Here is a 922,746-nt window from a genome sequence, read left to right on the forward strand (position 1 = left end):
CCAGCTTCTGGTCCGGGGCGATCGACATGGACGGCGTGCCGGGCCAGGCGACCTTCGTGCCGACCCCCGTGGGCACGTCGCAGTACGACGCCTACCCGACGGCGCAGGAGTACCCGGACGAGCGCGGCAGCGACCTCGCCGGGCCGCGGCTCCCCGTGTGGGTCGAGGGCAACCTCTACGCGCAGGGCGCCGAGCCGTTCCGCGCGGAGCCCTCCGCCCGCGTGGTGGGCACGTCGCCGGTGCGCGTCACGGTGGTCGACGCCGACGCGGGGACCGTCCGCGTCGACGTCGACGACGCGGACGACATCGACGTCGTCGTCCCGGTGACGACCGCGCGCCTCGGGACGAGCTACCAGGCCGAGATGCCGTGGACCGACCCCGACGGGTCCGACCTGGACCTGAGCGTGGACGTCTTCGGGATCCCACGGGACCGGGTCGTGCCCGGGCCGTTCGCCGCCGCGGCACCCGGCACGCGGTTCCTCGCCGCACCGGGCCCGGCGCGCCGGCGGTAGACAGGTCTCGGGGACCGCCGCTCGCAGGTCAGGAGTGGCCGCCCCCTGGACAGGACGCTTTGCGGCGGTATGGTCGGGTCCATGGGACTGGGGGCGGTCCGTCGTGCAGCAGCCGCGAGCATCATCCCCGTCGTCGTGATGGCGACGGCGAGCTCCTGTGCCTCCTCCGGGGGCGGGGAGCCAGAGGACGAGCCGACGAGCAGGTCCCCTTCCCCGAGCGCCACCGCGTCCGCGTCACCGCAGGCGATCCAGGACGCCGTCCTCGAGGCGGGCGTCACCGGGTCGGGCCTGCCGGAGGGCGTCACCCCTCCCGACGACTCCGGGTCACCGGGTGCGGCCTGGGCGCCCGACGAGGGCCTCCTCTACGTGATCACGTTCGGCTCGAGCACGTGCCCGATCGTCGCTGAGCCCGAGGCGACGGCCGCGGGCGGCGTGCTGACCGTGAAGGTCGGGGCGACGTCGGACGGCCCGTGCACGATGGACTTCGTCCCGACGACGTCGGTGGTCGGCGTGCCGGACGACGTCGACGAGAACGCACCGGTCACGGTCGACCTGGGCGACCAGATCATGCTCGACGTCCAGCCGCGCAGCGCCGCGGGCTCCGCCGGGCCGGTCACCTGGGCACCGACTCCCGGCTGACCGGCCCTCGACGCGCCACAGCGACGCGCCCCGGCGCCACCGCAGAGCGCGGCACCACGAGCACCACCGCACGTCCTCCATCCGATCGTCGCCGCACGCCGAGGAGTCGCGACGTGGACCTGAGCCAGACGTCCGCCGTGCTGACGGCGCTCGCCGCGGTGGACCCGGTGCCGTGGGCGCGGTCGCAGATGGCGTTCACGCTGGGGTTCCACATCATCCTGGTGCCGCTGGGCGTGTCGTGGGCGGCGATGGCGCTGATCGCGAACTACCGGGCGGTGAAGCACGACGACCGCGACGCGCTCGAGCTCGCGCAGCGGTGGTCGAAGTACATGGCGGTGACGTTCGCCGTCGGCGCCGTGACGGGGACGGTGCTGAGCTTCGAGTTCGGGCTGCTGTGGCCGCGGTTCATGGGGCAGTGGGGCGAGGCGTTCGGCGTGCCGTTCGCGTTCGAGGGGCTGTTCTTCTTCGTCGAGGCGATCTTCGTCGCGATCTACATCTTCGGGTGGAAGCGGCTGCGGCCGTGGCCGCACTTCTGGACGGGCGTTCCCGTGGTGCTCGCGGGGGCGCTCGGGACGATCTCCGTGGTCGCGGCGAACGCCTGGATGAACGCGCCGACGGGGTACACGCTCGACGCGCAGGGGGACGTCGTGGACGTCGACCCGGTGCGCGTGATCTTCAACGACTCGATGCCCTGGCAGGCGGCGCACATGCTGGTCGCGGCGTACCTGGTCGGCGGGTTCCTCGTCGCGTCGGTGTACGCCGTCGCGATGCTGCGCGGTCGGCGCGACCGGTACCACCGGCTCGGGTTCACGATCGCGTTCACGGTCGCCGCGATCGCGGCGCCGGTCCAGATGGGCGTGGGCGACGGGCTCGCGCGGTGGGTCTACGACAACCAGCCCGTGAAGTTCGCGGCGATCGAGCTGGTCCCGACGACGAGCTCGGACGTGCCGGAGACGCTGCTGGGGCATCTCGACCAGGACGGTCAGGTGCAGGGCGGCATCGCCATCCCGGGGCTCGCGTCGTGGCTGTCCGACCCGAGCACCGGGCGGTCGACGGTCGTGCAGGGGCTCGACTCGGTGCCGCCCGACGAGCGGCCGTCGATCCGCGAGACGAACATCGTGCACCTCGCGTGGGACGTCATGGTCGGGATCGGCACGCTGCTGCTCCTGCTGGCGGTCTGGTACGGCGTGCACTGGCTGGTGCGACGGCGCGCGCCCACGGGGCGGCTGTTCCTCGGCGTCGCGGCGTGCTCGGGGGTGCTGGCGATCCTCGCGATGGAGGCCGGCTGGATCGTCACCGAGGTCGGGCGCCAACCGTGGATCGTCTACGAGGTCATGCGTGTCGAGGACGCGGCCACGGGCAACGAAGGCGTGTGGGTCACGTTCCTCGCGGTCGCGGGCCTGTACCTGGCGCTCGGCGTCACGACCGTGCTCGTGCTGCGCGCCATGAGCCGGCGGTTCCGGCGCACCGCGGGGTTCGTCGACGACGACACCCCGTACGGTCCGACGAGCGACGCGGTGCGGCGCACGACGCCGGCGGAGGACGAGCGGCCAGGGGACGAGCGCCACGCCGACAAGGAGCCCGTGCCGTGAGCACGACCGTCGCGCTCGTGCTGCTGCTCGCGATCGCCGCGTACGCGGTGTTCGCGGGCGCGGACTTCGGCGCGGGGTTCTGGGACCTCACCGCCGGGGGAGCGGAGCGGGGGGCCGCGCCGCGTGACGTCGTCGAGCACTCGATCGGGCCGGTGTGGGAGGCGAACCACGTCTGGCTGATCTTCGTGCTGGTCGTCACGTGGGCGGGGTTCCCCGAGGCCTACCAGTCGATCTGGCTGACGATGTTCGTGCCCCTGACGATCGCGGCGCTCGGGATCGTGCTGCGCGGCGCGTCGTTCGCGTTCCGCAAGGCCGTCGTGACGACGCGCGTGCGGCGCGTGTTCGGGGGCGGGTTCGCGCTGTCCTCGGTGCTGGTCCCGTTCTGCTTCGGCGCGGTCGCCGGCGGCATCGCGTCCGGCCGGGTCCCCGCGGGCGGTCGTGCGGGCGACCCGGTCGACAGCTGGCTCAACCTCACGTCGGTCAGCGTCGGGATCCTCGCCGTCGCGCTGGCCGCCTACGTCGCCGCGGTCTACCTGGTGCGCGACGCGCGGCACGCGGGCGACACGGCGATGACGGCGTACTTCCGGAAGCGGGCCGTCGTCGCGGCGGTCGTCGCCGGGGTGGTCGCCGCCGTCGGCCTCGTGGACCTGCGGGCGGAGGCGCCCGACGTGTTCGAGGGCCTCACGACGCGCGCGCTGCCGCTCGTCGTCGTGAGCGCCGCGTGCGGCGTCGGTGCGCTCGTGCTGCTCGTGCGCGACGTGCCGCGCGGCGCCCGGCTGCTCGCCGCGCTCGCGGTCGTGACGCTGGTCGTCGCCTGGGGCGTCGCGCAGTGGCCGTACCTGCTGCCGGGGCAGCTCACGGTCGCCGACGCCGCCGCGCCCGCCGGCACGCTCACCGCGCTCGTCGTCGCGGTCGTCGCCGGCGTGCTGCTCGTCGGACCGGCGTTCGTGCTGCTCTACGTGCTCGCGCAGCGCGGGCTCCTGCCCGAGGAAGGAGTCGAGACCGCCGACGCGGACGCGGTCGAGAGCCCGCGCCGGTGACGCACCACCCGAATCTCGCCGCGGGTCGCACCGGGCGGCCCGCGCGTGCCGAGCGTGAGGAGCCCACCCGTGTCACCGTCCCTCTCCCCGTTCCCGCCGATCGCCGACTACGCGTTCCTCTCCGACTGCCACACGGGCGCGCTGGTGGCTCCGGACGGCTCCGTCGACTGGCTGTGCCTGCCGGCGTTCGACTCGGCGAGCGTGTTCGGCAACCTGCTCGACCGTGGCGCGGGCTCGTTCCGGTTCGGCCCGTACGACATCAACGTCCCCACGGCGCGCGCGTACGAGCCGGGCACCAACGTCATGACGACCACGTGGCACACGCCGAGCGGCTGGCTCGTGGTGCGGGACGCGCTCGTCATGGGTCCCCGGACCGGGCCCGACGTCGTGACGCCGCACACGCGCCCGCCCGCCGACGACGACACGCAGCACATGCTCGTGCGCACCGTCGAGTGCCTGCGCGGGTCGGTCGAGGTCGAGCTCGTGTGCGAGCCGGCGTTCGACTACGGCCGCACGCCTGCCACCTGGACGCTGGTGGGCGACGACGACCACACCGCCGACGCGACCGGCGCCGGGCAGACCTTCCGGCTCTCGACCGACATGCTCATCGGCATCGAGGGCGGGTCGGCGCGCGCCCGGCACGTGCTCGAGACGGGGCAGACCGCGTTCTGCGCGCTGTCGTGGTCCGCGACGCTCGCCGCGCCGACCGACGCGCAGGACGCCGTGGCCCGCGTCGAGGCCACGATCCACTTCTGGCGCCAGTGGCTGTCGCGGGCGCGGGTGCCCGACCACCATCTCCGCCCGGCGATCGAGCGCTCGGCGCTGACGATCAAGGGGCTGACGTACATGCCGACGGGCGCGACGGTCGCGGCGCTCACGACGTCGCTGCCGGAGACGCCGGGCGGCGAGCGGAACTGGGACTACCGCTACACGTGGATCCGCGACACGACGTTCACGCTGCAGGCGCTGCACTACCTCAACCTCGACTGGGAGGCCGACGAGTTCATGCAGTTCGTCGCGGACCTCGAACCGACCGAGGACGGCAGCCTGCAGATCATGTACGGGATCGACGGCCGCCGGGACCTCACCGAGACCACGCGCGACGAGCTGAGCGGCTACGAGGGCGCGCACCCGGTGCGCATCGGGAACGGCGCGTTCGACCAGCGGCAGAACGACGTCTACGGCGCGGTGCTCGACTCGATCCTGCTGCACACGGCCCGCAGCTCCCACCTGCCGCGACGGCTGTGGCCGCTCGTCGAGTCGCAGGCGACGGCGGCGATGAAGGCCTGGCGCGAGCCCGACCAGGGCATCTGGGAGGCTCGCGGGAAGCCGCAGCACTACGTGTCGTCGAAGCTCATGGGCTGGGTGGCCCTGGACCGGGCCGCGAAGCTCGCGGGGATCCGTGACGACGCCGAGCGCGAGGCGACGTGGCGTGCGGAGGCCGACGTCATCAAGGCGGACATCCTCGAGCACGGCGTGAGCGACGCGGGCGTGCTGCGGCAGCACTACGACACCGAGGCGCTCGACGCCTCCACGCTGCTCGCGCCGCTGTTCGGCTTCCTGCCCGGCACGGACCCGCGCATCCGCGCGACCGTCGAGGCCGTCGAACGGGACCTCACGGAGAACGGGTTCGTGCTGCGCTACCGCACGGACGAGACCGACGACGGCTTGTCGGGCAAGGAGGGCACGTTCCTCATCTGCTCGTTCTGGCTGGTGTCCGCGCTCGCGGCGATCGGGGAGATGGACCGGGCCAACGCCGTCATGGAGCGGCTGCTGCGGATCGCGTCGCCGCTCGGCCTGTACGCGGAGGAGTTCGAGGTCGAGCGTGCGCGGCACCTCGGCAACGTGCCGCAGGCGTTCTCGCACCTCGCCCTCATCGAGGCGGCCGGCCGGATCGTCCTCGACGACTACCGGCGGGAGCTGTCGCTGTGAGTGCCGGGGAGGTCGCGGACCTGCCCGTCGTGGTGCTGGGCGGCGGGCTCGCGGGCGTCGCGTGCGCGCACCGGCTCGCCGATGCCGACGTGCCCGTCGTGCTCGTCGACCGCAACGACTACCACCAGTTCCAGCCGCTGCTGTACCAGGTCGCGACGTCGCAGCTGCCCGCCGAGGACGTCGCCCGCCCGCACCGGACGGTGTTCCGGCGGCACCCGGCGGTCCAGGTGCGCACGATCGAGGCCGTCGCGGTCGACGCCGGCGCCCGCGCCGTCACGCTCGCCGACGGGCAGGTGCTGCGGGGCTCGGCGCTCGTGCTCGCCGCGGGCGCGCAACCGGAGTTCTTCGGGGTGCCCGGCGCCGCCGAGCACGCGTTCCCGCTGTACTCGGTCGCCGACGCCGAGCGGCTGCGGCGGCACCTGCACGACGTCGTGCGCACGGGGGCGGACGCGCCCGACGGCGCCCGGCACGTCGTCGTCGTGGGCGGTGGCCCGACGGGGGTCGAGACCGCGGGCGCGGTCGCGGAGCTGTTCGCCGCGCTCGCGCACACCGGGCGGCTGGCCGGCCCGGCGAAGGTCACGCTCGTCGACCGCGGGTCCGCGCTGCTGGCACCGTTCGCCGAGGCGTCGCACGCGTACGCGCACGAGCACCTGGTGCGGCACGGCGTCGACGTGCGGCTCGGCACGGGCGTCGCGGCGGTGCACGCCGACCGGGTCGAGCTCACCGACGGCACGGTGCTGCCCGCGCGGACGGTCGTCTGGGGCGGCGGGGAGTCCGCAGCGCCGATCCTTGCCGGTGCGGGCGTGCCCACGGGCCGGGGCGGGCGGGTCACCGTGCGACCGGACCTGCGCGTCGAGGGCCTGCACCACGTGTACGCGGTCGGCGACGCCGCCAACGTCCCGGACGGCGACAGCGACCGCACCTTGCCTCAGCTCGGGTCGGTCGCGCAGCAGTCCGGCCGCACGGCCGCGGACAACCTGCTGCGCGAGCGCGCGGGGGAGGACCCGCACCCGTTCCGGTACCGCGACAAGGGCATCATGGCGATGATCGGCCGCAACGCCGCCGTCGCCGAGGTCGGCCGCAAGCACCACCAGGTCGACGGGCCCGTCGCGTTCGCCGCCTGGCTCGGCGTGCACGCGATGCTCCTGAGCGGCGCGCACAGCAAGGCCGACGCGTTCCTGTCGTGGGGGTGGGACTACTTCGACCGCGACCACGCCGCGCTCGTCGAGATGTCGTCGACGCCGCACCGCATCGCGTGGGGGGACGACGAGGCGGACGTGCCGCACATCGTCGTCGACGGCACGCCCGCCCGGACGCCCGGCGTCTGACGTCGGGTCCGCACCGCGCCGGTGACGGGGCGCGGTGCGGACCCGACGGGCTCGTCGCCGGGCTCAGCCGACCCAGGGCTCGTGCCAGCCGCCGAACCCGTCGGGGAGCGCGTCGGCTGCCGCGGGCCCCCACGAGCCGGGCGCGTACGCGTGGACCGGGGGAGGGGCGTCGAGCAGCGGCTGCATGACGCGCCACGTCTCCTCGATCGCGTCCTGCCGCGAGAACCGCGTGCTCTCGCCCGCGAGCGCCGCCTGCAGCAGCACCTCGTACGGCGTCGGTCCTTCTCCGCCCTCGTCGGCGAACTGCATGTCGAGCATGATCGGCGCGACGCGCGCGACGTCGGCGCGGCGTGCGTCGACGCGGATGCGGATGCCGGTCGACGGGTCGAGCCGCACCACGAGCTGGTTCGGCTCGGGCTCGTGGCTCCACGGGCCGAACCCGAGGCGCGGCGGACGCTTGAACACGAGACGCAGCTCGGTCTGCGTCGTCGGCAGCCGCTTGCCGGTGCGCAGGAAGAACGGCACGCCCGCCCACCGCCAGTTCTCGATCTCGAGGCGCAGCGCCGCGAACGTCTCGGTCGTCGAGCCCGGCGCGACGCCCGGGATCTGCGTGTAGCCGTCGTACTGGCCACGGACGTAGTGCCGCGGGTCCGCCTCGACGACGGCCCGGAACAGCGCCGTCTGCGCGTCCTTGAGGGTGGCCGGGTCCCCGCGTGACGGCGGCTCCATCGCCGACGCCGCGACGACCTGCATGAGGTGGTTGACGACGACGTCGCGCAGCGCGCCGACCGGGTCGTAGAAGTGGCCGCGCGTCTCGACGCCGAAGTCCTCGGCCATCGTGATCTGCACGCACTCGAGGTAGTTCCGGCTCCACAGGGGCTCGAGGATCGCGTTCGCGAAGCGCAGGTGCAGGATCTCCTCGAGGCCCATCTTCCCGAGGTAGTGGTCGATCCGGAACAGCTGCGACTCGTCGAGGTGCTCGTGCAGCTCGTCGGCGAGCGCGGTCGCCGACTGCTGGTCGTGACCGAAGGGCTTCTCGACCACGACGCGCGCGTGCTCGGTGAGCTCCGCCTCCGCGAGGCCCTGGACGACCCGACCGAACAGGAACGGCGGGATCTCCAGGTAGAACACGGGCGTCACGGCGCCGTCGACGGCCTTCGCGACGCGCTCGTACGTCTCGGGGTCCGTGAAGTCGCCGCTCACGTAGGACAGCCGGCCGAGGAACCGCTTCAGCACGTCCTCGTCGATCGTCTCGCCCGTCTCGGCGATCGACGTGCGCGCGCGGTCGGCGAGCTGCTCGAGCGTCCAGTCGTCCGCCGCGACCCCCACGACGGGCACGTCGAGCAGCCCGCGCCGCTCGAGCCGGTACAACGAGCGGAACGTCATGACGTGGGCGAGGTCGCCCGTGATGCCGAAGATCACGAGGACGTCGGCGGGGCGCGTCGCGCCCCCACCACCTGCTGCTCCCATGGCCGCCTCCCGCAGCGTCGGGTCCGTTGACACCCCCGAGCCAAACGGCCCGGCGCACCCGTGTCGTCATCCGTTGCGGACGACGGCGGACCGGGCGCGCGCGGCCACGGTGGTGCGCATGGCCGAGGAGCAGCAGCACTACGACGTCATCGTGATCGGGACCGGCGCGGGCGGCGGCACGATCGGGCACCGCCTCGCGACGCAGGGCGTGCGCGTCCTGTGGCTCGAGCGCGGGTCGTTCCTGCCGCGCGAGCTCGACAACTGGGACACCACGGCGGTGTTCGTGCGCGGCACGTACCTCGCGCACGAGCAGTGGTACGACCGGCACGGGCACGAGTTCCAGCCCGAGGTGAACTACTACGTCGGCGGCAACACCAAGTTCTACGGCGCCGCGCTGTTCCGGCTGCGGCCCGAGGACTTCGGCGAGATCGTCCACCACGGCGGGATCTCGCCCGCATGGCCGATCGGCTACGACGACCTCGAGCCCTACTACACGCAGGCCGAGCACCTGTACAAGGTGCACGGACGGCACGGCGAGGACCCGACCGAGGGTCCCGCGTCCGCGCAGTACGCCTACGAGCCCGTCGCGCACGAGCCGCGCATCCAGCAGCTCAGCGACGACCTCGAGGCGGCCGGCCTGCACCCGTTCCACCTGCCGATCGGCGTCGACCTCCACGAGGACGCCCCCGGCGTCGCGAGCCGGTCGTCCGCCTGCATCCGGTGCACGCGCGTCGACGGGTTCCCGTGCCTCGTGCAGGCCAAGTCGGACGCGCAGGTGATCTGCGTGGACCCGGTCCTCGAGCAGGGCAACGTCACGCTCGTGACCGGCGCGGCCGTCGACCGGCTGGTCACCGACGCGTCCGGACGGTCGGTGACGGGTGTCGTGGCGACGCTCGAGGACGGCACGACGACGACCTTCACGAGCGACCTCGTCGTCGTCGCGTGCGGCGCCGTGAACTCCGCGGCCCTGCTCCTGCGCTCCGCGACCGACGCGCACCCGGAGGGCCTCGCGAACAGCTCGGGCGTCGTCGGACGGCACTACATGCGGCACAACAACGTCGCCGTCATGGCCGTGTCCGTCGAGCCCAACCCGACACGGTTCCAGAAGACGCTCGCGGTCAACGACTGGTACCTCGGCGCCGACGACTGGGACTACCCGCTCGGCGGCATCCAGATGCTCGGCAAGTCCGACGACGCGATGATCCACGCCGAGGCGCCGCGCTGGGCGGGGAAGCTGTCGCCGGACCTGCCGTTCGAGGTCATCGCGCACCACGCCGTCGACTTCTGGCTGTGCGGCGAGGACCTCCCGCGGCCCGACAACCGCGTCACGGTCGACAAGGACGGCCGCGTGCACCTCGCGCTCGACGAGGACAACAACGTCGAGGGCGTGCGCCGGCTGCGGCACCGGCTCGACGGGCTGCTGTCGCACCTCGGCATGCAGCACCACCGGCTGCTCGACCACAGCCTCTACCTGCACAAGTCCATGCCCATCGGCGCGACCGCGCACCAGGCCGGGACCGTCCGGTTCGGCACCGACCCCACGACGAGCGCGCTCGACCCGTTCTGCAAGGCCCACGACCTCGACAACCTCTACGTCGTCGACACGAGCTTCTTCCCCTCGATCGGCGCCGTGAACCCGTCGCTCACCGCGATCGCGAACGCGCTGCGCGTGGGGGACCACCTGGTGGAGCGGCTGCGCTGACGCACGGCGTCCAGGGGCGTGCCTGCCGGGTCGCGGGCGGCCCGTGCGGCGTCAGGCGGACAGCAGGTTGAGGTCGCGCGCACGACGGATCGCCTCGTTCCGCCCCGACGCCGAGAGCTTCGCGAGGATGTGCCGCACGTGCGTGCGCACGGTGTTCACGGAGACCCCCATCGACAGCGCCGTCTCCTCGGTCGACAGCAGCGCCGCGAGGTGGTCGAGCGTCTCGCGCTCGCGGGCCGTGAGGGGCTCGACGGGGTAGAGCCGTCGGGTGCCGGGAGCCGTGGCGGTGCCCGTCGGCACGTCGTCCGCGCCGTCGAGCAGCCCGCCGGTGCCGTCGAGCCAGCGGCCCGCGTCGGCGAGCCGTGGCTCGGACCGCAGCAGGTGGAGCACGCGCGGGTGCGCCTCGACGAAGGGCCGTCGGAGCCGCTCGCGGCCCGCGAGGTGCAGCGCGTGGCGCAGCGCCGCCGTCGCGGGACGGGTCTGGCCGAGCGCGAGCAGCCGCTCGGCCTCGAGGAGCCAGCCGGTCACGCGGCTGTCGAGCGGGGCTCCTGCGTGGCCGAGCGCGTCGACGAACGCCGGGTCCCGGGCGGTGTCCCCGTGGGCCAGCCGCGCGCGGGCCCGGGCGAGCGCCGCGTCGAGCCCGTCCGGCGGCGGCGAGCCTGTGCCGTCGGTCACGACGTCGTCCAGGTCGTCGCACGCGGCACGCTCGGCCGTCAGCCGACCCGCGAGCCAGGCCGGCGGGGCCTCGTGGGCCTCGACCGCGCGCCGCAGCACGCGACGCGCCTCGGCGACGTGACCGGTCAGGCGCAGCACCCGGGCACGCACCACCGCGAGCACCGCGGCCGTCGGTGCCGTCACCGCGTCGCCGGCGCGGCCGACGTGGCGGCGGGCGGCGCGCAGGTCCACGTGCTCGGTCGCGACCCACGCGAGCGCGACGTGCGCGGCGGGTGAGCGCGGGGTCGCGGGGTCGGCGTCGCGCGGCAGCGCCGCGAGCCTGCTCGCGCGCCGCAGGTCGCCCGACGTCGCCTCGAGCAGCGCGAGACCCGCACGGCACGGCTCGCCGAGGGCGGGGTCGCCGGCCTCGTCGGCGACGGCCGCGCCGCGCACCCACGCGCGGCGCGCGCGCACCAGGTCGCCCGACCACGCGTGCAGCTCGGCCTCGTCGGCGAGGACCCGCACGAGCACCCGGGCGGTGTCCGCGTCGCGTGCGCCGTCCGCCGCGCAGGCCTCCTGCACGCGCGCGACCGCGGCCAGCCCGGCGGCGACGTCACCGCGCGCGCGGGCCACTGCGAGCTCGAGGAGCGCGCGGTGCCGGGCGACGAGCGGACCGGGCGCGTCGGGGCGCGCGCCGGCCCGCGCCGCGAGCACGTGCTGCGCCGCGTCCACGTCGCCGCGCAGCAGCGACCCGGCGGCCCGGGCCAGCACCGTGGGCTCGTGCGCGGCGTCCGGCGGCACCGCGGCCAGCGCGGACCCGAGCGTCGGTGAGGCGTCGGCCGGGCCCGCGACGAGCACCCCGAACGAGGTCTGCCCGACGACCGCCGCGGTCACCTCACGCCAGCGACCCGCCGCGCGCGCGTGGTCGAGCGCCTCGGCCGTCGACCCGTGCTCGGCGCACCACCGCGCGGCCGTGACGTGCAGGTCCGGGACGGCGTCGGCGGCACGCGTGGCGAGCCCGGCGCGCAGCAGCGGCCCGACGAGCGGACCGTGGTGGAACTCGTCGACGCCCCCGAGAGGTCGCGCGAACGCACCCGAGCGGACGAGCTGCGTGAAGAGCGTGCCCGACGGCCCGCCGACGAGCGCGTCGAACAACCCCGGACGCAGGCGCTCGGCGACCGCGCCGCGCAGCAGGGCGTCCCGGACGTCGGCCGGCGACGCGTCGAGCACGTGGCTCGAGAACCATGCCGCGAAGTCCCCGTCGACGCCCGCCCAGGCCGCCGCGCCGGGTGTCGCGCGCCCGTCCGCGCGCACCGCGGACCGCACCCCGAACCGCACGGCCGCGGCCCAGCCCTCGGTGCGGTCCGCCAGGGCGGCCGCGTCGACGGTCGGGACGCCGGCGCCGTGGCACGCGTCGGCGACCTCCGCCTCGGTCAGCGCGAGGTCGGGACGGCCCAGCTCCACGACCTCGCCCGCGAGCCGTCGCGCGAGCACCTGCGGGAGCGGCGTGAGGCGCGTGGCGAGCACGAGACGCAGCCGACCGTCGGCGAGCCGGACCAGTCGGTCGAGGTCGTCGACCGTCCCCGGCGCGAGGAGGTGACCCCCGTCGACGACGAGCACGACCGCGCTCGGTGCGCCCGTCAGCGCGACGGCCAGCCGGACGACCGGGTCGGGCGCCGCTGCCCGCCGCGACGCGGCGTCGACGCCCGCCCGGGCGAGCGCCGCCGCCACGTACGGCCAGAACCGGCCACCGTCGTCGTCACCGGGCTCGACCGACAGCCACGCGGTGCCGGAGGTCGCACGCGCCGACCCCCACCACGACGCGAGCAGCGCCGTCTTGCCCGTCCCCGCGGGTGCGCTGACGAGCGTCAGCGGAGAGCTCGCCGCCGCCTCGTCGAGCGTCCGGACGAGGGTGGGTCGCCGCACGAGCGGCACGCGGAAGGCGGGCGCCGCGAGCTGGCGCTCGAGCAGAGCGGCCACGGACGGCCTCCTCATCCGCGAACGGCGGCGTCGGCGTGGGCCGTGCCGCACGGGCCTTGCCAGCCTGGCCCGGTCGGGGCGCGGGGCGCAAGGCCAGGCCCGCCGTCCAGCCGCCGGCTTCCGCCGCCGGCCGTCCGCCGCGCGCCGCCCGAGGTGCGCCGTCCGCCGTGCGTCGCCACTCGTCTGCCGTGCGCATCACGGGCCGGGGAGCGGAGGGACGCGCTCGGCTCCGGTCGGAGCAGACCACGCGCCCCTGGACCCGCGACCTGGACACGTGTCCGGATGTGCTGGCGCGCGGTGCGGGGCGCGTGGAACGCTGGGCGCGCCCGTGACTCGAGGAGGAGGTCGGCGGATGGCGGCAGGTCCGGTCCTGGTGGTCGGCGCGGGGCCCGGTGGGCTCGCCGCGGCCGCCGCGCTGCGGTCGCGCGGGGTCGACGCGCTCGTCGTCGAGCGGTCGTCGGCGGTCGGGGCGTCGTGGCGGGGGCACTACGACCGGCTGCACCTGCACACGACACGCCGCTGGTCGTCGCTGCCGGGACTGCCGATCCCGCGCGCGTACGGGCGCTGGGTCGCCCGGGACGACGTCGTCCGCTACCTCGAGCAGTACGCGGCCCACCACCGGCTCGACGTGCGGACCGGGGTCGAGGTGGCCCGCGTCGAGCGCGCGGACGACCGCTGGCGCCTCCGGTCGGTCGACGGGGACACGATGGAGGGCAGCGCGGTCGTCGTCGCGACCGGCTACAACCACACGCCCGTGCCGCCCGCGTGGCCCGGCGTCGAGGACTTCCCGGGCGAGGTCGTGCACGCGTCGTCGTACCGGAACCCGGAGCCGTACGTCGGCCGCGACGTGCTCGTCGTGGGCGTCGGGAACACGGGCGCGGAGATCGCGGTCGACCTGGTCGAGGGCGGGGCCGGCCGCGTGCGCCTCGCGGTCCGCACGCCGCCGCACATCGTCCGCCGTTCGAACCACGGCTGGCCCGCCCAGGGCACCGGCATCGTCGTGCGGCACCTGCCCGTCCCGCTCGTCGACGCGACCGCCCGCCTGATCGCGCGTGTCGAGGTGCCCGACCTGTCGGCGCACGGCCTCCCGCGCCCCACGACGGGGCTGTACTCGCGTGTGCTCGAGGGCTCGGTGCCGCTGCAGGACGTCGGGCTGGTCGCGGGCGTGCAGTCGGGTGCGATCGAGCCCGTCGCCGCGGTCGAGTCGTTCGAGGGCGCGAAGGTCGTGCTCGCCGACGGCGCGCGCGTCGAGCCGGACGTCGTCATCGCGGCGACCGGGTACCGGCGCGGGCTCGAACCGCTGGTGGGCCACCTCGGCGTCCTCGACGCGCGAGGTCTGCCGCGTGCGCACGGCCCCCGGCCGGCGCGGCCCGGCCTGTACTTCACCGGCTACACCAACCCGATCAGCGGCATGTTCCGCGAGCTGCGGATCGACGCCGAGCGCATCGCGCGGGCGGTGGCGCGCTCGCGCGGCTGAGCGTCGTCGCGACGGCGACGCGGGACCCGCGCGCCCGACGACGCCCCGTCAGGACACCGCGTCGCGGACGCGCTCGATCATGTCCGTCTCACGCGCGCTCACGCGTTCGGCGTGGAATCCCATGAAGCCGCCCTCCTTGGCGGCGTCCGCGGCGTCCTGCGCCGTCCGGACGAGCCACGCCCCGAACGCCGACGCCTCCTCCGCGGTCGCCTTCGCGGCCACGAGGGCGTACACCTCGCGCAGCTCGGCGACGACCTGCTCACCCGGCGACGAGCCGGCGGCGGTCGGCCGATATCCCTGGGCGGGGTTGTGACGCTCCTGCAGCTGGGCCTGGATGTCGAGCGCGACCTCGGCGAGCAGCTGCTCGCGCGTCGGCGGGTTGGTGGCCGACCGGACGGAGGCCATCGACTCCTTCGCGGCCTCGATGGGGCCGCCCGGGTCTGCCAGCGAGATCGCCATCCCGGCGACGAAGGGTGCGCGGACGACGCGTGCCCACTCGTCGTCGGTGAAGTCGGACTTCCCGGTCATCGTGCGTCCTCCCCGTGGTCGGCGCGCCCCACGATGCCACGGGTCGTCAGCGGTCGCCCGTGCTCGCCGCCGCCGTGCCGCCGAGACGCTCGGCGCGCGCGACGATCGCCGGGGTGCCGACCAGGGGGATGACCACGACCGCGAGGGACAGCGCTCCGACGACGCGCAGGTCGACCGCCGGCACCACGGGTCCGAGGAGACCCAGCGTCGTGCCGGTCAGCGCGGGGACGACGAGGCCCGCGAACCCGAGCAGCAGCAGCACGAGCACCGTGGAGAGCGGGGGACCACCGGTGGACGCCTCCGCGACGGACCGGACGTACGAGCCCGCGTCCTGCGCCACCAGGCCGGCGGCCGACGATGCGGCCCGCACGGACGACGTGGCGCCGTCGACGAGCAGCGTGTCCGGTCCCACCGTGACGCCGGCGCCGCGCAGGCCCTCGTCCGACACGAGCAACGTCCCGGCGCGAGCCCGCGGTCGAACACGGCGACGACGCGTGCGGTCGACGGCCGGCCGTCGAGCCGCCAGGTGACCGTGTCGCCGAGCCCGGCTCCGAGCTCGACGCGACCGTCGGTGCCGAGCGCGACGGTGCCGGGCTGCTCGAGCGCCCGCAGGCGTGGCCGGTGCTGGTCGAGCGGCTGCTCCGGCACGCGTCCGCCGGTCCGACGGAGGGCTGACCCCGGGTCAGGAGGACCCGGGCAGCGGGCCCCACGGCAGCGGCTCGACGGGCCACGGCGTCTGTCGCGAGGCCGCCCGGCGTACCAGGACCACACCCCCGGTCGTCGCGCCCACCGCGATCAGTGCGGACACCCACGGCGAGCCGACGACGAGCACGGCGATCGTCACGACGAGCCCGACGAGCACGCCGACCCCGAGGGCCGGGCCGCGGCGCAGCGCACCCGCGGCACCCCCGAGCAGCCCGAGCGCCACGGCGAGCACGGTCACGAGCGCGACCACCTGGCCCACGACCACCAGCTCGTCGGCCCCGGGCAGGCTCCGCCACGACAGGTCGAGCGCGAGCGCACCGGCCAGCACGGCGCCGGCGGCGACCAGCAGCGCCACCCCGGTCGCCCGGCGTGCCGCGCCCAGCTCGGCCCCGGCTCGCCGTCCCGCGGCGGCGACCACCGTGATCGCCGCGGCGGCACCGACGAGCAGCCCCAGCGGCAGCGGCGCGCGCGGCGTGTCCGGGCGGGTGGGGACCGGCACGACGGGTGCGGGCGCCCCGGTCGTCGGGTGGCCGAGGCGCTCCCACGACCCGTCCTCGTGCCGCAGGGCCAGCCCGTCCGTGCCGTTCGCGGCGAGCACCCGGAAGCCGTCCGGGGTCGGGAGCACCGCGACCTGGCGGGTGGTCACGGTGCCCGCCGGGGCGTCGTAGCGCGCGGCGAGAGCGGGAAGGACCTCGTCGGGCACCGACCAGTCGACGTCCCAGGTGCGGCCCCCGTCCGTGCTGCGCTCGACGCCGAGCCGCCCTCCCGTCGCGTCGCCCGGCAGCGGCCGGTAGCACTCGTCCGGTCGGGCCGGGACGCACGCGGCGTCCTCGGGCGTGCCCCGGAGCGCCGCGTCCGCGAGCGCGCGCACCTCGTCGTCGGTCGCACGGCTCCACGCCGTGCCGTCGGTCGACCGGAGCCCGCTGCCGTCCTCGAGACGGACGACGACCGTGTCGTCCACGACGTCGACCGACCGCACCTCGTCCGGCGGCGGGGGCGCGGACGTCGCGACCGTCGCGAGCACGGCGACGGGGAGGACGACCAGCCATCGGGCAGGTGCGCGGTCGCGCGGCGCGGCGCCAGGCGTCGGGCCGCGGGCGCCGACCCACCACGCGGCCACGAGGACCGGCAGCGCGAGCAGGTCGCCCGGGTCGCGCAGCACGACGCCGGGCGCGTCGACGAGCGACCACGCGGCGGACGCGACCGCGGCGCCGGTCGTCGTGACCTTCACGACGGTGAACAGGACAGCGACGACGGCGACGGCCACGGCGGCCACGGCGCCCGGCGGTCGGCGTCGCCCCGCGACGGACAGCACGACCGCGACGAGCGGCGGCGCGACGAGGAGCCCGGCGGCGTCGGACAGCTTGCCGGTCCACCACCCGCCCACCGCGCTCTTGAGCACGTGGTCGTTGACGAGCAGCACCACGACGGCGAGGCACGTCGACGGGTGGGACAGCCAGCACAGCGCGTCGTCGGCACGTCGACGGTCGCCCGCGTCGGTCATGCGTCCTCCAGGTCGTCGTGCCGGCAGCCGCAGCGTGCCGCACGCGCGCGCCTGCGCGGGCGTCCGAGACCGAACCGTGACGACACCGTCACCCGTCTGCCGCGCGCCGGCCGGGCGGTCGACCGGCCGGGCGCCGACCGCTCAGGGGGTGCAGCCGACCGGTCCGGCGGGCGGCGGGGTGCCCGTGCCGAGGAACCCGTAGACCGTCGAGCGGCCGGCCGCGAGGGTGCCGTTCCACTCCGCGTTGCGGACGACGAGCACGCCGTCCGTCGTCGTGGCGACACCGGACCACAGCTGGGTCACCGCACCGCCGGCCGGGAGCGCGCGGCTCGTCGTCCAGCGCGTCAGCGGCGTGATCGCGGTGACCTCGACCGACGCCTGGTAGCCGCCGGGCCAGGTGCCGCCGACGGTGAGGGTCGCGCGGCACCCCGCGGGGGGCATGGTGTGGGTGACGGTCGGTGACGGGGACGGCGTGGGGGTCACGGTGGGCGTCGTCGTCGGCGTGGGCGTGACGGTCGGCGTCGGGCTGGGCGTGGGCCCGTTGCCCAGCCCCAGCCCGCGCAGGAAGGTGGTGAGCTGCGCCGCGATGACCTCGTGGTCGTGCACCGACGGGTGCCAGTGGCAGCCGCCGTAGTCGAGGCCGGCGCCGCTGTAGTACCAGTAGCGCACCCGGTCGTCGCCGTCGGCGCGGCGCTCGTCGACCACGCGCTGCGCCAGGTCGGGCAGGTCGGTGCCCGTGTGGACGTCCGTGGCGCTCACGACGAGGTACGTGTCCGGCCCGTATCGCTCGCGGAGCGTGTCGAGGTAGCCGTGGTAGGCCGCGACCCACGCCTCGCGCAGCGCGGTCGTCGTCGGCCACGCCTCGTTCGCGTTCAGGGGCGTCGAGAAGTCGTTGATCCCCAGCCCGACGACGACGGCGTCGGGGTGCCAGGACGCCGGACGGACCCAGGGCGCGTCGACGAACGGCAGGGCCCGGTCCTCGTAGGTGCGGTAGCTCGTGCCGGGCTCGCCGCCCGCGTAGTTGCGCACCATGCCGCGACCCGAGAACGCGTTCACCTGGTAGTCGGCGCCGAGCGCTCGGGCGGTGAGCGCGCCGAAGGACAGGTCGGCGTTCGTCGTCCGCGTGACCTCGTCGCCCGTGCACTCGCGGCTCGCCGACGTGCTGCCGTACCCGGCGGTGTACGAGTCGCCGACGAGCTCGAGCTGCAGGTCGCGCGCGGGCGGCGCGGACAGGACCTGCGAGCCGTCGACGGGCACGAACCCGCCGAACGTGCTGGTGGCCCACGGGACCTCGCTGCGCTTGACGACGCGCACCGTGTGGTCGCCCGCGCTCAGGCCGGTCACCCGGTACGTCGTCGAGCCCGGGGTGACGAGCGTCGCGACGGTGCGACCGTCGACGGCGACGTCGTAGTCGCCGTACGCGTCGTCGAGCACGACGCCCACGCCCGTGCCGCGGAACCGTCCCTCGAAGTAGACGCCCGGCCACGCGTGCTGCCAGGTGCTGCCGGCGGCGACGACGCGCCCCGCGGTGTGCACGGTGGCGCCGAGGCCGTCGTCGGCGGGCGCGGCGGCGGCGCCGGGTGCCAGCGCGACGACGGTCGCGATCGCGGTGAGCGTCAGGGCGGTGCGCAACGGTCGCACGCGGGTTCCCTTCGTCGACGGGTACCGGCCCGGGTGGGCGGCGGCGCCCCCTGCCTACCGAGCGCGGGACGCCGCGCGACACCCGGTGAAGCGATTCGACGATCCGCGCGCCGGCCGCGGCACGCGGGGGACCGTGGTCCGGGCGGGGCGCCTGCGCCACCTACGCTGTGCGGCGATGATCTCTCGTGTCGAAGGCGCGTACCTGGGTGCGGTCCGGGCGTTCCAGAACCCGATGCTGGACCTGCTGCACAAGCGGCACGCCCCGCTCGTCGTCGCGCTGCTCTCCGTGACGTTCACCGCCGAGCGCCCGACGGTCGCCGTCGCCGACGCGCACACCGAGATCGGCGACGCCCTCGACCAGCTGCGGGCAGCGGGCCACGGCGACACCCTGCCGAGCGGCGGTGCGCGCGAGCTGTGCCGGCAGTGGGCCGAGGCGGGCTGGCTGGTCCGCCAGGTGCTCGACGACGACGTCGAGGTCTACCGGTTGTCGGCGCACGCCGTCGGTGCGCTCGAGGTCGCGGGACGTGCGGGCGGCACCCGGGCACGCGTGTCGCAGTCCCGGGTGCGGACGCTGCTCGACGCGGTCGAGCGGCTCGCGCAGGACGCGGACCCCGACGTGCTCGTGCGGATGGCCCGGCTGGACGCCGAGATCGGCCGCCTGCAGGCCGAGCTCGACCGTGTCCAGCGCACGGGCACGGTCGAGACGGTCGACGACGAGGAGCTGCTCGAGGAGGCCGAGAACGTCCTGCACCTCGTGCGCGAGCTCCCCGCGGACTTCGCGCGCGTCGCGGAGTCGATCAAGGCGATGCAGCGCGACGTCGTCGCCGCGCTCCGGCAGGACGAGCGCCCCACGGGCGACGTGCTGCGCGAGTACCTCGCACGCGGCGAGCAGGTCATGGAGTCGACCGCGGAGGGCCGCGCGTTCGCCGGGGCGCTGCGGCTCATCGGCGACCCGCAGCGGCTCGACGAGCTCGCCGCGCAGCTCGACGTCGTGCTGCGGCACCGGTTCTCCCGCCGCCTCGGACCGCAGCAGCGCACCGAGCTGCGCGAGGTCGTGCGGCGCATCGAGCAGGGGCTCGACCAGGTGTTCGCCGCCCAGCGCGAGGCGTCGTCCGTCATCACGTCGCAGGTCCGCCACCACGACCCGCTGCGCGACCGGCAGGTCGACGCGCTCCTGCGCGACGTCATGACGGGCCTGCAGGCGTGGATGCCCGACGCGCGGCGCTTCCAGCCGGTCGACCCGCTGCGCCGACTCCCGGTCGCCGACGTCGAGCACCTGCGGCAGACGACCGGCGCGCTCCAGCCCCCGGAGCCGCCCGCGCCGCTGACGGACTGGGACGACGACGGCGACGTCGCGAGCGGCGACGCCCTCGCGTGGGGCGGGCCGCACTACGCCGAGCTCGACGCGCACCTCGCGGCCTTCGCGACCGACGCCCGCACGGCGGACGCGGACCGTGCGACCGGCGGTGTGGACGTCGCCGCGGTGTTCGACGCCGCCCCGGACGCCCTGCGCCGGCCCGTGGACCTCCTCGGTCTGCTCGAGCTCGCGCACGCCCACGGCATGACCGAGACCGACCGCGTCGCGCTCGTCGACGCGGTCCGGCCCGACGGCGCCCGCCGACGCCTCGCGTTCGGCGGCGTCACGATCCGCACGAAGGACGACACCGATGACTGACGCCCCGACCGTCGCGACCGACGCCGACGCGCAGGACGGCGCCGTCGACCAGCCGGACGCGGCCGACGCGCCCGACGCCACGGACCTGCCGGACGCGCTCGACGACGTCGACGCCGACGACGACGGGACGCCCGACGAGCGCGGCGGTTTCATCGCGCCCGTGCCGATGGAGGAGGACCCCGCGGAGCTGTTCGCGGGCGACTCCGGCACGCTCGGCGCCGACGTCCGCCGCGTGCTGGTGCGCCTGCTGCAGCGCCGGTTCCTCGTGGCCGACCGCAACCGCGCGCAGTGGCGCACGCTGCTCGAGAACCAGCAGGTCATCGAGTCGCGGCTGCACGACCTGTTCGTGCACCTCGTCGTCGACCACGACCGCGGCATCGCGTACAAGCGGCAGGTCCGGTCGGCCGAGCTCGACGTCCCGGTGCTGCTCCGCGACGACGCGTACTCGCGCGCCGAGACCCTCGTCCTCGTGCACCTGCGCACGGTGTTCCAGCGCGAGCGCGGCGCGGGGGAGACGTCGGTGCGCGTCGACGTCGAGGAGATCGAGCAGACCGCGCTCACGTACTTCGACCCCGACGACACGAACGTCGCGAGCCACCAGCGCGAGATCCGCGCGGCGGTCGCGCGGCTCGCGAAGGAGGGGCTGATCGAGGAGGAGTCGGAGGGGCGGTTCCGCGTGACGCCGCTCGTCGAGGTCGTGCTGAGCAACGAGCGGCTCACCGAGCTGCGCGCGTGGCTCGCTGCCCAGGTCCGCGGCGGCGCGAGCGAGGAGGACGTCCGATGACGATGGTCGACACGCTGTTCGGACTGATCCCCGAGGCGTCGACGGGGCAGCAGTGGGTCGCGCGCGACCTGCAGCTCGTGAACTGGGGCGGCTACGACGGCCACCACCGCGTGCGGCTCGCGTCCACCGCGACGCTGCTGTCGGGCGGCTCGGGGTCGGGCAAGTCGACGCTCATGGACGCGTACATCGCGCTGCTCATGCCGCACACGACGCCGTTCAACGGCGCGTCGAACGGCGGCGTCGTGGGGCGGCCGCGCGGCAAGGACCAGCGGAACATCCTGTCCTACGCGCGCGGCAAGCTCGACGAGTCGCGCACCGACGAGGGCAGCACGCGGCAGCGGGTGCTGCGCGGCGACGGGCGCGACACGTGGTCGGCGATCGCGATGACGTGGACCGACCAGGGCGGTACCGAGCTCACGGCCGTGCGTGCCTGGTACGTGCCGTCGGCGGCCCGGACGCTCGAGGAGGTCGTCGCGGTCCGCGCGACGCGCGACGGGTCGTTCGACCTGCGCGCGCTCGAGGCCGCCGCGGCGCACCGGTTCGCCCGTCCCGCGCTCACCGAGGCCGGCCTCACGGTCTTCGACACCGACCGCGACCTCACCGCACGCCTGCACGCGACGCTCGGCATCGGCGCGTCCGGCGACGGGGCCAAGGCCGTCGCGCTGCTCGGACGCATCCAGGCCGGGCAGCAGATCACGACCGTCGACGCGCTCTACAAGGCGATGGTGCTCGAGGAGCCCGACACGTACGCGACGGCCGACGCCGTCGTCGAGCAGTTCGACAAGCTGTCCGGCACGCGCGACCAGATGGTCACCGCGCGCCAGCAGGTCAAGGCGCTCGAGCCGATCCGGACGCTGCGCGCCGAGATCGACGAGGCCGCCGACCGGCTGCGCGTCATCGACGAGATCGGCACGTTCGACGAGCCCGCGTCGCCCGCCGCGCTCTGGAAGCACGAGCGCCGCCTCGACCTGCTGCGCGACGCCGAGGCGGACCTGCAGCGTCGTCAGCACCGCGCGCGCGACCACGTCGCCGAGACGCAGGCCCGCATCGCCGCGGCCCGCTCGGAGCTCGACGGTGTCAAGGAGACGCTGTGGTCGTCGGGCGGCGACCGCCTCGCGCACGCGCAGCGTGAGCTCGCCGCGACCGAGGCCCGTGCGCAGGAGGTCGCCCGCGCCCGCACGCGGCTCGACGACCTGCTGCGCGCCGCCCTGCCGGGCGAGACCGTCACGAGCGAGGCCCAGCTCGCCGACCTCGTCGCCCGGGCGCACACCGCGCTCGCGGACGGGGGCGCACGACGCCGGTCGTTCGACGAGCTCGCCGACGCGCGCTCGGAGCGCAAGGAGGCCGCCGCCGACCTGGCCGACCTCCAGGCCGAGCGGCGCGACGTCGAGCGGCGCCGGGACAACGTGCCGCGCGACCTGCACGCCGCGCGCGCCGCGCTGGCCCAGGCGGCCGGCCTGACGCCGGACGACCTGCCGTTCGTCGCGGAGCTCGTCGAGGTGCGCACCGAGCACGAGCCGTGGCGCGACGCGTTCAACCTCGCCCTCGGCGGCTTCGCGACCGTCCTGCTGATCGACGCGGCGCACCTGCGGGCGTTCCGCGCGGCGATCGACACCGTGCCGACGGCCCGTCGCATCCAGTTCCAGGGCGTCCCGACCGGCGGCCCCGACGACGTCGCGCTCGACTCGCGCACGCTGCCCGGGCGGCTCGACTTCCGTGCGGGCCCGTTCACCGCGTGGCTGCGCAGCGAGCTCGCGCAGCGCTTCGACTACGTGTGCGTCGACACCCCCGGCGAGCTCGCGCAGCACGCCAAGGCACTGACGCGGACCGGACAGGTGTCGCAGGGCACGCGTGGCGCGCACGGCGGGCAGGGGCACGCGAACGTGCTCGGCTTCACCAACACGCGGCGCCTCGCGTTCCTCGACCAGCAGATCGCGCGCGCGCAGCAGCGGCTCGACCTGGCCGCCGCGCGCGTCGTGGAGGCGGAGGCGCACCTCGACGACGGCGACGCGCGACGGCGCGCGTACGAGCAGGTCGTCGCCGTGACGTGGGAGCAGGTCGACGTCGCCGCGGTCGAGTCGACGCGCGCCCGGTGGGCGCAGGTCGTCGACGAGGTCACCGCGGGGAACCCCCAGATCGCCGACCTGCAGCGCCGCGCCGACGAGCTCGACACGACCATCACGGCGCTCACCGAGCTGCTCGGCCGCACCAAGGCGGACGCGCAGGCGCTCGGCGAGCAGTGGTCGACGACGACCGACGAGGTCGACGCCGCGCAGCGGGCTCTCGACGAGGCGACCGCGTCCGGCACGACGGTCGGCGCTGCGCAGCGCGCGTACGTCGAAGGGCTGCTCGACGGCGGGCCCGAGGCGCCCGCGCCCGCGCCCGACGCGGTCGACGCGCTGCGGGCGCTCGACGACGTGCTCGCCCGTGCCAACGCCCTGCTGCTCGCCGACCGGCAGGCCGCGCAGCAGCGCATCGGTGCCGCCCGCGACGCGCTGCGCCGCACGTTCGAGACGTTCGTCGAGCGCTGGCCCGACCCGAACCTCGGCACCGACCCCGACGCGTCGTACGCGGACTTCGTGCGCGTGCTCGTCGACCTCGAGACCAGCGGGCTGCACGAGCTCGAGGCCGAGTGGCGCCGCAGCCTCCTGCGGCTGTCCGGCAACGACCTCGCCGACCTGCACAGCGCGCTCGCGCGGTCGGTCCGGGAGATCAAGGAGCGCATCCGGCCGGTCAACGACATCCTCGCCGACCTGCCGTTCGCCGACGACGACCACCGGCTGCGGATCGACGCGCGCGACACGCAGTCGACCGTCGTCGCCCGGTTCCGCAAGGAGCTGCGCGACCTGCGCGAGGTCCTCGCGACCGACGCGACCGACGCGGAGCGCGAGCGCCGGTACGTGCGGATGGCGAAGGTCGTCGACCGGATCCGCCGCACCGCGCCCGACTTCGCCGACCTCGTCGACGTGCGACGGCACGTGCGGCTGTCGGCCGAGAAGGTCGACCTCGAGGGCCGGCACGTCGCGCTGTACGACCACATCGGCGAGAAGTCCGGCGGTGAGTCGCAGGAGCTCGTCGCGTTCATCGTCGGCGCGGCGCTGCGCTACCAGCTCGGCGACGCGGGCGCCGAACGCCCCCGCTACGCGCCCGTGTTCCTCGACGAGGCGCTCATCAAGGCCGACGCCCGGTTCACCGGGCGCGCGATCGGTGCGTGGCGCGGGCTCGGCTTCCAGCTCGTCATCGGCGCGCCCAACGACAAGTTCAGCGCGCTCGAGCCGCACGTCGACCTCGCCTACGTCGTCCTCAAGGACGCGTCGGGGCGGTCGCGCACCAAGCCGGTCGTCGGCGTCCCGGACGGCACGACGACCCCCTGACGCGCGCGACGCCGGGCACCGTCACGACGTGCCCGGCGTCACACGCGCTTCGCCCGGCGGCCGGGACGGAGGTCCCACGCGGGGGCGACGGCGGACGGCGGCGGCCGGACGCGTCACCCGTTCGCCGCACGCGGGCGCTTCACCGCGGCCCGCGCAGCCGGGAGCGTCGGTCCGTCGCGTGCGGACGCGGCGCAGGCGACAGCCCCGGGAGCGACGTGCGACAAGCGACAGGCGTGGTCCCGACGTCCGAGGAACGGACGTTCGGCCGCGAGGAGATCATCGTCTCGAAGACCGACCCGCAGGGGCGGATCACGTACGCGAACGACGTGTTCGTGCGCGTGTCCGGCTACCGGCGCGACGAGCTGCTCGGGCGGCCGCACTCGCTCATCCGGCACCCGGACATGCCGCGCGCGATCTTCCGCACGCTCTGGGACACCGTGAAGCAGGGGCAGGAGATCTTCGCGTACGTGAAGAACCTCGCCGCGGACGGCGCGTACTACTGGGTGCTCGCGCACGTCACGCCGTCGACCGACGAGACCGGCGCGACCGTCGGCTACCACTCGAACCGGCGGCTGCCCGACCCCTCCGCGGTGCGCGCCGCCGAGGAGCTGTACGCCGTCCTGCTGGCGGAGGAGAGCCGGCACGCCACGGGCAACGCCGCGGTCGACGCGTCGTCGGCCGTGCTCGCCGACCTCCTCGCGGGCGACGGGACCACGTACGACGCCTGGGTGTGGGACATCATCAACAGCCACGGCGGCACGCGATGAGGCGGCCCGTGAGGGCCTCCGCCGCGCCGCCCGCACCGACCGCGCCGGCCGTCGACCCGGCCGTGCTCGCCCCGCTCGTCGAGACGCTGCGGCGCGCGTCGTCAGGCGACCTCGAGGCCCGCGTGCCGGAGCAGACCGACCCGACGCTCGCCGAGCTGGGCGACCGGCTCAACGGGCTGCTCGACGTGGTCGACGCGTTCGTCCGCGAGTCCGGCGCAGCGCTCACCGCGTCGGCCGAGGGCCGTTTCCACCGCACGCTCATCGAGCGCGGCATGCCGGGCGCGTACCGCGACGGCGCCCGGCGGATCAACTCCGCGCGCGACGTCATGCGCGACGCCGACGAGGCCGCGCACCGCGAGGAGGAGGTGCGCCAGGACATGGGCGCGCAGGCCGTCGAGGTGTCGCAGCACGTCGCCGCCGCGTCCACCGAGCTCGGTGCGTCCGCGCACGCGCTGCGGCACGCCGTCCGGCAGGGCGTCGACGAGCTCGAGTCGACCGTCGCGCTCGTGGCCCGGCTGCGCGAGGCGTCGTCGACGATCGGCGCCGCCGTCACGCTGATCCAGGACGTGTCCGCCAAGACCCGCCTGCTCGCGCTCAACGCGACGATCGAGGCCGCACGGGCCGGCGACCGGGGACGCGCGTTCGGGGTCGTCGCCGACGAGGTCAAGTCGCTGTCCGACCGCGTCGCCGCGTCGTCGGCCGAGATCGCGGAGCAGGTCGAGGAGGCGCAGCAGGCGTCGCGGGACGTCGACGCGTCGATCGGGCGGGTCGCCGGGCTGATCGCGGAGATCGACGACGCCGCAGCGGGCGTCGCCGAGGCCGCGGGGCACGACGCGGGCGGACTGGCCCGGATGGCGGAGACCCTGCGCGCCGACGTCGGCCGCTTCGCGGGCTGACGCACGGCCGGTGCACGTCCGCCCCCTGGCCCGTCCCGTGGTCGCGCCCCTACCGTGGGCGCATGGCCCGTGGTGACGCACCCGCGTCGAGCGTCGAGGAGTACCTGGACGCGCTGCCGCCCGACGACGCCCGCGCGCTGCGGCAGGTGCGCGACGTGCTCCTGGAGCTCGTGCCCGACGCGGGCCAGGTGATCTCCTACCAGGTGCCGTGCGTCACCTACCGCGGGAAGGCGCTCGTCAGCCTCTCGCAGTCCCGGAACCACCTGAGCCTGCACGTGCAGGACCCGCCGCTGGCACGCGCGCTCGCCGACGAGGTCACCGAGGGCCGCTGGTCGGGCGCGACGCTGCACTTCACCGCCGCCGCCCCGCTGTCCCGCGCGACCCTCGAGCGCGTCGTCCAGGGACGCGTGGCGGCGGTCGACGCCCGGCTCGCGGCCCGCGGACGCTGACGGAGCGGCCCGGTGGCGACGTGGGAGGAGATCGAGGCCGCGGTCACCGCGCTGCCCGACACCGCCGAGCCCACCCCGCGCCGCTGGACCGCGCACGGGCGCGGGCTCGTGTGGGAGCGACCGCTGCGACGCTCGGACCACGAGGCGCTCGGCCCCGACGCGTGGCCGGGTGAGATCGTGTGCGTCCGCACGCCCGACCTGGACGCGAAGGACGCGCTGCTGGCGTCGGCGCCCGAGGTCTGGTTCACGACACCGCACTTCCACGGGTATCCCGCGGTGCTCGCGCGCCTCGAGCGGCTCGACGCGGACGAGGCCGCAGAGGTCGTGACCGACGGGTGGCTGTCGCTCGTGCCCAAGCGGACCGCGCGGGCCTGGCTCGACGCCCACCCGGAGGTGGCCCCCGGCTGACACCGGCGGGTGCTGCTGGGCGCTCGTCCAGCGCGTGAGAGGATCGCGCGACCGACCCCCGGAGGACCCCGCGTGAGAACCAGCCGCCTGCTGCTGCGCCGTGCGCGCGCGCAGGTCGGGCTCCTCGCTCTCGTCGCCCTCCTCGTCGCGGTCGTCGCCGCCACGGTCGCCGGGACGCTCGCCGCGACGCTCGGCGGGGCACGCGACGGCGCGCGTGACGCGCTCGACGCGGCCGGCCCCGACGGTGCGCTCCAGGTGTCGACCCGGCGCGACGCCGACGACCCGGACGGCCAGCGTGCCGCCGCCGACGACGCGCTGCGCGACGCGCTCGGCGACCGGCCGGTGCACGTGTCCCGGACGCTGCGCTCGCTGTCGCTCGCCGTCACCGCACCCGACGGCTCCGACCGCACGCTCGTGCTCGCGACCGAGCCGGACCTCGCGGACGTCGCCCACGTCGTCGACGGTGCGTGGCCCGCGGGTGCCGGCGGCACGGCGGGCACGGTCGACGACCCCGACCCGACGGCGCTGCACGCGGGGGCCGCCGACGCGCTCGGCGCGCACGTCGGCGACGCGCTCGTCGTGACGGCGGACGGGGGAGCGACGCGCGTGCTGCGCGTCGTCGCCACCTGGCGCCCCGACGACCCGTCGGACCCGCGCTGGGTGGGTGACGCGCTGGGCCCGGCGGTCGTCGACGAGCGGGTCCTCGCCGCGGTCCCCGGCATCGACCTCGTCCGCTGGACCGTCGTCCCCGCGCTCGACCGTGTCGGCCCCGGCGACCTCACGCCCGTCGCCGACGGGCTCGACCGGTTCGTCGCGGACGCGCAGACGTCGGTCCAGTCCGGGGGCCTGTCGACGACCGGCGCTCTCGTGGACACGTTGCGCCGCACCGACGCGGCCCTGACCGCGGCCTCCGCCGTCACCGGGGCGGCCCTCGCGCTCGTCGCCGTGGTCGCCGTCGTCGCGCTCGCCCAGGTCGCGCGTCTGCTCGGGGCGGTGCGCGCGACCGAGACGACCGTGCTGCGCTCGCGCGGCACGACCGTCGGCCAGCTCACGGCCGCCGCGGCCGTCGAGGCGGTCGTCGTGTGCGTCCCGCCCGCGCTCGGCGGCGCCCTGGTCGCCGCCGCCCTGGTCGGCCGCGGCACCGAGCCTGCCGTGGTGGTCGCCGCCGCGCTCGGGGTCGTCGTCGCGGGCCTCGTGACCCTCACGCTCGGCGCCCGCGGCGCCGCCGCGCGCGCCGGTGACCGCAGCGACCCCGCCGGCCGTCGGTCCCGGACGGTCGCGACCGGCGGCGTCGTCCTGGTCGTGCTCGCGGCAGGGCTCGCGACGTGGCGCCTGGTCCGCTCGTCGGGCGCAGCGGCACGCGTGGCCGACGGCGCCGCGGGCGCGCCGACGGCCACTGCCGAACCCGCGGCCGTCGGCGCCGTCCCGCTGGGCGTCCTCGCCGTGGCGCTGCTCGCGGCGGCGCTGCTGCCGTGGGTGACCGGGGCCGTCGCGCGCCTGGTCGGCCCACGGTCGGGCCTCGTGGTCCCGCTCGCGGCGCGCCAGGTCGCACGGCGTGCCGCCGTCTACTCGGTGCCCGTCGTCCTCCTGACGCTCGCGACGGCGACCGGTGCGCTGGCCGCGGTGCACGTCGGGACGACCGACGCGCAACGGCGCACGGCGGCGGCCGCGGCCACCGGTGCCGACGTGCGCCTCGTCCTGACCGACGTGCCGCCGCCCGCGGTGGACGCGACGCCGCCGACCGCCGGCCTCGCCGCGCTGCCCGGCGCCGACGGCGTCCCCGTGCTGCGCGCGACCGCCGGATCGGCGTCGCGGGTGGGCACGCTGCTCGCGCTGCCGACCGACGACGCCGCGGCCGTCCGCACCGACGGCGTCCCCGGCCTGCGCGGCGCGCTCGCCGACCTCGCACCTGCCGCCGGGTGGCCCGTCCCCGCGGGTTCGACGGCCGTACGCGTCACCGCGGACGTCGACGGTGCCGCGACGGCCGCGCGCCTGTGGTGGGCCGGCCCGGACGGCGTCCTGCGGGCCGCCACCGCGAGCGGTGCGGCCGGCCGCTGGTCCGCCGTGCCGCCCGGCCCGGGAGCCTGGACGGTGCAGGGCGTCGAGCTCGCCACCGGCGGGTCGGCCCGGCAGGTCGTGGTCACGGAGGTCGTGGCCGACGGCCCGGACGGACCCGTCGACCTGCTCGGTGCGGGACCGTGGGCCGTCGCCGTGCCCGGCCAGGATCCGCTCGTCGTGACCGCGGACGGCCCCACCGTGACGCTCCCCAGCACGGGCGCCGCCGTGGCGGTCGTGCGCGTGCTGCCCGGCGCCGCCGCGCCCCTGCCGCTCGTCGTCTCCGCGGACTGGGCGGCGGCCGACGGCCTCGCGCCCGGCTCCCCGCTCACCGTCCGCGTGGACGACCACCCGGTCGACGCGGTGGTGGCCTCCGTGCAGCCGGTCGTCCCCGGTGCCCCGGGACGCGCCGCGCTCGCCGACCTGCGCGCCGCGGGGAACGCCCTGCTCGCCACCGCACCCGTGCCGCCCACGCCGACCGAGGTCTGGTACCCGGCCGGCGACCCGAGCGCGACCGCCGACGCCGTCCGTTCCGCCGTCGCCGACCGCGCGCTGCGCGCCACCGTCACCACCGCCGCCGCGCCCGCCGACGACCCCCTCACACGCAGCGCCGGTGCCGCGCTCGTCGTCGCGGCCGCGTGCGCGCTCGCGGTCGCGCTCCCGGGTGTCGCCGCGGCGGTGCTCGCGCTCGGTCGCGCGCGCCGCGCCGAGGTCGGGGTCCTGCACGCGCTCGGTGTCGCACCCCGCACGCAGGGGCGCGGCCGGCGCGCGGAGACCGGGACCGTCCTGGGGCTCGCCGTCGTCGTGGGCGCGCTCGGCGGCCTGCTGCTCGGCGTCGCGCTCGGGCCCGCACTCGTGCGGGTCGTCGCGACCGGGCCCGCTGCGCTCGTCGTCGCGCCGGCCGTGCAGCCCGGCGTCCTCGCCGCCCTCGTCGGCGCCGCCGCGCTCGGCTGCGCGCTCGTCGCGCTCGGTGACGGCGCGCGCGTCCGCCGGCACGCCGTCACCGCGACCGTGCGGGAGGACGCCCGATGACCACCGCCACGTCCGCACGCGCGGACCGCCGCGGCGGGCGGCCCGCACTGTCGAGCGCACGGCTCGCGGCCCGCCAGCTGCGCACCGACCCCACGACCGCGGTGCTCGTCGTCCTCGCGACGTTCGTCGCCGCGTGCGTCCTCGCGGCCTGGCCGCGCACCGTCGACCGCGTCGTGGGGACCGACCAGGCCGACGGCGTCGGCCGGCTCGTCGCGACGCGGGTCGACCCGACGCGCGCGTCGTCGTGGCTCGTCGACACCGGCGGCGGCTCGGCCGACGCGCTCGACGACCTCGCCGCGCAGCGGGACGCGCTGGCCGCGACGGTCGCGTCCGCGGGCCCCGCGCTGCGCCCGCTGCTCGGCGAGGCCCGCGTCGTGCTGTCCACGGACCGCTGGGTGGCCGACCGCGGGCCGCGCGACGTCGGCATCGCCGAGCTCACGGTCGGCGTCCGCGTCGACGAGCGGCTGCCCGACCTCGTGACCGTGGCCGACGGCCGCCTGCCCGCACCCGCCGACGTCGACCCGCTCGCCCCGGGAGCGCCGCCGCGCACCGGCACCGGTCCGGACGCCCCGCTCGAGGTCGCGCTCTCGGTCGCGTCCGCCGAGCGCATCAGCTGGCAGGTCGGCGAGCTGCGCACGCTGCAGGGCGGCACCGGTGTCACGGCGGTGCTCGTCGGGACGTTCGAGGCCGCGGACGCCGCCGACCCGACCTGGGCGCACCTCGACTCGACGTTCGCGCCGCAGGTCGTCGAGGACCCGGATGCCGGCACGCTCGTCACGGTGTTCCCCTACGCCGACCCCGGCGCGCTGCCCGTCCTCGCGGTATCCGGGCCGCTCTCCTCGACGACCTGGTTCCCGCTCGAGACCGGTTCCGTCGCGACGACCGACCGTGCCGCGCTCCTGACCGACCTGCGCGCGTTCCGCACCGCGACCGCGACCGACACCGAGCTCGACGCCGCGCTGCAGGCGCTCGAGCCCCGGCAGCGGCTCGTCGTCACGGTGCTCGGCGTGCTCGCCGCCGGACCCGCGGGCGTCGCCCTCGGTGTGCTGTGGCTCGCGGTGGCGCTGGGCGTCGAGCGACGACGGGCCGCACTCGTCCTGCTGCGCGCCCGGGGCGCGTCGACCGTCCTGGTCGGCGGTCTGGGCGCGGGGCAGGGCCTCGTGCTCGGCGTGCCCGCGGCCGTCGCCGGCGTGCTCGTCGCCGTCGCCCTCACCCCGGGCCCGACCACGCCGACCGACCTCGCCGTCCCGCTCGCCACGGGTCTCGCGCCCGCCGCGCTGCTCGGTGTGGCCGGTGCGCGCGTGCGGGCGACGCGGGCGGCGCTGTCGGGCGCCCGGCCCGTCGCCGCGGGCGCGGCGCGCACCGCCCGGTGGGTCGCCGAGGCCGTCGTCGTCGGTCTCGCGGTCCTCGCGGTCGTCGCCGTCCGGCAGCGCGGTCTCGCGGGGGACACCCAGGGTGTCGACCCCGTGCTGCTCGCGCTGCCGGTGCTGCTCGCGCTGGCCGTCTGCGTGGTCGTGCTGCGCGTCCTGCCCGGGCCGCTCGCGGCGCTCGCACGCGTGCTCGCGCGGCGGCGTGGGCTCGCCGGGTTCGTCGGTGCGGCGGGCGCCTCGCGGTCCCCTGCCGCGGGGCTCGCACCGGTCGCCGCGGTCGCGCTCGGCGTCGCCGTCACGACGGCGTCGCTCGTCGTGCTCGGGACCATGGACGGCGGCGCGCGCCGGGCCGCGGCCGCCGCGGTCGGGGCCGACGTCGCGGTGCAGGCGGACGGTGCCACGGCGGGCACCGTCGACGCGGTGCGTCGCACGCCCGGGGTCGCGGCGGTCGCCGCCGTCGCCGACGGGGGCGAGGTCGTCCTGCGCGCAGGCCGCGCCGGCGACGCGCTCGCGGTGCACGTCGTGGACCTCGCGGCGCTGCGCGACGTGCAGGACGGCCTGCCCGGCGTGGACCCGTTGCCCGTCGACCCGGGTGCCCCGGGCAGCGCGGACGACGCCGTCGCCGTCGTGCTCGTCGGCGACGTCGAGGTCGACCTGGACGACGAGCCCGCGCTCGACGCGGGCGGGTCGTCGGCGGGCGTCCCGGTCACGGTCCTCACGACGCGGCCGACCGTGCCCGGCGTCACGGGCCCGTCGGCGGTCCTGGTCGACGAGGCGGGCGCGCAGCGGCTGGGCCTGCGGCCCGTCGTCGAGCGGCTGCTCGTGCGGACCGCCCCCGGTGCCGACCCCGCGGTGGTCGCGGCGGACGTCGCCGACGTCGTCGCGGACGCCACCGGGGGGCGGCCGGCCACGGCGACCCGCGCTGCCGCGCTCGAGCGCGTCACGGGTGGTGCGCTCGTCGGCGGTGTCCGCACCGCGACCGCCGTGGCCACCGCCGCGTCGCTCGCGCTGAGCGCGCTCGCGCTCGGGCTCGGCGTCACGCTCGGCTCCCGGTCGCGCGGCCGCCTGCTCGCGCTGCTCACGACGCTCGGCGTGCCGACCCGCGACGCGCGTGCGCTCGTGCGGTGGGAGGTCCTGCCGTGGGCGCTCGTCGCGGTCGTCGCGGGGCTCGCGTCGGGCGCGCTGCTCGCGCCCGTGATGCTCGGGACGACCGACGTCTCGGTCCTCACGGGCGGTGCGACACCGCCGCCACCCACGCCCGGCCCGACCGGGCTCCTCGCGCTCGCCGCGACCTACGCGCTGCTCGTCGGGGGCGCGGTGCTCGCCGCCGTCGTCGGCGCGCGCCGCACGTCCGCCGTCACCGTCCTGCGGGAAGGGGAAGCATGACGACCACCACCCCCGAGATCCTCTGCGAGGACCTCGTGCGGATCTTCGTCACCGAGGGCGTCGAGGTGCAGGCGCTGCAGGGGCTCAACCTGCGCGTCGACGCAGGCGAGCTCGTCGCCGTCGTGGGGGCGTCCGGCTCCGGCAAGTCGACGCTGCTCACGATCCTGTCGGGCCTCGACCGGCCGACCGCCGGCACGGCCGTCGTCGCGGGCACGAACCTCGTGTCGATGGACGCCCGGCAGCGCCGGCGCTACCAGCGGGACGTCGTCGGGTTCGTGTGGCAGCAGACGTCGCGCAACCTCCTGCCGTACCTCACGGCGGCGGAGAACGTCGCGGTCCCGCTCGTCGTCGCGGGCACCGGCGGGCGGGCGGCGCGCGCCGCCGAGCTGCTGGACGTCATGGGCGTCGCGGACTGCCGCGACCGGCTGCCCGCCCAGATGTCGGGCGGCCAGCAGCAGCGCGTCGCGATCGCGACCGCGGTCGCCGCGTCGCCGCGCGTGCTGCTGGCCGACGAGCCGACGGGCGAGCTCGACGAGGCCACGTCGGCCGACGTGCTCGACGCGATGCGCCACGTCAACGCCGAGCTCGGCGTGACGACGCTCATCGTCACGCACGACCCGACGGTGTCCGAGCACGTGCACCGCACGGTGCAGATCCGCGACGGCCGCACGTCGACGGAGGTGCTGCGCCGCACCGAGCGCGGCGAGGACGGCGTCGAGCGGCTGCACGCCGAGGAGTTCGCGGTGCTCGACAAGGTCGGACGCCTGCAGCTGCCGCGCGAGGTCGTCGAGCGGCTCGACCTGCGCGACCGCGTGCGCCTCGGCCTCGAGGCGGACCACGTGCGGGTCTCGCGCCACGACCACGTGCCGGGGACGCCCGACGACGCCGTACCCGACGATGCCGCCGGCGACAGGACAGGCGACCACACGCGCGACGAGGAGGGACCGCGATGATCCGCGGCATCGGCCTGACCCGCACGTACGGCACGGGCGACGCGGTCGTGCACGCGCTGCGCGACGTCGACGTGCACGCCGCGCCGGGCGAGCTGGTCGTGGTCCGCGGGCGCTCCGGGTCGGGCAAGACGTCCCTGCTGCACGTCCTGGGCGGCCTCGAGAAGCCCAGCGCCGGCCGGGTCGTCGTCGACGGCGCCGACCTCACCGCGCTCGACCCCGAGCAGGTGCTCGAGCTGCGCCGCACGCGCATCGCGTACGTCTTCCAGGCGTTCGGGCTGATCCCGGTCCTGTCCGCTGCCGAGAACGTCGAGGTCCCGCTGCGGATCCTGCGCACGGACCCCGCCGAGCGCGACCGTCGCGTGGCCGAGGCGCTCGCCGCGGTCGGGCTCGAACGGCACGCCGCCCAGCGGCCCGCCGAGCTGTCCGGCGGCCAGCAGCAGCGCGTCGCGATCGCCCGCGCGCTCGTGCACCGTCCCGCGGTGCTCCTGGCCGACGAGCCGACCGGGCAGCTCGACAGCGGCACGGCCGCGGTCGTCATGGACCTGCTCGTCGACCTCGTGCACGGGCACGGGGTCGCGGCGGTCGTCACGACGCACGACCCGCTCATGGCCGAGCGCGCGGACCGGCTGGTCGAGCTGCACTCGGGCACGCTCCGCGACGCGACGGCCTGACGACGGCCGGCGCCCCATCCGCGCCCCTGCCCGCCGCCCGGCGAGGTCGGCACCCGTTGCCGCACGGGTCCGTGCTCCGTAGCGTGGCAGCCCTCGGACCGGGGGAGATGCGCATGACGACGACCCAGCAGCACGCGCTGCGGGCCCAGCTGTGGCGGCGCAGGCCGGTCACCCGCGCCACGCGCGAGTCGTCCGAGGGCCTGCGACGGTCCATCGGCACGTTCGGGCTCATGATGTTCGGCGTCGGTGCCACGGTCGGCACCGGCGTCTTCTTCGTCATGCACGAGGCCGTGCCCGACGCCGGTCCCGCCGTGGTGGTGTCGTTCGTCCTCGCGGGGATCGCGGCGGGGCTGTCGGCGCTGTCGTACGCGGAGATGGCGTCCGCGGTGCCGGTCTCGGGGTCCACCTACTCCTACGCGTACGCGACGCTCGGCGAGGTCGTCGCGGTCGGCGTCGCGGCGTGCCTGCTGCTCGAGTACGGGGTGTCCACCGCGGCCGTGTCGGTCGGCTGGAGCGGCTACCTCAACCAGCTGCTCGACAACCTGTTCGGGGTCACCGTGCCCGCGGTGCTGTCCGCCGGACCGTTCGACACCGACCCCGGCGTGGTCAACCTGCCCGCGATCGTGCTCGTCGCGCTGTGCGCGCTCCTGCTGGTCCGCGGCGCGAGCGAGTCCGCGCGCGTCAACGCGATCATGGTCGTCGTCAAGCTCGCCGTCCTCGGCCTGTTCGTCGTCGTCGCGTTCACCGCGTTCGACGCCGACCACTTCGCCGACTTCGCACCGCACGGCGTCACGGGCATCACGATGGCGGCGGGCACGATCTTCTTCACGTTCATCGGCCTCGACGCGGTGTCCACCGCGGGCGACGAGGTGCGCGACCCGCAGCGCTCGATGCCGCGCGCGATCCTCGGCGCCCTCGCGATCGTCACCACGATCTACCTGCTCGTCGCGATCTCCGCCCTCGGCGCGCAGCCGTGGCAGGCGTTCTCGGACCCCGAGCAGGCGGAGGCGGGCCTCGCCCGGCTGCTCCAGGACGTCACCGGCTCGACGTGGCCGGGCACGGTGCTGTCGGCCGGCGCGGTCGTGTCGATCTTCTCCGTCACGCTCGTCACGCTCTACGGGCAGACGCGCATCCTCTTCGCGATCGGCCGCGACGGCCTGCTCCCGCGCGCGTTCGCCCGCGTCAACCCGCGCACGCACACCCCGGTGACCAACACCGTCATCGTCGCGTGCGTCGTCGCGCTGCTCGCCGGGTTCGTGCCGCTGTCGAACCTGTGGGACCTCGTGTCGATCGGCACGCTCGTCGCGTTCATCGTCGTGTCCGTCGGCGTGATCGTCCTGCGGCGCTCGCGCCCCGACCTGCCGCGCGGCTTCCGCGTCCCCGGCTATCCCGTGACCCCGGTCCTCGCGATCCTCGCGTGCCTCTACATCCTGTCCGGCCTGCAGTGGTTCACGTATGCGTGGTTCCTGCTGTGGCTGGCCGTCGCGCTCACGTTCTACCTGCTGTGGGGCCGGCACCACTCGCTGCTCAACCGTGCCGTCGAGGCCGGCCTGCCCCTCGAGGACGGGAAGGTCCGATGACCATCGTCGTCGGCGCCCAGCCGTTCGGGGACGCGCGCGGCGCGCTCGAGCTCGGTGCGAACCTCGCGCGCACCCTGCCCGAGCGCTCGGGCGTGTTCGTCCTCGTCGTCGCGACCGTCGTCCCGCCGCGCGACGACGCCCGTGCGGACGAGGACCGCCTCGCGCGCGCCCAGGACGCGGCACGCGCCTGGGCGGCCGAGCGCGCCGCCGGGATGCAGGTCGAGTTCGTCACCGTGCTCGCCCGGTCCGTCGCCCGCGCCCTCGTGCAGGTCGCCGTCGAGGCCGACGCGACCGCGCTCGTCCTCGGCTCGTCGCCCGACGGCGGGCTCGGTCACGTCGTCGTCGGGTCCACCGCGGACTACCTGCTGCACTCGTCGCGCGTGCCCGTCGCGCTCGCCCCGCGCGGCTACCGGGCCGCCGCCGTGCCGGGTGCGGGACCGCTCGACGTGCCCGTGCACCGGTTGACGGCCGCGTTCGGTCCGGGGGCCGCGGGGGAGGAGTCCGTGCGCTGGGCGGCCGCCCTCACGCGCTCGATCGACGTGGGCCTGCGGGTCGCGTCGTTCGGCGTCCGGACGCCGACGATGTTCCCGCCCGAGGTCGGGTTCGACGTCGAGGCCGAGGTGTCCGCGCAGTGGCGCGACCAGATGCTCGACGCGCAGCGCGCACTCGCGCTGGGGCCCGACGTCGAGACCGTCGCGCCCGTCGGGACGAGCTGGGCCGACGCGATGGACCGCCTCGACTGGCAGCCGAACGAGCTGCTCATCGTCGGGTCGTCGAGCGCGGGCGCCCTGCGCGCGGTGTTCCTGGGCACGCGCGCGACCAAGCTCGTCCGGCACTCGCCCGTGCCCGTCCTGGTCGTCCCGCGCGGCACGACGCAGCCCGCCTGAGCCGGCCCGGCGTGGTCTCGTCGCGCCGCCGCGCACCGGCCGCAGCGGGGTACTAGTCCCATCGTCCGATGGTGCGCGCCCACGCCGACGCGGGAGAAAGGTGGCTGTCCGACCACCGACCCCAGGAGCACACCATGAAGCGCGCGGTCCTCTTCTCCGCAGCCGCCGTCGTCGCCGCCGTCCCCGCCGTCGCGGGCCTGGTCGGCAACGCGAGCCTCACCCCCTCCGTCGCCGTCGAGCCGCCCGCGCACGCCGTCCTCCTCGACGACGGTCGCACCGACCGCGACGCCCGCACCGAGCCGGGCGACAACCGCGACGCCACGCCCACCGCGTCGCCGTCGAGCACGCCCGAGGCGTCGCCCCGTGCGTCGTCCTCACCGAGCAGCACCCCCGACGACCACGGCGGCGCGCTCGACCGCGACCTGCGCACCGAGCCCGGCGACGACCGCGCCGTCAACGGCGGCGCGCCGTCGAGCGGCACAGCCGGCACCGCCGGGACCGACGACTCGGGCCACCGGTCCGGGCGCGACGACTCCGGCCAGCGGTCCGGCTCGGGCGGCGACGGCTCCGGTCGCGGCGGGCACGACGACGGTCCCGGCCACGACGCGGGCGACGACCACGGCGGCGACGACTGACCGTGACCACCGAGCACGACGACCACGCCCCGGCGCACCGGTCGCCCGAGCCGCCCGCACGGACCTCCACGGGTCCGTCGGGCGGCGCGGCGCGCGGACGGGCGACCCCGGGCCCGGCACGGGCCGACGCCGCCACGCCGACACCTAGGGTGAGTGCCGTGCGCCCCACCGACGACCCGACGACCGTCGCGTGGACCACGCTGGCGGCGGGCGGCGGCGCGGGCGCCGCGGGCGAGCCCCGACCCGTCCGGACGTGGCGCGTGTTCGGCCAGGTCGTCGCCGCGGCCGGGCTCGTGCTCGTGCTCGTCGCGGTGCTCGGCCTCACGGCGAGCCGCCAGATCGCCGAGCGCGAGTCCGTCAACGACGCCGCGCGCCGCACCGACCTGCTCGCCGAGGCCGTCGTCCAGCCCGTCCTGCGCGACGGCGTGGCCACGGGCGACCCCGACGCGGTCGCGACGCTCGACCGGGCCGTGCGGGACGGCGTCCTCGACGACCAGGTCGTCCGCGTGAAGGTCTGGGACGCCGACGGCCGCATCGTCTACTCCGACGAGGACCGCCTGATCGGGCAGCAGTTCCCCCTCGGCGACGACGAGCGCGCGGTCCTCGCCGACCCCGCGACCGAGGCCGAGGTCAGCGACCTCGACAAGCCCGAGAACGCGTTCGAGCGCGGCCAGGGCAAGCTCCTCGAGGTCTACCGGCCGGTCTGGACGCCCGACGGCACGCCGCTGCTCTTCGAGACGTACTCCCGGTACGACGCCGTCACGGAGCGCTCGACCGCCCTGTGGCGCGGGTTCGCCGGAATCACGCTCACCAGCCTCCTCGTGCTCGTCGCCCTCATGCTCCCCGTGCTCTGGACGCTCCTCGACCGGCTCCGCCGCTCCCAGCAGCACCGCGAGGTCCTCCTCCAGCACGCGGTCGAGGCGTCCGACGAGGAACGCCGCCGCATCGCCGGAACGCTGCACGACGGCGTCGTCCAGGAGCTCGCCGCCGCGTCCTTCGCGCTCGCCGGCGCCGCGGACCGCGCCGACCGCGCGGGCGCCCCGGACGTCGCCGCACCCGTGCGCGACGCCGCCACGACCGTCCGCGCGAGCATCCAGGGCCTGCGCTCGCTCCTCGTCGACATCTACCCCGCGAGCCTGCGCACCGCGGGGCTGCGCGCGGCGCTCGCAGACCTCGTCGGCGGGCTCGCCGTGCGCGGGGTCGACGTGCGGCTCGACGCGCCCGACGGCGTCGCCGAAGGGCTGCCCGCACCCGTCGAGCGGCTCGTCCACCGTGTGGCGCAGGAGACGCTGCGCAACGCCGTCGCGCACTCCGGCGCCCGGCACGTCGACGTCGTCCTGCGCCGCGGCGACGACGCCGTCGTGCTCGAGGTCGCCGACGACGGCGTCGGGTTCGACGTCGCCGTGCCCCTCGCGCGCCCGCCCGAGGGGCACCTCGGCCTGCGCCTGCTCGCCGACCTCGCGTCGTCCGCCGGTGCGCGCCTCGAGGTCGCGTCGGCGCCCGGCGCGGGCTGCCGCTGGCGCCTCACGGCCCGCACGGACGGGCGGGGTACGGACGGGCCGGGTACGGACGGGCTTCGGACGGACGGGCGGGGTACCGGCGGCTGGGACGCGGACGGCGCCGCCGCAGGGTCGACCGGTACGGCCACCGACGGGGGGCGGGACGCATGACCGACGACGACGTGACCGTCCTCCTCGTCGACGACCACCACCTCGTGCGGTCCGGGCTCGCGACGCTCGTCGACGCCGCCGACGGCCTCCGCGTCGTCGGCCAGGCCGCCGACGGCGAGGAGGCCGTCGCCCTCGCACGCGACCTCGTCCCGCGCGTCGTGCTCATGGACCTCTCGATGCCGGTGCTCGACGGCGTCGAGGCCACGCGCCGCATCGCGGCCGCACAGCCCGACGTGCACGTCGTCGTCCTCACCTCGTTCTCCGACGCGGCCCGGGTCGGCGACGCGCTCGCCGCCGGCGCGGTGGGCTACCTGCTCAAGGACTGCGAGCCGCGCGACCTCGTCGCGGCCGTCCGCTCCGCCGCCCAGGGCTACGCGCCGCTCGACCCCCGTGTGGCCCGCACGTTGCTGCCGGGCGGCAGCGCTGCGGCCGCGTCGCCGGCCGACCGGCTGAGCGCGCGCGAGCGTCAGGTGCTGCGGCTCGTCGCGCAGGGCATGGCGAACAAGCAGGTCGCCCGCGCGCTCGGCATCTCGGAGCGCACGGTCAAGGTCCACGTCGGCAACGTCTTCCGTCAGATCGGCGTCGGCGACCGCACGAGCGCCGCCCTCTGGGCCCGCGAGCACCTCCCCGACTGACCCGACGTGCTCGCCGTCATGAGCCCGCGGCCAGCGCGCGGACGGCGTCGATGGTGTCGGCCTCGGCGGCGGGCTTGTCGTCGCGGTACCGGAGCACGCGTGCGAACCGGAGCGCGACGCCGCCGGGGTAGCGGGTCGAGCGCTGGACGCCGTCGAACGCGATCTCGACGACCTGCTCGGGGCGGACGGTCACGGTCCAGCCGTCGTCGGACACCTCGAGCTCGCGGAAGCGCTGGGTCTGCCACGCGAGCGTCTCGTCGGTCATGCCCTTGAACGTCTTGCCGAGCATGACGAACCCGCCGTGCCCGTCGCGTGCGCCGAGGTGGATGTTCGACAGCAGGCCCTGCCGCCGTCCGGACCCGCGCTCGACGGCGAGCACGACGAGGTCGAGGGTGTGCCGCGGCTTGACCTTGACCCACGCGGCCCCGCGCCGCCCGGCCTCGTAGGGCGCCTGCGCGGCCTTGACGACGACGCCCTCCTGCCCGGCGGCGACGACCGACGTGAACCAGTCCTGCGCGGCGGCCGCGTCCGCGGTGACGAGCCGGGGGACGCCGGTGGCACCGAGCGCGTCGAGCGCGGCGAGCCGGTCGACGAGCGGTGCGTCGAGCAGGTCGCGCCCGTCGACGTGCAGGACGTCGAAGAAGAACGGGGTGAGCCGCGTGACGGCGGCGACGTCGGCGTCGCGCGTGGCGGTGCGCGCGGCGGTGTCCTGGAACGGCACGGGCCGGCCGGCGTCGTCGACGACGAGCGCCTCGCCGTCGAGCACGAGCGTGGACGCGGGCAGGGCGCGCACGGCCTCGACGATCTCGGGGACGCGGGACGTGAGGTCGTCCAGCGACCGCGTGTACACGCGCACGTCGTCGTCGCGCCGGTGCACCTGGATGCGGATGCCGTCGAGCTTGGTGTCGACGACGACCTCGCCGGGCCCGAGCGACGCCATCGCCTCGGCGACGTCGGACGCGGACTGCGCGAGCATGGGCCGCACGGGGGTGCCGACGGCGAGCGTGAACGCGTCGAGCGCGGCCCGCGCCGCCTCCGGGTCGGGGGCACCCAGCGCGGCCGACGCCACGGTCTCGGTCGACCCGGTGAGCATCGCGGCCCGCCGGACGGTCTCGGGCGGGACGGACGCGGCCTCGGCGACCGCGTCGAGCAGCAGCGCGTCGAGCGCGCCCTGCCGCAGCTCGCCCGACACGAGCCCGCGGAGGAACGTCTGCTCGTCGGGCGTCGCGGCGGCGAACAGCGCGGAGGCGAGACGGGTCCGCTCGGTCGACGACCCCGTGCCCTGGAGCCCGGCCATGGTCTCGAAGGCGGTGTCGACCTCGGCGACCGTCAGCGTCGGGGCGTCGGCGGGTGCGGGCAGCGACGCGAGCGAGCGCCACCCGAGGCCCGTGCGGCGCTGACGCAGCTCACCGGCGAGGTAGCGGGCGACGACGGGCACGTCGGGCGGCTCGGCGCGGCGCAGCACGTCGGCGAGCAGCGCACGCTTGGCGAGGCGGGACCGGGTGGCGGCGACGGCGAGGGACGTCGCGGCGACGTCGGCGAGCAGCATGTCCGCATCCTGCCGCCGGTCACCGACACCGGCACCCGCGCAGGGCCGCCCGAGCGGGCGTCAGAGCACGACGGCGGGGACCAGCACCGGTCGGTCGAGGACGCGCAGCTCGTGCAGCGCGTCGAGCAGCAGACGGTTGAACGCGACGGGCGCATGGGAGTTCACGTCGTGACCCGCGCGCGGGACGACCCGCAGGCGCGTGCCGGGCCGTGCGGTGAGGTAGCGGCGCTCGTCGAGCCGCAGCGGGTCGCGCGCACCGTTGACGACCCAGACGGGCAGCCGCACGCGGCGCAGGTCGGCGAGCGGGGAGTACCCCGACATCGCGGAGAGCATGTCCTGCACGACGTGCCACGTCCCGCCGCCGATCCGCAGCGCGCGCGTCACCGCGCCGGACGCCGACCGGTACGCGAGCAGCGGCTTGCCCTTGATCTCCGTCGAGCAGCCCGCCAGGACGACGCCCGCGAGCTTGTGCTCGTTCCGGCGCGCGTAGGCGAGGCTCGCGTAGCCGCCGAGCGAGAGGCCGACGAGCAGCGGCGCGACCGCGAATGACGCGACGGCGTCGTCGATCGCGCGGATCGCGCCCTCGAGCGTGAACCGTTCGTGCGCACGCGCGCCGTGACCGGGCAGGTCCAGGGCGAGCGTCGGGTGGCCCGACCGTGTCAGCGCGTCGAGCTGGTGCTGCCAGATCGCGGACGACGTGCGCGTGCCGTGGACGAAGACGATGGGGCGGATGACGGGCTCCTCGGGGCGTGTGCTCCGCGGGAGAGTACCTGTCGTTCCTGGGATTCTCCGGGGAGCGTCACACGTCTGGCGCGCAGGCCCCACGTCCGAGCGCTGCGAGACCCGCGCGGTCGCCCGCGGCGAACGAGGTGACGGTCAGGTTCGTGCTCGGGTACATGAGCTGCGTCGGGTCGTCGACGTGCCCGAGCCCGACGACGTGCGCGAGCTCGTGCGTGACGACGCCGATCGCGACGGCCGTCCCGTCGGGGGTCGCGACGAGCGGCGCGAGCTCCTCGGTGTCGAGCGTGACCTCGCCCGTGACGTACACGGACAGGCCGTCGACGGTCACGGCGGCCGACCCGCCGGTCCCCGCGACGTCGCCCAGCAGGCCCGGCGTCTCCACCGAGGTCGACCACGTGAAGAGGACCGGCGCCCAGCGGCGGCCGTACCGGTCCGGCTGGTAGGCGGGCCGGTCGGCCGTCGGCCCCTCGGCCGTCGCGCCGTCGTCGACGAAACGCAGGCCGGTCGCCTCGGCCACGCGCTCGACCGCGGTGCGGATCAGCACGTCGCCGCCGGGCGGGGCGTTGTCGGGACGCACGACGTAGTGGATCGGGCGGCACGGGCTGTACGCGACGGGACCCGAGCCGTCGGGCTGCATCGCGGTGAACGTGTGCGGCCCGGCGTCGAGCGCGGACGCCAGCGGGGGAGTGCCGAGCGGGACCGCCGCCTCCTCGTGGCCGGCGGGCGGGGACAGGCGCGCGACCTGGTCGTTGACCCACCACGTCGCACCGCTCACGAGCGTCGCGACGACGACGACCGCCGCGACGAGGGCCGACGAGCGACCGCGGTGCGGCACGCCGACCGGCGCGGGACCGAGCGTGGGCGGCAGCGGGGGACCGCCGCCCGCCCAGGTGCCCGGCGGCGGGCCGGTCCACGCGGTGCGGGGGTCGGGCGGAGGAGCCGCGAGCGGGTGCAGCCCGAACGCGGGGGGCGGAGTCGCCGGGACTGCTGCCGTCGAGGGCCACGCCCCGGCGTCAGGGTCGTACGGCGGCAGGCCGTACGGGCGCGGCGGAGCCGGCGCCGGCACCCACGTCGGGGGCGCGGCGGCGTCGCGTGCGCTCACGTGCCGTCCTCCCCGTCCGCGGCCGACCGGTCCCGCGTCGGCGCGTCCGGTCCGCCGAGGATCGCACACGCGGCGCGCGCCGACGGTGACCGCGTCGTTCTCGTCACCCGGTCCGCGCAACGCCCCGGACGGCTCGCGGTCACCGGCCCCACCGCCGGGCGAGGGCCGCGAGCTGCCCGACGTAGCCGCCGCCGAACAGCAGCGCGTGCACGGCGACGGGGTAGACCTGGTGCAGCCCGGCGCGGCCCGCGGCGCCCGGCCGCAGCGCGTGCACCTCGGCGTACCCGTCGAGCACGTCGTCGAGGTGGCGCAGCCCGAACAGCCGCAGCATCGCGAGGTCGGTCTCGCGGTGCCCGCCGTGGGCCGCGGGGTCGACGAGCGTCGCGCCCGCCGCGGTCCACACGACGTTGCCGCTCCACAGGTCGCCGTGCAGCCGGACGGGCCGGTCGTCGTCGTCGAGGTGCCCCGCGTCGAGCCGTGCGGCGAGGCGGTCGAGGTCGCGTGCGACGGCGTCGTCGACGACCCGCGCGTCCACCAGCGCGCGGGTCACGGGCACGACGCGGCACGCGGCGAGGAACGCGCCCCACCGGTCGAACCGTCCCGACGGCATCGGCGACGGCGCGTCGAGCGGTCCGAAGAACCCGTCGCGGTCCCAGCCCGGCGGGGCGACGCCGAACGCGTCGGCGCCCGCGTCGTGCACGGTCGCGAGCCCGCGGCCGAAGGTGCGGGCGGCGTCACGCGTCGGCGGCACGGGCACGAGCCGCTCGAGCGTGAGCCCGTGCTCGTCGACGTCGAGCACCTTCACCACCGGCGCACCGCCGGCGGCCCGCAACCACGCCAGACCCGCCGCTTCGCGCCGGAAGAACCCCGCGGGCGCGTCGTCCCGCCGCTTGCGGAACGTCGCCGCCGTCAGACCGTCACGCACGTGCGCACCTCCCCGCGCACCCACCCTGGTGCAACGCCAGGCCCTCGGCACCCCGGCGCGCCGTGCCGCGCACGGTTCGCCGCGACGACGCGCACGCCCCCGGCGAGACTGGCAGCAGACGCGCGGCACCGGTCGCGCGGTCGGCGAGGGGACGGGTCATGCGGGTCGGGGTGCCGCGCGAGGTGAAGAACCGCGAGTACCGGGTGGCGATGACCCCGGCCGGGGTGCACCAGCTGGTGCGCGACGGGCACACCGTGCTCGTCGAGGTCGGTGCGGGCCTGGGGTCGCAGATCCCTGACGACGAGTACCGGGCCGCGGGCGCGATGCTGCTGCCGGACGCCGACGACGTCTGGGGCGGCGCGGACCTGGTGTGCAAGGTCAAGGAGCCCGTCGAGGAGGAGTACCACCGCCTGCGCGACGGGCTCGTCCTGTTCACGTACCTGCACCTCGCCGCCGACAGGCCCGGGACCGACGCGCTGCTCGCCGCGGGCACGACCTCGATCGCGTACGAGACCGTCCAGCTCGCCGACGGCACGCTCCCGCTGCTCGCACCCATGTCGGAGGTCGCGGGCCGGCTCGCGACGCAGGTCGGCGCCTACCACCTCATGCGGAACGCGGGCGGCCGCGGGCTGCTGCTCGGCGGGGTTCCGGGCGTCGACGCGGCGAAGGTCGTGATCCTCGGCGCGGGCGTCGTCGGGTCGCACGCGGCGGAGATCGCCGTGGGCATGCGCGCCGACGTCACGGTGCTGGACCTGTCGATGCCGCGGCTGCGTGAGGTCGACGCCGCGTTCGGCGGACGCGTCCGTACGCTCGCGTCGTCGCCGTGGACGCTCGAGCGCGAGCTCGTCGACGCGGACCTCGTCGTCGGTGCGGTGCTGGTCCCGGGCGCTCGCGCGCCGCGCCTGGTGACGAACGAGCTCGTCGCACGCATGCACGCGGGCGCGGTGCTCGTCGACGTGGCGGTCGACCAGGGCGGATGCTTCGAGGACACGCGCCCCACGACGCACGACGACCCGACGTTCCGCGTGCACGACACGCTCTTCTACTGCGTCGCCAACATGCCGGGCGCGGTCCCGGTCACGTCGACGCGCGCGCTGACGAACGTCACGCTCCCGTACGTCACCGCGCTCGCCGGGCTCGGCTGGCAGCAGGCCGTCGCGGCCGACCCCGCGCTCGCGCTCGGGCTCACGACGCACGCGGGCGCGCTGCTCAACGCCGCGGTCGCGCAGGCGCACGGCTACCCCGCGCAGGACGCGTCGGCGGTCGTCCGTCTGCCCTGAGCGGACCGCCGGGCGCACCCCTGGCACTCCTCGCCGCGCACGGCCTAGCGTCGGCGCATGCGCACCGCACTCGTCGTCGGCGGCACGGGGCAGGTCGGACGGGCGGTCGTGCCCGCGCTCGTCGCGGACGGCTGGCAGGTCCGCGTGCTGTCCCGCGGCAGCCGGCAGGACGGCGCGACGGTCGAGGCGTGGGGCGCGACGAGCGTCGTCGGGGACCGTCACGACCCCGCCGTGCGGGACCGTGCCCTCGCCGGCGGGGTCGACGTCGTGATCGACGTCGTCGGCTACGACGACCGGGACGCCACGGCATGGCTCGAGTCGCGCGACCGCATCGGGTCCGCGGTCGTCGTGTCCAGCGCCGCCGTGTACGTCGACGACGCGGGCGACGGCTTCGAGACGGACACGTTCGGCACGTTCCCGGTGCCCCTGGACGAGTCGCAGCCGACGGTCGAGGCCGGCCGCGACACGTACGCCACGGGCAAGGTCGCGCTGGAGCGGACGTGGCTCGACTCCGACGTCCCGGCGACCGTGCTGCGCGCCGCCGCGATCCACGGGCCGGGGTGCGTGCAGCCGCGCGAGTGGACGTTCGTGCGTCGCGTGCTCGACGGGCGCGACGTGCGGGTCCTCGCGTTCGACGGGCTCAGCCGGTTCCAGACGGTCGCGACGTCGGTGCTCGCCGACCTCGTCCGGCTCGCTGCCGCGCAGCCGGGCGACCGGGTCCTCAACGCCGCCGACCCCGACGCCCCGACGGTCGCCGAGATCGCCCGGGTCGTCGACGCGACGCTCGGCGCCGAGTCGGGCACCGTGACGTTCACCGGCCCGCCGCAGGGGAACCTCGGCCTCACCCCGTGGGCAGTCCCGCACCCGCTCGTCCTCGACACGAGCCGGGCGGCCCGCGAGCTCGGGCACGTCGCGCGCGGCGGCTACGCCGACACCGCGCCCGACGGCATCCACTGGCTCGTCGACGAGGCCGCCCGCCGCGACTGGCGCGACGCGTTCCCCGGCTTCGTCCGCATGGAGGCGATGGGCGACTTCTTCGACTACGCCGCCGAGGACGCGTACCTGGCCGACCGTCGGCCATGATGACCGGCATGACCGACGACTCCCTCGACGCGACCAACCCCTTCGCGTCGCCCTCGACGCTGCCCTACGGCCTGCCCGACTACACCGCGATCCGTGAGGAGCACTACCGGCCCGCGCTGCTCGCCGGGATGGCGGAGCACCGGGCCGAGGTCGAGGCGATCGCGACCGACCCGGCCGAGCCGACCGTCGAGAACACGCTCGTCGCCCTCGAGCGCGCGGGCCGGCTGCTGCACCGCGCGGCCGTCGCGTTCTACAACCAGGCGAGCAGCGACTCGACGCCGGGCCTCGACGCGATCGAGGAGGAGGTGGCTCCGCTGCTCGCGGCCCACCGCGACGCGATCTACCTGGACCGGCGCCTGTTCGCGCGCGTCGAGGCGCTCGCCGAGCAGGCCGCGGCCGGCACGCTCGACCTGCCCGAGGACGCGGCATGGCTCCTGCACCGCACGCAGACCGCGTTCGTCCGCGCGGGCGTGCGCCTCGACGACGCGGCACAGGCCCGGCTGCGCGACCTCAACGCCGAGATCAGCGCGCTCGACGCCTCGTTCGGCCGCGAGCTGCTCGCCGCGACCAACCAGGCGGCCGTGCTGGTGACCGACGAGTCGGAGCTCGACGGCCTGTCCGACGACGCGCGCGCCGCTGCCGCACAGGCCGCGGCCGAGCGCGGCCACGAGGGCGCCTGGCTCATCGAGCTGCAGCTCCCGACCCAGCAGACACCGCTCGCGGTCCTGCGCGACCGGGGCCTGCGCGAGCGCGTCATGCGCGCGTCGCTGACCCGCGGTGCCGGCGGCGACCACGACACGCGGCCGGCCCTGCTCGGCCTCGCGCGGCTGCGCGCCGAGAAGGCCCGCCTGCTCGGGTACGAGCACCACGCCGACTACGTCGCGCAGGACGCGACCGCCGGCTCGGCCGACGCCGTCGCCGACCTGCTCGCGCGCCTCGCACCCGTGGCCGTCGCGAACGCGCGCGACGAGGCCGCCGCACTGCAGGAGGTGCTCGAGCGCGACCACCCCGGCGCGACGCTCGAGCCGTGGGACTGGGCCTACTGCGCCGAGCAGGTCCGGCAGGAGCGGCGCGCGCTCGACGACGCGCGCCTGCGCCCCTACCTCGAGCTCGAGCGCGTGCTCGCCGACGGCGTCTTCCGCGCCGCGACCGCGCTCTACGGGCTCACGTTCGCCGAGCGGCACGACCTCACCGGCTACCACCCCGACGTCCGGGTGTTCGAGGTGTTCGACGCCGACGGCTCCGGCCTGGGCCTGTTCCTCGGCGACTTCTGGACGCGCGGCTCCAAGCGCGGCGGTGCCTGGATGAACAACCTCGTCGACCAGTCGACGCTGCTCGACCACCCGCCCGTCGTCGTGAACAACCTCAACATCCCGAAGCCCCCGCCGGGCGAGCCGACGCTCCTCGCGTGGGACGAGGTCATCACGCTCTTCCACGAGTTCGGCCACGCGCTGCACGGCCTGCTCTCCGCGGTCCGGTTCCCGTCGCAGTCGGGCACCGAGGTGCCGCGCGACTTCGTCGAGTACCCCTCGCAGGTCAACGAGATGTGGGCGTGGGAGCCGCGGATCCTCGCGTCCTACGCCGTCCACCACGAGACCGGTGAGCCGATGCCCGCCGAGTGGGTGCAGACGCTCCTGGACGCCCGCCAGGACGGCGAGGGCTTCGCGACCACCGAGTACCTCGCCGCGGCGCTCCTCGACCAGGCCTGGTACCGGCTCGCCCCCGAGGACGTCCCGACGGACCCCCCCGACGTCGAGCCGTTCGAGGCGGCGGCGCTCGCCGCGGCGGGCGTCGACTTCGCGCCCGTGCCCCCGCGCTACCGGACGACGTACTTCAACCACGTCTTCGCGAGCGGGTACTCGGCCGGGTACTACTCCTACATCTGGTCGGAGGTGCTCGACGCGGACACCGTCGAGTGGTTCCGGGAGAACGGCGGCCTGCGCCGCGAGAACGGCGACGTGTTCCGCGAGCGGCTGCTGTCGCGCGGCGGCTCGCGCGACCCGCTCGCGTCGTTCCGCGACCTGCGCGGCCGCGACGCGGACATCGCACCGCTGCTCGCCCGCCGCGGCCTGCTCGCGGCCGGCACCGTGTGACGACGCCGACCACCCGGCGGCGGCGCGTCACGCGCGTCGCCGCCGGGGCCGGTCGTGGCGTGCGGCCGGGCGACCGGCGGTCCGGCGACGACGTGCCGTCGCCGGCGGTGTCACCAGGTACGGCCGGGCGCGTACGTCCCGAAGGACCACTCCCGACCCCCGACGTCGAGCACGCGCGCCCGGCGCGAGCCCCACGTGGTGTCCTCGGGCGCGATCACCGAGGTCCCGCCCGCGGCGACGGCCCGCCGGTGCAGGTCGTCGACGTCGGGTGCGCACAGGTAGACGCCCACACCGACGGAGACTCCGACGAGCGGCGGGACGGTGCACGCGGCGTCGTCGCTCGCGACCATGACCACGGCGTCGCCGAGGCGCAGCTCGGAGTGCAGCACGCCGCCACGCTCGTCGTCCTGCCGCGCTGTGACGGCGAAGCCGAGCGCCACCAGCCACGCGATCGCGGCGGGCGCGTCGGGGTAGCTGAGGTACGCGTGCAGCGTCGTCGGGGGGTCCACGGGCACGCGACCACGGTGCCACCACGCGCGCGCGACGCCAAGGCCCGGTGCGGGTGTCCGCACCGTGAGCAGGGGCGCGGGTGCCGGTCGCCGGTGCGGCGGGCCGGGTACGGTGGCCGCATGCCCGAGACGACCTCCGACCACGCCCGCACGCCCGCGTCCGTCCCGGACGCCCAGGACGAGGTCGTCGGGATCTGCCGCGACCTCATCCGGTTCGACACGTCGAACTACGGCGACGGGAGCGGACCGGGGGAGCGGGCCGCGGCCGAGCACGTCGTCGACCTGCTGGCCGAGGTCGGGCTGGAGCCCGAGCTGTTCGAGAGCGCGCCGGGCCGCGCGAACGTCGTCGTCCGGCTCGAGGGCGAGGACCCGTCCCGTCCGGCCCTGGTCCTGCACGGTCATCTCGACGTCGTCCCCGCGCGGGCCGCGGACTGGACGGTGGACCCGTTCGAGGCCGTCGAGGCCGACGGTCTCGTCTGGGGGCGCGGCGCCGTCGACATGAAGGACATGGACGCGATGATCCTCGCGGTCGTCCGGCAGATGGTCCGCGAGGGCCGCCGCCCGGCGCGCGACGTCGTGGTCGCGATGTTCGCGGACGAGGAGGCGGGCGGCACGTACGGCGCGCGCTGGGCCGTCGACCACCGTCCGGACCTCTTCGAGGGCGCCACCGAGGCGATCAGCGAGGTCGGCGGGTTCTCCGTCGACGTCGACGGCCGCCGCGCGTACCTGCTGCAGACGGCCGAGAAGGGCCTGTCGTGGCTCCGGCTCGTCGCCGACGGGCGGGCGGGGCACGGCAGCCAGGTCAACGCCGACAACGCGGTGACGCACCTCGCCGAGGCGGTCGCCCGCATCGGCCGGCACCCGTGGCCGCTGCAGCCGACGCCGACCGTCCGTGCGCTGCTCGAGGGCGTCGCCGATCTCACCGGCCTGCCGTTCGACCCGGAGGACCCCGAGGGCGTCGACCGTCTCGTCGCCGCCCTGGGCCCCGCGTCGCGGTTCGTCGGCGCGACGCTGCGCCACACGACGAACCCGACGCAGCTCGAGGCGGGCTACAAGGCGAACGTCATCCCGGGGCGCGCGGAGGCGACGATCGACGGCCGCTTCCTGCCGGGGCTCGAGGACGAGTTCGTCGCGACCGTCGCCGAGCTCGCGGGCGAGCACGTGCGGGTCGAGCGGATCCACCACGACACCGCGCTCGAGGTGCCGTTCTCGGGCGACCTCGTCGACGCGATGGTCGACTCGCTGCTCGCGGAGGACCCGGGCGCGACGGTCCTGCCCTACACGCTGTCGGGCGGCACCGACAACAAGTCGCTGTCCCGGCTGGGCATCACGGGGTACGGGTTCGCCCCGCTGCGGCTGCCCGCCGACCTCGACTTCTCGGGCATGTTCCACGGCGTCGACGAGCGGGTCCCGGTGGACGCGCTGCGGTTCGGCACGCGCGTGCTGGACCGCTTGCTGCGCACCTGCTGACCGGCCCTGCCGTCGCCGCGCCGCGGCGTCCGCCCGGGTGCGCCGCGGGTCGGCTCAGTCCTCGAAGCCCGCGAGGGTGCTGCGGACGCGGATGATCTTGCGGCGCAGCCACACGCGACGCTCGCCGCCCGCGTAGAGGACCGTGCGGGCGAGCTCCCAGCGGCCGTGCTCGGCCTGCTCGGTGAGCAGGCGACGTGCGTCGTTGCGGCTGGTCGTGCGCGGAAGGGTGAGGACCCGGTACTCGTACTGGCCGCCCTGGGCGACCCATGCGTCACGCTTCGTCCCGGTGCGCCCGACTGCCATCCGCCACCCCGTCTCGCCTGCTGGTGGGTCGCACCCCGCGACCTCGTGCCGAAAGACCCTACGCGGTGCCATTGTGCCCCGCGCGGCGCTACGGTCGTCGCATGACCGTCGACCCGCGTGCCGCGCTGGACCGCCTGATCGCAGCCCTCGAGGCCCACTACAACGCCGTCGTCGCCCGCAAGGGCGAGGACGACCCGGCGGTCGACGACGCGTACGACGTCCTGGCGGACGCGTTCGAGGTCTACGACGACGCGCTCGGCACCGTCCACGGCGAGGCCACCCCGTTCTACCTCGCCGAGGAGGAGGACGAGGACGAGGACGACGAGGACGAGGACGACGAGTGGTCGGGCGACGAGGACGACGACTACGACGCGGACGACCTCGCGGACGAGCCGACGGGGCTCGGGACCCGCTGACCCCGCGGTCCAGGACGACCCGCGGCGCGGGAGGTCGGGAGGAGCACGGCGCCGCGGTCAGAAGCGCTCGGGGTAGCCGACCTCGGGCGCGCTCACCTCGTCGAGCGCCCGGCGCAGCTCGTCGGGCAGCTCGAGGTCGAGGGCACCGAGCGACGCGCGCAGCTGCGCGGCCGTGCGCGCCCCCACGACGGCCGAGCTCACGCCCGGACGACCCGTGAGCCACGCGAGCGCGACCTCGAGCGGCAGCCGCTCCAGACCTGACGCCGCGGTCGCGACGGCCTCGACCACCGCGGCGGACTCGCGCGACAGGTACGGCTCGACGAACCCCGCGAGGTGCGGTGACGCGGCGCGCGAGTCCGCGGGGATGGTGCGCCGGTACTTGCCGGTGAGCACCCCGCGACCGAGCGGCGACCACGCGAGCACGCCGAGCCCGAGCGCGGCGGCGGCGGGCACGACCTCGCGCTCGACGCCGCGCTGCAGCAGCGAGTACTCGACCTCGACCGCGGCCAGGCCGGGATCGCGCTCGAGCAGCGACGCCAGGCGCGCGACCTGCCACCCCGCGTGGTTCGCGAGCCCGACGTAGCGGGCCCGTCCGCTGCTCACCGCGAGGCGCAGCGCCGTCGCGGTCTCGTCGAGGGGCGTGCGCGGGTCCGGGGTCTGCACCAGCCACAGGTCGACGTGGTCGGTGCGCAGGCGACGCAGCGACGCGTCGAGCGAGTCGAGCAGCCCGCCGCGGGACGCGTCGACGACGCCGCCGGCCGACGTGCGGCGCACGCCCGCCTTGGTGCACAGGACCACGTCCTCGCGCGGGACGACGTCACCCAGCAGGGTCCCGATGAGCTCCTCGGCACCGCCGTCCGCGTACGACGCGGACGTGTCCACGAGCGTCCCGCCCGCGTCGACGAAGTCGCGCAGCTGCTCCGACGCCTCGTGCTCGTCCGTGTCACGGCTCCACGTCATCGTGCCGAGACCGAGCCGGGAGACCCGCAGACCGGTGCGGCCGAGGTGGAGCTGTTCCATGGAGCGTCACCCTAACGTCGGGCACGTGCCCGGCGGGGGAGGCTCCGCGGCTATCGTTGCGCCTCGTGGCTGACGCGATGGGTGCAGGTGAGGCGATCTTCCTCGGGCTGGTGCAGGGGCTCACGGAGTTCCTTCCGGTGTCGTCCAGCGCGCACCTGCGGATCGTCGGCGACCTGCTCGGCAGCGGTGACCCGGGCGCCACGTTCACGGCCATCACGCAGCTCGGCACCGAGTCGGCGGTGCTCCTGTACTTCCGCCGCGACATCGCCCGGATCTGCTCCGCGTGGTGGCGGCACGTGCGCGGCGACCGCGGCACCGACCTGCGCGCACGACTCGGGATGCCCGTGGGGGAGAAGGCGGACCACGACGCGCTCATGGCGTGGTTCATCGCGCTCGGGTCCGTCCCGATCGTCATCCTCGGCCTGCTCTTCCAGGACCCCGTCGAGCACGCCTTCCGCAACCTCTGGCTCATCGTCCTCACGCTCGCCGGGTTCGCCCTCGTGCTGGGCTGGGCGGACCGGCGCGGTGCGCACCGGCGCACGCTCGACGAGCTCACGCCGCGCGACGCGGTGAAGTTCGGGCTCTGGCAGGCGCTCGCGCTCGTCCCCGGTGTCTCCCGCTCGGGCGGCACGATCACGGGTGGCCTGCTCATGGGCTACACGCGCGAGGCCGCCGCCCGTTACTCGTTCCTGCTGGCCATCCCCGCGGTCTTCGGCTCCGGGCTGTACCAGCTCGCCAAGGCGGTCGCAGGCGACGCGTCGCCGGGCACCGCCGGCGCCGGCGCGACGCTGCTCGCGACGCTCGTCGCGTTCGTCGTGGGGTACCTCGTCATCATCGTGTTCCTCAAGATCGTCTCGACCTTCAGCTACACGCCGTTCGTGGTCTACCGGCTCGGTCTCGCCGCCCTCGTCGCGCTGCTGCTGCTCACCGGCGTGCTCGACCCGATGCCCGCCGTGACACCCTGACCGGCCCGCACCGTCCGCGCCCGGCCCCGCCGGCCGCGTCGACCCACCCGGCTCAGAGCCACCCGGAACGCCGGAACAACCGGTGCAGCCACCAGCAGACCGCACCCATGCCGAGCAGCGCGACCGGGTAGCCGTACGTCCACGACAGCTCCGGCATGTGGTGGAAGTTCATGCCGTAGATGCCCGCCACGAGCGTCGGCACCGCGGCGATCGCCGCCCACGCCGAGATCTTGCGCATGTCCTCGTTCTGCTGCACCGACACGCGTGACAGGTGCGCCGAGAGCATGTCGCCGAGCAGCCGGTCGTGACCGTCGAGGTGGTCGTCCACGCGGTCGGCGGTCGACTGCACGCGCCGCAACCAGTGCTGCGTCCGGCCCCCGTCCGGGCTGTCCGCGGCGTCCGCGACGAGCTCCGGGAGCACCGACGCGATGGGACCGAGCGCGCGTCGCGCCTCCGCGATCTCCCGCTTGAGGTCGTAGATCCGCTGCACCGGGTCCCCGGAGGGCACGGCCGCGAACACCGCGGACTCCGTCGCGACGACCGCGTCGCCGAGCTCGACCTCGACGTCCCCGGCGGTCGCGACGAGCGCGAGCAGCGCGGCGGCGAGCACCTGCAGCACGCCCTCGTCGGGGACGCGCGGCCCGTTGACCAGCCGCGCCGCGGTGCGGCCCACGACGTCCGCCCTCCCGCTCTCCGCCGTGAGGACCACCGACGCACCCACCACGAGGACGAGCGCACCCGTGCTGACCTGCCGGGTGGCCTCGTCGTAGGACAGCGTCGGGGCCGTCACGACGAGCGTGCCGTCCATGGTCCGGTCGACGTGCGCCCGCACCGGGTGGTCCGTCGACACCGCGCGGCGGTCCGGCACCTTGAGCCGCAGGACGGCGCACGCGTCGGCGCCCAGGCCGTGCCGCTCCGCCTCCCTCGGCAGGTCCGCGAGGTCGTGCACGACCACCCACGTCGAGCCGTCGTCGAGCGTGCGCACGTCGGGCACCGGGTCCGTGCCGGGGGTCACGCCGGCGAGGTCGTCCACGGCTGCATTGTGGTCCTCCGCCCGGTGCGGTGCGCCCCGACGGTTAGGCTGCCGCCCGTGCTCACCTGGCCGGCCCCGCAGATCCCTCGGCTCCCCGGACGGGGCGGGCCCGTCGTCGTGCGCGACTCGTCGACCGGCGAGCGCGTCGTCGCCGCACCCGGCCCGACCGCCACGCTCTACGTGTGCGGCATCACCCCGTACGACGCGACCCACCTCGGCCACGCCGCGACCTACGTCGCGTTCGACGTGCTCGGCCGTGCGTGGCGCGACGCCGGGCAGGACGTGCGCTACGCGTCGAACGTCACCGACGTCGACGACCCGCTGCTCGAGCGCGCGACCGCCACGGACGTCCACTGGCGTGAGCTCGCGGACGAGCAGATCGCGCTCTACGCCGAGGACATGACCGCGCTCGGCGTCGTGCCGCCCGACGCCTGGACGGGCGTCGTCGAGTCCATCCCCGCGGTCGTCGACGCGGTGGCCGCGCTCGTCGCGCGCGGCGCCGCCTACACGGTCCCGACGCCCGACGCGGTCGACGGCGGCCCGGGCGACGTCTACGCCGACCTCTCCGTCGACGGCGCGTTCGGCACCGTCGCCGCGCTGGGTCCCGACGAGATGCTCGCGCTGTCCGCCGAGCGCGGGGGCGACCCGGAGCGGCCGGGCAAGCGCGACCCGCTCGACCCGCTGCTCTGGCGTCGCGAGCGGGCCGGTGAGCCCGCGTGGGACGGCGGCACGCTCGGCCGCGGGCGTCCCGGCTGGCACATCGAGTGCGCCGTCATCGCGCGCGACTCGCTCGGCCTGCCGTTCGACGTCGAGGGCGGCGGCTCCGACCTGCGCTTCCCGCACCACGAGATGAGCACTTCGCACGCCCGGCTCCTCGACGCCGGCCACGGCGCCCGCGTGCACGTGCACACGGGGATGGTCGGGCTCGACGGCGAGAAGATGAGCAAGTCCCGCGGCAACCTCGTGCTCGTCTCCGCGCTGCGCGCCGCGGGCGTCGACCCGATGGCCGTGCGTCTCGCGATCCTCGCGCACCGGTACTCCGACGACTGGGACTGGACCGACGCGGGCCTCGTCGAGGCGCAGGAGCGTCTCGCGCGCTGGCGGCGTGCCCTGTCCGGCAACGGCGGCCCCGACGCGGCGTCCACGCTCGCGGGCCTGCGCGCCGCGGTCGCCGACGACCTCGACACGCCGCAGGCGCTCGCGGTCGTCGACGCGTGGGTCAAGACCGCCCTGCACGGCGACCACGAGCCCGTCGAGGGTGCGCCCGGGCTCGTCGCCCGCGCGGTCGACGCGCTGCTGGGCGTCCGGCTCTGACTCTCACGGCCCGGCGGCCCGGCGTCGTGGCGTCGTGGCGTCTTCTCGCGAGGACGGTCCTGCGGCTCGGCCTGGGCTGACGGAGACGCGGCCCGGTCCGGTCCGGCCCGTCAGCCGCCCGTGCCCTTGTCGCGCCGGCGCAGGTAGCGCTCGAACTCCCGCGCGATCGCCTCGCCGCTCGCCTCGGGCAGGTCGGCCGTGTCCTTGGCCTCCTCGAGCTGCCGGACGTACTCGCCGATCTCGTTGTCCTCGCCCGCGAGCTCGTCGACCCCGTCCTGCCAGGCCGCCGCGTCGTCGGGCAGCTCGCCCAGCGGCACGGGCTCGCCGACGAGCTGCTCGATGCGGTGCAGGATCGCGAGCGTCGCCTTGGGCGACGGCGGGTGCGCGACGTAGTGGGGGACCGCCGCCCACAGCGACAGCGCCTGCATGCCGCGCGCCGCGGCCTCGTGCTGGAGCACGCCGACGATGCCCGTCGGGCCCTCGTAGGTGTTCGGCTCGAGGCCCACGGCGTCCCGCAGGTCCGCGTCCTCGCTCGTCGCGTTCACGGGGATGGGACGCGTGTGCGGCACGTCCGCGAGCAGCGCCCCGACGGTCACGACCGTCCTCACGCCGAGCCCGGCCGCGATGTCCAGGAGCTCCGCGCAGTAGCGTCGCCAGCGCATCGACGGCTCGATGCCGTGCACCAGCACGACGCGACGGCCGGTGCGGGGCGTCTCGACGACCGCGACCGACGTCGTCGGCCACGTGATCTCGCGCCGCCCGTGCGGGCCGACGCCCACCACCGGCCGGTTGACCTGGAAGTCGTGGTACTCCTCGGGGTCGAGCTCATCGACCTGCTCCGCGCCCCACGCCTCGTGCAGGTGCTGCAGCGCGTGGGTGGCCGCCGAGCCCGCGTCGTTCCAGCCCTCGAACGCGGCGAGCATGACGGGCTCGTCGTCCGGGAGGTCCGCGGGTGCGTGCTCACTCATCTGCCCAGCCTAGGACGCGCGTCGGCGCCTGCCCGGTACGACCTGCCGGCACCTGTCGCGCGCCGCGTTCCGTCGTCGCGCGACAGGTGCCGCGCGTCGTGCGCGGGAGCCACCGTGTCCGCGGCCGACGTCACACCTGCGGCGGCGCCGCGGGGCTGAGCAGCGGGGGAGCGCCGGTTAGCCTCGAGGGATGCACGCGCACCACGACGCCCCCGCCCGGACCGCCCTGTGACGACGACCCGCACCGACGACCCCCGCACCGACGACCTGTCCCGCACCCTGCCCGCCGCGGTGCTCTGGGACATGGACGGCACGCTCATCGACACCGAGCCCTACTGGATCGGTGCCGAGACCGAGCTCGTCGAGGCGCACGGCGGTGTGTGGACCCACGAGGACGGCGCCGCGATGGTCGGCAACCCGATGTCGGCCGCCGTCGTCGCGCTGCAGGCGCGCGGTGTCGACCTGACCGCGGACGAGATCGCGGACTTCCTCAACGGCCGTGTCCGCGCGGGTGTCGCGGCCGAGGTGCCCTGGCAGCCGGGCGCGCTCGCGATCCTCCAGGCCCTGCACGGCGCGGGCGTCCCGATGGCGCTCGTCACGTCGTCGTTCCGGGTGCTCGCGCAGCCGTTCGCCGAGACCGTGGGCCTGTTCGACGTGGTCGTCTCGGCGGACGACGTCGAGCGGTTCAAGCCGGACCCCGAGCCCTACCTGCTCGCCGCGAGCCTCCTGGGCGTCCCCGTCGAGCGGTGCGTCGCGGTGGAGGACTCGCACTCGGGCGTCGCGTCGGCCGTGGCGTCGGGCGCGCGCGTCATCGGCGTCGAGGTCATGCAGGAGCTCGCCGACCGGCCGGGCCTGAGCCGGGTCGCGTCGCTCGCGGACCTCACGCTCGACGACCTCGCACGCATCGCGGACGGCGACGTGCTCGACCTGCGCCCCGCCCGCTGACGGGCTGCCGGAGGCCCGGCAGGGCCGACGTGGCCGTCACCCCACGGGCGCGGCCGGCGCCGCCGTCAGGCCACGGTTGCGGGCGCGGGCGGCGTGACGCCGATCGACCGCTCGACCGCGCCCTCCGGGACGGGCGGGACCGTGCCGCCGAACGCCGGGCACTGCGCCTTGAACGAGCACCAGTCGCACAGCCGTGACGTCCGCGGACGCCAGTCGCCGCTGCGGGCCGCGTCCTCGATGCCGCCCCAGATCGACCGGACACGCGCCTCGAGCGTGTGCATCTCAGGCTCGGTCGGCTCGTGCTTGAGGACCGTGCCGTCACCCAGGTACTCGAGCTGCAGCAGCTTCGGCAGCACGCCGCGCGAGCGCCAGATGACGTACGCGTAGAACCGCATCTGGAACAGGGCCCCGCCCTCGAAGCCCGGCCGCGGCGACTTCCCCGTCTTGTAGTCGACGACGCGCACCCAGCCGTTCGGCGCGACGTCGACGCGGTCGACGATCCCGCGCAGCTGCGGGCCGTCCTCGAGCTCGACGCTCACCATGAGCTCGCGCTCGCGGGGCTGCAGGCGCGTGGGGTCCTCGAGCGAGAAGTAGGTCGCGAGCAGGCCGTCGACCGAGGCGAGCCACGCGTCGAGCGCCGTGTCGTCCGCGAACAGCGTCGCGACGTCGGGCGCGTCCTCGCGCAGCTGCGCCCACCGACCGGGGACGAGGCCGCGCGCCGCGTCGATCGTGCGCTCGGCCGCGGGCAGGTCGAAGAGGTGCTCGAGGACCGCGTGCACGAGCGTCCCGCGCGCCGCGGCCGCGCTCGGCGGCTCGGGCAGCCGGTCGACGACCCGGAACCGGAACAGCAGGGGGCACTGCAGGAAGTCGTTCGCGCGCGACGGCGACAGCCCCGGCCGCGACGGCGGACGCACCCGCACCGCCTGCTCGACCGACTGCTCGACCAGTTCCTCGACGACCTCGTCCCGGTCGACCGCCACCACGTCCTGCGCACTCACGCCACCGAGCCTAGGACGCGCCACCGACGCTCCCGTCCCACCGCGCCGCGCGCCGCCCCCACGGGACCGACGGCACGCGCGACGTGCCGGGGGCGCCCCGGGGCGCCGCATAGGCTGACCCGGTGAGCGACCCCCGACCTGCCGCGCCGCGCACCTCCGGCTGGGTGATCGGCCGTGTCGCCGGCGCACCGATCGTCCTCGCGCCGAGCTGGCTGATCGCCGCGGTCGTCCTCACGTTCCTGTTCGCCCCGACGGTCCGCTCGTGGTCGCCCGACCTCGGCGGGCGGGTGTACGTCGTCGCGGGCGTCTTCGTCGTGCTGCTCTTCGCGTCGGTGCTCGTGCACGAGCTCGCGCACGGCCTCGTCGCGCGCGCCCGCGGCCAGCAGCCGCGCGAGTTCGTCCTCACGCTGTGGGGCGGGCACACGACGTTCGGCGTCGCCGCCCCGACGCCCGGCACCAACGCGCTCGTCGCGCTCGCGGGCCCGGTCGCGAACCTCGTCCTGGCGGGTGCGTTCCTCGGCGCCGCGAACGCCGTCGGCACGCGGCAGCTGCTCGGGCTGCTGCTGTTCGCCGGGGCGTTCTCCAACGGGTTCGTCGGGCTGTTCAACCTGCTGCCGGGCCTGCCGCTCGACGGGGGCGCGATCCTGCAGTCCGCGGTGTGGGCGGCGACGCGCAGCCGGCACACCGGCACGCTCGTCGCGGCGTGGTGCGGGCGGGTCGTCGCGGTCGGCGTGTTCGCGTGGGCGTTCGTCTTCCCGTTCGTCCAGGGCGGACAGCCCGACCTCACCGACGCCGTGTGGGGCGCGCTCATCGGGGCGTTCCTCTGGACGGGGGCGTCGGGCGCGATGCGCGGTGCGCGCACGCAGCACGCGGTCGAGCAGCTGTCCGTCGCCTCGGTCGGCCGTCCCGCGGCGGTGGTCGGGCACACGGACTCCGTCGCGCGCGCGGCCCAGGTCGCCGCGGCCGCCGGTGCGAGCGAGGTGGTCGTGGTGTCGCCCGACGGGCGCCCGGCCGCGTACGTCGACCGCGAGGCGGCCCGTGCCGTGCCGGCGGACGCCGCCGGCACCACGCCGGTGACGTCGGTCGCGGTCGCGCTGCCCGTGGGGTCCGTCGTCGACGGCACCCTCGTGGGGCAGGACCTGCTCGACGCGCTCGGGCGCGCCGCCCGGCACACCGCGGTCGTCGTCGCGGTCGCCGACGGGCGCGTCGTGGGCCTGGTGCGCGTGCCGGACGTCGTCGCCGCGCTGCGCACCTGAGCGCCGCGCCGGGCCACGGCCGCGTCCTCGTAGACTCGTCGCCCGTGACCGACCAGACGCCCACCGGGGCCGCGCAGCGCCGCGGCCCGTTCCGCGCGGGCGACCGCGTCCAGCTGACCGACCCGCGCGGCCGGCTGCACACCATCACGCTCGCGCCCGGTGGCACGTTCCACACGCACCGCGGCTACCTCACGCACGACGAGCTCATCGGCGCGCCCGAGGGCACCGTGGTGCGGAACACGTCGGGCATCGAGTACCTCGCGCTGCGGCCGCTGCTCGCGGACCACGTGCTGTCGATGCCGCGCGGCGCGGCCGTCGTGTACCCGAAGGACGCCGGCCAGATCGTCACGATGGGCGACATCTACCCGGGCGCGCGCGTCATCGAGGCGGGCGTCGGCTCCGGCGCCCTCACGATGTCGCTGCTGCGCGCCGTGGGCGACGGCGGCGAGCTCCACTCGATCGAGCGGCGCGAGGACTTCGCCGACATCGCCCGCGCGAACGTCGAGGGCTTCTTCGGCGGCCCGCACCCGGCGTGGCGTCTGTCGATCGGCGACCTCGCGGACGTCCTGCCGCGCGTCGCCGAGCCGGGTTCGGTCGACCGTGTCGTGCTCGACATGCTCGCGCCGTGGGAGAACCTCGACGTGACCGCGGTCGCGCTGGCGCCCGGCGGGCTGCTCATCGCGTACGTCGCGACGACGACGCAGCTGTCCCGCCTTGCGGAGGACGTGCGCGAGGACGGCCGGTACACCGAGCCGCAGGCGTGGGAGTCGATGGTGCGCGGCTGGCACCTCGAGGGGCTCGCGGTGCGCCCGCAGCACCGCATGATCGGCCACACCGGCTTCCTGCTGACGACGCGGCGGCTCGCGGACGGCGTCGAGGCGCCGCAGCGCAAGCGCCGCCCCGCCAAGGGGTCCTACCCGGTCGCCGAGGACGGTGCGCCGCTGGAGGACCCGACCCTGTGGTCGCCCGAGGCGATGGGGGAGCGCGCGGTCTCCGACAAGAAGCTGCGCCGGGCGCGCCGCGACGCGCAGGGCCTGGCCGACGCGGCCCGCGAGGCCGACACCGCGGCCGACGACGACCTCGCCTGACCGTCCGGCGGTCCGTCGTCCCGCACCGCGAGACACCGGGAACAGGCGCGGTGCGGCGAGCGTCTCTGGTTGACAGCGATGGTTAGTGTCGTCGGACCAGCAGGCACAGCGACGTGCACGGTGGTGAGCGTGACGACCATGCACGACGCGGAACGGAGGCCGAGACGATGACCGACCCGAACGCCCCTGGCAGGGACCTGTCCCGTGAGCTCGCGATCCTGGCGGCCAAGAACGAGCGGCTCAGCGAGGCGCTCGTCGCCGCGCGCGAGCAGATCGTCGAGCTCAAGCGGCAGGTGGACGACCTCGCGAAGCCCCCGGGCACGTACGCCACGTTCCTCGCGGCGCGCGACGACGGCACGGTCGACATCGTGTCGTCGGGCCGCAAGATGCACGTCGGCGCGAGCCCGTCGATCGACGTGCACCGCCTGCGCCCGGGCCAGGAGGTCATGCTCAACGAGGCGCTCACGGTCGTCGAGGCCGGCGGGTACGAGAAGGTCGGCGAGATCGTCACGGTCAAGGAGATGCTCGGCGAGGGCCGGGCGCTCGTGGTCGGGCGCGGCGACGAGGAGCGGGTCGTCCGGTTCGCCGGGCAGGTCATCGACCAGGCGAAGGTCCGGGTCGGGGACGCGCTGACGATCGACTCGCGCAGCGGGTTCGTGTTCGAGGTCATCCCGCGCGCCGAGGTCGAGGAGCTCGTCCTCGAAGAGGTGCCGGACATCCAGTACGAGGACATCGGCGGCCTGGGCCCGCAGATCGAGGCGATCCGCGACGCCGTCGAGCTGCCGTTCCTGCACCCCGAGCTGTTCCGCGAGCACGGCCTGAAGCCGCCGAAGGGCGTGCTGCTGTACGGCCCGCCCGGGTGCGGCAAGACGCTCATCGCGAAGGCCGTCGCGCACTCGCTCGCGGCGACCGCGGCGGCGGCGCGGGGTGAGGAGGGCGCGGAGACGCGATCGTTCTTCCTCAACGTCAAGGGCCCCGAGCTGCTCAACAAGTACGTCGGCGAGACCGAGCGGCACATCCGCCTGATCTTCGCCCGCGCGCGGGAGAAGGCGTCGCAGGGGCACCCGGTCGTCGTGTTCTTCGACGAGATGGAGTCGCTGTTCCGCACGCGCGGCACGGGCGTGTCGAGCGACGTCGAGACGACGATCGTGCCGCAGCTGCTCTCGGAGATCGACGGCGTCGAGCGGCTCGAGAACGTCATCGTCATCGGCGCCTCGAACCGCGAGGACATGATCGACCCCGCGATCCTGCGTCCCGGGCGCCTCGACGTGAAGATCAAGATCGAGCGGCCCGACGCCGAGGGCGCGCGCGAGATCTTCGGCAAGTACCTCACGGCCGACCTGCCGATCCACGAGGACGACCTGCGCGAGCACGGCGACTCCTCGTCGGCGGCGGTCGAGGCGATGATCACGCGCGTCGTCGAGCGCATGTACACCGAGAGCGAGGAGAACCGCTTCCTCGAGGTCACCTACGCGAGCGGCGACAAGGAGGTCCTCTACTTCAAGGACTTCAACTCGGGCGCGATGATCCAGAACGTCGTCGACCGCGCGAAGAAGTCCGCGATCAAGGACCTCCTCGCGACCGGCCAGCGCGGCATCCGCGTCGACCACCTGCTCACGGCGTGCGTCGACGAGTTCCGCGAGAACGAGGACCTGCCGAACACCACCAACCCGGACGACTGGGCGCGCATCTCCGGCAAGAAGGGCGAGCGCATCGTGTTCATCCGCACGATCGTCCAGGGCAAGAAGGGCACGGACACGTCCCGCACGATCGAGACGGTCACGAGCACCGGCCAGTACCTCTGACGACGCACCGCACCTCCGACGCCGACGCGCGCCGGGCCTGCCGTCCCGGTGGTGCCCGGCGCGCGGACGTCCGCGGTGACGTGCCGCGACGGACGCCTAGGGTGGAGCCGTGACCGTGCGCCGCGTGATGGGGATCGAGACCGAGTACGGCATCCTCCAGCCGGGTCGCCCTCTCGCGAACCCCATGCTCCTGTCGAGCCATGTCGTCGCGGTGCACGCGGCGGCGCGCGAGGGCGGCCGGGCCCGCGCCCGCTGGGACTACGACGACGAGGACCCGCTGCACGACGCCCGCGGGTTCCACCTGCAGCGCGCGTCGGCGCACCCCTCGCTGCTCACCGACGACCCGGACCGCGCCGCGCCCGCCGGCCCGGCCGACACGGGTGACGGACCGCAGGAGCTCCCGCGCGGCACGACCGAGGAGTACGAGGACCCGGGCGCCGCCAACGTCATCCTCACGAACGGCGCGCGGCTCTACGTCGACCACGCGCACCCGGAGTACTCCTCGCCCGAGGTCACCTCGCCGCTCGACGCCGTGCGCTGGGACCGGGCGGGCGAGCTCGTCATGCTCGCGTCGGTGCGCGCGCTCGCGTCGACGCCCGCGCTGCCCGACGTCGCGCTGTACAAGAACAACGTCGACGGCAAGGGCGCGACCTACGGCACGCACGAGAACTACCTCGTCGACCGCGCCGTGCCCTTCACGGACCTCGCGAGCCGGCTCATCCCCTTCCTCGTGACGCGCCAGGTGTACACGGGTGCGGGCCGCGTCGGGATCGGTCAGCGCGGGGAGACCCCGGGCTTCCAGATCGCGCAGCGGGCGGACTACATCGAGGCCGAGATCGGCCTCGAGACGACGCTGCGCCGGCCGATCGTCAACACGCGCGACGAGCCGCACGCCGACCCCGACCGCTGGCGGCGCCTGCACGTCATCATCGGCGACGCCACGATGCTCGAGGTCGCGACGTACCTGCGGCTCGGCACGACGTCGCTCGTCCTGTGGCTGATCGAGCGGGCCGTCGCCGAGGGCGGTGCGGGCGGTGCGCTCGCCGCGGTCGACCGGCTGGCCCTGCGCGACCCGGTGCACGCCGTCCACCTCGTCAGCCACGACGTCACGCTCACCACCCGGGTCGAGCTCGCGGACGGCCGCCGGCTCACCGCGATCGAGGTGCAGCGCGAGTACCTCGACGCGGTCCGCACCGCGCTCGCGCACGTCGGCGACCCGCTCGACGCGCAGACGACCGACGTCCTCGACCGCTGGCAGGCCGTGCTCGACGGCCTCGCGACCGACCCCGCGAGCTGTGCGCGCACGGTCGAGTGGCTCGCCAAGCTCCGGCTGCTCGAGGGCATGCGCCGCCGCGACCACCTCGCGTGGGACCACCCGCGCCTCGCCGCGGTCGACCTCCAGTGGTCCGACCTGCGACCCGAGCGCGGGCTCTACCACCGGCTCGTCGCGGCCGGCGCCGTCGACCTCCTCGTCACGCCCGGGCAGGTCGAGGACGCCGTGTGGCACCCCCCGCACGACACGCGCGCCTACTTCCGCGGCGAGGCCGTCGCCCGGTACGGCGCCGAGATCTCCGCTGCGAGCTGGGACTCGGTCGTGTTCGACGTGCCCGGCGCGGCGACCCTGCAGCGCGTGCCCATGCGCGACCCGCTGCGCGGCACGCGCGCCCACGTGGGCGACCTCCTGGACCGCTGCGACGACGCCCGCGCGCTCCTGGCCGAGCTCGGCGCCTGACCCCGCCGCTCGCGCCCCGGGCGAAAGGCGTGTCCGCCTCGCGGGCGCTCGCCCCGGATGCGTCGGAGGATGGGCCTAGGGTGGGATCGAGCAGGTCAGCGCGACGCCTACGGAGGTCACCATGGCTGGTCAGGAACAGGTGCGGCCCCGCCGCGACGACGAGGACCCGGTCGACGGCGCCGACGCGCCGGTGCCGGCCGCGCCGTCCGCGCAGTCGCGAGACGCCGAGGTGGACGCGCTGCTCGACGAGATCGACGACGTCCTGGAGTCCAACGCGGAGCAGTTCGTCCGCGGGTTCGTCCAGAAGGGCGGTCAGTGAGCGTCGATGGCCCCACTGACACCGCAGCCCGACCGCGCCGCCTCGGGGCGGCTCCCGCACACCTTCACCACACCCGGCTCGTCGTCGTTCGTCGACTTCCTCGCCGGGCACGCACCCGACCTGCTGCCCGGTAACCGGCCGCTGCCCACGACCGAGGTCCAGGCGCCGCACGGCACGACGATCGTCGCGCTCGCGGTCGACGGCGGCGTGGTGATGGCGGGTGACCGTCGCGCCACGATGGGCTCGATGATCGCGAGCCGCGAGATCGAGAAGGTCTTCCCGGCGGACGAGTACTCGGCCGTCGGCATCGCCGGCACGGCGGGTCTCGCCACCGAGCTCGTGCGGCTGTTCCAGCTCGAGCTCGAGCACTACGAGAAGATCGAGGGCAGCCTGCTGTCGCTCGACGGCAAGGCGAACCGGCTGTCGACGATGATCCGCGGCAACCTCGGGCTCGCGATGCAGGGCCTCGCGGTCGTCCCGCTGTTCGCGGGCTTCGACCTCGACCGGCGCGTCGGGCGGATCTTCTCCTACGACGTGACGGGCGGCCGCTACGAGGAGCACGACCACCACGCGGTCGGCTCGGGCTCGGTGTTCGCGCGCGGCTCCCTCAAGAAGCTGTGGCGGCCGGGGCTGGACCCGGCGGGCGGCGTGCGCGTCGCGGTCGAGGCGCTCGTCGACGCGGCGGACGACGACTCCGCGACGGGCGGCCCCGACTCGACGCGGCGGATCTGGCCCGTCGTGGCGACCGTGACGGAGGCGGGCTACCTGCGCGTGCCGGACGCGGAGCTCGGCGAGCTCGTGGCACTGGTCGAGGACGAGCGGCGTGCGTCGCACGCGGACCGCGGAGGTGCGCGATGAGCATGCCGTTCTACGTCTCGCCCGAGCAGCTCATGAAGGACCGGGCGGACTACGCGCGCAAGGGCATCGCCCGCGGCCGGTCCGTCGTGGTGCTCCAGTACGACGACGGGATCGCGTTCGCGACCGAGAACGCGTCGCGCGCGCTGCACAAGATCTCGGAGATCTACGACCGCATCGCGTTCGCGGCCGTCGGCAAGTACAACGAGTTCGAGAACCTGCGCGTCGCGGGCGTGCGCTACGCCGACCTCCGGGGCTACTCCTACGACCGCGAGGACGTCACGGCGCGCGGCCTGGCGAACGCGTACGCGCAGACGCTCGGCACGGTGTTCACGACCGAGTCGAAGCCGCTCGAGGTCGAGCTGGTCGTCGCCGAGGTCGGCCGCGAGCCGGCGGGCGACCAGGTGTACCGGCTGTCGTACGACGGCTCGGTCGCCGACGAGCACGGGTACGTCGTCATGGGTGGCCAGGCGGACCGCCTGGGCGGCCTGCTCGCGACGGGCTGGCGGCCCGGCATGTCGCTGCGGGAGGTGCTGCGCCTCGCCGTGGACGTGCTGGGCACGGCCTCCGACGACGGGGGCGAGACGCGCACGATCCCGGCGCAGCAGCTCGAGGTCGCGGTGCTCGACCGCACCCGGCCGCGACGCACGTTCCGCCGGCTCACGGGTGCGCTGCTCGAGGACCTGCTGACCCCCGTGGACGCCGGCGACCCGCCGGCGGCCGCACCGCACGACGACTGACGGCCACGAGGCCCGGAGGAGGGGAGCAGCGATGGACCGACGGATCTTCGGGCTCGAGACCGAGTACGGCGTCACGTGCGCCGCGCAGGACGGCCGCGGGCTGTCCGCGGACGAGGTGGCGCGCTACCTGTTCCGCAAGGTCGTCGCGTGGGGACGCTCGTCGAACGTCTTCCTCCGCAACGGCTCCCGGCTCTACCTCGACGTCGGCTCGCACCCCGAGTACGCGACCGCCGAGTGCGACGACGTGCGCCAGCTCGTCGCGCACGACCGCGCGGGTGAGCGGATCCTCGAGGGGCTCGTCGCCGACGCGCAGCAGCGCCTCGAGCACGAGGGGCTGCCGGGTCGCATCCACCTGTTCAAGAACAACACGGACTCGGCGGGCAACTCCTACGGCTGCCACGAGAACTACCTCGTGCGGCGGCAGGGGGACTTCGCGCGCCTGTCCGACGTGCTCGTGCCGTTCCTCATCACGCGCCAGGTGCTCACGGGCGCGGGCAAGGTGCTGAGCACGCCGCGCGGGGCCCTGTTCTGCCTGTCGCAGCGCGCCGACCACATCTGGGAGGCCGTGTCGAGCGCGACCACGCGGTCGCGGCCCATCATCAACACGCGTGACGAGCCGCATGCCGACGCGGAGCACTTCCGCCGGCTGCACGTCATCGTGGGCGACTCCTCGATGTCGGAGACGACGACCATGCTCAAGGTCGGGGCGACCGACCTCATCCTGCGCATGGTCGAGGCCGGCATCCCGATGCGTGACATGTCGCTCGAGAACCCGATCCGCGCGATCCGGGAGATCAGCCACGACCTCACCGGTAAGCACCCGGTCGTCCTCGCGAACGGCCGGACGGTCACGGCGCTCGACCTGCAGGAGGAGTACCTCGCGCGCGTCGTGGACTTCGTGTCGACCGAGGGCGGGCCGACACCCGAGACGAAGCAGGTCCTCGACCTGTGGGAGCGCGGGCTGCGCGCGCTGCGCACGGGCGACCTGTCGCTCGTCGAGCGCGAGCTCGACTGGGTGATCAAGTACCAGCTCATCGAGCGGTACCGCGCGAAGCACGACCTCGAGCTGTCCGACGTGCGCGTGCAGCGGCTCGACCTCGCCTACCACGACATCTCCCGCACCGAGGGGCTGTACAACCTGCTGGCCGCGAAGGGCCTGGTCGAGCGCGTGACGTCCGACCTGGAGATCTTCGAGGCCACCGCGGTGCCGCCGCAGACGACGCGCGCCAAGCTGCGCGGCGACTTCGTGCGTGCCGCGCAGGAGGCCCGTCGGGACTACACGGTCGACTGGGTGCACCTCAAGCTCAACGACCAGGCGCAGCGGACCGTGCTCTGCAAGGACCCGTTCCGCAGCGTCGACGAGCGCGTGGACCGCCTCATCGAGTCGATGTAGCGCCCAGGCGGGCGCCGTACAGTGTGCGTGCCCGCGGACCCGCCGACCGGCCGTGGCCCGCCGCGGCGGCCGCCCCTGGTCGCCCGCAGCCCCGCCCCGGACCGACCCGGTACGGTGGCGCCTCGCGGGCGTGACAGGACGCCGAGGCGGGGGGCGCCCACCACGAGGAAGGACCGACGTGCGACGACTGCGGGAGACGGCGGCCGCCGCGCTCGTGGCGCTGGCGCTGCTCGCGGGGTGCACGACGCCGCAGGCCGCGGACCCCGAGATCACCGTCACCGGGGAGCCGGGCGAGGAGCCCACGCTCACGTACCTCACGCCGCTCGAGGTGACCTCGACCTACCGCGAGGAGATCTGGCCGGGCACCGGCGCGGAGCTCGTCGAGGGCGGGCCGGTGCTCATCGACTTCTGGCTCGAGAACGGCACCGACGCGTCCCTCGTCGACGAGAGCTACTCCACGACGCCGACGCCGCGGCTCCTCACGGAGGAGGACCTCGGCACCGACCTGTACGAGACGCTGCGCGGCCAGAAGGTCGGCGCGCGCCTGCTCCAGGTGAGCCCGCCGCGCGGCTCGGGTGCGGTCGACTACCCGACGGTGACGGTCCTCGACGTGCTGCCGACGCGGGCCGACGGTGCGCCCGTCCCCCCGCGTCCCGACCTCCCCGCGGTCACGCTCGACGCGTCCGGCGCGCCGTCCATCACCCCGACCGGCACGGAGCCGCCCGACCAGCTCGTCGTCCAGCCGCTGCTGCGCGGTGCGGGCGCGCAGGTCGCCGCGAGCGACGTCATCACCGTGCAGTACACGGGCTTCGCGTGGACGACGGGGGAGTCGTTCGACTCGACGTGGACGCACGGCCTGCCCGTGTCGTTCGGCCTGCAGGACGTGCAGGCCTGGGCGGAAGGGCTGGTCGACCAGCCCGTCGGCAGCCAGGTCATGCTCGTCGTCCCCCCGACGTACGCGCTCGGCGTCACGGAGAGCCAGGAGCTCGCCGGGCAGACCGTCGTGTTCGTCGTCGACATCCTCGCGACCGGCTCACCCGACGGAGGTTCCTGATGACCGTGGCGCTGCGCGTCATCCCGTGCCTCGACGTCGACGCGGGCCGCGTCGTCAAGGGCGTGAACTTCGAGAACCTCCGTGACGCCGGCGACCCGGTCGAGCTCGCGCGCCGCTACGACGCCGAGGGCGCCGACGAGGTGACGTTCCTCGACGTGTCCGCGTCGTCGGGCGGCCGCGACACGACGATCGAGGTGGTCCGTCGCACCGCCGAGGAGATCTTCGTCCCGCTCACCGTGGGCGGGGGCGTGCGGTCGACCGACGACGTCGACCGGCTGCTGCGCGCGGGCGCCGACAAGGTCGGCGTGAACACCGCCGCGATCGCGCGGCCCGAGCTCATCTCCGAGATCGCGCACCGGTTCGGCAGCCAGGTCCTCACGATCTCGATCGACGCCCGACGCGTGACGGGCGACGTGCGGACCGACTCCGGCTACGAGGTCACGACCCACGGCGGCAAGCGGGGCACGGGCCTCGACGCCGTCGCGTGGGCCGCACGGGCCGCCGAGCTCGGGGCGGGCGAGGTCCTGCTCAACTCGATGGACGCCGACGGCACCGAGGCCGGCTTCGACCTCGAGATGATCGGTGACGTGCGCCGCGAGGTGCGGATCCCGCTCGTCGCGAGCGGCGGCGCGGGGACCGTGCAGCACTTCGTCGAGGCGGCCAAGGCCGGTGCCGACGCGGTGCTCGCGGCGAGCGTCTTCCACTTCGGCCAGCTCACGGTGCGCGACGTCAAGGACGCGCTGCGCGCGGCGGGCGTCGTCGTCCGCTGACGCCCGGCCCGCGGCGGGTGCGGTGACCGGGTCGTTCAGACCGGCAGGCGGCCGGTGAGGATCTCGACGTCCTGCGGGTCGCCTTGTACCGCGACGTCGGCGGCCGCGCCGCGCCCGCACGCGAACAGCACGAGCTCGCCGACCGCGCCGCGCACGACGACCGTCCCGTAGCCGCCCTTCGGGCGTCGCACCTGGCGGCGCCGGCCGTCGTCGCGCACCAGCACGACGCCGACGGGGAGCCGGTGCAGCCGAGCACCACCCGCCCGGCCCAGCTGCTTCCACAGCACCTCGACGAGCGCCGGGTCGAGCGTGCGCGGCGGCGTCGGACCGGCACCGCGCCGGACGTCCTCGGTGTGCACGAAGAACTCGACGACGTTCGCGAGCTCGCCCGCCCAGGACATCGGGTGCCAGCGCGGCGGCTCCGCCGCGACGCGGGCGACGAGGTCCCGGTACACGCCCTCGGTCGACGCGTCGTCCGCGAGCCGCGCGATCGCGGCCTCCGCCCGGGCGCCCAGCGCGGGCATCGCGATCCCGGCACCGACGACGGGGGAGTGCTCACGCAGGACGACGTGCGCCGCGAGGTGACGAGCCTGCCAGCCCTCGCACAGCGTGGGCGCGTCGGGCGGGACGGCTCGCAGAGCCTCGGCCAGCTGCGCGCGCTCCACCTCGTGCCACGTCATTGCCGCATCGTCGCACGTGGGAGCGCCGGTCCGCGCCGCGAGACGGGCCTGGACGACGGTGGGGAGCAGCCCGCGCCGCGGGGGTGCGCGGGCCACCCGACCGGGCGCGTCCGCCGGGCGACGCGTCACGACCGCGTGAGAGGATGACGGTTTCCCGCCCCCTGGACGAAAGGCCTGCGCGTGCGCTCGCGAGCTCCTTCGTCGCGACCGATGGCGCTGACCGGCTCGGTGCCCCGCCGCGCCGCGACGATCGTGGCCCGTGGCATCGCGGCGCACCCGTGGACGTACACCGTCGCGATCGGCACGTCGGCGCTGCACGGTCTGGCCACGGTCGCGGTGAGCCGCGTGCTCGCGTCCGTCACCGACGACGTCGTGGTCCCGGCGCTCGGCGGCTCGGCCGAGGCCCGCGACCGCGTGTGGCTCGCCGGGCTCGCGCTGCTGCTCGTCGCGCTCACGCTCGCGGTGTCCGTCGCCGGCCGCCGCATCTTCGCCGGCATGGGCTTCGCCCAGCTCCAGGCCGACCACCGGACGCGCGTGACCCGGCAGTACCTGCGGCTGCCGATGTCCTGGCACAAGCAGCACCCGACGGGTCAGCTGCTGTCGAACGCGAGCGCCGACGTCGAGGCGTCGACGGGGGTGTTCAACCCGCTGCCGTTCGCGCTCGGCGTCGTCGTCATGCTCGTCGTCGCCGCGGTCGGGCTGCTGCGCACGGACGTGTGGCTCGCGCTCGCGGCGCTCGTCGTCATCCCGCTCGCGCTGCTCGCGAACCTCGTCTTCCAGCGCCGCATGGCGCCGGCCGTGGGGCACGCGCAGGAGCTGCGGGCCGCGGTCGCGGACGTCGCGCACGAGAGCTTCGAGGGCGCGCTGCTCGTCAAGGCGCTCGGCACCGAGGAGCGCGAGGCCGCGCGGTTCGCGGCCCGGGCGCGCGAGCTTCGGGACGCGAACGTCCGCGTCGGCGTCGTCCGCGCGATGTTCGACCCCGTGATCGACGTGCTGCCGAGCCTGGGCACGCTGCTCGTGCTCGTCGTCGGCGCGGTCCAGGTGCGGGCCGGGCACATCGGCACGGGCGACGTGGTGGGTGCGGCGTACCTGCTGACCCTGCTGACCATCCCGGTGCGCGCGTTCGGCTGGGTGCTCGGCGAGCTGCCCCGCGCGCTCGTCGGGTACGACCGCATCGCACGCGTCGTCGACGCCCGCGGCGCGCTGCCCGCGGGCACCACGCGGTGGACGCCGCCGCCCGGTGGCGCGCGCGTCGAGCTGCGTGACGTCGCCGTCGCGGTGCCCGGGCCGCGCGGTCCCGTCGAGCTCCTGCACGACGTGGACCTCGACGTCGCACCGGGTCGCGTCGTCGCCGTCGTCGGACCGACGGGCTCGGGCAAGTCCACCCTCGTGTCCCTCGTCGCCCGGCTCAGCGACCCGACGTCGGGCTCCGTGCTCGTCGACGGCACGGACCTGCGCGACGTCGTGCCCGTCGACCTGTCGCGGCACGTCGCGTTCGTGTCGCAGTCGACGTTCGTCTTCGAGGACACCGTCCGCGGCAACGTCACGCTCGCCGACGACGACGACCCCGCGGCCCCGTCGGACGACGCGGTGTGGGACGCGCTGCACGCCGCGCGCGTCGACGATGTCGTGCGCGCGCTGCCCGGCGGGCTGGACGCGCCGCTCGGCGAGCGCGGTGCCAACCTCTCGGGCGGGCAGCGTCAGCGCCTCGCGCTCGCCCGGGCGCTCGTCCGGGAACCGCGCGTGCTCGTGCTCGACGACGCCACGTCCGCGGTGGACCCGCGCGTCGAGCAGGCGATCCTGCGCGGCCTGCGCGACGACCGCGCGGGCTCGCCGACGGTGCTGCTCGTCGCGTACCGGATGTCGTCGGTGCTGCTCGCGGACGAGGTCGTGCACGTCGAGCAGGGTCGCGTCGTCGACCGCGGCACGCACGCCGAGCTGCTCGCGCGCGACGACGGCTACCGCGCGCTCGCGACGGCGTACGAGGAGGAGTCCGCACGCCGCGCGGCCGAGGGCGAGCAGGAGCGCGTCGAGGACCCGGAGCCGGTGACGGCGGGGGAGGAGGCCCGATGAGCGCCGCAGCGGGGACGCCCGACCACCGGATGGCGTCCGCGAGCACGATGGGCATCCTCGCGACGCTCCGCCGCGGACTCGAGGTGTCGCCGCAGCTCCTGCGCGGATGGCGCGTGACGCTCCTGCTCGCGGTGCTGGCCGCGCTCGGCAAGGTGCTCGTCCCGCTCACGGTCCAGCAGACGGTCGACACCGGCATCCTCGCGCCCGGCGGACCCGACGTGCCGCGGGTGCTCGCGCTCACGGGCAGCGCGGCGGTCGGGCTGCTCGCCGCCGCCGTGTGCTCGGCCTACGTCAACGTCCGCCTGTTCCGGTCGAGCGAGGACGGGCTGCTCGCGCTGCGCACCCGCGCGTTCCGGCACGTGCACGACCTGTCCGTCCTCACCCAGCACACCGAGCGGCGCGGGTCGCTCGTCAGCCGCGTCACCTCCGACGTCGACACCATCTCGCTGTTCGTGCAGTGGGGCGGGATCATGCTGCTCGTCTCGGTGCTGCAGATCGTCGCCGCCTCGGTCCTCATGGCGCTGTACTCGTGGCAGCTCACGCTCGTCGTGTGGCTCGGGTTCATCCCCCTGCTGCTCGTCCTGCCGCCGCTGCAGCGTCGGGTCAACGCGCGGTACTCCGCCGTCCGCGAGCGGTACGGCGCGATGCTCGGCACGGTGTCGGAGTCGGTCGTGGGTGCCGAGACGATCCGCGCGTACGGCGCCGCGCACCGCACGCAGCGACGTCTCGACGCCGCGATCACCACGACGCGCAGCGCGATGGTGCGCGCCCAGAACCTCGTGTCGGTCGTCTTCTCGAGCGGCGTGCTGGTCTCGAACGTGGTCCTCGCGCTCGTCGTCGTCATCGGCACGTTCCTCGGTGTCCGCGGCGACGTCTCCGCGGGCCGCCTGCTCGCGTTCCTGTTCCTCGTGCAGCTGTTCACCGGTCCCGTGCAGATGGCCACCGAGATCCTCAACGAGCTGCAGAACGCCGTCGCCGGGTGGCGGCGCGTGCTCGGCGTGCTCGAGACCCCGGTCGCGGTGCAGGACCCGGGCGCCGACGGCGTGCCCAGCCCGCGCGGTCCCGCGACGGTCGAGCTGCGCGACGTCGCGTTCGCGTACCCCGAGGGCCGCCGCGTCCTGCACGACGTCGACCTCGAGGTGCCCGCGGGCGCGTCCGTGGCCGTCGTCGGCGCGACCGGCTCCGGCAAGACGACCATCGCACGGCTCGTCGCGCGCCTCGTCGACCCCGAGCACGGCCGCGTGCTGCTCGACGGCACCGACCTGCGCGACATCCCCGCGACGGACCTGCGCGCACGCGTCGTGCTCGTCCCGCAGGAGGGCTTCCTGTTCGAGGGCACGGTCGCCGAGAACGTCGCCTACGGGCTGCGGACCCCCGACGGCGCCGCACCCGACCCCGCGGACGCACGCGTGCGCGACGCCGTCGAGGCCCTCGGCCTCGGGCCGTGGGTCGACGAGCTCGCCGCGGGCCTCGACACCGACGTGGGCCAGCGCGGCGAGTCCCTGTCCGCGGGTGAGCGCCAGCTCGTCGCGCTCGCACGCGCCTACCTCGCCGACCCCGACGTGCTGCTGCTCGACGAGGCGACGAGCGCCGTCGACCCGGCCACCGAGGTCCGCCTGGTGCGCGCGCTCGAGGAGCTGAGCACCGGCCGCACGACGCTGACCATCGCGCACCGGCTGTCCACCGCCGAGGCGGCCGACCTCGTCGTCGTCGTCGACGCCGGGCGCGTCGTCGAGACCGGGCACCACGCCGAGCTCGTCGCGACCGGCGGCACCTACGCGTCCATGCACGCGGCCTGGGTCGCGCAGACCCGCTGACCTCCGCGGCCCGGTCGCGCCGACCCGCTGCCGCCGCGGGGTCGGTCGCGCCCACCGTCGACGCGCCCGCCGCGCGCACGGCCTCGTCGACGTCGGTCCCGGACACCGGCCCGGGCGGCACGCGCCACCGTGGCAGGATCGGTCCGTGCCTCGCGAGAACCCGTCCGCCACCCTCCTCGACCCGCAGGTCGCGCAGCGGCTGCGCCACGACGAGCACGGCCTCGTCGCCGCCGTCGTGCAGCAGCACGACACGCGCGAGGTCCTCATGGTCGGCTGGATGGACGACGAGGCGCTGCACCGCACGCTGACGACCGGCCGCGTGACGTTCTGGAGCCGCTCGCGCCAGGAGTACTGGCGCAAGGGCGACACGTCCGGGCACGCGCAGTACGTCAAGGCCGTCTCGCTCGACTGCGACGGCGACGCGCTCCTCGTCGAGGTCGACCAGGTCGGCGCCGCCTGCCACACCGGCACCCGCACGTGCTTCGAGGCCGGGGGACCGCTCGCGGTGGTCGCCGGCCACCGACCCGCCCCGGCACCCGCCGCCGCACCCGCACCCGCCGCCGCACCCGCACCGGCCGACGCCCCCGCACCCGCCGCCGCACCCGCACCGGCCGACGCACCCGCGGCCGCCGACGCACCCGCACCTGAAGGAGACGCATGACCGCGCCCGCCGCCCACGTCCCCGCCGACGTCCTGACCGCGGACGTCCCCTGGGGCGGCACGTGGCCGTCGGTCGACACGTTCCGCGCCCTCGCGGCGGACCGGCGCGTCATCCCCGTCGTGCGCCGGCTCCTCGCGGACGACGTCACGCCCGTCGGCCTGTACCGCACGCTCGCGGCGGGCCGCCCGGGCACCTTCGTGCTCGAGTCCGCGGAGTCCGACGGCACGTGGAGCCGCTGGTCGTTCGTCGGCGTCCGCTCGCGTGCCACGCTCACGGTCCGCGACGGCGCCCCGGTGTGGGTCGGCGACGTGCCTGTGGGCGTCCCGACGGAGGGCGACGCGCTCGACGTGCTCGGCCGCACCCTCGACGTGCTGCGCACGCCCGCGATCCACGGCCTGCCGCCGCTCACCGGTGGGCTGGTCGGAGCGCTCGGGTGGGACGTCGTGCGGCACTGGGAGCCGACGCTGCCCGCGAAGGCGCCCGAGGAGCTCGGCGTCCCCGAGCTCACGCTGCTGCTCGCGACCGACCTGGCGGTCGTCGACCACCACGACGGCTCGGTGTGGCTGGTCGCCAACGCGATCAACTTCGACGACACCGACGACCGCGTCGACGAGGCGCACGCCGACGCCGTCGCGCGGCTCGACGCCATGCAGCGCGCGCTGCTCCACCCGGCGGACCCGGGCGTCGCCGCGCTCGCGGACGTCCCGGAGCCGGAGCTGGAGTTCCGTTCGACGAAGGCCGAGTTCGAGCAGGCCGTCGGCATCGGCAAGGAGGCGATCCGGGACGGCGAGGTCTTCCAGGTCGTGCTCTCGCAGCGCCTCGACCTCGACTGCCCGGCCGACCCGATCGACGTCTACCGCGTGCTGCGGACGATCAACCCGAGCCCGTACATGTACTACCTGCAGCTCCAGGACGCGGACGGCCACGACTTCGCGGTCGTCGGGTCGAGCCCGGAGACGCTCGTCAAGGTGACCGACGGGCACGTCGTGACGTTCCCGATCGCCGGCTCCCGCCCGCGCGGCGCGACGCCCGAGGAGGACCGCGCGCTGCAGGACGAGGTGCTCGCCGACCCCAAGGAGCGGGCCGAGCACATCATGCTCGTCGACCTGTCCCGCAACGACCTGGTCAAGGTGTGCGAGCCGTCGAGCGTCGAGGTCGTCGAGTTCATGGCGGTCAAGCGGTACTCGCACATCATGCACATCTGCTCGACGGTCGTCGGGCGGCTGCGCGCGGGCGCGACGGCGCTGCAGACGCTGACGGCGACGTTCCCGGCGGGCACGCTCTCGGGCGCGCCCAAGCCGCGCGCGATCGCGCTCATCGACGAGATCGAGCCCGCCCGCCGCGGCATCTACGGCGGCACCGTCGGCTACTTCGACTTCGCGGGCGACATGGACATGGCGATCGCGATCCGCACGGCGCTCATCCGGGACGGTCGCGCGAGCGTGCAGGCAGGGGGCGGCATCGTCGCCGACTCGGTCCCCGCGCTCGAGTACGCCGAGTCGCGCAACAAGGCGGCCGCCGCGGTCCGCGCGGTCCAGGTCGCGTCCCGGCTGCGCCGGGTCGCCGAGTGACGAGCGCGCCCGCCCCCGCGGCCGCGCGTTCGCGGGGTCGTGGGCGGGCGGCGGGCGTGCTCGTGCTGCTCGCCGCCGCGTCCGCCGGCGCCGCGGTCCCGACCTGGCTCACCGCGACCGGCGTGACGGCGCTGCGCGGCACGGTCGACGTCCCGGCGACCGGCACGCAGGTCGCGCCCGCCGTGCTCGGCGCCTCGGTCGTGCTGCTCGCGACCGCCGCGGCCGTCGCGCTCGTCGGGCGGGTCGGACGGTGGCTCGTCGCGGCCGTCACGGTGCTCAGCGGTGCGGTCGTCGTCGGCGCGACGGCCGCCGTCCTCGCGGACCCGCACGCCGCCGCCGTACCCGTCGTGACGCAGGAGACCGGCGTCGGCCGGGTCGTCGGCGACGTCGCCGTCACCGCGTGGCCGTGGGTGAGCGTCGCCGTCGGGGTCGTCGTCGTGGTGGCGGCGGGTTGGCTCGTGCGCGCCTCGCGCACCTGGCAGGGACCGTCCCGTCGGCACGAGACGCCCGGGGCGGGCGGCGGGCCCGTCGACGAGCGTGGCGCGTGGGACGCGCTGAGCCGCGGGGACGACCCGACCTGACCGTCACCTGGGCAGGCCACGCGGACGTCCTGCGCAGGTCAGGAAGCCGCGCGGTCCGATAGGGTAAGCCGCGAACCGAGCACGAAGGGCACCACCTGATGTCTGACCAGTCCCTCGCGCACCGCGCGCAGAACGTCACCCGGACCGAGACGGTCCACCTCCCGCCCGCGACCCCGCCGGTCAACCACGGCAAGACGGTCGCCGGCTGGACGACCACGTACGGCGTCCTCGTCGGCGGTGTGGTCATGTCCGTCGCGGTGGTCTTCGCGCTCGTGTGGCTGTTCTGGGTCGGCCTCGGTGTCGCCCTCGTCGCCCTCGTGCTCGGCAAGGTCCTGCAGGGCATGGGCTACGGCCAGGGCGGCGTGCACACGCAGTCCCGGGACGGACGACCCGGGGCGCACTGACGCCCGGCCCGTCTGCGGGCTGCTCGATCCCGCGCGCGGCCGCACGCGGGCCCCGTCTGCGACCGGCCGTGACCCGGTCGCCACTCCGCCTGGAGGATGGATGTCGACCCCCAACGAGCCGCAGAACCCGTTCGAGAAGGGCTCCGAGCCGGAGGGTGGCGCGCCCGGCTACCCCGCGGCACCGCCGCCGCCCGCCGGCGGCTACCCGGCGGCCCCGCCGCCGCAGCCGTCCCAGCCGCAGGGCTACCCGTCGGCCCCGCAGTACCCGTCGGCCCCGCAGTACGGCGGCGCCCCGCAGTACGGCGGCCAGCAGGCCTACGGCACCCCGTACCCGAAGAACAGCCTCGGCGTGTGGGCGCTGGTCCTCGGCATCGCGTCGTTCGTGCTCTCGTGCGGCCTCGTGACGGGCATCCCGGCGATCATCGTCGGCAACAACGCCAAGAAGGCCGTCCAGCGCGGCGAGGCGAACAACGGCGGCCTCGCGACCGCGGGCGTCGTGCTCGGCTGGATCGCCACGGTGCTGTCGGTCCTCGGCATCATCCTGTTCGCCGTCCTGTTCTCGAACGCCGAGTTCCGTGACGCGTTCGTCGACGGCTACAACTCCTCGAGCTACTGACGTCGCGGCGGCGTCCGGCCTGGTCCGGACGCCGCTGCTCGTCGGTGCGGGGACGCTGCTCGCCACGGTCGCGGTCGCCGTCCGCGACCCGCACGTCGCGGGCAGCTGGGGCGCGTGCCCCCTGCACCTGCTGACGGGGCTGTGGTGCCCTGGCTGCGGCGGCATGCGGGCGGTGCACGACCTCACGCACGGCGACCTCGCGGGGGCGTGGGGCATGAACCCGCTGCTCGTCGTGCTGCTGCCGCTCGCGGTCGCCGGGTGGGTCGTGTGGACGTGGCGTGCGGTGCACGGACGCCGCACGCAGGCGCCGCGGCACCCGGCCTGGGCGTGGTCCTTCCTCGCCGTGATCGTGTCCTTCGCCGTCCTGCGCAACCTCCCGCAGCTCGCGCCGTACCTCGCCCCCTGACCGCGCCGCCCCCGTGACCGTGCCCGCCGTGGGCCCTGCCACGGCCAGCCCTCCGGAGCCCGACGATGAGCAGCACCGACCCGCAGGACCCCGCGACGCCGGCGCCCGACCCGTGGCGCAAGCCCGAGACGGGCAGCACGAGCGGCGCCGCACCCGCGCCCGCTCCCGTGCCCGACGCGGTGCAGCCGTACGCGTCCGGCCCGGCGTACCCGTCGGGCGAGGCCTACCCGTCGAGCCCGGCGTACCCGTCCGGTGAGGCCTACCCGTCGAGCCCGGCGTACCCGTCCGGTGAGGCGTACCCGCCGGCACCGACCTACGGCGCGCCCGTGCAGCACCCCGTGCCCGGCGGCTACCCGCCCGCGCAGGCGTACGGCTACCCGGCCTACCGCGGCTACCTTCCCAAGAACAGCTATGCGGTCTGGTCGCTCGTGCTCGGCATCCTCGGTCTCGTCTCGTGCGGCTTCTTCACGGGGATCCCCGCGATCGTCGTCGGCAACAACGCCAAGAAGGCGGCCGCCAACGGCGAGGCGGACAACCCGGGCATGGCGACCGCCGGCGTCGTGCTCGGCTGGATCGGCACGGGATGGTCGGGGCTGGTCGTCGTCGGCTACCTGGTCTTCGTCGTCGTCATGCTGCTCACGACCGCGTCCGCCTGACCGGTCCGCCGGGTCAGGCGCCCGTTCCACGGAGCGGCCTGTGGTCGGGGTCACCCGACGGTCCCCGTACCATGGCCAGGTCAGACCCGCCCGCCACGTCGGCGCGAGCGGACTGGGCCGACCGGGGGAAGGGGTGAGGCTTCGATGACCGTGCTCGACGACATCGTCGCAGGCGTCAGGGAGGACCTTGCTGTCCGCGAGGCGGCGACGCCGCTCGCCGCCGTCAAGGAGCTCGCCGCGAAGCGGCCGTCCGCGATCGAGTGCGTCGGCCGGCTCCGCGTCGAGGACGCGGTCACGGTCATCGCCGAGGTCAAGCGGTCCAGCCCCAGCAAGGGTGCGCTCGCCACGATCACCGACCCCGCCGCGCTCGCCGCCGAGTACGAGAAGGGCGGCGCGACCGCGATCTCGGTGCTGACCGAGGAGCGCCGGTTCAAGGGCTCGCTCGCGGACCTCGACGCCGTCCGCGCCCGCGTCGACATCCCGGTCCTGCGCAAGGACTTCGTCGTCAGCCCCTACCAGGTGTGGGAGGCGCGCGCGCACGGCGCGGACCTCGTCCTGCTCATCGTCGCGGCACTCGAGCAGACCGTGCTCGAGTCCCTCGTCGAGCGCGTGCACTCGCTCGGCATGACAGCCCTCGTCGAGGTGCACGACACCGAGGAGGTCGCGCGTGCGGTCGACGCCGGCGCCCGCGTGATCGGCGTGAACGCCCGCAACCTCAAGACGCTCGACGTGGACCGCGCGACGTTCTCCCGCGTCGCGCCGTCGATCCCGTCGGACGTGGTCAAGATCGCCGAGTCCGGCGTGCGCGGCCCGCACGACGTCATGGACTACGCACGCGCGGGCGCGGACACGGTCCTCGTCGGCGAGGCGCTCGTCACGGACGACGCCCCGCGCCAGTCGGTCGCCGACCTGGTGGCCGCCGGTGCGCACCCCTCGCTGCGGGCGGTGCGCCAGTGACCGCACGTCGCGGCGCCGGCCCGTCGGACACCCCGCTGCACCCGGAGACCGCGGGCGGTCCGCTCGCGACGCACGCCGGCCCGTACTTCGGCGACTTCGGCGGCCGGTACGTGCCCGAGGCGCTGATCGCGGCGCTCGACGAGCTCGACACCGAGTACCACAAGGCGCTCACCGACCCGGCGTTCGGACGTGAGCTCGCGCGTCTGCACCGCACGTACACCGGCCGGCCGAGCCCGCTCACGGAGGTCCCGCGGTTCGCGCGGCACGTCGGCGAGGGCGTGCGGGTGTTCCTCAAGCGCGAGGACCTCAACCACACCGGTTCGCACAAGATCAACAACGTGCTCGGCCAGGCGCTCCTCGTGAAGCGCATGGGCAAGACGCGCGTCATCGCGGAGACGGGCGCGGGCCAGCACGGCGTCGCGACCGCGACCGCGGCCGCGCTCCTCGACCTCGAGTGCGTCGTCTACATGGGCGAGGAGGACACGCAGCGCCAGGCCCTCAACGTCGCGCGCATGGAGCTCCTCGGTGCGACGGTCGTGCCCGTGACGATCGGGTCGCGCACGCTCAAGGACGCGATCAACGAGGCGCTGCGCGACTGGGTCGCGAACGTCGAGACGACGCACTACCTGCTCGGCACGGTGACGGGTCCGCACCCGTTCCCCGAGATGGTCCGCGACTTCCACAAGATCATCGGCGAGGAGGCGCGCGCGCAGCTCCTCGAGGAGATCGGTCGCCTGCCCGACGCGGTCGCGGCGTGCGTCGGCGGCGGCTCGAACGCGATGGGCATCTTCAACGCGTTCCTCGACGACGCCGACGTCCGGCTGTTCGGCTTCGAGGCCGGCGGCGCGGGCATCTCGTCCGGCCGCCACGCGGCGCGCTTCTCGGGCGGGCTGCCGGGCGTCCTGCACGGCGCGAAGTCGTACCTCCTGCAGGACGAGGACGGCCAGACGCTCCCGAGCCACTCGGTCTCGGCGGGCCTCGACTACCCGAGCGTGGGGCCCGAGCACGCGTGGCTGCACGACATCGGCCGCGCGCAGTACCGGCCCGTGACCGACGACGAGGCCATGGAGGCGTTCCGCCTGCTGTGCCGGACCGAGGGGATCATCCCCGCGATCGAGTCCGCGCACGCGCTCGCCGGCGCGATCCAGCTCGGCCGCGAGGCCGCGACGTGGCGGGGCGACGACGGCCACGACCCGGTGCTGCTCGTGAACCTGTCGGGTCGCGGGGACAAGGACGTCGCGACGGCGGCGGCGTGGTTCGGCCTCCTCGAGGACGAGCCGGTCGTGCTGGCCGACGAGAACGAGCAGCTGTGACGTCGCCGCGGGGCGACGCGACGACGAGGACGACACGGCGGCGACGCACGCGGTCGGGCGACGAGGAGGGCCAGTGAGCACGGTGGACGTCCGGTCGGCGACCGGGGAGCGGCTCGACGCCCTGCGGGCGGCCGACGGCGAGACGCCGGGTCGCGCGGCGCTGGTCGGCTACCTGCCCGTCGGCTTCCCGACGCTGCCCGGGTCGGTCGACGCGGTGCGGGCGATGGTCGACGCGGGCGTCGACGTCGTCGAGCTCGGTGTCCCGTACACCGACCCCGTGATGGACGGACCCGTCATCCAGCGCGCGGTGGACGTCGCGCTCGGCGGCGGCACGCGCGTGCGCGACACCCTCGCCGCGGTCGAGCAGGTCGCGGGCCGCGGTGCGCCGGTGCTGGTGATGAGCTACTGGAACCTCGTCCTGCGCTACGGGGTCGAGGCGTACGCGCGCGACCTCGCCGCGGCCGGCGGTGCCGGTCTCATCACGCCGGACCTCATCCCCGACGAGGCGCAGGACTGGGTCGCCGCGTCGGACGCGCACGGCCTGGACCGCGTGTTCCTCGTCGCGCCGAGCTCGACGCCCGAGCGGCTCGCGTCGACGAGCGCGGCGTCGCGCGGCTTCGTGTACGCGGCGTCGACGATGGGCGTGACGGGGGAGCGCGCGACCGTCGGGTCGCGGGCCGAGCAGCTCGTCGCGGACACGCGTGCCGCGGGCGCCCGGCGGGTCTGCGTGGGGCTGGGGGTGTCGCGCCGCGAGCAGGCGGCCGAGGTCGCGCGGTACGCCGACGGCGTCATCGTCGGGTCGGCGCTGGTCCGGCCGCTCCTCGACGCGCACGAGTCCGGCGACCCGACCGGCGGCATCGACGCGCTCGTGCGGGTCACCGCCGACCTCGCCGACGGCGTCCGCTCGGCGGTGCGGGGCGAGCGGTGAGCGCCGCGGTCCTCGCGTCGATCCCGAGCCCGTCGCAGGGCGTCTGGCACCTCGGGCCGTTCCCGGTCCGCGCGTACGCGATCGCGATCCTGCTGGGCATCGTCGCCGCGCTGTGGCTCACGCGGCGCCGCTGGGCCGAGCGCGGGGGCGACCCGGACACCGTCCTGGAGATCTCGTTCTGGGCGGTGCCGTTCGGGATCGTCGGCGGGCGGATCTACCACGTCATCACGTCGCCGCAGGCGTACTTCGGCGAGGGCGGCGACCCGGTGCGCGCGCTGTTCATCTGGGAGGGCGGCCTCGGGATCTGGGGCGCGGTCGCGTTCGGCGCGGTCGGCGCGTGGATCGGCTGCCGCCGCCAGGGTGTGCGGCTCGCGCCGTTCGCCGACGCGCTCGCGCCCGGGCTGCTCGTCGCGCAGGCGATCGGCCGGCTCGGCAACTGGTTCAACCAGGAGCTGTTCGGCGGTCCGACGACGCTGCCGTGGGGTCTGCAGATCGACGACGCGCACCTGCCGGCCGGGTTCGAGTCCGGCACGCTGTTCCACCCGACGTTCCTGTACGAGATGCTCTGGAACCTCGCGGGCGCCGCGGTGCTCGTCTGGGCCGACCGCCGGTTCCGGCTCGGGCACGGCCGCGTGTTCTGGCTCTACGTCGTCATCTACACGACGGGACGCCTCTGGATCGAGCTGGTCAGGATCGACCCGGCGAACACGATCCTCGGGCTCCGGGTCAACGTCTGGACGTCCATCATCGTGGGCCTCGGCGCGCTGGTAGCGTTCGTGGTGGTCGGGCGCCGTCATCCAGGGCGCGACACGACCCTCCTGCTGGCACCCCCGACCGTGCAGGACGACGAGGAGAGCACGTCCGAGGCCGCTCGCTGACCGCGAGCGGGGTGTGACCCACCTCACAAAGTGGCGATGCGGCTCGCAATGTTTCCGGGTTGTATCGTCACCCCACGTCTGGGCCGACGACGTCCCGCGTTCCCCCCATGTTCGTCAAACCCCGGCCCCCGGGGATCGTGAGGACGGTGCAGATGTCGACGTCGCACGTGAGCCCTGACGCGCTCGTCGCGCGGTCGGGCGCGGCGCAGCAGGGTCTCTACGACCCGGCCGCCGAGCACGACGCCTGCGGCTTCGCCTTCGTCGCCACCCTGCGTGGCACCCCCGGTCGCGACATCGTCGACGCCGGCCTGACGGCGCTGCTCAACCTCGACCACCGCGGCGCCGTGGGCGCCGAGGAGGACAGCGGCGACGGTGCGGGCATCCTCACCCAGATCCCCGACGCGTTCCTGCGCGACGTCGTCGACGCCGAGCTCCCGCCCGCCGGCTTCTACGCGATCGGCATGGCGTTCCTCCCGGTCGACGAGGCCGAGCAGCGCACGGTCGTCGCCGCGGTCGAGGCGATCGCCGCCGAGGAGAAGCTCGACGTGCTCGCGTGGCGCGACGTCGTCGTCACGGCCGACCTCGTCGGCCCGACGGCGCGCGCGTCGATGCCCGTGTTCCGCCAGCTCGTCGTCGCCGACCCGTCGCGCGAGCTCGCAGGGCTCGACCTCGACCGGCGCGCGTACCGCCTGCGCAAGCGTGCGGAGCGCGAGCTCGGCCTCTACTTCGCGTCGCTGTCGTCGCGCACGCTCGCGTACAAGGGCATGCTCACGACGGGGCAGCTCGAGCCGTTCTTCGCCGACCTGTCCGACCCGCGCTACGCGTCCGAGATCGCGCTCGTGCACTCGCGCTTCTCGACGAACACGTTCCCGTCCTGGCCGCTCGCGCAGCCGTTCCGCCTCGTCGCGCACAACGGCGAGATCAACACGGTGCGCGGCAACCGCAACTGGATGGCCGCGCGCGAGGGCACCCTCGCGAGCGAGGCGCTCGGCGACCTCGCGCCGCTGCTGCCCGTCTGCACCCCCGGCGGGTCGGACTCCGGCAGCTTCGACGAGGTGCTCGAGCTGCTGCACCTGTCCGGCCGGTCGCTGCCGCACGCGGTCATGATGATGATCCCGGAGGCGTGGGAGAACCACGCCCAGATGGACCCCGCGCGGCGCGCGTTCTACGAGTACCACTCGACGCTCATGGAGCCGTGGGACGGCCCCGCGGCGATGACGTTCACCGACGGCACGCTCATCGGCTCGGTGCAGGACCGCAACGGCCTGCGCCCCGGCCGGTACTGGGTCACCGAGGACGGCCTGGTCGTGTGCGCGTCGGAGGCCGGAGTGCTCGACATCGACCCCGCGACCGTCGTCGCGAAGGGCCGCCTCGAGCCGGGCCGGATGTTCCTCGTCGACACCGGCAAGGGCCGGATCGTCGAGGACGACGAGATCAAGGCGCAGCTCGCGGCGCAGCGGCCGTACGCCGAGTGGGTCCGCGACCACTCCGTCTACCTCCAGCAGCTGCCCGAGCGCGAGCACGTCGCGCACTCGGCCGCGTCGGTCCGGCGTCGGCAGCGCACGTTCGGCTACACCGAGGAGGAGCTCAAGGTCCTCCTGTCGCCCATGGCGGCGACGGGTGCGGAGCCGCTGGGCGCCATGGGGTCCGACACGCCCGTCGCGGTGCTGTCGAACCGGCCGCGCATGCTGTTCGACTACTTCACGCAGATGTTCGCGCAGGTGACGAACCCGCCGCTCGACGCGATCCGCGAGGAGCTCGTCACGGCGATCGGCGGCGCGATCGGTCCCGAGCCGAACCTGCTCGAGGACGGCCCCGGGCACGCCCGCAAGCTCGTGCTGCCGTTCCCCGTGCTCGACAACGACCAGCTCGCGAAGATCGTGCACGTCCAGAAGGAGCCGTCGCTCGGCTTCCGCGCCACGACGATCCGCGGCCTGTACCGGGCGGCTGGCGGGGGAGCGGCCCTCGAGGCGCGCCTCGAGGAGATCTTCGCCGAGGTCGACCGCGCGGTCGCCGACGGCGTGAGCTTCCTCGTGCTGTCCGACCGGAACTCCGACGCCGAGCTCGCGCCGATCCCGTCGCTGCTGCTGCTGTCCGCGGTGCACCACCACACGCTGCGCCGGCACACCCGCACGCAGATCTCGCTCGTGGTCGAGGCCGGCGACGTCCGCGAGGTGCACCACGTCGCGCTGCTCATCGGCTACGGCGCGGCCGCGGTCAACCCGTACCTCGCGATGGAGTCCGTCGAGGACCTCGCGCGCAACGGGTATCTGCCGGGCGTCTCGCCCGAGAAGGCCGTCAAGAACCTCATCAAGGCGCTCGGCAAGGGCGTCCTCAAGGTCATGTCGAAGATGGGCATCTCGACGATCGCGTCGTACCGCGGCGCCCAGGTCTTCGAGGCGATCGGCCTGTCGCAGCCGCTCGTCGACCGGTACTTCACCGGCACGACGAGCCGTCTGGGCGGCATCGGCCTCGACGTCATCGCGGCCGAGGTCGCGGCGCGGCACGAGGACGCGTACCCCGCGTCCGGCAACCGCCAGCCGCACCAGCGGCTCGCGGTGGGCGGCGAGTACCAGTGGCGTCGCGACGGCGAGGACCACCTGTTCGACCCCGAGACCGTGTTCCGCCTGCAGCACTCGACGCGCACGCGCCAGATGGACGTGTTCCGCGAGTACACGCACCGCGTCGACGAGCAGTCGTCGCGGCTCATGACGCTGCGCGGCCTGCTCGCGTTCAAGGACGGCGTGCGCCAGCCGGTGCCGATCGACGAGGTCGAGCCCGTCAGCGAGATCGTCAAGCGGTTCAACACCGGTGCGATGTCGTACGGCTCGATCTCCGCGGAGGCGCACGAGACGCTCGCGATCGCGATGAACCGCCTCGGCGGCAAGTCGAACACGGGCGAGGGCGGCGAGGACCCGGAGCGCCTGTACGACCCCGAGCGGCGCTCGGCGATCAAGCAGATCGCGTCGGGCAGGTTCGGCGTGACGAGCGAGTACCTCACGCACGCCGACGACATCCAGATCAAGCTCGCGCAGGGCGCCAAGCCCGGCGAGGGCGGTCAGCTGCCCGGGCACAAGGTGTACCCGTGGGTCGCCAGGACGCGGCACTCGACGCCCGGCGTGGGCCTCATCTCGCCGCCGCCGCACCACGACATCTACTCGATCGAGGACCTCGCGCAGCTCATCCACGACGCGAAGAACGCGAACCCGTCGGCGCGGATCCACACCAAGCTCGTCTCCGAGTTCGGCGTGGGCACGATCGCCGCGGGTGTGGCGAAGGCGCACTCCGACGTCGTGCTCATCTCGGGCCACGACGGCGGGACGGGCGCGAGCCCGCTCACGTCGCTCAAGCACGCGGGCACGCCGTGGGAGATCGGCCTGGCCGAGACGCAGCAGACGCTCGTGCTCAACAACCTGCGCGACCGTGTCGTCGTGCAGGTGGACGGCCAGCTCAAGACGGGTCGCGACGTCGTCGTCGGCGCGCTGCTCGGCGCCGAGGAGTTCGGCTTCGCCACCGCGCCGCTCGTCGTGTCGGGCTGCATCATGATGCGCGTCTGCCACCTCGACACCTGCCCGGTCGGCGTCGCGACGCAGAACCCGGAGCTGCGGTCGCGGTTCACCGGCAAGCCCGAGTTCGTCGTGACGTTCTTCGAGTTCATCGCGCAGGAGGTGCGCGAGCTGCTCGCGCAGCTCGGGTTCCGCTCGATCGAGGAGGCCGTGGGCCACGTCGAGCTCCTCGACACGCGTGCCGCGATCGACCACTGGAAGGCCGAGGGCCTCGACCTGACGCCGGTGCTCGCGGTCCCCGACCCGCTGCCGGGCTCGACGCTGCACAACTCCGCGACGCAGGACCACGGCCTGGACCGCGCGCTCGACAACCAGCTGATCTCGCTGGCCGCCGACGCGCTCGAGCGCCAGGAGCCCGTGCGCATCGCCCTGCCGATCCGCAACGTCAACCGCACGGTCGGCACGATGCTCGGCCACGAGGTGACGAAGCGGTACGGCGGCGCTGGCCTGCCGGACGACACGATCGACGTCACCGTCACCGGCTCGGCGGGCCAGTCGTTCGGCGCGTTCCTGCCTCGCGGCATCACGCTGCGGCTGTTCGGCGACGCGAACGACTACGTCGCCAAGGGCCTGTCCGGCGGGCGGATCGTCGTGCGCCCCGACCGCAGCGCGGTGCTCTCGCAGCACGACGTGGTCGCGGGCAACGTCATCGGCTACGGCGCGACGTCCGGGCAGGTCTTCCTGCGCGGTCGCGTCGGCGAGCGGTTCGGCGTCCGCAACTCGGGCGCGACGCTGGTCGTCGAGGGCGTGGGCGACCACGGCCTCGAGTACATGACCGGCGGCACCGTCGTGATCCTCGGCCGCACCGGCCGCAACCTCGGCGCCGGCATGTCGGGCGGCACGGCGTACGTGCTCGACCTCGACGTGCCGCTCGTCAACCTCGAGGCGGTCCGCTCCGGCGAGCTCTCGCTCGACCCGCTCGACGACGACGACGCCGCTCTCGTCGAGAGCCTGCTGCGCACCCACCACGAGGAGACCGGCTCGCCGGTCGCCGCGCAGCTGCTCGAGGACCCGACGGCGACCCGGGCGCGGTTCACGCGCCTCCTGCCCACCGAGTACGCCCGCGTCCGCCGAGCGCTCGCGCAGGCCGAGGCCGACGGCCTCGACCCCGCCGCGCCCGGCGTGTGGGACCAGATCCTGGAGGTGGCCCGTGGCTGACCCCCGCGGCTTCCTGAAGGTGCGGGAGCGCGAGCTCCCGCCCAACCGCCCGGTCGAGGTGCGTCTGCGCGACTGGAAGGACGTCCACGCCCACCGGCAGGACGGCCAGCCGTACCTCAAGGAGCAGGCGGGCCGCTGCATGGACTGCGGCATCCCGTTCTGCCACAACGGCTGCCCGCTCGGGAACCTCATCCCCGAGTGGAACGACCTGGTGTGGCGCGGGCAGTGGTCGGACGCGATCGACCGCCTGCACGCGACGAACAACTTCCCCGAGTTCACGGGGCGGATCTGCCCGGCGCCGTGCGAGTCGAGCTGCGTGCTCGGCATCAACCAGCCGCCGGTGACGATCAAGAACGTCGAGGTCTCGATCATCGACGAGGCGTTCGACCGCGGGTACGTGACGCCGCAGGTCCCGCAGCGCCTCACCGGGCACACCGTCGCGGTCGTCGGCTCCGGGCCCGCGGGCCTCGCCGCCGCGCAGCAGCTCACGCGCGCCGGCCACACGGTCGCGGTGTACGAGCGCGACGACGCGGTCGGTGGCCTGCTGCGCTACGGCGTGCCGGACTTCAAGCTCGAGAAGGTCCACATCGACCGCCGCCTCGCGCAGATGGAGGCCGAGGGCACCCGGTTCCGTCCGGGCGTCGAGATCGGCCGCGACATCACGTGGGAGCAGCTGCAGGCCCGCTACGACGCGATCGTCATCGCGACCGGCGCGACCGTCCCGCGTGAGCTGCAGGTGCCGGGCAAGGAGCTCGGCGGCGTGCACGTCGCGATGGACTTCCTGCACCAGGCCAACGCCGTCGCCGCCGGCCGCGAGGTGCCCGACCAGATCACCGCGACCGGCAAGCACGTCGTCATCATCGGCGGCGGCGACACCGGCTCCGACTGCCTCGGCACCGCGCTGCGCCAGGGCGCGGCGTCCGTCACGACGCTCGCGATCGGCAAGCGCCCGCCCGAGGAGCGCCCCGCGCACCAGCCGTGGCCGACCGACCCGATCCTCTTCGAGGTGTCGTCGTCGCACGAGGAGGGCGGCGAGCGCGACTACCTCGCGTCGACCGTCGAGTTCCTCCCGGGCGAGGACGGCACCGTCGCACGCCTGCGGCTCGCGACCACCGAGTACCTCCCCGACGGTCGTCGCGTCCCGACGCCCGGCACCGAGCGGGAGATCCCGGCCGACCTCGTGCTCGTCGCGATGGGCTTCACCGGCCCGGAGACCGCGCCGCTCACCGAGCAGCTGGGCGTCGAGCTCACCGCACGCGGCCTGGTCACCCGGTCGGACGACTTCTCCACGACCGTCCCCGGCGTGTTCGTCGCGGGCGACGCCGGTCGCGGGCAGTCTCTCGTCGTGTGGGCGATCGCGGAGGGCCGTGCTGCCGCGGCCGCCGTCGACACCTACCTCTCGGGCGGCACCGAGCTGCCCTCCCCGGTCACGGCCAGCACCGTGGCGCTGCGCCCCTGACCCCACCAGGACCGCCACGTTGTACCGGTCGGCGCCAGTGCCTCCACCGGGACGTTGGTCCGACCACGCCCACCAGGAAGGCATAGGCTCGAGCCATGCGTAGAGCAAAGATCGTCTGCACCATCGGACCCGCGACGGAGTCCGCCGAGCAGATCCAGGCCCTCGTCGACGCCGGGATGGACGTCGCACGGATCAACCGCAGCCACGGCGACACCGAGGCGCACAAGAAGGTCTACGACAACGTGCGCGCGGCGTCGAAGGCGTCGGGCCGCTCGGTCGCGGTCCTCGTCGACCTCCAGGGTCCGAAGATCCGCCTCGGCCGTTTCATCGAGGGTCGCCACGACCTCGCCGTGGGCGACGTGTTCACGATCACGACGGACGACATCGAGGGCACCAAGGAGCGCGTCTCGACGACGTTCAAGGGCCTCGTCGGCGACGTCTCGCCCGGCGACCCGATCCTCATCGACGACGGCAAGGTGCTCGTCCGCGTCACGGCGGTCGAGGGCAACGACGTCATCACGCGCGTCGAGGTCCCGGGCCCCGTCTCGAACAACAAGGGCCTGAACCTGCCGGGCGTCGCGGTGTCCGTCCCCGCGATGAGCGACAAGGACGAGGCCGACCTGCGCTGGGCGATCCAGATCGGCGCCGACATCATCGCGCTGTCCTTCGTGCGCAACGCCGCGGACTACGACGACGTCCGCCGGATCATGGAGGAGGAGGGCCGGGTCGTCCCGGTCGTCGCCAAGATCGAGAAGCCGCAGGCCGTCGACAACCTGGCCGAGATCGTCGCCGCGTTCGACGGCATCATGGTCGCCCGCGGCGACCTGGGCGTCGAGCTGCCGCTCGAGCAGGTGCCGCTCGTGCAGAAGCGCGCGGTCGAGCTGGCCCGCCGGAACGCGAAGCCGGTCATCGTCGCGACGCAGGTGCTCGAGTCGATGACGACGAACCCCCGCCCGACGCGCGCCGAGACCTCGGACTGCGCGAACGCGGTGCTCGACGGTGCGGACGCGGTCATGCTCTCGGGCGAGACGAGCGTCGGCGACTACCCGATCGAGACGGTCCGCACGATGGCCCGGATCATCGAGGCGACCGAGGAGCTCGGTCGTGAGCGGATCGCCCCTCTCGGCTCGACCCCGCACACGCGCGGTGGCGCGATCACCCGCGCGGCTGCCGAGATCGGCGAGACGCTGGGCGTGAAGTACCTCGTGACGTTCACGCAGTCCGGTGACTCGGCGCGACGCATGTCGCGCCTGCGGTCGTCGATCCCGCTGCTGGCCTTCACGCCGGTCGAGTCGGTGCGCAACGTGCTGTCCCTGAGCTGGGGCACGCAGACGTACCAGGTGCCGACGGTCGAGAGCACGGACCACATGGTCGCGCAGGTCGACCAGACGCTGCGGGCGAACGGCCTCGCCGAGGTCGGCGACTACGTCGTCGTGGTCTCGGGTGCGCCGGTCGGCGTCGTCGGCTCGACGAACTCGATCGTCGTGCACAAGATCGGCGACGAGGAGAACCCGGGCGGTCGCGTCGCCTGACGCACGCGACGTCACGCCCGACGGCACGCAGGTGCCGAGGAGCGGCACGAACGGGCCCCGGTCTTCCGGGGCCCGTTCGTCGTCCCGGCGACGCGGCCCGACGAGAGGGAGGGTGCGGTGCGCGATCTCGTCGTGCTGGGGACCGCGTCGCAGGCACCGACCCGCACGCGGAACCACAACGGCTACCTGCTGCGGTGGGACGACCAGGGGATCCTGTTCGACCCGGGCGAGGGGACGCAGCGGCAGCTGCTCCTGGCGGGTGTCGCGTCGTCGTCGGTCACGCGGATCTGCCTGACGCACGCGCACGGGGACCACACGTTCGGGCTGCCGGGCATCCTGTCGCGCATGTCCCTCGACGGTGTCGCGCACCCGGTGCCGGTGCACTACCCGGCGTCCGCGGAGCCCGTCGTGCGCGCGCTCGTGGCCCTCGCGCGTCCGGGTGTGGACGTCCGGCTGCACCCGCACGGTGCCGCCGGGGAGGTCGCGCCGGGTCTGCGGGTCGAGCGGCTGCGCCACCGCGTGGAGACGTTCGGGTACCGGCTGACGGAGCCGGACGGCCGCACGCTCCGGCCGGCGCTGCTCGAGGCCGCGGGAGTGCGCGGACCCGACGTCGGGGTGCTCGTCGCGCAGGGGCGGTGGCGGGACGTGCGCCTCGAGGACGTGAGCGTCCCGCGGCGTGGTCAGTCGTTCGCGTTCGTCATGGACACCGCACCGTGCGACGGTGCGGCCGTGCTCGCCCAGGACGTGGACCTGCTGGTCGCGGAGTCGACCTACGCGGACGAGGACGAGGCGCTCGCGCGCGAGCACCTGCACCTCACCGCCGGGCAGGCCGGGGCCCTCGCGGGTGCGGCCGGGGTCGGCACGCTGGTCCTCACGCACTTCTCGTCGCGGTACACCGACGTGCGGCCGCTCGCCGCGCAGGCCCGCGCCGCGGCCGCGTCGTCGCGGCGGCCCGGAGGCACGGCGGTGCGGGCCGTCGACGACCTCGACCGGGTCCCGCTGCCGTCCCGCCGGGCGGGCTGACGGCGGCCGGCAACCGGGCTGCTGACTGCCGCGTCCTGCTGCCGCCCCGCCGGGCGGGCTGACGGCGGCCCGCGACCGGGCTGCTGACTGCCGCGACCGGGGCGCCGACCGCCGCGACCGGGCCGCCGACCTCCGCGGCGGGACTGTCGGCTCCCCTGACCGGGTCAGCCACGCCAGCTGACGGCGTGCAGCCCGGCCTCGTCGACGACGCAGCCCACGGCGAGGCCGAGGTCGTTCACCGCGGAGAGCACGATCGCGTCGGCGCCTTCCGGCGGGGCGACGAGGCGTGCGGGTGCTCCGGGGTGCTGCACGAACGCGTGCTGCGCGAGTCCGGCCGGCACGGTGCTGCCGACGGCGACGCCGCGGTCGTTGAGGTCGGCCACGATGCCGAACGAGGTGCCGGCGGGCGTCACGTCGGTGACGGTGGTGCCCGCGGTCCAGCGGGTCGCGTGCATGACGCCGTCCGTGTAGGCGTACCCGGCGGAGCGTCCGTGGGAGTCGAGGGCCGCGGCGAGGCCGTCTCCGGTGCCGTCGCCGAGCGTCGGCAGCGTCGTGAGCGTGCCGTCGGGCTCCCAGCGCGCGGGCACCTGCCGCGTCCCGACCCACGCGTCGCCGACGACCTGCCCGGCGTCGTTGACGTCGTTCGCGCCGGTCGACCCGCCGAGGGACGCGAGCGGGGTGAGCACGCCGTCACGCCACCGCCAGGCGTGGCGTTCACCGCCGAACGTGCCGGACGTGCCGACGACCTCCCCGCGGCCGCTCACCGCGGACACGGTCTCGAACGTGTCGGTGGGGTCGGCGACGCCGATGCGGTGCAGCCGCCTGCCGTCCCAGAACGCGGCGTGGCCGTCGACGAGGCCGGCGATCTGGCCACGGTCGTTGATCGCGGCGGCCGAGGTCAGGCCGCCCGGCAGCGGCAGGACGCGGCCGCGGTCGACGAGGTGGGTGTCGGTGACGACGACACCGTGGTCGTTGACGTCGACCGCGCACTCGTCGACGCCGAGCGGGCGCACCGCGGGAGGGGTCGCGCCGGCGGCGGTGGGCAGCGTCACGGCCAGCGCGACCGCGGCCGTGACGACGGCGAGCGCGGTGCGTGCGCGCTGTCGCCGTGCGGGTGTCCTGGGCAGCGCGGTGGGCTCCGGACGAGGCATGGTTCCCCCTGACGTGGCGCCGTGGAGGTCCCCGGTGTCCCCCGGGTCCCCGGCGCACCCCGAATGCTGCGCGTGTCACCGTGTCGTGCACAACCGTCACGAAGAAAGTTCACCTTGTCGTGGTTTCGCCCGGGCGAGAAGTGGGCGAAATCGGGACAAAGCGTCTGGACCCGCTCCGGGGACGGTGGGACGCTGGCCGGTGCAGGAACTCGACGAGGGGGACGACGACCATGACCGGCTACTCGCTGCACATCGGCCTCAACCGGGTCGATCCCGACGCCTACGGCGGCTGGGACGGCAAGCTCAACGGCTGCGTGAACGACGCGAACGCGATGCTGCGGCTCGCGACGGCGACCGGGTTCCAGCCGGTGCAGCTCCTCGACGCCGCGGCCACGTCGCAGGCGGTCATCACGCAGATCGGCGCCTACGCGCGGACCGCGGTCGCGGGCGACCTCGTGCTGCTGACGTACTCGGGGCACGGCGGTCAGGTGGCCGACATCGACGGCGACGAGCCGGACCAGCAGGACGAGACGTGGGTGCTGTTCGACCGCCAGGTCCTCGACGACGAGCTGCGGCGCATGTACGCGCAGTTCGCGGCCGGGGTCCGGGTCCTCGTGATCAGCGACAGCTGTCACAGTGGCACGGTGATCCGCGACGTCGAGCGTGACGCGGTGCTGCAGCAGGAGCGTGAGCACGACCTGGGGCTGGAGACCGGGGCGCGCGGCGGCCCGCCCGCGGTGCTCCCGCCCGCGGCGGTGGCGCGGGTCATGCCGCGCGGGGTCGCGGAGAAGGACGACAAGGCGCGTCGCGCGACCTACGAGTTCGTGCAGTCGCTCGCCGGGGCGACGACCGACGAGGACGTCGCGGCGTCGGTGCTGCTCATCTCGGGCTGCCAGGACGACCAGTACTCGTACGACGGTCCGGTCAACGGCGAGTTCACCGGCACGCTGCTGCGCGTGTGGGACGAGGGCGCGTTCGCGGGCAGCTACGTGGACCTGCACCGCAAGGTGCTCGACCAGATGCCGTCGCGCCAGCAGCCGAACTTCTACCCGATGGGCACGCCTGACGACGCGTTCCTCGCGCAGCAGCCGTTCGCGATCACCCCGCCCGCGGGCGCCACGACGGCCTCCTGACGGCAGGAGGCGCGTCACGGTCGCCGGACGGCGGCCGCGCGACGCCGCCCCGGGAGGACCGCGCGTCCCCCGGGGCGGACCCGTGCACGACCCGGGCGGTCAGCCCGCGGGGCGGTGGTCGGCGACCCACCGCAGCGCGTCCTCGGCAGCCGTGAGCACCGAGATGTGCCCGGTGCCGGGCACGATCCGCAGCTCGGCGTCGGGGAGGTGCGCGGCGAGCCAGCGCGCGTGCGCGACCGGCACCACGCGGTCGTCGGCGCCGTGCAGGAGCAGGACCGGGACGTGCACGTCGGCGGGGGAGAACCCCCACGGGGCGACGTACGCGAGGTCGTCGTCGACCAGCGGAGCAGGACCCTGGGCGGCCGCCGGACCGACGACCTCCTCGAACCACGCCCACGGACCCTGCAGCGCGGTCAGGTCCGCCTCCGTGAACTCCGGGTCGTACGGGTGCGCGCTGCGCTCGTGCGCCTCCTTCGCCGCGCGACCCGCCGCCGCCGCGCGCAGCGACGCGGCACCTGACGCGGCCATGCCGTCGAACCAGTCGAGCCCGTCCGCGTCGACCGGGGCGAGGCCCGCACCGCTGACCGCCGCGACGACCCGGCCGGGCAGCAGCGCGGCGCACGCGAGCGCGTGCGGGCCGCCGCCGGAGTGGCCGATCACCGCGCACCGCGCGAGCCCGAGCGCGTCGAGCACCGCGGCCACGTCGGCGGCGGCCGACCCGACGCTGCGGTCGGGACGGGCCGTGGACCCGCCGTAGCCCGGGCGGTCGTACGACACGAACCGCAGGCCGAGGCGCCGGGCGGGCTCGAGCAGCGGGCGCGGGGGAGCGCCGAGGTTCGGCGTGCCGTGGCACCAGACGAGGGGGAGCGCGGGACGCCCGTCGGGCGCGGTCGCGGGTCCGGTGTCGTAGGCGTGCACGACACCGCCGGGCGCGGGCACGTCGAGCTCGTGGACGTGTGTCTCGCTCATGCGTCCATGCTGGCCCAGGTACGGGCGGCCCACCCGGTCGGGCCGGGCGGGCGGACGTGACGCGCCGACGGGCCCGCCGCGCCCTAGCCTTGCGCGAGGCGACCGAACGCGGCGCCACCACGGACGGCTTGCGGGCCGGTGAAGGAGATGGTGATGGCAGGCGGTCTCGCGGCCCTCCTGGACGACATCGCGGCGCTCGCGAAGCTCGCGGCGGCGTCGGTCGACGACGTGGGCGCGGCCGCGGGCCGGGCGAGCGCGAAGGCCGCGGGCGTCGTGATCGACGACACCGCCGTCACGCCGCGCTACGTGCACGGGTTCACGCCCGACCGTGAGCTGCCGATCATCCGCCGCATCGCGGTCGGCTCGCTGCGCAACAAGCTGCTGTTCATCCTCCCGGCGGCGCTGCTGCTGAGCCAGTTCCTGCCGTGGCTGCTGACGCCGATCCTCATGGTCGGCGGCGCCTACCTGTCGTACGAGGGCGCGGAGAAGATCTGGGAGCTCGTCAGCGGGCACGCGAAGGAGCACACGAGCGCGCCCGCCGCGGCGCAGGGCGCCGACACCGAGAAGACGATGGTCGGCGGCGCGATCCGCACGGACTTCATCCTGTCCGCCGAGATCATGGTCATCGCCCTCAACGAGGTCGCCGACGAGCCGCTGCTGTCGCGCGCGCTCATCCTCGCGGTCGTCGCTCTCGCCATCACGGCCCTCGTGTACGGCGTCGTCGCGCTCATCGTGAAGATGGACGACATCGGGCTGCACCTCGCGGGCCGCGAGAACCGGGCGGCGGCGGCCACGGGCCGTGTCCTGGTCCGGGCGATGCCGAAGGTGCTGTCGGTGCTGTCGACGGTCGGCATCGTGGCGATGCTGTGGGTCGGCGGGCACATCCTGCTGTCGGGCGTCGACACCCTCGGGTGGCACGGGCCGATCGACGTGCTGCACCACCTCGAGGAGGCCGTGCACCACGTGCCGGGCGTCGGCGGTGTGCTCGCGTGGCTCGTCGACACCCTCGGGTCGGCGCTCGTGGGCCTGGTCGTCGGCGCGGTGATCGTCGCCGTCCTGCACCTCGTCCCGCGCCGGCGGTCGGCCGCCGCGCACTGACCGGCGTGCGCCGCGGCGCGCGCCGCGGGCCGGGCACCGGACCGGGTCAGCCCGCGCCGGCCCCCGGGGTGCGCAGCGCGCCGAACGCGGTGCGACGCCGCAGCTGGAAGCCGAGGCGCTCGTAGATCCGGATCGCACCGGTGTTGGTCGCCGCGGCGTGCAGCAGGGCCCGCTCACCGCGCGCCCGCACGTGGTGCGCGACGTCGAGCACGAGCCGCGTCGCGAGACCCTGACCGCGATACGCGGGGTCGGTGCACACCGCGCTGATCTCGGTCCACCCGGCCGGCTGCAGCCGTTCGCCGGCCAGGGCGACCAGCCGGCCCTCGCGGCGGATCCCGACGTAGCGGCCGAGCTCGTGCGTGCGGGGTGCGAACGGGCCCGGCTGCGTGCGCGCGACGAGGTCGAGCATCTCCGGGACGTCGCGCGCGTCGAGCACGACGGCCTCGTCGTCGGGCCGCGTCTCGAGCCGGTCGCTCTCGACGAGCTGCACGCCCTCGCCACGGCTCGCGACCTCCCAGCCCGCGGGCAGCGTGGCCTCGGGCCCGGAGAACGGGAACAGCGCGCCGGGCCCGACCAGGTCGAGCACCGCGTCCCACACGTCCGGGTGCGCCCACGACCGCACGCCCGCGAAGATCGACACGTCCGGCAGGAAGCGGCGCGCGAGCTCGTTGCCCTCCGACAGGTCGGCGTGCCGACCGACCAGCGAGTGCCAGGCGGCGTTGTCGAGCACGTGCTCGTCGGCGAGCGGGGGAGTCGTCGACTCGACCGTCACGGATGTGTCCCTTCGTCGTGGCCCGGGCGCGCGCTCGGACGGGGCGCGCAGGACCGTACGCCCGAACACCGGCATCGTCCTCGACAATCCAGCCCGTCCCGCGCAGTGAGACCGCCCGCGACCCCTACCCTCGGTCGTGCCCCGCTGGTGCGGCAGCGCACCGTCGTCGACGACCGAGAGGACCCCATGTCCGTCACCCCGCTGTCCGCCGGCCAGAACGCGCCGCTGCCCGACACGACCGTCCGGGTCGAGGTCACCGGCGCCGTCGACCTCACCGCCCTCGTGCTCGGCGCGTCCGGCACGGTCAGCGGCGACGCCGACATGGTCTTCTTCAACCAAACCACCGCACCCGGTGCCCGCCTGACGGGCAGCACGCTCGACCTGACGCTCGGGTCCCTGCGGCCCGGTGCCGAGCGCGTCGTGCTCGTGGCGTCGCCCGCGACCGACGGGCAGACGTTCGCCACGGTCGGCGGCGTGGCCGTCACGCTCACGTCCGGCCCGTTCGCCGCGCGGTACGCCCCCGAGGGGCTCTCGACCGAGACCGCGCTCGTGCTGTGCGAGGTGTACCTGCGCGGCGGTGCGTGGAAGGTGCGAGCCGTCGGGCAGGGCTACGCCGACGGGCTCGCGGGGCTCGCCCGGGACTTCGGCGTCGACGTCGCCGACGAGCCCGCGACGCCGACGGCCCCCACGGCCCCCACGGCCCCGCCTCCGCCCGTCGCCACCCCCGCACCCGCGCCCGAGCCGGCCGTGTCGCTCACCAAGGGCGCGGAGAAGCTCCCGGCGCCGATGCGCGAGACGCTCGACCTGCGCAAGAAGCTCGTCACCGTCTCCCTCGAGAAGAAGGGCGCGGCCGGCCTGCGCGCGCGCGTCATCGGCGTGCTCGACGTCTCCGGCTCGACCGCCGGGCTCTACCGGCGCGGCGTCTTCACGCGGGCCGTCGAGCGGATCATGCCCGTCGCCGCCGCGCTCGACGACGACGCCGAGATGCAGATGTTCCTCATGGGCGCACGCGGCGTGCGCGTCGACGACCTGCAGGTCGGCGACCTCCCGCAGTGGCTCGAGCGCTGGACCAGCCGGCGGCCCGCCGAGGCCGGCGGCGTCAACAACGAGCGTGCCGTCATCGACGAGGTCCTGCGCTACGTCGCCACGCAGCCCGCCGACGTGCCGACGCTCGTGCTGTTCTTCCACGACGGCGGCGTGACCGACAACCGCGGCACCGAGGCCGCGATCCGCGCCGCCGTCCCGTCACCGGTGTTCTGGCAGTTCATCGGCCTCGGCCGCTCGAACTACGGCATCCTCGCCCGGCTCGACGACCTGCAGGGCCGCACCGTCGACAACACCGGATTCTTCGCCCTCGACGACATCGACGCCGTACCCGACTCCGCGCTCTACGACCGGCTCGTGCACGAGTTCCCCGACTGGGTCCGCGCCTACTACCCGGCCGGCCACCCCGCACGCGTGACGGCGGGCCGCTGACCCGGGACCTCCGGACCACCGGCCGCGCCCGCGGTCGAGGGACGATGGAACCGTCGCCAGGCAGCACCCGGCGGCGCCCCGCCGACGGAGAGGAGCGGACCATGTCGCACCCCTGGGACGTGACGGTCTACCTGGTCGAGACCACCGACGCCGCGCGCGGCCCCCTCACGCAGGCCCACGCCGTGCTCGCGACTCCCGACGGCACGACGCTCGACGGCTACGGCCGCGCGCGCGTTCCGGGGGAGACGGACGACACCACCGCGCGGCACGCGCTCGCGGTCGCCGGTGCGCTGCGCGACCTCGCGCGCCGGCTCGCCCTCGAGGCCGGCGAGCGGTCCGGGCTCGAGCGCGAGGATCTGCCGGCGGCCTGCTGACCCGCGTGCACGGGGACCCGGGGCTCGTGACCCCGGGTCCTCGTGTGCCGGCGCCCGCCGGTCCGTGGCGATCGTCCACGGACCGACCGACGCCGCGGGGAGCGGCCGGCCACCTGCGGCTCACCGGCGCCGGCCACCCCGTGATCGTCCGTCAGCGAGATGGTCCGTCAGCCGTCGTCGTGCACGACGACCACCGGCACCGTCGCGTCGCGCAGCACCGCGCTGCTGACGGAGCCGAGCAGCATCCCGCGGAAGCTCCCGAGCCCGCGCGACCCGACGACGAGCAGCGCCGCGCCCGTGCCGAGGTGCACGAGCGCGTCGGCCGGGTCGTCGTCGACGAGCGCGAGCTCCACCGCCAGCCCGTCGTTCTCCGCGCGCAGCGCGTCCGTCACGGACGTCGCGGCGCGGTGCGTCGGGTGCTCCTCGTCGTCGGTCGCGACGGGCGGGAGGCTGCCGCGCCCGAACGGGTCGGGGATCGTCGGCCGGGCGTGCACGACCCGCAGCGGCCGCCCGAGCAGCGTGGCCTCGCGCGCGGCGAGCCGGGCCGCGACGAGCGACGCGGACGACCCGTCGACCCCGACGACGACCGCCGCGTCGACCGCCGTCGGGCGGCGGGGGTCGGAGCGGACGACCGCGACCGGGCACCGGGCGTGCGCCGCGACGTGCACACCGGTCGACCCGGTGCGCGCGCTGCCGGTCCGCACGCGTGCGCCGACGACGAGCAGCGCGGCGTCGGCGCTGACGTCGCGCAGGCACGGCACGACGCGTCCGTGCAGCGCGCGCACCTCGACCGTCAGGTCGGGGTGGCGCTCCTCCACCTGGCGCGCCTGCGCGTCGAGGTACTCCTTGACCTCGGTGCCGAGGTCGGCGGTGTCGACGACCGGGTACCAGCTCCACGCCATCGTCTGCCAGGAGTCGTCGAGCACGCGCACCAGCAGGAGCGCGGCGTGCCGCCGCTCGGCCTCGTGGACCGCCCAGTCGAGGGTCAGTGCGCTGTGCGGTGAGCCGTCCAGGGCGACGACCACCGGTCCGTCGGCACGCATCGCTGCCTCCTCCGCTCCGGCGGCGGCGGGGGCCGGCTGTGCGTCGGCCTCGGCGCCGCGTCCCTTCCAGCCTCCGCCGTACGGACCCCCGCGACCCGGGACCTCGGTCCCGGATGTGGTGGACCGCGGGGTCCCGAGGGCTTCAGCGGGCGGGGTGCGCCGTGAGACGGCCCGTGGTGCGGACCTCCACCGGCACACCCTCGACCACCGCGGGCACCCGGACGCCGGGGTGCACGACGTTGACGCGCAGCGCGTACCCGTCGCCCCGACGCGCCAGGCCGACACCGCACACGCCGGGCCGCCCGCGGAGCGCGGCGCACAGCCGCTCCTGCGCGTGCCGCGCGGCGACGAGCGCGTCGTGCGGCGCGACGATCGACCGAGCGTCGTGCGTGCCCGCCACCTCGTGCGCGTCGTGCCGGTCGACGCTCCCGTGCGTCGTCATGGTCGCCACCGCCCTCCTGCTTCCAGCGCACCGCGCCGACCCGCGGGTGACGAGGGGCGACGGTCCCCGTCGACCCGCCCCGCGGCCGTCACCACGCGTCGGGCAGGGCGAGCAGGTCGTCGCACGTGCCCGCCGCACCGTCGGAGCCCGTCCACGTCACGTGCGCCGCGCCCGTGGCGAGGTCCACGTCGAGCGACGCCACCGCGGCGCCCGCGCGCCGGGTCAGCGACAACCACGACCCGTCCAGGGCGACCTCGACCCCGCCGCGGAACGCCGGGTGGGCGTTGCGGAACCGGCACAGCGCGAGCAGCGCCCGCACCACCGGGCGGGCGAGCGCGGCCGCGACGTCGTCGGGCGTGTAGCGGTGCCGGTTCACGTCGCGCCCGACGCCCGTGCGCTCCAGCAGGTCCACGTCGTTGCCGCCCGCCAGGGCACCCACGTAGTACACCTGCGGGATCCCCGGCGTGAACAGCTGCACCGCACGCGCCGCCAGGTACCGCCGGTCGTCACGCCCCAGCGCGTCGTAGAACGTCGAGTTCACCTGGTACAGGTCGAGGTTCGACGCCGCCGCGCCCGTGGCCCGCGCCGACGCGCCACCCGTGCGCGCATGGATCCCCTCCACGAGCTCGTCGACCTGCGCCGGCGTCAGCAGACCCGGCCGCTCGGGCTCGCCCGGCTCGACCGTCTGGTCCCGCCCGACGTCGATCACCCCGATCCCGTCGTGCGTGTCCAGCACGGTCACCGCGTTCGCCGGCCGCATCCCCAGCCACCGCACCAGCGCCGACCCGTCGCCGGTGAACAGCGCGTGCAGCACCAGCGGCGGCAGCGCGAAGTCGTACACCAGGTCCACCGACCGCCCGATCTGCACCTGCCGCTCGTAGTACGCGTGCACCTCGACCAGCACGTCCACGCCGCGCTCGCGCGCCTGCGCCGTGAACTCCTCGATGAACGCGAACGTCTCGGGCGTCATGAAGCACGTCGTCCCCGGCGTCTTGACCGCGTACCCCACGGCGTCCAGCCGCACCAGGCGCACACCCGCCCCGGCGACCGCGTCGAGGATCGACGACAGGTACGCGCGGCCCGCGTCCGCGTGCACGTCGATGTCGACCTGCTGCGGCGTGAACGTCGTCCACACGTACCGCAGCCGGTCCCCGAGCCGCACGGGCGTGAACGGCAGTCCCGGCCGCGGGCGGTAGACCCGCGTCAGGTCGGCCTCCGTCGCACCGCCCGGGAACACCGACGACATCGTGAGGAACATCGGCGCGTGCGGGGACGCGTCACCGCGCTCGCGGACGTCGCGGAACGCGGGGGAGTCGGCCGACACGTGGTTGACGATGAGGTCGACGACGACGTCGTGGGTGCGTGCGAGGTCGCGCACGTCGTCCCACGTGCCGAGCCGCGGGTCGACCTGGGTGTGGTCGACGGGGTCGAAGCCCGCGTCGGCGCCGTCGAAGGGTGTGAAGAACGGCAGGACGTGCACGCCGCCGAACACGTCGGCGAGCTCGGGGGAGCGCAGGAGCCGGGCGAGGCCCGGCAGGTCGCCCGCGAGGCGGTCGGCGTAGGCGATGAGCTGGACCTGGTCGCGCAGCGGCATGGCGTCCTCCTGTGGCCGGGCCTTCGGCCGCGCGGCGACGGTGCGGCGTGACCGGCCTCGCGTCGAGCGTCCCGCGGGTGCGCCCGGCGTGCACGCCCGGCGCGTCGAGGCCGTGCGTGCCGCAGGCCCGGCGTGTCGCAGGCCTGGCGTGTCGGTCGCTGGGCGACGGACACTGCCCGGCATGAGCGACGTGGTCCAGGACGAGGCCGTGACCTGCCCCCGATGCGGGGCCGCGCCCGGGGAGCCGTGCCGGACGGCGGACCGCGTGCAGCGGCCGCCGCACCGCCGTCGGACGGTCGCCGCGCAGGAGGCGTCGCGCGCGTCGGACGCCTGAGGCCGGACCGGCGCGCCGGCCGCGGCCGCGGTCGCGCGGGTGAGCGTGCGGGTCAGCGTGTGGTCGCGGTGAATCCGGCGGGCGTGCCGGGGTGGATGTCCCAGGTGCGGATGTCCTTGCCCACGCCGTCGTCGCCCTTCTCGTAGAGCCGGACGGTGCCGTCGGCGTGAGCGCTGGTGCCGTGGATGACGTGCGCGCCGGTGACGCCCTCGATGGCGACCGCTACCACGCCGTCGAAGTCGCTCATGCTCGACGGGGACCGGTCGTTCACCGTGCGGACCGTGTAGGGGACGCCGGAGGCGACCAGCTCGGGGGTCGGGTACGTCATGGTGGGACCTGCACCTGTTCTCGGCGGGCCGCCGCTGGTCCGGCGCTAGGTCGATGGTGGGGCACCCGGCGCGGTAAGGCGAGCGCTTGCGACGGGTCGTCCGCCTGTCGGTCGGTCAGGCGTCCGGCGGTCGGTCGGGCGCGAACCGCGCGGCCAGGTGCTCGGTGCCGCGGGCGAGCAGGACGACGTCGGCGCCGACGGCCACGAACGACGCCCCGGCCTGCACGTACGCGTCGGCGAGGGTCGGGTCGAACGCGTTGACGCCGACGGGTGTGCCGGCCGCGCGGACCGCGTCGAACGTGCGGTGGACGGCCGCGACGACGTCGGGGTGGTCCTGCTGCCCGAGCAGCCCCAGGGAGGCGGCGAGGTCGGACGGGCCGACGAACACCCCGTCGACGCCGTCGACCGCCGCGATCTCGGCCGCGGCGTCCACGCCCTGCGCGGTCTCGACCTGGACGACGACCGACACGTGCCGGTCGGCGTCCCGGAGGTAGCCGTCGACGCGGCTCCACCGGGTGGAGCGCGCGAGCGCGGCGCCGACGCCGCGTCGCCCGTGCGGCGGGTAGCGGACGGCCTCGACGACGGCGCGTGCCTCGTCCGCGGAGGACACCATGGGCACGAGCAGGTTCTGCGCGCCCAGGTCGAGGACCTGCTTGATCACCACGGGGTCCGACGCCGGGACGCGCACGACGGGCGTCACCGGGTACGCGGCGAGCACCTGGAGCTGCGCGAGGACCGACTCGAGCCCGTTGGGTGCGTGCTCCATGTCGACGAGCACCCAGTCGACGCCGGACCCGGCGCAGATCTCGGCGACGAGCGGGCTGCCGGTGCAGACCCACAGGCCGACGAGCGGCCGGTCGGCGCGTCGCGCGAGGGCGTCGCGGAACGTCGGGTTCAGTCGAAGCGGCACGAGAGCGTCCCCAGGTCGTGGAAGTCGGCCAGGACGGTGTCGCCCCGGTGCACCCACGTCGGGCGCGTGAACGAGCCGGCGAGGACGAGCTCGCCCGCGTCGAGGCGCTCGCCGTGCTGCGCGAGCTTGTTCGCGAGCCACGCGACGCCGCGGGCGGGGTGCCCGAGCACGGCGCCGGCCACGCCGGACTCCTCGACGGTCCCGTTGCGGTGCAGCAGCGCCGCGACCCAGCGCAGGTCCACGTCGTCAGGATGCACGGGCGTGCCGCCGTGGACCATGGCGCCCATCGCGGCGTTGTCGCTGATGGTGTCGACGATCGTGCGGCCCTCGAGCGCGATGCGCGACGACAGGATCTCGAGCGCGGGGACGACGTACTCGGTCGCGCGCAGCACGTCGAAGATCGTCGCGTCGGGCCCGTCGACGGGCTCGGCGAGGAGGAACGCGAGCTCGACCTCGACGCGCACGTTCGAGAACCGCCCGTGCTCGAGGACGACACCGTCCTCGTGCACCATGTCGGCGAGGATCGCGCCGTAGTCGGGCTCGTCGATGCCGGTCGCGGCCTGCATGACCTTCGACGTGAGCCCGATCTTGCGGCCCACGTGCCGCCGACCGGCGGCGAGGGCGCGCCGCCGCCACTCGGCCTGGACCGCGTAGGCGTCGTCGACGGTCATGCCGGGGTGGCGGGCCGTGAGGAGGGGCACGGTCGTGCGGTCGCGTTCGGCGGCGGCGAGCTCGTCGGCGATGTCGGCGATCGCGTCGGGCGTCAGCACGGGACGCTCCGGCGCGGCCGGATCGGGTGGCCCGTCAGGTTCGGGTGGCCCGGCCGGCCGGGCGCCCGGCGTGCGGGGGTCACAGCTGGTGCCCCAGCTTGTACTCGCCCTGCTTCCACTCGGGCAGCGCGTCGGCGTCGTCGTCGGGGCGGGTGTACGAGAACCCGTCGGCGCCGATCGTGACGGCCATCTCGCTCGAGTCGGTGCGTGCGACGACGGGCTGCGGCTCGCCGTCGAGGTCGAGCACGAGGGACGCCTCGGTGTACCAGGACGGCACGACGGGGTTGCCCCACCAGTCGCGCCGCTGGTTGTCGTGCACGTCCCACGTGACGACGGGGTTGTCGGGGTCGCCCGTCCAGTAGTCCTGCGTGTAGATCTCGACACGGTGCCCGTCGGGGTCGCGCAGGTACAGGTAGAACGCGTTGGAGACACCGTGCCGGCCGGGGCCGCGCTCGATCCGGTCGGACAGCCGCAGCGCGCCGAGCCGGTCGCAGAGCGCGAGGACGTCGTGCTTCTCGTGCGTCGCGAACGCGACGTGGTGCAGGCGCGGCCCGTCGCCGCCGGTCATCGCGGTGTCGTGGACGGTGGGCTTGCGGCGCATCCACGCGGCGTACGTCGTCCCGTCGGCGTCCTGGATGTCCTCGGTGACGCGGAACCCGAGGTCCTCCATGTAGCGCACGGCGCGCGGCACGTCGGGGGTGACCTGGTTGAAGTGGTCGATCCGGACGAGCGGACCGGGTGGTTGCAGGTCGTACCGCCAGGACAACCGCTCGACGTGCGCGACGTCGTGCACGAACTCGTACGGGAAGCCGAGCGGGTCCTGCACCCGCACCGAGTCGCCGACACCCGTCGTCCACCCGTCGCGTCGCCGCTCGACCCGGCACCCGAGCTCGTCGTAGAACGCGACGGCCCGGTCCAGGTCCTGCGGTGCACGCACCCGGTAGGTGAACGCGGCGGCCGCCGCGACGGGCCCCTGGCGCAGCACGAGGTTGTGGTGCAGGAACTCGTCGAACGTGCGCAGGTGCAGCGTCGTGGCGTCCTCCGCGGTCACGACGAGCCCGAGGACGTCGACGTAGAAGTGCCGCGACGCCGCGAGGTCCGTGACGACCAGCTCCAGGGACGCGCACCGCAGCACGTCCGGAGGCGGCGACGTGGGGGTCGGGATGAAGCGTGCACCCGCCGGGGGAGCGTCCGGTGGCGTGGGGGTGGCGGTCACGGCATGCGCCTCTCGTCGTGGGCTCAGCGCGGGTCGGGCTCAGCGCGGGTCGGGGTCGTCGAGGTCGGTCGGCGGGTGCGCCGCGACCTTGCCGAACGTCGGGTTGTGCACCGGACCGAGCGTCACGTGCACGGCCTGCTGGTGCGTGTAGAAGTCGATCGAGCGGTACCCGCCCTCGTGCCCCAGACCGGACGCCTTGACGCCGCCGAACGGGGTGCGCAGGTCCCGCACGTTGTTGCTGTTGAGCCAGACCATCCCCGCGTCTACGCCGTGCGCGAACGTGTGCGCGCGCCGCAGGTCGTTCGTCCACACGTACGCCGCGAGCCCGTACCGCACGCCGTTCGCGAGCGCGAGCGCCTCGGCGTCGGTGTCGAACGGTGTGATCGCGACGACGGGCCCGAAGATCTCCTCCTGGAAGATCCTCGCGTCGGGCGGGACGTCGGCGAACACGGTCGGCGCGACGTAGCTGCCGGTGGGGAACCCGGCGGGCCGCCCACCACCCGCGACCAGCCGCCCCTCGCCCGTGCCGATCTCGATGTACGACATGACCTTGGCAAAGTGCTCCGGGTGCACGAGCGCGCCCACCTCGGTCGCGGGGTCGTGCGGCGGCCCGACGACGACGCGGTCCGCCTGCGCCGCGAACCGCTCGACGAACTCGTCGTACACCGACCGCTCGACGAGGATCCGGCTGCCCGCCGTGCACCGCTCCCCGTTGAGCGAGAACACCCCGAAGATCGTCGCGTCGACCGCCGCCTCCAGGTCCGCGTCGGCGAACACGACGGCCGGGGACTTGCCCCCGAGCTCCATCGACAGGCCCTTGAGGTGCGGCGCCGCGTTCGCGAAGATCACCTGCCCCGTGCGGCTCTCGCCCGTGAACGAGATGAGCGGCACGTCCGGGTGCCGCACGAGCGCGTCGCCCGCCTCCTCACCGATGCCGTGCACCAGGTTGAACACACCCGTCGGCAGGCCGGCCTCGGCGAAGATCCCCGCCCACAACGACGCCGACAACGGCGTGAACTCCGCCGGCTTCAGCACGACCGTGTTCCCCGTCGCGAGCGCCGGCCCCAGCTTCCACGACTCCAGCATGAACGGCGTGTTCCACGGCGTGATGAGCCCCGCGACACCGATGGGCTTGCGGTTCACGTAGTTCAGCTGCCGCCCCGGCACCTTGAACGCGTCGTCCGCCTGCGCGACCACCAGGTCCGCGAAGAACCGGAAGTTCTCCGCCGCGCGGCGCGCCTGCCCGAGCGCCTGCGTGATCGGCAGTCCCGAGTCGAAGCTCTCGAGCTCCGCCAGCCGCGCGTCCCGCGACTCGACGACGTCCGCGACCCGGTGCAGGACGCGCGAGCGCTCGCGGGGGAGCATCCGCGGCCACGGCCCCTCCTCGAACGCCCGCCGGGCGGCCGTGACGGCGCGGTCGACGTCGGCCGCCGTGCCGCGCGCGGCCCGCAGGTACGTCCGGTGCGAGACCGGGTCGAGCACGTCGAACGTCCCGCCGTCGACCGAGTCGACGTCCGCGCCGCCGATGTGGTGCCGGACCCGGTCCGGCAGGTCCGCGGGGACGTGCGGCTCCGCGGGTGCGCCTGGTCGCTCGTCCGTGGTGGCCATCGCTCACCTCTCCGGGGATGTCGCACCGGTCGGCACCGGCGCCTCGTCGGGGTGCTCGCGGGCCAGGTAGGCCGCGAGCGTCGCGGACCGGTGCGCGCGCGCCGCGCGCTCGACGTCCGCCGGCGACGCCCCCGACACGATCAGGTCGAGCAGCGCCTCGTGCTCCCGCACGGACTCCCGCGCCCGGTCCGGCACGAACGTGAACGTCGAGTCCCGCAGGTGCCCGAGCCGCGCCCACTCGGCGTCGACCAGCGCGAGCAGCCGCGGGTTCGGGCACACCGCGAACAGCACCGCGTGGAACCGGTGGTTGAGCGACGTGAACAGCCGCGGGTCGAAGTCGTCGAGCTGCTCCACGAGCCGCCGGTTGACGCGCCGCGCCTGCGCCACGTGCTCCGCCGTCAGGTGCGGCGCCGCCAGCGCCGTCGCGGCGCCCTCGAGCATCGCGAGCGTCTCCATGCTGTGCCGGTACTGCGTGTCGTCGATCAGGGACACCCGCGCACCGACGTGCCGCTCGAACGTCACGAGCCCCTCCGCCTCGAGCCGCCGGATCGCCTCACGCACCGGCACGACGCTCATGTCGAGCTCGTCCGCGATCGTGCCCAGCACGAGCCGGTGCCCCGGCGCGTACCGCTCGCCCGCGAGGCGCTCCCGGAGCCAGCGGTACGCCTGCTCCGACTTGCCCGCACCCGCCGGCGGGTCCGTCGGCGGGCCGGACCGCGGCGCGGGCGTCCGGGCCGGTGCGTCGGGGGAGGCGTTCACCGGGTGCGGCGCCACGCGTCGTACCTCGCTCTCCACGTCGCGTCCATCGGGAACAGCCCGTCGACGGGGTGCCCGGCCGCGACCTGCTCCGCGACCCAGGCGTCCTCCTCCTCCTGCGCGAGCGCCGCGTCCACGACCTCCGCCACGAGCGCCGGGGGGATGACGACGACACCGTCCGCGTCGCCCACGAGCACGTCGCCCGGCTCGACGGTCGTCCCGCCGCACGCGACCGCGACGTCGACGTCCCACGGCACGTGCAGGCGCCCCAGCACCGCCGGGTGCGCCCCCGCCGCGTAGACCGGGATGCCGACGGCCGCGACCGCGTCACGGTCCCGCACCGCACCGTCCGTGACGATCCCCGCGGCCCCGCGCACGTGCGCGCGCAGCGCCAGGACGTCGCCGAGCGTGCCCGCGTCCGCCTCGCCGCGCGCCTCGATGACCAGCACCTCACCGGGACCGACCGCGTCGAACGCGCGCTTCTGCGCGTTCTGCCCGCCACCGTGGCGGGCGAACAGGTCCTCACGGCCCGGCAGCAGCCGCAGCGTGCGCGCGGTGCCCACGAGCCGCGTCCCCGGGTGCAGCGGGTGCACCCCGTCGACGGTGACCCGGTCCAGCCCGCGCTTGCGCAGCTGCGCGCTGAGCGCGGCGACCGGCACGCGCGCGAGCCTCTCGCGCAGCTCGGGCGTCAGCGCACCCGTCCCCGGCTCCGGCTCCAGCCCGGCGGCGTCGCGCGACCCCCACGCCTCGGCGCGCTGGCGGTCGTCGACGGCGGGCAGCGCACCGACGTCGCCGTCGAACGCGTGCGTCCCCTCGACGACGGTCGTCACGAGTCGACCCGTCGTGGGGGAGCCCGGTGCGTCGGGCGCGTCCACCTCGACCTCGACCACGTCACCGGGCCGCAGCACCGACGACCCCGCGGGCGTGCCGGTGAGGACCACGTCGCCCGGCTCGAGCGTGAGGTGCTGCGACAGGTCCGCGACCAGCCGAGCGAGCGGGAACAGCAGCCCCGCGGTCGTGTCGTCCTGCCGGAGCTCGCCGTTCACCCACGTCCGCACCCGCAGCCCCGCCGGGTCCAGCGGCGCGGCGTCGAGCAGCCGCGGACCCAGCGGCGTGAAACCGTCACCGCCCTTCGACCGCAGGTTCGACCCGCGGTCCGCCGCGCGCAGGTCGTACAGGCCGAGGTCGTTCGCCGCGGTCACCCACCCGACGTGCGCCCACGCGTCCTGCGTCGACACCCACCGGGCGGCCCGCCCGATCACGAGCGCGACCTCACCCTCGAACGCCAGCAGCTCCGTCCCCCCCGGCCGCTCGACCGTGCCGCCCGACGCGGCCACCGAGCTCGACGGCTTGAGGAAGTACGACGGCTGCGCCGGCCGACGCCCCCGCTGGTCCGCACGCGACCCGTAGCTCAGGTGCACCGCGACCACCTTCCCCGGACGCCCCGGGAGCGCGGCGAACCTCGGGTCCACCGCGTCCCCGCCCGTCGCCTGCTCGGCGGCCTGCTCGGACATCCGCACCTCGCGTCCTCCGTCTGACGGAACCGGTCCGTCCGCGGGCACCCGGCGCTCGCGGACGCGTGCTGCTCAGCTGTTCGCCCGCACGATCTCCTCCTGGTACGGCGCGACGACGCCGGGCGACACGACGAGGTCGAGCAGCAGGAACGGGCGCTCCGCGGCGGGCCGCGCGGCCCAGTCGGCGAGGGCGTCGAGGTCGTCGAGCGTCCGCACGGTCACGCCGTGCGCCCCGACCGCGGTCGCGAGCCCCGCGAAGTCGACCGCGGGGATGAGCATGGGCTCGCGCACCAGGCCCTTGCGCCCGTAGACGTGCACCTCGGCGCCGTACGCGGCGTCGTTCCACACGACGGCCATCCCGCGCCCGCCCGCGACGCGCACGGCGGACTCCAGGTCGGCCAGCGCCATGAGCCCGCCCCCGTCGCCCGACGTGAGGACGACCGTGGCGTCGGGCCGGGCGAGCGCCGCGCCGACCACGCTCGGGAAGCCGAGCCCGATCGACTGGAACGCGGTGCCGACCATGATCATGCGGTCGGGCGACGCGACCGGCCAGTACATGTTGGCCCACGCGATGAAGTGGCCCCCGTCGGAGACGACCACGCGGTCGGCGGGCAGGAGCGCCGCGATGCGCGCGGCCGCGGAGCGCGGGTCGAGACGCCCGTCGGGCGCGACACCGGTGCCCGCCTCGTGCACGCGCGCGGCGGCGACGTCGACCGACTCGCGCCACCCGCTCGCCGGCACGCCCAGCGCGCCCAGCGCGTCCAGGACGGCGGCTGCGACGGTCGCCGCGTCGCCCCGGACGAACCCCCCGACGTGCGGGTGCGTCGCCGCGGGCGCGACGTCCACCTGGAGCACGCGGGTGCCGGGCGCGAACAGCTCGCCGAACCGCATCGTGAACTGGTTGAGCGACGCGCCGACGACGACCACGACGTCCGCCTCCCGCACGAGCGCCATCGCACCGCGCGCGCCGAACCCACCCGCCACGCCCAGGTCGAACTCGGGCCGGGGGAAGACGCCTTGGCCCAGCGCGGTCGTGACCGTGAGCGCACCCGTCGCGTCCGCGATCTTCCCGAGCACGTCGCCCGCACCCGAGAGCCACGCGCCCCGCCCCGCCATCAGCAGCGGACGTCGCGCCGACGCCAGCGCGGCCGCGACGTCCCGCACCGTCGCCTCCGCGAACGGGCCGCGCGGCGCGAGCGGACCCGGCAGCCGCGGTCCCGGCACGTCGGGGACCGGACCCGCGTCGAGCGTCGCGACGTCGTAGGGGATCGCCAGCACCGTCGGGACGCGGTACGTCAGGGCGTGCTCGACCGCGATCGCCGTCGTCGCCGCCGCGTCGGCGCGTCCCACGGTGTACGTGCGGGCACCGACGGCCGACGCCATCGCGATCTGGTCGACGTCCCACGGGCGCGGCCCCGACGTCGGCTCGTCGCCCACCACCAGCACGAGCGGCACGTGCGCCTGCACCGCCTCGGCCAGGGCCGTCAGCGTGTTCGTGAACCCCGCGCCGTACGTCGTCGTCGCGGCCGCGAGGCGCCCCGACGCGCGGTGGTGCGCGTCTGCCGCGACGACCGCCCCCGACTCGTGCCGCACCGGCGTGAACGTCGCCGACGTCTGCCGCGCGAGCGCGTCGAGGAAGTGCGCGTTGCCGTTGCCCATGACGCCGAACACGTGGTCCACGTGCGCGGCGAGGGTGACCGCGGCGTGCGCGGAGACCGACGGCATCGCTGACCTCCTCGTCGAGCACCGGACCCACACCGTCGTGGGGCCGTCCGCTCGGCACTCTATCCGCCGCCGTATACGATCCGCACGAGGGAGGTCCGCGCGACCGACCGGCGCACGACGCCTCCCACCGCCTCGACAACGACGTCCGGGGGAGTCGCACCATGCAGTTCCACCACCACGGCTACGTCTCGGGCGACCCCCGGGTCCAGCCCGCGGCCGGCGTCGGCCTCGACCGCCCCGACGACCTGCCCGACGAGGTCGACGTCCTCGTCGTCGGCACCGGACCCGCCGGCATGATCGCCGCCGCCCAGCTCTCCCAGTTCCCCGACGTCACCACCCGCATCGTCGACCGCCGCCCCGGACGCCTCGCCATCGGCCAGGCCGACGGCATCCAGGCCCGCAGCGTCGAGACCTTCCAGGCGTTCGGCTTCGCCGGCCGCATCGCCGAGGAGGCCTACCGCATCACCGAGATGTGCTTCTGGCACCCCGACCCCGCCGACCCCACCCGCATCGTCCGCGGCGAACGACCGCCCGACGACCCCTCGGGCATCAGCGAGTTCCCGCACCTCATCGTCAACCAGGCCCGCGTCCTCGACCACTTCGCCGAGTTCATGACGAACGCCCCCACCCGCATGCGCCCCGACTACGGCTACGCCTTCCGCGACCTGCACGTTGCCGACCACGGCGACCACCCCGTCACCGTGCACCTCACCCGCACCACCGGCGACGACGCCGGCACCGACAAGACCGTCCGCGCGCGCTACGTCCTCGGCGCCGACGGCGCCCACAGCGACGTCCGCCGCGCCATCGGCTGCGTCCCCCGCGGCGACAGCGCCTTCCACGCCTGGGGCGTCATGGACGTCCTCGCCGTCACCGACTTCCCCGACATCCGCCTCAAGTGCGCCATCCAGTCCGGCACCGGCGGCAGCATCCTGCTCATCCCGCGCGAGGGCGGGCACCTGTTCCGCATGTACGTCGACCTCGGCGAGGTCCACCCCGACACCCGCGACGCCGTCCGCGCCACCACGATCGACCAGATCGTCGACCACGCCAACACCATCCTGCGGCCCTACACCCTCGACGTCCGCTCCGTCGCCTGGCACAGCGTCTACGAGGTCGGCCACCGCGTCACCGACCGCTTCGACGACGTCCCCCTCGACCAGCGCGGCACCCGCACCCCGCGCGTCTTCATCGCCGGCGACGCCTGCCACACCCACAGCGCCAAGGCCGGCCAGGGCATGAACGTCTCCATGCAGGACGGCTTCAACCTCGCCTGGAAGCTCGGCCACGTCCTGTCCGGCCGCAGCCCCGAGACCCTCCTCGCCACCTACTCCGCCGAACGCCAGGTCATCGCCCAGAACCTCATCGACTTCGACCGCGAGTGGTCCTCCCTCATGGCCCGCAGACCCGAGGAGCTCGACCCCGGCGAGCTCGCCGCCTTCTACGTCCGCACCACCGAGTTCCTCTTCGGCTTCATGACCGAGTACCCGCCGTCGATGCTCGTCGCGGACCCCACGCACCAGCACCTCGCCACCGGCTTCCCCCTCGGCAAGCGCTTCAAGTCCGCGCCCGTCGTCCGCGTCGCCGACGCCAACCCGCTGCACCTCGGCCACCAGCACCGCGCCGACGGCCGCTGGCGCGTCTACGCCTTCGCCGACCGGCCCGCCGCGGGGGAGCGGTCCGCGCTCGCGGACTGGGCCGAGTGGATGACGACGTCGCCCGGCTCACCCGTCCTCGCGCACGCACGCGAGGGCGACGCGCTCGACGCGCTGCTCGACGTCAAGGTCGTCTACCAGCAGCGCCACGTCGACGTCGACGTCACGCGCGTGCCCGCGCTGTTCCTGCCCCGCACCGGCCCGTTCGACCTCGTCGACTACGAGAAGGTGTTCGCCGCGGACCCCGGCGAGGACGTCTTCGAGCGGCGCGGCGTCGACCGGGACGGCTGCGTCGTCGTCGTCCGCCCCGACCAGTACGTCGCGGCCGTCCTCCCGCTCGACGCGACCGCGGACCTCGCGGCGTTCTTCCGGCAGCACCTGCTCGTGCCGGCGCGCGAGCCCGTCGACTGACCACTCCGGGTGGTCCGCGGCGGGCCGACGCGGGCGGACGGCACGCCGACCCGCCGCGCGGGGCACGTCACACGCGCGCGGCCTCGCGGGCGAGGCGAGCGGGCGTCTCGTCGTCGAACTCCGCGAAGAAACCCCCGACCCGGTCCGTCAGCTCGCCCATGCCGTCGCACGCGAACAGGACCGGCTGGTAGTGGCTGATGTCGTACGCGAGCGTCGCCATCTGGTGGAAGTCCACCGGCCGGATGTCCGCGCCGCGGAACTCCTCGATCTCCCCGTACGACGACAGCAGGCCGGCCCCGTAGGCGCGCAGCTCGCCGCCCTCGTCCATCACGCCGAACTCGATCGTGAACCAGAAGACGTCCGCCACGTACTGCAGACCCTCGGGCGTCTCGCACCGTCGCGCGGCCTCGCCCGCACGCCGCTTGACCTCGGCGATCGCCGGGTTCGCGAGGAGATTGCAGTGCCCGACGACCTCGTGGAGGATGTCCGGCTCCGGCGTGTAGAGCGGCTGCGACGCGTGCCGCAGGTACTGCGTCGAGTGGAAGACCCCGTCCGCGAGCGACCCGTAGAACACGTCGAGCGGCACGAGCCCGGCGGCCGGGTGCAGCCGGAACCCGCTGAGCGGCATCAGCCCGGCGCTCACCTCGTCGAGCTGCGGCACGTGGTCCGTCGGCAGCCCGAGCGCCTCCTTGCCCTCGAGGTAACCGCGGATCGCGAGCCGCTCGTGCTTCGGCGCGAGCTCCCGGCACACCGTCTCCCAGATCCGGTTCTCGGTGTCCGTGTACTCCACGCGCGGCACGGGATCGCCGGGCCGCCACGCGAGCGCCGGCGCCGCGATCTCGTCGCGTCGTCGCCGGTACTCCTCGTCCTTCGCGCCGGGGTGGTCGTCCGCGAGGTGAACCCTGGCCTTGCCGTCCTCGTCCGCGGTGACGGGGGCGTACAGCTGGCCCTCTTCGAACATGCGACCCGTTCTACGCCGAACCCCGCGCCGACGCATCCCCCGGTCGTGCGCTCCGGCCGCGCCGGTCCCCGTGCGAGGTGCGTCGCCGGCGTCGCTAGCGTGGCGTGATGCCCCCGACGATCCGTCCCTACGCGCCCGACGACGCGCAGGCCACCCTCGACGTGTTCCTCGCCGCGATCCGCGTCACCGCGGCCGCGGACTACACGCCGGAGCAGCTCGCCGCCTGGGCGCCCGACGACGTCGACCTCACGGCCTGGGCGCACCGCCGGGCCGCGCGGCGCACGGTCGTCGCGGAGGTCGACGGGCGCGTCGTCGGCTTCACCGACGTCGACCCGGACGGATACGTCGACATGATGTTCGTCGACCCCGCGGTCGGCCGCACGGGCGTCGCCTCGGCGCTCCTCGCATGGGCGTACGACGCGGCCGTCCGCGACGGTGCGTCCACGCTGACGACCCACGCGAGCCTCACCGCGCGCCCCTTCTTCGAGGCGCACGGCTTCGTCGTCACGGCGGAGCAGCAGCCGGTCCGGCGCGGGGTGACGTTGACGAACTTCGCCATGTCCCGCCGCCTGCCCTGACACCTCGTCGGTGGTCGAGCGGTGCCCCGAGTGGGATTCGAACCCACACTGGATCGGGTTTGAGCCGAACGCCTCTGCCGGTTGGGCTATCGGGGCCAGGCCGTCAGGATAGACGCGAACCGGACCCGCCCGACCGTGGGTCACCAGCACGCGGACACCGCCGCGGCGCACGGGTCGACCGCGTCGCCGCCCACGACGCACCGCCCCCGTGAGCACCGCCGCCGACGCGCCCACCTGCTGCGGCGTACGTCACAGCACCGGTTGCCCGCAACCCGCCCACCCACGGCGACTACGCTGTGCACCGTGACCACGGACGAGACCCCCGAGCCCACCGAGGCGACCCCCCTCGACCTGCCGAGCGCGGCCCCGGCGGCGGAGCCGGCCCCCGAGCCCGCGAGCAGCACCACGGGACGCCCGGCGCGCCGCGCGGTCGTCGCCGAGGACGAGGCCCTCATCCGCATGGACGTCGTCGAGACGCTCCGCGACGCGGGCTTCGACGTCGTCGGCGAGGCCGGTGACGGCGAGCAGGCGGTCGCCCTCGCGACCGAGCTCAAGCCCGACGTCGTCGTCATGGACGTGAAGATGCCCGTCCTCGACGGCATCTCCGCGGCCGAGCGCATCGGCAAGGCGCACCTCGCGCCCGTCGTGCTCCTCACCGCGTTCTCGCAGACCGAGCTCGTCGAGCGCGCGCGCGACGCCGGTGCGATGGCGTACGTCGTCAAGCCGTTCAGCCCGGCCGACCTGCTGCCCGCGGTCGAGATCGCCATCTCGCGGTACGCGCAGATCAGCGCCCTCGAGTCCGAGGTCGCCGACCTGGCCGAGCGGTTCGAGACCCGCAAGCGCGTGGACCGCGCGAAGGGCCTGCTCATGACCAAGATGGGCCTCACCGAGCCCGAGTCGTTCCGCTGGATCCAGAAGACGTCGATGGACCGCCGCCTCACCATGCGCGAGGTCGCCGACGCCGTCATCGAGCAGGTCGGCGGCGGGGCGTCCTGACGCCCGCCCCACGGTCACGAGGCCGGTCGAGCATCACGCTCGACCGGCCTCACTTTTGTCACAACTCTGCAACAAACATGCCCTGAGACAGAGACATTCACATCCCGGATACAAAGACTGGTTACCTTCGCGCCACACTGCACCGGTCCCCACCAGGGATCGGCGGGACGCAGTACTCGACAAGAGGGGTACCACGCATGATTCGTTCGACACACGCAGTCAGGGCCGCAGCCCTGGCGGGCGCTGCCGCGCTGATCCTCGCCGCGTGCAGCGGCGGGGACGGCGACAGCGGCGACGACGCGACCGACGGCGGCTCCGACTCGGCCGCCGCGCTCAAGATCGGCACGCTGCTGCCGCAGACCGGCTCGCTCGCGCAGCTCGGCCCGCCCGAGATCGCCGGCGTCGACCTCGCGGTCAAGGACATCAACGAAGCAGGCGGGGTCCTCGGCTCGGACGTCGAGGCCGTGCACACCGACTCCTCGGACGCCGAGCACGCCGAGGTCGCCACCCAGTCGGTGCAGGACCTCATCAGCCAGGACGTCTCGGTCATCGTCGGTGCCGCGTCCTCCTCGGTGACGCGCAACGTCATCGACGACATCACCGGCGCCAAGATCGTGCAGATCTCGCCCGCCAACACGGCGACGGACCTGTCCGGGACGAACGACTTCTACTTCCGCACCGCCCCGCCGGACACCGTCCAGGGCTCCGCGCTCGCCAACCTGATCCTCGGTGACGGCGCCGTGAACCCCGGCATCCTCGTCTTCAACGACGACTACGGCACGTCGCTGCGCGACGTCGTCGAGAAGGTCGTCACGGACTCGGGCGCGACCCTCGCGTACGGCTCCGCCGGCCAGGAGTTCGACCCGAACGAGACGAACTACACCTCGATCGTCAGCAACGCGCTGGCGGCCGGGCCGGACGCGATCGCGATCATCGCGTTCACCACGCAGACGCCGCTCATCATCAGCGAGCTGGCCGCGCAGGGCTACGACATGTCGAAGGTCTACTTCGTCGACGGCAACCTCACGCAGTTCGGCGAGGAGTTCCAGGCCGGCCTGCTCGAGGGCGCCCAGGGCACCCTGCCCGGTGCGTTCCCGAGCGAGGAGTTCCAGGCCCGGCTCGCCGAGGTCAACGACTCGCTGAGCGACTACTCGTACGCCGCCGAGTCGTACGACGCCACGATCCTCGCCGCGCTCGCCGCGGTGAAGGGCGGCGACACCGACGGTGAGACCATCCAGGCCAACCTGGCCGCGGTCTCGGGTGCCGACGGTGGCGAGAAGTGCGACACGTTCGCCGACTGCGTCAAGCTGCTCGACGACGGCAAGGACATCGACTACGAGGCCGTCTCGGGCGTCGGTCCGTTCAACGCGGACAACGACCCGTCCTCCGCGTACATCGGTGTGTACACGTTCGGTGCGGACAACAAGTACACGTTCACGAAGTCGGAGTTCGGCGAGGTCGGCTGAACGCAGACGTGACGGGCGCGCGCCCGTCGGACGTGACCGAGGGGTCGGTGCGGCACCAGCCGCGCCGGCCCCTCGGGCGTTCCCGGCGGGCCCGTACCTCCGGAGCGCCGCCCGCGGGTGCGGAGGGCCGTGGCGTGCCCCGAGCACGTCCGGCAGGGCGTCTCTGCGGCGCCGACGTCCCGCGGGGGCGTCCCGTCGTCCCCTCCGGCCACGTCCGTGAGCTGTCAGGTGCCTCAAGGGCGCGCAGCGGGGACCGGCTCACGCGGGCAGCGCGACGTCCAGGACGAGGGCGCGGTGGTCGGACAGGCCGGTGTCGACCGAGACGGCCGGCCGGGACACGTGCAGCGGCCCGTCGGCGAGCACGTGGTCGAGTTGGCGCTCGGGGACGCCCACGGGGTAGGTCGGGACGGTCGCGAGCGGCCGCATGCCCGTCGCGCGCTGCGGGCGGTCCGGCTCGAGGTTGAGGTCGCCCATGAGGACGAGCGGGCGGGGGAGCGGCTGCACCTGCCCCACCAGGTGCCGCAGCTGTCGGACGTTCCAGCCGGGGATGAACGTGAGGTGCGTCGCGACCACGGTCAGTGTGAACGCGGGCCCGTCGACGACCGCGGCGAGCGCCGCGCGCGGCTCGTCCCGCACGAGCGTCGGCCACCGTTCCCCGGGCCACCGCACGGGTGCGCGGCGACGCAGCGTCGGGAGCGTCAGGACGCGCCACTCGCGGACCGGGTGCCGGCTCAGCAGCGCGATGCCGTACCGCGCGGCTGACGGCTCGCGGTCGCCGGTCGCCGCCGTCCAGAGGCCGGGCTCGCCGTGCAGCGTCGCGACGAACCGGTGGTGCGGCGCGCCCATCGCGTCAGCCGCCACGACGGTGAGGTCGGCGCCGTGCGACCGGGGCTGGTCACGGTCGACCTCCTGGAGGGCGAGCACGTCCGCGTCGAGGCCGCGCACCGCGGCGGCGAACCGGTCGAGGTCCACCTCGCCGTCGACGGTGGAGCGGCCGTGCAGGATGTTGAAGGTCGCGAGTCGCACCCTCGCGATTCTCGTCGTCGACCTGCGGGTCTGCGCGGCGGGATGAAGGATGGCCCGATGACGGTGCAGGGAGCCCTCGAGAACCCGCCGGACGACCGCACGGCGCTGCAGGACGGCCTGCGGCTCGTCGCGGTCGCGCTCACGGACGCGCAGATCCCGTTCGCACTCGTCGGCGGGTACGCCGCGTGGGCGCGCGGCGCGCCCGAGCCGAGCCACGACGCGGACTTCGCGGTGCCGGAGGAGGACGTGGAGCGCGCGAAGGCGGCGATCGCCGCGGCGGGCCTGGTCGTCGAGCAGCCCGCCGAGAACTGGCTGTTCAAGGCGTTCCACCACGGGCAGCTCGTGGACGTGCTGTTCCGCATGGTGGGCGAGCCCGTCACGCGCGAGCTGCTCGAGCACAGCGACGAGCTCGAGGTTCTCGCGGTGCGCATGCCGGTGCTGGGCGCGACGCAGATCGTGTCGACGAAGATGCGGGTGCTGGGAGAGCACGCGTGCGACTTCGGCCGCCTGCTCGCGATCGTGCGGGCGCTGCGCGAGCAGATCGACTGGGACGTCGTGCGCGACGACGTGCGCGACCACCCGTACGGGAAGGCGTTCCTGTTCCTCGCGGACGAGCTCGGCATCACGGGGCGCCCGCACAGGGAGGTCCGGGTCGAGCCGGGTCGGACCGGCACCGCGTCGGCCGACGCCCCCTGACGGGGCGAACCGGCAGGCGGGGCCGGCAGCGACGGGCACGGACGCCTGACGGCCCGCGGGAGGCGTCCCGCGGGCCGTCAGGGCCGTCCACGTCCGTCAGGCGCCCGCCGGCGGCGTGCCCGTCTCGTCGGGCCGGCGTGCGGCACTCTCGACGTCGGTCGCGAGCGTGCCGAGGTACAGCTGGATGACCTTCGGGTCGTGCATGAGGTCCCGGCCGGGCCCGGAGTAGGCGTTGCGGCCCTGGTCGAGCACGTAGCCGCGGTCGCAGATCTGCAGCGCACGGCGCGCGTTCTGCTCGACGATGACCACGGACACACCCGCCTTGTTGATGCGCCGCGTCCGCAGGAACGTCTCGTCCTGCTTGACGGGGGACAGGCCCGCCGACGGCTCGTCGAGCAGCAGGACGGTCGGCTCCATCATGAGCGCGCGCGCCATCGCGACCATCTGCCGCTCGCCGCCCGACAGGGACCCCGCCCGCTGCTTGCGGCGTTCGCCCAGGGTCGGGAACAGGTCGGCCACGAAGGCGAACCGCTCGTTGAACTTGCGGGGCGCCTGGTAGGCCCCCATCTGCAGGTTCTCCTCGATCGTGAGCGAGGGGAACACGTTGTTCGTCTGCGGCACGAACCCGACGCCGCGTCGCACCAGGTGGTCCGCGCGCAGGTTCGTGATCGCCTCGCCGCCGAGCGTGACCGAACCCGAGCGGACGGGCACGAGCCCGAACAAGGACTTGAGCAGCGTCGACTTGCCCGCGCCGTTCGGCCCGATGATGCCGACGAGCTCCCCGGGGTGCAGCACGAGGTTGCACCCGTTGAGGATGTCGACGCCCGGCAGGTACCCGGCGACGAGGTCCGTCGCTGCGAGCAGCGGCTCGCCGGGAGGCGCACCGCGGTGCAGCGCGGCCCGGTCGCCGACGGCGACCGCCGTGTCGGCGGGGGCGGCGTCGTGGTCGTCCCGGGTGACGGCGTCCATCGCGTCGCTCATCGCGACCCCTCCTCGTCCTCGGCCCGGAGCTGCTCGAGCACGGCGTCGTCGAGGAGCGCGTCGTCCCCGAGGTCGGTGTCGTGGTGCGCGCCGAGGTAGGCGTCGATCACGGCGGGGTTCTGCATGACGGACTCCGGCGGCCCCTCGGCGACGATGCGGCCCTCCGTCATCACGATCACCCAGTCGGAGATGTGCCGCACCATGTGCATGTCGTGCTCGACGAACAGCACGGTCGTGCCGTCGTCGCGCAGCGCCTGGATGTGCCCCAGCAGCGACTGCGTGAGCGCCGGGTTCACGCCGGCCATCGGCTCGTCGAGCATGATCATCCGCGGCTTCGCCATGAGCGCGCGCGCCATCTCGAGCAGCTTGCGCTGGCCGCCCGACAGGCTGCCGGCGAAGTCGTCGCGCTTGGTGTCGAGCTTGAACCGCGCGAGGAGCTCCTCGGCCTGCGCCGTGATCTCCTGCTCGCGACCGCGCCACAGCGGCGCGACGAGCGCGGCGAACAGGTTCTCGCCGGGTTGCTGCGTGGCGCCGAGCCGCATGTTCTCGATGACGGTCATGCGGTTGAGCGCCTTGGTCAGCTGGAACGTGCGGACCATGCCGGCCCGCGCGACGCGGGCGGCCGGGACGCCGCCGAGCGACTTCCCGTCGAACGTCCAGCGCCCGCTGTTGGGCTTGTCGAAGCCCGTGAGCAGGTTGAACAGGGTCGTCTTGCCGGCGCCGTTCGGTCCGATGAGGGCCGTGATGGCACCGCGCTGGACCTCGACGTGGTCGACGTCGACGGCGTTGACGCCGCCGAAGTGCCGGCGGACGTCGTCCGCGACGAGGATCGGGTCGGGCTTGCGTGCGCCGGGCTCGTGCGGCACGTCGCGCAGCGCGGCGACCGCGGCGTCGCGGGCAGCGGTCGAGGGCGCGGCGGTGGAGGGCACGGCGGCAGGAGGCTCAGTGGGCATTGATCGCGAGCTCCTTCTTGTCGCCGAGGATGCCTTGTGGCCGGAAGATGATCAGCAGCATCAGCGTGACGCCGACGATGATCCAGCCGAACTGCTCGATCTGCTCGTTGCGCAGGACCGTCGTCGGGACGACCTCGCGCATCGTGATCTTGATGAACGCGAGCACGGCCCAGAAGATGAGGGAGCCGAGCACGGGACCGAACACGGTCGCGGCGCCGCCGAGCAGCAGGATCGTCCAGACGAAGAACGTCATGGAGCGCCCCATCGAGTCGGGTTGGACGGCGCGTGGCAGGACGTACAGGATGCCTGCGATCGCACCGATCACGCCGCCGAGCACGAGCGACTGCATCTTGTAGCTGTAGACGTTCTTGCCGAGCGAGCGCACCGCGTCCTCGTCCTCGCGGATGCCCTTGAGCACGCGACCCCACGGCGAGCGGATGAGCAGCCACACGAGGAGGCAGGCGAGCAGCACCACGGCCCAGCCGACGAGGCGCAGCCACCAGCTGTTCGACGCGTTGACCGCGTACTCGAACGGCCCGATCGCCCAGTTCCCGTCGGGGAACGGTGAGGCGTCCTGGAACGTGTGCTTGTACTGGTTGCCGCGCAGGCCGCTCGACGCGCCCGTCAGGTCCGTGAGGGCCGTCGAGCGTCCGACGAGGCGCACGATCTCGGCGGCGGCGATCGTGACGATCGCGAGGTAGTCGCCGCGGAGCTTCAGCGTGGGGATGCCGAGGATGAGCGCGAACACGGTCGCGGCGGCGATGGCGACGAGCACCGCGGCCCACAGCGGCCAGCCGGCGATCGTGGCGATCGCGAAGCCGTACGCGCCGAGGAGCATGAAGCCCGCCTGGCCCATGTTGAGCAGGCCGGTGAGGCCGAAGTGGATGTTGAGGCCGATCGCGGCGAGCGCGTACGCGGCGGTCGTCGGCGCGAAGAACTCGCCGACGACGATCGGGAGGATGCGTGACCAGTCCATGGTGTGTCTCCGTTATCCGACGCGCGTCGCGCGGCCGAGGATGCCCTGCGGCCGTACCAGCAGGACGAGGATGAGGATCACGAGCGCCGACGCGTAGCGCATGTCGGTCGGGATCCAGAGGCTCGACAGCTCGACGACGAGGCCGATGACGATCGATCCGGCGAGCGCCCCGAACGCGGCACCGAGGCCGCCGAGGGTGACGGCCGCGAACATGAGCAGCAGCATCGCGCCGCCCGAGTACCACGACGTCGCGCCGAAGTAGAGGCCGACGAGCACGCCGCCGAGCGCCGCGAGCCCCGCACCGATGACCCACACGAGGCGGATCGTCCGGTTGACGGAGATGCCGGACGCGGCGGACAGGGCCGGGTTGTCGGAGACGGCGCGCGTGGCGCGCCCGGCCCGGGTCCGCAGCAGGAAGTACGCGACCCCCGCCAGCGCGACGACCGCGATGAGCATCGACCACAGCGTCGTCACGGTGAGGCGTACGGGCCCGAGCGTCACGGACGTCGGGGTCTCGGTGACGATGCGCAGCGGACCGGCCCCGAAGAAGAACTGGTACACGTACGAGATCGCCATCGACAGGCCGATCGTCACGATCATCTGCTGGATCATGCCGACGCCGCGCCGGCGCAGCGGGCGCCACAGGACCGCGTCCTGCAGCCACCCGGACGCCGCACCGAGGACCACCGCGATGATCGCCGAGGGGATCAGCGGGAGCCCGACGAGCTGCGTGCCGACGTACGCGAGGATGCCGCCGAGCGACACCTGCTCGCCGTGCGCGAAGTTGCTCAGGCCCGTCGTGCCGTAGATGAGCGAGAGGCCCACGCTCGCGAGCGCGAGCAGCGTGCCGAACACCAGCCCGTTGACGGTGAGCTGCGCGACGCGGGACGCGGTGATGCCGCCGCCGCCGGTCGAGGACGACTGCGTGCCGCCGTCGTCGGTGCCCGGGGTGGGCGTCGGGCCGTCGCTGGGCTCGTCACCGCCTCCGGACCCGCCCGCGGCGGGCTCGCCGAGCGGGAACAGGGCCGCTGCGGACGCGCCGAGGCCGACCTGCACCGTGCGCGGGTTGTTCCCGGGCTGGCGCAGCACCTCGCCCGCGGGGATCGTGGCGACGTCGAGCGTGACGACGTACTCGCCGGGCTCCGTGACGGGGATGGACCAGCGGCCCGTGGCGTCGGACGTCGCGGTGAGCTCGCCGGCGGGGCCGACGGCCTGCACGACGGCGCCCGTGACGGGGTCGCCCGTCGACGTGCGCAGCGTGCCGACGATGCAGCCGGTGGTCGCGTCGGCCACGCAGGCCTGCGCCGCGGCCACGACGGGCGCGGCGGCCCGCGCGGGCGGCGCGACCAGGAGCATCGCCGCGGCGACGAGGAGCAGGAGCAGGGGGGCGGCGGTTCGCCGGGCTTGCAGCAAGAGGGCGCTGCGGTCCAGTGCGCGTGATCGCACCTGGGACCTCCGTCCAGTTCGGGTCGTGCGCGAGCAGTGGCTCGGCGGCGCTGTCGAGCGTGCGTCGTCCAGCCGGGTGGCAGGACGATAGGGAGGGATTGTGTCTTGTTCATTACGTGAACGCGAGAGCCGGTGCCGATCGAGTGATCCGTGTCGCGGCGGACCTGGGCGTCCGTCCAGGTCCGACTTCACCCGGGACCTCCGGGGACTAGGCAGGTGGCGACCCCCTGCGCCATGATCGGTTCCGGTGCCGCCTGGGCAGGACGGTACCGCCCGACCGGATCCCCTCGTCCCGTCTGGAGGCTCGCCGCCGTGCGCCCAGGAACCGACGTCCGTGCCGCCTGCCCGGACGACCTCGAGGATCTCGTCGCCGTCTGCCTGGCGGCGCGACGCGAGGCCGCCGTGGGCGCGCAGCTGTGCACCGACGACGCCGACCGCCTCCGCGACCAGCTGGGTGCGCTCCGAGGCGCACCCGGCGGGCTCGTCCTCCTCGGCTCCGTCGACGGCGTCCCGAGCGGGCTGCTCCTGGCGCGCGTCGTCGGCCCCGGACCGTTCACCGACGTCGTCAGCATGAACCTCGAGGCCGTCTACGTCCTGCCCGACGCGCGCCGCCGCGGCCTCGGCCACGCGCTGCTCGCCGAGGCGGTCGCGCACGCCGAGCAGGTCGGGGCGACCGAGCTCTACGCGCTCCCGCTGCCCGGCGCGCGCGGCATGCAGCGGTTCCTGGCCCGACTCGGCTTCGCACCCGCCGCCGCGCACCGCGTCGTCACGACCTCCGCCCTGCAGCGGCGCCTCGCGCACGACCTCGCGCCCGCCACGCACACGGGGGTGCCGCGCCGCGCGGGATCCCGCGGGATCGAGGACCTCATCGCGCGCCGCCGCCAGGGTCGTATCCGCGCGACCGGGTTCGTCGAGCCCGTGCCGTCCGTCCCGACGCCCCGGGTCGACGCGGCGGCTCAGCGCCGCGCGTCGATCAGCATGCAGGTCACCCTCGCCGTGCAGAGCCGCCGGCCGTCCTCGTCCTCGACGACGACCTCGTAGCTCGCGAGGCTCGACCCGAGGTGCAGCGCGGTCGCCGCACCGGTCACCACGCCCGAACGGGCCGACCGGTGGTGCGTCGCGTTGATCTCGATGCCCACCGCCGCCCGCCCTGCACCCGCGTGCACCTGGGCCGCGTAGGACGCGAGCGTCTCCGCCAGGACGGCCGACGCGCCGCCGTGCAGCAGCCCGTACGGCTGCGTGTTCCCCTCCACGGGCATCGAGCCGACCGTGCGGTCCGCGGACAGCTCGAGCACCTCGATCCCCATCCGCTCGAGCAGGGTCCCGGTGACGGGCGGCATCGCGGCGAGCGCGTCGGTGGTGTCGGACATGGCAGATAGGTTGGCACCCGTGAGCGACGCACAGCCAGCCGCCCTGTCCACGACCGCCCCGGCCGCACCCGCCGGGCCCGCGCGGCTCCTGCTCATCGACGGGCACTCGATGGCCTACCGCGCGTTCTTCGCGCTCCCCGTCGACAAGTTCGCGACCTCCACCGGCGACCCGACCAACGCCGTCTTCGGGTTCACCTCGATGCTCGCCAACCTCCTGCGCGACGAGGAGCCCACGCACGTCGCCGTCGCGTTCGACCTCGGCCGCACGACCTTCCGCACCCAGCAGTACGAGGCGTACAAGGGCAACCGCGACGCCACGCCCGAGCCGTTCCGCGGTCAGGTCGACGTCATCCGCCGCGTGCTCGACACCATGCACATCCCCGTCATCACCAAGCCCGACTACGAGGCCGACGACGTCCTCGCGACGCTCTCGCGGCAGGCCCGCGCGCAGGGCATGCAGGTCCTCGTCATCACCGGCGACCGCGACGCGTTCCAGCTCGTCAACGACGACGTCACCGTGCTCTACCCCGTCAAGGGCGTCTCCGAGCTCGCGCGCATGACCCCCGCCGCGGTCGAGGCGAAGTACGGCGTCCCGCCCGAGCGCTACCCGGACCTCGCTGCCCTCGTCGGCGAGTCGAGCGACAACCTGCCGGGCATCCCCGGCGTCGGTCCCAAGACCGCCGCCAAGTGGATCGGCCAGTTCGACGGCCTCGAGGGCATCCTCGACAACGCCGACAAGGTCACCGGCAAGGCCGGCGAGGCACTGCGCGACAACCTCGACCAGGTCCGCCTCAACCGCCAGCTCAACCGCCTCGTCGACGACCTCGAGCTCCCGCTCGGCCCCGAGGACCTCGCCGCCCGCCCCTGGGACCGCCACGCCCTCCACACCATCCTCGACGAGCTCGAGTTCCGCACCCTGCGCGACCGCCTCTTCGCGATGCTCCCCGACGAGAGCGAGAAGCCCGCCGCCGTCGCCGCCGCAGCCCTGGACCTCGCCGTCCTGGGCGCCGGCGACCTCGCGGAGTGGCTCGCCGGACGCGCCGACCGGATGCTCGGCCTCGACGTCCGCGGCTCGGGCGCACCCGCCGGCGGCGACGCGTGGGGCGTCGCGCTGGCCGACGACGCCGGCCAGGCCGCCGCGTTCGACCTCGCCGAGATCGACCCCGCCGACGAGACCGCGCTCGCCGCGTGGCTCGCCGACGCCGACCGTCCCAAGGTCGTGCACGCCGCGAAGGAGGCGTGGCACGCGCTGCGCGGCCGTGGCCTCACGCTCGCGGGCGTCACGTTCGACACCGAGCTCGCCGCGTACCTGTGCCAGCCGGACCGGCGCGCGTACGACCTCGCGGACCTCGCGATCGGGTACCTGCGGCGTGAGCTCGGTGCGCAGGAGGCGGAGGTCGGCGGCCAGGGCGCCCTCGACCTCGAGCTCGACGGCACCGACGAGGGCCGCCGCGCCGCGGTGCGTGCTTCCGCGGTGCGCGACCTCGCCGACGTCCTCGCGGGCGACCTCGCCGACCGGGGGGCGGAGCGACTGCTCCACGAGCTCGAGCTGCCGCTCGTCGACGTGCTGGCGCGCATGGAGCGGACGGGCATCGCGACCGACCAGCCGTACCTGTCGTCGCTCGAGAAGTCGTTCGACGGCCAGGTGCAGGGCGCCGCGGCCGACGCGTACGCGGTGATCGGCCGCGAGGTGAACCTCGGCTCGCCGAAGCAGCTCCAGGAGGTGCTGTTCGACCAGCTCGGCATGCCGAAGACCAAGCGGATCAAGACGGGGTACACGACCGACGCCGCGTCGCTCACCGACCTGTTCGCGCGCACGCAGCACCCGTTCCTCGAGCACCTGCTCGCGCACCGCGACGCGATCCGGCTGCGCCAGACGGTCGAGGGCCTGCTGCGGTCGGTCGCGCCGGACGGTCGCATCCACACGACGTTCCAGCAGACGATCGCCGCGACGGGACGCCTGTCGTCGGCGGACCCGAACCTGCAGAACATCCCGATCCGCACCGAGGCGGGCCGGCAGATCCGTCGGGCGTTCGTGGTCGGCGAGGGCTACGAGACGCTGCTGACGGCGGACTACTCGCAGATCGAGATGCGGATCATGGCGCACCTCTCGGGCGACGAGGGCCTCATCGAGGCGTTCCGGTCGGGCGAGGACCTGCACTCGTACGTCGGGTCGCGCGTGTTCGGCGTGCCGACCGACGAGGTCACGTCGGCGATGCGGTCGAAGATCAAGGCGATGAGCTACGGCCTCGCGTACGGGCTGTCGTCCTACGGGCTGTCGCAGCAGCTGTCGATCGAGGTGTCCGAGGCCGCGGGGCTCATGCAGGACTACTTCGCGCGGTTCGGCGGCGTGCGCGACTACCTCACGGGCGTCGTCGACGTCGCGCGCACGACGGGCTACACCGAGACGATCCTGGGCCGCCGCCGGTACCTGCCGGACCTCACGAGCGACAACCGGCAGCGCCGCGAGGCGGCCGAGCGCATGGCGCTGAACGCGCCGATCCAGGGGAGCGCCGCGGACCTCATCAAGGTGTCGATGCTCGGCGTCGACCGCGAGCTGACCCGGCGCGGGCTCGCGTCGCGCATGCTCCTGCAGGTGCACGACGAGCTCGTGCTCGAGGTCGCGGCGGGGGAGCGCGACGAGGTCGAGGCACTCGTGCGCGAGCAGATGGCCGCGGCGGGTGACGCCGCGAAGGACGAACCGCTGGACGTCCCGCTCGACGTCAGCGTCGGCGTGGGCGGCAGCTGGCACGACGCGGGCCACTGACCCGCCGCCGCCAGCCACGCGCCCCGGGCCGCCCGACGACACCCGTCGCGGGCGGCCCTCGCGTTCCCCGGACGAGGGTTTCGGTCGACTTTCGACGATCCAGACGAAAACACCGCTAGTGGACGGGCGTGATCTGGGCCACAGTAAGCGCCTGTGGCAACGCCGCCACGTCCGACGTCCCCCGGGAGGCGCGCATGACCGACACGTTCAGCGACACCCCAGAGACCGACTACCAACGCGTCCAGCGCAGCGCCGAGTTCCAGGCGCTGCGCCGTCGCTTCCGCAACTTCGTGTTCCCGATGACGGCCCTGTTCCTCGTCTGGTACTTCCTCTACGTCCTGCTCTCCACGTACGCGCACGACTTCATGGGCACGCGCGTGTGGGGCAACATCACGGTCGGCCTGCTGTTCGGGCTCGGCCAGTTCGTCTCGACGTTCGCGATCACGATGATCTATGCGCGCTGGGCGAACAACCGTCAGGACGCCGTGGCCGAGCGCCTGCGCCGGCACATCGAGGAAGGCACGCTCGACAGCGGTGAGGTCGCATGAGCGCCGTCGTCCGCACGGCGACCGAGCAGGTCGGCGAGCCGATCGTCAACATCGCGATCTTCGGTGCCTTCGTCCTGGTGACGCTGGTCATCGTGTTCCGCGCGTCGCGCAACAACCGCACGGCCGCCGACTACTACGCGGCCGGTCGCTCGTTCACCGGTCCGCAGAACGGCACGGCGATCGCCGGCGACTACCTGTCCGCGGCGTCGTTCCTCGGCATCTGCGGGGCGATCGCGATCAACGGCTACGACGGGTTCCTCTACTCGATCGGGTTCCTCGTCGCGTGGCTCGTCGCGCTCCTGCTGGTCGCGGAGCTGCTGCGCAACACGGGCCGGTTCACGATGGCCGACGTCCTGTCGTTCCGGCTGCGTCAGCGTCCGGTCCGGATGGCGGCGGCCCTGTCGACCCTCGCGGTGGTGTTCTTCTACCTGCTCGCGCAGATGGCCGGCGCGGGCGGCCTCGTCGCGCTCCTGCTGGGCATCGACGACCGCGCCGCGCAGGGGGTCGTCATCGCCGTCGTGGGTGCGCTGATGATCCTCTACGTGCTCGTCGGCGGCATGAAGGGCACCACGTGGGTGCAGATCATCAAGGCGGTGCTGCTCATCGCGGGCGCCGGCGTGATGACGCTGTGGGTGCTGTCGAAGTACGGGTTCAACCTGTCCGACCTGCTGCAGGGCGCGATCGACCAGGCGGGCGAGGGCGGTGAGGCGCTCATCGAGCCGGGCAAGCAGTACGGCGCGAGCGCGATGAGCCAGCTCAACTTCGTGTCGCTGGCCCTCGCGCTGGTGCTCGGCACGGCGGGTCTGCCGCACGTCCTCATGCGCTTCTACACGGTGCCGTCGGCCAAGGAGGCCCGACGGTCCGTCGTGTGGGCGATCTGGCTCATCGGCATCTTCTACCTGTTCACGCTCGTCCTCGGGTACGGCGCGGGAGCGCTCGTGGGCCCGGAGACGATCACGTCCGCACCGGGCGGCGTGAACTCGGCGGCGCCGCTGCTCGCGTACGAGCTCGGCGGCACGATCCTGCTCGGCATCATCTCGGCGGTCGCGTTCGCGACGATCCTCGCCGTGGTCGCCGGGCTCACGATCACCGCCGCGGCGTCGTTCGCGCACGACATCTACGCCAACTGGCTCAAGCGCGGCGAGGTCAAGCCCGACGGCGAGGTCCGCGTCGCGCGGATCACGGTCGTGGTCATCGGCATCCTCGCGATCATCGGCGGCATCTTCGCCAACGGCCAGAACGTCGCGTTCCTCGTCGCGCTCGCGTTCGCGGTCGCGGCCAGCGCGAACCTCCCGACGATCCTCTACTCGCTGTTCTGGAAGAGGTTCAACACGGCGGGCGCGCTGTGGAGCATGTACGGCGGCCTGATCTCGTGCATCCTGCTCATCGTCATCTCGCCGGTCGTGTCGGGCAAGGTCGACCCGAAGACGGGGGCGAGCCTGTCGATGATCCGCGACACGAGCATCGACTTCCACCTCATCCCGCTCGAGAACCCGGGGATCATCTCGATCCCGCTCGCGTTCCTCCTCGGGATCCTCGGGACGCTGCTCAGCAAGGAGAAGCCGCACCCCGAGAAGTTCGCCGAGATGGAGGTCCGCTCCCTCACGGGTGCGGGTGCCGAGAAGGCGACGGTGCACTGACCGACGTCGGCCCGGGGTCGCGGCGCGTCCGCACCCCGGGCCGTCGTGCGCCGTCCGGCGCGAGGGCCGGTCCGCCGGGACGCGCGGGCACCGGCCGGGCGCGGAGGGTCAGCGCAGGCGCGTGACGAAGATCGCCGTGCCGGGCAGGCGGGCGCCGCGCACGGGTCCCCAACCGCCCCAGACGCGCTCGTGCCCCGCGGGCCACTCGGGTTCGACGAGCCGCTCGAGCACGAACCCCGCGCCGGTCAGATCGGCGACGTGGTCGCCGACCGTGCGGTGGTACTCGGCGTACAGGACGCGGCCCGACTCGCCGGTCTCGACGTACGGCCGGCGGTCGAAGTACGAGCGCGTCGCCGTGAGCCCGTGCGCGGACGGGTCGTCCGGGAACGCCCACCGCAGCGGGTGCGTCACGGCGAACACCCACCGCCCGGCGGGCCGCAGGACGCGCGCGACCTCGGCGTGGACCCGCTGCGCGTCCGGGACGAACGGGATCGCGCCGAAGGCCGTGAACGCGACGTCGAAGGAGTCCGCCGCGAAGGGCAGCGCGCGGGCGTCCGCCTGCACGAGCGGCGTGCGCGTGCCCTGCGCCGCGTCGTACCGCAACCCGCCCGCGAGCATCCCGTGCGACACGTCGGTCGCGACGACGTGCGCACCGCGCGTGCCCAGCCACCGCGCGCACTGGGCCGCACCGGCGCCGACCTCGAGGACGCGCCGACCGGTCACGTCGCCGAGCAGCCCGGCGTCCTCCTCGCGCAGGCCCTCCGGGCACCACACGAAGTCGGCAGGCCCCAGGAACGCGCCGTGCTCGTCCAGGTACTCCTCGGCGTTGGCGTCCCACCACCCGCGTCCCGCGGCCCCACCCTCGGCGTCGGGGACCTCGCGGTAGCCGGCGTCGGCGAGCGGGTCGGGCTCGGCCGGGTTGTAATTTCCAGACATGTCGCTAGTGTCGCCCGCGACCAGTGAACGTACTGGCACGTAACGAGCAGGTACTCCCGCGTAACAACGTGGTCACGTGGGCCGCCTAGCCTCTGGGCCGTTCCGGCGCCCGGCGTGCCGGTACCCCGTCGACGAAGGGTGGTCGTGGTGAAGTCCTGGAAGCTGGTGGCCGTCTCGACGGTCGGAGCACTCGCGCTCACGGCGTGCGCCGCGAGCGATCGTGACTCCGACGGAGGCTCGACCGACGGCGCGAGCGGCGGTGGACGCGACACGTTCATCTTCGCCGCGTCCTCCGACCCGGCGGGGCTCGACCCCGCCTTCGCGAACGACGGCGAGTCGTTCCGTGTCGCCCGGCAGATCTTCGAAGGTCTCGTGGGCACCGAGCCGGGCACCGCCGACCCGGCCCCGCTGCTCGCCGAGTCGTGGGAGGTGAGCGACGACGGCCTGGAGTACACCTTCCAGCTCAAGGAGGGCGTGAAGTTCCAGGACGGCACCGACTTCGACGGCGACGCGGTGTGCTTCAACTTCGACCGGTGGAACAACTTCACCGGCGTGCTGCAGTCCGAGTCGCTGTCGTACTACTGGCAGAAGGTCAACGGCGGCTTCGCGACGAGCGACGTCGAGGCCCTCAACGGCACCGGCAAGTACGAGAGCTGCGAGGCGCCCGACGCGTCGACCGCGGTCGTCCACCTCAAGAGCCCGCTGCCCGAGCTCATCTCGGCGCTGTCGCTCCCGTCGTTCTCGATGCAGTCGCCCACGGCGCTCGAGGAGTACGACGCCGACAACGTCACCGGTGAGGGCGACGCACCCGTCCTGCCCGAGTACGCGAACGCGCACCCCACGGGCACGGGCCCCTACGAGTTCGACTCCTGGAGCCCGGGCGAGGAGGTCGTGCTCGTCGCGAACGAGGACTACTGGGGCGAGCAGGGCCAGATCAAGCGGATCGTCTTCCCGATCATCTCCGACGCCACCGCGCGGCGGCAGGCCCTCCAGGCCGGCGACATCGACGGGTACGACCTCGTCGGTCCCGCGGACGTCGAGGCCCTCAAGAGCGACGGCTTCCAGATCGTCAACCGCGAGCCGTTCAACATCCTGTACCTCGCGATGAACCAGGCGAAGCCCGAGCTCGCGGACCTGCGCGTCCGGCAGGCCATCGCGTACGCGATCAACAAGGAGGCGCTCGTCGCCCAGACGCTCCCCGAGGGCACCGAGGTCGCGACGAACTTCGTCCCGCCGTCGGTCTCCGGCTGGAACGCCGACGTCGAGACGTACGACTACGACCCGGACAAGGCCAAGGCGCTGCTCGCCGAGGCCGGCCAGTCGAACCTCACGCTCGACTTCAACTACCCGACCAACGTCTCGCGGCCGTACATGCCGACGCCCGAGCAGGTCTTCACGGCGATCAAGGCGGACCTCGAGGCCGTCGGCATCACCGTCAACGCCGTGCCGGACCCGTGGAACCCGGAGTACCTGGACAAGATCCAGGGCACCCCGGACCACGGCCTGCACCTGCTCGGATGGACCGGCGACTACAACGACACCTACAACTTCATCGGGGTCTTCTTCGGCGGACCCTCGAACGAGTGGGGCTTCGACAACCCCGCGATCTTCCAGGCGATCAACGACGCCCGGTACGTCGCGGACATCGACGAGCAGAAGGCCGCGTACGAGGCCGCGAACGCCGAGCTCCTGGAGTTCCTGCCCGGCATCCCGCTCGCGCACCCGGTCCCGTCCCTCGCGTTCAAGGACGACGTCAAGGGCTACCCGGCCTCGCCGGTCCAGGACGAGGTCTACAACGTGATCACGCTCGGCGACTGAGAGAGACCGCACCACTCGATGACCCGACTGATCCTGCGGCGCCTCGCGCTGCTCGTCCCCACCCTGCTCGGGTTGTCGGTCCTGCTGTTCCTGTGGGTGCGCGCTCTCCCGGGAGGTCCTGCCACGGCCCTCCTGGGGGAGCGCGCCACCCCGGAGGCGGTCGCCCGCGTCAACGAGCTCTACGGCTTCGACAAGCCGCTGATCCAGCAGTACGTCACCTGGCTCGGGCAGCTCCTCCAGGGCAACTTCGGCGTCTCCACCCGGACCGGCCGGCCGGTCCTCGAGGAGTTCACCAACCGGTTCCCCGCGACGATCGAGCTCACCGTGGTCGCGCTGATCGTCGCGGTGGGGGTCGCGATCCCGCTCGGCTACGTCGCGGCCCGCCGCCAGGGCCGGCCGCTCGACCACCTCACGGTCGTCGCGTCGCTCGTCGGCGTCACGATCCCGGTCTTCTTCCTCGCGTTCCTGCTCAAGTGGGCGTTCGCGGTCAACCTCGGCTGGTTCCCGTCCACCGGACGCCAGGACCCGACGATGATCGCGACGCACCCCACGGGGTTCTACGTCCTCGACGGGATCCTCACGCGGGAGTGGGACGCGAGCTGGGACGCCCTCATGCACCTCGTGCTCCCCGCGATCGCGCTCGGGTCGATCCCGCTCGCGATCATCGCCCGCATCACGCGGTCGTCCGTCATCGAGGTGCAGGACGCGGACTACGTCCGGACCGCCCGCGCCAAGGGCCTCGGACCCGACCGCCTGCGACGACGCGTCATCCTGCGCAACGCGATGCTGCCCGTCGCCACGACCATCGGCCTGCAGGTCGGCCTCCTGCTGTCCGGCGCGGTCCTGACCGAGACCGTGTTCGCGTTCCCCGGCATCGGGAGCTTCCTCGCGAACGCGATCTTCAACCTCGACTACGCCGTGCTCCAGGGCTTCATCCTCATCATCGCGGTGGTGTACGCACTCGTGAACCTCGTCGTCGACGTCTCGTACGGCTTCATCGACCCGCGCACCCGGGCGACGCGATGAGCGCGCCCGAGGTCTACGAGGTCCCCAACGCGCCGCTGGGTCAGGGGCGCGCGACCGACGAGGCGCGCCTCGCGGGTGCGTCGCACTGGCGGCTCGCCGCGCGGCGTCTGCGCCGGAACCCGGGCGCGATCGTCGGTGCGGCGATCGTCGTGCTGTTCATCCTGGTCGCGGTCTTCGCTCCGCTCATCGCGCCGTACGACGCGGGCGAGCTGCCGGGCCGCGCCGAGGTGCGGCCCACCTACATCCCCGGGCCGTCGGACGAGTACCTGCTCGGCCTCGACCGGTACGGGGCCGACCTGTTCTCGCAGCTCGTCTGGGGTGCCCGCGCGTCGCTGCTCATCGGCGTGCTGTCGACGCTGTTCGGCCTGCTCGGCGGGCTCGTCCTCGGCGCGCTGTCCGGCGGGCTCGGCGGCGCGACCGACAACGTCATCATGCGGTTCGTCGACCTGCTGCTCGCGGTCCCGAGCCTGCTGCTCGCGGTCTCGATCGCGGCGATCGCGGGCCAGACGCCTGCGGCGGTCGTCGTCGCGATCGGTGTCGTGCAGATCCCGATCTTCGCGCGCCTGCTGCGCGGCTCGATGTTCGCGCAACGCGGGCAGGACTACGTCCTGGCCGCTCGGTCCCTGGGCCTGAGCAAGCGGACCGTGACGATGAGCCACGTCCTGCCGAACAGCGTGTCGCCCGTGATCGTGCAGGCGACGCTGCTGCTCGCCACCGCCGTCATCGAGGCCGCGGCGCTGTCCTACCTGGGCCTGGGCGGCGGCTCGCCGACCACCGCCGAGTGGGGGCGCATGCTCACCTCGGCCCAGAACGAGCTCGAGATCGCCCCGCGGCTGGCCCTGTGGCCGGGCGCGTGCATCGCGGTCACGGCGCTCGGGTTCACGTTGTTCGGCGAGGCGCTGCGCGAGGCGCTGGACCCCCGGTCGAGGAAGCGGTGAGCGGCGTGGCAGGTGTGTTCGGCGGCGAGCCGCTGCTCTCCGTGCGCGACCTCGAGGTGCAGTTCCGCACCGACGCGGGGACGACGACCGCGCTGCGCGGGGTCAGCCTCGACGTCCACCCCGGCGAGACGGTCGCGGTCGTGGGGGAGTCCGGTTCGGGGAAGTCGACGACGGCCGCCGCCGTGCTCGGGCTGCTCGCGGCCAACGGTGCGGTCACGGGCGGCGAGATCCTCTTCGACGGCCAGGACGTCGTGCGCCTGAGCCCGGCGGACATGGCGCGCCTGCGCGGTGCGCAGATCGGGCTCGTCCCGCAGGACCCGATGTCGAACCTCAACCCGGTGCGCCGGGTCGGCTCGCAGATCGTCGAGGCGCTCGAGGACAACGACGTCGCCCGCGGGGCCGCCGCGCAGGCCCGCACCGTCGAGCTGCTCGAGGAGGCCGGCCTGCCCGACGCCGCCCGTCGCGCGCAGCAGTACCCGCACGAGTTCTCGGGCGGCATGCGGCAGCGCGCGCTCATCGCGATGGGCCTGTCGGCGCGTCCGCGGCTGCTGGTCGCCGACGAGCCGACGTCCGCGCTCGACGTCACCGTGCAGCGCACCATCCTCGACGGCCTCACCGCGCTCACCGCACGCCTCGGCGTGGCCGTCCTCCTCATCACGCACGACCTGGGGCTCGCCGCCGAGCGCGCCGACACGGTCGTCGTCATGTACCGCGGTGAGGTGGTCGAGAAGGGCCCCGCCCGGCAGATCCTCCAGAACCCGCAGCACGAGTACACGCGCCGCCTCATCGCGGCCGCGCCGTCGCTCGCGTCGCGGCGCATCGCGATCGCCAAGGAGACGGGGGACGCCGAGGTCGCGGCCGAGGACCTGCTCGCGCCGTCGCTGGGCGAGGGCGTCACGACCGCGTCGGCCGACGCGCCGACCGCGGCCGACGCGACCTCGCGACCCGACGCCATCGTCGAGGTCGAGCACGTGACGAAGGTGTTCAAGCTGCGCGGTCGCGGGCTGTTCAGCCGGTCCACGGACTTCACGGCCGTCGACGACGTGAGCTTCACCGTCCCGCGCGGCCGGACCGTCGCGCTGGTGGGGGAGTCCGGGTCGGGCAAGTCGACCGTCGCGCGCATGATGCTCGGCCTCACCGAGCCGACGTCGGGCACGATCCGCTTCGACGGCGTCGACGTGGGCTCGGGCCGCGACCGTGCCGCCGAGGTGACGTTCCGCCGCCGCGTGCAGCCGATCTTCCAGGACCCGTACGCGTCGCTCGACCCGCTGTTCACCATCTACCGGACCATCGAGGAGCCGCTGCGCGCCCACCGCATCGGCACCCCCGCCGAGCGTCGCGACCGCGTGCACGCCCTGATGGAGGACGTCGCGCTCCCGACCGAGCTGTTGCGCCGCTACCCGGGCGAGCTCTCGGGCGGCCAGCGGCAGCGCGTCGCGATCGCGCGGGCCCTCGCGCTCGAGCCCGAGCTCGTGGTCTGCGACGAGGCGGTGTCGGCGCTCGACGTCGTCGTGCAGGCCCAGATCCTGCACCTGCTCGCCGACCTGCAGTCGCGGCTCGGCCTGTCCTACCTCTTCATCAGCCACGACCTCGCGGTGGTGCGGCAGATCGCCGACGTCGTGTGCGTCATGGAGCAGGGGCGGATCGTCGAGCAGGGCACGGCCGACGACGTCTTCGACGACCCGCAGACCGCGTACACGCGCACGCTGCTCGACGCGATCCCCGGCCGGACGCTCGAGCTCGGCGTCTGACGCGCGTAGCGGCGGGCCGGCGGTGCCGACCGGGACCGAAGGCACGGGTGACCTGCCAGGTCACGGCTAGGCTGAGGTCCGCGGCAGCCCGACGGTGCGCTGGCGTCGTCCCCCACCCGTCGTCTGTCAGGAGTTCCCCGTGCGTGTCGGTCTGCTCACCGGAGGCGGCGACGTCCCCGGGCTCAACGCCGCGATCCGCGCCGTCGTCAAGCACGGCGAGGGGCAGTACGGCCACTCGATCATCGGCTTCCGCAACGGGTGGAAGGGCGTCGTCGACGGCCTGTCCATCCCGCTGACCCGCAGCCACATCCGCAACGTCCTGCCGGTCGGCGGCACGCTGCTCGGCACCGCCCGTTTCCACCCGCACAAGGGCGACGGCGGCATCGACGCCGTGCTCGCGACGCTCGAGGCAGAGCGCATCGAGGCGCTCATCTGCATCGGAGGCGACGGCACGCTGCACGCGGCGAGCAAAATCGCCGAGGCGGGCGTCCGCATCGTCGCGATCCCCAAGACCATCGACAACGACGTGTGGGGTACCGACCAGTCGATCGGCTTCGACACGGCCGTCTCCATCGCGACCGAGGCGATCGACCGCATCCACACGACTGCGGAGTCGCACAACCGCGTCATGATCGTCGAGGTCATGGGCCGGCACGCCGGGTGGATCGCCGCGACCGCGGGGATCGCCGGGGGAGCGGAGCTCGTGCTCGCGCCCGAGGCGCCGTTCGACATCGACAAGATCGAGCGGTTCCTCAAGCACCGTCACCGCGCGCACGCGAGCTTCTCGATCGTCGTCGTCGCCGAGGGTGCGGTCCCGGCCGAGGGCACGTCGATGCACTACGAGACGCAGGTCGGCAAGTTCGGGGAGATCGTCGCGGGCGCGATCGGCGAGCGGCTGAAGGCGGAGATCGAGCAGCGCACGGGGTTCGACACGCGCGTGACGGTGCTCGGCCACGTGCAGCGCGGCGGCACGCCGTCGCCGACCGACCGCATCCTCGGGTCGCGCTTCGGCGTCGCGGCGATCGACGCGATCACCGAGGGGCGGTCCGATGTCATGACGGCGCTGCGCGGAGAGAAGGTCGAGCTGGTGCCGCTGAGCGAGATCGCCGGCAAGGTCAAGCACGTGCCGGACGAGCTGTTGTCGGTGGCGCGGGCGCTCGCCTGACGGTGGGCGCGGGTCGGGTCGTCCCGCCGCGGCGGAGCGGCCAGGGCGCTTTGACCTGCCCGCAAGCACCCCGATAGGGTGGACGGCGGTGCCGCGCGCCTTCCTCCAGGTCCGACCTCGCCACCCGGGATCTCGTCCCGGCGGTGGAGATCGCCCCTCGCAGGGGCGGTGACCAGCACCGACATCCTGTCCGCACAACATCCTGTCCGCAACGGAGCCCATCCCTACATGAGCATCTCCACCCCCGCGAAGCCCGCCACCCCGCAGGTCGCGGTCAACGACATCGGCTCGGCCGAGGACTTCCTCGCCGCGATCGACGCCACCATCAAGTACTTCAACGATGGCGACATCGTCGAGGGCACCATCGTCAAGGTCGACCGCGACGAGGTCCTGCTCGACATCGGTTACAAGACCGAGGGCGTCATCCCCTCCCGCGAGCTGTCCATCAAGCACGACGTGGACCCCGGTGAGGTCGTCAAGGTCGGCGACGAGGTCGAGGCCCTGGTCCTCCAGAAGGAGGACAAGGAAGGCCGGCTGATCCTGTCCAAGAAGCGGGCGCAGTACGAGCGCGCGTGGGGCACGATCGAGAAGATCAAGGAGGAGGACGGCGTCGTCACCGGCACCGTCATCGAGGTCGTCAAGGGTGGCCTCATCCTCGACATCGGCCTGCGCGGCTTCCTCCCCGCCTCGCTCGTCGAGATGCGTCGCGTCCGCGACCTCCAGCCGTACGTCGGCAAGGAGATCGAGGCCAAGATCATCGAGCTCGACAAGAACCGCAACAACGTCGTCCTGTCGCGCCGTGCCTGGCTCGAGCAGACGCAGTCCGAGGTCCGCTCCACCTTCCTGCAGACCCTGCAGAAGGGCCAGGTGCGCCCCGGTGTCGTCTCCTCGATCGTCAACTTCGGCGCGTTCGTGGACCTCGGCGGCGTCGACGGGCTCGTGCACGTCTCCGAGCTGTCCTGGAAGCACATCGACCACCCGTCCGAGGTCGTCGAGGTCGGCCAGGAGGTCACGGTCGAGGTCCTGGACGTCGACTTCGACCGCGAGCGGGTCTCGCTGTCGCTCAAGGCGACGCAGGAGGACCCGTGGCAGGCGTTCGCCCGGACGCACGCCATCGGCCAGGTCGTCCCCGGCAAGGTCACGAAGCTCGTGCCGTTCGGTGCGTTCGTGCGCGTCGAGGACGGCATCGAGGGTCTGGTCCACATCTCGGAGCTGGCCGTGCGTCACGTCGAGATCCCGGAGCAGGTCGTCCAGGTCGGCGACGACGTCTTCGTCAAGGTCATCGACATCGACCTCGAGCGTCGCCGCATCTCGCTGTCGCTCAAGCAGGCCAACGAGGGCTTCGACCCGGCCTCGGAGGACTTCGACCCCGCGCTGTACGGCATGGCGGCCGAGTACGACGAGCAGGGCAACTACAAGTACCCCGAGGGCTTCGACCCGACCACCAACGAGTGGCTCGAGGGCTTCGAGTCGCAGCGCGAGACGTGGGAGGCCCAGTACGCGGCCGCGCACGAGCGCTGGGAGGCGCACCGCAAGCAGGTCGCCGAGGCCGCGAAGGCCGACGCGGAGGCCGCGACGTCGGGCGACGGCGGCAGCACCGGCGGCGGCGCCGTGCCGTCGACGTACTCGTCGTCCACCGAGGAGGCCACCGGCACCCTCGCGTCCGACGAGGCGCTCGCCGCTCTGCGCGAGAAGCTCACGGGCAACTGATCTCGTCCGGGGCGCGTCCCCGGTGAGTCCTGCGACGGGCCGGTCACCTGCGGGTGGCCGGCCCGTCGGCGTACCCGGCACCGGTCCGGCAGGATGGGTCGCATGCAACGCATCGGGTTGACCGGGGGCATCGCGGCCGGCAAGTCCGTGGCCGCACGACGGCTGCGCGAGCTGGGTGCGGTGGTGATCGACTCCGACGAGCTCGCGCGCGAGGCGGTCGCCCCCGGCAGCGCCGGGCTCGACGCGGTGGTCACGGAGTTCGGCGACGGGGTGCTCGCGGCGGACGGGACGCTCGACCGGCCCGCGCTGGCGTCGATCGTGTTCGCCGACGCGGACGCGCGGCGCCGGCTCGACGGGATCGTGCACCCGGTCGTCCGGCGGCTCGCCGCGGAGCGCGAGGCCGCGGCCGCGGTCGTCGACCACGGGGCGGTCGTCGTCCACGACATCCCGCTCCTCGTCGAGACCGGCCAGGCGGACTCCTTCCACGTCCTCGTCGTCGTGCACGCGCCCGCCGTGCTGCGCGTCGAGCGGCTCGTGCGGCTGCGCGGGATGTCGCGCGAGGACGCCGAGAGGCGCGTCGCCGCGCAGGCCGCCGACGACGAGCGGCTGGCCGTCGCGGACGTCGTGCTCGACGGCACCGGGAGCGACGACGACCTGCGGACCCAGGTCGACGACCTGTGGGACCGGCTCGCGGTCGAGCGCGCCGACGAGCTCGCAGCCGAGACGCCGTGACGCGGGTCCTGCTGACGGGGTTCGAGCCGTTCGACGGCCACCCCGTCAACGCGTCGTGGGACGCGATCGCGCTCGTGCGGGACGCGTGGGACGAGCCGGACGTCGACCTGGTCGTGCGTCGGCTGCCCGTGTCGTTCCGTCGGGCACGCCAGGACCTGCGTTCCGCGATCGCCGAGCTGTCGCCCGACGTCGTCGTGTGCGTAGGCGAGGCGGGCGGGCGCGGCGCCGTCGGCCTCGAGCGGGTCGCTGTCAACGTCGTCGACGCGCGCATCCCCGACGCCGACGGGTCGGCGCCGGTCGACGTCCCCGTGATCGCGGGTGCCCCGGCGGCGTTCTTCTCGTCGCTGCCGGTCAAGGCGTGCGCCGCCGCGGTCGCGGAGGAGGGTGTCCCCGTCGAGGTGTCGAACACCGCGGGCACGTACGTGTGCAACGCGACGTTCTACGCGCTCGCGCACCTGCTCGACGGCCGTGACGGCGTGCGCGGCGGGTTCGTGCACGTGCCACGCGACCCCCACGAGGCCGGTGACGGCCCCGGGCTGCCGGTCGAGGCGTCGGCGCGCGCGGTCGCGGCGGTCGTCCGGACGGCTGCGCGCGTGCGCCACGACGTGCGCGTCACGGCGGGCGCGGAGGCCTGACGGGCGGACGGTACGTCCGTGGCTCGTCGTCCCTCCGGGGCGGCGTCCGCCCGCCGGGTGTCGTCGCCCCGGCCGCTCCTGTGCGGCGCGGGACCGCGTGTTCGCCCGTGGAGGAGGGGCCCGGCGCGTGTCGGTGGTGGCCCGTACCGTGGAGGCATGCGTCCCGTCACCGAGCTCCAGCGGACCGTCGCGCCCTTCCGCGTGGTGTCCGAGTTCCAGCCGTCGGGCGACCAGCCGACGGCGATCGCCGACCTCGCCCGGCGCATCAACGCAGGGGAGAAGGACGTCGTCCTGCTCGGCGCGACCGGCACCGGCAAGTCCGCGACGACCGCGTGGCTCATCGAGCAGGTGCAACGCCCCACGCTCGTGATGGCCCCGAACAAGACGCTCGCCGCGCAGCTCGCCACCGAGTTCCGCGAGCTGCTGCCGAACAACGCGGTCGAGTACTTCGTGTCGTACTACGACTACTACCAGCCCGAGGCGTACATCGCGCAGACGGACACCTACATCGAGAAGGACTCGTCGATCAACGACGAGGTCGAGCGCCTCCGGCACTCCGCGACGAGCTCGCTGCTGACCCGCCGCGACGTCGTCGTGGTCGCGTCGGTGTCCTGCATCTACGGCCTGGGTACGCCGCAGGAGTACGTCGACCGCATGGTGACGCTCGAGGTCGGGCAGCAGATCGACCGCGACCAGCTGCTGCGCCAGTTCGTGCAGATGCAGTACACGCGCAACGACCTCGCGTTCACGCGCGGCACGTTCCGGGTGCGCGGCGACACCGTCGAGATCATCCCGATGTACGAGGAGCTCGCCGTCCGGATCGAGTTCTTCGGCGACGAGATCGAGGCGATCGCGACCCTGCATCCGCTCACGGGCGACGTCGTCCGCGGCGAGCAGCAGATGATGATCTTCCCCGCGACGCACTACGTCGCCGGCCCAGAGCGCATGGAGCGCGCGATCCACGGGATCGAGCTCGAGCTCGAGGCGCGCCTCGCCGAGCTGGAGAGCCAGAACAAGCTGCTCGAGGCGCAGCGGCTGCGCATGCGCACGACGTACGACATCGAGATGATGCGCCAGATCGGCTCGTGCTCGGGTATCGAGAACTACTCGCGGCACATCGACGGCCGGACGGCCGGCTCGGCACCGAACACGCTGCTCGACTTCTTCCCCGAGGACTTCCTGCTGGTCATCGACGAGTCGCACGTGACCGTCCCGCAGATCGGCGCGATGTTCGAGGGCGACATGTCGCGCAAGCGCGCGCTCGTCGAGCACGGGTTCCGGCTGCCCAGCGCGACCGACAACCGACCGCTGCGGTGGGAGGAGTTCGTCGAGCGGATCGGGCAGACCGTCTACCTGTCCGCGACGCCCGGCGACTACGAGCTGTCGATGTCCGACGGCGTCGTCGAGCAGATCATCCGGCCGACCGGTCTGGTCGACCCCGAGGTCATCATCAAGCCGACGAAGGGTCAGATCGACGACCTCCTGGGCGAGATCCACGACCGCGTCGAGAAGGACGAGCGCGTCCTCGTCACGACCCTGACCAAGAAGATGGCCGAGGACCTCACGGACTACTTCCTGGAGAAGGGCGTCCGGGTGCGGTACCTGCACTCGGAGGTCGACACGCTGCGCCGCGTCGAGCTGCTGCGCGAGCTGCGGCTCGGGGAGTACGACGTCCTGGTCGGCATCAACCTGCTGCGTGAGGGCCTGGACCTGCCCGAGGTGTCGCTCGTCGCGATCCTGGACGCGGACAAGGAGGGCTTCCTGCGGTCCGGGAAGTCGCTCATCCAGACCATCGGGCGCGCCGCGCGCAACGTGTCGGGCCAGGTGCACATGTACGCCGACAAGATGACGCCCGCGATGACGCTCGCGATCGACGAGACGAACCGCCGCCGTGAGAAGCAGATCGCCTACAACACCGAGCGCGGGATCGACCCGCAGCCGCTGCGCAAGAAGATCGGCGACATCACGGACCTGCTCGCGCGCGAGGACGCCGACACGGCCGAGCTGCTCGGTGGCGCCGGGCGTCAGGCGAGCCGCGGCAAGGCGCCCGTCCCGGGCTTCGGGTCGAAGGGGGCGCCGCGCGACGAGCGGACGCGGCTCACGGGCGCGGCCGCGGGCGAGCTCGCAGGGCTGATCCAGGAGCTCACGGACCAGATGCACGCCGCGGCGGGGGAGCTGCAGTTCGAGCTCGCGGCGCGGCTGCGGGACGAGATCTCCGGCCTGAAGAAGGAGCTGCGGCAGATGCAGGCGGCCACGGCCTGACCGGACACCCCGCCGGCCGTCGTCGTGCCGCGGTCCATGCGTACGCATGTGACGCTCGGCACATCCGGCGCCCGCGGGTGACCCCGGGACTTTCGTCACCTACGCTGACAGCCTGAAGGGGAGTACCCCACGAGCGAGCGTGTCGTCAGCACGGGACCCAGCGGTCCCCGGGGCGCTCGGCCCGGAGCAGCGGGTGGGGGAGACCTTCGGTACCCGACGTCGTTCCCGTACCGGAGGTTGTTCCTGTGGACGTTGCTGTGTGGGTCTGGGTCGTCACCGCTGTCGCGGTGGTCGGTCTCATCTTCTTCGACTTCTTCGCGCACGTGCGGACCCCGCACGCTCCCACCTTCCAGGAGTCCGTGCGCTGGTCGATCTTCTACATCGTGCTCGCGATCCTCTTCGGGATCGGTCTGGGCATCGTGACCGGCTGGGACTTCGGGTCCCAGTACTTCGCGGGCTACATCACCGAGAAGTCGTTGTCGGTCGACAACCTCTTCGTCTTCCTCATCATCATGACGAAGTTCGCGGTGCCGCGTGAGTACCAGCAGAAGGTCCTGCTGGTCGGCGTCGCGATCGCGCTGGTGCTGCGCACGCTGTTCATCCTCGCGGGCGCCGCGGCGATCGAGCAGTTCTCCTGGGTCTTCTACATCTTCGGCGCGTTCCTCGTGTACACCGCCGTGAAGCTCGCCCGCGAGCACCACGGCCCCGACCACCCCGAGGACGAGAAGGTCGGCGACGGCGTCGCCGTGCGCTGGTTCAAGCGCGTGGTGCCGACGACGGACGAGTACCACGGCGACAGGCTGACCGTCCGGATCGACGGCAAGCGGTTCTTCACGCCGATGCTCGTCGTGATGATCGCCATCGGCTCGACGGACATCCTCTTCGCGCTCGACTCGATCCCCGCGATCTACGGGCTCACGCAGGAGCCGTACATCGTGTTCACGGCCAACGCGTTCGCGCTGCTCGGCCTGCGCCAGCTGTACTTCCTCATCGGCGGCCTGCTCGAGCGCCTCGTGTACCTGTCGCAGGGCCTCGCGGTCATCCTCGGGTTCATCGGCGTCAAGCTCGTGCTGCACGCGCTGCACGTCAACGAGCTCCCGTTCATCAACGGCGGCGAGCCCGTCACGTGGGCGCCGGAGATCCCGATCTGGCTGTCGCTCACGTTCATCCTCGGCACCCTGGCCGTCGCGACCGTCGCGAGCCTGGTCAAGACGCGCAACGACGCCCGCGCGGTGACGTCGACCGACGCCTGACCCGGACGACGACGCCCCGGACCTCCGCGCGGAGGGGCCGGGGCGTCGTCGTCGTCGGCGGGCCGACGACGTCGCCCGGCTGCGGGACCTGCGTCAGGACGCGCTCCACGGACCGATGACGACGTCCCACGCGCGCACCGCGGTCGCGGCGACGATCCCCTCGCGCGCGAACGGGTCGGCTGCGAGCAGCGCGTCGAGCGCGTCCCGGTCCTCCGTGCGGAACACCAGGAGCGCACCGGGGCCGCCGTCCGTGTACGGGCCCGAGCCGAGCAGCAGCCCGTCGTCGGCGAGGGAGCGCAGGTAGTCACGGTGCTCGGGGCGGACGCGGTCGCGCACGTCGACGCGCTCGTCGTAGGTGTAGGTCACGGCGTAGGTCGGCATGCGCCCATCCTGCACCGGCGCCCCGACCGCCGGTCGGTCGGTCCGCCGGACGGTGGCAGAGTGGCCGCATGGCCCGCACGCTCCGCACGCTCCTGACCGACGACCTGCTCGACCGCGTCCGGGAGCGCGCGCCGGGGCACGACCGCGACAACACGTTCCCGCACGACGACCTCGAGGACCTGCGTGCGGCCGGCTACCTCGCGGCGTTCGTGCCCGAGCGGCTCGGCGGGGCAGGCCTGTCGCTCGAGGAGGTCGCGCGCGAGCAGGTCCGTCTCGCGGCGGCGGCGCCCGCGACGGCTCTCGCCGTCAACATGCACCTCGTGGTCACAGGGCTGGCCGCGTTGCTCGTCGAACGCGGTGACGACGCGTTCGCGTTCGTCCTGGCCGACGCCGCCGCGGGGGAGGTGTTCGCGTTCGGCAACTCCGAGGCGGGCAACGACCTCGTGATGTTCGGGTCCCGGACGCGCGCCGAGCGGCAGCCCGACGGTGGCTACCGCTACTACGGCACGAAGATCTTCACGTCGCTGTCGCCGGTGTGGACGCGGCTGGCGACCTTCGGGCTCGACGACAGCGACCCCGACGACCCGCGTCTCGTGCACGGCGTGGTGGCGCGGGAGGACGGTGGCGCGACCGCGAAGGACGACTGGGACACCCTCGGGATGCGCGCGACGCAGTCGGCGACGACCGTCCTCGACGGTGCTCTCGCACCCGCGGACCGCGTCTACCGACGTCTGCCGCCGGGTCCGAGCGGCGATCCGTTCATGTTCGCGCTCTTCGCGGTGTTCGAGATCCTGCTCGCCGCCGTCTACACCGGGATCGGGCGCCGCGCGCTCGAGCTCGGCGTGGCGGCCACGCGCCGACGCACGTCGATGAAGCACGACGGGCGGGCCTACTCGCAGGACCCGGACATCCGCTGGAAGGTCGCCGACGCGGCGCTCGCCCAGGACGGTGCCGAGCTGCAGGTGTTCGCCCTCGCGCGTGACGTCGACGAGCAGGCGGAGCACGGCGCCCGGTGGTTCGCGCAGCTCGTCGGGCTCAAGGTGCGGGCGACCGAGACGGCGCGCACGGTCGTCGACCTCGCGATCCGGGTGTCGGGCGGCGGCTCGTACTTCACCGGGAGCGAGCTCGCACGGCTCTACCGCGACGTGCTCGCCGGGATGTTCCACCCGTCCGACGACGAGTCCGCGCACGCGACGGTCGCGTCGTCCGTCCTGGGACCGCTCGAGGACTGAGCGGGGACGTCGCCCGGGCCGGCACGTCGTGCGGTCACCAGCCGCGGTCGCGCCACGCGGCGAGGAACGGACGTTCGGCGCCGAGCGTCGTGTCGCGGCCGTGGCCCGGGTAGACCCACGTGTCGTCGTCGAGCCGGTCGAAGAGGCGTGTCGTGACGTCCGTCAGCAGGCGGTCGAAGCGCAGGGGGTCGCCGCCGGTGTTGCCGATGCCCCCGGGGAACAGGGAGTCCCCGGTGAAGACGTGCGCGCGACCGGGGACGGCGTCGGCCTCGGACACCCGCTCGGGCTCGCGGTAGAGGAGCGCGACGGAGCCGTCGGTGTGGCCGCGCAGCGCGACGACCTCGAGCGTGACGTGACCGACGAGGACGACGTCGCCGTCGCGGAGGGCGCGGTCGACGGGGACACCCGTGGCGGCTGTGATCTCCGCCGCATCCGCGGCACCCGCCGCGACCGTCGCGCCCGTCACGGCCACGACCGACGCGAGCGCCCGATGGTGGTCGGGGTGCCGGTGCGTCGTCACGACCGTGTCGAGGCGTGCCGCGCCCGAGCCCTCCCGCACGAGCGCCAGCAGGCGGTCGGGCTCGTCCGCGGCGTCGACCAGCAGCTGGGCGTGCTGGCGGCGGCACGTGAGGAGGTACGCGTCGTTGTCCGCCGGGCCGACGCTGACCTTGCGGATCTCGACCTCGTCGAGCACCCGCACGTCCGTCGGGCCGCCGGGCCGCACGCCTCCGGTGTACGTCATGGGCCCATCGTGCCCGGCGCCACCCGGTCCGCGCGTGTTCGCTCGGGTCGAACACGTGTGCGACGTGTCGGTGGGGCGACGTAGACTTCCCGCCGTGAACGATCGTCTGGTGGTGCAGGGCGCCCGCGAGCACAACCTCCGTAACGTCGACCTCGACCTCCCGCGCGACAAGCTCATCGTGTTCACGGGTCTGTCGGGCTCGGGGAAGTCCTCGCTCGCGTTCGACACCATCTTCGCGGAGGGGCAGCGGCGGTACGTCGAGTCGCTGTCCGCGTACGCGCGCCAGTTCCTCGGGCAGATGGACAAGCCCGACGTCGACTTCATCGAGGGCCTGTCGCCCGCGGTGTCGATCGACCAGAAGTCGACCAACCGCAACCCGCGGTCGACGGTCGGCACCATCACCGAGGTGTACGACTACCTGCGTCTGCTCTTCGCGCGCGCGGGCACGCAGTACTGCCCCGAGTGCGGCGAGCGCGTGACCGCGCAGACGCCCCAGCAGATCGTCGACCGGCTGCTCGAGCTGCCCGAGGGCACGCGGTACCAGGTGCTCGCACCCGTCGTGCGCGGTCGCAAGGGGGAGTACGCCGACCTCTTCAAGGAGCTGCAGGGCAAGGGCTTCTCCCGGGCCCGCGTCGACGGCGAGGTCGTCCAGCTCACCGAGCCGCCGACGCTCGAGAAGAAGCTCAAGCACGACATCGAGGTCGTCGTCGACCGTCTGGTGTCGCGCGAGGGGGTCCAGCGCCGCCTCACGGACTCGGTGGAGACCGCGCTCGGCCTGGCCGGCGGTCTGCTGGTCGTCGAGCTCGTCGACGCCGACGCGGACGACCCGCACCGGGAGCGTCGGTTCTCCGAGAACCGCGCGTGCCCCAACGACCACGTGCTCGCGCTCGACGAGATCGAGCCGCGCACCTTCTCGTTCAACGCGCCGTACGGCGCGTGCCCGGAGTGCACCGGTATCGGGTCGCGGCTCGAGGTCGACCCCGACCTCATCGTCCCGGACGAGGACCTCTCGCTCGACGAGGGCGCCGTCGCGCCCTGGGCGCAGATCTCGAGCGAGTACTTCGCGCGGGTGCTCGGTGCGCTCGCGCAGGACATGGGCTTCTCGACGAGCGTGCCGTGGCGTGCGCTGCCGAAGCGCGCGAAGGACGCGGTGCTGTACGGCCAGAACCACGAGGTGAAGGTCCGCTACAAGAACCGCTGGGGCCGCGAGCGGTCGTACTCCACCGGGTTCGAGGGTGTCGTGACGTTCCTCGAGCGCCGCCACTCCGAGACGGAGTCGGACTGGAGCAAGGAGAAGTACGAGGCCTTCATGCGCGAGGTCCCGTGCCCGGTCTGCAAGGGCGCGCGCCTCAAGCCCGAGGTGCTCGCGGTCCGCGTCGGTGGCAAGTCGATCGCCGACGTCTGCACGCTCCCGATCCGCGAGGCCCGGACGTTCCTCGACGGCCTCGAGCTCGGCGAGCGTGAGCGGGCGATCGCGGCGCAGGTCCTCAAGGAGATCCAGGCGCGCCTCGGCTTCCTGCTCGACGTCGGCCTCGACTACCTCTCGCTCACCCGGCCGGCGGCGACGCTGTCCGGCGGTGAGGCCCAGCGCATCCGGCTCGCGACCCAGATCGGGTCCGGCCTCGTGGGCGTGCTGTACGTGCTCGACGAGCCGAGCATCGGGCTCCACCAGCGCGACAACCGCCGGCTCATCGACACGCTGACGCGCCTGCGCGATCTGGGCAACACGCTCATCGTCGTCGAGCACGACGAGGACACGATCCGCACCGCGGACTGGATCGTCGACATCGGCCCGGGCGCGGGCGAGCACGGTGGCCGCGTCGTGCACTCGGGCGACTTCGCCGGCCTGCTCAAGGCCAAGGAGTCGGTCACCGGCGCGTACCTGTCGGGCCGTCGGTCGATCCCGATGCCCGTCGAGCGCCGCAAGGTCGACCGGGACCGGCAGCTCACGGTCGTCGGCGCGCGCGAGCACAACCTGCAGGGCATCGACGTGTCGTTCCCGCTGGGCACGCTGACCGCCGTCACCGGCGTCTCGGGCTCGGGCAAGTCGACGCTCGTCAACTCGATCCTCTACACGGTCCTCGCCAACGAGCTGAACGGCGCGCGGCAGGTCGCCGGACGGCACAAGCGCGTGACGGGCCTCGAGCACCTCGACAAGGTCGTGCACGTCGACCAGGGCCCGATCGGGCGGACCCCGCGGTCGAACCCTGCGACGTACACGGGTGTCTGGGACCACGTCCGCCGGCTGTTCGCCGAGACGACCGAGGCCAAGGTCCGCGGCTACACGCCCGGCCGGTTCTCGTTCAACGTCAAGGGCGGCCGCTGCGAGGCCTGCTCGGGCGACGGAACGCTGAAGATCGAGATGAACTTCCTCCCGGACGTCTACGTCCCGTGCGAGGTGTGCCACGGCGCGCGCTACAACCGAGAGACGCTCGAGGTGCACTTCAAGGGCAAGACGGTCGCCGACGTGCTCGCGATGCCGATCGAGGAGGCCGCCGAGTTCTTCGCCGCCGTCCCGGCGATCTCGCGGCACCTGCGGACGCTCGTCGACGTGGGTCTGGGCTACGTGCGGCTCGGTCAGCCCGCGCCCACGCTGTCGGGCGGCGAGGCGCAGCGCGTCAAGCTCGCCGCGGAGCTCCAGCGGCGGTCCACGGGTCGGACGATCTACGTGCTCGACGAGCCGACCACGGGCCTGCACTTCGAGGACATCCGCAAGCTGCTCGGCGTGCTGCAGTCGCTCGTCGACAAGGGCAACAGCGTCATCGTGATCGAGCACAACCTCGACGTCATCAAGAACGCCGACTGGATCGTCGACATGGGTCCCGAGGGCGGCAGCGGTGGCGGCACGGTCGTCGCCGAGGGCACGCCGGAGCACGTCGCGGGCGTCGCGGCGAGCCACACGGGCCGGTTCCTGGCCGAGGTGCTCGAGGCCGAGGTCGACCAGGAGCGGGAGCGCGCGACCGCCTGACGTCGTCGTCGCGCGGCCGGAGGGCGCCGCGGAGGCGTCTGCCGTCGCGGTCGGTCGCGCGTCTCCGGTGCGGTCGACGGCATGCATCTCCCGTGCGGTCGCCGGGAGGGGCAGCCCGTGCGGCAGCCGGTGCGGTCGGTGGCCAACGGCAGCCGGTGCGGTCGGTGGCCAACGGCAGCCGGTGCGATCGGTGTCGCGCGGCACCGGTGCGGTCGGTGGCGCGCGGCAGCTCGTGGTGTCGACGGCGCGTGTCAGGTCCCTGGCGTCGCGGCGGGGGCCGCAGCGTCGGTCGGCGCTGCCGCCGTCCGGGCCGGTGCGAACCGGACGGTCGTCGGCTCGTGGCGGACCGGGAAGTTGACCGAGCGGGCGATGAAGCAGTGCTCGTGCGTCGCGTGGTGGAGTCGTCCGAGCACCTCGTCGGTGACGGGCGAACCGTCGGGGAGGTGGCGTCCGTGCGCGACGGTCACGCGGGGGCGCAGCACGACCTCGGTGAACTGGCCGTGGCCCGCGGCCTCGACCCGCATCGTGCCGACGGCCTCGTCGCGGTACGCGACCACCACGACGCCCTCGACGGCCGCGAGGTGCAGGAACCACAGCATGTGGCACTGCGCGATCGACGCGACGAAGAGCTCCTCGGGCGAGTAGCGGCCCGGGTCACCGCGGAACGCCGGGTCGGACGATCCCGGGAGCGGCGGCTTGGACCCGATCTGCACGTCATGGTCCCGGGAGTAGGACGTGTAGCTCGCGGTGCCGAGCGTCCCGGCGCCGGTCCAGGTCACGTCGATCGCGTACGTGTGCAGGGGGCCCATCCGGTCACCGTAGCCGCACGCACGATGATGCACCCCGACGCCGCCGCACGGAGCGTCGGCTGTCCGGCACAGGGCGGGCACGGAGCCTCACCGCGACTGTGCGGACGGGGTCGCGGTCGGTGCGGCGGGGGCGTGCTCCGGTCCGTGGCCGGCCGCGAGCAGCGACCGTCGCAGCAGCTCGAGCGACGGCGGCAGGTCGAGCGGCGGGACGGTGCCGGGCGGCGTGTGCTCGGGGAGCAGCGAGTGCGGGACGCGCTCGGGGTGCGCGGCGAGGTGGCGGCGCAGGGCGCGCACCCCGCGGGCGTACGCCCGCTCGATCCCGCGGGTCCGCAGCGGCAGCCCGGGCGGTCGCGCGGTGCCGTCGGCGTCACGCAAGCCGTGCGCCGACACCCACATGGCGCGCACGGCCCCGCCCTCGAGCGACGCGACGAGCTCGTCGCGGACGCCGAGCCAGGTGCCGAGGGCGGCGGCTGCGGCGGGGGAGAGCGTCAGCGGCCGGCCGTCGCTCGGCGCGCGCAGGGTGCGGGTGTCGACGGCGAGGTCCCGGACGTCCATCGCGGCGAGGGCCGTGGGTCCGACGGGGTCGGCGGCCATGACGGCGAGCATCGCCAGGAGGCGCGCGCGGGTCGCGGTGGGTCGCGGTCGGTGGCCCTCGAAGGCGCGCAGGAGGTCCTCGACGGGCCGGCGCTCGATGACGGTGCGCAGCTGCGGGGTGCCGTGGGTGTGGTCCGGCGGGGGCAGGCCGACGTCGGCTGCGAGGGCGCGCAGCGCGGCGACGCGGGCACGAGCAGCCGCGGGGGACCGCCCGGCGGTCGGCCGCGCGGGGTCGGTGAGCCCGCCGTCCGCGGCCCACGGCAGGTACCAGTCGAGGAACGCGGGGGAGAGCAGCTCCGCGACGTCGACGCGCCGCTCGGCGGCGTCGAGGGCGTCGGGCGCGGTGGCCGCGACGTCGTCGGGGAGCGGAGGAGGGCCGTGCACGGCGGCCAGGGCGGCGGCGGTGAGCGCATGCCGCAGCGCCCAGCGGCGCTGGCGGTGGAGGGATCGCGACGCCCCCGCGTCCACGAGCCGGGCGAGGTGCCGGTCGACGGCGTCGGTCGCGCGCATGAGACATGATAACAGGCCATTGCGCCCGCAGCAGCCCCACCACCCGCGTCGGAACCTCGTGACCGACGTCCCACCTCCGGCGTCGTGAAGCCCGGACCACCCGGACCCCGGCGAACCGAGGGGCGAGGGTGTCGGAACGAACGCCTAGGCTCGACGACATGGCTGATCCCGCCACGTACCGCCCCGCACCGGGGGAGCTGCCGGACTCCCCGGGCGTCTACCGCTTCCGCGACGAGCACGGCCGCGTCATCTACGTCGGCAAGGCCAAGAGCCTGCGTTCGCGCCTGTCGAGCTACTTCCAGGACGTGCACAACCTGCACCCGCGGACGCAGCAGATGGTCACCACCGCGTCGTCGGTCGAGTGGACCGTCGTGCCCACTGAGGTCGCGGCGCTCGCGCTCGAGTACACGTGGATCAAGGAGTTCGACCCGCGGTTCAACGTGAAGTACCGGGACGACAAGTCGTACCCGTACCTCGCGGTCACGATGGCCGACCAGTTCCCCCGGGTGCAGGTCATGCGCGGCGCCAAGCGCAAGGGCACGCGCTACTTCGGGCCGTACGCGCACGCGTGGGCGATCCGCGAGACGGTCGACCTCCTGCTGCGCGTCTTCCCGGTGCGCACGTGCTCGGCGGGCGTCTTCAAGCGTGCCGCCCAGCAGGGACGGCCATGCCTGCTCGGGTACATCGACAAGTGCTCCGCACCGTGCGTGGGGCGGATCTCGCCCGACGACCACCACGCGCTCGCGCAGGACTTCTGCGACTTCATGGCGGGGGACACCGCGAAGTTCACCAAGCGGCTGACGGCGCGCATGAAGGAGGCCGCCGCGGAGCTCGACTACGAGCAGGCGGCGCGGCTGCGCGACGACATCGCGACGCTGGAGAAGGCGACCGAGCGCAACGCCGTCGTCCTCAAGGACGGCACCGACGCGGACATCTTCGCGCTGGCCGGCGACGAGCTCGAGGCCGCCGTCCAGGTGTTCCACGTCCGCGACGGTCGCATCCGCGGCCAGCGCGGCTGGGTGGTCGAGAAGGTCGAGGACGTGACGGACGCCGAGCTCGTCGAGCACCTGCTCCAGCAGGTGTACGGCACCGAGGAGGACACGGGCACCGCGTCGGTGCCGCGCGAGGTCCTGGTCCCGGTGCTGCCGCCCGACGTCGAGCAGGTGCAGGACTGGCTCTCCGGCATGCGCGGGTCCCGCGTGCAGGTCCGGGTCGCGCAGCGGGGCGACAAGCGCGAGCTCGCGGCCACCGTGCTGCGGAACGCCGAGCACGCGCTCGTGCTGCACCGGACCCGCCGGGCCGGCGACCTCACGACGCGCAGCCAGGCGCTCCGCGAGATCCAGGAGGCGCTCGACCTGTCGTCGGCGCCCCTGCGGATCGAGTGCTTCGACGTGTCGCACAACCAGGGCACCTTCCAGTCGGCGTCGATGGTCGTGTTCGAGGACGGGCTCGCGCGCAAGAGCGAGTACCGCCTGTTCAACCTCCGCGGTCCGGACGGTGACGGCGCCCGCGACGACACCGCCGCGATGCACGAGGTCATCACGCGCCGGTTCCGCCGCTACCTCGCGGAACGCTCCAACGCGGGCGACGTCGAGCTGGGGCTGGGGGAGGACGACGACGAGCCGCGCCGCTCGGGTCCGGTCGACGAGACGACGGGCCGCCCGCAGCGGTTCGCCTACCCCCCGAACCTCGTCGTGGTCGACGGCGGTCAGCCGCAGGTCGCCGCCGCGGCGGCCGCGATGGCCGAGCTCGGCATCGACGACGTCGCGCTCTGCGGGCTCGCGAAGCGCCTCGAGGAGGTGTGGCTGCCCGGGGAGGACTACCCCGTGATCCTCCAGCGGTCGTCGGAGGGCCTGTACCTGCTGCAGCGGCTCCGCGACGAGGCGCACCGGTTCGCGATCACCGCGCACCGCCGGCGGCGGTCCAAGGGCATGACGGTCTCCGTCCTCGACGACGTGCCAGGGCTCGGCCCCGCGCGACGGGCGGCGCTGCTGCGGCACTTCGGCAGCGTCAAGCGCCTGCGGGCGGCGTCGGTGGAGGAGATCGCGAGCATCCAGGGCATGGGCGAGCGGACCGCCGCGGCGGTCGTGGCGGCGCTGGCCGGCGACGCCGCGCAGGCGGGAGCGCCGGGCGGGACGGTCGTCGTCCCGGCCGCTGCGGGTCCCGACCACGACACCCTCGCGGCCGACGCGCCGGCCGACGCGAGCCCCGCGTCGGCCGACGAGGCGTCGGGGTTTGGCATGCTGAGGTCATGACCGACGAGCCGTCGCCGATCACCGTCCCTGCCGGCATCCCGGCGCTCGAGGCAGCGGCGGAGGGGCCGCGCCTCGAGGCACCGCAGCTCCTCATCATCACGGGCATGTCCGGCGCCGGCCGGACACGTGCCGCCGCGGTCCTCGAGGACCTCGACTGGTACGTCGTCGACAACCTCCCGGCGCAGATGCTCACGCACCTCGTCGGCATGCTGACGAGCGGCCCGACGGGCCAGCGCGCCCAGCGGCTCGCCGCGGTGGTCGACGTGCGCGGGCGCGAGTTCTTCGCCGACGTCCGGGAGGTCCTCGACGGCCTGCGGGCCGCCGGTGTCGACCACCGGATCCTGTTCCTCGACGCGTCCGACGAGGTGCTCGTCCGCCGGTACGAGCAGGTGCGGCGCCCGCACCCGCTCCAGGGCGAGGGTCGGATCCTCGACGGCATCGCCGCCGAGCGCGTGGTCCTGGGGGACCTCCGCGAGCGTGCGGACACCGTGATCGACACCTCCGAGCTCAACGTGCACGACCTCGCGCGCGTGGTCCGGTCGGTCGTCGCGGGCTCGACGGCCGACGTCCTGCGCGTCTCGGTGCTGTCGTTCGGCTTCAAGTACGGCATCCCGCTCGACGCGGACCACGTCGTCGACGTGCGCTTCCTCGCGAACCCCTACTGGGTCACGGAGCTGCGCCACCTGACCGGCCGGGACGCCCCCGTGCGCGACTACGTGCTCGGGCTCCCCGGTGCGGTGCAGTTCGTCGACCGGTACGTCGACGCGCTCGAGCCCGTCCTCGCGGGGTACCTCAACGAGGAGAAGCGCTACGTGACGATCGCGGTCGGCTGCACGGGCGGCAAGCACCGCTCGGTGGCGATCAGCGAGGCCGTCGCGGCACGCCTGCGCGAGCGGGGCCACCAGGTCGCCGTGTCGGCGCGGGACCTCGGCAAGGAATGAGCGTCCCGCCGTCCCAGCGCGCCGCCCGCGGGTCCGGTCCGGCCGTGGTCGCGCTCGGCGGTGGGCACGGGCTCTCCGCGACGCTGTCCGCGCTGCGGCTCATGACCGACCGCATCACCGCCGTCGTCACCGTCGCCGACGACGGCGGCTCCTCGGGCCGCCTGCGCGACGAGCTGGGCGTCCTGCCGCCGGGCGACCTGCGCATGGCGCTGGCCGCGCTGTGCGACGACTCGGAGTGGGGCCGGACGTGGCGCGACGTGCTCCAGCACCGGTTCGCGTCCGAGGGCCCGCTCGACCGGCACGCGGTCGGGAACCTGCTGATCGTCGCGCTCTGGGAGCTGCTCGACGACACCGTCGAGGGGCTCGACTGGGTCGGACGACTCCTCGGGGCGCGCGGCCGGGTGCTGCCCATGGCGGCGGTCCCGCTGCAGATCGAGGCCGACGTCGTCCACGCGGACGGCACCGCGGACCGCGTGCGCGGCCAGGTGTCCGTCGCGACGACGGGTGGCCGTATCGAGCACCTGCGGCTCGAGCCGACCGACCCGCCGGCGTGCCCGGAGGCGGTCGCGGCGATCGAGGAGGCCGACTGGGTGATCCTGGGACCGGGCTCCTGGTACACGTCCGTGATGCCGCACCTGCTCGTCCCCGGGCTGCGGGACGCCCTCCAGCGAACGCGGGCGCGCACGATCGTCACGCTCAACCTGTCGCCCGAGTCGGGCGAGACGGAGGGCATGCGCGCCGAGGAGCACCTCGAGGCGCTGCACGCCCACGCGCCCGGGCTCCGGGTCGACGCCGTGGTCGCCGACCCCGGGGCGGTCGACGACGTCGACGTGCTCAGCGACACGACCGACCGGCTCGGTGCGCAGCTGCTGCTGCGCCAGGTGGGACGCGGCGACGGCACGCCGATGCACGACCCGCTGCGCCTCGCGGCGGCCTTCCGGGACGTCGTCGAGGGCTTCCTCGGGGACGTGGGCACCCGTGCGGGCGGCGCGGGCTGACCTGCCGGACCGGACCCGGACGCTCGTCCCAGATGGCAGGATGACGCCATGGCGTTGACGGCACAGGTCAAGGACGAGCTCGCGCGTCTGAAGGTGGACCGGACGTCCGTCCGCAAGGCCGAGGTCTCGGCGACGCTCCGGTTCGCGGGCGGGCTGCACATCATCTCGGGGCGGATCGTGATCGAGGCGGAGCTCGACACCGGCATCGCCGCACGGCGGCTGCGGCAGGCGATCTCCGAGGTCTACGGGCACGAGAGCGACATCATCGTCGTCTCGGGGGGCGGTCTTCGCCGGGGGAGCCGGTACGTGGTGCGCGTCGTCAAGGACGGCGAGTCGCTGGCCCGGCAGACGGGTCTGCTCGACAACCGCGGCCGCCCGGTGCGAGGTCTGCCGCCGCAGGTCGTGTCGGCGGGCGTCGCGGAGGCGGAGGCCGCGTGGCGCGGCGCGTTCCTCGCTCACGGCTCGCTCACCGAGCCCGGCCGCTCGTCCGCCCTCGAGGTGACGTGCCCGGGCCCGGAGGCCGCGCTCGCGCTCGTCGGGGCGGCGCGTCGGCTCAGCGTCGCGGCGAAGGCGCGTGAGGTCCGCGGCGTCGACCGTGTGGTGATCCGCGACGGCGACGCGATCTCGGCGATGCTTGCGCGCCTGGGCGCGCACGAGACGATGCTGGTGTGGGAGGAGCGGCGCGTGCGCCGCGAGGTGCGCGGCACGGCCAACCGGCTCGCGAACTTCGACGACGCGAACCTGCGCCGTTCCGCACGCGCGGCGGTCGCCGCGGGCGCCCGCGTGGAGCGCGCGTTCGAGATCCTCGGCGACGACCTGCCGGAGCACCTCCGCGAGGCGGGGGAGCTGCGCCTCGCGCACAAGGAGGCGTCGCTCGAGGAGCTCGGCAAGCTCGCCGAGCCGGCGCTCACGAAGGACGCCGTCGCGGGCCGGATCCGGCGCCTGCTGGCGACGGCCGACAAGCGCGCCCAGGAGCTCGGGATCCCGGACACCGAGGCGGGCCTGAGCCCCGACCTGCTCGACCTGTGACGCGCCCCGCGGGCTGACCTGCGCGGACCCGCGCGCAGGCACCCGGACGGGTGTCCACCCTGGGACCTCCGACCCCCGTGGCCTCCGTCACGGGTATAGGGTTGCGTCATCCGATCGTCACACGACCGTCACGTGCTGCGCATGAGTCGGTCGAGGGCGAGCGGAACGCACATCGGCGTGCGTTGACCCCAACACCCATTGTGTGCGCCGACCTCGTCGGCGCTGCCGAGGAGGGCAAGTGACCATCAAGGTCGGCATCAACGGCTTCGGTCGTATCGGTCGCAACTTCTACCGGGCCATCGTCGCGTCGGGCGCGGACATCGAGATCGTCGGTGTCAACGACCTGACGGACAACAAGACGCTCGCCCACCTGCTCAAGTACGACACGGTCCTCGGCCGCTTCCCGCTGAGCGTGGAGTTCGACGACGAGAACATCATCGTCGACGGCAAGAAGATCCGCGCCCTCGAGGAGCGCGACCCGGCGAACCTCCCCTGGGCGGAGCTCGGCGCGGACATCGTCATCGAGTCGACCGGCTTCTTCACGGACGCCACCAAGGCGAAGGCGCACATCGACGCCGGTGCCAAGAAGGTCATCATCTCCGCCCCGGCGAAGAACGAGGACGGCACCTTCGTCGTCGGCGTGAACCACGAGCAGTACGACCCCGCGACGCAGCACATCATCTCGAACGCGTCGTGCACCACGAACTGCCTCGCCCCCGTCGCGAAGGCCCTCAACGACGCCATCGGCATCGAGCGCGGCCTCATGACGACGATCCACGCCTACACGGGCGACCAGAACCTGCAGGACGGCCCGCACCGCGACCTGCGTCGCGCCCGCGCCGCCGCGCAGAACATCGTCCCCACCTCGACCGGTGCGGCCAAGGCCGTCGCCCTCGTGCTCCCCGAGCTCAAGGGCAAGCTCGACGGCTTCGCGCTCCGCGTGCCGACGATCACCGGCTCGGCCACGGACCTCACCTTCACCGCCTCGCGCGAGGTCACGGTCGACGAGGTCAACGCCGCCGTCAAGGCTGCCGCCGAGGGCCCGCTCAAGGGTGTCCTGGAGTACGTCGAGGACGAGATCGTCTCGAGCGACATCGTCACGAACCCGCACCAGAGCATCTTCGACTCGAAGCTCACGAAGGTGATCGGCGACCAGGTCAAGATCATCGCCTGGTACGACAACGAGTGGGGCTACTCCAACTCGCTCGTCACCCTCACGCAGTACGTGGGCGACCGTCTCTGACGAACCCCGCTCAGCACACGTCATGCGTCCGCGTGCGCCCCGGCCACGGCCTCGGCGCACGCGGACGCTGTCGTGTGAGCACCCCTCGGACCCCCGACCGACGTGAGCCGGCCGGTTCTGCAAGGTAGGAGACCATGAAGACCATCGAGGACCTCGGCGACCTGCGCGGCAAGCGCGTGCTCGTCCGCTCCGACTTCAACGTGCCGCTCGACGGCACGACGATCACCGACGACGGCCGCGTCCGCGCGGCCCTCCCGACGCTGCAGGCGTTGCTCGGCGCCGGCGCGCGCGTGATCGTGACCGCGCACCTCGGCCGCCCGAAGGGCGCCCCGGAGGACAAGTACTCGCTCGCGCCCGTCGCCGCGCGCCTCGGCGAGCTGCTCGGCCAGCCCGTCGCGCTCGCGAAGGACACGGTCGGCGAGTCCGCGAAGGAGACCGTCGCCGCGCTCGAGGACGGCCAGATCGCGCTGCTCGAGAACATCCGCTTCGACGCGCGCGAGACGTCCAAGGTCGAGGAGGAGCGCGCGTCGCTCGCCGACGACCTGGCTGCCCTCGCCGACGTGTACGTCTCCGACGGCTTCGGCGTCGTGCACCGCAAGCAGGCGTCGGTCTACGACGTCGCGCTCAAGCTCCCGCACGCCGTCGGCAAGCTCGTGCTCAACGAGGTCGAGTCGCTCAAGAAGGCGACCGAGAACCCCGAGCGCCCCTACGTCGTCGTGCTCGGCGGCTCCAAGGTCTCCGACAAGCTCGGCGTCATCTCGAACCTGCTGACGAAGGCGGACCGCCTCGTCATCGGCGGCGGCATGCTGTTCACGTTCCTCGCCGCCAAGGGCTACTCGGTCGGCAACTCGCTGCTCGAGGCCGACCAGATCGACACCGTCAAGGGCTACCTCGCGCAGGCCGAGGACGCCGGTGTCGAGATCGTGCTCCCGGTCGACATCCGTGTCGCCGACGAGTTCAAGGCCGACTCCCCGTCGTCCGTCGTCGCGGCCGACGCCATCCCGGACGGCAAGATCGGCCTCGACATCGGCCCCGAGTCGGAGCAGCTGTTCGCGTCGAAGATCGTCGACGCCAAGACGGTCGTCTGGAACGGCCCGGCCGGCGTGTTCGAGTTCGAGGCGTTCGCGGGCGGCACGCGCGCCGTCGCGCAGGCGCTCGTCGACGCGGGCGCGAACGGTGCCTTCACGATCGTCGGCGGCGGCGACTCCGCCGCGGCCGTGCGCACGCTCGGCTTCGACGAGGCGGGCTTCGGCCACATCTCGACGGGCGGCGGCGCCAGCCTGGAGTTCCTCGAGGGCAAGACCCTCCCCGGTATCGCTGTCCTGGAGGACTGAGCATGACGCAGCGCACCCCGCTCATGGCGGGCAACTGGAAGATGAACCTGGACCACCACCAGGCGACGCACACGCTGCAGAAGCTCGCGTGGACGCTCAAGGACGCCAAGCACGACTACGCCACGGTCGAGGTCGCGGTCGTCCCGCCGTTCACGGACCTGCGCAGCGTGCAGACGCTCGTCGACGCCGACAAGCTGCAGATCGCCTACGGCGCGCAGGACCTGTCGGCGCACGAGTCCGGTGCGTACACCGGCGAGATCTCGCCGCTGTTCCTCACCAAGCTCGGCGTGACCTACGCGCTCGTCGGCCACTCGGAGCGGCGCGAGTACCACGCCGAGTCGGACCAGCTGATCAACGCGAAGGTCAAGTCCGCGCTCAAGGCCGGCCTCGTGCCGATCCTCTGCGTCGGCGAGGACCTCGAGACGCGTCGTGCCGCCGCGCACGTGCAGCACACGCTGCTGCAGCTCGAGGCCGCGCTGGCCGACGTCACGGCCGAGCAGGTCCGCACGCTCGTCATCGCGTACGAGCCCGTCTGGGCCATCGGCACGGGCGAGACGGCGACCCCCGAGGACGCCCAGGAGATGTCCGAGGCGATCCGCGGCCGGGTCGCGGAGCTGTACGACGCCGAGACGGCCCAGGCCGTGCGCGTCCTCTACGGGGGCTCCGTGAAGTCGTCCAACGTCGCGTCGATCATGGCGAAGCCCGACGTCGACGGCGCCCTCGTGGGCGGCGCGAGCCTCGACCCCGAGGAGTTCGCCAAGATCGTGCGCTTCCAGTCGCACGAGGTCGGGCTCTGACCTGACAGGCACCGGGGCCCCGTGCACGCGCTCGACGCGGCACGGGGCCCCACGTCTGTGGGCGGTGGTGGCTTTTCCCGCCACGAGTCGCCTACCCTGTACCGCGGTCCACCGCAGCGTCGCCGCCATCCGGCCGGTCGACGCGCCCGTCCAGTGAGGAACCGACTCCGCCGTGAACGCCCTGCGCATCACCCTCCAGGTGCTGCTGGTCCTGTCCAGCATCCTGCTCATCCCGCTGGTGCTCCTGCACAAGGGCAAGGGCGGCGGCCTGTCCGACATGTTCGGCGGCGGCATCTCGAGCAGCGCCGGCAGCTCGGGCGTCGCGGAGCGCAACCTCAACCGGATCACCATCGGTGTGGCCCTGTTCTGGACCGTCGTGATCGTGCTGCTCGGCCTCATCGAGCGCACGGCGAGCTGAGAGGGGCTGGCGATGGCGAGCGGGAGCGCGATCAGGGGGTCGCGAGTCGGAGCCGGCCCGATGGGCGAGGCCGAGCGGGGCGACGCCGCACCGCGGATCTGGATCTCCTACTGGTGCGCGAACGGCCACGAGACGCGGCCGAGCTTCGCGGAGGAGGCCGCCGAGGAGGCGCCCGCCACGTGGGACTGCCCGCGCTGCGGGTTCCCGGCCGGCCAGGACCAGGAGAACCCTCCGTCCCCCAGCAAGAACGAGCCGTACAAGACGCACCTCGCGTACGTGAAGGAGCGGCGGTCCGACGAGGACGGCGCCGCGATCCTCGACGAGGCGCTCGCCGCGCTCCGCGCCCGTCGCGGCGGCCGGATGACCGGCGCCTGACCGGACCGTTCCGCGCACGACGAAAGGGCCCTGCCGCTGAGCGGCGGGGCCCTTTCGTCGTTCCCAGGATGCGCGTGGACGGACGTCGCGCTCGTGAGGTGCTAACGCTCCGTGCGGCGCAGGAGGGCGAAGCCGTCGTACCCCTTGGAGCCGACCGTCTGGAGCACCGTGGCCTCCCAGCGGGCGTCCTGCGCGACGCTCGCGACGAACCGCTGCACGCCCTGCACGCGCTCGTCGGGGTGGTGCGGGTCGACGACCGCGCCGCCGCGCACGACGTTGTCCACGACGACGAGCGCACCCGGCCGGACCAGGCCGGCGACGCCGTCGACGTACGCGGCGAGCGTCTGCTTGTCCGCGTCGACGAACACGAGGTCGAACGGCTCCACGCCGTCGGCCGCGAGGCGCTCGAGCGTCTCCGTGGCGGGCCCCACGAGCACGTCGATCCGGTCGTCGAGGCCGGCGCGCGCGAACGTCTCCGACGCCACCCGAGCGTGCTCGGGGGAGATCTCCAGCGTGACGACCCGGCCGCCCTCGGGGAGGGCTCGCGCGAGCCAGAGAGTGCTGTAGCCGCCGAGGGTGCCGAGCTCGAGGACGCGACGCGCGCTGACGGCCTGCGCCAACAGGTGCAGGAGCTTGCCCTGCAGCGCCGACACCGCGATGTCGGGCAGGCCGGCCTCGCGGGCGCTGCGCTGGGCGTCGACGAGCGCGACGTCCTGCGGCGCGAGCTGCTCGAACCAGGTGTCGACGGCCGTCCACCGGGCCACGGGGTCGACGCCCTCGTCGCTCGTCGCGACCTCGGCGGGCGCTCCGGGGGCGGCGTCCTGCGTCGCGGCGGCGTCCACGAGCCACAGCGTGCGTTCCGTGCCGAGCGCACCCGACGCAGGCGTCTCGCTCACGGGCGCACCCGCGAGGGCGGAGGCGACCGCAGGCGCCTTCTCGGCACCCGCGGCGACGACCCAGACCTCGCGCGACGCGCGGATGGCGTCGAACGTCAGTGACACGCGCAGCGGCGGCGGCTTGGGGGAGTCGTGCACCGCGACCGCCGCGACCCCCGTCACGGTGACGGTGTCGTGCCCGGGGAACAGCGACGCGACGTGGCCGTCGGGGCCCATCCCGAACAGCGTGACGTCGAACCGGGGCGCGACCAGCCCGGGCGGCGCGTGCTCGGCGAGCGTGCGCGCGTAGGAGGCGGCGGACGCCTCGGGCGTCGGGACGTCGTCGGACTGCGCCGGCATGGCGTGGACGTTCTCCGCCGGCAGGGCGTCGAGAGCGTCGAGCAGCGCCTCGCGTGCCTGCGTCTCGTTGCGGTCGGCGTCCCCGTCGGGGAGGAAGCGCTCGTCGCCCCACCACAGGTGCACGCCCGACCAGTCGACCGCGTCGCGCAGCGGGCTGTGCGCGACCGCCGCGAGCGACCTGATCCCGACCGTGCCGCCCGTGAGGACGACGTGGACGGGGGAGCGGTGCGACTGCAGGTCGAGCAGCCGGGTCAGCAGCCGTGCGGCGACGGCCTCCGCGAGGACCGTGGCGTCCGGGTGGACGACGACGTCGCGGCGGCTCACGCGTCGATCCTCGCGAGGCCCTTCTGCAGGACGTCGCCGTAGACCTCGTCCGGGTCGAGCCGGCGCAGCTCCTCCGCGAGGCACTCGCGCAGCTGGCGGATCGGCAGCGCGATCCGGTGCTCCGGCTGCTCGGGCTGGCGCAGCGCCGCCGTCTTGCCGTCGGGACGGTCGAGCACGATGTCACCCGACGCGCGCTCGAGCCGCACCTGCGTGATCGCGGGTGCGTCGGCGAGGCGCTCGACCTCGACCGGGCAGCGCAGCGACTCCGCGAGCCACGCGGCCATCAGGTCGACCGACGGGTGCGTGCTCTCGCCGGTGACGACGGCCTTGCGGACGGCCTCGAACGGCGGCTGGTCGAGCGTCGCGGCGATGAGCCCGCGCCACAGCGTCGCACGCGTCCACGCGAGGTCGGTGTCGCCCTCGGCGTAGACCTTCGAGAGCTTGCGCAGCTCCTTGCCCGGCCGCGCGCACTGCGACGAGTCGGTGATGCGGCGCTGCGCCATGCGGCCGAGCGGGTGCTCGGAGGGCACGTCGGGGATCTCGTACGGCCACCACGTGACGATCGGCGCGTCGGGCAGCAGCAGCGGCATGACGAGCGTGTCGAGGTGCCGGTCGATGGCTCCGGACGGGCGCAGGACGATGACCTCGCTCGCACCCGCGTCACCGCCGAGGCGGATCTGCGCGTCCAGGCTCGACGTGCGGTCGTGCGTGTCCTTGGCGAGCACGATGACACGGCACGGGTGCTCGCGGCTCGCGTCGTTGGCCGCGTCGATCGCGTCCTCGGGGTCGTGCGTGCCCGCGTCGATGAGGAGCGTGAGCACGCGACCGAGCGCCACGGCGCCGCCCTCGTCGCGTTCCTTGAGCAGGCGCTTGTTGATGTCGCGCGTGGTGGTGTCCGGCAGGTTGATGATCACGGTCGCCTCCACGCGCGTCCGTCACGCGCCATCATCTCGTCGGCCGACGCCGGTCCCCACGTGCCCGCCCGGTACTCGTCGGGCTTGCCGCCCTTCGAGGCCCAGTGGTCGATGATCGGGTCGAGGATCTTCCAGGACAGCTCGACCTCCTCGTGCTGCGGGAACAGCGGCGGGTCGCCGAGCAGGACGTCGAGGATGAGCCGCTCGTACGCCTCGGGGGAGGACTCGGTGAAGGCGTGCCCGTAGCCGAAGTCCATCGTGACGTCGCGGACCTCCATCGCGGTGCCCGGCACCTTGGCGCCGAACCGCAGCGTGACGCCCTCGTCGGGCTGCACGCGGATGACGAGCGCGTTGTTGCCCAGCTCGGACGTCGCGGTCGACTCGAACGGCAGGTGCGGCGCGCGCTTGAACACGACCGCGATCTCCGTGACGCGGCGGCCCAGGCGCTTGCCGGTCCGCAGGTAGAACGGCACGCCCGCCCAGCGACGCGTGTCGATGTCGACGCGGATCGCGGCGTACGTCTCCGTCGTGGAGTTCGGGTTGAACCCCTCCTCCTCGGCGTAGCCGACGACCTTCTCGCCGCCCTGGTAGCCCGCGGTGTACTGGCCGCGCGCCGTGTGCTTGCCGATGTCCCGCGGGTTGCGGACGGCCGAGAGCACCTTGATCTTCTCGTTGCGCAGTCCCTCGGCGTCGAACGACACGGGCTCCTCCATCGCGGTGAGCGCGAGGAGCTGCAGCAGGTGGTTCTGGATGACGTCGCGCGCCGCGCCGATGCCGTCGTAGTAGCCGGCGCGGCCGCCGATGCCGATGTCCTCGGCCATCGTGATCTGGACGTGGTCGACGTAGTTGGCGTTCCAGATGGGCTCGAACAGCTGGTTCGCGAACCGCAGCGCGAGCAGGTTCTGGACCGTCTCCTTGCCGAGGTAGTGGTCGATCCGGAAGATGTCGTCCGGCCGGAACACGCTCGAGACGATGTCCTGCAGCTCGCGCGCGCTCGCCAGGTCGTGGCCGAACGGCTTCTCGATGACGACGCGTCTCCACGTGCCGTCCTTGGGCTGCGAGAGGCCCGAGCGCGCGAGCTGCTTGCAGACGACCGGGAACGAGCTCGGCGGGATCGACAGGTAGAACGCGTGGTTGCCGCCCGTGCCGCGGGACACGTCGAGCTCCTCGACGGTGTCGCTCAGCCGGTCGAACGCGTCGTCGTCGTCGAACGTGCCCTGCACGAAGCGGATGCCCTCGGACAGCTGACGCCACGTCGCCTCACGGAACGGCGTGCGCGCGTGCTCCTTGACGGAGTCGTGCACGATCTCCGCGAAGTCCTGCGTCGCCCAGTCCCGCCGGGCGAACCCGGTGAGGGCGAAGCCCGGGGGCAGCAGCCCCCGGTTCGTCAGGTCGTACACGGCGGGCATGAGCTTCTTGCGGGCGAGGTCGCCCGTCACGCCGAAGATGACGAGACCGGACGGACCGGCGATGCGGGGGAGCCGCCGGTCGCGTGGGTCGCGCAGCGGGTTGTGGCCTGCGGCGATCTTCGCGCTCACCGGGCCTCACCGGCCGCGACCTGCGCCTCGGACAGGCCGGTACGCACGGTCGACAGCAGCTGCTCCCAGCTCGCCTCGAACTTCGACACGCCCTCCTCCTCGAGCTGGACGGTCACCTCGTCGAGGTCGACGCCCAGCTCGGCGAGCCGGTCGATGACCTCGGCCGACGCCGCACCCGTGCCCGTGACGGTGTCGTGCGCGTCGCCGCCGTGGTCCGCGACCGCGCGCAGCGTGGCCTCGGGCATGGTGTTGACGACGCCCGCGACGACGAGCTCGTCGACGTACAGCGTGTCGGGGTACGCCTTGTCCTTGACCCCGGTCGACGCCCACAGCGGCCGCTGCGGGTGCGCGCCGGCGGCCGCGAGGGACTGCCAGCGCTCACCGCCGACGACCTCCTCGTAGACGCCGTACGCGAGCCGCGCGTTGGCGAGGGCGGCCTTGCCGCGCAGCTCCGCCGCCTCGGGCGTGCCGAGCTCGTCCAGCGTCGGGTCGATCGCCGCGTCGACGCGCGACACGAAGAACGACGCGACCGAGGCGATCGGCGCGAGGTCGTGCCCGTTCTCGCGCGCCTGCTCGAGGCCCGCGAGGAACGCGTCGAGCACGGCGCGGTAGCGGTCGAGGGAGAAGATCAGCGTGACGTTGACGCTGATCCCCTCCGCGAGGACGGCCGTGATGGCCGGCAGCCCCTCGACCGTCGCGGGGATCTTGATGAACACGTTGGGCCGGTCCACGGTCGACCAGAGCGCCTTCGCGGACGCGATCGTGCCGTCGGTGTCCCGCGCGAGCCGCGGGTCCACCTCGATCGACACGCGACCGTCGACGCCCGCGGTCCGGTCGTAGACCGGTCGCAGGACGTCGGCGGCCGCGCGCACGTCGTCCGTCGTGATGCGGAAGACCGCCTCGTCGAGGTCGACGCCCTCGGCGGCGAGCTCACGGAGCTGCTCGTCGTAGGCGTCGCCCTTCGACAGGGCCGACGCGAAGATCGTCGGGTTGGTCGTCACGCCCACCACGCCGAGGTTCTCGACGAGGTCGGCGAGGTCTCCGGTGCGGAGGCGCTCACGGGACAGGTCGTCCAGCCAGATCGCCACCCCCGCCTCCGTGAGTCGTGCGACCGGGGTGCTGCTCGGTGCCATCGTGCTTCCCCTTCTTCCCACTGACGGCCCCGGGTGCGCGGGACCGGTCGTCCGGTCGGACCCGCGAGCTCAGGCCGGGAGGTCGCCCGTCCCGCTCTGCGTCGGCGCCGCCGCCGTGGCGGACGGGGCCGCGTCCCCGCGGGCCGCGGCGAGCGACTCGTGGGCGGCCGCGACGACCGCGTCGGCGGTGATCCCGAACTCCTCGTAGAGCTTCTCGAAGGCTGCGGAGGCGCCGTAGTGCTCGAGCGACACCGACCGGCCGGCGTCGCCGACGATCTTGTGCCACGACAGCGCGATCCCGGCCTCGACCGAGACGCGGGCGCGCACCGAGGACGGCAGGACCGACTCGCGGTACGCCTCGTCCTGCTCGGCGAACCACTCGAGCGACGGCGCCGAGACGACGCGCGTCGGGACGCCCGCCGCCTCGAGGGTCTCCCGCGCCGCGACGGCGAGCTGCACCTCGGAACCGGTGCCGATGAGGATGACCTCGGGGGAGCCGTTGCTCGCGTCGACGAGCACGTACGCGCCGCGTGCGACGCCCTCGGCGCCGGCGAACCCGTCCTCGCCGCGCGGGAACGTCGGGACGTTCTGGCGGGTGAGGATGAGGCCGACCGGGCCGTCCGTGTACTCGAGGATCGCCTTCCAGGCCTGCGCGGTCTCGTTGGCGTCGGCCGGGCGCAGGACGGTCAGGCCGGGGATCGCGCGCAGCGCGGTCAGGTGCTCGACGGGCTGGTGCGTCGGGCCGTCCTCGCCGAGGCCGATGGAGTCGTGCGTCCACACGTAGACGGACGGCACGCCCATGAGCGAGGCGAGGCGGACGGAGCCGCGCATGTAGTCGGCGAACTGCAGGAACGTGCCGCCGTAGGGGCGCGTGAGGCCGTGCAGCGTGATGCCGGACAGGATCGCGCCCATGCCGTGCTCACGGATGCCGAAGTGCAGCGTGCGACCGAACTCGTCGCCGCCGAACTCGTGCGTCGAGCGCTTGGCGGGGATGAAGGACGTCGCGCCCTTCATGGTCGTGTTGTTCGAGCCCGCGAGGTCGGCCGAGCCGCCCCACAGCTCGGGGAGCTCCGGGCCGATCGCCGAGAGGACCTCGCCGGACGCGGCGCGCGTCGCGACGGCCTTGCCCGCGGGGAACGTCGGCAGCGCCGACTCCCAGCCCTCGGGCAGGCGGCGCTCGACGAGCCGGTCGAGCAGCGCGGCGTTCTCGGGGTTCGCCGCACGCCACGCGTCGAACGACTTCTGCCACTCGGCGCGGGTCGCGGCGGCGCGGTCGGCGAGCGACCGCGTGTGGGCGAGCACCTCGGGCTCGACGGGGAAGCTCACGTCCGCGTCGAAGCCGAGCAGCTCCTTGAGGCCGCGGACGGACTCGGTGCCGAGCTTGGAGCCGTGCGACGAGTGGTCGTTCGTCTTGTTCGGCGTCGGCCACGCGATGAGCGTGCGGATGCCGATGAACGACGGCTTGTCGGTCACGGCCTTGGCGGCCTCGATCGCGGCGTGGAGCGCGTCGACGTCCTCGCGGTACTCGCCGCCGGCGGTCCAGTCGACGAACTGCACGTGCCAGCCGTACGCCTCGTAGCGCTTGAGGACGTCCTCGGTGAACGCGATCTCGGTGTCGCCCTCGATCGAGATGTGGTTGTCGTCCCACAGCACGACGAGGTTGCCGAGCTCCTGCGTGCCGGCGATCGACGAGGCCTCGCTCGTCACGCCCTCCTGCAGGTCGCCGTCCGAGGCGATGACGTACGTGTAGTGGTCGAACGGGCTCGTGCCGGGTGCGGCGTCGGGGTCGAGCAGGTTGCGCTCGCGCCGCTGCGCCATGGCGAAGCCGACAGCGGAGGCGAGGCCCTGGCCGAGCGGGCCGGTCGTGATCTCGACGCCCGCGGTGTGGCGGTACTCGGGGTGGCCGGGGGTCTTGGAGCCCCACGTGCGCAGCGCCTGGAGGTCCTCGATCTCGAGGCCGAAGCCGCCGAGGTAGAGCTGGATGTACTGCGTGAGGGCCGAGTGGCCCGCGGAGAGCACGAACCGGTCGCGACCCAGCCAGTGCGGGTCGGTCGGGTCGTGCCGGAGCACGTTCTGGTACAGCAGGTAGGCCGCGGGCGCGAGGCTGATCGCGGTCCCGGGGTGGCCGTTGCCGACCTTCTCGACGGCGTCCGCGGCCAGGACGCGCACCGTGTCCACGGCACGCAGGTCCAGGTCGGTCCAGCCGACAGTCTCCGCCAGGGGGGCCTTCGCGTTCACCGCACCTCATTCCCACCCGCACCGGCGGCCGGGTGTCGTCTCCGACGTACTGGTCGGGCACCCACGACCGGGGTGCCGCTGGACCACGACGCGACCCCGGGGGAGGCGGTCGTCGATCCTTGCCCGTCGAGCCTATATCTCACCCGGCCTCCGGACGTCACCGTGCCCACGGCGCGGGAAAGCGCCATCCAGGGTTGCCGCAGCGACCGATCTCACACCCCGACCCTGCCTGATCCGGGCGCCGCCGCCACCCGGGACCGTGGTCCAGGCCGTAGCATGGCAGCGCGACAAGCCCCCCGCCGGACCAGGAACGGAACCGCAGCGCGTGCGCCTCAGCAGTCCACTGTCAGTCGACGACGCCGGAGCGTCGGCCGGGGCGACCCCGCGTGCGCACCTGACGGCGGCGCCCGCACCGGCCGTGTCGACGACGCCCACGACCCGCACCGCACGCGTCCGCCGGGTCCTGAGCGCCTACCTCGCGCTCACCAAGCCGCGCGTCATCGAGCTCCTGCTCGTCACCACGCTGCCGACCATGATCCTGGCGCAGGGCGGGTTCCCGAGCCTCGCCCTCGTGCTCGCCACGCTCGTCGGCGGCGCAGCCGCGGCCGGCTCGGCCAACGTCCTCAACTGCTACCTGGACCGCGACATCGACCAGGTGATGAACCGGACCAAGCGGCGCCCGACCGCCACGGGCGAGATCAGCCCGCGCGCCGCGCTGACGTTCGGCCTCGCGCTCGGCGCGGGGTCGCTCGCGTGGCTCTGGCTCGTCGTCAACCCCGCGTCCGCCTGGCTCACGGCCGGCGCCATCCTCATCTACGTCGTCGGCTACACGATGATCCTCAAGCGGCGCACGCCGCAGAACATCGTGTGGGGCGGCGCCGCCGGGTGCATGCCCGTCCTCATCGGCTGGTCCGCCGTCACCGGCGGGGTGTCGTGGACACCGCTCGTGCTGTTCGGCGTCATCTTCTTCTGGACGCCGCCGCACTACTGGCCGCTGTCGATGAAGTTCCGGAACGACTACGCGGCCGCCGGCGTGCCGATGCTGCCGGTCGTCGCGAAGGACTCCAAGGTCGCGCGCGAGATGATCGCCTACACGCTCGCGATGATCGCGTGCACGCTGATCCTCGTGCCCGTCGCCGGGATGACGTGGGTCTACGCGGTCGTCGCCACCGCGCTCGGCGCGTGGTTCCTGTGGTCGTGCATCACGCTGCTGCGTCGCGCGAACGACCCGGCGCGCGGCAAGCTGCGCGCGATGACCGTGTTCCACGGCTCCATCACCTACCTGACGCTGCTGTCCGTCGCGATCGCGGTGGACGTCTTCCTGCCGCTCTGAGCCCACGGTGACGGACGACGCCCCGCCCGTACCGGCGAACGACCTGCGCACGTCGCTCGAGCGCTACCTGAGCCACCTGTCCGACCGCGGCCTGTCGGACAACACGCTCGAGGCCTACCGCCGCGACCTCGAGCGCTACGTGAGCTACCTCACGTCCGTCGGGCGGACCTCCCCGGCCGAGATCGTGGGTCCCGACGTCGAGGCCTTCGTCGACGCGGCGCGTGCCGGTGCCGACGGACGGCGGCCCCTGTCCGAGTCCTCCGCGGCCCGCCTGGTCGCCGCGGTCCGCGGCTGGCACCGGTTCCTCGCCCGGCACGGCGTCTCGGTCGACGACACGACGTGGTCGGTCCGCGCGCCCGCGCAGCCGCGGCGGCTCCCCAAGGCCATCTCCATCGAGGAGGTCGACCGGCTCCTCGACGCCGCCGGGCAGGGCGACGGGCCGCTGCCCGCGCGCGACCGCGCGCTGCTCGAGCTGCTCTACTCGACGGGGGCGCGGATCTCGGAGGTCGTCGGCCTCGACCTGCGCGACGTCGACCGCGCCGAGCGCCGCGCCGCGGTGCGCCTGGCCCCCGGGAGCGCCAAGCAGCGCGTGGCGCCGCTGGGACGCCGGGCCGTGCGCGCGCTCGACGACTACCTCACGGACTCCCGGCCGCTGCTGACGGTCGGCGGCCCGGGCACCGACCGCCTCGCGCTGTTCCTCAACACGCGCGGCGCGCGACTCAGCCGGCAGAGCGCGTGGGCGGTGCTGCGCAGCGCGGCGCACCGCGCAGGACTCATCGACGCCGACGGCATCTCGCCGCACACGCTGCGGCACTCGTTCGCCACCCACATGCTCGCCCGCGGGGCCGACGTGCGGGTCGTCCAGGAGCTCCTCGGGCACGCCTCCGTGACGACCACGCAGCTCTACGCGACGCCGCAGGACGACGAGCTGCGCGAGGCGTACGCGGCCGCGCACCCGCACGCCCGGTGAGCGACCGCCCGAATCGTGTCGGCACGGCCGTCCTCCGGTGATCGCACGCTCCGCTCGGGTAGGTTGTCCCGCGTGGTGAGCCAGGAGACGACCGAACCGCAGCTCGACGCCGTCGGACGACCGCTGCCGCTCTTCCCCGAGCCGGCCCCGCTCGCGTCGCACGGTCCGGCCCGCGTCATCGCCATGTGCAACCAGAAGGGCGGCGTCGGCAAGACGACGACCACCATCAACCTCGCGGCCGCGCTGGCCGAGTACGGGCGTCGCGTCCTGGTCGTCGACTTCGACCCGCAGGGCGCCGCCTCGGTGGGGCTCGGGGTCAACCCGCACGAGCTCGACCGCACGGTCTACAACCTGCTCATGGAGCGCGACGCGCGCATCGCCGACGCGGTGCGTCCGACGGCGACGCCGGGGCTCGACCTGCTGCCCGCGAACATCGACCTGTCGGCGGCCGAGGTGCAGCTGGTCGGCGAGGTCGCCCGCGAGTCCGTGCTCGCGCGCGTGCTCCGGCCCGTCCTCGACGACTACGACCTCGTGCTCGTCGACTGCCAGCCGTCGCTCGGGCTGCTGACCGTCAACGCGCTCACCGCGGCGCACGGCGTCGTCATCCCGCTCGAGTGCGAGTTCTTCGCGCTGCGCGGTGTCGCGCTGCTCATCGAGACGATCGAGAAGGTCCGCGACCGGCTGAACCCGCGCCTCGAGGTCGACGGCATCCTCGCGACGATGTACGACTCCCGCACGCTGCACGCGCGCGAGGTCGTCGCCCGCGTGCACGAGGCGTTCGGCGACACGCTGCTGCACACCGTGATCGGCCGCACCGTGAAGTTCCCGGACGCGACCGTCGCCGCCGAGCCCATCACCACGTACGCCCCGTCGCACGCGGGTGCGGCGGCCTACCGGCAGCTCGCACGTGAGCTCGTCGCCCGTGGCGACGCCGCCTGACGAGCGCGCGCTCCCGCCCGAGCAGTCGACCGCCGGCCCGGCGCCGGCGGGCGCGCACGGCTTCGAGGTCCACCTCGACAACTTCAGCGGGCCGTTCGACGTCCTGCTGGGGCTCATCGCCAAGCACAAGCTCGACATCACCGAGGTCGCGCTCGGGCGCGTGACCGACGAGTTCGTCGGGTACATCCGGAACCACGAGCGCGACTGGGACCTCAGCCAGGCGAGCGAGTTCCTGGTCGTCGCGGCGACGTTGCTGGACCTCAAGGCCGCGCGGCTGCTGCCGAGCGCCGAGGTCGAGGACGCCGAGGACCTCGAGCTGCTCGAGGCGCGCGACCTGCTCTTCGCCCGCCTGCTGCAGTACCGCGCGTACAAGCAGGTCGCCGGCTACCTCGCGGAGCGGTTCGCGACCGAGGGCCGCCGCTTCCCCCGGACCGTCGTGCTCGAACCGCACCTGGCCGCGCTGCTGCCCGAGCTCGTGTGGCAGGTCGGGCCCGAGGAGCTCGCGCGGCTCGCGGCGCGTGCGCTCGCCCCCAGGCCGGGGCCGCCCGCGGTCGACATCAGCCACCTGCACGCGCCCGCGGTGAGCGTGCGAGAGCAGGCCGCCGTGCTCGTCGACCGGCTGCGGCACGCGGGCGCCGCGTCGTTCCGCTCGCTGACCGCCGACGCCGACGCGACCGTCGTGGTCGTCGCCCGGTTCCTCGCGCTGCTCGAGCTGTTCCGCGAAGGTGCCGTCGCGTTCGACCAGGTCGAGGCGCTCGGCGAGCTGACCGTGCGGTGGACGGGTGCGGCCGAGGGGGACGTGCAGGTGTCCGACGACTTCGACCAGCTCGACACGACCGGGGGAGCGGTGACGTCGGACGGGACCGTGCGCGACGACGCCGCGCCCGACGACGCCGTGTCCGACGGGGCCGTGCCCGACGACGACGTGCCCGGTCCCGAGGCTCGCACCCCCGCTGACGATGGAGGTCCCGCATGACCGACGACCAGGTCGACCACGACGTCCAGGTCGACGACGTCCGGGACGTCGCGACGTCGGACGCGTCCGTGCCCGACGAGCTCGCGTTCGACGTCGAGGACCTGCCGGGCGGCGCGCTCGCGACGCTCGAGGCCGTCCTCATGGTCGCGGACGAGCCGATCCCGGCGGTGCGGCTCGCGTCCGTGCTGGCACTGCCCGTCGCCGACGTCGAGGCGCTGCTCGCCGAGCTCGTGGCCGAGTACCGCGGTGAGCGCGGTGGCCGCCCGCGCGGCTTCGAGCTGCGAGCCGTCGCCGACGGTTGGCGGATCTACTCGGCGCCCGCGTACGCGGACGTCGTCGGACGCTTCGTCGTCGACGGGCAGACCGCGCGGCTCACGCAGGCGGCGCTCGAGACCCTGGCCGTGGTCGCGTACCGCCAGCCCGTGACGCGCGGCCAGGTGTCGGCGGTGCGCGGGGTCAACGTGGACGGCGTCGTGCGGACGCTCACGGCGCGCGGGCTCGTGGCCGAGGTCGGCACCGAGCCCACGACCGGCGCGGTCCTGTACGGGACCACGGGATACTTCCTGGAGCGCATGGGGGTGTCCAGCCTGGACGAGCTGCCCCCGCTCGCCCCCTACCTGCCGGACATCGACGCGCTCGAAGGCGTCGACCAGGCGATCGGAGAGACCAGATGAGCCCGCAGGAGCGGCGTGGCGGCACGCCCGGCAAGGCGTCCGGCGGACGCGGCGGTACCGGCGGCGGCCGGCCGTCGCGCGGCGGTGGCGCCGGTGGTGCCGGTGGTGCCGGGAAGCCGGCGCGGTCCGGTGGTACGGGACGTGGTGGCGCCGGTGGTCGGGCGGCGCAGCGACCGCAGCGACCGTCCCGCCCGCGGCCGGCGCGCGAGCCCGAGGTGACGGTCGACGTGCACGACCCCGACGGCGTGCGCCTGCAGAAGGTGCTCGCGTCGGCCGGCCTGGGGTCGCGTCGCGCGTGCGAGGAGCTCATCGCGACCGGGCGTGTGACCGTCGACGGCGCGACCGTGCGGGAGCTCGGCGTGCGCGTCGACCCGGTGCGTGCGGTCATCCACGTCGACGGGCTGCGCGTGCAGCTCGACTCCTCGATCGTCACGCTCGCGCTCAACAAGCCGAAGGGCGTCGTGTCGACCATGCACGACCCGGAGGGGCGCCCGTCGATCGCGCAGTTCGTCGCGGACCGCAACGAGCGGCTGTTCCACGTCGGCCGGCTCGACGCGGAGACCGAGGGCCTGCTCCTGCTGACCAACGACGGTGAGCTCGCCAACCGGCTCTCGCACCCGTCGCACGGGGTCGCGAAGACGTACCTCGCGCATGTCGAGGGGCGCGTCCCCGGGTCGCTCGCCGGGCGGCTCACGCGCGGGATCGAGCTCGAGGACGGCCTCGTGAAGGTCGACAAGTTCCAGGTGGTCCAGACGACGCCGCAGGCCAGCCTCGTGGAGCTCGTGCTGCACGAGGGCCGCAACCGCGTCGTGCGCCGCCTGCTCGAGGAGGTCGGCCACCCCGTCACCCGGCTCGTGCGCACGCAGGTCGGTCCGATCCGGCTCGGGGACCTCAAGCCCGGCCGCACGCGCGTGCTGTCGAAGACGGAGGTCGGCTCGCTCATGACCCAGGTGGGTCTGTGAACGTCGCCACGTCGGGGCCCGTCCGGATCGTCGGGACGGGCCTGCTCGGGACGTCCGTCGGGCTCGGGCTCGCGACGCGCGGGGTCGAGGTGCTCCTGCACGACCCGTCGCGGACCGCGGTGGCGCTGGCCCGCGACGTCGGTGCCGGACGGCCGGCGTCGGCCGACGACCCCGAGCCCGTGCTCGTCGTCGTCGCGGCGCCACCCGACGTGACGTCGGACGTCGTGCTCGCCGAGCTCGAGGCGCACCCCGGCGCGGTCGTGACCGACGTCGCGAGCGTCAAGGGCTACGTGCTCGCCGAGCTGCGCGCGTCGGGCGCCGACCTGTCGCGCTACGTCGGGTCGCACCCGATGGCGGGCCGGGAGCGGTCCGGTCCCGTCGCCGCGGTGCCGGACCTGTTCCTCGGCCGCCCGTGGGTCATCGCGGACTCGGGATCGTCGCGGCCGGACGCCCTGCTGGCGGTGCGGTCGCTCGCCGTCGACCTGGGCGCGGTGCCGGTGACGATGGACGCCGACGCGCACGACGCGGCCGTCGCGGCGGTGTCGCACGTGCCGCAGGTCGTGGCGAGCCTCGTCGCGTCGCGGCTGCGGGACGTCGACGAGGTCGCGCTCGGCCTCGCGGGGCAGGGCCTGCGGGACGTCACGCGGATCGCGGGTTCGGACCCGGCGCTCTGGACGTCTATCCTCGCCGCCAACGCGGCTGCGGTCCGCGACGTGCTCGTCGACCTGCGCACCGACCTCGACGGCGTCATCCACGCGCTCGGCGGTGCCGCCGCGGCGACGGGCCCGGAGGACGTCGCACCCGGTGCGCTGTCCACGATCGCGCAGACGATCTCGGACGGGAACGCGGGTGTGGCCCGCGTGCCCGGCAAGCACGGCGGTGTGCGCCGCGACTACAGCGTCGTCACGGTGCTCGTCCCGGACGCCCCCGGCGAGCTCGCCCGCCTGCTGACGGACGTCGGCGACGCGGGCGTCAACCTGGAGGACCTGCACCTGGAGCACGCGGCGGGGCGTCCCGTCGGCATGGCGGCGATCTCGGTGCTCCCGAGCGCGGTCCCGCACCTCGAGGCGGAGCTCACGCTCCGCGGATGGAGACTGGTGAGTTGAGCACGATCCCGGCACCCTTCGTGGTCGCGATCGACGGCCCGTCCGGGTCGGGGAAGTCGAGCGTGTCGCGCGCGGTCGCACGCGCCCTCGGGCTGGCGTACGTCGACACGGGAGCGACCTACCGGGCCGCGACGTGGTGGTGCCTCGAGCAGGGGGTGCCGCTCTCGGACACGGACGCCGTCGCGGCGGCCGTCCGCACGCTGCCGCTCGACCTCGGCGTCGACCCGGACGCGCCGACCGTCGTCGTCGACGGCACCGACGTCTCCACGGACATCAGGGAGACCGCGATCTCCGCCGCCGTGAGCGCGGTCGCGACGAACCTGGAGGCGCGCGCCGAGCTGGGCCGCCGCCAGCGCGCGCTCATCGACGCGGAGCGCGAGCCGGGCTCGTTCTCGCAGGGCCGCGGCGTGGTCGCGGAGGGGCGCGACATCACGACCGTGATCGCGCCCGACGCCGACGTCCGGGTGCTGCTCACGGCGAGCGAGGAGGCGCGCCTGGCGCGGCGCGCGCTCGACGTGCACGGGACGGCGGACGCGCAGGCGGTCGAGGCGACGCGTGACCAGGTGCTGCGGCGGGACGCCGACGACTCGACGGTCGTCCAGTTCCACACCGCGGCCGACGGGGTCGTAACGGTCGACTCGTCGCACCTGGACTTCGAGCAGACGGTCGACGCGGTGCTCGCGGTCGTGGCGGCCGCGTACCGGGCGTGACCGAGCAGCGTCTGCCGTCGCCGGCCGGCCCCGCGTGGTCCCGGTGGGTCGGCCGCTTCCTCGCGCGCGGGGTGTGGGCGGCGGACGTCGTCGGTGCGGAGCGTGTGCCGCGCACGGGTCCCGTGCTGCTCGCCGCCAACCACACGGGTGTCGTCGACGGGCCGGTCCTCGTCGGTGTCGCACCACGGCCGACGCACATCCTCGTCAAGGAGGAGATGTTCCACGGGCCGGTCGGGCTGCTGCTGACCGCCGCGGGCCAGATCCCGGTGGACCGGCAGGGCGGCCGGACCGCGCTGACGACCGCGCTCGGTGTGCTGCGCCGCGGCGGCGTGGTCGGCATCTTCCCCGAGGGCAACCGCGGCCGTGGCGACGCGACGAGCGCCCGCGCCGGGATCGCGTGGCTCGCGCTCAACGGGCAGGCGCCCGTCGTGCCCGTGGCGATCCTGGGCACGCGGCGCACGGGGGAGACCGTCGGGCACGTGCCGGGGTTCCGTCGCCGGCTCGTGGTCGAGTTCGGCGAGCCCGTCGTCGTCGAGCGCGCGCCGGGCGTCTCCGGACGGGCCGCGATCGTCGCCGCGAACGAGGCGGTACGCGTCGCGCTCTCGGACCTCGTGACCCGCGCGAGCGCCCGGTCGGGGCTCGTCCTGCCGACGGACGGCCCGGACGGCGAGCCCGTCTGACCGGCGGCCCGCGCCCCGGGGTCACGGCTGCCCGCCCGACAGGGGAGAATGGTCGGCATGACGGACACCGACCCCGCCCTGGAGCTCCCTGACGAGGACGGCGACGCCCTGGAGCTTCCCGACGAGGCCGGCGACGCCGACCGCGAGCGCGCGCTGCGTGCCGGGCTCGCGGAGTACGCGCTGGAGGACGACGACCTCGCGCTGATCGACGGTCTCGACGAGGACGAGGCGGGCGGTGCGGCGGCGACCGCGCTGCCGGTGCTCGCGGTCGTGGGGCGGCCGAACGTCGGCAAGTCGACGCTGGTGAACCGGATCATCGGCCGCCGTGAGGCGGTCGTGGAGGACCAGCCGGGCGTGACGCGCGACCGCGTGAGCTACCCGGCGGAGTGGGCCGGTCGCCGCTTCACGGTGGTCGACACCGGGGGTTGGGAGGTCGACGTCGCGGGCATCGAGGCGCGTGTGGCCCAGCAGGCGGAGGTCGCGATCGCGCTGGCCGACGCGGTGCTGTTCGTGGTGGACGCGACGGTGGGTGCGACGGACACGGACGAGCAGGTCGTGCGGCTGCTGCGCCGGGCGGGCAAGCCGGTCGTGCTGTGCGCGAACAAGGTCGACGGTCCGGCGGTCGAGGCGGACGCGGCGGCGTTGTGGGCGCTCGGGCTCGGGGAGCCGTACCCGGTCTCCGCGCTGCACGGGCGCGGCACGGGTGACCTGCTCGAGGCGGCCGTCGACGCGCTGCCGGAGGTGTCGGCGCACGCCAAGCCGCTGCCCGACGGTCCGCGTCGTGTGGCGCTCGTGGGCCGCCCGAACGTGGGCAAGTCGTCGCTGCTCAACAAGGTGCTGGGCACCGAGCGTGTCGTCGTGGACGCGACCGCGGGCACGACGCGCGACCCGGTCGACGAGCTGGTCCTGCTGAAGGGCGAGCCGTGGGTGTTCGTCGACACCGCGGGCATCCGTCGGCGGGTGCACCAGACGTCGGGCCCGGACTTCTACGCGTCGCTGCGCACGCAGGCGGCGATCGAGAAGGCCGAGGTCGCGGTCGTGCTGGTCGACGCGTCGTCGACGATGACGGAGCAGGACACGCGCGTGATCTCGCAGGTCGTCGACGCGGGTCGTGCGCTGGTCATCGCGTACAACAAGTGGGACCTGATGGACGAGGACCGTCGGCCGTTCCTGGAGCGGGAGATCGAGAAGGACCTCGTGCAGGTGCAGTGGGCGCCGCGGGTCAACATCTCGGCGCGCACGGGGTGGCACACGGACCGGCTGGTGCCGGCGCTCAAGCGGTCGCTGGAGTCGTGGGACACGCGCATCTCGACGGGTCGGCTCAACGCGTTCCTGGGTGAGCTGGTCGCGGCGCACCCGCACCCGCTGCGCGGGGGGAAGCAGCCGCGCATCCTGTTCGCGACGCAGGCGTCGACGCGTCCGCCGCGGTTCGTGATCTTCACGACGGGCTTCCTGGACCCGGGGTACCGCCGGTACATCGAGCGTCGTCTGCGTGAGACGTTCGGGTTCGAGGGGACGCCGATCTCGATCTCGGTGCGCGTGCGGGAGAAGCGCCGGCGCTGAGCAGCCGGACCACGCGAGAGGCCGGCCCCGGTTCGTCGGGGGCCGGCCTCTCGCGCGTCGTGGCGTCGAGGTGCGTCAGTGCGTCGTGGGCGTGAGCGCCTCGTGCTCCTCGACGGTGCCGTCGGCCAGCACGGTCTCGATGATGCGGCGGCCCAGCGGGTCGAGGTCGGGCGTGAGGAACTGCGCGAGCTCGGACCGGAAGAACGCCGTGAGCACCGCGGCGCCCTGGTCGTAGGCGTCCTCGCCGACCTGGGACTGCAGCTCGGGCGCGAGGTAGGACGGGCGGATCGTCTGGCCGTCGATCCGCAGCTCGCGGGGCGTCCAGCCGAACAGCGGGCAGCGGGCGGGCTGGAGCGACTCGCGCCGGATGCGGGAGGTGCCGCGCCGGGCGAGGTACTCGCGCGTGAGCCACTCGGCGGCGAACCCGACGTGGTAGGAGCCGATGTGCTGGTTGGGCGTGAGGACGTACCGGGTGCGCGGTGCGGCGACGATCTGGCGGAGCAGCAGGTTGGCGGCGCCGACCTTGGTGCCTGTCGAGAACGGCCAGTACGACCCGACGCCCTCGGCGACGAGTCCGCCGTGCGCGAGCCTCTCGGTGTCGGCGGCGGACTCGCCGATGGACGGGTTCTTGTCGCCGCGCGGTGCCACGAGCCGCCACACCCAGGCGAGCGACGGCGGGACGAGGTGCATGAGGCCCATGACGCCGTAGGTGGGTGCGTCGCGCGTGCACGCGGGCATGCGGACGCCGAAGGTGCGGACGTCGACGGGCTCGGCCTCGTCGACGACGTGCCGGAACTGCGAGCGCGCGACGACGACGCGCGGGTTGGGGCACCGTGTCCCGTTCGAGTCGAGCGTGTGCTCCCACGGCAGGAGGGTGGCGTCGGGGAGGCCGCGCATGTTGTAGAAGACGAGCGGCTGGTCGGGGTGGATGACGGCGCGCTCGAGCGTGGCGTCCTGGCCGTACTCGGTGAGGTTGTCGACGCGGACGAACCAGCCGGCCTCGGCGTCGGCGACGACGAGACGCCCGTCGGTGCCCTGGATCGCGGGGTGGCAGAGGGTCATGTCGTCGGTGACGGGCGCGAGGGCGGAGGACTCGGCGAGCGTGATGGTGTCGGTCGTCCCGGTGACGACGTTGGTGCCGAGCAGGATGCGGCCGTCGTCGAGGCGGCGGAACTCCTGGCACATCTCGGACTTGCCGCCGCCGGACGCGCCCTCGTGCATGACGACCGTCTCGTTCTCGTACGGCGTCGTGACCCGCACGGCCGAGGCGTGCGCGGTGAGCCAGCCCTCCTGCTCCCCGATGTCGAGCAGCACGGAGAAGATCCCCTTCTTCGCCGACGGTCCGGGGTAGAGGTTGTACGCGAACACCTCGTGCAGCGTGGCGGACCGGTCGTGCACGACGACCTGCCGGCCCTCGAAGTGGGTGTGCCGGAACGGGGGAGCGACGTAGAGGATCGAGCGGGGGGTGAAGGGGCCGAGCTCGTCGAAGGTGACCCAGCCCTGCAGGTCGGCGAGCGTGAGGGCGAAGAACGCGGCGTTGGCCGGGACGATCGCGAGCGACGGGTAGCCGTGCACGGGGCCGCCGGCGCGGAAGGGGAGCACGACGAGGCGCTGCCCGGCGAGCCAGTCGAAGGTCTCGGTCTTCACGGGCGCGAAGTCGGCGCCGTAGACGTCGCGGTAGCGCGGCTTGTCGGTGGGCAGGTCGTCGGCGATCCGCATGCAGTCGGGGTCGCGGCGGCGCAGGTAGTCCTCGGGGTAGTTGACCGCGAGCCCGTTGGCGCAGCGGACGACGTCCGCCTCCTTGACGGGCTCGCCGTGGACGTCGTAGACCACGTCGAACCGGGGGCCGCCGTCGGGTCCGAGGGCGAGCGCGTGGAGCTCGTCGCGCGTCGCGGGGACGATGACGTCGGCCGCGTCGAGCATGTCGCGCACGGCGGCCGGGAGGCCGAGCGTCCGCAGGGCGTCAGGGGTCGTGACGTCGACTGTCATGGGAGCTCCTGTCCGAGCGCGTGCGCGGGACGCATTGCCCGCTCTTGACGCCGAGACTAGGAACGACAGGGGTGCAGCAGTAGGACCTTTGGTCCTGCGAGGTCACATGTCGCGCGTGTGGTATTCGCCCGGGAAGCTCACCGGCTCGCCGGGCTTCGCGGTGAAGGGCGTGCCGCGGTGCTGCCCGCTCACGGGCCCGCCGCTGCGCACCGTGTAGGTCACGAGGTCCTCGCACACGTCGACCTCGAGCACGGACCCGCGGATCTGCAGCGGGAACCGCATGCGGCGCGCGCGCGTCGGGAGCATCGGCGCGAACTGCGTGCCGCGCCACCGGTAGCCCGCGAACCCCTGCACGAGCGCCATCCACATGCCGCCCGCCGACGCCGCGTGCACGCCGTCGCGCAGGTTGCCCGCGCGGTCGGCGAGGTCGACCGACGCGGCGTCGACGAGGTACTCCTCGGCGGTGCGGAACTTGCCCACGTCGGCCGCCGCGATCGCCTGCATGCACTCGGACAGCGACGAGTCACCCGTCGTCAGCGGGTCGTAGTACTCGAAGATCCGGCGGCGCTCGGCCGGCGTGAACCGCTCGGGCAGCATCACGGTCGCGAGGACGACGTCGGCCTGCTTGATCACCTGGTGGCGGTAGATGACGAGCGGGTGGAAGTGCAGCAGCAGCGGGTACATCTCGGACGGGGTGCCCGCGAAGTCCCAGTGCTTCAGGCGCGTGAACGCGTCGTCCTGCAGGTGCACGCCCGCGGCCTCGTCGAACGGCACGTACATCTGCTCGGCCGCGCGTCGCCAGGTCGCGACCTCGCTGTCCAGCACGCGCAGCCCCTCGACGAGAGCCGCGTGCTCCTTCGGGTGCTCCTGCCGCATCCAGTCGAGCGTGTCGGCGGCCGCGCGCAGGTTCTCCGCGGCCATGAGGTTCGTGTAGAGGTTGTTGTCGACCACGGTCGAGTACTCGTCCGGGCCGGTGACCCTGAGGATGACGAACCGGCCGTCGTGCCGGTCGGAGAAGAAGCCGAGCCCGGCCCACATGCGCGCGGTCTCGACCAGCAGCTCCGCACCGTGGTGGACCATGAGGTCGGTGTCGCCGGTGACGGTCACGTACTGCTCGAGCGCGTAGGCCACGTCGGCGTCGATGTGGTACTGCGCGGTGCCGGCCGCGTAGTACGCCGACGCCTCCTGCCCGTTGATCGTGCGCCACGGGAAGAGGGCCCCGTCGCACCCGACCTCGCGCGCCCGGGCGCGCGCCGCGGGGAGCATCCGTACCCGGTGCATGAGCAGGCTCCGGGCGACGCGCGGCGACGTGTGGATGAGGAACGGCAGCAGGTACGCCTCGGTGTCCCAGAAGTAGTGCCCCTCGTACCCCGTGCCTGTGAGTCCCTTCGACGGCACTCCGTGACCCTCGCTGCGCCACGTCGCCTGCAGCAGCGTGAACTGGCTGAAGTGCACGGCCTGCTGACCCGCCGACGTGCCGGGCAGCTCGACCTCGCTGCGCTCCCAGAACAGGTCCGCCTCGTGCTCGTGCGCGGCGCGGACGGCGGCGTACCCGGCGTCCCGGGCGCGGTGGATCGTCATGCCGGCGCGGTTGAGCAGCTCGCCCGCGTCCTCCTCGCCGTGGTGGTAGGCGAGCCACTTCGTGACGCCGACAGGCACGCCGACCTGCGTCTCGACGTCGAACACGACGCGGGCGCGCGAGGGCTCGACCCGGGTGCCGACGTGCGTCACGCCCGGGTCGACCTCGTGGTCCACCGCGGCGGCGACCGTGAGGCCGGAATGCGTCGTGGAGTACGCGCGCACGACGCGCAGCGCGTCCGTGCGGTCCGGTCCGGGGCGCAGCGAGCGGGTGACCTGCCGGGACTGGCGCGGGTCGAGCGCGACCTCCTCGCCGACGGTGTCGGTGGGCGCGACGAGCTCGGACGACAGGACGACGCGGCCGGGCGCGTCGAGCGCGGTGATCTCGTACCGGAGCACGGCGAGGTGACGTTGGGCGAGCGACACGAGGCGTTCGCTGTGCAGGCGGAACCGTCGACCGTCGGAGAGCTGCAGGACGACCGTGCGGGTGAGGACGGCGTGCCGCATGTCGAGCGTGCGCTCGAAGTGACGGACCTCCGCGTTCTCGCACGTCACCGGCTCCTCGTCGACCAGCAGTCGCAGCGCGGTGCCGTCGGGCACGGGCAGGATGGTCTGGCCCGTCGTCGCGAACCCGTGCGCGGCCTCCGGGTAGACGATCGGCCACGTCTCGTGGAACCCGTTGAGCAGCGTCGCGGGGGAGCGGACGGGTGCGCCCTCCTCGAACGCGCCGCGGATGCCGAGGTAGCCGTTCGACAGGGCGAAGAGCGTCTCGGTCTGCTCGGTGCGGTCGGGGGTGAACGCGTGCTCGACCATGCGCCACGGGTCGGGCGGGACGTCGGTCGAGGTCGCGACGATGCGGCGGCCCGCGTCACGCAGCCGGTGGACGCGCGGGCCCGAGCGGTGCACGTCCTCGTCGGGGTCGGCGAGCAGCTCCGCGAGGTCCTGCACCACGACGTCGGCCCCGTGCGCGGCGAGCGCCTCGGCGTGGTCGTCCCGGTCGACGCCGACGACGAGCCCGAACCCGCCCGCGCGCCCGGCGGCCACGCCCGCGAGCGCGTCCTCGACGACGACCGCGCGGCGGGGGTCGACGCCCACGCGGCGGGCGCCCTCGAGGAAGCCGTCGGGGGCGGGCTTGCCGGGCAGGCCGAGCTCGAGGATCGTCTCGCCGTCGACGCGCGCGTCGAAGAGGTTGGCGATGCCGGCGTGCTGGAGGACGGCGGCGCAGTTGCGGCTGCTGGAGACGACGGCCGTCTTCAGTCCGGCCTCGCGGACCTCGCGGACCCACGCGACCGAGCCGGGGAACGCCTCGACACCGGAGCGTTCGAGCTCCTCCTCGACGAGGAGCTGCTTGCGGTTGCCGAGGCCCCACCAGGAGTCCTCCTCGGGTGGGGAGTCGGGTCCGCCGGGTGGCAGGACGATGGCGCGGGACTGGAGGAAGTCGCGGACGCCTTCCTCGCGGGTCTTGCCGTCGACGTGCGCGGCGTAGTCGACGCGGTCGTCGAAGCGGGGGGTGTGCGTGCCGTGCTCGCGGTCCCACCCGGCGAGGAAGTCGTCGAACGCGCGCTTCCAGGCGGCGGCGTGGACGGTGCGGGTGGTGGTGAGGACGCCGTCGAGGTCGAAGAGGACCGCGTCGAAGTCCTGCAGGGCGACGGGCGACGGCATCTCGGACCTCCCGTGCGAAGGCCGTCCGCGCTCGTCGGTGGCACGTCCTCGACCTCGACTGCCTCGATCCTTGGGCTGTCGGTGCCCCTCGGCAACCGCGGACGCGGGTGACCTGTGACGTCGTGAGGAACGCGACGTCAAGGTGTCGGGAAAGTAGCCTCTGAGGCTACGATGACGACATGACAGCACGGCAGCGGCCCCGCCTCGCGACGCGACCTCTGCGTGCGGTGACGCCGGCGGACCTGACGGACGCGTACACGAACCCGCGGGCGGTGCTGGCGCAGAAGGCGCGCCGCGGTGAGGTGCACAAGGTCGCGCACGGCGTGTACGTCGCGGTGCCGGACGACGCGTTCGACCCGCACCGGTGGCGGCCCGCCCTCGAGGCCGCGGCGGCCGCGGTCGCGACGACGGCCTACCCGCAGCGGCCGGTCGCGGTCGGGCTGACGGCGGCGCGGTTGCTGCGGGCGCTGCCGCGTGCGTACGCCCGGGCCACGTACGCGGTGCCGGCACGTCACGCCGACGTGCGTCTCGTGGACCGTCCGCACGGGGTCGTGGGCTTCGTGCGCCGTGACGTCGGTGCGCTGGCGACCACGACGGTGCGGACGGAGCTGGGGGACGTGCTGGTCACGACGCCCGAGCAGACGGTGCTCGACCTCGCGCTCAACCGCACGAAGGCCGACCCGGGTGCGGTGCGGGAGGCGATCACGAACCTCGCGCCGCGCCTCGACTGGGGTGCGGTCGAGGAGCTCGCGCGGGCGCAGCGCGGCGGTCCGACGGCGCTGGCGACGCTGCGCCGCATGGTCCCGGACGTCGCGGCCGCGTGAGGCTCGACCCGGGGGAGCTGTACGACGTCGCCGACGCGTTCGGCGTCGACCTCGACCAGGTGCGACGGGACCACGTCATCTCGCACGTGCTCGCGTCGATCGCCCGTCGCGAGCGCGACCGGTTCGTGTTCTACGGCGGGACGGCGCTGAGCCGGACGTGGACGCCGGACGCGCGGCTGAGCGAGGACGTCGACCTGCTGGTGCGCGGGTCGCGGGCCGAGGCGGGCCGGGCGCTGGCGGCGGCGCTGGCGGCGGACCTGGGCCCGCACGTGCCGTCGTTGTCGTGGTCGAGGCCGCCGGGGGAGGCACGGGACGCGGAGGCGGTGTTCCTGCTCGTCGGGGAGGACGTGACGATCAAGTTCCAGCTCGTCAGCGTGGCGGGGCGGCCGGCGTGGCCGACGGAGCTGGTCGACGTGGTGCAGCGGTACGGCGACGCGCCGCCGGCGCGGCTGCACGTGCCGACGCGGCCGGCGGCGGCGGCGATGAAGCTCGCGGCGTGGTCGGACCGGAGGGCGGCGCGGGACCTGTACGACCTGTGGGAGCTGCAGCGGCGGGGGTTGGTCGACGCGGACGCGGTGGCGGTGTGGACGCGTCTCGGACCGTCGTCGCGGCCGCCGGGGGCGTGGATCTTCGCGTCGGTGCCGGGCGAGCGGGACTGGCAGGACCAGCTCGGTCACCAGACGCGGCTCCGTGTGACTGCCGCGGACGCGGCGCGGGCCGTCGAGGACGCCTGGTCGCGCGCGTCCGGCGCCTGAGCAGGGGGACGGTCCGGCGCTCCTGAGCGCGCGCGACGCGCATGTGGCGCACGTCACGTCACGGACGGCACGGCTGCACGGTCGACCTACCGAGAGCGATCGGAGGTTGCTGTGCGACAGATCCTGGTGGTGGGTGGCGGCTACGCGGGCTTCTACGCGGCGTGGCGCCTGGAGAAGCGGCTGCGGCGGGGCGAGGCGGAGGTCACGCTCGTCGACCCGCGCGGCTTCATGACGTACCAGCCGTTCCTCCCGGAGGTCGCGGCCGGGTCGGTGGAGGCGCGGCACGTGGCGGTCTCGCTGCGCGCGCACCTGCGCCGGACGCGGCTCGTCACGGGGCACGTCACGGCGGTGGACCACGCGCACCGGACCGCGACGGTCCGGACCGTCGACGGCCGCGAGCGCGACCTCGGCTACGACGTGCTGGTCGTCACCGCGGGTGCCGTCACGCGGACGTTCCCGGTGCCGGGTCTGAGCGACGCGGGGATCGGTCTCAAGCACGTCGAGGAGGCCGTGGCGGTGCGCGACCGGGTGCTCACGGGGTTCGACGCGGCGGCGAACCTGCCGCCGGGGGCGGAGCGGGCGCAGCACCTGACGGTGACCGTCGTGGGGGGCGGGTTCACGGGGGTCGAGGTGTTCGGCGAGCTCCTGGCGCTGTCGCGGGACCTGCTGCGCCGCTACCCGGAGGTGGTCGCGGACGAGCTGCGGTTCCACCTCGTCGAGGCGCGCGACCGCATCCTGCCCGAGGTGACGGACGGTCCCGGGCGGTGGGTGGTGCGCCACCTGACGCGGCGCGGCGGCCTGGTGCACCTCGGTGCGCAGGTGCTGTCCGCGACGGACGGGCACGTCGTGCTGTCGACGGGCGAGGAGTGGGACACCGGGCTGCTCGTGTGGACGGCCGGGAACGCCTCGCACCCCGTCGTCGCGAACCACACGGACCTGCCGGTCGACGGACGCGGGCTCGTCGTGGTGCGGAGCGACCTGCGGGTCGGCACCGAGGACGCGCCCGTCCCGGACGCGTGGGCGGCGGGCGACAACGCCGCCGTCCCTGACCTCGCGTCGGACGTGCCGGGCGCGCTGACCGTCCCGAACGCGCAGCACGCGGTCCGGCAGGGCCGGCTGCTCGCCGACAACGTGCTGGCCGACCTGCGGGGCGGTCGCGTGCGGCGGTACCGGCACGCGAGCCTGGGCGTCGTCGCGACGCTGGGCCGCCACCACGGCGTGTTCCAGTACCGGCGCCTGGTCCTCACGGGGTGGCTCGCGTGGGCCGTGCACCGGGCGTACCACGTGCTGGCCGTCCCGACGTGGGAGCGCAAGGTCCGCGTCGCGCTGCTGTGGGCGTCCGCCGCCGTCTTCGGGCGTGACGTCGTGTCCCTGCCCGGCGTCGGCCGGCCGCGGGCCGCGTTCGTGGCGGGCGGCGACCCCGACGTGCTGGTCCCGCGCCGCCTGGCCGCCGACGGCCGGCAGCGGCCCGCCCTCGTCACGTCGTCGTCCGGACGGCACCCGTCAGCCGGTCCCACGACCACCGCACCGCCCACCGCACCACCCACCGCACCACCCACCCACAGGAGGTCAGCATGAAGATCGTCGTCATCGGCGGCACCGGCCGGATCGGCGCCCAGGTCGTCGAGCAGCTCCGCGAGCGCGGTCACGACGCCGTGCCCGCGGCACCCAGCACCGGCGTCGACACCCTGACGGGCGCCGGCGTCGCGGAGGCCCTCGCGGGGGCGGACACGGTCGTCGACGTGTCGAACTCTCCGTCGTTCGCACCGGACGACGTGCTCGCGTTCTTCACGACGTCGACGCGGACGCTGCTCGCGGCCGAGGAGGCCGCGGGCGTGCGGCACCACGTGGTGCTGTCGATCGTCGGCGCGGACCGCGCGCCCGACAGCGGCTACCTGCGGGCGAAGGTCGCGCAGGAGGAGCTCGTCACGGCCTCGCCCGTCCCGTTCACGATCCTGCGGGCGACGCAGTTCTTCGAGTTCCTCGGCGCGATCGCGGACGGCGCGACGCAGGACGGCGTGGTGCACGCGACCACGGGCGCGATCCAGCCGGTCGCTGCGCAGGACGTCGTCGCCGCCGTCGTCGACGTGACCCTCGCCGAGCCCGTCGGGGGGATCGTCGAGGTCGCCGGCCCGCAGCGGTTCCGCATGGACGAGCTGCTGCGCGCCGAGCTCGCCGCCGCCGGCGACCCGCGCGAGGTCGTGTCCGACCCCGACGCGCGCTACTTCGGCACGCTCCTCGACGCCACGACGATCGTGCCGCTCGGTGACGGCGCGCGGATCGGCGCCACGACGCTCGCCGCGTGGAAGGCCGCGCAGGCGGTGGCCCGCTGACCGCCGGGGGTCCCGGCCCTAGGGTGAGGCTCGTGCCGCACGACACCGCGCGCCCGGAGCCGGGACCCCCGTCCGTCGCGGACGACGACGTCACCGACTTCCTCGACGTCAGGCCGCAGCTGTTCGGGATCGCCTACCGCATGCTCGGCTCGGTCGAGGAGGCCGAGGACGTCGTGCAGGACGCGTGGATCCGCTGGCAGAACACGGACCGCCGCGGCGTGCAGAACCCTGCCGCGTTCCTCACGACGACCACGACGCGGCTCGCGATCAACGCCGCGACGTCCGCGCGCGCCCGCCGCGAGACGTACGTCGGGCCGTGGCTGCCCGAGCCCGTCGACACCAGCGCCGACCCCCTGCTCGGCGCGGTGCGGGCCGAGGCGCTCGACGCCGCCGTCCTCGTGCTGCTCGAGCGGCTCACGCCGACCGAGCGCGCCGCGTACGTGCTGCGCGAGGCGTTCGACTACTCCTACCGGCGGGTCGGGGAGGTCCTCGACGTGACGGAGGCGCACGCGCGGCAGCTCGTCCGGCGTGCTCGCACCGCGCTCGGCTCCGGCCGTCGCGCCCCCGCCGACCCGGCCCGGCGGCGGGAGCTCGTCACCGCGTTCCTCGCGGCCGCACGCGCCGGGAGCGTCGCGGACCTCGAACGGCTCCTCGCCGACGACGTCCACGCGCGCTCCGACGGAGGCGGGGTCGTGCACGCGGCGAAGGTCGAGATCCTGGGTCACGACCGCGTCGTCACGCTGCTCGACAACGTGATGCGCAAGTACTGGAGCGACGTGCTCTTCTCGGAGGTCGAGGTCAACGGCGGGACCGGCGTGCTCGTGCACCGCGCCGACGGCGAGGTCGGCGCCCTCGTCATGCTCGAGACGTCGGAGCGGGGGATCGAGCAGCTCATGCTCGTGCTCAACCCCGACAAGCTCCACCGGCACGGGAGGACCGCCGACGTCACGACGTGAGCGCCGCGCGACGTGCGCGTGACCGGGGAGGACCGCCGCAGGACGGCGGCACGACGGTCAGGCGACGGCGCGGGGGTTAGCGTGCGGGGATGGTTCCCGCGCTGCCGTCCCCGACCGACCCGTCCGCCCCGAACGCTCGCCAGGTCGCCGACCGCTGGGTCGACACGCTCGCCGACCTCGACCCGTCCGTCGGCACCGCGCTCGGCACCCGGCCCGACGACCGGCGCATGCCCGACCTGTCCCCGGCCGGTGCGCGCGAGCGTGCCGACGCCGCGCGCGCGGTGCTCGCCGAGCTCGACGGTGCGCAGGTCCGCGACGACGACGACCGCCGCTGCGCGACGCTCCTCCGCGAGCGCCTCACCGCGCGCCTCGCCGAGCACGACAGCGGCGAGGACCTCGCCGCGCTGCGGCCGATCGCGTCGCCCGTGCAGACCCTCCAGTCGATCTTCCTGCTCATGCCGACGGCCACCGAGCACGACTGGGACGTCGTCGCGGGACGGCTGGCGCAGGTCCCCGACGCCGCGGACGGGTTCCGCGCGACGCTCGAGGAAGGGCTGCGTCGGGGCGTGCGCAGCGCACCCCGCCAGGCCGACGCCGTGGTCGGGCAGCTCGGCGAGTGGCTCGCGGCGGCCGACGGACGGGGCTGGCACGCGGGGTTCGCCGACCGGGCGGCCGCGGCCGGCGTGCCGGCGTCGCTGCGCGCCGAGCTCGACGCGGCCGCGCGGGCCGCCGCCGCGGGTGTTGACCGGCTGCGCGGGTGGATCGCCGACGAGTACCGCCCGGCGGTCGACGACGTGCCCGACGCGGTGGGCCGCGAGCGCTACCTGCTGTCGGCGCGCCTGCACACGGGCGCTGACCTCGACCCGCAGGAGGCGTACGCGTGGGGCTGGGAGGAGCTCGCGCGCATCGAGGCGGACATGGCCGAGGAGGCCGACCGCGTGCTGCCCGGGGCGGGCCCGCAGGAGGCGCTCGCGCACCTCGACGAGCACGGCGAGGCGGTCGAGGGCGTCGAGGAGGTGCGGGCGTGGCTGCAGCGCATGATGGACGACACGATCGCCGAGCTCGACGGCACGGTCGTCGACGTCGCGGACCCGGTCCGCCGCGTCGAGGCGATGATCGCGCCTCCCGGTGCCGCGGCCGCGCCGTACTACACGCGCCCGTCGCTGGACTTCTCGCGTCCCGGGCGCACGTGGCTGCCGACGCTGGGCCGTGACCGGTTCCCGACGTGGGACCTGATCAGCACCTGGTACCACGAGGGCGTGCCCGGGCATCACCTGCAGCTCGGTCAGTGGGCGTACCGGGCGGGGGACCTGTCGGTGTTCCAGACGTCGGTCGGCTCGGTGCCCGCGACGACGGAGGGCTGGGCGCTGTACGCGGAGCGGCTCATGGACGAGCTCGGGCACCTGCGCACGCCCGGTGCGCGGCTCGGGTACCTCGACGGGCAGCGGATGCGCGCGGTCCGGGTGGTCGTCGACATCGGCATGCACCTCGGGCTCGCGGTCCCGGGGTCGCACGTGTTCCACCCGGGCGAGCGGTGGACGGCCGGCCTCGGCGAGGAGTTCTTCCGGCAGCGCAGCGGGTCGCCGGCCGCGTTCGTGCACAGCGAGATCGAGCGCTACCTCGGGTGGCCGGGCCAGGCGATCAGCTACAAGCTCGGCGAGCGTGCGTGGCTGTCGGGGCGTCGGCGCGCGCGCGAGCGGCGGGCGGCGGCGGGGGAGACGTTCGACCTGCGCGCCTGGCACACGGCCGCGCTCGGGCTGGGGTCGCTCGGCCTCGACGACCTCGAACGCGAGCTCGCGGCGCTGTGAGCACCACGTCACGCCCCGGCACGTCGTCGCCCGTGCACCTCATGCTGCGGCTCGGTCTGCCGCGCGACCCGCTCGCGACGCGCAACCTCGGCACGTTCCTCGTCGTCACCGCTCTCACGGTGCTCGTCACGCGCGCCCTGCTGGCCGCGTCCGGGTACCCGCAGCTCGGCGGCGGCGGGCTGCACGTCGCGCACGTGCTGTGGGGCGGGCTGCTCATGGCGCTCGCCTTCGTGCTGCTCCTGTCGTTCATGGGGCCGGTCCTGCGGCCGTTCGGCGCGATCGTCGGCGGCATCGGGTTCGGGCTGTTCGTCGACGAGGTCGGCAAGTTCGTCACGTCCGACAACGACTACTTCTACGAGCCGACCGCCGCGATCATCTACGCCACGGTCGTCGCGCTCGGGCTCGTCGCCGAGGCGCTGCACGGGCGGCGTGCGCTCGACCGGCGCGAGGCGCTGGCCGGTGCGGTCGACGACGCGGTCGCCGGAGTCGTCGGCGGGTTCACCGGGCACGCGCGTGCGCGCGCCGAGTCCCGGCTCGCCGCCGCCGGCGACGTCGCGGGGGCGAAGGAGACGCGGGCTCTGCTGCGGTCCGTGGTCGAGGACCACGAGGAGCTGCCCGACGTCGTCGAGGCCGTCTCGCGCGGTGCCGTGCGCGTCCTGCACGTGCTGGTCCGGGCCCGCTTCGTGCCGCTGCTCGCGGTGGTGCTGCTCGTGGCGACCGCGACCGTCTCCGTGATGCGCGGCCTGCTCGCGTGGGGCGACCTCGGCGGGCTGTGGTGGGTCGCCGCGGGTGCCGTCGTCAGCGGGCTCGTCGGTGCCGCGTTCGCGGTCGTCGGGCTGCTGCAGGTGCGGAGCGACGCCGTCCAGGGCTACCGCTGGTTCCGCCGGGCGGTGCTCGTGAGCCTGCTCGTCACGCAGTTCTTCCTGTTCCGGCTGTCCGAGTGGGACGCGAGCTGGGGGCTGCTCGTCGACCTGGTCGTGCTCGGCGTCGTCAGCGCGGAGCTCGAGGTGCTGCGCCGCAACCGCGAGCAGTCGGGACGGACGGACGCCGCCGCCTGACGACCCGAGCGCGGACGGCCCGGGCTGCCGACGGCACGTATCCCTCGTCGTCGACGTCCCTCCTCTCCTGACAGACGCGTCGCCGCGCGCCCTCGAGGGGGAGGTGGGTCATGGAGCTCGTCATCGGCGTCATCGTCGTCGTCGGGATCATCCTGCTGATCGGCCGGCTGGCGGACCGGATCGAGAACCGGTCGTTCGTCGGCTGGCTCGTGCTCTACCTCGTCGGCGGCGGTCTCACCATCATGCTGTTCGCCGGCGCGCGGTCCGTCGGCCCTTGAGGGGGTCAGCGGACGCGCAGGACCTGGCCCAGCCGCTCACGGCGGCGCGTCGAGGACTCGACGGCGACGACGACGAGGACGGTGAGCGCGAGCAGCGCGACCGGCGCCGCCGCCCACCACGCGGGCGCGACCGCGGGATCGTCCGCCTGGCCGGTGACCAGCCGCAGCGCGAGGGGTCCCACGAGCACGCCGACCAGGAGGACGCCGAGCGCGACGCCCCCGACAGCGCCCACGAGGGTCGGCGGGAGCAGCTCGCCCGCCGCGACGCGTGCGGCGGCCCGCCCGCGCAGCCCGAGCACCCGTGCGCTGGCCAGCGACCGGGCCCGACCGGGTGCCGATGCGGCCGCGTCGAGCACGACGACCGTCGCCGCGAGCGCCGCGCACACCAGCGCGACGAGGACGACCAGGCCGACGAGCCCGCTGGTCAGCGGGTCGGACCGCCGGTCGGCGAGCCACTGCGCACGGGACAGGTCGCGAGCCCCGACGGTCGCCGCGGCGGTGTGCGCCGCCGCCGGGGCGCCGGGTCCGACGGCCCACACGGTGTTGCCGTCCGCGACGCCCCGGTCGGCGCCCGCGGGCCGTGCGCCGCTGCGGTTCTCGCGCGCGTCCGCGAGGGCCTCGGCGACGGCGGTGAGTGCGGCGCGGTCGACGACGACCGTCGGCACGCCGGCCTCGGCCTGCGGGGCGGGCAGCGCGGGGGTCTCGCCGACCGGCTGCAGGTCGATCGTCACGTCGCCCCAGCGCAGGGCGGCGTCGGCGTCGAGCAGGGACGCCGTGACGAGCGCGGGGAGCGCCCGCACCCCCGTCCCGGCTCGTGCGGCGTCGGACGCGTCGGCGAGTGCCCCGAGCTGGGGTGCCGGGCCCGTCGGGGTGCGTGCGAGCAGGTCGCCGTAGGGGAGCGGGTCGACCGCGAGGACCCGCACGGTGCCGACCCGGGGGACGCCGAAGAGCTGCGTGTCGTCCTGGACGCGAGCGACGGCGACCGCGTCGACACCGTCGGCGCGGGCCAGCGACTCGGCGACCTGCTCGACCGAGGTGTCCGGTGACGTCGTGCGGACGACGACGTCGGCACCGACCGCGTCCCACGCGCCGTCCTCCTGCCCGGCGCGGGCGGTCCCGGCGAGCGCGGCGCACAACGCGACGAGGGTCGTGAGCACGACGAGCGCGACGAACGGCAGGACGGCACCGGCGGCCCGTGCGCGGGCCATCGCGAGCAGGGGGCCGGCCTTGCGGGACCGTCGTGCGGCGCCGAGCGCCGCGCCGACGAGCGGTGGGACGCCGCGCCAGAGCAGCAGCGCACCGGTCACCGCGACGAGGACGGGTGCCGCGGCGAGCAGCAGGTCGGCCGCGCCGGAGAGCGACGCCGCGCCACGGCGCACCAGCGCGGCGGTCGCCCCGACGGCGACGACGAGCAGCGCGGCCTCGAGGGACACGCGCCGCACGGTGCGGACACGCTGCGCGAGGCGCCGGCGGTGCCGGTCGGTCGGGACGCGGCGCGGTTCGACGTGCCGCGCCGTCACGGTCGCGAACGCCGCAGGAGCGAGCACGCCGACGGCGGCGACGCCGACGACCCCCGGCCACGTCACGGTGCCGGGAGCCACGACGGCGCCGAGGACGAGCCCGGCCGCCGCGCCGGCGCCGACCACGACGGCGGACTCGGCGGCAGCCGCGCCCGCCACACCCGCGAGCGACGTGCCGCGTGCCCGGACGGTCCGCAGGGCGGTCGCGCGACGCCGCGCGAGGAGGTCGCCCGCGACGAGCAGGACCAGCGCGCCACCGGCCGCCAGCCCGGTGAGCACGACGACGGCCTGCGACCAGGTGGCGTCCACGCGCGCCCCGACCTGCGTGAGCAGGAGGTCCAGGCGCGACGTCACCCGGACGTCGGACCCGGGCACGGTGAGGACGTCGGGGGACGCCTCGAGCGCGGCGACCTGGCGCACGAGGTCGCGCGCGGCGGCGTGGTCGAGCGCCTGCGGGTCCACGGCGAGGCGGAACGTGCGCGTCACGCCGTCGGGCTCGAGCGCGGCGCGCGCGGCGGGCAGGGAGGCGGCCGAGAGCAGCCCGGCGACGACCGTCGTGCGGGCGTCCTCGCGTCCGTAGGCGCGCGGCCCGAGCAGCTCGGGGCGGGCGGTCCACGCCGCGTCCTGCGGGTCCAGCGCGACGAACACGCCCGTGACCAGCAGCGGGACGACGGTCCGGTCGGCGGTGGTCGCGGACACGGTGTCCCCGGCCCCGACGTCGAGCGCGTCCGCGACAGCCTCCGACAGCCCCACCTGGACGGCCAGGTCCGGCCCGGGGCGGCCGGGGGCGACGCCGTCCCGCCACCGGACCGCGGGCTCCTGCCCCGCCCACACGTACGCGAGCCGGAGCAGCCCGCCCGTCGGCAGCCCCGCGGTGCTGAGGTTCAGGTCGGAGCTCGCCGCGGACGCGACGGGCGGGTCGAGGACGGCGCCCAGCGACGCAGGCAGGGCGGCGTCGAGCGAACGTGCCACGTCGTCGACGCCGATCGTCGTGTCCGACTCGCCGGCCGTCGCGTCCGACGTGCCCGCGCCGTACCGGCTCGTGACCACGACGTCGGCGGCCGGGTCGGCCTGGGCGACCGCGGTGCGCACCGCGGTGTCGGCCCGCGCGGTCAGCAGCCGCGGGACGGCGTCGGTCACGGCCACCAGGAGCGCGACCACGACCGCGGTGACGAGCAGCGGCCACAGGTCGGCGCGGGCCCGGCGCCACGCCGCGCTCATGCGGCCGGGTCCGTGCGCAGGCGCGCGATCGTCGACCGTCGCACGGCGCGTGACGCGAGCGGCACGACGACCGCCGCGCACCCGAGCAGCAGCAGCACGAGCGCCGCCGTCTGCGCGGACCACGGCCACTGCGGTGCCGCGGCGGGCACCGGGACGAGCCCTTCGGGCGACACCGCGAGCAGCGGGCCGACGGCCCAGCACGTGAGCAGGCCCAGCAGCGCGCCGAGGAGCAGGGGAGCAGCGACGAGGAAGCCCTGCTCGGCGAGCACCGACGCGAGCACCGTGCGGCGGGGCGCACCCAGCCCGCGCAGCCGCGCGACGTCGAGCTCGCGCGCCTCGAGCGCGGCCGTCGCGTGCAGCGCGGTCCCCGCGAGCGCGAGGACGACGGCCGCGACGACGAGGAGCGCCGCGGCGGCCCGCTGCGCGGCACGCAGGGGCCCGTCGACGGCGTCGCGCACCACGGTCGCTCGCTCGACGACGGGCGTCATGCCCAGCCCGCCCAGGGTGGCGGCCGCGTCGGCACGGAGCTCGCCGCCCACCCACCACGCGTCGGTGAGGGGGGCGAGGTCGCCCACGCTGAGGGCGGCGCGGGACAGGGTGTCCACGTCGGCGAGCACCGCGGGTCCGCGCGGCTGGGACGGCACGTACGGCGTCACACGCTGCACGACGGCCTCGACGCGCGTGAGGCCGAGCGACACCTGGAGGCCGTCGCCGACGCCGATCCCCAGGTCGTCGACGAGGGGTGCCGACAGCACGACCGGCACCTCGGCGACGGGTGCGAACGCGAGCGCGGTCAGCGCACCGTCGGTCCAGTACAGGCCGGGCAGGTCGAGGCTCCCTGCGAAGGTCACGCGCACGCCGTCCGGCACGGCGTCGCCGCTGACGTCCGTGAGGGTCACGACGCCGAAGTCGTCGCGCGGCGGTGTGGCTGCCCACCACGAGGCGTCGGGTGCGGGCGTCGCGCCGCGCAGCGTCACGTCGAGCGTGAACCGGGGGGACCGCTGCCGGTCGGGGTCGCTCCCGACGGCCGAGAGGCGTGCGTCGACCGCCACGACGCGGGCGTCGGCCGGGACGTCGACGGGTGTCGTCGTGGTGGTGCCGTCGAGGGTCGCGGTGCCGACGGGGACCGCGGCCCGGGCACCGTCGGCGTCCTGCACGACGAGGGTCAGCGCGGCCTCGACCGTGACGTCCTCCCCGTCGACCTGGCTCGTCACGACGACGTCGGTCCGATCGCCGGCGACCTCGGCCCCGCCCGCGTCGTCGGCCGGCGCCAGCCCGGACGTCGCCTCCTCCCAGCCGCCCGACGGCAGACGACCGCGCAGCAGCGCGTCGGCGTCCCGGGTGTCGACCGCGACGAGCTGCACGGTCTCGTCGCCGCTGTGCGCACGCGAGCCGAGCACGGTCGGACGGGTCGTGACGGGGCTGACCCGCCCACCGGTGGCGTCCCGCACGACCGCCCCGGAGCCGAGGACGTCTCCCGGCGCAGGGACCGACAGGTCCGTCCCGACGCGCGCGGCGGCCTGGTCGCGCTGCGACTGCGTCCACGTCGCGGCGAACCCCACGCCGAACGTCGCGCAGGCGGTCGCGAGCACCAGGAGGAACGCCGCGGCGGCGCCCTGGCGGCGGCGTGCGACCCCCCAGGCGGCGAGCGGCAGCGTGAGCGTGCGGGCCGCACCGGCGCGGGCGTCGACGCGACGCGCGAGCAGCGCGAGGGGACGCAGCAGGAGCGCCGACCCGGCCAGGAGGCACACCACGGGGGCGGCGACGAGGACGGGGTCGACCACGGTGCCGGTGGCGACGCGGTGCGCGCGCAGCTGCAGGAACGCGAGGACGGCGAGCACGAGCAGCAGCAGGTCGGCACCCGAGCGTGCGACGACACCGACGCGGTCCTCCCGGCCGCGCGGCGACGCGGTGCGCAGCCACGGCAGCACGAGCAGCGCACCGAGCACGACCGTCACGGCGGCGACGCTCGCGACGAGCGGCACGAGGTCGCGCCCGGGGACGGCGGTCGGCCCGAGACCGACGGCGTCGGCGAGCGCGCGGTAGAGCACGAGCGCGAGGACCGTCGCGGGGCCGACGGCGAGCAGCGCGAGCGCGGCCGCCTCGGTTCCGGCCTGCGCGACGAGCCGCCGTCGACCCATGCCGCGCGCGGCGAGCAGTGCCGCCTCGGGTGCGCGGCGCCCTGCGACGAGCCGGGCGGCGAGCGTCACGGTCGTCGCGGCGAGGGCGGCGCCGAGCAGCGCGACGGCGAGCACGCCCGAGCCCGTGACGCGCCCCTGCTCGCGTGCCGCGCCGAGCGTCCGGGCGAACGGCCGGTCCACGACGACGTTCTGCGCGCGCTCCTCGAACGCGCTCTCGAGCTCGCCGGGCAGCTCGTCGACGGCGTCGCCCGCGCGTGCGAGGTCGACGGCTCCGGCTCGGGCGAGGTCGGGCTGCACGACGAGCGTGACCCGGCGCAGCGGGACACCGCCGGCGTCGATCCCGCCGGGCGTGACGACGAAGGGACCGTAGGCCGCGAGGTGGCCGCGGAAGTCGGGGCCGACGCCCGCACCGCGCAGCGGGTCCTGCTGCCAGGACGCGCCGGGACGGGGCGCGAACGTGCCGACGACGGTGACGTCGACCCCGGACCCGCCCGCCTCGGTCGCGAGCGTCGTCGTGCTGCCGACGTCGAGGCCGAGCGCTCCGGCCGCCGCGACGGGCAGCGCGGCTTCCCCGGGGGCGGTGGGCCACCGGCCGGCGACGACGGTGCCGCGCACGTCCGGGTCGTCGAGCTCGGCGAGGTAGCCGAGCCGGACCGGGCCGCCGTCCGCGGGCAGGTGCTGCATGATGCTGGACGCCCACGTGGTCCGCGTCGTCGGGAGGTCGCCGAACGGTGCCGTGAGCAGCGCGGTCGCGGTGGCGACGGCGTCCGACGCGTCACGCGCGGTCGCGGCGACGAGCGGGTCCACGTCGGGGTCGTCGGCGTCCTCGGGGAAACCGAGCGCGACGCCGACCTGCACGTCGGGCGCGGGCGCGTCGGACATCGCCAGCTGCAGCGCACGCTGCGGGGCCGCGGTCGTGAGCAGCACGCACACGCCGACGAGCGCCGACCCGGCGACCATGACGGCGAGCACCGCGGCGAGCACGGCCGCCTGCGCACGGCCCCGTCGCCAGACGTGCTCACCCACGCGCGACCGCCTCGACCACCCGGCCGTCGACGAGGTGGAGAGCCCGGTCCGCGAGCGCGATCATCACCGGGTCGTGCGTCGAGACGACCGCGGTCATCCCCTCGGCCTCGACGACGCCGCGGATCAGCGCCATGACGGCGAGGCCGGTCTCGCTGTCGAGCTGCCCGGTGGGCTCGTCGGCGACGAGGAGACGCGGCGACGAGGCGAGGGCGCGGGCGATGGCGACGCGCTGCTGCTGGCCGCCGGACAGCTCGTCGGGGCGCTGCTCGGCGTGCTCGGCGAGGCCGACGAGCTCGAGCAGCATCGCGACGCGACGCTCGCGCACGTCGACGGGTGCCTCGTGCAGCCGCAGGGGGACGCCGACGTTCTCCGCGGCGGTCAGCGCCGGCATGAGCCCGAACGTCTGGAAGACGAACGCGACACGGTCGCGGCGGAGCGTGGCCTGGCCGTCGTCGTCGAGCCCGGCGACGTCGACGCCGTCGACGTGCACGGTGCCCTCGTCGGGGCGGTCGAGCCCGCCGACGAGGTTGAGCAGCGTCGTCTTGCCCGACCCCGAGCGCCCGACGAGCGCGACGAGCTCCCCGGGGGCGACGTCGAGGTCGACGCCGCGCAGCGCGTGCACCGCGGACCGCCCGCTGCCGAACGTGCGGTGCACGCCGCGGACCTGCACCGCCGCGCCGGGCGTGGGGCTCACCGGGCACCGCCGTCGCGCCAGACGGCCAGGTGGTCGGCCTGGAGCACGAGCCGCACGCGGCTGGTGAGCGCGAGGGCCTCGCGGTACTCGCGCGGCACCTGCAGCCGGCCCGCGCGGTCCATGACGGCGTACTCCTCGTGCACGACGTCGCCGTCGGTCTCCCGGCGCAGGACCTCGCTGCTCGTGCGGCCGTCGCGGATCGCGACGGTCCGCTCGACGAGCGAGCTGACCGCGGAGTCGTGGGTGACGACCACGACGGTCGTGCCGGCCTCCCGGTTCACGGTGCGCAGCGTCTCGAAGACCTCCTGCGTGGTGGTCGTGTCGAGCTCGCCCGTGGGCTCGTCGGCGAGCAGGAGCTGCGGCGCGTTGGCCAGGGCCGTCGCGATGGCGACGCGCTGCTGCTCACCGCCCGACATCTCCTGCGGCCGGCGGTCGGCGACGTGCCCGACGCCCACGAGGTCGAGCAGCTCGTCCGCGCGCCTGCGCCGCTGCCGCCGGGGGACCGTCGTGATCGGCAGCGCCACGTTCTGCCGCGCGGTCAGGTAGGGCAGGAGGTTGCGGGACGTCTGCTGCCACACGAACCCGACCGTCCGGCGGCGGTACACGACCCGGTCGCGTGCGGGCATCGCCATGAGGTCCCATTGCCCGACCCGCACCCGGCCGGCGGTCGGGGCGTCCATCCCCGAGAGCACGCCGAGCAGCGTGGACTTGCCCGACCCGCTCGCCCCGACGACCGCGACCATCTCGCCCTCGTGCACCAGCAGGTCGAGCCCCTGCAGCGCCTGGACCTCGACGCTGCCGGACTGGTAGATCCGCACGAGGTTGTCGCACACGACGAGCGCGTCGTGCCCGTACTGCGCCGGGCGCGGGGCGCGGCCGCCCAGGGCTTCGAGCGTGCTCTCGGACACCGGCGGCTCCTCCCGTCATCGCGAACGTCCACCGCGCACAGTAGGCGTGTTCACGCTCACACGGGGCGCACACGCGTGGGTGACCCACGGACGCCGCCACGTCTGCGACGCGCGTGGGCCGTCACCGTGCGGTGGGCACGAGCCGCATACTCGGCAGATGACGTCCGTCCCGACCTCCGGTGGCGCGCCCGCCCAGCAGCGCGGACTGCGCCTCGACCCCGACCAGCCCCGGGTGCTGCACGTCGAGGGCGACGTCGACGTGCACGCCGTGCTCCGCCTCGCCGAGGCGCGCGGGTCCGACCGTCTGACGCTCGGACGTGACCTCGCGGCCGCGGGCGTGCGCGAGGCGGAGCTCACGCGTGCGACGTTCATCGACTCGTCCGTCATCGCGCTCCTGCTCGCCGTGTCGTCCCACCAGCCGCACGGGCGCCTGAGCCTGCGGGGCGCGAACGGCAGCCCGCTCATGGCGCTCGAGGCGTCCCGGGTCCAGCCCATGTTCGACCTGGTCGACGTCGGCCCGGCGCTCTGAGCAGCAGGCCGACATCGGCCGAGCACCGGCCGGCACCGTCCGGAGCGGGCGTCGCGCGCCATCGTCCCTGGTTCCCGTGCGGGTCCGCCGCTAGCGTGGCGACCACCGAGGTCCACGCCGAGCGGGGGAGGACCGCCCATGCGATCCGTCGTCGTCACGGGCGCGTCGACCGGCATCGGCCGCGCGACCACCGCAGCGCTCGTCGCCGCGCGCTTCCACGTGTGGGCGACCGTCCGCCGGCCCGACGACGCCGCGAGCCTGCGGCTCGACCACGGGGACGCCGTCAGCCCGCTCCTCGTCGACATCACCGACGACGACGCCGTGCGTGCCGCGGGGGACGAGGTCCACGCCGCCGGACCGCTGTACGCCCTGGTCAACAACGCCGGTGCCGCGCTTCCCGGGCCGCTCGAGCACCTGCCGCTCGACGTGCTCCGCCGCCAGCTCGAGGTCAACCTCGTCGCCCAGCTGGGTGTGACGCAGGCGATGCTGCCCGCCCTGCGCGCGAGCCGGGACGCCGGCAAGGACGCACGGATCGTGATGATCGGGTCGATCGGCGGTCGCGTCGCCGGGCCCGTCCTCGGCGCCTACAGCGCGGCCAAGTTCGGCGTCGTGGGCCTGACGGGGTCGCTGCGTGCCGAGCTCGCGCCGTCGGGCATCCGTGTGCTGCTCGTCGAGCCGGGCGCGATCGCCACGCCCATCTGGTCACGCGGCGCGGCCGCCGGCCAGCTCGTCGCGGACGCGATGCCACCCGAGGGGCTCGCGCGCTACCGCGGCCAGATCGACCACGCCCTGGCGAACGCGCGTCGCAGCGCGGTACGCGGTGCGCCGCCCGAGCGCGTCGCGGACGTCGTCGTGCGCGCGCTCCTCGACCGGCACCCGGCCCCGCGCCGCGTCGTCGGCCGGGACGCCCGGGTCGCCGCCGCGATGGTGCGCCTGCTGCCGCACCGTGCGGTCTACGCCCTCACCGCGGCCCGCCGCTGAGCGTGCGGCCTGCGCGACGGTGCGGCCCCGTCGGCGCGGACGGCGTCGACGACCTGCCGCTCGGTCGCGACGCGCACGCTCGCCGGCCGCCGGGGACGGTGCGCGGACGCTGCCGTCGGCGCGCGCCGGGCCGACGTCCGCCGGACCAGTGCCGGTGGCCCTTCGGCACGGTGAGGACGTCGGTGACGTCGACCTCGAAGCTGCCGACGGGGGGGTGAACACGCTGCCGGTCGGGTCGGAACGCGACGGACACCACGGCGCGCAGCTCTGCCTCCGCCAGGGCGCGCAGGTGGTCGAGCGCTCCAGGTCCGCCGACGAGACGGCCGGTGCCTCACACCCCGTCGGGTTCGACGTCGACGCTGTTGATCCATCCGTCGGCGGCTCGGGCACGGGGGCGACTCCCGGGAGGTCCCCGGGGGGCCGTCGCGGAAGGGATCAGCAAAGCGTCGGCCCCCGGGGGTAGCGGGCACTACCGGTGACGGCCCGCCCGGTCATGGGGTCACCGGGGCGAGGTGGGCGACGACGAACGCGGGCGGCTCGGTGATTTCACTCCCGGACAACGGGAAAGGGGCCGTCCCCGAACTTCGGAAACGACCCCTGACCTCAGGTTATATCGGTCGGGCTGACAGGATTTGAACCTGCGACCCCTTGACCCCCAGTCAAGTGCGCTACCAAGCTGCGCCACAGCCCGATGGCCCCCGCAGGGGCCTCGGAAACTCTACCTCACCGGGGCGGGGTGCCCGTCCACCCGTTTCAGGGCCGCGCGTCGGCGCGCCTCACCCCTCGAACGGCCAGAACGGCCGCACCTCGACGCGCCCGAAGCGGGCCATGGGGTGCCCGGCCGCGATCCGCAGCGCGTCGTCCAGCGACCCGCACTCGACGACGTCGTACCCGGCGATGTGCTCGGCGGTCTCGGCGAAGGGGCCGTCGGACACGAGCGTCTCGGAGCCGCGCACGCGGACGGTGCGGGCGTCGGACACGGGCCGCAGGCGGTCGCCGTGCAGGCGGGCGGACCCGGTCTCGTCGAGCCACTCCTGGATGCGGTCGCCCTCGGGGGTGTACGGCTCGCCGGTCGGGTCGGTGCAGATGAGCAGCATGTAGCGCATGGTGGTTCTCCGTCGCTCGCAGGAACCGGGCGGCGGTGGCCCGGCGGACGACCCCATGACGGGCGAGCCGCGCCGGGATCGACAACGTGCACGTCCGTGCAGCGCGATTGACCCTGTCACGGCCCGGTCCTAGCGTCGAGCCGCCGGCCAGCCGAGGGTCGTCTGGCCCGCCCAGGAGGCCGCCATGCTCTCCGACTTCGACGCCATCCCCGTCCTCGCGGTCACCGACCTCGAGAAGGCGCGCGCGTTCTACGAGACCACGCTGGGGTTCACCAGCGCGGGGGACGCCGCGGAGGGCGTGGTGTACCGGGCGGGCACCGGTCAGTTCCTCGTGTACCCCTCGGGCTACGCGGGCACCAACCAGGCGACGGCGATCTCCTTCCAGCTGTCGGCGGACCGGTTCGACGCCGAGGTCGCGGACCTGCGCGACCGGGGCGTCGCCTTCCAGACCTTCGACGTGCCCGAGGGCACGTGGCAGGACGGGGTGCTGGTCTCGGGCGAGATGAAGGCGGCCTGGTTCGCGGACCCGGACGGCAACATCCTCAACGTCGAGACCGGCGCGGAGGGCTGAGCGTCACGGGCCGACCTGCGACCCGTCCGGTGCGACCGCGTACCAGACCTGGTTCGCGCCCTGGCCGTTGACGTCGCCGGGCGCCTCGTCCTGCGCGAACAGGTAGACAGGCCGGCCGTCGATCGTCACCTGGTACTCGCCGTCGGGCGTCTCGATGGTGCCGAGCTCACCGGTGACGCCGTCGGCGACGACGTCCTCGGACTCCGCGTAGACGGGCGGCCAGGCCGTGAGGCAGTCGCCCGTGCACGCGCTCGTACCCGAGCCGGGGGTGTCCTTGAGGAAGTAGTAGACGGTCATGCCGTCCTTGTCGACGACGATCGAGCCGAGGCTCGTGTCGGCCGTCATGAGGTCGGCCGCGCCCGCCGAACCGTCGTCGGAGGGTGTCGACTCCGTCATCTCGTCGGTGGTCGCCTCGGTCTGCGCGCCGGTGTCGTCGCCGGAACCCGAGCAGCCGACCAGCGTGGCGGTCGCGACGAGGCCGAGGGTGGTGAGCAGGATGGTGCGTCGCACGGTGGTCCCCTTTCCCCGGGGAGCGGGCCCGCGCCGGACGGTGCGGTGTCGCGGGCTCCCCGTGGAGTCCACGGGCGGGTGAGGTCTCGGGTTCACCTGAACCCGGAGCGGGTGCCGTCCGTGGTGTGGGTGACAGGACGGGAGGTGGGGCGCGCGTGGACGACGACGCGGACGAGCTGCTGCGCGCTCTGCACGCGGCCTACGCCCGGCCGCTGCACCACTACGTCGTGCGGCTCACGGGCGACCACGAGCTCGCGCAGGACGTCGTGCAGGAGGCGATGGTGCGGGCGTGGCGACACCCCGAGGTGATGGCCCGGGACGACGACGCGGCGCGCGCCTGGCTGTACCGGGTGACGCGCAACCTCGTGATCGACGACCGGCGCAGCGCCCGGCACGTGCGCGAGCACATGACGGAGCAGACGCCCGACGTCCCGACGCCCGACGGCACGCAGGCCGTGCTCGACGCCTGGCTCGTCGCGGACGCGCTCACGGGCCTGTCCGCCGAGCACCGGGCCGTGGTCGTCGGGGCGTACTACGGGGGGCGGTCGGTCGCGGAGCTCGCCCGCGAGCACCAGATCCCGGAGGGCACCGTGAAGTCGCGGCTGCACTACGGGCTGCGCGCGCTGCGGCTCGCGCTGCAGGAGAGAGGGGTGACGTCATGACCGGCCGCGACAGCGCCGACCGACCCGACCTGCCCGCGGACGACACGTTCCGCGAGTGGGACGCGGCGTACGTGCTGGGGGCGCTCGGACCGTCGGACCGGCGACGGTTCGAGGACCACCTGGCGGTCTGCGACGCCTGCCAGGACCGTGTCGCCGAGCTCGCCGGGATGCCGGGACTCCTGCGGGCGCTGCCGCCCGACCAGGCCGCCGCGCTCCTGGCCCCCGAGCCGTCCGAGGTCACCGACACGGAGGTCGTCGACCTCGCGGCGGTCGCCGGCCGCGCGCGCTCGGCACGCCGTCGCCGCCGGCTCGCGACGATCGCGACAGCCGCCGCGGTGGCCCTCGTCGGGGCCGTCGGGGGCGCGTGGGTCGCGCCCACCGTCGCACCCGCCCCGGTGACCGCCCAGGCCGCGCACCTCGCGCTGCGGCCGGTCGGGGGCGTCGACGTGACCGCGAACCTCACGATGCAGCAGAAGAACTGGGGCACGCGCCTCGACTGGTCGTGCGAGTACCCGGCGCCGCCGGCCGACTACACGCTCGTGTACGAGCTCGTGCTCGTCGAGGGCGACGGGACCGCGACGGTCGTCGCGACGTGGTCGTCGCACAGCGGCCAGGCGCGCGGGCTGGGGGCGTCGTCGAGCATCCCGGCCGACGACATCGCGCGCGTCGAGATCCGGCTGCAGGGCGCGGAGGACCCGCTGGCAGCGGCGACGACCTGAGGGGCGACGTCACCGTCGCGCCCGGCCTGGACCGTTCGGCGGCGGCCGCGACGGGTCGAGGTCGCTCCCGCGCGGGCGTCGCCGCCCACCGCTCAGCCCGTGGCGACCTCGTCGTCGGCGACGACCAGCGGTGTGCCGCCGGTGATCGCGACGAGCTCGTCGAACGTCGTCGGGAAGACCGAGTGCGGCGTCCCGCCGGCGGCCCACACCTGCGGGTGCTCGTCGAGGGCGACGTCGACGACCGTCTCCAGCGGCGCCGGGTGCCCGACGGGAGCGACGCCGCCGATCGCCTGACCGGTCGCGGCGCGCACCTGCTCGGGTGTCGCGCGGGCGATCCGCTCACGCCCGAGCCGCTGCGCGAGCCCGACGGTGTCGACGCGGTGCCGGCCGCTCGTCAGCACCAGCAGCGGCTCGCCGTCCGCGAGGAAGACGAGGCTGTTCGCGATCGCGCCGACGGGGCAGCCGAGCGCGGCGGCGGCCTCGGCGGCCGTCCGCGCCGAGTCAGGCAGGACGGTGACCTGCCCGGTGACACCGGCGGCGTGCAGGGCGTCGGCAACGCGGCGGGCGGACGGGGGCAGGGTCTCGGTCACGGGAGCTCCGGTCGGGGACGACGGCGGCGCGGCTGCAGCCGCACGTTGGGCAGGGCGGGGGCGGGGATGCGCTCGGGTCCGTGGCCGACGACCGACCCGAACCGCTCGGCGGCGTCGGGCGACTCCCATGCGGCGCGCGCGGCGGAGATGTCGGCGTGCGACCGGCCGACGAAGTTCCACCACATGACGAGGTCGTGGTCGAACGGCTCGCCGCCGAGGAGCATCAGGCGGGCACCCTCGGCACCGGCACGCACCACGACCTGGTCGCGACCGTCGCCGAGGTAGAGCAGCGGCCCGGGCGCGACATCCACGCCGGCGACGGTCGCGTGACCGCCGAGCACGAGCACGGCGTGCTCGAACCCGCGCTCGAGCGGCAGCACCACGTCGTGGCCGGGGTCGACGACGACGTCGGCGCCGAGCAGCGGCGTGTGCACGCGCGCGCGTGACCGGGCGCCGTCGATCCCGCCGACGAAGACGGTCGCGCGTGCCCCGCGTGCCTCCCACACCGGCAGGTCCGCGACCTGCTCGAAGGACGGCGCGCCGTCCGCGACGTCGTCGGGCAGCGCGACCCACAGCTGGACCCCGTGCAGCGGTGCGGCGTCGCCGAGCGTGAACTCCGAGTGCGCGACGCCGTGGCCCGCGGTCATGAGGTTGAGCTGCCCGGGACGCACGACGACCTCGGACCCGACCGAGTCGCGGTGCAGGATGTCTCCCACGAGCGGCCACGTCACGGTCTGCAGCGCGGTGTGCGGGTGGGGGAGCACGCGCATGTCGACGGACTGCGGCCCCATCTCGTCGAGGAAGCACCACGCGCCGACCAGCGGGAGCGCGCGCTGCGGGAGAGTCCGGCGCACCTGCATCGCCCGCACGCCGCCCAGCGGGACCTCGCGTGCCTCGTGCAGCTCGGTGACGGGGCCGCGCATCCCGAGCGCCTCGCACAGCGCCTCCTCCGGGCGGACCTCCAGGTTCGTCATGGCTCCACTGTGCACGACGCGCCGATCTGCCGGGTGCACCACGCCTGGCACGCCGACCTGCCGGTGGCACCTCACACCCGGCGCGCCCCGGACGTCTGCACACTGTGGGCGTGAAGCAACCGTTCGAGCGGGTCGTCGTGGAGCACGGCGCGACGGTGCTGCGCGTCTGCCGGTCGGTCGTCGGACCGGTCGACGCCGACGACGCGTGGTCCGAGACGTTCCTGTCGGCGCTGCGTGCCTACCCGGACCTGCCGGCCGACGCGAACGTCGAGGCGTGGCTCGTCACGATCGCCCGGCGCCGCTCGATCGACGTGGCCCGGCGCACCGCCCGGCAGGCCGTCCCGGTCGCCGAGCTGCCCGAACGCACCGCGCCGGCCGACGGGCGCGACCTGGACCTGTGGGCCGCGCTGGCCGCGCTGCCGGACAAGCAGCGGCGGTCGGTGACCTACCACCACCTCGGCGGGCTGCCGTACGACGAGGTCGCGTCGCTGCTCGGCGGGACGTCGGCCGCGGCGCGACGGGCGGCGGCCGACGGGGTCGCGACGCTGCGCCGCACGTACCCGCGCTTCGCCGAGGAGGGAGAGCAGTGATGACGGACGCACGAAACCCTGCGACGGGGGAGCATCTGGCGCGGCTGCACGCCGGGCTCGTGGCACGGGCCGCCGAGGACGGGCTGCTCGACGTCGCCTACCGCACGGTCGACAGCCCCGTCGGGCCGCTGCTCCTGGCACGCACGCCCGCGGGCGTCGTCCGCGTGGCGTTCGCCGTCCAGGACCACGACGCGGTGCTCCAGGACCTGGCGGTGCGGGTCAGCCCGCGCGTGCTCGAGGCCCCGCACGCGCTCGACGACGTGGCACGCGAGCTCGACGAGTACTTCGCCGGGTCACGGCTGACGTTCGACGTCCCGGTCGACCTGCGCCTGACCGCCGGGTTCCGCCGCTCGGTCGTCGAGCACCTGCCGGACATCCCGTACGGCCGTACGGCCTCGTACGCGCAGGTCGCGGCGTCGGCGGGGAGTCCGCGTGCCGTCCGCGCGGTCGGCACGGCGTGCGCGCTCAACCCCGTGCCGCTCGTCGTCCCGTGCCACCGCGTCGTCCGGTCCGACGGCAGCCCTGGTCGGTACGCGGGCGGGGACGCGGCGAAGCACGCGCTGCTCGAGCTGGAGGCGCGCGTCGGACGTGCGGCGTAGCGTCGGGCGCATGTGCCGGAACATCACGACGCTGCGCGGGCTCGAGCCGCCCGCGACGACCGAGGAGATCGAGGCGGCCGCCCGCCAGTACGTGCGGAAGGTCACGGGCGTGCAGTCGCTCAGCGACGCGACACGCGACCCGTTCGAGGCCGCCGTCGCGGAGATCGCGGCGATCACCGCGCGCCTGCTCGACGAGCTGCCCGCCCGCCGCCAGCCGCCCGCGACCGTGCCGCCGCTGCGCCGTCCCGAGGTCCAGGCGCGCATCGCCGAACGGATCGCGGCGCGCGAGGCGCACGAGCGTGCGCACGAGCTCGGCCTGCCGCACACCCACGAGGACGACGACCTGCACGACGACCTCGACGAGGTCGCGGCCGCCCGCTGACGGGACCGGACGCGTCCCGCCGACACGGACGTGCTGCACGACCGCGGCGTGAAGATGTGTCGCGCCTGACGCCACGTCCCTTCCGCACGCATGGGCGGCGGCGCGCGCGTCGGGCTGTCGCGGCCGCAGCTGGCGGGGACGTCAGGACAGCGGGTCGGTGACCTCGCCGGCGACGACGTGCGCGGCGACGAGCCGGGGGATCCCCGGGGGAGCGACGGCCGACAGCGCGAGGAAGCGCGCCTCCGCCCGGTGCAGCCGGATGTGCTCGTCGAGCGTCCACGTCGGACCGTTGGTGAGCTGCATGCCGCACGCGCACGCGATGGTGACGCGCCCGTCGGGCGTGGTGTCGACGAGCCCGACGGTGGTGTGGTCGGTCGCGGCGCGCACCTTGGCGCGGCGCATCTCGGCGCTCACCGGCACGACCGGCGTCGCCGCGTCGTGGACGGTCATGGGGTTCCTCAGTGGTCGGTGGCGACCCGCTCGTCGACGAGCTGGTCGAGCTCGAACGACTCGTCCCAGTGCGCGCCGCCGAGCGACGGCATCATCGCACGCAGCTGCGGGCGCCAGCCCTCGACGCGCTCGGGGAAGCAGCGGTCCAGCAGGTCGAGCATGGTCGCGACGGCCGTCGACGCGCCGGGGGAGGCGCCGAGGAGGCCGGCGATCGAGCCGTCCGCCGACGTGACGAGCTCGGTGCCGAACTCGAGCACCCCGCCCTTCTTCCGGTCGCGCTTGATGACCTGCACGCGCTGGCCGGCGGTGATGAGCTCCCAGTCGCGCGGGTGCGCGGTGGGCATGAACGCGCGCAGCGTCCGCAGGCGGTCGGTGTCCGTCGCCGTGACCTCGCTGACCAGGTACTTCAGGAGGTCGAGGTTCCGCACGCCGACGGCGAGCATCGGGATCAGGTTGTCGGGGCGGATCGACTTCAGCAGGTCGAGCCACGAGCCGTGCTTGAGGAACTTCATGCTCCAGCCCGCGTAGGGGCCGAACAGGAGCGCGGTGCCGCCGTCGACGACGCGCGTGTCGAGGTGGGGGACGGACATCGGCGGGGCGCCGATGTCCGCCTTGCCGTACACCTTCGCCTGGTGCCGGGCGACGATCTCAGGGTTGGTCGTGCGCAGGAACTGCCCGCTGATCGGGAAGCCCGCGAAGCCCTTCGCCTCGGGGATGCCCGACTTCTGCAGCAGGGGCAGCGCGCCCCCGCCGGCGCCGATGAACACGAAGCGGGCACGCACGCGGCGGGCCCTCCGGTTGCCGTTCCAGCGGCGGTCCTTGACGCGCAGCGTCCAGGCGCCGTCGCGGCCCTGGCGCAGGCGCGTGACCTCGCTCTCGACGTGCAGACGTGCGCCGCGCTGCTGGGCGTCGTCGAGCATCGAGCGCGTGAGGGCGCCGAAGTCGACGTCCGTGCCGGAGCTCGCGCGCGTCGCGGCGACGGGCTCGGCCGGGTCGCGGTCCTCGACCAGGAGCGGCGCCCAGGCGGCGATCGTCGCCGGGTCGGCGCTGAACTCGAGGTCGGAGAAGAGCGGGTGCGCGCGCAGCGTCTCCCACCGGCGGCGCAGGTAGTCGACGTTCGCCTCACCGCGCACGAACGTCATGTGCGGGGTCGACGAGAGGAAGCCCGTGCCGCCGGGGAGGCGGCCGTTCGTGGCGAGGTGGTTCCAGAGCTCGCGCGAGAGCTCGAACTGCTCGTTGATCGTGACGGCCTTGGTGATGTCGATCGAGCCGTCGGCGCGCTGCGGCGTGTAGTTGAGCTCGCAGAGGGCGGCGTGGCCGGTGCCCGCGTTGTTCCACGGGTTCGACGACTCCGTCGCGACCTCGGCCCGGCGCTCGTGGATCTCGACGGTCCACGTCGGCTCGAGCGTCGTGATGAGCGCGGCGAGGGTCGCGCTCATGATCCCGCCGCCGACGAGGACGACGTCCACTGTCTCTTCGCGATGCGCCACGATTCGAGCGTATGTCGACGTCGAGAATCTCTACAGCGAGGAACGTGTGACCTTCGTCTCTCTCGTCCCATGACTTCGGGGAGATCGTGGGACGACCGACGGGGGCGACGGGCCGCCGTGGTGCGCGGCCCGCCGCCCCCGTCGGGTGGAGCGGCGAACGTCGGTGCCGGTCGCGGGCCTCAGCCCGCCGTGCAGGCCGTCCCGTTGAGCGTGAACACCGTCGGCTTCGGGTTGCTGCCCGCGTGCGAGCCGTTGAACCCGATGTCGACGCTGCCCTTCGCGGCGATCGTGCCGTTCCACGGCGCGTTCGTCACGACGACGGACTGGCCGGTCTGCGTGAAGGCGCCCGACCACCCGTTGGTCACCTGCTGCGACGACGGGAACGTGAACGCGAGCGTCCACCCGTTCATCGGCGCCGAGCCGTTGTTGGTGATGCGGAGCGACGCCGTGAACCCGGTGTTCCAGTCGTTCGTCGTGTACCGCACGGAGCAGCCCGTCGGCTGGACGGTCGGGGTGACGGTGGGTGTCACCGTCGGCGTCGGCGTCGGCGTCGGCGTGACGGTCGGGGTCGGCGTGACCGTCGGGGTCGGCGTGACGGTGGGCGTCACCGTCGGCGTGACGGTGGGCGTCGGCGTCACCGTCGGCTCGGTGCCCGAGGTGTTCCCGACGACGATCCCGCGCCCGTTGGTGCCGACGTAGACGCGCCCGAACACGTCGGGGTCACCGGTGATCGCGGCGCCCGTCCAGGCGTACTGGTGCTCGTCGTCGTTGATCCGCACCCATGTCGCCCCCGCGTCCGTCGAGCGGAAGAACCCGCGCACGCCGTTCAGCTTCGACGTCGTGTAGACCGCGGGGTACGTCGCACCCGGAGCCGCCTTGCCGAAGCCGACCGCGCCGCCGTCCTCGAACCCGGCGAGCTTCGTGAACGTCGCGCCCGCGTCGGTCGACCGCCACAGGCCGGTCTCACCCGCGAGCCAGACGTGGCCCTCGTACCCGGGAACCGCCCCGAACCGGATGTTGCCCGTGGTCGGGAAGCCGGTGGCCGTCGACGCGGTGAAGGACGCACCGCCGTCCGTGGACCGGTAGAACCGGCCGTCGCCGAACGCGTAGAACTTCTGCGCGTTCACGCGGTCGGCCTCGACGCGCGCACCCGCGGGGACGCCCGTCGACGCGGTCCACGACGAGCCGAGCGTGGTCGAGCGGTGCACCCCGGTCCCGGCCGGGCTCCAGACGATCGTGCCGCCGTCGGCGGACATCGCGACGGTCCCGCCGCCGGTCACGCCCGCCGGCTGCTGGCCCGCCCACCACGACGAGCCGGACGAGGTCGAGACGCCGATGTGCGACTCGACGGTCCCGTCGACGGCCTGCCCGACGCGGACCATCGTCGCGGGCTTCGCCTCCGCGAAGTCCACGCCCGTCACGGAGCCGTGGTACGGCTGCGTGTACATCTGCGCCGGCACCTTGGTGATGTCGGTGTGCACGAACCCGCCGATGTCGCCGAGCCCGGAGACGAGCTGCACCGGTCCCGGGGGAGCCGCGAGGTCGAGCACGGCCGTCTCCTCGATGCCCTGCGCCTTGACGCCGATCTTGACCTTCCCGCCCGTGTCCCACGCGGTGAGGTTGCTGCCGCCGTAGACCGTCGCGCCGGTGCCGTAGAGGAACTTGTCGGAGTCGAACGGGTCGATCTCGAAGGACTCCGTCATCCAGCCGAGCTTGACGAGCGGCTCGCCCACGGGCGCGGACGTCTTGCCGAACGTGAGCCACGGCGCACCCGAGTAGTCGAGGTCGTAGCGCAGGTCGCGGTTCGGGTAGCCGGCCCAGTCCCAGATCCGGCTCCAGGTCGCGCCCCGGTCGGTGCTGCGGAACACGATGATGTCCGGCCACCAGGAGATCTGCGTGACGACCATGAGCGTGTCGGGGTCCTGCCGGTCGATCGTCAGGCCCGAGTAGCCGAAGTACTGGTCGCTGCTGGACGACGGGACGGGGGAGATGCTCGTCCACGTGCCGGTCGTGGTGTCCAGGCGCCAGACGTCGCCGTGCCCGCCGTCGTACGGGCCGCCCGTGTCGCTGGTCGCGAGGTAGAGCTGCTTGCCCTTCGCGTCGTAGACGCCCTTGTGCGCGATGTACCCGGTCGGCTGGCCGGGGATCCGCTGCCACGTCGCACCCGCGTCGGTCGACCGGTAGACGGTGTTCTCCTTGTCGGCGACGCCGACGTAGATCGTCTTCGTCGGCGAACCCTTGGTGCCGCTCGACGGGTCGAACGTCACCCACACGACGCCCTGGTTGCTCGTCAGGTAGTCGTTGGTGGACGTGGGGTCCTGCACGTAGTTGCCGGGGTTGGTGAATGCGCTCACCTTGGCCCACGTGACGCCCGAGTCGGTGCTGCGCCACAGCCCGTTGCCGCTCTCGGTGCCGAGGTAGAGCACGCGGTTGTCGTTCGGGTCGACCTGCAGGCGCTCACCCATGCCGCGTCCGGGCATGTTGCCGCCGACCTTGAACGGCAGCATCGTCTTCTGCCAGGTCTCCCCGCGGTCCGAGGACCGCAGGACCGCGCCGTTCTGCGGGTCCCACGAGTTCGTGTAGGTGCCGACGGCTGCGTAGACCTTGTCCGGGTCCACCGCGTCCGTCGCGAGGCTGAGGACGCCGGTGTGGCTCCACTCGTCCCAGCCGATGTGGTCCAGCAGGGGGACCCACCGCTGGGTGGCCTGGTCGAGGCGGTACGCCCCGCCGATGTCGGTGCGGGCGTAGACGAGACCCTTCTCCGACTGGTTGTAGACGATGCCGGGGACGAACCCGCCGCCGACGACCTCGACGTTGCCCCAGGTGTACGAGGGGGCGGCCGCGGTCGCGGGGGAGCCGAGGGCGGCGACGGCCGTGCCGGCGCCGGTGACGAGTGCGGCCGCGAGGACGGCGCCGGCGAGGCGTCGTGGCGGGCGGCCCGGTCTGGCGGGGGAGGTTCGAGCAGGGACGCGCATCCGCTGCACTCCTTCGTGAAGGCGGTGGTGTGCCCGCCGGGCGAGGGTTGCCCGGCCGGTCGACCCCGTCGCCGGACGGCCTCGGGAAGGGCTCCGGGCGACGGGTGGCCGCACGGTATCGAAGCGCTTCGAGAGCCGGTCAGAGCACGAAACCTTTCGCACGCTGCCCGACCGGAGGACCGGGGCCTCGTCCAGCCCTCGACGCGTCGCGGGTCATCCGGTGGTCCGCAGGTGCGACAGCGGGGGAGCAGCGGTAGAAACCTCCCATGAGCCGCGACCTGACCTCCGACCCCGCCGCCGAGCATCTCGCCGAGCCTCCGCTCCCGGAGGCCGAGCTGGCCGCCGCCGACGCGCGCTCGGGCGGCGACCCGACGCGGGCCCCGCGGTCGCTGCACGCCGTCGAGATCGAGGCCGACGACGAGGCCATCGCGAGCAGCGACGACTGGGACGACCCGCAGCGCCTCTGACGGGATCCGACGACCGGCCGGACCGCGCGCCCGACGCGGACGAGGCTCCCCACCGAGAGCACGGCACGTGCGTGCCGGTCTCGGTGGGGAGCCTCGTCGTCGTCTCCGGACCTGCTCAGCTCCCGGCGACGCCCTCCGGGCCGATCTCGCGGCGGAGCTCGTACCCGTCGGCACCCTGCAGCACGGGGATGCCGTCAGGCGCCGCCGCGGCGGCCCGCTCGGCCGCCCGTGACTCGGGGGTGGGCGCCGGGAGGCCGTGCGCGAGCACGTGCTCGCTGAAGGTGAGCTGCCGCAGCAGGATCGCGCGCACGTGGTCCGGGTGGTGCGTCGCCGCACCCGCGTAGATCTCTGGGTCGCGCTGGCCGTCGTCGCCGACGAGGACCCACCGCACGTCGGGCAGCTCGTGCACGAGGCGTCTCAGCTGGGTGACCTTGTGCGCCGGGCCGCTGCGGAACCAGCCGGTGTTGGTCGGTCCCCAGTCCGTGAGGAGCAGAGGACCGGCCGGGTAGCCGTGCCGCTTGAGGAACCGCGAGATCGCGGGCGCCGCGTTCCACGCACCGGTCGACAGGTACACCACCGGCATCCCCGGGTGGCGTCGGCGCAGCTCGGCGTACAGCTCCGCCATCCCCGGCACGGGTTCACGCGCGTCCTCGTTGCGCACGAGCACGTTCCACGCCGCGACCAGCGGACGCGGCAGACGGGTCACCATGACCGTGTCGTCGATGTCGCTCACGAGGCCGACACGGACCGCCGGGTCGATCACGAGCACGGGCGCCTGCGCGCTCGCACCGTCCTCGGTCGTGAGCTCGACGTGGTGCCATCCCGGCGCCAGGTCGGACTCGAGCCGGACGTCGAGGTAACCCCCGCGGTCCGACACCACGGAGTGCTCGTGGCCGCCGGCGCGCACGCGCAGCGTCACCCCCGCGACCTGGGCCGTCGCGAAGGACCGCCAGCCGCGCGTCGACGGCGGCTCGGCCGCGTCGATGTGCGCGTCGGCACCGGCACCCGGCAGCTCGCGGTCCGGGAGCTCGGGCGGGGCCAGGAGCGTGCGCGCCATGACCCGGACCCAGCCGGGGGCGCCGTAGCCGGCGAACGGCTCGATCCGGACGGTCCAGCCCCGGTGACGCATCTGGTGCGCGACGGCACGGTCGAACGCGTCCTCGAGCCGGGCCGCGACGTGCAGGCGGCGTGTCGGGCTCGGCGGCTGCGACCCGGCGCCCGTGGCGCGGTGGCCCGGACGTGCCGCACGGAGCACCGCGCGGTCGTCCGCGGGGTGCTCCGTGCGGGTGGTCACGCCGATGCCTTGTCCTTCGCCCGGGCCTTGTCGGCCGACGCCTTCTCGCCCTGGGCCGACGCGGTGCTCAGCGCGCCGCCCGCCGACTCGAGGTGCGCGCGCACGAACCAGTGGAACAGCTCGAGCTCGTGCAGGTGGCCGATGAGCAGGTCGTTCGTGACGTCGTCGAGCTCCTCGGTGTCCTTCGCCGCCTGACGGTGGTCCGTGATGACGCCGACGTACACCTCGTCGAGCGCGCCGAGGTGCGCGATCGCGCTGTCCCGGCCGATCGCGTAGTCGTCCCAGGTGCGCGCCTCGACGAGCGCGCCCGGGGTACCGACAGGGGCGACACCGAGGGTCGCGATGCGCTCGGCGATCGCGTCGACCATGAGACGCACGGCGTCGACCTGCGGGTCGATCATCTCGTGCACCGCGATGAAGTGCGGGCCCACCACGTTCCAGTGGATGTGCTTGAGCGTGAGGGCGAGGTCGTTGAGCGCGTTGAGCCGCTGCTGGAGGATCTCGGCGGCCTTCGCGCCGTCCTCGGGCGTGAGCGACGGGACCGTGTACTTGGGCAGCGAACGTGCCATGAGGGGACTCCTCCTTCAGCTCGTGACCACCGGGCGAGGTCTTGCCCGGGTGTCCGTCCACGCTGCCGCAGGACCGGCCCCCTCGCCAGCGGAACGGGCGGTCACCCGAACGGGTCGCCGTCGCGCTCGAGCCGGTCGGCGACCTCGTCGGGACCGAGCTGCGCGAGCCCGGGGCCGATCTCGTCCCACCAGCGCGGTGCCGCGACGCGCGGCTCGTCGCGGCCGCGCAGCGAGTACGGCGTGATCGTCGTCTTGGCCGGGTGGTTCTGCGACCAGTCGATGAGCACCTTGCCGCCGCGGACGTCCTTGCGCATGACCGCGACGACCAGCGACGGGTGCTGCTTCGCGACCGCGAACGCGAGGTCGCGCGCGTACTGCCGGACCTCCGGAGCGGTCCTCCGGCCCGGCAGGCGCGCGTAGAGCTGCATCCCCTTGCTCCCCGACGTCACCGGGACCGTCTCGTCCAGGCCGTCCTCGCGCAGCCGGTCCGCGACGAGGTGCGCGACCCGGGCGCACTCGTCGAGGCCCGCCGGCGCACCCGGGTCGAGGTCGATCACGAGCCGGTCGGGGTTCCGCACGCCGCCGCGCGGCCCGACGGTCCACTGCGGCGTGTGCAGCTCGAGCGCGCCCTGGTTGGCGCACCACACGAGCCCGGCGAGGTCGTCGACGAACGGCAGCTCGAGCATCGTGCCCTCGCCGTCGTCGTTGTTCGGCGCCGCGGGCAGCGTCTGGCGGCGCAGCCAGTCGGGCGCCCCCCGCGGCACGTTCTTCTCGAAGAACTTCTCGCCCGCGACGCCGTCGGGCCAGCGGATCCGCGTCACGGGCCGCTCGTGCAGCTGCGGCAGCAGCGCAGGCGCGACGCGCACGAGGTAGTTCATGACCTCGGCCTTCGTCGTGCCCGTACCGGGGTACATGACCTTCTCGAGGTGGGTGACGCGGACCTGCCGCCCGTCCACCTCGACCATCTGCCGCTCCGGCGTCACTGCTGCTCCCAGGGGTCGGGGTCGGTGTCCGTCCGCACGCCCCGGACGACGGGCTGGCGGAGCCGGCCGGTCGGGGTGCGGTTGAGGTAGCGCGTGTCGACGACCACGACGGGCGCGCACCAGCGCGTGCCGCGCGCGTCGAGCGGCGGGACGTCGTCGTCGAAGGGGCACGCGTCGCGCGGCTGTGCGGTGACGGCGCGGTGCAGCGCCGACGCCAGCGTGCCCGTGAGCCCGCTGCCGGCACGGCCGAGGTAGCGCAGCCGCCCGTCGACGTCGTGCGCGCCGAGCAGCACCGCTCCGAGCCGCCCGCTCCCGGACGTCTCCTCGCGCCACCCGACGACGAGCGCCGCGCGGTGGTGCTGGTGCGCCGACTTCACCCAGTCGGCCGAGCGCACACCCGGCCGGTAGACCGACGACCGTCGCTTCGCGACGACGCCCTCGAGCCCGTGCTCCGCGGTCACGGCCCACAGCTCGTCGCCGTCCGGGTACACGGGGGAGAGCTGGACGCGTTCGGGCAGCGGCAGCCCGTCGAGCAGCGCGCGCCGCTCGTCGTACGCGCGCGTCGTGACGTCGGTGCCCGCGACGCGCAGCACGTCGAACACGAGGTACGTGACCGGCCGGGACCGGGCGAACGCCGCGACGCGGCGCACGTCCCGCACGTGCATGCGCTCGGCGAGCGCCGCGAACGAGGGTCGCCCGGCGTCGAGCAGCACGACCTCGCCGTCGAGCACGGTGCCTGGCAGGTCCACGAGATCGCCGAGCTCGGGGTACGCCGGCGTGACCTCACGACCGCCGCGGCTCCACAGCCGCAGCACGCCGCTCGTCGTGTCCGCGAGCGCCCGCACGCCGTCCCACTTGACCTCGTAGGCCCACTGCGGTCCGCGCGGCAGTGCGCCCGTCCGGGCTGCTGGGGTGGCGAGCATGGGCTCCACGGGTCCATCCTGCCCAGGTGGTCCGCGTCCGTCGCGGGCTCGCCGGGGCGTGCCCGGCAGGCGGTGCCGCCGAACCGACGGAGGTGGTCGACGATGCGAGCGATCTGGAAGGGCGCGGTCGCCTTCGGGCTGGTCAACGTGCCCGTGCGGCTGTACGCGGCCACGGGGGAGCACGAGGTGACCCTGCACCAGGTGCACAAGGCCGACGGTGGCCGGATCCGGTACCGGAAGGTGTGCAGCATCGACGGCGAGGAGGTCGAGTACCGGGAGATCGCGAAGGGCTTCGAGACCGACGACGGCGAGCTCGTGGTGCTGACGGACGAGGACTTCTCGCGGCTGCCGCTGTCGACGGAGCGCGAGATCGAGGTCATGGAGTTCGTGCCGGCGGAGCAGGTGGACCCGATCCTGCTGGGCAAGACGTACTACCTCGAGCCGGAGAAGACGGCGGCGAAGCCGTACGCGCTGCTGCGCGGTGCGCTCGAGCAGGCGGACCGGATGGCGGTCGTGAAGGTCGCGATCCGGCAGCGCGAGTCGATGGCGGTCCTGCGGGTGCGGGACAAGGTGATCTGCATGCAGATCCTGCTGTGGCCGGACGAGGTGCGGGCGGCGGACTTCCCGATCCTCGACGGGGACGTGTCGGTCAAGCCGCAGGAGCTCGCGATGGCGTCGTCGCTGGTGGACTCCCTGGCGGCCGACTTCGACCCGACGCAGTACGAGGACCGGTACTCGGCGGCGCTCGAGACCTTGATCGAGACCAAGATCCAGACGGGCGACACGCGTGCGGTGCCGGCACCCGCGGGCGAGGAGGGCGAGTCGGGCGGTGGCGAGGTCGTCGACCTGCTCGCGGCGCTCCAGCGCAGCGTCGAGAAGGCGCGGGGCTCGCGGGGCGGTGCCGACGAGCCGGCGGCGGAGGAGAAGCCACGGGCGCGGACGGGGACGGACGACGTCGACGAGGGTGACGAGGACGCGTCGGGCGGTGCGGCGAAGCGGTCGAGCGGCTCGCGGTCGTCGGGCTCCTCGCGGTCGTCGGGCACGAAGGCGTCGGCGTCGAAGGCGTCGAGCGGGGCGAGGGCGCCGAGCAGCGCGAAGGCCTCCGGCGGTTCGAAGGCGTCGAGCGACGCGACGTCGTCGGACGGCACGAAGGCGTCGGGCGGTGCCAAGGCGAAGCCTGCGGCGAAGCGTGCGGCGTCGAAGGCCGAGGACGACGAGCCGACGCCGCGCCGCACGCGACGCAAGGCGTCGTGACGGCTGCGGCACCGCGGGACGACGCGGTCGCGGCGCTGCGCCGGATCGCGTTCCTGCTGGAGCGTGCGCAGGCGAGCGGGTACCGGAGCGAGGCGTTCCGCGCGGCGGCGTCGTCGGTCGAGCGGACGGCGCCGGACCGGGTCGTGGCGCTCGCGAAGGCGGGCGCGCTGACGGACCTGCCGTCGGTGGGGGCGCGCACGGCCGAGGTCGTGTCGCTGGTCGTGCGCGGGAAGCCGGTCGAGTACCTGGAGCGGCTGGAGGCGGAGGCGGCGGCCGGGGAGGCGCCGGAGCCTGCGGTCGCGGCGCTGCGGGAGCGGCTGCGCGGCGACCTGCACGCGCACAGCGAGGCGAGCGACGGCGCGACGCCGATCCAGGAGATGGTGCTGGCGGCGCTCGACCTCGGGCACGAGTACCTCGCGATCACCGACCACTCGCCGCGGCTGACGGTCGCGAACGGCCTGTCGGCGCCCCGCCTGCGCGCGCAGCTGGAGCAGGTCGCGGCGCTCAACCGCGCGGTGGCGCCGTTCACGGTCTTCACGGGCATCGAGTGCGACATCCTCGACGACGGCGCGCTGGACCAGGACCCGGACCTGCTCGACGAGCTCGACGTGGTGGTCGCGTCGGTGCACTCGAAGCTGCGGATGGACTCGCGGTCGATGACGGAGCGCATGGTCGCGGCGGTGCGCAACCCCCGCACGGACGTCCTCGGGCACTGCACCGGCCGGCGGCTGACCGGCCGGCAGCGCCCGCAGAGCGAGTTCGACGCGCGCCGGGTGTTCGAGGAGTGCGCCGAGCACGGCGTGGCGGTGGAGATCAACTGCCGCCCCGACCGGCTGGACCCGCCGCACGACCTGCTGGCGGTCGCGGTCGAGGTCGGCTGCCTGTTCAGCATCGACACCGACGCGCACGCGCCGGGTCAGCTGGACTGGTTGACGGCGGGGTGCGAGCGGGCCGCGCAGCACGCGATCGACCCGGAGCGGGTCATCACGACGTGGCCCGTCGAGCGGCTGCGTGAGCGATCGCACCGCTGACACGCCCGGTCGGACGTGCGGAAGCGCACGGGTGGACGCGTTAGGGTCTGCGCAGCCCCCGGTCACGCGGTGTCGCCGCGCGCCCGACGGGTCCAGGCCCGTCCAGGGTCCGCAGGAACCGAGTCAACAAGGAGCACACATCTCGTGAGCGTCAACCGCACCGAGCTCGTCCAGGCCGTGGCCGCGAAGGCGGGCACCGCCAACGCCGAGGCCGACAAGGTCCTCAAGGCCTTCCAGGAGGTCCTCGTGGAGCAGCTCGCCGCAGGGGAGTCCGTGACGATCCCCGGCTTCCTCGCCGTCGCGCGCGCCGAGCGCTCGGCCCGCACGGGCATCAACCCGCAGACGGGCGAGAAGCTCGAGATCCCCGCGGGCTACCGCGTGAAGCTCACGGCGGGCAGCGCCCTCAAGCGCGCCGTCCAGGGCTGACACCCGACTCAGGGCCGGGTCCGACCGTCGAGGTCGGGCCCGGCCCTGTCTCGTGCGCGTCCACTATGATGCGAACGAGTCTCATGAAGGAGCGGCACGTGATGGCGGTGGTACGGCAGACGCGGCAGCGTGCCGAGATCCTCGACCTGCTCGCGGGTCTGGACGAGTTCCGCAGCGCCCAGCAGCTGCACGAGCTGCTGCGCTCGCGCGGCTCGTCGGTCGGGCTCGCGACGGTCTACCGGGCGGTGCAGAGCCTCTCGGAGACCGGCGAGGTCGACGTCCTGCGCACCGAGGACGGTGAGTCCGTGTACCGCCGGTGCGCGCAGCGCTCGCACCACCACCACCTGGTCTGCCGCTCGTGCGGCCGGACGGTGGAGATCGACGCGGTGCAGGCCGAGGCGTGGGCCGCGCAGGTCGCCACCGCGCACGGGTTCGCCGACGTCGACCACACGATCGAGCTCGTCGGGACGTGCGCGACGTGCCGGGCGGCCGCCGCGTCCTGACCTCGCGCGGGCGCTCAGCCCGCCGCGCGGCGCATGAGGTGCGGCACGAGCCACCACGCCGCCGCGAGCACCGCGAGCGACACGCCGCCCACCAGCCACCCCGCCTGACGCCCGAGGACGACGTCGAACAGCAGCATGGCCGCTCCCGCGAGCACGAGGGCGAGGACGACCAGACCGAGCCGCGCGAAGATGTTGGCGGCCGCGACCAGCTCCGGCTTGAGCCGCTTCCGGAACAGCACCCGGTGCAGGCTCACGGGTGCCACGAGGAGCGCCGTCGCGAGGACCGCGAGCACGACCAGCACCAGGTAGAGGTCCTTCTGGTACGCGTCGAGGTCCCCGAACCGCTGCTGGAACGGGATCGTGAACAGGAACCCGGTGAGGACCTGCGTGCCGGTCTGGGTCACGCGCAGCTCCTGCAGGAGCTCGTTCCAGTTCCGGTCCATCCGCTCCGTGAACGTCTCGTTGCGGTCCTCGTCGTGCAGCTGGTCCTGCGCGGGCACGGTGCCTCCTTCGGTCGTGTCGCAGGGATCATGCCGCAGGCGCCCTCGAGCCGCCCGACAGGTGTCCCGGGCACCCGTCGGGCCGGGGGAGACTGGGGGAGTGACACGACTCCACGACGCCGACCACCGCGACTTCGCCTCCGACAACTACGCGGGCGCGCACCCCGAGGTCCTCGCCGCGCTGGTCGACGCGAACGGCGGCCACCAGACGGCGTACGGCGCGGACGCGTACACCGCGCGGCTCCAGGAGGTCGTGGCGGCGCACTTCGGCGAGGGCGCGACGGCGTACCCCGTGTTCAACGGGACGGGCGCGAACGTGCTGTCGCTCCAGGCGCTGCTGCCGCGCTGGGGCGCGGTCGTGTGCGCCGAGACCGCGCACATCCAGACCGACGAGAACGGGGCACCCGAGCGCGTCGGCGGGCTCAAGCTGCTGACGGTCCCGACACCCGACGGCAAGCTCACGCCCGAGCTGGTCGCCCGCCAGGCGTGGGGCTTCGGCGACGAGCACCGCGCACAGCCCGGCGTCGTCTCGATCACGCAGAGCACCGAGCTCGGCACGCTCTACACGCCCGGCGAGATCCGCGCGCTGGCCGACCAGGCGCACGACCTGGGCCTGCGGCTGCACGTCGACGGGGCGCGGATCGCCAACGCCGCCGCGGCGCTCGACCTGCCGCTGCGCGCCTTCACCACGGACGCCGGCGTGGACGTCGTGTCGCTCGGCGGTACCAAGAACGGGCTGCTGTTCGGCGAGGCGGTGGTCGTCCTCGACGAGGCGGCCGCGCCGGGACTCGCCTACCTGCGCAAGATGAACATGCAGCTCGCGTCGAAGATGCGGTTCGTCTCCGCGCAGCTCGTCGCGCTGTTCGAGGGCGACCTCTGGCTGCGGTCGGCGCAGCATGCCAACGCGATGGCCGCACGGCTGCGCGCCGGGCTCGACGCGCTCGGCAACCGCGTGCACGTGACGCTGCCGACCCAGGCGAACGGCGTCTTCGTGACGCTCCCGCGCGCGGTGTCCGTCGAGCTGCGGCGCAGGTGGAAGTTCTACGACTGGCACCCGGAGAGCGGCGAGGTGCGGCTCATGTGCGCGTTCGACACGACCGAGGCCGACGTGGACGCGTTCCTCGCCGAGCTGCGCCGGCTGCTCGACGCGCAGGCCTGACGCGACGGCGCCGGTGGCACAGGGCTGAGCCCGTGCCACCGGCGCCGAGGGTGCGTGCGCCGGCCTCCACGTCCGACGCACCCACCGGACAGGTCAGCGGGTGCAGCTCGCCCCGTTGACCGTGAACGCGGTCGGCGCGGTGTTCGTGCCGGTGTGCGTCCCGCTGAACCCGATCTCGACGCTCGCGCCGGGCGCGAGGACCCGGTTCCAGTCCGCGTTCGTCGCCGTGACCTTGGCACCGGACTGCGCCCACGTCGCGCTCCAGCCCTGCGTCAGGGTCTGGCCCGTGGGGAGGTCGAAGGCCAGCGTCCAGCCGTTGAGCGCGGTCGTCCCGGTGTTCGTGACCTTGACCGCAGCCGTGAACCCGCTGGACCAGCCGTTGGCCGTGTACGCCACGGAGCACGAACCCGTCGCGACGTCCGGAGCGGTCGACGCCGTGAGCGCCGCCGACGCGGCGGACACGTTGCCCGCAGCGTCCTTCGCCCGGACGGTGAAGGAGTACGACGTGCCCGCCGTCAGCCCCGTCACGGTGTACGACGGCGTGGTCGTCGATCCGACGAGCGTCGTGCCGCGGTAGACGTCGTAGCCCGCGAGGCCCGAGCCGCCGGTGTCCGTCGACGCGGTCCACGTCAGCGGGACCGACGTCTTCGTGACCGTGCCCGCCGTGAGGCCCGCCGGCACGCTCGGGGCGGTCGTGTCGCCCGTGCCGGCCGCGGTGCGCACCGACACCGCGGTGGACGCCGCCGACACGTTGCCCGCGCCGTCCTTGGCCCGCACCGAGAACGAGTACGCGGTGTCGGCCGTCAGCCCGGTCACGGAGTACGACGTCGAGGTCGTGGTCCCGACGAGCGTCGAGCCGCGGTACACCTCGTAGCCCGCGACGCCGGACCCGCCGGTGTCCGTCGAGGCCGTCCACGACAACGGGACCGACGACGCCGTCGGCGTGCCCGCCTTCAGGCCACCGGGGACGCTCGGCGCGGTCGTGTCCGACGTGCCGCCGCCCACCTGGGAGATCGAGATGCCGGTGGTCGAGCCCACGCCGCCGAGCGGCACCTCGTGGTCGAGGCCGACGAACTTGCCGCCGTGCTGGAACAGCGTCGGCTTGAGCATGGTCGAGTACTTGACCTCGTCCCACGTCTTCCAGTCGTCGAGCAGCAGCCCGCCCGTGTCACCCGAGTTCGGGTTGAGCACCCAGAACGTCTGGCTGAGCTTCCGCTCGGCGATGAGGTCGCGCAGCGCGGCCATCCACTTGTCCTGCCGCGGGTCCTGGCCGAGCCGGCCACCCCACTCGCCGATGAGCAGCGGCGCGATGTCCTCGTCGTGGATGAACAGCCAGTTCGGGCCCCACACGTCCGCGGTCAGCGACGCCTTGTCGAAGTCCTTCTGGAACCACTTCTGGTCGAAGACGAGGGGTCCGTAGTCGTGCGGCGAGTACACGAGCTGGTCCTGGTTCGCCCCCAGGTCGATCGGGAAGTCACGCACGCCCCGCAGGTTCCCGCCCCACCACGTGCCGTAGTAGTCGGTGAGCCCGGTCGAGGTCCACGAGACGCCCTCCTTCGGGTAGATCTCGACGCCCTCGACGAACACGAGCCAGTTCGGGTTGATCGCGAGGATCTTCTTCGACGCCGTCTCGGCGAAGTGCTTGAAGTTGTCCTTGTCGGTCGTGCCGTCCCACTTCGCCCGCTCGGTCGACCCCTGCGTGCCGTGCGGCTCGTTCTTGATGTCGGCGCCGACGATCGTGTCGTCGTTCTTCCAGCGCGCCGCCGCCCACTCCCACCCGGCGTAGACGTCCTCGGTGGTGATCGAGCCCTTCCACCACATGTTGTAGACGTGCCCGGAGTTGTCGGCCTCGGCGGAGTGCACGTCGAGGAAGACCTTGATGCCGTACCTCTGGCAGAGCGTCAGGAAGTACTCGAAGATCTGCAGGCTGTTCTTGCCCTCGAGCTCGGGGTTGGCGTAGGTGTTCACGTTCGGCTTGAGGAACGTGCCCGCCTTCCACTCGAGCAGCAGCTGCGTCGAGATCGGCACGCGGACCGTGTTGATGCCGCGGTCGGCCATCTGCTTCGTGATCTCGGTGATGTTGCCGGACCACAGGCCGTGGAAGACGCGCTCGCTCGCGTTGAAGCCGAACCAGTTGACGCCGGAGAGCACGACCTCCTTCCCGGACGCGTCGACGATCGTGTTGCCCTGGACGTGGAGCCAGTCGTCGCCGGCGGCGGCCTGCGCGGGCGCGGCGACCAGGGCGAGAGGCGCGGTCAGAGCGGTCGCGGCCAGCAGGCCCGTGACCGCCGCGCACACGCGGGTACGGATGGGGGAGTGCACGTGGTTCTCCTCGGGTCGTGGCCGTCCCGACCGGAGGGCCCGGTCGGGCGCCGGCGGTGGTGCGGCCGGGTGGGCACGCGGAGCGGGGGTCCTCCGGGACTTTCCGGAGGACCCCCGCCCGTCATGCGGTCAGTGCGGCGAGCACGTCAGGTCACGCGACGGTGCAGGCCACGCCGTTGAGCGTGAAGGCCGTCGGTGCGTTGTTCGTGCCCGAGTGCGAGCCGTTGAAGCCGATCTCGACCGACGAGTTCGCGCCGAGCGTGGTGTTCCACGCCGCGTTCTTGGCCGTCACGGCCGAGCCCGACTGCGACCAGTCGGCGCTCCAGCCCTGCGTCACCTTCTGGCCGTTGGCGAACGAGAAGCCGAGCGACCAGCCGTTGAGCGCGCTGGTGCTGTTGTTCGTCACGCGGACCGAGGCGGTGAAGCCGTTGTTCCACGAGCTGGCCGTGTACTTCACGGTGCAGCCACCGGTCGGGTTGCTCGGCAGCGTCGAGGCCGACAGGGCCGACGACGACGTCGAGACGTTGCCCGCGGCGTCCTTCGCCTTGACCGTGAACGAGTACGTGGTGCCGGCGGTGAGACCGGTCGCCGTGTAGCTCGTCGTGGTGGTCGAGCCGAGGAGCGTCGAGCCGCTGTACACGTCGTAGCCCGTGACGCCGACGTTGTCGGTCGACGCGCTCCACGACAGCGGGATCGTCGTGCTGGTCGCGGTGCCCGCGGCGAGACCCGTCGGCGCCGTCGGCGCCTGCGTGTCGACCACGGTGTCCGTCTTGGTCGTCGCCGAGACGGCGGTGGAGGCGGCGGACGTGTTGCCCGCGGCGTCCTTGGCCCGCACCGAGAACGAGTACGTCGTGCCGGCGGTGAGACCGGTGACCGTGAAGCTCGTCGTCGTGGACGTGCCGACCACGGTCGAGCCGCGCAGGATCTCGTAGCCCGCGACGCCGACGTTGTCGGTCGAGGCGGTCCACGACAGCGGGACCGACGTGGTGGTCGTCGTGCCGGCGGTCAGACCCGCGGGCACCGAGGGCGCCTGCGTGTCGGTGACGGTGCCGGACTGCGTCGTGGCGGAGACGGCGGTCGAGGCGGACGAGACGTTGCCCGCCGCGTCCTTGGCACGGACCGTGAACGAGTACGCCGTGGCGGGCGTGAGGCCCGTGACCGTGTAGCTCGTCGTGGTCGAGGTGCCCACGAGCGTCGTGCCGCGGTACACGTCGTAGCCGGTGACGCCGACGTTGTCGGTCGACGCGGTCCACGACAGCGGCACCGAGGTCGACGTCGTCGTGCCGGCGGTGAGGCCCGTCGGGACCGTCGGCGCCTGCGTGTCGTTGCCCGGGTCCGTCTGGCCGATGACCGGGTACGCGTTCTTCACGAGCGTGACGAACTGCTCCTCGAACCACTGGCCGGCGAGCGGCGCGTTCGGGGTGGCACCGGTGAGCTGGTTGTTCAGCTTGGGCGAGACGAACGTCGGGTCGCACATGCGGTCGAACCGCTTGCCCTGGTCGTTCGGGATCTCCGACGACGCACCGTCGGACTCACCCGGGGGCTTGATCCAGACGAACGCGTCGAGGTGCGACGCGGCGTAGCCGGACGGGGTGGCCTCGGGGAACCGGCCGATGCCCGCACCGAGCGGGTTGCACCACGCGCCGCGGTGCGCACGACGGTCCACGCGGTTCGCGTCGACGTAGGTGTTCACGTCCGTGCTGGCCGTGATCGCCGTCGGACGGTTCGGGCCGCCCCAGCCGTTGCGCGAGGTGTCGATCAGCATGCCGATCGTGGACGGGAAGCCCGCCGCGACCAGGAGCTTGTGCATGTGCGCGGTGTAGTCGACCTCGTCGAAGTCGAAGTTCCACTCGTAGAACTTCGACGACCGGATCGGGTTGTTGTTGATCGTGAGCGACGAGTCGGTGAGCAGCGGCTCCTCGAGCGGCGTCGTGTTGGCGACGTCGGACACGAAGCCGTCGATCGACGCGAAGCCCGCGGTCGTCGTCTTGGCGACCTCGGCGAACAGCGTCGCGGACGGGCCTGCGTTGCTGTCCCAGCCGAGCCAGCCGGAGTGGCCGATGTCGATGTAGTTGTAGACGTTCGGGATCGCGTGCAGCTTGTCGAGCGCGTACTTGACGCCCTGGCGGTAGTACGGCGCCGCCTGCTGGCAGGCCTGCTCCGAGATGTTCGTCACCAGGTTCGGCAGCGAATCGGGCTCGATGGTCGCGGCGATCCGGATGTTCTCGTACTCCGGGTTGTCGAGGAGGTCCGCGATCGGGTCGATGTACTCGGTCTTGTACCGCGCGAGACCTGCGTCCGTGGCCGGGAGCTCGCCGTTGGACGCGAGCGCGAAGCAGTCGCGGCCGGGCAGGTCGTAGATGACGAGGTTGAAGACGAGCGGCTTCCCCGCGGCCTTCTGCTGCGCGACGGCGTTGTCCAGGTGGAACTTCAGGCCGTTGCCGTCGGCGTTGCCGGTGATCGCGGAGATGCGGTCCATCCACACGGCCGTGGGCTGGCCGGCGACGGTCCGCATCTTCGCGGCGAGCGTCGGGTCGGCGCTCTGGCGGCCGGCAGCGGCGGTCACGGACGCGGACCACGTGGGGTTCACGTACTGCACCGCGCCCGAGTAGGGGTTGTCGACATGGGTCGGCGCCGCGCTCGCGCTCGTCGCCAGGGTCGTGAGAGGGACGGCGGCGAGTGCCGTCGCCGTGGCGACGGTCGCCGCGGCACGTAGCCGCCGCCTCACCGTCGCTCGCTTGCCGTGTGTGGACACGTGGTCCTCCGGGTGTCGATCGGCACACCCGAACGGACCGTCCCGGTCGGGCGCGAGTCGCCCGGGGGGAGTCCACGGCGACTGGCGGCTACCTCAACACGCAGCACGATCGGGACGGCATGGGGCAAATCGTTTAAGCATCGCGCGTTACCCATTCGTTACCCGATGGACAGCCAGCCGGGATGGCGAAGGCGCTGGTCAGCGGCTCCGCGGACCCGTGCTGCCGCGCACCGCGAGCCCGCCGATCTGGAGCTCGCGCCGCACCCGGGTGTCGCCGTCGAGCACCGCGAGCACCGCCTCGCCGGTGGCGAGACCCAGGTCGCGCTCCGCGGACGGCAGCGTCGTGACCGACGGGGTCGCGAGCCGGCACAGCGCCGAGTCCGAGCCCGCGACGACCGAGAGGTCCCACGGCACCGCGAGACCCGTGCGCCGCGCCACGTCGAGCGCCGCGATGGCCATCTGGTCGGAGTCGAACACGATCGCGGTCGGCGGGCGCCCCGCCGTCAGCAGGCGCCGCGTCGCGACCGCCGCCTCCTCGGCGGTCCCCGCGGTGGCCTCGTGCTGCAGGTGCCCGCCCGCCGGGTCCAGGACCCGCGCCAGCGCGCCGACGCGCGACCGCGTCCGGGCGAGCCCGTCGGGCGCGGTGACCGCGGCGACGTTCCGGTGGCCCAGCTCGAGGAGGTACCGGGCGACGCGCGCGTAGGCGTCCCCCTCGTCGACGCGGACGCTCGCGAGGTCGTGGTCCTCGGGCGAGCCGCCGACGACGACCGCGGGCGCGCGCAGCCGGCGCAGCGCGTCGATGCGCGGGTCCTCGACGAGGACGTCCGTGACGACCATCACGTCGAACCGCCGCTCGGCCCACCACTCGCCGTACAGCGCGACGGCGGCCTCGGGGCCGTCGACGATCTGCAGCACGAGCGCGAGGTTGCGCGTCGCGAGCACCTCCTGGATGGCGGTGACGAACTCGAGCACGCCGGTCGCCTGCGCCGCGGGACCCGCACCGGCGCGGTCGACGACGAGACCGACCGCGCGTGGACCGGTACGCATCGAGCGGGCCGCCGCGCTGGGTCGCCAGTTGAACTCGTCGGCGACGCGGAGCACGCGCTCGCGCGTCGCGGCCGAGACGCCGGGACGGCCGTTCAGGGCGTACGAGACGACCGCGATCGAGACGCCGGCCGCGCGGGCGACGTCGGTGATCGTCGGACGCCTCGGCGCCGGGGTGGACGGTGGAAGCGGTCCCGGTCCGGAGGGGGTCGGTGTGCTTCCATCGGTGGACGAGTCATATGCAGGTGTGACCACGATCACCTAGTGTGTCGCCCGATGCGGCACAATTGCACCATCTCGACTCCGACGACGTAGGCGAGGAGCAACCATGGGGACTGTCCGGCGCGGTCCGGTGTCGCCGACGGCGCGGCGCACCATCGGTGTGCTGTCGCCGGTGGTGGGCGGTTTCTACTTCGGTGCGCTCATCGCCGGGGTGGCCCGCGCCGCCCGTGCCGCGGGCCATCGTGTCGTCGCCGTCCAGACCTACCCCGCGGGCCTCGACCGGGAGCGCTACCCCGACGAGTCCATCCTCGACGCCCCCGTGGGGCTCGGTGCGGTCGACGGCCTGGTGGTCGTCGGCAAGGCGCTGCGCGCGGACCGCCTGGCGGCGGTGCAGCAGTGGGGCGTGCCGCTGGTCCTGGTGTCGGAGGAGCCGACGTCGCAGGACGACCCGGTCGTCGTGCCGGACAACACCGCGGGCGTCCGGGCCGCGGTCGACCACCTCGTCGGGCACGGGCACACGCGGATCGGGTTCGTCGGCTGCCTCACGCAGCGCGACATGCGCGAGCGGTTCGCGGCCTACCGCGCGACCCTCGCGGACCACGGGATCGAGCCCGCCGAGGCGTGGTGGTACGACGCGACGGACAACCACGAGCAGGGCGGCGCGGACGCGGCGGCGCGCATGCTGGCGCTCGGGCGGCAGACGACCGCCGTCGTGGCGGCGACCGACCGCAACGCGATCGGCTTCCAGCGCGCGCTGCGCGCGGCCGGTCTGGTGCTGCCGCGGGACCAGGCGGTCATCGGGTTCGACCACGCGGACTCGGGTGCACGGGTGACCCCGCGCCTGTCGACGGTCGACGCGCACTACGACCGCGTGGGCGAGACGGCCGTCTCGCTGCTGCTCGCCCGCATGCGGGGCGAGGAGATCGTGGGCGGCGAGTACCGGACGCCGTCGACGCTGGTGCTGCGCGAGTCGTGCGGCTGCACCGAGGTGGGACCGGCGTCGGCAGCCGACCAGCCCACGGGCGTCGCGGGCGGTCACCAGGTGCTCCGGGCGCTCGCCGAGACCGCGTTCGTGGGGCCGGTCGGTGCCGGCGCGGGCCGACGAGCAGGCAGCGCGCCGCGCGACACGTGGTGGCACGCCGTCGTCGAGCCGCTCGAGGCCGCGACCGAGCGCGGTGCCGTGCCGGCGCCGGCGACGCTCGCGCGGCTCGCCGACCTCACGGCCGCGATGCAGCCGCACCCCGAGGCCCTCGAGCAGCTCGTGACGTGCCTGCGCGGGATCGAGGGCGCGACGCTCGCGGCGCTGCCGCGGCCCGAGCACGAGACCGCCGTGCGGCGCGCGGTGACCGAGGTCCTGCTGGCGCTGACCAAGGGCTGCACGCGGGCGATGCTCGCGCGCAGCGGCCAGCTCGAGCGGACGATCGTCGACCAGTACGAGGTCGACATGGACCTGCTGCGGGGCGACGGCGCGAGCCCGCGGGCGCTCGGGTGGCTGCCGCGGGGTGTGCGCGGCCACGCGTGCCTCGGCCTGTGGCTCGGTGCGGACCGGGGTCCCGGGGACCGGGAGATGGAGATCGTCGGCGTGCACGACACGTCGGGCACGCTGTCGCGCCTGGTCGGCATGCGCACGACGGCGAGCCAGTTCCCGCCGGCCGCGCTGACACGCGCGGGGACGGTCGGCAGCAACGAGCTGACGTTCGTGGTCCCGGTGACGTTCGGGGGCAGCGACTGGGGCCTCCTCGCGATCGACGGCACCGCCGAGACGCGGGCCACGAGCGCGCGCGACCGGTTCAACCACTGGGCGGCGCTGCTCGCGGTCGCGCTGGACCAGGAGCGCCTGCTCACCTCGCTGCGCGAGCAGCGCCGGGCGCTCGAGCAGGCCGCTGCGCGGGAACGCTCCCTCGCGGACACCGTGCGCGCGAGCGAGGAGCGGTACGCGCTCGCGTCGATGGCGGCGCACGACGGCACGTGGGACTGGGACGTGTCGGCGGGGACCGTGTACTACTCGCCGCGCTGGAAGCAGACGCTCGGCTACGACGACGAGGTCATCGGCGACTCGCCCGCGGAGTGGCTCGAGCGCGTGCACCCCGCCGACCGCGACGACCTGTCGGCGGCCATCGCGTCGCAGCTCGCGGGTGCGGGCACACCGCTCGAGCTCGAGCACCGCGTGCGGACGTCGTCGGGCGACTACCGCTGGATGCTGTGCCGCGCGGTGACGGTGCTCGACGACGCGGGCTGCCCGGCCCGGCTCGTCGGCGCGCTCGTCGACGTCACCGAGCGCAAGGAGGCCGAGCTCGCGCTCCAGCGGGACGCCCTGCACGACCCCGAGACAGGTCTGGTGAACCGTCTGCTGTTCCTCGACCGGCTCGCCTCGGCGCTGCTGCGCACGCGCCGCTCGCCGTCGTACGACTGCGCCGTCGTGCTGGTGCGCGTCGCGGACGACCACGCGATCCCGACGCAGGGACGCCACGAGGAGGGCGACGTCCAGCTCGACCTGCACCGCGAGCTGGTGCGCCGGCTGCGCCGGCCGCTGCGCGAGGGCGACACCCCGGCGCGCATCGCCGAGGACGACTTCGCCGTCCTGCTCGACGACGTCGGTCCCGGCGGCGTGCCGGGGCGGGTGGGTCAGCTGCTCGACCAGCTGCGCCACGAGCTCGGCGCGCGCATCCGCGTCGGCGCGCTCGGGAGCATCCGCGGGTTCCGCGACGTCTCCGAGGTGCTCCGCGAGGTCGACATCGCGCTGCTGCGCGGCGGGTCGACGACGACGTGGCGGCACGAGGCGCGCCCGGGGTCCGTCCTGCGCTGAGCGAGGCCGACGACGAGACGACGACGCCCCGCGGCCAGGTCGGCCGCGGGGCGTCGTGGTGCGTGCCCGCCGCGGAGGGCGGGCACGGAGGTGTCAGGAGCGGCCGCGCTGCGGGCCGTGGGACGGGCGCGAGGCACCGTGCCCCGGACGCGGGCCGGTGTCCATGCGGATGCGCAGCGGGCGACCCGCGACGCGTGCCCGGGCGAGGCGGTCGACCGCGTCGGCGGTGAGCCCACCGGGGATGTCGACGAGCGCGAAGCTGCCGAAGATGTCGATCTTGCCGACGTCCTTGCCGGTCAGCCCGCCCTCACCGGTGAGCGCACCCACCAGGGCACCCGGCTGGAGGCCGTCGCGGTGGCCGACGGCGACGCGCCAGCGCGGCGGACCGCCCGCGATGTGCGTGTCGCTGCGGCGACGCTCGCGCGGCGGACGGTCGTCGTGGCTCACCGTGCGCTCGGTCCTGCCCGGGGTGAGGCGCGCGCGCTCGAGCGCGTCGTCCAGGTCGTCGCCCGTGCGCGCGGCGGGACCCTCGTCGCCGACCGCGAGCGCCGCGACGGACGCGAGCAGGTCGACGGGGTCGGTGCCCGGGTGGGCGGCCAGGTGCGCGGCGATGGCGTCGCGGTACACCTCGAGCCGGCCGAGCGCGGCGCGCTCGGGTGCGCGGTCGAGCAGGCGCGTGACCCGGTGCCCGCTCACCTCGGCGGGCGAGGGGATCTGGACCTGCTCCATCTGGACGCGCGTGGTGCGCTCGATGCTGCGCAGGCGCGACTGCTCCGACGGGGTGACGAAGGACAGCGCCTCGCCCTCGCGGCCGGCGCGGCCCGTGCGGCCGATGCGGTGCACGTACGTCTCGGCCTCGCGCGGCACGTCGAAGTTCACGACGAGGCCGATGCGCTCGACGTCGAGGCCGCGGGCGGCGACGTCGGTCGCGACGAGCACGTCCAGGGCGCCGGTGCGCAGGCGGTCGACGATCTTCTCGCGGTCGCTCTGCGCGACGTCGCCGGAGATGTGCGCGGCGGAGATGCCGCGCTCGACGAGCGCGCTGCCGACCTCCTCGGCCGCACCGCGCGTGCGGACGAACACGATGGTCGCGTCGGCCTCGGTCACGGACAGGACGCGGCCGAGCGCGCCGACCTTGTGGCGGTGGGGCACGACCGCGTAGGTCTGGCGGACCGTCGTGACGGTCGACGACTGCCGCGCCACGGTGATCTCGACGGGCTCGTGGAGGTGCTGCTCGGCGACCCGGCGGATCGGTGCGGGCATGGTCGCGGAGAACAGGGCGACCTGGCGACGGTCGGGCGTCGAGGACAGGACGCGGTCGACGTCCTCGGCGAAGCCCATGCGGAGCATCTCGTCGGCCTCGTCGAGCACGAGGTACCGGACCTGGTCCATGACGAGCGTGCGGCGGTCGAGGTGGTCGAGGACCCGGCCGGGGGTGCCGACGACGACCTGCGCGCCGCGGGCGAGCGCACGCTGCTGCGGCAGGAACGGGGACCCGCCGTAGACGGCGACGACGCCGAGCCCGGGCAGGTGCGTCGCGAAGGAGGAGATCGCGTCGGCGACCTGCATCGCGAGCTCGCGCGTGGGGGTGAGGACGACCGCCTGGACGCCGGCGGTCCCGGCGTCGACCGAGGCGAGGAGCGGCAGGCCGAACGCGGCGGTCTTGCCGGTGCCGGTCTGCGCGACACCGACGATGTCGCGGCCCGCGAGCAGTGCGGGGATGGCCTGGGCCTGGATCGCGGAGGGGGTGACGAAGCCGAGGTCGGCCACCGCGCGCTCGAGGGCGGCGGGCAGGCCGAGGTCGTCGAACCCGGGGGTCGGCGTCTCGGTGGCGTCGGTCGTGGGGGCAGGGGGCACGAGGGTGCTCATGGGGGAACCGTTCGGTGGAGCGGGGGAGCCCTGAACCGTGCGCCGGGACGGCGGACGGCGGGTCGCTGCTGCCCCGCACACCCGACGGCACCAGGACGGTGCCCAGACTTCACGACACGAGCCCGCACAGGGTGCAGGCTCGACGGGGGACGCGCGACGAACTCCGGTAGTCGCCGACCAGTCTACGGGCGCTGCGCGGCCGGTGGTCGGGTTGGCGCAGGTGAGTTCGCGCACACGAGGCCCTCGCGCACGGGGCCGCGGCGCGCCGCGGCGTGCTCAGAGACCGAGCCGGCGTGCCTCGATGATCGGGCACGTGTCCATGACGACGTCGAGGCCCGCCGCGGCGGCACGGGCCGCCGCGTCCTCGTCCACGACACCGAGCTGCAGCCACACCGCGCGTGCGCCGACCGCGATCGCCTCGTCGACGACGGCACCGGCGAGCGCGCTGTTGACGAACACGTCGACGACGTCGACGTCGCCCGGGACGTCCGCGAGCGTCGCGTACCCGGTCGCGCCGTGCACCGTCGGCGCGCTGGGGTGCACCGGGACGATCTCGTTCCCGCGCGCCTGGACGAACTCGGCGACGCCGTACGCGGCGCGCGCGGTGTTCGTCGACAGCCCGACGACGGCCCAGCGGCCCGGTGTCGTCAGGAGGCGGCGGATGACGTCGGTGTCGTTGTGGTGGGTCACGCTCGCAGCCTCGCACGACGTGCCGGTCGCCCGCGCGCGGGCCCGCGAGCACAGGCGGGCACGGGCCCGACGACCGGCCGGGCGGACGGCTCCGACGCGCGGGCGCGGACGGGGGAGCAGGTCGGCGGGGGCGAGCGCCGTAGGATCGTCGCCGCAAGCACCGAGAGCGACGGGGGAGGCAGTGAGCCAGAACGAGCTCGTCACACCCCGCGTGCTGACGGTGCCCAACCTCGTGAGCTTCGTCCGCCTGCTGCTGGTGCCGGTGTTCGGCTGGCTCATCGCGACCGGCCACGACGGCTGGGCGGTCGTCGTGCTCGCGGTGTCGGGCGCGTCCGACTGGCTCGACGGCGTGCTCGCCCGGCGGCTCCACCAGGTGTCGCGGCTCGGGCAGCTGCTCGACCCCGCGGCCGACCGCCTCTTCATCCTCGTCACGCTCGTCGGTCTCGTCTGGCGCGGCGCCGTGCCGTGGTGGCTGCTCGTCGTCCTCGTCGCACGCGACGTGCTGCTCGCGGGAGTCTTCCTGCGTCTCGCCCGGGCCGGCTGGGGCCCGCTGCCGGTGCACATGGCCGGCAAGGCCGGCACGTTCGCCCTGCTGTACGCGTTCCCGCTGCTGCTGCTCGGCCAGTGGGCGGCGCCGCTCGGGCCCGTCGCGTCGGTGCTCGGGTGGGCCTGCGCGCTGTGGGGCGTCGGCCTCTACTGGTTCGCGGGTGGGCTCTACGTCGTGCAGGCGCGCGACCTGCTGCGCGGCGGGACGGCCACGGCATGACCTCGCGGCACGGCGACGCGGTCCCGCGGCCCGCCCCCGACGCGTCGATGACGCTCCTCAACGAGGTGTACCGGCGCCCGCTCGACCCCGGATACGCCGCCGCCGCGGAGGGCCGGCGCACCGGCACCCGCCCGCCGCGCACCCGCCGCGGTGCCGCGCTGCTCCTCGTGCTCGGCGTCCTGCTGGGCCTCGGGACGGTCACCGCCGCCGTGTCGCTGCGGACCCCGCCGCCGTCCGTGGTCGCCGCCCGGAACCTGCTGCAGAACCAGATCGAGCAGCACGACGCAGAGGCCGAGGCGCTCGAGGCCGACATCACCGCGCTCAGCGACGAGGTGCGCGCGCTCCAGGAGGCCGCGCTCGACGACGTCGACCCCGCCCTGGCCGCGGAGCTCGAGGCGAGCCAGATCGCGTCCGGCGTCGTGCCGGTCACGGGCGCCGGACTGCGGATCGTCCTCACCGACGCGCCCGTCGACCCGGAGAGCGGCGAGGAGGACCCGTCGTCGCGGGTGCAGGACTTCGACCTCCAGGTGCTCGTCAACGGTCTCTGGGCGTCCGGGGCCGAGGCGGTCGCGATCAACGGCGAGCGGCTCACCACGACCTCCGCGATCCGCAGCTCGGGCCCGGTCGTCCGTGTGGACCTCGTGCCCCTCGTCAGCCCCTACGTGGTCGAGGCCGTCGGCGACCCGGTCGCGATGCAGACCGAGATCGCCCGCAGCTCCGCGGGCCAGCTCCTCGCGACCCTGCGCAACACCTACGGCATCGGCGTCGACACGTCGTCGCAGACCACGCTCGAGCTGCCCGGCACCGGGCAGGTGAAGCTGCACGACGCGACCGTGCCGGAGGAGTCGCGCCTGACCCCGCCGACCCCGTCGACCACGACCGACGAGCCCCTCGGGACGCCGGACGCGGGTGCGTCGACGGAGGGTGCGGACGGGGCGGCGGGTGTGGCAGGGTCGGCACGTCATCCGGGGAGGGAACGTACGTGATCGCAGTGATCGGGCTCGTCGTCGGGGTCGTCGTGGGCCTCGTGCTGCAGCCCACCGTCCCCCCCGAGCTGCAGCCGTACCTGCCGATCGCGGTCGTCGCCGCGCTCGACGCCCTGTTCGGCGGCCTGCGCGCGATGCTCGACGGCATCTTCGACGACCGGGTCTTCCTCACGTCGTTCCTTTCGAACGTCGTCGTCGCCGCGCTCATCGTGTTCCTCGGGGACCAGCTCGGCGTCGGGTCGCAGCTGTCCACCGCGGTCGTCGTCGTCCTCGGCATCCGGATCTTCTCGAACGCCGCCTCGATCCGCCGGCACCTGTTCAAGGCATGAGCGACGCCCGCGCATGAGCGACCAGCACCCCGACCGTCCCGACGACGCGCCCGCCGACCCGCGGGGCGTCGACCTTCCCGGCCTCGACCTGCCGAGCGTGGACCCGCAGGACGCCGACCCGACCGCGGGCGCCTCGCCGACCGCGGGCGAGCCGCCCCGCGACGCCCGTGCCGAGGAGCCCGCGGCGCCGGGCGACGACGACCTCGTGGACTCCGCCCCGCCGGCCGAGGCCGAGGTGCCCGCCGACGTCCACGACCGTCCGGCAGGTGACGCGCACGACGTGATGGCGGCCGACCGGGCCGACGAGCTCCTGACGACCGGCGAGCTCCTGACGAACGGACCGGTGCGCGACGCCGTCGACGCACCCCCCGCCGACGTGGACCCGTCCGACCCGTCCGACCCGTCCGAGCCGGCCACGCCGGACGTTCTGCCGGACGACCGGCAGGGTGTCTCCGCACCGGGTGATGTCGCCGGCCTCGACGGCGGTGTACCGCTCGACGCCGTCCACGTCGACGACGACGCGCTCGTCCGCCCGCTCGACGCGCCGCTCGCGCACGTGCTCGGCAAGGACGCGGACGACCTGTCCGTACTCGCGGCACCGGCCGACGCCACGGACGCCGACCTGCCCGCCGGGGCGCGCGACGACGGGGCGCGCGACGACGGGGCGCGGGCCGACGGGTCGGACGCGGGACCGTCGACCGGCGCGTGGGACGGGCACGTCTCCGCGGACGACGACCTCGTCGCACGCGGCGCCGAGCACCCGTCGACCGGCGGACGGGACACGCACGTGCCCGCCGACGGCCCCGCGCGCCACGCGGACACGGACCTGTCGACCCCGGCGTCGGACGCACACGTGCCGACCGACGCGCCCCTGCCCACCGAGGAGCCCCTGCCCACCGACGGCCGCGCCCTGACGAACGCCGACCAGCACGTCCCGGACCCGGGACCGGTCGACGAGGCGGGCACCGCCGACGTCCCTGCGGACGCGACCCCGCCCGTGGTGCCGACAGCCCCGGCCGCCGGCGCCGTCCCGGCGGCACCGGTCCCCGCGGCCACGGCCGCCGCGCCCCGCAGCGGGTGGTCGGTCCTCGGCCGCGCCCTGCAGCCCCGCGTCAACCGTGCGCAGGTCCTCGCGGGCGTGCTGTGCGCGCTGCTCGGGTTCGCGCTCGCCGTGCAGATCCGGCAGACCAGCGACCTCAGCCTCTCGGGCATGCGTCAGGCGGACCTGGTCCGCATCCTCGACGAGGCGACCACCCGCGGCGACTCCCTCGAGCGCGAACGCGCCGACCTGCTGGACGAGCGCGACGAGCTGCTGTCGGGCTCCGACACCCGGCAGGCCGCGCTCGACGCGTTGCGCCGCAGCGCCGAGACGCAGGGCATCCTCGCGGGTCGTCTGCCGGCGGAGGGCCGTGGCGTGGTCGTCACGGTCAGCGACGGCGGCGCGCAGGTCAAGCCGGTGACGATGCTCAACATGCTCGAGGAGCTGCGCAACGCGGGCGCCGAGGCGATGCAGCTCAACGACCTGCGGATCACCGCGAGCAGCGCGTTCACCGGGACGGCGGGAGCGGTCCAGCTCGACGGTGCGACGCTGACGCCGCCGTACGTCTGGAAGGCCATCGGCGACCCCGACACGATCGCGACGGCGCTGCAGATGCCGGGCGGTGCGTTCGCCGAGGTGCGCAACAACGGCGGCAACGCGTCGGTCGAGCAGCAGGACCTCGTGGAGGTCAGCGCGATCCGCGTCGTGCCGGACCCCGTGCACGCGACTCCGGTGCCCCCGGCAGCGGGCTGACCCGCGCGTCCAGGCGATCCGTGCTGCGACGACGCGCCGGCTCCGCATAGGGTGTGCGTGACCCCACCGAGGACGGTGCCGGGTGATCGGACGAGCAGGGCGCGCGGGAGGCGGAATGAGCGGCGACGAGCAGGCCCCTGGGGTCCCTGGACCGCAGACGGGTCGGCCCGCGTACGGTCCGGACACGACGATGTCGTTCGGCGCGCTCGAGCCCGTCGAGATCGAGGCCGCCGCGCCGGTCGGGCTGACGCCCGACGAGGTCGCCGCGGTCAACGCCCTCCCGCCGACGTCGGCGCTCCTCGTGATGCAGCGGGGGCCGAGCGCGGGTGCGCGGTTCCTGCTGGACGCGGACCGCACGGTCGCCGGTCGCTCGACGGAGGCGGACATCTTCCTCGACGACGTGACGGTGTCCCGCAAGCACGCCGAGTTCGTGCGCGACGGGCAGCAGTTCGTCGTGCGGGACATCGGCTCGCTCAACGGCACCTACGTCAACCGGTCGCGCATCGACCAGGCCGTGCTGCGCTCGGGCGACGAGGTGCAGATCGGCAAGTACCGCATGACGTTCCACCCCAGCCCGCACCGCGAGGTCGCTCGCGGGTGAGCGCCGTCCTGGTCAGCACGGGTCCGTGGGGGAGGGGCGCATGAGCGGCGCGCAGGCGCAGCGCACGGAGCAGGACGATCGGGCCGTCGCACGCCCGGGGGCGACCGAGCCGTGGCCGCGAGGGATCTCCCGACGCGCGTCGATGCGGATCTCCGACGTCCTGGCCGCGCTGCGCATCGAGTTCCCGGCCGTCACGACGTCCAAGCTGCGGTTCCTCGAGGAGCAGGGCCTCGTCGAGCCGGTCCGCACGCCGGCGGGCTACCGGCAGTACTCGCCGGCCGACATCGAGCGGCTCCGCTTCGTCCTGCGGCAGCAGCGCGACAAGTACATGCCGCTCAAGGTGATCGGCGAGCGGCTCGCTGCGCTGGACGCGGGCGAGGAGGAGGAGACCGCACCCCGCGCTCGCCTCGCGACGCGCGACGGCGTCGTGCAGTCGGGTGAGGTGCGCTGGACGGTCGAGACCCTCGCCACCGAGGCGGACGTCGACGTCGCCTTCGTCGAGGAGCTCGTCCAGGCCGGCGTGCTGCGTCCGCGCGGACGCTCGTCGTTCGACCCGTGGGCGCGCGACGTGGTCGTCGCGGCCGCCGCGCTGGCGGAGCACGGCATCGACGCCCGCCACCTGCGGCAGTTCCGCACCGCCGCCGACCGTCAGGCGGACCTCGTCGAGCAGGTCGTCGCACCCTGGCGGGGTCGACGTGGCGCCTCCGCGGCGGCGCGCGCGGGCACCGTGGCCGCCGAGGTGGGTGAGCTCTGCACGCAGATGCACACCGCGCTCGTGCGGGCCGCGGTCGCCGACCTGACCCCCTGAGCATCCACCCGGCCGTCTCGTCGGCGGGACGCGCCGATCCGCCGCCGACGTCGTACGTTGGACGTGTGGGCGAGGACGGCGGGATGGTGCAGGTGGAGGTCGTCGGGGTGCGTCAGCACCTGGCTGACGACGAGATCGTCGTGCTGCTGCTCGACCCGGAGTCCGAGCTGCTGGTCCCGATCCTCATCGGCCCGACGGAGGCGAGCGCGATCGCGTCGGCGCAGGCCGGGATCGTGCCGCCCCGCCCGATGACGCACGACCTGCTGCGGGACGTCATCGTCGCGGCGGGCTCGAGCGTCGAGCACGTCGAGATCACCCGGCTGGAGGAGGGCGTCTTCCACGCCGAGCTCGTGCTGGCGACCGGACCACGCGTCGACTCGCGTGCGTCGGACGCGATCGCGGTCGCGCTGCGGTTCGGCTGCCCCGTGATGTGCGCGGCCGAGGTGGTCGCCGTCGCGGGTGTCGAGGTGCGGACCACGAGCACCGAGCAGGATCTCGAGCGGTTCCGGAGGTTCCTCGACGTGGTGACGCCGGACGACTTCTCGACGGGGGAGGAGCCCGGCGAGAGTGGGCGTTAGGGGCCGCCGACGTGCGCGAACGGGTGAACCTTCGACCTCAGGTAGAAGGTGAGACTCGCCGGGCGCGACACGCCAGGGCGGGGCGTCGTTGCATCGGGGTGACCACAGGCCTAGCGTTGCAGGCATTCGAGGACCAGCGCGCCGTCGGGCGGGCGAAAGTGGAGGACCCGTGAGCAGCAACGAGAGCGCCGAGCAGCACCCCACCGCGGTGCCGCAGCGCGCGCAGGGCCTGCTGTTCGACGACGACCTGCCCGATCTCGACACCTACTCCGGGTACCGCGGCCCGACGGCCTGCCGCGCCGCCGGCATCACCTACCGGCAGCTCGACTACTGGGCACGCACCGGGCTGGTCGAGCCGTCGATCCGCCCCGCGACCGGCTCCGGCACGCAGCGGCTCTACAGCTTCCGCGACATCCTCGTACTCAAGGTCGTCAAGCGACTGCTCGACACGGGCGTCTCGCTCCAGCAGATCCGCACCGCGGTCGGCCACCTGCGTGAGCGTGGCGTCGACGACCTCGCGCAGATCACGCTCATGTCCGACGGCGCCTCGGTGTACGAGTGCACGTCGGCCGACGAGGTCATCGACCTCGTCCAGGGCGGGCAGGGCGTGTTCGGGATCGCCGTCGGACGTGTCTGGCGCGAGGTCGAGGGTTCGCTCGCCGAGCTGCCGACCGAGCGCGCCGAGGACGAGGCGGTCGACGACACCGCGCCGGCGCCTCACGACGAGCTCGCGCTGCGTCGGCAGGCGCGCTCCGCAGGCTGACACACACTCTCCGCGACGCCCTCCACGCGTGCGTGGAGGGCGTCGTCGTGCTCCGGGACGGGCCTGCGGGTCGTCAGCGGCGCGGCGCGCGCATCGCGCGGTCCAGCAGCGTCTCGAACGTCGTCGCGAGCTCGGCTGCCGCGGCTCCGGGCCAGGCGTGCACGGGCTGGGCCGCGCCCTGCGCCTGCTGGAGCGCCGCACGCTCGGGCACGAACGGCGAGAGGACCAGCGGCCCGTACAGCGTGCGCAGCTCCTCCATGCGGAAGGCCTGCTCGACCGAGCGCGCCCGCACCCGGTTGACGACGATGCCGAGCGGCTGCAGCTGCGCGGCCGGGCCGCGGCGCAGCTCGTCGATCGTCCGCATCGCACGGCCCACCGCCATCACGGCGAACAGCCCCGGCTCGGTCACCACGAGCGCGCGGTCGCACGCCGTCAGGCCCGTGCGCGTGAGCGCGCCGAGCGAGGGCGGGCAGTCGATCAGCACCAGGTCGTAGCCCGAGACCCAGGAGAGCGCGAACCGCAGGCGGTCGACGTCGCTCTCGTCGAGGCGGTCGTGCGCCGCGGAGCGCTCGGAGCCGGCCAGGACGTCGAGGCCGTCGTCGGCCCACGTGCTCAGGAGGGTCGCGGCGGCCACCGAGTCGGCGCCCGGCTCGCTCAGCACACCCGCGACGTCGCCGGTCCCTGCCGCCCGAGCCCCGAGCGCCATGGTGGCGTCGCCCTGCGGGTCCAGGTCGATGACGAGCGTGCGCACGCCCCGCTCGAGCGCCGCCGACGCGAGGCCGAGCGTCACCGACGTCTTGCCCACGCCACCCTTGAGACTGCACACCCCGAGCACCAGCACGGCGCCCACGGTACGGGCACGGCGGGTCTCCGAGGAAACCGGCACCTCCCGTCGACGGGGTGATCGCCGCGGCCGACCGTGGTCCGCGTCCGCCCGTGTCGTCGCCGCGCCGCGGGCACGTCGACCGCGGCGGACCACGGCGCGCTGACCTGCGGTGACGACGCACCGCAGGCAGACTGGGTCCATGACGACCCGACTGACCCGATGGGGACACTCGTGCGTGCGGCTGGAGCGCGACGGGGCGAGCCTCGTCATCGACCCCGGCAGCTTCTCCGACCTCGACGCGGCGCTCTCGGGGGCGCCGGCGGTGCTCGTGACCCACGAGCACGTCGACCACCTGGACGTGGCGCGCGTGGCCGACGCGGTCGGGCAGGGACTCGAGGTGTGGGGACCCCAGGCTGCGCTCGACGCGCTCGTCGGCGCGGGCGCCCCGCAGGACCGGCTCCACGCCGTCCAGGACGGCGACACCGTCTCCGTCGGCCCGTTCGACGTCCTCGTGCTGGGGGAGTGGCACGCCCTCATCCACGCCGACGTGCCGCGCGTCGCGAACGTCGCGTACCTCGTGGACGGGGTGCTGCACCCCGGTGACGCGCTCGTCGACCCCGCAGGGCACGACGTCGAGGTGCTGCTCGCACCGCTCGCCGCGCCGTGGCTCAAGCTCGCGGAGCTCGTCGACTGGGTGCGTGCCGTGCGACCCGCGCGGATCGCCGTCATCCATGACGCGCAGCTGAGCGACGTCGGTCGCGGGCTGTCCCGCACGCTGCTGGGGCGCCTCGGCGGTGCGGGCGACGCCGTCGACCTCGCGAACGGCGAGTCGCTCGACGTCTGACGGCCTTCCAGGACCACCCCCGCCCGCCGTACGGTGGGCGTCCACCTCGACCCGCCCAGCCGGGACCACGAAGGAGGCAGCGTGACGCAGCCCGTGGGGCACGACGTGCCCGAGCTCGAGTTCGACGAGACCGTCCCGCCGCGCCCGGAGGAGGAGATCGCCGACGTCGCGCGGTCCGTCCCGGACCCCGAAGGTCACGGAGGCACGCTTCCGGCGCCCTGACGAGCACCACCGCGGGGCACCGTCGACCGGCCAGGGCGCACGGACCGACCGGTGCGCGTCCTGCCAGCGCCGTGAACCGACCGAGGGGCGACGCGCCCCGGTTCACGGGCGGCCTGACGTGCGCGTGCGTCGGCGTGAGGCATGCTGGTCGCGTGCAGATCCACCGCGCCACCGAAGACGACTGGGCCCTCGTGCGGGACGTGCGTCTGCGGGCCTTGCGGGAGAGCCCCGAGGTGTTCGGCTCGTCCCTGGCGCGCGAGGAGTCGTTCCGCGAGTCGCACTGGCGCATGCGCGTCCGGACCGGCCCGACCTGGGTCGCGGTCGACGAGGAGCAGGTCGGCCGTGGGCTCGTGTCGATGATCCAGGAGCCCGGGTCGCCCGTGGACGACCGGCACCTCGTCGCGCTGTGGGTCGCCCCGGAGTCGCGACGACAGGGGATCGCCTGGTCGCTGCTCGACGCGGTGCGCGCCGCTGCCGTGGCGGACGGTGCACGCACGCTCTCGCTGTGGATCCTCGACGGCAACAACGCGGCGGGGGACCTGTACGTGCGCGCCGGCTTCGCCCGGACGGGGGAGCGGCAGCCGCTGCCGCGGGACCCGTCGCTGGTCGAGGAGCGCTGGGTGCGCGAGCTGGACGAACCGCAGCTTCGCTGACCGGGACCGTCGCGGTGCGCGGCCCGGCAGGGGCGCGACCAACCACCGGCGGCGGGCAGGCACGGGCGGAAGAGGCTCCGAGCCGGAGCACCCCGTTCTGCCATAGTTGCCGCCCAGGGCGGGACTCAGGCGGAGGGGACCCGTCAGGGGGCCCTCGCGCCACCGGCGTCCGAGGCCGACGCTCTTCGCCGTCGCGAGCCGACCCCGTGGACGCACGGCCGCGTCGGGCGACCGCGACAACGGCGTGCGCGCGGGGATCCACGTGCCGCCGGCACGGCCGCGACTGATCGTCCGGCAGCGGCCTGCCAGCGGCGGCCCCGGACGCGTGGGCTGGTCGCTCGGCGGTGTCCTGCGGGCAGCAGCGTGGTGCGCGGCACCGATTCCTCTTCGCCGACGGCGCGCAGGCGCCTGTGGCGTGGCGATCGTCAGGGCAGCAGCGTGGTGCGCGGCACCGATTCCTCTTCGCCGACGGCGCGCAGGCGCCTGTGGCGTGGCGATCGTCAGGGCGAACGTCTCGTTCCTCGCGGTGCTGACGTTGCGAGGGCCAGACGCACGCCGACAGCGTCACCGAGGCGATCACGCCCGCGTGTGCGTCGGCAGCACCGCCTGCGCGATCACGCAGGCGACGGCGCGCACTGCGGAAAGGGCTCACGGGCTGACGTGCCGCCGAGCGTGAGCGAGCCCCGACCGGCCCCGCTCGGCTGGTTTTCGACCATAGCCGGAACTTTGGCAGAACCAGGGATGGGGCTCCTCGCACCGCTCGCCGAGCGCACCTCGTGTCCCGAGGGCCTGTGCTGCTCAGCTCGACGACGCACACCGCCCGCGACGGCGGCCGTCGGGTGGCCGTGCGCTCCGTCCGTCGGCGTACGCGTTCCCGGTCCTGGTCGCCGCACCGGGCGTCGTCGGCGCCCTCGGCGGCGACCAGACGGTTCGACGCCCGACCCGCAAGCCGGCCCGTCGGACCTTCACGTGCGCCTGCGCCGGCCGAGACCCGCAGCTCGCTGCGAGATTCCGGCCGACCACTCACAGGTCCCGAAGCCGCCGCTCTCCGCTCGCCGGCGCCGCCCCACCCCGATCGGAACTTTGGCAGAACTCCGGCGCGTCCCCCGTCGCCCTGGGGTCTCGGCCCGTACGGTCGGGACATGGCCGTGCCCCTCGCCTCCGTCGTCGAGCCGTTCCTCACCGACCGCGCCACCCTCACGCGACGCGGTCTCACCGACGGCTCGCGTGCGGGCTACCGCCAGGACGTCGCGACGTGGGCGCGTCAGATCGCGCAGGACGTCGGCCGTCTCACGGGCGAGGGCGAGGACCCGCTCGCGCTGCTCACGTCGGACGACCTCACAGAGCTGAACGTCAAGAACGCCTACCGGTCGATCCGCGGGCGTGAGGCCGCGTCGACCGTGCAGCGCCGGGTGGGCACGCTCCGTCTGTTCGTGCGGTGGCTCCAGATGGAGGGGTACCTCGCCGTCGACCCGACGCTCCGCATCGAGGCCCCCGAGCGACCGGTGCGCCTCCCCGCCGGATGGGACGACGCGGAGCTCCTGCGGCTCGCGAAGGTCGCGTGGGACGTCTCCCCCGGCGACAGCCGCCGCTGGCCGGCCCGCGACCGCGCGGCGTTCGCGCTGCTGTCGACGACGGGCGTCCGCGCGTCCGAGCTGTGCAGCCTGACGGACCGGTCGCTGCGCGTCGAGGAGGACGGCGAGGCCGTGCTCACCGTCATCGGCAAGGGCAACCGGCAGCGGAACGTGCCGGTCCCCCCGGAGGCGCTCCGCGTCGTGCAGGAGTACGTCGCGGAGCGGGACGACCGGTTCGGCCAGCCCGAGCACGGCGCTCCCCTGCTGCGTCTGTCGTCGGGCCGGCCGTTGCAGCGGGGCGCGCTCAACCACCTCGTCGACGGATGGATCCGCCGCTCGGGCGTGTCCAAGCAGGAGGGCGAGGCCGCGCACGGCTTCCGGCACACGTTCGCGAAGGGGCTCATCCGCTCGGGCGTGCCGGCTCCCGCCGTGCAGGCGCTCCTGGGCCACGAGGACCTGAAGACCACCGGCATCTACGTGAAGGCCACCGCGGCGGACGTCAGGGACGCCGTGCTCGTCTCGCCGTCGCGACGCGTGCTGCGCGAGGTCGGCGCGGCCGACGTGCCGGCCCCGTCCGTGCCGGCCCGTCCGTGCCGGCCCCGTCCGTGCCGGCCCCGTCCGTGCCGGCCCCGTCCGTGCCGGCCCCGTCCGTGCCGGCCCCGTCCGTGCCGGCCCCGTCCGTGCCGGCACAGTCCGTGCCGGCCGCGTCCGTGCCGTCCTGATGGGCGCCGTCCTGATCCCGGCCGGCCGTGCGCGTGCCGCCGCGTGGACTGCTCCGGCGTGCGCGACGATGGCGGCATGACCACCGAGGACGTCCGTGCCACGATCGCCGAGGTCGAGCAGCAGGAGCGCGAGCTCGTGCTCTCGTCGTTCACGAACGACGAGGCGTGGCGGCTCGGCTGCCTGCTCGTGGAGCTCGCCGAGGAGCGCGACCTGGCGGTGACGATCGACATCCGGCGCGGCACGCAGCAGCTCTTCCACGCGGCGCGCACGGGCACGACGCCCGACAACGACTCCTGGGTGGAGCGCAAGGTGCGCGTGGTCGAGCGGTTCGGCGCGTCGTCCTACCTCGTGGGGCTGCGCGCGAAGGAGCGCGGCACCACGTTCGCCGAGCAGCACGACCTGCCGCTCCAGCAGTACGCCGCGCACGGCGGTGCGTTCCCGGTGCGGGTGCACGGCGTCGGACCGGTCGGCGTCGTCACGGTGTCCGGGCTCCCGCAGGCGGACGACCACGCGCTCGTGGTGGAGGCGCTGCGCGCGTTCCTCGCCTGACGAGCCGTCCACAGCCCGCGTCCGGGGGCGCCGCTCCCCCGGATGGGCTTCGTGCCCCGGGGCGACGTCGCCGCGCGGACGACGCTGAGGGCTATGACCGACGACCCGCACGACCTCGTCTGGGAGCCCGACCGCGAACCCGGCGATCATGAGCCACGCACCGGCCTTCCCGAGCCGGGCGCCCCGACGCACGACCCCGACTCACGCCTGCACGCCGACGACTGGTCCGACGTGCCGTGGCTGCTCGACCCCGCCCTCCCGGGCGACGGCGGGCTCCCTCGCGTGCCCACCCGGCCGCTGCGGGAGCGCGACGACGTCCTGGACCTGCTCCTGCGGCTCGTCGGACCGGAGCGCGCGGGCCCGCCCGCGCTGTGGTTCGTCCTGCTCGACGCCGACGACCGGTGCCTGCCCGTCGTGCTGCCGCTGGCGGAGGTCCCGCTCACCGCGTCGCCCGGTGTCGCCGCGCACGTCATGCACGTGCTCGCGTCGGTGCTCGACCGCGACGCGCCGGGCGGGTCGGTGCTCGTCGGGCTCGTGCGCGCGTCCGGCGGGGACCGCGGCACGTTCGAGACGTCGTGGGCACCCGTCCTGCGCGACGCGGCGGACGAGCACGGCGCCCGCATCCGCGCGGTCGCCGCGATCGGTGCGAGCCGGGCCCGCGTGATCGAGTGGTGAGCGGCGCCCGCGTGATCGAGTGGTGAGCCGCGCGGGTCGCCGCGATCGGAGCGAGCCGCGCCGCGTGCTCGACCGGTGGTCGAGTGGTGAGCGGCGCCGCATCGGATGGCAGGCGCCACGGCGTCGTCAGGCCGGGCCGGGTGCGACCTCGTCGATCGCGGCCAGCTGCTCGAGCTCCGGCTCCCACAGGATGCTGGCGACGTTCGCGCGCAGCTGCTCGGGGGTGCGGGCGCCCGCGATGACGCTCGTGACGGCGGGCTGCGCCGCGAGCCCGCCCAGCGCGAGGGTCGGCAGGTCGATCCCCCAGTCCGCGGCGAGGCCGGCGAGGGCCTCGATGCGGTCGAAGTCCGCGGCGGCCAGCCGCTGCGGCATGCGCGTGAGGCGGCTGCCCTCCGGCGCCTCGGCACCGCGCCGGTACTTCCCGGTCAGCAGCCCGGAGGCGAGCGGGACGTACGGGATCAGGCCGACGCCGGTGCGCTCGAGCGCCGGGACGAGCTCCGCCTCGGCACCGCGGTCCAGCAGGTTGTAGCGGTTCTGCGCCGACACGAACGGCGACGTGTGCGTCGTGCGCGCGGTCCAGTCCGCGTCGACGACCTGCCAGGCCGCGAAGTTGGACGACCCGACGTAGAGCACCTTGCCCTCGGTGACGAGCTCGTCGAGCGCCGCGAGCGTCTCCGCGATCGGGGTGACCGGGTCGGGTGCGTGCAGCTGGTACAGGTCGATGCGGTCGGTGCCGAGCCGCTGCAGCGACCCCTCGACGGCACGACGCACGTACCGCCGTGAGCCGCGCGCGCCCCAGTCGGTGCCGTGGAGACCTCCGACGTCCATACCGAACTTCGTCGCGACCACGACGTCGTCCCGTCGCCCGCGCAGCGCTGCACCCAGGAGCTCCTCGCTCTGCCCCGGGCTGCCGCCGTAGACGTCCGCGGTGTCGAAGAACGTGATCCCGGCGTCCAGGGCGGCGTCGACGAGCGGCCCCACCCCTTCCGGCGGTAGCGTCGCCCCGAACGTGTTGCAGCCGAGCCCGGCGACGGAGACGGTCAGCCCGCTGGCCCCGAGCCGGCGGAAGGACATGGGCGGCGGGGAGGTCGTCGTCACCCGCAGCACTCTACGTCCCGGTCAGGCAGCGGCCACTCAGCAGAAGAACCGGGTCGCTCGGGTGTGCACCCTCCCCCTTTCGGCGGCGGCCGTTCACCAGACCTTCACGGCTGGCTGGAACACGGAGAGGTCCCCCGCCGTTGACAACGGTGGAAGTTCTCACTCGACGGCCGGAACCCGGCACGGAGGTCCCCTGATGGCAAACCGGTCCCTGCGCGGCATGCGCATCGGGTCCCACAGCATGGAGACGGATGAGGGCGTCGACTTCGCCCCCCGCCTCCAGGCGCACTACGACTGCCCCAACGGGCACACCATCATCCTGCCGTTCTCGGTCGAGGCCGATGTCCCGGTGGTGTGGGAGTGCCGTTGCGGCGCGGAGGCGCTGCTGCGGGACGCGTCCAAGCCCGAGGCGAAGGCGGGCAAGCCCGCCCGTACCCACTGGGACATGCTGCTCGAGCGCCGCACCATCGGCGAGCTCGAGGAGCTCCTCGACGAGCGCCTGGGTCTCCTGCGCGCCGGGAAGCTGCGCCGCAGCGCCTGACGCCCCGCGCTGAGGCACGCCCCCGCCTCAGCGGACCCGCGCGCTCCGCGTCCTGCCGAACGCTCCCGCCACCCGGCGGGAGCGTTCGCGCATCCCCCACCGGGTGACGCTGAGCAGCGCCTCGACGACGATCGCGCGGCTCATCTTCGAGCGACCGACCTCGCGCTCCACGAACGTGATCGGCACCTCGACGACGCGCGCGCCGGCGCGCACCGCGCGCCAGGCCATGTCGACCTGGAAGCAGTAGCCCTGCGACGCGACCTCCCCGAGCGGCAGCGACCGCAGCAGGTCGGCGCGGTAGGCCCGGAATCCGCCGGTCGCGTCACGCAGCGGGATGCCCAGCACGAGCCGTGTGTAGGTGTTGCCGCCCAGCGAGAGCACCTTGCGGTGCGCCGGCCAGTTCACGACGCTCCCGCCCGGCACCCACCGGCTGCCGAGCACCAGGTCGGCGTCGGCCGTCGCCGCCAGCAGCCGCGGCAGGTCCTGCGCGCGGTGCGACCCGTCCGCGTCCATCTCGACCACGAGGTCGTAGTCACGCGCGAGTGCCCACCCGAACCCGGCGACGTACGCGGTGCCGAGGCCGAGCTTGCCGGACCGGTGCAGGACCGCGAGCGACCGGGTCGCCTCGGGCGAGGCGCCCTCGTCGGCGGCGATCTTCTCCGCGAGCTCGCCGGTCCCGTCGGGCGACCCGTCGTCGACCACCAGCACGTCGGCCGTCGGGACGTGCTCTCGCAGCCGCTCGAGGACCACAGGGATGTTCTCGCGCTCGTCGTACGTCGGGATCACGACGAGCACACGTGCCGCGCTGGGGTTCATGCCGCGCTCTCTTCTCGGTCCGGACGGGGCACGCGGCGGGCGCCGAAGGCTCCGGCGACCACCATGCACACCGCGAGGGCGTCGACGACGAGGCCGGGCCAGGGGCCGAGCGCCGTCGCCGGTGTCCAGGTGGTGCGCAGGGGCAGGTCCGCGACCATCTGCTCGGCGGTGAACAGACCGGTCTGCTGGCTCACGGACCCGTCCGGACCGATCACCGCGCTCACGCCGACGGTCGAGATCTGCACCGTCGCGCGGCCGTGCTCGACGGCCCGCAGCCGCGACATCGCGAGCTGCTGGGTCGACTCGTCGCTCCGGCCGAAGGACGCGTTGTTCGTCTGGACGACGAGCACCTCTCCCCCGGCGCGCACCGCGTCCCGGACCAGCGAATCGTAGGCGACCTCGAAGCAGATGACGTCACCGATGCCCACGGTGCGGCCCAGACGCTCCGACTCGAGCGGCACGTAGCCCGGACGGTCGCCCGGCAGCATGTCGCGCGTGACCGTGTCGACTGCGGACGAGAAGTTCCGGACGAACGAGCGCATCGGGATGTACTCGGCGAACGGCGCGGGGTGCTGCTTGGTGTACGTGGCGACGACGCCCTCGTCGGGCACCCACAGGACCGCGGTGTTGTAGCGGCCGCCCTCGGGCGGGTACTCGACGGTCCCGACGAGCATGGGGGCGCCCACGGCGCTCGCGGCGGAGTCGATGAGGTCGGCGGCGCGCTCGTCGATCTGCGGGTCGATGTCGGTGCCGTTCTCGGGCCAGAGCACGAGGTCGAGCTCGCCGGGCTGCACCTGGTCGAGCAGCGCGAGCGTCCCGGTGACGTGGTTGCCGAGGACCGCGGACCGCTGCCCGAACGCGTCGAGGCCGGTCCCGGGCACGTTGCCCTGCACGGCGCCGACGCGCAGCTGGCCGGCCTGGGCGGCGGTCGCGAGCGGCACGAGGAGCCCGGCGACCGCGACGGACGCGGCGAGCGCGACAGCCCCGAGCGCGCGCAGCACGCGTCCGCGGGCGACGGTGACCGCGCCGCGGGCGAGCAGGACGCCGACCGCTGCGACGAGTGCGGAGACCAGGGGCGTGCCGCCCCACGACGCGAACGCGACGAGCGGCGAGTCGGCCTGCGAGAACGCGAGCCGTCCCCACGGGAAGCCGCCGAACGGCCACGTCGAGCGCAGGTCCTCGGCCGCGACCCACAGCACGGTGAACACGACGACCTGGAGCCCGCCGTTGCGCCAGACGGCCTCGCCTCGTCGTGCCCACGCCCACGCGGCACCGAAGAGCGCGACGTAGGACGCCTCGAGCACGGTGAGCGCGAGCCACGGCACGAGCCCGACCGCGTCGTTCGCCCAGGTGATGAGCGGGCCGAAGAACGCGATGCCCCAGACGAAGCCGACGAGGGCGTTCCAGCGCGCGGAGTCCCGCCGCATCGCGAGGTAAAGGAGCGCCATGCCGAGGAACGCCGCGGGCCACCAGCCGGGGGCGGGGAACGCCGCGCGTGTGACCAGGCCGCTGATCAGGGCGAGGCCGACCGCCCACCAGCGGGAGGGTTCACGGACGAGCACCGCGCAAGAGTACGACAGCAGCATGTGCGGACCGTCGGGACCGGCGTCCTGGAAGCGTTCCCGACCGACCGGCCCGCGTGTCCTTCGTACCGGTCGGCGCGCACGGCGCGACCGTTGTCTGTTGAACACGCGGGCCCGGTCGGAACCCTGGGATCCGACCACCGGCCTCGTCGGGGCCCGCCGCTCCGACTGCTGCGTCGGCCCTGATGGCGGTGGCGCCCGACCGGTCCCCCCGGTCGTGGATACCTTCAGGAACCTACCGAGATCAGGCGAGGTGTCAAGGCGCCGTCACTGCAGGTGGTGGGCCTCTGCGCAGGTCACCTCGACGGCGCGGTCCGGCGACACACCCGACGGGGCGGCGTGTCGTGGGGCGTGTCGCGAAAATCGGACAGGCGTCCAGCAGGGCGCGCCAGGGACCGGCGGCGAAGATTCACCCGCTCGGCACCGACCAGGACGGGTCAGCCGAGCGCGTCGTGCAGGACGACGCCGCCGCGCACCGTCCGCAGGCAGCGCGGCGACTCCTCGTCGGGGCCGAGGAACGGCAGCAGCGGCGTGCCCGACCGGGCGTCGGTGCTCCACGACGCGAGCCGGCCGTCGGGTGCCTGCACGACCAGGTGCTCGGCGCGCCACACGGCGAGGTGGGCGGGAGCACCGACCCGCAGCTCGCCCGCGCCCGTGTGGTCGAGGCCCGCGAGCCGCCAGCCGCCACGTGTCGAGGCGCGGAAGGCGGCGCGCGCGGAGATCCGCTGCTCGGGCGCGGTGTGCAGGACGGCCGCCCGCACACCCGCCCACGGGTCGACCGGCGTCACCGGCGCGTCCGAGCCGAACGCCAGCGGGATGCCCGCGCCCGCGAGGTCGGCGAGCGGGTTCAGCGCGGCTGCACGACCGGCACCGAGCCGCGTCGCGTACATGCCCTTCTCGCCGCCCCAGGCGGCGTCGAACGCGGGCTGCACGCTGAGCCGCACGCCGAGGAGGATCAGCGACGCCAGCGTCGGGGCGTCGACCATCTCGGCGTGCTCGAGGCGGTGCCCCGCGCGGCCGATCGCCTCGACACCCTCGACGTCGGCAGCGGTCCGCAGGCCGAGCGCGACCTCGTCCATCGCGCGGTCGCCGATGACGTGGAACCCGCCCTGCACACCGGCGCGCGTCACGGCCGTGACGTGGTTCGCGATCTGCTCCGCCGACAGGTACAGCGCGCCCGCACCCTCGGCGTCCGCGTACGGTGCTCGCAGCGCGGCGGTGTGCGACCCGAGCGACCCGTCGACGTTGAGGTCGCCACCGATGCCCGTGAGGCCCGGGATCGCCGCCAGGATCTCGCGGGCGTCGTCGACGGTCACGCACAGCTCGCCGCGGTACCCGACGACCAGCGGCAGCCCGCTCACGGCGTCGGCCGTGGTCGTGAGCAGCTCGACGAGGCCCTCGCGCGTGTCGATGAACGGCGCGCTCAGCTCGTGCACCGACACCACACCCTGGGACGCCGCGTGCGCGAGGGCGCGGCGGTACACCGCCGTGCGGCGCTCCGGCGAGAGTCGCCGGGCGGCGTCGCGGGCGGCGTGGTGCGCCTCTCGCTCCACGCGACCGTCGTCGGACCAGCCGGGGAGCCGGTCGAGACCCTCCGCCTGCGCGAGCGCGGACGAGACGACCGCGGAGTGCACGTCGACACGCGCCAGGTACACGGGCGCGCCCCCGGCGGCCGCGTCGAGCTCGGCACGCGTCGGCGGGCGACCCTCGGGCCACTCGAGCTCGTCCCAGCCGAACCCGAGGAGCGGCACGTCGGCGTCCGTCGCGGAGCGCTCGCGGGCGGCGCGGGCGACGGCGTCGAGCGCGTCCGCGAGGGACCGGACACCGGCGTCGGCGGACAGCCGCACGCTCTCGAGGGCGAGGCCGGTCTCGAGGACGTGCACGTGCGCGTCGACGAACCCCGGCGCGACGAGCGCCCCGTCCAGGTCGACGACCTCGTCGGCGCGGGCCGCCAGGCCGTCGGCCGTGTCGTCGTCACCCAGCCAGGCCACGACGCCGTCGTCGACGAGCAGCGCCTGCGCGAACGGGTCGGCCGGGGAGTGGATGACGCCGTTGCGGTAGAGGGTCGAGCTCACATCGGCTCACGATAGGGCAGGTCAGGGCGTCGCACCCGGGCGAAATCCGGACGGATCGGCACGGGTGGGACCGTCGGCCCCGTCACAGGCCGCGTGTCAGACCGAGGAGTACGCGACGACACCTCGCCGGACGGCGTCGACGGCCCGCCGGGCGGTGGTGCGGGTGCGCTCGTGCGGGGCAGCCTGGGCGACCTGGTCGAGCACGTCGATGACCTGCTTGCACCAGCGCACGAAGTCGCCCGCGGACAGGTCGCCCCCGCGCAGGACGGCGTCGAGGCTGCGCCCGGCGGCCCAGCGGTGCACGGCCTCCACGAGCCCCAGGTCGAGCGGCACGGTCGTCTCGAGCCGGTGCTCCGACTCGAGGTCCTCGAGCTCCGACCAGGCGCGCAGCGTGCCGTCGAGCGCGACACCCAGCCGGCTCGCCGGGCCGCCGGGGACGTGCGGCTCGCCCTGGTCCTCGCGACGTGAGCGGAACACGAGGGTGGAGACGGCGGCGGCGAGCCCGGGCGGGTCGAGCTCGTCGAAGGTGCCGCGACGCAGGCACTCCGCGAGCAGCAGGTCGTTCTCGGCGTAGAGGCGCCGCAGCCAGCGTCCGTCGTCGGTGACCTGCAGGGTGCCGCCGGTGCGGTCGAGGTAGTCGAGCCGGACCAGGACGTCGCAGATGCGGTCGAACACTGCGGCGATCGAGCCCGTGCGGCCCTCGATGCGGCGGACGAGGGCGTCGTGCTCGCCGCGCAGGCGGTCCCACCGCTCGGCCCAGCGGGCGTGCTCCTCGCGGTCCGGGCACGCGTGGCACGGGTGTGCGCGAAGCCGTCGGCGCAGCTCGGCGATCTGCGCGTCGTCCTGCCCGGCGGTGTGCCGGGGCGGGCGACCGCGGCGCGCGCCGGGGCGACGGTCGCCGCGCGGGTCGCCATCACCCACGGCGCCGGACGAGACGGAGGACCGCAGCGCGGCGGCGAGCTCGCGTCGCGCGGCGGGGACGCGCGCGCTGAACCCCTTCGGCACACGCAGGCGGCCGACCGTGCGCGCGCCGGTGCCGACGTCGGCGACGGTGAGCCTGCGCACCTGCCGGTCGGTCGTGAGCACCATGGGACGGGGCCCGTCGAAGCCGCCCGCGCCGCCCGGGTCGATCACGACGGCGTGCCCGGAGCGTCGCCCGACGGGGATCTCGAGCACGTCGCCGACGTGCAGGCCCTCCAACGACCGGGCGACGTCGGCCCGGCGCGCGGCCGCTGCGGCGCGGGACTGGTCGCGCTCGAGCCGGCCGATGTCCCGGCGGATGCGCGCGTACTCGGCGAAGTCGCCGAGGTGGCACCGCATCGCCTCGGCGTACCCGTCGAGCGCCTCGGCGTGCGACTGCGCCTGCCGGGCGAGCCCGACGACCCCGCGGTCCGCCTGGAACTGCGCGAAGGACGTCTCCAGGACCTCGCGCGCACGGTCGCGACCCACCTGCGCCACGAGGTTGACCGCCATGTTGTACGTGGGCCGGAAGCTCGAGCGCAGCGGGTACAGCCGCTTCGACGCGAGGCCCGCGAGCTGCACCGGGTCCAGGCCCGCGTGCGCGACGACGACGGCGTGCCCCTCGGTGTCGATGCCGCGGCGCCCCGCACGCCCGGTGAGCTGCGTGTACTCCCCCGGGGTCACGTCGACGTGGCTCGACCCGTCCCACTTGACGAGCTTCTCGAGGACCACGGACCGCGCGGGCATGTTGATGCCGAGCGCGAGCGTCTCCGTCGCGAACACCACCTTCACCAGACCACGCGAGAACAGGTCCTCGACGGTCTCCTTGAACAGCGGCAGCATGCCCGCGTGGTGCGCCGCGACGCCCCGCGTGAGCGCGTCGAGGAGGTCCCAGTAGCCGAGCACGTCGAGGTCCTCCGGCGGGACGGCGGCGCACCGCTCCTCCACGATGCGCCGGATCGTCGCCTGCTCGGCCGGGTCGGTCAGGCGCACGCCCGCCGCCAGGCACTGCTGCACGGCCCCCTCGCAGCCCGCGCGGGAGAAGATGAACACGATCGCGGGCAGGAGCTCGTCCTTGTCGAGCGCGTCGACCACGGCGAACCGCGGCGTCGGACGCCCGAAGACCGCCCCTCCGCCGGGCCGGTGACCGCCGCGCCCGCGGTAGCCCCGGTCACCCGGCCCGCGCCGCCCGGGCCCCTCCGCGCGCTCGCCACGGCGCAGCAGCTGCACCAGGTCCGGGTTGATGGGCGGGTCGACGCCCGGGTCGGTCGGGTCGACGTGACCCGCGTACAGGTCGAGCAGGTCGCCCCGGACCAGCACGTGCTGACCGAGCGGCACCGGACGGTGCTCGCTCACCACCACGGCCGTGTCGCCGCGCACGGTCGCGAGCCAGTCGCCGAACTCCTCCGCGTTCGAGACGGTCGCGGACAGCGACACCAGCTGCACGTCGTCGGGCAGGTGGATGATCACCTCCTCCCAGACCGGCCCGCGGAACCGGTCGGCGAGGTAGTGCACCTCGTCCATCACCACGAACCCCAGCCCGGCGAGGGTCGGCGAACCCGCGTACAGCATGTTGCGCAGCACCTCCGTCGTCATGACGACGACGGGCGCCTCCCCGTTGATGGTCGTGTCACCCGTGAGGAGCCCGACGCGCTCGGGGCCGTACCGGCGCACCAGGTCGCCGTACTTCTGGTTCGACAGCGCCTTGATCGGCGTCGTGTAGAACGCCTTGCGACCCGCCGCGAGGGCCAGGTGCACCGCGAACTCCCCCACGACGGTCTTGCCCGCCCCCGTGGGCGCCGCGACGAGGACGCCGCTGCCGCGCTCGAGGGCCGCGCACGCCTCGACCTGGAAGTCGTCCAGGGGAAAGCTCAGCAGCTCCCGGAACTGCGCCAGCTCGCCGCGCTCGGTCTCCGCGCGGCGGCGCGCGGCCGCGTACCGCTCGGCGGGCGACGGCTCCGCCGACACCGTCGACGAGCCGGGACCGGAGGACGGACGACGCCTGCGTGACACCACACGCACACCCTAGGCACGCGGGGGCACGTCGCACGCTCCGAGCGTCGGGCGCGCCGCGCGCTCGCGGACGGGTCAGGCGAGGACCGACAGGGCGCCCGGGTCGACCTGCACGCGCAACGGGACCGGCCCGACGCGCTCGCCGTCCGCGAACGCCGCCGGAGGCGCGCCTCCCGCGTCGAGGAGCGGCTCGATGAGCACCGACCGGCTCCGCACCACGGTCACCGCCGGGTGGTGCACGTGGCGGCCCTGGTAGATGCCCGGGAAGATCCGCGTCACCGCGGACCGCGACAACGGTCCCGCGACGACGACGTCGAGCAGGCCGTCGTCGACCTGCGCGTCGGGCGCGATCCGCAGCCCGCCGCCGAACGACGGGACGTTCGCGACGGCGACGAGCGTGCCGGCCGACTCCCAGGTCCGGTCGTCGAGGGTCACGCGGTACCCGTAGGGCCGGAACGACGCGAGCTCCGCGACCAGGGCCCGCACGTACCGGGCCGAGCCGGCCGGCCACGTCATGGTGTTCGCCCGCGCGTTCACGGCCGCGTCGATGCCGCACGACAGCACGCCGAGGAACCACTCGTGCGCGGAGTGCTCGGGCGTGCCGACGCGCACCGCGTCGATCCGGCGGGGCCCCACGTCCAGCGCGCGCTCGACCACGTCGACGGCCGCCTCGACGTCGCCACGCGGCAGCGCGAGCGCCCGGGCGATGTCGTTGCCCGTGCCGGCCGCGACGATCCCGAGCGGCAGGGCGGTGCCCGCGACGACGTTCGCCCCCAGGTGCACCATGCCGTCGCCGCCCACCACGACGAGCGCGTCGAGACCCTGGACCGCAGCCGCACGGGCGCGGTCGGTGGCCTGCGCGAGCGTCGGCGCGGACAGGTCCTCGACCTTCATGCCGCGCGCCACCAGCAGCTCGTGCACGCGCCGCCCGGCCTGCGCCCCGCGCCCCTTGCCCGCCGTGGGGTTCACGACGACGCCGACGTGCCTCACGTGGCGGCAGGCTCGGCGTCGTCGGGGAACGTGCCGTCGAGACGCGGCAGGCCCGCCGCGACCCGACGACGGTCCACGCGACGGTCGTGCACCGTGCAGATCACCAGCGCCCCCGCGTACAGCAGGCAGATGGGGATCGCGACCGCGATCATCGTGATCGCGTCCGGCGTCGGCGTCATGATCGCGCTGAACGTGAACGCGATCATCACGGCCCACCGCCACCCCTTGCGCCACGTCGCCGCCGTGCCCAGACCCGCGAAGTTCAGCGCGACCATCACCACCGGCAGCAGGAACGCCAGGCCGAAGACGAGCATCACGCGCATGACGAACCCGAGGTACGTCTGCGCGTCCACGAGGTTCGTCGCACCCGACGGCGTGAACTCGATGAGGAGCTGCACGGCGTGCGGCAGCACGTACCAGGCCAGCAGCGCACCACCCAGGAACAACGGCACGGCCGCACCGAGGAACCCGAACGCGTACCCGCGCTCGCGGCGGGTCAGGCCGGGCGTGATGAACGCCCACAGCTGGTACAGCCACCACGGGCTCGACAGGATCACGCCCAGGAAGATCGTGATCTTGACCCGCATGTCGAACGGCGCGGCGACGCCCGCGAAGTTCAGGGAGACGAGCCCGTCACGCGTCGATCCGGCGGCCTCCAGCGGCTGCTGGATGGCCTCGAAGACGGGGTCGTAGAAGATCCAGGCGAGCACGGCGCCGAGGACGACGCCGATGGAGGCGAGGACGAGGCGCTTCCTCAGCTCGAGGAGGTGGGCCCGCAGCGGCATCCGGCCGCCGGGGTCGCGCCCGCGGCGGGAGCTGCTCACGCGGTCAGACCTTCGGAGGCGTGGTGCCCTCGGTCGGCTCGTCAGGACGCGTGTCGTCGTCCCGCAGGTCCTTCACCTCGGACTTGAAGATCTTCATCGACTGACCGACGCTCTTGGCGAGCCCCGGGAGGCGGTTCGCCCCGAACAGCAGCAGGACGACCAGCACCAGCACGATGATGTGCCAGGCGCTCAGGTTTCGGATCACGGGGCTACCTCCGTCGCGGTGCGAGTCCCGCGCATCCTAACCCCGCCGGACCTGTCCGGATGCTCCCTCAGCTCCAGTACGCACGCCACGACTCGCGCGTGCGCCAGTGCCGCTGCTCGCGCGCCGCACGACGTGCGGTGCGCTCCTCGCGCAGGGCCGCCCGACGCTCGACCAGCGGCCCGCGGGGCGAGAGAACCGTCGGCCCGGTGTCGACCCGGTCCTGCTCCGCCAACGCCTGCAGCTCCGCCAGCCGGTCGGCGAGCTGCTCCCACGTCTGCCCGGCCCTCGCCAGCTCCCGGCCGAGCTCGAGCCCCGACCGCCACAGGCGCCGACCCAGGAAGAACGCGCCGACGAGCGTGCCCACGACCAGCACCGTCCACACGCTGAACCACAGCACGGCGTCAGCCCTCCTCGTCCGCGAGCGGGCCGTACGCGGCCAGCGCGGCGCGCGCCGCGGCCGCGACCTCCGTCGCCACCCGCGCGGGCCGCACGTCGAGCACCTCGTCCGCGACCTGCAGCACCAGGTGCCGCAGCCAGGCCGGGCGCAGGACGCGCAGGTCGACCTCGAACGACCCGTCCTCCAGGTTCCGCACCGCCTCCACGGGTGTGCTCTCCGCGACCCAGCGCGCCGAGCTGCGCAGGTGCAACGTCACGAGCTCGCCGTCCGGCCCGGGCTGGAACTCCCCCGCGTCCGGCGCGACCGTGTGGTCCGCCACCGGATCGTCGAGCACCTCGGCCGCCAGGATGCGGTCCACCCGGAACAGACGCTCCCCGTCGACGAGCCGGCACCACGCCAGCAGGTACGAGCGCTCGTCGTCCGTGACCAGCCGCAGCGGGTCCACGTCGCGCTCCGTCGTCACGTCCGACGCGTCCACGTAGCGCAGGTGCAGCCGGCGCCCGTTGCGCAGCGCCGTCGCCACCGCCGTCGCGACGTCCGGCGCCGCGTCGAGCCCCAGCCGCACGTCGAGCGCCGCAGCCGCGTCACCCGCCGCCGTCGTCAGCTTGTCCAGCGCCGACGACAGCACCGCGGCCTGCTCCCGGTCGAGCGCCGGCCGCAGCGACGAGTCCAGCGCCCGCAGCGCCGCGAGCAGCGCCACCGCCTCACGCGCACCCAGCCGCAGCGGACGCGTCATCCCGCGCGACTCCGTCAGCCGCACCACACCCTGCTCGTACGACGCCGCGTCGAAGTCGATCAGGTCGTGCGGGAAGTACCCCGGCGTCCCCGTGACCCACAACGTGTCGATGTCCGACAGCACCTGGTCCGCCGTCACCCCGAACTGCTCCGCGATCTCCTCCACCGGGACGCCGGCGTGCCGGTCCAGGTACGTGATCATCCCGAGCATGCGCAGCAGGCGGTCGCTCGCGCGCTCAGCCATCCGTCCCACCCCCGACCGTCGCGCGGTCCAGCGTCGACGCCGTCCGCAGCAGGTGCAGCACCGCGTGCCGCACGCTCGGCGGGTCCAGCACCACCACCGCGTCGCCGTACCCCACGAGCTCCTCCGCGAGCTCCCAGTCCAGCCGGAACGGCACGTGCACCACGTCGCGCTGCGCCAGCGCCGCAGCCGCCCGCGGATCCGACCACACGTCCGGCGCGTCCGCCGGCGCCGGCACCGCACGCGCCCGCGCCGCACCCACACGCTCCGGCAGCACCGCGAGCGTCGCGACCCGCTCCGGACGCTCCTCCCACGGGTGCAGCGCCGCCGCCAGCTCCTCCGCAGGCGGCGGCTCGAACGCACCCGGCGCGCCCACCAGCCGCACCGTCCCCTCGACGCGGCTCAACCGGTACGAACGAGGAGCGTCGCGCTCGCGGTCACGACCCACCAGCAGCCAGCCACCCCGGCGCGCCAGCAGCTTCCACGGCTCGACCGTCCGCTCACGCACCTCGCCCGTGTTCGCCGCGCGGTACACGAACCGCACCACCTGCCGCGCCTGCACCGCGTCGAGCAGCGGACCGATCGCCCCGCCACCCGACCGCACGCGCGGCGCGAGCCCCGCGACCAGGTCCGTCGACTGCGGCGCCGCGCCGACCGCACGCAGCTTCGTCAGCGCGCGCGACGTGTCGGCGCGCAACGACTGGTCCTGCCACAGCTGCGCCGCCATCGCGAGGACACCCAGCTCCCCCGCCGTCAGGTCCAGCGGGGCCAGGGCGTACTGCTCGGCGTCGATCCGGTACCCGATGTCGTCACCGTGACCGGCGTCCGTCACCGTGAGCACCGGGATCCCGAGCTCGCGCAACGTGTCCTTGTCACGCTCGAACATCCGCTCGAACGCGTCGTCCGACGGCGCGTCCTGGTACCCGGCGACGCTGGCGCGCACCTGCTCCTTGGTCATGCGGCCGGACGTGTTCACGAGGGCGATGACGAGGTTGAGCAGGCGCTCTGCGGGCGGGATCGCGGGGGGCATCGGGGACCACGGTAGCCGCCCCGGTACGGTGGGGCCGTGATCACGTGGCGTTCGGGTGTCGTCGTCGCGAGCGGGACCGCCTGGCCGGGCGCACAGGAGCTCACGGTGGCCCTCGACCACCCGGCCACCGACGCCCTGCCGGACATCGTCCGGGCGCTCGCCTACCCCGCCCTCGTCGGCTCCCCCGCCGTCGGCGACCGGGTCCTGCTCAACGTCTCCGCGCTGGCCCGCGGGCTGGGCACCGGCGGCTACGCCCTCGTCGCCGCCCCCGGCGGCGACCTGCCCGCCGACCCCCCAGCCGGACCCGGGCACCTCGTCAAGGCCCGCTACACCCCCCTCCAGGCCATGGTCCTCGGCGTCGACGACCAGGAGTCCCCCCACCACGAGACCCTGCGCGACGCCGACGACCTCGGCGGCCTGCCCGTCGTCGTCGCCGACCTGCACTCCGCGCTCCCCGCCGTCGTCGCCGGCGCCCGCTACGCCGCCGCCCGCGCGGGCCGCCCCGCACCCACCGTCGCCTACGTCATGACCGACGGCGGCGCCCTCCCCGCCTGGTTCTCCCGTGCCGTCGCGGGCCTGCGCGACGCCGGCTGGATCGACGCGTGCGTCACCACCGGGCAGGCGTTCGGCGGCGACCACGAGGCCGTCACCGTGCACACCGGCCTCCTCGCCGCACGCCACGTCGTCGGCGCCGACCTCGTCGTCCTCGCCCAAGGACCCGGGAACCTCGGCACCGGCACCCGCTGGGGCTTCTCCGGCGTCGCCGCCGGAGAAGCGGTCAACGCCGCCGCCACCCTCCGCGGCCGCCCCGTCGCCTCCCTGCGCGTCAGCGGCGCCGACCCGCGCGAACGGCACCTCGGCGTCTCGCACCACTCGCTCACCGCCTACGGACGCGTCGCGCTCGCGGCCGCCGACGTGCCCGTCCCCGTGTTCGACCCCGACCCCGACGGCGGGCTCGACGCCCTCGGGCGACGCGTGCGCCACCAGGTCGCCGCGCTCGCCGCACCGCACGGACGGCACCGGCTGGTCGACGTCGACGCCGGCGCGGACCTCCTCAGCGCGCTCGCGGGCTCGCCGGTGCGGCTGTCGACCATGGGCCGCGGGCTCGACGACGACCCCGCAGCGTTCCTCGCTGCGGCGGTCGCCGGGGTCCACGCGGTGGACCTGCTGGACATCGCAGGCTGACCCGACGCGGCCGACGCGCCCGACGCGGACATCACGCCGGGCTCACGCGACCGGCTGCCACGTCACCCCGGACGGCGGTCCCTCGCCGCGCCCGACCGCCGGTCGACCCTCAGTCGTCCCGGGTGGTGCGGGTGTGCTCCGCGACGAGCGTCGCGAGCCGACGCGCCTCAGCCTCCGCGAGCTCGCCGTCGGCGCGCTGGATGCCCATGACGGCGAGCGTGTCGCCGTCGGCCAGGTCGAGCTGCACCCAGGGACGGCCGTGCCCGAACCGCACCGACACGATCTCGGACCACTCGAGCCGTCGCGTGAGCATGAGGTTGCGGACCGTGAGGCCGCCGTCGTCCGCGCGGGCGCTCACCGTCGCCTGCCGCCAGCAGAACCAGGCGATGAGCATGCCGACGAGCGCGAAGCCCGCACGGTCCAGCGGTCCGGCGTTCGGCAGGACCACGATGATGACGGCGGTGAGCACGAGGACCGCCACGGCCAGACCGAGCGTCACGAGTCGCGCGAGCCGCGGCCGGAAGACCGTCGGGGCGGTCACGGCGACCGTCACAGGCGGCACGCGTGGATCGACGTCACGAGGATCGCGCGCGCACCGAGGTCGTAGAGGGCGTCCATGACGCGGTTGGTCTGCGACCGCTGCACCATCGCGCGGACCGCGGCCCACTCGCGGTTGTGCAGCGGGGAGACGGTCGGCGACTCGAGGCCGGGCGTGATCGCGACGGCCTGCTCGACGAGCGAGAGCGGGACGTCGTAGTCGATGAGCACGTACTCGCGCGCGGTGAGCACGCCCTGCAGCCGCCGGGTGAGCACGTCGAGGCCCGTGGGCTCGTCGACGCCCGCGCGGCGGACCAGGACGGCCTCCGAGCGCAGGATCGGGTCCCCGAAGATCTCGAGGCCGGCGGCCTTGAGCGTCGTGCCCGTCTCGACGACGTCGGCGATGACGTCGGCGACCCCGAGGCGCGTCGCGGTCTCGACCGCGCCGTCGAGGCGCACGATCCCCGCGGCGCTCACGCCACGCTCGGCGAGGTACGCAGCCACGAGTCCCGGGTAGGACGTCGCGACGCGGCGCCCCTCGACGTGCGACACGTCGCTCATCTCGCCCACGGGCGCGGCCCAGCGGAACGTCGAGCGCCCGAAGCCGAGCGCGAGGTGCTCGACCGCGGCCGACTCGGAGTCGAGCAGCAGGTCGCGGCCGGTGACGCCGACGTCGACCGTCCCGGCGCCGACGTACACCGCGATGTCGCGCGGGCGCAGGAAGAAGAACTCGACGTCGTTGTCCGGGTCGGGCAGGACGAGCTCACGGCTGTCGCGGCGCTGGCGGTAGCCGGCCTCGCGGAGCATCTCGGCGGCGGGCTCGGAGAGCGAGCCCTTGTTCGGGACGGCGATCCTCAGCACGGGGGTCCTATCGGGGGTGTCGGTGCAGGCGGGGCGGGAGGCTCAGAGGTGGGTGTACACGTCGTCGAGCGTGAGCCCGCGGGCCAGCATGAGCACCTGCAGGTGGTACAGCAGCTGGGAGATCTCCTCGGCGGTCCGCTCGTCGCTCTCGTGCTCGGCGGCCATCCACACCTCGGCGGCCTCCTCGACGATCTTCTTGCCGATCGCATGGACGCCGCCGTCGAGCTCGGTCACGGTGCGGGAGCCGGCGGGGCGGGTGGCCGCCTTCTCGGCGAGCTCGGCGAACAGGACGTCGAAGGTCTTCACGTCGGACAAGCCTAGACGGGCGTCCGGGGTGACCCGTCGCGCGTCCGCCTGTCAGGCGCCGCCCCCCCTCGTCCGGGCCGACCACGGCCTGGGGTGAGCGAGCGGAGGTCCTGTGGTGGCGGGCATTCGGGGCACACGAGCGCAATGGCCTGTTATCGCGCATTCCGGACAGACGCACCGCAGTCGCGACGTCGCACGGCCGACCGTCCCGCCGTCGGAGACTCGACTCCGCGCGCCCACGGGCACCTTCGCTCCCCCGAGCAGCGGCCGCTCCTCCGCGCGCCGCCCTGCCGACACCGACACCGGCGCCCGCGCCCGCGCCCGATCCTCCGCGTCCGCTCCCCCAGGTCTCGCTGCCGGCCCGGGATGCGCGACCGCGACCGCCGGCATCCCTGCCGGCCCGGGTGCGTGCGTCAGGCGGCGACCTCGCGCCGCTCCCCCGCCGGCACGGCGGGCTCCTCGCCCCGAGCGCGCAACCACACCGTGAAGCCGTAGACCACGACGCCCGCGTAGACGACGTAGAGGACCGCCGACGGGTAGTAGCCGGCGGAGACGAGCAGCGGGACCCCGACGACGTCGACCGCGATCCAGATGAGCCAGAACTCGATCCAGCCGCGCGCCATGCCGTACGTCGCGAGCAGCGAGCCGACGAAGATCCACGCGTCGGCCCACGGCCCCCACGAGCCGAGCGCCGAGAACAGGGCCGCGAACCCGACGGTGCCGACGACCGCGACGCTCCCGATGAGCACCCACCCGCGCGGGCCGGCCCAGCGCGGCACGACGGCGGGCGTGTCGGCGGGTGCCCCGTGCTCGAGCGCGGCGCGCTGCGTCTGCCGCCAGCGCACCCACCCGTACACGGACACGGCGACGAAGAAGACCTGCCGCCCGGCCTGGCCGTACAGGTCGGTCTGCTGCGGGGTGTGGAACACGCCGCCGAGGAAGACGGTGAAGAGCAGGACGTTGCCGACGATGCCGACCGGCCACGCCCAGACGCGACGGCGCAGGCCGCCGACCGCGGACGCGAGGCCGAACAGGTTGCCGACGATCTCGCGCCAGAGGACGTCGTGCCCCGCGATCGTCAGGGTCGCGTCGAACAGCCAGCCGAGCGGTCCCACCTCACAGACCCCGCAGGGCGACGACCGTCGCGACGGCGGCCTCGGCGGCCTCGGCGCCCTTGTCCTCGTGCGAGCCCTCGAGGCCCGCACGGTCGAGCGCCTGCTGCTCGTCGTCGCAGGTGAGGACGCCGAACCCGACGGGCACGCCCGTGCGGACGGCGACGTCGGTGAGCCCCAGCGTCGCGCCCTGGCACACGTACTCGAAGTGCGGTGTGCCGCCGCGGATGACGACGCCGAGCGCGACGACCGCGTCCGACGTGCGCGCCGCCACGGCGGCCGCGACGGGCAGCTCGAACGTCCCGGGCACGCGCACGACGCGGACGTCCGTGACGTGGGCGGCGTCGAGCGCACGGCGCGCGCCGGCGAGCAGGCCGTCCATCACCGTCGTGTGCCAGCTCGCGGCGACGACGGTGACGCGCAGGCCCGTGCCGTCGACGGTCAGGGTGGGTGCTCCGGCACCGCTCATGCCAGGTCCTCCAGGTTCTCGAACGCGTGGTCGGTGGTGTCCGCGCCGGGCGTCGCGGGGGCCGCGAGCACGGGACGGACGGGGATCGGGTCGCGCTGCGCGCCGGTCGGCAGGTGCAGCAGGTGCCCCATCGACGTGGCCTTGGTGCGCAGGTACGCCTCGTTCTGCGGGGTGCGGCCGACCTCGAGCCCGCGGACCTCCGCGACGTCGATGCCGTGCGCGCGCAGACCGGCGACCTTGGCGGGGTTGTTCGTCAGCAGGCTCACGCGGCGCACACCGAGGTCGGCGAGGATCGCCGCTGCGGCCCCGTACTCGCGCCGGTCGGCGGGCCAGCCGAGGTCGAGGTTCGCCTCGACCGTGTCACGGCCCTCGTCCTGCAGCGCGTACGCGGCGACCTTCGCGAGCAGGCCGATCCCCCGGCCCTCGTGCCCGCGCAGGTACACCACGGCGCCGCCCTGCTCGGCGGCGAGCTCGAGCGCGGCGTCCAGCTGCGGCCCGCAGTCGCACCGCGCGGACCCGAACGCGTCGCCCGTGAGGCACTCGGAGTGCACGCGCACGACCGGCGTGGAGTCGAGCCCGCGGGTCGGCACGAGCGCGACGTGCTCGTCGCCCGTCCGCAGGTCGCGGTAGCCGTGGATGCGGAAGTCGCCGTGCCGGGTCGGCAGGTACGCGGTGTGCGTGGCGTGCACGCGGTCGCGCAGTCGTGCGGCGGCCGGGTCGACGGGCTCGACGTCGTCGTGCGCGGTGCGCCACGCGACGATGTCCTCGATCGTCAGCAGCACGAGCCCCTCGGCCTGCGCGAGCGCGGACGCGTCGGGCAGGCGCGTCATCGAGCCGTCGTCGTTCACGAGCTCCGCGATCGCCCCGACGGGTTCGAGACCGGCGAGCCGGCACAGGTCGACGGCGGCCTCGGTGTGGCCCGCGCGGTGCAGCACGCCGCCCGGGACGGCGCGCAGCGGCAGGACGTGACCGGGGCGGATGAGGTCCTCGTGCCCGGAGGCCGGGTCGGCGAGGACGCGCAGCGTGCGGGCACGGTCGGACGCGGAGATGCCCGTCGTGACGCCCGTCGCGGCGTCGACGGTGACCGTGTAGGCGGTGCGTCGCGGGTCCTGGCTGTGCGGGACCATGAGCGGCAGGTCGAGCGCGTCGGCACGCGCCGCGGGCATGGGCGCGCACAGGTACCCGGACGAGTGCCGGATCGTCCAGGCGACCCACTCGGGGGTCGCGGACTGCGCGGCGAGGATGACGTCGGCCTCGTTCTCGCGGTCGGGCGAGTCGGCGACGAGCACGGGCCGGCCGGCGCGCAGCGCGTCGAGCGCGTCCTCGACGGTGCCGAGCCGCACGTCGCTCACCGGGCGGTCCCGGCGGTCGCGAGCAGCCGCTCGGTGTACTTCGCGAGGACGTCGACCTCGAGGTTGACGCGCGCGCCCGGTTCGAGCGAGCCGAGCGTCGTGACCGCGAGCGTGGTGGGGATGAGCGACACGCCGAAGGAGTCGTCGCCGACGTGGGTGACGGTGAGCGACACCCCGGAGACGGTGATGGACCCCTTCTCCGCGACGTACCGCGCGAGCGCCGGCTCGAGCCCGATCTCGACCTCGTCCCAGCGCGGGCCGGGCGTGCGCGACAGCACGGTGCCGACCCCGTCGACGTGCCCCTGCACGACGTGCCCGCCGTACCGACCACCGACCGCGAGCGCCCGCTCGAGGTTGACGGAGCCGCCGGTGCCGAGGTCGCCGAGCGCGGTGCGGCGCAGGGTCTCGGGCATGACGTCGGCGGTGAAGGTCCCGTCGCCGGGGAGGTCGGTGACGGTGAGGCAGACGCCGCTGACGGCGATCGAGTCGCCGGGCCGGGCGTCGGACGTGACGAGCGGGCCGCGGACGCGCAGGCGGGCGTCGGTGACGACCCCGTCGGCGTCGGTGCCGGGCTCGACGGCCTCGACGGTGCCGATCTCCTCGACGATGCCGGTGAACATCTCAATCCTCCTGGGTGGGCTGCGGGGTCGGGGTGGGGTGCGCGGGCTCGGGGGTGGCGACGACGAGGACGTCCGGGCCGAGCGGCAGCACGCTGCGGGTCGTGAGGCGGACGGCGTCGCCGATCGTGGTGACGCCGAGGTCGGCGACGGCTGCGGGGCCGGCGCCGAGCAGGACCGGGGCGATGTAGGCGTGGACCTCGTCGACGAGCCCGGCGCGCAGGAATGCGGCGGCGAGGGTCGGGCCGCCCTCGACGAGGAGGTGGCGGACCTCGCGGTCGCCGAGGATGCGGAGGACATCGGCGGGGTCGTGGGTGCGGGCGTGGACGAGCTCGCCGCCGGGGCCGTGCAGGCGGGCGCCGGCGGGGACGTCGCGGTGGCCGACGACGACGCGCAGCGGCTGGTCGGTGTGGAGCTCGCCGGCGGCGTTGCGCGCGGTGAGGGCGGGGTCGTCGGTGAGGACGGTCCCGGTGCCGACGGCGATGGCGTCGACCTCGGCGCGGAGGTCGTGGGCGTGGTGGCGGGCGACGTCGGAGGTGATCCAGCGGCTCGTGCCGTCGGCGGCGGCGACGCGCCCGTCGAGGGTCGTGGCGAGCTTGAGGGTGACGAAGGGGCGTCCGCGCTCGACGGACGCGAGCCAGGTGCCGAGCAGGGTGCGGCCCTCGTCCTCGAGGACGCCGGTGAGGACGTCGACGCCGTCCTGTCGCAGCCGGTCGGCGCCGCCCGCGGCGACGGGGTTCGGGTCGGGGACGGCGACGACGACGCGCCGGACGCCGGCGGCGAGCAGCGCCTCGGTGCACGGTCCGGTGCGGCCGGTGTGGTTGCAGGGTTCGAGGGTGACGACGGCGGTGGCGCCGGTCGTGCCGGCTCCGCGGCGTGCGGCGTCGGCGAGGGCGGCGACCTCGGCGTGCGGGGTGCCGGCGCCGGCGTGCCAGCCCTCCCCCAGGACGGTGCCGTCGGGGCCGAGGAGGACGCACCCGACGCGCGGGTTGGGGCCGTGGCGGGGTCCGCGCCGGGCCAGCAGGAGCGCGTCGCGCAGTGCGGCGATCTCGACGGGTGCGGCGGCCTGCGTGGGTGCCGTTCCGGGGGCGGCGGGCGTGGTGGGGGCACCGGTCGCCGTGCTCGTCATGGTCCACCTCCGGGCGCCGTCGAGCCCCGGGGTCGCGCAGGAGGGTGAGTCCTGCCACGGGACGACGCCGAGCGTCGCCCCGCCACGTACTTCCTCCCATCCGGACTTTCACCGTCGGTCCTGGAGTTCCACCAGGTCAACCGCCCGGTCCTGTGGACCGTGCGGGTCGCGGACTGTCACCGCCGGCTCGGAATTACACCGACCCCGGAGCACGTGTTCGTGTTCTGCACTGCGCCAACGATCTTGCCACACGGGGAATTCCCGGCCGGCGCGCGTCTGTGGGCGTCTCACTCTCCGGGACGGCAGGTCCACGCCCCGGACGTCACGCCGGGGTGGCGGGCCGTAGGGCGGTCAGGAGGTGCGTCCGGTCTCGTCGGCGAGCGCGCGGAGCGCGGCGATCTCGGCGGCGACGTCGTCCGCGCCGTACACCGCGGACCCGGCGACGAAGACGTCGGCGCCCGCCTCGGCGATGCGTGCGATCGTGTCGCGCGACACTCCCCCGTCGACCTGGACCCAGGTGTCGAGGCCGGCGGCGTCGATCGCGGCGCGGGTCCGCCGGATCTTCGGCAGCGTCCCCTCGATGAAGGACTGGCCGCCGAAGCCCGGCTCGACCGTCATCACCAGCACCATGTCGACCTCGGCGAGCAGGTCGAGGAACGGCTCGACCGGCGACGCGGGACGCAGCGCGACCGCCGCTCGGACGCCGCCCGCGCGCAGCTCGCGCGCGAGCCGCACGGGCGCCTGCGCGGCCTCGGCGTGGAACGTCACCGACGCTGCGCCGGCCTCCGCGTACTCGGGGGCCCAGCGGTCGGCGTCCTCGATCATGAGGTGGACGTCGAGCGGGACCGGCGACACCTCCGCGATGCGGCGTACGACCGGCAGCCCCAGCGTGAGGTTGGGCACGAAGTGGTTGTCCATGACGTCGACGTGCGCGAAGTCCGCCGTCGCGATCGCCGCGAGGTCCCGCTCGAGGTTCGCGAAGTCGGCGGACAGGATGCTCGGGTTGATGAGGGCGGGCACGCCGTCAGCGTAGCCAGCCGTGGCGTCCCCCGCCGCGCCGGTCCGGCCGCCTCGACGCCGTGCGGCCGCTCGGCCGCTGCCACGGTCACCGGAGGGCGCGGCGGGCCCACGTCCGGGCCGGACGTCGACCGACGCGCGCGCGTCAGGACGTGCGGCGCAGCAGCGTGAGGTGCATCGCGTCGGTCCCGTGCACGTGCGGCCAGAGCTGCACGTGCGAGCGGTCGGTCAGCTCGACCTCGCGCCGCGCGACGCCCTGCACGACGGCGGCCGTGTCGATCCGCTCGACGCCGATGCCGGCCTTCGCCGCGGCCCGCAGCGCGTCCTTCACGACCAGCCGCGTCTCTGCGAGGTGCGGCGAGCACGTGACGTACGCGACGACGCCACCGACGCGGACGGCGCGCAGCGCCGAGCCGAGCAGGTCGCGCTGCAGCCCGGTCAGCGTCGTGAGGTCCGCGGGGGTGCGACGCCACCGCGACTCGGGACGTCGACGCAGCGCGCCGAGACCCGTGCACGGCGCGTCCACCATCACGCGGTCGAACGCGCCGGGCTCGTCGTCGCCCAGCACGCGCCCGTCGCCGGTCCGGACGACCTCGACCGCGCTCGGCGGGACGGCACGGAGCGACTGCCGGACGAGCCGCGCCCGGTGCGGCTGGAGCTCGTTGGCGACGAGCCGCGCGCCGCGACCCGCGGCCTCGGCGGCGAGCAGCGCCGCCTTGCCGCCGGGACCCGCGCACAGGTCGAGCCACCGCTCGTCGCGGCCCTCGAGCGGTGCGGCCGCGAGCGCGAGCGCGACGAGCTGGCTGCCGTCGTCCTGCACGCCGGCGCGCCCGTCGCGGACGGCGGGGACGGACGCGGGGTCGCCGCCCGCGAGCACGACGGCGGTCGGGGACAGCGTTCCGGGACGGTCCGCGGTCGCGCCGCCGAGCTCGTCGACGTCGGACAGGCCCGGGCGCGCGACGAGGGTGACGAGCGGGGGTGTGTTGTCGGCGTCGAGGAGCGCGCCGAGCTCGTCGACCGGGCGCGCGTCGCCGGCGAGCGCCTCGCGCAGGGCGCGGGCGACCCACAGGGGGTGGCTGCCGACGACGGCGAGGCGTGCGACGGGGTCCTCGCCGGCGGCGTCGGCGATGCGCTGCTCCCAGGCGTCCCACGGCTCGCGGGACACGGCACGCAGGACGGCGTTGACGAACTGCGCGGGTCCGGCGCCGAGGGCGTCGCGTGCGAGCCCGACGGTCTCCGAGACGGCGGCGTGCGGGGGGACGCGCATGCCGAGCAGCTGGTGCGCGCCGAGCCGCAGGACGTCGAGCGCGGGTGCGTCGATCTGCGCGGTGGTGCGTGCGGCGGCGAGCTCGAGGATCGCGTCGTAGCGGCCGCGGAGCCGGAGCGTGCCGTACGTGAGCTCGGTCGTGAACGCGGCGTCGCGGCCGGTCAGCCCGCGCTCGCGCAGGAGCGGCGGGAGGACGAGGTTGGCGTAGGCGTCGCTCTCGGCGACGGTCCGCAGCACGTCGTAGGCGACGCGCCGGGCGGGGTCGGTGCCGCGGCGGCGCTGGGAGGGCGCTGCGGTGGTGCGGGTCGAGCGGCCCTCGCGCCGGGCGGCGCCGCGCTGGCGTCCCTGGGCGTCGCGCCCGTCGCCGCCGTCGCCGCGTCCCCGTCCTGCGCGCCCGTCGCCGCCGCGGCCGTCCTGGGCTCGGCCGCGGTCCGGCCGGTCGTCGGGGCTCACGCGGCACCCTCCCCACCGAGGACGGTGCCGTCCGCCGGGCGTGCACCGCGTGCCCAGTCGGCGGCCTCCATGGGGCGCTTGCCGGGCGGTGTGACGAGGCCGAGGCGGACGGCGCCGCCACCGGTGCCGACGAGCACCTCGCGCTTGGTGGCGCGCAGCTCCCCGGGGCGCAGGTCGTGCACGTCGGGCAGCGGCGTGACGGGTCCGATCCCGAGCCGCGCACCGTCGGGGAGCGTCGTCCACGCGCCGGGTGCGGGCGTGCAGCCGCGGATGCGCCGGTCGACGGCGTGCACGGGGTGCGTCCAGCGGACGCGCGCGTCGTCGACCTCGATCTTGGGGGCGTGGCTCACGCCGTCGGCGGGCTGCGGGACAGGGCTGAGGATGCCGTCCTCGATCGCGTCGAGCGTGCGCACGAGCAGGCCCGCGCCGGCGTGGGCGAGGCGGTCGAGGAGGTCGCCCGCGGTGTCGCGGGGTCGCACCGTCTCGGTGAGCGTGCCGAAGACGGGTCCGGTGTCGAGGCCCTGCTCGATCCGGAACGTGGTCGCGCCGGTGACCTCGTCGCCGGCGATGAGGGCGTGCTGGACGGGTGCGGCGCCGCGCCACGCGGGCAGGACGGAGAAGTGCAGGTTGACCCAGCCGTGGGTCGGCACGTCGAGGACGCTCGTGGGCAGGATCGCGCCGTAGGCGACCACGGGCGCGGCGTCGACGGCGAGCTCCTTGAGCCGCGCGACGAAGTCCTCGTCGCGGGGCCGCTGCGGGGTGAGGACCTCGACGCCCGCGTCGAGCGCGCGCTCCTTGACGGGGCTGGGGTGCAGCGTGCGGCCGCGGCCGGAGCGGGCGTCGGGCCGGGTGAGGACGGCGGCCACCTCGTGGCGGGACGCGAGGAGCGCCTCGAGCGACGGCACCGCGGCCGCGGGGGTTCCGGCGAAGAGCAGTCGCATGCGACCGATCCTAGGTGGCGTCGGCGTCGGCCCCCGCGCCGAGCAGGCCGCGCGCGACGAGGTCGCCGCGCAGCGCGGTCGCGTCGGTGAAGACGATCCCGTCGAAGCCGACCTCGCGCGCCGCGGTCACGTTGGCCGGCGAGTCGTCGACGAACACCGCGTCGGCGGGGTCGACGCCGAACCGCTGCGCGAGCAGCCGGAAGATGGCCGGGTCGGGCTTGGCGAGCCCCACCTCGCCCGACACGAGCACGTCCTCGAGCAGGCCGATCGCCGGTGCCGCGGGTGCGGCGTGGTGGAACGTCTCCGCGGACCAGTTGGTCAGGCCGAGGAGGCGCACACCCGCGGCGGCCAGGTCGCGGACGACGTCCGCGCTGCCGGGGACGGGTCCGGCGAGGGTGTCGGCGAAGTGCCGCACGTAGAGGTCGAGCGCGTCGACGTGCTGCGGGTGCGTCGCACGGACGGCCTCACGCGCCTCCGCCCAGGGGCGGCCCGCGTCCTGCCGGTGGTTGAGCGCCGCGAAGTCCACGTCGGCGAAGAACCGGTCGACGTCGGCCCGCGCCATGCGACCCGCGTACGCGCCGTACGGGTCCCACCGCACGAGGACGTTGCCGAGGTCGAGCACGACGACGTTCACAGCAGGTCCGCCGGGTCGAGCTGGACGCGGAGCGTGCCGCCCTCACGTCGTGCGCTGCGGGTCGCGAGCGACGCCGCCATGGACCGGGCGAGGGCGGCACCCCGGGCGCGCGGGACGCGCACGAGCGCCCGCACGTCGGGCTCGAGCGCGGTCGTCGGGCCGCGACCGGGTGCCGCCGGCGCGGGGACGGGTCCGAGCACGTCGACGTCGTCGAGGTCGATCCGCCCGACGACGGCCTCGACGGCGTCGCGCGGGCCGGTGACGGCGGCGACGCGGACCGCGGGCGGCAGCCCGAGCTCGACCCGCTCCTGCGCCTCCCGCTCGGCCAGCCCTGCGGGGTCCCAGCGGACGAGCGCCTGCGTGGGCCGCTCGGGCGCGTCGCCGACGAGGAGGACGGCACCGCCCTCGGCGGACGGCCGCACGAGCGCGGCGGCGGTGAGCCAGCGCCGCAGGGCCGCGACCGCGCTGCCCAGACCGGCGCCCGACGTGCCGACGGCGGCGTCGAGCAGGACCGCGGCCGCGTACCCGGCGGGCGCGACGGGCTCGGCACCCGGTGTCGCGACCACGACGGCGGGTGCGTCGGGCACCCGGTCGAGCACGCCACCCGAGGCGCGCGCGCCCGACACCCGCACGGTCACCCCGGGGAACGCGCGGCCGAGCTCCTCGGCGGTCCGCTCCGACCCGACGCGGACCGAGCGCAACGCGGTCGACCCGCACTCGTCGCAGCGCCAGGACGTCGCGAGCCGCCCGCACCAGCGGCACGTCGGCACGCCGTCCTGACCGGTGAGCCCCAGCGGGCCGTGGCACGTGCCGCAGCGGGCGTCCGCGCGGCACCGCCCGCACGCGACGACGGGCACGTAGCCCGCCCGGGGCACCTGGACCAGCACCGGACCGGCCGCGAGCCGGTCACGGATCGTCCGCCACGCCGGGGACGGCAGGCGCGCGGCCGCCGCGGGGCCTTCCCGGGCGAGCTCGACGGATGTGAGTGCCTGGACCCGCGGGGTGCGCGCGCGGACGGTCGCGCGGTCCGCCGCGACCTCACGCGCCCAGCCGGACGCCACGAGCGCCTGCGCCTCGACCGTGCGCGCGTGCCCGCCGACGAGCAGCGCGCAGCCCGCGAGGTCGGACCGCAGCGCGAGCACCTCGCGCACGTGCGGGTACGGGGCGCGAGGCTCGGCGTGCAGCGGGTCCCCGTCGTCCCAGCAGACGACGAGGCCGAGGTCACGCACGGGCGCGAACGCCGACGCGCGCGTCCCCACGACCACGTCGGCCGCGCCCCGCAGGGCCGCGAGGAACGCGCGGTACCGGGGCGCAGGCCCGTCGTCGGCCGTCAGCCGGACGACTCCCCCGGTCGTCTCCGGCGACCACGCGGGCACGCCCGCCGTCTCCAGCGCGGCCAGCACCCGGACGACGTCACGCGCGTCCGGCACCACGACGAGCGCGCCCCGGCCGCCGAGCACGCACGCGGCGACGGCCTGCGCGACCGCGTCCTCCCACCGGTCCCCGAGGGCGCCGGGCAGCGCGGTCCAGACCGCCCGCGGCGCACCGCCGGCCTGCACGTGCTGCACGAACGCCGGACCACCGCGGTACGCCGACCACGCCGACGCGTCGGCACCGGCCACGGGCGGACGCGGGGTGCCGTCGGGGACGGCGAACGTCTCGGACTCGACGCGCGCGTGCCGGCTCGGCACCGCGAGCCGCAGCACGTCGGACAACGTGCCCGCCCACCGGTCCGCGACCGCCCGGGCCAGCGCGAGCACGTCGGGCGTGAGGACCGGCTCGCCCGACACGACACGGCGCAACGGCACGAGCCGTCCCGCGTGCTCCGCGGTCTCGGCACGGTCGAGCAGGTACCCGTCGACGTCCTGACCGCCGAAGCGGACCTTGACGCGGACGCCCGGGACCGCCTGCGCGTCGAACCGCGCCGGCACGACGTACTCGAACGTCCGGTCGAGGTGCGGGGGCGACAGGTCGACCGCGACCCGCGCGACCGGCATCCGCTCCGCAGGCTCGAGGTCCGCCGCACCGAGGCGCGGGCGCGCCCGACGACGCGGGCCGGGCACCCCGTCGAGGACGAGCTGCTCCCCCGCCGTCACGTCCACGGACCCGTCACGCGGGCCGCACCGGTCGCCGGCACGCGCGCCGGCTCAGCCGACGGCGGCCAGCAGGTCGGCCGCGCGGTCGGTGCGCTCCCACGTGAAGTCGGGCAGCTCGCGCCCGAAGTGGCCGTACGCCGCCGTGCGCCGGTAGATGGGCCGCAGCAGGTCGAGGTCGCGGATGATCGCGGCCGGGCGCAGGTCGAACACCTCGCGGATCGCGGCCGTCAGGCGCTCGACGGGCACGACACCCGTGCCGAACGTCTCGACGTACAGGCCGACGGGGTGCGACTTGCCGATCGCGTACGCGACCTGGACCTCGCAGCGCTTCGCGAGACCCGCGGCGACGACGTTCTTGGCGACCCAGCGCATCGCGTACGCCGCCGACCGGTCGACCTTCGACGGGTCCTTGCCGGAGAACGCGCCGCCGCCGTGCCGCGCGAAGCCGCCGTAGGTGTCGACGATGATCTTGCGACCCGTCAGGCCCGCGTCGCCCTTGGGACCACCGACGACGAACGTGCCGGTCGGGTTGACGAGCAGCCGGTGGTCGCTCGCGTCGAGCTCGAGCTGCGCGAGCACCGGTGCGACGACGTGCTCCGCGATCGCGGGCCGCAGGTAGCTGTCGAGCTGGACGTCCGGGTCGTGCTGCGTGGACAGGACGACGGTGTCGAGCGAGACCGCGCGGTCGCCCTCGTACCCGATGGTCACCTGGGTCTTGCCGTCGGGGCGCAGACCCGGCACGAGGTCCTGGCGGCGGACCTCGGCGAGCCGCTCCGCGAGACGGTGCGCCGCCCAGATCGGCAGCGGCAGCAGCGACGGGGTGTCGTCGCACGCGTACCCGAACATCAGGCCCTGGTCGCCCGCGCCCTGCAGGTCGAGGGGGTCGATGTCCGCGGAGTCCTGCCGGACCTCGATCGACTTGTCGACGCCCTGCGCGATGTCGGGCGACTGCTGCCCGATCGAGACGGACACGCCGCACGAGTCACCGTCGAAGCCGATGTGCGACGACGTGTAGCCGATGCCCTTGACGACCTCGCGGACGACCTGCGGGATCTCCACGTACGCGCTCGTGGTCACCTCACCGGCGACGTGCACGAGGCCCGTCGTCACCATCGTCTCGACCGCCACACGGGCCGCCGGGTCCTGGTCGAGGATCGCGTCGAGGATCGCGTCGGAGATCTGGTCGCACACCTTGTCGGGGTGGCCTTCCGTCACCGACTCGGACGTGAACAGGCGCGCGGAAGCCTCAGTCATGGCGCACAGCCTAACGGGACGGAAACAGCCCTCTCACCGGCCGTTCACCAGCGGGCGAGCACCGCGTCCCACACGGCGTGCGCGACGTCGTCCTTGCTGCCCGCGGCGGCTGAGACCACCTCGCCCCGGGCGTCGAGCACGACCACGTCGTTGACGTCCGTCCCGAACCCGCGGCCGTCCCCGACCGCGTTCACGACGAGCAGGTCGGCCTTCTTGCGCAGCGCCTTGGCGCGGCCGTGCTCGAGGACCGAGCCGTCGTCGTCGCCCGTCTCGGCCGCGAACCCGACGACGACCTGGCCGTCACGCAGCCGGTCGGCGGCGAGCTCGGCGAGCACGTCGGGGTTCTCCACGAGGTGCAGCGTGGGCGTCGAGCCGTCGCCGCGCTTCTTGATCTTGGCGTCCGCGAGAGCGGCGGGCCGGTAGTCGGCGACGGCCGCGGCCATGACGACCGCATCGGCGTCCTTCGCGGCGGTCCGCACCGCGTCACGCAGCTGCGCGGCGGTCTCGACCGGCACGGCGTCCACGCCCGGCGGGAGGGGGACGGACAGGTTCGCGGCGACCAGCGTGACGTGCGCGCCGCGCGCCGCCGCCGCCCGCGCGAGCGCGACGCCCTGGCGGCCGGAGCTGCGGTTGCCGAGGAAGCGGACCGGGTCGAGAGGTTCACGCGTGCCGCCCGCGGACACCACCACGCGGCGACCGAGGAGGTCCCGCGGGCCGACGAGCGTGAGAGCCGCCGCGGCGATCACCTCGGGCTCGGGCAGCCGGCCGGGGCCCGTGTCGGCGCCGGTCAGCCGACCGCTCGCGGGATCGAGCACGTGCACGCCCCGACGGCGCAGCGTCTCGACGTTCGCGACCGTCGCGGGGTGCTCCCACATCTCGGTGTGCATCGCCGGCGCCATCAGCACCGGACAGCGCGCGACGAGCAGCGTCGCGGTGAGCAGGTCGTCGGCACGGCCGGTCGCCGCACGCGCGAGCAGGTCCGCGGTCGCGGGGGCCACCACGACCAGGTCCGCGGTCTTGCCGACGGCGACGTGCGCGACCTGGTCGACGTCCTCGAAGACGTCGGTCGTCACGGGCTGCCCGGACAGGGCCTCCCACGTCGCGCGCCCGACGAACTCCAGCGCGGCGACGGTCGGCACGACGCGCACGTCGTGCCCCGCCTCACGGAAGAGGCGCAGCAGCAGCACCGCCTTGTACGCGGCGATGCCGCCCGCGACGCCCAGGACGATCCGCATGTGCGGTGCCTCAGGCCTCCGTGGCCTCGGAGGTCAGCAGCCCGGCGTCGATCTCGCGCATCGCGATCGACAGCGGCTTCTCCTGCGGGCGCGTGTCGACGAGCGGGCCGACGTACTCGAGCAGGCCCTCGTTGAGCTGCGAGTAGTACGCGTTGATCTGGCGGGCGCGCTGCGCCGAGTACAGCACCAGGGCGTACTTGGAGTCGGCACGCTCGAGGAGCTGGTCGATCGGGGGGTCGGTGATGCCCGTGGGGGCGGCGACGGTTCCGGACACGATGGTCTCCCGTGAGGTCGATGGGGGGTGCGGCGCGGTGGCCGCGGGGCGGAGCCTGCCGTCGATCCTACCTCGTCGCGATCCCCATCACCCGGACCAGCTCGTCCGTGGCCCGGTGCACGTCGTCGTTGACGATCACGGTGTCGAACTCGGACTCGGCCGCGAGCTCGACGCGCGCCGTCGCGAGGCGCCGCTCGCGCTCCTCCGCGTCCTCGGTCCCCCGTCCGACGAGCCGCCGCTCGAGCTCGGCGAACGACGGCGGTGCGAGGAACACGAAGTGCGCGTCCGGCATGGACGCCCGCACCTGGCGGGCGCCCTGCAGGTCGATCTCGAGGAGCGCCGGCTCACCGGCGGCGAGCCGACGCTCGACGGGCTCACGAGGAGTGCCGTACCGGTTGCGCCCGTGGACGACCGCCCACTCCAGCAGGTCGCCGTTCTCGACCATGCGGTCGAACTCGTCGACGCTGACGAAGTGGTAGTGCACCCCGTCGACCTCGCCCGGTCGCGGCGACCGCGTCGTCGCGGACACCGACAGCCAGACCTCGGGGTAGCGCGTGCGGACGTCGGCGGACACCGTTCCCTTGCCGACGGCGGTGGGTCCGGCGAGAACGGTCAACCGGGCGGGCGTCGTCGTCATGGGTGGTGCGGTACTCCTCGTGCGCAGCGGTGACGGGCGACCGTCACCCGAAGCGGTCGACGAGCGCCTTCACCTGGTGGGGTCCGAGGCCGCGGACGCGCCGCGTCTCCGAGATGCCGATCTCGGAGATGATCGCACGAGCCTTGACCTTGCCCACACCGGGCAGGGACTCGAGGAGCGCGAGCACCTTGAGCTTGCCGATCGTCTCGTCCTTCTGGCCCTGCTCGATCACCTCGGACAGGGTGCCCTGCGAGTACTTGAGGCGGTTCTTGACCTCGGCACGGGCCTGCCGGGCGGCGGCGGCCTTCTGGAGCGCTGCGGCTCGTTGTTCGGGAGTCAGCGGAGGAAGAGCCACGCGCGTCACCTTCTCGTCAGTGGGCCAGCGATCTCGACGGATGCGCAGGATCGTGACAACGAAACTAGCGAGGCCCACCCGGGTCGGCAACGCGGACGCGCCGGAGCGACCTGCGAGGACGCACCTTCGGGCAACCATCCCAGGAGTCCCCGGCACGCCGGCGGGCGCGGGCGCGCGCACGCCCTCGCACCGGCGGCCGACCGTCCAGGTCGCCGGTGCGGGGGCGGCACGGCTCAGGCGAGCGCGGCGGCGGCCTCGTCGGCGGCCCGGCGCGCGGCGGCCCGCAGGCGTGCCACGTCGGGTCCGGCGGTCAGGACGCCGCGCGACGACGACGCGAGGACCTGGCGCCGCGCCGCGCCGAACACGGCGGTCAGCTCGCGCGGCCCCGCGCCCTGCGCGCCGACACCGGGGGCCAGCAGCGGACCGTTCACCGCGGTCAGGTCGGTGCCCGTCCGGGCAGCGGCGTCCCCGACCGTCGCGCCGACGACGAGGCCGATCGAGCCCATGGGGTCCACGCCCGCGTTGAGCGCGGCGGCGCGCGCGGCGATCGTCGCCGCGACCGTCGAGCCGTCCTCGGTGCGCGCGTGCTGGATCTCGGGGCCCTCCTTGTTGGACGTCAGGCACAGCACGAACAGGCCACGGCCCGTCGCGAGGGCACGGTCGACGGCCGGGTCGAGCGAGCCGAAGCCGAGGTACGGCGAGACCGTCAGGGCGTCCCCCGCGAGGGGCGAGCCGTCCCGCAGGTACGCGTCCGCGTAGCCCTCCATGGTCGAGCCGATGTCGCCGCGCTTGGCGTCGACCACGACGAGCGTGCCGGTGCGGCGGCCCTCCGCGACGACCTCCTCGAGCACCGCGACGCCCTTCGAGCCGTGCCGCTCGAACAGCGCGGCCTGCGGCTTGACCGCCGCGACCTGGCCGGCCACGGCCGCCATGACGGTCGACGCGAACGTCCGCAACCCCTCCGCGTCGTCAGCCAGGCCCCAGTCGGCGAGCAGCGTGGGGTGCGGGTCGATGCCGACGCACAGCGGGCCGTGCGCGGCCATGGCGGCGGCGAGCCGGGCGCCGAACGGCTCCCGGGACGTCGTCCCGTCCCCCGGCACGCCGACCGTCTCCGCGGCCGTCACGCCGACACCACCGCCGCCGCTGCGCGCTGCTCGCGCCGGAGCGCACCCGCCGCGTCGTGCTCCTGCAGGCTCGTCACCGTGAACGGCCCGGCCTGCGCGGCCTCGATCGCCTGCACCGCGGCACCGAGCTGCTGCACGGTCGTGACGATCGCCTTGTCGGCGGCCGTCGTGGCGGCGCGGATCTCGTAGCCGTCGGCGCGCGCGCCCTGGCCCGACGGGGTGTTCACGACGATGTCGACGTCGCCGGCCGTGATGAGGTCCACGATCGTCGGCTCGCCGTCGGCGCCCCGGCCCGACGAGTACTTGCGCACCACGCGCGACCGGATGCCGCTGCGGTGCAGGACGGCCGCCGTGCCCTCGGTCGCGAGGATCTCGAAGCCGAGCTCCGCGAGCCGCTTGACCGGGAAGACGATCGAGCGCTTGTCCCGGTCCGCGACGGAGATGAACGCGGTGCCGCTCGTCGGGAGGCCGCCGAACGCCGCCTCCTGCGACTTCGCGAACGCGGTCGGGAAGTCGACGTCGAAGCCCATGACCTCGCCCGTCGAGCGCATCTCCGGGCCCAGGACCGTGTCGACGACGACGCCCTCGGCGGTGCGGAACCGCTTGAAGGGCAGCACGGCCTCCTTGACGGCGACCGGCGAGTCCAGGTCGAGCACGCTCGCGTCCTGCACGGGCAGGAGGCCCGCCGCCCGCAGGTCCGCGATGGACCGGCCCGCCATCACGAGCGCCGCGGCCTTCGCGAGCGAGACGCCCGTGGCCTTCGAGACGAACGGCACGGTCCGCGACGCGCGCGGGTTCGCCTCGAGCACGTAGAGCACGTCGGAGACCAGCGCGAACTGGATGTTGAGCAGGCCCCGCACACCGACGCCGCGGGCGATCGCCTCGGTGGAGAGGCGGATCCGCTCGAGCTCGGACGTCGACAGCGTCACGGGCGGCAGGGCGCACGCCGAGTCGCCGGAGTGGATCCCGGCCTCCTCGATGTGCTCCATGACGCCGCCGAGGAACAGCTCCTCGCCGTCGAACAGCGCGTCGACGTCGATCTCGATGGCGTCGTCGAGGAAACGGTCGATGAGCAGCGGCGGGAGCGTCCCGGCGCGGCCGCCGTCGGCGGCGTTGTCGAGGGCGCGCTGCACGTACTCGGCGAGCTGGTGCTCGTCGTAGACGATCTCCATGCCGCGGCCGCCGAGCACGTACGACGGGCGCACGAGCACGGGGAAACCGATCCGGCGCGCGGTCTCGCGGGCGCCCGCGAGCGTCGTCGCGGTGCCGAAGGCCGGTGCGGGCAGGCCCGCGGCCTCGAGCACCTTGCCGAACTCCCCGCGGTCCTCCGCGGCGTCGATGGCCGACGGCGGCGTGCCGAGGATCGGCAGACCGGCGTCCGCGAGGCGCTGCGCGAGCGACAGGGGCGTCTGACCGCCGAGCGTCACGATGAGCCCCGCGACCGGACCGGCGGCGAGCTCCGCGTGGTAGACCTCGAGCACGTCCTCGAACGTCAGCGGCTCGAAGTACAGGCGGTCCGAGGTGTCGTAGTCCGTCGAGACGGTCTCGGGGTTGCAGTTGACCATGACGGTCTCGAACTCGCCCTTGAGCGCCAGCGCGGCGTGCACGCACGAGTAGTCGAACTCGATGCCCTGGCCGATGCGGTTGGGCCCCGAGCCGAGGATGAGGATCGCGGGACGCTCGCGCGGCCGCACCTCGGTCTCCTCGTCGTAGGACGAGTAGTGGTAGGGCGTGAGCGCGGCGAACTCGGCCGCGCACGTGTCGACCGTCTTGTAGACGGGTCGCAGGCCGACCGCGTGCCGGGCGCCGCGCACGGCGTCCTCGGTCGTGCCGCGCAGCTGCGCGACCTGCGCGTCCGACAGACCGTGCCGCTTGGCGTGCGCGAGCACCTCGCGGGTCAGCGCCGGGGCCGCGGTGGTCTCGGCCGCGACCTCGTTGACGAGCTGCACCTGGTCGAGGAACCACGGGTCGATGCCCGTGCGCGCGTACACCTCGTCGACGTCCACACCGGCGCGCAGCACCTGCTGCACGTCGATCAGACGCCCCTCCGTGGGCCGGCCGATCGTCCCGAGCAGCGCGTCGAGGGCCTCCCCCGTCGCCGGCTCGCCGGCCCAGTGGAACACCGAGCCCTTCTTGTCGATCGACCGCATCGCCTTGCCGAGCGCCTCGGTGAAGTTGCGGCCGAGCGCCATGGCCTCGCCGACGGACTTCATGGTCGTCGTGAGCGTCGGGTCGGCGGCGGGGAACTTCTCGAACGCGAACCGCGGCACCTTGACGACGACGTAGTCGAGCGTCGGCTCGAACGACGCGGGCGTCGAGCCCGTGATGTCGTTCGGGATCTCGTCGAGCGTGTAGCCGACCGCGAGCTTCGCGGCGATCTTCGCGATCGGGAAGCCCGTCGCCTTCGACGCGAGCGCCGACGACCGCGACACGCGCGGGTTCATCTCGATGACGACGACGCGGCCCGTCGTGGGCTCGACCGCGAACTGGATGTTGCAGCCACCCGTGTCGACGCCGACCTCGCGGATGACCGCGATGCCGATGTCGCGCAGCTTCTGGTACTCGCGGTCGGTGAGCGTGAGCGCGGGCGCGACCGTCACCGAGTCGCCGGTGTGCACGCCGACCGGGTCGACGTTCTCGATCGAGCAGACGACCACGACGTTGTCGTGCTTGTCGCGCATGAGCTCGAGCTCGTACTCCTTCCAGCCGAGGATCGACTCCTCCAGGAGCACCTCGGTGGTCGGCGAGTAGTGCAGGCCCTGGCCGACGATGCGGCGCAGGTCGTCCTCGTCGTACGCGATGCCCGAGCCGAGCCCGCCCATGGTGAACGACGGGCGCACGACGACCGGGTAGCCCAGGTCCTCGACCGCCGCCAGGGCGTCGTCGATCGTGTGCACGATCGCGGACCGTGCGGACTCGCCGCCGCAGACCTCGACGACCTGCTTGAACTGCTCCCGGTCCTCGCCCTTCTGGATGGCGGGGATGTTCGCGCCGATGAGCTCGACGTCGTACTTCGCCAGCACGCCGGCCTCGTCGAGCGCGATCGCCGCGTTGAGGGCCGTCTGGCCGCCCAGCGTCGGCAGGATCGCGTCGGGACGCTCCTTGGCGATGATGCTCGTGAGGACCTCGGTCGTGATCGGCTCGACGTACGTGGCGTCGGCGAACTCGGGGTCCGTCATGATCGTGGCGGGGTTCGAGTTCACCAGGACGACCCGCAGGCCCTCCTCCTTGAGCACGCGGCACGCCTGCGTCCCCGAGTAGTCGAACTCGCACGCCTGGCCGATGACGATCGGGCCGGACCCGATGACCAGGACGCTGGAGATGTCGGTGCGGCGGGGCATCAGGCGGCACCCTTCGTGGTCGGGTCGTCGGTGCCGGTCATGAGCCCGACGAAGCGGTCGAACAGGTAGGCGGCGTCGTGGGGACCCGCCGCCGCCTCCGGGTGGTACTGGACGGAGAACGCGGGCAGGTCGAGCGCGCGCAGGCCCTCGACCACGTCGTCGTTGAGGTCGACGTGGCTCACGACGACCCGGCCGTAGCGGCCGCCGTCGTGCGGTGCGGTGGACTCGCCGTCGAGCGGGGCGTCCACGGCGAACCCGTGGTTGTGCGCCGTGATCTCGACCTTGCCGGTGGCCCGGTCGATCACGGGCTGGTTCACGCCGCGGTGCCCGTAGCCGAGCTTGTAGGTGCCGTAGCCGAGCGCGCGGCCGAGCAGCTGGTTGCCGTAGCAGATGCCGAAGAACGGGATCTTGCGGTCGAGCACGTCGCGCAGGAGCTCGACCTCGTGCGTCGCGGCCGACGGGTCGCCGGGGCCGTTGGAGAAGAACACCCCGTCGGGCTGCGTCGCGAGGACGTCGTCGATCGTCGAGGTGGAGGGAAGCACGTGCACGCGCACGCCGCGCTCGGCGAGCCGCTGCGGGGTCATGGCCTTGATGCCGAGGTCGACGGCGGCGACCGTGGCGACGGGCGTGTCGAGCGGCGTGCCGTCGGGGCCGAGCGCCTCGACGACGTACGGCTCGTCGGTCGAGACCTCACCGGCCAGGTCCGCGCCGGCCATGGCGGGCGCGGTGAGCACCTCGTCGAGCAGCTCGTCGACCGGGCGCCGGTCGCCCTCGGGGCCGACCAGCGCCTCGCCCGAGAAGACGCCCGCGCGCATGACGCCGCGCTCGCGCAGGTGCCGGGTGAGGGCGCGGGTGTCGACGCCGCTGATCCCGACGACGCCCTGCGCGTCGAGCTCCTCGTCGAGCGTGCGGCGCGCGCGCCAGCTCGACGACCGGCGCGCGGGGTCCCGCACGACGTACCCGGCGACCCAGATGCGGCCCGACTCGGGGTCCTCGTCGTTCACGCCGGTGTTGCCGATGTGCGGCGCCGTCATGACGACGATCTGGCGGTGGTACGACGGGTCGGTCAGGGTCTCCTGGTAGCCCGTCATGCCGGTGTTGAAGACGATCTCGCCGAGGGTCCTGCCGGTGGCGCCGTACGCCTGCCCGGCGAACGTCCGGCCGTCCTCGAGGACGAGCACTGCGTCGGTCATGGTGTCTCCTCCTGCCCGGCGGGGGCGCCGGGCGTGTGGTCGATGAGGGCGGCGACGGCGTCGACCAGCGCGGGGCGGTCGGCGGCGTGCCGGGGGCGCAGGCCGGTGTCGAGGCCGCGCGGGTCGTCGGGGTCGGGCTGCCAGGTGAGGACGACGAGCCCGTCGCCGCCGACGACCTTGCCCGCGATGCCGGGCGCCGTGCCCGCCGCGCGCAGGGTGTCGGCCGGCACGAACACGTCGGCCGCGCCGGTCCGGGTGATCCGGACGCCCGCGTCGTGCACCGCCACGACGGCCGGGCTGCGGACGCCGAGGTCGTGCGCGACGACCCGGTCGAGCCAGTCACCGGCCCGCGTCGAGGACACGTAGAGCGCCTCGACCGGACCGAACCGGGTCTCCCCCAGGTCCGCGGGCTCCGCCGGCAGCGACGGGACGACCTCCTCGGTGCGTCGTCGTCGGGCGACCCAGCCGGACCGCATGCCCCACAGCGCGAGCAGCGCGAGCGCGACGCAGCCGGCGACGGCGAGCGCGGTGCGCATCAGCGGACCACCGCCGTGTCGCACGGCTCGCCGTCGAGGACGGTCGCGCGGCCGCGCAGGAAGGTCGCGACGACCCGTCCGGGCAGCTCGCGGCCGCGGAACGGCGAGTTGACGGCCTTCGTGGCCTGCTGCGCGGGCTCGACCGTGGTGCTCGCGGCCGGGTCCCACAGCACGAGGTTGGCGGGCTCGCCGACCGCGATCGGCCGGCCGTGGTCGGTGACGCGGCCGATCCGGGCCGGCGCCTCGGACAGGACGCGCGCGACGTCGGCCCACGTGAGCCGGCCGGTGTCGACCATCGTCTGCTGCACGACGGACAGCGCGGTCTCGAGCCCGGTCATGCCGAACGCGGCGGCCGCCCACTCGCAGTCCTTGTCCTCGCGCGTGTGCGGCGCGTGATCGGTCGCGACGATGTCGATCGTGCCGTCGGCGAGCCCGGCGCGGACCGCCTCGACGTCCTCCGCCGTGCGCAGCGGCGGGTTGACCTTGAACACCGGGTCGTAGCCGCGGGCGAGGTCGTCGGTGAGGACCAGGTGGTGCGGGGTGACCTCGGCGGTGACGTCGATGCCGCGCGACTTGGCCCACCGGACGATCTCGACCGAGCCGGCCGTCGACAGGTGGCAGACGTGCAGGCGCGACCCGACGTGCTCGGCGAGCAGCACGTCGCGCGCGATGATCGCCTCCTCGGCGACCGACGGCCAGCCGGTCAGGCCGAGCTCGGCCGAGACGACGCCCTCGTTCATCTGCGCGTTCTCGGTGAGGCGCGGCTCCTGCGCGTGCTGCGCGACGACGCCGTCGAACGCCTTGACGTACTCGAGCGCGCGGCGCATGAGCACCGGGTCGTGCACGCACTTCCCGTCGTCGGAGAACACGCGCACGGCGGCCTCGGACTGGGCCATCGCGCCGAGCTCGGCGAGCTGCTCCCCCGCCAGGCCGACGGTCACCGCGCCGACGGGGTGCACGTCGGCCCAGCCGGCCTCGCGGCCGAGCCGCCAGACCTGCTCGACGACGCCCGCGGTGTCCTGCGTGGGCGAGGTGTTGGCCATGGCGTGCACCGCGGTGAACCCGCCGAGCGCCGCGGCGCGCGTGCCGGTGCGGATCGTCTCGGCGTCCTCGCGGCCGGGCTCGCGCAGGTGCGTGTGCAGGTCGACCAGGCCGGGAAGCAGGACGAGGCCCGCGCCGTCGACCTCGACCGCGTCGTCACCGGCCTGCGCGCGGGCGTCCGCGCCGGTCGCGGCGACCACGCCGTCCGCGAGGAGCACGTCGACGGGGTCCGCGCCCAGGGGGGCGACGGACGTCAGCAGGTACCGGGGGTTCACGCGTCCACCTTCGTCGTCGGGGCGGGCGACTCGCCCGCGAGCAGCAGGTACAGCACGGCCATGCGGACGGCGACCCCGTTGGCGACCTGCTCGACGATCACCGCGCGCGGCGAGTCGGCGGCGTCGGCGGAGATCTCCAGGCCGCGGTTCATCGGTCCGGGGTGGAGCACGATCGCGTGCTCGGGCAGCGCCGCGAGGCGGCGTGCGTCCAGCCCGTAGCCGCGGGTGTACTCGAGCGGGCTCGGGAAGAACCCGCCGCCGGCGCTCGACATCCGCTCGCGCTGGACGCGCAGCATCATGACCGCGTCGGGCTTGTCGTCGGCGATGACCTCGTCCAGGTGGTACGAGACGCGCGCGGGCCATGCCTCGACGCCGACCGGCACGAGCGTCGGCGGGGACACGAGCGTGACGTGCGCGCCGAGCGTGTGCAGGAGCTGCACGTTCGACCGGGCCACCCGCGAGTGCAGGACGTCGCCGACGATCGCGACCCGCAGGCCCGCGAGGTCCTGGCCGCTCACGTCGGCGCGCCCGCCGTCGCCCACGAGGTGGCGGCGCAGCGTGTACGCGTCGAGCAGCGCCTGCGTCGGGTGCTGGTGCGTCCCGTCGCCCGCGTTCACCACGGCGCCCGACGTCCAGCCCGCATGCGCGAGCGTGTGCGGCGCACCCGACGCCTGGTGCCGGATGACGACCGCGTCCGCGCCCATGGCCTGCAGCGTGAGGGCCGTGTCCTTGAGCGACTCCCCCTTCGAGACGCTCGACCCCTTGGCGGAGAAGTTGATGACGTCGGCGCTCAGCCGCTTGGCGGCCGTCTCGAACGAGATGCGCGTGCGCGTCGAGTCCTCGAAGAACAGGTTGACGACCGTGCGGCCGCGCAGCGTCGGGAGCTTCTTGATCTCGCGCGCCTGCGTCGCGGCCATCTGCCCGGCCGTGTCGAGGATGCGCACCGCGTCGCGGACGTCGAGGTCCGCCGCGGACAGCAGGTGCCTCATCGGGTCCCCCCGTCGATGACGACGGCGTCGCGGCCGTCGGTCTCCTCGAGCAGCACGCGCACGCGCTCGGTCGTGGACGTCGGCAGGTTCTTGCCGACGTAGTCCGCCCGGATCGGCAGCTCGCGGTGCCCGCGGTCGACCAGCGCCGCGAGCTGCACCGCGCGCGGGCGGCCGAGGTCGCTGATCGCGTCGAGCGCGGCGCGGATCGTGCGGCCGGAGTAGAGGACGTCGTCGACGAGGACGACGACGCGCCCGTCGAGGCCGCCGCCCGGGATGTCGGTCGCGCCGATCGTCCGCGTCGGCTGGTGGGCCAGGTCGTCGCGGTACATCGTCACGTCGAGGCTGCCCGCGAGCGCGCCCGGGTCGAGTCCGGGCTCGACGTCGGCGAGGCGCTGGGCGAGCCGCCGTGCGAGCGGGAGGCCGCGGGTCGGGATGCCGAGGAGGACGACGTCGTCGCCGCCCTTGTTGCGCTCGAGGATCTCGTGGGCGATGCGGGTGAGCGCCCGGCCGATCTCGGGGGCGCCGAGCACGACGTTCGCGTGCTCGAGGCTGCCGCTGGACGCGGGCGTGCCTGTGCTCATGCGGACTCCTTCCCCGCCTCACGGGACGGGTCTTAAAGGACGCTGGTGGTGCTCGGATCCTAACCCGCACCCCCTGCCGGGGCGGGGTGCCGTCTCATGCGCGCGGCGGGTCCGTGACGAGCGTCACGGGCGGGGTGCGACGGCGCGGGCGAGGACCTCGACGAGGAGAGGGCGGACGACGTCGGGCGGGAGCGCCTCGAGGGTGGCCATGACGGCGGCGAGGTCCTCGGGGAGGCCGTCGGTGAGGACGTGCTGCGCGAGGGCGGGATCGGGGGTCGCGGGGCCGCGGCCGCGGACGTCGGCGGCGGCGGTGCGCAGGGCGGTGGCGAGGTCGTCGGCGACGCGCTGCGTCACGGGGGTGACGGTGAGGTGGGCGGTGCGGGGCAGGACGGTGCCGTCGGGCTGGGTGAGGGCGGGCTGGGCCTGGGTGAGCCAGCCGCGGCGGCGCAGGGCGTCGACGAGGTGGAAGGGGTCGACGCGGTCGCCCTCGGGGGCGTGGTCGTCGGTGGCGAGCGCGAGGAGGGGTCCGGTGGGGCGGCCGACGACGCGCAGGCCGGGGGTGGTGGCGGCGGCGGCGTGGAGTCGGGTGGTCGCGTCGCGGGTCTGGGCGACGAGCGCGGCGAGTCCGTCGTCCCCGAGCGCCTCGAGCACGGCCCACGCGGCCGCGAGGCCTCCCGCGGACCGGGACCCGAGAACGGTGGGGTTGACGACCGGGTAGCCCGGCCAGGCGGTCGTCGCGAAGTACTGCGCGCGGTGCCGGGCGGGTTCGCGGTAGAGCACGACGGAGGCGCCCTTGGGTGCGAAGCCGTACTTGTGCAGGTCGGCGGAGATCGAGGTGACGCCGTGGACGGCGAGGTCCCACGGCGGGACGTCGTCGCCCCACCAGGGCAGGACCCAGCCGCCGATGCAGGCGTCGACGTGGCAGGCGACGCCGCGCGCGGCCGCGCCGGCGGCGACCTCGGCGACGGGGTCGACGACGCCGGAGGGATAGCTGGGGGCGCTCACGACGACGAGGGCGGTGCGGTCGTCGACGGCGGCGAGGACCGCGTCGGGGTCGGGGGTGCCGCGGGCGGGGTCGACGGGCACGGGGACGACGTCGAGGTCGAGGTAGGCGGCGGCCTTGTGGAACGCGGGGTGGGCGGTCGTGGGCAGCACGAGGGTCGGTCGGGCGTGGACGCGTGCCGGGTCGGCGGCGCGCCAGGTGTCGCGTGCGGACTTGACCGCGAGCAGGCAGGACTCGGTGCCACCGGTGGTGACCGAGCCGACGGTGTCGGGTCCGCCGTGCAGGACGTCGCGGGCGCGCGCGACGAGGCGGCTCTCCAGGGCGGCGACGGACGTGAAGGTCGTGGGGTCGAGCCCGTTGACGGGGAGGAACAGCTCGACGGCACGGGCGGCGACGGCGTCGACGTCGGCGCGCCCGGAGTCGTACACGTAGGACAGGACGCGTCCGCCGTGCGTGGGCGGGTCGGCGCGGCGCAGGTCGGCGAGGTCGGCGAGGACGTCCGCGGCGGGCCGGGCCGTCCACGCGCGCGTCACGCCGTCACCCCCGTCGCGGGCGCGTCGACGACGGCCTCGGTCAGCCGGTACCGGCCGAGCGTCGCGACGCTCGCGGCGGTGAGGACCGCGGGCAGCAGGCTGAACGCGAGCGCGATGCCGGTGACCGCCGCGGCGGGCTGGTCCGCGAGCGCGCCGCCCTCGCGCGAGACGAAGCCGGTGACCGCGAGCGCGCCGAGGACGAGCGTCGGGCCGAGCGCGAGGCCCGCGGTCTCGGCGGCCGTCCAGACGCCGCCGAGGACTCCGGCCCGGTCGGTGCCGCGCTCGCGGGCGTCGACGGCGGCGACGTCGGGGAGCATCGCGAGCGGGAAGAGCTGCATGCCCGCGTAGGCGACGCCGGCGAGGGCGACGAGCGCGTAGACCCACGGGCCGGGCGCCCACCGCATCGGCACCAGGGCGAGGGTCGCGGCGACGAAGAGGCCGGACGCGGCGACGTACCCGCCGCGCTTGCCGAGGCGTCGTCCGATGCGGGTCGCGAACGGCATGACGAGCAGCGCGGGGGCGACGAGGGCGACGAACAGGACGGTGACCGCGCCCTCGTCGCCGAGGACGTAGGTGGCGACGTACGGGGCGCACGCGAGCATGGCGCCGGTCGCGAGGGCCTGGAGCACGAAGGTCGCGAGCAGCCACCGGAAGGCGGGGATCTCGCGCAGGGCGGCGATGCCGAGGCGGAGGGCGTCGCCGCGGACGCGGGGCCGTGGTGCGACCGGGGGGCCGTCGGTGGGCGGGGTGACGGCGGCGCGGCGGGGTGCTCCCCACCAGGCGCCGAGCATGCCGAGCCCGAGCACGGCGCCGCAGACGACGCCCATGACGAGGTAGCCGGTGCGCCCGCCGCCTGCCGCGTCCCGCACGAGCGGGCCGCCGGCGCCGAACGCGAGGATCGCGACGGCGAGCACGGCGATGCGCGGGGCGAGCAGCCGGGTGCGCTCGGCGGAGGTCGACGCGATCTCGGCGGGCAGGGCGATGTACGGGACCTGGAAGAGGCTGAACGCGGTGGCGGCACCGACGAACCAGACGACGACCCAGGCGGCGGCGGGGACGCCGGCAAGGGCGGCGGGTGCCGCGAAGACGGCGGCGAACAGCGGCGGCAGCGTGAGTGCGCCGGCGAGCAGATAGCGGCGGCGGCTGCCGTGCCGGGCGGCGGACGCGTCGGAGCGGGCGCCGACGAACGGGTCGATCACGACGTCCCACAGCTTGGGCACGGTGACGACCAGGGACGCGAGCCCGGCGGCGACGCCGAGCGTGTCGGTGAGGTAGTAGGCGAGCACCAGGCCGGGCAGCGTGCCGAAGCCGCCGGTGCCGACCGAGCCCGCGGCGTAGCCCACCACGGTGCGCCGCGGCACGCGCGCGGCGGGTGACGTCGTCGTCATGGGCGCCGATGATGCCAGGGCCGGGGCCGGGGCCTGGGCCGCGGGCGGCGCGCGCCGCGGGTCAGACGGGCCGCACGTCGACCTCGACGTCGTCGCTGCCGTCGAGCAGGACGGGGACGGACGTCGTCGAGACGAGGTCGCCGGGCGCGAACGCGCGCGCGTCGGGGTCGGCGCCGGCCCGGACGCGGACCGTGAAGCGGCGGCGGGGGTCGGGGCCGGCGGTCGCGGGCACGTCGACCTCGAGGACCGTGCCCTGGGCGGGGACGTGGACGTCCCGCAGGAGCCGCTCCCCCACGCGGACGGCGGGGGCGTCGGCGCGCGAGACGTCCTCGACGGACACGAGCACGGACGGCAGCGTCGTCGCGGTGCCGGTGCCGGGCAGGGCGACGCGCACCCGCACGCTCCGTGTGGAGCCGTCGTCGTGCGTCATCGCTCCACCCTATTCCGTGTGACGTATCTCACACCGTCGCGCCGGGCTCCTCCTCCCCGAGGCGCGGGCCGCCCGGGCCCGCGCGCCAGGGGAAGGCAGCACCATGGCCACGAAGAGCACGTCCGGGTCGGCAGGGGGCGGCGGCCGCCGTCGCAGCGAACCCACCGGCGGGCCGACCGGCGGCACGCCCGAGCGTCCCGAGGAGCGTTCGTCCGTCGACACCGGCACGACCGTCATCAGCGGCGTCGGCTTCGCCGAGAAGGCGGTCACCTACGCGAAGGTCGGCGACCTCGCGGTCTTCGAGGGCGACATCGTCCTCGGCCGGCACGCCGACCTCGAGGCCGCGCGCGCCCGTGGCGACGACGTCTCCTTCGGCGTCGCGATCACCGGCAGCCGCTACCGCTGGCCGAACGCCACCGTGCCGTACGACATCGACCCCGCGCTGCCGAACCAGAACCGCGTGACCGACGCGATCGCGCACTGGGAGCAGTACACGCCCCTGCGGTTCGTGCAGCGGACCGCCGCGAACGCCGGCACCTACCCCAACTACGTGCACTTCCTCGACGGCGGCGGCTGCTGGTCGGCCGTCGGCATGGTCGGCGGGCGTCAGGACCTCTCGCTCGGCAGCGGCTGCACGACCGGCAACGCGATCCACGAGATCGGGCACGCCGTCGGCCTGTGGCACGAGCAGAGCCGCGAGGACCGCGACAGCTTCGTCACCGTCAACCTCGCGAACGTCGACCCCGGCTACGTGCACAACTTCGACCAGCACATCAGCGACGGCGACGACATCGGCGACTACGACTACGGCTCGATCATGCACTACCCCGCCACGGCGTTCTCCACGAACGGGCAGCCCACGATCGTGCCCGTCCAGCCCGGCGTCGCGATCGGGCAGCGGCTGCGCCTGTCCGACGGCGACATCGCCGCCGCACGCACGCTCTACCCCACGAACCCCCAGCCGAACATCAAGAAGGTCACGGACGACCCGGGCGGGTTCAAGAAGCCCATCGACGACCAGACCGGGTTCAAGAAGGTCCGCGACGACCACAAGCCGTTCGTCGACCCGCCGAAGCACCTCCTCGACCCGAAGCAGCTCCTCGACCCCAAGCAGGTCCTCGACCCCAAGCACGTGTTCGACCCCAAGCACGTGTTCGACCCGCCCAAGCAGCTCACCGACCCGCCCAAGCAGCTCATCGACCCGCCGAAGAACGCGTTCGACCCGCCCGGCGGCCTCGGTGGCGGCCTCCCGCCGATCCCGCTGCCGCAGCCCGGCGGCGGCCTCCCGTTCGCGCTCGCGACGCCGCACCACGCCGCGTCCGCGGCCGCGTACGAGCCCGCCCAGCCGGCCCCTGCCGACCAGACGGCCGCGCTCCTGGCCGCCGCCGCGCAGGCCGCCGAGGTCGCCGCGCAGGCGCTCGCCCAGGTCGCCGCCGCGCTGCGTGCGCTCGGCGGCCAGACGGGTCCGGGCGCATGATCCTGATCGAGTCCCACGACGGCGACGACCACCTCGCCCCCGTCCGCACGGAGCTCGAGCGCCGCGGCCACGACGTCGTGGTGCTCGACTCCGGGCGCTACCCGCTCGCGACCGCCGTCACCGTCGCCTACGACGACGGCGACGCCCCGGCGCTCGCGGTCACGGTCGACGGCAAGGAGCACGACCTCACCGACTGCCGTGCCGCGTGGTGGCGCCGACCGCTGCCCTACACGCTCGACCCGTCCGTGACCGACCCGGCCGCGCAGGTGTTCGCGCTCACCGAGAGCGACGAGGGCCTGCGCGGGCTGCGGGCGCTCCTGCCGGCCGTCTGGGTCAACGACCCCGACGCGGACACCCGCGCCTCGCACAAGGCGTACCAGCTGCGCGAGGCACGCCGGGCCGGGCTCGTCACGCCGCGCACGGTCATGACCAACGACCCCGACCGGGCCCGCGCGTTCGTCGCCGCGCACGGCGCCGAGCGGACCGTCTACAAGTCGTTCCTCGCCCAGGTGTCGGCCTGGCGCGAGACGCGCGTCCTGCGGCCCGACGAGGTCGACCTGCTCGACGCCGTGCGGCACGCGCCCGTGATCTTCCAGGAGTACGTGCCCGGCGACGTCGACCTGCGCGTCACCGTCATCGGGGACGCCGTGCACGCCGCCGCGATCCACTCGGCGCGCACGGCGTACGCGCTCGACTTCCGGCTCGAGCTCGACACCGTCCCCATGGAGCCGTACACGCTGCCCGCACCCGTGCACGACGCCGTCGTGCGGCTCGTGCACCGGCTGGGGCTCGTCTACGGCGCGGTCGACCTGCGCGTGCGCCCCGACGGCGAGCACGTGTTCTTCGAGGTCAACCCGTCCGGGCAGTGGCTGTTCGTCGAGGAGCGCACGGGTCTGCCGCTCACGCGCACGTTCGTCGACGTGCTCGCCGGGCTCGACCGCGACCCCGCCGGCGGATGCGTCACCTGCGAGCAGAACCGCCCGGGCCGAGCACCGGTCTGACCGCCGCCGGGACCCGCACGCCTCCCCCGTCGCCGGCCGTCACCCGGACGGGCGGCGACCGGACGAGGACAGCGTCACCCGGATGCCAGTCATGGGCCGTGACCTGCGCGCCGATGTCTAGGAGGTGCTGGGTCCCGTACCGGTGTGGGTCACCGTGCTGCAGCTGCTCGTCGCCGGTCTCGTGGCGGGCTTCTGCGTGCTGCACTGGCTCTGGCGGCGCGGCGACGCCCGTCACCCCGGCGCGGCCTGGTCGCTCCTGTGGTCCGCCGACGTCGCGCTGCTCCTGCTCGTCGGCGGCCTGTTCCCCCTCGTCCCCGTCGGACTGCCGCGCGACGCCGTCGAGGTCACGCACGGCCTGCTCGTCGCCGGCTTCCTGCTGATCGCCCTGCCCGCCGCCCAGGCCATCGGGCACGGCGCCTCGGTGCGCTGGTGGGTCGCCGCCGCGACCGTCCTGCTGGTCGCCCGCACCGCGTCGTGGTTCGTCCCGGCGCCCGAGGCGGCGCTCGTCGACGTGGGCTGCCTGCTCGCCGCCGTGCTCGTCGTCATCGTCTACGTGCTCGTCGCGTTCGGCCGCACCCCCATGGGCTCGCTCGGCACGCTGCTCGTCATCGCGGGCGTCGAGTCCGTCGCGATCCTCCTCGCGGGCGTCCTGCTGCCCGACGAGGCGCTCAGCGCGATCCTCGCCGCGCTCTGGGCGGTCCCCCTCGCCGTCGGGCTCGAGGTGCTCGCGCTGCGCCGCCTGGTCGGCGCGCAGGACACCGCCGCCCGCCAGCACCGCATGCGGGACGCCGTCGCGAGCCTCTCGAACGCCGCGTGGTTCGCCCGCGACCCCGAGCGGCTGCTGCTCACGGCCCGCGACGCCGCACGCGCCGTGCTCGCCGACGACACCATCGAGGGCTCGCTGCGGCCGATCGCCCGCGGCCGGTTCGTCGCCGAGCTCTTCCCGGCCGAGGGCACCGACCTCGACCCGCACGCCCGCAGCTTCCTCGTCGACCTCGCGCAGATCGTCGCGGCCGCCGGCGAGCGCTACCACCTCAACGACCGTCTGCACGCGACCGCGTTCTCCGACCCGCTCACCACGCTGCCCAACCGGCGCGCCGTCGAGCAGCACCTCGTCGACGTGCTCGACCGCGCCAACGTCGAGCGGACACGTGTCGCCGTCGTCTACTGCGACGTCGACGGCTTCAAGCGCGTCAACGACGAGCTCGGCCACGCCCGGGGCGACGCCCTGCTCGCCCGCGTCGCCGACCACCTGCGCACGGTCGTCACCGGCGAGGACGTCCTCGTCGGACGGCTCGGCGGCGACGAGTTCGTCGCGATCGTCGCGCGTGCGCCCGAGGACGCGGCGCTCGTCGCGCTCGCCCGCTCGCTGCGCGAGGGCTTCGAGGACCGGTCGCACGGCGGCCGCACCACACGCCTGACCGTCGGCGTCGCGACCTGGGTGCCCGGCGACGTCGTCGACCCCGACGCGCTCGTCCGGCACGCCGACACCGCGATGCTCGAGGCGAAGCGCTCGCGCAGCGGGTTCCGCGTCTTCGACCGTGCCCTGCGCCGCCGCGTCGAGGCCGAGCGGCTGCAGCGCGTCGCGCTCGAGGAGGCCGTCGCGCTCGGGCAGTTCACCGCGCACTTCCAGCCCGTCGTCGACACCACGACGCTCGAGGTCCTCCAGGTCGAGGCGCTCGCCCGGTGGAACCACCACGGCCACCTCGTGCTGCCCGCGGACTGGCTCGACCTCGCCGAGGAGTCCGGGCTCATCGTCCCGATCGGCCTGGCCGTGCTCCGCGAGAGCCGGCGCGCGCTCGACCGCTTCCAGATGCCCGTCGCCGTGAACGTGGCCGCGCGCCAGCTCACCGAGCCCGACGCGCTCGAGCAGTTCGAGACGGCCTGGGGCGACTCCTACTGGGAGCACCTCACGCTCGAGATCACCGAGAGCGCGCTCGTGCAGACCACGCAGGCCGTCCCCGTCCTGTCCGAGCTGCGGGCCCGCGGCGCGCGCGTCGCCGTCGACGACTTCGGCACCGGCTACAGCTCGATCTCGCGACTCGGGCGCCTCCCCGTCGACGTGCTCAAGATCGACCGGTCGTTCATCCGCGAGCTCGGCACCGAGCGCGGCCGCGGCGCCGTCCGGGCGATCCTCGCGCTCGCCGAGAACCACGGGCTCGAGGTGGTCGCCGAGGGCGTCGAGACGGCGGCACAGCTCACGACGCTCGTCGACCTCGGCGTGCGACGCGTGCAGGGGAACTTCCTCGGCCGGGCGACCCCGTCGCTGCCGGTCCGCGGCCCGCGCCCCGTCACCGAGGCGATCCCCGTCGTGACGCCCGCGCACACGCTCCGCAGCGTGCCGACGGCCCGCGTCGGTCGGTAGACGCGGGCCGTCGGGCGGTCCTTCGGTGGTGCGGCTCGGCTCAGGCGAGCAGCGTCGGCTTCAGGTCGACGATCCGGCCCAGGAGCCCGTTGACGAACGCCGGCGAGTCGTCGGTCGACAGCGACCGGGCCAGCTCCACGGCCTCGTCCACGGCGACCGCGTCGGGCACGTCGTCGTTGAAGAGCACCTCCCACGTGCCGAGCCGCAGCAGCGCACGGTCGACCGCGGGCATCCGCTCGATCGTCCACCCGTGCGCGTGGGTCGCGAGCAGCTCGTCGATCCGCTCACGGTGGGCGACGACCCCTTCGACGAGCTCGACCGAGTACTGCGGCAGCGCCGCCTCGGTGCCCGGCTCGGCGATGCGCTGCGCGAGCAGCGTCACCGGGTCGAGCCCGCGCTGGTCGGCCTCGAAGAGGACGTCGAGGGCCCGCTTGCGGGCCTTGGTGCGTGCTCCCACGTCAGTCGTTCACGCGGCCCAGGTAGCTGCCGTCGCGGGTGTCGACCTTGACCTTGGTGTTCGCCTCGAGGAACAGCGGCACCTGGATCTCGTAGCCCGTCTCGAGCGTCGCCGGCTTCGTGCCCGCCGACGAGCGGTCGCCCTGCAGGCCCGGCTCGGTGTACGTCACCTCGAGGACGACCGACGGCGGGAGCTCGACGTACAGCGGCACGCCCTCGTTCGTCGCGATCAGCGCGCTCTGGTTCTCGAGCAGGAAGTTCGCGGCGTCGCCGACGGTGGCCGCCGAGACGTGCATCTGGTCGTACGTGTCCGTGTCCATGAACACGAACTCGTCGCCGTCCTTGTAGAGGTACTGGTAGTCGCGCTTGTCGACGTTCGCCGTCTCGACCTTCAGGCCGGCGTTGAACGTCTTGTCGACGACCTTGCCCGAGAGGACGTTCTTCAGCTTGGTGCGGACGAACGCGCCGCCCTTGCCGGGCTTGACGTGCTGGAACTCGACGACGGTCCACAGCTGCCCGTCGATCCGCAGCACGGTGCCGTTCTTGAGGTCGTTCGTGGTCGCCACAGTCGTCGCTTCCTGTCGTGGGTTCGGGAGGATGCGCGGCGCCGCCGGGACGCGCCCACCGGCCGGCGCGGATGCACCGGGGCTGTCGCGTGGCCCGGGCAGGCCGCAGACCGCCGACCATCCTACCGTGCGCGCACGTCCCGGCCCGTCGCGGCGGCCGGCGACGCGTCGGGACGCGTCAGAGCGTGAGGGCCCACGCGGCCACGAACCCGACCGCGGCGGACCACAGGAGGGAGGCGAGCGTGCCGATGACGAACCGCTCCGACGCCCCCGGGTTCTCGCGCAGCTCCGGGTAGCGGCCGAGCCCTTTCACCGCGACGACGACGGCGATGCCCCCGGCCTCGCCGACCAGGAAGCAGCCCGTCACCGCGAGCCGCTCGAGGATGCCGACCCACGTCCCGCCGCGCAGCACCGCCTGCGCACCCTCGCCGCGCGGCCCGTCGGACACCGCGAGCGGCGACGGGTGCGGCCCGGCCACCGCCTGCGCCTCCGCCGCCTGCGGCGCGACCGGCTCCGCACCGGCGGTCCCCGCGCCGGACGGCGTGCCCGTGGCCCCCTCCGCCGCCAGCGCGTGCGCACCGGCGCGGCCCGGCCGGCCCGCGTCGCGCGAGCGCGAGGCGAGGCGCAGGACGAGCGACACGACCGGCCAGCCGCCCGCGGCGGACAGCGCGAGCGCGGCGACGACGACGACCGCGACGAGCGGTGCGGGCACGGGGACCTCCGGTGACGTCAGGGACGAGCCGGACGATCCTCCCCCACACCCTGCGCCCAGGCCAGCAGCCGCGCGGCGGCCGGTCGCGCTGCCCGCTCCTCGGCCCAGAGGGCCGCGCGGAGCCGCTGGCTCACGGCCTGCTGGGTGACGCCCAGCCGGGCCGCGAGCTCCTCCTGCCGCGGCGCCTCGACGCTCATCGCGTCGGCGACGACCCAGCCCGCCTCGGACCTGCGCGCGACGACGGCGGCGACGAGGACGAGCACCGCCTCGGCGTCGCGCCCCGCGCCGTCGTCGCGTCCGCGCACCGCGAGCGGGACGGTCCGGCTGCGGCTCTTCGCGGCCTCGACCGCGGTGCGCGCGAGCACGAACGCGGGCCCGCTGCCCGCCCGCGGGGAGTCCGGGAGCGGCTCGTCGACGGGCCCGGCACCGATGCCGACCGTCCACCCGCCGAGCCGCAGCACGTGCAGCGCGACGTCGACCACCGGGTCGGGGTCGTCGTACACGCCCTGCACCTCGTCGCCGACGGTCCGCTCGAACCCGCGCAGCGGGTGGACCCCCGTCCGCTGGTGGTGCGCGGCGAGGTCGGCGAGCAGCTGCTCGACACGGTCGCCGTGCCGGCGACTCCCCCGCTGGTCGATCGTGAGGACGAACATGCGACAAGTCTGCACGCTTGTCGCTGTGGCTACAAGCCTCGACGCTTGTCCCATGCCGAGGCGCGCGAGCTCACACGCGCAGCGCGATCGCCGTCAGCGCCAGGCGGTACGAGTCGAAGCCGAACCCCGCGACCGTCCCCGTCGACACGCCACCCACGACCGAGGTGTGCCGGAACGCCTCGCGCGCGTACGGGTTGGTGATGTGCACCTCGACCAGCACCAGGCCCGCCGACGTGACCTGCGCCGCCGCGTCGCGCAGCGCGTACGAGTAGTGCGTGAACGCCGCCGGGTTGAGCACGACGTGCGCACGCGTGTCGACGGCCTCGTGCAGCCAGCCGACCAGCTCGGACTCGTCGTCCGTCTGCCGGACCTCGGCGTCGATGCCGAGGTCCACGCACCACTTCTCGACCGACGCCGCCAGGTCGTCCAGCGACGCCGAGCCGTACACGTCCGGCTCCCGGGACCCCAGCCGGGCCAGGTTGGGACCGTTGAGCACCAGCGCGCGCGTCATCGCCCCAGCCTAGGCGACACGCCGGTGCGCGACGCGCCGCGCACCACCGTGCGGACGCGTCACAACGGCACCGCGCGCGACGGGGCCGGGGCGCCCTCGCTGACCTCGGCGTACGCCGCCGCGAGCAGGGTCGGGTCCGGGCCCTCGAGCCGCACCGGACGCCCGACGTCCTCGAGCACGACGAAGCGCAGCAGGTCGCCGCGCGTCTTCTTGTCGCGGCGCATCGCGGCCATCAGCCGGTCCCAGCGGTCGCCGCGGTACGACACCGGCAGGCCCAGCGACGTGAGGATCGCGCGGTGCCGCGCCACGACGTCGTCCGAGAGCCGGCCGGCGAGACGCGCGAGCTCGGCGACGAACACCATGCCGACCGACACCGCGGCACCGTGCCGCCACTGGTAGCGCTCGACCTGCTCGACCGCGTGGCCGAACGTGTGCCCGTAGTTGAGGATCTCGCGCAGGCCCGCCTCCTTGAGGTCCTCGCCCACGACGCGCGCCTTGACGGCCACCGCGCGCTCGACCAGCTCGGCCAGGACCGGCGACGCCGACGCGGCCACCGGGTCGCGCAGCAGCGCGACGTTCCCCTCGACGAGCTCGAGGATCCGCGGGTCCGCGATGAAGCCGCACTTCACGACCTCCGCGAGGCCCGCCACGAAGTCGTGCGCCGGCAGCGACTCGAGCGCCGCGAGGTCGCACAGCACGCCCGCCGGCGGGTGGAACGCGCCGACGAGGTTCTTGCCCTCCGCGGTGTTGATGCCCGTCTTGCCGCCGACGGCCGCGTCGACCATCGCGAGCAGCGTCGTCGGCACCTGCACGACGGTGATGCCCCGCAGCCACGTCGCCGCGACGAACCCGCCCAGGTCGGTCGTCGCACCGCCGCCGAGCGCGACCACGGCGTCCGAGCGCGTGAAGTCCGCCTGCCCCAGCACGCCCCACAGGAACGCCGCGACCTGCGACGTCTTCGCCGCCTCCGCGTCCGGCACCTCGGCGACGAACGCCTCGTAGCCGTGCCCCAGCAGGTCCTCCCGGACCGCCTCGGCCGAGGCCGCGAGCGCCGCGGGGTGCACCACGAGCACCCGGCGCACCCCGTCGCCCAGCAGCGCCGGCAGCTCGCCCAGCAGGTGCCGGCCGATCACCACGTCGTAGGGCGCGTCGCCCTCCACCCGCACGGTCGTCGTCATCGTCCGTCCTCCCGCGCCGTCGCGGCGCCGTCGCCGACGCGCAGCGTCGCGAGCGCGTCCTCCACCGCCACGGCGACGTCCGCCGGGCGCAAGCCGTCCGTGAGCACCCGCACGCTCGCGACCTCCTCGTACACCGGGCGGCGGGCCTCCATGAGCGCCTGCCAGCGCGCGCGGGGGTTGCCGAGCAGCAGCGGTCGCGACTGGTTGAAGCCGACCCGCGGGGCGGCGTGCGCGAGCGAGACGTCGAGGAACACCACGGCACCGCCCGCGGCCTTGTAGGCCACGAGCGCGGCACGGCTGCGCTCGTCGACCACGGCGCCGCCGCCGAGCGCGAGGACGCCGTCGTGCTCCGCGAGCGCGGCGAGCACGGCGGCACGTTCGAGGGCGCGGAAGTGCGGCTCGCCGTCGTCGACGAAGATCTCGGAGATCGGCTTGCCGGCCGTGCGCTCGACGTCGGCGTCGGTGTCGCGGACCGCGAGCTGCCAGCGGTCGGCGAGCGCCTGCGCGACGGTCGACTTCCCGGAGCCGGGCGGACCGACGAGGACGAGGCGGGGCGTGGGGTGCTGGGGCACGCCTGGAGCGTAGCCGTCGTGCCGTGCCGACCGTGCCGGCGCCCGTCGGTCGGATGCGGGGCGTCAAGGCCGTCCGCGCGTGTGCCGATGCTTCGGGCATGACGTGGATGGCCGCTGCCGTGACGGCGGTCGCGACCGTGGGGGTGTTCTGGGGCCCGGGCCTGGTCGTCCTGCGTGCGTGGGGCTGGCGGCACGGGGTCGTGGCGGCCGTCGCGGTCGCGCCGAGCGTGACGCTCGGGGTGCTGGCGGCGACGGCGGTCGTGACCGAGGGCGTGGTGCCGTGGGGTGCGCCCGTCGCGGTGGTCGCGGTCGCGGTGGTCGCCGCGGGCGGTCTCCTGCTCCGGCGCACGGGGCGGTCGGCGGCGGTCCCGGTGCCGTGGTGGACCGCGGTGCGCACGGGACCGGCCGGCCTGCTGGTCGCGGTGCTCGCGGGCGTCGCGGCGCAGCTCGTGCCGCTGGCGGTGGGGATGCGTCGCGCGGACGCGTACCTGACGGCGCACGACACGGCGTACCACCTGGCGGCGCTGGCGTGGATCCGGGCCACCGGTCGCGCGTCGAGCCTGCACCTCACGGCGGCGGCGGACGCGTCGGACGGCGGCACGTTCTACGGCGCCGCGTGGCACGACGCGGCCGCACTCGTCCCCCGGTGGCCCGACCCGGCGGTCGTGGCGGACGTCGTGACGCTCGTGCCGGCGGCGCTCGCGTGGACGACCGGGCTGCTCTTCCTGACGCGGGTCGTCGTGCCGCACCGGCCGCGCGCGCACGTGTGGGCGCCGCTGCTCGGGTCGGCCGGCGTCGCCCTGCCGGTGCTGCTCACGCTGCGCCCCGAGGGCATGGCGCCCAACGCCACCGGTCTCGCCCTCGCCCCGGCTCTCGTGGCGCTGCTCGCGCTGCGCGTCGAGCGGCCGTGGCGCACGACCGTGCCGGTCGTCGCCCTGTCGGTCGTCGGGGTCGCCCTCACGCACCCCAACGCGCTGCTGACCGTCGCGGTCGCCGCCGGCCCGCTCCTCGTGGGCCGCGCGTGGGCGCGTCTGCGGACCGTGTCCCGCACGGCAGCCGTGGCGGCGGCGGGTGGGGTCCTCGCGCTCGCCGTCGCGGCAGCCGTGCTCGTGTCACGGACGCCCCAGTTCGGCAACGTCACGGGCTTCGCGGCCGAGGGGCCACGCCCGCTCCCCGACGCGCTCGTCGCGGTGCTGTCCGGCAACGCCACCGGCATGGGCTGGGCGGCGGGCGGCGTCGTGATGGCGGGTGCGCTCGTCGGGGTCGTGGTCGGGCGCCGGCTGCCGGGCCGGTGGGCGTGGTACGGCCTGGCCGCCGTCGTCGTCCTGTACCTGTGCGCGACGTCGTCCGTCCCGTTCGTCACCGACGTCGACCGCCTCTGGTACGGCGAGCCGCGACGGTTCGCCCCGATGATCGGCGCGATGGCGGTGCCGCCGGCCGCGCTGGCCGCCGACGCGATGGCCCGCCGTCTGCGTGCGGTGGCCGTGCGCGAACGCCGTCCCGCGTGGGTGGGTGTCGGGCTGGTCGGCGCGCTCGTGGCCGCGTCCGCGGTCTCGGCGAGCCTCGGTCTCACCGCGCTCGCGGCACGCACGTCCTGGCCGCAGGCCGGCTCCCCCGCCCTGGCCGACGCCGCCGAGCTCGACCTCGCCCGGCGGCTCGACGCGTCGCTGCCCACGGGCGCGGTCGTCCTCGGGTCGCCGTACTCGGGGGTCGTGAACCTCGCCGAGCGCTCCGGCGTGCGGGTCGTCCCGCCGACGCAGGTCGCGCCGCGCGACCCCGACGTCGCGTTCGTCGGCGCGCACGTCGAGGACCTCGGGTCGGACCCGCGGGTGTGCGCCGCGCTCGACCGTCTCGAGGTCACGCACCTCTACGTCGACACCGCGCCGTGGAACACCGAGGGCGCCGTCGTGGACCTCCGTGCGGCACCGCCGGCGGGCGTCCGGCTGGTCGACCGGGGCGGCTCCGCGGCGGTCTACGAGGTCGTCGGCTGCTGAGGCGTCCGGCGGTCGAGGACGAGCGCCAGGACGGGGACCGCGACCAGCATCAGGTCACCCGTGCGCCACAGCACCGCGGTCGGCAGCAGGTACGGCGCCAGCACGACGGCCGGCGCCATGAGCGACCCCACGAGGCGCCAGCGTCGGACGAGGGCGACGTCGCTGGTCCACGCCCAGATCAGCAGCACCGCGACGAGAGGTCCGGCGTAGTAGGTCAGGCGCATGGGGTCGAGCAGGAGGCGTGCCGCGACCACGACCACGACCACGAGCAGCGGCGACCCCCGCCGGCGCAGGGCGACGAGCGCCCCGAGAAGGCCCGCGATGCCGCCCTGGACGACACGCATCGCCCACTCGGACTCGCCGACCCAGCCGGCGACGTAGCCCAGCAGCGAGTCGTTGCGGAAGCCCCAGGACATGTCGAACGTCCGGACGTCGCCGCCGAGCAGGAACGGCAGGTAGAGGGTCGCTGTGACGCCGGCCGCCGTCAGGGCCCCCAGCAGCGTCCCCCGGACGCGCCGGCCCAGGAGCACGACGGGTCCTCCGAGCAGGCCCCACTGCTTGACACCGGTCGCGACGCCCACGAGCAGTCCGGCGACCACGTGCCGACCCGCCGCGGCGCTCAGCGCGGCGTTGGCGAGGACGAGGCCGATGAGGATCTCCTCCGGATGGCCGTTGCCGATGCCCTCGGCCAGGAAGCCGCCGAGGGACAGGACGAGCCCGACGGCCCACTGCGCGGGCAGGACGGGTGCCCCCGTGAGGCGGGCGGCGCGCCGTGTCGTCCACATCGCGAACCAGGCGATCGAAGCGGCCTGCACCGCCGCGAGCGGGGCCAGCGGGGACACGCCGACCAGGTCGAGCACGCGGGTCGCGAGGCCGAGCACGAACAGGTAGAGCGGGCCGATCTGGAGACCGCCGTCGGCGAACACGTCAAGGACGTCGGGGCCGAGCATGGCGGTGCCCGCGGAGCGGAACCACCCCGCGTCACCGTCGGGGATGACGGCGCCGAGCGCTCCGCACGTGGCGGCCGCGAGGAGCACGACGCCGGGGACCGGACGCTGCCAGACCGCGCGCAGCGCGACCCACAGGCGCGGGCGGGCCTCCTGCAGCCTCGACGTCTCCCGGGCGAGCCACGTCGTGCCGTCGGGTTCCGGGGACGCGTCGGCCAGGGGCGGGTCCTGCAGCTGCGTCACACCAGGGCATCGGCAGCCGGTCCGCCCGCCTTGAGGTCAGCGCAGGAGCTCGGGCACCGCGTCGAGGTAGGCGGCGAGGTTGCGGCGGACCTCCGCGACCGAGTCGCCACCGGTCTTCTCCAGGAGCGCGTCCGCGACCACGAGCGCGACCATGGCCTCGGCGACGACGGCCGCGGGCGGCACGGCGCACACGTCCGACCGCTGGTGCTGGGCCTTCGCGGGCTCCCCGGTCGCGGTGTCGACGGTGTCGAGGGCACGCGGCACCGTCGAGATCGGCTTCATGGCCGCCCGGACCCGCAGCACCTCGCCGTTGGTCATGCCGCCCTCGAGGCCACCCGCGCGGTTGGTGCGGCGGACGATGCGGCCCGTGTCGTCGCGCTCGATCTCGTCGTGCGCGACCGACCCGCGGCGCGTCGCGGTGCGGAAGCCGTCGCCGACCTCGACACCCTTGATCGCCTGGATCCCCATCAGCGCGCCCGCGAGGCGGGCGTCGAGCCGGCGGTCGGCGTGGACGTAGGAGCCGAGACCTGCGGGCAGCCCGTGGACGAGCACCTCGACGACGCCGCCGAGCGTGTCTCCGTCCTTGTGGCACTCGTCGATCTCGGCGACCATCGCGGCCGACGTGGCGGCGTCGAAGCAGCGCACCGGGTCGGCGTCGAGCGCGGCGACGTCGTCGGGCGTGGGCGCGGGCGCGTCCTCCGGCACGGCGACGGGGCCGATGCCGACGACGTGCGACACGAGCCGGACGCCCGCCGCCTGCTCGAGGAACGACGCCGCGACGGTGCCGAGCGCGACGCGCGTGGCGGTCTCGCGCGCGCTCGCGCGCTCGAGCACGGGCCGGGCGTCGTCGAAGGCGTACTTCCGCATCCCGACCAGGTCGGCGTGGCCCGGGCGCGGGCGCGTGAGCGGGGCGTTGCGGGCCCGGTTGAGGACGGCCGGGTCGTCGACCGGGTCGGCCGCCATGACCTCCTGCCACTTGGGCCACTCGGTGTTGCCGATCTCGATCGCGACCGGACCGCCCTGGGTGCGACCGTGCCGCACGCCCGCGAGGAGCCGCACGTCGTCCTGCTCGAACTTCATGCGCGCGCCGCGGCCGTACCCGAGCCGCCGGCGCGCGAGCGCCGCCTGCACGTCGGACGAACGGACCTCCACGTCGGCCGGCAGTCCCTCGAGGATCCCGACCAGGGCGGGACCGTGCGACTCACCTGACGTCAACCAGCGCAGCATGGGCCGCATCCTCCCACGACGGGTGCACGCAGAAGGGCCGGGTCCGCCTCCTGGGCGGGCCCGGCCCTTCCGGTCGTGCGACTCGGACCTACTGGCCCGGGATGGGCAGCAGCGGGTTCTTGCCGGGGACCGCACCGGGCAGCGCGGGCGGCGCGGCCTCCTCGGTCGGGGGCACCGCCAGGGCGTCGGGGAGCACGTACGTCTGGCCCGAGATGATGAGCTCCAGGTCACCGGGCGCGGTCGCCGGACGACCGGCCCCCGCGTCCGCCTGGTCCTGCGCCGTGCCGACCAGGCCGGTCACCAGGAACAGGCGCGGCGTCGCGTTCTGGATGTCCGACAGGAACGCGATCACGTTGTCGTACGTGCCGAGCGCGGTGATCGAGAACGGGATCGCCGCGAACCCGGCGGGCGCGCCTGCGGCCTGCTCGGGGGCGGCCGTCGCGCCCGTGCCGTCGGTCGCACCGGTCGCCTCGGTCGAGCCCTCGGCGGGCACCTCGCCGGCCGGGGTCTCCGCGGCGGGCGCGGCGGCGGGCGGCGCGACGACGACGGCCTGGGCCGTGCTCGGGGACACCCCGACCAGCGTGACCGAGTGCGCGACGGCGATCGCGTCGAGCTCGCGGATGTACGCCGCGAGGTTCGCCTCGACCGGGATCTGCGTCCGGAGCGCGTCGAGCTGGGCCCGGTACTCGGGGAGCTTCGCGAAGTCCGCCGCGAGCTTCTTGACGCGGAGGTCCAGCAGGTCGTTCTGCTCGCGCGTCTGCTGCGCCTCCGTCCGCAGCTCGGCCGCGGCGGCGAGCGTCGGGGAGATCGCGAGGAACCACGCGGCGACGGCCATGACGAGACCGATGAAGACCGTCCCGCCGATCCAGGTGCTCTTCTTCGCACCACTCATGTCAGCTTCCCTCCTGGACCGCGTCGAAGCGGTGGGCGTACGCGGTGTCGGTGAACTGCACCGTGGCGATGACGTTGTAGAACACGCCGTCCTCCTCGGTGAGCTCGGCCGACGTCGCCCACGGGTCGGTGAAGCCGGGGACGCTCGCGAGCGAGTCGATGAGCGCCGCGACGTCGGGCACGGTCCTCGAGTACGCCGTGAACTGGATCTGGCCCACGGACGGACCCTGCAACGGGTCGGTCGGCGCAGCGGCCGGAACGGTCGGGGTCGCGCCGGTCACCGTGAACGTGTCGAGGTAGACGCCCGCGGGCAGCACCGCGGTGATCGCGTCGACGTACTGCTTCCACTCGACCTCGGTCGACATGCCGACGGAGCGCGCGGTCGTCGCCTGGTCGAGCGCACCCAGCACCTGCGGCACCTCGGCGTACTTCTGCTGCTCGAGCTGGAGGCGCTCGGTCTCGGTCTGCGCCTCGGCGAGCTCGGTCGCGGCGGACGCACCGGAGATGAGCGCGAGCCCGAACCCGCCCGCGCACAGCGCGAACGTCACGATCAGCGAGATGAGCAGCCAGCGCTTCGTCGCGCGCAGACCGCGGGCGGCGCGGACCTCGGGCGGCAGCAGGTTGACCTGCGGGAGGGTGCCGCTCAGGGCGGTCCCGCCGCCGCCGGACTTCGTCCGCGGCTTCTTCTCCAGGACGGTGCTCATGCGGCGACTCCGTAGGCCAGGCCCACGGGCAGGGCGACGAACGACTCGTGCCCGTTGAGCGACTCTCGCGAGAACGACTTGGCAGCACGCAGGCCCAGCAGCGGGTCGCCCAGCGTGACCGGGATGCGGCTCGCGCTCGAGAGGTACTGCCCGAGCCCCGGCAGCTGCGAGCCGCCGCCCGTGAGGACGATGACGTCGATGGCCGCACCGTTGTTGTTGCTGCCGTAGTACACGAACGTGTTGCGCACGGACTCCACGAGGGTGCGCACGACCGAGCCGACGGCCTCGGCCGCGTCCTGGCGCTCACGCCCGACGGCGAAGCCCACGCCGACCTCGCGCTTGACCCCCTCGGCCTCGGCGGCGGAGATGCCCATCGCGCTCGCCACGGCGTTCGTGATGTTCTGGCCGCCGGTGGGCAGCGAACGCACGAGGCGGGGCGTGGACTGCGACGAGATCACGACCGTGGTGATGGTCGCGCCGATGTCGACGAACGCGGCGGTCGCACGCGCGAGCTCACCGCGGGCGAGGGCCCGGTGCAGCGCGAACGCGTTGAGGTCGACCATGCGCGGCCGCAGACCGGCGCCCTCGACGGCGAGGACGTTCGCGGTGACCGTGTCGCGCTGCGCCGCGACGAGCATGCCGTGCACGGCACGACCCTGCGGCCCGTCGTACTCGGCCGTCGGGAAGAAGTCGAGCAGCGCGTCGTCCGTCGACATGGGGAGCATCTCGTGCACCTGGTACGGGAGCGACGCCTTGATCTGGGGCAACGGCATCCAGGGCAGGTCGAGCTCGCGCACGATGACGCGCTGGTTGCCGACGCCGATGATGACGTCCTTGGACTCGAACTTGGCCTGCGCCCACAGCTGCCGCAGCGCCTGCGAGACGGTCTCGGGCTGGACGACCTCGCCGTCACGCACCGCACCGAGCGGGAGCTGGACCTGTCCGAAGCGGACGAGGGTGGGCGGGTTCTTCCCGGTCGGGCCGCCGCTGCCGAACTCGATCTCGGCGGCACGGACGCAGGACGAACCGATGTCGAGCCCGATGACACGTGTGGTGGCCACGAGGGTCCTTCCGGGAAGGGCGACGATTCAACCCTGCTATCGGCCGGGACCCCTCCCGACTTGAGCGCTGCGCACCAGTTGTCTGCGCTGCGTGCCTCGTCAGAGGGCGCCGAGGTACGCACCCCAGATCGACTCGCCGACGACGACGCCGACCGCGGCACCGGCGAGCATCCAGGGCCCGAACGGGATGCCGGACTTGCGGCCCGCGCGGCCCGCGACGAGCAGCCCGACCGCGTACACGCCGCCGAGCAGGAAGGCCGCGAACCAGCCGACGAGCAGCGCGCCCCACCCGAACCAGCCGAGGTACAGGCCGAGCACGCCGGCGAGCTTGACGTCGCCCAGCCCCATGCCGGCCGGGTAGACGAGCACCGTGACGAGGTAGACGACGAAGAGGATCGCGCCTCCCGCGAGCGCCCGCACGAGCGCACCCCAGTCCGACGTGCCGCCGGGGTTCGCGCTCGCGAGGGCGAGCAGGGCCAGGGCGACCGGGTAGGACGGCAGGACGATCGCGTCGGGGAGGCGCTTGGTGTCGATGTCGATGAGGGTGAGCGCGACGCTGATCGCGGCCAGGTAGAGCAGCGCGGGCAGGATCCACGTCGGGCCGGCGAACCAGGCGGTGAGCGCGAACAGCACGCCCGTCGCGGCCTCGACGGCCGGGTAGCGCGCGGAGATCGGGGCGCCGCAGTCGCGGCACCGGCCGCGCAGCAGGAGCCACGACACGACGGGCACGTTGTCGCGGGCGCGGATCGCGTGCCCGCACCGCGGGCACGCGCTGGGCGGGTGCACGACCGACTCGCCGCGCGGCACCCGCCAGACGACGACGTTGAGGAACGAGCCGACGAGCAGCCCGAGGAGGCCGACGACGACGGGCAGCGCGGTGGAGAGCACCTGGACCTCGGCGGACGTCATGCGTGGGCTCCGGGGTCAGGCGTTCTCACGCTTGTACAGGATCTCGAGGTTGTAGTACTCGACGGCGGTCGTGGCCGACTGCACGCCCCAGACGGGCAGCGGCTGGTAGTACATCTCGAGGCGGTTGTCGATGGTAGCCGTGCCGCCCGCGTAGATCTGGCCGTAGTGCTCGGTGTTGTTGGCCTTGCGGATGCTGCAGGGCGAGTACATGAGGACGTCGACGGTGTTCTGCACGCTGACCTGGTTGTCGAGCGCGATGCCGTCGCCGCACGAACCGGGGTTGGTGACCGCGTCGTACGGCTGGATCAGGTAGAGGTTCCGCTGCTCGCCCGTGGTCGAGACGATGTTCGTCTGGTTGGAGAACGTGACGCCGGCCTTGGCGAAGAGCGCGAGGTTCTGGTTGAGCGCGATGTCGACGCCCTGCAGCGTGACCTTGTCGGAGCAGGTCGACACGAGGACGGTGGGGCCCGTGAGCTTCCACGAGTTCGCGTACATCCAGGCGCCGACGCCGTCGGCCTTGCCGTTGAGGCTCTTCGACTGGCCGTCGCGCCCGACGAGGTTCGGACCGTTGTACCAGCCGCACGGGAAGCCGGTGCGGGGGAACGTCACGACCGTGGCGTAGCCGTTCGCGGCCCACTCGGACTGCGCGGTCGCGTTCCAGGTGATGATCGGGAAGGTCGCGCTCGCCGGTGCGGGGACCGTCTGCCCGCCGACGCACTTGCCGGCCGTGCTGCAGACGTTGCCGGTCACGGTGCCGGACGCCCGGGCCTGCTGCCCGAGCCGCGCCGGGCCGAGCGAGATGCTGCCGTTGGAGACCAGGGCGCGGCCGTTGATCGTCACGCCCGGGTTCGTCGCGGTGATGCCGGTGCGGGCGTGCACGTCGACCTCGACGGTGCAGGTGTTCTCGAGGCGGACCTGCCCCTGCGCGTACAGGGAGCCGTAGAAGTGCTGGTTGTTGGAGCACGTCACGTCGCCGTTGGTGTAGACGTCCGCGTCGGGCTGGCCGTCCTGCCCGTAGATGTTGGCCTGGTTCGCGAGCCGGACGCCCGCGTTGCCGAAGATCGCCTTGTCGAGGTCGTTGCCGAACGACGGCGTGAGCCGGACGAGGGTCTCGACGGTCCGCTCCGCGGGCTGCGTCCCGACGATCGGGCCGGTGTCCGCGGTCGTGGTGATGGACGCCTGCGCGAGCCGCGTGGTCGCGAGGGCTGCGCACGGGACGACCGCGCCGGTCGCGTCGTAGTAGGTCACGGTCGCGGTCCGGTCGACGGAGTCGGCCGCGACGGTGAGCGCGTCGGTGAGCGTGCCGCACGGCAGGGTGCCGGGCGCGGTCGACTGGATCGTCGCGGTGAGGCGGTCGACCCGTGCCTCGGCGGCGGCGACCGCGACGGAGCGTGCGCGGTCCCGGCCCGTGGCGCGCGACTCGTACACGGCGACGCTCACGATGGTGAGCGCGAGCATGCCGACGACCATCGCGACGGCGACGGCCGCCACGATCGCGATGCCGTCGTCGTCCCGCCAGCGTGCGGGCGGGTGCGGCAGACGTCGAGCGAGCACTGGATCTCCCCTCAGGCCGGCGGCACGGGTGTGCACTGCCCGGCGTCGTACCCGTAGCTGGTGTTGCGACCCGTGAGGGTCGTGTCGACGACGACGTCCTTGCCGTTGCGTCCGTCGACGCCGATGACGTGCAGCTGCAGCGCGCGCTCCTTGTAGGGCGTCGACGCGCCGAGCAGGGTGAACGGCGGTGCGGTCGTCGACAGGCGCAGGTCGCGGGCGGCGACCGCCCAGGACGACACGGCTCCCCCGGTCTGCCAGTCGATCTCCCAGGACCGCATGCGCAGGATCGCGAGCCCCTCCCCCGAGCCGTCGTCGAGGACCTGCCACTGCACGCACTTCTCGTCGCCGTTGGCCTGCGTGAAGATGCGCATGCACGTGCCGGCGTTCGTCCCGACGGCCTGGCACGACGCGAGCATGCCGGGCTCGTTGGCGGGGCTGAACAGGACGTTGCCCGAGCGGACCTGCCGGTCGATGACGGCGACCGCGGAGCGCAGCTCGGTGACGGTCTGCGCCTGCGACTGCGCGTCGCCCGCGCTGCGCATGACGACGATCGTCGCCGACGTGACCATGACCATCGCGATGCCGAAGACGAGCATCGAGACGAGCATCTCGGTCAGCGTCATGCCGGTGTCGCGCGGGTGGCGGGCGCGCAGCCGGCGCAGGGCGTCACGCATTCGCGGCCACCTTGTACGTCGACTGCGCGACGAGCCCGCCGAGCGTCGTGGAGATGCCGAACCGGGCGACCTGCACGCCCCCGCGCTGGACGGTCACCGTGAGGACGCTCGTGACCGCCCCGCCGCCGTTGACGCGCGTGACGCACGCCTTCGTCTTGCAGTCGGTGACGAGGTTGCCGCTGCGGGTGGCGCCCGTCTGGGTGCGCTCGACGGCCGGCCGCTGGACGCTCACCTGACCCTCGTAGGTGAGGGTGACGTCGCCGAACGCCGCGGGGTAGGCGAGGGTCGTCGGCGGGACGACCCACGTCTGCCCGGCGGGGACGCTGCCCGACGGCGGTGTCGCGAAGCCGGCCAGGTCGACGGTCGTGTAGGCGGTGCCGGTCCAGACCTCGAGGGTCCCGGTGCGCGTGTACGCGGGCGTCCGCGCCCCCTGCCCCTCCTCCGCGCGGGCGGACTCGGTCAGGCCGGTCACGCGGACCAGCCCGGTCCCGAACCCGGCGGGCGCGCCGCTCGCGCCGGTCGCGGAGCCGAGGACGACGTCGCCCAGGCGGCGGGTGGACGCGCCGTACGCGCACCCGGTCTGCCCCGGGCCCGTCCCTGCGGTGCACGCCTCGGTGTTGGTCGCGGTCAGCTGCGCAGCGACCGAGCGGCCCGCCGTCGTGGAACCGCCGACGGTGGCCACCGTGACGGCCGAGCCCGCCGACCACCACGGCGCGTAGGTGAGCGTGGAGGACTGGGCGCCGGGCGTGAGGCTCGAGGACGCGCACGGCCGCAGGGCGGACGACGCCCCCGTCACGAGGCCCGTCCCGGAGGTGCCGGTGCAGTGCGACGCGCCGGCCGCGATCGCGGCGGACGCGGCCCCGCTGCTGCCGGGTGCGGCGGTCGACGTCAGCCTGCCGGCGGGGCCGGTGAGGTCGAGCCCGCTGCTGGTGTAGCCGGGCGTCGTGGCCGTGGCGGCCTGCCCGGGTGTCGACGACGGGTCGGAGTCCACCGAGGCGGCGGCGCTGGCGCCGGCCTGATCGGTGGTCGTCCCGTCGACGCGCGACGCCCCGGCCGTCTGCGCGTCGGCGTTCGCGGACGCGGTCTGCTCGACGAGGAGGGTCGCGGCGCTGCTCGGGAGGTTCAGCTCGAGCTTCGTCCCGCCGAAGCCCTCGACGGGCTGCGTCGAGTCGTCCGGGTTGGTGATGGTGATCCCGGCCAGGACCTGGCCCGACTGCGCGGTGAAGTACGACTGGCACGGTGCGGCGAACGGGCTCTGCGCCGTGGAGAGGCAGCCGGCGGGCGAGTACAGCACGGACTGCTCGGCGACGCGTCGCGTGCCCTTCGAGACCGAGCTCGACCAGGTGACGATCGCGGTCGCGGTGAAGGACTGCTGCCCGGCCCCGGTGAGCGGTGCTCTCGTCACGTACGTCGCGACCTTGTAGGTCACGTTGCCGACGGTCTGCTGCTCGACCTGCCCGGACCCCGACCAGCCGTTGCCCGGGCGGTTGACCACGAGCGGCTCGTCGAAGCCCGGGATCACACCGGTCGGGCGGAACGACGTGACCCCGCCCGTCGTGGTGACGAACTCGAGGCCGGACGACATGGCGGAGCCGTCGGGCTGCGTGACGGTGTCGTAGGGCAGGGCACGGAGCCGCTCGAGCGCCTGCGTCGCGAGCGAGGTCGCGGTCTGCCGCTGCTTGGCCTGCGCGATGGTGCCGAAGCTCGAGACCAGCAGGGCGAGCAGCGACGCCATCACGGTGAGCGTGATGAACATCGCCACGATCACCTCGATGAGCGTGAACCCCTCGGCGCGGGCTGCCCGATCCCTGAGCAGAGCGCGATGGTGCGTGCGGATGGTTCCTCCCGGTGGTGCACCGGACGACCGCACAGTGCAGCGACCGTCCCGTCCCCCTCAACGGCACGCGACGTCGCGGACTTGAGCGCGACGTCGCGTGCCGACCGAGATCTCATCCGGTTCTCATGCGCTCCCGGCGACCCACCGTCACTGACGCAGGTTCTGCGGCGTGGGGATCTCGCCGCTGTAGCGCATGGTCCACTCGGCGTTCGCCCACTCGGGGAAGAACGGGGGCCGCGAGTACTGGAGCCGGGTGTCGTACTGGTAGAGCTTCGTGTAGCCCTCGTTCCCCTTGCCGACGATGCCGCGCCACCGCTGCGCGATCGACCCGTTCACGAGCAGCGTGCCCGCGTCCCCGCCGACGTCGTACTTCTGGACGAGGAACGAGTGCAGCAGCGTCTGGATCGACCCGGCGATCTGCACGCCGTCCGCCGGCGTCTTCACCCCGGTGCCGGGGTCCACGTACCGGTTCGGCCAGCCCGACACCTCGCCGACGTTCTCGGGGGCGTCGGTGTTCCAGACGAGTCCGTTCGTCTGGCACGTGCCGTTCGGCCGGTAGGCCACGCACCGGGTCACCGACTTGATGTCGCCGACGCGCGGGTGGAAGACCTCGACCGCGTTGGTGGCGACCAGCCCGAGCATGTCGCGGTCGTTGTTCGAGAGCCCGCCCGCGAGCACGAGGTCGCCGGTGACGACCACGGACTGCGCCGCAGCGACCGTCACCCGGCCCTGGAGCACGCCCTCCACGTAGAGGTTGCCCTCGCCGCAGTACTTGGTCGACTCGAGCATGTTGGTGTCGGCCTTGTAGCTGGTGATGCTCGACGTGGGGTTCGTCTTCGCGGCGGAGAAGTCGCCGAGCGGCAGCGTCTTGCCGCTGGTCCCGCCGATCTCGCCCGCGTAGCACTGGCGCGACGCGCCGCCCGACGCGGCGACGTACACGACCATCTCGTTGGGGACGTCGACGAGCGCACCGGCCGTCGAGTTCAGGTCGGAGGTCGAGCCGCAGTTCGGGTCCGACGCCGTGCCGGGCAGCCGGATCGCGACGGGGGCCCGGTTGTTGTTGACGCTCGTCTTGTTCCAGACGCGCATCTTGCCGGGGCTCGTCGCGGTCGCGCCCTTCTCGAAGATGATGCGCGTCGACCCGAAGTAGTGGCACCCCGGGTGCGTCGCGAACTCCCCCGAGTTGTCCGGGAGGTAGAGCGGGTCGTCGTACTTCGGCTTCTTGCCGCTGAAGTCGGCCACCGAGCCGCTGCGCAGGCAGTAGCTCTCCCACGACGAGTTCGTCGTGCCGGCGTTCTTGCAGCGCGTGTCCGCGGTGTACACCTGCTCGAGGAACACCGGCTTGAGACCGCCGCGCGCCGTGCCGAGGATCGTGTCGTTGGTGAACACCTCGCCGTCCAGGCGGTCGCCGCCGATGAACGTGATCTCCATGCAGTCCGGGTTGTTCGCCGCGTTGTACGCGGACCGCCCGTTGTACCAGTACTTCGCGAGCGTGTTGCCGCTCCGGCCGCAGACGTCCGACGGGACACCGCTCGGGTAGTCCGTCTTGTTGTAGGCCTGGATGTTGGCGGGGTCCGCCGACTCGAAGTCGGTGTAGTAGACGTAGTCGGTCGAGGCGCCGCGGCCGACCGCGGTCTCGATGGTGCGGTAGGAGTCGCCCACGCGACCGGTCACCGTGAGCAGGTAGGTCCCCGTGCTGCCGTTGTAGGCCCCGACGAGGTAGTGGAACACCGGGTCCTTGGGACCGGTCGCGCCCGAGACGACCGGCTGCCAGCCGACCGGTGTGGTCGAGCTCCAGCCGCAGGAGTTGGTCGTCGTGACGGGACCACGCCAGGCGGCGTTCCCGCAGTCGACCGTGCGACCGTACGAGCTGTCCCGGTTGAGGCGGCTGATGAAGTCGTCCACACCCGACTGCGCGGCGGCCATGGCCCCGGTGTAGTCCTGGGTCAGACGCGAGAACCGCTGGCTCGAGACGGTGAACGAGAGCGCGGCGAACGCGAGCATCGCGAGCACGAGCATGGAGCCGACGACGATCACCAGGGCGGCGCCCCGGTCGTCCTCGGAGCTCCTCAGTCGACGCAGGATCACGGCGTGTCCGATTCCGGCCGGAGGACGGCCAGTGAGTTGGGCAGGAGGATGCGCTGGATGTACGTGGTGGTGCCGGTGCTCGTCTGGGCGTTGTCGCGGACCCGCAGCGTGACCTCGACCGAGAGGACCTCGCCCATGTCCGCCGCCGTCAACCCGCTGCTCGGCACCGTCATCGCGCTGCCGTCGTCGCGGTAGTACTGGAACAGCGGCGTGCCGCCGGACGTGCGGACGTCGGTGGCGAGGCGTCGGACCTGCAGTCGGCTGCGGCACGCCGCCGTCGCACCGGACGCCTCCGCGTTGCAGTAGGTGAATCCGGCGCCCGCCGCCGGGGTTGCGGTGTCCGGGCGTTGCACCTTCTCGACCAGCACGCCCGCGTCGGGCCCGCTGGTCGCGACCGAGTAGGAGATCCGGCTCGGCCCACGCACAGCCCCCGACGAGTTGTCGAGGTTGGCGTAGAACTGCATGGAGTAGGTGTTCGCGATGACGAACGCGTCGATGTCGCACGCGGTGGTGGTGCAGCTCGACAGCTTGTTGGGCTTCACGGCGGTCCGCAGCGTCTTGCTGAGCCGGTCGACCGACGCGCGCGCCACGTCGACCTGGTCCTGCCGCGTGATGTTCTGCACGGCCGTGCGCTGGAACCCGATCGCGAGGGTCGCCACCGCCGCGATGATCATCCCGAGGATCATCATGCTGACGAGCAGCTCCGGCAGCGACTGGCCGTCGTCGCGCCGCTGCGACACCCGCATCACGGCGTCACCGCCGGAAGCGGGACGTCGACCGTGACCGTCGAGCCGGGCTGGACTGCCGTCGTCGGGTAGCCGCCGCCCGGCGCCGTGGTGCCGAAGTACACGCCGTAGGTCGTCGGCCACAGGCCGGTCACGTCCATGGTCGCCGCCGTGATCGGCACGTTCCAGGCGCCGCTCGACCCAGCGAACTCCGACGCGACGAGCGTCACCACGTTCCCGAGGACGTCCGCGTCGGTCTTGGGTGCGCCCGTCACGGGGTCGACGAATCGCAGCTTCATCGTCGCGGCCTGGTCGTACGTGAACTGGACGCCGTTGTTGAGGCGGCCACGCTGGACGAAACCGACCGTCTTGGCGGGGCTCGTGGTGCGGGACACGTCCACGTACCCGGGGTCGACGACCCGCGCGGTGTACTCGGTGCCCGTGCCCGCTGCCGGGTTGACCTGGACGACGGCGCACCCCGAGGCGTCCGTGACGGCGCTGCGGGTCTCGCTGCCGGAGGACACGCTCACCGACCGACCGGGGTTCGGCGTGCCGGCGGCGGTCGAGACGCGGACCGCGACGAACGCGGCGTTGCCCTGCACGCCGTCGTCCTTGCGCGGCGCGAGCTGCGTGCTCGACGTCACCGCCTTGACCGAGCCCATGCGCGGCCACGTCACGCTCACCGTCACGCGCAGCGTGGGGTACGTCACCACGCTGCCGCCGTTGCACGCGGACTGCCCGTTGCCGACGACGGACCACGCGACGTCGCGACGCACGGTGTACGACACCCCGTCGACGACGAGCGGCGAGCCCGCGGTCTGGCCGGGGAGGTTGTGGGGGTTGACGACCGTCCCGGCGTTGGCGACGGTCATCGGCGCGGTCGCGCTGCGCGCGAACTCGTCCCGCACGATGTCGATCTCGCGCGCGGCGAGGTTCGCCGCGGCGACACGGTTGCGGTTGACGACGCTCTGCGCCTGGCTCTGCAGGACGACGCCGATGATCGCGAGGCTCATCGTCCCGAGGATCACCATCGCGACGACGAGCTCGATCAGCGAGAAGCCCGCGTCGACGCGCTGGGGGTCGGACGCGGGCTGGGGGTGCGGCATCTCGAGACCCTTTCGGGGAGTCACCACGTGCGGGAGGGGATCGGGCCGGACGGCAGATGGGGCGGGAGCGCGTGCTCCCGCCCCATCAGGACTGCAACGTCAGCAGGCAGCGCCCTTGACGAGGCCGTCCTGGGCCGAGTACTTCGCACGGCTCTGGGTGCCGCCCGAGTAGGTGACGTCGACGCACCACGTGGACGCGGCGTCCTGGATGGTCGACGTCGTGCCGGGCACGAACGTGACGGCGGTGATGTTCGACGAGGCCTTGCCGACGTCGACGCCGTTCACGGTGTACCGCGCCGGCGTGGCGCTCGAGCGAGCGACCTGGGCGGCGGTGAGGGCCGTCGTCGCGTCGACGTAGTAGGTGGCGATCTCCTTGCCGAGCGTCGAGACGTCCGACGTGGCGGCCGTGTCGTTCGCCTTCTTCCGCTGGTTGAGGAAGACCGGGATGGCGATCGCGGCGAGGATGCCGATGATGATCATGACGACGAGGAGCTCGATAAGGGTGAAGCCCTTGTCCTTCTCCTCGATGGACTTGCGGATGCGAGCGATCACTGCTGCTCCCTGTGTCACGTTGATGGTGTCGGTGTTCAACTTCAGTCCGGCGACCGCCGGTTCAGTCGTGCACCCCGGACATCGGCGGTGTTCGGTGGGGGCTTGAGCCGAAGTTCCGAGAAGTCCCAGAACTCACTCGCTCGGAGCATTCGTCATTCGATGAGGTTGAAGATCCCGAAGATCGGCATGTACATCGCGATCACCATCGACCCGACGATTGCCCCGATGACGACGATCATGATCGGCTCGATCAGGCTCGTGAGCTGCTCGGTCGTCGACTCGACCTCCTGGTCGTAGAAGTCGGAGACCTTGGCGAGCATCGTGTCCAGCGCACCGGTGTCCTCACCGACCGCCATCATCTGCACGACCATGGGCGGGAAGACGGGGTGCTGGGAGAGCGGACCGGCGAGCGACTCACCGCGGCGCACGGACTCCTGCACGGCCTTCGCGGCGCGTTCGATGACGAGGTTGCCGCTCGTCTCCCCCACGATGTCGAGCGCCTGCAGCAGCGGGACACCGGCGTGGATCATCGTGCCGAAGTTCCGGGTGAACCGGGAGATCGCGATCTTCCGGAAGAGCTGCCCGAAAACGGGCACCTTGAGCTTCCACGGGTCGACCCGTTCCCGGATCCCGCGGTCGTTCTTGTGCTTTCCCCACCAGAACGCGAAGATCCCGAGCCCGAGGATGGTCGGGATGATCGTGATCTTCAGCGCCTGCGACAGGAACATGAGGATCCGGGTCGGCAGCGGCAGCGTGCCGCCGAGCGACGAGAACATGCCGGCGAAGACCGGCACGATGAACAGCAGCATGCCTGTCGTGGCGAGGATCGCGACGATGAAGACGACGACGGGGTAGGTCATCGCCGACTTGATCTTGCCGCGCAGCTTGACCTCGGCCTCGAAGTTGTTCGCGACCGACAGCAGCGTCTGGTCCAGGAAGCCGCCGACCTCGCCCGCCTTGACCATGTTGATCATGAGCGGCGGGAACACGTCGGGGTGCTTGCCGAGCGCCGTGGAGAACGCGACGCCGACCTCGACGTCGTTGCGCACCTGGCCGAGCACCTTCGCGAGCGGCTTCGACTCGGTCTGCTCCGCGAGGATCGCGAGCGCCCGCAGCAGCGACAGGCCGGAGTCGATCATCGTCGCGAGCTGACGCGCCATGACCGCGAGGTCCTTGAGCGAGATCTTGTTGCCGCCGAAGCCGGGGATGTTGATCTCGGTGTTGAGGCCCGAGGTCGACACCTCGGAGATCGAGACGGCCGCGAGGCCCATCTCGCGGAGCCGGTTGGCGACCGCCGCCTGGTTGTTGGCCTCGACGCGGCCCTTGACGATCTTCCCGGACTTGTCCCGGACCGCGTACTCGTACGTCTTCGTGGCGGCCATCAGAAGGCCTGCCCGTACGAGCCGGTGCCCATCGTGGCCTCGTCACCGAGACCCACGGACCCCTGCGAGGCACCCGAGAACCGGCCGGTGAGCCGGTTGTAGTCCTCGACGTGGTGGCACTTCTCGAGCCCGAGCTCGTAGCTGATCTTGCCGGTCTTCACGAGGTCGGCGAGGTGCTGGTCCAAGGTGTGCATCCCCTGCTTCGCCCCGGCCTGCATGGCCGAGTAGATCTGGTGGGTCTTGCCCTCACGGATGAGGTTGCGGATGGCGGGCGTCGCGACCATGACCTCGGTCGCGACGGCACGCCCGGGGGCGTCGGACCGCTTGCACAGCGTCTGGCAGACGACGCCCTGGATCGCGCCCGCGAGCTGCGTGCGGACCTGCGCCTGCTGGTGCGACGGGAAGACGTCGATGATGCGGTCGATCGTCTGGGCGGCGTCCTGCGTGTGCAGCGTCGCGAAGACGAGGTGACCGGTCTCGGCCGCGGTGAGCGCGACCGAGATGGTCTCGAGGTCGCGCATCTCGCCGACCAGGATGATGTCGGGGTCCTGCCGCAGCACGTGCTTGAGGGCGTTCGCGAACGAGTGCGTGTCCTCGCCGACCTCGCGCTGGTTGATGAGCGACTTCTTGTGCCGGTGGAGGAACTCGATCGGGTCCTCGACGGTCATGATGTGGTCCTCGCGCGTGCGGTTCGCGAGGTCGATGATCGCGGCGAGCGTCGTCGACTTGCCCGAGCCGGTCGGGCCCGTGACGAGCACCAGACCGCGCGGCAGTCCCGCGAACGTGCCCACGACGGCCGGGACGCCGAGGTCCTCGAGCGGCTTGATCTCGTAGGGGATCACGCGGAAGGCCGCACCGATGGACTCGCGCTGCTGGTAGATGTTCACGCGGAACCGGGCGAGGCCGCGCACCGCGTACGAGAAGTCGAGCTCGAGGTTCGCCTCGAACGTCTCGCGCTGCTTCTGCGTGAGGATCGAGTAGATGACGCGGCGCAACGGCTCCGGCATGAGGGGCGCGTAACCGTCCATGGGTCGCAGCGAGCCCGCCACGCGCACGGTCGGCGGGGCGCCCGTCGTGAAGTGCACGTCGGACGCGCCGAGCTTGACCATCTGGCCGAGCACGTCGTCGATGAGGATGTCGTCCTCGTGCCGGTCCTGGCCGACGCCCGACCGCGCCGACCGGTCCCGCGCGGCACGCGGGAGGCCGTCGCCGGCAGGGGGCTTCGTCAGGGCGGGGGCCGCGGGCGCGGGCGGTGCGGTGGGCACGTGCCCCGGCGCTCCGGGGAGAGCGCCGGCGGGGGGCGCTGCGGGCTGCGGCACGAACGTGCGACCGCCCAGACCGGCGACCCCCGCGGCGGCGGGACCTCCGGGGGCAGGCACGCCCGCGCCGGGCGTCGCGAACTCGGGCTGCACGGGTCCATGCTGGTAGGCGGCCCCGGGAGCACCCACCGCGACCGGCCGGGGCGGCTGCACGGGGACAGGCGCCCCGGACGGCGGCGGGGCACCCGCACCGGCGAGCGGCACCGGGCCGCCCGGCACGGGGCTCTGCGACGGGATCGGCGAGTACACGGGCTGACCCGGCGCACCGGGCGGCCCCGCCTGCGGCCCGACGGCGCGGTAGGGCGGCAGCGGCCGCGTCGGCTCCCCTGCGGGCGGGCGGTAGGACTCGCTCACGTCATTGCCTCCACATGGTCACCGTGTCGCGCACGGGCACCGTCACGCGGGCGCCTTCTCGGCACCTGGTCGGTTCATCGGCGGGCGGGACGCCCGACTTGAGCGGTCCGCACGCTCGGGCGGGGGTGCGGCGTCAGGCGACGACGCGCAGGATCTCCTCGATCGAGGTCAGACCCATGGCGACCTTCTGCCAGCCGTCGTCGCGGAGCATGAGCATCCCCTGCTTCGTCGCCGTCGCGTTGATCTCCGCCGACGACGAGTGCGCCACCGCGTGCCGCTCGATCTCCTCCGTGACCCGCATGACCTCGTGCAGGGCGATGCGGCCCTTGTACCCCGTCTTCGAGCAGGTCACGCAGCCCACCGGACGCATGAGCTCGGGGATCGGCTCGCCCGGCACCCACGGGAACCGGGCCGCCTCGAGCTCGCCCGGCGTGGGCGTGTACGGCTCCTTGCACTTGCTGCAGAGCTTGCGCGCGAGGCGCTGCGCGACGACGCAGTCCAGCGCGGAGCCGACGAGGAACGGCTCGATGCCCATCTCCGTCAGACGCGTGATGGCCGACGGCGCGTCGTTGGTGTGCAGCGTCGACAGCACGAGGTGACCCGTGAGGGCCGCCTCGATCGCGATCTGCGCGGTCTCGTGGTCGCGGATCTCACCGAGCAGCACGACGTCGGGGTCCGAGCGCAGGATCGAGCGCAGCGCGGAGGCGAACGTCAGGCCGGCCTTCGGGTTGACCTGCACCTGGTTGATGCCGGACAGCCGGTACTCGACCGGGTCCTCGACGGTGATGACGTTGATCTCCGGCTTCGACACCGCGTTGAGCGTCGCGTACAGCGTCGTCGACTTGCCGGACCCGGTCGGGCCGGTGACGAGGATCATCCCGTACGGCTTGGTGTACGACTCCTGGTACGTCGCGTAGTTGTGCTCGAGGAACGACAGGTCGCGCAGGTCGAGGCTCGCCGTCGAGTTGTCGAGGACACGCATGACGATCTTCTCGCCCCACACCGTCGGCAGCGTCGCGACGCGGAGGTCGATCTTGCGGCCGTTGTGCACGACGGACATGCGGCCGTCCTGCGGCTTGCGCTTCTCCGCGATGTCGATGTCGCTCATGATCTTCACGCGGCTGATGACGCCGCCCTGGATCTGCTTGGGCGAGCGCTGCACCTCGTGCAGCACGCCGTCGATCCGGTACCGGACGCGCAGGTCGTGCTCGGTGGGCTCGATGTGGATGTCGGACGCGCGGTCCGTGATCCCCTGCGTCACCAGCAGGTTGACGTACCGGACGATCGGCGCGTCGTCGTCGACGAAGTCGCCCATCTTCGACAGGTCGGCCTCGGGTGCGGCGACCTCCTCCTCGAACGCCGACGAGAGGTCCTCCATCTCGTCGTCCGCGCGGCAGAAGCGGTCGATCGCGCGCGTCAGGTTGTCGTACGTGGCGATCACCGGGACCACGGGCATGCCGGCCATGGTGCGGACGTCGTCGACCGCCATGACGTTGCCGGGGTCGGCCGTCGCGAGCACGATCGCGCCGTTCTCGATCGCGATGGGCAGCACCACGTACCGACGGCACAGCGTCGCCGGCACGAGCGAGACCGCCGCACGGTCGACGGGGTGCTCGTCGAGGTCGACGTACTCCATGCCGACCTGCGACGCGAGGGCCTTGACGAGCTGGCCCTCGGTCAGGACACCGAGCTCGACGAGCGTCCGGCCGAGCGACTGGCCGCGGGTCATGGTCTCGTCCAGCGCGGCGAGCAGCTGCGCCTCCGTCACCAGGCCCTCGTCGAGCAGGATCTCGCCCAGCTGCTTCACGCGCGCACCTCCCGGTCAGGCCTGCCTCGCGCAGGACCTCTGACCGTCCATCGGCACGCCCGGGCCCGGTCCTGAGGAGTCGTGGCGACTGTGACAGACCGTCGCAGGCCACCGTGCACCGGACGACCGTGCGCAGCACGGTCACATCGCCGGTCGTCAGGCGGGCGGCGCGGCCTCCAGGCGCTCCTCGAGCGCGCGCGCCATCGCGTCGACCGGCCCGGGACGCCCCGTCATGAGACGCACCTGCTCGACCGCCTGGTGCAGCAGCATCCGCTCCCCCGGCACCGCGACGCCTCCTGCCCGCGCCCATGCGGACGACAGCGCCGTGGGGCGCGGGTCGTAGGCGGCGTCGAGCAGCACGCCCGCGACGGACGCGCCCGCGAGCGCGGCGGCCACCGGGTCGGCGGCGCGCGGCGGCAGCGTCGACACGACCGCGTCGGCACGGCCGAGCGCGGCCGCGGCCTCGTCGAGGGGACGGAACACGGGCTCCACGCCCATGCGGTGCGCGGCGCGCATGAGCCCGCCCGCCCGCGCAAGGGCGCGGACGTAGACGACGGGGGCGGTGCACCCGAGCTCGGCGAGCGCGGCAAGCGTCGACGCCGCCGTGGCGCCGGCGCCGAGGACGGCGGCCGAGCGCACCTTCTCCCCCGCGCCCAGGCCCTCGCCGAGGGCCGTGACGAGCCCGTACACGTCCGTGTTGGCGCCGACCAGCGTCCAGGCGGACCCGGAACCCTGGAGCAGCACGGTGTTGACCGCGCCCACGACCTGCGCGAGCGGCTCGACGTGGTCGAGCAGGGGGATGACGGTCTGCTTGAGCGGCATCGTCAGGCTGAGGCCGGCCCACGTCGCGTCGAGCCCCGCGACGAACGCGGGCAGCTGCTCCTCCGTGACGTCGAACGCGTCGTACGCCCAGCCCTCGAGCCCGAGCGCCGCGTACGCGGCCCGGTGCAGGGCGGGCGACAGCGAGTGCCCGACCGGGTGCCCCAGGACCGCCGCGCGCCGCAGCGGCCCGTCACTCACTCCCGTGCTCCTCCAGCCACGCGTTGAGCTGCGCGATGTTGGCCTGGTGCTCCGCGAAGTCGTCGGTGAACAGCGTCTCGCCCGTCTCCGGGTTGACCGTCACCCAGAAGATCCACGGGCCGTCGGCGGGGTGCAGCACCGCGTCGATCGAGACCTCGCCGGGCGAGGCGATCGGGCCGGGCGGCAGGCCGATGCGCACGTACGTCGAGTACGCGTTGTTCGGGTCGTTGTTCTCCGCCGGCGTGGGTGCGCGGACGACGCCCAGCCCGTAGGAGGTCGTCGCGTCGACCTGGAGGCGCATCTGCCGGTCGAGGCGGTTCTGGATGCCGCGGGCGACCTTCGCGCGGTCGTCGGGCAGCTTGCCCTCGCGCTCCACGATGGACGCCTTGGTGAGGAGCTCCTGGCGCTGCTCGACCGGCACGGCGCGCTCGTCGAGCTCGGCGACCATCTTGGCGACCATCGTCTGCAGGACGCTGGCCGCGGTCGCGTCCGGCGGGAGGTCGTACGTCGTCGGGAACAGCCAGCCCTCGACCTTGCCGCCGGCCTCGGCGGGCAGGCCGATCGCGGCGGGGTCGGCGGCCGCGGCGCGCAGCTGGTCGACGCTCACGTCGGGGAGCTTCTCGTTGATCTTGGTGTAGATCTGCTCCGCGTTGAGCCCCTCGGGGATCGTGATGCGGAAGCTCGCGCGGCTCGCGGGGTCGAGGAGGGCGGCGATCGCGGACGCCGCGGGCAGCTCCATGCGGAGCTTGTACGTCCCCGGCTGGATGCTGCCGGCGTTCGGCTCGAGCGCCCACGCCTTGTTGAACGCCTTGACGCTCGCGACGACCTTGGCGTCGACGAGCTTCTGGCCGATCACGGCACCCGAGTCGCCGGACGCGATCGTCACCTCGGTCGAGCCGACGCCCGGGCCGGGGTAGTCCTCGATCGCCTGCTCCTGGCCGCTGCCCTGGAACAGGCCGCCCATGAGCTCGGACACGACGTAGACGGCACCCGCGACGAGCACGAGCGCGACGACCAGCACGGAGAACGACCGGCGGCGGCGCCGCTTGCGCTCGCGCTCGGCCTTCGCCTTGCCGCGCTGCCGCGTCCGGCGCGACTCCGACGGCTGCTGCCGCGCGGCGGGGTCACCGCCGAACAGCTCGGCCGCCTGGTCGCCGCGTTCCACGGGCGCCCACCACTCGGTCTGGCTGTTGCTCACGTACGCGTCACTCCACCGTCGCTCGTCCGTCGCCCGCAGGCCCCCCGTGCGCCGTGCGGCCGTGCTGGGATCGATCGTCGTCGACCGGTTCCCCGGGACGACGCCCCGTCGCACGTTCCGCGTCCAACGCGTACTGCAGGATCACCACCGCGGCCGCCTGGTCGACGACCTGCCGGTGGCGGCGCCCGGATCGGCCGGACGCCTGCAGCGCCTGATGTGCGGTCACCGTGCTCATCCGCTCATCGACCAGACGCACCGGGACGGGTGCGACAGCCTGCGCCAACCCCACAGCGTACGCGCGCGCGGCGGCCGATGCGGCACCTTCGGCACCCGAGAGGTGTCGGGGATGTCCGACATACACGACGGCTGCACCACGTTCCTGCACCTCGTGCACGATCCGCGCGACGTCGGTCGGGGTCCGGCGCTCCTTGCGACCGGGGACGTCGCGCGCGAGGGTGTCGACCGGCGTGGCGATCAGGCCGTCCGGGTCGCTGGCCGCCAGGCCGACGCGCACCGACCCGACGTCCACCGCGAGGCGAGGCCCCCGGGGGACGCCGGTGTCGGCGCTCATCAGGCCCGCAGCCCGTCGACGACCGCCGCGAGGGCGTCGCCGAGGCGCGCCGCGTCGGTCCCACCGCCCTGCGCGAGGTCGTCCTTGCCGCCACCGCCACCGCCGAGCACGCCCGACGCGGTCCGCACGAGCGCACCCGCCCGCACGCCCGCCGACCGCGCCGCGGCGTTCGTCGCGACGACGACGACCGGGCGGCCCTTCGCGACGGCACCGACCGCGACGACGGCGGGCGCGGACTCGCCGAGGCGCGCGCGCACGTCGAGCACGAGGGTGCGGACGTCGTCGGCGGAGGCGTCCCCCGCGTCGTACGTGACGACGCGCGTGCCGTCGACGGTCTGCGCGCCGTCCGCGATGGACCCGGCCGCCGCGAGCACCTGCGCCTGGCGCAGCGTCGCGAGCTCCTTCTCGGAGTCCTTGAGCTTGCCGAGCAGCGCCGAGACGCGCTCGGTCAGCTCGTCGGGGCGGGCCCCGAGCAGGCCCGAGAGCTGCCCGACGAGCGCGCGCTCCTTCGCCTGGTAGCCGTACGCGCCCGCGCCGACGAGCGCGTCGACGCGCCGCACGCCCGAGCCGATCGCCGACTCCGACAGCAGCGTGACCAGGCCGAGCTCACCGGAGCGTCTGACGTGCGTGCCCGCGCACAGCTCGAGCGACCAGCCGTCGCCGATGTCCACGACGCGCACCTCGTTGCCGTACTTCTCCCCGAACAGCGCCATCGCGCCGCGACCGCGCGCCTCGTCGATGGGCATGACCGAGTCGGTGACCTCGAGGTCGTCCTGGAGGCGCTCGTTGACACGCGCCTCGACCTCGGCGACCACCTCCGACGGCGTCGCCGACGGCGAGCGGAAGTCGAACCGCAGCCGGCTGGGCGCGTTGAGCGACCCCGCCTGCGTCGCGCCCTCGCCGATCGACTCGTGCAGCGCCTTGTGCACGAGGTGCGTCGCGGTGTGGGCGCGTGCGATCGCCCGGCGGCGCGCGAGGTCGATCCGCGCGGTCCCGGTCTCGCCGAACCCGACGGTGCCGTCGACCAGTCGGCCGTGGTGCACCGACAGGCCCTTCACCGGCGCCTGGACGTCGTCGACCTCGATGCGCGCGCCGCCGTCGAGCACGATCACACCCGTGTCGGCCTGCTGGCCGCCCGCCTCCGCGTAGAACGGCGTCACGTCGAGCACGACCTCGACGTCCGCGGGCGCCGTCGCGGCCGGCGCGGGCACACCGTCGACGAGCAGCCCGACGACCTTCGCGCGCGCCTCCGCGTCGGTGTAGCCGACGAACTGGACGGGCTTGGCCGCGTGCTCGCTGAGCGTCGAGTGCAGCTCCTGGTAGGCCGCGGTGTCGGCACGGCCCGCGCGCTTCGCCAGCGCGTCGGCGCGCGCACGCTCGCGCTGCGCCTGCATGAGGGTGCGGAACGCCGTCTCGTCGACCGCGACGCCCTGCTCGGCCGCCATCTCGAGCGTGAGGTCGATCGGGAAGCCGTACGTGTCGTGCAGCTGGAAGGCCTGGTCGCCCGAGAGCACGGTCGCGCCCGAGCCCTTCGCCGCCTGGACCGCGGTGTCGAGGATCGTCGTGCCCGCCGCGAGCGTGCGCCGGAACGTCTCCTCCTCCGCGTACGCGACCTGCGCGATGCGGTCGAAGTCGCGCGCGAGGTCCGGGTACGACGCGCTCATCGCGTCACGGCTCATCGGCAGCAGCACGGGCAGCGCGGGGTCGTCGACGCCGAGCAGTCGCATCGCGCGGATCGAGCGGCGCAGCAGGCGACGCAGCACGTAGCCGCGACCCTCGTTCGACGGCGTCACGCCGTCGCCCATGAGCATGAGACCCGAGCGCACGTGGTCGGCCACGACGCGCATGCGCACGTCGTCGTCGTGGCTCGCGCCGTACCGGCGGCCCGACATCTCGACGGCGCCGTCGATGACGGGCCGGACCTCGTCGATCTCGTACATGTTGTTGACGCCCTGCAGCAGGTACGCGACGCGCTCGAGCCCCATGCCGGTGTCGATGTTCTTCTGCTTGAGGTCGCCGAGGATCGGGAAGTCCTCCTTGCCGCCCCCGTCGCCCCGCTCGTACTGCATGAACACGAGGTTCCAGATCTCGACGTAGCGGTCCTCGTCGACGACCGGGCCGCCCTCGGCACCGAACTCCGGGCCGCGGTCGACGTAGATCTCCGAGCACGGGCCCGCCGGGCCGCGCGCACCCGTCGACCAGAAGTTGTCCTTCATGCCGCGACGCTGGATGCGCTCGTCGGGCAGGCCCGCGATCCGCTTCCAGAGCGCCGCCGCCTCGTCGTCGTCGTGGAAGACCGTGACCCAGATCTTCTCCGGGTCGAACCCGTACCCGCCGTCCGCCTGCGACCCGGTGACGAGCTCCCACGCGTAGGTGATCGCCCCCTCCTTGAAGTAGTCGCCGAAGGAGAAGTTGCCGTTCATCTGGAAGAACGTGCCGTGCCGGGTGGTCTTGCCGACCTCCTCGATGTCGAGGGTCCGCACGCACTTCTGCACGCTCGTCGCGCGCGGCCACGGCGGCGTCTGCTCGCCGAGCATGTACGGGATGAACGGCACCATGCCCGCGATGACGAACAGCGTCGACGGGTCGGGCGAGATCAGGGGCGCGGACGGCACCACGGCGTGGCCTCGGCCCTCGAAGTAGTCGAGCCAACGCTGGCGGATCTCGGCGGTGCGCATGGTGTCCTCGTGAGTCGCGTCGTGCCCGTCCCGGGCGGGACGGAGTGGTGGGTGCAGCGCCCGGGGCGCCGCGCGTGTTCCCGCTGCCGGGAACCAGTGTGCGTCAGAAGAAGGCGTAGCCGTCGTCGTCGTCCGGGTCGTCCGTCGGGCCTTCCGCCCAGCGCTTGCGCACGGCGTCCTGCGACGCCGCCCCGCGTGCGCCCCGCGACGCCCACGCCTCGCGCAGCGCCTCGACCCGCTCGGGCCGCTCCGCGCGCAGCCGCTCGACGTCCACGTCCCCGACGAGGTCCTGACGCAGCTGCTCCTCGCGCTCGGCGAGGCCGGCCGCGAACTCCCGTCGCGCGGTGGCCCAGGCGCTGCGCGCGCGGCTCACGCCGTCGACGACCCCCGTCGCGCCCGCCGGCACGTACGCGTCGACGAGCCGCTTGCCCTGCCGCAGAACGACGACCGTCACCACGACGCCGACACCGGCCCAGACCAGGCGGCGCATCAGCGGCCCTTGCGGGCGCCCGCGGACAGCCCTGCGAGCGCGCGCCGCACGCCGTAGGAGAAGGCCGCCGCCTTGATCATCGGCCCGCCGACGGTCGCCGCGAACAGCGACGTCAGCGCGGAGACGTTCTCGGAGACCTGGGCCGCGGCGGTCGTCACCGTGTCGATGTGCTCGAGCTGCACGTTCGACGACGCCACGAGCGTGGCCGTCTCGTCGAGCACGGGCACCGTGTGGTCCGTGAGCTCCTTGATCGACGCGGTCGCGCCGTCGAAGGTCCGCCCGAGCTTGACCAGCGGCACCGCGAGGAACGCGACGAGACCCACGAACGCGGCGGCCGCGATGAGCCCCGCGACGTCACCAGCCGACATGCCACCCCTCCCAGTCCGGGGCCCCGACGACCCCGCGGAAACCCTACCCACCTGCGCGCCCGGCACCGGCACCGCGACCCGCCTCGCGCGTCCTCGCATGCGTGCGAGGTGCGCTCCCCCGCGCCGGTCCGGCCCCGGGGACGCGAACGCCCCGCGTGCGCGGTGCGCGCAGCGGGGCGTTCGGCGTGATGCGGGTCAGCGCGCGTAGTACTCGACGACGAGCTGGACCTCGCAGGTCACCGGGACCTCGGCGCGCTTGGGGGCGCGGACGAGGACGGCGCTCAGCTTCTCGAGCTGCACGTCGAGGTAGCCCGGGACGGCCGGCAGCACGTCGCGGTGCGCACCGGCGGCGGCGACCTGGAACGGCGTCGTGGCCTGGCTCTTCGGCTTGACCTGGAGGGTCTGGCCGGGCTTCACGCGGAACGACGGGCGGTCGACGATCTTGCCGTCCACGAGGATGTGGCGGTGCACCACGACCTGGCGGGCCTGCAGGATCGTGCGGGCGAAGCCCGAGCGCAGGACGAGCGCGTCGAGACGCGTCTCGAGGTTCTCGACGAGGGCCTCACCGGTCAGGCCCGGGGCCTTGCGGGCGTCCTCGTAGGCGCGGGCGAGCTGCTTCTCGCGCAGCGCGTACTGGGCGCGCAGACGCTGCTTCTCGCGCAGACGCACCGCGTAGTCCGACTCGGTGCGGCGACGGGCGCGGCCGTGCTCACCGGGCGGGTAGGGGCGCTTCTCGAAGTGCTTGACGGCCTTCGGCGTGAGGGCCAGGCCGAGGGCGCGGCTCAGGCGGACCTGGCGGCGCGAACGGGTCACACTGCTCACAGAGATACTTCCTGTCGTCGTCTCGATCACACCCGCGAGCGGAAGGTCTTCCGGCGGGGTGGGGCCGACCTGTGGTGGTCACGCGAGGTGACCGGCGGCTGAGGCCCCAGGATGGTCACCGTCCGGATGACGCGAAGGAGATCCGCGCCAGCACTGCCCGGTGACGAGCCTGACAAGACTACCGGCACGCCGGCGTGCTGCCCAAATCCGCGGCGCCCGACGCCGGCTCACGCCTCGTCGAGGATCGCGCGGATGCGGTCCAGCCGCTCGGTCACCTGCCGCTCGAACCCACGGTCCGTCGGGCGGTAGTACCGCGCCCCCTCGAGCTCCTCGGGCAGGTACCGCTGCGCCGCGACGCCGTGCGGCTCGTCGTGCGAGTACACGTACCCCTTGCCGTGCCCGAGGCCCTTCGCGCCGGCGTAGTGCGCGTCGCGCAGGTGCGGCGGCACCGACCCGATGCGCCCGGCCCGCACGTCCGCGAGCGCGGCGTTGATCCCGTTGTAGGACGCGTTCGACTTGGGCGCGGTCGCGACGTGCACGACGGCCTCGGCCAGGATGATCCGCCCCTCGGGCATGCCGATCATCTGGACCGCCTGGGCGGCGGCGACGGCGGTCTGCAGCGCGCTGGGGTCGGCCATGCCGACGTCCTCGGCGGCCGCGATGACGATGCGCCGGGCGATGAACCGGGGGTCCTCCCCCGCGGCGACCATGCGCGCGAGGTAGTGCAGGGCCGCGTCGACGTCGGAGCCGCGCATCGACTTGATGAACGCGGAGATCACGTCGTAGTGCTGGTCGCCGTCGCGGTCGTAGCGGACGGCCGCGGTGTCGATGGCACGCTCGACGGTCGCGAGGTCGACGAGGACGGGGCCGTCGTCCTCGTCCGGCACCGTGCCCGACAGCGCGGCGCCGGCGGCGGCCTCGAGGATCGTGAGGGCCTTGCGGGCGTCACCGCCGGCGAGGCGCAGCAGGTGCTCCTCGGCGTCCTCCGCGAGCGTCACGGCCCCGTCGAGGCCGCGCTCGTCGTCGACGGCCCGGCGCACGAGGCGGCGCACGTCCTCGGTGCTCAACGGCTGGAGGGTGAGCAGCAGCGAGCGGGACAGCAGCGGGGAGTTGACCGAGAACGACGGGTTCTCGGTCGTCGCGGCGACGAGCGTGACCCAGCGGTTCTCGACGCTGGGCAGCAGCGCGTCCTGCTGGGCCTTGGTGAAGCGGTGCACCTCGTCGATGAACAGGACGGTCTCGCCGCCGTCGGTCGCGAGGCGGCGGCGTGCGTCGTCGATCACGGCCCGGACGTCCTTGACGCCCGCGGTCACCGCGGACAGCTCGACGAAGCGGCGGCCCGACGTGGTCGCGACGAGGTAGGCCAGCGTGGTCTTGCCGGTGCCCGGCGGACCCCACAGCACGACGGACGACGGGGCCGCGCGGCGGGCGGCGTCGTTCGTCGGCTCGACGAGCCGGCGCAGCGGCGACCCCGCGACGAGGAGGTGCTCCTGCCCCGCGACCTCGTCGAGCGTGCGCGGGCGCATCCGCACGGCGAGGGGCGCACCCGGTGCGACGGCGGGCACGCCCGCGGCGGTCGCCGTCGCGGCGTCGAACAGGTCCATGCGGGCAGGGTACGCACGCGCGCCGACGTCACCCGAACCGTGCGTGCGGCACCCCGGGTCCACCTGCGACGATGACCCGCGTGTTCGCCCGACTCGGCCGCGCCGTCGCCCACCACCCGCGCCTGACCGTCGTGGTCTGGCTGGTCCTGGCCGTCGCGGGGTACGCCCTCGCGGTGCTGGGCGTGCACGGGGAGAACCTGTTCGACCGGCTGTCGACGGGCGCGCCGAGCGTGCCGGGGTCGGAGAGCGTCGCAGGTCAGGACATCCTCGACGAGGCGTCGACCACCGGGCCGTCGGTCACGCTCGCGCTGAGCGGGGTCGACCCCGCGGACCCCGCGGTCGCGGAGGCGTTCGCGCCGCTGCGGGAGGACCTGGCGGGGATCGACGGCGTGGCGAGCGTGATCGACCCGCTCGCGCTGCCGGGCGGTGCGCAGAACCCGGCGGCGGCGCCGCTGGTCGCGCGCGACGGCGACGGCTTCCTCGTCGTCGTGGAGCTCGCGCCCGACCTCACCGGCGAGCAGGAGGCGACCGCCCACGACGAGGCCGTCGAGGCGCTGCGGGCCGTCCCGCGCGAGCTCGCCGACGTCGCGCCCGACGCGAGCGGCATGGTCGGCAGCACGACGCTCATCGTCCGGGCCATCACGGACCAGGTGGAGACCGACCTGCGCACCGGTGAGGCGATCGCGCTGCCCGTCGCGCTGCTCGTCATGGTGCTCGTGTTCGGCGGCTTCCTCGCGGCCGGGCTGCCGATGGCCGGCGCCGTCGCGTCGATCGCCGGCGGCCTCGCGTCGCTGCTCGCGTTCTCGTACGTGCTCGACCTGGACTCCTCGGTCGTCAACGTCGTCACCGTGCTCGGGCTGGGCCTGTCCATCGACTACGGCCTGCTCATCGTGTCGCGGTTCCGGGAGGAGCTGCACCACCTCGTCGACGACGACGACGGCGAGGGCAGCCGGCGGCGGCGGGGCGACGGAGCCGTGCTGGTCGCGGTCGAGCGGACGATGTCGACCGCGGGCCGCACCGTGACGTTCTCGGCGCTCATCGTCGCGATCGCGATCTCGGGCCTGCTGGTGTTCCGCCCGCCGATCCTGCGCGCGTTCGGCGCCGCCGGCGTCACCGTCGTCCTCGTCTCGGTGCTCACCGCGCTCACGCTCGTGCCCGCCCTCCTCACGCTGCTCGGCCGGCGGATCGTACGGCCGAGCGTCCTGTCCCGGATCCCGGGACTGCGCGGCGTGCTGCGCCGCACGGCCGACGTCGAGACCGAGGACGGCGCCTTCTCGCGGCTCGCGGGGCGCGTCCAGCGGCACCCGTGGTGGGTCATGCTCGGCTCGCTCGCGCTGCTCGGGCTGCTCGCCCTCCCCCTCGCCCGCATCGAGCTGCGCAACTCCACGACCGAGCTGCTGCCCATCGGCTCCGCGCAGCGCGAGTACGTCGAGACGCTGCGGGAGAGCTACCCGGCGGCGACGACGCCCGCCATCACCGTGGTCGCGGAGTCGACCCTCGAGGAGGCCGCGACCTGGGCCGGCGAGCTCGCTGACCTCGAGGGCGTCGCGAGCGTCGACCCGCCGACGACCGTCGGGTCCTACGTCGTCGTCGGGGTGCGCCCGGACACCGACGACCCGGGCGACGCGACGTCGCGCCAGGTGGTCGAGGAGATCCGGGACCTCGACCCCGGCTTCCCGACCTGGGTCACGGGCCAGGCCGCGGGCCAGATCGACTTCACCGCCGCCGTCGCGGAGCGTGCGCTCGTCGCCGCCGGCGTCGTCGCCGTCGCGACCCTGCTGCTGCTCTTCCTCATGACGGGGTCCGTCGTGGTGCCGGTCAAGGCGCTGCTCACGAACACGCTGTCGCTCGCCGCGTCGCTGGGCGTGCTCGTGTGGGTGTTCCAGGACGGCCACCTCACGGGCGTGCTCGACTTCGTGCCGACCGGCGGGATCGAGACGTACGTCGTCGCGCTCGTCGTCGCGTTCGCCTTCGGGCTCGCGATGGACTACGAGGTGTTCCTGCTGTCGCGCATCAAGGAGCTCGTCGACGAGGGCCGCTCCAACGACGAGGCGGTGCGGCTCGGCCTGCAGCGGTCCGGCCGGATCATCACGTCCGCCGCGGCGATCGTCATCGTCGTGTTCGCGGGGTTCGTCGCGGGCAAGCTGCTCGTCATCAAGGAGGTCGGCTTCGCGCTCGCGATCGCCGTGCTCGTCGACGCGACCCTCGTCCGGCTGTTCCTGGTCCCGGCGACCATGACGGTCCTCGGTCGCGCGAACTGGTGGTCGCCGCGCTTCCTGCGTCGCGTGCACGAGCGGCTGCCGCTCCATCACTGAGCCGCGACCGCGCCGGCGGTCCGGACCGGGGGTGCGCGGTCAGATCGGTCGGAGCGGTCCGGACCGGAGATCAGGCGGTGTGAGCGGTCAGCACGGTCAGCACGGTCAGCACGGTCCGCTCGGTCCGTTCCGAGCGAGCGGTCCGCGTCGTCGGGCCGCCCCAGCGGGTCAGGGCGCCGGTCGGTCCGCGCCCCGGGGGCCGAACGACGCGCACTCGAGCCCCGTCCGGAAGCCCAGGCGCTCGTAGACACCGCGCGCCCGCTCGTTGTCGGCGTACATGCCGAGCGACACGAACGCGCACCCGGCTGCCAGCCCGTCCGCGAGGACCGTCGCCGTGAGCGCCGTGCCGACCCCGCGACCGCGGGCCTCGGGCCGCACACCCAGACCGTGCAGGTGCCACGACGGGGCCCGGCCGGGTCCGCCGCCGCGCAGCGACGCGCCGACGACACCGACCAGCCCGTCGCCACCGCGCACGCCCCACCAGCCGGCCTCGCCCGGGTGGGTCGGGTCGGCGGACGTCCCCGGGTTGGCGACGGCGAGGCAGGCGCGGATCGCGGCCGCGTCGACGAGCGGGTCGAGCCGCACGACGCGCGGATCGGCCGCCCAGGCGGCCGGGACGGCGTCGGCGGCGAGCCAGTCCCACGTCGAGAACGGCGCGAGCCGCAGCGCGGCGAGCACGCGCGCCGACGGGGTCGTCCCGCGCGGGACGGTCAGCCAGCGCGCCCGGTCGACGAACCCGGTGCGGTCGAGGAGCGACCCGGCCTCCGGGTGGGCGACCTCGGCGTCGAGCAGCGCGCCGACCCGCCGGACGTCGCCGAGCCCGAAGAGGCTCGGGCCCGCGTCCGAGGACGCCGCGAGCAGCACGCCGTCGTCGTCGCCGACGACGTGCGCGTCGTCCCAGCGGCCGTCGCCGCCCAGCAGCGCGCGGTGCGCGCGCCACCGGGCGGGCAGCCGCGTGAGGAGGGCGCTCACGCCTCCGTCGGGGCCGTCTTCGGCTTCGGCTTCGCGTCGACGCCGGCCTCACGCCGCTGCTCGGGCGTGATCGGCGCGGGCGCGGCCGTCAGCGGGTCGTACCCGCCACCTGACTTCGGGAACGCGATGACCTCGCGGATCGACTCGCTGCCCGTGAGCAGCGCGACGATCCGGTCCCAGCCGAACGCGATCCCGCCGTGCGGCGGCGCACCGAACTGGAAAGCGTCGAGCAGGAAGCCGAACTTCTCCTGCGCCTCCTCCTGCCCGATACCCATGACCTCGAACACGCGCTCCTGCACGTCGCGGCGGTGGATACGGATCGAGCCGCCGCCGATCTCGTTGCCGTTGCAGACGATGTCGTACGCGTACGCGAGCGCGTTGCCCGGGTCCTGCTCGAACCGGTCGAGCCACTCGGGCGTGGGCGACGTGAACGCGTGGTGCACGGCCGTCCAGGCGCCCCCGCCCACGGCCACGTCGTCGTCCTCGCCCGTCGGCTTGAACAGGGGGGCGTCGACCACCCAGACGAACTCCCACGCCTTCTCGTCGATCAGCCCGCCGCGGCGGCCGATCTCGAGGCGGGCGGCACCGAGCAGCGCGCGGGCCTCGGACGGCTTGCCCGCGGCGAAGAAGATCGCGTCGCCGGGTGACGCACCGGTCGCGGCCACCAGGCCGGCACGCTCGTCGTCGGTGATGTTCTTCGCGACCGGGCCGCCGAGCTCCCCGTCCTCGCCGACCGTGACGTACGCGAGGCCCTTGGCGCCGCGCTGCTTGGCCCACTCCTGCCACGCGTCGAAGCCGCGACGGGGCGTGCTGGCACCGCCCGGCTGCACGACGGCGCCGACGTACGGCGCCTGGAACACGCGGAACGGGGTGTTCGTGAAGTACTCCGTGAGCTCGACGAGCTCGAGCCCGAAGCGCAGGTCCGGCTTGTCGGAGCCGTAGCGCGCCATCGCGTCGGCGAACGTCATGCGGCGGATCGGCGTGGGCAGCTCGACGTCGATCAGGCGCCACAGGGAGACGAGGATCTGCTCCGCGAGCGCGATGACGTCGTCCTGCTCCACGAAGCTCATCTCGACGTCGAGCTGCGTGAACTCCGGCTGCCGGTCGGCGCGGAAGTCCTCGTCGCGGTAGCAGCGCGCGATCTGGTAGTACCGCTCGAGGCCGGCGACCATGAGCAGCTGCTTGAAGAGCTGCGGCGACTGCGGCAGCGCGTACCAGGAGCCGGGGGCGAGACGTGCGGGCACGAGGAAGTCACGGGCGCCCTCGGGCGTCGAGCGCGTGAGGGTCGGCGTCTCGACCTCGACGAAGCCCTGCTCGTCCAGGACCGCACGGGCGGCCTGGTTGACCTTCGCGCGCAGGCGGATCGCGCGCGACGGCGCGGGGCGGCGCAGGTCGAGGTAGCGGTGCTTGAGACGCGCCTCCTCGCCCACCTGCTCGTCGAGGGACGACGACACCTGGAACGGCAGCGGCGCGGCCTCGTTGAGGACGACCACGTCGTGCGCGACGAGCTCGATCTCCCCGGTCGCGAGCTGCGGGTTCTCGTTGCCCTCGGGGCGACGGCCGACCTCGCCGGTCACCTGCAGGACGTACTCCGCGCGCAGACCGTGCGCGACCGCCTCGTCGCGGATGACGACCTGGGCGATGCCGGACGCGTCCCGCAGGTCGACGAACGCCACGCCGCCGTGATCGCGACGCCGGTCCACCCAGCCCGTGAGGGTGACGGTGGTGCCGACGTGCTCGGCTCGCAGCGAGCCGGCGTGGTGGGTGCGGAGCACGGGTGTTCCTTCGCTCGACGACGGGTGGGAGCGCCGGACGGGCGCCCGCTCGATCCTAGTGGGCGCCGCCCGTGCCGCGGCCCCGGCATTCCCGGCGCTCGGGACCGCCGGACCGGCCGGGCGCCGACGGGAGGGACGGCCGCGCGCGAGGACGGGCGCCCCGTCGCGGTCAGAAGAGCGTCGGCTGGGCGACCCCGGGGACGGCGACCTCGGGCGCGACGCGGGGCAGGGAGCCCACGGGGTACGCGCCGTCGCGCATCGCGGCGCGGCCCGCACGGTGGCCCGACGGGTCGCCGAAGCCGTGCCGCACGAGCAGCGGCGCCGCACGGTCGCGCAGCCACCGGCCGTACCCGTCGGGCGTGTACGCGCCCGCGCCGTACAGCTCGTCGTACCGCCGGACGAGGTCGGGGCGGTACCGGGACAGCCAGGCCATGAAGAGCGGTTTGACCGAGCCGCGCAGGTGCAGCGGCAGGATCGTGACACCGGACGCACCGGCGTCCGCGAGCGCGGCCAGCAGCGCGTCGAGGTGCTCGGTCGAGTCGGTGAGCCAGGGCAGGACCGGTGCGACCATGACGCCGCAGGGCAGGCCCGCCTCGCGGACCGCGCGGATCAGCTCGAGGCGGGCGCGCGGGGTCGGGGTCCCGGGTTCGAGCTCCGCCTGGAGCTCCTCGTCGAGGACCGCGAGCGAGACGCCGATCCCCACCTGCACGTGGCGCGCGGCGTCGGCGAGCAGCGGCAGGTCGCGCCGCAGCAGCGTGCCCTTGGTGAGCACCGAGAGCGGCGTCCCGTGGTGGACGAGCGCGTCCACGATGCCGGGCATGAACCGGTAGCGGCCCTCGACCCGCTGGTACGGGTCCGTGTTGGTCCCCATCGCGACGTGCTCGCGCCGCCAGGACGGCCGCGCGAGCTCGGCGCGCAGCACGTCGACGACGTTCGTCTTGACGACGATCTGCGTCTCGAAGTCGCGGCCCGCGCCGAGGTCGAGGTACTCGTGGGTCGGGCGCGCGAAGCAGTACGTGCACGCGTGGAGGCACCCGCGGACCGGGTTGACGGTCCACCGGAACGGCATCTGCGACACCGCGGGCACCTTGTTGAGCGCGCTGCGGCACAGGACCTCGTGGAACGTCACGCCCGCGAACTCCGGGGTCCGGACGGTGCGGACGAGGTTGGCCAGCGCGAGCCCGGGCAGGGCGGGAGCGTCCTCCGTCGGTGCCAGCCGCTGCCCGTCCCATCGCACGACGCCAGTCGAACACGTGTTCGACGTGACGTCAACCGGCGTGCCGTCGAGCCCGCGCCCTCGCACGGCGCGACGCGACGGCTCGGAGGCGAGCACCGGCACGTCGCGCGCCGTCTGCGCGCGCACCTCGCCGGCGACGTCGCACGCGCCGTCATGTCTGTAGCGGAAAAGACGATGCCGCACCTTGACCCGGTCCCCGGCCCGTCGGGACACTTCCTACGAGACGCTGTGGAAGCGCTCTCAGACCCCTGGCCGCCCCGGAGCACCGTCTCCCGACCGTGCGTCTGCACCCTCGCAGGCATGGGCGGTGACACGAGTCAATCCATCCATCCGGCTCCACTCCCCCGACGCCCGGCACCGGATCCGGCCGCGCGACTCACCCGTCGACGCGGCCGGCTCCCGGTGCGCCCCGTCGCGCCGCCGTCGCGGCGCCGCTCCCCGACCGCCGCGCCTCGAGAATCGGAAGCACTCCCATGCGACAGCACCGCTCCTGGGCCGCCATCCGCACCGGGCGACCGCCCGGCAGCCGCCGCGGCGCGGCACGTCTCCGTGCCGCGCTCGCGTCGGCCGCGATCGTCGCGCTCCTCGCCGCCGCCGCCGGGTCACCCGCCGCGGCAGCCTCGACGGACGACGAACGCCTCACGGGCACGTACGAGCGCCTGCACGCCGACCCGCCGCTCACCGCGCGCACCGGGCCGGCCCACCCCGCACCCGCGCACGCCGGCGCGCGACCCGGCGAGCTCGCTGCATCAGGCGTCGCGTCGGGCGCGGGCGAGCCTGACAGGACCCACGACGTCGTCCGGCTCACCGACGGCACCCGGGTCCAGGTCGACGGCGACGCCGGCCTCTTCGACGGCGTCGCGCCCGGCCAGCGCGTGCGCGTCACCGGCTCGTCGTCGGCGGACGCGCCCGACGTCGACGAGGCAGCCACGACGTTCGAGGGCGCGGCCGTGCGGACGCTCTCCGCCGCGCCGGGCAGCACCGCCGTCGGCGGGCGCACGGTCGCCGTGGTCCTGCTCCGCCTCGGACCCGCGGGCACCGAGCCCGTGTCCGTCGACGACGCACGCCGCGCCTTCTTCACCGCGCCGGACTCGGTCGCGGCCTACTTCCGCGAGAGCTCGTGGTCGCAGCTCGAGCTCCGGGGCCGCGACCGGCCGGACGGCGACGTCTACGGCTACCTCGAGATCCCGGCCGGCACCGGCTGCTGGGGCGAGGCGTCCGCCGGGACGGACGCGGCGCAGGCGGCCGGCCTCGACCTGGCCGGCTACGACCACGTCGCGTTCGTCCTCGACTCCCCCGACCGCGGCTGCTGGTACGGCGGGTGGGCGTCCGTCGGCGGGCAGGAGTCCGTGAACCTCTGGGCGGGCGACAGCGGCACGCGCGCCGTCGCGCAGCACGAGCTCGGCCACAACCTCGGGCTGAACCACGCGAACGCGCTCGTCTGCACCGCGGCCGACGGACGTCCCACGTCCGTCGAGGAGCCCGGCGGCGGGTGCGTCGTGCGGGAGTACGGCGACCCGTTCGACGCGATGGGCGACACCTGGAACCAGATGCAGTTCTCCGCGAACTACAAGGCGCGCCTCGGCTGGATCACCCCGTCGCGCGTGACGACGGTGACCGGGTCCGGGACGTACACGCTCGCGCCGTCCGAGGCGCCGACCGACCTGCCGCAGGACCTGCGCATCCCGCTGCCGTCCGGCGGGTACTACGACGTCGACCTGCGGCAGCCGTACGGCCAGGCCTGGGACGCGAAGGTCAGCCGCTACCCGGCCCTCATGAACGGCGTCGAGATCCGCCGCGCGACCGACGGCGGCACCGCGCTCGTCGACACGACGCCCGGCGACGGGTACGACGACGCCGCGCTGCAGGTCGGGAGGACGTTCACGGACGCGGCCGCGGGCGTGTCCGTCCGGACGGAGTCGGTGGGGCCCGCGGGCGCCGTCGTGCACGTCGAGCTCGGCCCGGTCGTGGGCGGCGGGTACGCGAGCACCTCCCCGACGATGACGCTGCGCGGCACGAGCACCGGGTGGGCGGCCGTGCCGATGGTGCTCGTCGCCGACCACACGTGGCGGATCACGATGCCCTTCGGCGCGCACCCCGACGAGGCGCTGCTGTTCGACACCGACGGCACGGGCGCGGTCACGTTCGGCGACGCGGACGGCGACGGCACGGCCGAGCCCGGTGGTCCGCGCACCCCGATGACACAGGGGCCGGCGGTCTACGAGGTGACGTTCCGCGACGACACGCTCGCGTACGCGGTCGTCCGCGTCTGGTGAGGCGGGCCGGGGCGCGGCGGCGCACCACGCGGCCACGCCCGGCCTCATCTCCCCTGACCGGTGCCCCAGGGCGACGCCCGCACGTCGCCGCGCGCGTCAGGCCTCGGCGGGCACCACGCGGGGCCACAGGTCGTCCGCCGGCGGCGCCCACGACGCGGCGTCGGCGGGCACCTGCTCGCCCGAGCGGATGTCCTTGACCTGGTCGCCCTCGTCGCCTCCCGGCTGCCCGAGGAACCACACGAAGGGGATGCCACGACGGTCGGCGTGCCGGATCTGCTTGCCGAACTTCGCCGCCGACGGCGCGACCTCGACGGGGATCCCGCGCGACCGCAGCGCGGTGGCGACCGCGTCCGAGCGCGACCGGTCCGCCTCGTCGGTCACGGCCACCAGCACGGCCGACGGCACGGAGCGTGTCGCGCGGACCAGGCCCGCGCCGAGCAGGCGCGACACCAGACGCGAGACACCGATCGAGAGGCCGACGCCGGGGTAGGTCGTCGCACCGTCGGACGCGAGCGTGTCGTAGCGCCCGCCCGAGCAGATCGACCCGAGCTGCTCGTGCCCGACGAGCACCGTCTCGTACACGGAGCCGGTGTAGTAGTCGAGCCCGCGCGCGATCTTGAGGTCCGCGACGACGACGCCCGGCGCACGCTGCGCCGCCGCGCGCACGAGGGCGCCGAGCTCGGCGAGGCCCTCGTCGAGCAGCGTGTGCTCGGCACCGTGCCGCGCGGCGACCGCACGGACCGCGTCGACCACGGACTCGTCGTCGCCCTGCACGGACGCGAGCTCGAGGCACGCCTGCGCCTGGTCGGCGGTCGCGCCCGCCTCCGCGACGAGCAGCTCGGCGACGGCCGGGCCGCCGATCTTGTCGAGCTTGTCGATGCCGCGCAGCACCGCGTCGACGTCCGTCAGGCCGAGGCCCCGGTAGAAGCCCTCGGCAACCTTGCGGTTGTTCACGAGGATCCGCACGGGCGGCAGGCCGATCTCCCGCAGCGCGCCGAGCGCGTCGGCCATGACGAGCGGCAGCTCGACCTCGTAGTGGTACGGCAGGTCACCCGCGGCGACCACGTCGATGTCCGCCTGGACGAACTCGCGGAACCGGCCGTCCTGGGGGCGCTCGCCGCGCCACACCTTCTGGATCTGGTAGCGCCGGAACGGGAACGCGAGGTGCCCGGCGTTCTCGAGCACGTACCGCGCGAACGGCACGGTCAGGTCGAAGTGGAGGCCCAGCCGGCCGCCGCGGTCCGGGTTCTCCGGGTCCTCCTGCAGGCGCGACAGGACGTAGACCTCCTTCGACGTCTCGCCCTTGCGCAGCAGCTGGTCGAGCGGCTCGACCGCACGCGTCTCGATGCCCGCGAACCCGTGGAGCTCGAACGTCCGTCGCAGGACGTCGAGCACGTGCTGCTCGACGATGCGCCCGTCGGGCAGCCACTCGGGGAATCCGGACAGAGGTGTGGGTCGCGCCATGGGGTGGAAGTCTTCCAGACGCGTCGCGGGGGTTGCGCCCGCATCCCGCGACCGGTGCGCCGTCCCACGGCCGGCTCCCCGCGGGGTCGGGGGCTCGCTGCCGTCAGCCGCGCGCGAGGAACGGGTTGGTCGCGAGCTCGGTCGCCATGTCGCTCGTCGGGCCGTGCCCCGGGACGACGACGGCGCGCGGGTCGAGACGTGCGACGACCTCGCGCAGCGTGCGCGCCATCGTCGGCCCGTCGCCGCCCGGCAGGTCGGTGCGGCCGATCGTCCCGGCGAACAGCACGTCCCCGGTGAGCACGACCGGCTGCTCGTCGCCCGCGTCGAGCAGGTACAGCATCGAGCCCTCCGTGTGCCCCGGCGCGTGGCGTGCGACCACCGTCACCTCGCCGACCTGCCACGTGACGTCGGCGCTGCGCGGGTCGGTCGCGTCTGCGCCGAACGGCTCGAGCCGCGCCGGCCGGTGGTACGCGTGCACGTCCACCCCGGCCGCGGTCAGCGCCTGGCCGAGCGGACCCGACGGGTCGTGCGCGGCGCCGCCGAGCGCGCCGAGCGTGCCGAACGGGTCCGCGAGGCGGTACGCGTCGGCGGCGTGCACGCGGACCGGGACGTCCAGCGTCTCCGCGAGCGCGCCCGCGTCCCACGTGTGGTCGGCGTGCCCGTGCGTGACGAGCACCGCAGCCGGCCGCAGGCCGCGCGCCGCGATCTCCGCGGCGACCGCCGCGGCGACGCCCGCCCCCGGGTCGACCACGACGCACGCGCCGTCCTCGGCGACGACGACGGTGCACCGGGCCGCGAACACGGGCGCCACGAACGAGAGGAGATGCATGGCCCGCACGGTAGCCCGCGACGCCCGTGGCGCGTCCGCGCGTCGGTCGTTGCCTCGACCAGGGCCCGGGCTGCCTAGACTGTCCGGGGTTCCTTCGTGCGGTGCGGCAGGTCGACGCCTGTCGTGCCGCACCGTCGACGCGAGGAGTGTGCGTGTCCAGCAAGCGCGAGCGCGAGTACGAGCGCCGCCGGTACGAGAAGTGGCAGGAGCGTCAGACGCAGGCGCGGGCGCGCCATCGTCGTCAGCGCGTCATCGCGGGATCCGTGGTCGGGGTGCTGGTCCTCGGCCTCGGCATCGGTGCCGCGGTGGCCCTGACACGCGACGACGCCCCGCCCACCGCCGACGCCACGACACCCCCGGCCGCGACCCCGGACCCGGGCGCGACGTCACGCACGGGCAACGGCGGCGTGGTCCCCGACCCTGCCGCGGCCGAGGGCCGCACGTGGACGGGCGAGCTCGCGCTGTCGCAGGGCACCGTCGGCTTCGAGCTCGACGGCGCCGCCGCGCCGCAGGCCGTCGCGAACTTCGTGACGCTCGCCGGCGAGGGCTACTTCGACGGCACGACGTGCCACCGCCTCACCACGCAGGGCATCTACGTGCTGCAGTGCGGCGACCCCACGGCCACCGGGACCGGCGGCCCGGGATACTCCTGGGGTCCCGTCGAGAACGCGCCCGACGACGACCTCTACCCGGCGGGCACGATCGCCATGGCCCGCCAGGGCGGCAACGGCGAGTCCATGGGCAGCCAGTTCTTCCTCGTGTACGAGGATTCGCAGATCCCGTCGGACTCGGCGGGTGGATACACCGTGTTCGGCCACATCACGTCCGGCATGGACGTGCTGAAGGCCATCGCTGACGCGGGCACCGTGGAGGGGTCGGAGACCCCGGTGGACGCCGTCACCATCGAGGGAGTGGAGACCCAGTGACCGAGACCCCCGCATCGACCTCCTCGCCGGAGGACCCGACGCCCACTCCCCCGACATCCGCTCCCATCGTCCCCCAGGACGACGCGCCGACGACGGACGCCGCACCCGCGGACGCCGCCACTGCCGACGAGGCCACCGCCGACGAGGCGACCGCCGACGAGACCGCGACCGACGGCTCGACGACTGCCGAGCCCGCGGCCGACGGCGCCACGGAGACCCGCGACCCGTCCGCCGACGACGCGCCGAGCACCGACACCGTCGACGCGGCGGCCACGACCGACGCCACCGACGAGGCGGCGGCGGGCGGTGCCGACGAGCCCGCCACCGTCGTCGAGGAGACCGCGGCGGCCGACTCGCCCGCCACCGCCGACCTCACCGCGACGACCGACGAGCCCGCCCCCGTCGACGTGACCGAGCCGGCCGACGAGCTCACCACCGCCGACGCGACGCAGGCGACCGACGAGCCCGGCACGGCCGACGCCGCCGCCGAGGTGACCGCCGCGGAGACGACGTCGGCCGCGACCGCCGACGAGGTGGCCACCGCCGAGGCCGGCGACGAGGGCGTCACCTCCGAGGCGAGCGCGACGGATGACGCCGACGAGGCGAGCACCACGGACACCACCGACGAGGCGCGCACGACGGACAGCACCGACGAGGCACGCACGACGGAGGACGCCGACGAGGCCGCCGGCACGGGCGACGCGGCCGCGGCTGCGCCGTCGCCCTCGGCTGCCGCGCCGACACCGCGTCCGACGCCCGCGTCGGCGCGCCCCGGCCCGCGGCCGCGTCCGGTGCCTCACCCGCCGGCGCACCCCGCAGCTGCTCCTGCCACGCCCGCACCGGTCCCGGTGGCCGCCCCCGACGACAGCGCGGAGGCCGCGCACGCCGCGACGTTCGGCTCGGTCGACGCCGACGGCACGGTGTCGGTCCGCGAGGCCGCGGGCGAGCGCGTGGTCGGGCAGTTCCCGGGCGCGTCCAGCGAGGAGGCGCTCGCGCTCTACGTGCGCCGCTACCTGGACCTCCAGGCGAAGGTCACGCTGTTCGAGGCGCGGCTCCAGGCGACGGACCTGTCGGTCAAGGAGATCGACCAGACGCTCACGCGCCTCACCGAGGAGCTCAAGGAGCCGGCGGCCGTCGGTGACCTGGACGGGCTGCGCGAGCGCCTGGAGTCGCTGCGCGGCGTCGCCGCCGAGCGTCGGGCCGCGGCGGACGCCGAGCGGCAGGCGGCACGGCAGGCGGCGCTCGAGGCCCGCACGGCGATCGTCGAGCAGGCGGAGAAGATCGCCGGCACGGACCCCGCGCGGATCCAGTGGCGTCCAGCCGGTGAGCAGCTGCGCACGCTCCTCGAGGAGTGGAAGACCGCGCAGCGCAGCGGCCCGCGCCTCGACCGTCCGACGGAGGAGTCGCTCTGGAAGCGGTTCAGCCACGCGCGCACGACGTTCGACCGTGAGCGCCGGCACTTCTTCGCCGAGCTGGAGGCGCGCAACGCGGGCGCGAAGGCCGCGAAGGAGCAGCTCGTCGCCGAGGCGGAGAAGCTGCAGGAGAGCACCGACTGGGGGCCGACGGCGGGCGCGTTCCGCGACCTCATGACGCGCTGGAAGGCCGCGGGTCGCGCGAGCCGGGCGGACGACGACGCCCTGTGGGCCCGGTTCCGGGCCGCGCAGGACGCGTTCTTCGCGGCCCGCGACGCGCACTCGGCGGCGACGGACACGGAGTTCCGCGCGAACCTCGACGTCAAGGAGGCGCTGCTGGTCGAGGCCGAGGCCCTGCTCCCGGTGCGCGACCTCAACGCCGCCAAGCAGGCCATCCGCTCGATCCAGGACCGCTGGGAGGCCGCGGGCAAGGTCCCGCGTGCCGACATCCAGCGGGTGGAGGGCCGGCTGCGCGCGGTCGAGTCGGCGATCCGTGACGCGGAGCAGACGCAGTGGCGCCGCACCAACCCGGAGACGCGCGCTCGTGCCGAGGGTGCGGCGGCGCAGCTCGAGCAGGCGATCGCGGGTCTCGAGGCCGACCTCGAGCGCGCGAAGTCGGCGGGCGACGCGCGCCGGATCGCGGACGCGCAGGCCGCGCTCGACGCACGCCGGTCGTGGCTCGAGCAGGTCCAGCGGGCCGCTGAGGACGCGCGCGGCTGACCCGCCGCGACACCCCGTCGTCCACAGCCGGAGCCGGGCCGCCCCCACGGGGTGGCCCGGCTCCGTCATGCTGACGCGCGTGACGAGCCTCGACGACCTCCGCCCGCGGCCGCGGGCGCTGCCGACCGTCGTCCGGCGCGGCGACGTGGGCGCGGCCACCTGGTTCGCGCTGGTCCGCGACGGAGTGGTGCGCCCCGTCTGGGGGGACGTCGCGGTCGTCGCCGACCTGCCGCCCTCCCCCGCGCTCCGGGGCGCGTCGCTGGTCGACGAGGTGCCGCACGGCGGTGTGGTGGGGCGCGGGAGCGCGGCGTGGGTGCACACGGGCGGTGCTCCGCCGCCCAAGGTCGACGTGCTCGTCGCCAGCGGTCGTCGCCGTGCCTCGCCCAGCGCGCGGCGGACGTCGGCGGAGGCGACGCTCACGCCGTCCGACGTCGAGCTCGTCGGCGGGCTGCGCGTGACGACGGTGCACCGGACGGGCACCGACGTCGCCCGTTTCGTCGCGCCGGCCCGGGCCCGTCGACTGCTCGTCGACCTCGTCGCCGCGGGCTTCGACCCGCACGCCGCGCTGCGGGAGCTCGACACGCTGCGCGGACGGCGCGGCGTGTGCCAGGCACGCGCGCTGCTGCACAGCCTCGACGACCCGTCAGGCGCGGATGACGGGCTCCTCGGCGGCCTTCGACCCGGTGATGCGGTACACGTCGAACACGCCCTCGACCTTGCGGACGGCGGCGAGCACGGACGCGAGGTGCGACGGCTCCGCCATCTCGAACACGAACCGCGACAGCGCGACCCGGTCGCGTGACGTCGACACGGACGCCGAGAGGATGTTCACGTGGTGGTCCGACAGGACGCGCGTGACGTCGGACAGCAGCCGGCTGCGGTCGAGCGCCTCGACCTGGATCTGCACGAGGAACAGCGTCGAGCTGGTGTGGCTCCACTCGACGTCGACCAGGCGCTCGGGCTGCGACCGCAGGGCGTCGACGTTCACGCAGTCCGACCGGTGCACGCTGACGCCGGCACCGCGCGTGACGAAGCCGACGATGTCGTCGCCGGGCACGGGCGTGCAGCACTTGGCGAGCTTGACCCAGATGTCGTCGACGCCCTTGACGACCACACCGACGTCGCCCGTGCGGACGCGGCGCGCGGTCGGCCCGGGCCGGGCGGTCTCGGCGAGGTCCTCCTCGGCCGCGGGCTCGCCGCCGAGCGAGTGGACGAGGCGCTGCACGACCGTTGCCGCGGACACCTGACCCTCGCCGATCGCGGCGTACAGGGCGGACACGTCCTGGTAGCGCATCTCGTTCGCGAGGGCGACGAGAGACTCGTGGGACAGCAGGCGCTGGATCGGCAGGTTCTGCTTGCGCATCGCCTTCGCGATGGCGTCCTTGCCGTGCTCGATCGCCTCCTCGCGGCGCTCCTTCGAGAACCACTGGCGGATCTTGTTGCGTGCACGCGGACTCTTGACGAACCCGAGCCAGTCGCGCGACGGCCCGGCCGTCTCGGACTTCGAGGTGAACACGTCGACCACGTCGCCGTTCTCGAGCGCCGAGTCGAGCGGTACCAGGCGCCCGTTGACGCGCGCGCCCATGGTCCGGTGGCCGACCTCGGTGTGCACCGCGTACGCGAAGTCCACGGGGGTCGAGCCGGACGGCAGGGCGATGACGTCGCCCTTGGGCGTGAAGACGTAGACCTCGGAGCCCGCGATCTCGAACCGCAGCGAGTCGAGGAACTCGGTCGGGTCGGCGGTCTCCTTCTGCCAGTCGACGAGCTGGCGCAGCCACACCATGTCGTTGCCGGCGGCGTCGGTCTGCCCGCCTGCGGCGTTCTTCGCCGTCTCCTTGTACTTCCAGTGCGCGGCGACGCCGTACTCCGCCCGGCGGTGCATGTCGTGCGTCCGGATCTGGATCTCCACGGGCTTGCCGCCGGGGCCGATCACTGTCGTGTGCAGCGACTGGTAGAGGTTGAACTTCGGCATCGCGATGTAGTCCTTGAACCGGCCGGGGACCGGGTTCCATCGCGCGTGCAGCGCGCCGAGCGCCGCATAGCAGTCCCGCACCGTGTCGACCAGGACGCGCACGCCGACCAGGTCGTAGATGTCGGCGAAGTCGCGGCCCCGCACGATCATCTTCTGGTAGATCGAGTAGTAGTGCTTCGGCCGGCCCGTGACGGTGGCCTTGATCTTCGCGCTGCGCAGGTCCGCGCCGACCTGCTCGCGGACGACGGCCAGGTACTCCTCGCGCGCCGGCGCGCGCTCGGCGACCAGGTGCACGATCTCGTCGTAGAGCTTCGGGTACAGCGTCGCGAACGACAGGTCCTCGAGCTCCCACTTGATCGTGTTCATGCCGAGGCGGTGGGCCAGCGGCGCGTAGATCTCGAGCGTCTCGCGCGCCTTCTTCTCGGCCGACGCCGACGCGACGAACTTCCACGTGCGCGCGTTGTGCAGGCGGTCGGCGAGCTTGATGACGAGGACGCGGATGTCGCGCGACATCGCGACGACCATCTTGCGGACCGTCTCGGCCTGCGCGGCGTCGCCGTACGTGACCTTGTCGAGCTTGGTCACGCCGTCGACGAGCATCGCGACCTCGGGCCCGAACTCGCGGCGCAGCTGGTCGAGCGAGTACTCGGTGTCCTCGACCGTGTCGTGCAGGAGGGCGGCAGCCAGCGTCGACGGCGTCATGCCGAGCTCGGCGAGGATCGTCGCGACCGCGACGGGGTGCGTGATGTACGGGTCGCCGCTCTTGCGCAGCTGCCCGCGGTGCGCCTTCTCGGCGACGACGTACGCCTGCTCGACGACCGTCAGGTCGGCCTTCGGGTGGTTGGTCCGCGCCGCCTGGAGCACGGGCTCGAGGGCGGGGAACGCCGGGCCGGACCGCTGGCCGAACCGCTGCAGACGGGACCGGACGCGGCTCGACGCGCTCGCGCCGGAGTCGGTCACGACCTCGGGGACCGCGGCCTCGGGCGCTCGGACGTCGTCGCTCATGCCACCCCTCCCGCGGTCGTCGCCCCCTGGGACGTCTCGGCGGCCAGTGGCGGGACGTCCGACCCGCGGGGACCGGATCGCAGCAGTCTACGTCCGCCCGCAGGCGCGTACCGACACGCGACCGCCCGCGTCACCGCGACGGACGAGGTCAGGGCACCTGCACGAGCGCGTCGACGGGGAGGTCGCCGAGCTTCGCGCGGCCGTCGAGGCCGAGGAGCTCGACGAGGAACGACAGCCCGACGACGTCCGCGCCGCACCGCCGGAGCAGCGCAACGGTCGCCGCCGCCGTACCGCCTGTGGCGAGCACGTCGTCGATCACCAGCACGCGCGCCCCCTCGGGCACCGTGAACGGGTGTATCTCGACCGACGCGTGCCCGTACTCGAGCTCGTAGTGCTCGACGGCGGTCGGCCCGGGCAGCTTGCCCGCCTTGCGCACGGGGAGGACGCCGGCGCCGAGCGCGGTCGCGACGGGCGCCGCGAGCAGGAACCCGCGGGCCTCCATGCCGGCGACGAGGTCCACGCCGTCCGGCGCGTCGGTGGCGATCGCGTCGACGACGCCCGCGAACGCGGGCCCGTCGGCGAGCAGCGGCGTGATGTCCCGGAACAGGACCCCGGCCTTCGGGTAGTCCGGCACGCGGCGCACGAGCTCGTCGATGCGCGCGAGCAGCTCCGCACGGCCCGCGGGGGCGCCCGAGAGCGCCCCCGCGGTCGATCCGTCGATCGAGGTCATCACCGGCGCCGCTTCGGCTGCGCGGCGACACCCTGGTGCGCGCCCGGCCGGAGCTGGCCGGCCGAGTGCACGGTCGCCGTCGCGAGCGCCTCGGTGTCCTCGCCGTCGGCGGCACCCCGCTGCTCACGCGCCGCGAGCACCTTGCGCGTGTGCTCGCGGATCGCGGGCTCGCGCTCGCGCAGCGTGACCTCGACCGGGGTCGCGAGGAAGATCGACGAGAACGTGCCGATGAGCATGCCCACGAAGAGCGCGAGCGCGATGTCGCGCAGCGTGCCCGCCCCGAGGACGAACGCGCCCACGAAGAGGATCGACGCGACGGGGAGCAGCGCGACGACGGACGTGTTGATCGACCGCACGAGCGTCTGGTTGACCGCGAGGTTCGCCTTCTCCGCGTAGGTGAAGCGGGTCTGGTCGAGCGTGTCGGCCGTGTTCTCGCGCACCTTGTCGAACACGACCACGGTGTCGTAGATCGAGTACCCGAGGATCGTGAGGAACCCGATGACCGTCGCCGGCGTGACCTCCCAGCCGACGCCCGCGTAGACGCCCGCCGTGATGATCAGGTCGTGGAACAGCGCGACGAGCGCCGCGACCGCCATCCGCCAGTTACGGAAGTAGATCGTCATCACGATCGTCACGAACAGCAGGAAGACGAGGATGCCGGTGATCGCCTTGCGTGAGATGTCCGCGCCCCACGACGGGCCGATGAAGGACGTCGTCACCTGCTCCTTCGGCACGTCGAACGCCTCGGCGAGCGCCCCTTGCACCTCCTCGACGTCCGCGTTGCTCAGCTCGGCCGTCTGGATGCGCAGGCTCTTCCCGCCGACCGTCGTCACCTTCGGCGACTCACCGGGCGCGACGCCCTGGACGGTGTCGATCGCGAGCTGCTGGTCGAGGCTCTCGACGTTCGAGACGACGAACTCGGAGCCGCCGCGGAACTCGATCCCCGGGTTGAGGCCCGGCTTGATGAGCAGGACGGCGGAGATGGCCACGAGGATCGCGGAGATCGTGTACCAGAGGCGACGACGGCCGACGATGTCGTACGACTTGCGCCCCGTGTAGAGGTCGTTGCCCCACTGGGCGAATCCCTGGGCCATCAGTGCTCGCTCCCCTCGGTGCGCCCGGTCCGGGGCTCGTCCTGCGCGGCTGCGTCAGGTGTCGGTTCGGGTGCCTCGGGCGGCGGTGCCGACCCGTCGCCGGCGGCCGCGCGGGCGGCCGCGCGGCGCTCCGCGATGGTCGGGCCGGACGTGGCGGCGGCGCCGCTCGTGCCGACGCCGACCGGGACGCGGTCGCCGTCCTTCTTCGCCGACTTGCCGGTGGTCGACGGCGAGACGACGCGGCCGCGACCGGCGTAGCGCACCGTGTCGACGCCGAGGCGGCGCGGGTCGAGGCCGGACGCCGGGTGGCCGTCGCCGAAGAACTTCGTCCGGGCGATCAGCGTCATCATCGGGTGCGTGAAGAGGAACACCACGATCACGTCGATGATCGTCGTGAGCCCCAGGGTGAAGGCGAAGCCACGGACGCCGCCGACGGTCAGTGCGTAGAGCACGATCGCCGCGATGAAGTTGACCGCGTCGGACGCCAGGATCGTGCGACGCGCCCGCTCCCAGCCGCGCTCGACGGCGGCCTGCAGGGTCCGGCCCTCGCGCAGCTCGTCACGGATGCGCTCGAAGTACACGATGAACGAGTCCGCGGTGATACCGATCGCGACGATCAGACCCGCGACACCGGGCAGCGACAGGCGGTAGCCCTGCGTCCACGACAGCAGCGTGATGACGCCGTACGTGAGGACCGCCGCGACGACGAGCGACGCGACGGTGAGCAGGCCCAGCGCCCGGTACTGCAGCAACGAGTAGATGACCACGAGGATCAGGCCGATGAGGCCCGCGATGAGGCCCTTCTGCAGCTGCTCCGACCCGAGCGTCGCAGAGATCTGCTCCTCGCTCTGCACGGTGAACGACAGCGGCAGCGAGCCGAAGTTCAGCTGGTTGGCCAGCGTGGCCGCCGACTCACGCGTGAAGCTGCCGGAGATCTCCGCCTTGCCGTCCGAGATGATCGTGCCGGGGCTCAGGCTCGGCCACGAGATGACCAGGCCGTCGAGCACGACCGCGAACTGGTTCTGCGGCGACGACAGTCCCTGCAGGCGAGTCGTCACCTCGGTGAACTCCGTCGTGCCCTGGGAGTTGAACTCGAGGTTCACGACCCACTCACCGGTCGTCGCGCCGGTCGAGGTCGTTCGCAGGCCCGAGCTCGCGCCGTCGATGTTCTTCCCCGGGATCTCGACCGGACCCAGGATGAACTTCGACGTCCCTTCCGGGTCGCACGTCACGTAGGCGACGTCCGGGTCGCCCGGCGCGCCGCCCGTGAGACTGGCGGGATCCGTGCAGTCGAGCGCGTCGTACCGCTCCTGCACGGCCGGCGTCACGTAGTACGCCGCGTCGCTCGGGTTGTCCGGCGTCGCCTTCGCCGGCGTGTCCGACGCGGGGGCCGACGCGCTCGGCGTCGGCGTCGGGGTGGCCGCTGCTGCCCCCTCCTCCGCCGTCGCGTCCGCGGTGCCCTCGGCCGTCTGCGCCTCGGCCGACGCCGACGGCGTGGGCTCGGGAGCGGCCGGGTCGTCCGCGGTCGTCGGCGTGGGCGCCCCGACCGCGAGCACCGGGCGGAACTCCATCTGCGCCGACGTCCGCACCAGGTCGAGGGTCTCCTCGCTCGGCGTCCCTGGCAGCGCGACCACGATGTTGCGGCCCTGGCTCGTGATCTCCGCCTCGGCGACGCCGGACGAGTCGACGCGCTGGCGGATCACCTGGATCGCCTGCGAGATCGTCTCGTCCGTGATCGCACCGGGGTCCTCCGACACCGGCTTGAGGATGATCTGCGTGCCACCCTCGAGGTCGAGCGCGAGGTTGGGCGTCCACGTGGCGTCGGACGTCTTGGTGCCGGCGAAGATCGTGCCGAAGATGGCGACGATCAGGAGCCCGAGCCACAGGAGCGTGCGGACCGGCCGGTGACGGCGGGTAGGAGGGGCCAACGGAGTCTTCTCTCGTGCGCGCACCGGTCACCCAGGTGACCGGTGGGGTCCAGGCCCGGGCGTCGTCACCCGGGCCGTGCGGTTACTTGGTGTCCGGCTCGTCGTCCTTCTTGCGCAGGACGGGCGGGAGCGTGGACAGGTCGTCGGGGACGTCGATGACCTCGTCGTTGGCGCGCGCGATGCGGTCGGCATCGGTCACGGCCTCGTCGTCGGTCGTCTCGTCGTCGGCCTCGTCCGTGTACTCGTCCTCGTCCACGGGCGGGTCGATCTTCTTGGCGATCGCGGCGCGGATCCAGCGCGTGCGGTTGCCGGGCGTCGACTCGACGGTGACGACGTCGCCGTCGACCTCCACCACCGTGCCGAACAGGCCGGAGCCGGTCATGATCTCGTCCCCGGGTGCGAGGTTGTTCCGGAACTCCTGCGCCGTGCGCTGCTGCTTGCGGCTGCGGCTCGTCATGAGCCAGAGCAGGCCGAAGGCGACGGCGACGAAGAGGAGGAAGCTGAGGTCCGGCACGAGTACGGCTCCGATCGAGTGGTGTGACTGCGGCAGTCTAGGCGCAGCGGCCCGCCGCTCCAACGTCCGGGCGTGCCGCCCGGTTCCCTCGACCGGCCGTCAGCCGAACAGGGTGCCCGGACCGGCGACCGGCTCGAGCCCGAGGTGCTCCCACGCGCCGGGAAGGGCGACCCTCCCCCGCGGCGTCCGGCCGATCAGGCCCTCGCGCACGAGGAACGGCTCGGCCACGGTCTCGACCGTCTCGGGCTCCTCGCCCACGGCGACGGCGAGCGTCGTCAGCCCGACGGGTCCGCCGCCGAACCGGGTGCACAGCGCCGACAGCACGGCACGGTCGAGTCGGTCGAGGCCGCGCTCGTCGACCTCGTACACCTCGAGCGCGGCACGCGCGGCGCCGAGGTCGAGCGAGCCGTCGCCGCGCACCTCCGCCCAGTCGCGCACACGGCGCAGCAGGCGGTTCGCGATGCGCGGGGTGCCGCGGGACCGCGAGGCGATCTCGGCGGCTGCGTCCGCGGCGAGCGGCGCACCGAGCAGACCGGCGGACCGCAGCAGAACGCGCTCGAGCTCGTGCGTCTCGTAGAAGTCGAGGTGGCCCGTGAAGCCGAACCGGTCGCGCAGCGGCGCCGGCAGGAGCCCTGCGCGGGTCGTCGCGCCGACGACGGTGAACGGCGGCAGGGCCAGCGGGATCGCGCTGGCCCCTGCACCCTTGCCGACGACGACGTCGACGCGGAAGTCCTCCATCGCCACGTACAGCAGCTCCTCCGCGGGGCGCGCGAGGCGGTGGATCTCGTCGAGGAACAGCACCTCGCCCTCCTCAAGGGAGGACAGGACCGCCGCGAGGTCGCCGGCGTGCTGGATCGCGGGACCGCTGGTGACCCGCAGCGACGTGCCGAGCTCCGCCGCGATGATCATCGCGAGCGTCGTCTTGCCCAGGCCGGGCGGGCCCGAGAGCAGCACGTGGTCGGGTGCGCGCCCGCGCCGCCGCGCCGCCTGCAGGACGAGCGACAGCTGGTCGCGCACGACGCGCTGCCCGACGAACTCGTCGAGCGAGCGGGGGCGCAGCGCGGCCTCGGCGGCACGCTCCAGGTCGTCGGCGCCCGAGCGGACGAGCGACTCGGCCGGCAGCCGTTCGGTCGTGAGCTCCTCGTCGTCAGCCATGCCCGCCGCCGAGCGTGCGCAGCGCGGCGCGCAGCACGCCCGCGACCTCGTCGGCGGCGACCGGCCCGGGCGCGTCCGCGAGCACGCGCTCGACCGCGTCGCCCGCCGTCCTCGCGTTCCATCCGAGCCCGACGAGCGCCTCCACCACCTGGTCGCGCCTGTCGTCGGACGCGGAGGCGGCGGCCGGAGCGCCCCCGGCGGCGGGCACCGGCGCACCGAGGCGGTCACCGAGCTCCAGGACGATCCGCTGGGCACCCTTGCGACCGATGCCCGGGACGCGCATGAGCGCCGCGAGGTCCTCGCCCGCGACCGCGCGGCGCAGGCCGTCGGGGGTGTGCACGGCGAGCATCGCGAGGGCCAGCCGCGGACCGACGCCCGACACGGTCTGGAGCACCTCGAAGACCTCGCGCTCGTCGGCGTCGGCGAACCCGAACAGCGTGAGCGAGTCCTCGCGGACGACGAGCGACGTCGACAGGGTGGACTGCGCGCCGACCCGGAGGCCTGCGAGCGTCGCGGGCGTGGCCTGCACGAGCATCCCGACGCCGCCGACCTCGATCACGGCCGCGTCGAGCCGCACCGCCAGGACCGTCCCCCGCACCGACGCGATCACCGCGGCGTCCTCTCCGTCGTCGTCACGGCGCTACTCTCGCACACCGACCGAACACCTGTACGACAGGACACGCGCGTCACGCGCGCCGCTTGGCCGCCTGCTCCGCCGCCGCCCACGCGCGCTGCGCCGCCGTCATGGACCCGGGCGCCCGTTGCGGTGCACCGAGCGCGCCGGCCGGCCGCCACAGGTGGCAGATCGCGAGCGCGAGCGCGTCCGCCGCGTCGGCGGGCCTGGGGATCTCGTCCAGGCTGAGGAGCCGCGCGACCATCGTCTGGACCTGCGGCTTGTCGGCGCGGCCGTTGCCCGTGACCGCGGCCTTCACCTCGCTGGGCGTGTGGAGCGCGACGGGGATGCGGCGACGCGCCGCGGCGACCATCGCGATCCCCGCGACCTGGGCCGTCCCCATGACCGTGCGCACGTTGTGCTGCGCGAACACGCGCTCCACCGCGACGGCGTCCGGCGCGTGCTCCTCGAGCCACTCCTCGATGCGCGCCTCGATGGCCAGCAGCCGCTGGTCCACCTCGTGGTCGACGGGCGACGTCGCGACGCCCACGGCGACCAGCCGGGCGCGCCGGCCGGGCAGGCCGTCGACGACACCGAGACCGCACCGGGTCAGGCCGGGGTCGACTCCGAGGACGCGCACGCTCGTATGGTCGCAGCCTCCCGGGTTCATCCCCGGGAGGCCGCGCCTGTCTCAGTCGTCCTCGAGCTCCGCCATGACCTCGTCGGAGGCGTCGAAGTTGGCGTAGACGTTCTGCACGTCGTCCGAGTCCTCGAGCGCGTCGATGAGGCGCAGGATCTTGCGCGCGCCCTCGGCGTCGACCTCGATCTGCGTCGACGGCCAGAAGACCACGTCGGCGGAGTCGTACTCGATGCCGGCGTCCTGCAGCGACGTGCGGACGGGCACCAGGTCGGTCGCCTCGCTCAGCACCTCGAACGACTCGCCGAGGTCGTTGACCTCCTCGCCGCCCGCGTCGAGGACCGCCTCCATGACGGCATCCTCGTCGGTGCCCTCCTTGGGGACGATGACGACGCCCTTGCGGCTGAAGATGTACGACACCGAGCCCGGGTCGGCCATCTGGCCGCCGTTGCGGGTGAACGCGACGCGCACGTCGGACGCGGCGCGGTTGCGGTTGTCGGTGAGGCACTCCACCAGCACCGCGATGCCGCCGGGGCCGTAGCCCTCGTACATGATCGTCTGGTAGTCGGCGCCGCCGGCCTCCTGGCCGGACCCGCGCTTGAGGGCGCGGTCGATGTTGTCGTTCGGGACCGACGACTTCTTCGCCTTCTGGATGGCGTCGAACAGCGTCGGGTTGCCCGCGGGGTCACCACCGCCCGTGCGGGCGGCCACCTCGATGTTCTTGACCAGCTTCGCGAAGAGCTTGCCGCGCTTCGCGTCGACGACGGCCTTCTTGTGCTTGGTGGTGGCCCACTTGGAATGACCCGACATCGGCTCTGCCTACCCCTGGCTCTCGCGGACGATCTCGACGAACAGACGGTGCACCCGGGTGTCGCCCGTGACCTCCGGATGGAAGGACGTCACGAGGACGGGCCCCTGGCGGACCGCGACGATCCTACCGGCGGCCGGGCCCGACTCGACGCGCCCGACGACCTCGGCGGCCGGACCGACCTCCTCGACCCACGGCGCACGGATGAAGACGGCGTGCAGTGGCCCGTCCTCGACGCCCTCGATCGTGAGGTCCGTCTCGAACGAGTCGACCTGCCGCCCGAACGCGTTGCGCCGCACCGTGACGTCCACGCCACCGAGCGTCTGCTGGCCCTCGATCCCGCCGAGCACCCGGTCGGCGAGCAGGATCATGCCCGCGCAGGACCCGTACGCGGGCATCCCGTCGCGCAACCGGCGCTGCACGGGCTCGAACAGGTCGAACGCGCGCAGCAGCTTGTCGATCGTCGTCGACTCGCCGCCCGGGATGACCAGCGCGTCGACGGCGTCCAGCTCGCGCTCCCGACGGACGGGGACGGCGTGGGCCCCCTCGGTCGTGAGGGCGGCGACGTGCTCGCGCACGTCGCCCTGCAGGGCGAGCACTCCGACGGTCACGGTCACGACGGGCGATCCTAGTTCGCCGCGGCGAACCGTTCCGCGCCCGCCCGGCTGCCGGTCAGGTCGTCGGCGGACGGCTCCGCGACGGCGGCGACGAGGTGCGCGAGGCCCGCGAGCAGCACGTCGGGTGCCGCGGCGAGGCTGACGCGCACCTGGCCGTGCGCCGACGGACCGAACGTCGACCCGGGGGCGACGGCGACGTGGCGCTCGGCGAGCAGCCGCAGCGCGAACGCGTCGGTGTCCGGCGTCCCGACGTCGACCATGAGGTAGAACGCACCGTCGGGACGCACGTAGCCGAGCCCCGCGGCGTCGAGGACCGCGACCGCGGCGTCGCGCCGCGCCCGGTACTGCGCGACCGCCTCGGTCACCACGTCCTGGGGGCCGGTGAGCGCGGCGAGCGCCGCGTGCTGCCCGGGCGCCGACGGGCACGCGATCGTCGCCTCGGCGACGTGCCCGATCGTCTCGACCAGGTCGTGGCGCGGCGTCGCGAGGAACCCCGTGCGCCACCCGGTCATGGCGTACGTCTTCGACAGGCTGTGCTGGACGACGACCCGGCCGTCGGTGTCGAAGGCGGCCGGGCTGACGTGGGTCGCGCCGAACGTCACGGCCTCGTAGCACTCGTCGGAGAGCACCCACAGGTCGTGCCGGCGCGCGACGTCCACGAGCCCGGCGACGACGTCGGCCGGGTACACCGCGCCGGTCGGGTTGTTGGGCGAGCACACGACGATCGCACGCGTCCGCGGTCCCACGGCGGCCTCGACGTCGGCGACGTCGGGCACGAAGCCCCGCTCGGCCGACGTCGGGTACGTCCGGACGACCGCGCCCACGGAGATCGCGGCCATCGCCCAGTTCGGGAACATCGGGTCGGGCAGCAGGACCTCGTCACCGGGACCGAGCAGCGCGGCCATCGTCATGGTGAGCCCGTGCATCGCGCCGTGCGTCACGACGACGTCGTCGTGGTGCGTCGTGCGGCCGCTGACGCGCGTGACCCGCTCCGCGGCGACCTCGCGCAGCTCGGCGAGGCCCGTGCTCGCGGTGTAGCCGGCGCGCCCGTCGTGGGCGGCACGCGCGGCGGCCTCGACGACGTGCGCGGGCGGCGCGGTGTCGGGCTCGCCGATCTCGAGGTGGAGCGCCTCCGGGTCGCGGTGCGCGAGCTCCATCAGGGTGCGGATGCCGCTGCGGGGGATGTGCAGCGTCGGGGACGTCGGGGCCAGGGTGGGCATGCTCTCGACCGTACACAGTCGACGTTACTGGTCAGTACCCCCTGGGGGATGACGACGACCGCGCCGCTCCCCCGCCCCGGCGTCGCACCGCTCAGTGCTCGTGCGCGAGACCCAGGTGCCGCACCGTGCCGTCCCACCCCGCCGCGAGGTCCTGCACCAGGGCCGCGAGCCCGACGGGGAACACCTCGATCTCGACCGCGGCGAGCTCGTCGAGCGGCCACCAGCGGAGCTCGTCGAGCACCCCGGCCTCGAGCTCGGTCCACCCCTCGCGGCTCAGCTCGCCGACGTCCGCCGAGCGGACCCGGGCGAGGTACAGGTCCTCGTCCTGGCGGCAGTGCTGCGCGAAGAAGTCGAAGATCGCCGACCGCGTCAGCACCGGACCCTGCAGCGCCGCCGGGTCCAGCACGATGCCCGTCTCCTCACGCAGCTCACGGAGCGCGGCGGTGCGCGAATCCTCGCCGTCGTCGATGCCGCCGCCGACCGTGAACCACCAGCTGCGCTCGGGCTGGTCGACGTCGTGCCCGCGCATGAGCAGCACGCGGTCGGCCTCGTCGAGCAGGATCACGCGCGCGGCGCGCCGGAACAGCAGGCCGTCCGGGCCGGGACGCCACTCGGGCCCGAGCCCGTGCACGGGTCCCCCGCCGTCGGCGTGACCGCGCGCCGCCACGGTTCCCTCGGCGCCTGCGGACACCGCCGCGTCCGCACCCGCAGGCGCCGTCGCCGGCTCGGGCGCCCCGGGCAGGCCGAGGGCCGCGGACGACGTCACGCCGTCCGCGGCCCTGGGTCCGTGCAGGTCGGAGGTCACCAGCCCCGCTCGGCGAGACGGTGCGGCACGGGCACGTCGTCGACGTTGATGCCGACCATGGCCTCGCCGAGGCCGCGGGAGACCTTCGCGACGACGTCCGGGTCGTCGAAGAAGGTGGTCGCCTTGACGATCGCGGCGGCGCGCTCGGCCGGGTTGCCGGACTTGAAGATGCCCGACCCGACGAAGACGCCCTCCGCGCCGAGCTGCATCATCATCGCGGCGTCGGCCGGGGTCGCGATGCCGCCCGCGGTGAACAGGACGACGGGCAGCTTGCCGGCGGTCGCGACCTCCTTGACGAGGTCGAACGGCGCCTGGAGCTCCTTGGCGGCGAGGTACAGCTCGTCCTCGGGGAGCGACGTCAGGCGGCGGATCTCGTCGCGCAGCGTGCGCATGTGCGTCGTCGCGTTCGACACGTCGCCCGTGCCGGCCTCGCCCTTCGAGCGGATCATCGCGGCGCCCTCGGTGATGCGGCGCAGCGCCTCGCCCAGGTTGGTCGCCCCGCAGACGAAGGGGACGGTGAACGCCCACTTGTCGATGTGGTGCGCGTAGTCGGCGGGCGTCAGGACCTCGGACTCGTCGACGTAGTCGACGCCGAGCGACTGCAGCACCTGCGCCTCGACGAAGTGGCCGATGCGCGCCTTCGCCATCACCGGGATGGAGACGGCCTCGATGATGCCGTCGATGAGGTCCGGGTCGCTCATGCGCGCGACGCCGCCCTGCGCACGGATGTCGGCCGGGACGCGCTCGAGCGCCATGACGGCGACGGCACCCGCGTCCTCGGCGATCTTCGCCTGCTCCGCGGTGACGACGTCCATGATCACGCCGCCCTTGAGCATCTCCGCCATGCCGCGCTTGACCCGCGCGGTGCCGACGGTCGGCTCCTGCGTCGTGGTGGTCGGCTGGGTGTTCTCGCTGGTCACGTCGAGCCTCACATGATGTGGTGCGGGTGGAGGGCCGGGCGTCGGCCCGTGCTCCCATCGTAGTCGCTCGCCGAGCGGCTCCCCGGCGCCGTCCAGTCCCCGGGCCGGGGTGTGGTGCGTCTCTCAGACCGCGGTGGACGGCCCCGCGACGCCCGGCCCGGTCGGCCCGCCGACACGCCCCTCGGACGCGCGTGCGCCGGGCCGCCCGAGCGCCGCGGGCCACTCGTCGTCGAGCTCGAGCGTGCGCGGCGCGGGCGCGTGCCCGGCGAGACGGAAGAGCCGCACGAGCGGGCCGCGCCGCGCGCGCAGCGTCTGGGCCACGGCCTCGTTGTGGAACCGTCGCGCGAGCTGCACGCGGTACCAGGCGGACCCGAGGCTGCCGAGCAGCTCGTCCCCGTCCGGGTCGGCACGCAGTGCGGCGACGTCGTCGGGGTCGCCGAGCGCCTCGCGCAGGGTCGCGGACAGCTCGCTCTCGACACGACCGCGCGCGTCGGGGTCCCCCGACGACGACGCCGCCTCCTCCGAGAGCAGCTCGCGCATCCCCGGCGGCAGCGCGCCGGCGTCGTTGGTCGACGTGCCGGTCGACAGGGACGCCCACGCGGCCTCCGCCACCAGCACCGAGCTCACGGGGTCGAGCTGCCCCGACGTCGCGAGACCCGCGGCGACGGTCGCCCGGCGCAGGAGCTGGGCCTCGACGACCGCGCGCGACGCGGCGACCTTGCGGTGCAGGCGGTCGAGCCGCGACGCGGCGACCCACGCCCACCACAGGCCGAGCGCCACCACCAGGACGACGACGACCGTGACCTCGGACCAGCTCACCGCTCACCCCACGACCGGCGCAGCTCGAGGAGCCGCGCACCCCGCACCGACGACGGGTCCTCGCCGACCGGCGCGTCCCGTCCGGCGACGACCATCTCGTACACCGCGTGCACCTGGTCGGTCACGACCGACCAGTCGTACCTCCGCACCGACGTGCGTGCCGTCTCGACGACGCGGGCGCGCAGGTCCGCGTCCCGCAGCACGCGCACGAGCGTGCGGGCGAGGTCCTCGCTGTCGCCCGTGCGGAACAGGACGCCCGCGGCGCCGTCGTCGAGCACGCGCGAGAACGCACCGAGGTCGCTCGCGACCACCGCCGTACCCGCGCTCATCGCCTCGACGAGCACGATGCCGAAGCTCTCGCCGCCCGTCTGGGGCGCGCAGTACACGTCGACGGACGCGAGGAGCCGCGCCTTGTCCTCGTCGGAGACCCCGCCGAGGAACTCGACGGCGCCCGCACGGTCGCCCAGCACCTCGCGCGCCTGCTCCGGCCCGGAGTCACCACGGCCGGCGACCAGGAACCGTGCGCCCGGCAGCTCGTCGAGCACGCGCCCCACGGCGCCGAGCAGCACGGGCAGGCCCTTGCGCGACTCGTCGAGCCGGCCCAGGAACGCGACCGTCGGCGCGGACGGCGTGCCCGTCCAGCGCGCGTCCGGGCGCGCCTGCGCGAACGCGTCGACGTAGACCCCGTTCGGGATGACGACCGCGTCGCCCCCGAGGTGCTCGACGAGCGTGCGGCGGGCGTCCTCCGACACCGCGATGCGCGCGGAGATCTTCTCGAGCGACTGCCGGACGAGGGGGTACGCGACCTGCATCGAGCGCGACCGCACCTGCGAGGTGTGGAACGTCGCGACGACGGGCCCGTCGGCGATCCACAGCGCGAGCATGCTGAGGCTCGGCGTCACGGGCTCGTGGAGGTGCAGCACGTCGAACTGCCCCGCGGCCAGCCACTTGCGCACGCGCGCGGCGGTCATCGGCCCGAACGTCAGGCGCGCGACCGAGCCGTTGTAGCGGACCGGCACGGCCTTGCCGGCGGCCGTGAGGTACGGCGGGACGGGCGTGTCGTCGTCGGCGGGCGCGAGCACCGAGACCTCGTGGCCACGTGCCAGGAGGGCCTCGGCGAGGTCGCGCACGTGGAACTGCACGCCGCCGGGCACGTCGAACGAGTACGGGCAGACGATCCCGACGCGGAGCCGGCGCCCGTCGCCGCGCCCCCGGCCGAGCCTCACGACCCGCCGCCCTCGGACGCCGCGACCGTGGCCGCGTACCTCGCCGGGTCGAGGTCGTCGACGAACACGCGCTGCAGCATGTGCCAGTCCTGCGGGTACTGCCGGATGCCGTCGGCCACCGCGTCGACCCACGCCTGGGTCATGACGCGGATCTGCTCGGCCCGGGGCAGGCCCTCCGGCACGGGCACCACCGGGCTGAACTCGATCGTGACGCCCCACGGCGAACCCGCGGCCCGTCGCCGGGCGCCGCGCAGCCGCTCGTAGCGGACGAGGACGGGGAACAGCGGGACGCCGGTCGACACCGCGAGCGCCGCCGGGCCGGCCGCGACGCGCGCGCGGTGCCCGAAGAGGTCGACCTCCACGCCCTTCGCGGTGAGGTCACGGTCCGCGAGCAGCGGGATCACGGCGGCGTTCCCCCGCGCGGCGCGGATGAGGTCGCGGAACACGTCCCCACCGCCCGACAGCGGGATGATCCGCAGCCCGATGCTCTCGCGGAACGCGACGAACTCCTGGAACAGCTCCTCGGGCTCGAGGCGCTCGGCCACCGTCGTCACGGGGGCGAGGTGCCGGGTGGCCCAGGCACCCGCGAGGTCCCAGTTCCCGACGTGGCCCAGCGCCATGAGGATCGGGCCGTCGGCGTCGAGGTACGGCTGCGCGCGCTCGCGGTGCACGGCGCGCACCCGCGCGTCGACCTGCTCCTGCGAGACGCCGACCAGCGCGAACGCCTCGGTGAAGTACCGCATGTAGGAGCGCATGCCGGCGCGGCTCAGGCGACGCAGGGCGCGCGCGTCGAGGTCGGGCCGCGCCCGCCCGAGGTTCTTCTCGAGGCGCCGGACCCCGCCGCCGCGGCGCAGCCACGTCACGTCGGCGGCGAGCCTCGCGGCACCGCGCAGGACGGGGCCGGGCACCTTGCCGGCGTACCGCCACGCGAGCCGGTAGAGACGGGCGACGTCGAGGTTCACTCGGTCACCCCGACGGCCTGGCGGTGGACCTTGGCCATCCGCTGCACGACGGTCACCGCCGACGCGACGGCGAGGAGCCCGAGGACGACGGTCAGCACGACGGGCGGTGCTCCGAGCCCGACGGCGGCGGTCGCGACGAGCGCGACGAGCAGGCGGTCCGCGCGCTCGGCGATGCCGCCGGACGCGGTCATGCCGAGCCCCTCCGCGCGGGCGCGGGCATAGGGCACGACCGAGCCGAGGACGAGGCACGTCAGCGCGAGCACGGCCACGACCTCGTCGTCGCCGCGCCCGAAGAACCACAGGACGAGGCCCGCGAAGATCGCGCCGTCGCCGAACCGGTCGAGCGTCGAGTCGAGGAACGCCCCCCACGGTCCGGAACGGCCGGACTGCCGCGCCATGACGCCGTCGAGGGAGTCGGTGAGCGCGAACAGCCCGATGAGGAGCGCGCCGAGGAACAGGTGGCCCGTCGGGAAGGCCCACAGCGCCGTGACGACCACGACGAGGGTGCCCGCGATCGTCACGGCGTCGGGCGAGACGCCCAGGCGCAGCAGCGCGGACGCGAGGGGCGTGAGGACGCGTTGCATCGCGCCCCGGAGTCGGTTCAGCACGTGCCGGTCATCCCTTCGCGTCCACGTCGGCCCCGGTGCCGCCGTTCTCGGCGCCCGGCCAGGCCGCCGCGAGCCGTGCGCGCGTGTCGCCGAGCAGCTCGGGCAGCGCACGGCTGCGCCCGACGATCGGCAGGAAGTTCGAGTCGCCGCCCCAGCGCGGCACGACGTGCTGGTGCAGGTGCGCGGCGATCCCGGCGCCTGCGACGTCGCCCTGGTTCATGCCGAGGTTGAAGCCGTGCGGCCCCGACACCGCGCGCAGCACGCGCATCGCGGTCTGCGTGAGGGCGCCGACCTCGGCGACCTCGGCGTGCGTCAGGTCCGTGTAGTCGGCGACGTGGCGGTACGGGCAGACGAGCACGTGCCCCGAGTTGTAGGGGTACAGGTTCATGACGACGTAGGCGGTCTCGCCGCGCGCGACGACGAGCCCGTCCTCGTCGGACAGCGACGGGATGCGGCAGAAGGGGCACCCGGGGCCGGCGTGCGCGTCGGTCGGCTTGTCCTGACCGCCGATGTACGCCATGCGATGGGGTGTCCAGAGCCGCTCGAAACCGTCCGGCACGCCCGCGAGATCGTCCGGCCGGTCGGTCCCGGCGGCACCGGGGCTCGCGACGACGCCGTCGTGCGCGGCCCCGGCACCGGGGTCGGTGGTGCTCACGGGTCAGACCTGCGCGCGCTCGCGCACGGCCGTGACGATCCGCTGGACCGCCTCGGCGACGGGCACGCCGTTGTCCTGGCGGCCGTCGCGGTACCGGAACGAGACGGCGCCCGCGTCGGCGTCCTCGCCACCGGCGATGAGCACGAACGGGATCTTCTGCGTCGACGCGTTGCGGATCTTCTTGCCGAACCGGTCGTCGGAGCGGTCGACCTCCGCGCGGATGCCCTCCGCCCGCAGCTGCACGACGACGTCCTCGAGGTAGGGCTCGAACGGCTCGGCGACCGGGACGGCGAGGACCTGGACGGGTGCGAGCCAGGCGGGGAACGCGCCCGCGTAGTGCTCGGTGAGGACCGCGAAGAACCGCTCGATCGAGCCGAACAGCGCGCGGTGGATCATGACGGGCCGCTGGCGCGACCCGTCGGGCGCGGTGTACTCGAGCTCGAACAGCTCGGGCAGGTTGAAGTCGAGCTGGATCGTCGACATCTGCCAGGTCCGCCCGATCGCGTCCTTGGCCTGCACGGAGATCTTCGGGCCGTAGAACGCGGCGCCGCCCGGGTCGGGCACGAGGTCGAGGCCGGACGCCTCGGCGACCTGACGCAGCGTCTCGGTCGCCTCCTCCCAGACGTCGTCCGAGCCCACGAACTTGTCGGGGTTCTTGGTCGACAGCTCGAGGTAGAAGTCGTCGAGGCCGTAGTCCTTGAGCAGGTCGAGGACGAAGGTGAGCAGGCTCGCCAGCTCGTCCTTCATCTGCTCCTTCGTGCAGTAGATGTGGGCGTCGTCCTGCGTGAACCCGCGCGCGCGGGTCATGCCGTGGATCACGCCCGACTTCTCGTACCGGTAGACCGTGCCGAACTCGAACAGCCGCAGCGGCAGCTCGCGGTAGGACCGGCCGCGCGAGCGGTAGATGAGGTTGTGCATGGGGCAGTTCATCGGCTTGAGGTAGTAGTTCTGCCCCTGCCGCTTGACGTTCCCCTCCTCGTCGAGCTCCTCGTCGAGGTGCATCGGGGGGTACATGCCGTCCGAGTACCAGTCGAGGTGCCCGGAGAGCTGGAACAGCCGCTCCTTGGTGATGTGCGGGGTGTTGACGAACGAGTAGCCCGACTCGACGTGCCGCTTGCGCGAGTACGCCTCCATCTCCATGCGGATGAGCCCGCCCTTGGGGTGGAACACCGCGAGGCCGGACCCGATCTCGTCCGGGAAGGAGAACAGGTCGAGCTCGTTGCCGAGCCGGCGGTGGTCACGCCGCTCCGCCTCGGCCACGCGGTCGAGGTACGCCTTGAGCTCGTCCTTGGTCGGCCACGCGGTGCCGTAGACGCGCTGCAGCTGCGGGTTCTTCTCGCTCCCCCGCCAGTACGCGGCGGCGGAGCGGGTGAGCTGGAACCCGTTGCCGAGCGCGCGGGTCGACGGCACGTGCGGGCCCCGGCACAGGTCCTGCCAGACGACCTGCTCGCTCTCGCGACCGGCGCCGCGCACGTTCTGGTAGATGCTCAGCCCGCCGAGGCCGACCTCGACCGACGCGCCGTCGGCCGCGGCCGGGTCGCCCTTGAGGCCGATGAGCTCGAGCTTGTACGGCTCGTCCTTCAGCTCCTCGCGCGCCTGCGCCTCGGTGACGTCCCACCGGCGGAAGGTCTGCCCCTCCTTGACGATGCGCCCCATGACCTTCTCGATCGCGCGCAGGTCCTCGGGCGTGAACGGGGTGTCGACGTCGAAGTCGTAGTAGAAGCCGTCGGTCACGGGCGGCCCGATGCCGAGCTTCGCCTTGGGGTTGATCTCCTGGACCGCCTGCGCGAGCACGTGCGCCGCGGAGTGCCGCAGCACGGCGAGCCCCTCGGGGTCGGCCGCGGTGACGCCCTCGACGACGGCGCCGTCGGGCACCGGGAGGTGCAGGTCGCGGAGCTCGCCGTCGACGCGCGCGACGAGCACGTCACGGCGGTCGGCGAAGAGCTGCGTGCCCGTGGTCCCCGGCTCGGCGGTCGTGGCGGTGCCGTCGACGGTGAGGTGGATGAGCTCGGGCACGGGTGCTGCCTCCTTGGGTGGGTGCCGGCCGGGCGGCGGGCCCCTCGATGCTACCGGCGCGCGACGACGCGACCGGCCGTGATTCCCCTGCGCACGGTCCTGCGCGCGGGGCCGCACGACGCGCCTTCTCGCCGCGGTTGCGGTGGGCCGAACGGGTGAACCTCGCGCGAGGTGTCGTGCGGGCGGCGATCCCGCGCCACGGCCCGGGACGGCGAAGGCCCCGACCAGCGGACTCGCCGGTCGGGGCCTTCGGTGGTGGGCGATACTGGGTTCGAACCAGTGACCTCCTCGGTGTGAACGAGGCGCTCTACCACTGAGCCAATCGCCCGTGACCTCGCCCGGGGGCGACGTCGAAGAGGATGCTACCCAACCTGCGGCCAGATTCCGAACCGGCTTCCGGTCCGCGGAGGGCGTCGTGGACGATACCGTTATCGACACGGGACCACGAAACGGCCGCTCTCGCCGACGAGGGTGATGGCACAGGTCCCTCCGGGTGAACTCGCGCCCGGGACCGGTCCAATCGGGCATCTGTCCTGCCATGATGGGACCTCCAGCCCTAGCGAGACAGGAGGACCCGATGACGCAGTCGTCGTACGACGTCGTCGAGGTCGTCGCCATGCAGCTGATCGGCTCCGACGCGAGCGTGATCCCGGTCAGCGCCGAGCTCTCCTTCCGCACGTCGGACCCGTACACGGTGCGCGCGGTCTTCACCGGACCCCACACCATGTCGACGTGGCTCCTCGGCCGCGAGCTGCTGTCCCTCGGGATGCTCGCCTCGGCCGACGCGCCCGCAGGGACCGGCGACGTGCAGGTGTGGCGCGACGAAGACCCCGACTACACGCTCGTGTCGCTGAACGGGGTCGAGGGCAGCGCCCTGCTCGCCGCGCCGACCGAGCCCATCACCCGCTTCCTCGCCTCGACGGAGGCTCTCGTCCCGCTGGGATCCGAGAGCGCCCGCATGGAGAGCGAGATCACGGCCCTGATCGCAGCGCTGCTCACGGCCTGACCGCAGCACCACCGACCGGTCCCGCCCGCACGGGCGGGGCCGGTCGTCGTGTGTCCGGACAGGTGCACGCCGACACCGCCGCAGCACCCGGTCGCCCTCAGCCGCCCTTGCTGCCCCGCGCGGCCCGGCGACGATCGGCCGATGCGGATCGACCCTCCCACGCCGGGCGGAGCGACCTGCGCCGCAGCACCGGCCTCACGGGTCGAGGTCGCGCCCCACGTGCTCCTGGAACAGCCGCTGGGCGGCGAGCGACAGCGGTCCCGCCGCCACGTCGACCGCGTCGACGCGGACCGTCGGGGCGATGTTGCGGATCGAGCCGCTGAGCAGCAGGTGGGCGTCGCCCGCGACGACCTCGTCGAGCACCTCGTAGGGCAGCTCGCCGGGCTCGGCCTCGCGGACGGGCATGCCGTCGGCGGCGCCCCACTCGAGCAGCAGCTCGCGTGTGATGCCCGCGAGGCAGCCGCTCGACAGCGGCGGCGTCACGAGCTCTCCGCCGCGCTCCACGAACACGTTGGAGCCCGTGCCCTCGCACAGGTCGCCGACGGTGTTCGCGAGGACCGCCTCGTCGGCGCCCTGCCGGTACGCCTCGGCGAGCGCCACGACGTTCTCCGCGTACGACGTCGTCTTGAGGCCCGCGACCGCGGACCGCTCGTTGCGCACCCACGGGACGCGGGCGACACGCGAGTCCTGCGCGCGCGTCGCCGGGCCCGCGAGCACGACCAGGGTCTGCCGCTGCTCCTCGGGGTCGAACCGGTGCGAGCCCAGCGGGCCCGGGCCGCCGGTGAGCGTGATGCGCAGGCGGCCCGCGTCACCGGCGACCGCGAGCACCTCGTCCACGGCCGTGCGCACCTCGTCGAGGTCGGGCTCGCCGAGGCCGAGGCCCAGCGCGGAGCGCCGCAGCCGGCGCAGGTGCCGCGTCAGCGCGAAGGCCTGACCCTCGTAGACCGCGCACGTCTCGAAGACGCCGTCGCCGACCGTCAGGCCGTGGTCGACACCGGTGACGAGCGGGTCGGTGGGCTCGCGCAGCGCACCGTCGGACCAGATCACGACGCTCATCGCGCCAGTGTCGCACCCCGTGCGGGAACGGGCGCGCAGGTCACCTCGACGCGAGCGCCACGAGCCGCCGCGCCTTGAGGGCCGTCTCCGCCCACTCGGCGTCCGGGTCGCTCCCCCACGTGATGCCCGCCCCCGTGCCGAACCGCAGCACGCCGTCGCGCCACCAGAACGTCCGGATGCCGACCGCGAGCTCGGCGCGCACGGATCCGTCGTCGCCGACCTCGACCCAGCCGACCGCGCCGCAGTACGGCCCGCGGGGTGCGGACTCGAGCGCCCGGATGAGGTCGAGCGCGGCCAGCTTGGGCGCACCCGACACCGACCCGGGCGGGTACGTCGCGTCGAGCAGGCGGGCCCACAGGTCGGGAGCCTCCGCCACCACGGGGTCGAGCGTGCCCTGCACCGTCGACACGAGGTGCACGAGGCCTGGGTGCTGCTCCTCGCGGAGCAGCGTCGTCACCTCGACCGTGCCCGGCCGGCACACGCGCTGCAGGTCGTTGCGCACGAGGTCGGTGATCATGACGTTCTCTGCCCGGTCCTTCGCGGTGAGGCCGTCGACGGTCACCGCGGTCCCCTTGATCGGCGCCGACGTCACGACGCCGTCCTCGACGCGCAGGAACAGCTCCGGGGACGCGCTCACGACCCACACCGGATCGACGCCGCCGCCCCGAGGCACGTGGACACCACCCGCAAAGGGCGCCGGGTTCCCCGCGGCGAGCACCGCGGCCAGCGCGTGCGCGTCCGGCTCGCCGCCGTCGTCACCCGACGCGAGCGGCGCCGACAGCACCCGGCAGAGGTTCGCCTGGTACACCTCCCCCTCGGCCACCGCCGACCGGACGCGCTCGACCGCGCCGCGGTACGCGTCCTCCCCCATCGACGACACCCAGTCGGACACCTGTGGCCCGCGCCACACCAGGTCGTGCCGGCGCGCGACGCGACGCGACACGTCGGCGAAGCGCCAGGCCCGCACCGGACCCTCGAACTCCCCCACGACGGCCCACCAGCCCGGCGTCCGCAGGCGTTCCGGCTGGTCACGGACGTTCACGGCCTCGACGACATCCGACGCCTCGACGTCGCCGAACCACGCGGTCCCGGGGCTGACGGAGGGCTGCTCGTGCACCCGCACACGGTAGCGAGACGCCCGCACGACCCCGCAGATCCGCATGATCACCGGCCTCGGGGAGCCAGTTGGACTCTGGCCGGAAGACTCGGTTAGAGTCTGGGACGCACACGGAACGCCGGTGAGAAACCGGGGGACGTGCAGCGCGGACGTGGCTCAGTGGTAGAGCATCACCTTGCCAAGGTGAGGGTCGCGGGTTCGAATCCCGTCGTCCGCTCGGAGGCAGACACTCCTGATCGACTGGTTCTCAGTCGCTGAGGACTGCGGTCTCAGGGTGGAGTGGCCGAGAGGCGAGGCAGCGGCCTGCAAAGCCGTATACGTGGGTTCGAATCCCATCTCCACCTCGCAGCATGTCCCCCCACGGGCGATTGGCGCAGCGGTAGCGCGCTTCCCTGACACGGAAGAGGTCACTGGTTCGATCCCAGTATCGCCCACCAGCATCACAGCACGACTGAGGGCCGTCACCGGGCAACCGGGGCGGCCCTCAGTCGTGCGTGCGCCCGTCGACGTCGCGGACGGCGTCCGACGACGGAGCACGCCGGGCGGGTTCAGCGCAGCGTGACCGGGAACGGCCCGCCGACCGCGATCCGTGGTGACGGGGAGAGGTCCGGTGCGCCGGCGGCGAGGAGCACGGAGTAGACGTACAGGCCGTACGTGCCGGGCGCCACGTCCTCGTCGCTGTCGGCGGTGGGGCACGTCGCGAACCACTGGGACACCTCAGGCGAAGGCGTCCTGCACGAGGTCCTCGGCGTCCCGGAGGTCACCGGTCAGCAGGTACGCGTACGCGCACAGCGACGCCCGCACTCGCGCGCCACGACGCCCATGACGTCGTCGCTGCGCTGGCGCGCGTCGTCCATGTCGTCCTCTCCGCCGCAGTGGTGCACCACCTTCCACCACCGAGGACGGACCGGGTGGCAGAAACGTTGTGACCGCCCGCCGTCCTGTCGTCAGCGGTGCCGCTCGGGCCGCGCGCCCGACGTCCTGCGCGCGACCGTCGCCGGGCGCCGGGTCCCGTCCGTGCGGGCGCGGTCGAGCGGCAGCGGTCGTCACGCGGTCATCAGGACCTTGAGGGCGTGCGTGTCGGCCGCGCTGCCGAACGTCCGGTAGGCGGAGAGCACGTCGGACAGCGCGAACCGGTGCGTCACGAACGCCTCCACCGGCAGCTTCCCCGCGGCGACGAGGCGCAGCAGCATCGGCAGGGTCGTGGTGTTCACGAGGCCCGTGGTGATCGTGATGTTCCGGATCCACAGGTCCTGCAGCGCGAGCTCGACCGGCCGGCCGTGCACGCCCACGTTGGCGACGTGCCCGCCGGGACGCACCAGCTCGGTGCACATCGTGAACGTCTCCGGGACGCCGACGCACTCGATCGCGACGTCGACGCCCGATCCGTCGGTGACGCCCATGATCTCGGCCTTCCAGTCCGCTCCGGCGTCGACCGAGAGCGTGGCTCCGAGCTCCTTGGCGACGTCGAGACGGTGCTGGTCGCGGTCGACCGCGACGACCTGCGCCGCGCCGTGCAGCGCGCACGTCGCGACTGCAGCGAGCCCGACCGGTCCCGCGCCCACGACGGCCACCGTGTCGCCGGGCCGGACGTGCCCGTACTGCACGCCGATCTCGAAACCCGTCGGCAGGATGTCGGACAGCAGGACGGCGAGCTCGTCCGGCACGGACGCCGGCAGGGCGTGCAGCGAGGTGTCGGCGAACGGCACCCGCACGAGCTCCGCCTGGGTGCCGTCGACGAGGTGGCCCAGGACCCATCCGATCCCGGACGCACCTTCGGGCGCCAGGCAGTGCGACGGGTTCTGGCTCCGGCAGTACGTGCACACGCCGCACCCGCTGATGCACGACACGACGACCCGGTCCCCCACCGCGTGCCGCTGCACACCGCCGCCCACCGCGACGATCGTGCCGACACCCTCGTGGCCCAGGACGCGTCCGTCCGTCACGGCCGGCACGTCGCCCTTGAGGATGTGCAGGTCGGTGCCGCAGATCGTCGTGGCCTCCATGCGCACGACCGCGTCCGTCGGCTCGACCAGGTGCGCGTCCGGGACCTCCTCCCACGCGATCCGGCCCGGACCGTGGAACACGAGCGCCTTCATGGCCCCTCCCCTCCCGACGCACAGGCACCGTCGCCTGCACCTCTCCAGCGTCGTCCCGCCGGGGGCGGTCCGGGCAGGGCCGATGGTCCCCAGGCGCCGCACCAGGGGCGTGACGGCACCGGGAGTCCCGGGAGGATCAGCGCGAGTAGACCCAGTGCCACGGCTCGCGTGGCGTGTCCTCCTCGAAGCCGTACGTGCCGGCGTTGGCGCGCATCCACGCCTGGGCGCGGTCGTCGAGCGCGAGGTCGAGCGCGAGCCCCCAGCCGTGCGGGCTCGTCCCGGGCGCGGCGGCGAGGCCGCCCTGCGAGTACAGGCCCTTGCGCGCGGCGACGTCGACCTGCGCGTCGTAGGAGCGGTAGGAGTCGGTGATGCCGATCCGCACGCCGTCGCGTGCGGCCGCTGCCGTGAGGTCGCCGAACGCCTGAGCGGCGGGTGCCCAGAGCCGGTGGCCGGTCGAGCCGACCGAGGCGAGCGCGTCGGGCGGGATCCGGCCGTTGCCGTACCGCGCGAGGTCCACCGGGACGCCGGACGCGTCGCGTGCGGTCGACGTCGCCTGCGCCTGGGTCACCGCCGTCTCGAGCGCGGCCGCGAACGTGGTCGCCGTCGGCGAGGCGGTCGTCGCAGGGGTGCGGGGCGCCACCGGTGCGGGCGCGACGGCCTGCAGGCTGCCGCGGATCTCCGCCATGCGCTGGGCGATGCCCATGATCGCGTCCATGGTCCTCCTTCCCCTGAGTCGATCGACCGGAGGTCTGCGGGGTTGAGGGGTGCGGCGGGCGAACGTCGCCACCGGTCGCCGACGCGCGGCCCGGCGCCCGTCGCGCGGCGGGGCCCTCCCGGCCGACCGGATGAGGTTGCGCCGTTCCCGGGCGCGCCGCCGCCGCGGGGCGGACCACTCCACCTACCGTCGCCCGGTGCCCGCTCCGACCGAGGCGCCGTCCGTCGACCGGCGCCGACCGCCCCACACGCGCCGCGGCGTCGCCGTCCTCGTGACGGCCGCGCTGCTGCTCCCGCTGCACGCCGCGACCGGCGCGGCGGACGACCTGGACGACCGTCGGCGTTCCGCGCAGGAGCAGGCCGATGGCGCTCGGCAGCGGACCGACGACCTGCGGGCATCGGCCGAAGGGCTGTCGGCGGACCTCGCGCAGGCCGTCGCGGAGCTCGCCGAGACGGAGGCGCGCCTCCCCGCCGCTCAGGAGCAGCTGCGCGAGGCGCAGGCGACGCTCGACGGCGCGGAGCGCCGCGCGGAGATCCTGGCGGCACGCGTCGTCGACGCCCGCGAGCAGCAGTCGGCGCTGCGCGACGGCCTCGCGCGGACCACCGCCCGCGACGGCGAGGTGCGCGCCGCGATCGGACAGCTCGCCCGGCAGGCGCAGCGCGGCGGCGCCGGCGCCTCGGGACTGGCGGTCGTGCTCGACGCCGAGGACCTGGACGAGTTCAGCTCCCGGATGCAGGCGCTCGAGACGGCGCAGCGCAGCCAGGACCGGCTGCTCGAGGAGCTGACGACGCTCGCAGCCGCCACGCGCCACCACGAGGCGCGGCTCGCGGCGGTCGGGGACCGGATCGGGGAGCTGCGCGCCGAGGCCGACGCGGAGGTCGTGCGCGCCGACCTCGCCCGCGCGGACGCCGCGGCGCGGGAGGCGGAGATCACGCGCCTGCTCGCGGAGCAGGAGGCCACGCGCCGGCGGCTGGGCGACATGACGGCGCAGGCCGAGGCCGAGGCAGCGGCGGCGGACCGCGAGCGCGCCGCGATCGAGGCGGAGCTCGCCGGCATCATCGCCGAGCAGCAGCGGGTCGCCGCCGAGCAGGAGCGGATCCGGGTCGAGCAGGAGCGGGTCCGCGCCGAGCAGGAGCGTGCCCGTGCGGAGGAGGCGGCGAAGGCCGGTCAGCAGCCGCCGCAACCGCAGGCACCGCCTGCCGCGCAGCCGGCCCCGCCGCCGGCGTCGGGTGCCTCGGGACCGGTGTTCACGAACCCGACGTCGATCACCCCGATGTACGTGACGTCGAGCTACGGCATGCGGCTGCACCCGATCCTCGGCTACACGCGGCTGCACGCGGGGATCGACCTGCGGACGTACTGCGGCACGCCGTTGTACGCGCCGCGCGACGCGGTCGTGCGGTGGTCGCAGTGGCGCAACGGGTTCGGCAACCAGGTGATGCTCGACCACGGCTCGGTCGACGGGCAGTCGCTGATGAGCAGCCTCAACCACCTGACGCGCTCCACGGTCGCGGCCGGGCAGCGCGTGCGTCGCGGCGACCTCGTGGGCTACTCGGGCAACACCGGGCTGTCCGGCGCGTGCCACCTGCACTTCGAGGTGTACCGGAACGGGTCGACGGTCAACCCGGCTCCGCTGCTCGGCCGGTAGCCGCACGGCGCCGTGGTGGGTCAGCAGGCGCGCGAGCGCGAGCACGAGCACGCCGACCGCGGCGCCGAAGACGGTCTCGACGACGCGGTCGACGACGAGCCGGTCGACCGTCGTCGGACCGCCGCCGAGCCACGACAGGATCAGCGCCATGGGGGTGATGGCCACGACGGCGATGCCGTAGTGGCGCGCGACGAAGAGCTCGGTGACCACCTGGAGGGCCGCGACCCAGACGACGAGGACCCACGGCGACGGGTCGCCGGCGAGGATCGCGGCCGCGACGAGGACGCCCAGCAGGGTGCCGGCGACGCGCTGCGCGGCCCGTCCGACGCGCGCCACCGGCGTCGGACCCACCAGTGGCACGGTCGCGGTGACCGCGGCCCAGTAGGGGTGGCCGAGGCCCGCGGCGAGGGCGAGCGCGCCGGCGGCGAGCGGCGCGGCGGCGTGCACCGCGACGTCGACGACGACCGTGCGGCTCGTGAGCGCCGCGCGGAGGGGCGACGGTGCGGGGGCGGGTACGCGAGGGCGGAGTGACGTGGGCAACCAGCGGCCGACCTGTCCGAGCGCGACCGCGAGCGCAGCGGCGGCGGCGGGCAGGACCGCGGCGGGGACGAGGTCGGACGCGGGGTGCGCGTACGACGACAGCGTCCCGACCGCGAAGACGAGGAACAGGGACGGGACGGGCAACCAGCCGAGGACCCGGGTGAGCACGCAGCCGAGGGCGGAGAACACCGCCATCGTCGCGACGGCCGGGAGCGAGCCGGGCGCGACGACCCCGGCGGCGGTGCCGGCGACGACCGCGGCGACGAGCGCGAGCCCGGTCCCGGCCTGCACGCGCGCGCGGGCGGCGTAGTCGAGCTGCTTGCCGTACACGGAGCACATCGCGCCGAAGGTCGCGAAGGGAGTCCACCCGGGCTGCCCGAGCGCGAGGCACGCCACGAGGGGGATGGTGACGCTGAGGCCCACGCGGAGGGCGGGCCAGTGCGCGTGGCCGTGCGGCCCCACGGTCACGAGCTCGCGGCGCAGGGACGACAGGGCCCGCCGCGCTCGCACCCGTCGGGGAGCGTCGGGAGGTGGCATGAGGCCGCCACTCGACGAACGTCGGGGGTCGGGTGCGCGACGGTCGGCGGAGGGTGAGGGCGCGAGGGACGCCGGTGGTCCGGGACGCCCGCCGGTCGGCGATATGATGGATCCATCAGATCATCAACCGATGGGACGCCCGTGCCTTCCTCGCCGCCGCTCAACGAGGTCAAGGCGAACCTCTTCAAGGGCCTGGCGCACCCGGTGCGCATCCGCATCCTCGAGCTCCTCGCGGCAGGGGACGACGTCCCGGTCTCGACGCTCATCGCCGAGACCGGGCTGGAGGCGTCGCACCTCTCGCAGCACCTCGCGGTCCTGCGCCGGTACCACCTCGTGGAGTCCGCGCGACGCGGCAGCGCCGTCGACTACCGCCTCGCGTCCGCGCACGTCGCCGAGCTGCTGCGCGTCGCGCGCGAGCTCCTCGGCGAGATCTTGCGCTCGACCCAGGACCAGCTCGCGGCGGTCGCCGACGAGGCCGCGCCCACGACGGCCCCGCGGTGACCGCCGGCTCCGGCCTCCGGACCCTGCTCCCGGGACGGCACGACTACGCGGCCCTGCGCACGTCCTGGCGGGCCGACCTCCCGGCGGGCGTCACCGTCGGCGTCGTGGCGCTGCCGCTCGCGCTGGCCTTCGGCGTCAGCTCGGGCGCCGGCGCGCAGGCGGGCCTGGTCACGGCGATCGTCGCGGGTCTCGTGGCCGCAGTGCTCGGCGGGTCGCACGTCCAGGTGTCCGGCCCGACCGGCGCGATGGTGGTCGTCCTTGCGCCGATCGTCGCGACGCACGGAGCAGCGGCGGTGCCCGTCGTCGCGCTGCTGGCCGGGGCGCTCGTCGTCGCCGCCGGCGTGCTGCGGCTCGGGCGCCTCGTCGGCATGATCCCGTGGCCGGTGATCGAGGGGTTCACGCTCGGCATCGCGCTCATCATCTTCCTGCAGCAGGTCCCCGCCGCGGTGGGCGTGCCCGCGGCCGGCCACGACGCGAACGCCGCGGTCGCGGCGTTCCAGTCCCTCGGCGAGACGACCCCGCGCGACGCGGTCTGGTCGGCCGGCGTCGTCGCCGTCGTCGTGGCCGTGATGCTGCTCGCTCCGCGGCTCCACCGCGCGGTCCCCGGGTCGCTCGTGGCGATCATCCTCGTCACGGTCGTGACCGGGGTGGCGCACCTGCCCGTCGCGACGATCGGCGCGCTCCCGGCGGGGCTTCCCGCGCCCGCGTGGCCCACGGTCGACCTCACGACGCTCGCCGGGCTCGGCGGCCCGGCCGTGACGGTCGCCGCCCTCGCGGCCATCGAGTCGCTGCTGTCGGCCCGCGTGGCCGCGTCGCACACGAGCACGGGACCGTACGACGCCGACCGCGAGCTCGTCGGCCAAGGCCTCGCCTCGGTCGCGTCAGGGCTGTTCGGCGGGATGCCCGCGACGGGCGCGATCGCCCGCACGGCGGTCAACGTCAGCTCGGGCGGCCGCACGCGCGTCGCTGCGGTCGTGCACGCGCTCGTCCTGCTCGTGGTCGTCGGCAGCCTGAGCGGGGTCGTGGCGCACGTGCCGCTGCCCGCGCTCGCCGGGGTCCTCATGGTGACGGCGGTGCGCATGGTCTCGGTGCGCGGCGTGCGCCTCGTCGTCCGGTCGACGCGTGCGGCAGCCGTGCTGTTCACGCTGACGGCCGTCGTGACGGTCTCGGTCGACCTCGTCTACGCCGTCGGCGCCGGGATCGTCGTCGCCGCCGCGCTCAGCCTGCGCGCGATGGCGCGCGCCGCCGGCGTGCACCGGGAGGAGCTGCCCGGACCACCCGTCGCCGGCGACGAGCGGATCGCGCTGTTCCGCGTCGAGGGTGCGTTGTTCTTCGCGGCCGCGGAGCGCGTGCTGGAGCGGGTGGCGGCGATCGACGGCGTGGGCGTCGTCGTCCTGCGCCTGTCGCAGGTGCAGCTCCTCGACGCGACCGGCGCGCAGGTCCTCGGTGAGCTGGTGGCCGGGTTGCACCGCCGCGGCGTGACCGTCCTCATCAAGGGGCTCCAGCCGGACCACCTCGGCCTCGCGCGCCGCGTCGGGGTGCTCGACCCGCTCGGCGACGACCAGGTGTTCGCGCACCTGCACGACGCGGTCGCGCACGCTCGCCGGGTGGTGGCGCTCGACACCCGGCCCGTCTCCGCCGCCGGCACGCCCGCCGCCTGACGAAAGCGCGCGGGCGGGCGGGCGCTCCTGCGCCGACGGGCGCGCACGGCTGACGAGCCGCGCGCCGTCATGCGCGCGACCCGGGCTCCACGACGGTGGCGCGCGCCGCGAGCGCGTCCCGCTTCTTGGGCCGGGCGAACCGGGCCGGCAGGTCGGGGCCGTCCCACACCTGCACCGCGCGCCAGATCGAGGCGGCGATCGGCACGGCCAGGACGGCGCCGGTGAGCCCGGCGAGCACCGTGCCGGCGGTCAGGGCGAACAGGATGACGAGCGGGTGCAGCTGCAGCGCGCGGCCCATGACGATCGGCTGGAGGAAGTCGCCCTCGACCTGGTTCACCACGACCACGATCGCGACGACGATGAGCGCCTCGACGGGCCCGACCGCCACGAGGGCGACGAGCGCGGAGAGGATCCCGGCGAGCGTCGCGCCGACCAGCGGGATGAACGCGAGCAGGAAGACGAGGACCGACAGCGGGATCACGAGCGGGACGCCCACGATCGCCAGGCCGATGCCGATCGCGACCGCGTCGACCGCCGCGACGATCGCGGTGCCCCGTACGTAGCCGCCGAGCGTGTTCACGGTCGTGACGCCGACGCGCCGGCCGCGCTCGTACCGGTGGCCGTCGAAGGGCCGGAGCAGGAACTCCCAGATCACCGGCCCGTCCTTCAGGAAGAAGAACAGGACGACGACCATGATGAAGAAGCCGGCGACGAAGTCGACGGTCTGCGAGACGCCCGCGACCGCGCCCGCGCTGACCGCGTCGGACTGCAGCAGACCGGTGACCGAGTCGCGCACCGACTGGATCTGCTCCTCGGTGATGTCGAACGGCAGCCCCTCGACGTAGGCCTGGAGCTCGTCGAACCCGTCGAGGGCCTGGTCACGCAGCGCGTCCCACTGGTTCACGACCGCACGCACGACCAGCCAGAGGATGAGCGCCAGCAGCGCGACGAGCGCGACCAGCGCGATCCACGTCGCCGCGAGCGACGGCAGCCCCTTGCGGCGCAGGAACGTGACGAGCGGCGAGATCGCCGCGGCCAGCACGAGCGCGATGAGCACGGGGATGACGACGAGCGTCAGCCGCGTCACCGCGAACACCAGGACGGCGAGAAGCGCGATGATCGCGAGCACCTGCAGCGCGCGCGTCCCGGCGCGTCCGACGCCGTCGGACCAGAGGGCCGACGCACCGCGCACCGGACGGGACGGCGGGAGCTCGTGCCGGTCGGTGTCACGGGTGCCGGGGTGCTTCCGCGAGCGGCGGCCGAACGGTGCCATCGAGGTCCTCCTGGTGTGACGAGAGGGCGGAGCCCTCGACGCTACGGCCCGCGGCCCGCGCCCGCGCGACGGACGTCGAGGTCATCGACGCGTCGCGCGGCGGCCACCGACGACCGCCTGCCCGACGTGTGGCTGTCACCCGTCCGGAGTACGGTGCGCCGCGTCACCGACCGGTGCGAACCGCCACACCCCAGGAGGTCTCCGCCCATGCGCTCCCCCACCCCACGGCGCACCCGCCGACGCGTCGCCGTGGTCACCGCGACCACCGCGCTCGCGCTCGCCCTCGCGACGCCCGCGACCGCGGGCGACACCGCCGACCACGGTCGCGGCCACGACCGCACCTACTCGTTCACCGTCATGGGGACGAGCGACCTGCACGGCAACGCCCTCAACTGGGACTACTTCAAGGACGCCGAGTACGACGACAGCGCGCACAACGACGTGGGCCTCGCGAAGATCTCGACGCTCGTCGACCAGGTGCGGGCCGACCGCGGTGCGCGCAACACGCTGCTCGTCGACGCCGGCGACACGATCCAGGGCACGTCGCTCGCGTACTACTACGCGAAGGTCGAGCCGATCACGGAGGGCGGCGTGCACCCGATGGCCGCGGCGATGAACGCGATCGGGTACGACGCCGCGGCGCTCGGCAACCACGAGTTCAACTACGGCATCCCGCTGCTGCGCACGTTCCAGCGGCAGCTCGACTTCCCGCTTCTCGGTGCGAACGCGACCTCGGTGCGCACCGGGAAGCCCGCGTTCGCGCCCTACGTCATCGAGACCCTGCACCCCCGGGGCGGCAAGCCCGTGCGGGTCGGCATCCTCGGCCTGACCAACCCGGGCATCGCGATCTGGGACAGGGCGAACGTCGAGGGCCAGATGCAGTTCGGCGGGCTCGTCGAGGCCGCGCAGCGCTACGTCCCGGAGATGCGCCGCAAGGGGGCGGACGTCGTCATCGTGTCCGCGCACTCGGGCGCGGACACGTCGTCGTCCTACGGTGACGCCCTGCCGTTCCCGGAGAACGCCGCGACGCTGGTCGCGCAGCAGGTCCCGGGCATCGACGCGATCCTCGTCGGGCACGCGCACCAGGAGATCCCCGAGCGGGTCGTCACCAACACCGCCACGGGCGAGCCGGTCGTGCTGTCCGAGCCGCTGCGCTGGGGCATGCGCCTGTCGACCTTCGACATCGACCTCACGTTCCACCGCGGGACGTGGACGGTCGACGGCGTCGAGGCGGAAGTGCTCAACGCGAACACCGTCCCGGAGGACCCCGAGATCGTCGACCTCCTCGCCGACGAGCACGCGACCGTCGTCGACTACGTCAACAGCGTGATCGGCACGTCCACCGAGGCCATGTCCGCGGCGACCGCCCGCTACGAGGACACCGCGGCCCTCGACTTCATCAACCACGTCCAGGCGCAGGCCGTGCAGGCCGAGCTGACGGGGTCCGACGCCGACCTCCCGGTGCTGTCGATCGCGGCGCCGTTCAACCGCGAGGCCGCGATCCCCGCCGGGGAGGTGTCGGTCCGCGACGTCGCGGGGTTGTACATCTACGACAACACGCTCATGGGCATCCGGCTCACGGGCGCGCAGGTCAAGGCGTACCTCGAGAAGTCGGCGGAGTACTTCAAGCCCGTCACCGCCGCGGGCACGTACGCGTCCGCGGACCTGACCAACGCCCCGACGGCCACGGCACCCAACGGGACGCCCGACTACAACGACGACGTCATGCGCGGGCTGGACGCGCCGCTCACGTACGACATCGACCTCGGGCAGCCCGTGGGCAGCCGCATCACCGGGCTCGCGTACGACGGCGCCCCCGTCGCCGACGGTCAGGAGTTCGTGGTCGCGATCAACAACTACCGGCAGTCCGGCGGCGGCAGCTTCCCGGGGGTCACGAGCGCACCCGTGCTCGTGAACCGCCAGGCCGAGATCCGCCAGCTGCTCATCGACTGGGTCACCGAGCAGCAGGTCATCGACCCGGCGACGTTCAGCGCCACCAACCCCGACTGGCGGCTCACCTTCGGGGGGCAGCCGCTCACCGTCACGCCGTGACCTCGAGCGGGTGCGGTCGCTCCGCTGCGACCGCACCCGCCACCGTCGCGAAGGCCCCATCGGTACAGTGCTGAGGAGCGCCTGTCGGAGGGAGGCGACCGTGCGAGCGCACGGCGTCGGGACACCACGAGTGCCAGCAGGCGACCGGGTGCGCGCACCGCACGGCCCGCGTCGCCCGGGCGTCGGCGCGCCGGCCGCGCCGCTGACGGCCGACGCGCTCGTCGCGCTGCAGCGGAGCGCGGGCAACCGGGTCGCCCGCCAGGCCGTGCGCCGTCAGCCCGGCCCGCGCGTGCGTGTCCCGGTCGTGCAGCGCGCCGCCTACGGGCTCGACCTCCCGACGAGCCAGGCCGCCTACGTCGACCAGGCGGCGCAGCTCTACCGGTCGACGAAGGAACTGCCGATCGACGAGTTCGTGAAGGCGGTCATGACGACGATCGCGGGCGAGCTCAAGGCCGCGGGCGTGCCGCTGTTCGCCTGGGCGCTCGTGACCGACGCGGGGGCCGCCGGCTCGTTCGACTCCGAGCACTGGAAGGTGAAGATCAACACCGCGAGCTTCACCGCCGGCGACACACCGCCGCGCGTGCTCGGCGACCTGGACCGGAAGGAGGTCACGGAGGTCGTCGGCACGCTCTACCACGAGTCGCGGCACGCCGACCAGGACGTCGTCGTCCTCCGCTCGCTGCTCGCCCAGAAGCAGACCCCCGCGCAGATCCACGCGACGACGAAGATCCCGGTGGCGGTCGTCGAGGCGGTCCGCGCCACGACCTACGCCAAGCCCCTGGACGCCGACCAGGTGGCGCACGCCGAGCGCATGTTCGACGTCATGTACGGCAAGCACAAGGAGCTGCTCACGCTGCTCATGCAGCACTCCGACGCGTTCACCGGTCTCGACACGCTCGCCCAGCCGGGTTCCGTGCTCGCCGACGGCGCCCCGCACGTCGCCGTCTTCACGACGTGGCAGACCGACGTGCTCCGGCCGAAGCTCACGGCGATGGCGGCCGCGAAGCGCCCGACGACGACCGAGAAGACGCTGCGCGAGCGGCTGCAGGCGATCGACACCGCGATCGCCCGGCTGTCCGCGGCCTGGACGAAGGTCACCCGGGCGAAACGGCCTGTGGCGTCGGACACCTCGGCGGTCCGGACGCAGGCCGGGAAGCTCCGCGACGCGGTCCTCGCCGCCTACCGGGGCCTCGAGGGCGAGGCCGACGCGTTCCGGGTCGAGGCGCAGGTCAAGGCGGCGTTCGCCACGAAGCTCGCGAAGCGGTGACCGCCGCCCGCCGCCGCGCGGCGCGCTCGCCGGCCCGTCCACGCGCTCCTCGGGACCTGCGGACGGTCGCGTGTCCGCCATCCGACCGTCCTTGACAGCATGCGGACGCCGTTCTCACACTCGAACCATGTCCGTCGTCCGGCCCCTGTCCGAGAACCCGCGTGCCGCGGGCGCCTCCGACGTGCTGCCGACGATCCGGTGTCTGTGTCGAATGTGTCGCTGACGACCTCGTCGCCAGCCGGTCCGCGTCGTCCCCGCAGGTGTCCTGCCTGGTCCGAGGGTGCGGACCCACGCGTCGACCGCACGCACCGCCGCTCCCTCGCCCGGGCCGCACGCCCGTGAGCGCGGAGCAGCACCCGACACCGCCCCACCGGACACCCCGGAGCCTCCCGTGCCTCAGCCCACCACCCGCGTCGACGTCCTGCCCATCCAGGAGGTCGTCGCCACCGCCTCCCCGACCGCCTGGCGCGACGGCATCGTCGTCGTGCAGGGCGACGCGCTCGTGACGGTCGCCCTGCTCGACGGCGGCACCCGCACCCTGACGACGCGTGCGACGCCCGAGCCCGGCGAGCCCGTCGCCGTGCACCCGGTCGCCGAGCTGCTCGCCGTCGGCGGCGTCTGGTTCGCGGCGCGGCCGACGGACGACGTCCGCTCCTGAGTCCGTCAGGCCGGCCGCGCTGCCCGTCGGGCCGGCCGCGCTCGCCTCAGGACGTGCTCATCGACCCCATCGCCGTGCGGCACGCGTCGACCATGGCACGGCACGCCGCGGCGCAGATGCGGCAGTGCTCGGACATCTCGGCGTGCATGTCGCACTCGGCCGCGCAGGCCTCGCCCATCGCGACGCACGCGGCCATCATCGACGTCATGACACCCATGTCGTAGCCCGCGGGCCGCATCATCATGCGCATCGTCGTGGTGGCGACGTCGCACGTGCTGGCGCACATGGACGCACATCGCCCCATGCCCTCGCCGCCGTCGGCGTCCGCGCACATCGTCGCCGCCATCGCCGCCGCGGAGCACGCCTCGATGCACGGCTGCATCGCGGTCATGTCCATGCCGGTCGTCTGCGTCGGCATGGACTTCATCATGTCGGCCATCATGCTCATCGCTCGTCCGCCCTCTCGCTCGTGTGCGCGCTGACCCTCGCGACGCTACGCCGGGCGGGTGGACGCGACCAGACCCGGGCACCGGGTCGGACGTCCCGCGGTGTACTTCACTGGTGAAGTACTTTGACGGCATGGTCGACGCACACGTCCCGCCCCTCACCGCGCAGGAGGAGCAGCTGCTGCGCGCGCTCGCGCGTGCGGTCGTCCGCGTCCCGCGCGCGTTCGAGCAGGACCTCGGCCGGGCCGTCGGGCTGCGCACCACCGAGTACTTCACGCTGCTGCACCTCAGCGAGGCGCCCGACGGGCTGCGGATGGGCGAGCTCGCCGTCGAGTCCGGCCTGTCGCTGGCCGGCGTCACGCGCGTCGTCACCGCGCTCGAACGCCGCGGTCTCGTGGTACGGCGCCCCAGCACCGCGGACGGTCGCGGCTCCGAGGCGGTCCTCACCGATCCCGGGCGCGCACTCCTGGCCGAGGCGCGGCCGGCCCAGGTCGCGAGCGCGCGTCGACGCGTGCTCGACCGGGTCGAGGGGCTCGACCTGCAGCCCTGCCTCGACCTGCTCACCCGCATCGGCCGAGACTGACACGTGGAACGGGACACCATGACGACCGAGACCACCGAGTACGCCCGCTTCGGCCCCTGGGTCGACGAGGTGACGACGCCCGACGACGTGCCGCGGCTGTACCGCGACCACCCCATCGACCTCACGTCGACCCGGCTGGTCCTCAAGGTGCCGCGCAACATCGCGCGACGCGACGCGGACCCCGGCATGGACCTGTACGACCACCTGCTCGTCCTCGACGACGCGCGCCTCACCGCGCTGAGCCGGACGGTCACGACCTCGCGGCGGGGTGCACCGGCCCCCACGCGCCCCTACGACGTGCGGGAGATCGCGCTCCGTGACGTCGCCGCCGTGCACGACGTCGTGAGCATGCTCGACGCGAGCCTCACCCTCCACCCGCGGACGGGCCGACCGCTGACGGTCAGGTACAACGGCTCGTCCCGGCAGACCGTCGACCGACTGGTCGACGCGCTCCGCGACTCGTTCGGGGCCGCACCCGCCGGATCGGTCGGCCGCCGCCTCCTCGACGCCGCCCACCTCACCGCCGCTCCCCCGCAGGACGTCCGCCTCGGCGGCGACGACACCGCCCTGCGCGCGGACGTCCTCGCGGTGGCGCGCCGGCACGCGCAGCTGCGCGCGTGGGCGTGGCACGAGCGTCGCGTCGTGCACCGGTACGGCCACGGGCTGCGGGCGGCCGCGCACCGGGTGACGCACGCGGTCTCCCCGATGACGCTGCACGGGGCCGTCGTCGCGGGCGACGACCGGGCCCTCGAGGTGGTCGGGCGTCGCGCGTGGCTCGTGCGCGGCCGGACTCCTGACCACTCGGCGTCCCGGCTCGTCGTCGGCCTGGCGACGATCGACAACGTCACCGCGCAACCGCACCCTGCGTACCAGGACACCGCCACGGTCACGATCCGGGCCGGGGACTGCGCGCTCGCCGCCGACCTGCCGGACAAGTCGGCGGCGCACGTGCTGCTGTCCGGCGTCGCTGACCGTCACCCGGCCGTGGGGTGAGCACCTGACGGGCCGTGACATACGGTGAGGCCGTGAACGCGCACCCGTCGGCCCGCGAGCGTGCGGTGGTGCGGCATGCGACGGCGGCCGACGCCGGTGCGGCAGGGCGGGCGCCCATGCTCGCGCGGGTCACCGCCGAGCTCGCCTCGACCATGGACGCCGACGTCGCGGCCGACCGCCTCGCCCAGCTCCTCGTGCCGGCCCTCGCGGACTGGTGCGTCGTCACCCTCGTGGACGACGAGGAACCGCGGCCGGGACGTCGGCGCCTGCGCGACATCGCGACGTGGCACACCGACCCCGCGCTGCGCGCGGTCGTGGCCGAGTACGCCGCCGCGCGGATCGGCGCGATGTCCGAGCACGCGTTCCTCCTCGACTCGATCCGGCGCGGCGAGCTGGTCGAGGTCCGCACGGGCGCCGCCGACGCGCTCAAGGGCGTGCTGCGCCCCGGTCGGGTGCACGGGCTGGTCGACACGCTCGCCCCGACGTGGCTCGTGGTGCTGCCGCTCGTGCGGGCGGGCCGCACGATCGGTGCGCTGTCGATGTTCGGCGCGGCACGCGACGCACTCGGGCACGACGAGCTCACCACGCTGCGCCAGGTGACCGCAGCGGCCGCGCTCGCGCTCGACAACGCGCGCCGCTTCCGGCAGCAGCGTGACGTCGCCGAGGCGCTGCAGCGCGCGCTGCTCACCGAGCCCGTCGAGCCCGACGACCTCGAGGTCGTCGTCCGGTACCGGCCCGCCGGCGAGTCGACGCACGTCGGCGGCGACTGGTACGACGCCTTCCTGCAGCCCGACGGAGCGACGATGTTCGTCATCGGCGACGTCGCGGGGCACGACATCGAGGCGGCGTCCGTGATGGGACAGCTGCGCTCGATGCTCCGCGCGATCGCCGTCACGACCAAGGACGGTCCCGCGGGCGTCCTGGCCCAGCTCGACGCGGCGATGCGCACGTTGCGGATCGGGACGCCCGCGACCGTCGTCGTCGCCCGCCTCGAGCAGACCCCCGAGGAGCGCAAGCGTGGCGTGACCCGCATCCGGTGGTCGTCGGCCGGCCACCTGCCGCCGATGGTCGTGGCGTCCGACGGGTCGGTCGTCGTGCTCGAGGCGCGCGACCACGGACCACTCCTGGGCATCGTCCCGGACAGCCCTCGCAACGAGAGCGAGGTCGTCGTCGAGCGCGGCTCGACCCTCCTGATGTACACGGACGGGCTCATCGAACGGCGCGACCGCGACCTGCGCGCCGGGCTCGCGGAGCTGCGCCGGACGCTCGAGAGGGTCGGTGACGAGCCGCTCGAGTCGCTGACCGACGCCCTGGTCGCCGAGCTCCCCGCCGACGCCGGCGAGGACGACGTCGCGCTCGTCGCCGTGCGGCTGCACCCGCAGGACGTCCGCGCGCCGCACGACGACGACGGCGTGCCCGACGACCTCGCCGCCCGAGCGCAGGTCACGGTCGCGCCCGACGCGGCCTCCTGACCTCCGCGTGGCCGCCCCGGACGAGGGCACGCTCGAGGTGCCGGGGTCACCGACCGGCCCTACATTCCGTGCCATGACCCAGACGACGCTCGCACCTGCACCGTCACAGCTCCGTGTCCCGTCGCGCGGTCGCCTCACGGGCGTCCGGGTCCGTGACTTCCGCCGCGGCGCGTGGACCGGTCCCACCGACCGCATCAGCCGCGCCGACGTCCTGCTGCAGCGCACCCCCGACGGGGACGTCGCGGTGCTCTCCCGCACGGGTGCGCTGCTCGGCCTCCTGCCGACCTCGTGGGTCCGGTCGGTCGACTTCGACCTGTGGACCGCGGAGCGCCGCGGTGCAACGGCCGTCGCGCAGGCCTACCTGGGCGGCTCGCGCGAGGAGTCGGACCTCTTCGTGCTGCTCGGGTGGACGGGCCGCTGACCCACCGGCTCCCGCGACGGGCGTGGTGGCGGCCACCGCTGCGCCGGTCGTCGCCGCGCTGCGACCCACCGCCCACCCCTCGGGACGCGCTCCCGGCCGGACCCTCCTAGCCTGAGGACGGGTCCAGCTCCGGTGCCGCACACCGCGGGACGGGGGCGGGCCCATGGAGCTGCGGACAGGCGCCGACGGTGGCACCGGGACGCACAGGACGGCGGTCGCCGCACGGCCCGGCCGGGTCGGCGAGCCGCACGACGCGCGCTTCCTCGACGCCGAGTACGTCCTGCCCCTGCGCTGGGAGCGCGACGACGACCTCGCCGACCTCACCGCGTACCTGCGCGACCTCGCACGGCACGTGCCCGTCACGGTCGTCGACGGCTCGCCGCCCGCGCGGTTCGCGGCGCACGCCGCCGCCTGGGGCACGACCGTCCGGCACGTGCGGCCCGCGCCGTGGCCGGGCGCGAACGGCAAGGTCGGCGGCGTCATGACGGGCGTCCGCCTCGCGCGCGCCGACGCCGTCGTGATCGCGGACGACGACGTCCGCTGGACCCCCGCGCAGCTGCGCACGGCCGTCGGGATGCTCGCCGACGCCGACGTCGTGCGCGTGCAGAACGTGTTCCGGCCGCTCCCCTGGCACGCGCGATGGGACACCGCGCGCACGCTGGTGAACCGCGGCCTCGGCGAGGACTTCCCGGGGACGCTCGTCGTCCGCCGCACGACTCTGCTGCGCGCGGGCGGGTACGCGGGCGACGTGCTGTTCGAGAACCTCGAGCTGCTGCGCACGATCCGCGCGGTCGGCGGGACCGAGCGGCGCGCCCCCGGGCTGTTCGTCGCGCGACGCCCGCCGTCGGCGCGGTACTTCTGGTCGCAGCGGGTCCGGCAGGCGTACGACAGCCTTGCGCAGCCGTCGCGCCTCGTCGCCGAGGCCGCCGTGCTCCCCGTGCTGGCGTGGTCGGCGCTCCGCCACCGGCCCGGCCCGGCGGTCGTCCTGGGCGCAGCCGCCGTGCTCGTCGCGTGGCGCGGGCGCGAGCGGGCCGGCGGCGCCGCCGTCTTCCCCGCGACGTCCGCCGCGCTCGCCCCCGTGTGGGTGCTCGAGCGAGCCGTCTGCTCGTGGCTCGCACTCGGTCGCCGCGTCACGGGAGGGATGCCCTACCGGGGGCGGCGGCTCGTCCGCGCGGCGTCGCGGCCCCGTGACCTGCGACGACGCTGCACGCTGTGAGAGCGGGCGCCGGCGGGCGCGCGGCCGCGGCGTCGTCCGAATGGCGGCGGTCGCGAGGCTGGCCTAGCGTCGAAACGTCGGGCGGCGCAGAACCGTCCGGCAGACCGTCCCCCGGGGCAGGACACGCACCCAGGTCGCGGCACGAGTCCCTCCGTCGAGCGCACGAGCGCCGGCAGCCCGTGCCCACGACGGTCCATCCGCGGCAAGAAGGTTCGCACTCCGTCGACTCCTCGACCTGTGCGCGAGCCGCGCCACGTCGAGGTCGCACCCACCGATCCCGAGACGAGGCGCATGATGGCTGACCCGTACACCAGCACCAACCCGGGCGGGAGCACCGCCCCCACCGGCGGGAGCACGACGTCCGGCACCGCACCGACCGGCGGCAGCACCGCCTACCCGAGCGGGACGACGTCCGGCACGACGTCCGAGCCCACCTACGGCAGCACCGGGACGACGTCGGGCACCACCGGCGGCTCCGGCTACGGCGGCTCGGGCGGCTCCGGCGGCTCGCCGTCCGGTGGCTCGACGTCGAGCACCGCCGACAGCGCCCGCGAGCAGGCGCAGCACCTCAAGGAGTCCGCGACCGAGGCGGGCGGCCAGCTGCTGGGCGAGGCCAAGGAGGAGGCCCGCGCCGTCGGGCAGGAGGCACGCCGCCAGCTCGGCGACCTGTGGCACCAGGCCCGCGGCGAGGTGGCCGACCAGGCCGGGACGCAGCAGCGCCGCCTCGCGGGCGGTCTCTCCACGACCGGCCAGCAGCTCACGCAGATGGCGTCGTCCTCGCAGGAGCAGTCCTTCGCGACCGACCTGGTGCGTGCCGTGGGCGAGCGCGTCGGGGACGTCGGGCAGTGGCTCGAGGGGCACGGTCCCGACGAGCTGCTCGACGAGGTCCGTCGGTTCGCCCGCCGTCGGCCGGGCACCTTCCTGCTCGTCGCCGCCGGTGCGGGCATCGTCCTGGGCAGGCTCACGCGCGGCCTGAAGGACGCGTCGTCGGACGACTCGTCCGCCACCACCTCGCGTGGCGCCACGTCGGGCACCTACCCGACCCGGGTGAGCGCCGTGCCGGAGCGCACGACGGTCGCGTACGAGCCGCCGGCGGTGGTCGTCCCGCCGACGTCGACGTCCACGACGACCACGTCCGACCCGCTGTCGGGTGGGCTCCGATGAGCGAGACCGGCGCCGCTCCCCCGCAGCCGTCGGTCGGAGAGCTCGTCGGCGAGATCTCGCGCGACCTGTCGACGCTGATGCGACAGGAGGTCGAGCTCGCGAAGGCCGAGGCGCGCCAGGCCGTGCAGCACGCCGCGAAGAGCGGGTCGATGTTCGCCGGTGCAGGGGTCGCGGGGCACTTCGTCCTGCTGTTCCTGTCGATCGCGCTCTGGTGGGCGCTCGGTGACGCGATCGGCCACGGCTGGTCCGCGGTCGTGGTCGCCGTGATCTGGGCGGTCGTCGCCGCCGTGCTCTTCGCACGCGGACGCGCCGAGTCCAAGCGCGTCGAGGGGCTGCCCCGCACGACCGACACCGTCAGCAAGATCCCGAACGCCCTGCGAGGCCAGGAGGAGAAGAACGCATGAGCACCGACCCTGAGCAGATCCGTGAGGACATCGAGCGCACGCGTGCGGAGCTCAGCTCCGACGTGGACGCGCTGACCGACAAGGTCAGCCCGAGCCAGGTCGTCCACCGGCAGACCGAGAAGGTCCGCACGGCGGTGGGCGGCGTGAAGGACCGCGTCATGGGCAGCACCTCGGACGCCGCCGGCTCCGCGAGCCAGGCCGCGCACGACGTGCGGGACCGTGCGTCCGGCATGGTGTCGTCCGTCGGCGACACGGCCGGCCACCTCCCCCAGGCCGCGAAGGAGAAGGCGCAGGGCAACCCGCTCGCCGCGGGCCTGGTGGCCTTCGGCATTGGGTGGCTCGTCTCGTCGCTGATGCCGGCGAGCCGCAAGGAGCAGGAGCTCGCCCGCACCGCCAAGGAGCAGGCCGCCCCGCTCGTCGAGGGCGCCAAGGGCGTCGCGCAGGACGTCGCGGGCAACCTGAAGGAGACCGCGCAGGAAGCCGCGACCGCGGTCAAGGACCGGGCGACCGAGGCCGGCCAGACGCTGCGCCAGGACGGCCAGGACGCGGCGGCGGACCTGAAGTCGCAGGCGGGCGGCGCGACCCAGGACGTGCGCGGCGCGCACGCCGAGGGTTCGCCGACGTCCGGCACGGGCGTCTGACGGACGCGGGCGGCGGGTTCTCCCCGGCCCCGCCGCCCGTCGCCGGCCTGGCGCCGATCGTCGGGCGGGTCGAGCTGAGCAACGCCCGCGGGCCGAGTCCGGTCCGCTCCACCGAGGAGGTCGACCGTGTACCTGCACGTCCAGAGACTCATCAACGAGATCGAAGCCGACGAGCCTGACCCGGCCGCCGCGAACGCGCTCCAGGAAGGTCTGGGCGGTCAGTTCGGCGAGATGCGGACGATGATGCAGTACCTGTTCCAGAGCATCAACTTCCGCGGACCCGCCGGGAAGCCGTACCGCGACCTGCTCCAGGGCATCGGGACGGAGGAGATCAGCCACGTCGAGCTCATCGGGACGACCATCGCGCGCCTCCTCGACGGCTCTCCCCGCTACAACGGCAAGAAGACGGACCCGCTCGACCAGCCGGGCAGCGGTGGTGACACGCCCCTGCGTCTCGCGCTCGACGAGAGCAACATCCACCACTACCTCGTCGCGGCGCAGGGCGCGTTGCCCGTCGACGCCGCGGGCAACCCGTGGAGCGGGTCCTACGTCTACAACTCGGGCAACCTGGTGCTCGACCTGCTCTACAACCTCATGCTCGAGTCGACGGGTCGGCTGCAGAAGTGCCGCATCTACGAGATGACGGCGAACAAGACGGCGCGCTCGACGATCTCGTACCTCATCGTGCGGGACCAGGCGCACGAGAACGCGTACGCGCGTGCGCTCGAGACGCTCGGCGTCGACTGGGCCAAGGTGCTGCCGATCCCGAAGACGAACGCGGAGAAGTTCCCCGAGGTCAAGAAGCTGCTCGACCTGGGACTGCAGAGCAAGCAGTACTCGTTCGACCTGACCGCGGCCTCGGAGGCCGGTCGCATCTTCCAGGGCATGTCGCCGTCGAAGGACGGCACGACCCTCGACGCGTCCGAGCAGGCGCCCGCGGGGGTGCCGTCGACGATCGCCGAGGAGCGGTTCGAGGAGTTCTCGCCGGGTCTCGACCCGGAGCTCCTCGCGCTCATCCAGGCGACCGCGGACATCGAGATGGCCGAGGTGCAGCCGCTGTACGGGCCGGTGCCCCCCGCGGGCGGCTGAGCCAGGTCACACGTCCGTCGTGCGCGCCCGCACCGGGCTGACCACCTCCTGAGGGGTCAGCGGTGCGGGCGTCGCACGACGGCGGCGCATGAGCGCCTTGTCGATCTCGGCGACGACGGGCAGCACCAGAGCGAGGCCGATCGCCGCGAACCACTGCGGGCTCGTGAGCGACTGCGTCGTCAGCCAGCCCTGCAGGAAGTCGAGCTCGGTGGCGAGGACGACGAGCAGCACGGGGATCGTCAGGACCTTGACGGCGGACAGCACGGGCGGCAGGAGCCCCGACTCGGGCTCGCGGCGCAGCACGAGGCCCGACAGCGTCGACCCGAGCCCCATGACGACGAACGCCATCGTCATGGACGCGCTCGGCTCGTCGGTGGACAGCTCGTCCGGCCCGGCGACCAGCGGAACCGCGGTGGCGAGGCACAGGACGACGCCGTACAGGACCCACCGGCTGATCGCGCGCCGGTTGCCGATGCCGAGCTTCGGGTCGCGCGGCGGACGGCTCATGATCTCCGGCCCGACGGGGTCGAGCATGATCGCGATCACGGGCGCGACGCACACGAAGAAGTTGAGGAACAGCACCATCATCGGCGTGAGGGCGACACCGCCGTTCACGTCGGCGATCGTCGCGAGCAGGAACAGCAGGACGAGCCCGATGAGCTGGCTCATCTGGAACCGGATGTACGCGGTGATCTTCTGGTAGATGCTGCGGCCGAGCTCGACGGCGTGCACGAGGGTCGAGAAGTTGTCGTCGGTGAGGACGAGGCGCGCGGCCTGCTTGGTGACCTCGCTGCCGGACCCCATGGCGACGCCGATGTCGGCCTGCTTGATCGCGGCAGCGTCGTTGACGGCGTCGCCGGTCATCGCGACGACGAGTCCCTGCTGCTGCATGAGCTGGACGAGCCGCAGCTTGTCCTCGGGCGTCACGCGGCCGAAGACGTGCAGGTCGGGCAGCCGCGCGAGCAGCTCGTCGTCCGTCATGCGCGCGAGCTCGGCACCGCTGATCGCGCCCGGCGGCAGGCCGAGGTCGTTGCCGATCGCCGACGCGGTGACGGCGTGGTCGCCCGTGATCATCCGGACGTCGATGCCCGCGCGGTGCGCGATCTCGACGGAGACCTTCGCGGACGGCCGCAGCGGGTCCATGATGCCGACCATCCCGACGAACACGAGCTGCTGCACGTAGGCCATCGGGTCGGCGACGATGCCCGCCTCGTCGGCCGGCGTGAGGATGCGCACTGCGAACGCGAGCGTGCGCAGGCCGGACTGCGCGAGCCTGTCCTGCTCGGCGTCGATCGCGGGCCGCAGCTCGGCGATGTCGACGAACCGGCCGGGAGCGGCGAGCGCGTGCGTGCACCGCTGGAGCACGACGTCCGGCCCGCCCTTGACCACCTCGATGAGCACGCGTGGCTGGTCGCGCCACGGCATCCAGTGCGCGCTGGCCATGAACTTGTACGCCGAGTCGAACGGCACCTCGGCGATCCGCGGGTACGTGCGGCGGCTCTCCTCCGCGTCGACGCCGAGCTTCGCGGCGAGCACCACGAGCGCGGCCTCGGTCGGGTCGCCCACGACCGCGCCGTCGTCGGACACGAGCGCGTCGCTCGCGAGGCACAGGCCGTACGCGAGCGGCGTGAGGTCCGGCACCGCGGCACCCGCGGGTGACAGGATCCGGCCCGTCTTCGCGTAACCGGCACCCTCGACCGTGTAGTGCTGACCGCCGAGCCACAGCGCGGTCACGGTCATCTCGTTGAGCGTGAGCGTCCCGGTCTTGTCCGAGTTGATCGCGCTCGTGGCACCGAGGGTCTCGACGTCCGCCAGGTTCGCCACGATCGCCTTCGCGGCGGCGAGCTGCTTCGCGCCGTACGCGAGCATCGCCTGCACGAACGTCGGCAGACCCGTCGGGATCGCGGAGATCGCGACGGCGGTCGCGAGGAAGAGCAGGTCGCCGATCGGGTCGCCGCGCAGGACGCCGATGACGACGATGAGCGCGACCGCGGACCACGCGATCGCGCCGAGCACCTTGGTGAGCGCGTCGAGCTCGCGCTGGAGCGGCGACCTCGTCTTCTCGACCGACGACAGGAGCGTCGCGATGTGGCCGATCTGCGTGGTCATGCCCGTCGCCGTGACGAGCAGCGTCCCCGTGCCGCGCGTGACCGCGGTGTTCTGGAACGCCATGTTCGCGCGGTCGCCCAGCGGCACGTCCTCGTCCGCGAGCGGATCGGTCGCCTTGCCGATCGGCGCGCTCTCCCCCGTGAGCGCCGCCTCCTGCGTCTCCATCGTGGCCGTGCGGACCAACCGCCCGTCGGCGGGCACGATGTCGCCCGCCTCGAGCTCGACCACGTCACCGGGCACCAGCTCGTGCGCGGGCACGAGGGACACCGCGCCGTCGCGCCGCACCTTCGACATCGGCTCCTGCATCGTCGCGAGCGCGTCGACGCTCTTGCGCGCCTGCATCTCCTGCCGCGTCCCGATGACGACGTTCAGCAGCACGAGGAACCCGACGATCGCCGCGGTCGAGTACTGCCCGATGACGAGGCTCACGACCGCGACGGCCAGGAGCATGAGGTTCATCGGGTCGCGGACCTGGACCAGCAGCACGGACCACACCGACGGCGGTGCCTGTGCGGTGAGCGTGTTCGGGCCGTACTGCCGCTGGCGCATGCCGACCTCGCCGTCGGCCAGGCCGGTGCGTGGATCGGTGCCGAGCGCGCGCGCGACCTCCTCCGCCGTGAGCGCCCACCAGCGCGTGTCGTTGCCGGACGTGCCGGGCGTTGCCGGCGCCTGAGTCGACTGGGTCACGACCACCCTCCCTCGGTCGACCCGGCGCGAACCGGGCCCGCAGTGCCTCGTCCTTCCGCTCGACGCTAGGACGACGCGCCGGTCGGTCGCCTCACTCGTCGCAGGTGATGCCGCGTCACCGGGAAGCCTCCCGGCGCCGGGTGCAGACTGCCCCTGTGACGACCGACAGCACCCGCCCCGAGCAGGCCGTCCGCGCGCTGTCGCACGCGCAGCAGCACCGGCGGCGCGCGTCGCACCTGTACGGCCTCGTCATCACCGGCTCCGTCCTCGCGGCGGCACCCGAGGCGTTCGGGCTCGCGCGCCTGGCGGTCGCCCTCGTCGGCACGCTGCTCGTGTACTGGGCCGCCGAGACGTACGCGCACTGGGTCGCGCTGCGCTCGCTGCTGGGCCGCCCGCTGCACGGGCACGAGCGCACCGAGGTCGTCCAGGACGGACTCCCCCTCGTCGCGGCGTGCCTCGTGCCCGTCGTGGTGCTGCTCGTGGAGGCCGCGATCGGCGTCGAGACGTCGCGCGGCGTGGAGATCGCGCTCGTCATCAACGTCGCGCTGCTCGGGTTCGTCGGCTGGAACATGGCCGGCGGCGGCGGGATCACGGGCTGGCGGCGGTTCCTCGCGAGCGTCCTCACCGCCTTCCTCGGGCTCGCGATGGTCGCGCTCAAGCTCTCGCTCCACCACTGACACCCGCCCCCGTCGCGCCTACCACCCGCCGCGGGTGATGTGCGCGTGCCGGCGCACGACGAGAGTGACGAACCCGTGGACCCGTCGAGGCGTCCACGGCACGCGCGCAGCGGGCACGACACGAGGAGGACGACGTGAGCGACGTGGAGGACACGACCGAGGAGCTCGGGCCGATCGACTACCTGGTCGTCGAGTTCCCGAGGAACAAGCTGGACGGGACGGCGTTCCCGCTGCTGGTGGACCTGGTCGACCGCGGGATCATCCGCGTGCTCGACCTCGTCTTCGTGGAGAAGGACGAGGACGGCGAGGTGCACGCGCTCGAGCTGCACGAGGCCGCGTCGGGCGAGGTCGACCTCTCGTTCTTCGAGGGCGCCGCGTCGGGCCTCATCGGGGACGACGACGTCGCGGAGGCCGCGAAGGCGCTCGAGAACGGCTCGGCGGCGGGGATCCTCGTCTTCGAGAACCGGTGGGCGGCACCGTTCGCCTCCGCGCTGCGACGCGGCGGCGGACAGCTCGTCGCGAGCGGACGCATCCCCGTGCAGGCGATCCTCGCGGCGCTCGACGACCTCGACGCCGCGTGACGGACCCAGGTCGGACGAACCGGAGGAGGAGACCATGCCAGGACTGATCCGCGGGGTGGCCCGCACAGCCGTCGTCGCGGGCACGGCGAGCGCCGTGTCCGGACGCGTGCACCACCGCCAGCAGCAGCGCTGGGCCGACCAGGCCCAGCCCCAGGCCTACGCCGAGCCGCAGGCCTACGCCCAGCCGACGTACGCGCAGCCGGTGTACGTCGCGGCGCCCACGCCCGAGACCGAGGGTCCGGACATGGACACCAAGATCGCGCACCTCAAGCAGCTCGCCGAGCTGCGCGACCAGGGCGTGCTGACCCCGGCTGAGTTCGAGGTGCAGAAGGCGCAGATCCTCGCCTCGTGACGGCCACGCACGAAGCCCCCGGCGTGGGTGCCGGGGGCTTCGTCGTGCCGGTCGTGGGTGGCGGGACGGGAGCGGCCGTCAGCCGAACGCGGCCCCCTCGACGGCGCTGTTCGGCGCCGGGTCCGGCAGGCGGCGCATCCGCAGCGCGTTGACGAGCCCGAGCAGCCCGGCGAGGAGCGGCAGCAGGAGCGCGACCTGCAGCGCGCGCGGACGGACCTCGTCGTTGATGCGGACGATCTCGTCCTGCACGTCCGGCGGCTCGTCCGCGAGCAGCTCCGTGAGCTGCGTCGTGCTCATCAGCTGCGCGTCGTCGTCGAGCGCGCGCGACACCTGCTCCTGCTGCGCGCTGCTGAGCACCGTGCTCGCGTCGGACTGCGCCGTGAACCCGACGGCGAGCGCGCCCAGCATGAGGGCGCCGGCGAACGCGAGGCCGAACGACAGGCCGAACGACCCGGCCGCGGAGTTCACGCCCGCGGCCTCGCTCACGCGCTCCTCGGAGATCGGGGACAGCGTGTAGTTGTTGAGCTGCGACACGAGCAGGCCGAGGCCCGACCCGACGACGAGGAGCGGGACGACCAGCCACCAGCCGGTCGAGGCGCGCGGCACGACCGGGATCAGCGCGCCGACACCCACGACCCCGAGCGCGAACCCCGCCAGCACCAGGTCGGCCGGGCGGCGCGCGGCCGCACGCTTCCCGGCGAGCAGCGCGACCGCGAACATGCTGAGGGACAGCGGCGCGAGCGACAGGCCCGCGGCCATCGCGTCGTACTCGAGCACCATCTGCAGGAAGATCGGCAGGGAGATCATGAGCCCGCCGAGCGCGGTCTGCTGGAGCATCTGCTGCGAGACGCCGACGCGGAACAGCGGCGAGCGGAACAGGTCCGGGTCGATGAGGACGGGCCGCCCGGCACGCTTGCGGCGCAGCAGCCAACGGACCAGCACGACGAGCGCGACCGCGCCGACGCCGACGAGCGCACCGACGGCCTCGCCGCCCTCCTGCCAGACGAGCACGCCGAGGACGATGCCGCCCATCGCGAGCGCGGACAGCACGGCGCCGACGACGTCCACGGACCGGTCGCCCGTGTACGGGACGTCCTTGACGAGCCGGATGCCCGAGAGCACGACGGCGATGACGACGGCCTCGAGCGCGAACGCCACGCGCCACGACAGGTAGGTCGTGATGAACCCGCCGAGGAGCGGGCCGACCGCGGCGGCGATCGACGCCGACGCCCCGACGAGCGCGTAGACCTTCTTCTGCGCCGGTCCGCTGAAGTTGCCGTGGATGAGCGACTGCATCGACGGCAGCAGGAGCGACGCACCGAGCCCGCCGACGACCGCCCAGAACACGATGATCGCGGTGAGCCCCTGCGCGAGCGTCATCGCGATCGCGCCGGTCGCGTAGCCGAGCAGGCCCACCACGTACGCGCGCTTGCGCCCGACGAGGTCGCCGACCTTGCTGCCGATGAGGATGAACGCCGCGGAGACGAGCGCCTCGAGCGCGATCGCCGACTGCACGCCGCTGACCGTGGTGTCGAGGTCCCGCACGACCGCGGAGATCGACACGTTCATCAGCGACGTGTCGACCACGAGCACGAACATCGCCATCGCGAGCAGGAGCGCGAGGCGGCGGTCGAGCGGTGCTCCGGACGGTGACGCTCCTGCGCTCATGGTCTGCCACCCCGTCGTCGCACCAGTCCGGACCCTCGCAGCGTCCAGCCACCGCGCGGCCCCGGACGTCACCCGCGGCGGGTGGTCCTGCGGCCGCGCGCGAACGCCCGCGGGCGCGCAGGCGCACGACCTGCCAGGATCGGCCCGTGGTCGACCTGGCTGCCGGCTGGACGGAACGCACCGTCCGCGTGGACGGGCGCCGCGTGCTCGTGCGGTGCGGGCCGCACGTCGAGGGCGCGGTGCCGATCCTGCACGTGCACGGGTTCGCGATCTCCGGGCTGTCGCTCCTGCCGACCGCGGAGCGCCTCGCGCACCGCGCGTGGAACGTCGTGCCCGACCTGCCGGGGTACGGGCGCAGCGAGAGCCCGCCGTCGACGCTCGGCATCCCCGCGCTCGCCGACGCCGTGCTCGAGGTCCTCGACGCGCTCGAGCTGGAGCAGGCCGTCCTCGTCGGCAACTCGATGGGCTGCCCGGTCGTGCTGGAGGTCGCGCACGTCGCCCCCGAGCGCGTGCACCGCGCGGTCCTCGCCTCCCCCGCGGGCGGCATGTACAACCAGCCGTTCGTCCGGGGCCTGTGGCAGCTGCTCAAGGACGCGGGCCGCGAGAGCCCGGCGATGGCGCGCACCGCGGTGCCCGACTACCTGCGGTTCGGACCGGTCAACACGCTGCGCCTCTTCGACGAGCTCGTCCGGTTCCCGTCGCAGGAACGGATCCTGCGGCTCGACGTGCCCGCGCTCGCGGTGATCGGCAGCCGCGACCCGATGATGCCGCCGCCGTGGCGGGTGTTCGAGGTCGCGCGGCTCGCGCCCGACCACGTGACGCTCGCGGTGATCGTCGGCGCGGCGCACGCCATGAACTTCAGCCACCCCGGCGAGCTCGCGCACGTCATCGGCTCGTGGCTGGACGACGTGCCGATCGTCGACGACCCCGACGAGCCGGGCGAGTCGCGCGTGCTGCAGGTGCCGCGGGACTGACACCCCGGGGCCCCTGCGGGCGTCACGACCTCAGGGCGCCTCGAACCCGATCGCCTTGTGGCTCCCGTCGCACCACGGCTTGATCGCGGACGCCCCGCAGCGGCACAGCGCCACGGTCGCCCGGTGCTTGACGACGGGCTCGCCGCGGTCGTCGACCACGGGCACGTCGCCGCGCACGAGCAGCGGACCGTCGGGGCACGCGACGATCGACCCGCGCACGGGCGTCGCGCCGTGCTCGTCGGCGGCGCTCACGCCGCGACCCGCAAGGACGACTCGCCGCGCTCCCACGCGCCGACGAGGTGCGCGGCGACGAGGTCGTCGAGGAACAGGCACACGCACGCGCCGAACAGGATGTCCGCCACGAGCTCGGGCTCCTGCTCCGCGAGGCCGCCGGCCAGGTCGCGGCACGCGATCTGCTCGTGCACCGCGTCGGCCTCGACGTGCTCGTCGAAGTACTCGGTCACGTCGTCGCCGTACCCGTGCCGCCGGAAGCCGTCGCCGTACAGGCGGTTCGGCAGCGACGACGTCATCTCGAACGCGGCCAGGTGCCCGGCGACGGCGCCGCGCAGCCGGCGGTGCAGCCCGAGCAGCGACATCGCGTTGACCGCGGCGAGCGTCACGGCGGGGACGTCCTCGACGTACCGGCCGAAGGTCGGCTCGAGCCCGACGCCCTGCATCGTGCGGGCGAACAGCGCGCTGTGCATGCGGTCAGGGGCGCCACCGCCGTACTCGTCGGCCTGGATCTCGACGAGCGCGGCCTTCGCGCCACCCGCGAGACGCGGCACCGCCCACGTGTGCGGGTCGGCCTCCTTGAGCTGGTACAGGGACCGGTGCACCAGCAGCTCGTGCAGCTGCTCGTCGGTCGCGTGCCGGCCGACGTACCGCGACAGGCTCGGGCCGGGCGTGGGCGCGGTCAGCGCGAACAGCGTGTCCGCGACGGCTCGCCGGTCGGCCGGCACGCCGTCGGGCACGGTCACCCGCGCGCGGAGCTCACGCTCGAACGCCTCCTCGAGGACCGCGCGCGCACGCAGCAGGTCCGGCGCCCACTCCCACGCCTCGTCGACGCCCTCGACGCCCGCGTAGTGCAGCTCGTAGAGGACGAACAGCGTGAGCTGGACGTCCTCGTCGGTCAGGAGGTCGGTGCTGCGCTCGACGGCACGCCGTGCGGCCTGCACGAGACGGTCGTCCGCCGGTGCGTCCGTGCGCGGGGCCGCCGCCGTCAGGGCGTCGAGGACGGCCGCGCCGAGCGGGCCGCGGGGCTGGGGCGACTTCATCGGGTCTCCGAGGTGGCCGGGCACGGCCACACCTCCGAAGCCGTCGAGCAGGTTCCAGCCTCACACGCGCGAGCGACCCCCGCACGGCGAGCCGCTCACCCGCCCGTGCGCTCTGACCAGCGACGATCACCCACGACGGGTGAGGAAAGTGCACGCCTGGTCGCGGGATCGTGGACCTGGCCGGGGACCCGCCGGCGAGGACCGAGGAGGCACGCGATGGATTCGTTCTGGGACTGGTTCTGGCTGCTGGTGTGGTGGTTCGTCTTCTTCATGTACCTGGTGCTGCTGTTCCAGATCATCGGTGACCTGTTCCGCGACCGGTCGCTCGGTGGATGGGGCAAGGCCCTGTGGGTGGTCGGGCTGATCTTCCTGCCCTTCCTCACCGCGCTGATCTACATCATCGCCCGCGGCCACGGGATGGCCGAGCGGCAGATGGCGCAGCTCAAGGAGACCCAGGCGGCGACCGACGCCTACATCCGGCAGACCGCGCAGACGTCACCGGCGAGCGCGATCGCCGACGCCAAGAAGCTGCACGACCAGGGCGTGATCAGCGCCGAGGAGTTCGCGCAGCTGAAGGCCAAGGCGCTCGCCTGACCCGCCCGGCGATGGACGGGAGGGGCCCGTCGCCGGGCGGGTTCGCGGGCCGCACCCGACGCGTGGTGCGGCCCGCGAACGCGCCCCCGGACGACTTCGGGGTCGTGCTGGCCCTGCTGTGCGTGGTCTACCTCGTGTTCGTCCTGACGGCCGAGCCCTGGACCAGCTGGTTCGTCGTCCTCGGCTACCTCGGGGCCCTGTTCTTCGCGGTCCGGACGTCGCGCCCCGGGCCGCGGCTCCGGCTCACCGTCCGCGTGGTGCTCGTGCTGTCGGCGGTCGCGACCGTCGCGTCGCTCACGCTCCTGCCGGAGGAGACGGCGACCGGCGTCGTCAACGGCGTGTTCTGCGTCCTGCTGGGCGTGACGCTCGTGACGATCCTCGGGCGGATCCTCACCCGCCGCGAGGTCACGCTCAGCACGATCGCCGGCGCGCTGAGCGCCTACCTCATCCTCGGTCTGTTCTTCGCCAACGTGTTCGGGGTGCTCGCGTGGCTCCTGCCCGAGCCCTTCTTCGCGGCCGGGCAGCCCGCGGACCAGCAGTCGCTCCAGTACTTCTCGTTCACGACGCTCACGACGCTCGGCTACGGCGACTACACCGCGGCGAGCTTCGCGGGGCGCGGCGTCGCGACGTTCGAGGCGCTGCTGGCCCAGGTCTTCCTCGCGACGCTCGTCGCCCGGCTCGTCGCGTCCTACCGTCGCCAGTCGGTCGCGGAGGAGGACGCCGCCGACGAAGGCCGCTGACGCCCGCTCGACGCGCGCGCCACGGGCCGCTCCCCCACACTTGCCGCGTGCGAACCATGGGTGTCGAAGAGGAGTTCCTGCTGGTCACGCCCGACGGCGTGCCGTACGCGGTGGCGCCGACGGTGCTGCGGCTCGCGGCCGACCTGCCGTCGGACCCGCGACCGGGCGGCGATCTCGAGAAGGAGTTCAAGCAGGAGCAGGTCGAGGTGTCGACGCACCCGTGCACCGACCTCGACGACCTCCTCGCGCAGGTGCGTGACGGCCGCGCCCGGACCGACGCGGTCGCCCGCCAGGCCGGCGCCCGCATCGCCGCGATGGGCACCGCGCCGCACGTCGTGGAGTCGACCGTCATCCCCGACAGGCGCGCGAACGAGATCCGGGCCCGCTTCGGCCAGACGGCCCGCGAGCAGCTCACGTGCGGGTGCCACGTGCACGTGGCGGTCGCCGACGACGACGAGGGCGTGCACGTCATCGACCACCTGCGCGCGTGGAACGCGGTGCTCCTCGCGCTCAGCGCCAACAGCCCGTCGTGGCTCGGCTCCGCCACCGGGTACGCGAGCTACCGCTCGCAGGTCTGGGGCCGCTGGCCCACGGCCGGCGCGACCGCGCCGTTCGGCGACGCCGCGACCTACCGCGCGGTCATCGCCGAGCTGCTCCGCTCCGGCACCGCGCTCGACGACGGGATGATCTACTTCGACGCCCGCCTCTCAGCGCGCTACCCGACGGTCGAGGTCCGCGTCGCCGACGTGTGCCTCGACGCGCAGGACGCGGTGCTGCAGGCGGTCCTGGTCCGGGCGCTCGCGGAGACCGCGGTCCGGACCGACCCCGACCCCGCGCCCGTGCGCGCCGAGATCCTGCGGTCCTGGACGTGGCGCGCCGCGCGCTCCGGCACGACCGGCGAGCTCGTGAGCCCCACCACCGGCGAGCCGCGGCCCGCCGCCGACGTCGTCGCCGAGCTCGTCGACCACGTGCACGACGCGCTCGTCGAGAGCGGCGAGCTCGACTGGGTCCGGGCACGCGTCGCCGACGTCCTGCGCCGCGGGAACGGGGCCGTGCAGCAGCTCGCGTGGCGTGCGGAGGGTGCCGACGACGACGCCGTCGTCCGCCGGGCCGCCGACGTCACGCTCGGCTGACCGGCACAGGCACGGAGCTGAACGGGACCGGCTCGGAGGGGCCGGCGCGCGCCCTCGCAGGCCACGTGCCGGTCGGTCGGTCGTCAGCCGGGGATGCCGCGCTCCTCGTCGTCGGAGTCGGCGGCCTCGCTCGCGTCGTCCTTCAGCGGCTCGGTCGTCGGCGCCTGGCTCTCGTGCCCCGGCGGAAGCGGGTCCGGGTCGGCACCGAGGGACGGCAGGTCGGGCTGCTTCGGGTCGAAGCTGTCAGGCAGGTTCTCGCTCATCGCCTCACCGTGACACCGCGCACGGCACCGCGCACCCGCACGCCACGGGCTGGTGCCCGACGCCGTCGGTCCGGCCCCGGGGACGGCCGCGCGAAGATCCTCGACGCGCAGAGCCTCGTCGTGGCGACGCCCACCTGGGTCGGCCACCCGTCGTCGTGGGCGCAGCGCGCGCTCGAGCGCATGGACGCGATGATCTCCGAGACCGACGACCAGGACCGGCCCGTCGCGTACGACGAGGTCGCGGGCGGTCGTCACCGGGAACGAGGACGGCGCGCACCACGTGATCTCCGAGATCGTCGGCGGGCTCGGGGACATCGGGTTCACGGTCCCGCCGCGGGCGTGGACGTACGGGAACCAGGGCCCCGGACCCGGGCCGGACTACCGCGACACCGACCACGGCCACGACTGGTCGGCGTCGACCGGCCGCGCGATGGCCGGCAACCTCGTCGCGGTCGCCCGCGCGCCGGCCGCGAACCCCCTGCCGGCCCCCGCGTCCTGACCGCAGCGGTCGCGGCCTGCCGCACCCGGGCCGACGATGGACGTCGGGTGGAGAAGCAGCCCGCGGGCGGTCCGTCCGCCCACCCCACGACGCCCCGGCGGGGCTGCGGAGGTGCGCACCATGAGCTTCGAGCAGGAGTCCGACCATCTGACCGGCACGAAGGACAAGGACTACAACATCCTGTGGTTCACCCAGACGTGCCTCGACAACGTCCTGCGGCTGGAGACGTACGCCCAGGACGCCGAGCGCGACGGCGACACCGAGCTCGCGGAGTTCTTCCGCCGGGCTCAGGGCGAGAGCCGCAAGGGCGCCGAGCAGGGCAAGCAGCTCCTCGCGTCGCGGCTGCGCTGACGTGGGGCAGCACACCACACCGCCGGTCGACCTCCGCCTGGTGCAGATCTACCTGAGCGACCACCTGACGGGCGCGTCGGGCGTGATCTCCCGCGTCGGGTGGATGGTCGAGCGGTACGCGGGCACGTCGGCGGAGCCGGTCCTGCTGCGGCTCCTCGAGGAGCTGCGCCAGGAGCGGCGGGTCGTGCGCGGGCTGGCCGACCACCTCGGCGTGCGGCTGTCGCCGTGGAAGCCCGTGGCGGCCGTCGCGGCGGAGCGCGCCGGGCGCCTCAAGGTGAACGGCCGGCTCACGTCGAAGTCGCCGCTGTCGCTGCACCTCGAGCTCGAGGCGCTGCGCTCGGGCATCTCGGGCAAGCGGTCCCTGTGGGCGACGCTCGAGGTGTGGTCGGGCACGCTGCGGCTCGACCGCGCGCGGCTCGTCGCACTGCGCGCCCAGGCGGACGACCAGGTGCGCGCGGTCGACGAGCTCGCGGAGCGCGTCCGGACCGTCGCGCTGGCGACCGAGGCCGCGGTCCCGGACGTCACGGCGGACGCGTCGCCGATCTGACGCGCGGCGTCGCGGGTCAGCCCGCGAGCGCGGCCCGGAGGAAGGCGATGTCCTCGGCCTGCCGCTCGGCGGGCGTCTCGACGACCGCGTCGCACCCGGCCTCCCGCACGACGTGCGCGATGAGCTCGGGCGGGATCGTGCCGGTCGCGAAGTTCGCGTGCCGGTCGCGGCTCGACCCGGCCTCGTCGCGCGAGCTGTTCGCGTGCACGAGGTCGATGCGTCCGGTGATGGCCCGGAGGCGGTCGACGATCGTCTCGAGGTCCTCGCCCGCGGCCCACGCGTGGCAGGTGTCGAGGCACACGCCGACGTCGTAACCGCCGATCTTGTCCCACAGCATCGCCCACCGGTCGAGCGTGCGAGCGCACGCGTTCTCGCCGCCCGCGGTGTTCTCGACGAGCACGCGCACGGGGTACGTCGCGCGCTCGAACGTCTTGCGCCAGTTGTCGATGCCGACCGCGACGTCGTCCCCGTCACCGACGTGCCCGCCGTGCACGATCAGCCCGCGCGCGCCGAGGCCTGCGGCTGCGGCTGCGTGCTGCGCGATCATGTTGCGGCTCGGGATGCGGATCCGGTTGTTGGTCGACGCGACGTTGACCAGGTACGGCGCGTGCGCGTAGATGCCGAGGCCGCTCGCGACGAGCGCGTCGGCGTCGTCGCGCGGCACGGGCTTCTTCCAGCCCTGCGGGTCGGCCAGGAAGATCTGGACGGCCTGGGCGTCGACCTCGGCGGCGGCGGCCATCGGGTCGGCGTCGCGGACGTGGGCGCCGATGAGCACCACGGTCGTTCTCCTTCGGTGGGAGGCGTCGGGCACGGGTCAGGCTAGCCGCCGCCTCCGACGTCGGCCGTCACGAGGCCGTGAGCGACCCGAGCGGCACGGCGGGGTCGGCGAGACGGTCCCGGTCCACGACGACGCCCGACCGGATGAGCGCCTGCACGTCGTCGACGACGTCCCACACGTTGACGTTCATGCCCGCGACGACGCGCCCCCCGCGTCGCCAGAAGGCCACGAGCTCGCGCGCCGCGAGGTCGCCCCGCACGACCACCTCGTCGTACCCGCCGTGCGGCGCGTGCCCGACGTACTCCATGCCGAGGTCGTACTGGTCGGTGAAGAAGTACGGGAGCCGGTCGTACGGCTCGTCGCGGCCGAGGATCGTCGCGGCGGCCGTGGTCGGCTGGTTGAGGGCGTTCGCCCAGTGCTCGACGCGCACGTGCGTCCCGAGCAGCGGGTGCGCCGCACGCGCGACGTCCCCGACGGCCAGGACCTGCGGGTGCGACGAGCGGAGGTGCTGGTCGACCACGACACCGTCCTCGACGTGCAGCCGGGCGGCCTCGGCGAGCGCGGTCCGCGGTACCGCGCCGATGCCGACCACGACCAGGTCGGCGGGCACGACCGTGCCGTCCTCGAGCGCGACCCCGCCGACGGAGGTGCCGTCGGCGGCGGCGACGAGCTCAGCGACGTCGGCGCGCGTGCGCAGGTCGACGCCGTGCTCGCGGTGAAGGCCTGCGAAGAGGTCGGCGAGCTCGGGCCCGAGGACGCCGACCAGCGGGAGCACGTCGCGGACCAGCACGGTGACGTGCGCGCCGGCGCCGCGCGCGGCCGCGGCGACCTCGAGCCCGATCCATCCGCCGCCCACCACCACGACGCGCCGGTCCGGCGTGAGCGCCGCGCGCAGGCGGTCGCTGTCGGGGAGCGTGCGCAGGTACGCGACGCCGTCGAGGTCCGACCCGGGGACGTCGAGCCGGCGCGGCTCGGAACCCGTCGCGAGGACGAGGTGGTCGAAGCCCGTCCGCGTGCCGGACCCGTCGACGACGTCCTGCGCGCCGAGGTCGAGCGCGGTCACGGTGGTACCGGTGCGCAGGTCGACGTCGTGCGCGGCGTACCACCCGGCCTCGTGGACGAACGCGGAGTCGCGCTCGTCGCTGCCGGTCAGGTACCCCTTGGACAGCGGGGGCCGCTCGTAGGGGCGGTCGGGCTCGGCGCCGAGCAGGGTGACGCGGCCGTCGTACCCGCCCTCCCGCAGCGCCTCGACGGTCTTGGCGCCGGCCAGGCCGGCCCCCACGACGACGACCCGACCGGACACGACGACCTCCTGGGAGACGTTGAGGCGTCCCGTCGGTGTGCGGGCACCGTGCCCAGCGCAGCAGGTCAGGCGCGTTCCCGCAACGGCTCGCAGTGTGCGGAAGTCCACCTCGCTCCCCCGCGCCGGATCGGCGCGCGGCTGGCACATTGGGCGGATGCTGATCTGGCCGGGACGCCCCTATCCCCTGGGCGCCACCTACGACGGGACCGGGACTAACTTCGCGCTGTTCTCCGAGGTCGCCGAACGAGTCGAGCTGTGCCTCTTCGACGCGGACGGGACGGAGACGCGCGTCGACCTCACCGAGGTGGACGCCTTCGTCTGGCACGGCTACCTGCCCGCGGTCGGGCCGGGCCAGCGCTACGGGTACCGGGTGCACGGCCCGTACGACCCGGCGCGCGGCCTGCGCTGCCACCCGTCGAAGCTGCTGCTCGACCCGTACGCGAAGGCGATCGACGGGCAGGTCGACAACGACCCGTCCCTGTACACGTACCGGTTCGACGACCCGACGGCGACGAACGACGACGACTCCGCCGCCCACACGATGAAGTCGGTCGTCGTCAACCCGTACTTCGACTGGGGCCACGACCGGCCGCCGCAGCACCAGTACCACGAGTCCGTGATCTACGAGGCGCACGTGCGCGGTCTCACGCAGCAGCACCCGGCCGTGCCGGAGGAGCTGCGCGGGACGTACTCGGGCCTCGCGCACCCCGCCGTGATCGAGCACCTGTCGTCGCTCGGGGTCACCGCGGTCGAGCTCATGCCCGTGCACCAGTTCGTCAACGACCCCGTGCTGCAGGACAAGGGCCTGTCGAACTACTGGGGCTACAACACGATCGGGTTCTTCGCGCCGCACAACGCGTACTCGGCGTACGGCGGCGGCGGTCAGCAGGTGCAGGAGTTCAAGGCCATGGTCAAGGCCCTGCACGAGGCCGACATCGAAGTCATCCTCGACGTCGTCTACAACCACACGGCCGAGGGCAACCACCTGGGTCCGACGCTGAGCTTCCGCGGCATCGACAACGCGAACTACTACCGGCTCGTCGACGACGACCAGGCGCACTACTTCGACACCACGGGCACGGGCAACTCGCTGCTCATGCGCTCGCCCAACGTGCTGCAGCTCATCATGGACTCGCTGCGGTACTGGGTCACCGAGATGCACGTCGACGGGTTCCGCTTCGACCTCGCGGCGACCCTGGCTCGCCAGTTCCACGAGGTCGACCGCCTGTCGGCGTTCTTCGACCTCGTGCACCAGGACCCGGTGATCTCGCAGGTCAAGCTCATCGCCGAGCCGTGGGACGTCGGCGAGGGCGGGTACCAGGTCGGCGGGTTCCCCCCGCTGTGGTCGGAGTGGAACGGGAAGTACCGCGACACGGTGCGCGACTTCTGGCGCAGCGAGCCGTCGACGCTCGGCGAGTTCGCGAGCCGCATCTCCGGCTCGTCGGACCTGTACGAGCACACGGGCCGCCGGCCGATCGCGAGCCTCAACTTCGTCACCGCGCACGACGGCTTCACGCTCGCGGACCTCACGTCGTACAACGAGAAGCGCAACGACGCGAACGGCGAGGGCAACGCCGACGGCGAGAGCCACAACCGGTCGTGGAACTGCGGCGTCGAGGGCCCGACCGACGACGCCGACGTCCTCGACCTGCGCTACCGCCAGCGCCGCAACTTCCTCGCGACGCTGCTGCTCTCGCAGGGCATCCCGATGATCCTGCACGGCGACGAGCTGGGCCGGACGCAGCAGGGCAACAACAACGTCTACTGCCAGGACAACGAGCTGTCGTGGGTCGACTGGGACCTCGACGAGCGGCAGACGCAGCTCCTGGAGTTCACGCGGCGCGTCGTGCGGCTGCGGCAGGACCACCCGGTGTTCCGGCGCCGCCGGTTCTTCGCCGGCAAGCCCGACGACGCCGACCAGTCGGACCTCAAGGACATCGAGTGGCTCGCGCCGAACGGCGAGCACATGAGCCCGGAGACGTGGAACAGCGACCTCGCGCGCGCGGTCATGGTGTTCCTCAACGGCGACGCGATCGCCGAGCCGGACATGCGCGGCGAGGAGATCGTCGACGACTCGTTCCTCGTGCTGTTCAACGGCGAGCCGGAGTCCGAGACGTTCGTCGTCCCGTCGCACCGGTACGGCGACTCGTGGACGGCCGTCTTCGACACCGACTCGCAGGTCGCGCCCGGCGCGACGCTGGAGGCCGGCCAGGACGTCGTGCTGGCGCACCACTCCGTGGTCGTGCTGACGCGTCCGCCGCTGCAGACGAAGCCGACGTCGTCCGGTATCGGAGCAGTCGCGGAGGCGTCGCACGAGGCGGCCCGCGTCCGCCGGCAGGGGGACAGCGGCCGGACCACGGACCGCGACGAGCCTCGGCGACGCTCTCGCAAGGGATCGGGCGCGTGACGGACCTGCGCGCGGCGCCCCCACGTCCGACGCCCGCGCGCCGGCTCGTGGGGCCGGGGCGACCCGTCCCGGTGTCGACGTACCGCGTCCAGCTGGGCGCGGACCTCACGCTCGACGACGTCGCGGCCCGCGTGCCGTACCTCGCGTCGCTCGGCGTGACGCACGTGTACCTGTCCCCCGTGCTCACGGCGGCACCGGGCTCGACGCACGGCTACGACGTGGTCGCCCACGACGAGGTCTCGCCGGTGCTCGGCGGGCTCGCAGCGCTGCGCCGGCTGTCCGCCGTCGCGCACGAGGCGGGCCTCGGCCTGGTCCTCGACATCGTGCCGAACCACATGGCCGTGCCGACGCCCGTCTGGCACAACCGGCCGCTGTGGTCGGTGCTCGACAAGGGTGCGGACTCGCCGTTCGCGTCGTGGTTCGACGTCGACTGGTCGGCGGGCGGCGGCGACGTGCTCATGCCGGTCCTGGGCGACCGCATCGGCGCCGTCCTCGCGCGCGGCGAGCTGCGCCTCGACGAGGCCGACGTCCCGGGCGAGGGCGTGCGGCAGGTCCTGCGGTACTACGACCACGTCTTCCCCGTCCGCGAGGGCACCGAGTCGCTCCCGATGGCCGAGCTGCTCGAGCGCCAGCACTACCGCCTCGCGTACTGGCGGGTGGCCGACGAGGAGCTGAACTACCGGCGGTTCTTCGACGTCGGGACGCTCGTCGCGGTCCGCGTGGAGGACCCCGAGGTGTTCGACGCGACCCACCGCCTGGTCCTCGACCTGCTCGCGGACGGGACGCTCGACGGCCTGCGCATCGACCACCCCGACGGCCTCGCCGACCCCGCGGGCTACCTCGCGCGGCTGCGCGAGGCGAGCGGCGAGGCGTGGGTCGTCGTGGAGAAGATCCTGCAGGGCGACGAGCGCCTGCCCGGTGACTGGGACACCGCGGGCACGACCGGGTACGAGGCGCTGTGGCGCATCCAGCAGACGTTCGTCGACCCGGGTGGCGCGGCCGTGCTGGCCGGGACGATGCACCGGCTGACGGGCGACACGTCCGACGCGTTCGCGGCGATCGCGGAGCAGGCCAAGCGCGAGATCGTCGACGGCCCGCTGTACGCCGAGGTCCACCGGCTGACGGCGCTCGCCGCCGACATCTGCACCGAGGACCTGCGGCTGCGCGACCACACGTGGCGCGCGCTCGAGGAGTGCCTCGTCGAGCTGCTCGTCGCCTTCGACCGGTACCGCGCGTACGTCGTGCCGGGTGACCCCGTGCCCGCGGAGTCCGTCGAGGTCGTCGAGGCCGCGGCCCGCGAGGCCCGCGCCCGCCTGTCGCCCGAGCGCGGCGAGACGATGGACGTGCTCGTCGACCTGCTGCTCGGGCGCGAGGTCGGCAGCGCGGGGCTCACCCGGGGACGACGCCGCGACGAGCTGATCGTGCGGTTCCAGCAGACGTGCGGCGCGGTCACCGCCAAGGGCGTCGAGGACACGGCGTTCTACCGGTGGACCCACCTGGTCGGCCTGTGCGAGGTCGGCGGCGAGCCCGAGCGGTTCGCGCTCACCCCGACGGACCTCGCGGCCTGGGCGGCGGAGCAGCAGGTCTCCGCACCGCTCGGCATGACGACGCTGTCGACGCACGACACCAAGCGCGGCGAGGACACCCGCGCACGGCTCGGGGTGCTCTCGGAGCTGCCGCTCGAGTGGTCGCAGCTCGTCGACGCGCTGCGCGCCGCGTCCGCGCCCTTCCGCGGTGCGCTGCTCGACGGTCGCACCGAGTACCTGCTGTGGCAGACGCTCGCGGGCACGTGGACGCCCGACGGCCCGATCGCGGCCGACCGGCTCACGGAGTACCTGACGAAGGCGATCCGGGAGGCGAAGACGCGCACGACGTGGACCGCACCCGACGAGGCGTACGAGCGCGCCGTCCTCGACACCGCGCGCGCGTCGCTCGAGGACGCGACCGTCCGCGACCTGCTCACTGCGTGGGAGGCCCGCACGCGTCCGGCCGTCCGCGCCGCGACGCTCGGCACCAAGCTCGTGCAGCTCACCCTGCCGGGCGTCCCGGACGTCTACCAGGGCACCGAGGTGCCGCAGCCGACGCTGGTCGACCCCGACAACCGTCGCCCGGTGGACCACGAGGGCCTGGTCGCGCGGCTCGCCCGCCTCGACGACGGCGCGGGCCCGCGGGACCTCGCCGACGAGAAGCTGCTCGTCACGGCGCGCGCGCTGCGGCTGCGCCGCGACCTGCCCGAGGCGTTCGTCGGCCCCGAGGCCGGCTACGTGCCGCTCGCGCACTCGTCGGGGCACAGCCTCACGTACGCCCGCACCGTGGGCGGCGACCCGCGGGTCGCGGTCGTCGCGACGCGCCTCCAGGCCTCCGTCGACCGCCTCGGCGGCTGGGGCGAGCACACCGTCGCCCTCCCCGAGGGCGAGTGGCACGACGTGCTGACCGACCGTCCCGTCACGGGCGGGGTGCGCGAGGTCGGCCCGCTGCTCGACCGCCTCCCCGTCGCGCTGCTCGTCCGGACGGAGGGCTGACGCATGCGCCCGCACGTGTGGGCACCCGCCGCCCGGAGCGTCGACCTGGTGCTGCCGGAGACGCGCGAGCGGCTCGGCATGGTCCCGGCAGGCGACGGCTGGTGGACCGTCAAGCGCGACCTGTCGCACGGGACCGACTACGCGTTCGCGCTCGACGGCGGCGACCCGTTGCCCGACCCGCGAAGCGCGTGGCAGCCCCACGGGGTGCACGGGCCGAGCCGCGTCTTCCACCCCGGCCGGTTCCCGTGGACCGACGCGGGGTGGAGCGGGCTCGACGTCCGCGGACGCGTGGTCTACGAGCTGCACGTCGGCACGTTCACGCCGGGCGGGACCCTCGACAGCGCCGCCGACGCCTTGCCGGAGCTCGTGTCGCTCGGGGTCGACGTCGTCGAGCTCATGCCCGTCGCGCCGTTCGACGGGCCGCGCGGCTGGGGGTACGACGGCGTGGGGCTGTACGCGGTGCACGACGCCTACGGCGGCCCCGCGGCGCTGCAGCGGTTCGTCGACGCCGCGCACGGCCTCGGCCTCGCGGTCTGCCTCGACGTCGTGCACAACCACCTCGGCCCGTCCGGCAACTACACCGGCCTGTTCGGCCCCTACGCGACGGACGCGCACCACACGCCGTGGGGCGCCGCGATCAACCTCGACCAGCCCGGCGCGCACGTCGTGCGCCGGTGGATCGTCGACAGCGCGCTGCGCTGGCTGCGCGACTTCCACGTCGACGCGCTGCGCCTCGACGCCGTGCACGAGCTGCGCGACGACTCGGAGCAGCACCTGCTCGCGCAGCTCTCCGACGAGGTCGCCGCGCTGTCCGAGCGCGTCGGCCGGCGCTTGTCGCTCATCGCCGAGACCGATCTGAACGACGTCGCGAGCGTCGCCCCGACCGCCGCCGGCGGCTGGGGCATGACCGCGCAGTGGGCCGACGACGTGCACCACGCGCTGCACGCGCTGCTCACAGGCGAGCGGCACGGCTACTACGTCGACTTCGGCGCGCCCGCGACGCTCCGGCACGCGATGACGCGCGTGTTCGTCCACGACGGCGCGTGGTCGACCTTCCGCGGCCGCGACTGGGGCCGGCCCGTCGCGAGCGGGACCGACGGCCACCGCTTCGTCGTGAGCACGCAGACGCACGACCAGGTCGGCAACCGCGCGATCGGCGACCGCCCCTCCGAGCGCCTCGACGCGGGCACGCTCGCCGGATCCGCCGCGCTGCTCCTGCTGTCCCCCTTCACGCCCATGCTGTTCCAGGGCGAGGAGTGGGGCACGCGCACGCCGTTCCAGTTCTTCACGTCGTTCGCCGACCCCGACCTCGGCCGGGCGGTCAGCGACGGGCGGCGCGCGGAGTTCGGCGGGCACGGCTGGGCCGACCTGTACGGCGGTCCCGTCGAGGTGCCGGACCCGCAGGACGAGGCGACGTTCCGCCGGTCCGTCCTCGACCGCGCCGAGCGCTCCCGGCCGCCGCACGACCGGCTGCTCGACTGGTACCGCGAGCTGATCGCGCTGCGCCGGTCCGTCCCCGACCTCGCGTCGGGGAACCTCGCCGCGACCGACCTCGCGTGGGACGGCCCCGAGACCGCCGACGGCCCGTGGCAGGGCGTCCTGGTCCTGCACCGCGGCGCGGCCCGCGTCGTCGTCAACCTCACCGACGCCGAGGCCCGCGTCCCGCTCCCGACGGACGCGCCGCTCGACGTCGCCGCCGCGTGGGAGCCGTGCGCGCTCGAGCCGGGTGCCGACCCGCACGTCGTGGTCCCGGGCCGTTCGGTCGCCGTCCTCGTGCCGGCCGCGGTCGACTGACAGGCTCTCGCCCGCGACCGGTCGACGTCAGCGGGCGGGGAACCGCGCCAGCGCGGCACTCCAGTCGTCCGCCGCGCGCCTGACGCCGTCGAGCGGCACCGTGACGGCGACGAAGAACGCGAAGAGCGCGGCGTCGCCGCCCGCCTCGTGCAGCCACGGCGGCGCGCACTCCAGCGACAGGTGCACGCGGACGGTCGCGACCGAGTCGTCCCGCGCGGCGAGGCTGAACGCGAGGCACGGCTCGGTGAACGCGAGCAGATCCTCCTCCGGCGCGTCCTGGCGGACCGGAGCGACGTGGCCGGACACCACCCCTCGCAACCACCCGTCGAGGTCGCGCGCGTCCCACGTCGTCAGGCTCGCGTCGGTGAACGTCCACGCCCGTCCGTCCGCGAGCCGCACGCGTCCGCGCACGACGAGCCAGTTCGCGTCCCAGTCGCCGGGCGGCGCGCCCACCGCGCCCGGGAACTGGTAGCCCACGAGCCGCAGGTCGACGGACGCGCCGTCCCCGGACTCGAACCGCACGCCGCGCCCGCCGGGGTCAGGCGGTGACGCGGGCCGCGCCGTCGGCGGCGAGCGCGCCGAGGCGGGACAGGGCGCGGTAGTACTTCTTGCGGTAGCCGCCGCGCAGCATCTCCGCGGAGAAGAGGTCGTGCTCTCCCCCGCCGCCCAGCAGGACGGGCACGTCGCGGTCGTAGAGCCGGTCGACGAGCACGACGAGCCGCAGCGCGACGTCCTGCGTCGGCACGGGCGCCACGCCGGTGAGGCCGACGAGCTCGACGCCGTCGAGCAGCGCGCCGTACCGGCTGGGGTGCACGCGCGCGAGGTGGTCGAGCAGTGCGGGGAACGCGTCGAGCGTCGCGCCGGGGACGTCGACGACGGCGCGCTGCACCTCGGCGTCGGCGAGCCCGTCCGCGTCGGTGACGACGGACCGGTGGCGGTAGTCCTGCCCGTCGACGCGCAGCACCTCGAACCGCGCGGCGAGCGCCTGGATCTCGCGCAGGAAGTCGTCGGCGGCGAATCGGCCCTCGCCGAGCGACTCGGGCAGCGTGTTGGAGGTGGCCGCGAGCGCGACGCCGCGGTCGGCGAGCTCGCGCAGCAGGCGGGACATCAGGACGGTGTCGCCGGGGTCGTCGAGCTCGAACTCGTCGATGCAGACGAGCTTCTTGCCCGCGAGCGCGTCGACCGTCGGCAGGAAGCCGAGGGCGCCGACGAGGTTGGTGTACTCGACGAACGTGCCGAACGCGGCGTCCTGGGTGCCGACCGCGTGCGCGAGGGACGCGAGCAGGTGGGTCTTCCCGACGCCGAAACCGCCGTCGAGGTAGACGGCGGGCGCGGTCCGCCGGGACGCGCGCCGGAACAGGCCGCCACGGCCTGCGCCGTCTGTGATGGTGCGAGCGACGGTGCGCAGCCGGTCGACGGCCGCGCGCTGCGACGGATGGGCGCCATCAGGGACGTAGGTGTCGAAGGACTCGCCGGCGAAGTGACGCGGCGGGACGAGCTCGGCCAGCAGCCGCGCCGGCGGGACCTGCGGCGTGCGCGCCGTGAGCGACGCCGGTCCCGGGTGCGCACCGTCGGGGCGGGCGGCGGGGTCGACGGCTGTCACGACGGACAAGCCTACGTCCGGCATCCGGGACGGTCGCGTCGGGGTGACCGGCGTCACGCCAGGGCACGACGCCGGGTGCGGCCGCGCGGCTTCTACACCCGGACTGGACACCCGTCCCACATGCCGATGCGCTCGTCTCACCATACGGAAGCCTTCTCCCGTGTCACCCGTTCGTCTGACAGCCTCGTCGGGTGATCGCGACCGGGTCTCCCGCCATGTGTCGGTGCTGCTGCGCCGCCGCGGGCCCGGCCATGTCGATGTGCTGCTGTCCGCGGAGAGACTGACCCCGCCCCACGTCCCCCACGCTCGGGCGCGCGGTCTGCGCCCCGAGTCCCGTCCCCCAGGCGGTGGGTGCAGCACGCACGTCCACGATCCCCCGGAGGTAGCGCCCGATGGCGCAGACCAGGATCGCCCCGCCCGCCGCTCGCCACGAGGGCCAGTGGGCGTTCGACGAGCAGCGCGAGCCGCTCAACGGCAACGAGAAGCTCAAGCAGGAGGACGACGGCCTCAACGTCCGCCACCGCATCGAGACGATCTACGCGCAGCAAGGCTTCGACTCCATCCCCGGTGACGACCTGCGCGGTCGGATGCGCTGGTGGGGCCTGTACACCCAGCGCAAGCCCGGGATCGACGGCGGCAAGACCGCGACGCTCGAGCCGCACGAGCTCGAGGACTCGTACTTCATGCTGCGCGTCCGCTGCGACGGCGGCACCCTCACGCTGGGCCAGCTCCGCACGGTCGCGGGCATCTCGCGCGAGTTCGGCCGCGACACCGCGGACATCACGGACCGGCAGAACATCCAGCTGCACTGGGTCCGCATCGAGGACGTCCCGGAGATCTGGCGCCGGCTGGAGTCCGTCGGGCTCACCACGCAGGAGGCGTGCGGCGACGTCCCGCGCGTCATCATCGGCTCCCCCGTCGCGGGCGTCGCGGCCGACGAGATCGTCGACGGCACCCCGGCGATCGAGGAGATCCACCGCCGGTACATCGGCGACCCGGCGTTCTCCAACCTGCCGCGCAAGTTCAAGACCGCGATCAGCGGCTCGCCGCACCAGGACGTCGCGCACGAGATCAACGACGTCGCGTTCGTCGGCGTCGTGCACCCCGAGCTCGGCCCGGGCTTCGACGTGTGGGTCGGCGGCGCGCTGTCCACCAACCCGATGCTCGGCAAGCGCCTCGGCGCGTTCGTCACGCTCGAGCAGATCCCCGACGTCTGGGTCGGCGTCACGAGCATCTTCCGGGACTACGGCTACCGCCGGCTCCGCACGCGTGCCCGCCTGAAGTTCCTGCTCGCGGACTGGGGCCCGGAGCTGTTCCGGCAGGTGCTGGAGGAGGAGTACCTCGGCTGGACGATGGCCGACGGTCCCGCGCCTCCCCCGCCGCCCACCGGACGCCGCGACCACGTCGGCGTGCACCCGCAGAAGGACGGCCGCTTCTACGTGGGCGCCGCTCCGACCGTCGGGCGCGTGTCGGGCCCGCTGCTCGACGCCGTCGCCGACCTCGTGGACGCCGCCGGGTCGGACCGCGTGCAGCTCACCACCGAGCAGAAGCTCGTCGTGCTCGACGTCGCCGCGGACCGCGTGGACGCGCTCGTCGAGGGCCTGGAGGCGCTCGGGCTGCAGGTGCGCAACGCCTCGACGTTCCGCCGCGGGACGATCGCGTGCACCGGCATCGAGTTCTGCAAGCTCGCGATCGTCGAGACCAAGGCCCGCGCGGCGCTCATCATCGGTGAGCTCGAGCAGCGCCTGCCGACGTTCGACCAGCCGATCACGATCAACGTCAACGGCTGCCCCAACTCGTGCGCGCGCATCCAGACCGCGGACATCGGGCTCAAGGGCGCCCTCGCCGGCGGCGAGGAGGGCTACCAGGTCCACCTCGGCGGCGGCCTCGGGCTCACGAGCGGGCTCGGCAAGACGCTGCGCGGCCTGCGCGTGCCGTCGTCCGAGCTCCCCGACTACCTCGAGCGGGTCACGCGAAGGTTCGACGAGCAGCGCCTCGAGGGCGAGCTGTTCGCCGAGTGGGTGCACCGCGCGGCGGAGGAGGACCTGCGATGAGCGACTCCGGACAGCGCGCGGTGCCGTACTACTGCCCGTTCTGCGCGAGCGAGGACCTGTGGCCCGCGGGCGAGACGCACGGGCAGTGGGAGTGCCGGTCGTGCGCGCGGGCGTTCGCGCTGCGGTTCGTCGGCCTCGCGACGGCCGCGACGACGCACCCGACCACCCCGACCACGCCGACGGGAGGCGACCGATGAGCACCGCCACCCCCGCGGTCGCCGACCTCACGCCGGACGAGCTGCGCGCCTTCGCCGAGCAGGCGGGCCGCGACCTCGAGGGCGCGCACCCGAGCGAGATCCTCGCGTGGGCGGGCCGCACGTTCGGCGACGACCTCGTCGTCGCGTCGTCCATGGGCGACGAGGTGCTCGTCGACCTCGTCGCGAAGGCGATCCCGGGCGCGGACGTCATCTTCCTCGACACGGGCTACCACTTCGCCGAGACGATCGGCACGCGCGACTACTACGCCGACTTCACGGACATCCGGCTCCGCACGGTCCTGCCGCTGCGCACCGTCGCGGAGCAGGACGCCGAGCACGGCCCGCGCCTGCACGACCGCGACCCGAACCTGTGCTGCGCGCTGCGCAAGGTCGAGCCGCTCGAGCGCGGCCTCGCCCCGTTCACCGCGTGGGTCACCGGCATGCGCCGCGAGGACGCCCCGACCCGCACCGACATCACGGTCGTCGGCTGGGACGCCAAGCGTTCCAAGGTCAAGCTCAACCCGATCGCGGCGTGGACGCAGGACGACGTCGACGCGTACGTCGCCGAGCACCACGTCGTGCTCAACCCGCTGCGGCAGGCCGGCTACACGTCGATCGGCTGCGCCCCCTGCACGCGTGCGACGGCCCCGGGCGAGGACCCGCGGGCCGGACGCTGGTCCGGTACCTCCAAGACGGAATGCGGTCTGCACACATGACGACTGAGGCCACGGCTCCCCCCACCGCGGCGGCACCCTCCCGGCGACCGACCCAGCGCCTGACCCAGCTCGACGCCCTCGAGTCCGAGGCGATCCACGTGATGCGCGAGGTCGCCGGCGAGTTCGAGCGGCCCGTGCTGCTGTTCTCGGGCGGCAAGGACTCGATCGTCATGCTGCACCTGGCGCGCAAGGCGTTCTGGCCCGCACCCGTGCCGTTCGCCGTCATGCACGTCGACACGGGGCACAACTTCCCCGAGGTCATCGACTACCGGGACGCGACAGTCGAGGAGCACGGGCTGCGGCTCGTCGTCGCGAGCGTGCAGGACGCCATCGACGACGGTCGCGTCGTCGAGCGCCCCGACGGCTCGCGCAACCCGCTGCAGACGGTCCCGCTGCTCGACGGCATCACCGCGCACCGCTTCGACGCGGTGTTCGGCGGCGGCCGCCGCGACGAGGAGAAGGCGCGCGCCAAGGAGCGGATGTTCTCCCTGCGCGACGAGTTCGGGCAGTGGGACCCGCGACGGCAGCGCCCCGAGCTGTGGGACCTGTACAACGGCCGGCACAAGCCGGGCGAGCACGTGCGCGTCTTCCCGCTGTCGAACTGGACCGAGCTCGACGTGTGGCGCTACATCGAGCGCGAGCGCATCGAGCTGCCGTCGATCTACTACGCGCACGAGCGCGAGGTGTTCCTGCGCGACGGCATGTGGCTCGCGCCGGGCGAGTGGGGCGGTCCGCGCGCGGGCGAGACGCTCGAGACCCGCACGGTCCGCTACCGGACGGTCGGCGACATGAGCTGCACGGGTGCCGTCGAGTCGACGGCCTCGACCGTCGCCGACGTGATCGAGGAGGTGGCGGTGAGCCGCCTCACCGAGCGCGGGGCGACCCGCGCCGACGACCGGGCCTCGGAGGCCGCCATGGAGGACCGCAAGCGCGAGGGCTACTTCTGATGACGACGACCACCGAGAACGTCTCCACCGACCCCACCGTGCATGCGCAGCGCGACCTGCTGCGCCTCGCCACCGCCGGCTCGGTCGACGACGGCAAGAGCACGCTCATCGGCCGGCTGCTCTACGACACGAAGTCGGTGCTCGCGGACCAGCTCAGCGCGGTCGAGCGCGCGACCGCGGCCCGCGGCGGGTCCGAGGTCGGCGCGGTCGACCTGGCGCTGCTCACCGACGGCCTGCGTGCCGAGCGCGAGCAGGGCATCACGATCGACGTGGCCTACCGGTACTTCTCGACGGCCCGCCGCGCGTTCGTGCTCGCCGACACCCCGGGCCACGTGCAGTACACGCGCAACATGGTGACCGGCGCGTCGACCGCGGAGCTCGCGATCGTGCTGGTCGACGCGCGCAAGGGCATCCTCGAGCAGACGCGACGGCACGCGACCATCACCGCGCTGCTGGGCGTCCCGCACGTCGTGCTCGCCGTCAACAAGATGGACCTCGTCGACTTCGACGAGGCGACGTTCCGCACCATCGCCGACGAGTTCGCGCGCTACGCCGACGCGATCGGCCTGACCGACGTGCGTGCCGTGCCGCTGTCGGCGCTCGCCGGCGACAACGTCGTCGACCGTTCCGACCGCACGCCCTGGTACGACGGGCCGACGCTCCTCGAGCACCTGGAGTCCGTCCCCGTCGGGCGCGACGCGCACGCCGAGGCGTTCCGGTTCCCCGTGCAGGTCGTCATCCGGCCGCGCAACGCCGAGCACCCCGACTACCGCGGCTACGCGGGCCGGGTCGCGTCGGGCGTGGTCCGCGTCGGCGACGACGTCACGGTGCTGCCGTCCGGCAAGACGAGCACGGTCACCGGCATCGACACCTTCGACGGCCCGCTCGACGAGGCGCACGCGCCGCAGTCCGTCACGCTGCGCCTCGCCGACGACGTCGACGTGGCCCGCGGCGACGTGCTCGTGCCCACGCGCGAGACGGTCACCGTCGGCGCCGACCTGGAGGGCACCGTCTGCTGGCTCGCCGAGCGGCGCAGCGTCCTCGGCGCCCGGGTCCTCGTGCGCGTCGGGACGCGAACCGTCCGGGCGCTGCTGCGCGAGGTCAACGCCCGCCTCGACATCGACACCCAGACCGTCGAGGTGTGGGACGGCGTCGACACCCAGTACACGGTCGACGCGACCGACACGTCGTCGGACACCGCGCCGCGCGCGCTCACGCTCAACGCGATCGGCCGCGTCCGGCTGCGCCTCGCCGAGCCCGTCGTCCTCGACGACTACGCGACCCACCGCAGCACGGGTGGCTTCCTCGTCGTCGACCCCGCCGACGGCACGACGCTCGCCGCGGGGATGATCGGTCCGACGCTCCTCGACCGCCTCACGCCCACGCCGCCGCCGAGCGCGGCCGACGACGACTGGCTCGCCGGGGCCGGCATATGACGGACGCGCCGCCCGCGACCGGCAGACTGGACGACATGCCTCGTCATCCCCTGCTGCTGGACGTCGCCGGGCGGCGCGTGGTCGTGGTCGGCGGCGGTCCCGTCGCCGCGCGCCGCGTGGCGCGGCTCGCCGACGACGGCGCGGACGTGCTGGTCGTCGCCCCGCGGCTCTGCGAGGACCTCGCTGACCTGGTCGCGCGCGGGCTCGTGCGGTGGACGGGACGTGGCTACGCGTCGGGCGACCTCGACGGTGCCTGGCTCGTGCACACCGCGACCGGTGAACCGTCCGTCGACGACGCCGTCGCCGCGGACGCCGAGGCGGCGCGCACCTGGTGCGTGCGCGCCGACGACGCCGCTCACTCCACCGCGTGGACACCCGCGGTCGCGCGCGTCGACGACGTGACGGTCGCCGTGTCCACGGGCCGCGACCCGCGCCGTGCCGCCGCCCTGCGCTCCGCGCTCCAGGTCCTCCTGGACACCGGCGAGCTTCCGCTGCGGCACCACCGCCGGGGCCCTGTCGGCACCGTCACGCTCGTCGGGGGCGGTCCGGGCGACCCGGGCCTCGTCACGACTCGCGGCCGGCGTGCCGTCGCCGAGGCCGACGTGGTCGTCGTCGACCGGCTCGCGCCGCGCGCGCTGCTCGACACGCTCGACCCCGACGTCGAGGTCGTCGAGGCCGGCAAGTCCCCGCACTCGCACACGCTCACGCAGGAGCAGATCAACGAGGTCCTCGTCGAGCGCGCGCTGCGCGGCCTGCGGGTCGTGCGGCTCAAGGGCGGCGACCCGTTCGTCCTCGGCCGCGGCGGCGAGGAGGTGCAGGCCTGCCTCGCGGCGGGCGTGCCCGTCGAGGTCGTGCCGGGCGTGACGAGCGCGATCGCCGTCCCCGGCGTGGCCGGCGTCCCCGTCACGCACCGCGGGGTGTCCCGCCAGGTCACGATCCTGTCCGCGCACGACAGCGCTCCCGACTGGCCCTCGATCGCCGCGCTCGACGGCACGCTCGTGCTGCTCATGGGCGTCGGCCGGCTCGCCGAGCACGCCGCGACGCTCGTCGCGCACGGCAAGGACCCCGCGACGCCCGTCGCCGTCGTCGAGAACGGCACGCTGCCCGGGCAGCGCACGACCGTCGGCACGCTCGCGGACATCGCGGAGCGCGCCGCCGCGCGTGGCGTCGGCAACCCCGCGGTGGTCGTCGTCGGCGAGGTCGCCGCGCTCGCCGACGTCCTGGGCCCGCACGACCGCGCGACCGGCCGCCTGCCCGCCTGACGCACGCCCCCCGACCGGTACCCCTGGACGACGCCGAGCATCCGACCTGCGCCCGCGGCACCGTCGCGACCTGCGCCGACGTTCCTGGACGTGCGGTTTCCCACACCGCCCCGACTGTCCTGCCCCGCCGACCTGGCCTAGCGTGAAGGCCGTGCCGGAGACCGACGACCTGCCCCCGCTCGACGTCCTGCTGCCCCTCGAACGCGCCGGTGAGCGCCTCGAGCCCCGCCCCGACGAGGCCGACCTGCTCGCCCTCTTCACCGACCGCCTGCCCGTCGACCCACCGCGCGGCGTGCACGTCCGGGTCAACATGGTGAGCTCGGTCGACGGCGCCGCGACCGGCGTCGACCAGCGCAGCGGCACGATCAACGACCGTGCCGACTTCCGGGTGTTCCGGACGCTGCGGGCGCTCGCCGACGTCGTGCTCGTCGGCGCGCAGACGGCCCGGGTCGAGCGCTACACCGCGCTCGACGTGCCCGACGGCCTCGCCGAGGCGCGCCGCGCCTTCGGCCGGGCCCCCGAGGTCGAGCTCGCGATCGTGAGCGCGAGCGGGGACCTGCCGCCGGGGCTGCTCGACGAGGAGCGGCCCCCGATCGTCGTCACGACGAGTGCGAGCCCGCGCCTCGACGCGCTGCGCGAGCAGATCGGTCCCGAGCGCGTCATCGTGACCGAGTCCGACGCCGGTGTCGTCGACCTGCGGGTCGCGCTCGCCGCGCTCGGCGCCCGCGGTCTGTCGCACGTGCTCGCGGAGGGTGGGCCCACGCTCCTGGGTCAGCTGCTGGAGTCCGACCTGGTCGACGAGCTGTGCGTGACGACGAGCCCGCTGCTCGTCGGCGGCCCCGCGCCGCGCATCGTGCACAGCACCGACTGGTTCGACCCCGCACGTCACCTGCGGCCGCTGCACCTGCTGCACGGCGACGGTGTGCTGCTGGGACGCTGGCAGGTCGTTAGGCTCGGCGCGTGACCGACACGATCCTGGTCCTGGTCGAGGACACCCTGACCGCGTCCGACGTCGAGCACCTGCTGTCGCTGCACGACGGCGAGGAGCTCGCGTACCGGGTGCTCGTCCCCGCCGACAGCGACCGCCCGCTGCTCTCGACGATCATCGACAACCTCAGCCTCGGCGAGCTGCGCGAGGCCTTCGACCGCGCACGCGGCAAGGAGCCGAGCGTCCGCGAGGCCCGCGCGACCGCCGCCGAGCAGCTCGCGGGCAGCGTCGCCGCGTTCACCGCCGCCGGGCGCACGGCGACGGGCGAGATCACCGAGGACGACCCGATCCCCGCCGTGCGTGCGGCCGTCGCCGCGGGCGGGGTCCGCGAGGTCGCGGTCGTCACCTATCCGCACGCGCTCGAGGACACGTTCCACCGCGACTGGGCGTCGCGGGCGCGCGAGGACCTGCAGGTCCCGGTGCTGCACCTGTACGCGGGGACCAGCGAGCTCGGCTGACCCCGTCCGAACCGGCCCGGTCCACGCGATCCCGGCGACCACCCGGCCCCTGACACGACGACGGCCCGTCCGCGAGGTTCGCGGGCGGGCCGTCGTCGTGGAGGTCCGCGGCGTCGACGTCCGCACGGCGCCGACCGGACCGGCCGGCTCAGAAGCCGGTGTCCGTGACCTCCGGGTAGTACCGGCGGAACTTGCGCACCTGGTTGAGCTTCGCAGCCCAGACGTACGCCCGTCGGCGCGGCGACAGGTCCTTGCCGTAGGCGAGCGGGTGCGCCGTGGCGCGGGACCGCACGAGCCGTCGCACGCGCGCCGCGAGCTGCGGCTCGCGCACGTACTTCAGCAGCAGGCGGTGCGGCACGATCGAGTAGAGGACCTCCCGCTCGACGACGACGGGCTCGACGGCCCGGCCCTCGACGTGGTCCTCCACGACGAACCGCATGGGGTTCGCACCCGCGGCCGTCACGTAGTAGTTGTTCCGCCCGATGCGCGGGTTGACCTCGAAGAACCGGAACAGCCCGGTGCGCGGGTCGACCTTGACGTCGAAGTTCGCGAAGCCGCGGTAGCCGGTCGACGTGAGGAACCGTCGGGCCTGCTCGAGCATCGCGTCGTCGCGGTAGGTGATCATCGCGGCCGGGTTGCCCAGGCCGGACGGCGTGTGCTCCTCGAGCAGCACGTGCGCGCTGCACAGCAGCGTGATCTCGCCGCGGCTGTCGACGTACGCGGTGATGGACCGCATCTGCGTGTCGTCCCCGGGCACGAGCTCCTGCACGACGAACCGGCCGCGGAAGCCGGCCGCACGCAGCGCACCCCACAACCACACGAGCTCGTCGGGCGTCGCGATCTCGAAGACCTTCTTCTTGCCCTCGAACTCGACGTCCTGGTAGTCAGCGCTGCTCGCCGCCTTCGCGATGAGCGGGTAGTCGAGGTCGACCGGCACGGGCGCCCAGCCGGGCTCGTCCGCGGACGTGAAGTCCTGGACGATCGTGCGCGGCACGGAGATGTCGAGCCGCTCGCAGATCTCCGCGAACGTCGCCTTGTCGGAGATCTGGTCGAGCAGCTCCTGCGAGAGGAACGGCACGACGTAGTGGGGCTCGAGCTCGGCCCGGTGCTGCACGACGACGCGCACGAGCCAGTCCGAGTTCGCCATGAGCAGCAGGCGACGGTCAGGCATGCGGCGGGCGACCTCGAGCAGACGGTCGACGAGCTGCCGGGGGTCGTGGCCGTCGGCGACGATCTCGTGGTCGACGATCCGCGAGTGCGCGACCGGGCCCAGGGCGGCGCCGGCGACGACGACCGACCGCACGCCGTAGGCCTCGTGGAACGAGCGGGCCATCGCGTAGACGCCGATGTCGGCGCCGAGGATGACGGGCTGGAGCGGACCACCGCCGCCCCGGTTCGTGCCCGGGGCGGCGGTGGTCGAGACGGGCTCGCTCACGCGTCCTGCTCGGTGCGGTCGAGGGACCACGCGGTGTGGAAGGTGCCGTCCTTGTCGGTGCGGCGGTAGGTGTGGGCGCCGAAGAAGTCGCGCTGCGCCTGGATCAGCGCGGCGGGCAGCCGTTCGGCGCGGACCCCGTCGTAGTACGCCAGCGAGGAGGAGAACGCGGGGGTGGGCACGCCGTGCAGTGCCGCACCGGACACGACCCGACGCCAGGCCTGGACGCCGTTGGCGACGGCGCCGGTGAAGTACTCGTCGGCGAGCAGCAGCGGCAGGTTCACGTCGCGCTCGTAGGCCTCGGTGATCCGGTTGAGGAACCGGGCCCGGATGATGCACCCACCGCGCCAGATCCGCGCCATCGCACCCCGGTCGATGTCCCACCCGAACTCCGCCGAGGCCGCGGCGATCTGGTCGAACCCCTGGGAGTACGCCACGACCTTCGAGGCGTACAGGGCCAGGCGCACGTCCTCGATGAACGCGTCGCGGTCCTCGACCGCCCAGGGGGTGGTGTGCGCGGGCAGCGTGCCGACCGCGGCGGTGCGCTGCGGGACCGACCCCGACAGCGCCCGGGCGAACGTCGCCTCCGCGATCCCGGTGATCGGGACCCCGAGGTCGAGGGCGTTCTGCACGGTCCAGCGGCCGGTGCCCTTCTGCTCGGCCTGGTCCAGCACGACGTCCACGAACGCCGCACCGGTCTCCGCGTCCACGTGCTGCAGCACGTCCGCGGTGATCTCGATCAGGAACGACTCCAGGTCACCGGTGTTCCAGTCCGCGAAGATCTGCCCGATCTCCGCCGCCGACGCACCCAGGCCCTGCTTGAGCAGGTCGTAGGCCTCGGCGATCAGCTGCATGTCGGCGTACTCGATGCCGTTGTGCACCATCTTCACGAAGTGCCCCGCACCATCGGGACCCACATACGTGCAGCACGGCACCCCGTCGACCTTCGCGGAGATCTTCTCCAGGATCGGCCCGAGCCACTCGTACGACTCGGCGGTGCCGCCGGGCATGATCGACGGGCCCAGCAGCGCGCCCTCCTCACCACCGGAGACACCCGACCCCACGAAGTGCAGACCCTTCTCGCGCAGCGCCTTCTCGCGGCGGATCGTGTCCGGGAAGTGCGCGTTGCCGGCGTCCACCACGATGTCGCCCTCGTCCAGCAACGGCACCAGCTCGTCGATCACCGCATCGGTGGCCGCACCGGCCTTGACCATCACCACGATCTTGCGCGGCCGCGCCAACGACGCCACGAACTCCGCGGTGCTCTCGGACGCGATGAACGTGCCCTCGTCACCGTGGTCGTCGACCAGCGACTGCGTCTTCGCATACGACCGGTTGTGGATCGCGACGGTGAACCCGTTCCGCGCGAAGTTCCGGGCCAGGTTGCGGCCCATCACCGCCAGACCGGTGACGCCGATCTCGGCCGTGCCGGATGCCGTGGTGTTCGCGGCCATGCGTGAGGTGCTCCTTGTCGTCGACGGCCCGGGGCGCGGGACGACCCGTGCGCAGGAGGGCGCTGGGCGGGTGCGCGACGTCCGGGTGGGAGTGCCCGGTCAGCCTAGCGGCGTCGCGATGACGCGGGAGCGGCGTGCCGGACGTCAAGACGGCGACCGCGCCCGTACGCTCCCCAGCGTGACCCCAGCAGGCCCCGAGGACGTCCCCGCCGAGTTCGTCCGTGCGCTCCGTTCGCTGCGCAACGTGACGGTCCGGTCCGAGGTCGTGCTGGACGAGGTCCCCGGGCCCGCCCGGATCGCCCCGTTCTCCGCCGCGCTCACGGCCGAGGTGCGCAGCGCGCGCCGGTCGGTCGCCGCCGCCGAGCTCGCGTCGGGCCGGTTCGTCGTGCTCTACGACCCCGAGGGCCAGGAGGCGTGGGAGGGTTCGTTCCGCCTCGTGACGCTGGTCCGCGCCACCCTGGAGGCCGAGGTCGGCACCGACCCGCTCCTCGCCGAGGTCGCGTGGACCTGGTTCACCGACGCGCTCGAGTCCGCGGGCCTCGAGCCGCACGCGGCGGGCGGCACGGTCACGCGCGTGCTGTCGCAGAGCTTCGGCGCGCTCGAGCGCCGCGCGGAGCAGACGGAGCTGGAGATCCGGGCGTCGTGGACCGCCGCGGGCGAGGACCTCGGCCCGCACCTGCGCGCGTGGGCGACGCTGCTGTGCACCGCGGCCGGCCTGCCGCCGCTGCCGGAGGGCGTCGTGCCCCTCGGCCCTCGCCGCTGACCCACGTCGCCCTCGTCACCGACGCGCCTCGCCGTCGTCGCTGACGCTCGTCGTCCCCCTGCCGCGCCACGGTCCCCGCTGACCCGAGTCGTGGGCCCGCGGCGTGCTCAGCGCTGACCAGCGCCGTCGTGTCGGTTCCCCGCACTATCACGTCTTCCCGTGGATCTGTGACGTCCTGTCCCTCAAGTGGCCCAGAGGTGCTGCCGATGAGAGGACCGTGAGCATCGAGCCCCTCCGCCGCGACGTCGCCCCGCTCCGCCGGGTCGCCGTGCGGACGACCGTGCCGACGACCCGACGCCCGGCAGCGCCGCCGCAGCAGATGTGCGTGGTCGTGTCGGAGATCGCCGACGGAGACGGGGTCGCGCTCGTCCAGAACCTGCGCCGCCGGGGCGCGCCGCGTGTCGTCGTCCTGACGCGCCGCGCGAGCCGCCCCGAGCTGTCGGTCCTGCTGCAGGGCGGTCTGCGCGGCGCGGTCGCGGGTCAGACGGCGACGAGCGTCCCGCGTCAGCCCGCTCCGGCACCGGCTCCCCCGACGCTCCCGGAGCTCACGGCCCGCGAGATCAGCGTCCTGCGCCTGGTCGCCGACGGCCGGTCCAACCGGCTCATCGGCGAGGAGCTCGGCCTGTCCGCGCTCACCGTGAAGAGCCACCTCGCCCGCATCTCGCGCAAGCTCGGCACGGGCGACCGCGCGGAGCTCGTCGCGATCTCGATCCGCGGCGGCGTGCTCGACTGACCCGGACGCCGGCAGGCGCTCTGGCATGCTGGCCGCGTGACGGGGGTCGGGCGCGAGCCGCAGTACGAGGCCTTCGCAGACGCCTTCGCCGAGCACGCGCGTGACGGCTTCTACAACGCGCACTACGACCGTCCGGCGTGCCTCTCGCTGCTGGGCGACGTCGCGGGGCGCCACGTCCTCGACGTCGGGTGCGGTCCCGGCTGGTACGCCGCCGAGCTCGTCTCTCGCGGAGCCCGCGTCTCGGCCTTCGACCTCAGCCCACGGATGGTCGAGCTGACGACGGCGCATGCGCCCGACGCCGACGTGCGCGTCCACGACGCCGCCGAACCGCTGGGCTGGCTGCCGGACGGCTCGGTCGACCTCGCGCTGTGGGCGCTCGGCATCGAGTACGTGGACGACCGCGTCTGCGCCCTGCGCGAGCTGCGCCGGGTGCTGCGCCCCGAGGGCGCGCTGGTCCTCTCCCGGCTTCATCCCACGGGCGACTGGCTCCGGCACGGAGGCAGCTACTTCACGACCCGGGTGATCGAGGAGGACTGGGCCGCCGGCTGGCACCTCCGGTACTGGCTGGCTCCGCTCGAGCGGACGTGCGAGGAGCTGCACGAGGCGGGCTTCCTCATCGAGCGCCTGCTCGAACCTCGACCGGCGCCCACGGCCGAGGTCCTCTCCCCGGACGCCTACGCCCTGCTCGCCGGTGAGCCACGCGGCTTCCTGGCGATCCGTGCCGTCCCGCGACCGGGCGCGACGACGTCGTCACCACGTGGCGGGGGATGCGCGGTCGCGCGAGTGACGTGCGGCGCACCACGGCCCGCCTGCGCGGACGCGCCTGCACCGTCGCATACGGTGGACCACATGCACTCCGAGGTGTCCGACGACCTCCCCACGACGGGGGGCGACGTCGCCCACCCGCCGCTCCCCCTGACCGACCCGACCGACGCGCCCGCCGTCGCGGACGTGGCCGCCGAGCCGACCGTCGTCCCGCTGACCGAGCCCGCCGACGGCGTCCCGCACGTGGTCGACACCCCCGAGGAGCTGGCTCGCGTCGTCGCGGCGTTCGGCGCCGGCACGGGTCCGGTCGCGGTCGACGCCGAGCGCGCGTCGGGCTACCGCTACGGCCAGCGCACCTACCTCGTCCAGCTGCGCCGCGAGGGTGCGGGCACGGCGCTCATCGACCCGATCGCGCTGCCCGACCTGTCGGCGCTGTCCGACGCGCTGGTGGGCGTCGAGTGGGTGCTGCACGCGGCCTCGCAGGACCTGCCGGGGCTCTCCGAGCAGGGCATGCGCCCGACGCGCGTCTTCGACACCGAGCTCGGCGCCCGCCTGCTGGGCATGGAGCGCGTGGGGCTCGCGGCGGTCGTCGCGGACGCGCTCGGGCTCGGCCTCGCGAAGGAGCACTCGGCGGTCGACTGGTCGACGCGCCCGCTGCCCCCGGAGTGGCTGCGCTACGCCGCGCTCGACGTCGAGGTGCTGGTCGAGCTCCGCACCGTGCTCGCCGAACGGCTGGCCGTCGCCGGCAAGGCGGAGTGGGCCGCGCAGGAGTTCGAGGCCGTCCGCACCGCACCGCCGCCGCCACCGCGCGTCGAGCCGTGGCGCCGCGTGTCGGGCCTGCACCAGATCCGCGACGCCCGCCGTCTCGCCGTCGTGCGCGAGCTGTGGCAGACGCGCGACCAGAACGCCCGCCTGCGCGACATCTCTCCCGGCCGCGTGCTGCCGGACGCCGCGATCGTCGCCGCCGCGCAGGCGCTGCCACGCTCGGTGCCGCAGCTCACGGCCCTGCCCGCGTTCTCGGGCAAGGGCACCCGACGCCGCGCGACGCTGTGGCAGCAGGCGATCGACCGTGGACTGGCGCTGCCGGACTCCGAGCTGCCGTCCGTGCGCGGGCCGAAGAGCGACGCTCCCCCGCCGCCGCGGGCGTGGGCGGACAAGGACCCGGCGGCGGCGGCACGGCTCGCGGCAGCCCGGGACGTCGTGGCCGACCTCTCGGAGACGCACTCCGTCCCGGCGGAGAACCTGCTCCAGCCCGACCTCCTGCGGCGACTGTGCTGGGCGCCGCCGCGGCCGCTCGACGCGGCGACCATCGCCGACGCGCTCGTGTCGGGTGGTGCGCGCGCGTGGCAGGTCGAGCTGCTGGCGGAGCGCCTCGCGACGGCCTTCGCCGCGCTGCCCGGGGCCTGACGACCCCCGAGGACACGGTGTTACTCTTCGGTAACTTCGGCTGACGTAGGACCTAGGTCCCGGTAGCGTCGGCCCCAGCGGTCCCGTCCCGGCGGGACCCGCACCCGTCACCGGACACCGTCGTCCACGCCTGGAGGCCCGATGCCGACCGCATCCGCCCGACCGCCCGTCGCCCGCCGCGTCGTCTTCGTCGACGGGGTCCGCACCCCGTTCGGCCGCGCGCGCAAGGACGGGCTCTACGCCCACACCCGCGCCGACGACCTCGTCGTCAAGACCGTGCGCGAGCTCCTGCGCCGCCACCCGGACCTCCCGCCGGAGCGCGTCGACGAGGTCGCGATCGCCGCGACCACCCAGCAGGGCGACCAGGGCCTGACCCTGGGCCGCACGGTCGGCGTCCTCGCCGGCCTCCCCCGCACCGTCCCCGGCTACGCGGTCGACCGCATGTGCGCGGGCGCGATGACCGCGGTCACCAACGTCGCCGCGACCATCGGGATCGGCGCCCAGGACGTGGCGATCGCCGGTGGTGTCGAGCACATGGGCCACCACCCGATGGGCTTCGACGCCGACCCGAACCCGCGGTTCCTGTCCGAGCGCCTCGTCGCGCCCGACGCCCTCAACATGGGAGTGACCGCGGAGAACCTGCACGACCGCTTCCCCGCGCTCACGCGCGACCGCGCCGACGCGTACGGCGCCGCGAGCCAGGCCAGGTACGCCGCCGCGCTCGCCGCCGGGCAGATCGACCCCGACCTCGTGCCCGTCGCGCTGCGCGACCCGGAGCGCGGCTGGGGCCTGGCGACAGCCGACGAGCCGCCGCGACCCGGCACGACCGTCGAGGGGATCGCCGCCCTGCCGACGCCGTTCCGCCCGGGCGGCCGCGTCACCGCCGGCACGTCCGCACCGCTCACCGACGGTGCCGCGTCGTGCCTGCTCGCCGCCGAGGACACCGCCGCCGAGCTCGGCCTCCGGGCCCGGATGCGGCTCGTCGCGTTCGCGTATGCGGGCGTCGAGCCCGAGATCATGGGGGTCGGCCCGGTGCCTGCCACGCGCAAGGCGCTCGACCGCGCGGGGCTCACCATCGACGACATCGGCCTGTTCGAGATCAACGAGGCGTTCGCGGTGCAGGTGCTCGCGTTCCTCGACGCGTTCGGCATCGCCGACGACGACCCGCGCGTGAACCCCTACGGGGGCGCGATCGCCGTCGGCCACCCGCTCGCGTCGTCGGGCGTGCGGCTCATGACACAGCTCGCGCGCCAGTTCGAGGAGCACCCCGAGGTCCGCTACGGCCTGACGACGATGTGCGTCGGCCTCGGCCAGGGCGGCACCGTGATCTGGGAGAACCCCCACCACCCCGAGTACGTCGCGACCGACGGAGGCCAGCAGTGAGCACGACGCCCGACGCCCCGCAGCCCCGCGCCGAGCGCGTGTCGCACGCGCTGGTCCGGGACGTGACCCTGCCCGGCGGCGCCGGGACGCTCGCGCTCGTCACGATCGACAACGGCCTCGACCACACCAAGCCGACGACGCTCGGCCCGCTGGGCATCGCGGAGCTCACCGCCGCCCTCACGACCGTCCGCGAGCGCGTCCGCGCAGGCGAGGTGCAGGCGGTCGCCGTCACGGGCAAGCCGTACTTCCTGGCGGCGGGCGCCGACCTCACGCAGGTGACGACGGTGCGCGACCGCGACACGGCGCTGGAGCTCGGCCGTGGTGGGCACGCCGCGTACGGGCTGCTGCACGACATGGGCGTCCCGACGTTCGCGTTCGTCAACGGCGTCGCCCTCGGTGGCGGCCTGGAGCTCGCGCTCAACTGCGACTACCGGACGGTCGCGTCGGACGTCCGCGCGCTCGCGCTGCCGGAGACGGGTCTCGGACTGGTCCCGGGCTGGGGTGGCGCCTACATCGTGCCGCGGCTGGTGGGCGTCGAGAAGGCGCTCGACGTCATCCTCACCCGGCCCGCGGCCAACAAGCCGTTCGCGGCCGGCGAGGCGGCGGCGATCGGGCTCGTCGACGTCGTGCTCGACCCCGCGGACTTCCTCGAGGAGTCCGTGCGGTGGGCGGCCCGGGTGCTGTCGGGCGAGGTCGTCGTGGAGCGTCGCCCGCTCGACCCGCAGCCGCTGTGGGACGGGGTCGTCGCCGCGGCGCGACAGCGGCTCGACGCCGTCGTGCACGGCTCGCGTCCGGCGCCGTACCGCGCGCTCGACCTGGTGGCGGCCGCCCGCTCGGCGACCCGCGACGAGGCGTTCGCCGCCGAGGACGACGCGCTGGCCGACCTGATCATGAGCGACGAGATGCGGGCGAGCGTGTACGCGTTCGGCCTCGTCTCGGGCGGCAAGAAGCCCGTCGGCGCGCCCGACGCGTCGCTCGCGCAGCCGGTGACGCGCGTCGGGATCGTCGGCGCCGGGCTCATGGCCGCGCAGATCGCGCTGCTGTTCTCGCAGCGGCTCGGCGTGCCCGTCGTCATGCGTGACCTCGACGACGAGCGCGTCGAGAAGGGGCTCGGTGCCGTCCGGAGCACGGTCGAGCGGCTCGTCTCGACCGGTCGGATGAGCGAGTCCGCGGGCGCACGCGTCGTCGGCGCGATCACCGGCACGACCGCGCTCGAGGACCTCGCGTCGTGCGACCTCGTCATCGAGGCGGTCACGGAGATCCTCGACCTCAAGAAGCGCGTGTTCGCCGAGCTCGAGACGGTCGTGGCTCCCACGACGGTCCTCGCGACCAACACCTCCGCGCTGTCCGTCAGCGCGATGGCTGCCGACCTGCAGCACCCCGAGCGCGTCGTCGGGCTGCACTTCTTCAACCCCGTGGCCGCGATGCCGCTGGTCGAGGTCGTGCAGGCCGAGCACACGTCCGCGGAGGCGCTCGCGACCGGGTTCGCGGTCGTCGCGAAGCTCCGCAAGACCGCGGTGCTCGTCGCCGACCGGCCGGGCTTCGTCGTCAACCGGCTGCTCGTGCTGCTGCTCGGCGTGATCGTCGACGCGGTCGAGCACGGCACCCCCGTGGAGGTCGCCGACCGCGCGCTGCGGCCCCTCGGCCTGCCGATGCCGCCGTTCGAGCTGTTCGACCTCGTCGGGCCGGCCGTCGGCCTGCACGTCCTCACGTCGCTGCGCGAGGACCTCGGCGACCGGTTCCCGCGCTCGCCGGGTCTCGAGAAGCTCGTCGCGGACGGCACGCGCGTCGTGCTCGACGCACCGGCGAAGGGCCTGCCCAAGCCCGTCGACCCGGCCATCCAGGCGGTCTTCGACGCGGCACGCGAGGCCGAGGTCGACGCGACACCGCTCGACGAGGCGGGCGTGCTCGACGCGGTGCTCACGGCGCTGACCGTCGAGATCGGGCACATGCTCGACGAGGGCGTCGTCGCGACGCCGCAGCAGATCGACCTCTGCATGATCCTCGGTGCCGGCTGGGGCTTCCACCTCGGGGGCATCACGCCGCACCTGGACCGCACCGGCTACAGCGAGAAGGTCCTGGGCCGTCGCCTGCTGCCCGACGGCGTCGCGAACGTCCCGACGCGCTGACGTCCCCTCGAGGCCCGCGACCGGCTGCTCGTCCCCGACAGCCGGTCGCGGGCCTCCGCCGTCCCCGCCGACGGACGCGCGTTGCGCCAGGTCACCGCGGTGCGCGAGGGTGGCCCGGTGCCGATCACCCTGCCGCCCCTGACCTTCGCCGGTGACCTGGACCGGAGCGCCCTCGTCCCCGCGACCCGTCTGCTCGTCGACCTCGTCGCGCGGCCCGAGGTCGTCGCCGCCTGGCACGACGAGTCGTCGTGCGCGGGCATGAGCGTCGGCGCGCTCGCTCGGCACCTCGTCGTCCAGCCGCTGCGAGTCGTCGAGGTGCTCACGGGCCATCCGGCCGCAGTCGACGCCGAGCCGCTCACGGTCGACCAGCACTACGCGCAGGCGGCGTGGATCCAGCAGGACCTCGACGGGCCCGCGAACGTGGGCGTGCGCACCCGCTCCGAGGAGGAGGCGGAGGTCGGCCCCGAGGCCGTGGCAGCGGAGGCCCGCGAGATCCTCGACCGCCTCGACGACGTGCTCGCCGCCGCGCCCGACGTCGTCGTGCTGCCGTGGACGGGCGCCGCGCTCGCGACCGACGACTTCCTCGTCACGCGGTTCATGGAGATCGTCGTGCACAGCGACGACCTGGCCTCGAGCGTCGGTCTGCCGACCCCGGAGTTCGACGCCGCGACGCTCGTGCCCGTCGTCCGCCTGCTGTCGGACCTCGCGCTGCGTCGCCACGGGCAGGACGCCCTGGTCAGGACGCTGTCCCGGCCGCAGCGCGCACCGGGCAGCATCGCGGCGTTCTGACGCGCCGGGGCGGAGCACCTTCGCCCGCGGGCGCTACCGGACGGCGACCGGCACGGGCACCTCACCTGTGCGCCACACCGGCTCGACGACGAGGTCGCGGATCCGCCAGCCGTCGGCGGTGCGCCGGGTCGTCAGGCGGTAGACGCTGCCGGCCTCGGTGACCGGCGCGTCCGCCCCGGACGGGACGACGCGCAGGGTGAGGTTGGCGCGCACGTGCGCAGTCGCGCCGTCGGACAGCACGTCGGTGACGACGTCGGTGAACCGGTGCTGGTACCGGGTCCCGGCAGCGTGGTTGCGTGCCGCCTGGGCGACGACGGCGTCCTCCCCCTCCGCGTGCCCGCCGGGCGTGGTCACGGTCGCGTCGGCGGTCAGCAGCGTGCGCAGCCCGTCGAAGCGCCCCTCGTCGAGGCCCGCGCCGAGCCGCGCGACGAGGTCGAGGTGGTCGAGGTGGTCGAGCCGGTGCGCGGCGTCCATGAGGCCCTCCTGATCGTTGGTGGAACCAATGTTGGTGCGACCAACGGTAATTGATGGTCCTGCCAACGGTCTAGAGTGCGACGCATGGACGTCTCGACCGCGCCCGCCCGGCTGCGGGCTCTGCCGACGTGGCTGCTCAACCAGGCCGCCCGACGCGCGAGCGGGGTCGTCGCGGAGCGCATGCGCGCCGCCGGGTCGCACCGCAGCCACTACGCGATGCTCGCGGCGCTCGACGAGCGCGGAGCGCTCAGCCAGGCCGACCTGGGCCGGCTCGTCGGGCTGGACCGCAGCGACGTCGCCGGCGCCGTGGCCGACCTGCTCGCCGCGGGCGTCGTCGACCGGCGGCCCGATCCGGACGACCGGCGGCGGAACTCCGTCGCGCTCACACCGGCCGGCCGCCGACGCCTGGCCGAGCTCCACGACGTCGTCCTCGCGGCCCAGGACGACGTCCTCGCCCCGCTCGACCCGGACGAGCGCGCCCAGCTCCTTCGCCTGCTCGCGCGCCTGGCGGGCGCCCCGCTGCCGGACGACGAGCCCGCTCACCCCTGAACCGCCGGGGCTCAGCCGTTCTGCTGGACGACCCGCGGGCCCTCCGACGCCTGCACGATGACGAACCCCTGACCGGAGAACGCGATCTGCAGCGCCTCGCCGGACCCGCGCCCGACGAGCGCACCCGCCGACATCGACGACTTGGCGGCGGTCTGCAGCGTCGACGACCACGCGATCGCGGACTGCGCGTCGGCGTAGGTCGGCTGGTCGACGTTCAGGATGACGGGCGGGCCGAACGAGGTGATGGCGAGCTGGCCGACGCCGGTGAAGACCGTGTTGAACAGGCCGCCCGCCATCATCGACGCGCCCTCGACGCGGCGGATGTCCCACTGCAGCGACGTGTCGAACGCGAGCACGTTGCGCCCGCTCACGGTGATCGAGTCGCCCTCGAGCGTCACGACGTGCACCTCGGACGCGTCGTCGGCGAGGAAGAGGTCGCCGCGACCGGAGACCTTCATGAGCGGGACGCCCTCGCCGGTGAACGCCTTCTTGAGGAACTTCTGCACGCCGCCCGAGCCCTGGTGGGCGAAGGTCATCTCGCCCTGGTAGGCGACCATCGAGCCCTGCCGGGCGAGCACCTCCCCGTCGAGGTGCACGCGCAGCATCTTGTCGTTCTGCAGCGCGAACCGGTCGGTGGTGGTGGCTTCGAGGCTGCTGCCGAACATCGCGCTGCGCACGGGGGGCTCCTCACGGCTCGGGAGTGGTCCTGCCAGCCTGCCAGAGCCATGCGCGGGACGCCCCGGTCAGAACGTCGTGAGGCCTCGCGCGCGGAACTGGCCGCGGACGCGCTCGACGAGCTCGGGCGACGGGGGCTCGGTGTCGCCGAGCTCGTAGCGCATGCCGAGCTCGTCCCACTTGTCGCGGCCCATCTGGTGGAAGGGCAGCACCTCGACGCGCTCGACGCACTCCCCCAGCGACGCGACGTAGTCGGCGACGGCCTCGACGTTCTCGACCGCGTCGGTGAGGCCGGGGACGAGGACGAAGCGGATCCAGGTGCGCGTGCCGCGCTCGGCGAGCCGCCGCCCGAACGCGAGGGTCGGCGCGAGGTCCTGACCGGTCACCTTCTTGTAGGTCTCCGGGATGCCCGACTTCACGTCGAGCAGCACGAGGTCGACGTCGTCGAGCATCTCGTCGGAGAGCTGCGTGCCGAGGAAGCCCGACGTGTCGATCGCGGTGTGCACGTCCATCGCCTTGGCGCCGCGCAGCAGCCGTCGCACGTACGCGGGCTGCATGAGCGGCTCGCCGCCGGAGATCGTCAGGCCGCCGCCGGTCGCCTTCATGACGCCGCGGTAGCGCTGCACGCGTCGCAGCAGGTCGTCGGCCGCGACGTCCGTGCCGCGCCGCATCTCCATGGTGTCGGGGTTGTGGCAGTAGAGGCACCGCAGCGGGCACCCGGCCAGGAACACCGTGAGCCGCGTCCCGGGGCCGTCGACCGCTGTGACGAGCTCCCAGGAGTGCACGGACCCGAGGTCGCCGGCCCGCACCGCGGCGAGCCGGGCGGACCGCTCGGCCTCGACCTCGGTGAGACCGGCGGTCCCGGCACCGTGGGCCCGCTCGTGCGACCCGCCGACCAGCGGCGTGCCGAGCGCCACCACGGGGGCGCCGGTGCTCCGCTGGTCGGTCTGGGTCGTCATCGTCGTGCTCCTGTCGGTGCCGGGACTGCTACGGGTGCGTGCGGTGCAGCGTCGGTCAGACCGCGCCGTGGAACGTCCGGGACAGGACGTCGAGCTGCTGCTCGCGGGTGAGCCGCACGAAGTTCACGGCGTAGCCCGAGACGCGGATGGTGAGCTGCGGGTAGTTCTCCGGGTGCTCCATCGCGTCGAGCAGGGTCTCGCGGTTCAGGACGTTGACGTTCATGTGGTAGCCGTTCGACAGCGTGTACGCGTCGAGCAGACCGACCAGGTTCGTCACCTGCTCCTCCCGCGTGCGGCCGAGGCCCGAGGGCACGACCGACGACGTGAGCGAGATGCCGTCCTGCGACTGCGAGTAGGGCAGCTTCGCGACGGACAGCGCCGAGGCGAGCATGCCGTGCGAGTCGCGGCCGTTCATCGGGTTGGCACCGGGGGCGAACGGCTCCCCGGCGCGACGGCCGTCGGGGGTCGAGCCCGTGGCCTTGCCGTAGACGACGTTCGACGTGATCGTCAGGACCGACTGCGTGTGCAGCGCCTTCCGGTACGTCGGGTACTGGCGGATCTTCTCCATGAACGTGTTGACGATCCACACGGCGATGTCGTCGGCGCGGTCGTCGTCGTTGCCGTAGGTCGGGAAGTCGCCGTCGATCGCGTACTCGGTGACGAGGCCGTCCGTCGTGCGCAGCGCGGTCACCTTGGCGTACTTGATCGCCGACAGCGAGTCCGCGACGACCGAGAGGCCGGCGATGCCGCAGGCCAGCGTGCGCAGGATCTCGCGGTCGTGCAGCGCCATCTCGATGCGCTCGTACGCGTACTTGTCGTGCATGTAGTGCACGCAGTTGAGCGCGTCGACGTACGTCTGGGCCAGCCAGTCCATCGTCGTGTCGAACTTCGCCATGACGTCGTCGTAGTCGAGGACGTCGCCCTCGACGGGCGCGCTGACCGGAGCGACCTGCTTGCCGGTGACCTCGTCGCGGCCGCCGTTGATCGCGTACAGCAGCGCCTTCGCGAGGTTCACGCGCGCGCCGAAGAACTGCATCTGCTTGCCGACGCGCATCGGGGACACGCAGCACGCGATGGCCGCGTCGTCGCCCCAGTCGCCGCGGATGAGGTCGTCGGACTCGTACTGCACGGCGCTCGTGTCGATCGACACCTGCGCGCAGTAGGCCTTGAACCCGGCCGGGAGCTGGTCGCTCCAGAACACGGTCATGTTCGGCTCGGGTGCCGGGCCCAGGTTGTAGAGCGTCTGCAGGTAGCGGAAAGACGTCTTGGTGACGAGCGTCCGGCCGTCCTCGCCCATGCCGCCGATCGACTCGGTCACCCACGTCGGGTCGCCCGAGAAGAGCGCGTCGTACTCCGGGGTGCGCAGGAAGCGCACGATCCGCAGTTTGATGACGAAGTCGTCGATGATCTCCTGCGCCTGCTCCTCGGTGATCGTCCCCGCGGCGAGGTCCCGCTCGAGGTAGACGTCGAGGAAGGTCGACGTCCGGCCGAGCGACATCGCGGCGCCGTTCTGCTCCTTCACGGCGGCCAGGTAGCCGAAGTACAGCCACTGCACGGCCTCGCGGCCGGTCGTCGCGGGCCCGGAGATGTCGTAGCCGTAGGACGCGGCCATCTGCTTGAGCTCGCCGAGCGCGCGGATCTGCTCGGCGTTCTCCTCGCGGTCGCGGATGACGTCCTCGACCGAGCGCTCCATGTCGAGCTCGGCACGCTCGAGCTTCTTCGCGGCGATCAGCGCGTCGACGCCGTACAGGGCGACGCGGCGGTAGTCGCCGATGATCCGGCCGCGGCCGTAGGCGTCCGGCAGGCCGGTGATGATGTGCGACGAGCGCGCGGCGCGCACGGCCGGCGGGTACACGTCGAAGACGCCGTCGTTGTGCGTCTTGCGGTACTTGCTGAAGATCTCGGAGACGACCGGGTCGGGCTCGTACCCGTAGGTCTCGAGCGACTTCTCGACCATCCGGTAGCCGCCGTTGGGCATGATCGCGCGCTTGAGCGGCGCGTCCGTCTGGAGTCCGACGATGATCTCGTCGTCCTGGGCGATGTAGCCGGGGGCGTGCGACGTGATCGTCGACGGCGTCTTCGCGTCGACGTCGTAGACGCCCTTCTCGCGCTCCGCCGGGAACATCGCGCTGAGGCGGTCCCAGATGCGGGTCGTGCGGGCGGTCGGACCCGCGAGGAACGCGCTGTCACCCTCGTAGGGCGTGTAGTTGCGCTGGATGAAGTCCCGCACGTCGACGTGGTCGGCCCACGGGCCGACGACGAATCCGGTCCACGCGGCCGGGGTGGTGGCCTCGTCGTGGGCGGTGGCGGGGACTGCGGTGGTGGACATCTTCGCTCCTCCGTGCGGGTCGATATCTCGAACCTACGGAGCAAGTGATGGGATGTCTTGGGACCTTCGCCCCGGCTGCCGCCGGACCGCGCTGTGACCTGCGCTACTGCGCCGAGCCGGGCACGCGGCCGAGCGCCGTGAGCACGTCCCGCGCCACGTCGTTCGGCCCCAGCCGGAGCTCGCCGACGAGCTGGTCGCGCGACGCGTGGTCGAGGAACCGGCGCGGGACGCCGACCGCCTGCACGGGCGTGCGGACACCGACGTCCGTGCACCGCTGCCCGAGCAGCGCACCGATACCACCGTCGACGACGCCGTCCTCGATCGTCACCACGTGGTCGTGCGCGCCCGCGAGCTTGGTCAGCGCGGTGGGCACCGGGAGCACCCAGCGCGGGTCGACGACGGTGACGCGCAGCCCGTGCGCGGCCAGCACCTCACCGGTCGCGACGGCCGTCACCGCCATCGCGCCGACGCCCACCACGAGCACGGACGGTGCGTCCGCGTCGGCGCTGTCGTGCCGCGCGAGCACGTCGATGCCGTCGACCTCGTCGACCGCGGGCAGGGGGTCGCCCATCGCGCCCTTCGGGTAGCGGACGACGGTCGGTGCGTCGTCGACGTCGACCGCGGTGCGCAGCGCGTCGCGCAGCGTCGGCTCGTCGCGGGGTGCCGCGAGCCGCAGCCCGGGCACGATGCCGAGCATCGCCATGTCCCACATGCCGTTGTGGCTCGCGCCGTCGTCGCCCGTCAGACCGGCGCGGTCGAGGACGAACGTCACGCCGGCCCTGTGCAGCGCGACGTCCATGAGCACCTGGTCGAACGCGCGGTTGAGGAAGGTCGCGTAGACCGCGACGACCGGGTGCAGCCCGCCGAACGCCATGCCCGCGGCCGACGTCGCGGCGTGCTGCTCGGCGATGCCGACGTCGAACACGCGGTCCGGGAACTCGGCGGCGAACGGCGCGAGGCCCACGGGCTGCAGCATCGCGGCGGTGATCGCGACGACGTCCCTGCGGCGGCGGCCGATGCGCACGATCTCGTCGGCGAACACGCTGGTCCAGCCGAACCGCGACGGCGCGAGCGGCAGGCCCGTCTCGGGATGGATCTGGCCGACCGCGTGGAAACGGTCCGCGACGTCCTGCTCGGCCGGGGTGTAGCCACGGCCCTTCTCGGTGATGACGTGCACGATCACGGGCCCGCCGAACGCCTTGGCGCGGCGCAGCGCGTGCTCGACCGCCTGCTCGTCGTGCCCGTCGACCGGCCCGACGTACTTCAGGCCGAGGTCCTCGAACATCCCCTGCGGGGCGACGACGTCCTTGATGCCCTTCTTGAGGCCGTGCAGCGCGTCGTACGCGAACCGCCCGGGCGGGCCCGACCGGCGCAGCGTCTGCTTGCCCCACGACAGGACGTTCTCGTAGCCCTGCGTCGTGCGCAGCGTGTCGAGGTGCCGCGCGAGCCCGCCGATCGTCGGGTCGTACGACCGGCCGTTGTCGTTGACGACGACCACGAGGCGGCGGTCCTGCCCGGCCGCGATGTTGTTGAGCGCCTCCCAGGCCATGCCGCCCGTGAGCGCGCCGTCGCCGATGACCGCGACGACGTGCCGCTGCCCGCGGCCCTGGAGCTGGTTGGCCTTCGCGATGCCGTCCGCCCACGACAGCGCGGTGGACGCGTGCGAGTTCTCCACGACGTCGTGCTCCGACTCGGTGCGGCTCGGGTAGCCCGACAGCCCGCCGCGGCGGCGCAGCTGCGAGAAGTCGGTGCGGCCCGTCAGCAGCTTGTGCACGTACGCCTGGTGACCCGTGTCGAACACCATCGTGTCGCGCGGCGAGTCGAAGACGCGGTGCAGGGCGATCGTCAGCTCGACGACGCCGAGGTTCGGACCGAGGTGCCCTCCCGTGCGGGACACCGACTCGACGAGGAACGTGCGGATCTCGTCCGCGAGACGCGCGACCTGCGTGCGGGTCAGGCGGCGCACGTCGGCAGGTGACGTGATCGACTCCAGCAGTGCCATCAGGCAGCCTCTCCTCCCGGTGCGGCGACGATGCCGCACGCTGCGGACGCCGAAGGCTTCGCCTGCACACTCTAGGTCCCGCGAGCCCTTGCTCGCCGTCCGGGCAGGTCAGGGGCGCGGTCGGTACGGTGGAGGCTCGGTGAAGAACCCGCGCGCCGACGCCGCAGGTCCGGGGGCTGGACCCGGTCGCCCCCGGGACGCGTGCACCCCACCCGGTACCATCGATCGGAAAGGGGAACTCCCATGCGCTTCCTGCCCGGCCAGACTCCGGCCTCCGACCTCACCTACGGCGACGTCTTCCTCGTCCCGTCGCGTTCCGAGGTCACCTCCCGCTTCGACGTCGACCTCGCACCCGTCGACGGCACCGGCACCACCATCCCCGTCGTCGTCGCCAACATGACGGCCGTCGCCGGCCGTCGCATGGCGGAGACGGTCGCCCGCCGCGGCGGCATCGCGGTCATCCCGCAGGACATCCCGACCGACGTGGTCGCGGACGTGGTGTCGTCGGTCAAGGCGCGGCACACGGTCGTCGAGAGCGCCGTCGTCGTCTCGCCGCACGACACCGTGCACACCGCCCTCACCCTCATCGGCAAGCGGTCGCACGGCGCGGCGGTCGTCGTGCAGGACGGCCGACCCGTCGGCGTCCTCACCGAGGCCGACTGCCAGGGCGTCGACCGGTTCACGCAGGTCGAGGACGTCATGTCCCCGCACCCGACGACGGTGGACCTGTCCGTGGTCGAGCAGGGCGGCACGCGTGGTCTGGAGGCCGCGTTCGAGCAGCTGCACGGCTCGCGCCGCCGCTTCTCCCCCGTCGTACGCGACGGGGTCCTGGTCGGCGTGCTCACCCAGGTCGGGGCGCTGCGCTCGTCGATCTACACCCCCGCGACCGACGCCCAGGGCCGCCTGCGCGTCGCCGCGGCGGTCGGCATCAACGGCGACGTCAAGGCCAAGACGGCCGAGCTCCTCGAGGCGGGCGTCGACGTGCTCGTCGTGGACACGGCCCACGGCCACCAGCGCAAGATGCTCGAGGCGCTCGGCGCGGTCCGCTCGCTCGACCCGCAGGTGCCGGTCGTCGCGGGCAACGTCGTGACCGCGCAGGGCACGCGCGACCTGATCGAGGCCGGCGCGGACATCGTGAAGGTCGGCGTCGGCCCGGGCGCGATGTGCACGACGCGCATGATGACCGCGGTCGGCCGCCCGCAGTTCTCCGCGGTGCTGGAGTGCGCGGCGGAGGCCCGGCGCCTCGGCCGGCACGTGTGGGCGGACGGCGGTGTGCGGCACCCGCGCGACGTCGCGCTCGCGCTGGCGGCGGGCGCGTCGCAGGTCATGATCGGGTCCTGGTTCGCCGGGACGCACGAGTCGCCCGGCGACCTGCACGAGGACGGCGAGGGCCGCCTGTACAAAGAGAGCTTCGGCATGGCGTCGGCGCGTGCCGTCGCAGCCCGCACGCGCGGCGGGTCGGCGTTCGAGCGGGCCCGCAAGGCGCTCTACGAGGAGGGGATCTCCTCCTCGCGGATGTACCTCGACCCGCGTCGCCCCGGTGTCGAGGACCTGATCGACCACGTCACCGCGGGCGTCCGGTCCGCCGCGACCTACGTCGGCGCCACGAGCCTCGAGGAGCTGTTCGACCGGGCCACGGTCGGCATCCAGTCGGCCGCGGGCTACGAGGAGGGCCGCCCGCTGCCCGACGGCTGGTGACCGGCGTGCGCCCCGTCCTCGTCCTCACGCACGTCCCGCACGAGGGACCCGGCCTGATCGCGGCCGGCATCGACGGGCCGCTGCAGATCCGCACCGTGCTTCACGACGCGGAGCCGCGGCTGCCCGCGCTCGACGAGGTCGGCGGCGTCGTCGTCATGGGCGGGCCGATGGACGGCGACGACGAGCGGTTCCCCGGCCTCGCGGCCGAGCGCCGCCTGCTCGCCGACGCGGTCGACGCGGACGTGCCCGTGCTCGGCGTGTGCCTGGGCATGCAGATCCTCGCGCTCGCGCTCGGGTCACGGCTGCACCTGCGGCACGGCACGGAGATCGGGTTCGCCCCGGTCGACGTCGTCGCCGAGGACCTCGTCCTGGGCGCGCTCGGCGAACGGCCGACCGTGCTGCACTGGCACTCCGACGCGGTCGACCTCCCGGCGGGTGCGACGCTGCTCGCGTCGACCCCGGCCACGCCCGTGCAGGCGTTCCGCGCCGGGAGCGCGCTCGGGCTCCAGTTCCACCCCGAGGTCACCGCGTCGATGCTCGACCTGTGGCTGGGGACGCCCGACATGACGGCGGACCTCGAGCCCGAGGACGTCGACGCGGTGCGCGCGGACGGGACCCGGCACCTGCCGGCCCTGGTGCCCGCCGCCGAGAAGGCGTTCGCGGCGTTCGGGGAGCTCGTCCGGGCGCGCGGATGACGGCGGACGCGACGACGCCGGCCGGTGCCCGGTCCGAGCTCCTCGACCTGTGCTCCCGGGGGCTGGACTGGCGCGTCGACCCCACGCGGGTGCTCCCCGACGTGTCCGCCGCCCGGCCTGCGGCGGTGCTCGTGCTCTTCGGCGTGCTCGACGCGACCGACGCCGGCACGGGCGAACCGGCGGTGGCACGCGACCTCGACGTCCTGCTCCAGCGTCGTGCGGCGACCCTGGGCCATCACGCGGGTCAGGTCGCGTTCCCGGGCGGGCGTACCGAGCCGACCGACCGCTCCCCCGCGGCGGCGGCAGTCCGCGAGGCCGTCGAGGAGACCGGGCTGGACCCGTCCGGCGTCGAGGTGCTGGGCACGCTGCCGACCCTCGCCGTTCCGGTGAGCAACCACCTCGTGACACCGGTCCCCGCCTGGTGGACGCGCCCGTCCCAGGTGGCGGCGGTCGACCACGCCGAGACGGTCGACGTCTTCCGCGTCCCCGTCGCCGACCTGCTCGACCCGGCGAACCGCGCGAGCGTCGTGCACGAGCGCTTCGGTGCGCGCGTGCGGACGCCCGCGTTCGTCGTCGACGACCTGGTCGTGTGGGGCTTCACCGGCATCGTGCTGAGCCGGATGTTCGACGCGCTCGGCTGGGCCGTGCCGTGGGACGTGCGCCGCGAGGTCCGGCCGCCGCACTGACCGTCTGCACGCCCCGGTCGTCCCGGCCGAGCGGCCCCGCCGCCGTCAGCGCCGGTCCACCTCGTCGAGCGCGACGACACCGACCACGGCCGCGTCGCAGAACGCGCCGAACGCGTGGGCGTACGAGTCGGCGTTCTCCCAGCCGGGCAGCGCCGAGGCGTCGACGAGGACACCGCGCCCCGCGAGGCGGTCGCCGTCCGTCGCACGCGTCGTGCCCGGCACGACGACGTCGGCGTCCATGGTGGTCCCCTCGGGCCACACGATCCACGGACGCGTGCCGTCGTCGAGCTCGAGCGTGAAGCAGCCGTTCGCCTCGACCCGCAGGACGCCCTCGACGTCGGTCCGCTCGCCCGGGACCTCCCCGACGCTCTGCTGCGTGGGCGTCCCGAAGCCGGCCTCGCTGCCGGTCCCGCACGCGACGAGCACCAGGACCGTCGCCGCGGCGGCCCCGGCACGCACCGTGCGCCGGGTCCCGTGCGCCCGCGCTCCCGCCCTCACCGCGACCTCCCGCCGACCGACGCGCCGTCGCGCCCGTCGACCGCACCGTAGCCTGGCGGACCGACGCCCGCGGGCGTTCGCCCCCCGATCCACCCCGCAGGGCGCACCGCGCGAGAGGAGCACCGTGACCCACCCGGTGATCGAGACCGACGTCGACGAGACGCTGGTGCGCAGCCTGCTGCGCACGCAGCACCCCGACCTCGCCGACCTGCCGCTGACGCCTGCGGGGACCGGGTGGGACAACGTCCTGTGGCGCCTCGGCGACGACCTCGCGCTGCGGTTCCCCGTCCGGTCGGTGTCCGCGCCGCTCGTCACGCACGAGCAGCGGTGGCTGCCGGTCCTCGCGCCGCGGCTGCCCGTCCGGACACCCGTCCCGGTGCGCGTCGGCGTGCCGGGCGACGGCTACCCGTGGGCGTGGAGCGTCGTGCCGTGGTTCCACGCGCAGCCGGCGTGGAGCACGCCCGTCGCCGACCGCACGGCGTGGGCCGCGGACCTCGCGGACGTGTTCGTGGCGCTGCACCGGCCGGCGCCTCCCGACGCGCCCGGCAACCCGTTCCGCGGCGGCCCGCTGTCCCCCGACACCACGGCGCTGCGCGACCGGCTGGACCGGATCGCGCTCCCCGAGGCCGGCCGGGTGCTCGAGCGGCGTGCCGAGCTCGCCGCCGCCCCCGCGTGGGACGGCCCGGCGTTGTGGCTGCACGGCGACCCGCACCCCGCCAACCTGCTCGTGCGCGACGGCCGGCTGCACGCGCTCATCGACTTCGGCGACGTGACCTCGGGCGACCCGGCGTCGGACCTCGCGACGGCGTGGCTCACGTTCGACGCCGACGGGCGGCGCGCGTTCCGCGAGCGCGTCGACGCGGCGTGCGGCTGGGACGACGCGACGTGGCGACGCGCGCAGGCGTGGGCGCTGCACCTCGCGGTGGTGCTGCTCCAGCACCCGGTCGACCACCCGCACCTCGCGGAGGTCGGACGCGGGGCGCTCGCCGAGGCCCTCGCCGACTGAGCGGTGCGTGTCGGGCCTCGTCCGTACGGTGGCGGGCATGACGACCCTGCCGCTCGGACTTCTCGGTGTGCCGTCCAGTGCCGCCGCCCACGCCCCCGGGCTCGAGCGCGCGCCCGCCGCGCTGCGTGCGGCCGGGCTCGTCGACGCGCTCGGGGCCGCCGGCCGTGACGTGGTGGACCACGGCGACACGACCCCCGCCCGGTGGCGGCACGACGCACCCGCGCGCACCGTCCCGCACGACGTCGACCGCGTCGCCGCCGCCCTCCAGGAGGCGCGCGCCGCGATGGTCGACGTGCTCGCGGCGGGTCACGTGCCGCTCGTCGTGGGCGGCGAGTGCACGGTGATGCTCGCGGTCCTCGCCGCGGCGGCCGACGCCGGCCGCGACCTGGGCGTCGTGTACGTCGACGGCGGGCAGGACCTGCACCTGCCGGGCGACCACACCGACGAGCCGATCGCCGACTCCATGGGCGTGGCGCACGCGCTGGACCTCCCGGGCGCGCACGGCGCGCTCGCCGGGCTCGGCCCGCGTCGCCCGCTCCTGACGGCCGACCGGCTGGCGTTCGTCGGGTACGCGGACGAGGAGGAGGACGTGCACGGACTCGTGCCCGCGACCCGCCTGCCGGCGTCCGTCGTCGGCACCGGGCCCGAGGCCTCCGCGGCGGACGCCGTGCGCGTCGCCGGGCCCGACGGCTTCGTCGTGCACCTCGACGTCGACGTGCTCGACTTCTTCACGCTGCCGCTGGCGGACGTCCCGACGTACGGCCGCGGCCTCACGCCCCCGGTCCTCGCGCGGCTGCTGCGCGCGCTGGTCCGTGCCGACGGCTTCGCGGGCCTCGTCGTCGTCGAGGCCAACCCCGACAGGGACGACGACGCGGGCACGCACCTGCGCGCGCTCGTCGCGCTGCTCGCCGAGGCGCTCGCCGTCGACCCGTGACCTCGCGGCGGCACCCCGCGATACTGGGCCGATGGCCGACCAGCCGAAGACCGTCCCCACCGACGCGGACGTCGTCGCCTTCGTGGACGCCGTCGACCACCCGGTCCGCCGCCGCGACGCCCGCCGCCTGCTCGCGCTGTACGGCCGCGTGACCGGCGAGACGCCACGCCTGTGGGGGCCGTCGATCATCGGGTACGGCCGGTACCACTACCGCTACGCGTCGGGCCGCGAGGGCGACGCGGCCGCCGCCGGCTTCTCGCCGCGCCGCGCGTCGACCACCGTCTACCTCCCGGACGGGTTCGGCGCCCACGCCGACCTGCTGGCGGAGCTCGGACCACACACCACGAGCGTCAGCTGCCTCTACCTCAAGGACCTGGACGCGATCGACCAGACGGTGCTCGAGGAGCTCCTGCGACGGTCCTGGGCGGTCACGACCGCACCCGGCTTCGGGCAGGCGTAGGCCGCCGCCGTGGGCGGCCGGCGCGGTGACCACCCGTGAGCGGTCGCGTGGCGGACCACCGGGTGCCCGTCGCCACGAGCCTGCACCGCTGGGAGTCGCTCACGTCCCTGCACTGGTCGTACCCGCCCCGGGCCGTGGCGCCGCTGCTCCCCGACGGGCTCGAGGTCGACGTGCTCGACGGGCGCGCCTGGGTGGGGCTCACACCGTTCGTCATGCGCGACGTCCGTCTCGGCGCGCTGCCGCCGCCTCGCGCGTGGGCGCGGTTCGTCGAGGTGAACGTCCGCACGTACGTGCGCCACCCCGCGTCTGCGACGGACGGCATCTGGTTCCTCGCGCTGCTCGCCCCGAGCCGGGCGGTGGTCGCGGGCCTGCGGCAGCTGGGGCTGCCCTACGTGCACGCGGCCACGGTCACCGGTCTGCGCACACCGCTGCTGCGCGCGTGCGGTCTGCCGCCGCCGTCCGGTCCCCCGCACGCCCTGTGGTCACGCGGCGTCGGCGTCCCCCGTCCGTCCTTGCCGTGACCGCACGCGGCCGACGGATCACCGGTCCGCGACGGCCCGGGACGGCGACGGGCCGCCTCCCGGAGAGGGAGACGGCCCGTCGGGCGGTGGTCGGCGTCAGCTGACGAGCGACCGCAGCACGTACTGCAGGATGCCGCCGTTGCGGTAGTAGTCCGCCTCGCCGGGGGTGTCGATGCGCACGACCGCGTCGAACTCGACGACGCCGCCGTCGGTCTTCGTGGCCGTGACGTGCACCGTGCGCGGCGTGCGGCCCTCGTTGAGCTCGGTGACGCCCGCGATGTCGAACACCTCCGTGCCGTCCAGGCCGAGGGAGTCCGCGTTCTCGCCCTCGGGGAACTGCAGCGGCAGCACGCCCATCCCGATGAGGTTCGAGCGGTGGATGCGCTCGAACGACTCGGTGATGACCGCGCGGACGCCGAGCAGACGCGTCCCCTTCGCCGCCCAGTCGCGCGACGAGCCCGAGCCGTACTCCTTGCCGCCGAGGACGACGAGCGGCACGCCCGCCTCCTGGTAGGCGACCGACGCGTCGTAGATCGTCGTGTCCTCGCCCGTGAGCAGGTTCTTGGTGAACCCGCCCTCGGTGCCGGGGACGAGCTGGTTGCGCAGGCGGATGTTCGCGAACGTGCCGCGGATCATGACCTCGTGGTTCCCGCGGCGCGAGCCGTAGGAGTTGAAGTCCCGACGCTCGACGCCGTGCTCGGCCAGGTAGACGCCCGCCGGGCTGTCCGCCTTGATCGAGCCCGCGGGGCTGATGTGGTCGGTCGTGACCGAGTCGCCGAGCTTCGCGAGCACGCGCGCGCCGGTGATGTCGGTGACGGGCTCCGGCGTCGCGCCCATGCCCTCGAAGTACGGGGGCTTGCGGACGTAGGTCGACTCGGCGTCCCACTCGAACGTGTTGCCCTCGGGCGTCGGCAGCGAGCGCCACCGCTCGTCGCCGGTGAACACGTCGGCGTAGTCCTCGGTGAACATCTGACGGTCGATCGACGCGTCGATCGTCGCCTGCACGTCCTGCGGCGACGGCCAGATGTCGCGGAGGAACACCTGCTCGCCGGCCTCGGTCGTGCCGAGCGGCTCGTTCTCGAAGTCGAAGTCCATCGTCCCGGCCAGCGCGTACGCGATGACCAGCGGCGGCGACGCGAGGTAGTTCATCTTCACGTCGGGGTTGATGCGCCCCTCGAAGTTGCGGTTGCCCGACAGCACCGAGACGACCGACAGGTCGTGCTCGTTGACCGTCGCCGACACCTCGTCGGGCAGCGGGCCCGAGTTGCCGATGCACGTGGCGCAGCCGTAGCCGACCAGGTGGAAGCCGAGCTTCTCGAGCGACGGCCACAGGCCGGCCTTCTCGTAGTAGTTCGTGACGACCTGCGAGCCGGGCGCCATCGACGTCTTGACCCACGGCTTCGCCGTGAGGCCCTTCTCGACCGCGTTCCGCGCGAGCAGCGCCGCCGCCAGCATGACCGACGGGTTCGACGTGTTGGTGCACGACGTGATCGACGCGATCACGACGTGCCCGTGGTCCAGCTCGGTCCGGGTGCCGTCCGCGAGCGTCACGGGGACGCGCTTGTGCGGGCGGTGGGCCGAGTCGCCGTGCAGCGCGCCCGCGGGTGCGTCGGACGAGTCGGTGTGCGCGCTGGCCGCGATCGGGTCGGACGCCGGGAAGGTCTCCTCGACGGACTCGTCGAGACCGGTGAACGCGGCGGCCTCGTGCGGGTCGACGTAGTCGAGGATCGACGCCGCGAACGACTCCTTGGCCTCGGACAGCTCGATGCGGTCCTGCGGGCGCTTCGGGCCGGCGATCGACGGGACGACCGTCGACAGGTCGAGCTCGAGGTACTCGGAGAAGACCGGCTCCGTGTAGCCCTCGGCCGACGGGTCGTGCCAGAGGCCCTGCTCCTTGGCGTACGCCTCGACGAGCGCCAGCTGCTCCTGCGAGCGGCCGGTCAGGCGCAGGTACTCGATGGTCACGCCGTCGATCGGGAAGATCGCGACCGTCGAGCCGAACTCGGGGCTCATGTTGCCGATCGTGGCGCGGTTCGCGAGCGGCACCGCGGCGACGCCGTCGCCGTAGAACTCGACGAACTTGCCGACGACACCGTGCTGGCGCAGCTGCTGCGTGATGGTGAGCACGACGTCGGTCGCGGTCACGCCCGACGGGATCTGGCCCGTGAGCTTGAACCCGACGACGCGCGGGATGAGCATCGACACCGGCTGGCCGAGCATGGCCGCCTCGGCCTCGATGCCGCCGACGCCCCAGCCCAGGACGCCGAGGCCGTTGACCATCGTCGTGTGCGAGTCGGTGCCGACGCACGTGTCGGGGTAGGCACGACCGTCACGGACCATGACGCCGCGCGCGAGGTACTCGATGTTGACCTGGTGCACGATGCCGGTGCCCGGCGGGACGACCTTGAAGTCGTCGAACGCCGTCTGGCCCCAGCGCAGGAACTGGTAGCGCTCACGGTTGCGCTGGTACTCGAGCTCGACGTTCCGCTCGAACGCGTCGGGGCGTCCCGCGACGTCGATCTGCACGGAGTGGTCGATGACCATCTCGGCGGGCGCGAGCGGGTTGATGCGGGACGGGTCGCCGCCGAGCTCCGCGACGGCCTCGCGCATCGTGGCGAGGTCGACGACGCAGGGCACGCCGGTGAAGTCCTGCATGATCACGCGCGCCGGCGTGAACTGGATCTCGGTGTCGGGCTGCGCGTTCGGGTCCCAGCCGGCGAGCGCGCGCACGTGGTCGGCGGTGATGTTCGCGCCGTCCTCGGTGCGGAGCAGGTTCTCCGCGAGGACCTTGAGGCTGAACGGCAGGCGCTCCAGACCGGGGACCGCCGCGAGGCGGTAGACCTCGTACGAGGCGTCACCGACCTCGAGGGTTCCCTTCGATCCGAAGCTGTCGACGCTGCTCACGTGGTGCTCCTTCGCTGGGCGAGTCTGCCCGGGGATGGGGGTCACCCAGGCGGCAGGACGGTGCGACCTCCCAGCCTACGGCGGCTCGGGTCGCGAATTATCTCGACGTCAAGATACATGCTCGACACGGCTCGGCGCACCTCCGTCCACGCTCCGGGCGCGTCGCCCGGACCGACATGCCGCGGCCCCCGTCACCGGTCCGGCGACGGGCCGGACCACGACGGGGGCCGACGGGCCGCGCGGTCGGTCAGGTCGTCCCGGACGCCTTCTTCTCGGCCTCCAGGGCGTCGAGCGCCTTGCGCTCCGCCTCCACGGCCCGCTCGTGCGCGCGCGGGTCGTAGTCGGGCGTGCCCTGCTTGTGGAGCTCCTGCGTCGCCAGCCGGCTCGCTTCCGCCAGGCGGTGCGCCGCGTCCTTCTCGGTCACGGGTGCCTCCCTCCGCCGGGCCGCCGCGGTCCGGCTCCCGCCCACGCTAGCGCTGGTCAGCGCGGCCGTCGCGGCGGCGTGCGGCTCAGCGCGACAGGACGGCGACGGCCTCGACGTGGTGGGTCATCGGGAACAGGTCGTACCCCTGGACGTCGACCAGCCCGTAGCCCGCGCCCCCGAACAGCGCGACGTCACGCGCGAGCGCGGCCGGGTCGCACGCCACGTACACGACGCGCTCGGGACGCAGCGCGGTGATCGCGTCGACGACGCGGCGACCGGCCCCGGCGCGCGGCGGGTCGAGCACGACCGCGTCGGCGTGCACGACGTCCGAGTCGGCGTCCTGCGTGCCCGCGAGGACGCGCGCGACGTCGCCCGCGTGCAGCTCGACGTTCGGCCGGTCGTGCACGTTGCGCCGCGCGTCCCGCACCGCGCGCGCGTCGCCCTCGACCGACACCACCTCGCCGTCGGCGACCGCGTCCGCGAGCGGGAGCGTGAACAGGCCCGCGCCCGCGTACAGGTCCAGCACGGTCGCCCCGGTCACGTCGCCCAGGCCGGCCAGCACGGCGTCGACCAGGACGCCCGGAGCCTCGCGGTGCACCTGCCAGAAGCCCGCGGCCGCGACGCGGTACGTGTGCGCCGCGTCCCCGCGTCGCACCTCCTCGCGCACCGCCGCCCGGGCGTTCGGACGCGGGTCGACGCGACCGCGCGACAGGTCGAACGGCGCGCCGTCGAGCAGGACCACGGGCGTGTCCCCGCCGGCCGGCGCGACCGCCTCGACCCGCGCACCGGCGGTCCAGCGCCGGTCGAACAGCCCGAGCGCCTCGATCCGCTCGGTCGCGAGCGGCATCCCGGTCAGCGCGTGCACGTCGTGCGACCGGTGCCCCCGCATGCCCGCACGGCCCTCGGCGTCGGCGACGAGGTCGATGCGCGTGCGCCAGTGCAGCCCGCCGCGCTCGTCGTCGCCGGGTGCCGCGTGCACCGGCACGGACCGCTCGTCGCGCGCGAGCCGCCGCAGCTGCTCCTCGAGCACCGCCTGCTTCCACGCCCGCTGCGCGGGCAGCGCGACGTGCGCGAGCTCGCCACCGCCCACACCGCCCGCACCGGCCTCCGGCCACGCGGACGCGACCCGGTCGGCCGACGCGTCGAGCACCTCGACCGCGTCCGCGCGCCAGAACTTCGCGGTCTCCACCGCGTCCGTCAGCCGCGCACGCACGTGTTCGCCCGGCAGCGTGTGCCGCACGAACACGACGCGGCCCTCGTGCCGCGCGACGCAGTGCCCGCCGTGCGCGACCGGCCCGACCTCGAGCTCCACGACCGCGCCCACGGTCTCCGTCGTCTCAGTAACCACGCGGCACCGTACCCCGCACCGGGTCCTCGAGACCCGTCTGCCCCTCCGTCGAGGCGAGCTGCCACGGCACCGACGCCACCACCACACCGGGGGTGAACAGCAGACGCCCCTTGAGCCGCAGCGCGCTCTGGTTGTGCAGCAGCTGCTCCCACCAGTGCCCGACGACGTACTCGGGGATGTAGACGACGACGAGGTCGCGCGGGCTCTCGCGACGGATCGAACGCACGTACGTGAGCACCGGCCGCGTGATCTCGCGGAACGGCGAGTCCAGCACGCGCAGCGGCACGGGCAGGTTCATCGACTCCCACTGCGCGCGCAGCGCGTCGACGTCCTCCGGGTCCACGCCCACCGTGACGGCCTCGAGCAGCTGCGGCCGCGACGCCCGGGCGTAGGCGAGCGCGCGCATCGTCGGCCGGTGCAGGTGCGACACGAGCACGATCGCGTGCACGCGGCTCGGCAGCGCCCGGTGCGCGTCGGCGTCCTCGCCGAGCGCGAGCTCGGCGCGCACGTGCTGGTAGTGCTTGCTGATGCCCTTCATGAGCACGTACACCGCGACCATCGCGAGGATCGCGATGTACGCGCCGTGCGTGAACTTCGTGATCAGCACGATGACGAGCACCGTGGCCGTCATGCCGAGGCCGATCGTGTTGATGACCCGGGACCGCTTCATCGTCGCGCGGACCGACGGGTTGGGCTCGGTGCGCAGCGCACGCGTCCAGTGCCGCACCATGCCCGTCTGGCTCACGGTGAAGGACACGAACACGCCGACGATGTACAGCTGGATGAGCCGCGTGACCTCGGCGTCGAACGCCCAGATCAGCGCGATCGCCGCGGCCGCCAGCGTGACGATGCCGTTGGAGAACGCCAGCCGGTCGCCGCGCGTGTGCAGCTGGCGCGGCAGGTACCCGTCGCGCGCCAGGATCGACCCGAGCACCGGGAAGCCGTTGAACGCGGTGTTGGCGGCGAGCACCAGGATCAGGCCCGTCACCACCGAGACCAGCACGAACATCACCGGGACGCCCTGGAACACCGAGTCCGCGAGCTGGCTGATCACGGGGTGCTGCACGTAGTCGTCGCCGACCGGCACGCCGTTCTCCAGCAGCTGCACCGAGGGGTCCTCGGCGAACCGCACCTGCGTCGCCTGCGCGAGCAGCAGGATGGACATGATCATGACGATCGAGAGCCCGCCGAGCAGCGCGAGCGTCGTCGCCGCGTTCTTGGACTTGGGCTTCTTGAACGCCGGGACGCCGTTGCTGATGGCCTCGACACCCGTCAGCGCCGCACAGCCCGACGCGAAGGCGCGCAGGATGAGGAAGAAGCCGGCCAGGCCCGCGAGACCTTGGTCGAACCCCGCCTCGGGCGCGACGTCGAACCCCGCGCTCTCCGACAGCGGGAGCGTGCCGGAGAAGTAGCGGATGGCGCCGAACAGCGCGAGCGACCCGATCGCGAACATGAAGAGGTACACCGGGATCGCGAACGCGCTCCCCGACTCCTTGACGCCGCGCAGGTTCGCGATGGTCAGCAGCACCACCAGCCCGATCGCGAACGCGGCCTCGTGCCCGCGCAGGGGCGGGAACGCCGTGGCGGCGTACTGCGCACCCGACGAGATGGACACCGCGACCGTGAGCACGTAGTCGACCAGCAGCGCGCTCGCGACCGTCACACCCGCGTTCGGGCCCAGGTTGGTGTTCGCGACCTCGTAGTCGCCGCCGCCCGACGGGTAGGCGTGCACGTTCTGCCGGTACGACGCGACCACCGTGATCATCACGACCACGACCGCGAGACCGACCCACGGGGAGATGACGAGGGCCGAGAGCCCGGCCAGCGACAGCGTCAGCAGGATCTCGTCGGGCGCGTACGCGACCGACGAGAGGGCGTCCGACGCGAACACCGGCAGGGCGATCCGCTTCGGCAGGAGCGTGTGGCCGAGGCGGTCGCTCCGGACGGGGCGTCCGAGGACGAGTCGCTTGGCGGCATCCGCGAGATCCGACACGATGTCTGATGCTAGGCCCGCCGTGACCCCGCAGCACCATCCGGTGGTCCCGCAGGTCGTCGGCTCACCGGGACGGCGTCACGGGTATAGCGTGACGCCCTGTGCACTTCGTGATCATGGGCTGCGGCCGTGTCGGCGCGTCGCTCGCGCAGTCGCTCGAGGACAACGGCCACTCGGTGGCGGTCGTCGACCAGAACCCCGACGCGTTCCGCCGGCTCGACGCGGACTTCGGCGGCAACAAGGTCACCGGCATGGGCTTCGACCGCGACACCCTCACCCAGGCGGGCATCGAGGACGCGTTCGGCTTCGCCGCGGTGTCCGACGGCGACAACTCGAACATCCTCGCGGCGCGCGTCGTGCGCGAGACGTTCGGGATCGACAACGTCGTCGCCCGCATCTACGACCCGCACCGCGCCGAGATCTACCAGCGGCTCGGCATCCCGACCGTCGCGACCGTCCGCTGGACCGCGCACCAGGTGCTGCGGCGGCTTCTGCCGATGGGCGCGACCGACGAGTACCGCGACCCCTCGGGCCAGATCCAGCTGGCCCAGGTCGACGTCCACGACGGCTGGATCGGGCGCCCGCTGCGCGTGCTCGAGGAGGCCGCGGGCGTGCGCATCGCCTACCTCACCCGCTACGGCGACGGCGTGCTGCCGGCGCCGGACACCGTCCTGCAGGAGAACGACATCGTGCACGCGCTGTACCGGGCCGACGACGCGGCCTTCGTCGAGCGGACCCTCACGCACGCCCCGGCGGTGACCGAGTGAGGGTCGTCATCGCGGGTGCCGGCTCGGTCGGCCGCTCGATCGCGCGCGAGCTCCTCGGGCACGACCACGAGGTCACGCTCATCGACCGGCAGCCGTCCGCGATGCGCGTCGCGCAGGTCGCCGACGCCGACTGGCTGCTCGCCGACGCGTGCGAGCTGCCGACGCTGCGCGAGGTCCGCGCCGACGAGTGCGACGTCGTCGTGGCCGCGACGGGCGACGACAAGGCGAACCTCGTGATCTCGCTCCTCGCGAAGACCGAGTTCGGCGTGCCGCGCACGGTCGCGCGCGTCAACAACCCGAAGAACGAGTGGATGTTCGACGAGGCGTGGGGCGTCGACGTCGCCGTGTCGACGCCGCGCATCATGACGGCGATGGTCGAGGAGGCCGTGACCGTCGGCGACCTGGTCCGGATCTTCACGTTCCACCAGTCGCGCGCGGACATCCTCGAGATCACGCTGCCCGACGACTCGCCGCTCGCGGGCGTCCGCCTCGGTCAGATCGACTGGCCCGCCGACACGGTGCTCGCGTGCATCGTGCGCGACGCGCGCCCGATCGCCCCCAGCCCGGACGACACCCTCGAGGGGCGCGACGAGCTGCTGTTCGTCACGGGTCGTGACGCGGACGAGAAGGCGCTCGACCTGCTCCTGACCCGCGGACCAGCAGCCAGCTGATCCACAGGGCCAGCGCGAACAGCGGCACGCCCATCAGCAGCTTCGCGGTGCCCAGCCATGCGACCTCGGCCGACAGGTAGAGCGGCACCTGCACGCCGAGCCGCAGCGCGAACACGATGATGAGGGGCCACGTCGCGAGCGTGTAGCGCCGCCGCAGCTCGCGGTCCTGCCGCCACGCGACCGCCGCGGACCAGGACCCGCCCGCGACGGGCCCGTCCTTCGCGAACAGCCCGGCGACGATGCCCACGAGCGGCCACCCCACCAGCACCGAGACGAGCGTCCCGACGAGGTACGCGACGTTGGTCCACAGGCCGTACGCGAAGTAGTCCTCCGCCTGGCCGGTGCGCACGGCCCAGAACACGCCGATGCCGACGCCGACGACGCCTGCGAAGGCCTGCGTGACCGGGGTGCGCTGCACGAGCCGCGCGACGACGGCCACGAGGGCGGCCGCGCCGGCCGCGATCAGCGCGGGCGTCATGCGCTGCCCGGAGACCAGGTAGACGACCACGAACAGCAGCCCGGGCGCGACCGACTCGACGATCCCGCGGACGCCGCCCATGGCGTCGAGCGCGGAGAACTCGTCGGCCGTCACGGCCCGCAGGCCGCGCGCGGTGCCGCCCTCCTCGGGCTGGACGACGTCGTCGACGACGTCGAGGGGCCGCTCCGCGGCGGCCGGGTCGGCGGCGTGCCGCGGTTCCTCCGTCACGTCACTCCCCCGGCCGCGGACGCAGCTCGTACTTGGGGTTGAACACCGTGCGCCGGCCGTCGACCTGGCACACGAGTCCCTCGATGCGCACGCGGCGACCGGGCGCGATGCCGGCGATCTCGCGGCGGCCGAGCCACACCAGGTCGAGCGTGCCGCTGCCGTCGTACAGCTCGGCCTCGAGCGCGGGCACGCCCTCGCGCGGCCGCAGCACGACCGAACGGATCACGCCCGACACGCTCGCGCGCGTGCGGTTGGTGAGCTTCTCGACCGGCGTGCAGCCGACCGACCGCAGGGCGTCGGCGCGCTCCTCGTCGGCCTCGATCTCGGCCTGCGACGCGACGACCTTGCGCATGCGCTCCTTGAGCGTCATCGGATCTCCGTGATCTCCGGTCCGCGGGTCAGCGGGTCGAACGTGGGCTTCTCGGTCGCGGGCTCGGCCGGGGCCTGCGACGGGCCGGGGAGCTTGAGGGCGAGCAGGTCGCGCGGCGGGCGGGCCTCGGTGCCGCGCACGACGACGATGCGGGCGAACAGCTGCTCGAGCGCCTCCGCGGCGCCCGGCTCGACGGCGCCCTTGCCGGTGATGACGCCGCGCAGGAACCAGCGCGGCCCGTCGGCACCGATGAAGCGTGCCGGACGGTGGCCGGTCCGGCCCTCGGGCGTCTTGACGGGGAGCCGCGCGAGCAGCTCGCGGCCGAACGGCCCCGGGATGTCGTCGACGGACCCGCCCTGGGTGGTCACCGACTCGGCGATCTCCTCGCGGATCTCGTCCCAGATGCCCTCGGAGCGCGGTGCGGCGAACGCCTGGACCTGCAGCGACGAGCCGTCCAGGAGCACGGACGCGGCGGACACCACGTTCGTCGCCTTGTCGATCTCCATGCGCAGCTCCATGCCCGGCAGCCCGGGCAGGCGGATCGCGCCGAGGTCCACGCGCGGGATGTCGTCGGTGACCTCCGCCTCGTCCCACGGCCCCGTGGTGCGGGCGGGTGCCGACGGCTCCGCGTCGCCCGGCTCGTCGAGCGGGACGGACTCGGTCTCGACCACCTCGTCGGCGGCCGTGTCCTTGCCGCCGCGTCGGAACAGACCCACGACACTCTCCTCCCGGCGCACCCGTGCGCGCCGTCACTCTCGACAGTAGTCCTGCGCCGGACCGCGACCTAGTCGGTCCCGGCGGCGTCCCGGCACCGGTCAGCCCGTGTGCGCGGCCTTCCAGCCACCGCTCGACCCGAACCCGCCGTCGCCGCGGTGCGACCCCGGCAGGTGCTCGACCTCGACGAACCGCGCGCGCTCGACGCGCTGCACCACGAGCTGCGCGACCCGGTCGCCACGGTGCAGCTCGAGCGCGTGCTCGACGTCGGTGTTGAGCAGCGTCACCGCGATCTCGCCGCGGTAACCCGCGTCGACCGTGCCGGGCGCGTTGACGATCGTGAGGCCGTGCTTGGCGGCGAGCCCGGACCGCGGGTGGACGAACGCCGCGTAGCCGTCCGGCAGCGCGATCGCGACGCCCGTCGGGACGGTCACCCGACCCTGCGGCGGGACGACCACGTCGACGCGCGTCACGAGGTCCGCGCCGGCGTCACCCGGGTGCGCGTACGACGGTGCGGGCAGGTCCGGGTCGAGCCGGAGGAGCAGCACCTCGACGGGGGGTTCGGCGGTCACGGGGCCCGACCCTACCTCCCCGGGATGGGATGCTGGGGGCATGCCTGGCACCGCTCCGCGTCCGTCGTCCGCGCCCGTCCCGGGACCGGTCTGGTCGGAGCGGCTGTGGCTCGGTCCGTGGGGTTGGACGCTCCTCGTGGCGTTCACCCTCATGCTCGGGGTGGTGCTGCTGCCCGTCGACGCCGTGCTCGCGGTCGTCGTGGCGCTCGTCGCCCTCGCAGGCGGCCTCACCGCCGCCGTGCTGCTCACGCCGACGGTCTCGGTGCGCGACGGCGTGCTGCGCGCGGGTCGCGCGCACATCCCGCTCACGCTGCTGGGCGACGTCACGGTCCTCGACGCGGACGCGCTCCGGACGGAGCTCGGCCCGCGCCTCGACGCGCGCGCGCACGTGTGCCTGCGCGGGTGGGTGCGCAGCGGCGTGCGCGTGGAGCTGACGGACCCCGCCGACCCCACGCCGTACTGGCTGGTGTCGTCGCGCCGCCCCGACGAGCTCGCGCGGGCGATCACGGTCGGCGCGCAGGCGCGCTGACCGCTCCCCCGGCGTCCCCCGGAGGTCGACCGTCCCCTCGACGGTCGGCCCCGCTCGTCTCCCCCTCGGCGACGGGCAGGGCGGGGTCGGCCGGCCACCCGCGACGCGGGGGCCGGCCGAACGGCTCAGCGCAGACTCACGCGGCGCACTCGGAGCACACCGGTGCCCCGTTGCGCTCGTAGGCGAGCTGGCTGCGGTGGTGCACCAGGAAGCAGCTCGAACAGGTGAACTCGTCCGCCTGCCGGGGAAGGACGCGGACCGAGAGCTCCTCGCCCGACAGGTCCGCACCCGGCAGCTCGAAGCCTTCGGCGGCCTCGGTCTCGTCCTCGTCCACCACGCCCGAGTTCTTGTCCGAGCGCCGGGCCTGGAGCTCCTGGAGCGAGTCCTCGCTCAGGTCCTCCTCGGTCTTGCGCGGGGCGTCGTAGTCGGTAGCCATGAGTGGCGTCACACTCCGTCGTCAGATGGATTCTCGTACGCGGGATCAATGCACCGGTGACGGGATTTGTTCCCCACGCGCGGAGGATTGTGCACCACATCTGCCCCGAGTGCGAACACGGACGCGCGACCACATTCGCGCAGGCGTTTGCGGGAGCGTTTTCACCCGTCGCTGTCGGCGTCGAGCAGCTCGAGGAGGGCGCGCAGCTCGGCCACCCGCCCGGCCGCCCCGGCCACCGTCATCTCGGTGCCGGCCGGGCGTCCGCGCAGGCCGGTGACCTGCAGACCCGCCTCCTGCGCGACGAGCGACGCCGCCGCGAGGTCCCAGGGGGCGAGACCCCGCTCGTAGTACAGGTCGAGGTGGCCCGCGGCGAGATTGCAGATGTCGAGCGCGGCCGAGCCGATGCGACGGATATCACGTACTCGGGGCAACAGGTCTGCGAGCACGCGCGCCTGCGCGCGACGTCGCGTCGCGAGGTATCCGAACCCGGTGCCGACGAGGCACCCCGCGAGCGCCGGCGGGTCCTCGGCCCGCAGCGCGCGACCGTCCAGGGTCGCCCCCAGCCCGAGACCCGCGCGGAACGTCCGGCCGTCGGTCGGCGCGTGCACGCACGCCGCGACCACCGTCCACGTCGCGGGGTTCGGCGCGCGGCCGTCGTCCCCCGCCGGGCCGACGACCGCGGCGACCGACACCGCGTAGGCGGGCAGGCCGTAGAGGTAGTTGACGGTGCCGTCGATCGGGTCGACGACCCATGTCACGCCCGACGTGCCGAGCACGTACCCCTGCTCCTCGCCGAGGATGCCGTCGTGCGGCCGCAGCTCGGCGAGCCGCCGGCGCAGCAGGTCCTCGGAGGCGAGGTCCATGGCCGTCACGACGTCCTCGGGGCTGCTCTTCGTCGCCGCCACCGCGACACGCTCGGGCCGCCCCTCGTGGATCAGGCGGCCGGCCTCCCGAGCGAGGCGCTCGGCGACCTCGACGAGCTGGGCGACGACGTCGGTGGTCAGCGGCAGGTCCCGGGGGGCGTCCATCCCGCCCATCCTGCCCGCCGACGAGGGCGGCCGCACCGGGCGTCCGCGAGGCGAGGCGCGGCTCACCGTCCCGGATCCACCCGCCGGGCGCCCGGAGGTGGCAGTCTCTTCCCGAGGTACCGGGAGGTCGAATGGGTGAGCTCGAGCTGGAGGGTCTGCACGAGGACGGCGAGCATCTCGTCCTCGTGGGCCCGGGGGGCGAACGGTTCCGTCTGCGCATCGACGAGCCGCTGCGTGCGGCCGTGCGCCGGGACCGGCCGCAGCTCGAACAGCTGCGTGCCGAGAGCGCGGGGACGCTGAGCCCGCGGGAGATCCAGGCGCGGATCCGTGCGGGCGCGACGACGCAGGAGGTCGCGGACGCGTCCGGCCTGCCCGTCGAGCACGTCCGCCGCTACGAGGGCCCGGTGCTGGCAGAGCGCGAGTACGTCGCCGAGCAGGCGCGTGCGACGCGCGTCGGCCGTGACGCGGGCGCGCCGACGCTCGGGGACCTCGTCACGGACCGGCTCGCGGCCCGCGGCGTCGACCTCGCGTCGCTCGCGTGGGACTCGGCGCGCGAGCCGTCCGGCCCGTGGGTCGTGCTCGCGCGCTTCCGGGTCGGCGACACCGCGCACGAGGCCCGCTGGACGTTCGACGCGGCGCGGCGCACGGTCGTGGCCGACGACGACGAGGCGCGCTGGCTCTCCGAGACGGAGCTCCCGGACGAGCCCGTCTCGCGCCGTCATCTCGCGGCCGTCCGTGACGTCGTGTTCGACTTCCGCGACGACGGGACGCTCACGGGCGCGGACGCGCCCGAGCCCGAGCCCGAGCCCGAGCCCGACCCGCAGCAGGACACGCACGACCTCCTCGACGAGCTGCGCACCCGACGCGGCGTGCGGCAGAACCTCGACCTCGACGTCGACGACGAGGAGTTCGAGGGCTTCGGCCCCCAGCACGCGTTCGACTTCGGCCGCGACGACGCGGACGTTCCGGGGGCGCACCCGCTCGACGCCGACCCGCTCACGGAGGCCGTCGTGCTGCGCAGGCCGGCACCCGAGCCGGAGCCGGAGCCCGTGGTGCCCGCGTCCGTGGCGCCCGCGGTGCCGGTCGACGACGAGTCGCCCGTCGAGCCTGCCGAGCGGCCCCGCACCCGCAAGGGGCGCGCGAAGGTGCCGAGCTGGGACGAGATCGTGTTCGGCGCCAAGCCGGAGTGACCCGCCCCCGCGGTCGCGTTCCCGCCTGACGCGCGGGTCAGGCGCCCACGCCGAGCGTGCCCTGCGCCGACGAGAGCGTCGCGACCGACGGTGACGCAGCGCGCGCGGTCGCGGCGGTCATCCGTCGCATGTGGTGCCGACGGCACAGCACCTCGTACGCGACCTCGCCGCTCGCGGCTGCGACGTCGCCGACGACCACCTGGGCGCCTTCGACGACCATGACGCCGTCGACCGTGCGGGCGTTGTGGGTCGCGCGCGCGCCGCACCAGCACAGCGCCTTGACCTGGAGCACCTCGACGCGGTCGGCGAGCTCGACGAGCCTGGCGGAGCCGGGGAACAGCCGTGCACGGAAGTCGGTCGAGATCCCGAACGTGTACACGTCGACCTCGAGCTCGTCGACGACGCGTGCGAGCTGCTCGACCTGCGTGGCGGTGTAGAACTGCGCCTCGTCGGCGATGAGGTAGTCCACCGGCTGCCCCTGCGTGCGCCGCTCGATGACCTCGGCCCAGAAGTCGGTCGCGTCACCGACCTCGGCGGCGTGCTGCACGAGACCGAGGCGCGACGAGATGGTCGCCGCACCGGCCCGGTCGTTGCGCGTGAACAGCACACCGTCGCGCCCGCGCGCGGCGTGGTTGTGGTGCATCTGCAGCGCGAGCGTGGACTTGCCGCAGTCCATCGTTCCCGAGAAGAAGACGAGCTCCGCCACGGTCAGGAGCCTTTCTGCACGACGAGGAACGGGACGAGCATCTCGTGCCGGGTGAGCGACCCGTGCACGCCGACGAGGTCGAGCGACGCGGGCGTCTGCGTCGCGGAGTCGACGACGGTCGCACGGCCGGTCATGGCGACGACCACGTCGCCGAGGACGCGCCGCGCGCGCTCCCCCACGGGCCCGAACCAGCCGGCGTCGACGGCGGTCTCACGCGTGACGACGACGGCCGCGTCGCCGAGCGTGCCGCGCCACCGCTCGGCGACGGCGTCGGCGTCGGCCCCCGGTCGCAGGTGCAGGTGCGACGCGCGCGGCTCCCCCGCGACGAGCGCGACGTCGGCGGACAGCACGGGGTGCGTCGCGACGTCCCAGCGTGCGGTGCGGTCGACGTCGACCATGCCGTGGTCGGCGGTGACGACGAGCAGCGTGCCGTGGGGCAGGCTGCGCGCGAGCCGGCCGAGCTCGGCGTCGAGCTCCGCGAGCGCGTCGCCCCACTGCCACGACCCCCAGCCGTGGTGGTGGCCCGCCTTGTCGACGTCACCCCAGTAGAGGTAGGTGAGTCCCGGTCGTCGCAGCGCGTCGAGCGTCGCGTCGACCCGGTCGGCGAGCGACTCGGCCACGCGGTAGGTCGCGCCGCGCAGCGCCGCCTCGGTCAGGCCGGACCCGGCGAAGCGCGCGGGACCGACGCTCGTGACGCTCGCACCGGCCGCCACGAGCCGCTCGAAGACCGTGGGCTCCGGCTGCCACTCGCGGGCCGGCGGCAGGTCGGTCCACGACACGAGGTTCCCGAGCCGTCCGGTCCCGGGGTCGCGGACGGTGTAGCCGAGCATCGCGGTGGTGCCGGGCCCGGCCCCGACGCCGAGGCTGCCGATCGCGGTCGCCGTCGTCGACGGGAACGTGCTGACGAGCGGCGCGGACTCGCGGACCAGCCCGCGCAGGAACGGGGCGTGTCCCGCGCGCTCGCTCAGGTTCACGTGGCCGAGCCCGTCGACGAGCACGAGGCACACCCGGTCGGCGCGCGGCAGCCCGAGGAGGCCGGCGTCCGACGACGGCGCGTGGCCGAGCACGCCCGCGAGCGCGGGCAGCAGCGAGGGCAGGGCGGGGTGCTCGCCGCCGGGCAGCACGAGGTCCGCGTCGACGGGCAGCTCGACGAGCCGCGACGGCGGCCCGGGCGGACGCGTCATCGACCGTGGGCGCTGGCCGCGGACAGCTGGCGCGCGAACGCGGCGGCGGCACGCACGGAGTCGACGCCCTCGGCGGCCGCGCTCACGCGCACCACGACGTCGTCGGGCGTGAGCGTGCCCGTCAGGCCGTGGTCCGCCTCGCAGGCCGGGTCGCCGCACGTCGCCGGCTCCAGGTCGACGCGGGACACCGCGCCCCAGCCGATCGCGAGCGTGAGCTCGGTCGGCGGCGTCCCCGCGCGGTGCCGCTCCGGCTCGGGCATCACGTGCGTGAGGGCCACCGAGCGGAGCTCGGCGAGCGGCACCGCCTCGGTGGTCGCGGACGCGCTGGGCGACGGGTTCTCCGAGTCGGCGGCCTGGTCGTCGACGTGCGCGACGACGAGCCGTGAGGGGGTGAGCACGAGGACCGTCACGTGGCGGCGGACCTCGGACGCGTCGAACGTCGTCTCGGGGTGGACGAGGTGGGCGACCACGGGCTCGTCCGCGAGCGCCACGCCGAGGACGTCGGCCACGAGCTCCGGGTAGTAGCCGGCGCGGTGCAGGTCGTCGCGCAGGTCGTCAGAAACTGCTGGCACGGCGCCCATCCTCCCACCGACGCGGGGGTGCGTGCGGCGGTCACGCACGGGGCAGCCGCCGCGTGGAGTCCGCCCGGTCGGCGGGTGCGAGCGTCGCGCGCGCACCGAGCACCACCGCGCCGTGCTCGGAGACCACGACGGGGTTGAGCTCGAGCGAGCGCAGCCCGGGCAGGTCGTCGGCGAGGACGGAGACGCGCGCGATGACATCCTCGAGGGCCGCGACGTCGACGGCCGGCAGCCCGCGGTAGCCGAACAGGCGCGGGGCGGCGCGTGCCGAGCGCACGAGCTCGGCGACGTCGACGTCGGTGAGCGGCGGGACGCCGTAGGCCACGTCCCCGAGCAGGTCGGACGCGTCGCCCGACAGCCCGAAGCTGATGATCGGGCCGAAGAGCGGGTCCTCGGTGGACCGCACGACGCACGCGGAGCCGTGCGGCGCCATCGCCTGCACCTCGAGCGGCGCACCGTCGCCGTGCAGCCGGTGGGCGGCCCCGAGCGCGAGCACCTGGGCGACGTCGGAGCGCAGCTCGGCCTCGTCGGCGACGTCGAGCCGGACACCGCCGAGGTCGGCGCGGTGCCGCAGCGCGGGCACGGTCGTCTTGAGCGCGACGGGCCAGCCGATCCGCTCGGCGACCTCGACCGCCTCGTCGGCGTCGTGCACGGGGAACGACGGGAGCAGGTGCACGCCGACGGTCGCGAGCAGCGCCGACGTGCGCGCGACGTCGAGGTCGACGGTCCCCTCGGGTGCGACGCCGGGCGGCCAGCGGGTGACGTCGGTGTCCTCCGCGCGCCGGGGGGCCGCCTCCGCGAGCCAGCCGGCGACGAGCCGTCGCGCGGCGCGCGTGTCGACCCCGTCGGGGTGCAGCGGCCGGCCGTGGTCCGTCGCGCGCCACCGCGCGTAGCGCGACGCGTGGCCGAGCGCGAGCGCCGCGTCCTCGGGCGTGCTGTACGCGGGCACGGTCCACGCCCGGCCGTCGGCGTCGAGGGCCGTGAGCTCGGGCGTCACGCCGTGCAGGCCGAGCACCGACGCGACGGTCGTGCGTCCGGTGCGCGCGGCGGCGGCCGCGACCTCGCGCGGCAGGGTGTCGCCGACCGACCCCAGCGTGGGGATCCGCACGACGACGACGACGTCCGTGGTCGGGTCGTCGTAGACCGCGGCGACCGTCGCACGGATCTCGTCGTCGTCCGCGTCCTCGGCGAGGAGCGCGACGTGACCCGAGAGCACGAGCCCGCCCGCGGACACCGCCTCCGCGACGAGCGCGGCGACCGACGCGGACGACGCGAGGACCGCGACGCGGCGACCCCGGGGCAGCGGCTGGTGCGCGAGCAGCTGCGCGACGTCGAGCATCTGGTGCGTGTTGTCGACGCGGATGACCCCGGCCTGGCGCATGACCTCGGTGAGCGTCCGGGGCGGCGCGTACGTGGGCCGCACGGCGTGCCCGGGCGGGACGACGTGGCCGGACCGGCCCGCGGTGACCACGACGACCGGCTTCACGGACGACAGACGTCGCGCGACGCGGGAGAACTTGCGCGGGTTGCCGATCGACTCGAGGTACAGCCCGACCACGTCGGTGCCGTCGTCGTCGGCCCAGAACTGCATGAGGTCGTTGCCGGAGACATCGGCGCGGTGCCCGGCGGAGACGAACTCCGCGAGGCCGATCCCCCGGCGCTGCACCGCGCGGACGAGCGCGACGGCGAGCGGCGCGGACTGGCAGAACAGCCCGACGCGGCCCGGCAGCGGCGGGTCGCCCTCGAGCGACGCGTTGAGCAGCCCGTCGGGCCCGGCGGCGAGCACGCCGTAGGACGCGGGACCGACGATGCGGATGCCGGCCGCGTGCGCGACGCGCAGCAGGGTGCGCTGGCGTGCGAGCCCGTCGGCGCCCGTCTCGGCGAAGCCGGTCGACAGCAGCACGACCCCCCGGACCCCGAGCGGCACCAGGCCGCGCACGACCTCGGTGGCGCGCTCGGGCGGCACCGCGACGACCGCGAGCGGGACCGGCCGCGGCACCTCGGCGAGGCCGGGGTGCGCGTGCGCGCCCGCGACGACGCCCTCGACGCCGACCGTGTGCACCGTCGCGCCGCCCCCGGCGACGAGGTTGGCGGCGGCCCGGGCCGCCTGCCGGCCGGCGAGCGTGCGCCCCTCGTCCGGCCCGGGGCCGACGACCACGACGGTGCTGGCCTCGAGCAGCTCGCGCACCGAGCGGGCTTCGGCCCGGTGCTCGCGGTCGGCGATCACGGCGAGCGACCGGTCCGTCGGGTCGATGTCGAAGCCGACGGACACGACGCCGTCCTCGGTCTGCTGCGTGACCGCGTACCCGGCCTCGCGGAACACCGCGATCATCCGGCCGTTCTGGGGCAGCACGTCCGCGACGAACCGTCGCACGCCGCGCTCGCGGGCCGCGGCGGCGAGGTGCTCGAGGAGCACCGACCCGATGCCGCGGCCCTGGTGCGCGTCGGAGACGTTGAACGCGACCTCCGCCTCCTCGGGCGCCTCGCCGACGAGCCGGTCGTAGCGCGCGACGCCGATGATGTGCTCGGCGCCGTCGGCGTCGGCGGCGACCGCGACGAGCGCGACCCGGTCGACGTGGTCGACGTTGACGAGCCGGTGCAGGTCCCGGTCGGGCAGCCGCTCGAGGTGCGCGAAGAACCGCAGGTAGGTGGACCGCTCGGACTGCGCGACGTGGAACGCCTGCAGCGCGTCCGCGTCGCTCGGGCGGATGGGCCGGACGTGCGTCGTCGACCCGTCGGACAGCACGACGTCCGCCTCCCACGCGGCGGGATAGCGGGCGGGCGCCGCGTCCTCGTCGACGTCTGCCATGCACGCCAGGCTATCCGGGCGGGGCGCTGCGCCGTGCGCACCCGCGTGCCGTGCCCGCGACGCGCCCCGGACGGGCGACAATGGGCGGCGCACATCCCGCACCGGACCGAGGAGCACTCCCGCATGGCGCGTCGCCCCGCGACCCCGAACCTCCCTCCCGAGGACCTCGTCGAGCGCATCGTCGACATCGACGTCGCGTCCGAGATGGAGGGGTCGTTCCTCGAGTACGCGTACTCGGTCATCTACTCGCGGGCGCTCCCCGACGCCCGCGACGGGCTCAAGCCCGTGCAGCGGCGCATCCTGTTCCAGATGGCCGACATGGGCCTGCGCCCCGACCGGCCGTACGTGAAGTCGGCGCGCGTCGTCGGCGAGGTCATGGGGAAGCTGCACCCGCACGGCGACGCCCCGATCTACGACGCGATGGTCCGTCTGGCGCAGGCGTTCGCGCTGCGCCTGCCGCTCGTCGACGGGCACGGCAACTTCGGCTCGCTCGACGACGGCCCCGCCGCCCCCCGGTACACCGAGGCGCGGCTCGCGCCGTCCGCGACGGCCATGACGACGGGCCTCGACGAGGACGTCGTCGACTTCGTGCCGAACTACGACAACAAGCTCACGCAGCCCGAGGTGCTCCCCTCGGCGATCCCGAACCTGCTGGTCAACGGTGCGGCGGGCATCGCCGTCGGCATGGCGACGAACATGGCGCCGCACAACCTCGTCGAGGTCGTCGCCGCGGCGCGCCACCTGGTCATGCACCCGGACGCGACGCTCGAGGAGCTCATGCGGTTCGTGCCCGGCCCGGACCTGCCGACGGGCGGCAAGATCATCGGCCTGGACGGCGTGCGCGACGCGTACAGGACGGGCCGCGGCGCGTTCAAGACGCGCGCGACGGCGGTGGTCGAGAACGTCACGCCCAAGCGCAAGGGCATCGTCATCACCGAGCTGCCGTACATGGTCGGCCCGGAGAAGGTCATCGAGAAGATCAAGGAGGGCGTGCAGAGCAAGAAGCTCTCGGGCATCTCCGACGCGGTCGACCTCACGGACCGCCAGCACGGCCTGCGCCTCGTCATCGAGGTCAAGACGGGCTTCCACCCGGAGGCCGTGCTCGAGCAGCTCTACCGGTTCACGCCGCTCGAGGACTCGTTCTCGATCAACAACGTCGCGCTGGTCGACGGCCAGCCGCGCACGCTCGGCCTGCGCGAGCTGCTCCAGGTGTGGGTCGAGCACCGGATCTCCGTGGTGCGTCGCCGCTCGCAGTTCCGGCTGGCGAAGCGGCAGGAGCGGCTGCACCTCGTCGAGGGCCTCCTCGTCGCGATCCTCGACATCGACGAGGTCATCCAGGTCATCCGCTCCTCCGACGACGCGGACTCCGCCCGGACCCGCCTGCAGACCGTGTTCGACCTGTCCGAGCCGCAGGCCGAGTACATCCTCGAGCTGCGTCTGCGCCGCCTGACCAAGTTCTCCCGCCTCGAGCTCGAGCGCGAGAAGGAGCAGCTGCTCGCGGAGATCGCCGAGCTCGAGGCGATCCTGCGCGACGAGCAGCGGCTGCGTGTCCTCGTCTCGGACGAGATGGCCGAGGTCGCCGCGACCTACGGCACGCCGCGCCGCACGATCCTCCTGGAGTCCGCGGGCGGCACGTCGGTGTCGGGGGCGCCGGCCGCCCGCGCGTCCGCCACGCCGCTCGAGATCGAGGACTCCCCCTGCTGGGCGCTGCTGTCCGGGACGGGCCTGCTCGCGCGCACCGCCGGTGCCGACGCGCCCGTCCGGTCGGCCGACGCCCGCCGGGCGAAGCACGACGTGCTGGCCGCGGGCGTCCCGACGACCGCCCGCGCCGACATCGGCGTCGTGACGTCGCGCGGTCGTGTGCTGCGCCTGTCGGTCCTCGACCTGCCGGCCCTGCCGCCCACCGACGGTCCGCCGTCGCTGTCGGGCGGCGTCCCGCTCGCGGAGCTCGTGACGCTGCCTGCGGGCGAGCGCGTCGTCGGCCTCGCGTCCCTCGCCGCCGACGCCCCGACGCTCGCCCTCGCGACCGCGCAGGGCACCGTCAAGCGCGTGGCGCAGGGCGACGTGCCGGGCAACAAGGACGAGTGGGTCGTCGTGGCGCTGCGCGACGACGACGAGGTCGTGGGCGTCGCCCCGGTGGCGGACGACGACGAGCTCGTCCTCGTGAGCTCGGACTCCTCGCTCCTGCACTTCCCCGCGTCGTCCGTGCGCCCGCAGGGCCGCGCCGCGGGCGGCATGGCGGGCATCAAGCTCGCGTCCGGCCAGCGGGTCGTCGCGTTCGGTGCGGTGCGACCCGACGAGGTCGGCGACGCGCTCGTCGTCACCGTCTCCGGCTCGTCCAGCGCCCTGCCGGGCACGCAGGCCGGCGCCGCCAAGGTGACCCCCTTCGACGCCTACCCCGGCAAGGGCCGCGCGACGGGCGGCGTCCGCTCGCACCGGTTCCTCAAGGGCGAGGACACGCTCATCGCCGCCTGGGTCGGTGCGGGACCCGCGTGGGCCGCGGGCTCCGCGGGCCAGCCGGTCGACCTGCCGACGCCGGACCCGCGCCGCGACGGGTCGGGCACGCCCCTGACGGTGCCGGTGCACGCGATCGGCTGACCACGGCCGTCCGCGACGGCGGCGGCACTCGCCGTCGCCGTGGGGACGGCGTCGCGCGACCGCGTGTCAGCGGACGGGCGCCCCCGTCCAGCCGACGAGCGCGACCACGTTGTCGCGCTTCGGTGCCGGCGGTCGTGCGTCGGCTGCGGGCACGGGCCTGGCGCGCCGGGCGGCGTGGTTGCGCTCGACGACGGCCACCGCGAGCATCCCCTGCGCCAGCAGGTAGGTGAGCATGACCCACACGTCCTGACCGGGCAGGTGCCACGTCGGCACGAACGCCTCGAGCGCGATCAGGCCGTCGGACACGACGAACACGGCACCCGCGGCCCCCGCGAGCGGGCTCACGCCGGTGGCGAGGACCGCCATCGCGACGAGCACGCCGCCGTACACCGCGACAGGCACCAGCAGCGCACCCGCGTGCGGCGCGCAGAGCCCGACCAGGACGACGAGGGCCATGACGTACGGCACCAGGCGCACCGGGGACCGGTAGGCGACCGAGCGACGCGCGTCGGGTGCGAACGCCACGACGTACGCGACCTGCGCGAGCAGGAACCCGCCGACCATGAGCAGGAACGCGGTGTCGCCGCCCGACGTCGCCGGCAGCGTGTCGCCGAGCCACGAGCAGCCGAGCGCGACGAGCGTCCACGTGACGAGCCGCCCACGGGGCCACCGGGTCGCGGTCGCGACCGCCGCGGCGAGCAGCGGCATCGCGCACCACTGCGCGACCTCCGCGACGGCGTCGGCGCCTGCCGCACGGCAGACGAGCAGCAGCACCGCGTCGACGACGTAGAGGACCGACCACACGCGAGCAGCGGCGGACAGGGACCGGAGCACGGCGACCTCCTGGGACCGGACGCCCAGCGTCCGGGACGGCACGCGGCCGGACCTCGTCGTCCGGCCGTCGCCGATGCTAACCCGCGTCGCGCACCCTTCGAGGACGGTTCGCGCCACCGCTGCCCGAGGGGGTCAGAGCTCGATCGCGTACATCGCCGAGCTGGCGTACACCGTGTACCCCAGGCCGGTGTACAGCCGGTGCGCGCCCGACCGGTTCGCGGTGTCCACGCTGAGCTCGGCGTACTCCATGCCGTCCGCCCGGTAGACCGCCATGACGGCCGCGAGCAGCGCCGACGCGAGCCCGCGACCGCGCCACTCGCGGACCACCCCGAGCAGGTCCGTGTACCCCGCCGAGTGGCCCGTGACCTCCCAGTCGGCCTCGTACCGTCCCGACAGCAGGTAGCCGACGACCTGGTCCTTGCCGTCGAGCGCGACCAGGCTCCACGTCGGCGCGAACATGCTGCGGCCGTGCACCCACTGCGCGGCGTTGCGCGGCTCGCTCCCCCAGTGGTCGGCGAACGCGGCGTTGTGCGCGAGACGCGCACCCTCGTCGTGCTCGGGCGCCCAGGGGACGATCCGCACGCCGTCGGGCGTGGGCGCGTCGGGCAGCGGCGCGTCGAGCGGGCGGCGCATCTCGGCGTAGTAGCGCACGGGCGTCATCCCGGAGCGGGTCAGCAGCCGGGCCGCGTCCTGCGCCTCGTCCGGCACGTACGCCGCGATCCGTGCGGGCAGCTCCTTGCCGCTCGCCGCGAGGACCTGGCGTGCACGGGCGTGCGACCACGCCACGAGCGCGCGGCCGACACCACGCCCGCGCCAGTCCGGGTCGACGCCTCCGCCGACGAACGCCCGCACGACGCGCGTGTCGCCCGGGGGCTGGTCGACCTCGGCCCACGCCCGCGGCACACCGTCGGCGTCCAGGCCGACGAGCGTGTCGCGCGGGATGTCGCGCCACTCGCCGTCGAGCTTCTCGTCGATCTCCTCGGCGACCGTCCGGTACGGCACACCGTCGGCGACCTCCGTGCGGGTCACGAGCGCGCTGACCGCGGGCACGTCGTCGCGTGTGATCGGGCGCCAGGTGAGACCCAGCGACGGGTCGGGCAGCGGGACGTCGACGGGCGCGGCGGCACGCTCGGCGATGGGCGGCAGGGAGGTGGTGGTCACCGTCCCACCCTCGCCGCGCGTCCGGGCCAGGGGCAACCGGAAAATCCGCTCGACGTCCGCGGAGTCGCCGTGACGGCGCCGGTGTCGGTTCCAGGAGCCGGTGGAGCGTCACCGCGGTGTGAGGTCCCCCGACCGTCGTGCGAACCGGACCGGACCGCACCGGCCGGGCCGGGCTCGGCCCGGGCGCGGCGGGACGACGTCAGGCGTCGATGCGCGACCGGTCGAGCGCCTGGGCGCCCGCGACGATGAAGTCCTTGCGCGGCGCGACGTCCGAGCCCATGAGCAGCTCGAAGATCTGCTCGGCCCGCGCGGCGGCCTCGACCGTGACGCGACGCAGCGTGCGGTGACGCGGGTCCATCGTCGTCTCCGCGAGCTGGTCGGCGTCCATCTCACCGAGACCCTTGTACCGCTGGATGTCGTCCTTGTAGCGCTTGCCGCTGCGGTCGAGCCGCTTGAGCGTCGCCGCGAGCTCCGCCTCGGAGTACGTGTACAGGTACCGGTCCTCCGGGTCGGCCTTGCGGCCACCCCCGACGAGCTCGATCCGGTGCAGCGGCGGGACCGCCGCGTAGACGCGCCCCTGCTCGACGAGCGGCCGCATGTAGCGGAAGAACAGCGTGAGCAGCAGCGTGCGGATGTGGGCACCGTCGACGTCGGCGTCCGTCATCATCACGACCTTGCCGTAGCGCGCGGCCTCGAGGTCGAACGTCCGGCCCGAGCCCGCGCCGATCACCTGGATGATCGACGCGCACTCCGTGTTCTTCAGCATGTCCGTGACGGACGCCTTCTGGACGTTGAGGATCTTGCCGCGGATCGGCAGCAGCGCCTGGAAGTCCGAGCTGCGGGCGAGCTTCGCGGTGCCGAGCGCGCTGTCGCCCTCGACGATGAACAGCTCGCTGCGGTCCACGTCGTCGATGCGGCAGTCCGCGAGCTTCGCGGGCAGCGACGACGACTCGAGCGCGTTCTTGCGGCGGGAGATCTCCTTCTGCTTGCGCGCCGACAGCCGCGCGCGCATCTCCCCGACGACCTTGTCGAGCAGCAGCGACGACTGCGCCTTGTGGTCGCGCTTGGGTGACACGAAGATCCCGCCGAGCTCGGTGTCGAGGACCTTCGCGACGATCGCGCGCACCGGCGCGGTGCCCAGGACCTCCTTCGTCTGGCCCTCGAACTGCGGCTCCGCGAGGCGGACCGTCACGACCGCGGTGAGGCCCGCGAGCACGTCCTCCTTCTCGATGCGCTCGGTCGCCGCGTCCTTGGCGCTGATCTTGAGCCGGCGGGCGTTCGCCTCGACGGCCTTGCGGACCGTGCGCAGCAGCCCCGTCTCGAAGCCCGCGAGGTGCGTGCCGCCCTTGGGCGTCGCGATGATGTTGACGAACGACCGGACCTCGGTCTCGTAACCGGTCCCCCAGCGCAGCGCCACGTCGACCTCGCACGTGCGGCTGACCTCCTGCGGGCTCATGTGACCGCGCTCGTCGAGCACCGGCACCGTCTCGGTGAAGGTGCCCGACCCCGTGAGGTGCCAGGTGTCCGTGACGGCCGGGTCCGGCGCCAGGTGGTCGACGAAGTCGACGACGCCACCGCTGTGGAAGAACGTCTCCTCGTGCGGCCCGCTCTCGCCCGGCGTGCCGGGGATGCCGCGCTCGTCGCGCACCGTCAGCGTGAGGCCGGGCACCAGGAAGCTCGTCTGACGCGCGCGCGTCACGAGCTCGTCGTAGGAGAACACGGCGGTCTTCGGGAAGATCTGCCGGTCCGCCCAGTAGCGCACGCGCGTCCCCGTGCGCGCGCGGGGCGTCTTCCCGACGATTGCGAGCTCGGAGCCCGAGACGAACGGCTCGAACGGCGACTCCGGGCTCAGACCCTCGCGGTCGTCGAACACGCCCGGCTCACCCCGGTGGAACGTCATGCGGTGCGTGCGTCCGCCGCGGTCGACCTCGACGTCGAGCCGTGCCGACAGCGCGTTGACGACCGAGGCGCCCACGCCGTGCAGGCCGCCCGACGCGCCGTACGAGCCGCCGCCGAACTTGCCGCCCGCGTGCAGCTTGGTGAACACGACCTCGACACCCGTCAGGCCCGTCTTGGGCTCGACGTCGACGGGGATGCCGCGGCCGTTGTCGCGGACCTCGACCGACGTGTCCGCGTGCAGCACGATGTCGATGCGGTCGCCGTGCCCGGCGAGCGCCTCGTCGACGGAGTTGTCGATGATCTCCCAGAGGCAGTGCATGAGCCCGCGGCTGTCGGTCGTGCCGATGTACATGCCGGGGCGCTTGCGGACGGCCTCCAGGCCCTCGAGCACCGACAGGTGCCGGGCCGTGTAGCCGGACTGCGGGGAAGTCGTCGTCACGGGGGGATGGTAGCCGGGCGGCCTGACAGCACCGGGGAACCTCGCCGCAGCGGACACGGCCGGGACACGGGTCGGACACGGTCCGGACACGATCGCGTCCCGTCCGGGGGAAACGCCGTACGCCGGGAGCGAACCACCCGCTGCCGGTGAGATGGATCCGGGTCCGGGATGGTTGTATGGAGACGTGACAGGGACCATGACCGAGCCGTTGACCGCAGCCGACCGTTGCGACCGCTGCGGTGCCCAGGCCTACGTCCGCGTGGTGCTCCCCGTGGGCGAGCTGCTGTTCTGCGCGCACCACGCGCGTGAGCACGCGCCGAAGTTCGCGGACGTCGCGACGCACGTCCACGACGAGACCGACCGCCTGCTCGCCGAGCACGGCGCCGGCACCGGCGCCGCCCGCTGAGGCACCGCACGACACTCGCACGACGAGGCCCGGACCACCACGGTCCGGGCCTCGTCGCATCCCGGGCGCGTCGTGCGCGCGGCGCTCGAGTCGGCGTCCCTCGCCGCGCAGCTGTCGGGTCGAAACCCGTGCCGTGCGGTGCCTGGTGCAGCCGGCGGTCGTCGCCTCGCCGTCAGGCGAGGATGTCGTGCCACTCCAGGATCCGGTGCGAGCGCACCACGCCGTGCACGACGAACGGGTCCTCGCGGACGAACCGCTCCGCGGCCTCCCGGCTCACCAGCACGCACATCGACCCGTGGCGCTGCGGGTCCTCGAACACGCCGACGGCGAGCAGGTCGCCCCGCTGCGCCGCGGCGTCGACGTGCGCCGAGTGCGCCGGCATGTGCGGCGCCCCCACCGTGAGGACGTCGTCGGCGGGCTCGTAGAACACGACGAAGCGGCTCACCGCTCCCCTCCCTCGGCCACGGTCCCTGCGTGTGCGCGGGTCGCGAGCGCGTCGAGGATCACACCCCACCCTCGGACGAACGCGCCGCCCCGGTAGCCACCGGGCAGCGCGCACGCCACCTCGAGCTGCGCGTCGGTCATGCGCTCCCAGCCGCGGTGCTCGACCGACACGCGCGTGAGCGACGGTGCGAGCGAGCGGAACCTGAGCTCGACCTCCGTCGGCTCGGGCGTGATCGACCACGACATCGTGAACCCGTGCGGCCGGTCCCAGGTGACCATGCGGCCCCACGCGTGCGTGCTGCCGTCGTCCCACGTCTCCACGACGTCCCCGCCCACGCGCGGGTCCACGGTGACGTCGCGCACCCGGTCCGTGCCGATCGAGAAGGGGTCGACGGGCCACCACGCTCCGAGCTCGGTGACGAAGACGTCGAACGTGCGCTCCAGCGGGGCGCGGACGAGAGTCGACTGCCGGACCGGCGGCGGGACGAGGGGCACGACGGGCGCGATCCCGCCCGTGGCGTCACGCGGAGGCACGGTGCGCCTCCCCGTCAGTGGGCGTCCCGGAACCCGCGTCGGCCTCGGCGAGGCGTCGGGCGACGTCGAGCGACGCCGCCCAGGTCTCGTCGAGGAACGCCCGGAGCTCGGCGAGCCCCTGCGGTCGCGCGCGGTAGAAGTTGCGGGTCCCGACGGTGCGGTAGGTGACGAGCCCGGCGTCCGACAGCACGCGCAGGTGCTGGCTGATCGCGCTGCGGGACACGTCGAACGCGTCGGCGAGTCGGCCGACCGGCAGCTCGTCGTGCGCGAGAAGCGAGAGGATCTCCCGGCGGCGCGGCTCGGCGAGCGCGCGCAACGTGTCGTCGGCGGGCGTCATGGTGACCACGGGACGGTCGTCGATCCCTGCATCGTGCACCTCCGGTCAGCGACATGACGGCTTAATCGTCAGCCATCGCTAACCGTTAGTCAAGACTAACCATCTGCTGCCCGTGGGCCGCGGACGCGACCGCACGAACGACGGAGCCCGTCCCCGCCGAGGCGGGGACGGGCTCCGGGCGCGACGCCGAGGCGCCGATCAGTCCAGGTAGTCGCGCAGGACCTGCGAGCGCGACGGGTGGCGCAGCTTCGACATCGTCTTGGACTCGATCTGACGGATGCGCTCACGCGTCACGCCGTAGACCTTGCCGATCTCGTCGAGCGTCTTCGGCTGGCCGTCGGTGAGGCCGAACCGCATCGACACCACGCCGGCCTCGCGCTCGGACAGGGTGTCGAGGACCTGGTGCAGCTGCTCCTGCAGGAGCGTGAAGCTCACCGCGTCGGCGGGCACGACGGCCTCGGAGTCCTCGATGAGGTCACCGAACTCGCTGTCGCCGTCCTCACCGAGGGGCGTGTGCAGCGAGATGGGCTCGCGGCCGTACTTCTGGACCTCGACGACCTTCTCGGGCGTCATGTCGAGCTCCTTGGCCAGCTCCTCCGGCGTGGGCTCGCGGCCCAGGTCCTGGAGCATCTGACGCTGGACGCGCGCGAGCTTGTTGATGACCTCGACCATGTGCACCGGGATGCGGATGGTGCGCGCCTGGTCGGCCATCGCGCGGGTGATGGCCTGGCGGATCCACCACGTCGCGTACGTCGAGAACTTGTAGCCCTTGGTGTAGTCGAACTTCTCGACCGCGCGGATCAGACCGAGGTTCCCCTCCTGGATCAGGTCCAGGAAGAGCATGCCGCGACCGGTGTAACGCTTGGCGAGCGAGACGACGAGCCGCAGGTTGGCCTCGAGCAGGTGGTTCTTGGCACGACGACCGTCGCCCGCGATCCACTCGAGCTCACGACGCAGCTTCGGCTCCATCGTGACGCCGGCGTTCAGGCGCTCCTCCGCGAACAGGCCGGCCTCGATGCGCTTGGCGAGCTCGACCTCCTGCTCCGCGTTCAGCAGCGCGACCTTGCCGATCTGCTTGAGGTAGTCCTTGACCGGGTCGGCCGTCGCGCCTGCGGTGACGACCTGCTGCACCGGCGCGTCGTCGTCGTCGGCGTCCGAGTACACGAAGCCGGCGCTGTCCTCCGACTCCTCCTCGGCCGCGGCCTTCGGCTTCGCCTCGGTCGACTCCTCGTCGTCGCCCTCGGTGGTCTCCGCCGCCTCCTCGGTGTCGTCGGCCGCGACGTCGACGTCCTCGAGCGTCTCGGTCTCGTCGATCTCGACGTCCTCGAGCTCCTCGGCCTCGTCGATCTCCTCGTCGGAGTCGCCGGCCTTCCCGGGCGTGGCGGCCTTGGCGGCCGACGCCTTGCCGGCCGTCTTGGGACCGGTCGACTTCGCCGCGGGCTTGGCCGTGGCCTTGGCGGTGCCGGCAGCCTTCGCGGTCGTCGCCTTCGTGGCGGCGGGGCGGGCGGGCGCGTCGCCGTCGGCCTCGTCACGCGCGACCACGGCCTTGGTGGACGTCCGCGCCTTGGCGCTGGTCGCTGCGACGGCACGCGCGGGAGCGGGGGCCGCGGCGGGCTGCTGCACGCCGATACCCGCGGTGCCGAGGCCACGCATGACGGCCTTCAGACGCTTCGGGTCCTGGACGTCCGCCTGCTCGCAGGCGGAACGCAGCTCCTCGGCGCTGACGGTGCCATGGGTCCGCCCCCGGAGGACCAGCTCCTGGAGGGCGGGGTGCTCGAACTCGCGCGGGAGCGCGGGATGCGGGGTCTGGGACGACACGAATTACCTTTCGGCAGCGAGACACCCGGAGCGGGAGCCGGGAGGTAGACCCATATTGTACCGGCGGAGACCGCGCACGGCGGCTGCGGCGGCAGGTGTGGCGCCCTCGTCGACGCCGGCACACGGGCTGACACCAGTCCAACGGACGAGCGGCCCCACCCATTCCCGCGCAGGGCCGCACGATCTCTCGCGGTCAGCCGCACGGCGGTCACGGAGAGCCGCACGACCGGCGCCGTCCCGGATCGCCGCGGCGCGTGCGCGCGGGCTGCGCAGACCGGACGCGTGGCCGACGACGGCTCGCTCCGGTGGCGCTGCTCGGCTCAGCTCGCGGCGGGCTTCACCGTCAGGACGGGGCACGGCGCGTCGAACAGCACACGCTGCGCGTTGGCGCCGAGGATGAGCTTGCCCACGGGGCTGCGCCGACGCAGCCCGATGACGACCAGCTGCGCGTCGACGTCCTCGGCCGTCCCGATGAGGTCGTCGGCCACGTCGCCCCCGTCCAGCAGCCGCACCTCGTGCGGGATGCCACCGGCCGCGAGCTCCGACTCGACCTGCGCGAGCGCCTGCTCGACCGCGGCGCGCTGCTCGGGCGCCTCGTCGGGGCGTGCGCTGACGACCACGACGACCCTGGAGTCGTTCCGGCGCGCCTCCTCGACCGCCGCCTCGAGGGCTGCCCGGCCCTCGGGGGTCGCCAGGTAACCGACCACGATGCCGCCCATCGGTCCTCCCTCGTCCACAACCGTCGCGCCGTGGCCGTGACGCTACCCGAGGTACGGCCGACGTACGAGGGCACACGCGTCGGACCTGCCCGTTCGCCGCCCTGGGCTCAGGACGCCGACCGCACCCAACCCGGTGGCACGGCCGCCGCGAGCACGTCCGCGAGCAGCACGGCGAGCCGGTGACCGGGGTCGTCGGCGAGCGCGCGCTCGAGCAGGACCGCCGCGCGTGCGCCGTCGCCACGCCACCAGGCGAGCATCGCCAGCAGCGTCAGGGCGGGCGCCTGCCCTCCGGCGCGGCCGTGCGCGACGACCCGCTCGAGCACCCGCTCGTGGACGTCGACGTCGGCCGGCGGACGCATCGCACGCGCCGGGTCCACGAGCGTCGCCACGGCCGCACCGACCGCCGCGTCGACCGCGGGGGCCGGCGACTCCCCCGTCACGCTCCGCTCGGGCAGGTCGCCCGTCCCCGGCAGCATCCCGACGAGCACGGCGTCCCGCACGCGACGGTCGACGAGCCCGGCCTCGACGCGGCCCCACGGCGCGCGCCCGGGGCCGCCGCGCACGCCGCGGGTGTCACCGGCCGACGTCCGCGACGGCGGGCGGACCGAGGCGTCCGCGCCGGCTCCCCGGTCGGCGGCGGCCTGCTCCCCCGCGACCGCCGCACGCCACGCCGCGAGACAGTCCTGCCGCCAGGCGGCGAGCTCGCGCGGCCCCTGGGCGGCCGCCGTCTCGCGTCGCCGCTCCCACCTCCGACGGGTCCGCGCGGCGCCACGGCGGGCGTCCTCGTCGGCGCGCCGGATCCGACCCAGGTCCCCGCGGGAGCCGGCGACGGCCGAGCCCGCCAGCACCATGCGCGCGCTCGTCTGCGTGCTGTCGAGGTCCCGCAGCGGTCGACCGCCGGGCGGGCAGCACGCGTGGTCGGTGCAGTCGAGGGCCAGGTACCCGCTCGCGGTGACGACCCAGACGACCACGTCGCCGAGCGGGACCGCCGAGGCCTCGCGAAACGCCTCGACGGCGCGTCCGGTCGCGTCGGCCGCGTCGGTGCCGTTCGTCCGCGGGTCGTCCTCGACGTACAGCACGAGGACCGCGCGCCGTGCCCCGTCCTGGTCGAGCAGGCCCACGAGGGCGCGGGCGCACCGTCCGCCGTCGTCGGGGTCGGCGAGCTGCTCCAGGTCGACGCGGACCACGAGCCCGACCTGGCCGCGTGGCGGCCGCAGGCTGATGGCGACCGCGCTGTCCTCCGGGCGGAAGCCGAGGCGGTACGGGACGAGGGCCAGCAGCTCGCGTGGCTCGCTGACGCGCAGGGTCGTGGTGTCCATGGCGGCAGCACACCGCAGCGGCGACCCGGCCCGGAGGGTCGTCGACGCGCCCTGTGGGCGGCCGGCCCGAGGAGGGGTCTGTGGACGGCTGGACGCTGGCCGACGCGCGCGGACGGACGAACGGGGCATCGCGCCACCCGGGCACGGCTCACCCGGCCGTCGGGCCACCAGGCCACCGGGTCACCGCATCGACGAGCCCCGGGCCACCGGGCCCACCGGGCCACCGGGCCACCGGGCCACCGGGCGACGACTACCCTGGCGCGGTGCCCCGCCCCTGGACAGCCGCCGTGCTCGCCGCCGCCGTCGCCGGCACGGTCGCCGCGTGCTCCACGAGCGCTCCCGCGACGGTCGACCCGACGGACTCGCCCACGCGAGCGCTGACCGCCGCGCCCGCACCGAGCGAGACCCTGCTGCCGGACGACGAGGCGACCGCGTCGGCGGTCGGACGGCTCGCCGACGGCTTCCCGTCCGCGCTCCTCCCGGTGCCCGCCGGCGCCGAGGTGCTGGTGTCGTCGGTGCACCCCGTCGACGGTTCCGACCTGCTCGACGTCAGCCTCAACCTCCGCACCGAGCAGGACGCCGCAGGGCTGCTCGACGCGCTGCGCGGACCGCTCGTCGCCGCCGGTTTCAGCGAGTCGTCGCCGCCTGCCCCCGAGCCCGGGCTCGCCGCGCAGTCGACGTTCTCGCGCGGTGACGGCAGCGAGCTCCTGGTCGTCGGGATCCTCGACCGGGACGGCGTCCGCACGCTCACGCTCGGCGGACAGGTGCGCCCGACGACCGCCTAGGCTGCGGGGCATGACCGCCACCCCCGCGCTCGTCGACCTCGAGGACGTCCGCCCCCAGGTCGACGCGCTGCTCGCGGGGCACGTCGCCCGCCTGACCACGGAGCTCGGCGCGCTGGGCGACGACACCGCACCCCTCGTGACGGCCGTGACCCGCATGCTCTCGGGCGGCAAGCGGCTGCGCGCGGCGTTCTGCTGGTGGTCGTGGCGTGCGCACGGCGGGGAGCCCGGGACGGCCGAGGCCGCCGCGGTGCTGCGGGTCGGGGCCGCGCTCGAGCTGTTCCAGGCCGCGGCGCTCTTCCACGACGACGTCATGGACGACTCGGACACGCGTCGCGGCATGCCGTCGGCGCACCGCGCGTTCGAGCGGCTGCACGCCGAGCAGGGCCTGCTGGGCGACGCCGTCCGGTTCGGGGCGTCGGCGGCGATCCTCCTCGGCGACCTCGCGCTCGTCGCGAGCGAGCAGGAGTTCGCCGGCGCGCTCGCCGGCGCTCCTGCGAGCCGGGCGACGGCCGCGCGCGAGGTCTTCGACCTCATGCGGACCGAGGTGACCGTGGGGCAGTACCTGGACGTCCTCGCGCAGGCGATGCCCTGGGGCGCGGACCCCGACGCCGACGAGGCGCGCGCACGGCGCGTCATCCAGGCGAAGGCCGCGCGCTACAGCGTCGAGCACCCGATCGTGGTCGGCGCGGCGCTCGCCGACGCGGACGGGCCGGCCCTGGCCGCGTGCCGCGCGATCGGGCTCCCGCTGGGCGAGGCGTTCCAGCTGCGCGACGACCTGCTCGGCGTGTTCGGCGACCCGTCGACGACGGGCAAGCCTGCGGGCGACGACCTGCGCGAGGGCAAGAGGACCGTCCTGGTCGCGCGCGCCGTGCGCCTGGCGCGCGAGCGCGGGGACGAGGCGACCGTGTCGCTGCTCCGCGACCACATCGGCGACCGTGCGATGCCGGACGACGTCGTGACGCGCCTCGCCGACGCGATCGCCTCGACGGGTGCGGTCGAGGAGGTCGAGCGCACGATCGAGGACCTGGCCGGGCGCGCGTTCGCGATCATGGCCGCACGCGCGTGGCCGGAGCCGGCGGCGTCACGCCTCGCGGAGGTCGCGCACGCCGCGGTGGACCGCCGGGCCTGACGGCACCGACCGGGTCGAGGGCTGCGACGACCGCGGCCGCGACGTCCGCGTCAGAGCTCGGCCTGGGCCCGTCGGCGCACCTCGGTCTTGCGGCCCGCACGCAGCGCCTCGACGGGCGTGCCCGGCAGCGAGTCGTCGGGCGTGAAGAGCCACGCGATCGCGTCCTCGTCCGAGAACCCGGCGTCCGCCAGGACCGTCAGCGTGCCCTGGAGCGAGGCGAGGACGGTCCACGCGTCGTCCGGGCGGGGCGTCGTGGGCTGCGCGGGGTTCGCGAGGTGCCCGGGGACGAGGAACGCGGCGGGGACGGACAGCACGCGAGGGTCACCGCGGCGCGCGCCGACGAGGCGACGTTCCTGGAGCAGGCGCCGCACCTTGCCGGCGTCGAGTCCGGTGCGCTCGGCCACGTCGGGCACGGTGAGCCACTCGTCGACGAGGCGGTCGAGGGCGTCGGATGCGTCGTTCACCCGTCAAGAGTACGCATCGTCGAATGACAGCCGCGCAATTCGCCCAGCCGCCTTTCCCTGCCTGGACCGCTCGGCTACCGTCGATTTCTGTCACTTGTTTCACACCAGCACCACGAGTCACTCCTGACTCGTCTGAGGGGGCCGTCATGACGCCGCTCGCCACGTCCCGCGCCGACGGCCTGCGCCGCACCGCGACCGCCACGGGTGCCACGCTCGCGGTGGCCGCCGTCGCCGTGACCGCCACCGGCACCGCCGCGCACGCCGACGAGCAGGTCACGGTCCGCTCCGGCGACACCGTGAGCCACATCGCGGCCCGGTACGGCTCGACCGTGACGGCGGTCCGCCAGGCGAACGGCCTCGACGCGCGCGGGTTCATCCGCGTCGGTCAGGTGCTCACGATCCCGACCGGGTCGTCCGGGGTGCGCGTCGCCCCGGCCGCGACCACCGCACCGACGCCGGCTGCCGCGACGTACACCGTCCGCAACGGCGACACCGTGAGCCACATCGCGAGCCGCCACGGCACCACGGTCGCAGCGATCGTCTCCGCGAACGGTCTGGACGCACGCGCTTTCATCCGGGCCGGCCAGACCCTCACCATCCCCGGGGCCGCCGGCGCGGGCAGCGCCGCCGCCGCGACGCCCGCCGTCGCCGCCGCCCCCGCGTCCGCGACGCACACCGTCGCCGGCGGCGAGACGGTCTCCGCGATCGCCAGCCGCTACGGCACGACGGTGTCCGCGGTCGTGGCCGCGAACGGCCTCGACGCGCGCGCGTTCATCCGCATCGGCCAGACGCTCACCATCCCGGGGGTCGCCCCGGCAGCGGCGACGAGCGTCGGCTCGACGTTCGCGGGCCGGTCGTACCCGGCCGCGACGGTCTCCGCCGCCAACGCCAACCTCGCCGCGCTGCGCGCGTCCGCCGTGCCGTCGAAGGCCGACATGCGCGCCAAGATCACCGCGACGGCGCGCGCGTACGGCGTCGACCCGGCACTCGCGCTCGCCGTCGCGTTCCAGGAGTCCGGCTTCAACCACGCCGTCGTCTCCCCCGCGAACGCCATCGGCACCATGCAGGTCATCCCCTCGTCCGGGAAGTGGGCGTCGGACCTCGTCGGGCGGCCGCTCGACCTGCTGAACCCCGACGACAACGTCGTCGCGGGCGTCGCGATCCTGCGCTCGCTCGTGCGCAACGCGCCCGACCTGCCGACCGCGATCGCCGGGTACTACCAGGGCGCCTCGTCCGTGAAGCGCAACGGCATGTTCACCGACACCAAGCAGTACGTCGCCAACGTGCAGTCGCACATGACGCGCTTCGCCTGAGGGGCCCTGCCTGCGACGATCCGGGCACGCCCGACCGTAGACTCCTGCGCGTGGGAGCCACCGTCACCGATCCGCTCGTCGGCCGCCTGGTCGACGGCCGGTACGAGATCGTCTCCCGGATCGCGCGCGGCGGGATGGCGACCGTCTACCTGGCCGTCGACCGGCGCCTCGACCGCGACGTCGCCCTCAAGGTCATGCACCCGCACCTCGCGGAGGGCACCTCGGGCGCGGACTTCGTCGCACGGTTCCGTCGCGAGGCCCGGACCGCCGCGCGCCTCACGCACCCCGGGCTGGTCGGGGTCTTCGACCAGGGGCTCGACGGGGAGACCAGCTACCTCACGATGGAGTACGTCGACGGCTCCAACCTGCGCCGGCGGATCGCCGAGCAGGGCGCGCTGACCGTCGGCGAGACGCTGCGCGTCACCGAGGCCGTGCTCGACGCGCTCGCCGCGGCGCACCGCGTCGGCCTCGTCCACCGGGACATCAAGCCCGAGAACGTGCTGCTGGCGAGCGACGACCGGGTCAAGCTGGCCGACTTCGGTCTGGCGCGCGCGGTCACCGAGGTCACGTCGACCACGACGGGCACCGTGCTCGGCACGGTCGCCTACCTCGCGCCCGAGCTCGTGGTGCGCGGTGCGAGCGACGCCCGCACCGACGTCTACGCGTGCGGCATCCTCCTGTACGAGATGCTCGTCGGCGCCCAGCCGTTCACGGGCGAGACGCCGATCCAGGTCGCGTTCCAGCACGTGAACAACGACATCCCGGCGCCGTCCGACGCGGTGGCGTGGCTCCCCGCCGAGGTCGACGAGCTCGTCGGCGCGCTCGCGGCGCGGTCCCCCGACGACCGCCCGCTCGACGCGGCCGCCGCCCTGACGCTCGTGCGGCGCACGCGGGCGTCCCTCGACGCCGCGACGCTCGCCCGACGTGCCGACGTCGCACCCTCCATCGCCCTGCCCGCCGCGACCGACCCCGACGAGACGGACCTCGACGCCGAGGCGCAGGCCACGGACGACGTCCCGACCGACGAGACGACACGCCTCCCGGTCCCGCGCCCGAGCGGTGCGACGGTCGCCCTGCCGATCGGCCTGGGTGCCGCCCCGCCGTCCGCGCCGGTGCGCGTCGTCGACGCCGCGCCGCCCCCGCGCCGCCGCCGCGTCCGCGTCCTCGCGATGCTCCTCGTGCTGCTCCTCGCGCTCGGCGGGCTGGGCACGTGGTGGTACCTGCGGGTCGGCCCGGGCGCGTGGACGACGGTCCCGTCCGTGCTCCAGGTGACCGAGGACGAGGCGAAGGCGGCCCTCGACGACGCCGGGCTCGACGCCAGCCGGGTCGAGGCGTTCGACCCCACGGCCCCCGTCGGGACCGTGGTCGCGAGCGACCCCGCGGTCGGCGAGCGCGTGCGCAAGGAGGGAGTCGTCGAGCTCACGGTCTCCAAGGGGCCCGACTACGTGAACGTGCCGCAGGGCGTCGTGAACGAGCTCCAGGCGAACGCCGAGAAGACGCTCGCCGACGCCGGCCTGGAGGCGACCTACCCGCCCGCCGAGTACCACGACACCGTCCCGAACGGCGTCGTGATCAGCGCGACGCTGCCCGACGGCTCGCCGGCCGACCCGGGCGTCCGCAGCACGCGCGGGACCGAGGTCGCGCTCGTCGTCTCGAAGGGCCCCGCGCCCGTCACCGTCGTGAGCGTGGTGAACGAGCCGCTCGACGCGGCGACGGCGACGCTCGACGGGCTCGGCCTCAAGGTCGCGACGAACGAGGCGTTCAGCGACACGGTCGAGGCGGGGCACGTCATCTCGCAGGACCCGGCGGACAAGACGGTGCTGCACCGCGGCGACACGGTGACGCTCACGGTGTCCAAGGGGCCCGAGCTGATCGAGATCCCGAAGCTCATCGGGCTCCAGTACGACAAGGCGGCCGAACAGCTGGTCGCGCTGGGTATGGAGCCGAAGCGCAGCAACGTGCTGGGCGGCATCTTCGGCACCGTCCGTGACCAGAGCGTCGCGGGCGGGCAGAAGGTGGCGAAGGGAACGGTCATCACACTGACCGTCGTCTGACCTTCGCGACGCTCGCAGCAGTCGCGAGAAGGCCCTCACCGGGCAGCACCGGTGAGGGCCTTCTCGCGTGATCGGGGCGGCCTCAGGCCTTGCGGAGCAGCTCCACGACCTGGAACGCCATCTCGAGCGACTGCTGGTGGTTGAGCCGCGGGTCGACGAGCGTCTCGTAGCGGAGGGCGAGACCCTCGTCGTCGATCTCCTCCGAGCCGCCGAGCACCTCGGTGACGTCGCCACCGGTGAGCTCGATGTGCAGGCCGCCCGGCACGGTGCCGAGCGCGCGGTGCACCTCGAAGAAGCCCGCGACCTCGTCCATGACGTCCGAGAACCGGCGCGTCTTGTAGCCGGTCGCCGACGTGATGCCGTTGCCGTGCATCGGGTCGCACACCCACGTGACGGGTCGTCCGTCGGCCGTCACCTTCTCGACGAGCGCGGGCAGGAGGTCGCGGACCTTGCCGGCGCCCATGCGCGTGATGAACGTGATCCGGCCGGGCTCGCCGCTCGGGTTCAGCCGGTCGATGAGCGCGAGCGCGTCGTCGCCCGTCGACGTGGGCCCGAGCTTGATGCCGATCGGGTTCTGCACGCGCGAGAAGTAGTCGACGTGGGCGCCGTCGAGCTGACGCGTGCGCTCCCCGATCCACAGGAAGTGGGCCGAGCAGTCGTACGGCAGACCCGTGCGCGAGTCGATGCGCGTGAGCGGCCGCTCGTAGTCGAGCAGCAGCCCCTCGTGCGACGAGAAGAAGTCCACGGTCCGCAGGGCGTCGAAGTCGGCGCCGCACGCTGCCATGAACCGGATCGCACGGTCGATCTCGGCGGCGATCTCCTCGTAGCGCGAGTACGCCGGGTTCGTCGTGAACCCGCGGTTCCACTCGTGCACGCGCAGCAACGACGCGAAGCCGCCCGTCGTGAACGCGCGGATGAGGTTCAGCGTCGACGCGGACGTGTGGTACGCCTCGAGCAGGCGCTGCGGGTCGGGGACGCGGGCCTCGGACGTGAAGTCGAAGCCGTTGATGATGTCCCCGCGGAACGCCGGCAGCGTCACGCCGTCGCGCGTCTCGGAGTCCGAGCTGCGCGGCTTCGCGTACTGCCCCGCCATCCGGCCCATCTTGATGACGGGCAGGCTCGCGCCGTACGTCAGCACGACGGCCATCTGGAGGATCGTCTTGATCTTGTTCCGGATGTTGTCGGCCGTCGCCTCGGCGAACGTCTCCGCGCAGTCCCCGCCCTGGAGCAGGAACGCCTCACCGCGGCCCGCGGCGGCGAGCTGGCCGCGCAGCGCGTCCGCCTCCCCCGCGAACACGAGCGGCGGCAGCGCGGCGAGCCGCGACGACACCTTCTCGAGCGACGCCCGGTCCGGCCACCGCGGCTGCTGACCCGCGGGCAGCTCCCGCCAGGCGTCCAGCCCGGCGAGGACCTGCGGGTCCGGCTCGACGCTCATGAGTGGCTCGCCGCGACGAGCGGCTGGCCGATGTCCGCCAGCAGCTCGCCGAACCAGGGCTGCGACACGTCGAACGCCTTGCCGCCCGCGATGCGGGGGAACTCGATCGCGCGCAGGACGTCGCCCTGCTCCTCGTCGTGACCGATCACGCCCGACTCGCCCCGCAGCGCGCACTCGACGGCGAGGTCGGTCATCGACTTGATGAGGCGCAGGTCCTCGGCGTTCGCGGCCGCGGCGCGCGAGTAGTAGCCGGACTTCTGGACCATCGTCTTCTCGGCGCCCAGCTTCTCCGCGAACTGCTTCGCGAACCACTGGCCCGGGTTGATGGTGTCGAGCTTGACGTGACCGAACGGGTCGCGCTCGGGGGGCGTGCCGGCCGCCGTGAGCTGCTCGACGATCTCGTGCATGCCCGCACCCTCCGACAGGAAGATGTTGACGTTGCCCTGCTCGTCCATGACCTTCTTGAGGCGCTCGGCCTCGGCGTCGATGTCGAGCGCGAGCTCGGGCACGAAGACGGCGTGGATGTCCCAGCGCTCGCGCGTGAGGCCGATGCCCGGGACCCACTCCTGCTGGTCGAGCCACTTGCGGTACTCGGCGGCCGCGGCGGCGGTCAGCCAGCCGCAGTGCCGGCCCATGACCTCGTGCACGATGAGCATGCGCGGGCCCGAGCGGTGCTCGCCGATGACGTTCGCGGCGAACCCGGCGGCCTCCTCGGCCGCGGTCCACGCGCCGAGCGACTGGCGGATCGGCACCACGTCGTTGTCGATCGTCTTGGGCAGGCCCACGACGGTGAGGCCGTAGCCGTTGTCCGCGAGGTAGGCGGCCAGGTCGGCGGCGGTCGTGTTGGTGTCGTCGCCACCGATCGTGTGCAGCACGTCGACGCCGTCGGCCTTGAGCTGCTCCGCCGCGACCTGCAGCGGGTCCTGACCCTCCTGCACCAGACCACGCTTGACGCAGTCCTTGGCGTTGGTCAGCTTGACGCGCGAGTTGCCGATCGGCGAGCCGCCGAAGCGGTGCAGGATGCCGGCCTTCTTGCGGGTCTCCGCGTCGATCACGATCTTGTCGCCGCGCAGCAGGCCGTAGTACCCGTGCTCGTAGGCGATGATCTCGACGTCCGGCGCGATCTCGGTGTAACGCTCGATGAGGCCACCGACGGCGGACGACAGGCACGGAGCGAAGCCACCTGCGGTCAGGAGGGCGACGCGACGAACCGACATGAGACACACCTCTCGTAGATGAGCACGGCGGACGCGCTGCGGCGTTCCCGCCCTGACGTGCCGGACCCGGTCTCCCGTCGGGGGACGTCGGGCCGTGCACGGTCGGTCGAGACCGACGGGCTCATCCTACTGACGCGCGGACCCGTCCTCGGGTGGGACCGGAACCTGGACCTCCGGGACCGGGCGGCCGCCCGGCGCCGACGGCAGGTGGTCCTGCGCGTCGCCCGTCGCAGCCGGGTGACCGGTGGCGATGCGCGCCTTCTGCGTCGCCGCGTACACGTCGACGTACTCCTGGCCGGACAGGCTCATGATCGCGTACATGATCTCGTCGGTGACCGACCGCAGGATGAAGCGGTCGTTCTCCATCCCCTGGTAGCGGCTGAAGTCGAGCGGCTCGCCGATGACGACGCCGATGCGCATGACCTTGGGGATCTTGCGCCCGAGCGGCTGCGCGATCTCCGTGCCGACCATCGCGACCGGGATCACGGGGGCGCCGGACTCGAGCGCGAGCCGCGCGACACCCGTCTTGCCGCGGTACAGGCGGCCGTCCGGGCTCCGCGTGCCCTCGGGGTAGATGCCGAACAGGTCGCCCTCGCGCAGCCGCCGCAGGCCGGTGTTGAGCGCCGCCTCGCTGGCCTTGCCGCCGCCGCGGTCCACCGGGATCGTCCCGACGCCGCGCATGAACCCCGCGGTCATCCGGCCCTTGATGCCGCGACCCGTGAAGTACTCCTGCTTGCCGATGAAGACGAGCTCGCGGTCGAGCACGAGCGGCAGGAAGAACGAGTCGATCACCGCGAGGTGGTTGCTCGCGAGGATCGCGGCTCCGCGCGCGGGGACGTGCTGCGCACCCCGCACCCACGGGCGGTACACGAGGTGCAGCAACGGGCCCACGAACACCCGCTTCATCAACCAGTAGAACAACAGCCCACCTCTCAGCCGACTCACCGGCACGTTCCGGCCCGCCCACGGGCTCCCGACGGACCGGCCCGCGCGGCTCGGGACGACGCCCCTGACCGATCGACCGGCGCAGGGCGTCCCCGACCGCTGCGTCCGACTCTAGAGTGCTCTCATGGCTGCACGCCCCGACGACCCCGACGACGCGGTCCCCCCTCCGGGGTCCGACGCGCCGGGACCGGCCGACGACGCGCACGCCGAGACCGACGACGAACGCTGGGACGCGATCGTCGCACAGCTCGGCGACCTCGCCGGCTACACGGGCGAGGACGACGACGACCAGGACCCGCCCGGCCGAGCCGCCGCGCCGGCCGACCCCACGCCGGACGCGACCGCGTGGACGTCGGACGCGCGCGTCGTGCGCGCCGCACGCGACACCTCGGGCCGCGACTGGTCGGGCACCGACCAGATCGACGACGCCGAGCAGGCCGTCGACGCCGAGGAGCACTTCGTGCCGCCCGACCCGGGCCCCGTGCTCGGCGGGGACCCGCTGCTGACCATGGCGTGGATCGCCGCCGCGGGCATGCCGCTGTTCCTGCTGGCCGTGGTGCTGTTCTGGCGCGACGCGCCCAGCGCGATCGTGCAGGCCGCGGCCGCGGTCTTCGTCATCGGCGTCGCGGTGCTGGTCTGGCGCATGCCGCACCGGCGCGACCCGGAGGACGACGACACGGGCGCCGTCGTCTGACCTCGCCTGCGCCGACCGACGGCGACGGGCCCGGGACGGCCCTTCGGCGTCAGCGCGCGACGTCAGGCGTGCCGACGTCGCGCGACGCGCCCGACGTCAGAGGCGTGCGAGGTCCGCCGCGCCGACCATGCCGGCGTCGTTGCCCATCGCTGCCGCGACGAACGACGCCTCGGGACGGTGCCCGCGCGCCGAGAGCTGCTCCCCGAAGCCGCGGCGGGCCGGTCCGAGCAGCAGCTCACCGGCCGCCACGACACCGCCGCCGACGACGATGAGCGCAGGGTCGAGCAGCGCCGTGGCCGACGCCGCACCCTCCCCGAGCCAGCGACCGAGCTCCGCGAGCAGCTCGATCGACAGCGGGTCGCCCTCCTCGGCGGCCTGGGTGATCTGCGGGCCCACGATCTTCTCGGCGTCGCCCGCGAGCTGCAGGAGCCGCTCGGCGCGCTCGGGCTCGCGCAGCACCGCGGCCTGGGCGTCGCGGACGAGCGCGCTGCCCGACGCGTACTGCTCCCAGCAGCCCTCGTGACCGCAGCCGCAGTAGTGACCACCCGGCACGACCCTCATGTGCCCGACCTCCGACGCGACACCCCACGCGCCGCGCACGAGCTCGCCGTTCGAGACGATCGCGCCGCCGAGGCCCGTGCCGACCGTGAGCAGGAGCATGTCGTCGACGTCGCGCGCCGCACCGAACCGGAACTCGGCCCAGCCGGCGGCGTTGGCGTCGTTCTCGACCACGATGGTGAGGTCGTCGTCGATGAGCGCCTTGACCTTGTCCCGGAGCGGGTAGTCGCGCCACGCGATGTTCGGCGCGAACAGCACGCCCGAGCGGTCGGCGGCGACGAAGCCGGCCGCGGCCAGGCCCATGGCCCCGACCTCGTAGGAGCCCGACAGCTCGCGGTAGACCTGGGCGATCGCGCGGTCGATGCCCGCGACGTCGTCCGGGGACGTCTCGACGCGCGTCTGCGCGAGGATCACGCCCTCCTCGTCCACGACGCCTGCCGCGATCTTCGTCCCGCCGATGTCCACACCGATGGCGTGCATGTCCGTGAGTGCTCCTACGCGTCAGTGCCTGGGATCTGCGACCGAGAGGTCCGCGGCACCACGCTAGCGGCCCGCGGACCCGACACGTGCGCCGATCGTCCTGCTGGTCCCGCGGTACGCGACACGTTCGGGCGACGATGTGGCCCTTGTCACGTCACGTATCCTCGTCGCACACTTCGCCACTGCCACTGGAGCCAGAATGGACGAGTTCCACACTCCCCTGCTCGTCGAGGTCGATCCCGAGCACAATCTCAACGACCTCTTCGCCGCGCGCGTCCGCGACACCCCGGACCGCGTCCTCGTCGAGCACAAGTCACAGGCCGGCGGCCCGTGGATCCCGCTGACCGCGCGGGAGTTCGACGCGGAGGTCGTCGCCGTCGCGAAGGGCCTCGTCGCACGCGGGGTGCAGCCCGGCGACCGCGTCGGGATCATGTCGCGCACGCGGTACGAGTGGTCGCTCGTCGACTGGGCGGCCTGGCGTGCGGGGGCCGTGCCGGTCCCGCTGTACGAGACGTCGTCGGCCGAGCAGGTCGAGTGGATCCTCACCGACTCCGACGTCACGCTCCTCGTGGTCGAGACGCGCGACCACCTCGCGGTCGTCGACGAGGTCCGGCCCGCGACCCGCCTGCGCGACGTGCTCGTCCTCGACGACGGTGCCGTGGACGACCTCGTCGCCGCCGGGGCGGACGTGCCGGACGAGGAGATCGCGCGCCGCCGGTCGATCGCGTCGCTGGGGGACGTCGCGACGATCATCTACACGTCGGGCACCACCGGGCGCCCGAAGGGCGTGGAGCTGACGCACGGCAACTTCTACGAGCTCACCGTGAACACGGTCGCCGGGCTCCAGGAGGTCGTCGCGGGCGACGGCGCCCGCACGCTGCTGTTCATGCCGCTCGCGCACGTCTTCGCGCGCTTCATCGAGGTGCTGTGCATCCCGGCGGGTGCGGTGCTCGGCCACACGCCCGACACGCGGACCCTCGTCGAGGACCTGGGCTCGTTCCGCCCGACGTTCATCCTGTCCGTGCCGCGCGTGTTCGAGAAGGTCTACAACTCGGCCGAGCAGAAGGCCGCCGCGGGCGGCAAGGGCCCCATCTTCCAGCGTGCCGCGAAGACCGCGATCGTCTACTCGCGTGCGCTGGACAACCCCAAGGGCCCGAGCCCGTGGCTCAGGCTGCAGCACAAGGTCGCCGACGTCCTCGTGCTGCACAAGCTGCGCGCCGCGCTCGGCGGGCAGGCCGAGTGGGCGATCTCCGGCGGAGCGCCCCTGGGCGAGCGCCTCGGGCACTTCTACCGCGGCGTGGGCCTCAAGGTCCTCGAGGGCTACGGACTGACCGAGACGACGGCGCCCGCGACGGTCAACCGTCCGGGGAAGACGAAGATCGGCACGGTCGGTCTGCCGCTGCCCGGCACGGCGATCCGGATCGCCGCCGACGGCGAGGTCGAGATCAAGGGCATCCAGGTCTTCACGGGCTACCACGCCAACGAGCAGGCGACGCGGGAGTCGCTCGGCGACGGCTGGTTCCGCACGGGCGACCTGGGCGCGCTCGACGACGACGGCTTCCTCACGATCACCGGCCGCAAGAAGGAGATCATCGTCACCGCGGGCGGGAAGAACGTCGCGCCGACGATCCTCGAGGACCGCCTGCGCGCGCACCCGCTGATCAGCCAGGTCGTCGTCGTCGGCGACCAGCGGCCGTTCATCGGGGCGCTCATCACGCTCGACCCCGAGGGCGTGCCGGGCTGGCTCGCCGCGCACGGCAAGCCGGCCATGAGCCTCGAGGAGGCCCGCACCGACCCGGACGTGCTCGCGTCGCTCGACAAGGCCGTCGCGAAGACGAACCGGGCGGTCTCGCGGGCCGAGTCGATCCGCAAGTACCGCATCCTCGACCGCGACCTGACGCTGGCCGACGGCTACCTCACGCCGAAGCTCAGCATCCGCCGTGCGGTCGTCATGAAGGACTTCGCAGCCGACGTCGAGGCGCTGTACAGCGACGACCGGGAGTAGCGGGCGAGGTCACCCGGCCTCCACCAGCCGCAGGGGCGGGACGAGCCCCGACGCCGCCAGCACGCCGATCGCGTGCCGTTCCGCGGCGTCGAGCTCGACCGCCCCTGCGGTGCGTCCGCCCGCCGGCACGACCGCCGCCCGGCGGACGGGGATCGTGAGGAACGTGACGACGCAGTCGGCGCAGTCCCTGCCGCGGACCGCGCAGGAGTCGCAGTCGATGATCATGCGGCGGACGCTACGGACGACGTCCGACACTCCCCCGCGTCGCGCGTCGGGTCACAGGTGCTGGAGGCGAGCCAGCAGCGTCGTCGACGGCACGACCCACGCGCCCCGGGCCTCGACGTCGCGCGCGACCGCCTGGTCGCTCGTCACGACCACGAGGACGCGTCCCGGCGGCTCGGCGGCCACCAGCCGGCGGATGAGGTCGTCGGCGATCTCCCCGACCGAGAACAGCACACGGACCCCGCGCGCCTGGACCGTCGGGGGCGCCTGGCCCGGCTGGCCGTCGAAGCAGCACGTCACCTCCGCCCCCGTGCCCGCCGCGACGCGCGCGAGGCCCTCCACGAGCCGTCGGCGCTGGTCCGTGAGCGTCAGCTCCCCGTACCCGGTCTTCGTGACGTTGTAGCCGTCGACGAGCACGTGCGCCCACGGCTGCCGCAGCAGCTCGTCCAGCAGCGCCGGGTCGTCGGCCGACCGGCCGCGCGACCCCGTCCGCGGCGCGGGGCGGGTCTGGTCGGGCGCGACGAGGTCCGCGGGCAGGTCCGCCGCGGGCGGCAGCGCGAGCTCGTGCCGCAGGCCGGTCGCGGCGTCGACGATGGTGTCGAGCAGGAGGCGGACGCGGGCGTCGGCGAGCTTGCGCGCGGAGCGCAGCTCGGCCCGGGCGGCCGTGCGCTCCGCCTGGGCCGCTCGCAGGTCGTCGGCGGCCGCCCGCGCGTCGTCCGCCGCCCCCGCGCGCGCCTCCTCGGCGCGTGCCAGCGCGGCCGCAGCCTCGTCGGCCTGACGACGCCCCTCGCTGCGCGCCCGGTCCGCGTCCGAGCGGAGCCGACGCAGCTCGCGCTGCAGGGCGGCGAGCGCGTCCCGGGCGTCGGCGGCCTCACGGCGCGCGCCGGTCAGGTCGTCGCGCAGCCGCTCGACCTCGGCCTCGCTGCGGCCGAGCCGCTCCGTGAGCCGCGCGACCTCCTGCGACGGCCGCGCGTCGGTGGTCGGCAGGAACGACCTCCAGTCGTGCCCGAGCAGCCACGCGCCGACCGCGGCGGACGTGCCGGGGGACGCGCCAACCGCACCCGCGGCACCCGCACCGTCGTCGGTGTCGTCGGTGTCGTCGGTGTCGTCGGCGGCGTCGGTGCCGGTGCCGCCGGCGAGGGCACGTGCGAGGTCCGGGTGGTCCGTCGCCCACGCACGCGCCACCCGGGCCCGGAAGCCGTCGTCCTGGAGGGCCAACCACAGCGGCCCTGCACCCGCCGACGCGCGGCGCCGGGGCGCGAACTGACGGACCGCCCGCAGCGTCGTCGGCACGTCGGGGCCGTCGAGTGCGCCGAGCACCTCGGCCGCGACCTGCACGAGGGCCGCCCGCACGTCCGCCGGCACCTCGCCGGTGCGCAGGTCCTGCGCTCGCGCCGGCGGCTCCTCAGGTGCTCCGGCGCCGCTCATGGCAGCACCCTAGGTCCCGGGCGACCTCGCCTCGACCGCCGCTCGTCCGACGCGCCGCACCGACCACGGGGTGCGTCGGGCTGTCGGAGGGCCTGGGTACGGTCCGTCGCATGTCGCCCGACCGCCGTCTGCGCCCCGTCTGGGCCGACGCGTCCCCGGCGCCCGGCGCGGCACCGGTGCAGCTCACGCTCGACGACGTCGGCACCCCGTTGTCGGACGTCACGTTCGTCGTCGTCGACCTCGAGACGACGGGCGGCACGCCCGCGGACTGCGAGATCACCGAGATCGGCGCGGTCAAGGTCCGCGGCGGCGAGGTGCTCGGCGAGTTCCAGACGCTCGTCGACCCCGGCGGACCCGTGCCGCCGTACATCCAGGTCCTCACCGGCATCACGACCGCGATGCTCGTGGGCGCCCCGCGGATCGAGACCGTGCTGCCGAGCTTCCTCGAGTTCGCGCGGGACTCCGTGCTGGTCGCGCACAACGCCCCCTTCGACATCGGCTTCCTCAAGGCCGCCGCGGCCCGGACGGGCCACGCGTGGCCCGGGAACAAGGTCCTCGACACCGTGCGGCTCGCCCGGCGGGCGGTCACGCGCGACGAGGTTCCCAACCACAAGCTGTCGTCGCTCGCCGCGCTGTTCGGCGCGAGCGTGACCCCGAACCACCGGGCGCTGTCCGACGCGCGCGCCACGGTCGACGTCCTGCACGCGCTCCTCGGCCGCCTCGGTCCGCTGGGCGTCACGCACCTCGAGGACCTCGCCACCGCGACCGACCCGGTGCCCGCGGACGTGCGTCGCAAGCGCACGCTCGCCGACGGCCTGCCCGACGCACCCGGCGTCTACCTGTTCCGCGGCCCGCACGAGGAGGTCCTGTACGTCGGGACCTCGACGACGTCGCTGCGCACCCGGGTCCGCAGCTACTTCACGTCCGCCGAGAAGCGGCAGCGCATCACCGAGATGGTGCGCATCGCGCACCGCGTCGACCCCGTCGTGTGCGCGACGCCGCTCGAGGCTCGCGTCCGCGAGCTGCGCCTCATCGCCGAGCACTCACCGCGGTACAACCGCCGCTCACGCTTCCCCGAGCGCATGCCGTGGGTACGGCTCACGAGCGAGCCGTACCCACGGCTGTCGGTGGTGCGCGACGTCCGCGACGAGGACGGCGCCGCGTACATCGGGCCGTTCTCGTCGAGCGCCTCCGCGCAGCTCGCGCTCGACGCGCTGCACGAGTCCTTCCCGGTCCGCCAGTGCACCCGCCGCCTGCCCCTCGTCGCGCCCGCCGGCGCGACGGCGTGCGTGCTCGCCGAGCTCGGGCGCTGCGGTGCGCCGTGCCTCGGTCAGCAGTCCGTCGACGCGTACGCCGCCGTCGTCGAGCGCGTCCGCACAGCCATGGCGTCCGACCCGAGCGAGGTCGTCGCCGCGCACGCCGAGCGCATCACCTGGCTCGTCCGCCAGGAGCGCTTCGAGGAGGCCGCGACCGTACGCGACCGCCTCGCGGCGTACCTGCGCGGCGCCTCGCGGGCGCAGCGCGTCGCACCGCTGTCCCGCTGCCCCGAGCTGGTCGCCGCACGACGCACCGACGACGGCGGCTGGGAGCTCGTCCTCGTCCGGCACGGACGGCTCGCGGGGACCGCACGCGTCGACCGGCGCACCGACCCGCGACCCGTCGTCACCGCGCTGCAGGCCAGCGGTGAGCACGTCGCCGCGCCGCCGTCGCCCGCCCCCGCCGCGCACCCCGAGGAGACCGACCTCCTGCTCGCCTGGCTCGACAAGCCCGGCGTCCGGCTCGTCGAGGTCGTCGGCGGGTGGTCGATGCCCGCGCGCAGCGCCGTCGCCGTCGTCGACCCGGCCGCGGCCGTCGCCGACGCCGCGCGGCACGTGCAGGTCGACCCCGCCGGTGCCCAGGGCGGCGGCACGACGCACCGGCCGCACCTGTCGCTCGTCGCCCCCGCGCCCAGCACGGCATGATGGGCGACATGCTGACCGCCATCGTGCTCATCGACGCCGACGCCGCGAAGGTCCCCGAGGTCGCCACCGCCATCGCCGACCTCCGCGGGGTCAGCGAGGTCTACTCCGTCACCGGCGACGTCGACCTCATCGCCGTCGTGCGGGTCCGCGAGCACGAGGCGCTCGCCGACGTCATCGCCGACAAGGTCGGCAAGGTCGACGGTGTCGTCCGGACGCAGACCTACATCGCGTTCCGCACGTACAGCCAGCACGACCTCGAGACCGCGTTCGCCCTCGGCCTCGAGGACTGACCGCACCGGCGTTGGCGCACGCGTCCCCTCCGCCCCTTCCGGGCGATCTCCCGCTCGTGCTCGGCCGGCTCCTCGCGGAGGCGCCCGCCGACCGTCGCGCCGTCGTCGCGGTCGACGGTCCGGGCGCCAGCGGGAAGAGCACCGTCACGGCCCTGCTGGCCGCACGCGTGACCGGCCGGCCCGTGATCGTCCTGCACGCCGACGACTTCCTCCACCCCCCGCACGTCCGCCACGCCCGCGGGCGCCACTCGCCCGAGGGGTTCTGGCTCGACGCCTACGACTACGCCGCGTTCACCACGGACGCGCTCGCACCGTTGCGCCCGGGCGGCGACGGCCTCGTCCGCACGACCGCGGTCGGCGGCGCCCCCGACCGGGCATCGCGGCCCGACCGGCTGCAGGCTGCGCTCGACGCGCTCGTGCTCGTGGACGGCACCTTCCTGCACCGCGACGAGCTGGTCGGCCTGTGGGACTGGTCGGTCTACCTGGACGTGCCGCTCGACGTCGCGGGGGCACGGATGGCGCTGCGCGACGGGCTCGCCGGCGACGAGGCTCGACGCCTCCTCGCTCGCTACTCCGGTGCGCAGCGGCTGTACCTCGCGGCGTCGCGGCCGTGGGAGCGGGCGTGCGTGGTCGTCGACACGTCGGATCTCGACTCGCCGCACGTCATCGACCCGCGCGACGCCCACGCCGCGGCCGACGTCGTCTGACAGGACGAGCGCTGGCACGACGCGGAGGTCGGGCCCCGGCGTCCTCACCCGACGCGATCGTGCCGCCGGCTGCGCCGCGCGACCTCGTCAGGCGCTGGCGGCGCGCCACCTCTCGAGCGCCGCGGCCGCCGCGCCGCTGTCGATCGACTCCCGCGCGATCGCCGTCGCACGGTCGAGCCGCTCGAGCAGCGAGCCCGCACCGATCCCCGGGAGGGTGCCGTCCGCGACGAGCGCGGCGGCGCTGTTGAGCACGACGGTGTCGCGCACGGCCCCGGGCTCGCCCGCGAGGAGGCGACGCGCGACCTCGGCGTTGTGCGCCGCGTCGGCGCCGCGGAGGTCCTCGAGGTCGACGTGCGCCTGCCCGAGGTCGCGCGCCCAGTCGACCAGGTGCTCGTCGACCTGGCCGGACCGGACCTCCCACACGCGGGTGGTCCCGGTGGCCGCGATCTCGTCGAGGCCGTCCTCGCCGCGGAACACGACGGCGTCCTTGCCGCGGTCGGCGAAGACCCCCGCGATGAGCGGCGCCATGCGCTCGTCGGCGACGCCGATCGCCGACGCCGCGGGCTGCGCGGGGTTCGACAGCGGGCCGAGAAAGTTGAAGACGGTGCCGATGCCGAGCGCGCTGCGGGCGGCGGCCGCATGGCGCATCGCCGGGTGGAAGCGGCCCGCGAAGCAGAACGTGATGCCCGCCTCGAGGGCGATCTCCGCGACACGCCGGGGCTCGTGGTCGAGCCGGATGCCGAGGACCTCGAGCACGTCCGCGGACCCGGACGACGACGACGCGGCGCGGTTGCCGTGCTTCACCACGCGCAGGCCGGTCCCCGCGACGACGAGCGCCGACATGGTGGAGATGTTGACGGTGTGCGCACGGTCGCCGCCGGTCCCGACGATGTCGACGGTCCGGCCGGGGACCTCGATGCGGATCGCGTGCTCGAGCATCTGGTCCGCGAGGCCGCGCAGCTCGTCGACGGTCTCCCCCTTGGCGCGGAGCACCACGAGGAACGCGGCGACGCGCGCGGGGTCGGCCTCGCCGCGCATGATCTCGTCCATGGCCCACGACGCCTGCTCGCGCGTCAGGTCGTCGCGTCGGACGAGGGTCGCGAAGAGGTCGGACCAGGTGCGCGCGCTGCTCATCCGGCGAGCGTCCGTCGGCCGACGAGCGACGCGACGGCGTCGTGCAGCTGCTCGGGGTCGAGCGGGCGGCTGACGACCGCGTCGGCGTGCGACCACGACGCGAGCCACGCGTCCTGCGGGCGCCCGGTGAGCAGCAGCACCGGCGGGCACCGGTAGATCTCGTCCTTGAGCTGGCGCCCGAGGCCCATGCCGCCGACCTTGTCCGCCTCGCCGTCGAGCACGAGCAGGTCGATCCCGCCGGCCTCGGTGGTCGTGATGACGGCGTCGGCCGTCGCGACCTCGACCCAGTCGATGTCGGGCTCGCCCCGGCCCAGCCGGCGACCGACGGCGAGCCGCACCTCGGCGCGCGTGTCGACGTCGTCGCTGTAGAGGACGACCCGGGGTCCCGGGGCGGCGGCGGTCTGTGCGTGGTCGGGCTGGGCCGTGCTCATGGTCGTCCCTCACTCGTCGTCGACGTGCGTCCGAGGGGCATCTTGGCACGACCGAGCTGCTCGCCGGGCCATCGTCGCGGGTCGTGCCGGGCGAGCCCTAGCACGAGTCGCCGGGCCGCCCGCACGCCGCGGGACCCGCGGACGCGCGCGTGAGACGGCGTGCCGTCCGCAGCCGCGCGACGAGTTCCGCGTGTTGACGCGCGACTCTCGCTCCCCTGACCACGTGCGACGCCCCGAGGATCGTGACGGTGTGACATATACCGCGCGGCACGAGGTAGGCCCAATGACCCATGCACAGCGGCGATCAGCCATAATGACGACGTGTCGACCGCCATGGCTGCCCCTCGCACCGCGCCTCACGTGAGCGTCAACCGACCCAACCCGGTGTCGGTGGGGACGATCGTGTGGCTCGCCAGCGAGCTCATGTTCTTCGCCGGCCTCTTCGCCATGTACTTCACGCTCCGGGCAGCGGTGCCCGACGAGTGGGCGACGCAGACCGAGAAGCTCAACCTGACCTTCGCCTTCATCAACACCTCGGTGCTGGTGCTGTCGTCCGTGACGTGCCAGATGGGCGTGTGGGCCGCCGAGCGGTTCCAGCCCGTCCGCACGGGCTCGCTGCTCCAGGTGAACCGCTGGGGCATGAACGAGTGGATGGTGCTCACGTACCTCATGGGCGCCTTCTTCATCGGCGGCCAGGTGTTCGAGTACGCGGAGCTCGTCCACGAGGGCCTGACGATCTCGTCGAGCCCTTACGGCTCGGTGTTCTACCTGACGACCGGCTTCCACGGCCTGCACGTCGTGGGCGGTCTCATCGCCTTCCTCTTCCTGCTCGGTCGGTCGTTCGCGGCGAAGCGCTTCGGCCACCACGAGGCGACCACCGCGATCGTGACGTCGTACTACTGGCACTTCGTCGACGTCGTGTGGATCGCGCTGTTCGCGGTCATCTACCTGATCCGCTGACGTCCGGCGGCTCGCCCCGCCACCCAGTCCCCCATCCCCCACGTGCGAGACGAGGATCGATCCGTGAAGGCACTCGCAGCCCGCAGGCACGATCGGCGTGCGCCGATCGTGCTGCTCCTGCTGGCGCTGCTGCTCACCGGCGGCCTGTACGCCGTCCTGGCCCCGACGTCCGCGGACGCCGCGCCCAAGACGGCCACGGCCGACGACGTCGCCACCGGTGAGAAGCTGTTCCAGGCCAACTGCGCCACGTGCCACGGTCCCTCGGCGGGCGGCACCGAGGACGCGCCGTCGCTCATCGGCGTGGGCGCCGCGGCCGTCGACTTCCAGGTCGGCACGGGCCGCATGCCCATGCAGATGAACGGCCCGCAGGCGCAGGCCAAGCCGGTGCAGTTCGACGACGAGCAGATCGAGCAGCTCGCCGCGTACGTCGCGTCGCTGGGCGCCGGTCCCGCGATCCCCACGGACGACATGGTCGACCCCGCGCAGGGCGACGTCGCCAACGGCATGGCCCTGTTCCGCACGAACTGCGCCATGTGCCACAACGCGGTCGGCGCGGGCGGCGCGCTGTCGCAGGGCAAGTTCGCGCCCAACCTCTGGGAGACCTCGCCGCGTCACCTCTACGAGGCGATGCAGACGGGCCCGCAGTCGATGCCCGTGTTCAACGACGCGACCATCACGCCCGAGGAGAAGCGCGACATCATCGCCTTCATCAACGAGCAGGGCGACGTCTCCCCCGGTGGCCTCGACCTCGGCTCGCTCGGCCCGGTCAGCGAGGGCCTCTGGGCGTGGGTCGTCGGACTCGGCCTGCTCATCGGTTTGTCGGTCTGGATCGGAGCCAAGTCCTCGTGAGCACGCACGACCCCCACACCGAGCTGGACGTCCGCGGCGCGGACGACGCTCCCCAGCGCTTCGAGGACCCGGGCGTCCACGAGCACGTCCACCGTCAGGCGGACATCGACCCGCGCGCGACCAAGCGCGTCGAGCGGCAGGTCCTCCTGCTGTTCACGCTGTCGATCCTGGCCACGATCGGCTTCATCGTCGCGTACTTCGCGCTCCCCCCGGGCGAGACGCCCGAGTCGATGCGCACCTCGAACCTCGCGCTGGGCCTCGGCCTCGCGATCTCTCTCCTGGGCATCGGCATCGGCGGCAGCCACTACATCAAGGTGCTGATGAGCAACCGCGAGTACGTCGAGGAGCGCCACCCGCAGCGCACCGACGACGCGACGCGCGAGATCGCGGTCCAGATGCTCAAGGACGGCGCCGAGGACTCCGGTCTCACGCGCCGCGGCGCGATCATCGGCGCGGCCGTCACGGCGATCGCGCTCTTCCCGCTCGCGATCGTCCTGCCCATCGTCGGCAACGTCGGCGAGGACTGGAACGTCCGCAAGTTCAAGCACACGATGTGGCGCAAGGGCACGCGGCTCGCGTACGACCCCACCGGTCGCCCCATCAAGGCCTCGGACCTCACCATCGGATCGGTCGCGCACGTCCAGCCGGCCGACCTCGACGAGGCCGAGCACCCGCTCGACGAGAAGGCGAAGGCGGTCGTCCTCGCGATCCGGCTCGACCCTCGGGACATCGTGTCCGAGCAGGGCGAGGGCTGGTCGTACGACGGCATCGTCGCCTACTCGAAGATCTGCACCCACGTGGGCTGCCCCGTCGCTCTCTACGAGCAGCAGACCCACCACCTGCTGTGCCCGTGCCACCAGTCGACGTTCGACGTCGCTGACAGCGCGAAGGTCGTCTTCGGTCCCGCGAAGCGACCGCTGCCGCAGCTGCCGATCACCGTGGACGACGAGGGCTACCTGATCGCTCAGAGCGACTTCCACCAGCCCGTCGGTCCGAGCTTCTGGGAGCGCCTGACGTGACGACCACGACCACCTCCAAGGCCACGACCCCGCCGTCGGCGGGTGCGCGGGCCGTCGGCGCGACCGCCGACTACCTCGACCAGCGGACCGGCCTCGGCCACGCGGTCAAGTTCTTCGCCCGGAAGGTCTTCCCCGACCACTGGTCGTTCTTCCTGGGCGAGATCGCGCTGTACAGCTTCGTGACGCTGCTCATCTCGGGCGTCTTCCTCACGCTGTTCTTCGTCCCGAGCATGGGCGAGACGCACTACGAGGGCCCGTGGGCGTCGATGAACGGCGTCGAGATGTCCGAGGCGTTCGCCTCGACGCTGCGCCTGTCGTTCGAGGTGCGCGGCGGTCTGCTCATGCGGCAGATCCACCACTGGGCGGCCCTGATCTTCATGGCCGCGATCGTCACGCACATGATGCGCGTGTTCTTCACCGGCGCGTTCCGCAAGCCGCGTGAGATCAACTGGGTCGTCGGCTTCGTCCTGCTGATCCTCGGCCTGGCCGCGGGCTTCTCGGGCTACTCGCTCCCGGACGACGTCCTGTCCGGCAACGGCCTGCGGATCACGGACGGCGTCATCAAGGCGATCCCGATCATCGGCAGCTACATGTCGTACTTCGTGTTCGGCGGCGAGTTCCCCGGGACCGACCTGATCCCGCGCCTCTTCACCGTGCACGTCCTGCTGGTGCCCGCGCTGATCCTCGCGCTCATCGGCCTGCACCTCGTGCTCATGGTCATGCACAAGCACACGCAGTACCCGGGCTCGGGCCGCACGAACAACAACGTCGTCGGCTACCCCGCGCTCCCGGTGTACGCGGGCAAGCTGCTGTTCAACCTCTTCGTCGTGTTCGGCGTCATCGCCCTCATGGGCGCGACGATGTCGATCAACCCGGTGTGGAACTACGGCCCGTACGACCCGTCACCGGTGTCCGCAGGAGCCCAGCCCGACTGGTACATGCTGTTCCTGGAAGGGTCGCTCCGACTCATGCCAGGACAGGCCGAGTTCGTCCTCGGGCAGTACACGGTCAGCCTCAACGTCATCATCCCGGCGATGGTGGTGCCGGGGATCCTGTTCACGCTGCTGGCGCTGTACCCCTTCATCGAGGCGTTCGCGACCGGCGACAAGCGCGAGCACCACGTGCTCGACCGCCCGCGCAACCGCCCGTTCCGCACCGCGTTCGGCGTCTCGCTGCTGACCGCGTTCTTCATCCTCGTGCTCGCGGGCTCGAACGACCTCATCGCGACGCACTTCCACCTGTCGATCAACGACATCACGTGGGTCTTCCGCGTGCTGCTGTTCGTCGGCCCCTGGTTCGCGTTCTGGATCACCAAGCGCATCTGCCTCGGCCTGCAGCGCAAGGACCGCGAGCTGGTCCTGCACGGGCACGAGACGGGTCGCATCGTGCGGTTCGCGAGCGGCGAGTACATCGAGGTGCACAAGCCTCTCGACGCGCACGAGCGCTGGCTGCGCGTGCAGCACGAGGCCATCCGTCCGCTCGAGATCGAGCCGGCCGAGGACTCGCGCGGCGTGCGCCGCAAGGGCTACCGCCGCGACACGATCCGCCAGCGGCTCTCGCAGGTCTTCTACGAGGACCGCGTCGAGCCGGTGACGCCCGCCGAGCTCGAGGCCGCCCACGCGGCGCACGGGCACCACGGCGAGGTCGAGGCGGCCCCCGAGGCGCACGGCACCCCGGAGCTCGCCGGAGCGTCCGGGCGCACCGGTGGTGGCCAGCACCTCGTCGACCCGCAGGACGAGACGTCCCCCGAGACGCGGAATCGCTGATCCGGGACCAGAGTTGACCGTGGAGTCGGGCGGCTCGCCGTAACGGCGGGCCGCCCGATCCGTTTCGTACCCCGCCCGGCCGTACCAGAACGGTCGCGCACCGACGCAGGAGAGGTACTCACGCATGGCTGACTACACGCTTCCGGACCTGCCGTACGACTACGCAGCCCTCGAGCCGCACATCTCCGGCCGGATCATGGAGCTGCACCACGACAAGCACCACGCGGCCTACGTCACCGGTGCCAACACGGCCCTCGAGAAGCTCGCCGCCGCCCGCGAGGCGGACGACCTGGCCGCCGTCAACCTGCACGAGAAGAACCTCGCGTTCAACCTCGGCGGTCACGTGAACCACTCCGTGTTCTGGCAGAACCTCTCCCCCGAGGGCGGCGACAAGCCCACCGGCGAGCTCGCGGCCGCGATCGACGAGTTCTTCGGCTCGTTCGAGGCGTTCCAGAAGCACTTCGCCGCGAACGCGATCGGCATCCAGGGCTCCGGCTGGTCGATCCTCGCGTGGGACTCCATCGGCGAGAAGCTCGTGATCGTGCAGCTGTACGACCAGCAGAGCAACATCGCCCTCGGCCTGGTGCCGGTTGTCGTGCTCGACATGTGGGAGCACGCGTTCTACCTCGACTACGTCAACGTCAAGGCGGACTACGTCAAGGCGTGGTGGAACATCGTCAACTGGGCCGACGCGGCCGCGCGCTTCGACCGCGCCCGCACCCAGACCGCCGGGCTGATCGTCCCGGTCTGACGACCGGCGCGCACGTCCCTCATGAGGGCCGCCTGCTCCCTCGGGGGAGCAGGCGGCCCTCGTGGCGTCGGAGCGGACGGACCGACGACGGCACGGACCGCCCTGGGAGCGATGCGACGTGCGCGCTCACCACGGTCCGTGCAGCTCGGGTGCGGGTCCCCGGCCGATGAGCCACGCGAGGAGGGCGGCGTGACCAGCGCGGTCGGGCAGCGCCTGGAGGCGCTTGGGCAGCTCGTTCTCGACGAGGATCGCGGGCCAGTCGGACGGGTGGTGACCGATGTCCAGATCCACGTGGTGGACCTCGACGTTGCGCAGGTGGTGGCCGATGATCTCCACCATCGTCCGCGGTCCGGCGACCATGATCCCCTGCCGGTCCCAGTGCGTGTCGTCCAGAGCGGCCCACGCGGCCTCGAGACGCAGGAGGGAGTCGGCCAGGTCGGCGCGGAGGACGGCGGCCGGGCGACCCGCGCCCGCGTCCGCCGCCTCGTCCGCGTCGTACCCGTCCGGGTGGACACGACGGACCTTCCCCAGCGCGGCACCCTCGAATATCCCCACGTGGGCCCGGGCCTTGTTCGCGATGTGCGTGACGACGTGGCCCCGGGAGAAGCGCGGCAGCAGGCTGGGCGCACGGAACTGGTCGTCCGTGAGCGGTTCGAGCGCGTCGAGCAGAAGCCGGTGGCTCGCACGGCACGCGTCGATGGTCGCGGTCGGCTTCATCGGATGACCGCCGCGACGCCGGTCTGCCGCGATCTCTCGCGCCCCCGTCCCGGGCCCGCACGCCCGCAAGACCCGTCCAGCTCGGCGCTCATGCCCACGGCCGATCCCGCTCGTCTCCGGTCACCCCGGACAACTTGCCAGAGTTCTCCCCGTCTGGGGGCGAACCGGACCTGTGCATCGGCACCTTCGTCGGGCGCACCCTGCTGAGCCACGGACGAGGGGCGGCGGCCCTCGTCGTCTCCCCGTCCACTCACGGGTGCCACCTTCGTCCTCATCACCGTCGCAGGCACGGCCCCCCAGCGCCCGTCATGGTTCACGTCGGCGGCCTGGTGGTAGGAAGGTCGGATGCCTTCCGACGACGAGCCCCTTCTCGACGTGCGCCTCGTGTGGGGACCCGCCGGTGCCGCGTCGTTGGGCGACGACGTGGACGTCGCGGTGGTCGTCGACGTGCTCTCGTTCACCACGACGGTCTCCGTGGCGGCCGACCGCGGCGCGGTCGTCCTGCCCTCCCCCGCGTACGACGAGCAGGCGCGGCGTTTCGCCCAGGAGCACGACGCCGTGCTCGCCGTCAGCCGCGCGCAGGCCGCAGCCGGCGACGTGTCGCTCTCGCCCGCGTCGGTGCGCGCAGCGCCGTCCCTCGCACGCCTGGTGCTGCCGTCGCCCAACGGCTCGACGCTGAGCCGGGTGATCGACGACGGGTCGCGAGCTGTGCTCGCGGCGTCGCTCCGGAACGCCGCGGCCGTGGCGTCATGGGTCATGGCGCGCGCGACGCCACGCCGGAGGCCGCTCCGACTCGCCCTCGTCGCCGCCGGCGAGCGTCGCGCGGACGGCACGGTGCGTCAGGCCCCGGAGGACGTCTGGGGTGCCGGCGCGGTATTGGAGGCGCTCTCTCAGGCGCACGCGGTGCGTCTGACCGATCGGGCGGCTGCGGCATGCAGCGCCTGGCAGGAGGTCGCGAGCAGGCCGGAGCGGGCGTTGCGGCGCTCCCGCACCGGGGTCGAGCTGGTGGACGGCGGGTTCGCCTCGGACGTGGAGGTCGCGGCCGAGGTCGGCGCGAGTACCGCGGTGCCGCTGCTGCGCGACGGTGCGTACGTCGACGTCGCGCGCTGCGCGGTGTGACCGCCGGACGCCCGTCCCCGACCGGGCGGGCGGACGTGCGGGCTCGACCTGACAGGCCGAGGTGATGCCCCCACCGGGCGAGCGGACGTGCGACGGCCCCCGCGGTCGCTCAGGGCGAGGACCGAAGGGGCCGTCGTGCGGTCAGGGACCGTCAGTGCGCGTGCTGTCCGCGGGAGAACTCGAACACCCAGCCGACCAGGCCGATGACGCCGAGGATCGCGCCGATGATCGCGACCCAGAAGCCGATCGCGAGGCCGAGGAACAGGACGGCCGCCGCGGCGCCGATGACCAGCGGCCACCAGCTCCACGGGCTGAACACGCCCTGGTCGCCGGCGCCCTGCTCGATCTCGCCGAACTCGTCGTCCTCGGGGCGGGCGTCGATGCGCCGCGCGAGGAGGGCGAAGTAGGCACCGATCATGCCGACGAGGCCGCCGACGAGCGGGATGCCGACCGTGCCGACGGGCTCGCCGTCGCTCCACAGCGCGTAGATCAGGCCGACCGGGATGAAGAACAGCAGCCCGTAGAGGAAGAGCCTCGCCTCGAACCTCACCGGTCACCCTCCTTGTCGCTGCCGGGACGGTCCTGGGGACGGTCCTCGACGATCGTCGTGGACGACTGCTCGGGCTCACCCTTGCCCTCGACGACGCGGTCGACCGCGACCTCGGTCTCGCCGCGGCGGTCCGCCTCCCAGTCGAACGGACCGGGGTTCGGCTCGACGTAGTCCATCGCCGCGACCTCGGGGTGGTGCAGGTCGAACGCGGGACGCTCGGAGCGGATGCGCGGCAGCGACGTGAAGTTGTGCCGCGGCGGCGGGCAGGACGTGGCCCACTCGAGCGAGGCGCCGTAGCCCCACGGGTCGTCGACGGTCACCTTCGGCGCGTTGCGCCACGTGACGTAGACGTTCCAGAGGAACGGCAGCGTGGACGCCGCAAGCACGGCCGCGCCGACCGTGGAGAGCTGGTTCATCCACGTGAAGCCGTCGTCGGGCGAGTAGTCGGCGTACCGACGGGGCATGCCGATGACACCGAGCCAGTGCTGCACGAGGAACGTCGTGTGGAAGCCGATGAACAGCAGCCAGAAGTGGATCTTGCCGAGCCGCTCGTCGAGCATCCGGCCGGTCATCTTGGGCCACCAGAAGTAGAAGCCCGCGAACATCGCGAACACGACGGTGCCGAAGACGACGTAGTGGAAGTGCGCCACGACGAAGTAGGAGTCGGAGAGCTGGAAGTCGAGCGCCGGGCTGGACAGGATGATGCCCGTCAGGCCGCCGAAGAGGAACGTGACGAGGAAGCCGATCGTCCAGAGCATCGGCGTCTCGAACGTGAGCTTGCCGCGCCACATCGTGCCGATCCAGTTGAAGAACTTCACGCCGGTCGGCACCGCGATGAGCATCGTCATGAACGCGAAGAACGGCAGCAGCACCGAGCCGGTGACGTACATGTGGTGGGCCCACACGGTCACGGACAGGGCGGCGATGGCGATGGTCGCGTAGACGAGGCCCTTGTAGCCGAAGATCGGCTTGCGGCTGAAGACCGGCAGGATCTCGGTGACGATGCCGAAGAACGGCAGCGCGATGATGTAGACCTCGGGGTGCCCGAAGAACCAGAACAGGTGCTGCCAGAGGATGGCGCCCCCGTTCTCCGGGTTGAACACCTGCGCGCCGAGGCGGCGGTCGGCGCCGAGCGCGAACAGCGCGGCGGCCAGCGGCGGGAACGCCATGAGCACCAGGAGCGACGTCACCAGGGTGTTCCAGGTGAAGATCGGCATCCGGAACATCGTCATGCCGGGCGCGCGCATGGTGACGATCGTGGTGATGAAGTTGACGGCACCGAGGATGGTGCCGAAACCACCGAGGGCGAGGCCGAAGACCCACAGGTCACCGCCGACACCGGGTGAGTACACGGTGTTCGACAGCGGTGCGTAGGCGAACCAGCCGAACGACGCGGCGCCCTGCGGCGTGAGGAAGCCCGCGGCGGCGATGAGGCCGCCGAAGAAGAACAGCCAGTACGCGAACATGTTGAGCCGCGGGAACGCGACGTCGGGCGCGCCGATCTGCAGCGGCATGATCACGTTGGCGAAGCCGGCGAACAGGGGCGTCGCGAACAGCAGCAGCATGATCGTGCCGTGCATGGTGAACGCCTGGTTGTACTGCTCCTTGGAGGAGAACACCTCCATGCCGGGCGTGAACAGCTCGGCGCGGATGAGCAGCGCGAGGATCCCGCCGATCGCGAACCACACGAACGACGTGATCAGGTACATGTACCCGATCGTCTTGTGGTCGGTGGAGGTGATCCACTTGATCACCGTGCGCCCGAGCGTCTGGCGCGAAGGCGCCAGTCCGGGGATCTTCTCCACGGCGGTGGCCATCAGTGGTCGCTCTCTTCCTGCGTGGTGCTGCTGCTGACGCTGTCGACGTCCTGCAGACGGCTGTACTCGAGCCCCAGCGAGCCCTCCTGGCCCTTGTCCTTGAGCTCCTGGATGTGCGCGTCGAACTCCTCGCGGGACACGACCTTCACGTTGAACAGCATCGACGAGTGGTACTCGCCGCAGAGCTCGGCGCACTTGCCGAGGTAGGTGCCCTCCTCGGTGGGGGTCACCTGGAACGTGTTGGTCTTCCCCGGGATCATGTCCATCTTGTAGAGGAACGAGGGGATCCAGAACGAGTGGATGACGTCACGCGAGTCCAGCGTGAACTCGACCCGCTCGTCGACCGGGAGGTACAGCGTCACCTGGTCCGCCAGGGCGCCCGAGCTGCCGCCCACGTCCTGCGCGTGCTGGCCCGTCTCGTACGCGTCGTCGTCGAGGTAGTTGAAGTCCCAGCTCCACTGCTTGCCGATGACCTGCACGTGGATGTCGGCCTCCGCCGAGGTGTCCTGCAGCGCCGTGACGTCACGGTTCGTGTAGTAGAAGAGCACGCCGACCATGAAGATCGGCAGGATCACGTACATGACCTCGAGCGGCACGTGGTAGCGCAGCTGCACGGGCAGCACGTCGTCGTTCTTGCGCTTCCGGTAGACCGCGACGCACCACAGGATCAGGCCCCACGTGATGAGGCCGACGATGAGGGCGGCGATCCACGAACCGCGCCACAGGCTGACGATCCGAGCGGTCTGGTCGGTGATCTCGGCGTCCGACGAGCCGGGCAGCCAGCCGCGTTGGACCTCATCGGAGCAACCGCTCAGGGCGACCACGACGACGGCCGCGAGTCCTGCCGTCAGCAGGGCCGGGCGGCGCGTCCGGCGGGGGTGTTCCGGGTGCACGGGGGACCTCTCACTCACGTCCCGTCAGCGCTCGACCCCGCTGCTGGCGGTCGTCACCCGGGACCTTCGTCCTCGACCTGTGCAGCCTAGCGCGCCGACCACGACGTTTCGTCCTCGCGACGCCGGATGACGACACGGTGTCAGCACCGTCACACCACGTCTCCTGCGCACGTCCACCACGTGCGGCGGGGCCGTGCACGGCGGACGACCGCGCCGGTCAGGGCTACGGTGCACCGGTGAGCCCCCGTGACGACGCCCCCGCGGTCCCGGCCGTCGACGACCGCGGTGTGACGCACACCACTGCCCCCGGAGCGGTCCGTCGGGTGGTGCTCGACGCGGGCGGGCGCGCACCCCTGCTCCCCCAGGCGCGGGCCGCGTTCGTCGAGGCGCTGGACCAGGGCTGGGCGGACCCGCGACGTCTGCACGCCGAGGGCCGACGGGCGCGCCTGCTGCTCGACGGCGCCCGCGAGGCGATCGCGGCCGTCGTCGGGGCACGCACCGAGGACGTCGACCTCGCGCCGTCGCACACCGCCGCCCTCCACACGGCCGTGCTCACGGTCGCGCGGGGGCGCCGGCGCGCGGGCGGCGACGTCGTGGTCCCGACCGTCGAGCGGGCCGCCGTGCTGCACGCGGCCGACACCGCGGTGGCGTCGTCGGGCGGCCGGCGTGTCGACGTCCCGGTCGACGGGCTCGGGCGCGTCGACGTCGCGCGCATGGTGGACGCCGTCGGGCAGCCCGGGGTGGCGCTCGCCGCGCTCCAGCACGCGAACGGCGAGGTCGGGACGCGGCAGCCCGTCGCGGAGGTCCACGCGGCCGCGCGCCGGGCCGGGGTCCCCCTGCTGGTCGACGCCGGTGCGAGCCTCGGGCACGCCGAGGTCGGTGACGCGTGGGACGTGCTGGCCGCGGACGCGGGCGACTGGGGCGGGCCCGCGGGCATCGGCGTGCTCGTCACGCGCCGCGGCGTCCGGCGCTCGCCGGTCGCACCCGAGGACGAGGACCGCTGGTTCCCGGGCGGCGTCAGCGTGCCGGCCGCGCTGGCCGCGGCGGTCGCCCTCCAGGTCGCCGACGCCGACCGGGAGGCCGCCGACGCCGCGCGGCGTGCGCTCGTGGACCTGGTCCGCGCCCGCGTGGCGGCCGAGGTGCCCGACACCGAGGTCGTCGGGGACCCCGACGACCGCCTCCCCCACGTCGTGACCTTCTCGTCCCTCTACGTCGACGGCGAGGCCCTCGTCACGGCGCTCGACGCGCTGGGCTTCGCGGTCGCGTCCGGCTCCGCGTGCACGTCGAGCTCGCTCGAGCCGAGCCACGTGCTGGCGGCCATGGGCGTGCTCACGCACGGGAACGTGCGGCTCGCGCTGCCCCGCGGCACGCGCGGCGAGGACGTGGACCGGTTCCTCGAGGTGCTGCCGGAGTTCGTGGCGCGCGTGCGCACGGCCGGCGGGGTGGACGGCCTGTGACCGGGGGGCCGGTCCCGCTGGTCGTCGACGCGCGCGGGCTGCGGTGCCCGGCGCCCGTCATCGCCCTCGCGAAGGCGGCCCGCACCGCGGCGCCGGGGAGCGAGCTCACGGTGCTCGCGACCGACCCCGCGGCACGGCACGACGTGCCCGCGTGGGCCCGGATGCGCGGCCACACGATGGTGTCGAGCACCGACGACGAGGGCGTCTGGCGCCTCACGGTCCGCCTCGGGGACGCGCCCGTGGCGTGAGGTGTCGCACGCGTGGCCCGGCGACGGAGCCCTGACGCACGAGGGCCCCGCACCGAGATCCGGTGCCGGGCCCTCGTCAGGCGTCGGTGATCAGCTGAACGAGCCGCCGCACGCGCAGGCCGAGCCCGCGTTCGGGTTGTCGATCGTGAAGCCCTGCTTCTCGATCGTGTCGGCGAAGTCGATCGTCGCGCCCTCGAGGTAGGGGACGCTCATGCGGTCGACCACGACCTCGACGCCGTCGTAGTCACGCGTCACGTCGCCGTCGAGCAGACGCTCGTCGAAGTACAGCTGGTAGATGAGGCCCGAGCAGCCGCCGGGCTGGACGGCGACGCGCAGACGCAGGTCGTCGCGGCCCTCCTGCTCGAGCAGGCTGCGGACCTTGTCCGCCGCCACGTCCGTGAGCAGGACGCCGTGCGTCTGGGTCTGCGTGGTCTCGCTCATCGTCTCTCCTGGTGCCGGGGAACTCACGTCAACGGTGCGCAACACCGTCGCGCGCCGCGTTGTTCCCGACCAGGGTACGACTGTCCGCGGGCGTCGTCGTACGCGGCCCGCCCGCACGGCCCGGGCGTCAGCGCGACCACGTCCGGGCGACCCGCTCGGCGCGCGCGCGCAGGGTCCTGACGGGGTCGGCGAGCGCGGCCCGGACCTCCTCGGGCGTCTCCCCCACCGCGTACGCCGCCGTGATCCCCGCCGCGGACAGCTCGCGCCGGCCGACCTGCACGTCGCCCGCCAGGACGACGGTCGGGATGCCGTGCCGGAGCGCGCGCTCGGCGACCTGGGCGGCGACCTTGCCGTGCAGGCTCTGCCAGTCGAACCGGCCCTCACCGGTGACGACGAGGTCGCTCGCGGCGAGGCGGTCGTCGAGGCCGACGTGCTCCGCGACGAACGCGGCGCCCGGCACGACGCGTGCGCCGAGGAGGGCGAGCCCGAACCCGAGCCCGCCGGCCGCTCCGGCGCCCGGGGCCGCGGTGAGGCGTGCGGCGGCCGACGACGCGCGTGCTCCGGCGAGCAGGTCGGGACGCAGGTCGTCGGCGAGCGCGGTGGTCGCGGCGTGCGCGAGGTCGGCGAGCGCGCGCTCGAGCGCCTGGGCCTGCTCGGGCGTCGCGCCCTTCTGCGGTGCGAAGCCGGCGCTCGCGCCCTGCAGGCCGAGGAGCGGGACGTCGACGTCGGTCGCGGCGACGAGGTCGACGTCCGCCCAGGCGGCGCGGAGCGCCCGCAGCCCCCCGAGCTCCTCCGGACGCAGCCCGGCGAGCGCCCCGCCGCCGACGTCGAGCCGTCCGGGTGCCGCGTCGAGGCCCGCGCCGACGAGCATCCCTGCGCCGCCGTCGTTGGTGGACGACCCGCCGAGGCCGACGACGACGCGGCGCGCACCCGCCTCGCGGGCGGCCACCAGGAGCTCGCCGACGCCGCGCGTCGTGGTCCGCGTCGGGTCGCGGCGCTCCGGCGGGACGAGCGGCAGGCCGATCGCGTGCGCGGACTCGACGTAGGCCGTGCGCCCGCCCGGGCCGTCGACCAGGAGCAGCACCGCCGGCGCGGGCTCGCCGAGCGGCCCGGTGACGGTCACGGGCACCGTCTGCCCGCCGAGCGCGGCGTGCAGCGTGTCGACGAACCCCGGCCCCCCGTCGGCGAGCGGGCACGGGTCGACGTCGTCGTGCGGCGCTGCCGCACGCCACCCGTCGGCGATCGTGGCCGCGACCTGGCGGGCGGTGAGGACGGAGCCGAAGGTGTCGGGGGCGACGAGGACACGCACGCGGTGCATGGTGGCACGCCGGACGGCCCGGGCTCGCGCGCACGCCCGTGTGCGAGGATCGGTCCCGTGACGCTGACGACCTCCGCCGCCTTCACGGAGCCCGCGCCCTCGGCCCTGCTGCTGCTCGGCCGCGGCGTCGACCTCGCCTCGGAGCGCGGGGTCGAGTGCGTCGGGGACCTCCCCGCGCCGAGCGACCCGGACCTGGTCGAGCGGGCGCGCGCCGCGCGCGCCGCGCTGGGCGACCGCGCGTTCGTGCTCGGTCATCACTACCAGCGCGACGAGGTCATCGCGTTCGCCGACGTGACGGGCGACTCGTTCAAGCTCGCGCGCGAGGCCGCGGCCCGCCCCGACGCCGAGTTCGTCATCTTCTGCGGCGTGCACTTCATGGCCGAGTCCGCGGACATCCTCACGTCGGACAGCCAGCAGATCGTCCTCCCGGACCTCGCGGCGGGCTGCTCGATGGCGGACATGGCCGCGATCGACCAGGTCGAGGACGCGTGGGACGTGCTGGTCGACGCGGGGGTCGCCGAGGACACCGTCCCGGTCACGTACATGAACTCGACCGCGGCGATCAAGGCGTTCACGGGTCGCCACGGCGGCACGGTGTGCACGTCGTCGAACGCGCACGTCGCGCTGCGCTGGGCGTTCGACAAGGTCGGCGGGCTCGACGGCACCGGCAAGGTGCTGTTCATGCCGGACCAGCACCTCGGGCGGAACACCGCGGTGCTGCAGCTCGGCCTGTCGCTCGACGACTGCGTGGTGTTCGACCCGCGCAAGCCGAACGGCGGCCTGACGGCGCAGCAGCTCAAGGACGCGCGGATGATCCTGTGGCGCGGGCACTGCTCGGTGCACGGCCGGTTCTCCGCGCGCAACGTCACGGACGTCCGCGCGGCCGTCCCGGACGTCACGGTCCTCGTGCACCCCGAGTGCAAGCACGAGGTCGTCACGGCGGCCGACATGGTGGGCTCGACGGAGTACATCATCAAGGCGCTCGACGCGGCCGAGCCGGGCACGTCGTGGGCGGTCGGCACCGAGCTCAACCTCGTGCGCCGCCTGGCCGCCGCGCACCCGGACAAGCAGGTGCACTACCTCGACTCGACGGTGTGCTTCTGCTCGACGATGAACCGCATCGACCTCCCGCACCTGGTGTGGGCGATGGAGTCGCTCGTCGCGGGCCGCGTGCCGAACCGGATCGTGGTGGACGCCGACGACGCCCACTGGGCCCGGGTGGCACTCGACCAGATGCTGGCGCTGCCGGGCTACTGAGTCCCGTGAACACCGGCCACCACCTGCGGATCGGCGTCTTCGTCTTCGACGGGGCCGAGGAGCTCGACGTCGTGGGGCCGTTCGACGTGCTGTCGTCCTGGGCGGCCCACTCGCCCCTGCACCCCGAGGTCGTGACGTTCTCCGCCGACGGTGCGGGCGTCCGCTGCGCGAAGGGCCTGTGCCTGGTGCCGGACACCTCCGCCGAGGAGATCGGCCCGCTGCACGTGCTGGTGTACCCGGGTGGTGCGGGGACGCGCCCGCTCGCTGCCGACTCCGAGCACCTGGAGTGGCTGCGCGGCGTCCGGGCGACGACCCCGCTGGTCGCGAGCGTGTGCACGGGGGCACTGGTGCTCGCGGCGGCCGGGCTGCTGGCCGGACGACCGGCGACGACGCACTGGGCGGCCTTCGACGAGCTCGCGGCGATCGATCCCAGCGTGCTCGCGGACACCGAGGCGCGGTTCGTCGACGACGGCGACGTCGTGACGTCGGCGGGCGTGTCCGCGGGTATCGACATGGCGCTGCACCTGGTGGCGCGGCTGGACTCCGTCGAGGCCGCCCGCGGTGTCCGGCGGGGCATCCAGTACGACCCCGCTCCCCCGGTCTGACCGTCGGCGGGCGCCCTCGCCGCTGTTTGCTACCCGCGAGTAACATCGCGTCGTGACTCGGACGCTCCAGCTCGCCCTCGCCACGTTCCGCCCCCGGCCCGCGGTCCCGGGGCAGACGCTCTTCTCGCCGTCCGTCACGACGATGCGCGTGCACCCCGGCGACCTCGACCTCTACCGGCACGTCAACAACGGCGTGTACCTGCAGATGATGGACGTCGCGCGCGCCAACTTCATCGCCGACCTCGGTGGTTACCGCCTGCTCGCCGAGCACGGCTGGTACCCGGTCGTCGCCGCGTCCACGGTCAAGTACCGGCGGTCCCTCACGCTCGGGCAGCGGTTCACGATCACCACCCGCGTGCTGGGGTGGGACGAGCGCGTCTGCTACCTCGAGCAGTCGTTCTCTCGCGGCGACCAGCACATCGCGCGGGGCGTCGTCGCGGGGCGCTTCCTCGCACGCGACGGCCGGCGGATCCCCGCGCCCGACGTGGTCGAGCTGCTCGCGGGTGAGCACGTCGAGGCGCCCGAGCTGCCCGACGACGTCGCCGCGTGGGCGGCTGCGGTCGACGTGGCCCACCGCGCCTGAACACGACGCACCGCGCCGCCTGACGCGACGGGTCGTCCCGGCGACGCCCGTCCCGGCGACGCCCGTCCCGGTGACACCCGTCCCGGTGACACCCGGCCCCGGTGACGCCCGCCCGGGACATCCCCGGAGGGTCGTGACGTGTCAGGACGCGCCGCGGGCCAGGTGGTCGAGGAGCAGCGCCTCCGCCAGGACGACCTTCTCGAGCTCGCCGAGGTGCACGGACTCGTTCGCGCCGTGCGCGCGGCTGTCCGGGTCCTCGACGCCCGTGACGAGGATCTGCGCGTCGGGGTAGACCTCGAGCAGGTCCGCGATGAACGGGATCGACCCGCCGACGCCGATGTCGACCGGCTCGGTGCCCCACGCCTCGCCGAAGGCCCGACGCGCGGCGCGCATGCCGGGGGTGTCGGCGGGCGCGAGGAACGGCCGGCCCTTCTCGCCGTCCGTCACGGTGACGCGGGCACCGAACGGCGCGTGCTCCTCGAGGTGGGTGCGCAGCGCGGCCATCGCCGCGACCGGGTCCTGCCCAGGCGCGATGCGCATCGACAGCTTCGCGCCCGCGCGCGGCGTGATGGTGTTCGACGCGGTCGCGACGGCAGGCGCGTCGAACCCGATGACGGAGATGGCCGGACGCGTCCACAGGCGCGCGGTGATCGGACCGGTGCCCGCGAGGCGCACACCGCCCAGCACGCCCGCGTCGGCGCGCAGCTGCTCCTCGTCGAGCTCGACCGCCGGGTCGGGCGCGTGCACGAGCCCTGCGACGGCGACGTCGCCCGCGTCGTCGTGCAGCGTCGCGACGAGCCGGGCGAGGAGCGTCACGGCGTCGAGCACCGGGCCGCCGTACATGCCCGAGTGCACGGCGTGCGAGAGGACCTCGACCTCGACCGTGCAGTCGACGAGCCCGCGCAGCGACGTCGTGAGCCCGGGGACGCCGACCGACCAGTTCGTCGAGTCGGCGACGACGATGACGTCGGCCGCGAGCCGGTCCCGGTGGGCGTGGAGGAAGTCCGCGAACGTCGGCGAGCCGATCTCCTCCTCGCCCTCGACGAACACCGTCACGCCCACGCCCAGCTCGTCACCGAGCACGCGCAGCGCGCCGACGTGCGCGACGACGCCCGCCTTGTCGTCCGCCGCACCGCGGCCGAACAGCCGACCGTCGCGCTCGGTGGGCTCGAACGGCTCGGTCTGCCACGCGGCGGAGTCACCCGGGGGCTGCACGTCGTGGTGCGCGTAGAGGAGCACGGTCGGGGCACCGGCGGGCGCGGGCCGGCGCGCGACGACCGCGGGGGCGCCGGTGCGGCCGTCGGCCGTCGTCACGGTGAGCACGTCGACCTCGTCGAGCCCGGCACCGCGCAGGAGGTCGGCGACCGCGCCGGCGCTCGACCGCACGTGGGCCTGGTCGAACGCGGCATTCGAGACGCTCGGGATACGGACCAGCGCCTCCAGGTCCGTGCGGATCCCCGCGAACGCGGACGCGGTGCGCGTGCGCAGCTCGTCGACGCGGGCGGTGGGGTCGGTCGTGGTCTCGGGAGCGCGCTGGTCGGTCACGGATCGCCACGGTACTCGACTACCCTGAGGGGGTGTTCGGACGCAGCAAGGAGCCCGTGAACGAGATCCCCGGCCTCGTGGAGTCGGCTCCGACCCCCGACCTCCCCGGCGGCAAGGGGCGCCCGACGCCCAAGCGCAAGGAGGCGCAGGCCGCCAACAAGCGTCCCCTCGTGCCGCAGGACCGCAAGGCCGCGTCGAAGGCCGCCCGGGCGGCGCAGCGCGAGCAGCGCGACCGCGAGTACAAGGCCATGCAGACGGGCGACGAGCGCTTCATGCCCGCGAAGGACCGCGGTCCGGTCCGTCGCTACGTGCGCGACTGGGTGGACGCGCGGTGGAGCCTCGGCGAGCTGTTCCTGCCCGTCGCGGCCGTCGCGCTGGTCGCGCAGTTCGCGCTCGCGCAGACCGCGCCCGTGTTCGCGTTCTACGTGATCGTCGCGCTGTACGTGTACGTGCTCGCCGCGATCGTCGACGGGTGGCTGCTGTGGCGCGGCCTCAAGAAGCGGCTGATCGCCAAGTTCGGCGAGAAGGCCGTGGTCCGCGGCACCGCGATGTACGGCGTCCTGCGCGCGTTCCAGATCCGCCCGTCGCGCATGCCGAAGCCGCAGGTCAAGCACGGGCAGAAGCCCGCCTGACGCGCCGCCCGCCGGCCCCGGCCCGCGCGGCACGCCCGGGTGACGGACGTAGGGTTGATCGCATGGTCAACTACCGCCACCTGGGCCGATCCGGCCTCAAGATCACCGAGATCACCTACGGCAACTGGCTCACGCACGGCTCGCAGGTCGAGAACGACACCGCGACGGCCTGCGTGCGCGCCGCGCTCGACGCGGGCATCACGACGTTCGACACCGCCGACGTCTACGCGAACACCGTCGCGGAGTCGGTGCTCGGCGAGGCGCTGAAGGGCGAGCGCCGCCAGAGCCTCGAGATCTTCACCAAGGTCTACTGGCCGACCGGCCCGCGCGGCGCGAACGACTCCGGCCTGTCGCGCAAGCACATCCTCGAGTCGATCGACGGTTCCCTCGAGCGGCTGCAGACCGACTACGTCGACCTCTACCAGGCGCACCGTTACGACCACGCGACGCCGCTCGAGGAGACGATGGAGGCGTTCGCGCACGTCGTCCGGCAGGGCAAGGCGCTGTACATCGGCGTGAGCGAGTGGACGGCCGACCAGATCCGCGCCGGGCAGGAGCTCGCGCGGGACCTCGGCTTCCGGCTCGTGTCGAACCAGCCGCAGTACTCCGCGCTGTGGCGCGTCATCGAGGGTCAGGTCGTCCCGACGTCGCAGGAGCTCGGTCTGTCGCAGATCGTCTGGTCGCCCGTCGCGCAGGGCGTGCTCACCGGCAAGTACAAGCCGGGCCAGCCGGCTCCCGCGGGGTCGCGCGCGACGGACGAGAAGGGTGGCGCGCGCATGATCGGGCGCTTCCTCGAGCAGGAGGAGACGCTCGCCCGCGTGCAGGACCTGCGGCCCGTCGCCGACGAGCTCGGCCTGACGATGGCGCAGCTCGCGATCGCGTGGGTGCTGCAGAACCCGAACGTCGCGTCCGCGATCATCGGCGCGTCGCGTCCCGAGCAGGTCGCGGAGAACGTCAAGGCGTCGGGCGTCGAGATCCCCGCCGAGCTGATGGCCCGGATCGACGAGGTCCTGGGCGACTCGGTCGTGACGGACCCCGCGGAGACCGCGAAGTCGTCGCCCGCGTCGCGCTGACCCACGCTGTGCCGACGCGCGCCGACGCGTACCGGCGCGTATTGGCGCGTACCCGCACGCACGGTGCCCCGTCCCGCCCGGTCTCCGGGCGGGACGGGGCACCGTCGTGTCAGGCGCTCACCGGCTCCCCCGCCGGCTGCGGTGCGGGGTCGTCGAGCGGGACGGTGAACAGGCGCAGGAACACCTGCGCGAGCGGGCCGACGCCGAGCGCGTAGGCGAGCGTGGCCCAGCCGACGGTGCCGCCGAGCACCCAGCCGACGGAGACGACGGCCACCTCGATGCTGGTGCGGACGAGCCGGACGGACCTCCCGGTGCGCGCCACGAGCCCGGTCATGAGCCCGTCGCGCGGGCCGGGGCCGAGGCGGGCGCCGACGTAGAGACCCGTCGCGACGCCGTTGAGCACGATGCCGGTCACCGCCATCGCGATCGCCGCCGCGAGCGGCAACGGGTCGGGCAGCCGGTCGAGCAGCGCGAGCACCGGGTCGACGAGCAGGCCGATGACGAGGACGTTCGCGACCGTCCCGACCCCGGGTCGCTGGCGCAGCGGCCACCAGCACAGCAGGACCGCGACGCTCGTGAGCAGCGTGAGCGTGCCGAACGAGAGACCGGTGCGGTGCGCGAGCCCTTGCGTGAGGACGTCCCACGGCATGCTCCCCTGCCCGGCGTGCACGACGAGCGCGATCGACACCGCGTAGAGCACGACGCCGGCGAACAGCTGGACGAGACGACGGACGGGCCGGTGCGCGAGGCCGCGCAGCACGCCCTTCACAGGCCGGTCCGCACGCTCGACCGGACCTCGAGCATGCTCCCGGCGGCCCAGTCCGGGCGGCAGGGCGGCGGGGGCCGGTGCCCGAGGCCGTCGCCCCGCACCAGGCGGGCGAGCGCGACGACGAGGGCGGCGAGGAGACCGAGACCGACGAGACCCCACACGAGGGTGAGGCCGAGCACGTGCGACATGGCCTCATCCTCTCGACCCAGTGGCTATGCCGAACATAGCCACTTGTGGGAAAGTGGCTCCATGACGGTCTCGGACCTCCCCACCGACCGCCGCGTCGCCGGCGCCCGGGTCGCACGCCTGCTCGGCGCCTGGCAGCAGGGCGGTCCCGCCTACACCGCCCTCGCCGACGCGCTGCGCGCCGCGATCCTGTCCGGCACGCTCCCGATCAGCACCCGTCTGCCGGGCGAGCGCGAGCTCGCCGACGCGCTCGGCGTCTCCCGCACGACCGCGACCGCGGCCTACGGACTGCTGCGCGACGAGGGCTACCTGGTGAGCCGGCGCGGCAGCGGCACCGTCACCACGCTCCCTTCCGGTCCCGGCGCGCGGCGGCCGATGCCCGTCCTCGGCGGCGTCGACGACTCGCTCACCGACCTCTCCATCGCGGCTCCCTCGGCACCGTCGGCGCTGCACGGCGCCTACCTCGCCGCGCTCGACGCGCTCCCCCGCCACCTCGCGGGCAGCGGCTACGCGCCGCTCGGTCTGCCCGTCCTGCGCGAGGCGGTCGCCCGCTGGTACACCGAGCGCGGCACCCCGACCTCACCGGACCAGATCCTCGTCACCACCGGTGCGCAGCAGGCGATCCACCTGCTCGTCGCCGCGCACGCCGGCCCCGGCGACCGCGTCGTGGTCGAGCAGCCGACCTACCCGCACGCGGTCGACGTCGTCCGGGCCGCTGGTGCACGACCGGTGCCCGTGCCGTCCGGAGCCGACGGCCTCGACGTGGACCTGCTGGAGTCGACCGTCCGGCAGGTCGCGCCGCGGCTCGTCTACCTCATCCCCGACCACCGCAACCCGACCGGGACGAGCCTCGACCCCGACCAGCGCGCAGCCGTGCGGGCGATCGCGCGACGGCACCGGACGACGGTCGTCGGCGACGAGGTGCTCACCGAGCTCACGATCGACGGCGACGCACCCGCGTCGTTCCCGGGCGACGGCAGCGCGTCGCACGTGGTCGTCGCGATCGGCTCGGCCTCGAAGTCGTTCTGGGGTGGTCTGCGCGTCGGCTGGGTGCGCGCGCACCCGGACCTCGTCACCCGGCTGGCGTCGGTGCGGGCGCACGTCGACATCGGCACGCCGCCGCTCGAGCAGCTCGTGGTCGCCGAGCTCCTCGCGTGCGCCGCCGACGTCCTCGCCGCCCGCCGGTCCGTGCTGCGCGAGCGTCGGGACCTGCTGGTCGGGCTGCTGCGCCAGCACCTGCCGACGTGGGACGTGCCGGTCCCGGCCGGGGGGCTGTCGCTGTGGGTCGACCTCGGCGCACCGGTGTCGTCCGCGCTCGCAGCGTCGGCGCTCCGGCACGGCGTCCGGCTGGTCCCCGGCCCCGCGTTCGGCGTGGACGGCGGACTCGAGGACCACGTGCGGGTGCCGTTCGCGGAGGCGCCCGACGTGCTGCGCCGCGGCGTCGAAGGACTCGCCGCCGCGTGGGGCGACCTCGGGTCCGTCACCTGGGAGCCGGTCGCTCCGGTCCGGGCGGTCGTCTGACCCGCACGACCGGCCGCCGCGGTCGGTCGAGCGGGTCGGGGTGTCGGGTCGGGGTGGGTCAGGCCGCCGGGATCGACAGCGTGGGCGTCGCCTGGACGCCCTCGTGCACGAGCCGCGCGGCCTGCACGCCCTGCGACGACAGCACGCGCCACGTCTCGCCCAGCCACTGCTCGGCGTCGAACTGCGTCGTGAAGACCGGGCTGACGGGCCGCTCGAGCGGCGCGCCGTCCGCGCCGTCGAACCGCCACTCCCACTGGGGACGCACGACCATCACGCTGCCGTCGCCGTCTTGGAGCCGCGCCGGCCCGCGTCCGCCGCGAGCGCCCGGCCGATCCGCCCGGCCCAGCCCGGCCCCTGGTAGATCAGGCCGGTGTAGCCCTGGACGAGGGTCGCGCCGACGGCGAGGTACTCGCGGGCGTCGGCGGGGGACGTGACACCGCCGACGCCGACGATGACGACCTCGTCACCGAGGCGGTCGCGCAACCGCGCGACGACGTCGAGGCCACGGGCGAGCAGGGGCGGTCCGGACAGGCCGCCCGGGCCGAGGTCGTGCCCGATCGTCGTGTTCACGGCGACGACGCCGTCGAGCCCGAGCTCGGCGACCAGCTCGGCGACCGCGTCGACGTCGTCGTCGGACAGGTCGGGGGCGATCTTGACGAGCAGCGGGACGGGCCGGCGGCCGGCCTTCGCGGTGGCCTCGTCGGCCGCGACGCGCGTCGCCTCGAGGATGGGTCGCAGCGACTCGACGGCCTGCAGGTCGCGCAGGCCCGGCGTGTTGGGCGAGGAGACGTTGACGACCAGGTAGTCGGCGTAGGGCGCGAGCCGCGCGGCGCTCGTCGCGTAGTCGACGGGCGCCTGCTCGGCGGGCGTCGCCTTCGTCTTGCCGATGTTGACGCCGACGACGTAGCGGCGGCCGGCGGGCGTCGCGCGCAGCCGGCGCAGCCGTGCGGCGACCGCGGCCGACCCCTCGTTGTTGAAGCCCATCCGGTTGCGCAGCGCACGCCGGTCGAGGACGCGCCACAGCCGCGGGCGCTCGTTGCCGGGCTGCCCCTGCGCGGTGACCGTGCCGACCTCGACGAACCCGAAGCCGAGCATCGTCATGCCGGGGACGCCGACCGCGTTCTTGTCGAAGCCGGCCGCGAGGCCGAACGCCGAGGGGAAGGTCCGCCCCCAGACCCGCACCGCACCGGTCGACGGCGGCGCGAGCACGCCGCGCACCACGTCGCGCAGCACCGGGACGGCGGCGACGACGCGGATCAGGCGGAAGGCGAGCTCGTGCGCACGCTCCGGGTCGAGCCGGCGCAGCACGAGGTCGAACAGGAGGCGGTACACGACATCACCCTAGGGGCTGGCGGGCGGCCTCACCGGTGCCGTCCACCGGACGCCCGGTGCGCCACAGCCACCACAGGCCCAGCAGGGGCAGGACGAACGGCACGTACCCGTAGCCCTGGCCGAACCCGGACCACACCGTCTCGTCGGGGAAGTCGCCCACGTCGACCAGCGACAGCACGCCGACCGTCAGGACGCCCACGAGCTCGACGCTCACGGTGACCCACGCGAGCGTGCGCCGGCCCGTGGCCAGCGCGAAGGTCGCCACGATGTAGACCACCCCGGCGGCGAGGGACAGGAGGTACGCGACGGGGGCCTCGTCGAGCTTCGTCGCGACCTGGTAGACGCCGCGCGCGGTCGCGGCGAGGGCGAGGACGCCGTAGACCGCGACGACGAGGCGGCCGGGTCCGGCGCCGGTCGGCCGCGGGCCGGGACCCGGGTGGGCGTCGTCGGCGTCGGCGGGGCGGTCGGTCACACGGACCCCCAGATCTGCAGCAGGCGGAACTCCAGGAAGGCGACCGTGAGCGCGGCGACGAGCAGGACGACCGAGCTCCACCGTGTGCGCTCGGCGAACGCCCACGCGGCGGCGAGCGGCAGGACGATCGCCTGCGTCACCACGTACCCCCAGAGGAGCGCGGCGTCGACGTCGGGCGCACCGGTGACGGCGAGGACCCCCGCGACGACGGCCTGCACGACGAGGAGACCCTCGACGACGGACGCGCCCCAGAGCTGGCGCAGGACCACCGCGCGGTCGCGCGCCACGAACCACCCGGCCCAGCCGGCGAGGACGACGCAGACCGCCACGACGAGCAGGGCGAGGGGCACGATCACGGTGCCCCACCGTACCGGCGACGCGGCGTCGCGCCCGACGCCCGACCGCGCGCCGGTCCCCCGACGTCGCGAGGGCGACGAACTACGATCGAGCGCGTGACCGTCACCCTCACCTCCGCTGACCCCGCCCGTCTCGCCGTCGACGCCGTCGTCGTCGGTGTCGCTCAGAAGGACGGTGCGCCGTCGCTGCTCGGCGCCGCCTGGTTGCCGAAGGACCTGCGGACGTCGCTGACCCGGGACGCGGTGGCGCTCGGCGTCACCGGCGCGACCGACGAGGTGCGCCGCGTGCCCGGCATCGGCACCAAGGCGCCCGTCGTCGTGCTGGTCGGCGTCGGCTCCGCGGACGCCCTCACGCCCGAGGCGCTGCGCCGTGCCGCGGGTGCGGCGACGCGCGAGCTGACCGGGACCGCCTCCGTCGCGCTCACGCTGCCCGCCGAGGACGACGAGCACCTCGCCGCCGTCGTCGAGGGCGCGCTGCTCGGGGCGTACGCGTTCCACCGCTACCGCGCGTCCGACGCGGCGAGCAAGGCGCCCGTCGCGGACGTGCAGGTCGTCACGTCGCTCGGGCGCTCGAGCGCGGCGAAGGCCGCGGTCGCGCGCGCCGAGGTCGTCGCCGCCGCCGTGCACGCGACGCGCGACCTCGTGAACACCGCGCCCAACGACCTGTACCCCGAGGCGTTCGCCGACGCCGCGAAGGCGGCCGTCAAGGAGGCCGGCGCCAAGGGCCTCAAGGTGTCGGTGCTCGACGAGAAGGCGCTCGCGTCCGGCGGCTACGGCGGTCTCGTGGGCGTCGGCCAGGGCTCGGCCCGCGGCCCGCGCCTGGTCCGCGTCGCGTACGCCCCCTCGCGGCCGAAGGCCACCGTCGCGCTCGTCGGCAAGGGCATCACGTTCGACTCGGGCGGCATCTCGATCAAGCCCGCCGCCGGCATGGAGGCGATGAAGTCCGACATGGCCGGTGCCGCCGCCGTGCTGCACACCGTCATCGCCGCGGCCCGCCTGGGCCTGCCCGTCGCCGTCACCGGGTGGCTGTGCCTCGCGGAGAACATGCCGTCGGGCACCGCCCAGCGGCCGTCGGACGTCATCACGATCCGCGGCGGCAAGACCGTCGAGGTCCTCAACACCGACGCCGAGGGGCGGCTCGTCATGGCCGACGGTCTCGTCGCCGCGGTCGAGGAGAAGCCCGACGTCGTGCTCGACATCGCGACGCTCACGGGTGCCCAGCTGGTCGCGCTCGGCCACCGCGTGTCCGCCGTCATGGGCACGGACGACGTGCGCGGCGAGGTCGTCGCCGCAGCCGACGCCGCGGGCGAGCAGTTCTGGCCCATGCCCCTGCCGGCCGACCTCAAGGCCGGGCTGCGCTCGAAGGTCGCCGACCTCGCGAACATCGGCGACCGGTTCGGCGGCATGCTCACCGCCGGGATCTTCCTGCAGGAGTTCGTCGGCGCGACGCCGTGGGCGCACCTCGACATCGCGGGACCCGCGTTCAACGAGAAGGCCGCGCACGGCTACACGCCCGTCGGGGGCACCGGCGTCGGCGTGCGGACGCTGCTCGCGCTCGTCGAGGGCCGCGCGACCGCCTGACCCGTCCGACGCCGAGCGGCGCCGCCGTGCCTGTCAGAGGGCGCGCCGGCGCCGTTCGCGTCAGAGGGCGCGCCGGCGCCGTTCGCGCTCGATCCGCTGACGCGCGTTCCAGTCGCGGACGCGCTGCGGGTAGCCGGTGCGCTGCACGTCGTACACGGGGATGCCGAGCTCGCGGGCCAGGTCCCACCCGACCGTGGGGTCCGGGACGCGCCGACGCGTCCACTCGCCGTCCGTCGCGACCAGCATCATCGTGGTCTGCGTGACGTTGGTGGGCGGCTCGACGTACGCCTCGACGCCGACCCGCGTCGCCACGAACTCCCTCAGGTGCGCGAGCGTCGCCTCACGCGCGGCACGGTCCGACGGCACGGCGTCGGGCGTGCGGTGGCGGCGTCGCGAGAACCAGGCCATCCGGGGAGCGTAGCGAGGCACGCTGGACGTTCGCTGGGACCGCGCCGAGCGGCAGTCATGGGACGACTGTTCCGAGCATCACACGCCGCGCCCGGTCGCCGAGGTCGTTCGGACCTTGACGGGATGACAAGATGGTCGGCGAGCTTCGAGACCCACACGCCTGCGCATAGGAGTCTGCACGTGGCCGACACGAACGGCACCGCTTTCGACATCGTCGTCCTGGGAGCGGGGAGCGGCGGTTACGCCGCGGCTCTGCGCGCCGCCCAGCTGGGCAAGAACGTCGCCCTCATCGAGGCCGACAAGGTGGGCGGCACCTGCCTGCACAACGGCTGCATCCCCACCAAGGCGCTGCTGCACGCCGCCGAGCTCGCGGACAACGCGCGCGAGGGTGCGCACTTCGGCGTGCACAGCACGCTCGACCGCATCGACATGGGCGGTGTCAACCAGTACAAGGACACCGTGATCGGCGGCCTGTACAAGGGCCTGCAGGGGCTCATCAAGTCCCGCAAGATCACCGTGGTCGAGGGCTTCGGCAAGCTCGTCGGCCAGAACGCCGTCCAGGTCGGCGACACGACCTACACGGGCGAGCACGTGATCCTCGCGACCGGCTCCTACGCGCGCTCGCTGCCGGGCCTCGAGATCGGCGGCCGGGTCATCACGTCCGACCAGGCCCTCACGCTCGACTTCGTGCCGAAGTCCGCGATCATCCTCGGCGGCGGCGTCATCGGGTCCGAATTCGCGAGCGTGTGGAAGTCCTTCGGCGCGGACGTCACGATCATCGAGGCGCTCCCCCACCTGGTCCCCAACGAGGACGTCGCGCTCTCCAAGGCGTTCGAGCGCGCGTTCCGCAAGCGCGGCATCGCGTTCAACCTCGGCGTCCGCTTCCAGGGCGTGACCCAGAACGACAACGGCGTGCACGTGACGCTCGAGGACGGCAAGTCCTTCGACGCGGACCTGCTGCTCGTCGCCGTCGGCCGCGGCCCGCGCACGTCGGGCGTCGGTTACGAGGAGCAGGGCATCACGCTCGACCGCGGCTTCGTCAACACCGACGAGAAGCTGCACACCGGCGTCGGCAACATCTGGGCCGTCGGCGACATCGTCCCGGGCCTGCAGCTCGCGCACCGCGGCTTCGCGCAGGGCATCTTCGTCGCCGAGCAGATCGCCGGGCTCAACCCGCAGCCGATCGTCGAGTCGGGCATCCCCCGCGTCACCTACTCGCACCCCGAGGTCGCCTCGGTCGGTCTCACGGAGGCCGCCGCGAAGGAGGTCCACGGCGAGGACGCCGTCGAGACCCTCGAGTACAACCTCGCGGGCAACGGCAAGAGCAAGATCCTCGACACCCAGGGCTTCATCAAGCTCGTGCGCCAGAAGGACGGCCCGGTCGTCGGCGTGCACATGATCGGTGACCGCGTCGGCGAGCTCATCGGCGAGGGCCAGCTCATCGTGAACTGGGAGGCGTACCCCGAGGACGTCGCCTCGCTCATCCACGCCCACCCGACGCAGAACGAGGCGCTCGGCGAGGCCCACCTGGCGCTCGCCGGCAAGCCGCTGCACGCCCACAACTGACCCCCACGATCGAAGGAGACACGAGCGGTCATGTCCGACAACGTGCAGCTTCCCGCTCTCGGTGAGTCCGTCACCGAGGGCACCGTCACCCGCTGGCTGAAGAACGTGGGCGACCGCGTGGAGGTCGACGAGCCCCTGCTCGAGATCTCGACCGACAAGGTCGACACCGAGATCCCGTCGCCGTTCGCCGGTGTCCTCGAGCAGATCCTCGTCCAGGAGGACGAGACCGTCGAGGTCGGCGCGACGCTGGCCGTCATCGGCACGGGCGAGGGCGGCGGTGCGTCCGCGCCCGCCGAGGAGGCCCCTGCCCAGGAGGCGCCCGCGCAGCAGGCGCCCGCCGAGCAGCCCGCCGCCGAGGCGCAGCCGGTCCAGGAGTCCGTCGAGGAGCACGAGGAGCCCGCCGAGGCCCCCGCGCAGGAGGCGCCCGCCGCGCAGGAGCAGTCCTCGGGCGGCCAGGGTGGCGGTGGCCAGGAGGTCACGCTCCCCGCGCTCGGCGAGTCCGTCACCGAGGGCACCGTCACGCGCTGGCTCAAGCAGGTCGGCGACAGCGTCGAGGTCGACGAGCCGCTGCTCGAGATCTCGACCGACAAGGTCGACACCGAGATCCCGTCGCCGGTCGCCGGCACGGTGCAGGAGATCCGCGTCCAGGAGGACGAGACCGTCGAGGTCGGCGCCGTCCTGGCGATCGTGGGCTCCGGTGCCGCGGCCGCTCCGGCTCCCGCCGCCGCCCCCGCCCCCGAGGCGGCTCCCGCGGCCGCTCCCCCCGCGCAGGCGCAGCCCGCGCCGGTCCCGGCCGCGGCCCCCGCGCCCGCCCAGCAGGCTCCCGCCCCCGCGGCCGCGCAGGCCGGTGGCTACGAGGCGCCCGCGCCCGAGGCCGAGTCGGCCCGGACGGCCGGCGAGAAGCCCGCCGCCGAGGAGGCCGCCGCGCAGCAGCCGACCGCGTCCGCGGCGGCGAACGCCGGCGGGTCGTACCTCACGCCGCTCGTCCGCAAGCTGGCCGCCGAGAAGGGCGTCGACGTCGCGACCCTCACGGGCACGGGCGTCGGTGGCCGCATCCGGAAGGAGGACGTCCTCGAGGCGGCCGCCAAGGCCGAGGCCGCGAAGGCTGCGCAGGCCGCTCCCGCCGCCGCTCCGGCAGCGGCCGCCGCCGCGAAGGCGCCGACCGTCCCGTCGGTGTCGCCGCTGCGCGGCACCACGGAGAAGGCCAGCCGGCTGCGCCAGATCATCGCCGAGCGCATGGTGGAGGCCCTGCACACGCAGGCCCAGCTCACCACGGTCGTCGAGGTCGACGTCACCAAGGTCGCCCGCCTGCGGGCTCGTGCCAAGGACGACTTCAAGGCGCGCGAGGGCGTCAACCTCACGTTCCTGCCGTTCTTCGTGCAGGCCGCGGTCGAGTCCCTCAAGGCGTTCCCGAAGATCAACGGCGTGCTCGAGGGCAACCAGATCACGTACCACGGCCAGGAGAACGTGGCGATCGCCGTCGACACCGAGCGTGGCCTCCTCACGCCGGTGATCCGCGACGCGGGCGACCTCAACCTCGCCGGCATCGCGCGCAAGATCGCCGACCTCGCCGCGCGCACGCGCGCCAACAAGGTCACGCCGGACGAGCTGTCGGGCGCGACCTTCACGGTGACGAACACGGGCTCGGGCGGTGCGCTGATCGACACCCCGATCGTGCCGACCGGCACGTCGGCGATCCTCGGCACCGGTGCGATCGTCAAGCGGCCCGTGGTCGTCAAGGACGCGGACGGCGAGGAGGTCATCGCGATCCGGTCGATGTGCTACCTCTGCCTGTCGTACGACCACCGCCTGGTCGACGGCGCGGACGCGTCGCGGTACCTCTCCGCGGTCAAGGCCCGCATCGAGGAGGGCGCGTTCGAGGCCGAGGTCGGCCTCTGACGCTCGTCGCGTGACGACGGCCCGGGTCCCCTGCGGACCCGGGCCGTCGTCGTCCCGCGGGTCGCCTCCGCTGCCTGCGCGAGCCGTTCGGCCGTGCCGCCCGGTCGCCTCCGGTCCGACGGGTGCCGAGGTCGTGTGCCCGCGCGCACACGTCTCGCCCGGCCGGGTGCGGCGCGGACGCCTAGGGTGACCGGCATGGACGTGGTCGTCGCGGGTGCCAGCGGGTTCATCGGGGGTGCGCTCGTGCCGGCGCTGCGGGCCGACGGGCACCGCGTCCGCGTGCTCGTCCGCCGGGAGGCGGGCGGGCCCGACGAGATCCCGTGGGACCCGACGGCGGGACGCCTCGACCCGCACGACCTGGCCGGGGCCGACGCCGTGATCGACCTCGCGGGCGTCAACGCGGCCTCCCGCCCCCTGACGCCCTCGCGCAAGCGGGCCGTCGTGCAGTCGCGCGTCGACACCGCCGGGCTTCTCGCGCGCACGATGGCGGCGCACGACGACGGTCCACGGGTGCTCCTGCAGGCGTCGGGGATCGGCGCCTACGGCGACCGGGGCGACGCGGTCCTCGACGAGCACGAACCGCTCGGCACGACGTTCTTCGCGGGCGTCGTCCGGCAGTGGGAGGCCGCGACGGTCCCCGCGCAGGAGGCCGGGGTGCGCGTCGCGCTGCTGCGCACCGGGATCGTCCTCGCACCGCACGGTGGCGCGCTCGGGAGGCTCCTGCCGCTCGTGCGGCTCGGCGTCGGCGGACGGCTCGGCTCCGGGCAGCAGTTCTGGCCGTGGATCACGCTCGTCGACGAGGTCCGGGCGATCGCGCACCTGCTGACCACCGACGTGCACGGGCCCGTGAACCTCGTCGCGGCGGCGGACCGGAACGTCGACGTCGTGAGGGCGCTGGCCGCCGCCGTGCACCGCCCCGCCGTGGTGCCCGTCCCCGCGTGGGCACTGCGGCTCGCGCTGCAGGACTTCTCGTCCGAGGTGCTCGGGTCCATCCGCGCCGAACCCGCGGCGCTCACCACGAGCGGGTTCCGCCCGGTGCACGCCGACCTGACGTCCGCCGCGGCCTGGGTCGCCGCCGGCTGACCGTCAGGCGTCGGCGACGTCCCACACCCGCCACCCGTCGGCGGTCCAGCGCAACGTCAGCACGACGGTGCGTGGCGACGCGGCCGGCACGGCCGTGGACGCACCGGTCGCATCGACGCGCGTGTAGCCCGACATCGCGGACGTGACCCGCACCGCCGCCTCCGCACCGGGGGTGGGCCCGCCGGCAGAGTCCCCGCCCGCGACGACGCTCGTCTGCTGCACGTCGACGGCGAGCCCCTCGACCCGGTCCCCCGCGAGGGCCTCGACGAGCCGCAGGTCGGCACGGTGCGCAGGCCCGTCGGGGACCTCGACGTCGACGAGCCGCGCCGCGTCGCCAGCGGCGACGAGCTGAGCGCGGAGCTGCGTGAGCTCGGCGGCGGCCTCGGCCACGTCGGTCGTGCGCGCTGGTTCGCCCGCCCCGTCGGCCACACCCTGAGCGTCGACCTCCGTCTCGGAGGGCGGTGCCGTGCGGGCCGAGGCCGCCGACGACGCGGCGGGTGGCGCACCGGCCGCTCTCTCGTCCCCGGCGGACGACAGCAGCCCGGCCGCCCCGAGCGCGAGGCCGCCCACGACGACCACCCCGGTGGCGACCACGCCGACGACGAGCGCACGAGGTGCGCGACGGGGCGCCCGCCGAGGCCGGCGGAGGTCGGCCGCGGCCGACGCCCCCGTGCGTGCGAGGTCGAGCGCCGCGCGTGCACCGGCGTCCGGGACGCGGACCGGCTCGGGCGTGACGACCGCGAAGCAGCGGTCGACCAGGCGGGCCGCGCTGACGTCGCCGCTCGTGAGGAGGTCCTCGAGCGCGTCCCGGAGCGAGCCGTCGTGCGGTCCGGCGAGCAGGTGCACGTCGGCGTCGGGGACCTGGGCGAGCACCGACGCGACGAGGCGGCGGACGTCGCCGTCCGGCGTCCCGCTCCCGGCGAGCACGCCCCGCAGGTCGACGAGCGCGGGCCGCCCGCATGGCCGCACGACGACCGTCGCGGGGCTCACGCCGCCGTGGGCGAGGCCCGCGTCGTGCAGCGCCGCGAGCGCGGTGGCGACCGGGATGGCGACCGTCGCGGCCTCGCCGTCGGACAGCGGCGCACGCTGCGACCGGAGCTCGGCGAGGGTCGGCCCCGCGAGGTGCTCGACGACGAGCGCGGTGCGGCCCGGGCCGATCTCGACCACGTCGTGCAGCACGGGGAGGTGGTCGTGCCGGACGTGCCGGAGCCGCTCGACGCGCGCCGCGGTGAGGTCGTCGAGCACGGTGGCCACGACGTGGACCTCGAGGTGGCGGCCGGAGCCGTCCGTCGCGGCGGCGAGCCACCCGGTGCCGTCGGGGCCGGCCGGCCCGACGACGCGGAAGGCGCTGCCGTCGACGAGCGCGCGCACGTCGGAGGGCACGAGGAACGTCTCCATGCCGGGCATCGAACCGTGCACGGCCCGCCGCGCGTGCGGCTCGTCCACAGGTCACGGCTGCGCCCGCGGCGCGCCCGGCAGGACGTGCTGCCGCCTCGGATGCCGTCGACGGGCGTGCCATCGACGGGCGTGCAGTCGACAGGCGTGCCGTCGACGGGGCGCACGTACCGCCGCGCGCGTCAGAGCCGGACGACGACCCCTTCGGCCGCCGACGTGCGCGCGGCGTCGAGCACGCGTGCGGTCCGCACGGCGTCGGCGGGGTCCACGGGAGGCGGACCGCCGTCGACGACCCACCGCACGGCCTCGCGGTAGAGGTCGACGTGCCCGCCGGCCGGCACCGGCACGGGCGTGCGTTCCGCGCCGCGGACGAGCCAGCCCTCGTGGACGGGCTCGCCCGGACGGCGACCCTCCTCGTAGGCGTCGTCGAGCACGGCGAACGGCGTCGGCTCGCCCTCGAACGAGGTGACGAGGTAGGCGGCGGCGTCCCCGAGCACGCGTGTGCGCGGTCCGGGCGCCCCGACGACGGCACCGGCCTGCAGGTGGCTGACGACGCCGGGTTCGCCGCTGCGCGCGTCGTGCACGAGCGCGAGGAAGACGTCGTCGACCGCAGGCGTGGACCGTGCGGCGAGCTCGGCGTACACCGACCGGACCGGGCCGAAGAGCTGCACCGCGGAGTCGACGAGGTGCGCGCCCAGGTCCAGCAGCAGCCCGCCGGCGTCGGGGTCGTTCTCCTTCCAGCGGTCCTGCGGGACGGGCCGGAACCTCTCCCAGCGTCGCTCGAAGCGGTGCACGCGACCGAGCGTCCCGGCCTCCAGCAGACCGCGCAGCGCGAGCTGCTCGGGGTCCCAGCGCCGGTTCTGGAACACGGTGAGCCGTCCGCCGGCGTGCAGCGAGGCGTCGACGAGCCGCTCGGCCTCCGCGGTGGTGGTCGCGAGCGGCTTGTCGACGAGCACGTGCACGCCGGTCGCGAGCGCGGCGAGCACGTGCTCGACGTGGTCGCCCGTCGGGCTCGCGACGACGACGAGGTCGAGCTCGCCGACGTGCGCGAGCAGCGCCGGCACGTCGGGGACGACGACGGCACCCGGCCAGTCCTCGTGCACCTGCGCGGCGCGGTGGCGGGTGACGACGTGCGTCACGCGCTGGTGCGCCTCCCGCAGCAGGCGCGCGTGGATCCCGCGCCCCGCTCCCCCGTAGCCGACCAGACCGACGCGCAGCGAGTCCATGCGCGCCACTCTACGGTCGGGCCGACTCCGTGGTGTCGGCCGCACCGACCGTCGCACCGGGCTCCGCCGAAGTGGTCCGGTGCGTGCCCGGCGCGTGCGGTCGCGACAGCCGCGACGGCCACCAGGTGCGGTCGCCGAGGTCGTGCACGAGGGCCGGGACCAGCAGCGAGCGGACGACGGTCGTGTCGAGCAGCACGCCGAGCGCGACGATGACCGCGAGCTGCGCGAGGAACAGCAGCGGGATGACGCCGAGCGCCGCGAACGTCACCGCGAGCACCACGCCCGCCGACGTGATGACGCCGCCGGTCACGGCCAGGCCGCGGACCACACCGGGGCGCGTGCCCACGCGTGCCGACTCCTCCCGCACGCGTGTCATGAGGAAGATCGAGTAGTCGACGCCGAGCGCGACGAGGAACACGAACGCGTAGAGCGGCACGGCCGGGTCGGCGGGCGGCCAGTCCAGGACGTGGTTGAAGAGGATCGCCGAGACACCGAGCGTCGCCGCGAACGACAGGACGTTCGCGCCGAGGAGCAGCCCGGCCGCCACGACCGAGCGCAGCAGCAGCGTGAGGATCAGCCCGATCACGAGGAGCACGACGGGCACGATGACCCGCAGGTCGTGGCGGGCGGCGTCCTGCGCGTCGAGCGTCTCGGCGGCCGCACCGCCGACGAGCGCGTCCGGGTCCACCTCGTGCGCGGCGGTCCGCACGTCCGCGGCGACGGCGACGGCCTCCTGCGAGTCGGACGGGGCTGTCGTCACGACGTCGAGCCGCACGTCCCCGTCGACCACGACGGGCTCGCCCGTCCCGGCGGGACCGCCCGCCGCGGTGCCCGTGTACGGCGCGACGCTCTCGACGCCCTCGACGTCCTCGATCGCGGCCGCGACGTCGTCGGCGGAGTCCTGCGCGGTGATGACGGTGACGGGCTGCACGGCACCGGCCGGGAAGTGCTCGGCGAGGACCTCCTGGCCCGCGACGGCGTCGACCGGGGTGAGGAACACGTCGGCCTGGTCGGTGCCCCCGGCGCGGAACGTCGGCAGGAACGCGGCACCGACGACCAGGACGACCGCGGTGACGGCCCACACCGGCCGTGCGTGCCGGGCGACCCAGCGCGCGAGGCGGCCCCACGCGCCGGACGCGTCGGCGGGGTCGTCGGTGGGCGCCGCGTGGTGCCCGTGGGCGACGGCGACCGCGGCGACCGGGCGCGGCACGCGCGGCCAGAACAGGGCGCGCGACCACCGGCCGAGCACGATGAGGAACGCCGGCAGCAGCGTGGTGGCGGCGAGGAACGACGACGCGATGCCGATCGCGGCGACCGGTCCGAGCGAGCGGTTCGAGCCGAGGTCCGAGAGCAGGAGGCACAGGACGCCCGCGGCGACCGTGCCGGCCGACGCGCCGATCGGCTCGAGGCACGCGCGCAGGGCGCGACGCATGGCGGTCGCCGGGTGCTCGGCGTGGCGGAGCTCCTCCCGGTAGCGCGCGACCAGGAGCAGCGCGTAGTCGACGCTCGCGCCGACCACGAGGATCGAGAGGATGCCCTGCGACTGCCCGTTGAGCACGAGCACGTCGTTCGCCGCGAGCTGGTAGACGACCAGCCCGGCGAGGGAGAGCGCGAAGACGGCCGTGAGGATCACGACGAACGGCAGGAACGGCGAGCGGTAGACGATCACGAGGATGACGAGCACCGCGCCGAGCGCGACGAGCAGCAGCACGCCGTCGATCCCGCCGAACGCGGTGACGAGGTCGGCGACGAAGCCTGCGGGACCGGTGACCCAGGCCTGCAGCCCGAGCTCGCCGGAGTCGGTCGCGGTCGCGCCGAGGTCCTGCTCGAGGGAGGCGCGCAGGTCGGTGACGAGCACCTCCGCGACGGAGTCCTCGCCGATGCGCTCGTCGGCGGAGTCGGCGTCGACGGAGAAGATCGCGAGCAGCGCGAGACCGTCCTCGGACGGCACGACGACCGGGTCGCCGACGAGGTAGTCCGCCCACGTGTCGCCGTCGCCGTCCGGGACGTCGCGGTCGGGGACCCCGTTCGCCCACTCGGTCGCCGCCTGGACCTGCTCCGGGGTGACGTCGCCGCCGTCGGCGGGCTGCATCACCACGAGCGCAGGTAGGGTCGGCGTGTCCACGAACGCGCGGCTCGCCTCGGCGGCCCGCGTGGACTCGGCGGACGACGGCAGGAAGGCTGCCGCGTCGTTCTCCTGGACCTGTGCGAGCTTGCCCTGGGCCATGCCCCCGACGGCTCCGACGGCGAGCCAGGCGACGAGCGCGACGGCGACGGCAAGGGCGCGGACCACGGTCGCCCGGCGATTACTCAGCATGCTGAGTATCATGGGTGGCGAAGCGCCGGACGGCAAACCGAAGGGATCGACGAGGGTGCGCGACGGCCTGGACGACCCCGACCTCACGGGCGGCGGCGAGCAGTTCGACCCCGCGTCGAGCGACCCCGCCCACTGGCCCGTGGGGCGCCTGCTGTCCGCCGCCGCGCGACGCGTCGAGCGCGAGTGGAACGCCCACCTCGGCGGCTGGGACCTCAACCACGCAAGCCTCCCCGTGCTCGTCCACCTCGCCCGCTCGCCCGCCTCGCAGCGCGAGCTCGCGACCCTGTGCGGCGTGACCGAGCAGACCATGAGCCGGGTGCTCGCGCGCATGGAGCGCACCGGGTACGTGCGCCGCGCGCCGCACGCCGAGGACCGGCGCCGCCACGTCATCACCGCGACCCCCGAGGGCCTCGCGGCGCTCGACGCCGCCGCCGACCGCCGCCGGGCCGAGGCGGTCGTCACCCGCGGGCTCACGCCCGCCCAGGTCGAGCAGCTGCGCGCGCTGCTGGTCCTCGTCGCCCGGCCCGACGACGCCCCCGACGACGGGACGACGCACGCGGCCGCACCGACCCGGGGTTAGCCTGACCGGCATGCGGTTCGACGCGCTCGACCTCGGCACCCGCCTGCTCCCCTACGAGCCCACGTGGGCGCTGCAGCGGGAGGTGCACGCGGCCGTCTCCGCGGGCGACCAGGAGGACACCGTCCTGCTGTGCGAGCACGAGGACGTCTACACCGCCGGTCGCCGCACCGCCCGCTGGGACCGGCCGACCGACGGCACCGCGGTGGTCGACGTCGACCGCGGGGGGCGCATCACGTGGCACGGCCCGGGCCAGCTCGTCGGGTACCCCATCGTCCGGCTCGCGCAGCCCATCGACGTCGGCCGCTACGTGCGCGCGCTCGAGGAGGCGCTCATCCGCACGTGCGCCGACCTCGGCCTCGAGGCCGTGCGGGTCGACGGACGCAGCGGCGTCTGGTTCGCGGCCGACCCGGGCGACGACGACCGGCCGGCGCGGCGCGAGCGCAAGGTCGCCGCGATCGGCGTGCGCGTCGCCCGCGGCGTCACCATGCACGGGTTCGCGCTCAACTGCGAGCCCGACCTGCACGCCTTCGACCGCATCGTGCCGTGCGGCATCGACGACGCCGACGTCACGTCGCTCTCGGCCGAGACCGGCCGCCGCGTGACGATCGACGAGGTCACGCCGCTCGTGCGCGGGCACCTCGTCGCGACGCTCACCCCGCTCCTCGCCGCCACCGTCGACGCCGACGCCGGCGCACCGGCGCCGGCCGCCGGCTGACGCCTCAGCCCGCGCGCACCGCCGCGAGCTCCGCGACGACCTCGGCGGCCCACGACCGCACGTCGTCGAAGTCCCGGAAGTCCCCGGTCTCCGCACGCGTGAGCGCCACGAGCGCGCGCTCGTTGAGGTTGAGCTCGGAGCGCTCGATGCGGCCGACGAAGCACCGCGGCTCGCGCGCACCGACGTGCCGGGCGACGACGTCGACGTCGTCGGGAGGCGTCGGCGGCAGCGGCGGGTCGCCCACCGGTCCGGACCAGAACAGCCACACGGGCATCGCCCGCAGGTGCGCACCCTGCCGCTCGACGAGGTCGCGGAGCGAGGCCGCGAGCCGGCCGACGTAGACCGCCGACCCGAGGACCGCGGCGTCGTAGCCCGCGACGTGCTCGACCTCGTCGGGGGTCACCTCCTCGACGTCGTGCCCGGCCTCGCGCAGCACGTCGGCGACCACCGCGCCGATCTCGCGCGTCGCACCGTGCCGCGACGCGACCGTCATGAGGATCTTCATCGTCCCTCCCTCGTCGTGCCGGCGTCGCGGGGGGTCCCGCCGGTCCCGGTCGCCCGGGCGCGCCGCCGACGCCCTCAGCGTCGCGCCGCGTCCGGCACCACCGCGCGGGACCGAGGTCCCGACCGGCTGTGACGTGCGACTCCCCCACCACGCGCCACGCGCGAGCGGGGTTAGTCTGACGACGTGACGATCGCTCCCGAGGGCCGCCGCATGCTCCGCGTCGAGGCGCGCAACGCCGCGACGCCGATCGAGAAGAAGCCGGAGTGGATCCGGACCCGCGCGACCATGGGCCCCGAGTACAGCGAGCTCAAGGGCCTCGTGAAGCGCGAAGGGCTGCACACGGTCTGCGAGGAAGCGGGCTGCCCCAACATCTTCGAGTGCTGGGAGGACCGCGAGGCGACGTTCCTCATCGGCGGCGACCAGTGCACCCGGCGCTGCGACTTCTGCCAGATCGACACCGGCAAGCCCGCGGACTTCGACGCCGACGAGCCGCGCCGCGTGGCCGCCTCGGTGCAGGCGATGGGCCTCAAGTACGCGACGGTCACGGGTGTGGCGCGCGACGACCTGCCCGACGGCGGTGCGTGGCTGTACGCGGAGACGGTCCGCCAGATCCACGCGGTCAACCCCGGCACGGGCGTCGAGCTGCTGATCCCCGACTTCAACGCGGTCCCCGAGCTGCTCGACGAGGTCAACGAGTCCCGCCCCGAGGTGCTCGCGCACAACGTCGAGACCGTCCCCCGCATCTTCAAGCAGATCCGCCCCGCGTTCCGCTACGACCGGTCGCTGTCCGTCATCACCCGGGCGCGCGAGGCCGGCCTGGTCACCAAGTCGAACCTCATCCTCGGCATGGGCGAGACGACCGACGAGGTCAAGACCGCGCTCAAGGACCTCGTCGACGCGGGCTGCGACATCGTGACGATCACGCAGTACCTGCGCCCGTCGCTGCGGCACCACCCGGTCGACCGCTGGGTGCGCCCCGAGGAGTTCGTCGAGCTGTCCGACCACGCGCAGGAGCTCGGCTTCCTCGGCGTCATGTCCGGGCCGCTCGTGCGCTCGTCGTACCGCGCGGGCCGGCTGTGGGGCCAGGCCATGCGGCACCGCGGGATCGAGATCCCCGCCGCGCTCGCGCACCTCGGTGAGCCGACGACCGCCCGCCAGGAGGCCGCGAGCCTGCTCGCGCGCTGACGCTCTTCGCGCCGCCGGACGATGTCCGGTGGTGCCCGCGAGATCGGTAGACTCCGACCCCATGGCCCGCGACACGAACGCCACTCCCCCGGCCGCCGGGAAGGTCCGCAAGACCCGCTGGTACCACCAGCTGTGGCAGGCGTACCAGATGACCCGGCAGAGCGACCCGGCCATCACGTGGCTGCTGCTCGCGGTGTTCGTCGGGATCGTCGCGCTCGGCCTGGTCATCGGCCTCCTGGTCGACTCGATCGTGTACGTCCTGCTGCTGAGCATCCCGTTCGCGCTGCTCGGTGCGATGTTCGTCCTCGCACGCCGCGCCGAGACCGCTGCCTACACCCGGATCGCCGGCCAGCCCGGCGCCTCGCGCGCTGCGCTCGGCACCATCCGCCGCGGCTGGACGTTCACCGAGGAGCCCGTCAACGTCGACCCGCGCACGCGCGACATGGTGTTCCGCGGGCTCGGTCGTCCGGGCGTCGTGCTCATCGCCGAGGGCGGTCCCGCGCCGCGTCTGGCCCGCCTCCTCGAGGCCGAGCGCAAGCGCACCGCGCGCGTCATCTCCGGTGCCCCGATCACGCTGGTCCAGGTCGGCGACGACGAGGGCCAGGTGCCGCTGCGGAAGCTGCCGCGGCACATCCAGCGCCTGCGGCCCTCGCTGACCAAGCAGGAGGTCGCCGAGGTCGGCAAGCGGCTCACCGCGCTCGGCGCCGTGCGCCTGCCCGTGCCGAAGGGCGTCGACCCGATGCGCGCGCGTCCCGACCGCAAGGGGATGCGCGGGCGCTGACCCGGCGCGCCCGGTCCCGGTACGGTCCGTCCGTGCGCGACGACCGCTGGAACCACAACACGCACTACCACCCGCTCGCGCTGCGGCACGCCCCGCAGGCGCGCACCGCGCTCGACGTGGGCTGCGGCGAGGGTCTGCTCGTCCGCCGGCTGCGGTCCGCCGGGGTCCCCCGCGTCACGGGGCTCGACGTCGACGCCGTCCAGGTCGAGCTCGCACGCGCGGCCTCGGTCGGTGACGGCGGCGTCACGTTCGTCGTCGGCGACGCGCTCGAGGTCCTCGACGGCGACGCCTTCGACCTCGTGACGTGCTACGCGACGCTCCACCACCTGCCGCTCGAGGACGGGCTGCGCCGGCTGGCGGCCCTCACCGCACCCGGCGGACGGCTCGTGGTCGTCGGCCTGGCGGGGGCACGCACCCCCGCCGACGTGGCGCTCAGCGCCGCGGCCGTGCCGGTCGCCGCCGTCGTCGACCGGGCGCGAGGCGTGTGGGAGCACGGGGCGGCCGTCACCGACGCGCGCGAGGGGTACGGCGAGGTCCGCGACGCAGCGCACCGGATCCTGCCGGGCGTCCGCTGGCGGCGGCACCTGTACTGGCGCTACAGCCTCACGTGGCAGGCGCCCGCCTGACGGTCAGCGCCGGACGATCGCCGTGCCCGCGAGCCGGTCGTGCAGGCCGCGACCGTCCGAGTCCCACACGACCGCCGGAATCACGAGGCACAGCAGCACGCCGCGTACGAGCCCTGAGAGCAGCCCCGGCGGACGCCCGGAGTCGGCCACCGGCGCAGCGCCGGGCGGCGTCACGGCGGCACGGCGCACGCGCAGGCCGAGCAGGCGGTGGCCCAGCGTGAAGCCCACGGTCCCGACGAGCAGCACGTTCTCGAGCAGGAAGATCAGGAGGGTCGCCGTCGGCGCTCCGCGCGTCAGGTAGAAGCCCGTGCGCTCGACCGGGAAGAACGTCGCCGCGATGAGCAGGCACACCGTCCAGTCGACGGCGAGCGCGGCGACCCGACGGCCGAGGGACGCGAACGCCCCCGGCCCGTCCGGCGGCAGGCCGAGCCGCGCACCGCGGGCCGTCGTCCCGGCCGGGGAGCCACCCTCGAGCCAGGAACCCATGTCGTCGCGTGAGGTCACGCGACCAGGGTAGGTCGCCACCCCCGGTGCGACGCCCACGCGCGCTCCCGGACGTCCGCCCAGGAGTTCGCGCGATCGTTACACGGGGGACGCCGACGTAACACGGCGGAAACAACCGCTACACCCCAGAGAAACTCCCCCGCCATAGCCTCGGCGGAGCCCGACCCCAGGGTGGACACACAACCGAGGAGCAGCGGATGTTCAGCAAGCCAGAGGAAGTACTGGCCTTCATCAAGAGCGAGGACGTCAAGTTCATCGACGTCCGGTTCTGCGACCTGCCCGGCGTCATGCAGCACTTCAACGTGCCGGCCGCCTCCGTGGACGCGAACTTCTTCACCGAGGGCCAGATGTTCGACGGGTCGTCGATCCGCGGCTTCCAGGCGATCCACGAGTCGGACATGAAGCTCATCCCCGACGTCACGACCGCCTACATCGACCCCTTCCGGGTCGAGAAGACGCTGAACATCAACTTCCACATCGTCGACCCGTACACCGACGAGCCCTACAGCCGCGACCCGCGTCAGGTCGCCGCGAAGGCCGAGGCGTACCTGCGGTCGACCGGCATCGCCGACACCGCCTTCTTCGCCCCCGAGGCCGAGTTCTACGTCTTCGACGACGTGCGCTTCCAGACCCGCCAGGACGCGTCGTTCTACTACATCGACTCGATCGAGGGCGCCTGGAACACCGGTCGCAAGGAGGAGGGCGGCAACCTCGGCCACAAGACGCCCTACAAGGGCGGCTACTTCCCCGTCCCGCCGGTCGACCACTTCGCCGACCTGCGCGACAAGATCTCGCTGCAGCTGGACGCCCTCGGCCTCGAGGTCGAGCGCGCGCACCACGAGGTCGGCACCGCCGGCCAGGCCGAGATCAACTACCGCTTCGACACGCTCGCCAAGTCGGCCGACAAGGTGCAGCTGTTCAAGTACGTCGTGAAGAACGTCGCGCACGAGGCCGGCAAGACCGCGACCTTCATGCCGAAGCCGCTCTTCGGCGACAACGGCTCGGGCATGCACGTGCACCAGTCCCTGTGGAAGGACGGCCAGCCGCTGTTCTTCGACGAGAAGGGCTACGGCGGCCTGTCCGACATGGCGCGCTGGTACATCGGCGGCCTGCTCAAGCACGCGCCCGCGCTGCTCGCCTTCACGAACCCGACGGTGAACTCCTACCACCGCCTGGTCCCGGGCTTCGAGGCGCCGGTCAACCTGGTCTACTCGGCCCGCAACCGCTCCGCGTGCATCCGAATCCCGGTCACGGGCTCGAACCCGAAGGCCAAGCGCATCGAGTTCCGCGTGCCGGACCCGTCGTCGAACCCGTACCTCGCGTTCGCGGCCATGCTCATGGCCGGCCTCGACGGCATCCAGAACCGCATCGAGCCGCCGGAGCCGGTCGACAAGGACCTCTACGAGCTGCCCCCCGAGGAGCACGCCCTCATCCAGCAGGTGCCGGGCTCGCTCGGCGAGGTGCTCGACAACCTCGAGGCCGACCACGACTGGCTGACCGCCGGCAACGTCTTCACGCCGGACCTCATCTCGACGTGGATCGACTACAAGCGCTCCGCCGAGGTGGACCCGATCCGTCTGCGGCCGCACCCGCACGAGTTCGAGCTCTACTTCGACGTTTAAGTCGTACCTGCAGGTCAGACGCCATTTCCGCCGTCAGGTGGACATGGATTGGACAAGTCCGCTTGTCCACGACGCCCTCGTGGCGGTGGCTGCTCCCACCGCTGCGAGGGCGTCCTGCGTCGCCGTACGGGCCTGCTCCAGACCGACGTCCGTCACCGCGCTGTAGATGCCGAGCGTCAGGCCGGACGACTCGTGCCCGGTCACGTAGTCGATCACCCGCAGCGGCACCCCGGCGTCGCCGAGCATGGTCGTGTACGTCTTGCGCAGGCGCCTACACCTCCAGGGTGTTGACGTTCCCGCGCGGCGGTTTGCGCCACCTCCGGCTCCTCCCGTCGTCTCTCGCGAAGTGGCTCATCGTGATCCTGTCCATGGCGGGCGCAGCCCTGCCGAGCGTCGGCGTCTTCCGGGTCTACACGCGCCGACCGCGTCCCTCACACGGCGGCGACGTAGGCGCGTCGATCGCGGACTTCAACGCGCAGTACGCGGGTATGTACGCACCAAACTAGCTGTCGTCGGCTCCCTGGCCTCCACCCCCTCCCCGAGGGCTTGCCAGCCGAAGAGGCGCTGCGGCCGGGGACTTGCCTGAGTCTGGAACTTTCGCGGCGGACAGACGTTTCACCCGCCCCTGGCCTGCACTTCACCCTTTGCGCGCCTCCCGGACACCGGCACAAAGCGGGACGATCGGTCCCACTGATTGCCTTGTGAACGCAGGGGGACGACGACGTGAGACGGTTCGCGACGCTCGGGATTCTGCTCGCCGTAGTCGGCGTCGCCGGCTGTTCCGGGGGTAAGGGCGATCTGCCTGTGACGCCCGCCCCAACCTCCCAAAGTCCGGAGCCAGAAGAGTCTCCGATTGAGACGGCGACTCCCGTGGTCGAGGCGGCACGCGGCAGTCGGGCCAACCCGCTCACCCCTGGTGAATCTCGCAAGATCAGCGACGAGAGCGCCTTCACCGTGTCTGGCGGCGCCACCACATTCGATGCGTGGCCGACGGTGCAGGCGGAGAACCAGTTCAACACGCCCCCTGCTGACGGGCGGAGCTACATCATGTTTCCGCTGTCAGTTGCCATCGATTGGCCGACGATCCAGAAACAGGCCGCGGACGACGGTTCGACCACCGACGGGGGGTTCTCTGCGCAGTACTCCCTCACAGTGGCGTTTGTGGGAACCGACGGCATCTCCTACGGCTCGAACGAAGCCGACTACTGCGGCGTCATTCCCAACGACTGGATGTCCGTCAACCCTGTCTTCGACTCCGCGACGGTCACCGGCAATGTGTGCGTGTCCGCGCCGACGCAGGTCATCCCCGGCGGCACGTGGGTGGTCTCGAACGTCGTCAACGACGCGGTCTTCGTCGCCGCTCAATAGGTCAATGCCCCAACCCCGAGCATCAGAACCGAGCATCGGCAAGGAGGCCGAGTGAAATGAAGGTCGCTCCGTACCACTCGATCGATCCGACGGACCCCGACGTCTACCACGACCATGACAACTGCCCCTCGGGCCAGCAGATCCCCGCCAGGAACAAGCGCAGCGGCACGAACGACTACCGCCGCTGCCAGCACTGCGTCCAGATGGGCTGACGGCACTTCCCCCATCGTTCGGTCAACGATCCGTCGCCCGGTCAGTTCGGGCTCGAGCGAACTCGTCGAGGTCGTTGCGCAGGTACACGCGACGTCGGTCGAGCCCTTTTTGGGGTGATCCGCCTGACTCTCGCGGTACCGGCACCCCCGTCGCCCCCGTAGCGCCGGGGGTGCCGTCGCGTGAGCCGCTTCCGCGCCAGGCGTCGATGCGGCGAGGCGCACAGTGTTCAGCGGCAGGCCGGCTCGGGCTCGTCGATCCGCCCCTGGGTCGCCGACGTCGGGTAGATGCGCGTGATCGACAGGACCGCCGGGATGTCGCCCGTGTTGCGGACGAGGTGCGGACCGACCTCGGTGAACGACTCGCCGCCCCCGAACTCCTCTGCCCTGCACGTGCCGCGCTTCGTGACCGTCAAGCGCTCGACCGTGCCCGAGGCGACGACGGCGACGACGATCCCCGGGTGCGAGTGCCATCCGGAGAACTGCCCCGGCTGGTAGGTGAGGTCGAACGTCGACACCGTCGTCGGCACCGCCGCCGTCAGCGCGACCCGGTCCTGCGCGGCGACGAACACGTGCCGGTCGGTCCCGTCGAGCACACCGGTGGACGTGCCGCTCGCGGTGGGCGGCGGGACGGAGGGCGGGGTCGCGCTCGCGGACGAGACGTAGACGCCGCACAGCAGCACGGTGGCGAGGGCGGCGACGGTGAGCTTCCTGCCGTTCATGGGGATCCTCCGTTCGTCGTGGTCGACCGGGAGGCGCCGCGCCGCGCCATGAGCGGCGCGCGTGCGCCGTCGCCCTCGCTGGTCCGGGAGCGGCGCCCGGTCGTTGCGTGTCCGCCGCTCGACGGCAGCGGCACGACCTAGGCTCCCGCGCCCACCTGGGCGAGGAAGGCGGGGATCTCGACGTAGACGCGGCCCTCGACGATCGCCCCGTCCCGGACGTCGTACACGACGGCGAGCGGGATCCGCACCTGCTTGCCCGTCGCCGCGACCCCGGCGAACTCGCCGGTGTGCCGGCCGACGACGTACCCCTCGAAGACGGCCGTGCCGTCGTCCACGACGAGCCGGGTCCGCTCGGCCGTGGCGTCGAACGCCTGGTGGTAGAAGAAGTCGAGCAGCCCCTGGACGCCCTCCGGCGTCCGGTACTCGTCCCCTGTCGCCATCAGCCGGAAGACCACGTCGGGCGCCATCGCGCTCGTGTCGCCGTGGTCGGAGTCCAGATAGCGCTGCACGACCTGCCGCGTCCGCGCGGCGCCCGGGTGCCCGTCCTCGGACATGTCCGCCCCCTCTCTCCCGGAGCCGATGCGCAGGACGCTACTCGCGGCCGGCGGTTCGGGAACAGGCGTGCCTTCGACGAGCCCGCCGACGCGGTGCAGGAGCGGACGACGGCCCGTGTGACCGTCGAGCGACGACCGACCTCGAGACAGCCCGGAGGCGGCGGACTGGACCGCCGCCCCCGCGGCCTCGTGGTGCGGGGGCTCAGGAGCGTGACCACTGCATGCTCGTCGCGGAGCTGCACGTCCGCTGCTCCAGCGCGGCGCCTGCGGTCGTGGAACCGTTGACCACGCCGAGGCACTTGCCGCTGCTGGCGTTCACGAGCTGGCTGTAGCCGTCACCGGTCGAGCGCCAGGTGAAGACCTGGTTGTTCCGGTCGTGGCACGTGTACTGGATGACCGCCGCGCCGTCGGCCGTGGACGCACCGGTCACGTCGAGGCACTTGCCGCTGTGGACGCTCTGCAGCCGCACGTTGCCGCTGCCGGCGTCGACGAAGCGCCACTGCTGCCACGCCGCGCCGGTGCTGGGCCACTGCCCGACGACCGCGAGGTCGGCGAGACTCCCCTGCTGCACGTCGACGACCTGCCCGCTGTTCCGGTTCGTCACCCGGTACGCCGTCGGCGTGGGCGTCGTGCCTCCGGTGAACTGCCACCAGTCGACGTTGAACAGGTTGCCGCTGCCGCCGGCGAACCGCAGGTACAGGTCGTGCGTCCCGGTCGCGCCGGTGACCGGGCAGGTGGTGGTCGTCCAGCTCTGCCACCCGCCGGTGCCGCCGACGGTGCAGGTCCCGACGAGCGGTCCGCCCGTGCCGTCCAGCCGCACCTCGATGCGCCCGCCGCTCGTGGCGGACGCGACCCGCGCGGAGAAGGAGGTCGCTCCTGTGCCGAACGCGACGCCCTTGACCTTGACGTGGTCGCCGTTCTCGATCCACCCGACGTTCATCCCGCCCGCGCTCGAGGGTTCCGTCTCGATCCCGGATCCCCAGGCGATCGTCTCGGCCTCCTGCCGCACGTACGGGTCGAGGGTGCCGATCTGGGGTGCACCCGCGGTCGTCATGGTGATCGTCGGGATGCTGCCGTCGGCGTTGTAGGTGAACTTCTCGACCGCGACCGAGCGGGTGTAGCCGCCACCGCCCGGCAGAGCACCGTTGTGGTAGAAGAAGTACGAGCCGCCGTTGAAGTCGATGACGCCGGGGTGGTTCGTGAAGCTGCTGCCCTGCGTCGGCATGACGGTCCCGCGGTAGGTCCACGGACCGGTCGGCCCGGGCGCGGTCGAGTAGCCGATGAACTCGGAGCAGCACCGGGCCGCGAACACGTTGTAGTAGGTCCCGCCGCGCTTGTAGACCCAGGGCCCCTCCTCGAAGAGGGTCGGCCGGTTCGCGTCGCCCGTCCGGGTGCCGAAGCCGGCGGTGGTGAGCGGGATCTGGGTCGGGCTGCCCGAGTACGAGATCATGTCCGCGTTGAGCCGGACGTACCAGAGGCGCGGGTTGCCCCAGTAGAGGTACGCCTGCCCGTCGTCGTCGATCATCACGGTCGGGTCGATCTCACCGTTGCCGACGAGCGGACGGCCGATGGCGTCGCGGAACGGGCCCGTCGGGCTGTCGGCGACGCCGACCCCGATGACGCGCTGCCCCGTCGAGCGCTGCCGGACCGGGACGTACCAGTAGAACTTCCCGTTGCGCGGGACGACCTGACCAGCCCACGCGTCGGCGTCGGCCCAGGCGAACGTCGCGAGCGACATCGGTGAGCCGTGGTCCGTCCAGTTGACCATGTCGGCGGACGAGAAGACGCGCCAGTCGCGCATCGTGAAGTACGACGAGCCGTCCTCGTCGTGCCCGGTGTAGAGGTAGACGCGGCCGTCGTGCACCAGGGGTGCAGGGTCGGCGGTGTAGATGTGCTGGACGATCGGGTTGTCCGCCTGCGCCGGAGCAGGGAGCAGGGTGACGGCGCAGACCGCCGCGGCGAGCAACGCGACGGCTGACCGGAGCCGCCTCCTGTGCGGGCGTGCTGATGGCTGTTCCAACGTGGCTCCTCGAGTGTCACGAGCGGGGTGCTGTCGCGGACCGGCGCCGGTCGGGCGCCGCTGCGTCCGTCGCCGGCCGACGGCTGCGTGGACGAGGTGCGCCACGTCGGGCGTGCGGTCGGTTCTCAGGCGGGAGGCCGGTCCCCGCCGGGTTCCGGCTCGCGGTCGCCGCCCTCGTCGCGCACCGGGATGTCCGGCTCAGGGCGTCCTCGCTCCGCGCGACGGCTGGATGTTATCGCTCACATTCCGCCGTAATCGTTTCGCCGACCGCACCCTCGGGGAGGGCTCAGCTGCATGCGGCGGGTGCCGGCTCGTCGATGCGCCCCTGGGTCGCGGACGTCGGGTAGATCCGCGTGACCGACAGGACCGCGGGAACGTCCCCGGCGTTCCGGACGAAGTGCGGGCCGACCTCGGTGAACGACTCGCCGACGCCGAACTCCTCCGTCACGCACCGCCCCCGCCTCGTCACCGTCTGACGCTCGACCGTCCCCGACGTGACCACGGCCACGACGATGCCCGGGTGCGAGTGCCACCCCGAGAACTGACCGGGCTCGTAGGTGAGGTCGGCAGCCGAGGACCGGACGAATTCCGCGGATCGCCGGTTGTCGTGGTTTTCTGGGAGGTGCATGTCTTTCGCACCACGCACCACGCACCACCGGAGGACCCGTGAGCCACTCATCACCGGCGACGATGCCGGGCGCGACCCCCGTCATCGACGAGCAGGCGCGTCTGCGGTGTCCCCGCTGCACCTCGCCGTCGATCGCCGTCACGTCGACGGACACGGACCCCAACGTGTCGTGGACCAACCACACCGTGACGTGCGAGAGCTGCCGCGCCACCTCGCAGCTCGCCGTCGTGTCGACGTTCGGCCAGGTCGTCATCCGCTGGCTGAACGACTGACGCACGACCTCACCGGGTGACGACGGGCGTCCCCACGACGGCGAGCGTCTGCGCCGCGGCACTCCCGCCGTGCACCACGACCTCGACGTGCCGCGCGGCCGGGTCGGCACCCCGGACGTAACGCTCGATCGCGCGCACCGCGGCGCTGCCGAGGAACGCCGTGGGTGCGATCTCGACCGTCACGGGCACGATCCCGCCGCGTGAGCGCGACCGGACCTCCGCGTCGACGAGCGCGGCAGCCGACTCCGTGTCGAGCACGCCCCCGACGCGGATGACGCCGTCGTCCCCCACCGCGACCTCCGGACCGCCCGTGAGGACCGCGGTGGGGCCGACGACGGGTGACCCGACGGGAGCCCTGCGTCGGGCGTCGAGCTCGAACTCGACGCGCGTCCCGGACTCCCCGGTGTCGACCGCGAGCCGCGCGCCGCTCGACGCAACCATGCTGAGGCCACGGCCCCGGTCGCCCGGGTCGGGTGCGGGCGGGCGCCACAGGCCGTCGTCCTCGACGCCGAGCGTGACCGTGGTGCGGCGCAGGCGCGCGTCCACGCGGATGCGGCCGGGTGTCACGCCCGCGTAGGCGTGCTCGATGCTGTTGGTGGCGGCCTCGCTCGCGGCGAGCACCAGAGCGGCGCGCTCACGGGCCTCGAGCCCGACGGTGCGCGCCCACGCGTCGACCTCGCCGCGCACGTCGGCGAGCCGCTCGGCGTCGGCGGGCAGGTCGAGGGCCAGGTCGGCCGGCGCGGCGCGGCGTGCGACGGCGAGGACCGTGACGTCGTCGACGAAGCCCTCGTCGAGCGCCCACGGCACGTGCAGGCACAGCCGCTCGGCGACCGTCCTGCCGGCGTAGCGGCCGATGACGGCGCCGCGGACGGCGTGCTCGGCGGCGGACACGACCTGCTGCATGCGCTCGTCGAGCGGGCGGCCGACGACCTCGACGAGCCCGTCGGTGAAGAGCAGCAGCGCCTCGTCCTCGGCGAGCCGGTCCGTGCCGACGTCCGTGTCGTCGTCGATGCCGAGAGGCCCCCCGCCGGTGGACGGGAGCCAGCGCGAGCTCGCGGGCCCGACGACCAGGGGCGCGGGGTGCCCACGGGTGGCGTACTCGAGCACGCCGGTCTCGGGGTCGAGCAGCACGACGCACACCGACGTCGCGAACGCGTCGGTCGCGACGCGGGCGTACCGGTCGAGCGAGGCCAGCGCGGCGTGGACGGGGACGCCGTCGAGCAGCCGCGACGCGAGGATCGCGCGCATCTGGCTCATCGCCGCCGACGCCGCGACACCGTGACCCACCACGTCGCCCACGGTGAGGGCCACACGCCCGTCGGGGGCGACCGCGGCGTCGAACCAGTCGCCGCCCGCCGCCTGCTCCCGGCCCGCCACCAGGTAGGTCGCGGCGACGTCGACACGCGGGAGGATCGGCACCGACGACGGCAGGAGCGCGCCCTGGAGCGCGATGATGACGTCGCGGGCGACCTCGTACCGCTCCTCGACGCCCGCGACGCGGGCCTCCTCGGCGAGGCGTCGCTCGACGGCCCCGGTGACGTCCTCGGCGGTCACGATCATGCCCTGGTACTCGCCGGCGTCGTCGAGCCACGGCGCGAGGGACAGCCGCACCCAGACGTCGCGGTGGTCGTCGCCGACCTCGAGCAGCATCTCCTCGGGTGCCAGCCCGCGTCGGCTCTGGAGCGCGAGCTCGAGCCGCGGCATCATCCGCCGACCGACGACGTCCGTCAGGGTGTCCGCGGCCTGTCGCCCGACGACCTGCCCGATGCCGAGCTCCTGGGCGGCGCGGTTCGCGGCGGCGACCACGCCGTCGGCCCGGATCGCAGCGACCGCGACGGGCAGGCCGTCGAAGGCCTGCAGGGTCGCCTCGACGGCGGGCGGGGGCCGCGACGGGTCCGTCATGGACCCAGCGTCGCACCGATCAGCTCAACGCACCGACCGTGCCGGCCGGGTCGACGACCGCGACCTCGAGCCCGTGCCCCGCCGCGAGCAGCAGCGCGCTGTCCGGACCGACGAGGACGCGCAGGCGGGTGCCCTGGGTGCGGGAGCGCCGGTCGAGCGACGCGAGCACGGACACACCCGCGGAGCCGACGTGCGTGGCCTCGCGGAGGTCGACGACGAGCCGGCCCGCCTGGCGCGCTGCTCCGGACGCGGCCGCGATCGCGGCGGACAGCACGCCCGCCGTCGCGAGGTCGACGGGTCCGCGCGCAGCGACGACGGGGACGCCGCCGACGACGCGGGACGACACGATGAGGCCCTGCGCCGGCGACGTCGCGGGGACCGCGGACGCCTCCTCGCCGAGCGACTGGAAGAACAGCTCGTCGAGCTTGGCGCGCGACGTCGGCGCGAGCCCGCCCGCGCTCTCGACCGCGGCGACGAGGCGCTCCGCGAGCGCGAGCAGGCGCACGTTGCGCTGCTGGGAGCTCCACCGCAGCAGCTCGAACGCGGCGTCGCCGTCGATGCCGTACACGAGCATGAGGACGCCCTTGGCCTGGTCGATCACGGCGTGCGACTCGAGCGCCTGGTGGAGCTGGACGTTGACGGCGTCCGCGACGGCGACGCGCTGGCTCACGCTCACGTCCACGAGGAAGCCGCTCACGGTCGGGCCGTCGGCGGTGTCCTCACGGCCCCCGCTGAGGGTCACCGTACGCTCCTCGCCGGCCAGGTCGACCAGCACGTAGTGCTCGCCGAGGGGCGTGCCGTCTCGCTCGCACGCGTCGAGGGCCGCGGCGACGCGGTCGCGGTGGTCGGGGCGCACGTGCCGCAGGAAGAGGTCGCGCGTGGGCACGACCTCGCCCGCCTCCATGCCGTGGATCTCGAACATCCCGTCGGACCATCGCCAACGGTCACCACCGGCGGAGAACTGGTACTGGCCGACCTGAGCCTCGTCCTGGCTGTGCACGGCACCTCCACGCGGCCTCAGCGGCCGCCGGCAAGAGCTCCGAGCTGACTTCCCAACCCGATCCGGCGGACGGTCTTCGGCCGTCCACCGGTCGAGGTTAGTGCGGACCCGTCGGACCCGCGCGCGGTGGCGGACCGCGGCCCCTGCCGACCGCGCCGTCCGACCGCCGAACCGTGGTGAAGGTCGAGGTCACGAACCTCCACGGGAGTGCACGGGACGTGCACGACCCCTTCGCCGTGACGAGGTCCACACGGCGACGGCGCGGTCCTAGCGTGACGCACATGACCGGCACAGCCGCCTCCCAGACTCCGCCCGCACCTCCCTCGTCCGCGGTCTGCCCGGGTCCGCTCGGCCCGCTCCTGGGTCCGCCACCGCCGCCGGGACCGTTCGGGCGGGCGCTGTCGGCGTTCCGCTGGGACGGGCGGGGCGCGGCGCCGCTGCCCGTGCTCGCCGTCGTGGCCGGGGTGGGCGTCGCGGTCGCCGTGATGGTCGTCGGTCACCAGCCCGGGCTGGGCGTGGCGCTCGGCGGGCTGGTGGCGTGGGCGGCGGCGGTGCCCGCCCTCGTGCGTCGTCGGTCGCTCGTCGACGCGGCCTTCGCGGTGCTGTCGGTGCTGCTGGTCGGCGTCGTCGCGGTGCGGGACGCGCCGTGGGTGGTCGCGCTGTGCGTGCTGACGGCCGCGTGGGCGGCCACGGCGGCGCTCACGGGGGCGCGCGCGACGCCCGCGGTGGTGGCGGCGCCGCTGAGCTGGCTGGCCGGGGTCGTGCGCGCGCTGCCGTGGCTGCGGCACGGCGCAGGCGACGCGGTCGGGTCACGGCGTCAGCAGGTGCTGCGCGTGGGTCGCGCCGTCGCGCTCGCCGCGGTCGTCGTCGTGGTCTTCGGTGCGCTGTTCGCGAGCGCGGACCGCGTGTTCGCGAGCCTGCTGCCACGGTTCGACCTCGGTGCGCTGCCCGAGCAGGTCGTCGTGGCGCTCCTGGTGGCGGTCGCGGCCGCGGCGAACGCGCAGCTCGCGGCGCACCCGCCGGGCTGGTCGACGCTGCGGCCCGGCCCCCGGCGGCCCGCGGGCGTCGTCGAGTGGGCGATCCCGGTCGTCGCGCTCGACCTCGTGGTGGTCGCGTTCGTGACGGTGCAGGCGACCGCGCTCGCCGGGGGTCACCGGCACGTGCTCGAGACCGCGGGCCTCACGTACGCGCAGTACGCACGGCAGGGGTTCGCGCAGCTCGTCGTCGCGACGGCGCTCACGCTCGTCGTCGTCGCCGTCGCCGCACGGCACGCGCCGCGGGCGACCAGCAGCGAGCGGGCGGTCGTCCGCGCCGGGCTCGGCGTGCTGTGCGTGGGGACGCTCGGGGTCGTGGCGTCGGCGCTCGTGCGCATGAACCTGTACGTCGACGCGTTCGGGCTCACGCGGCTGCGCCTGTGGGTGGCGCTCGCCGAGGCCGTCATGGGCGCGGTGCTCGTGCTGGTCCTCCTCGCGGGGGTGCGGTGGCGGGCCGGCTGGCTGCCGACGGCGGTGCTCGGGGTCGTGGGCGCGGCCGTCCTCGTGCTCGCGGCGGTCGACCCGGACGCGCAGATCGTGCGGCACAACACGAGCGCGGACCTCGACGTGCCCCTCGACATCCGCTACCTGCAGGGCCTGTCGGCCGACGCGGTGCCCGCGGTCGACGCGCTCGACGAGCCGCTGCGCTCGTGCGTGCTGGACGGCATGTCGCTGCGCGAGGCGGAGAGCGGCTTCGGCTGGAACCTCGGGCGCGCCCGGGCCGCGTCCGTCGTCGACGAGCGGGCGGTGCCCACGTCGTGGCCTCCCGCATCGTGCGACGGCGTCGACGTGAGGTGGTGAGGGTGCGCGCGAGCGCCTGACGTGCCGACCGCGCAGCGCGGGCGAGCATCGGTCCGGGGTCAGCAGACGTGGTTCGGCCGGCGCGGTCGTCGCCCTCGTCGTCGTCGCCGCGGCGGCATGCTCGTCACCCGCGCAGGTGCGGGACGGCGTGGTCGAGCACCTGACGCTCCCGGACTTCTGGAACCGGGCCCTGCAGAACTGGCAGTCCGAGTTCCTCGCGGTGCTGTCGATGGTCGTGCTGTCGATCTACCTGCGCGAGCGCGGGTCGCCGGAGTCGAAGCCGGTCGGGGCGTCGCACGACGCGATCGGCGTCGAGGGCTGACGGCCGCCCGCCTCACAGCAGGCGGCGGCTGTCCTCCCGCACGACGCGCAGCCACCGGTACCCGTACGCGTCGAGCGGCACGGTGACGCGGCCACGGTCGTCGCACGTCCACTCCTGCGCGTGCAGCAGGTCGACGAGCCGCACCGCCGGGCCGCCGTCGTCGTCCGGGACGCAGTCGGGAAGGTCGAGCGGGACCTCGACGGCCTCGTCGCCCAGGTTGTGGAGGGCGACCGTCGACCCGTCCTGCCACGTGCAGCGGTGCGCGAGGACGGCGGCGTGCGGCTGGTCGAGGATCTCGACCTCGGTCGCCCAGCCGAGCTCGGGGCTCTCGCGGTACCGGCGCACGAGCGTCTGGACGAACGTGAGCAGCGACCCGGGGTCGCGCCGCTGGTCGGCGACGTTGACGTGCTCGGGCCCGTACCCGCCCTCGACGACGGGTCCGCTCAGCCGCGACGCGCGCGCCCGGGAGAAGCCGCCGTTGCGCTCGGACGTCCACTGCATGGGCGTGCGGACCGCCATCCGGCCCTCGGCGGCGAGGTTCTCCCCCATGCCGATCTCCTCGCCGTAGAACAGCACGGGCGTGCCCGGTAGCGAGAAGAGCAGCGAGTACACCATGCGCACGCGGCGCGGGTCGCCGTCGAGCATCGTGGGCAGCCGGCGCCGCAGGCCGCGGCCGTAGAGCTGCATGTCGGGGTCGGGACCGAACGCCTCGAACACCTCGGCACGCTCGTCGTCGGACAGCTTGTCGAGCGTCAGCTCGTCGTGGTTGCGCACGAACGTCGCCCACTGGGCGTCGCGCGGGATCGGCGGTCGCGAGGCCAGCGTCGTCGCGACCGGTGCGGCGTCGCGGCGCGCCAGCGCCAGGTAGAGCTGCTGCATGAGGACGAAGTCGAACTGCAGCGTGAGCTCGTCGCCGTCGGCGAGCCCGTCGCCGTCGTCGTCCCCGAAGAACTGCCGCTGCTGCTCGTAGGGCAGGTTGACCTCGCCCATGAGGATCGCGTCGCCCGTGCGCCGCGTGAGGAACGCGCGCAGCGACTTCAGGAAGTCGTGCGGGTGCTCGATGTCGTCACCCTTGCCCTTCGCGGCGTCGGCCAGGAAGAACGGCACGGCGTCGACGCGGAAACCGGACAGCCCGACCTCCGCCCAGTAGCCGACGACCTTGGCGATCGCGTCGCGGACCCGGGGGTTGGCGGTGTTGAGGTCCGGCTGGTGCCGGTAGAACCGGTGCCGGTAGTACTCGCCGGTCTTCTCGTCGAGCGTCCAGATGCCCGTCTCCTGGTCGGGGAACACGACCTGGTCCGAGGTGTCCGGCGGCTTCGTCGCGCTCCACACGTAGAAGTCGCGGAACGGCGAGTCGACGCTGCTGCGCGCCGAGCGGAACCACGGGTGCCGGTCGCTCGTGTGGTTGACGACGAGGTCGGCGATGACGCGGATGCCGCGGTCGCGCGCTGTGCGGATGAGCTCGACCAGGTCGCCGGCGTCGCCCAGCCGCGGGTCGACACCGAAGAAGTCGATGATGTCGTAGCCGTCGTCGCGGTCGGCCGTCGGGTAGAAGGGCATGAGCCACAGGCACGTCACGCCGAGGTCGGCGAGGTGGTCGATGCGCTGCACCAGACCCGGCAGGTCGCCGACGCCGTCGTCGTTCCAGTCCATGTACGTCTCGACGTCGAGGCAGTAGACGACCGCGTTCTTCCACCACAGGTCGCCGGTGTCGCGGATCCTCACGCGGTCACCTCCCGCAGCTGCGGGACGAGGTGCTCGCCCGCCATGTCGAGGAACGCGCGCAGGTTCCTGTCGGCGGGCGTGGACGTCGGCTCGGCCGCGGGGTGCTTGTCGTGGCCGGGCTTCTCGTCCGTCGCGACCTGGTGCAGGTACACGGCGTCGAAGCCGAGCGCGACGAGCGCGGCGACGCGGTCGCGCAGCCGGGCCGGGTCGTGCTCGACGAGCACCGAGCGCCGGACCAGGTCGTCGGTCAGATTGGGGACGAGCGCGTCGAACGACTCGGGGGTGTCGAGGTCCCACGCGACGGGCGGGCCGACGACGTTGGCGGTCCACTGCTCGCGCGCGAGCGCGAACGCGGCGTCTTCGTCGGGCGCCCACGCGACGTGCACCTGGAGCGCGATCGTGCCGCGCCCACCGGCCGAGCGGTACGCGTCGACGACCTCGCGCAGCACCGCCGGGTCCTGGTTGACGGTGACGAGCCCGTCGGCCCAGTCCGCGTGCCGGGCGGCGGTCGCCGGGGTGACCGCGGGGCCGATCAGCAGCGGGCGCTCCGCGGGAAGCGTCCACAGGCGCGCGCGGTCGACGCGCACGAGGCCGTCGTGCGTGACCTCCTCGCCGTCGAGCAGCGCGCGGATCACGTCGACGCACTCGCGCAGCCGCGCGTCGCGCTCGGCCTTCGAGGGCCAGCGGTCGCCCGTGATGTGCTCGTTGACGTTCTCGCCCGAGCCGAGCGCGACCCAGAAGCGCCCCGGGAACATCGCGCCGAGCGTCGCGACCGCCTGTGCGACCACCGCGGGGTGGTACCGCTGGCCCGGCGCGTTGACGACACCGAACGGGAGGTCGGTGGTCGCGAGCGCGGCCCCGAGCCACGTCCACGCGTAGCCGGAGTGGCCCTGGGTGGCGCTCCAGGGCGCCCAGTGGTCGGAGCACATGCCCGCGTCGAAGCCGACGTCCTGGGCGTGCCGGGCGGCCTCGAGGAGCGCGCGCGGGTGGATCTGCTCGTGCGAGTGGTGGAAGCCGACGACGGTCATGGTGACCGTTCCTACCGGCTGGGGCGGCGTCCCGCGCGGCGAGCGGCCGCGGGTGCGCGGCTCGCCGGGCGACACGCGGCCCGACGGTCGGCCCGCGCCGCCGGCGTCAGCGGGAGCCGGCTCCGGCGGACGCGGCGACGGGCGCGGGCACGACGCCGTTCTCGCGGACGGGCCGGTTGGCGGCGGCCGTCGGGAGCGGGCCGAGCGTGACGACGGTCGTGGTCGGCGCGGGCGTGGCGGCGGCCGTGCGACGGCGCCAGGGCAGCCCGCGTCGGGGCGTGCGCGCAGGGCGCTCAGCGGTGAGGTCGCCGTGCGTCGCGGCCTGGAGCGCGACGAGCCCGGCGGTCGGGTGACCGGTCACACCGGCGCCGACAGCGGCGAGGAAGGTGAGGTTCATGGCGGGGTCCTTCCGTGGATGGGAACGCTTCCATCCTACGGACAGCGCTTGCCGCATTCATGGGACGAAAGGCTCGCGGCGGGCGATTCGGACGTCGCGCTCGTCACACGTCGGCGGCCGCAGGCACCTCGGCGGCCCGCGGGCGCGCCAGGACCGTCGTCAGCGCGAGCAGGACGACCGCGGCGATCGCGACGCCGAGCACGTACCCGGGCGTCAGCGGCATGCCGAGCGCGATCGCCAGCGCCGCACCCGACGCGATGACCACGCGCACGAACGTGCGCTGCTCGTCGAGCCACACCCCGACCGGCCCCGTCGTCACACCCCGCCGCTCCCCCGCGCCGCGCAGCCACGCCACCGACCGCGTCCACGACGAGCGCAGACCCACCGCCGCGGCGCTGCGTCCGGACACGAAGGCGACCACCGCGACGACCAGTCCCAGCACGAGGCCCGACCGCAGCGCGACCCGCAGCAGCGACACCACCTGGTCGTAGACGACGACCGCCGCGTCGGGCCGCTGCACCGCGGGTGGCAGCGCGTTGGCGTACACCGTGCGCCCGACGGTCAGCACGACGCCGAGCAGCAGCATCGCGCCCGCGAGCGTCAGGCCCGCGACGACGAGCGCCCTCGAGCGGTGCTGCGCGAGGAGCACCCCGCCCGCGAGCAGCAGCACGACGACCCACGGCAGCCACGTGCCGAGCACGTCCAGCCAGCCGTACGCGTTCTGCAGCCGCACCAGGTCGGCGCTCTGCACGAGCGGGAAGCTCGCGTTGATCGTCGGGAGCCGGTCCACGATCGTGAAGCCGCGCTCGGACAGCGCCGACTTCACGGCCTCGATCACCGTCGTGAGGTCGACGGTGAGCGTGCCCTGCGCGTTGATCGACGCGATCGCGTCGGGGTCGCCCCGCATGACGGCGACGAGCTGCTCGTGCGCCGTGCGGTTCGCCTCGGTCCACGCGGCGTCGAAGGCGTCCGACGTCACGAGCCGCTCGACGGCCTGGTGCACGAAGCTCGTCGCCGCGCTGACAAGCGGCCCCTGCAGCGAGTCGACCGCGGTCGCGAGCCGCGGCGGCAGCCCGAGCTCGGCGACCGCCGACGTCGCATCCGCGGCCAGCCGCTCCAGGTCGATCGCGTCGACGATCGCCCCCGTCACCCGGTTCGTCACCGCCTGCTGGATCTGCGGCTCGTCGACGAGCGGCGCGACCGTCGCGAGGTACCGGTCGGTGTCGGTCACCAGCCCACGGGCCCACGTGGCCACCACGGCCACGGGGGCGAGCAGCGCCGCGACCACGACGAGCACGACCGAGGCGGTCACGCGTCCGGGACGTCGCCGTCGGCGCGGTACGGCCGGTGCGACCGACGCGTCGGGCGGGTACGACGGCGGCGCGGCCCGGAGCCGGGCGTTCTCCTCCTCGAGCGCTGCGAGCCGCGCCCGCAACGCCGTGAGCTCGTCCGTCCCGTCCCCGTCCGCGGCCTGCGGCACACCCTGACCGGCCATCGCCCCTCCTCGACATGCCCGATTCGTCCCGCTGGTCCTGAGCATGGCAGCGCCGCAGGTCAGCGCGCGACCCCTGGCGCGGTACGGTGCCCCCCGAGCGCTCCACGCGCGACCGTCGGCCGCACGTCCCGTGCACGTCGTCCCCGGAGGGACCGATGCCCAGACCGCCCGTCCCCGCTCACGACGCGGTCGCCCGCGACCCCCGCAAGCCGCCCGCCTGGCTGCCGCGTGCGCTGCTCATGGCCGGGGTGGCCGTGTTCCTCGGCCTGTTCACGTGGCGGGCGCTGTCGCTGCTCGGCTCCGTGATCACCATCGTCGTGATCTCGTGGTTCGTGTCCCTCGCGATGGAGCCGCTCATCCGGTGGCTCGTCGCGCACCGCGTCCGGCGCACGCGCGCCACCGGCATCGTCATGGTCGGCGGGATCCTCGTGATCCTCGTGATCGCCGCGCTGTTCGGCGGGCTGTTCGTCGCGCAGGTCGTCGAGCTCGTCGAGTCGCTGCCGAGCTACTACGAGCAGCTCACGAGCTGGCTCGACACGTCGTTCGGTGTCCAGCTCCCCGAGTCGGACGAGGTCATCGCCAACGTCGGCGAGAACTGGCAGTCGTTCGCACCCGGCATCATCGGCGTCGGCGCGTCCATCATCGGCGGCCTCTTCACGCTCACGTCGATCCTGCTGGTCGTCTACTACATGGCCAGCGCGGGGCCGAAGTTCCGCGCCGCCGTCCTGCGGCTGTTCGCGCCCAACCGCCAGCGCGAGATCCTGCGGCTCTGGGAGGTCTCCCAGGAGAAGGTCGCCGACTTCATCAACTCCCGCATCGTGCTCGCCGCGCTCTGCACGGTGTTCACGTGGATCTTCCTGCTGGTGCTCGGCATCCCGTACTCGCTGCCGCTCGCCGCGTTCACCGGCGTCGTCTCGCAGTTCGTCCCCACCGTCGGCACCTACATCGGCGGTGCCCTGCCCGTGGCCGTCGCGCTCGCCGTCGACCCCCTCAAGGGCCTCGCGGTGCTGGCGTTCATCATCGCGTACCAGCAGGTCGAGAACCTGATCTTCTCCCCCAAGGTGTCCGCGCGGTCGCTCGAGCTGAACCCCGCGGTCTCCTTCCTCGCCGTCATCGCGTTCGGTGCGGTGTTCGGCCCCATCGGGGCGTTCCTCGCGCTGCCCGTCGCCGCGACCATCCAGGCCGTGTCCTCGACCTACATCCGCCGGCACGAGCTCGTCGACGCCGCGATCCTCGAGGAGGACGCGGAGGCGCTGCGCGCGCGGGAGTGGCACGACGTCGACGAGGACTCGCCCGCGTCGGTCACGCCGCCCGTCGACCCGCACGACGCAGCCCCGCCCGGGGCCGGCGCGACCGACACCGGGACGACCGACACCGACGGGACCGCGGCGCGTCAGCCGTAGAAGACCCGCTCGACGACCGCCCGTGCACGCCGGGCGGTCCGCAGGTAGTCCTCCTCGAGGTCCGCACCGCCGCCCGCGGGGTACCCCGCGACGCGCGCGACCCCCCCGAGCGCCTGCCGGTCGTGCGGCAGGACGTCGGCGTGCGCACCCTCGGCGCGGCCGGTCCACAGCACGTTCGCGTCCCGCAGGCGCGACGCGAGCTCCCACGCCTCGACCAGGACGCGCGTGTCGCCCTCGGCGAGCAGGCCCGCGTCACGCGCCGCCGCCAGGGCGTCGAGCGTCGACGTCGTGCGCAGGCCGGGCACCTCGTGCGCGTGCTGGAGCTGCAGCAGCTGCGCGGTCCACTCGACGTCGGCGATGCCGCCGCGCCCGAGCTTGAGGTGCCGGGCCGGGTCGACCCCGCGCGGCAGGCGCTCCGCCTCGACGCGGGCCTTGATCCGCCGGACCTCGCGCACCGTCGCCTGGTCGAGGCCGCCGGCGGGGTAGCGCAGGGGCGCGATCAGCGCGACGAACCGCTCCCCCAGCTCCGTGTCGCCCGCGACGGGTCGGGCGCGCAGCAGCGCCTGGCTCTCCCAGGGCGACGACCAGCGGTCGTAGTACTCGGCGTAGGCGTCGAACGACCGCACGAGCGGACCGTTGCGTCCCTCCGGTCGCAGGTCGGCGTCGACCGCGAGCGTCGGCTCCGGCCCCACCGAGCCGAGCAGGGACCGCAGCTGCGTCGCGACGGACAGCGCGAACTCCTGCGCGACGGCCGCGTCGGCCCCGGGCAGCGGGTCGTGCACGAACAGCACGTCCGCGTCCGACGAGTAGCCCATCTCACCGCCGCCGAGCCGGCCCATCGCGACGACCAGCATCCGCGTCGGGTTCTCGTCGAGCCCGAGCGCGACACGCGCCTCCCACTCGGCGACGCGCAGCGTCCCCGACAGCACCACGTCGGCCGCGCGGGTCAGGCTCCGTGACGCCCGGACGCTCGTGAGGACGTCGAGCACGTCGGCCGCGGCCGTGCGCGCGAGCTCGCGCCGGCGCAGCCCGCGCAGGGCGAGGGCCGCGGGCACGGGCTCGTCCGCACGCGTGAGGACCGCGTCGGCCTCGGCCGCGAGGCGCTCCGCCGTGCGCGGCTCGAGCTCGGCGTCGTCGGCCAGCCACATGACCGACTCCGGCGACCGGGACAGCGCGTCCGCGACGTACCGGGACGTCGACAGGACGTGCGCGAGGCGCTGCGCCACGGTGCCCGAGTCCCGGAGCAGCTTGAGGTACCAGTGCGTCGTCCCGAGGTCGTCCGAGAGGCGGCGGAACGCGAGCAGGCCGCCGTCGGGGTCGGCGCCGTCGGCGAACCAGCCGAGCATGACGGGCAGCAGCTGGCGCTGGATCGACGCGCGCCGCGACACGCCCTCCGTGAGCGCCGCGATGTGCCGCAGCGCACCGGCCGGGTCGCGGTAGCCGATCGCCGCGAGGCGTGCGCGGGCCGCGTCCGGCGCCAGGCTCGCCTCCTCGGTCGACAGCTGCGCGGTCGCGGGCAGCAGCGGGCGGTAGAAGAGCTCCTCGTGCAGGTGCCGCACGTCGCGCCGCACCGAGCGCCACCGTTCGAGCAGGCCCTGCGCGCCCTCCGCGCGCAGCCCGACCGACCGCGCGAGCCGCTGCAGGTCGGCGTCGGCGGTCGGCAGCAGGTGCGTGCGGCTGAGCCGGTGCATCTGGATGCGGTGCTCGACGAGCCGCAGCCACCGGTAGCAGACCGCGAGGCGCGCGGCGTGCTCCCGCCCGACGTAGCCGCCCGCCGCGAGGGCCGCGAGCGCCGTGAGCGTGCTGGGGCTGCGGATCGAGTCGTCGGCGCGGCCGTGCACGAGCTGCAGGAGCTGGACGGTGAACTCGACGTCCCGCAGGCCGCCGACGCCGAGCTTGAGCTGACGGTCGGCCTCCGCGGCGGGCACGTACTGCTCGACGCGGCGACGCATCGCCTGCGCGTCCTCGACGAAGTTCTCGCGCTGCACGGCCGCCCAGACGAACGGCTGCACCATCGCCGCGTACTCGCGCCCCAGGTCGGGGTCGCCCGCGAGCGGCCGCGCCTTGAGCAGCGCCTGGAACTCCCACGTCTTGGCCCACCGCTCGTAGTACGCGCGGTGGCTCGCGATCGTCCGGACCAGCGGGCCGTCCTTGCCCTCGGGACGCAGCGCGGCGTCGACGGGCCACAGCGCGGGCTCGCCCGACGCGGTCGAGCAGACGCGTGCGAGGCCGGCGGCCAGCCGGGCACCCGCCGCGAGCGCCTCGGCCTCGTCGACACCGTCGACGGGCTCGGCGACGTAGATGACGTCGACGTCGCTCACGTAGTTGAGCTCGCGTCCGCCGGTCTTGCCCATGCCGATGACGGCGAGCCGGACGCCTGCGCCGTGGTCGTCCAGGTCGCGGCGCGCGACCGCGAGCGCGCCCTCGAGGGCCGCCGCGGCGAGGTCCGCGAGCGCCGCGGCGACGCCGGGCAGGCGGGACAGCGGGTCGGTGGCCGTCATGTCGGCGGCCGCGATCCGCAGCAGCCGGGTCCGGTACGCGCGCCGCAGCGCGTCGGTCCCGCCCGGGTCGGTCGCGACGGGGACGGCCGCGTCGGGGTCGGCGCCGACCGCGCGCAGCAGCTCGGCGCGCACGGCACCGACGGGCACGCCGAGCGCGGGCTCGTCGTCGACCAGGACACGCAGGTTCTCGGGGTGCGCGACGAGGGTGTCGCCCAGCGCCACCGACGCACCGGCGACGCCGAGCAGCCGGTCGCGGGGCGCACCACCGTCGAGCACGACGGCACGCAGCAGTCCGCCGAGCTCCGCGTCACCGCGCACGGCGCCGGCGAGCTTGGCGAGCGTGAGCAGCGCCTGGTCCGGGTCGGCGAGGTCGCGCAGCTCTCCCGCCAGGACGTCGGCGCCCCCGGGCACGACCTCCTGCAGGGCGGCGTCCTCGAGCAGGCGCTGCGCGCGCGCCACGTCGGCGACCCCCGCGCGTGTGAGCCGTCCCGCGAGGCTGCCGCTGCGTCCGTCGACCGTCACGACGGCGCCCGTCCGCCGGCGCGCACCGTCGCCTCCACGGCGACGTGCGCAATCGTGAGCGAGGTCATGAGCGAGGTCATGAGCGCCGTCGTGCGCGCCGTCACAGGACCGGCAGGAACCGCCGCAGCTCGTACGGCGTGACCTGCGCGCGGTACTCGTCCCACTCCTGGCGCTTGTTGCGCAGGAAGTAGTCGAAGACGTGCTCGCCCAGCGTCTCGGCGACGAGCTCCGACTTCTCCATCACCGCGATGGCGGCGTCGAGGGACTGCGGCAGCGGGTCGATGCCGAGCGCGCGGCGCTCCGCGTCGGTGAGCTCCCACACGTCGTCCTCGGCGCCCTCGGGGAGCTCGTAGCCCTCCTCGATGCCCTTGAGGCCGGCGGCGAGGATGACCGCGAACGCGAGGTACGGGTTGGTCGCGGAGTCGACCGCGCGGTACTCGATGCGGCTCGAGTTGCCCTTGCCCGGCTTGTACAGCGGGACGCGGACGAGCGCCGAGCGGTTGTTGTGCCCCCAGCAGACGTAGCTCGGCGCCTCCGCGCCGCCCCACAGCCGCTTGTAGGAGTTGACGAACTGGTTGGTCACCGCGGTGATCTCGGCGGCGTGCTTGAGCAGGCCCGCGATGAACGACCGCGCGGTCTTCGAGAGCTCGAGGTGCCCGCCCGGCTCGTGGAACGCGTTGCGGTCGCCCTCGAACAGCGACAGGTGCGTGTGCATGCCCGAGCCCGGCTGGTCCGACAGCGGCTTCGGCATGAAGGACGCGAACACGCCCTGCTCGAGCGCGACCTCCTTGACGACCGTGCGGAACGTCATGATGTTGTCCGCCGTGGTCAGGGCGTCGGCGTAGCGCAGGTCGATCTCGTTCTGGCCCGGCCCGGCCTCGTGGTGCGAGAACTCGACCGAGATGCCCATGGACTCGAGCATCGTGATCGCGGCGCGGCGGAAGTCGTGCGCGGTGCCGCGCGGCACGTGGTCGAAGTACCCGCCCTGGTCGACCGGCACGAGCGCCTGGGTCGGGTCCGCGGGCGCCTCGAACAGGTAGAACTCGACCTCGGGGTGCGTGTAGAAGGTGAACCCCTGGTCGCTCGCGCGGGACAGTGCGCGCTTGAGCACGTGCCGGGAGTCCGCGAGCGACGGCGCGCCGTCGGGCGTCAGCAGGTCGCAGAACATGCGGGCGGTGCCGTGCCGCTCGCCGCGCCAGGGCAGCACCTGGAACGTCGACGGGTCGGGGCGGGCGATCATGTCCGCCTCGTAGACGCGCGTGAGGCCCTCGATCGCGCTGCCGTCGAAGCCGATCCCCTCCGAGAACGCGTTCTCGAGCTCGGCCGGCGCGACCGCGACGGACTTGAGGATCCCGAGCACGTCGGTGAACCAGAGGCGGATGAAGCGGATGTCCCGCTCCTCGACCGTGCGGAGCACGAACTCCTGCTGCCTGTCCATGGCGTACATCCTGCCCGATGCGAGGGCCGTCCGGCCGCCATCCCCACGTCGACGTGGCGGGCGGTCGTCGTGGCGGTGACTAGGCTCGACGCCATGACGAGGCCGCGTATCGCCCTGGCCCAGATCGACACCTGCGTCGGGGACGTCGACGGCAACGCCTCCGCGGTCGTGACGTGGGCCCGCAAGGCCGCGGACGCGGGCGCCGACCTCGTCGTCTTCCCCGAGATGACGCTCACCGGGTACCCGATCGAGGACCTCGCGCTGCGTGCCTCGTTCCGCCGCGGAGCCGAGGCGGCGCTCGAGCGGACGGCCGCGGAGCTCGTCGACGCCGGGCTCGGGGACCTCGCGGTGCTCGTGGGGACCGTCGGGGAGCACGGCGCGGGCGACTCCGCCGCACCCGACGACCGCGGGCTGCCCACCAACCAGGCGGTGCTCCTGCGGCACGGGAAGGTGCAGACCCGCTACGACAAGCACCACCTGCCGAACTACGGGGTGTTCGACGAGTTCCGCATCTTCGCGCCGGGCGACGAGACGTGCGTGGTCGACGTCGCGGACGCGCGCGTCGGCGTCGTCATCTGCGAGGACATCTGGCAGGACGGCGGTCCCGTCGCGCAGATGGACGAGAACGACGTCGACCTGCTCGTCGTCCTCAACGGCTCGCCCTACGAGGAGGGCAAGGGGCACGTCCGCGTCGAGCTGGCGGCCCGACGCGCCCGCGAGGTCGACGCGCCCGTCGCGTACGTCAACCTCGTCGGCGGCCAGGACGACCTCGTGTTCGACGGCGGGTCGTTCGTCGTCGGCGTCGACGGGACGGTGCTCGCGAGCGCGCCGCAGTTCGTCGAGCACCTGCTGGTGTGGGACCTGCCCGAGCGCGGTGCCGCGCCCGAGCCCGGACCGCTGGCCGCACCCCTCGAGGCCGACGAGGAGGTGTACCGGGCCATCGTCACCGGGCTCGCCGGGTACGTCCGCAAGAACGGGTTCCGGTCGGTGCTGCTGGGCGTGTCGGGGGGCATCGACTCCGCGCTGACTGCCGCGATCGCCGCGGACGCGATCGGCGGGGAGCACGTCGTCGGCGTCTCGATGCCGTCGTCCTTCTCCTCCGAGCACAGCAAGGACGACGCGGCCGACCTCGCGCGGCGGATCGGCGCCGACTACCGCGTGCAGCCGATCGCCTCGGTCGTCGACGCGTTCCAGGAGCACCTCGCGCTCGAGGGCGTCGCGGAGGAGAACCTGCAGGCGCGCGTGCGCGGCGTCCTGCTCATGGCGATCTCGAACCGCGAGGGGCACCTCGTCATCGCGCCCGGCAACAAGTCGGAGCTCGCGACGGGCTACGCGACGATCTACGACGCGGGCAGCATCGGCGGCTTCGCCCCGCTCAAGGACGTCGACAAGTCCCGCGTCTGGGCCCTCGCGCGCTGGCGCAACGCGTACGCCGCCGCGCGGGGCGAGACGCCGCCGATCCCCGAGTCGTCGATCACCAAGCCGCCGTCCGCCGAGCTGCGGCCCGGGCAGACCGACCAGGACTCGCTGCCGCCCTACGACCTGCTCGACGAGGTGCTCGACGCGTACGTCGAGCACGCCGAAGGACGCGCCGAGCTGCTGACCCGCGGGTTCGACCCGGCCGTCGTCGACAAGGTCGTCACGCTCGTCGACCGCGCGGAGTGGAAGCGACGGCAGTACCCCCTCGGCCCCAAGGTGACCGCGCTCGCGTTCGGGCGCGACCGGCGCCTGCCCGTGACGTCCCGGTGGCGCGAGCCCTGAGGCGTCACCGCCCGCGACCGTCGAGAACCGACCCCAGGAGCATCTCCATGACCCAGAACGTGAAGCGCGTGCGCGTGCACCACCTGCGCCAGGCGAAGGAGCAGGGCGAGCGGCTGTCGATGCTGACCGCCTACGACGCGGTCACCGCGCGGATCTTCGACGAGGCCGGCGTCGACATGCTGCTCGTCGGCGACTCGATCGGGAACACCATGCACGGGCACACGACGACGCTCCCGGTCACCGTGGACGACCTGATCCCGCCCGCCCGCGCGGTCGCGCGGGCCGCGCAGCGTGCGTTCGTCGTCGTCGACTTCCCGTTCGGCTCGTACGAGGCGGGGCCCGAGCAGGCGCTCGCGACCGGCGTGCGGCTCATGAAGGAGACCGGCGTCGACGCGGTCAAGCTCGAAGGCGGCAGGCGCGTGGCGCGGCAGATCCGCGCGCTCACCGACGCGGGCATCCCCGTCGTGGGCCACCTGGGCTACACCCCGCAGTCCGAGAACCTGTTCGGCGGTCCGCGCGTGCAGGGGCGCGGCGACGTCGCGGCGGAGCGGCTGTCGGAGGACGCGCTCGCGATCACCGAGGCCGGCGCGGTCGCGATCGTGCTCGAGATGGTCCCCGCACCGCTCGCGGCCCGCATCACCGAGATCGTCGCCGTGCCGACCATCGGCATCGGGGCCGGCGCGCAGTGCGACGGCCAGGTGCTCGTCTGGGTGGACATGGCCGGCATGACGGACTGGTCGCCGCGCTTCGCCAAGCGGTTCGGCGAGGTCGGGGCGGCGCTCAAGGCTGCTGCGACGTCGTACATCGACGAGGTCCGCGGCGGCACGTTCCCCGACGCGGCGCACCAGTTCGACGCGTGACGCCCGCGCGGGTCGCGGGCTGGACGCTCGCCGCGGTCGCGGCGGTCGTGGTCGTGGTCGTCCTGGTGCCGGTGGGCGGCGGCGTGCACGGGGTCGCGCAGCTCGTCTCGTTCCGCGCGGTCCTCGGGGGCGGCGCGCTCGCGCTGGCGCTGCTGCTCGCGGCGGTGCCGTGGACGCGTCGACGTCTGCTGCCGCTCGTCGTGGTGCTCGCGGTCGGCGCCGTCGGCCAGGCCGGCGTGCTCGCGTGGCGTTCGGTCCCGCTGCCCGGGACGGGGACGACGGCCGCGGCTGCGACAGGGCCCGTGCGCGGCGAGCTCGTCGTCCTCACGTTCAACACGCTCGACGTCGTCCGGGCCCCGGTGCTCGCCGACCTCGTCGACGCCCACGACGCGGACGTCGTCGTGCTGCCGGAGACGTCCGCGAGCACGGCACGCGACGTCGCCGCACGGCTCGCCGACCGCGGCCGGCCGATGCAGGTGCTCACCGCGCCCGGCGACGTGCGCACGATCGCCGGGACGGCCCTGCTCGTCTCCCCCGGCGTCGGCCGCTACACCGAGGCCGACGCGCTGCCGACCCGGCTCGGATCGCTCCGCGCCGATCCCGTCGGCGACGGACCCGTGCTCGTCGCCGCGCACCCCATGGCGCCGATCCAGCGGTCAGCCATGCCGACGTGGCGCGCGGAGACCACGCTCGTCGCGCGCACGTGCGCGCAGACGCCGGGCGCGATCGTCGCGGGCGACCTCAACGCGACGCTCGACCACCCCGGGCTGCGGTCGCTCGGCCCGTGCGTCGACGCGGCACGGGCGGCCGGCGCGGGCGCCCAGGGCACGTGGCCCGCGAGCGCCCCGACCCTGCTGGCGGCACCGATCGACCACGTGCTCGTCGACGGACGCCGCTGGCGCGTGACGTCGGTGGACGTCCTGCCGGCCACCGGCGGCAGCGACCACCGCCCGGTCGTCGCGCGGCTCGTCGCCCGCTGAGCCGGCGGCGCCGCGCGGCTCGTCGCGCGCCGTGCTCCGGCCGCGGTGCGCCGGCCGTCAGCGGCTGCGGCGGTCCTCCTCGTCCCAGCTCTCGGTCCGCTGGCGCGCCCGCTCCAGCGCGTGCTCCGCCTCCTCGCGCGTCGCGTACGGGCCCATGAGCTTGCTCCAGTCGCTCTGGCGGCCCTCCTCCACGACGTGGGTCTCGGTGTTGTACCAGTACTGCGTCGCCATCGTCCGCTCCCTTCGCGTCGCCGCCCGCGGCCTCTCCCGGCCGGGCCGCCCCCTCGTGCTGTCCGTAGACTGCCAGGTATGCCGCCCGTGCACGCGCCACGATCCGCCCTGGTCCCGGGCACGGTGAGCCCTCGCCGCGCCGTCCCCTCGACCATCGCCCGCCCCGAGTACGTCGGCAAGCCCGGCCCCGCGCCGTGGCGCGGGAGCAACGTCCTCGACGACGAGACGGTCGAGCGGGTCCGCGTCGCCGCGCGCATCGCGGCGCAGGCGCTCGAAGAGGTCGGCCGGCACGTCGAGCCGGGCGTCACGACCGACGCGCTCGACGCGATCGGCCACGAGTTCCTGCTCGACCACGGCGCCTACCCCTCGACGCTCGGCTACCGCGGCTTCCCGAAGTCGCTGTGCACGTCGGTGAACGAGGTCATCTGCCACGGCATCCCCGACTCGACCGTCGTCGAGGACGGCGACCTCGTGAACATCGACGTCACCGCGTACATCGGGGGCGTGCACGGGGACAACAACGCGACGTTCCTCGCGGGCGACGTCGACGAGGAGTCGCGTCTGCTCGTCGAGCGCACGCGCGAGTCGCTCGACCGCGCGATCAAGGCCGTGAAGCCGGGCCGCGAGGTCAACGTCATCGGCCGCGTCATCGAGAAGTACGCCGCCCGGTTCGGGTACGGCGTCGTGCGCGACTACACCGGCCACGGCGTGGGCCCCGCGTTCCACACCGGCCTCGTCATCCCCCACTACGACGCCGCCCCGCTCTACGACACCGTCATCGAGCCGGGCATGGTCTTCACCATCGAGCCCATGCTCAACCTCGGCACGCCCGACTGGGTCATGTGGGACGACGACTGGACCGTCGTGACGGCCGACGGCCGCCGCAGCGCGCAGTTCGAGCACACCCTGCTGGTCACCGACACCGGAGCGGAGATCCTGACACTGCCATGAGCCACGACAAGCACGACAAGCACGCGAAGAAGAAGCACGCGGTCGCGTTCGGCATCGACATCGGCGGGAGCGGCATCAAGGGCGCGCCCGTCGACCTGCACGCCGGGGAGTTCGCCGCGGACCGCGTGCGCATCCCGACGCCGCTGCCCGCGACGCCCGACGCGGTGTCGCAGACGGTCGCCGAGGTCGTCGCGAAGTTCGACCTCGACAAGGACGTCCCGATCGGCGTCACGTTCCCGGCCGTGATCCTGCACGGCGTCGCCCAGTCCGCCGCGAACGTCGACAAGTCCTGGATCGGCACCAACGTCGAGACCGCCGTCGGCGCGGCCACCGGGCGCAAGGTCGTCGCCGTCAACGACGCCGACGCCGCCGGGTTCGCCGAGGTCAAGTACGGCGCCGCGAAGGACGTCGACGGCGTCGTGCTCGTCGTGACGCTCGGCACCGGCATCGGGTCCGCGCTCATCGTCGACGGCCGCCTCGTCCCGAACACCGAGCTCGGTCACCTCGAGATCGACGGGTTCGACGCCGAGTCCCGCGCCGCCGACTCCGCGCGCGACCGCGAGAACCTCGACTGGGCCGCCTGGTCGCAGCGCCTCCAGCGCTACTTCACGGTCGTCGAGAACCTGTTCTGGCCCGACCTCATCGTGGTCGGCGGCGGCGTCAGCAAGCACCACGAGCACTTCCTGCCGCTGCTGGACATCCGCACCCGGATCATCCCCGCCGAGCTGCGCAACGCAGCCGGCATCGTGGGCGCCGCGGCCCTCGCGGCGAAGGCGCACTGACGACGCGCCCGCGCCCGCTCGTCGAGGTCGCCGCCGGCGTCCACGTCGCGACGAGCGCGGTCTACGCGACGACGACAAGCCTGGTCGTGGGCGACGACGGGACGACGCTCGTCGTCGACCCCGGTGTCACCGCCGCCGAGGTGGCCGGGCTCGGCGCGGCCGTCGCACGCCGCGGGTGGCGGCCCGTCGCCGTGTGGTCGACGCACGCGCACTGGGACCACGTGCTCGACGGGCACGGTGTGCGCGGGCTGCCGCGGTGGCGCGCGGGCGGTCCCGCGGCCGACGACGACGCCGGGTGGGCTCGGTCCCGGTCAGACGAGCGCGACGACGACGTGGCGCTCGCCGCCGTGCTCGCCGCGCACCCGCAGGACGCTCCCGCCGACGTCGTCCCGGTCCGGCCCGAGCCGTACCCCCACGCGGCTGGCACCGACCGGCTCGACTGGCGAGGGCCGGAGGTCGCCGTCGTCGCGCACGCCGCGCACGCGCCCGACCACGGCGCACTCGTCGTCGTGCGCACGGGCGTGCTGCTGTGCGGCGACATGCTGTCCGACCGTGAGGTCCCGCTGCTCGACGACACCGCTGCCGACCCCGTCGGCGACTACCGCGCCGGCCTCGACGCACTCGCCGGGGCCGTCGAGCGGTTCGACGTGTCCGTCGTCGTCCCGGGGCATGGTTCCCCCGGCGACCGCGACGAGCTCGACCGGCGCCTCGACGCCGACCGCGCCTACCTCGACGCGCTGGCCGACGGCCGGTCCGACGACCCGCGCCTCGCCGACCCCTGGGTGGCCGACGCGCACGCCGTTCAGCTCGCGGCTCTGCGCCGCTGACCGCGTGCGACCATGGCCGCATGGAGTGGCTGTGGGGCGTCGCGGGCGTGGTCGTCGTGCTCGTCGTCGTCGACCGCCTCGTCGCGCGCGGCCTGTTCGACCGTCGCCGCCCCCGCACGCGCGTCCCGTCCGGCTCCGCGGCGTCGGGCATGTTCGGCGGGCTCGTCGACGTCTTCCAGCCGAGCCGCGAGCACCTCACGCAAGAGCAGGACCGTCAGCGGCTCGACATCCAGCACGCCGGAGACACCGCCCCGCCCGTCGACCTCGACGCCGGCGTCGCCCGGATCGACCCCGGCCGTGAGGTCTAGGCATCCGCCCTCGCGCCAGTCGTCAACAAGGCCTCCCGCTCACTATGTCTGCGCCGGGTCACCATTCATGGCTACGCGTGGGTCGACTCTGCGTTCGCCGGATACAAAGTCACCGAGCAGCCAAGTGTCGGACGAACGTCGGAAGTGAACGCAGTTGGACTCTCTGCTATCCGCGGCACGATCGACTTCACCCGAGAGTCGACCACCTGAGTTCGCGCAACTCGCCTACCATCACAAGTCACCACGTGCGGTGGCGAGCACCGACTTGCGGCCCGGCAGAACGCCGTCGCTCGCTCCCAGTCCACTTCGCCAGCTACGCCCGCACGGCGAAAGCGAATGAGCCGAGCTTGGACAACCGGGGATCACAATGACGTCACTCGAAGATGCGACGAGATCGGGAAACATTGTTCTACTCGTAGGCACAGGAGCTTCGGCCGCCGCAACACGGAACGCTCCCGCCGCAACGTGGGCGGGGCTTATCCGGTCTGGTATCGATTTCGTTGAAGCCAATGCAAGGCCGACGCCAGCAAAGGGCTGGCGAACCATGGTCGAGCAAATGATCGACTACGGGATCGACGAAAGCGATAGCTCGTTCCTGATTAACGCCGCAAGTGCCGTTTCAAAGTCCGTTCGGGCGATCGGCGATGTAGCGTACGCAAACTGGCTGTCCTCTGAGGTAGGGACGTTGACGGTCCGAGACTCCAGCCTGGGAAAAGCCATCAGCACTCTCCGTTTTCCCATCTTAACGACGAACTACGACACGCTAATTGAAGACGCAACCGGACGCGGCTCGACAGATTGGACCGACGCTGGCGGAGTACAATCCGTACTGACGAGGGGTTCGCGCGATATCGGCCATCTACACGGAATCTGGACCAAACCGGAATCCGTCGTACTTTCGGACGAAGATTATGCGCGCATACTTCACGACGAACAGATTCAGCATCTACAGCGCGCCTTCTCGACGCTCACATCGGTCGTCTTTGTCGGATATGGTGCTGGACTTAGCGATCCCAATTTTGGAAAAGTCCTCAGCTGGTTTCGGCGAACGTTCCCGCGTTCGACTGCCACACATTTCAGGTTGTGCCTAGAGAACGAACTGGAGGCTTTGCGCGCCGAGCATGCAGACGAGAACATTGAGCCCGTCGCTTACGGCAAGGAGCATGGCGACCTTCCTGGATTCCTCTCAGGACTCGCGCCAACCGCCGGTACTTTGACACTTTCACCGGCCGGAATTGCCGTCAACCCCGTCGTCGACGCTCAATCGGCAATGGCGGAGAGCATCGTTGCTGAGATGCTTGTTACCGAAACCGTCGACGACCGCTCCAGCGTCGACATCGAGCAGGTCGTCCTTCCACCGATCCTGTTGCCAGTGCCGAATCCCGAGTATGTGCGGGCACGGAAGAGGCGAGGCGCCAGCACGGATATTGACCGCATCGATCCCGAAAAAGAGGTAAGTGAGGCCGAGGCAATCCTCGTAGTGGGCGACGAAGAGTCCGGCCTCACCACGGCGATAAAATGGATGGCTTGGAAAGCGGCCGTGAACCTCGGTGCCGCCGTGCCGCTCTACGTTAACTTCAAGGACTGCCGGAGTCGTCCCGCCAACCCGCTACGCGACGCGCTTTTTGGGGCGGCCCTGCAAGCTGGCATTGTAGGTCAGAAGAAGGATGCACTTCCTCCGTACGTATTGGCCCTCGACGACTTTAGTCCTTACACGCAGCGAGTCTCAGACAAAGTTCTAGCAGAACTGTCTCACCAAGAGGCGATTGTCGTTATAATCGGCTGCAGACAAGGGACTGAGGACGATACGCTCGAGCGACTCCGCGCCGCCGGCTTAAATCCGCGCACAAGATTCCTCGGCCGTCTCGCTGGATCCGACATTCGACGCCTGGCAACATATGTCGCTCCGCACGGCGCCGAGCGCCTCACAAGGGCCGTGCTCGACGTGTTGTCTAGGGAGAATCTGCCTCGTACCCCACTCTCGGTGTCCCTCTTGCTCTCGGTGCTGACGCGCGGTGGCATCATCGCTATCAGCGCGTCACAGACCACTATCTTGGACCAGTATGTCAGCCTTCTACTTGGTCGCGGTGACCCCCACGAAGACGCACGGCTCGGGATCGAACAGGTCAACCGTGAGGCGCTACTCGCAAGTCTGGCCGAGCATTTTGTAAACTCTGGAGCGGGCGGACTGCCGGAGCACGACGTGGTCGCAGAGCTGCAACGCGTCATCGAGAGCTACGGTTGGAAGGAATCGCCGACGGCAATCCTAACCAACTTTGTCGAGCGCCGCGTTCTTCGACGCTCGGGTGGCAATGTCGTGTTTGGACGCAGTAGCTACCTATATCTATTCGCGGCGAAGCGCGTCAGCAAGAGTAGTGAGTTCAGGAGCGCTCTCCTTGCGCATCCTTTGCTTTATTCTCCAATTCTGAAGGCACACGCGGCGCTCGTCCGCCACGATGGTCAGCTCGTTGACGATCTGAGGTCGCTCCTAGACGTCTCGTCGGTTGACACCGAGAGCAGCCCGCTTTACTCGCTCCTTGAGCTTGTCGACGCCCCAAACGAAACTGCGAGAACGGGTGATGAATCCTCAGAGGCGGGCGGCAACGAGATCGGTGGCGACGACGTGGCGTTTGGGGAGGATGAACGCGGACAGGCTTGGCTCGATGACGTTCACGACGACTCCGATCGTGTGCCCGTATTCCCTGCAGACGATCCGACGGAAATCCCGCCGGGCCTACGGCTACTTCGGTCGCTCGATCTGGTGTCAACCGTACTCCGCGACTCCGACCAGGTCGACGATCTCGAGCTCAAGAAGGCGGTTCTCGAGGATACATTAGCAACGTGGGGTTTGCTGATCCCCTTCCTTCATGAAGACAGTAGTTTTCGCAGTTTCACCCGTACTATTGCGAGTGAACTTGAAGCCGATCAGCTGATCGAGTTGGAGGACGAAGAGGCGCGCGAGGCTTTTGTTGAGGATTTCAGTCGTGCATTCCCTGCAATTATTGCGTTGGGCGGGGTTCAGTCAATGCTCGCGTCACGAAAGCTTGTTATGGTGTTCGAAAGGGCCTTGAAATCGGGAGAGTTTGAGTCGAGTCTTGACGGGCGCATGGGTGCTGCCTTCTTTGCATTCAGCGTAAGAGAGCCTGGCTGGCCCGCGCAGCTGAGCACATTGCTAAAAGACATCGGTAACCGATGGATCATTCGTGAGTTCCTGCTGTACCTACTTATCGAATCTCTCTTTAGCGATCCGCGCCTTTCCATGACGGACGCGCAGAGCCTGCGCGACCTCTGTGTTGAATTGATCACTGGCGCACAGCGGTACCGGGACGATATGCAAAAGAAGGCCCACATTGCCGAACTCCGGCAAGATCTAGACAAGCGACGGAGGCTGCGACAAGCGCGCGCACTGGGACGCTAGCACCACCAGCTGATTCCTAGGCCTGAGGGCTGTAGGGCCTTGCGGCGCTTTTTGCCCCGTTACCCAACTGATGCGGGGCGTTGGCGGTGCATCAGCGCGCGCTTGGCGCCGCCGGTTACGCCCCGCGGCGGTTCCACGGGCGCGCGGTTCGGTACACAACAGGCGGACCTGTGCTTCTCGCTCTACCGTCGCCGTGTGCCTCTCCACGTGTCCCAGATCACGATCGACTGCCACGACCCCGTCGCGCTCGCCCGCTGGTGGGCGGACGCGCTCGGCTGGGACGTGCTCGACGAACCCGAGGACGACGACGGCCCGGTCGAGATCGAGATCGCCCCGTCCGACGGGTCCGCGACGAACTGGCTGTTCATCGAGGTCCCCGAGGGCAAGACCGGCAAGAACCGGCTCCACCCCGACGTCCGCCCGCCCGACAGCTCCGACCAGGCCACCGAGCTCGCACGGCTCCTCGCGCTCGGCGCGACACCCGTCGACGTCGGCCAGGGCGACGTCCCGTGGCACGTCCTCGCCGACCCGGACGGCAACGAGTTCTGCCTGCTGCGCAGCACGCCGAGCCAGCTCGCCGCGGCGCAGGCCGGCAGCGCCTGACCAACAATCCGTGCCGGGCGACGCGTGCTGAGGCCGAAAGCCCCGCTCTGGTGTCCGTGCCCGCGGCGTCAACGACCTCCGCGGCCTGCGACGTGATGGTCCGGCTCGGCCGCGAGGATCCGCGGCCGAGCCGGCGTTCTCAGAAGCGCAGCGAGCGGTTGGTCTGCCGCGCCGCGGCCTCGCGCTCCTGCTCGGCCAGCAGCCGGTGGCGTGCCGCCCGGCCCAGGTAGTAGTCACGGCGCTCGGTGCCGGCCGCGGCGAGCTCGTCGAAGAACAGTGCGGCACGCTCGTGCACGTCGCGCGCCTCATCGTGCAGACGGATCGCGTGCGCGACCGCGTCGTCGGTCGGGAACGTCTCGGAGACGTCACGGAGCACCGACGCCGGCACTGGCGGCGCGGCCGGTGCGGGTTCGGGTGAGACGTGGATCGTGGCCATGTGGTCCCCCTCGGCGACTCTGCCGTCCAGGTGACGGGCGTGCACGACCGCTCCGACTTCTCCGGAGAGGTCTGCTGCTCATCCTCCGGTCCCCCGGGGCAACCCGCGACCGGAAGGGGCCTCGTCTCGCACGATGGCGCCCGCCAGGGCGCGACGAAGCGACGAGACAGTCGAGACGCCGGGGTCGGGACCCGGTGGACGGGAGTCTCCGCGGGCCCGCGGTCGGCAGTCGCAACCCGAGGAGGACCGGGGGTAACCGAGCGTCTACCGTGTGGCGGTGAGCTCCGGTCCCGACGTCGACCCGCCGTACCACGAGTGGGTCGCGCGTCTGTCCGGGGATGCCGACGGTTACCTGATGCTCGAGCAGGTGACGTGCTACACGCACGGTGCGGAGCCGGTCCTCGAACTCGAATGGACGACCTGCCTCGTGCGCGACGGCGAACGGGTCTGGGGCAGCGACATCCGCCACGACGTCCGAGCGGCGCTGGACGAGATCGCCGACGGTACGTGCCCGTGGACCGAACCGCCGACACGGATCGAGTGGGTTCCGCCCGAGGAGGCTCTCTCGGTCGCCGAGCGAGTCTTCTGGTCGGCGGGCTGACACGCCCGGGCAGCGATCACGCAGGTCAGCTGCGGTTGAGCGGATGAGTGAGTCGATACGCCGGGTTAGACTTTGGGGGTGTCTCTGATCTGCGTCGGTGCTGCCGAATCCGGCGCTGACCTGCGGTAACGTCACACGTCATCTCACGCGAGGTCACGCCGTTTCACGGCAACTCTCGGACTGCTTTTGGACTGCAGGCCGGTCGAGTTTTTCTGACAGGGGTGCTCGCGGACGCTGTCACCGCTCCCCGTACCGTCCGCCGCATGCCCTACGCCCACCTGATCCGCACGCACGCCGAGCCGGTCCTGATGACGCCGCTGTCCCCGATGCGGTTCGGCGTCGTGGCGGCCGAGACGTACGGCGGCGAGGTCGTGACGGTGCCTGTCGCGGTCGTCTCGCGCGCCCCTGCGCCGCCAGAATCGGCCGCCTGGCTGTGCGTGCGTCAGACGCTTGGGGACGACCGTCACTGGCTCGCGTGGTTGCCTGCAGACCGTGTGCGTCCGACCTAGGACAGATCGAGCTCGGCGAGGTTCGCGTCGAGCGCTCGAAGCTCGGCGAGGACGTCATCGGGGATCGGGCCGCCCGCGTCGTCCTCGCGGCCGGTCAGCGGCACCGTCGCCTCATCGACGTACGGGGCGAGCAGCTCAGTCTTCCGCTTCTCGATCTGGGCGGCGATGAACTTCACGAACCCGTCGGAGAGAGTCCACTGATTGGTGCCGGTTCCGCCCTCGACCCCGGACGCGAAGATCGTGACCGGTCCGGCTGTGAGCAGCGCAGCGCGATCGTCGACGGACAGCGGATAGGGCCGTCGGGTCAGGAAACGGGTCCGAGTCTCGGGCAGCAGCGCGGCCCACGTAGCGGCGTAGTCGGTCGTCATCCTCGGACGCTAGCGGCCCGTGCCTGGCGGCGGTGCCGCAACGGGCGGACCGAATCTCGCCTATCGCCGACGGGGCCCCGAGAGTCGCGGCGGCCGGGCCTCGGCACCGGCCGGTCGCGAGGTTCGCGCGGGGTGCGAGCATGGGCGACGTGCAGATCGCCGAGGCGTACGACGGCGCCACCGTCGCGCAGGCGAGCAATCTTCTGCGGCTGGCGGGGTTCGCGCGCGCAGCCGACGAGCTCGCGGCCGACGGGATCAACCCTGAGTTCGAGCTCCTGTTGATCGCATCCGACGACGAGCTCGCGCCCGTCGGGATGGTCTGGGGGAAGCAGCCGTCGCGGGTGCTCGACGACGATGCCGTCTGGCGAACGTCCGCGCTCCTGTCGTACGTGGCTGTCCATCCGGCGCGGCGTCGGCTGGGAATTGGCTCGGCGCTTGTCGAGGCATTCTGCGACCGGTCGCGCGACGGCCGTGCCGACGTCGTCGTGCTGCACTTCGGCATGGTGGGACCCGAGCGAGCCGCCGAGCTGACGCGGTTCTACCTGGCGAACGGGTTCGTCGCGGGCGACTACGGCCTTCGTCGAGAGCTCGTCCACTAGGTCAGCCACGGCGACGGGATGTCTCCGGCGCGCCGGTCACTGTGCCGACGGTCGGCGCGGGACGATGACCGGCATGCTGGCCTGGATCGGGACCAACGCAGTAGCGCTCGTCGCGCTCGTGCTTTCCATAGTCGCCACCGTCCGCCAACGTCACCGTGTCATCGTGTCGGCCAGAGGCACGCTCGTCTCGATTGAGATGCCGCCAGATGACGCACCTACCTCCGTCGCGCACGCGATGGTCGAACTGACCGTGTCGAACGTCGGCCGACCGATCAGCATCACGGGTCTGCGGCTAGAACCCGACCCAGTGCTGCCATCGGACCGCGACGGCATGCTGCTGCTCAACGTGCCGCGCCACACGCACGCGCACCCCTACATGGGTGAACTGTTCGAGCGACGCATTTCGCTCGGTGGGCTTCCTGCACGGGTCGAGGATGGCGACACGCTGCGCATCATCGCGCTTCCGCTGATCCAGGAACGGTCGGAGATCCCACCCGACGGACGCCTCGACGCGCGCGCCGTCGTGACGTTGTCCAACGGGCAACGCAAGCGCTCAAAGCTGGTCACGAATCTTCGCGTTGCTGTTCCGATCGACGCTGAGACCGCCTAGCTGTACTGACCAAGACCGTTGTTGACGTAGCGAGAGACCTCCGGGTCGAGTGGGAGCTGTCTAGGAACCCGCTTCGACCAACGGAGGTCTCTCGTGTCTCACGCTAATGCCCGGTTGACCCCTGCCGGCAGGCTGGTGTTGGTGCAACGGATCGCGGCTGGGCGCCCGGTCGCGCACGTCGCGGCAGAGATGGGTGTCTCGCGCACCACGGCGTGGCGGTGGTGGCGCCGCTGGCAGCTCGACGGGCGTCCCGGGCTGGTCGACCGGCCGAGCGTGGCGCGCACCCACCCGCGCCGGACAGCGCCGTGCGTGGAGACGCGGGTGCGGATCGCGCGGATGCTCTCGCGGCGCGGGCCGGTCTGGATCGGCCATCACCTGGGTCTGCCGGCCTCGACCGTCGGGCGGGTCCTGGCCCGTCACGGCACGGCGCTGCTGCGCGAGTGCGACCCGCTGACCGGTCTGCCGATCCGGGCCTCGCGGCGTTCGCCGCACCGCTACGAGCACCCCTACCCGGGGTCGTTGGTCCATATCGACGTCAAGAAGCTCGGTCGGATCCCCGACGGCGGCGGTCATCGGGCGCTCGGCCGCGCCGACGGCCGGCGAGAGCGTCGCCGTGGCGTCGGCTACGACTACGTCCACACCGCGATCGACGACCACTCTCGCCTGGCCTACGCCGAGATCCATCTCGATGAGAAGAGCACCACCTGCGCCGAGTTCCTTGCTCGAGCGGCAGCGTTCTACGCCTCACACGGCATCACCGTTGAGCGTGTGATCAGCGACAACGCCAAGAACTACCGGCTCTCACGGGTCTTCCTCGACACAGCAGAGCGCCTCGGCATCCGGCTCAAGCTCATCCGGCCCTACTGCCCCTGGACCAACGGCAAGGTCGAACGCCTCAACCGCACCCTCGCCGCCGAGTGGGCCTATTCGCGGGTCTTCACCACCAACGCCGAACGCGCCGCACTCTTGCCGACCTGGCTCGACCGCTACAACCTGGACCGACCCCACCTCGGCATCGGCGGCCTACGACCCATCGACCGCGTCAACAACGCAGCGGGTCAGTACACCTAGCGGCCACGGGGCGCGCCGTACCGCATGCCTGCCCACACCCCGAACGACGGATGAACCTCGCGCGCGACGGCCGCGCTCGACGCGCTCGCGGCACACCTGGCCGAGTTCCCGCCGACTGGCCGCAACGGACTGATCTTCACGAACGCGACCGGCGCTCCCGTCCGACGCACGAGCCTGTGGAAGATCTGGCTGGACGCCGCCGAGGCGAGCGACGTGCACGGCGAGACGTTCCACTCCCTGCGGCACTACTACGCGAGCTTGCTCATCCGTCACGGCGAGTCGGTCAAGACCGTGCAGGACCGGCTCGGCCACGCCTCGGCCGTCGAGACGCTAGACACCTACTCGCACCTGTGGCCGGATTCTGACGACCGGACGCGCGAAGCGGTCGACGAGGCCATGGGACGAAACGGCGTTCGGACTGTGGCCGGACTGGCGCAGCAGTCGCGAAGCGTTACCGCAGGTCAGCAGCCTAAAGGCGGATGAGTCAGTCGATACGCCGGGTTCTGTCCCCGTGCCCGGTTGCCCCGGCACGGGTGGCGACCATCCCTCTACGACGTACGTTGCCGCACGCCTCCAGCGGTCTACCCGGGAGCTCGGGCGGGCCGCCCTCGAACGCTCCCTGTCTGACCTTGCTCCGGGTGGGGTTTACCGAGCCGCACCGGTCACCCGGTGCGCTGGTGGTCTCTTACACCACCGTTTCACCCTGACCGGCGCCCGCGTGCGTGTCTCCACGACGCGGTGCCGGCGGTCTGTTCTCTGTGGCACTGTCCCGCGGGTCACCCCGGGTGGGCGTTACCCACCACCCTGCCCTGCGGAGCCCGGACGTTCCTCGGCAGGCCCGAGGGCCTGACGCGGTCGCCTGACTGACTCATCCGCGCCGACGAGTCTACCCGCTGGTCATGCGGCCGGAGCAGCGGGTCAGACGTCGACGCGGTACGGCAGGACGAGCTCGTCACCGCTGCCGCCGCGGATGCCCCAGTTCTCGGGCGGGCTCTCGACGATGACGACCTCGAGGTCGTCGGGGTCGAGGGCGAGGGCGGGCGCGACCGAGTCGAAGAAGGCGGCGACGAGGGCGCGGCGTGCGGCGAGGCTGCGGCCGGTGAAGCAGACGATCTCGACGACGAGGTAGGCGTCGGACCGGGGTGCGACGAGGTCCTCGGGGTCGAGCAGCAGGAAGCGGTGGAACCGCTTGTCCGCGGGGAGGCCCCACGCGCCGACGAGCACGCCGTGGATCGCGTCGGACACCTCGCGACGTCGCGTGGACCACACGTCGCGCCGCCCGTAGACCTTGACCTGCGCCATCGCCCCTCCCCCTGCGGCACACGCGTGCCGCTGATGCGGCCGCCCCGGCTCGCGGAGCCTACAGTCAGGGCGTGCTCGTGCTGCTGCCGCCCTCGGAGGGCAAGACGTCGCCTCCCCGGGGGCCGGCGCTCGACCTGGACGCCCTCTCGTCGCCCGGCCTGACGCCCGTCCGGGAGAAGGTGCTCGACGCGCTCGTCGAGGTCAGCGCGCGCCCGGAAGCGGCGGCGGTGCTGGGCGTGGGTGCGAGCCTCGCGGACGAGGTCGCGCGCAACACCAGGCTTCGCGACGCGCCGACGGCTCCGGCCCGACGGGTCTACACCGGTGTCCTGTACGGCGCCGCGGGGCTCGACACCCTGACGCCGGCGGCCCGCCGACGTGCGCACGAGTCGGTGCGCGTCGTGTCCGGGCTCTGGGGTGCGGTCACGCCCGAGGACCCGATCCCGGCGTACCGGCTGTCGATGGGCACGGACCTGCCCGGCATCGGGCCGCTCGCGTCGGCCTGGCGCGGGCCGCTCGGCGCGGAGCTGGACGCGCGCGCGGACGGCGAGCTCGTCGTCGACTGCCGCTCGGCCGCGTACCTGGCCGCGTGGCACCCTCCGCGCTCCGCGGACTGGGTCGCGGTGCGCGTGCTGCGCGAGGTCGACGGCGTGCGGTCCGTGGTCTCGCACCATGCGAAGCACACGCGGGGTGTGCTGACGCGTCACCTGCTGACCCGACGCGCGCGCCCGCCGCGGGACGCGGACGGTCTCGCCGCGGCCGCGTCCGAGCTCGTCGGTGACGTGCTGCTCACCGTCGAGCTCGGTCCGCCCGCGCGCGGTGCGCGCACGCTGTCGCTCGTCGTCGCGTGAGCGGTCCGGCCCGCCGGGGCTTCCCGTGGTGGGCGGTCGCCGCCGTCGTCGTGGTCCTGCTGCCGGCGACCGGGATGCTGCCCGCCGACGACGCGCGCACGCTCGCCGAGCGCACGCTGCCGATCCTGCTGTTCCTGGCGGCCCTGACGGTCGTCGCGGAGACCAGCGCCGGTGCGGGGCTGTTCGACGCGGCCGCGGGGCTCGCCGCCCGGGCGGCGCGGGGCCGACGGGTCGTGCTGTGGCTGCTCGTCGTGGTGCTCGCGACGCTGTCGACCGCGGTCCTGTCGCTCGACACGACCGCGGTGCTCCTGACCCCCGTCGTCATCGCGCTCGCCCGGCACACGCGCACCTCTCCCCTGCCGTTCGCGCTCGCGGTGCTCGCGCTCGCGAACACGGCGTCGCTCGTGCTGCCCGTCTCGAACCTCACCAACCTGCTCGCCGACCACGCCATCCGGCGGGCAGGCGCGTCGTTCCTGCCGCTCATGTGGGCGCCGGCACTCGTCGCGATCGTCGTGACGGTGGCGATCCTGGCCGTGCGGGACCGCCGGCACCTCGGCGGCACCTACGAGCCGCAGGACCCGTCACCTGCCCCCGACCGGACGCTGCTGCTGCTCGCCGCGGCGGTCACAGGCCTGATGGCCGTCGGCTTCGTCGCCGGTCTGCCGCCCGCCCCGCTCGCGACCGGCGCCGCCGTTGTCCTGCTCGTCGCGACCCGCGTGCGACACCGTCCCTGGCCCGTGCCGCCGTCGCAGCTCGTCCCGTGGCGCACGCTCGTCGTCGTGCTCGGGCTGTTCGTCGCGGTCGAGACCGCGCACGCGCACGGGCTCGGCGCGCTGCTGCACGACCTCGCGGGCGACGGGGACGGCGCCGGTGAGCTGCTGCGGCTGGCCGGTGTCGCCGCGCTCGCGTCGAACGGCGTCAACAACCTGCCCGCGTACCTGGCGCTCGAGCCGGCCGCCGCCGGCGACCCGCTGCGGCTCGCGGCACTGCTCGTCGGCACCGGCGCGGGGCCGCTCCTCACGCCGTGGGGCTCGCTCGCGACGGTGCTGTGGTGGCACCGGTGCCGTCAGGTCATGCTCGACGTGCCGGCGCGCACGATCGTGCTGCAGGGTGCGCTGCTCGCCCCGCCGGTCGTCGTGCTCGCGGTCCTCGCGCTCGCCGTGGCGCACTGACGCGGGCGGCCGCGCAGCGTCGACCCGAGCCGGCCTACCAGCCCTCGCTCGGCACCCCGACGACGGCGATCTCGTGCCGCTTGTCGGCGAACAGCCGCACGATGCTCACCGACGCCGGCGCCACCCGGAGCTGGCTCCACGACCCCGGCTGCGCGCCCATCGCGACGCCCAGCGCCGCGCGGATCGCGACCGCGTGGCTCACGACGACGACGGTGCGGCCGCGCCCCTCCGCGATGAGGTCGTCGAACACCTGCTGCAGCCGGACGCCGACGTCGGCGATCGACTCGCCGCCGGGCGGGCGCACGTCACCACGCGTGTGCCAGGGCTCGAGCTCGCCGGGCCAGCGCTCCTCGATCTGCTCCGCGGTGAGGCCCTGCCACTCGCCGAAGTCGGCCTCCTTGACGAGGTCGACGGTCGCGACGGACAGCTTCAGCCGCTCCGCGATGATGCCCGCGGTCTGCTGCGTGCGGACCATGGGCGACGCGATGATCTCCGACGGGTACTCGATGTCGCCCCACAGGTCGTGACCGATGCGGTCGACGAGCACCGCGGCGGCACGGGCCTGCTGCTGCCCGCGCTCGTCGAGCGGCGGACCGGGCTCGGACGAGCCGGAGTACCCGCGCGAGACGGTCATCGCGGTCTGACCGTGCCGCACCAGCACGACCGTGACGGGCTTCTCCTCGTCGAACCGGACGCCCGCGCCCGACGGCCGCGGTGCGCGGCCCGATCCGGGGTCGCCCGCACCCGTCGTCGCGGACTGGGTGCCGCTGCCGGTCGGGTCGGTGCTCGGCGGGGTGAGCGGGCCGGTGCTGGCGTCGTCGGTCACCAGCCCACTCTCACGGTCCATCGCGAGGTTCGCCAGCCGGTCGGCGGCGGCGTTCTGGGCGCGCGGCACCCACGTCCACGTGACGTCCGCGGGGTCGACGAGCGCGTGCACCTCGTCGGCGAGACGGCGCATCCCGGCGTGCTTGATCTTCCACGTGCCGCGCATCTGCTCGATCACGAGCTGCGAGTCCATGCGCACCTCGAGGCGCGCGGCGGGGTCGATCGCGAGCGCCGCCCTCAGCCCGGCGACGAGGCCGGAGTACTCGGCGACGTTGTTCGTCGCGACCCCGAGGAAGTCCGCGCGCTCCGCGAGGACCTTCCCCGTGTCGGCGTCCCGCACCACCGCGCCGTACCCGGCGGGCCCGGGGTTGCCCCGCGAGCCGCCGTCGGCCTCGACGACGAGCCGGCGGGGCATCAGACCGCGGCGGCCGGCTCGGGCAGACGCACGAGGATGCGGCCGCACTCCTCGCAGCGCACGACCTGGTCCTCGCCCTTCGAGCGGATCGCGTCGAGGTCGAGCGGGTTCAGCTCGAGGCGGCAGCCCTCGCACCGACGGCCCCGCAGCGGCGCGGCACCCAGACCGCCGAGCTGCCCCCGCAGCCGCTCGTAGAGCGTCACGAGGCCCGCGTCGAGGCCCTCGGCCGCCGTCGCGCGCTCGCCCCGGACCCGCTCGGCGTCCGCGTCGATCGTCCGGAACGCGGCGTCGCGGTCGGCCGCGACCGACTCCTTCTGCGCGACGAGCGCGTCGTACGCCTTCGTCACCTCGGCGAGCGCACCCTCGTGCGCCTCGAGCCGCTCCATGACCTCGAGCTCGACCTCCTCGAGGTCGCCCTGGCGGCGCGCGAGCGACGCGAGCTCGCTGGTCAGCGCCTGGAGGTCCTTCGCGCTCCCCTGCCCCGAGTCGAGACGGGCCTGGTCGCGTGCCGCGCGCGAGCGCACCTGCTCGACGTCGGCCTCCGCCTTCGCGAGCTCGCGACGCAGGTCCTCGGCAGCCGTGCGCGACGTGACGAGCGCGGTGTGCAGGTCGGCGAGCTGCGCGTCGAGCTCCAGCAGCCGTGCGAGCTCGGGCAGCGTGCGGCGCTTGTGCGCGAGCTGGTCGAGGCGCGTGTCGAGCTCCTGGACGTCGAGCAGGCGGCGCTGGTCCGCCGCGGGGGCAGTCGTCACGGGTGTCCTTCCGGCGGGAGGGGGGCGGGCGCGGCGACGCGGCCCGTCCAGGGGTCGGTGCTCAGGGTGCTGACCCGGGTCTCCACCGTAGTGCCCGCGGCGGCCAGGTCCGTCTCGAGGTCGCGCGCCGCACAAGCCAGCCACGGCCACTCGGACGCGAAGTGCGCGAGGTCGACGAGGTACGGCGGGGCGTGGCCGTCGCGCGCCTCGAACTCCGCGCGCTCGCGCAGCTCCGAGGCGGGGTGGTGACGCAGGTCGGCGGTCACGTACGCGTCGACGCCCGCCGCCCTGACCGCGTCGAACAGCGAGTCGCCCGAGCCGCCGACGACGGCGACCCGTTCGACCCGCCCGTCCGCGTCCCCGGCGTACCGGACCCCCTGCGCCGTGGCAGGCACCGCGGCGGCCACGTCGGCGGCGAACGCCGCGAGCGTCGTCGGACGCTCCAACCGCCCGACGCGGCCGATCCCCGTGGACCCGGGCCACGACGCCAGCTCGAGGACGTCGAACGCGGGCTCCTCGTACGGGTGCGCGGCCCGCAGCGCGGCGACGACCGCCGACCGCAGGCGACGCGGTGCGACCATCTCGACACGCGCCTCGACGACGCGCTCGACCTCGCCGACCGTGCCGATCGCGGGCGACGCACCGTCGAGCGGCGTGAACGTCCCCTCGCCGGTCGTCGTCCAGGCGCACCGCGCGTACCGGCCGACCGCGCCCGCCCCCGCTGCGGCGAGCGCGTCGACCAGCGCCTCCGCGTCGGCGACCGGCACCATCACGACGACCTTGTCGAGCGCCTGCGTCGCCGCCGCCTGCAGCGGCGTCCGGTCCACCAGCCCGAGGGCGTCGGCCAGCGCGTCGGCGACTCCCCCGACCGCGGCGTCGGCGTTCGTGTGGGCGGTGTAGAGCGCGACACCCGACCGCACCAGCCGGTGCAGCAGCGCCCCCTTGAAGGTGGTCGCCGCGATCGAGTGCACGGGCCGCAGCAGCAGCGGGTGGTGCGTGATCACCAGGTCCGCGCCCCACGCGACGGCCTCGTCCACCACGTCCGCGACGGGGTCGACGGCGAGCAGCACCCGCCGGACCTCCTGCTCCGGGTCCCCGGCGACCAGCCCCACCGCGTCCCACGACTCCGCGCTCGACGGCGGGTAGCGGCGCTCGAGCGTGCGGACGACGTCGGCCAGGCGCGGGGCGGTCACGCCACGCACGCTACCCGCGTGCCGCCGACGGGCGGGCTCACCACAGCGGCGTCGCCGCGTCCCCCACCGCGACCATGCCCGTGGTCACCGGCACCATCCGCACGCCGAACCACGTCCGCCCGTCCTCGCGACGGTGCCGCGCGAGCGTCCGGATCGGCTCCTTGGTCGTGACGAGCGCGTCGAGGTCGATCGTCGTGAGGCTGCACCGGTCGCACCGCTCCGCGAAGCGCAGCTCGACGTCGCCGACCCGCAGCCCCGCCCAGCGGTCCTCCTCGAACGGCTCCAGGTCACCGCCGACGACGAGGTTCGGCCGGAACCGCTCCATCGGCAGCGGCGCCGGCACCTGCGCGGACCCCGTCGGGTCCGCCGACTCCAGCACCCGGTCGGCGACCCACGCGTTGAGCGCCGCCATCGACGCCTCCGTGGTGACCAGCAACGGGCCGGCGTCCGAGAGGTTGAGCGCATCGCCGGGGCGCCCACCGTGGTGGAGGCTCACCGACCGCCGCCGCGGGTCGTCGAGCCAGACCAGCCGCACGGACCGCCCGAGCACGTCGGACAACCACGCGTCGGCATCCGCCCCCGCCCCGGTCGCCCGGTCGAGGCGCGACAGCCCGACGGCGACGTCGGGCTGGGTGTCCACGGGCTCGGCCACGACGAGGTCGGCTGCCCCGGCCGCGCTCAGCCGCAACGACGCGCCGTCCGGCGTCGCGCGGACCCCCAGCATCCGCGGGTGCTCGCGCGCCGTCAGCACGTCACCGTCAGCGGTCACGACCATCCACCGCCGGTCACCCCGCACACCCCACGGGTCCACGTCCGCCGCCGGCACGTCGACGCCCCGCAGCGACTTCACGGGGAAGACGTGCAGCGACGAGACTCGGGGGGCGGCCACCCGCGGACGGTAGCAAGCGCACCTCGCGTCCGACCGGGACGCGCCCGCGTCACGATCCCGTCACGATCGGGTCCCGGCGCCGCACGCGCACACCGGCGAGCGCGGAGGTGCGCCATCCTCGCCGCATGCCTCGTCATGCGGTCCGCCGGCACCACACGACGCCGCTCACGTTCGCCCTGGTCACGCTCGTGCTCGCCGGCTGCACGACGCCGGCTCCCGACGACGCGGACGCACCTACCACCGCCCCCACGGAGGCCGCTCCGACGGCGGCCGGCACACCGGCCGAGGACCCGACGCCGACGGCCACCCCGACGTGGCCGGCAGCGCTGCCCGAGGACGAGGCGATGGCCGCCACCGACTCCTACTCGGTCGTCTGGCTCGCGATCGCACCCTCGCAGGACGAGGCTGCTCTCGACGCGGCGCAGGAACGTGCCGAGTCGCTCGGCTACGGCGCGGCGGCGACGCCGGTCATCTGCGTGCCGCCTGCCCCCGCAGGCGTCGTGGCGGAGTCGTGGGACGACGCGTGGGGTACCCCCGTCTACTTCCGCTCGCCCCAGGACGCCGACCGGTTCGCCGCGCTGTGGGGGTCGCCCGTGGCCGCGGTCGTGCACGACGTGCACCTGGCGTGCGGGTGGGGATGACGCGTCGGGTGGGCCCGGCCGGTTTCGAACCGGCGACCTCCGCGGTGTAAGCGCGGCGCTCTGACCAGCTGAGCTACAGGCCCCTCGTCGCGACGTGCTCGGGTGCGACGGGCGCACAGCCTACCGGTGCACCACGCTGCGCCCGAGGGGCGCCGCAGCACGCCGACCGACGTGTGCGTCAGGCGGCGAGGTCGGCGATGGCCGCGCGGTAGGCGGCGAGGTCACGGGCCTGGCCCGCGGGGTTGACGACGGACCACCGCAGCACGCCCTCGGCGTCGACGAGGAAGGAGCCGCGCAGCGGCCGGCCGGCCTTCTCGTCGAAGACCTCGTAGGCCCGGGCGACGTCGCCGTGCGGCCAGAAGTCGGAGAGCAGGTCGAAGCCGTAGCCCTCCTGCTCCTGCCACGCGCGCAGCGTGAAGGTCGAGTCGCACGAGACGACGAGGACGCGCACGCCCGCGGCGTCGAAGGCGGCGATGTTGTCGCGGATCTCGCACAGCTCCCCGCGGCACGTCCCGGAGAACGCGAACGGGATGAAGACGACCACGACGGGTGTCCCGCGCAGGGACGACAGCGTCACGGGCGTGCCGTGCGTGTCGACGAGCGTGAAGTCGGGGGCGAGCTCGCCGAGGACGGGCGTCGCGGTCACTTGCCGCGGCCGCGCGTGCCGAGGCGCGTCGCGGACCAGTCGGCGGCGATGGCGAACGTCGTCATCGCGTGCAGGCCGGACGTGGTGGCGGCCTCCTCGATGTCGCTGTGCGACACGTGGCCCGACCGGCCGGACTTCGGGGTGAGCACCCAGATGGGGCTGTTGTCCTCGAGGACGGTCATCGCGTCGACGAGGAAGTCCGTGAGGTCGCCGTCGTCGTCGCGGAACCAGATGAGAGCGCCGTCGGTGACGTCGTCGTAGTCCTCGTCGACCAGCTCGTTGCCGGTGACCGCCTGGAGGGCGTCGCGCAGCTCCTCGTCGACGTCGTCGTCGTACCCGAACTCCTGGATCACCTGTCCTGCGGTGAACCCCAGACGCGCTGCCACCTGCGAGGCGGCGTCGTCCGTGCTGGATGACACGTCCCGACCGATCCCTTCGTCGCGTCGCCCCCGGCGGGACGACCTGCTGATGTCCGCACACCGTAGCCCACCGCACGGTGGCGGGCCCTGGCAAGCCGTCGACCCGGACGGGCGTGTCCGGGGCGCGCGCGGACCCGCTCCGCGGACGAGTCGTCCTACGACTGTCGCGGACGTCACGTGGCCCGAGTGCCGGGACGGTGTGACTTTGTGCCCGGCAGGGGCCGACAATGGGCCGACTACCCGCACCTGCCGCAGCGCGCCCCACGTGCTCGGAGGGTCGGGCCGAGATGCGCGCCGGGGCCACGAGGCTCGCGCGTGCGGACGAGAAGGCAGAAGGAGCACCGGTGGCTTCCATCGACGAGACGGGCCCGCTCATCGGCGGCCTGCTCAGCCAGGTCCCCGACATCGACCCCGCCGAGACCGGCGAGTGGCTCGAGTCGCTCGACGGGCTCATCGACGACAAGGGTGGTCCGCGCGCCCGCTACGTGCTGCTGAGCATGCTGCGCCACGCGCGGCAGCGGAACGTGGCCATCCCGGCCTCGCTGAACACGCCGTACGTCAACACGATCGCGGTGCACGACGAGCCGTACTTCCCCGGCGACGAGGTCATGGAGCGGCGCTACCGCTCGTGGATCCGCTGGAACGCCGCGGTCATGGTGACGCGCGCGCAGCGTCCGGGCATCGCGGTGGGCGGGCACATCTCGTCGTACGCGTCGGTGGCGACGCTGACCGAGGTCGGCCTCAACCACTTCTTCCGCGGCAAGGACCACCCGGGCGGCGGTGACCAGGTCTACTTCCAGGGTCACGCCTCCCCCGGCGTGTACGCCCGCGGGTTCCTCGAGGGCCGTCTGACCGAGCACCAGCTCGACGGGTTCCGCCAGGAGCTGTCGCACCCGGGCGGCGGCCTGCCGTCGTACCCGCACCCGCGCCTCGCACCGGACCTGTGGGAGTTCCCGACGGTCTCGATGGGCCTCGGCCCGGCGTCCGCGATCTACCAGGCGTGGACCAACAAGTACCTGCACCTGCGCGGCATCAAGGACACGAGCCAGCAGGACGTGTGGGCGTTCCTCGGCGACGGCGAGATGGACGAGCCCGAGTCGCGCGGCATGCTCCAGCACGCGGCGCAGCAGGGCCTCGACAACCTCACGTTCGTCGTGAACTGCAACCTGCAGCGCCTCGACGGGCCGGTCCGCGGCAACGGCAAGATCATCCAGGAGCTCGAGGCGCAGTTCCGCGGCGCCGGCTGGAACGTCATCAAGGTCATCTGGGGCCGCGAGTGGGACACCCTGCTCAACGCCGACAAGGACCGCGCGCTCGTGCACCTCATGAACACGACGCCCGACGGCGACTTCCAGACGTACCGCGCGGAGAACGGCGCGTTCATCCGCGAGCACTTCTTCGGTCGTGACCCGCGCACCAAGCAGCTCGTCGAGAAGATGACGGACGACGAGATCTGGGCGCTCAAGCGCGGCGGCCACGACTACCGCAAGATCTACGCCGCCTACAAGGCCGCCCGCGAGCACACGGGCCAGCCGACGGTCATCCTGGCGCACACCATCAAGGGCTACGGCCTGGGCTCGGGCTTCGCCGGGCGCAACGCCACGCACCAGATGAAGAAGCTCAAGGCGGACGACCTCAAGACGCTGCGCGACTCGCTGCACATCCCGATCACGGACGAGCAGATCGACGAGAACCCGTACGTCCCGCCGTACTTCCACCCGGGCCCCGACGACGAGGGCATCCAGTACATGCTGGAGCGCCGCCGCCAGCTCGGCGGGTTCGTGCCCGAGCGCCGCTCGACGCACAAGGCGGTCACGCTGCCCGAGGCGAAGGTGTACGAGGGTCTCGCGAAGGGCTCGGGCCACCAGGAGGTCGCCTCGACCATGGCGCTCGTGCGCCTGTTCAAGGACCTCGTGAAGGACAAGGAGTTCGGTCACCGCCTGGTGCCGATCATCCCGGACGAGGCCCGCACGTTCGGCCTGGACTCGATCTTCCCGAGCGCGAAGATCTTCAACACGAACGGCCAGAACTACATGGCCGTCGACCGGGAGCTCATGCTCTCGTACAAGGAGTCCGAGTCCGGGCAGATCATGCACACGGGCATCAACGAGGCCGGTTCCGCGGCCGCGTTCCAGGCCGTCGGCACGTCGTACGCGACGCACGGCGAGCCGCTCGTGCCGTTCTACTTCTACTACTCGATGTTCGGGTTCCAGCGGACCGGCGACCAGTTCTGGGCGGCCGGCGACCAGATGGCCCGCGGGTTCCTCATCGGCGCGACCGCCGGTCGCACGACGCTGACGGGTGAGGGCCTGCAGCACGCCGACGGCCACTCGCCGCTGCTCGCGGGCACGATGTCGCACGTCGTGCACTACGACGCGGCGTACGGGTACGAGCTGCGCCACATCGTCAAGGACGGCATCGAGCGCATGTACGGGGAGGGTGACGGCCGCGACAAGGACGTCATCTACTACCTGACCGTCTACAACGAGCCGATGGTCCAGCCGGCCGAGCCCGAGGGCGTCGACGTCGAGGGCATCCTCAAGGGCATCTACCTGCTGTCGCCGGCCGAGGGCGACGGGCCGCGCGCCCAGATCCTCGCGTCGGGCGTGGCCGTGCCGTGGGCGCTCGAGGCGCAGAAGCTGCTCGCGGACGACTTCGGCGTGCGTGCCGCGGTGTGGTCCGTGACGAGCTGGAACGAGCTGCGCCGCGACGGCCTCGCCGCGGACCAGCACGACTACCTGCACCCGGGCGAGGAGCCTCGCCAGGCGTACCTCACGCAGAAGCTGCAGGGTGCCGAGGGTCCGTTCGTCGCGACGACGGACTACGACCACCTGGTCGCCGACCAGGTGCGCGCGTGGATCCCCGGCACGTACGCGACGCTCGGTGCGGACGGCTTCGGCTTCTCCGACACCCGCGCCGCAGCGCGGCGTCACTTCAAGATCGACGGCCCGTCGACCGCGGTGCGGGTGCTGCAGCAGCTCGCACGCACCGGCGCGGTCGCGGCGGACGCCCCGGCGCAGGCCATCGAGCGGTACCGCCTGCACGACGTCACCGCCGGCACGTCCGGCAACACGGGCGGCGACTCCTGACGGTCTCCGTCACCTGACGGACGAGGGCCCGCGGCGGATCATCCGCCGCGGGCCCTCGTGCTCTCCGGCGCGCTCCGGGCGCGCCGCCGTCGGCCGCGCCGCGCAGGGGCGACGCGGGTGCGGTGTCAGGTGCCGGGGATCGTCTGCTCGGCGTGCGCGACCGCGCGCGCGAGCTCGTTGCGCAGGTCGGCGACGGCCGCCTGGTCCGGGTAGAGGTCGAGCGAGCCGAGGTGCTGCTTCGCCTCGAGCGGCCGGCCCGCCTCGATCGCGGCGAGCACCAGGTGCCGGGCGACCTCCGGGTCGTGCTCGCGCGGGCGCCAGTGCCCGATTCCGAGACCGAGGGCGTCCACGGGCTGGCCGGCGCTGCGCAGGAGCGCGAGCGACTCGACGAGCGCGCGGCCCGACGGGTCGCGCTCGGACGCCGTGGTCAGGCGCCGCAACGTGCCCTCGTGGTCGTCGCGCACGGAGAGCCGGGCGACCTCGATGAGCGGGTACCAGGCACGCGGGTTGCCGGCGAGCTCCTCGCCGAGCGCCCAGACCGCGAGGTCGGCGGCACGCTCGCGCTCGGTCTCGTTGCCGGGCGCCGTGAGCGGGTCCTCCTCGGAGCCGGACTCGGCGGCGCGACGCCGCACGATCTCGGCCAGGGCGCGGAAGGCGCGCTCGTTGTTCGGGTCGTCGCTGAGCATCGACCGCAGGGCGTCCTCGTGCAGGGTGTCCCCCCGCCGCGCGGCGGTGGTGGGTCGTCGGGCTCCGACGCGCGAGGCGGAGCTCGGGCGGCGCATCAGCTGTCGCAGTCGGGGCAGGAGAGCCATGTCGTGACCTTAGCCGTTGACCGGGCGGGGCACCCGGCCCGTCTCCGGGCCGCTCCCTGACCCCTGCGCGCGCCTTTGTCGACTTCCCACAAGCGCGCCTCCTATGCTCCCCCTATGCCCGGACCTTCGCACGGCGGACGCCCGCCGACCGGCGCGCAGGACGCCCGGCCCGCCGACGCCACCACGCCGCGCCGCCGCTCGGTCGACGCCCCGGACGGAGGCGAGGGCACGGCGAACGCCGAGACGCAGCGGCGCGTGCGCGAGGGCTCGGGGCTGCTCGCGGCCGCGGCGATGCGCCGCCTCGACGAGGACCTCGACTGGTACCGCGCGCTGCCCGCGGAGGACCGGTCGTGGGTCGGGCTCGTCGCGCAGGCCGGCATCACCGCGTTCGTCACGTGGTTCATGGACCCGACGCGACCCCCGCACGGTGTCGGCGACATCTTCGCGACGGCTCCGCCCGAGCTCACACGCTCGATCTCGCTGCAGCACACGCTGCAGCTGGTCCGTGTCGTCGTGGACGTCGTCGAGTCGAACAGCGACCGGCTCGCGGCACCCGGTGACGAGCGTTCGCTGCGCGAGGCCGTGCTGCGCTACTCGCGCGAGGTCGCGTTCTCGGCCGCCGAGGTCTACGCCCGTGCGGCCGAGGTGCGCGGTGCGTGGGACGCGCGGCTCGAGGCGCTGGTGGTCGACGCGATCGTGCGCGGGGACGTCGACGACGCGCTGAGGTCGCGTGTCGCAGCGCTGGGGTGGAGCGGACGCGGCTCGACGCTCGTGATCGTCGGTACGACCGCGTCCCCGCTCGACGACGTCCGGGCCGCGGACCTGCGGCGGGCCACGCGCCGCGCCGCCGACGACGCGCTCGTCGGCATCCACGGCGACCGGCTGGTCGTGCTGGTCGGCGGCGAGGGCGACCTGCGGGCGGCCGTGACGGCGCTGCTCCCCCGGTTCGGGCCCGGTCCGGTCGTCGTCGGGCCCGAGGCGCAGGACCTCGCGGACTGCGCGCGGGCGGCGCGCGCCGCGCTCGCCGGGCTCGCCGCCGCCGCCGCGTGGGTGCAGGCGCCACGACCCGTGCAGGCCGACGACCTGCTCCCCGAGCGTGTGCTCGTCGGCGACGTCACCGCCCGGCGTGCGCTCGTGCACCGCGCGTACGAGCCGCTCGCGGCGAGCCAGGGGTCGCTGCTCGAGACGCTGTCGGCGTACCTCGGCACGGGGCGGTCCCTCGAGGCCGCCGCGCGCACGCTCTACGTGCACCCCAACACCGTGCGGTACCGGCTGCGCCGGGTCGCGGACGTCACGGGATGGGACCCGCTCGACGCGCGCGAGTCGTACGTCCTGCAGACGGCGCTCGCCCTGGGGCGGCTCGACGCGGCGGGCGTGACCTCGATCGTCGCGCGCCCCTGACCGGTCCGCACCGTTTGTAGGGTCCGCACAACGCGGTCCGCGAACGTTGGTGTGCGTCACGAGCCCGGACGGGACCGGCGGCACGGCAAGGTGGACAGGTGCTCGTCGTCGTCTGCCCCGGACAGGGTGCCCAGTCCCCCGGCATGCTCGCCCCCTGGCTCGAGCTGCCCGTCGTCGCGGAGTCGGTCGACCGCTCGTCGCGGACCGCCGGTCTCGACCTGCGCGCGCACGGCACGACCTCGGACGCGGACACGATCCGCGACACCGCAGTCGCGCAGCCGCTGCTCGTCGCGTCCGCCCTCGCGAGCCTGCGCGCCGTGCTCGACGTCGACGCGGGCACCCCGCTCGGCACGGCCGCCGCGGGCGTCGTCGGCGCGACCGCCGGCCACTCGGTGGGCGAGCTCGCCGCCGCGGCCGTCGCGGGCGTGCTGACCGACGACGAGGCCCTCGCGCTCGTCGCCGTCCGCGGCGCTGCCATGGCCCGCGCGGCCGCCAGCACGCCGACCGGCATGAACGCGGTGCTCGGCGGCGACCCGGACGAGGTCCTCGCGGCGCTCGCCGCGCACGGGCTCGTGCCCGCCAACGTCAACGGCGGCGGCCAGGTCGTCGCCGCCGGCCCGCTCGACGCGCTCGCCGCGTTCGCCGCCGCACCGCCCGCACGGGCGCGCGTCGTCCCGCTGCAGGTCGCGGGCGCGTTCCACACGCAGGTCATGGAGCCCGCCGTCGCCGAGCTGCGCGCCGCCGCCGACGGCATCACGCCCGGTGACCCGGTCGTGCCCCTGCTCACGAACTCCGACGGCACCGTCGTCCCGGACGGCGCCCGCGCGCTCGCGCTGATCGTCGCCCAGGTGGCCAACCCCGTCCGCTGGGACCTGTGCCAGGAGACGCTGCTCGCGCTCGGCGTGACCGGCCTGCTCGAGGTCGCACCGGGCGGGGTCCTCACGGGCCTCGCGCGGCGTACGCTGCCGGGGATCGAGACGGTCGCCGTCAAGACGCCGGCCGACCTCGACGCCGCACGCGACCTCGTGCGCCGCCACGGCGCCGCGTCCGCGTCCACGCCCGAGGGCACCACCGCAACCCAGGAGCAGCCGTCGTGACCCGACCCACCCTGACGCAGGCCACCGGACCGGCCCACACCCGGATCCTCGGCATCGGAGGCGTGCGCGGCGAGCGCGTCGTCCCGAACGACGACCTCGTCGGCCCCATCGACTCCTCGGACGAGTGGATCCGGCAGCGCACGGGCATCGTCACGCGCCGCCGCGCGGGCGACGGCACCGACGTGCTCGACCTGGCCGAGGGCGCCGCGCGCGCCGCGCTCGAGAACGCGGGGCTCACGGGCGCCGACATCGACGCCGTCATCCTCTCGACCGTCACCTACTTCCACCAGACGCCTGCGGGCGCCGCGATCGTCGCCGACCGCCTCGGCGCGACGCCCGCCGCGGCGTTCGACATCTCCGCGGCGTGCGCGGGCTACTGCTACGGCATCGGCCAGGCGGACGCGCTGGTCCGCGCCGGCACCGCCCGCCACGTGCTCGTCATCGGGGCCGAGAAGATGAGCGAGTTCGTCGACCCGACGGACCGCACCATCTCCTTCCTGCTCGGCGACGGCGCGGGCGCGGTCGTGATCGGCCCGTCCGACACGCCGGGCATCGGCCCGACGATCTGGGGCTCCGACGGCGGTCAGGCGCAGGCGATCCGCCAGACGCACTCGTGGCTCGCGACGCGCGACGAGGGTGCCGGGTGGCCGACGCTGCGCCAGGAGGGCCAGTCGGTCTTCAAGTGGGCCGTGTGGCAGATGGCGCCCGTCGCGCAGAAGGCCCTCGACGCCGCAGGCGTGACGGCCGACGACATCGAGGCGTTCGTCCCGCACCAGGCGAACATGCGGATCATCGACCAGATGATCAAGCAGCTGAAGCTGCCCGAGTCGGTGGTCGTCGGCCGCGACATCGCCGACACGGGCAACACGTCCGCCGCGTCGATCCCGCTGGCGACCGAGCGCCTGCTGCGCGAGGGCCAGGTCCCCAGCGGCGCGCTCGCGCTGCAGATCGGCTTCGGCGCCGGCCTCGTGTACGCCGCGCAGGTCGTGGTCCTGCCCTGATCCACCGCGGCCCGGCGCTCGTCGGGCCCGCCCCGCCCCCGGGGAGCGGTCCACCCTCGGGCTGTACCGTTCGTCCGACCCTTCCAGCAGTCACCAGAGGAGACACCATGGCGTACAGCGAGCAGGAGATCCTGGCCGGTCTGGCCGAGATCGTGAGCGAGGAGACGGGCCTGCCCGCCGACTCGGTCCTGCCGGAGAAGTCCTTCACCGACGACCTCGACATCGACTCGCTGTCGATGATGACGATCGTCACGCTCGCCGAGGAGAAGTTCGACGTGCGCATCCCCGACGACGAGGTCAAGAACCTCACGACCGTGGGCGACGCCGTCTCGTTCATCGCGGGCGCGCAGTCCTGAGCCTGCCGTGACCCGGGCACCGTCCCGGCGCCGCCACGACCGCACCGTCGTCGCGGGCGCCGGGACGGGCCACCCCCATCGCCACCAGGAGCACCGATGAGCCACGCAACCGACGTCGTCGTCACCGGACTCGGCGCCACCACGCCGCTCGGCGGGGACGTGCCCTCGACGTGGGCCGCCGCCCTCGCCGGTGAGTCCGGGGCCCGCACCCTCGACAACGACTGGGCCGAGACCTACGGCATCCCCGTCTCGTTCGCCGCGACCATCAAGGTCGCGCCCGCGGACGTCCTGCCGCGTCCCGAGCTCAAGAAGATGGACCCCACCGCGCAGTACGCCGTGATCGCGGCGCGCGAGGCGTGGGCCGACGCGGGCTCCCCGGAGGTCGACGGCGAGCGTCTCGGTGCGGTGGTGTCGTCGGGCATCGGTGGCATCTGGACCATGCTCGACGGCTGGGACACGCTCCGCGAGAAGGGCGCCCGGCGCATGCTGCCGATGACGGTGCCCATGCTCATGCCGAACTCCCCCGTCGCGTTCGTGTCGCTCGACCTGGGTGCCCGCGCGGGTGCCCACGCCCTGGTGTCGGCGTGCGCGTCGGGTGCCGAGGCGATCGGGTACGGCGTCGAGATGATCCGCTCGGGTCGCGCCGACGTCGTGGTCGCGGGCGGCACCGAGGCCCCGATCCACCCCATGCCGATCGGCGCGTTCGCCGCGTCGCGCACGCTGTCGCAGCGCAACGACGACCCGCAGCGCGCGTCGCGCCCGTACGACGTGGCCCGCGACGGCTTCGTCGTCGGCGAGGGCGCCGGGGTGGTCGTGCTGGAGAGCGCGGAGCACGCCGCCGCGCGCGGCGCGCGCGTGTACGCGCGCATCGCCGGTGTCGGCCTGTCCGCCGACGGCTACCACATCACGTCCCCCGAGCCCTCGGGCGACGGGCAGATCCGCGCCATGCGCTCCGCGCTGCAGGAGGCCGGGGTCTCGCACCGCGACATCGTGCACGTCAACGCGCACGCGACCTCGACGGTCGTCGGCGACCTCATCGAGGCCCGCAGCATCCGCGGCGTGCTCGGCGACGAGGCGGACCACGTCGCCCTGTCGGCGACGAAGTCGATGACGGGGCACCTGCTCGGCGGCGCGGGCGCGCTCGAGTCGGTGTTCACGATCCTCGCGCTGCACGACCGGCAGGCGCCGCCGACGATCAACGTCGACGACCCCGACCCGGAGCTCGTGCTCGACCTGGTGCGCGACAAGCCGCGCGCGCTGCCCGACGGGCAGATCGCGGCGATCAACAACTCGTTCGGGTTCGGCGGCCACAACGTGGCGCTCGTCGTCACGTCCGTCTGACCGCAGCACCACCCGTCCGCCCCGGCGGACCGAGGGCGCGCCACCCCTGCCCGGGTGGCGCGCCCTCGGCGTCTGCGGCGACGGCGCAGCGTCGTCAGTAGCCGGCGAACGCGTCGGTGCGGATCCGACGCACACCCGCCCGGCGCAGCGTGCGGCGCGCGTGCACGACCATGCGCGGCGGACCCGAGACGTAGGCGAGCCGCCGGTGGGCGTCGGGCACGCCCTCGCGGAGCACGGCGTCCTCGAGCAGGGGCGCAGCACGGTGCTCCCACCCCTCCGGCAGCACGGCGGGCGGCGTCGGGGCGACCACCACGACGCGCGCCGCGGACGCGGTGAGCACCTCGGCGTAGGGCGGCTCGTCACCGGGCCCGAGCAGGAGCAGCAGGACGACGTCGCGCCGCTCGCCCGCGCGGGCCAGCGCCGCGAGCTGGCTGACGAACGGCGTGATCCCGATCCCGCCCGCGACGAGCAGCAGCGGCACGTCGGCGCGTCGCGGGAGGAGGAAGTCGCCGCCGACCGACGTGGCGCGCACGACGACGCCCTCCGGCAGCGCGGTGAGCGTGCGCTTGAAGGAGCTGGGCGCGGGCGTCAGCCGGTACGCGACCACGATGCCGTCCACGTGCCCGGGCGGCGACGCGACCGAGAACACCCGGCGGGTCCCGCGCCGGTCGACGCCCGTGTGCGGCACGTGCAGCTCGATCCACTGCCCGGGGCGGAAGCGCAGCGCGCGCTCGGGCGCGAACGCGACCTCGCGGACGGCGGGCGTGACGTCGCGGTGACCCATGACCGTGAGCCGCACGGCGCGGCGCTGACCGAGGGCGAACGCGAGCGCGTTGCCGATCGCGAGCGCGAGCTCGGGCGAGCTCCACACAGGCCCCAGCGTGAAGGGCGTGACGGTGAGCGCGCCGACGAGCGCCGCCTCGGTGAGCTGCTGGCGGCGGCGGGGCGGCAGCGTCAGCGGCTCGGTGAGCATGAACGCGGCGGCGAACACGAGCGGGTACGACGCGAGCGCGGTCCACAGGGCATCGGGCGGCGCCAGGCCCAGTCCGACGAGCCGCACGGTCACCACCCCGCCCGCGACGACCAGGTACGTGCCGACGAGCAGCCCGCGCCGGGTCCGGACGACGACGGCCAGCGCAGCGGCCGCGACGACGGGCAGCAGCGCGGGCGTCGCGACCCACCAGGTGGCCGGCACCGCCCCGAACGGGACGCCGACGAGCCCCACGGCGAGCGCCCCGGCCGCCGCGGGGTTGAGGACGTGCCGCGACCGCACGGCGAGGACGAACTTGGACGCTCCCGCGACGGCGGCCGCCGCGGCGAGGACCGTGAGGTCGAGGGGTGCGGTCGACGGGCGGAGCAGCAGCGCGAGGATGAGCCCGGTGATCACCGACGACTCGCGGTGCACGGGCACGCGCCGGAGCGCGCCGCACGCGAGGCTCACGAGCAGGGTCACGGCGACCGCGACGACGACCGACACGCCGAGCGCGACCGGCTCGACGTGCAGCTTCCCGGCAAGAGCCAGCAGGAGCGCGGCGGTGAGGACGGCGCCCAGTGCGGCCGAGACGGTCCGGTACGTCGTGACGCGGCCGAGCAGGTCGTCGACGCGGCTCATGCGAACACCTCCCCCGGCAGCCCGAGCGACCACTGCGCGCGGCCGTCCGCGTGGATGCGCACGTACTCGAGGTCGAACCGCACCTGGAGACGCTCGGGCTCGACGAAGAACAGCGCGGTCGCGAGCCCGTCGGCGACCATCGCGGTCGAGGCGACGGCCCACGTCGCGACGACGTCCCGCGTCGGCGCACCCGTGCGGGCGTCCACGACGTGGTGCAGCCCGTCGCCCCACGCGCGCCGGTCCACGCCCGACCCGCACACCGCGGCGTCGGCGACCTCGACGACGCCCACCGCGCGGCTCGCGTCGCCCGGCTGCTGGAGCCCGACCCGCACGGGGGTCCCGTGCCTCAGGACGTCGCCGCCCGCGTCGACGAGGACGTCCTCGACGCCGCACGCCGCGAGCTCGGCGGCCACGAGGTCGATGAGCTGGCCCTTGCCCGCGGCGCCGACGTCGAGCAGCACGGGCTCGTGCACGACGAGCCGGTCGCCGTCACGCTCGAGCACGTCGGCCGCGCGCGGGGCGGGCACGGGCGGACCCGCCGGGACGAGGGTCAGCCCCGGGTCGTAGCCGAGCCGCTCCAGGCTGCGGCCGACGAGCGGCGACACGGCGCCGCCGGTGCGCTCGTCGAGCACGTCGTAGAGGTCGAGCAGCGCGACGCCGTGCTCCGGCAGCGCGTGGACGCCGGGTGCGCGCGCGATCCGGGCGACGAGCGAGTCGGGACGGAACCGGGACCACACGGCGTCGTACGCCGCGACGCACGCGTGGACGCGGGCGAGCACGGCCTCGTCGAGCGGTACCGGTGTACGCAGCGTCCACCGGGTGCCGATCGCGTCGAACGACTCACGCGCGCGCATCGGCGAGGACGGACTCCAGCGCGGACTCGAAGGCCTGCGTCGTGAGCGAGGCACCGGCCACGACGTCGACGTCGACGTCCTCGAGCGGGATCCCGACGACCTGCGCCGAGATGGCGGAGGCGAAGTCGGACTGGAAGGTCTGCGAGGTGGGGTTGGTCGCCTGGGGCACGACGTCCATCGCGGCGACGATGCCCTCGTCGACGGTGAGCGTCACCTCGATGCTCTCCTTGCCCGCGGGCGAGGTGTAGATGCCGACCCCGACGTAGGTGCCGTCGACGATGCGGCTCGTCGGGGAGGCGGAGCTGCCGACGGCACCGCTCGCGTCGCCCTGCGCGCCGGCGGCGCCGGTCCCCGCGGCACCGCCCGCGGCGGTCGTGCCGTCGGCGGCCGTGGCGTCGGCGGCGCAGCCCGTGAGGGCGGCGGCGAGCGTCAGGCCCGCGAGGGCGAGCGCAGGCGTGCGGGGCGTGGTCATCGGGGTGCGTCCTCTCGTGGCCCGGGCGTTCCCGGGTCGGCAGGCGTCGAGGGGGCGACGCCAGGAGTCACACCTTGGCGGACAGGGTCGGCAGGCTGTCCACGCTCGAATCGATTAGGCGCTCACGCACCGAGACGTCGGTGCAGGTCAGCCCACCCGGTGGAGCCACCGCACGGGTGCACCCGCGCCCGCGTAGCGGAAGGGCTCGAGCTCGTCGTCCCAGGCCTGCCCGAGTGCCAGGTCGAGCTCCGCACGCAGGCGCGCGGGGTCGTCGGCGTGCTCGAGCGCCGCGCGGATCCGGTCCTCGGGGACGACGACGTTGCCGTGCACGTCGGTCGCGGCGTGGAAGATCCCGAGCTCGGGCGTGTGGCTCCAGCGGGAACCGTCGACGCCGTGGCTCGCCTCCTCCGTGATCTCGTACCGGAGGTGCGCCCAGCCGCGCAGCGCGGACGCCAGCCGCGCGCCGGTGCCCTGCGGACCCTGCCACGAGTGCTCGGCACGGTAGAAGCCAGGGCCTGCCGGCTGCGGGGTCCAGTCGAAGGTCACCCGCGCGGTCAGGACGTTCCCGGCAGCCCACTCGATGTGGGGGCACAGCGCACGGGGCGCAGAGTGCACGAAAAGAACACCGCGGGTGATCGCACCTGCCATGTCGTCCTCCTGGTCGGCTCGAGGTTCGCCTTCCCCAACGTCCTCGGGTCCTGCTCAGGAGCACTCACGGTCTCGCGGCGTGCTGTGCACACTATGCCCGACGTGCGGCGTCACCGCCAAGCACCCGGGCGGGGATGCGTCAGAGCTGCTCGCGGATCGCCCGCATCGCCTTCTTGCGCACCGACCGCTCCAGGCGGTCGAGGTACAGCATGCCGTCGAGGTGGTCGACCTCGTGCTGGAGGCAGCGCGCCATGAGCTCGGTGCCCTCGACGACGACCTCCTTGCCGTCGAGGTCGGTGCCGACGACTCGCGCGTACCAGGCGCGGCGCGTCGGGTACCAGAGGCCCGGGACCGAGAGGCAGCCCTCGTCGCCGTCCTGGTACTCGTCCTCGGAGAGCTCGACGATGACGGGGTTGAGCACGTAGCCGATCTCGTCGTCGATGTTCCAGGAGAACGCGCGCAGGCCGACGCCGATCTGGTTGGCCGCGAGCCCGGCGCGACCCTCGTGGTCGACCGTCTCGAGCAGGTCCTCGACGAGCGAGCGGACACGGTCGTCGACCGCGGTGATCGGGTCGCACGGGGTGCGCAGGACGGGGTCTCCGACGGTGCGGATCTCTCGCATGGCCATGCGTCGATCCTTTCATGCCCGGGCCGTCGACCAGGGCCGTCCGGAGGCGGCGTGTGAGCAGCGAGACACCGGAGGGCGCCGACAAGCCGACGAAGCGGGCGTACCTTTGTACTGACCGGTCAGTCAGAAGGGAATCGCCACATGACCGCCTCCCCCGAGATCGGCACGACCCCTGTCGCCGGTGCTGCGAGCGACACCCCCGGCGCCCCCGAGCCCCTCGGCGCGACGTCTGCACCGCCCGTCGTGCGCGCCCGACGCCTCGCCCTGCACGGGCCGCGCGGGCGGGTGTACGGACCCGTCGACCTCGACGTCGCGTCGGGCGAGCTCCTGCTGGTGCAGGGCGCCCAGGGGTCGGGCCGCACGAGCCTGCTGCTCACGCTCGCGGGCCGCATGGTCCCCGACGCCGACGCGCGGCTCGACGTGCTCGGCCACCACCTGCCGCGCGAGCGTCGCGCCGTGCAGCGCGAGGCGGCGATCGCCGGCTTCGGCGGGATCGACGACCTCGACCAGTCCGTCACGGTCGGCGCGCTCGTCCGCGAGCGGCTCGCCTGGCTCGGGCCGTGGTACCGGCGCCAGCCCCGCCTCGGGCAGCACACGCTCGACGAAGCGCTCGCGCCGGCGTTCGGCGACCGTCCCGTCCCCGCGCCGGGCACCGTCGTGTGGGACCTCGACGAGCTCGACGCGATGCTGCTGCGCCTCGGGCTCGCGCTGCTGCAGCGGCCCCGCCTGCTCGTGGTCGACGACGTCGACCAGGTGCTCGACGACGCCCGCCGCCAGGTCGTCTGGAGCCGGCTCGAACGGCTCGCCGCGGACGGCCTCACGGTCGTCGCCGCGTGCGCGAGCGCCGACGAGGTCGCGCGCACCCGCTGGGTCACGGCGCCCACCGTCGTCGCGCTCCCCCTCTGACTCCCCGTAGCCGCACCCACAGCACCCACCGCAACCCCGAGGACCGTCATGCTCTCGCTCACCGCCGGCACCGAGCTGCGCCGTTTCCGCCGCGGCACGCTGCCCCGCCTGGCCGTCGTCGCGATGATCGTCGTGCCGCTGCTCTACGGCGTCCTGTACCTGTGGGCGTTCTGGAACCCCACCGGGCACCTCGACCGCATCCCCGTCGCGCTCGTCGACGCCGACGCGGGTGCGACGCGCGACGGCGAGCCCGTGCACGCGGGTGCCGACCTCGTCGACCGGCTCGTGGACGAGCACCGCCTCGACTGGGTCGTGACCGACCCCGCTGACGCCGCCGACGGCGTCGACTCCGGCCGCTACTACTTCAGCGTCACGGTGCCCGCCGACTTCTCGGCCGACCTCGTCTCCGCCGGCGGCGACTCCCCGCGCTCGGCGCGCATCGACGTCGCCTACGACGACGCCAACTCGTTCCTCGTCACGTCGCTGGGCCGCACCGCGATGGAGCGGATCACGGCCGCCGTCTCGGAGACCGCGGGCGAGCAAGCCGTGGACGCGGTGCTCGTCGGGCTCTCGCAGGCGCACGACGGTCTCACGGAGGCCGCCGACGGCGCGGTCCGTCTGCGGGATGCCGCGGACCAGCTCGGCGCCGGCGCGCGGACGCTCGCGGACGGTGCGGGCTCGCTGGCCGAGGGCGCTGAGCGGGCGTCGTCGGGTGCCGCGGACGTCCGCGACGGCGCCGCGCGGCTCGCCGACGGGTCGGCGCAGGCCGACACCGCGGCCGGGAGGCTCGCGACCGGGAGCGCGCAGGTCGCCGACGGCGTGCACGCCGCGGCCGCGCAGGTCGACGGGCTCGTCGCCGACATGTCCGGGCTGCCCGCCGACCTGCAGACGCTCACCGCCTACCTCACCGCGCGCGCACAGGCGGGTGACACCGCCGCAGCGCAGATCCTCACGCACCTCGCGTCGACGGCGGACCGGCTGCCCGACGCGGCGACCCTCGCCGCGGCCCGGCAGCAGCTCGACGCCCTCGACACGGGCGCCCGCCAGGTCGCCGACGGGGCGGCTGCGCTGCACGACGGGACCGCACAGGTCGCTGCCGGGGCCGGGTCCCTGCGCGACGGCACGCGCTCGCTCGCCGACGGCACCGCGCAGGTCGCGTCCGGCGCCCACGACGTCGCCGACGGCGCCACCCGGCTGGTCGACGGCACCGGCCGGCTCGGCGCGGGCACGGCCACGCTCGCGGACTCGCTCGACGACGGTGCGGCGCAGGTCCCGGCCGACGACGACAGCACCCGGGCGGCGCGCGCCGCCGCGATCGCCGACCCCGTGGGGCTCGACGCGACCGACCGTGCGACCGCCGCGGGCTTCGGCGAGGGCATCGCCCCGTTCTTCCTGCCGCTCGCCCTGTTCCTGGGCGGCGTCGTGACGTGGATGATCCTGCGGCCCGTCCCGCCGCGCGCCCTCACCACGCCCGCGCGCGGCGTCCGTGCGGCCCTCTCCGGGTACGCGCCCGCGCTCGTCATGGGGATCGTGCAGGTCGTCGTGCTGCTCACCGTCCTGCGGGTGGGGGTCGGGCTGACACCGACGCACCCGGTCGGCGCGCTCGCGTTCACCGTGCTCGTGGTCGCCGCCTTCCTCGCGGTGCAGCAGATGCTGCTCGCGCTGCTGGGCACGGCTGCGGGACGCATCGCGACGCTCGCGCTGCTCGTGCTCCAGCTCGCGTCGGCGGGCGGCACGTACCCGGTCGAGACGTCACCGGCGTTCTTCCGGGCGCTGCACCCCCTGCTGCCCATGAGCTACGGCGTCGACGGCCTGCGGGCGCTGCTCACCGGCAACCCCGACGGGCGGCTCTGGACGGCGGTCGCCTACCTCGTCACGCTCCTCGTCGCGTCGCTCGCCGTGACGTCGTGGCGGGCCGGACGCATGCGGACGTGGACGCTGTCGCGTCTGCACCCCGCGCTCACGATCTGACCGGCGCCCGCGGGCGCACGTTCTGGGAGGCTGCACGCATGCGGACCACCGACACCCGGCGGCACATCGTCGACGCGGCCCTCGCGCTCGTCGCCGAGCGCGGCTACACCGCGACCGCCGTCGACGACATCGCAGCCGCGGCCGGCGTCGCGAAGGGGTCGGTGTTCTACAACTTCGGCTCCAAGGCCGAGCTGTTCGAGGCGATCATCGCCGAGGGCGTCGCGCGGCTCACCGCGGCGCTGCGGGCGGCCGCCGACGGCCTGACCGGCACGGACGCGGTGGACGCGCTCGTCACCGAGCTGCTCACGCAGGTCCGCGACCACCCGGACTTCGCGAAGGTCATGGTCGCCGAGGTGTTCCGCACGGGCCGCCTGTGGCAGGACTCGATCCGCGCGCTGCGCGACGACGCGATGGGCGTGTTCGCCGGTGCCGTCGAGGCGGCGTGGCCCGGCCGGGACCCGTCGCTCACGGCTGCGGCGCTCTTCGGTGCCACGGTCGTGGCCGGGCTCGAGTGGCTCGTGTTCCAGCCGGAGCGCTCGCTCGAGGACGTGCGGTCAGCGGTGCTGACGACGGTCCGTTGACGTCGCCGCGCGTCCGGCCGGGTCACCGTGCCGACGCGGGACAGGGCTCGGCCCGTCGCGGGACGCGCGCCCGGTCCGGCGCCGGTCGGGCGCCCGTCGGTCGCCGCCGGCGCGTGGGCCAGCGCTGACTCCCCCACCGGCTCGGCGTCCGCACGCCGGACGCTCCGCACGCCGGACACAGCAGGACGCCGGCGGCGACTGGTGTCACCGCCGGCGTCCCGGGGTCGTGCAGGTCGCGGCGCAGCCGCGAGAGATCACTCGCCCGCGCGCTGCGTGGGAACGCCCTGGAGGAGCTGACGCACCTCGGCCTCGTGGAAGCGGCGGTGCCCGCCCAGCGTGCGGACGGCCGAGAGCTTGCCGGCCTGCGCCCAGCGCGTCACCGTCTTGGGGTCCACGCGGAACAGGACCGCGACCTCGCCGGGGGTGAGAAGGGCACCCTGCGTGAGGGGGGCGTCGGTGGTCACAGCCATGGTCATCTCCTGTCGTTCGGTAGCTCGGCTGACCTCGTGGGTCCCGTGGCTTTGCGTCCCCACCTTGCGGCGGGTTTGCCGTTGTCGCTGACAACAAGAACTATGACCGTTTCTGGACAGTTAGTCAAGAAACTCCGCGTCAGTTGCGTGCGGCAAACGGGTGAACTTCAGAGCCGCCCGTATCTCGCACGGGCAAACGCATACCCGCCGTACGCGACGAGCCCGAGCGCCACGAGCCCGAGCAGGAACGGCCCGCCCGGCTGGTCCCGCAGCGTGTGCAGCGCCTGGTCCAGGCCCCCCGCCGCCTGCGGGTCGGCCTTGGCCGCCGCGACGACGAACAGCACCCCCACGACACCGAGCGCGACACCCTTGAGCACGTAGCCCCAGACGCCCAGGCGCTCGACCACGCGCCCCGCCGTCCCCGACGGCAGGCGGTGCAGGTCGGCGAGGAACTTCTTCTTCCAACCCTTGACCACGTGGTAGACGCCGACGCCCACGACCGCCAGACCGACGGCGGCGACGAGGATCCGACCGCCGGGCGCCGACATGAGTCGCGACGTGAGGTCCGCGGTCTGCTGCTCGCTCGACGTGCCGCCGCCGCGCGCGAACGCGAACGACGCGAACGCGAGCGCCAGGTACACGAGCGCACGGCCCGCCGCCTTGGCACGCCACCCGTTCGTCCGCGAGCCCTGGGCACCGCCACCCGACGTGGGCGGTGCGCCACGGACGGCCTTGGCGACCTCCCACGCGCCCAGCGCCGCGAAGGCCACCACGAAGAACCACAGCGCCGCGCCGCCGAACGGCGTCGACGCGACCGTCCCCAGCGCGCCCGACTGGTCGGCCTGCTGGCTGCCGCCTCCGACCGCCACCTGCAGGGCCAGCACGCCGATGAGCACGTGCAGCACCCCGCTCACCGCGTACCCGGCCCGCGCCGCGAGCTCCCAGCCGTGCTCGGCGTGCGTCGTGTTCCCGCTCATCTGCGCCTCACCACCCCGCTCTCCCCCCGGTCGTCCCCCGTGCTCCGTCGCGTCGGATCGTGGCAGCGAACGCGCACCCCCGCGACCGGAGAGGACTGCCGTAGCCTGGGCTCCGCCTCGGGGCAGTAGCTCAGCCGGTCAGAGCAGCGGACTCATAATCCGTGGGTCGTGGGTTCAAGCCCCACCTGCCCCACCCGACGCCCCTCCCCCGCGCGTGCGCGGGGGCCGCACCCCGCGCGGGTACCGTTGCCCGGTGGCTCTCTCCCGTCGACGCCGGCTCCCTGCGGCGGACCGCGCGCTGCTCGACCTGCGCCCCGGCGACCGCGTCCTCGTCGAGGCGCACCTGAGCGACGGCCGGTGGGCGGTCGCGTCCCGCCGGGCGCTGCACCTCCTCGAGGACGGCAAGGTCGCCCGCGTCCCCTGGAGCGAGGTGGACCGCGGGTCGCTCGACCCCGCGACGCGCGTGCTGACGGTCACCTGGGTCTGGGGCGGCACGTCGCGCCTGCCGTTCGCGCAGGACTCCGCGTCCGTGAGCTTCACGCAGACGTTCCGCGAGCGCGTCCAGCAGTCGGTCGTCCACACGGTGCCCGTCACCGTGCCCGGCGGCGCGAAGGTCCGGCTCGCGCTGCGGCGCGACGAGGAGGGCGAGATCTTCACGCAGGTGCTGGGCGACGCGGGCGTGGACGTCGACGACCCCGTCGTCTCCGCGGCACTCGACGTCGCCGAGGCCGAGGCGCGCGACGCGGTGGGTCTGCCCCGCTGACGCGGGTGGCCGCCGGACGCCTCGGGTGGTCCGGAGCACCCTCCGACGGCTGCTAGAGTTTCTTCCCGCGCGATCCCTCGTAGCTCAATTGGCAGAGCATCCGACTGTTAATCGGACGGTTACTGGTTCGAGTCCAGTCGAGGGAGCTTCGCACCGAGGCCCCCGCCCGGCACCACGCCGAGCGGGGGCCTTCGTCGTACCGCCACATCTCCGCCCCGGCCGCGCAGCAGGGCCGCCCCACGCCTGCGCGCGACGCCGTGCCATCCGGATCGTGAGAAGTGCGCCGCTCCGCCTTGCCCTGCGAGCAGCGCTGTGGTGACGTCTGCCGCCTGCCGGGAGCGAGTCTCCTCCCGCCCGCCGACGCCCGAGAGGAAGGACCCACCCGTGCCGACCACGACGTCCTCCTCCGTCCGCGTCCCCGCGTCGCCGGCCCTCGCGCGCCGGTCGTGTCGCTGTCGCCGCTGCTGCCCGTCCTGATCCACCGGCGACCACGCCGGAGCAGCCCCCGGTCGACGCCGTGACGCGTGCGCCTCCTGCGCGCAGCCGCCGCGTCGGCCTCTCGACGCACCGGAGAGACACGACCATGACCCTCGACCTGACCCTGCCGCCCACCACTGCGACCGCACCCGCCGCGCCCGCCGCAGCCGCCGCACCCGGCACACTCGGCACCGCGGAGCTCGCCGACCTCGTGCGGTCGATCGCGGCGCGCCCGGACCGCTGGCGTCCGCTCGTCCGCTTCCAGGAGAGCGGACGGTGGTGGACCCGGCTCGACGCACCGGCCGGCGTCGACGTGTGGCTCCTCACGTGGCTGCCCGCGCAGGGCACCGAGCTGCACGACCACGGTCGGTCGTCCGCGGCGTTCACCGTCGCCGCGGGCACCCTGACCGAGCTCCGCCCGGGCGACGACGGCGCGCCCGTCCCGCAGGGCTTCGCGGCCGGGCGCACCCAGACGGTCGAGCCGGGTGATCTGCACGACGTGGTCAACGCGGGGACGGAGCCGGCCGTGAGCATCCACGCCTACTCTCCCCCGCTCACCCGCATGACCTACTGGGGTGCGGGGCCGGACGGCGTGCTGGTGCCGACGCGCACCGTCGACACCGACGAGCCGGAGACGGACGCGTGACCGCCGCGGTGCGCCGCCGCACGATCGACGACGTCCTCGCGGAGGCTCGCGCGCGCCTGCACCGCCTCACGCCGCACGAGGCGTGGGCCGCAGTCGAGCGCGGTGCGCTCCTCGTGGACATCCGCCCCGCCGCGCAGCGGGCGGCCGAGGGCGAGGTGCCGGACGCAGTCGTCATCGAGCGCAACGTGCTCGAGTGGCGGCTCGACCCCGCGAGCGCGCACCGCATCCCCGCGGCGACCGGGTACGACGTCGAGGTCGTCGTGCTGTGCTCGGAGGGGTACACGTCGAGCCTCGCGGCGGCGTCGCTCGCCGACCTGGGGCTGCACCGGGCGACGGACGTCGACGGCGGGTTCAGCGCGTGGCGAGCGGCGGGTCTGCCGACCGCCGGGGTGCCCGTGGGCGGGACGGCGCGCACGGTGCACGCCTGACCGGCTCAGCGGGCCGCGTCGTCCCGGTCGCCCTCGCCGTCCCGGTCGAACATGGACACGACGCCCGAGGCCTCGAGCGCCATCAGCGGGCTGCCCGACGCGCCGCGCAGCGGGACGCGCGACGACTGGTGGGACGCGACGGTCACGAGCACCGCGATGACCGAGGAGTCGATGAACGTGGCCCGGGTCAGGTCGATCTCGCGCACCCCGGCGGCGACGAGGGTCGGGCCGAGCTCGCCGCGCGCGACGCCGAGCTCGTCGGCGAGGTCGAGGACGGACGCGACGTCGACGTCGCCGTCGACGCGCAGCACGTGCGGGTGCTCGGGGTCGACCCGAAGGCCGTCCTGCGGGGCGTCTGCGCCGTCCAGGCGTGTCGGTGACGTCACGTGCCCCAGTATGACGACTCGACGCGGGCACCGTCGTACCCGACGCGCGACACCGCCGCCTGGCCGACCGGGCGACGCGCCCGTCGCCGGTGCGCACGGACGCGTCCGGGCGGGTACGGTCGGCGGGTGCACGCGGAGGTCGACGGCAACGAACGCTCGTTCGCGTCCTCCGTGGGGTCCCTCGCGCGGGCGCGCGCGTGGTCGATGGAGCGGGCCCGCGACGCGGGTGCGCCCAAGCGCGTGGTCGACTCCGTCCAGCTCGCGATGAGCGAGGCGTTCACCAACGCGGTGCGGCACGCTCCCGGCTCGCAGTCGATCACGGTGCGCGCGGTCCAGCGCGACCGCGAGGTGACGTTCGAGGTGCACGACGGCACGACGACAGCGCCCCGGCGGCGCTCGGGACGCGAAGGCCTGCCCGGTGGTCACGGCCTGCACATCCTGGACGCGGTGACGTCGGGCTGGGGGTGGCGTCCGACGCGCGGCGCGGGCAAGGTCGTGTGGTTCACGGTCCGCTGGTGACCGGCGCTCGGGTGACGTAGGCGTCACCTGCGGGGCTCGTCACACGGCCCGTGCTTGACCGGGCGCGGTGCCCACCACCCCGTCCGTGCGTGTCCGCACGCTGCCACGACGGTCGGCAGCGCGCCCGGTCGGGGCCGGGCGGGCGGCGGCGCAGGTGCGCGGTTACGGTCGACGGATCGCATGCGGTCGGCGTCCGGAGGGCGGCGGCGGCCGGGTCGGTGGCGAGAGGACGCGCGATGGTGGCGGCGGAGAAGGTGGCGCTCGTGACGGGCGCCGGGTCGGGCATCGGCCGGGCGAGCGCGCTGCGGCTCGCGGCCGACGGCATGACGGTCGTGGTGCTCGGGCACCGGCAGGAGAGCGCCGACGAGGTCGCCGCGGAGATCCGCGACGCCGGTGGCACCGCGGTGCCGGTCGCGGCCGACGTCGCCGACGCCGAGGCGGTCCGGGGCGTGGTGCGGCGCGTCGAGGAGGAGCTCGGCCGGCTCGACGTCGTCGTCGCGAACGCCGGGGTGAACGGCGTGTGGGCGCCGGTCGACGAGATCGAGCCCGAAGAGTGGGACGCGACCATCGGCACGAACCTCACCGGCACGTTCCTCACCCTGCGGTACACGGTCCCCCTGCTCGTGCGGCAGGGCGGTGCGGTCGTCGTCGTGTCGTCCATCAACGGGACCCGCACGTTCAGCAACTCGGGCGCGTCCGCCTACGCGACGAGCAAGGCGGGGCAGGTGGCGCTGGCGCGCATGCTCGCGGTCGAGCTCGCGCCGCGCGGGGTGCGCGTCAACGTCGTGTGCCCGGGCGCGATCGACACGGAGATCGGCGACAACACCGAGCAGCGGAACACCGAGCGCCTGGGGGTGACGGTCGAGTTCCCCGACGGCGAGATCCCGCTCACGGGGTCCGAGCCCGGGCGCGCGTCGCAAGTCGCGGACGCGGTCGCGTTCCTCGTGTCCGACGGCGCGAGCCACATCACCGGCACCGAGGTGTTCGTCGACGGGGGCCAGTCGCTCGTCGTCTGAGCGGGACGTCCCGCGCAGCGAGCGACTGTCACGGGCTGGTCGTCATCACCGCGAGCGCGTCCTCGTCGAGCGGCCGGTCCGCGAGCACCAGCCGGACCGCGTCCGGGTCGGGGTTGCCCACGTCGGGTCCGCGCCAGGCGAGCGTGAGCCCGAGACGCTCGGCGAGGCGGCGGGACGCCGCGTTGTGCTCGAGGAGGTAGGCGGCGACCGGGACGTCGGGCCGGACGTCGCGGGCGGCGTCGAGCGCGGCGCTCGCGAGCTCGTGCGCGAGCCCGCGACCCTGCGCCTCGACCGCGAACCGGTAGTACACGTTCCAGACGGTGCCCTCGCGCAGCGTCACGCCGCCGATCCCGATCACCCGGTCGTCCTCGCGGTCGCGCGCGGTCCAGTAGCCCAGGCCGTCGTCGTCCCACGCGGTGGCGTACCGCTCGAGCTGGGTGCGGGTCTGGTCGGTCGACGTGTGCCGCCCGGACGGCAGGTGCTCCCACAGCCGCGCGTCGGCGTTCAGCACGAACACCGGCTCGGTGTCGTCGACGCGTACGGCGTCGAGGCGCAGGCGGGCGGTGAGGACGTGGCGCAGGTCGGTCACGGCTCGACCGTAGGCGGGGCGTGCGTCGGGTGTCACGAGCGCGGCGTCGGGCGCGGTCACGGTCGCGGGTCGGGCACCGCGGGGTCACGCCGCTCGGCAGCGCGCGGCGGGCGCCGCCAGGGGTGGACGTCGGACCACGCCGGCCCGCGGCCGTCGTGCCGTCAGACGGCGTCGACCTCGCCCGTCGCCGGGCGGACGAGCCCGGCGTCGAACGCCGCGACCACGAGCTGGACGCGCGTCGCGAGGCCGAGCCGGGACAGCATCGAGCTGACGTGGCTCTTGACGGTGGCCTCCGTGAGCGCGAGCGCGGCAGCGACGTCGGCGTTCGTGGCCCCCGTCGCGAGGTGCACGAGCACGTCCCGCTCGCGCGGCGTGAGCCGGTCGAGCACCTGCCGGGCCGCCGGTGACGCGGTGCGCGACCGGACCGCGTCGGCGGCCTCCGCGAGCCGGACGTACCGCGCGACGACGTCCCGGGTGACCGCGGGGTCGAGCAGCGAGTCGCCCGCGTGGACGCGCCGGACGGCGGCGACGAGCTCGGCGGGGTCGGCGTCCTTGAGGAGGAACCCGTCCGCACCCGCGCGCAACGACGCGACGACGTACTCCTCGTCGTGGAACGTCGTGAGCATGATCGTGCGGGTGCCCGCGAGCGCCGGGTCGGCGACGAGCGCTGCGACCGCGTCGATGCCGTTGCCGTCCGGCATGCGGATGTCCATGAGGACGACGTCGGGGCGCGTCGCCCGGACGGCGTCGACCGCGTCGGTGCCCGTGCCGGCCTCCCCGACCACGGCCATGTCGTCCTCGTGCTCGAGGATCATGCGCAGCCCGAGCCGGATCGTGGGCTGGTCGTCGACGACGACCAGGCGCACCGTCACCGCGCCGCCTCGGCCACGGCGGCGCCGGGACCGCGCGGCGTCGTCGTCGGGAAGGACGCGTGCACCGACCACCCGCCGTCGCCGGTGGGTCCGGCGTCGAGGCGACCGCCGCACGCGCGTGCCCGCTCGCGCATGTGGACCAGGCCGTGACCCCCGGACGGGCTCTCGGCGCGGTGCGGTCCCGGGTCACGGACGACGAGGTGCAGCGTCTCGCCCCGGTCGTCGACGCGGACCTCGGCGCGTGTCGCGCGGGAGTGCAGCAGCACGTTCGTCAGCGCCTCCTGGGCGATGCGGGCGACGGCGAGCGCGACGTCGGGCGGCAGGTCGACACGGTCCGGGAGCGTGAGGTCGACGGCGACGCCGGCCTCACGCAGCCGCTGCGCCGCACGCCCGACGTCGTCGACCCCGGGTGCCGGGGCGAGCGCGGCGGAGACGCCGGCGGAGGCGGACGACCCCGCCGTCCCCCGGGCTCCGGCGTCGAGGGCGTCTGCCCGGTCGTCGGCGCGCAGCACGTGGACGAGGCCGCGCATCGCGGTGAGCGCCTCCTTGCCCGCGCCGGCGATCCACGCGGTCGCCTCGGCGGTGGCCTCCGGACGGCGCCCGGCGACGCGGTTGGCCGCCTGCGCGCGCACGACGATCGCGCTGACGTGGTGCGCGACGACGTCGTGCAGCTCCCGCGCGATCCGGGTCCGCTCCGCGAGCACCGCGCGCTCGGTGCGCACCTCCTGCAGCCGGCGCAGCTCGGCGTTGCGGGCCGCCAGGTCGGCGCTGGTCCGCTCGAGGCGGTGGACGACGGCGCCGAGGACCACCACCGCGCACGCGAGCGTCGCGAGCGCGACCGAGTAGGACACGTCGACGAGCGGCATCCAGGGCAGCAGCCACACGTCGAGGTGGCGCGTGACGGCGAGCCCGCCGGGCACGAGCAGGGCCAGCGTGCCGCCCACGGTCGCGACGGCTCCGACGACCGGCGCGACCGCACCCGCCCGCGCGCCGACGAAGGCCGCGGCAAGCAGCGGGGCGAGGTGCAGCTCGGACTGCAGGCCCGTGCGGTAGACGAGCGGGTAGCCCACGACGACACCCCAGAACGTCGCACGCGGGTGCCCCCGCCACGCCGCGACGACGACCGCGAGCGCGAGCCCGCACCACCACCAGGCGGACACCCACCGCGGGTTCCACCAGTCCGAGGAGCGCAGCACCTCGACGACGACGCACCACGCGAGCCCGACGGCGACGCCGAGCAGGAGGTCACGGACGTCGCCGGACGTCGGGGCGACGGCCGCGTCGGGCGTGGTGGACCCGGGGTGGGGCGCGGTCGGGTGCACCAGACGACGCTAACCGCGCGACTGCGCGCCGCCCGACCGCCCCCGGACGGAGATCCGGGACCGGCGGGTCAGACCCGGGACGGACACCGGGCGGGCACCTTCCGTCGATCGGCCGCGGACGGTTCGGCCGCCGCTCCGACGCGGTCACCGCACGACCTTGCCGACGCTGGAGCCATGACCAGCAGGACGACCCGACCCCGCTCCCCCCTCCGCCTCGTGCCCGCGCTCGTCGTCGGCACGACCGCCGCCGTGACGGCCGTCGGTGCGGCCGCGTTCGCATCGGGTGCGCTCGACTCCGTGCTCGCACCACCCGCCCTCTCCGACGCGGGTCACCCCCAGGACGGCGTGGGGCTCGCCGACCCGGCGGCCGCTCCCCCGCGCGCGGTCGACGGCCTCGACGCGGAGCTCCTGCGGCGGTTCGACGCCGCGCGCGCGGCGGCCGCCGAGGACGGCGTCGACCTGACGATCACGTCCGGGCACCGGACGGCCGAGCAGCAGCAGTCGCTCGTCGACGACGCCCTCGCGCGGTACGGCTCGGAGGCCGAGGCGCACCGGTGGGTCGCACCCGTGGACGGCTCGGCGCACGTCGCGGGCACGGCGATCGACGTGGGCGCGACCGACGGGGCGTACTGGCTGCTCGACCACGGCGCGGAGTTCGGGCTGTGCCAGGTGTTCGCGAACGAGGTGTGGCACTTCGAGGCGACGATCGAGCCGGGCGGGACGTGCGGGCCGACCGTGCCGGACGCGTCCGGGCTCTGGCACTGACCGGCGCACGTCGCGCCCGGCTCGGGGCTCGGGTGGTCAGCCCTGCGCGTCGCGCCAGGCCACCCACTGCTCGGCGAGCGACAGGTCGTAGTCGGGGCCCGACGTGCCGACGGTGAAGAGCGTCACGCCGGCGTCGACGAGCGCGTCGGCGACCTCGCTGGGCGGGGCGCTGACGGCGACGCTGCGCTCGACGAGCGTGCCCGTGTCACGGCCGACGGCCTCGCCGTGCTCGTCGAGGATCGCGCTCTTGCGCGCGAGGGTGTCGACGTCGCCGAACGAGTGCCACGCGTCGGCGTGCTCGGCGACGACGCGCAGCGTCTTGCGCTCGCCACCACCGCCGATCAGGATCGGGATCTCGCGCGTCGGCGCCGGGTTGGACCTCGCCCAGCGCTCCTTGATGCGCGGCATGGCGCTCGCGAGGTCCGCGATGCGCGAGCCCGCGGTGCCGAACTCGTAGCCGAACTGGTCGTAGTCCTTCTCGAACCAACCTGCGCCGATGCCGAGGATCAGCCGGCCGCCGCTGATGTGGTCGACCGTGCGGGCCATGTCGGCCAGCAGCTCGGGGTTGCGGTACGAGTTGCAGGTCACGAGCGCGCCGATCTCGACGCGGCTCGTCTGCTCGGCCCACGCGCCGAGCATCGTCCAGCACTCGAAGTGCTTGCCGTCGGGGTCGCCGTAGAGCGGGAAGAAGTGGTCCCAGTTGAAGATGACGTCGACGCCGAGGTCCTCCGCCCGGCGCACGGCGTCGCGGATCTGGGAGTAGTCGGCGTGCTGGGGCTGGAGCTGGACTCCGATGCGGAGACGACGTGTCATGCCGTCACGCTACGTCCGCTCCTGGCGCCGCGCGGCCCGACCGGGGCACGGTCTCACGCTGCGGTCCGACCACGGTCCCGGCGGGTGCCGGACGGGGCCCGCGGCGGCCTCCGGGGGGAGGCCGCGCGGGCCGGTCGGTCAGGCGGCCTCGTGCCGGGCGGTGTGCCGCCCGACGACGCTGCCGTCGGGGACGATCGCGTCCTGCTCGACGTGGGCGCCGGCCTCGACCACGACGTCCGCACCGAGGCGCGCACGGCTGCCGATGCGGGCGCGCGCACCGACACGGGTGCCGGGGCGCAGGTGGACGGTGGAGCCGACGACGACGTCCGGGCCGACCTGGACGTTGCGGTCCACCCAGCTCGCGGTCCCGATCCGCGCCCCGGGTCCGACGCGTGCGCCGGACTCGACGTAGGCGGTGGCGGCGACGCTCGCCTCCTCGTGGACCTGGGCGCCCGGCGACACGAGCCCGCCACCGTTCGGGTGGCGGTCGTAGCGCATGGTGGTGCCGTCGTCGGCCTCGAACTCGATCCGTCCGCGGGTCTTCCTGGTCATGCCACTCCTCTCGGGAACGGTTCTCGCTCTCTGTTCAACGAGTGCGTGCGCGCGCATGTTTCCGCGCGGTCTGTGGTGGCGCTCACAGCGGGACGCGGTCAGGGCTTGCCGGGCTTCTTCGCGTGGGGAGGCGTCTTCGGCTCGGCCTTGCCGGGGTCCGGCGCTCGGTTGGCCTCGGCCTCCTTGCGCGCCGCGGCGGCCTCCGCGTTGGCCTGCGCGAGCGCCGCGTCGGCCTCGGCCTGGGCGGCCGCCGCCTGCTGCGCGGCCTCCGCGGTCGCCTGAGCGCGAGCCGCCTCCGCGGCGGCCTCGGCGGCTGCCGCCTGCGCCGCCGCCTCGGCAGCGGCCTGCGCCGACGCCGACGCCTCGAGCTCGGTCGCGACGTCGTCGATCGCCGCGGAGAGGGTCGCGTACCTCTCGGCCGAGAGGTCACCGCTCGAGCGGCCGTCCTCGACCTCGGCGCGCAGGCGGTCCAGCAGCGCACCGGCCGCGTCGAAGCGCCCCTCCGCGGACGCCTGCGTGACGGCGAGGACGTCTGACTGCAGGGCCCGCGCGCGGTCCGCGTCGAGGTCGGGGCGCGCGCAGCCCGTCGCGCCGAGCAGGACCGTCGCGACCAGCACCGACGCGGCCCACCGCCGCGCGCTCACGGCGTGACTCCGTGCTGCAGACGGACCAGCGCGTCGCCGAGCGGCCCGTCGACCATCGGGTACGCGGGCGGAGGCGTCTGCGGCTCGGGCGCCGAGGCGGGCCGGACGAGCAGCACGACCGCGAGGGCGACGCCGACGAGGAGCGCCGCGGCGACGACGAGGACCGGCGCACGCCCCCAGCGCGCGACGGCGCGGTGCGCGGTCGCCGTGACACGGCCGACGACCACCGCCGCCGCGGTCCGGGCCCGGTCCACCGGGGAGCGGGGCGCGCCCGCAGGCGCCGCGAGGGTGGGAGCCGGGGCGCCCGGCACCCGCGCGTCCGGGACCTCCGGCACCCGCGCGTCCGCGACGTCCGCGACCCTGGCGTCGGTGGCCGACCGACCGTCTGCGGCGCCCGTCGGCGCGCCCGTCGCCGAGGTGGACGCGACCGCGGTGGCCTCGTGCGGGAGGCGGTCCGTCGCGTCGGACGGCAGGCCCAGCGCGGCCGCGTCGGCAGCCATGGTCGGTTCGTCGACGATCCCGCTGCCGGCGGCCGGACGGACGGCCGGGAGCAGGAGCGTCGCGCCCGCCGGGGGCGTCGGCGGGACCCGACCGTCGAGGACGTCCGCGAGCTCTCCGGCCACCTCGTCCGCGGTCGGGCGGTCCTCCGGACGACGGCGCGTCATGCGGACCAGCAGGTCGGCGAGGTGACCGTCGACGTCGTCGGGCACGTGGGGGTCGCGCGAGAGCCGTGCGGCGGCGACCTCCGCCATCGTGCCGGCGAACACGGGCCGGCCCGTCACGCACTCGAGCAGCACGAGCCCGAGCGCGTACACGTCGCTCGACGGCGCGAGCGCGCTCCCGACGGCCTGCTCGGGGCTGAGGTAGGACGCGGTGCCGACGATCATGCCGGTCACCGTGAGGCGCGTGGCCGCGGCGAGGCGGGCGATGCCGAAGTCGACGAGCTTGACCGGGTGGTCGGGCAGCTCGTCGAGGTCGAGGCAGTCGTCCGTCGTCAGCAGGATGTTGCCCGGCTTGACGTCCCGGTGGATGACGCCGCGCGCGTGCACGACGGCGAGCGCCTCGGCGGCCGCCCGGCCGACGGCGGCGGTCTGCCGGACGGTGAGCGCGCCGTCGTCGGCGAGCCGTCGCGCGAGCGTCGGCCCGGGCACGAGCTCCATGACGAGGTACGCCTGGACGTCGCCGACGTCGACCGGCACGGTGTCGGCGTCGAAGAGCCGGACGAGACCGGGGTGCCGCAGCCCGGCGAGGACGCGGATCTCCGCCTCGTGCCGGCGCAGGTCGTCGCTGTCGCGCGGGACGGGCGGCAGGACCTTCACGGCGACCGTGCGGTGCAGCAGCTCGTCGGTCGCGCGGTGCACGACGGCGGCGCCGCCGCGACCGATGACCTCGTCGAGCCGGTACCGGTGCCCGAGGACCACGGGGGCAGCGGACGCGCCGGTCCCCCGGGACGGCGTCGGCGCGCTGCCGAGGACGGACGGTGGCACGTCGAAAGACGCTAGGCGACCGCGCGACGAGTCGCACGCCGGGGCGCCCGGAGCACCACCCGACCGGGCGAACCGCACGCACCGATCGCGAGGGGCCCGGGGTCAGCGCGACGGGAAGCCCCGCCAGGGGCCCGGCACGGTCAGGCGGAACCGCAGCGCGAGGACGCGCAGCACGAAGATCAGGAGCACCACGCCCGTGATGGTGGCCGCGTCGAGCGCGTCCCACCGCCACAGGAACACCGTCAGCGCGGCTCCGAGCAGCGCGGGCACCGCGTAGAGCTGCCGGTGGTGCAGGACGACGGGCACCTCGCCCGTGAGCAGGTCGCGCAGCACGCCCCCGCCGACGCCCGTCATGACGCCGACGAGGACCGCGGCGACCGCGGTCGTGCCGAGCTCGAGACCCTTGATGGTCCCGACGACGGTGAACACCGCGAGCGCGCCCGCGTCGAGCACGACGATGACGCGACGCGCGCGTTCGAGCCGCGGGTGGAAGAAGTACATGGTGAGCGCGCCGACGACGGCGGTGACGACGAGCCGCCAGTCGGAGATCCCGACGGGCGGCACCGCGCCGATGAGCACGTCGCGCAGCATGCCGCCGCCCAGACCGGCCGCCCAGCCGAGCACGAGGATGCCGAACACGTCGAACTGCTTGCGGACCGCCGCGAGCGCTCCCGACATGGCGCCGACGTAGACGCCGAGGATCTCCAGGAGCGGCTCGTAGGGCAGGTCGGCGATCACGGGACGTCATCCTCCCAGGCCGACGAGGCGGGCCCGCGGGACCTGCCGGTCACGCCGTCCCGTCCGGCGGGCGCAACGGACCGGCGTGCGGTCCGTGCGTGGCGGTGCGCCCGATGCGGGCCGCGAACCGGGCGCGGCGCACGGACACGTGCTGCCACACCGTCTGCTGGACGATCAGGGTGAGCCACCCGGCGACCGCCATGCCGGAGATGTTGACGACGAGCTGCAGCACGCTGCCCGTGATCTCGTGCGCGACGCCGAACGCGATCCCGAGCGCGAGGTTGCCCGCGGCGGGGATCGTCGTCACGGAGATGAACACGCCCGTGAGACCACCCACGCGCGACGACGTGAGCGACAGCACACCCGCGGCGCCCGCGATGACGGCGACGACGATCGACCAGCGGTCGGGCCGGTAGATGAAGTCGGTGCCGGGGCGCGGACCCGTCACGTCGTCGAGCGTCACCCAGCCGACCCCGCGCAGCACGAGGGCGGCCGCGGCGGCCAGACCGATCGCGACGACGAACCCGACGAGCAGGGCGAGCGCGGCGCGCCGCAGCAGCCGCCAGCGCCGGCGGACCAGCGCGACGCCGAGCGCGGCGACCGCGCCGAACTCCGGCCCGAGGACCATCGCGCCGATGACGATCACCTGCGAGTCGACGATGATCGCGATGCTCGCGAGGAGCGTCGCGAGGCTCATGAAGCTGAGGAACGTCCACGTGAGCTCGGTGTCGTCGTAGGCGCGCAGCACGACCTGCGGCCACACGACCGAGTCGGAGCTCGCCCCGGGGGCGAGCCGCTCCGCCTCCCAGCCCGCGCGCGACACCCACGTGTCGACGGGCGTGAGCTGGATGGTGCCGACCTGCTGCACGTCGAGCGCGAGGAGCCGCTCGACGACGTCGTCGGCCGCCTCGCGCGCCAGGTCGGCCGTCACGACGTCGCCGACCGGACGCAGCGCCGTGCCGGTGCCGACGGTGAGCGCCGACACGGCCGGGTCGTCGCGCAGCACGTCGAGCACGGAGTCGGTGACGTCGGCCGGGACGGTCACGCGCAGCTGCAGCACGGCGCCAGTCTGGCCCGGCGCCGGCGAGCGTCTCGGGCGCCACGCGGACGCGTCAGCGCACGCGTGGCGGCAGGGCGTGCAGCACGAGGTCGTGCAGACCTCCGTCCGCGAGCGTGAACGTGAGGTAGGTGCAGGCCGGCTGGCGGCGGCGGTCCGTCGGCGACCCGGGGTTGAGCAGCCGGAGGCCGCCACGCGTGGTGGTGTCCCACGGGATGTGCGAGTGGCCGAACACGAGCACGTCGAGGTCGGGGTACGCGGCGTCGCACCGCCGCTCGCGTCCCGTCGCCGCGCCGGTCTCGTGCACGACCCCGACACGCACCCCGGCGACCGTGGCACGGGCCACCTCCGGCACACGCGCCCGCACGTCCCGGCCGTCGTTGTTGCCGTGGCACGCGAGCAGCGCGCGCGACCGTGCGGCGAGCGCGTCGACCAGCGCCGCGTCGACCCAGTCGCCCGCGTGCACCACGAGGTCCGCACGCCCGACCTCGTCCCACAGCTCCGTGGGGAGGTCGCGCGCCCGGCCCGGCACGTGCGTGTCGGCCATCGCCACGACCCGCACGCGCTCCCCCGTCGACGGGCTCACGGGCGCGGGTCCACGCGCCGCCACGGGCGCTCGTCACGACGCGTGCGCGTGCCCGCGGCGCACCGGTGGCAGACGTGCGCGACGGCGTCGGCGTGCGCCCCCGTGGCCGGGTCGGCGTCCGCCCACGCGACGTGCGGGAACCGTGCCAGGTCGGCCCGCGCGAGCGGCAGCCCGCACACCGTCTGGTTCGTCCCGGGCAGCCACGCGTGCACGTCGCCGGCCGGTCGCCGGACGCCCTCGGGGTCCACCCACGTGCTCGACGCTGCCACCCGGGCACCGGTCACGCGTCGTGTCGCCACGTGCCCCTCCTCCGTCGTCGCTCCGCAGGCCGTGCGGGCCACTGTGCGACGGTGCCGTCGGAGGCGCACCTGCACCACGCTGACCTGCACGGACGCGGGACGCGCCGCCCCCGCTGGACGGATCGCCCCGCGGGGCTCACACTTGCCGTCGCCCCCTCGATGTTCCGGCCGCAGAGCGCCGGGAAAGGACCCGTGCGGTCGTGCTGCGCACCGTGACCTCCCACCTGTCGATCGACGTGCGTCAGCCGCTCGAGCTGCTGCTCGCCGTGGCCGTCGCGGACGGCGCCCACGACCGCTCCGAACAGCTCGCCGTGCGCCACGAGGACGGGCCGCTGGACGTCGTCGAGATCAAGGGTCCGCACGGCGGGCGCACCCACCGGGTGCTCGCCCCCGCCGGCCGGCTGGTCGTCGACTACAGCGCCACGGTGATCGGACAGGCGGACGCGCCCCCGGTGGACGACATCGACCTCGTCGAGTACCGCCGGCCCAGCCGCTACGCCGACTCCGACCGTCTGCTCGCGTTCGCGCGCGACCAGTTCCGCGGGCTCGAGGGCGTCGACCTGCTCGACGCGGTCGTCGCGTGGGTCACCGGGCACGTCACCTACCTGTCGGGGTCGAGCCTCCCGACGGACGGCGCGACGGACACGCTGCTCAAGCGGCGCGGCGTGTGCCGCGACTTCGCGCACCTCGTCGTCGCGCTGCTGCGCGCCACCGACGTCCCGGCGCGGCTCGCGTCCGTCTACGCGCCCGGGCTCAAGCCCATGGACTTCCACGCGGTCGCCGAGGCGTACGTCGACGGCGCCTGGCACGTGGTCGACGCGACCCGGCTCGCGCCGCGCCAGTCGTTCGTGCGGATCGCGACGGGACGTGACGCGACGGACACCGCGTTCATGTCCTACTACGGCGGGTCGCTGACGCTACGCGCGATGACGGTGACCGCGACCGTGCAGGGCATGCTGCCCGTCGACGACGGCTCGGGTCTCGTCACGCTCCGCTGACGTCCGCCGTCCGCTCGGCTGCCGCGGGCCTCGACCGCGGGTGCGGTCACCGGTCGTGCGGGCCGCCCTCGGTGAGGTCGGGCGACGTGTCGGGCTGGTGCACGCACACCCAGAGGCTCTCCGGCTCGACGGTGATGTCGAGCGTGCGGCCCGGGTCGAGCACGTCCCCGTCGAGCTGACGGGGCTGCGGCCGGTCGGCGCGGATGACGACGTGCGAGCCCCGCATCATCTCGCGCGCGGGGACCCGCTTGTGGCGCAGCGCGATGCCGGCCACGAGCTGCAGCCAGTGCCCGAGGTTGCGCGGCGCGAGCACCGCGACCTCCATCGTCCCGGTGTCAGGCTGCGCGTCGGGCAGCAGCGTGATCCCGCCCTGCAGACGGCCGACGTTGCCGACGAGGACGGAGCGCGCGCGCCGACGCTGCGGCGTTCCGCCGTCGATCTCGATCTCCACGTGCATCGCGTCGTCGGCCAGGTGCTTGATCGCGGAGAAGACGTAGGCGATCGATCCCGCGCTGTTCTTGAGGCGGGTCGGCGCGTCGTCCATGGTCGCCGCGTCGAGGCCCATGCCGGCCATGACCGCGAACACCTGGCCGTCCACCCGGCCGACGTCGATCTGCCGCCGCCCGCGCCGCAGCACGGTGTCGACGCCGTCGGGCACGTTGGTCGGGACGTCGAGGTTCGCGGCGAGCAGGTTGCCGGTGCCGCCCGGCAGGACGGCGAGGGCCGTCTCGGTGCCGACGAGTCCCTCGATGACCGCACGCACGGTGCCGTCGCCTCCGCACACGAGCACGACCTCGGCGCCGTCCTCGACGGCCTGCCGCGCCTGCCCGGTGCCCGGGTCCTCGGCGGTCGTCTCGAGCCACGCGGGCGCGGGCCAGCCGGCCTCGGCGAGCTGCTCGGTGATGGCCTCGCGCAGCTCGTCCGTGCCCTCGACCCGGTTGGGGTTGACGACCACCGCCGTGCGCAGCGGCTTGTCGCCGTCGCGCTGCTGCGGGGCGGGCTCGGTCGGGGTGCGCGCGGTCTCGGTCACGGGGCTGATTGTCCTGGCCGCGACCCGGTCCCGCGCGGCGAGCGACCGTGACGTGACCGCCGGCGCGTCAGGCGCTCTCGCGCAGCGTGCGCCGGCGCCCCTCCAGCGCGACGAGCTCGGCGAACGCGGCCTGGTAGGCGGCCGTGTCCTCGGCCGGGTCCATGCGCTGCAGCCGACCGCGCAGGTCGGCGATGCTGCGGGTGAAACCGATCTCGACGAGCCGCAGCACGACGTCGCGCACGTAGCCCGGCATCGACTCGGGCCGGTCCTCCGGCAACGGCGCGACGGCGAGCTCGGTGACGAGCGGCCGGACCGCCTCCGCCGCCTGCTCGACGACCGCGTCGACCCAGCCGGTCGACGTACCTCCCGCGGCCGCGACGGCCGCGCGCGCCGCCGCGACGCCCCCGGCCGCGCGCACCGCCTCGTGCACCGCGCGGTGCGCGGGCGCGGCGAACGCGTCGGCGCCCAGGTCGTCGAACTGCGCGGGGACGTGCTCGGGCTGCTGGAGGACGACCTCGAGCGCGGTCCGCTCGATCTGCACGACGGGGTCACGACGGTCCGGCGCGGGCATCCGCGCGACCGGCGCGTCGCCGTACGGGCCGTCGGGGCGCTCGTCACGCGACCAGCGGTCGTCCTGGCGTCCGCGGCCGTCCGGTCCGGGCCGGCGGTCGTCGGACCGCGACCACTGCCCGTCGCGCCGCCCGCCGTCACCGCGGCCGCGCCGGCCGTCGCTCCCCCGCCAGTCGCCGCGCCCGCCCCGGCCACCCTCGGAGCGACCGCCGTCGGGACGACCCCGGCGGTCGTCGGACCGCTGCTCGCCGCCGCGCGTGGCGCCACGGCTCGGGCCGGCGGCCGCGACCGCGCGCCGCACGGTCTCCTGGTCGTCGATGCCGAGCCAGCCTGCGAGGAGGCGCGTGTACTCGGGCCGCAGCGCCGCGTCCCGGATGCCGGCGACGACGGGGGCCGCCGCGCGCAGCGCCGCGACGCGGCCCTCGGCGGTGCGCAGGTCGTGCGAGTCGAGGGTCGAGCGGATGACGAACTCGAACAGCGGCGTCCGGCCGGCGACCAGGGCGCGCACGGCGTCGGGGCCCTTCGCCTGGCGCAGCTCGCACGGGTCCATCCCGGACCGCTCGACCGCGACGAACGTCTGCGCGGAGAACGACTGGTCCTCGCCGAACGCGCGCAGGGCCGCCTTCTGACCGGCGGCGTCGCCGTCGAACGTGAAGATGATCTCCCCCCCGATCGACGTGCCGGACGCGAGCTGGACGCCGCCCGTCGACCCGGCGTCGCCGACGAGCCGTCGCACGATGCGCGCGTGGTCGGAGCCGAACGCCGTCCCGCACGTCGCGACCGCGGCGCCGACACCCGACAGGTGCATCGCCATGACGTCGGTGTAGCCCTCGACCACGACGACGCGCTTGTCGCGCTGCATGTCGCGCTTCGCGAGGTCGATGCCGTACAGCACCTGCGACTTGCGGTAGAGCGGCGTCTCCGGGGTGTTGAGGTACTTCGGCCCCTGGTCCTCGTCGAACAGACGCCGCGCGCCGAACCCGACCGTCTCCCCCGTGACCTCGCGGATCGGCCAGACGAGCCGCCCGCGGAACCGGTCGTAGACCCCCCGCTGGCCCTGGCTGACGAGCCCCGACGCGACGAGCTCCGCCTCGGTGAAGCTCCGTCCGCGCAGGTGGCGCAGCAGCCCGTCCCAGCCCTGCGGCGCGAACCCCACGCCGAACTGCTCGGCCGCCGACCGGTCGAAGCCCCGCTCGGCGAGGAACGCGCGCCCCGCGGCCGCCGCGGGCGTCGTCAGCTGCTCGCGGTAGAACTCCTCGGCGACCCGGTGCGCGTCGAGCAACCGGCGCCGCCTACCCGGCTCCTCGCCAGGCCGCGGTGCGCCACCCTCCTCGTACCGGAGCTGGATCCCGACGCGGCCCGCGAGGTACTCGACGGCCTCCGTGAAGCCCAGCCCGTCGACCTTCATGACGAACGCGATGACGTCGCCGCCCTCGCCGCAGCCGAAGCAGTGGTAGCGGCCGACCTGCGGGCGGACGTGGAACGACGGGGAACGCTCGTCGTGGAACGGGCACAGGCCCTTCATCGAGCCGACGCCCGCGGGCTTCAGGCTGACGTGGGCGCCGACGATCTCCTCGATGCGCGCACGCTCGCGGACCGCCTCCACGTCCTCCCGTCGGATGCGTCCCGCCACGCCGGTGAGTCTAGGCGTCGCGCGGCGCGGCCCGGCCCGCCCGCGACGTCGTTCGCCCGGGCGCGCGGCCCGCGCTCAGTGCCGCGGCGGGTGGACGAGCCGCGCATGCATCTCCGCCGCCGACACGTCCGTGAGCGACGCCACCTGGTCGACGACCACGCGCAGCCGCGCGGCGTCGTCGGGGGCCTGCGCCCAGTCGGCGGCGAACGGCGGCTCGAGGGCCAGCGGCGCACGGTCCGACATCACGCGGACGAGGTCGGTGAGCACCTCGCGCTGCCGGTGGTAGAGCGGCTCGAGCTCGCGTGGCGCCATGACGTACGCGACCGCGAGGCCCTTGAGCACGAGGATCTCGGCCGTGGTGCCGATCGGCACCACGAGGTTCGCGGCGTACCGGGTGAGCGGGCCGTCGCCGTACTCGGCGCGCGTGGCCGTCTGCGCGGCCTTGGCGAACCGGCCGATGAGCTGGCTGGTCGCGTCCTTCAGCATCGCGAGCGCACCGCGTGACCCGTCGAACGCCGTCGACGCCCACAGGTGCGCCGCGACCAGGCGGTCCATCGCGTCGTGCAGCCCGTTCTCGTCGACCGCGTCGCCGTACCAGGTCTGCACGGCCTCGACGATGCGCGCCCGCTCGTCCGGCCGCGTCAGCACCTCCAGGTCCAGCCGTCCGCCGACGACCGCGTCCTCGACGTCGTGCACCGAGTAGGAGATGTCGTCGGCGAGGTCCATGACCTGCGCCTCGAGGCACTTGCGACCCGCAGGGGCGTCCTCGCGCAGCCACGCGAACACCGGCAGGTCGTCCTCGTAGACGCCGAACTTGTGCGTCGGCCGGCCGCTCGCGGCGCTCACCGGCCCCTGCCCGTACCGCCACGGGTACTTGACCGACGCGTCGAGGCTCGCGCGCGTGAGGTTGAGGCCGACCGTCTGCCCGTCGGGCCCGACGACCTTCGGCTCGAGCCGGGTCAGCAGGCGCAGCGTCTGCGCGTTGCCCTCGAACCCGCCGATGCCGCGCGCGAGGTCCGCGAGCGCGCGCTCGCCGTTGTGCCCGAACGGCGGGTGGCCGAGGTCGTGCGCGAGGCACGCGGTGTCGACGACGTCCGGGTCGCAGCCGAGCGCCTTGCCGATCTCGCGGCCGACCTGCGCGACCTCGAGGGTGTGCGTGAGCCGCGTCCGCACGAAGTCGTCCGAGGAGGGGCCGAGCACCTGCGTCTTCGCCCCCAGCCGCCGCAGCGCGGACGAGTGCACGATGCGCGCGCGGTCCCGCTCGAACGCGGTGCGCTCGCGCGACTTGGGGGCCTCGGCGACCCACCGCTCCCGGTCGGCGTCGACGTAGCCGTCGAGGTCGAGGGTGTCGAGTGCGGTCACGGGTCCAGGGTATCGAGTCGCGCCGGACGGCTGCCGTCGCGCACAGCCGCTCGCGCGGTCGGGTCGGGCTACGCCCGGGTGCGGGCGAACCAGTCGGCGGCGAGGTCGACGAGGGCGCGGACGCGGGCGAGGCGTGCGGTCGCGGCGCCGACGGTGCCGACGGTCTCGTGCCCGGTCGCGGAGAACACCGCGCCGACGGCCTCGAAGTCGGCGTCCTCGACGACGGGCTCGTCGAACCACACCCACTCCCGACGGCCGTCGACGAGGAGCGGGGCGCCGTTGCGGACGGTCGGCAGCGGCAGGCCCGCGCGGGCCTCGGCCAGGTGCAGCGCGGTGCACTTGTCGTAGCCGACGCCGAGCAGGAGGACCTGCGCGTCGAGGGCGTGCAGCGCGGCGAGCGGCGAGCCCTCGCCGACGGGGTCGTCCAGGTCGTGCCGTGCCAGCACCTCGGCCGCGCACGGGCCGTGCGCGACGAACGACCGGTGCGGGTGCCACGAGCGGCGCGTTCCCGGCAGGGTGCGCAGCGCCTCGACGACGAGCCCCATCGTGCGGGTCGGTGTCCAGGCGGGGTCGTAGACGGGCAGCGCGGCGCGGACGTCGTCGTACCGGGACGGCGGGACCGACGGGTCGGCGAGGTAGGCGGGGTCGCAGAGCTGCCACGACTGCGCCGGCATGACGAGCGTGCCGTCGGGACCGAGCGCGTCGAGCAGCGCGCGCACGACGGCCTGCTCACCCCCGACGACCGTGCCGAGCCGTGACAGCGACGCGTGCGCGACCAGCACTCCCCCCGGCTCGACCCCGAGCGCGCGCAGGTCGCGCTCGAGGTCGGCGCCGAGGACGAGCGTCACGCCAGGCGCCAGACGGACACGCCGGGCCCGTCGCCGCCGACGTGCAGCGCGTCGGGCCGGACGTCGAGCGCGCCGTCGCCGTACAGGCGCTCGACGGTCGAGCCCGGTGGGACGAGGTGCCGCGGCAGGTCGACGCCGGACCACGGTGCCCGGGCCGCGACGACGAGCACGCGCTCGTCGGCCGTCTCCCGCAGGTACGCCAGCGCGTCGTCGGACACGACCGCCCAGCGCAGGCCACCCTCGCGCAGCGCACGCGAGGAGCGGCGCAGCGCGATGAGGGACCGGTACGTCGCGAACGTGCGGGCGTCCCAGCGGTCGCCTCCGCCGGCCTCGATCTGGTCCCACGGCATCGGGACGCGCGCGTGCTCGCCGTTGGTGCCGGTCGCGCCGCCCTCGTCCCCGGCGAACAGCGCGGGCGTGCCGGGGTAGGTGAACAGCAGGCCCGCGGCCACCTCGACGAGGGCCGGGTCGCCGACGACCGTGCGCAGGCGCGGGGTGTCGTGCGAGCCGAGCATGTTCCACTGCCGCGCGGTGACCTTCCACGGCACGGTCGCGTCGAACTCGCGCATCGTCTCGACGACGGACACACCGCCGCGGCGCGGGATCGTCGTCGGGACGCCCAGGAAGTCGAGCGTCGTCGCGGGGTCCACGAGCCAGGTCCACAGCGGCTTGGTGAACGCCGAGTAGTTCATGTTGACCTGCCAGCCCTCGCCGGTCAGGTCACCCGCGGCGTCGTGGAAGTGCTCGCTCACGAGCACCGCGTCGGGGTTGAGCTCGGTCATCGTCGCGCGCACGGTCCGGGCGACCTGGTGCGTGAAGTCGTCGGACGCGTACCGGCCGGTCATGTTGGCGACGTCGATGCGCCAGCCGTCGAGCGCGAACGGCTCGCCGAGCCAGCGGCCGATGACCGAGCCGGGGCCGTCGACCATCCGGCGGGCCAGCGCGGACGAGCCGTAGTTGAGCTTCGGCAGCGACGGGACGTCGAGCCACGCGACGTAGCCGAGGTCGGACTCCTTGTCCCAGTAGTAGAACTCGGCCTCCTCCGACGACCGGTCCCGCAGGGCGTGCTCGAACCACTCGTGCGCGACGCCCGTGTGGTTGGTCGTGAAGTCGCCGACGAGCCGCATCCCGCGGCCGTGCAGCGCGCGGCGCAGCGAGACGAGCGCCTCGTCGCCCCCGAGCAGCGGGTCGACGTGGTCGAACGTGCGCGCGTCGTAGCGGTGGTTCGACTGCGACGGGAAGACGGGCGTCAGGTAGACGGTGTCGACGCCGAGCCGCTGCAGGTGGTCGAGCCGCTGCTCGATGCCGAGCAGGTCGCCGCCGTAGAGCTGCACGGGCGTCGACGGCCCGCGGCCGATCGGCTCGTCGTCCCAGTCCGCGGGCTCGGCCCAGTCGGGGAACGTCCGCTCGACGCCCGACCGCGCGAACCGGTCCGGGAAGATCTGGTAGACGACCGCCGACGACGTCCACGCCGGAGCGGGCTCGTGCACGGTGAGCCGGAAGTCGGCCGCGTCGGGCACGTCGCGCGAGAACAGCCCGCGCCCGTTGAGCCAGCGGTAGCCGCCGGGCTCGTCGAGCAGCGCGCGGTACGACGTGACCGGGTTGTGCACGGGCACGTCGGCGACGTACCAGCGCTCGTGCGCGTCGGCGCGGTCGAGCCGCGCCTGCACCATGCGCGGCTCCGCGTCGCGGACGGTCCGCACCCACAGCGCGCGCTCGGTCGCTGAGGCCGGCACGCGGAACCGCACCGGGACGACGTCGCCGAGCGCGGGCGTGCCCGCCGGGACGTAGAGCTCGGAACCGTCGTGGTGGGGCTGGTCGAGCAGGTGCCGCACGGTCATCCCTTCACCGCGCCCTGGGTCAGGCCGGAGACGATGTAGCGCTGGAGGAACTGGAACAGGAGCACGACGGGGATCGCCGCGAGCACGGCGCCGGCCGCGAACACGCCCCAGTACTCGGAGAACCGCTGGCTCACGTACTGGTAGAGGCCGACCGCGAGCGTCTGGGACTCGGGGTCGACGAGGACGATCGACGCGATGAGGAAGTCGGAGAACACCCCGACGAACGACAGCAGACCGACGACCGCGAGGATCGGCGCGACGAGCCGCAGGATGATCGAGAAGAAGATCTGCGCGTGGCTCGCGCCGTCGATCTTGGCGGCCTCGTCGAGCTCCTTCGGGACGGTGTTGAAGAACCCGTACATGAGGTAGGTGTTCACGCCGAGCGCGCCGCCCAGGTACACGAGGATCAGACCGAGCGGCGAGCCGAGACCGATCGCCGGGAAGACCTCACGGAGCGTCACGAGCAGCAGGAAGATCGCGACGTAGGCGAGCACCTGGGGGAACATCTGCAGCAGCAGCAGCGAGAGCAGCCCGCCGCGGCGGCCGCGGAACCGGAACCGCGAGAACGCGTACGCGGCCGCCGCGCCCAGCAGGACCGTGCCGATCGACGTGGTCGTCGCGATGACGATCGTGTTCGCGAACCAGCGCAGGTACGGGTGCACCGGGTCGCTCAGCAGGTCGACGTAGTTCTGGAACGAGATGCTCGAGAAGAGCTGGTTCGACCCCGTGAGCGAGCCCGTCGGGTTCAGGGACGACGACAGCACGTACAGGATCGGGATGAAGCAGAAGACGAGCACGGCCCAGGTGACGACGTGGCGCCAGCCGAGCTCGCGCCACCAGCGCACGCCGCGCGGGGTCGTCTCGTTGCTGTCGGGGCGCAGGCCGGCGTCGGTGGTGCCGGCGGGGAGCGTGGTGGCAGCCATCAGTGCAGGTCCTCCAGGGCGCGGGTCTTGCTGAAGGTGGCCGCCGAGATCGAGGCGACGATGAGGAAGATGAGGATCGACACCGCGCACGCGAGGCCGTACTGGCGGTTCACGCCGCCGAACGCGAGCCGGTAGACGAACGTGATGAGGATGTCCGTCGCGCCGACGTCGACCGGGGCGGACAGGTCGTCGGGACCGCCCTCGGTGAGCAGGTAGACGACGTTGAAGTTGTTGAAGTTGAACGCGAACGACGAGATCAGCAGCGGTGCGGTCGAGACGAGCAGCAGCGGCATCGTGAGCGACCGGAACAGCCGCAGCGGCTTGGCGCCGTCGATCTTCCCGGCCTCGTAGATCTCGTTCGGGATCGACTGCAGCGCACCCGTGCAGATGAGGAACATGTACGGGAAGCCGAGCCACAGGTTCACGACGAGCACGGAGATCTTCGCGAGCCACGGGTCGGTGAGCCACGGGATGCTCGCGCCGCCCAGCAGCGTCGCGTTGACGAAGCCGAAGTCGCGGTTGAGCATGCCCTGCCACACGAGGGCCGTGAGGAACGCCGGGAAGGCGTAGGGCACGATCAGCAGCGACCGGTAGATCTTGCGGCCGCGCACCTTCGGGTGGTTGAGCACGACCGCCATGAACAGGCCCAGCCCGAACGTCAGGACCACGGACAGGATCGCGAAGGCGAACGTCCACAGCAGCACGCCGACGAACGGCCCGGCGAGCTTCGAGTCCGTGAAGACGCGGCTGAAGTTCTCGAAGCCGACGAAGACCTTCCACCCGGTGCCGAGCTGCGAGCCGTCGGCGGCGACGAACGCCCCCTGCTCCTCGTCGGCGGTGTAGACGTCGCCGGTCGCCGTGTTGGTGATCGTGCCGGCGGCCTCGTCCCACTCCATCGTCGAGACGTAGACGTACCCCGTCGAGCCGTCGGGCGTGCGGACGCTGCCGTCGTTCGGGTCGTCGGAGATCGGGACGCGCAGCGCGAAGATCTCGTCCTGGCGCTCGAGGACCTCGTTGAACTGGAGCGTCTGCCAGCCGTCGACCGACGCGACGCGGCCGTTCTCGAGCGTCGCGTCGACGGGCTCCAGCGGCTCCTCGGCGGTGCCGAGCTCCGCGTCGCCCTCGCCGTCGACGACCGCGAAGCCGAGCTCGTCGCCGTTCGCGACGACCGTGAGCGGGTAGGTCGGCGAGTCCGGGAGACGTGCCTCGTTCTGCACGAGGATCGCCTCGACCGCGTCGGCCTGCGTCGAGTTGTGGCCGTCGCCGTAGTTGGTGAAGGCCGTGAAGCCCGTGTAGAGGACGACGAACACCTGGTACACGAGCAGGAAGATCAGGCCCGGCACGAGGTACTTGGCCGGGAGCATCTTCTTGGAGAAGTAGACGACGTTCACCGCGACGAGCGCGACGACGAGGAACGCGACGATCCCCCACTGGCCGAGGGCGCCGGCCGCGAGGACGCCGTAGACGCCGAGCGCGTCGACGAGCGCCACGAGCACCGTCTTGACCCAGAAGCCGCGGTTCAGGTCCTGCCGGCTCCACCAGCTCCCCGTGGGCCGGCGCGGGCCGGACGACGGTGGCGGCGCGGTCGCGTCCGTGCGGTCAGGGCGGGTCGACGTGTCCGTCATGGGGTGCTCCGGAGATCGGCGGTGATCGGCGCGCACGGCGCGCGGGGGCTGCTCGGCGCGCGAGGGCGCACGTGCGGTGGCGCACGCGTCCTGCGGCGCCGGGGTGCGCGCGGGTGCGCGCGGTCCGGCGACCCGGCCGGGGCGGGCCGGGTCGCCGGACGGGTGCTCAGCTCGCGGCGATCTTGCCGGCGATCGAGGCGGTCATCTGGTTCCACAGCGCGGTGGGGTCGCCCTGCTGGTTGACGAGCGCGACCTCGGTGGCGCCCCAGTCGGCCCAGACGGTGTCCATCGCGGGGATCGACGGCATCGGGACGCCGTCCTTGCCGACCTCGGCGAACCCGCCGACGATCGGGTCGTCGCCGATCTCGTCGAGCGCCGACTGCAGCGCCGGGGCACGGCCGCCCGCCTCGTACATGGCGAGCTGGACGTCCTTGGTGCCGAGGTAGTTGACGACGAACTCGTTCGCGAGGAGCGCGTTCTTCGACTTCGCGGAGATGAAGAAGCCCTGCACGCCGACGAACGGCTGCGACGGCTGGCCACCGGCGGACGGCACCTTCTCGATGCCGACGTTGATGCCGGCGCTGACGAAGTCGCCGACGTTCCACGGGCCCGTGATCATGTACGGCGCCTGGCCGTTGATGAACGCCTCCTTGGCGACGTCACCCGAGAGCGACGTGTTGAGGACGCCCTCGGCGCCGAGCTTGGCGACGTACGCGGCGAACGCGCGGCCGCCGTCGGAGTCCATCGCGAGCTGCGACGCGTCGTACGCGCCGTCGGCGTCGGTGCCGAAGACGGGGGCGCCGAACGACGTCTGCAGCGGGTACATGTGGTACGGGTCGCCGGTCTTCTCGTCCTGCTGGATGAGGACCGAGTACTGCGTGCCGGCCGCCTTGGCCTGCGCGACGAGCTCGTCGAACGAGGCGGGCGTGGCGTCGGGGACGAGGTCCTTGTTCTTGACGAGCGCGATGTTCTCGACGGAGTACGGCAGGCCGTACAGCGTGCCCTCGTAGCTCATGGCCTGCGTGGAGACGGCGAGGAAGTCCTCCGCCTTGTCGCCGAGCTCGATCGGGGCGACGACGCCGTTCTGGACGAGCTTGCCGAGCCAGTCGTGCGCACCGACGATCACGTCGGGGCCCTGGCCGGTCGGCGCCTGCGAGATGAAGTCGTCGCGGATGTCGCCGAAGTCCTTCTGGACCAGCTTGACGGTGACGCCCTTCTCCTTCTCGAAGGTGGTCGCCACCTCCTTGACCGGGCCGGACCGGGTGTCGTCCACCCAGACGGTCAGGGTGCCGGCGTTCGCCGCGGACGACTCGGACGCGTCGTCCGTCGTCTCGCCGGACGAGCCCGAGCACGCAGCGAGCGTCAGCGCGAGGCCGAGGGTCGCCGCGACGACAGGGATGCTCCGTCGCATCGTGTCTCTCCAAGGGGTGCAGAGGGAGTGCCCGCTCCGGCGGTGCTCCCACCGACGCTGGCCTGGTGCGACGGAAAGTTACGTCGTTGCACCGCGCGTTGCAAGTCGTTACGGTAACTTTCAGGCAACGGTTGCAGCGGCGTCACGAACGGGCTCGCCTCGACCACGAACAGCCCAGGACGAGGAGGTCCCGTGTCCCTTACGCTGCCACCCGTGCGCACCCGTCTGACGGACCTGGCCGAGCAGGCCGGCGTCAGCACGGCGACCGTGTCACGGGTACTCAACGGCAAGCACGGCGTGTCGGCCCAGGCACGGCAGGCCGTGCTGGCGGCCCTCGACGTGCTCGGCTACGAGCGCCCCGAGAAGCTGCGCACCCGCTCGGCCGGCCTCGTCGGCCTCGTCGTGCCCGAGCTGTCGAACCCGGTGTTCCCCGCGTTCGCGCAGGTCATCGAGACGATGCTCACCGAGCGCGGCTACACCGCGGTGCTGTGCACGCAGTCCCCCGGCGGCACGACCGAGGACCAGTACGTCGAGATGCTCCTCGAGCACGGCGTCGACGGCATCGTCTTCGTCTCCGGCCTGCACGCCGACACCACCGCGAGCAAGGAGCGGTACCACCGGCTGCGCAGCCGCGGGCTGCCCGTGGTCCTCGTCAACGGCTGGGCCGAGGGCGTCGACGCGCCGACCGTGTCGACCGACGACGCGGCCGCGCTGGACCTCGCGTTCCGCCACCTCACGTCGCTCGGGCACCGCAGCATCGGCCTCGCGATCGGCCCCGACCGCTTCGTGCCCGCGCGCCGCAAGCGCGAGGAGTTCGCGGTCAACCTGCAGCGGCACCTCGGCGTCGACGACCCCACCGGGCACGTCGTGTCGACCCTGTTCACCGTCGAGGGCGGCCAGGCCGCGGCGCTCGACCTCATCGACTCCGGGCACACCGCGATCATCTGCGGCTCCGACCTCATGGCGCTCGGGGCGATCCGCGCCGCCCGGTCCCGCGGGCTGTCCGTGCCGGGCGACGTCTCCGTCGTCGGGTTCGACGACTCGCCGCTCATCGCCTTCACCGACCCGCCGCTCACGACCGTGCGCCAGCCGGTCCAGGCGATGGGCCACGCCGCGGTGTCGGCGCTCGTCGCGGAGATCAACGGGACGCCCGCGTCGCGCACCGAGCTCAAGTTCCACCCCGAGCTCATCGTCCGCGGCTCGACCGGTGCGGCCCCCGCCCACGCGGTCGCGAACGGCGCGCCCGCCCACGGCACCACCGCGAACGGCACCACGGCGGACGGTCCGGCACCCGCCTGACCGGCAGGCTTGCCGGACCCCGGCAGCCGCTGCCTACCCTGGTCCGACCCGGAGCCTTCGTCCGGCCCGCCCGGCCGACCCACGCACCGCTCCTCCGGCGACGACGCCTCCCCTCCCCAGATCCACCCGAAAGAGGCATGCCCGCATGACGACGCTCGACTCCCGGCCCCTGCACACCCTCGTGCACGCCCCATGCTCGCCCGACGCCGAGTGGTGGCGCACCGCGGTGATCTACCAGGTCTACCCGCGGTCGTTCGCCGACGCGTCGGGCGACGGCGTCGGCGACCTGCCCGGCATCACCTCGCGCCTCCCGCACCTCGCCGAGCTCGGGGTCGACGCGGTGTGGCTCTCGCCGTTCTACCGCTCGCCGCAGGCCGACGCGGGCTACGACGTCGCCGACTACCGCGACGTCGACCCGCTGTTCGGCACGCTCGACGACTTCGACACGCTGCTCGGCCGCGCGCACGAGCTCGGCATGCGCGTGATCGTCGACCTGGTCCCCAACCACACGTCCGACGAGCACGCGTGGTTCGTCGAGGCCATGGCTGCCGGCCCCGGCTCGGCCGCACGCGACCGCTACCTGTTCCGCGAGGGCCGCGGCGAGCACGGCGAGGAGCCGCCCAACAACTGGCAGTCGATCTTCGGCGGCCCGGCGTGGACGCGCACGACGAACCCGGACGGCACGCCCGGCCAGTGGTACCTGCACCTGTTCGACTCGCGCCAGCCCGACCTCAACTGGGAGCACCCCGAGGTCCGCGCCGAGTTCGAGGACGTGCTGCGGTTCTGGCTCGACCGCGGCGTCGACGGCTTCCGCATCGACGTCGCGCACGGCATGGTCAAGGAGGCGGGCCTGCCCGACTGGGACGGCCACGTCTCGATGATCGAGGGCGTCGACGAGGTCGACGGCCACGACGCCGTCCCGACCGAGGCGGACGACCCGTCGCGCGCCGACGAGGTCACCGGGTCCGGCAACCGCGGCCCGATGTTCGACCAGGACGGCGTGCACGAGATCTACCGTGCGTGGAACCGGGTGCTCGCGCAGTACGCGGGCGACCGCGCGCTCGTCGCCGAGGCCTGGGTCGAGCCGCTGTCGCGCCTCGCGCTGTACGTCCGCCCGGACGAGATGCAGCAGGCGTTCAACTTCGCGTTCCTCGCGACGCCGTGGGACGCCCCGCAGCTGCGCGACGTCATCGAGGCGTCCTACGTGACGGCCGACGGCGTCGGCGCGCCGACCACCTGGGTGCTGTCGAACCACGACGTCGTGCGCCACGCGTCGCGCCTGGGACTGTCGGTGCCCGGCTCGCGGCCCAACGGCATCGGCGTGGGCGACGAGCAGCCCGACGAGGCGCTCGGCCTGCGCCGGGCGCGCGCCGCGACGCTCCTCATGCTCGGCCTGCCCGGCTCGGCGTACCTGTACCAGGGCGAGGAGCTCGGTCTGCCGGACCACACCGCGCTCGACGACGACCTGCGCCAGGACCCGGCGTTCTTCCGCACGGGCGGCGCGGAGCGCGGGCGTGACGGCTGCCGCGTCCCGCTGCCGTGGGCGGCCGCCGAGGAGGGCTTCGGCTTCTCCCCGACGGGTGTCACCTGGCTGCCCCAGCCCGCGTCGTGGGCGGCGTACGCGCTCGACGCGCAGCGCGGGGTCGCCGGCTCGACCTACGAGACATACCGCGCCGCGCTCGGCCTGCGCCGCAGCGAGCTGCTCGGCTCGGGCGGGCTCGCGTGGACGCCCGGTCTCGGCGAGGACGTCATCGCGTTCGTCAACCGGGAGGTGCAGGTCGTGGCGAACCTCGGCACCGCACCCGTCGTCCTGCCGGCCGGCACCGAGGTGCTGCTGACCTCGGGCGACACCGCGACCGACGCCGACGGCGCCGTGCTGGTCCCGTCGGACACGACCGTCTGGGTGCGCGCGACCGCGTGACCCCGCCGACCGCCCCGGGCGGCGCGCCCAGCACGGTGCGCGGCCCGGGGCGGTCGTGCGTCCCGGGCCGGTCGTGCGACCGGGCCGGTCGTGCGTCCCGTGGGGTCCTGCGTCCCCGGGGCGCGGGTCCCTCGTGGGGAGGGCGCCGCGCCGCGTCAGGCCGCCGGTGGGTCCTTCTCGCGCGTGAGGTGCACCGCGAGCACCGCGACGTCGTCGCCGCGCTCCGCCGAGTCGAACTGGCCGAGCAGCACGTCGCACAGCTCGCCCGGGTCGAGGGTTCCGGCGTCCGTCACGACCTCCGCCATGCGCGCGAGCGACTCGGCCAGGTGCCCCGAGCGTCGCTCGAGCAGCCCGTCGGTCACGAGGACCAGCGTGCACGGACCAGCCGACGGCACGGTCGTCGTGCGCCGCTCGGTCGGCAGCCGCACGCCCAGCAGCGGGGACGAGCCGGTGAGGTAGCGCGCGCCGTCGGCCGTCACGAGCAGCGGCGGCAGGTGCCCGGCGTTGACGACCTCCATGCTGCCGTCGCGCAGGTCGACGACCGCGACGCACACCGTCACGAGCTCGGGGTGGCTGCGGATCAGCAGCTCGTTGAGCAGGTCCACCGCGCGTGCCGGCGCGTGGCCCTCGACGAGGTAGGCGTGCAGCGCGAACCGCAGCTGCGCCATGACCGTCGCGGCGCGCAGCGAGTGGCCCTGCACGTCGCCGATCACGACCGCGACCGTGCCGTCGGGCAGCTCGAGCGCGTCGTAGAAGTCGCCGCCGACGCTCAGCTGCGCGTCCGACGCGCTGTACCGCGCGGCCATCCGGAGCCCGGGCGGCGTCGGCAGGCTGTGCGGGAGCATCGAGCGCTGGAGCGTCAGGGCGATGTGGTGCTCCTGCGCGTACGACCGGAGCGTCCCGATCGCACCGGTCAGGGCCTCGCCCAGCTGCTGGGCGAGATCCGCGTCCTCCGCACCGAGCGGGCCGTCCGGGGTCGCGACCGCGAAGCCGCCGAGGTGCCGCCCGGACGCGTCGAGCAGCGGCGTCACGTGCCAGCCCGTGGCCGGCACCCCCGCACGGTCGAGCATCTCCCGCCACACCCCCGGGGTGTCCTGCGCGGTCCACGTGTAGGGGTGCGCGGCATCGGGCTCGGCCGCGGGCGCGAGCAGCCGGCCACGGACCGCTGTCCGGCCCGGTCCGGGGCTCACGACCCGTGTCGCCATGCCGTCGGACGCCGTCGCGACGACCACGACCGCGGCACCGAAGACGGTCGCCGCGCCCTGCGCGGCCGCGGCGACGAGGTCGTCGAGCGAGCGGGCCGACCCGAGCGGCACGACCGCGGCCGTGAGGTCGGCGAGACGCCGCGCGTGCTCGGTGATCCCGCGCCGCGCGGCGTGCGACCGGCACAGCCCGGCGACCGTCGCGAGGAACTCGTCGCGGTCGAGCGGCTCGACCAGGTACGCGTCGGCACCGCGCTGCAGGCCCGACGTGCGGGAGCGGGCGTCGATGCTGGTCGCCGACACGTGCACGACCGGGACGGCGGTCGTCGCGTCGGCCTTGATGACCTGCAGGACGTCGAGGCCCGACATGTCGGGGAGGTTCACGTCGAGGACCACCGCGTCGTGACCGGCGACCGCGTCGAGAGCGTCGCGGCCGGTCGCCGCCTCGGTGACCTGGTAGCCCGCGCGGCGCAGCCAGCTCGCCATGACGTACCGGTGCGCCTCGGTGTCGTCGACGACGAGCACGCGGGAGCCTGAGTCGCTCACGGCTCCACCCTCGTGCCTGCAGCGCGCGCGAGCACCTCCGTGAGGCCGTCCGCGTCGAGCGCGGCCTTCGCGACGAACGGCACGTCCGTGACCGGCGGCTCGTCGAGCGTCGACATGAGCACGACGGGCAGCGTCCCCCAGCGGGCGTCCGACCGGAGCGCGTGCAGCGCCGTGACCCCGTCGACGCCCGGCATGCGGACGTCCATGAGCACGACGTCGGCCGCACCCGCGGCGAGCACGTCGAGCGCCTCGGCCCCGTCGCGCGCCTCGACGACCTCCGCCGCCGACGGCGCGAGGAGCCCGCGCACGACGGCTCGCGCCGCGTCGTCGTCGTCGACGACGAGCACACGACCGAGCGTCGGTGCGGTCGTGCGCTCGAGCGTGAGCGTGAACGTGCTGCCCTCGCCCACGACGCTCGCGACGTCGAGGGACCCGCCGAGCGCCTCGGCGACCCGTCGCGCGTACGGCAGGCCGAGGCCTGTGCCCTTCGCGGACGGCTGGAGCCGGTTGGGCACCTGGAAGAACTCCTCGAACACCGTGTCGAGGTGCTCCGCGGGGATGCCGATGCCCGTGTCCCGGACCGTGACCACGACGACGCCGTCCTCGGGCACGGCGACCGCGACGTCGACCGACCCCGCGTCGGTGAACTTCGCCGCGTTCGTCAGGAGGTTGCGCAGCACGCGGCCGAGCAGCTCGGCGTCCGTGTGGAGCTCGACGCCCGACGGGACGTCGAGACGCATCCCGACGCCCGGCCGCAGGAGCGGGCGCACGGTGCCCTCGAGGTCCGCGAGCAGCACGGCCAGGTCGACGCGTGCGCGGTGCACGTGCTGGCGGCCGGACTCGGCGCGCGCCAGGTCGAGCAGCTCGTTGACCATGCCGAGCAGCGCCCGCGCGCTGGAGTCGAGGTACCCGACCTGGATGCGCTGGTCCTCGTCGAGCGTGCCGTCGGCGAGCAGCGACGCGAGCCCGAGGATCGAGTTGACCGGCGCACGCAGCTCGTGGCTCACGCTGCGCAGGAAGCGCGTCTTCGCGTCGTTCGCGGCCGCGAGCTGGCGGCCACGCTCGTCGAGCTCGGCGTACAGCGCGACGACGCCGCTGTTGGTCTCCTCGAGCTCGTCGGAGAGCTGGGAGTACATGGCCATGACGCCGCGGTTGGTCTCCTCGAGCTCCTCGTTGGCGCGCACGAGGTCCTGCTCACGGGCGGCGAGCGCCTCGAGCGCACGGACGAGCTCGGTGTTCTGCACGCGCAGCTCGTCGAGCGCGTCGGCGGCGCGCGGGCGCGACAGGGACGCGCGGACGTCGTCGAGCCGTGCGGGCGACAGCGCGCGGGCGTCGGGCAGGACCTTGCGCAGGACGACCACGCGCGTGCCGTCGACCTCGGCGGCGACGTCCACGCCGTCGACGAGCCGCTGCGCCGCCGCGACACCCGTCACGTCGCCGCGCGCGTCGCGACGGGCCGGACGTCCGCTGACGCGGACCACGAGCTCGGGCGCGGTCGACGACCCGCCGACCTCGAGCACCGCGCGACCGCCCTCGCCACCGACGACCTCGCGGCCCACCTCGGAGAGCGCGGTCGCGAGGCGCACCTGGTCCTGGCCGTCGAGCCCGAGCAGCCCGCCCGCCTCGCGGCCGACCTGGCGCAGCAGCACGACGTCGCCGTCCGTGACGAGGTCGACGGCACCGAGCCGGCGCACCGTCGGGCCGGACGTCATGCGGGGACCGCCGGGGTGGTCCGGGCGACCACGACGCTCGCGTCGTCACGCCGCACACCGAAGTCGCGCAGCAGCACGGCCGCCACGACGAGCGAGGTGCGGGCGAGCAGGCCGGGGTACGCGCCGAGGTCCTGCCGGTCGGTCAGGCCGTCGCTGTGGAGCACGACGGCCGCACCGGGCGGGAGCGGGTAGACGGCCTCGCGGAGCGTGCGCGCCTGCGCGCCGGCGATCCCGGGGTGGCTGATCATGCCCCGTCGGGTCACGCCGTCGAGCACGACGCCCGCGATGTTGCCGACTCCCGCGTACCGCACCTCGTCCGCGTCGAGCCGGGCGACCGCGACCGCGGCACCGCGCGTGCCGGACAGCGCACGGTGGACGGCGGTCAGCAACGCGAGCGGCCCGCCGACGGGCGCACCGCGGAAGGCGCGCACCGCCTCCGAGCTCGCTGCGGCCGCGAGCGGGCCGTGCCCGAGCCCGTCGGCCAGCATGACGGTGAGGACGCCGTCGTCGTTGCGGATCGCGTACGCGTCGCCGCACACCTCCTGCCCCGTCATCGGCCGGGTGATGCCGACGGCGGCGGGGACACCCGGGTGCGCGGCGCGCTCGGCGGCGAAGGCGGCGGCGACGACCGTGCCGGACGCCGGGCGGGACCAGATGTCGAACGACGTCGCGAGCCGCGACAGCGTCCCGAGCCCGATGCCGAGGGTCCCCGCCGACGACACGCCGTCGGTGAGGGACGCGGCGACGTTCACCATGCCGGGGCCCGAGTCGACGGCCACCGCCTCGACGACGGGACCCGACGTCGCGTGCCGCACACGCAGCAGGAGCGAGCCGGAGCCCGCGTGGTTGATCTGGTTCGCGGTGAGCTCGGCGACGACGAGCGCGATCTCGCCGGCCCGCTGCTCCGACATGCCCACGCGCCGCGCGAGCGACGCGGCGCCACGCCGCGCGGTCCCGGTCGCGCTCACGTGGTCGACCGTGAACCAGGCGACGTCCTCGACGGTGCCGTCCGCGCTCACCGCGACCACGAGGCGATCACCACACGAGTGCCACGCCCCGGGCCGGTGTCGATCTCGAAGTGCTCGACGAGCCGGCGCGCGCCCGACAGGCCGAGCCCCAGGCCGCTGCCGCTCGTCCACCCGTCCGTCATCGCGAGGTCGAGGTCCGGGATGCCGGGGCCGTCGTCGCGGAACTCCACGCGGACGCCCGTGCGCCGCCCGTTCGCCTCCACGGACAGCACCGCCTCGCCGCCGCCGCCGTAGATGAGGGTGTTGCGCGCCAGCTCGCTCGCGGCCGTGACGAGCTTCGTCTGGTCGACGAGAGACAGCCGCGCGCCCTGCGCGAGCCCGCGGACGGCCTGACGCACGCGGACGACGTCGCCGTCGGACGTGATCGCGAGGCGCTCGGACGTCGCCGGGTCGGCTGTCACGCGGGCTCGTCGGGGGCGAGCTCGAGGATCAGCGACTCGGGCGCGTCCTCCTCCGCAGGCTGCAGCAGGCGCAGGCCCTTCTCGACGTCGAGCGCGGTCCGCACGCCGTCGAACGAGAGGCCGAGCTCGACCATCGTGATCGCGACCGCGGGACGCATGCCGACGACGACGGTGGTCGCGTCGAGCACGCGCGAGATCCCGGCGATCGACGACAGCATGCGACCGATGAAGCTGTCGACGATCTCGAGCCCGGAGATGTCGATGAGGACGCCGCGGGCACCGGTCTGCGTGATCCGCTCGGCGAGGTCCTCCTGCAGCTGCAGGGCCGACTGGTCCTGCAGGTCGACCTGGATCGAGACCAGCAGGGTCGAGCCGATCTTGAGGATCGGGACGCTGTCCATCACGCCCCCGCGACCGCGCCGGCCGCGCCTGCGGTGCGCGCGCTGCCGTTGGCCCGCAGGGCCGCGACGAGCGCGTCGGCGAGCGTCGCCTTGGTGCGGATGTCGCCGAACTCGATGCCGAGCGCGACGATCGTCTGCGCGATCTGCGGGCGGATGCCGCTGATCGTGCACTCGGCGCCCATGAGGCGCGCCGCGACGACCGTCTTGAGCAGGTGCTGCGCGACCTGCGTGTCGACGGCCGGGACGCCCGTGATGTCGATGATCGCGTGCTCGGAGCCCGTGTCGACGAGCGTCTGGAGCAGCTTCTCCATGACGACCTGGGTGCGGGCCGAGTCGAGCGTGCCGACGAGCGGCACCGCCACGACGCCCTCCCAGAGCTTCACGACCGGGGTCGACAGCTCGAGGAGCTGCTCGGCCTGCTCGCTGATGATGCCCTCGCGCGCGGCGGCGAACGACTCGAACGTGAACAGGCCGAGGTCGTCGACGAGGCGCAGCAGGCCGGTCACGTCCGCGACGCTCTCGGCGTCGCCGCGCCCGACGACCGCGTACAGGCCCTCCTTGAGCGCGAAGACGCCCACGGCGGTCTCGCGCGGCGTGAAGCCCAGGCGCGCGCGCGTCGCGGACAGCTCGCTCAGCAGGCTGCGCAGCGAGTCGAACGCCGGGTCGTCGAGCTGCTCGCCGCCCGCGCGCAGGCCGTCGACGAGCGCGTCGAAGATGTCGCGCTGCTCGCGCTCGGCCTCGGCGCGCGTGATGCGTCCGCGCAGCTCCGTGACGACGCGGTCGAGCCAGGCGGCGCCGATGTCTTCGCGCCGGTCCTGGAGGATCGCGGCGAGGCGGGCGGCGTCGGCTGCGGGCATGCGGGGCTCCGATCGGGGACGAGGTCGCGGCCCGGGGACGGGCGCGCGGCGGCGGCGCCGTGACTCTACAGCGCCCGCTCAGGGCCCACCGGGAAGGCGGGCGGTGTCCCTCGTTCGGCTGCGCGCACGAATCGGCAGGTCAGGCGGTACGGCCGACGAGCCAGGCCCGCGCGGTCCGCGGAGGGACGTCGACGGTCATCTGCCCGTGCTCGACCCGCGTCGCCGCGCAGTCGTCGGGAGTGTCCGTCAGCACGTCACAGTAGTCGCCGTCGGCCAGTCGGGTGACCAACGCGGCCTCCAGCGGCCCGTCGCCCGCGTTGACGACGACGAGCCCGCGGTCCCCGCGCCCGAGCGCGACCGCGTCCCCCTGCGGCGGCCCGGCGTCGCGGTCGGAGAAGGCGTACCCGGAGTGCACCAGCGGGATGCCGTAGGTGCCGAGGTCGAGCGCGACGGACGGCGAGCCGCCGCCGAGCGCACCGGCGAGGCCTTCGGCGGAGGCGAGCTCGAGGAAAGGGCCGGTGCCGAGGCCCTGCTCCGGGGTGACGGGCTCGCCGGCGCCGCGGAGGACCTCCTGCACGATCCCGGTGCCCGCGGGCAGCGGGCAGCAGTGGACGTCCGCAGGGCCGAACCGTCGAGCAGGCTGCAACGTGTTGCAGCAAGCCTTGGTCACGCCTCACCCTCGCGTTGCCGTCCGCCTACGCTGACCAGGTGCCGCGCGTCCTCGTCACCGGTCCTGCCTCGTGGAACACCACGATCCGTCTGCCGTCCCTGCCCGAGCCCCGCAGCGCCACGGTCTTCGCGTCCGCGGCCCACGACGGGCTCGGCGGGACCTCGGCCGGCAAGGCCCTCACGCTCGCCGCGCTGGGGCTCGACGTCACGCTCCGCACCGTCCTCGGCGACGACGACCTCGCCACCGGCGTCCGCGCCGCGCTCGCGCACCCGCGCCTCACGCTGCACGTCGAGGACGCCGCCGACGGCCGGACCGAGCGCCACGTCAACGTGCTCGCCGACGACGGCGCACGCCTCTCGCTCTACCTCGCGCTCCCGACGCCGGCACGCCCCGTCGAGCCCGTCCCGGCCGACGTCCGCAGCCTGCTCGACGGCGCCTCCGCGGCCGTCGTCGACCTCGCGGACCACAGCCGCCCCGTCCTGGCCGCCGCGCGCGACGCCGGGGTCCCCCTCTGGTGCGACGTGCACGACGACGACGGGACCGCCGGCTACGCACGACCGTTCGCCGAGACTGCCGACGTGCTGCTCGTGAGCGCCGACCGCCTCGACGACCCGGCCGCGTACCTCGACGCCGCCGTCCGCCGGGGTGCGCGCCTCGCGGTGTGCACCGCGGGCCCGCGGGGCGCGCTCGCTCGCGATGCCGACGGCTGGTGGGACGTGCCGGCCGCACCCGTCGACCACGTCGTCGACACCGACGGTGCGGGCGACGCGTTCCTCGCCGGGCTGCTGCGCGCGACCCTCGACGGACTGCCGCACCCCGTCGCCCTCGCGCACGCCTCGGCGTGCGGTGCGCTCGCCGTCGGCACGCCTGGCGTCGGTGCGACGTCGGCGACGCGCGAGGCGGTCGCGGCGCTGGCCGCGCGCGTGGACGTCCGGGCGCGCTGACGCCCTCAGACCACGGGGCGCTCGCGCCCACCGCCGTCGAGGTCGCGCTGCCACATCCCCAGCACGCCCGTCGGGGTGAAGCCCAGCGCGACGTTGATCGCGAGCATGTGGTCGTTCTCCTGGGCGTTCCAGGTGTGCAGGCGCCGCAGCCCCGGCCACAGGTCCTCCAGTCGCAGGAGCTGCGCGGTCTTCACGAGCATCCCCAGCCGGTGACCCCGGTGGGCCGCGACGACCAGCGTGTCCTGCTGGTAGGCGACCTCCGGCAGCGTCGGCGGCCACTCGACCACGGTGAACGCGACGAGGTCACCGCTCGGGACGTGCTGCGCCGCGACGACGGCTGCGACGCGCCCCTGCTCGACGACCTCCCGGTCGTGCGCGCGCACGCGCTCGGCGTCCCACGGCTCCTCCTCGACCTGCAGGTCGGCCGTCGGGACGTCCGTGCTCATCCGGGTCCGCAGCACGGCCATCTGGTCGAGGTGCGCATCGGGAGTCGGACCGGTCCACGCGACGAGGCGGTAGGCGTCACCGGCGGCGCGCGCGGCGTCGTCGTGCGCCCGTCGGACCACGGCACGGCGCTCGTCGTCGAGCGGGAACGCGAACGTGCTGAACCGTTCGACCTGCTCGAGCCCGTACCCGCGCGCCGCCGCGAGCCGCGTCGCGGCGTCGAGGGCCGGGACCGCGCCCGTGCCGCTGCGCGACACCGCCGTGGGCGTGCCGTCCGCGGGCGCACGGTGGGTGCTCATGACGATGAGCGTCCGCCGGCCCTCCGCGCGCGCGGCCGCCTCGACCGCGTCGAGCAGCGCCGTGCCGACCCCACGCCCCCGCACGTCCGGCCGCACCCACGACTCCGCGACGGCGAGGTGCGGGTTGTCCTGCGTCGGCACGTTGACGAGCGCCGCACCCACGACCGCGTCCGCCTCGTGGCGTGCGCCGTCGGCGGTCGCGACGAGCAGCGTCGAGCGCTCGTACGGCCGCTCGCGCAGCAGGGCCGCGACCTCCGGGGCCTGCCATGCCGCGTCCGGGTACCCGAAGAGCGAACGGTGCGTGTCGGCGTGGGCACGGGACGCGCCCGTGACCGCCCACATCGCGGCGTCGTCAGGTGTCGCGGGCGCCGTCGCCCGGTGCACGGTCCAAGGAGCCATGCGCTCCAGGGTGCCGTGCCGCGGGCCCGCACGTCACGGTGCGCACGACGCGGCCGCCCACCGGGGTCAGCCGCCCGAGACGCTCAGCTCGGCCTCGTGCAGGTCGCGGCGGAAGTCCTCCGACAGCTCGCGCGAGTCGAGCCAGCCGTACGGGAGGATCGGGCGCTTCGGCGACCCGGCCCGCCCGCGCTGCCCCTCGGCGGCCTCGCCCGGGTACGGCTGGTCGAGGTCGAGCGCGGCGAGCTTGTCGTCGAGGTCGGCCATCGACGTCACGAGCCCGAGCCCGGCACGCGCCTCGCCACCGACGACGTAGCCCTTGAAGTACCAGGCCATGTGCTTGCGCATCTCGCGCAGCGCCTTGCCCTCGTCGCCGAAGTGCTCGACCATCAGCTCGGCGTGCCGCCGCACCACGTGCGCGACCTCCCCGAGGCCCGGCCGGATGCGCTCGTCGGAGCCCGCGAACGCCGCCGCGAGGTCCGCGAACAGCCACGGACGCCCCTGGCAGCCGCGCCCGACGACGACGCCGTCGCAGCCGGTGTGCGCGACCATCGCGAGCGCGTCCTCGGCGGACCAGATGTCGCCGTTGCCCAGCACGGGGATGTCGGTCACGGCCTGCTTGAGCGTCGCGATCGCGTCCCAGTCGGCCGTGCCCGAGTAGTAGTCGGCGGCCGTGCGGCCGTGCAGTGAGACCGCGGCGACGCCCGCGTCCTGCGCGGTGAGCCCCGCCTCGACGTACGTGAGGTGGTCCTCGTCGATGCCCTTGCGCATCTTCACCGTGACGGGCACGCCCGCGGGGCGCGCGGCGTCGACGGCGGCACGCACGATCGCCGAGAAGAGGTCCCGCTTCCAGGGCAGCACCGCTCCCCCGCCGCGACGCGTCACCTTGGGGACCGGGCAGCCGAAGTTGAGGTCGACGTGGTCGGCGAGGTCCTCCTCGACGAGCATCCGGACCGCCGCGGCGACGGTCGCGGGGTCCACGCCGTACACCTGCACGGACCGCGGGACCTCGTCGGGCTCGAACGAGATGATGCGGAACGACTCGGGGCTGCGCTCGACCAGCGCGCGGCTCGTCACCATCTCGGCGACGTAGAGGCCCGCGCCGGACTCGCGGCACAGCCGCCGGAACGCGGCGTTGGTCACGCCGGCCATCGGGGCGAGCACCACCGGGGTGTCGACGGTGATCGGCCCGATGCGCAGCGGCGGCAGCACCGCGCCGGCGCCGGGGCGCGCGGGAGCCGCGGGTGTCGTCGTGGTCATCGGGCCATTGTCGCACCGGCGGCACGGGACCCGGCGTCCGGGCGCGACGCACGACCCCGCGGGAGCGCTGCGGCCCGCCGGCACCGGGCGCCGGGCGGCGTCCGTCGGGCCAGCAGCCAGCCGTTCTCCGGCGCGACGCCCGCCGGCGCGAGGCATCGGGCGGCCTCCGTCAGGCCAGCAGCCAGCCGTTCTCCTGCGCGATCCGCACGGCCTCGGCCCGGGTGCGGCCGCCCGTCTTGCCCATCGCGGCCGACAGGTAGTTGCGGACCGTGCCCTCGGACAGGAACGTCGCACGCGCGATGTCCGCGACCGTGCCCCCGCCGGCCGCCGCGACGAGCACGTCGCGCTCGCGCTCGGTCAGCGGGCTGCTGCCGACCGCGAGCGACTCGACCGCGAGGTCGGGGTCCACGACGCGCAAGCCGCGGTGGACCCGGCGCACCGCGTCGGCGAGCTGCTCGGCGGGCGTGTCCTTGACGACGAACCCGCTGGCGCCGGCGTCGAGCGCGCGGCGCAGGTAGCCGGGCCGCCCGAAGGTCGTCACGACGAGCGACCGGCACGTCGGCAGCCGGCGGCGCAGCTCGGCGGCGGCCGTGATGCCGTCCAGACCGGGCATCTCGACGTCGAGCAGCGCGACGTCCGCGCGCGCGTCGCGGGCGGCGGCCAGCACCTCGTCGCCACGACCGACCTGCGCCACGACGGTGAGGTCCGGCTCGAGGTCGAGCAGCGCCGCGAGCGCGCCGCGCACCAGGGCCTGGTCGTCGGCGAGCAGCAGCCGGATCGGGTCCGTCATCGAGCGGTGCTCCCCTGGGTCGTCACGAGCAGGCGGTAGCCGCCGAGCGGGCCGCGCGTCGCCTCGACGCGGGCGCCGGAGCGGCGCGCACGCTCCGCGAGCCCGTGCAGCCCGTTGCCGGGACGCCCGTCGACCGGTCCCGCACCGTCGTCGTCGACCGTGAGCGTGTCCGCGGTGATCCCGACCCGCACGCACGTCGCGCCCGAGTGCCGGAGCACGTTCGTCGTGCCCTCGCGCACCGCCCACGCGAACAGCACGCGCAGGTCGTCGGGCACGTCGTCGACGGCGCCCGGGACCTCCGCCTCGATCCCGGCGGCGTCGAACGCCTGCCGCGCGCCGGCGAGCTCGCCCGCGAGCGTGACCGCGCGCGTCGCCGTGACCATGCCGCGGACGTCCGCGAGCGCCGATCGGGCGAGCTGCTGCACCTCGAGCATCTCGGCGCGTGCCCGCTCGCCGTCGACGTCGAACATCCGCGCGGCGAGCTCCGCCTTGACCGAGATCACCGTGAGGCTGTGCCCGAGGATGTCGTGCATGTCGCGCGCGATCCGCTCCCGCTCGCGCTCGACGGCGAGCACCGCGACCTCGTCGCGCGCGAGCTGCAGCTGACGGTTGCGCTGGACGAGCTGCGTGAAGCCGAAGACGGCGACGGTCGCGAGCACGATGGACAGCACCAGGTCGTCGATGGTCTCCCAGCCGGCCACGACCCGCGGCACCACCATCGCCAGGACGACCATGCCCAGCGCGACGGCGAGCGCGCGCAGGTCCCGCAGGAGGAAGACCGCGCTCACGCTCACGAACACGAGACCGACGAGACCGTCCTGCTCCGCCGCCACGCACGCGAGCGCGACGAGGGCGAGCTGACCGCCGAGGAACGCGAACGCCCGTCCGGTCGCCATCCGCTCGCCGCGGGGCCCGGCGTGGGTGAGCACGACCCACACGAAGGTCAGGGACAGGAGCGCGATCGCGACGAGGGACACGACGCGGGCCGGTCCGGGCGGGCTGTCCCACGCCGACTGCCAGGGCTGCAGGAGGAAGACGGCCCAGACGACACCCATCGTGGGACCGACGACACGCATGACCCGGTGCGTGCGGCTCGCCAGCGGGTTCTGGGGCTCGCCCGACGCGTCCGGCACCCCCACCGACCACAGACCCTCCCGCAGCGCCCAGTGCTGGGGGCCGAAGGGTCCCCACCGTCCGTGCGCCCGTGCGGGCCGCTCGTCGTCCGGTCGGGTGGTGCCGCTCACGGCGCCCACCGTACCGAGCCGACGAGCGGCCCCCGGGGCGGGTCCGGACGTCACACGCGCGCCGTGTCGAGGCGGAACCGCCACACGGCACCGCCGACGAACACCGCGGCCCACGCGACGACGTTGACGACGGCCCACACGCTCACGTCGCCCCCCGTGAGCGGCGCGCGCACGATCTCCGCGAGGCCGTACGTCGGGATGAAGCGCGCGATCGTCGCGAACACGCCGTCCCCGAGCGGCATGAACAGCCCGCCCGCGAACGCCAGCAGCGCGAGCACCGGGCCGAGCACCTGCATGACGTTCTCCGCCGGGAGCAGGTAGCCCATGAAGAGGCCGAACGCGGCGAACACCGCCGAGCCCGCCCACGCGAGCACGACCGACCAGACGAGCGCGGAGCCGCTGATCTCGGCGCCGCGGGCGAGCCCGGCGACGAGCGTCACGAGGATCGACGCGAGGCCCAGCACCATCGCGACCGCGACCTTGGTCAGCACGTAGGCGGCGGGCCGCAGCGGCGTGAGCCGGAGCTGCCGGCTCCACCCCTGTGCACGCTCGATCGACACGCTCGCGCCGCCGCTCGTGGTCGCGAGGATCGCGCCGTACAGGGCCATCGAGAGCATGACGTACGCGGTGACGTTGCCGTTGCCGACCGACTGGTCGAGGTACGCGCGCTGCGTCCCGAACAGCAGGAAGAACACCGGCGGCATGACGAGCGTGAAGATCACCGTGCGGCGGTTGCGCAGCAGACGTCGCAGCTCCGTGCGCAGGTAGACGGGCTGCAGCAGGCGGGCCCGCGGACGGGCGGCGACCGCGGCGGGCGCGGCCTTCGTGGTGGTGAGCGTGCTCATCGGGTGCTCCCGGAGGTCGTCGTGGCGGTGGTGTCACCGGTGAGGGCGAGGAACGCGTCCTCGAGGCCGAGCGCGGTGATCTCGACCTCGGTCGCGTCGGTGCGCGTGAGCAGGTGACGCGCGAGGTCGTCGGAGGCGGTCGTGCGCAGCAGCACGCGGTCGCCGCGGTGCTCGACGTCGGTCACGCCGGGCAGCGTCGCGAGCGCGTCGTCGGACGGCGCACCGCCGCGGAACGCGGCCGAGACGACGCGTCCCGACGCGAGCGCCTTGACCTGCGCGGCCGACCCGTCGGCGACGACGCGGCCGTGGCTCACCAGGACGACGCGGTCCGCGTACGCGTCCGCCTCCTCGAGGTAGTGCGTCGCGAACACGATCGTGCGGCCGCGCGCCGCGTCGGCGCGGATCGCGTTCCAGAAGTCGCGACGCCCGCCCACGTCCATGCCCGTCGTCGGCTCGTCCAGGATCAGCAGGTCGGGGTCGGGCAGCAGCGCCAGGCCGAACCGCAGGCGCTGCTGCTGACCGCCCGAGCACGACCCCACGCGACGGTCGGCCGCATCGGTGAGGCCCGCGCGCACGAGCACGTCGTCGACGTCGTGCGTCGAGCCGAAGAACGACGCGGTCAGCGCGAGCGTCTCGCGGACCGTCAGGTCCTTGAGCAGGCCGCCGGTCTGCATGACGGCGGACACGCGGCCCGCGGCGATCGCGGCGGCGGGGTCCAGCCCCAGCACGCGCACGCTGCCCTCGTCGGGCCGGGCCAGCCCGAGGACCATGTCGATCGTCGTCGTCTTGCCGGCCCCGTTCGGGCCGAGGAACGCGACGACCTCGCCGGGGCGGATCGTGAGGTCGAGGCCGTCGACCGCGCGGACCGTGCCCGCGGACGACGTGAACGACTTGCGCAGGCCGCGCAGCTCGAGCGCGGGCGGCACCGCACCGCTCGGTGCGGGCGTCGGGATGGCGTCGGTGGTGGTCATGACGACGATCGTTCCGCGGCCGCACGGCGCGGACCCCGGCCGCCCGTCACCACCTCGGCATGACGGATGTCATGCGCCGGCCCCCGCAGAGCACAGGGACGTCGCCGCACGTCAGGTCGCCGAACAGGCGCCGGTCGACTCCCTCCGCCGCTACCGTGAGGCCGTGCGTCCCGCCCGCGGCCGTCACGCCGCCTCCGCCGTCGCCGTCGCGGTCGTCCTGCTCGCCGGGTGCGCCCCGACGGGCGAGACGCGCGAGATCGGCCCCGGTCTGGTCGCCGCCGACCCGTCGCCGCCCCCGGTCACCGAGAGCGGCGCCGAGGACCGTGCCACGCATGACGCGGGCGACACCGGAGTGATCGGGCCGGGCGTCGTCGCTGCGGAAGCCGCGGACGGGCCGGTGGTCGAGCAGCTCGACCTCGGCGTCGTGCGCGGCGTCCACCTCACCCTGCGGCCCACGTCCGACGGCGCCGAGGTGGTCGACGCGTCCGGCACCGTCGTCGTCGGCCCGACCGCCGCCCGCGACGACGCCCCCGGGACGGTCGGGGCGACCGGCGTCGTCGGGGGTGAAGCGCTCGTCCAGGTCGGGACGGTGCCCGACCGGTTCGGCGACGGCCGCGTCTTCTACACGGTGCTCAGCGGCCTCGGGCGCGGCACGCACGCGTTCGAGGTCCCGACATTCCGGCTGCCGGGCGACGACCGCTCCTGGTACGTCGTCGTCGTCCCGGACCTGCGTGGTTCAGGACTGGCCGATACGACGAGCGGGATCGCGTTCGCGGGCGCGGACGGCGTCCTCGGGTGCGCGAGCAGCGACGTCCCGCGCGAGTGCGGCATCGGCGACGAGGAGGTCGCCGACGTCGAGCTCCTGCTGCGACAGCCGCCGGCGTGACCGTCGTCGGGGCGGCGCGTCGTCCGTCCGACGACCGCCCCGACGAGACGCGCGGTGCGGTCAGGCGCCGATCAGGTGCTGCGCGAGGTAGCCGGCGACCTTGTCGAGCGCGACGCGCTCCTGCGTCATGTCGTCGCGGTGCCGGATCGTCACGGCCTGGTCCTCGAGCGTGTCGAAGTCGACCGTGATGCAGAACGGCGTGCCGATCTCGTCCTGGCGGCGGTAGCGACGACCGATCGCCTGAGCGTCGTCGAAGTCGACGTTCCAGTGCTGGCGGAGCTCGGCGGCCAGGTCGCGGGCCTTCGGGGAGAGCTGCTCGTTGCGGGACAGCGGGAGGACCGCGGCCTTGACCGGCGCGAGGCGGTGGTCGAGCTTGAGCACGACGCGCTCGTCGACGCCGCCCTTGGTGTTGGGCGCCTGGTCGACGGTGTATGACTCGACGAGGAACGCCATGAGGGAGCGCGTGAGACCCGCGGCGGGCTCGATGACGTACGGCACGTAGCGCTCGTTCTTGGCCTGGTCGAAGTACGACAGGTCCTGGCCGGAGTGCTGCGAGTGCGTCGACAGGTCGAAGTCCGTGCGGTTCGCGATGCCCTCGAGCTCGCCCCACTCGCTGCCCTGGAAGCCGAACCGGTACTCGATGTCGACGGTGCGCTTCGAGTAGTGCGAGAGCTTCTCGGCGGGGTGCTCGTAGAGGCGCAGGTTGTCGCGGCTGATGCCGAGGTCGACGTACCAGTCGGTACGCGTGTCGATCCAGTACTGGTGCCAGGTCTCGTCGGTGCCGGGCTCGACGAAGAACTCCATCTCCATCTGCTCGAACTCGCGCGTCCGGAAGATGAAGTTGCCGGGCGTGATCTCGTTGCGGAAGGACTTGCCGATCTGGCCGATGCCGAAGGGCGGCTTCTTGCGCGACGCGGTGAGCACGTTCTGGAAGTTCACGAAGATGCCCTGCGCGGTCTCGGGCCGCAGGTAGTGCAGGCCGGACTCGTCCTCGACGGGGCCGAGGTACGTCTTGAGCATCATGTTGAAGTCGCGCGGCTCGGTCCACTGGCCGCGCGTGCCGCAGTTCGGGCACGCGATCTCGGCGAGGCCGCCCTCGGGCGCGCGGCCCTTGCGCTCCTCGAACTCCTCGATCATCTGGTCCTCGCGGAACCGCTTGTGGCACGAGAGGCACTCGGTGAGCGGGTCGGTGAAGACGCCGACGTGACCCGACGCGACCCACACCTGGCGGGGCAGGATCACGGACGAGTCGAGGCCGACGATGTCGTCGCGGCGCGTGACCATCGCGCGCCACCACTGGCGCTTGATGTTCTCCTTGAGCTCGACGCCGAGCGGGCCGTAGTCCCACGCGGAGCGCGTGCCCCCGTAGATCTCACCGCTGGGGAACACGAAGCCACGGCGCTTGGCCAGGGAGACGACGGCGTCCAGACGGGAAGGTGCGGCCACGGGCGATCACTCCAGTGCGTGAGGCGCCCACGGCTGGGTGTCGCGGGCGGTGGGGGCCGTGGCGGGTGCCACGGCAGGCGAGCCCCCAGGCTACCGGCCCAGGAGCGACGCGCCGCACGGCGTTTTTGACAACGGTTCTCGTCCAACTGAGAATGATCGTCATGCTCTTCGCCCGCCCCCGGCGCCCCCTGCTCCTCGTGCCCGCCCTCACGCTGCCCGCACTGCTCGCCGGGTGCGGGACCACCGCCGCGGCGGACGACGACACCGTGCACGTCCTCGCGTCGTTCTACCCGCTGCAGATGGTCGCGCAGCAGGTCGGCGGTGACCGCGTGAGCGTCGAGTCGCTGACTCCGCCCGGCGCCGAGCCGCACGACGTCGAGCTCTCCCCCGCCCAGGTGTCGCACCTCGACACCGCCGACCTCGTCGTCTACCTGTCCGGCTTCCAGGCCGCGGTCGACGACGCCGTCGCGCAGACCGCGCCCGCGCACGTGCTCGACGCCGCCGACGTCACGCCGCTGATGTCCGACGAGGGCCACGAGCACGAGCACGAGGAGGGCGACGACCACGACCACGGCGGCCTCGACCCGCACTTCTGGCTCGACCCGTCGCGCATGCCGGCCGTCGCCGACGCCGTCGCCGAGCAGCTGACGGAGCTCGACCCCGACGGCGCCGAGGAGTACGCCGCCAACGCCGCCGCGCTGTCCGAGCGGTTCGCCGCGCTCGACGAGGCGTACCAGGCCGGGCTCGCGGAGTGCTCGATCCGCACGTTCGTCACGTCGCACACCGCGTTCGGCTACCTCGCCGACCGGTACGACCTGCACGAGGTCGGGATCTCCGGCATCGACCCCGAGGCCGAGCCCTCACCCGCACGCCTCGCCGAGGTGTCCGACGTCGTCGAGCAGGAGGGCGTCACGACGATCTTCTTCGAGACGCTGGTGAGCCCCAAGGTCGCCGAGACGCTCGCCGCCGACCTCGGCGTCGACACCGCCGTGCTCGACCCGATCGAGGGGCTCGCCGACGAGGACGCGGACTACTTCTCCGTCGCCGAGGACAACCTCGAGGCCCTGCGCGTGGCATTGTCCTGCTCGTGACCCTCGGCACCACCCCACCGCTCGCCGTCGAGGCGACGGGCCTCGACGTCACGCTCGGCGGCCGCCGCATCCTGGCCGGCGTCGACCTCGCGGTCGAGCCCGGTCAGGTGCTCGCGCTGCTCGGCGCCAACGGGTCCGGCAAGTCGACGCTCGTCCGCGCGCTGCTGGGCGTCGTCCCGACCAGCGCGGGCAGCGTCCGGCTGTTCGGCGCACCGCTCGGCCCGTCCGCCCCGTGGCACCGCGTCGGCTACGTCCCGCAGCGCATGCCCGCCGCGTCCGGCATGCCCGCGACCGCGCTCGAGGTCGTGACGTCCGGCCTGCTGCACGGCCGCCGGCTGCGCCCCGCGCACGGGGGCCGCCGCCGCGCGCTCGCCGCGCTCGAGTCCGTCGGGCTCGCGGACCGCGCCCACCGACGCGTCCAGGAGATGTCCGGCGGGCAGCAGCAGCGCGTCCTCATCGCCCGCGCGCTCGTCCGCGACCCCGACCTGCTCGTGCTCGACGAGCCGACGTCGGGCATCGACATCCCCACGCAGGCGACCTTCGTCGACACCGTCGCACGGCTGCACACGGCCGGCACGACCGTCGTCGTCATCCTCCACGAGCTCGGTCCGTTCGCCGGGCTCATCCAGCGGGCCGTCGTCCTGCGGCACGGACGCGTCGCGCACGACGGGCCCCCGCCCGCCGCGCGGCCCGAGCACGCGCACGCCGACCACGACCACACGCACGCGCACCCCGACCCCGAGCCGCCGCCGACCGGCCCCACGATCACCGTGGAGGTGACCCCGTGACCTGGGACCTGGTCGTCGAGATGCTCACGTCGCCGCTCATGCAGCGCGCACTGCTCGCCGCCGTGCTCGTCGGTGCCGCCGCACCCGTCGTCGGGACGTTCCTCGTGCAGCGACGCATGGCGCTCATGGGCGACGGGATCGGTCACGTCGCGCTCACCGGTGTCGCGCTCGGGTGGCTCGTCGGGTCCTGGGCCGGCCTCGTCCCGCAGGACGCGCTCGCCGTGCCCGGAGCCGTCGTCGCCGCCGTGGTCGGGTCGGTCGTCATCGAGCTCGTCCGCGAGCGCGGCCGCACCAGCGGCGACCTCGCGCTCGCGCTCATGTTCTACGGCGGCATCGCGGGCGGCGTGCTGCTCATCAAGGTCGCCGGCGGCACCAACGCGAACCTCATCAGCTACCTGTTCGGCTCGATCTCGACCGTGTCGACCACCGACCTGTGGTGGACCGTCGCGCTCGCCGCTCTCGTGCTCGGCGTCGGGCTCGGGCTGCGCACCGCGCTGTTCGCGGTGAGCCACGACGAGGAGTTCGCGCGCGCCAGCGGCATGCCCGTGCGGCTCCTGTCGATGCTCGTCGCGACGATCGCCGCGCTCACCGTGACGATCGCGATGCGCGTCGTCGGCCTGCTGCTGGTCAGCGCGCTCATGATCGTGCCCGTCGCGATCGCGCAGCTCTACGCGCGCTCGTTCGCCCGCACCATGACGCTCGCGAGCGTCATCGGGGTCGTCGTCAGCGTCGTCGGCCTCGGTCTCACCTACTGGCAGGACATCCCGCCCGGCGCGACCATCGTCGTCCTCGCGATCGTCGTCTACACCGTCGCCGCCGCCCTGCGCCCCGCGCTCCAGCGGCACCGCCCCGACGACGACCCGCACCCCGACATGGTCGACGACGTGCTCATCGTCGACGACGTGTGCGACGAGCCCGTCCGCACGGTCGCCGCACCGGCCGGCGCCACGCACGCGACGGCCTCGACCCCGACACCGGCCGGCAGGGCCGGGGGCTCCCCACGACCGACCCCCGGGACCGACGACCCGGCCGGTGGCGCGCGCGCGACCTAGGATCGGCGCGTGGACGACGACCCCATCTCGGCGTTCGGGCTCGCGACCGTGCCCGTCGGCATCGCCGTCGTCCTGCTGTTCTTCGTCGTGCTGGCCCGCTCGCACGCGACGTACTGGGCCGGGCGCGGCGTCACACGCGGCGCGCAGTACGTGCACGACTCCGACCGGGGCTTCGCGTGGTGGCGGTCGACGATGGAGCACCTCGAGCGCTGGACCAGCACGCGTGCCGCCCAGCGCGGCCTCGACCTCGTCCGCCGCTGGGGCGCCGTCGCCGTCACGCTCGCGTACCTGACGGTCGGCCTCCAGACGGCGGTCTTCGCGTCGGCCGGGCTCATCCGCATGCGCTACCTGCGGTTCACGCTCGCGTCGATCCCCGGCTCGCTGGCCTGGGCCGTCATCTGGGCGACCGTCGGCTTCGGCGCCGTCTGGGCGGGCGTGCGCCTGTTCGTCGCGTCGCCCGTCGCCGCGATCGCCGTCGTCCTGCTGCTGGCGGTCGCGATCGGCTGGGGTGTGCGACGACGGCTACAACGCAACGCCGCCACCGCGCAGCACGAGCCGGCACACCCGGGTCGGCACGCCGCCGAGAGCGACGCCTGACCCTCGCATCGTCAGGAGGCCGCGTGCTCCTGCGAGACGCAGAACTGGTTGCCGTCGGGGTCCGCGAGGACGACCCACTGGAAGCCCTCGTGCTCGTGCCGCCCGACGAGCGTCGCGCCGTCGCCGAGCAGGCGGTCGACCTCCGCGTCCCGGTCCGCCGCCGCGAGGTCCACGTGCAGGCGGTTCTTGCCGGGCGTCGGGTCCGGCACCTTCTGGAACGCCAGCACCGGTCCCCCGGCCGTCGACGGCAGCACCATGACGTACCAGCCGTCGCTGTCGTCACGCACGGTGCCGCCCGTCTGCCGGGCCCACCAGTCCGCGAGCGTCGTCGCGTCGAGCGTGTCGAAGGTCACCATCGCGGGTCGCAGCGTCATGGCCGGAACCGTAGCGGCCCGGTCCGACATCCCCGCAGGCGAGGGCGGCGCGGACACGGCGCCGGGGCGTCGCACCGCCCGCCCCGCCCGCGCTGGCGCCGGCTCAGGCGGGCGTGCTCCCGGGCTTGTCGACCGCTCCCCCGTACCGACGGTCGCGCCGCGCGTACGTCTCGACCGCGCGCCACAGGTGCCGCCGGTCGACGTCGGGCCACGGCTCGTCCAGGAACACGAGCTCGGCGTACGCCGCCTGCCAGAGCATGAAGTTCGACGTGCGCTGCTCCCCCGACGACCGCAGGAACAGGTCGACGTCGGGCAGGTCGGGCTCGTCGAGGTAGCGCGCGAACGTCTTCTCGTTGATCCGGTCCGGCTTGAGCCGCCCCGCCGCGACCTCGCGCGCGATGGCCTGCGCGGCGTCGGCGATCTCGGCACGACCGCCGTAGTTGACGCACATCGTGAGCGTGCACGTCGTGTTGTCCTTCGTGAGCTGCTCGGCCTCCTCGAGCTCGGAGATCACCGACCGCCACAGCCGCGGGCGGCGGCCCGCCCACCGCACGCGCACGCCCCACGAGTTCATGAGGTCCCGGCGTCGTCGCAGCACGTCGCGGTTGAAGCCCATGAGGAACCGCACCTCGTCGGGCGAGCGCGACCAGTTCTCGGTCGAGAACGCGTACGCGCTCACGTACTCGACGCCGATCTCGATCGCCCCCGCGACGACGTCGAGCAGCGACGCCTCCCCCGCCCGGTGCCCCTCCGTCCGCGGCAGCCCCCGCGCGTTCGCCCACCGCCCGTTGCCGTCCATCACGACGGCCACGTGCTTCGGCACGAACTGCTTCGGGATCGCCGGGGCGCGCTCCCCGGACGGGTGCGGGTACGGGGGCACGGGAGTCGGCACGCCCACATTCTGCCCGTTCGGCAGACCGCGGCGGTGTGGCGTCACCGCCTCCGACCAGCGCGGGCACGGGTCCGGCACAGCCACGGGCGTGCGCCGGACGTCAACGGGACCGTCGGTCGTCGCCGGCGGCGACGGTCAGACGCGCTCGACCAGCGGGAGCGAGCGGAGCTGGCGTTCCAGGTGGAACTGGCAGAACGCGGCGACGAGCCCGTTGCCCTCGCCACGGTGCCGCTCGGCGCTCGCGTCGGCCACCGACCAGTCGCCCGCGAGCAGCGCGGCGAGCAGCACGAACGTCTCGGGTGCGGGGGCGGCGGCTCCGGGCGGACGGCACGCGCCGCAGATGGCACCTCCGGACGCGACCGCGAAGGCGTGGTGCGGGCCCGGCTCGCCGCAGCGCGCGCAGTCGGTGAACGACGGCGCCCAGCCCGCGACCGCGAGCGCGCGCAGCAGGTAGGAGTCGAGCACCAGGCCGGGCGCGTGCTCACGGGTCGCGAGCGCACGGACCGCGCCGACGAGCAGCCAGTACTGCTGCAGCGCGGGCTCGTGCTCGGCCTCGACGAGCCGCTCCGCGGTCTCCAGCATCACGGTGCCCGCGGTGTACAGCGCGTAGTCCTCGCACACCGGGCGTCCATAGGCACCGAGCGTCTCGGCCTGCGTGACGATGTCGAGCGAGCGGCCCGTGGAGAGCTGCACGTCGACGTGCATGAACGGTTCGAGCCGCGACCCGAAGCGCGACGACGTGCGGCGCACGCCCTTGCCGACGGCGCGTACCTTGCCGTGGCTGCGCGTCAGCAGGGTCACGATGCGGTCGGCCTCACCGAGCTTGTGGGTGCGCAGCACGATCGCCTCGTCGCGGTAGAGGCTCACCGGGCCATTCTCCCCCGCGGGTCCGACACGACGCGCGCAGGGCCGCCCGGACGCGCCGGACGGCCCTGCTGCGTCGCTCGGGCGACGGGCGCGATCAGCGCTCGTACCGGTTGACCGCCGAGATGATCGCCTTGAGCGACGCCGTCGTGATCGACGGGTCGATGCCGACGCCCCACAGGATCTGCTCGCCGATCGCGCACTCGACGTAGGCCGCGGCCGACGCGTCACCGCCGGACGACAGCGCGTGCTCGGCGTAGTCGAGGACCGCGACGTCGATGCCGATCCCGCGCAGCACGTCGACGAACGCCGCGACCGGGCCGTTGCCGGAGCCCTCGTGCGTGCGGACCTCGCCGCGGTCGACGAGGTCCACGACGAGTGAGTCGGGCCCGTCCTCGGAGCTCGTGGCACGCGTGCCGCGCAGCTTGAGGCGCCCCCACGGCGGCGTCGCCGAGCCCGGCTCGACCGGCAGGTACTCGTCCTCGAAGATGCGCCACAGCTCGTCGGCCGTGACCTCGGTGCCGTGCTCGTCGGTGTGCTTCTGCACGACCTGCGAGAACTCGATCTGCAGGCGGCGCGGCAGGTCGAGGTCCTTCTCGGACTTCATCAGGTAGCTGATGCCGCCCTTCCCGGACTGCGAGTTCACGCGGATGATCGCCTCGTACGAGCGGCCGACGTCCTTCGGGTCGATCGGCAGGTACGGCACCGCCCAGACCAGGTCGTCGACGGTCTTCCGCTCGCGCGCGGCCGTCGCCTCCATGGCCGTCAGGCCCTTCTTGATGGCGTCCTGGTGCGAGCCGGAGAACGCCGTGAAGACGAGGTCGCCGCCGTACGGGTGCCGCTCGGGCACGGGCAGCTGGTTGCAGCGCTCGACCGTGCGCCGGATGTGGTCGATGTCGGAGAAGTCGAGCTGCGGGTCGATGCCCTGGCTGAACAGGTTCATGCCGAGCGTGACCAGGCAGACGTTGCCGGTCCGCTCGCCGTTGCCGAACAGGCAGCCCTCGATGCGGTCCGCGCCGGCCAGGTAGCCGAGCTCGGCGGCCGCGACGGCCGTGCCGCGGTCGTTGTGCGGGTGCAGCGACAGGATCACGTTGTCGCGGTACCGCAGGTTCCGGCTCATCCACTCGATCGAGTCCGCGTAGACGTTCGGCGTCGCCATCTCGACCGTCGCCGGCAGGTTGACGATGACCTTCTTGTCGGGCGTCGGCTGGAGCTCCTCCAGCACCGCGTTGCAGATCCGCACCGCGAACTCGAGCTCCGTGCCGGTGTACGACTCGGGGCTGTACTCGTAGAACACCTCGGTGTCCGGGACCAGCTCCTCGTACTTCTTGCAGAACCGCGCACCCGAGACGGCGATGTCGACGATGCCGTCCTCGTCGGAGCGGAACACGACCTCGCGCTGCAGGGTCGACGTCGAGTTGTACAGGTGGACGATCGCCTGCTTCGCGCCCGCGATCGCCTCGTACGTCCGCTCGATCAGGTGCTCACGCGCCTGCGTCAGGACCTGGATGACGACGTCGTCCGGGATCCGGCCCTCCTCGATGAGCATCCGGACGAAGTCGAAGTCCGTCTGCGACGCCGACGGGAAGCCGACCTCGATCTCCTTGAAACCCATCTGCACCAGCAGCTCGAACATCTCGAGCTTGCGTGCGGGGTTCATCGGCTCGATCAGCGCCTGGTTGCCGTCGCGCAGGTCCACCGCGCACCAGCGCGGCGCCTGCGTCATGCGCTTGTCCGGCCAGGTGCGGTCGGGCAGGTCGACGCGGATCTGCTCGTGGAACGGCCGGTACTTGTGGACCGGCATCGGCGACGGCTGCTGGGGGCTCGTCTCGAGATGGCTCATGGGTGACGCTCCTTCGTGGCGGTGCGGCTGGGGCGGCCGGCGCACAGGGAACACCGCGACGAGGATGCGGCCTCTACAGGGCCTCGCCGCGGCGACGAAGGAGGAGGGTGCGAGCGAGCACGTCGTCACACTACCCCCACGGCCCGGCTCCCCGGCAAACGCAGCCGGACGGCGGACGCGTCATCGCAGCGCGGTCAGCGCGTCGTCCGACACGACGTACAGGTGCGCCCCGAGCTGCACCACCGTGCGCGCCCCGGGCGGCAGCGGCGCGACCCACTCCGGCGCACCCGACCGCAGGTCCAGGGCGACGAGCGCCGACCCGTCACCCGGCGACGTGCGCTGGACCACGACCAGGCGGCCGTCCGAGAACACCGGCCCCATGCCGAGCCCGAAGGTCCGCCGCCACACCGTCCGCCCGGACTCCACGTCGAGCCCGACGAGTGCACCGGCCGCCCGCAGCACCACCCGCCCGCCGGCGTCGACCGCGATCTCGCGCGCCGGCGTCAGCGCGTGCCACTCCGGGTCCGTGCGGCCCGGCGCGTACGCGCGCACCCGGCCTCCCATCGGCCCGCCCGCGAGCACGCTCGACGTGAAGACCAGCTCCGACGACCCGTCGGTCACGGTCGGCTCGACCGGGACGCCGCGCGTCGTCAGCCAGGGCTCGCCGTCGCCGTGCGACAGCTCCGACACGACGTCCACCCCGACCGCGTGCACCCGGTACCGCGTCCGCACGAGCGTCCCGTCCGACAGCAGCGCCGTCTCGTCGGTGCCCGTCGCGTCGGCCGGCGGCGGCACCGGCACGCCGTCGTCCAGGTGCACCACGAGCGTGCTGCCCTCCGCCGTCGCGACGACCAGTCCGCCACCCACCGACACGCGGACGCGCGACGTCGACGCCGCGGGGAACGCCGACGGCCGCGTCGCGACCCAGCGGACCTCGCCCGTCGCCGGGTCCGTCCGGCGGATCGTCAGGACGCCGTCCGCGATCGCCGCGAGCACGACGTCGCCGTCGAGCTCGTCGTCCGTCGCGAGCGACACGACCCGACCGGGTGTCGTCGCACGCCGCAGCACCTCGCCCGTCGCGGGGTCGAGCAGCACGAGCGCCGCCGCGTCCCGCGTCGGCGCCAGACCCGACCGCGTGGCGACGCGCTCGTCGACCTGGTCGGGCCCGAGCGTGCACGCGACGCTGCCCTGCACCTCGAGGCACCGCACCTCCGCCGGCCGCGGGTCGGCGCCCAGCGGCCGCTGCCAGCGCACCGCCCCCGTCACGACGTCCAGGCCCGCGAGCGACCGGTCGTCCGGGCCCGGTCCCGTGGCGACGACGACCGTGTCGCCCACCAGCAGCGGCGGCACGCGGTCGTCGACCGTCACCGTCCACCGGACCGCCGGGGCGGCCGACGTCCGGATCGCGCCCGCGAACGCCCCCGGCCGCAGGACCGTGCTCCGTTCGTGCGCCGTGACGAGGCTCGGCGTCGTCACCGCGAGCGTCACCGCGAGACCCAGCGAACCGACGAGGACCGCGACCGCGCGCCAGGGGCTGCGCGCCCGCCAGCCCGCCCACGCGCTCCCGAGCCGGGCGGCGCGCTGGAAGCCTGACGGCGGGCGCGCGTGCGTCCCGGCGTCGGCCTCGTCGACCTCGTCGAGAGGGACGCGCTGCAGCGCAGGGCCCGGCCCGGCCGCCCCCATGCGTTCACGGTAACCCCGCGGTCCGCCCGTCCGGGAGGCCCGCCGCGGCGGCGCCAGGACGGCTCCCCTCACCCCAGGACGAGCGCCTGGTCCGCCGTCCGGGCGACGAGCACGCCGCCGAAGCCGTCGATCCGCTGCACGCGGCCCGGGAGGTCGAGCGCCCAGTAGCGCACGCCGTCGTCGAGCCCGAGGCCGACGAGCTGTGCCGTGCCGTCCGGCGCCAAGCCGGGCGCGAGCACCAGCGCACCGTCCGTCAGCGGCGTCCACGGCATCGGGTCGCCCGCGTCGGACACCCAGCGGACCCGGCCGTCGGCGGCGTCCACCACGCCGAACCGCGTGAGGCCCGACACCAGCAGGCGCTCGGAGACGCGCGCCCGCACGTCGAGCATCGTGTCCGTCGACCACCGCACGCGGCCCGTCCCGGCGTCCACGCCGCGCAGCCGGGACCCGTCGTCCACGACCAGCACGTCCGCCGTCGTGCCGTCGTCGAGCGCGAAGGGCACCGGCAGGCCGTCCACCTCGAAGCGCTCCGTACCGTCCGGGCCGTGCACGTGTCCCCCGCCGACCGTCGCCCACGTCGCGAAGCCCTCCTGCAGCGCCACGACCTGCAGGTTCCGGTACGGCGCACCCGTCGTCAGGACGGCACCGTCGTCGACGTCGAGGACCGTCGTGACGACACCCTCGACGACCACCACGTCGCGCGCGATCTTCGCGTCGGCGACCCGGCTCAGCGTGATCGACTCCAGCACGTCGGGCGTCGTGAAGGTCCAGCGCACCTCGCCGCCGACCCCCGCGCGCCGCTCGGCGACCGCGTGGCCCGCGTCGTCGAGCGTCACCAGCACCACGTCGTCGCCCACGCGGCCCGCCTCGACGAGCGCCTGGTCGACCTCCCAGTCCCCGACCTGCTCGCCGTCGGCCGCGTCGAGCGCGACGACCCGGGTGTGGGCCGGCTCGTCGACCGACGCGTCGTCCGAGTACACGACACGCGGCTCCGTCACCAGGCACACGACGAGCCCGCCGACGTCCTCCCCGCGGGACGGGCACGCGACGAGGCTGCTCTCGAAGCCCGAGACCTGCACGGGCGCCAGGTCCTGCGACCACAGCGCGGTGCCGTCGGTCGCGTCGTGCGCGGTCACGAGCCACCGGCCGTCCTGCGCCGAGACGAGCACCACCGTGCCGTCGGCGGACACCACCGCGCCGCGGTGCGGGGCGGCAGGCGCGGTCCAGCGGACCGTCGGGACGCCGTCGAGCGGCCGCACGAGCCCGGGCACCGCGCCGACCCGCTCGACGAACTCGCGGTCCCGGGCGACGCCCGCAACGACCGTCACCACGACGGCCACCACCGCGACGGCGCCGACCGGCCACCAGCGACGGACCAGCCGCCCGACGGAGACCCGGGCAGCCGGTGCCGAGGACGGTTCGACGAGCGCGGAGACCGGGTTGTTCTCGTGGTCCGGGCGGCGGGGAGCGGCGGGCGACTCGTCCACCTCGACGAGCTGCATCCGCGCAGCCGATCGCCTCCCGGCCATGAGGCCGACTCTAGGACACGGCCGACGACTCCGGCGCCCGGACCAGACGCATCCAGCAGTCGCCGAACACGACCGTCGCACCGACCCGCAGACGGACCTGGTGGTCGACCTGGCACACGACCTGGCCGCCGCCCGGGAGGGTCACGACCGTGCCGTTCGTCGAGCCGCGGTCGGCGACCCACACACCGGCCGGCTCGACGCCGACCTGCAGGTGCGTCTTCGAGACGGAGCGTGCCGGGTCGACGACGCGCACGAGCTGGACGTCCGCGACGGTCGCCGGGTTGCGCCCCACGAGCGCGGTGCGCTCGACCGTCAGACGCCGCCCGTCGCTCAGCTCGAACTCGGCCGTGGTCGGCACGGTCCGCGGGCGCGCCGGTGCGACACGCACGTCGGGCCGGCGGGGTGCGGGCCGGGTCAGCTCGAGCTCCGGGTCGAGGCCGCTCACCGGGACGGCCGGCGCCGACGCGGCGGCGGCAGCCGCGCGCACGATCGGCAGCGCGCGCGTGTCGAGGTCCGGGCCGCTGCGCGCGGGCGTGACCGGCGCGAGGACGAGCGACGGCGCGTCGTCCTCCAACCACTCGGAGAGCTGCTCCGTGCCACCCGTCTGGGCCGCCGCCCACCGCGGCACGCGCACCGGTGCCGTCACGGTCGCAGGCTCGGGCGCGCCGACGGGGGCGGCCGCCGCCTGCGCTCCGGCCGCCGCACCGTCCCACGCGTGCACGCCCTGCGGACGCGCGAGCCCGGCGCCGCGCACGACCAGGACCTCGTCACGCGCGACCAGGTCGTGCCAGCCGCGACGACGGCCCGTCCGGTCGAGCAGCGGCGAGAGCAGCACCACGACCTGCCCGACGCCGAGGACGAGCGCACCCGCCGCGACCACGAGCCCGCGCACGAGCACGCGCCCGACGCCGATCGGCCGGCGCGTCTCGACGTCGAGGGTCCGGATCCCGAGCGCGAACCGGCCGAGCGTCGCGCCCGTCCGGCCGTGCAGCACCCACTGCGCCGCCCCCACGATCGCCATGACCGCGATCCCGACCGCGACACCGACCCCCGCCGCGGGCGGCGGCTCGCCCGTCGCCGCCGCGCGCGCCGTCGCGAGCCACCAGGGCAGCACGAGCCAGCCGCCGAGCGCCACCGCGACCGCCGCGTCGATCACTCCGGCGACGAACCGTCGACCGAGGCCCGCGGGCGGCTCGTCGGCGGGCACCGCCGACCGGAACGGCGGGTGGATCGGGGCGACGGGCTGCACGTGGACTTCCTCGGGTCGGGCGGTCGAGCGGTGGCACGGGGACGGGGTCGAGCGAGCCGCGCCGGGGACCCGGGCGGCGGGGTGCGGCGGTCAGGTGCCTCGGGAGCCTGAGCCCGGACCCGCGGCCCGCCGACCGCGTCGCCCGGGCGGACCCGAGGCCGCCGACGCACCCACGGCCCGCGCGCGGCGCCGGCCGGCGCGCAGCGACGCCGTCGACAGGCGGGCCCGGACGCGCCGACGCCAGCCCACCGTACGGGTCATGGCGCTCACGGCCGCCTCGACGCGCTGCCAGTAGGCGGCGGCGTCGGCGTCGGTCGGCTCGGCCGCCGCGAACACGGCACGGTCGGCGTGACCCGCGAGCTCGTGGACCGTCGCCGCGACGGCGGCCGCCTGCGGGCCCGGCGCGTCGGCGAACGCGTGCGCGAGCGCGCGCGCGCCCTCCTGACGGGTGGCGAGGTCGGGGACCGGGCGGCGCAGGTCGTGCGCGTGGTCGACGACCTCCTCCCAGCCGCCCGCGACGCGCCCGACCGTGTCCGCCCGACGGCGACGACGGCGGCGGCGGCGCGCCTTGAGGACGCCCACCACGAGGAACGGCAGCAGGACGAGCACGACCGGGATCGACGCGATCCCCGCGATCCGGGCCACCAGACGCCACACGGCGTTGCCGTCGGCGTCGTCCTGGGGGTCGTCCGTCGTCGGCTGCTCGGTGTCCTCGTCGGGCGGCGTCACGGCGTCCGGCGGCGGCGGGGGCGGCTGCACGACCTGCGGGTCGGGCTGCGTCGGCGCCTGCTGCTGGTCCTCCTGCGGCGTCTGCGTCGGCGGCGGGGTCGGGTCGAACGGCACCCAGCCGTAGCCCGTGAACGCGATCTCCACCCAGGCGCGGATGTCGTCGCCCGTGAGCTCGACCGGCTCGCCGCCCGACGGCTCGGGCTCGAAGCCGAGCACGACGCGTGCGGGCAGCCCCATCTCGCGGGCCAGGAGCGCGAGCGCCGACGCGTACTGCTCGCCGTCGCCGACCATGAGGTCGCCGCCGAGCAGGGCCGTCATGCGGAACGCGCCGTGCCCTGAGAGCGACGGGTAGTCCTCGGGTGCGACGCCGTGGCTGAAGTACCCCTTCTCGGAGAGCCACTTCGTGAGCGCGGTCGCGACCTCGGCCGGGTCGCCGGCGTCGCGCGCGACGTCGGGTGCGGTCACGGCGACGACGTCGGGTGCTCCGACGACCTCCGGGAGCGTGACGGCCGCCGCAGGGGCAGCCCCGACGTGGGACGGTTCCGGCGTGGGCGGGACGACGACGTCCACGTCGTACGTCAGACCCTTGCGGACACCGCCCACCAGCACCGCGGCCCCGGTCGCGTCGTTGTAGCGCAGCGCGCCCGACGACGCGCCCAGGTCGAACGACGTCGCCATGCCGACCGTGGGCAGCCAGACGCCCGAGAGCGCCCCGATCTCGACCTCGACCTGGGCCCGGTCGCCGTCGACCGACGGCTCCAGCACCTCACCGACCCGGCGGAACTCCCCGGACGCGTCGGCCGAGCCGTCCCCGGAGACGTTCCAGACGACCCCGTCGTAGCGGTCCATCGTCGCGAGCCGCACGCGCGCACCGTCGGGCAGCCCACGCACGGTCAGCAGCGTCGTGTCCTCGCCGAGCTTGACGAAGTGCCGGAACGCCGAGAGCGGGCTCGGGTAGTCGCGCGGGTCGAACGGCGGCACGATCTCGTCGCGCACGACGTACCGAGGCGTGTCGCCGACCACGGCGGGCGCTCCGACGACGCCGGCCGCGACGGCGACCGCGACGAGGGAGCCGAGCGCCACGACGCGTCGCGGGCGCAGCAGACCGGTGCGCGCGGCGGCCCACGGCAGCAGCGCGAGCACCGCGACCGTGCCGGTGAGGGCGGGCGGCGGCACGGGGTCACGCGTGCCGAGCACGGTCACGGCGACCATGACGACGAGCGGCACGACCGCGCCGAGCGCGGCGACGGCCGGGCGGCGCACGCGCACCGCGAGCGTCACGGCGACCGCCGACCCGACCAGGGCGAGCAGGTACGCCGCGACGAGCAGCGACCCGCTGGTGCCGACCGGCGGCTGCAGCGTCAGCACCTGCTTCCACGTCGACGCCGCTCCGCGCGCGAGCTCGACCGCGGTCCGCGCCGTCGGCACGACGCCCGCGATCGTCGTCGAGGGGGCCGCGAGCGGACCGCCCGCGAGCAGGTACGTGAGGGTCAGCACGGCGACGGTCACGGCCGCCGACCAGCGGCGGGCGGCGGCGGCCAGCGCGACGCCCGCACCGAGGACGAGGCCGCCGACGATCGCGGGCAGCGCCGCGAGGCCGCCGTACACGGCGAGCAGCGGCAGGAGGACGAGCGCGAGCACGCCGACGAGCACGACGACGTCCACCGTCGCGGCGCGCGCGGGACGCACACCGATCACCCGTCGGGGGCTCACGCGACCACCCGCCGGAGCATGCGCGGCAGGTCGGACAGCGCCCCGGCGGTCGCCATGCTGAGCGTGCCCTGCGTGCGGACGGCGACCTCGGCCCCGCGCCGGCAGCGCACGACGACCGTGCGCGTGCCCGTCGGGACGTGCCGCGCACCGAGCCGCAGCGTCGCGTCGTCGACCGCGGACCCCGTCACGAGGATCGCGACCGACACGTCGGGCGTCTCGCGCGCGACCCGGCGCCCGAGCAGGGCTGCACCCGCGCCTCCCTCGGCCTGCGTGAGGCGCGCGCAGTCGTCGAGCAGCAGCGGCGGGGTCTGCACGCGCAGCGCACCCGGACCGGCCAGCACGGCGATGTCGCGCTGCTCGCGGATCGTGTGGACCGCGAGGGACGCCACCACGGACACCGCGAGCTCGAACTCGTCGTCGTCCGCGTAGTCGCGCGGGTCCGTCGCGAGCGCGATCACCGTCTGCGTCCGGCGGGTGTCCTCGAACTGCTTGACCATGAGCGAGCCGCGGCGCGCGGTCGTCCGCCAGTGGATGTACCGACGGTCGTCGCCCGCGACGTAGTCGCGCAGCGCGTGGAAGGACAGGTCCGAGTCGGACAGGTCGCGCGTCGACTGGCCCTCGAGGTCGCGCAGCACGCCCGAGCCCGAGCCCGTGAGCCCCACGGTCAGGGGGTGCACGAACAGCTCGACGGGGGACGTCCAGCGGACGCTGCGCCGCACCAGGCCGAACGGGTCGCCGCGCACCGAGCGGACCGGCCCCACGACGACGACCGCGCGCCGCGACGTCGGCACCGCGAAGAGCTCGTCGTGCGACGCGCCCGGCGCGAGCCCGGGCACCCCGAGCTCGGCGACCGACGAGCCGACGGGGAGCTCGATCCGGGCCGGCAGCGAGCGCCGCCGCCCCGCGTTGCGCACCTCGACACGCCCGACGGCGCGCTCCCCCACGCGGACGCGCCGGTCCGCGAGGTCGAGCACGACGCCGAACCGCGACCGGCCGAGCACCATGAGCCCGGACACGACGAGGACCGCCGCGAGCGCGGCACCGACGGCCGCCGCCTCGAGCCAGCCCAGCCACCGGCCCACGACGAGCCCGAGGACGGCGACGACCGCCGTCCCCCAGCCGAGGGGCGAGATGCGCACGGACACCGTCACACGGCTCGCAGGACCGGCGGCGCCGTCGTCTCGAGGATGCGCTCGAGCACGTCGTCCGCGCGCACACCCGCGAACTCGGCCTCGGTGTCGAGCACGAGCCGGTGCGTGAGCACGGGCTGCGCGAGGTCCTTCACGTCGTCCGGGAGCACGTACTCGCGGCCCGCGGCCGCGGCCCACACCTTGGCGCACCGCACGAGCGCGAGGCCGCCGCGGACGCTCGCGCCGAGGGCCGTCTGCGCGTCGGCGCGGGTGGCCTCCGTGAGGCGTGCGACGAAGTCGAGGACCGCGTCGTCGATGTGCACCGTGCGCGCGAGGTCGGCCATGGTGCCCACCGCCTGCGTCGTGATGCGCGGCGCCAGGTTCGTCGTGCGGTCGCGCGCGCCCGCGAGGATCTCGATCGTCGACGCCCGGTCCGGGTAGCCGAGCGACGTCTTGATCAGGAAGCGGTCGAGCTGCGCCTCCGGCAGGCGGTACGTGCCGGCCTGCTCGATCGGGTTCTGCGTCGCGATGACCATGAACGGCCGGCCGACCGAGTGGGTCACGCCGTCGACCGTGACCTGCCCCTCCTCCATGACCTCGAGCAGCGCCGCCTGCGTCTTGGGCGAGGCCCGGTTGATCTCGTCCGCGAGCACGACGGACGCGAAGACCGGGCCCTGGTGGAACTCGAACTTGTGCGTGCTCTGGTCGTAGATCGTCACGCCCGTGACGTCCGACGGCAGCAGGTCCGGCGTGAACTGGATGCGGTGGTGCGTGCCCTGCACCGTCGCGGCCAGCGCCTTCGCGAGCGACGTCTTGCCCGTGCCGGGGGCGTCCTCGAGCAGCAGGTGGCCCTCGGCCAGCATCGCCGTGAGCGCGAGGCGGATCGTCCGGTCCTTGCCCAGCAGGGCCTGCCCGACGTTGGACACGAGCGTGTCGAACGTCTCGGCGAACCAGGCGCTCTGCTCGGGGGTCATCGTGTTCTCCTCCAGGGACGTGCGGGGTTCGGGGGTCACGGCACCGTGTAGGTGACGGGGTTCGACGCCGGACCGGCGCCCTTCTCGTTGCGGGCGGTCACGACGACCGTGATGACGGCGCCCGAGCCGGGGTCGCCGAGGTCGCGCATGCGCCGCGTGCGAGTCGTGCCGTTCTCGTCGTCGCAGCCGACCTGGTTGCCGTCGACGGCCCAGCAGACCTGGTACGTCACCGACAGGCCGCCCGAGTCCGGGGCCGACCACGCCGCCGTGAGCCGCGTCGGCGCGTCGGTCGAGTCCGGCGTGAGCGTGACTCCCCCGACCTTGCCCGGCACGGCACCCCACGTGAGCACCGCGCTGCTCTGGCCCGGCGAGCTGGTGAACGTGCGACCGTCGATCGTCGTGTCCGCGACGACCGTGACCGTGACGCGCGTGCCCTGCCAGCGCCAGTTCCAGCCCGAGACGTCGACCGTCTGGCCCGACGCGCCCGTGCCGTCCGCACGCTGGCCCGTGTCGGTCTGCACGCTCCACCGGTAGCGCAGGTTGCCGCCGCCGTTCGCCGCGGCCGCGGACCAGCTGATCTGCAGCGACGTGGGGCGACCGGCGGACGTCGTGGCCACGACGACCGGCTGGGCGACGTTCGGCTGACCGGGCGGCGTCGTCGCGGCGGCGCTCGCCGCCGGGCTCCACCCGCTCGACCCGGCCTGGTTCACCGACCGGACCTGGAACGTGTACGGCTCGTCGCGGCCCTGCAGGCCCTCGGCCACCCACTGCTCGCCCCGCCCGACCGACCGTTCCGTCCCGTCGGGCATGCGGACGACGTACTCGGTGATGGGGGCGCCGTTCCCGTCGGCGCCGGACCACGACAGCCGGATCGCCCCCTGGCCCGCGAGCGACGTCGCCGTCAGGGAGGTCGGTGCCGTCGGCAGCCCGAACGTCGACGCGGTCGTGGTGCCCGCGGCGCCCTGGCCGGCCTTGTTCCGCGCGCGGACGGAGACCTTGTACGGGTACCCCGTGCTGGCCTGCGTGAACGTCCAGCGCGTCTGGCCCGCGGGGACGAGCGCCGTCACACCGTTCGGCCCCTCGACCGTCACCTCGTACTCGGCGACCGGGTCGCCGTTGTCGGCACCGGGGACCCACGTCACGTCGAGCACGCGGCCCGTCTGCGAGTCGGTCGGCAGGGCCTGCACGGTCGGGGCGTCGGGCGCACGCGCCGGGACCATCGGCGACGACCAGGGCGACCACGGGCCGGGCTCGGGTGCGCGGTTGTGCGCCCGGACCTGCACGGTGTAGGCCGTGCCGTTGCGCAGACCGGTGAACGTGTAGCTCGTCGAGCTGGTCGAGACGCTCGCCGGGCCGCTCTGCGGCGACGGCGAGATCTGCAGCGTGTAGCTCGAGATGGCGGACCCGCGCGACGCCGGCGGGGTCCACCGGGCCGTCACGGCGTTGTCGCCGAACTCCAGGGTGGGCGTCGCAGGCGCGTCCGGGACCGCGTCCGGCCGCGCGGGCGCCGACGGCGCGCTCGGGTCCGACCAGCCGACGGCGTTGCGGGCGGCGACGGTGAACGTGTACTCGACATCGTTCGTCAGGTTGTCGAGCGTGCACGTGGTGCTGGTGCACGAGCGCGCGATGCCGCCCGGGCTGGCGACGACGCGGTACTCCTCGATCGGTGCGCCACGGTTGTCCGGGGCGTCCCACGACAGGACCACCGTGCGGTCACGGACCTCGCCGACGCGCGGCGCGATCGGGACCGCCGGACGGCCGCGCACGACGAGGACCACGCGGCCCTCCACCTCGCGGTCCGGGTCGCCGGTCGCGTCCCGCACACGCACGACGGCGACCATCTGACCGATGAACCCCTGGGCCGGTCGCAGCGACACCGTCCCGTCGCCGACGGCGACCGTGCCCTGGCCCGACTCGACGCGCGCACCGACGACCGTCAGCGGCTCGCCCGGGAACGGGTTGTACGCGCCCTCCAGGACGTCGACGCGTCGCTCCTTGCCCTCCTCGCCGTCGGTGAACGTGCGGTCGACGACGGCGACGAGCGGACGCTTGCTCGCGACGACGCGCACGTCGACGGCCTGGTCGAGCGAGCCCGACCGTCCGTACCCGATGCGGATCGGCAGCTGCGCCGTCTTGCCCTTCGGCGTGTCACGAGCAGCGGCGACGTAGAGGATGCCGCCCTCGACGGTCGCGGTGAACCCGACCGGGCTCGCCCCGGTGAGCTGGTAGCTGTACTTCTCGGCGGTGCCCGACTGCCCGGCCGGCCCGGTCGTGAACGCGCGGAGGTCGACGACGGAGGCCGCCTCGCCGGGCGCGACGTCGATCATCGACGGCGTGAACGTCGGCGGGTGGTCGTCGACGGCGTAGACGTCGATCAGGAGCGTGATGGGCGCGGTGTGCGCCGACGAGTCGCCCGCACCCGTCGCGTCGGTGACGACGAGCGTGATCGACGCGGGACCGGCGTACCCGGGCGCGGACCGGAACTGCAGCGTCGTGTCGTCCTTCACGAGCCCGCTGCCGTCGGACTTGGTCGCGGTGACCCCGAGCGGGTCCGCGACCTGCGCGGTGCGGCCGGGGGCGACCTTGATCTGCTCGTCGAGCGAGATCTCGAGCAGCTCGCCCGTCGCGACCCGCAGGTCGGGAGCGCCGCGGCGCAGCGTCGGCGGGAAGAAGCCGAGCGCCGGCACCGTGATGAACGCCCACGACGCGGCCTCGCCGGTCGGGTCGGTCGTGTTCGTCAGCCGGTAGGGCAGCGTCTGCGCGTGGTCGACGAGCGTGATCACGACGCGGCCGTCCGCGGCCACCCGGGCGACGTCGGCGACCGACCGGGGCACCGAGACCTCGAGGTCGCTCAGCGGTCCGCTCGGGTTCTGCGCGAGCGTGAGGACGTTGACGGCGACCTCGGTCAGCTCGAACGTGTCGGCCGGCGGCACGACGACGTCGGCGGCGATCGGTGCCAGCACGGGGGCGTCGCGCGTGACGGTGACCGTGAGCACGGCGGTGTCGCTCCCGCCGCGCGCGTTGGTCGCGGTGTACGAGATCTGGACGATCCCGTCCTGCTCGGGGGCCTGCACGATGAGGCGTCGACCCTCGACCCGCGCGGAGACGTCCGCCGGTGACGTCACGAGCTCGTCGGACAGCGTCAGGTCGCCGCCGCTCGAGTCGACGTCGTTGGCGAGCACCCGCACCTCGACCGTGCGGCCCGGGGCGACCGTCACCGCGTCGTCGCGCGCGACGACGGTGGCCGCGGTCGTGGGCCTCTTGGCGATGCCGACCCGGATGTCCGCGACGGCGCGCTGGCCGGTCCAGTCCTCGACCGCGTAGCTGAACGTGACGGTGCCGAGGTCGTCCTGCGCCGCCTCGTAGACCAGGTAGTCGGCGCCGACCTCGACGATCCGGCCGCGCTCGGGCGGCTTGGCGAAGCCGAGGAGCGCGACACCGTCGCCGTCGTCGTCGATCCCGACCAGCGGGACGTCGATGCGGACCGTGTCCCCCGCGAAGACGCGCGCCTCGAGGTCGCGCGGCCGCGGCGGCGCCTTGGTGGCGGCGTCGGACGCGTGCACGCGCACCGTGAGGGTCGCGGCGGTCTCGTTGCCGGTCTCGTCGCGGACCACGAAGGTCGCGCGCGCGGTCATCGGCGTCGACGGCGCCTGGTAGCGCAGCACGTCGCCCGAGACGAACAGCAGCCCCTCGCCGTCGCCGAGAGGCTCGGCCAGGGTCGGCTGGACCGTGAGCCGGTCGCCGTCGGGGTCGTACGCCGTGTCGAGCACCGGGATGGTCACGACGCCCCCGGTGCGCACGGACGCCTCGACGTTGCGCACCACGGGCGGCTGCGACGTCCCGGTCGCGGCGACGGGCCGCACGACGATCTCGCCGACCGCCTCCTCGCCGCCGTTCGAGACGACGTACCGCAACGACACGGGCTCGGTGAGCGTGCGGTCGGCGGTGATCTGGACGTACCGGTGCTCGAGGACCGCGGCGTGCAGGCCGAGGCCGGGCGGGACGTCGACGTCCTGCAGGACGAGCACGCCGCCCGCCGGGTCGGAGTCGTTCTCGAGCGGGTCGATCGTGACCTCGCCGCCCGCCGGCAGGTACGCGACGTCGCGCACCGCGACGGGCGGGCGCGCCTGCTCGGGCCACTCGAGGACGTCGACGCGCGCGAGACCGGTCGCCTGCTGCGGCGCCGCGGTGACGACGAACGGCACGTAGTACGTCTGCGCGCGCGGCGCGGAGAACGTGAACGTGCCGGCCGCGAGGTCCGCCTCGACCGTCGCGCCGACCACCTGGTCGACGGACGCGAGCCGCGGTGCCTCCTGCGACGACGAGCGCACCGCGTCGAGGGGCCGCAGCGTCACGGCCTGCCCGACGTAGGTGACGGCGTGCACGGGGTCGATCTGCGGCGCGAGCGAACCCGCCGGCCGCACGTCGACCTCGAGCGAGCCCTCGACCGTGTGCGTGCCGTCGGAGACCAGCACGGTGACCGGTGTGCGGCCGAGCCGCCCGCCGTCCGCCCGGAACGTGAGCGACCCGTCCTGGCGGAACCGCACCGTCCCGGCCGCCGCGTCGGCGGACGCTCCGACGAGCACGAGGTCGTCGCCGTCGGGGTCGCGGAAGTCCGCGAGCACCTGGTAGTCGGCCTCGCCGCCCGCCTCGACGCGCAGCGAGCCGTTCCGCAGCTGCACGGGCGGGTCGTCGAGCGAGCCGTCGCGCGCGGTCAGCCGCACGCGCGCGGTCGTCGGCGAGCTCGTACCGCGGCCGTCGTCGACCGTGTACGTGAACTCGACCGTGCCGGTCGCGTCGGGCGCGACCGCGACCTGGAGGGACCGGCCGCCGAAGATGGGCTCGACCGTGCCGAACTCGGGAGGCAACGGGTCGACCGTCGAGATGACGAGGATCCCGCAGTCGGACGAGGAGTCGTTGTCGATGACCGGCAGGATCGTCGTCCGGCCGGGGCGCACGCCGAACTCGTCGTCCGCGGCGACGGGCGCCGCCGACGAGTCCGTGCACTCGGTCACGAGCTCCTGCGTGGTCTGCGGGGTCTGCGACTCGTCCTCGGCCTCCTCGGGCTCCTCCTCGGGCACGACGTCCTGCCAGTCCGGCGTGCGCAGGTCGGTGTCCTGCGTCGGCATCCAGACGCGGCCGCGCAGCGTGTCGTTGAGCACGACGATGCCGTGGTTGACGCGGAAGACGAGCACGTCCTGCGCGGACATGTCCTGGAGGTTGCGGACCCGCGGCTTCTTCCCGTCGCACAGCTCCAGGTACGAGCCGACGGGGGTCGCCCACGCGGCGTGCGCGCACGACCCGACCTGCACGGGCCGGGCCGGGCGGCCCTCCCCCGTGGTCGGGTGCTCGACGACGTCACCGCCGTCGAGAGGCACCTCGAGCAGCGCGTCGCGGCTCGCGACCAGCACGCGCGACGACTGCGGCCCCGGCTCCTGCAGCGCGAGGTCCTCACCGTCGAGCTCGACGGTGCCGTGCAGCGTCCGGACGGTGCTGCCCGAGAGCACGACGGGCTCGTCGCCGACCGCCGTCACGGAGTCGATGTCCCCCTCGCCGCGGAGCGTGCCGCCGGGCGTGGTCGTCGGGAGCTGCGACAGGTCGACGCGCGTGACCTCGCCGTCCTCGGCGACGGCGAGCGCGACGCCGCTGCGCGCGACCACGACCGTCCCGCCGTCCCCGACCTCGGCGTCGGCCGGGTCCTGCGGGACGTTGAGCCGGTCGAGCTGGTCGACCGTGCGCACCCAGGCGTCGCCGCCCGCGGCGACCGCGACGGTCCCGGCCGCCATGGAGACGTCGGCGCCGGCGACGGCCACCGCGGTCGTCTGCGTGACGGAGGCCGGGTCCACGACCGAGAAGCCGGTCGGCTCGAGCAGCAGCACGTCGCCGCCGTCCTGCTGGACGTCGAACGTGCTGCCGCTGGTGACGACGCCCGCGTCGAGCTCCTCGACCTGCGCGTTGAACCGGCCGAGCTTGAGCTGGCTCGTGTTGGTGAGCCACACGCCGCCGTCGTTGAGGTCGACGCGCGCGAGCGGGAAGCCCTGGTCGACGAGCGCGAGCACCGCGACGACGGCGGGCAGCGTGACCACGGCCATCGTCTTCGTCGCGCGGCTGCGGACGGTCTGCCAGCTCATGCCGAGCACCCCTGCGCGGGCTGCGCGGACGACGACCTGTCCGCGCGGACGATCGACACCTCGATGCACACCTGGCCGCCGGGCGCCTGCTCGGCGGGCACGGTGACGGTGGGCGCGTCCGTGAGCTGCGGCGTGGGCTCGCCCGTCGCGGTGCGGACGGCCCACAGGTAGCGGTCGCCGTCCGCCGGGTCGGGGTTGACCCACGTGAACACGACGGAACCGTCGGCCTGCGGGGTCGCCCGGATCGAGTGCGGTGCGGGCACGACGCCACCCGTCACCTGGGGCGCGTCGCCCGACAGGTCGTCCTGCGTCGGGGAGGTGCGCGGCGGCGGGTCGCTCGACAGCGTCGCGACCGCGACCGCGGTCACGGTGCCGAGCAGCACGACGGCGGCCGCGACGCCCGCGAGCACACGGGTGCGTCGCGACCCGCCGGGCCGCTGGTCCTCGGTCGCGGCGGCCGGCTCGTCGGGCACGACGAACGCGGACGGGCGCGGGGGTCCGGCGACGGTGTCCTGGGGCACGACGTGGACGCCCCTGAGCCGCGTGGGCTCGTCGGCGTCGGGCGGCCGCGGGACGCCCGGCGTGGTGCGCGCACCGGCGTGCGGGTCCAGCGTGACGACGGAGCGCACGCGGGTCGCGTCCTCGGGCTCCGCGGACGGCACGACCGGGAGCGGCTCGACCGGCTCGTCGCCGTCGTCGGACAGGTCGAGCGGCGTCACCGGGAGGCGGAGGGCCGACTCGACGGCCTGGAGCGCGCGCCCCATCGCGGCGGCCGACGAGAACCGTCGCTCGGGGTCCTTCGCCATCGAGCGCTCGAGCACGTGCTGCAGGCCGACGGGCACGTCGTCGCGCCCGGTCGGCGGCAGCGGCGAGCGCTCGATGCGCGCGACGAGCTGCTGCGCGCTGTTCTGGCCGCCGGGGATCTCGAACGGCGTGCGGCCCGCGAGCAGCGAGTAGACCGTCGCGCCGAGCGAGTACACGTCGGAGCGCTGGTCGCCCGTCGGGTGCTCGCTGAGCAGCTCGGGGGGCGACCACGGGATCGACATGCCGACCGTCGCGCCGGCGCCGTGCCCGGTGGTCGCGGCGATGCCGAAGTCCGTGAGGGCCGGCCAGCCGAAGTCCGTCGTCAGGACGTTCGCGGGCTTGATGTCACGGTGCAGGATGCCCGCGCGGTGCGCCGTCTCGATCGCCGACGCGAGGCGCACGCCGATCCGCAGCGACTCGGCGACCGAGATCCGCTCCTGCCGGTACCGCTCGGCGAGGCCGGGCCGCGAGCAGTACTCCATGACGAGGTACGGGCGGCCGTCGGCCGCGATCGCCGCCTGGTAGATCGTGACGATCGACGGGTGGTGCGACAGCTGGGCCATGAGGTTGGCCTCGGACTGGAACCGCGACCGGACCTCGTCGTCGAGGCTGCCGGCGAGCAGCACCTTGACCGCGACCTCACGTCGCGGGAGCTCCTGCTGGTACAGGAACACGTCCGCGAAACCGCCCAGCCCGAGGACCCTGAGGAACTCGTAGCCGGGCAGTCGCGGTGGGGCGGAGGCTTCGCGGCGTGCGGTCACGACCCCCGCTCCACGGTGAACGTCACCCCGTCGCCCAGGTCGACGACCTCGTCGGTCGCGACGACGCTCGGCTCGCCGGGGTGCAGGCGACGCGCGCCCTCCCCCGGCCGGGAGACGTGCACGCCGTTCGTGGAGTCGAGGTCCGTGACGAGGACGTGGTCGCCCTCGACGCGCACCTCGGCGTGCGTGCGCGAGATGTCCTGCTGCGGGCTCGGCACCGTGACGAGACGCGGCAGCTCGCGGTTGGTGACGCGCGCGACCTGCGGCGCACGCCCGAGCAGCACCGCGCGGTCGAGCGTCACGACCAGGCCGGTCGACAGCACGAGCCTGGCCGGCTCCGCGGCCGCGGGGACCGCGAACGGCCCGGGCACCTCGTCGGCGGCCCAGCTCGGGAGCTGGTCGCGGATCGCGGCGAGGTCCGACGACAGGATCGTCAGGCCGTCGTGGTCGTCCGGCGACGCGGGCGGCACGGCGGGCTGGTCGACGGGACGGACGGGCGACAGGTCCACCAGACCCGGGCGCTGCGCGTGCTGCTCGAGGAACTGCTCGGCGGCCGCGACCACGTCGTAGCGCGGCTCGGTCGGCTGCGGCTCGAGCGAGTACGCCGCCGACGCGGGCGCGCGCACGGTGTGCTCCCACGCGTCGTCGACCGGGGTGCCGGGCTCCTCGACGACGTCCGCGACCTCGGCCTGCGCGGTGTCCTTGGTGAGCGCGACGGGCGACGCCACGGGCTCGTCCTCGACCGCCGGCTCGGGGTCCGGCTCGACCGGCGCCGGCTCGACGGCGGCCGGCTCGTCCGCGACAGGCTCCGCCGCCGCGGCGACCGGCTCGACCACGACCGGCGTCACGGCGACCGGCGGCACGGCGACGGGCTCGACCTCGACGGCCGGCTCGGCGGTGTCCTCGCCGTACGACGGCGTGCGGTCGTCGACCGGCCGCTCGACGTCCACGGCGGTGGCCGGCTGCGGCTCCTCGACCTCGGGCTCGACGACGGGCACGACGACCTCGGCGACGTCCACGCGCACGGTCCCCGCGGGCGCGACGCCCTCGACGAGCGGGAGCACCGGCGCGTCAGGCGCACCGTCCGCGCGCGCGACGAGCACGCCCACGGTCTCGAGCACCTGCTCCGACCACGTGCGGACGGCCCCGGCGCGCAGCACCTGCACGCCGCCGTCGGTCGCGGTCACCTCGACGTCGACGTCACCGCGCACGGCGACGTGCACACGCGTGCCGTCGACGGACGCGACGGCGAACGGCGGCAGCGCGGCCAGCCCGTCGCGCGCGAGCACGTCGAGCACCGCGAGCACCCCCTGCGGCGCGGCGTCCCACAGCGCGCGGGCGACGTCGGCGTCGGCCTGCGGACCGACGAGCGCGACGAACCCCGGCCGGACGACCGCGGTCCACTCGCCGGCGCTGTACTGGGGCACGCTCATGTCGGGGTCTCCTGGTCGCGAGCGGTCGGGGGTGCGGACGAGAGTGTGCCTCCATGGTCCGACGTCCCGGGGGAGGTTGACGAGGGCCGCGCGGGCGAACGTGGCACGGTCGCCCCGTTGAGCATCTCGTCCCACTGGGTCGGGGCGAGGTCGGCGCCGATGCGCGGCACGGTGATGTGGACGTCGTCGAGCGCCCCGGCGGCGGTCGCGACGTCGACGACGACGGCGCTGACGTTGTCCCGCGCGCCGCGCGCGAGCGCGGCCTGGACGAGCTGCGTCGCGACGTCCTGCGGGTCGCCGACCGCGGCGAGGACGGCCGCGAGGTCCTCGTCGTGGAGCTCGCGCGTGAGGCCGTCGGTGCAGATGAGCAGCCGGTCGGTGAGGCCCGCGGGCAGCAGCCAGTAGTCGGGCTCGGGCGGCTCGCCGGTGCCGAGCGCGCGCGTGAGGACGTGCCGCTCGGGGTGCCGCTCGGCGTCGGCGGTGGTGATCTCGCCGAGGTCGATGAGCTCCTGGACGACGGAGTGGTCGACACTCACCTGCTCGAGGACGCCGTCGGACCAGCGGTAGACGCGCGAGTCGCCCACGTTGAAGACGAGCCAGTAGGACCCGCCCTCGTGCTCGGTGACCGCGACCCCCGCGACCGTGGTGCCGCCGCGTCGCCCGCCGGTGAACTCGCCGCGGATGCGCGCGGCGGTGCGCGTGAAGCACGCGTGCACGTCGTCGGCGGTCGCGGCGAGCTGGCCCGCGAGCTGGGCGAACTCCTCGACGGCGATCCGGCTCGCGAGGTCGCCGGCGTCGTGCCCGCCCATCCCGTCGGCGACGAGGAAGACGGGCGGGTACGCGAGCAGCGCGTCCTCGTTGACCTCGCGGACGAGGCCTCGATCGGTCGCCGAGCCCCAGGACGTGCGCACGCAGCCCCCTCCTCGGTCCGGACGACGCCTTGGGGCGCCGCGCATATGGTGCCTCACCAGGGCCGGTCCCACACAAACGAGGACCGACGAGCGGTCAGATGCCGAGCTGGAACACGCCCCAGTAGGCCAGGACGACGAGCAGCACGGCCGAGCCCACGACGACCGCCCACCCCGCCACGACGCGCAGCACGCCACCGGCGACGGGCGCGTGCGCGACGCCGAGCCGGTGCACGCGCCGCGCGAGCAGGACACCGGCGACGACGGCGCCCACGCCCAGCAGGCGCACCACGAGCCATCCGCCCTGCACGACCCAGTCGTTGCGCTCGTAGTCGAGCGCGAGCCGCGCGACCGCGACGAGGTACACCACGAGCGCGACGACCGTGACGACCGTGCCGACACCGAGCACCGTGAGCCGCGACGCGACGCCGGGGCCGAACCGGGCCGGTCGCGCCCCCCCGGGCGCCGGGCTCGCGGCCTCGGTGCCCGGGCGCCGGCGACCCACGCGCGCGCGCACGGCCTCGACAGTGCGCGCTCCCCCGACGGCGAGCGGCGCCAGGACGATGAGCCCGGCGGCGACGGCGACGGTGCCGAGCACGACGTCGCCGTCGCGCAGCCACCACGGCTCGGGCACGGGTGCGGCGACGTAGGTCTGGACGGGCTGCGCGCCGGCGATGCGCGGCTCGCTGCTGCCGGTCGCGGGCAGGCCGAGCACCCAGCCGGACAGGTCGCCGAGGAACACCGGCGACACGTCGCCGTCCACCCGGATCCCGTGGTTCGCGCCCTCGTAGTAGCGGACGGTGACGTCGCCGTTCCCGGCGATCGCGGTGTCGCGGATGATCTGCTCGGCGCCCTGCACCGTGGGCATGGACGCGTCCCCCGTGCCGTAGACGACGAGGACGGGCTGCCGCATCTGCCGCTGGTACGGCGTGACGTCGAAGTCGGCGTACTCGAACCCGCCGCCCGGCAACGACATGCCGACGGCGCGCGGGATCGCGCGGAACACGCCGTGCGGGACGCCCGTGTTGCGCAGGTAGGAGTCGACCGCGAACGCGGCCTGCTCGCGCGGGGGCACGACGGGCGACGACACGAGCACGACGAACGCGATGCGCGGGTCCTGCGCGGCCATCACGGGCGCGATCCACCCGCCCTCGCTCTCGGCGTAGACACCGACGCGGTCGGGGTCGACGTCCGCGTGCCGGCGCAGGACCTCGACGGACGCCTCGTAGTCGGCGGCCATCTGCACGTAGTCGCGGTGCCGCGTGGTGTAGGTGTCGAGCCGCTTGTCGGGGACCATCGCGACGATGCCCGACGCGGCGAGAGCGCGCGCCTGCTCGACGAACGCCCGGCTGAACTTGCCCGTGCCGGCGCCGTGCACGAACACGACGCCGGGCGCGGGCTCGTCGAGGCCGACAGGGACGCTGATCTGCGCCTCGACGGTCGCACCGCCGAGCTGGACCGTGACGGTGCTCGTCGCGACGTCGTAGGTGCGCAGGTCCGGGGCGTCGCCGATCGCGGTGTCCGACGTCTCGACGGCGATCGGGTCGGCCAGCGGCACGGGGTCCCACTGCGGGCCCATGACGGCACCGAGCACGGCGAGCACGACGATCCCGAGCACGGTGCTCGCGACGACGCGGTACTGCGAACCGCCCCGCCGCTCGTGCGGCAGGGTGCGGCGGTCGCGGAACCCGGGTCGGAGCATCAGAAGCCCAGCCGCCCGAGCTGCTTGGGGTCGCGCTGCCAGTCCTTCGCGACCTTGACGTGCAGGTCGAGGAACACGCGGGCGCCGAGCAGCGCCTCGATGCCGCGTCGCGCCTGGCTCCCGACGTCGCGCAGGCGCGCACCGCCCTTGCCGATGACGATGGCCTTCTGGCTGTCGCGCTCGACGAAGAGGTGCACGCGCACGTCGAGCATGGGCGTCGCGTCGGACGACGTCGTCTCGCGCGGGACGATCTCGTCGACGACGACCGCGAGCGAGTGCGGCAGCTCGTCGCGCACGCCCTCGAGCGCGGCCTCGCGGACGAGCTCGGCGACCATGACGTTGTCGGGCTCGTCGGTGAGCTCGCCCTCGGGGTACAGCGCGGGGCCCTCGGACAGGTGCCCGACGAGCACGTCCTCGAGGACCTTCACCTGGTAGCCGGACACCGCCGAGACGGGCACGATGTCCGCCCACTCGCCGAGGTTCTGCACGGCCATCAGGTGCTCCGCGAGCCGGCCCTTGCCGACCGTGTCGGCCTTGGTGACGATCGCGACCACGGGCGTGCCGCGGCCGTCGCGCGCGAGCTCCGCGAGCTGGTCGGCGATGAACCGGTCCCCCGGCCCGACGCGCTGGTCCGCGGGCAGGCAGAAGCCGACGACGTCGACCTCGGTGAGCGTGTCCTTGACGAGGTCGTTGAGCCGCTCGCCGAGCAGCGTGCGCGGCCGGTGCAGGCCCGGGGTGTCGACGAGCACGAGCTGGGCGTCGTCGCGGTGCACGATCCCGCGCACGGCGTGCCTGGTCGTCTGCGGACGGCCCGAGGTGATCGCGACCTTCTGGCCGACGAGCGCGTTGGTCAGCGTGGACTTGCCCGCGTTGGGCCGGCCGACGAAGCAGGCGAATCCTGAGCGGAAGGTCATCGTGCGGCTCCGTGCTGGTCGGTCGGGACGCCCTCGGCGGGCGTGTGCGTCGGGGGGTCGTCGGGGGTGGCGAGGCTGACGAGGACCGTCGAGAGCGTCCGGCGCCTGCCCTGGGCCTCCTCCGCGACGAGGTGCAGCCCGTGGATGTCGCCCGCGGACCCGGGCAGCGGGACCTTGCCGAGCGCCTTCGCGAGGAGCCCGCCGACGGTGTCGACGTCCTCGTCCTCGACGTCCAGGCCGAACAGCTCGCCGACCTCGTCACGGCCGAGACGCGCCGGCACGCGGTAGACGCCGTCGCCGAGGTCCTCGACCTCGGGTGCGGTGGGGTCGTGCTCGTCCGTGAGCTCGCCGACGATCTCCTCGAGCGCGTCCTCGATCGTCACGAGCCCGGCGATGCCGCCGTACTCGTCGACGACCATCGCCATGTGCGACGAGCCGTCCCGCAGCTCGCGCAGCAGCTCGTCGACGGGCTTGGACTCGGGCACGAACACCGCGGGCCGCGCGAGGGAGTCCGCGGGGGCCGCGAGGAGCGCGTCGGCGTCGGGGTCGTCGACCCCGGGGGCGAGCCGCAGGCGTCGGACCACGTCCTTGAGGTACAGCACGCCGCGCAGGTCGTCCACCGACTCGCCGACGACGGGCACGCGCGAGAAGCCGGACCGGCGCAGCAGCCCGAGCACCTTGTGCACGGGGGTGTCGGCGTGCGTGACGACCATGTCGGTGCGCGGCACCATGACCTCGCGCGTGAGCGTGTCGCCGAGCTCGAGCACCGAGCGGAACATCTCCCGCTCCTCGTCCTCGATCGCCTCGGACTCGCTCACGCGCTGCACCATCTCGCGCAGCTCCTCCTCGCCCTGCGCGGGCCCGGCGTACGACGCGGCGCGCCCCAGACCGCCGAACGCGACCGTGATGCCGAGCAGCGGGCGGGACAGCACGGTGAGCGTGCGCACGGGGTGCGACCGGCCGATGCTGCGCGGGCTCACGCGCACGAGCAGGAACGCGACGACGGCGACGAGCCCGACGGTGACGAGCAGGACGGCCCACCACGGCAGCGACCCCGACGACACGACGAGGGTGAGGCAGACCGTCGCGGTCATCTCCGCGAGCAGCCGGACGAACGACGCCGCCGCGACGACGCGGGACGCGTGCTCCTCGAGACGCCTCACACGCGCGGCGGCCGGGTGCTGGTCGGCGACGAGGTCGGTCACCGTGGCGCGCGAGACGCGCGTGACCGCGACCTCACCCGCCGACATCGCCGCCGCGGACGCGATGCCGAGCACCGCGAGCGCGACGAGCAGCCCGACGGGCACGTCGGTCATCGACCGGCCAGGAACGTCAGCAGGAGGCGTCGCTGGAGCGCGAACATCTCCTTCTCCTCCTCCGGCTCGACGTGGTCGTAGCCCAGCAGGTGGAGGATGCCGTGCGTCGTGAGCAGCAGCAGCTCCTCGGCCGTGGAGTGGCCCGCGGTGCGCGCCTGCTGCGCGGCGACCTCGGGGCACAGCACGACGTCGCCCAGCAGGCCGGCGGGCGTCGGCTCGCCCTCGCGGCCGGGGCGCAGCTCGTCCATCGGGAAGGACAGCACGTCGGTCGGGCCGGGCTCGTCCATCCACTTGACGTGCAGGTCGGTCATGACGTCGGTGCCGACGAGCATGATCGACATCTCGGTCTGCGGGTGCACGTGCATCGCGTCGAGCACGAACCGCGCGAGGGCCGCGAACTCGGCCTCGTCGACGTCGAACCCGGACTCGTTGTTGACCTCGATGCTCATCGGGTGCCGTCCCCGTCCCAGCGCGCGTACGCGTCGATGATGTCGCTGACGAGCCGGTGCCGGACCACGTCGGCGGACGACAGCCGGCAGAACGCCACGTCGTCGACCCCGTCGAGGATCTTCTCGACCACGCGCAGCCCGGACGTCGTCGCGGACGGCAGGTCGACCTGCGTGACGTCGCCGGTCACGACGACGCGCGACCCGAACCCGAGGCGCGTCAGGAACATCTTCATCTGCTCGACGGACGTGTTCTGCGCCTCGTCGAGGATGATGAACGAGTCGTTGAGGGTGCGGCCGCGCATGTACGCGAGCGGCGCGACCTCGACCGTGCCGTTCTCCATGAGCCGCGGGATCGACTCGGGATCGACCATGTCGTGCAGCGCGTCGTACAGCGGGCGCAGGTAGGGGTCGATCTTCTCGGACAGCGTGCCGGGCAGGAACCCGAGCCGCTCGCCCGCCTCGACGGCGGGCCGCGTGAGCACGATCCGGTTGACCTGGCGGGCCTGCAGCGCCTGCACGGCCTTCGCCATCGCGAGGTACGTCTTGCCGGTGCCGGCGGGGCCGATGCCGAACGTGACCGTGTGCCGGTCGATCGCGTCGACGTACTCCTTCTGCCCTGCGGTCTTCGGCCGGATGGTGCGGCCGCGCGCGGTGAGGATGTTGAACGTCAGGACGTCGGCGGGGCGGGCCGTGGAGCCCTCGGCGAGCATCGCGACCGAGCGCGAGACGACGTCGGGCGTGAGCGGCGTGCCGGCGGCGGTCATCTCGACGAGCTCGTCGACCAGGCGCGCCACGAGGGCGACGTCGCCCGCGGGACCCGCGAGGGTGACCTCGTTGCCCCGGACGTGCACGTCGACCGTGGTGAAGCCGGACTCGATCGCGCGGAGCACCTCGTCGCGCAGGCCCAGCAGCTCGACCATCGAGACGTCGGCCGGGACGGTGATGCGGTGCTCGACGCGGGCGTGCGCACCGGCCGGGCGGGGATCAGTGTGGGGCTGCGTCATGGGTCGGCGTGCGCCGTGCGCTCCTTCGGTGGCGGTCGCGGGGCGCGTCGGGCGCGTCGCACGCGGTCGGGTGGTCGTCCCAGTCTACCGACGCCGTGCGCGCGTCCGCCGAGCGCGATCCCGCGGGCCCGCCCGGGACCTTGGTACTGCGCGGCGGGCGTGGACGGGGACAGACTGGCCGGTGGGAGGCCGGGTGAGGGCGCCCGGCCGCACGCGGAGGTGCGCCGTGGCGACGTACGTGTGGGACTTCACGCAGGGCGACAAGGACCAGAAGGACCTCCTGGGCGGCAAGGGCGCGAACCTCGCCGAGATGACCCGCCTGGGTCTGCCGGTGCCGCCGGGCTTCACCATCACGACCGAGGCGTGCCGCGCGTTCATGCGCACGGGCGCGGTCCCGCGCGAGCTCGCGGTCGAGGTCACCACGGCGCTGCGCAAGATGGAGGACACCCTCGGGCGGCGGTTCGGCGACCCGGACGACCCGCTGCTCGTGTCGGTGCGGTCGGGGGCCAAGTTCTCGATGCCCGGGATGATGGAGACCGTCCTCGACGTCGGGCTCAACGACACGACCGTGCACGGGCTCGCGCGGTTCAGCGGGGACGAGCGGTTCGCATGGGACTCCTACCGCCGGCTGGTGCAGATGTTCGGCCGGACGGTGCTGGACATCGACGGCGCGCAGTTCTCCGACGCGCTCGACGCGGCCAAGGCGGCGCGCGGCGTGACCTCGGACGTGGACCTCGACGCCGACGCGCTGCGCGAGCTCGTCGGCACGTTCCAGCAGATCGTGCGCACGCAGACGGGCAAGCCGTTCCCGCAGGACCCGCGCGAGCAGCTCGACCTCGCGATCGTCGCCGTGCTCGGCTCGTGGAACACCGAGCGCGCGCGCCTGTACCGCCGCAAGGAGCGCATCCCCGACGACCTCGGCACGGCCGTCAACGTCGTGCCGATGGTGTTCGGCAACCTCGGCCCGACGTCGGGCACGGGCGTGGCGTTCACGCGCGACCCCGCGACCGGGAAGACCGGCAACTACGGCGACTACCTGGCGAACGCGCAGGGCGAGGACGTGGTGGCCGGGATCCGCAACACGCTGTCGCTCGAGGACCTGGCGCAGCGCGACCCCGGTGCGTACGCGGACCTGCGCCGGGCGATGCGCCAGCTCGAGACGCACTACCGCGACCTGTGCGACATCGAGTTCACGATCGAGCGCGGGAAGCTCTGGATGCTGCAGACGCGCGTGGGCAAGCGCACGGCGCCGGCCGCGTTCCGCATCGCGACGCAGCTGGTCGACGAGCACCTCATCACGCTCGACGAGGCGCTCGCGCGGGTCTCCGGGGCGCAGCTGTCGCAGCTGCTGTTCCCGCAGTTCGCGGCGTCCGCCGACCGCACGCTGCTCGCACGCGGGATGGCGGCGTCGCCCGGTGCCGCCGTGGGCGCGGCGGTGTTCGACTCCGCGACCGCGCAGCAGCGCGCCGCTCTCGGGGAGGACGTCGTCCTGGTCCGGCGGGAGACCAACCCCGACGACCTCGGCGGCATGATCGCCGCGGTGGGCGTGCTCACGGCGCGCGGCGGCAAGACGTCGCACGCGGCGGTCGTCGCGCGCGGCATGGGCCGCACGTGCGTGGTGGGAGCCGAGGCCGTCGACATCGATCTCGGCGCGCGCTCGTTCCGCGTCGACGGGCACGTCGTGCGCGAGGGCGACACCGTCGCGATCGACGGCGGCACGGGCGAGGTCTTCCTCGGCCGGGTGCCCGTCGAGCCGTCGCCGGTCAGCCGGTACCTCGAGGAAGGGCTCGACGCCGCGCTCGACCACGCGCCCGACGACGACACGCGCGAGCTCGTGCGGTCCGTCGACCGGCTGCTCACGCACGCCGACACGGTCCGCCGCCTGCACGTGCACGCGAACGCCGACACCGCAGCCGACGCCGCACGTGCCCGCCGGCTGGGTGCGCAGGGCGTCGGGCTGTGCCGCACCGAGCACCAGTTCCTCGGCGAGCGGCGCGTCCTCGTCGAGCGCGTGGTGCTCGCGTCCGACGACGGCGAGCGGCAGTCGGCCCTCGACGCCCTGCTGCCGCTCCAGCGCGAGGACTTCGTCGGGCTCCTGCGCGAGATGGACGGGCTGCCGACGACGATCCGCCTGCTCGACCCGCCGCTCCACGAGTTCCTGCCCGATCTCACCGACCTGTCGGTGCGCGTCGCGCTCGCGCACGAGCGCGGGCAGGACGCGGCCGACGACGAGCGGCTGCTCGCCGCGGTGCGGCGGATGCACGAGGCGAACCCCATGCTCGGCCTGCGCGGCGTCCGGCTCGGGCTCGTCGTGCCCGGCCTGTTCGCGCTGCAGATCCGCGCGGTCTGCGAGGCCGTCGTCGAGCGCCGGGCCGCCGGCGGTGACCCGCGCGCCGAGATCATGGTGCCGCTGGTCGGGTCGGTGCAGGAGCTGCGGCTCGTCAAGGACGAGGCCCGCACGATCATGGCCGCGGTCGGTGCCGAGCGCGGCGTCGACCTCGACCTGCCGGTCGGCGTCATGATCGAGCTCCCGCGCGCCGCGCTCACCGCCGACCGGATCGCGCAGGAGGCCGCGTTCTTCTCGTTCGGCACCAACGACCTCACGCAGACCACCTGGGGGTTCTCGCGCGACGACGTCGAGGGCGCCTTCTTCGCGCAGTACACCGACAACGGCGTCCTCACGGTGTCGCCGTTCGAGACGATCGACGCGCTCGGCGTCGGGCGGCTCGTGCAGATCGCCGTCGAGCAGGGCCGTGCCGCCCGGCCCGACCTGACGCTCGGCGTGTGCGGCGAGCACGGCGGCGACCCGGAGTCGATCCGGTTCTTCCACGACGCGGGCCTCGACTACGTGTCCTGCTCCCCGTTCCGTGTCCCGGTCGCGCGCCTCGAGGCGGGCCGCGCCGCGGTCGCCGAGGCGGGGGTCGACGTGCGCTGACGACCCGTCCGCTCAGCCGGCGACGTAGCCCTGCTCGGCGAAGTACTCCTCCAGCAGGTCGAACGTGAGCGCGACCGCCGCGGCGTGGTCGTCGTCGGTCCACGCGTCGTGCGCGCGGCCGGGCGCCACCTGCCTCCCCACGAGCGCCTCCCAGCTCGTGGACGAACGCCCGCCGATCAGGCGCACGCCCGCCCAGTCGCGGAAGTGCCGGTACGCCTCGTCGTCGCGCCAGAACCGCGACCCCCAGCCGACGCCGGCCGCGACGGTGGGGAAACGCTCGTCGAGGAAGTACATCCGCAGCCGCGTCCGCACGAGGCGCGCGAGCGTCGCGGGGTTCGACGGGTCCCCCGCACCGAGCGGGTCACGCGGGCTGCCAGGACCCGCCGTGCCGGACCAGCCCGCCGTGAGGTCGCGCGCCACGACCGTCACCGTGCCGGCGATGAACGCGAGCTCGTGGCTCACGCCGTCGTCGTGCGGGAGCAGCTCGTCGACGAGGAGGTCGGAGCGGGGAAGCCCACCGTGGTCGCCGTCGACCTCGACGCGGACGACGCCCTCGTAGCGCAGGACGAACTGGGGTGCGGCGCGACCGGCGCCCGCGAGGACCAGCGTCGCCGTCACGCCGGCGTCGGTGTGCCGCATTGCGAGCCGGTCGAACGTCGCGCCGCGCGGGCACCACTGGTGCGAGAAGTCGTAGTGCTCGGGATGGCGGGCGAAGGCGCGTGCACCGGGCGGCAGCGCGTCGCCGTGCTCGGCCAGCCACCGCAGGTACGGACCGGGGTCGGTCCACGTGCCGTCGGCCGTCGTCTCGAGGATCGCGTAGCGCACGCGGCGAGTGTGCCAGCGTTGCCTGCCCCGGAAGCACCGGATTCCGCGCGTGCGGGGCTCGGCGACGCTCCTGGCGGCCGGGGCGTCCCGCGCGCTCCGCGGGGGCTCAGGCCCAGCGGCCGAGGCGCTGCGCGAGGATCGCGAGCGCGACCGGGCCCGCCGTCGACGTGCGCAGGACGTGCGGGCCGAGGCGGACCGCGACCGCGCCGGCGTCGACCAGGCGGGCGAGCTCCTCGTCGCCGATGCCGCCCTCCGGCCCGACGACGACGAGGCACTCGCGCGCGGCCGAGCCCGCGTCGGGCAGCGTGACGTCCGCGATGGGGAGCGTCGCCTCCTCGTGCAGGACGAGCGCCGCTCCCCCGGCGTCGACGGCGGCGCGCACGCGCTGCGCGAGCGCACGCGAGTCGACCGCCGTGCCGACCTCGGGCACGCGCGCCCGGCGCGCCTGCTTGGCGGCCGCCCGCACGGTGCCGAGCCAGCGGGCGCGGCTCTTCGCGGCACGCTCGCCGCGCCACACGACGATCGACCGGTCGGCCTGCCACGGCAGCACGCCGTCGGCGCCGACCTCGGTCGCCGCCTCGATCGCCATCTCGTCGCGGTCGCCCTTCGCGAGCGCCTGCACGAGCACGAGCGCGACGTCGGGCGCGGGCTCGACCACGACGTCGTCGACGCGCAGCAGCACGCCCTCGCCGCCGACGGACTCGACGACGCCGACGAGCCGTACCCCGGCGCCGTCGACCACGTCGACCCGCTCCCCCGGCCCGCGCCGCTGCACGACACCCGCGTGCCGGCCCTCGGACCCGTCGAGCAGGTACGCGCCGCCCGCGGCCACGCCCGCGAGCGTCCCCGGCTCCGCGAGGAAGACGGGTGCGCTCACCTCAGCGGCCCGAGAGCTTGTCGCGCAGCTTCGCGAACACGCCGCTGCTCGCGCTCGCGAGCCGCGACTCCGGGCGCTCCTCGCCGCGGAGCACCGCGAGCCGCCGCAGCAGCTCGACCTGCTCGTCGTCGAGCGCGGTGGGGACCTGCACCTCGACGTGCACGTGCAGGTCGCCGCGGCCCCCCGCGTGCAGGTGGCCGACGCCGAGACCCTTGAGCGTGACGACCTGGGCCGGCTGCGTGCCGGGACGCAGGTCGACCTCGCGCTCGCCGTCCAGCGTGTCGAGCTGGAGCGTCGTGCCCAGCGCGGCCGCGGTCATCGGCACCTGGAGCGTCGCGTGCAGGTCGTCGCCGCGGCGCACGAACGTGTCGTGCTTGCGCTCGTGCACCTCGAGGTAGACGTCGCCCGCGGGGCCGCCGCCCGGGCCGACCTCGCCCTGTCCCGTGAGCTTGATGCGCGTGCCCGTGTCGACGCCCGCGGGCACGTCGACGCCGAGCGTGCGGCGCGACCGCACCCGGCCCTCGCCCGAGCACTCGGGGCACGGCTCGGGGATGACCGTGCCGAACCCGTGGCACGCGGCGCACGGCTGGGTCGTCATCACCTGGCCGAGGAACGACCGCGCGACGCGCTGCACCGAGCCACGGCCGTGGCAGACCTCGCACGTGCGCGGCGACGTACCGGGACGGCAGCACGAGCCGCCGCACGTCGGGCACAGCACGGCCGTGTCGACCGGCACCTCCTTGTGCGCTCCGAACGTCACCTCGGTGAGGTCGAGGTCGAGGCGCACGAGCGCGTCCTGGCCGCGACGCGCGCGAGGGATCGGTCCGCGCTGCGCGCCCGCACCCGCGGCCGCGCCGAAGAACGTCTCGAAGATGTCCTGGAAGCCGAAGCCGCCGCCCATGCCGCCGCCGGGCGACGCCGGGTCGGCACCGAGGTCGTACGCGCGGCGCTTCTCGGGGTTGGACAGCACGTCGTACGCGCGCGAGACGTCCTTGAAGCGCTCCTCGGACGCGGAGTCGCTGCCGGCGACGTCGGGGTGGTGCTCGCGCGCGAGCTTCCGGTACGCCTTCTTGATCTGCTCCGGCGACGCGTCGCGCGGGACGCCGAGGATCTCGTAGTAGTCGGTCACGTGAGGGTGCGCTCGCTTCCTGTGCTCAGGCACGCGGTGGGGACGGGCCGGGGACGCCGCAGCGGGCTCATCCGGCGAGGATGCGGGTCAGGTAGCGGGCGACGGCGCGCACGGCGGTCATCGTCCCGGGGTAGTCCATGCGCAACGGGCCGAGCGAGCCGACGCGAGCGACGACCGCACCGCTCTCGTCGCCGTAGCCCGTCGTGACGAAGCTCGTCTCCAGCAGGCCGTCGTGCTGCGTCTCGCGCCCGATCCGCATGCTGACCGCGGCCTGGTCCTCTGCCATCTCGGACAGCAGGCGCAGCAGGACGACCTGCTCCTCGAGCGCCTCGAGCACCGGGCCGATCGAGTGCGCGAAGTCGACGCCGCCGCCGCGGGCGAGGTTCGCGGTGCCGGCCAGCACGACGCGCTCCTCGCTCTCCTGCGCCAGCGTCTCCTCGACCAGCGCGACGACCTGACGCACCAGCGGCGCGTCCTGCGGCGCGAACGCGTCGTGCAGCTCGCGGAACGCGTCGGGGAGCTCCGACAGACGGCGACCGGTCGCGGCCACGTTGAGCCGCGCGCGCAGCTGCGCCACGACGGCCTCGTCGACGTCGTGGTCCTGCTCGAGCGTGCGCTGCTCGACGCGGCCCGTGTCCGTGATGAGGACGACGAGCAGGTGCCGGGCGCCGACGGTGACGAGCTCGACGTGCCGCAGCGCCGAGCGCCGCAACGACGGGTACTGCACGACCGCGACCTGCCCGGTGAGCTGCGCGATGAGTCGCACCGCGCGGTCGACGACGTCGTCGAGGTCCACCGCGTGGTCGAGGAACTCGCCGATCGCGCGCCGCTCGGCCGCGGACATCGGCTTGACCGTCGTGAGCCGGTCCACGAACAGGCGGTAGCCCTTGTCCGTCGGGACGCGTCCGGCCGACGTGTGCGGCTGCGCGATGTACCCGGCGTCCTCGAGCGCCGCCATGTCGTTGCGGATCGTCGCGGGCGACACGCCCAGCGCGTGCCGCTCGACGAGCGCGCGCGACCCGACCGGCTCACGCGTCGCGACGTAGTCCTCGACGATCGCGCGCAGCACGTCCAGCCGACGGTCCTCGCTCACTCTCGCCTCCCCCGCGTCGGTCCCGGGCCATGCGGCCACGGGTAGCACTCGCCGTGCACGAGTGCCAATCCTACGCCGCGCCCCCGACGTTCCACCGGCGCGTGCACCGGCGCCCTAGAGTGCCGCGCGTGACTCAGGACCGCTACGGCTCGGACGTGCTCGGGGGCTCCGGCTCCTCCCACCACCGCCCGGCCCGCACGTCACGGCCGCAGGCCGCCGACGTCGGCCTCGTGGTCGAGGAGGTGACGACGGGGTGGGTCGGCGCGGTCGTCCGCGTCGAGAAGTCGGGCGGCATGCACGTCGTCGTCCTGGAGGACCGGCGCGGCCGGACGCGCACGTTCCCGCTCGGGCCCGGGTTCTGGGTCGACGGCGAGCCCGTCGCGCTCACCGCCCCCGTCCGCGCGACCGCGCCCGCCGCCCCGACCCGGACCGCCTCCGGGTCGCGCGCGGTGCGCGGCGCGCAGGCCCGCGTCGCGCGCGGCAGCCGCATCTGGGTCGAGGGCAAGCACGACGCCGAGCTCGTCGAGAAGGTGTGGGGCGACGACCTGCGCCTCGAAGGCGTCGTCGTCGAGCTGCTCGACGGTGTCGACCACCTGTCCGACGCGGTGCGCGCGTTCGCGCCCGGCCCCGGACGCCGCCTCGGCGTGCTGGTCGACCACCTGGTGCCCGGGTCCAAGGAGGGCCGGATCGCCGCGGAGGTCACGCGGTCCGCGCCCGCCGGGACCGTGCTCGTCCTCGGGCACCCGTACGTCGACGTGTGGCAGGCGGTCCGCCCGCAGCGCCTCGGCCTCGAGCGCTGGCCCACGATCGAGCGCGGCACCGAGTGGAAGCACGGCATCCTGCGCGAGCTCGGCTGGCCCGCCGCGGACCAGGCCGACGTCGCGCACGCGTGGAAGCGGATCCTCGGGACCGTCCGCACCTACGCCGACCTCGAGCCGAGCCTGCTCGGCCGGGTGGAGGAGCTCATCGACTTCGTCACGGCATGACGGCGCCCCGCCCGGCGCGGTCCCGGGCGAGGCGTCGCACGCTCGTGGCGCGCGGTCACGGCGCGATCAGGGCGCGATCGGCTCGCCGAGCAGGCGCCGGTACAGGTACGACGTCGCGACCAGCACGACCGGGACGGCGACCAGCAGGCCGACGCCGCACAGGATCGCGCCCGCCCAGATGATCGCGCCGCCCACCAGGTAGAACAGGATCGTCGTCGCGAGGTTCGAGGTGACGAGCCGGATGCTCGACCGCAGCGCGTCGACCGGGCTCAGCTGCTTGTCGATGACGAACCACAGCGTGAACAGCACGAGCAGGTTCGCCGCGACGCTCACGAGCCAGCCGATCAGCGGGATCCACGCCACGAGCCCCACCACGAGGTTGACAGCCGCCAGCAGCAACGCCGTCAGGACCACCGGGCCCGAGCTCTCGAAGCGGAAGAAGTCGCCGAGCGCGACCGGGCGGCCGTACGTGAGGTTGAGCGACACCCGCACGAACGCGGCCTGGACGAGGTACGCCACCAGCCACGCGACGGTGTAGACGACGACGAAGCCGAACGAGAAGCCCAGCCCCATCCCGTTCGAGACGCCGTCCCCGTCGGGGTCCGCGAGCGCCGACAGTCCGCCGAACACCAGGGTGACGAGGAAGACGACGACCGCGGCGACGGCCAGCCAGATCAGCGTGGCCGCGACGAAGACGCCGCCGTTCGTCGTGAACTTCTGCCAGCCGTACTGCAGCGACTCGCCGATCGGCGCGGTGGCCGACGGCGCCCCGTAGCCCGCCGGTGCCGGATAGCCCGCCGGCGGCGGGTAGCCCCCCGGCTGAGGCGGGTAGCCGCCCGGCGGAGGCGGGTAGCCGCCCGGCGGAGGCGTCTGGCCGTACCCGGGCGTCCCGGACGGCGGGGGCGGGTAGGAGCCCTGCGCGGCGGGTGGCGGCGGGTAGCCGCCGGGCGCAGGTGCGGGCGGCGGCGGGGAGGCGCCGGGCGTAGGTGCGGGCGGCGGCGGGGAGGCGCCAGGCCCGGGTGCCGGCGGCGGCGGGGACGCATCCCCCGCGGGCGGCGTGGCCTCCGGCTGCGAGGGCGTGGGCTTGTCGAGCGGCACGTCGGGCCGCTGGTCGTCGTCGCGGCGCTCTCCGCCGGGGTTCTCGCTCATGCGTCGCCTCCTGTCGCGGGCCGAGTCGCCCCTTCGGATCGAATCGGCGCGGCGCACGGCATGTCAAGGAACCGGGCGCACCGGACATCTCACCTCCGGGTGAACCCTGGGCGCGCGTGCCCCCGGGTCGGTAGGCTCGCGCTGCCTTCCCCGCCCCTGACGTGGGGAGGCACGCGGCCACCAGGCCCGCCACGTCCCGGCCGGCCCTGCGCCGGTCGGCCCCTGCACGAGGAGCGCGATGTCGTACGAGCAGCAGCCGGCCCACCACCCGTCCGGCGCGGACCAGACCCGCACGTGGGCGACCCTCGCGCACCTGGGCGGGATCCTCGCCTACTTCTTCATCGGGTGGGTCCCGGCGCTCGTCATCTGGCTCGTGCACCGCGAGCGCGGCGGCCAGGCGGCCGAGCAGGCCCGCGTCGCCCTCAACTTCCAGCTCACGCTGCTGGTGGGTCTCGTCGTCGCCAAGATCGTCGAGAACCTGCCCGCCATCGGAGTGATCGGCTGGATCGCGATCATCGGCATCGGCATCATCAGCCTCGTCCTGTCGATCCTCGCAGCCGTAGCCGTCAACAAGGGCGGCTCGTACCGTTACCCCTTCTCGCTGGAGCTCGTGCGATGACCACCCCGCAGCCCGACCCGTGGGCCAAGCAGCCCGACCCGAACGCCACCCCCGGCCAGCCCGCGGGTGACCCCGCCGGCCAGCCCTACGGTGCTCAGCAGCCCTACGGCGCGCAGTACGGCGCCCAGCAGCCCTACGCCGGCGCCCCGCAGGGCTCCCCGGCCGGCTACGCGCAGCCCGCCGCGCCCCTGCGGCCGGACGACGAGAAGACGTGGGCGATCGTCGGCCACCTCCTGCCGCTGGTCGGCGTGGGCTTCATCGCCCCGCTGGTCATCTGGCTCGTGTTCCGCGGCCGTGGCCCGTTCCTCGAGCACCACGCGAAGGAGTCGCTGAACTTCCAGCTCACGCTGCTCATCGCGTACGTGGTCGGCGGCATCCTCAGCGTGATCGGCATCGGCGTGCTGCTCATCCTCGCCGTGTGGGTCGTGCAGCTCGTCTTCGGCATCCTGGCCGCCGTCGCCACGAGCCGCTGGGAGTGGTACCGGTACCCGATGACCATCCGCATGGTCAGCTGACACCGCAGCACCTCACGACGAGGGCGTCACCCGGTCCACGGGTGGCGCCCTCGTCGCGTCGGCGACGGGCGACGACGGCCGTCGCCGCGGCGACGCGTCGCTGGTCAGGCGGCGAGCGTCCGCACCACGGCGTCGGCCAGGAGGCGCCCACGACGCGTCAGGACGATCCGCCCGCCGGGCGTCGACGACCCCGCGGCAGGTCGGGCGAGCGCGGCGCGACCGTCGACGAGGCCGTCGGCGACGAGGCCCGCGACCTCGCGGCGCGCGCCGGCCGGGAGGTCCGCGATCGGCAGGCCCTCGGCCGTGCGGACACCGAGCATGAGGCGCTCGAGAGCCGCCGACTCCCCGTCGACGGTCTCGCGTCCCGCCGCGGGGCTCAGCCCACGGGCCAGCCGGTCGGCGTACGCCCGCGGGTGCTTGACGTTCCACCAGCGCACGCCCCCGACGTGGCTGTGCGCCCCCGGACCGATCCCCCACCAGTCGTCGCCGCGCCAGTACGCGAGGTTGTGCCGGCACGCGTCGGCGGGCGTGCGCGCCCAGTTGCTCACCTCGTACCAGCCGAGCCCTGCGGCGGCGAGCAGGTCGTCCGCGAGCTCGTACTTCGCGGCCTGGTCGTCCGGGTCCGTCGGCGGGAGGTCGCCGCGGCGGACCTGGACGGCCATGCGCGTGCCCTCCTCGACGACGAGCGCGTACGCGGACACGTGGTCGACGCCGGTCGCGAGGGCGGTCTCGACGCTCGTGCGCCAGTCGTCGAGGGACTCGCCGGGCGTGCCGTAGATCAGGTCGAGCGACACCGCGAGGCCGGCGTCCCGGGCCCACCGGACGACGTCGGGGATGCGCCGCGGGTCGTGCGTGCGGTCGAGCGTCGCGAGGACGTGCGGCACCGCGGACTGCATGCCGAACGAGACGCGCGTGAAGCCGGCCGCGGCGAGCGCGGCCAACGACTCGGGCGTCACCGAGTCGGGGTTGGCCTCCGTCGTCACCTCGACGTCCGGGGCGAGCCCCCACGTGTCGCGGACGCCGCCCAGCAGGCGTGCGAGGTCGTCGACCGGGAGCACGGTCGGCGTGCCGCCGCCGACGAACACCGTCGAGACGGGCCGCGGGGGCAGGCCGGCGCCGTCGAGCACGCGCGCGGCGAGGCCGATCTCGGCGAGGGCCGTCGACGCGTACGACGACTGGCTGGCGCCGCCGCCGAGCTCGGTCGCGGTGTAGGTGTTGAAGTCGCAGTACCCGCAGCGCACGGTGCAGAACGGCACGTGCAGGTAGACGCCGAACGCGCGGTCCTCGGCCCCGGCGGCGACCGAGGCCGGGAGGGTCCCGTCGTCGGGGGCGACGTCGCCGTCGGGCAGCGCGGGGGCCATCAGCGGAACGCCTCACGGTCGGCGGACGTGAGGCCGCGCCGGCGGAACGCGGTCGTGCCGTCGTCGCGCAGCTCGCGCGCGGCGGCGACGAGCGCGCCGTAGGCGGCGGACGCGAGCGCCCCGCCGACCGACACCCGACGCGCGCCCGCGGCGGCGATCTGGGCGACCGTCGGGCCGTCGGGCCACGCGAGGACGTTGACGGGCACGTCGACCGCGCGGACGACCGTGCTGATCTGCTCGACGGTCGTGAGACCGGGCGCGTAGACGCAGTCGGCCCCCGCCGCGGCGTACGCGCGCAGCCGCGTCACGCTGTCGTCGAGGTCGTCGACTCCGTAGAGGTGGTTCTCGCAGCGCGCGGTCAGCACCATCGGGTCGCCGTCGCGGTGCGCGGCGCCGGCGGCGGCCGCCACGCGGGCCACGGCGGCGTCGAGCGGCTCGACGGCGCCCGCCACCGGGTCGTAGTCCTCGATCGAGCAGCCCGCGGCGCCCGCGTCGTGCAGCAGCGCGACCGTCTCGGCCACCCCGGCCGGGGCGTCGGCGTAGCCGCGCTCGGCGTCGACCTGCACCGGCACGTCGACGGCCGCGACGAGGCCCCGCACATGAGCGAGCAGCTGGTCGCGCGTGACGTGCTGGTCCTCGGTGCCGAGCGACCACGCGAGGCCGGAGCTGGTCGTCGCGAGCGCCTCGAAACCCTCGTGCACGAGCAGCCGGGCCGACCCGACGTCCCACGGGTTCGGCAGCAGGAACGTCGCCGGGCCGGCGTGCAGCTCGGCGAACCGGCGGCGACGACGGGCGGCGTCGGTCACTTCTTCTTCGCGTCCTTCGCGTCCTTGCCGCCGCCCGCGTCCGACGAGAGCGCGGCGATGAAGGCCTCCTGCGGCACGTCGACCCGGCCGATGGTCTTCATGCGCTTCTTGCCCTCCTTCTGCTTCTCGAGCAGCTTGCGCTTGCGGGTGATGTCACCGCCGTAGCACTTCGCGAGGACGTCCTTGCGGATCGCCCGGATCGTCTCGCGCGCGATGATCCGCGAGCCGATGGCGGCCTGGATCGGCACCTCGAACTGCTGGCGCGGGATGAGGTCCTTGAGCTTGGTCGCCATCATGACGCCGTACGCGTAGGCCTTGTCCTTGTGCACGATCGCGCTGAACGCGTCGACCGTCTCGCCCTGCAGCAGGATGTCGACCTTCACCAGGTCGGCCGTCTGCTCGCCGATGGGCTCGTAGTCGAGGCTCGCGTAGCCGCGCGTGCGCGACTTCAGCTGGTCGAAGAAGTCGAAGACGATCTCCGCCATGGGGAGGATGTAGCGCATCTCGACGCGGTCCTCGGACAGGTAGTCCATGCCCTGCAGGTCACCGCGCTTGCCCTGGCAGAGCTCCATGATCGCGCCGATGAACTCGCTGGGCGCGAGGATGGTCGCCTTGACGATCGGCTCGTGCACCGCGCCGATCTTGCCGCCCGGGAACTCGCTCGGGTTCGTCACGCGGACCGTCGTGCGGTCCTCCAGGTCGACGTCGTAGACGACGTTCGGCGCGGTCGAGATGAGGTCGAGGTCGAACTCGCGCTCGAGGCGCTCCCGCACGATCTCGAGGTGCAGCAGGCCGAGGAAGCCGACGCGGAACCCGAAGCCCAGCGCGACCGACGTCTCCGGCTCGTAGTTGAGCGCGGCGTCGTTGAGCTTGAGCTTGTCGAGCGCGTCGCGCAGGGCCGGATAGTCGGACCCGTCGATCGGGTACAGCCCCGAGAAGACCATGGGCTTGGGGTCGGAGTAGCCGCCGAGCGCCTCACCCGCGGGCTTGCTCGCGTTCGTGACGGTGTCGCCGACCTTGGACTGGCGCACGTCCTTCACGCCCGTGATGAGGTAGCCGACCTCGCCGACGCCCAGACCCTGCGTCGGGACGGGCTCGGGCGAGATGACGCCGATCTCGAGCAGCTCGTGCGTCGCCTTGGTCGACATCATCGCGATGCGCTCGCGCGGGTTCAGGTTGCCGTCGACGACGCGCACGTACGTGACGACGCCGCGGTACGTGTCGTACACCGAGTCGAAGATCATCGCGCGCGCCGGCTTGTCGGCGTCGCCCACGGGCGCGGGCACGAGCTCGACGATGCGGTCCAGGAGCGCCTCGACACCCTCACCCGTCTTGCCGGACACCTTGAGGCAGTCCGCGGGGTCGCCGCCGATGAGGCCCGCGAGCTCCTCCGCGTACTTCTCCGGCTGCGCCGCCGGGAGGTCGATCTTGTTGAGCACCGGGATGATCTGCAGGTCGTTCTCGAGCGCCAGGTAGAGGTTGGCGAGCGTCTGCGCCTCGATGCCCTGGGCCGCGTCGACCAGCAGGACCGCGCCCTCGCACGCCGCGAGCGACCGCGACACCTCGTACGTGAAGTCGACGTGCCCGGGCGTGTCGATCATGTTGAGCGCGTACGCCTGGTCGCCCACGCCCCACGGCATGCGCACGGCCTGCGACTTGATCGTGATGCCGCGCTCGCGCTCGATGTCCATGCGGTCGAGGTACTGCGCCCGCATCGCGCGCGCGTCAACCACGCCCGTGAGCTGCAGCATGCGGTCGGCCAGCGTCGACTTGCCGTGGTCGATGTGCGCGATGATGCAGAAGTTGCGCAGCAGCTCGGGCGCGGTGGCCGCGGGGCGGATGCGCGACGTGGCAGCGGCGCTCGGGATCGGGGACAACGCGGACGGCTCCCGGTTTCGGTGCGGGGGGCGCAGCGTGGCGCCCGACGGACGGTCGGTGACGGCTCCGCACCTCACGGCGCGTGGGCGGTCGACGCCACCATGGTCCCATGACGACGGACGTGGCCGCCTCGCTCGACCACCTGCGGCTCCTCGGCGCCCTGCAGGACGACTTCCTCACGACGATCCCGCAGGTCGACCCGACGACGCGCGTGCCGTGGTGCGGACGCTGGCGCGTGCGCGACCTCGTCGTCCACCTCGCACGGATCCACCACTGGGCCGCCGGGCAGGCGAGCCGTCGCCGCGAGACACCGCTCGGCCGCGGGCCGTTCGACCTCGTCGACCTCTACGCCACGTGCGCGGCCGAGCTGCGGGCCACGCTCACGGCGCTCGGTCCCGACGCACCTGCGAGCACGCTCGTCGGGCCCGGGCCCGCGTCGTTCTGGCACCGCCGCCAGCTCCACGAGACGCTCGTGCACCTGTGGGACCTGCGCACCGCGGGCGGCCTGCCGCTCGACGTCGACGCCGGCGTCTGGGCCGACACGGTCGACGAGGTCGTGACCGTCATGCAGCCGCGGCAGGAGGCCCTGGGCCGCATGGAGCCGCTGCCCGCACCCGTCGCGCTCGTCGCGACCGACGCCGGCCGCACGTGGCTGCTCGGCGGCGACGGCCAGCCCGCCGCGACCGTGACGGCGCGGGCGCAGGACCTCGCGCTGCTCGTGTGGGGCCGGCGCTCCCCCGACGACGACAGGGTCCGCGTCGACGGCGACCGCGCCGCGCTCGACGACGCGCTGGCCCGCCGGCTCACGCCCTGACGCGCGCCGGGACCGCTCCGCGGGGCGGCTCGGGCCGTGCGCGGACCGTCGCCGCGCCACGCCGCGACCGCTCCGTGGGGCGGCTCGGGCCGTGCGCGGACCGTCGCCGCGCCACGCCGCGACCGTCCCCGTCGTCCCCCTACGCCTCGCGCGTGATCCGCACCTCGACCGCGAGCTCCTGCGTGCCCGCCCCGGCGTAGATCCCACGCAGCGGTGCGACGTCGTCGTACGAGCGCCCGCGGGCGAGCACCACGTGGTGCTCCCCCACCGGGACGCGGTTGGTCGGGTCGTAGGCGGTCCACTCGCCCGTCCACCACTCGACCCACGCGTGCGACTCGCCGCTCACCGTCTCCCCGACGGGCGCGTCGAACCGGGGGTGCAGGTACCCCGACACGTACCGCGCCGGGATGCCGATGCCGCGCAGCGCCCCCACGGCGAGGTGCGCGATGTCCTGGCACACCCCCGCGCCCGCGGCCCACGCCTCCGTCGCCGGGGTGTGCACCGTCGTCGCGCCCGGGATGTAGTCGACGCGGTCGCGCAGCGCGCGGCACACCGCCTCGGCGGCCTGCGCCGGCTCGAGCCCGTCCGCGGCCTCGTGCGCGAGCGCGACGACCTCGTCGGGCGGCTCCGTCGTCGGCGTGTCCGCGAGGAACTCCGCGAGCCGGTCGCGCAGCTCGGGGCCGCGGAGCACGTCCCAGCCGACCGGCGCGCGTCCCGGCACGCGCTCCGCGACGTCGACCAGGTGCTCCGCGGTGATGACGAGCGACTCGTGCGGCGCGAGCACCTCGAACGCCGTGACCGCGCTGCCCCAGTAGTCCCGGTACTCGTGCCACCACGTGTGCGGCTTCACCTCGAGGCGCGTTTCGACGACCGTCTGCCCGACCTGCGACAGCGGCGTCATGCGCGCCTCGTTGTACGACGCCGCGACCGGCCCGGCGTACCGGAACGTCGACGTGTGGACCACCCTCAGCCTGGCCACTAGAGCGCCTCCCCGACCCAGGTCGTCGCCGCGCCGGACGGGAAGTAGCGGCCGCGGATCGCGTCCGACGCCGCCGAGCACGCCCGCTGCACGCGCTCCATCTCCTTCGGCAGCGCGTCGAGCACGTCCACCAGGGGCCGGTACTCGAGGTTCGTCCGGACGAACCCGATGTGCCGCCGCGCCTCGTCGACGGTCGCCCGGTCGGTCACGGGCTCGAGCGCCGCGAGGCACTCCTCCGCCTGGTTGAGCGCGAAGACGATGGACCGTGGGAACAGCCGGTCGAGCAGCAGGAACCCCGCGGCGCGCTCGTCGGACGCGGTACCACGGTAGGTCCGCAGGAACGCCTCGTGCGCGCCGCAGGACCGCAGCAGCGTCGTCCAGCTCGGACCGGCGGACCCCGCGAGCGCACGCGTCGTGAGCAGCCGGGCCGTCATGTCGGCGCGCTCGATCGACCTCCCGAGCACCATGAACGCCCACGTCTCGTCGCGCGACGTCGCGGAGTCCATGATCCCGGCGACGACCGCGGCCCGCTCGCGCACCCACGTGAAGTAGTCGTGCGGGCGCGCGGGCCGCATGTGCGACGGCAGCTGGTTCCACGTCGTGTTGAGGCACTCCCACAGCTCGGTCGAGATGATCTCGCGCGCGCGCCGCGCGTTCTCGCGGGCGGCGACGAGCGACCCCGCGATCGCCGAGGGCGCGAACCGGTCGTAGGCGAGCACGTCGAGCACGTGCTCGCGTCCGACCTCGACGTGCGGCGGCGGCGCGGTGCGGTCCATGACGGACAGCAGCGAACGGCACGCGAGGTCCTCCTCCGCCCACGGGTCCTCGAGCAGGATCTGCACGTGCACGTCGAGCAGGCGTGCGGTGTCGTCGGCCCGCTCGACGTACCGGCCGATCCAGAACAGCGACTCGGCGATGCGGCTCAGCACGGGGCACCTCCGGCGACGGTCCGCGACTGCTGCTGCTGCATGACCTGCACGCGCACGTCGCTCGGGTTGGCCTCGATCGGCACGGCCGCGTCGAGCGGCACCGGCTGCGGGAGCCCGGTCGACGCCTGCGGCGCGCGGCGCGGGACGGCACCGCCGAGCACCCACGTGTCCTTCGACCCGCCGCCCTGCGACGAGTTCACGACGAGCTGCCCCTCCGGCAGCGCGACCCGCGTCAGACCGCCGGGGAGCACCCAGACCGCGTCCCCGTCGTTGACCGCGAACGGGCGCAGGTCGGTGTGCCGGGGACGCAGGCCGTCCTCGACGAGCGTCGGGATCGTCGACAGCTGCACGACGGGCTGCGCGATCCACCCGCGCGGGTCCTCGACCAGCCGCGTCCGCAGCTCGGCCAGCTCGGCCCGGCTCGCGGCCGGACCGACGACGAGACCCTTGCCGCCCGAGCCCGCGACGGGCTTGACGACGAGCTCGTCGAGCCGGTCGAGCACCTCCTCGAGCGCGCCCGGGTCCTCGAGCCGCCACGTGTCGACGTTCGGCAGCACGGGCTCCTCGCCGAGGTAGTAGCGGATGAGGTCGGGCACGTAGGTGTAGACGAGCTTGTCGTCGGCGACGCCGTTGCCCACCGCGTTCGCGAGCGTGACCGTGCCGTTGCGCGCGCACGTCATGAGGCCCGGGCTGCCGAGCAGCGAGTCCGACCGGAACGACACGGGGTCGAGGAACTCGTCGTCGACCCGTCGGTAGATGACGTCGACGCGGCGGCGCCCCTGCGTCGTCCGCATCCAGACGCGTCCGGCCGCGCAGAACAGGTCGCGCCCCTCGACGAGCTCGACCCCCATGGTCCGCGCGAGCAGCGCGTGCTCGAAGTACGCGGAGTTGAAGACGCCGGGCGTCAGCACGACGACGGTCGGGTCGTCGACGCCCGCCGGCGCCGCCGCGGTGAGCGCCGCGAGCAGCCGCCGCGGGTAGTCCACGACCGGGCGGATCCGCAGCGCGGCGAACAGCTCGGGGAACGTCTGCGCCATCGCGCGCCGGTTCGACAGCACGTAGCTCACGCCGCTCGGCACCCGGACGTTGTCCTCGAGCACCCGCCAGTCGCCCTGCCCGTCACGGACGAGGTCGATCCCGGAGACGTGCACGCGCACGCCGTTGGGCGGCTGGATCCCCCGCGCCGCCCGGTGGAAGTGCTCGGACGACACGACGACCGACCGCGGCACGACGCCGTCGGCGATCGCGCGCTGCGGCCCGTAGACGTCGGCGAGGAACGCCTCGAGCGCCCGCACGCGCTGCGCGACGCCCGGCGCGACGTGCTCCCACTCCTCGCCCGCGACGACCCGCGGCACGACGTCGAGCGGGAAGGGCCGCTCCTCGCCCGCGAAGTCGAACGTGACGCCCTGCGCCAGGTACGAGCGCGCGAGCGTGTCCGCGCGGCCTCGGAGCTCACCGGCGGACAGCTGGGCGAGCGCCGCGTGCAGGTGCCGGTACGCCGCGCGGGAGCCCCCGGTCTCGGGGTCGATCATCTCGTCCCAGGCCGCCCCCGTCGGGTAGTCGTCGAAGAGGTCCGCCATGGGCGCGACAGTAGCCCTCCCGTGTCAACGTCGCGTTACGTGCCGACGGTCCCTCCTGCGCCCCGGACGACCGGCCGGCGAGCCGGTACCGTCGGGCCCGTGACGACCTCCCGCCGCCTCGGGTCCGCCCTCCGCCGGCTCGGCGCGCTCCTCCCGGGCCGAGGTCGCCCGAGCCTCCCGACCAGCCCGGGCGGCGTCGCGGGCGGCGCGCCGCCGACCTCTCGCGGGCGGTCCCGACCGGCCCCTGCTCCGGCCGGGCCGCGCGTCGAGTACACGCCCCGGCTGGACGGCGAGCCCGACCCCGGCGAGGTCGTGTGGGCGTGGGTGCCGTACGAGGAGGACCCCGCGCGCGGCAAGGACCGGCCGGTGCTCCTGATCGGACGGGACGGCACCACGCTGCTCGGCCTCACGATGACCAGCAAGGACCACGACCGGGACGCGGCCGACGAGGCGCGCTGGGGGCGGGTCTGGATGGACGTCGGCACCGGGGCGTGGGACGCGCAGCGCCGGCCCAGCGAGGTACGGCTCGACCGCGTGATCCGTCTGGAGCGGTCGGCGGTGCGCCGGGAGGGTGCGACGCTCGACCGCACGGTCTTCGACGCGGTCACCCGCGCGGCCGCCGAGGTCCGTCGCTCGCGCTGACGTGGATCTGGGGGGTCTCGGCTGACCTGCTAAGATTGTGAGTCGCGTGTCCGCCCGGGTCGGCGGGCACAAGCCCAGCTCCTCTCCGCGGGTGTCCCCACGCCCCAGTCCCGGAGCTGTGCGCGCCCTCTACGACCTGTCAGATCGCTTCGGCGAACACACCAGAGAGTTCTCACGTGGCCAACATCAAGTCCCAGATCAAGCGCATCAAGACGAACGAGAAGGCCCGCCTGCGCAACAAGGCGGTCAAGTCCGAGCTCAAGACGCACGTGCGTCGCGTCCGCGAGGCCGTCGCCGGTGGCGACAAGGAGGCCGCGTCGACCGCGCTCGCCGCCGCCTCGCGCAAGCTCGACAAGGCCGTCTCGAAGGGCGTCATCCACGCCAACCAGGCCGCCAACAAGAAGTCGGCGCTCGCCAAGACCGTCGCCGCGCTCTGAGGCACCTCGCGGGGGCACCTGCCCTCGCACCACGACAGGCGTCACCCTCGGGTGGCGCCTTCGTCGTCTCCGGGGACACGCGATCGTCGAGCCCGGCGAGCCGCGGCCGTCGGCGCCGGGAACCGGCCGACCGTGCCGGTCCTGTGCACCGGCGTCGTCGGCCCCCGCCGGCGCCGGGCCGACCGCGGGCATAAGTGAAGGCGTCACCCCCCCTGCGGGGTGACGCCTTCACCTGTCTCCGGCATCCGTCAGGTCAGCGACCAGGTCTCCCAGCTGCTGAGAGGGACGGAGGGCCGGAAGCCTGCCTCGCGCAGCGCGCGGTCGAACGCCTGGGCGGCCGCCGCGGCGTCACCCTGACGCAGGAAGCGGTCGCCGAGGTCACGCCACGCAGCCGCGGACTGCCGCGACGCCTGCATCATGCCGAGCATGTCCGCGGCCCACCGGTACGCCTTCGCGGCACCGTCGTTGTCGCCGCGCGCGTAGAGGACGTCGCCGTACGACAGCTGGGCGATGGCGGTCTCGATGCGCGGCGGGTCGCCCAGCCGGTCGAGCGCGGCCTTGACGAACGACTCGGCCGTCGCGAGGTCCCCGAGCAGCAGGTGCGCACGGGACCGCTCGACGTCGAGGCGTGCGAGCTCGATCTCCGACCCCAGCACGGCCAGGTCGGGCGCGGCCCGCTCGATGTGCTCGAGCGCCTCGCGCGGCTGGGCCGGCTCCGAGCGCAGCAGGAGCCACGCGTAGTTGAGGCGCAGGCGCGGCAGGTCGCGGTCCGGCTCGCCCTCCGAGAGCAGCGCGAGCGCGCGCTCCGTGTACCGCTGGGCCAGCTCGTAGTCGCGTCGCTGCTCGGCGACCAGCGCGGCGTTCCAGTAGACGCTGCCGCGGCCGCGCGGGCTGCCCTGCGACTCCGCGAGCGCGATGAGCTCCGCCGCGCGGTGCGTCGAGTAGAGCAGGTCCCCCCGCTCGACGTAGGCCCACAGCACCGTGGACGCGAGGCGCAGCTGCTCGTCCGTGCCGAGGAGGTCCGCCTCCTCGAGGTCCACGAGCACGCGCTCGCCGACCTCGACGCTGCGGTGCAGGTCGCCGGCCTCGAGGTAGGACGCCACGAGCGCCGTCGCGAGCGTCGCTGCCTCGACGTGGTGGTGGCGCGCGCGGGCGTCGGCGACGAGCGGCTCGAGGATCGCGACGGACTCCTCCAGCTCGCCGACCGCCTCGTGCGCGCGGGCCATCTCGCTGAGCGCCATGACGCGCAGCGAGGGGGTGACGACGTCGAGGTCCAGCGCCTTGAGCCGGCGCAGCGCTCCGGCTGCGTCGCCCTGCGTGAGGTCCAGACGTGCGTAGTCGATCTCGAGGCGGGTCCGCGCCTCGTTCGGTCCGTCCTCGCCGTGGCGCAGGTACTCGAGGGTCGTCCCGAGCCTGGAGGCCAGCACAGCGAGCGCGGAGTCGGTCGGTTCCCGGTGCCCGGCCTCGATCAGCGAGATGTAGCTGGGCGAGAAGGCCGACCCGGCGAGCGCCGTCTGCGAGAGCCCAGCGGCGAGCCGGGCCTCGCGTACCCGGTCAGCAATGGTCGTCATGGGAAGTCATTGTATGTGTGACGGTCGCCGATTGCATCACCCTCTGCCCGGCGAGTACCCGGGTGTCGTCCCGCGACGTCAGGGAGGCGTCCCGCGGGGCGTCGACACCCGGGCGCTCGCCGGGTGGTCCAGAGGTCAGACGATCTGGCGGCAGCAACCGGTCGCGCCACCCGAGAACGGCGTGATGACGGTGTCGTCGGCGAGGGCCGGACCGGCACCGAAACCGAGCGTGGCCAGCACCGCGACGATCGCGAGGGCGGACGAGAGGGGACGAGGCATGGTGAAGCTCCTGTCAAGCAATGCACGGACGTGGTCACCGTAATGATGACGGCCAGGACGGTGTGCTGTCTCCCGTTCCCCTCGATTCAGCACAGCGGGTGAAGTTCCGCGCGCGCACGCCGCGATCGTGCGCCTGCGCGCGACCTCCGCAGAAATCCACCCGCGGAGGAGCGGTTCACAGGACGGGAGTTGTGGTGTCATAGATGCCATGACACCGGACGACGTCGACGGGCGTATCGCGCGGCTCGCCGCAGCCGTCGAGGCTGCGATCCCTGACTCGCTCCGCGACGAGTGGGAGCGACGCGTCGGACGAGAGCCCGTCCTGGTCGCCCGCCAGGGGATCTTCTCGACCCACGGCCGCCCCTTCGCCTACCAGCTGTCGTACCGCGCACCCGGTCAGCACACGCAGACCGCGCACTCGTGGAGCACCTACCAGCACGAGCGGGCGACGGCCCACGTGCTCGGCGCCACGTTCGGCCGCGCCGACCTCGAGCACGTCGCGCACGGACGCCTCCTGTTCGTCCGCTGCCCGCGCGCCTACCTCATCGGCGACCTCGCCGTCCCGCGCCGGCCCGACCGCCTGGTCATCGAGATCACCGACACCGTCAACGTCGACTCCGCGGTCCTCGCCGGCGTCCGTCGGCTGCGTGAGGAGGGGTTCCGCATCGCGGTCCCCGGATTCGTCAGCAACGCCGACCAGCGGCGCCTGCTCCCCCACGCCGACTTCGTGAAGATCGACGTCCGCGACCTCGACGTCGAGGGCCACCCCGTCGTCGACCTCGCGCGCTCGTACGGCGCGCTGCTCGTCGCCGAGTACGTCGAGAACGCCGACACGCTGCGCTACGCACGCGACCTCGGCTTCTCGCTGTTCCAGGGCAACCTGCTCGAGCGGGCCGGCGTCCTCGACCGCGCCGGCGCACGCCCCGTCAGCCACTGACGGCAGCGTTCCCGGGCCCGGAGCCCGCCTCGGTGACAGCCGCACGTGAGACCTGTCACAGCCCCCGGAGAACCGCGTCATGATCGGGCGGAGCCGCCCTCTCATGAGGCGTGACCATGCCCGCGCCGTCGCCGAGCGCACCGCCGCACCTGCCGGTCGCCCGGCAGCCGATCTGGACGACGTCCGGACGACTGCACGGTCACGAGTACCTCTACCGGTCGCCGACGGGCCTGCCCGTCGGGGTCGACAGGTGGAGCGCGCCCCTCCAGGACGGTGCCACCACCGCGGTGCTCACGGCCCTCTTCCACGACGGTCCCCCGCCGGGTGACGCGCTCGCGTTCGTCAACGTCACCCGCTCCTTCCTCGTGCGTGACCTGCCGCTGCCCCCCTCCGCCGGGCGGCTCGTCATCGAGGTCGTCGAGAGCGTCGAGGCCGGACCCGACGTGCTGGACGGGCTGCTCCGGCTCCGCGACGCCGGCTACCGCATCGCCCTCGACGACTTCGTCGCGTCGCGCGACCAGCTCGCCATGCTCCGGTACGCCGACTACGTCAAGATCGACTGCCGCGACCTCGAGACGGGCGGCGACGAGCTCGTCCGCGTCGCGCGGGCCTTCGGGGCGCGGCTCGTCGCGGAACGCGTCTCCAGCAGCGCACGGCGCACGCGGTGCGTCGAGCTCGGGTTCGGCCTCCTCCAGGGCGACGCGCTCGGCCGGGCGGTCACGCTCACGCTGTGACCTCCGCGGACGTCGACCTCCCCCAGCGACCCGCCCCGCGTCGGGCCGGCCCGGTCACAGCGGCCCGCTGAGGTCACGCAGCCTGCAGTCGCACCAGGCCGAGGTCCGCGAGTGCGGCATCCGGGTGATCGGCACGACGGCAACCGGGTGACGGCTGCGTCGACGTCCGGCCGGTCTCAGGCCGGGCGACGGGTGGGCGGACCGCGACGCACCGCCACGCCTGCGGCGCCAGAACCACGAGACGCGCGCGGCGCCGGAGCCCACGCCTGCGGCGCCAGAACCACGAGACGCGCGCGGCGCCGGAGCTCGCGCCGGGCGGCGAGATGGTGCCGGTGGCCGACGCGGCCCGACAGCCGGTGCGGAGGTCGCGTCGGGCGGCCGGCACGGCGCGGCAGACGGCCGGCACGACGCGGCAGACGGTCGGCACGACGCGGCAGACGGGCGGCACGACGCGGCAGACGGTCGGCACGACGCGGTGGACGGGCGGCACGACGCGCGAGCGGCCGACGCGGCCAGGCGCGTCAGGCGCGCGGTGCGGTGCGGTGCGTCAGGCGCCCGGTGCGGTGCGGTGCGTCAGGCGGTACCCGACGACGCCGCCACGCGGAGGACCGCGCGCTCGACGGCGAACCGCGGGTCCCTGCCCTCCCCCTTCACCTCGGCGTCCGCCTGGGCGACCGACGAGATCGCCGCCGCGAGGCCCTCCGGGGTCCACCGGCGCAGGTCGGCGAGCGCGCGGTCGGTCTGCCAAGGGGCGAGGCCCAGCTCGCGCACGGCACCGGCACCCCGGCCGCGGACGGCTGCGACCTTCGCCAGCACCCGGAGCTTCATGGCGAGCGCGGCGACGATCGGCACGGGGTCCACGCCGGTCGCGAGCGCGTGCCGCAGCAGCGCGACCGCCTGGCCGGCGTCGCCCGCGACGGCCGCGTCGGCGACACGGAAGCCGGTCGCCTCGATCCGGCCGCCGTAGTAGCGCTCGACGACGTCCGCACCGATCAGCCCCGTCGTGTCGGCGACCAGCTGGGAGCACGCGGCGGCGAGCTCGCGCAGGTCGCTGCCGACCGCGTCGACCAGGGCGCGCACCGCCTGACCGTCCGCGCGACGACCCGCGCGCCGCAGCTCGGCACTGACGAACGCGGTCTTGTCCCCGTCGGTCTTCACCGCGTCGCACGCGACCGTCGGGACGCGCTGCGCCTTCAGCGCGTCGAGCAGCTTCTTGCCCCGCTGCCCGCCCGCGTGCCGCAGCACGACGACGACGTCCGCGGCGGGCGCCGCGAGGTAGGCGGTCACGTCGGCGAGCAGGTCGTCCGATGCGCGCTCCAGACCCGCCACCACGACCAGGCGGTCCTCGGCGAACAGCGACGGGCTCGTCACGACCGTGAGCGTGCCGGTCGTGTACTCGGCGGCGTCCAGGCGCGTGACCTCGAGACCGGGGTCGGTCGCGCGTCCGAGCTCGACGAGCCGGTCGACTGCGCGGTCGGCCAGCAGCTCCTCCGGGCCGCTCACCAGGACGATCGGCGCGGGCTCGACGTCCTGCCAGGTCGGGCCCGCAGGTGCGGCGGAACGAGCGGAGCTGCGGCGGCTGGCGGGAGGCACGCGCACAGCCTGCCAGACGGCGCCGACGCTCACGGCGGGAGCCGCGACGGCCAGCAGAGGCGGACGGTCGCAGCACCGGCGACGGCCAGCAGGACCACTCCCGGGATGCCGGGAAGCCACGTGACCGCCGCGCCCGGCGTCGCGGCGACCGCGCGCGCGACCGCCCCGACCCACCAGCACGCCGCTCCGGCGAGAGCGCTGACGACGTGCCCACCCGTCGGCCACCAGGTTCCGACGACCGCCGCCGCCAGCCCCAGCACCGTGGCCGGCGCGACCGCCGGAGCCGCCAGCAGGTTGGCCAGGACCGCGAGCACCGAGACCGTCGGGCTGACGATCAGCACGGCGGGCGCACATGCCACCTGCGCGGCGACCGGGGCCGCCAGCGCGGTCGCGAGCGGCCGCGGCACATGGGTGGACCACCGCTCCGCGAGGGGTCCGCCGACCAGCACCAGGCCTCCTGTCGCCAGCACCGACAGGACGAACCCGAGGTCGGTCGCGAGCCACGGGTCGACCACGAGCAGCACGACGACCGACGTGGAGAGCGCGGCCGGTGAGGCCGCCCGCCGGCCGAGGAGCATCCCGCCGCAGCCCACGACCGCCATCACCGCGGCCCGCACGACGCTGGGCGACGGACCGACGAGCGCCACCAGTGCGCCTCCGACCACGAGGGCGGCCCCCGCCCGCACGGCCCGCGGCGCACCGAGCGCCCCGACGCCCGCGACGACGAGCGCACCCACGAGCGCGAAGTGCGCGCCCGAGACCGCCGTGAGGTGCGTGAGGCCCGCGACGCGCAGCGCGTCGCGCAGGTCGTCGGGCACGCGTGCCGTGTCCCCGACGGTGACGCCCGGGAGCAGCGCGCCGGCGTCACCGGTCAACCGGTCGGCCTGTCGGTCCACGGTCTCCCGCAGCGCCCCGGCCACCGCGTGCAGCGGCGGTGCGTCCGCCACCACCGTGGGCGGGTCGGGGGTGACGAGGATCGCCGCGGAGCGGTCTCCCGGCGGCAGGGCGGACCACCGGCCGGCGACGACGACCCGCTCCCCCGGGCGCACGTCAGCCCAGCTGCCCGGGCCGAGCACGACGACCGACCCGCCGCGATCCGTGGCGGTGGTGCCGGACCCGACGTGCTCGACCCGGACGTCGACCCGCGTGCGCGGCGGTGCCCCCGGCCACGAGGGTGCGACCGGCCGTGCGAGACCCTCGACGGTCCCCGTGACCGCGGACGGTCCCGGTGCGGCCACCCCGGCACGGCCCGCGGCCGACCCGAGCTGTCCCGGCCCGGCCGTGTCCGCGTGCGCGGTCGTCGCGCCCATCTCGCCCCTTGCGTCCACGGGGGCCCGGGCCGCCGGCGTCCCGGGCCGTCCTGGCCCGGCCGCGTCCCCGGGCCGTACCGCGTCCGCGCTCGACGTCGACACCGCCACCCCGAGCGCGTCGCGCACGTCGACGTGCGCCGCCCCGGCGCCGAGCACCGCGGCGGCGACCGCCAGCACCAGCGCGACGGACGCGCCCCACGGCACCCGCCCTGGCTGGGCCGGACCGGTGCGACCACCGTGCCGCGCGGACCGCACGCCGGCGACGACGAACCCGGCGATGGCGCCCGCGGCGCACGCGCAGGCCGCGAGGCGTCCCGTCGTCGCGTCCTGCCGGACGACGACACCTGCCGCGAGCCACGCCACGAGCGCGGGCGCCACCAGCCGCAGGTCGAGCACGGGGCGCGGCACCGCACGCTCACCCGTGGGGACGGTGCCCGCGCGCGACCGTCGAGGGGCCGTCATGACGGTCGGTGCACCTGGCACCGCACGGTCACGGGTCGGGTCGACGTCCGCTCGTGACCTCCGTGGGACCGTCGTGACCGGGGGTGCGCAGCGAGGACGTGAGCCTCGCGCGGGCGGTGTGGACCGCCTGGCAGCGCTGCGGCCGGGGCCGCGACGGTGCTCACCGCGAGCGCCCTCACACGCGCACCGACGAACGGAGGGTCTCGAGGAGCGCAGGGCCGATGCCACGGACGTCGGCGAGCTCGTCGACCGTCGTGAACGGGTGCTCGGCACGGTGCTCCACGATGCGTTGCGCGAGGACGGGACCGATGCCGGGGAGCGCGTCGAGCGCGGTGACGTCGGCCGTGTTGATGTCGACGAGCCCCGCGGGTTGGGAGCCTGCGGCCGACGCCGTTCCCCCGCCTGCTGACGCCGGGAGCGGCGCGGTGGGCTGCTCACCGGCCCGCAGCACGACGACCTGCTCACCGTCGACGACGACCCGTGCCAGGTTCACGGTGGACAGGTCCGCGTCCGCCGCCGCACCGCCGGCAGCCGCGAGCGCGTCGGCGACGCGGGCACCCTCGGGCAGCCGGACGACGCCCGGCGCCGTGACCGCGCCGACCACGTGCACCACGACCGACCCGGCCGGAGGCGAGGTCGCGGGGTGCCCCGTCGCGGGCGCCGGGTCTCCGCCGCCGCTCCCCGCCGCCGGGTTCGACGCCGCCGTGACCGCCGGCGTCGGGATCTCGACCGCAGGTCCCGACGCACGGGTCGAGGCACGGATCGCCACCGTCCCCGCCGCGAGGACGACGACCACGGCCGCCGCCGCAGCGACGCGCCACGACACGAGCCATCGGACGCGGGGTGCGTCCGGCCCTCGGTGCCCGAGCGCGTCGTCCTCGTCCCCGAGGGCCTCCGCCGACGTGCCGTCCAGGGGCGACCGACCGTGGGACGCGAGGTAGCCGTCGCGGACGAGCCCGAGCGCTCCACCGACGTCCCAGTCGCCGGGTGCCGAAGCCGGCTCCGCCGGAACCGGTGCCCCGGGCGCGCCGCCCGCCGCCCAGCCGACGCGGTCGAGCGGACCCGGTCTGGCCTGTGAGGTCGTCGTCGCACGCGCGGCCGCCCAGCGGTCGGCGGCTCGGTCGAGCGGACCGGGACCGGCCTGTGACGCCGTCGCGCCGCCTGACGCCCAGCCGTCGGCGATCGGGTCGGGCGGGAGGCTGTCTCCCGGCCAGCCGGTCGTGGGACGCGCGCCGGCCGAGCGCGCCGTGGGGGCCCGCCGGGACGACGAGCCGACGAGTGCCGCCGGGGGCAGGCTCGCCGAGCGGGGCGCTTCGTCGTGGTCGGGTCCCGCGTGGCCGGCTGGTCGCCATGAGGTCGGGTCGGCGTCGGGCACGTCATGGCGCCCGTCGTCACGCGCGACAGGCGGGGCGCCCACGACTCGGAGTCCCCGCGTGGCGAGCGCACGTGTCGGCGCGACGGCGGACCATGCCGGCATGTCGCGGGCGGCCGGGAAGGGCGCGTCGCGGGACGGTGTCCAGCCGGCGGCGGCCCGCCCCACGACGTCGTCGAGGCGTCGGCGGGGAGCGTCCTCGGGATTCCTGCGCACGCCGCGACGCTAGGCACGACGCTCCCGGCCCGTGACCGCGACGCCGTGCGCCGTGCGACTCGTGTGCCGAGCCCGGGCTGTGGACGGTTCACGTGCCCTCGCGTCCGCGTCCGGGCGACTGCGACGTGTCGCGCCACGCCGAGGAGCTGGCGCACGGGTCCCGCGGCGAGGCGGCAGACGTCACCGCGTCAGGCGGCCAGACGGTCAGAGGACAGACGGCAGGAGACGGGGCCTCGGGCGTCGAGGCGTCAGGCGGTCCGGCGTCGGGGCGTCAGACGTCACGGCGCAGTCGTCAGGCGGCAGGACGGTCAGGCGCAAGGCGTCATGCGTGAGGCGTCAGGCGCAAGGCGTCAGGCGTCAGGCGTCAGGCGGCAGGACGGTCAGGCGCAAGGCGTCATGCGTGAGGCGTCAGGCGCAAGGCGTCAGGCGTCAGGCGTCAGGCGTCAGGCGGCAGGACGGTCAGGCGCAAGGCGTCAGGCGTCAGGCGCAAGGCGTCGGCGTCAGGCGTCAGGCGGAAGGACGGTCAGGCGGCAGGCGGAAGGACGGTCAGGCGTCAGGCGTCTGCGACGACGATCGCGAGGAGGCCGGGGCCGACGTGGGCCGCGATCACCGCACCCGCGTCGCACGTCACGGCGTCGACGACCCGCTGCGCGCCCCACGCACGCACCTGCTCGGCGACGGCGCCGGCGAGCTCGGGCTGCTCGAGGTGGTGCACCGCGACGCGGGCCGAGGTGCGTCGTGCGACGTCGGCGACGGCGAGGGCCTCGAGCCGGTCGCGCGCGGCGCGACGGGTCCGCACCTTCTCGACGACGACGACGGACCCGTCCCGGACGGTGAGGATGGGCCGCAGCCCGAGGACGGTGCCGAGCGCGGCGGCCGTCGCGCCGAGCCGGCCGCCGCGACGCAGGTGGTCGAGCGAGTCGACGAGGAACCAGACCCGGCTGGACGCGGCGACGGTCCGCGCGACGTCGGCGACCTCCGCGCCACCCGGGGTCGTCGGACGGGCGAACCTGCCCTGCCACCAGCCGCGCACGCCGCCCGCGCCCCGGGCGGCCCGGGCCGCCGACGGCTCGGCCGTGGACGGCGACCGCGCGGCACGCGCGGCGGCGAGCACCGCGAAGCCGAGGGCCATCCCGGCGGTGCCGGAGTCGACGACGTGGACGGGGACGGGCACGGTCGCGGCGGCGACGCGCGCGGCCTGGACGGTCCCGGACAGGCCGCCTGCGAGGTGCACGGACACGATCTCGCGGGCCCCGGCGGCGACCGCACGCTCGTACGCGGCGGCGAACGCGGCGGGCGGCGGCTGCGACGTCGTGACGCGTGCACCGCGCCCGAGCGCTTCGAGGAGCTCGGCGGGGCCGAGGTCGACACCCTCGGCGTGCCGTTCGCCGTCGACGACGACGTCGAGCGGCACGATCTCGACGCCCCACGCGGCGGCGTCGGCCGGGGTCAGCGTCGCCGTGGAGTCGGTGACCACGGCGACGTGCGGGCGGGCGCCCGCACGTCGCCCGCTGGTCGCGGTCAGGCCGGCACCACGTTGACGAGGCGCGGCGCGCGCACGATCACGGTGCGGACGTCCCGGCCGGCGAGCGCGCGCTGCACCCCCGCGTCGGCCAGGGCGAGCGCGGTGAGCTCGTCGTCGGCGACGTCGGGGCTGACCTCCACGCGGCCGCGCACCTTGCCCTGCACCTGCAGGACGCAGGTGACGGTCTCCTCGACGAGGTAGGCCGGGTCGGCGACCGGGAAAGGCTCGTGCGCGAGCGACCGGTCGTGACCGAGCCGCTGCCAGAGCTCCTCGGCGACGTGCGGCGCGACGGGCGCGGTCATGAGCACGAGCGCCTCGACGGCTGCCCGCGGGGCGGCGTCGAGCGTCGTCAGGTGGTTGTTCAGCACGATGAGCTTGGCGATCGCGGTGTTGAGGCGCATGGCCTCCATGTCCGCGGTGACGTCGGCGATCGTGCGGTGCAGGACGCGCAGGGTCTCGGTCGACGGTGCGTCGTCCGTCACGACGAGCGCGCCGGTCGTCTCGTCGACGACGTTGCGCCACAGCCGCTGCAGGTAGCGCTGCGACCCGACGACCGCACGCGTCTCCCAGGGACGCGACAGGTCGAGCGGACCCATCGACATCTCGTACACGCGCAGCGTGTCGGCGCCGTACTCGGCGTACATCTCGTCGGGCGTGACGGCGTTCTTGAGGGACTTGCCCATCTTCCCGTACTCCCGGGTGACGGGCTGCCCCTGCCACGTGAAGGCGTCGCCGTCCTCGACGACCTCGTCCGCGGGCACGTAGACGCCACGCTCGTCGGTGAAGGCCGCCGCCTGGATGTAGCCCTGGTTGAAGAGCTTGTGGAACGGTTCGGCGCTCGACACGTGGCCGAGGTCGAACAGCACCTTGTGCCAGAACCGGGCGTACAGCAGGTGGAGGACGGCGTGCTCGACGCCGCCGACGTACAGGTCGACGCCGCCGACCGAGTCCGCCGGCTGCGCACCGTGGCCGGGGCCCATCCAGTACCGCTCGAGCTCGGGGTCGACGAGCCGCTCGTCGTTCGTCGGGTCGAGGTAGCGCAGGTAGTACCAGCACGACCCGGCCCAGTTGGGCATGGTGTTGGTGTCGCGGCGGTACTGCTTCGGGCCGTCGCCCAGGTCGAGCGTGAGCGTCACCCACTCGTCGTTGCGGCCCAGCGGCGCCTCGGGCGACGACTGCGCGTCGTCGGGCGCGAAGGTGCGCGGTGCGTAGTCGGGCACCTCGGGCAGCGTGACGGGCAGCGCGTCGGCCGGCAGCGCGACGGGCAGGTCGTGCTCGTCGTAGACGATCGGGAACGGCTCGCCCCAGTAGCGCTGACGGCTGAACAGCCAGTCGCGCAGACGGTAGGTGACGGTGCCCTCGCCGATCCCGTGCTGCTCGAGCCAGGCGATGATCGCGGCCTTCGCCTCGGGGACCGACAGGCCGTCGAGCGAGATCTCGTCGTTCGACGAGTTGATGATCGAGCCGTCCCCGGTGCGCGCGCCGTCCGGCGTGCCCTCCGGGGCGTCGACGGTGTAGACGACCGGCAGCTCGAAGGCCTGCGCGAACGCGAAGTCGCGCTCGTCGCCGCCCGGGACGGCCATGATCGCGCCCGTCCCGTAGCCCATCAGGACGTAGTCGGCGGTGAAGATCGGCAGCAGCTCGCCGTTGACCGGGTTCGCGGCGAGGTGGCCGGTGAACACGCCCGTCTTGCGGCCGGCGTCGGCCTGACGCTCGACGGCCGTCTTGGCGGCGGACTCGGCGCGGTACGCGGCGACCGCGTCGACCGGCGTGCGGTGACCGCCGGTCCACGCCGCGTGCGTGCCGTCGGGCCACGCCGACGGGACCTCGTCGAGCAGCGGGTGCTCGGGCGCGACGACGACGAACGTCGCGCCGAACAGCGTGTCAGGGCGCGTCGTGAAGACCTCGACCTCGCTGCCGCCCTGCACGGCGAACCGCACCTGCGCGCCCTGCGAGCGGCCGATCCAGTTGCGCTGCATCGAGCGGACCTTGTCGGGCCAGTCGATGTGCTCGAGGTCGTCCGCGAGGCGGTCGGCGTACGCGGTGATCCGCATGTTCCACTGGCGCAGGTTCCGCTGGAACACCGGGAAGTTGCCGCGCTCGGAACGCCCGTCGGCCGTGACCTCCTCGTTGGCCAGCACCGTGCCCAGCCCCGGGCACCAGTTGACCGGCGTCTCCGAGACGTAGGCGAGCCGCTGGGAGTCGACGACGCGGCGACGCGCCACCTCGTCGAGGTCGGCCCACGTCGCGCCGTCGGCGACGCCGTCGACGCCCGCGGGCAGCGCGCGCCCGGCCTCGTAGGCCGCGACCAGGTCCGCGACCGGACGGGCCGCGCCGCGACCGCCGTCGGGACGCACCGCGTCCTCGTCGTACCAGGACTCGAAGATCTGCAGGAAGATCCACTGCGTCCAGCGCACGTAGTCCGGGTCGATCGTGGCGAACGAGCGGCGCGCGTCGTGCGCGAGGCCCAGCCGCCGCAGCTGGCGCTGCATGATCTCGATGTTCGCCTCGGTCGTCGTGCGCGGGTGCTGACCCGTCTGCACCGCGTACTGCTCGGCGGGCAGGCCGAACGCGTCGAAGCCCAGCGCGTGCAGCACGTTGTCGCCCTGCATGCGGCGGAAGCGCGCGACGACGTCCGTCGCGATGTACCCGAGCGGGTGCCCGACGTGCAGGCCCGCGCCCGAGGGGTACGGGAACATGTCCATGACGAAGAAGGGCTTGCTGCCCGCCTGCGCGTGCCGCCCGTCGCCGTCGGTGAGCTCGCCCACCGGGTTGGCGGCGAAGAACGTCCCGCGGCGCTGCCACTCGTCCTGCCAGCGGAGCTCGATCTCCTGCGCGAGGGCGGCGGTGTAGCGGAACGGGACCTCGCCCGACGGGCTGGTCGGGGCGGGGGCGGAGGTGTCCTGCGACGTCACCCGAGGAGTTTACCGACGCGCCCGTGACGCCCGCACACACCGGTCACCCCGACACCGCGGCACGTCGCGCACCGTGCGCGCGCCCGGTGGACGCTCCCGTGGACCTGCGGCGCGACCGGGCCGCTCCTACGATCGCGCCATGGGCGACACCTCGGACGCCGTGCGGCTCGCCGCAGCGGAGGCGGAGGCGGCGAGAGCCGCCGCGGAGGCGGTCCGGCTCGAGGCCGCCGCGGCACGTGCGCAGGCGGAGGCGCTGGCGGCCGAGGTCGCGGCGTTGCGCGCAGCGGCCGGATCGGGCGGAGCGCCGACGACTGCCGTGCCACCCGACGCTGCCGCGAGCGTCGCTCCTGCGACCGACGCTCCCCCAGCCGTCACTCCCCCGGCCGACGCTGCGACGCCCGCCGCTGCCGCCGCCGCGGACGCGCTCGCGTCCGTGCCACCGCCGTCGGACGGGACCGGCCAGGACTCGGGCGCGGTCGACGCCGGCGGGGAGGGGACGACCGAGCCGGAACGCGTGCGCACCGTGCGCGAGGGCTACACGTTCGCGGGCCCGACGCTCGACCTCGGCGTGCTCGTCGAGGACGGCACCCCGGTGCCGTCGGCGCGGGTCGGCGTCCCGCTCGGGCTGCTCAACCGGCACGCGCTGGTCGCGGGCGCGACGGGCACGGGCAAGACGCGCACGCTCCAGCTCATGGCGGAGCAGCTGTCGTCGGCGGGCGTGCCGACGTTCGTCGCGGACGTGAAGGGCGACCTGACGGGGCTCGCGGTCGCGGGTGCGGCGTCGGACCGGCTGACGGAGCGGACGCGCGCGCTGGGGCAGGACTGGTCGCCCGCGTCGTTCCCCGTCGAGCTCTACGCCCTCGGCGGCGCGGGTCAGGGCGTCCCGGTCCGCACGACGGTCACCGACTTCGGGCCGCTGCTGCTGGCCAAGGTGCTCGGCCTCAACGCGACGCAGGAGTCCAGCCTGGGGCTCGTCTTCCACTGGGCGGACCAGCAGGGCCTCGCGCTGCTCGACCTGGCGGACCTGCGGGCGGCGCTGCAGTGGCTGACGTCCGACGACGGGAAGGCGGAGCTCGCGGGGATCGGCGGGCTGTCGAAGGCGACGGCGGGCGTGATCCTCCGCGAGATCGTGGCGCTGCAGGGGCAGGGCGCCGACGCGTTCTTCGGCGAGCCGGCGTTCGAGGTGGAGGACCTGCTGCGGACGGCCGCGGACGGGCGCGGCGTGGTGTCGGCGCTCGAGCTGCCCGGGGTGCAGGACCGGCCGGCGCTGTTCTCGACGTTCCTCATGTGGCTGCTGGCCGAGCTGTTCGAGGTGCTGCCCGAGGTCGGCGACCCCGAGAAGCCGCGTCTGGTGTTCTTCTTCGACGAGGCGCACCTGCTCTTCGCCGACGCCTCCGACGACTTCCTCGCGCAGGTCGTGCGGACGGTCCGGCTGATCCGGTCGAAGGGCGTGGGCATCGTCTTCGTGACGCAGAGCCCCAAAGACGTGCCGCCTGACGTCCTGGGGCAGCTCGGCAGCCGCGTGCAGCACGCGCTGCGGGCGTTCACCCCGGACGACGCGAAGGCGCTGCGCGCGGCGGCGCGCACCTACCCGACGTCGACGTACGACCTCGAGCGGGTCCTCCAGGACCTCGCGACGGGCGAGGCCGTCGTCACGGTGCTCGGCGAGCGCGGTGCGCCGACCCCGGTGGCCTGGACGCGGCTGCTCGCGCCGCGCGCGTCGATGGACGCCGCGCCCGAGGGCACCGTCGCGCAGCTCGTCGCGGCGTCGCCCGCCGCGTCGCGCTACGGCGTCACCGTGGACCGGGAGTCGGCCGCCGAGCTGCTCACGGCCCGGCTGGAGCGCGCCGAGGCGGACCGGGTCGCGGCTCGTGAGCAGGCCGAGGCGGAGAAGGAGCGGGCTGCCGCGGAGAAGGACGCGGCGCGACGCGAGCGGGAGGCCGCCCGGGACCGCCCGGCGGCCCGCCGGCCGTCGCGGTCGTCGTCGGACCCGCTGGACTCGTTCCTGAGGTCAGCGGGCACTCAGCTCGGACGTGAGATCACGCGCACGCTCTTCGGGACCCGTCGTCGCCGTCGCTGAGCCGCTCGGGCCTGCACCGACCGCGACCGGCGGCGCGGACCGCCCGACGGTCAGGACGACCAGGAGCCCGAGCGCGGTGAGCCCGGCGCCGACCCACGCGGGCGCGAGGTAGCCGAGGCCGGACGCGATGACGAGGCCGCCGAAGAACGCACCCGCCGCGTTGCCGAGGTTGAGCGCGGAGTGGCAGAGGGCGGCGCCGAGCGACGGCGCCGCGGGCGACACGTCCATGAGCCGCGTCTGCAGGGACAGCCCGAGCACCTGCGACGTGACGCCGAGCAGGACGATCGCGGCGACCGCGGGGACGGGGTACGGGCCGACGAGCGCGATCGCGACGAGCACGACGATGGTCGCGACCATGCCGCCGACGACCGTCCCGAGCACGGACCGGTCGGCGAGCCGGCCGCCGACGAGCGTCCCGGCGGTCATGCCGACGCCGTAGAGCGCGAGCACGAGCGGCACGACGGCGACGTCGAGGCCGGTGACCTCGGTGAGCAGCGGCTTGACGTAGGAGTAGACGGCGAACATCCCGCCGAAGCCGATCGCGCCCGCGCCGAACGCGATCCAGAGCCGCCGGTTGCGCAGCGCGGCGAGCTCCGTGCGGACCGTCGCGCCCGGCAGCGGCGGCAGCGTGGGAGTCCAGGCCCGGAGCGCGGCCAGGGTGGCCAGCCCGATGACGCCGACGCCGACGAACGCCCAGCGCCAGCCGACCGCCGTGCCGACGACGGCGCTGAGCGGCACGCCGACAGCGCACGCGACGGTGAGCCCGGTCATCATCGCGGCGACCGCACGCCCGCGGCGCTCCGTGCCGACGACCGCGGTGCCCATCACGGCGCCGACGCCGAAGAACGCGCCGTGCGGGAGACCGGCGACGAACCGGGCGAGGACGAGCGTCTCGGCCGTCGGCGCGAAGGCCGACAGCACGTTGCCGACGGTGAACGCGACCATCAGGACGAGCAGGAGGCGGCGACGGTCCGCGCGCGCGCCGAGGGCCGCGAGGACGGGCGCGCCGACCACGACGCCGAGCGCGTACGCGGTGATCGCGTGGCCCGCGGTGGGGATCGAGACGTCCAGGTCGGCGGCGATCTCGGGCAGCAGACCCATGGTCGCGAACTCGGTCGTGCCGATGCCGAAGCCCCCGAGCGCGAGCGCGAGCAGCGCCAGACGGGTGCGCGCGGGCGTCAGAACCACGACGGTCCTCCGAACGAATCGATTCGACACAGGGGCGGAGTCACGCCGTCGTCAGCTCCGGGATGTGGCACGAGCCTACGTCACTGCGCGCTCCGCGCGGCTGCCGCGCACGTCGGGTGCGGCGCGCACGTCGGGTGCGTCGGGTGCGTCGGTGCGTCGGGTGCGTCGGGTGCGTCGGGTGCGTCGCGCGTGACCGCGCCTCGCGCGACCTGGCGCGACCGCGACCACCGCGAGCGGGGTGGACGCGCTCGTCAGCCCTGCGGCACCAGCCAGATCGCGCGCGCCGCGACCTCGCCCAGGTCGACACCGCCCGCGTCGGGCCCCTCGCCCGCGCGCACCGACACGACCCCGGCGACCGTGCGCCGCTCGACGACCTCGACCGGCGCGTCGAGCACGAGCCCGACCGACTCGACGTAGCGCAGCAGCTCGGGGTCCGCGTCGGAGATGCGCGCGACGGCCCACCGGCCGGGCTCCGCCTCCCACAGCACGCGCGCCTCGAGCGTCTCGAGCGAGCCGTCGGGGCCCGGGATCGGGTCGCCGTGCGGGTCGCGCCGGGGGTGGCCCAGCTGCGCGTCGATCCGCTCGACGAACAGGTCCGACACCGCGTGCTCGAGCACCTCGGCCTCGTCGTGCACCTCGTCCCAGCCGTAGCCGAGCACCTCGACCAGGAACGTCTCGACCAGGCGGTGGCGGCGCACCATCGCGAGCGCGTGCCGGCGGCCTTCGGCGGTGAGCTCGACGGCGCCGTACGGCTGGTGCGTCAGGTAGCCCGCGTCGGCGAGCCGGCGGACGGTCTCCGAGACGGTCGAGGCGCCGACGCCGAGGCGCGCCGCGAGCATCTTGGTCGTGACGGGCTGCGCCGACCACTCCTGCGCCGACCACACCACCTTGAGGTAGTCCTGCGTCACCGCGGTCAACGGGGGCGTCGGCTGGCTGCTCACGGCGACCAGCGTAGGGCGCGCGCCGGGCGCGCCCGTGCCGTCACCACCCGTCGACGCTCCAGTGCCACGCCTCGCTCGGCAGGTTCTCCAGCCCGTACGCGGGCGCGTGGTCGACGAGCCACCGGTACGCCGCGGTGCCGTGCTGGACGACGCCCCCGCCCACCGTGAAGTCGAGCGCGAGCCCGCGCTCGTGCCGCGACGTCCCGGGCGGCGCGGTCGGCGGGTAGCACGCGCCGGACGGGGTGCAGTTCTGCGCACGCAGCGCGATCTGCTGCTCACCGCTGCGCCAGCCCCACGCGTGCAGGTCGATCCCCTCGGCACGCGCGGCGAGCATGAGCTCGTCGACCGCGGCGGCGAGGCACGGGTGCACGCGGACACCGGTGGACGTCACCACCGTGTCCGACTGCGGGACGGGTGCGTCGACGGCGGTGCAGTCGGTCGCGAGCTCGGCGCGCCGGACGAGCAGCTCGGCCGGCACGTCGACGCGCCACAGCTCCTGACCCGTCGCCGCGAGCAGCAGCACCGCGCCGTCCTCGAGCCGCACCGACGACCCCGGGCCGCCGCTCGTGCCCGTCGACCACAGCGGGGTGCCGTCCGCGGCGGACAGCACGAGGTTCCCGTCGTCCTGGACGACGAGCCGCGCCCCCGGGCCGGTCGCGGCGGGCGCGGACCACACCGGGCGGCCGTCGTAGCTGAGCGCGAGCGTCGCCTCGTCGAGCCGCAGCCGCAGGCGCCCGTCCGACGACCCGAGCTCCTGCCCGGTGGCCAGGGGTGCGCCCGCGGCGAGCTGCGACGGCCCGATCGCGGTCTGCGACGACCACAGCGGCGTGCCGTCCGGGTCCCACAGCACGACGTCGCCGTCGTCCTGGACGACGAGGGTCGCGCCCGGGTGCCCGGCGGTCCGGGTCCGCCACGCGCGCCGACCGTCGGTGTCGGTGACGACGAGGTTGCCGTCCTCGCGCAGGACGAGCGACGACCCCGGCTCGTGCGTGCCGGCGGACCACCGGGTCGACGCGTCCGGTCCGAGCAGCACGACGTCGCCGTCGTCGAGCACCTGGAGCGTGTGCCGGCCGTCGGGCGACGTCAGCGCGTCACCCGGGTGGAGCTCGCCACCGGGCGGCAGGATCGACGGCAGCACGGCCGTGCCGGACTCCCACGTGACCGAGCCGTCGGGCGCCTCGACGACGACGTCGCCGTCGTCCCGCACGACGAACGCGGCCCCGGCGGACCCCGCCGTGCCCGTGCTCCACACCGTCGAGCCGTCGGGCGCGACCAGCACCACGTCGCCCTCGGGTGTCACGGTGAGGTGCGCACCCGGGGTCGCGGTCCCGGCCGTCCAGCGGGGCACGCCCTCGGCGTCGTAGAGGCCCAGGTCGCCGTCGGGCTGCACGACGAGCGTCTGCGTCCCGTCGGCCGACACGAGCCCCTGGCCCGGTTCGAGGGCCTCGCCCGCGAGCAGCCGGTCCTGACCGGACGCGGCACCCGCGGGCACCGCGCCGACCAGCACCGACGTGACGACCGCGAGCACGACCGCGACCACGGCTGCCGCCCGACGGCCCCGGGTCCGCGCCGGCGCACGGTCCACCTGTCCTCCCACGCCTTCCCCCCTCAGCGCACGTTCGGCTGGTGCGAGGGGAGGCGGTGTGCCACGACCATGGCCCCACTCGCGTGCCCCCACCCTAAGTGACGTCGGTCACATCGGTGAAGGGTGATTCGTCCCTCCGCGGGGCGAGGGCGTCGGCGCCGGCACGGGCCACTGCAGCCACGGGCTGACGGACGCCGACGCGTCGGGGCGGACCTGCACGAGCCGGTAGTCGACGATCCGGCGCCGGTCCGGGTCCCAGCGCAGCACCGTCATCTCGGCCGTCCCGTTGAGCGGTCCGACGGTCGGCTGACCGAGCGTCGCGCCCGCGGTGCTCGAGCTCACGTACTGCACGCCCTCCCCCACCACGGCCGGGCCGACACGCTTGTGCAGGTGCCCCGAGACCTGCGCCGGGACGCACCCGTCGGTCAACGCCGGCGTGCCGACGCGCGGCGTGTGGATGAGCAGCAGGTCCACGCCGTCCTCGTCGTCGCACGCGGTCTGCGCGAGCCGTTCCGCCATGTCCTGCGGCGACTCGTCGGTCGCCGACGTGCCCGAGCCGACCCGCGTCTGCGCGGGGTCGTGGTCGCCGAGGATGCGCACGCCGTCGACCTCGACGACCGACCCGTCGAGCACGCGCGCGCCGCTGCGCGCGTACACCGCCGACGTCTCCGCGGAGTCGTGGTTGCCCGGCGACGTGACGAGCTCGACGCCGTCCGGGACGGCGCGCGCGAACGTCGTCACGCAGTACTGCTCGACCCCGGTCCCGTTCATCGTGGTGTCGCCCGCGTCGAGCAGGACGTCCGCGCCGGACCGCTCCACGACGGTCGCGATGAGCGGCGCCATGCCGACGTTGCAGTGCAGGTCGGAGACGACGACGAGCACGACCGGCTCGGCCTCGTCGTCGCCCGCGGCCGCGGAGGTCGTCGGGCTCACGGTGAGCGGGTCGCGCGCCTCCTGGGCGTCGATCACCGGCTGCGTCGCGTCCCACGCCGCGTCCAGGGCCGTGCCGGCCCGCGCGTAGAACGCCTGGTTCTCGCGGTAGGCGTCGACGACGTAGCCGCCGTACGTGTCGATGACGCCGCCCAGGCGGCCCGTCACACGCGCGCCCTCGAGCGGGGTGTCGTCGAACACCGCCGACGCCGGCCGCGACGCGTCGGGCTGGTCGCGCTCGCCGACGCTCGCCGTGAGGACCGTCCCCGCCACCACGACGGCGACCGCACCGCCCGCGATCGCGCGCCGGTGCGGGCGCAGCGCGGCGACCAGCTCACCCCGACGCGCAGGTCCGAGCATCCAGCGCCCGAGCCACCACACGGCCGTGAGCAGCGCGAACGTCAGGGCCGCCCGACCCAGCGCGTCCGCGACGAGCGCGCGTGCGACGTCCTCGAGGGCCGCCTGCGGGGCCGAGAAGAACGCGAGGTAGCTGCGCAGGTCGCCGTTGAGCGCCTGGAGCGTCGTCGCCTGGTCGAGCTCGGTGACCGCGGCCGGGATCTCCTGCACCGTGACGCGCACGCCAAGAGTGAGAGGCAGCGGCGAGTCGATCTGCAGCGTGCCCACGGGTCCGAGGTCGATCGTCACCGTGTCGTCGGTCGTCACGTCGTAGCGCGCCTCGTGCGGGCCGAGGCTCAGCTCGACCGACGCGGTGGTGACCCCCACCACGAGCGCGACGAACGCACCCGCGACGACGACCGCGAGCCGCCGCCACGTGCGCGGGGAGGGGCGGCGCAGGCCGCGCCACCACGAGCTGCGCGCACCCGTGCCGTCCGGCGTCTCGTCGGGTGCGGTGCTCATCGCACCCGAGCCTAGACTCGGCCGGGTGCGTCGTCGCGGCTACGTCCTGACGTCCGACTGGCGCGTGGGCGCCCCGCTCGCGCGGTGCTGGGACGTGCTCGCCGACCCCGCCCTCACCTGGCCCGTGTGGTGGCCCCACCTGCGCACGCGCGACGTGCGGCCCGTCGACGGGCTCGTCGGGAGCTCCGCGACGCTGCTGTTCCGGACGCCGCTCGGCTACGCGCTGCGGGTCGGTCTGGTCGTCGAGTCCGCGCAGCCGCAGCGTCGCGTGCTCGTGCGCGCGTCGGGCGACCTCGAGGGGCACGGCGACGTCGTGCTCGAGGCGCTCGCACCCGACCGCACGCGGATCGGCGTCGTGTGGGACGTGCGCACGACGCGGGCGTGGATGAACGCGACCGCTCCCCTGCTGGGCCGTGTCTTCACGGCGTCGCACGCGCGCGTCATGCGGCTCGGCGAGCGCGGCCTCGACGGGCACCTGGCCGCGACCGCGCCGGTCGCCGACCCGGCACCCGACGTCACTGGTACGTGACGAGGTCCGGCACGGGCTGCACGGCGTAGGTCTGTGCGGGGTCGAGCATCGGCTTGTCCTCGTCGACGAAGTTCTTCCACCCCCAGTGCACCGCGGGGGCACCGTTGCGCAGGGTCGCCCACGTGCCCGCCTTGGCGGGCTGCGAGCCCTGGCCGTCGACGTGGATGACCGTCGCGAGCTCGTCGTGCGAGGTGTCCAGGCCCTCCCGGCCGCTGATCATCCGCAGGCTGAACTGGTGCAGGACGAACATCTTCTGCGGGAGCACGCGCTCGCGCGTCAGGCCCGCGAGCCACGCGCTGACCGCGTTGACCTCCGCGACCCCGACCGACCCGATCTGGCGCAGGTGCACCTGGTCGGGCGCGAGCCGCCACTCCGGGTCGAGCGCGAGCCCGACGTACGGCAGCGCGAGGAGCTCGGTGTAGAGCTGCGCCTGCGTGACGAAGTCGGTCCGCCCCGGCTGCAGGTCGAGGATCACGAGCTGGCCGGCGGCTCCCGCGGCCTCGACCAGCGGGCGCAGCTCCTCGACGGACCGCTCCTGCGAGTAGTTGCCGTCCGGTCCCGGCCCGGCCGACGCGATCGTCGCGATGACCTCGACCGCCGGCACCACCGCGTCCCCCGTCAGCGGGCGGTACGCGTCGGCCTGACCCTGCGCACGCGCGACCGTCGCGGGCACGTCCTGCTCGCCGAGCACCCCGAGCGCCGCCGTCCCGGGCGTCCCGTACAGCGCGACGTACCGCTTGCCGGGCTGCCCCGGCACCGCCGGGAAGACCAGCTGGCCGCCGCCCGGCAGCTCCACGCCGGTCGAGGCCGTCGCGACGCGTGCCGCGAGGCGGTCGGGTGCCCCGAACCCGTCCCCGAGCGCGACGACGTGCGCCGGCCGGCGCTGCGCCAACGCCTGGACCGTGCCCGCGAGCGCGCGCGGGTCGCCCCCGGGGACGTCGAGGGCCTCGACGCCCATGACCGCGGCGTTCGCGACCGCGACCGGCAGTGCGCCGGTCACGCCCGTGAGCAGGACCGTCGACTCGACGGGTGCCGGCGGCGCGGTCCGCGGCAACGCCCCCGTGCCCGTCCCGCTCGGCGACGCGCTCGCGCGCGTGCCGCGCGACGCCGACGGGCTCGCGGCGGTCGGCGTCGCGTCGGCGGAGGGCGAGGTCGCGGGCGCGGGTGACGCGCCGTCCGCCCGGACGACCGTCACGCCGTCAGGGACCGGTGCGGTCGCCCCGACCGCCACGGCCCAGCGCGTGCCGAGACGCTCGAGCTCGGCCGCGAGGACGTCGGGCGGCACGCCCGGACCACCGAGCAGCACGGGCGCCCCGAGCCGCGCGCCCTCCCGGATCGCGGCGTCCTGCGCGGCCGGGTCGGCGGCGTCCGCGAGGACGACGACGGGTGCGCGCGCGACGAGCGTCCGGACCACCTCGAGCGCGGCCGTCTCCGCCGACGCCGCGGGCAGCACGGTCGCGGGGAGCGTCGGCTGGACCGCCTCCGCGGCGAGCGGGGACGCCGACGGCGACGGGGTCGCGCTCGCGCTCGTCGTGGGGTCCGGCCGGCCGTCGTCGGCCGTGCAGGCGCCGAGCCCGAGGCACGCGGCGGCGGCGACGAGCGCGGCGGTCCGGTGGTGGACGGGCCGGCGGGTCTGCCGGCGGATCGGCTGGCGCGGCTGACGGATCGGCACGGTCCTCCCTCGACGGTCGGCGCCCCACTGTACGGGGGCGGCTCGAGCGTCCGCCCCTCGGGAGAGTCCGCGGACGGCGGTCGCCGGGCGGACCGGCGCGGCCGTCCGCGCACCGGCCGACCGCGCGACGACCAGCGGGCGGACCGGGCTTCCGGGCGGCCGCGCACGAGCGCTACGGTCGGCGGCGACAGAAGCCCCCGGGGAGCGCAGGAGCGCTGAGAGTGCGGCCGGACACCACGTCCCACCCGCAGACCCGTGGAACCTGACCTGGTTCGCACCAGCGTAGGGAGCAGGGCACTCGTCGCCGACGGCCGCGTCGGCGACCGGCGTCCGTCGGGCTCGACGCGACGCCTCGTCGCGCCACCCGGACGGTCGTCGGTCGTGCGCCGTCGCGCGGCCCCGTGCTGCTCGCCGGGGGTCCGCCACCGCACCGGAGGACCACCATGAGCACCCCCGTCACCGCCCCCGACCGACGCGCGGTCGCGACCGCCGCCGAGCTCGGCGTCGGCGCCCGCTTCTCCCTGCACCCCGCGTCCGGCGACGCCGTGCGCGTGATCCTCGACGCGCTCGCGCACGCCGACCGCGACCGCGTCACCGTGACCACCGACGACGTGTCGACACTCGTGCGCGGCACCGAGCACGACGTCGTCCGCTACGTCCACGACGTGCTCACCGCGGCGGGCCGCGACGGCACGCACGTCGCCGCGCACGTCCAGCTGTCGCGGGGCTGCCCGGGCGAGGTCGCGTGCGCGCTGCCCGACGACGTCGTGCTGTCGGCCGTCGCACCGCCCGACCTGCCGCCCACGGGTCTGCGGGCCGCCGCGCACTGGGCGCTCTACCCGCTCGACGACGGCAGGCCCGGGCACCCCGGCGACCACATGCGGGCGATCGAGCAGGCGATCGCCGTCGCGCGCGCCCGTGCCACGGTGTCCGCGTCGCACTTCGTCACGCGGCTCGACGGCGACCTCGCCGACGTCCTCGGCGCCGTCGCGGACGCGTGGCTCGCCGCCGCCCGGCACGTGCGGCACGTCGTCGCGCACGTCACGATCACGCTGCACTCGCCGTCGTGGGCGGACGGTGCCGCGGGCGGGGCGGCGGCCGGCGCGACGAGCGACGTGGCGACCGCCGCCTCGTCGGCCGGCGCGACCGCCCGCGCGGCGACCGCCGTGACGGACGCCGACGTGGCCGGGGTGGACCGATGAGCGCCGCACGCGCGCGCGTCACGCTCGCCGAGCTCGTCCTGCTGGCCGTCCTCGCCGTCGTCTTCGGGTTCCTCTACTGGGCGCTGGTGCAGGCGTGGGGCGCGCTCCAGCTCGCGATGGGGCCCTTCGGCGACCTCGCCCAGCACGTGCTCATCGGCGGGTGGATGGTCGCGGCCCCGCTCGCGGTCTACGTCGTGCGCAAGCCCGGGGTCGGGATCGTCGTCGAGCTGGTCGCCGCGTTCGTCGAGGTGGCGTTCCTCGCGTCGCCCGTCGGACCGACGCTGCTCGTCGTCGGTCTCGTGCAGGGCGCGGGTGCCGAGGCGGCGTTCGCGCTCACCCGGTACCGCCGCTACGGGTGGGGCGTCTTCGCGCTGTCCGGGGTCCTCGCGGGGCTCGCGAGCACCGCGCTCGGGGTCGTGCGGTTCGGGTGGCTCGGGCAGGACTGGTTCGCGTGGCGGCTCGGGCTGCAGGTCGTGAGCGGGCTCGTGCTGTGCGGGCTGCTCGCGCGCGTGATCGGCGACGCGCTCGCGCGGACCGGGGTGCTCGACAACACGGCGCTCGGCCGCGCGCGGCGTGGCCGGACGGCGACGGCGACGCCGGTGGCACCGGCCGGACCGGACGGGCCCGTCGAGCGGACCGGACCGGACGCGCCCGTCGAGCCGGCCGGACCGGACGACCCGGCAGGACCGGACGACGCGGAGGTCCCGGTGGACGAACGGACCGGCGCCCGGTGATCCGGGCACGCGGGCTCACCGTCCGCTACCCCGACGCGCCGCGCGCGGTGCTCGACGGCGTCGACCTCGAGGTCCGCGCGGGCGAGCACGTGCTGCTGCTCGGCGGCTCGGGCGGGGGCAAGAGCACGCTGCTGCGCGTGCTCGCCGGTGTCGTGCCCCGTGTGGTCGACGCCGACGTGGCGGGCGCGGTCCGGGTCGCGGGCGTGCAGCTGCCCGCGGACCACGTGCCGCCCTCGACCGGCTACCTCACGCAGGACCCGGCCGACCAGCTCGTGCTGCCGACCGTCCGCGACGAGGTCGCGTTCGGGCTGGAGAACCGCGCGGTGCCGGCCGCGGAGATCCCGCCACGGGTCGAGGCCGCGCTCCGTGCGGTCGGTGCCGCGCACCTCGTCGACCGGCGCACCGCGGAGCTGTCGGGCGGCGAGGGGCAGCGCGTGGGGCTCGCCGCGACGCTCGCCACCGGGCCGGACGTGCTGCTCCTCGACGAGCCGACCGCGCTGCTCGACCCGGCGGCCGCCCGCGGTGTCGCGGCCGCGGTCGCGGCGACCCGGACGTCGCACCGCGCGAGCGTGCTCGTCGAGCACCGCCTCGACGAGCTGGGCGTCCTGCCGGGGCGGACCGTCGTCCTCGACGCGGCCGGGCGCGTCGCGGCGGACGGTCCGACCGCCGGGGTCCTCGTCGCGCAGGCGTCCCGCCTCGCCGACCTCGGGCTCGCGCTGCCCCTGCGTGCCGAGCTGCGCGCGGCGGGGGTCGGGTCGCTCGACGACCTCACCGGCCGCGACCCGCGACGGACGGGCGGAGTCGCGCCCCCGGGGGCACCGGCGGCGCACGTCGTGCTGCGGGCGCGCGGCGTGCGCGTGCGTCGTGACGGGCGCGACGTCCTGCACGGCGTCGACCTCGACGTGCGGGCGGGGCGGGTCACCGCGGTCGTCGGCCCCAACGGGTCGGGCAAGAGCACGCTGCTGCTCGCTCTCGCCGGGCTGCTGCCGGCGGCGGGCGGCGTGCACGGCGGGACCGTCGGGTCGGTCTTCCAGCGGCCCGAGCACCAGCTGCTCGCGCGCACCGTGCGCGACGAGGTCGCATGGGGACCCCGTCGCGCACGGCGCGCCGACGTCGACGCGCTGGTGGCGGCCGCGCTCGGCCGGTACGCGCTCGACGGACTGGCCGACCACGACCCCTTCCGGCTGTCCGGAGGCCAGCAGCGACGCCTGTCGCTCGCCGCCGCGGCCGTGTGCGGGCACGACGTGCTGCTCGCCGACGAGCCGACGTTCGGGCAGGACCGGCGCACGACGCTGGCCTGCGGCGACGCGCTGCGCGGGCTCGCCGACGAGGGGCGCGGCGTCGTCGTCGTGACGCACGACCTGCGCCTCGTCGCCGAGCTCGCCGACGACGTCGTCGTCCTGCGTGCGGGTCACGTCGCCGGTCGCGGCACGACGGACGACGTGCTCGCCGACGCCCGCCTGCTCGGCACGGCCGGGCTCGTCCTGCCGCCCGTCGTCGCCGCTGCCCTCGCCACGGGCCGACGGGTCCGGACCGTGCTCGGCGCGCTGCGGTCGGCCGCGGCGGCGGCGTCCGGTGGGGAGGAGCCTCGGCGCCCGCACGGGCGCCGGTCGGTGCTCGCGGCGGGCGTCGGGGGCACACCGTCCGGGCACCCGGCCGGTGTGCCGTGAGCCCGGCCGTGCTCGGCCGCGCGCTCCCGCACGACTCGGTGCTGCACCGGCGGAACCCGACCGTGAAGCTCGCGGTGTCGTCCGCCGTCGCGCTCGTGCTGCTCGTGCCGGTCGACCCGTGGACCCCGGCGGTCCTGCTCCTCCTCGCGCTCCCCGCGACGACGCTCGCGGGTCGCCTCGGCGCGCGGACGGTGCTGCGCGCGCTCGCGCTCTTCACACCGTTCGCGCTGTCGCTGCTCGCGGTCAACGCGGTCACGCGGCCGGGCGCCGTGCTCGCGCACGTCGGGGCCCTCGACGTGACGACGACGGGTCTGGCCGTCGGCGGCGCGCTCGCGCTGCGCACGCTGCTCGTGGGGCTGCTGTCGGTGGCCTTCACGCTCACGACCGACGCGGGGCGCCTCATGACGAGCCTGCACCAGCACGCACGCCTGGGGCCGCGGGCGACGTTCGCGGTGCTCGCGGGCTACCGGGTGCTGGAGGAGCTGCCGGGACGGTGGGAGACGGTGCGCCGCGCGCAGGCCGTGCGCGAGCCCGAGCGTCGCCCCGGCGCGCGCCTGCCGTCCGACCCCGCCTCGCTGGCCCGGGCCGCGTTCACCGTGCTCGTCGTGTCGCTCCGGCAGGGCGAACGGCTCGCGATCTCCCTCGAGCAGCGCGGGCTCGGCGCCGGCCCGCGGACGGTGGCGCGGCCGGTGCCGCTCGACCGCCGCGACCTCGTGCTCGCCGTGGTGGTCCTGGGTGCGGTGGGCGTGGTCCTCCTCGCGTCGTGGCGGACCGGGGTGCTGCAGACGTGGTCGACGGTGGGCTGACGCGGTCGGTCGGCGCGGTCCGTCGACGCGGTGGGCCGCGCGCGGCCGACGCGGTCCGTCGACGCGCTCGGCTCGTCGGGCGGGGCCGAGAGGCGGGTGCGAGGCTCGGCACATGGCGCACGACGAGGTCGAGACCGCGTTCGAGGTCGCTCCCGACACCCCGATGCCCTCCCTGGCCCCGCTGCCGGGCGTCGCGCGCGTCGACCGTCGGGAGCCGCAGCGCCTCGTGGCGACCTACTGGGACTCCCCCCGCCTCGACCTCGCCCGTGCCGGGGTGTCGTTGCGACGCCGCACCGGCGGCCACGACGACGGCTGGCACCTCAAGGTGCCGCTCGCCGGCGACGGGTCGGACGGGCGTCGGCGCACGGAGCACCGCGCGGACGGCGCGCCCGCCAACCCGCCCGACGAGCTGGTCGCCCTGGTCCGGTCCCGGCTGCGCGACGCCGACCCGGTGCCCGTGGTCGAGCTCGTGACGACGCGCACGGCCACGCTGCTCCTCGGCGAGGACGGCACGGTGCTGGCAGAGGTCGCGGACGACGTCGTCGAGGCCCGCGCACCACGCACGCCCGGCCCGGACGCGCCGGGCGACAGCGGCACGAGAGCCGCGGCCGACGCCGGCGGGCTCACACGCTGGCGCGAGTGGGAGGTCGAGCTCGTCGCGGGAGACGACGCGCTGCTCGCCGCGGCCGCGGCGGCACTGGCCGAGGCCGGCGGTGCTCCCCGTGCGGCGTCGAAGCTCCAGCGGTCGCTCGGCGGCGCGGTCCCGGTGCCTGCGTCGCGGGAGCCCGGGGACACGACGGCGGCCGAGGTCGTCCGGGCGTGGGTGGCGCGCGACGTCGAGCGGCTGCTCGCCGCCGAGACGGGGGTGCGGCTCGGCGACGACGAGGCCGTGCACGACGCACGCGTCGCGGTGCGCCGGCTGCGCGCGACGCTCGGCGTCTTCCGGCCCGTCGTCGACCGGGCCCTGACCGAGCCCGTGCGCGACGAGCTCCAGGAGGTGGGGCGGGTGCTCGGCGCGGCACGGGACCCGCACGTGGAGCAGACCGCGCTCGTCGGGCGCCTCGTCGACGAGCCCGTCGAGCTCGTGCTCGGGCCCGTCGAGCGCCGTGTCGTCGACGACCGGTCCGCGGCCCGCGACGCGGCCCTCGCGCGCGCCGTCGCGCTGCTCGACTCGCCGGAGCACCTGCGCCTGCTCGCCACGCTCGACGCGTGGGCGACGGCGCTGCCGCGGGGACCGCGCGCCGACGACGACGCCGAGGACGTGCTCCCCCGGGGCGTGGCACGCACGTGGCGCGCGCTCGAGCGGCGCGCGGAGGAGGCCGAGCGGGCGGCGGGCGACGCACGCGACGCGGCACGGCACGAGGTCCGCAAGGCCGCCCGCCGGGCGCGGTACGCGGCCACGACCGCGGCCCTGGTGGTCGGGCGACCGGCACGGCGCAGCGCGTCACGCGCGCACGACGTCCAGGACGTGCTGGGCCGCCAGCAGGACACCGTGGTGCGGCGCGAGACGCTGCGCCGGCTCGGCGTGCAGGCGCACCTCGACGGCGACAACGCGTTCACCTTCGGGCGGCTGCACGCCCTGGAGCAGGCGGCGGCGGAGTCCGCCGAGCGCGACGCCCTGCGGGCGATCCGTCGGGCGCTGGCGCCGAAGCACCGGACCTGGACGACCTGAGCGCGCTCCGCGGACGGCCGCGCGGGCGACCGCTCGTCGGGGCAGCCGCCCGCGCGGACCAGAGCGGGACGTCAGGCCGCGGCGCTCACCCGCACGACGTTGCGCCACGGGTCCTGGAACAGCAGCGTCGCGCCGTCGTCGCCGGGACGCGTCCCGGCGAACGCGACGCGGTCCGCGAGCGCGCCGAGGTCGTCGGCGGTGGGCACGACGATCCGCACCTCGCCGAGACCGAGCGCGGACGCCCGCGGACCGGCACCGGCGCTGTTCCACGTGTTCATCGCCAGGTGGTGGTGGTACCCGCCGGCGGACACGAAGAGCGCGCCGTGCCACTCGGCGGTGACGTCGAAGCCGAGCGCGTCGACGTAGAACGCGCGGGCGGACGCCACGTCGCCGACCTGCAGGTGCACGTGCCCGACGACCGCGTCGCCCTCGGGCCGCCGGTCGAGGTCCTGCGCGAGGTGGTCGCGGACGAAGCCGTTCGGGTCGAGCCGCAGGGAGTCCATCACGACCCGCCCGTCGGCGTCGTGCTGCCACTGGTCGCGGCTGCGGTCCCAGTAGAGCTCGACGCCGTTGCCCTCGGGGTCGGTGAGGTAGAAGGCGAGCGAGACGAGGTGGTCGGCGGAGCCGACGTAGGTCTCGGGGGCGCGCTGCGCGACGGACGCGAGCGTCGCGGCGAGGCCCGCACGGTCGTCGAACAGGAGCGCGGTGTGGAAGAGGCCGGCCGCGCCGCGCTGCGCGGGCGGGAGGTCGGGGGTGTGCCGCAGGACCACGAGCGGCGTGGTGCCGCGGCCCAGGGTCACGACGTCGGGTCGCGTGTCGCCGAACCGCTCGCCGGGGTCGGGCAGCACGTCGAGGCCGATCGCGTCGCGGTAGAACCGGAGCTGGCGGTCGAGGTCGCCGACGAGCAGCGTCACGGCGTCCATGCCGGTGCCGGCGGCGATGGAGTCGTGCGGGGCGCGGGCGACGCTGCGGACGGCGGCACCCTGGCCGGGGACGGGAGCGGTGGACATGCGGACCTCCTGGGTGGGCTCTCTCCTCCGTACAATAGTTGATGTTTCAACTTTGTTCCCGGAACGCACCCGTGCTCGCCCCGGCAGACGTCAGTCCGGCTCGCCCGGCAGGTGGTTGTGGCCCAGGCCCGTCAGGAACCGCGGCCCGGTCGCGAGCAGCTCCGAGCGCCACTCCCTGGACCACTCCCCGAACGGCCGCCGCGCCAGGCCGTCGTTCGCGAAGCGCCCGTCGACCGTCACCTCGGTCGTGCAGAAGTCCGGCACGACGAGGTCCGTGACCGGCCCGCCGCGCTCCACCTCCGCCACGACGAGCGGCGCGTTCCCGCCCGCGAACACGTCGATCACCCAGCCGTCCGTGCCGAGCCACGCCGAGTGGCGCAGCTTCGCGACGCGCGCCGGTGCCCGACGGACGATCTCCACCGCGACCAGCGGGTCCAGCTCGCGCTCGGCCTCGTAGCGGGTGCCCTCGACCATGGGGCCCTTCACCGTGATCGCGCAGAAGTCGACCGCGTCGACGTGCGCCTCCAGCACCGCGAGCTCGTCGGCGTGCGGGTCGATGCCCTCGATCCCCGACGCCTGCGCGCGCACGCGCACCGCGAACCCGTCCTCCGCGAGCAGGTAGCTCTGCACGATCAGGGTCGGTGTCTCCTCGAGAAGCTCCGTCGGCAGCCGGTCGACGAAGAACCGGCGCTCGAACTCGAAGTCGCCGTAGCCCGTGTCGCTCATCGGCCCGACCGCCCCGTGCGGGACCCCGTGGTGTGCATCCCCCGAGCGTAGCCAGCGGGAACGCCGCGGCACGGGAGGCGGGCGCGACGCCCCGACCGCGGCACCCGGCGCGCGCCGCGGTGGACGTCACAGGCACGTCCGGCCCGGTGTGTGAGACCCTGGTGGCATCCCCGGGCAGCGCGACACCCGCGCGCCCCGCGTCGTGGAGACCCCCGGTCTAACCTGCGGCGGCTCCGACGACCCTCCCCGAGAGGCCCCCACCTGTGACCACCTTCGCCGATCTCGGCGTGCCTGCCGTGCTCGTCCGCGCCCTCGCGGACGACGGCATCACCAGCCCGTTCCCCATCCAGACCGCCACCCTGCGCGACTCGCTCGCCGGCACCGACGTCCTCGGCCGCGGCCGCACCGGCTCCGGCAAGACGCTCGCGTTCGCCATCCCCGTCGTGGCCCGCACCGCCGCCGCCGGGCGCCGCACCGCGCCGTCGCGACCCCGCGCGCTCGTCCTCGCGCCGACCCGCGAGCTCGCGAGCCAGATCGACGCGACGATCGCCCCGCTCGCCGCCGCCGCGGGCCTGAGCACCACCGTCGTGTTCGGCGGCGTCGCCCAGTCCCGCCAGGTCACCGCGCTCCAGCGCGGCGCCGACATCCTCGTCGCGTGCCCCGGCCGCCTCGAGGACCTGCTCCGGCAGGGGCTCGTGTCGCTCGACGACGTCGCGGTCACCGTCCTCGACGAGGCCGACCACATGGCCGACCTCGGCTTCCTGCCCGTCGTCAAGCGGCTGCTCGACCGCACGCCCCGCACCGGCCAGCGCCTGCTGTTCTCCGCGACGCTGGACAACGGGGTCGACGTGCTCGTCAAGCGCTACCTCACCAAGCCGGTCGAGCACGCCGTCGACACCGCGCAGTCCCCCGTCGCCGCGATGACGCACCACCTGCTCGAGGTCGCCGACGCCGACAGCAAGAAGGCCGTCGTGCGCGCGCTCGCGTCCGGCACGGGCCGCCGCGTGCTCTTCATGCGCACCAAGCACCAGGCCAAGAAGCTCGCGAAGCAGCTCACGGCCGACGGCATCCCATCCGTCGACCTGCACGGCAACCTCGGTCAGGGCGCGCGCGAGCGCAATCTCGAGGCGTTCTCGTCCGGTGCCGTCCGCGTCCTCGTGGCGACCGACATCGCGGCGCGAGGCATCCACGTCGACGACGTCGGCCTCGTCGTGCACGTCGACCCGCCCGCCGAGCACAAGGCGTACCTGCACCGCTCCGGCCGCACCGCGCGCGCCGGCGCCGGCGGCGACGTCGTGACCCTCGTGCTGCCCGAGCAGCGCGCCGACGTCCGTGCCCTGACGCGGGCCGCCAAGATCACCGCGCAGCCGCGACCCGTCGCCCTCGGCGACGCGCACCTCGCCGCGCTCGTCGGCGAGGTCGCGGCACCGGTCGCCCCCGCCCCCGCCGCTCCGGCCACCTCCTCGCGCGCGTCCCAGGGCGGCGGCTCGCGCGGGTCCGGTGGGCGCGGCGGCGCCGGGCGGGGCGCCGGGTCGTCGGCCCGTGGCGGCTCGGCCTCGAGCTCGTCGAACGGCGCACGCAGCGGCGGCGGTCCGCGCGCCGCGGGCGGCGGTCGTGCCGAGGGCGCCGGTCGTGCCGGGGGCGCCGGACGCGCCACCGGTGCCGGCCGCGCAGGCGGCACGCGCTCCGCCGCGAGCGGTACCTCCAGCACGCTGCGCTACAGCTCCGGCGGCCCGACGCCGTCGACCGCCCCGACCGACGCCTCTGCCGGCGCGGCGGGCGCGGGACGCCGCGGCCGCCGCGGTGGCCGTGGCCGTGCGGGTCGTCCCGCGGGCGCTCCGTCGGGCGGCTGAGCCGGCCGGTGCGTCGCGCGGACCTCGGTCGGCGCGACGCACCGCGACGTCCGCCGCGCGGGTCGTCCGCCTCTCGACGCGCGACCCTCCGGCCGCCGCTGCGGCCACCCCGGGGCCGCGAGGCCGCGACGCGTGTGGCCCGCGGGCGACACGCCCCGAGGGCCGTCACCTGGCGTCCGGCTCTGGCGGACGGCACGCGACGCGGCCCATGATGGCCACGAACGCCCCCGAGCCGACCGGAGTGACGATGGCACCCGCACCCGTGCACGTCCTGACCTGCGCGGCCACGGCCGCGCACGACCGCTGATGGCGATCGTCTCCCGCGGGTTCCGCGGACGACGCGAGGCCGACCCGCGCCTGCCACCGGGCCAGTACCTCGAGCGCGGCTTCCCGGTGCTGTCGGCCGGCCCGACCCCGCGGACGGACCTGTCGACGTGGACGTTCTCCATCGGCGGCGCCACCGGGCCGCGCGCGACGTGGTCGTGGGCGGAGCTCACGGCGCTCCCGGCCGACGACGTCGTGGTCGACATCCACTGCGTCACCAAGTGGACCAAGCTCGACACGTCCTGGCGCGGGGTGTCCCTCGACCGCCTCCTCGACGCGGTCGAGGTCGCGGACGACGAGCAGTACGCGCTCGCGCACTGCGACGGCGGCTACACGACGAACGTGCCGCTCGCCGACCTGCGCGGCGGACGCGCGTGGATCGCCTACCAGTACGACGGTGCCCCGCTGCCGCCCGAGCACGGCGGCCCCGCTCGGCTGCTGATCCCGCACCTGTACTTCTGGAAGTCCGCGAAGTGGGTCCGCCGCGTCGACCTGCTCACCGACGACCAGTGGGGCTTCTGGGAGAAGCTCGGCTACCACCAGTACGGGGACCCGTGGAAGGAGCAGCGGTATTGGGGCGACTGAACGCCGAGCCGGACGACGAGGCCGCACCGGTCTCCCCCGACGACGCCCCGTACCGCCTGCCCTGGCGCGTCGCGACCCTCGTCGCCACGCACCGCGAGACCCCGACCGCGACGACCCTCGAGCTCGACGTGCCCGGGTGGCGCGGCGCGATGGCCGGTCAGCACGTCGACGTGCGGCTGACCGCCGAGGACGGCTACTCGACGCAGCGCTCGTACTCGCTCGCCTCCCCCGGCACCCTGGGGCTGCCCGCGGGTGCCGCCGTCGACGGGTCGGCCGAGCGCATCGCGCTGACCGTGCAGGTCGTCGAGGACGGCGAGGTGTCGCCCTACCTCACGCAGGACCTCGAGGTGGGCGACCAGATCGAGCTGCGCGGGCCCATCGGCAACTGGTTCGTGTGGCACGCGACCGACCCGCACCCCGTGCAGCTCGTCGCGGGCGGCTCGGGGCTCGTGCCGCTCATGTCGATGCTGCGCACCCGCCGCCGGGCCGGCTCGCACGCGCCCTTCCGGCTCGTGGTCTCGGTCCGGACCCCGCTCGACGCGATCTACGCCGACGAGCTCGCGACCTTCGACGACGTCGAGGTCACGCGCGTGTGGACGCGCCGCGGACCGGCCGGCTGGGCCGGACGCGTCGGGCGCGTCGACGCCGAGCTCCTCGCCCAGGTGTGCGTCCCGCCCGACGAGCGCCCGCACGTGTACGTGTGCGGGCCGACGCCGTTCGTCGAGACGGTCGCGGACCTGCTCGTCGACCTCGGCCACGACGCCGAGCGCATCCGCACCGAGCGGTTCGGCCCGACAGGGTCGTGACGGCAGGGTCGTGACGGCAGGGTCGTAACGGCAAAGGCGTAACGGCAGGGGCGTGACGGCAGGGTCGTGACGGCAGCGTCGTGACGTCAGGCGCGTGACGGCAGCGTCGTGACGTCAGGCGCGTGAGCGGTCCAGCGTGCGCGCGTCGGACTCGGTGGCGCGCCGGGACGGCCGTGCCGCCGACGACCGGTCCCTACGTCGTCGCGACGACCGGCGGGAGCTCGGCGGGCAGGCCGCAGGCGGTGAGGTGGTCGACGCCGAACCAGACGACGACGCGCTGCACGCCCGCCGCGCCGACGTCCAGCACGGCGAGCTGGAACGCGCGGTGCACGCCGTCGGGGTCGAGCAGGTACACGCCGAACGCGGGCTGCCCGTTGACCGCGGCGGGCACGAGCCGCAGCGCGCCGGGCCCCTTGGCCGGGCACCACGTGCCGATGAGCGCCGCGACGTCGTCGCGCCCGCGGTACCACCCGGGGTAGGGCGGCATCTCCCACACGACGTCCTCGGCCATGAGTGCCACGATCCCGCCGATGTCGTACGACTCGAACGCCCGCACGTACGCGTCGAGCAGCCGACGCCGCCGCTCGTCGTCGAGCGCACCGGCGTCGTCGGGGTCGAGCTTCGCGACGTGCGCGCGAGCCCGTTGCAGCGTCGAGTTCACGCCCGCGACGGTGAGGTCGAGCGCGTCCGCGACCTCCGCGGCGCTCCACTGCAGCACGTCGCGCAGCACGAGCACGGCGCGCTGCTGCGCGGTGAGGTGCTGGAGCGCGGCGACGAACGCGAGCCGCACGCTGTCGCGCGTCACGACGTCCGCGGCGGGGTCGCTCGGGGCCCCGGACCAGACGACCGCGTCCGGCAGCGGCTCGAGCCACGCCACCGCGTGCTCCTCGCGCGGCTCGGACGCCGGGTCGGCCGCCGGCGCGCCGAGACCGGTCGGCAGCGGTCGCCGGGACCGGCCCTCGAGGTGCGTGAGGCACGTGTTCGTCGTGATGCGGTACATCCACGTCCGCACCGACGAGCGGCCCTCGAACCGGTCGAACGCGCGCCAGGCGCGCAGGTAGGCGTCCTGCAGGACGTCCTCGGCGTCGTGCAGCGACCCGGTCATGCGGTAGCAGTGCGCCAGCAGCTCGCGGCGCAGCGGCTCCACGAGCGTCTCGAAGTCGTGCTCGGTGGTCGTCAGCGTCACCCCTCGACGGTAGCGAGCACCACCGACAGCCCGCGACCCCCGGGTGCCAGACTGCCCCGCATGCCGCACTCCCCCGCCGACGAGCCCGCGTCGCCCGCTCCCGCGCCCGACGGCGTCGCACGCGCGACGCCCACCCCGGACGACGCGACGCCCACCCTGGACGAGCAGTACGCCGCCGACGACCACCTCGGCCACCGCACGCTGCTGGTCGCCGCCGCGTACGTCGTCCTGCGCCGCGGCGACGAGGTGCTGCTGCAGCTGCGTCGGGGCACGGGCTACCGCGACGGGCACTGGGCGGTGCTGGCCGGCCACGTCGACCCGGGCGAGTCGGTGCACGAGGCGGCGGTCCGCGAGGCTGCCGAGGAGGCCGGCGTCACCGTGCGCGTCGACGACCTGCGCCCGCTCACGACGCTGCACCGGTTCGAGCGCGGCGGCCCAGCCGTCGAGCAGCGCGTCGACGTGTTCTTCGAGGCCCGGACGTGGACGGGCGACCCGTCGCGTCGCGAGGAGGACAAGGCCGAGGACCTCGCGTGGTTCCCGCTCGCCGACCTCCCGGCGCCCGTCGTGCCGCACGAGCGCCTCGTCCTCGACGCGCTGGCCCGCGGCGAGGACCCGCCGCGCGTCGTCTCGCTCCCGAGCTGACACGACGACGCCCCGCGGTCGTCGGACCACGGGGCGTCGTCGCAGGTCCGGAGCGCGCCCGGACGAGGAGCGCGTGTCAGCCGGTGTTCTGCACGCCGGCCGCGACACCGTTCACGGTGAGCAGCAGCAGGCGACGCAGGTCGTCGGCCTGCTCGGTCGCGTCGCCGGTGCGCAGGCCGCGCAGTGCGCGGAGCTGGAGCAGCGACAGCGCGTCGACGTACGGGCTGCGCAGCTGGACGGCGCGGCCGAGGATCCGGCGGCGCGACAGCACGGCGTCGCTGTCGGTGATGGCCAGGACCGAGCGGCGCGTGAGCACCATCTCGGACAGCACCTTCTCGGCGAGGTCGGGACGGTCGCCGAGCGCGAGGTAGCGGGCGGCGATGCGCTCGTCCGTCTTGGCGAGCGACATCTCGACGTTGTCGATCATCGTCGTGAACAGCGGCCACTGCGCGTACGCCGCACGGAGCTCGTCGAGGTCGCCGACGGCGTCGAGCGCCGTGCCGAGCCCGTACCAGCCCGCGAGGTTGATGCGCGCCTGCGACCAGGAGAACACCCACGGGATCGCGCGCAGGTCGTCGAGCGACGACACCGACAGGCCACGACGGGCCGGCCGCGAGCCGATCGGCAGCAGGCCGACCTCCTCGAGCGGGGTGACCTCGGCGAACCACTGCGGGAAGCCCTCGGCCTTCACGAGCTCGTGGAACCGCGTGCGGGACGCGACGTCGAGCTGCTTCGCGAGGTCCGCGAACCGCTCGGAGGCGGCGGCGTTGCGCTGCTCGACCGACGGCGTGCTCGCGAGGAGCGTCGCGGCGACGACCTGCTCGATGTGCCGCGCGGCGATGACCGGGTCGCCGTAGCGGGCGAAGATGACCTCGCCCTGCTCGGTGAGCTTGAACCGGCCGTCGACCGAGCCCGGGGGCTGGGCCAGCACCGCGCGGTTGGCGGGGCCGCCGCCGCGCCCGAGCGCGCCGCCGCGACCGTGGAAGAGCGTGAGCACGATGTCGTGCTTGCGGGCCCACTCGGTGATCCGCTGCTGCGCGGTGTCGAGCGCGAGCGTCGCGGAGACCGGGCCGACGTCCTTCGAGGAGTCGGAGTAGCCGAGCATGACCTCGACGCGGCGCCCGTTCTCCGCGAGGCGCTTCTGCACCTGCGGGATCGCGAGCGCGCCCTCGAGGATGTCGACGCTCGCCTCGAGGTCCGCGAAGGTCTCGAAGAGCGGGATCGCGTCGATCACCGGGACGTCGTCGGGCCCGCCGTACGCGAGCTCGGCGAGGCGGTAGACGGCCGCGAGGTGCTCGGCGGACTGCGTGAACGACACGATGTAGCGGCGCGCTGCCGCGATGCCGAAGCGGCGCTGCACGGTGCCGAGCGCGCGGAACGTGTCGAGCACCTCGAGCGTGCGCGGCTCCAGGGTGCCGTCGACGCCGTTCGCCTCGATGTCCGCGAGCGCCGACTCGTGCACCTGCGAGTGCTGGCGCACCTCGAGCTCGGCGAGGTGGAAGCCGAAGGTCTGGACCTGCCACAGCAGGCGCTGCAGGTCGCCGTACGCCGAGCGCGACGCGCCTGCCTCGACGAGCGAGCGCTGCACGACGAGCAGGTCGGCCTCGAGCTCCTGGGGCGAGCCGTAGGCGAGGTCGGCGTCCCGGCGACGGGTCGCGGCGATGCGCTCGGCGAGGACGAGCACGACGCGGCGGTGCGGCTCGTTGGGCGCCTCGCCCGCGACGCGCGCGGTGACCTCCTCCGAGAGCAGGCGCTGGCGCTGCCACAGCGCGGCGAGCTCGGCCGACGGCGGCGTCATGTCGGTGCCCAGCGTGAGGCCCGCGGCGGTGCGGACCGCCGACGCCTCGAGCGCGGTGAGCGCGTGCTCCGAGGCGAGCGTCGCGGCGGCCCGGGTCACCTCGGCGGTGACGTTCGGGTTGCCGTCGCGGTCGCCGCCGATCCAGGAGCCGAGCCGTGCGAACGGCCGGGCCTCGGGTGCCTGCGTGCCGGCGTCGTCGCCGAGGAGCCAGTCGTCCAGGCGCCGGTAGACCGCGGGCAGGACGTCGGCGAGCGTCGAGTCGAAGACGTTGAGGACCGTGCGGACCTCGTCGAGGACCGTCGGCTTGGCGGCGCGCAGCGGGGCGGTGCGCCACAGCGTCTCGATCTCGGCGAGCAGGCGGCGGTCGTTCTCGGCGATCGACATGCCGCCGCGCGAGCGGATGTCCCGCTCCCCGACGAGCTCGGCGATGCGGCGGATCGAGTTCGACACCGCGCGGCGGCGGGCCTCGGTCGGGTGGGCCGTGAGCACGGGACGGAACTCGAGCCGCTGGACGAGCTCGCGCACCGCGCCGGCGCCGAGCTCCTCGCGCGCACGCTCGACCGCGGCGGGCAGGGAGTCGTCGGGAGCGAGGTCGTTCGGCTCGAGGCTCGCCTCGCGCTCGCGCAGCACGCGGACGCGGTGGTACTCCTCGGCCGTGTTGGCCAGGTGGAAGTAGCAGGTGAACGCGCGGGCGACCTGCTCGGCACGCTCGAGCGACAGGCCGGCGACGAGGGCCTCGGCCTGCTCGAGCGCGTCGCTGTCGGGCTCGTCGTGCGCGCGGATCGCCAGCTCGCGGAGGTGCTCGACGTCGTCGAGCAGGTCCTGGCCGACGGACTCGCGCAGCACCCGGCCGAGGAACTCGCCGAGGACGCGGACGTCGTTCCGCAGCGGCTCGGGGACGTCGTGCCGGGCGAGGCCGCGACGCACGTCGCGCGGGGGAAGCGGTGCAGTCACCGGGCCAAGATAGGCCCCGACCGGCGCTGCGGTCGCCCACGGTCCAGGCGCTGGGCAGCCTCGGCGCCCGTCGCGCGGCCGCGCACGCGGTGTCGTCCAGGGGCGGACGCGGGGGCGCGGACGTGGCAGCATCGGCCTCGTGACCAGCAGGGCCGACGCCGAGCAGCGCCGCAGCGACCTCGCGCGGCTCCGCCGGGTGCGCGACCGGATCGACCGGGAGTACGCGCAGCCGCTCGACGTCGAGGCGCTCGCGCGCGGCGCGCACATGTCGGCGGGCCACCTGAGCCGGCAGTTCAAGGCGGCGTACGGCGAGTCGGTCTACGCATACCTCATGACGCGGCGGATCGAGCGCGCGATGGCGCTGCTGCGGCGTGGCGACCTGACGGTCACGGAGGTCTGCTTCGCGGTCGGGTGCCAGTCGCTCGGGACGTTCTCGACGCGGTTCACCGAGCTGGTGGGCGTGCCGCCGAGCGTGTACCGCGGGTCGGCCGAGCACAGCACCGCGGGCATGCCGTCGTGCGTCGCGAAGCAGGTGACGCGACCGGTCAGGAATCGAGAAGCGACGCCGTCGGAGCCGCACCTAGCGTGACCGGCATGGACATCACCATCGCGAACACGTTCCTCCCCCACGACGACCCCGACACCGCGCTCGCGTTCTACCGCGACGTGCTGGGCTTCGAGGTCCGCAACGACGTCGGCTACGGCGACATGCGCTGGATCACGGTCGGTCCCGCCGGCCAGCCGGGCACGTCGATCGTCCTCTACCCGCCGGCGGCCGACCCGGGCGTCACCGACGACGAGAAGCGGACCATCACCGAGATGATGGCGAAGGGCACGTACGCGACGCTCGTGCTCGCCACGCCGGACCTCGACGCGACGTTCGACACGCTCCAGGCCGCGGGTGCCGAGGTCGTCCAGGAGCCGACGGACCAGCCGTACGGCATCCGCGACGCGGCGTTCCGCGACCCGGCCGGCAACCAGCTCCGCTTCAACCAGGTCGGCTGACCGTCCGACCCTCCCGGGCGTCGCACCGCCCGCACCCCCCGAGCACCCCACCCCCGGCGACCCGCCGCAGCGACCCTGCGCGCGGGTCGCCCGTGCGCGTCGGACCCGGCTGGTTAGATCGGTCCCGACCCCCCTCGCGTCCCCAGGGAGTTCCCATGAGCACCGCCACGAGCACCGCACCGACCGCGTCGCACGTCGCGGACAGCCACGACCTCATCCGCGTGCACGGGGCGCGGGAGAACAACCTCAAGGACGTCACCCTCGAGATCCCGAAGCGGCGCCTCACGGTGTTCACCGGCGTCTCGGGGTCGGGCAAGTCGTCGCTGGTGTTCGCGACGATCGCCGCGGAGTCGCAGCGCATGATCAACGAGACGTACAGCGCGTTCGTGCAGGGGTTCATGCCGTCGCTCGCGCGCCCGGAGGTCGACCGGCTCGAGGGCCTGACGACGGCGATCATCGTCGACCAGGAGCGCATGGGCTCCAACCCGCGCTCCACCGTGGGCACCGCGACCGACGCGAACGCGATGCTCCGGATCCTGTTCAGCCGCCTCGGGCAGCCGCACATCGGGTCGCCCAACGCGTTCTCGTTCAACGTGCCGTCCGTGAAGGGCAGCGGCGCGATCACGGTCCAGCGCGGCGACCGCACCAAGGCCGAGAAGGCGGAGTTCTCGATGCTCGGCGGCATGTGCCCGCGGTGCGAGGGCATGGGGTCGGTGACCGACTTCGACCGGACGGCGCTCTACGACGACAGCAAGTCGCTCAACGAGGGCGCGCTGACCGTCCCGGGGTACACGATGGACGGCTGGTACGGGCGCATCTTCCGCGGCAGCGGGTTCTTCGACCCCGACAAGCCCATCAAGGACTACGGGAAGCGCGAGCTCGACGACCTGCTCTACAAGGAGCCGACCAAGATCAAGGTCGAGGGCATCAACATCACGTACGAGGGCCTGATCCCGAAGATCCAGAAGTCGCTGCTGTCCAAGGACGTCGACGCGATGCAGCCGCACGTCCGCGCGTTCGTCGAGAAGGCCGTGACGTTCCAGACGTGCCCCGAGTGCGAGGGCACGCGCCTCGCGGCCGAGGCCCGGTCCTCGCGGATCGCGGGCAAGAACATCGCCGACGTGTGCGCGATGCAGATCAGCGACCTCGCGCAGTGGGTGCGCGGGCTGGACGAGCCGACCGTCGCGCCGCTGCTCGCCGGGCTCCAGCACCTGCTCGACTCGTTCACCGAGATCGGCCTCGGCTACCTCTCGCTCGACCGCCCGGCGGGCACGCTGTCGGGCGGCGAGGCGCAGCGCACCAAGATGATCCGGCACCTCGGGTCGTCGCTCACCGACGTCACGTACGTCTTCGACGAGCCGACCATCGGGCTGCACCCGCACGACATCCAGCGCATGAACGAGCTGCTGCTCCAGCTGCGCGACAAGGGCAACACGGTGCTCGTCGTCGAGCACAAGCCCGAGGCGATCGCGATCGCGGACCACGTCGTCGACCTGGGTCCCGGGGCAGGGACCGGCGGCGGGACGATCTGCTTCGAGGGCACCGTCGAGGGCCTGCGGTCCAGCGGCACGATCACGGGCCGGCACCTCGACGACCGCGCGACGCTCAAGGCGGACGTCCGCGCGCCGCAGGGCGCGCTCGAGGTGCGCGGCGCGTCGACGCACAACCTCCGGGACGTCGACGTCGACGTGCCGCTCGGCGTGCTGTGCGTCGTCACGGGCGTCGCCGGGTCGGGCAAGAGCTCGCTCATCCACGGGTCGGTCGCGAAGCGGGACGACGTCGTCGTCGTCGACCAGGGCGCGATCCGCGGCTCGCGGCGCAGCAACCCCGCGACGTACACCGGCCTGCTCGACCCGATCCGCAAGGCGTTCGCGAAGGCCAACGGGGTCAAGCCCGCGCTGTTCAGCTCGAACTCCGAGGGCGCGTGCCCGACGTGCAACGGCGCCGGCGTGATCTACACCGACCTCGGCGTGATGGCGACGGTCGAGTCGACGTGCGAGGAGTGCGAGGGGCGCCGCTTCCAGGCGAGCGTCCTGGAGTACACGCTCGGCGGGAAGAACATCGCCGAGGTCCTCGCGATGCCCGTGACCGAGGCCGAGGAGTTCTTCGGCGCGGGCGACGCGCGCACGCCCGCCGCGCACACGATCCTCGACCGGCTCACCGACGTCGGCCTCGGCTATCTCACGCTCGGCCAGCCGCTGACGACGCTGTCGGGCGGCGAGCGGCAGCGGCTCAAGCTCGCGACGCAGATGGGCGAGAAGGGCTGCATCTACGTGCTCGACGAGCCGACGACCGGCCTGCACCTCGCCGACGTCGCGCAGCTGCTCGGCCTGCTCGACCGGCTCGTCGACTCCGGGAAGTCCGTCATCGTCATCGAGCACCACCAGGCCGTGATGGCGCACGCGGACTGGATCATCGACCTCGGCCCCGGCGCGGGCCACGACGGAGGTCGGGTCGTCTTCGAGGGCACCCCGGCCGACCTGGTCGCGGACCGCTCGACGCTCACGGGGCAGCACCTCGCGACGTACGTCGGCGCCTGACCTCACCGTCGCGACGCCCCGCGGGGCGAGCGGTCCGCGTCAGGCCTGCGGCTCGCGGCCCGGCGGCTGGCCGGGCGGGGTCGGCTCGGCGACGGGGACGAGGGCGTGCGTGACGGTCGGGGCGTCGGCGCTCACCGTGACGTCCTCGTCGTCGTCGCCGTTCACGTGCCGCAAGGTGACGCGCGTGCCGTCGACGAGGCGGTAGGTCACCTTCGTCATGGCGGGCGTCGACCTCGAGCAGGCGGGGGCGGAACGGTCTGACCGGACGACGCAGGTCGACGGGCGGAGCCCGTGGCACGGCGGACCGTCGCCCGACGGTGTGCGGACCCGGCCCGGCGCAGCACCGGGGCCGTCCACGCGTCGTGCCGCATGGACGGCCCCGGCCGGGCCCGCGGGGCGGGTCAGGCCGCGAGCGCACCCGTCATCAGGGCGACCGCCTCGCTCGGCGAGTGCGTCTCCGGCGTGATGACCGCCGCCCGGCGGCCGAGCCGCTGGACGTGGATCCGGTCCGCCACCTCGAAGACGTGCGGCATGTTGTGGCTGATGAGGATCACGGGCAGCCCGCGCTCGCGCAGGTCGCGCACGAGCTGGAGCACCTGGCCCGACTCCCGGACGCCGAGCGCCGCGGTCGGCTCGTCGAGGATCACGACTTTCGACCCGAACGCCGCGGCCCGCGCCACGGCGACCGCCTGACGCTGCCCGCCGGACAGGGTCTCCACCGCCTGCGTGACGTCCTGGAGGGTGCTGATGCCCAGCGCCTTGAGCTGCTGCTCGGACCGCTCGCGCATGCCCGCCGTGTCGAGCATCCGGAACACCGAGCCCAGCACGCCGCTGCGACGCTGCTCGCGGCCGAGGTAGAGGTTGCTCGCGATGTCGAGCGCCGGCGAGACGGCGAGGTTCTGGTAGACCGTCTCGATGCCCGCGGCGCGCGCCTCCTGCGGCCCGTGGAACGTCACGGGGCGCCCCTGGAGGAGCAGCTGACCCTGGTCCGGCGTGTACGCGCCGGACAGGCACTTGACCAGGGTGGACTTGCCGGCGCCGTTGTCGCCGATGATCGCGAGCACCTCGCCCGGGTAGAGCTCGAGGTCGACGCCGTCGAGGCCGACGACGCGCCCGAACGTCTTGACGAGGCCCGTCGCCTGCAGCACGGGCGTCCCTGCGCTGTCCTGGGTCATCACGCACGCTCCTTCCGGATCCACTGGTCGACCGCGACCGCGACGATGACGAGCACGCCGACGGCGAGCGTCTGGTAGAGCACGTCGACGCCCGCGAGCGACAGCCCGTTGCGGAACACGCCGACGATGAGCGCGCCGAGCAGGCTGCCCCACACCGCGCCGCGGCCGCCGAACAGGCTCGTGCCGCCGATGACGACCGCGGTGATCGAGTCGAGGTTCGCCTCGGCCGCCGCGTTCGGGCTCGCGGCGTTGATGCGGCCGACGAGGATCCAGCCCGCGAGCGCGAACAGCCCGCCCGCGGTGACGTAGACGCTGAGCAGCACGCGTGGCACGCGGATGCCGGCGAGCGCGGCGGACTCCTTGTCGTCGCCGACCGCGTAGACGTGCCGGCCCCACGCGGTGCGGCCGAGCGCGTACGCGACGACCGCGTACATCGCGAGCATGACGAGCACGCCGACGGTCACGCGCACGCCGCCGACGGTGAACGCCTCGCCGGTCCAGGTGAGCAGCGACGGCAGCTCGCCGCCGCGGACGGTCGCGCCCTTCGAGTAGAGCAGCGTGAGCGCGAGGAACACGTTGAGCGTGCCGAGCGTGACGATGAAGGGCGGCAGCTTGAGCCGTGTCACGAGGAGGCCGTTGACCGCACCGGCGACGAGCCCGACGGCGAGCCCGACCGCGAGCGCGACGGGGCCGGGCAGGCCGTTCGCGACGGCGGTCTGGGCCATGACCATCGACGACAGGACCATGATCGCGCCGACGGACAGGTCGATCCCCGCGGTGAGGATGATGAGCGTCTGGCCCACGGCGAGCGCGCCGACCACCGCGACCTGCTGGGTGACGAGCGACAGGTTCTCGGGCCGCAGGAAGCGGTCGTTGAGCAGCCCGAAGACGACGACGGACAGCGCGAGCACGAGGGCCGGGCTGAGGGCGGGGTGCCGGTGCAGGACCGACTGGATGCGGCTGGTGGCGGACTGCCGACGCAGGAACTCGTCGGCGACGTGCGGCTGGGGGGCGGCGGGCGCGGGTGCGGCCGACGGCGGGACGGTACGTGAGGTCACGACTCCTCCTCCGGGTGCGGGATCGGCGGACGGCGGCGACCGGGTGCGGGGCCCGGTCGCCGCCCGGGGCTCAGCCCCAGCAGATCTCCTTCGCGTCGGCGGACGTGATGCTCTCGACGCCCTCGGCCGGCTCGTCGGTCACGAGCGCGACGCCGGTGTCGAAGAAGTCGAGCCCGTCGGTGGTCTCGGGCTTCTCCCCGGTGCGGGCGAGCTGCGCGATCGCCTGGACGCCCTCCTCGGCCATGCGCACCGGGTACTGCTGCGAGGTCGCGTCGAGGATGCCCTTCTCGACGTACCCGACGCCGGCGCAGCCGCCGTCGACCGAGACGAGGAGCACGTCGTCGGGCGACTTCCCGGCGCTCTCGAGCACCTGCGAGGCGCCGTACGCGGCGGGCTCGTTGATCGTGTAGACGACGTTGACGTCGGGGTTCTGCGACAGGCAGTTCTCCATCGCGGTCGCGCCGCCGTCCTCCGCGCCGCCGGTCGCCTCGTTGCAGACGATCGTGTAGCTGCCGCCCGAGTAGTCGCCCGTCTTCGCCTCGTCGCCGTTGGCCTGGTCGTCGGCGGTGTCGATCCCCATGCCCTCGAGGAAGCCCTGGTCGCGGGAGTGGTCGACGCTGACGATGCGGTCGTCGAACAGGTCGAGGAGCGCGATGACGGCGTCCTCGCCCCCGAGCGTCGCGGCGGTCCACTCGCCGATGCGGCGGCCCGCGTCGACGTTGTCGGTCGCGAACGTGATGTCGACCGCGTCCGCGGGCTCGGGCGGGGTGTCGAGCGCGATGACGTAGAGCCCGGCCTCGCGCGCCCGCTCGACGGCGTCGACGACCGCGGGGCCGTTGGGCGTGATGAGGATGCCGTCCTGGCCCTGCGAGATCGCGTTCTCGATGGCCTGGATCTGCGTGTCCTCGTCGCCGTCCTCGCGGCCCGCGGCGAGCGTGAGGTCGACGCCCTCGGCGTCGGCGGCCTGCTGCGCGCCTTCCTGCATGGCGACGAAGAACGGGTTGGTCGTGGTCTTGACGATGAGCGAGACGGCGACGTTGTCGTCGCCGTCCGAGCCCTCGGCGGTGGACCCCGAGCCGGACCCGGAGTCGGACGAGCACGCGGTCGATAGGATCCCCGCGACGACGAACGTGCTGGTCGCGAGCGCGATACGGGTCCGGGTCCGGCGCCCTGCCGGGACGAGGACCGAGGAAGGACGTCTGCGTGTGGTGGTCATGGAGCCCCCTCCAACCGTGCGGCCGGCTGGCCGCTGACACCGTTGTCATCGGACTGTCTACACAGCGCCTCCGAGGACCGTCAAGCGTTCGCGCCCACGCTACGGTTGGCCGGTGACAACGATGTCTCAACCGGCGGACACCAACGGGTCCCCCCGGCGCGCCCGGGCGACCATGCGCGACGTCGCCGAGCGCGCCGGCGTCGGCATCAAGACCGTCTCGCGCGTCGTCAACGGCGAGCCGGGCGTCGCCGCCGCGACCGCCGAGCGCGTCAACCGCGCGGCGCGCGAGCTGCACTTCCAGCCCGACCCGTTCGCAGGCAACCTGCGCCGCAGCGTCCGGCGGACCCAGAGCATCGGCCTGCTGCTGTCGAGCGTCGACAACCCGTTCTGCGCGGCGATGCACCGCGCCGTCGAGGACGTCGCCGAGTCGCGCGGAGTGTCGGTGCTGTCCGCGAGCAGCGACGAGGACCCGCAGCGCGAGCGCGCGCTCGTCGGCACGTTCGTGTCCCGACGCGTGGACGGGCTGATCCTCTCGGCGACCGGGGGCGACCAGGCGTACCTGCGCCCGGAGATGGACGCCGGCACGCCCGTCGTCGCGGTCGACCGCGCCCCCGTAGGGATCGACGTCGACAGCGTCGTCGTCGACAACGTCGCGGGAGCCCGCGGCGCGACCGCGCACCTGCTGCGCCGCGGCCACCGACGGATCGCGCACCTGGGCGACCTGTCGATGATCGCGACCGCCACCCAGCGCCTCGACGGGTTCCGCCAGGCCGCCGCCGAGGCGGGCGTCCCCGCGGACGACCAGCTCGTCGTCCAGGACCTGCACACGGTCGAGCTCGCGTTCGACGCGACCTTCCGCCTGCTGCGCTCCGACGACCCGCCCACGGCGCTGTTCACGAGCCAGAACCTCGTCACGATCGGCGCGATCCGCGCGCTGCGGTCCCTCGGGATGCAGCACGACGTCGCCGTGGTGGGCTTCGACGACTTCGCCCTCGCGGACCTGCTCGACCCCGCCGTCACGGTCGTCGCGCAGGACCCGGTGGCGATCGGGCGCGCGGCGGCCGAGCGCGTGTTCGCGCGCCTGGAGGACCGGTCGCTCCCGTCGACGCAGACCGTGCTCGCGACGCGGCTCGTGGTGCGCGGCTCGGGCGAGATCGCCCCCCGACGCCGCGGCAGCGCGTGACGCACCCCCGACCCGGGCGGGGTGGTGCGGCCCGCGCGGCCCCGCTCCGGCGGGTGCGGACCGCGTGACGTCGGACGGGTGCGCGACGCCGCGTCAGCCCAGGCGGCGCACCTCCAGCGACCGCAGGACCGCGCGACCACCCTCCGCGTACGCCGCGACGCCGTGTGCGTCCGCGTCCGGGAAGACGAGGTCCGTGATGGTGACGAGGCCGTCCTGCGCGAACACCTCGACCGACGACCGGTCGACCACGACCGTGAGCCGCACGCGCCCGTCCGCGACCTCGACGGGCGCGGAGTGCACCGCCGGGAACGCGGGGTGCAGGTCGACCACGCCCGACGCCCGCCGGTCGACGAACAGGCGCCCGGTGGCCGCGTCGTAGCCGACGACGGTGCGCTGCCCCTCCTTGCCGCGCACGTGCAGCCCCACCTCGTTCGCGGTGCCGACGTCGAGCTCGGCCGTGAGCAGGAGCGCGTCCCCCGCCGCGCGCGGCAGGGGCACCGATGCGTCGTCGAGCGGCACGTCGCGCACGGTCCACCGCGGCTCGCTCGCGAGGGCCGACGCCTCGGGGGCGGGGAGCTGGACGAGCCGGACCCGGCCGTCGACGGTCCGGAGCGACAGCCGGCGCGGCAGCGTCATGGCCCCACGCCAGCCCGTCGTCGGCGTCGAGGCGGCGTACGTCCAGCTGCTCATCCAGCCGATCGCGACGGCCTCGCCGTCGGGGTGCTCGGCGAACGTCAGCGGCGCGTAGAAGTCGCTCCCGTGGTCCATCCAGTCGTAGCGCTCGAGCCGGCGCGGGACGGTCGCGTCGGTCGCGACGACGTGGTCGACCAGCACGTGCCCCCACGGCCCGGTCGCCGAGTCGACGACGCGCAGGCGGGCGTCCCGCCCGACGAGGTCCCGGACGTCCCACGACACCCAGTCGAGCGCCTCGGAGCCGGTGCCCGTCGCGCTGCGCACGACCTTCCCGTCGACGAGGAGGTCCACGGACGCCGCGGCCCCACGCGGGAGCGCCGGCTCGTCGCCGAGCACGACGTGGTCGGCCAGCACGTGCCCCCACCCGGCGGTGGACGCGTCGACGACCTCGACCCGCGCCTCGCGCCCGCGCAGGTCGCTGACGTCCCACGACGCCCAGTCGAGCGTCCCGCTCTGCGGCCCGGACGTGGACCGCACGACCTGCCCGTCGACGAGGAGCCGGACCGCGGTGTCCGGGTGCGGGCCGCCGCCGACGAGGAAGCTCACGTGATCGGCGGTGATCGTGAACCGCGGCGACGTCAGCGTGCCCGTCCCGGTGTCGGGCACGGGAAGGCACGGGTCCCCGGAGGTGCCGTTGCGGTACGAGCTCGCCAGGCCCGTGCCGAGGTAGCCGGTGACGCCGTCCTGGCACGGCGCGTCGCCGCGCGTCGGGCCGTCGCCGAACGCCGTGCCCGTCGCGGTCCACCCCGCGAAGCCGTCGCCCTCGAAGTCGCCCAGCACCGTGCCGGGCGGCGCGCCGCCGTCGCCCGTGCCCGGCTCGTGGGGCGCGTCACCCCCGCCGACGAGCAGCGCGAGGTGGCTGCGCGTGATCCGGAAGGGGGGCGACGTCAGCGTCCCGACGGACCGGTCGCCGCCGAGGAAGCTGTTGACGACCCGCTCCCCCACGAACCCGGAGACGGGGTTCTGCCCCGGCAGCGTGCCGGGGACGGGGCCCGACCCGAACGCGCCCCCGGTCGTCTCCCAGCCGTCGCCGTAGGTCGGCCCCTCGAACGCGGCGACCGCGTCGCCGGCGGGCACGGCGTCGTCGTCGCGCAGGTCGTCGGGCGTGAACGTCGTGCCGTCGAAGTCGCCGACGAAGTACTGCGTGCCGGACCCGCCCGTCGGCGAGCCGGGGTTGAGGCTCACGACGAGGACCCACCGCGTGCGGTCCGGGTCGCCGTCGACCGGCAGCTCGACGAGGTCGGGCATCTCCCACACGCCGCCGACCGCGTGCGCCGGGCCGAAGTCGCTGAGGTGCGTCCAGGACCGCAGGTCGTCGGAGCGGTAGAGCTGCACGACGTGCTCGGTGGCGAGGACGACGAGCATGACCCAGTAGCCGCCGTCGGCGTACCAGAGCACCTTGGGGTCGCGGAACTCGCGGGAGCCGACGTCGAGCACCGGGTTGCCCGGGTAGCGCGTCCAGGTCGTGCCGCCGTCGGCGCTCGAGGCGAGCGACTGGGCCTGCACCTGCGTCGCCGGGTCGTAGCTCGTGTAGACGGCCACGAGCGGGTCCCGCCCGTCGGCGCCGAGGCCGCTGGTGTTGCCGTGGTCGACGACGACGGTGCCGGAGAACACGAGCTCGTCGTCGGTCGCGGGGATCGCGACGGGCAGCTGCTCCCAGTGCACGAGGTCGTCGCTCACGGCGTGGCCCCACGAGATCGAGCCCCAGACGTCGCCGGCGGGGTTGTGCTGGAAGAACAGGTGGTAGCGACCCTCGTACCAGACCGGGCCGTTGGGATCGTTGGCCCAGTGCTCCGCCGGCGCGAAGTGCGCGACCGGCCGGTAGGGGTCGCCGCCCGGGGACTCCCCCGGCACGGGGCACGCGAGGACCGTCGACACCACGACCCCTCCGGCGACTGCGGCTAACGTCCGTGCACGCACGCGGCACTCCTCGTCGAGTCCGGGCGGCTCCCCCTCGAACCGTCCGGGCCAGCCTGGCGCGCGGCTGACAACGTTGTCAAGCAGACGCGGACGGGTTCAGGACGACTTCGTCCCGGACCCTTGCGACCGCTTCGGGACCGTGCTTCCCTTGGTCCGGTCCGGCAGTCATGGCCGGAATCGACGGGAGTCACGTGGTCGTGACCTCCCGGACCCCAGGTGCGCCACACGCACCTGCGGCGTGCCCTCAACCATGCACGCCGACGCAGCGCTCAGGCGTGTGAGGACAGCGCACGCCGCTCAACCGGTCGGTCGCCCTCCCGACGACCCCACCGCACCGGTGCGCCCGGACGACGGACGCACCGTGTCCCCGGCGCGCCCTCAGACTCCGCGCCGCACCACCGGCACCGTCCGACACCTCGGACGCCGGTCCGTCCGGCCCGACGGGCGACGACGCCCGACGGGACCCGCACGAGGGGAACTCCCATGAACCGCACCATCCGCGGTGCGCTCGCGCTCGCCTTCGCAGCCGCGATGACCGCCGCGCTCGTGACGCCCACCGCCGCCGTCACCGACCCCGACCGCCTGCCCGGTCCGTCGGTGGGCGGCGGGCAGCGCATCGACGCGGTGTTCAGCCCGCGCTCGACGTACCACGCCAACTGGACACGCGCCGACGCGCTCAAGATCGAGCAGGACGCCACCAACACCGCGCCGCTGATCCCGTCCGACTTCCCCGTCATGACCGACCAGGTCTGGATCTGGGACACCTGGCCGCTGACCAACCTGAACATGCAGCCCGTCGCGTACGAGGGGTGGAACATCATCTTCTCGCTCACCGCGCCGCGGGACATCTTCTTCGGCGACCGGCACTGGCAGGCCAAGATCGGCTTCTTCTACTCGCAGGACGCCGAGCACTGGACGTACGGCGGCGACCTCTTCCCCGCCGGCTCGTCCCGCGGCTCACGCGAGTGGGCGGGCTCGACGGTCCTGGCCGACGACGGCACCGTCCACGCGTTCTACACCGCGTCCGGCCACGACGGCGGCGGCATCGACCCGAACGACGCGCTCCAGCGCCTCGCGCACGCGCAGGGCCAGATCCACACCGACGCCGACGGCGTCTGGTTCACCGGGTTCGAGAACCACCAGATCATCGCCCAGGCCGACGGCACGCTCTACCAGACGCTCGAGCAGTCGCAGGCCGGCCCGATCATCTACGCGTTCCGCGACCCGTTCGTGTTCCGCGACCCCACCGACCACCGCGTCTACGCGCTGTTCGAGGGCAACAACGGCGGCGTCGCCGGCTCCCACACCTGCGACCGCTCGGAGATCGGACGGGTTCCGCCAGGCCACGTGACCCCGCCCGACGCCCGCTACTACACCGGCAACATCGGCCTCATGGAGCTGAGGTCCGCCGACTTCACGCAGTGGAAGCTGCTGCCGCCGCTCCTGTCCGCCGAGTGCACCAACCAGCAGACCGAACGACCGCACCTCGTCGTCCAGGACGGGCAGTACTACCTGTGGACCATCAGCCACATGTTCACGTTCGCGCCCGGTCTGACCGAGCCCGGCGAGATCGCGGCCGGACCGGACGGCGTCTACGGCTTCGTCGGCCCCGGCCTGCGCAGCAACTACCGGCCGATGAACGGCAGCGCCCTCGTGCTGGGCAACCCGCCCGAGCAGCCGCTGCAGCAGTACTCGCACTACGTGATGCCGAACCTGCTCGTCGAGAGCTTCATCGACACCGTGCCGACGGGCCCTGGACCGGGCGACGTCGTGTACGGCGGGACGCTCGCACCGACGCTCGAGCTCGAGCTCGACGGGGCGACGTCACGGCTGGCCGGCGAGCTGCCGTACGCCTACGTCCCGGCCGAGGTCGCGGTCCCCTGACCTGACCTGACCTGACCTGACCTGACCGACCCGCACGGGCCCTCCCCCGTGCACCCACGCAGGAGCCCGGCCCCGCCCAGGGACCGGGCTCCTGCCATGCGTGACCGGCCCGTCAGAGGTCGATCGGCCGCAGGACCAGCGAGATGCCGTGCGCGATCTGGACGTTCCCCGCGTTCAGGTCGAGCTTCGACCGGACCAGGAACGGGTCGAGGTCGCTGCGGTCCTGGTCCTTGAGCTGCACGATCGCGTAGCGCTTCGACCAGACCTTGACCGTGAACGTGCCGCCCTGCGCGGTCGTCAGGGACGCACCGCTCGAGGCGAGCGCGGTCGCCGAGTCGATCGTGGCCCCCGGCACGACGTGGTACAGCAGGACCTGCTCGACGGCGTCGACGCCGACCGCCCCGGCGATCGCCGTGAGGACCTCCTGCTCGGTCCCGTACCAGCGGTGCGTGAGGTCCTTCGCCAGCACCTGGAACGCGCGGTCGTTCGGGATGAACGCCGTGAGCGGGACCGTGCCGTCGGCCAGGACCGCGACCGGGCTGCCCGGCTTCGCGGCGAGGACCGTGGCCACCGCCTGGTCGACGATGTCGAAGTCGTACCAGTTGCGGTCGAACGTGTCGCCGTCGGACGCGAGCACGCTCGCGAGCGACGTCGTGCCGGCGGCGTGCGCCGCGGGCGCGAGCGCGAGGCCCGCGCCCGCCGCGACAGCGGCAGCGCACAGGGCGGAGAGGGTGCGTCGGATCTTCATCGTCGACTCCTGCGTCGTCGAGGTCGGCCAGCGCGGGCCGGACGCCCCGGAGGGGGTGTCACCGGTACTTCCGGTCGACACCCCCTCCTGGATGCACCCGCGCGCGGGCGACCTCAGGCCTGCAGCGGTCCGCGCACGATCGAGTCGCCCGAGTGCGCCGGGTCGCCGTCGAACTGCTCCTCGGAGACGTCGACCACCGAGAACTCGCGCAGGTCGAGCCCCGCGGGCAGGTCGAAGCGGCCCGTCGGGCCGTCGAGCGTCCCGAGGCTGACGAGCCCCGACACGTCGGGCTTGAGCAGCCACACCTCGCGGAACCCGTCCCCGCCGACCTGACCCGTGAGGTCGACGACGAGCTGGCGCGAACCGTCGGACCGCGTCTCGACCTCGGCAGAGCCCCCGGCGTCCCAGCCGGGCAGCGGCTCGAGGGTCGCCGACGCGACGACCTGCGGTGCGGGCTCGCGCCCGGCCCACCACGTCGCGCCCGCACCGGCGACCACACCCACGGCGGCCGCCGCGGCGACCCACCGCCACCGGCTGGGGCGTCGGGTCAGGGGGACGACGTCGGCGAGCGGCTGGTCGTCACCGCCGGCGGGCCCGGACGGGACGCGTGCGGTCGGGGTCTGCTCGACCGCGGGCGGCGGCGACGGCCGCGACAGGTCGTCGGACGGCACCGGCGCGCGCACCGGGCGGGGAGAGGCGACGCCGGCGTCGGGCCCGGCGGCGAGGCCGAGGTCGGCGGCGATCGCGTCCCACACGCGGGGCGCGGGCGGCACCAGCTCACCGGCGGTCCGGGCCAGGCCGGCGACGTCGGCGAGCGTCCGCACCTCGGCGGTGCACCGCTCGCACGCGTCGACGTGCGCGCGCTCGGCGTCGGACGCACCGTCCTCCCCGAGAGCGAGGAGCGTCAGCACGTCGTCGTCCACGTGCTCGTCATCGAAGCGCACCGTCCACCTCCCATCGGGTCCGGAGCCGTGCCAGGCTGCGCCGCAGGTGGCTCTTCACCGTGCCGAGCGGCAGGTCCAGTCTGGTCGCGATCTGGTCGTGCGTGAGGTCGTCGTAGAACGCGAGCCGCAGGATCGTGCGCTGCGGGTCGCCCAGCCGGTCGAGCTCGTCGGCGACCACGAGCCGGTCGACCACCCGGTCGTCCGCGGACGCGACCGTCGCGGGCGGCGGGGTCGCCGCGTCGGCGAGCTTGCGGTCGCGGGTCCGGCGCTCGTGCGCGTCGGCGATCGCGTGCCGCGTGATCCCGACGAGCCACGCGGGCAGCCGCGCGCGTGACGGGTCGAAGCGGTGCCGACCGCGCCACGCCTCGACGAACACCTGCTGCGTGACCTCCTCCGCCTCGGCGGTCGTGCCGAGCGACCGGAGCGCGAGCGTGTGCACGAGGGTCGACCACCGCACGTAGGCCTCACGGATGGCGTGCTCGTCCCCCGCGGCGAAGTCGCGGCCGAGCTGGTCGACGCCGTCCGGGTCCTCGCCCGCGGCGCGCGCCGGCGACGGCTCGCGTGCACTCACGGGCGGCTCCTCGGGGCGGTGCGTCGACGTCGGCGGCAGTGTGACCAGCATAGGGATCACCCGGGCTCGGCCGTGACCACGACGTTGTCCGTGTAGTGCCCGACGTCCTGCCGCCAGGCGCCGCCGCACGTCACGAGGACCAGGCGCGGCGACCCGTCGCGCGAGAACCAGTCCTCGAGCGGCGCGGTCTCCTTGGGCACCTTGGTGACGTCGACGACGACGTACGGCTTCACGGCCCCGTCGCTCGTCGTCACCTGGACCTGGGCGCCGGGGGCGAGGCGTCGCAGGTCCGCGAACGGCCCGATGCCGCTGAGCCGCGAGTCGACGTGGCCGGCCAGGAGCGTGGTGCCCTCGGCGGACGCCGGGCCGGGACCGAACCGGTACCAGCCTGCACGGTCCGCGTCGGGCGGCACCTCCATCGAGCCGTCGGCCGCGACGCCCACGGCGTCCACCGGCATGTCGAGCGCGAGCTCGGGGACCTGGAGCCGGACCGGCGCGACGACCGCCTCCGGCGGCGGGGCGACCGCGTCCTGCACCGGGACCGGCGGCAGGGTGGACGCGGGCGGGGCCGCGTCGCCCGTGGGCGACGCGGCCACCGTGGTGCGGACGGACGGAACCGGGTCGGGTCCGGGGTCCGCGGTGCAGCCTGCGACAGCCCCGACCGCCACGCCGAGCGCCACGGCCCGGGACGCCAGGCGCTGCCAGGCGTGACGGTCGGGAGTCCTCATCGGCGGACCGTCACCGCGCGACGGCGGACGGCCGTGGCCGACGCCGCGACGAGCCCGGCCACCAGCAGGCCAGCGGCCACCCAGGTCCACGCCGGGACCTCAGGGTCGGCCGCGAGGCCCAGCTCCCCCGCCGGCACCCCGCTCGGCGTGCCGTGCAGGCCGTCGATGACCTGCGTCGCGAGCGCGAGCGTCGACGGGGTCGCCGTCCCGTTGCCCCAGGCGTACACGATCGTGTTGGTGCCCTCGGCGACGTTGACGTCGGTCGGGCCCAGCAGGGCGGGCTCGGTCGTGCCGGCGGCCACGACGCTCGCGCTCACCGTGCCGGCGGGAAGGTTGAGGACCTTCTCGTTCGGGTTGGTCAGCCCGGAGATCACGGCGGAGCCACCGGCCAGGACGTCGACCGCGGGTGCGGCGGCCACGTGCCGGACCGTGAGGCGACCCTGCCCCGCGGCGGTGGTCGACGTGTCGTTGGTGAAGAGCGTGGCCGTCGGGCTGGCCGACGCGTCGAGGTGCGCGACCGCGGTGTACGACGTGTTCCCGGCGAGCGTGAGGTCGACCGGGCCGATCGCCGGCGACGACGCGTCCGCGGCGTCCGCGGCCGTGATCGCGACGGTGTACGTGCCGGGCGCGAGCTCGAGCGGACCTGCGAGCGTGCCGGGCGTGAAGTCGTCGAGCGTCCGCTGGCCGTTGACCCACACGTCCACCGTGAGGCCCGGCACGCCGTGCAGGACGTACAGGGTCGCGTCGCCAGGGGCGGCGCCGGCGGGGGCGGAGGTCAGCATGACGGCAGCGAGGGCGAGACCGGCGGCTCCGGTCGCGGCAAGAGGTCGTGCGCGCATCGTGGTCGTCCTTCCGTGCGGCCCGCCCGGTGGCGGGACTCTCGACCTCTCTTCCGCCGTCAGGACGCGTTCGGATGCATGTGGACGCAACTTTCTTCGCCGGACTCGTCGACCGGGGCGCGCGGCACGGGGCGCGCCCCGGTCGACGGCTCAGCGGGCGTCGAGACCGAACACCTCGGTCGGGCGCCCGACGACCAGGTCGACGACCGCGTCGGCCGCCTCGTCCTCGTCGAGCCGGTGACCCGCGACGAGCCCTGCGAGGAACGTCGCGTCGAGCCGCCGTGCCATGTCGTGCCGCGCGGGGATCGACAGCAGCGCGCGCGTGTCGTCGATGAAGCCGCTGGTCCGGGTCAGCCCGGCGATCTCGGTGACGGCCTCGCGCCAGCGCAGGATCGACGAGGGCGCGTCGAGGAACCACCACGGCGCGCCGACGTAGACCGACGGGTAGAAGCCCGCGAGCGGCGCGAGCTCGCGCGAGAACACCGACTCGTCGAGCGTGAACAGCACGAGCCGCAGGTGCGGGTGCGTCCCGAACCGCTCGAGCAGCGGGCGCAGCGGGTCCGTGAACGAGCCGGCCAGCGGGATGTCGTGGCCCGTGTCCGGGCCGTAGCGGCCGAGCGTCGGGCGGTGGTGGCCGCGACGGACGCCCGGGTGGAGCGTCATCGTGAGGCCGTCCTCGGTGGACATGCGCGCCATCTCCAGGAGCATGTGGCGGCGCAGCGCGGCGGCCTCGTCCGCGGTGATCGCGCCGAGGAGCCCGCGCGCGTACAGGCGCTCCACGTCCGCCGGGTCGAGCGGCTCGGTGCCGACGTCCTCGTGGCTGTGGTCGGCGGAGACGGCGCCGTGGCGGCGGAAGTGCGCGCGACGGTCCTCCATCGCGGCGACCCAGCCGCGGTACGTCGACGTGTCGGTGCTCGCGGCCGTCCCGAGCGCCGCGACCGCGTCGCGCCATCCGGGATCGGCCGCCTCCAGGTAGCGGTCCGGCCGGAACGTCGGCAGCACGCGGCCGGTGAACGTCGGGTCGTCGCGCAGCGCGGCGTGCGCGGCGAGGTCGTCGACCGGGTCGTCGGTCGTCGCGAGCACCTCGATGCGGAACCGGTCGAACAGCGCGCGCGGGCGGTACTCGGGCTGCCGGAGGCGGTCGGCGAGCAGGTCGTACAGCGCGTCGGCCGTGTCCGCGGACGGGCGCAGGTCGGTGCCGAACACGTCGCGCAGCGTCGAGTCGAGCCAGTACCGGACCGACGTGCCGCGGAAGACGTGCCACCGCGCGCAGAACGCGCGCCAGGCGTCCCGGGCCGCACGCTCGTCGAGCGGGCCCCGCCCGACGCCGAGCTCGTCGAGCGGGACGCCCGACGCGTGCAGCAGCCGTGTGACGTAGTGGTCCGGCGTGATGAGCAGCGACGTCGGGTCGGCGAACGGCTGGTCGTCGCGCAGGAGGCCGGCCGGGACGTGGCCGTGCGGGGACAGGATCGGCAGGTCGCGGACCAGCCCGTAGAGGTCGCGGGCCAGCGCGCGGACGCCGGGGTCGGCGGGGAGCAGGCGGTCGTCGGTGACCGTCGTCGTGGTCGTCACTCAGGCCACCTCCTCGGTGCGGCCGCCCGACCACGTGGTGTGGAAGGTGCCGTCGGAGTCGGTGCGGCGGTAGGTGTGGGCGCCGAAGAAGTCGCGCTGCGCCTGGATCAGCGCGGCGGGCAGCCGTTCGGCGCGGACCCCGTCGTAGTACGCCAGCGAGGAGGAGAACGCCGGGGTGGGCACGCCGTGCAGGGCCGCACCGGACACGACCCGACGCCAGGCCTGGACGCCGTTGGCGACGGCGCCGGTGAAGTACTCGTCGGCCAGCAGCAGCGGCAGGTCCCGGTCGCGCTCGTAGGCCTCGGTGATCCGGTTGAGGAACCGGGCCCGGATGATGCACCCACCGCGCCAGATCCGCGCCATCGCACCCCGGTCGATGTCCCACCCGAACTCCGCCGAGGCCGCGGCGATCTGGTCGAACCCCTGGGAGTAGGCCACGACCTTCGAGGCGTACAGGGCCAGGCGCACGTCCTCGATGAACGCGTCGCGGTCCTCGATCTGCCACGGGGTGGTGTGCGCGGGCAGCACGCCACGCGCGGCCTCGCGCTGCGGGACCGACCCGGACAGGGCCCGGGCGAACGTCGCCTCGGCGATCCCGGTGATCGGCACCCCCAGGTCCAGGGCGTTCTGCACGGTCCAGCGGCCGGTGCCCTTCTGCTCGGCCTGGTCCAGCACCACGTCCACGAACGCACTGCCCGTGGCGGCGTCCACGTGCTGCAGCACGTCGGCGGTGATCTCGATCAGGAACGACTCCAGGTCCCCGGTGTTCCACTCCGCGAAGATGCCCCCGATCTCCGCCGCGGACGCACCCAGGCCCTGCTTGAGCAGGTCGTAGGCCTCGGCGATCAGCTGCATGTCGGCGTACTCGATGCCGTTGTGCACCATCTTCACGAAGTGCCCCGCACCATCAGGACCCACATACGTGCAGCACGGCACCCCGTCGACCTTCGCCGAGATCTTCTCCAGGATCGGACCCAACCACTCATACGACTCGCGCGTGCCGCCGGGCATGATCGAGGGGCCCAGCAGCGCGCCCTCCTCACCACCAGAGACACCCGAACCCACGAAGTGCAGACCCTTGGCCCGCAGCGCCGCCTCGCGGCGGATCGTGTCCGGGAAGTGCGCGTTCCCGGCGTCGACCACGATGTCGCCCTCGTCCAGCAACGGCACCAGCTCGTCGATCACCGCATCGGTGGCCGCACCGGCCTTGACCATCACCACGATCTTGCGCGGCCGCGCCAACGACGCCACGAACTCCGCGGTGCTCTCGGACGCGATGAACGTGCCCTCCTCACCGTGGTCGTCGACCAGCGACTGCGTCTTCGCATACGACCGGTTGTGGATCGCGACGGTGAACCCGTTCCGCGCGAAGTTCCGGGCCAGGTTGCGGCCCATCACCGCCAGACCGGTGACGCCGATCTCGGCCGTCCCCGTCGTGCCCGGGGTCTGCTCCGTCGTCATGCTCACGCCTCCTGCGCGGGGCTCTGCTCGGCCTCGGCCGTGCGGGCCGCGCGGCGTGCCGCGACGTCCCCCACCATCGAGGCGAAGGTCTTCTCGGTCAGCGGGTAGGCGACCATGATGAGGACGCCGATCCCGATGAACACCGCCGGCACGAAGCCCGCGATGGCGCGGATGCCGTCGACGGCACCCGGGGACTGCTGCTCGGCGCCCGCGAGGTAGCCGACGATGCCGAGGCCGTACGCCGCGGCGGCACCGCCGAGCGCCTGGCCGAGCTTGCGGGTGAACGAGAACACCGCGTACGTCGTGCCCTCGGTCCGCACGCCCGAGCGCCACTCGCCGTACTCGACGGTGTCGGCCTCGAGCGCCCACATGAGCGTGTTCACCGCCGCGAGGCCGACGCCGTAGAGGCCGAAGAACACCACGGCGAGCCACACGAGCGACGGCGGCGTGAGCGCGATGCCGACGGCGGCGACGACCGCGACCAGGCCGGACACGATGTACGCCTTCTTCTTGCCGACCCAGCCGACGATCCGCGGGATGACCGGCGCGACCACGAACATCGCGAGCGTGCTCACGACGGTGAGGACGATGAACAGGTTGGCGTCGCCGAGCACGTCGCGGGCGTAGTACGCCTGCACGGTCTGCAGCGCGAACATGCCGGTGAGGAACGCGAGGGCGCTCGTGCACAGCATGAGCAGCGGGCGGTTGCCGCGCAGCGTGCGCAGGCTCTGGCCGAGGCTCACCTTCGCGACGTCGCGCACCACGTTCTCGCGCGACGTGCGGAACAGGATCAGGTAGAGCCCGAACCCGATGACGACGAACAGCAGCGTCGTGAGCGTGAGCGACTGCTGCAGGTTCTCCGAGGAGCGGATCTGCGGTGCGACGACGAACGACAGCATGATGATCGTCGCGGCCGTCCCGACCATGCGGAAGCTCGCGAGCTTGGCGCGCTCGGTCGGCACCTGCGTCATCGCCGACGCGAGGGAGCCGTAGGGGATGTTGACGAGGCTGTACGCGAGGCCGAGCAGGGCGTAGGTGACGTACGCGTAGATCAGCTTGCCCGTGCCGCCGAGCCCGCCGGGGACGGTGAACGTCGCGACGCTCAGCAGCAGCAGGGGTAGCGAGCCGAACAGGAAGAACGGCCGGAACTTGCCCCAGCGCGTCATGGTCCGGTCGACGACGCGACCGGCGTAGATGTCGGCGAACGCGTCCCAGGCACGGACGACGAGGAACAGGGTGCCCGCGGCGGCAGGGCTGATACCGACGACGTCGGTGTAGTAGAGCAGCAGGAACATCGACGTCATCGAGAACGCGAGGTTGTTCGCGGCGTCGCCGGAGGCGTACCCGAGGAGCTGCGAGAGCCGGAGCCTCCCGCTCGTGGGGGTGCCGACGGGGCTGCTCGGGGTGGTGGACGGGACCGCGGGTGCGGTCGGTGCGGGCTGCTCGACAGCGGCGCTGCTGGTCATGGCCTGTCCTCGGGTCGGGGCCGCGGGGCGCGGCGGGGTCGTGGGGCGGTCGGGTGGCTCGGGTTCGCGGGCGGGGGGCGCGGCGCCGCGCGGGGGCGGCGCCGCGTCTCGGTCAGTCACGGCCCGTCCAGCGGCGGCGCAGCACGTGCGCGGCGGCCTTGGGACGGCGGTCGCGGGTGAACACGCCCTTCTTGTTGCCGTCGACGCGGAACACGGACGCGGTCGCGGTCCGGAAGTCCGCGAAGTTCCACACGTGCTCGCCGACGACGGCGTCGACCGAGTCGAAGACGCGGTGGTTCATGTCCAGGTACGCGACCTGGTACTCCTCGGACCACGGCTCGGGGGTCGTGGAGTGCAGCCCGGCGACGGTGTCGGCGCCGTACTCGGTGATGATGATCGGCTTGCCCTCGCCTGCCCACTCCTGGAGCTCGGCGCGCCACGCGTCCTCGGCGGCGGCCAGGTCGCCCGTGTTGACGTACCACCCGTAGTAGCGGTTGAGCATGAGCACGTCGCCGAGCTCGGAGACCTGGCACTTGCCGTGCGGCGCGAGCATGACGTTGACGAAGCCGACGGGACGCGTCGGGTCGAGCTCGCGGGTCAGCGCGAACAGCGGCTCGAAGTAGCGGCGGGCGGCGTCGGTGTCGGACTCGGGCTCGTTCGCGATCGACCACAGCACGACGCTCGGGTGGTTCTTGTCGCGCGCGACGAGCTCACGGATCGCCTGTGCGTGCGCGGCCTGCGCGTCGTCGTTGACCGTCTCCGGGGAGAACGTCGTGTAGTTCTGCCCGCCGAAGATGCCGCCTGCGAGGCCCATGTTCTGGCCCACGGCCGCGACCTCGTCGATCACGACGATCCCCGCGCGGTCCGCGTAGTCGTAGACCTCCTCGGCGTACGGGTAGTGCGACGTGCGGAACGAGTTCGCGCCGACCCAGTCCATGAGCTCGAAGTCGTGGACGAGGTACGCGTCGTCGTGGCCCTTGCCGCGCACCGGGCTGTCCTCGTGCTTGCCGAAGCCGCGGAAGTGGAACGGCTCGCCGTTGATCAGGAACTGCGCGCCGCGGACCTCGACGGTCCGGATGCCGACGCTCTGGTGGTAGGCGTCGACGACCGTGCCGTCACCGTCGACCACGGTGATCTCGGCGTCGTGCAGGTAGCCGTGCCCGGGTGCCCACAGGTGCGCGTCGGGGACGGTGAGCGTGCCGGACGCGCCCGCGGACTCGGCGACCACGCCACCGTCCGCGTCGCGGAGCGCGACGTGCACCGACGTGCTCTCGGCGGCCCCGGCGACCGACACGTCGTAGCGGACGAGCCCGGTGGTGCCCTCGACGTCGGTCACGACGGTGACGTCGTCGACGTACGTCGTGGGGGTCGCGTACAGCCAGACGCTGCGGTGCAGGCCGGCGAAGTTGAAGAAGTCGTGGAAGTACTGCTGCCGGCGGCCGTGCGGGCCGTCGTGGACGACGCCCGGGGGGATCGTCTGGAAGGTCAGCTCGTTGTTGACGACGACGGTCACGCGGACCTCGTCGCCGGGCGTCACGAGCGCCGTGACGTCGGCCTCGAACGGCGTGTAGCCGCCCTCGTGGCGGACGACCTCGGTGCCGTCGACCCAGACGACCGCGGCGTGCGTGGCCGAGTCGAGGCGCAGCACGACGCGCTCCCCCGCCCAGCCGCGCGGCACGCGGACGACCGTCTGGTACCAGGCGTCGCCGACGTGGTCGCGACCCTCGGTGCCGACGAGCACGTCGTTGTAGCTCGCCGGGACCGGCATGCGGCGCGCACCGCGCAGCGGTCCGTCCTGCCAGCCCTCGCGACGGCCCTCGCCGGCCGCGTCGAGGCGGAAGTCCCACAGCCCGTCGAGCGCCTTGCGCTCACGTGCGGCGGTGTCCTGGGGACGCAGCATCGGTGCTCTCCTCTCGTGTCCCGCAACGGCGGTTGGCGCGGGTTCTTCCCCTATTGGGTGCCCGGGCGTCGCGGGACGACAAGCGGTTGCCACGAGTTGTCGCGCCACCTAGCGTCGCGGTCATGGGCGAGGAGCCGCCGGGAGCCGCCCGGAACCCGCCGACGATCTACGACGTCGCCGCCGCGGTCGGCGTCGCGCCGTCGACCGTGTCGCGCGCGTTCTCCCGCCCGGGCCGTGTCAACGCCGAGACGGCGGCGCGCATCCACGAGGCCGCCGAGCGGCTCGGCTACCGCGCGAACCCCCTGGCCAGGGCGCTGCCGACGGGGAAGACGTCGATGATCGCGCTGATCGTGTCCGACGTGACCAACCCGTTCTACTTCCAGATCATCCGGGGCGCGGAGCAGGCGACCGCGGAGCGCGGGTACACGCTCCTCGTCGCCGACGTGCACGAGGACGCCGTCGTCGAGCGGCAGGCGATCGAGCGGTCCGTGCCGTTCGTCGAGGGACTCGTCCTCGGCACGTCGCGCATGTCGGACTCGGCGATCCGCGTGATCGCCCGACAGCGGCCGACGGTCGTGCTCAACCGCGTGCTCACGGGGATCCCGAGCGTGGTGACCGACAACGCGCGGGGCATGCGCCGGGCTGTCGAGCACCTCCGCGCGCTGGGCCACCGCACGCTCGTGTACGTCGCGGGTCCGGAGGCGTCGTGGGCCGACGGCGTGCGCTGGCAGGCGATGCGCGAGGCCGCGCACGACCTCGAGCTGCGTGCGCAGCGCGTCGGACCCGTCGCACCGACGCTCGAGGGCGGTGCGCAGGCGGCCGACGCCGTGGTCGCGTCCGGGACGACGGCCGTCGTCGCCTACAACGACCTCGTCGCGATCGGGCTCATGCGACGCCTTCAGCAGCAGGGCGTCCGGGTGCCGCGCGACGTGAGCGTCGTGGGGTTCGACGACATCTTCGGCGCGGACCTGTGCTCGCCCGCGCTGACGACGGTCGCGGCACCGCTCGCCGCGCTCGGGAACTACGCGGTCCGGACCCTGCTGCAGGAGGCCGGCTCGCGGACGCCCCGCGACGTGCGTCCCGCACGGCTGCCCGCCGCGCTCGTCGAGCGCGAGTCGACCGCGTCCGCACCGCGGCGGCGACGCCCGCGCTGACGCGTCCTGCTCAGCGCGGGGACAACTCGTGGCAACCGATTGCCACGTGGTGGCGCGAGGGCGCTCAATCGAGGGGCAGGCGGGACCGACCGGGTCTCGCCCCGTCGAGAGGGTCGCCCCGTGCAGACGCCCGCCTGGTCGCGCCACCACCCCGCACCTCCCGTGCGCCTGGTCCACCTCGGCCTCGGCGCGTTCGCCCGGGCCCACCTGCTGTGGTTCACCGAGCAGGCGAACGCGTCCGTGGCACCCGGCGAGCGCTGGGGGGTCGCCGGGTTCACGGGCCGTTCGCCGCGGGTCGCCGAGACGCTCGCGGGCCAACGGTGCGTCTACACGCTGGTCGAGCGCGGACCCGACGGGGACACCGCCGACGAGATCGAGTCGCTCGTGGAGGCGCACGACGGCACGCGCGGCGCCCGCTGGCGCGCACTGCTGTCGCGGCCCGAGGTCGGCGTCCTCACGCTGACCGTCACCGAGGCCGGCTACTGCCGCGACGCGACGGGCGGGCTCGACGCCGCCGACCCCGTCGTCGCGAGCGACACCCGGCTGCTGCGCCGCCTCGTCGCGGGTCGCGGCGGTACCGGCACCGCCGCGACGACCGCGCCCGGCAAGGTGCTCGACGGCCTGCGTGCGCGACGCGCCGCGGGGGCCGGACCGATCGCGGTCGTGAGCTGCGACAACCTCCCCCACAACGGCGCGGTGCTGCGGCGCGTCGTGCTCGACCTGGCCGACGCCGTCGACCCCGGGCTGGCCGCGTGGGTGCGCGAGCACGTGTCGTTCGTGTCGAGCATGGTCGACCGCATCACGCCCGCGACGACCGAGCAGGACCGCCGCACGGTCTGCGCGCTCACGGGGCACCTCGACCGCTCGCCCGTGGTCACCGAGCCGTTCCGCGAGTGGGTGCTGCAGGGCGACTTCCCCGCGGGCCGACCCGCGTGGGAGCACGGCGGCGCCCGGTTCGTGCCCGACGTCGAGCCGTACGAGCGCCGCAAGCTGTGGCTGCTCAACGCGGGCCACTCGCTGCTCGCGTACGGCGGCCTGCGCCGCGGCCGCACCACGGTCGCGGAGGCCTTCGCCGACCCGGGCCTGCGGGCCGCGCTCGAGGCGCTCTGGGCCGAGGCCCGCGAGGTGCTCGGGCTGCCCGACGACGAGGTCGACGCCGCGCTGACCGCGCTGCGCGCCAGGTTCGCCAACGCGCGCATCGAGCACCGGCTCGACCAGATCGCCCGGGACGGCGCGCAGAAGGTCCCCGTCCGCATCCTCGCCGTGGCGCGGGCCCGACGCGACGCCGGCCTGCCCGTGGGCACCGCCGGCGCACAGGTGGTCGCCGACTGGCTGCACCACCTGCTGGTGACCGCGCACACGACCCCCGACCCCGCCGACGGCTACCTCGTCGGACGCGTGCTCGGCTCCGCCCCTCGCGACGTCGTGGCGCACGCGCTGCGGTCGCTCGCCCCCGACCTCGCCGACGACCACGCGCTCGCCGCCGCCGTCACCGCATCGCTCGACGCGGGCGTCCTCGACGCCGTCCGCTGACCACCCGCCCACCGACACGCACGACCAGGAGGACCTCATGGAGATCGTCGCCGCCGACGTCATCGTCACCAGCCCGGACCGCAACTTCGTCACGCTCAAGATCACGACCGACGAGGGCCTCACGGGCCTCGGGGACGCGACGCTCAACGGGCGCGAGCTCGCCGTCGTCGCGTACCTCACGGAGCACGTCACGCCGCTGCTGATCGGGCGCGACCCGCACCGCATCGAGGACACGTGGCAGTTCCTCTACCGCTCCGCGTACTGGCGCCGCGGTCCCGTCACGATGGCCGCGATCGCGGCCGTCGACATGGCGCTGTGGGACATCAAGGGGAAGGCCGCCGGCATGCCCGTCTACCAGCTCCTCGGGGGTGCCTCCCGCAGCGGCCTGCTCGCGTACGGGCACGCGTCGGGCAAGGACCTGCCGGAGCTGTTCGACTCGATCCGCGCGCACCAGGAGCAGGGGTACCAGGCGATCCGGGTCCAGACGGGCGTGCCGGGCCTGAAGTCGATCTACGGCATCGCGTCGAACGCGACGTTCGAGGCCAACACCGGCGTGCGCTACGACCACGAGCCCGCCCAGCGCGGCGCACGGCCGACCGAGGAGGACTGGGACACCCGGTCGTACCTGCGGCACGTCCCGACGGTGTTCGAGGCGGTCCGGAACGAGTTCGGCCCCGAGGTGCCGCTGCTGCACGACGGGCACCACCGCATGACGCCGATCCAGGCGGCGAGGCTCGCGAAGTCGCTCGAGCCGTACGACCTGTTCTGGCTCGAGGACTGCACGCCGGCCGAGAACCAGGAGGCGCTGCGGCTGGTCCGCCAGCACTCGACGACGCCGCTCGCGATCGGCGAGATCTTCAACACGGTCTGGGACTACCAGCAGATCATCCGCGAGCAGCTCATCGACTACGTCCGGTCCGCCGTGACGCACACGGGCGGCATCTCGCACCTGCGTCGCGTCCTCGACTACGCCGCGCAGTACCAGATCAAGTCCGGGATGCACGGGCCGACCGACGTCTCGCCGGTCGGCATGGCGGCCGCGATGCACCTGGGCCTGTCGATCCACAACTTCGGCATCCAGGAGTACATGCAGCACGGCGCGCGGACGAACCAGGTGTTCCAGCAGTCCTTCACGTTCGCCGACGGGATGCTGCACCCCGGCGACCAGCCCGGGCTGGGCGTCGAGCTCGACGTCGACGAGGCCGGCAGGTACCCGTACGAGACCGCGTACCTGCCGTACAACCGGCTGGCCGACGGCACGGTGCACGACTGGTGACCGGCGTGCCCGTGCCGGGCGCCCGCCCGGTCCCGCGCGTCGTCGTCATGGGCGTCTCCGGCTCGGGCAAGTCGACCGTCGGGTGGCTGCTCGCCCGGCGGCTCGGTGTCGCGTTCGTCGACGCCGACGGCCTGCACCCGCCGGCGAACGTGGCGAAGATGGGCGCGGGCGAGCCCCTCACGGACGACGACCGGCTCCCGTGGCTGGGGGCGGTCGCCGCCGAGCTCGCGGCGGCACCGGACGGTGCGGTCGTCGCGTGCTCGGCGCTGCGCCGCCGGTACCGGGACGTCCTGCGCGACGGCGCACCCGGGGTGACGTTCGTGCACCTCGACGGCAGCCGCGACCTGCTGGCGTCGCGGCTCGCCGCGCGCCTCGACCACTTCATGCCCGCGTCGCTGCTCGACTCGCAGCTCGCGACGCTCGAGCCGCTGGACGAGGACGAGGACGGCGTCGTCCTCGACGTGGGCGAGGCGCCGGACCGGCTGGCCGCGCAGGCAGCCCGCCTCGTCCGCGTGGGCCTCGTCGGCGCTACTGCCGGGCGGGGCCGGCCGGGACGATCTCCAGGGCGTGCTCCCGGACGTGGTCGAGCGCTCGCTTGACCGCGCCGACGGTGACGACGTCGGCGCCGAGGTCGGACGCGAGCACCTGGATCCCGGGCGGGTCGAGGTAGCGGTCGAGCTCGTGCCGCACGAGCGCGAGCAGCGGCTCGCACGACTCCGCGACGGCGCCCGCGACGATCACGCGCTCGGGGTCGTAGATGCTCGCGAACGTCGCGACGACGCGTGCGAGCAGCGCGCCGGCATGCTCGAGCACGCTCACGGCGAGCGGGTCCTCCTCGAGCGCGGCGGCGAACACGCTGGCCGCGTCGAGGGCCGCGGGGGCGAGCTCCTGCAGCACCGACCCGGTGTCGCCGTCGAGCCGGTGGAGCTGGGCGCGCGCGTCGTCGCGCACGATCGCGGCGATGCCGTCGGCGGACCCGACGCCCTCGACGAGGTCGAGGTAGCGCATCTCCCCCACGCCCCCGTGCGCGCCGCGCAGCAGCCGCCCGTCGTCGACGACGCCCGCGCCGAACCTCTCGCCGGCGAGCAGCGTGACGTGGCAGCGCGCGTCACGGCCGTGCCCGCGCCAGTGCTCGGCGACCGCCGCGAGGTTGGCGTCGTTGTCGGTGATCGCCGTCCAGCCGTGCCGCTCGCGCAGGCGGCCCGCGATGTCCGGGTTCATGCGTGCCCAGAACGGGTTGTCCTGGAAGGCGGTCCGGCCGTCGCGGTCGACGGGTGCGGGGACGCCGACGGCGACCGCGAGCACCGCGCGCGCCGGGGCACCCGCCTCCGCGAGCGCGTCGAGGGCAGCCTGCTCGATCAGGGCGAGCCGGTGCTCGGCCGTCCCGTCCTCGGCGGCGACGGGCAGCACGGTCCGCGCGAGCGGGGTGCCCCGCAGGTCGGTCACGGTCGCGGCGACCCGGTGCTGGCCCGCGTCGACGCCGACGACCACCCCGGCCCGCGCGTCGAACGCGTACCGGCGGGCCGGCCGCCCGCGCCTCGGATCCCCCGCGACGCGCTGGCTCTCGAGCTCGACGACCCAGCCCTGCGCGATGAGCTCGTCGCACACGTCGTGCACGGTGGCGCGCGACAGGCCCGTGGCCTCGATCAACGCCGACCCGGTGACCTCCGGGGCGTCCCACACGTGGTCGAGGACGAGGCGCGTGCTGACCTCCCGCAGGCGCCGCGTCGAGACCGGGACCGTCTGCACCCTTGACCTCCTCCGCCGTCCCGCGTCACTCTAGTGCCACGCGTTAAATTTAAGCCGTACATCAAACAGGGGGACGGATGGGCTCGACGACGGTGCTCGGCGACGTGACGGCGGGGCTCCCGCACGAGGACGCGACGTGGTGGCGGCAGGCGGTCGTCTACCAGATCTACCCGCGCAGCTTCGCCGACTCGAACGGCGACGGGATCGGCGACCTCCCCGGCATCACCGCGAAGGTCCCCTACCTGCGCGAGCTGGGCGTCGACGCCGTGTGGCTGAGCCCCTTCTACCCCTCCGCGCTCGCCGACGGCGGGTACGACGTCGACGACTACCGCGACGTCGACCCGCGCATCGGCACGCTCGCGCAGTTCGACGAGATGCGCGCCGCGCTGCACGCCGCGGGCATCCGCGTCGTCGTCGACATCGTCCCCAACCACACCTCGAACCGGCACGTCTGGTTCCAGGAGGCGCTCGCGTCGCCGCCCGGCTCCCGTGCCCGCGAGCGCTACGTCTTCCGCCGCGGGCTCGGCGAGCACGGCGAGCTCCCGCCGAGCGACTGGACGTCGACCTTCGGCGGGCCCGCGTGGCACCCCGTCGGCGACGGCGACTGGTACCTGCACCTGTTCGCGCCCGAGCAGCCCGACCTCAACTGGGCCGACGACGAGGTGCGCCAGGAGTTCCTCACGACGCTGCGGTTCTGGGCGGACCGGGGGGTCGACGGCTTCCGCATCGACGTCGCGCACGCGCTCGCCAAGGACATGGCCGAGCCGCTGCCCTCGCAGGCCGACCTCGACGCCGACATCTGGGGCGGTGCGCACCCGCTCGAGGACCGCGACGAGGTGCACGACATCTACCGCGAGTGGCGTCGGCTCTTCGACGAGTACGACCCGCCGCGCACGGCCGTCGCGGAGGCGTGGGTGCCCGCGCACCGACGGTCGCGCTACGCCTCCCCCGAAGGGCTCGGCCAGGCGTTCAACTTCGACCTCCTCGAGGCGTCGTGGGACGCGGCGTCGTTCGCGTCGATCATCGACAAGAACCTCGAGCTCGCGCGCGAGTCGGGCGCGAGCTCGACGTGGGTGCTGTCCAACCACGACGTGGTCCGGCACGCGACGCGCTACGCCCTGCCCGCGGGCACGGACCTCGCCGCATGGCTGCTCACGGACGGCACCGACCCGCGGCCCGACGAGGAGCGCGGCCGGCGCCGGGCGCGCGCGGCGACGCTGCTGACGCTCGCGCTGCCCGGCTCGGCGTACCTCTACCAGGGCGAGGAGCTCGGCCTCCCGGAGGTCGCCGACCTGCCCGCGGACGTGCTGCAGGACCCGACGTTCTTCCGGTCCCGCGGCGAGCAGAAGGGTCGCGACGGCTGCCGCGTGCCGCTGCCGTGGGCGTCGCACGGCCCGACGCTCGGCTTCGGCGACGAGCGCGCGCACCTGCCGGTGCCGGCGTCGTTCGAGCGGTTCGCGGTCGACCGGCAGGAGGGCGACGCGGACTCGACGCTCGCCTTCTACCGTCGCGCGCTCGCCGCCCGGCGTCGCCTGCAGGGCGCCGAGACGCTCACCTGGCTGCCCGACGTCCCCGCGTCGGTGGTCGCCTTCGTGCGACCGGGGGGATGGGCGTCGGTCACGAACTTCGGCACGACGAGCGTGCCGATGCCCGCGGGGCAGGTCGTCGTGTCGAGCTCGCCGCTCGACGGCGACCGCGTCCCCGGGGAGACGACGGTCTGGCTCCGGCTCGAGGACGCGCCGGGCCGCTGACGACGGTCCGGGCGGGTGCCGCGGCACCCGTCCGACGGTGGCGGCAGCCCCTGCCGCCGCAGGACACCCGAGGGGAGACGACGCCGTGCCCACGACCAGGACCGCACGACCGCCCGCACCGCAGCCGCCGCCCGACCCGGGCGCCACCTCACCCCCGACGCTCGCGTCCCGCGACGTGTCCCGACGCGCGTTCCTGCGCGGTGTCGGCGCCGTCGGCGCGGGGCTGGCGCTGGGGGCCTGCAGCCGCGGGTCGGCCGGGTCGGGCACGACCGAGATCGTGTTCTTCCAGTCGAAGCCCGAGGTCATCGGCTACTTCGACGAGCTCATCCAGCAGTTCCACGACGCGCAGAGCAAGGTCCGCGTGCGGCACGACGCCACGTCGAACCTCGCGGGGTCGTTCGTGCGCGAGCGGCCGCCGGACATCGGCTGCCTCAACTACAACTTCGAGATCTCGCGCTACGTCGAGCGCGGCGTGCTGAGCGACCTCGGCGACATGCCGGAGGCCGGCCGCATCCTGCCCGGCCTGCAGCCGCTCATCGACGTCACGGCGACGTACCCGGACCGCACGAGCGTCATCCCGTACTCGCTCATGGCCGCGGCCGTGCTCTACAACCGCACGATCTTCGCCGAGCACGACCTGACGCCGCCGACGACGTGGGACGAGCTCGTCGCGGTGTGCGACACGCTCACGGCCGCCGGTGTCACGCCGTTCTACGGCACGTACAAAGACCCGTGGACGATCGCGCAGGGCCCGTTCGACTACTCGGTCGGTGGCAGGCTCGACACCACGAGGTTCTTCAACCAGCTCAAGCGCCAGGGCACCGACGTCGGCCCCGACTCGCCGGTGTCGTTCGAGAAGCAGTTCCTCGAGCCGGTCGAGCAGATGCAGCAGCTGCTCCCCTACGACAACCCCGACGCGGCGAGCCGCGGCTACGGCGACGGCAACCTCGCGTTCGCGAGCGGCGAGGCCGCGATGTACCTGCAGGGGCCGTGGGCGATCGGGGAGATCGCGAAGACCGCCCCGGACCTCGACGTCGGCGCCTTCCCGCTGCCCATGACGGACGACCCGGCCGACCGCAAGGTGCGGGTCAACATCGACCTCGCGCTGTGGATCCCGGAGGGGTCGCGCAAGAAGGAGGCGGCGCGGGAGTTCCTCGCGTTCCTCATGCAGCCCGAGGTCATCGACGCCTACAACGCGCACGCGCTCGGGTTCGGCGTCACGACCGACGCCGCGCCCGTCACCAACCCCACGCTGGTCGAGCTCAAGGAGTACTACGACCGCTCGGCGTTCTACCTGGGCGCCTCGCAGCTCGTGCCGCAGTCCATCCCGTTGCAGAACTACACGCAGTCGCTCGCGGCCGGTGCCGCGCCCGAGCCCGTGCTGCGCACGCTCGACGCCGACTGGCGGCGTCTGGCCTTCCGCTCCTGACGACGCTCCGCCGCACTCCCCGAACGGAGAACTCCATGGCCACCGCAGCCGCGACCCGGGCCCGCCGGAGCGACGTCGCTCCCCCGCGCCCGCAGACCACGAAGGGCCGTCCGCGGGTCAACCGGACCTTATACCTCTTCCTCGTGCCCGCGCTCGTGCTGTTCACGCTGTCGATCACCCTGCCCGCGATCATGGGCATCACCCTGAGCTTCACCGACTCGGTCGGGTTCGGGGAGTTCCAGTTCACGGGCCTCACGAACTACCTGGCGCTGTTCTCCGACCCCGCGATCCGCAGCTCGTACGCGTTCACCGTCGGGTTCGCGCTCGTGACGGTCCTGCTCGTCAACGTCCTCGCGTTTCTGCTCGCGGTCGGTCTGACCGCGAAGATCCGCGCCAAGATCGCGCTGCGCGCGGTGTTCGTCCTGCCCATGGTGATCTCGGGCATCGTCATCGCGTACGTCTTCAACTTCCTGTTCTCGAACTCGGTCCCGCAGCTCGGCCAGGCGATCGGCGTCACCGCGCTCGAGCAGAGCCTGCTGGCCAACCCGGACCTCGCGTGGGTGACGATCGTCATCGTCACGGCGTGGCAGGCGATCCCGAGCGCGCTCCTCATCTACATCGCCGGCATCCTGTCGATCCCCGGCGAGGTGTACGAGGCCGCGGCCATGGACGGCGCGACGCCGATGCGGCGCCTGCTGTCGATCACACTCCCGCTCGTCGCCGGCTACGTCGTCATCAACATGGTCATCGGGTTCAAGAACTTCCTGAACGCCTACGACATCATCGTCGGCCTCACCAACGGCGGTCCCGGCACCGCGACGCGCAGCGTCGCCATGACCATCTTCACCGGCTTCACCGGCGGCGACTACGCCTACCAGATGGCCAACGCGACGATCTTCTTCCTCATCGCCGTCGTGCTCGCCGTCGTCCAGCTGCGCCTGACCCGCGGAAGGAACGCGTTCTGATGACTGCCCAGACGCTCGTCACCACGACCCCCGGCCAGGTCCCGGTCCGCCGACGCCGACGCTTCCTCGGCCGCGGCGGGGAGGACCGCCCCAGCTGGGGCGCCACGACCACGCTGCTCGTCTGCACGCTCGCCGTCTTCCTGCCGCTCTACGCGACGGTCACGATGGCGTTCAAGACGACCGCGCAGTCCGTCGACGGCCAGGTCTTCTCGCTGCCGTCGCCGTTCAGCGTCGACGGGTTCGTCGAGGCGTGGAAGCTCACCGACTTCCCGCGCGGCTTCGCGATCTCCGTGTTCGTCACGGCCGTCACCGTCGTCGGCACCGTCGGGCTCGCGTCGTTCGCCGCCTACGCGATCGCGCGCAACTGGGACCGGCGCTTCTTCCGGTACTCGTTCTTCTACCTGCTCGCGGCGATGTTCCTGCCCTTCCCCGTCCTCGCGCTGTCGCAGGTCAAGCTCACCGGCATGGTCGGCCTGGCCAACCCGGTCGGCGTCGCGCTGCTGCACGTGATGTTCCAGCTCTCGTTCAGCGTGCTGCTGTTCACGGCCTTCATCCGCGGCCTGCCCGAGGAGCTCGAGGAGAGCGCGCGGCTCGACGGCGCGACCACGTGGATGGTGTTCCGGCACATCGTCTTCCCGATGATGGCGCCCATGAGCGCGACCGTCGCGATCTTCGCGTTCCTCGCCTCGTGGAACGACTTCATGATGCCGTCGCTCATCACCGCCGACTCGACGCTCCAGACGCTCCCGGTGCTGCAGAGCGTCTTCCAGACGCAGTTCAGCAGCAACTACAACGTCGCGTTCGCGTCCTACCTCATGGCGATGGCGCCCGCGATCATCGTCTACCTGTTCACCCAGCGCTGGGTCATGGCCGGCGTCACGCAGGGGGCGATCAAGTAGGTCACCCGCCGCGGCCGCCCGGCGACAGCGGCCTTCGCCCGGCGTCCGGAGGCTCCGACGGGCACACTCAGGGGGCATGGGCACGGACCTCCCCTGGGTGCTGCACGTCGACCTCGACCAGTTCGTCGCGGCCGTCGAGGTGCTGCGACGGCCCGAGCTCGCCGGGCGGCAGGTCGTCGTCGGCGGTCGCGGCGACCCGACCGAGCGGGGCGTCGTCTCGACCGCGTCGTACGAGGCCCGCGAGCACGGGGTGCGGTCCGGGATGCCGCTGCGGATCGCGGCGCGCAAGCTCCCCGACGGCGTGTTCCTGCCCGTCGACGCGCCCGAGTACGAGGCGGTGTCCGAGCGCGTCATGGCGACGCTGCGCACGCTCGACGTCGTCGTCGAGGTGCTCGGCTGGGACGAGGCGTTCCTGGGCGCGCGGACGGACGACCCGGAGGCGCTGGCCCGCCGGGCGCAGGAGGCGGTGCTGCACGAGACACGCCTGCACTGCTCGGTGGGCGTCGGCGACAACAAGGTCCGGGCCAAGATCGCGACCGAGTTCGGCAAGCCCGCGGGCGTCTTCCGGCTCACCGCGGACAACTGGTTCGAGGTCATGGGCGACCGCCCGACGATCGACCTGTGGGGCGTCGGCACCAAGGTGTCGAAGCGGCTCGCCGCGCTGGGCGTCACCACCGTGCGCGAGCTCGCCGACTCGCCCGCCGACGCGCTCGTCGCCGAGTTCGGGCCCCGGATGGGCGTCTGGTACCACGACCTGGGGCACGGCCTCGGTCCGACGACGGTCGACGACAGCCCGTGGGTCCCGCGCGGCCACAGCCGCGAGACGACGTTCCAGCAGAACCTCACGACGCCCGAGCAGGTGCGTGAGGCGGTGCTCGCGCTCGCACGCGACGTCGTGCAGGACACCGCACAGGACGGGCGGCCGGTCGTGCGCGTCGCGCTCAAGGTGCGCTACGCGCCCTTCGTCACGACGACGATGAGCCGCAAGCTGCCCGCGCCCACGACCGACGCGGCCACGGTCGTCGAGGCGGCCGCAGCCCTGGCAGGGAAGATCGAGGACCGCGAGGTCCGGCTGCTCGGCGTCCGCGCCGAGATGGCCGCGCCCGGCGACGCCGACCCCGTCGAGCGCACGCCCGTCCGCGGCCGGATCTGACACCCGGACGGGCGACGGCCGCTCGGGCGACGCCCGCCCGGGTGGCGCGCGCCGCCGCCCCTCATGACGCACCACGTCCTGCCGACAGGTCGGGACGGAGGTGTCCGTGCCCACCCTCGTCGAGGCCGTCTCGCTGCTCGCCGCCGTCGTGGCGACCGCGACGGGGATCCTCGTCGTGCGGCGACGCCGGACGTCTCCCCTCGCGCTCCCGCTCGCCGTGATGATGTTCGGCGCGTCGCTGTGGGCGACGGCCCGCGCGCTGCTGCACGTCGCGCAGGGCTCGGTGCCGGCGACCGTCGCCCTGCACTACCTCGTCTTCCCCGGCGCAGCCGCGGTCGCCGGGGCGACGTTCTGGTACCTCGCGGTGCTCTCGGGCCGCCGGCTGTCGCGACGCGCCGGGCTGCTGCTGCTCGTGCACCCCGTCCTGCTGGTGGTCGCGCTCGTGCTCGACCCCGTGCACGAGTGGTTCCTCCGGCTGCACGTCGACGGGACGACGGTCACCGTGGGCGCGGCGCCGGTGTTCTGGGTGCACACCGCCTACTGCTACGCGCTCGTCGTCGCGGCCATCGTCCTGGGCCTGGGCGCGATGGTGCGGGCCGTCCCCGGGCACCGGCGCGTGTTCGCGGTCGCCGTCCTGGCCGCGACGATCCCGACCGTCGGCAACGTCGTGACGACGCTCGTCGCCGCCCGCTCGGAGAACCCGCACCTCACGCCCGCGTTCCTCCTGGTCAGCGCCGCGATCTGGTGGTGGGTCGAGCGGTTCGGCGGGCACAGCGCGGTCGTGCCGGTCACGACGCGGCAGGTGCTCGACGTCCTCGACGACGCGGTCGTCGTGCTCGACCCGCGCGGCCGGGTCCTCGACGCCAACCCCGCGGCGCGCGCCCTGGTGGGTGCGCCCGACGGGAGCCTCGACGCGCATCCCGACGCGCCGTGGGGCGCCGTCCTCGACGGCGACGGCGCGGGCCCCGACGAGGGCACCCTGACGACCGCGACCGGAGCCGTGCTCGATGTCCGTGTGACACCGCTGACGGACGCGGTCGGACGTGCCGCCGGCACGGTCGTCGTGCTGCGCGACGTCACCGAGCTCGAGCGCCTGCGCGCCGAGCTCGTCGACCAGGCGACGCGCGACGGGCTCACCGGCCTGCACAACCGCCGGGCGCTCGGGCAGCGGCTCGCCGAGGCCGTCGACGACGCCGGGCGCACCGGCCGGCCGCTCAGCATGGTGCTCGTCGACGTCGACCACTTCAAGGCGGTCAACGACTCGCACGGTCACGCGGTCGGCGACGCGGTGCTCGCCGCGGTCGGCCGGGAGCTCGCCGCGGCGACCCGGGACGGCGAGACCGCCGCCCGGCTCGGCGGCGAGGAGTTCGTGCTGCTGCTGCCCGGGGTCACGGCCACCGAGGCGACCCGTCGCGCCGACGACGTGCGCGCGCGGTGCGCGGGACTCCGCGTACCGAGCGGTCGCGCGCCGGTCCGGCTCACGCTCAGCGCGGGCGTCGCGACGCTCGCGCCCGGCGGCACGGCCGACGACATGCTGCGCGCCGCGGACGACGCGATGTACGCGGCGAAGGACGCCGGCCGCGACCAGGTGGTGGGAGCGGCTGAGCCCGCGTCCTGACGTGCCGCTACGCCCACTCGAGGAACGGGTCGCCCGCGCTCACGCCGTCGCCGGGCTCGGCGTGCCGGGACAGCGTCGCCGGCGCGGCGTCGAGCGCGACCACGGGGCACACGGGTGAGCGCCCGCCGGCCGCGACGGCCGCCGGGTCCCAGGTCACCAGGACCTGCCCCGCCCGCACCGCCTCGCCCTCCGCGACGAGCAGCGTGAACCCCTCGCCGCCCAGCTGGACCGTGTTGATGCCCAGGTGGACGAGCACGCCACGACCGTCGGCGGTCTCGACGACGAACGCGTGCGCGTGCAGCTTCGCGACGGTGCCGTCGACGGGCGCGACGACCTCGGCCGGCGCGTCGCGCGCGGGGTCGATCGCGAGGCCCGGCCCGACGAGCTCCCCGGCGAACACCGGGTCGTCGACGTCCGTCATCGCGACGACGCGGCCGGCGACGGGCGCGAGGATCGGCAGGGCCATCAGCGCAGGTCCTCGATGTCGGAGGCCAGCGTGTCGGCCTCGGGTCCGACGACGACCTGCACGGCGACGCCCGAGCGCACCACCGCGATCGCCCCGGCGGCCTTCAGCGCGGCGTCGTCGACGCGCGACGGGTCCTCGACCTCGACGCGCAGCCGCGTGACGCAGGGCTCCAGGTCGAGGACGTTCGCGTCGCCGCCGAGCGCCGCGAGGATCTGCGCTGCCTTGCTCATCGTGGTGCTCCTTCGTCCGGGCGCCGGTCGGGGACCGGCGGGGTCACATCAGGTCGTCGAGGTCCGTGGCGATCGTGTCGGCGTTCGGGCCGACGACGACCTGCACGACACGGCCCGAGATCATCACACCGAAGGCGCCCGCGGCGCGCAGGGCGGCCGCGTCGACGCGGGCGGTGTCCCGGACCAGCGAGCGCAGCCGGGTCGTGCAGGGCTCGATCTCGTCGATGTTTTCGACACCGCCGAGCGCGGCCAGGATCGCCGCGGCCTGCTCCATGCCTTCGGGTCTCATGGCCGTTCTCCTCGTGCTGCCGCGGCGGCGGGGGCGTGCCGCGTCGTCGTGGGGGGCGCCGCCGGGTCGGCGGCGAGGGTCGGGACGTCGGTGCGGGCGCCGTCGTCGCCGCCCGGCGCCCGCCGGCGCGGCACGAGCGACGGTCGCGGCGCACGCAGCGGCACCCAGACGCTGTACCGGTCGGCCCGGTAGCAGGAGCGGGAGTACATCGTGGCGCCCTGCGCGCTGTAGGTGCGGCGGGCGGCCCGCAGCACCGCGCGGCGGTCGCCGAGGCCGAGCAGCGACGCCTCGGTGTCGGTCGCGTCGTCGGCGGACAGCGTGTCCTCGCCCCACTCGGGCGCCAGGCCGCGGGCGCGCAGCGCGTCGTACATGCTGGGAGGCGCGCCGCCGTCGAGGAGGTCGGGCGCGAGCGCGGCCGGTACCCAGACCTGCTCGATGCTCATCGGGTCGCCGTCGGCGCTGCGCACCCGGTACAGGTAGTGCACCTTGGCGCGCGGCTCGAGCTCGAGGGCGGCCGCGACGTCGGGCGTCGCGGCGACGGTCTGCGCCGCGAGGACGGCCGTGGCCGGCTCCATGCCGCGGCGGCGCATCTCCTCGCCGAACGTCGTCAGGCGCATCTCGAAGTCCATGCGCTGCGGCGCGACGAACGTGCCGCGGCCCTGCTCGCGGACCAGGACGCCCTCGGTGACGAGCGCGTCGACGGCCTGCCGCACGGTCATCCGGGACAGCCCGAACTGCTGGCACAGCGTGCGCTCGGACGGGATCGCGTCGCCGACCCGCAGGCCCTGCGCGACGAGCCCCACGAGGTGGTCGCGGACGGCGAGGTACTTGTGCGCGACGGGCGTGTCGTCGGCGTCGTCGCCGCGCGCCGGGTCGTCGTCTGCCCGCTGGTCCGCGTCCAGGTCCACTCCTCAGAACGGCTTGGCGGGCCGGCCTCCCCGGTGACCGGGGGCGGCTCCGCGTCGTCGCGGTGTGACCCTTGACACATGATGAGGTCTAGACCACTCTGTGCGCAACTGGTCCAGACCAGGACACAGCGCGGCGCTCCACGACGCATCGGGTCCGCCGCCGGTCCCTCCCCCTCGGCCCCCGCACGTCATCGACCCTCAACGAGGAGTGCTCCATGACCACCGCCGTCGTCGACCCCGTCGACACCCCGCGCAAGGGGATCCCCGGCCTCCCGCAGCTCCAGCGGATCGGCCGCTCCCTCATGCTCCCCATCGCGTCGCTGCCCGCGGCCGCGCTCCTGCTGCGGCTCGGCCAGGCCGACATGCTCGGCGCCGACGGGCTCGGCGCGCACGCGGCGTGGCTGCTGCCCGTCGCCGCCGTGCTCGCCGCCGCCGGTGACGCGCTCTTCGCGAACCTGCCCCTGCTGTTCGCGCTCGGCGTGGCGGTCGGCTACGCCCGCAAGTCCGACGGCTCCACGGGCCTCGCGGCGGTGATCGGGTACCTGGTGTTCAAGGGCGTCACGACGGCCCTCTCGCCGTTCATCCTCGGCGAGGCGGCCGAGGGCGAGAAGCAGGAGCTCATCAACTACGGCGTGCTCGGCGGCATCGTCATCGGCCTCGTCGCCGCGCTGCTCTACCAGAAGTACTACCGGATCAAGCTCCCGCCCTACCTGGCGTTCTTCGGCGGCCGCCGGTTCGTGCCGATCGTCACCGCGGGCGCGGCGATCCTCATCGCGGTCGTGGCGGCGCTCATCTACCCCGCCTTCGACGCGGGCTTCACCGCGGTCGGCGAGTGGGTCACCGGCTCGACGATCCTCGGCGCGTTCGTCTACGGCACCGCCAACCGCCTGCTCGTCCCGATCGGCCTGCACCACCTGCTCAACTCGCTGCCGTGGTTCCAGTTCGGCGAGTACACCGACGCCAACGGCGACGTCTGGAACGGCGACATCGCGCGCTTCCTGCACGGCGACCCGACCGCCGGCACGTTCATGACGGGCTTCTTCCCGATCATGATGTTCGCGCTGCCCGCCGCGGCCCTCGCGATCGTGCACACGTCGAAGGCGAAGAACCGCAAGGTCATCGCGGGCATCATGGGCTCGGCCGCGCTCGTCTCGTTCGTCACCGGCGTCACCGAGCCGCTCGAGTTCGCGTTCGTCTACGTGGCCTACCCGCTGTACGCGATCCACGCGGTGCTCACCGGCACGTCGCTCGCGCTCACCAACGCGCTCGGCATCCGGGACGGGTTCGGGTTCTCCGCCGGCGCGATCGACTACGTCCTCAACTTCCGCATCGCCGAGCAGCCGCTGCTGCTGATACTGATCGGGCTCGGGTACGCGGTCCTCTACTACTTCCTGTTCCGCTGGGTCATCACGCGGTGGAACCTGCGCACCCCCGGCCGCGAGGACGACGACGTCGCGCCCGTCGACCCGACCGCCGACGTGGTCGACGTCCCGTCACCGCGCACGGAGAAGCCGGCGCCGCCCGCCGCGCCCGCGACCGACGCGGCGCGATGACCAGCACCGCTCTCGTCCTGCGCGGCGTCGGGGTCAGCCCCGGACGCCGCGCAGGCGTGGTCGCCCGCATGCCCGACCCGCTGCCCGCACCGTCGAGCGAGCCGCTGCCCCCCGGCACCGACCTGGCGGCGGCCGCCGACCGCGTCGACGCGGCGGCCGCGACCGTGCACGACGCGCTCCTGGCCGCCGCCGGGAGCGCGCGTGGCGAGGCCGCGCAGGTGCTCGCCGTGACGGCGGAGATGGCGGCCGACCCCACGCTCGTGGACGAGGCGCGGCGCCGGGTCCTCGAGTCGTCCGCGACGCCGCAGCGCGCGGTCTGGGACGCGGCCGCGGGCGTCGCCGAGCAGCTCGTCGCGCTCGGCGGCCTGTTCGCCGAGCGGGCGCGCGACGTCCAGGACGTGCGCGACCGCGTCGTCGCGACGCTCACGGGCGCCCCGGTGCCGGGAGTCCCCGACCGCGACGCGCCGTTCGTGCTGGTCGCCCGCGACCTCGCCCCGGCCGACGCCGCGCGCCTCTCGCCCGACCGCGTGCTCGCGCTCGTGACCGAGGGCGGCGGGCCGACGTCGCACACCGCGATCCTGGCCCGCTCGCTCGGCATCCCCGCGGTGGTCGCGGTCGCCGGGGCGGGCACGCTGCGCGACGGCGACACGGTGCTGGTCGACGGCTCGCTGGGTGCCGTGACCCCCGACCCGGACGCCGAGGCGGTCGAGCGTGCGAGCCGGCCGGCGCGTCGGGCGACGCGCCTGTCCGCAGCTGGCGCGACCGCCGACGGGCTGCCCGTCGCGCTGCTCGCCAACGTCGCCGACCCCGCGGGCGCCGCGGCCGCCGCGGCAGCCGGTGCCGAGGGCGTGGGCCTGCTGCGCACCGAGCTGGGCTTCCTCGGCCGGACCGCCGCGCCCGGGATCGACGAGCAGGTCGCCGCCTACCGGCAGGTGCTCGCGGCGTTCCCGGGCCGCAGGGTCGTGGTGCGCACGCTCGACGCGGGCGCCGACAAGCCGCTCCCGTTCGTCACCGCGCCCGACGAGCCGAACCCCGCGCTGGGGGTCCGCGGGCTGCGCACGTCATGGGAGCACCCGCGGGTCCTCGACGACCAGCTCGCCGCGATCGCCGCGGCCGCCCGCGACTGCGACGCGGACGTCTGGGTCATGGCGCCGATGGTCGCGACCGCCGACGAGGCGCGGGACTTCGTCGAGCGGTGCGCGGCCCACGGTCTGCAGCAGGCGGGCGTGATGGTCGAGGTGCCGTCCGCGGCGCTGCGGTCGCGCGACCTGCTCGTGCACGCGACGTTCGCCAGCATCGGCACCAACGACCTCACGCAGTACGCGATGGCGGCCGACCGTGAGCTCGCGCGCCTGGCCCGGCTGTCGACGCCCTGGCAGCCCGCCGTGCTCGACCTCGTCGCCGCCACGTGCGCGGGCGGCCTGCTCCGCGACCGTCCGGTCGGGGTGTGCGGCGAGGCGGCGGCGGACCCGGCCCTCGCGCCCGTCCTGGTCGGCCTCGGCGTCTCGTCGCTGTCCATGACCCCGCGCGCGCTGCCCGAGGTCGGCGCGGTGCTCGCGAGCGTGACGGCGGCGCAGTGCCGTGAGCTCGCTGAGGTCGCCCTCGCGGCCGACGGGGCCGACGCCGCGCGGGAGGCCGTGCGAGCCCGGCTGCCCCTGCTCGACGACCTCGGGCTCTGACGCCGAACTGGGTCGGGGCGGCGTCGTGCGGGACGCCGCCCCGGCCTTCGTCAGTGGTCAGCTCGCGTGGTCGGCCCGCGAGGTCAGCTCACCGGTCGGCTCGCGTGGTCAGCTCACGGCGGCGCGGCTGAGGAAGGTCTCGAGGGCGTCGAGCGAGGCGGCTGCCTCGTCGTCGTCGGCCTCGGTCGCGAGGGTCACCTCGTCACCCGCGCACACGCCCAGCGTGATGACGGACAGGATCGAACGTGCCGGTGCGGGCTTCGACCCGTCCTTCGCAATGGTCACCGGTGCGGGCTGTCGCGCGGCCTCCGCGACGAAGAGCGCGGCGGGCCGGGCGTGCAGGCCCTCCTCGATCGCGACGACGACGGAACGCTGCATGGCCTGCCTCCTGGCGGTCGACGATGACACCGGCAGGCTACTGGTCTAGACCATGATGGTCCAGGCCGGGAGCGTCAGTGCCCGTCGTGCGACCAGTGCGGAGGATCCGACGCGAGCTTGTGGACACGGAACAGGTCGGCGCCGAGCCGGTGCAGCTCGGTGTTGCCCGCGCCCGTGCGCGGCCGGTCCGGGATCTCCCAGAGGTTGCCCGACCCCGGCAGCTTCAGCAGCAGGGTGCCTGTCCAGGTGATCGTCATGTCGATCGCGGTGCCGCGCGTGTGGTTCGACGTCAGGCTCGCGACGTGCGCCATGCGCGCGAGCTGCACCATCTCCATCGCCGCGTCCCGCGAGGCCTTCTCGCTCTCGTGCACCCAGTCGATGTCGACCCCGGATCGGGGCGGGACGTCCTCGGCCGCGACCTGACCGTGCGCGACACGCCACGCGTAGTGCATGAGGTACGCGCGGCTCGGGTGCCGCAGGGTGCTGCTGACGACGACGGACGCCTCCCCCCAGCGCAGTGCGTCGACGAACCGGCCGACCCGGTACCTGAAGTCCGGCGCGAGGTCCGCCAGGTCCCGGCTGTTCGGGAAGCGCGCGTTGTGCTGGCGCCACCACGTGGCACCGCTGAGGTTCGACTTGGCGGGCACGGTCCCGCTCCTCTCGGTCGTGTCGGTCGTGCCGGTCGTGCCGGTCGTGCCGGTCGTGCCGGTCGTGTCGGTCGTCTTGTTCGTGCCGGTCGTCCCGCCGCGGCGGCCGTCCCGACCCGACGTCAGGTCTGCAGGTCGACGAGGCGGCGTCCCAGGACCATGAGCGCGTCCTGCCGCCCGACGAGCCCGTGGAGCTGCACGACGCCCCCGGCGGTGCGGGGGTCGTCGCGCAGTGCGCGCAGCGCCTCGGACGGGGACCCGTCGGCGGCGGACGGCCCGAGGACGCCGGTCGCCGCGCCGACGGCCAGGACGTTGCGGGCGACGTCCTCGGCGTCGGAGAACCGCCGCCGCGACGCCGAGAGCTCGACGTCCAGGTCCTCGACCACCCGCTTCACGACGGCGACCGCCCGAGCCTGTCGGGCGGACCGCCGTTCGCGCGTCGCGGAGCCGCCGTCGGGGCCGACCCGCGCGGACCGGGCGGCGACGAGCTCGGCGCGCGCCGCGGCGACGCGCGAGCTCAGCGGCAGGCGGTTCTGACGCAAAGCCTCCTCGACCCGGACCAGCCAGCGGTCGACGGCCGGCTCGAAGTCCGCCGCCCGCGCGTGGAACCGGTCGAGGACGTCGGCGGCCTCCAGGAGCAGACCCTGGAGCTCCTCGTGCTGCAGCAGGCGAAGCATCGTCTACTCCGGGACCAGGCGTGACGCGTCGCCGCCGGCCTGCTCGACGACCGTCCACTCGACGGCCTCCTCGGTGAGCGTGAGGCTCAGCTCGAGGAGGTGGTCGCCGGTCTCGCGCAGCTGGGCGTCGGTCACCAGCACCTCGAGGCGTGGCGGCTGGACGCGAGCCTCGACGAGGGCGACCCGGAGCCGCTCCCGCAGGCGCGCCCGCAGGTCGTCGGCGGTCGTGCCCAGGCGCCCCAGCAGAACCCTCTCCGGCAGGGCCGCCGTGGCCACGGACGCGAGGTCCTCGGCCACGGCTCGCTCCCCGACGAGGTCGACGTCACCGGCGACGAGCGCGTCGATGCGCGCACCGACGACCCGGTCGAGCTCGCGTCGCGTGTCGTCGGGCAGCGTCGCCCCGAGCGCGGCGAGCTCGTCGTCGAGCACGGTCTGGAACGCGGGCCGCAGGCGTGACCCGTCGAGGACCCCGCCCACGGTCCCGGCGGTGACCCCGTCGAGCCGCTCGACGGCGACCGGGACACGGATCGTCAGCGTGGGCAGCCGGAACCGTGGCACCGGGAAGTGCTGGAGCAGCGGGTCGTGCGCGTACAGGTCCGCGACCCTGACCGCCTCGACGTCTCCCTGGACGCGGGCGAGGGCGATCTCACGGTTCAGCGCGCCCAGGAAGTCGCCGAGGTAGGCCATCGTCGTCCCTCCGTCCGCGTCAGCGCACGGTCAGCGGGGCGGGTGCCGACGTCGGCTGCGCCGTGATCGCGTCCTCGAGGATGCCGAGCAGCCGCTCCATGCCGGCCGGCATCTCGTCCTGGACGGCGGAGATGCGGACCGCGAGCGAGTACGTGCGCTCCACGTTGGTGCCGGTCTGCGTGGTGCGCTGGTACGCGGCGCTGACCTTGAGGGTCGCCGAGCCCCAGGCCCACTTGGCGCCCACCTCGAGCGAGCCGTCGACCTTGATCGACTCGTCCGTCTTGGTGTACTCGACGGAGTTGATCTTGGCGTTGAAGTCGATGCTCGTGCTCTCCACCCGGATGTACGGGATGGGCAGCATGGTGAGGATCGGCACCTCGAGCTGCATCTGCTGGATCTGCGCGGGTTGCGCCGGCCGGTTCGCCGTCGCCGTGGCCGCACCGCCGGTGCCGGGGTCGTTGGCCGCCGCCGTGATCCGGACGGTCGGGTCGGCGGTGTAGCCGCTCCCGGCGGTGGTGATCGTGATCCCCGTGATCGCGCCGTTCGCGACGGTGGCCGTGGCCGTCGCGGTCGTGCCGCCGCCGCCCGGGGCGCTCACCGTGACGGTCGGCGCCTGCACGTAACCGCTGCCGGCGTTCGTGACCGTGATCGACCCGACCTGCCCGTTGCCGTTGCCGACGGCGGGCACGTAGGGCGCGACCTCCTTCGGGTACTTGAAGGACACGTAGATCGGCTCGCCCGTCGACGCGGCCGCGGGGTCCTGCTCGGTGCCGGTCTTCTTGAAGCCGACCTCCTTGATGAAGCTGACGGTGCTCATCGCGGCCTGCGACTGCGCGCGGACCACGGCGACCAGGGGGCCGCCGAGCATCGACTCGAAGTTGATGCTCGACAGCTCGTCTCCGGGCGTGGGCATGGGAGTTCTCCTTGACGAGAGGGACGAATCGGACACGTCGAGTCTCGGGATCTGCTCGCGCGTCGTCGTCCAGCCCACGGGGTGTCCGCGACGTACGCCCCGGGGTGCAGCCGGCGATCAGGGTGCGACCGTGGCGATACCCGCCGCACGACCGAGCACCGCCGCGGGACGGACGCGCGTCCCGCGGCGGTGCTCGGTGGTGCTCGGCCCGGTGCTCAGCTCGTGCGGAGCCACAGGGTCCAGCCGACGAAGATGAAGTTGCAGGTGTACGGGCGGCCCGAGGCGATCCCGGAGAGGTGGCACAGGAGCGGGTCGGGGTAGTACCCCGCGAACTCCCAGGTGCTCGCCGTCCGCACGGCCGACGTGGTCCCCGTGGCGCCGACCGGCGACGCGGTGCGCGCGCCGGCCACGGTCGCCGTGGGGACGTTCTGCGGCGTCGACGCCTCGGCGCCGGCCGCTCCCACCAGGAGCGCCGCGGCGGTGACGGCGACGGTGGGCAGGACCCGGCCGAACCGGTGGCCCCTGCGCCTCGATTCCTTCGTGTGCACGTGTTCTTCCCCCTCCTCGGAATCCCGCACCCCACGTCGGGGATGGACGACGGGCTCCCGATGACGGACGACGGGCGAGCCCGAGGTCCGATTCGCCAGACGGTAGGTCCGCGCATCCGAGCGGGTCGTCGGCCCGTCGCCGGACATCCGGCGTCCTCCCCGGGCAGCAGCCGAACGGCGTCGTGCACCCACGGGGGGACGACCGCCCGGCGGGCGCGTCAACGACGCACGGGAGGCGGCGGCTCGTCCGGCGCGACGAGGCCGCCGCGGTAGGCCGCGACGACCGCCTGGGCGCGGCTGCCGACGCCGAGCTTCGCGAAGAGCCGGTTGACGTGCGTCTTGACGGTGCCCTCGCTGATCACGAGGTGCTCGGCGATCTCGGTGTTCGACAGCCCGTGCGCCACGAGGACCAGGACCTCGCACTCCCGAGGGGTCAGCCGCGCCAGGTCGCCCGTCGTCGCACGCGTGCTGTCCGGCCGGCCTTTGAACTCGTCGAGCAGCCCCCGCGCGACGGCCGGGTCCAGCCACGCCTCGCCCGCCGCGACCGCACGGATCGCCGACACCAGCTCGTCGGGCGCGGCGTCCTTGAGCACGAACCCCGAGGCGCCCGCCCGCAGCGCCCCGCGCACGGCCTCGTCGACGTGGAACGTCGACAGGACGAGGACCGCGCAGTCGGTCCCGGAGTCGGACGCGTGCTCGACGATGCGCCGGGTGGCCTCGACGCCGTCGAGGACCGGCATGCGCACGTCGACGAGGACGACGTCGGGCCGCAGCGCGCGGGTCTGCTCCACCGCCTCGCGACCGTCGGCCGCGAACCCGACGGTCTCGATGCCCTCCGCGTCCCGCAGGATCAGCGCGATGCCCGTGCGCACGAGCGCCTCGTCGTCGGCGAGCAGCACCCGCACGGTCACCGGGGCTCCGCGGGCAGGACGGCGTGCACCCGGTACCCGCTCGCCGACGCGGGCCCGACGTCGAGGCTGCCGCCGACGAGCTTGACGCGCTCGCGGAGGCCGACGAAGCCGAACCCGCTCGACAGCCCTCGCGTGGCGTGGACCGGCGTCCCGGCGCCGTCGTCGGTGATGTCGAGGACGAGCGCGCCGTCGTCCCACGCGCAGCGCACCGTCGCCGTCGTGCCGGGGCCCGCGTGCCGCGTCACGTTGGTGAGCGACTCCTGGATGATCCGGTACGCGGTGAGGTCCACGCTGGGGTCGAGCGGTCCCGCGGTGCCCGTCGTCGACACCGCGACGGACACGCCGGTCGCGCGGATCTCCTGCACGAGCGCCGGCACGCGCGACAGACCCGGCGAGGTGCCCGTCCCGTCCGGCCCGGGTCCGGGCTCCGCCGCGTCGACCTCGTCCGCGACCGTCCGCAGGACCTCCAGAAGGCGGCGCAGCTCGCTCATCGCCTGCTTGCCGACCGCCTCGACCGACGAGAGCGCGTCGAGGACCTCCGGCGACGTGCGCGGCGCCTCCCCCACCAGCACCCGGTGTGCGCCGGTGGTCTGCAGCACCATCACGGTGACGGCGTGCGCGACGACGTCGTGCAGCTCCCGGGCGATCCGCAGCCGCTCGGCGGTCACCGTCGCGGCCGCGAGCGCCTCACCGGAGCGCACGAGCTCGACCGCGCGCGCCCTCGACGCCGCGACCCACCGCCCGACGCCGAAGGCGGTGGTGTCGAGCAGCGTGAACACGGTCATGACGGCGACCACGACGAGCACGGGCCGCGCGCCGCCCACCGACAGCGCCTCGGAGGTCGCCGCGACGCCGTGCGCCGCGAGCACCGCCCCGAGGCACGCGACCGCCGGTGCGAGCGGCACGGCCGCTGCCGCCGTGTACAGCGCGACGAGCAGGGTCAGCAGCGGCCGGGAGCCGACCGTCACGGTGAGGAGCACCGCCCAGGCGGCCAGCGTGACGCACACGGCCACGGGCGCGCGACGCCGGAACGAGAGCACCGGGACCGCCGCCGCCCCCGCCGCGACCACGAGCCACAGCGGGACCGGGTCGAGCAGGACCCACGCACGGTCGGTCGGCGCCTCCGTCAGACGCGTGAACAGCACCGTGTCGATCCCCACGACGAGGACCGCGAGCAGGACGTCGCCACGGCTCGGCGCCGGCGCCGGCGGCCGCAGCGGTGCGGCACCGACCTGCCATCGGCCGCCTTGCCGCCACCGCGACCGCAGCACGGGCTCAGTCCCACCGGAAGATCTGGCAGATCCAGCTGAACTGCGTCGGTGCGGGGCCCGGTGTCACCGCGACGGCGGGCCTGGCCGTCGGGTCGTCGCGCGGCGCGGTCACCTCGCCCGCGGGCGGTGACGCCTCGACGCCGACCTCGGCGAGCACGCTGCTCCAGCTCGGCGCCGGGCCGTCGAGCAGCTCGTGCACCAGCCCTTCGGCGACCTTGCCGAGCGTGGGCACGGCACCGGGCGGTTCCTGCACGACCACCAGACCCAGGCTGCCCGCCGGCGCCGCACCCTCCGGGTACCCGACCGTCACCTCGACCGGCGTCAGCCAGGTCCCGGCGTCGGGACGTCGCAGGCGGATCCGGCTCCCCCGCGGAACCGTGGGCCACGGCGCGAACACCGCCACCAGCTGCTGGTCCGGGCTGGCGACGAGCACGCCGTGCGCGACCTGGTCCTCCTCGACGACGAGCTCCACGGGAGGGAACGTCGCGTCGCCGGGTCCGGTGCTCATGCCGACAGCCCCCCGTCACGTCGTCGACGGCCCGGGAGCACCAGCACCCGCCGGGACCGGTCCGCGCGTCGGCTCGATGGTACCGCTGGTGTGACCCAGGTCACACGCTGCGGCGCCTCTGGCCCGCCGGGGCGCGACAGCCTGCGGGCACGCGGCCCGTCAGCGGGTGCGGAACGGGCCGTGCAGCGCCGCCCACTGCAGCAGCATGATCGTCTTCGCGTCGGCGACCTCCCCGGTCAGCGTCATGGCGAGCGCGTCCGCGAAGGGCAGCTCGACGACCTCGATGTCCTCGCCCTCCGCGGCGACGCCGCCGCCGGCACCCGTGCGCTGCGCGGGCGTGTAGGGCGCGGCCCAGAAGTGCAGGCGCTCGGTGACCGAGCCCGGGCTCATCCAGGCGTCGAAGACCCGCTCGAGCGCCCCGACCTGCACACCCGTCTCCTCCTGCGCCTCGCGGCGGATCGCCGTCTCGGGGTCGTCGTCGTCGAGCAGGCCGGCGGCGGCCTCGAGGAGCATCCCGTCCGGGTGGCCGTTGACGTAGACGGGGAAGCGGAACTGCCGCGTGAGGAGCACCGTCGCACGGTCGGGGTCGTACAGGAGGACGGTCGCCCCGTTGCCGCGGTCGTACGTCTCACGCTGCTGCCGCACCCACCGCCCGTCGGCGCCGCGGTAGTCGAACGTCGTCCGGCGCAGCACGTGCCAGGCGGCGGCGAGCAGCTCCACCGCGACCACGCGGACGCGAGGGTTGCCCGTGAGGTCGAGGCCGGTGCGGTCGAGGTCGGTGCGGCCACGGTGGTCCGGGACCCGGGTCCCGGGCTGCGCGGGCGACGGCGTGGAGGTGGTCGTGGTCGTGGTCGATGTCGCAGGGGGCATGTGTGCGACAGTACGTGCAACACTCGGCAAGAACAAGAAAGAACGTGCAGCACCGGGAGGCCGCATGCTCACCGCACAACGTCGTGACGTCCTGCTCGACAGGCTCCACCGCGACGGTCGCATCGTCGCCAAGGACCTCGCCGCCGAGCTCGGGCTGTCACCCGACACCGTCCGGCGGGACCTGCGCGACCTCGCGCAGGCCGGCCTGTGCCAGCGCGTCTACGGCGGCGCGCTCCCGGCGTCCCCCGCCGTCGGCGACCTCGCGAGCCGCAGAGGAGTGAGCGTCGCGAGCAAGGACCGCGTCGCCTCCGCGGCCGCCCGGCTCGTCACCCCCGGCTGCACCGCGATCCTCGACGGCGGCACCACCACGCTCGCGGTCGCCCGGGCGTTGCCGCCCGACCTGGACGCCACGATCGTGACGCACAGCCCGGGCGTCGCGGCAGCGCTGGTCGAGCACCCGCGTGTCGAGGTGGTCGTGCTGGGCGGCCGACTGTTCAAGCACTCGGGAGTCGCGTGCGGTGCCGCGGCCGTCGAGGCGGCGGAGCGCGTCACGGCGGACGTCTTCCTCCTCGGCGTCACCGGTGTGCACCCCACGGCGGGGCTCACCACGGGCGACGCCGACGAGGCCGCGATGAAGCGCGCCCTGGCGCGTCGCGCCGCCGACACGTTCGTCCTGGCCAGCGCGGAGAAGATCGGCGCCGCCTCGCGCTTCGCGGTGCTGCCGCTCGGCGACGTCGCGGGCGTCGTCACGGACGTCGCGGCGGACGACCCGACGCTCGTCGAGCTCCGGCGCGCGGGCGTCGCGCTGGTCCCCGCCTGACGGCCCGGCCCACGGGCCCCGCGCGCGGTCGAGACGCGGGTGGACCAGGCGTCAGCCCAGCGTCTCCGCCTCCTGCGCGACGCGGAGGAAGTCCTGCACCTCGACGGGCTCGAGCCGGTCGAGCACGGCGACGGCGTCCTGCTCGTCGACGTACGTGGTGTCGACGCGCCACTCGACGTCACCGACGCGGACGAAGACGTACCGCGTGGCGTCGTCGCGGAGCGTGACGGTCCCGTGCACCCCGTGACCGATCACCGTGCACGTCGGCTCGGAGCCCAGCGGCGCGCAGTCCGTCCGGTCCGTGCTCACGTCGACGACGTAGTTCGCCTCGTCGGCCGTGCCGGCCCCGCGCCGCCACTGCATCGTGAGGTCGAGGTCCGACCCGGGGTACGGCCACCGCGTCGTCAGGTAGGACCACCCGCCGGGCAACGGGCTGTCGACCGAGCTGCCGTCCGTCAGCGGCAGCGCGCCGTCGAACCTCTGCAGCTCGTCCCGCCGCTCGTCGCCGCGCTGCCAGCGCTGCAGCGCGGTGTCACCCAGCCCCAGCAGGACGACCGCGCCCACGACGATCGCGACCCACCGCCAGCGCGCGTGCCCCGTCACGACGAGCGGCAGCAGCACGGGCAGGCTCAGCAGGCACAGCTGTGCGACCGGACCTCCCGGTGCGCGGGTCAGCGCGACGGCCACCACGAGCGCCGCGAGCACCGCGGCGACCGCAGGGCGCCACCGCTCCCCGGGCGGGAGCCGGCGGAAGGCGACCGACGCCGTCACGACGAGGGCCACCACGCCCACCACCGCCGTGACGCCCAACCCGACGAGGACGAGCCCGAGACCTTCCCAGCCGACCGACGGGCGGTTCGCGAGCAGCCCGACCACGGCCATGCCCGCCGCGACCACAGCACCCGGCACGACGAGCGTGATCAGTCCCGCGACGACGACGTCCCGACGGTTCCCCACGGCCACCGGCGGACCGTACCAGCGAGGCCCGGGCTGCCGTGGCGGAACGACGCGAGGCGTTCCACGATGTCCACACCGCCCGCGCGACGACGAGAGGTGAGCACGCTCATGGAGCACTGGACGGCGCCGCACCAGGACCGGGACCGCGTGAGCCGCGACGACGGACGCAGCGCGCGGGGTGTCACCGAGCTGGTGCTCGTCCGGCACGGCGAGAGCGTCGGGAACGTCGCGGCGTCGGCAGCACAGCGTGCGGGTCAGGAGGTCATCGACCTCGACACGCGGGACGCCGACACACCGCTGTCCGCGCTCGGCGCCGAGCAGGCGACCGCGCTGGGCGGCTGGCTCGCGGACGCGTCTGGGGCGTCCGGTCCGGACGTCGTGTGGGTGTCGCCGTACGTGCGCGCCGTGCAGACCGCGACGATCGCGCTCGAGGTGGCCGGGCTCGACCTGCCCGTGCACCAGGACGAGCGCCTGCGCGACCGAGAGCTCGGCATCCTGGACCTGCTCACGAGCACCGGCGTCGACGCACGGTTCCCGGCCGAGGCCGCGCGCCGCCGACACCTCGGCAAGTTCTTCTACCGGCCACCGGGCGGCGAGTCCTGGGCGGACCTGACCCTGCGGGTCCGGTCGTTCCTCACCGACCTGGACCGGTGGGAGGCGGACCACCGCGTCCTCGTGGTCGCGCACGACGCCGTCCTCATGACGGTCCGGTACGTCTGCGAGCGCCTCACCGAGACGGAGGTGCTCGACCTGGGCCGCCGCAACCCGGTCCGGAACGCCGCGGTGACCCGGCTCGTCCGGGAGCCGAGCCACCGCCCGGGACCTCCGCGGTGGGAGCTCACCGCGTTCAACGACGACGCCCACCTCCGCACGCAGGGGACGCCTGCCACGACGCACCCGGGAGACACCGATGCCCACCCGCACTGAGCCCGTCACGCCGCGACTCCTGCGCGAGTGGGCGCTGCCGTCGCTCGCCCGCTCGAAGTACGGGCGCGGCCAGGTCGTCGTCGTCGGCGGTGCGCGCACGACGCCCGGCGCCGTGCTGCTCGCGGGCACCGCGGCCTTGCGGGTGGGTGCCGGTCGGCTCACGCTCGCGGTCGCCCGGTCCGTCGCGGTCCCGCTCGCCGTCGCGCTGCCCGAGTCAGGTGTCGTCGGGCTCCCCGAGACCGAGCAGGGCTCGGTCGAGGGCACCGGGCTCGACGTCGTCGCTGACGACCTGGGCGCCGCCGACGCCGTGCTCGTCGGTCCGGGCCTCGACGACGCCGACCGCACCGCGGCCCTGCTCACCGCGCTCGTGCCGCTCGTCCGGCGGTCGACGCCGGTCCTGCTCGACGCGTACGCCCTCGGTGTCCTGGCCGACCTCCCGGACGTCGCGGAGCAGCTGCGCGGCCGCCTCGTCCTGACGCCGAACACCACGGAGGCCGCGCGGCTGCTCGGCGTCCCCGACGACGACCTCGACGACACCGCGGCGGACCGCGTCGCGAAGCGCTACGACGCCGTCGTCACGTGCCAGGGACGCATCGGCGCACCCGACGGCGGCCGGTGGGAGGTCTCGACCGGGACGCCCGGGCTCGCGACCTCGGGGAGCGGCGACGTGCTCGCCGGCGCGCTCGTCGGGCTGCTCGGCCGGGGCGCCGACCTCGCCCAGGCCGCGTGCTGGGCCACGCACCTGCACGCCACCGCGGACGACCGCCTCGCGGTCCGCGTCGGGCGCACCGGCTACCTCGCACGCGAGCTCCTCGACGAGCTGCCCGCGCTGCTCACCGACCTGTCGCCCTGAGCCACGACGACGGCCGACCCTGCGGGTCCACGAGGACGTCGCGCGGGGTCGGCCTGCCTGAGGCCTGTCACGCGGTCCCGCATCGGCCCTGAACTGCGATGATGTCTCCATGACCGATGCGCCCGTCACCCGCGTCCTCCTGGCCGACCACGAGCTCCCCGAGGAGTTCCGCACCGGGCACGTCGAGGTCCGACGCATCACGCTCGCGCCCGGGCTCGTCGCGGGCCCGCACACGCACAACGGCCCGGTGTTCGGGATCGTGACGGCAGGCTCTGTCGACTTCCGGGTCGGCGACGGGCCCGTCGTCCGGCTCCGCGCGGGCGACGTCTTCTACGAGCCGGGCGACGAGCGCATCGGCGGCTTCGACGCGACCGACGAGGGTGCCGAGTTCGTCGGCTGGTTCCTGCTGCCCACCGGTGTCGCGGGGACGCTCACGCCCCTGACCTGACGGGCTCCGCGGCGCCGCTCGGCGTCACGCTGCCAGGGTGGCGGGGTCACGACACTCGGACGTCACGCGTCGAGGCCGAGCGCGCGCGAGCAGCGGGCCACCTCGTCCTCCGCGAGCGCGAGGTCGGCCGCCTGGACCGAGTCCTGGATCGACGCGGCGCGCCGCGCACCCGGGATGGCGATGAGACGGTCGCTCAGCGCGAGCTCCCAGGCCAGCACGACGCGCTGCGGGCTGACCCCGTGCTGCTCGGCGAGCTCCGCGAAGACCGCGAACCGCTCGCCGACCGCACGCGCACCGCCACCCGTGCCGCCGAGCGGGCTCCACGGCAGGAAGGCGATCCCGCGGCTCTCGCAGTGCTTCAGCTCGCCGTAGCTGCCCGGGTGCCGCGGCGAGAACTCGTTCTGGACGCTCGCGAGGTTGCCCTCCCCCAGCACCTGCTCGGCGATCTGGATCTCCTCGACGCTCGCGTTCGAGATCCCCAGCGCCCGCACCTTGCCCTGCTTCTGGAGCTCCAGGAGGTTCTCCATGACCTCGCCGTAGACCATCCACCGGTCCGGGCGGTGGTACTGGTACAGGTCGATCGTCTCGACCCCGAGGTTCCGCAGGGACTTCTCGACCGCACCCTGGAGGTACGCGAGCGAGCCGTCGCGCCCCCACGACTCCCCCCGCCCGCGGGTGATGCCGCCCTTGGTCGCGATCACGACGTCGCTCGTGCCGCCGCCCCACGTACGCAGCGCCTGGCCCACCAGGCGCTCGTTGTGGCCCATCGCATCCCACGACGGCGCGTAGATGTCCGCGGTGTCGATCAGCGTCACACCTGCGTCGAGAGCGGCGTGGATCGTCGCGATCGCGTCGTCCTCGCTCGGGTACGCCTTGTCGTCGTTCATGGACAGGGGCATCGCGCCCAGTCCGACGGGGCTGACGTGGAACGGGCCGAGCTGTCGCGTGTGCACGCGTCCATGCTGCCCTGCGCCCGGCGGTCCGGCTCGGGGGACGTCGGTGTGCTCGTGCGGTCGTCGGGTCGTCGCCGCGCGGTTAGCGTCGGTGCATGTCGGACGATCCTCCTCTCGCACCGCCGAGGACCTCGTGGTTCGCCGCGCTCCGCGCTCGACCCGTCCTGTGGGCGCTCCTGCCGGGGATCCTGCTCGTCGTCGCCGGGCTCTGGGTGTTCCTCGCGGTGCTCGACGGCGTCCGGGAGAAGGACGACCTGTGGGACCTCGACCAGCCCGTGCTGGAGTGGCTGGTCACCCACCGCAGCACCGGGTGGACGTCCGTCCTGGCCGCCATCACGTTCGTCACGGGGCCGACGGTCCTGCCGATCGTCGTGCTGGTCGCGTGCGTGGTGTGGGGCCTGGTCCGACGCGAGTGGTGGCGCCCCCTGCTCCTCGCCGGGGCGATGATCGCCTCGACGCTCATCAGCCTGGCGGTCAAGGGCCTGGTCGGACGCGAGCGACCGCCCGCGGAGACCATGTTCGTGCCGGGCGCGGAGACGACGGCGTCGTTCCCCTCCGGGCACACCATCGGGACGGCGACGTTCCTCCTGGTCGCCGGGTACCTCGTGTGCAGCCGCACACCGACCGTCCCGCGCGTCGTGTCCTGGAGCGTGCTGACCGTCGTCGGCACCTCGGTGGTGGCGCTGAGCCGCCTGTACCTCGGGTACCACTTCCTCACGGACGTCGTCGCCGCCGTCGCGCTCGCGATCGCCGTCCTCGGGGGCGTCGTCGTCGTGGACCGGTGGCACACGCTCCGCCGGCAACCGGAGGCGCTCCCGGTCCCGTCATGACCGTGCGGGCGAGCCCTGCCCGCGTCGAGCACGACGGGCCGTCGATCCCTCCCGTCCGTCGGCGGCGCAGCGATCCTTCGCCAGGGCGCGGGTGTCGCGCGGGGCACGGGAGTGCCGTTGCGGCTCCCGGACCGCAGACTTCGAGAGAGGCGCCGTCGTCGGCGTCCCGCGCAGCAGAACCGAGGAGCCCCCATGTCCGTCGCCGACCCGCCGCGCGACCTGCGCGAGTACATCGAGTTCCTGCGCGACAGCGGCTACACCGTCCGGGACGGCCACACCCCGGACCCCGACCTCATCGACCCGCAGGGCAACCCCGTCTACACCTGGCGTGAGGGCTACCCCTACGCGGAGCTCATGGACCGCGACGACTACGAGCTCGAGAAGTACCGCCTGCAGGTCGAGCTGCTGAAGTTCCAGTACTGGCTCGAGGACAACGACAAGCGCGCGATCATCCTGTTCGAGGGCCGCGACGCCGCCGGCAAGGGCGCCACGATCAAGCGGTTCACCGAGCACCTCAACCCCCGCACGTCGCGGGTCGTCGCGCTCGGGAAGCCGAGCGACCGCGAGCGCGGCCAGTGGTACTTCCAGCGGTACACGCAGCACCTGCCGACCGCCGGCGAGATCGTCATGTTCGACCGCTCCTGGTACAACCGCGCGGGCGTCGAACGGGTCATGGGCTTCTGCACCGAGGACGAGTACCAGACGTTCATGGGCCAGGCGCCGTGGTTCGAGAAGGCGCTGGTCGACTCCGGCACCCACGTCACGAAGCTGTGGTTCTCGGTGTCGCGGACCGAGCAGCGGACCCGGTTCGCGATCCGCCAGCTCGACCCGGTGCGGCGCTGGAAGCTCTCCCCCATGGACCTCGCGTCCCTCGACCGGTGGGACGACTACACGGCCGCCAAGGAGGAGATGTTTCGCCGCACCGACAAGCGGCACGCGCGGTGGACGATCATCCGCTCGAACGACAAGAAGCGGGCCAGGGTCAACGCGATGCGCTTCTTCCTCAACCAGTTCGACTACGACGGGAAGGACGCCGAGGTCGTCGGTCGGCCCGACCCGCTGCTCGTGATCCGCCGCAAGGACGAGCCGACGGGCGAGTGAGGTCCGACGGTGACGGCTAGCGGTCGACGCCGCTGACGAACGTGACGGTGGCCGCCGAGATCTGCTGCCGCGCGTCGTCGTGGGAGATCGTCGGGGTCCCGTCACCCGGTTGCGGGCCGTAGTCGCCGAAGAACGCGTGCACGGCGCCGTCGATCACGGTGAAGCCGGCGTCCGGGGGCAGGTCGGCCTTCGACGCGTCGATCTTCTCGGGCGTCGACAGCTCGTCCCGCGAGGCCGAGACCGACTCGACCGCGGCGGTGAGGGAGCCGCTCACGTCGCCTGCCGGGTAGGACGCGTAGAGGAGGAGCCCGACGACGGGAGCGGTGGCGTCGTCGTCCGCCGCATCGGCCTCCGAGGACGCGACGACCCCGCCCAGCGAGTGGCCCCCGACCACCCAGCGCTCGGCGCCGGGGACCGCGTCGCGAGCGTCGTCGAACGCCCCGAGGGCGAGGAACGCGACGCCGAGAGGCTGCTTGGCGATGACGACCGGGTGCCCCGCCTCCGCCACGGGACGCAGCACCGCGGCGTAGGCGCGCGCCTCGACCTTGGCCCCGGGCTGGAAGAAGACCGTGGTCCCGCTGACCTCACCGGCCGGTGCGAGCCGGATCTCCGTCGCGGTCTCCGTCACTGTGACGGCCGAGTCCGACGTCATCGCGGCCAGCGCCGGCTCGACGGCGGTGAACGGACGCAACCAGGCCATCGCCGTGATCCAGACCATCGCGCCGACGACCAGGACGACGTCCATGACGCGACGCCACCGGGCGCGCGCCGGGCGGGGTCGGCGGTTGCGCCACAGCACGAGCACGCAGCCCAGCGCGGTGAGGCCGAGCAGGACGGCGTAGGCCGGGTGGCCGTGGACGACCGCACCCCACGCGGTGACGCACGCCCAGACGACCACCGCCAGCCCGGCGGCCGCGACCGCGCGGACCACCCAGGCGAACCAGGCCGGCCGCGTCGAGCCGACGGTCTCGTCACGTTCCTCGCGCACGGCCATGTCCCCGCCCCTCGGTCGACCGGCGGCCCTCTCCCGGACCCGGTCGCGGTGGATCAGCACCTCATGGTCGGGGGTGACCGCCGGAGGTGCGACCCGTGCGCGCCCGTCCCTCCGCCGAGCAGCGCACGCCGCCGGACCGATCCGTGGCCACGACGGCGAACGACCACGTCCGGCCCCTGTGCTGAGGAACCGACGTGGCCTCGCGATGTGCCGTCAACGGCGAAGAGGCCGCTTCTCCGTGAGGAGAAACGGCCTCTGACCTGCGATTACGGTGGAGCTGAGGGGACTCGAACCCCTGACCCCCTGCATGCCATGCAGGTGCGCTACCAGCTGCGCCACAGCCCCGTTCCGAACCCGCCGGAGCGGATCCCACACCCTTGCGGGCGCTCGGAGAGTCTAGGACGAACCCCGGGCGATCTCCTAATCGGGGTCGCGGGTCTCGGCGTCCGCACCGGACTCGCGGCGGTCGGGGCCGGCGTTCCAGTCGGTCGACGCGTCGGTCGGGCCGAGGTTGTAGCCGGTGAGCCGCCAGCCGGGCACGCCGTCGAGCGTGGTCGCGACGAGCTCGGTCCAGTGCGCGTTCAGCATCCCGGCGAAGGCGTGCAGCCGGTCCCCCAGCCCGAGCAGGCGGCCGACGGTCGAGCTGATCGCGGACCCGTGCGACACGATCACGAGCGTGTCCGCAGGGCCGAGCGCGGCGGCGTGCTCGGCGACCGCGAGGGCGACCCGGTCGGCGACCTCGGCGCGCGTCTCGGCGCCGACACCCTCGGGCTCTCCCCCGGCCCGCCAGACGGCGAACTCGTCGGGCCACGACGCGACGATCTCGTCGCCGGTGAGGCCTTCCCAGATGCCGAAGCCGCGCTCGCGCAGGCGCGGGTCGACGACGAGCTCGAGGTCGGCGGACCGCGCCAGGTACGCGGCGGTGTCGTGTGCACGGCTGAGGTCGGACGTCACGATGCGCGTCGGCTCGTGCCGCGCGATCATCCGCGCGGCGGCCGTGCGGGCCTGCCAGCGGCCGACGTCGTCGAGCGGGATGTCGACCTGGCCCTGGAGGCGCGCGGAGGCGTTGTGGGCGGTGCGCCCGTGCCGCCACAGCAGCACGCGTCCGGCGGTCACGCCTCGCTGCCCTCGCCGTGCACGTCGGCGGGGAGCTCGATGAGCGGGCAGTCCTTCCAGAGCCGCTCGAGCGCGTAGTAGACGCGGTCCTCGGCGTGCTGGACGTGCACGACGACGTCGCCGAAGTCGATGAGGACCCAGCGGCCCTGCCCCTTGCCCTCGCGGCGCACGGGCTTGCTGCCGAGGTGGAACAGCGCCTCCTCGACGGCGTCGACGATCGCGCCGACCTGCCGCTCGTTGGTGCCGGAGGCGATGAGGAACACGTCGGTCAGGACGAGCTGCTCGCTGACGTCGAGCGCGATGATCTCCTGCGCCTTGAGGTCGGACGCGGCGCGGGCCGCCGCCACGGCGAGCTCGACGGCTCGTTCGGTCGCGGGCACGGAACTCCTCGGGTGGTTCGGTCAGGTGGTGAGCGGGGCGCTCACGTGGGTGGCGTCCGCTGCCGGGGCCGCGTTCGCAGCGGGCTCCTCGCTGCGGGCGTTGTTGAGCAGCAGCACGATGAGGAACCCGAGCACGAACGCGACGAGCGCGAGCACGATCAGGTGCAACCACGTGTACGGGTGGCGGGGGCGCTCGTCGTCCTCGTCCTCGTCGTCGTCCTCGTCCAGGTCGTCGACGCGCGTCGCGCCGGCAACCGGTGCGTCGGAGCGCTTGCCGAAGGGGGCTCCGGCGACCGGACCTGCGGGGGCGCCGGCGGCGCTCGCGCCGCCCCAGGACCCGGGGACGGCGGTGGCGGGACCACCCGGGGCCGCGGTCAAGCCCTCGGGCGCTCCCGGTGCGGCGACGGGCGCCGACGACGTCGCGGACGGCCAGCCCGGGCTCGCGGACGGCTGCTGCGGCACCTCGGGGCCGGCGGGCCGGGCGTCGGTGCGGGACGTGGACGGGTTCCACGACGCGGCGGACGGCGACGGGCTCCACGGCGCGGACCGGTCGGTCTGCGACGCGGAGCTGGCGGACCACGACGACGAGGCTGCGCGCGGGTCGGCCGGTGCTGCCGACGCGGGCCGACGCTCGGGCGACGAGGCAGGCGGCGTGGCAGCCGCCGGGTCGGGACGCGACGGTGCAGGCCAGCCCGCGGGCTGCTGGGGCCACGACGACGCCGCCGGGGCGGGTGCGGGCGACGGCGCCGCTGCGGACCCGTACGCCGGGCGCGGGGTGGTGCCGCCGCCGTAGGACGGGGCGGCGGGAGCCTGGCCGTAGCCGGGCGATGTCGGAGGGCGCTGGCCCGGGGCCGCCGACGGCCGCGGCACGGACTGCGCGGGCGGGGCGGTCGGGGCCGCGGGTCGGGGCGCGGCCTGCTGCTGCCGGGGTGCGGTCGCTGCGGGGGGACGCGGCGCGGGCTGCTGCGGCGGCGCGGACGGACGGGACGTGGCGGTCGGCCACGCGGGCGCCGGCGGGGCGGCGGGCGGCTGCGCCCCCGCGGCCGGACGCGGCGCGTTGGTCGGGTCGAGCGTCGTGTCGCGGCTCGACCGGCGGGACCGCGCGGGCTGCTCGTCGGCCGGCTGCGACCAGGACGGCACGCCGGAGCCACCCGTCGTCTGCTCGCGCATGGCGCGACGGGACGACTGCCCCTGGGCGGCCTCCTGCTCGGCGGCGGCGCGCTCGAGCTCGCGGCGACGCCGCCGCTCTCCCGGTTCACTCATGACTGACCTCGATACAACCTGTGCTTCGCGATGTACTGGACCACCCCGTCGGGGACGAGGTACCAGACCGGCTGGCCGGCGCGTGCCCGCGCGCGGACGTCGGTCGAGGAGATCGCCAGGGCGGGGATCTCCTGGATGCTCACACGGTCGGCGGGCAGGCCGTCGACCGACAACGTGTGACCCGGACGGGTCACCGCCACGAAGTGCGCCATGGCGAACAGCTCCTCGGCATCCTTCCACGTGAGGATCTGCTCGATCGCGTCGGCACCCGTGATGAAGAAGAGGTCGGCGTCCGGGCGCAGCGTCTTGAGGTCACGGAGCGTGTCGACCGTGTACGTCAGCCCGGGACGCTCGATGTCGACGCGGCTCACGGTGAACCGCGGGTTCGACGCGGTCGCGATGACGGTCATCAGGTAGCGGTGCTCCGCGACGGTGACGTCCTGCTCCTGCTTGAACGTCGGCTGGCCCGTGGGGACGAAGACGACCTCGTCCAGGTCGAACCGGTCCGCGACCTCGCTCGCGGCGACGAGGTGCCCGTGGTGGACGGGGTCGAACGTGCCACCCATCACCCCCAGGCGGGGTCGCCGCTGCGTCATCGGACCGGTGCTCCCCGCCGCGCTCAGTGGCGGGTCCCGACGCTCCGGAACGCGAAGGTGAACAGCAGCATGGCGACGAGGCCGACGAACGCCCCGACCCCGAACACCACGGGCGAGAACGGCAGCTCGTTGGCGTGCTCGGCGGCTTCCTCGGCAGCGGCGATCAGTGCGCTGTGCACGGTGTTCCTCCTGTGGGGTTGTCGGGGAGCGACAAGTGTCGCACGACGCGCTGTGGCGTCAGGGCCGGACGTGCCCGTCGCCCTGCACGACCCACTTGGTGGTCGTGAGCTCGGCGAGGCCCATCGGGCCGCGGGCGTGCAGCTTCTGGGTGGAGATGCCGATCTCGGCGCCCAGGCCGAGCTGTCCGCCGTCGGTGAACCGCGTCGAGGCGTTGACCATGACGGCCGCGGAGTCGACCTCGGCGACGAACCGCTCGGACGCGGCCAGGTCGCCCGTGACGATCGCCTCGGTGTGCCCCGAGCTCCACGTGCGGATGTGGTCGAGCGCCTCGTCGAGGTCGTCGACGACGCGGACCGCGAGGTCGAGCGACAGGTACTCCTTCGCCCAGTCCTCGTCGGTCGCGGCGACGACGGACACCTCCTCCGGCGCGAGCCGCAGCGTCGTCTCGTCGCCGTGGATCGTCACGCCGGCGTCCGCGAGCGCCGCCAGCGCGACGGGCAGGAACTCGTCGGCCACGCCCTCGTGCACGAGCAGCGTCTCCGCGGCGTTGCAGACGCCGACGCGCTGGGTCTTGGCGTTGAGCAGGATCGGCAGCGCGACGGACAGGTCGGCGCTCTCGTCGACGTAGACGTGCACGTTGCCGACGCCGGTCTCGATCACGGGCACGGTGGACTCGCGCACGACGGTCGCGATGAGGTCCGCTCCCCCGCGCGGCACGAGCACGTCGACGAGCCCGCGGGCGTGCATGAGCGCGACGGCACCGGGACGGCCCCACGCGTCGATGGACTGCACGAGGTCGCCCGGGAGCCGCTGCGCGACCAGCGCGTCGGACAGCACGCGGACGATGACCTCGTTGCTGTGGGCCGCCGCGGACCCGCCGCGCAGGATCACCGCGTTGCCGGACTTGAGCGCGAGGCCGGCGGCGTCGACCGTCACGTTCGGGCGGGCCTCGTAGATCATGCCGACGACACCCATGGGGACGCGCAGCTGGCGCAGGCGGAGGCCGTTCGGCAGCGTCGAGCCGCGCACCACCTCGCCGACGGGGTCGGGCAGGGCCGCGAGCTCCCGCAGCGCGTCGGCGATCGCGGCGACTCGGTCGGGCGTGAGCGCGAGGCGGTCGAGGAGTCCCGGGGAGATGCCGTCGGCGCGGCCCTGGTCGAGGTCGAGCGCGTTCGCGGCCACGATCTCGGCGGTCGCGGCGACCAGCGCGTCGGCGAGCGCGTGCAGCGCGGCGTCCTTGGTGGCGCGGGTCGCGGTCGCGAGCGCACGGGACGCGACCTTGGCGCGCTGCGCCACCTCGCGGACCTGCGCGGCGACGTCCGTCTCGGCGGCGTCGTGCAGGGGTGCCTCGAGCGATGCGGTCATCCCGTCAGGGTAGACCGCGGGCGCCCTCGTCGGTCCGGGGTTCCACGACCCGGCCGCCGGTCGCGGTGCCCTCCCCCACGGGCCCCACGTCGAGGCTGAACGCGAGCAGCGTCCCGCCGTCGACGACCCGCGTCTCGCGCTCGGGCACCCGCACGAACCCGAGGCGCTCGTAGAGGCGGTGCGCGCCGGTCATCCGGGGTCCGGAGTTCATGACGACGCGCGACAGGCCGCGCGCGCGGGCCAGGTCGACGACGAACCGCGTGAGCAGCGTCCCGATGCCGCGCCCGCGGGCCGACGGGTCGACCGCGAGCAGCCGGAAGTCGAGCTCGCCGTCCTGCCCGAGCGGCGAGATGTGCCCGCCGGCGCGCGGCGTCGCGACGGTGCCGACCAGCCTGCCGGTCGCGAGGTCCTGCGCGACCCAGACCTCGTGCTCGCCCGCTCGGGCCGCGACGTCGGCCAGCGACGCCCGGTAGGTGTCGCTGATGTCGTAGTCGTGCGCGTAGGCGGCGACGGACAGGCGCGCGACCTCGTCGTGCTCGTGCGGCTCGACGAGGCGCACGACGATCCCGACCTGCCGCGTCCCGTCGACCCGGTCGGTGGTGGGTGCGCTCACGCCGGGCCCTGGTCGACGGCGATCTCGTCGACCGGCAGGCCGGCGTCCTTCCACGCGGGTGCGCCGCCCTCGACGTGCACGACGTTCGTGAAGCCGCGCGCACGCAGCTCCGCGGCGACGGGACCTGAGCCGCGGACGGACCCGCACACGACGACGATCGGTGTGTCGAGGGAGACGACGGGCGCGATGTGCGCCGCCGACGCCAGGTCGAAGTCGGTGTCGACGGCGTACCGGTCGACGACCGTCGCGCCGGGGATCGCCCCCGTGCGCGCGCGGCCGGCGTCGCTGCGGACGTCGACGAGGACCGCGCCGGCGGCCACGCGCTCGGCGGCGTCGGCGGGCGTGACGAGCGGCGCCAGGGCGCCGGCGTCCTCGAGCGAGAGGTCCTCGGCGGGGGCGGTGGGACTGGTCATGTCGTGCTCCTGGGTGTGGAAGTCAGCGGGACTGGATCGGCGGGACGGGGTCGGCGGGACGGGATCGGCCCGCGAGGTTCGCACGGGTCAGCGCAGCGGGAAGCCGCGGGTCTCCAGGTGCTCGCGCAGCCGGTCGCGGCCGTTGAGCGCGTGCGGGCCGGACAGCCGGGCGAGCAGCCGCTCGACCCAGGAGTGCGCGAGACCCTCGTCGGCGTAGAACGCGCCGATGCGCCGCTCGTAGTCGTCGACCGCGTCGTGCGCGCGCTCGTCGTACGTCTCGTGGTGCAGCACCGCGGACTGCGGCAGCCGCGGCTTGACGCGTGAGCCCTCGGCCGGGTCCGGGTGACCCACGACGAGCCCGAACGCCGGGAAGGCGTGCGCGGGGAGCCGGAGCAGCGCGGACACCTCGGCCGGGTGGTTGCGCAGCGCGCCGATGTAGACCGTGCCGAGGCCCAGCGACTCCGCCGCGAGCGTCGCGTTCTGGGCGGCGAGCGCCGCGTCGACGAACCCGACGACCGCCGTCTCGAGGTACTCGGCGCCCGCGGTCGGTGCCTCGTGCCTCGCCGCGACCGCGTGGGCGCGCGCGAGGTCGACCAGCCACACGAGCAGGACCGGCGCCTGCACGACGTGCGCCTGTCCGCCGGCGAGCTCCGCGAGGCGGGCGCGGGCGGCGGCGTCGCGGACGGCGACGACGCTCCAGAGCTGGAGGTTCGAGCTGGTCGCGGCGGACTGCGCGGCGGCGACCAGGGTCGTGAGCGTCGCGTCGTCGACCGCGTCGGGCAGGTAGCGCCGGACGGAGCGGTGCGCGAGCTGCTGCTCGACGACCGGCGTGCTCACGACGGCGTCGGGGGCGGCGCCGCCGTAGCGCTGCGTGGCGAGGCGGGTCGTGTCCTGGACGTCGACGGACATGCGGGGCTCCGGTTCGTTCGCACGTTGCCCGCCGGGACGACGGGCCGGGTCGCGCCCGGGAGCACCCCGCGTGCCGGGGTTGCTGCCCCGCCTGCCGGGCCAGACGGCGGGGCTCGTGACCTGCGCGGAAGGGTCGGCCCACGCCGCGGCACTGTCAACGCCCCCTCGGCGACGTCTCACATCGCGGGAGCACCAGTCCGTCCGTTGGATCGGCCGACGCGCCGCCGCACCATGACGCCCTCGCGAGAGGGGGACGGCATGACCGCACGACGGCAGATGGTGCTCGGCGCCTACCACACGGTCGCCGGGCAGCACGGCGGCGCGTGGCGCGTCAGCACGCAGGCGACCGACACGGAGTCGCTGGCCCAGCACCGGGCGGCGGCGCTCACCGCGCAGGACGCGCTGCTGCACTTCCTCCTCGTCACGGACGTGCTCGGCGAGCAGGGCGACCCGGTCTCCCCCGGCTTCCATCCGCGGCTCGAGCCCGCGGTGCTGCTCGCCGCCCTCGCGGCCGCGACCGAGCACATCGGTCTCGTCGGCTCCTTCTCGACGACCTTCAGCGACCCCGTGCAGCTCGCGCGCCAGCTCTCGAGCCTCGACCACGTGTCGGGCGGCCGGGCGGGCTGGAACGTCGTCACGTCGTTCCGCCGCGAGGCCGCGACGGCGCTCGGCGCGGACCGGCTCCCCGACCACGCCGAGCGGTACGCGAAGGCCGCCGACGCGGTGCGGGCCGCGGTCGCGCTCTGGGACGCGTGGCAGCCCGACGCGGTGGTCCGCGACCGGCGCACCGGACGCTACGTCGACCCGTCCCGGGTCCGCCGGGTCGAGCACGTCTCGGCCCACCACGCGGTGCGCGGGGTGCTGCCCGCGTCGCGCTCGCCGCAGGGCCGGCCGGTCCTCTTCCAGGGTGGGTCGTCCGAGGCCGGGCTCGCCCTCGCGGCCCGGTACGCGGACGTCGTGCTCACGGCCCAGGACCACCTGGGTGACGCGGTCGCGTTCGCGCACGAGGTGCGGGCGCGCGCCGCCGACCGCGGCCGCGAGCGCGTCCTGGTGCTGCCCGGCGTCGTCACGGTCGTGGCCGACACGCGCCGCCAGGCGCAGGACGTGCACGACCGCCTCACGGCCGCGATCGACGACGACCACGCGCGCGCCCGGCTGTCGGCGATCCTCGGCTGGGACACGTCGCACCTGCCGCCCGACGCACCGCTCGACCTCGCGCCTGCCGTCACCGACGGGCACCGCAGCCGCGCACGGCTGCTGCACGCGCGCGCCGAGCGGGACCGGCTCACCGTCGCCGAGCTCGCACGCGTGGCCGCGGCGACCCGCGGCCACCGTCTGGTCGTCGGGACCGCGCAGGACGTCGCCGACGAGCTGCTCGCGTGGTTCGACGCCGGCGCCGCGGACGGCTTCCTCGTCGGGCCCGCCGTCATGCCGTCGGGCCTGCGCCGGTTCGCGCGCGACGTGGTGCCGATCCTGCAGCGGGCGGGCGCGTTCCGGACCGCGCGGACCCCCGGCACGCTGCGCGAGCAGCTCGGCCTCCCGCCGGTGCGCGCCGGTGGCTGAGACGACCGCGTCCACCCGTTGACTCCCCTGCGAGCCGTGCCTAGCGTCCGCGGCCCGTCAGGAGTCCCGCCGTCTGGCTCGGCAGGCGGGACGGCAGCCCGCGGCACGCGTGGGGTGCTGCCGAGCACGCCGTGCGGCCCCGGCCGTGCGACGTCGAACCACGGAAGGTCCGGTCCGTCATGACCACCACCGTCACCACCGCCCCGGCGGCCACCGAGGCGCCCACCGCGCCTGCGTCCCTCTCCGCCCTCGCACGCGCCCTGAGCGCCCCGAAGGGCTTCGGCGACGCGAGCCTGCGCCGGCGCCGACCCGGCGACATCGAGCTGCTCGGCGGGATCCCCGACGACACCGCGCTCCCGGTCGAGGCGCTGCTCGCGTCCGCCGAGCGCGTCCTGCGCGGCGCACGCTCGGGCCCGGCCGCGTTCCAGTACTCGCAGTCCGCGGGCCTCGACGACCTCCGCGGCTGGATCGCGGCGCGCGAGGGCGTCGACCCGGCGCGGGTGATCGTGACGAACGGCGGGTTCCACGGCCTGTCGCTCGCGGTGCTCACGCTCGTCGAGCGCGGCGACGCGGTCGCGGTCGACAACCCGATCTTCCCGCTGTTCCTGCGCGCCCTGGAGCTCTCCGACGGCCGCCCCGTGCCCGTCCGCGTCGGGCCGGACGGCCTCGACGTCGACGACCTGGAGCGGCAGCTGCGCGCGGGTGCGCGACCCGTCGCGGTCTACACCGTGCCGGACTTCCACAACCCGTCGCAGGGGACGCTGCCGACCGACCAGCGCGTGCGGCTCGTCGACCTCGCCGAGCGGTACGGCTTCGTCGTGCTGGCCGACAACCCGTACCGCGAGCTGCGGTTCCGTGGCGCCGACGAGGACTCGACGATCCTGTCGACGTCCGACCGGGTGGTGCACGTCAACACGTTCTCGAAGACGCTCGGCCCGGGCCTGCGGCTCGGCTGGGTCGTCGCGTCCGAGGAGCTCGCGAGCGCGTTCGTGACGCTGCGCAACCGGCAGGACTCGCACACCTCCACGCTCGAGCAGCAGATCGTGGTCGACCTGCTCACGCACGACCCGGCCTGGTTCGACACCACGCTCGCGCGGGCCCGCGACCTGTACCGCGAGCGCGCCGACGTGCTCGTGGACGCGCTGCACGAGCGCCTCCCCGGGATCGTCGAGACGCGCCGCCCGGACGGCGGCTTCTTCCTGTGGCCGCGGCTGACCGACGCGTCGATCGACCCCGTCCGCCTGCACGCCGAGTCCGCCGAGCGCGGTGCCACGTACCAGCAGGGCGAGTTCTTCGCGTCGGGCGGCCGCCGCGAGTTCGCCGACCACCTGCGGCTCGCCTACGGCAACCACACGACCGACACCCTGCTCGCGTTCGTCGACCGCCTCGGCGCGGCCGTCGACGCGGTACGCGCCTCCCACCCCGCCTGAGAACTGGAGCACCACCCGCGATGACCCTGCACCTCGCCCTCGAGGTCGACGGTCCCGGCGCCCACCCGGCCGCCTGGACCGTCGACCCCCGCCCCACCGCCGACGCACTGGGCGCCCGACGGCTGCGCGACGTGGTCGCCGCCGCCGAGAACGCGGGCGTCACGTTCGTGACGTTCGACGACGCGCTCGTGCCGTCGCCCGACGGCGTCGCGGGCCGGCTCGACGCGGTGACCCGCGCCGCGTACGTCGCGCCGCTCACGTCCCGCACGGGACTGGTCCCGCTCGCCCACCCGGCGGTGGTCGAGCCGTTCCACCTCGCGAGCCAGGTCGCCGCGCTCGACCACGCGAGCCTCGGCCGCGCCGGCTGGCTCGTCGGCAGCGGGCCGGTCCCCGGCGCGCGGCGCGCGCTCGACCGGCCCGTCGCCGACGGCCAGGACCTGCGCGACGAGACCGATGACGTCGCGCGCGTCGCACGCGACCTGTGGGACTCGTGGGAGGACGACGCGGTCGTCCGCGACACCGCCACGGGCCGCTACGTCGACCGGGACCGGCTCCACTACGTGGACTTCGCGAGCGGCGGCGACGGCCTGCCCGCCGGGCCGAGCGCCCGCGCCACGCCCGACGGCGTGCGCGCGCCGTTCACCGTGAAGGGGCCTCTCATCGTGCCGCGCGGGCCGCAGGGCCGGCCGGTCGTCGTGGGTCGGCACGCGGCGGTCGACGGCGGCCTGCTCGACGTGGCGCTGGTCGGCGACGTCGCCGACGTGGCCGCGGCCCGCGCCGCGGGGTCCCCGCTCGTCGTCCTCGACCTGGCCGTGACGCTCGACGGCGCGCACGGGACCGCCGCCGAGCGCCGCGCGGTGCTCGACGCACGCACGCCGTGGGACGCGCCGACCGCCTGGACGGGCGACGCCGCCGGGCTCGTCGAGGTGCTGCTCGGGCTGCGCGGCGTCGTCGACGGCGTCCGGCTGCTGCCGGCCGTGCTCGACGTCGACCTCCCGGTGGTCGTCCGTGACGTCCTGCCCGCGCTCCGCGTCGCGCGCGCGACGCCGACGACGCGCCCGGGCGCGACGCTGCGCGACACCCTCGGGCTGCCCCGCCCGGTCAACCGCTACGCCGCCGCCGCGGCGACCGCCTGAGGAGGCCCGCATGTCCGACGTCCCCCGCCCCGACGCCCAGGTCCACCTCGGCGTCTTCTTCCAGGGCGTGAACCACACGACCGTCTGGTCGGACCCCGACAGCGGTTCGCAGACCGACTTCGAGACGTTCCGCCGGGTGGTGCAGACCGCCGAGCGCGGCCTGTTCGACGCGTTCTTCCTCGGCGAGGGCCTGCGCCTCCGGGAGCAGAACGGGCGCCTGCACGACCTCGACGTCGTCGGGCGCCCGGACGCGATCACGCAGCTCGCCGCGCTCGCCGCGGTGACCGAGCGGATCGGCCTGGTCGCGACGCAGAACGTCACCTACAACGACCCGGCCGACCTGGCGCGGCGTCTCGCGAGCCTCGACGTCCTCTCGGGCGGCCGCGCGGCGTGGAACGTCGTGACGACCGACAACGCGTGGACGGGCGAGAACTTCCGCCGCGGCGGGTGGCTGGACCACACGCAGCGGTACGAGCGCGCCGCCGAGTTCGTGCAGGCCGCGCAGGCGATCTGGGACGGCTGGACGGACGACGCCCGGCCGACGCCGGTGCACCACGCGGCGACGACGCTCGACGTCGAGGTCACCCCGACCGTCCCGCGCAGCCCGCAGGGCCATCCCGTGCTGTTCCAGGCGGGCGACTCCCCCGACGGCCGCGACTTCGCCGCCCGGCACGCCGAGGTGATCTTCTCGGCGCACGGCACGGACTTCGACGACGCGCTGCGCTTCGCCGACGACGTGCGCGCCCGCACCCGGGCCGCCGGACGACCGGAGGACGACGTCAAGATCCTGCCGGGCACGCAGTTCGTGCTCGCGGACACCGACGCCGAGGCGCGCGACAAGGCGCGCTGGGTCAAGGAGCAGCAGGTCACGCCCGCGACGGCGCTGTCGCTGCTCGGCCAGGTCTGGGGAGAGGACCTGTCGCACCTGGATCCCGACGGCCCGCTCCCGGCGCACGACCCGGTCATCGAGTCGGTCGGCGAGACCCGCGGCTCGCCGCGGCGCGGCGTCAGCCCGGTCGACGTGGCACGCGCGTGGCGGGCACGCGCCGAGGCGGACGGGCTCTCGATCCGGCAGCTCGTGATCGCGCAGGAGCGCGAGCGCGGGTTCGTCGGCTCGCCGCAGACCGTCGCCGACGAGCTGGCCCGCTGGGTGCGGAACGGCGCGTCGGACGGCTTCAACATCACGCCCTGGCTCGTGCCGAGCGGGCTGGACGACGTCGTGGAGCTCCTGGTGCCGGCGCTGCAGGAGCGCGGTGCCTACCGGACCACGTACGAGGGGACGACGCTGCGCGAGCACCTCGGTCTGCGCGCGCCGCTGACGCACCGCCTGACGGCGGACACGACGCGCTGACGCTCCCGCAGCGCGACCGACGGGGTGGGACCTCACCAGGTCCCACCCCGTCGTGGCGTCCCCGCTGCGGCGCCCGCTCACCCACGGCACGACGAGGGGGCGGGACCACGCGGGTCCCGCCCCCTCGCGTCGCCCGGGCCGTCCCTCCCGGTCGTCTGCGCGAGCCGGTCAGAGGCCCAGGTTCCGCCGCAGCGTCGTGCCCGCGTACTCGGTCTTGTAGACGCCGAGGCGCTGCAGGTGCGGAACGACCGCGCGGCCGAACTCGTCGAACGAGCCCGGCACGTGCGTCGGGGTGATGAGGAAGCCGTCCGCGGCGCCGGACCCGAACAGCTCGGCGAGCTGCTCGGCGATCTCCGCACCCGTGCCGACGAGCTGGGGCGTGAGCTCGCTCGTCGAGAACTCGACCGCGGCCTCGCCGATCGTCGCGTTCGCGGCGCGCGGGCCGAGCAGCTCGAGCAGCGCCACGACCGCCCGCCCTTCCGCCTGCCCGTCGGTGGCCCGCTCGTCGAGCACCTTGCGCAGCGGCTCGTCGGCGTCGACGTCACCGAGGTCGAGACGGGAGAACTGGCTGAAGAACTCGATGCCCGCCTCGGGCGTGACGAGCGTGCGCAGGTGGTCGCGTCGCGCGCGGGCGATCTCGGTGCTCTCGCCCACGATCGTCTGCACGGCCGCGAAGAGCCGGATCTTCTCGGGGTCACGACCGGCGGCGCGGGCCTTGGCGCGCAGGTCGTCCTTCTTGGCCTGCAGGTCGGCCTGCGTGCGCTCGATCGCGAAGATCACCTCGCCCCAGCGCGCGCCGAACTCGCGCCCGCGCGGCGAGTCACCGGCCTGGATGATCACCGGACCGCCCTGCGGCGTCGGCGGCAGGTTGAGCGGTCCGCGGACCGCGACGTGCGTGCCCTTGTAGTCGGGGGCCGTGATCAGGTCCGGGTTCGCGAACACGCCGGTCTCCTGGTCGACCACGAGCGCGCCCTCACCCCACGACCGCCACAGCGCCTGCACCGCCTCGACGACCTCGTCGCCACGGTCGTAGAGGGCGTTGCGGTCGAGCTGCTCGACGTCGGGGAAGTTCGCGTAGTTCGCCGGCCCGTTCGACTGGATGACGTTCCACGCGACGCGACCGCCGGACAGGTGGTCGAGGCTCGCCAGGGTCCGCGCGAGGTTGTACGGCGGGTTGAAGCTCGTCGAGAGCGTGACGCCCAGCCCGAGGTTCGTGGTGACCGCGGCGAGCTGCGCCGCGACCTGCGCCGGGTCGTGCTTGATCGCGTTGCTGAGCCCGTGCCGCGCGAACCCGGCGCGGAAGCTCACGGTCTCCGGGATGAACGCGAGGTCGAACTTCGCGGCCTCGAGGGTGCGGGCGGTGTCGTGCAGGAAGTCGCGACCGAGCCAGTCGCGCGTCGAGTACGGGTGGCGCCACGCGCCGGCGAAGTGGCCGCCGGGGAACAGGACGTAGCCGCCGAGGAAGAGCTGTCGCTGGGTCATGAGGTCGTCCTCTCGTCGTGATGGGCAGATCGGGGGCGACGGCGACGCGGGAGCGGTCACCGCGTCGCCGCCGCAGGACGCCGCGCGGGTCGGCCGTGCACCCGGCCCGCAGCGGCGCCGTCAGGCGCGGCCGACCTCCTGCGCGTAGAGGTAGCGCGACGGCCGCAGCTCCCACGTCACCGCGCGCGACACGACGGCGGTGAACGGCGAGGGGTAGAGGAAGATCGTGTGCGCCTGCTCGCGGTAGAGCTCGGCGGCCTTGACGACGAGGTCGCGCTGCTCGTCGAGGTCGGTCGCCGCCTGCGCGCGCCGGACGAGGTCGTCGAACTCGGGCGCCACGACGTCGCTCTGGATGTGGTCGCTCGTGAACGGGTCGAACAGCTGGAACCCGCCGCGGTACTGCCCGCCCCACATGATGTAGACGAGGTCCGCGCCCTTCTGCGCGTCGCCGTACTGCCGGTCGAGCCACGTCGGGAACGGCGTCTGCGTGATCGTCAGGTCGACGCCGACCTCCTTCCACTGCGCCGCGATGGCCTGCGACGCGAGGTCGGCGGAGACGTAGGTGCCGGACGGGACGTCGACCTCGAGCGTGAAGCCGTCCGCGTAGCCCGCCTCGGCGAGCAGCTCCTTCGCCTTGTCGGGGTCGTACGGGTACGCCTCGACGCCCGGCGCCTCCTCCTGGTACGGCTCGAAGAGCACCGTCCCCGGCAGCGGCTCGACGGCGCCCTTGAAGAGACCCTCGATGATCGTCTCCTTGTCGGTCGCGTAGTTGAGGGCCTGCCGGACGCGCTCGTCGGCGAGCGGGGTGCCCGCCTTCTCCTCGTTGACCGCGAGCACCAGCGGCTGCGGGCCGACGCCGAGCGTCGTCTCGTAGACCGACGAGTCGGCGAACTGGTCGAGGCTGAGCGGTTCGACGTTGAGGACGATGTCCGCCTCGCCCGCCTGGATCGCGGCGACCCGCTGCGCCTCCGACGCGAGCACGGTGTACCGGACCTTCGCGAAGTCCGGCTCGTCGCCCGCCCAGTGCGGGTTGGGCGACAGCGTCGCGCCGTTCTCGAGGTCGAGGGTGTCGATCTGGTACGGACCGCTGCCGAGCGACTCGGTGTCGATGTTGTGCGACTGCGCGAACGTCGGGTCGACGATGTAGGCGTTCCACAGGCGACCGGGCAGGTCGAGCGCAGGCGCGCTCAGGTGGAAGAGGATCGTCGTCGGGTCGGGCGACTCGACGGACGCGACGAACTTGCGCAGCGGCGCCCCGGTGGTGCCCTTGTACTCGGGGTCGAGGAGCTGCTGGAAGTTCCACACGATCGTCTCGGCCGTGAGCGGCGTGCCGTCGGAGAAGACGGCGTCGGTGCGGATCGTGAACCTCCACTCGAGGTCGGAGACCTGCTCCCACTCCGTCGCGAGCGACGGCGCGACCTCGGAGTCGGGCGTGATGCGCGTGAGCGCCTCGTACACGGAGCCGACGACGGCCCCCTGGCTGTCGGGCGAGCCGCCCTTGTGCGGGTTGACGCTCGTGAGCTGGCGGGAGAGCACGAGTCGCAGCTCCTCGCCCGCGGTGGGCACGGGTCCGGCGGGCTCGGACGCGGCGTCGCCGCTCGCGCTGCTGCCGGCGCACGCGCCGAGCGTCACGACGAGCGCGGCGGAGACGAGGGCGGAGAGCACGGCGGCGACGGGCCGTCGCCGGTGCGGGGTGGGTCGGGACATGGTCCTGCTTCCGGTGCGGGGGACGCCGTGGCGGCGCCCCGGGGGCGGGGTGGGTCCTGCCGGGACGCGTCAGACGGGGTGCGTCGCCGGTGCTGCGCCGGCGAGGTGCGGTGCCCGGCGACCGGGCACCGCGTCGACGAGTGCGCGGGTGTAGGGGTGCTGCGGGTCCGCGAGGACGTCCCGCGTGCGGCCCTGCTCGACGATCCGGCCGTGCCGCAGCACGACGACGTCGTCGCAGAGGAACCGCACGACGCCCAGGTCGTGCGAGATGAACAGGTACGTGAGCCCGTGCTCGGCGCGCAGCCGCGCGAGGAGCGTGAGGATGCGGGCCTGCACGGACAGGTCGAGAGCCGAGACCGGCTCGTCGGCGACGACGAGCCGCGGCCCGCCCGCGAGCGCCCGGGCGATCCCGACGCGCTGGCGCTGACCGCCCGAGAGCTCCGCGGGCCGCCGGTCGCGGAACGCACGGGGGAGCTCGACCTCGTCGAGCAGCTCGTCGACGCGGGCCGCCACCGCGGCACGGTCGAGGCCGAGGCGGTGCAGCTCGAGCGGCTCGCGCAGCGTCTGCGCGACGGTGAGGCGCGGGTCGAGCGACGCGTAGGGGTCCTGGAACACGTACTGCACGTCCCGGCGCCAGCGGCGGCGACCCTCCCGGGTGCTGCTGCGCGGGTCGGTGCCGTCGAACACGACCGTGCCGCCGTCGGCGGTCTCCAGACCGGTGACGATGCGCGCGAGCGTCGTCTTGCCCGAGCCCGACTCGCCGACGATCCCGAGCGCCTGGCCGGGGGCCACCGTGAGGTCGACGCCGTCGAGCGCGGCGTGCCGGGTGCGGCCGGCCGGGCCGCGGACGACGAACGAGCGGCGCAGGTCGCGCACCTCGAGGATCGGCCGCTCGGGTGCACCGGCGTCGGCGCGCGCGACGACGGTCGACACCTCGGCGAGCGTGGTCGTCGTCGTCCGGCCGGTGCGGACCGCGCCCTGTGCCGGGCCGGCCGCGGCCCGCGCGGGCGACGTCGGGACCGCCGGCCGCGTGAGCCGGCTCGGCACCGCCGCGAGCAGCCGCTGCGTGTACGCGTGCTGCGGGTCGGCGAGCACGCGCGCGGTCGGCCCGGACTCGACGACCACCCCGTCGGACATCACGTGCACGTGCTCGGTGCGGTCGGCGACGACGCCGATGTCGTGGCTCACCAGGAGCACGCCGAGCCCGAGCCGCTCGCGCAGGTCGTCGACGAGGTCGAGCACCTGCGCCTGCACGGACACGTCGAGCGCGGTCGTCGGCTCGTCGGCGACGAGCAGACGGGGCGACCGGGCGAGCGCCGTCGCGATCACGACGCGCTGGTTGAGCCCGCCCGACAGCTCGTGCGGGAACGCGGCGAGCGTCTTGTCGACGTCGTCGATCCCGACGAGCCGGAGGAGCTCGGCGACCCGCGCGCGCCGCTCGTGGCGCGGCGTACCGGCGGGCAGCGCCTCGGCGAGCTGGGCGCGGATGCGCAGCCGCGGGTTGAGCGACGGTGTGGGGTTCTGGAACACCACGCCGACCTGGTCGCTCAGGTGGGCGCGGGCGTCACGCGGGGGCAGCGCGAGCACGTCGCGTCCGCTCACGTCGACGGTGCCGCGCAGCACGTCGACGCCCCAGGGCAGCAGCCCGGCGACGGCGAGCGCGGTGAGCGTCTTGCCGGACCCCGACTCCCCCACGAGCCCGACGCTCTGGCCGGCGTGCACGGCGAGGTCGACGCCGCGGACCAGCGGCACGTCGTCCGGCCGGTGGCGACGGTCGGCGGGGAGGCCGACGACGAGGTCGCGCACCGCGAGCACGGGGTCGCCGACGGCGACGGGCGCGGTGGTGACGGCGGGTGCGAGGTCGAGGCTCATCGGGCGACTCCTTGTCCGGCGCGCCCGGTCCCGGTGCGCTCCGCGAGGGCGTCGCCGAGCAGCTGGAGGGCGACGATGGTGACGATCAGCGCGACGCCGGGGAACAGCGAGAGCCACGGGGCGGTCGCGAGGCGCGCCTGGCCGGCGGCGACCATCTGGCCCCAGTCGGCCTCGGGCGGCTGCACCCCGAGGCCGAGGAAGCCGAGGCTCGACTCGAGCAGCAGGACGGCGGACGCGCTGAGGGTGACGGCGACGAAGAACAGCGGCAGGACGCTCGGCAGCAGGTGCCGCCACGCGACGGCACCGCGACCGGCGCCGGCGACGCGCGCGGCCTCGACGAACGGCTGCCGGACGACGGCCCGGGCGTGACCGCGGATGACGCGGAAGGTCAGCACCCACGCCCCGAGGACCAGCACGGTGACGAGGGGGACGAACGCGTTGCCGACGAACGACAGGATGACGATCGCGAGCACGATGGTCGGCACCGCGAGCTGCACGTCCGCGAGGCGTGACGCGACCGCGTCGACCGCGCCGCCGAACAGCGCCCCGCCGACGGCGAGACCGAGCCCGAGCACCGCGGCGACGAGCGTCGCGACGGCTGTGACGGCGAGCGCGGTCCGACCGCCGAACACCGTCCGGGCCAGCAGGTCGCGGCCGAGCTCGTCAGTGCCGAAGGGGTGCGCGGCCGACGGCGGCTGCAGGATCGCGGTGAAGTCCTGCGCGAGCGGGTCGGTGACGAGCAGCGGCGCGGCGAGAGTCACGGCGACGACGAGCCCGAGCAGGGCGGCACCGACCCAGCCGGACGCCCCGAGCGTGCGGGACGCGCGGCGGGTGTCGTGGGTGGCCTGCTCCTCGACGAGGACGGTGGCGACGGCGGTCATGAGCGGAGCCTCGGTTCGACGACGGCGGCCAGGACGTCGACGAGCAGGTTCACGAGGACGAACCCGACGGCGATGACCAGGACGCACACGATGACGAGCGGGTAGTCGCGGTTCTGCACCGCGTTGACGGAGAGCTGGCCGATCCCGGGCCAGCCGAAGATCGACTCGGTGACCACGGCGCCGCCGAGCAGCACGCCGGCCTGGATGCCGACGACGTTGAGAGTCGTGCCGAGCGAGTTGCCGACGACGTGCCGGCGCACGAGCCGGCCGCGCGACAGGCCCTTGGCCCGGGCGGTCCGGACGTGGTCGGCCTGGAGCACGTCGACGAGCGCGGTCCGGAAGACGCGCGCCACGGCCGGCACGAACGCGACGCCGAGCGTGAGCCCCGGCAGCACGATCGCGGCGGGGCCGGTCGCCCCGGTCGCCGGCAGCCAGCCGAGCCAGACGGCGAGCACGAGTGTCGCGAGGATGCCGAAGAAGAACGTCGGGATGCCGTCGAGCGCGACCGCGACGCTCAGCGGCACGCGGCGCAGCCATGCCGAGCGCGAGGTCGCGGACACGAAGCCGATGACGCCGCCGACGACGACCCCGATGGTCAGCCCGACGAGCCCCAGCTCGATGCTCGCGGGGAGCCGGCCGAGGGCGATCGCGACGGGGTCGGAGCCGTACCGGATCGAGTCGGGGAAGTCGCCGCGCACGACCTGCCCGAGGAACGACACGTACTGCACGGGCACCGGGCGGTCGAACCCCATGAGCGCGGTCAGTCGCTCGACCTCGTCCGGGGGTGCGTCCGGCGGGACGAGCAGCAGCGCGGGGTTGCCCGTCGAGTAGAGCGCGAAGAAGACGAGCGTCGCGGCACCCCACACGGCGACGAGACCGGTGGCGACGCGGCCCGCGAGGTAGCGCGGGCTCACGGGTGGGCGCAGCGCGCGGACGCGGGTGAGCACGGTGGGGGTCACGGAGGGACCCGGTGGTGCGGCGAGGTCGACGGCGGCCATGGCGGCGGCTCCTGGGGCGGCGGGCGGTGGGCGGTGGACGACGCGCGCGCGGGCGCGCGGCGGTCGTGTGCGGGGACGAGCGGGGACGCGCCTCGCCGTCTCGGCGGGTGCGTGGGACGACGGCGGGCGTCGGCGGGTGGAGAGCGGGGCACGACGTCGCGTCGCAGGTCGCCTGGCGGCGGGTGCCGTCAGCGGCGGGTGCCGTCACCGGCGGGTGCCGTCAGCGGCGGGTGCCGTCAGCGGCGACAGGCGCGACAGACGCGCGGTGCCGGCGTCGGCGCGGTGGTCCAGCGGCTGGACGTCGTCATGGTGGGTCGCCTCCGTGGGCGGCGGGTGCCCCCAGGCGGGCGACGCCGGGGGCAGGTGCTCGGGTGCACCGCGGGGTGCCGCGTCGCCAGCCGAGCCTGACGGCGACGCGAGCCGCGAACGTAGGTGGCGGTCCCGGACGGGTCAACGGGTCCTGCCACGCGTCTCGCGATGCGGGATCGCGTTCCTCGAGCACCGGTGCGTGTGCGCCTGGCCGTCGGGCCGCCGCGGCCGGAGTCCCGCATGAACACGCCCCGAGGGCGAACCACTGCTCCCGGCCGAACGTCCGGATCGTGAGACGCGCGGGATCGACCATTGACCCCGGTGCGACCCCTTCCTACGTTTCCCGCCGGTCACGAGACCCGACGACAAGCCCTGGCTGGTCGGGCAGCAACCCTCCGGACGTGGCGGGGTGCTCCAGGTGATGACCCGGCACGGCACCCCCGTCGTGCAAGCACGGACGACCGACGCGCGCACCGTCCCGCGCACCGAAGGAGCACCCCATGACGCCCGCACCGCACGCCCCGGCGGTGACGCCGTGACGCGGTACCTCGCCCGCCGGCTCGGCCTCGCCGTGCTCGTGCTGTGGGCGGCGTACACCGTGTCCTTCGTCGTGCTCTACGCGCTCCCCGGCGACCCCGTGTCGATCATGTACGGCGGCGACTCGACCGACGTGACCCCCGAGCAGCTCGACGCGCTGCGCGCCGAGTACGGGCTCGACCAGCCGCTGCCCGTGCAGTACCTGACGCAGCTGCTCGACGCGGTGCGCGGCGACCTCGGCACGTCCGTCGTGAGCAAGCAGCCGGTCACGACGCTCCTCGCCCAGGCGATCCCGCCCACCGCCGCGATCGCGGGGGCCGCGCTGCTGCTCGCGGTCGTCGGCGGCGGGACGCTCGCGGTCGTCGCGACCGCGACCCGCCACCGCGCGCTCGCGGGGTTCCTGCTGTCGCTGCCGCCGCTCGGCGTCGCGATCCCGTCGTTCTGGTTCGGCCTGACGCTCGTGCAGTGGTTCTCGTTCCAGCTGCCGATCTTCCCCGCGCTCGGCAACCAGGGGTTCGCGTCGATCGTGCTCCCGGCGGTCACGCTCGCGCTCCCGACGTCCGCGATCATCGCGCAGCTGCTGTCACGCAGCCTGCTGCACACCCTGCGCGAGCCGTACGTCGACACCGCACTCGCCAAGGGTGCGGGCCGGGTGCGCGTGCACCTGCGGCACGCGCTGCGCAACGCGGCCCTGCCCGCGCTCACCGCGACCGGCCTCGTCGTCGGCGGGCTGCTGTCCGGGGCCGTCGTCACCGAGACCGTGTTCTCCCGTGCCGGGCTCGGGCGCCTCACGGCGACGTCGGTGGCCGCGCAGGACATCCCCGTCGTCCAGGGCGTCGTCCTCGTCGCCGCGACGGTCTACGTGCTCACCAACCTGCTCGTCGACGTCGTCTACCCGCTGCTCGACCCGCGCATCGTCACGGGTGGGCGTGCGGCGGGCGTCACAGCCGAGCCCGACGACGCGGGCCGGCCGGCCGCCGACGAGCACGCCACGCGACCGCCGAGCACCGCGCCGGCGGAGCACGCCCACGCCGTCCCCGCCGGAGGTGCGCGGTGAGCACGATCGACAGCCTCACGGGCTCGAGCCCGTCGCGCCCCGACGGGTTCGTCCCCACCGCGCTCGACCCGGGCACGCGCGCCGACGACTTCACCGCGACGGCCGCCGACCGGTTCGCCGACGCCGTCCGCGAGCACGACGACGAGCTCACGCACCGCAACCCGTGGCGCTCCCGGCTCGAGGACCTGGTCCGCCGGCCCGGGCTCGTGCTCGCGCTGCTGTGGTCCGTGGCGGTGGTCGTGGCGGCGTTCGCGCCGTCGCTCCTCGCGCCGGGCGACCCGCTCGTCGGGGTGCCCGCGGACAAGCTGCAGCCGCCGTCGGCCGCGCACTGGTTCGGCACCGACCAGCTCGGTCGCGACCTGTACACGCGGGTCGTGCACGGCACGCCGCTGACCCTGCGGGCGGCTCTCGTCGCGGTGCTCGTCGGGCTCGTCGTGGGCGCGCTGGTCGGGCTGGCCGCGGGGTTCGTCGGCGGTCTCGTCGACGACGTCGCGATGCGGGTCGTCGACGTCCTCCTGTCCATCCCGGCGCTGCTGCTGTCCCTCGCGCTCATCACGGTGCTCGGCTTCGGTTCGGTCAACGTCGCGATCGCCGTCGGCATCGCGAACGTCGCGGCGGTCTCGCGCATCATGCGGTCCGAGGTGCTGCGCGTGCGGACCTCCGGCTTCGTCGAGGCGTCGCAGGCGGGCGGCAGCCGCTGGTGGACCGTGCTGTTCGGGCACGTCCTGCCCAACTCCGTCGGACCCGTCGTCGTGCTGGCCGCCCTCGAGCTGGGCGGTGCGGTCCTCGCGGTCTCGTCCCTGTCGTTCCTCGGCTACGGCGAACCGCCGCCCGCACCCGAGTGGGGGGCGCTCGTCGCGGGCGGACGCGACTTCCTGCGCACCTCGTGGTGGCTGACGACGCTCCCTGGCCTCGTCATCGTCGCGACCGTGCTCGCCGCGGGACGCCTCTCCCGCGCGCTCGACGGCGACCCCGGGAGGGCCCGATGACCGCCACGACCCCCGTTTCGCGTGCCGCGGACGTGCCTGCTGCCGAGCGCCTGCTCACGGTCCGCGACCTCGCGGTCTCCTACCGAACCCGGCGCGGTGACGTGCACGCCGTGCGCGACGTCTCGCTGCACGTCGACGCGGGCGAGACCGTCGCCGTCGTCGGCGAGTCCGGCTCGGGCAAGTCGACGACCGCCGCGGCTGTCGTCCGCCTGCTCGCGCCCGCCGCACGCATCACGTCGGGCACGATCGACCTGCTCGGCCACGACCTCGCGACCGCGTCGCCGCGCGTGCTGCGCACCGTCCGCGGCGCGCTCGTCGGGCTCGTCCCGCAGGACCCGACCGTGTCGCTCAACCCCGTCACGCGGGTCGGCGACCAGGTCGCCGAGGCGCTCGTCGTGCACGGGCTGGCCGACCGCCGCGGAGCCGCCCGCCAGGCCGTCGAGGCGCTGCGCCGCACGGGCCTGCCCGAGCCCGAGCTGCGCGCCCGGCAGTACCCGCACGAGCTCTCGGGCGGGATGCGGCAGCGCGTGCTCATCGCCGTCGCGCTCGTCGCCCAGCCGCGCCTGCTCGTCGCCGACGAGCCGACGAGCGCGCTCGACGTCACCGTGCAGCGCCGGATCCTCGACCACCTGGACGAGCTGACCGCGGCGACCGGCACCGGCGTCCTGCTCATCACGCACGACCTCGGCGTCGCCGCCGACCGGGCCGACCGCATCGTCGTGATGTCGCGCGGCCGCGTCGTCGAGACGGGCACGCCCGACGAGGTCCTCGGGTCGCCGCGCGAGGCGTACACGCGCGCGCTCCTCGCAGCGGCGCCGTCGCTGCGGGGAGCGCGCCGTGCTAGGCCCGTCCCGTCGTCGCCCGCCCCTGGGGCACGCGCCACGACGACCGGCACGCCTCCCCGCACGCCCGGCCCGCCCGCGCTCGAGGTGCGCGGCCTGGTCAAGGACTTCCCGCTGCCCCGGAGCAGCGGCGCGGGCACCGGCGTCCTGCGAGCCGTCGCCGACGTGTCCTTCGCGGTCCCGCGCGGTCGCACGCTCGCGCTCGTCGGCGAGTCGGGGTCCGGCAAGTCGACGACCGCCCGGCTCGCGCTGCGGCTCACCGAGCCGACGGCCGGCACGGTCCAGATCGACGGCACCGACGTGACGCGTGCCCGCGGCACGCAGCTCCGTGCGCTGCGACGCCGGCTCCAGGTCGTGCAGCAGAACCCCTACGCGTCGCTCGACCCCCGCTGGACCGTCGAGCGGATCGTCACCGAGCCGCTGCGCGCGTTCCGGGTGGGCGACCGCCGGGAACGTGCCGCGCGCGCCGCCGAGCTGCTCGACCTCGTCGCACTCCCCGCCTCGGCGCTGCAGCGCCGCCCCGCCGAGCTGTCCGGCGGCCAGCGCCAGCGCGTCGCGATCGCCCGGGCGCTGTCCGTGCGGCCCGACATCGTCGTGCTCGACGAGCCGGTCTCCGCGCTCGACGTGTCGGTCCAGGCGCAGATCCTCGACCTGCTCGCCGACCTCCAGCGCGACCTGGCCGTCTCCTACCTGTTCATCTCGCACGACCTCGCGGTCGTGCGGCAGGTCGCGCACGACGTCGTCGTGCTGCGGCACGGGCGGGTCGTCGAGCAGGGCGACGTCGAGACGGTGTTCGCGCGCCCCTCCCACCCGTACACGACCGAGCTGCTCGAGGCGATCCCCGGCACGTCCGTGCGGGCCGAGCTCCGAGGAGGTGAGCGATGACCGCCTGTTGTCCCGGCCGTCGCCGCCCCCGGCGCTGAGCGCGCCACCGCCCCCGCCCCATCCTGGAGAGACCCCATGTCGCAGTCCCCGTCCCCTGCTCGCACGCACGTCCTGCGCGTCGCAGCCTCCGCCCTCGCGCTCGGCCTCGCGCTGGCCGCGTGCAGCTCCGGCTCCCCCGAGGGCACTGAGCCGTCCGCATCCGGGTCGAGCGGTCCCGTCGACGGCGGCGACCTCGTGTTCGCGATCGGCAACGACCCGATCTCGCTCAACCCGTCCGGCACCGGCTCGGGCAACGACACGCTCTACGTGACGCGCCAGCTCGTCGACTCCCTCCTGTGGCAGGACCCGGCGGACGGCTCGCTCGAGCCGTGGCTCGCGACGGGGTGGACCTCGAACGACGACGCCACGGAGCACACCTTCACGCTCCGCGACGACGTGACCTTCTCGGACGGCACGCCGCTCACCGCCGAGTCCGTCAAGGCGACGTTCGACGACGTCGTCGCCGCGGGCGCGAAGAGCAGCGCGGCACCCTCGTTCGTCGGCTACACCGGCACGACCGTCGTCGACGAGCACACCGTGACGGTCACGTTCGGCACGCCCAACGCCGCGTTCCCGCAGGCCGTGAGCACGGTTGCCCTCGGCATCGTGGCCGCGTCGACGATCGCCGTGCCGTTCGACGACCGCGCGGACGGCTCGGCCGTCGTCGGCACCGGACCGTTCGTGCTCGACCACTACACGAAGGACACCGAGACGGTCCTCGAGGCCCGCGACGACTACGCGTGGGCGCCCGAGGCGCGCACCGACGCCGGTGCGCCGCACGTCGACTCGGTGACGTTCCAGGTCGCACCCGAGGCGAGCGTCCGCACGGGCTCGCTCACGTCGGGGCAGGTCCAGGTCATCGGCGGCGTCCAGCCGACCGACATCGCCACGCTCGAGCAGTCCGGCTTCCCGCTGGTCCACCGCGCCAACCCCGGCATCACGTTCGGCCTCACGTTCAACGGCGCGTCCCCGCTGGGCAGCGACCCGGTGGTCCGTGAGGCGATCGGCCTCGCGATCGACCCGACCGAGGTCCGCGACACCGCCCTCACCGACGGTTTCGCGGTTGCCACGAGCGTCCTCGCGAGCACCACGCCGGGCGTCGCCGACGTGAGCGAGCACCTCGAGTCCGACCCCGCGAAGGCCGCCGAGGTGCTCGAGGACGCCGGCTGGGAGAAGGGTGCCGACGGCATCTACGCGAAGGACGGCGTGCGCCTCGCCCCGACGCTCGTCTGGATCACGAACTTCTCGCCGAACCAGACGTCCGTCGAGCTGCTCCAGGCCGAGCTCAAGGCGATCGGCATCGACGTCACGCTCTGGTCGGGCGCCGTCCCGGACTTCCAGGCGAAGCTCAAGTCCGGCGAGTTCGACCTCGTGTGGGGCAACCTGTCCCGCGCCGACGGCGACGTGCTGCGCACGCAGTACTCGACCGCGGCGACGAACTACTACCGGATCGACGACGCCGAGCTCGAGGCCCTGCTCCAGGAGCAGCTCGCGACCAGCGACCCGACGGCCCGCGACGCGGTGCTCGCGGAGGCGCAGGAGCGGCTCGTGTCGCAGCACTGGGTGCTGCCCGTGCACGAGCTGACGACGTACCTCGGCCTGTCGCCCGAGGTGCACGGCGTCGAGCTCGGCGCCGACTCCCGGCTCGACCAGCTCACGACCGCCTGGCTCGACTGACCGAGCATCAGACGGCGCGAAGGGCGGGAGCGGCACGACGGCGCTCCCGCCCTTCGCGTCGCGCGGAGGTGCTGCGCTGCCGTGCGGCGGCGCCGCGGTGCTGCCGTGACGCGGTGCTGCCGTGACGCGGTGCTGCCCTGCTGCGGTGCTGCACTGCTGCGGTGCTGCCGTGACGCGGTGCTGCCGTGGGAGGCGGCGTCAGCGCTCGGCCGGCACCCGCCGACGCCTGACCAGGACCAGGTCGTCGCGGTGCACGAGCTCGCGGTCGTAGCCCGGACCCAGGTCGTCCCGCAGGTCCGACGTCGTGCGACCCAGCAGGTCGGGCACCTCGTCCGACGCGTACGCGACGAGCCCGCGCGCGACGACGGCCCCGTCGGGCCCGACGATCTCGACGGGGTCGCCCGCGTCGAACGTCCCCTCGACACCCGTGACGCCCGCCGGCAGCAGCGAGGTCCGCCGCTCGACGACCGCCCGCACGGCCCCCTCGTCGAGCACGAGCCGCCCGCGCGTCCGTGCCGCGTGCGCGAGCCACAGCAGCCGGATCGACGACCGCCGGCCGGTCGCCGCGAACCACGTCCCGACGTCGTCGCCCGCGAGCGCGGCACGCGCCTGACCCGCGGACGTCAGCACCACCGGGATGCCCGACTGCGTCGCGATCGCGACCGACTCGAGCTTGGTGACCATGCCGCCCGTCCCGACGGCGCTCCCCCGCGACGACACGTCGACCCCGTCGAGGTCGCGCGGTCCGGCGACGTGCGTGAGGCGTCGCGACCCCGGCCGCGACGGCGGTCCCGTGTACAGCGCGTCGACGTCGGTGAGCAGCACGAGCGCGTCCGCGTGCACCAGGTGCGACACGAGCGCCGCGAGCCGGTCGTTGTCGCCGAACCGGATCTCGTCCGTGGCGACCGCGTCGTTCTCGTTGATGATCGGCACCACGCCGAGGTCGAGGAGCCGCGTCAGCGACCGGTGCGCGTTGCGGTAGTGCCCGCGCCGCACCGTGTCCTCCGCGGTCAGCAGCACCTGGCCGACGCGCAGCCCGTGGTCCGCGAACGCCTTCGTGTAGTGCGCGACGAGCAGCCCCTGCCCGACGGACGCGGCGGCCTGCTGCGTCGCGAGGTCCCGGGGACGCGCCGACAACCCCAGCGGCCCGATGGCCGCCGCGATGGCCCCCGACGACACGAGCACCACCTGCCCGCCCGCGTTCCGCCGCTCGGCCAGCACGTCGACGAGCGCGCGCAGCCGCTCGGGGTCGAGGCGCCCGTCCGGGCTCGTGAGCGACGACGACCCCACCTTGACGACCACCCGCCCGGCGGCGGGCAGCTGCTGGCGGTCGTGCAGGGGTGCGGCGCTCACGTCGGCATTCTGCCCCGGCGACGCCGCATCACCGCGGACGCATCCGCGCGCCGGACGCACGACGACCCCGGCGCGAGGGCGCTGCGCCGGCGGGCGGACACGTCGAGGCCCTGTCCCGAGCGTGCCCGACCCGAACCGTCCGTACCGCGGCCGGTCCGGTCCGACTGTCAGTCCGCGTCCGGGTCCGTCCAGACGCCGTGCTCGCGCTCCGACCACAGCTCGTCGCGGGCCGCGGTCTTGGCGTCCATGCGCTCGCGGTACTCCTGCCGCTTCTCACCACGGGTCGGGCGCGACCGGTCCTCGAGCCGCACGTCGGAGCCGCGCGGCCCACCGAGCAGCTCGGCACCCGTCATGAGCGTGGGCTCCCAGTCGAAGACGACCGCATTGGTGTCCGGGCCGATCCGCACCTCGTCCCCGGCGACCGCGCCGGCCGAGTACAGCGCGTCCTCGACGCCGAGCCGCGCGAGCCGGTCGGCGAGGTAGCCGACGGCCTCGTCGTTGGAGAAGTCGGTCTGCCGGACCCAGCGCTCGGGCTTCTCGCCGCGCACCGCGAACCAGACGGCGCCGCCGCCCTCGCGTCGCGTGACGGTGAACCCGGAGTCGTCGACGGCCTTGGGCCGCAGCACCACGCGCGTGGCCTCGGGCACCGGAGCCTCGCGACGGGCCCGCTCCACGCGCTCGGCGAGCGCGAACGTGAGCGCGCGCAGGCCCTCGTGGCTGGCCGTCGAGATCTCGAACACGGGCAGGCCGCGCGCCTCGAGCTCGGGCTTGACCATGTCGGCGAGGTCGCGGGCCTCGGGCACGTCGATCTTGTTGAGCACGACGACCCGCGGGCGCTCGGCGAGCGGGACACGTCCGCCCTCGATCCCGAGGTCGCCGGCGTAGGCCGCGAGCTCGGACTCGATGACGTCGAGGTCGGAGATCGGGTCGCGGTCGGGCTCGAGCGTGGCGCAGTCGAGGACGTGCACGATCACGGCGCAGCGCTCGATGTGCCGGAGGAACTCCAGCCCGAGGCCGCGCCCCTGCGACGCGCCCGGGATGAGTCCGGGGACGTCGGCCACGGTGTACCGCGACGACCCGGCCTGCACGACGCCGAGGTTCGGCACGAGCGTGGTGAACGGGTAGTCGGCGATCTTGGGCCGCGCGGCGGAGATCGCCGCGACCAGGCTCGACTTGCCCGCCGACGGGTACCCCACGAGCGCGACGTCGGCGATCGTCTTGAGCTCGAGGACGACGTCGAGGGCGTCGCCGGGCTCGCCGAGCAGCGCGAAGCCCGGCGCCTTGCGCCGCTGCGAGGCGAGGGCGGCGTTGCCCAGCCCGCCGCGACCGCCCGCCGCGACGACGAAGCGGGCGCCGACGCCGACGAGGTCCGCGAGCACCTCGCCGTCGGTGCCCTTGACGACGGTGCCGTCGGGCACGCCGAGCACCAGGTCCTGCCCGGTCGAGCCGGACCGGTGGTCGCCCATGCCCTGCGTGCCGGAGGGGGCGTGCCGGTGCGGCAGGTGGTGGAACTCGAGCAGCGTCGTGACCTGGGGGTCGACCTCCAGGATCACCGAGCCGCCGTTGCCGCCGTTGCCCCCGTCGGGGCCGGCGAGCGGCTTGAACTTCTCACGGTGGATGGACGCACACCCGTGCCCACCGTCACCGCCGGTCGCGTGCAGCACGACCCGGTCGACGAACGTCGCCACGGCTGTCCTCCTGTCCGGCCCCGGCCTTCACCGGAGCGCTCTCGTGATCGTCACACGACGAAGGGGCGCACCGCACCGGTGCGCCCCTTCGTCGACTGCTCGTCAGTCTGGCTCAGGCCTCGACCGCGACGATGTCGATGACCTTGCGGCCACGACGCGTGCCGAACGTGACCGCACCCGCGGCCAGCGCGAAGAGCGTGTCGTCGCCGCCACGGCCCACGTTGTTGCCGGGGTGGAAGTGCGTGCCGCGCTGGCGGACGATGATCTCGCCGGCCTTGACGACCTGACCGCCGAAGCGCTTGACGCCGAGGCGCTGCGCGTTGGAGTCGCGACCGTTGCGCGAGGAGCTCGCGCCCTTCTTGTGTGCCATGACGAACCTGCTCTCTAGCTGCTGCGTAAGTCGGGGGCCGCGGCGTCAGAGCGCCGCGGGGAAGCTCACTTGATGCCGGTGACCTTGATGCGGGTCAGCTGCTGGCGGTGACCCTGGCGCTTGCGGTAACCGGTCTTGTTCTTGTACTTGAGGATGTCGATCTTGGGACCCTTCTCGTCCCGCACGACCTCCGCCGTCACCTTCACCTTGGCCAGGGCCGCGGCGTCGGTGGTGACCTTCTCACCGTCCACGAGGAGCAGCGCCGTCAGCTCGACGGTGGAGCCGGCCTGCGCGGCGAGGCGGTCGACGACGACGACGTCGCCCACCGCGACCTTCTCCTGGCGGCCGCCAGCCTTCACGATCGCGTACACCACGTTGCTGCTCATCTCTGCTCGTCGAACTGCTCGGTCAAAAGTCTGCCGGTGCCTGCCTGCGCCCGCGCACGTCCCGCAGCGTCCGGGAGCCCGGTCCGAGGGGAGTCGCGTCGACGCCGTTGCGGCGGCACACATGACCAGCGCGCACACGACGCGCCGACGTTCTAGGGTACGGACCGCGTGAGCCAGGGTCAAACCGCACCCGGGGGCGACGCTGGTCACATCTCGTCGGCGGCGGCAGCGACCTCCACCCTCTCACGAGGCGCCGTGCCGACGGCACCCCGGGCCGCTGGTCGTCGTCGCCACCCACCGGCCCCGCTGCTCCCCCTCGGAGCCGGTCCGGCGCCGGCAGCAGATGCGGCCGCTGGTCGTCCGACCTAGCCTCGCCAGGTCGGACCAGTCGGGCAAGAGGCGTCCCGCAGCCGCCGCGTCCCCCCGAGGAGGCGTCGTGTCCCCGGACCCGTCCCGCAGCCGCAGCACCAGCGAGACCGCACCTGACCCCGACGACCCGCGCAAGCCCGACTCCCCCGGCGAGCTCGCCAAGCCGTCGTGGAAGTACGTCGCGCGCAAGACGTTCCGCGAGTTCCTGGCCGACGAGTGCACCGACCAGGCCGCGGCGCTCACCTACTACGCGGTCCTCGCGATCGCGCCCGCGCTGCTGGCCGTCGTGTCCGTGCTCGGGCTCGTGGGCGACCCCGAGCAGACGCTCAACCGCGTCATGGACCTCGTCGCCGACCTCGGCGCGCCCGACCAGGCCGCCGAGACGGTGCAGCCGATCGTCGAGGCCGCGACGTCCAACACCAAGGCGGGGCTCGCGCTGATCCTCGGCGTGCTGCTCGCGCTGTGGTCCGCGTCGGGGTACGTCGCGGCGTTCGGGCGCGGCATGAACCGCGTGTACGAGGTGGAGGAGGGGCGGCCGATCTGGAAGCTGCGCCCCGTGATCCTCCTCATCACGCTCGTGCTCGTCGTGATCGCGGTGCTGATCGTCGCGGCGATGGTGCTGTCCGGACCGGTCGCGCGGACCATCGGTGACGCGGTCGGGCTCAGCGACACGGCCGTGACCGTCTGGAACGTGCTCAAGTGGCCCGTGGTCGTCGCGCTGGTCGTCGTCGCGATCGCGCTGCTCTACCACGGCACGCCCAACGTGCGGCAGCCGAAGTTCCGCTGGATCAGCGTCGGCGCGACCGTCGCGCTCATCGTCTGGGTGGTCGCGTCCGTGGCGTTCGGCTTCTACGTCACGACGTTCTCCTCCTACGACGCGACGTACGGGTCGCTCGCGGGCGTCGTGGTGTTCCTGCTGTGGCTGTGGATCAGCAACCTCGCGCTGCTGTTCGGTGCCGAGCTCGACGCCGAGCTCGAGCGCGGCCGCGAGCTGCAGGGCGGCATCGAGGCCGAGGAGACGATCCAGCTCCCCGCGCGCGACACGAAGGCGAGCGACAAGAAGGCGGCGAAGGCCGCCGAGGACGTCCGCCGCGGTCGCGAGCTGCGCGAGCGCGCCGGCCGCGGCCGGCAGGACGACGACGCACGCGACGACCGCGCGCGGCGCTGACCACCCGCGGCCGCGCGCCTGCGCCGCCTGACGGGCATTCCGTATGCGGCGCCGCACTCCACGGCTCGCACCCGCAGCGACGCGACGACGCCCGCACCGGTGAGCCGGTGCGGGCGTCGGCGTGCACGGAGCCGGTCGTCAGGACCCGCGATCAGTCCTGCGTGGCCTCGGCGGGCTCGTCGTCGTCCGCGGCGTCCTCGAAGAGGTCCGGGGACACGGGCGTGAGCTCGAGCGGCTCGTCGGCGGCCTCGGCCTCCGGCGCTCCCGGCTCGTCGGCCTGGGGCGCAGGGCCCGGAGCACCCGCCGGGGCGACACCGCTCGCGGCCAGCGCAGCGAGGACGTCGAGCACCGGCTGCTCGGCCGGGGCGCTCGTCGCGCCCGGCGCGGCCTCCGCCGCGGCGAGCTCCTCGACGGCGTCCTCGACGACGACCACGCTCTCGCGCACCTCGACCGTCTCGTCGACGACCACCGCGACGCCGTCACCGGCCGCCTCGTCGTCGCGCACCGGCGCGTCCGCGTCGGTGTGCAGCGCCTCGGCGTGAGGCTCGGTCTCGTGGTGGTGCTCGTGCTCGTGCGCGTGCGCGGCGGCGGCCGCGATCGTCGCGAGCGTCGCCTTCACGGCCTCCCGCGCCTCGGGCAGCACCGGCACGCCGGGGTGCGGCGTCGCGGGAGCGGGCTCCTTGGCACCGCGCTTGCGGCGCGACCGCTTCGACTCGCCGGCCTCGGCAGGCGCGGCGGCCTGCTGGGCGCCCGCGTCGGGGCGGCCGTTCTTCTCGACGGGCTCCTCGTGGACGATGAAGCCGCGCCCGTGGCAGTGCTCGCACGTCTCGGAGAACGCCTCGACCAGGCCCTGGCCGACGCGCTTGCGGGTCATCTGGACGAGGCCCAGCGACGTGACCTCGGCGACCTGGTGCTTCGTGCGGTCACGGCCCAGGCACTCGACGAGCCGGCGCAGCACGAGGTCACGGTTCGACTCCAGGACCATGTCGATGAAGTCGATGACGATGATGCCGCCGATGTCGCGCAGCCGGAGCTGGCGGACGATCTCCTCCGCGGCCTCGAGGTTGTTGCGCGTCACCGTCTCCTCGAGCGTGCCGCCCGAGCCGGTGAACTTGCCGGTGTTGACGTCGACGACGGTCATCGCCTCGGTGCGGTCGATGACGAGCGAGCCGCCCGACGGCAGCCAGACCTTGCGGTCCATGCCCTTCGCGAGCTGCTCGTCGACCCGGTGCACGGTGAAGACGTCCTGCGTGCCGGTCCACTTGGAGACCTTCTGCGCGAGGTCGGGCGCGAGCTCGTCGATGTACGACGAGATCGTCGACCAGGCGTCGTCACCCTGGACGACCAGCGCGGAGAAGTCGTCGTTGAAGATGTCGCGGACCACGCGGATCGCCATGTCGGGCTCGCCCTGGAGCAGCGCGGGGGCCGACGCGGTCTTCGCCTTCTTCTCGATGGCCTCCCACTGCCCCTGCAGGCGGGCGACGTCGGCGCGCAGCTCCTCCTCCGAGGCACCCTCGGCCGCGGTGCGCACGATGACGCCCGCCGAGTCGGGGACGACCTCGCGCAGGATCTTCTTGAGGCGGTTGCGCTCGGTGTCGGGCAGCTTGCGGCTGATGCCGGTCATGCCGCCGCCGGGGACGAACACGAGGTAGCGCCCCGCGAGCGTGACCTGCGACGTCAGACGCGCGCCCTTGTGGCCGATCGGGTCCTTGGTGACCTGCACGAGCACCGAGTCGCCGGACTTCAGCGCCTGCTCGATGCGGCGCGGCTGCCCCTCGAGGCCCGCGGCGTCCCAGTTGACCTCGCCCGCGTACAGCACGGCGTTGCGGCCCTTGCCGACGTCGACGAACGCGGCCTCCATGCTCGGCAGCACGTTCTGCACGCGGCCGAGGTAGACGTTGCCGACCATCGACGTCTGCGCCTGGTTCGACACGTAGTGCTCGACGAGGACACCGTCCTCGAGCACCGCGATCTGCGTGCGGTTCGCACGCTCGCGCACGACCATGGTCCGCTCGACCGACTCGCGACGGGCCAGGAACTCGGCCTCGGTGATGATCTGGCGGCGGCGGCCCGCGTCCCGGCCCTCACGACGACGCTGACGCTTCGCCTCGAGACGGGTCGACCCGCGCAGCGCGGTGACCTCGTCGCTCGCGGTGCGGCGCGACGGACGCTCGGGCTCGCCCGCGTCGCCGCGGCCGCCCCGACGACGACGGCGACGGCGACGGCTCGACCCGCCCTGGTCGCCCTCGGTGTCCGTCTCGTCCGCGTCGGCGTCCGCGTCCTGCGGCTCGGCGTCCTCGTCCTCGGCGTCCGCGTCGGCCGGGGCGTCCTGGTCCTGCTCGCCCGCGTCGCCACGGTTGCGGCGCCCGCGACCACCGCGGCGACGGCGACGGCGCTGACCGGCACCCTCGCCCTGCTCGTCGCCCTGCTCGTCGGTCGCCTCGTCGGTTCCCTCGTCGTCCGCGTGGTCCTCGACGTCGCCGGCGTCGGACGGCGCGACGGCGTCGGCGTCCTCCTCGACGACCTCGATCTCCTCGACGGACGCCGGCGCGGCACCACGGCCGCGGCGGCCCCGGCGGCGGGACGGACGCTCGGCGCGCTCGGTCTCCGCAGCCTCGGTCGTCACCGCCTCGACGTCCACGGTCTCGGCGTCCACGCCCTCCGGCGACGCGTCGGCGGCCGCTGCGGCCTCGGCCGCCTCCGCAGCCTCACGCTCGGCGCGTCGCGCGGCCTCGGAGATCTCCTCCGGGGAGCCGGCGCTGGCCTGCGCGCGGCGCCGACGCGGACGCGCGGCGGCAGGGTCCGGCGCCTGGAACAGCAGCGCGGTCGTCGCGAGCCGGGGGCTCGTCGGCGTCTGGGGCTCGGTCGCACGGACGTCGGCGAGCGCGGCGAGGACGTCGAGCGCCGGCGCGGCGGCGGCGTCCTGCGCGGTCTCGCCCGCCTCGGCGGTCGCGGCGTCGGTGTCCTCGGCGGTCTCGTCCTCGGCGTCCGTCGCCTCGTCGGCGACGGGCGGCGCGACCTCGGCGGGCGGCTCGGGTGCGGCAGCCGGGCGCGCGGCGGAGCGGCGGCGGCGGGCAGGCTTCTTCGGCTCGGCGGCGGGCTCGACCGCGGCCTGCTCCGCGGCGGGCGCGGAGGTGGCGTCGGCATCGCTGGTGGCGACGGGCTCGGCGGCGGCCTGCTCGGCAGCCGCGGCGGGCTCGGCGGCGGCCTGCTCGGCAGCCGCGGCGGGCTCGACGGCGGCGGCCACGTCGGGGGCGGGCTCGGTGGCGGGCGTGACCGTGCGGGTCACCCGGCGGGAGCGACGCGGCTTGGTCGCGGGCGCGTCGGCCGCGGACGCGACCTCGGCGACCTCGGCGGCGGTGGTCCCGGCCGGCTCGGCCAGGGGCTCGGGGGCGGCCGCACCGTCACCGGCGGGGGTGTCGGTCGTCGGCTCGACGACAGGGGCGGCGGCCGTCGTGCGCGTCGCCCGGCGGCGCCGCGTCTTCGGCGCGGCCTCACCCCCGGACGTCGTCGTGGCGTCTGCGTTCTCGGGAGTGTTCTCGGGGGTCACGCGTGGTGCTCCTGGGTACCGCAGAGCCCCGCCCCACACGCGCGGTTCTCGGTCGGTCGGTCGTCACGCACGCCCTCGGCGTGGCGACGGAAGTCGTCGGTCGTGGCTGCTGCACCTGGGCCGGCGCCGTCGCCTGCACCGGCGGCGCGCTCCCGGATGGAGCGGCACGGCCGAGCGGCGGACTGGCGCGCGATGCGCGCTGGTGCTGCGAGCTCAAGGGTCCGTCCACGGTGTGGGCGCGGCCGGAACCGTCGTCAGTATCGCACAGGGGCCTCCCGCGGGCGCGGCACGCCCGTCGGCGCGGCGGCGGTCGAGTGACTCCGAACACCCCGGCACGGGGTTTCACGACGCCCCGTCACTACACGGGACCTTGGTCCCAGGAGCAGACTGGGGGTGCTTCTTAGCGTTCCCCCAGGTCCACTGGCCGGGCACCCGCCGAGGCGTCCTTCGTGCGACCTGCCCGCCTGTCCGGTCCGCAGAGCACGGAGAACCCACGTGGACGCCCTCGATCTCGCCCGCTGGCAGTTCGGCATCACGACCGTCTACCACTTCATCTTCGTCCCGCTGACGATCGGCCTCGCACCGCTGGTCGCGATCATGCAGACGGCGTGGGTCCGGACCGGGAACGAGCGGTGGCTGCGGCTCACCAAGTTCTTCGGCAAGCTCCTGCTGATCAACTTCGCGATCGGTGTCGCCACGGGCATCGTGCAGGAGTTCCAGTTCGGCATGGCGTGGTCGGAGTACTCGCGCTTCGTCGGCGACGTGTTCGGTGCGCCGCTCGCGATGGAGGCGCTCGCCGCGTTCTTCGTCGAGTCGACGTTCCTGGGCCTGTGGATCTTCGGGTGGGACAAGCTGCCGAAGAAGATCCACCTCGCGTGCATCTGGGCCGTCGCGATCGCGACCAACCTGTCCGCGTACTTCATCCTCGCGGCGAACTCGTGGATGCAGCACCCCGTCGGGTCGACGTACAACCCCGAGACGGGCCGCGCGGAGATGACCGACATCGGCGCGATCCTCACCAACAACACGCTGCTCGCCGCGTTCCCGCACACGATCAGCGCCGCGTTCCTCACCGCCGGCACGTTCGTCGCGGGCATCGCCGCGTGGTGGATGGTCAAGCTGGTCCGGGCGGACCGCGCCGACGAGGCGCGCGACGTCTACCGCCCGGCCGTCCTCCTCGGCGTGGTCACGATGCTCGTCGCAGGGCTCGTCGTCGCCGTCAGCGGAGACACGCAGGCCAAGCTCATGTTCGACCAGCAGCCGATGAAGATGTCCGCCGCCGAGGCGCTGTGCGAGACGACCGAGGGCGGCGCGCCGTTCTCGATCCTCGCGATCGGCGACCTGTCCGACTCGTGCGAGGGCGTGCAGCACCTCATCGAGATCCCGGGCATGACGTCGTTCCTCGCGTCGGGCTCCTTCACCGAGCCCCTGCCGGGGGTCGAGGACCTCCAGGCGCAGTACGAGGAGAAGTTCGGCTTCACGGACGAGGACGGCCAGCCGATCTCGTACCAGCCCAACCTCGCGGTGACCTACTGGTCGTTCCGCCTCATGATCGGCTTCGGCGTCGGGTCCGCCGCGCTCGCGCTCGTCGCGCTGTGGGTCACCCGCAAGGGCCGTGTGAGCGGGAGCGTGTGGGTCTCTCGGCTCGCCGTCGCCGCGCTCGCGACGCCGTTCCTCGCGTCCGCGTTCGGGTGGATCTTCACCGAGATGGGCCGCCAGCCGTGGGTCGTCGCGCCCAACCCCAACCCGTCGGGCGTCGACGGCGTCTGGCTGCTGACCGCGCGCGGCGTCTCGACCGTCACCGGCCCGGGCACGATCCTCACCTCGCTGCTCGCGTTCACCGCCCTGTACGGCGTGCTCGCGGTCGTCTGGTTCCGCCTCATGCACCGGTACGCGATCGAGGGGGTCGCCGCGAGCGAGAAGGACCCGAGCCCCGACAACCCCGCCAACCGACCGGACCCGGACGACGAGTCGACCGACCGTCCGCTGTCCTTCGCGTACTGAGAACCGGAGCCCACGACCATGGACCTGTCGACCGTCTGGTTCCTGCTCATCGCCGTGCTCTGGACCGGCTACCTGCTGCTCGAGGGGTTCGACTTCGGTGTCGGGATGCTGCTCGGCATCCTGAACCGGGGCGACCGAGCGGCGAAGGACCGGGACCGCCGCGTCATGATCAACACGATCGGGCCCGTGTGGGACGGCAACGAGGTGTGGCTGCTCACCGCGGGCGGTGCGACGTTCGCGGCCTTCCCCGAGTGGTACGCGACGCTGTTCTCCGGGTTCTACCTGCCGCTGCTGCTCATCCTGCTCGCGCTCATCGTCCGCGTCGTCGCGTTCGAGTGGCGCGGCAAGATCGACGACGACCGCTGGCGCGCCTGGGCCGACCGCGCGCTGATCGTCGGGTCGTGGGTGCCGGCCGTGCTGTGGGGCGTCGCGTTCGCGAACCTCGTCCGCGGCGTCCAGCTCGACGCCGACCACCAGTACGTCGGCGGGTTCTTCGCGCTGCTCAACCCGTTCGCGCTGCTCGGCGGCGCGGTCACCGCGCTCGTCTTCCTCACGCACGGCGCCGTGTTCCTCGCGCTCAAGTCCGACGGCGACGTGCGGGTCCGCGCCGGCGCCTTCGCCGCGAAGGCGTCCGTCGCGACGCTCGCCGTCGGCGCCGTCTGGGCGGTCTGGGCGCAGCTCGCGTACTCGGTCGCGTGGACGTGGGCCGCGGTCGTCGTCGCGGCGCTCGCGCTCGTCGCCCTGGTCGTCGCCACGCGGGCGCGACGCGAGGGGCAGGCGTTCGTCGCGTCCGCCGTCGCGATCGTCGCCGTCGTCGTCCTGATCTTCGGATCCATGTACCCCGACGTGATGCCCGCGCTCGACCCGGCGAACTCGCTCACCGTCGACAACGCGTCGTCCACCGACTACACGCTCACCGTCATGACGTGGGTCGCCGTGTTCCTCACGCCGCTCGTGCTGCTGTACCAGGGCTGGACGTACTGGGTGTTCCGGAAGCGCATCAGCGGCCACCAGATCCCCGCGCACACGGGGCTCACGTTCGCGAGGAACCGCGAGTCCGTCCCCGCGTCGGTCGGTGCGGGGCGCGAGGACGACGTGCCGGCCGACGGCGCGGAGCCGCGCTGACGTGCGCCCGCTCGACCCCCGGCTCCTGCGGTACGCGCGCAGCGCACGCGGCTACGTCGCGCTGACCGCAGGCCTCGGGGTCCTCACGGCGGCGCTCGTCGTCGCGCAGGCGCTGCTGCTCGCCCGCGCGCTCGGCCGCGCGGTGCACGACGGCGCGACGCTCGACGCGATCGCGCCGCTCGTCGCGGGCCTCGCGGCCGTCGTCGCCGCGCGGGTGCTCGTGACCGGCCTGCAGGAGCGGTACGCCCACCGCGCCGCCACCCGGGCGGTCGGCGAGCTGCGGGACGCGGTCGTGGAGCGCGCGGTCGACCTCGGCCCCCGGCACCTCGCCGCGGGGCACGGACCCGCGCTCGTCACCCTCGTGACGCGCGGGCTGGACGCGCTCGAGCCGTACTTCGTGCGGTACCTGCCGCAGCTCGTGCTCGCCGCGACCGTCACGCCCGGCACGCTGCTCGTCGTCCTCGGGCTCGACTGGGTCTCCGCCGCGATCCTCGTCGGCACGATCCCGCTGGTCCCGGTCTTCATGGTCCTCGTCGGGCGCCTCACGCAGGGCCGCTCCGAGCGCGGGCTCGCGACGATGCAGCGGCTCGGCGCGCAGGTGCTCGACCTGGTCGCCGGGCTGCCCACGCTCCAGGCGCTCGGCCGCGAGCGCGGCCCCGCGGCCCGCGTCCGGGCGCTGGGCGACGCGCACCGTCGCGCCACCATGGGCACGCTGCGCATCGCGTTCCTGTCGGGCATGGTGCTCGAGCTGCTGACCACGCTGTCGGTCGCGCTCGTCGCCGTCGGGATCGGCCTGCGGCTCGTCGAGGGTCACCTCGACCTCGTCACCGGCCTCGCGGTGCTGATCCTGGCACCCGAGGTGTTCCTGCCGCTGCGCCAGGTCGGCGCGCAGTACCACGCGGCCGTCGACGGGGTGGCCGCCGCCGAGCAGGCGTTCACGCTGCTCGACGAGCCGGCGCCCGCCCGCGGGACGCGGACCGCCCCCGATCTCGCGTCGACGACGCTGCGGCTCGACGGCGTCGGCGTCACCACGGCGGACGGCCTCGCGCCCGCCGCGCTCGACCTCGTCGTGCGGCCCGGCACCGTCGTCGCGCTCACGGGCCCCAGCGGTGCGGGCAAGTCCACGGCCGTCGACGTGCTGCTCGGCCTGCTGCCGCCCGACGAGGGCCGCGTGGTGCTCGACGGTCCGGACGGGCCGGTCGACCTCGCGGACGTCGACCGGGACACGTTCTGGTCGCAGGTCACGTGGCTGCCGCAGCGGCCCGTGCTCGAGCCCGGATCGGTCGCCGACGTCGTCGGCGGTGACGACGCGTCGCGTGCTCGCGCCGCCGCGCTCACGGGTCTCGACGAGGTGCTCGCGACGCTCCCGGCGGGCTGGAGCACCTCGCTCGGCCGCGGTGGGGTCGGCCTGAGCGTCGGGCAGCGCCAGCGCGTCGCGCTCACGCGCGCGCTGCTCTCCCCCGCCCCGCTCGTCGTGCTCGACGAGCCGACCGCGCACCTCGACGCGTCCGGTGAGCAGGTCGTGCTCGACACCGTCCGGGCGCTGCGCGCCGAGGGACGCACGGTCGTGCTCGTCGCGCACCGGGCGTCGCTCGCGGGGTGCGCGGACGTCGTCGTGCCGGTCCGATCGACGGCCGGGCAGGTGGTCGCGTGAGCGCCCGCGAGCCCCGCGGCACCCTGCGCCGGGCCGTCCGGCTCCTCGACGTCGACCTGCGCCGCGTCGCGCTCGCGACGCTGCTCGGCACGCTCGCGCTGGGCTGCGCGGTCGCGCTGGCCGCGGCGTCCGCGTGGCTCATCGCGCGCGCGTCGCAGATGCCGCCCGTCCTGCAGCTGTCCGTCGCGACCGTCGCCGTGCGCGCCTTCGGCATCGGACGTGGCGTGCTGCGCTACCTCGAGCGCCTCGTGTCGCACGACGTCGCGCTGCGTGGCATGACGAACGTGCGCACGACGCTCTACGAGCGGCTCGCCGCCGGGCGGACCGCCGCGCTCGCCGGGGTGCGTCGCGGCGACCTCCTCGCCCGTGTGGGTGCGGACGTCGACACCGTCGGCGACGTCGTGGTCCGCGGGCTGCTGCCTGCCGCCGTCGCGGTGTGCCTGGGCGTCGGGACCGTCGTCGCGATGTGCGCGTTCTGGGTGCCCGCCGGGCTCGCGCTGGCCGGGTGCCTGCTCCTCGCGGGTGTCGTCGCCCCCGCGCTCGCCGCACGCGCGTCCCGCACCACCGAGCGGCGCGCCGCCGACGCGCGTGCCGACCTGTCCGCGACCGCGCTCGGCCTGCTCGACGACGCCGGCCCGCTCGCCGTGGCCGGACGCGCCTCCGCGGAGCGTGCGACGCTCACCGCCGCCCACGCACGGGTCACGGCCGCGGCGGACGCCGGTGCCCGGCCCGCGGCCGCGGCCGCCGCCGTCGGGCAGCTCGCGGTCGGGCTCGCGGTGCTCGCGGCGCTCGTGACGGGTGTGCCCGCCGTCGGTGCCGGGCTGCTCGCGCCCGTCGAGCTCGCGGTGGTCGTGCTGACACCGCTCGCGGCGTTCGAGGCCACGTCGCTGCTGCCCGCCGCCGCGATCCAGGTCCAGCGGTCGCGTGCGGCGGCCGCGCGCATCCTCGCGCTGCTGGACGACGCCGGAGACCCCGCCGGTCCGCAGAAGCAGTCCGCAGCGACCGCGCCGACCGCGGCCGGCGCCGCCCCAGGGACGTCGTCCCGCGGGACGGGCCACGCGACAGCGGACCTCCGCGGGGATGCCACGGTCTCGTCGACGGCGGACGCGCCCCCCGCGGCCGACGTCCGGGACGCGGCGGCGGCGGACCCGGTGCTGCGCGCCGGGGGCGTGACGTGCGCGTGGCCCGGCGGTCCCGACGTCGTGCGCGGGCTCGACGTCACGCTGCGCCGCGGCCGGTCGGTCGCGGTCGTGGGCCCGAGCGGCACCGGCAAGACGACCACGCTGCTCTCGCTCGCCGGCCTGCTGCCGCCGGCCGCGGGCGCGGTCACGCTCGACGGCGCCGACGTCGGAGGGCTCGCGCGCGCCGACGTCGCGGCCGCCGTGGTCGCGGTGACCGAGGACGCGCACGTCTTCGGGACGACCGTCCTCGAGAACCTGCGCGTCGCCCGCGGTGACGTGACCCCGGACGAGGCCCGCGCCACGCTCGACCGCGTCGGGCTCGGCCCGTGGCTCGCGAGTCTCCCCGAGGGCCTCGACACGCTCGTCGGCCCGGACGCCCGCACGGTGTCCGGTGGCGAGCGTCGCCGCCTGCTCCTCGCACGCGCGCTGCTCGCACCCGCACCCCTGGTGCTCGTCGACGAGCCCGCCGAGCACCTCGACGCGGCGACCGCGGACCGCCTGGTCGGCACGCTTCTCGACGAGGCACGCACCGGCCGGCGCGGCGTGCTGCTCGTCACGCACCGCGTGTCGGCGCTGGCGGACGTGGACGAGGTGCTGTGGCTCGAGGACGGCGCCGTCGCGGCGCGCGGCTCCCACGACGACCTGCTCGCGCGGGTCCCGGGCTACCGTGTGGCCCTGGACAGCGAGCAGGGCGACGCCGGGGAGGGCGAGGGTGCGCGATCCCGCGTGGGGCAGGTCGGCGGCGCGACGCATGGCTGAGCGTCCGCCCGTGGAGCGTCCCGTGGTCGGGACGCCGTTCGCGCGCGGCGTGCTGAGCGAGGTCCACTCCGAGGAGATCGTCGACCTCACCGGCGACGGTGTGGCGGACCTGCTCGACGCGATCCTGTCGGTCGCCGCGCAGCTCGACCTGCCGTCGGTCCTCAACCGGTTCGTGCAGGTCAGCGCCGAGCTCACGGGCGCCCGGTACGCGGCGATCAACGTCCTCGACCCCACCGGCACGTCGACGACCTTCGTCTACGCGGGCGTGCCGACCGCCGTCGCCCGCATGCTCGGCACCGCACCCCACGCCCTCGGTGTGCTCGGCCAGATCCCGATCGAGGGTGCGCTGCGCCTCGACGACCTCACGCACCACCCGGCGTTCCGTGGCTTCCCGAAGGACCACCCGCCGATGGGCTCGTTCCTCGGCGCGTCCGTGCGCACGGGCGAGCGCATCTACGGCCAGCTCTACCTGTCCGAGAAGGAGGGCGGCTTCACCGACGGCGACGAGAGCACGGTCATCTCGCTCGCCGCGGCGGCCGGCGTGGCCGTCGCGAACGCGCAGCTCTACGCCGAGTCGTCGCGCCGCGAGCACTGGCTGCGCGCCGGGCAGGACATCACGACCATGCTGCTCGAGGGCATCGACGAGGAGGAGGCGCTCGAGCACATCGCCGCGACCGCCCGTGAGGTCGCGCACGCCGACACCGCGGCCCTCGCGCTGCCCGGGCTCGGCGGCCGGCTCCTCATCGAGCTCGTCGACGGGCACGACGCCGACAAGCTCATGGGCACGGTCATGCCGGAGGGCGGTCGCGCGTGGACCGTGATGACCGAGGGCAAGGGCCTGCTCACGCCGTCGCTGTCGCAGTCCCGCAGCGTCAAGGTGCCCGCGATGCGCGCGTTCGGGTCCGCGATGTACGCACCGATGCAGACGTCCGGCCGCGGCGTGGGCGTGCTCATCCTGCTGCGCCGCATCGGCGAGCCGCCGTTCGAGGACGGCGACCTCGCGACCGCCGAGTCGTTCGCCTCGCAGGCGGCCCTCGCGTACGTGCTCGCCGAGGCGCGGCACGCGCAGGACGTCGCGGCCCTGCTCGACGAGCGCGAGCGCATCGCGCGCGACCTGCACGACCTCGCGATCCAGCAGCTCTTCGCGACCGGCATGCAGCTCGAGACGGTCAAGCGTCGGGCGGCGCGCGGCGTCGACCCGAGCGAGCTGCTGAGCATCGTCGACGACGCGCTCGACAACGTCGACTCCTCCGTGCGGCAGATCCGCGAGATCGTCTACGCGCTGCGCGACCCCGACGCCGCGACGGGCCTGGTCGAGCGGCTGCGGCGCGAGGCGTCGCTCGCGCGCACCGGTCTGGGCTTCGCGCCGTCGGTCCTCCTGTCGCTCGACGGCAGCGGCCTGTCCGACGACCCGTTCGAGGAGGACCGCTTCGACGACCGTGTCGGCCAGCAGCTGACGGACGACGTCGTGGCGGTCGTGCGCGAGGGGCTCGCCAACGCGGCGCGGCACGCGCACGCGTCGTCGGTCACCGTCCGCATCTCCGTCAACGGCACGGGCCCGCTCGGGCGTGTGCTCGTCGAGGTCCAGGACGACGGCACCGGCCTGCCGGAGCGTCGCGACCGCCGCTCGGGCACCGGCAACCTGGCGTCGCGCGCCCGGCAGCACGGCGGGTCGTTCACGCTCGGCGCGTCGCCCGACGGCCGCGGCACGCTCCTGACCTGGCAGGCTCCGCTCGCCTGACGCCCACCCTGGTCGACCCGTGCCCCGCGGATCGACCAGGTCGTCAGTGCGAGCGGTCGGCGAGGCGCGCGAGGAACAGCGCCTCCCCCACGGCCAGCCGCTCGATCTCCCGCGGGTCGACGGACTCGTTCGGCGCGTGGATGAGGCACGCCGGCTCCTCGACGCCCAGCAGGACGACGGCGGCGTCCGGGAGCGTCTCGGCGAAGACGTTGCACAGGGGGATCGAGCCGCCCTGCCCCGCGGTGACGGTGGGCGCGTCGAACGCGTCCGCGAGCGCCTGCGACAGGGTCGCGAACACGGGCCCGTCGGTGCGCGCGCGGAACGGCTGCCCGACGGGCTCCGTCTCGACCGTGACGCGCGCACCCCACGGTGCGACGTCGAGCACGTGCGCGACCAGCGCGTCGCGGGCGTTGCGGGCGTCGGTCCCGGGCGGGACCCGCAGGTTGAGCCGCGCCGCGGCGCGGGGCTGCACGGCGGCGGCGGACCCCACGACGGGCGGTGCGTCGAGGCCGAGCACGGTGACCGCCGGGCGCGCCCACAGCGTGTCGGCGACGCTCGCACCGCCGAGCAGCCGGACGTCGGCGAGCACGCCCGCGTCGTGCCGGAACTGCTCGGCGTCGTAGGCGACGCCGTCCCACGTGCCGGTCGCGTCGAGCCCTCGCACGGTGGTGCCGCCCTGCGCGTCGCGGAGCGTCGCGAGGATCGCGACGAGCGCGGCGAGGGCGTCGGGCGCGGCGCCGCCGAACATCCCCGAGTGCACCTCGCCCGCCATGGTCTCGACGCGCACGACGACGTTGGTCGCGCCGCGCAGCGACACGCAGAGCGTCGGGCGTCCGAGCGTCGCGTTGCCGGTGTCCGCGACGAGCACCGCGTCGGCCGCGAAGTGCTCCGGGTGCGCACGCACGTACTCCTCGAGACCGCCGGTGCCCTGCTCCTCGGACCCCTCGATCGCGACCCGCACACCGACGGGCAGCTCGCCGAGCAGCTGCCGCAGCGCCCGCAGCGCCGTGAGGTGCGCGACGACGTTGCCCTTGCAGTCCGCGGCTCCGCGCCCGTAGAGCCGCCCGTCGCGCGGCGTGAGGGTGAACGGCGGCGACAGCCACGCCTCGTCGCGCAGCGGCGGCTGGACGTCGTAGTGCGCGTAGAGGAGCACCGTCGGCGTGCCCGCGGGGCCGGCGCGGTGCCCCAGCACGGTCGACGACCCGTCGGGCGTGGGCACGGGCCGCGCGTCGTCGATCCCCTCGGCGCGCAGCGCGTCGGCGACCCAGGCGGCGGCGCGCTCGCACTCGGCCCGCGGGAAGAGCCGGTCGTCGGCGACCGACGGGATCGCGACGAGCGCGGCGAGGTCGTCGAGCGCACGCGGCATGAGCACCGCGACGGCGCGGCGGACGTCGGCGACGGCGGGGGCGTCAGCCACTGGTCGTCGTCCCGTCGTGCACGTCGAGGGACCCGACGAAGTCGTCGTAGTCGTCGACCACGTCGGGGCAGTACGTCTCGAGCACGAGCCGGCCGGCGGTGAGCAGGTCCTGCGGGAACGCCGACGCGCGCATGCCGGGCCCGGCGGCACCGTTCTCGAGACCGGCGCGTCGCGCGGCGATCGCGAGCGCACCGTCCGGGTCGGTGCACACGATCCCGCCGTCGCTGCCGAGCACGTCGGCGACGACGTCCTGGTCGAGCGGGACGAGCCCCGCGGCGTCGAACGCGGCGACGAGCTCGGCGGCCTTGGCGTCCGCCTCGGACACGTCCTGGTTGGTCTGCCGGTTCGCGAAGCCGACGATCATGACGGCGAGCAGACCCACGAGCAGGAGCCCCCACGCGGTGTAGACGGGCCAGCGGCGCCGACCCGCCACCACCGGGCTCACGTCGCCTCCCCCGCGGTGGTGTCGACCGTCGCGGTGCGCCACGACGGCTTGCGCGACGCGTAGAACGCGAACGGCGCGACCAGACCGATGAGCAGGAGCCCGCCGCCGACGATCGCGACGTACACGAGCCCGTTGCCCGAGGAGAACTGCGCGGGCGGCACGAACCCGATGAACAGCGCCGCGAGCGACGCGACGAACCCGACGGTGCAGACGAGCGTCAACGCGGGGACCCGGTAGCCGCGCGGGTGGTCGGGTGCCCGGCGGCGCAGCTTCACCGCGGCGACGAACAGCAGCAGGTACATGATCAGGTACACCTGCGTCGTCATGACCGAGAAGATCCAGTACGCGCTCGAGACCTCCGGGATGAACGCGTAGAGCAGCGCGATGACGGTCGTGAGGAAGCCCTGCGTCACCAGGATGTTCTGCTGCACGCCGTGCACGTTGAGCCGCTGCAGGAACGGCGGCAGGTACCCCTCCTCGCGCGCGACGACGAGCAGCCCGCGCGACGGCCCGGCCAGCCAGGTGAGCATCCCGCCGAGCGACGCGGCGATGAGCATGAGCCCGACGATCGGCGTGAGCCACTGGATCGAGAAGTGCGCGAAGAACGCGTCGAACGCCTGCATGACGCCCGCCGTGAGCGACAACGCGTCGGCGGGGATGACCCAGCTGATCGCGAGCGCCGGGAGGATGAAGATCGCGAGGACCAGCCCGATCGCGAGGAACATCGACCGCGGGAACTCGCGTGACGGCTCCTTGAGGCTCGACACGTGCACAGCGTTCATCTCCATGCCGGCGTACGACAGGAAGTTGTTGACGATGAGCACGAGCGACGCGATGCCGGTCCACGCGGGCAGCAGGTGCTCGGCGTCCATGGGCGCGGCCGACGCGTTCCCCTGCCCGAGGAACACCATGCCGAGCAGCACGAGCAGCGCGCCCGGGATGAGGGTGCCGATGACGAGCCCCATCGACGACAGCCCGGCGACCGCCTTGGTGCCCTGCGACGACACCCACACGCCGGTCCAGTACAGGACGACGATGACGATCGCTGTGTAGAGCCCGTTCGACGCGAGCGCCGGGTTCACGACGTACGCGAACGTGCTCGCGACGTAGGCGAGCAGCGACGGGTAGTAGAAGAGGGTCATCGCGAACTGGCACCACACCGCGAGGAACCCGGCGGGCTTCGAGATGCCCTCCGCGACCCACCGGTACACGCCGCCGGACCACCCCGACGCGAGCTCGGCCGAGACGAGCGACGTCGGCAGCAGGAACACGATCGCCGGGACGACGTAGAGGAACACCGCCGCGAGCCCGTACACCGCCATGGTGGGCGCCGCGCGCAGGCTCGCGACGCTCGACGTCGTCATGAACGCGAGCGCGATCCAGGTGATCACGGTGGGCGGCGGCGGTCCGCCGCGTGCCGCTGCCGGTGCCCGGGTCTGCGAGTCCGCCGCCATGCGCCGCTCCCACCGTCGTGCGGGAGCGTCCTCCCCCGCCCGCTCGCGACGCTAGCGACGTGCGTCGGCGCGGTGGCTCACCCGTCGAGGGTGGTCTCGCAGGTCAGAAGGCGTCAGTGGCCCGGCTCGGCGCGCCACCCGGCGTGCTTGCGCGACGCGACCCACGCCGCGACCTGCGTGCGGCGCTGCAGGCCCATCTTGGCCAGCAGCGACGTGATGTGGTTCTTGACGGTCTTCTCGGCGACGCCCAGGCGCTCCGCGATCTCGCGGTTCGACAGGCCCTCGCCGATGAGGTCGAGCACCCGCAGCTCGCTCGGCGTGAGGTTCTCCGTCGGGTCCTCGTGACCGGCCTTGCGGCGCGTCACGGTGCGCTCGTCGAGGAGCGTCCGACCCGCGGCGACCGCGCGGATGACGTCCGTGATCTCGGCCCCGCGGACCGACTTCAGCAGGTAGGCGGCAGCGCCGGCCTCGAGCGCCGCGGCCAGGGCGTCGTCGTCGTCGAACGACGTGAGGACGATCGCGCGGGCCTCGGGCTGCGTCTCGCGCACCGTGCGCATCAGGTCGATGCCGGTGCCGTCGGGCAGCTGCAGATCGACGAGCATGACCTGCGGGCGCACGAGCCCCGCACGACGCACGCCGTCGCCCACGGACCCGGCCTCGGCGACGACGGTCATGCCGTCCGTCCGCTCGACGACCTCGGCGATCCCGCGGCGGACGACCTCGTGGTCGTCGACGATCATGACGGTGATGGGTCCCGACCTCGTCGGCTGGCTGATCGACGGCACGATGGCATCGTATCCAGGTGTGATCACGGTTCTGCTGCCCACCACGCTGGAGGACGCCCCCGCGTTTCCCGACGACGTGCGCGTCGTGCGGTACGCGCCCGACGCGCCGCCGCCCGACGACGCGCTCGACGCCCAGGTCCTCGTCGCGTGGGGCAACAGCGCCGACAACCTCCGGGCGTGCGCCGAGCGGCTGCCGGACCTGCGCTGGGTGCAGACGCTCGCCGCCGGACCGGACGCCGTGCTCGCCGCCGGGTTCGGGCCCGACGTCGCCGTGACGTCGGGCCGTGGCCTGCACGACGGTCCCGTCGCGGAGCACACGCTCGCGCTCGTGCTGGCCGTCGTGCGTCGCCTCCCCGACCTGGTCCGCGCGCAGGCCGAGCACCGGTGGGCCGCCGACCTCGGCGGCGTGCAGCCGGTCCGGCCGCGCGACGCGCTGCGCACCCTCGACGGCGCCCGCGTGGCGGTCTGGGGCTTCGGCTCGATCGCCGGCCGCCTCGCACCGCTGCTCACGGCCCTCGGAGCCGAGGTCACGGGGGTCGCGACGCGGGCCGGTGAACGGCACGGCTTCCCCGTCGTCACCGTCGACGCGCTGCCCGACCTGCTCCCCCGCACCGATCTGCTCGTGAGCCTGCTGCCCGCGACCGACGTGACGCGGCACGCCGTCGACGCGCACGTGCTGGGACTGCTGCCCGCGCACGCGTGGGTCGTCAACGTCGGCCGGGGCGCGACGCTCGACGAGGACGCCCTGCTCGACGCCGTCCGGTCCGGTCGGCTCGCGGGCGCCGCGCTCGACGTGTTCGAGGAGGAGCCGCTGCCTGCGACGTCACCGCTGTGGGACGAGCCGCGGATCCTGGTGAGCCCGCACGCGGCCGGCGGACGACCCGTCGGTGCGGCCGCGCTCGTCGCGGAGAACTACGCCGCGTTCGCGGCCGGGCGTCCGCTGCGCAACGTCGTCGAGCGCTGAGTCACCGCTCGCCGCACGATGCCGCCGAGCGCCGAGTCACGCGCGACGCCGGAGCGGCGTGGACCCGCGCGGCGTCACCAGCGGCCGTTGCGGGGACGCGGCTGGCAGCGCGGGCACGTGTACGACGAGCGGTTCATGAACTCGTCGCGCCGCACGGGCGCTCCGCAGCGCGGGCACGGCCGCCCCTCCTGCCCGTACACGGCGAGCGACCGGTCGAAGTAGCCCGACGCCCCATTGACGTTGACGTACAGGGCGTCGAAGCTCGTGCCGCCCTGCGCGAGCGCCTGCGTCATGACCTCGTGCGCGCCGTCGAGCGCGCGCTCGACCTCAGCCCGGCGCAGCGTGTCCGTCGCACGCGCGTAGTGCAGCCGGGCCCGCCACAGGCCCTCGTCGGCGTAGATGTTGCCGACACCCGAGATGAGCGTCTGGTCGAGCAGCGCGCGCTTGACCCCGGTGCGGCGGGCGCGGACGGCCTCGGCGAGGCGCGCGCGGTCGAGCGCGGGGTCCAGCAGGTCACGGGCGATGTGCGCGACGGGCTCGGGCACCGCGGCGCGGTCCGAGCCGAGGCCGCCGGGCGCACCGTCGGGTGTCGGCACGAGGTCCGGGACGCTGAGGTGGCCGAACGTCCGCTGGTCGACGAAGTCGAGCGCCGAACCGTCGTCAAACCCGAGCCGCACGCGCAGGTGCGGGTGGCGGGCTGCCTCGTCGAGGCTCGCGGCGTCGCGCACGAGCAGCTGCCCGCTCATGCCGAGGTGCGCCAGCAGCGCGTCGTCCTCGCCGTCGAGCAGCAGCCACAGGAACTTGCCGCGCCGCACCGCCGCGTCCAGCCGCCGGCCCGTGAGCCGCCCGCCGAAGTCGAGGGGGCCGGCGACGTGCCGCCGCACGCTGTAGTCGCGATGGACCTCGACACCCGTGATCGTCCGGCCCAGCACGTGGCGTGCGAGCCCGTCGCGGACGGTCTCGACCTCGGGGAGCTCCGGCACGCGGCTCAGCCCTCGACGGACGCGTCCGCGGTGGCGACGACGGGGTCGTCGGCCGGGGCGGGCACGTCCCCCGTGGGGCCGTCGGGTCCGCCGTCGGCGGCCGGCCTGAGCGCGGCCAGCGCCTCCAGGGTGCGGTAGGCGTCCTCGGCGGCGTGCTGCTCGGCGAGCTTCTTCGCCGGTCCGGTGCCGGAGCCGCGCGCCTCGCCCGCGAGGACGGCGCGCGCCGTGAAGGTCCGGGCGTGGTCGGGGCCCTCGCCGACGACCTCGTACGACGGCGCCCCGAGGCCCAGCGCGGCGGACAGCTCCTGCAGCGACGTCTTCCAGTCGAGCCCCGCACCGAGGCCCGCGGCGGCGTCGAGCGTCGGGCCGACGAACCGGTCGACGACCGTGCGGGCCGTCTCGAGCCCGTGCGACAGGTACACCGCGCCGAAGATCGCCTCGAGCGTGTCGGACAGGATCGAGTCCTTGTCCGCCCCGCCGGTCGCGAGCTCGCCCTTGCCGAGCAGCACGAACGCGCCCAGGTCCAGGTCACGCGCGACACCCGCGAGCGCCCGCTGCGAGACGGTCGCGGCCCGCATCTTCGCGAGCGCGCCCTCGGGCTGGTCGGGGTGGCGGCGGTAGAGCGACTCGGTCACGACGAGACCGAGCACGGTGTCGCCGAGGAACTCGAGCCGCTCGTTCGTCGGGATGCCGCCCGCCTCGTGCGCGAACGAGCGGTGGGTCAGCGCCAGCACGAGAAGCTCGGGGTCCAGGTGGACCCCGAGCTTCTCGATGAGCCTGTCGGCCGCGGCACTCATCCCGGTCACAGGGCGGTCAGGTGCGTCACGGCGACGAGCGAGGGTGTCAGCGGGCCTCGTGCTCGCTGCGCACGGCCTCGGCGTAGCGACGGCCGTTGTACGCACCGCACGACGGGCACGCGGCGTGCGACAGCTTGTCCGCCTTGCAGACGGGGCACGAGGTCAGCGTCGCGGCAGTGGTCTTCCACTGCGACCGACGCGCACGGGTGTTGCTGCGCGACATCTTGCGCTTCGGAACCGCCACGGCTAGCTCTCTTTCGTCTCGTCGACCTTGCTCGACAGGCCGCTCAGGGCGGACCAGCGAGGGTCAAGCGTCTCATGCGAATGGTCAGGGTCGTCCGCCAGGCGAGCTCCGCACTCGGAGCACAGACCCGGGCAGTCGGGGCGGCACAGCGGCTGGAACGGCAGAGCCGGCACCACCACGTCCCGCAGCGCGGGCTCGAGGTCGATCAGATCGCCCTCCAGCTCACGCACGTCCTCGTCCTCGTCGCCCTCCTCGACCGCAGCGGCGGCGCGCTCGGGGTAGACGTAGAGCTCCTGGAGGCTGACGTCGACGTCCTCGACGACCTCTTCCAGGCAGCGCACGCACTCCCCGACCGCCCGGCCACGGACGGATCCGGAGACCAGGACTCCCTCCATGACCGCCTCGAGCCGGAGGTCCAGCTCGATGTCGGTACCAGGACGGATGCCGATCACGTCGGTCCCGAGATCCTCCGGGGCACCGACCGTGAGCTGCACGGTCCGCGTCGATCCCGGACGTCGGCCGAGCTCATGCGTGTCGAGCACGAACGGCGAACGGGGATCGAGGTGAACAGGGCGCTGCACGGCCGAAGGTCCCCTCGTCTTGGATCTCGGTCCACGCCACGACCGGCAGGACCAACCGCCAACTCTACGACACGCGACCGGGCGCTCCCAAATCAGCCCGACCTGGCCCGACGGCACCGGTCGGACGGCTGCTCGCCCGGTGGGCCGAGCGGCCAGCCGGCCGGCGCACGACCGCTCAGAGGACGGAGCCCTCCGACCGGTCGTCCACGCCACCGTCCAGGCGGTCCGCGAGCTTCGCACGACCCGCCTGCACCTGGCTCAGCACCTTGCCGAGGTCGATCTCGAAGTCCGCCAGCCGGCGGTCGCAGTAGTCGTCCGCGTCCCGCCGCAGGACCGTCGCCGACTCCTCGGCCTCCCGCACGATCTGCTGCGCCCGCTCGCGGGCCGCCACGACCACGGCCTCCGAGTCGACGAGCTCGTCCGCGCGCTGCCGCGCCTCGGCGATGATGCGGTCCGCCTGCGCCCGCGCCTCGCCCCGTGCGGCGTCCGCGTCCGCGAGCACCTGGTCCGCGCGCGTGAGCTGCGTGGGCAGCACGTCGCGCGCCTGGTCGAGCAGGTCCAGCAGCTCCGCGCGGTTCACGAGCACGGACGACGACATGGGCATGGCCCGGGCCTGCGTCACCGCCGCCGCGATCGCGTCCAGCACGCCCGTGAGGCCCTCGGGCCGGGTCGTCGCGTCCTCGTCGGTCATCGTGCACTCCCTCCCGTCCGCGCGAGCGCCGCGCGCACCGCCTCACCGACCTCGGCCGGCACCAGGCCGTCGATCGGCCCGCCGAACCGGGCCACGTCCTTCACCAGCGACGACGCCACGTGGGCGAGCGCCGGGTCGCCGACCACGAACACCGTCTCGACGCCCGACAGGTGCCGGTTCATGAGCGCCATGGGCAGCTCCGCGTCGAAGTCCGCGCCGCTGCGCAGGCCCTTCACGACCGCCGACGCACCCTGCTCCTGCACGAAGTCCGCGAGCAGGCCGTCGACCGCCTCGACCCGCACGCCGTCGAGGTCCGCGAGCGCCGCGCGGGCCAGCGCGACGCGCTCGTCGGCGGTCAGGAGCGGCGTCTTCGACGAGTTGCGCGCCACGGCGACGACGACCTCGTCGAACATCGTCCGCGCACGCCGCACCACGTCCACGTGGCCGAGGGTGAGGGGGTCGAAGGATCCCGGGCAGACGGCTGTGGTCACCCGGCCAGGGTAGGCGAACGGCCCGCGCGCGCCCGTCGGACGCGGCCGGTTCAGTCCTCGTCCACGCGCGGCGCGAGCCCGTCCGCCGCGGCGCGCGTGCCCGCGGCGGCGTCGGGGCCCGCGGTATCGCTCGGGTCCGTCGCGGCAGGCGTCCGCTCGCCGAACCAGACGACGGTCTCGCCGTAGACGCGACGCTCGACGCCCTCCCACCCGGCGGGCCACGTCGGCTCGGGCGAGCGGCTCGAGCGCTCGACGGCGAGCACGCCGTCGTCGGCGACGGCCGGTGCGACGTCCGCCAGCACCTTGCCGAGGTCGGGCTCCGCGACGTCGTAGGGCGGGTCGACGAGGACGAGGTCCCACGGGGCGACGGGCCGGCGCTGGACGAACTTCTCCGCCCGCTCGGCGGCCACGGTGACGTCGCGGAGGCCGAGCGTCGCGACGTTCCGCCGGCACACCTCGGCGGCGTCGCGCGACGACTCCACCAGTGTCACGGCCACCGCGCCGCGGCTGGCGGCCTCCAGCCCGAGCGCACCCGAGCCGGCGTACAGGTCGAGCACGCGTGCGCCCGACACGACGCCCAGGTGCTCGAGCCGGGAGAACAGCGCTTCGCGGACGCGCTCGCTCGTCGGCCGCGTGCCGCGGCGCGGCACCTGGAGCGTGCGGCCGCCGGCGGCCCCGGCGACGATGCGCGTCACCGGCGCGCCCCGGGCTTCTCGGGCGGGTTCTCCTGCGCGTCCATGATCCGCTCCATGAGCGGTCGGGTCTCGACCGACGACGCGACGAGCACCGCGATCACGGAGAACAGCACCTGCGCGGCGAGGAACACGGGCCCGGTCCGGCCGACGAGGATCGCGATCCACACGGGCAGCAGGCCGAGCACGACGACGTCGGGCCCGCGCGCGAGCACCGCGGCGACACCGCCCGGCAGGGCACCCATGGGCGTCGAGACGAGCGGTCCCGACCAGTCCGGGGCCGAGCGGTACGCGGCCCGGACGGCCGCGGCGGCCCAGACCGGCGTCGCGGCGACCGCGAGGGCGAGCCACCCGACGAGCCGGTCGGCCCACAGGCCGACGGCCGCGAACGCCAGGAGCGACCACGCGAGCATCGCGACGCCGGGCACGACCATGCGCAGCCGCCGGACCGTCTTCGCCTCGAGCGGCAGGAGCCGGTCGAGGACGGGGGCCATCTCGGCGCGTCGCGCGCCCTCCCCGGTGGCGCTCGCGGCGGCGTAGCCGGAGAGCAGCACGGCCATGAGGACGCCGAACGGGGACGCGAGCTGCGGGACGACCACGACGATCGCCGGCACGAGCGCCGCGACGAGGAGCTGCACGAGGTGCCGGGTCGAGCGCCGCAGCACGACGAGGTCGGCGGTGACGAGCGCGGACGCGGCACCTCGGACGGTCCGCAGCCGGCTGACGCGACGACGCGCGGACGGCAGCGCGCCGTCGGTGAGCGCGCGCCCCAGCTCGCGCGAGTCGAGCGAGACGACCGCGCCGACCGCCTGGGCCGCGACCGAGCCGCTCTCCCGCAGGGACCGCTCCGGGATGTGCGCCAGGCGGCGGTCGACGAGCACGCCGAGCCCCACGACGAGCACCGCGAGCACCGCGACGACGGGCCAGCCGGGCGCGGGCGGCGGCAGCTGGACATCGGTGACGAGCAGGACGGCGGCCGCCGCGAGCGCCGCGACCGCGACGAGGTCGCCCGTGAGCGCGAGTGTGCGGCGCGCGGTGCCCGTGGTCTGCGCGGCTGCGGCGACCAGGACGACGGCGGCGGCCGCGAACGCGGCGGCGACGGTGACCCGGCTCACGGTGCCGCCGGACTCGGCCAGCAGCCCTGCGTCGAGCACCGCGACCAGCACACCGCCCACGAGCCCGGCCACGACGGGCAGGCGCAGCGACGCGGGGCGCAGCAGGCCCCGCCGGTCGACGGGCAGACCCAGCCACCACGCCGCCTCCGCGCCACCGGCCCCGACGGGCCCGAGGCGACCCGCGACCGACAGCAGCGCCCCGGCGCCCGCGACGAGCACGACCGCGACGAGGGTCGACAGGTCGAGCGCCCAGCCTGTGACCACGTGCGACGCCGGGTGCACCTCGAGCCGGAGGGTGCGCGCCGCGCCGAGGGCGACGAGCACGCCGACGCCGACCGCGATCACGGCGTAGTAGACGTCGGACAGGACCGAGCCGAGATTCGCGCCGCCGCGCGCGTTGCCTGCGTGCGCGGTGTACCGGCGGATGGCGCGCGCGGACGGGACCTCGCCGACGTCGGAGGGCGCGACCGCCGCCTCGTCGCTCACGGGTTCTCCCGGCTGATGACGCGGGCCGCCTCGGCCGGGTCCACCACGCGGCTGACGTCGTCCGACACGACCACGGCACGGTCGGCGACCGCGCGCACCAGGTCGGGGTCGTGCGTGGCGAGCAGCACCGCGCCGCCGTCGCGCTTCTCGACGTTCAGGCGGTCGGCCAACCGGTCGCGCATCGCGCGGTCGAGGCGCTGCTCGGGCTCGTCGAGCACCAGCAGCGATCGTGGACGCGCGAACCCGGCGGCGAGGAGCAGCCGCCGGCGCTGGCCCGAGGACAGCGCGACGGGCAGCGCGCGACGGTGGTCGGAGAGCCCGAACTCGTCGAGCAGCGTGTCGACGACGCCGTCGGCACCGAGCACGCCGTGGCCGCGCGCGGTGAGGTACAGGTGCTCCGCGACGGTGAGCGCCGGGAAGTACGCGTCGTCGTCGAGCACCGCCGCGACCCGGGTGCGGAAGAGCACGTCGCGCTCGTCGACCGGGTCGCCGAACACGCGCAGCGTGCCCTGCGCCGGCGTGAGCAGACCGAGGATCGTCTTGAGCACCGTCGACTTGCCCGAGCCGTTGGCGCCGACCAGCGCGACCGCCTTCCCGGGGGCGAGGGTGAAGCTGACCGGCGCGCACACGGGTGCCCCGCCGTAGCCGACTACCAGGTCCTGGGCGCGCACGACGGGCTTCGACACGCCCGCCAGGGTAGACCGCCCGCCCGTGCACGCCGCACCGCCCGTGGTCGGCGCCGTCGTCCACGGTGGAACGTCCGCTCAGGCGCGGTCGAGGAACTCCTCGCGGTCCCCCGCGAGCAGCGCGCGGATCGCGTCGTCCAGCGGGGGCCACGACGTGAGGTCCGGGTCGCGCTCGACCAGCGCGCGCGCGTCCTGGCGCGCCTGCTCGATCACGTCACCGTCACGCGTGACGCGCAGGAGACGCAGCGACGAGGACCCGCCCCACTGGGACGCGCCGAGCACGTCGCCCTCGCCGCGCTGCTCGAGGTCGAAGCTCGCGAGGGCGAACCCGTCGGACGTGCGCGCGAGCGTGTCCACGCGCTCCGCCGCAGGGGTCCCGGGCTCGGCGGTCGAGACGAGCAGGCAGACACCAGGAGCGGCGCCGCGCCCGATCCGGCCGCGCAGCTGGTGCAGCTGCGACACGCCGAACCTGTCGGCGTCGAGGATCACCATGACCGTCGCCTCGGGGACGTCGACGCCGACCTCGACGACCGTCGTCGACACGAGGACCGGTACTCGCCCCGACGCGAAGTCGGCGAGCGCGCGGTCCTTCTCGTCGGGCGGCATGCGCCCGTGCAGCACGCCGACCCCGAGCCCGGACAGCGCGGGCTCCTCGGCGAGCTCGGCGGCGACCTCGAGCACGGCGCGCAGCGGCCGCCGCGGGACGGTCGGCCCGGCGTCGTCCTCGGGCGCGTCCTCGCGGACGAGGTCCGCGTCGTCGGCGCCCTGGTCGTCGTCGCCGTCGATGCGCGGGCACACGACGTACGCGCGGCCGCCCTTGTCGACCTCCTCGCGCACGCGCGCCCAGGTGCGCGACATCCACACGGGGTTGTCGGCGGGGACGACGTGCGTCACGACGCCGCTGCGACCCGCGGGCACCTCGCGGAGCACCGACGTCTCGAGGTCGCCGAACACGGTCATCGCGACGGTCCGCGGGATGGGCGTGGCCGTCATGACGAGCAGGTGCGGGCTGGTGGACGCCTTGGCCCGCAGCGTGTCCCGCTGCTCGACGCCGAACTTGTGCTGCTCGTCGACGACGACGAGCCCGAGGTCGGCGAACTGCACGGTCGCCGACAGCAGCGCGTGGGTCCCGACGACGATCCCCGCGGCACCGCTCGCCGCGTCGAGCAGCGCGGCCTTGCGGGCCGCGGTCGACTGCGACCCGGTGAGCAGCACGACGCGCGTGGCGGTGTCGGCGCCGCCGAGCATGCCGCCCTCCGCGAGGTCGCCGAGCAGCGCGCGCAGCGACCGGGCGTGCTGTGCGGCGAGCACCTCGGTCGGCGCGAGCAGCGCGGCCTGGCCGCCTCCGTCGACGACCTGGAGCATCGCGCGCAGCGCGACGAGCGTCTTGCCGGACCCGACCTCGCCCTGCAGCAGCCGCTGCATGGGCACGGGTCGCGCGAGCTCGGCGGCGATCGTCTCCCCGACCTCACGCTGCCCGGCGGTGAGCGTGAACGGCAGCCGCGCGTCGAACGCCGCGCGCAGGCCGTCGCTCACCGGGGGTCGTGCGGTCGCGGGCTCGGCGGCGGCGCGCGCACGTCGGCGCGCCAGCTCGGCCTGCAGGACGAACGCCTCCTCGTAGCGCAGCCGGTCGCGCGCGGTCTGCCAGTCGGCCGCGGTGTGCGGCTCGTGGAGGTCGCGCAGCGTGCGGTGCAGGTCGGCGAGCCCGCGCTCCTCGCGCAGCCCGGGCGGGACCGGGTCGACGACGTCCTCGTCCCGCAGCGTGCCGAGGACCGTGCGGACGGCGGCCGCGATCTTCGTCGTGTCGAGCCCCGACCCGGCCCGGTAGACGGGCCGCGGCCACGAGGCGCGCTCGACGGCGACCCGCTCGCCCTCGCCGTCGTCGTCGAACATCTCGTACGTCGGGTGCGCGAGCTGCAGGTGCCCGCCGAACGCGGAGATCTGCCCGGTGAACAGCCCGCGCCGCCCGGGGACCAGCAGGCGCTCGTGGTGCCGCGCCCCGCCGAAGAAGATGAGCTGCAGCTCGGCGCGACCGTCGGTGATCCGCACCTCGAGCCGCGACGCGTTCGTCGACCGCGCCCGGCGCACGACGGCCTGCCGCACGTCCGCGACGACCGTCACGGTGTCCCCGACGCGCAGGCTGGCGATGTCGGTGAGCGTCCCGGGGTCGGCGTACCGGAACGGGTAGTGCCGCAGCAGGTCGCCGACGGTCCGCATCCCGAGCGCCGCGAACGGCTTGCCGGCGCGCGGTGCGACCGACGTCACCGGGGAGTCCAGGTACCCGCCGCGCGGCTCGACGCCGTCGACGTACCGGACCCCTCCCTGACCGCCCTGCACCCGCCGTGCCATCAGTCCACCCCCACCCAGAACGCCGCCCCGCTCCGGGTCGGCCCCACGACGACCGGCTCGAGCCCGCGCGCCGCGGCCGCTGCGTGGACGTGAGCGGTCGTCGCGTCGTCGAGCGGGTCGCGGTGGAGCACGGTGAGGCTCTCGCCGCCCGGCCCGGTCAGCACGTCGTCGACGGCCGCGGGCAGCGCGGACGCCTCGTCGACGCGGACGACCCGCAGCCGGCCCAGCGCGCGGACCGCGTCGTGCACCGCGGCCGCGGTCCCGGACGACGACGCGGACGACGCGAACGCGAGGGTCGCGACGACCACGCGCAGCTCGTCGTCCGCGTCGAGCACCTCGACGACCGGGCCGGGCCGGTCCGCGAGCGCCTCCGCCCCGACGACGCCCCCGGGCAGGAGCGCGACGTCGGACGCTCCCGTGTCGGCGACCGCCCGCGCGACGTGCGTCGCGGTGACGGGCGTGTCCGGCACGACGAGCACGACCGCACCCGCGGCCGCGTACCAGGCGGCCAGGGCCGGGGCGGCGGTGCACGCGACGAGGCCCCAGCGGGCCTCGGGCTCCGCGTCGAGGGTCTGCCCGTGCGGGGCGTCGACGAGCCGCACGACGGCCTGCTCGCGCGCACCGAGCGCCGCCGCGTCGATGGCGGCCGCCGGGTCGTCGGTGTGCACGTGCACGTGCCAGACGCCGTCCCCGCCGACGACCGCGACCGAGTCGCCGACCTCCGTCAGCCGTGCCTGCAACGGGCCGGCCAGGTCCGCGTCGGCGTCCGCGCGCACGACCAGCATGACCTCGAAGGCCCCGCTCCCCTCGTGGTCCGCGTGCGCGTGGTGCTCGACGGGCGGCAGCCAGGGCGCGGGCGTCGTCGGCTCGGGCGTCCCGGTCATCGCGCGGTGCAGCGCGTCGAGCACCACCAGGAGCGCACACGCCCCGGCGTCGGGGACGTGCTCACGCCGCAGGACCGGGTGCTCGGCGCTGATGAGCTCCAGCGCGGCGCGCGCGTCGTCGAGCACGGTGCCGAGCACCGTCGCGGCGGGGAGGCGCGGGTCGAGGGACGCGGCCCTCGCGGCGACCGTGTCGGCCAGCGTGAGGACCGTCCCCTCGGACGGCTCGGCGACCGCGGCCCGCGCCGCGGTGGCCGCGGACGCGAGCGCCCGGACGACGTCCGGGGCGGGCTCGTCACGCCCGGCGACGTGCGGCGGTGCCGGCTTCGCGGGGCCCGGGACGGCCAGGGCGGTCGACGCCGCCGGCGCGGCCAGGGCCGCCGGGGCCGCGAGCAGCGGCACCGACGGGTCCGACGGCGCGGCACCCGCCAGACTGTCGGCGAAGCCCGCCAGGTACTGGCTGAGGATGACCCCGGAGTTGCCGCGCGCGGCGAGCAGCGCGCCGCGCGCGAACGCGCGCGCCACGGCGAGCGTGTCGGTCCCGGCGGGCAGCGCCGCGACGGCCTCGGCTCCCCCGGTGATCGTCAGCAGCGCGTTCGTGCCGGTGTCGGCGTCCGCGACCGGGAAGACGTTGACCGCGTCGACGGCGGGCCGCGCGAGCGCGAGCGCCGTCCGGGCCCCGCCGGCCCAGGCGCGCAGCACGTCGGCGTCGAGCACGTCCATCCCTCCGGTCACCGCCCGGGCGTCGGTCCGAGGCGCACGCGCGCGCCGGCGGCGGGCGGCCCGAGGTCCCGCTGCTGGTGCCCCACCCTGCCGCATCGCACCCACATTTGGGTCGCCTGCGGGCCATGGGCTAGTCTTGACCGGTTGCCCGACGACTCGGGCACAGGTGACGCGCGGGCCACACCGGCCCGTCGACCCCGATCCGGTCGCCCCCAGGCCCGGTGACGGACGCGTCCCGACAACCGACTTCGTCGCGGTCCCCGCGACGTGCCCGCATCGGTCCCGACTCGTCGGGGCCGGGACCGACCGCAAGAACACAGGAGAAGATCGTGGCTGCCAACTGCGACGTCTGCGCCAAGGGCCCGAGCTTCGGGCACAGCATCTCGCACTCGCACGTGCGCACGAAGCGCCGCTGGAACCCCAACATCCAGCGCGTCCGCGCCGTCGTCGCGGGCACCCCGAAGCGCCTCAACGTGTGCACCTCGTGCCTCAAGGCCGGCAAGGTCCAGCGCGCCGTCTGACGCCGCCGCACCACCGGTCGCAAGGCCCGCGAGGCAATCGCCTCGCGGGCCTTCGCCATGCCCGGACCATGTGGCAGGGTGACGTCATGATGGAGCAGCTCGACGAGGTGACCGTCCGCGCCGCCGGAGCCGCCGACGCCGCTGCCATCGCGGCCGTCCACGTCCGGTCCTGGCAGGAGGCGTACGCGGGCATCGTCCCGGCCGACTACCTCGCGAGCCTCGACGTCGACGCCCGCGCGCGAGACTGGCAGGGCTACCTCGCGCACGGCGCCGAGGACCGCGTGCGGACCTGGGTCGCCGAGGCCGGCGGGCAGATCATCGGCTTCATCTCCGTCGGTCCGGCCCGCGACGAGGACGCGAACCGCGGCGACCGCGAGATCTACTCCATCTACCTCGACCCCGGCACGTGGGGCCACGGCGTCGCGCGGGACCTCATGCGCACCGTGCTGTCCGAGGTGGGCGACCGCACGCGCGTCTCGCTGTGGGTGCTGGCCGCGAACGAGCGAGCCCGCCACTTCTACCGCCGGCACGGGTTCCAGGCCGACGGCGTCGAGCGCTACGACGACGTCGGCGGCGCCGAGCTCCTCGAGGTCCGGTACCGCCGCAACTGACGTCCCGGGGCGCCCCTCGACCCTACCGACAGCGCCGGGACCGGGTGCAGCACCTGCCGCCGTCAGGACCCGGGTGCAGAGCCTGCCGCGGTCGGGACCGGGTGCAGCACCTGCCGCCGTCAGGACCCGGGTGCAGAGCCTGCCGCGGCGGCTTCCGTCGCGGCTCACCCACGGCGTCCGCGGACCGCTCCGTCGGGCGCCTCAGCCCGCGAAGTGGTCCCAGCCCGGCGCGACGTCCGGCACCCGCCCGCCGACCAGCACCCGCGGCCCGTCACCGGTGCCGCCGGCGGCGCGCACGACGCCGATCCGCCGGAACGGCGCGGGAGGCTCGACGTCCGGCGGGAACGTCGCGAGCAGCCCGTGGTCCTCGCCGCCGCCCAGCACCCACGCGAGCGGGTCGACGCCCAGCCGCTCGGCCGTCGCGCGCACGCGCGCGACGTCACGCGCCAGCCCGTCCGGGCCGGCGGTCGACGGGTCGTCGAGGTCGACGAGCACGCCGCTCGCACGTGCGAGCCTTCCGGCGTCGCGCAGCAGCCCGTCGGACACGTCCAGCATCGCGGTCGCCCCGGCGGTCGCGGCGAGCGGTCCCGCGCGCAGCGGCGACGACGGCCGCCGGAACGCCGTGACCGCGTCGGGATCGACGTCGGGCCGGTCGGCGGCCAGGGCGGCCCACCCCGCGGCGGACGTCCCGCACGCACCCGCGTGGGCCACGACGTCGCCGGGACGCGCGCCGGACCGCAGGACCGGTGCACGGCCCTCGAGATCGCCGTGCGCGGTCACGGACACGACGACCAGCGGACCGCCGGAGAGATCCCCACCCACGACGTCCACGCCGTGCAGCCGGCACGCGTCGCCGAACCCGCGCGCGAGGCCCTCGACCCAGTCCGCCGGCAGGTCGCCGGGCACGACGAGCGCGACGACCAGGCTCGTCGGCACGGCGCCCATCGACGCGACGTCCGCGAGGTTCTGCACCGCGGCACGGTGCCCGACGTCGTCACCCGTGGACCACGCACGGCGGAAGTGCCGGTCCTCGACGAGCACGTCGGTCGTCACGACGAAGCGGCCGTCCGGCGCGGTCACGACGGCCGCGTCGTCGCCCGGCCCCACGAGCGTGCGGGGACCCCGCGGCAGGTGCGGGAAGATGCGGGCGAGCAGCCCGTCCTCGGACAGGTCGGCGACGCGCGGGCCTGGCTGGTCGGTCACGCCGCCACGCTAGACGCCCGCGCGGCGCACCCGCGCACCGCACCGGGCGTGGTGTGGATCACGCTCGGGACGACCCGGGCGTCGCGACGCCGCCGCGGTCGGACGGCGGGCGGGAGCGGTCCACGGCGCGGGTTACCGTGGCGTGTGCTCTCGACCCGATCCCGTCTGCGCGCGACCGTGGCCGTCGCGGCGCTCCTCGCCCTCGGCGGCTGCGCGCAGGCCGTGCCGGTGACGGTCGCGCCGCACGCCACCGATCCCGTGTGCGCGGACGTCGTGCTCTCGACGCCCGACACGCTCGGCGACGACCTGGAGCGCGTCGACACGACGAGCCAGGCGACCACGGCGTGGGGCGACCCGCACGCCGCGGTCGTGCTGCGGTGCGGCGTCGAGCCGCTGGGCCCCACGACGGACCGGTGCGTGACGGTCGAGGCGCCCGACGGCACGTCCGTCGACTGGGTCGTCGTCGCGGACGACCCGCAGGACGAGCAGGGTTCGGACTGGACGTTCACGACCTACGGCCGCGTCCCGGCGGTCGAGGTGCGGGTGCCGGCCGAGGTCGCCGCGACGACGAGCAGCACGTCCTTCGTCGACGTGCTGGGCCCGGCGGTCGCGCAGGCCGCGGTCGAGCGCTCCTGCGTCGGCCTCACCGGCTAGGCGTCGGCCTCACCGGCCAGGCGTCGGCCTGGCCAGGCGTCGGCCTGACCGGCCAGGCGTCGGCCTGGCCAGGCGTCGGCCTGGCCAGGCGTCGGCCTGACCGGCCGAGGCGTCGGCCGCACGGCTGGTCGCCGCGTCGTGGGCGACCCTCGTCAGCGCAGACCGGTCGGGCGCGCCAGCGCGAGCTGCACGAGCTCGTCGACCAGCTCCGGGTACGTCACGCCCGACGCCTCCCACATGCGCGGGTACATCGAGTACGGCGTGAAGCCCGGCATGGTGTTGATCTCGTTGACCACGACCTCGCCGTCGGGCGTGACGAACACGTCGACGCGCGCGATGCCCTCGCACCCGATGGCCTCGAACGTGCGCACCGCCGCGTCGCGCACCCGGGCGACGACGTCGTCGGGCAGGTCGGCCGGGCACGACAGCGTCACGCCGCCCTCGTCGAGGTACTTCGCCTCGAAGTCGTAGAAGGTGTGCCGGGGGTCGGTGACGACGATCTCGCCCGGCAGGGACGCGCGCGCCCGCTGCCCGTCGCGCCCGCCGATGACGCCGCACTCGACCTCGCGCCCGACGATGCCCGCCTCGACGACGACCTTGGGGTCGTGCTCGCGCGCGGTCGCGAGCGCCGCCGGGAGGTCGGCGAGGTCGTCGACGCGCGTGATGCCGAGGCTGGACCCGGCGCGCGCGGGCTTGACGAACAGCGGCAGGCCGAGCGCCTCGACCCGCTGCGCGACGCCCTCGGGGTCGCGGTCCTGCTCGCCCGGGAGGATCACCGTGAACGGCCCGACGGGCAGGCCGTGGCCCGCGAGGACGAGCTTCATCATGTGCTTGTCCATGCCGACGGCCGACGCGAGCACACCCGCGCCGACGTACCGCACGTCGGCGAGCTCGAGCATCCCCTGCAGCGTGCCGTCCTCGCCGAAGGGACCGTGCAGCAGCGGGAAGACGACGTCGACGGCGCCCAGCGTGCGCGGCAGCGCACCCGCCTCGAGCACCTGCACGTCGCGGTCGTCGGTCGCCTGCGGCAGCAGCACGTGCGCGGCGGTGTCCTCGACCTGAGGCAGCCGGCCGTCGCGGATCGCCCAGCGGTCCGGGTCGTCCTCGGCGAGCACCCAGCGACCGGTCGGCGTGATGCCCACCGCGACGACGTCGTAGCGGTCGCGGTCGAGCGCCCGGAGGACACCGCCGGCGGTCGCGCAGCTGATCGCGTGCTCGCCCGAGCGGCCGCCGAACAGCACCATGACGCGCGGCCGCGCGCTCGTGCCGTCCTGCGCGGAGCCGGCGGTGGGGGTGGGTGACGGGGGCGCGGTGTCGTTCATCGCGCCCGACCCTACCGGGCGCGGGCCGCCGCTCCGGACGGTCCGGACCGGTCCCCCGACGGGCGCGTACCGTGGCGCCATGCCCGACGGTCTGCCCCAGTCCCCCGCCACGCTCGTCGTCAGCTCCGGCCGCCCGGCCCGCACGCAGGCCGCTCCGGTGAACCCGCCGATCGTCCTGTCCTCGACGTACGTCTCGCAGGGCGAGGTGCCTGACGGCGAGCTGTTCTACGCGCGGGCGGACACCGAGACGTGGCACCCGTTCGAGCAGACGCTCGGCGCGCTCGAGCGCTCGACGCGGCCGGCCCTGCTGTTCGGGTCGGGCATGGCGGCGATCGCGGCGGCGCTGTCCCTCGTGCCGCCCGGCGGGCGGGTCGTCGCGCCGCGGCACGCGTACAACGTCACGCTCGTGCACGCGCAGGACCTCGCCGCGCGCTCGGGCCTCGAGGTCGTCCCGGTCGACATCGACGACACGGACGCGGTGGTCGCGGCCGTCCAGGGCGACGGGACGCCCGCCGCGATGCTGTGGGTCGAGTCGCCGACCAACCCGATGCTCGAGGTCGCCGACCTGCCCGCGCTCGTCGACGCGGCTCACGCCGTGGGCGCGCTCGTCGCGGTCGACAACACGTTCGCGACACCGCTGGGCCAGCGTCCGCTGACGCTCGGTGCCGACGTCGTCGTCCACTCGGTGACGAAGTACCTCGCCGGGCACTCCGACGTCGTGCTCGGGGCCGCGCTCGCCGACGACCCCGCGGTGCACGCCGCGCTGCGCCGGCACCGCACCGTCCACGGCGCGATCGCGGGCCCCACGGAGGCGTGGCTGGCCCTGCGCGGGCTGCGGACCCTGGCGCTCCGCGTCGAGCGGTCGCAGGCCAACGCGGCCGAGATCGCCCGCCGCCTCGCCGCGCACCCGGGCGTCGCGCAGGTGCGCCACCCGAGCCTCCCCGAGGACCCCGGGCACGCGCGGGCCGCGGCGCAGATGGACGGGTTCGGCTCGATCATCGGCCTGCGACCGCGCGGCGGAGTCGCGGCCGCCGACGCGCTCGTCGCCGGGGTGCGACTGTGGGTGCCCGCGACGAGCCTCGGTGGCGTCGAGTCGAGCCTCGAGCGGCGACGCCGCTTCCCGCTCGAGACGGTCACCGTGCCCGAGGACCTGCTGCGGCTGTCCGTCGGGATCGAGGACGTCGAGGACCTGTGGCGCGACCTCGCGCAGGCGCTGGACGCCGCGACGGCCGGCTGACGCGACCGGGTGGGCGCCCTGCGCCCGGCGGCAGCGGGAGGCCGCGGGCGGCTCCCCGGCCGACGACGCCCTCAGGCGCCTGCGCGAGGGCGACGCCGGGGCGCTCCCCCGGCCGGCGACACCCTCGGGCGCGTGCGGGAGGGGCGACCTGCCGCGGCGCGGACGCGCGGTCGGTCAGGCGCCCTCGGCCTTGTGCGGACGTGCGAGCAGCAGCGGAGCGAGCTGGTCGACGGGAAGCCCTTCGTGCAGGACGCGGACGACGGCGTGCGTGATGGGCATCTCGACGCCGAGCGACGTCGCGAGCTCGAGGACCGACCGGCACGACTTGACGCCCTCCGCGGTGCCGCCGGTCGCGGCGATCGCCTCGTCGAGCGTCATGCCACGGCCGATGTGACCGCCCAGCGTGTGGTTGCGCGAGTCGGGCGACGCGCACGTCGCCATGAGGTCGCCCATGCCCGCGAGGCCTGGGAACGTCTCGGCGTCGGCACCGAGCGCGAGCCCGAGGCGCGTGATCTCGACCAGGCCGCGCGTGATGACGGTCGCCATCGTGTTGTAGCCGAGCCCGCGCCCTTGCGAGATGCCGACCGCGAGCGCGATGACGTTCTTCACGGCGCCGCACAGCTCGACGCCGACGACGTCGGGGTTCGTGTAGGGGCGGAAGTACGCCGACGCGCACGCACGCGCGACCAGGCGGGCGGTCTCGTCGCTCGTGGACGCGATGACGGTGGCCGTCGGCTGGCGGCGCGCGATCTCGCGCGCGAGGTTCGGGCCCGAGACGACGGCCACACGGGACGCGTCGATCGCCAGGGCCTCGGCGACGACCTCGCTCATGCGCTGGTCGGTCGAGAGCTCGACGCCCTTCATGAGCGACACGACGACCGTGCGCGGCCCGACGGCGTCACGCAGCGGCTCGAGCACGGTGCGCGCCTGCTGGGACGGCACGGCGACCGCGACGACGTCGGCGCCCCGGACCGCGGCGTGCGCGTCGGTCGTCGCCGTGATGCGCCACGGCAGCTCGACGCCCGGCAGGTACGCCTCGTTGCGGTGCTCGTCGGCGATCTGGCGGCAGGTCTTCTCGTCGCGGCCCCAGACCGTCACGTCGCAGCCCGCGTCGGCCATCACCGCGGCGAAGGTGGTGCCCCAGCTCCCCGCGCCGAGGACGGTCGCGCGCAGCCGCGGGGCCGCGGGCTCGTCGGGCGGCAGCAGGTCGGCCGTCACGGCACCTCCGGACGCGGTGCGGCGTCCCCGCCGGCGCTCGCGTCGCGCGGGGCGTTCGGCTTGCGCATGTCGTAGCGGACCGTCGGCGCCGGCTCGGCGCGCAGGTCCTCGAGCAGCGTGGTGATCGCCGCCATGACGCGCTCGGTCGCCTCACGGAGCGTCGCGTTGTCCTGCGGGCGGTCGTACAGGTCGTCGAGGTCGACGGGCGGCCCGGCGACGACGGAGACCTTCTTCGGCGGGATCGGCCTGAGCAGCTTCTTGTACCGGCCGAGCAGGGTCTGCGGGCCCCACTGCGCGACCGGGATCACGGGAGCCCGGGTCGTCAGCGCGAGCCGTGCGACACCCGTCTTGCCGACCATGGGCCACAGCTCCGGGTCACGCGTGAGCGTCCCCTCGGGGAAGACCGCGACACACGCCCCGTCGTCGATCGCCGCGATGGCCGACTGCAGCGACTCCCCGGCCGCCGCCGTGTTGCGGTGCACGGGGATCTGGCCGGTCGCGAGCAGCACCTTGCCGACCACGGGGACCTTGAACAGCGACGCCTTCGCGAGGATCTTCGGCGTGAAGCCGTTGTCCCACAGGAAGTGCGCGAACGTCAGCGGGTCGATGTTCGTCATGTGGTTCGACGCGACGATGAAGCCACGGTCGCGCGGCATGTGCTCCACGCCGCGCCAGTCGCGCTTCGTCATGGCGAGCAGCGGCGGGCGCAGGATGAAGGCGACGACGCGGAAGGCGCGGGGCGAGTTCGGCGGCGGCGGCACGGGAGGGGATGCTACCGGGACTCAGTCGCGGCTGAACTCGGCGCCCAGCGCCTCGAGCTTCTGCGTGAACCGCTCGTAGCCGCGGTCGATGAGGCTGATGCCCCGGACGGCCGACGTGCCCTTGGCGGTCAGGGCCGCGATGAGGTGGCTGAACCCGCCGCGCAGGTCCGGCACCTCGATGTCGGCCGCGGCCAGCGGCGTCGGACCGCTGATGACCGCCGAGTGGAAGAAGTTGCGCTGCCCGAACCGGCACGGACGGCCGCCCAGGCACTCCTTGTAGACCTGGATCGTCGCGCCCATGCCGACGAGCGCGTCGACGAAGCCGAACCGGTTCTCGTACACCGTCTCGTGCACGATCGACAGGCCCTTCGCCTGCGTGAGCGCGACCACGAGCGGCTGCTGCCAGTCCGTCATGAAGCCCGGGTGGACGTCCGTCTCGAGCGTGATCGACCGCAGGTCGCCGCCCGGGTGGAAGAACCGGATGCCGTCGTCGTCGACGTGGAACTCGCCGCCGACCTTGCGGAACGTGTTGAGGAACGTCGTCATCTCGGGCTGCGTCGCGCCACGGACGTACACGTCGCCGCCCGTCGCGAGCGCGGCCGACGCCCACGACGCGGCCTCGATGCGGTCCGCGAGCGCGGTGTGCTGGAAGCCGACGAGCCGGTCGACGCCCTCGATGCGGATCACGCGGTCGGTGTCGACCGAGATGATCGCGCCCATCTTCTGCAGGACGTTGATGAGGTCCATGATCTCGGGCTCGATCGCCGCGCCCGCGAGCTCGGTGATCCCCTCGGCGCGGACCGCCGTCAGCAGCAGCTGCTCGGTGGCGCCGACGCTCGGGTACGGGAGCGCGATCTTGGTGCCCTGCAGACGGCGCGGCGCCCGGATGTGGATCCCGTTGTCCTGCTTGTCCACGACCGCGCCGAACTGCCGCAGGATGTCGAGGTGGAAGTTGATCGGCCGGTCGCCGATGCGGCAGCCGCCCAGGTCGGGGATGAACGCCTCCCCCAGGCGGTGCAGCAGCGGCCCGCAGAACAGGATCGGGATGCGGCTCGAGCCCGCGTGCGCGTCGATGTCGGCGACGTGCGCGCTCTCGACGTCGGTCGGGTCGAGGTGCAGGACGCCCGCGTCCGCGTCGGCGTCGACCTTCACGCCGTGCAGCTCGAGCAGCCCCGTCACCACGGCCACGTCGCGGATCTGCGGGACGTTGCGCAGCACGCTCGGCGTCTCGCCAAGCAGCGCCGCCACCATCGCCTTGGAGACGAAGTTCTTCGCACCGCGGACGGTGATCTCGCCCGACAGGGGGTTGCCCCCGTTGACGTACAGCAGATCGCTCATGGTCCTCATCGTCTCCCACGCCGAGGCGTGCTCCTGACCGGACGCGGCGCGTCGCGCCGCCCGTCCCCAAACCTTCACAACCGGCCCACCGCGCACGGACGACGTCCGTCGGGCGACTCGTGACCCGGCCCGAGGGGAGAACCGCGGCGGTGCGCCTCTTCTTCCCGAGGGCCTGGGGCTCACGGTAGCCATCCCTGGGCGCGGATGCGTGACGTTCGTCCCGTTCGCCCCCGTGTGCCCGGTCCGAGGTGCACGGACGGGTGGCGGTCCCGGTCGCGTCGGACGTCGCCGCGGGGCGTCCGACGCGACCGGAGGCCGGCGGGACGTCGTCGACGGTCCCACCGGCCTCCCGGTGCGTGCAGAGCGCGTGACCTCAGTCCGGTCGGCCGATCGTGACCGGCACGGGACGCGCGGCCTTGATCTCGACGGGCGGCAGGTGCTTCGCGGGCAGCGTGCGCGGGCGCCACGGCTCACGCGTCTGCTCGAACTCGCCGATCTCGTCGGCGTGCTGGAGCGTCAGGCCGATGTCGTCGAGGCCCTCGAGCAGGCGCCAGCGCGTGTAGTCGTCGACCTGGAACGGCACCACGACGTCGTCGCACGTGACGGTCCGCGACTCGAGGTCCACGGTCACCTCGGTGCCCGGGCGGGTCTCGAGGATCTTCCAGATGAGCTCGATGTCCTCCTGTGCGACCTGCGCCGCGAGCAGGCCCTGCTTGCCCGAGTTGCCGCGGAAGATGTCGGCGAACCGGGCCGAGATCACGACGCGGAACCCGTAGTCCTTGAGCGCCCACACGGCGTGCTCGCGGGACGAGCCCGTGCCGAAGTCCGGACCGGCCACGAGGACCGAGCCGTTCTTGTACGCGTCCTGGTTGAGCAGGAACTCCGGGTCGCCGCGCCACGCCGCGAACAGCGCGTCCTCGAACCCCGTACGCGTCACGCGCTTGAGGTAGACGGCCGGGATGATCTGGTCGGTGTCGACGTTGCTGCGGCGCAGCGGGACCCCGACGCCGGTGTGCTGGGTGAACTTCTCCATGACGGTGCTTCCTTCTGCGATCGCGGGTCGGGTCAGACCGACTGGAGGTCCGTGAGCGGGCTGCCGTCGAACGCCCTCGGGTCCTCGCCGAGGTCCGAGATCGACGACAGCGTGCCGCGGATGGCGGTCGCGGCCGCGACGAGCGGCGACACGAGGTGCGTCCGGCCGCCCTTGCCCTGGCGACCCTCGAAGTTGCGGTTCGAGGTGGACGCCGAGCGCTCCCCCGGCGCGAGCTGGTCGGGGTTCATGCCGAGGCACATCGAGCAGCCGGCGTTGCGCCACTCGGCACCGAAGTCGAGGAAGATCTTGTCGAGCCCCTCGGCCTCGGCCTGCAGGCGCACACGCGCGGACGCCGGGACGACCAGGACGCGCACGTCGTCGGCCTTGTGCTTGCCCTGGACCACCTTGGCGACCGAGCGCAGGTCCTCGATGCGGCCGTTCGTGCACGAGCCGATGAAGACCGTGTCGACCTTGATCTCGCGCAGCGGCTGACCGGGCGTGAGGCCCATGTACTCGATCGCGCGCTCGGCCGCGACGCGCTCGTTGGCGTCGGCGATCTGCTCGGGGACCGGGACGGCCGCCGACAGCGGCAGGCCCTGGCCCGGGTTCGTGCCCCACGTGACGAACGGCTCGAGGTCCGCCGCCTCGAGGACGACCTCCTCGTCGAACGTCGCGTCGTCGTCGGTGCGCAGCGTCCGCCAGTACTCGACGGCCGCGTCCCAGTCGGCACCCTCGGGCGCGTGCGGGCGACCCTTGAGGTACTCGAACGTCGTCTCGTCGGGCGCGATCATGCCGGCGCGGGCACCCGCCTCGATCGACATGTTGCAGATCGTCATGCGCGCTTCCATCGACAGCGAGCGGATCGCCTCGCCGCGGTACTCCAGGACGTAGCCCTGGCCGCCGCCGGTGCCGATCTTGGCGATGATCGCCAGGATGATGTCCTTGCTGGTCGCGCCCGGGGGCAGCTGGCCGTTGACGGTGATCGCCATGGTCTTGAAGGGCGCGAGCGGGAGCGTCTGGGTCGCGAGCACGTGCTCGACCTCGCTCGTGCCGATGCCGAACGCGAGCGCGCCGAACGCGCCGTGCGTCGACGTGTGCGAGTCGCCGCAGACGACGGTCAGGCCGGGCTGGGTGAGCCCGAGCTGCGGACCGACCTGGTGGACGATGCCCTGGTCGGCGTCGCCCAGCGAGTGGATGCGGACGCCGAACTCCGCGGCGTTGCGACGCAGCGTCTCGATCTGCGTGCGGCTCGTCGTGTCGGCGATCGGCCGGTCGATGTCGAGCGTGGGGGTGTTGTGGTCCTCCGTCGCGAGCGTGAGGTCGGGGCGGCGGACCTGGCGCCCGGCCAGCCGCAGCCCCTCGAACGCCTGCGGGCTGGTGACCTCGTGCACCAGGTGCAGGTCGATGTAGAGCAGGTCGGGTGCGCCTTCGGTGCCACGTCGCACGACGTGCGCGTCCCAGACCTTCTCCGCCAACGTGCCGGCCATGTTCTCGGTCCTCTTCTTGTTCGTCCGGGTGGGGGGTGTTCCCGGTTCCTGTTGCCTGCCTGCTTGCGTCTCAGCCTCCGAGACGCCAATATCGACCTATGGACAACTCTAGCGGAGTCGGCGTCCTGGACAAGGCCGCGTCGGTTCTCAGCGCTCTCGAGGCGGGCCCGGCGACGCTCGCACAGCTCGTGACCGCCACCCATCTTGCCCGCCCCACCGCCCACCGACTGGCCGTCGCCCTCGAGCACCACCGGCTGGTCGCGCGCGACATGCAGGGCCGCTTCGTGCTCGGACCGCGCCTGTCCGAGCTCGCCACGGCCGCCGGCGAGGACCGCCTGCTCGCCGCCGCGAGCCCCGTGCTCGCCGCGCTGCGCGACCACACCGGCGAGTCCGCGCAGCTGTACCGCCGCCAGGGCGACATGCGCATCTGCGTCGCCGCGGCCGAGCGCCCGATCGGGCTGCGCGACTCGATCCCGGTCGGCGCGACGCTCACGATGCAGGCCGGCTCCGCCGCGCAGATCCTGCTCGCGTGGGAGGAGCCCGACCGGCTGCACCGCGGCCTGCAGGGCGCCAAGTTCACCGCGACGATCCTGTCCGGCGTCCGTCGCCGGGGCTGGGCGCAGTCGGTGTCCGAGCGTGAGGTCGGCGTCGCGTCCGTGTCCGCCCCCGTGCGCGGGCCGTCGGGCCGCGTCGTGGCGGCCGTGTCCGTCTCCGGGCCGCTCGAGCGCCTCTCGCGCCAGCCCGGGCGGCTGCACGCCGCCGCCGTCGTCTCCGCCGCGAACCGCCTGACCGAGGTCCTGCGCCGCACCGCGGAGTGACACCCGCTCCCCCGTCCACGGACCCCCTCGCGAGCCGGCCGCGAGGGGGTCCTCGCGTCTGCGGCGAGTGCGGTCCTCGCGTCGGCGGCGAGCGCGGTCCTCGCGTCTGCGGCGACGCCCGCGACGAGCGCGACGGGAGGGATGCCCGGCGCGGCCGGGTCGCGGGAACGCGGCCAGGTCCCGGGAACGTGACCGGGCCCCGGGAACGCGGCCAGGTCCCGGGAACGACGAAGGCCCGGTCACCGAGGTGACCGGGCCTTGACGTACCCCCGACCGGATTCGAACCGGCGCTACCGCCGTGAGAGGGCGGCGTGCTAGGCCGCTACACAACGGGGGCCTGCCAGCACACGAGGCCCGGAGGCCTCGCTTACCGAGTGAACACTTTACCCGATGTTCCGAAGGACTCGGACCACCCGATCAGCGGTGCTCGCGCTGGGGTACCAGGACTCGAACCTAGACTAACTGAACCAGAATCAGTCGTGCTGCCAATTACACCATACCCCATGGGGTATAACCCCCGGCGTTCGACCGGGCCACCCGAAGGCCGCCACGGCGTCGTCCGGACGTCGTACCGGCGGTGAACATTACCCGAGGCGTGGCGTGCCGGTCCAACCGGCCCCTGCCCGTGGCGTCGTTCGTGACGAACGCCACGCGTTCAGCGCGGGATCGCCTCCAGCTCGGACGCGTCGTACCAGAGCAGGTCGCGCTCCTCGAGCCTCTCGCGCGCCGCCCCGTCGCCGGCCAGAGCGGCGACCACGTCCGGCCGCGCCTCGGGCTCGTCGACGTGCGCGCAGGCCACGTCCGTGGCGGCGACGTCCACGACGAGTCGGACGGCGCTCGGTGGGGCGCCGTCGTCGGTCACCGCCGCGACCGACGCGTCCGGCACGTCGACCGACACGACGAGACGCAGCCGCGGCGCGTCGGGCCGTGCCCCGAGCAGGTCGAGCGCGTCGTCGGCCGCCGTGAGCTGGGCGACGAACTCGACGGTCTCGTCGTCCTCGTCGGGCAGCGCGGACCGCAGCGCGGGAGTCGCCGCGTGCGCCGTCCTCGCCGTCAGCGGGCCGGGGATCTCGTCGAGGGTCGCGGGGACGTAGACACGCACAGGGCCAGTGTGCCCGAGCCCGTCAGGCCGTGTCCGGCGACGCCCCGCCCGGCGGCCGCCGGGGTGGTCGGACGGACGAGGCCCTCGTCGACGACGGCGCCCCGGTCGGATCAGCAGTCCGCGGCACGGTCGAGCCCGACGACGCCCGGGCCGGCCGACCGTGCCGGGCAGTCCGGGTCAGTGCGCGACCACCTCCCGGACGCCGACGGGCGCACGGACGGTCGCGTCGACGCGTGCGGCGACGGCAGCGAGCGCCCGACGGGCCGGGGAGCCGGGCACGGCCTCGCGCAGCGTCCGGGCCTCGAGGAGCGCGGCGTCGAGCGCCGGGCGGTCGTCGGGGACCAGGTGCGCGTCCGTCACCCCGGCGTAGCGCGCCAGGGCCCCGGCGACGGCCTCCCCCGGTCGCGGGCCCGCGACCGACGCCCGCACCCGGTTGACGACGACCACGCGCGTCGACCCGAGCCCGAGGTCGGTGAGCTCGCCGAGTCCGCGCACCAGCCGCTGGATGCCCACGGGATCGGCCGCGCCCACGACCACGACGACGTCGGCGGCCTCGAGGGCGCTGATCGTGGCGCCGTTGCGCTGCGGGGCGCGCGTGTCGAAGGTCAGCACCTCGTCCGACTCGAGGCAGAACCCGCAGTCCACGACGGTCCACCGCGCCAGGCCGCGCGCGACGGACCAGACGACGTCCAGCGACGACGCGGGCAGCTCCGGCCAGCGGTCCGCGCGCGAGACGCCGGACAGCACGCGCAGGTCGGGCGCGAGCACGGGCGCGAGGCGGGCGAGCTGGTGGAGGTCGAGCGTCCCCTGGGCGGCCGCACGCGCCGCCGCCGCGAGACCTGGTGCCTCGTCGAGCAGCCCGACGACCTGCGCGACGCTGCCCCCGTACGTGTCCGCGTCGACCAGCAGGGTCGTGCCGCCGGACGCGGCGAGCTCGGCCGCGAGGTTGACCGCGACGGTCGTGCGTCCCGGCGCGCCGGTCGGTCCCCACACGGCCACGACGGCTCCCTCGACGTCCCGCGGGGCGACCGGTGCACGCTCGGGTCCGACGCCGTCGGGTGCCGCAGCCGGGCGCGACCCCGGCGCGTGCGGGCTGTCGAGCGCCGCCAGGGCGCCCTGCACGAGGTCGCCGGCACCGGCCTCGTCGTGCGGCGCGTCCGCGAGCACGTCGACCCCGTACGCGCGCAGACGGTCGGCGAGCCAGGGGCGGCTCGGGTCGCCGACGCCCACGACCGTCACGCCCGAGCGGTGCAGGACGTCGACCGACTCGCGGTCGAGCAGGTCGAGGTCGACCGACACGACCGCGATCCGCCCCAGGCCCGCCTCCGCGGCCGCGAGGAGCTCGGTGAGGTCGGCGCAGCGACGCGTGACGCTGAGGCGCCCGTTCGTCCCCTCCACGGCCTGGACGATGATCGACTCGGCGGTCCCCCGGACCGCGCACAGCACGCCCACCGACACGTCAGCCTCCCGAGCCCGGCACGGGCACGACGTCGACCGAGCCCGGGCCGGCGAGCGCGCCCAGGACGTCGGCGAGGGCGTCGGACGGCACGAGCACCTGCACGGTGCTCGCCCCGCCGACGCTGAACGCCCCGTCGGGTGTGTCGACCTCGGCGACCGTGAGCCCGACCGCGAGCGGACGCGGCGCGGCGGGCGTCGCGCCGTCGGTCGCGCCGCCCGCACCGCTCGCGGTGCCGTCCGGCACGAGCCAGAGGTCGACGAGCGCGCCCACGACGAGCGCCCGCGACGGCGCATGCGCGAGCGGGACCGCGACCGGTCGGACGTCGCCCTCCGCCGCGTCGCCCAGCGCCGCGCGCGGGACGAGCTCGCCGGCCCCGACGACGCGCAGCGCGGTCGCCTCGTCCGGCAGCGGTCGGTCCGCGCGCAGGTAGCCGCTCAGGTCGACCGACCCGAGCTGCACGTCGCGCACCACGAGCGCGCCGGCGTCCACGACGTCACCGGGCACGAGCGCGGTCCGCGCGACGTACACGGGCACGGTCGCCTGCGCGGACCGCACCGCCCACGAGCCGAGCGCCACGGAGCCGGCCACCATCGCGACGCCCGCGAGCAGCCGCGGGTCGCGCCACCCCGGCCGGCGCAGGCGCGGCGCCACCGGCGCAGGCAGGTCCAGCACGCTCGTCTCCATGGCACTCCCCGTCGTCGTCGGTGCGGCAGGCGCCCATCCTGCCGAGCCGGCCGGGGACGCGGAGGCATGGTTGTGGACAAACCGGTCGGCGCGCCACCGCGTGCCAGACTGCGAGCATGGCCTCGAGGTTCCTCACGCTCGCCGACGTCACGGAGATCCTCAACATCTCCGCCCCGCAGGCCTACGCGCTCGTGCGGTCCGGCGAGCTGCCCGCGATCCAGATCGGCGGACGCGGCGTGTGGCGGGTCGAGGCGACCGAGCTCGAGAGCTACATCCAGCGCATGTACGAGCAGACGCGCGCTCGCAACGCCGCGGAGGCGACGGCCGAGACGGCCGGCTGACCGCGCGGCGCGCCGCCGGCGCTCCGGAACGGGGCGCACGCGGTCCCGATGCTGCGTCCCCGGCGTCGCGGTCGTGGTGCTCAGCCTGAGCGGACGACCTCGAGGTTCGCGAACGGGACCGCCCACGTGCGGGCCCGGGTGGTCGGCCGGTCGCTCTCCGTGAGGTCGAGGTGGTCGGCTCCGACGCGGTCCACCCGACCGACGAGCTCCATGTCCCGCGACCGGACCCGGACGACGGCACGGTCGCGGGCGAGCGCGCGGAGCGCATGACCGAGGCCGAGCCGCCGTTCGACCGTCGCGGCGGCCGGTGCGGCGTGCACGGTCAGACCCGCCACCGCGACGACCGCGGCCGTCGGCACGAGCGCCCGCTGCACGGGACCGAGGGCCAGCAGCAGCCACTCGGGCGCGACGTCGACGAGTGCGCCCTCCAGGGCCTCGCCGTGCGCGGTCCGGACCGTCACGGACGTGTCGCGTCCCGCGCGGAGGCGGTCCCCGAGCCCGACGGTGGCGCGCTCGGCGCGCGTGAGCTCCGCGACGTCCAGGCGGACGGCGGCGCTCCGGGCCGCGGCGAGCTGCGCCTCCATGTCGTCGAAGAGGGCCTCCCAGCGCACGGCGCCCACGGTAGGGCCGCACCTCCCAGCCCTCGCGCAACACGCTCGGATCCCGGACACGCCTGGACGAAGCCGACACATTCGGATACATCTACGTGCATCAGTCGTCATCAAACGACATCAAACGACAACACAAGGAGCTCGACGTGGTCGAACGTGCACGGACGACCGGGGCCGAGACGGTCCGGACGCGTCAGGGCGGCCCCGGCGCCCGCGCCGCTGCGGTCGCCGGCCTCGCTGCCGCGACCAGCGCCGCGGCCCTCACCGCGGTGCTGCTCGGCCTGCGCACCGCCGAGCTCGCCGCCGCGGAGGCGTGGCGCGTCGAGTCCGCCGTCGAGCTCGGCGTCACCGCGGTGGGCGCGCTGGTCGCCGCGTGGCTCGCCACCTCCGCCGGTGTCGCTCTCGTCTGCACCGTGGTCCGGGCCGTCGGCGCCTCGTGGCGGACCGGCGAGCGTCTGGTGCAGCGCTACGCACCCGTCGTCGTCCGCCGCGTGCTCGTGCTCGCGATCGGTGCCGGGGTGGGCGTCGCCGGTGCGACCGGTGCGACCGCAGCGACCCCCGGCGCGCCGGACGCGCCCCCGGCCGTGAGCAGCGTGTCGTCCAACCTCGGCTGGACGCCGACGTCGCCCGGCGACGCCCCGTCCGTCCCGTACAGCGCGACGCGCGGTGGCACCGCGACCCCGGCGCCGTCGGCGGGTGCTCCGGGCACGACCCACGAGCGGGCCGTCGACGCGAGCACCGCACCGGCGCCAGCGGACGCCGCAGGACGCACTGCCGCCACCTCGCAGGGCTCCAGGGCCGCCTCCGCGGCCCACGACGCGCCGCCGCGCAGCGCACAGTCGCCGAGCGCGCTGACGCCGAGCGCGCTGTCGCCGAGCGCACCGTCGCCCGACGCACCCGCCTCGACCTCCGGCGCCGCCGCCCCGCCCCCCTCGGCGGCGGCGACAGCCCCCGGGCACGCGTCGCACGACCCGCACGTCGCGACGGGGTCCGCACAGCCCACCGGAGCGACCGCGCCGTCCGCCGGTCCGTCCCCGGCGGACGGCGCACCGACCGGTGGCTCGCGCACCGCGTCGTGGTCGTCGGAGACCGCCGACGACCAGGGAGCCGGCAGCGCAGCGGCGCCGCGCTCCTCGGCGACGCCCGCAGGCACGACCGTCGGCAGCGGCACCGTCGTGGTGCAGCCGGGCGACACCCTCTGGAGCATCGCGGCGCGGCACCTGCCGGCCGGTGCCGACGACGCGACCGTCGCGGCGGCGTGGCCCCGCTGGTACGCGGCCAACGCCGCCGTCGTCGGCGCCGATCCGGACCTCCTCGTGCCCGGCCAGGTGCTGGCCGTCCCGACGACCGACGGGACGGTGGCTCCGTGAGCGCCGCAACGGCCGAGGCGACGGCCGTCGAGCGCGTCTTCGTCCGAGCCGACGTCGGCCGCGACCCGTCACCCCTCGCACGTCCCGCACCGCGCCTGCGCGCGGCCGAGGCGCCGTCCGGCCGCCCCGGCACCACGCCCGACACACCGCACCGCGGCACCGGGAGCGCCGTCCGCGGCTCCGGCGGACCCGGCCCCACGTCGGACGTCGCGCACCGCGACACCGGGAGGACCGTCCGCGGTTCCGGCACGACGTCCGCCACCGCGCACCGCGGCACCGCGCGCGCCGCCGACGGCTCCGGCACCACGTCCGACACACCGCACCGCGGCACCGGGAGCGCCGCCGACGGCTCCGGCACCGCGCACCGCGGTATCGAGGGCTCCGTCCGCGCGGCCGGTCCGCGGGCACGGCTCGTGCGCACCGCCGAGGCCGCCGCGCCGGTGCGAGCGACGGGGCCCCGGCACGTCGTCCCGCCGACCGTGGCGCACCGGCTGGACGTGCTCCGCGTGCAGGACCGCTCGCCCGTGCTCGACGCCGCCGACGAGGACCGTGGTGCCGTCCCCGCGCACGACCCCGGGGTGCTCGCGGGCCGGATCGCGCTCGCGACCGTCGAGGTGCTCGGAGGTCGCCGGCCGATCGGTCAGCTCGCGCGGTGGCTCACGCCCGGCGTGCTCGACGCGCTGCAGGTGCGTGCCGCGCTGACGCTGCGCGTCCGGGGCGCGTCGGGTCGGGCACCGCAGGTGCGCCGCGTGCGCACGTCCGCGGTCGACGAGCACACGCTCGAGGCCGGGGTCGTCGTCGAGGACGGTGCCGTCGTCCGGGCCGTCGCGCTGCGGCTCGAGACCCACCGCGGCGCGTGGCGCGCGACCGTGCTCGAGGTCGGCTGACGGGACGGCTGGCCCGCCGGCGCCGGCGGACTGACGCGAGGGCGAGCCCGTCGCACGCCGTGCGCGGCGCCGGCGCGAGACCGTGCTCGAGGTCGGCTGACAGGAGGGCTGGCCCGACGGGCGCCGGTGGACCGGCGCGACGGCACGCCCGACGCACGCCGGTGCGCGGCGCCGATGGCAGGGCGACCCGGCTCGTCCCCGTGCACGACAGGACCGGCCGTCCCTCAGGGGCGGCCGGTCCTGTCGTGCGTCGTCAGTTCTTGCGCTGCTGGCGCTGCGCCTTGCGGCGCGCCTCACGGTTGCTGCCGGCGGCCGGCGCGTCACCGGACTGGCCCGCGGCGGGCGTGCCACCGTCGCGCTTCGTCACGGTGGCGGCGTCGCCGTCGACGGAGGGTGCCGAGTACTGGAGCGGGACGCGGCGCTCGGGACCGTCGAGGCCCTTCGCGACGAGGCGGCCGGCCGTCGGACCGTCGGCGACGCTCCGCGGGCCGGCGGCCGGGGCCGGTGCGGGCCCGGCGGCGGCTGCGGTCTGCGCGGCGGACTCGGCCGTGACGACGGGGGCCTCCTCGGTCGGCGCGACCTGCACCTCGAGGTTGAAGAGGTACCCGACCGTCTCCTCCTTGATGGCGTCGGTCATCGCGTTGAAGAGCTGGTAGCCCTCGCGCTGGTACTCGACGAGCGGGTCACGCTGCGCCATCGCGCGCAGGCCGATGCCCTCCTTGAGGTAGTCCATCTCGTAGAGGTGCTCGCGCCACTTGCGGTCGAGGACGGAGAGCGTGACGCGCCGCTCGAGCTGGCGCATGTTGTCCGAGCCGATCGTCGCCTCGCGGTCGGCGTAGGCGTGCTCGGCGTCGGAGAGGATCTCGCGCTCGACGAGGTCACGCGTCAGACGCTGGGCACCGCCGGCCTCCTCGACGACCTCCTCGGGCGTGATCGTCACCGGGTACACGGCCTTGAGGGCGGTCCACAGCGCCTCGAGGTCCCAGTCCTCCGGACGACCCTCGGCGGTCGCGCCGTCGATGTAGGCGGACAGCACGTCGTTGCGGAAGTGCTTGACCTGCTCGTGCAGGTCCTCGCCCTCGAGCACCCGGCGCCGCTGGTCGTAGATGACCTCGCGCTGACGGGACATCACGTCGTCGTACTTGAGGACGTTCTTGCGGATCTCGAAGTTGCGCGACTCGACCTGCGCCTGCGCGGACTGGATGCCGCGCGTGACCATCTTCGACTCGAGGGGCATGTCCTCGGGGAAGCCGGCGCGCGTCATCATCGACTCGGCGAGGCCCGAGTTGAACAGGCGCATGAGGTCGTCCTGCATCGACAGGTAGAACCGGGACTCCCCCGGGTCGCCCTGACGGCCGGAACGACCGCGCAGCTGGTTGTCGATGCGGCGCGACTCGTGGCGCTCGGTGCCGAGGACGTACAGACCACCGAGCTCGACCACCTCGTCGTGCTCCGCGGCGACCGCGCTCTTGGCCTTCTCGAGCGCGCCCGGCCAGGCGGCCTCGTACTCCTCCGCGTTCTCGGCGGGGTCGAGCCCGCGCGCGGCGAGGTCGGCGACGGCCATGAACTCGGCGTTGCCGCCGAGCATGATGTCGGTGCCTCGACCGGCCATGTTCGTCGCGACGGTCACGGCACCCTTGCGACCCGCCTGGGCGACGATCGCGGCCTCGCGTGCGTGCTGCTTCGCGTTGAGGACCTCGTGCGGGACACCCTGCTTGCGCAGCTTCGACGAGAGCAGCTCGCTCTTCTCGACGCTCGTGGTGCCGACGAGGACCGGCTGGCCCTTCGCGTGCCGCTCGACGATGTCCTCGACGACCGCGTCGAACTTGCCGTCCTCGCTCTTGTAGACGAAGTCCTTCTGGTCGATGCGCTGCATCGGACGGTTCGTCGGGATCGGCACGACGCCGAGCTTGTAGGTGCCCTGGAACTCGGCGGCCTCGGTCTCGGCCGTACCGGTCATGCCCGACAGCTTCGCGTAGAGGCGGAAGTAGTTCTGCAGCGTGATCGTGGCGAGCGTCTGGTTCTCCGCCTTGATCGTCACGCCCTCCTTGGCCTCGATGGCCTGGTGCATGCCCTCGTTGTAGCGGCGGCCCGGCAGGATGCGGCCGGTGTGCTCGTCGACGATGAGGACCTCGCCGTTCATCACGACGTAGTCCTTGTCGCGCTTGAACAGCTCCTTCGCCTTGATGGCGTTGTTGAGGAAGCCGATGAGCGGCGTGTTGAGCGACTCGTAGAGGTTGTCGATGCCGAGGTAGTCCTCGACGCGCGCGATGCCCGGCTCGAGCACGCCGACGGTGCGCTTCTTCTCGTCGACCTCGTAGTCGCGCTCCGGCTGCAGGCGTCGCACGACCTTCGCGAACTCGCCGTACCAGCGGTTCGTGTCGCCCGACGCGGGGCCCGAGATGATGAGCGGCGTGCGGGCCTCGTCGATGAGGATCGAGTCGACCTCGTCGACGATCGCGAAGTTGTGGCCGCGCTGGACGAGCTCGTCGACGCTCCACGCCATGTTGTCGCGCAGGTAGTCGAAGCCGAACTCGTTGTTGGTGCCGTACGTGATGTCGGCGGCGTACTGCTCGCGGCGCTCGGCCGGCTGCTGCTGCGACAGGATGACGCCGGTCGTCAGGCCGAGGAACCGGTAGACGCGTCCCATGAGCTCGGACTGGTACTCGGCGAGGTAGTCGTTGACCGTGACGACGTGCACGCCCTTGCCGGACAGCGCGTTGAGGTAGGCCGGCGCGGTCGCGACGAGGGTCTTGCCCTCACCGGTCTTCATCTCGGCGATGTTGCCGAGGTGCAGCGCGGCGCCGCCCATGAGCTGCACGTCGAAGTGCCGCTGCCCGAGGGTGCGGCGCGCGGCCTCACGCACCGCGGCGAACGCCTCGGCGAGCAGGTCGTCGAGGGTCTCGCCGTCGGCGAGGCGGGCGCGGAAGCGGTCGGTCTCCTCGCGGAGCTCCGCGTCGGACAGCGAGGTGAAGCTGTCCTCCAGCGCGTTGACCTGCTGGGCGATGCCGGACAGCTTCTTGAGGACGCGGCCCTCACCGAGCCGGAGGACCTTGTCGACGATCGTGGGCACGCGCACTACTCCCGACGTGTTCTCGCCCCTGGCACGCGCGGCGTCGGAGCGGCTGGCTGACCGGCCGCGTGGCCGGGCCCGACCATGCTAGTCGGCCCGGTCGAGGTCCGGGGCCGAAGGACGACGACGGCGCCCGCGAGGAGCACCGCGCCGATCATCCCGCCGAGCCCGAGGCGCTCGTCGTACAGGAGCACCGCGCCGACCGTCGCCGTGAGCGGCTCGAGCAGCGCCAGCAGGCTCGCGGTCGTGGCCGGGACCGTGCGCAGGCCCGAGAAGTACGCGCCGTACGCGCCCGCGGTGGGCACGACCGCGAGGAACGCGAGCAGCCACCACCCGGTCGCGCTGTCGGGGACGTCGAGCCGGTCCCCGCGCAGCGGCGCGACCGCCGCGAGCAGGATTCCGCCGAGCGTGAACGCGAGCGCCGTCGTCGCCACGGGGCCGGCGTGCGGCACGACGCGACGGCCCAGGCCGGTCATGGCGGCGAAGGACGCGGCGGACACGAGCGCGAGCGCGACGCCCGCGAGCGGCGCGGGCCCCGCGCCGCCGCTGGTGCCGACGAGCGCGGCGAGCCCGGTGAGCGCGAGGACGGTCGCGACGACGGTCGTCCGCGCGGGCGCGCGGCGGGTGGCGACGGCCGTGCCGACCGCGACGAGCACGGGCGCACCGCCGAGGGCGACGAGCGTCGACGTCGCGACGCCCGCGCGCTCGACCGCCGCGAAGTAGGCCGCCTGGTAGCTCGCGGCCAGCACCGCGGTCGCGACGACGTGCCCGACGAGCGTGCGGCTCACGCGGACGCCGCGGAAGGCGCCGACGACCGCGGCGCCGACGAGCAGCACGACACCACCGCCGAGCAGCCGGTACGCGGCGACGGCGAAGGACTCCAGGTGCCCCGACTCCCCCGCGGCGACCCCGGAGAGCCCGCCCGTGCCCCACAGCAGACCCGCGAGCGCGACGAGCGCGAAGTCGGACCGGCGCATCACGCGGCGACGCTGGTCGCGTGCCGCAGCGGAGCCGCGAGGTCGCCGCGCAGCGTGCCGTCGGGCGCACCGACGACGACGTCGTCGAGCCCGAGCCACGTCGCGACGAGGCGCAGCTCGGCCGCGAGCGCCTCGACCGTGCCCGACGGGACGCGGTCGGTGCCCGGGCTCGCGTGCGCGGCGACGACCCGCAGCACACGTGCGGCGCGGTCCGCCTTGAGGTCCACGAGCGCAGGCAGCTGCTCGCCCAGCAGGAACGGGAGCACGTAGTAGCCCCACACGCGCTTGGGCTCGGGCACGTAGATCTCGATGCGGTACCGCAGCCCGTACAGCTCCTCGAGGCGGCGGCGCTCGAAGACGAGCGGGTCGAACGGGCTGAGCAGCGCCGCCCCGCGGGCCGAGCGTGGGAGCGTCGCATCGCGGTGGCGGAAGACGGGGCGCGCCTCCCACCCGGCGACGCGCACGGGCACGAGGACGCCGTCCTCGACGAGCTCGGCGGCGGCGGTCGCGGCGAGGCGCTGCGAGATGCGGAAGTAGTCGGCCAGGCAGCCGAGCGTCCCGATGCCGTGCGCGCGGGCGGAGATCTCGACGAGCGCCCGCACCGCGGCCGCGTCGTCCGGCTCGGGCCGGGCGAGCACGTCGGGCGGCAGGACCCGCTCCGCGAGGTCGTAGCGGCGCTCGAACGCCGGGTTGCGGCCCGCCGACGTGACCTCGCCGGTGAAGAAGAGGAACTCGAGCACACGCTTCGCGACCGACCAGTTCCAGCCCCACTCGTCCCGCGACGTCGGGTGGTCGGCCTCGAAGTGCACCTGCACCTCGCTCGCGGTGAGCGGGCCGGACGACGCGAGCAGCGTGCGGATCTCCGTGAGGGCCGGCGCGTGCTGCAGCGGCACCTGCGCGATCGACCCCCACGCCTCGGTCGCGTACCTGCGCTGGCGCCAGCCGAGCAGCCGGAACGTCTCGGGCGGGACGTACGACGCCTGGTGGGCCCACGCCTCGACGAGCCGGCGCGGCGCACGACCCGACGCGCGGTCCAGCAGCGCCGGGTCGTACGGGCCGACGCGCGAGAACGTCGGCATGAGGTGGGCCCGGGCCAGCACGTTCACCGAGTCGATCTGCAGGAGGCCCAGCCGGTCGACGACCTGCTGGAGGTGCCGCATCGTCGCCGGGCCCGTGCGCTCCGGGCGCGGGACGTCGAGGCCCTGCGCGCGCAGCGCGACACGGCGGGCCTGCGAGAGCGACAGCGACTCGGTGGGGGCGGGGAGGCCGGCGGGAGGCACCGTCCCATCATGGCGGTGACCACCGACGCGACCCGTTGACGCGCCTGGCACGCGACGACGCCCGGCCCTCACGGGGACAGCCGGGCGTCGTCGGACGCGGGGGTCAGCCGCCGACGACGGCGGACGCGGGGGCGTCGGTGCGCACGGCGGTGTCCAGCTTGATGACGCCGTAGCTCCAGCCGCGGCGGCGGTAGGCGACGGCCGGCTGCGCGGTCTCGGCGTCGATGAAGAGGTAGAAGTCGTGACCGACGAGCTCCATCTCGTAGAGCGCGTCGTCGACCGTCATGGGGAGCGCCTCGTGGACCTTCTCGCGGATGACGACCGGCGAGTCGCCGAGCGTCGTCTCCACGGCGCCGTCGACCGGGGCGGGTGCTTCGGCGGGCTCCGGGACCTGCTCGAGGGGACGCACGTCGACGGGGGTCAGCGGAGTGTGGTTGCGGTGGTCCTTACGACGGTCCCGTGAGCGGCGGAGGCGTTCGAGGAGCTTCCCGAGCGCCAGGTCGAGCGCCGCGTACCGGTCGTCTGCGCACGCCTCGGCACGGATGACGGGACCCTTGTCGACGACGGTGAGCTCGACGCGCTCACAGCTGCCCGACTGACGAGGGTTGGCCTCGTGCGACACGAGGACGTCGATCCGCTGTGCGCGGGGGGCCAGCTGCTCGACCTTCGCGAGCTTCTGCTCGAGGTGTGCCCGGTACTTCGGGAGCACCTCGGTGTGCCGGCCTGCAACCACGATCTCCATGTGAGCCTCCTGCGAGGTCTGGGGCGGCTCGCACCGCCCGGCGACATGCTTCTTCCTGCCCCGGGGGACAGTCGGGCGGCGTCACCTCCTCCCGCGCTGCGGGTCGACCTCGACTGCTTCGAGATCGGGGGCTCCGCTGCGCCGTCGGCTCAGGCACCCACGCTAACCCCGCGGCCGGGGGTCGGACCAATCGCCGCCCGACCGGCGGACGACGAACCGGACGACCGGCGCGAACCGGTCACCGGGCGACTCCTCCCGTGCCCGGTCCGGGGGTCGAGGCGACGGTCAGGCAGGCGACGACGACCCCGCCCGCCGCCCGCACGGCCGCAGCCGACGCCGCCACGCTCGCGCCCGTGGTGAGCACGTCGTCGACGAGCACCACGTCGCGTCCGCCCAGCACGCGGTCGGCGCCGCGCGCGACGCGGAGCTGGCCCACGAGGTTGCGCGCCCGGGCCCGTGCCCCGAGCCCCGCCTGGTCCCGCCCGCCCCTCCGGCGCAGCACGGGAGCACGGCGGACGTCGACGCCCTCCTCCCGCAAGGCCGCGACCGCGGCGCGCGCGAGCTCGTCCACGAGCCACCCGCCGCGTCGGCGTCGCGCCCCCGCGGTGGACGGGACGGCGGCGACCACGAGCGGTCCGGGGCGCGACCGGGGCACGTGGGGTGCGACGGACCGCGCAGCCCGGGCGACGTCCGCGGCGAGCGGGCGCGTGAGATCGAGGCGCCCGCCGTCCTTCCACGCCACGATCGCGTGCCGCACCGCGCCGACGTTGTCCGCGAGCGTCCAGACGGGCAGCGGCGGACGCCCGTCGAGCAGGTCCAGCCGTCCGGCGCGCTGCTCGCACCGCCACGGCGGCCCCGCGAGCGCGCTCCGGCACGCGGCGCACCAGGCGACGTCCACCGCACCGCACCCCGCGCACGCGACGGGCAGCACGAGCGCCGCGAGCTCCTGCGCGACCCGGACGGCGTGGCGACGGAGCGCGCGACCCGTCGGCCCCGGTGCGCCGCGCGCCGCCGGCCGCCGTCGGGCCGGCGCGACCGGGCGGGCCGCGGGCCGGAGGGCGGCCGTCGGGAGGGTCGGCGGACGCGTCGGACGCACCGGTGTCGGGGGCACGGCGACAGCACACCGAGCCCGGACCGCACGGCGAGCACCCCGGCTCCGCGCGGTGGACGACGGCCGTCCGCCCGAGGGCTGGGGACGGCTCGACGCGAGGGTCAGCCGGGCAGGGACGGGTCGCGCACGCCCGCGACGTCGGGGACACGCACCCACGTCGTGCCGACGAGCCGCAGCAGCGTGCCGTCCGCCGTCGCCGCGTACGGCGTCCGACCTCCCGCGAGCGACACCAGCCCGGACGCGCGCGGCAGCGTCGTCGTCTCCCCGGCGAGCGGCACGACGTGCACGACGCTCTCCCCGCCCTCGGTCGCGAGGACCCCGAGCGTCGCCTCGTCGAACCACACGACCGACGACGCCGCGGTGAGCGGCGTGCCGACGCGCACGACCTCGCCGATCGCCTGCGGGACGCCGTGGCGGTCGCGCACGACGGCACCCAGGTGCACCGCGACGCCGTCGTCGCCCGTCGACACGAGCGCGACGCGCACCCCGTCGCGCGACACCCGGACCGAGCGCACGGTCCGACCCTCGAGCGCGGGAGCCGCGACCGGCACGGCCTGCGCCGCGGGCTCCCCCGTCGCCCCGGACGCGAGCACCGCGACGATCCCCGCGCCGACGTCGGTCGTCCACGCGTAGCCGTGCCGGTCGACCGACGGCGCCGACAGCGCGCTCCCGGTGTAGAGCGTCGTTCCGGGGTCGTCCTCGGTCGGCACGGTCACGAGCGAGCGCCCGTCGGACAGCACGACGCGGACGGTGCCACCCTCGTCGCGCGCGGGGGCGCTCGGGTCCGGCACCGTGAGCGGTCCGAGGCCGTCGACCGGTGCGGGACCGTCCGTCCCCACCTGCACGAGGGCACCGTCGAGCAGCACCTCGGGTGCGACCGCAGGCCCCTCGCCCGAGCGCAGCGACGCCGCGCCGTCGAGGCTCACTCCCCCCGCGGTCACGTCGACGGACGACACACCGGGCAGGGCGAGGAGCGACTGCTCGATCTGCGCGAGCAGCAGCGGCCGGTCGGCGTCGAGCAGCTCGGCCGTCCGCGTCGTGAACAGCCCGACGTGCGCGACACCCTCCGCGTCGACGCTCACCGCCTCGGGCTTGAGCTGGACGCCGTCGGGCAGCGCGGTGTGCACCGCGTCGCGCAGCCACGGCGACGGACCGGCGAGCAGCGCGCTCACGACCGACGTCTCGCGGCTCTTGACCGGCAGCCAGCGCTGCTCGGGGACGAGGAACGTCTCGTCGGGCGAGAGGAAGTAGATCGACGTCTGACGGAAGAACACCTCGAAGTCGTCCGTCGGCACGACGAGCCCGTCGGGCGCCTCGGAGATGCGCCACTGGCCCTCGTCGTCCTGCACGAGCCCGAAGGTCACCGACGACTCCGCGCCCGCAGGCGCCTCGGCGTACCGCCCCTCCCGGTCGACGCGTGCGACGACCGGCACGTCGACCTGCACCTGGCCGTCGCCCAGGTCGCCGAACTCGAGCGCACCGGACACGACGACGCCCGCGAGCGGCTGCCACTCCGCGCGCGCCTCGCCCGCGAGGTACTGGCGCGCGACGACGAAGTCGTCCCGGAAACCCGCCGAGCCCGCGACCAGGAAGCTCTCGACGATCTCGAGCGGCGCGGCGTCGGGTCGCGGCCCCTCCGCGAGGACGTCGATGTTCGACGGCTCGTCGACGCGCCCGTCCCCACCCTGCTGCACGGGTCCGGACGTCGGGATCGCGGTGCACGCCGCGAGGAGCAGCGTCACGGCGGCCGCGGCCGCGGCGGCCACGCGGCGACGCAGTGCGCCCCTCATCGCACGGCCCCCTCGCGGTCGGGGTCGGCGGGTGCGACGTGCACGGACACCGCGCGGATGCCCGTCGGCGACGTCGCGGTGCCGACCGGCCCGTCGAGGTCCGGCAGCGCCGCCGGGTCGGTGCGGGGGCGTGAGGCGGCGTCGAGCACCGGGTCCGGTGCGACGGAGTCGTCCGGCACGAGCGGCAGCGGCGACGACGCGAGCCGGATCCCGGCGCGCCGCGGGAGCGTGAGCCGGAACGACGCGCCGCGCGCGGGACGACCCCAGGCCTCGAGCCAGCCGCCGTGCAGGTGCGCGTCCTCGAGCGAGATCGCCAGCCCCAGGCCCGTCCCACCCGTCGTGCGGGCGCGTGCCGGGTCGGCGCGCCAGAACCGGTCGAAGACGTGCTCGGCCTCGTCGGCCGTCATGCCCACGCCGTGGTCGCGGACGGTCACGGCGACCGCGTGCGCGTCGCCCGCGACCGTGACCTCGACCTGGGTGCCCTCCGCGTGCTCGACCGCGTTGACCAGGAGGTTGCGCAGGATCCGCTCGACGCGGCGGGGGTCGATGTCGGCGACGCACCGGTCCTCGGGCACGACGACGCGCAGCCACGAGCCGCGGCGCTCGGCGAGCGGGCCGGCCAGGTCGACCGCCCGGACCACGACGTCGCGCACGTCGCGGCCCTCGACGTCGAGCACGGCGGCGCCCGCGTCGAACCGGCTGATCTCGAGCAGGTCGGCCAGGAGGTCCTCGAACCGGTCGAGCTGCGTCTGCAGGAGCTCGGCCGAGCGCTTCGTCGCGGGGTCGAAGTCGTCGCGCGCCGCGTGCAGCACCTCGCCCGCCATGCGGATCGTGGTGAGCGGCGTGCGGAGCTCGTGCGACACGTCGGACACGAACCGGCGCTGCACCGCGGACAGCTCCTCCATGCGGTGGATCTGGTCCTGCAGGCTCTCGGCCATCTCGTTGAACGAGTGCGCGAGCGTCGCCATCTCGTCCTCGCCGCGCTCCGGCAGCCGCTCCGACAGGTGCCCGTCGGCGAGCCGCTCCGCGACGAGCGCGGCGCGGCGCACCGGGTGCACGGTCTGCCGCGTGACGAGCCACGTCATCGAGCCGAGGAGCAGCACGAGCACCACGCCCGCGAGCGCGAGCGTGCGCTGCAGGAAGTCGAGCCGGTCCTGCTCCGCCTGGAGGCTGTAGAGGAAGAACAGCTGGTAGCGGCCCACGACGGGGACCTGGACCTCCTGGCCGACGACGATCGCGGGCTCGACGCGTCCGTCGTCCGTCTCCACGCCGACGGACTGCCAGTGCTGCCCGCCCTCCGCGACCGCGAGCTGCAGGTCGTCGCTCACGACGTCGATCAGGGACCCGTCCGAGGCGGCCGCACCGCCGGTCACGGGCGACGTCTGCCCCGGCGCGCGCAGGAGGAAGACCTCGCGCTCGCCGGACGTCCCGGTCCGCTGCGACTGCGCGACGTCGCGCAGCAGGCGCCGCACGTCCGGGCCGAGCGTCGCGTTGGACGAGGCGAACGTGTCCTGCGCCTGCTGGGTGCTGCGGGCGCTCTCGTCGAGCACCTGGTCGCGACGCGCGTCGAACAGGCCGTCGCGCATGCGCTCGCCGACGTAGAGACCCACGCACGCGAGCGCGACGAGACCGATGACGAGCGTGGAGGCGATGACGCGGAACTGGAGCGACCCGCGCCACGCCCGGGGCCAGGCGCGCACCCGTCGCAGCGTCCGGGCCCTCGTCAGGCGCCAGACGCTGTTCACGCGCGGCACGGCGCAGCCCCGCCCGACGTCACGTGGGCGTCACGCCCGCCTTGTACCCGACCCCGCGGACGGTCACGACGATCTCCGGCTGCTCCGGGTCGTTCTCGATCTTCGAGCGCAGCCGCTGGACGTGCACGTTCACGAGGCGCGTGTCCGCCGCGTGCCGGTAGCCCCACACCTTCTCGAGCAGGACCTCGCGCGTGAACACCTGCCACGGCTTGCGCGCGAGCGCGACGAGCAGGTCGAACTCGAGCGGCGTCAGCGAGATCGGACGGCCCGCGCGCGCGACGCGGTGACCGGGCACGTCGATCGTGACGTCGCCGATCGACAGGTGCTCGGGGGCGGGCTCGTCGCTGCGGCGCAGCCGCGCCCGCACGCGTGCGACGAGCTCCTTGGGCTTGAACGGCTTCGAGATGTAGTCGTCGGCACCGGACTCGAGGCCCAGCACGACGTCCACGGTGTCGCTCTTCGCCGTGAGCATCACGATCGGCACGCCCGACTCGGCGCGGATCTGGCGGCACACCTCGTTGCCGTCGCGTCCGGGCAGCATGAGGTCGAGCAGCACGAGGTCGGGCTGGGTCGCCCGGAACGTCCCGAGCGCCTCGTCCCCGTCCTCGCAGAAGACCGGCTCGAAACCCTCGGAGCGCAGCACGATGCCGATCATCTCGGCGAGCGCGGTGTCGTCGTCGACCACCAGCACACGTCCCTTCATGCGCGACATTGTCGCACCGCCGGCTGTCGATCCAGGACGAGGCCCCCCGGACGGCCCACAGATCACCCGCACCTCCACCGGCGGCGAACGGCGACGTGGCACGATGGGCGTCGCCCGGGGGCCACCCCTCGAGCCGCACACCAGCCCGAGGAGGCAGCGCTCCGCATGACGAGCCCGCAGGACGACGCGCCCCGCCCGCCGGCGTGGGCCGCACCGGGCGGCGGTCAGCCGAGCCCCGGCCCCGGTGTCCCCCCGTCCGGCCCGCCCGCACCCGCCGCACCGCCGGCGCAGTGGGGCGCGAGCCAGGGCGGCTGGGGCGCCCCCGTGCCGCCGCCTCCCCCGCCCGGCTCCGCGTGGAAGCCGCCCGCCCTCCAGCCGGGCATCGTGCCGCTGCGGCCGCTCGGCCTCGGCGAGGTGCTCGACGGCGCCTTCAAGGCGATCCGGGCCAACCCGCGCGTCATGTTCGGGCTGTCGGCGCTCGTCGTCGGCGCCGCGGTCGTCCTCTCGACGATCCTCACCTGGTACGTGCAGGGCCTCGTGGCGGGTGCGATCAGCGACGCCCTGCTCGAGCTCGACCCGTCCGGCGCGAGCGGCCTCGACGCGATGCTGGGCTGGGCCGTCGGCACGCTCCTGACCGCGCCGATCATCTGGCTCGCCACGACGGTCCTCACCGGCCTGCTCATCGTGTCCGTCAGCCGGTCCGTGCTGGGGCGCACCATCACCATCGGCGAGGTCCTGCGCTCGGGCCGCGTGTGGTGGGTCGTCGGGTTCACGCTCCTGGCGGGTGCCGCGGTGCTCCTGGTCGCCGCGCTCCTGGTCGGCGCCGTGATCGGCCTCGCCACGGCCGACCAGACCGGGCTCGCGGTGGCCGTCGGGATCCTCGGCTGGCTCGGGCTCGTCGTCGCCGGCATCTGGTTCACGATCCGCACGCTGCTCGCGCCGCCGGCGCTCATGCTCGAGGGCAAGGGCTTCTGGTCGACCGTCACTCGTGCGTGGCGGCTCACGCGCGGGAGCTTCTGGCGCCTGCTCGGGTACTACGTGCTCGTCCAGATCATGGTGAGCGTCACGAGCTACTTCGTGATGTTCCCGTTCGAGCTGGTCGGGACGCTCGTCACGCAGGACCCGACCGGCACCTCGTTCGTCTCGATCGTCCTCACGGGCATCGGCAACGTCATCGCCTACACGCTCACGACCGCGTTCACCGCGGCGATCTACGCGCTGCTCTACATCGACGTGCGCATGCGCCGCGAAGGGCTCGACCTCGAGCTCGCACGAGCCGCCCAGGCCGGATGACCGCGCTGTCCGTCGTCGCCGCGCTGCTGCGCGACGTCCCCGTCCAGCCGGACGCCGAGACGGCCCGCGAGTGGGCCCGCGACGAGCTCGCCCGGCCCGAGTACCACCGGCAGCCGTCGCTCCTGCAGCGGGTCCTGGAGTGGCTGCAGGAGCAGCTGGACTCGGTGCCGTCGCTCGGCCTGCCCGACGGCGTCGCGCTGACGATCGCCGTCGTCGCGGGCGTCGCGCTCGTGCTCGGCATCCTGTGGTTCGTCGGCCCCGTGCGGCGCTCGCGGACGCGAGCCCGGACGGGCGCCGTCGTCCTCTCCGCCGACGACCGGCGGACCGCCGAGCAGCTGCGCGCCGCCGCCGACGCCGCCGCGGCCGCCGGCGACTGGCACCTCGCGGTCCTCGAGCGGTTCCGGGCCGTCGTCCGCGGGCTCGAGGAGCGGACCGTCCTCGACGAGCGGCCCGGCCGCACCGCGCACGAGGCCGTCACCGACGCCGGTCAGCGCCTGCCCGGCCTGGCCGCCGACCTGCGGACCGCCGGCGACCTCTTCGACGACGTCGCGTACGGGGACGTGCGCGCGGACGCGGACGACGACCGCCGGCTGCGCGAGCTCGACCGGCGCGTCCGCGGCACCCGCCCGACGACCGCGGCCGCGGCCGCCGGCGACCGGCTCGTGGTGCCGTCGTGAGCGCTCCCGCCGCCGTCCTGGGCGACGGCACGACCGCCCGCTCGCGCGCGACCGGGCGCTGGCGTCGCTGGCGGCTGCCGCTCGCGATCGTGGGCCTGCTCGTGCTCGTCGGGCTGCTCGCCGCGCTGCCGACGCCCCGCACGTCGACCGACCCCTTCGCACCCGACAACCCCGCGCCCAGCGGGGCGCGGGCCGCCGCGCAGATCCTGCAGCGGCAGGGCGTGGAGATCCGGTACGTCACGCGGCTCGGCGACGCCGTCGCGCAGGCGCGCGCGGGCTCGACGCTGCTCGTCGTCAACGGCGACCTCCTCCTCGACCAGGCCGCGGTGGACGCGGTCGTCGGGACCGAGGCCGACCTCGTGGTCGTCGACTCGCCGTGGCTGCTCGAGGCCGCGACCGACGCCGTCTCGGGCGACGCCGGCTACTGGCCCGACGGCGACCTGCCCGCCGCGTGCGACGACCCCGACGCGACCGCGGCCGGCACGATCACCGCCGCGCCCGGGCTCCAGGCCCTGAGCGACGACGCGGTCGTGTGCTTCCCGGCGGCCGACGACCCGACCGTCGGCGCGTACGCCGTGGTCGACGGCGAGCGGCGCGTGACCGCGCTCTCCGACGGGCGGATCCTCACGAACGCGCTCCTCGCCGAGGAGGGCAACGCCGCGCTCGTCCTGCGCACGCTCGGACGGCACGAGCGGCTCGTCTGGTACCTGCCGTCGGCCTTCGAGACCATGGGCGAGGCGAGCGGCCCGGGCACGGGCGACATCCTGCCGCCGTGGGTCCCCGTGCTCGGCTTGCAGCTGCTCGTCGTGGTGCTCGTCGCGGCGGTCTGGCGCGGACGGCGGCTCGGCCGCATCGTGCCCGAGCCGCTGCCCGTCGTCGTCCCGGCGGCGGAGACCACCCGCGGGCGCGGACGCCTCTACCGCAGGTCACGCTCGTACGGCCACGCCGCCGCCGCGCTGCGTGCGGGGACCGCCGCACGGTGCGCCGCCCGGCTCGGGCTGCCCCGCTCGGCCGAGCCCCACGCGCTCGTCGACGCCGTCGCCCGGGCGACCGGTCGCCCCGCGGCGACCGTCGAGGCGCTGCTCTACGGACCACCACCGCACGACGACACCGGCCTGGCGCGGCTCGCGCAGACGCTGGACCACCTGGAGAGCGAGGTTCACCGACCGTGACCGACGAGACGACCGGCGCACCGCAGCCGCCGCACCCGCCGACCCCCGCGGGCCACCCCGACGCGGCCGCTGACGCCCCGACGCCGCCCCCGGCCGGGCAGGCGTCGCCGCCCGCCGCCCCGCCTGCGCCCCCGACGCACGCCGGTCCGCCGTCGTACGCCCCGCCGCCCGCGCAGGCGGCTCCCCCGGCGTACGCGACGCCCCCGGCGCCGGAGGCCGCGCACGGCGCGCCCCTCGCCCAGACCCCGCCGCCCGCGCACGCCGGGCCGCCCGCGCACGCGGTGCCGTCCGCGCCGCCCGCGCACGCGGTGCCGTCCGCCCCCGCGACGGACGGGCCGCCGAGCTGGACCAAGGCCGAGCAGGCGCCCGCGGCCGACCCCGCTCCGTCGTCGGCTCCGGCCCCCGCCCCGGTCTCGCCGCCGGCACCGGCCGCGCCCAGCGTCGCGCTGCGGTCGGCGCTCGCCGACGTCCGGCTCGAGGTCGCCAAGGCCGTCGTCGGGCAGGACGCCGCGGTCAGCGGTCTCGTGATCGCGCTGCTGTGCCGCGGCCACGTGCTGCTCGAGGGCGTCCCGGGCGTCGCGAAGACGCTCCTCGTCCGCTCGCTGTCGGCGGCGCTCGACCTGTCGACGAAGCGCGTGCAGTTCACGCCCGACCTCATGCCGGGCGACGTCACGGGCTCGCTCGTGTACGACGCCCGCACGGCCGAGTTCTCGTTCCGCGAGGGCCCGGTCTTCACGAACCTCCTGCTCGCGGACGAGATCAACCGCACGCCCCCGAAGACCCAGGCGTCGCTGCTGGAGGCGATGGAGGAGCGCCAGGTGACGGTCGACGGCACCCCGCGGCCGCTGCCGGACCCCTTCCTCGTCATCGCGACGCAGAACCCCGTCGAGTACGAGGGCACGTACCCGCTGCCCGAGGCGCAGCTCGACCGGTTCCTGCTCAAGCTGACGCTGCCGCTGCCCGAGCGCGAGGACGAGGTCGAGGTCCTGGCCCGTCACGCGGGCGGGTTCGACCCGCGCGACCTCACGGCCGCCGGGGTGCGGCCGGTGGCCGACACCGCGCTGCTCGCCGCAGCCCGCGCGGAGGTCGCGCGCGTGCAGGTCGCGCGCGAGGTGCTGGGCTACGTGGTCGACGTGTGTCGGGCGACGCGCCGGTCGCCGTCGCTCGCGCTGGGCGTCTCGCCGCGTGGTGCCACCGCGCTGCTCGCGACGGCACGCGCGTGGGCGTGGCTGTCGGGTCGCAGCTACGTGACGCCCGACGACGTCAAGGCGCTCGCGCACCCCACGCTGCGCCACCGCGTGCAGCTGCGCGCAGAGGCCGAGCTGGAGGGCGTCAGCACGGAGACGGTGCTCGACACGGTGCTCGCGTCCGTCCCCGTCCCCCGCTGACAGCCGCATGACGCTCACCTGGCGCGCGGTGGTCCTCGCGGCCGTCGGCGTGCCCCTCGTGCTGCTGCTGCCGTCGACCGGGACGGTGCTGGTCTGGGCGCTCGTGTGCGTCGCGCTGTGCGTCCTCGACGCGTCGCTCGCGGCGTCGCCACGCCAGGTCGCGGTGCAGCGGGACCTGCCGCCGTCGGTGCGACTCACCGAGCCCGCGACGTCGACGCTCACCCTCACCAACGTCGGCAACCGGCGCCTGCGCGGGCTGGTGCGCGACGCGTGGCCGCCGTCGGCGTCCGCGGAACGCGACCGTCACACGGTCGCCGTCGCGGCGGGCGACGGTGCGCGCGTGCGCACGGTGCTGCACCCGACGCGCCGCGGCGACGCGGTGGCCGACCGCGTGACGATCCGCTCGGCGGGCCCTCTCGGGCTCGCAGGGCGGCAGGCGTCGCTCACCGTCCCGGGGCGGCTGCGCGTCCTGCCGGAGTTCGCCTCGCGGCGGCACCTGCCGAGCCGGCTCGCGCGCCTGCGCGAGATGGACGGGCGTGCGGCGGTGCAGGTCCGCGGCCCCGGCACGGAGTTCGACTCGCTGCGCGAGTACGTGATCGGCGACGACGTGCGCGCGATCGACTGGCGTGCGACCGCGCGCCGCGCCGACGTCGTCGTGCGCACGTGGCGGCCCGAGCGCGACCGCCGTGTGCTGATCGTGCTCGACACGGGCCGCACGTCGGCGGTCCGCGTCGAGGACGCACCCCGGCTCGACGCGTCGATCGAGGCGGCCCTGCTGCTGGGCGCGCTCGCGACGCACGCGGGCGACCGCGTCGAGCTGCTGGCGTTCGACCGCCGCGTGCGCGCGCGCGTCGCGGGCACCGCGGGGCCGCGGCTCATGCCCGCGCTCGCCGACGCGCTCGCGACGACGTCCTCGCAGCTGGTCGAGACGGACTGGCCGGGCGTCGTCACGCAGGTGCGCGAGCGGCTCAGCCAGCGGGCGCTCGTCGTGCTGCTCACGGCGCTCGACGCGTCGGCGGTCGAGCGCGGGCTCCTGGGCGTCGCGCAGCAGCTGACGTCGCGGCACCAGGTCGTGCTCGCGTCCGTCGCCGACCCCGAGACGGACGCGATCCGGACGGCCCGCACCGACGCGCGCGCGGTGTTCGACGCCGCGGCGGCGGAGCGTGCCGACCTCGAGCGGTCGGCGGTCGCGGTCCGGCTGCGCCGGCGGGGTGTCGAGGTGGTCGACGCGCTGCCCGAGGACCTCGCCCCGCGCCTCGCGGACACCTACCTGGCGCTCAAGGCGGCCGGCCGGCTCTGACCCGCCCGCGAGCCGCGTCGACGGCATCCGTCCACCCCCGCACGGGCCGACCGCTCCCGTCGTGGGTGACGTTCGGTAGCGTCCCGGCATGGCCGAGCCGCCCCTCATGGACCGTCGCGCGCTCAACCGTGCGCTGCTCGCGCGTCAGCACCTGCTCGAGCGGACGGACGCGTCGGCCGTCGACGTCGTCGGGCACCTCGTGGGCCTGCAGGCGCAGAACGTGGGGTCCCCGTACGTCGGGCTGTGGAGCCGGGTCGAGGGGTTCACGCACGCCGACCTGGGCGACGCGCTGCTCGACCGGCGGCTCGCGCGGATCGCGGTCATGCGCGGCACGATCCACCTGGTCGACGCGGCGGACGCCCTGCTGCTGCCCGGCCTGGTCGCCCCGCTCTACGCCCGCGACCTGGTGGTCAACACGCTGCACTCGGCCCCGCTGCGCACCGTGGACCTGGCCGAGGTGACGGCGTTCGCGCGCGAGCTCGTCGAGGCTGAGCCGCGCGTGAGCACGGCCCTCGGGAAGCTGCTCGCGGAGCGCTGGCCGCACGTCCCACCGGCGTCGCTCGCGCACGCCGCGCGCGGCACGCTCCCGCTCGTCCAGGTCCCGCCGCGCGGCGTGTGGGGCCGGTCGGGTGCGACGACGTGGACGACGACGACCGCGTGGTTCGGCGCGGACGCCGCGGCGGCGCCCGACCTGTCCGACCCCGACGTCCTGGGCGCCGAGCTGGAACGCCTCGTCCTGCGGTACCTCGCCGCGTTCGGCCCCGCGAGCGTCACCGACGCCCAGGCCTGGTCGGGGCTCACCGGGCTGGCCGCGGTCGTCGCACGCCTGGGCGACCGCGTGGTCCGGTTCACCGCCGAGCCGTCCCCCGGCAAGGTGCACCCGCGCGAGGTGCTCGACCTGCCCGACGCGCCGCGCCCGCCCGCGGACGTCCCCGCCCCGGTGCGCTTCCTGCCCGACCTCGACAACGTCCTCCTGAGTCACGCGGACCGCACACGCGTCGTGGCCGAGGAGCACCGCCGCGCGCTGCAGAGCCCCAACGGCGTCGTGCCCGGCACGGTGCTCGTCGACGGCGTGGTGGCGGCGACGTGGCGCGTCGAGCGCGTGCGTGTCGAGCAGGCGCGCGCGCGACGGCGACGTGAGCGCGCGACGCTCGTCGTCGAGCCGTTCGGCGAACTGACGGCGCGCGAGCGGCGGGACGTCGTGGCCGAGGCGGAGCGCTTCGTGACGTTCGTCGCCGACGACGCCGTCGGGCACGACGTGGAGGTGCGCTGACCCCCCGCTCCTCTCGCCGGACGGCGCCGACGGGTGCCGCGCACCACGTGGTGCGCGCCGACCGGGGTCCTGCGGCGTCAGCCGGCGAGCGGCACCGCGTAGCCCGCGCGGTCGGGGTCGAGGTCGCCCGTCGCGCCCGCACGGACCGCGCGGCCACCGAGCACGAGCGTGTAGGCCCAGAACGCGGCGAGCACGACCGCGCCGACGACGATCTTCAGCCACCAGGCCATGCCCGAACCCGTGACGAAGCCCTCGACCACACCGGACACGGCCAGCACCCCGACGAGGCCGAGCGCGACCGTGAACAGCGCGCGCCCCTCCTCCGCGAGCGCGCGCCCACGCGTGCGCGGACCCGGGTCGATCAACGTCCAGAAGATCCGCAGCCCGGCGCCGCCCGCGACGAACACCGCCGTGAGCTCGAGCAGGCCGTGCGGCGCGATGAGCTGCAGGAACAGCGCGAGCTCGCCGTGCGCGCCCATCATCCCGCCGACCGCGCCGACGCTCACGGCGTTCTGGATCAGCAGCCAGACGGGGATGACGCCCGTGATGCCGGACGCGACGCACACCGCCGTGATCCACGCGTTGTTGGTCCACACCATCGCGGCGAACCCCGCGCCGGGGTCGTAGTACTCGGCGAACGCGTGGTCGACGTACTGCTGCCGCTCGGCGGGCGTGCCCATCGCCGCGAGCGCCTCGGGCTGCGTCGCGACCCACCACCCGGCGGCGAGCGCGAGGGCCAGGAACCCGACCATGACACCGACCGTCCACCAGCGGATCCGGTACAGCGCCGCGGGCAGCGACTCCCCCACGAACACCGCGACGTCCCGCCAGCTCGGCTCGTGCGCGCCGACGATCGCGGAGCGAGCGCGCGCGACCACCTGCGAGAGCCGGCTCACGGCGTCCGGGTCGGGCGCGGCCGAACGGATGACGGACAGGTCGGTCGCGGCCGCCTGGTACAGCCGGACGAGCTCGTCCGACTCGGCACCCGTGCGGCGCCGCTTGCGCGCGAGCGCGTCGAGGCGCTGCCACGACTCGTCGCGGGCCACCTGGAAGGCGTCGAGGTCCACGGCCCACAGCCTGCCATCTCCGGGGCCCGTCTCCGGTTAGTGTTCCCTCGGCGGAGGAGGGACATCGATGGTCGAGGACGAGATCCTCATCGGCGAGGGCGTGCTGCTCGACACCCGGGCGGCGTCCGCGCTGACGCGCCTCGTGGCGGCGCTCATCGACCTCGCGGTGCTCGCGGCCGCGCTGATCGTGATCATGATCGTGCTGACGACGACGGCTCCGGCGGCGATGTCCGAGGAGGTCGCGCGGATCACGTCGATCCTGGCGCTCGTCACGGTCATGGTCGTCTACCCGACGACGATGGAGACGCTCAGCCGCGGCCGGTCGCTCGGCAAGCTCGCGCTGGGCATCCGGATCGTGCGCGACGACGGCGGACCGCTCGTGTTCCGGCAGTCGCTGATCCGGGCGCTCGTCGGCGTCATCGAGCTCTGGATGACGTTCGGCTCGGTCGCGTTCCTGTGCTCGCTCGTCCACCCCCGCAGCAAGCGGCTGGGTGACGTCCTCGCGGGCACGTACGCCGTCCGGGTGCGCGGGGGCGCGCGGCGGGCACCGGTCCAGATGCCCCCGTGGCTGGCCGGCTGGGCGCAGGGTGCCGACGTCGCGCGCCTGCCCGACGGGCTCGCGCTGGCCGTGCGGCAGTTCCTCGCGCGTGCGAACGGCCTGCACCCCGCGTCGCGGGTCGAGCTGGGCACCCGGCTGTCGGCCGAGGTCGCGCGGTACGTGCACCCGGGGCCCCCGCCCGGGACGCACCCCGAGGCCTTCCTGGCGGCGGTCCTGGCCGAGCGGCGTGAGCGCGAGCTCGTGGCGCGGCTGCGGGACGACGCACGCGACGCCGCCGACGCGCGCGTGCTCCACCGCCTGCCGCACGGCGTGCCCGACCCCGTCGACTGACCGCGCGCCCAGGACCGCGTCCGCTCGCGGCACGCGCGCCGCGGCGACCGCCCGCGACGCCGTCGTCCCGCGGCGACGTGCTCGTCGTGCGGTCAGTACCGGTAGTGCTCGGCCTTGTACGGGCCGTCGACCTCGACGCCCAGGTACGCCGCCTGGTCCTTCGTGAGCCGCGTGAGCCGCACGCCGAGGGCGTCGAGGTGCAGCCGCGCGACCTTCTCGTCGAGGACCTTGGGCAGCCGGTGCACCTGCCGGTCGTACGCGCCCTGCCGCGTCCACAGCTCGACCTGGGCGATCACCTGGTTCGCGAACGACGTGCTCATGACGAACGACGGGTGGCCGGTCGCGTTGCCGAGGTTGAGCAGCCGCCCCTCGGACAGGACGATGACCGACCGCTCGCCGCGGCCCGTCCGGTCGTCGGCGGGGAACGTCCACTCGTGCACCTGCGGCTTGAGCTCGGTCCGCCGCACCCCGGGGTACGCCGCGAGACCGGCCATGTCGATCTCGTCGTCGAAGTGGCCGATGTTGCCGACCACGGCCTTGTCCTTGAGCGCCGCGAGGTGCTCGACGGTGACGACCGACCGGTTGCCGGTCGCGGTGATGACGAAGTCCACCTCGCCCACGACGTCGTCGAGCCGCGCGACCTGGTAGCCGTCCATCACGGCCTGGAGCGCGCAGATCGGGTCGACCTCCGAGACGACGACGCGCGCACCCTGCCCGCGCAAGGCCTCGGCGGCCCCCTTGCCGACGTCCCCGTAGCCGACGACGAACGCGACCTTGCCGCCGATGAGCACGTCCGTCGCACGGTTGAGCCCGTCGGGCAGCGAGTGCCGGATGCCGTAGCGGTTGTCGAACTTCGACTTGGTGACGGAGTCGTTGACGTTGATCGCCGGGAACCGCAGGTCGCCGGCCTCGGCACGCTGGTAGAGCCGGTGCACGCCTGTCGTCGTCTCCTCGGAGACCCCCACGATCCCGTCGGCCACGCGGGTCCAGCGCTGCGGGTCCTCGGCGAGCGACCGGCGCAGCAGCTCGCGCACCACGACCAGCTCGAGCGAGTGCTCGGGGTCGCCAGGTGCCGGCACGTCGGGCACCGCGCCGGTCGCCTCGTACCGCGCACCCTCGTGCACGAGCAGCGTCGCGTCGCCCCCGTCGTCGAGGATGAGGTCCGGGCCGCGCCCGTCGGGCCACAGGAGCGCGTGCTGCGTGCACGCCCAGTACTCCTCGAGCGTCTCGCCCTTCCACGCGAACACGGCGGGACCGGCGGGCGCGTCGACGGTGCCGTCGGGCCCGACGACGACCGCGGCGGCGGCCTCGTCCTGCGTCGAGAAGATGTTGCACGACGCCCACCGCACCTCGGCGCCGAGCGCGACGAGCGTCTCGATGAGCACCGCGGTCTGCACGGTCATGTGCAGCGAGCCGCTGATCCGGGCGCCCGCGAGCGGCTGCGACGGCCCGAGCTCGGCGCGCAGCGCCATGAGGCCGGGCATCTCGTGCTCGGCGAGACGGACCTGATGGCGGCCCGCCTCCGCGAGCGCGAGGTCGCGCACCTGGTACCGACCGGGGACCTCGCTGAACCTCGCCATGCGCACCTCGCAGGATGAGACGGGCCGAGCCGGGCTGCGTCGCCCGTGCCCATCCTGCCCCACGACGTCCGGTCCGTCCCGGCCCGCGACGACGGCGCGCCGCGCGGACGGGTCGCGCGTCAGCGAGCGGGTGCCGGGCGCGCCTCGTCGGCGAGCAGCACCGGGATGCCGTCACGCACCGGGTACGCGAGCGGCTCCGTCGGGTGCGTCGAGACGAGCAGCGGCTCGCCGTCGGGTCCCGTCGCGTCCACGAGCGTCGCGCCCGACACGGGGCAGCGCAGCAGGTCGCGCGCCCACGGCTCGAGCGGGTGGCTGGCGTCGGTGCTCATCAGGCTCCCTCTCCCTGGCGCACGAGGGCGAGGACGTCGTCGCGCACCTTCTCCATGATGTCCTCGTCCGCGGCCTCGACGTTGAGCCGCAGCAGCGGCTCGGTGTTCGACGCCCGCAGGTTGAACCACCACTGCGGCTGGCCGTCCCAGTGCGACACGGTCAGGCCGTCGAGCTCGTCGACCTCGACCGGGCCGGCACCCTGCTGCGTCACGTACGCCTCGACGACCCGGGCACGCGCCGCGGCGACGTCCTCGACGCGCGAGTTGATCTCGCCGCTCGCGACGTACGGCTGGTACTGGTCGGCGAGCGCCGACAGCGGGTGCGGCTGCCCGCCGAGGGCCGCGAGCACGTGCAGGGCCGCGAGCATGCCGGTGTCGGCGAAGAAGAACTCACGGAAGTAGTAGTGCGCGCTGTGCTCGCCGCCGAAGACCGCCTGGTGCTGGGCCATCTCCGCCTTGATGAACGAGTGCCCGACGCGCGTGCGGACCGTCTTCGCACCCGCCGCGGTGATGAGGTCCGGCACGACCATCGAGGTGATGAGGTTGTGGATCACGGTCGGCGTCCGGCCAGCGGCGCGCTCCCGCGCGACCTCGCGGAGGCCGACGAGCGCGGTCACGGCGGACGGGCTGACGGGCTCGCCACGCTCGTCGACGACGAAGCAGCGGTCCGCGTCGCCGTCGAACGCGAGGCCGATGTCGGCGCCGTGCTCGACGACCGCGCGCTGCAGGTCCCGCAGGTTCTCGGGCTCGAGGGGGTTGGCCTCGTGGTTCGGGAAGGTGCCGTCGAGCTCGAAGTACAGCGGCACGACGTCGAGCGGCAGCTCCGGCAGGCCGGCACCCGTGCCGAGGACCGCCGGCGCGGTGTAGCCACCCATGCCGTTGCCGGCGTCGACGACGACCTTCAGCGGACGGATGCCCGACAGGTCGACCAGCGTGCGCAGGAAGCCCGCGTACTCGGCGAGCATCTCCCGCTCGGTGACGCTGCCCCGTGCGTCGTCGGCGACCTGCGGGACGCCCGACGCGAGGTAGTCGCCGGCGAGCTCGCGGATCGTCGAGAGGCCCGAGTCCTGGCCCACCGGACGCGCGCCCGCACGGCACAGCTTGATGCCGTTGTACTCCGCCGGGTTGTGGCTCGCCGTGAACATCGCGCCCGGGACGTCGAGCGAGCCGGACGCGAAGTACAGCCCGTCGGTCGAGGCGAGCCCGATGAGCTCGACGTCCACACCGCGTGCGGTCAGGCCCTCGGCGAACGCACCGACCAGCTGGGGCCCCGACGGCCGCATGTCGTTGCCGACCACGACCCGCGGCCTGCCGGTCGCCTCGGGGAGGACGACGACGTCGGCGAACGCCGCACCGATCGCCCGCGCCACACCGGCGTCGAGCTGCTCGGGGACGATCCCCCGGACGTCGTAGGCCTTGATGAGGGCGGACAGGTCGACACGGTCGGGCGAAGGAGTCGTCACGTCGGGCATCGTACCGAGCGCGGAGGGCCGAGCCGACGCCCGCCACCTGCCGGGACGCGCGTGGTCAGGCGCCGTCGCGCCCCATGACCTCGTCGCGCGGCAGCGGCGTGCCGTCGCCGTCCAGAGCGAACCACCCCGTCCGCTCGCACGCGGGGCACGACACGAACACGGCGGGCCGCCCGCTCGACAGGGTCATGCGGATCCGGGTGAGGTCCGGCGACCCGCACTGCTGGCACGCCTCCGTGCCGGGTGCGAGCGGGCCGGCCGGCTGGCTCATCGAGCCGAGCGGCTCGGGCGGCAGCGACCCGCGCGCCCCCGACTGCTCCCCCCTGCGTCGCGGCACGGCTCAGCCCTCTCCGCGCAGGACCCGAAGGTGCCCGCGGCGCGGGGCGTCCGCGAGCGCGTCCGCCACGGGCTCGGGCGCCGTCGCCGCCGCGGCGGCGGGTGCGGTGTGCCGTCCGCGACCCGCCTCGCGCACCGCGTCGGCGAGCGCCAGCAGGTCGTCGCGGCTCGGGGCAGCCGGGGTGAAGTCGGGCGTCAACCGCACGACCTCCCACCCGCGGGGGGCGGTCAGCCGCTCGGCGTGCTCGACGCACAGGTCGTACGAGTGCGGCTCGGCGTGGTGCGCCAGCGGGCCCAGGACGGCCGTGGAGTCGGCGTACACGTAGGTCAGCGTGGCCACGGCGGCACGGCCGCACGCCGTGCGCGAGCACTGCCGGACGGATCTCACGGGGTGACCGTACCCCCCGGCGGCGACACGTGGCGTCCCCCACGCCGCACGGCGCGACGCGACGCGCCCGCGCCGGTCCCACGCGCACGCGCGGACTAAGGTTTCTCGCGTGACGTCCTCCGGCCACCCGCACGCCCCGGGCCACCACGCGGGCCCCCTCGGGCGCCGCGGGTCGACCCCCGGTCTCGGCGACGGCCCGGTCCAGGGGGTGCGTCGGCGCGACCGTCGGGGCCGCGGCCCGCGCGGGCCGCTGATGCCGTCGACGATGCCCGCCTACCGCACGCGCGCCGAGCGGTTCGACGACCTCGTGCTCGATGCCGTGGAGCGGCTCGAGCGGCGCTGGACGCGACAGCTCGACGGCACCGAGTTCGCGGTCGAGGACGTCCCGCCGTCCAACCCGGCACCGTGGGAGCACGGCGGTGTGCCGCTCGGCCGGTACTTCCCCGCCGACTCCGGCCTTCCCGCGCGCATCGTCGTGTACCGCCGTCCCGTCGAGGCGCGTGCGACCGACGCGGGCGACCTCGCCGACCTCGTGCGCGACGTCGTGGTCGAGCAGGTCGCGCACCTGCTCGGACGCTCCCCCGAGGACGTGGACCCCGGCTATGGTGACGCCCACTAACCTGGGCGCACGATGAGCAGCCCCGCCCCCACCGTCCGAGTCGTCTGCGTCGTCTACCACCCCGGCGAGGAGCTCGAGCGCTTCGCGCGCACGCTCGCCGGCGCGACGTCCGCCCCCTACGAGCTGGTCGTCGTCGACAACGGCGACGACCCCACGGTGTCCCGCGCGGTCGCCGGCCGGCACGGCGCCCGGGTCGTCGAGTCGGGCGCGAACCTCGGCTACGGCGGTGGCGCGAACCTCGGCGCCCGGGGGGCGCAGGCGCCCTGGCTCGTCGTCGCCAACTCGGACCTCGAGTGGGAGCCGGGCTCGCTCGACGTGCTGGTCGCCGCCGGTGAGGAGCACCCCGACGCCGGCGCGCTCGGCCCCGCGCTGCTCAACGTCGACGGGACCGTCTACCCGTCCGCGCGCGCCCTGCCGTCGCTGACGCAGGGCGCCGGCCACGCGCTGCTCGTCCGCGTCTGGCCGGGCAACCCGTGGACCCGCGCCTACCGGGCTCAGCACGAGGACGCGGGCGGGCAGCGGGCTGCGGGCTGGCTCTCGGGCGCGTGCCTGCTGCTGCGCCGGTCCGCGTTCGAGGCCGTCGGCGGGTTCGACGACGACTACTTCATGTTCTTCGAGGACGTCGACCTGGGCGAACGGCTCGGTCGCGCCGGGTGGACCAACCTCTACGTGCCCGGCGCACGCGTCACACACGTCGGTGGAACGTCGTGGCGCGAGCGACCGGCCCGGATGATCTCGGCGCACCACGCGAGCGCGGCCCGCTACGTGTCGCGCCGGTACCCGCACGCCTGGCAGTGGCCGGTGCGCGTCGCGGTGACGTTCGGCCTGCGGCTGCGCGAGCGGTCCGAGCTCCGGGCCGCCGCGCGCTGATCCCGGACGACGCGCGTCGGCGCGCGCCGAACCGCCGTGCGCGTCAGCGCGTGCCGAGCCGCGGGTCCGGCTGCACCGCGACGTCGGGCGCCCGCACGAGCGCCGGGACGGGACGCAGCACCGAGACCAGGACACCGTCGGGGCGCGACACCTCGGCGACCAGCGCCCAGGCGACGTCGTCCCCGTCGTCCACGACCACGTCGACCGCCCGCACGACCGGCTGACCCGCGGGTGCCGTGAGCGCGGTGCTCGGTGTGACGAGCCCGTCGCCCTGCACGAGCGCCTCGAGCGACCACGCGCCCGTCGCCCCCACCGGCACGGAGACGCGCCGCTCCCCCACGACCCGGCCGTCGTCGCCGAGCAGCCGGACGGTCGCGGTCGTCTCGCCCCCGCCGTCGACCGAGTCCGCCGCGCTCCCGCGCGCGGGCAGCCCCGCGAGCGTGAACGTCCCCCCGGTCCCGGCGGGGAGCACCGCGACGCCACCGTCCGTGGGCGACGAGGACGCCGCCCACGCGCGCTCGCGGCTGGGCACGTCGTCGAGCTCGCCCGGTGAGCCCGGCCGGGTCACGACCGCGGCCGCGACGACCGGCTGGTCGGCGTCGACCAGGAGCGTGTACGTGCCGGCGGCGAGCCCGCCGAGCGGGACGTCGGTCACCTCGCCGGGGCGCAGCTCGACGGACTCCGCGCCGGGCAGCGCGGTCGGGCCGTCGGGACCGAGCACCGACACCGACGCCGTCGCGGTCGCGTCGCCCGGCACGAGCAGCCGCACCGCACCCGCGTCCTCGTCGCCGACCTCGCTCGCCACGACCGACACCCCGGGCACGACCTGACGCCGCGCGGGCGCCTCGCCGGGCACCACGAGGTCGGTCCCGGCGGGCGTGAACCCGTCGAGCGCGGAGTCCTGCAGGTGCACCGCCACGCGGCCGCCCGTCGTCGCGACGTGCACGACCAGGCGGCGCTGCTCGGCGGCGATCCCGCCCACGGCGACGACGCGCTGCGCACCCGGCGCGACGAGGTAGCGCTCACCCGTGAGGTCGACGGCACCCGAGGGCCCCCACACCTCGAGGCCCACCTCCGCGGGCGTGCTGCCGGCGTTCGTGAGGACGAGCTGCGCGGTGCTCGTGAGGTCGGTCGCGCCACCCACGAGCCACGCGTCGGCCGTCGGGTGCTGGCACGACGCCGCTGACAGCCCTCGCAGGTCGCCCGCGGTGACGAGGCCGCTGCTCACGGCGCCGACGCGCGCAGGTGCGGTGTCACCGGGCTCGGCCCGGACGACGAGGGGCGCGGGGACCTGTCCGACGGTCACCGCCTCGTCGCCGGGGTCGAGCCGTGCGAGCGTCTGCGCGCCGTCCAGCGTCGTCACGGTGCCCGCGCCCCGGGTCGACGACGCGACCGAGACGCTCGACACCGGGTCGACCGGCGTCGGGTCGAACGCGGAGTCGCCGCGACCCACGTCGTCCGGCAGCAGCAGCGGACCGGCGCACACCAGGGTCGTCGCCGCGGGCGGCACCGGGACGGACGACGGGCCGAGGCCGTCGACGGCGGTCCCCGGGACGACGCCACCTGCGACGACCACCGCGGCGACGACGCCCGCGACCGCGAGTCCGGAGCCCGCCCGCACGAGCCGTCCGCGCCAGACGACGCCCCGGTCGACCACGGCGGCGGGCTCGGTCGCGGCGGTCATGCGGTCACCCGCCGGCGTCGCACGGGCAGCGCGAGCAGCAGCGTGACGACCAGCACGGCGCCCTGCGCCGCGAGCCACGGGGCACGGTCGGGCGCGTCGTACCGGACGACCAGACGGCCGCCGTCCGCCGGGACCTCGAAGCCCTGGCGCCAGCCGCTGTCGACCGCACGCAGCGGCGTCCCGTCGAGCCACGCGCGCCACCGCGGGTCCGCGCGCTCCGCGAGGACGAGGACGCGGTCCGCGGCACCGGCCGGCACGGGCGCGTCGACCGCGCGGTCGTGGGCCGCCACGGCGAGCGCGTCGACCGTGACGTCGCGCACGTCGGAGCCCGCCGGGACGAGCCGGGCCCACGACGGCACCACGACGGGTGCGACCTGCCCGGCGTCGGCGGTCGCCCGCACACGCCAGAGGGTCCCGGCGGGGGTCTGCGTCACGCGTTCGAGGCCCGGCGTCGAGTCCAGACGGGACACGAGGTCGTCGCGCAGCGCGCGCTCGGCTCGGTCCGACCTCGCCGCGTCGGGCAGGGCGGGCACCAGGACGTCCGCGACGGCGAGGGCGGCGAGCTCACCCGCGACGTCGCCCCCGGACGCCGCGACGAGCCGCGCGACGAGCGCGTCGACCTCCTGCGTGGCGGCGTCCGCGCCGCGCACCCGGGGTGCGTCGAGGTCGCCGGTGAGCGCGCGCGTCGACGTGGCGGCGGCGACGTCGTCGAGCTGCGGACCGTCGGCGCGCATGAGCTGCCACGTGGCGAGCGGCTCGTCGTCGCCGGTGCCGCGCACCTCGACCGCGAGGACGCGCGACGCGAGCGGTGACGTCTGGGCCTGCTGGCCGACGGCCGGCACGACCGCACGCTCCTGCGCGCGCAGCGCGACGGCATCGCCGTCCCGCGCCTGCCACGTCCACCCGCCGAGCACCGCGACCGGCGCGAGCACCGCGACGGTCGCCAGGAGCGCCGCGAGCGGCTGCCGCCAGCCGAAGGACGCGGCGGCGAGGCGGTCGCGCAGCCGGTCCGCGCCGAGCAGCGCCGCGGCGAGCAGCCCCGCCCACGCGAGCGACAGGCCCGGCCCGCCCCAGCCGCGCACCGCGGTCGAGCCGTCGACGCCCACGGCCACCGCGGTGCCCACGGTCGCGCCCGCGAGGCCGAGCGCCGCGACGAGCCACCCGACGCGCACCCCCCGGGCGACGGGCCGGCCGCGCAGCAGCGCGAGCGCGGCGAGCAGCACGAGGACGCCTCCGGGCAGGTACGGCCACACGTCCGCGACCGTGCCCCCGAGCGCACCGGGGACGAGCGCGCTCGCGTCGGCGGGCACGCCGAGCAGGCGGGCGACCGGGTCCGACGCGGTCGACGCGAGCGGCAGGCCGGGCTCGGCGAGCACGAGGCGCCAGCCCGACAGCCCGCGCGCCAGCGCCGTCACGAGGAGCGGGCCCGCGACGACCACCGCGGGCACGGGGACCAGCAGCAGGCGAGCGCGGCGTCGCGGGGCGGCGAGTGCGACGAGGAGCACCGCGAGCGTGCCCGGGACCAGCAGCGACGGCGACGCGGCGACGACGACCGCGAACGCGAGCGCCGCGGCGGCCGCCGCGGTCAAGGACCCGGTCGGGTCGGGCGCGCCGACCAGGCCGGGCGTGCGGGGGGCATCGTCCGTCCGCGCGTCGACCGCCGCGCTCGTCGTGGGTGAGACGCGCTGCGTCGGCACGGTCGGCACGGCCGGGACGCCCCGCACGGGTGTGTCGACGTCGGCCGGGTCCGTCTCGTCCTCGTCGTCGGCGCGGCGCGCGGTCGCGAGACCCGAGAGCACCTGGTCGACACGGTGCACGCCGACCGCGCGCACGAGCCCGAGCGCGACCCACGGGAGCGCGGCGTGCGCCAGCACCGGCCCGAGCCGGCCGTCGCCGACGGCGAGCAGCAGCATCGGGGCGGCCGCCCAGACCACCGCCGCCCAGGCGCGCGCACCGACCGAGCGCGTCGCGGCCCCCGCGGCCGCCCAGGCACCGAGGCCCGACAGGAGCACGCCGCCGAGCAGCAGCGCGGCCACCGCGGCGGCCGTGTGCCCTGCTGCGACCGTGCTGGGCACGAGCAGGAGCGTGAGCAGCGGGTCCGCGGGACCGGGCGCACCGAGCCCGCCGGCGACCCACCCCGACGTCGCGGACCGCCACAGGCCCCCGAGGTCGGTGCCGGCGGCCACGAGCGCACCGCCGACCACCGAGGCGCCGCCCGCGGCCGCGCTCACGAGCGGGCCGAGCGCGACGGCGGTGACCAGCGCGAGGGCGACGACCAGCACCACGAGCGTCACGCGACGGCGCGACGCGAGGGCCGCGAGCTCGCGCAGCTCCAGCTCGCTGGGCGCACGCACGACCCGGCGGGCCTCGGCACGCGCCAGCCGCCGGTCCCGGTCGAGCGCCCACACGTCCCGCCAGCGCGCCTGCAGGGGCCGCAGCGTGCGCCGCGGGAGCCGACGCGTCTGCCGGGCGCGGGCGCGCGCCCGCGCGACCGCGTCGGGACGCAGCAGCGCCGCGACCGGCGCGCGCAGCTCGTCGACCGCGAGACCGGGCTGCTTGGCGCCCAGCCGCACGAGCGAGCGGAGCAGGCCCGCGGCGAGGAACAGGAGTGCCGCGCACGGCAGCCAGGGCAGCGGCACCGCCGCGAGGTGGCGGTGCACCGCGGCCCGGCGCCGCGCGGCGTACGAGCGGTGCGGGTCGCCCGCGTCGTCGAGGCCGTCGCCGTCACGGTCGACGGGCTCACCGTCCTCCGCACGGAGGCCGAGGTACGTCGCCTGCGCGTGCCGGACGACAGCCGCGGGCACCACGACGACGCGGTGCCCCGCGAGGCGCGCGCGACGCGACAGGTCCTCGCCGTCGCCGAACGGGCCCAGCGCCGGGTCGGGCCCGTCGAGCTCGTCCCACACGTCGCGCCGCACGAGCGCACCGACCAGGCCCACGCCCAGCACGTCCTCGCGCGCGTCGAGCTGCCCCTGGTCGAGCTCGCCCGGTGCGACGTCGGTGAGCCGCCGCCCGGCCGGCGACGTGCGCAGACCGACCTCCAGCAGGCGCTCGGGGTCGGTCCACGTGCGCTGCTTGACGCCCGCGACGGCGACCGAGCGGGCGTGCCCGACGGCGCGCACGAGCTCGGCGAGCGCGTCGGGCGCCGGGGCGCTGTCGTCGTGCAGGAGCCACAGCCAGGTGGACGCCGGCCCGTCGGCGCGTACCTGTGGGTCCAGGAGCGCGGCCCGCACGGCGTGCCCGAAGGTCCGTGCGCCCGGGACGTGCACCGTGCGGAGCTGGGGGCGCGGCGAGCTGGCCTGCCGTGCGAAGGCGTCGTCCAGGGCGTCGCCGACCTCGAGGGCCGGGGCGACGTCGACCAGCAGCACCCGCGCCGGACGACGGGTCGACGCGGCGAGGGCCGCGAGCGCGTCGTCCAGGTAACGCGTCCGGCCCCGGGTCACGACGACCGCCGTCACCGGCGTCGTCACCGGGAGGGGTGCGGTGGTCGTGGGTGCGTCCACGGGCGGGAGGGTCTCGGTCATGCTCGGGCCATCCTGCCGTCCGGGGTCCGCGAACCCCTCGACCGACACGCGTCAGACGACCCGGCGCTTCAGCTTGCGGCGCTCACGCTCGGACAGTCCGCCCCAGATGCCGAACCGCTCGTCGTTCGCGAGCGCGTACTCCAGGCACTCCGAGCGGACGTCGCACCCGGTGCAGACGCGCTTCGCCTCGCGGGTCGAGCCGCCCTTCTCCGGGAAGAACGCCTCGGGGTCGGTCTGCGCGCACAGCGCCCGCTCCTGCCACCCCATCGGCCCGTCGTCCTCGGGTGCACCGAAGAGCGACAGCACGTTCGACGCGGGTTCCGCGGGCTTCCGGGCGTCGCTCGGGAAGGTCTCGTCGTCGTCGTCGAGCAGGTTCCACATCGCGTGCCTCCGTGCGGGTCTTTCGTGCGGTTCGTTCAAGGCTCGGCAGAGCGGCTCCCGGAGGACGCCGCGTGGTGGTGCTCGCGCATGAATCTCTTCTCAGGAATTACACGCGTGTCGTTCGAGGGCGTCAAGCCGAGCCGTGGTAGTTGCCCGGATATGTCGGGGTGAACTTGTGGCACACGGGTGAAGACGGCGTGTCGCGCCTACTCTGAGGCCGTGCCAGGAGCCACCATCGCCGACGTTCTCGCCCTCGTCACCCGGATGCCGGGTCGTCCCCGACTCACCTGGTACAGCGCCGACGGCGAACGTGTCGAGCTCTCCGGCGCGGTGCTCGAGAACTGGGTCAACAAGACCACCAACCTCCTCGTCGAGGAGCTCGACGCCGGCCCCGGCACGCGCGTCCTGCTCGACCTCCCCGGCCACTGGCGCACCGTCGTGTGGGCCCTCGCCACGTGGCGGTGCGGCGCGTGCGTCGTCCTCGGCGGCGGCGAGGCCGACGTCGTCGTGACGTCCCGGCCCGCCGCGCACGCCGGCACCTCGGCACCCGTCGTCGCCGTCGCGCTCCCCGCGCTCGCGCGCCGCGTCGACGACCTCCCGCCCGGCGCGCTCGACGCCGCGTCCTCGGTCAGCACCTACGGCGACGCGCTCGGGTGGGTGCCGGGCACGGAGCCGGCACGCCCCGCATGGATCGCCGACGGCGAGCTGGTGACGCACGCGGACCTCGTGCTGCACGCGGCCTCGCGCGCCGCCGCGCCCGACGCCCGACGCGTCCTGCGCGAGGCGGTCGACGCCACCGTCGCCCTGGACGCGCTCGCCGTGCTCGCGACCGACGCGTCGCTCGTCCTCGCCGACCCGGACCTCGCCGCCCGCCTGCGGACCGACGCCGAGGCCCGCGACCGCCTGGTCGGCCCCGAGCGCGTCGACGCCGACCTGCTCGGCGCGGACGCCACCGGGCCGTCCTGACCCCGCACGCGTCGTCCCTGTCCGGGACCGGCCCATCCCCGCTACGGTCGATGGGGTGAGCACGACGCTGCTCCGCACGGCACGACGCCGCCTGGGCGCCACGGCGGCGCGGCCCGGCGTGTCGGCGGCGCTCGAGCTGCTCGGGGCGCACACCCTCGCCGACCGGGCCGACCGTCGCCGGTCGGGCGGCGAGATCGTCCCCGTCACCCTCCCCGCACCGCCCGGCGCGTGGCGCGCGCACCGCATCAAGGCCCTCCGCCAGGGCGGGACCGACCAGTGGGTCGAGGCGTTCCGGCAGGGCGGGTGGTGGGGCTACGAGCGCCCGCTGCCCGACGTCCTGCTCGGGGCCGTCCGGCGGCGCCCGGGCGTCGTCCTGGACGTGGGCGCCAACACGGGCGTGTACTCGCTGCTCGCGGCGAGCACGCGCGGGACGACGGTGCACGCGTTCGAGCCGTACCCGCCGGTCGTGGCGATGCTGCGGGAGAACGTGCGGCTCAACACGTCCCGCGGTCGGGTGCGGGTGGTGGAGGCGGCCGTCACGGACGTCGACGGGACCGTCGACCTCTGGGTCCCGCCCGGGATCGGCGTCGTCGAGACGAGCTCCTCGACGGACCCCGGCTTCAAGGGCGGCGAGCTGGAGCGCGTCGAGGTCCGCGCGGTGACCCTCGACACGTACTGGCGCTCGATCGGCTCACCGCCGGTGTCCGTCGTCAAGGTCGACGTCGAGGGTGCGGAGGTGCGGACGCTGCGCGGCGGCCGCTCGCTGCTGGCCGAGGCGCGGCCGTGGCTGTTCGTCGAGGTGCTCGAGCGCGCCCCGTTCGCCGGGCTCGAGGACGAGCGGCGCGCGGCGGACTACGTCGACGTGCGCCTCAGCCCCTGGGAGGCCGTCGTCGGGGACCGTCTGCGCTTCCATCCCCTGGCCTGGAACCACGCGTGGGTGCCGTCCGAGGACGTCGACGACGCCGCCGCGGTCTTCCGGGCGGCAGGGCTGATCGTCACCGAGACCAGGCGATGACCTGCTCCGGGCGGTCCACCGCGTCGCGCACGTCGGCCAGGACGTCCGGGTGGACGACCACGAGCACGGTCGGGTCGGACGCGAGGGCCGCCGTCGCCACCCGGACCGGGTCGGTGTCGACCAGCAGACCGGGCAGCGCCGACGCGGCGCCCGTCCACGTCCCGGTCAGCGCGGACGTCCACTGCGCCGACGCGAACGGGTGCAGGCCGGTCTCCACGGGGTACGGCACGACGAGGACGGGGCGGTGGCCGTCCTCGCCCGCGGCGGCCCGTGCCGCGCCCAGCACGACGTCGGCGGACGGCAGCGCGGCGATCCCGGCCTCGGTGAGGTTCCCGCGCGTCGCGGCGCCGGGTGCGAGCGCACCGAACCCCGCGGACTGCACCGCGGGCAGCGTCGCGCCGAACACCTGCGTCGCGCCGGCCGCGACGAGCAGCGCCACCGTCCAGCCGGCGGCCCCGACGGGCCGGGCGGCCCCACGGCTCGCGCGCGCCGTGACGACCACGGCGAGCACGACCGCCGCGACGACGACGAGGCCGACGAGCTGCTTCCAGAAGTAGTACGTGAGCGCACCGCCTGAGCGGATCTGGAGCCACCCGACCCACGCCGCGAAGCCGAGCCCTGCGAGCGGCACGCCCACGAGCAGCCCCGCACGCAGCAGTCCGACGGACCGCGTGCGCCGGGCCTCCCCCAGCACCCCCACCCCGACCGCGACGGCCCCGAGCAGGAGCGGCAGGGCGTGCGCGGACGGCACGGTCGAGCCGGCCCCGTCGATCACGAGCACTGCGTCCAGGTCCGTGCCCGCGAGCGTCACGAGCGCGTGCCCCACGCCGACGAGCGTCGCCAGGGCGACCGCCCCCGTCGCGACCCACCCGGTCGGGCGCGCCGCCCAGCGGGCACGCCGCGCGGGGACGACCAGCGCGGGCAGCGCACCCGCGCACAGCACCAGCAGCAGCGCCCAGGACTGCGCGACGCCGACGACGGCGCCGCCGAGCGCGACCAGCAGGACCGGCACGTGGACGCGCGCCGCGCACAGCACGAGCGTCGGGACGCACGCCGCGAGCCCGACGGCCACGAGGAGGTTCGGGAACCCGTCCGTCACGACGCGGCCGCCGGGCCCGAGCAGCAGCGTCGCGGCCGCGAGCGCCGCGAGCGGGAGCACGACGGCGGGACGGCGCGCGGCACCGGGCACGGCGCAGACCGCGGCGACGACGAGCGCCGCGACGGCGACGGACAGCAGGCCGAGGACGTGCGCGTACGTCACGAGCTCGGCGGCGGGCGTCGCGACGACGGGGCCGTCGACGAGCTCCACGAGCGCGGCGGCGGCGGCGTGGAAGCCCTGGGGGTAGGTGTCGTACGCCCAGCGCCCCCCGTCGGGCGGTCCTGCGAGGTGCCCGACGACGGCGCCGTGGTGCCGGATCATCGAGACCATGTCGTAGTGCGCCGAGTGGTCCCAGCCGGCGGACATCATCCCGAGCGCGGCGCCCGGTGCCCGGACGGTGAGCCACGGCTGCGCGAGCAAGGCCGCCGCACCCGCCGCGCCCGCAGGGAGCAGGTCCACGAGCCGCAGGTCGGGGAGGAGCTCGCGCAGCGCCCGGGCGGGCCTCGCCGCGCCCGCCGTCCGGGCCGCGAGCCCGGCGCTCCCGACGGCGAGCATCACGGTGACGCGGCCGACTCCCCCACCCCACGGCAGCCACCAGAGGCACGGCAGCCACCCGAGGAGCACCGGGCCCGCGAGCACGACGCGCCGCGAGACCGACCGCGACGTGGGGACGACGAGGACCAGCAGGGCCCCGACGACGACCGCCACCGGACCCTCGAGCACGCCGGTGAGCCGGAGCAGCACGACCACCGCGGCAGCGACGAGAGCCGCGGCAGCCGCGGCGAGCACGCGTCGGCGGGCGGACCGGACCGGCGACCCCGCGCCGGACGAGGGCACGGGCGGACGGGCCGGCGCGACGACGACGGACACTGCTCTGCTCCTCGGGATCCGCGTGCCCGGTCGGGACGACGCCGTGCCGGCGGAGCGTCCGGTGCGCTCCAGACGCCCAAGGTCCCACACCGCGGGACGGCTCGGGACCGATTCCGACCAGGAAGGACGCCCGGCGACGCCGGTCCCCCGGGTAGGGCAGACTGGTGCGTCATGCGCGGAATCATCCTGGCCGGCGGCTCCGGCACACGGCTGCACCCGATCACGCTGGGCGTCAGCAAGCAGCTCGTCCCGGTCTACGACAAGCCGATGATCTACTACCCGCTGTCGACACTGATCCTCGCCGGGATCCGCGACGTGCTGGTGATCACGACGCCCCACGACGCGGAGCAGTTCCAGCGGCTGCTCGGCGACGGGTCGCAGTTCGGCATCTCCATCAGCTACACCGTGCAGGCCGAGCCGAACGGGCTGGCCCAGGCGTTCGTGCTCGGTGCCGACTTCGTGGGCGGCGACAGCGCGGCCCTCGTGCTCGGCGACAACATCTTCTACGGTCCCGGCCTCGGCTCGAAGCTGCAGCGCTTCTCCGACATCGACGGCGGCGCGGTGTTCGCCTACCGCGTGGCCGACCCGACCGCCTACGGCGTCGTCGAGTTCGACGCCGAGGGGCGCGCGCTCTCCCTCGAGGAGAAGCCGGCGCAGCCCAAGTCGTCGTACGCGGTGCCTGGCCTCTACTTCTACGACAACGACGTCGTCGCCATCGCGCGCGACCTCGAGCCGTCCGCCCGCGGCGAGTACGAGATCACGGACGTGAACCGCGCCTACCTCGAGCAGGGCCGCCTGCAGGTCGAGGTCCTCCCGCGCGGCACCGCCTGGCTCGACACCGGCACCTTCGACTCGCTCCTCGAGGCGTCCGACTACGTGCGGACCATCGAGCACCGCCAGGGCCTCAAGGTCGGCTGCCCCGAGGAGGTCGCCTGGCGCCGCGGGTTCCTCACGGACGACGAGCTGCGCGAGCGCGCCGAGGCGCTGACGAAGTCGGGCTACGGCACGTACCTGCTCAGCCTGCTGACGACCGGCAGCTGAGGGGGCCCCCGGCGCAGGCCGGGCGACGATCCGGACAGATACGGCGACACGGACGCGGGGCACGCCGCGGTCCTTCGTGACGGCGGGACCGCTGGGCTAGCGTGACTGGTCGTCGCGCCCATCCCGGAGGTCCTTGGTCATGCCCCGCACCCGCTCGCGCGTCCTCGCGGCCGCCGTCGGCGTGGCCCTGCTGACCGGGGTCGGCCTGGCCGCCTGCACGCCCGGCCCGTCGGACGCGGGCGCCGGGGCGTCGTCGAGCCCGTCGCCATCCTCGACGACGCCGACCTCCACGCCGTCTCCGTCGGCGACCGGCCCGTCCGCACCGGCCGCGGACGAGCCCGGCCAGCCGGGTGAGCCGGCCGAGCCGACGGCCGCGCCCCCGCAGCCCGCGCCCGCGCCGGGGGACGCCCTGGCCGGCGCGACCCTGACGGTCGCGTTCTCGGGCTACGACGCGGCGGCCGGCGCGCTCGTCGTCGGAGGCTACGTCGACCGCGTGCTCGAGGGCGGGACCTGCACGGTCACCGCGACGAAGGGCGGCGTGACGGTCACGGGCTCCGGTCCCGCCACACCGGACGCGACGACGACGTCGTGCGGCACGGTCGGCATCCCGCGGGCGCAGCTGAGCACGGGGACGTGGACGGCGACGCTGACGTACAGGACGGGGGCCGCGTCGGTCTCCGCCGCTCCGGTGCCCGTGGAGGTGGCCCAGTGATCCGCGTCGTCCGCGCCCTGGTGGCCGTGCTCGCCACGGCCACCGCCCTGCTCGCGGCGAGCGTCCTCACGACGCCCGCCCCGGCCACGGCGGCCGACCTGAGCCGTTTCGACCCCGGGTTCATCATCAGCGACGCGGTCTTCTACAACGCCGCCGCGATGTCGGCGCCCCAGGTCCAGGCGTTCCTCGACCAGAAGGGCGCGTCGTGCGTGCCGGCGGCGGGCAGCACGTGCCTCAAGAGCTACACGGAGAGCACGACGACGCGCGCCGCGACCAACCGGTGCGCGCAGTACACCGGCCAGCCGGGCGAGACGGCGGCCGTCATCATCGCGAAGGTCGCGGCCGCCTGCGGCATCAACCCGCAGGTCCTCCTGGTCACCCTCCAGAAGGAGCAGGGCCTGGTCACCGCGACGACGGGCAAGCCCGCGGCGACGTACCAGAAGGCGATGGGCTACGGCTGCCCCGACACCGCCCCGTGCGACGCCCTGTACTACGGGTTCTTCAACCAGGTGTACTCCGCGGCGTCGCAGTTCCGGAACTACCAGCTCAACCCCGGGAGCTACTCGCACCGGGCGGGACTCACGAACAACGTGCGCTTCCACCCGAACGCGGCGTGCGGCACGGCGCCAGTCCTCATCCGCAACCAGGCGACCGCGGGCCTCTACAACTACACCCCGTACCAGCCGAACGCGGCCGCGCTCGCGGCGGGCTACGGCACGGGCGACGCCTGCTCGTCGTACGGGAACCGCAACTTCTGGAACTACTTCTCCGACTGGTTCGGCAACCCGGCGGGCAGCCCGCCGTTCGGCTTCCTCGACTCGGTCACCGTCGCGGGGCTGAACGTCACGGCGACCGGCTGGGCCATCGACCCGGAGACCAACGCCCCCATCGCGGTGCACGTCTACGCGGGCGGCTCGGCGCAGGCGTTCACCGCGGACCTGTCCCGCCCCGACCTCGTCGCGCCCTTCGGCCGCGGCGACAAGCACGGCTTCGTCGCGACGATGCCCGTCACCCCCGGCACGCAGGACGTCTGCGTGTGGGCGATCAACAGCGACGCGATCTCCGGCAACACGCTGCTCGGCTGCCGCACCGTGACGGTGCCCAACCCGCTACGCGGCTTCGTCGACGCCGTGACGCCCGACGCGACCGGCGTCTACGTCAAGGGCTGGGCGTACGACCCCGACGCCCCCGCGACCAGCGTGCCCGTGAGCGTGACGGTCGACGGTGTCGAGACCGTGCTCACGGCCGACCAGCCGCGACCCGACGTCGACGCCGCCTACGGCTCCGGTCCGCGGCACGGCTTCGAGGCCCACGTCGCCGCGTCGACCGGCCGGCACACGGTCTGCCTCACGGCGCGCAAGCCCGCGCCCGGTCGCGACCTGCCGTTGACGTGCCGCGACGTGACGGTCGTCAACCAGCAGCCGACCGGCTTCCTCGACTCGGTCACCACCACGGCGACCACCGTGACCGTCGCGGGGTGGGCGCTCGACCCCGACACGACCGACCCGATCGCCGTGCACATGTACGTCGACGGCAACGCCCAGGCGTTCACGGCCGACCTTCCGCGCGCGGACATCGCGGCGGCCTTCGGCAAGGGCGACCGGCACGGGTTCACCGCGACCATGCCGGCGAGCCCGGGCACGCACTCCGTCTGCCTGTACGCCATCAACACGCCGTCCGGCCCGAACGTCGCGATGGGGTGCCGCACCGTCACGATCACCAACGCGAACCCCACCGGTTTCATCGACGCGGTCACGGGCGCACCGGGCAGCGTGACGGCGCAGGGCTGGGCGCTCGACCCGGACACCACGGACCCCGTCGCGATCCACATGTACGTCGACGGGACCAGCAGCCAGGCGTTCACGGCCGACCAGGTCCGCACCGACATCGGCGCGATCTTCGGCAAGGGCGACAAGCACGGGTTCACCGCGACCATGCCCGCGACGCCCGGCCCGCACACCGTGTGCCTCTACGCGATCAACACCCCGGCGGGTCCCAACGTCGCGATGGGCTGCCGCAGCGTGACCGTGCCCGCCGCGAACCGTGCGCCGATCGGGTTCCTCGACTCGTTCACCTCCACGGCGTCGTCCGTCACGGTGCAGGGCTGGGCGCTCGACCCCGACACGACGGCGCCGATCGCGGTGCACGTCTACGTCGACGGCAACAGCCAGGCGTTCACCGCCGACCAGAGCCGGCCCGACATCGCGGCCGCGTTCGGCCTGGGCGACCGCCACGGGTTCACCGCGACCATGCCGGCGACGCCCGGACCTCACAACGTGTGCGTCTACGCGATCAACACGCCGGCCGGCTCGAACGTGGCGATGGGCTGCCGGACGGTGACGGTCGGCTGACCCGTCGCGCGCTCCGCCGGGATCGCCCGTGCGGCGCGCCAGGCGGGACGCCTCGAGGCCGGCTCAGGCGGGGTTCGGCGGACCCGCGGGCCGGTACCGCGCGGGGACGGGACGGCGCGCGACGCCGTGCAGGAGGCCGCGCACCAGCGTCGCCGCCCGTTCGAGCCGCGGAGGCTCGAAGAGCAGGATGGTCAGACCCCAGTAGGCGACGATCGCGAGCCACTGCACGGACCACCCGGGCGCGGCCGTCGCGTGCTCGCGCAGCATGATCGCGGAGTTGCGCCCGATCCAGTAGAGGCGCCACGTGGGGTGGTGCGTCGCGCGCAGGCGCAGCGGGCCCCAGCCGTGCCAGCGGGTCTCCCCCAGGCCGTGCGGCAGCAGCACGGTGCGGTCCTGGCAGACCCGCCAGCGCGCCGCACGCACGCGCAGGCAGAACTCCTGGTCGACGCAGTCGACGAAGAAGTCCTCCCGGAACGGGCCGACCGCGTCGAGGGTCGCGCGCCGGACGAGCATGCCGGACGTGATGATCGCGCCCAGGTCCGCGAGCTCGGGGCGCGCCGCGGACCGCGGGTCGAGGTAGCGGCCCGCGTCCGCGTCCCAGGGCGCGGGACCCACGACGCCGATCGTGGGGTCCGCGTCGAGGCGGGCACCGAGCCGGGCGACGAGGTCGGGCGGGATGGTCGAGTCCTGGTCCAGGAGCAGCACCCGGTCGGCGCCCGGGTGACGCGCGACGCCCGCGTTGAGCGCAGCCGCGAGTCCCGAGTTGTAGCCCATGGGCAGGATCTCGACGCGCTCCGACGGCTCGACGTGCGCGCGTGCGTCGGTGTCCCCCGGCGGCGTGTTGTCGACGACGACCACCACGTCGACCTGGTCGACGACCGACGCGACCACCGCGGCGAGGCCCGGTCCGGGCCGGTAGGCGGTGACGACGGCCAGCGACGTCGCCGGCTGCGCCGTCACAGGTAGTAGTGGCGCACGACGACGCCGATCGAGACGACGTGCAGCAGCAGCACCACCGCGGCCAGGCTCCAGGCGGTCACGGTCGCGGCCCGGCGACGCGGCACGAAGCGCTGCACGAGCAGCACGGGCAGCGCGAGCAGGACGGGCACGACCATGAGGAGGTAGCGGCCCTGGAGCAGGTCGGTCCGGCCCGACGACGCGAAGAACAGGTACTCGATCGCGTACATGCCGAGCAGCGACAGGATGCCGGTCCCGGTGCACAGCGTGACGAGCCGGTCGAGCCGCCGCTGCTCGTCGGTGCGCGTGCGCCACTGCCGCAGGACGACGACGAGCCACCCCACGACGGCCGCCGCGAGCGCGAGGTAGGACCACCAGAGGACCTCGTACGCGATCTGCGGCAACGGGGTGTTCACCCACCCGAAGTTGCCCCAGAGCTGCACCACCCACAGGCCCCGGAACTCGAGGAACGCCGGGTCGTACTGGGTCGCGAGGTACGTGACGAGGTCACGCGGGCCGGGCTCGGGCGAGGCCGGGAACCCGATGCCCGACTGGATGCCGAGCAGGCGCTGGACGACGAGCCACAGCCCGTAGGTGCAGGCCACCCCGACGCCCGCGAGCAGCGGTTCGACGACGAGGACACGCCAGTCGCGCACCCGGTGCTGCACCTTGCCGAGCAGCCAGCCGATCGCGACGGGGAACAGGGCGATCGCGCCGAACGGCTTCCCGAGCGCGGCCAGCCCGACGGCCGCGCCGGCGGCGAGCATGACCCACGGAGCGCGCGCCGAGCGCACCAGGCGCGCGCCGAGCCACAGCGCCGCGAACCCGCACGCGACGACCCAGGCGTCGTTGTTCACGATGGCGTACTGGTGCGCGAGCATGGGCTGGAGCGCGACCGCCGTCACGAGCCCGGCGCGCGCCCACCGCCGTCCGGGCAGCAGCTCACCCGCGAACAGCCAGGCGAAGACGATCGCCGCGACGCCCAGCAGGGTGGACCAGAGCCGGACGGCGTGGACCTGCGCGACGGTGTCGTCGGGTGCCGCGAGGTAGAAGAGCGCGGCGGGACCGTAGTAGGTCGGCGGGTAGGACGCCGCCGGGCCGGTCGGGTCGGAGTCCGTCCCCACGGCCGCGTCGTCGGCCCGCAGCTCGTCGACGGCGTCGTCGCCGTAGTCGGGCCGGTCGGTCGGCCGGTGGGACGAGACGTGCATCGCCTCGGTCGCGACCTCGACCGACTCCGAGTACGCGCCGTACCGGTGCTCGGTCGTGTTCCAGACCGGGATCTTCCCCTGCTCGGCGATGTACTGCGCGTTCGCGAAGTGCGCGCCCTCGTCCATGCCCTGCAGCGGGGGGATCACGGTCGTCCACACGAGGCCCCGCACGAGGACCAGCGCGACGAGCGCGACGAGCCCCCACCGCGGGCGGGCCACGAGGAGGACGGCGGCGGCCGCCACCAGCACCAGCCCGAGCGCGAGCCCTGCCGGGGACCCCCACACCGGGGCGTAGTCGCCGAGCCGGTCGAGCACCAGGCCGACACGGTCGACCACGCGGTCGTCGCCGTCGTAGTAGGTGATGAGCGAGTCGGTGCCGGTCGTCGACTCCCACACGGACGGGCCGATGACGCTGTCGTCCGTGACGGCGAGCGTGAGGTCGTACGTCCGGCCCGCGGAGTCCTCGACGGGGTCGAAGGCGAGGATCGTGACGGCTTCGTTGTCGGGGATGTCGGCGCAGTCGAGCGTGCCGGTCGCGACCGTGCGGTCGCCGTCGCTCAGCGTGGCGCGCAGGTCGCAGCTGATGGTGTCGCGGTAGGTCGCGAGGACCGCGCGCACCTCGCTGAGGCCGTCCTCCTCCGCGCGCAGCCCGAACGTCTGCGGCTCGCCGACCTCGACGGGTGGCTGCGGGGTGGCCAGGTCGAAGTGCTCGGTCACGTCGGCGCGCACCGCGCCCGACGGCTGCGCGAGCGCGACCCAGGTCCCGCCGGCGACGAGCAGCACCGCGAGCACGGCCCACAGCCAGCGTGCACCGGGCACCGCCCAGCGGGAGCGAGGGGTCGACGCGTCGTCGCCCTCGCCCGGGACCGCCGGCGCGGGCGACGCGATGTCTTCGGCGATGTCGCGCAACGCGCGTTCCCTTCGTCGACGACCCGGCATGCGGCCGGCCAACGGGCACAGAGTCTCTCACAGCGACCTCGGCGCGAGGACCGCCGCCTCGGGCGGCAGGACCGTTCGGCTAGAGTCGGGGCCGTGTCTGCCCCTCGCCGAGTTCTGGCTGTGCTGCCCGCGTGGAACGAGGAGGTGACGCTTCCCCTGGTCCTCGCCGAGCTGCACGAGGCCGTCCCGGACGTGGACGTGCTCGTGGTCTCCGACGGGTCGACCGACCGCACGGTGGCCGTCGCGCGGCGGGCCGGGGTCCGCGTCCTCGACCTGCCCATCAACCTGGGCGTCGGCGGCGCGATGCGCGCGGGGTTCAAGTTCGCGGTCGAGAACGGGTACGACGGCGTCGTCCAGTGCGACGCGGACGGCCAGCACGACCCGCAGGACATCCCGCGCCTGCTCGCGACCGCCGACGCGACCGGCGCCGACGTCGTGATCGGCGCGCGGTTCGCCGGCGCCGGCGAGTACATGGCGCGCGGCCCGCGACGCTGGGCGATGCGTCTGCTGTCGGCCGTGCTCTCGCGACTCGTCGGGACGAGGCTCACGGACACCACGTCGGGCTTCAAGCTGTCGGGACCGCGCGCGGTCACGCTGTTCTCGCGCGACTACCCGGCCGAGTACCTCGGCGACACCGTCGAGTCGCTCGTGATCGCGCACCGCGCGGGTCTGACCGTGCGGCAGCTGCCCGTGGTCATGCGTCCGCGCGCCGGCGGTGAGCCGTCGCACAGCCCGTGGCGTGCGGCGGTGTTCCTCGGCCGCGCGGGCCTGGCGCTCGTCGTCGCGCTGTCGCGCCCCGCGCCCGCGGGCAGCACGCGCGAGGCCGTGGCGGCCACGGCATGAGCGGGTACCTGTTCGCGCTCGTCGCGTCGATCGTCACGCTCGTCTTCATCCTCGTGCTGCTCCGGCGGCGGCAGCTGCGCGAGAAGTACGCGGGGATCTGGCTCGTCGTCTCGTTCGCGATCATCGTGCTGGCGGCGTTCCCGCGGCTCGCGATCCAGATCGCCGACCTCGTCGGGGTCGAGACGCCGTCGAACCTGCTGTTCGCCGTCAGCCTCGTGGTGCTGCTGCTCGTGTCCATCCAGCTGAGCACCGAGATCTCGACGCTCGAGGAGGAGACCCGCACGATCGCCGAGCGGGTCGCGATCCTCGGCGAGCGGCTCACGCGCCTCGAGGGCGCCGCGACCGACGCGACCGCACCGCAGGAGCCGCACGCCCGTGACGATGAGCAGCACTGACGTCCCCCGCGTCGCGGTCGTCATGCTCGCGTACGGCCCGGAGCCGTACCTCGACGACGCCGTCGACGCCGTGCTCGCCTCGACGGGTGTCGACGTCGACCTCGTCCTCGTCGACAACGGCGCCGTGGGCGACGCGGTCGGGCGGCTTCGTGCCCGCGACGACGACCGCGTCCGCGTGCTCGTGCCGGGCCGCAACCTGGGCTTCACGGGCGGCGTCAACCTCGGCGTCGCGCAGACCACCGCCCCCGTCGTCGCACTCGTCAACTCCGACGCCGTCGTGCAGCCCGCGGCGCTGGCGGAGCTCGTCCGTGCCCTCGACGACCCCGCGGTCGGGCTGGTCAGCGGGCTCGTCCGGCTGGCCGACGAGCCGGCGCTCGTCAACACGGTCGGCAACCCGGTGCACCTGCTGGGCCTGTCGTGGGCGGGGCACATGGGCGAGCCGACGGGCGACCACCAGGCGCCCGCGGAGGTGGCATCCGTCACGGGCGCGACGATGGCCGTGCGGCGCAGCGTGTGGGACGCGCTCGGCGGGTTCCCCGAGGAGTACTTCGCCTACCTCGAGGACCTCGAGCTGAGCTGGCGGGCGTGGCAGCGCGGGCTCCGGGTGCGGTACGTGCCGACCGCGGTCTCCGACCACCACTACGAGTTCAGCCGCAGCCCGCTCAAGATGTACCTGGTCGACCGCAACCGGCTGATCTTCGTGCTGACCTGCTACGCACCGCGCACCCTCGCGCTGCTCGCGCTCCCCCTGCTCGCGTTCGACGTCGCGCTGCTCGCGGTCGCGCTCGCGCAGGGGTGGGGACGCCAGTGGTGGCGCGCCCGCGTGTGGGTGCTCGGGCACGTCGGGTGGCTGCGGGCACGCCGACGCGCGGTGCAGTCGGCGCGGCTCGTCCCGGACTCCGCGCTCGTCGACCTGTGGACGGACCGGTTCGACCCGACGCAGCTCGCGCTCCCGCCGGGCGGTCGCGCGATCGAGAAGGTCCTGCAGGCCTACTGGCGGCTGGTGCGCCGGGCCGTCTGACCGGCCCGGCCGCGGCGCCGGCGTGCGACGACTGCCGCGGACGGCGTGCCGACGGGCCGGCGTGCCGACGTGCGTGTCAGCCGGCGAGGACCTCGGCGCCCGCGACGGCCCAGCGCTCGGCCCAGTCGCCGATGGGCTCGACACCGGCGGCCTCGAGCGCACCGTGGCCGAGCACGCTGAACGCGGGCCGCGGCGCCGGGCGGACGAACTTCTCGCTGGTCGTCGGCCGGACGATCTCCGGGTCCATGCCCGCCGTCGCGACGGCCGCCTGCGCGAAGCCGTGCCACGAGGTCCGACCCGACGAGGTGCCGTGGTAGGTGCCCGCGGGCGCGTCGGCGCTCAGCAGGCGGAGCACCAGGTCGGCGAGGTCGACGGTCCACGTGGGCTGCCCCACCTGGTCGTCGATGACGTCGAGGCCGCCGCGCTCCGCCGCGAGCCGGGCGATCGTCTTCGGGAAGCACGCGCCGTGCGCGCCGTAGAGCCAGGCGGTGCGGACCACGAGGTGGTCGGGGGCCTCGGCGCGCGTGGCCCACTCCCCCGCCGCCTTCGTCCGGCCGTAGGCCGACCGCGGGGCGACGGGCGCGTCCTCGGCGTAGGGGTCGCCGGCGGCCCCGTCGAAGACGTAGTCGGTCGAGACGTACACGACCCGGGCCTGGTGCACCCGGGCCGCGCGCGCGACGTTCGCCGCGCCGACGGCGTTCACCGTGAAGGCCGTCGCCTCGTCCTGCTCCGCGGGGTCGACCGCGGTGTAGGCGGCGCAGTTGACGACCACGTCGGCGCCGGCCAGGCCCGCGAGCGTCGCGTCGGGGTCCGTGATGTCGAGCTCCGCCCGGTCGAGCGCGACGACGTCCTCGAAGGAGCGCTGCGCGCGCGTGACGAGATCCTGCCCGAGCATGCCGGACGCACCGACGACCACGAATCGCATCGGGCCAGGGTAGCGGCGCGGCCGACGTCCGCCCGACCGCGTCCGCGCCGGTCGCACGGTCCCGTAGGCTGGCGGGCGGCCGAGACCGACCGGAGAAAGAGGTTCCGATGCAGGTGCGCGAGCTCGCCGTCCGTGGCGCACTCGAGCTGACCCCCCGCCAGTTCGGCGACGACCGCGGCGTCTTCCTCGAGTGGTTCGCCGGGTCGGCGTTCGAGGAGGCCGTGGGGCACCGGCTGAACCTCGCGCAGGCCAACGCCTCGGTGTCCGCCGCCGGGGTGCTGCGCGGCATCCACTTCGCCGACGTCCCGCCGGGCCAGGCGAAGTACGTGACGTGCGTGCGCGGCGCGGTGCTCGACGTCGTCGTGGACATCCGGGTCGGCTCCCCGACCTTCGGCGCGTGGGACTCGGTCCTGCTCGACGACACCGACCGCCGGGCGATCTACCTGGCGGAAGGGCTCGGCCACGCGTTCATGAGCCTCGAGGACGACTCGACGGTCGTCTACCTGTGCTCGGCGCCGTACGCGCCCGGCCGCGAGCACGGCGTCCACCCGCTCGACCCGGCGCTCGGCATCGACTGGCCGACCGTCGGGCGCGACGGCACGCCCCTGACGCCGCTGCTGTCCCCCAAGGACGCCGAGGCGCCCTCGCTCGCGGAGGCGGAGCAGCAGGGGCTGCTGCCCACGCTCGCCGACGTGGAGTCGTTCGTCGCCCAGCTCGGTGGCTGACGCGGCCGACGCGACCGTCGTCGCGGTCGTCGTCACGTACCACCCGGAGCCCGCCGCGCTGCGTCGCCTGCTCGACGCGACCGCGCTCCAGGTCGACGCGGTCGTCGTCGTCGACAACGGCAGCACCCCCGAGACGCTGCGCGCGGTCGAGGACGCGGTCCGGTCCGTCGGCGGCACGCTCGTCGCGCTCGGCGAGAACCGCGGGATCGCCACCGCGCAGAACGTCGGGTGCGACCGGGCGCGCGACGCGGGTGCGCGCCAGGTCCTCCTCCTCGACCAGGACTCCGTGCCCGTCCCGGGGATGGTCGCGCGGCTGCGCACCGCCCTCGCGGAACCCGCGCCCGACGGCCGGCCCGTCGCCGCCACGGGCGCAGTCGCGCGCGACGACCGCGACGGCGAGCCCCCGTTCGTCTACGCGGCGCAGCGGTTCGGCCCGCGTCGGGTCGACCTGCCCGAGCAGGACGGTGCCCGCGTCGAGGCCGCGTTCCTCATCGCGTCGGGGTGCCTCGTGGACGTCGACGCGCTCGACCGGGTCGGCCCCATGCGGGACGACTTCTTCATCGACCACGTCGACCTGGAGTGGGGCGTCCGCGCGCGCGCCGCCGGGTACGCGCTCTACGCCGTCGTCGGTGCGGAGCTGCGCCACGAGCTCGGGGAGACGCCCCGCACCGTGCCGGGCCGCGGCCGGACCGTGCACGTCCAGTCCGTCGTCCGCAACTACTACATGACGCGGAACACGATCCTGCTCGTGCGGTCGCCGCTGCTCACGGCGGGCTGGCGCGTCGGCTACCTCTGGTGGATCGCCAAGTACGTGCTGTTCTACGTCGTCGCGGTCGCACCGCGGCGACGGCGTGTGCCGCTCATGCTGCGGGGCCTGCGCGACGGCCTGCTGGGCCGCACCGGCCCGATCCCCACCTAGCGGACGGCCGCGCGGGCACGACCCGCGAGCCTGCCCGCGAGGGCCCGGACCCCGCCCGCGCGGTAGACGCGTCGCGCCGCGATGAGCTTGAGGCGCCACGACGGCAGGTGCACCAGCGGCGGCGGGTACGCCTCGACCCACGCGTCGGCGGCGCTCGCGCGCTCGTGCCCGACGACCGGCGCCCACGTCGTCTCGCGCCGGGGCGCGAGCCGCACGTGCAGGGACGCCTGCTCGAGGATCTCCAGGTACCGCCGCCCCTGCGGGGCGGGCGACCACTGCAGCAGCGCGGCGCGGCGGGCCCGGGCACCGACCAGGGTCCGGTGGTGCTCGTCGGTCACCAGCCGCTCGAGCGCGTCGACCCACTCGTCGTGGGTCTGCGCGAGGTGCCCCGTCACGCCGTCCTCGATCGACTCGCGGAACGGCTGCGTCGGCGAGGCGACCGTCGGCGTCGCGGTCAGCGCCGCCTCGAGCCACTTGATCGCGGACTTGGCCTCGTTGAACACGGAGCCCAGCACGAGCGGTGCGAGGTTCACGTCGACGTCGCGCAGCCGCCCGGGCAGCTCCGTCCACGGCAGCATCGGGAGCCGGCGCACACGGTCGGCGACGGGCTCGAGGGCGGGACCGGTCGTGAGCAGGCCGCCCAGCCACAGCTCCACGTCGGGGTGCCGCCGCATGACCTCGACGACGGCCGGCTCGACCAGCGCCCAGTCGGCGTCGTGCGTCGTGGTGCCCGAGAAGTAGCCGATGCGCAGGGGCCCGGGCCGCCGGTCACGGGTGAGCGCGGCCTCGCTGATCCGGCCGAGCGCCGAGCCCACACCGTTGGCGAAGCGGTGCACGGGCATGCCCGTGAGCCGACCCACCTCGTCGCACAGCGCCTGCGTGCTGCCGATGTAGGCGTCGCACGCCTCGAGGGTGGTCCGGTACCGCGCGACCCCGTTCCACCAGAGGGCGAGCTCGTCCTCGCTCATGCCCCCGAGCCCGTGCACCTGCCCCCGCAGCTCGGGGTCGACGATGAGGTCGTCGACGTCGAACAGCACGGGCACGGGCCGGTCCCGCTCGCGCACCTGCCGGACCAGGGCGAGGACGTCGTCCGTGGCGGGGACGCGGTAGATCACGACGGCGTCGGCGACGGCGGCGAGCGCGGGCAGCTCGGGGTCGCGGTAGTGCCGGACCTCGGCCGTGACGCCGAGCTCCCGCAGCGACTCCGCGGGCAGCTGCGCGCGGTAGCGCAGCGGCGCGCCCTGGATGCCGACGACGAACAGCACGCGGCTGACGACGGGCACGGGCTCGACCGCCGCGGGGTCCTGCTCCGCGACGAGCTCGCGGTACAGCGCGTCGAGGCCCTGGACCTGGTCGTCGAGCGCCCGCACGACGACGTCGGGCGCGTGCTCCTGCATCTGCGCGACCCGCTCGGGGGCCGACACCAGGTCGCGGAGCGCCACGGCGAGCGCGTGCGGGTCCGCGGCGGGCACGATCAGGCCGTTCTCGCCGTCGCGGACCACCTCCTCCGGACCGAGGGTGTCGGTGCAGACGACCGCGAGGCCGGCGCCCAGCGCCTCGCGCGTGAGGATCGAGTGGGACTCGCGCATGACCGACGGGAGCACGAGCACGTCGTGCGCGGCGAGGACGCCCTGGAGGTCCGCCGGCTGGAACGCGGGCTGCGCACGGACGCCGGTCAGGCCCCCCACGGCGTCGTCCGGCACGCCGTAGAGGTCGAGCGACCAGTCGCCCGGCGGCACCTCGCGGACCGCGTCGAGCAGGACGGGCAGGCCCTTCATGGGGTCGCTGCCGCCCGCGAACATGAGGCGCACGGCGCCCGACGCGGCGCGCTCCTCGGCCTGCGGCGCACCGTCCGGGAGGCCGTTCTCGTCGACCCGGACCAGCCGGGCGTCCACGCCGTTGGCGATCATCACGTCGGCGGCGCTCCGCGACGGCGCGAGCACGAGGTCGGCGTCCGCGAGGCACTCCGCGAGGCGCGCGTTGCGCTGCTCGAGCCAGGCGTGGTCGACCGCGCACGGGCACCCGCCGCACGACACGACGAGCGAGCACGGCTGCATGTCCGGCGCCACGAGGAACTGGCGTGCGCACGTCCACCAGAAGTCGTGCATCGTGACCACCACGCGTGCGCCGGAGCGCCGCGCCGCCCGGACCAGCCCCCCGCCCAGCGTCTGGAGCGCGTGCAGGTGCACGACGTCGGCGGGGTGCTCCTCGAGCCAGCGCTCGAACGCGGCCTCCGCGCCGGGGTTCATGCTGTTGAGCGGGTCCGACCACGCGGTGAAGGGCGTGATGGCCACCCAGCGGACCGGAAGGCCCGTCTCGTCGGTCTCGTCCCACGTGGACAACGGCTCCCGCGCGTCGTCCAGGTGCCCCGCGAACACGCGCACGTCGTGGCCCAGCGCGGCGAGCCCGCGAGCCAGCCGCTGCGGCACGAGGGTGCCACCGCTGGTGAGGTTCGGGGGGTAGTGAGCCGAGACGACTGCGATGCGCACCTGATCAAGTCTAGGCGGCTCACCACGACGCTCGGGGCCGCCCACGCTGGGAGAACGGGACGCGCACGGCGCGGCGTCGCATGCTCTACCCTGCTCGCATGCCGGTCGAGGAAGAAGCGGCAGCCTGGCTCACCGGGTTGCGCACGACAGACCGGACGCTGCACGCAGGGCTCGAGGGGGAGGCCGCGGCGCGTGAGGTGTCCGCACTGCAGGACAAGGTGGTGCGCCTCGAGGCGCAGATCGCCGGTCTCCGAGGGGCCGTCCGCGTGCGCGACGCGCTGCTCGCCGACCAGCGCGTCGCCATCAAGGAGCGGGACGGCTGGATCGACGACCTGCGCGCGGCGACGGTGCCGCCCACCTGGTCGTCGCGCGTCCGCCGGACGGTGAGGTCGGCGGCGGGCGTGCCCCGCCGTGCGGTGCGCTCCGCCCGAGCACGCCTTCGATGACCCCACCGCTCCTCACGCTGCTGCTCGCCGCAGGCGACGACGTCGAGGCGGCCGCGCGCACGGTCGAGGCCGCCCGGCTCGTCCGTCCGGCGGGAGCCCGCTGGGACCTGGTCGTCGTCACGGACGTGCCGCTCGGCGCGGGACGTCGATGGGTCCACGAGGTCGTCGCGTCCGGCTCGCGCACCGAGCAGCTCACGCGCGCGCTCGCGGTGGCGCACGGCACCTGGGTCGCCGTGCTGGGCCCCGACGACCGCCTCGAGCCCGGTGGCGTGGACGCCCTGCTCGCGCTGCTCGCGCTCCGGCCCGAGCTCGACGTCGCGTACACCGACGAGCAGTGGCCCGCGCCCGGCGCCGACGGCCTGGTGACGAAGCCCGGGTGGGTGCCCGAGTACGAGCGCGGGACGGACTACCTGGGTCGGCTCTGCGCGGTCCGGCGCGACCTGCTGAACCGTGTCGGCGGCTTCGTCGCCGAGTCCGACGGCGCCGTCGAGTGGGACGCGCACCTGCGCGCCGTCGAGCGCACCGACCGCATCGAGCACCTGTCGGTCGTCGGGCTCACCCGCAGCGCCGCGCCCGAGGTCACCGACGACGAGTGGGACGCCGGGCTGCGGGCCGTCGCCCGCCACTTCGCCCGGGCCGGCCAGGAGGTCACGGTCGAGCGTGGACCCCGGCGCGGCAGCGCCCGCACGTGGCGCGCGGTCCCGGAGCCGCCGCTCGTGTCCGTCGTGGTGCCCACGGGCGGCGGGCGGCGCACGGTGCGCGGCAAGGACACGCTGCTCGCCGAGATGTGCGCGCGCTCGCTCGCCGACGGCACCGCGTACCCGCGGTGGGAGCTCGTGCTCGTGCCGTCGGAAGGCACCGACCCCGCGGTCGTCGCGTCGGTCGCCGACGTCGTGGGCGACCGGCTCGTCGTCGCGCCCGCGACGGGCCCGTTCAACTTCGCGCGGTCGGTCAACGTCGGGGTGGCGGCCGCCCGGGGCGAGCTCGTCCTGCTCCTCAACGACGACGTGGAGGCGATCGAGCCCCGCTGGCTCGACCGCATGGTCTCGGTCCTGCAAGACCCGTCGATCGGCGTCGTCGGCGCGCAGCTGCTGCACGAGGAGGGGGTGATCCAGCACGTCGGGGTCGTCTACTCGGACGCCTGGGAGCCGTGGCACCTGTTCCAGCAGCAGCCGGCCGGCCACGACCACTTCGGCGCCGGCGTGCTCGACGCGGACTTCACCGCAGCCACCGGTGCGTGCCTGCTGCTGTCGCGCCGGCTGTTCACCGAGGTGGGCGGCATGGCGGAGGAGCTCCCCCTCAACTACAACGACGTCGACCTGTGCCACAAGGTCGTGCGCGCGGGCCTGCGCGTGGTGGTCACGCCGGTCGCGTCCCTGCACCACTACGAGTCGTCGACCCGGGCGCCCGTCATCCGCACGGACGAGACCGCCTACCTCCGGCGCTACTGGTCGTGGCTCGCCTGGCGTGACCCGTGGGTCAACACGCGCACGTCCGGATGACCCCGTTCGGACGGGTATCCTGACCGGTCGGCGCGCGGCGCCGTGGGACAGACGGCACGTGCAGGAGGCGGACGGCAATGACTGACGCGGTGGACGCGGACACGGTGGACATCGAGAACGACGGCGAGCGGATGATCCCCGCGTTCCACCGACCGTCGTTGCTGTACGCCGAGCACCTCACGCGCTACCAGGCCGCCGCCGAGATCGTGCGCGGCAAGCGCGTCCTCGACATCGCGAGCGGGTCCGGCTACGGCAGCAGCCTGCTGGCCGGCACCGCCGCCTCGGTCGTCGGCGTCGACGTCAGCGAGGTGGCCGTCGCGTACGCCACCCGCCAGTACGGCGCGGACAACCTCGAGTTCCGGCACGGGAACGCCGAGCACATCCCGCTCGAGGACGACTCCGTGGACGTCGTCGTGACGTTCGAGACGATCGAGCACGTCGAGGACTACCGGGCGTTCGTCGCCGAGATCGACCGCGTGCTCGCCCCGGGCGGCATCGCCCTCGTCTCCACGCCGAACGACCTCGAGTTCGTCGAGGGCAACCACTACCACCTGCACGAGTTCGTCTACGACGAGCTGCGCGAGCTCCTCGCCCCGCACTTCGCGCACGTGAAGCCCTTCTTCCAGGCGACGTGGCAGGCCGTCGCGGTCGGCACGCAGGAGGACTTCTCGACCGAGGGCGTCGTCGAGGCGACGGTCCACAACCTCGCCCCGCTCGAGCGCGACCAGTTCCTCTACTTCTACTTCGTGTGCTCGCGCGAGCCCACGGACGCGACCGTGCCCACGGTCCTCGCCCTCGGCGGGCACCACTCGGACCGCGCGATCCAGCAGCGGGACCTCGCGACGCAGGCGCGGCTCGAGGAGCTCGAGGTCGCGCTCGCCGGCGCGCGTCACGACCTCGAGGTGCTGCGGTCGACGCGCAGCCACCGGATCGCGACCGGGATCTCCTCGGTCGCGCACAAGCTGCGGCTCACGCGCGGCTGACCGCACGCGACCGTCGACCCCGACGAAGGCCCGCCCGGCGTCCGCCGCCCGGCGGGCCTTCGCGACGTCGGTACCTCGTCGGGGGCTCAGCGAGCCCGGACGGCCCGCACCCGGTCACGCACCTTGCGCGCGGTGTGCCGCACCCCGCTCGCGCGCAGGTGGCGCAGCAGGGCGGCCACGTCGTCGCGTCGCCGACGCGGCGGGCGCGACCCGTCCGGCGTCACGACGGACGCGAGACGCCCGGCGTCGGCCGCGCGGCGCGGGTCCGCGCACACGTCGGCGAGCGGTCCGAGCACGTGTGACCACGTCATGTCCCGCGCGACGCGCCGCACGTCGCCGGCGGTCGCGGTCCGGGCCGCGTCGTCCGTGAGCAGCTCCTCGAGCGCGGCCGCGAGAGCCGTCGGGTCCTCCGCGGGGACGACCCGTCCGAGCCCCTCCTGCCGGATCAGCGGCGCGAACGCGTCGCCGTCGGTGCTGACGATCGGCAGCCCCGCCCACAGGTAGTCGAGGATGCGCGTCCGGAACGAGAACTCGGTCTCGACGTGCGGGAAGTGGCACGA

At 74.5% G+C, this 922,746-nt stretch carries 827 protein-coding genes, 12 tRNA genes, 1 other RNA gene, 4 pseudogenes and 5 riboswitches (2 of these 849 only partly in view); of the genes and pseudogenes, 383 read left to right on the top strand and 461 right to left on the bottom strand.

What is annotated here, in order from left to right; genetic code table 11:
- The 6 genes from GXP71_RS05560 to GXP71_RS05585 all read left to right on the top strand — a co-directional run.
- Positions 1-512: the 3' end of a right-handed parallel beta-helix repeat-containing protein gene (locus GXP71_RS05560; protein ID WP_162351846.1), read on the top strand. Its footprint begins 1,528 nt before the window's first position; the window shows 512 of its 2,040 coding nt (coding positions 1,529-2,040); its start codon lies beyond the left edge, outside the window; the stop codon is at positions 510-512.
- Positions 513-593: 81 nt separating this feature from the next.
- A complete protein-coding gene (locus tag GXP71_RS05565) occupies positions 594-1,151 on the top strand; it encodes a hypothetical protein (protein ID WP_162351847.1) in 558 nt (185 codons plus the stop codon).
- 113 nt (positions 1,152-1,264) lie between these two features.
- Entirely contained in the window at positions 1,265-2,743 is a 1,479-nt protein-coding gene (locus GXP71_RS05570; protein ID WP_238402643.1) for a cytochrome ubiquinol oxidase subunit I, read from the top strand.
- Complete coding sequence (locus GXP71_RS05575; protein ID WP_162351848.1) at positions 2,740-3,783, top strand: cytochrome d ubiquinol oxidase subunit II; 1,044 nt, start codon at positions 2,740-2,742, stop codon at positions 3,781-3,783. Before GXP71_RS05570 ends, GXP71_RS05575 begins: the two co-directional genes overlap by 4 nt.
- A 69-nt stretch (positions 3,784-3,852) precedes the next feature.
- On the top strand, positions 3,853-5,715 hold the full coding sequence (locus GXP71_RS05580; protein WP_162351849.1) for a glycoside hydrolase family 15 protein: 1,863 nt from the start codon (positions 3,853-3,855) through the stop codon (positions 5,713-5,715).
- On the top strand, positions 5,712-7,043 hold the full coding sequence (locus GXP71_RS05585; protein WP_162351850.1) for an NAD(P)/FAD-dependent oxidoreductase: 1,332 nt from the start codon (positions 5,712-5,714) through the stop codon (positions 7,041-7,043). The genes GXP71_RS05580 and GXP71_RS05585 overlap by 4 nt, the downstream gene beginning before the upstream one ends.
- 63 nt (positions 7,044-7,106) lie before the next feature.
- On the opposite strand, the gene zwf (GXP71_RS05590) is transcribed toward GXP71_RS05585, so the two are convergent.
- A complete protein-coding gene (gene zwf, locus GXP71_RS05590) occupies positions 7,107-8,513 on the bottom strand; it encodes a glucose-6-phosphate dehydrogenase (protein ID WP_162351851.1) in 1,407 nt (468 codons plus the stop codon).
- 118 nt (positions 8,514-8,631) lie between these two features.
- Between zwf (GXP71_RS05590) and GXP71_RS05595 the strand changes: the two genes are divergently transcribed.
- Positions 8,632-10,215 carry a GMC oxidoreductase gene (locus GXP71_RS05595; RefSeq protein ID WP_162351852.1) on the top strand — a complete coding sequence of 528 codons (1,584 nt, stop codon included), beginning with the start codon at positions 8,632-8,634 and terminating at the stop codon, positions 10,213-10,215.
- Between the two features lie 51 nt (positions 10,216-10,266).
- On the opposite strand, the gene GXP71_RS05600 is transcribed toward GXP71_RS05595, so the two are convergent.
- Positions 10,267-12,849 (bottom strand): LuxR C-terminal-related transcriptional regulator, encoded by a 2,583-nt coding sequence (locus tag GXP71_RS05600; RefSeq protein WP_162351853.1) that lies wholly within the window; start codon positions 12,847-12,849, stop codon positions 10,267-10,269.
- A 352-nt stretch (positions 12,850-13,201) separates the two neighbouring features.
- Here GXP71_RS05600 and GXP71_RS05605 point away from each other — a divergent pair, with 352 nt between their 5' ends.
- Positions 13,202-14,326 carry an NAD(P)/FAD-dependent oxidoreductase gene (locus GXP71_RS05605; protein WP_162351854.1) on the top strand — a complete coding sequence of 375 codons (1,125 nt, stop codon included), beginning with the start codon at positions 13,202-13,204 and terminating at the stop codon, positions 14,324-14,326.
- 48 nt (positions 14,327-14,374) lie between these two features.
- Here GXP71_RS05605 and GXP71_RS05610 read toward each other — a convergent pair whose 3' ends face one another.
- From GXP71_RS05610 to GXP71_RS05625, 4 genes are all read right to left on the bottom strand, one after another.
- Positions 14,375-14,854, bottom strand: coding sequence for a hypothetical protein (locus tag GXP71_RS05610; protein ID WP_162351855.1), 480 nt, complete (start codon positions 14,852-14,854; stop codon positions 14,375-14,377).
- 46 nt (positions 14,855-14,900) lie between these two features.
- On the bottom strand, positions 14,901-15,302 hold the full coding sequence (locus tag GXP71_RS05615; protein WP_162351856.1) for a hypothetical protein: 402 nt from the start codon (positions 15,300-15,302) through the stop codon (positions 14,901-14,903).
- A gap of 234 nt (positions 15,303-15,536) precedes the next feature.
- Complete coding sequence (locus tag GXP71_RS05620) at positions 15,537-17,063, bottom strand: hypothetical protein (protein WP_162350966.1); 1,527 nt, start codon at positions 17,061-17,063, stop codon at positions 15,537-15,539.
- Positions 17,064-17,204: 141 nt separating this feature from the next.
- On the bottom strand, positions 17,205-18,704 hold the full coding sequence (locus GXP71_RS05625) for a cellulose binding domain-containing protein (protein ID WP_162351857.1): 1,500 nt from the start codon (positions 18,702-18,704) through the stop codon (positions 17,205-17,207).
- A gap of 175 nt (positions 18,705-18,879) precedes the next feature.
- Here GXP71_RS05625 and GXP71_RS05630 point away from each other — a divergent pair, with 175 nt between their 5' ends.
- The 16 genes from GXP71_RS05630 (at position 18,880) to GXP71_RS05705 (ending at position 39,931) form a co-directional block, all read left to right on the top strand.
- The gene (locus tag GXP71_RS05630; RefSeq protein ID WP_162351858.1) at positions 18,880-20,379 is read left to right on the top strand and encodes a DUF3375 domain-containing protein; all 1,500 of its coding nucleotides are present in this window, start codon (positions 18,880-18,882) and stop codon (positions 20,377-20,379) included.
- A 166-nt stretch (positions 20,380-20,545) separates the two neighbouring features.
- On the top strand, positions 20,546-21,163 hold the full coding sequence (locus tag GXP71_RS05635; protein ID WP_202924376.1) for a DUF4194 domain-containing protein: 618 nt from the start codon (positions 20,546-20,548) through the stop codon (positions 21,161-21,163).
- Positions 21,160-24,537 carry an ATP-binding protein gene (locus GXP71_RS05640; protein WP_162351859.1) on the top strand — a complete coding sequence of 1,126 codons (3,378 nt, stop codon included), beginning with the start codon at positions 21,160-21,162 and terminating at the stop codon, positions 24,535-24,537. Before GXP71_RS05635 ends, GXP71_RS05640 begins: the two co-directional genes overlap by 4 nt.
- A gap of 233 nt (positions 24,538-24,770) precedes the next feature.
- Positions 24,771-25,304: a PAS domain-containing protein gene (locus GXP71_RS05645; RefSeq protein WP_238402644.1), complete on the top strand. Its 534-nt coding sequence runs from the start codon at positions 24,771-24,773 to the stop codon at positions 25,302-25,304.
- An 8-nt stretch (positions 25,305-25,312) separates the two neighbouring features.
- Positions 25,313-26,200 (top strand): methyl-accepting chemotaxis protein, encoded by an 888-nt coding sequence (locus GXP71_RS05650; protein WP_162351861.1) that lies wholly within the window; start codon positions 25,313-25,315, stop codon positions 26,198-26,200.
- A gap of 62 nt (positions 26,201-26,262) precedes the next feature.
- On the top strand, positions 26,263-26,649 hold the full coding sequence (locus GXP71_RS05655) for an iron chaperone (protein ID WP_162351862.1): 387 nt from the start codon (positions 26,263-26,265) through the stop codon (positions 26,647-26,649).
- A 12-nt stretch (positions 26,650-26,661) separates the two neighbouring features.
- Positions 26,662-27,057 carry an MmcQ/YjbR family DNA-binding protein gene (locus GXP71_RS05660; RefSeq protein ID WP_162351863.1) on the top strand — a complete coding sequence of 132 codons (396 nt, stop codon included), beginning with the start codon at positions 26,662-26,664 and terminating at the stop codon, positions 27,055-27,057.
- A gap of 72 nt (positions 27,058-27,129) precedes the next feature.
- Positions 27,130-30,144: a hypothetical protein gene (locus tag GXP71_RS05665; protein ID WP_162351864.1), complete on the top strand. Its 3,015-nt coding sequence runs from the start codon at positions 27,130-27,132 to the stop codon at positions 30,142-30,144.
- Positions 30,141-32,900: an FtsX-like permease family protein gene (locus tag GXP71_RS05670; protein WP_162351865.1), complete on the top strand. Its 2,760-nt coding sequence runs from the start codon at positions 30,141-30,143 to the stop codon at positions 32,898-32,900. The genes GXP71_RS05665 and GXP71_RS05670 overlap by 4 nt, the downstream gene beginning before the upstream one ends.
- Entirely contained in the window at positions 32,897-33,853 is a 957-nt protein-coding gene (locus GXP71_RS05675; protein WP_162351866.1) for an ABC transporter ATP-binding protein, read from the top strand. Before GXP71_RS05670 ends, GXP71_RS05675 begins: the two co-directional genes overlap by 4 nt.
- Positions 33,850-34,524 carry an ABC transporter ATP-binding protein gene (locus tag GXP71_RS05680; RefSeq protein ID WP_162351867.1) on the top strand — a complete coding sequence of 225 codons (675 nt, stop codon included), beginning with the start codon at positions 33,850-33,852 and terminating at the stop codon, positions 34,522-34,524. The genes GXP71_RS05675 and GXP71_RS05680 overlap by 4 nt, the downstream gene beginning before the upstream one ends.
- A gap of 113 nt (positions 34,525-34,637) precedes the next feature.
- Positions 34,638-36,104 (top strand): APC family permease, encoded by a 1,467-nt coding sequence (locus tag GXP71_RS05685; protein WP_162351868.1) that lies wholly within the window; start codon positions 34,638-34,640, stop codon positions 36,102-36,104.
- On the top strand, positions 36,101-36,991 hold the full coding sequence (locus tag GXP71_RS05690) for a universal stress protein (protein WP_162351869.1): 891 nt from the start codon (positions 36,101-36,103) through the stop codon (positions 36,989-36,991). The genes GXP71_RS05685 and GXP71_RS05690 overlap by 4 nt, the downstream gene beginning before the upstream one ends.
- 134 nt (positions 36,992-37,125) lie before the next feature.
- Positions 37,126-37,626: a hypothetical protein gene (locus tag GXP71_RS05695; protein ID WP_162351870.1), complete on the top strand. Its 501-nt coding sequence runs from the start codon at positions 37,126-37,128 to the stop codon at positions 37,624-37,626.
- Positions 37,627-37,784: 158 nt separating this feature from the next.
- Positions 37,785-39,296 carry a sensor histidine kinase gene (locus GXP71_RS05700; RefSeq protein WP_162351871.1) on the top strand — a complete coding sequence of 504 codons (1,512 nt, stop codon included), beginning with the start codon at positions 37,785-37,787 and terminating at the stop codon, positions 39,294-39,296.
- Positions 39,293-39,931 (top strand): response regulator transcription factor, encoded by a 639-nt coding sequence (locus GXP71_RS05705; protein ID WP_162351872.1) that lies wholly within the window; start codon positions 39,293-39,295, stop codon positions 39,929-39,931. The genes GXP71_RS05700 and GXP71_RS05705 overlap by 4 nt, the downstream gene beginning before the upstream one ends.
- A gap of 16 nt (positions 39,932-39,947) precedes the next feature.
- Here GXP71_RS05705 and GXP71_RS05710 read toward each other — a convergent pair whose 3' ends face one another.
- The 4 genes from GXP71_RS05710 to GXP71_RS05725 form a co-directional block, all read right to left on the bottom strand.
- Complete coding sequence (locus GXP71_RS05710; protein ID WP_162351873.1) at positions 39,948-41,480, bottom strand: ATP-dependent DNA ligase; 1,533 nt, start codon at positions 41,478-41,480, stop codon at positions 39,948-39,950.
- Positions 41,481-41,540: 60 nt separating this feature from the next.
- Positions 41,541-42,305: an alpha/beta fold hydrolase gene (locus tag GXP71_RS05715; RefSeq protein ID WP_238402645.1), complete on the bottom strand. Its 765-nt coding sequence runs from the start codon at positions 42,303-42,305 to the stop codon at positions 41,541-41,543.
- On the bottom strand, positions 42,280-43,323 hold the full coding sequence (locus GXP71_RS20100; protein ID WP_238402646.1) for a matrixin family metalloprotease: 1,044 nt from the start codon (positions 43,321-43,323) through the stop codon (positions 42,280-42,282). The genes GXP71_RS05715 and GXP71_RS20100 overlap by 26 nt, the downstream gene beginning before the upstream one ends.
- A gap of 139 nt (positions 43,324-43,462) precedes the next feature.
- Positions 43,463-44,248, bottom strand: coding sequence for a fructosamine kinase family protein (locus GXP71_RS05725; protein WP_238402647.1), 786 nt, complete (start codon positions 44,246-44,248; stop codon positions 43,463-43,465).
- A gap of 158 nt (positions 44,249-44,406) precedes the next feature.
- On the opposite strand from GXP71_RS05725, the gene ald reads away from it, so the two are divergent.
- From ald to GXP71_RS05740, 3 genes are read left to right on the top strand one after another with little or no spacing between them, the layout of a single operon-like run.
- Complete coding sequence (ald, locus tag GXP71_RS05730; protein ID WP_162351874.1) at positions 44,407-45,528, top strand: alanine dehydrogenase; 1,122 nt, start codon at positions 44,407-44,409, stop codon at positions 45,526-45,528.
- A 57-nt stretch (positions 45,529-45,585) separates the two neighbouring features.
- A complete protein-coding gene (locus tag GXP71_RS05735) occupies positions 45,586-46,611 on the top strand; it encodes an NAD(P)-dependent oxidoreductase (protein WP_162351875.1) in 1,026 nt (341 codons plus the stop codon).
- 8 nt (positions 46,612-46,619) lie between these two features.
- The gene (locus GXP71_RS05740) at positions 46,620-48,704 is read left to right on the top strand and encodes a M3 family metallopeptidase (protein ID WP_162351876.1); all 2,085 of its coding nucleotides are present in this window, start codon (positions 46,620-46,622) and stop codon (positions 48,702-48,704) included.
- Positions 48,705-48,814: 110 nt separating this feature from the next.
- On the opposite strand, the gene GXP71_RS05745 is transcribed toward GXP71_RS05740, so the two are convergent.
- Positions 48,815-49,219 (bottom strand): VOC family protein, encoded by a 405-nt coding sequence (locus GXP71_RS05745; protein WP_238402648.1) that lies wholly within the window; start codon positions 49,217-49,219, stop codon positions 48,815-48,817.
- A 114-nt stretch (positions 49,220-49,333) separates the two neighbouring features.
- Here GXP71_RS05745 and GXP71_RS05750 point away from each other — a divergent pair, with 114 nt between their 5' ends.
- On the top strand, positions 49,334-50,683 hold the full coding sequence (locus tag GXP71_RS05750) for a M20/M25/M40 family metallo-hydrolase (RefSeq protein ID WP_162351877.1): 1,350 nt from the start codon (positions 49,334-49,336) through the stop codon (positions 50,681-50,683).
- 54 nt (positions 50,684-50,737) lie between these two features.
- Here GXP71_RS05750 and GXP71_RS05755 read toward each other — a convergent pair whose 3' ends face one another.
- Positions 50,738-50,986 carry a DUF5703 family protein gene (locus tag GXP71_RS05755; protein WP_162351878.1) on the bottom strand — a complete coding sequence of 83 codons (249 nt, stop codon included), beginning with the start codon at positions 50,984-50,986 and terminating at the stop codon, positions 50,738-50,740.
- A 101-nt stretch (positions 50,987-51,087) separates the two neighbouring features.
- Between GXP71_RS05755 and GXP71_RS05760 the strand changes: the two genes are divergently transcribed.
- Complete coding sequence (locus GXP71_RS05760) at positions 51,088-51,402, top strand: primosomal protein (RefSeq protein WP_162351879.1); 315 nt, start codon at positions 51,088-51,090, stop codon at positions 51,400-51,402.
- A gap of 57 nt (positions 51,403-51,459) precedes the next feature.
- Here GXP71_RS05760 and GXP71_RS05765 read toward each other — a convergent pair whose 3' ends face one another.
- Positions 51,460-52,422, bottom strand: a complete 963-nt coding sequence (locus tag GXP71_RS05765; RefSeq protein WP_162351880.1) for an aldo/keto reductase — start codon at positions 52,420-52,422, stop codon at positions 51,460-51,462.
- Between the two features lie 77 nt (positions 52,423-52,499).
- Between GXP71_RS05765 and GXP71_RS05770 the strand changes: the two genes are divergently transcribed.
- The gene (locus GXP71_RS05770) at positions 52,500-53,387 is read left to right on the top strand and encodes an undecaprenyl-diphosphate phosphatase (protein ID WP_162354218.1); all 888 of its coding nucleotides are present in this window, start codon (positions 52,500-52,502) and stop codon (positions 53,385-53,387) included.
- A 52-nt stretch (positions 53,388-53,439) separates the two neighbouring features.
- On the opposite strand, the gene GXP71_RS05775 is transcribed toward GXP71_RS05770, so the two are convergent.
- Positions 53,440-54,420: a magnesium and cobalt transport protein CorA gene (locus GXP71_RS05775; RefSeq protein WP_238402649.1), complete on the bottom strand. Its 981-nt coding sequence runs from the start codon at positions 54,418-54,420 to the stop codon at positions 53,440-53,442.
- A 57-nt stretch (positions 54,421-54,477) separates the two neighbouring features.
- Between GXP71_RS05775 and mshC the strand changes: the two genes are divergently transcribed.
- Positions 54,478-55,734 (top strand): cysteine--1-D-myo-inosityl 2-amino-2-deoxy-alpha-D-glucopyranoside ligase, encoded by a 1,257-nt coding sequence (gene mshC, locus GXP71_RS05780; protein ID WP_162351881.1) that lies wholly within the window; start codon positions 54,478-54,480, stop codon positions 55,732-55,734.
- A 110-nt stretch (positions 55,735-55,844) separates the two neighbouring features.
- Here the strand turns inward: mshC and GXP71_RS05785 are convergent, their stop codons facing one another.
- Positions 55,845-56,702 carry a PAC2 family protein gene (locus GXP71_RS05785; RefSeq protein ID WP_162351882.1) on the bottom strand — a complete coding sequence of 286 codons (858 nt, stop codon included), beginning with the start codon at positions 56,700-56,702 and terminating at the stop codon, positions 55,845-55,847.
- A 228-nt stretch (positions 56,703-56,930) separates the two neighbouring features.
- Here GXP71_RS05785 and GXP71_RS05790 point away from each other — a divergent pair, with 228 nt between their 5' ends.
- Complete coding sequence (locus GXP71_RS05790) at positions 56,931-57,647, top strand: HAD family hydrolase (RefSeq protein WP_370520984.1); 717 nt, start codon at positions 56,931-56,933, stop codon at positions 57,645-57,647.
- Between the two features lie 65 nt (positions 57,648-57,712).
- Here GXP71_RS05790 and GXP71_RS05795 read toward each other — a convergent pair whose 3' ends face one another.
- Positions 57,713-58,594, bottom strand: coding sequence for a PD-(D/E)XK nuclease family protein (locus GXP71_RS05795; RefSeq protein WP_162354221.1), 882 nt, complete (start codon positions 58,592-58,594; stop codon positions 57,713-57,715).
- A gap of 173 nt (positions 58,595-58,767) precedes the next feature.
- On the opposite strand from GXP71_RS05795, the gene GXP71_RS05800 reads away from it, so the two are divergent.
- The 10 genes from GXP71_RS05800 to hisF all read left to right on the top strand — a co-directional run bounded on the left by GXP71_RS05800 (position 58,768) and on the right by hisF (position 69,657).
- The gene (locus GXP71_RS05800) at positions 58,768-59,901 is read left to right on the top strand and encodes a site-2 protease family protein (protein WP_162351883.1); all 1,134 of its coding nucleotides are present in this window, start codon (positions 58,768-58,770) and stop codon (positions 59,899-59,901) included.
- Positions 59,902-59,945: 44 nt separating this feature from the next.
- Positions 59,946-60,989 (top strand): tRNA (adenine-N1)-methyltransferase, encoded by a 1,044-nt coding sequence (locus GXP71_RS05805; protein WP_162351884.1) that lies wholly within the window; start codon positions 59,946-59,948, stop codon positions 60,987-60,989.
- Between the two features lie 167 nt (positions 60,990-61,156).
- Positions 61,157-62,794, top strand: a complete 1,638-nt coding sequence (gene arc / locus GXP71_RS05810; protein WP_162351885.1) for a proteasome ATPase — start codon at positions 61,157-61,159, stop codon at positions 62,792-62,794.
- Between the two features lie 109 nt (positions 62,795-62,903).
- On the top strand, positions 62,904-64,526 hold the full coding sequence (dop, locus tag GXP71_RS05815; RefSeq protein WP_304515701.1) for a depupylase/deamidase Dop: 1,623 nt from the start codon (positions 62,904-62,906) through the stop codon (positions 64,524-64,526).
- A 121-nt stretch (positions 64,527-64,647) separates the two neighbouring features.
- Positions 64,648-64,845, top strand: a complete 198-nt coding sequence (locus GXP71_RS05820; protein WP_013770948.1) for a ubiquitin-like protein Pup — start codon at positions 64,648-64,650, stop codon at positions 64,843-64,845.
- A gap of 6 nt (positions 64,846-64,851) precedes the next feature.
- The gene (gene prcB, locus GXP71_RS05825) at positions 64,852-65,703 is read left to right on the top strand and encodes a proteasome subunit beta (protein ID WP_162351886.1); all 852 of its coding nucleotides are present in this window, start codon (positions 64,852-64,854) and stop codon (positions 65,701-65,703) included.
- Positions 65,700-66,440 (top strand): proteasome subunit alpha, encoded by a 741-nt coding sequence (prcA, locus tag GXP71_RS05830; RefSeq protein ID WP_162351887.1) that lies wholly within the window; start codon positions 65,700-65,702, stop codon positions 66,438-66,440. Before prcB ends, prcA begins: the two co-directional genes overlap by 4 nt.
- A gap of 31 nt (positions 66,441-66,471) precedes the next feature.
- Complete coding sequence (pafA, locus tag GXP71_RS05835; protein ID WP_162351888.1) at positions 66,472-67,833, top strand: Pup--protein ligase; 1,362 nt, start codon at positions 66,472-66,474, stop codon at positions 67,831-67,833.
- A gap of 178 nt (positions 67,834-68,011) precedes the next feature.
- Positions 68,012-68,887 (top strand): FKBP-type peptidyl-prolyl cis-trans isomerase, encoded by an 876-nt coding sequence (locus GXP71_RS05840; protein ID WP_162351889.1) that lies wholly within the window; start codon positions 68,012-68,014, stop codon positions 68,885-68,887.
- Positions 68,887-69,657 carry an imidazole glycerol phosphate synthase subunit HisF gene (gene hisF, locus GXP71_RS05845; RefSeq protein WP_162351890.1) on the top strand — a complete coding sequence of 257 codons (771 nt, stop codon included), beginning with the start codon at positions 68,887-68,889 and terminating at the stop codon, positions 69,655-69,657. The genes GXP71_RS05840 and hisF overlap by 1 nt, the downstream gene beginning before the upstream one ends.
- Positions 69,658-69,692: 35 nt before the next feature.
- Here hisF and GXP71_RS05850 read toward each other — a convergent pair whose 3' ends face one another.
- The gene (locus GXP71_RS05850) at positions 69,693-70,337 is read right to left on the bottom strand and encodes a TIGR03085 family metal-binding protein (RefSeq protein WP_162351891.1); all 645 of its coding nucleotides are present in this window, start codon (positions 70,335-70,337) and stop codon (positions 69,693-69,695) included.
- Positions 70,338-70,547: 210 nt separating this feature from the next.
- Between GXP71_RS05850 and GXP71_RS05855 the strand changes: the two genes are divergently transcribed.
- The 17 genes and pseudogenes from GXP71_RS05855 to GXP71_RS05935 all read left to right on the top strand — a co-directional run bounded on the left by GXP71_RS05855 (position 70,548) and on the right by GXP71_RS05935 (position 91,936).
- Positions 70,548-72,410, top strand: a complete 1,863-nt coding sequence (locus tag GXP71_RS05855; protein ID WP_162351892.1) for an ABC transporter ATP-binding protein — start codon at positions 70,548-70,550, stop codon at positions 72,408-72,410.
- Positions 72,407-74,227: an ABC transporter ATP-binding protein gene (locus GXP71_RS05860; RefSeq protein ID WP_162351893.1), complete on the top strand. Its 1,821-nt coding sequence runs from the start codon at positions 72,407-72,409 to the stop codon at positions 74,225-74,227. Before GXP71_RS05855 ends, GXP71_RS05860 begins: the two co-directional genes overlap by 4 nt.
- A gap of 145 nt (positions 74,228-74,372) precedes the next feature.
- Positions 74,373-74,750 (top strand): annotated as a pseudogene (gene hisI, locus GXP71_RS05865) (phosphoribosyl-AMP cyclohydrolase); the annotation flags it as partial.
- Positions 74,751-74,884: 134 nt separating this feature from the next.
- A complete protein-coding gene (locus GXP71_RS05870; RefSeq protein ID WP_162351895.1) occupies positions 74,885-76,459 on the top strand; it encodes an anthranilate synthase component I in 1,575 nt (524 codons plus the stop codon).
- Positions 76,456-77,040, top strand: a complete 585-nt coding sequence (locus GXP71_RS05875) for a Trp biosynthesis-associated membrane protein (RefSeq protein WP_162351896.1) — start codon at positions 76,456-76,458, stop codon at positions 77,038-77,040. Before GXP71_RS05870 ends, GXP71_RS05875 begins: the two co-directional genes overlap by 4 nt.
- Before the next feature lie 98 nt (positions 77,041-77,138).
- Positions 77,139-77,444, top strand: coding sequence for an HGxxPAAW family protein (locus tag GXP71_RS05880; RefSeq protein WP_124342516.1), 306 nt, complete (start codon positions 77,139-77,141; stop codon positions 77,442-77,444).
- Between the two features lie 100 nt (positions 77,445-77,544).
- Positions 77,545-78,060 carry a DUF4190 domain-containing protein gene (locus GXP71_RS05885; protein WP_162351897.1) on the top strand — a complete coding sequence of 172 codons (516 nt, stop codon included), beginning with the start codon at positions 77,545-77,547 and terminating at the stop codon, positions 78,058-78,060.
- Positions 78,061-78,223: 163 nt separating this feature from the next.
- A complete protein-coding gene (locus GXP71_RS20285) occupies positions 78,224-78,466 on the top strand; it encodes a DUF2752 domain-containing protein (protein ID WP_238402650.1) in 243 nt (80 codons plus the stop codon).
- A gap of 65 nt (positions 78,467-78,531) precedes the next feature.
- On the top strand, positions 78,532-79,122 hold the full coding sequence (locus GXP71_RS05895) for a DUF4190 domain-containing protein (RefSeq protein ID WP_162351898.1): 591 nt from the start codon (positions 78,532-78,534) through the stop codon (positions 79,120-79,122).
- Positions 79,123-79,266: 144 nt separating this feature from the next.
- Positions 79,267-80,079 (top strand): indole-3-glycerol phosphate synthase TrpC, encoded by an 813-nt coding sequence (trpC, locus tag GXP71_RS05900; RefSeq protein WP_162351899.1) that lies wholly within the window; start codon positions 79,267-79,269, stop codon positions 80,077-80,079.
- Positions 80,080-80,114: 35 nt separating this feature from the next.
- Complete coding sequence (gene trpB / locus GXP71_RS05905) at positions 80,115-81,392, top strand: tryptophan synthase subunit beta (RefSeq protein WP_162354224.1); 1,278 nt, start codon at positions 80,115-80,117, stop codon at positions 81,390-81,392.
- A gap of 73 nt (positions 81,393-81,465) precedes the next feature.
- Complete coding sequence (gene trpA / locus GXP71_RS05910) at positions 81,466-82,320, top strand: tryptophan synthase subunit alpha (RefSeq protein ID WP_162351900.1); 855 nt, start codon at positions 81,466-81,468, stop codon at positions 82,318-82,320.
- Complete coding sequence (lgt, locus tag GXP71_RS05915; RefSeq protein WP_162351901.1) at positions 82,317-83,198, top strand: prolipoprotein diacylglyceryl transferase; 882 nt, start codon at positions 82,317-82,319, stop codon at positions 83,196-83,198. Before trpA ends, lgt begins: the two co-directional genes overlap by 4 nt.
- Before the next feature lie 152 nt (positions 83,199-83,350).
- Positions 83,351-87,922 carry a glutamate synthase large subunit gene (gltB, locus tag GXP71_RS05920; RefSeq protein WP_162351902.1) on the top strand — a complete coding sequence of 1,524 codons (4,572 nt, stop codon included), beginning with the start codon at positions 83,351-83,353 and terminating at the stop codon, positions 87,920-87,922.
- Positions 87,915-89,381, top strand: coding sequence for a glutamate synthase subunit beta (locus GXP71_RS05925; RefSeq protein WP_162351903.1), 1,467 nt, complete (start codon positions 87,915-87,917; stop codon positions 89,379-89,381). Before gltB ends, GXP71_RS05925 begins: the two co-directional genes overlap by 8 nt.
- A 95-nt stretch (positions 89,382-89,476) precedes the next feature.
- Positions 89,477-90,913, top strand: coding sequence for a pyruvate kinase (gene pyk, locus GXP71_RS05930; RefSeq protein ID WP_162351904.1), 1,437 nt, complete (start codon positions 89,477-89,479; stop codon positions 90,911-90,913).
- 117 nt (positions 90,914-91,030) lie between these two features.
- Positions 91,031-91,936, top strand: a complete 906-nt coding sequence (locus GXP71_RS05935) for a ribonuclease Z (RefSeq protein WP_162351905.1) — start codon at positions 91,031-91,033, stop codon at positions 91,934-91,936.
- 164 nt (positions 91,937-92,100) lie between these two features.
- Here GXP71_RS05935 and GXP71_RS05940 read toward each other — a convergent pair whose 3' ends face one another.
- Positions 92,101-93,087: a hypothetical protein gene (locus tag GXP71_RS05940; RefSeq protein ID WP_162351906.1), complete on the bottom strand. Its 987-nt coding sequence runs from the start codon at positions 93,085-93,087 to the stop codon at positions 92,101-92,103.
- Positions 93,088-93,317: 230 nt separating this feature from the next.
- Here GXP71_RS05940 and GXP71_RS05945 point away from each other — a divergent pair, with 230 nt between their 5' ends.
- Positions 93,318-94,220 (top strand): caspase family protein, encoded by a 903-nt coding sequence (locus GXP71_RS05945; protein WP_162351907.1) that lies wholly within the window; start codon positions 93,318-93,320, stop codon positions 94,218-94,220.
- 99 nt (positions 94,221-94,319) lie between these two features.
- Here GXP71_RS05945 and GXP71_RS05950 read toward each other — a convergent pair whose 3' ends face one another.
- The gene (locus GXP71_RS05950; protein ID WP_162351908.1) at positions 94,320-95,189 is read right to left on the bottom strand and encodes an alpha/beta fold hydrolase; all 870 of its coding nucleotides are present in this window, start codon (positions 95,187-95,189) and stop codon (positions 94,320-94,322) included.
- A gap of 153 nt (positions 95,190-95,342) precedes the next feature.
- On the opposite strand from GXP71_RS05950, the gene GXP71_RS05955 reads away from it, so the two are divergent.
- On the top strand, positions 95,343-96,287 hold the full coding sequence (locus GXP71_RS05955; RefSeq protein WP_162351909.1) for a DUF808 domain-containing protein: 945 nt from the start codon (positions 95,343-95,345) through the stop codon (positions 96,285-96,287).
- Positions 96,288-96,333: 46 nt separating this feature from the next.
- Here GXP71_RS05955 and GXP71_RS05960 read toward each other — a convergent pair whose 3' ends face one another.
- Positions 96,334-97,059 (bottom strand): GNAT family N-acetyltransferase, encoded by a 726-nt coding sequence (locus GXP71_RS05960; RefSeq protein ID WP_238402651.1) that lies wholly within the window; start codon positions 97,057-97,059, stop codon positions 96,334-96,336.
- Between the two features lie 186 nt (positions 97,060-97,245).
- On the opposite strand from GXP71_RS05960, the gene GXP71_RS05965 reads away from it, so the two are divergent.
- Both GXP71_RS05965 and GXP71_RS05970 read left to right on the top strand, forming a co-directional pair.
- Entirely contained in the window at positions 97,246-98,535 is a 1,290-nt protein-coding gene (locus GXP71_RS05965) for a VWA domain-containing protein (protein WP_162351911.1), read from the top strand.
- A 101-nt stretch (positions 98,536-98,636) separates the two neighbouring features.
- Positions 98,637-98,909: a dsRBD fold-containing protein gene (locus tag GXP71_RS05970; protein WP_162351912.1), complete on the top strand. Its 273-nt coding sequence runs from the start codon at positions 98,637-98,639 to the stop codon at positions 98,907-98,909.
- A 167-nt stretch (positions 98,910-99,076) separates the two neighbouring features.
- On the opposite strand, the gene GXP71_RS05975 is transcribed toward GXP71_RS05970, so the two are convergent.
- The 3 genes from GXP71_RS05975 to gtfA all read right to left on the bottom strand — a co-directional run bounded on the left by GXP71_RS05975 (position 99,077) and on the right by gtfA (position 101,988).
- Complete coding sequence (locus GXP71_RS05975) at positions 99,077-99,952, bottom strand: universal stress protein (RefSeq protein WP_162351913.1); 876 nt, start codon at positions 99,950-99,952, stop codon at positions 99,077-99,079.
- A gap of 142 nt (positions 99,953-100,094) precedes the next feature.
- The gene (locus GXP71_RS05980) at positions 100,095-100,394 is read right to left on the bottom strand and encodes a hypothetical protein (RefSeq protein WP_238402652.1); all 300 of its coding nucleotides are present in this window, start codon (positions 100,392-100,394) and stop codon (positions 100,095-100,097) included.
- A gap of 88 nt (positions 100,395-100,482) precedes the next feature.
- Positions 100,483-101,988, bottom strand: a complete 1,506-nt coding sequence (gtfA, locus tag GXP71_RS05985; protein ID WP_202924333.1) for a sucrose phosphorylase — start codon at positions 101,986-101,988, stop codon at positions 100,483-100,485.
- A 181-nt stretch (positions 101,989-102,169) separates the two neighbouring features.
- Here gtfA and GXP71_RS05990 point away from each other — a divergent pair, with 181 nt between their 5' ends.
- Complete coding sequence (locus GXP71_RS05990) at positions 102,170-102,322, top strand: hypothetical protein (protein ID WP_162351914.1); 153 nt, start codon at positions 102,170-102,172, stop codon at positions 102,320-102,322.
- 52 nt (positions 102,323-102,374) lie between these two features.
- On the opposite strand, the gene GXP71_RS05995 is transcribed toward GXP71_RS05990, so the two are convergent.
- The 8 genes from GXP71_RS05995 to GXP71_RS06030 form a co-directional block, all read right to left on the bottom strand.
- Positions 102,375-102,650, bottom strand: a complete 276-nt coding sequence (locus GXP71_RS05995; protein ID WP_162351915.1) for a hypothetical protein — start codon at positions 102,648-102,650, stop codon at positions 102,375-102,377.
- Positions 102,651-102,765: 115 nt separating this feature from the next.
- Positions 102,766-103,560 carry an HpcH/HpaI aldolase/citrate lyase family protein gene (locus GXP71_RS06000; RefSeq protein ID WP_162351916.1) on the bottom strand — a complete coding sequence of 265 codons (795 nt, stop codon included), beginning with the start codon at positions 103,558-103,560 and terminating at the stop codon, positions 102,766-102,768.
- Complete coding sequence (locus GXP71_RS06005) at positions 103,545-104,330, bottom strand: fumarylacetoacetate hydrolase family protein (RefSeq protein WP_162351917.1); 786 nt, start codon at positions 104,328-104,330, stop codon at positions 103,545-103,547. The genes GXP71_RS06000 and GXP71_RS06005 overlap by 16 nt, the downstream gene beginning before the upstream one ends.
- 79 nt (positions 104,331-104,409) lie before the next feature.
- Positions 104,410-105,546, bottom strand: a complete 1,137-nt coding sequence (hpaD, locus tag GXP71_RS06010; protein ID WP_238402653.1) for a 3,4-dihydroxyphenylacetate 2,3-dioxygenase — start codon at positions 105,544-105,546, stop codon at positions 104,410-104,412.
- 39 nt (positions 105,547-105,585) lie between these two features.
- Complete coding sequence (locus tag GXP71_RS06015; RefSeq protein WP_162351918.1) at positions 105,586-107,154, bottom strand: aldehyde dehydrogenase; 1,569 nt, start codon at positions 107,152-107,154, stop codon at positions 105,586-105,588.
- 3 nt (positions 107,155-107,157) lie between these two features.
- On the bottom strand, positions 107,158-107,928 hold the full coding sequence (locus GXP71_RS06020) for a GntR family transcriptional regulator (RefSeq protein ID WP_238402654.1): 771 nt from the start codon (positions 107,926-107,928) through the stop codon (positions 107,158-107,160).
- Entirely contained in the window at positions 107,910-109,424 is a 1,515-nt protein-coding gene (locus tag GXP71_RS06025; protein ID WP_162351919.1) for a fumarylacetoacetate hydrolase family protein, read from the bottom strand. The genes GXP71_RS06020 and GXP71_RS06025 overlap by 19 nt, the downstream gene beginning before the upstream one ends.
- A gap of 72 nt (positions 109,425-109,496) precedes the next feature.
- The gene (locus tag GXP71_RS06030) at positions 109,497-111,149 is read right to left on the bottom strand and encodes a thiamine pyrophosphate-binding protein (RefSeq protein WP_162351920.1); all 1,653 of its coding nucleotides are present in this window, start codon (positions 111,147-111,149) and stop codon (positions 109,497-109,499) included.
- Positions 111,150-111,310: 161 nt separating this feature from the next.
- Here GXP71_RS06030 and GXP71_RS06035 point away from each other — a divergent pair, with 161 nt between their 5' ends.
- The gene (locus tag GXP71_RS06035) at positions 111,311-113,215 is read left to right on the top strand and encodes an FAD-binding monooxygenase (RefSeq protein ID WP_162351921.1); all 1,905 of its coding nucleotides are present in this window, start codon (positions 111,311-111,313) and stop codon (positions 113,213-113,215) included.
- Between the two features lie 67 nt (positions 113,216-113,282).
- On the opposite strand, the gene GXP71_RS06040 is transcribed toward GXP71_RS06035, so the two are convergent.
- Entirely contained in the window at positions 113,283-114,176 is an 894-nt protein-coding gene (locus tag GXP71_RS06040) for a phenylalanine 4-monooxygenase (RefSeq protein WP_162351922.1), read from the bottom strand.
- 107 nt (positions 114,177-114,283) lie between these two features.
- Between GXP71_RS06040 and GXP71_RS06045 the strand changes: the two genes are divergently transcribed.
- On the top strand, positions 114,284-114,754 hold the full coding sequence (locus GXP71_RS06045; RefSeq protein ID WP_162351923.1) for a GNAT family N-acetyltransferase: 471 nt from the start codon (positions 114,284-114,286) through the stop codon (positions 114,752-114,754).
- A gap of 22 nt (positions 114,755-114,776) precedes the next feature.
- Here the strand turns inward: GXP71_RS06045 and GXP71_RS06050 are convergent.
- Positions 114,777-114,850 (bottom strand) — tRNA-Leu (locus tag GXP71_RS06050).
- Between the two features lie 207 nt (positions 114,851-115,057).
- Between GXP71_RS06050 and GXP71_RS06055 the strand changes: the two genes are divergently transcribed.
- A complete protein-coding gene (locus GXP71_RS06055; RefSeq protein ID WP_124342085.1) occupies positions 115,058-115,750 on the top strand; it encodes an ANTAR domain-containing response regulator in 693 nt (230 codons plus the stop codon).
- 197 nt (positions 115,751-115,947) lie between these two features.
- Complete coding sequence (locus tag GXP71_RS06060) at positions 115,948-117,216, top strand: ABC transporter substrate-binding protein (protein WP_124342084.1); 1,269 nt, start codon at positions 115,948-115,950, stop codon at positions 117,214-117,216.
- Between the two features lie 258 nt (positions 117,217-117,474).
- Here the strand turns inward: GXP71_RS06060 and GXP71_RS06065 are convergent, their stop codons facing one another.
- Entirely contained in the window at positions 117,475-118,242 is a 768-nt protein-coding gene (locus GXP71_RS06065; RefSeq protein ID WP_124342083.1) for an endonuclease/exonuclease/phosphatase family protein, read from the bottom strand.
- 57 nt (positions 118,243-118,299) lie between these two features.
- Between GXP71_RS06065 and GXP71_RS06070 the strand changes: the two genes are divergently transcribed.
- Complete coding sequence (locus tag GXP71_RS06070) at positions 118,300-118,938, top strand: nucleotidyltransferase family protein (RefSeq protein WP_162351924.1); 639 nt, start codon at positions 118,300-118,302, stop codon at positions 118,936-118,938.
- 96 nt (positions 118,939-119,034) lie between these two features.
- On the opposite strand, the gene GXP71_RS06075 is transcribed toward GXP71_RS06070, so the two are convergent.
- Genes GXP71_RS06075 through GXP71_RS06090 form a run of 4 tightly spaced genes read right to left on the bottom strand, consistent with a single transcriptional unit; the run spans position 119,035 to position 123,294 of the window.
- On the bottom strand, positions 119,035-119,919 hold the full coding sequence (locus tag GXP71_RS06075; RefSeq protein WP_238402655.1) for an ABC transporter ATP-binding protein: 885 nt from the start codon (positions 119,917-119,919) through the stop codon (positions 119,035-119,037).
- Positions 119,916-120,872, bottom strand: a complete 957-nt coding sequence (locus GXP71_RS06080) for an ABC transporter ATP-binding protein (RefSeq protein ID WP_238402656.1) — start codon at positions 120,870-120,872, stop codon at positions 119,916-119,918. Before GXP71_RS06080 ends, GXP71_RS06075 begins: the two co-directional genes overlap by 4 nt.
- On the bottom strand, positions 120,862-121,848 hold the full coding sequence (locus GXP71_RS06085) for a branched-chain amino acid ABC transporter permease (protein WP_162351925.1): 987 nt from the start codon (positions 121,846-121,848) through the stop codon (positions 120,862-120,864). The genes GXP71_RS06080 and GXP71_RS06085 overlap by 11 nt, the downstream gene beginning before the upstream one ends.
- A 12-nt stretch (positions 121,849-121,860) precedes the next feature.
- Positions 121,861-123,294, bottom strand: a complete 1,434-nt coding sequence (locus tag GXP71_RS06090) for a branched-chain amino acid ABC transporter permease (RefSeq protein WP_162351926.1) — start codon at positions 123,292-123,294, stop codon at positions 121,861-121,863.
- 312 nt (positions 123,295-123,606) lie between these two features.
- Here GXP71_RS06090 and GXP71_RS06095 point away from each other — a divergent pair, with 312 nt between their 5' ends.
- Positions 123,607-124,335 (top strand): GNAT family N-acetyltransferase, encoded by a 729-nt coding sequence (locus tag GXP71_RS06095; protein WP_238402657.1) that lies wholly within the window; start codon positions 123,607-123,609, stop codon positions 124,333-124,335.
- Here GXP71_RS06095 and GXP71_RS06100 read toward each other — a convergent pair.
- Positions 124,251-124,664, bottom strand: coding sequence for a PaaI family thioesterase (locus tag GXP71_RS06100; RefSeq protein WP_162351928.1), 414 nt, complete (start codon positions 124,662-124,664; stop codon positions 124,251-124,253). The two genes, GXP71_RS06095 and GXP71_RS06100, sit on opposite strands and share 85 nt — an antisense overlap.
- Here GXP71_RS06100 and polA point away from each other — a divergent pair.
- From polA to GXP71_RS06115, 3 genes are all read left to right on the top strand, one after another.
- Positions 124,663-127,431, top strand: a complete 2,769-nt coding sequence (gene polA, locus GXP71_RS06105; protein WP_370520988.1) for a DNA polymerase I — start codon at positions 124,663-124,665, stop codon at positions 127,429-127,431. The genes GXP71_RS06100 and polA overlap by 2 nt on opposite strands.
- Positions 127,432-127,625: 194 nt before the next feature.
- Entirely contained in the window at positions 127,626-127,979 is a 354-nt protein-coding gene (locus GXP71_RS06110) for a DUF485 domain-containing protein (protein WP_162351929.1), read from the top strand.
- On the top strand, positions 127,976-129,619 hold the full coding sequence (locus GXP71_RS06115) for a cation acetate symporter (protein WP_124341749.1): 1,644 nt from the start codon (positions 127,976-127,978) through the stop codon (positions 129,617-129,619). The genes GXP71_RS06110 and GXP71_RS06115 overlap by 4 nt, the downstream gene beginning before the upstream one ends.
- 108 nt (positions 129,620-129,727) lie before the next feature.
- Here the strand turns inward: GXP71_RS06115 and GXP71_RS06120 are convergent, their stop codons facing one another.
- The gene (locus tag GXP71_RS06120) at positions 129,728-130,555 is read right to left on the bottom strand and encodes a class I SAM-dependent methyltransferase (protein ID WP_162351930.1); all 828 of its coding nucleotides are present in this window, start codon (positions 130,553-130,555) and stop codon (positions 129,728-129,730) included.
- A 147-nt stretch (positions 130,556-130,702) separates the two neighbouring features.
- Between GXP71_RS06120 and GXP71_RS06125 the strand changes: the two genes are divergently transcribed.
- The 10 genes from GXP71_RS06125 (at position 130,703) to GXP71_RS06170 (ending at position 143,845) form a co-directional block, all read left to right on the top strand.
- Positions 130,703-132,373 (top strand): ABC transporter substrate-binding protein, encoded by a 1,671-nt coding sequence (locus tag GXP71_RS06125; RefSeq protein ID WP_162351931.1) that lies wholly within the window; start codon positions 130,703-130,705, stop codon positions 132,371-132,373.
- 18 nt (positions 132,374-132,391) lie between these two features.
- Entirely contained in the window at positions 132,392-133,399 is a 1,008-nt protein-coding gene (locus tag GXP71_RS06130) for an ABC transporter permease (protein WP_162351932.1), read from the top strand.
- Positions 133,396-134,337, top strand: a complete 942-nt coding sequence (locus tag GXP71_RS06135; protein WP_162351933.1) for an ABC transporter permease — start codon at positions 133,396-133,398, stop codon at positions 134,335-134,337. The genes GXP71_RS06130 and GXP71_RS06135 overlap by 4 nt, the downstream gene beginning before the upstream one ends.
- The gene (locus GXP71_RS06140; RefSeq protein ID WP_162351934.1) at positions 134,334-136,088 is read left to right on the top strand and encodes an ABC transporter ATP-binding protein; all 1,755 of its coding nucleotides are present in this window, start codon (positions 134,334-134,336) and stop codon (positions 136,086-136,088) included. The genes GXP71_RS06135 and GXP71_RS06140 overlap by 4 nt, the downstream gene beginning before the upstream one ends.
- 139 nt (positions 136,089-136,227) lie before the next feature.
- On the top strand, positions 136,228-137,253 hold the full coding sequence (locus tag GXP71_RS06145; RefSeq protein ID WP_162351935.1) for a 6-phosphofructokinase: 1,026 nt from the start codon (positions 136,228-136,230) through the stop codon (positions 137,251-137,253).
- A gap of 228 nt (positions 137,254-137,481) precedes the next feature.
- Positions 137,482-138,963 (top strand): 30S ribosomal protein S1, encoded by a 1,482-nt coding sequence (rpsA, locus tag GXP71_RS06150; RefSeq protein ID WP_162351936.1) that lies wholly within the window; start codon positions 137,482-137,484, stop codon positions 138,961-138,963.
- Positions 138,964-139,065: 102 nt separating this feature from the next.
- On the top strand, positions 139,066-139,695 hold the full coding sequence (gene coaE, locus GXP71_RS06155) for a dephospho-CoA kinase (protein ID WP_162351937.1): 630 nt from the start codon (positions 139,066-139,068) through the stop codon (positions 139,693-139,695).
- Positions 139,692-140,330, top strand: a complete 639-nt coding sequence (pcp, locus tag GXP71_RS06160) for a pyroglutamyl-peptidase I (protein ID WP_162351938.1) — start codon at positions 139,692-139,694, stop codon at positions 140,328-140,330. Before coaE ends, pcp begins: the two co-directional genes overlap by 4 nt.
- Positions 140,331-140,486: 156 nt before the next feature.
- Entirely contained in the window at positions 140,487-142,592 is a 2,106-nt protein-coding gene (uvrB, locus tag GXP71_RS06165) for an excinuclease ABC subunit UvrB (RefSeq protein ID WP_124341739.1), read from the top strand.
- Positions 142,593-142,837: 245 nt separating this feature from the next.
- Positions 142,838-143,845, top strand: a complete 1,008-nt coding sequence (locus GXP71_RS06170; RefSeq protein WP_162351939.1) for a TerC family protein — start codon at positions 142,838-142,840, stop codon at positions 143,843-143,845.
- A 93-nt stretch (positions 143,846-143,938) separates the two neighbouring features.
- Here the strand turns inward: GXP71_RS06170 and GXP71_RS06175 are convergent, their stop codons facing one another.
- Positions 143,939-144,226: a YciI family protein gene (locus GXP71_RS06175; protein ID WP_162351940.1), complete on the bottom strand. Its 288-nt coding sequence runs from the start codon at positions 144,224-144,226 to the stop codon at positions 143,939-143,941.
- A gap of 68 nt (positions 144,227-144,294) precedes the next feature.
- Between GXP71_RS06175 and GXP71_RS06180 the strand changes: the two genes are divergently transcribed.
- Positions 144,295-145,458 carry an acyl-CoA dehydrogenase family protein gene (locus GXP71_RS06180; protein WP_162351941.1) on the top strand — a complete coding sequence of 388 codons (1,164 nt, stop codon included), beginning with the start codon at positions 144,295-144,297 and terminating at the stop codon, positions 145,456-145,458.
- A gap of 34 nt (positions 145,459-145,492) precedes the next feature.
- On the opposite strand, the gene GXP71_RS06185 is transcribed toward GXP71_RS06180, so the two are convergent.
- Positions 145,493-146,200 carry an MBL fold metallo-hydrolase gene (locus GXP71_RS06185; RefSeq protein WP_162351942.1) on the bottom strand — a complete coding sequence of 236 codons (708 nt, stop codon included), beginning with the start codon at positions 146,198-146,200 and terminating at the stop codon, positions 145,493-145,495.
- Between the two features lie 94 nt (positions 146,201-146,294).
- On the opposite strand from GXP71_RS06185, the gene uvrA reads away from it, so the two are divergent.
- The gene (gene uvrA / locus GXP71_RS06190) at positions 146,295-149,168 is read left to right on the top strand and encodes an excinuclease ABC subunit UvrA (RefSeq protein WP_162351943.1); all 2,874 of its coding nucleotides are present in this window, start codon (positions 146,295-146,297) and stop codon (positions 149,166-149,168) included.
- A 251-nt stretch (positions 149,169-149,419) separates the two neighbouring features.
- Here uvrA and GXP71_RS06195 read toward each other — a convergent pair whose 3' ends face one another.
- On the bottom strand, positions 149,420-149,977 hold the full coding sequence (locus GXP71_RS06195; RefSeq protein WP_162351944.1) for an OsmC family protein: 558 nt from the start codon (positions 149,975-149,977) through the stop codon (positions 149,420-149,422).
- Positions 149,978-150,064: 87 nt separating this feature from the next.
- On the bottom strand, positions 150,065-151,081 hold the full coding sequence (locus GXP71_RS06200) for a hypothetical protein (protein WP_162351945.1): 1,017 nt from the start codon (positions 151,079-151,081) through the stop codon (positions 150,065-150,067).
- Positions 151,082-151,239: 158 nt separating this feature from the next.
- Between GXP71_RS06200 and uvrC the strand changes: the two genes are divergently transcribed.
- The 9 genes from uvrC (at position 151,240) to GXP71_RS06245 (ending at position 160,471) form a co-directional block, all read left to right on the top strand.
- Positions 151,240-153,336 (top strand): excinuclease ABC subunit UvrC, encoded by a 2,097-nt coding sequence (gene uvrC, locus GXP71_RS06205; RefSeq protein ID WP_238402658.1) that lies wholly within the window; start codon positions 151,240-151,242, stop codon positions 153,334-153,336.
- Positions 153,333-154,277, top strand: coding sequence for an RNase adapter RapZ (gene rapZ, locus GXP71_RS06210; protein WP_162351946.1), 945 nt, complete (start codon positions 153,333-153,335; stop codon positions 154,275-154,277). The genes uvrC and rapZ overlap by 4 nt, the downstream gene beginning before the upstream one ends.
- Positions 154,274-155,275: a uridine diphosphate-N-acetylglucosamine-binding protein YvcK gene (yvcK, locus tag GXP71_RS06215; RefSeq protein ID WP_162351947.1), complete on the top strand. Its 1,002-nt coding sequence runs from the start codon at positions 154,274-154,276 to the stop codon at positions 155,273-155,275. The genes rapZ and yvcK overlap by 4 nt, the downstream gene beginning before the upstream one ends.
- A gap of 48 nt (positions 155,276-155,323) precedes the next feature.
- A complete protein-coding gene (gene whiA / locus GXP71_RS06220) occupies positions 155,324-156,304 on the top strand; it encodes a DNA-binding protein WhiA (RefSeq protein ID WP_124343935.1) in 981 nt (326 codons plus the stop codon).
- A 238-nt stretch (positions 156,305-156,542) separates the two neighbouring features.
- Entirely contained in the window at positions 156,543-157,547 is a 1,005-nt protein-coding gene (gap, locus tag GXP71_RS06225) for a type I glyceraldehyde-3-phosphate dehydrogenase (protein ID WP_162351948.1), read from the top strand.
- 134 nt (positions 157,548-157,681) lie between these two features.
- A complete protein-coding gene (gene pgk / locus GXP71_RS06230; protein ID WP_162351949.1) occupies positions 157,682-158,881 on the top strand; it encodes a phosphoglycerate kinase in 1,200 nt (399 codons plus the stop codon).
- A gap of 2 nt (positions 158,882-158,883) precedes the next feature.
- Entirely contained in the window at positions 158,884-159,678 is a 795-nt protein-coding gene (tpiA, locus tag GXP71_RS06235) for a triose-phosphate isomerase (protein WP_162351950.1), read from the top strand.
- A gap of 172 nt (positions 159,679-159,850) precedes the next feature.
- Complete coding sequence (gene secG / locus GXP71_RS06240; protein WP_124342187.1) at positions 159,851-160,096, top strand: preprotein translocase subunit SecG; 246 nt, start codon at positions 159,851-159,853, stop codon at positions 160,094-160,096.
- Between the two features lie 12 nt (positions 160,097-160,108).
- Positions 160,109-160,471, top strand: coding sequence for an RNA polymerase-binding protein RbpA (locus GXP71_RS06245; RefSeq protein WP_162351951.1), 363 nt, complete (start codon positions 160,109-160,111; stop codon positions 160,469-160,471).
- A 101-nt stretch (positions 160,472-160,572) separates the two neighbouring features.
- Here the strand turns inward: GXP71_RS06245 and pgl are convergent, their stop codons facing one another.
- The 5 genes from pgl to tkt form a co-directional block, all read right to left on the bottom strand.
- On the bottom strand, positions 160,573-162,030 hold the full coding sequence (gene pgl, locus GXP71_RS20635; protein WP_162351952.1) for a 6-phosphogluconolactonase: 1,458 nt from the start codon (positions 162,028-162,030) through the stop codon (positions 160,573-160,575).
- Positions 162,027-162,944, bottom strand: coding sequence for a glucose-6-phosphate dehydrogenase assembly protein OpcA (locus tag GXP71_RS06255; RefSeq protein WP_124342204.1), 918 nt, complete (start codon positions 162,942-162,944; stop codon positions 162,027-162,029). Before GXP71_RS06255 ends, pgl begins: the two co-directional genes overlap by 4 nt.
- Entirely contained in the window at positions 162,941-164,482 is a 1,542-nt protein-coding gene (gene zwf / locus GXP71_RS06260) for a glucose-6-phosphate dehydrogenase (protein WP_162351953.1), read from the bottom strand. The genes GXP71_RS06255 and zwf (GXP71_RS06260) overlap by 4 nt, the downstream gene beginning before the upstream one ends.
- Entirely contained in the window at positions 164,479-165,615 is a 1,137-nt protein-coding gene (tal, locus tag GXP71_RS06265; RefSeq protein WP_162351954.1) for a transaldolase, read from the bottom strand. The genes zwf (GXP71_RS06260) and tal overlap by 4 nt, the downstream gene beginning before the upstream one ends.
- 69 nt (positions 165,616-165,684) lie before the next feature.
- Positions 165,685-167,853: a transketolase gene (gene tkt, locus GXP71_RS06270; protein WP_162351955.1), complete on the bottom strand. Its 2,169-nt coding sequence runs from the start codon at positions 167,851-167,853 to the stop codon at positions 165,685-165,687.
- Between the two features lie 418 nt (positions 167,854-168,271).
- Here tkt and GXP71_RS06275 point away from each other — a divergent pair, with 418 nt between their 5' ends.
- The 10 genes from GXP71_RS06275 to der all read left to right on the top strand — a co-directional run bounded on the left by GXP71_RS06275 (position 168,272) and on the right by der (position 177,766).
- Positions 168,272-169,186 carry a heme o synthase gene (locus GXP71_RS06275; protein ID WP_202924335.1) on the top strand — a complete coding sequence of 305 codons (915 nt, stop codon included), beginning with the start codon at positions 168,272-168,274 and terminating at the stop codon, positions 169,184-169,186.
- A gap of 7 nt (positions 169,187-169,193) precedes the next feature.
- On the top strand, positions 169,194-170,156 hold the full coding sequence (locus tag GXP71_RS06280) for a tyrosine recombinase (RefSeq protein ID WP_162351956.1): 963 nt from the start codon (positions 169,194-169,196) through the stop codon (positions 170,154-170,156).
- A gap of 72 nt (positions 170,157-170,228) precedes the next feature.
- Positions 170,229-171,095 carry a ParA family protein gene (locus GXP71_RS06285; RefSeq protein ID WP_162351957.1) on the top strand — a complete coding sequence of 289 codons (867 nt, stop codon included), beginning with the start codon at positions 170,229-170,231 and terminating at the stop codon, positions 171,093-171,095.
- Positions 171,079-172,071, top strand: coding sequence for a ScpA family protein (locus tag GXP71_RS06290; RefSeq protein ID WP_238402659.1), 993 nt, complete (start codon positions 171,079-171,081; stop codon positions 172,069-172,071). Before GXP71_RS06285 ends, GXP71_RS06290 begins: the two co-directional genes overlap by 17 nt.
- Positions 172,068-172,745 carry an SMC-Scp complex subunit ScpB gene (scpB, locus tag GXP71_RS06295; RefSeq protein ID WP_162351958.1) on the top strand — a complete coding sequence of 226 codons (678 nt, stop codon included), beginning with the start codon at positions 172,068-172,070 and terminating at the stop codon, positions 172,743-172,745. The genes GXP71_RS06290 and scpB overlap by 4 nt, the downstream gene beginning before the upstream one ends.
- Before the next feature lie 215 nt (positions 172,746-172,960).
- The gene (locus tag GXP71_RS06300; protein ID WP_162351959.1) at positions 172,961-173,707 is read left to right on the top strand and encodes a pseudouridine synthase; all 747 of its coding nucleotides are present in this window, start codon (positions 172,961-172,963) and stop codon (positions 173,705-173,707) included.
- The gene (locus GXP71_RS06305; protein ID WP_162351960.1) at positions 173,704-174,813 is read left to right on the top strand and encodes a prephenate dehydrogenase; all 1,110 of its coding nucleotides are present in this window, start codon (positions 173,704-173,706) and stop codon (positions 174,811-174,813) included. The genes GXP71_RS06300 and GXP71_RS06305 overlap by 4 nt, the downstream gene beginning before the upstream one ends.
- On the top strand, positions 174,795-175,523 hold the full coding sequence (cmk, locus tag GXP71_RS06310) for a (d)CMP kinase (protein WP_162351961.1): 729 nt from the start codon (positions 174,795-174,797) through the stop codon (positions 175,521-175,523). The genes GXP71_RS06305 and cmk overlap by 19 nt, the downstream gene beginning before the upstream one ends.
- Positions 175,520-176,203 carry a 1-acyl-sn-glycerol-3-phosphate acyltransferase gene (locus tag GXP71_RS06315; RefSeq protein ID WP_162351962.1) on the top strand — a complete coding sequence of 228 codons (684 nt, stop codon included), beginning with the start codon at positions 175,520-175,522 and terminating at the stop codon, positions 176,201-176,203. Before cmk ends, GXP71_RS06315 begins: the two co-directional genes overlap by 4 nt.
- Before the next feature lie 57 nt (positions 176,204-176,260).
- Positions 176,261-177,766 (top strand): ribosome biogenesis GTPase Der, encoded by a 1,506-nt coding sequence (gene der / locus GXP71_RS06320; protein ID WP_162351963.1) that lies wholly within the window; start codon positions 176,261-176,263, stop codon positions 177,764-177,766.
- 75 nt (positions 177,767-177,841) lie between these two features.
- Here the strand turns inward: der and GXP71_RS06325 are convergent, their stop codons facing one another.
- Both GXP71_RS06325 and GXP71_RS06330 read right to left on the bottom strand, forming a co-directional pair.
- Positions 177,842-179,755: a DUF4914 family protein gene (locus GXP71_RS06325; RefSeq protein ID WP_162351964.1), complete on the bottom strand. Its 1,914-nt coding sequence runs from the start codon at positions 179,753-179,755 to the stop codon at positions 177,842-177,844.
- Positions 179,756-179,857: 102 nt separating this feature from the next.
- On the bottom strand, positions 179,858-182,995 hold the full coding sequence (locus tag GXP71_RS06330) for a beta-phosphoglucomutase family hydrolase (RefSeq protein WP_162351965.1): 3,138 nt from the start codon (positions 182,993-182,995) through the stop codon (positions 179,858-179,860).
- 179 nt (positions 182,996-183,174) lie between these two features.
- Here GXP71_RS06330 and GXP71_RS06335 point away from each other — a divergent pair, with 179 nt between their 5' ends.
- The 8 genes from GXP71_RS06335 (at position 183,175) to GXP71_RS06370 (ending at position 191,007) form a co-directional block, all read left to right on the top strand.
- Entirely contained in the window at positions 183,175-183,819 is a 645-nt protein-coding gene (locus GXP71_RS06335) for a type IV toxin-antitoxin system AbiEi family antitoxin (RefSeq protein ID WP_162351966.1), read from the top strand.
- Entirely contained in the window at positions 183,816-184,574 is a 759-nt protein-coding gene (locus GXP71_RS06340) for a nucleotidyl transferase AbiEii/AbiGii toxin family protein (RefSeq protein ID WP_162351967.1), read from the top strand. Before GXP71_RS06335 ends, GXP71_RS06340 begins: the two co-directional genes overlap by 4 nt.
- 111 nt (positions 184,575-184,685) lie before the next feature.
- Positions 184,686-186,152: an NAD(P)/FAD-dependent oxidoreductase gene (locus GXP71_RS06345; RefSeq protein WP_162351968.1), complete on the top strand. Its 1,467-nt coding sequence runs from the start codon at positions 184,686-184,688 to the stop codon at positions 186,150-186,152.
- Positions 186,149-186,907 carry an SDR family oxidoreductase gene (locus tag GXP71_RS06350; RefSeq protein WP_162351969.1) on the top strand — a complete coding sequence of 253 codons (759 nt, stop codon included), beginning with the start codon at positions 186,149-186,151 and terminating at the stop codon, positions 186,905-186,907. Before GXP71_RS06345 ends, GXP71_RS06350 begins: the two co-directional genes overlap by 4 nt.
- A 32-nt stretch (positions 186,908-186,939) precedes the next feature.
- Complete coding sequence (gene sigJ, locus GXP71_RS06355) at positions 186,940-187,863, top strand: RNA polymerase sigma factor SigJ (RefSeq protein WP_162351970.1); 924 nt, start codon at positions 186,940-186,942, stop codon at positions 187,861-187,863.
- 89 nt (positions 187,864-187,952) lie between these two features.
- Positions 187,953-189,671 (top strand): DUF885 domain-containing protein, encoded by a 1,719-nt coding sequence (locus tag GXP71_RS06360; RefSeq protein WP_162351971.1) that lies wholly within the window; start codon positions 187,953-187,955, stop codon positions 189,669-189,671.
- Entirely contained in the window at positions 189,668-190,729 is a 1,062-nt protein-coding gene (locus GXP71_RS06365) for a hypothetical protein (protein WP_238402661.1), read from the top strand. The genes GXP71_RS06360 and GXP71_RS06365 overlap by 4 nt, the downstream gene beginning before the upstream one ends.
- A gap of 110 nt (positions 190,730-190,839) precedes the next feature.
- The gene (locus tag GXP71_RS06370; RefSeq protein WP_160142880.1) at positions 190,840-191,007 is read left to right on the top strand and encodes a hypothetical protein; all 168 of its coding nucleotides are present in this window, start codon (positions 190,840-190,842) and stop codon (positions 191,005-191,007) included.
- Positions 191,008-191,012: 5 nt separating this feature from the next.
- On the opposite strand, the gene GXP71_RS06375 is transcribed toward GXP71_RS06370, so the two are convergent.
- The 4 genes from GXP71_RS06375 to GXP71_RS06390 are packed head-to-tail and all read right to left on the bottom strand — an operon-like array spanning position 191,013 to position 198,517.
- Positions 191,013-193,748: an FtsX-like permease family protein gene (locus GXP71_RS06375; protein ID WP_162351972.1), complete on the bottom strand. Its 2,736-nt coding sequence runs from the start codon at positions 193,746-193,748 to the stop codon at positions 191,013-191,015.
- Positions 193,745-196,915, bottom strand: a complete 3,171-nt coding sequence (locus GXP71_RS06380; RefSeq protein ID WP_162351973.1) for an FtsX-like permease family protein — start codon at positions 196,913-196,915, stop codon at positions 193,745-193,747. The genes GXP71_RS06375 and GXP71_RS06380 overlap by 4 nt, the downstream gene beginning before the upstream one ends.
- Positions 196,908-197,609, bottom strand: a complete 702-nt coding sequence (locus GXP71_RS06385) for an ABC transporter ATP-binding protein (RefSeq protein WP_162351974.1) — start codon at positions 197,607-197,609, stop codon at positions 196,908-196,910. The genes GXP71_RS06380 and GXP71_RS06385 overlap by 8 nt, the downstream gene beginning before the upstream one ends.
- Positions 197,606-198,517: an ABC transporter ATP-binding protein gene (locus GXP71_RS06390; protein ID WP_162351975.1), complete on the bottom strand. Its 912-nt coding sequence runs from the start codon at positions 198,515-198,517 to the stop codon at positions 197,606-197,608. The genes GXP71_RS06385 and GXP71_RS06390 overlap by 4 nt, the downstream gene beginning before the upstream one ends.
- Before the next feature lie 157 nt (positions 198,518-198,674).
- On the opposite strand from GXP71_RS06390, the gene GXP71_RS06395 reads away from it, so the two are divergent.
- The gene (locus tag GXP71_RS06395; protein ID WP_162351976.1) at positions 198,675-199,046 is read left to right on the top strand and encodes a hypothetical protein; all 372 of its coding nucleotides are present in this window, start codon (positions 198,675-198,677) and stop codon (positions 199,044-199,046) included.
- 138 nt (positions 199,047-199,184) lie between these two features.
- Positions 199,185-200,027 carry an SDR family NAD(P)-dependent oxidoreductase gene (locus GXP71_RS06400; RefSeq protein ID WP_162351977.1) on the top strand — a complete coding sequence of 281 codons (843 nt, stop codon included), beginning with the start codon at positions 199,185-199,187 and terminating at the stop codon, positions 200,025-200,027.
- Positions 200,028-200,644: 617 nt separating this feature from the next.
- Here GXP71_RS06400 and GXP71_RS06405 read toward each other — a convergent pair.
- Both GXP71_RS06405 and GXP71_RS06410 read right to left on the bottom strand, forming a co-directional pair.
- A tRNA-Pro gene (locus GXP71_RS06405) sits at positions 200,645-200,718 on the bottom strand.
- A gap of 85 nt (positions 200,719-200,803) precedes the next feature.
- Positions 200,804-201,133 carry a YciI family protein gene (locus tag GXP71_RS06410; protein WP_162351978.1) on the bottom strand — a complete coding sequence of 110 codons (330 nt, stop codon included), beginning with the start codon at positions 201,131-201,133 and terminating at the stop codon, positions 200,804-200,806.
- A 184-nt stretch (positions 201,134-201,317) separates the two neighbouring features.
- On the opposite strand from GXP71_RS06410, the gene GXP71_RS06415 reads away from it, so the two are divergent.
- Entirely contained in the window at positions 201,318-201,704 is a 387-nt protein-coding gene (locus tag GXP71_RS06415; RefSeq protein ID WP_162351979.1) for a VOC family protein, read from the top strand.
- 3 nt (positions 201,705-201,707) lie between these two features.
- On the opposite strand, the gene GXP71_RS06420 is transcribed toward GXP71_RS06415, so the two are convergent.
- Positions 201,708-202,214 (bottom strand): hypothetical protein, encoded by a 507-nt coding sequence (locus GXP71_RS06420; RefSeq protein WP_162351980.1) that lies wholly within the window; start codon positions 202,212-202,214, stop codon positions 201,708-201,710.
- Between the two features lie 155 nt (positions 202,215-202,369).
- Between GXP71_RS06420 and GXP71_RS06425 the strand changes: the two genes are divergently transcribed.
- Complete coding sequence (locus GXP71_RS06425) at positions 202,370-202,876, top strand: sigma-70 family RNA polymerase sigma factor (RefSeq protein ID WP_162351981.1); 507 nt, start codon at positions 202,370-202,372, stop codon at positions 202,874-202,876.
- A complete protein-coding gene (locus GXP71_RS06430) occupies positions 202,873-203,595 on the top strand; it encodes an anti-sigma factor (protein WP_162351982.1) in 723 nt (240 codons plus the stop codon). Before GXP71_RS06425 ends, GXP71_RS06430 begins: the two co-directional genes overlap by 4 nt.
- A gap of 92 nt (positions 203,596-203,687) precedes the next feature.
- On the opposite strand, the gene GXP71_RS06435 is transcribed toward GXP71_RS06430, so the two are convergent.
- Together GXP71_RS06435 and GXP71_RS06440 are read right to left on the bottom strand one after the other, a co-directional pair.
- On the bottom strand, positions 203,688-204,185 hold the full coding sequence (locus GXP71_RS06435; RefSeq protein ID WP_162351983.1) for a YbaK/EbsC family protein: 498 nt from the start codon (positions 204,183-204,185) through the stop codon (positions 203,688-203,690).
- Positions 204,182-205,159 carry a pirin family protein gene (locus GXP71_RS06440; protein WP_162351984.1) on the bottom strand — a complete coding sequence of 326 codons (978 nt, stop codon included), beginning with the start codon at positions 205,157-205,159 and terminating at the stop codon, positions 204,182-204,184. The genes GXP71_RS06435 and GXP71_RS06440 overlap by 4 nt, the downstream gene beginning before the upstream one ends.
- 110 nt (positions 205,160-205,269) lie before the next feature.
- Between GXP71_RS06440 and GXP71_RS06445 the strand changes: the two genes are divergently transcribed.
- The 3 genes from GXP71_RS06445 to GXP71_RS06455 are packed head-to-tail and all read left to right on the top strand — an operon-like array spanning position 205,270 to position 206,730.
- Positions 205,270-205,749 carry an RNA polymerase sigma factor gene (locus GXP71_RS06445; RefSeq protein ID WP_202924336.1) on the top strand — a complete coding sequence of 160 codons (480 nt, stop codon included), beginning with the start codon at positions 205,270-205,272 and terminating at the stop codon, positions 205,747-205,749.
- The gene (locus GXP71_RS06450) at positions 205,749-206,348 is read left to right on the top strand and encodes a methylated-DNA--[protein]-cysteine S-methyltransferase (protein WP_162351986.1); all 600 of its coding nucleotides are present in this window, start codon (positions 205,749-205,751) and stop codon (positions 206,346-206,348) included. Before GXP71_RS06445 ends, GXP71_RS06450 begins: the two co-directional genes overlap by 1 nt.
- A gap of 10 nt (positions 206,349-206,358) precedes the next feature.
- Positions 206,359-206,730 (top strand): DUF2277 domain-containing protein, encoded by a 372-nt coding sequence (locus GXP71_RS06455; protein WP_124341219.1) that lies wholly within the window; start codon positions 206,359-206,361, stop codon positions 206,728-206,730.
- A gap of 141 nt (positions 206,731-206,871) precedes the next feature.
- Here GXP71_RS06455 and GXP71_RS06460 read toward each other — a convergent pair whose 3' ends face one another.
- The 3 genes from GXP71_RS06460 to GXP71_RS06470 all read right to left on the bottom strand — a co-directional run bounded on the left by GXP71_RS06460 (position 206,872) and on the right by GXP71_RS06470 (position 211,645).
- On the bottom strand, positions 206,872-207,180 hold the full coding sequence (locus tag GXP71_RS06460) for a hypothetical protein (protein ID WP_162351987.1): 309 nt from the start codon (positions 207,178-207,180) through the stop codon (positions 206,872-206,874).
- Between the two features lie 8 nt (positions 207,181-207,188).
- Entirely contained in the window at positions 207,189-208,670 is a 1,482-nt protein-coding gene (mqo, locus tag GXP71_RS06465) for a malate dehydrogenase (quinone) (RefSeq protein WP_238402662.1), read from the bottom strand.
- Positions 208,671-208,849: 179 nt separating this feature from the next.
- Positions 208,850-211,645 (bottom strand): cellulose binding domain-containing protein, encoded by a 2,796-nt coding sequence (locus GXP71_RS06470; RefSeq protein WP_162351988.1) that lies wholly within the window; start codon positions 211,643-211,645, stop codon positions 208,850-208,852.
- Between the two features lie 266 nt (positions 211,646-211,911).
- On the opposite strand from GXP71_RS06470, the gene GXP71_RS06475 reads away from it, so the two are divergent.
- A complete protein-coding gene (locus GXP71_RS06475) occupies positions 211,912-212,112 on the top strand; it encodes a hypothetical protein (protein WP_162351989.1) in 201 nt (66 codons plus the stop codon).
- Between the two features lie 115 nt (positions 212,113-212,227).
- Here the strand turns inward: GXP71_RS06475 and GXP71_RS06480 are convergent, their stop codons facing one another.
- From GXP71_RS06480 to GXP71_RS06495, 4 genes are all read right to left on the bottom strand, one after another.
- Positions 212,228-213,406, bottom strand: coding sequence for an App1 family protein (locus tag GXP71_RS06480; RefSeq protein ID WP_162351990.1), 1,179 nt, complete (start codon positions 213,404-213,406; stop codon positions 212,228-212,230).
- Complete coding sequence (locus tag GXP71_RS06485; RefSeq protein ID WP_162351991.1) at positions 213,403-213,975, bottom strand: Dps family protein; 573 nt, start codon at positions 213,973-213,975, stop codon at positions 213,403-213,405. Before GXP71_RS06485 ends, GXP71_RS06480 begins: the two co-directional genes overlap by 4 nt.
- Positions 213,976-214,076: 101 nt before the next feature.
- Entirely contained in the window at positions 214,077-214,940 is an 864-nt protein-coding gene (gene ligD, locus GXP71_RS06490) for a non-homologous end-joining DNA ligase (RefSeq protein WP_370520990.1), read from the bottom strand.
- A gap of 14 nt (positions 214,941-214,954) precedes the next feature.
- The gene (locus GXP71_RS06495) at positions 214,955-215,881 is read right to left on the bottom strand and encodes a DNA ligase (RefSeq protein ID WP_370521011.1); all 927 of its coding nucleotides are present in this window, start codon (positions 215,879-215,881) and stop codon (positions 214,955-214,957) included.
- Positions 215,882-215,983: 102 nt separating this feature from the next.
- Between GXP71_RS06495 and GXP71_RS06500 the strand changes: the two genes are divergently transcribed.
- The 4 genes from GXP71_RS06500 (at position 215,984) to GXP71_RS06515 (ending at position 219,095) form a co-directional block, all read left to right on the top strand.
- A complete protein-coding gene (locus GXP71_RS06500) occupies positions 215,984-217,135 on the top strand; it encodes a Ku protein (RefSeq protein ID WP_162351994.1) in 1,152 nt (383 codons plus the stop codon).
- Complete coding sequence (locus GXP71_RS06505; RefSeq protein WP_162351995.1) at positions 217,132-218,166, top strand: PHP domain-containing protein; 1,035 nt, start codon at positions 217,132-217,134, stop codon at positions 218,164-218,166. The genes GXP71_RS06500 and GXP71_RS06505 overlap by 4 nt, the downstream gene beginning before the upstream one ends.
- Positions 218,167-218,310: 144 nt before the next feature.
- The gene (locus tag GXP71_RS06510; protein WP_124341208.1) at positions 218,311-218,592 is read left to right on the top strand and encodes an HU family DNA-binding protein; all 282 of its coding nucleotides are present in this window, start codon (positions 218,311-218,313) and stop codon (positions 218,590-218,592) included.
- A gap of 83 nt (positions 218,593-218,675) precedes the next feature.
- Positions 218,676-219,095, top strand: coding sequence for a Fur family transcriptional regulator (locus tag GXP71_RS06515; RefSeq protein ID WP_304515702.1), 420 nt, complete (start codon positions 218,676-218,678; stop codon positions 219,093-219,095).
- 14 nt (positions 219,096-219,109) lie between these two features.
- Here GXP71_RS06515 and GXP71_RS06520 read toward each other — a convergent pair whose 3' ends face one another.
- The gene (locus tag GXP71_RS06520; protein WP_370521012.1) at positions 219,110-219,538 is read right to left on the bottom strand and encodes a DUF6328 family protein; all 429 of its coding nucleotides are present in this window, start codon (positions 219,536-219,538) and stop codon (positions 219,110-219,112) included.
- Between the two features lie 157 nt (positions 219,539-219,695).
- Between GXP71_RS06520 and GXP71_RS06525 the strand changes: the two genes are divergently transcribed.
- Positions 219,696-220,754 (top strand): low specificity L-threonine aldolase, encoded by a 1,059-nt coding sequence (locus tag GXP71_RS06525; RefSeq protein WP_162351997.1) that lies wholly within the window; start codon positions 219,696-219,698, stop codon positions 220,752-220,754.
- A gap of 93 nt (positions 220,755-220,847) precedes the next feature.
- Here the strand turns inward: GXP71_RS06525 and GXP71_RS06530 are convergent, their stop codons facing one another.
- The 3 genes from GXP71_RS06530 to GXP71_RS06540 form a co-directional block, all read right to left on the bottom strand.
- Complete coding sequence (locus GXP71_RS06530; RefSeq protein ID WP_202924337.1) at positions 220,848-223,076, bottom strand: cellulase family glycosylhydrolase; 2,229 nt, start codon at positions 223,074-223,076, stop codon at positions 220,848-220,850.
- Positions 223,077-223,227: 151 nt separating this feature from the next.
- The gene (locus GXP71_RS06535; RefSeq protein WP_162351998.1) at positions 223,228-225,831 is read right to left on the bottom strand and encodes a glycoside hydrolase family 6 protein; all 2,604 of its coding nucleotides are present in this window, start codon (positions 225,829-225,831) and stop codon (positions 223,228-223,230) included.
- Positions 225,832-226,029: 198 nt separating this feature from the next.
- A complete protein-coding gene (locus tag GXP71_RS06540) occupies positions 226,030-227,136 on the bottom strand; it encodes a LacI family DNA-binding transcriptional regulator (RefSeq protein WP_370520992.1) in 1,107 nt (368 codons plus the stop codon).
- A gap of 67 nt (positions 227,137-227,203) precedes the next feature.
- On the opposite strand from GXP71_RS06540, the gene GXP71_RS06545 reads away from it, so the two are divergent.
- The gene (locus tag GXP71_RS06545; RefSeq protein WP_162351999.1) at positions 227,204-229,903 is read left to right on the top strand and encodes a substrate-binding domain-containing protein; all 2,700 of its coding nucleotides are present in this window, start codon (positions 227,204-227,206) and stop codon (positions 229,901-229,903) included.
- Between the two features lie 93 nt (positions 229,904-229,996).
- Here the strand turns inward: GXP71_RS06545 and GXP71_RS06550 are convergent, their stop codons facing one another.
- Together GXP71_RS06550 and GXP71_RS06555 are read right to left on the bottom strand one after the other, a co-directional pair.
- Positions 229,997-231,772 (bottom strand): DEAD/DEAH box helicase, encoded by a 1,776-nt coding sequence (locus tag GXP71_RS06550; RefSeq protein ID WP_162352000.1) that lies wholly within the window; start codon positions 231,770-231,772, stop codon positions 229,997-229,999.
- Positions 231,773-232,048: 276 nt separating this feature from the next.
- Positions 232,049-232,462 carry a CoA-binding protein gene (locus tag GXP71_RS06555; RefSeq protein ID WP_162352001.1) on the bottom strand — a complete coding sequence of 138 codons (414 nt, stop codon included), beginning with the start codon at positions 232,460-232,462 and terminating at the stop codon, positions 232,049-232,051.
- A 181-nt stretch (positions 232,463-232,643) separates the two neighbouring features.
- Here GXP71_RS06555 and GXP71_RS06560 point away from each other — a divergent pair, with 181 nt between their 5' ends.
- The 8 genes from GXP71_RS06560 (at position 232,644) to GXP71_RS06595 (ending at position 239,085) form a co-directional block, all read left to right on the top strand.
- Complete coding sequence (locus GXP71_RS06560) at positions 232,644-233,228, top strand: CDP-alcohol phosphatidyltransferase family protein (protein WP_162352002.1); 585 nt, start codon at positions 232,644-232,646, stop codon at positions 233,226-233,228.
- Positions 233,225-234,214 (top strand): DUF881 domain-containing protein, encoded by a 990-nt coding sequence (locus GXP71_RS06565; protein WP_162352003.1) that lies wholly within the window; start codon positions 233,225-233,227, stop codon positions 234,212-234,214. The genes GXP71_RS06560 and GXP71_RS06565 overlap by 4 nt, the downstream gene beginning before the upstream one ends.
- Entirely contained in the window at positions 234,211-234,543 is a 333-nt protein-coding gene (locus GXP71_RS06570) for a small basic family protein (protein WP_124343430.1), read from the top strand. The genes GXP71_RS06565 and GXP71_RS06570 overlap by 4 nt, the downstream gene beginning before the upstream one ends.
- Positions 234,544-234,556: 13 nt before the next feature.
- A complete protein-coding gene (locus GXP71_RS06575; RefSeq protein WP_162352004.1) occupies positions 234,557-236,335 on the top strand; it encodes a DUF881 domain-containing protein in 1,779 nt (592 codons plus the stop codon).
- A 115-nt stretch (positions 236,336-236,450) separates the two neighbouring features.
- A complete protein-coding gene (locus GXP71_RS06580) occupies positions 236,451-236,936 on the top strand; it encodes an FHA domain-containing protein (RefSeq protein ID WP_162352005.1) in 486 nt (161 codons plus the stop codon).
- Positions 236,937-236,976: 40 nt separating this feature from the next.
- On the top strand, positions 236,977-237,744 hold the full coding sequence (locus tag GXP71_RS06585; protein WP_162352006.1) for a MerR family transcriptional regulator: 768 nt from the start codon (positions 236,977-236,979) through the stop codon (positions 237,742-237,744).
- 83 nt (positions 237,745-237,827) lie between these two features.
- Positions 237,828-238,322, top strand: a complete 495-nt coding sequence (locus tag GXP71_RS06590; RefSeq protein WP_162352007.1) for a bifunctional nuclease family protein — start codon at positions 237,828-237,830, stop codon at positions 238,320-238,322.
- Positions 238,323-238,491: 169 nt separating this feature from the next.
- On the top strand, positions 238,492-239,085 hold the full coding sequence (locus tag GXP71_RS06595; RefSeq protein WP_162352008.1) for a MerR family transcriptional regulator: 594 nt from the start codon (positions 238,492-238,494) through the stop codon (positions 239,083-239,085).
- 73 nt (positions 239,086-239,158) lie between these two features.
- Here GXP71_RS06595 and GXP71_RS06600 read toward each other — a convergent pair whose 3' ends face one another.
- Positions 239,159-239,926 carry a ParA family protein gene (locus GXP71_RS06600; protein ID WP_162352009.1) on the bottom strand — a complete coding sequence of 256 codons (768 nt, stop codon included), beginning with the start codon at positions 239,924-239,926 and terminating at the stop codon, positions 239,159-239,161.
- A gap of 184 nt (positions 239,927-240,110) precedes the next feature.
- Here GXP71_RS06600 and GXP71_RS06605 point away from each other — a divergent pair, with 184 nt between their 5' ends.
- The 5 genes from GXP71_RS06605 (at position 240,111) to GXP71_RS06625 (ending at position 245,151) form a co-directional block, all read left to right on the top strand.
- Positions 240,111-240,755 (top strand): MBL fold metallo-hydrolase, encoded by a 645-nt coding sequence (locus GXP71_RS06605; protein ID WP_162352010.1) that lies wholly within the window; start codon positions 240,111-240,113, stop codon positions 240,753-240,755.
- 81 nt (positions 240,756-240,836) lie between these two features.
- Positions 240,837-240,977, top strand: a complete 141-nt coding sequence (locus GXP71_RS20105) for a hypothetical protein (protein ID WP_168678017.1) — start codon at positions 240,837-240,839, stop codon at positions 240,975-240,977.
- A gap of 152 nt (positions 240,978-241,129) precedes the next feature.
- Positions 241,130-241,630: a GNAT family N-acetyltransferase gene (locus GXP71_RS06610; RefSeq protein ID WP_162352011.1), complete on the top strand. Its 501-nt coding sequence runs from the start codon at positions 241,130-241,132 to the stop codon at positions 241,628-241,630.
- Positions 241,631-242,772: 1,142 nt separating this feature from the next.
- The gene (locus tag GXP71_RS20640; RefSeq protein ID WP_370520993.1) at positions 242,773-244,476 is read left to right on the top strand and encodes a heme-degrading domain-containing protein; all 1,704 of its coding nucleotides are present in this window, start codon (positions 242,773-242,775) and stop codon (positions 244,474-244,476) included.
- 93 nt (positions 244,477-244,569) lie between these two features.
- On the top strand, positions 244,570-245,151 hold the full coding sequence (locus GXP71_RS06625; RefSeq protein WP_124341445.1) for a hypothetical protein: 582 nt from the start codon (positions 244,570-244,572) through the stop codon (positions 245,149-245,151).
- A gap of 126 nt (positions 245,152-245,277) precedes the next feature.
- Here the strand turns inward: GXP71_RS06625 and GXP71_RS06630 are convergent, their stop codons facing one another.
- The gene (locus GXP71_RS06630; protein WP_162354239.1) at positions 245,278-246,225 is read right to left on the bottom strand and encodes an aldo/keto reductase; all 948 of its coding nucleotides are present in this window, start codon (positions 246,223-246,225) and stop codon (positions 245,278-245,280) included.
- A 220-nt stretch (positions 246,226-246,445) separates the two neighbouring features.
- Between GXP71_RS06630 and GXP71_RS06635 the strand changes: the two genes are divergently transcribed.
- Positions 246,446-246,790 (top strand): RNA polymerase-binding protein RbpA, encoded by a 345-nt coding sequence (locus tag GXP71_RS06635; protein ID WP_013771102.1) that lies wholly within the window; start codon positions 246,446-246,448, stop codon positions 246,788-246,790.
- 27 nt (positions 246,791-246,817) lie between these two features.
- Here the strand turns inward: GXP71_RS06635 and GXP71_RS06640 are convergent, their stop codons facing one another.
- The 10 genes from GXP71_RS06640 to GXP71_RS06685 form a co-directional block, all read right to left on the bottom strand.
- The gene (locus GXP71_RS06640; RefSeq protein WP_162352012.1) at positions 246,818-247,606 is read right to left on the bottom strand and encodes a polyprenol monophosphomannose synthase; all 789 of its coding nucleotides are present in this window, start codon (positions 247,604-247,606) and stop codon (positions 246,818-246,820) included.
- Positions 247,603-249,192: an apolipoprotein N-acyltransferase gene (gene lnt / locus GXP71_RS06645; RefSeq protein WP_238402665.1), complete on the bottom strand. Its 1,590-nt coding sequence runs from the start codon at positions 249,190-249,192 to the stop codon at positions 247,603-247,605. The genes GXP71_RS06640 and lnt overlap by 4 nt, the downstream gene beginning before the upstream one ends.
- A 434-nt stretch (positions 249,193-249,626) precedes the next feature.
- Positions 249,627-251,264: an amidohydrolase gene (locus GXP71_RS06650; protein WP_162352013.1), complete on the bottom strand. Its 1,638-nt coding sequence runs from the start codon at positions 251,262-251,264 to the stop codon at positions 249,627-249,629.
- A gap of 96 nt (positions 251,265-251,360) precedes the next feature.
- Entirely contained in the window at positions 251,361-254,240 is a 2,880-nt protein-coding gene (locus GXP71_RS06655) for a DEAD/DEAH box helicase (protein WP_370520995.1), read from the bottom strand.
- Positions 254,241-254,312: 72 nt separating this feature from the next.
- Entirely contained in the window at positions 254,313-255,227 is a 915-nt protein-coding gene (locus GXP71_RS06660; RefSeq protein WP_162352014.1) for a diacylglycerol kinase family protein, read from the bottom strand.
- Positions 255,224-256,012, bottom strand: coding sequence for a twin-arginine translocase subunit TatC (gene tatC / locus GXP71_RS06665; RefSeq protein ID WP_124342823.1), 789 nt, complete (start codon positions 256,010-256,012; stop codon positions 255,224-255,226). The genes GXP71_RS06660 and tatC overlap by 4 nt, the downstream gene beginning before the upstream one ends.
- Positions 256,013-256,055: 43 nt before the next feature.
- Positions 256,056-256,256 carry a Sec-independent protein translocase subunit TatA gene (gene tatA / locus GXP71_RS06670; protein ID WP_162352015.1) on the bottom strand — a complete coding sequence of 67 codons (201 nt, stop codon included), beginning with the start codon at positions 256,254-256,256 and terminating at the stop codon, positions 256,056-256,058.
- Between the two features lie 67 nt (positions 256,257-256,323).
- On the bottom strand, positions 256,324-256,653 hold the full coding sequence (locus GXP71_RS06675; RefSeq protein WP_162352016.1) for a hypothetical protein: 330 nt from the start codon (positions 256,651-256,653) through the stop codon (positions 256,324-256,326).
- A gap of 4 nt (positions 256,654-256,657) precedes the next feature.
- A complete protein-coding gene (locus tag GXP71_RS06680) occupies positions 256,658-257,632 on the bottom strand; it encodes a YafY family protein (protein WP_162352017.1) in 975 nt (324 codons plus the stop codon).
- Positions 257,625-258,659 carry a YafY family protein gene (locus tag GXP71_RS06685; protein ID WP_162352018.1) on the bottom strand — a complete coding sequence of 345 codons (1,035 nt, stop codon included), beginning with the start codon at positions 258,657-258,659 and terminating at the stop codon, positions 257,625-257,627. The genes GXP71_RS06680 and GXP71_RS06685 overlap by 8 nt, the downstream gene beginning before the upstream one ends.
- A gap of 36 nt (positions 258,660-258,695) precedes the next feature.
- Here GXP71_RS06685 and GXP71_RS06690 point away from each other — a divergent pair, with 36 nt between their 5' ends.
- Entirely contained in the window at positions 258,696-259,844 is a 1,149-nt protein-coding gene (locus GXP71_RS06690; RefSeq protein ID WP_162352019.1) for a DUF3866 family protein, read from the top strand.
- A 109-nt stretch (positions 259,845-259,953) separates the two neighbouring features.
- Here GXP71_RS06690 and GXP71_RS06695 read toward each other — a convergent pair whose 3' ends face one another.
- From GXP71_RS06695 to GXP71_RS06830, 28 genes are all read right to left on the bottom strand, one after another.
- Positions 259,954-260,406, bottom strand: coding sequence for a PH domain-containing protein (locus GXP71_RS06695; RefSeq protein WP_238402666.1), 453 nt, complete (start codon positions 260,404-260,406; stop codon positions 259,954-259,956).
- Positions 260,394-261,242 carry an ATP phosphoribosyltransferase gene (gene hisG, locus GXP71_RS06700; protein WP_162352020.1) on the bottom strand — a complete coding sequence of 283 codons (849 nt, stop codon included), beginning with the start codon at positions 261,240-261,242 and terminating at the stop codon, positions 260,394-260,396. Before hisG ends, GXP71_RS06695 begins: the two co-directional genes overlap by 13 nt.
- Positions 261,243-261,284: 42 nt before the next feature.
- On the bottom strand, positions 261,285-261,548 hold the full coding sequence (locus tag GXP71_RS06705) for a phosphoribosyl-ATP diphosphatase (RefSeq protein ID WP_124342814.1): 264 nt from the start codon (positions 261,546-261,548) through the stop codon (positions 261,285-261,287).
- 413 nt (positions 261,549-261,961) lie between these two features.
- Entirely contained in the window at positions 261,962-262,663 is a 702-nt protein-coding gene (gene pnuC, locus GXP71_RS06710; protein WP_162352021.1) for a nicotinamide riboside transporter PnuC, read from the bottom strand.
- 1 nt (position 262,664) lies between these two features.
- The gene (ribH, locus tag GXP71_RS06715; RefSeq protein ID WP_162352022.1) at positions 262,665-263,129 is read right to left on the bottom strand and encodes a 6,7-dimethyl-8-ribityllumazine synthase; all 465 of its coding nucleotides are present in this window, start codon (positions 263,127-263,129) and stop codon (positions 262,665-262,667) included.
- Positions 263,126-264,481: a 3,4-dihydroxy-2-butanone-4-phosphate synthase gene (ribB, locus tag GXP71_RS06720; RefSeq protein ID WP_162352023.1), complete on the bottom strand. Its 1,356-nt coding sequence runs from the start codon at positions 264,479-264,481 to the stop codon at positions 263,126-263,128. Before ribB ends, ribH begins: the two co-directional genes overlap by 4 nt.
- Positions 264,478-265,101 carry a riboflavin synthase gene (locus tag GXP71_RS06725; protein ID WP_162352024.1) on the bottom strand — a complete coding sequence of 208 codons (624 nt, stop codon included), beginning with the start codon at positions 265,099-265,101 and terminating at the stop codon, positions 264,478-264,480. Before GXP71_RS06725 ends, ribB begins: the two co-directional genes overlap by 4 nt.
- A 1-nt stretch (position 265,102) precedes the next feature.
- On the bottom strand, positions 265,103-266,227 hold the full coding sequence (ribD, locus tag GXP71_RS06730; protein ID WP_162352025.1) for a bifunctional diaminohydroxyphosphoribosylaminopyrimidine deaminase/5-amino-6-(5-phosphoribosylamino)uracil reductase RibD: 1,125 nt from the start codon (positions 266,225-266,227) through the stop codon (positions 265,103-265,105).
- 82 nt (positions 266,228-266,309) lie between these two features.
- Positions 266,310-266,444, bottom strand: a riboswitch (FMN riboswitch).
- 134 nt (positions 266,445-266,578) lie between these two features.
- Positions 266,579-267,247 carry a ribulose-phosphate 3-epimerase gene (gene rpe, locus GXP71_RS06735; protein ID WP_162352026.1) on the bottom strand — a complete coding sequence of 223 codons (669 nt, stop codon included), beginning with the start codon at positions 267,245-267,247 and terminating at the stop codon, positions 266,579-266,581.
- A gap of 142 nt (positions 267,248-267,389) precedes the next feature.
- The gene (locus GXP71_RS06740) at positions 267,390-268,964 is read right to left on the bottom strand and encodes an RsmB/NOP family class I SAM-dependent RNA methyltransferase (RefSeq protein ID WP_162352027.1); all 1,575 of its coding nucleotides are present in this window, start codon (positions 268,962-268,964) and stop codon (positions 267,390-267,392) included.
- Positions 268,961-269,905, bottom strand: coding sequence for a methionyl-tRNA formyltransferase (fmt, locus tag GXP71_RS06745; protein WP_162352028.1), 945 nt, complete (start codon positions 269,903-269,905; stop codon positions 268,961-268,963). The genes GXP71_RS06740 and fmt overlap by 4 nt, the downstream gene beginning before the upstream one ends.
- A gap of 10 nt (positions 269,906-269,915) precedes the next feature.
- On the bottom strand, positions 269,916-270,539 hold the full coding sequence (locus GXP71_RS06750; RefSeq protein WP_162352029.1) for an HAD family phosphatase: 624 nt from the start codon (positions 270,537-270,539) through the stop codon (positions 269,916-269,918).
- On the bottom strand, positions 270,536-272,635 hold the full coding sequence (locus GXP71_RS06755) for a primosomal protein N' (RefSeq protein ID WP_162352030.1): 2,100 nt from the start codon (positions 272,633-272,635) through the stop codon (positions 270,536-270,538). Before GXP71_RS06755 ends, GXP71_RS06750 begins: the two co-directional genes overlap by 4 nt.
- A gap of 51 nt (positions 272,636-272,686) precedes the next feature.
- A complete protein-coding gene (gene metK, locus GXP71_RS06760) occupies positions 272,687-273,889 on the bottom strand; it encodes a methionine adenosyltransferase (protein WP_124343479.1) in 1,203 nt (400 codons plus the stop codon).
- A 44-nt stretch (positions 273,890-273,933) separates the two neighbouring features.
- Positions 273,934-275,124, bottom strand: a complete 1,191-nt coding sequence (gene coaBC, locus GXP71_RS06765; protein ID WP_162352031.1) for a bifunctional phosphopantothenoylcysteine decarboxylase/phosphopantothenate--cysteine ligase CoaBC — start codon at positions 275,122-275,124, stop codon at positions 273,934-273,936.
- Between the two features lie 10 nt (positions 275,125-275,134).
- Positions 275,135-275,398 carry a DNA-directed RNA polymerase subunit omega gene (rpoZ, locus tag GXP71_RS06770; RefSeq protein WP_162352032.1) on the bottom strand — a complete coding sequence of 88 codons (264 nt, stop codon included), beginning with the start codon at positions 275,396-275,398 and terminating at the stop codon, positions 275,135-275,137.
- Between the two features lie 67 nt (positions 275,399-275,465).
- Positions 275,466-276,035 carry a guanylate kinase gene (gmk, locus tag GXP71_RS06775; RefSeq protein ID WP_162352033.1) on the bottom strand — a complete coding sequence of 190 codons (570 nt, stop codon included), beginning with the start codon at positions 276,033-276,035 and terminating at the stop codon, positions 275,466-275,468.
- Between the two features lie 43 nt (positions 276,036-276,078).
- On the bottom strand, positions 276,079-276,390 hold the full coding sequence (gene mihF, locus GXP71_RS06780; RefSeq protein WP_124343482.1) for an integration host factor, actinobacterial type: 312 nt from the start codon (positions 276,388-276,390) through the stop codon (positions 276,079-276,081).
- Positions 276,391-276,623: 233 nt separating this feature from the next.
- Complete coding sequence (gene pyrF, locus GXP71_RS06785; RefSeq protein ID WP_162354243.1) at positions 276,624-277,433, bottom strand: orotidine-5'-phosphate decarboxylase; 810 nt, start codon at positions 277,431-277,433, stop codon at positions 276,624-276,626.
- Positions 277,434-277,510: 77 nt separating this feature from the next.
- Entirely contained in the window at positions 277,511-280,855 is a 3,345-nt protein-coding gene (gene carB / locus GXP71_RS06790; RefSeq protein ID WP_162352034.1) for a carbamoyl-phosphate synthase large subunit, read from the bottom strand.
- Entirely contained in the window at positions 280,855-282,048 is a 1,194-nt protein-coding gene (carA, locus tag GXP71_RS06795) for a glutamine-hydrolyzing carbamoyl-phosphate synthase small subunit (protein ID WP_162352035.1), read from the bottom strand. Before carA ends, carB begins: the two co-directional genes overlap by 1 nt.
- On the bottom strand, positions 282,045-282,584 hold the full coding sequence (locus GXP71_RS06800) for a hypothetical protein (RefSeq protein ID WP_162352036.1): 540 nt from the start codon (positions 282,582-282,584) through the stop codon (positions 282,045-282,047). Before GXP71_RS06800 ends, carA begins: the two co-directional genes overlap by 4 nt.
- Positions 282,584-283,900 (bottom strand): dihydroorotase, encoded by a 1,317-nt coding sequence (locus GXP71_RS06805; protein WP_162352037.1) that lies wholly within the window; start codon positions 283,898-283,900, stop codon positions 282,584-282,586. The genes GXP71_RS06800 and GXP71_RS06805 overlap by 1 nt, the downstream gene beginning before the upstream one ends.
- On the bottom strand, positions 283,897-284,889 hold the full coding sequence (locus GXP71_RS06810; RefSeq protein ID WP_162352038.1) for an aspartate carbamoyltransferase catalytic subunit: 993 nt from the start codon (positions 284,887-284,889) through the stop codon (positions 283,897-283,899). Before GXP71_RS06810 ends, GXP71_RS06805 begins: the two co-directional genes overlap by 4 nt.
- The gene (gene pyrR, locus GXP71_RS06815) at positions 284,886-285,470 is read right to left on the bottom strand and encodes a bifunctional pyr operon transcriptional regulator/uracil phosphoribosyltransferase PyrR (protein ID WP_162352039.1); all 585 of its coding nucleotides are present in this window, start codon (positions 285,468-285,470) and stop codon (positions 284,886-284,888) included. The genes GXP71_RS06810 and pyrR overlap by 4 nt, the downstream gene beginning before the upstream one ends.
- A 123-nt stretch (positions 285,471-285,593) precedes the next feature.
- On the bottom strand, positions 285,594-287,006 hold the full coding sequence (locus GXP71_RS06820; RefSeq protein WP_162352040.1) for an aminotransferase class V-fold PLP-dependent enzyme: 1,413 nt from the start codon (positions 287,004-287,006) through the stop codon (positions 285,594-285,596).
- Positions 287,003-288,394, bottom strand: coding sequence for an MFS transporter (locus tag GXP71_RS06825; RefSeq protein ID WP_162352041.1), 1,392 nt, complete (start codon positions 288,392-288,394; stop codon positions 287,003-287,005). The genes GXP71_RS06820 and GXP71_RS06825 overlap by 4 nt, the downstream gene beginning before the upstream one ends.
- A gap of 61 nt (positions 288,395-288,455) precedes the next feature.
- On the bottom strand, positions 288,456-288,824 hold the full coding sequence (locus GXP71_RS06830) for a hypothetical protein (RefSeq protein WP_162352042.1): 369 nt from the start codon (positions 288,822-288,824) through the stop codon (positions 288,456-288,458).
- A gap of 103 nt (positions 288,825-288,927) precedes the next feature.
- Between GXP71_RS06830 and legP the strand changes: the two genes are divergently transcribed.
- The 3 genes from legP to GXP71_RS06845 all read left to right on the top strand — a co-directional run bounded on the left by legP (position 288,928) and on the right by GXP71_RS06845 (position 293,667).
- Entirely contained in the window at positions 288,928-290,301 is a 1,374-nt protein-coding gene (gene legP / locus GXP71_RS20110; protein ID WP_202924338.1) for a Dot/Icm T4SS effector Zinc-dependent metalloprotease LegP, read from the top strand.
- Complete coding sequence (locus tag GXP71_RS06840) at positions 290,298-291,302, top strand: MvdC/MvdD family ATP grasp protein (RefSeq protein ID WP_162352043.1); 1,005 nt, start codon at positions 290,298-290,300, stop codon at positions 291,300-291,302. The genes legP and GXP71_RS06840 overlap by 4 nt, the downstream gene beginning before the upstream one ends.
- 154 nt (positions 291,303-291,456) lie before the next feature.
- Positions 291,457-293,667, top strand: coding sequence for a bifunctional diguanylate cyclase/phosphodiesterase (locus GXP71_RS06845; RefSeq protein ID WP_238402667.1), 2,211 nt, complete (start codon positions 291,457-291,459; stop codon positions 293,665-293,667).
- Between the two features lie 40 nt (positions 293,668-293,707).
- Here the strand turns inward: GXP71_RS06845 and nusB are convergent, their stop codons facing one another.
- The 7 genes from nusB to GXP71_RS06880 form a co-directional block, all read right to left on the bottom strand.
- A complete protein-coding gene (gene nusB / locus GXP71_RS06850; RefSeq protein WP_124344335.1) occupies positions 293,708-294,124 on the bottom strand; it encodes a transcription antitermination factor NusB in 417 nt (138 codons plus the stop codon).
- Position 294,125: 1 nt separating this feature from the next.
- Positions 294,126-294,689, bottom strand: coding sequence for an elongation factor P (efp, locus tag GXP71_RS06855; RefSeq protein WP_124344336.1), 564 nt, complete (start codon positions 294,687-294,689; stop codon positions 294,126-294,128).
- Between the two features lie 178 nt (positions 294,690-294,867).
- Positions 294,868-295,401, bottom strand: a complete 534-nt coding sequence (locus GXP71_RS06860) for a hypothetical protein (RefSeq protein ID WP_162352045.1) — start codon at positions 295,399-295,401, stop codon at positions 294,868-294,870.
- 17 nt (positions 295,402-295,418) lie between these two features.
- Entirely contained in the window at positions 295,419-296,054 is a 636-nt protein-coding gene (locus tag GXP71_RS06865; RefSeq protein ID WP_162352046.1) for a hypothetical protein, read from the bottom strand.
- 70 nt (positions 296,055-296,124) lie between these two features.
- A complete protein-coding gene (locus GXP71_RS06870) occupies positions 296,125-296,565 on the bottom strand; it encodes a type II 3-dehydroquinate dehydratase (RefSeq protein WP_124343954.1) in 441 nt (146 codons plus the stop codon).
- Between the two features lie 59 nt (positions 296,566-296,624).
- Positions 296,625-297,743 (bottom strand): 3-dehydroquinate synthase, encoded by a 1,119-nt coding sequence (aroB, locus tag GXP71_RS06875; RefSeq protein ID WP_162352047.1) that lies wholly within the window; start codon positions 297,741-297,743, stop codon positions 296,625-296,627.
- The gene (locus GXP71_RS06880; protein ID WP_162352048.1) at positions 297,740-298,315 is read right to left on the bottom strand and encodes a shikimate kinase; all 576 of its coding nucleotides are present in this window, start codon (positions 298,313-298,315) and stop codon (positions 297,740-297,742) included. Before GXP71_RS06880 ends, aroB begins: the two co-directional genes overlap by 4 nt.
- A 98-nt stretch (positions 298,316-298,413) precedes the next feature.
- Here GXP71_RS06880 and GXP71_RS06885 point away from each other — a divergent pair, with 98 nt between their 5' ends.
- Positions 298,414-300,309, top strand: coding sequence for a DUF6541 family protein (locus GXP71_RS06885; RefSeq protein ID WP_162352049.1), 1,896 nt, complete (start codon positions 298,414-298,416; stop codon positions 300,307-300,309).
- Here the strand turns inward: GXP71_RS06885 and GXP71_RS06890 are convergent.
- The 24 genes from GXP71_RS06890 to GXP71_RS07005 form a co-directional block, all read right to left on the bottom strand.
- A complete protein-coding gene (locus GXP71_RS06890; protein ID WP_162352050.1) occupies positions 300,288-301,499 on the bottom strand; it encodes a glycosyltransferase family 87 protein in 1,212 nt (403 codons plus the stop codon). The two genes, GXP71_RS06885 and GXP71_RS06890, sit on opposite strands and share 22 nt — an antisense overlap.
- Before the next feature lie 36 nt (positions 301,500-301,535).
- Positions 301,536-302,726, bottom strand: a complete 1,191-nt coding sequence (gene aroC, locus GXP71_RS06895) for a chorismate synthase (RefSeq protein WP_162352051.1) — start codon at positions 302,724-302,726, stop codon at positions 301,536-301,538.
- Between the two features lie 88 nt (positions 302,727-302,814).
- Complete coding sequence (locus GXP71_RS06900; protein ID WP_162352052.1) at positions 302,815-303,618, bottom strand: hypothetical protein; 804 nt, start codon at positions 303,616-303,618, stop codon at positions 302,815-302,817.
- A 1-nt stretch (position 303,619) separates the two neighbouring features.
- The gene (locus tag GXP71_RS06905; protein WP_162352053.1) at positions 303,620-304,321 is read right to left on the bottom strand and encodes a PilN domain-containing protein; all 702 of its coding nucleotides are present in this window, start codon (positions 304,319-304,321) and stop codon (positions 303,620-303,622) included.
- The gene (gene pilM, locus GXP71_RS06910) at positions 304,318-305,382 is read right to left on the bottom strand and encodes a type IV pilus assembly protein PilM (protein ID WP_162352054.1); all 1,065 of its coding nucleotides are present in this window, start codon (positions 305,380-305,382) and stop codon (positions 304,318-304,320) included. The genes GXP71_RS06905 and pilM overlap by 4 nt, the downstream gene beginning before the upstream one ends.
- Before the next feature lie 99 nt (positions 305,383-305,481).
- Positions 305,482-306,291, bottom strand: coding sequence for an A24 family peptidase (locus tag GXP71_RS06915; protein WP_162352055.1), 810 nt, complete (start codon positions 306,289-306,291; stop codon positions 305,482-305,484).
- 15 nt (positions 306,292-306,306) lie between these two features.
- On the bottom strand, positions 306,307-307,845 hold the full coding sequence (locus tag GXP71_RS06920; protein WP_162352056.1) for a hypothetical protein: 1,539 nt from the start codon (positions 307,843-307,845) through the stop codon (positions 306,307-306,309).
- Positions 307,846-307,856: 11 nt separating this feature from the next.
- Positions 307,857-308,519, bottom strand: a complete 663-nt coding sequence (locus GXP71_RS06925; protein ID WP_162352057.1) for a type II secretion system protein J — start codon at positions 308,517-308,519, stop codon at positions 307,857-307,859.
- Entirely contained in the window at positions 308,512-310,287 is a 1,776-nt protein-coding gene (locus GXP71_RS06930) for a hypothetical protein (protein ID WP_162352058.1), read from the bottom strand. Before GXP71_RS06930 ends, GXP71_RS06925 begins: the two co-directional genes overlap by 8 nt.
- A gap of 216 nt (positions 310,288-310,503) precedes the next feature.
- On the bottom strand, positions 310,504-312,444 hold the full coding sequence (locus GXP71_RS06935; RefSeq protein WP_162352059.1) for a hypothetical protein: 1,941 nt from the start codon (positions 312,442-312,444) through the stop codon (positions 310,504-310,506).
- Entirely contained in the window at positions 312,441-313,190 is a 750-nt protein-coding gene (locus GXP71_RS06940; protein WP_162354244.1) for a prepilin-type N-terminal cleavage/methylation domain-containing protein, read from the bottom strand. The genes GXP71_RS06935 and GXP71_RS06940 overlap by 4 nt, the downstream gene beginning before the upstream one ends.
- The gene (locus GXP71_RS06945) at positions 313,190-314,275 is read right to left on the bottom strand and encodes a type II secretion system protein (RefSeq protein WP_162352060.1); all 1,086 of its coding nucleotides are present in this window, start codon (positions 314,273-314,275) and stop codon (positions 313,190-313,192) included. The genes GXP71_RS06940 and GXP71_RS06945 overlap by 1 nt, the downstream gene beginning before the upstream one ends.
- A gap of 99 nt (positions 314,276-314,374) precedes the next feature.
- Positions 314,375-314,827, bottom strand: coding sequence for a type II secretion system protein (locus GXP71_RS06950; protein WP_162352061.1), 453 nt, complete (start codon positions 314,825-314,827; stop codon positions 314,375-314,377).
- A 152-nt stretch (positions 314,828-314,979) separates the two neighbouring features.
- Positions 314,980-316,212, bottom strand: coding sequence for a type II secretion system F family protein (locus GXP71_RS06955; RefSeq protein WP_202924382.1), 1,233 nt, complete (start codon positions 316,210-316,212; stop codon positions 314,980-314,982).
- Complete coding sequence (locus GXP71_RS06960) at positions 316,209-317,882, bottom strand: type IV pilus twitching motility protein PilT (RefSeq protein WP_162352063.1); 1,674 nt, start codon at positions 317,880-317,882, stop codon at positions 316,209-316,211. The genes GXP71_RS06955 and GXP71_RS06960 overlap by 4 nt, the downstream gene beginning before the upstream one ends.
- 133 nt (positions 317,883-318,015) lie before the next feature.
- The gene (locus GXP71_RS06965; protein WP_162352064.1) at positions 318,016-319,689 is read right to left on the bottom strand and encodes a GspE/PulE family protein; all 1,674 of its coding nucleotides are present in this window, start codon (positions 319,687-319,689) and stop codon (positions 318,016-318,018) included.
- 156 nt (positions 319,690-319,845) lie between these two features.
- Entirely contained in the window at positions 319,846-320,709 is an 864-nt protein-coding gene (locus GXP71_RS06970; RefSeq protein WP_162352065.1) for a shikimate dehydrogenase, read from the bottom strand.
- A complete protein-coding gene (gene mltG / locus GXP71_RS06975; RefSeq protein ID WP_162352066.1) occupies positions 320,702-321,907 on the bottom strand; it encodes an endolytic transglycosylase MltG in 1,206 nt (401 codons plus the stop codon). Before mltG ends, GXP71_RS06970 begins: the two co-directional genes overlap by 8 nt.
- A gap of 7 nt (positions 321,908-321,914) precedes the next feature.
- A complete protein-coding gene (ruvX, locus tag GXP71_RS06980) occupies positions 321,915-322,478 on the bottom strand; it encodes a Holliday junction resolvase RuvX (protein ID WP_162352067.1) in 564 nt (187 codons plus the stop codon).
- Complete coding sequence (alaS, locus tag GXP71_RS06985; protein ID WP_162352068.1) at positions 322,478-325,156, bottom strand: alanine--tRNA ligase; 2,679 nt, start codon at positions 325,154-325,156, stop codon at positions 322,478-322,480. Before alaS ends, ruvX begins: the two co-directional genes overlap by 1 nt.
- A 103-nt stretch (positions 325,157-325,259) precedes the next feature.
- Positions 325,260-325,646 carry a hypothetical protein gene (locus GXP71_RS06990; protein WP_162352069.1) on the bottom strand — a complete coding sequence of 129 codons (387 nt, stop codon included), beginning with the start codon at positions 325,644-325,646 and terminating at the stop codon, positions 325,260-325,262.
- Positions 325,646-326,014, bottom strand: coding sequence for a DUF948 domain-containing protein (locus GXP71_RS06995; protein ID WP_124343846.1), 369 nt, complete (start codon positions 326,012-326,014; stop codon positions 325,646-325,648). The genes GXP71_RS06990 and GXP71_RS06995 overlap by 1 nt, the downstream gene beginning before the upstream one ends.
- A 195-nt stretch (positions 326,015-326,209) precedes the next feature.
- Positions 326,210-326,836 carry a 30S ribosomal protein S4 gene (gene rpsD / locus GXP71_RS07000; RefSeq protein ID WP_013771170.1) on the bottom strand — a complete coding sequence of 209 codons (627 nt, stop codon included), beginning with the start codon at positions 326,834-326,836 and terminating at the stop codon, positions 326,210-326,212.
- Positions 326,837-327,063: 227 nt separating this feature from the next.
- Positions 327,064-328,440 carry a replication-associated recombination protein A gene (locus GXP71_RS07005; RefSeq protein ID WP_162352070.1) on the bottom strand — a complete coding sequence of 459 codons (1,377 nt, stop codon included), beginning with the start codon at positions 328,438-328,440 and terminating at the stop codon, positions 327,064-327,066.
- Between the two features lie 71 nt (positions 328,441-328,511).
- On the opposite strand from GXP71_RS07005, the gene GXP71_RS07010 reads away from it, so the two are divergent.
- Complete coding sequence (locus tag GXP71_RS07010) at positions 328,512-330,755, top strand: MMPL family transporter (RefSeq protein WP_162352071.1); 2,244 nt, start codon at positions 328,512-328,514, stop codon at positions 330,753-330,755.
- 168 nt (positions 330,756-330,923) lie between these two features.
- On the opposite strand, the gene GXP71_RS07015 is transcribed toward GXP71_RS07010, so the two are convergent.
- The 3 genes from GXP71_RS07015 to GXP71_RS07025 all read right to left on the bottom strand — a co-directional run bounded on the left by GXP71_RS07015 (position 330,924) and on the right by GXP71_RS07025 (position 334,739).
- Positions 330,924-331,727 carry an N-acetyltransferase gene (locus tag GXP71_RS07015; protein ID WP_162352072.1) on the bottom strand — a complete coding sequence of 268 codons (804 nt, stop codon included), beginning with the start codon at positions 331,725-331,727 and terminating at the stop codon, positions 330,924-330,926.
- A complete protein-coding gene (gene aspS, locus GXP71_RS07020) occupies positions 331,724-333,502 on the bottom strand; it encodes an aspartate--tRNA ligase (protein ID WP_162352073.1) in 1,779 nt (592 codons plus the stop codon). The genes GXP71_RS07015 and aspS overlap by 4 nt, the downstream gene beginning before the upstream one ends.
- Positions 333,503-333,671: 169 nt before the next feature.
- Positions 333,672-334,739, bottom strand: coding sequence for an Rv2578c family radical SAM protein (locus tag GXP71_RS07025; RefSeq protein WP_162352074.1), 1,068 nt, complete (start codon positions 334,737-334,739; stop codon positions 333,672-333,674).
- Between the two features lie 473 nt (positions 334,740-335,212).
- Between GXP71_RS07025 and GXP71_RS07030 the strand changes: the two genes are divergently transcribed.
- Positions 335,213-337,015 (top strand): zinc-dependent metalloprotease family protein, encoded by a 1,803-nt coding sequence (locus GXP71_RS07030; protein ID WP_162352075.1) that lies wholly within the window; start codon positions 335,213-335,215, stop codon positions 337,013-337,015.
- A gap of 96 nt (positions 337,016-337,111) precedes the next feature.
- On the opposite strand, the gene hisS is transcribed toward GXP71_RS07030, so the two are convergent.
- Positions 337,112-338,479, bottom strand: coding sequence for a histidine--tRNA ligase (gene hisS, locus GXP71_RS07035; protein WP_162352076.1), 1,368 nt, complete (start codon positions 338,477-338,479; stop codon positions 337,112-337,114).
- A gap of 103 nt (positions 338,480-338,582) precedes the next feature.
- Positions 338,583-339,308 (bottom strand): MBL fold metallo-hydrolase, encoded by a 726-nt coding sequence (locus tag GXP71_RS07040; protein WP_162352077.1) that lies wholly within the window; start codon positions 339,306-339,308, stop codon positions 338,583-338,585.
- A 152-nt stretch (positions 339,309-339,460) separates the two neighbouring features.
- On the opposite strand from GXP71_RS07040, the gene GXP71_RS07045 reads away from it, so the two are divergent.
- On the top strand, positions 339,461-340,234 hold the full coding sequence (locus GXP71_RS07045; RefSeq protein WP_162352078.1) for a peptidylprolyl isomerase: 774 nt from the start codon (positions 339,461-339,463) through the stop codon (positions 340,232-340,234).
- Complete coding sequence (locus GXP71_RS07050) at positions 340,231-342,366, top strand: DUF349 domain-containing protein (RefSeq protein ID WP_162352079.1); 2,136 nt, start codon at positions 340,231-340,233, stop codon at positions 342,364-342,366. Before GXP71_RS07045 ends, GXP71_RS07050 begins: the two co-directional genes overlap by 4 nt.
- Before the next feature lie 643 nt (positions 342,367-343,009).
- On the opposite strand, the gene GXP71_RS07055 is transcribed toward GXP71_RS07050, so the two are convergent.
- From GXP71_RS07055 to GXP71_RS07150, 20 genes are all read right to left on the bottom strand, one after another.
- Positions 343,010-345,343: a bifunctional (p)ppGpp synthetase/guanosine-3',5'-bis(diphosphate) 3'-pyrophosphohydrolase gene (locus tag GXP71_RS07055; protein ID WP_162352080.1), complete on the bottom strand. Its 2,334-nt coding sequence runs from the start codon at positions 345,341-345,343 to the stop codon at positions 343,010-343,012.
- 148 nt (positions 345,344-345,491) lie between these two features.
- Positions 345,492-346,073, bottom strand: a complete 582-nt coding sequence (locus GXP71_RS07060) for an adenine phosphoribosyltransferase (protein WP_162352081.1) — start codon at positions 346,071-346,073, stop codon at positions 345,492-345,494.
- On the bottom strand, positions 346,073-347,167 hold the full coding sequence (gene secF, locus GXP71_RS07065) for a protein translocase subunit SecF (protein WP_162352082.1): 1,095 nt from the start codon (positions 347,165-347,167) through the stop codon (positions 346,073-346,075). The genes GXP71_RS07060 and secF overlap by 1 nt, the downstream gene beginning before the upstream one ends.
- Positions 347,167-349,095 carry a protein translocase subunit SecD gene (secD, locus tag GXP71_RS07070; protein WP_162352083.1) on the bottom strand — a complete coding sequence of 643 codons (1,929 nt, stop codon included), beginning with the start codon at positions 349,093-349,095 and terminating at the stop codon, positions 347,167-347,169. Before secD ends, secF begins: the two co-directional genes overlap by 1 nt.
- Before the next feature lie 82 nt (positions 349,096-349,177).
- Positions 349,178-349,609, bottom strand: a complete 432-nt coding sequence (yajC, locus tag GXP71_RS07075; protein WP_238402668.1) for a preprotein translocase subunit YajC — start codon at positions 349,607-349,609, stop codon at positions 349,178-349,180.
- A 99-nt stretch (positions 349,610-349,708) separates the two neighbouring features.
- On the bottom strand, positions 349,709-350,764 hold the full coding sequence (gene ruvB, locus GXP71_RS07080; RefSeq protein ID WP_162352084.1) for a Holliday junction branch migration DNA helicase RuvB: 1,056 nt from the start codon (positions 350,762-350,764) through the stop codon (positions 349,709-349,711).
- Complete coding sequence (ruvA, locus tag GXP71_RS07085; protein ID WP_162352085.1) at positions 350,757-351,374, bottom strand: Holliday junction branch migration protein RuvA; 618 nt, start codon at positions 351,372-351,374, stop codon at positions 350,757-350,759. The genes ruvB and ruvA overlap by 8 nt, the downstream gene beginning before the upstream one ends.
- Positions 351,375-351,450: 76 nt before the next feature.
- Positions 351,451-352,017, bottom strand: a complete 567-nt coding sequence (ruvC, locus tag GXP71_RS07090; RefSeq protein ID WP_162352086.1) for a crossover junction endodeoxyribonuclease RuvC — start codon at positions 352,015-352,017, stop codon at positions 351,451-351,453.
- Positions 352,018-352,068: 51 nt separating this feature from the next.
- Positions 352,069-352,824: a YebC/PmpR family DNA-binding transcriptional regulator gene (locus GXP71_RS07095; protein WP_162352087.1), complete on the bottom strand. Its 756-nt coding sequence runs from the start codon at positions 352,822-352,824 to the stop codon at positions 352,069-352,071.
- A gap of 9 nt (positions 352,825-352,833) precedes the next feature.
- Positions 352,834-353,439: a pyridoxal 5'-phosphate synthase glutaminase subunit PdxT gene (pdxT, locus tag GXP71_RS07100; protein ID WP_162352088.1), complete on the bottom strand. Its 606-nt coding sequence runs from the start codon at positions 353,437-353,439 to the stop codon at positions 352,834-352,836.
- A gap of 11 nt (positions 353,440-353,450) precedes the next feature.
- Entirely contained in the window at positions 353,451-354,659 is a 1,209-nt protein-coding gene (locus GXP71_RS07105) for a pyridoxal phosphate-dependent aminotransferase (RefSeq protein ID WP_162352089.1), read from the bottom strand.
- 91 nt (positions 354,660-354,750) lie between these two features.
- The gene (locus tag GXP71_RS07110) at positions 354,751-355,326 is read right to left on the bottom strand and encodes an NUDIX hydrolase (RefSeq protein WP_370521013.1); all 576 of its coding nucleotides are present in this window, start codon (positions 355,324-355,326) and stop codon (positions 354,751-354,753) included.
- Positions 355,327-355,460: 134 nt separating this feature from the next.
- Positions 355,461-356,309: a pyridoxal 5'-phosphate synthase lyase subunit PdxS gene (pdxS, locus tag GXP71_RS07115; RefSeq protein WP_238402729.1), complete on the bottom strand. Its 849-nt coding sequence runs from the start codon at positions 356,307-356,309 to the stop codon at positions 355,461-355,463.
- A gap of 198 nt (positions 356,310-356,507) precedes the next feature.
- Positions 356,508-357,203, bottom strand: a complete 696-nt coding sequence (locus GXP71_RS07120; RefSeq protein WP_162352091.1) for a hypothetical protein — start codon at positions 357,201-357,203, stop codon at positions 356,508-356,510.
- Positions 357,200-358,429, bottom strand: coding sequence for a glycosyltransferase family 4 protein (locus tag GXP71_RS07125; RefSeq protein WP_162352092.1), 1,230 nt, complete (start codon positions 358,427-358,429; stop codon positions 357,200-357,202). Before GXP71_RS07125 ends, GXP71_RS07120 begins: the two co-directional genes overlap by 4 nt.
- Positions 358,426-359,391 (bottom strand): phosphatidylinositol mannoside acyltransferase, encoded by a 966-nt coding sequence (locus GXP71_RS07130; RefSeq protein ID WP_162352093.1) that lies wholly within the window; start codon positions 359,389-359,391, stop codon positions 358,426-358,428. Before GXP71_RS07130 ends, GXP71_RS07125 begins: the two co-directional genes overlap by 4 nt.
- Positions 359,388-359,999 carry a phosphatidylinositol phosphate synthase gene (pgsA, locus tag GXP71_RS07135; RefSeq protein WP_162352094.1) on the bottom strand — a complete coding sequence of 204 codons (612 nt, stop codon included), beginning with the start codon at positions 359,997-359,999 and terminating at the stop codon, positions 359,388-359,390. Before pgsA ends, GXP71_RS07130 begins: the two co-directional genes overlap by 4 nt.
- A 7-nt stretch (positions 360,000-360,006) precedes the next feature.
- Positions 360,007-360,654 (bottom strand): HIT domain-containing protein, encoded by a 648-nt coding sequence (locus tag GXP71_RS07140; protein WP_370520996.1) that lies wholly within the window; start codon positions 360,652-360,654, stop codon positions 360,007-360,009.
- Between the two features lie 3 nt (positions 360,655-360,657).
- A complete protein-coding gene (gene thrS, locus GXP71_RS07145) occupies positions 360,658-362,670 on the bottom strand; it encodes a threonine--tRNA ligase (RefSeq protein WP_162352095.1) in 2,013 nt (670 codons plus the stop codon).
- 253 nt (positions 362,671-362,923) lie between these two features.
- Positions 362,924-362,998, bottom strand: a tRNA-Val gene (locus GXP71_RS07150).
- 249 nt (positions 362,999-363,247) lie between these two features.
- Here GXP71_RS07150 and GXP71_RS07155 point away from each other — a divergent pair.
- A complete protein-coding gene (locus GXP71_RS07155) occupies positions 363,248-363,676 on the top strand; it encodes an SsgA family sporulation/cell division regulator (protein ID WP_124344144.1) in 429 nt (142 codons plus the stop codon).
- Positions 363,677-363,871: 195 nt separating this feature from the next.
- Here GXP71_RS07155 and GXP71_RS07160 read toward each other — a convergent pair whose 3' ends face one another.
- Together GXP71_RS07160 and GXP71_RS07165 are read right to left on the bottom strand one after the other, a co-directional pair.
- On the bottom strand, positions 363,872-364,732 hold the full coding sequence (locus tag GXP71_RS07160; RefSeq protein WP_162352096.1) for an aminotransferase class IV: 861 nt from the start codon (positions 364,730-364,732) through the stop codon (positions 363,872-363,874).
- 40 nt (positions 364,733-364,772) lie between these two features.
- Positions 364,773-365,849: a chorismate-binding protein gene (locus GXP71_RS07165; protein ID WP_238402669.1), complete on the bottom strand. Its 1,077-nt coding sequence runs from the start codon at positions 365,847-365,849 to the stop codon at positions 364,773-364,775.
- A gap of 145 nt (positions 365,850-365,994) precedes the next feature.
- Here GXP71_RS07165 and GXP71_RS07170 point away from each other — a divergent pair.
- The 3 genes from GXP71_RS07170 (at position 365,995) to GXP71_RS07180 (ending at position 366,286) form a co-directional block, all read left to right on the top strand.
- A tRNA-Gly gene (locus GXP71_RS07170) sits at positions 365,995-366,066 on the top strand.
- A gap of 56 nt (positions 366,067-366,122) precedes the next feature.
- Positions 366,123-366,193, top strand: a tRNA-Cys gene (locus GXP71_RS07175).
- Between the two features lie 18 nt (positions 366,194-366,211).
- Positions 366,212-366,286, top strand: a tRNA-Val gene (locus tag GXP71_RS07180).
- 111 nt (positions 366,287-366,397) lie between these two features.
- On the opposite strand, the gene GXP71_RS07185 is transcribed toward GXP71_RS07180, so the two are convergent.
- The 3 genes from GXP71_RS07185 to GXP71_RS07195 form a co-directional block, all read right to left on the bottom strand.
- The gene (locus GXP71_RS07185; RefSeq protein WP_160142931.1) at positions 366,398-366,565 is read right to left on the bottom strand and encodes a hypothetical protein; all 168 of its coding nucleotides are present in this window, start codon (positions 366,563-366,565) and stop codon (positions 366,398-366,400) included.
- Positions 366,566-366,895: 330 nt separating this feature from the next.
- The gene (locus GXP71_RS07190; protein ID WP_162352097.1) at positions 366,896-367,948 is read right to left on the bottom strand and encodes a zinc-dependent alcohol dehydrogenase family protein; all 1,053 of its coding nucleotides are present in this window, start codon (positions 367,946-367,948) and stop codon (positions 366,896-366,898) included.
- A 136-nt stretch (positions 367,949-368,084) separates the two neighbouring features.
- A complete protein-coding gene (locus tag GXP71_RS07195) occupies positions 368,085-368,663 on the bottom strand; it encodes a D-alanyl-D-alanine carboxypeptidase family protein (RefSeq protein WP_162352098.1) in 579 nt (192 codons plus the stop codon).
- 196 nt (positions 368,664-368,859) lie between these two features.
- On the opposite strand from GXP71_RS07195, the gene GXP71_RS07200 reads away from it, so the two are divergent.
- Positions 368,860-370,311: a M23 family metallopeptidase gene (locus tag GXP71_RS07200; protein ID WP_238402670.1), complete on the top strand. Its 1,452-nt coding sequence runs from the start codon at positions 368,860-368,862 to the stop codon at positions 370,309-370,311.
- A gap of 102 nt (positions 370,312-370,413) precedes the next feature.
- Here GXP71_RS07200 and GXP71_RS20645 read toward each other — a convergent pair.
- Positions 370,414-371,046: pseudogene (locus tag GXP71_RS20645) on the bottom strand (FUSC family protein); the annotation flags it as partial.
- On the opposite strand from GXP71_RS20645, the gene GXP71_RS20310 reads away from it, so the two are divergent.
- The 3 genes from GXP71_RS20310 (at position 371,012) to GXP71_RS07215 (ending at position 373,550) form a co-directional block, all read left to right on the top strand.
- Positions 371,012-371,161: a hypothetical protein gene (locus tag GXP71_RS20310; protein ID WP_238402672.1), complete on the top strand. Its 150-nt coding sequence runs from the start codon at positions 371,012-371,014 to the stop codon at positions 371,159-371,161. The pseudogene GXP71_RS20645 and the gene GXP71_RS20310 sit on opposite strands and share 35 nt — an antisense overlap.
- Before the next feature lie 368 nt (positions 371,162-371,529).
- On the top strand, positions 371,530-371,889 hold the full coding sequence (locus tag GXP71_RS07210) for a helix-turn-helix transcriptional regulator (RefSeq protein ID WP_162352100.1): 360 nt from the start codon (positions 371,530-371,532) through the stop codon (positions 371,887-371,889).
- Positions 371,886-373,550 (top strand): SulP family inorganic anion transporter, encoded by a 1,665-nt coding sequence (locus GXP71_RS07215; RefSeq protein ID WP_162352101.1) that lies wholly within the window; start codon positions 371,886-371,888, stop codon positions 373,548-373,550. Before GXP71_RS07210 ends, GXP71_RS07215 begins: the two co-directional genes overlap by 4 nt.
- Positions 373,551-373,617: 67 nt before the next feature.
- Here the strand turns inward: GXP71_RS07215 and GXP71_RS07220 are convergent, their stop codons facing one another.
- Positions 373,618-374,823 carry an AI-2E family transporter gene (locus GXP71_RS07220; RefSeq protein WP_162352102.1) on the bottom strand — a complete coding sequence of 402 codons (1,206 nt, stop codon included), beginning with the start codon at positions 374,821-374,823 and terminating at the stop codon, positions 373,618-373,620.
- A 207-nt stretch (positions 374,824-375,030) separates the two neighbouring features.
- On the opposite strand from GXP71_RS07220, the gene GXP71_RS07225 reads away from it, so the two are divergent.
- The 3 genes from GXP71_RS07225 (at position 375,031) to GXP71_RS07235 (ending at position 378,800) form a co-directional block, all read left to right on the top strand.
- A complete protein-coding gene (locus GXP71_RS07225) occupies positions 375,031-376,875 on the top strand; it encodes a bifunctional UDP-sugar hydrolase/5'-nucleotidase (protein ID WP_162352103.1) in 1,845 nt (614 codons plus the stop codon).
- Between the two features lie 148 nt (positions 376,876-377,023).
- On the top strand, positions 377,024-378,142 hold the full coding sequence (locus GXP71_RS07230; RefSeq protein ID WP_162352104.1) for a hypothetical protein: 1,119 nt from the start codon (positions 377,024-377,026) through the stop codon (positions 378,140-378,142).
- Between the two features lie 391 nt (positions 378,143-378,533).
- Positions 378,534-378,800, top strand: coding sequence for a nuclease (locus GXP71_RS07235; protein WP_124342449.1), 267 nt, complete (start codon positions 378,534-378,536; stop codon positions 378,798-378,800).
- A 46-nt stretch (positions 378,801-378,846) separates the two neighbouring features.
- On the opposite strand, the gene GXP71_RS07240 is transcribed toward GXP71_RS07235, so the two are convergent.
- On the bottom strand, positions 378,847-379,248 hold the full coding sequence (locus GXP71_RS07240; protein WP_124342448.1) for an aldehyde dehydrogenase: 402 nt from the start codon (positions 379,246-379,248) through the stop codon (positions 378,847-378,849).
- Between the two features lie 131 nt (positions 379,249-379,379).
- On the opposite strand from GXP71_RS07240, the gene GXP71_RS07245 reads away from it, so the two are divergent.
- From GXP71_RS07245 to GXP71_RS07285, 9 genes are all read left to right on the top strand, one after another.
- Positions 379,380-379,829 carry a MarR family winged helix-turn-helix transcriptional regulator gene (locus tag GXP71_RS07245; RefSeq protein WP_162352105.1) on the top strand — a complete coding sequence of 150 codons (450 nt, stop codon included), beginning with the start codon at positions 379,380-379,382 and terminating at the stop codon, positions 379,827-379,829.
- Between the two features lie 18 nt (positions 379,830-379,847).
- Complete coding sequence (locus GXP71_RS07250) at positions 379,848-380,822, top strand: hypothetical protein (RefSeq protein WP_162352106.1); 975 nt, start codon at positions 379,848-379,850, stop codon at positions 380,820-380,822.
- Positions 380,823-380,854: 32 nt separating this feature from the next.
- A complete protein-coding gene (locus GXP71_RS07255; protein ID WP_238402673.1) occupies positions 380,855-382,294 on the top strand; it encodes a PP2C family protein-serine/threonine phosphatase in 1,440 nt (479 codons plus the stop codon).
- 73 nt (positions 382,295-382,367) lie between these two features.
- On the top strand, positions 382,368-382,715 hold the full coding sequence (locus GXP71_RS07260; protein ID WP_162352107.1) for a hypothetical protein: 348 nt from the start codon (positions 382,368-382,370) through the stop codon (positions 382,713-382,715).
- A 163-nt stretch (positions 382,716-382,878) separates the two neighbouring features.
- A complete protein-coding gene (locus GXP71_RS07265) occupies positions 382,879-383,931 on the top strand; it encodes a glycosyltransferase family 2 protein (RefSeq protein ID WP_162352108.1) in 1,053 nt (350 codons plus the stop codon).
- A gap of 294 nt (positions 383,932-384,225) precedes the next feature.
- Complete coding sequence (locus tag GXP71_RS07270; RefSeq protein ID WP_162352109.1) at positions 384,226-385,095, top strand: hypothetical protein; 870 nt, start codon at positions 384,226-384,228, stop codon at positions 385,093-385,095.
- A complete protein-coding gene (locus tag GXP71_RS07275) occupies positions 385,092-385,499 on the top strand; it encodes a phage holin family protein (RefSeq protein ID WP_162352110.1) in 408 nt (135 codons plus the stop codon). Before GXP71_RS07270 ends, GXP71_RS07275 begins: the two co-directional genes overlap by 4 nt.
- Complete coding sequence (locus GXP71_RS07280; protein ID WP_162352111.1) at positions 385,496-386,140, top strand: DUF3618 domain-containing protein; 645 nt, start codon at positions 385,496-385,498, stop codon at positions 386,138-386,140. The genes GXP71_RS07275 and GXP71_RS07280 overlap by 4 nt, the downstream gene beginning before the upstream one ends.
- A 126-nt stretch (positions 386,141-386,266) precedes the next feature.
- Positions 386,267-387,229: a manganese catalase family protein gene (locus GXP71_RS07285; RefSeq protein WP_162352112.1), complete on the top strand. Its 963-nt coding sequence runs from the start codon at positions 386,267-386,269 to the stop codon at positions 387,227-387,229.
- A gap of 6 nt (positions 387,230-387,235) precedes the next feature.
- On the opposite strand, the gene GXP71_RS07290 is transcribed toward GXP71_RS07285, so the two are convergent.
- Entirely contained in the window at positions 387,236-390,025 is a 2,790-nt protein-coding gene (locus GXP71_RS07290; RefSeq protein ID WP_162352113.1) for a cation-translocating P-type ATPase, read from the bottom strand.
- A 155-nt stretch (positions 390,026-390,180) separates the two neighbouring features.
- On the opposite strand from GXP71_RS07290, the gene GXP71_RS07295 reads away from it, so the two are divergent.
- The 3 genes from GXP71_RS07295 (at position 390,181) to GXP71_RS07305 (ending at position 391,635) form a co-directional block, all read left to right on the top strand.
- Positions 390,181-390,702: a hypothetical protein gene (locus tag GXP71_RS07295; RefSeq protein ID WP_238402674.1), complete on the top strand. Its 522-nt coding sequence runs from the start codon at positions 390,181-390,183 to the stop codon at positions 390,700-390,702.
- A 134-nt stretch (positions 390,703-390,836) separates the two neighbouring features.
- Positions 390,837-391,283 carry a DUF6325 family protein gene (locus tag GXP71_RS07300; protein ID WP_235843455.1) on the top strand — a complete coding sequence of 149 codons (447 nt, stop codon included), beginning with the start codon at positions 390,837-390,839 and terminating at the stop codon, positions 391,281-391,283.
- 34 nt (positions 391,284-391,317) lie between these two features.
- Positions 391,318-391,635, top strand: a complete 318-nt coding sequence (locus GXP71_RS07305; protein ID WP_162352115.1) for an SHOCT domain-containing protein — start codon at positions 391,318-391,320, stop codon at positions 391,633-391,635.
- 78 nt (positions 391,636-391,713) lie between these two features.
- On the opposite strand, the gene GXP71_RS07310 is transcribed toward GXP71_RS07305, so the two are convergent.
- The gene (locus tag GXP71_RS07310) at positions 391,714-393,303 is read right to left on the bottom strand and encodes an MFS transporter (RefSeq protein WP_162352116.1); all 1,590 of its coding nucleotides are present in this window, start codon (positions 393,301-393,303) and stop codon (positions 391,714-391,716) included.
- A gap of 146 nt (positions 393,304-393,449) precedes the next feature.
- Between GXP71_RS07310 and GXP71_RS07315 the strand changes: the two genes are divergently transcribed.
- A complete protein-coding gene (locus GXP71_RS07315; protein ID WP_162352117.1) occupies positions 393,450-394,277 on the top strand; it encodes an alpha/beta fold hydrolase in 828 nt (275 codons plus the stop codon).
- Positions 394,278-394,307: 30 nt separating this feature from the next.
- Here the strand turns inward: GXP71_RS07315 and GXP71_RS07320 are convergent, their stop codons facing one another.
- Both GXP71_RS07320 and GXP71_RS07325 read right to left on the bottom strand, forming a co-directional pair.
- Positions 394,308-394,529 (bottom strand): CDGSH iron-sulfur domain-containing protein, encoded by a 222-nt coding sequence (locus GXP71_RS07320; protein ID WP_168677083.1) that lies wholly within the window; start codon positions 394,527-394,529, stop codon positions 394,308-394,310.
- A complete protein-coding gene (locus tag GXP71_RS07325) occupies positions 394,526-395,551 on the bottom strand; it encodes an iron-containing redox enzyme family protein (RefSeq protein ID WP_162352118.1) in 1,026 nt (341 codons plus the stop codon). The genes GXP71_RS07320 and GXP71_RS07325 overlap by 4 nt, the downstream gene beginning before the upstream one ends.
- A 216-nt stretch (positions 395,552-395,767) precedes the next feature.
- On the opposite strand from GXP71_RS07325, the gene GXP71_RS07330 reads away from it, so the two are divergent.
- The 3 genes from GXP71_RS07330 to GXP71_RS07340 are packed head-to-tail and all read left to right on the top strand — an operon-like array spanning position 395,768 to position 398,018.
- The gene (locus GXP71_RS07330; protein WP_162352119.1) at positions 395,768-396,145 is read left to right on the top strand and encodes an SHOCT domain-containing protein; all 378 of its coding nucleotides are present in this window, start codon (positions 395,768-395,770) and stop codon (positions 396,143-396,145) included.
- A gap of 11 nt (positions 396,146-396,156) precedes the next feature.
- Positions 396,157-396,885, top strand: a complete 729-nt coding sequence (locus GXP71_RS07335; RefSeq protein ID WP_238402675.1) for a potassium channel family protein — start codon at positions 396,157-396,159, stop codon at positions 396,883-396,885.
- A 56-nt stretch (positions 396,886-396,941) separates the two neighbouring features.
- Entirely contained in the window at positions 396,942-398,018 is a 1,077-nt protein-coding gene (locus GXP71_RS07340) for a glutamate--cysteine ligase (protein WP_162354252.1), read from the top strand.
- Positions 398,019-398,101: 83 nt separating this feature from the next.
- On the opposite strand, the gene GXP71_RS20315 is transcribed toward GXP71_RS07340, so the two are convergent.
- The gene (locus GXP71_RS20315) at positions 398,102-398,281 is read right to left on the bottom strand and encodes a chromosome partitioning protein (protein ID WP_238402676.1); all 180 of its coding nucleotides are present in this window, start codon (positions 398,279-398,281) and stop codon (positions 398,102-398,104) included.
- A gap of 280 nt (positions 398,282-398,561) precedes the next feature.
- Here GXP71_RS20315 and GXP71_RS20115 point away from each other — a divergent pair, with 280 nt between their 5' ends.
- From GXP71_RS20115 to GXP71_RS07360, 3 genes are all read left to right on the top strand, one after another.
- Positions 398,562-398,780 carry a hypothetical protein gene (locus GXP71_RS20115; protein WP_202924339.1) on the top strand — a complete coding sequence of 73 codons (219 nt, stop codon included), beginning with the start codon at positions 398,562-398,564 and terminating at the stop codon, positions 398,778-398,780.
- Positions 398,781-398,900: 120 nt separating this feature from the next.
- Positions 398,901-399,131: a hypothetical protein gene (locus tag GXP71_RS07355; protein ID WP_162352120.1), complete on the top strand. Its 231-nt coding sequence runs from the start codon at positions 398,901-398,903 to the stop codon at positions 399,129-399,131.
- Between the two features lies 1 nt (position 399,132).
- Positions 399,133-399,678 carry a hypothetical protein gene (locus GXP71_RS07360; RefSeq protein WP_162352121.1) on the top strand — a complete coding sequence of 182 codons (546 nt, stop codon included), beginning with the start codon at positions 399,133-399,135 and terminating at the stop codon, positions 399,676-399,678.
- 16 nt (positions 399,679-399,694) lie between these two features.
- Here the strand turns inward: GXP71_RS07360 and GXP71_RS07365 are convergent, their stop codons facing one another.
- Positions 399,695-400,456: a deoxyribonuclease IV gene (locus GXP71_RS07365; RefSeq protein WP_202924340.1), complete on the bottom strand. Its 762-nt coding sequence runs from the start codon at positions 400,454-400,456 to the stop codon at positions 399,695-399,697.
- A gap of 67 nt (positions 400,457-400,523) precedes the next feature.
- Complete coding sequence (locus GXP71_RS07370) at positions 400,524-401,759, bottom strand: NAD(P)/FAD-dependent oxidoreductase (RefSeq protein WP_162352122.1); 1,236 nt, start codon at positions 401,757-401,759, stop codon at positions 400,524-400,526.
- A 154-nt stretch (positions 401,760-401,913) separates the two neighbouring features.
- On the opposite strand from GXP71_RS07370, the gene glgX reads away from it, so the two are divergent.
- Genes glgX through treZ form a run of 3 tightly spaced genes read left to right on the top strand, consistent with a single transcriptional unit; the run spans position 401,914 to position 408,482 of the window.
- Complete coding sequence (glgX, locus tag GXP71_RS07375) at positions 401,914-404,166, top strand: glycogen debranching protein GlgX (RefSeq protein WP_162352123.1); 2,253 nt, start codon at positions 401,914-401,916, stop codon at positions 404,164-404,166.
- Entirely contained in the window at positions 404,163-406,688 is a 2,526-nt protein-coding gene (gene treY / locus GXP71_RS07380) for a malto-oligosyltrehalose synthase (RefSeq protein ID WP_238402677.1), read from the top strand. The genes glgX and treY overlap by 4 nt, the downstream gene beginning before the upstream one ends.
- A gap of 3 nt (positions 406,689-406,691) precedes the next feature.
- The gene (treZ, locus tag GXP71_RS07385) at positions 406,692-408,482 is read left to right on the top strand and encodes a malto-oligosyltrehalose trehalohydrolase (protein ID WP_162352124.1); all 1,791 of its coding nucleotides are present in this window, start codon (positions 406,692-406,694) and stop codon (positions 408,480-408,482) included.
- Positions 408,483-408,509: 27 nt separating this feature from the next.
- Here the strand turns inward: treZ and GXP71_RS07390 are convergent, their stop codons facing one another.
- Positions 408,510-409,004 carry a hypothetical protein gene (locus tag GXP71_RS07390; RefSeq protein WP_162352125.1) on the bottom strand — a complete coding sequence of 165 codons (495 nt, stop codon included), beginning with the start codon at positions 409,002-409,004 and terminating at the stop codon, positions 408,510-408,512.
- 16 nt (positions 409,005-409,020) lie between these two features.
- Positions 409,021-410,109, bottom strand: a complete 1,089-nt coding sequence (gene zapE, locus GXP71_RS07395) for a cell division protein ZapE (RefSeq protein ID WP_162352126.1) — start codon at positions 410,107-410,109, stop codon at positions 409,021-409,023.
- A 368-nt stretch (positions 410,110-410,477) separates the two neighbouring features.
- On the opposite strand from zapE, the gene GXP71_RS07400 reads away from it, so the two are divergent.
- The 8 genes from GXP71_RS07400 to GXP71_RS07435 all read left to right on the top strand — a co-directional run bounded on the left by GXP71_RS07400 (position 410,478) and on the right by GXP71_RS07435 (position 418,143).
- Complete coding sequence (locus GXP71_RS07400) at positions 410,478-412,139, top strand: nitrite/sulfite reductase (RefSeq protein WP_162352127.1); 1,662 nt, start codon at positions 410,478-410,480, stop codon at positions 412,137-412,139.
- A complete protein-coding gene (locus tag GXP71_RS07405; RefSeq protein WP_162352128.1) occupies positions 412,136-412,336 on the top strand; it encodes a hypothetical protein in 201 nt (66 codons plus the stop codon). The genes GXP71_RS07400 and GXP71_RS07405 overlap by 4 nt, the downstream gene beginning before the upstream one ends.
- Positions 412,333-413,052, top strand: coding sequence for a phosphoadenylyl-sulfate reductase (locus GXP71_RS07410; RefSeq protein WP_162352129.1), 720 nt, complete (start codon positions 412,333-412,335; stop codon positions 413,050-413,052). Before GXP71_RS07405 ends, GXP71_RS07410 begins: the two co-directional genes overlap by 4 nt.
- Entirely contained in the window at positions 413,049-413,999 is a 951-nt protein-coding gene (gene cysD, locus GXP71_RS07415) for a sulfate adenylyltransferase subunit CysD (protein ID WP_162352130.1), read from the top strand. The genes GXP71_RS07410 and cysD overlap by 4 nt, the downstream gene beginning before the upstream one ends.
- Complete coding sequence (locus GXP71_RS07420) at positions 413,999-415,435, top strand: sulfate adenylyltransferase subunit 1 (protein WP_162352131.1); 1,437 nt, start codon at positions 413,999-414,001, stop codon at positions 415,433-415,435. Before cysD ends, GXP71_RS07420 begins: the two co-directional genes overlap by 1 nt.
- Before the next feature lie 35 nt (positions 415,436-415,470).
- A complete protein-coding gene (gene cobA / locus GXP71_RS07425) occupies positions 415,471-416,697 on the top strand; it encodes a uroporphyrinogen-III C-methyltransferase (RefSeq protein WP_202924342.1) in 1,227 nt (408 codons plus the stop codon).
- Between the two features lie 151 nt (positions 416,698-416,848).
- Positions 416,849-417,661: a dihydrofolate reductase family protein gene (locus GXP71_RS07430; protein ID WP_238402679.1), complete on the top strand. Its 813-nt coding sequence runs from the start codon at positions 416,849-416,851 to the stop codon at positions 417,659-417,661.
- Complete coding sequence (locus GXP71_RS07435) at positions 417,658-418,143, top strand: hypothetical protein (protein ID WP_124343132.1); 486 nt, start codon at positions 417,658-417,660, stop codon at positions 418,141-418,143. The genes GXP71_RS07430 and GXP71_RS07435 overlap by 4 nt, the downstream gene beginning before the upstream one ends.
- Before the next feature lie 148 nt (positions 418,144-418,291).
- Here GXP71_RS07435 and GXP71_RS07440 read toward each other — a convergent pair whose 3' ends face one another.
- The gene (locus GXP71_RS07440; protein WP_162352134.1) at positions 418,292-419,578 is read right to left on the bottom strand and encodes a hypothetical protein; all 1,287 of its coding nucleotides are present in this window, start codon (positions 419,576-419,578) and stop codon (positions 418,292-418,294) included.
- Positions 419,575-421,029, bottom strand: a complete 1,455-nt coding sequence (gndA, locus tag GXP71_RS07445; RefSeq protein ID WP_162352135.1) for an NADP-dependent phosphogluconate dehydrogenase — start codon at positions 421,027-421,029, stop codon at positions 419,575-419,577. Before gndA (GXP71_RS07445) ends, GXP71_RS07440 begins: the two co-directional genes overlap by 4 nt.
- A 178-nt stretch (positions 421,030-421,207) precedes the next feature.
- On the opposite strand from gndA (GXP71_RS07445), the gene GXP71_RS07450 reads away from it, so the two are divergent.
- From GXP71_RS07450 to GXP71_RS07475, 7 genes and pseudogenes are all read left to right on the top strand, one after another.
- Positions 421,208-421,792, top strand: a complete 585-nt coding sequence (locus tag GXP71_RS07450) for a DUF3000 domain-containing protein (protein ID WP_124344370.1) — start codon at positions 421,208-421,210, stop codon at positions 421,790-421,792.
- A 217-nt stretch (positions 421,793-422,009) separates the two neighbouring features.
- Positions 422,010-422,525, top strand: coding sequence for a LuxR C-terminal-related transcriptional regulator (locus tag GXP71_RS20540; protein ID WP_304515703.1), 516 nt, complete (start codon positions 422,010-422,012; stop codon positions 422,523-422,525).
- A gap of 36 nt (positions 422,526-422,561) precedes the next feature.
- Positions 422,562-422,957, top strand: a pseudogene (locus GXP71_RS20325) (class I SAM-dependent methyltransferase); the annotation flags it as partial.
- A gap of 417 nt (positions 422,958-423,374) precedes the next feature.
- Positions 423,375-424,697: a ribonuclease D gene (locus tag GXP71_RS20330; protein WP_238402731.1), complete on the top strand. Its 1,323-nt coding sequence runs from the start codon at positions 423,375-423,377 to the stop codon at positions 424,695-424,697.
- Between the two features lie 141 nt (positions 424,698-424,838).
- Complete coding sequence (locus tag GXP71_RS07465) at positions 424,839-426,080, top strand: thiolase family protein (RefSeq protein ID WP_162352137.1); 1,242 nt, start codon at positions 424,839-424,841, stop codon at positions 426,078-426,080.
- Entirely contained in the window at positions 426,077-428,209 is a 2,133-nt protein-coding gene (locus GXP71_RS07470) for a 3-hydroxyacyl-CoA dehydrogenase NAD-binding domain-containing protein (RefSeq protein ID WP_162352138.1), read from the top strand. The genes GXP71_RS07465 and GXP71_RS07470 overlap by 4 nt, the downstream gene beginning before the upstream one ends.
- Before the next feature lie 117 nt (positions 428,210-428,326).
- Positions 428,327-428,998, top strand: a complete 672-nt coding sequence (locus tag GXP71_RS07475) for a maleylpyruvate isomerase N-terminal domain-containing protein (protein ID WP_162352139.1) — start codon at positions 428,327-428,329, stop codon at positions 428,996-428,998.
- A gap of 33 nt (positions 428,999-429,031) precedes the next feature.
- Here the strand turns inward: GXP71_RS07475 and GXP71_RS07480 are convergent, their stop codons facing one another.
- Positions 429,032-429,472, bottom strand: coding sequence for a nuclear transport factor 2 family protein (locus GXP71_RS07480; RefSeq protein ID WP_162352140.1), 441 nt, complete (start codon positions 429,470-429,472; stop codon positions 429,032-429,034).
- 84 nt (positions 429,473-429,556) lie between these two features.
- Between GXP71_RS07480 and GXP71_RS07485 the strand changes: the two genes are divergently transcribed.
- Positions 429,557-430,021, top strand: coding sequence for a MarR family winged helix-turn-helix transcriptional regulator (locus GXP71_RS07485; RefSeq protein ID WP_162352141.1), 465 nt, complete (start codon positions 429,557-429,559; stop codon positions 430,019-430,021).
- An 11-nt stretch (positions 430,022-430,032) separates the two neighbouring features.
- Here the strand turns inward: GXP71_RS07485 and GXP71_RS07490 are convergent, their stop codons facing one another.
- The 4 genes from GXP71_RS07490 to dxs all read right to left on the bottom strand — a co-directional run bounded on the left by GXP71_RS07490 (position 430,033) and on the right by dxs (position 435,986).
- Positions 430,033-430,698, bottom strand: coding sequence for an AIM24 family protein (locus GXP71_RS07490; RefSeq protein ID WP_200829860.1), 666 nt, complete (start codon positions 430,696-430,698; stop codon positions 430,033-430,035).
- Positions 430,699-430,764: 66 nt separating this feature from the next.
- The gene (gene pflA / locus GXP71_RS07495; RefSeq protein WP_162352142.1) at positions 430,765-431,655 is read right to left on the bottom strand and encodes a pyruvate formate-lyase-activating protein; all 891 of its coding nucleotides are present in this window, start codon (positions 431,653-431,655) and stop codon (positions 430,765-430,767) included.
- Positions 431,656-431,710: 55 nt separating this feature from the next.
- A complete protein-coding gene (pflB, locus tag GXP71_RS07500) occupies positions 431,711-433,984 on the bottom strand; it encodes a formate C-acetyltransferase (protein WP_162352143.1) in 2,274 nt (757 codons plus the stop codon).
- A gap of 103 nt (positions 433,985-434,087) precedes the next feature.
- A complete protein-coding gene (gene dxs / locus GXP71_RS07505) occupies positions 434,088-435,986 on the bottom strand; it encodes a 1-deoxy-D-xylulose-5-phosphate synthase (protein ID WP_162352144.1) in 1,899 nt (632 codons plus the stop codon).
- Between the two features lie 243 nt (positions 435,987-436,229).
- Here dxs and GXP71_RS07510 point away from each other — a divergent pair, with 243 nt between their 5' ends.
- Genes GXP71_RS07510 through GXP71_RS07520 form a run of 3 tightly spaced genes read left to right on the top strand, consistent with a single transcriptional unit; the run spans position 436,230 to position 439,065 of the window.
- A complete protein-coding gene (locus tag GXP71_RS07510) occupies positions 436,230-437,684 on the top strand; it encodes a GuaB1 family IMP dehydrogenase-related protein (protein WP_162352145.1) in 1,455 nt (484 codons plus the stop codon).
- Positions 437,685-437,689: 5 nt separating this feature from the next.
- A complete protein-coding gene (locus GXP71_RS07515) occupies positions 437,690-438,379 on the top strand; it encodes a type 1 glutamine amidotransferase (RefSeq protein WP_162352146.1) in 690 nt (229 codons plus the stop codon).
- Positions 438,376-439,065, top strand: coding sequence for a CoA pyrophosphatase (locus tag GXP71_RS07520; protein WP_162352147.1), 690 nt, complete (start codon positions 438,376-438,378; stop codon positions 439,063-439,065). The genes GXP71_RS07515 and GXP71_RS07520 overlap by 4 nt, the downstream gene beginning before the upstream one ends.
- Positions 439,066-439,110: 45 nt before the next feature.
- Here the strand turns inward: GXP71_RS07520 and GXP71_RS07525 are convergent, their stop codons facing one another.
- On the bottom strand, positions 439,111-439,563 hold the full coding sequence (locus tag GXP71_RS07525; protein WP_162352148.1) for a hypothetical protein: 453 nt from the start codon (positions 439,561-439,563) through the stop codon (positions 439,111-439,113).
- Positions 439,564-439,687: 124 nt separating this feature from the next.
- On the opposite strand from GXP71_RS07525, the gene GXP71_RS07530 reads away from it, so the two are divergent.
- The 4 genes from GXP71_RS07530 to GXP71_RS07545 are packed head-to-tail and all read left to right on the top strand — an operon-like array spanning position 439,688 to position 442,484.
- Entirely contained in the window at positions 439,688-440,569 is an 882-nt protein-coding gene (locus GXP71_RS07530; RefSeq protein WP_162352149.1) for an aminoglycoside phosphotransferase family protein, read from the top strand.
- 37 nt (positions 440,570-440,606) lie between these two features.
- On the top strand, positions 440,607-441,503 hold the full coding sequence (locus GXP71_RS07535) for an arginase family protein (protein ID WP_162352150.1): 897 nt from the start codon (positions 440,607-440,609) through the stop codon (positions 441,501-441,503).
- 31 nt (positions 441,504-441,534) lie between these two features.
- Positions 441,535-441,963 carry a DUF1801 domain-containing protein gene (locus GXP71_RS07540; protein WP_162352151.1) on the top strand — a complete coding sequence of 143 codons (429 nt, stop codon included), beginning with the start codon at positions 441,535-441,537 and terminating at the stop codon, positions 441,961-441,963.
- A gap of 35 nt (positions 441,964-441,998) precedes the next feature.
- Positions 441,999-442,484: a DUF2071 domain-containing protein gene (locus tag GXP71_RS07545; protein WP_162352152.1), complete on the top strand. Its 486-nt coding sequence runs from the start codon at positions 441,999-442,001 to the stop codon at positions 442,482-442,484.
- Positions 442,485-442,580: 96 nt separating this feature from the next.
- Here GXP71_RS07545 and GXP71_RS07550 read toward each other — a convergent pair whose 3' ends face one another.
- From GXP71_RS07550 to GXP71_RS07565, 4 genes are all read right to left on the bottom strand, one after another.
- Entirely contained in the window at positions 442,581-445,388 is a 2,808-nt protein-coding gene (locus GXP71_RS07550) for an aconitate hydratase (protein WP_162352153.1), read from the bottom strand.
- Positions 445,389-445,635: 247 nt separating this feature from the next.
- Positions 445,636-445,812 carry a translation initiation factor 2 gene (locus GXP71_RS07555; protein WP_124343900.1) on the bottom strand — a complete coding sequence of 59 codons (177 nt, stop codon included), beginning with the start codon at positions 445,810-445,812 and terminating at the stop codon, positions 445,636-445,638.
- 85 nt (positions 445,813-445,897) lie between these two features.
- Positions 445,898-447,160 carry a class I SAM-dependent RNA methyltransferase gene (locus GXP71_RS07560; protein ID WP_162352154.1) on the bottom strand — a complete coding sequence of 421 codons (1,263 nt, stop codon included), beginning with the start codon at positions 447,158-447,160 and terminating at the stop codon, positions 445,898-445,900.
- Entirely contained in the window at positions 447,150-449,153 is a 2,004-nt protein-coding gene (locus tag GXP71_RS07565) for an APC family permease (protein WP_162352155.1), read from the bottom strand. Before GXP71_RS07565 ends, GXP71_RS07560 begins: the two co-directional genes overlap by 11 nt.
- 116 nt (positions 449,154-449,269) lie before the next feature.
- On the opposite strand from GXP71_RS07565, the gene GXP71_RS07570 reads away from it, so the two are divergent.
- Positions 449,270-449,920, top strand: coding sequence for a TrkA family potassium uptake protein (locus GXP71_RS07570; RefSeq protein ID WP_162354255.1), 651 nt, complete (start codon positions 449,270-449,272; stop codon positions 449,918-449,920).
- Positions 449,917-450,591, top strand: coding sequence for a TrkA family potassium uptake protein (locus GXP71_RS07575; RefSeq protein ID WP_162352156.1), 675 nt, complete (start codon positions 449,917-449,919; stop codon positions 450,589-450,591). Before GXP71_RS07570 ends, GXP71_RS07575 begins: the two co-directional genes overlap by 4 nt.
- On the opposite strand, the gene GXP71_RS07580 is transcribed toward GXP71_RS07575, so the two are convergent.
- The 4 genes from GXP71_RS07580 to dut form a co-directional block, all read right to left on the bottom strand.
- Complete coding sequence (locus GXP71_RS07580; RefSeq protein ID WP_162352157.1) at positions 450,524-451,297, bottom strand: DUF3159 domain-containing protein; 774 nt, start codon at positions 451,295-451,297, stop codon at positions 450,524-450,526. The genes GXP71_RS07575 and GXP71_RS07580 overlap by 68 nt on opposite strands.
- Before the next feature lies 1 nt (position 451,298).
- Positions 451,299-451,667 (bottom strand): OB-fold nucleic acid binding domain-containing protein, encoded by a 369-nt coding sequence (locus GXP71_RS07585; RefSeq protein WP_162352158.1) that lies wholly within the window; start codon positions 451,665-451,667, stop codon positions 451,299-451,301.
- Positions 451,664-452,383 carry a DUF3710 domain-containing protein gene (locus GXP71_RS07590; protein ID WP_162352159.1) on the bottom strand — a complete coding sequence of 240 codons (720 nt, stop codon included), beginning with the start codon at positions 452,381-452,383 and terminating at the stop codon, positions 451,664-451,666. The genes GXP71_RS07585 and GXP71_RS07590 overlap by 4 nt, the downstream gene beginning before the upstream one ends.
- Positions 452,384-452,482: 99 nt before the next feature.
- Positions 452,483-452,995: a dUTP diphosphatase gene (gene dut, locus GXP71_RS07595; protein ID WP_370520997.1), complete on the bottom strand. Its 513-nt coding sequence runs from the start codon at positions 452,993-452,995 to the stop codon at positions 452,483-452,485.
- Here dut and GXP71_RS07600 point away from each other — a divergent pair.
- Positions 452,994-453,482 (top strand): DUF3093 domain-containing protein, encoded by a 489-nt coding sequence (locus GXP71_RS07600; protein ID WP_162352161.1) that lies wholly within the window; start codon positions 452,994-452,996, stop codon positions 453,480-453,482. The genes dut and GXP71_RS07600 overlap by 2 nt on opposite strands.
- 136 nt (positions 453,483-453,618) lie before the next feature.
- Here the strand turns inward: GXP71_RS07600 and GXP71_RS07605 are convergent, their stop codons facing one another.
- Both GXP71_RS07605 and GXP71_RS07610 read right to left on the bottom strand, forming a co-directional pair.
- Complete coding sequence (locus tag GXP71_RS07605) at positions 453,619-453,918, bottom strand: DUF4193 domain-containing protein (RefSeq protein ID WP_124343249.1); 300 nt, start codon at positions 453,916-453,918, stop codon at positions 453,619-453,621.
- A gap of 161 nt (positions 453,919-454,079) precedes the next feature.
- Positions 454,080-454,946, bottom strand: coding sequence for an inositol monophosphatase family protein (locus GXP71_RS07610; protein WP_162352162.1), 867 nt, complete (start codon positions 454,944-454,946; stop codon positions 454,080-454,082).
- Between the two features lie 131 nt (positions 454,947-455,077).
- On the opposite strand from GXP71_RS07610, the gene sepH reads away from it, so the two are divergent.
- Positions 455,078-456,136, top strand: coding sequence for a septation protein SepH (sepH, locus tag GXP71_RS07615; RefSeq protein WP_162352163.1), 1,059 nt, complete (start codon positions 455,078-455,080; stop codon positions 456,134-456,136).
- A gap of 37 nt (positions 456,137-456,173) precedes the next feature.
- On the opposite strand, the gene GXP71_RS07620 is transcribed toward sepH, so the two are convergent.
- Genes GXP71_RS07620 through GXP71_RS07635 form a run of 4 tightly spaced genes read right to left on the bottom strand, consistent with a single transcriptional unit; the run spans position 456,174 to position 461,413 of the window.
- Positions 456,174-456,842, bottom strand: a complete 669-nt coding sequence (locus GXP71_RS07620) for a thymidine kinase (protein WP_162352164.1) — start codon at positions 456,840-456,842, stop codon at positions 456,174-456,176.
- Positions 456,843-456,844: 2 nt separating this feature from the next.
- Positions 456,845-458,026: an alkaline phosphatase family protein gene (locus GXP71_RS07625; RefSeq protein WP_162352165.1), complete on the bottom strand. Its 1,182-nt coding sequence runs from the start codon at positions 458,024-458,026 to the stop codon at positions 456,845-456,847.
- Positions 458,023-458,607: a DUF5998 family protein gene (locus GXP71_RS07630; protein WP_162352166.1), complete on the bottom strand. Its 585-nt coding sequence runs from the start codon at positions 458,605-458,607 to the stop codon at positions 458,023-458,025. Before GXP71_RS07630 ends, GXP71_RS07625 begins: the two co-directional genes overlap by 4 nt.
- A gap of 31 nt (positions 458,608-458,638) precedes the next feature.
- Complete coding sequence (locus GXP71_RS07635; RefSeq protein ID WP_162352167.1) at positions 458,639-461,413, bottom strand: GNAT family N-acetyltransferase; 2,775 nt, start codon at positions 461,411-461,413, stop codon at positions 458,639-458,641.
- Between the two features lie 123 nt (positions 461,414-461,536).
- On the opposite strand from GXP71_RS07635, the gene GXP71_RS07640 reads away from it, so the two are divergent.
- The gene (locus GXP71_RS07640; RefSeq protein WP_162352168.1) at positions 461,537-464,011 is read left to right on the top strand and encodes a DNA topoisomerase (ATP-hydrolyzing) subunit A; all 2,475 of its coding nucleotides are present in this window, start codon (positions 461,537-461,539) and stop codon (positions 464,009-464,011) included.
- 66 nt (positions 464,012-464,077) lie between these two features.
- On the opposite strand, the gene GXP71_RS07645 is transcribed toward GXP71_RS07640, so the two are convergent.
- From GXP71_RS07645 to GXP71_RS07655, 3 genes are all read right to left on the bottom strand, one after another.
- Positions 464,078-464,845, bottom strand: a complete 768-nt coding sequence (locus GXP71_RS07645; protein WP_162352169.1) for a lysoplasmalogenase — start codon at positions 464,843-464,845, stop codon at positions 464,078-464,080.
- A 132-nt stretch (positions 464,846-464,977) separates the two neighbouring features.
- Positions 464,978-466,006: a GNAT family N-acetyltransferase gene (locus GXP71_RS07650; protein ID WP_162352170.1), complete on the bottom strand. Its 1,029-nt coding sequence runs from the start codon at positions 466,004-466,006 to the stop codon at positions 464,978-464,980.
- A 199-nt stretch (positions 466,007-466,205) separates the two neighbouring features.
- Complete coding sequence (locus GXP71_RS07655; RefSeq protein WP_162352171.1) at positions 466,206-468,344, bottom strand: type IIA DNA topoisomerase subunit B; 2,139 nt, start codon at positions 468,342-468,344, stop codon at positions 466,206-466,208.
- Positions 468,345-468,540: 196 nt separating this feature from the next.
- On the opposite strand from GXP71_RS07655, the gene GXP71_RS07660 reads away from it, so the two are divergent.
- Positions 468,541-468,750 carry a hypothetical protein gene (locus GXP71_RS07660; RefSeq protein WP_225916503.1) on the top strand — a complete coding sequence of 70 codons (210 nt, stop codon included), beginning with the start codon at positions 468,541-468,543 and terminating at the stop codon, positions 468,748-468,750.
- A gap of 172 nt (positions 468,751-468,922) precedes the next feature.
- Here the strand turns inward: GXP71_RS07660 and GXP71_RS07665 are convergent, their stop codons facing one another.
- The 6 genes from GXP71_RS07665 to GXP71_RS07690 form a co-directional block, all read right to left on the bottom strand.
- Positions 468,923-469,195: a YciI family protein gene (locus GXP71_RS07665; protein WP_162352173.1), complete on the bottom strand. Its 273-nt coding sequence runs from the start codon at positions 469,193-469,195 to the stop codon at positions 468,923-468,925.
- Entirely contained in the window at positions 469,192-469,728 is a 537-nt protein-coding gene (locus GXP71_RS07670) for an SRPBCC domain-containing protein (protein WP_238402680.1), read from the bottom strand. The genes GXP71_RS07665 and GXP71_RS07670 overlap by 4 nt, the downstream gene beginning before the upstream one ends.
- Positions 469,715-470,065 (bottom strand): helix-turn-helix transcriptional regulator, encoded by a 351-nt coding sequence (locus tag GXP71_RS07675; protein WP_162352174.1) that lies wholly within the window; start codon positions 470,063-470,065, stop codon positions 469,715-469,717. Before GXP71_RS07675 ends, GXP71_RS07670 begins: the two co-directional genes overlap by 14 nt.
- Before the next feature lie 198 nt (positions 470,066-470,263).
- Positions 470,264-471,883, bottom strand: a complete 1,620-nt coding sequence (locus GXP71_RS07680) for an RNA polymerase sigma factor (RefSeq protein WP_162352175.1) — start codon at positions 471,881-471,883, stop codon at positions 470,264-470,266.
- Between the two features lie 320 nt (positions 471,884-472,203).
- Complete coding sequence (locus GXP71_RS07685; RefSeq protein ID WP_162352176.1) at positions 472,204-472,602, bottom strand: universal stress protein; 399 nt, start codon at positions 472,600-472,602, stop codon at positions 472,204-472,206.
- 107 nt (positions 472,603-472,709) lie between these two features.
- A complete protein-coding gene (locus tag GXP71_RS07690) occupies positions 472,710-473,921 on the bottom strand; it encodes a DUF4192 domain-containing protein (RefSeq protein ID WP_162352177.1) in 1,212 nt (403 codons plus the stop codon).
- A 263-nt stretch (positions 473,922-474,184) separates the two neighbouring features.
- Between GXP71_RS07690 and GXP71_RS07695 the strand changes: the two genes are divergently transcribed.
- Together GXP71_RS07695 and GXP71_RS07700 are read left to right on the top strand one after the other, a co-directional pair.
- Positions 474,185-474,706 (top strand): hypothetical protein, encoded by a 522-nt coding sequence (locus tag GXP71_RS07695; protein ID WP_202924343.1) that lies wholly within the window; start codon positions 474,185-474,187, stop codon positions 474,704-474,706.
- Positions 474,707-474,716: 10 nt separating this feature from the next.
- Positions 474,717-475,835, top strand: coding sequence for a polyprenyl synthetase family protein (locus tag GXP71_RS07700; RefSeq protein WP_162352178.1), 1,119 nt, complete (start codon positions 474,717-474,719; stop codon positions 475,833-475,835).
- A 50-nt stretch (positions 475,836-475,885) separates the two neighbouring features.
- Here the strand turns inward: GXP71_RS07700 and GXP71_RS07705 are convergent, their stop codons facing one another.
- Positions 475,886-476,299, bottom strand: coding sequence for an Rv2175c family DNA-binding protein (locus GXP71_RS07705; protein ID WP_162352179.1), 414 nt, complete (start codon positions 476,297-476,299; stop codon positions 475,886-475,888).
- A 146-nt stretch (positions 476,300-476,445) separates the two neighbouring features.
- Between GXP71_RS07705 and GXP71_RS07710 the strand changes: the two genes are divergently transcribed.
- Both GXP71_RS07710 and pknB read left to right on the top strand, forming a co-directional pair.
- The gene (locus GXP71_RS07710; RefSeq protein WP_162352180.1) at positions 476,446-477,612 is read left to right on the top strand and encodes a LysM peptidoglycan-binding domain-containing protein; all 1,167 of its coding nucleotides are present in this window, start codon (positions 476,446-476,448) and stop codon (positions 477,610-477,612) included.
- A gap of 50 nt (positions 477,613-477,662) precedes the next feature.
- Positions 477,663-479,666: a Stk1 family PASTA domain-containing Ser/Thr kinase gene (pknB, locus tag GXP71_RS07715; protein WP_162352181.1), complete on the top strand. Its 2,004-nt coding sequence runs from the start codon at positions 477,663-477,665 to the stop codon at positions 479,664-479,666.
- Positions 479,667-479,748: 82 nt separating this feature from the next.
- Here pknB and GXP71_RS07720 read toward each other — a convergent pair whose 3' ends face one another.
- The 3 genes from GXP71_RS07720 to GXP71_RS07730 all read right to left on the bottom strand — a co-directional run bounded on the left by GXP71_RS07720 (position 479,749) and on the right by GXP71_RS07730 (position 483,224).
- Entirely contained in the window at positions 479,749-481,101 is a 1,353-nt protein-coding gene (locus tag GXP71_RS07720) for a class II 3-deoxy-7-phosphoheptulonate synthase (RefSeq protein ID WP_162352182.1), read from the bottom strand.
- Positions 481,098-482,318, bottom strand: a complete 1,221-nt coding sequence (locus tag GXP71_RS07725) for a pyrophosphate--fructose-6-phosphate 1-phosphotransferase (RefSeq protein WP_162352183.1) — start codon at positions 482,316-482,318, stop codon at positions 481,098-481,100. Before GXP71_RS07725 ends, GXP71_RS07720 begins: the two co-directional genes overlap by 4 nt.
- A gap of 126 nt (positions 482,319-482,444) precedes the next feature.
- Positions 482,445-483,224: a 1-acyl-sn-glycerol-3-phosphate acyltransferase gene (locus GXP71_RS07730; protein WP_162354257.1), complete on the bottom strand. Its 780-nt coding sequence runs from the start codon at positions 483,222-483,224 to the stop codon at positions 482,445-482,447.
- A 163-nt stretch (positions 483,225-483,387) separates the two neighbouring features.
- On the opposite strand from GXP71_RS07730, the gene GXP71_RS07735 reads away from it, so the two are divergent.
- Positions 483,388-483,957, top strand: coding sequence for a hypothetical protein (locus tag GXP71_RS07735; protein ID WP_162352184.1), 570 nt, complete (start codon positions 483,388-483,390; stop codon positions 483,955-483,957).
- Positions 483,958-484,053: 96 nt separating this feature from the next.
- On the opposite strand, the gene GXP71_RS07740 is transcribed toward GXP71_RS07735, so the two are convergent.
- Positions 484,054-484,995 (bottom strand): ROK family glucokinase, encoded by a 942-nt coding sequence (locus GXP71_RS07740; protein ID WP_162352185.1) that lies wholly within the window; start codon positions 484,993-484,995, stop codon positions 484,054-484,056.
- 199 nt (positions 484,996-485,194) lie between these two features.
- Between GXP71_RS07740 and GXP71_RS07745 the strand changes: the two genes are divergently transcribed.
- Positions 485,195-487,000, top strand: a complete 1,806-nt coding sequence (locus GXP71_RS07745) for a long-chain fatty acid--CoA ligase (protein ID WP_162352186.1) — start codon at positions 485,195-485,197, stop codon at positions 486,998-487,000.
- A 9-nt stretch (positions 487,001-487,009) separates the two neighbouring features.
- On the opposite strand, the gene GXP71_RS07750 is transcribed toward GXP71_RS07745, so the two are convergent.
- Both GXP71_RS07750 and GXP71_RS07755 read right to left on the bottom strand, forming a co-directional pair.
- The gene (locus GXP71_RS07750) at positions 487,010-487,225 is read right to left on the bottom strand and encodes a hypothetical protein (RefSeq protein ID WP_162352187.1); all 216 of its coding nucleotides are present in this window, start codon (positions 487,223-487,225) and stop codon (positions 487,010-487,012) included.
- 51 nt (positions 487,226-487,276) lie between these two features.
- Entirely contained in the window at positions 487,277-488,650 is a 1,374-nt protein-coding gene (locus GXP71_RS07755) for an NYN domain-containing protein (RefSeq protein ID WP_162352188.1), read from the bottom strand.
- Between the two features lie 110 nt (positions 488,651-488,760).
- Here GXP71_RS07755 and GXP71_RS07760 point away from each other — a divergent pair, with 110 nt between their 5' ends.
- The 3 genes from GXP71_RS07760 to GXP71_RS07770 are packed head-to-tail and all read left to right on the top strand — an operon-like array spanning position 488,761 to position 491,608.
- On the top strand, positions 488,761-490,611 hold the full coding sequence (locus GXP71_RS07760; protein ID WP_162352189.1) for a DEDD exonuclease domain-containing protein: 1,851 nt from the start codon (positions 488,761-488,763) through the stop codon (positions 490,609-490,611).
- A gap of 8 nt (positions 490,612-490,619) precedes the next feature.
- Entirely contained in the window at positions 490,620-490,901 is a 282-nt protein-coding gene (locus GXP71_RS07765) for an Lrp/AsnC family transcriptional regulator (RefSeq protein WP_124342498.1), read from the top strand.
- A gap of 56 nt (positions 490,902-490,957) precedes the next feature.
- A complete protein-coding gene (locus GXP71_RS07770) occupies positions 490,958-491,608 on the top strand; it encodes a uridine kinase (RefSeq protein ID WP_162352190.1) in 651 nt (216 codons plus the stop codon).
- An 87-nt stretch (positions 491,609-491,695) separates the two neighbouring features.
- Here GXP71_RS07770 and trpD read toward each other — a convergent pair whose 3' ends face one another.
- A complete protein-coding gene (trpD, locus tag GXP71_RS07775) occupies positions 491,696-492,742 on the bottom strand; it encodes an anthranilate phosphoribosyltransferase (RefSeq protein WP_162352191.1) in 1,047 nt (348 codons plus the stop codon).
- Positions 492,739-493,173 carry a response regulator gene (locus GXP71_RS07780; protein WP_162352192.1) on the bottom strand — a complete coding sequence of 145 codons (435 nt, stop codon included), beginning with the start codon at positions 493,171-493,173 and terminating at the stop codon, positions 492,739-492,741. Before GXP71_RS07780 ends, trpD begins: the two co-directional genes overlap by 4 nt.
- A gap of 333 nt (positions 493,174-493,506) precedes the next feature.
- On the opposite strand from GXP71_RS07780, the gene GXP71_RS07785 reads away from it, so the two are divergent.
- From GXP71_RS07785 to GXP71_RS07805, 5 genes are all read left to right on the top strand, one after another.
- Entirely contained in the window at positions 493,507-494,133 is a 627-nt protein-coding gene (locus GXP71_RS07785; protein ID WP_124342503.1) for a heme-copper oxidase subunit III, read from the top strand.
- 63 nt (positions 494,134-494,196) lie between these two features.
- Positions 494,197-494,982 (top strand): c-type cytochrome, encoded by a 786-nt coding sequence (locus tag GXP71_RS07790; protein ID WP_124342495.1) that lies wholly within the window; start codon positions 494,197-494,199, stop codon positions 494,980-494,982.
- On the top strand, positions 494,979-496,001 hold the full coding sequence (locus GXP71_RS07795; protein WP_162352193.1) for a ubiquinol-cytochrome c reductase iron-sulfur subunit: 1,023 nt from the start codon (positions 494,979-494,981) through the stop codon (positions 495,999-496,001). Before GXP71_RS07790 ends, GXP71_RS07795 begins: the two co-directional genes overlap by 4 nt.
- Entirely contained in the window at positions 495,998-497,767 is a 1,770-nt protein-coding gene (locus GXP71_RS07800; protein ID WP_162352194.1) for a cytochrome bc complex cytochrome b subunit, read from the top strand. The genes GXP71_RS07795 and GXP71_RS07800 overlap by 4 nt, the downstream gene beginning before the upstream one ends.
- Before the next feature lie 124 nt (positions 497,768-497,891).
- Positions 497,892-498,518: a superoxide dismutase gene (locus GXP71_RS07805; RefSeq protein WP_162352195.1), complete on the top strand. Its 627-nt coding sequence runs from the start codon at positions 497,892-497,894 to the stop codon at positions 498,516-498,518.
- A 126-nt stretch (positions 498,519-498,644) separates the two neighbouring features.
- Here GXP71_RS07805 and GXP71_RS07810 read toward each other — a convergent pair whose 3' ends face one another.
- Complete coding sequence (locus tag GXP71_RS07810; protein ID WP_162352196.1) at positions 498,645-499,235, bottom strand: maleylpyruvate isomerase N-terminal domain-containing protein; 591 nt, start codon at positions 499,233-499,235, stop codon at positions 498,645-498,647.
- Between the two features lie 345 nt (positions 499,236-499,580).
- Here GXP71_RS07810 and GXP71_RS07815 point away from each other — a divergent pair, with 345 nt between their 5' ends.
- Positions 499,581-500,354, top strand: a complete 774-nt coding sequence (locus GXP71_RS07815) for a 2-phosphosulfolactate phosphatase (RefSeq protein ID WP_162352197.1) — start codon at positions 499,581-499,583, stop codon at positions 500,352-500,354.
- A 151-nt stretch (positions 500,355-500,505) separates the two neighbouring features.
- Here GXP71_RS07815 and GXP71_RS07820 read toward each other — a convergent pair whose 3' ends face one another.
- The 3 genes from GXP71_RS07820 to coxB are packed head-to-tail and all read right to left on the bottom strand — an operon-like array spanning position 500,506 to position 503,614.
- Positions 500,506-500,904, bottom strand: a complete 399-nt coding sequence (locus GXP71_RS07820) for a cytochrome c oxidase subunit 4 (protein ID WP_162352198.1) — start codon at positions 500,902-500,904, stop codon at positions 500,506-500,508.
- Complete coding sequence (gene ctaD, locus GXP71_RS07825; RefSeq protein WP_162352199.1) at positions 500,901-502,721, bottom strand: cytochrome c oxidase subunit I; 1,821 nt, start codon at positions 502,719-502,721, stop codon at positions 500,901-500,903. Before ctaD ends, GXP71_RS07820 begins: the two co-directional genes overlap by 4 nt.
- A complete protein-coding gene (gene coxB / locus GXP71_RS07830; protein ID WP_162352200.1) occupies positions 502,721-503,614 on the bottom strand; it encodes a cytochrome c oxidase subunit II in 894 nt (297 codons plus the stop codon). The genes ctaD and coxB overlap by 1 nt, the downstream gene beginning before the upstream one ends.
- Positions 503,615-503,850: 236 nt before the next feature.
- Here coxB and GXP71_RS07835 point away from each other — a divergent pair, with 236 nt between their 5' ends.
- Both GXP71_RS07835 and GXP71_RS07840 read left to right on the top strand, forming a co-directional pair.
- Positions 503,851-505,071, top strand: a complete 1,221-nt coding sequence (locus tag GXP71_RS07835; RefSeq protein WP_202924344.1) for a cysteine desulfurase family protein — start codon at positions 503,851-503,853, stop codon at positions 505,069-505,071.
- Positions 505,068-505,319, top strand: a complete 252-nt coding sequence (locus GXP71_RS07840; RefSeq protein WP_162352201.1) for a sulfurtransferase TusA family protein — start codon at positions 505,068-505,070, stop codon at positions 505,317-505,319. The genes GXP71_RS07835 and GXP71_RS07840 overlap by 4 nt, the downstream gene beginning before the upstream one ends.
- Positions 505,320-505,409: 90 nt before the next feature.
- Here the strand turns inward: GXP71_RS07840 and erpA are convergent, their stop codons facing one another.
- Together erpA and GXP71_RS07850 are read right to left on the bottom strand one after the other, a co-directional pair.
- Positions 505,410-505,760, bottom strand: a complete 351-nt coding sequence (gene erpA / locus GXP71_RS07845) for an iron-sulfur cluster insertion protein ErpA (RefSeq protein ID WP_124342487.1) — start codon at positions 505,758-505,760, stop codon at positions 505,410-505,412.
- Between the two features lie 127 nt (positions 505,761-505,887).
- The gene (locus GXP71_RS07850; RefSeq protein WP_162352202.1) at positions 505,888-507,078 is read right to left on the bottom strand and encodes a glycerate kinase; all 1,191 of its coding nucleotides are present in this window, start codon (positions 507,076-507,078) and stop codon (positions 505,888-505,890) included.
- Between the two features lie 57 nt (positions 507,079-507,135).
- Here GXP71_RS07850 and nadA point away from each other — a divergent pair, with 57 nt between their 5' ends.
- From nadA to GXP71_RS07865, 3 genes are read left to right on the top strand one after another with little or no spacing between them, the layout of a single operon-like run.
- A complete protein-coding gene (gene nadA / locus GXP71_RS07855) occupies positions 507,136-508,335 on the top strand; it encodes a quinolinate synthase NadA (RefSeq protein WP_162352203.1) in 1,200 nt (399 codons plus the stop codon).
- A gap of 5 nt (positions 508,336-508,340) precedes the next feature.
- On the top strand, positions 508,341-508,940 hold the full coding sequence (locus GXP71_RS07860) for a DJ-1/PfpI family protein (protein WP_162352204.1): 600 nt from the start codon (positions 508,341-508,343) through the stop codon (positions 508,938-508,940).
- A gap of 52 nt (positions 508,941-508,992) precedes the next feature.
- Positions 508,993-509,523: a thioesterase family protein gene (locus GXP71_RS07865; protein WP_162352205.1), complete on the top strand. Its 531-nt coding sequence runs from the start codon at positions 508,993-508,995 to the stop codon at positions 509,521-509,523.
- Positions 509,524-509,664: 141 nt separating this feature from the next.
- Here the strand turns inward: GXP71_RS07865 and GXP71_RS07870 are convergent, their stop codons facing one another.
- Positions 509,665-511,068, bottom strand: coding sequence for a dipeptidase (locus GXP71_RS07870; protein WP_162352206.1), 1,404 nt, complete (start codon positions 511,066-511,068; stop codon positions 509,665-509,667).
- A 32-nt stretch (positions 511,069-511,100) separates the two neighbouring features.
- Here GXP71_RS07870 and GXP71_RS07875 point away from each other — a divergent pair, with 32 nt between their 5' ends.
- A complete protein-coding gene (locus GXP71_RS07875) occupies positions 511,101-511,700 on the top strand; it encodes a DUF3043 domain-containing protein (protein WP_124342481.1) in 600 nt (199 codons plus the stop codon).
- Positions 511,701-511,762: 62 nt separating this feature from the next.
- On the top strand, positions 511,763-512,773 hold the full coding sequence (locus GXP71_RS07880; protein WP_162352207.1) for an aldo/keto reductase family protein: 1,011 nt from the start codon (positions 511,763-511,765) through the stop codon (positions 512,771-512,773).
- A gap of 109 nt (positions 512,774-512,882) precedes the next feature.
- Here GXP71_RS07880 and GXP71_RS07885 read toward each other — a convergent pair whose 3' ends face one another.
- Entirely contained in the window at positions 512,883-513,542 is a 660-nt protein-coding gene (locus GXP71_RS07885; protein ID WP_202924345.1) for a YitT family protein, read from the bottom strand.
- Positions 513,539-513,730, bottom strand: coding sequence for a hypothetical protein (locus tag GXP71_RS07890; protein WP_162352208.1), 192 nt, complete (start codon positions 513,728-513,730; stop codon positions 513,539-513,541). The genes GXP71_RS07885 and GXP71_RS07890 overlap by 4 nt, the downstream gene beginning before the upstream one ends.
- 61 nt (positions 513,731-513,791) lie before the next feature.
- Between GXP71_RS07890 and GXP71_RS07895 the strand changes: the two genes are divergently transcribed.
- On the top strand, positions 513,792-515,249 hold the full coding sequence (locus tag GXP71_RS07895; protein ID WP_162352209.1) for a PLP-dependent aminotransferase family protein: 1,458 nt from the start codon (positions 513,792-513,794) through the stop codon (positions 515,247-515,249).
- Between the two features lie 58 nt (positions 515,250-515,307).
- On the opposite strand, the gene GXP71_RS07900 is transcribed toward GXP71_RS07895, so the two are convergent.
- From GXP71_RS07900 to GXP71_RS07915, 4 genes are read right to left on the bottom strand one after another with little or no spacing between them, the layout of a single operon-like run.
- On the bottom strand, positions 515,308-515,520 hold the full coding sequence (locus GXP71_RS07900) for a hypothetical protein (RefSeq protein ID WP_124342477.1): 213 nt from the start codon (positions 515,518-515,520) through the stop codon (positions 515,308-515,310).
- Complete coding sequence (locus tag GXP71_RS07905) at positions 515,520-516,581, bottom strand: quinone-dependent dihydroorotate dehydrogenase (protein ID WP_162352210.1); 1,062 nt, start codon at positions 516,579-516,581, stop codon at positions 515,520-515,522. Before GXP71_RS07905 ends, GXP71_RS07900 begins: the two co-directional genes overlap by 1 nt.
- Positions 516,582-516,585: 4 nt before the next feature.
- Positions 516,586-517,053, bottom strand: coding sequence for a hypothetical protein (locus GXP71_RS07910; protein WP_162352211.1), 468 nt, complete (start codon positions 517,051-517,053; stop codon positions 516,586-516,588).
- Positions 517,050-517,409, bottom strand: a complete 360-nt coding sequence (locus GXP71_RS07915; protein WP_162352212.1) for a hypothetical protein — start codon at positions 517,407-517,409, stop codon at positions 517,050-517,052. Before GXP71_RS07915 ends, GXP71_RS07910 begins: the two co-directional genes overlap by 4 nt.
- Positions 517,410-517,505: 96 nt before the next feature.
- On the opposite strand from GXP71_RS07915, the gene GXP71_RS07920 reads away from it, so the two are divergent.
- Positions 517,506-518,990 carry a leucyl aminopeptidase gene (locus tag GXP71_RS07920; protein ID WP_162352213.1) on the top strand — a complete coding sequence of 495 codons (1,485 nt, stop codon included), beginning with the start codon at positions 517,506-517,508 and terminating at the stop codon, positions 518,988-518,990.
- Between the two features lie 60 nt (positions 518,991-519,050).
- On the opposite strand, the gene GXP71_RS07925 is transcribed toward GXP71_RS07920, so the two are convergent.
- The gene (locus GXP71_RS07925) at positions 519,051-519,398 is read right to left on the bottom strand and encodes an oxidoreductase (protein WP_162352214.1); all 348 of its coding nucleotides are present in this window, start codon (positions 519,396-519,398) and stop codon (positions 519,051-519,053) included.
- A gap of 180 nt (positions 519,399-519,578) precedes the next feature.
- Between GXP71_RS07925 and lpdA the strand changes: the two genes are divergently transcribed.
- The 3 genes from lpdA to GXP71_RS07940 all read left to right on the top strand — a co-directional run bounded on the left by lpdA (position 519,579) and on the right by GXP71_RS07940 (position 523,946).
- A complete protein-coding gene (gene lpdA, locus GXP71_RS07930; RefSeq protein WP_162352215.1) occupies positions 519,579-520,964 on the top strand; it encodes a dihydrolipoyl dehydrogenase in 1,386 nt (461 codons plus the stop codon).
- A 30-nt stretch (positions 520,965-520,994) separates the two neighbouring features.
- Positions 520,995-522,863: a 2-oxoglutarate dehydrogenase, E2 component, dihydrolipoamide succinyltransferase gene (gene sucB, locus GXP71_RS07935; RefSeq protein ID WP_162352216.1), complete on the top strand. Its 1,869-nt coding sequence runs from the start codon at positions 520,995-520,997 to the stop codon at positions 522,861-522,863.
- Positions 522,864-523,058: 195 nt separating this feature from the next.
- Entirely contained in the window at positions 523,059-523,946 is an 888-nt protein-coding gene (locus tag GXP71_RS07940; protein WP_162352217.1) for a TIGR01777 family oxidoreductase, read from the top strand.
- A 3-nt stretch (positions 523,947-523,949) separates the two neighbouring features.
- Here GXP71_RS07940 and GXP71_RS07945 read toward each other — a convergent pair whose 3' ends face one another.
- From GXP71_RS07945 to GXP71_RS07955, 3 genes are all read right to left on the bottom strand, one after another.
- On the bottom strand, positions 523,950-525,344 hold the full coding sequence (locus GXP71_RS07945; protein ID WP_162352218.1) for a hypothetical protein: 1,395 nt from the start codon (positions 525,342-525,344) through the stop codon (positions 523,950-523,952).
- A gap of 179 nt (positions 525,345-525,523) precedes the next feature.
- Positions 525,524-526,567 carry a Gfo/Idh/MocA family protein gene (locus tag GXP71_RS07950; protein ID WP_162352219.1) on the bottom strand — a complete coding sequence of 348 codons (1,044 nt, stop codon included), beginning with the start codon at positions 526,565-526,567 and terminating at the stop codon, positions 525,524-525,526.
- Positions 526,568-526,577: 10 nt separating this feature from the next.
- Positions 526,578-528,884 (bottom strand): MMPL family transporter, encoded by a 2,307-nt coding sequence (locus GXP71_RS07955; RefSeq protein WP_238402682.1) that lies wholly within the window; start codon positions 528,882-528,884, stop codon positions 526,578-526,580.
- A gap of 55 nt (positions 528,885-528,939) precedes the next feature.
- Between GXP71_RS07955 and GXP71_RS07960 the strand changes: the two genes are divergently transcribed.
- Positions 528,940-529,464 (top strand): MarR family winged helix-turn-helix transcriptional regulator, encoded by a 525-nt coding sequence (locus GXP71_RS07960; protein WP_235843530.1) that lies wholly within the window; start codon positions 528,940-528,942, stop codon positions 529,462-529,464.
- A gap of 10 nt (positions 529,465-529,474) precedes the next feature.
- A complete protein-coding gene (gene lipB / locus GXP71_RS07965; RefSeq protein ID WP_162352222.1) occupies positions 529,475-530,179 on the top strand; it encodes a lipoyl(octanoyl) transferase LipB in 705 nt (234 codons plus the stop codon).
- Positions 530,180-530,183: 4 nt separating this feature from the next.
- Here the strand turns inward: lipB and GXP71_RS07970 are convergent, their stop codons facing one another.
- A complete protein-coding gene (locus tag GXP71_RS07970) occupies positions 530,184-530,684 on the bottom strand; it encodes a flavodoxin domain-containing protein (RefSeq protein WP_162352223.1) in 501 nt (166 codons plus the stop codon).
- Between the two features lie 183 nt (positions 530,685-530,867).
- Between GXP71_RS07970 and lipA the strand changes: the two genes are divergently transcribed.
- The 3 genes from lipA (at position 530,868) to GXP71_RS07985 (ending at position 533,276) form a co-directional block, all read left to right on the top strand.
- Entirely contained in the window at positions 530,868-531,869 is a 1,002-nt protein-coding gene (gene lipA, locus GXP71_RS07975; RefSeq protein ID WP_162352224.1) for a lipoyl synthase, read from the top strand.
- Positions 531,870-531,930: 61 nt separating this feature from the next.
- A complete protein-coding gene (locus GXP71_RS07980; RefSeq protein WP_124341001.1) occupies positions 531,931-532,650 on the top strand; it encodes a DUF4191 domain-containing protein in 720 nt (239 codons plus the stop codon).
- A gap of 32 nt (positions 532,651-532,682) precedes the next feature.
- Entirely contained in the window at positions 532,683-533,276 is a 594-nt protein-coding gene (locus GXP71_RS07985) for a bifunctional 2-polyprenyl-6-hydroxyphenol methylase/3-demethylubiquinol 3-O-methyltransferase UbiG (RefSeq protein WP_162352225.1), read from the top strand.
- A 3-nt stretch (positions 533,277-533,279) separates the two neighbouring features.
- Here GXP71_RS07985 and GXP71_RS07990 read toward each other — a convergent pair whose 3' ends face one another.
- Complete coding sequence (locus GXP71_RS07990) at positions 533,280-533,780, bottom strand: RDD family protein (protein ID WP_238402683.1); 501 nt, start codon at positions 533,778-533,780, stop codon at positions 533,280-533,282.
- 197 nt (positions 533,781-533,977) lie between these two features.
- On the opposite strand from GXP71_RS07990, the gene glnA reads away from it, so the two are divergent.
- On the top strand, positions 533,978-535,402 hold the full coding sequence (gene glnA, locus GXP71_RS07995) for a type I glutamate--ammonia ligase (RefSeq protein WP_124340999.1): 1,425 nt from the start codon (positions 533,978-533,980) through the stop codon (positions 535,400-535,402).
- Positions 535,403-535,435: 33 nt separating this feature from the next.
- Here the strand turns inward: glnA and GXP71_RS08000 are convergent, their stop codons facing one another.
- Positions 535,436-535,669 carry a hypothetical protein gene (locus tag GXP71_RS08000; protein ID WP_225916568.1) on the bottom strand — a complete coding sequence of 78 codons (234 nt, stop codon included), beginning with the start codon at positions 535,667-535,669 and terminating at the stop codon, positions 535,436-535,438.
- A gap of 456 nt (positions 535,670-536,125) precedes the next feature.
- Here GXP71_RS08000 and GXP71_RS08005 point away from each other — a divergent pair, with 456 nt between their 5' ends.
- A complete protein-coding gene (locus tag GXP71_RS08005) occupies positions 536,126-536,770 on the top strand; it encodes a hypothetical protein (protein WP_162352226.1) in 645 nt (214 codons plus the stop codon).
- Between the two features lie 56 nt (positions 536,771-536,826).
- Positions 536,827-536,982 carry a hypothetical protein gene (locus GXP71_RS20120; protein WP_202924346.1) on the top strand — a complete coding sequence of 52 codons (156 nt, stop codon included), beginning with the start codon at positions 536,827-536,829 and terminating at the stop codon, positions 536,980-536,982.
- Between the two features lie 227 nt (positions 536,983-537,209).
- On the opposite strand, the gene GXP71_RS08010 is transcribed toward GXP71_RS20120, so the two are convergent.
- From GXP71_RS08010 to GXP71_RS08025, 4 genes are all read right to left on the bottom strand, one after another.
- Positions 537,210-537,701, bottom strand: coding sequence for a cupin domain-containing protein (locus GXP71_RS08010; RefSeq protein ID WP_162352227.1), 492 nt, complete (start codon positions 537,699-537,701; stop codon positions 537,210-537,212).
- Positions 537,702-537,838: 137 nt separating this feature from the next.
- Positions 537,839-538,255: an ester cyclase gene (locus tag GXP71_RS08015; protein WP_162352228.1), complete on the bottom strand. Its 417-nt coding sequence runs from the start codon at positions 538,253-538,255 to the stop codon at positions 537,839-537,841.
- Between the two features lie 202 nt (positions 538,256-538,457).
- Positions 538,458-540,275, bottom strand: a complete 1,818-nt coding sequence (locus tag GXP71_RS08020; protein ID WP_162352229.1) for a family 43 glycosylhydrolase — start codon at positions 540,273-540,275, stop codon at positions 538,458-538,460.
- Between the two features lie 286 nt (positions 540,276-540,561).
- Entirely contained in the window at positions 540,562-540,903 is a 342-nt protein-coding gene (locus GXP71_RS08025; protein WP_162352230.1) for a cupin domain-containing protein, read from the bottom strand.
- A gap of 38 nt (positions 540,904-540,941) precedes the next feature.
- Between GXP71_RS08025 and GXP71_RS08030 the strand changes: the two genes are divergently transcribed.
- Positions 540,942-541,175, top strand: a complete 234-nt coding sequence (locus GXP71_RS08030) for a hypothetical protein (protein WP_162352231.1) — start codon at positions 540,942-540,944, stop codon at positions 541,173-541,175.
- A 9-nt stretch (positions 541,176-541,184) separates the two neighbouring features.
- Here GXP71_RS08030 and GXP71_RS08035 read toward each other — a convergent pair whose 3' ends face one another.
- Both GXP71_RS08035 and GXP71_RS08040 read right to left on the bottom strand, forming a co-directional pair.
- Entirely contained in the window at positions 541,185-543,077 is a 1,893-nt protein-coding gene (locus tag GXP71_RS08035; protein WP_162352232.1) for a SpoIIE family protein phosphatase, read from the bottom strand.
- Between the two features lie 19 nt (positions 543,078-543,096).
- Complete coding sequence (locus GXP71_RS08040; RefSeq protein WP_162352233.1) at positions 543,097-544,077, bottom strand: ANTAR domain-containing protein; 981 nt, start codon at positions 544,075-544,077, stop codon at positions 543,097-543,099.
- Positions 544,078-544,358: 281 nt separating this feature from the next.
- Here GXP71_RS08040 and GXP71_RS08045 point away from each other — a divergent pair, with 281 nt between their 5' ends.
- Together GXP71_RS08045 and GXP71_RS08050 are read left to right on the top strand one after the other, a co-directional pair.
- Complete coding sequence (locus tag GXP71_RS08045) at positions 544,359-545,912, top strand: DUF4173 domain-containing protein (RefSeq protein ID WP_162352234.1); 1,554 nt, start codon at positions 544,359-544,361, stop codon at positions 545,910-545,912.
- A gap of 157 nt (positions 545,913-546,069) precedes the next feature.
- A pseudogene (locus GXP71_RS08050) lies at positions 546,070-546,234 on the top strand (DUF6766 family protein); the annotation flags it as partial.
- Between the two features lie 12 nt (positions 546,235-546,246).
- On the opposite strand, the gene GXP71_RS08055 reads toward GXP71_RS08050, so the two are convergent.
- The 4 genes from GXP71_RS08055 to GXP71_RS08070 form a co-directional block, all read right to left on the bottom strand.
- Positions 546,247-547,959, bottom strand: coding sequence for an alpha-amylase family protein (locus tag GXP71_RS08055; protein WP_162352235.1), 1,713 nt, complete (start codon positions 547,957-547,959; stop codon positions 546,247-546,249).
- A complete protein-coding gene (locus tag GXP71_RS08060) occupies positions 547,956-548,987 on the bottom strand; it encodes a TIGR03885 family FMN-dependent LLM class oxidoreductase (protein ID WP_162352236.1) in 1,032 nt (343 codons plus the stop codon). Before GXP71_RS08060 ends, GXP71_RS08055 begins: the two co-directional genes overlap by 4 nt.
- 106 nt (positions 548,988-549,093) lie before the next feature.
- Positions 549,094-549,384, bottom strand: a complete 291-nt coding sequence (locus tag GXP71_RS08065; protein WP_162352237.1) for a hypothetical protein — start codon at positions 549,382-549,384, stop codon at positions 549,094-549,096.
- Positions 549,385-549,487: 103 nt separating this feature from the next.
- Complete coding sequence (locus tag GXP71_RS08070) at positions 549,488-550,879, bottom strand: hypothetical protein (RefSeq protein WP_162352238.1); 1,392 nt, start codon at positions 550,877-550,879, stop codon at positions 549,488-549,490.
- 155 nt (positions 550,880-551,034) lie between these two features.
- On the opposite strand from GXP71_RS08070, the gene GXP71_RS08075 reads away from it, so the two are divergent.
- Positions 551,035-552,282: an AI-2E family transporter gene (locus GXP71_RS08075; protein ID WP_162352239.1), complete on the top strand. Its 1,248-nt coding sequence runs from the start codon at positions 551,035-551,037 to the stop codon at positions 552,280-552,282.
- On the opposite strand, the gene GXP71_RS08080 is transcribed toward GXP71_RS08075, so the two are convergent.
- Positions 552,273-555,305, bottom strand: a complete 3,033-nt coding sequence (locus GXP71_RS08080) for a bifunctional [glutamine synthetase] adenylyltransferase/[glutamine synthetase]-adenylyl-L-tyrosine phosphorylase (protein WP_162352240.1) — start codon at positions 555,303-555,305, stop codon at positions 552,273-552,275. The genes GXP71_RS08075 and GXP71_RS08080 overlap by 10 nt on opposite strands.
- Positions 555,306-555,405: 100 nt before the next feature.
- Entirely contained in the window at positions 555,406-556,743 is a 1,338-nt protein-coding gene (locus tag GXP71_RS08085) for a glutamine synthetase family protein (RefSeq protein ID WP_124344329.1), read from the bottom strand.
- A gap of 93 nt (positions 556,744-556,836) precedes the next feature.
- On the opposite strand from GXP71_RS08085, the gene GXP71_RS08090 reads away from it, so the two are divergent.
- Genes GXP71_RS08090 through GXP71_RS08100 form a run of 3 tightly spaced genes read left to right on the top strand, consistent with a single transcriptional unit; the run spans position 556,837 to position 560,344 of the window.
- Positions 556,837-558,504 (top strand): NAD+ synthase, encoded by a 1,668-nt coding sequence (locus tag GXP71_RS08090; RefSeq protein WP_162352241.1) that lies wholly within the window; start codon positions 556,837-556,839, stop codon positions 558,502-558,504.
- 47 nt (positions 558,505-558,551) lie between these two features.
- Positions 558,552-559,364 carry a 3-methyl-2-oxobutanoate hydroxymethyltransferase gene (panB, locus tag GXP71_RS08095; protein ID WP_162352242.1) on the top strand — a complete coding sequence of 271 codons (813 nt, stop codon included), beginning with the start codon at positions 558,552-558,554 and terminating at the stop codon, positions 559,362-559,364.
- Positions 559,361-560,344 (top strand): endonuclease/exonuclease/phosphatase family protein, encoded by a 984-nt coding sequence (locus GXP71_RS08100; protein ID WP_162352243.1) that lies wholly within the window; start codon positions 559,361-559,363, stop codon positions 560,342-560,344. Before panB ends, GXP71_RS08100 begins: the two co-directional genes overlap by 4 nt.
- A gap of 57 nt (positions 560,345-560,401) precedes the next feature.
- Here the strand turns inward: GXP71_RS08100 and GXP71_RS08105 are convergent, their stop codons facing one another.
- Positions 560,402-560,575: an SPOR domain-containing protein gene (locus tag GXP71_RS08105; RefSeq protein ID WP_124344325.1), complete on the bottom strand. Its 174-nt coding sequence runs from the start codon at positions 560,573-560,575 to the stop codon at positions 560,402-560,404.
- Between the two features lie 78 nt (positions 560,576-560,653).
- Between GXP71_RS08105 and map the strand changes: the two genes are divergently transcribed.
- The 6 genes from map (at position 560,654) to GXP71_RS08135 (ending at position 567,464) form a co-directional block, all read left to right on the top strand.
- Positions 560,654-561,526: a type I methionyl aminopeptidase gene (gene map / locus GXP71_RS08110; protein ID WP_162352244.1), complete on the top strand. Its 873-nt coding sequence runs from the start codon at positions 560,654-560,656 to the stop codon at positions 561,524-561,526.
- Positions 561,523-562,308, top strand: a complete 786-nt coding sequence (ppgK, locus tag GXP71_RS08115) for a polyphosphate--glucose phosphotransferase (protein ID WP_162352245.1) — start codon at positions 561,523-561,525, stop codon at positions 562,306-562,308. The genes map and ppgK overlap by 4 nt, the downstream gene beginning before the upstream one ends.
- Before the next feature lie 86 nt (positions 562,309-562,394).
- Positions 562,395-563,135: an MBL fold metallo-hydrolase gene (locus GXP71_RS08120; protein ID WP_162352246.1), complete on the top strand. Its 741-nt coding sequence runs from the start codon at positions 562,395-562,397 to the stop codon at positions 563,133-563,135.
- Between the two features lie 20 nt (positions 563,136-563,155).
- Positions 563,156-563,443 (top strand): DUF6191 domain-containing protein, encoded by a 288-nt coding sequence (locus GXP71_RS08125; RefSeq protein ID WP_162352247.1) that lies wholly within the window; start codon positions 563,156-563,158, stop codon positions 563,441-563,443.
- A gap of 556 nt (positions 563,444-563,999) precedes the next feature.
- Complete coding sequence (locus GXP71_RS08130) at positions 564,000-566,861, top strand: SIR2 family protein (protein ID WP_162352248.1); 2,862 nt, start codon at positions 564,000-564,002, stop codon at positions 566,859-566,861.
- A 195-nt stretch (positions 566,862-567,056) separates the two neighbouring features.
- A complete protein-coding gene (locus tag GXP71_RS08135; RefSeq protein WP_202924347.1) occupies positions 567,057-567,464 on the top strand; it encodes a VOC family protein in 408 nt (135 codons plus the stop codon).
- 139 nt (positions 567,465-567,603) lie between these two features.
- Here GXP71_RS08135 and GXP71_RS08140 read toward each other — a convergent pair whose 3' ends face one another.
- Positions 567,604-567,900 carry a hypothetical protein gene (locus GXP71_RS08140; protein WP_162352249.1) on the bottom strand — a complete coding sequence of 99 codons (297 nt, stop codon included), beginning with the start codon at positions 567,898-567,900 and terminating at the stop codon, positions 567,604-567,606.
- Between the two features lie 355 nt (positions 567,901-568,255).
- On the opposite strand from GXP71_RS08140, the gene GXP71_RS08145 reads away from it, so the two are divergent.
- A complete protein-coding gene (locus tag GXP71_RS08145) occupies positions 568,256-568,501 on the top strand; it encodes a hypothetical protein (RefSeq protein WP_162352250.1) in 246 nt (81 codons plus the stop codon).
- Between the two features lie 263 nt (positions 568,502-568,764).
- Complete coding sequence (locus GXP71_RS08150; protein WP_162352251.1) at positions 568,765-569,010, top strand: hypothetical protein; 246 nt, start codon at positions 568,765-568,767, stop codon at positions 569,008-569,010.
- On the opposite strand, the gene GXP71_RS08155 is transcribed toward GXP71_RS08150, so the two are convergent.
- Positions 569,007-569,378: a hypothetical protein gene (locus tag GXP71_RS08155; RefSeq protein ID WP_162352252.1), complete on the bottom strand. Its 372-nt coding sequence runs from the start codon at positions 569,376-569,378 to the stop codon at positions 569,007-569,009. The two genes, GXP71_RS08150 and GXP71_RS08155, sit on opposite strands and share 4 nt — an antisense overlap.
- Positions 569,379-569,518: 140 nt before the next feature.
- Here GXP71_RS08155 and GXP71_RS08160 point away from each other — a divergent pair, with 140 nt between their 5' ends.
- The 4 genes from GXP71_RS08160 (at position 569,519) to GXP71_RS08175 (ending at position 572,141) form a co-directional block, all read left to right on the top strand.
- On the top strand, positions 569,519-569,977 hold the full coding sequence (locus GXP71_RS08160; RefSeq protein WP_162352253.1) for a GNAT family N-acetyltransferase: 459 nt from the start codon (positions 569,519-569,521) through the stop codon (positions 569,975-569,977).
- 73 nt (positions 569,978-570,050) lie between these two features.
- Complete coding sequence (locus GXP71_RS08165; protein WP_162352254.1) at positions 570,051-570,587, top strand: hypothetical protein; 537 nt, start codon at positions 570,051-570,053, stop codon at positions 570,585-570,587.
- A 93-nt stretch (positions 570,588-570,680) separates the two neighbouring features.
- Entirely contained in the window at positions 570,681-571,658 is a 978-nt protein-coding gene (locus tag GXP71_RS08170) for an IS481 family transposase (protein ID WP_162352255.1), read from the top strand.
- A 174-nt stretch (positions 571,659-571,832) separates the two neighbouring features.
- Complete coding sequence (locus tag GXP71_RS08175; protein ID WP_238402732.1) at positions 571,833-572,141, top strand: tyrosine-type recombinase/integrase; 309 nt, start codon at positions 571,833-571,835, stop codon at positions 572,139-572,141.
- Here the strand turns inward: GXP71_RS08175 and rnpB are convergent.
- Positions 572,135-572,529, bottom strand: an RNA gene (gene rnpB, locus GXP71_RS08180) — RNase P RNA component class A. The genes GXP71_RS08175 and rnpB overlap by 7 nt on opposite strands.
- Before the next feature lie 47 nt (positions 572,530-572,576).
- Positions 572,577-572,960 carry a tautomerase family protein gene (locus GXP71_RS08185; protein ID WP_162352256.1) on the bottom strand — a complete coding sequence of 128 codons (384 nt, stop codon included), beginning with the start codon at positions 572,958-572,960 and terminating at the stop codon, positions 572,577-572,579.
- 71 nt (positions 572,961-573,031) lie between these two features.
- Between GXP71_RS08185 and GXP71_RS08190 the strand changes: the two genes are divergently transcribed.
- Both GXP71_RS08190 and GXP71_RS08195 read left to right on the top strand, forming a co-directional pair.
- Entirely contained in the window at positions 573,032-573,808 is a 777-nt protein-coding gene (locus GXP71_RS08190; RefSeq protein WP_162352257.1) for a YaaA family protein, read from the top strand.
- A complete protein-coding gene (locus GXP71_RS08195) occupies positions 573,805-574,980 on the top strand; it encodes an SLC13 family permease (RefSeq protein ID WP_162352258.1) in 1,176 nt (391 codons plus the stop codon). The genes GXP71_RS08190 and GXP71_RS08195 overlap by 4 nt, the downstream gene beginning before the upstream one ends.
- A 34-nt stretch (positions 574,981-575,014) precedes the next feature.
- On the opposite strand, the gene GXP71_RS08200 is transcribed toward GXP71_RS08195, so the two are convergent.
- From GXP71_RS08200 to GXP71_RS08215, 4 genes are read right to left on the bottom strand one after another with little or no spacing between them, the layout of a single operon-like run.
- A complete protein-coding gene (locus GXP71_RS08200) occupies positions 575,015-576,220 on the bottom strand; it encodes a bifunctional RNase H/acid phosphatase (protein WP_162352259.1) in 1,206 nt (401 codons plus the stop codon).
- Complete coding sequence (locus GXP71_RS08205) at positions 576,220-576,969, bottom strand: zinc ribbon domain-containing protein (protein ID WP_162352260.1); 750 nt, start codon at positions 576,967-576,969, stop codon at positions 576,220-576,222. The genes GXP71_RS08200 and GXP71_RS08205 overlap by 1 nt, the downstream gene beginning before the upstream one ends.
- Positions 576,966-578,162 (bottom strand): Nif3-like dinuclear metal center hexameric protein, encoded by a 1,197-nt coding sequence (locus tag GXP71_RS08210; protein WP_162352261.1) that lies wholly within the window; start codon positions 578,160-578,162, stop codon positions 576,966-576,968. The genes GXP71_RS08205 and GXP71_RS08210 overlap by 4 nt, the downstream gene beginning before the upstream one ends.
- A gap of 37 nt (positions 578,163-578,199) precedes the next feature.
- Entirely contained in the window at positions 578,200-579,051 is an 852-nt protein-coding gene (locus GXP71_RS08215) for an MOSC domain-containing protein (protein ID WP_162352262.1), read from the bottom strand.
- Positions 579,052-579,176: 125 nt separating this feature from the next.
- Between GXP71_RS08215 and GXP71_RS08220 the strand changes: the two genes are divergently transcribed.
- The gene (locus GXP71_RS08220; RefSeq protein WP_162352263.1) at positions 579,177-579,692 is read left to right on the top strand and encodes a hypothetical protein; all 516 of its coding nucleotides are present in this window, start codon (positions 579,177-579,179) and stop codon (positions 579,690-579,692) included.
- 9 nt (positions 579,693-579,701) lie between these two features.
- Here the strand turns inward: GXP71_RS08220 and GXP71_RS08225 are convergent.
- The 3 genes from GXP71_RS08225 to GXP71_RS08235 form a co-directional block, all read right to left on the bottom strand.
- Positions 579,702-579,775, bottom strand: a tRNA-Val gene (locus GXP71_RS08225).
- A gap of 95 nt (positions 579,776-579,870) precedes the next feature.
- Positions 579,871-580,338 carry a peroxiredoxin gene (locus tag GXP71_RS08230; RefSeq protein WP_162352264.1) on the bottom strand — a complete coding sequence of 156 codons (468 nt, stop codon included), beginning with the start codon at positions 580,336-580,338 and terminating at the stop codon, positions 579,871-579,873.
- On the bottom strand, positions 580,335-580,757 hold the full coding sequence (locus GXP71_RS08235) for a DUF3052 domain-containing protein (RefSeq protein WP_162352265.1): 423 nt from the start codon (positions 580,755-580,757) through the stop codon (positions 580,335-580,337). Before GXP71_RS08235 ends, GXP71_RS08230 begins: the two co-directional genes overlap by 4 nt.
- A gap of 344 nt (positions 580,758-581,101) precedes the next feature.
- Here GXP71_RS08235 and aceE point away from each other — a divergent pair, with 344 nt between their 5' ends.
- Positions 581,102-583,846, top strand: coding sequence for a pyruvate dehydrogenase (acetyl-transferring), homodimeric type (gene aceE, locus GXP71_RS08240; protein WP_162352266.1), 2,745 nt, complete (start codon positions 581,102-581,104; stop codon positions 583,844-583,846).
- A gap of 125 nt (positions 583,847-583,971) precedes the next feature.
- Here aceE and GXP71_RS08245 read toward each other — a convergent pair whose 3' ends face one another.
- Positions 583,972-584,658 (bottom strand): hypothetical protein, encoded by a 687-nt coding sequence (locus tag GXP71_RS08245; protein WP_225916499.1) that lies wholly within the window; start codon positions 584,656-584,658, stop codon positions 583,972-583,974.
- A 114-nt stretch (positions 584,659-584,772) separates the two neighbouring features.
- Here GXP71_RS08245 and GXP71_RS08250 point away from each other — a divergent pair, with 114 nt between their 5' ends.
- The 5 genes from GXP71_RS08250 (at position 584,773) to GXP71_RS08270 (ending at position 589,854) form a co-directional block, all read left to right on the top strand.
- Positions 584,773-586,059, top strand: coding sequence for a CdaR family transcriptional regulator (locus GXP71_RS08250; protein WP_162352267.1), 1,287 nt, complete (start codon positions 584,773-584,775; stop codon positions 586,057-586,059).
- A 98-nt stretch (positions 586,060-586,157) separates the two neighbouring features.
- A complete protein-coding gene (locus GXP71_RS08255; protein ID WP_162352268.1) occupies positions 586,158-587,156 on the top strand; it encodes an ACP S-malonyltransferase in 999 nt (332 codons plus the stop codon).
- Positions 587,153-588,157, top strand: a complete 1,005-nt coding sequence (locus GXP71_RS08260; RefSeq protein ID WP_162352269.1) for a beta-ketoacyl-ACP synthase III — start codon at positions 587,153-587,155, stop codon at positions 588,155-588,157. Before GXP71_RS08255 ends, GXP71_RS08260 begins: the two co-directional genes overlap by 4 nt.
- 107 nt (positions 588,158-588,264) lie before the next feature.
- Complete coding sequence (locus GXP71_RS08265; RefSeq protein WP_124341502.1) at positions 588,265-588,513, top strand: acyl carrier protein; 249 nt, start codon at positions 588,265-588,267, stop codon at positions 588,511-588,513.
- A gap of 96 nt (positions 588,514-588,609) precedes the next feature.
- Positions 588,610-589,854, top strand: coding sequence for a beta-ketoacyl synthase (locus GXP71_RS08270; protein WP_162352270.1), 1,245 nt, complete (start codon positions 588,610-588,612; stop codon positions 589,852-589,854).
- Between the two features lie 94 nt (positions 589,855-589,948).
- Here the strand turns inward: GXP71_RS08270 and GXP71_RS08275 are convergent, their stop codons facing one another.
- The 5 genes from GXP71_RS08275 to def all read right to left on the bottom strand — a co-directional run bounded on the left by GXP71_RS08275 (position 589,949) and on the right by def (position 594,068).
- Positions 589,949-591,466, bottom strand: coding sequence for an FAD-dependent oxidoreductase (locus GXP71_RS08275; RefSeq protein WP_162352271.1), 1,518 nt, complete (start codon positions 591,464-591,466; stop codon positions 589,949-589,951).
- Positions 591,463-592,320, bottom strand: a complete 858-nt coding sequence (locus GXP71_RS08280; RefSeq protein ID WP_162352272.1) for an FAD:protein FMN transferase — start codon at positions 592,318-592,320, stop codon at positions 591,463-591,465. The genes GXP71_RS08275 and GXP71_RS08280 overlap by 4 nt, the downstream gene beginning before the upstream one ends.
- The gene (locus tag GXP71_RS08285; RefSeq protein ID WP_162352273.1) at positions 592,307-592,792 is read right to left on the bottom strand and encodes an FMN-binding protein; all 486 of its coding nucleotides are present in this window, start codon (positions 592,790-592,792) and stop codon (positions 592,307-592,309) included. The genes GXP71_RS08280 and GXP71_RS08285 overlap by 14 nt, the downstream gene beginning before the upstream one ends.
- A gap of 147 nt (positions 592,793-592,939) precedes the next feature.
- Positions 592,940-593,440 (bottom strand): DUF3145 domain-containing protein, encoded by a 501-nt coding sequence (locus GXP71_RS08290; RefSeq protein ID WP_124341012.1) that lies wholly within the window; start codon positions 593,438-593,440, stop codon positions 592,940-592,942.
- Positions 593,441-593,579: 139 nt separating this feature from the next.
- Positions 593,580-594,068 carry a peptide deformylase gene (gene def, locus GXP71_RS08295; protein WP_124341013.1) on the bottom strand — a complete coding sequence of 163 codons (489 nt, stop codon included), beginning with the start codon at positions 594,066-594,068 and terminating at the stop codon, positions 593,580-593,582.
- 141 nt (positions 594,069-594,209) lie between these two features.
- Between def and GXP71_RS08300 the strand changes: the two genes are divergently transcribed.
- From GXP71_RS08300 to GXP71_RS08310, 3 genes are read left to right on the top strand one after another with little or no spacing between them, the layout of a single operon-like run.
- A complete protein-coding gene (locus GXP71_RS08300; RefSeq protein ID WP_202924348.1) occupies positions 594,210-594,974 on the top strand; it encodes an AAA family ATPase in 765 nt (254 codons plus the stop codon).
- A gap of 48 nt (positions 594,975-595,022) precedes the next feature.
- Positions 595,023-596,945: a YhgE/Pip domain-containing protein gene (locus tag GXP71_RS08305; RefSeq protein ID WP_162352274.1), complete on the top strand. Its 1,923-nt coding sequence runs from the start codon at positions 595,023-595,025 to the stop codon at positions 596,943-596,945.
- 38 nt (positions 596,946-596,983) lie between these two features.
- A complete protein-coding gene (locus tag GXP71_RS08310; RefSeq protein ID WP_162352275.1) occupies positions 596,984-597,526 on the top strand; it encodes a TetR/AcrR family transcriptional regulator in 543 nt (180 codons plus the stop codon).
- 254 nt (positions 597,527-597,780) lie between these two features.
- Here GXP71_RS08310 and GXP71_RS08315 read toward each other — a convergent pair whose 3' ends face one another.
- Both GXP71_RS08315 and GXP71_RS08320 read right to left on the bottom strand, forming a co-directional pair.
- Entirely contained in the window at positions 597,781-597,996 is a 216-nt protein-coding gene (locus tag GXP71_RS08315; RefSeq protein ID WP_200829613.1) for a BldC family transcriptional regulator, read from the bottom strand.
- Positions 597,997-598,011: 15 nt separating this feature from the next.
- Positions 598,012-598,086: riboswitch (cyclic di-GMP riboswitch) on the bottom strand.
- Positions 598,087-598,163: 77 nt separating this feature from the next.
- Positions 598,164-598,973 (bottom strand): DUF1206 domain-containing protein, encoded by an 810-nt coding sequence (locus tag GXP71_RS08320; RefSeq protein WP_162352276.1) that lies wholly within the window; start codon positions 598,971-598,973, stop codon positions 598,164-598,166.
- Between the two features lie 119 nt (positions 598,974-599,092).
- Here GXP71_RS08320 and GXP71_RS08325 point away from each other — a divergent pair.
- The 5 genes from GXP71_RS08325 (at position 599,093) to GXP71_RS08345 (ending at position 601,287) form a co-directional block, all read left to right on the top strand.
- Positions 599,093-599,166 (top strand) — tRNA-Ile (locus tag GXP71_RS08325).
- A gap of 60 nt (positions 599,167-599,226) precedes the next feature.
- Positions 599,227-599,736 (top strand): hypothetical protein, encoded by a 510-nt coding sequence (locus GXP71_RS08330; protein WP_162352277.1) that lies wholly within the window; start codon positions 599,227-599,229, stop codon positions 599,734-599,736.
- A 73-nt stretch (positions 599,737-599,809) separates the two neighbouring features.
- A tRNA-Asn gene (locus GXP71_RS08335) sits at positions 599,810-599,882 on the top strand.
- A gap of 437 nt (positions 599,883-600,319) precedes the next feature.
- Complete coding sequence (locus tag GXP71_RS08340) at positions 600,320-600,859, top strand: cysteine dioxygenase family protein (RefSeq protein ID WP_162352278.1); 540 nt, start codon at positions 600,320-600,322, stop codon at positions 600,857-600,859.
- A complete protein-coding gene (locus tag GXP71_RS08345) occupies positions 600,856-601,287 on the top strand; it encodes a rhodanese-like domain-containing protein (RefSeq protein ID WP_202924349.1) in 432 nt (143 codons plus the stop codon). The genes GXP71_RS08340 and GXP71_RS08345 overlap by 4 nt, the downstream gene beginning before the upstream one ends.
- 5 nt (positions 601,288-601,292) lie before the next feature.
- On the opposite strand, the gene GXP71_RS08350 is transcribed toward GXP71_RS08345, so the two are convergent.
- Entirely contained in the window at positions 601,293-601,673 is a 381-nt protein-coding gene (locus GXP71_RS08350; protein ID WP_124341338.1) for an STAS domain-containing protein, read from the bottom strand.
- Positions 601,674-601,799: 126 nt separating this feature from the next.
- Between GXP71_RS08350 and GXP71_RS08355 the strand changes: the two genes are divergently transcribed.
- Positions 601,800-602,192 carry an ATP-binding protein gene (locus GXP71_RS08355; protein ID WP_162352279.1) on the top strand — a complete coding sequence of 131 codons (393 nt, stop codon included), beginning with the start codon at positions 601,800-601,802 and terminating at the stop codon, positions 602,190-602,192.
- Between the two features lie 236 nt (positions 602,193-602,428).
- Positions 602,429-603,208 carry an SDR family NAD(P)-dependent oxidoreductase gene (locus GXP71_RS08360; protein WP_162352280.1) on the top strand — a complete coding sequence of 260 codons (780 nt, stop codon included), beginning with the start codon at positions 602,429-602,431 and terminating at the stop codon, positions 603,206-603,208.
- 28 nt (positions 603,209-603,236) lie between these two features.
- Here GXP71_RS08360 and GXP71_RS08365 read toward each other — a convergent pair whose 3' ends face one another.
- The 3 genes from GXP71_RS08365 to GXP71_RS08375 all read right to left on the bottom strand — a co-directional run bounded on the left by GXP71_RS08365 (position 603,237) and on the right by GXP71_RS08375 (position 605,991).
- Positions 603,237-603,797: a GNAT family N-acetyltransferase gene (locus GXP71_RS08365; RefSeq protein WP_238402684.1), complete on the bottom strand. Its 561-nt coding sequence runs from the start codon at positions 603,795-603,797 to the stop codon at positions 603,237-603,239.
- 161 nt (positions 603,798-603,958) lie between these two features.
- The gene (locus GXP71_RS08370) at positions 603,959-604,669 is read right to left on the bottom strand and encodes a response regulator transcription factor (RefSeq protein WP_162352281.1); all 711 of its coding nucleotides are present in this window, start codon (positions 604,667-604,669) and stop codon (positions 603,959-603,961) included.
- Positions 604,666-605,991: a sensor histidine kinase gene (locus tag GXP71_RS08375; RefSeq protein ID WP_162352282.1), complete on the bottom strand. Its 1,326-nt coding sequence runs from the start codon at positions 605,989-605,991 to the stop codon at positions 604,666-604,668. The genes GXP71_RS08370 and GXP71_RS08375 overlap by 4 nt, the downstream gene beginning before the upstream one ends.
- A gap of 174 nt (positions 605,992-606,165) precedes the next feature.
- Between GXP71_RS08375 and GXP71_RS08380 the strand changes: the two genes are divergently transcribed.
- Complete coding sequence (locus GXP71_RS08380) at positions 606,166-606,756, top strand: M15 family metallopeptidase (RefSeq protein ID WP_162352283.1); 591 nt, start codon at positions 606,166-606,168, stop codon at positions 606,754-606,756.
- 36 nt (positions 606,757-606,792) lie between these two features.
- Here GXP71_RS08380 and GXP71_RS08385 read toward each other — a convergent pair whose 3' ends face one another.
- The 8 genes from GXP71_RS08385 to GXP71_RS08420 all read right to left on the bottom strand — a co-directional run bounded on the left by GXP71_RS08385 (position 606,793) and on the right by GXP71_RS08420 (position 612,932).
- Positions 606,793-607,569, bottom strand: a complete 777-nt coding sequence (locus GXP71_RS08385) for an LLM class F420-dependent oxidoreductase (RefSeq protein ID WP_162352284.1) — start codon at positions 607,567-607,569, stop codon at positions 606,793-606,795.
- Positions 607,570-607,707: 138 nt separating this feature from the next.
- Positions 607,708-608,121, bottom strand: a complete 414-nt coding sequence (locus GXP71_RS08390) for a transferase (RefSeq protein ID WP_162352285.1) — start codon at positions 608,119-608,121, stop codon at positions 607,708-607,710.
- 98 nt (positions 608,122-608,219) lie between these two features.
- Positions 608,220-608,765, bottom strand: a complete 546-nt coding sequence (locus tag GXP71_RS08395; RefSeq protein WP_162352286.1) for a mucin-associated surface protein — start codon at positions 608,763-608,765, stop codon at positions 608,220-608,222.
- Positions 608,762-610,252 (bottom strand): serine/threonine-protein kinase, encoded by a 1,491-nt coding sequence (locus GXP71_RS08400; RefSeq protein ID WP_162352287.1) that lies wholly within the window; start codon positions 610,250-610,252, stop codon positions 608,762-608,764. Before GXP71_RS08400 ends, GXP71_RS08395 begins: the two co-directional genes overlap by 4 nt.
- A 102-nt stretch (positions 610,253-610,354) precedes the next feature.
- Positions 610,355-610,990 carry a trimeric intracellular cation channel family protein gene (locus GXP71_RS08405; RefSeq protein WP_162352288.1) on the bottom strand — a complete coding sequence of 212 codons (636 nt, stop codon included), beginning with the start codon at positions 610,988-610,990 and terminating at the stop codon, positions 610,355-610,357.
- Positions 610,991-611,039: 49 nt separating this feature from the next.
- Positions 611,040-612,050 (bottom strand): DUF389 domain-containing protein, encoded by a 1,011-nt coding sequence (locus GXP71_RS08410; protein WP_162352289.1) that lies wholly within the window; start codon positions 612,048-612,050, stop codon positions 611,040-611,042.
- A 52-nt stretch (positions 612,051-612,102) separates the two neighbouring features.
- Positions 612,103-612,594: a metallophosphoesterase gene (locus GXP71_RS08415; protein WP_202924384.1), complete on the bottom strand. Its 492-nt coding sequence runs from the start codon at positions 612,592-612,594 to the stop codon at positions 612,103-612,105.
- Between the two features lie 35 nt (positions 612,595-612,629).
- Positions 612,630-612,932 (bottom strand): hypothetical protein, encoded by a 303-nt coding sequence (locus tag GXP71_RS08420; RefSeq protein ID WP_162352290.1) that lies wholly within the window; start codon positions 612,930-612,932, stop codon positions 612,630-612,632.
- Positions 612,933-613,132: 200 nt separating this feature from the next.
- On the opposite strand from GXP71_RS08420, the gene GXP71_RS08425 reads away from it, so the two are divergent.
- Positions 613,133-613,930 (top strand): transglutaminase family protein, encoded by a 798-nt coding sequence (locus tag GXP71_RS08425; protein WP_162352291.1) that lies wholly within the window; start codon positions 613,133-613,135, stop codon positions 613,928-613,930.
- 46 nt (positions 613,931-613,976) lie between these two features.
- On the opposite strand, the gene GXP71_RS08430 is transcribed toward GXP71_RS08425, so the two are convergent.
- The 8 genes from GXP71_RS08430 to GXP71_RS08465 all read right to left on the bottom strand — a co-directional run bounded on the left by GXP71_RS08430 (position 613,977) and on the right by GXP71_RS08465 (position 625,173).
- Positions 613,977-614,960, bottom strand: coding sequence for a diacylglycerol kinase family protein (locus GXP71_RS08430; protein ID WP_162352292.1), 984 nt, complete (start codon positions 614,958-614,960; stop codon positions 613,977-613,979).
- Positions 614,961-615,027: 67 nt separating this feature from the next.
- A complete protein-coding gene (gene dnaG, locus GXP71_RS08435) occupies positions 615,028-617,163 on the bottom strand; it encodes a DNA primase (RefSeq protein ID WP_162352293.1) in 2,136 nt (711 codons plus the stop codon).
- Between the two features lie 75 nt (positions 617,164-617,238).
- Entirely contained in the window at positions 617,239-618,525 is a 1,287-nt protein-coding gene (locus GXP71_RS08440; RefSeq protein ID WP_162352294.1) for a deoxyguanosinetriphosphate triphosphohydrolase, read from the bottom strand.
- 68 nt (positions 618,526-618,593) lie between these two features.
- Entirely contained in the window at positions 618,594-619,373 is a 780-nt protein-coding gene (locus GXP71_RS08445; RefSeq protein ID WP_162352295.1) for an aminoglycoside N(3)-acetyltransferase, read from the bottom strand.
- Positions 619,370-621,214 carry a glycoside hydrolase family 13 protein gene (locus GXP71_RS08450; RefSeq protein ID WP_162352296.1) on the bottom strand — a complete coding sequence of 615 codons (1,845 nt, stop codon included), beginning with the start codon at positions 621,212-621,214 and terminating at the stop codon, positions 619,370-619,372. The genes GXP71_RS08445 and GXP71_RS08450 overlap by 4 nt, the downstream gene beginning before the upstream one ends.
- Complete coding sequence (locus tag GXP71_RS08455; protein WP_162352297.1) at positions 621,211-622,137, bottom strand: sugar ABC transporter permease; 927 nt, start codon at positions 622,135-622,137, stop codon at positions 621,211-621,213. The genes GXP71_RS08450 and GXP71_RS08455 overlap by 4 nt, the downstream gene beginning before the upstream one ends.
- Positions 622,137-623,762 carry an ABC transporter permease subunit gene (locus tag GXP71_RS08460; RefSeq protein ID WP_162352298.1) on the bottom strand — a complete coding sequence of 542 codons (1,626 nt, stop codon included), beginning with the start codon at positions 623,760-623,762 and terminating at the stop codon, positions 622,137-622,139. The genes GXP71_RS08455 and GXP71_RS08460 overlap by 1 nt, the downstream gene beginning before the upstream one ends.
- 166 nt (positions 623,763-623,928) lie before the next feature.
- Positions 623,929-625,173, bottom strand: a complete 1,245-nt coding sequence (locus tag GXP71_RS08465) for a maltose ABC transporter substrate-binding protein (RefSeq protein ID WP_162352299.1) — start codon at positions 625,171-625,173, stop codon at positions 623,929-623,931.
- Between the two features lie 213 nt (positions 625,174-625,386).
- On the opposite strand from GXP71_RS08465, the gene GXP71_RS08470 reads away from it, so the two are divergent.
- The gene (locus GXP71_RS08470) at positions 625,387-626,472 is read left to right on the top strand and encodes a LacI family DNA-binding transcriptional regulator (RefSeq protein ID WP_238402685.1); all 1,086 of its coding nucleotides are present in this window, start codon (positions 625,387-625,389) and stop codon (positions 626,470-626,472) included.
- A 145-nt stretch (positions 626,473-626,617) separates the two neighbouring features.
- Positions 626,618-628,393, top strand: coding sequence for a glycoside hydrolase family 13 protein (locus GXP71_RS08475; RefSeq protein ID WP_162352301.1), 1,776 nt, complete (start codon positions 626,618-626,620; stop codon positions 628,391-628,393).
- Positions 628,394-628,548: 155 nt separating this feature from the next.
- On the opposite strand, the gene GXP71_RS08480 is transcribed toward GXP71_RS08475, so the two are convergent.
- From GXP71_RS08480 to GXP71_RS08510, 7 genes are all read right to left on the bottom strand, one after another.
- The gene (locus GXP71_RS08480; RefSeq protein WP_162352302.1) at positions 628,549-630,141 is read right to left on the bottom strand and encodes a SpoIIE family protein phosphatase; all 1,593 of its coding nucleotides are present in this window, start codon (positions 630,139-630,141) and stop codon (positions 628,549-628,551) included.
- Positions 630,138-631,853, bottom strand: a complete 1,716-nt coding sequence (locus GXP71_RS08485) for a hybrid sensor histidine kinase/response regulator (RefSeq protein WP_162352303.1) — start codon at positions 631,851-631,853, stop codon at positions 630,138-630,140. Before GXP71_RS08485 ends, GXP71_RS08480 begins: the two co-directional genes overlap by 4 nt.
- Complete coding sequence (locus GXP71_RS08490) at positions 631,850-632,872, bottom strand: ATP-binding protein (protein WP_202924350.1); 1,023 nt, start codon at positions 632,870-632,872, stop codon at positions 631,850-631,852. Before GXP71_RS08490 ends, GXP71_RS08485 begins: the two co-directional genes overlap by 4 nt.
- A complete protein-coding gene (locus tag GXP71_RS08495; RefSeq protein WP_162352305.1) occupies positions 632,869-633,282 on the bottom strand; it encodes an ATP-binding protein in 414 nt (137 codons plus the stop codon). Before GXP71_RS08495 ends, GXP71_RS08490 begins: the two co-directional genes overlap by 4 nt.
- Positions 633,279-633,683 (bottom strand): STAS domain-containing protein, encoded by a 405-nt coding sequence (locus GXP71_RS08500; protein WP_162352306.1) that lies wholly within the window; start codon positions 633,681-633,683, stop codon positions 633,279-633,281. Before GXP71_RS08500 ends, GXP71_RS08495 begins: the two co-directional genes overlap by 4 nt.
- Positions 633,683-634,540 carry an STAS domain-containing protein gene (locus GXP71_RS08505; RefSeq protein ID WP_162352307.1) on the bottom strand — a complete coding sequence of 286 codons (858 nt, stop codon included), beginning with the start codon at positions 634,538-634,540 and terminating at the stop codon, positions 633,683-633,685. Before GXP71_RS08505 ends, GXP71_RS08500 begins: the two co-directional genes overlap by 1 nt.
- A gap of 139 nt (positions 634,541-634,679) precedes the next feature.
- Positions 634,680-635,210 carry an alpha amylase C-terminal domain-containing protein gene (locus tag GXP71_RS08510; RefSeq protein WP_162352308.1) on the bottom strand — a complete coding sequence of 177 codons (531 nt, stop codon included), beginning with the start codon at positions 635,208-635,210 and terminating at the stop codon, positions 634,680-634,682.
- Between the two features lie 38 nt (positions 635,211-635,248).
- Between GXP71_RS08510 and GXP71_RS08515 the strand changes: the two genes are divergently transcribed.
- The gene (locus GXP71_RS08515) at positions 635,249-636,154 is read left to right on the top strand and encodes a carbohydrate kinase family protein (protein WP_162352309.1); all 906 of its coding nucleotides are present in this window, start codon (positions 635,249-635,251) and stop codon (positions 636,152-636,154) included.
- A 5-nt stretch (positions 636,155-636,159) separates the two neighbouring features.
- On the opposite strand, the gene GXP71_RS08520 is transcribed toward GXP71_RS08515, so the two are convergent.
- The 6 genes from GXP71_RS08520 to GXP71_RS08545 all read right to left on the bottom strand — a co-directional run bounded on the left by GXP71_RS08520 (position 636,160) and on the right by GXP71_RS08545 (position 642,403).
- Positions 636,160-637,296 carry a GNAT family N-acetyltransferase gene (locus GXP71_RS08520; RefSeq protein WP_162352310.1) on the bottom strand — a complete coding sequence of 379 codons (1,137 nt, stop codon included), beginning with the start codon at positions 637,294-637,296 and terminating at the stop codon, positions 636,160-636,162.
- 66 nt (positions 637,297-637,362) lie between these two features.
- Entirely contained in the window at positions 637,363-638,553 is a 1,191-nt protein-coding gene (gene dusB / locus GXP71_RS08525) for a tRNA dihydrouridine synthase DusB (protein ID WP_162352311.1), read from the bottom strand.
- Positions 638,554-638,722: 169 nt separating this feature from the next.
- A complete protein-coding gene (locus tag GXP71_RS08530) occupies positions 638,723-639,343 on the bottom strand; it encodes a DNA-binding response regulator (RefSeq protein ID WP_162352312.1) in 621 nt (206 codons plus the stop codon).
- Positions 639,340-640,587, bottom strand: a complete 1,248-nt coding sequence (locus tag GXP71_RS08535) for a sensor histidine kinase (protein WP_162352313.1) — start codon at positions 640,585-640,587, stop codon at positions 639,340-639,342. The genes GXP71_RS08530 and GXP71_RS08535 overlap by 4 nt, the downstream gene beginning before the upstream one ends.
- Before the next feature lie 50 nt (positions 640,588-640,637).
- On the bottom strand, positions 640,638-641,432 hold the full coding sequence (locus tag GXP71_RS08540) for an ABC transporter permease (protein WP_162352314.1): 795 nt from the start codon (positions 641,430-641,432) through the stop codon (positions 640,638-640,640).
- Positions 641,429-642,403, bottom strand: coding sequence for an ABC transporter ATP-binding protein (locus GXP71_RS08545; protein ID WP_162352315.1), 975 nt, complete (start codon positions 642,401-642,403; stop codon positions 641,429-641,431). The genes GXP71_RS08540 and GXP71_RS08545 overlap by 4 nt, the downstream gene beginning before the upstream one ends.
- A gap of 163 nt (positions 642,404-642,566) precedes the next feature.
- On the opposite strand from GXP71_RS08545, the gene GXP71_RS08550 reads away from it, so the two are divergent.
- Positions 642,567-643,289 carry a hypothetical protein gene (locus GXP71_RS08550; protein ID WP_162352316.1) on the top strand — a complete coding sequence of 241 codons (723 nt, stop codon included), beginning with the start codon at positions 642,567-642,569 and terminating at the stop codon, positions 643,287-643,289.
- 60 nt (positions 643,290-643,349) lie between these two features.
- Here the strand turns inward: GXP71_RS08550 and GXP71_RS08555 are convergent, their stop codons facing one another.
- The gene (locus tag GXP71_RS08555; RefSeq protein WP_162352317.1) at positions 643,350-644,735 is read right to left on the bottom strand and encodes a glycine--tRNA ligase; all 1,386 of its coding nucleotides are present in this window, start codon (positions 644,733-644,735) and stop codon (positions 643,350-643,352) included.
- Positions 644,736-644,896: 161 nt separating this feature from the next.
- On the opposite strand from GXP71_RS08555, the gene GXP71_RS08560 reads away from it, so the two are divergent.
- Genes GXP71_RS08560 through GXP71_RS08575 form a run of 4 tightly spaced genes read left to right on the top strand, consistent with a single transcriptional unit; the run spans position 644,897 to position 648,263 of the window.
- The gene (locus GXP71_RS08560) at positions 644,897-645,826 is read left to right on the top strand and encodes a metal ABC transporter substrate-binding protein (RefSeq protein WP_162352318.1); all 930 of its coding nucleotides are present in this window, start codon (positions 644,897-644,899) and stop codon (positions 645,824-645,826) included.
- Positions 645,823-646,614 carry a metal ABC transporter ATP-binding protein gene (locus GXP71_RS08565; protein WP_162352319.1) on the top strand — a complete coding sequence of 264 codons (792 nt, stop codon included), beginning with the start codon at positions 645,823-645,825 and terminating at the stop codon, positions 646,612-646,614. The genes GXP71_RS08560 and GXP71_RS08565 overlap by 4 nt, the downstream gene beginning before the upstream one ends.
- A 20-nt stretch (positions 646,615-646,634) precedes the next feature.
- Positions 646,635-647,666, top strand: coding sequence for a metal ABC transporter permease (locus tag GXP71_RS08570; protein WP_238402733.1), 1,032 nt, complete (start codon positions 646,635-646,637; stop codon positions 647,664-647,666).
- Positions 647,667-647,675: 9 nt separating this feature from the next.
- A complete protein-coding gene (locus GXP71_RS08575; RefSeq protein ID WP_162352320.1) occupies positions 647,676-648,263 on the top strand; it encodes a DedA family protein in 588 nt (195 codons plus the stop codon).
- An 11-nt stretch (positions 648,264-648,274) separates the two neighbouring features.
- On the opposite strand, the gene GXP71_RS08580 is transcribed toward GXP71_RS08575, so the two are convergent.
- The 19 genes from GXP71_RS08580 to GXP71_RS08670 all read right to left on the bottom strand — a co-directional run bounded on the left by GXP71_RS08580 (position 648,275) and on the right by GXP71_RS08670 (position 676,665).
- A complete protein-coding gene (locus tag GXP71_RS08580) occupies positions 648,275-648,637 on the bottom strand; it encodes a VOC family protein (RefSeq protein ID WP_162352321.1) in 363 nt (120 codons plus the stop codon).
- A gap of 103 nt (positions 648,638-648,740) precedes the next feature.
- On the bottom strand, positions 648,741-649,529 hold the full coding sequence (locus tag GXP71_RS08585; protein WP_370521000.1) for an isoprenyl transferase: 789 nt from the start codon (positions 649,527-649,529) through the stop codon (positions 648,741-648,743).
- 135 nt (positions 649,530-649,664) lie between these two features.
- Entirely contained in the window at positions 649,665-650,396 is a 732-nt protein-coding gene (gene recO / locus GXP71_RS08590) for a DNA repair protein RecO (protein ID WP_162352323.1), read from the bottom strand.
- Positions 650,397-650,490: 94 nt separating this feature from the next.
- Positions 650,491-652,236: a 2-isopropylmalate synthase gene (leuA, locus tag GXP71_RS08595; protein ID WP_162352324.1), complete on the bottom strand. Its 1,746-nt coding sequence runs from the start codon at positions 652,234-652,236 to the stop codon at positions 650,491-650,493.
- Between the two features lie 180 nt (positions 652,237-652,416).
- On the bottom strand, positions 652,417-653,919 hold the full coding sequence (locus GXP71_RS08600) for a PQQ-binding-like beta-propeller repeat protein (protein ID WP_162352325.1): 1,503 nt from the start codon (positions 653,917-653,919) through the stop codon (positions 652,417-652,419).
- Between the two features lie 68 nt (positions 653,920-653,987).
- Complete coding sequence (locus tag GXP71_RS08605) at positions 653,988-655,448, bottom strand: PQQ-binding-like beta-propeller repeat protein (protein WP_162352326.1); 1,461 nt, start codon at positions 655,446-655,448, stop codon at positions 653,988-653,990.
- 10 nt (positions 655,449-655,458) lie between these two features.
- Entirely contained in the window at positions 655,459-656,697 is a 1,239-nt protein-coding gene (locus GXP71_RS08610) for an RDD family protein (RefSeq protein WP_162352327.1), read from the bottom strand.
- Positions 656,698-656,787: 90 nt separating this feature from the next.
- The gene (locus GXP71_RS08615) at positions 656,788-659,139 is read right to left on the bottom strand and encodes a transglutaminase-like domain-containing protein (RefSeq protein WP_238402686.1); all 2,352 of its coding nucleotides are present in this window, start codon (positions 659,137-659,139) and stop codon (positions 656,788-656,790) included.
- Positions 659,136-660,278, bottom strand: coding sequence for a DUF58 domain-containing protein (locus GXP71_RS08620; protein WP_238402687.1), 1,143 nt, complete (start codon positions 660,276-660,278; stop codon positions 659,136-659,138). Before GXP71_RS08620 ends, GXP71_RS08615 begins: the two co-directional genes overlap by 4 nt.
- A gap of 8 nt (positions 660,279-660,286) precedes the next feature.
- A complete protein-coding gene (locus tag GXP71_RS08625; protein WP_162352329.1) occupies positions 660,287-661,243 on the bottom strand; it encodes a MoxR family ATPase in 957 nt (318 codons plus the stop codon).
- 35 nt (positions 661,244-661,278) lie between these two features.
- Complete coding sequence (locus GXP71_RS08630) at positions 661,279-667,374, bottom strand: fibronectin type III domain-containing protein (RefSeq protein ID WP_162352330.1); 6,096 nt, start codon at positions 667,372-667,374, stop codon at positions 661,279-661,281.
- Entirely contained in the window at positions 667,371-668,939 is a 1,569-nt protein-coding gene (locus GXP71_RS08635) for a serine/threonine-protein kinase (RefSeq protein WP_162352331.1), read from the bottom strand. The genes GXP71_RS08630 and GXP71_RS08635 overlap by 4 nt, the downstream gene beginning before the upstream one ends.
- Positions 668,936-670,372, bottom strand: coding sequence for an FHA domain-containing protein (locus GXP71_RS08640; RefSeq protein ID WP_162352332.1), 1,437 nt, complete (start codon positions 670,370-670,372; stop codon positions 668,936-668,938). The genes GXP71_RS08635 and GXP71_RS08640 overlap by 4 nt, the downstream gene beginning before the upstream one ends.
- On the bottom strand, positions 670,369-671,283 hold the full coding sequence (locus GXP71_RS08645; RefSeq protein ID WP_162352333.1) for a PP2C family serine/threonine-protein phosphatase: 915 nt from the start codon (positions 671,281-671,283) through the stop codon (positions 670,369-670,371). Before GXP71_RS08645 ends, GXP71_RS08640 begins: the two co-directional genes overlap by 4 nt.
- A 94-nt stretch (positions 671,284-671,377) precedes the next feature.
- Positions 671,378-672,982 carry a S9 family peptidase gene (locus GXP71_RS08650; RefSeq protein ID WP_162352334.1) on the bottom strand — a complete coding sequence of 535 codons (1,605 nt, stop codon included), beginning with the start codon at positions 672,980-672,982 and terminating at the stop codon, positions 671,378-671,380.
- Positions 672,982-673,896, bottom strand: coding sequence for a GTPase Era (era, locus tag GXP71_RS08655; RefSeq protein WP_162352335.1), 915 nt, complete (start codon positions 673,894-673,896; stop codon positions 672,982-672,984). Before era ends, GXP71_RS08650 begins: the two co-directional genes overlap by 1 nt.
- The gene (locus GXP71_RS08660; protein ID WP_162352336.1) at positions 673,893-675,212 is read right to left on the bottom strand and encodes a hemolysin family protein; all 1,320 of its coding nucleotides are present in this window, start codon (positions 675,210-675,212) and stop codon (positions 673,893-673,895) included. The genes era and GXP71_RS08660 overlap by 4 nt, the downstream gene beginning before the upstream one ends.
- The gene (ybeY, locus tag GXP71_RS08665) at positions 675,209-675,661 is read right to left on the bottom strand and encodes an rRNA maturation RNase YbeY (protein ID WP_162352337.1); all 453 of its coding nucleotides are present in this window, start codon (positions 675,659-675,661) and stop codon (positions 675,209-675,211) included. The genes GXP71_RS08660 and ybeY overlap by 4 nt, the downstream gene beginning before the upstream one ends.
- Positions 675,658-676,665: a PhoH family protein gene (locus GXP71_RS08670; RefSeq protein ID WP_162352338.1), complete on the bottom strand. Its 1,008-nt coding sequence runs from the start codon at positions 676,663-676,665 to the stop codon at positions 675,658-675,660. The genes ybeY and GXP71_RS08670 overlap by 4 nt, the downstream gene beginning before the upstream one ends.
- Positions 676,666-676,891: 226 nt before the next feature.
- Here GXP71_RS08670 and ppdK point away from each other — a divergent pair, with 226 nt between their 5' ends.
- Positions 676,892-679,600, top strand: coding sequence for a pyruvate, phosphate dikinase (gene ppdK, locus GXP71_RS08675; protein WP_162352339.1), 2,709 nt, complete (start codon positions 676,892-676,894; stop codon positions 679,598-679,600).
- Positions 679,601-679,612: 12 nt separating this feature from the next.
- Here ppdK and GXP71_RS08680 read toward each other — a convergent pair whose 3' ends face one another.
- From GXP71_RS08680 to hrcA, 4 genes are all read right to left on the bottom strand, one after another.
- A complete protein-coding gene (locus tag GXP71_RS08680) occupies positions 679,613-680,425 on the bottom strand; it encodes a hypothetical protein (protein ID WP_162352340.1) in 813 nt (270 codons plus the stop codon).
- A 106-nt stretch (positions 680,426-680,531) separates the two neighbouring features.
- Complete coding sequence (locus GXP71_RS08685; protein WP_162352341.1) at positions 680,532-681,302, bottom strand: 16S rRNA (uracil(1498)-N(3))-methyltransferase; 771 nt, start codon at positions 681,300-681,302, stop codon at positions 680,532-680,534.
- Between the two features lies 1 nt (position 681,303).
- On the bottom strand, positions 681,304-682,431 hold the full coding sequence (gene dnaJ / locus GXP71_RS08690) for a molecular chaperone DnaJ (protein WP_124341785.1): 1,128 nt from the start codon (positions 682,429-682,431) through the stop codon (positions 681,304-681,306).
- 67 nt (positions 682,432-682,498) lie between these two features.
- On the bottom strand, positions 682,499-683,524 hold the full coding sequence (hrcA, locus tag GXP71_RS08695) for a heat-inducible transcriptional repressor HrcA (RefSeq protein WP_124341784.1): 1,026 nt from the start codon (positions 683,522-683,524) through the stop codon (positions 682,499-682,501).
- Between the two features lie 128 nt (positions 683,525-683,652).
- Between hrcA and GXP71_RS08700 the strand changes: the two genes are divergently transcribed.
- Entirely contained in the window at positions 683,653-684,510 is an 858-nt protein-coding gene (locus GXP71_RS08700; RefSeq protein ID WP_162352342.1) for a DUF3097 domain-containing protein, read from the top strand.
- A gap of 66 nt (positions 684,511-684,576) precedes the next feature.
- Here GXP71_RS08700 and GXP71_RS08705 read toward each other — a convergent pair whose 3' ends face one another.
- On the bottom strand, positions 684,577-685,659 hold the full coding sequence (locus GXP71_RS08705) for a hypothetical protein (protein ID WP_162350968.1): 1,083 nt from the start codon (positions 685,657-685,659) through the stop codon (positions 684,577-684,579).
- Positions 685,660-685,897: 238 nt separating this feature from the next.
- On the opposite strand from GXP71_RS08705, the gene GXP71_RS08710 reads away from it, so the two are divergent.
- The gene (locus tag GXP71_RS08710) at positions 685,898-686,278 is read left to right on the top strand and encodes a DUF4870 domain-containing protein (RefSeq protein WP_162352343.1); all 381 of its coding nucleotides are present in this window, start codon (positions 685,898-685,900) and stop codon (positions 686,276-686,278) included.
- The gene (locus tag GXP71_RS08715) at positions 686,275-686,793 is read left to right on the top strand and encodes a DUF4870 domain-containing protein (RefSeq protein ID WP_162352344.1); all 519 of its coding nucleotides are present in this window, start codon (positions 686,275-686,277) and stop codon (positions 686,791-686,793) included. The genes GXP71_RS08710 and GXP71_RS08715 overlap by 4 nt, the downstream gene beginning before the upstream one ends.
- A 104-nt stretch (positions 686,794-686,897) precedes the next feature.
- Here the strand turns inward: GXP71_RS08715 and hemW are convergent, their stop codons facing one another.
- The 3 genes from hemW to lepA are packed head-to-tail and all read right to left on the bottom strand — an operon-like array spanning position 686,898 to position 690,837.
- A complete protein-coding gene (hemW, locus tag GXP71_RS08720) occupies positions 686,898-688,154 on the bottom strand; it encodes a radical SAM family heme chaperone HemW (protein ID WP_162352345.1) in 1,257 nt (418 codons plus the stop codon).
- On the bottom strand, positions 688,154-688,960 hold the full coding sequence (locus GXP71_RS08725; protein WP_162352346.1) for an isocitrate lyase/phosphoenolpyruvate mutase family protein: 807 nt from the start codon (positions 688,958-688,960) through the stop codon (positions 688,154-688,156). Before GXP71_RS08725 ends, hemW begins: the two co-directional genes overlap by 1 nt.
- Positions 688,957-690,837, bottom strand: coding sequence for a translation elongation factor 4 (gene lepA / locus GXP71_RS08730; RefSeq protein ID WP_281357107.1), 1,881 nt, complete (start codon positions 690,835-690,837; stop codon positions 688,957-688,959). The genes GXP71_RS08725 and lepA overlap by 4 nt, the downstream gene beginning before the upstream one ends.
- Before the next feature lie 110 nt (positions 690,838-690,947).
- Between lepA and GXP71_RS08735 the strand changes: the two genes are divergently transcribed.
- The gene (locus GXP71_RS08735) at positions 690,948-691,652 is read left to right on the top strand and encodes a maleylpyruvate isomerase family mycothiol-dependent enzyme (RefSeq protein ID WP_162352347.1); all 705 of its coding nucleotides are present in this window, start codon (positions 690,948-690,950) and stop codon (positions 691,650-691,652) included.
- Between the two features lie 139 nt (positions 691,653-691,791).
- Here GXP71_RS08735 and GXP71_RS08740 read toward each other — a convergent pair whose 3' ends face one another.
- Genes GXP71_RS08740 through GXP71_RS08750 form a run of 3 tightly spaced genes read right to left on the bottom strand, consistent with a single transcriptional unit; the run spans position 691,792 to position 695,140 of the window.
- Complete coding sequence (locus GXP71_RS08740) at positions 691,792-692,631, bottom strand: transglutaminase family protein (protein ID WP_162352348.1); 840 nt, start codon at positions 692,629-692,631, stop codon at positions 691,792-691,794.
- Positions 692,631-693,560 carry an alpha-E domain-containing protein gene (locus tag GXP71_RS08745; RefSeq protein ID WP_162352349.1) on the bottom strand — a complete coding sequence of 310 codons (930 nt, stop codon included), beginning with the start codon at positions 693,558-693,560 and terminating at the stop codon, positions 692,631-692,633. The genes GXP71_RS08740 and GXP71_RS08745 overlap by 1 nt, the downstream gene beginning before the upstream one ends.
- Positions 693,554-695,140 carry a circularly permuted type 2 ATP-grasp protein gene (locus tag GXP71_RS08750; RefSeq protein ID WP_162352350.1) on the bottom strand — a complete coding sequence of 529 codons (1,587 nt, stop codon included), beginning with the start codon at positions 695,138-695,140 and terminating at the stop codon, positions 693,554-693,556. The genes GXP71_RS08745 and GXP71_RS08750 overlap by 7 nt, the downstream gene beginning before the upstream one ends.
- Positions 695,141-695,239: 99 nt before the next feature.
- Between GXP71_RS08750 and GXP71_RS08755 the strand changes: the two genes are divergently transcribed.
- Both GXP71_RS08755 and rpsT read left to right on the top strand, forming a co-directional pair.
- Positions 695,240-695,782: a type II toxin-antitoxin system PemK/MazF family toxin gene (locus tag GXP71_RS08755; protein WP_162352351.1), complete on the top strand. Its 543-nt coding sequence runs from the start codon at positions 695,240-695,242 to the stop codon at positions 695,780-695,782.
- Positions 695,783-695,958: 176 nt separating this feature from the next.
- A complete protein-coding gene (gene rpsT, locus GXP71_RS08760; RefSeq protein WP_124343141.1) occupies positions 695,959-696,219 on the top strand; it encodes a 30S ribosomal protein S20 in 261 nt (86 codons plus the stop codon).
- A 248-nt stretch (positions 696,220-696,467) separates the two neighbouring features.
- Here the strand turns inward: rpsT and GXP71_RS08765 are convergent, their stop codons facing one another.
- A complete protein-coding gene (locus GXP71_RS08765; protein WP_124343140.1) occupies positions 696,468-697,790 on the bottom strand; it encodes a transcriptional regulator in 1,323 nt (440 codons plus the stop codon).
- A 135-nt stretch (positions 697,791-697,925) separates the two neighbouring features.
- Positions 697,926-698,069, bottom strand: a complete 144-nt coding sequence (locus GXP71_RS08770) for a hypothetical protein (protein WP_160142892.1) — start codon at positions 698,067-698,069, stop codon at positions 697,926-697,928.
- Between the two features lie 208 nt (positions 698,070-698,277).
- Here GXP71_RS08770 and GXP71_RS08775 point away from each other — a divergent pair, with 208 nt between their 5' ends.
- Both GXP71_RS08775 and GXP71_RS08780 read left to right on the top strand, forming a co-directional pair.
- Positions 698,278-699,006 carry an EAL domain-containing protein gene (locus GXP71_RS08775; RefSeq protein ID WP_124343139.1) on the top strand — a complete coding sequence of 243 codons (729 nt, stop codon included), beginning with the start codon at positions 698,278-698,280 and terminating at the stop codon, positions 699,004-699,006.
- Between the two features lie 116 nt (positions 699,007-699,122).
- Positions 699,123-699,740: an EAL domain-containing protein gene (locus GXP71_RS08780; protein ID WP_162354268.1), complete on the top strand. Its 618-nt coding sequence runs from the start codon at positions 699,123-699,125 to the stop codon at positions 699,738-699,740.
- A 573-nt stretch (positions 699,741-700,313) separates the two neighbouring features.
- On the opposite strand, the gene holA is transcribed toward GXP71_RS08780, so the two are convergent.
- The 5 genes from holA to leuS form a co-directional block, all read right to left on the bottom strand.
- On the bottom strand, positions 700,314-701,333 hold the full coding sequence (gene holA / locus GXP71_RS08785) for a DNA polymerase III subunit delta (RefSeq protein ID WP_162352352.1): 1,020 nt from the start codon (positions 701,331-701,333) through the stop codon (positions 700,314-700,316).
- Between the two features lie 29 nt (positions 701,334-701,362).
- A complete protein-coding gene (locus GXP71_RS08790; RefSeq protein ID WP_162352353.1) occupies positions 701,363-703,105 on the bottom strand; it encodes a ComEC/Rec2 family competence protein in 1,743 nt (580 codons plus the stop codon).
- Positions 703,106-703,280: 175 nt separating this feature from the next.
- Positions 703,281-703,931, bottom strand: coding sequence for a helix-hairpin-helix domain-containing protein (locus GXP71_RS20335; RefSeq protein WP_238402688.1), 651 nt, complete (start codon positions 703,929-703,931; stop codon positions 703,281-703,283).
- A gap of 1,315 nt (positions 703,932-705,246) precedes the next feature.
- Positions 705,247-706,170 (bottom strand): DegV family protein, encoded by a 924-nt coding sequence (locus GXP71_RS08800; RefSeq protein WP_162352354.1) that lies wholly within the window; start codon positions 706,168-706,170, stop codon positions 705,247-705,249.
- A 44-nt stretch (positions 706,171-706,214) separates the two neighbouring features.
- A complete protein-coding gene (gene leuS / locus GXP71_RS08805; protein WP_162352355.1) occupies positions 706,215-709,133 on the bottom strand; it encodes a leucine--tRNA ligase in 2,919 nt (972 codons plus the stop codon).
- A gap of 139 nt (positions 709,134-709,272) precedes the next feature.
- Here leuS and GXP71_RS08810 point away from each other — a divergent pair, with 139 nt between their 5' ends.
- Positions 709,273-711,213: a helicase HerA-like domain-containing protein gene (locus GXP71_RS08810; RefSeq protein WP_162352356.1), complete on the top strand. Its 1,941-nt coding sequence runs from the start codon at positions 709,273-709,275 to the stop codon at positions 711,211-711,213.
- Here GXP71_RS08810 and GXP71_RS08815 read toward each other — a convergent pair.
- The 4 genes from GXP71_RS08815 to GXP71_RS08830 all read right to left on the bottom strand — a co-directional run bounded on the left by GXP71_RS08815 (position 711,145) and on the right by GXP71_RS08830 (position 716,715).
- The gene (locus tag GXP71_RS08815; protein WP_238402689.1) at positions 711,145-712,401 is read right to left on the bottom strand and encodes an MFS transporter; all 1,257 of its coding nucleotides are present in this window, start codon (positions 712,399-712,401) and stop codon (positions 711,145-711,147) included. The two genes, GXP71_RS08810 and GXP71_RS08815, sit on opposite strands and share 69 nt — an antisense overlap.
- A 251-nt stretch (positions 712,402-712,652) precedes the next feature.
- On the bottom strand, positions 712,653-713,342 hold the full coding sequence (locus tag GXP71_RS08820) for a metal-dependent transcriptional regulator (protein ID WP_162352358.1): 690 nt from the start codon (positions 713,340-713,342) through the stop codon (positions 712,653-712,655).
- A gap of 40 nt (positions 713,343-713,382) precedes the next feature.
- On the bottom strand, positions 713,383-714,927 hold the full coding sequence (locus GXP71_RS08825; protein ID WP_162352359.1) for a D-alanyl-D-alanine carboxypeptidase family protein: 1,545 nt from the start codon (positions 714,925-714,927) through the stop codon (positions 713,383-713,385).
- 108 nt (positions 714,928-715,035) lie between these two features.
- The gene (locus GXP71_RS08830; protein WP_162352360.1) at positions 715,036-716,715 is read right to left on the bottom strand and encodes a metallophosphoesterase; all 1,680 of its coding nucleotides are present in this window, start codon (positions 716,713-716,715) and stop codon (positions 715,036-715,038) included.
- Between GXP71_RS08830 and GXP71_RS08835 the strand changes: the two genes are divergently transcribed.
- Entirely contained in the window at positions 716,708-717,244 is a 537-nt protein-coding gene (locus tag GXP71_RS08835) for a hypothetical protein (RefSeq protein ID WP_238402690.1), read from the top strand. The genes GXP71_RS08830 and GXP71_RS08835 overlap by 8 nt on opposite strands.
- Here the strand turns inward: GXP71_RS08835 and GXP71_RS08840 are convergent.
- On the bottom strand, positions 717,231-718,916 hold the full coding sequence (locus tag GXP71_RS08840; RefSeq protein ID WP_238402691.1) for a hypothetical protein: 1,686 nt from the start codon (positions 718,914-718,916) through the stop codon (positions 717,231-717,233). The two genes, GXP71_RS08835 and GXP71_RS08840, sit on opposite strands and share 14 nt — an antisense overlap.
- Before the next feature lie 188 nt (positions 718,917-719,104).
- A riboswitch (TPP riboswitch) is annotated at positions 719,105-719,224 on the top strand.
- 135 nt (positions 719,225-719,359) lie between these two features.
- Between GXP71_RS08840 and GXP71_RS08845 the strand changes: the two genes are divergently transcribed.
- The 5 genes from GXP71_RS08845 (at position 719,360) to GXP71_RS08865 (ending at position 725,000) form a co-directional block, all read left to right on the top strand.
- Entirely contained in the window at positions 719,360-720,118 is a 759-nt protein-coding gene (locus GXP71_RS08845; RefSeq protein ID WP_162352362.1) for a YkoF family thiamine/hydroxymethylpyrimidine-binding protein, read from the top strand.
- Complete coding sequence (locus GXP71_RS20545; protein ID WP_238402692.1) at positions 720,115-720,852, top strand: ECF transporter S component; 738 nt, start codon at positions 720,115-720,117, stop codon at positions 720,850-720,852. The genes GXP71_RS08845 and GXP71_RS20545 overlap by 4 nt, the downstream gene beginning before the upstream one ends.
- Positions 720,849-722,522 carry an ABC transporter ATP-binding protein gene (locus GXP71_RS08855; protein ID WP_162352363.1) on the top strand — a complete coding sequence of 558 codons (1,674 nt, stop codon included), beginning with the start codon at positions 720,849-720,851 and terminating at the stop codon, positions 722,520-722,522. The genes GXP71_RS20545 and GXP71_RS08855 overlap by 4 nt, the downstream gene beginning before the upstream one ends.
- Positions 722,519-723,328: an energy-coupling factor transporter transmembrane protein EcfT gene (locus tag GXP71_RS08860; protein ID WP_162352364.1), complete on the top strand. Its 810-nt coding sequence runs from the start codon at positions 722,519-722,521 to the stop codon at positions 723,326-723,328. Before GXP71_RS08855 ends, GXP71_RS08860 begins: the two co-directional genes overlap by 4 nt.
- A 112-nt stretch (positions 723,329-723,440) precedes the next feature.
- On the top strand, positions 723,441-725,000 hold the full coding sequence (locus GXP71_RS08865) for a CYTH and CHAD domain-containing protein (RefSeq protein ID WP_162352365.1): 1,560 nt from the start codon (positions 723,441-723,443) through the stop codon (positions 724,998-725,000).
- A gap of 71 nt (positions 725,001-725,071) precedes the next feature.
- On the opposite strand, the gene GXP71_RS08870 is transcribed toward GXP71_RS08865, so the two are convergent.
- Together GXP71_RS08870 and GXP71_RS08875 are read right to left on the bottom strand one after the other, a co-directional pair.
- Complete coding sequence (locus tag GXP71_RS08870) at positions 725,072-726,010, bottom strand: VOC family protein (RefSeq protein WP_162352366.1); 939 nt, start codon at positions 726,008-726,010, stop codon at positions 725,072-725,074.
- 90 nt (positions 726,011-726,100) lie between these two features.
- Positions 726,101-726,736 (bottom strand): hypothetical protein, encoded by a 636-nt coding sequence (locus tag GXP71_RS08875; protein WP_162352367.1) that lies wholly within the window; start codon positions 726,734-726,736, stop codon positions 726,101-726,103.
- A 263-nt stretch (positions 726,737-726,999) separates the two neighbouring features.
- Between GXP71_RS08875 and GXP71_RS08880 the strand changes: the two genes are divergently transcribed.
- The 3 genes from GXP71_RS08880 to GXP71_RS08890 all read left to right on the top strand — a co-directional run bounded on the left by GXP71_RS08880 (position 727,000) and on the right by GXP71_RS08890 (position 730,304).
- Entirely contained in the window at positions 727,000-728,589 is a 1,590-nt protein-coding gene (locus tag GXP71_RS08880) for a DEAD/DEAH box helicase (RefSeq protein WP_162352368.1), read from the top strand.
- Between the two features lie 306 nt (positions 728,590-728,895).
- Positions 728,896-729,498: a sulfite oxidase-like oxidoreductase gene (locus GXP71_RS08885; protein ID WP_162352369.1), complete on the top strand. Its 603-nt coding sequence runs from the start codon at positions 728,896-728,898 to the stop codon at positions 729,496-729,498.
- Complete coding sequence (locus GXP71_RS08890; RefSeq protein ID WP_238402693.1) at positions 729,486-730,304, top strand: ferredoxin reductase; 819 nt, start codon at positions 729,486-729,488, stop codon at positions 730,302-730,304. Before GXP71_RS08885 ends, GXP71_RS08890 begins: the two co-directional genes overlap by 13 nt.
- 193 nt (positions 730,305-730,497) lie before the next feature.
- Here GXP71_RS08890 and GXP71_RS08895 read toward each other — a convergent pair whose 3' ends face one another.
- Positions 730,498-731,490 (bottom strand): sigma-70 family RNA polymerase sigma factor, encoded by a 993-nt coding sequence (locus GXP71_RS08895; RefSeq protein ID WP_162352370.1) that lies wholly within the window; start codon positions 731,488-731,490, stop codon positions 730,498-730,500.
- A gap of 60 nt (positions 731,491-731,550) precedes the next feature.
- Here GXP71_RS08895 and GXP71_RS08900 point away from each other — a divergent pair, with 60 nt between their 5' ends.
- The gene (locus GXP71_RS08900; RefSeq protein ID WP_162352371.1) at positions 731,551-732,132 is read left to right on the top strand and encodes an NUDIX domain-containing protein; all 582 of its coding nucleotides are present in this window, start codon (positions 731,551-731,553) and stop codon (positions 732,130-732,132) included.
- A gap of 76 nt (positions 732,133-732,208) precedes the next feature.
- Here the strand turns inward: GXP71_RS08900 and GXP71_RS08905 are convergent, their stop codons facing one another.
- Complete coding sequence (locus GXP71_RS08905) at positions 732,209-734,884, bottom strand: phosphoenolpyruvate carboxylase (RefSeq protein ID WP_162352372.1); 2,676 nt, start codon at positions 734,882-734,884, stop codon at positions 732,209-732,211.
- Positions 734,885-735,023: 139 nt separating this feature from the next.
- Here GXP71_RS08905 and GXP71_RS08910 point away from each other — a divergent pair, with 139 nt between their 5' ends.
- The 3 genes from GXP71_RS08910 to GXP71_RS08920 all read left to right on the top strand — a co-directional run bounded on the left by GXP71_RS08910 (position 735,024) and on the right by GXP71_RS08920 (position 738,429).
- On the top strand, positions 735,024-735,473 hold the full coding sequence (locus GXP71_RS08910; protein ID WP_162352373.1) for a helix-turn-helix transcriptional regulator: 450 nt from the start codon (positions 735,024-735,026) through the stop codon (positions 735,471-735,473).
- A gap of 5 nt (positions 735,474-735,478) precedes the next feature.
- Positions 735,479-735,889, top strand: coding sequence for a VOC family protein (locus tag GXP71_RS08915; RefSeq protein ID WP_162352374.1), 411 nt, complete (start codon positions 735,479-735,481; stop codon positions 735,887-735,889).
- A gap of 155 nt (positions 735,890-736,044) precedes the next feature.
- A complete protein-coding gene (locus tag GXP71_RS08920; protein WP_162352375.1) occupies positions 736,045-738,429 on the top strand; it encodes an excinuclease ABC subunit UvrA in 2,385 nt (794 codons plus the stop codon).
- A gap of 39 nt (positions 738,430-738,468) precedes the next feature.
- On the opposite strand, the gene GXP71_RS08925 is transcribed toward GXP71_RS08920, so the two are convergent.
- From GXP71_RS08925 to GXP71_RS08940, 4 genes are all read right to left on the bottom strand, one after another.
- Positions 738,469-738,648, bottom strand: coding sequence for a hypothetical protein (locus tag GXP71_RS08925; RefSeq protein ID WP_162352376.1), 180 nt, complete (start codon positions 738,646-738,648; stop codon positions 738,469-738,471).
- Positions 738,649-738,830: 182 nt separating this feature from the next.
- Positions 738,831-739,604: an ATP-binding cassette domain-containing protein gene (locus tag GXP71_RS08930; RefSeq protein WP_162352377.1), complete on the bottom strand. Its 774-nt coding sequence runs from the start codon at positions 739,602-739,604 to the stop codon at positions 738,831-738,833.
- Entirely contained in the window at positions 739,604-740,662 is a 1,059-nt protein-coding gene (locus GXP71_RS08935) for an ABC transporter permease (RefSeq protein ID WP_162352378.1), read from the bottom strand. Before GXP71_RS08935 ends, GXP71_RS08930 begins: the two co-directional genes overlap by 1 nt.
- A gap of 70 nt (positions 740,663-740,732) precedes the next feature.
- Positions 740,733-741,878 (bottom strand): substrate-binding domain-containing protein, encoded by a 1,146-nt coding sequence (locus GXP71_RS08940; protein WP_162352379.1) that lies wholly within the window; start codon positions 741,876-741,878, stop codon positions 740,733-740,735.
- 121 nt (positions 741,879-741,999) lie between these two features.
- On the opposite strand from GXP71_RS08940, the gene GXP71_RS08945 reads away from it, so the two are divergent.
- Positions 742,000-743,061, top strand: a complete 1,062-nt coding sequence (locus GXP71_RS08945) for a LacI family DNA-binding transcriptional regulator (RefSeq protein WP_238402738.1) — start codon at positions 742,000-742,002, stop codon at positions 743,059-743,061.
- Between the two features lie 93 nt (positions 743,062-743,154).
- Here GXP71_RS08945 and GXP71_RS08950 read toward each other — a convergent pair whose 3' ends face one another.
- The gene (locus tag GXP71_RS08950; RefSeq protein WP_238402694.1) at positions 743,155-745,632 is read right to left on the bottom strand and encodes a GH32 C-terminal domain-containing protein; all 2,478 of its coding nucleotides are present in this window, start codon (positions 745,630-745,632) and stop codon (positions 743,155-743,157) included.
- A gap of 525 nt (positions 745,633-746,157) precedes the next feature.
- Between GXP71_RS08950 and GXP71_RS08955 the strand changes: the two genes are divergently transcribed.
- A complete protein-coding gene (locus GXP71_RS08955) occupies positions 746,158-747,558 on the top strand; it encodes a glycoside hydrolase family 68 protein (protein WP_162352381.1) in 1,401 nt (466 codons plus the stop codon).
- 112 nt (positions 747,559-747,670) lie between these two features.
- Here the strand turns inward: GXP71_RS08955 and GXP71_RS08960 are convergent, their stop codons facing one another.
- The 9 genes from GXP71_RS08960 to uidA form a co-directional block, all read right to left on the bottom strand.
- Entirely contained in the window at positions 747,671-748,306 is a 636-nt protein-coding gene (locus GXP71_RS08960; protein WP_162352382.1) for a fasciclin domain-containing protein, read from the bottom strand.
- Positions 748,307-748,419: 113 nt separating this feature from the next.
- Positions 748,420-749,250, bottom strand: coding sequence for an anti-sigma factor (locus tag GXP71_RS08965; RefSeq protein WP_162352383.1), 831 nt, complete (start codon positions 749,248-749,250; stop codon positions 748,420-748,422).
- On the bottom strand, positions 749,237-749,821 hold the full coding sequence (locus GXP71_RS08970; protein WP_238402695.1) for an RNA polymerase sigma factor: 585 nt from the start codon (positions 749,819-749,821) through the stop codon (positions 749,237-749,239). The genes GXP71_RS08965 and GXP71_RS08970 overlap by 14 nt, the downstream gene beginning before the upstream one ends.
- 56 nt (positions 749,822-749,877) lie before the next feature.
- A complete protein-coding gene (locus GXP71_RS08975) occupies positions 749,878-750,549 on the bottom strand; it encodes a class F sortase (protein WP_162352385.1) in 672 nt (223 codons plus the stop codon).
- Positions 750,546-751,388 (bottom strand): DUF4397 domain-containing protein, encoded by an 843-nt coding sequence (locus GXP71_RS08980; protein WP_162352386.1) that lies wholly within the window; start codon positions 751,386-751,388, stop codon positions 750,546-750,548. Before GXP71_RS08980 ends, GXP71_RS08975 begins: the two co-directional genes overlap by 4 nt.
- 150 nt (positions 751,389-751,538) lie before the next feature.
- Positions 751,539-752,960: a glucuronate isomerase gene (uxaC, locus tag GXP71_RS08985; protein ID WP_162352387.1), complete on the bottom strand. Its 1,422-nt coding sequence runs from the start codon at positions 752,958-752,960 to the stop codon at positions 751,539-751,541.
- Positions 752,961-754,421 carry an NADP-dependent phosphogluconate dehydrogenase gene (gene gndA / locus GXP71_RS08990; RefSeq protein ID WP_162352388.1) on the bottom strand — a complete coding sequence of 487 codons (1,461 nt, stop codon included), beginning with the start codon at positions 754,419-754,421 and terminating at the stop codon, positions 752,961-752,963. It abuts the gene before it with no gap.
- A 2-nt stretch (positions 754,422-754,423) separates the two neighbouring features.
- Positions 754,424-755,887: a glucuronide transporter gene (uidB, locus tag GXP71_RS08995; RefSeq protein ID WP_162352389.1), complete on the bottom strand. Its 1,464-nt coding sequence runs from the start codon at positions 755,885-755,887 to the stop codon at positions 754,424-754,426.
- A 112-nt stretch (positions 755,888-755,999) separates the two neighbouring features.
- Entirely contained in the window at positions 756,000-757,787 is a 1,788-nt protein-coding gene (uidA, locus tag GXP71_RS09000; RefSeq protein ID WP_162352390.1) for a beta-glucuronidase, read from the bottom strand.
- Between the two features lie 122 nt (positions 757,788-757,909).
- On the opposite strand from uidA, the gene GXP71_RS09005 reads away from it, so the two are divergent.
- The 4 genes from GXP71_RS09005 to GXP71_RS09020 all read left to right on the top strand — a co-directional run bounded on the left by GXP71_RS09005 (position 757,910) and on the right by GXP71_RS09020 (position 762,349).
- Positions 757,910-758,941: a LacI family DNA-binding transcriptional regulator gene (locus GXP71_RS09005; RefSeq protein ID WP_162352391.1), complete on the top strand. Its 1,032-nt coding sequence runs from the start codon at positions 757,910-757,912 to the stop codon at positions 758,939-758,941.
- Between the two features lie 120 nt (positions 758,942-759,061).
- On the top strand, positions 759,062-760,474 hold the full coding sequence (locus GXP71_RS09010; RefSeq protein ID WP_202924352.1) for a mannitol dehydrogenase family protein: 1,413 nt from the start codon (positions 759,062-759,064) through the stop codon (positions 760,472-760,474).
- A gap of 37 nt (positions 760,475-760,511) precedes the next feature.
- The gene (gene manD, locus GXP71_RS09015) at positions 760,512-761,750 is read left to right on the top strand and encodes a D-mannonate dehydratase ManD (RefSeq protein WP_162352392.1); all 1,239 of its coding nucleotides are present in this window, start codon (positions 760,512-760,514) and stop codon (positions 761,748-761,750) included.
- Positions 761,747-762,349 carry a gluconokinase gene (locus GXP71_RS09020; protein WP_238402696.1) on the top strand — a complete coding sequence of 201 codons (603 nt, stop codon included), beginning with the start codon at positions 761,747-761,749 and terminating at the stop codon, positions 762,347-762,349. Before manD ends, GXP71_RS09020 begins: the two co-directional genes overlap by 4 nt.
- On the opposite strand, the gene GXP71_RS09025 is transcribed toward GXP71_RS09020, so the two are convergent.
- The gene (locus GXP71_RS09025) at positions 762,279-763,499 is read right to left on the bottom strand and encodes an ROK family transcriptional regulator (protein WP_162352393.1); all 1,221 of its coding nucleotides are present in this window, start codon (positions 763,497-763,499) and stop codon (positions 762,279-762,281) included. The genes GXP71_RS09020 and GXP71_RS09025 overlap by 71 nt on opposite strands.
- Positions 763,500-763,576: 77 nt before the next feature.
- On the opposite strand from GXP71_RS09025, the gene GXP71_RS09030 reads away from it, so the two are divergent.
- From GXP71_RS09030 to GXP71_RS09055, 6 genes are all read left to right on the top strand, one after another.
- Positions 763,577-765,250 carry a glycoside hydrolase family 13 protein gene (locus GXP71_RS09030; protein WP_162352394.1) on the top strand — a complete coding sequence of 558 codons (1,674 nt, stop codon included), beginning with the start codon at positions 763,577-763,579 and terminating at the stop codon, positions 765,248-765,250.
- Positions 765,251-765,425: 175 nt separating this feature from the next.
- Positions 765,426-766,679 carry an ABC transporter substrate-binding protein gene (locus GXP71_RS09035; RefSeq protein ID WP_370521014.1) on the top strand — a complete coding sequence of 418 codons (1,254 nt, stop codon included), beginning with the start codon at positions 765,426-765,428 and terminating at the stop codon, positions 766,677-766,679.
- Positions 766,680-766,714: 35 nt separating this feature from the next.
- Positions 766,715-767,644 (top strand): carbohydrate ABC transporter permease, encoded by a 930-nt coding sequence (locus GXP71_RS09040; RefSeq protein ID WP_162352396.1) that lies wholly within the window; start codon positions 766,715-766,717, stop codon positions 767,642-767,644.
- A complete protein-coding gene (locus GXP71_RS09045) occupies positions 767,644-768,543 on the top strand; it encodes a carbohydrate ABC transporter permease (RefSeq protein ID WP_162352397.1) in 900 nt (299 codons plus the stop codon). The genes GXP71_RS09040 and GXP71_RS09045 overlap by 1 nt, the downstream gene beginning before the upstream one ends.
- Positions 768,544-768,619: 76 nt before the next feature.
- Positions 768,620-769,696 carry a DNA polymerase IV gene (locus GXP71_RS09050; RefSeq protein WP_162352398.1) on the top strand — a complete coding sequence of 359 codons (1,077 nt, stop codon included), beginning with the start codon at positions 768,620-768,622 and terminating at the stop codon, positions 769,694-769,696.
- Between the two features lie 106 nt (positions 769,697-769,802).
- Positions 769,803-771,314: a diguanylate cyclase gene (locus GXP71_RS09055; protein ID WP_162352399.1), complete on the top strand. Its 1,512-nt coding sequence runs from the start codon at positions 769,803-769,805 to the stop codon at positions 771,312-771,314.
- A gap of 7 nt (positions 771,315-771,321) precedes the next feature.
- Here the strand turns inward: GXP71_RS09055 and GXP71_RS09060 are convergent, their stop codons facing one another.
- From GXP71_RS09060 to GXP71_RS09075, 4 genes are read right to left on the bottom strand one after another with little or no spacing between them, the layout of a single operon-like run.
- Positions 771,322-771,780 (bottom strand): PTS glucose transporter subunit IIA, encoded by a 459-nt coding sequence (locus tag GXP71_RS09060; RefSeq protein ID WP_162352400.1) that lies wholly within the window; start codon positions 771,778-771,780, stop codon positions 771,322-771,324.
- The gene (locus GXP71_RS09065) at positions 771,780-772,010 is read right to left on the bottom strand and encodes a glucose PTS transporter subunit EIIB (RefSeq protein ID WP_162352401.1); all 231 of its coding nucleotides are present in this window, start codon (positions 772,008-772,010) and stop codon (positions 771,780-771,782) included. The genes GXP71_RS09060 and GXP71_RS09065 overlap by 1 nt, the downstream gene beginning before the upstream one ends.
- A gap of 43 nt (positions 772,011-772,053) precedes the next feature.
- On the bottom strand, positions 772,054-772,299 hold the full coding sequence (locus GXP71_RS09070) for a glucose PTS transporter subunit EIIB (protein ID WP_168679346.1): 246 nt from the start codon (positions 772,297-772,299) through the stop codon (positions 772,054-772,056).
- Positions 772,296-773,207 carry a GntR family transcriptional regulator gene (locus GXP71_RS09075; protein ID WP_238402697.1) on the bottom strand — a complete coding sequence of 304 codons (912 nt, stop codon included), beginning with the start codon at positions 773,205-773,207 and terminating at the stop codon, positions 772,296-772,298. Before GXP71_RS09075 ends, GXP71_RS09070 begins: the two co-directional genes overlap by 4 nt.
- Positions 773,208-773,422: 215 nt before the next feature.
- Here GXP71_RS09075 and GXP71_RS09080 point away from each other — a divergent pair, with 215 nt between their 5' ends.
- Both GXP71_RS09080 and ptsP read left to right on the top strand, forming a co-directional pair.
- Entirely contained in the window at positions 773,423-774,760 is a 1,338-nt protein-coding gene (locus GXP71_RS09080) for a PTS transporter subunit EIIC (protein WP_162352402.1), read from the top strand.
- Positions 774,757-776,439 (top strand): phosphoenolpyruvate--protein phosphotransferase, encoded by a 1,683-nt coding sequence (gene ptsP / locus GXP71_RS09085; protein ID WP_162352403.1) that lies wholly within the window; start codon positions 774,757-774,759, stop codon positions 776,437-776,439. The genes GXP71_RS09080 and ptsP overlap by 4 nt, the downstream gene beginning before the upstream one ends.
- 108 nt (positions 776,440-776,547) lie before the next feature.
- Here the strand turns inward: ptsP and GXP71_RS09090 are convergent, their stop codons facing one another.
- The 10 genes from GXP71_RS09090 to GXP71_RS09135 form a co-directional block, all read right to left on the bottom strand.
- Positions 776,548-776,817: an HPr family phosphocarrier protein gene (locus GXP71_RS09090; protein WP_124342667.1), complete on the bottom strand. Its 270-nt coding sequence runs from the start codon at positions 776,815-776,817 to the stop codon at positions 776,548-776,550.
- A gap of 74 nt (positions 776,818-776,891) precedes the next feature.
- Positions 776,892-777,464 (bottom strand): peptidoglycan-binding domain-containing protein, encoded by a 573-nt coding sequence (locus GXP71_RS09095; protein ID WP_124342668.1) that lies wholly within the window; start codon positions 777,462-777,464, stop codon positions 776,892-776,894.
- Between the two features lie 122 nt (positions 777,465-777,586).
- Positions 777,587-778,141 carry a hypothetical protein gene (locus tag GXP71_RS09100; protein WP_124342669.1) on the bottom strand — a complete coding sequence of 185 codons (555 nt, stop codon included), beginning with the start codon at positions 778,139-778,141 and terminating at the stop codon, positions 777,587-777,589.
- A 3-nt stretch (positions 778,142-778,144) separates the two neighbouring features.
- Positions 778,145-778,828, bottom strand: coding sequence for a hypothetical protein (locus GXP71_RS09105; protein WP_162352404.1), 684 nt, complete (start codon positions 778,826-778,828; stop codon positions 778,145-778,147).
- Positions 778,829-778,847: 19 nt separating this feature from the next.
- Positions 778,848-779,741, bottom strand: coding sequence for a DUF2589 domain-containing protein (locus tag GXP71_RS09110; RefSeq protein ID WP_124342671.1), 894 nt, complete (start codon positions 779,739-779,741; stop codon positions 778,848-778,850).
- Between the two features lie 215 nt (positions 779,742-779,956).
- Positions 779,957-780,289, bottom strand: coding sequence for a hypothetical protein (locus GXP71_RS09115; protein WP_162352405.1), 333 nt, complete (start codon positions 780,287-780,289; stop codon positions 779,957-779,959).
- A gap of 218 nt (positions 780,290-780,507) precedes the next feature.
- Positions 780,508-781,200 (bottom strand): response regulator transcription factor, encoded by a 693-nt coding sequence (locus GXP71_RS09120; RefSeq protein WP_162352406.1) that lies wholly within the window; start codon positions 781,198-781,200, stop codon positions 780,508-780,510.
- Positions 781,197-782,360: a sensor histidine kinase gene (locus tag GXP71_RS09125; protein WP_162352407.1), complete on the bottom strand. Its 1,164-nt coding sequence runs from the start codon at positions 782,358-782,360 to the stop codon at positions 781,197-781,199. The genes GXP71_RS09120 and GXP71_RS09125 overlap by 4 nt, the downstream gene beginning before the upstream one ends.
- A gap of 115 nt (positions 782,361-782,475) precedes the next feature.
- The gene (locus GXP71_RS09130; protein WP_124342675.1) at positions 782,476-782,979 is read right to left on the bottom strand and encodes a hypothetical protein; all 504 of its coding nucleotides are present in this window, start codon (positions 782,977-782,979) and stop codon (positions 782,476-782,478) included.
- 159 nt (positions 782,980-783,138) lie between these two features.
- Positions 783,139-783,849 carry an NUDIX domain-containing protein gene (locus GXP71_RS09135; protein ID WP_124342676.1) on the bottom strand — a complete coding sequence of 237 codons (711 nt, stop codon included), beginning with the start codon at positions 783,847-783,849 and terminating at the stop codon, positions 783,139-783,141.
- Positions 783,850-783,913: 64 nt separating this feature from the next.
- Here GXP71_RS09135 and GXP71_RS09140 point away from each other — a divergent pair, with 64 nt between their 5' ends.
- Entirely contained in the window at positions 783,914-784,669 is a 756-nt protein-coding gene (locus tag GXP71_RS09140) for a DeoR/GlpR family DNA-binding transcription regulator (RefSeq protein WP_162352408.1), read from the top strand.
- Positions 784,670-784,720: 51 nt separating this feature from the next.
- Here GXP71_RS09140 and GXP71_RS09145 read toward each other — a convergent pair whose 3' ends face one another.
- On the bottom strand, positions 784,721-785,632 hold the full coding sequence (locus GXP71_RS09145) for a hypothetical protein (RefSeq protein WP_162352409.1): 912 nt from the start codon (positions 785,630-785,632) through the stop codon (positions 784,721-784,723).
- Positions 785,633-785,722: 90 nt separating this feature from the next.
- Here GXP71_RS09145 and GXP71_RS09150 point away from each other — a divergent pair, with 90 nt between their 5' ends.
- From GXP71_RS09150 to GXP71_RS09160, 3 genes are all read left to right on the top strand, one after another.
- Positions 785,723-786,553: a histidine phosphatase family protein gene (locus GXP71_RS09150; RefSeq protein ID WP_238402698.1), complete on the top strand. Its 831-nt coding sequence runs from the start codon at positions 785,723-785,725 to the stop codon at positions 786,551-786,553.
- On the top strand, positions 786,537-787,406 hold the full coding sequence (locus tag GXP71_RS09155; RefSeq protein ID WP_162352410.1) for an NAD(P)H-hydrate dehydratase: 870 nt from the start codon (positions 786,537-786,539) through the stop codon (positions 787,404-787,406). The genes GXP71_RS09150 and GXP71_RS09155 overlap by 17 nt, the downstream gene beginning before the upstream one ends.
- Positions 787,407-787,515: 109 nt before the next feature.
- On the top strand, positions 787,516-787,854 hold the full coding sequence (locus tag GXP71_RS09160) for a cupin domain-containing protein (RefSeq protein ID WP_124342680.1): 339 nt from the start codon (positions 787,516-787,518) through the stop codon (positions 787,852-787,854).
- A 62-nt stretch (positions 787,855-787,916) separates the two neighbouring features.
- On the opposite strand, the gene GXP71_RS09165 is transcribed toward GXP71_RS09160, so the two are convergent.
- Positions 787,917-788,807 carry an aldo/keto reductase gene (locus GXP71_RS09165; RefSeq protein ID WP_162352411.1) on the bottom strand — a complete coding sequence of 297 codons (891 nt, stop codon included), beginning with the start codon at positions 788,805-788,807 and terminating at the stop codon, positions 787,917-787,919.
- 95 nt (positions 788,808-788,902) lie between these two features.
- Here GXP71_RS09165 and GXP71_RS09170 point away from each other — a divergent pair, with 95 nt between their 5' ends.
- A complete protein-coding gene (locus GXP71_RS09170; protein WP_162352412.1) occupies positions 788,903-789,637 on the top strand; it encodes a phosphatase PAP2 family protein in 735 nt (244 codons plus the stop codon).
- Between the two features lie 192 nt (positions 789,638-789,829).
- The gene (ppk2, locus tag GXP71_RS09175) at positions 789,830-790,738 is read left to right on the top strand and encodes a polyphosphate kinase 2 (RefSeq protein WP_162352413.1); all 909 of its coding nucleotides are present in this window, start codon (positions 789,830-789,832) and stop codon (positions 790,736-790,738) included.
- 16 nt (positions 790,739-790,754) lie between these two features.
- On the opposite strand, the gene GXP71_RS09180 is transcribed toward ppk2, so the two are convergent.
- The 11 genes from GXP71_RS09180 to GXP71_RS09225 form a co-directional block, all read right to left on the bottom strand.
- A complete protein-coding gene (locus GXP71_RS09180) occupies positions 790,755-791,732 on the bottom strand; it encodes an alpha/beta hydrolase (RefSeq protein WP_162352414.1) in 978 nt (325 codons plus the stop codon).
- Between the two features lie 272 nt (positions 791,733-792,004).
- Positions 792,005-792,077 (bottom strand) — tRNA-Ala (locus GXP71_RS09185).
- Between the two features lie 75 nt (positions 792,078-792,152).
- The gene (locus GXP71_RS09190) at positions 792,153-792,848 is read right to left on the bottom strand and encodes a histidine phosphatase family protein (protein WP_124342690.1); all 696 of its coding nucleotides are present in this window, start codon (positions 792,846-792,848) and stop codon (positions 792,153-792,155) included.
- A complete protein-coding gene (gene rsfS / locus GXP71_RS09195) occupies positions 792,845-793,228 on the bottom strand; it encodes a ribosome silencing factor (protein ID WP_124342691.1) in 384 nt (127 codons plus the stop codon). Before rsfS ends, GXP71_RS09190 begins: the two co-directional genes overlap by 4 nt.
- 21 nt (positions 793,229-793,249) lie before the next feature.
- Entirely contained in the window at positions 793,250-794,491 is a 1,242-nt protein-coding gene (locus GXP71_RS09200) for a hypothetical protein (RefSeq protein ID WP_162352415.1), read from the bottom strand.
- Entirely contained in the window at positions 794,488-795,087 is a 600-nt protein-coding gene (nadD, locus tag GXP71_RS09205) for a nicotinate-nucleotide adenylyltransferase (RefSeq protein WP_162352416.1), read from the bottom strand. The genes GXP71_RS09200 and nadD overlap by 4 nt, the downstream gene beginning before the upstream one ends.
- Positions 795,088-795,110: 23 nt before the next feature.
- Entirely contained in the window at positions 795,111-795,266 is a 156-nt protein-coding gene (locus tag GXP71_RS20130) for a hypothetical protein (protein ID WP_200829795.1), read from the bottom strand.
- Between the two features lie 58 nt (positions 795,267-795,324).
- Positions 795,325-796,632 carry a glutamate-5-semialdehyde dehydrogenase gene (locus GXP71_RS09210; protein ID WP_162352417.1) on the bottom strand — a complete coding sequence of 436 codons (1,308 nt, stop codon included), beginning with the start codon at positions 796,630-796,632 and terminating at the stop codon, positions 795,325-795,327.
- Positions 796,633-796,636: 4 nt separating this feature from the next.
- Positions 796,637-797,245: a GNAT family N-acetyltransferase gene (locus tag GXP71_RS09215; RefSeq protein ID WP_124344083.1), complete on the bottom strand. Its 609-nt coding sequence runs from the start codon at positions 797,243-797,245 to the stop codon at positions 796,637-796,639.
- A complete protein-coding gene (locus tag GXP71_RS09220) occupies positions 797,242-797,658 on the bottom strand; it encodes a rhodanese-like domain-containing protein (RefSeq protein ID WP_162352418.1) in 417 nt (138 codons plus the stop codon). Before GXP71_RS09220 ends, GXP71_RS09215 begins: the two co-directional genes overlap by 4 nt.
- An 87-nt stretch (positions 797,659-797,745) precedes the next feature.
- On the bottom strand, positions 797,746-798,567 hold the full coding sequence (locus GXP71_RS09225) for a nitroreductase family protein (RefSeq protein ID WP_124344085.1): 822 nt from the start codon (positions 798,565-798,567) through the stop codon (positions 797,746-797,748).
- A 15-nt stretch (positions 798,568-798,582) separates the two neighbouring features.
- Positions 798,583-798,688: riboswitch (SAM riboswitch) on the bottom strand.
- Positions 798,689-798,825: 137 nt separating this feature from the next.
- On the opposite strand from GXP71_RS09225, the gene GXP71_RS09230 reads away from it, so the two are divergent.
- The 4 genes from GXP71_RS09230 to GXP71_RS09245 all read left to right on the top strand — a co-directional run bounded on the left by GXP71_RS09230 (position 798,826) and on the right by GXP71_RS09245 (position 804,047).
- A complete protein-coding gene (locus tag GXP71_RS09230; protein WP_160142929.1) occupies positions 798,826-800,130 on the top strand; it encodes an NtaA/DmoA family FMN-dependent monooxygenase in 1,305 nt (434 codons plus the stop codon).
- 179 nt (positions 800,131-800,309) lie between these two features.
- The gene (locus GXP71_RS09235) at positions 800,310-801,560 is read left to right on the top strand and encodes a PLP-dependent aminotransferase family protein (RefSeq protein WP_124344087.1); all 1,251 of its coding nucleotides are present in this window, start codon (positions 800,310-800,312) and stop codon (positions 801,558-801,560) included.
- A 20-nt stretch (positions 801,561-801,580) separates the two neighbouring features.
- Positions 801,581-802,696, top strand: coding sequence for an LLM class flavin-dependent oxidoreductase (locus GXP71_RS09240; RefSeq protein WP_162352419.1), 1,116 nt, complete (start codon positions 801,581-801,583; stop codon positions 802,694-802,696).
- A gap of 10 nt (positions 802,697-802,706) precedes the next feature.
- Entirely contained in the window at positions 802,707-804,047 is a 1,341-nt protein-coding gene (locus GXP71_RS09245) for an NtaA/DmoA family FMN-dependent monooxygenase (protein ID WP_162352420.1), read from the top strand.
- A 168-nt stretch (positions 804,048-804,215) separates the two neighbouring features.
- Here GXP71_RS09245 and GXP71_RS09250 read toward each other — a convergent pair whose 3' ends face one another.
- From GXP71_RS09250 to GXP71_RS09270, 5 genes are all read right to left on the bottom strand, one after another.
- On the bottom strand, positions 804,216-805,529 hold the full coding sequence (locus tag GXP71_RS09250; protein WP_162352421.1) for an NtaA/DmoA family FMN-dependent monooxygenase: 1,314 nt from the start codon (positions 805,527-805,529) through the stop codon (positions 804,216-804,218).
- A gap of 120 nt (positions 805,530-805,649) precedes the next feature.
- Positions 805,650-807,236, bottom strand: a complete 1,587-nt coding sequence (locus GXP71_RS09255) for an ABC transporter substrate-binding protein (protein ID WP_162352422.1) — start codon at positions 807,234-807,236, stop codon at positions 805,650-805,652.
- A gap of 69 nt (positions 807,237-807,305) precedes the next feature.
- A complete protein-coding gene (locus GXP71_RS09260; RefSeq protein ID WP_162352423.1) occupies positions 807,306-809,108 on the bottom strand; it encodes an ABC transporter ATP-binding protein in 1,803 nt (600 codons plus the stop codon).
- Positions 809,105-809,989 carry an ABC transporter permease gene (locus tag GXP71_RS09265; protein ID WP_124342634.1) on the bottom strand — a complete coding sequence of 295 codons (885 nt, stop codon included), beginning with the start codon at positions 809,987-809,989 and terminating at the stop codon, positions 809,105-809,107. Before GXP71_RS09265 ends, GXP71_RS09260 begins: the two co-directional genes overlap by 4 nt.
- A complete protein-coding gene (locus GXP71_RS09270) occupies positions 809,986-810,987 on the bottom strand; it encodes an ABC transporter permease (RefSeq protein WP_124342633.1) in 1,002 nt (333 codons plus the stop codon). Before GXP71_RS09270 ends, GXP71_RS09265 begins: the two co-directional genes overlap by 4 nt.
- Positions 810,988-811,644: 657 nt before the next feature.
- Positions 811,645-811,756: riboswitch (SAM riboswitch) on the top strand.
- A gap of 75 nt (positions 811,757-811,831) precedes the next feature.
- Between GXP71_RS09270 and GXP71_RS09275 the strand changes: the two genes are divergently transcribed.
- The 4 genes from GXP71_RS09275 (at position 811,832) to GXP71_RS09290 (ending at position 817,322) form a co-directional block, all read left to right on the top strand.
- Positions 811,832-812,890 (top strand): ABC transporter permease, encoded by a 1,059-nt coding sequence (locus GXP71_RS09275; protein WP_124342632.1) that lies wholly within the window; start codon positions 811,832-811,834, stop codon positions 812,888-812,890.
- Positions 812,887-813,879, top strand: coding sequence for an ABC transporter permease (locus GXP71_RS09280; RefSeq protein WP_124342631.1), 993 nt, complete (start codon positions 812,887-812,889; stop codon positions 813,877-813,879). Before GXP71_RS09275 ends, GXP71_RS09280 begins: the two co-directional genes overlap by 4 nt.
- On the top strand, positions 813,876-815,606 hold the full coding sequence (locus tag GXP71_RS09285) for an ABC transporter ATP-binding protein (RefSeq protein ID WP_162352424.1): 1,731 nt from the start codon (positions 813,876-813,878) through the stop codon (positions 815,604-815,606). Before GXP71_RS09280 ends, GXP71_RS09285 begins: the two co-directional genes overlap by 4 nt.
- 75 nt (positions 815,607-815,681) lie before the next feature.
- Entirely contained in the window at positions 815,682-817,322 is a 1,641-nt protein-coding gene (locus GXP71_RS09290; protein WP_162352425.1) for an ABC transporter substrate-binding protein, read from the top strand.
- Positions 817,323-817,520: 198 nt separating this feature from the next.
- Here GXP71_RS09290 and proB read toward each other — a convergent pair whose 3' ends face one another.
- The 4 genes from proB to rplU all read right to left on the bottom strand — a co-directional run bounded on the left by proB (position 817,521) and on the right by rplU (position 821,107).
- On the bottom strand, positions 817,521-818,675 hold the full coding sequence (gene proB, locus GXP71_RS09295; protein WP_162352426.1) for a glutamate 5-kinase: 1,155 nt from the start codon (positions 818,673-818,675) through the stop codon (positions 817,521-817,523).
- Positions 818,676-818,842: 167 nt separating this feature from the next.
- Positions 818,843-820,363: a GTPase ObgE gene (gene obgE / locus GXP71_RS09300; RefSeq protein ID WP_162352427.1), complete on the bottom strand. Its 1,521-nt coding sequence runs from the start codon at positions 820,361-820,363 to the stop codon at positions 818,843-818,845.
- A gap of 112 nt (positions 820,364-820,475) precedes the next feature.
- Complete coding sequence (rpmA, locus tag GXP71_RS09305; protein WP_124342626.1) at positions 820,476-820,733, bottom strand: 50S ribosomal protein L27; 258 nt, start codon at positions 820,731-820,733, stop codon at positions 820,476-820,478.
- Between the two features lie 65 nt (positions 820,734-820,798).
- Positions 820,799-821,107 (bottom strand): 50S ribosomal protein L21, encoded by a 309-nt coding sequence (gene rplU, locus GXP71_RS09310; protein ID WP_200829687.1) that lies wholly within the window; start codon positions 821,105-821,107, stop codon positions 820,799-820,801.
- Between the two features lie 448 nt (positions 821,108-821,555).
- Between rplU and GXP71_RS09315 the strand changes: the two genes are divergently transcribed.
- Complete coding sequence (locus GXP71_RS09315) at positions 821,556-822,656, top strand: YihY/virulence factor BrkB family protein (RefSeq protein WP_162352428.1); 1,101 nt, start codon at positions 821,556-821,558, stop codon at positions 822,654-822,656.
- Positions 822,657-822,807: 151 nt separating this feature from the next.
- Here the strand turns inward: GXP71_RS09315 and GXP71_RS09320 are convergent, their stop codons facing one another.
- Entirely contained in the window at positions 822,808-826,206 is a 3,399-nt protein-coding gene (locus GXP71_RS09320) for an Rne/Rng family ribonuclease (RefSeq protein WP_162352429.1), read from the bottom strand.
- Positions 826,207-826,701: 495 nt separating this feature from the next.
- On the opposite strand from GXP71_RS09320, the gene GXP71_RS09325 reads away from it, so the two are divergent.
- From GXP71_RS09325 to GXP71_RS09345, 5 genes are read left to right on the top strand one after another with little or no spacing between them, the layout of a single operon-like run.
- Complete coding sequence (locus tag GXP71_RS09325; RefSeq protein ID WP_162352430.1) at positions 826,702-828,210, top strand: cytochrome ubiquinol oxidase subunit I; 1,509 nt, start codon at positions 826,702-826,704, stop codon at positions 828,208-828,210.
- Between the two features lie 18 nt (positions 828,211-828,228).
- Complete coding sequence (gene cydB, locus GXP71_RS09330) at positions 828,229-829,335, top strand: cytochrome d ubiquinol oxidase subunit II (RefSeq protein WP_238402699.1); 1,107 nt, start codon at positions 828,229-828,231, stop codon at positions 829,333-829,335.
- A gap of 1 nt (position 829,336) precedes the next feature.
- Positions 829,337-830,989, top strand: a complete 1,653-nt coding sequence (gene cydD / locus GXP71_RS09335; protein WP_162352431.1) for a thiol reductant ABC exporter subunit CydD — start codon at positions 829,337-829,339, stop codon at positions 830,987-830,989.
- The gene (locus GXP71_RS09340) at positions 830,986-832,929 is read left to right on the top strand and encodes an amino acid ABC transporter ATP-binding/permease protein (protein WP_162352432.1); all 1,944 of its coding nucleotides are present in this window, start codon (positions 830,986-830,988) and stop codon (positions 832,927-832,929) included. The genes cydD and GXP71_RS09340 overlap by 4 nt, the downstream gene beginning before the upstream one ends.
- Positions 832,930-832,939: 10 nt before the next feature.
- Entirely contained in the window at positions 832,940-834,670 is a 1,731-nt protein-coding gene (locus GXP71_RS09345; protein ID WP_370521002.1) for a GAF domain-containing protein, read from the top strand.
- 43 nt (positions 834,671-834,713) lie between these two features.
- Here the strand turns inward: GXP71_RS09345 and GXP71_RS09350 are convergent, their stop codons facing one another.
- The 4 genes from GXP71_RS09350 to GXP71_RS09365 all read right to left on the bottom strand — a co-directional run bounded on the left by GXP71_RS09350 (position 834,714) and on the right by GXP71_RS09365 (position 838,726).
- The gene (locus tag GXP71_RS09350; protein ID WP_238402700.1) at positions 834,714-836,087 is read right to left on the bottom strand and encodes a dipeptidase; all 1,374 of its coding nucleotides are present in this window, start codon (positions 836,085-836,087) and stop codon (positions 834,714-834,716) included.
- On the bottom strand, positions 836,080-836,532 hold the full coding sequence (locus tag GXP71_RS09355; RefSeq protein WP_162352434.1) for a hypothetical protein: 453 nt from the start codon (positions 836,530-836,532) through the stop codon (positions 836,080-836,082). The genes GXP71_RS09350 and GXP71_RS09355 overlap by 8 nt, the downstream gene beginning before the upstream one ends.
- A complete protein-coding gene (locus GXP71_RS09360; protein WP_162352435.1) occupies positions 836,529-837,986 on the bottom strand; it encodes an APC family permease in 1,458 nt (485 codons plus the stop codon). Before GXP71_RS09360 ends, GXP71_RS09355 begins: the two co-directional genes overlap by 4 nt.
- Before the next feature lie 113 nt (positions 837,987-838,099).
- Entirely contained in the window at positions 838,100-838,726 is a 627-nt protein-coding gene (locus tag GXP71_RS09365) for a response regulator transcription factor (protein ID WP_162354278.1), read from the bottom strand.
- A 7-nt stretch (positions 838,727-838,733) separates the two neighbouring features.
- Here GXP71_RS09365 and GXP71_RS09370 point away from each other — a divergent pair, with 7 nt between their 5' ends.
- Positions 838,734-839,735, top strand: a complete 1,002-nt coding sequence (locus GXP71_RS09370) for a phosphoglycerate dehydrogenase (RefSeq protein WP_238402701.1) — start codon at positions 838,734-838,736, stop codon at positions 839,733-839,735.
- A gap of 74 nt (positions 839,736-839,809) precedes the next feature.
- On the opposite strand, the gene mutM is transcribed toward GXP71_RS09370, so the two are convergent.
- The 11 genes from mutM to GXP71_RS09425 all read right to left on the bottom strand — a co-directional run bounded on the left by mutM (position 839,810) and on the right by GXP71_RS09425 (position 850,454).
- Positions 839,810-840,718, bottom strand: coding sequence for a bifunctional DNA-formamidopyrimidine glycosylase/DNA-(apurinic or apyrimidinic site) lyase (mutM, locus tag GXP71_RS09375; RefSeq protein ID WP_162352436.1), 909 nt, complete (start codon positions 840,716-840,718; stop codon positions 839,810-839,812).
- A gap of 5 nt (positions 840,719-840,723) precedes the next feature.
- Positions 840,724-841,515 (bottom strand): ribonuclease III, encoded by a 792-nt coding sequence (gene rnc / locus GXP71_RS09380; protein WP_162352437.1) that lies wholly within the window; start codon positions 841,513-841,515, stop codon positions 840,724-840,726.
- A 46-nt stretch (positions 841,516-841,561) separates the two neighbouring features.
- Positions 841,562-841,759, bottom strand: a complete 198-nt coding sequence (gene rpmF / locus GXP71_RS09385; RefSeq protein WP_162352438.1) for a 50S ribosomal protein L32 — start codon at positions 841,757-841,759, stop codon at positions 841,562-841,564.
- A 2-nt stretch (positions 841,760-841,761) separates the two neighbouring features.
- On the bottom strand, positions 841,762-842,340 hold the full coding sequence (locus GXP71_RS09390) for a DUF177 domain-containing protein (RefSeq protein WP_162354280.1): 579 nt from the start codon (positions 842,338-842,340) through the stop codon (positions 841,762-841,764).
- Between the two features lie 175 nt (positions 842,341-842,515).
- The gene (locus GXP71_RS09395; protein ID WP_162352439.1) at positions 842,516-843,031 is read right to left on the bottom strand and encodes an ATP synthase F0 subunit B; all 516 of its coding nucleotides are present in this window, start codon (positions 843,029-843,031) and stop codon (positions 842,516-842,518) included.
- A complete protein-coding gene (gene coaD / locus GXP71_RS09400) occupies positions 843,028-843,522 on the bottom strand; it encodes a pantetheine-phosphate adenylyltransferase (RefSeq protein ID WP_162352440.1) in 495 nt (164 codons plus the stop codon). The genes GXP71_RS09395 and coaD overlap by 4 nt, the downstream gene beginning before the upstream one ends.
- A 50-nt stretch (positions 843,523-843,572) precedes the next feature.
- The gene (gene rsmD, locus GXP71_RS09405) at positions 843,573-844,217 is read right to left on the bottom strand and encodes a 16S rRNA (guanine(966)-N(2))-methyltransferase RsmD (protein WP_162352441.1); all 645 of its coding nucleotides are present in this window, start codon (positions 844,215-844,217) and stop codon (positions 843,573-843,575) included.
- Positions 844,214-845,815 carry a DUF6297 family protein gene (locus tag GXP71_RS09410; RefSeq protein ID WP_162352442.1) on the bottom strand — a complete coding sequence of 534 codons (1,602 nt, stop codon included), beginning with the start codon at positions 845,813-845,815 and terminating at the stop codon, positions 844,214-844,216. The genes rsmD and GXP71_RS09410 overlap by 4 nt, the downstream gene beginning before the upstream one ends.
- Complete coding sequence (locus GXP71_RS09415; RefSeq protein WP_124344189.1) at positions 845,812-846,501, bottom strand: ABC transporter ATP-binding protein; 690 nt, start codon at positions 846,499-846,501, stop codon at positions 845,812-845,814. The genes GXP71_RS09410 and GXP71_RS09415 overlap by 4 nt, the downstream gene beginning before the upstream one ends.
- A gap of 78 nt (positions 846,502-846,579) precedes the next feature.
- On the bottom strand, positions 846,580-848,850 hold the full coding sequence (locus GXP71_RS09420; RefSeq protein WP_202924354.1) for an ATP-dependent DNA helicase RecG: 2,271 nt from the start codon (positions 848,848-848,850) through the stop codon (positions 846,580-846,582).
- Entirely contained in the window at positions 848,850-850,454 is a 1,605-nt protein-coding gene (locus tag GXP71_RS09425; protein ID WP_162352443.1) for a DAK2 domain-containing protein, read from the bottom strand. The genes GXP71_RS09420 and GXP71_RS09425 overlap by 1 nt, the downstream gene beginning before the upstream one ends.
- Before the next feature lie 329 nt (positions 850,455-850,783).
- Between GXP71_RS09425 and rpmB the strand changes: the two genes are divergently transcribed.
- Together rpmB and GXP71_RS09435 are read left to right on the top strand one after the other, a co-directional pair.
- Positions 850,784-850,975: a 50S ribosomal protein L28 gene (gene rpmB / locus GXP71_RS09430; RefSeq protein WP_029289091.1), complete on the top strand. Its 192-nt coding sequence runs from the start codon at positions 850,784-850,786 to the stop codon at positions 850,973-850,975.
- Positions 850,976-851,061: 86 nt separating this feature from the next.
- Entirely contained in the window at positions 851,062-851,586 is a 525-nt protein-coding gene (locus tag GXP71_RS09435; RefSeq protein WP_162352444.1) for a GNAT family N-acetyltransferase, read from the top strand.
- Positions 851,587-851,787: 201 nt separating this feature from the next.
- On the opposite strand, the gene GXP71_RS09440 is transcribed toward GXP71_RS09435, so the two are convergent.
- Positions 851,788-852,789: a thiamine-phosphate kinase gene (locus GXP71_RS09440; RefSeq protein ID WP_162352445.1), complete on the bottom strand. Its 1,002-nt coding sequence runs from the start codon at positions 852,787-852,789 to the stop codon at positions 851,788-851,790.
- A 144-nt stretch (positions 852,790-852,933) separates the two neighbouring features.
- On the opposite strand from GXP71_RS09440, the gene GXP71_RS09445 reads away from it, so the two are divergent.
- Positions 852,934-853,443, top strand: a complete 510-nt coding sequence (locus GXP71_RS09445) for a DUF3515 family protein (protein ID WP_238402702.1) — start codon at positions 852,934-852,936, stop codon at positions 853,441-853,443.
- Between the two features lie 152 nt (positions 853,444-853,595).
- Here GXP71_RS09445 and GXP71_RS09450 read toward each other — a convergent pair whose 3' ends face one another.
- Positions 853,596-854,765 (bottom strand): D-alanine--D-alanine ligase family protein, encoded by a 1,170-nt coding sequence (locus GXP71_RS09450; RefSeq protein ID WP_370521003.1) that lies wholly within the window; start codon positions 854,763-854,765, stop codon positions 853,596-853,598.
- A gap of 79 nt (positions 854,766-854,844) precedes the next feature.
- On the opposite strand from GXP71_RS09450, the gene GXP71_RS09455 reads away from it, so the two are divergent.
- Positions 854,845-856,002: a PLP-dependent aspartate aminotransferase family protein gene (locus GXP71_RS09455; protein WP_162352446.1), complete on the top strand. Its 1,158-nt coding sequence runs from the start codon at positions 854,845-854,847 to the stop codon at positions 856,000-856,002.
- Positions 856,003-856,176: 174 nt separating this feature from the next.
- Here GXP71_RS09455 and GXP71_RS09460 read toward each other — a convergent pair whose 3' ends face one another.
- The 5 genes from GXP71_RS09460 to leuC all read right to left on the bottom strand — a co-directional run bounded on the left by GXP71_RS09460 (position 856,177) and on the right by leuC (position 861,839).
- On the bottom strand, positions 856,177-857,220 hold the full coding sequence (locus tag GXP71_RS09460; RefSeq protein WP_124342441.1) for an NAD(P)H-dependent glycerol-3-phosphate dehydrogenase: 1,044 nt from the start codon (positions 857,218-857,220) through the stop codon (positions 856,177-856,179).
- A complete protein-coding gene (locus GXP71_RS09465) occupies positions 857,217-857,981 on the bottom strand; it encodes a 1-acyl-sn-glycerol-3-phosphate acyltransferase (protein ID WP_162352447.1) in 765 nt (254 codons plus the stop codon). Before GXP71_RS09465 ends, GXP71_RS09460 begins: the two co-directional genes overlap by 4 nt.
- A gap of 21 nt (positions 857,982-858,002) precedes the next feature.
- On the bottom strand, positions 858,003-859,319 hold the full coding sequence (gene murA / locus GXP71_RS09470; RefSeq protein ID WP_124342439.1) for a UDP-N-acetylglucosamine 1-carboxyvinyltransferase: 1,317 nt from the start codon (positions 859,317-859,319) through the stop codon (positions 858,003-858,005).
- A gap of 373 nt (positions 859,320-859,692) precedes the next feature.
- Positions 859,693-860,352, bottom strand: coding sequence for a 3-isopropylmalate dehydratase small subunit (gene leuD / locus GXP71_RS09475; protein ID WP_162352448.1), 660 nt, complete (start codon positions 860,350-860,352; stop codon positions 859,693-859,695).
- Between the two features lie 32 nt (positions 860,353-860,384).
- The gene (gene leuC, locus GXP71_RS09480; RefSeq protein WP_124342437.1) at positions 860,385-861,839 is read right to left on the bottom strand and encodes a 3-isopropylmalate dehydratase large subunit; all 1,455 of its coding nucleotides are present in this window, start codon (positions 861,837-861,839) and stop codon (positions 860,385-860,387) included.
- A 98-nt stretch (positions 861,840-861,937) separates the two neighbouring features.
- On the opposite strand from leuC, the gene GXP71_RS09485 reads away from it, so the two are divergent.
- Positions 861,938-862,657 (top strand): IclR family transcriptional regulator, encoded by a 720-nt coding sequence (locus GXP71_RS09485; RefSeq protein WP_124342436.1) that lies wholly within the window; start codon positions 861,938-861,940, stop codon positions 862,655-862,657.
- A gap of 264 nt (positions 862,658-862,921) precedes the next feature.
- Here the strand turns inward: GXP71_RS09485 and GXP71_RS09490 are convergent.
- The 5 genes from GXP71_RS09490 to GXP71_RS09510 form a co-directional block, all read right to left on the bottom strand.
- A tRNA-Glu gene (locus GXP71_RS09490) sits at positions 862,922-862,994 on the bottom strand.
- Positions 862,995-863,089: 95 nt separating this feature from the next.
- Positions 863,090-863,161: transfer RNA gene (locus tag GXP71_RS09495), tRNA-Gln, on the bottom strand.
- 151 nt (positions 863,162-863,312) lie between these two features.
- Positions 863,313-863,759 (bottom strand): hypothetical protein, encoded by a 447-nt coding sequence (locus GXP71_RS09500; RefSeq protein ID WP_162352449.1) that lies wholly within the window; start codon positions 863,757-863,759, stop codon positions 863,313-863,315.
- A gap of 177 nt (positions 863,760-863,936) precedes the next feature.
- The gene (locus tag GXP71_RS09505) at positions 863,937-865,217 is read right to left on the bottom strand and encodes a P-loop NTPase (protein WP_162352450.1); all 1,281 of its coding nucleotides are present in this window, start codon (positions 865,215-865,217) and stop codon (positions 863,937-863,939) included.
- Position 865,218: 1 nt separating this feature from the next.
- Positions 865,219-865,902: a hypothetical protein gene (locus GXP71_RS09510; RefSeq protein ID WP_162352451.1), complete on the bottom strand. Its 684-nt coding sequence runs from the start codon at positions 865,900-865,902 to the stop codon at positions 865,219-865,221.
- A 116-nt stretch (positions 865,903-866,018) separates the two neighbouring features.
- Here GXP71_RS09510 and GXP71_RS09515 point away from each other — a divergent pair, with 116 nt between their 5' ends.
- Positions 866,019-866,243, top strand: a complete 225-nt coding sequence (locus GXP71_RS09515) for a helix-turn-helix domain-containing protein (protein WP_124344703.1) — start codon at positions 866,019-866,021, stop codon at positions 866,241-866,243.
- Between the two features lie 80 nt (positions 866,244-866,323).
- Here GXP71_RS09515 and GXP71_RS09520 read toward each other — a convergent pair whose 3' ends face one another.
- A complete protein-coding gene (locus GXP71_RS09520) occupies positions 866,324-866,854 on the bottom strand; it encodes a hypothetical protein (protein ID WP_162352452.1) in 531 nt (176 codons plus the stop codon).
- 146 nt (positions 866,855-867,000) lie between these two features.
- Between GXP71_RS09520 and GXP71_RS09525 the strand changes: the two genes are divergently transcribed.
- Both GXP71_RS09525 and GXP71_RS09530 read left to right on the top strand, forming a co-directional pair.
- Positions 867,001-868,224: a LysM peptidoglycan-binding domain-containing protein gene (locus GXP71_RS09525; RefSeq protein ID WP_162352453.1), complete on the top strand. Its 1,224-nt coding sequence runs from the start codon at positions 867,001-867,003 to the stop codon at positions 868,222-868,224.
- A complete protein-coding gene (locus tag GXP71_RS09530) occupies positions 868,221-869,111 on the top strand; it encodes an Rv3235 family protein (RefSeq protein ID WP_162352454.1) in 891 nt (296 codons plus the stop codon). The genes GXP71_RS09525 and GXP71_RS09530 overlap by 4 nt, the downstream gene beginning before the upstream one ends.
- Before the next feature lie 253 nt (positions 869,112-869,364).
- On the opposite strand, the gene secA is transcribed toward GXP71_RS09530, so the two are convergent.
- From secA to mtrA, 8 genes are all read right to left on the bottom strand, one after another.
- Positions 869,365-872,184: a preprotein translocase subunit SecA gene (secA, locus tag GXP71_RS09535; protein WP_162352455.1), complete on the bottom strand. Its 2,820-nt coding sequence runs from the start codon at positions 872,182-872,184 to the stop codon at positions 869,365-869,367.
- 5 nt (positions 872,185-872,189) lie between these two features.
- A complete protein-coding gene (locus GXP71_RS09540; protein ID WP_238402739.1) occupies positions 872,190-873,161 on the bottom strand; it encodes a DMT family transporter in 972 nt (323 codons plus the stop codon).
- Positions 873,161-874,441, bottom strand: coding sequence for a winged helix-turn-helix domain-containing protein (locus GXP71_RS09545; RefSeq protein WP_162352457.1), 1,281 nt, complete (start codon positions 874,439-874,441; stop codon positions 873,161-873,163). Before GXP71_RS09545 ends, GXP71_RS09540 begins: the two co-directional genes overlap by 1 nt.
- A 103-nt stretch (positions 874,442-874,544) precedes the next feature.
- Entirely contained in the window at positions 874,545-875,183 is a 639-nt protein-coding gene (gene hpf, locus GXP71_RS09550; protein WP_162352458.1) for a ribosome hibernation-promoting factor, HPF/YfiA family, read from the bottom strand.
- A 238-nt stretch (positions 875,184-875,421) separates the two neighbouring features.
- Positions 875,422-876,081, bottom strand: coding sequence for a ComF family protein (locus tag GXP71_RS09555; RefSeq protein WP_238402703.1), 660 nt, complete (start codon positions 876,079-876,081; stop codon positions 875,422-875,424).
- A gap of 314 nt (positions 876,082-876,395) precedes the next feature.
- On the bottom strand, positions 876,396-878,084 hold the full coding sequence (locus tag GXP71_RS09560) for an LpqB family beta-propeller domain-containing protein (RefSeq protein WP_162352459.1): 1,689 nt from the start codon (positions 878,082-878,084) through the stop codon (positions 876,396-876,398).
- A complete protein-coding gene (gene mtrB / locus GXP71_RS09565) occupies positions 878,081-879,784 on the bottom strand; it encodes an MtrAB system histidine kinase MtrB (protein ID WP_238402704.1) in 1,704 nt (567 codons plus the stop codon). The genes GXP71_RS09560 and mtrB overlap by 4 nt, the downstream gene beginning before the upstream one ends.
- 73 nt (positions 879,785-879,857) lie before the next feature.
- A complete protein-coding gene (gene mtrA, locus GXP71_RS09570; protein WP_124343279.1) occupies positions 879,858-880,541 on the bottom strand; it encodes an MtrAB system response regulator MtrA in 684 nt (227 codons plus the stop codon).
- Positions 880,542-880,706: 165 nt separating this feature from the next.
- Here mtrA and GXP71_RS20550 point away from each other — a divergent pair, with 165 nt between their 5' ends.
- The 6 genes from GXP71_RS20550 (at position 880,707) to GXP71_RS09600 (ending at position 887,644) form a co-directional block, all read left to right on the top strand.
- Positions 880,707-881,834 (top strand): glycerophosphoryl diester phosphodiesterase membrane domain-containing protein, encoded by a 1,128-nt coding sequence (locus tag GXP71_RS20550; RefSeq protein ID WP_162352461.1) that lies wholly within the window; start codon positions 880,707-880,709, stop codon positions 881,832-881,834.
- A complete protein-coding gene (locus tag GXP71_RS09580) occupies positions 881,831-882,511 on the top strand; it encodes a DUF4129 domain-containing protein (RefSeq protein WP_162352462.1) in 681 nt (226 codons plus the stop codon). The genes GXP71_RS20550 and GXP71_RS09580 overlap by 4 nt, the downstream gene beginning before the upstream one ends.
- Positions 882,508-883,683: a DUF4350 domain-containing protein gene (locus tag GXP71_RS09585; RefSeq protein WP_162352463.1), complete on the top strand. Its 1,176-nt coding sequence runs from the start codon at positions 882,508-882,510 to the stop codon at positions 883,681-883,683. The genes GXP71_RS09580 and GXP71_RS09585 overlap by 4 nt, the downstream gene beginning before the upstream one ends.
- Before the next feature lie 281 nt (positions 883,684-883,964).
- Complete coding sequence (locus GXP71_RS09590) at positions 883,965-885,071, top strand: MoxR family ATPase (protein WP_202924387.1); 1,107 nt, start codon at positions 883,965-883,967, stop codon at positions 885,069-885,071.
- Positions 885,072-885,078: 7 nt separating this feature from the next.
- Positions 885,079-886,371 (top strand): DUF58 domain-containing protein, encoded by a 1,293-nt coding sequence (locus GXP71_RS09595; RefSeq protein WP_162352464.1) that lies wholly within the window; start codon positions 885,079-885,081, stop codon positions 886,369-886,371.
- An 88-nt stretch (positions 886,372-886,459) separates the two neighbouring features.
- Positions 886,460-887,644: a winged helix DNA-binding domain-containing protein gene (locus GXP71_RS09600; RefSeq protein ID WP_162352465.1), complete on the top strand. Its 1,185-nt coding sequence runs from the start codon at positions 886,460-886,462 to the stop codon at positions 887,642-887,644.
- 77 nt (positions 887,645-887,721) lie between these two features.
- Here GXP71_RS09600 and GXP71_RS09605 read toward each other — a convergent pair whose 3' ends face one another.
- Complete coding sequence (locus GXP71_RS09605; protein WP_162352466.1) at positions 887,722-888,711, bottom strand: stage II sporulation protein M; 990 nt, start codon at positions 888,709-888,711, stop codon at positions 887,722-887,724.
- 67 nt (positions 888,712-888,778) lie between these two features.
- On the opposite strand from GXP71_RS09605, the gene GXP71_RS09610 reads away from it, so the two are divergent.
- A complete protein-coding gene (locus GXP71_RS09610; RefSeq protein WP_162352467.1) occupies positions 888,779-889,600 on the top strand; it encodes an RDD family protein in 822 nt (273 codons plus the stop codon).
- A gap of 92 nt (positions 889,601-889,692) precedes the next feature.
- On the opposite strand, the gene ahcY is transcribed toward GXP71_RS09610, so the two are convergent.
- The 5 genes from ahcY to GXP71_RS09635 all read right to left on the bottom strand — a co-directional run bounded on the left by ahcY (position 889,693) and on the right by GXP71_RS09635 (position 893,702).
- Positions 889,693-891,180, bottom strand: coding sequence for an adenosylhomocysteinase (gene ahcY / locus GXP71_RS09615; RefSeq protein ID WP_162352468.1), 1,488 nt, complete (start codon positions 891,178-891,180; stop codon positions 889,693-889,695).
- Between the two features lie 119 nt (positions 891,181-891,299).
- A complete protein-coding gene (locus GXP71_RS09620) occupies positions 891,300-891,509 on the bottom strand; it encodes a Trm112 family protein (RefSeq protein ID WP_162352469.1) in 210 nt (69 codons plus the stop codon).
- Positions 891,509-892,981: a phosphomannomutase/phosphoglucomutase gene (locus tag GXP71_RS09625; RefSeq protein WP_162352470.1), complete on the bottom strand. Its 1,473-nt coding sequence runs from the start codon at positions 892,979-892,981 to the stop codon at positions 891,509-891,511. Before GXP71_RS09625 ends, GXP71_RS09620 begins: the two co-directional genes overlap by 1 nt.
- A gap of 55 nt (positions 892,982-893,036) precedes the next feature.
- On the bottom strand, positions 893,037-893,315 hold the full coding sequence (locus tag GXP71_RS09630; RefSeq protein WP_162352471.1) for a hypothetical protein: 279 nt from the start codon (positions 893,313-893,315) through the stop codon (positions 893,037-893,039).
- A 3-nt stretch (positions 893,316-893,318) separates the two neighbouring features.
- Positions 893,319-893,702: a DUF3499 domain-containing protein gene (locus tag GXP71_RS09635; protein ID WP_162352472.1), complete on the bottom strand. Its 384-nt coding sequence runs from the start codon at positions 893,700-893,702 to the stop codon at positions 893,319-893,321.
- 109 nt (positions 893,703-893,811) lie between these two features.
- Between GXP71_RS09635 and GXP71_RS09640 the strand changes: the two genes are divergently transcribed.
- Positions 893,812-894,321, top strand: coding sequence for a metallopeptidase family protein (locus tag GXP71_RS09640; protein ID WP_370521005.1), 510 nt, complete (start codon positions 893,812-893,814; stop codon positions 894,319-894,321).
- Positions 894,322-894,333: 12 nt separating this feature from the next.
- Entirely contained in the window at positions 894,334-895,191 is an 858-nt protein-coding gene (locus GXP71_RS09645; RefSeq protein ID WP_162352473.1) for a glycosyltransferase family 2 protein, read from the top strand.
- 43 nt (positions 895,192-895,234) lie between these two features.
- Here the strand turns inward: GXP71_RS09645 and GXP71_RS09650 are convergent, their stop codons facing one another.
- The 3 genes from GXP71_RS09650 to GXP71_RS09660 are packed head-to-tail and all read right to left on the bottom strand — an operon-like array spanning position 895,235 to position 900,780.
- Entirely contained in the window at positions 895,235-896,875 is a 1,641-nt protein-coding gene (locus GXP71_RS09650; protein WP_162352474.1) for a DUF5719 family protein, read from the bottom strand.
- The gene (locus GXP71_RS09655) at positions 896,872-900,399 is read right to left on the bottom strand and encodes a glycosyltransferase (protein WP_162352475.1); all 3,528 of its coding nucleotides are present in this window, start codon (positions 900,397-900,399) and stop codon (positions 896,872-896,874) included. The genes GXP71_RS09650 and GXP71_RS09655 overlap by 4 nt, the downstream gene beginning before the upstream one ends.
- Positions 900,400-900,450: 51 nt before the next feature.
- Positions 900,451-900,780, bottom strand: a complete 330-nt coding sequence (locus GXP71_RS09660; RefSeq protein ID WP_124343353.1) for a WhiB family transcriptional regulator — start codon at positions 900,778-900,780, stop codon at positions 900,451-900,453.
- A 219-nt stretch (positions 900,781-900,999) separates the two neighbouring features.
- On the opposite strand from GXP71_RS09660, the gene GXP71_RS09665 reads away from it, so the two are divergent.
- Both GXP71_RS09665 and GXP71_RS09670 read left to right on the top strand, forming a co-directional pair.
- Positions 901,000-901,746: a TIGR03089 family protein gene (locus tag GXP71_RS09665; protein ID WP_238402705.1), complete on the top strand. Its 747-nt coding sequence runs from the start codon at positions 901,000-901,002 to the stop codon at positions 901,744-901,746.
- 55 nt (positions 901,747-901,801) lie between these two features.
- Positions 901,802-902,761: an FkbM family methyltransferase gene (locus GXP71_RS09670; protein ID WP_162352476.1), complete on the top strand. Its 960-nt coding sequence runs from the start codon at positions 901,802-901,804 to the stop codon at positions 902,759-902,761.
- Here GXP71_RS09670 and GXP71_RS09675 read toward each other — a convergent pair.
- Positions 902,742-904,730, bottom strand: a complete 1,989-nt coding sequence (locus GXP71_RS09675) for a hypothetical protein (protein ID WP_162352477.1) — start codon at positions 904,728-904,730, stop codon at positions 902,742-902,744. The genes GXP71_RS09670 and GXP71_RS09675 overlap by 20 nt on opposite strands.
- A 171-nt stretch (positions 904,731-904,901) precedes the next feature.
- Between GXP71_RS09675 and rfbA the strand changes: the two genes are divergently transcribed.
- From rfbA to GXP71_RS09690, 3 genes are all read left to right on the top strand, one after another.
- Positions 904,902-905,771, top strand: coding sequence for a glucose-1-phosphate thymidylyltransferase RfbA (rfbA, locus tag GXP71_RS09680; protein ID WP_162352478.1), 870 nt, complete (start codon positions 904,902-904,904; stop codon positions 905,769-905,771).
- A 139-nt stretch (positions 905,772-905,910) separates the two neighbouring features.
- Entirely contained in the window at positions 905,911-906,483 is a 573-nt protein-coding gene (locus tag GXP71_RS09685; RefSeq protein WP_162352479.1) for a hypothetical protein, read from the top strand.
- The gene (locus GXP71_RS09690; RefSeq protein WP_162352480.1) at positions 906,480-908,834 is read left to right on the top strand and encodes a hypothetical protein; all 2,355 of its coding nucleotides are present in this window, start codon (positions 906,480-906,482) and stop codon (positions 908,832-908,834) included. The genes GXP71_RS09685 and GXP71_RS09690 overlap by 4 nt, the downstream gene beginning before the upstream one ends.
- Before the next feature lie 63 nt (positions 908,835-908,897).
- Here the strand turns inward: GXP71_RS09690 and GXP71_RS09695 are convergent, their stop codons facing one another.
- The gene (locus tag GXP71_RS09695; protein ID WP_162352481.1) at positions 908,898-909,794 is read right to left on the bottom strand and encodes a glycosyltransferase; all 897 of its coding nucleotides are present in this window, start codon (positions 909,792-909,794) and stop codon (positions 908,898-908,900) included.
- Positions 909,791-911,908 (bottom strand): DUF2142 domain-containing protein, encoded by a 2,118-nt coding sequence (locus tag GXP71_RS09700; protein ID WP_162352482.1) that lies wholly within the window; start codon positions 911,906-911,908, stop codon positions 909,791-909,793. Before GXP71_RS09700 ends, GXP71_RS09695 begins: the two co-directional genes overlap by 4 nt.
- 123 nt (positions 911,909-912,031) lie before the next feature.
- On the opposite strand from GXP71_RS09700, the gene GXP71_RS09705 reads away from it, so the two are divergent.
- Genes GXP71_RS09705 through GXP71_RS09715 form a run of 3 tightly spaced genes read left to right on the top strand, consistent with a single transcriptional unit; the run spans position 912,032 to position 914,197 of the window.
- Positions 912,032-912,781 carry a glycosyltransferase family 2 protein gene (locus GXP71_RS09705; protein ID WP_162352483.1) on the top strand — a complete coding sequence of 250 codons (750 nt, stop codon included), beginning with the start codon at positions 912,032-912,034 and terminating at the stop codon, positions 912,779-912,781.
- A complete protein-coding gene (locus GXP71_RS09710) occupies positions 912,778-913,176 on the top strand; it encodes a DUF2304 domain-containing protein (RefSeq protein WP_162352484.1) in 399 nt (132 codons plus the stop codon). Before GXP71_RS09705 ends, GXP71_RS09710 begins: the two co-directional genes overlap by 4 nt.
- Positions 913,163-914,197 (top strand): glycosyltransferase family 2 protein, encoded by a 1,035-nt coding sequence (locus GXP71_RS09715; RefSeq protein ID WP_162352485.1) that lies wholly within the window; start codon positions 913,163-913,165, stop codon positions 914,195-914,197. The genes GXP71_RS09710 and GXP71_RS09715 overlap by 14 nt, the downstream gene beginning before the upstream one ends.
- 76 nt (positions 914,198-914,273) lie before the next feature.
- Here the strand turns inward: GXP71_RS09715 and rfbD are convergent, their stop codons facing one another.
- A complete protein-coding gene (gene rfbD, locus GXP71_RS09720) occupies positions 914,274-915,122 on the bottom strand; it encodes a dTDP-4-dehydrorhamnose reductase (RefSeq protein ID WP_162352486.1) in 849 nt (282 codons plus the stop codon).
- 107 nt (positions 915,123-915,229) lie between these two features.
- Between rfbD and rfbC the strand changes: the two genes are divergently transcribed.
- On the top strand, positions 915,230-915,847 hold the full coding sequence (gene rfbC, locus GXP71_RS09725) for a dTDP-4-dehydrorhamnose 3,5-epimerase (RefSeq protein WP_162352487.1): 618 nt from the start codon (positions 915,230-915,232) through the stop codon (positions 915,845-915,847).
- Positions 915,840-916,766: a glycosyltransferase family 2 protein gene (locus tag GXP71_RS09730; protein ID WP_162352488.1), complete on the top strand. Its 927-nt coding sequence runs from the start codon at positions 915,840-915,842 to the stop codon at positions 916,764-916,766. Before rfbC ends, GXP71_RS09730 begins: the two co-directional genes overlap by 8 nt.
- Here the strand turns inward: GXP71_RS09730 and GXP71_RS09735 are convergent.
- The gene (locus GXP71_RS09735) at positions 916,763-919,255 is read right to left on the bottom strand and encodes a glycosyltransferase (RefSeq protein WP_162352489.1); all 2,493 of its coding nucleotides are present in this window, start codon (positions 919,253-919,255) and stop codon (positions 916,763-916,765) included. The genes GXP71_RS09730 and GXP71_RS09735 overlap by 4 nt on opposite strands.
- A gap of 98 nt (positions 919,256-919,353) precedes the next feature.
- Between GXP71_RS09735 and GXP71_RS09740 the strand changes: the two genes are divergently transcribed.
- The 3 genes from GXP71_RS09740 (at position 919,354) to GXP71_RS09750 (ending at position 922,186) form a co-directional block, all read left to right on the top strand.
- Positions 919,354-919,701, top strand: a complete 348-nt coding sequence (locus GXP71_RS09740; protein ID WP_162352490.1) for a hypothetical protein — start codon at positions 919,354-919,356, stop codon at positions 919,699-919,701.
- Entirely contained in the window at positions 919,698-921,203 is a 1,506-nt protein-coding gene (locus tag GXP71_RS09745; RefSeq protein ID WP_162352491.1) for a glycosyltransferase, read from the top strand. Before GXP71_RS09740 ends, GXP71_RS09745 begins: the two co-directional genes overlap by 4 nt.
- Before the next feature lie 77 nt (positions 921,204-921,280).
- Complete coding sequence (locus tag GXP71_RS09750; RefSeq protein ID WP_162352493.1) at positions 921,281-922,186, top strand: bifunctional 2-polyprenyl-6-hydroxyphenol methylase/3-demethylubiquinol 3-O-methyltransferase UbiG; 906 nt, start codon at positions 921,281-921,283, stop codon at positions 922,184-922,186.
- A gap of 86 nt (positions 922,187-922,272) precedes the next feature.
- Here GXP71_RS09750 and GXP71_RS09755 read toward each other — a convergent pair whose 3' ends face one another.
- Positions 922,273-922,746, bottom strand: the final stretch of a protein-coding gene (locus GXP71_RS09755) for a glycosyltransferase family 4 protein (RefSeq protein ID WP_238402706.1). Its footprint extends 918 nt past the window's final position; only the last 474 of its 1,392 coding nucleotides appear in the window; the start codon falls outside the window, past its right edge — the gene reads right to left on this strand; the stop codon is at positions 922,273-922,275.

This window comes from Cellulomonas sp. H30R-01 (assembly GCF_010119915.1).
In the GTDB taxonomy this organism is placed as follows: domain Bacteria; phylum Actinomycetota; class Actinomycetes; order Actinomycetales; family Cellulomonadaceae; genus Cellulomonas; species Cellulomonas algicola.

What these genes read in the sequence shown, in the direction of transcription:
- GXP71_RS06060 (WP_124342084.1), top strand. Translation starts at nt 115,948, where the DNA reads ATGATTCGTTCGACACACGCAGTCAGGGCCGCAGCCCTGGCGGGCGCT.
- carB (WP_162352034.1), bottom strand. Translation starts at nt 280,855, where the DNA reads ATGCCCCGCCGCACCGACATCTCCAGCGTCCTGGTCATCGGGTCCGGC.
- GXP71_RS07340 (WP_162354252.1), top strand. Translation starts at nt 396,942, where the DNA reads ATGGGTGTCGAAGAGGAGTTCCTGCTGGTCACGCCCGACGGCGTGCCG.
- uidA (WP_162352390.1), bottom strand. Translation starts at nt 757,787, where the DNA reads ATGCTGCGTCCCCAGGACACCGCCGCACGTGAGCGCAAGGCGCTCGAC.
- GXP71_RS06025 (WP_162351919.1), bottom strand. Translation starts at nt 109,424, where the DNA reads ATGTCCGAGCAGGCCGCCGAGCAGGCGACGGGCGGGGACGCGGTGGAC.
- GXP71_RS06360 (WP_162351971.1), top strand. Translation starts at nt 187,953, where the DNA reads ATGGTTCCCGCGCTGCCGTCCCCGACCGACCCGTCCGCCCCGAACGCT.
- GXP71_RS08060 (WP_162352236.1), bottom strand. Translation starts at nt 548,987, where the DNA reads ATGACCGTCGTCGGCTTCCACCACTCGCACGAGCAGATCCACCCGCGC.
- GXP71_RS08930 (WP_162352377.1), bottom strand. Translation starts at nt 739,604, where the DNA reads ATGACCCAGGACAGCGCAGGGACGCCCGTGCTGCAGGCGACGGGCCTC.
- GXP71_RS09660 (WP_124343353.1), bottom strand. Translation starts at nt 900,780, where the DNA reads ATGTGGAACCTGCTCGACGACGACGACGAGACCTTCCCGAGCGACGCC.
- GXP71_RS09455 (WP_162352446.1), top strand. Translation starts at nt 854,845, where the DNA reads ATGCCCGACGGTCTGCCCCAGTCCCCCGCCACGCTCGTCGTCAGCTCC.
- GXP71_RS06130 (WP_162351932.1), top strand. Translation starts at nt 132,392, where the DNA reads ATGACCCGACTGATCCTGCGGCGCCTCGCGCTGCTCGTCCCCACCCTG.
- ruvX (WP_162352067.1), bottom strand. Translation starts at nt 322,478, where the DNA reads ATGAGCGCCGACACCGGCGTCCCCCGGGGGCCTCGCCTCGCGGTGGAC.
- GXP71_RS20285 (WP_238402650.1), top strand. Translation starts at nt 78,224, where the DNA reads ATGCGGGCGGTGCACGACCTCACGCACGGCGACCTCGCGGGGGCGTGG.
- GXP71_RS07265 (WP_162352108.1), top strand. Translation starts at nt 382,879, where the DNA reads ATGGAGCTGCGGACAGGCGCCGACGGTGGCACCGGGACGCACAGGACG.
- hisS (WP_162352076.1), bottom strand. Translation starts at nt 338,479, where the DNA reads ATGGCGCGACCCACACCTCTGTCCGGATTCCCCGAGTGGCTGCCCGAC.
- GXP71_RS09210 (WP_162352417.1), bottom strand. Translation starts at nt 796,632, where the DNA reads ATGACCGCATCGCTCGAGGCACCCCTGCACGACGCCGCCGAGACGGAC.
- GXP71_RS05695 (WP_162351870.1), top strand. Translation starts at nt 37,126, where the DNA reads ATGAAGCGCGCGGTCCTCTTCTCCGCAGCCGCCGTCGTCGCCGCCGTC.
- GXP71_RS07480 (WP_162352140.1), bottom strand. Translation starts at nt 429,472, where the DNA reads ATGGACGCCGCGCACCGGCTCGACCACCTCGACCACCTCGACCTCGTC.
- GXP71_RS07660 (WP_225916503.1), top strand. Translation starts at nt 468,541, where the DNA reads ATGACCGAGCCGTTGACCGCAGCCGACCGTTGCGACCGCTGCGGTGCC.
- GXP71_RS09595 (WP_162352464.1), top strand. Translation starts at nt 885,079, where the DNA reads ATGACGCTCACCTGGCGCGCGGTGGTCCTCGCGGCCGTCGGCGTGCCC.
- GXP71_RS06325 (WP_162351964.1), bottom strand. Translation starts at nt 179,755, where the DNA reads ATGACAGTCGACGTCACGACCCCTGACGCCCTGCGGACGCTCGGCCTC.
- dxs (WP_162352144.1), bottom strand. Translation starts at nt 435,986, where the DNA reads ATGGCACTGCTGGAGTCGATCACGTCACCTGCCGACGTGCGCCGCCTG.
- GXP71_RS05565 (WP_162351847.1), top strand. Translation starts at nt 594, where the DNA reads ATGGGACTGGGGGCGGTCCGTCGTGCAGCAGCCGCGAGCATCATCCCC.
- GXP71_RS07640 (WP_162352168.1), top strand. Translation starts at nt 461,537, where the DNA reads ATGGCGCGTCGCCCCGCGACCCCGAACCTCCCTCCCGAGGACCTCGTC.
- GXP71_RS09285 (WP_162352424.1), top strand. Translation starts at nt 813,876, where the DNA reads ATGACCGCCACGACCCCCGTTTCGCGTGCCGCGGACGTGCCTGCTGCC.
- GXP71_RS07220 (WP_162352102.1), bottom strand. Translation starts at nt 374,823, where the DNA reads ATGGCACCGTTCGGCCGCCGCTCGCGGAAGCACCCCGGCACCCGTGAC.
- GXP71_RS06990 (WP_162352069.1), bottom strand. Translation starts at nt 325,646, where the DNA reads ATGCGCCGCCTGGTCTGGGCCGGTGTCGGCGTCGTGGTGACGGTCGTC.
- ruvB (WP_162352084.1), bottom strand. Translation starts at nt 350,764, where the DNA reads ATGGCTGACGACGAGGAGCTCACGACCGAACGGCTGCCGGCCGAGTCG.
- GXP71_RS07420 (WP_162352131.1), top strand. Translation starts at nt 413,999, where the DNA reads ATGACGACGACCACCGAGAACGTCTCCACCGACCCCACCGTGCATGCG.
- GXP71_RS05760 (WP_162351879.1), top strand. Translation starts at nt 51,088, where the DNA reads ATGACCGTCGACCCGCGTGCCGCGCTGGACCGCCTGATCGCAGCCCTC.
- GXP71_RS07745 (WP_162352186.1), top strand. Translation starts at nt 485,195, where the DNA reads ATGGACGAGTTCCACACTCCCCTGCTCGTCGAGGTCGATCCCGAGCAC.
- GXP71_RS08570 (WP_238402733.1), top strand. Translation starts at nt 646,635, where the DNA reads ATGCTCACGTCGCCGCTCATGCAGCGCGCACTGCTCGCCGCCGTGCTC.
- GXP71_RS08165 (WP_162352254.1), top strand. Translation starts at nt 570,051, where the DNA reads ATGCTGGCCTGGATCGGGACCAACGCAGTAGCGCTCGTCGCGCTCGTG.
- GXP71_RS08475 (WP_162352301.1), top strand. Translation starts at nt 626,618, where the DNA reads ATGACGACGCTCGACTCCCGGCCCCTGCACACCCTCGTGCACGCCCCA.
- GXP71_RS08520 (WP_162352310.1), bottom strand. Translation starts at nt 637,296, where the DNA reads ATGGCTCCTTGGACCGTGCACCGGGCGACGGCGCCCGCGACACCTGAC.
- GXP71_RS08775 (WP_124343139.1), top strand. Translation starts at nt 698,278, where the DNA reads ATGACACCGGACGACGTCGACGGGCGTATCGCGCGGCTCGCCGCAGCC.
- GXP71_RS07060 (WP_162352081.1), bottom strand. Translation starts at nt 346,073, where the DNA reads ATGACCTCGATCGACGGATCGACCGCGGGGGCGCTCTCGGGCGCCCCC.
- GXP71_RS05735 (WP_162351875.1), top strand. Translation starts at nt 45,586, where the DNA reads ATGCGCACCGCACTCGTCGTCGGCGGCACGGGGCAGGTCGGACGGGCG.
- GXP71_RS05940 (WP_162351906.1), bottom strand. Translation starts at nt 93,087, where the DNA reads ATGCCTCGTCCGGAGCCCACCGCGCTGCCCAGGACACCCGCACGGCGA.
- uvrC (WP_238402658.1), top strand. Translation starts at nt 151,240, where the DNA reads ATGGCTGATCCCGCCACGTACCGCCCCGCACCGGGGGAGCTGCCGGAC.
- ribH (WP_162352022.1), bottom strand. Translation starts at nt 263,129, where the DNA reads ATGAGCGGTGCCGGAGCACCCACCCTGACCGTCGACGGCACGGGCCTG.
- GXP71_RS08340 (WP_162352278.1), top strand. Translation starts at nt 600,320, where the DNA reads ATGACCCTCGACCTGACCCTGCCGCCCACCACTGCGACCGCACCCGCC.
- GXP71_RS05870 (WP_162351895.1), top strand. Translation starts at nt 74,885, where the DNA reads ATGACCGCGCCCGCCGCCCACGTCCCCGCCGACGTCCTGACCGCGGAC.
- GXP71_RS09230 (WP_160142929.1), top strand. Translation starts at nt 798,826, where the DNA reads ATGACCGCACGACGGCAGATGGTGCTCGGCGCCTACCACACGGTCGCC.
- GXP71_RS08605 (WP_162352326.1), bottom strand. Translation starts at nt 655,448, where the DNA reads ATGGCCGGGAGGCGATCGGCTGCGCGGATGCAGCTCGTCGAGGTGGAC.
- GXP71_RS09265 (WP_124342634.1), bottom strand. Translation starts at nt 809,989, where the DNA reads ATGACCGCCGTCGCCACCGTCCTCGTCGAGGAGCAGGCCACCCACGAC.
- GXP71_RS09250 (WP_162352421.1), bottom strand. Translation starts at nt 805,529, where the DNA reads ATGACCCAGCGACAGCTCTTCCTCGGCGGCTACGTCCTGTTCCCCGGC.
- pdxS (WP_238402729.1), bottom strand. Translation starts at nt 356,309, where the DNA reads ATGGCGGAGATGCTCAAGGGCGGCGTGATCATGGACGTCGTCACCGCG.
- GXP71_RS09710 (WP_162352484.1), top strand. Translation starts at nt 912,778, where the DNA reads ATGAGCGGGTACCTGTTCGCGCTCGTCGCGTCGATCGTCACGCTCGTC.
- GXP71_RS08455 (WP_162352297.1), bottom strand. Translation starts at nt 622,137, where the DNA reads ATGGCTGCCACCACGCTCCCCGCCGGCACCACCGACGCCGGCCTGCGC.
- GXP71_RS06940 (WP_162354244.1), bottom strand. Translation starts at nt 313,190, where the DNA reads ATGCGGGTGTCGCAGCGGCGCGACGACGGCCAGTCGCTGCCGGAGCTG.
- GXP71_RS08245 (WP_225916499.1), bottom strand. Translation starts at nt 584,658, where the DNA reads ATGGCTCTCCTGCCCCGACTGCGACAGCTGATGCGCCGCCCGAGCTCC.
- der (WP_162351963.1), top strand. Translation starts at nt 176,261, where the DNA reads ATGACGGACACCGACCCCGCCCTGGAGCTCCCTGACGAGGACGGCGAC.
- GXP71_RS06580 (WP_162352005.1), top strand. Translation starts at nt 236,451, where the DNA reads ATGAGCGGCGACGAGCAGGCCCCTGGGGTCCCTGGACCGCAGACGGGT.
- GXP71_RS08875 (WP_162352367.1), bottom strand. Translation starts at nt 726,736, where the DNA reads ATGAGCGACACGGGCTACGGCGACTTCGAGTTCGAGCGCCGGTTCTTC.
- GXP71_RS09065 (WP_162352401.1), bottom strand. Translation starts at nt 772,010, where the DNA reads ATGAGCAAGGCAGCGCAGATCCTCGCGGCGCTCGGCGGCGACGCGAAC.
- GXP71_RS05675 (WP_162351866.1), top strand. Translation starts at nt 32,897, where the DNA reads ATGACGACCACCACCCCCGAGATCCTCTGCGAGGACCTCGTGCGGATC.
- GXP71_RS06680 (WP_162352017.1), bottom strand. Translation starts at nt 257,632, where the DNA reads ATGGCTGAGCGCGCGAGCGACCGCCTGCTGCGCATGCTCGGGATGATC.
- alaS (WP_162352068.1), bottom strand. Translation starts at nt 325,156, where the DNA reads ATGCGCACCGCCGAGATCCGCCAGCGTTGGCTCGACTACTTCGAGGGC.
- GXP71_RS08460 (WP_162352298.1), bottom strand. Translation starts at nt 623,762, where the DNA reads ATGACGGACACGTCGACCCGCCCTGACCGCACGGACGCGACCGCGCCG.
- hemW (WP_162352345.1), bottom strand. Translation starts at nt 688,154, where the DNA reads ATGGCCCCCGCGCTGCCCGACGGCGACGTCGCCCCCGACGACGGGACC.
- GXP71_RS09610 (WP_162352467.1), top strand. Translation starts at nt 888,779, where the DNA reads ATGGTCGAGGACGAGATCCTCATCGGCGAGGGCGTGCTGCTCGACACC.
- hisF (WP_162351890.1), top strand. Translation starts at nt 68,887, where the DNA reads ATGACCGTGGCGCTGCGCGTCATCCCGTGCCTCGACGTCGACGCGGGC.
- GXP71_RS07305 (WP_162352115.1), top strand. Translation starts at nt 391,318, where the DNA reads ATGCCAGGACTGATCCGCGGGGTGGCCCGCACAGCCGTCGTCGCGGGC.
- GXP71_RS07330 (WP_162352119.1), top strand. Translation starts at nt 395,768, where the DNA reads ATGGATTCGTTCTGGGACTGGTTCTGGCTGCTGGTGTGGTGGTTCGTC.
- GXP71_RS08545 (WP_162352315.1), bottom strand. Translation starts at nt 642,403, where the DNA reads ATGACCACCACCGACGCCATCCCGACGCCCGCACCGAGCGGTGCGGTG.
- GXP71_RS06585 (WP_162352006.1), top strand. Translation starts at nt 236,977, where the DNA reads ATGAGCGGCGCGCAGGCGCAGCGCACGGAGCAGGACGATCGGGCCGTC.
- GXP71_RS06330 (WP_162351965.1), bottom strand. Translation starts at nt 182,995, where the DNA reads ATGCCGTCGCCCGTCGCCCTGCAGGACTTCGACGCGGTCCTCTTCGAC.
- GXP71_RS06400 (WP_162351977.1), top strand. Translation starts at nt 199,185, where the DNA reads ATGCGATCCGTCGTCGTCACGGGCGCGTCGACCGGCATCGGCCGCGCG.
- GXP71_RS09030 (WP_162352394.1), top strand. Translation starts at nt 763,577, where the DNA reads ATGGGCTCGACGACGGTGCTCGGCGACGTGACGGCGGGGCTCCCGCAC.
- GXP71_RS08280 (WP_162352272.1), bottom strand. Translation starts at nt 592,320, where the DNA reads ATGCGCGCGCGTGAGTCGTTCGACGCGATCGGCACCCGGTGGACGCTG.
- GXP71_RS09040 (WP_162352396.1), top strand. Translation starts at nt 766,715, where the DNA reads ATGGCCACCGCAGCCGCGACCCGGGCCCGCCGGAGCGACGTCGCTCCC.
- zwf (WP_162351851.1), bottom strand. Translation starts at nt 8,513, where the DNA reads ATGGGAGCAGCAGGTGGTGGGGGCGCGACGCGCCCCGCCGACGTCCTC.
- GXP71_RS20545 (WP_238402692.1), top strand. Translation starts at nt 720,115, where the DNA reads ATGAGCGCCGCACGCGCGCGCGTCACGCTCGCCGAGCTCGTCCTGCTG.
- GXP71_RS08580 (WP_162352321.1), bottom strand. Translation starts at nt 648,637, where the DNA reads ATGACGCTGCGACCCGCGATGGTGACCTTCGACACGCTCGACGCGACG.
- GXP71_RS09155 (WP_162352410.1), top strand. Translation starts at nt 786,537, where the DNA reads ATGCCCACCCGCACTGAGCCCGTCACGCCGCGACTCCTGCGCGAGTGG.
- GXP71_RS07280 (WP_162352111.1), top strand. Translation starts at nt 385,496, where the DNA reads ATGAGCACCGACCCTGAGCAGATCCGTGAGGACATCGAGCGCACGCGT.
- GXP71_RS08385 (WP_162352284.1), bottom strand. Translation starts at nt 607,569, where the DNA reads ATGACACGTCGTCTCCGCATCGGAGTCCAGCTCCAGCCCCAGCACGCC.
- GXP71_RS08285 (WP_162352273.1), bottom strand. Translation starts at nt 592,792, where the DNA reads ATGACCACGCCCCGCACGCCTGCGCTCGCCCTCGCGGGCCTGACGCTC.
- GXP71_RS08650 (WP_162352334.1), bottom strand. Translation starts at nt 672,982, where the DNA reads ATGCTCCGACCCGGGTTCCGCGACCGCCGCACCCTGCCGCACGAGCGG.
- rfbC (WP_162352487.1), top strand. Translation starts at nt 915,230, where the DNA reads ATGCAGGTGCGCGAGCTCGCCGTCCGTGGCGCACTCGAGCTGACCCCC.
- gtfA (WP_202924333.1), bottom strand. Translation starts at nt 101,988, where the DNA reads ATGCCGCTGCGCGACCAGGTCCAGCTCATCGCCTACGCCGACCGCCTC.
- GXP71_RS20315 (WP_238402676.1), bottom strand. Translation starts at nt 398,281, where the DNA reads ATGAGCGAGAACCTGCCTGACAGCTTCGACCCGAAGCAGCCCGACCTG.
- GXP71_RS06925 (WP_162352057.1), bottom strand. Translation starts at nt 308,519, where the DNA reads ATGCGTGACGCCCTGCGCCGGCTGCGCGCCCGCCACCCGCGCGACACC.
- rpmA (WP_124342626.1), bottom strand. Translation starts at nt 820,733, where the DNA reads ATGGCACACAAGAAGGGCGCGAGCTCCTCGCGCAACGGTCGCGACTCC.
- GXP71_RS07605 (WP_124343249.1), bottom strand. Translation starts at nt 453,918, where the DNA reads ATGGCTACCGACTACGACGCCCCGCGCAAGACCGAGGAGGACCTGAGC.
- GXP71_RS09435 (WP_162352444.1), top strand. Translation starts at nt 851,062, where the DNA reads ATGATGGAGCAGCTCGACGAGGTGACCGTCCGCGCCGCCGGAGCCGCC.
- GXP71_RS08715 (WP_162352344.1), top strand. Translation starts at nt 686,275, where the DNA reads ATGACCACCCCGCAGCCCGACCCGTGGGCCAAGCAGCCCGACCCGAAC.
- GXP71_RS06070 (WP_162351924.1), top strand. Translation starts at nt 118,300, where the DNA reads ATGACGGTGCAGGGAGCCCTCGAGAACCCGCCGGACGACCGCACGGCG.
- GXP71_RS05605 (WP_162351854.1), top strand. Translation starts at nt 13,202, where the DNA reads ATGGCGGCAGGTCCGGTCCTGGTGGTCGGCGCGGGGCCCGGTGGGCTC.
- legP (WP_202924338.1), top strand. Translation starts at nt 288,928, where the DNA reads ATGGCCACGAAGAGCACGTCCGGGTCGGCAGGGGGCGGCGGCCGCCGT.
- uidB (WP_162352389.1), bottom strand. Translation starts at nt 755,887, where the DNA reads ATGACCAGCAGCGCCGCTGTCGAGCAGCCCGCACCGACCGCACCCGCG.
- GXP71_RS06635 (WP_013771102.1), top strand. Translation starts at nt 246,446, where the DNA reads ATGGCAAACCGGTCCCTGCGCGGCATGCGCATCGGGTCCCACAGCATG.
- GXP71_RS06085 (WP_162351925.1), bottom strand. Translation starts at nt 121,848, where the DNA reads ATGGACTGGTCACGCATCCTCCCGATCGTCGTCGGCGAGTTCTTCGCG.
- GXP71_RS06575 (WP_162352004.1), top strand. Translation starts at nt 234,557, where the DNA reads ATGAGCGACCAGCACCCCGACCGTCCCGACGACGCGCCCGCCGACCCG.
- GXP71_RS08160 (WP_162352253.1), top strand. Translation starts at nt 569,519, where the DNA reads ATGGGCGACGTGCAGATCGCCGAGGCGTACGACGGCGCCACCGTCGCG.
- GXP71_RS08765 (WP_124343140.1), bottom strand. Translation starts at nt 697,790, where the DNA reads ATGACGACCATTGCTGACCGGGTACGCGAGGCCCGGCTCGCCGCTGGG.
- GXP71_RS06900 (WP_162352052.1), bottom strand. Translation starts at nt 303,618, where the DNA reads ATGAGTGGTGCGAAGAAGAGCACCTGGATCGGCGGGACGGTCTTCATC.
- GXP71_RS09255 (WP_162352422.1), bottom strand. Translation starts at nt 807,236, where the DNA reads ATGTCCCGACCCACCCCGCACCGGCGACGGCCCGTCGCCGCCGTGCTC.
- GXP71_RS09625 (WP_162352470.1), bottom strand. Translation starts at nt 892,981, where the DNA reads ATGCCCGACGTGACGACTCCTTCGCCCGACCGTGTCGACCTGTCCGCC.
- GXP71_RS07095 (WP_162352087.1), bottom strand. Translation starts at nt 352,824, where the DNA reads ATGTCGGGTCATTCCAAGTGGGCCACCACCAAGCACAAGAAGGCCGTC.
- GXP71_RS08300 (WP_202924348.1), top strand. Translation starts at nt 594,210, where the DNA reads ATGACCGCCTCCCCCGAGATCGGCACGACCCCTGTCGCCGGTGCTGCG.
- GXP71_RS07570 (WP_162354255.1), top strand. Translation starts at nt 449,270, where the DNA reads ATGGGCTGCGGCCGTGTCGGCGCGTCGCTCGCGCAGTCGCTCGAGGAC.
- erpA (WP_124342487.1), bottom strand. Translation starts at nt 505,760, where the DNA reads ATGAGCGAGACCACGCAGACCCAGACGCACGGCGTCCTGCTCACGGAC.
- GXP71_RS08085 (WP_124344329.1), bottom strand. Translation starts at nt 556,743, where the DNA reads ATGGACAGGCAGCAGGAGTTCGTGCTCCGCACGGTCGAGGAGCGGGAC.
- GXP71_RS07740 (WP_162352185.1), bottom strand. Translation starts at nt 484,995, where the DNA reads ATGCACGCCATCGGTGTGGACATCGGCGGGACGAAGATCGCGGCAGGC.
- manD (WP_162352392.1), top strand. Translation starts at nt 760,512, where the DNA reads ATGGAGATCGTCGCCGCCGACGTCATCGTCACCAGCCCGGACCGCAAC.
- GXP71_RS07010 (WP_162352071.1), top strand. Translation starts at nt 328,512, where the DNA reads ATGACCCGCGTGTTCGCCCGACTCGGCCGCGCCGTCGCCCACCACCCG.
- panB (WP_162352242.1), top strand. Translation starts at nt 558,552, where the DNA reads ATGACCCAGAACGTGAAGCGCGTGCGCGTGCACCACCTGCGCCAGGCG.
- GXP71_RS09685 (WP_162352479.1), top strand. Translation starts at nt 905,911, where the DNA reads ATGCCCCGCACCCGCTCGCGCGTCCTCGCGGCCGCCGTCGGCGTGGCC.
- GXP71_RS06450 (WP_162351986.1), top strand. Translation starts at nt 205,749, where the DNA reads ATGACGGACGCACGAAACCCTGCGACGGGGGAGCATCTGGCGCGGCTG.
- zapE (WP_162352126.1), bottom strand. Translation starts at nt 410,109, where the DNA reads ATGCCGGACGTAGGCTTGTCCGTCGTGACAGCCGTCGACCCCGCCGCC.
- GXP71_RS08600 (WP_162352325.1), bottom strand. Translation starts at nt 653,919, where the DNA reads ATGGGGGCGGCCGGGCCGGGCCCTGCGCTGCAGCGCGTCCCTCTCGAC.
- pyrF (WP_162354243.1), bottom strand. Translation starts at nt 277,433, where the DNA reads ATGGCCGCGCACGGCCCGCTGTGCGTCGGCATCGACCCGCACCCCACG.
- GXP71_RS06455 (WP_124341219.1), top strand. Translation starts at nt 206,359, where the DNA reads ATGTGCCGGAACATCACGACGCTGCGCGGGCTCGAGCCGCCCGCGACG.
- GXP71_RS09160 (WP_124342680.1), top strand. Translation starts at nt 787,516, where the DNA reads ATGACCGATGCGCCCGTCACCCGCGTCCTCCTGGCCGACCACGAGCTC.
- GXP71_RS08540 (WP_162352314.1), bottom strand. Translation starts at nt 641,432, where the DNA reads ATGAGCACGCTCACCACCACGAAGGCCGCGCCCGCCGCGGTCGCCGCC.
- GXP71_RS07270 (WP_162352109.1), top strand. Translation starts at nt 384,226, where the DNA reads ATGGCTGACCCGTACACCAGCACCAACCCGGGCGGGAGCACCGCCCCC.
- GXP71_RS06395 (WP_162351976.1), top strand. Translation starts at nt 198,675, where the DNA reads ATGACGTCCGTCCCGACCTCCGGTGGCGCGCCCGCCCAGCAGCGCGGA.
- GXP71_RS07520 (WP_162352147.1), top strand. Translation starts at nt 438,376, where the DNA reads ATGACGGCGGACGCGACGACGCCGGCCGGTGCCCGGTCCGAGCTCCTC.
- GXP71_RS07925 (WP_162352214.1), bottom strand. Translation starts at nt 519,398, where the DNA reads ATGGCCTGGTTCTCGCGACGCCGCCACCGCACGCCCGACGCCGTGCCG.
- GXP71_RS07850 (WP_162352202.1), bottom strand. Translation starts at nt 507,078, where the DNA reads ATGCACCGCGTGCGTGTCCTCGTCGCCCCCGACACCTTCGGCTCCGTC.
- GXP71_RS09105 (WP_162352404.1), bottom strand. Translation starts at nt 778,828, where the DNA reads ATGGCCTACCTCGGCGACTTCCTGGGCGCGCTGAACCGTGAGATCGCC.
- lipB (WP_162352222.1), top strand. Translation starts at nt 529,475, where the DNA reads ATGCGGTTCGACGCGCTCGACCTCGGCACCCGCCTGCTCCCCTACGAG.
- GXP71_RS09180 (WP_162352414.1), bottom strand. Translation starts at nt 791,732, where the DNA reads ATGGCCGTGCGCGAGGAACGTGACGAGACCGTCGGCTCGACGCGGCCG.
- GXP71_RS09515 (WP_124344703.1), top strand. Translation starts at nt 866,019, where the DNA reads ATGGCCTCGAGGTTCCTCACGCTCGCCGACGTCACGGAGATCCTCAAC.
- GXP71_RS08150 (WP_162352251.1), top strand. Translation starts at nt 568,765, where the DNA reads ATGCCCTACGCCCACCTGATCCGCACGCACGCCGAGCCGGTCCTGATG.
- GXP71_RS08945 (WP_238402738.1), top strand. Translation starts at nt 742,000, where the DNA reads ATGTCTCAACCGGCGGACACCAACGGGTCCCCCCGGCGCGCCCGGGCG.
- GXP71_RS06800 (WP_162352036.1), bottom strand. Translation starts at nt 282,584, where the DNA reads ATGCGCACCGCGCTCGCCGTCGCCGGCTGCGTCGCGCTCGCGCTGCTC.
- pflA (WP_162352142.1), bottom strand. Translation starts at nt 431,655, where the DNA reads ATGACGACCCAGACCGACCAGCGGAGCACCGGCGCCCCCGTGGTGGCG.
- leuD (WP_162352448.1), bottom strand. Translation starts at nt 860,352, where the DNA reads ATGGAGAAGTTCACCCAGCACACCGGCGTCGGGGTCCCGCTGCGCCGC.
- GXP71_RS07760 (WP_162352189.1), top strand. Translation starts at nt 488,761, where the DNA reads ATGTCGCCCGACCGCCGTCTGCGCCCCGTCTGGGCCGACGCGTCCCCG.
- GXP71_RS06590 (WP_162352007.1), top strand. Translation starts at nt 237,828, where the DNA reads ATGGTGCAGGTGGAGGTCGTCGGGGTGCGTCAGCACCTGGCTGACGAC.
- GXP71_RS07250 (WP_162352106.1), top strand. Translation starts at nt 379,848, where the DNA reads ATGACGACCGAGACCACCGAGTACGCCCGCTTCGGCCCCTGGGTCGAC.
- GXP71_RS06245 (WP_162351951.1), top strand. Translation starts at nt 160,109, where the DNA reads ATGGCGAGCGGGAGCGCGATCAGGGGGTCGCGAGTCGGAGCCGGCCCG.
- GXP71_RS07105 (WP_162352089.1), bottom strand. Translation starts at nt 354,659, where the DNA reads ATGCCCACCCTGGCCCCGACGTCCCCGACGCTGCACATCCCCCGCAGC.
- rapZ (WP_162351946.1), top strand. Translation starts at nt 153,333, where the DNA reads ATGACCGACGAGCCGTCGCCGATCACCGTCCCTGCCGGCATCCCGGCG.
- GXP71_RS06520 (WP_370521012.1), bottom strand. Translation starts at nt 219,538, where the DNA reads ATGGACCGGAACTGGAACGAGCTCCTGCAGGAGCTGCGCGTGACCCAG.
- GXP71_RS05750 (WP_162351877.1), top strand. Translation starts at nt 49,334, where the DNA reads ATGCCCGAGACGACCTCCGACCACGCCCGCACGCCCGCGTCCGTCCCG.
- GXP71_RS06440 (WP_162351984.1), bottom strand. Translation starts at nt 205,159, where the DNA reads ATGACGAACCTGGAGGTCCGCCCGGAGGAGGCGCTGTGCGAGGCGCTC.
- rfbA (WP_162352478.1), top strand. Translation starts at nt 904,902, where the DNA reads ATGCGCGGAATCATCCTGGCCGGCGGCTCCGGCACACGGCTGCACCCG.
- GXP71_RS09420 (WP_202924354.1), bottom strand. Translation starts at nt 848,850, where the DNA reads ATGGCACGGCGGGTGCAGGGCGGTCAGGGAGGGGTCCGGTACGTCGAC.
- GXP71_RS09750 (WP_162352493.1), top strand. Translation starts at nt 921,281, where the DNA reads ATGACTGACGCGGTGGACGCGGACACGGTGGACATCGAGAACGACGGC.
- polA (WP_370520988.1), top strand. Translation starts at nt 124,663, where the DNA reads ATGGCAGATAGGTTGGCACCCGTGAGCGACGCACAGCCAGCCGCCCTG.
- GXP71_RS06200 (WP_162351945.1), bottom strand. Translation starts at nt 151,081, where the DNA reads ATGCGCGCGACCGACGCCGTCGACCGGCACCTCGCCCGGCTCGTGGAC.
- GXP71_RS08845 (WP_162352362.1), top strand. Translation starts at nt 719,360, where the DNA reads ATGAGCACCCCCGTCACCGCCCCCGACCGACGCGCGGTCGCGACCGCC.
- GXP71_RS09070 (WP_168679346.1), bottom strand. Translation starts at nt 772,299, where the DNA reads ATGAGACCCGAAGGCATGGAGCAGGCCGCGGCGATCCTGGCCGCGCTC.
- cysD (WP_162352130.1), top strand. Translation starts at nt 413,049, where the DNA reads ATGACGACTGAGGCCACGGCTCCCCCCACCGCGGCGGCACCCTCCCGG.
- GXP71_RS07155 (WP_124344144.1), top strand. Translation starts at nt 363,248, where the DNA reads ATGACGCAGTCGTCGTACGACGTCGTCGAGGTCGTCGCCATGCAGCTG.
- GXP71_RS07275 (WP_162352110.1), top strand. Translation starts at nt 385,092, where the DNA reads ATGAGCGAGACCGGCGCCGCTCCCCCGCAGCCGTCGGTCGGAGAGCTC.
- GXP71_RS07710 (WP_162352180.1), top strand. Translation starts at nt 476,446, where the DNA reads ATGACGCCGCTCGCCACGTCCCGCGCCGACGGCCTGCGCCGCACCGCG.
- GXP71_RS05955 (WP_162351909.1), top strand. Translation starts at nt 95,343, where the DNA reads ATGGCAGGCGGTCTCGCGGCCCTCCTGGACGACATCGCGGCGCTCGCG.
- GXP71_RS06825 (WP_162352041.1), bottom strand. Translation starts at nt 288,394, where the DNA reads ATGACGACGACGTCACCCGCCGCGCGCGTGCCGCGGCGCACCGTGGTG.
- GXP71_RS05895 (WP_162351898.1), top strand. Translation starts at nt 78,532, where the DNA reads ATGAGCAGCACCGACCCGCAGGACCCCGCGACGCCGGCGCCCGACCCG.
- GXP71_RS08625 (WP_162352329.1), bottom strand. Translation starts at nt 661,243, where the DNA reads ATGACCCCCGAGCAGAGCGCCTGGTTCGCCGAGACGTTCGACACGCTC.
- GXP71_RS09045 (WP_162352397.1), top strand. Translation starts at nt 767,644, where the DNA reads ATGACTGCCCAGACGCTCGTCACCACGACCCCCGGCCAGGTCCCGGTC.
- secF (WP_162352082.1), bottom strand. Translation starts at nt 347,167, where the DNA reads ATGGCCCAGGGATTCGCCCAGTGGGGCAACGACCTCTACACGGGGCGC.
- GXP71_RS08980 (WP_162352386.1), bottom strand. Translation starts at nt 751,388, where the DNA reads ATGCGCGCACGACCTCTTGCCGCGACCGGAGCCGCCGGTCTCGCCCTC.
- GXP71_RS07815 (WP_162352197.1), top strand. Translation starts at nt 499,581, where the DNA reads ATGCCTTCCGACGACGAGCCCCTTCTCGACGTGCGCCTCGTGTGGGGA.
- GXP71_RS09235 (WP_124344087.1), top strand. Translation starts at nt 800,310, where the DNA reads ATGACCACCACCGTCACCACCGCCCCGGCGGCCACCGAGGCGCCCACC.
- dusB (WP_162352311.1), bottom strand. Translation starts at nt 638,553, where the DNA reads ATGACCACGACGACACCCGCGGCTCCCGCGCGCCCCGGCGCCGGCGCG.
- GXP71_RS09485 (WP_124342436.1), top strand. Translation starts at nt 861,938, where the DNA reads ATGGACAACTCTAGCGGAGTCGGCGTCCTGGACAAGGCCGCGTCGGTT.
- GXP71_RS06100 (WP_162351928.1), bottom strand. Translation starts at nt 124,664, where the DNA reads ATGTCCGACACCACCGACGCGCTCGCCGCGATGCCGCCCGTCACCGGG.
- GXP71_RS06885 (WP_162352049.1), top strand. Translation starts at nt 298,414, where the DNA reads ATGACGTGGATGGCCGCTGCCGTGACGGCGGTCGCGACCGTGGGGGTG.
- GXP71_RS08630 (WP_162352330.1), bottom strand. Translation starts at nt 667,374, where the DNA reads ATGAGCTGGCAGACCGTCCGCAGCCGCGCGACGAAGACGATGGCCGTG.
- GXP71_RS09370 (WP_238402701.1), top strand. Translation starts at nt 838,734, where the DNA reads ATGGGTCCCGACCTCGTCGGCTGGCTGATCGACGGCACGATGGCATCG.
- GXP71_RS07940 (WP_162352217.1), top strand. Translation starts at nt 523,059, where the DNA reads ATGGACGTGGTCGTCGCGGGTGCCAGCGGGTTCATCGGGGGTGCGCTC.
- coaE (WP_162351937.1), top strand. Translation starts at nt 139,066, where the DNA reads ATGCAACGCATCGGGTTGACCGGGGGCATCGCGGCCGGCAAGTCCGTG.
- GXP71_RS06035 (WP_162351921.1), top strand. Translation starts at nt 111,311, where the DNA reads ATGCAGTTCCACCACCACGGCTACGTCTCGGGCGACCCCCGGGTCCAG.
- GXP71_RS09425 (WP_162352443.1), bottom strand. Translation starts at nt 850,454, where the DNA reads ATGGACGTGCTCGACGCCGACGTGCTGCGCGCCTGGGCCGGCGGGGCC.
- GXP71_RS08290 (WP_124341012.1), bottom strand. Translation starts at nt 593,440, where the DNA reads ATGGCAGGTGCGATCACCCGCGGTGTTCTTTTCGTGCACTCTGCGCCC.
- GXP71_RS06870 (WP_124343954.1), bottom strand. Translation starts at nt 296,565, where the DNA reads ATGACGCGCGCGCTGGTGCTCAACGGTCCCAACCTGGCCCGGCTGGGG.
- GXP71_RS09510 (WP_162352451.1), bottom strand. Translation starts at nt 865,902, where the DNA reads ATGGAGACGAGCGTGCTGGACCTGCCTGCGCCGGTGGCGCCGCGCCTG.
- metK (WP_124343479.1), bottom strand. Translation starts at nt 273,889, where the DNA reads ATGACTGAGGCTTCCGCGCGCCTGTTCACGTCCGAGTCGGTGACGGAA.
- GXP71_RS05640 (WP_162351859.1), top strand. Translation starts at nt 21,160, where the DNA reads ATGACGATGGTCGACACGCTGTTCGGACTGATCCCCGAGGCGTCGACG.
- whiA (WP_124343935.1), top strand. Translation starts at nt 155,324, where the DNA reads ATGGCGTTGACGGCACAGGTCAAGGACGAGCTCGCGCGTCTGAAGGTG.
- trpC (WP_162351899.1), top strand. Translation starts at nt 79,267, where the DNA reads ATGACCGTGCTCGACGACATCGTCGCAGGCGTCAGGGAGGACCTTGCT.
- GXP71_RS06830 (WP_162352042.1), bottom strand. Translation starts at nt 288,824, where the DNA reads ATGACGCACGACGACGGCTCCACACGGAGCGTGCGGGTGCGCGTCGCC.
- GXP71_RS06135 (WP_162351933.1), top strand. Translation starts at nt 133,396, where the DNA reads ATGAGCGCGCCCGAGGTCTACGAGGTCCCCAACGCGCCGCTGGGTCAG.
- GXP71_RS08130 (WP_162352248.1), top strand. Translation starts at nt 564,000, where the DNA reads ATGATCGACTACGGGATCGACGAAAGCGATAGCTCGTTCCTGATTAAC.
- GXP71_RS08770 (WP_160142892.1), bottom strand. Translation starts at nt 698,069, where the DNA reads ATGCCTCGTCCCCTCTCGTCCGCCCTCGCGATCGTCGCGGTGCTGGCC.
- rnc (WP_162352437.1), bottom strand. Translation starts at nt 841,515, where the DNA reads ATGAGTGCCGCGGCCGACAGGCTCATCGAGAAGCTCGGGGTCCACCTG.
- GXP71_RS06195 (WP_162351944.1), bottom strand. Translation starts at nt 149,977, where the DNA reads ATGGGCCCCCTGCACACGTACGCGATCGACGTGACCTGGACCGGCGCC.
- GXP71_RS08265 (WP_124341502.1), top strand. Translation starts at nt 588,265, where the DNA reads ATGGCGTACAGCGAGCAGGAGATCCTGGCCGGTCTGGCCGAGATCGTG.
- GXP71_RS08710 (WP_162352343.1), top strand. Translation starts at nt 685,898, where the DNA reads ATGTCGTACGAGCAGCAGCCGGCCCACCACCCGTCCGGCGCGGACCAG.
- GXP71_RS08960 (WP_162352382.1), bottom strand. Translation starts at nt 748,306, where the DNA reads ATGAAGATCCGACGCACCCTCTCCGCCCTGTGCGCTGCCGCTGTCGCG.
- GXP71_RS07485 (WP_162352141.1), top strand. Translation starts at nt 429,557, where the DNA reads ATGGACGTCTCGACCGCGCCCGCCCGGCTGCGGGCTCTGCCGACGTGG.
- GXP71_RS05710 (WP_162351873.1), bottom strand. Translation starts at nt 41,480, where the DNA reads ATGCTGCTCGCCGACGTCGCCGCGACGTCCCTCGCCGTCGCCGCCACC.
- GXP71_RS07405 (WP_162352128.1), top strand. Translation starts at nt 412,136, where the DNA reads ATGAGCGACTCCGGACAGCGCGCGGTGCCGTACTACTGCCCGTTCTGC.
- GXP71_RS08925 (WP_162352376.1), bottom strand. Translation starts at nt 738,648, where the DNA reads ATGACGAAGGTGACCTACCGCCTCGTCGACGGCACGCGCGTCACCTTG.
- GXP71_RS08145 (WP_162352250.1), top strand. Translation starts at nt 568,256, where the DNA reads ATGCTCGAGCAGGTGACGTGCTACACGCACGGTGCGGAGCCGGTCCTC.
- prcA (WP_162351887.1), top strand. Translation starts at nt 65,700, where the DNA reads ATGAGCATGCCGTTCTACGTCTCGCCCGAGCAGCTCATGAAGGACCGG.
- GXP71_RS09450 (WP_370521003.1), bottom strand. Translation starts at nt 854,765, where the DNA reads ATGAACGACACCGCGCCCCCGTCACCCACCCCCACCGCCGGCTCCGCG.
- GXP71_RS08015 (WP_162352228.1), bottom strand. Translation starts at nt 538,255, where the DNA reads ATGTCCGAGGACGGGCACCCGGGCGCCGCGCGGACGCGGCAGGTCGTG.
- GXP71_RS06995 (WP_124343846.1), bottom strand. Translation starts at nt 326,014, where the DNA reads ATGTCGGCTGGTGACGTCGCGGGGCTCATCGCGGCCGCCGCGTTCGTG.
- scpB (WP_162351958.1), top strand. Translation starts at nt 172,068, where the DNA reads ATGACCGACGACCAGGTCGACCACGACGTCCAGGTCGACGACGTCCGG.
- GXP71_RS08915 (WP_162352374.1), top strand. Translation starts at nt 735,479, where the DNA reads ATGGACATCACCATCGCGAACACGTTCCTCCCCCACGACGACCCCGAC.
- GXP71_RS08185 (WP_162352256.1), bottom strand. Translation starts at nt 572,960, where the DNA reads ATGGCGCAGGTCAAGGTCTACGGGCGGCGCGACGTGTGGTCCACGCGA.
- GXP71_RS07535 (WP_162352150.1), top strand. Translation starts at nt 440,607, where the DNA reads ATGACGACCCTGCCGCTCGGACTTCTCGGTGTGCCGTCCAGTGCCGCC.
- GXP71_RS08090 (WP_162352241.1), top strand. Translation starts at nt 556,837, where the DNA reads ATGACGAGGCCGCGTATCGCCCTGGCCCAGATCGACACCTGCGTCGGG.
- GXP71_RS07980 (WP_124341001.1), top strand. Translation starts at nt 531,931, where the DNA reads ATGGCCCGCGACACGAACGCCACTCCCCCGGCCGCCGGGAAGGTCCGC.
- ppgK (WP_162352245.1), top strand. Translation starts at nt 561,523, where the DNA reads ATGAGCCACGACAAGCACGACAAGCACGCGAAGAAGAAGCACGCGGTC.
- GXP71_RS05670 (WP_162351865.1), top strand. Translation starts at nt 30,141, where the DNA reads ATGACCACCGCCACGTCCGCACGCGCGGACCGCCGCGGCGGGCGGCCC.
- pyrR (WP_162352039.1), bottom strand. Translation starts at nt 285,470, where the DNA reads ATGAGCACAGGCACGCCCGCGTCCAGCGGCAGCCTCGAGCACGCGAAC.
- GXP71_RS09240 (WP_162352419.1), top strand. Translation starts at nt 801,581, where the DNA reads ATGACCCTGCACCTCGCCCTCGAGGTCGACGGTCCCGGCGCCCACCCG.
- GXP71_RS20330 (WP_238402731.1), top strand. Translation starts at nt 423,375, where the DNA reads ATGCACTCCGAGGTGTCCGACGACCTCCCCACGACGGGGGGCGACGTC.
- GXP71_RS07970 (WP_162352223.1), bottom strand. Translation starts at nt 530,684, where the DNA reads ATGAAGATCCTCATGACGGTCGCGTCGCGGCACGGTGCGACGCGCGAG.
- GXP71_RS06485 (WP_162351991.1), bottom strand. Translation starts at nt 213,975, where the DNA reads ATGGCACGTTCGCTGCCCAAGTACACGGTCCCGTCGCTCACGCCCGAG.
- GXP71_RS09200 (WP_162352415.1), bottom strand. Translation starts at nt 794,491, where the DNA reads ATGAGTGAACCGGGAGAGCGGCGGCGTCGCCGCGAGCTCGAGCGCGCC.
- GXP71_RS08250 (WP_162352267.1), top strand. Translation starts at nt 584,773, where the DNA reads ATGCCCGGACCTTCGCACGGCGGACGCCCGCCGACCGGCGCGCAGGAC.
- GXP71_RS07310 (WP_162352116.1), bottom strand. Translation starts at nt 393,303, where the DNA reads ATGAGCGCAGGAGCGTCACCGTCCGGAGCACCGCTCGACCGCCGCCTC.
- GXP71_RS06495 (WP_370521011.1), bottom strand. Translation starts at nt 215,881, where the DNA reads ATGCTCGCCACCCCAGCAGCCCGGACGGGCGCACTGCCGCGCGGACCG.
- gmk (WP_162352033.1), bottom strand. Translation starts at nt 276,035, where the DNA reads ATGACGACGACGCCCGCCCGGTTGACCGTTCTCGCCGGACCCACCGCC.
- GXP71_RS08270 (WP_162352270.1), top strand. Translation starts at nt 588,610, where the DNA reads ATGAGCCACGCAACCGACGTCGTCGTCACCGGACTCGGCGCCACCACG.
- GXP71_RS05685 (WP_162351868.1), top strand. Translation starts at nt 34,638, where the DNA reads ATGACGACGACCCAGCAGCACGCGCTGCGGGCCCAGCTGTGGCGGCGC.
- GXP71_RS06335 (WP_162351966.1), top strand. Translation starts at nt 183,175, where the DNA reads ATGACAGCACGGCAGCGGCCCCGCCTCGCGACGCGACCTCTGCGTGCG.
- GXP71_RS07700 (WP_162352178.1), top strand. Translation starts at nt 474,717, where the DNA reads ATGACCGCCACCCCCGCGCTCGTCGACCTCGAGGACGTCCGCCCCCAG.
- sucB (WP_162352216.1), top strand. Translation starts at nt 520,995, where the DNA reads ATGTCCGACAACGTGCAGCTTCCCGCTCTCGGTGAGTCCGTCACCGAG.
- GXP71_RS08140 (WP_162352249.1), bottom strand. Translation starts at nt 567,900, where the DNA reads ATGGCCACGATCCACGTCTCACCCGAACCCGCACCGGCCGCGCCGCCA.
- era (WP_162352335.1), bottom strand. Translation starts at nt 673,896, where the DNA reads ATGACCTTCCGCTCAGGATTCGCCTGCTTCGTCGGCCGGCCCAACGCG.
- GXP71_RS09395 (WP_162352439.1), bottom strand. Translation starts at nt 843,031, where the DNA reads ATGACCGACGAGGACGCGACGACCCGGCCCGAGGGCCTCACGGGCGTG.
- GXP71_RS09100 (WP_124342669.1), bottom strand. Translation starts at nt 778,141, where the DNA reads ATGCTTCGCCTGCTGCAGCACGAGGAGCTCCAGGGTCTGCTCCTGGAG.
- GXP71_RS08485 (WP_162352303.1), bottom strand. Translation starts at nt 631,853, where the DNA reads ATGACGTCCGGCCCGACGGTGCGCCGGCTCGGTGCCGTCGACCTCGTC.
- GXP71_RS07600 (WP_162352161.1), top strand. Translation starts at nt 452,994, where the DNA reads ATGCCTGGCACCGCTCCGCGTCCGTCGTCCGCGCCCGTCCCGGGACCG.
- GXP71_RS06545 (WP_162351999.1), top strand. Translation starts at nt 227,204, where the DNA reads ATGGGGACTGTCCGGCGCGGTCCGGTGTCGCCGACGGCGCGGCGCACC.
- GXP71_RS09650 (WP_162352474.1), bottom strand. Translation starts at nt 896,875, where the DNA reads ATGACCGCCGCGACCGAGCCCGCCGCCGTGGTCGACCGGGGCGTCGTC.
- cobA (WP_202924342.1), top strand. Translation starts at nt 415,471, where the DNA reads ATGCCTCGTCATCCCCTGCTGCTGGACGTCGCCGGGCGGCGCGTGGTC.
- GXP71_RS06110 (WP_162351929.1), top strand. Translation starts at nt 127,626, where the DNA reads ATGACCGACACGTTCAGCGACACCCCAGAGACCGACTACCAACGCGTC.
- GXP71_RS08780 (WP_162354268.1), top strand. Translation starts at nt 699,123, where the DNA reads ATGCCCGCGCCGTCGCCGAGCGCACCGCCGCACCTGCCGGTCGCCCGG.
- GXP71_RS09290 (WP_162352425.1), top strand. Translation starts at nt 815,682, where the DNA reads ATGTCGCAGTCCCCGTCCCCTGCTCGCACGCACGTCCTGCGCGTCGCA.
- GXP71_RS08560 (WP_162352318.1), top strand. Translation starts at nt 644,897, where the DNA reads ATGCTCTTCGCCCGCCCCCGGCGCCCCCTGCTCCTCGTGCCCGCCCTC.
- GXP71_RS05595 (WP_162351852.1), top strand. Translation starts at nt 8,632, where the DNA reads ATGGCCGAGGAGCAGCAGCACTACGACGTCATCGTGATCGGGACCGGC.
- GXP71_RS06120 (WP_162351930.1), bottom strand. Translation starts at nt 130,555, where the DNA reads ATGTCTGGAAATTACAACCCGGCCGAGCCCGACCCGCTCGCCGACGCC.
- GXP71_RS07355 (WP_162352120.1), top strand. Translation starts at nt 398,901, where the DNA reads ATGAGCTTCGAGCAGGAGTCCGACCATCTGACCGGCACGAAGGACAAG.
- GXP71_RS06550 (WP_162352000.1), bottom strand. Translation starts at nt 231,772, where the DNA reads ATGAGCACCCTCGTGCCCCCTGCCCCCACGACCGACGCCACCGAGACG.
- GXP71_RS08380 (WP_162352283.1), top strand. Translation starts at nt 606,166, where the DNA reads ATGACCAGCAGGACGACCCGACCCCGCTCCCCCCTCCGCCTCGTGCCC.
- GXP71_RS05630 (WP_162351858.1), top strand. Translation starts at nt 18,880, where the DNA reads ATGATCTCTCGTGTCGAAGGCGCGTACCTGGGTGCGGTCCGGGCGTTC.
- GXP71_RS08790 (WP_162352353.1), bottom strand. Translation starts at nt 703,105, where the DNA reads ATGACGGCCCCTCGACGGTCGCGCGCGGGCACCGTCCCCACGGGTGAG.
- prcB (WP_162351886.1), top strand. Translation starts at nt 64,852, where the DNA reads ATGGCCCCACTGACACCGCAGCCCGACCGCGCCGCCTCGGGGCGGCTC.
- map (WP_162352244.1), top strand. Translation starts at nt 560,654, where the DNA reads ATGCCGCCCGTGCACGCGCCACGATCCGCCCTGGTCCCGGGCACGGTG.
- gndA (WP_162352388.1), bottom strand. Translation starts at nt 754,421, where the DNA reads ATGACGACGGAGCAGACCCCGGGCACGACGGGGACGGCCGAGATCGGC.
- GXP71_RS06045 (WP_162351923.1), top strand. Translation starts at nt 114,284, where the DNA reads ATGCCCCCGACGATCCGTCCCTACGCGCCCGACGACGCGCAGGCCACC.
- def (WP_124341013.1), bottom strand. Translation starts at nt 594,068, where the DNA reads ATGGCCATGCGAGAGATCCGCACCGTCGGAGACCCCGTCCTGCGCACC.
- cydB (WP_238402699.1), top strand. Translation starts at nt 828,229, where the DNA reads ATGGACCTGTCGACCGTCTGGTTCCTGCTCATCGCCGTGCTCTGGACC.
- GXP71_RS08275 (WP_162352271.1), bottom strand. Translation starts at nt 591,466, where the DNA reads ATGAGCCGCGTCGACGACCTGCTCGGCCGCGTCACGACGTACCGGACC.
- GXP71_RS06410 (WP_162351978.1), bottom strand. Translation starts at nt 201,133, where the DNA reads ATGCGCTACATGCTGCTCATCTGCACCGACCCGACCGGCGAGCCGTAC.
- dut (WP_370520997.1), bottom strand. Translation starts at nt 452,995, where the DNA reads ATGCCCCCAGCATCCCATCCCGGGGAGGTAGGGTCGGGCCCCGTGACC.
- GXP71_RS07810 (WP_162352196.1), bottom strand. Translation starts at nt 499,235, where the DNA reads ATGAAGCCGACCGCGACCATCGACGCGTGCCGTGCGAGCCACCGGCTT.
- GXP71_RS06945 (WP_162352060.1), bottom strand. Translation starts at nt 314,275, where the DNA reads ATGCCGCACCCCCAGCCCGCGTCCGACCCCCAGCGCGTCGACGCGGGC.
- GXP71_RS08505 (WP_162352307.1), bottom strand. Translation starts at nt 634,540, where the DNA reads ATGCCCGCAGCCGACGCCGCCCGCCTCGCCGCGATCCTCCAGGACCGG.
- arc (WP_162351885.1), top strand. Translation starts at nt 61,157, where the DNA reads ATGACCGACCCGAACGCCCCTGGCAGGGACCTGTCCCGTGAGCTCGCG.
- GXP71_RS06415 (WP_162351979.1), top strand. Translation starts at nt 201,318, where the DNA reads ATGCTCTCCGACTTCGACGCCATCCCCGTCCTCGCGGTCACCGACCTC.
- rfbD (WP_162352486.1), bottom strand. Translation starts at nt 915,122, where the DNA reads ATGCGATTCGTGGTCGTCGGTGCGTCCGGCATGCTCGGGCAGGATCTC.
- GXP71_RS05885 (WP_162351897.1), top strand. Translation starts at nt 77,545, where the DNA reads ATGTCGACCCCCAACGAGCCGCAGAACCCGTTCGAGAAGGGCTCCGAG.
- GXP71_RS07725 (WP_162352183.1), bottom strand. Translation starts at nt 482,318, where the DNA reads ATGTCGGTTCGTCGCGTCGCCCTCCTGACCGCAGGTGGCTTCGCTCCG.
- GXP71_RS06915 (WP_162352055.1), bottom strand. Translation starts at nt 306,291, where the DNA reads ATGACGTCCGCCGAGGTCCAGGTGCTCTCCACCGCGCTGCCCGTCGTC.
- GXP71_RS05990 (WP_162351914.1), top strand. Translation starts at nt 102,170, where the DNA reads ATGAGCGACGTGGTCCAGGACGAGGCCGTGACCTGCCCCCGATGCGGG.
- nadD (WP_162352416.1), bottom strand. Translation starts at nt 795,087, where the DNA reads ATGACGCAGCGGCGACCCCGCCTGGGGGTGATGGGTGGCACGTTCGAC.
- GXP71_RS06630 (WP_162354239.1), bottom strand. Translation starts at nt 246,225, where the DNA reads ATGTCCTTCCGCCGGCTCGGGGCCAGCGGGCTGACCGTCTCCGTCGCC.
- GXP71_RS06810 (WP_162352038.1), bottom strand. Translation starts at nt 284,889, where the DNA reads ATGAGGCACCTGCTGTCCGCGGCGGACCTCGACGTCCGCGACGCGGTG.
- GXP71_RS08750 (WP_162352350.1), bottom strand. Translation starts at nt 695,140, where the DNA reads ATGGCGGACCTCTTCGACGACTACCCGACGGGGGCGGCCTGGGACGAG.
- GXP71_RS07950 (WP_162352219.1), bottom strand. Translation starts at nt 526,567, where the DNA reads ATGGACTCGCTGCGCGTCGGTCTGGTCGGCTACGGGGGAGCGGGGCGC.
- GXP71_RS08010 (WP_162352227.1), bottom strand. Translation starts at nt 537,701, where the DNA reads ATGAACGGCAGGAAGCTCACCGTCGCCGCCCTCGCCACCGTGCTGCTG.
- GXP71_RS06375 (WP_162351972.1), bottom strand. Translation starts at nt 193,748, where the DNA reads ATGAGCGCGGCGTGGCGCCGGGCCCGCGCCGACCTGTGGCCGCTGCTC.
- GXP71_RS07730 (WP_162354257.1), bottom strand. Translation starts at nt 483,224, where the DNA reads ATGAAGCGGGTGTTCGTGGGCCCGTTGCTGCACCTCGTGTACCGCCCG.
- GXP71_RS06460 (WP_162351987.1), bottom strand. Translation starts at nt 207,180, where the DNA reads ATGACCGTCCACGACGCGGCGACGCCGGTCGTGCCGGTGAGCGCCGAG.
- GXP71_RS20550 (WP_162352461.1), top strand. Translation starts at nt 880,707, where the DNA reads ATGACGAGCCCGCAGGACGACGCGCCCCGCCCGCCGGCGTGGGCCGCA.
- GXP71_RS06175 (WP_162351940.1), bottom strand. Translation starts at nt 144,226, where the DNA reads ATGCCGACCTACGCCGTGACCTACACCTACGACGAGCGCGTCGACGTG.
- aroC (WP_162352051.1), bottom strand. Translation starts at nt 302,726, where the DNA reads ATGCTGCGCTGGTTGACGTCAGGTGAGTCGCACGGTCCCGCCCTGGTC.
- GXP71_RS09645 (WP_162352473.1), top strand. Translation starts at nt 894,334, where the DNA reads ATGAGCAGCCCCGCCCCCACCGTCCGAGTCGTCTGCGTCGTCTACCAC.
- GXP71_RS08920 (WP_162352375.1), top strand. Translation starts at nt 736,045, where the DNA reads ATGAGCACCGCCACGAGCACCGCACCGACCGCGTCGCACGTCGCGGAC.
- GXP71_RS08660 (WP_162352336.1), bottom strand. Translation starts at nt 675,212, where the DNA reads ATGACCGACGTGCCCGTCGGGCTGCTCGTCGCGCTCGCGGTGCTCGGC.
- GXP71_RS07625 (WP_162352165.1), bottom strand. Translation starts at nt 458,026, where the DNA reads ATGACGCGTCCGCCCGGGCCGCCGTCGCGGCTCGTCGAGCTGCCCGTC.
- GXP71_RS06515 (WP_304515702.1), top strand. Translation starts at nt 218,676, where the DNA reads ATGAAGGAGCGGCACGTGATGGCGGTGGTACGGCAGACGCGGCAGCGT.
- GXP71_RS07040 (WP_162352077.1), bottom strand. Translation starts at nt 339,308, where the DNA reads ATGCATCTCCTCTCGTTCGTGGCGCCCGTGTTCGCGGCCCGGTGCACC.
- GXP71_RS07245 (WP_162352105.1), top strand. Translation starts at nt 379,380, where the DNA reads ATGGTCGACGCACACGTCCCGCCCCTCACCGCGCAGGAGGAGCAGCTG.
- GXP71_RS07685 (WP_162352176.1), bottom strand. Translation starts at nt 472,602, where the DNA reads ATGGGCGGCATCGTGGTCGGTTACCTGGCGACCCCCGAGGGCCGGGCA.
- GXP71_RS07195 (WP_162352098.1), bottom strand. Translation starts at nt 368,663, where the DNA reads ATGGACGCGATCATGGGCATCGCCCAGCGCATGGCGGAGATCCGCGGC.
- GXP71_RS09655 (WP_162352475.1), bottom strand. Translation starts at nt 900,399, where the DNA reads ATGACCGAGACCCTCCCGCCCGTGGACGCACCCACGACCACCGCACCC.
- GXP71_RS07005 (WP_162352070.1), bottom strand. Translation starts at nt 328,440, where the DNA reads ATGGACCTGTTCGACGCCGCGACGGCGACCGCCGCGGGCGTGCCCGCC.
- GXP71_RS05635 (WP_202924376.1), top strand. Translation starts at nt 20,546, where the DNA reads ATGGAGGAGGACCCCGCGGAGCTGTTCGCGGGCGACTCCGGCACGCTC.
- GXP71_RS07750 (WP_162352187.1), bottom strand. Translation starts at nt 487,225, where the DNA reads ATGATCATCGACTGCGACTCCTGCGCGGTCCGCGGCAGGGACTGCGCC.
- GXP71_RS07030 (WP_162352075.1), top strand. Translation starts at nt 335,213, where the DNA reads ATGCGACAGCACCGCTCCTGGGCCGCCATCCGCACCGGGCGACCGCCC.
- GXP71_RS07225 (WP_162352103.1), top strand. Translation starts at nt 375,031, where the DNA reads ATGCGCTCCCCCACCCCACGGCGCACCCGCCGACGCGTCGCCGTGGTC.
- trpD (WP_162352191.1), bottom strand. Translation starts at nt 492,742, where the DNA reads ATGAGCAGCGCGCGCACCTGGTCCGACCTCTTCGCGACCCTCGTCCGA.
- GXP71_RS05705 (WP_162351872.1), top strand. Translation starts at nt 39,293, where the DNA reads ATGACCGACGACGACGTGACCGTCCTCCTCGTCGACGACCACCACCTC.
- GXP71_RS07955 (WP_238402682.1), bottom strand. Translation starts at nt 528,884, where the DNA reads ATGCTGAGTAATCGCCGGGCGACCGTGGTCCGCGCCCTTGCCGTCGCC.
- GXP71_RS05860 (WP_162351893.1), top strand. Translation starts at nt 72,407, where the DNA reads ATGAGCGCCGCAGCGGGGACGCCCGACCACCGGATGGCGTCCGCGAGC.
- GXP71_RS08035 (WP_162352232.1), bottom strand. Translation starts at nt 543,077, where the DNA reads ATGACGGACCCGTCGCGGCCCCCGCCCGCCGTCGAGGCGACCCTGCAG.
- GXP71_RS09110 (WP_124342671.1), bottom strand. Translation starts at nt 779,741, where the DNA reads ATGCCCACGCCCGGAGACGAGCTGTCGAGCATCAACTTCGAGTCGATG.
- GXP71_RS06725 (WP_162352024.1), bottom strand. Translation starts at nt 265,101, where the DNA reads ATGTTCACCGGCATCGTCGAGGAGATCGGCACCGTCGAGGCCGTCGAG.
- tal (WP_162351954.1), bottom strand. Translation starts at nt 165,615, where the DNA reads ATGGCACCGAGCAGCACCCCGGTCGCACGACTCACGGAGGCGGGGGTG.
- GXP71_RS05610 (WP_162351855.1), bottom strand. Translation starts at nt 14,854, where the DNA reads ATGACCGGGAAGTCCGACTTCACCGACGACGAGTGGGCACGCGTCGTC.
- GXP71_RS06500 (WP_162351994.1), top strand. Translation starts at nt 215,984, where the DNA reads ATGCGAGCGATCTGGAAGGGCGCGGTCGCCTTCGGGCTGGTCAACGTG.
- GXP71_RS08220 (WP_162352263.1), top strand. Translation starts at nt 579,177, where the DNA reads ATGCCTCGTCATGCGGTCCGCCGGCACCACACGACGCCGCTCACGTTC.
- mtrA (WP_124343279.1), bottom strand. Translation starts at nt 880,541, where the DNA reads ATGAAGGGACGTGTGCTGGTGGTCGACGACGACACCGCGCTCGCCGAG.
- coaBC (WP_162352031.1), bottom strand. Translation starts at nt 275,124, where the DNA reads ATGCGGATCGTCCTGGGCGTCGCGGGCGGCATCGCCGCGTACAAGGCG.
- GXP71_RS08320 (WP_162352276.1), bottom strand. Translation starts at nt 598,973, where the DNA reads ATGAGCGGGAACACGACGCACGCCGAGCACGGCTGGGAGCTCGCGGCG.
- GXP71_RS08450 (WP_162352296.1), bottom strand. Translation starts at nt 621,214, where the DNA reads ATGACCGTGCGGCACCTGCTCGACCAGCCCCACCACGACGGTTCCGAG.
- cmk (WP_162351961.1), top strand. Translation starts at nt 174,795, where the DNA reads ATGGAGACTGGTGAGTTGAGCACGATCCCGGCACCCTTCGTGGTCGCG.
- sepH (WP_162352163.1), top strand. Translation starts at nt 455,078, where the DNA reads ATGGGTGAGCTCGAGCTGGAGGGTCTGCACGAGGACGGCGAGCATCTC.
- GXP71_RS06475 (WP_162351989.1), top strand. Translation starts at nt 211,912, where the DNA reads ATGAGCCGCGACCTGACCTCCGACCCCGCCGCCGAGCATCTCGCCGAG.
- GXP71_RS06350 (WP_162351969.1), top strand. Translation starts at nt 186,149, where the DNA reads ATGAAGATCGTCGTCATCGGCGGCACCGGCCGGATCGGCGCCCAGGTC.
- GXP71_RS05970 (WP_162351912.1), top strand. Translation starts at nt 98,637, where the DNA reads ATGTCGCACCCCTGGGACGTGACGGTCTACCTGGTCGAGACCACCGAC.
- murA (WP_124342439.1), bottom strand. Translation starts at nt 859,319, where the DNA reads ATGAGCGATCTGCTGTACGTCAACGGGGGCAACCCCCTGTCGGGCGAG.
- GXP71_RS07190 (WP_162352097.1), bottom strand. Translation starts at nt 367,948, where the DNA reads ATGAAGGCGCTCGTGTTCCACGGTCCGGGCCGGATCGCGTGGGAGGAG.
- GXP71_RS06470 (WP_162351988.1), bottom strand. Translation starts at nt 211,645, where the DNA reads ATGCGCGTCCCTGCTCGAACCTCCCCCGCCAGACCGGGCCGCCCGCCA.
- GXP71_RS05880 (WP_124342516.1), top strand. Translation starts at nt 77,139, where the DNA reads ATGTCTGACCAGTCCCTCGCGCACCGCGCGCAGAACGTCACCCGGACC.
- GXP71_RS08670 (WP_162352338.1), bottom strand. Translation starts at nt 676,665, where the DNA reads ATGACGCAGCCCCACACTGATCCCCGCCCGGCCGGTGCGCACGCCCGC.
- GXP71_RS07055 (WP_162352080.1), bottom strand. Translation starts at nt 345,343, where the DNA reads ATGAGCGACGACGTCCGAGCGCCCGAGGCCGCGGTCCCCGAGGTCGTG.
- GXP71_RS07630 (WP_162352166.1), bottom strand. Translation starts at nt 458,607, where the DNA reads ATGGGCGCCGTGCCAGCAGTTTCTGACGACCTGCGCGACGACCTGCAC.
- treZ (WP_162352124.1), top strand. Translation starts at nt 406,692, where the DNA reads ATGCGCCCGCACGTGTGGGCACCCGCCGCCCGGAGCGTCGACCTGGTG.
- GXP71_RS09050 (WP_162352398.1), top strand. Translation starts at nt 768,620, where the DNA reads ATGGGCACGGACCTCCCCTGGGTGCTGCACGTCGACCTCGACCAGTTC.
- GXP71_RS05965 (WP_162351911.1), top strand. Translation starts at nt 97,246, where the DNA reads ATGTCCGTCACCCCGCTGTCCGCCGGCCAGAACGCGCCGCTGCCCGAC.
- GXP71_RS07160 (WP_162352096.1), bottom strand. Translation starts at nt 364,732, where the DNA reads ATGAGCGTCGTGATCTGGTCCGACGGTGCGCTGCGCGAGCCCACCGAC.
- carA (WP_162352035.1), bottom strand. Translation starts at nt 282,048, where the DNA reads ATGACCGACGCAGTGCTCGTCCTCGAGGACGGCCGGACGTTCGCCGGG.
- GXP71_RS05770 (WP_162354218.1), top strand. Translation starts at nt 52,500, where the DNA reads ATGGGTGCAGGTGAGGCGATCTTCCTCGGGCTGGTGCAGGGGCTCACG.
- GXP71_RS06015 (WP_162351918.1), bottom strand. Translation starts at nt 107,154, where the DNA reads ATGGCCACCACGGACGAGCGACCAGGCGCACCCGCGGAGCCGCACGTC.
- GXP71_RS08865 (WP_162352365.1), top strand. Translation starts at nt 723,441, where the DNA reads ATGGCGCACGACGAGGTCGAGACCGCGTTCGAGGTCGCTCCCGACACC.
- ptsP (WP_162352403.1), top strand. Translation starts at nt 774,757, where the DNA reads ATGACCAGCACCGCTCTCGTCCTGCGCGGCGTCGGGGTCAGCCCCGGA.
- GXP71_RS09090 (WP_124342667.1), bottom strand. Translation starts at nt 776,817, where the DNA reads ATGCAGCGTTCCGTCGTCGTCGCGATCGAGGAGGGCCTGCACGCCCGG.
- ctaD (WP_162352199.1), bottom strand. Translation starts at nt 502,721, where the DNA reads ATGGCCACCGCCGTGGAGAAGATCCCCGGACTGGCGCCTTCGCGCCAG.
- GXP71_RS08075 (WP_162352239.1), top strand. Translation starts at nt 551,035, where the DNA reads ATGCCCAGACCGCCCGTCCCCGCTCACGACGCGGTCGCCCGCGACCCC.
- GXP71_RS20640 (WP_370520993.1), top strand. Translation starts at nt 242,773, where the DNA reads ATGGCCGTGCCCCTCGCCTCCGTCGTCGAGCCGTTCCTCACCGACCGC.
- GXP71_RS08125 (WP_162352247.1), top strand. Translation starts at nt 563,156, where the DNA reads ATGGAGTGGCTGTGGGGCGTCGCGGGCGTGGTCGTCGTGCTCGTCGTC.
- GXP71_RS07260 (WP_162352107.1), top strand. Translation starts at nt 382,368, where the DNA reads ATGACCCAGACGACGCTCGCACCTGCACCGTCACAGCTCCGTGTCCCG.
- GXP71_RS08415 (WP_202924384.1), bottom strand. Translation starts at nt 612,594, where the DNA reads ATGGCCGACACGCACGTGCCGGGCCGGGCGCGCGACCTCCCCACGGAG.
- GXP71_RS07410 (WP_162352129.1), top strand. Translation starts at nt 412,333, where the DNA reads ATGAGCACCGCCACCCCCGCGGTCGCCGACCTCACGCCGGACGAGCTG.
- GXP71_RS06625 (WP_124341445.1), top strand. Translation starts at nt 244,570, where the DNA reads ATGACCGACGACCCGCACGACCTCGTCTGGGAGCCCGACCGCGAACCC.
- GXP71_RS09360 (WP_162352435.1), bottom strand. Translation starts at nt 837,986, where the DNA reads ATGGCGGCGGACTCGCAGACCCGGGCACCGGCAGCGGCACGCGGCGGA.
- GXP71_RS08310 (WP_162352275.1), top strand. Translation starts at nt 596,984, where the DNA reads ATGCGGACCACCGACACCCGGCGGCACATCGTCGACGCGGCCCTCGCG.
- GXP71_RS05740 (WP_162351876.1), top strand. Translation starts at nt 46,620, where the DNA reads ATGACCGACGACTCCCTCGACGCGACCAACCCCTTCGCGTCGCCCTCG.
- GXP71_RS05655 (WP_162351862.1), top strand. Translation starts at nt 26,263, where the DNA reads ATGGCCCGTGGTGACGCACCCGCGTCGAGCGTCGAGGAGTACCTGGAC.
- glnA (WP_124340999.1), top strand. Translation starts at nt 533,978, where the DNA reads ATGTTCAGCAAGCCAGAGGAAGTACTGGCCTTCATCAAGAGCGAGGAC.
- GXP71_RS07735 (WP_162352184.1), top strand. Translation starts at nt 483,388, where the DNA reads ATGGCTGCACGCCCCGACGACCCCGACGACGCGGTCCCCCCTCCGGGG.
- GXP71_RS06180 (WP_162351941.1), top strand. Translation starts at nt 144,295, where the DNA reads ATGGCCCGCACGCTCCGCACGCTCCTGACCGACGACCTGCTCGACCGC.
- GXP71_RS08200 (WP_162352259.1), bottom strand. Translation starts at nt 576,220, where the DNA reads ATGCCCCGCCGGCTCGTCGTCGAGGCCGACGGCGGCTCGCGGGGCAAC.
- GXP71_RS09740 (WP_162352490.1), top strand. Translation starts at nt 919,354, where the DNA reads ATGCCGGTCGAGGAAGAAGCGGCAGCCTGGCTCACCGGGTTGCGCACG.
- GXP71_RS09135 (WP_124342676.1), bottom strand. Translation starts at nt 783,849, where the DNA reads ATGCCCCCTGCGACATCGACCACGACCACGACCACCTCCACGCCGTCG.
- GXP71_RS07540 (WP_162352151.1), top strand. Translation starts at nt 441,535, where the DNA reads ATGGCCGACCAGCCGAAGACCGTCCCCACCGACGCGGACGTCGTCGCC.
- GXP71_RS08735 (WP_162352347.1), top strand. Translation starts at nt 690,948, where the DNA reads ATGACGACGGACGTGGCCGCCTCGCTCGACCACCTGCGGCTCCTCGGC.
- GXP71_RS08305 (WP_162352274.1), top strand. Translation starts at nt 595,023, where the DNA reads ATGCTCTCGCTCACCGCCGGCACCGAGCTGCGCCGTTTCCGCCGCGGC.
- hpf (WP_162352458.1), bottom strand. Translation starts at nt 875,183, where the DNA reads ATGGAGATCGTGGTTGCAGGCCGGCACACCGAGGTGCTCCCGAAGTAC.
- GXP71_RS07325 (WP_162352118.1), bottom strand. Translation starts at nt 395,551, where the DNA reads ATGAAGTCGCCCCAGCCCCGCGGCCCGCTCGGCGCGGCCGTCCTCGAC.
- GXP71_RS05690 (WP_162351869.1), top strand. Translation starts at nt 36,101, where the DNA reads ATGACCATCGTCGTCGGCGCCCAGCCGTTCGGGGACGCGCGCGGCGCG.
- GXP71_RS08045 (WP_162352234.1), top strand. Translation starts at nt 544,359, where the DNA reads ATGACCGGCACAGCCGCCTCCCAGACTCCGCCCGCACCTCCCTCGTCC.
- GXP71_RS08105 (WP_124344325.1), bottom strand. Translation starts at nt 560,575, where the DNA reads ATGGCGACGCAGTACTGGTACAACACCGAGACCCACGTCGTGGAGGAG.
- GXP71_RS06840 (WP_162352043.1), top strand. Translation starts at nt 290,298, where the DNA reads ATGATCCTGATCGAGTCCCACGACGGCGACGACCACCTCGCCCCCGTC.
- GXP71_RS09270 (WP_124342633.1), bottom strand. Translation starts at nt 810,987, where the DNA reads ATGGCCGCCGTCGACCTCGCCGCACCACCGGGTCCCTCCGTGACCCCC.
- GXP71_RS07240 (WP_124342448.1), bottom strand. Translation starts at nt 379,248, where the DNA reads ATGAGCATGATGGCCGACATGATGAAGTCCATGCCGACGCAGACGACC.
- GXP71_RS06865 (WP_162352046.1), bottom strand. Translation starts at nt 296,054, where the DNA reads ATGTTCGTCCTCACGATCGACCAGCGGGGGAGTCGCCGGCACGGCGAC.
- GXP71_RS08390 (WP_162352285.1), bottom strand. Translation starts at nt 608,121, where the DNA reads ATGACCAGGAAGACCCGCGGACGGATCGAGTTCGAGGCCGACGACGGC.
- GXP71_RS06685 (WP_162352018.1), bottom strand. Translation starts at nt 258,659, where the DNA reads ATGCCCCCCGCGATCCCGCCCGCAGAGCGCCTGCTCAACCTCGTCATC.
- GXP71_RS07510 (WP_162352145.1), top strand. Translation starts at nt 436,230, where the DNA reads ATGCGCTTCCTGCCCGGCCAGACTCCGGCCTCCGACCTCACCTACGGC.
- GXP71_RS06080 (WP_238402656.1), bottom strand. Translation starts at nt 120,872, where the DNA reads ATGCCCACTGAGCCTCCTGCCGCCGTGCCCTCCACCGCCGCGCCCTCG.
- GXP71_RS08065 (WP_162352237.1), bottom strand. Translation starts at nt 549,384, where the DNA reads ATGAACCTCACCTTCCTCGCCGCTGTCGGCGCCGGTGTGACCGGTCAC.
- GXP71_RS08885 (WP_162352369.1), top strand. Translation starts at nt 728,896, where the DNA reads ATGGCGATCGTCTCCCGCGGGTTCCGCGGACGACGCGAGGCCGACCCG.
- GXP71_RS07585 (WP_162352158.1), bottom strand. Translation starts at nt 451,667, where the DNA reads ATGACGCTCAAGGAGCGCATGCGCAAGGTCGTCGCGTCGCAGGCCGAG.
- GXP71_RS06075 (WP_238402655.1), bottom strand. Translation starts at nt 119,919, where the DNA reads ATGAGCGACGCGATGGACGCCGTCACCCGGGACGACCACGACGCCGCC.
- ald (WP_162351874.1), top strand. Translation starts at nt 44,407, where the DNA reads ATGCGGGTCGGGGTGCCGCGCGAGGTGAAGAACCGCGAGTACCGGGTG.
- GXP71_RS09580 (WP_162352462.1), top strand. Translation starts at nt 881,831, where the DNA reads ATGACCGCGCTGTCCGTCGTCGCCGCGCTGCTGCGCGACGTCCCCGTC.
- ligD (WP_370520990.1), bottom strand. Translation starts at nt 214,940, where the DNA reads ATGGTCGAGGTGGACGGGCGGCAGGTCCGCGTCACCCACCTCGAGAAG.
- leuC (WP_124342437.1), bottom strand. Translation starts at nt 861,839, where the DNA reads ATGGCCGGCACGTTGGCGGAGAAGGTCTGGGACGCGCACGTCGTGCGA.
- GXP71_RS07400 (WP_162352127.1), top strand. Translation starts at nt 410,478, where the DNA reads ATGGCGCAGACCAGGATCGCCCCGCCCGCCGCTCGCCACGAGGGCCAG.
- ribD (WP_162352025.1), bottom strand. Translation starts at nt 266,227, where the DNA reads ATGACGAGCACGGCGACCGGTGCCCCCACCACGCCCGCCGCCCCCGGA.
- GXP71_RS06030 (WP_162351920.1), bottom strand. Translation starts at nt 111,149, where the DNA reads ATGCCGTCGGTCTCCGCGCACGCCGCGGTCACCCTCGCCGCGCACGTG.
- GXP71_RS05995 (WP_162351915.1), bottom strand. Translation starts at nt 102,650, where the DNA reads ATGACGTACCCGACCCCCGAGCTGGTCGCCTCCGGCGTCCCCTACACG.
- GXP71_RS05785 (WP_162351882.1), bottom strand. Translation starts at nt 56,702, where the DNA reads ATGAGTGAGCACGCACCCGCGGACCTCCCGGACGACGAGCCCGTCATG.
- GXP71_RS07690 (WP_162352177.1), bottom strand. Translation starts at nt 473,921, where the DNA reads ATGGACACCACGACCCTGCGCGTCAGCGAGCCACGCGAGCTGCTGGCC.
- GXP71_RS08940 (WP_162352379.1), bottom strand. Translation starts at nt 741,878, where the DNA reads ATGACCACCACACGCAGACGTCCTTCCTCGGTCCTCGTCCCGGCAGGG.
- aroB (WP_162352047.1), bottom strand. Translation starts at nt 297,743, where the DNA reads ATGACGACGACCGTGCGGGTGGAGGGCGACGCGCCCTACGACGTGGTG.
- GXP71_RS06640 (WP_162352012.1), bottom strand. Translation starts at nt 247,606, where the DNA reads ATGAACCCCAGCGCGGCACGTGTGCTCGTCGTGATCCCGACGTACGAC.
- GXP71_RS08500 (WP_162352306.1), bottom strand. Translation starts at nt 633,683, where the DNA reads ATGGACAGCGTCCCGATCCTCAAGATCGGCTCGACCCTGCTGGTCTCG.
- GXP71_RS07890 (WP_162352208.1), bottom strand. Translation starts at nt 513,730, where the DNA reads ATGTCGCACGTGCTCGGCCTCACCCTCGTGTGGGGTCTCGTCGGTCTC.
- GXP71_RS09225 (WP_124344085.1), bottom strand. Translation starts at nt 798,567, where the DNA reads ATGTCCGTCGACGTCCAGGACACGACCCGCCTCGCCACGCAGCGCTAC.
- GXP71_RS05765 (WP_162351880.1), bottom strand. Translation starts at nt 52,422, where the DNA reads ATGGAACAGCTCCACCTCGGCCGCACCGGTCTGCGGGTCTCCCGGCTC.
- GXP71_RS09140 (WP_162352408.1), top strand. Translation starts at nt 783,914, where the DNA reads ATGCTCACCGCACAACGTCGTGACGTCCTGCTCGACAGGCTCCACCGC.
- GXP71_RS05620 (WP_162350966.1), bottom strand. Translation starts at nt 17,063, where the DNA reads ATGACCGACGCGGGCGACCGTCGACGTGCCGACGACGCGCTGTGCTGG.
- GXP71_RS09220 (WP_162352418.1), bottom strand. Translation starts at nt 797,658, where the DNA reads ATGACCAGTCCCACCGCCCCCGCCGAGGACCTCTCGCTCGAGGACGCC.
- pafA (WP_162351888.1), top strand. Translation starts at nt 66,472, where the DNA reads ATGGACCGACGGATCTTCGGGCTCGAGACCGAGTACGGCGTCACGTGC.
- GXP71_RS08315 (WP_200829613.1), bottom strand. Translation starts at nt 597,996, where the DNA reads ATGGCTGTGACCACCGACGCCCCCCTCACGCAGGGTGCCCTTCTCACC.
- ahcY (WP_162352468.1), bottom strand. Translation starts at nt 891,180, where the DNA reads ATGGCGAGGTTCAGCGAGGTCCCCGGTCGGTACCAGGTGCGCGACCTC.
- GXP71_RS07610 (WP_162352162.1), bottom strand. Translation starts at nt 454,946, where the DNA reads ATGGACGCCCCCCGGGACCTGCCGCTGACCACCGACGTCGTCGCCCAG.
- GXP71_RS09715 (WP_162352485.1), top strand. Translation starts at nt 913,163, where the DNA reads ATGAGCAGCACTGACGTCCCCCGCGTCGCGGTCGTCATGCTCGCGTAC.
- GXP71_RS05950 (WP_162351908.1), bottom strand. Translation starts at nt 95,189, where the DNA reads ATGAGCGAGACACACGTCCACGAGCTCGACGTGCCCGCGCCCGGCGGT.
- GXP71_RS05755 (WP_162351878.1), bottom strand. Translation starts at nt 50,986, where the DNA reads ATGGCAGTCGGGCGCACCGGGACGAAGCGTGACGCATGGGTCGCCCAG.
- GXP71_RS08955 (WP_162352381.1), top strand. Translation starts at nt 746,158, where the DNA reads ATGAACCGCACCATCCGCGGTGCGCTCGCGCTCGCCTTCGCAGCCGCG.
- GXP71_RS09745 (WP_162352491.1), top strand. Translation starts at nt 919,698, where the DNA reads ATGACCCCACCGCTCCTCACGCTGCTGCTCGCCGCAGGCGACGACGTC.
- GXP71_RS08640 (WP_162352332.1), bottom strand. Translation starts at nt 670,372, where the DNA reads ATGAGCGTGCCCCAGTACAGCGCCGGCGAGTGGACCGCGGTCGTCCGG.
- GXP71_RS07785 (WP_124342503.1), top strand. Translation starts at nt 493,507, where the DNA reads ATGGCTGCCCCTCGCACCGCGCCTCACGTGAGCGTCAACCGACCCAAC.
- GXP71_RS09130 (WP_124342675.1), bottom strand. Translation starts at nt 782,979, where the DNA reads ATGAGCACCGGACCCGGCGACGCGACGTTCCCTCCCGTGGAGCTCGTC.
- glgX (WP_162352123.1), top strand. Translation starts at nt 401,914, where the DNA reads ATGCTGATCTGGCCGGGACGCCCCTATCCCCTGGGCGCCACCTACGAC.
- rpsA (WP_162351936.1), top strand. Translation starts at nt 137,482, where the DNA reads ATGAGCATCTCCACCCCCGCGAAGCCCGCCACCCCGCAGGTCGCGGTC.
- tpiA (WP_162351950.1), top strand. Translation starts at nt 158,884, where the DNA reads ATGACGCAGCGCACCCCGCTCATGGCGGGCAACTGGAAGATGAACCTG.
- GXP71_RS08070 (WP_162352238.1), bottom strand. Translation starts at nt 550,879, where the DNA reads ATGGCCGGTCAGGGTGTGCCGCAGGCCGCGGACGGGGACGGGACGGAC.
- GXP71_RS07780 (WP_162352192.1), bottom strand. Translation starts at nt 493,173, where the DNA reads ATGAGCACGGCCCAGCCCGACCACGCACAGACCGCCGCCGCCCCGGGA.
- GXP71_RS07720 (WP_162352182.1), bottom strand. Translation starts at nt 481,101, where the DNA reads ATGAGCGTCGAGCCGGACCCGCAGGTCCTCGCCGGGCTGGACGCCTGG.
- GXP71_RS09260 (WP_162352423.1), bottom strand. Translation starts at nt 809,108, where the DNA reads ATGAGCCTCGACCTCGCACCCGCCGTCACCACCGCGCCCGTCGCCGTC.
- GXP71_RS05980 (WP_238402652.1), bottom strand. Translation starts at nt 100,394, where the DNA reads ATGACGACGCACGGGAGCGTCGACCGGCACGACGCGCACGAGGTGGCG.
- GXP71_RS06430 (WP_162351982.1), top strand. Translation starts at nt 202,873, where the DNA reads ATGACCGGCCGCGACAGCGCCGACCGACCCGACCTGCCCGCGGACGAC.
- ppk2 (WP_162352413.1), top strand. Translation starts at nt 789,830, where the DNA reads ATGTCCGTCGCCGACCCGCCGCGCGACCTGCGCGAGTACATCGAGTTC.
- GXP71_RS05945 (WP_162351907.1), top strand. Translation starts at nt 93,318, where the DNA reads ATGACCGGCTACTCGCTGCACATCGGCCTCAACCGGGTCGATCCCGAC.
- gltB (WP_162351902.1), top strand. Translation starts at nt 83,351, where the DNA reads ATGTCGACGTCGCACGTGAGCCCTGACGCGCTCGTCGCGCGGTCGGGC.
- GXP71_RS09620 (WP_162352469.1), bottom strand. Translation starts at nt 891,509, where the DNA reads ATGAGCACCGACGCCAGCCACCCGCTCGAGCCGTGGGCGCGCGACCTG.
- GXP71_RS06115 (WP_124341749.1), top strand. Translation starts at nt 127,976, where the DNA reads ATGAGCGCCGTCGTCCGCACGGCGACCGAGCAGGTCGGCGAGCCGATC.
- GXP71_RS07880 (WP_162352207.1), top strand. Translation starts at nt 511,763, where the DNA reads ATGGTCAACTACCGCCACCTGGGCCGATCCGGCCTCAAGATCACCGAG.
- yvcK (WP_162351947.1), top strand. Translation starts at nt 154,274, where the DNA reads ATGAGCGTCCCGCCGTCCCAGCGCGCCGCCCGCGGGTCCGGTCCGGCC.
- GXP71_RS09060 (WP_162352400.1), bottom strand. Translation starts at nt 771,780, where the DNA reads ATGGCCCTGCCGATCCTCGCGCCCGTCGCCGGCCGCGTCGTCGCGATG.
- pgk (WP_162351949.1), top strand. Translation starts at nt 157,682, where the DNA reads ATGAAGACCATCGAGGACCTCGGCGACCTGCGCGGCAAGCGCGTGCTC.
- GXP71_RS08900 (WP_162352371.1), top strand. Translation starts at nt 731,551, where the DNA reads ATGCCGCACTCCCCCGCCGACGAGCCCGCGTCGCCCGCTCCCGCGCCC.
- GXP71_RS09365 (WP_162354278.1), bottom strand. Translation starts at nt 838,726, where the DNA reads ATGATCGTCGACGACCACGAGGTCGTCCGCCGCGGGATCGCCGAGGTC.
- gndA (WP_162352135.1), bottom strand. Translation starts at nt 421,029, where the DNA reads ATGGCCGCGAACACCACGGCATCCGGCACGGCCGAGATCGGCGTCACC.
- GXP71_RS07945 (WP_162352218.1), bottom strand. Translation starts at nt 525,344, where the DNA reads ATGGAGACGTTCCTCGTGCCCTCCGACGTGCGCGCGCTCGTCGACGGC.
- GXP71_RS09005 (WP_162352391.1), top strand. Translation starts at nt 757,910, where the DNA reads ATGGGCGAGGAGCCGCCGGGAGCCGCCCGGAACCCGCCGACGATCTAC.
- tatC (WP_124342823.1), bottom strand. Translation starts at nt 256,012, where the DNA reads ATGCCGCTGCGGGCCCACCTCCTCGAGCTGAGGAAGCGCCTCGTCCTC.
- GXP71_RS07900 (WP_124342477.1), bottom strand. Translation starts at nt 515,520, where the DNA reads ATGGTCGTGCGTCCCCAGTGGGAGTGGCGGTTCGACGGCGCGGACGGC.
- GXP71_RS08810 (WP_162352356.1), top strand. Translation starts at nt 709,273, where the DNA reads ATGGGCGACACCTCGGACGCCGTGCGGCTCGCCGCAGCGGAGGCGGAG.
- leuA (WP_162352324.1), bottom strand. Translation starts at nt 652,236, where the DNA reads ATGAGCCATCTCGAGACGAGCCCCCAGCAGCCGTCGCCGATGCCGGTC.
- GXP71_RS20120 (WP_202924346.1), top strand. Translation starts at nt 536,827, where the DNA reads ATGAAGGTCGCTCCGTACCACTCGATCGATCCGACGGACCCCGACGTC.
- GXP71_RS09600 (WP_162352465.1), top strand. Translation starts at nt 886,460, where the DNA reads ATGGCCGAGCCGCCCCTCATGGACCGTCGCGCGCTCAACCGTGCGCTG.
- GXP71_RS07895 (WP_162352209.1), top strand. Translation starts at nt 513,792, where the DNA reads ATGACGGTCTCGGACCTCCCCACCGACCGCCGCGTCGCCGGCGCCCGG.
- GXP71_RS08975 (WP_162352385.1), bottom strand. Translation starts at nt 750,549, where the DNA reads ATGAGGACTCCCGACCGTCACGCCTGGCAGCGCCTGGCGTCCCGGGCC.
- GXP71_RS07805 (WP_162352195.1), top strand. Translation starts at nt 497,892, where the DNA reads ATGGCTGACTACACGCTTCCGGACCTGCCGTACGACTACGCAGCCCTC.
- GXP71_RS09170 (WP_162352412.1), top strand. Translation starts at nt 788,903, where the DNA reads ATGTCGGACGATCCTCCTCTCGCACCGCCGAGGACCTCGTGGTTCGCC.
- GXP71_RS06185 (WP_162351942.1), bottom strand. Translation starts at nt 146,200, where the DNA reads ATGACGTACACCGGAGGCGTGCGGCCCGGCGGCCCGACGGACGTGCGG.
- GXP71_RS08155 (WP_162352252.1), bottom strand. Translation starts at nt 569,378, where the DNA reads ATGACGACCGACTACGCCGCTACGTGGGCCGCGCTGCTGCCCGAGACT.
- GXP71_RS09540 (WP_238402739.1), bottom strand. Translation starts at nt 873,161, where the DNA reads ATGCGCCGGTCCGACTTCGCGCTCGTCGCGCTCGCGGGTCTGCTGTGG.
- GXP71_RS08465 (WP_162352299.1), bottom strand. Translation starts at nt 625,173, where the DNA reads ATGCGACGGAGCATCCCTGTCGTCGCGGCGACCCTCGGCCTCGCGCTG.
- GXP71_RS07635 (WP_162352167.1), bottom strand. Translation starts at nt 461,413, where the DNA reads ATGGCAGACGTCGACGAGGACGCGGCGCCCGCCCGCTATCCCGCCGCG.
- GXP71_RS05975 (WP_162351913.1), bottom strand. Translation starts at nt 99,952, where the DNA reads ATGCGTGCCGACGGACCGGTGGTCGTCGCCCTGGACGGCTCACCGCAC.
- GXP71_RS05680 (WP_162351867.1), top strand. Translation starts at nt 33,850, where the DNA reads ATGATCCGCGGCATCGGCCTGACCCGCACGTACGGCACGGGCGACGCG.
- GXP71_RS05850 (WP_162351891.1), bottom strand. Translation starts at nt 70,337, where the DNA reads ATGACGTGGCACGAGGTGGAGCGCGCGCAGCTGGCCGAGGCTCTGCGA.
- GXP71_RS07675 (WP_162352174.1), bottom strand. Translation starts at nt 470,065, where the DNA reads ATGACGCCCGCCGACGACACGTTGCGCGCGCTCGCCGAGCCGCGCCGC.
- GXP71_RS08360 (WP_162352280.1), top strand. Translation starts at nt 602,429, where the DNA reads ATGGTGGCGGCGGAGAAGGTGGCGCTCGTGACGGGCGCCGGGTCGGGC.
- GXP71_RS05820 (WP_013770948.1), top strand. Translation starts at nt 64,648, where the DNA reads ATGGCTGGTCAGGAACAGGTGCGGCCCCGCCGCGACGACGAGGACCCG.
- GXP71_RS07755 (WP_162352188.1), bottom strand. Translation starts at nt 488,650, where the DNA reads ATGAGCGGCGCCGGAGCACCTGAGGAGCCGCCGGCGCGAGCGCAGGAC.
- GXP71_RS09245 (WP_162352420.1), top strand. Translation starts at nt 802,707, where the DNA reads ATGTCCGACGTCCCCCGCCCCGACGCCCAGGTCCACCTCGGCGTCTTC.
- lnt (WP_238402665.1), bottom strand. Translation starts at nt 249,192, where the DNA reads ATGCTGCTGTCGTACTCTTGCGCGGTGCTCGTCCGTGAACCCTCCCGC.
- ybeY (WP_162352337.1), bottom strand. Translation starts at nt 675,661, where the DNA reads ATGAGCATCGAGGTCAACAACGAGTCCGGGTTCGACGTCGACGAGGCC.
- GXP71_RS08830 (WP_162352360.1), bottom strand. Translation starts at nt 716,715, where the DNA reads ATGAGCACCGCACCCGACGAGACGCCGGACGGCACGGGTGCGCGCAGC.
- GXP71_RS06370 (WP_160142880.1), top strand. Translation starts at nt 190,840, where the DNA reads ATGGAGCTCGTCATCGGCGTCATCGTCGTCGTCGGGATCATCCTGCTG.
- GXP71_RS07465 (WP_162352137.1), top strand. Translation starts at nt 424,839, where the DNA reads ATGCCGACCGCATCCGCCCGACCGCCCGTCGCCCGCCGCGTCGTCTTC.
- GXP71_RS07765 (WP_124342498.1), top strand. Translation starts at nt 490,620, where the DNA reads ATGCTGACCGCCATCGTGCTCATCGACGCCGACGCCGCGAAGGTCCCC.
- GXP71_RS09080 (WP_162352402.1), top strand. Translation starts at nt 773,423, where the DNA reads ATGACCACCGCCGTCGTCGACCCCGTCGACACCCCGCGCAAGGGGATC.
- GXP71_RS06040 (WP_162351922.1), bottom strand. Translation starts at nt 114,176, where the DNA reads ATGTTCGAAGAGGGCCAGCTGTACGCCCCCGTCACCGCGGACGAGGAC.
- uvrB (WP_124341739.1), top strand. Translation starts at nt 140,487, where the DNA reads ATGCGTCCCGTCACCGAGCTCCAGCGGACCGTCGCGCCCTTCCGCGTG.
- GXP71_RS08705 (WP_162350968.1), bottom strand. Translation starts at nt 685,659, where the DNA reads ATGAGCGAGAACCCCGGCGGAGAGCGCCGCGACGACGACCAGCGGCCC.
- pflB (WP_162352143.1), bottom strand. Translation starts at nt 433,984, where the DNA reads ATGTCCACCACCGCAGTCCCCGCCACCGCCCACGACGAGGCCACCACC.
- GXP71_RS09560 (WP_162352459.1), bottom strand. Translation starts at nt 878,084, where the DNA reads ATGAGGGGCGCACTGCGTCGCCGCGTGGCCGCCGCGGCCGCGGCCGCC.
- GXP71_RS08025 (WP_162352230.1), bottom strand. Translation starts at nt 540,903, where the DNA reads ATGCACCTCCCAGAAAACCACGACAACCGGCGATCCGCGGAATTCGTC.
- pyk (WP_162351904.1), top strand. Translation starts at nt 89,477, where the DNA reads ATGCGTAGAGCAAAGATCGTCTGCACCATCGGACCCGCGACGGAGTCC.
- GXP71_RS08530 (WP_162352312.1), bottom strand. Translation starts at nt 639,343, where the DNA reads ATGACGGACCCGATCCGGCTGCTGCTCGCCGACGACCAGGCCCTGGTG.
- GXP71_RS06905 (WP_162352053.1), bottom strand. Translation starts at nt 304,321, where the DNA reads ATGAGCACCGTCCTGGAGAAGAAGCCGCGGACGAAGTCCGGCGGCGGC.
- fmt (WP_162352028.1), bottom strand. Translation starts at nt 269,905, where the DNA reads ATGCGACTGCTCTTCGCCGGAACCCCCGCGGCCGCGGTGCCGTCGCTC.
- GXP71_RS05855 (WP_162351892.1), top strand. Translation starts at nt 70,548, where the DNA reads ATGGCGCTGACCGGCTCGGTGCCCCGCCGCGCCGCGACGATCGTGGCC.
- GXP71_RS06605 (WP_162352010.1), top strand. Translation starts at nt 240,111, where the DNA reads ATGACGACCCGACTGACCCGATGGGGACACTCGTGCGTGCGGCTGGAG.
- GXP71_RS08870 (WP_162352366.1), bottom strand. Translation starts at nt 726,010, where the DNA reads ATGTCCACCGCTCCCGTCCCCGGCCAGGGTGCCGCCGTCCGCAGCGTC.
- GXP71_RS07335 (WP_238402675.1), top strand. Translation starts at nt 396,157, where the DNA reads ATGGACGGGAGGGGCCCGTCGCCGGGCGGGTTCGCGGGCCGCACCCGA.
- GXP71_RS06565 (WP_162352003.1), top strand. Translation starts at nt 233,225, where the DNA reads ATGACCTCGCGGCACGGCGACGCGGTCCCGCGGCCCGCCCCCGACGCG.